Annotated in this window: 903 protein-coding genes, 12 tRNA genes and 8 pseudogenes (2 of these 923 only partly in view); 382 read left to right on the forward strand and 541 right to left on the reverse strand. The window is 70.6% G+C overall.

Annotated features, from left to right (window positions below; all coding sequences use genetic code 11):
• Nucleotides 1-406, forward strand: the 3' portion of a protein-coding gene (locus ACZ7OU_RS01085; RefSeq protein WP_470253856.1) for a hypothetical protein. It extends 128 nt beyond the left edge of the window; only the last 406 of its 534 coding nucleotides appear in the window; its start codon lies beyond the left edge, outside the window; it ends in the stop codon at nt 404-406.
• A gap of 123 nt (nt 407-529) precedes the next feature.
• Here ACZ7OU_RS01085 and ACZ7OU_RS01090 read toward each other — a convergent pair whose 3' ends face one another.
• The gene (locus ACZ7OU_RS01090; protein ID WP_470253857.1) at nt 530-1,678 is read right to left on the reverse strand and encodes a glycosyltransferase family 4 protein; all 1,149 of its coding nucleotides are present in this window, start codon (nt 1,676-1,678) and stop codon (nt 530-532) included.
• Nucleotides 1,679-1,731: 53 nt separating this feature from the next.
• Nucleotides 1,732-2,808, reverse strand: coding sequence for a glycosyltransferase family 4 protein (locus ACZ7OU_RS01095; RefSeq protein ID WP_470253858.1), 1,077 nt, complete (start codon nt 2,806-2,808; stop codon nt 1,732-1,734).
• 9 nt (nt 2,809-2,817) lie between these two features.
• Between ACZ7OU_RS01095 and ACZ7OU_RS01100 the strand changes: the two genes are divergently transcribed.
• From ACZ7OU_RS01100 to ACZ7OU_RS01110, 3 genes are read left to right on the forward strand one after another with little or no spacing between them, the layout of a single operon-like run.
• Complete coding sequence (locus tag ACZ7OU_RS01100) at nt 2,818-3,753, forward strand: glycosyltransferase family 2 protein (RefSeq protein WP_470253859.1); 936 nt, start codon at nt 2,818-2,820, stop codon at nt 3,751-3,753.
• Nucleotides 3,754-3,785: 32 nt separating this feature from the next.
• Nucleotides 3,786-6,287, forward strand: a complete 2,502-nt coding sequence (locus ACZ7OU_RS01105; RefSeq protein ID WP_470253860.1) for a glycosyltransferase — start codon at nt 3,786-3,788, stop codon at nt 6,285-6,287.
• Nucleotides 6,280-7,365, forward strand: coding sequence for a glycosyltransferase family 4 protein (locus ACZ7OU_RS01110; RefSeq protein ID WP_470239239.1), 1,086 nt, complete (start codon nt 6,280-6,282; stop codon nt 7,363-7,365). Before ACZ7OU_RS01105 ends, ACZ7OU_RS01110 begins: the two co-directional genes overlap by 8 nt.
• Here ACZ7OU_RS01110 and ACZ7OU_RS01115 read toward each other — a convergent pair.
• Nucleotides 7,351-7,497: a hypothetical protein gene (locus ACZ7OU_RS01115; protein WP_470253861.1), complete on the reverse strand. Its 147-nt coding sequence runs from the start codon at nt 7,495-7,497 to the stop codon at nt 7,351-7,353. The genes ACZ7OU_RS01110 and ACZ7OU_RS01115 overlap by 15 nt on opposite strands.
• 195 nt (nt 7,498-7,692) lie before the next feature.
• Between ACZ7OU_RS01115 and ACZ7OU_RS01120 the strand changes: the two genes are divergently transcribed.
• Nucleotides 7,693-8,520 (forward strand): hypothetical protein, encoded by an 828-nt coding sequence (locus tag ACZ7OU_RS01120; RefSeq protein ID WP_470253862.1) that lies wholly within the window; start codon nt 7,693-7,695, stop codon nt 8,518-8,520.
• Here ACZ7OU_RS01120 and rfbD read toward each other — a convergent pair.
• Nucleotides 8,502-9,395, reverse strand: coding sequence for a dTDP-4-dehydrorhamnose reductase (gene rfbD, locus ACZ7OU_RS01125; RefSeq protein WP_470253863.1), 894 nt, complete (start codon nt 9,393-9,395; stop codon nt 8,502-8,504). The genes ACZ7OU_RS01120 and rfbD overlap by 19 nt on opposite strands.
• Nucleotides 9,396-9,399: 4 nt before the next feature.
• Nucleotides 9,400-10,398, reverse strand: coding sequence for a dTDP-glucose 4,6-dehydratase (rfbB, locus tag ACZ7OU_RS01130; protein ID WP_470239243.1), 999 nt, complete (start codon nt 10,396-10,398; stop codon nt 9,400-9,402).
• Between the two features lie 139 nt (nt 10,399-10,537).
• On the opposite strand from rfbB, the gene ACZ7OU_RS01135 reads away from it, so the two are divergent.
• Together ACZ7OU_RS01135 and ACZ7OU_RS01140 are read left to right on the forward strand one after the other, a co-directional pair.
• The gene (locus tag ACZ7OU_RS01135) at nt 10,538-12,058 is read left to right on the forward strand and encodes an LCP family protein (RefSeq protein ID WP_470253864.1); all 1,521 of its coding nucleotides are present in this window, start codon (nt 10,538-10,540) and stop codon (nt 12,056-12,058) included.
• 38 nt (nt 12,059-12,096) lie between these two features.
• Complete coding sequence (locus ACZ7OU_RS01140) at nt 12,097-13,386, forward strand: LCP family protein (protein WP_470253865.1); 1,290 nt, start codon at nt 12,097-12,099, stop codon at nt 13,384-13,386.
• 94 nt (nt 13,387-13,480) lie between these two features.
• On the opposite strand, the gene ACZ7OU_RS01145 is transcribed toward ACZ7OU_RS01140, so the two are convergent.
• Nucleotides 13,481-14,311: an NAD(P)H-binding protein gene (locus ACZ7OU_RS01145; protein WP_470253866.1), complete on the reverse strand. Its 831-nt coding sequence runs from the start codon at nt 14,309-14,311 to the stop codon at nt 13,481-13,483.
• Nucleotides 14,312-14,420: 109 nt separating this feature from the next.
• Between ACZ7OU_RS01145 and ACZ7OU_RS01150 the strand changes: the two genes are divergently transcribed.
• Nucleotides 14,421-15,131: a TIGR03089 family protein gene (locus tag ACZ7OU_RS01150; RefSeq protein ID WP_470253867.1), complete on the forward strand. Its 711-nt coding sequence runs from the start codon at nt 14,421-14,423 to the stop codon at nt 15,129-15,131.
• A gap of 54 nt (nt 15,132-15,185) precedes the next feature.
• Here ACZ7OU_RS01150 and ACZ7OU_RS01155 read toward each other — a convergent pair whose 3' ends face one another.
• A complete protein-coding gene (locus ACZ7OU_RS01155; protein WP_470253868.1) occupies nt 15,186-15,626 on the reverse strand; it encodes a DoxX family protein in 441 nt (146 codons plus the stop codon).
• 247 nt (nt 15,627-15,873) lie between these two features.
• Here ACZ7OU_RS01155 and ACZ7OU_RS01160 point away from each other — a divergent pair, with 247 nt between their 5' ends.
• Nucleotides 15,874-17,724 carry a GTP-binding protein gene (locus ACZ7OU_RS01160; RefSeq protein ID WP_470253869.1) on the forward strand — a complete coding sequence of 617 codons (1,851 nt, stop codon included), beginning with the start codon at nt 15,874-15,876 and terminating at the stop codon, nt 17,722-17,724.
• On the opposite strand, the gene ACZ7OU_RS01165 is transcribed toward ACZ7OU_RS01160, so the two are convergent.
• Nucleotides 17,721-18,536: a DUF1206 domain-containing protein gene (locus ACZ7OU_RS01165; RefSeq protein WP_470253870.1), complete on the reverse strand. Its 816-nt coding sequence runs from the start codon at nt 18,534-18,536 to the stop codon at nt 17,721-17,723. The two genes, ACZ7OU_RS01160 and ACZ7OU_RS01165, sit on opposite strands and share 4 nt — an antisense overlap.
• An 80-nt stretch (nt 18,537-18,616) precedes the next feature.
• Between ACZ7OU_RS01165 and ACZ7OU_RS01170 the strand changes: the two genes are divergently transcribed.
• Nucleotides 18,617-19,003, forward strand: coding sequence for a hypothetical protein (locus tag ACZ7OU_RS01170; RefSeq protein WP_470253871.1), 387 nt, complete (start codon nt 18,617-18,619; stop codon nt 19,001-19,003).
• Here ACZ7OU_RS01170 and ACZ7OU_RS01175 read toward each other — a convergent pair.
• From ACZ7OU_RS01175 to ACZ7OU_RS01185, 3 genes are all read right to left on the reverse strand, one after another.
• Complete coding sequence (locus ACZ7OU_RS01175) at nt 19,000-19,425, reverse strand: hypothetical protein (RefSeq protein ID WP_470239252.1); 426 nt, start codon at nt 19,423-19,425, stop codon at nt 19,000-19,002. The genes ACZ7OU_RS01170 and ACZ7OU_RS01175 overlap by 4 nt on opposite strands.
• A 68-nt stretch (nt 19,426-19,493) precedes the next feature.
• Nucleotides 19,494-20,327 (reverse strand): esterase/lipase family protein, encoded by an 834-nt coding sequence (locus ACZ7OU_RS01180; RefSeq protein WP_470253872.1) that lies wholly within the window; start codon nt 20,325-20,327, stop codon nt 19,494-19,496.
• Between the two features lie 558 nt (nt 20,328-20,885).
• On the reverse strand, nt 20,886-22,043 hold the full coding sequence (locus ACZ7OU_RS01185) for an acyl-CoA dehydrogenase family protein (RefSeq protein ID WP_470239254.1): 1,158 nt from the start codon (nt 22,041-22,043) through the stop codon (nt 20,886-20,888).
• Between the two features lie 114 nt (nt 22,044-22,157).
• On the opposite strand from ACZ7OU_RS01185, the gene ACZ7OU_RS01190 reads away from it, so the two are divergent.
• Complete coding sequence (locus ACZ7OU_RS01190; protein WP_470253873.1) at nt 22,158-23,834, forward strand: class I adenylate-forming enzyme family protein; 1,677 nt, start codon at nt 22,158-22,160, stop codon at nt 23,832-23,834.
• Here ACZ7OU_RS01190 and ACZ7OU_RS01195 read toward each other — a convergent pair.
• The gene (locus ACZ7OU_RS01195; protein ID WP_470253874.1) at nt 23,799-24,836 is read right to left on the reverse strand and encodes an Lrp/AsnC family transcriptional regulator; all 1,038 of its coding nucleotides are present in this window, start codon (nt 24,834-24,836) and stop codon (nt 23,799-23,801) included. The genes ACZ7OU_RS01190 and ACZ7OU_RS01195 overlap by 36 nt on opposite strands.
• A gap of 104 nt (nt 24,837-24,940) precedes the next feature.
• Here ACZ7OU_RS01195 and ACZ7OU_RS01200 point away from each other — a divergent pair, with 104 nt between their 5' ends.
• Nucleotides 24,941-25,624 (forward strand): SDR family NAD(P)-dependent oxidoreductase, encoded by a 684-nt coding sequence (locus ACZ7OU_RS01200; RefSeq protein ID WP_470253875.1) that lies wholly within the window; start codon nt 24,941-24,943, stop codon nt 25,622-25,624.
• Between the two features lie 3 nt (nt 25,625-25,627).
• Here ACZ7OU_RS01200 and purE read toward each other — a convergent pair whose 3' ends face one another.
• From purE to ACZ7OU_RS01225, 5 genes are all read right to left on the reverse strand, one after another.
• Nucleotides 25,628-26,125, reverse strand: a complete 498-nt coding sequence (gene purE / locus ACZ7OU_RS01205; RefSeq protein ID WP_285999861.1) for a 5-(carboxyamino)imidazole ribonucleotide mutase — start codon at nt 26,123-26,125, stop codon at nt 25,628-25,630.
• 10 nt (nt 26,126-26,135) lie between these two features.
• Nucleotides 26,136-27,320 carry a 5-(carboxyamino)imidazole ribonucleotide synthase gene (locus ACZ7OU_RS01210; protein ID WP_470239258.1) on the reverse strand — a complete coding sequence of 395 codons (1,185 nt, stop codon included), beginning with the start codon at nt 27,318-27,320 and terminating at the stop codon, nt 26,136-26,138.
• 13 nt (nt 27,321-27,333) lie between these two features.
• The gene (locus tag ACZ7OU_RS01215; protein WP_470253876.1) at nt 27,334-28,539 is read right to left on the reverse strand and encodes a glycosyltransferase 87 family protein; all 1,206 of its coding nucleotides are present in this window, start codon (nt 28,537-28,539) and stop codon (nt 27,334-27,336) included.
• Nucleotides 28,514-29,863 carry a glycosyltransferase 87 family protein gene (locus tag ACZ7OU_RS01220; RefSeq protein ID WP_470253877.1) on the reverse strand — a complete coding sequence of 450 codons (1,350 nt, stop codon included), beginning with the start codon at nt 29,861-29,863 and terminating at the stop codon, nt 28,514-28,516. The genes ACZ7OU_RS01215 and ACZ7OU_RS01220 overlap by 26 nt, the downstream gene beginning before the upstream one ends.
• Nucleotides 29,864-29,934: 71 nt before the next feature.
• Entirely contained in the window at nt 29,935-30,768 is an 834-nt protein-coding gene (locus ACZ7OU_RS01225; protein ID WP_470239261.1) for a GGDEF domain-containing protein, read from the reverse strand.
• A gap of 269 nt (nt 30,769-31,037) precedes the next feature.
• Here ACZ7OU_RS01225 and ACZ7OU_RS01230 point away from each other — a divergent pair, with 269 nt between their 5' ends.
• The 8 genes from ACZ7OU_RS01230 to ACZ7OU_RS01265 all read left to right on the forward strand — a co-directional run bounded on the left by ACZ7OU_RS01230 (nt 31,038) and on the right by ACZ7OU_RS01265 (nt 38,515).
• Nucleotides 31,038-33,230, forward strand: coding sequence for a sigma-70 family RNA polymerase sigma factor (locus tag ACZ7OU_RS01230; protein ID WP_470239262.1), 2,193 nt, complete (start codon nt 31,038-31,040; stop codon nt 33,228-33,230).
• Between the two features lie 10 nt (nt 33,231-33,240).
• Complete coding sequence (locus ACZ7OU_RS01235; RefSeq protein ID WP_470253878.1) at nt 33,241-33,741, forward strand: GtrA family protein; 501 nt, start codon at nt 33,241-33,243, stop codon at nt 33,739-33,741.
• Nucleotides 33,742-33,779: 38 nt separating this feature from the next.
• Nucleotides 33,780-34,307 (forward strand): GtrA family protein, encoded by a 528-nt coding sequence (locus ACZ7OU_RS01240; RefSeq protein ID WP_470239264.1) that lies wholly within the window; start codon nt 33,780-33,782, stop codon nt 34,305-34,307.
• 238 nt (nt 34,308-34,545) lie between these two features.
• Nucleotides 34,546-35,844, forward strand: a complete 1,299-nt coding sequence (locus tag ACZ7OU_RS01245; RefSeq protein ID WP_470239265.1) for an MFS transporter — start codon at nt 34,546-34,548, stop codon at nt 35,842-35,844.
• On the forward strand, nt 35,841-36,695 hold the full coding sequence (locus tag ACZ7OU_RS01250; protein WP_470253879.1) for an NAD(P)H-binding protein: 855 nt from the start codon (nt 35,841-35,843) through the stop codon (nt 36,693-36,695). The genes ACZ7OU_RS01245 and ACZ7OU_RS01250 overlap by 4 nt, the downstream gene beginning before the upstream one ends.
• A gap of 16 nt (nt 36,696-36,711) precedes the next feature.
• On the forward strand, nt 36,712-37,362 hold the full coding sequence (locus tag ACZ7OU_RS01255; protein ID WP_470253880.1) for a response regulator: 651 nt from the start codon (nt 36,712-36,714) through the stop codon (nt 37,360-37,362).
• Nucleotides 37,363-37,480: 118 nt separating this feature from the next.
• Nucleotides 37,481-38,104 carry a response regulator transcription factor gene (locus tag ACZ7OU_RS01260; RefSeq protein ID WP_470240741.1) on the forward strand — a complete coding sequence of 208 codons (624 nt, stop codon included), beginning with the start codon at nt 37,481-37,483 and terminating at the stop codon, nt 38,102-38,104.
• Between the two features lie 3 nt (nt 38,105-38,107).
• Complete coding sequence (locus tag ACZ7OU_RS01265; RefSeq protein WP_470239268.1) at nt 38,108-38,515, forward strand: Pvc16 family protein; 408 nt, start codon at nt 38,108-38,110, stop codon at nt 38,513-38,515.
• On the opposite strand, the gene ACZ7OU_RS01270 is transcribed toward ACZ7OU_RS01265, so the two are convergent.
• Together ACZ7OU_RS01270 and ACZ7OU_RS01275 are read right to left on the reverse strand one after the other, a co-directional pair.
• Nucleotides 38,512-39,795: an ATP-binding protein gene (locus ACZ7OU_RS01270; RefSeq protein WP_470253881.1), complete on the reverse strand. Its 1,284-nt coding sequence runs from the start codon at nt 39,793-39,795 to the stop codon at nt 38,512-38,514. The two genes, ACZ7OU_RS01265 and ACZ7OU_RS01270, sit on opposite strands and share 4 nt — an antisense overlap.
• Nucleotides 39,796-39,798: 3 nt before the next feature.
• Complete coding sequence (locus tag ACZ7OU_RS01275; protein WP_155549497.1) at nt 39,799-40,494, reverse strand: response regulator transcription factor; 696 nt, start codon at nt 40,492-40,494, stop codon at nt 39,799-39,801.
• A gap of 42 nt (nt 40,495-40,536) precedes the next feature.
• Between ACZ7OU_RS01275 and hisN the strand changes: the two genes are divergently transcribed.
• Nucleotides 40,537-41,322: a histidinol-phosphatase gene (gene hisN / locus ACZ7OU_RS01280; protein ID WP_470239270.1), complete on the forward strand. Its 786-nt coding sequence runs from the start codon at nt 40,537-40,539 to the stop codon at nt 41,320-41,322.
• 136 nt (nt 41,323-41,458) lie between these two features.
• Entirely contained in the window at nt 41,459-44,704 is a 3,246-nt protein-coding gene (locus ACZ7OU_RS01285) for a GH92 family glycosyl hydrolase (protein WP_470253882.1), read from the forward strand.
• Between the two features lie 43 nt (nt 44,705-44,747).
• On the opposite strand, the gene ACZ7OU_RS01290 is transcribed toward ACZ7OU_RS01285, so the two are convergent.
• The 5 genes from ACZ7OU_RS01290 to ACZ7OU_RS01310 form a co-directional block, all read right to left on the reverse strand.
• Nucleotides 44,748-45,008, reverse strand: coding sequence for a hypothetical protein (locus ACZ7OU_RS01290; RefSeq protein ID WP_003105220.1), 261 nt, complete (start codon nt 45,006-45,008; stop codon nt 44,748-44,750).
• Entirely contained in the window at nt 45,008-45,973 is a 966-nt protein-coding gene (locus tag ACZ7OU_RS01295) for a TNT domain-containing protein (RefSeq protein WP_470239272.1), read from the reverse strand. The genes ACZ7OU_RS01290 and ACZ7OU_RS01295 overlap by 1 nt, the downstream gene beginning before the upstream one ends.
• 107 nt (nt 45,974-46,080) lie before the next feature.
• Nucleotides 46,081-47,010: a hydroxymethylglutaryl-CoA lyase gene (locus ACZ7OU_RS01300; RefSeq protein WP_470253883.1), complete on the reverse strand. Its 930-nt coding sequence runs from the start codon at nt 47,008-47,010 to the stop codon at nt 46,081-46,083.
• A complete protein-coding gene (locus ACZ7OU_RS01305) occupies nt 47,010-47,594 on the reverse strand; it encodes a PH domain-containing protein (protein ID WP_470239274.1) in 585 nt (194 codons plus the stop codon). The genes ACZ7OU_RS01300 and ACZ7OU_RS01305 overlap by 1 nt, the downstream gene beginning before the upstream one ends.
• Before the next feature lie 85 nt (nt 47,595-47,679).
• Nucleotides 47,680-48,477, reverse strand: a complete 798-nt coding sequence (locus tag ACZ7OU_RS01310) for a biotin--[acetyl-CoA-carboxylase] ligase (RefSeq protein ID WP_470253884.1) — start codon at nt 48,475-48,477, stop codon at nt 47,680-47,682.
• A gap of 81 nt (nt 48,478-48,558) precedes the next feature.
• On the opposite strand from ACZ7OU_RS01310, the gene ACZ7OU_RS01315 reads away from it, so the two are divergent.
• Complete coding sequence (locus ACZ7OU_RS01315) at nt 48,559-49,587, forward strand: C40 family peptidase (RefSeq protein WP_470253885.1); 1,029 nt, start codon at nt 48,559-48,561, stop codon at nt 49,585-49,587.
• Between the two features lies 1 nt (nt 49,588).
• Here the strand turns inward: ACZ7OU_RS01315 and ACZ7OU_RS01320 are convergent, their stop codons facing one another.
• Nucleotides 49,589-50,023 (reverse strand): hypothetical protein, encoded by a 435-nt coding sequence (locus ACZ7OU_RS01320; RefSeq protein ID WP_470253886.1) that lies wholly within the window; start codon nt 50,021-50,023, stop codon nt 49,589-49,591.
• A 78-nt stretch (nt 50,024-50,101) separates the two neighbouring features.
• Nucleotides 50,102-50,737 carry a hypothetical protein gene (locus ACZ7OU_RS01325; protein ID WP_470253887.1) on the reverse strand — a complete coding sequence of 212 codons (636 nt, stop codon included), beginning with the start codon at nt 50,735-50,737 and terminating at the stop codon, nt 50,102-50,104.
• A gap of 49 nt (nt 50,738-50,786) precedes the next feature.
• Between ACZ7OU_RS01325 and ACZ7OU_RS01330 the strand changes: the two genes are divergently transcribed.
• The gene (locus ACZ7OU_RS01330; protein WP_470253888.1) at nt 50,787-51,122 is read left to right on the forward strand and encodes a VOC family protein; all 336 of its coding nucleotides are present in this window, start codon (nt 50,787-50,789) and stop codon (nt 51,120-51,122) included.
• Here the strand turns inward: ACZ7OU_RS01330 and ACZ7OU_RS01335 are convergent, their stop codons facing one another.
• Entirely contained in the window at nt 51,123-52,130 is a 1,008-nt protein-coding gene (locus ACZ7OU_RS01335; RefSeq protein ID WP_470253889.1) for an alkene reductase, read from the reverse strand. It abuts the gene before it with no gap.
• Between the two features lie 64 nt (nt 52,131-52,194).
• Here ACZ7OU_RS01335 and ACZ7OU_RS01340 point away from each other — a divergent pair, with 64 nt between their 5' ends.
• Nucleotides 52,195-53,049 (forward strand): sigma-70 family RNA polymerase sigma factor, encoded by an 855-nt coding sequence (locus tag ACZ7OU_RS01340; protein WP_470253890.1) that lies wholly within the window; start codon nt 52,195-52,197, stop codon nt 53,047-53,049.
• Here the strand turns inward: ACZ7OU_RS01340 and ACZ7OU_RS01345 are convergent.
• Nucleotides 53,039-53,626 carry a dihydrofolate reductase family protein gene (locus ACZ7OU_RS01345; RefSeq protein WP_470253891.1) on the reverse strand — a complete coding sequence of 196 codons (588 nt, stop codon included), beginning with the start codon at nt 53,624-53,626 and terminating at the stop codon, nt 53,039-53,041. The genes ACZ7OU_RS01340 and ACZ7OU_RS01345 overlap by 11 nt on opposite strands.
• 191 nt (nt 53,627-53,817) lie before the next feature.
• Here ACZ7OU_RS01345 and ACZ7OU_RS01350 point away from each other — a divergent pair, with 191 nt between their 5' ends.
• Nucleotides 53,818-54,636 carry a class I SAM-dependent methyltransferase gene (locus ACZ7OU_RS01350; RefSeq protein WP_470253892.1) on the forward strand — a complete coding sequence of 273 codons (819 nt, stop codon included), beginning with the start codon at nt 53,818-53,820 and terminating at the stop codon, nt 54,634-54,636.
• Between the two features lie 15 nt (nt 54,637-54,651).
• Nucleotides 54,652-55,263 carry a TetR/AcrR family transcriptional regulator gene (locus tag ACZ7OU_RS01355; protein ID WP_470253893.1) on the forward strand — a complete coding sequence of 204 codons (612 nt, stop codon included), beginning with the start codon at nt 54,652-54,654 and terminating at the stop codon, nt 55,261-55,263.
• Nucleotides 55,264-55,390: 127 nt separating this feature from the next.
• Here ACZ7OU_RS01355 and ACZ7OU_RS01360 read toward each other — a convergent pair whose 3' ends face one another.
• Together ACZ7OU_RS01360 and ACZ7OU_RS01365 are read right to left on the reverse strand one after the other, a co-directional pair.
• Entirely contained in the window at nt 55,391-55,894 is a 504-nt protein-coding gene (locus ACZ7OU_RS01360) for a hypothetical protein (RefSeq protein ID WP_470253894.1), read from the reverse strand.
• A 19-nt stretch (nt 55,895-55,913) separates the two neighbouring features.
• Nucleotides 55,914-56,912 carry a GlxA family transcriptional regulator gene (locus tag ACZ7OU_RS01365; RefSeq protein ID WP_470253895.1) on the reverse strand — a complete coding sequence of 333 codons (999 nt, stop codon included), beginning with the start codon at nt 56,910-56,912 and terminating at the stop codon, nt 55,914-55,916.
• 71 nt (nt 56,913-56,983) lie between these two features.
• Between ACZ7OU_RS01365 and ACZ7OU_RS01370 the strand changes: the two genes are divergently transcribed.
• Nucleotides 56,984-57,832 carry an NAD(P)H-dependent oxidoreductase gene (locus ACZ7OU_RS01370; RefSeq protein WP_470253896.1) on the forward strand — a complete coding sequence of 283 codons (849 nt, stop codon included), beginning with the start codon at nt 56,984-56,986 and terminating at the stop codon, nt 57,830-57,832.
• Here the strand turns inward: ACZ7OU_RS01370 and ACZ7OU_RS01375 are convergent.
• Both ACZ7OU_RS01375 and ACZ7OU_RS01380 read right to left on the reverse strand, forming a co-directional pair.
• Entirely contained in the window at nt 57,768-58,505 is a 738-nt protein-coding gene (locus tag ACZ7OU_RS01375) for an SDR family NAD(P)-dependent oxidoreductase (RefSeq protein ID WP_470253897.1), read from the reverse strand. The genes ACZ7OU_RS01370 and ACZ7OU_RS01375 overlap by 65 nt on opposite strands.
• Complete coding sequence (locus ACZ7OU_RS01380) at nt 58,502-59,353, reverse strand: NAD(P)-dependent oxidoreductase (RefSeq protein WP_470253898.1); 852 nt, start codon at nt 59,351-59,353, stop codon at nt 58,502-58,504. The genes ACZ7OU_RS01375 and ACZ7OU_RS01380 overlap by 4 nt, the downstream gene beginning before the upstream one ends.
• Nucleotides 59,354-59,436: 83 nt before the next feature.
• Here ACZ7OU_RS01380 and ACZ7OU_RS01385 point away from each other — a divergent pair, with 83 nt between their 5' ends.
• A complete protein-coding gene (locus tag ACZ7OU_RS01385; RefSeq protein ID WP_470253899.1) occupies nt 59,437-59,796 on the forward strand; it encodes a winged helix-turn-helix transcriptional regulator in 360 nt (119 codons plus the stop codon).
• On the opposite strand, the gene ACZ7OU_RS01390 is transcribed toward ACZ7OU_RS01385, so the two are convergent.
• On the reverse strand, nt 59,768-60,958 hold the full coding sequence (locus ACZ7OU_RS01390; protein ID WP_470253900.1) for an FAD-dependent monooxygenase: 1,191 nt from the start codon (nt 60,956-60,958) through the stop codon (nt 59,768-59,770). The two genes, ACZ7OU_RS01385 and ACZ7OU_RS01390, sit on opposite strands and share 29 nt — an antisense overlap.
• A 73-nt stretch (nt 60,959-61,031) precedes the next feature.
• On the opposite strand from ACZ7OU_RS01390, the gene ACZ7OU_RS01395 reads away from it, so the two are divergent.
• On the forward strand, nt 61,032-61,604 hold the full coding sequence (locus tag ACZ7OU_RS01395; RefSeq protein WP_470253901.1) for a TetR/AcrR family transcriptional regulator: 573 nt from the start codon (nt 61,032-61,034) through the stop codon (nt 61,602-61,604).
• On the opposite strand, the gene ACZ7OU_RS01400 is transcribed toward ACZ7OU_RS01395, so the two are convergent.
• Nucleotides 61,601-62,737 carry a polysaccharide lyase family 7 protein gene (locus ACZ7OU_RS01400; RefSeq protein WP_470253902.1) on the reverse strand — a complete coding sequence of 379 codons (1,137 nt, stop codon included), beginning with the start codon at nt 62,735-62,737 and terminating at the stop codon, nt 61,601-61,603. The two genes, ACZ7OU_RS01395 and ACZ7OU_RS01400, sit on opposite strands and share 4 nt — an antisense overlap.
• Nucleotides 62,738-62,761: 24 nt before the next feature.
• Nucleotides 62,762-63,322: a flavodoxin family protein gene (locus tag ACZ7OU_RS01405; RefSeq protein ID WP_470239294.1), complete on the reverse strand. Its 561-nt coding sequence runs from the start codon at nt 63,320-63,322 to the stop codon at nt 62,762-62,764.
• A gap of 81 nt (nt 63,323-63,403) precedes the next feature.
• Here ACZ7OU_RS01405 and ACZ7OU_RS01410 point away from each other — a divergent pair, with 81 nt between their 5' ends.
• Genes ACZ7OU_RS01410 through ACZ7OU_RS01435 form a run of 6 tightly spaced genes read left to right on the forward strand, consistent with a single transcriptional unit; the run spans nt 63,404 to nt 68,322 of the window.
• Nucleotides 63,404-63,820, forward strand: coding sequence for a MarR family winged helix-turn-helix transcriptional regulator (locus tag ACZ7OU_RS01410; protein WP_470239295.1), 417 nt, complete (start codon nt 63,404-63,406; stop codon nt 63,818-63,820).
• Nucleotides 63,821-63,851: 31 nt separating this feature from the next.
• Nucleotides 63,852-64,643, forward strand: coding sequence for an SRPBCC family protein (locus ACZ7OU_RS01415; RefSeq protein WP_470253903.1), 792 nt, complete (start codon nt 63,852-63,854; stop codon nt 64,641-64,643).
• Nucleotides 64,644-64,677: 34 nt separating this feature from the next.
• Nucleotides 64,678-65,781, forward strand: a complete 1,104-nt coding sequence (locus tag ACZ7OU_RS01420) for a sensor histidine kinase (protein ID WP_470239297.1) — start codon at nt 64,678-64,680, stop codon at nt 65,779-65,781.
• Complete coding sequence (locus ACZ7OU_RS01425; RefSeq protein ID WP_470239298.1) at nt 65,778-66,443, forward strand: response regulator; 666 nt, start codon at nt 65,778-65,780, stop codon at nt 66,441-66,443. The genes ACZ7OU_RS01420 and ACZ7OU_RS01425 overlap by 4 nt, the downstream gene beginning before the upstream one ends.
• 26 nt (nt 66,444-66,469) lie before the next feature.
• Nucleotides 66,470-68,107 (forward strand): acyl-CoA carboxylase subunit beta, encoded by a 1,638-nt coding sequence (locus tag ACZ7OU_RS01430; RefSeq protein ID WP_470253904.1) that lies wholly within the window; start codon nt 66,470-66,472, stop codon nt 68,105-68,107.
• Nucleotides 68,104-68,322: an acyl-CoA carboxylase subunit epsilon gene (locus ACZ7OU_RS01435; RefSeq protein ID WP_470253905.1), complete on the forward strand. Its 219-nt coding sequence runs from the start codon at nt 68,104-68,106 to the stop codon at nt 68,320-68,322. The genes ACZ7OU_RS01430 and ACZ7OU_RS01435 overlap by 4 nt, the downstream gene beginning before the upstream one ends.
• Before the next feature lies 1 nt (nt 68,323).
• On the opposite strand, the gene ACZ7OU_RS01440 is transcribed toward ACZ7OU_RS01435, so the two are convergent.
• Together ACZ7OU_RS01440 and ACZ7OU_RS01445 are read right to left on the reverse strand one after the other, a co-directional pair.
• A complete protein-coding gene (locus tag ACZ7OU_RS01440; RefSeq protein ID WP_470239301.1) occupies nt 68,324-68,782 on the reverse strand; it encodes a MarR family winged helix-turn-helix transcriptional regulator in 459 nt (152 codons plus the stop codon).
• A 9-nt stretch (nt 68,783-68,791) separates the two neighbouring features.
• Nucleotides 68,792-69,685 (reverse strand): LLM class flavin-dependent oxidoreductase, encoded by an 894-nt coding sequence (locus ACZ7OU_RS01445; RefSeq protein WP_470253906.1) that lies wholly within the window; start codon nt 69,683-69,685, stop codon nt 68,792-68,794.
• A 432-nt stretch (nt 69,686-70,117) separates the two neighbouring features.
• Here ACZ7OU_RS01445 and ACZ7OU_RS01450 point away from each other — a divergent pair, with 432 nt between their 5' ends.
• From ACZ7OU_RS01450 to ACZ7OU_RS01470, 5 genes are all read left to right on the forward strand, one after another.
• A complete protein-coding gene (locus tag ACZ7OU_RS01450) occupies nt 70,118-71,704 on the forward strand; it encodes a TROVE domain-containing protein (RefSeq protein WP_470253907.1) in 1,587 nt (528 codons plus the stop codon).
• A 151-nt stretch (nt 71,705-71,855) separates the two neighbouring features.
• Nucleotides 71,856-72,482, forward strand: a complete 627-nt coding sequence (locus ACZ7OU_RS01455) for a PadR family transcriptional regulator (RefSeq protein ID WP_470239304.1) — start codon at nt 71,856-71,858, stop codon at nt 72,480-72,482.
• Complete coding sequence (locus ACZ7OU_RS01460; RefSeq protein ID WP_470253908.1) at nt 72,463-74,076, forward strand: DHA2 family efflux MFS transporter permease subunit; 1,614 nt, start codon at nt 72,463-72,465, stop codon at nt 74,074-74,076. Before ACZ7OU_RS01455 ends, ACZ7OU_RS01460 begins: the two co-directional genes overlap by 20 nt.
• 310 nt (nt 74,077-74,386) lie before the next feature.
• Complete coding sequence (locus ACZ7OU_RS01465) at nt 74,387-75,016, forward strand: Maf family protein (RefSeq protein WP_470253909.1); 630 nt, start codon at nt 74,387-74,389, stop codon at nt 75,014-75,016.
• 103 nt (nt 75,017-75,119) lie between these two features.
• A complete protein-coding gene (locus tag ACZ7OU_RS01470; protein WP_470239308.1) occupies nt 75,120-76,472 on the forward strand; it encodes a dicarboxylate/amino acid:cation symporter in 1,353 nt (450 codons plus the stop codon).
• A 12-nt stretch (nt 76,473-76,484) separates the two neighbouring features.
• Here ACZ7OU_RS01470 and ACZ7OU_RS01475 read toward each other — a convergent pair whose 3' ends face one another.
• Entirely contained in the window at nt 76,485-77,210 is a 726-nt protein-coding gene (locus ACZ7OU_RS01475; RefSeq protein WP_470253910.1) for a hypothetical protein, read from the reverse strand.
• Between the two features lie 130 nt (nt 77,211-77,340).
• On the opposite strand from ACZ7OU_RS01475, the gene ACZ7OU_RS01480 reads away from it, so the two are divergent.
• The 7 genes from ACZ7OU_RS01480 (at nt 77,341) to ACZ7OU_RS01510 (ending at nt 83,403) form a co-directional block, all read left to right on the forward strand.
• On the forward strand, nt 77,341-77,616 hold the full coding sequence (locus tag ACZ7OU_RS01480; RefSeq protein WP_086673790.1) for an SAV_915 family protein: 276 nt from the start codon (nt 77,341-77,343) through the stop codon (nt 77,614-77,616).
• Between the two features lie 106 nt (nt 77,617-77,722).
• Entirely contained in the window at nt 77,723-79,513 is a 1,791-nt protein-coding gene (locus ACZ7OU_RS01485) for an acetyl/propionyl/methylcrotonyl-CoA carboxylase subunit alpha (RefSeq protein WP_470239310.1), read from the forward strand.
• A 58-nt stretch (nt 79,514-79,571) separates the two neighbouring features.
• Nucleotides 79,572-80,117, forward strand: a complete 546-nt coding sequence (locus tag ACZ7OU_RS01490) for a DUF1707 SHOCT-like domain-containing protein (protein ID WP_470253911.1) — start codon at nt 79,572-79,574, stop codon at nt 80,115-80,117.
• A 6-nt stretch (nt 80,118-80,123) separates the two neighbouring features.
• Entirely contained in the window at nt 80,124-80,513 is a 390-nt protein-coding gene (locus ACZ7OU_RS01495) for a DUF1707 SHOCT-like domain-containing protein (RefSeq protein ID WP_360469333.1), read from the forward strand.
• 22 nt (nt 80,514-80,535) lie between these two features.
• Nucleotides 80,536-81,690, forward strand: a complete 1,155-nt coding sequence (locus tag ACZ7OU_RS01500) for a sensor histidine kinase (RefSeq protein ID WP_470255859.1) — start codon at nt 80,536-80,538, stop codon at nt 81,688-81,690.
• Nucleotides 81,691-81,767: 77 nt separating this feature from the next.
• Nucleotides 81,768-82,790: a hypothetical protein gene (locus ACZ7OU_RS01505; RefSeq protein ID WP_470253912.1), complete on the forward strand. Its 1,023-nt coding sequence runs from the start codon at nt 81,768-81,770 to the stop codon at nt 82,788-82,790.
• Between the two features lie 82 nt (nt 82,791-82,872).
• Complete coding sequence (locus ACZ7OU_RS01510; protein ID WP_470239313.1) at nt 82,873-83,403, forward strand: GNAT family N-acetyltransferase; 531 nt, start codon at nt 82,873-82,875, stop codon at nt 83,401-83,403.
• A 127-nt stretch (nt 83,404-83,530) separates the two neighbouring features.
• On the opposite strand, the gene ACZ7OU_RS01515 is transcribed toward ACZ7OU_RS01510, so the two are convergent.
• Nucleotides 83,531-85,264, reverse strand: coding sequence for a glycerol-3-phosphate dehydrogenase/oxidase (locus ACZ7OU_RS01515; RefSeq protein WP_470253913.1), 1,734 nt, complete (start codon nt 85,262-85,264; stop codon nt 83,531-83,533).
• Between the two features lie 268 nt (nt 85,265-85,532).
• Here ACZ7OU_RS01515 and ACZ7OU_RS01520 point away from each other — a divergent pair, with 268 nt between their 5' ends.
• Nucleotides 85,533-86,282 carry an MIP/aquaporin family protein gene (locus tag ACZ7OU_RS01520; protein WP_470239315.1) on the forward strand — a complete coding sequence of 250 codons (750 nt, stop codon included), beginning with the start codon at nt 85,533-85,535 and terminating at the stop codon, nt 86,280-86,282.
• Between the two features lie 30 nt (nt 86,283-86,312).
• Nucleotides 86,313-87,827: a glycerol kinase GlpK gene (gene glpK, locus ACZ7OU_RS01525; RefSeq protein ID WP_470253914.1), complete on the forward strand. Its 1,515-nt coding sequence runs from the start codon at nt 86,313-86,315 to the stop codon at nt 87,825-87,827.
• Nucleotides 87,828-87,891: 64 nt separating this feature from the next.
• On the opposite strand, the gene ACZ7OU_RS01530 is transcribed toward glpK, so the two are convergent.
• The 6 genes from ACZ7OU_RS01530 to ACZ7OU_RS01555 form a co-directional block, all read right to left on the reverse strand.
• Entirely contained in the window at nt 87,892-88,695 is an 804-nt protein-coding gene (locus ACZ7OU_RS01530; protein ID WP_470253915.1) for a VOC family protein, read from the reverse strand.
• 133 nt (nt 88,696-88,828) lie between these two features.
• A complete protein-coding gene (locus ACZ7OU_RS01535) occupies nt 88,829-89,632 on the reverse strand; it encodes a VOC family protein (protein ID WP_470253916.1) in 804 nt (267 codons plus the stop codon).
• An 82-nt stretch (nt 89,633-89,714) separates the two neighbouring features.
• A complete protein-coding gene (locus ACZ7OU_RS01540; protein WP_470253917.1) occupies nt 89,715-90,365 on the reverse strand; it encodes a class F sortase in 651 nt (216 codons plus the stop codon).
• Nucleotides 90,366-90,432: 67 nt separating this feature from the next.
• Nucleotides 90,433-90,984: a hypothetical protein gene (locus ACZ7OU_RS01545; protein ID WP_470253918.1), complete on the reverse strand. Its 552-nt coding sequence runs from the start codon at nt 90,982-90,984 to the stop codon at nt 90,433-90,435.
• Nucleotides 90,985-91,171: 187 nt separating this feature from the next.
• Nucleotides 91,172-91,633, reverse strand: coding sequence for a hypothetical protein (locus tag ACZ7OU_RS01550; protein WP_470253919.1), 462 nt, complete (start codon nt 91,631-91,633; stop codon nt 91,172-91,174).
• A gap of 72 nt (nt 91,634-91,705) precedes the next feature.
• Nucleotides 91,706-93,106 carry an NAD(P)H-quinone dehydrogenase gene (locus ACZ7OU_RS01555; protein WP_470253920.1) on the reverse strand — a complete coding sequence of 467 codons (1,401 nt, stop codon included), beginning with the start codon at nt 93,104-93,106 and terminating at the stop codon, nt 91,706-91,708.
• A gap of 127 nt (nt 93,107-93,233) precedes the next feature.
• Here ACZ7OU_RS01555 and ACZ7OU_RS01560 point away from each other — a divergent pair, with 127 nt between their 5' ends.
• Entirely contained in the window at nt 93,234-93,686 is a 453-nt protein-coding gene (locus tag ACZ7OU_RS01560; protein WP_470239323.1) for a gamma-glutamylcyclotransferase, read from the forward strand.
• 91 nt (nt 93,687-93,777) lie between these two features.
• Here the strand turns inward: ACZ7OU_RS01560 and ACZ7OU_RS01565 are convergent, their stop codons facing one another.
• The 6 genes from ACZ7OU_RS01565 to ACZ7OU_RS01590 all read right to left on the reverse strand — a co-directional run bounded on the left by ACZ7OU_RS01565 (nt 93,778) and on the right by ACZ7OU_RS01590 (nt 101,678).
• Entirely contained in the window at nt 93,778-94,611 is an 834-nt protein-coding gene (locus ACZ7OU_RS01565) for an endonuclease domain-containing protein (protein WP_470240743.1), read from the reverse strand.
• 216 nt (nt 94,612-94,827) lie between these two features.
• Complete coding sequence (locus ACZ7OU_RS01570) at nt 94,828-96,129, reverse strand: amidohydrolase (protein ID WP_470239324.1); 1,302 nt, start codon at nt 96,127-96,129, stop codon at nt 94,828-94,830.
• A gap of 197 nt (nt 96,130-96,326) precedes the next feature.
• Entirely contained in the window at nt 96,327-96,629 is a 303-nt protein-coding gene (locus ACZ7OU_RS01575) for a hypothetical protein (protein ID WP_470239325.1), read from the reverse strand.
• A gap of 49 nt (nt 96,630-96,678) precedes the next feature.
• A complete protein-coding gene (gene meaB / locus ACZ7OU_RS01580; protein WP_470253921.1) occupies nt 96,679-97,674 on the reverse strand; it encodes a methylmalonyl Co-A mutase-associated GTPase MeaB in 996 nt (331 codons plus the stop codon).
• A 3-nt stretch (nt 97,675-97,677) separates the two neighbouring features.
• Entirely contained in the window at nt 97,678-99,846 is a 2,169-nt protein-coding gene (gene scpA / locus ACZ7OU_RS01585; protein ID WP_470253922.1) for a methylmalonyl-CoA mutase, read from the reverse strand.
• Complete coding sequence (locus tag ACZ7OU_RS01590) at nt 99,843-101,678, reverse strand: methylmalonyl-CoA mutase family protein (protein ID WP_470253923.1); 1,836 nt, start codon at nt 101,676-101,678, stop codon at nt 99,843-99,845. The genes scpA and ACZ7OU_RS01590 overlap by 4 nt, the downstream gene beginning before the upstream one ends.
• 122 nt (nt 101,679-101,800) lie before the next feature.
• Here ACZ7OU_RS01590 and ACZ7OU_RS01595 point away from each other — a divergent pair, with 122 nt between their 5' ends.
• Entirely contained in the window at nt 101,801-103,528 is a 1,728-nt protein-coding gene (locus tag ACZ7OU_RS01595; protein ID WP_470255860.1) for a serine/threonine-protein kinase, read from the forward strand.
• Here ACZ7OU_RS01595 and ACZ7OU_RS01600 read toward each other — a convergent pair.
• Nucleotides 103,525-104,157, reverse strand: coding sequence for a MerR family transcriptional regulator (locus ACZ7OU_RS01600; protein WP_470255861.1), 633 nt, complete (start codon nt 104,155-104,157; stop codon nt 103,525-103,527). The two genes, ACZ7OU_RS01595 and ACZ7OU_RS01600, sit on opposite strands and share 4 nt — an antisense overlap.
• 114 nt (nt 104,158-104,271) lie before the next feature.
• Here ACZ7OU_RS01600 and ACZ7OU_RS01605 point away from each other — a divergent pair, with 114 nt between their 5' ends.
• From ACZ7OU_RS01605 to ACZ7OU_RS01615, 3 genes are read left to right on the forward strand one after another with little or no spacing between them, the layout of a single operon-like run.
• A complete protein-coding gene (locus tag ACZ7OU_RS01605) occupies nt 104,272-105,213 on the forward strand; it encodes a hypothetical protein (RefSeq protein WP_470253924.1) in 942 nt (313 codons plus the stop codon).
• Nucleotides 105,210-105,629, forward strand: coding sequence for an ABA4-like family protein (locus ACZ7OU_RS01610; RefSeq protein ID WP_470253925.1), 420 nt, complete (start codon nt 105,210-105,212; stop codon nt 105,627-105,629). The genes ACZ7OU_RS01605 and ACZ7OU_RS01610 overlap by 4 nt, the downstream gene beginning before the upstream one ends.
• Complete coding sequence (locus ACZ7OU_RS01615; protein WP_470239331.1) at nt 105,626-106,405, forward strand: purine-nucleoside phosphorylase; 780 nt, start codon at nt 105,626-105,628, stop codon at nt 106,403-106,405. Before ACZ7OU_RS01610 ends, ACZ7OU_RS01615 begins: the two co-directional genes overlap by 4 nt.
• 55 nt (nt 106,406-106,460) lie before the next feature.
• On the opposite strand, the gene ACZ7OU_RS01620 is transcribed toward ACZ7OU_RS01615, so the two are convergent.
• Entirely contained in the window at nt 106,461-107,621 is a 1,161-nt protein-coding gene (locus tag ACZ7OU_RS01620) for a glycosyltransferase (RefSeq protein WP_470253926.1), read from the reverse strand.
• A 30-nt stretch (nt 107,622-107,651) separates the two neighbouring features.
• Between ACZ7OU_RS01620 and ACZ7OU_RS01625 the strand changes: the two genes are divergently transcribed.
• From ACZ7OU_RS01625 to ACZ7OU_RS01665, 9 genes are all read left to right on the forward strand, one after another.
• Nucleotides 107,652-109,286, forward strand: a complete 1,635-nt coding sequence (locus ACZ7OU_RS01625; protein WP_470253927.1) for a phospho-sugar mutase — start codon at nt 107,652-107,654, stop codon at nt 109,284-109,286.
• Nucleotides 109,286-109,738, forward strand: a complete 453-nt coding sequence (locus ACZ7OU_RS01630) for a flavodoxin family protein (RefSeq protein ID WP_470253928.1) — start codon at nt 109,286-109,288, stop codon at nt 109,736-109,738. The genes ACZ7OU_RS01625 and ACZ7OU_RS01630 overlap by 1 nt, the downstream gene beginning before the upstream one ends.
• A gap of 295 nt (nt 109,739-110,033) precedes the next feature.
• Nucleotides 110,034-110,438, forward strand: a complete 405-nt coding sequence (locus tag ACZ7OU_RS01635; protein ID WP_470239335.1) for an XRE family transcriptional regulator — start codon at nt 110,034-110,036, stop codon at nt 110,436-110,438.
• Entirely contained in the window at nt 110,435-110,956 is a 522-nt protein-coding gene (locus ACZ7OU_RS01640; protein ID WP_470239336.1) for a hypothetical protein, read from the forward strand. Before ACZ7OU_RS01635 ends, ACZ7OU_RS01640 begins: the two co-directional genes overlap by 4 nt.
• Entirely contained in the window at nt 110,953-112,080 is a 1,128-nt protein-coding gene (locus tag ACZ7OU_RS01645) for an MAB_1171c family putative transporter (protein WP_470239337.1), read from the forward strand. Before ACZ7OU_RS01640 ends, ACZ7OU_RS01645 begins: the two co-directional genes overlap by 4 nt.
• Before the next feature lies 1 nt (nt 112,081).
• On the forward strand, nt 112,082-113,245 hold the full coding sequence (locus tag ACZ7OU_RS01650; RefSeq protein ID WP_470253929.1) for an amidohydrolase family protein: 1,164 nt from the start codon (nt 112,082-112,084) through the stop codon (nt 113,243-113,245).
• Nucleotides 113,246-113,331: 86 nt separating this feature from the next.
• Entirely contained in the window at nt 113,332-113,721 is a 390-nt protein-coding gene (locus tag ACZ7OU_RS01655; RefSeq protein ID WP_470253930.1) for a hypothetical protein, read from the forward strand.
• Between the two features lie 23 nt (nt 113,722-113,744).
• Nucleotides 113,745-115,034 (forward strand): histidine--tRNA ligase, encoded by a 1,290-nt coding sequence (gene hisS, locus ACZ7OU_RS01660; protein WP_470239340.1) that lies wholly within the window; start codon nt 113,745-113,747, stop codon nt 115,032-115,034.
• 32 nt (nt 115,035-115,066) lie between these two features.
• Nucleotides 115,067-116,371 carry a HEAT repeat domain-containing protein gene (locus ACZ7OU_RS01665; RefSeq protein ID WP_470253931.1) on the forward strand — a complete coding sequence of 435 codons (1,305 nt, stop codon included), beginning with the start codon at nt 115,067-115,069 and terminating at the stop codon, nt 116,369-116,371.
• 133 nt (nt 116,372-116,504) lie between these two features.
• Here ACZ7OU_RS01665 and ACZ7OU_RS01670 read toward each other — a convergent pair whose 3' ends face one another.
• From ACZ7OU_RS01670 to ACZ7OU_RS01705, 8 genes are all read right to left on the reverse strand, one after another.
• Entirely contained in the window at nt 116,505-117,695 is a 1,191-nt protein-coding gene (locus ACZ7OU_RS01670) for a sensor histidine kinase (protein ID WP_470239342.1), read from the reverse strand.
• Nucleotides 117,692-118,339, reverse strand: coding sequence for a response regulator transcription factor (locus ACZ7OU_RS01675; RefSeq protein ID WP_470240746.1), 648 nt, complete (start codon nt 118,337-118,339; stop codon nt 117,692-117,694). Before ACZ7OU_RS01675 ends, ACZ7OU_RS01670 begins: the two co-directional genes overlap by 4 nt.
• A gap of 64 nt (nt 118,340-118,403) precedes the next feature.
• A complete protein-coding gene (locus ACZ7OU_RS01680) occupies nt 118,404-119,684 on the reverse strand; it encodes a cation:proton antiporter (RefSeq protein WP_470239343.1) in 1,281 nt (426 codons plus the stop codon).
• Entirely contained in the window at nt 119,681-120,946 is a 1,266-nt protein-coding gene (locus tag ACZ7OU_RS01685) for a cytochrome P450 (protein WP_470253932.1), read from the reverse strand. Before ACZ7OU_RS01685 ends, ACZ7OU_RS01680 begins: the two co-directional genes overlap by 4 nt.
• Nucleotides 120,943-122,013, reverse strand: a complete 1,071-nt coding sequence (locus ACZ7OU_RS01690; RefSeq protein WP_470253933.1) for an alpha-hydroxy acid oxidase — start codon at nt 122,011-122,013, stop codon at nt 120,943-120,945. Before ACZ7OU_RS01690 ends, ACZ7OU_RS01685 begins: the two co-directional genes overlap by 4 nt.
• A complete protein-coding gene (locus ACZ7OU_RS01695) occupies nt 122,013-123,551 on the reverse strand; it encodes an NAD(P)-binding domain-containing protein (protein ID WP_470253934.1) in 1,539 nt (512 codons plus the stop codon). The genes ACZ7OU_RS01690 and ACZ7OU_RS01695 overlap by 1 nt, the downstream gene beginning before the upstream one ends.
• Before the next feature lie 84 nt (nt 123,552-123,635).
• A complete protein-coding gene (locus ACZ7OU_RS01700) occupies nt 123,636-124,559 on the reverse strand; it encodes an aldo/keto reductase (RefSeq protein ID WP_470255862.1) in 924 nt (307 codons plus the stop codon).
• 50 nt (nt 124,560-124,609) lie between these two features.
• Complete coding sequence (locus ACZ7OU_RS01705; RefSeq protein WP_470239347.1) at nt 124,610-125,011, reverse strand: MerR family transcriptional regulator; 402 nt, start codon at nt 125,009-125,011, stop codon at nt 124,610-124,612.
• A gap of 84 nt (nt 125,012-125,095) precedes the next feature.
• Between ACZ7OU_RS01705 and ACZ7OU_RS01710 the strand changes: the two genes are divergently transcribed.
• Complete coding sequence (locus ACZ7OU_RS01710; protein WP_470253935.1) at nt 125,096-125,713, forward strand: TetR/AcrR family transcriptional regulator; 618 nt, start codon at nt 125,096-125,098, stop codon at nt 125,711-125,713.
• On the opposite strand, the gene ACZ7OU_RS01715 is transcribed toward ACZ7OU_RS01710, so the two are convergent.
• On the reverse strand, nt 125,686-126,951 hold the full coding sequence (locus tag ACZ7OU_RS01715; protein WP_470253936.1) for a hypothetical protein: 1,266 nt from the start codon (nt 126,949-126,951) through the stop codon (nt 125,686-125,688). The genes ACZ7OU_RS01710 and ACZ7OU_RS01715 overlap by 28 nt on opposite strands.
• Nucleotides 126,948-127,517 (reverse strand): RNA polymerase sigma factor, encoded by a 570-nt coding sequence (locus ACZ7OU_RS01720; RefSeq protein WP_470239350.1) that lies wholly within the window; start codon nt 127,515-127,517, stop codon nt 126,948-126,950. Before ACZ7OU_RS01720 ends, ACZ7OU_RS01715 begins: the two co-directional genes overlap by 4 nt.
• A gap of 76 nt (nt 127,518-127,593) precedes the next feature.
• Between ACZ7OU_RS01720 and ACZ7OU_RS01725 the strand changes: the two genes are divergently transcribed.
• Nucleotides 127,594-128,979: a hypothetical protein gene (locus tag ACZ7OU_RS01725; protein WP_470253937.1), complete on the forward strand. Its 1,386-nt coding sequence runs from the start codon at nt 127,594-127,596 to the stop codon at nt 128,977-128,979.
• Here ACZ7OU_RS01725 and ACZ7OU_RS01730 read toward each other — a convergent pair.
• From ACZ7OU_RS01730 to ACZ7OU_RS01740, 3 genes are read right to left on the reverse strand one after another with little or no spacing between them, the layout of a single operon-like run.
• Complete coding sequence (locus tag ACZ7OU_RS01730; RefSeq protein WP_470253938.1) at nt 128,961-129,890, reverse strand: pentapeptide repeat-containing protein; 930 nt, start codon at nt 129,888-129,890, stop codon at nt 128,961-128,963. The genes ACZ7OU_RS01725 and ACZ7OU_RS01730 overlap by 19 nt on opposite strands.
• Before the next feature lie 28 nt (nt 129,891-129,918).
• Entirely contained in the window at nt 129,919-130,542 is a 624-nt protein-coding gene (gene upp / locus ACZ7OU_RS01735; RefSeq protein ID WP_470253939.1) for a uracil phosphoribosyltransferase, read from the reverse strand.
• A gap of 5 nt (nt 130,543-130,547) precedes the next feature.
• Nucleotides 130,548-130,970, reverse strand: a complete 423-nt coding sequence (locus tag ACZ7OU_RS01740) for a protein-tyrosine phosphatase family protein (protein WP_470253940.1) — start codon at nt 130,968-130,970, stop codon at nt 130,548-130,550.
• 85 nt (nt 130,971-131,055) lie between these two features.
• On the opposite strand from ACZ7OU_RS01740, the gene ACZ7OU_RS01745 reads away from it, so the two are divergent.
• The 8 genes from ACZ7OU_RS01745 to ACZ7OU_RS01780 all read left to right on the forward strand — a co-directional run bounded on the left by ACZ7OU_RS01745 (nt 131,056) and on the right by ACZ7OU_RS01780 (nt 137,511).
• Nucleotides 131,056-131,670 carry a DUF1707 SHOCT-like domain-containing protein gene (locus ACZ7OU_RS01745; RefSeq protein ID WP_470240748.1) on the forward strand — a complete coding sequence of 205 codons (615 nt, stop codon included), beginning with the start codon at nt 131,056-131,058 and terminating at the stop codon, nt 131,668-131,670.
• An 84-nt stretch (nt 131,671-131,754) separates the two neighbouring features.
• On the forward strand, nt 131,755-132,729 hold the full coding sequence (gene deoC, locus ACZ7OU_RS01750; protein WP_470239354.1) for a deoxyribose-phosphate aldolase: 975 nt from the start codon (nt 131,755-131,757) through the stop codon (nt 132,727-132,729).
• Nucleotides 132,729-134,162 (forward strand): aldehyde dehydrogenase family protein, encoded by a 1,434-nt coding sequence (locus tag ACZ7OU_RS01755; protein WP_470253941.1) that lies wholly within the window; start codon nt 132,729-132,731, stop codon nt 134,160-134,162. Before deoC ends, ACZ7OU_RS01755 begins: the two co-directional genes overlap by 1 nt.
• Nucleotides 134,155-135,021 carry an aldehyde dehydrogenase family protein gene (locus tag ACZ7OU_RS01760; protein WP_470239356.1) on the forward strand — a complete coding sequence of 289 codons (867 nt, stop codon included), beginning with the start codon at nt 134,155-134,157 and terminating at the stop codon, nt 135,019-135,021. Before ACZ7OU_RS01755 ends, ACZ7OU_RS01760 begins: the two co-directional genes overlap by 8 nt.
• Before the next feature lie 134 nt (nt 135,022-135,155).
• Entirely contained in the window at nt 135,156-135,875 is a 720-nt protein-coding gene (locus tag ACZ7OU_RS01765) for a hypothetical protein (RefSeq protein ID WP_470253942.1), read from the forward strand.
• Nucleotides 135,868-136,182, forward strand: coding sequence for a hypothetical protein (locus ACZ7OU_RS01770; protein ID WP_470253943.1), 315 nt, complete (start codon nt 135,868-135,870; stop codon nt 136,180-136,182). Before ACZ7OU_RS01765 ends, ACZ7OU_RS01770 begins: the two co-directional genes overlap by 8 nt.
• 22 nt (nt 136,183-136,204) lie before the next feature.
• The gene (locus tag ACZ7OU_RS01775; protein WP_470253944.1) at nt 136,205-136,951 is read left to right on the forward strand and encodes a hypothetical protein; all 747 of its coding nucleotides are present in this window, start codon (nt 136,205-136,207) and stop codon (nt 136,949-136,951) included.
• Nucleotides 136,948-137,511: a hypothetical protein gene (locus ACZ7OU_RS01780; RefSeq protein WP_470253945.1), complete on the forward strand. Its 564-nt coding sequence runs from the start codon at nt 136,948-136,950 to the stop codon at nt 137,509-137,511. The genes ACZ7OU_RS01775 and ACZ7OU_RS01780 overlap by 4 nt, the downstream gene beginning before the upstream one ends.
• Here ACZ7OU_RS01780 and ACZ7OU_RS01785 read toward each other — a convergent pair.
• Nucleotides 137,508-138,350: a GH12 family glycosyl hydrolase domain-containing protein gene (locus ACZ7OU_RS01785; RefSeq protein WP_470253946.1), complete on the reverse strand. Its 843-nt coding sequence runs from the start codon at nt 138,348-138,350 to the stop codon at nt 137,508-137,510. The two genes, ACZ7OU_RS01780 and ACZ7OU_RS01785, sit on opposite strands and share 4 nt — an antisense overlap.
• Before the next feature lie 86 nt (nt 138,351-138,436).
• The gene (locus ACZ7OU_RS01790; protein ID WP_470239362.1) at nt 138,437-139,087 is read right to left on the reverse strand and encodes a TetR/AcrR family transcriptional regulator; all 651 of its coding nucleotides are present in this window, start codon (nt 139,085-139,087) and stop codon (nt 138,437-138,439) included.
• A gap of 179 nt (nt 139,088-139,266) precedes the next feature.
• On the opposite strand from ACZ7OU_RS01790, the gene ACZ7OU_RS01795 reads away from it, so the two are divergent.
• Genes ACZ7OU_RS01795 through ACZ7OU_RS01805 form a run of 3 tightly spaced genes read left to right on the forward strand, consistent with a single transcriptional unit; the run spans nt 139,267 to nt 141,949 of the window.
• On the forward strand, nt 139,267-140,490 hold the full coding sequence (locus ACZ7OU_RS01795; protein ID WP_470239363.1) for a cytochrome P450: 1,224 nt from the start codon (nt 139,267-139,269) through the stop codon (nt 140,488-140,490).
• 14 nt (nt 140,491-140,504) lie between these two features.
• On the forward strand, nt 140,505-141,710 hold the full coding sequence (locus ACZ7OU_RS01800) for a cytochrome P450 (RefSeq protein WP_470253947.1): 1,206 nt from the start codon (nt 140,505-140,507) through the stop codon (nt 141,708-141,710).
• A gap of 44 nt (nt 141,711-141,754) precedes the next feature.
• Nucleotides 141,755-141,949, forward strand: coding sequence for a ferredoxin (locus ACZ7OU_RS01805; protein WP_155549027.1), 195 nt, complete (start codon nt 141,755-141,757; stop codon nt 141,947-141,949).
• A gap of 74 nt (nt 141,950-142,023) precedes the next feature.
• On the opposite strand, the gene ACZ7OU_RS01810 is transcribed toward ACZ7OU_RS01805, so the two are convergent.
• From ACZ7OU_RS01810 to ACZ7OU_RS01830, 5 genes are read right to left on the reverse strand one after another with little or no spacing between them, the layout of a single operon-like run.
• Entirely contained in the window at nt 142,024-143,097 is a 1,074-nt protein-coding gene (locus ACZ7OU_RS01810) for an ABC transporter ATP-binding protein (protein WP_470253948.1), read from the reverse strand.
• Nucleotides 143,098-143,099: 2 nt separating this feature from the next.
• Complete coding sequence (locus ACZ7OU_RS01815; protein WP_470239366.1) at nt 143,100-143,972, reverse strand: carbohydrate ABC transporter permease; 873 nt, start codon at nt 143,970-143,972, stop codon at nt 143,100-143,102.
• Nucleotides 143,969-144,901 carry a carbohydrate ABC transporter permease gene (locus tag ACZ7OU_RS01820; protein ID WP_470239367.1) on the reverse strand — a complete coding sequence of 311 codons (933 nt, stop codon included), beginning with the start codon at nt 144,899-144,901 and terminating at the stop codon, nt 143,969-143,971. The genes ACZ7OU_RS01815 and ACZ7OU_RS01820 overlap by 4 nt, the downstream gene beginning before the upstream one ends.
• Entirely contained in the window at nt 144,901-146,235 is a 1,335-nt protein-coding gene (locus tag ACZ7OU_RS01825; protein WP_470239368.1) for an ABC transporter substrate-binding protein, read from the reverse strand. The genes ACZ7OU_RS01820 and ACZ7OU_RS01825 overlap by 1 nt, the downstream gene beginning before the upstream one ends.
• Nucleotides 146,228-147,232, reverse strand: coding sequence for a zinc-dependent alcohol dehydrogenase family protein (locus ACZ7OU_RS01830; protein ID WP_470239369.1), 1,005 nt, complete (start codon nt 147,230-147,232; stop codon nt 146,228-146,230). The genes ACZ7OU_RS01825 and ACZ7OU_RS01830 overlap by 8 nt, the downstream gene beginning before the upstream one ends.
• Nucleotides 147,233-147,360: 128 nt before the next feature.
• Between ACZ7OU_RS01830 and ACZ7OU_RS01835 the strand changes: the two genes are divergently transcribed.
• Nucleotides 147,361-148,341: a sugar-binding transcriptional regulator gene (locus ACZ7OU_RS01835; protein ID WP_470239370.1), complete on the forward strand. Its 981-nt coding sequence runs from the start codon at nt 147,361-147,363 to the stop codon at nt 148,339-148,341.
• Nucleotides 148,342-148,555: 214 nt separating this feature from the next.
• On the forward strand, nt 148,556-149,176 hold the full coding sequence (locus tag ACZ7OU_RS01840; RefSeq protein ID WP_470253949.1) for a hypothetical protein: 621 nt from the start codon (nt 148,556-148,558) through the stop codon (nt 149,174-149,176).
• A 60-nt stretch (nt 149,177-149,236) separates the two neighbouring features.
• Here the strand turns inward: ACZ7OU_RS01840 and ACZ7OU_RS01845 are convergent, their stop codons facing one another.
• The 3 genes from ACZ7OU_RS01845 to ACZ7OU_RS01855 are packed head-to-tail and all read right to left on the reverse strand — an operon-like array spanning nt 149,237 to nt 153,047.
• On the reverse strand, nt 149,237-149,392 hold the full coding sequence (locus tag ACZ7OU_RS01845; RefSeq protein WP_470239372.1) for a hypothetical protein: 156 nt from the start codon (nt 149,390-149,392) through the stop codon (nt 149,237-149,239).
• A 47-nt stretch (nt 149,393-149,439) separates the two neighbouring features.
• On the reverse strand, nt 149,440-150,504 hold the full coding sequence (locus ACZ7OU_RS01850; protein WP_470253950.1) for a C45 family autoproteolytic acyltransferase/hydolase: 1,065 nt from the start codon (nt 150,502-150,504) through the stop codon (nt 149,440-149,442).
• Nucleotides 150,505-150,542: 38 nt separating this feature from the next.
• Nucleotides 150,543-153,047 carry a DEAD/DEAH box helicase gene (locus ACZ7OU_RS01855; protein WP_470253951.1) on the reverse strand — a complete coding sequence of 835 codons (2,505 nt, stop codon included), beginning with the start codon at nt 153,045-153,047 and terminating at the stop codon, nt 150,543-150,545.
• A 151-nt stretch (nt 153,048-153,198) separates the two neighbouring features.
• On the opposite strand from ACZ7OU_RS01855, the gene ACZ7OU_RS01860 reads away from it, so the two are divergent.
• Nucleotides 153,199-154,464, forward strand: coding sequence for a primosomal protein (locus ACZ7OU_RS01860; protein WP_470253952.1), 1,266 nt, complete (start codon nt 153,199-153,201; stop codon nt 154,462-154,464).
• A 162-nt stretch (nt 154,465-154,626) separates the two neighbouring features.
• On the opposite strand, the gene ACZ7OU_RS01865 is transcribed toward ACZ7OU_RS01860, so the two are convergent.
• Together ACZ7OU_RS01865 and ACZ7OU_RS01870 are read right to left on the reverse strand one after the other, a co-directional pair.
• The gene (locus ACZ7OU_RS01865) at nt 154,627-155,832 is read right to left on the reverse strand and encodes an MFS transporter (RefSeq protein ID WP_470255863.1); all 1,206 of its coding nucleotides are present in this window, start codon (nt 155,830-155,832) and stop codon (nt 154,627-154,629) included.
• 100 nt (nt 155,833-155,932) lie between these two features.
• A complete protein-coding gene (locus ACZ7OU_RS01870) occupies nt 155,933-157,027 on the reverse strand; it encodes an adenosine deaminase (RefSeq protein ID WP_470253953.1) in 1,095 nt (364 codons plus the stop codon).
• 212 nt (nt 157,028-157,239) lie between these two features.
• Here ACZ7OU_RS01870 and ACZ7OU_RS01875 point away from each other — a divergent pair, with 212 nt between their 5' ends.
• Nucleotides 157,240-158,364 carry a PA containing protein gene (locus ACZ7OU_RS01875; RefSeq protein WP_470239377.1) on the forward strand — a complete coding sequence of 375 codons (1,125 nt, stop codon included), beginning with the start codon at nt 157,240-157,242 and terminating at the stop codon, nt 158,362-158,364.
• 94 nt (nt 158,365-158,458) lie between these two features.
• Here ACZ7OU_RS01875 and ACZ7OU_RS01880 read toward each other — a convergent pair whose 3' ends face one another.
• The 7 genes from ACZ7OU_RS01880 to ACZ7OU_RS01910 form a co-directional block, all read right to left on the reverse strand.
• A complete protein-coding gene (locus tag ACZ7OU_RS01880) occupies nt 158,459-159,742 on the reverse strand; it encodes a thymidine phosphorylase (RefSeq protein WP_470253954.1) in 1,284 nt (427 codons plus the stop codon).
• Nucleotides 159,739-160,137, reverse strand: coding sequence for a cytidine deaminase (locus tag ACZ7OU_RS01885; protein ID WP_470239379.1), 399 nt, complete (start codon nt 160,135-160,137; stop codon nt 159,739-159,741). The genes ACZ7OU_RS01880 and ACZ7OU_RS01885 overlap by 4 nt, the downstream gene beginning before the upstream one ends.
• Nucleotides 160,137-161,366: an ABC transporter permease gene (locus tag ACZ7OU_RS01890; protein ID WP_470255864.1), complete on the reverse strand. Its 1,230-nt coding sequence runs from the start codon at nt 161,364-161,366 to the stop codon at nt 160,137-160,139. Before ACZ7OU_RS01890 ends, ACZ7OU_RS01885 begins: the two co-directional genes overlap by 1 nt.
• A gap of 47 nt (nt 161,367-161,413) precedes the next feature.
• Nucleotides 161,414-162,502 (reverse strand): ABC transporter permease, encoded by a 1,089-nt coding sequence (locus tag ACZ7OU_RS01895; protein WP_470253955.1) that lies wholly within the window; start codon nt 162,500-162,502, stop codon nt 161,414-161,416.
• A complete protein-coding gene (locus ACZ7OU_RS01900; RefSeq protein WP_470253956.1) occupies nt 162,499-164,070 on the reverse strand; it encodes an ABC transporter ATP-binding protein in 1,572 nt (523 codons plus the stop codon). The genes ACZ7OU_RS01895 and ACZ7OU_RS01900 overlap by 4 nt, the downstream gene beginning before the upstream one ends.
• 77 nt (nt 164,071-164,147) lie before the next feature.
• The gene (locus tag ACZ7OU_RS01905) at nt 164,148-165,290 is read right to left on the reverse strand and encodes a BMP family lipoprotein (RefSeq protein ID WP_470239382.1); all 1,143 of its coding nucleotides are present in this window, start codon (nt 165,288-165,290) and stop codon (nt 164,148-164,150) included.
• A 319-nt stretch (nt 165,291-165,609) separates the two neighbouring features.
• Complete coding sequence (locus ACZ7OU_RS01910) at nt 165,610-167,586, reverse strand: NPCBM/NEW2 domain-containing protein (RefSeq protein ID WP_470255865.1); 1,977 nt, start codon at nt 167,584-167,586, stop codon at nt 165,610-165,612.
• A gap of 409 nt (nt 167,587-167,995) precedes the next feature.
• Between ACZ7OU_RS01910 and sdhC the strand changes: the two genes are divergently transcribed.
• From sdhC to ACZ7OU_RS01930, 4 genes are read left to right on the forward strand one after another with little or no spacing between them, the layout of a single operon-like run.
• Entirely contained in the window at nt 167,996-168,439 is a 444-nt protein-coding gene (sdhC, locus tag ACZ7OU_RS01915; RefSeq protein WP_284747961.1) for a succinate dehydrogenase, cytochrome b556 subunit, read from the forward strand.
• A 1-nt stretch (nt 168,440) separates the two neighbouring features.
• On the forward strand, nt 168,441-168,854 hold the full coding sequence (locus ACZ7OU_RS01920) for a succinate dehydrogenase hydrophobic membrane anchor subunit (protein ID WP_020643365.1): 414 nt from the start codon (nt 168,441-168,443) through the stop codon (nt 168,852-168,854).
• 17 nt (nt 168,855-168,871) lie between these two features.
• A complete protein-coding gene (gene sdhA / locus ACZ7OU_RS01925) occupies nt 168,872-170,626 on the forward strand; it encodes a succinate dehydrogenase flavoprotein subunit (RefSeq protein ID WP_470253957.1) in 1,755 nt (584 codons plus the stop codon).
• Nucleotides 170,626-171,396 carry a succinate dehydrogenase iron-sulfur subunit gene (locus tag ACZ7OU_RS01930; protein ID WP_470239384.1) on the forward strand — a complete coding sequence of 257 codons (771 nt, stop codon included), beginning with the start codon at nt 170,626-170,628 and terminating at the stop codon, nt 171,394-171,396. The genes sdhA and ACZ7OU_RS01930 overlap by 1 nt, the downstream gene beginning before the upstream one ends.
• A 507-nt stretch (nt 171,397-171,903) precedes the next feature.
• On the opposite strand, the gene ACZ7OU_RS01935 is transcribed toward ACZ7OU_RS01930, so the two are convergent.
• Nucleotides 171,904-173,301, reverse strand: a complete 1,398-nt coding sequence (locus ACZ7OU_RS01935; RefSeq protein ID WP_470253958.1) for a S8 family peptidase — start codon at nt 173,299-173,301, stop codon at nt 171,904-171,906.
• A gap of 63 nt (nt 173,302-173,364) precedes the next feature.
• Nucleotides 173,365-173,601 carry an SCO4848 family membrane protein gene (locus ACZ7OU_RS01940; RefSeq protein ID WP_470239386.1) on the reverse strand — a complete coding sequence of 79 codons (237 nt, stop codon included), beginning with the start codon at nt 173,599-173,601 and terminating at the stop codon, nt 173,365-173,367.
• A 43-nt stretch (nt 173,602-173,644) separates the two neighbouring features.
• Here ACZ7OU_RS01940 and ACZ7OU_RS01945 point away from each other — a divergent pair, with 43 nt between their 5' ends.
• The gene (locus ACZ7OU_RS01945) at nt 173,645-174,895 is read left to right on the forward strand and encodes a D-alanyl-D-alanine carboxypeptidase family protein (protein WP_470253959.1); all 1,251 of its coding nucleotides are present in this window, start codon (nt 173,645-173,647) and stop codon (nt 174,893-174,895) included.
• Here the strand turns inward: ACZ7OU_RS01945 and ACZ7OU_RS01950 are convergent.
• The 7 genes and pseudogenes from ACZ7OU_RS01950 to ACZ7OU_RS01980 all read right to left on the reverse strand — a co-directional run bounded on the left by ACZ7OU_RS01950 (nt 174,892) and on the right by ACZ7OU_RS01980 (nt 180,805).
• A complete protein-coding gene (locus ACZ7OU_RS01950) occupies nt 174,892-175,338 on the reverse strand; it encodes a winged helix-turn-helix transcriptional regulator (protein WP_470239388.1) in 447 nt (148 codons plus the stop codon). The genes ACZ7OU_RS01945 and ACZ7OU_RS01950 overlap by 4 nt on opposite strands.
• Nucleotides 175,335-176,339, reverse strand: a complete 1,005-nt coding sequence (locus ACZ7OU_RS01955) for an NADP-dependent oxidoreductase (RefSeq protein WP_470253960.1) — start codon at nt 176,337-176,339, stop codon at nt 175,335-175,337. The genes ACZ7OU_RS01950 and ACZ7OU_RS01955 overlap by 4 nt, the downstream gene beginning before the upstream one ends.
• A gap of 8 nt (nt 176,340-176,347) precedes the next feature.
• Nucleotides 176,348-177,454, reverse strand: coding sequence for an acyl-CoA dehydrogenase family protein (locus ACZ7OU_RS01960; protein ID WP_470253961.1), 1,107 nt, complete (start codon nt 177,452-177,454; stop codon nt 176,348-176,350).
• Between the two features lie 56 nt (nt 177,455-177,510).
• Entirely contained in the window at nt 177,511-178,527 is a 1,017-nt protein-coding gene (yhjD, locus tag ACZ7OU_RS01965; protein ID WP_470239391.1) for an inner membrane protein YhjD, read from the reverse strand.
• 310 nt (nt 178,528-178,837) lie between these two features.
• Nucleotides 178,838-179,058: pseudogene (locus ACZ7OU_RS01970) on the reverse strand (AAA family ATPase); the annotation flags it as partial.
• 3 nt (nt 179,059-179,061) lie between these two features.
• A complete protein-coding gene (gene trpS, locus ACZ7OU_RS01975; RefSeq protein WP_470253962.1) occupies nt 179,062-180,096 on the reverse strand; it encodes a tryptophan--tRNA ligase in 1,035 nt (344 codons plus the stop codon).
• Nucleotides 180,097-180,454: 358 nt separating this feature from the next.
• Nucleotides 180,455-180,805: a hypothetical protein gene (locus ACZ7OU_RS01980; protein WP_470253963.1), complete on the reverse strand. Its 351-nt coding sequence runs from the start codon at nt 180,803-180,805 to the stop codon at nt 180,455-180,457.
• A 459-nt stretch (nt 180,806-181,264) separates the two neighbouring features.
• On the opposite strand from ACZ7OU_RS01980, the gene ACZ7OU_RS01985 reads away from it, so the two are divergent.
• Nucleotides 181,265-181,993, forward strand: coding sequence for a chitinase (locus ACZ7OU_RS01985; RefSeq protein WP_470253964.1), 729 nt, complete (start codon nt 181,265-181,267; stop codon nt 181,991-181,993).
• 58 nt (nt 181,994-182,051) lie between these two features.
• On the opposite strand, the gene ACZ7OU_RS01990 is transcribed toward ACZ7OU_RS01985, so the two are convergent.
• Nucleotides 182,052-182,552 (reverse strand): MarR family winged helix-turn-helix transcriptional regulator, encoded by a 501-nt coding sequence (locus tag ACZ7OU_RS01990; protein WP_470239395.1) that lies wholly within the window; start codon nt 182,550-182,552, stop codon nt 182,052-182,054.
• An 82-nt stretch (nt 182,553-182,634) separates the two neighbouring features.
• Between ACZ7OU_RS01990 and ACZ7OU_RS01995 the strand changes: the two genes are divergently transcribed.
• Entirely contained in the window at nt 182,635-183,108 is a 474-nt protein-coding gene (locus ACZ7OU_RS01995; protein WP_470239396.1) for a cupin domain-containing protein, read from the forward strand.
• On the opposite strand, the gene ACZ7OU_RS02000 is transcribed toward ACZ7OU_RS01995, so the two are convergent.
• On the reverse strand, nt 183,105-183,911 hold the full coding sequence (locus ACZ7OU_RS02000) for an exodeoxyribonuclease III (protein ID WP_470253965.1): 807 nt from the start codon (nt 183,909-183,911) through the stop codon (nt 183,105-183,107). The two genes, ACZ7OU_RS01995 and ACZ7OU_RS02000, sit on opposite strands and share 4 nt — an antisense overlap.
• Before the next feature lie 35 nt (nt 183,912-183,946).
• Here ACZ7OU_RS02000 and ACZ7OU_RS02005 point away from each other — a divergent pair, with 35 nt between their 5' ends.
• The 3 genes from ACZ7OU_RS02005 (at nt 183,947) to ACZ7OU_RS02015 (ending at nt 186,758) form a co-directional block, all read left to right on the forward strand.
• On the forward strand, nt 183,947-184,672 hold the full coding sequence (locus ACZ7OU_RS02005; protein WP_470253966.1) for an MBL fold metallo-hydrolase: 726 nt from the start codon (nt 183,947-183,949) through the stop codon (nt 184,670-184,672).
• Between the two features lie 882 nt (nt 184,673-185,554).
• Nucleotides 185,555-186,130 carry a TetR/AcrR family transcriptional regulator gene (locus tag ACZ7OU_RS02010; protein ID WP_470253967.1) on the forward strand — a complete coding sequence of 192 codons (576 nt, stop codon included), beginning with the start codon at nt 185,555-185,557 and terminating at the stop codon, nt 186,128-186,130.
• A gap of 79 nt (nt 186,131-186,209) precedes the next feature.
• Nucleotides 186,210-186,758, forward strand: a complete 549-nt coding sequence (locus ACZ7OU_RS02015) for a permease (protein WP_470253968.1) — start codon at nt 186,210-186,212, stop codon at nt 186,756-186,758.
• A gap of 4 nt (nt 186,759-186,762) precedes the next feature.
• Here ACZ7OU_RS02015 and ACZ7OU_RS02020 read toward each other — a convergent pair whose 3' ends face one another.
• Both ACZ7OU_RS02020 and ACZ7OU_RS02025 read right to left on the reverse strand, forming a co-directional pair.
• Nucleotides 186,763-187,059, reverse strand: a complete 297-nt coding sequence (locus ACZ7OU_RS02020) for an SH3 domain-containing protein (RefSeq protein ID WP_470239401.1) — start codon at nt 187,057-187,059, stop codon at nt 186,763-186,765.
• A gap of 182 nt (nt 187,060-187,241) precedes the next feature.
• The gene (locus ACZ7OU_RS02025; protein ID WP_470239402.1) at nt 187,242-188,465 is read right to left on the reverse strand and encodes an NADP-dependent isocitrate dehydrogenase; all 1,224 of its coding nucleotides are present in this window, start codon (nt 188,463-188,465) and stop codon (nt 187,242-187,244) included.
• 260 nt (nt 188,466-188,725) lie between these two features.
• Here ACZ7OU_RS02025 and ACZ7OU_RS02030 point away from each other — a divergent pair, with 260 nt between their 5' ends.
• From ACZ7OU_RS02030 to ACZ7OU_RS02045, 4 genes are read left to right on the forward strand one after another with little or no spacing between them, the layout of a single operon-like run.
• Nucleotides 188,726-189,235, forward strand: coding sequence for a hypothetical protein (locus tag ACZ7OU_RS02030; protein WP_470239403.1), 510 nt, complete (start codon nt 188,726-188,728; stop codon nt 189,233-189,235).
• Between the two features lie 25 nt (nt 189,236-189,260).
• Complete coding sequence (locus ACZ7OU_RS02035) at nt 189,261-189,641, forward strand: DUF2203 domain-containing protein (protein WP_470253969.1); 381 nt, start codon at nt 189,261-189,263, stop codon at nt 189,639-189,641.
• A gap of 9 nt (nt 189,642-189,650) precedes the next feature.
• Entirely contained in the window at nt 189,651-190,268 is a 618-nt protein-coding gene (locus ACZ7OU_RS02040) for a class I SAM-dependent methyltransferase (protein ID WP_470253970.1), read from the forward strand.
• Nucleotides 190,265-190,954: a hypothetical protein gene (locus ACZ7OU_RS02045; protein WP_470253971.1), complete on the forward strand. Its 690-nt coding sequence runs from the start codon at nt 190,265-190,267 to the stop codon at nt 190,952-190,954. Before ACZ7OU_RS02040 ends, ACZ7OU_RS02045 begins: the two co-directional genes overlap by 4 nt.
• Here the strand turns inward: ACZ7OU_RS02045 and ACZ7OU_RS02050 are convergent.
• Both ACZ7OU_RS02050 and ACZ7OU_RS02055 read right to left on the reverse strand, forming a co-directional pair.
• Entirely contained in the window at nt 190,944-191,408 is a 465-nt protein-coding gene (locus ACZ7OU_RS02050) for a hypothetical protein (protein WP_470253972.1), read from the reverse strand. The two genes, ACZ7OU_RS02045 and ACZ7OU_RS02050, sit on opposite strands and share 11 nt — an antisense overlap.
• A gap of 101 nt (nt 191,409-191,509) precedes the next feature.
• The gene (locus ACZ7OU_RS02055) at nt 191,510-191,923 is read right to left on the reverse strand and encodes a DUF2000 family protein (protein ID WP_470253973.1); all 414 of its coding nucleotides are present in this window, start codon (nt 191,921-191,923) and stop codon (nt 191,510-191,512) included.
• Between the two features lie 50 nt (nt 191,924-191,973).
• Between ACZ7OU_RS02055 and ACZ7OU_RS02060 the strand changes: the two genes are divergently transcribed.
• Both ACZ7OU_RS02060 and ACZ7OU_RS02065 read left to right on the forward strand, forming a co-directional pair.
• Nucleotides 191,974-192,750: a helix-turn-helix transcriptional regulator gene (locus ACZ7OU_RS02060; protein ID WP_470239409.1), complete on the forward strand. Its 777-nt coding sequence runs from the start codon at nt 191,974-191,976 to the stop codon at nt 192,748-192,750.
• Nucleotides 192,751-192,774: 24 nt separating this feature from the next.
• Nucleotides 192,775-193,356, forward strand: a complete 582-nt coding sequence (locus tag ACZ7OU_RS02065; protein ID WP_470239410.1) for an HhH-GPD-type base excision DNA repair protein — start codon at nt 192,775-192,777, stop codon at nt 193,354-193,356.
• On the opposite strand, the gene ACZ7OU_RS02070 is transcribed toward ACZ7OU_RS02065, so the two are convergent.
• Nucleotides 193,353-193,964: a TrmH family RNA methyltransferase gene (locus ACZ7OU_RS02070; RefSeq protein ID WP_470253974.1), complete on the reverse strand. Its 612-nt coding sequence runs from the start codon at nt 193,962-193,964 to the stop codon at nt 193,353-193,355. The two genes, ACZ7OU_RS02065 and ACZ7OU_RS02070, sit on opposite strands and share 4 nt — an antisense overlap.
• A gap of 111 nt (nt 193,965-194,075) precedes the next feature.
• On the opposite strand from ACZ7OU_RS02070, the gene ACZ7OU_RS02075 reads away from it, so the two are divergent.
• Nucleotides 194,076-194,264 carry a DUF1918 domain-containing protein gene (locus ACZ7OU_RS02075; RefSeq protein ID WP_470253975.1) on the forward strand — a complete coding sequence of 63 codons (189 nt, stop codon included), beginning with the start codon at nt 194,076-194,078 and terminating at the stop codon, nt 194,262-194,264.
• A 13-nt stretch (nt 194,265-194,277) separates the two neighbouring features.
• Here ACZ7OU_RS02075 and ACZ7OU_RS02080 read toward each other — a convergent pair whose 3' ends face one another.
• Nucleotides 194,278-195,456 carry an MFS transporter gene (locus tag ACZ7OU_RS02080; RefSeq protein WP_470253976.1) on the reverse strand — a complete coding sequence of 393 codons (1,179 nt, stop codon included), beginning with the start codon at nt 195,454-195,456 and terminating at the stop codon, nt 194,278-194,280.
• 109 nt (nt 195,457-195,565) lie between these two features.
• Between ACZ7OU_RS02080 and ACZ7OU_RS02085 the strand changes: the two genes are divergently transcribed.
• Both ACZ7OU_RS02085 and ACZ7OU_RS02090 read left to right on the forward strand, forming a co-directional pair.
• Nucleotides 195,566-195,889: an ArsR/SmtB family transcription factor gene (locus ACZ7OU_RS02085; protein ID WP_470239413.1), complete on the forward strand. Its 324-nt coding sequence runs from the start codon at nt 195,566-195,568 to the stop codon at nt 195,887-195,889.
• Nucleotides 195,890-196,083: 194 nt separating this feature from the next.
• Nucleotides 196,084-197,265: an MFS transporter gene (locus ACZ7OU_RS02090; RefSeq protein WP_470239414.1), complete on the forward strand. Its 1,182-nt coding sequence runs from the start codon at nt 196,084-196,086 to the stop codon at nt 197,263-197,265.
• On the opposite strand, the gene ACZ7OU_RS02095 is transcribed toward ACZ7OU_RS02090, so the two are convergent.
• Together ACZ7OU_RS02095 and ACZ7OU_RS02100 are read right to left on the reverse strand one after the other, a co-directional pair.
• Nucleotides 197,262-197,582: a DUF3017 domain-containing protein gene (locus tag ACZ7OU_RS02095; protein ID WP_470239415.1), complete on the reverse strand. Its 321-nt coding sequence runs from the start codon at nt 197,580-197,582 to the stop codon at nt 197,262-197,264. The genes ACZ7OU_RS02090 and ACZ7OU_RS02095 overlap by 4 nt on opposite strands.
• Nucleotides 197,579-198,445, reverse strand: coding sequence for a bifunctional methylenetetrahydrofolate dehydrogenase/methenyltetrahydrofolate cyclohydrolase (locus ACZ7OU_RS02100; RefSeq protein ID WP_470239416.1), 867 nt, complete (start codon nt 198,443-198,445; stop codon nt 197,579-197,581). Before ACZ7OU_RS02100 ends, ACZ7OU_RS02095 begins: the two co-directional genes overlap by 4 nt.
• A 187-nt stretch (nt 198,446-198,632) precedes the next feature.
• Here ACZ7OU_RS02100 and ACZ7OU_RS02105 point away from each other — a divergent pair, with 187 nt between their 5' ends.
• Nucleotides 198,633-201,374, forward strand: a complete 2,742-nt coding sequence (locus tag ACZ7OU_RS02105; protein ID WP_470253977.1) for a glycohydrolase toxin TNT-related protein — start codon at nt 198,633-198,635, stop codon at nt 201,372-201,374.
• Between the two features lie 41 nt (nt 201,375-201,415).
• Here the strand turns inward: ACZ7OU_RS02105 and ACZ7OU_RS02110 are convergent, their stop codons facing one another.
• Nucleotides 201,416-202,003 (reverse strand): pentapeptide repeat-containing protein, encoded by a 588-nt coding sequence (locus ACZ7OU_RS02110; protein WP_470253978.1) that lies wholly within the window; start codon nt 202,001-202,003, stop codon nt 201,416-201,418.
• A 25-nt stretch (nt 202,004-202,028) separates the two neighbouring features.
• Complete coding sequence (locus ACZ7OU_RS02115) at nt 202,029-202,487, reverse strand: VOC family protein (protein ID WP_470239419.1); 459 nt, start codon at nt 202,485-202,487, stop codon at nt 202,029-202,031.
• A gap of 75 nt (nt 202,488-202,562) precedes the next feature.
• Here ACZ7OU_RS02115 and ACZ7OU_RS02120 point away from each other — a divergent pair, with 75 nt between their 5' ends.
• From ACZ7OU_RS02120 to ACZ7OU_RS02130, 3 genes are read left to right on the forward strand one after another with little or no spacing between them, the layout of a single operon-like run.
• A complete protein-coding gene (locus ACZ7OU_RS02120; protein WP_470253979.1) occupies nt 202,563-203,378 on the forward strand; it encodes an AraC family transcriptional regulator in 816 nt (271 codons plus the stop codon).
• Nucleotides 203,347-203,775, forward strand: coding sequence for an acyl-CoA thioesterase (locus tag ACZ7OU_RS02125; protein ID WP_470253980.1), 429 nt, complete (start codon nt 203,347-203,349; stop codon nt 203,773-203,775). Before ACZ7OU_RS02120 ends, ACZ7OU_RS02125 begins: the two co-directional genes overlap by 32 nt.
• A 31-nt stretch (nt 203,776-203,806) precedes the next feature.
• Nucleotides 203,807-204,535: a class I SAM-dependent methyltransferase gene (locus ACZ7OU_RS02130; protein WP_470253981.1), complete on the forward strand. Its 729-nt coding sequence runs from the start codon at nt 203,807-203,809 to the stop codon at nt 204,533-204,535.
• Here ACZ7OU_RS02130 and ACZ7OU_RS02135 read toward each other — a convergent pair.
• The 3 genes from ACZ7OU_RS02135 to ACZ7OU_RS02145 form a co-directional block, all read right to left on the reverse strand.
• Entirely contained in the window at nt 204,528-207,833 is a 3,306-nt protein-coding gene (locus ACZ7OU_RS02135; protein WP_470253982.1) for an error-prone DNA polymerase, read from the reverse strand. The two genes, ACZ7OU_RS02130 and ACZ7OU_RS02135, sit on opposite strands and share 8 nt — an antisense overlap.
• A gap of 812 nt (nt 207,834-208,645) precedes the next feature.
• Complete coding sequence (locus ACZ7OU_RS02140; protein ID WP_470253983.1) at nt 208,646-210,253, reverse strand: DNA polymerase Y family protein; 1,608 nt, start codon at nt 210,251-210,253, stop codon at nt 208,646-208,648.
• A gap of 325 nt (nt 210,254-210,578) precedes the next feature.
• Complete coding sequence (locus ACZ7OU_RS02145) at nt 210,579-211,277, reverse strand: hypothetical protein (protein WP_470253984.1); 699 nt, start codon at nt 211,275-211,277, stop codon at nt 210,579-210,581.
• A gap of 247 nt (nt 211,278-211,524) precedes the next feature.
• On the opposite strand from ACZ7OU_RS02145, the gene ACZ7OU_RS02150 reads away from it, so the two are divergent.
• From ACZ7OU_RS02150 to ACZ7OU_RS02160, 3 genes are all read left to right on the forward strand, one after another.
• The gene (locus ACZ7OU_RS02150) at nt 211,525-211,992 is read left to right on the forward strand and encodes a GNAT family N-acetyltransferase (protein WP_470253985.1); all 468 of its coding nucleotides are present in this window, start codon (nt 211,525-211,527) and stop codon (nt 211,990-211,992) included.
• A 67-nt stretch (nt 211,993-212,059) separates the two neighbouring features.
• A complete protein-coding gene (locus ACZ7OU_RS02155) occupies nt 212,060-212,809 on the forward strand; it encodes a hypothetical protein (RefSeq protein WP_470253986.1) in 750 nt (249 codons plus the stop codon).
• Complete coding sequence (locus tag ACZ7OU_RS02160) at nt 212,806-213,324, forward strand: GNAT family N-acetyltransferase (RefSeq protein ID WP_470253987.1); 519 nt, start codon at nt 212,806-212,808, stop codon at nt 213,322-213,324. Before ACZ7OU_RS02155 ends, ACZ7OU_RS02160 begins: the two co-directional genes overlap by 4 nt.
• Here the strand turns inward: ACZ7OU_RS02160 and ACZ7OU_RS02165 are convergent.
• From ACZ7OU_RS02165 to ACZ7OU_RS02205, 9 genes are all read right to left on the reverse strand, one after another.
• Nucleotides 213,308-214,051, reverse strand: a complete 744-nt coding sequence (locus ACZ7OU_RS02165) for a hypothetical protein (RefSeq protein WP_470239429.1) — start codon at nt 214,049-214,051, stop codon at nt 213,308-213,310. The genes ACZ7OU_RS02160 and ACZ7OU_RS02165 overlap by 17 nt on opposite strands.
• 30 nt (nt 214,052-214,081) lie before the next feature.
• Complete coding sequence (gene purH / locus ACZ7OU_RS02170) at nt 214,082-215,641, reverse strand: bifunctional phosphoribosylaminoimidazolecarboxamide formyltransferase/IMP cyclohydrolase (protein WP_470253988.1); 1,560 nt, start codon at nt 215,639-215,641, stop codon at nt 214,082-214,084.
• Nucleotides 215,631-216,248, reverse strand: a complete 618-nt coding sequence (gene purN, locus ACZ7OU_RS02175) for a phosphoribosylglycinamide formyltransferase (protein WP_470253989.1) — start codon at nt 216,246-216,248, stop codon at nt 215,631-215,633. The genes purH and purN overlap by 11 nt, the downstream gene beginning before the upstream one ends.
• A 77-nt stretch (nt 216,249-216,325) precedes the next feature.
• Nucleotides 216,326-217,780 carry a cell division protein PerM gene (locus ACZ7OU_RS02180; protein WP_470253990.1) on the reverse strand — a complete coding sequence of 485 codons (1,455 nt, stop codon included), beginning with the start codon at nt 217,778-217,780 and terminating at the stop codon, nt 216,326-216,328.
• Nucleotides 217,781-217,930: 150 nt separating this feature from the next.
• On the reverse strand, nt 217,931-218,725 hold the full coding sequence (locus tag ACZ7OU_RS02185; protein WP_470253991.1) for a DUF5336 domain-containing protein: 795 nt from the start codon (nt 218,723-218,725) through the stop codon (nt 217,931-217,933).
• Between the two features lie 207 nt (nt 218,726-218,932).
• A complete protein-coding gene (gene sucD, locus ACZ7OU_RS02190; RefSeq protein WP_360480574.1) occupies nt 218,933-219,823 on the reverse strand; it encodes a succinate--CoA ligase subunit alpha in 891 nt (296 codons plus the stop codon).
• Nucleotides 219,824-219,825: 2 nt separating this feature from the next.
• Nucleotides 219,826-220,995, reverse strand: a complete 1,170-nt coding sequence (sucC, locus tag ACZ7OU_RS02195) for an ADP-forming succinate--CoA ligase subunit beta (RefSeq protein ID WP_470239434.1) — start codon at nt 220,993-220,995, stop codon at nt 219,826-219,828.
• A 118-nt stretch (nt 220,996-221,113) separates the two neighbouring features.
• Nucleotides 221,114-221,437 carry a hypothetical protein gene (locus ACZ7OU_RS02200; protein WP_470253992.1) on the reverse strand — a complete coding sequence of 108 codons (324 nt, stop codon included), beginning with the start codon at nt 221,435-221,437 and terminating at the stop codon, nt 221,114-221,116.
• A complete protein-coding gene (locus ACZ7OU_RS02205; protein ID WP_470253993.1) occupies nt 221,434-222,915 on the reverse strand; it encodes a hypothetical protein in 1,482 nt (493 codons plus the stop codon). Before ACZ7OU_RS02205 ends, ACZ7OU_RS02200 begins: the two co-directional genes overlap by 4 nt.
• 361 nt (nt 222,916-223,276) lie before the next feature.
• Between ACZ7OU_RS02205 and ACZ7OU_RS02210 the strand changes: the two genes are divergently transcribed.
• Together ACZ7OU_RS02210 and ACZ7OU_RS02215 are read left to right on the forward strand one after the other, a co-directional pair.
• Nucleotides 223,277-223,459 (forward strand): hypothetical protein, encoded by a 183-nt coding sequence (locus ACZ7OU_RS02210; protein WP_470253994.1) that lies wholly within the window; start codon nt 223,277-223,279, stop codon nt 223,457-223,459.
• Between the two features lie 1,380 nt (nt 223,460-224,839).
• Nucleotides 224,840-225,520, forward strand: a complete 681-nt coding sequence (locus tag ACZ7OU_RS02215; protein WP_470239438.1) for a M23 family metallopeptidase — start codon at nt 224,840-224,842, stop codon at nt 225,518-225,520.
• A gap of 776 nt (nt 225,521-226,296) precedes the next feature.
• Here the strand turns inward: ACZ7OU_RS02215 and pcrA are convergent.
• Nucleotides 226,297-228,708: a DNA helicase PcrA gene (pcrA, locus tag ACZ7OU_RS02220; protein ID WP_470253995.1), complete on the reverse strand. Its 2,412-nt coding sequence runs from the start codon at nt 228,706-228,708 to the stop codon at nt 226,297-226,299.
• A gap of 150 nt (nt 228,709-228,858) precedes the next feature.
• Here pcrA and ACZ7OU_RS02225 point away from each other — a divergent pair, with 150 nt between their 5' ends.
• The 7 genes from ACZ7OU_RS02225 (at nt 228,859) to ACZ7OU_RS02255 (ending at nt 235,954) form a co-directional block, all read left to right on the forward strand.
• Complete coding sequence (locus ACZ7OU_RS02225) at nt 228,859-229,284, forward strand: DUF1707 SHOCT-like domain-containing protein (RefSeq protein ID WP_470253996.1); 426 nt, start codon at nt 228,859-228,861, stop codon at nt 229,282-229,284.
• A gap of 159 nt (nt 229,285-229,443) precedes the next feature.
• Nucleotides 229,444-229,740: a chorismate mutase gene (locus ACZ7OU_RS02230; RefSeq protein WP_354825454.1), complete on the forward strand. Its 297-nt coding sequence runs from the start codon at nt 229,444-229,446 to the stop codon at nt 229,738-229,740.
• A 64-nt stretch (nt 229,741-229,804) separates the two neighbouring features.
• Entirely contained in the window at nt 229,805-230,119 is a 315-nt protein-coding gene (locus ACZ7OU_RS02235; protein WP_360676011.1) for a hypothetical protein, read from the forward strand.
• 335 nt (nt 230,120-230,454) lie between these two features.
• Complete coding sequence (locus tag ACZ7OU_RS02240; protein WP_470253997.1) at nt 230,455-231,858, forward strand: hypothetical protein; 1,404 nt, start codon at nt 230,455-230,457, stop codon at nt 231,856-231,858.
• Between the two features lie 259 nt (nt 231,859-232,117).
• On the forward strand, nt 232,118-232,978 hold the full coding sequence (locus tag ACZ7OU_RS02245) for a hypothetical protein (protein WP_470239442.1): 861 nt from the start codon (nt 232,118-232,120) through the stop codon (nt 232,976-232,978).
• A 215-nt stretch (nt 232,979-233,193) separates the two neighbouring features.
• Nucleotides 233,194-234,837, forward strand: a complete 1,644-nt coding sequence (locus tag ACZ7OU_RS02250; protein WP_470253998.1) for a serine/threonine-protein kinase — start codon at nt 233,194-233,196, stop codon at nt 234,835-234,837.
• A 16-nt stretch (nt 234,838-234,853) separates the two neighbouring features.
• Entirely contained in the window at nt 234,854-235,954 is a 1,101-nt protein-coding gene (locus ACZ7OU_RS02255; protein ID WP_470239444.1) for a serine/threonine-protein kinase, read from the forward strand.
• Here the strand turns inward: ACZ7OU_RS02255 and ACZ7OU_RS02260 are convergent.
• Nucleotides 235,951-236,853, reverse strand: a complete 903-nt coding sequence (locus tag ACZ7OU_RS02260; RefSeq protein WP_470239445.1) for a LysR family transcriptional regulator — start codon at nt 236,851-236,853, stop codon at nt 235,951-235,953. The two genes, ACZ7OU_RS02255 and ACZ7OU_RS02260, sit on opposite strands and share 4 nt — an antisense overlap.
• 105 nt (nt 236,854-236,958) lie before the next feature.
• On the opposite strand from ACZ7OU_RS02260, the gene ACZ7OU_RS02265 reads away from it, so the two are divergent.
• Complete coding sequence (locus ACZ7OU_RS02265) at nt 236,959-237,927, forward strand: DMT family transporter (protein ID WP_470239446.1); 969 nt, start codon at nt 236,959-236,961, stop codon at nt 237,925-237,927.
• A gap of 113 nt (nt 237,928-238,040) precedes the next feature.
• Here the strand turns inward: ACZ7OU_RS02265 and ACZ7OU_RS02270 are convergent, their stop codons facing one another.
• Nucleotides 238,041-238,721, reverse strand: a complete 681-nt coding sequence (locus ACZ7OU_RS02270; RefSeq protein WP_465308823.1) for a response regulator — start codon at nt 238,719-238,721, stop codon at nt 238,041-238,043.
• A 7-nt stretch (nt 238,722-238,728) separates the two neighbouring features.
• On the reverse strand, nt 238,729-240,024 hold the full coding sequence (locus ACZ7OU_RS02275) for an ATP-binding protein (protein ID WP_470253999.1): 1,296 nt from the start codon (nt 240,022-240,024) through the stop codon (nt 238,729-238,731).
• Between the two features lie 125 nt (nt 240,025-240,149).
• Here ACZ7OU_RS02275 and ACZ7OU_RS02280 point away from each other — a divergent pair, with 125 nt between their 5' ends.
• Both ACZ7OU_RS02280 and ACZ7OU_RS02285 read left to right on the forward strand, forming a co-directional pair.
• Nucleotides 240,150-241,430, forward strand: a complete 1,281-nt coding sequence (locus ACZ7OU_RS02280) for a PspC domain-containing protein (RefSeq protein WP_470239448.1) — start codon at nt 240,150-240,152, stop codon at nt 241,428-241,430.
• The gene (locus tag ACZ7OU_RS02285; RefSeq protein ID WP_470239449.1) at nt 241,423-241,662 is read left to right on the forward strand and encodes a hypothetical protein; all 240 of its coding nucleotides are present in this window, start codon (nt 241,423-241,425) and stop codon (nt 241,660-241,662) included. Before ACZ7OU_RS02280 ends, ACZ7OU_RS02285 begins: the two co-directional genes overlap by 8 nt.
• Nucleotides 241,663-241,731: 69 nt before the next feature.
• On the opposite strand, the gene guaA is transcribed toward ACZ7OU_RS02285, so the two are convergent.
• Complete coding sequence (guaA, locus tag ACZ7OU_RS02290; RefSeq protein WP_470239450.1) at nt 241,732-243,288, reverse strand: glutamine-hydrolyzing GMP synthase; 1,557 nt, start codon at nt 243,286-243,288, stop codon at nt 241,732-241,734.
• A 108-nt stretch (nt 243,289-243,396) separates the two neighbouring features.
• On the opposite strand from guaA, the gene ACZ7OU_RS02295 reads away from it, so the two are divergent.
• Together ACZ7OU_RS02295 and ACZ7OU_RS02300 are read left to right on the forward strand one after the other, a co-directional pair.
• Nucleotides 243,397-243,948 carry a DinB family protein gene (locus ACZ7OU_RS02295; RefSeq protein ID WP_470239451.1) on the forward strand — a complete coding sequence of 184 codons (552 nt, stop codon included), beginning with the start codon at nt 243,397-243,399 and terminating at the stop codon, nt 243,946-243,948.
• A 76-nt stretch (nt 243,949-244,024) separates the two neighbouring features.
• Nucleotides 244,025-244,495 (forward strand): hypothetical protein, encoded by a 471-nt coding sequence (locus ACZ7OU_RS02300; protein WP_470239452.1) that lies wholly within the window; start codon nt 244,025-244,027, stop codon nt 244,493-244,495.
• Between the two features lie 27 nt (nt 244,496-244,522).
• Here ACZ7OU_RS02300 and ACZ7OU_RS02305 read toward each other — a convergent pair whose 3' ends face one another.
• Nucleotides 244,523-245,131, reverse strand: a complete 609-nt coding sequence (locus ACZ7OU_RS02305) for a rhomboid family intramembrane serine protease (protein WP_470254000.1) — start codon at nt 245,129-245,131, stop codon at nt 244,523-244,525.
• A gap of 75 nt (nt 245,132-245,206) precedes the next feature.
• Here ACZ7OU_RS02305 and ACZ7OU_RS02310 point away from each other — a divergent pair, with 75 nt between their 5' ends.
• Together ACZ7OU_RS02310 and ACZ7OU_RS02315 are read left to right on the forward strand one after the other, a co-directional pair.
• Nucleotides 245,207-246,241 (forward strand): zinc-dependent alcohol dehydrogenase family protein, encoded by a 1,035-nt coding sequence (locus tag ACZ7OU_RS02310; protein WP_470254001.1) that lies wholly within the window; start codon nt 245,207-245,209, stop codon nt 246,239-246,241.
• A 55-nt stretch (nt 246,242-246,296) separates the two neighbouring features.
• A complete protein-coding gene (locus ACZ7OU_RS02315; protein WP_470239455.1) occupies nt 246,297-247,742 on the forward strand; it encodes an aldehyde dehydrogenase family protein in 1,446 nt (481 codons plus the stop codon).
• A gap of 51 nt (nt 247,743-247,793) precedes the next feature.
• Here ACZ7OU_RS02315 and ACZ7OU_RS02320 read toward each other — a convergent pair whose 3' ends face one another.
• The 3 genes from ACZ7OU_RS02320 to ACZ7OU_RS02330 all read right to left on the reverse strand — a co-directional run bounded on the left by ACZ7OU_RS02320 (nt 247,794) and on the right by ACZ7OU_RS02330 (nt 252,053).
• Nucleotides 247,794-249,269 carry an FAD-binding oxidoreductase gene (locus ACZ7OU_RS02320; protein WP_470240752.1) on the reverse strand — a complete coding sequence of 492 codons (1,476 nt, stop codon included), beginning with the start codon at nt 249,267-249,269 and terminating at the stop codon, nt 247,794-247,796.
• Nucleotides 249,270-249,440: 171 nt separating this feature from the next.
• Nucleotides 249,441-250,151 carry a maleylpyruvate isomerase N-terminal domain-containing protein gene (locus ACZ7OU_RS02325; RefSeq protein ID WP_470254002.1) on the reverse strand — a complete coding sequence of 237 codons (711 nt, stop codon included), beginning with the start codon at nt 250,149-250,151 and terminating at the stop codon, nt 249,441-249,443.
• A gap of 192 nt (nt 250,152-250,343) precedes the next feature.
• Nucleotides 250,344-252,053 (reverse strand): FAD-dependent oxidoreductase, encoded by a 1,710-nt coding sequence (locus ACZ7OU_RS02330; RefSeq protein ID WP_470254003.1) that lies wholly within the window; start codon nt 252,051-252,053, stop codon nt 250,344-250,346.
• Between the two features lie 163 nt (nt 252,054-252,216).
• On the opposite strand from ACZ7OU_RS02330, the gene ACZ7OU_RS02335 reads away from it, so the two are divergent.
• Nucleotides 252,217-252,411, forward strand: coding sequence for a DUF397 domain-containing protein (locus ACZ7OU_RS02335; protein WP_470254004.1), 195 nt, complete (start codon nt 252,217-252,219; stop codon nt 252,409-252,411).
• Nucleotides 252,412-252,695: 284 nt separating this feature from the next.
• Here ACZ7OU_RS02335 and ACZ7OU_RS02340 read toward each other — a convergent pair whose 3' ends face one another.
• The 5 genes from ACZ7OU_RS02340 to guaB form a co-directional block, all read right to left on the reverse strand.
• Complete coding sequence (locus ACZ7OU_RS02340; RefSeq protein WP_470239461.1) at nt 252,696-253,829, reverse strand: GuaB3 family IMP dehydrogenase-related protein; 1,134 nt, start codon at nt 253,827-253,829, stop codon at nt 252,696-252,698.
• Nucleotides 253,830-253,905: 76 nt separating this feature from the next.
• Entirely contained in the window at nt 253,906-254,391 is a 486-nt protein-coding gene (locus tag ACZ7OU_RS02345; protein WP_470239462.1) for a hypothetical protein, read from the reverse strand.
• Nucleotides 254,392-254,393: 2 nt separating this feature from the next.
• Nucleotides 254,394-254,921, reverse strand: coding sequence for a hypothetical protein (locus ACZ7OU_RS02350; RefSeq protein ID WP_470254005.1), 528 nt, complete (start codon nt 254,919-254,921; stop codon nt 254,394-254,396).
• 74 nt (nt 254,922-254,995) lie between these two features.
• Nucleotides 254,996-255,451, reverse strand: coding sequence for a DUF3574 domain-containing protein (locus ACZ7OU_RS02355; protein ID WP_470254006.1), 456 nt, complete (start codon nt 255,449-255,451; stop codon nt 254,996-254,998).
• Between the two features lie 51 nt (nt 255,452-255,502).
• The gene (guaB, locus tag ACZ7OU_RS02360) at nt 255,503-257,014 is read right to left on the reverse strand and encodes an IMP dehydrogenase (protein ID WP_364372430.1); all 1,512 of its coding nucleotides are present in this window, start codon (nt 257,012-257,014) and stop codon (nt 255,503-255,505) included.
• 129 nt (nt 257,015-257,143) lie between these two features.
• Between guaB and ACZ7OU_RS02365 the strand changes: the two genes are divergently transcribed.
• Nucleotides 257,144-257,539, forward strand: coding sequence for a DUF5319 domain-containing protein (locus tag ACZ7OU_RS02365; RefSeq protein ID WP_155548925.1), 396 nt, complete (start codon nt 257,144-257,146; stop codon nt 257,537-257,539).
• A 60-nt stretch (nt 257,540-257,599) separates the two neighbouring features.
• Here ACZ7OU_RS02365 and ACZ7OU_RS02370 read toward each other — a convergent pair whose 3' ends face one another.
• The 5 genes from ACZ7OU_RS02370 to ACZ7OU_RS02390 all read right to left on the reverse strand — a co-directional run bounded on the left by ACZ7OU_RS02370 (nt 257,600) and on the right by ACZ7OU_RS02390 (nt 262,064).
• Nucleotides 257,600-258,532, reverse strand: a complete 933-nt coding sequence (locus tag ACZ7OU_RS02370) for an anti-sigma-D factor RsdA (protein WP_470239465.1) — start codon at nt 258,530-258,532, stop codon at nt 257,600-257,602.
• On the reverse strand, nt 258,533-259,105 hold the full coding sequence (locus ACZ7OU_RS02375) for a sigma-70 family RNA polymerase sigma factor (protein WP_026468912.1): 573 nt from the start codon (nt 259,103-259,105) through the stop codon (nt 258,533-258,535).
• Nucleotides 259,106-259,500: 395 nt separating this feature from the next.
• Nucleotides 259,501-260,097, reverse strand: coding sequence for a response regulator transcription factor (locus ACZ7OU_RS02380; protein WP_003073605.1), 597 nt, complete (start codon nt 260,095-260,097; stop codon nt 259,501-259,503).
• 131 nt (nt 260,098-260,228) lie between these two features.
• On the reverse strand, nt 260,229-261,083 hold the full coding sequence (locus ACZ7OU_RS02385; protein WP_470254007.1) for a hypothetical protein: 855 nt from the start codon (nt 261,081-261,083) through the stop codon (nt 260,229-260,231).
• A gap of 75 nt (nt 261,084-261,158) precedes the next feature.
• Nucleotides 261,159-262,064: a MerR family transcriptional regulator gene (locus tag ACZ7OU_RS02390; RefSeq protein WP_470255866.1), complete on the reverse strand. Its 906-nt coding sequence runs from the start codon at nt 262,062-262,064 to the stop codon at nt 261,159-261,161.
• A 248-nt stretch (nt 262,065-262,312) separates the two neighbouring features.
• On the opposite strand from ACZ7OU_RS02390, the gene ACZ7OU_RS02395 reads away from it, so the two are divergent.
• Nucleotides 262,313-262,615 carry a WhiB family transcriptional regulator gene (locus tag ACZ7OU_RS02395; protein WP_043792619.1) on the forward strand — a complete coding sequence of 101 codons (303 nt, stop codon included), beginning with the start codon at nt 262,313-262,315 and terminating at the stop codon, nt 262,613-262,615.
• A gap of 114 nt (nt 262,616-262,729) precedes the next feature.
• Here ACZ7OU_RS02395 and groL read toward each other — a convergent pair whose 3' ends face one another.
• Nucleotides 262,730-264,343, reverse strand: coding sequence for a chaperonin GroEL (gene groL, locus ACZ7OU_RS02400; protein ID WP_470254008.1), 1,614 nt, complete (start codon nt 264,341-264,343; stop codon nt 262,730-262,732).
• Nucleotides 264,344-264,441: 98 nt separating this feature from the next.
• A complete protein-coding gene (groES, locus tag ACZ7OU_RS02405; RefSeq protein ID WP_004559922.1) occupies nt 264,442-264,735 on the reverse strand; it encodes a co-chaperone GroES in 294 nt (97 codons plus the stop codon).
• Between the two features lie 406 nt (nt 264,736-265,141).
• Here groES and ACZ7OU_RS02410 point away from each other — a divergent pair, with 406 nt between their 5' ends.
• Nucleotides 265,142-267,022, forward strand: coding sequence for an N-acetylmuramoyl-L-alanine amidase (locus ACZ7OU_RS02410; protein WP_470254009.1), 1,881 nt, complete (start codon nt 265,142-265,144; stop codon nt 267,020-267,022).
• A gap of 19 nt (nt 267,023-267,041) precedes the next feature.
• Here the strand turns inward: ACZ7OU_RS02410 and ACZ7OU_RS02415 are convergent, their stop codons facing one another.
• Nucleotides 267,042-268,418 carry a glycosyltransferase gene (locus ACZ7OU_RS02415; RefSeq protein WP_470254010.1) on the reverse strand — a complete coding sequence of 459 codons (1,377 nt, stop codon included), beginning with the start codon at nt 268,416-268,418 and terminating at the stop codon, nt 267,042-267,044.
• Nucleotides 268,415-268,924: an exosortase P gene (xrtP, locus tag ACZ7OU_RS02420; RefSeq protein ID WP_470255867.1), complete on the reverse strand. Its 510-nt coding sequence runs from the start codon at nt 268,922-268,924 to the stop codon at nt 268,415-268,417. Before xrtP ends, ACZ7OU_RS02415 begins: the two co-directional genes overlap by 4 nt.
• A 260-nt stretch (nt 268,925-269,184) precedes the next feature.
• On the opposite strand from xrtP, the gene ACZ7OU_RS02425 reads away from it, so the two are divergent.
• The 3 genes from ACZ7OU_RS02425 (at nt 269,185) to wecB (ending at nt 271,392) form a co-directional block, all read left to right on the forward strand.
• The gene (locus ACZ7OU_RS02425) at nt 269,185-269,952 is read left to right on the forward strand and encodes a choice-of-anchor P family protein (RefSeq protein ID WP_470254011.1); all 768 of its coding nucleotides are present in this window, start codon (nt 269,185-269,187) and stop codon (nt 269,950-269,952) included.
• A gap of 11 nt (nt 269,953-269,963) precedes the next feature.
• On the forward strand, nt 269,964-270,143 hold the full coding sequence (locus tag ACZ7OU_RS02430; RefSeq protein WP_284745445.1) for an LPXTG cell wall anchor domain-containing protein: 180 nt from the start codon (nt 269,964-269,966) through the stop codon (nt 270,141-270,143).
• A gap of 97 nt (nt 270,144-270,240) precedes the next feature.
• Nucleotides 270,241-271,392: a non-hydrolyzing UDP-N-acetylglucosamine 2-epimerase gene (gene wecB, locus ACZ7OU_RS02435; protein WP_470240755.1), complete on the forward strand. Its 1,152-nt coding sequence runs from the start codon at nt 270,241-270,243 to the stop codon at nt 271,390-271,392.
• Between the two features lie 150 nt (nt 271,393-271,542).
• Here the strand turns inward: wecB and tsaD are convergent, their stop codons facing one another.
• From tsaD to tsaB, 3 genes are read right to left on the reverse strand one after another with little or no spacing between them, the layout of a single operon-like run.
• Nucleotides 271,543-272,589: a tRNA (adenosine(37)-N6)-threonylcarbamoyltransferase complex transferase subunit TsaD gene (gene tsaD / locus ACZ7OU_RS02440; protein ID WP_470254012.1), complete on the reverse strand. Its 1,047-nt coding sequence runs from the start codon at nt 272,587-272,589 to the stop codon at nt 271,543-271,545.
• Nucleotides 272,589-273,068 (reverse strand): ribosomal protein S18-alanine N-acetyltransferase, encoded by a 480-nt coding sequence (rimI, locus tag ACZ7OU_RS02445; protein WP_470239472.1) that lies wholly within the window; start codon nt 273,066-273,068, stop codon nt 272,589-272,591. Before rimI ends, tsaD begins: the two co-directional genes overlap by 1 nt.
• Nucleotides 273,065-273,730: a tRNA (adenosine(37)-N6)-threonylcarbamoyltransferase complex dimerization subunit type 1 TsaB gene (gene tsaB, locus ACZ7OU_RS02450; RefSeq protein ID WP_470254013.1), complete on the reverse strand. Its 666-nt coding sequence runs from the start codon at nt 273,728-273,730 to the stop codon at nt 273,065-273,067. The genes rimI and tsaB overlap by 4 nt, the downstream gene beginning before the upstream one ends.
• Nucleotides 273,731-273,829: 99 nt before the next feature.
• Between tsaB and ACZ7OU_RS02455 the strand changes: the two genes are divergently transcribed.
• The 3 genes from ACZ7OU_RS02455 to ACZ7OU_RS02465 all read left to right on the forward strand — a co-directional run bounded on the left by ACZ7OU_RS02455 (nt 273,830) and on the right by ACZ7OU_RS02465 (nt 277,651).
• Complete coding sequence (locus ACZ7OU_RS02455; RefSeq protein ID WP_470255868.1) at nt 273,830-275,254, forward strand: acyl-CoA synthetase; 1,425 nt, start codon at nt 273,830-273,832, stop codon at nt 275,252-275,254.
• Complete coding sequence (locus ACZ7OU_RS02460; RefSeq protein ID WP_470239474.1) at nt 275,247-276,578, forward strand: carboxyl transferase domain-containing protein; 1,332 nt, start codon at nt 275,247-275,249, stop codon at nt 276,576-276,578. Before ACZ7OU_RS02455 ends, ACZ7OU_RS02460 begins: the two co-directional genes overlap by 8 nt.
• Before the next feature lie 110 nt (nt 276,579-276,688).
• Nucleotides 276,689-277,651 (forward strand): serine hydrolase, encoded by a 963-nt coding sequence (locus tag ACZ7OU_RS02465; protein WP_470255869.1) that lies wholly within the window; start codon nt 276,689-276,691, stop codon nt 277,649-277,651.
• A 49-nt stretch (nt 277,652-277,700) separates the two neighbouring features.
• Here ACZ7OU_RS02465 and tsaE read toward each other — a convergent pair whose 3' ends face one another.
• Genes tsaE through glmS form a run of 8 tightly spaced genes read right to left on the reverse strand, consistent with a single transcriptional unit; the run spans nt 277,701 to nt 287,119 of the window.
• Nucleotides 277,701-278,165 carry a tRNA (adenosine(37)-N6)-threonylcarbamoyltransferase complex ATPase subunit type 1 TsaE gene (gene tsaE / locus ACZ7OU_RS02470; RefSeq protein ID WP_470254014.1) on the reverse strand — a complete coding sequence of 155 codons (465 nt, stop codon included), beginning with the start codon at nt 278,163-278,165 and terminating at the stop codon, nt 277,701-277,703.
• Nucleotides 278,162-279,259, reverse strand: a complete 1,098-nt coding sequence (locus ACZ7OU_RS02475) for an alpha/beta fold hydrolase (RefSeq protein WP_470254015.1) — start codon at nt 279,257-279,259, stop codon at nt 278,162-278,164. Before ACZ7OU_RS02475 ends, tsaE begins: the two co-directional genes overlap by 4 nt.
• Nucleotides 279,256-280,371 carry an alanine racemase gene (gene alr, locus ACZ7OU_RS02480; protein WP_470254016.1) on the reverse strand — a complete coding sequence of 372 codons (1,116 nt, stop codon included), beginning with the start codon at nt 280,369-280,371 and terminating at the stop codon, nt 279,256-279,258. The genes ACZ7OU_RS02475 and alr overlap by 4 nt, the downstream gene beginning before the upstream one ends.
• A gap of 29 nt (nt 280,372-280,400) precedes the next feature.
• On the reverse strand, nt 280,401-281,489 hold the full coding sequence (locus tag ACZ7OU_RS02485; protein ID WP_470239478.1) for an ABC transporter ATP-binding protein: 1,089 nt from the start codon (nt 281,487-281,489) through the stop codon (nt 280,401-280,403).
• A 3-nt stretch (nt 281,490-281,492) separates the two neighbouring features.
• Nucleotides 281,493-282,923 (reverse strand): xylulokinase, encoded by a 1,431-nt coding sequence (xylB, locus tag ACZ7OU_RS02490; protein WP_470254017.1) that lies wholly within the window; start codon nt 282,921-282,923, stop codon nt 281,493-281,495.
• On the reverse strand, nt 282,913-283,746 hold the full coding sequence (locus ACZ7OU_RS02495; RefSeq protein ID WP_470239480.1) for a DeoR/GlpR family DNA-binding transcription regulator: 834 nt from the start codon (nt 283,744-283,746) through the stop codon (nt 282,913-282,915). Before ACZ7OU_RS02495 ends, xylB begins: the two co-directional genes overlap by 11 nt.
• Before the next feature lie 56 nt (nt 283,747-283,802).
• Entirely contained in the window at nt 283,803-285,242 is a 1,440-nt protein-coding gene (locus tag ACZ7OU_RS02500) for an NAD(P)H-hydrate dehydratase (protein WP_470239481.1), read from the reverse strand.
• 17 nt (nt 285,243-285,259) lie between these two features.
• Complete coding sequence (gene glmS, locus ACZ7OU_RS02505; RefSeq protein ID WP_470239482.1) at nt 285,260-287,119, reverse strand: glutamine--fructose-6-phosphate transaminase (isomerizing); 1,860 nt, start codon at nt 287,117-287,119, stop codon at nt 285,260-285,262.
• 348 nt (nt 287,120-287,467) lie between these two features.
• On the opposite strand from glmS, the gene ACZ7OU_RS02510 reads away from it, so the two are divergent.
• A complete protein-coding gene (locus ACZ7OU_RS02510) occupies nt 287,468-288,292 on the forward strand; it encodes a dienelactone hydrolase family protein (protein ID WP_470239483.1) in 825 nt (274 codons plus the stop codon).
• 42 nt (nt 288,293-288,334) lie between these two features.
• On the opposite strand, the gene ACZ7OU_RS02515 is transcribed toward ACZ7OU_RS02510, so the two are convergent.
• From ACZ7OU_RS02515 to ACZ7OU_RS02535, 5 genes are all read right to left on the reverse strand, one after another.
• Nucleotides 288,335-288,802 carry a hypothetical protein gene (locus ACZ7OU_RS02515; RefSeq protein WP_470239484.1) on the reverse strand — a complete coding sequence of 156 codons (468 nt, stop codon included), beginning with the start codon at nt 288,800-288,802 and terminating at the stop codon, nt 288,335-288,337.
• A gap of 25 nt (nt 288,803-288,827) precedes the next feature.
• A complete protein-coding gene (locus tag ACZ7OU_RS02520; protein ID WP_470239485.1) occupies nt 288,828-291,368 on the reverse strand; it encodes a WXG100 family type VII secretion target in 2,541 nt (846 codons plus the stop codon).
• Complete coding sequence (locus ACZ7OU_RS02525; RefSeq protein WP_470239486.1) at nt 291,368-291,646, reverse strand: hypothetical protein; 279 nt, start codon at nt 291,644-291,646, stop codon at nt 291,368-291,370. Before ACZ7OU_RS02525 ends, ACZ7OU_RS02520 begins: the two co-directional genes overlap by 1 nt.
• A 175-nt stretch (nt 291,647-291,821) precedes the next feature.
• Nucleotides 291,822-292,082 carry an acyl carrier protein gene (locus ACZ7OU_RS02530; RefSeq protein WP_470254018.1) on the reverse strand — a complete coding sequence of 87 codons (261 nt, stop codon included), beginning with the start codon at nt 292,080-292,082 and terminating at the stop codon, nt 291,822-291,824.
• Nucleotides 292,075-293,610 (reverse strand): fatty acyl-AMP ligase, encoded by a 1,536-nt coding sequence (locus tag ACZ7OU_RS02535; protein ID WP_470254019.1) that lies wholly within the window; start codon nt 293,608-293,610, stop codon nt 292,075-292,077. The genes ACZ7OU_RS02530 and ACZ7OU_RS02535 overlap by 8 nt, the downstream gene beginning before the upstream one ends.
• Nucleotides 293,611-293,640: 30 nt before the next feature.
• On the opposite strand from ACZ7OU_RS02535, the gene ACZ7OU_RS02540 reads away from it, so the two are divergent.
• Nucleotides 293,641-294,522 (forward strand): cytochrome P450 family protein, encoded by an 882-nt coding sequence (locus ACZ7OU_RS02540; protein WP_470254020.1) that lies wholly within the window; start codon nt 293,641-293,643, stop codon nt 294,520-294,522.
• Here ACZ7OU_RS02540 and glmM read toward each other — a convergent pair.
• From glmM to rplM, 3 genes are all read right to left on the reverse strand, one after another.
• Nucleotides 294,508-295,842, reverse strand: a complete 1,335-nt coding sequence (glmM, locus tag ACZ7OU_RS02545) for a phosphoglucosamine mutase (protein WP_470239490.1) — start codon at nt 295,840-295,842, stop codon at nt 294,508-294,510. The two genes, ACZ7OU_RS02540 and glmM, sit on opposite strands and share 15 nt — an antisense overlap.
• 186 nt (nt 295,843-296,028) lie before the next feature.
• Complete coding sequence (rpsI, locus tag ACZ7OU_RS02550; protein WP_470254021.1) at nt 296,029-296,619, reverse strand: 30S ribosomal protein S9; 591 nt, start codon at nt 296,617-296,619, stop codon at nt 296,029-296,031.
• Nucleotides 296,620-296,633: 14 nt separating this feature from the next.
• Nucleotides 296,634-297,086: a 50S ribosomal protein L13 gene (rplM, locus tag ACZ7OU_RS02555; protein ID WP_470239492.1), complete on the reverse strand. Its 453-nt coding sequence runs from the start codon at nt 297,084-297,086 to the stop codon at nt 296,634-296,636.
• A 262-nt stretch (nt 297,087-297,348) separates the two neighbouring features.
• On the opposite strand from rplM, the gene ACZ7OU_RS02560 reads away from it, so the two are divergent.
• The gene (locus tag ACZ7OU_RS02560) at nt 297,349-298,242 is read left to right on the forward strand and encodes a hypothetical protein (protein WP_470239493.1); all 894 of its coding nucleotides are present in this window, start codon (nt 297,349-297,351) and stop codon (nt 298,240-298,242) included.
• 29 nt (nt 298,243-298,271) lie between these two features.
• Nucleotides 298,272-299,015 (forward strand): DUF4333 domain-containing protein, encoded by a 744-nt coding sequence (locus ACZ7OU_RS02565; protein WP_470254022.1) that lies wholly within the window; start codon nt 298,272-298,274, stop codon nt 299,013-299,015.
• Nucleotides 299,016-299,092: 77 nt separating this feature from the next.
• Here ACZ7OU_RS02565 and ACZ7OU_RS02570 read toward each other — a convergent pair whose 3' ends face one another.
• The 5 genes from ACZ7OU_RS02570 to eccCa all read right to left on the reverse strand — a co-directional run bounded on the left by ACZ7OU_RS02570 (nt 299,093) and on the right by eccCa (nt 306,539).
• On the reverse strand, nt 299,093-299,386 hold the full coding sequence (locus ACZ7OU_RS02570; protein ID WP_470239495.1) for a WXG100 family type VII secretion target: 294 nt from the start codon (nt 299,384-299,386) through the stop codon (nt 299,093-299,095).
• A 61-nt stretch (nt 299,387-299,447) separates the two neighbouring features.
• Complete coding sequence (locus ACZ7OU_RS02575; protein WP_470239496.1) at nt 299,448-299,774, reverse strand: WXG100 family type VII secretion target; 327 nt, start codon at nt 299,772-299,774, stop codon at nt 299,448-299,450.
• Nucleotides 299,775-300,031: 257 nt separating this feature from the next.
• Entirely contained in the window at nt 300,032-300,388 is a 357-nt protein-coding gene (locus ACZ7OU_RS02580; RefSeq protein ID WP_470239497.1) for a hypothetical protein, read from the reverse strand.
• Between the two features lie 15 nt (nt 300,389-300,403).
• Nucleotides 300,404-302,422 carry a type VII secretion-associated protein gene (locus ACZ7OU_RS02585; RefSeq protein ID WP_470239498.1) on the reverse strand — a complete coding sequence of 673 codons (2,019 nt, stop codon included), beginning with the start codon at nt 302,420-302,422 and terminating at the stop codon, nt 300,404-300,406.
• A 103-nt stretch (nt 302,423-302,525) separates the two neighbouring features.
• A complete protein-coding gene (eccCa, locus tag ACZ7OU_RS02590; protein ID WP_470239499.1) occupies nt 302,526-306,539 on the reverse strand; it encodes a type VII secretion protein EccCa in 4,014 nt (1,337 codons plus the stop codon).
• Between the two features lie 305 nt (nt 306,540-306,844).
• Between eccCa and eccD the strand changes: the two genes are divergently transcribed.
• Nucleotides 306,845-308,209, forward strand: coding sequence for a type VII secretion integral membrane protein EccD (gene eccD / locus ACZ7OU_RS02595; RefSeq protein WP_470239500.1), 1,365 nt, complete (start codon nt 306,845-306,847; stop codon nt 308,207-308,209).
• A gap of 20 nt (nt 308,210-308,229) precedes the next feature.
• Nucleotides 308,230-309,855, forward strand: a complete 1,626-nt coding sequence (locus ACZ7OU_RS02600) for a S8 family serine peptidase (RefSeq protein WP_470254023.1) — start codon at nt 308,230-308,232, stop codon at nt 309,853-309,855.
• Between the two features lie 42 nt (nt 309,856-309,897).
• On the opposite strand, the gene ACZ7OU_RS02605 is transcribed toward ACZ7OU_RS02600, so the two are convergent.
• The 3 genes from ACZ7OU_RS02605 to eccB form a co-directional block, all read right to left on the reverse strand.
• Nucleotides 309,898-311,046: a WXG100 family type VII secretion target gene (locus tag ACZ7OU_RS02605; RefSeq protein WP_470254024.1), complete on the reverse strand. Its 1,149-nt coding sequence runs from the start codon at nt 311,044-311,046 to the stop codon at nt 309,898-309,900.
• Nucleotides 311,046-311,363 carry a hypothetical protein gene (locus ACZ7OU_RS02610; protein WP_470239503.1) on the reverse strand — a complete coding sequence of 106 codons (318 nt, stop codon included), beginning with the start codon at nt 311,361-311,363 and terminating at the stop codon, nt 311,046-311,048. The genes ACZ7OU_RS02605 and ACZ7OU_RS02610 overlap by 1 nt, the downstream gene beginning before the upstream one ends.
• A 67-nt stretch (nt 311,364-311,430) precedes the next feature.
• A complete protein-coding gene (eccB, locus tag ACZ7OU_RS02615; protein WP_470254025.1) occupies nt 311,431-313,071 on the reverse strand; it encodes a type VII secretion protein EccB in 1,641 nt (546 codons plus the stop codon).
• A gap of 250 nt (nt 313,072-313,321) precedes the next feature.
• Between eccB and ACZ7OU_RS02620 the strand changes: the two genes are divergently transcribed.
• Genes ACZ7OU_RS02620 through ACZ7OU_RS02630 form a run of 3 tightly spaced genes read left to right on the forward strand, consistent with a single transcriptional unit; the run spans nt 313,322 to nt 315,590 of the window.
• Entirely contained in the window at nt 313,322-313,675 is a 354-nt protein-coding gene (locus tag ACZ7OU_RS02620; RefSeq protein ID WP_470254026.1) for a hypothetical protein, read from the forward strand.
• Nucleotides 313,639-314,874, forward strand: a complete 1,236-nt coding sequence (gene eccE / locus ACZ7OU_RS02625; RefSeq protein ID WP_470239506.1) for a type VII secretion protein EccE — start codon at nt 313,639-313,641, stop codon at nt 314,872-314,874. The genes ACZ7OU_RS02620 and eccE overlap by 37 nt, the downstream gene beginning before the upstream one ends.
• Nucleotides 314,871-315,590, forward strand: coding sequence for a hypothetical protein (locus tag ACZ7OU_RS02630; RefSeq protein ID WP_364623790.1), 720 nt, complete (start codon nt 314,871-314,873; stop codon nt 315,588-315,590). Before eccE ends, ACZ7OU_RS02630 begins: the two co-directional genes overlap by 4 nt.
• Before the next feature lie 50 nt (nt 315,591-315,640).
• Here the strand turns inward: ACZ7OU_RS02630 and ACZ7OU_RS02635 are convergent, their stop codons facing one another.
• The 42 genes from ACZ7OU_RS02635 to ACZ7OU_RS02840 form a co-directional block, all read right to left on the reverse strand.
• On the reverse strand, nt 315,641-315,988 hold the full coding sequence (locus ACZ7OU_RS02635; protein WP_470239507.1) for a DUF6355 family natural product biosynthesis protein: 348 nt from the start codon (nt 315,986-315,988) through the stop codon (nt 315,641-315,643).
• 41 nt (nt 315,989-316,029) lie between these two features.
• Nucleotides 316,030-316,878 (reverse strand): tRNA pseudouridine(38-40) synthase TruA, encoded by an 849-nt coding sequence (truA, locus tag ACZ7OU_RS02640; protein WP_470240758.1) that lies wholly within the window; start codon nt 316,876-316,878, stop codon nt 316,030-316,032.
• 65 nt (nt 316,879-316,943) lie between these two features.
• Nucleotides 316,944-317,618 carry a 50S ribosomal protein L17, sunset domain variant gene (rplQ, locus tag ACZ7OU_RS02645; RefSeq protein WP_470239508.1) on the reverse strand — a complete coding sequence of 225 codons (675 nt, stop codon included), beginning with the start codon at nt 317,616-317,618 and terminating at the stop codon, nt 316,944-316,946.
• Nucleotides 317,619-317,662: 44 nt separating this feature from the next.
• The gene (locus ACZ7OU_RS02650) at nt 317,663-318,736 is read right to left on the reverse strand and encodes a DNA-directed RNA polymerase subunit alpha (RefSeq protein ID WP_364623794.1); all 1,074 of its coding nucleotides are present in this window, start codon (nt 318,734-318,736) and stop codon (nt 317,663-317,665) included.
• 105 nt (nt 318,737-318,841) lie between these two features.
• Complete coding sequence (gene rpsD, locus ACZ7OU_RS02655; RefSeq protein WP_364623796.1) at nt 318,842-319,447, reverse strand: 30S ribosomal protein S4; 606 nt, start codon at nt 319,445-319,447, stop codon at nt 318,842-318,844.
• A gap of 23 nt (nt 319,448-319,470) precedes the next feature.
• Nucleotides 319,471-319,878, reverse strand: a complete 408-nt coding sequence (gene rpsK / locus ACZ7OU_RS02660; RefSeq protein ID WP_004558885.1) for a 30S ribosomal protein S11 — start codon at nt 319,876-319,878, stop codon at nt 319,471-319,473.
• Between the two features lie 18 nt (nt 319,879-319,896).
• Nucleotides 319,897-320,082 (reverse strand): hypothetical protein, encoded by a 186-nt coding sequence (locus ACZ7OU_RS02665; RefSeq protein ID WP_086681363.1) that lies wholly within the window; start codon nt 320,080-320,082, stop codon nt 319,897-319,899.
• On the reverse strand, nt 320,079-320,459 hold the full coding sequence (rpsM, locus tag ACZ7OU_RS02670) for a 30S ribosomal protein S13 (protein ID WP_004558883.1): 381 nt from the start codon (nt 320,457-320,459) through the stop codon (nt 320,079-320,081). Before rpsM ends, ACZ7OU_RS02665 begins: the two co-directional genes overlap by 4 nt.
• 297 nt (nt 320,460-320,756) lie before the next feature.
• Nucleotides 320,757-320,870 carry a 50S ribosomal protein L36 gene (gene rpmJ / locus ACZ7OU_RS02675; RefSeq protein ID WP_004558882.1) on the reverse strand — a complete coding sequence of 38 codons (114 nt, stop codon included), beginning with the start codon at nt 320,868-320,870 and terminating at the stop codon, nt 320,757-320,759.
• Between the two features lie 37 nt (nt 320,871-320,907).
• Nucleotides 320,908-321,129 carry a translation initiation factor IF-1 gene (gene infA / locus ACZ7OU_RS02680; RefSeq protein WP_004558881.1) on the reverse strand — a complete coding sequence of 74 codons (222 nt, stop codon included), beginning with the start codon at nt 321,127-321,129 and terminating at the stop codon, nt 320,908-320,910.
• A gap of 263 nt (nt 321,130-321,392) precedes the next feature.
• The gene (map, locus tag ACZ7OU_RS02685; RefSeq protein ID WP_470239509.1) at nt 321,393-322,169 is read right to left on the reverse strand and encodes a type I methionyl aminopeptidase; all 777 of its coding nucleotides are present in this window, start codon (nt 322,167-322,169) and stop codon (nt 321,393-321,395) included.
• A gap of 44 nt (nt 322,170-322,213) precedes the next feature.
• Nucleotides 322,214-322,768: an adenylate kinase gene (locus ACZ7OU_RS02690; protein WP_470239510.1), complete on the reverse strand. Its 555-nt coding sequence runs from the start codon at nt 322,766-322,768 to the stop codon at nt 322,214-322,216.
• Nucleotides 322,765-324,072: a preprotein translocase subunit SecY gene (gene secY, locus ACZ7OU_RS02695; RefSeq protein WP_470239511.1), complete on the reverse strand. Its 1,308-nt coding sequence runs from the start codon at nt 324,070-324,072 to the stop codon at nt 322,765-322,767. The genes ACZ7OU_RS02690 and secY overlap by 4 nt, the downstream gene beginning before the upstream one ends.
• 267 nt (nt 324,073-324,339) lie before the next feature.
• Nucleotides 324,340-324,972: a LysE family translocator gene (locus ACZ7OU_RS02700; protein WP_470254027.1), complete on the reverse strand. Its 633-nt coding sequence runs from the start codon at nt 324,970-324,972 to the stop codon at nt 324,340-324,342.
• A gap of 31 nt (nt 324,973-325,003) precedes the next feature.
• Complete coding sequence (locus ACZ7OU_RS02705) at nt 325,004-326,323, reverse strand: hypothetical protein (RefSeq protein WP_470254028.1); 1,320 nt, start codon at nt 326,321-326,323, stop codon at nt 325,004-325,006.
• 48 nt (nt 326,324-326,371) lie between these two features.
• The gene (locus ACZ7OU_RS02710) at nt 326,372-326,980 is read right to left on the reverse strand and encodes a hypothetical protein (protein ID WP_470254029.1); all 609 of its coding nucleotides are present in this window, start codon (nt 326,978-326,980) and stop codon (nt 326,372-326,374) included.
• Between the two features lie 99 nt (nt 326,981-327,079).
• Nucleotides 327,080-327,526, reverse strand: a complete 447-nt coding sequence (gene rplO, locus ACZ7OU_RS02715; RefSeq protein WP_470239515.1) for a 50S ribosomal protein L15 — start codon at nt 327,524-327,526, stop codon at nt 327,080-327,082.
• Nucleotides 327,523-327,708, reverse strand: coding sequence for a 50S ribosomal protein L30 (gene rpmD, locus ACZ7OU_RS02720; RefSeq protein WP_470239516.1), 186 nt, complete (start codon nt 327,706-327,708; stop codon nt 327,523-327,525). The genes rplO and rpmD overlap by 4 nt, the downstream gene beginning before the upstream one ends.
• 1 nt (nt 327,709) lies before the next feature.
• Nucleotides 327,710-328,357, reverse strand: coding sequence for a 30S ribosomal protein S5 (gene rpsE / locus ACZ7OU_RS02725; RefSeq protein WP_470239517.1), 648 nt, complete (start codon nt 328,355-328,357; stop codon nt 327,710-327,712).
• 34 nt (nt 328,358-328,391) lie between these two features.
• Entirely contained in the window at nt 328,392-328,790 is a 399-nt protein-coding gene (rplR, locus tag ACZ7OU_RS02730; RefSeq protein WP_470239518.1) for a 50S ribosomal protein L18, read from the reverse strand.
• 2 nt (nt 328,791-328,792) lie between these two features.
• On the reverse strand, nt 328,793-329,332 hold the full coding sequence (rplF, locus tag ACZ7OU_RS02735; protein ID WP_470239519.1) for a 50S ribosomal protein L6: 540 nt from the start codon (nt 329,330-329,332) through the stop codon (nt 328,793-328,795).
• 16 nt (nt 329,333-329,348) lie between these two features.
• Entirely contained in the window at nt 329,349-329,747 is a 399-nt protein-coding gene (gene rpsH, locus ACZ7OU_RS02740; protein WP_155548873.1) for a 30S ribosomal protein S8, read from the reverse strand.
• Between the two features lie 95 nt (nt 329,748-329,842).
• Nucleotides 329,843-330,028, reverse strand: coding sequence for a type Z 30S ribosomal protein S14 (locus tag ACZ7OU_RS02745; protein ID WP_004558870.1), 186 nt, complete (start codon nt 330,026-330,028; stop codon nt 329,843-329,845).
• A 4-nt stretch (nt 330,029-330,032) separates the two neighbouring features.
• On the reverse strand, nt 330,033-330,596 hold the full coding sequence (gene rplE / locus ACZ7OU_RS02750) for a 50S ribosomal protein L5 (protein WP_284745391.1): 564 nt from the start codon (nt 330,594-330,596) through the stop codon (nt 330,033-330,035).
• Nucleotides 330,596-330,910: a 50S ribosomal protein L24 gene (rplX, locus tag ACZ7OU_RS02755; RefSeq protein ID WP_086675498.1), complete on the reverse strand. Its 315-nt coding sequence runs from the start codon at nt 330,908-330,910 to the stop codon at nt 330,596-330,598. Before rplX ends, rplE begins: the two co-directional genes overlap by 1 nt.
• Nucleotides 330,910-331,278, reverse strand: a complete 369-nt coding sequence (rplN, locus tag ACZ7OU_RS02760) for a 50S ribosomal protein L14 (protein ID WP_004558867.1) — start codon at nt 331,276-331,278, stop codon at nt 330,910-330,912. The genes rplX and rplN overlap by 1 nt, the downstream gene beginning before the upstream one ends.
• Nucleotides 331,279-331,356: 78 nt before the next feature.
• Entirely contained in the window at nt 331,357-331,635 is a 279-nt protein-coding gene (rpsQ, locus tag ACZ7OU_RS02765) for a 30S ribosomal protein S17 (RefSeq protein WP_086675499.1), read from the reverse strand.
• A complete protein-coding gene (rpmC, locus tag ACZ7OU_RS02770) occupies nt 331,632-331,877 on the reverse strand; it encodes a 50S ribosomal protein L29 (protein WP_086675500.1) in 246 nt (81 codons plus the stop codon). The genes rpsQ and rpmC overlap by 4 nt, the downstream gene beginning before the upstream one ends.
• Nucleotides 331,877-332,296: a 50S ribosomal protein L16 gene (gene rplP / locus ACZ7OU_RS02775; protein WP_004558864.1), complete on the reverse strand. Its 420-nt coding sequence runs from the start codon at nt 332,294-332,296 to the stop codon at nt 331,877-331,879. The genes rpmC and rplP overlap by 1 nt, the downstream gene beginning before the upstream one ends.
• Before the next feature lie 3 nt (nt 332,297-332,299).
• Complete coding sequence (rpsC, locus tag ACZ7OU_RS02780; RefSeq protein WP_086842942.1) at nt 332,300-333,127, reverse strand: 30S ribosomal protein S3; 828 nt, start codon at nt 333,125-333,127, stop codon at nt 332,300-332,302.
• The gene (gene rplV / locus ACZ7OU_RS02785; protein WP_470239520.1) at nt 333,127-333,543 is read right to left on the reverse strand and encodes a 50S ribosomal protein L22; all 417 of its coding nucleotides are present in this window, start codon (nt 333,541-333,543) and stop codon (nt 333,127-333,129) included. The genes rpsC and rplV overlap by 1 nt, the downstream gene beginning before the upstream one ends.
• Nucleotides 333,544-333,572: 29 nt before the next feature.
• Nucleotides 333,573-333,854 carry a 30S ribosomal protein S19 gene (rpsS, locus tag ACZ7OU_RS02790; protein WP_026468892.1) on the reverse strand — a complete coding sequence of 94 codons (282 nt, stop codon included), beginning with the start codon at nt 333,852-333,854 and terminating at the stop codon, nt 333,573-333,575.
• Nucleotides 333,855-333,872: 18 nt separating this feature from the next.
• Complete coding sequence (gene rplB, locus ACZ7OU_RS02795; RefSeq protein ID WP_284745388.1) at nt 333,873-334,709, reverse strand: 50S ribosomal protein L2; 837 nt, start codon at nt 334,707-334,709, stop codon at nt 333,873-333,875.
• A 15-nt stretch (nt 334,710-334,724) separates the two neighbouring features.
• Complete coding sequence (rplW, locus tag ACZ7OU_RS02800) at nt 334,725-335,036, reverse strand: 50S ribosomal protein L23 (RefSeq protein ID WP_284745387.1); 312 nt, start codon at nt 335,034-335,036, stop codon at nt 334,725-334,727.
• On the reverse strand, nt 335,033-335,722 hold the full coding sequence (gene rplD / locus ACZ7OU_RS02805; RefSeq protein ID WP_155548870.1) for a 50S ribosomal protein L4: 690 nt from the start codon (nt 335,720-335,722) through the stop codon (nt 335,033-335,035). The genes rplW and rplD overlap by 4 nt, the downstream gene beginning before the upstream one ends.
• Entirely contained in the window at nt 335,719-336,375 is a 657-nt protein-coding gene (gene rplC, locus ACZ7OU_RS02810) for a 50S ribosomal protein L3 (RefSeq protein WP_470239521.1), read from the reverse strand. Before rplC ends, rplD begins: the two co-directional genes overlap by 4 nt.
• Nucleotides 336,376-336,406: 31 nt before the next feature.
• Entirely contained in the window at nt 336,407-336,712 is a 306-nt protein-coding gene (gene rpsJ / locus ACZ7OU_RS02815; RefSeq protein ID WP_003102098.1) for a 30S ribosomal protein S10, read from the reverse strand.
• A 423-nt stretch (nt 336,713-337,135) separates the two neighbouring features.
• Nucleotides 337,136-338,329: an elongation factor Tu gene (tuf, locus tag ACZ7OU_RS02820; protein WP_155548869.1), complete on the reverse strand. Its 1,194-nt coding sequence runs from the start codon at nt 338,327-338,329 to the stop codon at nt 337,136-337,138.
• A 130-nt stretch (nt 338,330-338,459) separates the two neighbouring features.
• Entirely contained in the window at nt 338,460-340,559 is a 2,100-nt protein-coding gene (gene fusA, locus ACZ7OU_RS02825) for an elongation factor G (RefSeq protein ID WP_470239522.1), read from the reverse strand.
• Nucleotides 340,560-340,622: 63 nt separating this feature from the next.
• On the reverse strand, nt 340,623-341,093 hold the full coding sequence (gene rpsG, locus ACZ7OU_RS02830) for a 30S ribosomal protein S7 (RefSeq protein ID WP_003102106.1): 471 nt from the start codon (nt 341,091-341,093) through the stop codon (nt 340,623-340,625).
• Nucleotides 341,093-341,467 carry a 30S ribosomal protein S12 gene (gene rpsL / locus ACZ7OU_RS02835; protein WP_003102113.1) on the reverse strand — a complete coding sequence of 125 codons (375 nt, stop codon included), beginning with the start codon at nt 341,465-341,467 and terminating at the stop codon, nt 341,093-341,095. The genes rpsG and rpsL overlap by 1 nt, the downstream gene beginning before the upstream one ends.
• A 509-nt stretch (nt 341,468-341,976) precedes the next feature.
• Nucleotides 341,977-342,132 carry a hypothetical protein gene (locus tag ACZ7OU_RS02840; RefSeq protein ID WP_470239523.1) on the reverse strand — a complete coding sequence of 52 codons (156 nt, stop codon included), beginning with the start codon at nt 342,130-342,132 and terminating at the stop codon, nt 341,977-341,979.
• Between the two features lie 166 nt (nt 342,133-342,298).
• On the opposite strand from ACZ7OU_RS02840, the gene ACZ7OU_RS02845 reads away from it, so the two are divergent.
• From ACZ7OU_RS02845 to ACZ7OU_RS02860, 4 genes are read left to right on the forward strand one after another with little or no spacing between them, the layout of a single operon-like run.
• On the forward strand, nt 342,299-342,856 hold the full coding sequence (locus tag ACZ7OU_RS02845; protein WP_470254030.1) for a YbaB/EbfC family nucleoid-associated protein: 558 nt from the start codon (nt 342,299-342,301) through the stop codon (nt 342,854-342,856).
• The gene (locus ACZ7OU_RS02850; protein WP_470239525.1) at nt 342,856-343,197 is read left to right on the forward strand and encodes a hypothetical protein; all 342 of its coding nucleotides are present in this window, start codon (nt 342,856-342,858) and stop codon (nt 343,195-343,197) included. The genes ACZ7OU_RS02845 and ACZ7OU_RS02850 overlap by 1 nt, the downstream gene beginning before the upstream one ends.
• Before the next feature lie 8 nt (nt 343,198-343,205).
• Nucleotides 343,206-344,396, forward strand: a complete 1,191-nt coding sequence (locus ACZ7OU_RS02855; protein ID WP_470254031.1) for a hypothetical protein — start codon at nt 343,206-343,208, stop codon at nt 344,394-344,396.
• Complete coding sequence (locus tag ACZ7OU_RS02860) at nt 344,396-345,013, forward strand: hypothetical protein (protein ID WP_470254032.1); 618 nt, start codon at nt 344,396-344,398, stop codon at nt 345,011-345,013. The genes ACZ7OU_RS02855 and ACZ7OU_RS02860 overlap by 1 nt, the downstream gene beginning before the upstream one ends.
• Here the strand turns inward: ACZ7OU_RS02860 and ACZ7OU_RS02865 are convergent.
• Nucleotides 344,994-345,215, reverse strand: coding sequence for a hypothetical protein (locus ACZ7OU_RS02865; RefSeq protein WP_470254033.1), 222 nt, complete (start codon nt 345,213-345,215; stop codon nt 344,994-344,996). The genes ACZ7OU_RS02860 and ACZ7OU_RS02865 overlap by 20 nt on opposite strands.
• A 58-nt stretch (nt 345,216-345,273) precedes the next feature.
• Here ACZ7OU_RS02865 and ACZ7OU_RS02870 point away from each other — a divergent pair, with 58 nt between their 5' ends.
• Complete coding sequence (locus tag ACZ7OU_RS02870; RefSeq protein WP_470254034.1) at nt 345,274-345,753, forward strand: GNAT family N-acetyltransferase; 480 nt, start codon at nt 345,274-345,276, stop codon at nt 345,751-345,753.
• A gap of 118 nt (nt 345,754-345,871) precedes the next feature.
• Here the strand turns inward: ACZ7OU_RS02870 and ACZ7OU_RS02875 are convergent, their stop codons facing one another.
• From ACZ7OU_RS02875 to ACZ7OU_RS02900, 6 genes are all read right to left on the reverse strand, one after another.
• Nucleotides 345,872-346,090 carry a hypothetical protein gene (locus ACZ7OU_RS02875; RefSeq protein ID WP_470239529.1) on the reverse strand — a complete coding sequence of 73 codons (219 nt, stop codon included), beginning with the start codon at nt 346,088-346,090 and terminating at the stop codon, nt 345,872-345,874.
• A 14-nt stretch (nt 346,091-346,104) separates the two neighbouring features.
• On the reverse strand, nt 346,105-346,311 hold the full coding sequence (locus tag ACZ7OU_RS02880; protein WP_290062581.1) for a hypothetical protein: 207 nt from the start codon (nt 346,309-346,311) through the stop codon (nt 346,105-346,107).
• 24 nt (nt 346,312-346,335) lie between these two features.
• Nucleotides 346,336-348,018, reverse strand: coding sequence for a hypothetical protein (locus ACZ7OU_RS02885; RefSeq protein ID WP_470254035.1), 1,683 nt, complete (start codon nt 348,016-348,018; stop codon nt 346,336-346,338).
• A 55-nt stretch (nt 348,019-348,073) separates the two neighbouring features.
• Nucleotides 348,074-349,921 carry a hypothetical protein gene (locus tag ACZ7OU_RS02890; protein WP_470254036.1) on the reverse strand — a complete coding sequence of 616 codons (1,848 nt, stop codon included), beginning with the start codon at nt 349,919-349,921 and terminating at the stop codon, nt 348,074-348,076.
• A gap of 269 nt (nt 349,922-350,190) precedes the next feature.
• Nucleotides 350,191-350,832 carry a zinc ribbon domain-containing protein gene (locus ACZ7OU_RS02895; RefSeq protein ID WP_470239533.1) on the reverse strand — a complete coding sequence of 214 codons (642 nt, stop codon included), beginning with the start codon at nt 350,830-350,832 and terminating at the stop codon, nt 350,191-350,193.
• Nucleotides 350,833-350,893: 61 nt separating this feature from the next.
• Nucleotides 350,894-352,066 carry an MFS transporter gene (locus ACZ7OU_RS02900; protein WP_470254037.1) on the reverse strand — a complete coding sequence of 391 codons (1,173 nt, stop codon included), beginning with the start codon at nt 352,064-352,066 and terminating at the stop codon, nt 350,894-350,896.
• Nucleotides 352,067-352,161: 95 nt separating this feature from the next.
• Here ACZ7OU_RS02900 and ACZ7OU_RS02905 point away from each other — a divergent pair, with 95 nt between their 5' ends.
• Nucleotides 352,162-352,662: an Lrp/AsnC family transcriptional regulator gene (locus tag ACZ7OU_RS02905; protein WP_470239535.1), complete on the forward strand. Its 501-nt coding sequence runs from the start codon at nt 352,162-352,164 to the stop codon at nt 352,660-352,662.
• A 46-nt stretch (nt 352,663-352,708) separates the two neighbouring features.
• Nucleotides 352,709-353,491 carry a M15 family metallopeptidase gene (locus ACZ7OU_RS02910; protein ID WP_470254038.1) on the forward strand — a complete coding sequence of 261 codons (783 nt, stop codon included), beginning with the start codon at nt 352,709-352,711 and terminating at the stop codon, nt 353,489-353,491.
• A 51-nt stretch (nt 353,492-353,542) separates the two neighbouring features.
• On the opposite strand, the gene ACZ7OU_RS02915 is transcribed toward ACZ7OU_RS02910, so the two are convergent.
• Nucleotides 353,543-354,970 (reverse strand): hypothetical protein, encoded by a 1,428-nt coding sequence (locus ACZ7OU_RS02915; RefSeq protein WP_470254039.1) that lies wholly within the window; start codon nt 354,968-354,970, stop codon nt 353,543-353,545.
• Here ACZ7OU_RS02915 and ACZ7OU_RS02920 point away from each other — a divergent pair.
• Entirely contained in the window at nt 354,954-355,280 is a 327-nt protein-coding gene (locus tag ACZ7OU_RS02920) for a hypothetical protein (RefSeq protein WP_470239538.1), read from the forward strand. The genes ACZ7OU_RS02915 and ACZ7OU_RS02920 overlap by 17 nt on opposite strands.
• A 147-nt stretch (nt 355,281-355,427) precedes the next feature.
• On the opposite strand, the gene ACZ7OU_RS02925 is transcribed toward ACZ7OU_RS02920, so the two are convergent.
• From ACZ7OU_RS02925 to rplJ, 16 genes are all read right to left on the reverse strand, one after another.
• Nucleotides 355,428-359,339: a DNA-directed RNA polymerase subunit beta' gene (locus ACZ7OU_RS02925; protein ID WP_470239539.1), complete on the reverse strand. Its 3,912-nt coding sequence runs from the start codon at nt 359,337-359,339 to the stop codon at nt 355,428-355,430.
• 89 nt (nt 359,340-359,428) lie between these two features.
• On the reverse strand, nt 359,429-362,932 hold the full coding sequence (rpoB, locus tag ACZ7OU_RS02930; protein ID WP_470254040.1) for a DNA-directed RNA polymerase subunit beta: 3,504 nt from the start codon (nt 362,930-362,932) through the stop codon (nt 359,429-359,431).
• Nucleotides 362,933-363,647: 715 nt separating this feature from the next.
• A complete protein-coding gene (locus tag ACZ7OU_RS02935; RefSeq protein ID WP_470240759.1) occupies nt 363,648-364,628 on the reverse strand; it encodes a hypothetical protein in 981 nt (326 codons plus the stop codon).
• 72 nt (nt 364,629-364,700) lie between these two features.
• Nucleotides 364,701-365,291: a hypothetical protein gene (locus ACZ7OU_RS02940; RefSeq protein WP_470239541.1), complete on the reverse strand. Its 591-nt coding sequence runs from the start codon at nt 365,289-365,291 to the stop codon at nt 364,701-364,703.
• Between the two features lie 36 nt (nt 365,292-365,327).
• Entirely contained in the window at nt 365,328-366,593 is a 1,266-nt protein-coding gene (locus tag ACZ7OU_RS02945) for an MCE family protein (RefSeq protein ID WP_470254041.1), read from the reverse strand.
• A complete protein-coding gene (locus tag ACZ7OU_RS02950) occupies nt 366,593-367,780 on the reverse strand; it encodes an MCE family protein (RefSeq protein ID WP_470254042.1) in 1,188 nt (395 codons plus the stop codon). The genes ACZ7OU_RS02945 and ACZ7OU_RS02950 overlap by 1 nt, the downstream gene beginning before the upstream one ends.
• Nucleotides 367,777-368,958, reverse strand: a complete 1,182-nt coding sequence (locus ACZ7OU_RS02955; protein WP_470254043.1) for an MCE family protein — start codon at nt 368,956-368,958, stop codon at nt 367,777-367,779. Before ACZ7OU_RS02955 ends, ACZ7OU_RS02950 begins: the two co-directional genes overlap by 4 nt.
• On the reverse strand, nt 368,955-369,941 hold the full coding sequence (locus ACZ7OU_RS02960; protein ID WP_470239545.1) for an MCE family protein: 987 nt from the start codon (nt 369,939-369,941) through the stop codon (nt 368,955-368,957). Before ACZ7OU_RS02960 ends, ACZ7OU_RS02955 begins: the two co-directional genes overlap by 4 nt.
• Nucleotides 369,938-370,966, reverse strand: coding sequence for an MCE family protein (locus ACZ7OU_RS02965; RefSeq protein ID WP_470239546.1), 1,029 nt, complete (start codon nt 370,964-370,966; stop codon nt 369,938-369,940). Before ACZ7OU_RS02965 ends, ACZ7OU_RS02960 begins: the two co-directional genes overlap by 4 nt.
• On the reverse strand, nt 370,963-372,288 hold the full coding sequence (locus tag ACZ7OU_RS02970; RefSeq protein ID WP_470239547.1) for an MCE family protein: 1,326 nt from the start codon (nt 372,286-372,288) through the stop codon (nt 370,963-370,965). Before ACZ7OU_RS02970 ends, ACZ7OU_RS02965 begins: the two co-directional genes overlap by 4 nt.
• Nucleotides 372,285-373,121 carry an MlaE family ABC transporter permease gene (locus tag ACZ7OU_RS02975; RefSeq protein WP_284747835.1) on the reverse strand — a complete coding sequence of 279 codons (837 nt, stop codon included), beginning with the start codon at nt 373,119-373,121 and terminating at the stop codon, nt 372,285-372,287. Before ACZ7OU_RS02975 ends, ACZ7OU_RS02970 begins: the two co-directional genes overlap by 4 nt.
• Nucleotides 373,122-373,125: 4 nt before the next feature.
• A complete protein-coding gene (locus ACZ7OU_RS02980; protein ID WP_470240760.1) occupies nt 373,126-373,878 on the reverse strand; it encodes an MlaE family ABC transporter permease in 753 nt (250 codons plus the stop codon).
• Nucleotides 373,879-373,916: 38 nt separating this feature from the next.
• Nucleotides 373,917-375,113: an ABC transporter ATP-binding protein gene (locus ACZ7OU_RS02985; RefSeq protein WP_470239548.1), complete on the reverse strand. Its 1,197-nt coding sequence runs from the start codon at nt 375,111-375,113 to the stop codon at nt 373,917-373,919.
• 287 nt (nt 375,114-375,400) lie between these two features.
• Nucleotides 375,401-375,538, reverse strand: a complete 138-nt coding sequence (locus ACZ7OU_RS02990; protein WP_470254044.1) for a hypothetical protein — start codon at nt 375,536-375,538, stop codon at nt 375,401-375,403.
• 108 nt (nt 375,539-375,646) lie between these two features.
• Entirely contained in the window at nt 375,647-376,030 is a 384-nt protein-coding gene (gene rplL / locus ACZ7OU_RS02995) for a 50S ribosomal protein L7/L12 (RefSeq protein ID WP_470254045.1), read from the reverse strand.
• 51 nt (nt 376,031-376,081) lie between these two features.
• Entirely contained in the window at nt 376,082-376,636 is a 555-nt protein-coding gene (gene rplJ, locus ACZ7OU_RS03000) for a 50S ribosomal protein L10 (protein ID WP_155548847.1), read from the reverse strand.
• 279 nt (nt 376,637-376,915) lie between these two features.
• On the opposite strand from rplJ, the gene ACZ7OU_RS03005 reads away from it, so the two are divergent.
• A complete protein-coding gene (locus tag ACZ7OU_RS03005) occupies nt 376,916-377,770 on the forward strand; it encodes a hypothetical protein (RefSeq protein WP_470254046.1) in 855 nt (284 codons plus the stop codon).
• 1 nt (nt 377,771) lies between these two features.
• Here ACZ7OU_RS03005 and ACZ7OU_RS03010 read toward each other — a convergent pair whose 3' ends face one another.
• The 6 genes from ACZ7OU_RS03010 to ACZ7OU_RS03035 form a co-directional block, all read right to left on the reverse strand.
• Nucleotides 377,772-378,545, reverse strand: coding sequence for an alpha/beta fold hydrolase (locus ACZ7OU_RS03010; RefSeq protein ID WP_470254047.1), 774 nt, complete (start codon nt 378,543-378,545; stop codon nt 377,772-377,774).
• A 70-nt stretch (nt 378,546-378,615) separates the two neighbouring features.
• The gene (gene rplA / locus ACZ7OU_RS03015; protein WP_086675533.1) at nt 378,616-379,335 is read right to left on the reverse strand and encodes a 50S ribosomal protein L1; all 720 of its coding nucleotides are present in this window, start codon (nt 379,333-379,335) and stop codon (nt 378,616-378,618) included.
• A 198-nt stretch (nt 379,336-379,533) separates the two neighbouring features.
• Nucleotides 379,534-379,971 (reverse strand): 50S ribosomal protein L11, encoded by a 438-nt coding sequence (rplK, locus tag ACZ7OU_RS03020; RefSeq protein WP_470239552.1) that lies wholly within the window; start codon nt 379,969-379,971, stop codon nt 379,534-379,536.
• Between the two features lie 73 nt (nt 379,972-380,044).
• The gene (nusG, locus tag ACZ7OU_RS03025) at nt 380,045-380,872 is read right to left on the reverse strand and encodes a transcription termination/antitermination protein NusG (RefSeq protein WP_470239553.1); all 828 of its coding nucleotides are present in this window, start codon (nt 380,870-380,872) and stop codon (nt 380,045-380,047) included.
• A gap of 73 nt (nt 380,873-380,945) precedes the next feature.
• A complete protein-coding gene (secE, locus tag ACZ7OU_RS03030; RefSeq protein WP_470254048.1) occupies nt 380,946-381,386 on the reverse strand; it encodes a preprotein translocase subunit SecE in 441 nt (146 codons plus the stop codon).
• Between the two features lie 26 nt (nt 381,387-381,412).
• Nucleotides 381,413-381,485 (reverse strand) — tRNA-Trp (locus ACZ7OU_RS03035).
• A 295-nt stretch (nt 381,486-381,780) separates the two neighbouring features.
• On the opposite strand from ACZ7OU_RS03035, the gene ACZ7OU_RS03040 reads away from it, so the two are divergent.
• Nucleotides 381,781-382,665, forward strand: a complete 885-nt coding sequence (locus ACZ7OU_RS03040) for a TIGR03619 family F420-dependent LLM class oxidoreductase (RefSeq protein WP_470255870.1) — start codon at nt 381,781-381,783, stop codon at nt 382,663-382,665.
• A gap of 4 nt (nt 382,666-382,669) precedes the next feature.
• On the opposite strand, the gene ACZ7OU_RS03045 is transcribed toward ACZ7OU_RS03040, so the two are convergent.
• Complete coding sequence (locus tag ACZ7OU_RS03045; RefSeq protein WP_470239555.1) at nt 382,670-382,885, reverse strand: hypothetical protein; 216 nt, start codon at nt 382,883-382,885, stop codon at nt 382,670-382,672.
• 153 nt (nt 382,886-383,038) lie between these two features.
• Here ACZ7OU_RS03045 and ACZ7OU_RS03050 point away from each other — a divergent pair, with 153 nt between their 5' ends.
• On the forward strand, nt 383,039-383,941 hold the full coding sequence (locus ACZ7OU_RS03050) for an SGNH/GDSL hydrolase family protein (protein WP_470254049.1): 903 nt from the start codon (nt 383,039-383,041) through the stop codon (nt 383,939-383,941).
• Nucleotides 383,942-384,098: 157 nt separating this feature from the next.
• Here the strand turns inward: ACZ7OU_RS03050 and ACZ7OU_RS03055 are convergent, their stop codons facing one another.
• The 6 genes from ACZ7OU_RS03055 to ACZ7OU_RS03080 all read right to left on the reverse strand — a co-directional run bounded on the left by ACZ7OU_RS03055 (nt 384,099) and on the right by ACZ7OU_RS03080 (nt 388,160).
• A complete protein-coding gene (locus tag ACZ7OU_RS03055) occupies nt 384,099-384,497 on the reverse strand; it encodes a MaoC family dehydratase (protein WP_470254050.1) in 399 nt (132 codons plus the stop codon).
• The gene (locus ACZ7OU_RS03060; RefSeq protein WP_470239558.1) at nt 384,494-384,943 is read right to left on the reverse strand and encodes a MaoC family dehydratase N-terminal domain-containing protein; all 450 of its coding nucleotides are present in this window, start codon (nt 384,941-384,943) and stop codon (nt 384,494-384,496) included. Before ACZ7OU_RS03060 ends, ACZ7OU_RS03055 begins: the two co-directional genes overlap by 4 nt.
• Before the next feature lie 79 nt (nt 384,944-385,022).
• The gene (gene rpmG / locus ACZ7OU_RS03065) at nt 385,023-385,187 is read right to left on the reverse strand and encodes a 50S ribosomal protein L33 (RefSeq protein ID WP_005152047.1); all 165 of its coding nucleotides are present in this window, start codon (nt 385,185-385,187) and stop codon (nt 385,023-385,025) included.
• 51 nt (nt 385,188-385,238) lie between these two features.
• Nucleotides 385,239-385,311 (reverse strand) — tRNA-Met (locus ACZ7OU_RS03070).
• Nucleotides 385,312-385,361: 50 nt separating this feature from the next.
• Nucleotides 385,362-385,434, reverse strand: a tRNA-Thr gene (locus ACZ7OU_RS03075).
• An 80-nt stretch (nt 385,435-385,514) separates the two neighbouring features.
• Nucleotides 385,515-388,160 carry a putative bifunctional diguanylate cyclase/phosphodiesterase gene (locus ACZ7OU_RS03080; protein ID WP_470239559.1) on the reverse strand — a complete coding sequence of 882 codons (2,646 nt, stop codon included), beginning with the start codon at nt 388,158-388,160 and terminating at the stop codon, nt 385,515-385,517.
• Nucleotides 388,161-388,398: 238 nt separating this feature from the next.
• Between ACZ7OU_RS03080 and ACZ7OU_RS03085 the strand changes: the two genes are divergently transcribed.
• The 3 genes from ACZ7OU_RS03085 (at nt 388,399) to lon (ending at nt 392,765) form a co-directional block, all read left to right on the forward strand.
• Entirely contained in the window at nt 388,399-389,337 is a 939-nt protein-coding gene (locus tag ACZ7OU_RS03085) for a GNAT family N-acetyltransferase (protein WP_470254051.1), read from the forward strand.
• Between the two features lie 70 nt (nt 389,338-389,407).
• Nucleotides 389,408-390,262, forward strand: a complete 855-nt coding sequence (locus tag ACZ7OU_RS03090) for an SAM-dependent methyltransferase (protein ID WP_470239561.1) — start codon at nt 389,408-389,410, stop codon at nt 390,260-390,262.
• 100 nt (nt 390,263-390,362) lie between these two features.
• Nucleotides 390,363-392,765, forward strand: coding sequence for an endopeptidase La (gene lon, locus ACZ7OU_RS03095; protein ID WP_470254052.1), 2,403 nt, complete (start codon nt 390,363-390,365; stop codon nt 392,763-392,765).
• 112 nt (nt 392,766-392,877) lie between these two features.
• On the opposite strand, the gene ACZ7OU_RS03100 is transcribed toward lon, so the two are convergent.
• Nucleotides 392,878-392,960 (reverse strand) — tRNA-Tyr (locus ACZ7OU_RS03100).
• A gap of 118 nt (nt 392,961-393,078) precedes the next feature.
• Here ACZ7OU_RS03100 and ACZ7OU_RS03105 point away from each other — a divergent pair.
• The 3 genes from ACZ7OU_RS03105 (at nt 393,079) to ACZ7OU_RS03115 (ending at nt 394,489) form a co-directional block, all read left to right on the forward strand.
• Nucleotides 393,079-393,570, forward strand: coding sequence for a YajQ family cyclic di-GMP-binding protein (locus tag ACZ7OU_RS03105; protein WP_470239563.1), 492 nt, complete (start codon nt 393,079-393,081; stop codon nt 393,568-393,570).
• Between the two features lie 317 nt (nt 393,571-393,887).
• A complete protein-coding gene (locus tag ACZ7OU_RS03110; protein ID WP_470254053.1) occupies nt 393,888-394,019 on the forward strand; it encodes a hypothetical protein in 132 nt (43 codons plus the stop codon).
• Nucleotides 394,016-394,489 carry an HIT family protein gene (locus ACZ7OU_RS03115; protein WP_470254054.1) on the forward strand — a complete coding sequence of 158 codons (474 nt, stop codon included), beginning with the start codon at nt 394,016-394,018 and terminating at the stop codon, nt 394,487-394,489. Before ACZ7OU_RS03110 ends, ACZ7OU_RS03115 begins: the two co-directional genes overlap by 4 nt.
• A gap of 447 nt (nt 394,490-394,936) precedes the next feature.
• On the opposite strand, the gene ACZ7OU_RS03120 is transcribed toward ACZ7OU_RS03115, so the two are convergent.
• A complete protein-coding gene (locus ACZ7OU_RS03120) occupies nt 394,937-395,608 on the reverse strand; it encodes a hypothetical protein (RefSeq protein ID WP_470254055.1) in 672 nt (223 codons plus the stop codon).
• A 187-nt stretch (nt 395,609-395,795) separates the two neighbouring features.
• On the opposite strand from ACZ7OU_RS03120, the gene ACZ7OU_RS03125 reads away from it, so the two are divergent.
• Both ACZ7OU_RS03125 and rfbA read left to right on the forward strand, forming a co-directional pair.
• Nucleotides 395,796-396,935, forward strand: coding sequence for a sialidase family protein (locus tag ACZ7OU_RS03125; protein ID WP_470239565.1), 1,140 nt, complete (start codon nt 395,796-395,798; stop codon nt 396,933-396,935).
• A 56-nt stretch (nt 396,936-396,991) separates the two neighbouring features.
• Complete coding sequence (rfbA, locus tag ACZ7OU_RS03130) at nt 396,992-397,873, forward strand: glucose-1-phosphate thymidylyltransferase RfbA (RefSeq protein WP_470239566.1); 882 nt, start codon at nt 396,992-396,994, stop codon at nt 397,871-397,873.
• Here rfbA and ACZ7OU_RS03135 read toward each other — a convergent pair.
• Genes ACZ7OU_RS03135 through htpX form a run of 3 tightly spaced genes read right to left on the reverse strand, consistent with a single transcriptional unit; the run spans nt 397,870 to nt 401,180 of the window.
• Nucleotides 397,870-399,180: an NtaA/DmoA family FMN-dependent monooxygenase gene (locus ACZ7OU_RS03135; RefSeq protein WP_470254056.1), complete on the reverse strand. Its 1,311-nt coding sequence runs from the start codon at nt 399,178-399,180 to the stop codon at nt 397,870-397,872. The two genes, rfbA and ACZ7OU_RS03135, sit on opposite strands and share 4 nt — an antisense overlap.
• A 1-nt stretch (nt 399,181) precedes the next feature.
• Nucleotides 399,182-400,276, reverse strand: coding sequence for an LLM class flavin-dependent oxidoreductase (locus ACZ7OU_RS03140; RefSeq protein WP_470254057.1), 1,095 nt, complete (start codon nt 400,274-400,276; stop codon nt 399,182-399,184).
• Nucleotides 400,277-400,328: 52 nt separating this feature from the next.
• Nucleotides 400,329-401,180, reverse strand: a complete 852-nt coding sequence (htpX, locus tag ACZ7OU_RS03145; RefSeq protein WP_470239569.1) for a zinc metalloprotease HtpX — start codon at nt 401,178-401,180, stop codon at nt 400,329-400,331.
• Nucleotides 401,181-401,315: 135 nt separating this feature from the next.
• Between htpX and ACZ7OU_RS03150 the strand changes: the two genes are divergently transcribed.
• Together ACZ7OU_RS03150 and ACZ7OU_RS03155 are read left to right on the forward strand one after the other, a co-directional pair.
• Nucleotides 401,316-402,284: a YncE family protein gene (locus ACZ7OU_RS03150; protein ID WP_470254058.1), complete on the forward strand. Its 969-nt coding sequence runs from the start codon at nt 401,316-401,318 to the stop codon at nt 402,282-402,284.
• Nucleotides 402,285-402,324: 40 nt separating this feature from the next.
• Nucleotides 402,325-403,200, forward strand: coding sequence for an LLM class F420-dependent oxidoreductase (locus ACZ7OU_RS03155; RefSeq protein WP_470254059.1), 876 nt, complete (start codon nt 402,325-402,327; stop codon nt 403,198-403,200).
• A gap of 55 nt (nt 403,201-403,255) precedes the next feature.
• On the opposite strand, the gene ACZ7OU_RS03160 is transcribed toward ACZ7OU_RS03155, so the two are convergent.
• Nucleotides 403,256-403,624: a YrdB family protein gene (locus ACZ7OU_RS03160; protein ID WP_470254060.1), complete on the reverse strand. Its 369-nt coding sequence runs from the start codon at nt 403,622-403,624 to the stop codon at nt 403,256-403,258.
• A gap of 209 nt (nt 403,625-403,833) precedes the next feature.
• Here ACZ7OU_RS03160 and ACZ7OU_RS03165 point away from each other — a divergent pair, with 209 nt between their 5' ends.
• From ACZ7OU_RS03165 to ACZ7OU_RS03220, 12 genes are all read left to right on the forward strand, one after another.
• Nucleotides 403,834-405,066, forward strand: a complete 1,233-nt coding sequence (locus ACZ7OU_RS03165) for a class I SAM-dependent methyltransferase (protein WP_470254061.1) — start codon at nt 403,834-403,836, stop codon at nt 405,064-405,066.
• A 1-nt stretch (nt 405,067) separates the two neighbouring features.
• Nucleotides 405,068-405,859 carry a glycosyltransferase family protein gene (locus ACZ7OU_RS03170; RefSeq protein ID WP_470254062.1) on the forward strand — a complete coding sequence of 264 codons (792 nt, stop codon included), beginning with the start codon at nt 405,068-405,070 and terminating at the stop codon, nt 405,857-405,859.
• Nucleotides 405,856-406,503, forward strand: coding sequence for a PIG-L deacetylase family protein (locus ACZ7OU_RS03175; protein ID WP_470254063.1), 648 nt, complete (start codon nt 405,856-405,858; stop codon nt 406,501-406,503). Before ACZ7OU_RS03170 ends, ACZ7OU_RS03175 begins: the two co-directional genes overlap by 4 nt.
• A gap of 4 nt (nt 406,504-406,507) precedes the next feature.
• The gene (locus ACZ7OU_RS03180; RefSeq protein ID WP_470239576.1) at nt 406,508-407,527 is read left to right on the forward strand and encodes an NAD-dependent epimerase/dehydratase family protein; all 1,020 of its coding nucleotides are present in this window, start codon (nt 406,508-406,510) and stop codon (nt 407,525-407,527) included.
• Nucleotides 407,527-408,807: a DUF4910 domain-containing protein gene (locus ACZ7OU_RS03185; protein ID WP_470254064.1), complete on the forward strand. Its 1,281-nt coding sequence runs from the start codon at nt 407,527-407,529 to the stop codon at nt 408,805-408,807. Before ACZ7OU_RS03180 ends, ACZ7OU_RS03185 begins: the two co-directional genes overlap by 1 nt.
• Nucleotides 408,808-408,812: 5 nt before the next feature.
• Nucleotides 408,813-410,195 carry a hypothetical protein gene (locus ACZ7OU_RS03190; protein ID WP_470254065.1) on the forward strand — a complete coding sequence of 461 codons (1,383 nt, stop codon included), beginning with the start codon at nt 408,813-408,815 and terminating at the stop codon, nt 410,193-410,195.
• Between the two features lie 7 nt (nt 410,196-410,202).
• Nucleotides 410,203-411,147, forward strand: coding sequence for a glycosyltransferase family 2 protein (locus ACZ7OU_RS03195; protein WP_470254066.1), 945 nt, complete (start codon nt 410,203-410,205; stop codon nt 411,145-411,147).
• A complete protein-coding gene (locus tag ACZ7OU_RS03200) occupies nt 411,144-412,328 on the forward strand; it encodes a polysaccharide pyruvyl transferase family protein (protein WP_470239580.1) in 1,185 nt (394 codons plus the stop codon). The genes ACZ7OU_RS03195 and ACZ7OU_RS03200 overlap by 4 nt, the downstream gene beginning before the upstream one ends.
• A complete protein-coding gene (locus ACZ7OU_RS03205; protein WP_470254067.1) occupies nt 412,325-412,873 on the forward strand; it encodes a dTDP-4-dehydrorhamnose 3,5-epimerase family protein in 549 nt (182 codons plus the stop codon). Before ACZ7OU_RS03200 ends, ACZ7OU_RS03205 begins: the two co-directional genes overlap by 4 nt.
• A gap of 5 nt (nt 412,874-412,878) precedes the next feature.
• Complete coding sequence (locus ACZ7OU_RS03210) at nt 412,879-414,195, forward strand: glutamate-1-semialdehyde 2,1-aminomutase (RefSeq protein ID WP_470254068.1); 1,317 nt, start codon at nt 412,879-412,881, stop codon at nt 414,193-414,195.
• A 93-nt stretch (nt 414,196-414,288) separates the two neighbouring features.
• Nucleotides 414,289-415,770, forward strand: a complete 1,482-nt coding sequence (locus ACZ7OU_RS03215; protein WP_470254069.1) for a right-handed parallel beta-helix repeat-containing protein — start codon at nt 414,289-414,291, stop codon at nt 415,768-415,770.
• Between the two features lie 166 nt (nt 415,771-415,936).
• Entirely contained in the window at nt 415,937-416,551 is a 615-nt protein-coding gene (locus ACZ7OU_RS03220; RefSeq protein WP_470254070.1) for an HAD family hydrolase, read from the forward strand.
• On the opposite strand, the gene ACZ7OU_RS03225 is transcribed toward ACZ7OU_RS03220, so the two are convergent.
• The 16 genes from ACZ7OU_RS03225 to ddaH form a co-directional block, all read right to left on the reverse strand.
• Complete coding sequence (locus tag ACZ7OU_RS03225; RefSeq protein ID WP_470254071.1) at nt 416,538-417,152, reverse strand: maleylpyruvate isomerase family mycothiol-dependent enzyme; 615 nt, start codon at nt 417,150-417,152, stop codon at nt 416,538-416,540. The genes ACZ7OU_RS03220 and ACZ7OU_RS03225 overlap by 14 nt on opposite strands.
• Nucleotides 417,153-417,360: 208 nt before the next feature.
• Nucleotides 417,361-418,008 (reverse strand): phosphatase PAP2 family protein, encoded by a 648-nt coding sequence (locus ACZ7OU_RS03230; RefSeq protein ID WP_470239586.1) that lies wholly within the window; start codon nt 418,006-418,008, stop codon nt 417,361-417,363.
• A complete protein-coding gene (locus ACZ7OU_RS03235) occupies nt 418,005-419,180 on the reverse strand; it encodes a glycosyltransferase (protein WP_470254072.1) in 1,176 nt (391 codons plus the stop codon). Before ACZ7OU_RS03235 ends, ACZ7OU_RS03230 begins: the two co-directional genes overlap by 4 nt.
• On the reverse strand, nt 419,177-420,430 hold the full coding sequence (locus tag ACZ7OU_RS03240; protein WP_470239588.1) for an O-antigen ligase domain-containing protein: 1,254 nt from the start codon (nt 420,428-420,430) through the stop codon (nt 419,177-419,179). The genes ACZ7OU_RS03235 and ACZ7OU_RS03240 overlap by 4 nt, the downstream gene beginning before the upstream one ends.
• Before the next feature lies 1 nt (nt 420,431).
• Nucleotides 420,432-421,955: a right-handed parallel beta-helix repeat-containing protein gene (locus tag ACZ7OU_RS03245; protein WP_470254073.1), complete on the reverse strand. Its 1,524-nt coding sequence runs from the start codon at nt 421,953-421,955 to the stop codon at nt 420,432-420,434.
• Between the two features lie 9 nt (nt 421,956-421,964).
• Nucleotides 421,965-423,911 carry a heparinase II/III family protein gene (locus tag ACZ7OU_RS03250; protein ID WP_470254074.1) on the reverse strand — a complete coding sequence of 649 codons (1,947 nt, stop codon included), beginning with the start codon at nt 423,909-423,911 and terminating at the stop codon, nt 421,965-421,967.
• Between the two features lie 130 nt (nt 423,912-424,041).
• Nucleotides 424,042-426,225, reverse strand: a complete 2,184-nt coding sequence (locus ACZ7OU_RS03255; protein ID WP_470254075.1) for a bi-domain-containing oxidoreductase — start codon at nt 426,223-426,225, stop codon at nt 424,042-424,044.
• Entirely contained in the window at nt 426,222-428,132 is a 1,911-nt protein-coding gene (gene asnB / locus ACZ7OU_RS03260) for an asparagine synthase (glutamine-hydrolyzing) (protein WP_470254076.1), read from the reverse strand. Before asnB ends, ACZ7OU_RS03255 begins: the two co-directional genes overlap by 4 nt.
• A 33-nt stretch (nt 428,133-428,165) precedes the next feature.
• On the reverse strand, nt 428,166-429,938 hold the full coding sequence (locus ACZ7OU_RS03265; RefSeq protein WP_470239594.1) for a Wzz/FepE/Etk N-terminal domain-containing protein: 1,773 nt from the start codon (nt 429,936-429,938) through the stop codon (nt 428,166-428,168).
• A complete protein-coding gene (locus ACZ7OU_RS03270; RefSeq protein ID WP_470254077.1) occupies nt 429,935-431,293 on the reverse strand; it encodes an exopolysaccharide biosynthesis protein in 1,359 nt (452 codons plus the stop codon). The genes ACZ7OU_RS03265 and ACZ7OU_RS03270 overlap by 4 nt, the downstream gene beginning before the upstream one ends.
• Nucleotides 431,294-431,401: 108 nt before the next feature.
• A complete protein-coding gene (locus tag ACZ7OU_RS03275; protein ID WP_470239596.1) occupies nt 431,402-432,583 on the reverse strand; it encodes a glycosyltransferase family 4 protein in 1,182 nt (393 codons plus the stop codon).
• Entirely contained in the window at nt 432,573-433,889 is a 1,317-nt protein-coding gene (locus tag ACZ7OU_RS03280) for a nucleotide sugar dehydrogenase (RefSeq protein WP_470239597.1), read from the reverse strand. Before ACZ7OU_RS03280 ends, ACZ7OU_RS03275 begins: the two co-directional genes overlap by 11 nt.
• A gap of 185 nt (nt 433,890-434,074) precedes the next feature.
• On the reverse strand, nt 434,075-434,338 hold the full coding sequence (locus ACZ7OU_RS03285) for a helix-hairpin-helix domain-containing protein (RefSeq protein ID WP_470254078.1): 264 nt from the start codon (nt 434,336-434,338) through the stop codon (nt 434,075-434,077).
• Nucleotides 434,339-434,402: 64 nt separating this feature from the next.
• Nucleotides 434,403-435,098, reverse strand: coding sequence for a glycoside hydrolase family 75 protein (locus ACZ7OU_RS03290; RefSeq protein ID WP_470254079.1), 696 nt, complete (start codon nt 435,096-435,098; stop codon nt 434,403-434,405).
• A gap of 212 nt (nt 435,099-435,310) precedes the next feature.
• Complete coding sequence (locus ACZ7OU_RS03295) at nt 435,311-435,970, reverse strand: polysaccharide deacetylase family protein (RefSeq protein WP_470254080.1); 660 nt, start codon at nt 435,968-435,970, stop codon at nt 435,311-435,313.
• Between the two features lie 80 nt (nt 435,971-436,050).
• Entirely contained in the window at nt 436,051-436,878 is an 828-nt protein-coding gene (gene ddaH, locus ACZ7OU_RS03300; protein WP_470255871.1) for a dimethylargininase, read from the reverse strand.
• Between the two features lie 83 nt (nt 436,879-436,961).
• Here ddaH and ACZ7OU_RS03305 point away from each other — a divergent pair, with 83 nt between their 5' ends.
• Nucleotides 436,962-437,408: an Lrp/AsnC family transcriptional regulator gene (locus ACZ7OU_RS03305; protein WP_155548792.1), complete on the forward strand. Its 447-nt coding sequence runs from the start codon at nt 436,962-436,964 to the stop codon at nt 437,406-437,408.
• Nucleotides 437,409-437,462: 54 nt separating this feature from the next.
• Here the strand turns inward: ACZ7OU_RS03305 and ACZ7OU_RS03310 are convergent, their stop codons facing one another.
• Entirely contained in the window at nt 437,463-437,831 is a 369-nt protein-coding gene (locus ACZ7OU_RS03310; RefSeq protein ID WP_470254081.1) for a hypothetical protein, read from the reverse strand.
• A gap of 22 nt (nt 437,832-437,853) precedes the next feature.
• On the opposite strand from ACZ7OU_RS03310, the gene ACZ7OU_RS03315 reads away from it, so the two are divergent.
• From ACZ7OU_RS03315 to ACZ7OU_RS03330, 4 genes are all read left to right on the forward strand, one after another.
• On the forward strand, nt 437,854-438,609 hold the full coding sequence (locus tag ACZ7OU_RS03315) for an enoyl-CoA hydratase (protein ID WP_470254082.1): 756 nt from the start codon (nt 437,854-437,856) through the stop codon (nt 438,607-438,609).
• Nucleotides 438,610-438,870: 261 nt separating this feature from the next.
• Nucleotides 438,871-440,787, forward strand: coding sequence for a 2-oxoacid:acceptor oxidoreductase subunit alpha (locus ACZ7OU_RS03320; RefSeq protein WP_470254083.1), 1,917 nt, complete (start codon nt 438,871-438,873; stop codon nt 440,785-440,787).
• Complete coding sequence (locus tag ACZ7OU_RS03325) at nt 440,784-441,848, forward strand: 2-oxoacid:ferredoxin oxidoreductase subunit beta (protein ID WP_470239604.1); 1,065 nt, start codon at nt 440,784-440,786, stop codon at nt 441,846-441,848. Before ACZ7OU_RS03320 ends, ACZ7OU_RS03325 begins: the two co-directional genes overlap by 4 nt.
• A gap of 95 nt (nt 441,849-441,943) precedes the next feature.
• Complete coding sequence (locus ACZ7OU_RS03330) at nt 441,944-442,273, forward strand: VOC family protein (protein WP_470254084.1); 330 nt, start codon at nt 441,944-441,946, stop codon at nt 442,271-442,273.
• 44 nt (nt 442,274-442,317) lie between these two features.
• Here the strand turns inward: ACZ7OU_RS03330 and ACZ7OU_RS03335 are convergent, their stop codons facing one another.
• Together ACZ7OU_RS03335 and ACZ7OU_RS03340 are read right to left on the reverse strand one after the other, a co-directional pair.
• Nucleotides 442,318-443,574, reverse strand: coding sequence for a sunset domain-containing protein (locus ACZ7OU_RS03335; RefSeq protein WP_470254085.1), 1,257 nt, complete (start codon nt 443,572-443,574; stop codon nt 442,318-442,320).
• 15 nt (nt 443,575-443,589) lie between these two features.
• Nucleotides 443,590-444,642, reverse strand: coding sequence for a polyprenyl synthetase family protein (locus ACZ7OU_RS03340; protein WP_470255872.1), 1,053 nt, complete (start codon nt 444,640-444,642; stop codon nt 443,590-443,592).
• Between the two features lie 328 nt (nt 444,643-444,970).
• On the opposite strand from ACZ7OU_RS03340, the gene ACZ7OU_RS03345 reads away from it, so the two are divergent.
• The 5 genes from ACZ7OU_RS03345 to ACZ7OU_RS03365 all read left to right on the forward strand — a co-directional run bounded on the left by ACZ7OU_RS03345 (nt 444,971) and on the right by ACZ7OU_RS03365 (nt 448,768).
• Nucleotides 444,971-445,627 (forward strand): hypothetical protein, encoded by a 657-nt coding sequence (locus ACZ7OU_RS03345; RefSeq protein WP_470254086.1) that lies wholly within the window; start codon nt 444,971-444,973, stop codon nt 445,625-445,627.
• Nucleotides 445,628-445,788: 161 nt separating this feature from the next.
• A complete protein-coding gene (locus tag ACZ7OU_RS03350) occupies nt 445,789-446,196 on the forward strand; it encodes a hypothetical protein (RefSeq protein WP_470254087.1) in 408 nt (135 codons plus the stop codon).
• A 35-nt stretch (nt 446,197-446,231) separates the two neighbouring features.
• Nucleotides 446,232-446,825, forward strand: coding sequence for a DUF3558 domain-containing protein (locus ACZ7OU_RS03355; RefSeq protein WP_470255873.1), 594 nt, complete (start codon nt 446,232-446,234; stop codon nt 446,823-446,825).
• Nucleotides 446,825-448,078 (forward strand): PPE domain-containing protein, encoded by a 1,254-nt coding sequence (locus ACZ7OU_RS03360; protein ID WP_470254088.1) that lies wholly within the window; start codon nt 446,825-446,827, stop codon nt 448,076-448,078. The genes ACZ7OU_RS03355 and ACZ7OU_RS03360 overlap by 1 nt, the downstream gene beginning before the upstream one ends.
• Nucleotides 448,079-448,081: 3 nt before the next feature.
• Nucleotides 448,082-448,768 carry an ESX secretion-associated protein EspG gene (locus tag ACZ7OU_RS03365; protein ID WP_470254089.1) on the forward strand — a complete coding sequence of 229 codons (687 nt, stop codon included), beginning with the start codon at nt 448,082-448,084 and terminating at the stop codon, nt 448,766-448,768.
• Between the two features lie 29 nt (nt 448,769-448,797).
• On the opposite strand, the gene nuoN is transcribed toward ACZ7OU_RS03365, so the two are convergent.
• From nuoN to ACZ7OU_RS03450, 17 genes are all read right to left on the reverse strand, one after another.
• On the reverse strand, nt 448,798-450,369 hold the full coding sequence (nuoN, locus tag ACZ7OU_RS03370; RefSeq protein WP_470239612.1) for an NADH-quinone oxidoreductase subunit NuoN: 1,572 nt from the start codon (nt 450,367-450,369) through the stop codon (nt 448,798-448,800).
• 4 nt (nt 450,370-450,373) lie between these two features.
• Entirely contained in the window at nt 450,374-451,963 is a 1,590-nt protein-coding gene (locus tag ACZ7OU_RS03375) for an NADH-quinone oxidoreductase subunit M (protein ID WP_470254090.1), read from the reverse strand.
• Nucleotides 451,963-453,864, reverse strand: coding sequence for an NADH-quinone oxidoreductase subunit L (gene nuoL / locus ACZ7OU_RS03380; RefSeq protein ID WP_470254091.1), 1,902 nt, complete (start codon nt 453,862-453,864; stop codon nt 451,963-451,965). The genes ACZ7OU_RS03375 and nuoL overlap by 1 nt, the downstream gene beginning before the upstream one ends.
• A gap of 11 nt (nt 453,865-453,875) precedes the next feature.
• Nucleotides 453,876-454,175, reverse strand: a complete 300-nt coding sequence (gene nuoK / locus ACZ7OU_RS03385) for an NADH-quinone oxidoreductase subunit NuoK (protein WP_003081840.1) — start codon at nt 454,173-454,175, stop codon at nt 453,876-453,878.
• Nucleotides 454,172-455,041, reverse strand: coding sequence for an NADH-quinone oxidoreductase subunit J (locus ACZ7OU_RS03390; RefSeq protein WP_470254092.1), 870 nt, complete (start codon nt 455,039-455,041; stop codon nt 454,172-454,174). The genes nuoK and ACZ7OU_RS03390 overlap by 4 nt, the downstream gene beginning before the upstream one ends.
• Nucleotides 455,038-455,562: an NADH-quinone oxidoreductase subunit NuoI gene (gene nuoI / locus ACZ7OU_RS03395; protein WP_013222460.1), complete on the reverse strand. Its 525-nt coding sequence runs from the start codon at nt 455,560-455,562 to the stop codon at nt 455,038-455,040. The genes ACZ7OU_RS03390 and nuoI overlap by 4 nt, the downstream gene beginning before the upstream one ends.
• Nucleotides 455,549-456,898, reverse strand: a complete 1,350-nt coding sequence (gene nuoH, locus ACZ7OU_RS03400; RefSeq protein WP_470239616.1) for an NADH-quinone oxidoreductase subunit NuoH — start codon at nt 456,896-456,898, stop codon at nt 455,549-455,551. Before nuoH ends, nuoI begins: the two co-directional genes overlap by 14 nt.
• Nucleotides 456,895-459,369 carry an NADH-quinone oxidoreductase subunit G gene (locus tag ACZ7OU_RS03405; RefSeq protein WP_470254093.1) on the reverse strand — a complete coding sequence of 825 codons (2,475 nt, stop codon included), beginning with the start codon at nt 459,367-459,369 and terminating at the stop codon, nt 456,895-456,897. The genes nuoH and ACZ7OU_RS03405 overlap by 4 nt, the downstream gene beginning before the upstream one ends.
• The gene (gene nuoF / locus ACZ7OU_RS03410) at nt 459,366-460,646 is read right to left on the reverse strand and encodes an NADH-quinone oxidoreductase subunit NuoF (RefSeq protein ID WP_470239618.1); all 1,281 of its coding nucleotides are present in this window, start codon (nt 460,644-460,646) and stop codon (nt 459,366-459,368) included. Before nuoF ends, ACZ7OU_RS03405 begins: the two co-directional genes overlap by 4 nt.
• Nucleotides 460,646-461,524 carry an NADH-quinone oxidoreductase subunit NuoE gene (gene nuoE, locus ACZ7OU_RS03415; RefSeq protein WP_470254094.1) on the reverse strand — a complete coding sequence of 293 codons (879 nt, stop codon included), beginning with the start codon at nt 461,522-461,524 and terminating at the stop codon, nt 460,646-460,648. Before nuoE ends, nuoF begins: the two co-directional genes overlap by 1 nt.
• Nucleotides 461,521-462,852, reverse strand: coding sequence for an NADH-quinone oxidoreductase subunit D (locus ACZ7OU_RS03420; RefSeq protein WP_470239620.1), 1,332 nt, complete (start codon nt 462,850-462,852; stop codon nt 461,521-461,523). Before ACZ7OU_RS03420 ends, nuoE begins: the two co-directional genes overlap by 4 nt.
• Entirely contained in the window at nt 462,849-463,598 is a 750-nt protein-coding gene (locus ACZ7OU_RS03425; protein WP_470239621.1) for an NADH-quinone oxidoreductase subunit C, read from the reverse strand. The genes ACZ7OU_RS03420 and ACZ7OU_RS03425 overlap by 4 nt, the downstream gene beginning before the upstream one ends.
• A 3-nt stretch (nt 463,599-463,601) precedes the next feature.
• Nucleotides 463,602-464,150: a NuoB/complex I 20 kDa subunit family protein gene (locus ACZ7OU_RS03430; RefSeq protein WP_155548771.1), complete on the reverse strand. Its 549-nt coding sequence runs from the start codon at nt 464,148-464,150 to the stop codon at nt 463,602-463,604.
• Between the two features lie 4 nt (nt 464,151-464,154).
• Nucleotides 464,155-464,547, reverse strand: a complete 393-nt coding sequence (locus tag ACZ7OU_RS03435) for an NADH-quinone oxidoreductase subunit A (protein ID WP_470255874.1) — start codon at nt 464,545-464,547, stop codon at nt 464,155-464,157.
• A gap of 666 nt (nt 464,548-465,213) precedes the next feature.
• Nucleotides 465,214-466,500: a geranylgeranyl reductase family protein gene (locus tag ACZ7OU_RS03440; protein WP_470254095.1), complete on the reverse strand. Its 1,287-nt coding sequence runs from the start codon at nt 466,498-466,500 to the stop codon at nt 465,214-465,216.
• A gap of 10 nt (nt 466,501-466,510) precedes the next feature.
• Nucleotides 466,511-467,200 (reverse strand): demethylmenaquinone methyltransferase, encoded by a 690-nt coding sequence (locus tag ACZ7OU_RS03445; RefSeq protein ID WP_470239623.1) that lies wholly within the window; start codon nt 467,198-467,200, stop codon nt 466,511-466,513.
• A 9-nt stretch (nt 467,201-467,209) separates the two neighbouring features.
• Nucleotides 467,210-467,755 carry a DUF4386 domain-containing protein gene (locus tag ACZ7OU_RS03450; protein WP_470254096.1) on the reverse strand — a complete coding sequence of 182 codons (546 nt, stop codon included), beginning with the start codon at nt 467,753-467,755 and terminating at the stop codon, nt 467,210-467,212.
• Nucleotides 467,756-467,808: 53 nt separating this feature from the next.
• On the opposite strand from ACZ7OU_RS03450, the gene ACZ7OU_RS03455 reads away from it, so the two are divergent.
• Nucleotides 467,809-468,276 carry a MarR family winged helix-turn-helix transcriptional regulator gene (locus ACZ7OU_RS03455; protein ID WP_470254097.1) on the forward strand — a complete coding sequence of 156 codons (468 nt, stop codon included), beginning with the start codon at nt 467,809-467,811 and terminating at the stop codon, nt 468,274-468,276.
• On the opposite strand, the gene ACZ7OU_RS03460 is transcribed toward ACZ7OU_RS03455, so the two are convergent.
• Nucleotides 468,269-469,372, reverse strand: coding sequence for a glycosyltransferase family 4 protein (locus tag ACZ7OU_RS03460; RefSeq protein ID WP_470254098.1), 1,104 nt, complete (start codon nt 469,370-469,372; stop codon nt 468,269-468,271). The two genes, ACZ7OU_RS03455 and ACZ7OU_RS03460, sit on opposite strands and share 8 nt — an antisense overlap.
• Before the next feature lies 1 nt (nt 469,373).
• Nucleotides 469,374-470,444: a glycosyltransferase family 4 protein gene (locus tag ACZ7OU_RS03465; protein ID WP_470239627.1), complete on the reverse strand. Its 1,071-nt coding sequence runs from the start codon at nt 470,442-470,444 to the stop codon at nt 469,374-469,376.
• Between the two features lie 177 nt (nt 470,445-470,621).
• Between ACZ7OU_RS03465 and ACZ7OU_RS03470 the strand changes: the two genes are divergently transcribed.
• The 3 genes from ACZ7OU_RS03470 (at nt 470,622) to ACZ7OU_RS03480 (ending at nt 472,294) form a co-directional block, all read left to right on the forward strand.
• Nucleotides 470,622-471,458 (forward strand): inositol monophosphatase family protein, encoded by an 837-nt coding sequence (locus tag ACZ7OU_RS03470; protein ID WP_470254099.1) that lies wholly within the window; start codon nt 470,622-470,624, stop codon nt 471,456-471,458.
• A 234-nt stretch (nt 471,459-471,692) separates the two neighbouring features.
• A complete protein-coding gene (locus ACZ7OU_RS03475) occupies nt 471,693-471,863 on the forward strand; it encodes a GNAT family N-acetyltransferase (protein WP_470254100.1) in 171 nt (56 codons plus the stop codon).
• On the forward strand, nt 471,845-472,294 hold the full coding sequence (locus ACZ7OU_RS03480) for a GNAT family N-acetyltransferase (RefSeq protein ID WP_470255875.1): 450 nt from the start codon (nt 471,845-471,847) through the stop codon (nt 472,292-472,294). Before ACZ7OU_RS03475 ends, ACZ7OU_RS03480 begins: the two co-directional genes overlap by 19 nt.
• Here ACZ7OU_RS03480 and ACZ7OU_RS03485 read toward each other — a convergent pair.
• The 3 genes from ACZ7OU_RS03485 to menD form a co-directional block, all read right to left on the reverse strand.
• A complete protein-coding gene (locus tag ACZ7OU_RS03485; RefSeq protein WP_470239630.1) occupies nt 472,221-472,658 on the reverse strand; it encodes a DUF3592 domain-containing protein in 438 nt (145 codons plus the stop codon). The genes ACZ7OU_RS03480 and ACZ7OU_RS03485 overlap by 74 nt on opposite strands.
• A 22-nt stretch (nt 472,659-472,680) precedes the next feature.
• Nucleotides 472,681-474,207 (reverse strand): M1 family metallopeptidase, encoded by a 1,527-nt coding sequence (locus ACZ7OU_RS03490; RefSeq protein WP_470254101.1) that lies wholly within the window; start codon nt 474,205-474,207, stop codon nt 472,681-472,683.
• 117 nt (nt 474,208-474,324) lie between these two features.
• Nucleotides 474,325-476,001 carry a 2-succinyl-5-enolpyruvyl-6-hydroxy-3-cyclohexene-1-carboxylic-acid synthase gene (gene menD / locus ACZ7OU_RS03495; protein ID WP_470254102.1) on the reverse strand — a complete coding sequence of 559 codons (1,677 nt, stop codon included), beginning with the start codon at nt 475,999-476,001 and terminating at the stop codon, nt 474,325-474,327.
• Between the two features lie 51 nt (nt 476,002-476,052).
• Between menD and ACZ7OU_RS03500 the strand changes: the two genes are divergently transcribed.
• The 4 genes from ACZ7OU_RS03500 to ACZ7OU_RS03515 are packed head-to-tail and all read left to right on the forward strand — an operon-like array spanning nt 476,053 to nt 479,213.
• A complete protein-coding gene (locus tag ACZ7OU_RS03500; protein WP_470239633.1) occupies nt 476,053-476,976 on the forward strand; it encodes a 1,4-dihydroxy-2-naphthoyl-CoA synthase in 924 nt (307 codons plus the stop codon).
• Between the two features lies 1 nt (nt 476,977).
• Entirely contained in the window at nt 476,978-478,111 is a 1,134-nt protein-coding gene (gene menE, locus ACZ7OU_RS03505) for an o-succinylbenzoate--CoA ligase (protein ID WP_470255876.1), read from the forward strand.
• 51 nt (nt 478,112-478,162) lie between these two features.
• Nucleotides 478,163-478,306, forward strand: a complete 144-nt coding sequence (locus tag ACZ7OU_RS03510; protein ID WP_360472184.1) for a hypothetical protein — start codon at nt 478,163-478,165, stop codon at nt 478,304-478,306.
• Between the two features lie 37 nt (nt 478,307-478,343).
• Nucleotides 478,344-479,213, forward strand: coding sequence for a 1,4-dihydroxy-2-naphthoate polyprenyltransferase (locus ACZ7OU_RS03515; protein WP_470254103.1), 870 nt, complete (start codon nt 478,344-478,346; stop codon nt 479,211-479,213).
• On the opposite strand, the gene ACZ7OU_RS03520 is transcribed toward ACZ7OU_RS03515, so the two are convergent.
• The 5 genes from ACZ7OU_RS03520 to ACZ7OU_RS03540 all read right to left on the reverse strand — a co-directional run bounded on the left by ACZ7OU_RS03520 (nt 479,210) and on the right by ACZ7OU_RS03540 (nt 483,615).
• On the reverse strand, nt 479,210-479,968 hold the full coding sequence (locus ACZ7OU_RS03520) for a response regulator transcription factor (RefSeq protein ID WP_470239635.1): 759 nt from the start codon (nt 479,966-479,968) through the stop codon (nt 479,210-479,212). The genes ACZ7OU_RS03515 and ACZ7OU_RS03520 overlap by 4 nt on opposite strands.
• Nucleotides 479,969-480,069: 101 nt before the next feature.
• Nucleotides 480,070-481,644: a DUF7405 family protein gene (locus tag ACZ7OU_RS03525; protein ID WP_470254104.1), complete on the reverse strand. Its 1,575-nt coding sequence runs from the start codon at nt 481,642-481,644 to the stop codon at nt 480,070-480,072.
• A gap of 131 nt (nt 481,645-481,775) precedes the next feature.
• On the reverse strand, nt 481,776-482,858 hold the full coding sequence (gene cds1, locus ACZ7OU_RS03530) for an L-cysteine desulfhydrase Cds1 (protein WP_470254105.1): 1,083 nt from the start codon (nt 482,856-482,858) through the stop codon (nt 481,776-481,778).
• On the reverse strand, nt 482,855-483,130 hold the full coding sequence (locus ACZ7OU_RS03535) for a DUF4229 domain-containing protein (RefSeq protein WP_470239638.1): 276 nt from the start codon (nt 483,128-483,130) through the stop codon (nt 482,855-482,857). Before ACZ7OU_RS03535 ends, cds1 begins: the two co-directional genes overlap by 4 nt.
• An 11-nt stretch (nt 483,131-483,141) precedes the next feature.
• Entirely contained in the window at nt 483,142-483,615 is a 474-nt protein-coding gene (locus ACZ7OU_RS03540) for an Lrp/AsnC family transcriptional regulator (RefSeq protein ID WP_364370594.1), read from the reverse strand.
• 280 nt (nt 483,616-483,895) lie between these two features.
• Here ACZ7OU_RS03540 and ACZ7OU_RS03545 point away from each other — a divergent pair, with 280 nt between their 5' ends.
• Both ACZ7OU_RS03545 and ACZ7OU_RS03550 read left to right on the forward strand, forming a co-directional pair.
• Nucleotides 483,896-484,108, forward strand: coding sequence for a BldC family transcriptional regulator (locus ACZ7OU_RS03545; RefSeq protein ID WP_072474890.1), 213 nt, complete (start codon nt 483,896-483,898; stop codon nt 484,106-484,108).
• Between the two features lie 330 nt (nt 484,109-484,438).
• Nucleotides 484,439-484,624 (forward strand): hypothetical protein, encoded by a 186-nt coding sequence (locus ACZ7OU_RS03550; protein WP_470239639.1) that lies wholly within the window; start codon nt 484,439-484,441, stop codon nt 484,622-484,624.
• Nucleotides 484,625-484,627: 3 nt separating this feature from the next.
• Here ACZ7OU_RS03550 and ACZ7OU_RS03555 read toward each other — a convergent pair whose 3' ends face one another.
• From ACZ7OU_RS03555 to hemL, 7 genes are all read right to left on the reverse strand, one after another.
• Nucleotides 484,628-485,956, reverse strand: a complete 1,329-nt coding sequence (locus ACZ7OU_RS03555; RefSeq protein WP_470254106.1) for a MinD/ParA family ATP-binding protein — start codon at nt 485,954-485,956, stop codon at nt 484,628-484,630.
• A 76-nt stretch (nt 485,957-486,032) separates the two neighbouring features.
• A complete protein-coding gene (gene ccsB, locus ACZ7OU_RS03560; RefSeq protein ID WP_470254107.1) occupies nt 486,033-487,001 on the reverse strand; it encodes a c-type cytochrome biogenesis protein CcsB in 969 nt (322 codons plus the stop codon).
• Nucleotides 487,002-487,004: 3 nt separating this feature from the next.
• Nucleotides 487,005-488,600, reverse strand: a complete 1,596-nt coding sequence (resB, locus tag ACZ7OU_RS03565) for a cytochrome c biogenesis protein ResB (RefSeq protein WP_470254108.1) — start codon at nt 488,598-488,600, stop codon at nt 487,005-487,007.
• Nucleotides 488,597-489,370 carry a cytochrome c biogenesis CcdA family protein gene (locus ACZ7OU_RS03570; RefSeq protein WP_470254109.1) on the reverse strand — a complete coding sequence of 258 codons (774 nt, stop codon included), beginning with the start codon at nt 489,368-489,370 and terminating at the stop codon, nt 488,597-488,599. The genes resB and ACZ7OU_RS03570 overlap by 4 nt, the downstream gene beginning before the upstream one ends.
• A 260-nt stretch (nt 489,371-489,630) precedes the next feature.
• Nucleotides 489,631-490,200 (reverse strand): TlpA family protein disulfide reductase, encoded by a 570-nt coding sequence (locus ACZ7OU_RS03575; protein WP_470254110.1) that lies wholly within the window; start codon nt 490,198-490,200, stop codon nt 489,631-489,633.
• Nucleotides 490,197-490,823, reverse strand: coding sequence for a histidine phosphatase family protein (locus ACZ7OU_RS03580; RefSeq protein WP_470239645.1), 627 nt, complete (start codon nt 490,821-490,823; stop codon nt 490,197-490,199). Before ACZ7OU_RS03580 ends, ACZ7OU_RS03575 begins: the two co-directional genes overlap by 4 nt.
• Nucleotides 490,820-492,121: a glutamate-1-semialdehyde 2,1-aminomutase gene (gene hemL / locus ACZ7OU_RS03585; RefSeq protein WP_470254111.1), complete on the reverse strand. Its 1,302-nt coding sequence runs from the start codon at nt 492,119-492,121 to the stop codon at nt 490,820-490,822. Before hemL ends, ACZ7OU_RS03580 begins: the two co-directional genes overlap by 4 nt.
• A 152-nt stretch (nt 492,122-492,273) precedes the next feature.
• Here hemL and ACZ7OU_RS03590 point away from each other — a divergent pair, with 152 nt between their 5' ends.
• Nucleotides 492,274-492,750, forward strand: a complete 477-nt coding sequence (locus ACZ7OU_RS03590) for a TspO/MBR family protein (protein WP_470254112.1) — start codon at nt 492,274-492,276, stop codon at nt 492,748-492,750.
• On the opposite strand, the gene ACZ7OU_RS03595 is transcribed toward ACZ7OU_RS03590, so the two are convergent.
• The 15 genes from ACZ7OU_RS03595 to ACZ7OU_RS03665 all read right to left on the reverse strand — a co-directional run bounded on the left by ACZ7OU_RS03595 (nt 492,747) and on the right by ACZ7OU_RS03665 (nt 507,877).
• Nucleotides 492,747-493,349 carry a hypothetical protein gene (locus ACZ7OU_RS03595; RefSeq protein WP_470254113.1) on the reverse strand — a complete coding sequence of 201 codons (603 nt, stop codon included), beginning with the start codon at nt 493,347-493,349 and terminating at the stop codon, nt 492,747-492,749. The two genes, ACZ7OU_RS03590 and ACZ7OU_RS03595, sit on opposite strands and share 4 nt — an antisense overlap.
• 11 nt (nt 493,350-493,360) lie before the next feature.
• Nucleotides 493,361-494,566, reverse strand: coding sequence for an ABC transporter permease (locus tag ACZ7OU_RS03600; RefSeq protein ID WP_470254114.1), 1,206 nt, complete (start codon nt 494,564-494,566; stop codon nt 493,361-493,363).
• Entirely contained in the window at nt 494,563-495,276 is a 714-nt protein-coding gene (locus ACZ7OU_RS03605) for an ABC transporter ATP-binding protein (protein ID WP_470239650.1), read from the reverse strand. Before ACZ7OU_RS03605 ends, ACZ7OU_RS03600 begins: the two co-directional genes overlap by 4 nt.
• The gene (locus ACZ7OU_RS03610; RefSeq protein WP_470254115.1) at nt 495,273-496,571 is read right to left on the reverse strand and encodes an efflux RND transporter periplasmic adaptor subunit; all 1,299 of its coding nucleotides are present in this window, start codon (nt 496,569-496,571) and stop codon (nt 495,273-495,275) included. The genes ACZ7OU_RS03605 and ACZ7OU_RS03610 overlap by 4 nt, the downstream gene beginning before the upstream one ends.
• 62 nt (nt 496,572-496,633) lie before the next feature.
• Nucleotides 496,634-496,972, reverse strand: coding sequence for a hypothetical protein (locus tag ACZ7OU_RS03615; RefSeq protein WP_470239652.1), 339 nt, complete (start codon nt 496,970-496,972; stop codon nt 496,634-496,636).
• Nucleotides 496,973-496,985: 13 nt separating this feature from the next.
• Nucleotides 496,986-497,432, reverse strand: a complete 447-nt coding sequence (locus ACZ7OU_RS03620) for a hypothetical protein (RefSeq protein WP_470239653.1) — start codon at nt 497,430-497,432, stop codon at nt 496,986-496,988.
• Nucleotides 497,429-497,986 carry a hypothetical protein gene (locus tag ACZ7OU_RS03625; protein ID WP_470254116.1) on the reverse strand — a complete coding sequence of 186 codons (558 nt, stop codon included), beginning with the start codon at nt 497,984-497,986 and terminating at the stop codon, nt 497,429-497,431. Before ACZ7OU_RS03625 ends, ACZ7OU_RS03620 begins: the two co-directional genes overlap by 4 nt.
• Nucleotides 497,987-498,004: 18 nt before the next feature.
• Nucleotides 498,005-498,976 carry a porphobilinogen synthase gene (gene hemB, locus ACZ7OU_RS03630; protein ID WP_470239655.1) on the reverse strand — a complete coding sequence of 324 codons (972 nt, stop codon included), beginning with the start codon at nt 498,974-498,976 and terminating at the stop codon, nt 498,005-498,007.
• 361 nt (nt 498,977-499,337) lie between these two features.
• The gene (locus tag ACZ7OU_RS03635; RefSeq protein ID WP_470239656.1) at nt 499,338-500,870 is read right to left on the reverse strand and encodes a bifunctional uroporphyrinogen-III C-methyltransferase/uroporphyrinogen-III synthase; all 1,533 of its coding nucleotides are present in this window, start codon (nt 500,868-500,870) and stop codon (nt 499,338-499,340) included.
• An 86-nt stretch (nt 500,871-500,956) separates the two neighbouring features.
• Entirely contained in the window at nt 500,957-501,886 is a 930-nt protein-coding gene (gene hemC / locus ACZ7OU_RS03640) for a hydroxymethylbilane synthase (protein WP_470239657.1), read from the reverse strand.
• Nucleotides 501,887-501,906: 20 nt separating this feature from the next.
• Nucleotides 501,907-503,214, reverse strand: coding sequence for a glutamyl-tRNA reductase (locus ACZ7OU_RS03645; protein WP_470254117.1), 1,308 nt, complete (start codon nt 503,212-503,214; stop codon nt 501,907-501,909).
• Nucleotides 503,211-504,131, reverse strand: a complete 921-nt coding sequence (locus ACZ7OU_RS03650) for a redox-sensing transcriptional repressor Rex (RefSeq protein ID WP_470239659.1) — start codon at nt 504,129-504,131, stop codon at nt 503,211-503,213. Before ACZ7OU_RS03650 ends, ACZ7OU_RS03645 begins: the two co-directional genes overlap by 4 nt.
• Before the next feature lie 322 nt (nt 504,132-504,453).
• On the reverse strand, nt 504,454-506,010 hold the full coding sequence (locus tag ACZ7OU_RS03655) for a molybdopterin-dependent oxidoreductase (RefSeq protein ID WP_470254118.1): 1,557 nt from the start codon (nt 506,008-506,010) through the stop codon (nt 504,454-504,456).
• A gap of 102 nt (nt 506,011-506,112) precedes the next feature.
• A complete protein-coding gene (locus ACZ7OU_RS03660) occupies nt 506,113-506,349 on the reverse strand; it encodes a glutaredoxin family protein (protein ID WP_470239661.1) in 237 nt (78 codons plus the stop codon).
• 10 nt (nt 506,350-506,359) lie between these two features.
• Complete coding sequence (locus ACZ7OU_RS03665; RefSeq protein ID WP_470254119.1) at nt 506,360-507,877, reverse strand: AMP-binding protein; 1,518 nt, start codon at nt 507,875-507,877, stop codon at nt 506,360-506,362.
• Nucleotides 507,878-508,193: 316 nt separating this feature from the next.
• On the opposite strand from ACZ7OU_RS03665, the gene ACZ7OU_RS03670 reads away from it, so the two are divergent.
• The 3 genes from ACZ7OU_RS03670 to ACZ7OU_RS03680 all read left to right on the forward strand — a co-directional run bounded on the left by ACZ7OU_RS03670 (nt 508,194) and on the right by ACZ7OU_RS03680 (nt 511,064).
• Entirely contained in the window at nt 508,194-508,886 is a 693-nt protein-coding gene (locus tag ACZ7OU_RS03670; protein ID WP_470239663.1) for a sigma-70 family RNA polymerase sigma factor, read from the forward strand.
• A gap of 113 nt (nt 508,887-508,999) precedes the next feature.
• Nucleotides 509,000-510,070: a DUF5667 domain-containing protein gene (locus ACZ7OU_RS03675; protein WP_470254120.1), complete on the forward strand. Its 1,071-nt coding sequence runs from the start codon at nt 509,000-509,002 to the stop codon at nt 510,068-510,070.
• A gap of 100 nt (nt 510,071-510,170) precedes the next feature.
• Nucleotides 510,171-511,064 carry an HAD family hydrolase gene (locus tag ACZ7OU_RS03680; protein ID WP_284748125.1) on the forward strand — a complete coding sequence of 298 codons (894 nt, stop codon included), beginning with the start codon at nt 510,171-510,173 and terminating at the stop codon, nt 511,062-511,064.
• An 85-nt stretch (nt 511,065-511,149) separates the two neighbouring features.
• On the opposite strand, the gene ACZ7OU_RS03685 is transcribed toward ACZ7OU_RS03680, so the two are convergent.
• The 5 genes from ACZ7OU_RS03685 to ACZ7OU_RS03705 form a co-directional block, all read right to left on the reverse strand.
• Nucleotides 511,150-512,190: a lysophospholipid acyltransferase family protein gene (locus ACZ7OU_RS03685; protein WP_470239665.1), complete on the reverse strand. Its 1,041-nt coding sequence runs from the start codon at nt 512,188-512,190 to the stop codon at nt 511,150-511,152.
• On the reverse strand, nt 512,187-513,230 hold the full coding sequence (locus ACZ7OU_RS03690; protein WP_470239666.1) for an NAD-dependent epimerase/dehydratase family protein: 1,044 nt from the start codon (nt 513,228-513,230) through the stop codon (nt 512,187-512,189). Before ACZ7OU_RS03690 ends, ACZ7OU_RS03685 begins: the two co-directional genes overlap by 4 nt.
• Before the next feature lie 256 nt (nt 513,231-513,486).
• A complete protein-coding gene (locus tag ACZ7OU_RS03695) occupies nt 513,487-513,588 on the reverse strand; it encodes a 30S ribosomal protein bS22 (protein WP_007030867.1) in 102 nt (33 codons plus the stop codon).
• A gap of 155 nt (nt 513,589-513,743) precedes the next feature.
• The gene (locus ACZ7OU_RS03700) at nt 513,744-513,959 is read right to left on the reverse strand and encodes a helix-turn-helix domain-containing protein (protein WP_013222402.1); all 216 of its coding nucleotides are present in this window, start codon (nt 513,957-513,959) and stop codon (nt 513,744-513,746) included.
• 182 nt (nt 513,960-514,141) lie between these two features.
• Complete coding sequence (locus ACZ7OU_RS03705) at nt 514,142-514,702, reverse strand: carboxymuconolactone decarboxylase family protein (protein WP_470254121.1); 561 nt, start codon at nt 514,700-514,702, stop codon at nt 514,142-514,144.
• 41 nt (nt 514,703-514,743) lie between these two features.
• Here ACZ7OU_RS03705 and ACZ7OU_RS03710 point away from each other — a divergent pair, with 41 nt between their 5' ends.
• A complete protein-coding gene (locus tag ACZ7OU_RS03710) occupies nt 514,744-515,073 on the forward strand; it encodes a winged helix-turn-helix transcriptional regulator (RefSeq protein ID WP_470239668.1) in 330 nt (109 codons plus the stop codon).
• Here the strand turns inward: ACZ7OU_RS03710 and proC are convergent.
• From proC to ACZ7OU_RS03750, 8 genes are all read right to left on the reverse strand, one after another.
• Entirely contained in the window at nt 515,061-515,870 is an 810-nt protein-coding gene (gene proC, locus ACZ7OU_RS03715) for a pyrroline-5-carboxylate reductase (RefSeq protein WP_470239669.1), read from the reverse strand. The two genes, ACZ7OU_RS03710 and proC, sit on opposite strands and share 13 nt — an antisense overlap.
• Before the next feature lie 481 nt (nt 515,871-516,351).
• Nucleotides 516,352-517,179: a thioesterase family protein gene (locus ACZ7OU_RS03720; protein ID WP_470239670.1), complete on the reverse strand. Its 828-nt coding sequence runs from the start codon at nt 517,177-517,179 to the stop codon at nt 516,352-516,354.
• A gap of 134 nt (nt 517,180-517,313) precedes the next feature.
• Nucleotides 517,314-518,126, reverse strand: a complete 813-nt coding sequence (locus ACZ7OU_RS03725) for a sugar phosphate isomerase/epimerase family protein (protein WP_470254122.1) — start codon at nt 518,124-518,126, stop codon at nt 517,314-517,316.
• A 76-nt stretch (nt 518,127-518,202) separates the two neighbouring features.
• Nucleotides 518,203-519,873: a hypothetical protein gene (locus ACZ7OU_RS03730; RefSeq protein WP_470254123.1), complete on the reverse strand. Its 1,671-nt coding sequence runs from the start codon at nt 519,871-519,873 to the stop codon at nt 518,203-518,205.
• A gap of 157 nt (nt 519,874-520,030) precedes the next feature.
• Nucleotides 520,031-521,014 (reverse strand): Ppx/GppA phosphatase family protein, encoded by a 984-nt coding sequence (locus tag ACZ7OU_RS03735; RefSeq protein WP_470239673.1) that lies wholly within the window; start codon nt 521,012-521,014, stop codon nt 520,031-520,033.
• Nucleotides 521,015-521,126: 112 nt separating this feature from the next.
• Complete coding sequence (locus ACZ7OU_RS03740; RefSeq protein WP_125310281.1) at nt 521,127-521,816, reverse strand: response regulator transcription factor; 690 nt, start codon at nt 521,814-521,816, stop codon at nt 521,127-521,129.
• Entirely contained in the window at nt 521,813-523,054 is a 1,242-nt protein-coding gene (locus ACZ7OU_RS03745; RefSeq protein ID WP_470239674.1) for a sensor histidine kinase, read from the reverse strand. The genes ACZ7OU_RS03740 and ACZ7OU_RS03745 overlap by 4 nt, the downstream gene beginning before the upstream one ends.
• A gap of 145 nt (nt 523,055-523,199) precedes the next feature.
• Complete coding sequence (locus ACZ7OU_RS03750; protein ID WP_470254124.1) at nt 523,200-524,069, reverse strand: oxidoreductase; 870 nt, start codon at nt 524,067-524,069, stop codon at nt 523,200-523,202.
• Between the two features lie 66 nt (nt 524,070-524,135).
• Here ACZ7OU_RS03750 and ACZ7OU_RS03755 point away from each other — a divergent pair, with 66 nt between their 5' ends.
• Together ACZ7OU_RS03755 and ACZ7OU_RS03760 are read left to right on the forward strand one after the other, a co-directional pair.
• On the forward strand, nt 524,136-524,774 hold the full coding sequence (locus ACZ7OU_RS03755; RefSeq protein ID WP_470254125.1) for a DNA-binding response regulator: 639 nt from the start codon (nt 524,136-524,138) through the stop codon (nt 524,772-524,774).
• Nucleotides 524,771-525,643: a hypothetical protein gene (locus ACZ7OU_RS03760; protein ID WP_470254126.1), complete on the forward strand. Its 873-nt coding sequence runs from the start codon at nt 524,771-524,773 to the stop codon at nt 525,641-525,643. The genes ACZ7OU_RS03755 and ACZ7OU_RS03760 overlap by 4 nt, the downstream gene beginning before the upstream one ends.
• Nucleotide 525,644: 1 nt before the next feature.
• Here ACZ7OU_RS03760 and ACZ7OU_RS03765 read toward each other — a convergent pair whose 3' ends face one another.
• The 7 genes from ACZ7OU_RS03765 to ACZ7OU_RS03795 all read right to left on the reverse strand — a co-directional run bounded on the left by ACZ7OU_RS03765 (nt 525,645) and on the right by ACZ7OU_RS03795 (nt 532,813).
• A complete protein-coding gene (locus ACZ7OU_RS03765) occupies nt 525,645-526,394 on the reverse strand; it encodes a phosphoglyceromutase (protein ID WP_470239678.1) in 750 nt (249 codons plus the stop codon).
• 421 nt (nt 526,395-526,815) lie between these two features.
• Entirely contained in the window at nt 526,816-527,694 is an 879-nt protein-coding gene (locus tag ACZ7OU_RS03770; RefSeq protein ID WP_470254127.1) for a DUF4349 domain-containing protein, read from the reverse strand.
• Nucleotides 527,695-527,764: 70 nt separating this feature from the next.
• A complete protein-coding gene (locus ACZ7OU_RS03775; protein ID WP_470239680.1) occupies nt 527,765-528,277 on the reverse strand; it encodes a type III secretion system chaperone family protein in 513 nt (170 codons plus the stop codon).
• Entirely contained in the window at nt 528,274-529,578 is a 1,305-nt protein-coding gene (gene mshA / locus ACZ7OU_RS03780; RefSeq protein WP_470239681.1) for a D-inositol-3-phosphate glycosyltransferase, read from the reverse strand. Before mshA ends, ACZ7OU_RS03775 begins: the two co-directional genes overlap by 4 nt.
• 21 nt (nt 529,579-529,599) lie before the next feature.
• Complete coding sequence (locus tag ACZ7OU_RS03785) at nt 529,600-530,415, reverse strand: alpha/beta fold hydrolase (protein WP_470254128.1); 816 nt, start codon at nt 530,413-530,415, stop codon at nt 529,600-529,602.
• Between the two features lie 3 nt (nt 530,416-530,418).
• Entirely contained in the window at nt 530,419-531,597 is a 1,179-nt protein-coding gene (locus ACZ7OU_RS03790) for a L,D-transpeptidase (protein WP_470239683.1), read from the reverse strand.
• 160 nt (nt 531,598-531,757) lie between these two features.
• Nucleotides 531,758-532,813: a UDP-N-acetylmuramate dehydrogenase gene (locus ACZ7OU_RS03795; protein WP_470254129.1), complete on the reverse strand. Its 1,056-nt coding sequence runs from the start codon at nt 532,811-532,813 to the stop codon at nt 531,758-531,760.
• Between the two features lie 24 nt (nt 532,814-532,837).
• Between ACZ7OU_RS03795 and ACZ7OU_RS03800 the strand changes: the two genes are divergently transcribed.
• The 5 genes from ACZ7OU_RS03800 to purU all read left to right on the forward strand — a co-directional run bounded on the left by ACZ7OU_RS03800 (nt 532,838) and on the right by purU (nt 536,299).
• On the forward strand, nt 532,838-533,344 hold the full coding sequence (locus ACZ7OU_RS03800; protein WP_470254130.1) for a DUF2505 domain-containing protein: 507 nt from the start codon (nt 532,838-532,840) through the stop codon (nt 533,342-533,344).
• Nucleotides 533,323-534,123: a class I SAM-dependent methyltransferase gene (locus ACZ7OU_RS03805; RefSeq protein ID WP_470254131.1), complete on the forward strand. Its 801-nt coding sequence runs from the start codon at nt 533,323-533,325 to the stop codon at nt 534,121-534,123. The genes ACZ7OU_RS03800 and ACZ7OU_RS03805 overlap by 22 nt, the downstream gene beginning before the upstream one ends.
• Before the next feature lie 68 nt (nt 534,124-534,191).
• On the forward strand, nt 534,192-534,893 hold the full coding sequence (locus ACZ7OU_RS03810) for a DedA family protein (protein ID WP_470254132.1): 702 nt from the start codon (nt 534,192-534,194) through the stop codon (nt 534,891-534,893).
• Complete coding sequence (locus ACZ7OU_RS03815; protein ID WP_470254133.1) at nt 534,790-535,407, forward strand: maleylpyruvate isomerase family mycothiol-dependent enzyme; 618 nt, start codon at nt 534,790-534,792, stop codon at nt 535,405-535,407. The genes ACZ7OU_RS03810 and ACZ7OU_RS03815 overlap by 104 nt, the downstream gene beginning before the upstream one ends.
• 16 nt (nt 535,408-535,423) lie before the next feature.
• Complete coding sequence (gene purU / locus ACZ7OU_RS03820; RefSeq protein WP_470254134.1) at nt 535,424-536,299, forward strand: formyltetrahydrofolate deformylase; 876 nt, start codon at nt 535,424-535,426, stop codon at nt 536,297-536,299.
• 21 nt (nt 536,300-536,320) lie between these two features.
• Here purU and ACZ7OU_RS03825 read toward each other — a convergent pair whose 3' ends face one another.
• Nucleotides 536,321-537,370, reverse strand: coding sequence for an NAD(P)-dependent alcohol dehydrogenase (locus tag ACZ7OU_RS03825; protein WP_470239690.1), 1,050 nt, complete (start codon nt 537,368-537,370; stop codon nt 536,321-536,323).
• A gap of 103 nt (nt 537,371-537,473) precedes the next feature.
• On the opposite strand from ACZ7OU_RS03825, the gene ACZ7OU_RS03830 reads away from it, so the two are divergent.
• Genes ACZ7OU_RS03830 through ACZ7OU_RS03840 form a run of 3 tightly spaced genes read left to right on the forward strand, consistent with a single transcriptional unit; the run spans nt 537,474 to nt 539,343 of the window.
• Nucleotides 537,474-538,073 carry a TetR/AcrR family transcriptional regulator gene (locus ACZ7OU_RS03830; protein ID WP_470239691.1) on the forward strand — a complete coding sequence of 200 codons (600 nt, stop codon included), beginning with the start codon at nt 537,474-537,476 and terminating at the stop codon, nt 538,071-538,073.
• A gap of 9 nt (nt 538,074-538,082) precedes the next feature.
• The gene (locus ACZ7OU_RS03835) at nt 538,083-538,709 is read left to right on the forward strand and encodes a pyridoxamine 5'-phosphate oxidase family protein (protein ID WP_470239692.1); all 627 of its coding nucleotides are present in this window, start codon (nt 538,083-538,085) and stop codon (nt 538,707-538,709) included.
• Between the two features lie 4 nt (nt 538,710-538,713).
• Nucleotides 538,714-539,343, forward strand: a complete 630-nt coding sequence (locus ACZ7OU_RS03840; RefSeq protein WP_470239693.1) for a haloacid dehalogenase type II — start codon at nt 538,714-538,716, stop codon at nt 539,341-539,343.
• Here ACZ7OU_RS03840 and ACZ7OU_RS03845 read toward each other — a convergent pair.
• The gene (locus ACZ7OU_RS03845; RefSeq protein WP_470239694.1) at nt 539,340-540,356 is read right to left on the reverse strand and encodes an NADP-dependent oxidoreductase; all 1,017 of its coding nucleotides are present in this window, start codon (nt 540,354-540,356) and stop codon (nt 539,340-539,342) included. The two genes, ACZ7OU_RS03840 and ACZ7OU_RS03845, sit on opposite strands and share 4 nt — an antisense overlap.
• A gap of 93 nt (nt 540,357-540,449) precedes the next feature.
• Nucleotides 540,450-540,884 carry an SRPBCC family protein gene (locus tag ACZ7OU_RS03850; RefSeq protein WP_470239695.1) on the reverse strand — a complete coding sequence of 145 codons (435 nt, stop codon included), beginning with the start codon at nt 540,882-540,884 and terminating at the stop codon, nt 540,450-540,452.
• Between the two features lie 50 nt (nt 540,885-540,934).
• On the opposite strand from ACZ7OU_RS03850, the gene ACZ7OU_RS03855 reads away from it, so the two are divergent.
• Together ACZ7OU_RS03855 and ACZ7OU_RS03860 are read left to right on the forward strand one after the other, a co-directional pair.
• Complete coding sequence (locus ACZ7OU_RS03855; protein WP_470239696.1) at nt 540,935-541,417, forward strand: MarR family transcriptional regulator; 483 nt, start codon at nt 540,935-540,937, stop codon at nt 541,415-541,417.
• Between the two features lie 30 nt (nt 541,418-541,447).
• A complete protein-coding gene (locus ACZ7OU_RS03860; RefSeq protein ID WP_470254135.1) occupies nt 541,448-542,221 on the forward strand; it encodes a class I SAM-dependent methyltransferase in 774 nt (257 codons plus the stop codon).
• 36 nt (nt 542,222-542,257) lie between these two features.
• On the opposite strand, the gene ACZ7OU_RS03865 is transcribed toward ACZ7OU_RS03860, so the two are convergent.
• On the reverse strand, nt 542,258-543,181 hold the full coding sequence (locus ACZ7OU_RS03865) for an ABC transporter substrate-binding protein (protein WP_470239698.1): 924 nt from the start codon (nt 543,179-543,181) through the stop codon (nt 542,258-542,260).
• A gap of 138 nt (nt 543,182-543,319) precedes the next feature.
• Here ACZ7OU_RS03865 and ACZ7OU_RS03870 point away from each other — a divergent pair, with 138 nt between their 5' ends.
• Both ACZ7OU_RS03870 and ACZ7OU_RS03875 read left to right on the forward strand, forming a co-directional pair.
• Nucleotides 543,320-544,018, forward strand: coding sequence for an ABC transporter permease (locus tag ACZ7OU_RS03870; RefSeq protein WP_470239699.1), 699 nt, complete (start codon nt 543,320-543,322; stop codon nt 544,016-544,018).
• Nucleotides 544,015-544,728 (forward strand): ABC transporter permease, encoded by a 714-nt coding sequence (locus ACZ7OU_RS03875; RefSeq protein WP_470254136.1) that lies wholly within the window; start codon nt 544,015-544,017, stop codon nt 544,726-544,728. The genes ACZ7OU_RS03870 and ACZ7OU_RS03875 overlap by 4 nt, the downstream gene beginning before the upstream one ends.
• A 7-nt stretch (nt 544,729-544,735) precedes the next feature.
• Here ACZ7OU_RS03875 and ACZ7OU_RS03880 read toward each other — a convergent pair whose 3' ends face one another.
• From ACZ7OU_RS03880 to ACZ7OU_RS03910, 7 genes are all read right to left on the reverse strand, one after another.
• Nucleotides 544,736-545,299, reverse strand: coding sequence for a cadmium resistance transporter (locus ACZ7OU_RS03880; protein WP_470255877.1), 564 nt, complete (start codon nt 545,297-545,299; stop codon nt 544,736-544,738).
• A 2-nt stretch (nt 545,300-545,301) separates the two neighbouring features.
• Nucleotides 545,302-546,741 (reverse strand): aromatic amino acid lyase, encoded by a 1,440-nt coding sequence (locus ACZ7OU_RS03885; RefSeq protein WP_470254137.1) that lies wholly within the window; start codon nt 546,739-546,741, stop codon nt 545,302-545,304.
• A complete protein-coding gene (locus ACZ7OU_RS03890) occupies nt 546,738-547,745 on the reverse strand; it encodes an ornithine cyclodeaminase family protein (protein ID WP_470254138.1) in 1,008 nt (335 codons plus the stop codon). The genes ACZ7OU_RS03885 and ACZ7OU_RS03890 overlap by 4 nt, the downstream gene beginning before the upstream one ends.
• Entirely contained in the window at nt 547,742-548,284 is a 543-nt protein-coding gene (locus ACZ7OU_RS03895; RefSeq protein ID WP_470254139.1) for a YbaK/EbsC family protein, read from the reverse strand. The genes ACZ7OU_RS03890 and ACZ7OU_RS03895 overlap by 4 nt, the downstream gene beginning before the upstream one ends.
• Before the next feature lie 13 nt (nt 548,285-548,297).
• On the reverse strand, nt 548,298-548,591 hold the full coding sequence (locus tag ACZ7OU_RS03900; RefSeq protein WP_470254140.1) for a DUF2516 family protein: 294 nt from the start codon (nt 548,589-548,591) through the stop codon (nt 548,298-548,300).
• 107 nt (nt 548,592-548,698) lie between these two features.
• Complete coding sequence (locus ACZ7OU_RS03905) at nt 548,699-549,388, reverse strand: hypothetical protein (RefSeq protein WP_470254141.1); 690 nt, start codon at nt 549,386-549,388, stop codon at nt 548,699-548,701.
• A 2-nt stretch (nt 549,389-549,390) separates the two neighbouring features.
• Nucleotides 549,391-549,819: a helix-turn-helix domain-containing protein gene (locus tag ACZ7OU_RS03910; RefSeq protein WP_470239705.1), complete on the reverse strand. Its 429-nt coding sequence runs from the start codon at nt 549,817-549,819 to the stop codon at nt 549,391-549,393.
• 146 nt (nt 549,820-549,965) lie between these two features.
• Between ACZ7OU_RS03910 and ACZ7OU_RS03915 the strand changes: the two genes are divergently transcribed.
• Nucleotides 549,966-551,105, forward strand: coding sequence for a methyltransferase domain-containing protein (locus ACZ7OU_RS03915; protein ID WP_470254142.1), 1,140 nt, complete (start codon nt 549,966-549,968; stop codon nt 551,103-551,105).
• Here the strand turns inward: ACZ7OU_RS03915 and ACZ7OU_RS03920 are convergent.
• From ACZ7OU_RS03920 to ACZ7OU_RS03930, 3 genes are read right to left on the reverse strand one after another with little or no spacing between them, the layout of a single operon-like run.
• Complete coding sequence (locus ACZ7OU_RS03920) at nt 551,102-551,713, reverse strand: P-loop nucleotide/nucleoside kinase family protein (protein ID WP_470254143.1); 612 nt, start codon at nt 551,711-551,713, stop codon at nt 551,102-551,104. The genes ACZ7OU_RS03915 and ACZ7OU_RS03920 overlap by 4 nt on opposite strands.
• 1 nt (nt 551,714) lies before the next feature.
• Entirely contained in the window at nt 551,715-552,056 is a 342-nt protein-coding gene (locus ACZ7OU_RS03925) for a TFIIB-type zinc ribbon-containing protein (RefSeq protein ID WP_470240766.1), read from the reverse strand.
• Nucleotides 552,057-552,084: 28 nt separating this feature from the next.
• Nucleotides 552,085-552,453 carry a VOC family protein gene (locus tag ACZ7OU_RS03930; protein WP_470254144.1) on the reverse strand — a complete coding sequence of 123 codons (369 nt, stop codon included), beginning with the start codon at nt 552,451-552,453 and terminating at the stop codon, nt 552,085-552,087.
• A gap of 90 nt (nt 552,454-552,543) precedes the next feature.
• Between ACZ7OU_RS03930 and ACZ7OU_RS03935 the strand changes: the two genes are divergently transcribed.
• On the forward strand, nt 552,544-553,014 hold the full coding sequence (locus ACZ7OU_RS03935; RefSeq protein ID WP_470239709.1) for a CGNR zinc finger domain-containing protein: 471 nt from the start codon (nt 552,544-552,546) through the stop codon (nt 553,012-553,014).
• A gap of 222 nt (nt 553,015-553,236) precedes the next feature.
• On the opposite strand, the gene ACZ7OU_RS03940 is transcribed toward ACZ7OU_RS03935, so the two are convergent.
• Nucleotides 553,237-554,535 carry a DUF445 domain-containing protein gene (locus ACZ7OU_RS03940; RefSeq protein ID WP_470254145.1) on the reverse strand — a complete coding sequence of 433 codons (1,299 nt, stop codon included), beginning with the start codon at nt 554,533-554,535 and terminating at the stop codon, nt 553,237-553,239.
• 29 nt (nt 554,536-554,564) lie between these two features.
• Between ACZ7OU_RS03940 and ACZ7OU_RS03945 the strand changes: the two genes are divergently transcribed.
• Both ACZ7OU_RS03945 and ACZ7OU_RS03950 read left to right on the forward strand, forming a co-directional pair.
• Complete coding sequence (locus ACZ7OU_RS03945; protein WP_470254146.1) at nt 554,565-555,731, forward strand: pyridoxal phosphate-dependent aminotransferase; 1,167 nt, start codon at nt 554,565-554,567, stop codon at nt 555,729-555,731.
• A gap of 695 nt (nt 555,732-556,426) precedes the next feature.
• On the forward strand, nt 556,427-557,560 hold the full coding sequence (locus ACZ7OU_RS03950) for a hypothetical protein (protein ID WP_470254147.1): 1,134 nt from the start codon (nt 556,427-556,429) through the stop codon (nt 557,558-557,560).
• A 502-nt stretch (nt 557,561-558,062) separates the two neighbouring features.
• Here ACZ7OU_RS03950 and yczR read toward each other — a convergent pair.
• Nucleotides 558,063-559,511, reverse strand: coding sequence for a MocR-like transcription factor YczR (yczR, locus tag ACZ7OU_RS03955; protein WP_470239713.1), 1,449 nt, complete (start codon nt 559,509-559,511; stop codon nt 558,063-558,065).
• Between the two features lie 61 nt (nt 559,512-559,572).
• On the opposite strand from yczR, the gene yczE reads away from it, so the two are divergent.
• The gene (gene yczE, locus ACZ7OU_RS03960; protein ID WP_470254148.1) at nt 559,573-560,193 is read left to right on the forward strand and encodes a membrane protein YczE; all 621 of its coding nucleotides are present in this window, start codon (nt 559,573-559,575) and stop codon (nt 560,191-560,193) included.
• On the opposite strand, the gene ACZ7OU_RS03965 is transcribed toward yczE, so the two are convergent.
• Together ACZ7OU_RS03965 and ACZ7OU_RS03970 are read right to left on the reverse strand one after the other, a co-directional pair.
• Nucleotides 560,190-560,717 carry a Clp protease N-terminal domain-containing protein gene (locus ACZ7OU_RS03965; RefSeq protein WP_470239715.1) on the reverse strand — a complete coding sequence of 176 codons (528 nt, stop codon included), beginning with the start codon at nt 560,715-560,717 and terminating at the stop codon, nt 560,190-560,192. The genes yczE and ACZ7OU_RS03965 overlap by 4 nt on opposite strands.
• Nucleotides 560,717-560,926 (reverse strand): helix-turn-helix domain-containing protein, encoded by a 210-nt coding sequence (locus ACZ7OU_RS03970; RefSeq protein WP_284750436.1) that lies wholly within the window; start codon nt 560,924-560,926, stop codon nt 560,717-560,719. Before ACZ7OU_RS03970 ends, ACZ7OU_RS03965 begins: the two co-directional genes overlap by 1 nt.
• Nucleotides 560,927-561,239: 313 nt before the next feature.
• Between ACZ7OU_RS03970 and ACZ7OU_RS03975 the strand changes: the two genes are divergently transcribed.
• Entirely contained in the window at nt 561,240-562,025 is a 786-nt protein-coding gene (locus tag ACZ7OU_RS03975; RefSeq protein ID WP_470239716.1) for a protein phosphatase 2C domain-containing protein, read from the forward strand.
• Between the two features lie 35 nt (nt 562,026-562,060).
• Nucleotides 562,061-562,627, forward strand: a pseudogene (locus ACZ7OU_RS03980) (DUF998 domain-containing protein); the annotation flags it as partial.
• A gap of 78 nt (nt 562,628-562,705) precedes the next feature.
• Here ACZ7OU_RS03980 and ACZ7OU_RS03985 read toward each other — a convergent pair.
• Entirely contained in the window at nt 562,706-563,734 is a 1,029-nt protein-coding gene (locus tag ACZ7OU_RS03985) for a D-cysteine desulfhydrase family protein (RefSeq protein ID WP_470254149.1), read from the reverse strand.
• 135 nt (nt 563,735-563,869) lie between these two features.
• Between ACZ7OU_RS03985 and ACZ7OU_RS03990 the strand changes: the two genes are divergently transcribed.
• From ACZ7OU_RS03990 to ACZ7OU_RS04000, 3 genes are read left to right on the forward strand one after another with little or no spacing between them, the layout of a single operon-like run.
• The gene (locus ACZ7OU_RS03990) at nt 563,870-565,246 is read left to right on the forward strand and encodes an amidase (protein ID WP_470254150.1); all 1,377 of its coding nucleotides are present in this window, start codon (nt 563,870-563,872) and stop codon (nt 565,244-565,246) included.
• Nucleotides 565,213-565,788 carry a TetR/AcrR family transcriptional regulator gene (locus ACZ7OU_RS03995; protein WP_470254151.1) on the forward strand — a complete coding sequence of 192 codons (576 nt, stop codon included), beginning with the start codon at nt 565,213-565,215 and terminating at the stop codon, nt 565,786-565,788. The genes ACZ7OU_RS03990 and ACZ7OU_RS03995 overlap by 34 nt, the downstream gene beginning before the upstream one ends.
• Entirely contained in the window at nt 565,788-566,657 is an 870-nt protein-coding gene (locus ACZ7OU_RS04000; RefSeq protein WP_470254152.1) for an oxygenase MpaB family protein, read from the forward strand. The genes ACZ7OU_RS03995 and ACZ7OU_RS04000 overlap by 1 nt, the downstream gene beginning before the upstream one ends.
• Here ACZ7OU_RS04000 and ACZ7OU_RS04005 read toward each other — a convergent pair.
• A complete protein-coding gene (locus tag ACZ7OU_RS04005) occupies nt 566,638-567,183 on the reverse strand; it encodes a CGNR zinc finger domain-containing protein (RefSeq protein WP_470254153.1) in 546 nt (181 codons plus the stop codon). The two genes, ACZ7OU_RS04000 and ACZ7OU_RS04005, sit on opposite strands and share 20 nt — an antisense overlap.
• A 53-nt stretch (nt 567,184-567,236) precedes the next feature.
• Here ACZ7OU_RS04005 and ACZ7OU_RS04010 point away from each other — a divergent pair, with 53 nt between their 5' ends.
• From ACZ7OU_RS04010 to ACZ7OU_RS04030, 5 genes are all read left to right on the forward strand, one after another.
• Nucleotides 567,237-568,091 carry an alpha/beta fold hydrolase gene (locus ACZ7OU_RS04010; protein WP_470254154.1) on the forward strand — a complete coding sequence of 285 codons (855 nt, stop codon included), beginning with the start codon at nt 567,237-567,239 and terminating at the stop codon, nt 568,089-568,091.
• 95 nt (nt 568,092-568,186) lie between these two features.
• The gene (locus ACZ7OU_RS04015) at nt 568,187-569,587 is read left to right on the forward strand and encodes a hypothetical protein (RefSeq protein WP_470254155.1); all 1,401 of its coding nucleotides are present in this window, start codon (nt 568,187-568,189) and stop codon (nt 569,585-569,587) included.
• A complete protein-coding gene (locus ACZ7OU_RS04020) occupies nt 569,584-569,976 on the forward strand; it encodes a FixH family protein (RefSeq protein ID WP_470239724.1) in 393 nt (130 codons plus the stop codon). Before ACZ7OU_RS04015 ends, ACZ7OU_RS04020 begins: the two co-directional genes overlap by 4 nt.
• Before the next feature lie 21 nt (nt 569,977-569,997).
• Complete coding sequence (locus tag ACZ7OU_RS04025; RefSeq protein WP_470254156.1) at nt 569,998-571,140, forward strand: hypothetical protein; 1,143 nt, start codon at nt 569,998-570,000, stop codon at nt 571,138-571,140.
• On the forward strand, nt 571,133-571,678 hold the full coding sequence (locus tag ACZ7OU_RS04030; RefSeq protein WP_470254157.1) for a hypothetical protein: 546 nt from the start codon (nt 571,133-571,135) through the stop codon (nt 571,676-571,678). The genes ACZ7OU_RS04025 and ACZ7OU_RS04030 overlap by 8 nt, the downstream gene beginning before the upstream one ends.
• 132 nt (nt 571,679-571,810) lie before the next feature.
• Here the strand turns inward: ACZ7OU_RS04030 and ACZ7OU_RS04035 are convergent, their stop codons facing one another.
• Nucleotides 571,811-572,065 carry a DUF397 domain-containing protein gene (locus ACZ7OU_RS04035; protein ID WP_285482105.1) on the reverse strand — a complete coding sequence of 85 codons (255 nt, stop codon included), beginning with the start codon at nt 572,063-572,065 and terminating at the stop codon, nt 571,811-571,813.
• A gap of 557 nt (nt 572,066-572,622) precedes the next feature.
• Between ACZ7OU_RS04035 and ACZ7OU_RS04040 the strand changes: the two genes are divergently transcribed.
• Entirely contained in the window at nt 572,623-572,874 is a 252-nt protein-coding gene (locus ACZ7OU_RS04040; RefSeq protein WP_470239727.1) for a hypothetical protein, read from the forward strand.
• A gap of 71 nt (nt 572,875-572,945) precedes the next feature.
• Here ACZ7OU_RS04040 and ACZ7OU_RS04045 read toward each other — a convergent pair whose 3' ends face one another.
• The 4 genes from ACZ7OU_RS04045 to ACZ7OU_RS04060 all read right to left on the reverse strand — a co-directional run bounded on the left by ACZ7OU_RS04045 (nt 572,946) and on the right by ACZ7OU_RS04060 (nt 576,184).
• On the reverse strand, nt 572,946-573,551 hold the full coding sequence (locus tag ACZ7OU_RS04045) for a class I SAM-dependent methyltransferase (protein ID WP_470254158.1): 606 nt from the start codon (nt 573,549-573,551) through the stop codon (nt 572,946-572,948).
• Nucleotides 573,548-574,396 (reverse strand): SAM-dependent methyltransferase, encoded by an 849-nt coding sequence (locus ACZ7OU_RS04050; RefSeq protein WP_470254159.1) that lies wholly within the window; start codon nt 574,394-574,396, stop codon nt 573,548-573,550. Before ACZ7OU_RS04050 ends, ACZ7OU_RS04045 begins: the two co-directional genes overlap by 4 nt.
• The gene (locus ACZ7OU_RS04055) at nt 574,393-575,220 is read right to left on the reverse strand and encodes an SAM-dependent methyltransferase (protein ID WP_470254160.1); all 828 of its coding nucleotides are present in this window, start codon (nt 575,218-575,220) and stop codon (nt 574,393-574,395) included. The genes ACZ7OU_RS04050 and ACZ7OU_RS04055 overlap by 4 nt, the downstream gene beginning before the upstream one ends.
• Nucleotides 575,221-575,320: 100 nt before the next feature.
• Nucleotides 575,321-576,184 (reverse strand): helix-turn-helix domain-containing protein, encoded by an 864-nt coding sequence (locus ACZ7OU_RS04060; RefSeq protein WP_155548665.1) that lies wholly within the window; start codon nt 576,182-576,184, stop codon nt 575,321-575,323.
• Nucleotides 576,185-576,419: 235 nt separating this feature from the next.
• On the opposite strand from ACZ7OU_RS04060, the gene ACZ7OU_RS04065 reads away from it, so the two are divergent.
• Nucleotides 576,420-577,340 carry an MBL fold metallo-hydrolase gene (locus tag ACZ7OU_RS04065; protein ID WP_470254161.1) on the forward strand — a complete coding sequence of 307 codons (921 nt, stop codon included), beginning with the start codon at nt 576,420-576,422 and terminating at the stop codon, nt 577,338-577,340.
• Between the two features lie 85 nt (nt 577,341-577,425).
• A complete protein-coding gene (gene gndA, locus ACZ7OU_RS04070; protein WP_470254162.1) occupies nt 577,426-578,865 on the forward strand; it encodes an NADP-dependent phosphogluconate dehydrogenase in 1,440 nt (479 codons plus the stop codon).
• Nucleotides 578,866-578,961: 96 nt separating this feature from the next.
• Here the strand turns inward: gndA and ACZ7OU_RS04075 are convergent, their stop codons facing one another.
• From ACZ7OU_RS04075 to ACZ7OU_RS04095, 5 genes are read right to left on the reverse strand one after another with little or no spacing between them, the layout of a single operon-like run.
• Nucleotides 578,962-579,699 (reverse strand): Clp protease N-terminal domain-containing protein, encoded by a 738-nt coding sequence (locus tag ACZ7OU_RS04075; protein WP_470254163.1) that lies wholly within the window; start codon nt 579,697-579,699, stop codon nt 578,962-578,964.
• Nucleotides 579,700-579,731: 32 nt separating this feature from the next.
• Nucleotides 579,732-580,961 carry an NAD(P)/FAD-dependent oxidoreductase gene (locus ACZ7OU_RS04080; protein ID WP_470254164.1) on the reverse strand — a complete coding sequence of 410 codons (1,230 nt, stop codon included), beginning with the start codon at nt 580,959-580,961 and terminating at the stop codon, nt 579,732-579,734.
• Nucleotides 580,962-580,985: 24 nt separating this feature from the next.
• Nucleotides 580,986-581,777: an IclR family transcriptional regulator gene (locus ACZ7OU_RS04085; protein WP_470254165.1), complete on the reverse strand. Its 792-nt coding sequence runs from the start codon at nt 581,775-581,777 to the stop codon at nt 580,986-580,988.
• Nucleotide 581,778: 1 nt separating this feature from the next.
• Entirely contained in the window at nt 581,779-582,096 is a 318-nt protein-coding gene (locus ACZ7OU_RS04090; RefSeq protein WP_284744609.1) for an NIPSNAP family protein, read from the reverse strand.
• Nucleotides 582,093-583,232 carry a 5-methyltetrahydropteroyltriglutamate--homocysteine S-methyltransferase gene (locus ACZ7OU_RS04095; RefSeq protein WP_470254166.1) on the reverse strand — a complete coding sequence of 380 codons (1,140 nt, stop codon included), beginning with the start codon at nt 583,230-583,232 and terminating at the stop codon, nt 582,093-582,095. Before ACZ7OU_RS04095 ends, ACZ7OU_RS04090 begins: the two co-directional genes overlap by 4 nt.
• 132 nt (nt 583,233-583,364) lie before the next feature.
• Between ACZ7OU_RS04095 and ACZ7OU_RS04100 the strand changes: the two genes are divergently transcribed.
• A complete protein-coding gene (locus tag ACZ7OU_RS04100; RefSeq protein WP_470254167.1) occupies nt 583,365-584,696 on the forward strand; it encodes a nucleobase:cation symporter-2 family protein in 1,332 nt (443 codons plus the stop codon).
• Here ACZ7OU_RS04100 and ACZ7OU_RS04105 read toward each other — a convergent pair.
• Nucleotides 584,647-585,222 (reverse strand): TetR/AcrR family transcriptional regulator, encoded by a 576-nt coding sequence (locus ACZ7OU_RS04105; RefSeq protein WP_470239738.1) that lies wholly within the window; start codon nt 585,220-585,222, stop codon nt 584,647-584,649. The genes ACZ7OU_RS04100 and ACZ7OU_RS04105 overlap by 50 nt on opposite strands.
• Before the next feature lie 87 nt (nt 585,223-585,309).
• On the opposite strand from ACZ7OU_RS04105, the gene ACZ7OU_RS04110 reads away from it, so the two are divergent.
• Complete coding sequence (locus ACZ7OU_RS04110) at nt 585,310-585,756, forward strand: pyridoxamine 5'-phosphate oxidase family protein (protein ID WP_470254168.1); 447 nt, start codon at nt 585,310-585,312, stop codon at nt 585,754-585,756.
• On the opposite strand, the gene ACZ7OU_RS04115 is transcribed toward ACZ7OU_RS04110, so the two are convergent.
• Nucleotides 585,757-586,257, reverse strand: a complete 501-nt coding sequence (locus ACZ7OU_RS04115; protein ID WP_470254169.1) for a hypothetical protein — start codon at nt 586,255-586,257, stop codon at nt 585,757-585,759.
• A 191-nt stretch (nt 586,258-586,448) separates the two neighbouring features.
• Between ACZ7OU_RS04115 and ACZ7OU_RS04120 the strand changes: the two genes are divergently transcribed.
• The gene (locus ACZ7OU_RS04120) at nt 586,449-587,177 is read left to right on the forward strand and encodes a rhomboid-like protein (RefSeq protein WP_470254170.1); all 729 of its coding nucleotides are present in this window, start codon (nt 586,449-586,451) and stop codon (nt 587,175-587,177) included.
• A gap of 40 nt (nt 587,178-587,217) precedes the next feature.
• Nucleotides 587,218-589,527, forward strand: coding sequence for a sensor domain-containing protein (locus ACZ7OU_RS04125; RefSeq protein WP_470254171.1), 2,310 nt, complete (start codon nt 587,218-587,220; stop codon nt 589,525-589,527).
• On the opposite strand, the gene ACZ7OU_RS04130 is transcribed toward ACZ7OU_RS04125, so the two are convergent.
• From ACZ7OU_RS04130 to ACZ7OU_RS04140, 3 genes are all read right to left on the reverse strand, one after another.
• Nucleotides 589,521-590,306, reverse strand: a complete 786-nt coding sequence (locus tag ACZ7OU_RS04130) for an arylamine N-acetyltransferase family protein (protein WP_470254172.1) — start codon at nt 590,304-590,306, stop codon at nt 589,521-589,523. The two genes, ACZ7OU_RS04125 and ACZ7OU_RS04130, sit on opposite strands and share 7 nt — an antisense overlap.
• Nucleotides 590,307-590,339: 33 nt before the next feature.
• Complete coding sequence (locus tag ACZ7OU_RS04135) at nt 590,340-590,690, reverse strand: YciI family protein (protein ID WP_470254173.1); 351 nt, start codon at nt 590,688-590,690, stop codon at nt 590,340-590,342.
• 144 nt (nt 590,691-590,834) lie between these two features.
• The gene (locus ACZ7OU_RS04140) at nt 590,835-591,428 is read right to left on the reverse strand and encodes a class I SAM-dependent methyltransferase (RefSeq protein WP_470254174.1); all 594 of its coding nucleotides are present in this window, start codon (nt 591,426-591,428) and stop codon (nt 590,835-590,837) included.
• 520 nt (nt 591,429-591,948) lie between these two features.
• Here ACZ7OU_RS04140 and ACZ7OU_RS04145 point away from each other — a divergent pair.
• Nucleotides 591,949-592,605, forward strand: a complete 657-nt coding sequence (locus ACZ7OU_RS04145) for a hypothetical protein (protein WP_470254175.1) — start codon at nt 591,949-591,951, stop codon at nt 592,603-592,605.
• Nucleotides 592,606-592,692: 87 nt separating this feature from the next.
• A complete protein-coding gene (locus ACZ7OU_RS04150; RefSeq protein ID WP_470254176.1) occupies nt 592,693-593,247 on the forward strand; it encodes an HD domain-containing protein in 555 nt (184 codons plus the stop codon).
• Here ACZ7OU_RS04150 and ACZ7OU_RS04155 read toward each other — a convergent pair.
• The 3 genes from ACZ7OU_RS04155 to ACZ7OU_RS04165 form a co-directional block, all read right to left on the reverse strand.
• Complete coding sequence (locus ACZ7OU_RS04155; RefSeq protein ID WP_470254177.1) at nt 593,235-593,711, reverse strand: NUDIX hydrolase; 477 nt, start codon at nt 593,709-593,711, stop codon at nt 593,235-593,237. The two genes, ACZ7OU_RS04150 and ACZ7OU_RS04155, sit on opposite strands and share 13 nt — an antisense overlap.
• Complete coding sequence (locus tag ACZ7OU_RS04160) at nt 593,708-594,457, reverse strand: helix-turn-helix domain-containing protein (RefSeq protein ID WP_470254178.1); 750 nt, start codon at nt 594,455-594,457, stop codon at nt 593,708-593,710. Before ACZ7OU_RS04160 ends, ACZ7OU_RS04155 begins: the two co-directional genes overlap by 4 nt.
• 150 nt (nt 594,458-594,607) lie before the next feature.
• Nucleotides 594,608-594,934, reverse strand: a complete 327-nt coding sequence (locus ACZ7OU_RS04165; protein WP_470254179.1) for a GntR family transcriptional regulator — start codon at nt 594,932-594,934, stop codon at nt 594,608-594,610.
• Between the two features lie 118 nt (nt 594,935-595,052).
• Here ACZ7OU_RS04165 and ACZ7OU_RS04170 point away from each other — a divergent pair, with 118 nt between their 5' ends.
• The 13 genes from ACZ7OU_RS04170 to ACZ7OU_RS04230 all read left to right on the forward strand — a co-directional run bounded on the left by ACZ7OU_RS04170 (nt 595,053) and on the right by ACZ7OU_RS04230 (nt 605,435).
• Nucleotides 595,053-595,343 carry a hypothetical protein gene (locus tag ACZ7OU_RS04170; protein ID WP_470254180.1) on the forward strand — a complete coding sequence of 97 codons (291 nt, stop codon included), beginning with the start codon at nt 595,053-595,055 and terminating at the stop codon, nt 595,341-595,343.
• Nucleotides 595,343-595,486 carry a hypothetical protein gene (locus ACZ7OU_RS04175; RefSeq protein WP_470254181.1) on the forward strand — a complete coding sequence of 48 codons (144 nt, stop codon included), beginning with the start codon at nt 595,343-595,345 and terminating at the stop codon, nt 595,484-595,486. Before ACZ7OU_RS04170 ends, ACZ7OU_RS04175 begins: the two co-directional genes overlap by 1 nt.
• Nucleotides 595,487-595,514: 28 nt before the next feature.
• On the forward strand, nt 595,515-595,979 hold the full coding sequence (locus tag ACZ7OU_RS04180; RefSeq protein ID WP_470254182.1) for a Pycsar system effector family protein: 465 nt from the start codon (nt 595,515-595,517) through the stop codon (nt 595,977-595,979).
• Nucleotides 595,980-596,110: 131 nt separating this feature from the next.
• Nucleotides 596,111-596,362 (forward strand): hypothetical protein, encoded by a 252-nt coding sequence (locus ACZ7OU_RS04185; RefSeq protein WP_470254183.1) that lies wholly within the window; start codon nt 596,111-596,113, stop codon nt 596,360-596,362.
• Nucleotides 596,359-596,793 (forward strand): SsgA family sporulation/cell division regulator, encoded by a 435-nt coding sequence (locus ACZ7OU_RS04190; protein WP_470254184.1) that lies wholly within the window; start codon nt 596,359-596,361, stop codon nt 596,791-596,793. Before ACZ7OU_RS04185 ends, ACZ7OU_RS04190 begins: the two co-directional genes overlap by 4 nt.
• Nucleotides 596,793-597,341, forward strand: coding sequence for an RRQRL motif-containing zinc-binding protein (locus ACZ7OU_RS04195; RefSeq protein ID WP_470254185.1), 549 nt, complete (start codon nt 596,793-596,795; stop codon nt 597,339-597,341). Before ACZ7OU_RS04190 ends, ACZ7OU_RS04195 begins: the two co-directional genes overlap by 1 nt.
• 1 nt (nt 597,342) lies before the next feature.
• Entirely contained in the window at nt 597,343-597,660 is a 318-nt protein-coding gene (locus ACZ7OU_RS04200) for a hypothetical protein (protein ID WP_470254186.1), read from the forward strand.
• Nucleotides 597,657-598,610: a hypothetical protein gene (locus tag ACZ7OU_RS04205; RefSeq protein WP_470254187.1), complete on the forward strand. Its 954-nt coding sequence runs from the start codon at nt 597,657-597,659 to the stop codon at nt 598,608-598,610. The genes ACZ7OU_RS04200 and ACZ7OU_RS04205 overlap by 4 nt, the downstream gene beginning before the upstream one ends.
• Nucleotides 598,610-600,991 (forward strand): FtsK/SpoIIIE domain-containing protein, encoded by a 2,382-nt coding sequence (locus ACZ7OU_RS04210; RefSeq protein WP_470254188.1) that lies wholly within the window; start codon nt 598,610-598,612, stop codon nt 600,989-600,991. The genes ACZ7OU_RS04205 and ACZ7OU_RS04210 overlap by 1 nt, the downstream gene beginning before the upstream one ends.
• A 244-nt stretch (nt 600,992-601,235) precedes the next feature.
• Complete coding sequence (locus ACZ7OU_RS04215) at nt 601,236-602,165, forward strand: bifunctional DNA primase/polymerase (RefSeq protein ID WP_470254189.1); 930 nt, start codon at nt 601,236-601,238, stop codon at nt 602,163-602,165.
• 120 nt (nt 602,166-602,285) lie between these two features.
• Nucleotides 602,286-603,611 carry a DUF3987 domain-containing protein gene (locus tag ACZ7OU_RS04220; protein WP_470254190.1) on the forward strand — a complete coding sequence of 442 codons (1,326 nt, stop codon included), beginning with the start codon at nt 602,286-602,288 and terminating at the stop codon, nt 603,609-603,611.
• 186 nt (nt 603,612-603,797) lie between these two features.
• Nucleotides 603,798-604,100, forward strand: a complete 303-nt coding sequence (locus ACZ7OU_RS04225; protein WP_470254191.1) for a helix-turn-helix domain-containing protein — start codon at nt 603,798-603,800, stop codon at nt 604,098-604,100.
• Nucleotides 604,101-604,112: 12 nt separating this feature from the next.
• Nucleotides 604,113-605,435: a tyrosine-type recombinase/integrase gene (locus ACZ7OU_RS04230; protein ID WP_470254192.1), complete on the forward strand. Its 1,323-nt coding sequence runs from the start codon at nt 604,113-604,115 to the stop codon at nt 605,433-605,435.
• Between the two features lie 89 nt (nt 605,436-605,524).
• Here the strand turns inward: ACZ7OU_RS04230 and ACZ7OU_RS04235 are convergent.
• From ACZ7OU_RS04235 to ACZ7OU_RS04255, 5 genes are all read right to left on the reverse strand, one after another.
• A tRNA-Phe gene (locus ACZ7OU_RS04235) sits at nt 605,525-605,598 on the reverse strand.
• Between the two features lie 31 nt (nt 605,599-605,629).
• Nucleotides 605,630-605,703 (reverse strand) — tRNA-Asp (locus ACZ7OU_RS04240).
• A 28-nt stretch (nt 605,704-605,731) separates the two neighbouring features.
• Nucleotides 605,732-605,804: transfer RNA gene (locus ACZ7OU_RS04245), tRNA-Glu, on the reverse strand.
• A 99-nt stretch (nt 605,805-605,903) separates the two neighbouring features.
• Nucleotides 605,904-606,680: an SCO6745 family protein gene (locus tag ACZ7OU_RS04250; RefSeq protein ID WP_470254193.1), complete on the reverse strand. Its 777-nt coding sequence runs from the start codon at nt 606,678-606,680 to the stop codon at nt 605,904-605,906.
• A 159-nt stretch (nt 606,681-606,839) separates the two neighbouring features.
• Nucleotides 606,840-607,094 (reverse strand): hypothetical protein, encoded by a 255-nt coding sequence (locus tag ACZ7OU_RS04255; protein WP_470239747.1) that lies wholly within the window; start codon nt 607,092-607,094, stop codon nt 606,840-606,842.
• Between the two features lie 935 nt (nt 607,095-608,029).
• Here ACZ7OU_RS04255 and ACZ7OU_RS04260 point away from each other — a divergent pair.
• Nucleotides 608,030-608,482 (forward strand): hypothetical protein, encoded by a 453-nt coding sequence (locus ACZ7OU_RS04260; protein WP_470239748.1) that lies wholly within the window; start codon nt 608,030-608,032, stop codon nt 608,480-608,482.
• 200 nt (nt 608,483-608,682) lie between these two features.
• Here ACZ7OU_RS04260 and ACZ7OU_RS04265 read toward each other — a convergent pair whose 3' ends face one another.
• A complete protein-coding gene (locus ACZ7OU_RS04265) occupies nt 608,683-608,886 on the reverse strand; it encodes a cold-shock protein (RefSeq protein ID WP_003097368.1) in 204 nt (67 codons plus the stop codon).
• Nucleotides 608,887-609,355: 469 nt separating this feature from the next.
• Between ACZ7OU_RS04265 and ACZ7OU_RS04270 the strand changes: the two genes are divergently transcribed.
• The 4 genes from ACZ7OU_RS04270 (at nt 609,356) to ACZ7OU_RS04285 (ending at nt 612,079) form a co-directional block, all read left to right on the forward strand.
• Nucleotides 609,356-610,555 carry a L,D-transpeptidase gene (locus tag ACZ7OU_RS04270; RefSeq protein ID WP_470239749.1) on the forward strand — a complete coding sequence of 400 codons (1,200 nt, stop codon included), beginning with the start codon at nt 609,356-609,358 and terminating at the stop codon, nt 610,553-610,555.
• 198 nt (nt 610,556-610,753) lie between these two features.
• Nucleotides 610,754-611,056, forward strand: a complete 303-nt coding sequence (locus tag ACZ7OU_RS04275) for a hypothetical protein (protein ID WP_470254194.1) — start codon at nt 610,754-610,756, stop codon at nt 611,054-611,056.
• 4 nt (nt 611,057-611,060) lie between these two features.
• Complete coding sequence (locus tag ACZ7OU_RS04280) at nt 611,061-611,612, forward strand: SigE family RNA polymerase sigma factor (RefSeq protein WP_470254195.1); 552 nt, start codon at nt 611,061-611,063, stop codon at nt 611,610-611,612.
• Between the two features lie 5 nt (nt 611,613-611,617).
• Nucleotides 611,618-612,079: a hypothetical protein gene (locus ACZ7OU_RS04285; RefSeq protein ID WP_470239752.1), complete on the forward strand. Its 462-nt coding sequence runs from the start codon at nt 611,618-611,620 to the stop codon at nt 612,077-612,079.
• A 337-nt stretch (nt 612,080-612,416) separates the two neighbouring features.
• On the opposite strand, the gene ACZ7OU_RS04290 is transcribed toward ACZ7OU_RS04285, so the two are convergent.
• Nucleotides 612,417-613,709, reverse strand: coding sequence for an MFS transporter (locus ACZ7OU_RS04290; protein WP_470254196.1), 1,293 nt, complete (start codon nt 613,707-613,709; stop codon nt 612,417-612,419).
• A gap of 279 nt (nt 613,710-613,988) precedes the next feature.
• Between ACZ7OU_RS04290 and ACZ7OU_RS04295 the strand changes: the two genes are divergently transcribed.
• Nucleotides 613,989-614,585 carry a PaaI family thioesterase gene (locus ACZ7OU_RS04295; protein WP_470239754.1) on the forward strand — a complete coding sequence of 199 codons (597 nt, stop codon included), beginning with the start codon at nt 613,989-613,991 and terminating at the stop codon, nt 614,583-614,585.
• Here the strand turns inward: ACZ7OU_RS04295 and ACZ7OU_RS04300 are convergent, their stop codons facing one another.
• From ACZ7OU_RS04300 to ACZ7OU_RS04365, 14 genes and pseudogenes are all read right to left on the reverse strand, one after another.
• Nucleotides 614,586-617,237, reverse strand: coding sequence for a serine/threonine-protein kinase (locus tag ACZ7OU_RS04300; RefSeq protein ID WP_470254197.1), 2,652 nt, complete (start codon nt 617,235-617,237; stop codon nt 614,586-614,588).
• A 52-nt stretch (nt 617,238-617,289) separates the two neighbouring features.
• Nucleotides 617,290-618,261 carry a glutamate ABC transporter substrate-binding protein gene (locus ACZ7OU_RS04305; protein ID WP_470239756.1) on the reverse strand — a complete coding sequence of 324 codons (972 nt, stop codon included), beginning with the start codon at nt 618,259-618,261 and terminating at the stop codon, nt 617,290-617,292.
• Complete coding sequence (locus ACZ7OU_RS04310; protein WP_470254198.1) at nt 618,258-619,673, reverse strand: hypothetical protein; 1,416 nt, start codon at nt 619,671-619,673, stop codon at nt 618,258-618,260. Before ACZ7OU_RS04310 ends, ACZ7OU_RS04305 begins: the two co-directional genes overlap by 4 nt.
• A gap of 107 nt (nt 619,674-619,780) precedes the next feature.
• The gene (locus ACZ7OU_RS04315; RefSeq protein WP_470254199.1) at nt 619,781-620,908 is read right to left on the reverse strand and encodes a sensor histidine kinase; all 1,128 of its coding nucleotides are present in this window, start codon (nt 620,906-620,908) and stop codon (nt 619,781-619,783) included.
• Between the two features lie 23 nt (nt 620,909-620,931).
• Nucleotides 620,932-622,194, reverse strand: a complete 1,263-nt coding sequence (locus ACZ7OU_RS04320) for a helix-turn-helix domain-containing protein (RefSeq protein WP_470254200.1) — start codon at nt 622,192-622,194, stop codon at nt 620,932-620,934.
• Between the two features lie 101 nt (nt 622,195-622,295).
• On the reverse strand, nt 622,296-622,934 hold the full coding sequence (locus ACZ7OU_RS04325; protein ID WP_470255878.1) for an alpha/beta fold hydrolase: 639 nt from the start codon (nt 622,932-622,934) through the stop codon (nt 622,296-622,298).
• Nucleotides 622,871-623,365 (reverse strand): annotated as a pseudogene (locus ACZ7OU_RS04330) (biotin/lipoyl-containing protein); the annotation flags it as partial. The pseudogene ACZ7OU_RS04330 and the gene ACZ7OU_RS04325, both read right to left, overlap by 64 nt.
• Nucleotides 623,362-624,375: an alpha-ketoacid dehydrogenase subunit beta gene (locus ACZ7OU_RS04335; protein ID WP_470254201.1), complete on the reverse strand. Its 1,014-nt coding sequence runs from the start codon at nt 624,373-624,375 to the stop codon at nt 623,362-623,364. The gene ACZ7OU_RS04335 and the pseudogene ACZ7OU_RS04330, both read right to left, overlap by 4 nt.
• A gap of 14 nt (nt 624,376-624,389) precedes the next feature.
• The gene (locus tag ACZ7OU_RS04340) at nt 624,390-625,346 is read right to left on the reverse strand and encodes a thiamine pyrophosphate-dependent dehydrogenase E1 component subunit alpha (RefSeq protein WP_470254202.1); all 957 of its coding nucleotides are present in this window, start codon (nt 625,344-625,346) and stop codon (nt 624,390-624,392) included.
• Nucleotides 625,343-626,377 (reverse strand): ATP-NAD kinase family protein, encoded by a 1,035-nt coding sequence (locus ACZ7OU_RS04345; protein ID WP_470254203.1) that lies wholly within the window; start codon nt 626,375-626,377, stop codon nt 625,343-625,345. Before ACZ7OU_RS04345 ends, ACZ7OU_RS04340 begins: the two co-directional genes overlap by 4 nt.
• A gap of 240 nt (nt 626,378-626,617) precedes the next feature.
• Nucleotides 626,618-626,842: a heavy-metal-associated domain-containing protein gene (locus ACZ7OU_RS04350; protein WP_470254204.1), complete on the reverse strand. Its 225-nt coding sequence runs from the start codon at nt 626,840-626,842 to the stop codon at nt 626,618-626,620.
• A gap of 64 nt (nt 626,843-626,906) precedes the next feature.
• Complete coding sequence (locus ACZ7OU_RS04355; protein ID WP_013222289.1) at nt 626,907-627,110, reverse strand: cold-shock protein; 204 nt, start codon at nt 627,108-627,110, stop codon at nt 626,907-626,909.
• A 206-nt stretch (nt 627,111-627,316) separates the two neighbouring features.
• On the reverse strand, nt 627,317-627,490 hold the full coding sequence (locus ACZ7OU_RS04360) for a hypothetical protein (RefSeq protein WP_470239766.1): 174 nt from the start codon (nt 627,488-627,490) through the stop codon (nt 627,317-627,319).
• Between the two features lie 213 nt (nt 627,491-627,703).
• Nucleotides 627,704-629,362, reverse strand: a complete 1,659-nt coding sequence (locus tag ACZ7OU_RS04365) for a thiamine pyrophosphate-binding protein (protein ID WP_470240767.1) — start codon at nt 629,360-629,362, stop codon at nt 627,704-627,706.
• A gap of 135 nt (nt 629,363-629,497) precedes the next feature.
• On the opposite strand from ACZ7OU_RS04365, the gene ACZ7OU_RS04370 reads away from it, so the two are divergent.
• Together ACZ7OU_RS04370 and ACZ7OU_RS04375 are read left to right on the forward strand one after the other, a co-directional pair.
• Entirely contained in the window at nt 629,498-630,778 is a 1,281-nt protein-coding gene (locus ACZ7OU_RS04370) for a hydroxyacid-oxoacid transhydrogenase (RefSeq protein WP_470254205.1), read from the forward strand.
• Nucleotides 630,772-631,185 (forward strand): acyl-CoA thioesterase, encoded by a 414-nt coding sequence (locus ACZ7OU_RS04375; protein WP_360664126.1) that lies wholly within the window; start codon nt 630,772-630,774, stop codon nt 631,183-631,185. The genes ACZ7OU_RS04370 and ACZ7OU_RS04375 overlap by 7 nt, the downstream gene beginning before the upstream one ends.
• Before the next feature lie 235 nt (nt 631,186-631,420).
• Here the strand turns inward: ACZ7OU_RS04375 and ACZ7OU_RS04380 are convergent, their stop codons facing one another.
• The 4 genes from ACZ7OU_RS04380 to lanKC all read right to left on the reverse strand — a co-directional run bounded on the left by ACZ7OU_RS04380 (nt 631,421) and on the right by lanKC (nt 638,009).
• Entirely contained in the window at nt 631,421-633,466 is a 2,046-nt protein-coding gene (locus tag ACZ7OU_RS04380; RefSeq protein ID WP_470254206.1) for an ATP-binding cassette domain-containing protein, read from the reverse strand.
• Nucleotides 633,463-635,130: an ABC transporter ATP-binding protein gene (locus ACZ7OU_RS04385; RefSeq protein WP_470254207.1), complete on the reverse strand. Its 1,668-nt coding sequence runs from the start codon at nt 635,128-635,130 to the stop codon at nt 633,463-633,465. The genes ACZ7OU_RS04380 and ACZ7OU_RS04385 overlap by 4 nt, the downstream gene beginning before the upstream one ends.
• A gap of 128 nt (nt 635,131-635,258) precedes the next feature.
• A complete protein-coding gene (locus ACZ7OU_RS04390) occupies nt 635,259-635,405 on the reverse strand; it encodes a SapB/AmfS family lanthipeptide (RefSeq protein WP_470239771.1) in 147 nt (48 codons plus the stop codon).
• Nucleotides 635,406-635,444: 39 nt separating this feature from the next.
• Entirely contained in the window at nt 635,445-638,009 is a 2,565-nt protein-coding gene (gene lanKC / locus ACZ7OU_RS04395; RefSeq protein WP_470254208.1) for a class III lanthionine synthetase LanKC, read from the reverse strand.
• A gap of 447 nt (nt 638,010-638,456) precedes the next feature.
• Between lanKC and ACZ7OU_RS04400 the strand changes: the two genes are divergently transcribed.
• The gene (locus tag ACZ7OU_RS04400) at nt 638,457-638,822 is read left to right on the forward strand and encodes a hypothetical protein (RefSeq protein ID WP_470239773.1); all 366 of its coding nucleotides are present in this window, start codon (nt 638,457-638,459) and stop codon (nt 638,820-638,822) included.
• 22 nt (nt 638,823-638,844) lie between these two features.
• Nucleotides 638,845-639,216 carry a hypothetical protein gene (locus ACZ7OU_RS04405; protein WP_470255879.1) on the forward strand — a complete coding sequence of 124 codons (372 nt, stop codon included), beginning with the start codon at nt 638,845-638,847 and terminating at the stop codon, nt 639,214-639,216.
• Here the strand turns inward: ACZ7OU_RS04405 and ACZ7OU_RS04410 are convergent.
• Nucleotides 639,206-641,074: a glycosyltransferase family 39 protein gene (locus tag ACZ7OU_RS04410; protein ID WP_470254209.1), complete on the reverse strand. Its 1,869-nt coding sequence runs from the start codon at nt 641,072-641,074 to the stop codon at nt 639,206-639,208. The two genes, ACZ7OU_RS04405 and ACZ7OU_RS04410, sit on opposite strands and share 11 nt — an antisense overlap.
• 298 nt (nt 641,075-641,372) lie before the next feature.
• On the opposite strand from ACZ7OU_RS04410, the gene ACZ7OU_RS04415 reads away from it, so the two are divergent.
• Nucleotides 641,373-642,044, forward strand: coding sequence for a S1 family peptidase (locus tag ACZ7OU_RS04415; protein WP_470240769.1), 672 nt, complete (start codon nt 641,373-641,375; stop codon nt 642,042-642,044).
• A gap of 42 nt (nt 642,045-642,086) precedes the next feature.
• Here the strand turns inward: ACZ7OU_RS04415 and ACZ7OU_RS04420 are convergent, their stop codons facing one another.
• Both ACZ7OU_RS04420 and ACZ7OU_RS04425 read right to left on the reverse strand, forming a co-directional pair.
• Complete coding sequence (locus tag ACZ7OU_RS04420) at nt 642,087-642,221, reverse strand: hypothetical protein (protein ID WP_470254210.1); 135 nt, start codon at nt 642,219-642,221, stop codon at nt 642,087-642,089.
• Nucleotides 642,222-642,281: 60 nt separating this feature from the next.
• Nucleotides 642,282-642,458, reverse strand: a pseudogene (locus ACZ7OU_RS04425) (alginate lyase family protein); the annotation flags it as partial.
• 874 nt (nt 642,459-643,332) lie between these two features.
• Here ACZ7OU_RS04425 and ACZ7OU_RS04430 point away from each other — a divergent pair.
• The 7 genes and pseudogenes from ACZ7OU_RS04430 to ACZ7OU_RS04460 all read left to right on the forward strand — a co-directional run bounded on the left by ACZ7OU_RS04430 (nt 643,333) and on the right by ACZ7OU_RS04460 (nt 650,994).
• Complete coding sequence (locus ACZ7OU_RS04430) at nt 643,333-643,695, forward strand: very short patch repair endonuclease (RefSeq protein WP_470254211.1); 363 nt, start codon at nt 643,333-643,335, stop codon at nt 643,693-643,695.
• Between the two features lie 288 nt (nt 643,696-643,983).
• Nucleotides 643,984-645,279: a DNA sulfur modification protein DndB gene (locus ACZ7OU_RS04435; RefSeq protein ID WP_470254212.1), complete on the forward strand. Its 1,296-nt coding sequence runs from the start codon at nt 643,984-643,986 to the stop codon at nt 645,277-645,279.
• 109 nt (nt 645,280-645,388) lie between these two features.
• On the forward strand, nt 645,389-646,537 hold the full coding sequence (locus ACZ7OU_RS04440) for a DNA cytosine methyltransferase (protein WP_470254213.1): 1,149 nt from the start codon (nt 645,389-645,391) through the stop codon (nt 646,535-646,537).
• Nucleotides 646,538-646,589: 52 nt separating this feature from the next.
• Nucleotides 646,590-647,836: pseudogene (locus ACZ7OU_RS04445) on the forward strand (cell division protein FtsK); the annotation flags it as partial.
• Between the two features lie 383 nt (nt 647,837-648,219).
• Nucleotides 648,220-649,581: pseudogene (locus ACZ7OU_RS04450) on the forward strand (replication initiator).
• Between the two features lie 16 nt (nt 649,582-649,597).
• Nucleotides 649,598-649,795, forward strand: a complete 198-nt coding sequence (locus ACZ7OU_RS04455; RefSeq protein ID WP_470254214.1) for a helix-turn-helix transcriptional regulator — start codon at nt 649,598-649,600, stop codon at nt 649,793-649,795.
• The gene (locus tag ACZ7OU_RS04460) at nt 649,795-650,994 is read left to right on the forward strand and encodes a tyrosine-type recombinase/integrase (protein WP_470254215.1); all 1,200 of its coding nucleotides are present in this window, start codon (nt 649,795-649,797) and stop codon (nt 650,992-650,994) included. The genes ACZ7OU_RS04455 and ACZ7OU_RS04460 overlap by 1 nt, the downstream gene beginning before the upstream one ends.
• A gap of 39 nt (nt 650,995-651,033) precedes the next feature.
• On the opposite strand, the gene ACZ7OU_RS04465 is transcribed toward ACZ7OU_RS04460, so the two are convergent.
• Nucleotides 651,034-651,106, reverse strand: a tRNA-Lys gene (locus ACZ7OU_RS04465).
• 111 nt (nt 651,107-651,217) lie between these two features.
• Between ACZ7OU_RS04465 and ACZ7OU_RS04470 the strand changes: the two genes are divergently transcribed.
• Nucleotides 651,218-651,754, forward strand: a complete 537-nt coding sequence (locus tag ACZ7OU_RS04470; RefSeq protein ID WP_470254216.1) for an AAA family ATPase — start codon at nt 651,218-651,220, stop codon at nt 651,752-651,754.
• A gap of 16 nt (nt 651,755-651,770) precedes the next feature.
• Here the strand turns inward: ACZ7OU_RS04470 and ACZ7OU_RS04475 are convergent, their stop codons facing one another.
• Nucleotides 651,771-652,616: a COG1361 family protein gene (locus tag ACZ7OU_RS04475; protein WP_470254217.1), complete on the reverse strand. Its 846-nt coding sequence runs from the start codon at nt 652,614-652,616 to the stop codon at nt 651,771-651,773.
• A 212-nt stretch (nt 652,617-652,828) separates the two neighbouring features.
• Between ACZ7OU_RS04475 and ACZ7OU_RS04480 the strand changes: the two genes are divergently transcribed.
• The gene (locus ACZ7OU_RS04480; protein WP_470254218.1) at nt 652,829-653,371 is read left to right on the forward strand and encodes a DinB family protein; all 543 of its coding nucleotides are present in this window, start codon (nt 652,829-652,831) and stop codon (nt 653,369-653,371) included.
• A gap of 4 nt (nt 653,372-653,375) precedes the next feature.
• On the opposite strand, the gene ACZ7OU_RS04485 is transcribed toward ACZ7OU_RS04480, so the two are convergent.
• Entirely contained in the window at nt 653,376-654,017 is a 642-nt protein-coding gene (locus ACZ7OU_RS04485) for a TMEM175 family protein (protein WP_470254219.1), read from the reverse strand.
• Between the two features lie 69 nt (nt 654,018-654,086).
• On the opposite strand from ACZ7OU_RS04485, the gene ACZ7OU_RS04490 reads away from it, so the two are divergent.
• The gene (locus ACZ7OU_RS04490) at nt 654,087-655,508 is read left to right on the forward strand and encodes a nitrosuccinate lyase (protein ID WP_470254220.1); all 1,422 of its coding nucleotides are present in this window, start codon (nt 654,087-654,089) and stop codon (nt 655,506-655,508) included.
• A 106-nt stretch (nt 655,509-655,614) separates the two neighbouring features.
• Nucleotides 655,615-656,601 carry an SCO0930 family lipoprotein gene (locus tag ACZ7OU_RS04495; RefSeq protein ID WP_470254221.1) on the forward strand — a complete coding sequence of 329 codons (987 nt, stop codon included), beginning with the start codon at nt 655,615-655,617 and terminating at the stop codon, nt 656,599-656,601.
• Between the two features lie 19 nt (nt 656,602-656,620).
• Here the strand turns inward: ACZ7OU_RS04495 and ACZ7OU_RS04500 are convergent, their stop codons facing one another.
• Nucleotides 656,621-657,262: a DUF4383 domain-containing protein gene (locus tag ACZ7OU_RS04500; RefSeq protein ID WP_470239795.1), complete on the reverse strand. Its 642-nt coding sequence runs from the start codon at nt 657,260-657,262 to the stop codon at nt 656,621-656,623.
• A 190-nt stretch (nt 657,263-657,452) separates the two neighbouring features.
• Here ACZ7OU_RS04500 and ACZ7OU_RS04505 point away from each other — a divergent pair, with 190 nt between their 5' ends.
• Nucleotides 657,453-658,346, forward strand: coding sequence for a serine hydrolase (locus tag ACZ7OU_RS04505; RefSeq protein ID WP_470254222.1), 894 nt, complete (start codon nt 657,453-657,455; stop codon nt 658,344-658,346).
• Nucleotides 658,347-658,551: 205 nt separating this feature from the next.
• On the opposite strand, the gene ACZ7OU_RS04510 is transcribed toward ACZ7OU_RS04505, so the two are convergent.
• Nucleotides 658,552-659,757: an alpha/beta hydrolase gene (locus tag ACZ7OU_RS04510; RefSeq protein ID WP_470239797.1), complete on the reverse strand. Its 1,206-nt coding sequence runs from the start codon at nt 659,755-659,757 to the stop codon at nt 658,552-658,554.
• 145 nt (nt 659,758-659,902) lie between these two features.
• Entirely contained in the window at nt 659,903-660,865 is a 963-nt protein-coding gene (locus tag ACZ7OU_RS04515; protein ID WP_470254223.1) for an alpha/beta hydrolase, read from the reverse strand.
• Between the two features lie 156 nt (nt 660,866-661,021).
• Between ACZ7OU_RS04515 and ACZ7OU_RS04520 the strand changes: the two genes are divergently transcribed.
• The 3 genes from ACZ7OU_RS04520 to ACZ7OU_RS04530 all read left to right on the forward strand — a co-directional run bounded on the left by ACZ7OU_RS04520 (nt 661,022) and on the right by ACZ7OU_RS04530 (nt 662,861).
• Nucleotides 661,022-661,465 carry a MarR family winged helix-turn-helix transcriptional regulator gene (locus tag ACZ7OU_RS04520; protein ID WP_470254224.1) on the forward strand — a complete coding sequence of 148 codons (444 nt, stop codon included), beginning with the start codon at nt 661,022-661,024 and terminating at the stop codon, nt 661,463-661,465.
• The gene (locus ACZ7OU_RS04525) at nt 661,462-662,304 is read left to right on the forward strand and encodes an SAM-dependent methyltransferase (RefSeq protein WP_470254225.1); all 843 of its coding nucleotides are present in this window, start codon (nt 661,462-661,464) and stop codon (nt 662,302-662,304) included. Before ACZ7OU_RS04520 ends, ACZ7OU_RS04525 begins: the two co-directional genes overlap by 4 nt.
• 89 nt (nt 662,305-662,393) lie before the next feature.
• Nucleotides 662,394-662,861 (forward strand): hypothetical protein, encoded by a 468-nt coding sequence (locus tag ACZ7OU_RS04530; protein WP_470254226.1) that lies wholly within the window; start codon nt 662,394-662,396, stop codon nt 662,859-662,861.
• Here the strand turns inward: ACZ7OU_RS04530 and ACZ7OU_RS04535 are convergent.
• On the reverse strand, nt 662,844-663,782 hold the full coding sequence (locus ACZ7OU_RS04535) for a patatin-like phospholipase family protein (RefSeq protein ID WP_470254227.1): 939 nt from the start codon (nt 663,780-663,782) through the stop codon (nt 662,844-662,846). The genes ACZ7OU_RS04530 and ACZ7OU_RS04535 overlap by 18 nt on opposite strands.
• 104 nt (nt 663,783-663,886) lie before the next feature.
• On the opposite strand from ACZ7OU_RS04535, the gene ACZ7OU_RS04540 reads away from it, so the two are divergent.
• Genes ACZ7OU_RS04540 through ACZ7OU_RS04550 form a run of 3 tightly spaced genes read left to right on the forward strand, consistent with a single transcriptional unit; the run spans nt 663,887 to nt 667,445 of the window.
• Nucleotides 663,887-664,432, forward strand: a complete 546-nt coding sequence (locus tag ACZ7OU_RS04540) for a PadR family transcriptional regulator (RefSeq protein WP_470254228.1) — start codon at nt 663,887-663,889, stop codon at nt 664,430-664,432.
• Entirely contained in the window at nt 664,429-666,441 is a 2,013-nt protein-coding gene (locus ACZ7OU_RS04545; RefSeq protein WP_470254229.1) for an FAD-dependent oxidoreductase, read from the forward strand. The genes ACZ7OU_RS04540 and ACZ7OU_RS04545 overlap by 4 nt, the downstream gene beginning before the upstream one ends.
• A 50-nt stretch (nt 666,442-666,491) precedes the next feature.
• Nucleotides 666,492-667,445 carry a prephenate dehydrogenase gene (locus ACZ7OU_RS04550; RefSeq protein ID WP_470240770.1) on the forward strand — a complete coding sequence of 318 codons (954 nt, stop codon included), beginning with the start codon at nt 666,492-666,494 and terminating at the stop codon, nt 667,443-667,445.
• A gap of 3 nt (nt 667,446-667,448) precedes the next feature.
• On the opposite strand, the gene ACZ7OU_RS04555 is transcribed toward ACZ7OU_RS04550, so the two are convergent.
• Nucleotides 667,449-667,658, reverse strand: coding sequence for an antitoxin (locus tag ACZ7OU_RS04555; protein ID WP_360478704.1), 210 nt, complete (start codon nt 667,656-667,658; stop codon nt 667,449-667,451).
• Between the two features lie 24 nt (nt 667,659-667,682).
• A complete protein-coding gene (locus ACZ7OU_RS04560) occupies nt 667,683-669,650 on the reverse strand; it encodes an FUSC family protein (RefSeq protein WP_470254230.1) in 1,968 nt (655 codons plus the stop codon).
• A 68-nt stretch (nt 669,651-669,718) separates the two neighbouring features.
• Between ACZ7OU_RS04560 and ACZ7OU_RS04565 the strand changes: the two genes are divergently transcribed.
• Both ACZ7OU_RS04565 and ACZ7OU_RS04570 read left to right on the forward strand, forming a co-directional pair.
• Nucleotides 669,719-670,168: an SRPBCC family protein gene (locus ACZ7OU_RS04565; RefSeq protein WP_470254231.1), complete on the forward strand. Its 450-nt coding sequence runs from the start codon at nt 669,719-669,721 to the stop codon at nt 670,166-670,168.
• A gap of 103 nt (nt 670,169-670,271) precedes the next feature.
• Nucleotides 670,272-671,036, forward strand: coding sequence for a polysaccharide deacetylase family protein (locus ACZ7OU_RS04570; RefSeq protein WP_470239807.1), 765 nt, complete (start codon nt 670,272-670,274; stop codon nt 671,034-671,036).
• Here the strand turns inward: ACZ7OU_RS04570 and ACZ7OU_RS04575 are convergent.
• The 4 genes from ACZ7OU_RS04575 to ACZ7OU_RS04590 all read right to left on the reverse strand — a co-directional run bounded on the left by ACZ7OU_RS04575 (nt 671,033) and on the right by ACZ7OU_RS04590 (nt 673,807).
• Nucleotides 671,033-671,506 (reverse strand): carboxypeptidase regulatory-like domain-containing protein, encoded by a 474-nt coding sequence (locus ACZ7OU_RS04575; RefSeq protein WP_364379156.1) that lies wholly within the window; start codon nt 671,504-671,506, stop codon nt 671,033-671,035. The two genes, ACZ7OU_RS04570 and ACZ7OU_RS04575, sit on opposite strands and share 4 nt — an antisense overlap.
• Nucleotides 671,503-672,108 (reverse strand): RNA polymerase sigma factor, encoded by a 606-nt coding sequence (locus ACZ7OU_RS04580; RefSeq protein ID WP_470239808.1) that lies wholly within the window; start codon nt 672,106-672,108, stop codon nt 671,503-671,505. The genes ACZ7OU_RS04575 and ACZ7OU_RS04580 overlap by 4 nt, the downstream gene beginning before the upstream one ends.
• A gap of 415 nt (nt 672,109-672,523) precedes the next feature.
• Complete coding sequence (locus ACZ7OU_RS04585) at nt 672,524-673,189, reverse strand: SGNH/GDSL hydrolase family protein (RefSeq protein WP_470254232.1); 666 nt, start codon at nt 673,187-673,189, stop codon at nt 672,524-672,526.
• A 9-nt stretch (nt 673,190-673,198) separates the two neighbouring features.
• A complete protein-coding gene (locus ACZ7OU_RS04590) occupies nt 673,199-673,807 on the reverse strand; it encodes an NAD(P)-dependent oxidoreductase (RefSeq protein ID WP_470254233.1) in 609 nt (202 codons plus the stop codon).
• A gap of 83 nt (nt 673,808-673,890) precedes the next feature.
• Here ACZ7OU_RS04590 and ACZ7OU_RS04595 point away from each other — a divergent pair, with 83 nt between their 5' ends.
• A complete protein-coding gene (locus ACZ7OU_RS04595; protein ID WP_470254234.1) occupies nt 673,891-674,454 on the forward strand; it encodes a TetR/AcrR family transcriptional regulator in 564 nt (187 codons plus the stop codon).
• Here ACZ7OU_RS04595 and ACZ7OU_RS04600 read toward each other — a convergent pair.
• Nucleotides 674,451-674,939 (reverse strand): GbsR/MarR family transcriptional regulator, encoded by a 489-nt coding sequence (locus ACZ7OU_RS04600; protein WP_470239812.1) that lies wholly within the window; start codon nt 674,937-674,939, stop codon nt 674,451-674,453. The two genes, ACZ7OU_RS04595 and ACZ7OU_RS04600, sit on opposite strands and share 4 nt — an antisense overlap.
• A 93-nt stretch (nt 674,940-675,032) precedes the next feature.
• Here ACZ7OU_RS04600 and ACZ7OU_RS04605 point away from each other — a divergent pair, with 93 nt between their 5' ends.
• The gene (locus ACZ7OU_RS04605) at nt 675,033-675,929 is read left to right on the forward strand and encodes an ABC transporter ATP-binding protein (protein ID WP_470239813.1); all 897 of its coding nucleotides are present in this window, start codon (nt 675,033-675,035) and stop codon (nt 675,927-675,929) included.
• Nucleotides 675,926-677,563 carry an ABC transporter permease gene (locus tag ACZ7OU_RS04610; protein WP_470254235.1) on the forward strand — a complete coding sequence of 546 codons (1,638 nt, stop codon included), beginning with the start codon at nt 675,926-675,928 and terminating at the stop codon, nt 677,561-677,563. The genes ACZ7OU_RS04605 and ACZ7OU_RS04610 overlap by 4 nt, the downstream gene beginning before the upstream one ends.
• On the opposite strand, the gene ACZ7OU_RS04615 is transcribed toward ACZ7OU_RS04610, so the two are convergent.
• Nucleotides 677,560-678,033 carry a hypothetical protein gene (locus ACZ7OU_RS04615; protein ID WP_470254236.1) on the reverse strand — a complete coding sequence of 158 codons (474 nt, stop codon included), beginning with the start codon at nt 678,031-678,033 and terminating at the stop codon, nt 677,560-677,562. The two genes, ACZ7OU_RS04610 and ACZ7OU_RS04615, sit on opposite strands and share 4 nt — an antisense overlap.
• A gap of 39 nt (nt 678,034-678,072) precedes the next feature.
• Nucleotides 678,073-678,399, reverse strand: coding sequence for a hypothetical protein (locus tag ACZ7OU_RS04620; RefSeq protein WP_470254237.1), 327 nt, complete (start codon nt 678,397-678,399; stop codon nt 678,073-678,075).
• 127 nt (nt 678,400-678,526) lie between these two features.
• On the opposite strand from ACZ7OU_RS04620, the gene ACZ7OU_RS04625 reads away from it, so the two are divergent.
• Entirely contained in the window at nt 678,527-679,744 is a 1,218-nt protein-coding gene (locus tag ACZ7OU_RS04625) for an MFS transporter (RefSeq protein ID WP_470254238.1), read from the forward strand.
• Here the strand turns inward: ACZ7OU_RS04625 and ACZ7OU_RS04630 are convergent.
• On the reverse strand, nt 679,721-680,278 hold the full coding sequence (locus tag ACZ7OU_RS04630; RefSeq protein ID WP_470254239.1) for a TetR/AcrR family transcriptional regulator: 558 nt from the start codon (nt 680,276-680,278) through the stop codon (nt 679,721-679,723). The genes ACZ7OU_RS04625 and ACZ7OU_RS04630 overlap by 24 nt on opposite strands.
• Before the next feature lie 95 nt (nt 680,279-680,373).
• On the opposite strand from ACZ7OU_RS04630, the gene ACZ7OU_RS04635 reads away from it, so the two are divergent.
• Nucleotides 680,374-680,793: a nuclear transport factor 2 family protein gene (locus ACZ7OU_RS04635; protein WP_470254240.1), complete on the forward strand. Its 420-nt coding sequence runs from the start codon at nt 680,374-680,376 to the stop codon at nt 680,791-680,793.
• Here ACZ7OU_RS04635 and ACZ7OU_RS04640 read toward each other — a convergent pair.
• The 3 genes from ACZ7OU_RS04640 to ACZ7OU_RS04650 form a co-directional block, all read right to left on the reverse strand.
• Nucleotides 680,756-681,544 carry a metal-dependent hydrolase gene (locus tag ACZ7OU_RS04640; RefSeq protein WP_470240771.1) on the reverse strand — a complete coding sequence of 263 codons (789 nt, stop codon included), beginning with the start codon at nt 681,542-681,544 and terminating at the stop codon, nt 680,756-680,758. The two genes, ACZ7OU_RS04635 and ACZ7OU_RS04640, sit on opposite strands and share 38 nt — an antisense overlap.
• A gap of 59 nt (nt 681,545-681,603) precedes the next feature.
• Nucleotides 681,604-681,957: an STAS domain-containing protein gene (locus ACZ7OU_RS04645; RefSeq protein WP_470239820.1), complete on the reverse strand. Its 354-nt coding sequence runs from the start codon at nt 681,955-681,957 to the stop codon at nt 681,604-681,606.
• Nucleotides 681,958-682,163: 206 nt separating this feature from the next.
• Nucleotides 682,164-682,472, reverse strand: a complete 309-nt coding sequence (locus ACZ7OU_RS04650) for a WhiB family transcriptional regulator (protein ID WP_155548578.1) — start codon at nt 682,470-682,472, stop codon at nt 682,164-682,166.
• Nucleotides 682,473-682,634: 162 nt separating this feature from the next.
• On the opposite strand from ACZ7OU_RS04650, the gene ACZ7OU_RS04655 reads away from it, so the two are divergent.
• From ACZ7OU_RS04655 to ACZ7OU_RS04665, 3 genes are all read left to right on the forward strand, one after another.
• Nucleotides 682,635-683,051: an anti-sigma factor gene (locus ACZ7OU_RS04655; protein WP_470239821.1), complete on the forward strand. Its 417-nt coding sequence runs from the start codon at nt 682,635-682,637 to the stop codon at nt 683,049-683,051.
• A complete protein-coding gene (locus ACZ7OU_RS04660; protein WP_470239822.1) occupies nt 683,048-683,827 on the forward strand; it encodes a SigB/SigF/SigG family RNA polymerase sigma factor in 780 nt (259 codons plus the stop codon). Before ACZ7OU_RS04655 ends, ACZ7OU_RS04660 begins: the two co-directional genes overlap by 4 nt.
• A gap of 62 nt (nt 683,828-683,889) precedes the next feature.
• A complete protein-coding gene (locus ACZ7OU_RS04665) occupies nt 683,890-684,306 on the forward strand; it encodes an ATP-binding protein (RefSeq protein WP_470254241.1) in 417 nt (138 codons plus the stop codon).
• On the opposite strand, the gene ACZ7OU_RS04670 is transcribed toward ACZ7OU_RS04665, so the two are convergent.
• Nucleotides 684,307-684,798, reverse strand: a complete 492-nt coding sequence (locus ACZ7OU_RS04670) for a MarR family winged helix-turn-helix transcriptional regulator (protein WP_470239824.1) — start codon at nt 684,796-684,798, stop codon at nt 684,307-684,309.
• Nucleotides 684,799-684,839: 41 nt separating this feature from the next.
• Here ACZ7OU_RS04670 and ACZ7OU_RS04675 point away from each other — a divergent pair, with 41 nt between their 5' ends.
• Complete coding sequence (locus ACZ7OU_RS04675) at nt 684,840-685,817, forward strand: aldo/keto reductase (protein ID WP_470254242.1); 978 nt, start codon at nt 684,840-684,842, stop codon at nt 685,815-685,817.
• 18 nt (nt 685,818-685,835) lie between these two features.
• Nucleotides 685,836-686,474 carry a nitroreductase family protein gene (locus ACZ7OU_RS04680; protein ID WP_470254243.1) on the forward strand — a complete coding sequence of 213 codons (639 nt, stop codon included), beginning with the start codon at nt 685,836-685,838 and terminating at the stop codon, nt 686,472-686,474.
• Between the two features lie 77 nt (nt 686,475-686,551).
• Here the strand turns inward: ACZ7OU_RS04680 and ACZ7OU_RS04685 are convergent, their stop codons facing one another.
• The 4 genes from ACZ7OU_RS04685 to ACZ7OU_RS04700 form a co-directional block, all read right to left on the reverse strand.
• On the reverse strand, nt 686,552-687,868 hold the full coding sequence (locus tag ACZ7OU_RS04685; protein WP_470254244.1) for a cellulose binding domain-containing protein: 1,317 nt from the start codon (nt 687,866-687,868) through the stop codon (nt 686,552-686,554).
• 11 nt (nt 687,869-687,879) lie between these two features.
• Nucleotides 687,880-688,629, reverse strand: coding sequence for a 3D domain-containing protein (locus ACZ7OU_RS04690; RefSeq protein WP_470239828.1), 750 nt, complete (start codon nt 688,627-688,629; stop codon nt 687,880-687,882).
• A 142-nt stretch (nt 688,630-688,771) separates the two neighbouring features.
• On the reverse strand, nt 688,772-689,410 hold the full coding sequence (locus tag ACZ7OU_RS04695) for an alpha/beta fold hydrolase (RefSeq protein WP_470254245.1): 639 nt from the start codon (nt 689,408-689,410) through the stop codon (nt 688,772-688,774).
• A gap of 10 nt (nt 689,411-689,420) precedes the next feature.
• Entirely contained in the window at nt 689,421-690,101 is a 681-nt protein-coding gene (locus ACZ7OU_RS04700; protein WP_470239830.1) for an HNH endonuclease family protein, read from the reverse strand.
• A gap of 178 nt (nt 690,102-690,279) precedes the next feature.
• Here ACZ7OU_RS04700 and ACZ7OU_RS04705 point away from each other — a divergent pair, with 178 nt between their 5' ends.
• The 16 genes from ACZ7OU_RS04705 to hypB all read left to right on the forward strand — a co-directional run bounded on the left by ACZ7OU_RS04705 (nt 690,280) and on the right by hypB (nt 702,691).
• On the forward strand, nt 690,280-691,323 hold the full coding sequence (locus tag ACZ7OU_RS04705; RefSeq protein WP_470254246.1) for a tetratricopeptide repeat protein: 1,044 nt from the start codon (nt 690,280-690,282) through the stop codon (nt 691,321-691,323).
• Between the two features lie 122 nt (nt 691,324-691,445).
• Nucleotides 691,446-692,066: a D-sedoheptulose-7-phosphate isomerase gene (locus tag ACZ7OU_RS04710; RefSeq protein ID WP_470254247.1), complete on the forward strand. Its 621-nt coding sequence runs from the start codon at nt 691,446-691,448 to the stop codon at nt 692,064-692,066.
• Between the two features lie 47 nt (nt 692,067-692,113).
• On the forward strand, nt 692,114-692,299 hold the full coding sequence (locus ACZ7OU_RS04715) for a HypC/HybG/HupF family hydrogenase formation chaperone (protein ID WP_470240772.1): 186 nt from the start codon (nt 692,114-692,116) through the stop codon (nt 692,297-692,299).
• A 16-nt stretch (nt 692,300-692,315) separates the two neighbouring features.
• Complete coding sequence (locus ACZ7OU_RS04720; protein WP_470239833.1) at nt 692,316-693,002, forward strand: D-sedoheptulose-7-phosphate isomerase; 687 nt, start codon at nt 692,316-692,318, stop codon at nt 693,000-693,002.
• Nucleotides 692,999-694,057 (forward strand): NADH-quinone oxidoreductase subunit B family protein, encoded by a 1,059-nt coding sequence (locus ACZ7OU_RS04725; RefSeq protein ID WP_470239834.1) that lies wholly within the window; start codon nt 692,999-693,001, stop codon nt 694,055-694,057. Before ACZ7OU_RS04720 ends, ACZ7OU_RS04725 begins: the two co-directional genes overlap by 4 nt.
• Nucleotides 694,054-695,826, forward strand: a complete 1,773-nt coding sequence (locus tag ACZ7OU_RS04730; RefSeq protein WP_470239835.1) for a nickel-dependent hydrogenase large subunit — start codon at nt 694,054-694,056, stop codon at nt 695,824-695,826. The genes ACZ7OU_RS04725 and ACZ7OU_RS04730 overlap by 4 nt, the downstream gene beginning before the upstream one ends.
• Nucleotides 695,823-696,341: a NifU family protein gene (locus ACZ7OU_RS04735; protein ID WP_470254248.1), complete on the forward strand. Its 519-nt coding sequence runs from the start codon at nt 695,823-695,825 to the stop codon at nt 696,339-696,341. Before ACZ7OU_RS04730 ends, ACZ7OU_RS04735 begins: the two co-directional genes overlap by 4 nt.
• Nucleotides 696,338-696,925 (forward strand): DUF5947 family protein, encoded by a 588-nt coding sequence (locus ACZ7OU_RS04740; RefSeq protein ID WP_470239837.1) that lies wholly within the window; start codon nt 696,338-696,340, stop codon nt 696,923-696,925. The genes ACZ7OU_RS04735 and ACZ7OU_RS04740 overlap by 4 nt, the downstream gene beginning before the upstream one ends.
• Nucleotides 696,918-697,547: a DUF6084 family protein gene (locus tag ACZ7OU_RS04745; protein ID WP_470254249.1), complete on the forward strand. Its 630-nt coding sequence runs from the start codon at nt 696,918-696,920 to the stop codon at nt 697,545-697,547. The genes ACZ7OU_RS04740 and ACZ7OU_RS04745 overlap by 8 nt, the downstream gene beginning before the upstream one ends.
• On the forward strand, nt 697,544-698,695 hold the full coding sequence (locus ACZ7OU_RS04750) for a hypothetical protein (protein ID WP_470254250.1): 1,152 nt from the start codon (nt 697,544-697,546) through the stop codon (nt 698,693-698,695). Before ACZ7OU_RS04745 ends, ACZ7OU_RS04750 begins: the two co-directional genes overlap by 4 nt.
• Nucleotides 698,692-699,180: a hydrogenase maturation protease gene (locus tag ACZ7OU_RS04755; RefSeq protein ID WP_470239840.1), complete on the forward strand. Its 489-nt coding sequence runs from the start codon at nt 698,692-698,694 to the stop codon at nt 699,178-699,180. Before ACZ7OU_RS04750 ends, ACZ7OU_RS04755 begins: the two co-directional genes overlap by 4 nt.
• Nucleotides 699,181-699,183: 3 nt before the next feature.
• Nucleotides 699,184-699,456 (forward strand): HypC/HybG/HupF family hydrogenase formation chaperone, encoded by a 273-nt coding sequence (locus tag ACZ7OU_RS04760; RefSeq protein WP_155548558.1) that lies wholly within the window; start codon nt 699,184-699,186, stop codon nt 699,454-699,456.
• A 10-nt stretch (nt 699,457-699,466) separates the two neighbouring features.
• Nucleotides 699,467-700,594 (forward strand): hydrogenase formation protein HypD, encoded by a 1,128-nt coding sequence (hypD, locus tag ACZ7OU_RS04765; protein ID WP_470254251.1) that lies wholly within the window; start codon nt 699,467-699,469, stop codon nt 700,592-700,594.
• A complete protein-coding gene (hypE, locus tag ACZ7OU_RS04770; RefSeq protein WP_470239842.1) occupies nt 700,591-701,667 on the forward strand; it encodes a hydrogenase expression/formation protein HypE in 1,077 nt (358 codons plus the stop codon). The genes hypD and hypE overlap by 4 nt, the downstream gene beginning before the upstream one ends.
• Complete coding sequence (locus ACZ7OU_RS04775; RefSeq protein ID WP_470254252.1) at nt 701,668-702,003, forward strand: hydrogenase maturation nickel metallochaperone HypA/HybF; 336 nt, start codon at nt 701,668-701,670, stop codon at nt 702,001-702,003. It begins immediately after the preceding gene.
• Entirely contained in the window at nt 701,996-702,691 is a 696-nt protein-coding gene (gene hypB / locus ACZ7OU_RS04780; protein WP_470239844.1) for a hydrogenase nickel incorporation protein HypB, read from the forward strand. Before ACZ7OU_RS04775 ends, hypB begins: the two co-directional genes overlap by 8 nt.
• Here the strand turns inward: hypB and hypF are convergent.
• Complete coding sequence (gene hypF, locus ACZ7OU_RS04785; RefSeq protein WP_470254253.1) at nt 702,648-704,798, reverse strand: carbamoyltransferase HypF; 2,151 nt, start codon at nt 704,796-704,798, stop codon at nt 702,648-702,650. The two genes, hypB and hypF, sit on opposite strands and share 44 nt — an antisense overlap.
• A gap of 143 nt (nt 704,799-704,941) precedes the next feature.
• Here hypF and ACZ7OU_RS04790 point away from each other — a divergent pair, with 143 nt between their 5' ends.
• The 3 genes from ACZ7OU_RS04790 to ACZ7OU_RS04800 are packed head-to-tail and all read left to right on the forward strand — an operon-like array spanning nt 704,942 to nt 711,280.
• Nucleotides 704,942-706,855, forward strand: coding sequence for a hypothetical protein (locus tag ACZ7OU_RS04790; RefSeq protein WP_470254254.1), 1,914 nt, complete (start codon nt 704,942-704,944; stop codon nt 706,853-706,855).
• The gene (locus ACZ7OU_RS04795) at nt 706,855-709,632 is read left to right on the forward strand and encodes an ATP-binding protein (protein ID WP_470254255.1); all 2,778 of its coding nucleotides are present in this window, start codon (nt 706,855-706,857) and stop codon (nt 709,630-709,632) included. Before ACZ7OU_RS04790 ends, ACZ7OU_RS04795 begins: the two co-directional genes overlap by 1 nt.
• A 1-nt stretch (nt 709,633) precedes the next feature.
• A complete protein-coding gene (locus tag ACZ7OU_RS04800) occupies nt 709,634-711,280 on the forward strand; it encodes a midas domain-containing protein (RefSeq protein ID WP_470254256.1) in 1,647 nt (548 codons plus the stop codon).
• A 3-nt stretch (nt 711,281-711,283) separates the two neighbouring features.
• Here ACZ7OU_RS04800 and ACZ7OU_RS04805 read toward each other — a convergent pair whose 3' ends face one another.
• Nucleotides 711,284-712,189 carry a LysR family transcriptional regulator gene (locus tag ACZ7OU_RS04805; RefSeq protein ID WP_470254257.1) on the reverse strand — a complete coding sequence of 302 codons (906 nt, stop codon included), beginning with the start codon at nt 712,187-712,189 and terminating at the stop codon, nt 711,284-711,286.
• An 86-nt stretch (nt 712,190-712,275) separates the two neighbouring features.
• Here ACZ7OU_RS04805 and ACZ7OU_RS04810 point away from each other — a divergent pair, with 86 nt between their 5' ends.
• The 3 genes from ACZ7OU_RS04810 to ACZ7OU_RS04820 all read left to right on the forward strand — a co-directional run bounded on the left by ACZ7OU_RS04810 (nt 712,276) and on the right by ACZ7OU_RS04820 (nt 714,447).
• Nucleotides 712,276-713,604 carry an aspartate aminotransferase family protein gene (locus ACZ7OU_RS04810; protein ID WP_470254258.1) on the forward strand — a complete coding sequence of 443 codons (1,329 nt, stop codon included), beginning with the start codon at nt 712,276-712,278 and terminating at the stop codon, nt 713,602-713,604.
• A gap of 73 nt (nt 713,605-713,677) precedes the next feature.
• Nucleotides 713,678-714,247, forward strand: coding sequence for a hypothetical protein (locus tag ACZ7OU_RS04815; RefSeq protein WP_470254259.1), 570 nt, complete (start codon nt 713,678-713,680; stop codon nt 714,245-714,247).
• Nucleotides 714,244-714,447 (forward strand): DUF6186 family protein, encoded by a 204-nt coding sequence (locus tag ACZ7OU_RS04820; RefSeq protein ID WP_470254260.1) that lies wholly within the window; start codon nt 714,244-714,246, stop codon nt 714,445-714,447. Before ACZ7OU_RS04815 ends, ACZ7OU_RS04820 begins: the two co-directional genes overlap by 4 nt.
• Nucleotides 714,448-714,510: 63 nt before the next feature.
• Here the strand turns inward: ACZ7OU_RS04820 and ACZ7OU_RS04825 are convergent, their stop codons facing one another.
• From ACZ7OU_RS04825 to ACZ7OU_RS04855, 7 genes are all read right to left on the reverse strand, one after another.
• Nucleotides 714,511-715,860 (reverse strand): cellulose binding domain-containing protein, encoded by a 1,350-nt coding sequence (locus tag ACZ7OU_RS04825; protein WP_470239853.1) that lies wholly within the window; start codon nt 715,858-715,860, stop codon nt 714,511-714,513.
• A complete protein-coding gene (locus ACZ7OU_RS04830; RefSeq protein WP_470254261.1) occupies nt 715,857-717,488 on the reverse strand; it encodes a glycosyl hydrolase family 18 protein in 1,632 nt (543 codons plus the stop codon). The genes ACZ7OU_RS04825 and ACZ7OU_RS04830 overlap by 4 nt, the downstream gene beginning before the upstream one ends.
• A 334-nt stretch (nt 717,489-717,822) precedes the next feature.
• Nucleotides 717,823-717,896: transfer RNA gene (locus ACZ7OU_RS04835), tRNA-Arg, on the reverse strand.
• 46 nt (nt 717,897-717,942) lie between these two features.
• Nucleotides 717,943-718,032, reverse strand: a tRNA-Ser gene (locus tag ACZ7OU_RS04840).
• Nucleotides 718,033-718,097: 65 nt separating this feature from the next.
• On the reverse strand, nt 718,098-719,813 hold the full coding sequence (locus ACZ7OU_RS04845; protein WP_470254262.1) for a phosphatidylglycerol lysyltransferase domain-containing protein: 1,716 nt from the start codon (nt 719,811-719,813) through the stop codon (nt 718,098-718,100).
• Between the two features lie 37 nt (nt 719,814-719,850).
• Nucleotides 719,851-721,830, reverse strand: coding sequence for an acetoacetate--CoA ligase (locus ACZ7OU_RS04850; protein WP_470254263.1), 1,980 nt, complete (start codon nt 721,828-721,830; stop codon nt 719,851-719,853).
• A gap of 19 nt (nt 721,831-721,849) precedes the next feature.
• Nucleotides 721,850-722,479 (reverse strand): dienelactone hydrolase family protein, encoded by a 630-nt coding sequence (locus ACZ7OU_RS04855; protein ID WP_470239857.1) that lies wholly within the window; start codon nt 722,477-722,479, stop codon nt 721,850-721,852.
• A gap of 146 nt (nt 722,480-722,625) precedes the next feature.
• On the opposite strand from ACZ7OU_RS04855, the gene hisC reads away from it, so the two are divergent.
• Nucleotides 722,626-723,681 carry a histidinol-phosphate transaminase gene (gene hisC / locus ACZ7OU_RS04860; RefSeq protein ID WP_470254264.1) on the forward strand — a complete coding sequence of 352 codons (1,056 nt, stop codon included), beginning with the start codon at nt 722,626-722,628 and terminating at the stop codon, nt 723,679-723,681.
• Here hisC and ACZ7OU_RS04865 read toward each other — a convergent pair.
• From ACZ7OU_RS04865 to ACZ7OU_RS04875, 3 genes are all read right to left on the reverse strand, one after another.
• The gene (locus ACZ7OU_RS04865; RefSeq protein ID WP_470254265.1) at nt 723,671-724,444 is read right to left on the reverse strand and encodes a sulfite exporter TauE/SafE family protein; all 774 of its coding nucleotides are present in this window, start codon (nt 724,442-724,444) and stop codon (nt 723,671-723,673) included. The genes hisC and ACZ7OU_RS04865 overlap by 11 nt on opposite strands.
• Before the next feature lie 69 nt (nt 724,445-724,513).
• Complete coding sequence (locus tag ACZ7OU_RS04870) at nt 724,514-724,867, reverse strand: VOC family protein (RefSeq protein WP_470254266.1); 354 nt, start codon at nt 724,865-724,867, stop codon at nt 724,514-724,516.
• Nucleotides 724,864-725,487, reverse strand: a complete 624-nt coding sequence (locus tag ACZ7OU_RS04875) for a GNAT family N-acetyltransferase (protein ID WP_470255880.1) — start codon at nt 725,485-725,487, stop codon at nt 724,864-724,866. The genes ACZ7OU_RS04870 and ACZ7OU_RS04875 overlap by 4 nt, the downstream gene beginning before the upstream one ends.
• Nucleotides 725,488-725,530: 43 nt before the next feature.
• Between ACZ7OU_RS04875 and ACZ7OU_RS04880 the strand changes: the two genes are divergently transcribed.
• Genes ACZ7OU_RS04880 through ACZ7OU_RS04890 form a run of 3 tightly spaced genes read left to right on the forward strand, consistent with a single transcriptional unit; the run spans nt 725,531 to nt 728,553 of the window.
• Complete coding sequence (locus ACZ7OU_RS04880) at nt 725,531-726,214, forward strand: FadR/GntR family transcriptional regulator (RefSeq protein WP_470239861.1); 684 nt, start codon at nt 725,531-725,533, stop codon at nt 726,212-726,214.
• Nucleotides 726,214-727,026, forward strand: coding sequence for a class I SAM-dependent methyltransferase (locus ACZ7OU_RS04885; RefSeq protein ID WP_470254267.1), 813 nt, complete (start codon nt 726,214-726,216; stop codon nt 727,024-727,026). The genes ACZ7OU_RS04880 and ACZ7OU_RS04885 overlap by 1 nt, the downstream gene beginning before the upstream one ends.
• Nucleotides 727,027-727,053: 27 nt before the next feature.
• The gene (locus ACZ7OU_RS04890; protein ID WP_470254268.1) at nt 727,054-728,553 is read left to right on the forward strand and encodes an adenylate/guanylate cyclase domain-containing protein; all 1,500 of its coding nucleotides are present in this window, start codon (nt 727,054-727,056) and stop codon (nt 728,551-728,553) included.
• On the opposite strand, the gene ACZ7OU_RS04895 is transcribed toward ACZ7OU_RS04890, so the two are convergent.
• The gene (locus ACZ7OU_RS04895) at nt 728,541-729,530 is read right to left on the reverse strand and encodes a beta-ketoacyl-ACP synthase III (protein WP_470239864.1); all 990 of its coding nucleotides are present in this window, start codon (nt 729,528-729,530) and stop codon (nt 728,541-728,543) included. The two genes, ACZ7OU_RS04890 and ACZ7OU_RS04895, sit on opposite strands and share 13 nt — an antisense overlap.
• A gap of 213 nt (nt 729,531-729,743) precedes the next feature.
• On the opposite strand from ACZ7OU_RS04895, the gene ACZ7OU_RS04900 reads away from it, so the two are divergent.
• The 3 genes from ACZ7OU_RS04900 (at nt 729,744) to ACZ7OU_RS04910 (ending at nt 732,014) form a co-directional block, all read left to right on the forward strand.
• Nucleotides 729,744-730,217, forward strand: coding sequence for an Lrp/AsnC family transcriptional regulator (locus ACZ7OU_RS04900; RefSeq protein WP_470239865.1), 474 nt, complete (start codon nt 729,744-729,746; stop codon nt 730,215-730,217).
• A gap of 40 nt (nt 730,218-730,257) precedes the next feature.
• Nucleotides 730,258-731,457, forward strand: a complete 1,200-nt coding sequence (locus ACZ7OU_RS04905) for an MFS transporter (protein ID WP_470254269.1) — start codon at nt 730,258-730,260, stop codon at nt 731,455-731,457.
• A 152-nt stretch (nt 731,458-731,609) separates the two neighbouring features.
• Complete coding sequence (locus ACZ7OU_RS04910; RefSeq protein ID WP_470239867.1) at nt 731,610-732,014, forward strand: SsgA family sporulation/cell division regulator; 405 nt, start codon at nt 731,610-731,612, stop codon at nt 732,012-732,014.
• A gap of 96 nt (nt 732,015-732,110) precedes the next feature.
• Here ACZ7OU_RS04910 and ACZ7OU_RS04915 read toward each other — a convergent pair whose 3' ends face one another.
• Complete coding sequence (locus tag ACZ7OU_RS04915; protein ID WP_470239868.1) at nt 732,111-733,214, reverse strand: S1 family peptidase; 1,104 nt, start codon at nt 733,212-733,214, stop codon at nt 732,111-732,113.
• 446 nt (nt 733,215-733,660) lie between these two features.
• Here ACZ7OU_RS04915 and ACZ7OU_RS04920 point away from each other — a divergent pair, with 446 nt between their 5' ends.
• Together ACZ7OU_RS04920 and ACZ7OU_RS04925 are read left to right on the forward strand one after the other, a co-directional pair.
• Complete coding sequence (locus ACZ7OU_RS04920; RefSeq protein ID WP_470254270.1) at nt 733,661-736,570, forward strand: ATP-binding protein; 2,910 nt, start codon at nt 733,661-733,663, stop codon at nt 736,568-736,570.
• 91 nt (nt 736,571-736,661) lie between these two features.
• Nucleotides 736,662-737,270, forward strand: coding sequence for a hypothetical protein (locus ACZ7OU_RS04925; RefSeq protein WP_470255881.1), 609 nt, complete (start codon nt 736,662-736,664; stop codon nt 737,268-737,270).
• Nucleotide 737,271: 1 nt separating this feature from the next.
• Here ACZ7OU_RS04925 and ACZ7OU_RS04930 read toward each other — a convergent pair whose 3' ends face one another.
• From ACZ7OU_RS04930 to ACZ7OU_RS04945, 4 genes are all read right to left on the reverse strand, one after another.
• Nucleotides 737,272-737,982, reverse strand: a complete 711-nt coding sequence (locus ACZ7OU_RS04930) for a G1 family glutamic endopeptidase (RefSeq protein ID WP_470254271.1) — start codon at nt 737,980-737,982, stop codon at nt 737,272-737,274.
• A 204-nt stretch (nt 737,983-738,186) separates the two neighbouring features.
• Nucleotides 738,187-739,242 (reverse strand): ABC transporter substrate-binding protein, encoded by a 1,056-nt coding sequence (locus ACZ7OU_RS04935; protein WP_470254272.1) that lies wholly within the window; start codon nt 739,240-739,242, stop codon nt 738,187-738,189.
• Nucleotide 739,243: 1 nt separating this feature from the next.
• Nucleotides 739,244-740,131: an ABC transporter permease gene (locus ACZ7OU_RS04940; protein WP_470239872.1), complete on the reverse strand. Its 888-nt coding sequence runs from the start codon at nt 740,129-740,131 to the stop codon at nt 739,244-739,246.
• On the reverse strand, nt 740,121-740,927 hold the full coding sequence (locus tag ACZ7OU_RS04945; RefSeq protein ID WP_470254273.1) for an ABC transporter ATP-binding protein: 807 nt from the start codon (nt 740,925-740,927) through the stop codon (nt 740,121-740,123). Before ACZ7OU_RS04945 ends, ACZ7OU_RS04940 begins: the two co-directional genes overlap by 11 nt.
• A 191-nt stretch (nt 740,928-741,118) precedes the next feature.
• Between ACZ7OU_RS04945 and ACZ7OU_RS04950 the strand changes: the two genes are divergently transcribed.
• Both ACZ7OU_RS04950 and ACZ7OU_RS04955 read left to right on the forward strand, forming a co-directional pair.
• Nucleotides 741,119-742,696, forward strand: coding sequence for a sensor histidine kinase (locus tag ACZ7OU_RS04950; protein WP_470255882.1), 1,578 nt, complete (start codon nt 741,119-741,121; stop codon nt 742,694-742,696).
• Nucleotides 742,693-743,352 carry a response regulator gene (locus ACZ7OU_RS04955; protein ID WP_470239874.1) on the forward strand — a complete coding sequence of 220 codons (660 nt, stop codon included), beginning with the start codon at nt 742,693-742,695 and terminating at the stop codon, nt 743,350-743,352. The genes ACZ7OU_RS04950 and ACZ7OU_RS04955 overlap by 4 nt, the downstream gene beginning before the upstream one ends.
• 1 nt (nt 743,353) lies before the next feature.
• Here the strand turns inward: ACZ7OU_RS04955 and ACZ7OU_RS04960 are convergent, their stop codons facing one another.
• Complete coding sequence (locus tag ACZ7OU_RS04960) at nt 743,354-743,983, reverse strand: hypothetical protein (RefSeq protein ID WP_470254274.1); 630 nt, start codon at nt 743,981-743,983, stop codon at nt 743,354-743,356.
• A gap of 141 nt (nt 743,984-744,124) precedes the next feature.
• Nucleotides 744,125-744,937 (reverse strand): SDR family oxidoreductase, encoded by an 813-nt coding sequence (locus tag ACZ7OU_RS04965; protein ID WP_470254275.1) that lies wholly within the window; start codon nt 744,935-744,937, stop codon nt 744,125-744,127.
• 142 nt (nt 744,938-745,079) lie between these two features.
• On the opposite strand from ACZ7OU_RS04965, the gene ACZ7OU_RS04970 reads away from it, so the two are divergent.
• Entirely contained in the window at nt 745,080-745,883 is an 804-nt protein-coding gene (locus ACZ7OU_RS04970; protein WP_470254276.1) for a trypsin-like serine peptidase, read from the forward strand.
• A 16-nt stretch (nt 745,884-745,899) separates the two neighbouring features.
• Nucleotides 745,900-746,124 (forward strand): RNA-binding S4 domain-containing protein, encoded by a 225-nt coding sequence (locus tag ACZ7OU_RS04975; RefSeq protein WP_470239878.1) that lies wholly within the window; start codon nt 745,900-745,902, stop codon nt 746,122-746,124.
• Here the strand turns inward: ACZ7OU_RS04975 and ACZ7OU_RS04980 are convergent.
• On the reverse strand, nt 746,121-747,062 hold the full coding sequence (locus ACZ7OU_RS04980; protein WP_470254277.1) for an Ldh family oxidoreductase: 942 nt from the start codon (nt 747,060-747,062) through the stop codon (nt 746,121-746,123). The two genes, ACZ7OU_RS04975 and ACZ7OU_RS04980, sit on opposite strands and share 4 nt — an antisense overlap.
• Nucleotides 747,063-747,164: 102 nt before the next feature.
• Between ACZ7OU_RS04980 and ACZ7OU_RS04985 the strand changes: the two genes are divergently transcribed.
• From ACZ7OU_RS04985 to ACZ7OU_RS04995, 3 genes are all read left to right on the forward strand, one after another.
• Nucleotides 747,165-747,446, forward strand: a complete 282-nt coding sequence (locus tag ACZ7OU_RS04985) for a DUF2277 domain-containing protein (protein ID WP_470254278.1) — start codon at nt 747,165-747,167, stop codon at nt 747,444-747,446.
• Between the two features lie 31 nt (nt 747,447-747,477).
• Entirely contained in the window at nt 747,478-748,317 is an 840-nt protein-coding gene (locus ACZ7OU_RS04990) for a patatin-like phospholipase family protein (RefSeq protein ID WP_470254279.1), read from the forward strand.
• Nucleotides 748,318-748,365: 48 nt separating this feature from the next.
• Nucleotides 748,366-748,452, forward strand: a tRNA-Ser gene (locus tag ACZ7OU_RS04995).
• Nucleotides 748,453-748,487: 35 nt separating this feature from the next.
• Here ACZ7OU_RS04995 and ACZ7OU_RS05000 read toward each other — a convergent pair.
• Nucleotides 748,488-748,961 (reverse strand): MarR family winged helix-turn-helix transcriptional regulator, encoded by a 474-nt coding sequence (locus ACZ7OU_RS05000; protein WP_470254280.1) that lies wholly within the window; start codon nt 748,959-748,961, stop codon nt 748,488-748,490.
• A 602-nt stretch (nt 748,962-749,563) separates the two neighbouring features.
• Between ACZ7OU_RS05000 and ypfJ the strand changes: the two genes are divergently transcribed.
• Nucleotides 749,564-750,490 carry a KPN_02809 family neutral zinc metallopeptidase gene (gene ypfJ / locus ACZ7OU_RS05005; protein WP_470254281.1) on the forward strand — a complete coding sequence of 309 codons (927 nt, stop codon included), beginning with the start codon at nt 749,564-749,566 and terminating at the stop codon, nt 750,488-750,490.
• Between the two features lie 50 nt (nt 750,491-750,540).
• Here ypfJ and ACZ7OU_RS05010 read toward each other — a convergent pair whose 3' ends face one another.
• A complete protein-coding gene (locus ACZ7OU_RS05010) occupies nt 750,541-752,073 on the reverse strand; it encodes a M28 family metallopeptidase (RefSeq protein ID WP_470254282.1) in 1,533 nt (510 codons plus the stop codon).
• Nucleotides 752,074-752,155: 82 nt separating this feature from the next.
• Between ACZ7OU_RS05010 and ACZ7OU_RS05015 the strand changes: the two genes are divergently transcribed.
• Nucleotides 752,156-753,133 (forward strand): NAD(P)H-quinone oxidoreductase, encoded by a 978-nt coding sequence (locus ACZ7OU_RS05015; protein WP_470239885.1) that lies wholly within the window; start codon nt 752,156-752,158, stop codon nt 753,131-753,133.
• On the opposite strand, the gene ACZ7OU_RS05020 is transcribed toward ACZ7OU_RS05015, so the two are convergent.
• Entirely contained in the window at nt 753,130-754,329 is a 1,200-nt protein-coding gene (locus ACZ7OU_RS05020) for a cysteine desulfurase-like protein (RefSeq protein ID WP_364613373.1), read from the reverse strand. The two genes, ACZ7OU_RS05015 and ACZ7OU_RS05020, sit on opposite strands and share 4 nt — an antisense overlap.
• Before the next feature lie 134 nt (nt 754,330-754,463).
• Here ACZ7OU_RS05020 and ACZ7OU_RS05025 point away from each other — a divergent pair, with 134 nt between their 5' ends.
• The gene (locus ACZ7OU_RS05025; RefSeq protein ID WP_470239886.1) at nt 754,464-755,018 is read left to right on the forward strand and encodes a bacterial proteasome activator family protein; all 555 of its coding nucleotides are present in this window, start codon (nt 754,464-754,466) and stop codon (nt 755,016-755,018) included.
• A 529-nt stretch (nt 755,019-755,547) separates the two neighbouring features.
• Here the strand turns inward: ACZ7OU_RS05025 and ACZ7OU_RS05030 are convergent.
• The 3 genes from ACZ7OU_RS05030 to ACZ7OU_RS05040 are packed head-to-tail and all read right to left on the reverse strand — an operon-like array spanning nt 755,548 to nt 758,414.
• Nucleotides 755,548-756,690, reverse strand: coding sequence for an epoxide hydrolase family protein (locus ACZ7OU_RS05030; protein ID WP_470254283.1), 1,143 nt, complete (start codon nt 756,688-756,690; stop codon nt 755,548-755,550).
• 3 nt (nt 756,691-756,693) lie between these two features.
• Entirely contained in the window at nt 756,694-757,671 is a 978-nt protein-coding gene (locus tag ACZ7OU_RS05035; protein WP_470239888.1) for a spore coat protein, read from the reverse strand.
• The gene (locus ACZ7OU_RS05040; protein WP_470254284.1) at nt 757,668-758,414 is read right to left on the reverse strand and encodes a cytidylyltransferase domain-containing protein; all 747 of its coding nucleotides are present in this window, start codon (nt 758,412-758,414) and stop codon (nt 757,668-757,670) included. Before ACZ7OU_RS05040 ends, ACZ7OU_RS05035 begins: the two co-directional genes overlap by 4 nt.
• Nucleotides 758,415-758,455: 41 nt before the next feature.
• Between ACZ7OU_RS05040 and pseB the strand changes: the two genes are divergently transcribed.
• Both pseB and ACZ7OU_RS05050 read left to right on the forward strand, forming a co-directional pair.
• The gene (gene pseB, locus ACZ7OU_RS05045; RefSeq protein ID WP_470239890.1) at nt 758,456-759,439 is read left to right on the forward strand and encodes a UDP-N-acetylglucosamine 4,6-dehydratase (inverting); all 984 of its coding nucleotides are present in this window, start codon (nt 758,456-758,458) and stop codon (nt 759,437-759,439) included.
• Complete coding sequence (locus ACZ7OU_RS05050) at nt 759,432-760,565, forward strand: DegT/DnrJ/EryC1/StrS family aminotransferase (protein WP_470254285.1); 1,134 nt, start codon at nt 759,432-759,434, stop codon at nt 760,563-760,565. Before pseB ends, ACZ7OU_RS05050 begins: the two co-directional genes overlap by 8 nt.
• Here the strand turns inward: ACZ7OU_RS05050 and pseI are convergent.
• From pseI to ACZ7OU_RS05070, 4 genes are read right to left on the reverse strand one after another with little or no spacing between them, the layout of a single operon-like run.
• Nucleotides 760,562-761,611: a pseudaminic acid synthase gene (gene pseI, locus ACZ7OU_RS05055; protein ID WP_470254286.1), complete on the reverse strand. Its 1,050-nt coding sequence runs from the start codon at nt 761,609-761,611 to the stop codon at nt 760,562-760,564. The genes ACZ7OU_RS05050 and pseI overlap by 4 nt on opposite strands.
• A 26-nt stretch (nt 761,612-761,637) precedes the next feature.
• Nucleotides 761,638-762,090, reverse strand: a complete 453-nt coding sequence (locus ACZ7OU_RS05060; protein WP_470254287.1) for a GNAT family N-acetyltransferase — start codon at nt 762,088-762,090, stop codon at nt 761,638-761,640.
• Between the two features lies 1 nt (nt 762,091).
• The gene (locus ACZ7OU_RS05065) at nt 762,092-762,526 is read right to left on the reverse strand and encodes a hypothetical protein (RefSeq protein WP_470239894.1); all 435 of its coding nucleotides are present in this window, start codon (nt 762,524-762,526) and stop codon (nt 762,092-762,094) included.
• 32 nt (nt 762,527-762,558) lie between these two features.
• Nucleotides 762,559-763,185, reverse strand: a complete 627-nt coding sequence (locus tag ACZ7OU_RS05070) for a hypothetical protein (protein ID WP_470255883.1) — start codon at nt 763,183-763,185, stop codon at nt 762,559-762,561.
• A 144-nt stretch (nt 763,186-763,329) separates the two neighbouring features.
• Here ACZ7OU_RS05070 and wzm point away from each other — a divergent pair, with 144 nt between their 5' ends.
• The 3 genes from wzm to glfT1 are packed head-to-tail and all read left to right on the forward strand — an operon-like array spanning nt 763,330 to nt 766,004.
• On the forward strand, nt 763,330-764,277 hold the full coding sequence (gene wzm / locus ACZ7OU_RS05075) for a galactan export ABC transporter permease subunit Wzm/RfbD (RefSeq protein WP_470239895.1): 948 nt from the start codon (nt 763,330-763,332) through the stop codon (nt 764,275-764,277).
• A gap of 3 nt (nt 764,278-764,280) precedes the next feature.
• Nucleotides 764,281-765,096, forward strand: a complete 816-nt coding sequence (gene wzt, locus ACZ7OU_RS05080; protein WP_470239896.1) for a galactan export ABC transporter ATP-binding subunit Wzt/RfbE — start codon at nt 764,281-764,283, stop codon at nt 765,094-765,096.
• Entirely contained in the window at nt 765,096-766,004 is a 909-nt protein-coding gene (glfT1, locus tag ACZ7OU_RS05085; RefSeq protein ID WP_470239897.1) for a galactofuranosyltransferase GlfT1, read from the forward strand. The genes wzt and glfT1 overlap by 1 nt, the downstream gene beginning before the upstream one ends.
• Nucleotides 766,005-766,059: 55 nt before the next feature.
• Here the strand turns inward: glfT1 and ACZ7OU_RS05090 are convergent, their stop codons facing one another.
• From ACZ7OU_RS05090 to ACZ7OU_RS05105, 4 genes are all read right to left on the reverse strand, one after another.
• Nucleotides 766,060-767,547 (reverse strand): hypothetical protein, encoded by a 1,488-nt coding sequence (locus ACZ7OU_RS05090; protein WP_470254288.1) that lies wholly within the window; start codon nt 767,545-767,547, stop codon nt 766,060-766,062.
• A gap of 10 nt (nt 767,548-767,557) precedes the next feature.
• Entirely contained in the window at nt 767,558-768,115 is a 558-nt protein-coding gene (locus tag ACZ7OU_RS05095; RefSeq protein ID WP_470254289.1) for a DUF3558 domain-containing protein, read from the reverse strand.
• A gap of 6 nt (nt 768,116-768,121) precedes the next feature.
• Nucleotides 768,122-768,547, reverse strand: coding sequence for a hypothetical protein (locus tag ACZ7OU_RS05100; protein ID WP_470254290.1), 426 nt, complete (start codon nt 768,545-768,547; stop codon nt 768,122-768,124).
• Nucleotides 768,548-768,670: 123 nt separating this feature from the next.
• Entirely contained in the window at nt 768,671-769,435 is a 765-nt protein-coding gene (locus tag ACZ7OU_RS05105; protein WP_470254291.1) for an ESX secretion-associated protein EspG, read from the reverse strand.
• A 107-nt stretch (nt 769,436-769,542) separates the two neighbouring features.
• Here ACZ7OU_RS05105 and ACZ7OU_RS05110 point away from each other — a divergent pair, with 107 nt between their 5' ends.
• Nucleotides 769,543-769,788 carry a hypothetical protein gene (locus tag ACZ7OU_RS05110; protein ID WP_470239902.1) on the forward strand — a complete coding sequence of 82 codons (246 nt, stop codon included), beginning with the start codon at nt 769,543-769,545 and terminating at the stop codon, nt 769,786-769,788.
• 484 nt (nt 769,789-770,272) lie between these two features.
• Here the strand turns inward: ACZ7OU_RS05110 and ACZ7OU_RS05115 are convergent, their stop codons facing one another.
• Entirely contained in the window at nt 770,273-772,192 is a 1,920-nt protein-coding gene (locus ACZ7OU_RS05115) for a glycosyltransferase (RefSeq protein WP_470239903.1), read from the reverse strand.
• Between the two features lie 8 nt (nt 772,193-772,200).
• A complete protein-coding gene (locus tag ACZ7OU_RS05120; RefSeq protein ID WP_470239904.1) occupies nt 772,201-772,671 on the reverse strand; it encodes a GtrA family protein in 471 nt (156 codons plus the stop codon).
• A 125-nt stretch (nt 772,672-772,796) separates the two neighbouring features.
• On the opposite strand from ACZ7OU_RS05120, the gene ACZ7OU_RS05125 reads away from it, so the two are divergent.
• The 4 genes from ACZ7OU_RS05125 to ACZ7OU_RS05140 all read left to right on the forward strand — a co-directional run bounded on the left by ACZ7OU_RS05125 (nt 772,797) and on the right by ACZ7OU_RS05140 (nt 776,295).
• Complete coding sequence (locus ACZ7OU_RS05125; protein WP_470254292.1) at nt 772,797-774,167, forward strand: FAD-binding oxidoreductase; 1,371 nt, start codon at nt 772,797-772,799, stop codon at nt 774,165-774,167.
• Complete coding sequence (locus ACZ7OU_RS05130; protein WP_470254293.1) at nt 774,164-774,919, forward strand: decaprenylphospho-beta-D-erythro-pentofuranosid-2-ulose 2-reductase; 756 nt, start codon at nt 774,164-774,166, stop codon at nt 774,917-774,919. Before ACZ7OU_RS05125 ends, ACZ7OU_RS05130 begins: the two co-directional genes overlap by 4 nt.
• Before the next feature lie 89 nt (nt 774,920-775,008).
• A complete protein-coding gene (locus ACZ7OU_RS05135) occupies nt 775,009-775,623 on the forward strand; it encodes a VC0807 family protein (RefSeq protein WP_470254294.1) in 615 nt (204 codons plus the stop codon).
• Nucleotides 775,624-775,674: 51 nt separating this feature from the next.
• Nucleotides 775,675-776,295 carry a VC0807 family protein gene (locus ACZ7OU_RS05140; RefSeq protein ID WP_470254295.1) on the forward strand — a complete coding sequence of 207 codons (621 nt, stop codon included), beginning with the start codon at nt 775,675-775,677 and terminating at the stop codon, nt 776,293-776,295.
• Here ACZ7OU_RS05140 and ACZ7OU_RS05145 read toward each other — a convergent pair.
• The 5 genes from ACZ7OU_RS05145 to glf form a co-directional block, all read right to left on the reverse strand.
• The gene (locus ACZ7OU_RS05145) at nt 776,277-777,794 is read right to left on the reverse strand and encodes a hypothetical protein (RefSeq protein ID WP_470254296.1); all 1,518 of its coding nucleotides are present in this window, start codon (nt 777,792-777,794) and stop codon (nt 776,277-776,279) included. The genes ACZ7OU_RS05140 and ACZ7OU_RS05145 overlap by 19 nt on opposite strands.
• Nucleotides 777,795-777,865: 71 nt before the next feature.
• Complete coding sequence (locus tag ACZ7OU_RS05150; RefSeq protein WP_470254297.1) at nt 777,866-778,684, reverse strand: hypothetical protein; 819 nt, start codon at nt 778,682-778,684, stop codon at nt 777,866-777,868.
• A gap of 110 nt (nt 778,685-778,794) precedes the next feature.
• Complete coding sequence (locus ACZ7OU_RS05155) at nt 778,795-779,790, reverse strand: decaprenyl-phosphate phosphoribosyltransferase (protein ID WP_470254298.1); 996 nt, start codon at nt 779,788-779,790, stop codon at nt 778,795-778,797.
• Nucleotides 779,787-780,305, reverse strand: coding sequence for a phosphatase PAP2 family protein (locus ACZ7OU_RS05160; RefSeq protein WP_470254299.1), 519 nt, complete (start codon nt 780,303-780,305; stop codon nt 779,787-779,789). The genes ACZ7OU_RS05155 and ACZ7OU_RS05160 overlap by 4 nt, the downstream gene beginning before the upstream one ends.
• Complete coding sequence (glf, locus tag ACZ7OU_RS05165; RefSeq protein WP_470239913.1) at nt 780,298-781,521, reverse strand: UDP-galactopyranose mutase; 1,224 nt, start codon at nt 781,519-781,521, stop codon at nt 780,298-780,300. The genes ACZ7OU_RS05160 and glf overlap by 8 nt, the downstream gene beginning before the upstream one ends.
• Before the next feature lie 79 nt (nt 781,522-781,600).
• Between glf and ACZ7OU_RS05170 the strand changes: the two genes are divergently transcribed.
• Nucleotides 781,601-783,610 carry a DUF6541 family protein gene (locus tag ACZ7OU_RS05170; RefSeq protein WP_470254300.1) on the forward strand — a complete coding sequence of 670 codons (2,010 nt, stop codon included), beginning with the start codon at nt 781,601-781,603 and terminating at the stop codon, nt 783,608-783,610.
• Between the two features lie 148 nt (nt 783,611-783,758).
• Here ACZ7OU_RS05170 and ACZ7OU_RS05175 read toward each other — a convergent pair whose 3' ends face one another.
• The gene (locus ACZ7OU_RS05175) at nt 783,759-784,655 is read right to left on the reverse strand and encodes an LLM class flavin-dependent oxidoreductase (protein WP_470254301.1); all 897 of its coding nucleotides are present in this window, start codon (nt 784,653-784,655) and stop codon (nt 783,759-783,761) included.
• Between the two features lie 96 nt (nt 784,656-784,751).
• Here ACZ7OU_RS05175 and ACZ7OU_RS05180 point away from each other — a divergent pair, with 96 nt between their 5' ends.
• The gene (locus ACZ7OU_RS05180) at nt 784,752-785,549 is read left to right on the forward strand and encodes an HAD family hydrolase (RefSeq protein WP_470240776.1); all 798 of its coding nucleotides are present in this window, start codon (nt 784,752-784,754) and stop codon (nt 785,547-785,549) included.
• Here ACZ7OU_RS05180 and ACZ7OU_RS05185 read toward each other — a convergent pair.
• From ACZ7OU_RS05185 to ACZ7OU_RS05195, 3 genes are all read right to left on the reverse strand, one after another.
• Nucleotides 785,546-786,274 (reverse strand): lysophospholipid acyltransferase family protein, encoded by a 729-nt coding sequence (locus ACZ7OU_RS05185; RefSeq protein WP_470239916.1) that lies wholly within the window; start codon nt 786,272-786,274, stop codon nt 785,546-785,548. The two genes, ACZ7OU_RS05180 and ACZ7OU_RS05185, sit on opposite strands and share 4 nt — an antisense overlap.
• A 70-nt stretch (nt 786,275-786,344) precedes the next feature.
• Nucleotides 786,345-787,778 (reverse strand): glycan biosynthesis hexose transferase WsfD, encoded by a 1,434-nt coding sequence (gene wsfD, locus ACZ7OU_RS05190; RefSeq protein WP_470254302.1) that lies wholly within the window; start codon nt 787,776-787,778, stop codon nt 786,345-786,347.
• Complete coding sequence (locus ACZ7OU_RS05195; protein WP_470239918.1) at nt 787,775-789,424, reverse strand: ArnT family glycosyltransferase; 1,650 nt, start codon at nt 789,422-789,424, stop codon at nt 787,775-787,777. The genes wsfD and ACZ7OU_RS05195 overlap by 4 nt, the downstream gene beginning before the upstream one ends.
• Before the next feature lie 163 nt (nt 789,425-789,587).
• Between ACZ7OU_RS05195 and ACZ7OU_RS05200 the strand changes: the two genes are divergently transcribed.
• Nucleotides 789,588-791,474 carry a DUF6541 family protein gene (locus ACZ7OU_RS05200; RefSeq protein WP_470254303.1) on the forward strand — a complete coding sequence of 629 codons (1,887 nt, stop codon included), beginning with the start codon at nt 789,588-789,590 and terminating at the stop codon, nt 791,472-791,474.
• 123 nt (nt 791,475-791,597) lie between these two features.
• On the opposite strand, the gene ACZ7OU_RS05205 is transcribed toward ACZ7OU_RS05200, so the two are convergent.
• From ACZ7OU_RS05205 to ACZ7OU_RS05235, 7 genes are read right to left on the reverse strand one after another with little or no spacing between them, the layout of a single operon-like run.
• The gene (locus ACZ7OU_RS05205) at nt 791,598-792,578 is read right to left on the reverse strand and encodes a lysylphosphatidylglycerol synthase transmembrane domain-containing protein (protein ID WP_470239920.1); all 981 of its coding nucleotides are present in this window, start codon (nt 792,576-792,578) and stop codon (nt 791,598-791,600) included.
• The gene (locus tag ACZ7OU_RS05210; protein WP_470254304.1) at nt 792,575-793,834 is read right to left on the reverse strand and encodes an acyl-CoA reductase; all 1,260 of its coding nucleotides are present in this window, start codon (nt 793,832-793,834) and stop codon (nt 792,575-792,577) included. Before ACZ7OU_RS05210 ends, ACZ7OU_RS05205 begins: the two co-directional genes overlap by 4 nt.
• A complete protein-coding gene (locus tag ACZ7OU_RS05215; RefSeq protein ID WP_470254305.1) occupies nt 793,831-794,883 on the reverse strand; it encodes a LuxE/PaaK family acyltransferase in 1,053 nt (350 codons plus the stop codon). Before ACZ7OU_RS05215 ends, ACZ7OU_RS05210 begins: the two co-directional genes overlap by 4 nt.
• A complete protein-coding gene (locus tag ACZ7OU_RS05220) occupies nt 794,880-796,274 on the reverse strand; it encodes an AMP-binding protein (protein WP_470254306.1) in 1,395 nt (464 codons plus the stop codon). The genes ACZ7OU_RS05215 and ACZ7OU_RS05220 overlap by 4 nt, the downstream gene beginning before the upstream one ends.
• On the reverse strand, nt 796,271-797,002 hold the full coding sequence (locus ACZ7OU_RS05225; protein ID WP_470239924.1) for an SDR family NAD(P)-dependent oxidoreductase: 732 nt from the start codon (nt 797,000-797,002) through the stop codon (nt 796,271-796,273). Before ACZ7OU_RS05225 ends, ACZ7OU_RS05220 begins: the two co-directional genes overlap by 4 nt.
• Nucleotides 796,995-797,237 (reverse strand): acyl carrier protein, encoded by a 243-nt coding sequence (locus tag ACZ7OU_RS05230; protein WP_470239925.1) that lies wholly within the window; start codon nt 797,235-797,237, stop codon nt 796,995-796,997. The genes ACZ7OU_RS05225 and ACZ7OU_RS05230 overlap by 8 nt, the downstream gene beginning before the upstream one ends.
• A gap of 11 nt (nt 797,238-797,248) precedes the next feature.
• Complete coding sequence (locus ACZ7OU_RS05235; RefSeq protein ID WP_470254307.1) at nt 797,249-797,968, reverse strand: UDP-N-acetylglucosamine acyltransferase; 720 nt, start codon at nt 797,966-797,968, stop codon at nt 797,249-797,251.
• 149 nt (nt 797,969-798,117) lie between these two features.
• Here ACZ7OU_RS05235 and ACZ7OU_RS05240 point away from each other — a divergent pair, with 149 nt between their 5' ends.
• A complete protein-coding gene (locus tag ACZ7OU_RS05240) occupies nt 798,118-799,224 on the forward strand; it encodes a DegT/DnrJ/EryC1/StrS family aminotransferase (protein WP_470254308.1) in 1,107 nt (368 codons plus the stop codon).
• On the forward strand, nt 799,221-800,177 hold the full coding sequence (locus tag ACZ7OU_RS05245; RefSeq protein ID WP_470239928.1) for a Gfo/Idh/MocA family protein: 957 nt from the start codon (nt 799,221-799,223) through the stop codon (nt 800,175-800,177). The genes ACZ7OU_RS05240 and ACZ7OU_RS05245 overlap by 4 nt, the downstream gene beginning before the upstream one ends.
• Here the strand turns inward: ACZ7OU_RS05245 and ACZ7OU_RS05250 are convergent.
• Genes ACZ7OU_RS05250 through ACZ7OU_RS05260 form a run of 3 tightly spaced genes read right to left on the reverse strand, consistent with a single transcriptional unit; the run spans nt 800,174 to nt 802,852 of the window.
• Nucleotides 800,174-801,565 (reverse strand): M20/M25/M40 family metallo-hydrolase, encoded by a 1,392-nt coding sequence (locus ACZ7OU_RS05250; RefSeq protein WP_470254309.1) that lies wholly within the window; start codon nt 801,563-801,565, stop codon nt 800,174-800,176. The two genes, ACZ7OU_RS05245 and ACZ7OU_RS05250, sit on opposite strands and share 4 nt — an antisense overlap.
• 55 nt (nt 801,566-801,620) lie before the next feature.
• Nucleotides 801,621-802,343: a hypothetical protein gene (locus ACZ7OU_RS05255; RefSeq protein ID WP_470239930.1), complete on the reverse strand. Its 723-nt coding sequence runs from the start codon at nt 802,341-802,343 to the stop codon at nt 801,621-801,623.
• On the reverse strand, nt 802,340-802,852 hold the full coding sequence (locus ACZ7OU_RS05260) for a SigE family RNA polymerase sigma factor (protein WP_470239931.1): 513 nt from the start codon (nt 802,850-802,852) through the stop codon (nt 802,340-802,342). The genes ACZ7OU_RS05255 and ACZ7OU_RS05260 overlap by 4 nt, the downstream gene beginning before the upstream one ends.
• A 118-nt stretch (nt 802,853-802,970) precedes the next feature.
• On the opposite strand from ACZ7OU_RS05260, the gene ACZ7OU_RS05265 reads away from it, so the two are divergent.
• The gene (locus tag ACZ7OU_RS05265; RefSeq protein WP_470254310.1) at nt 802,971-803,567 is read left to right on the forward strand and encodes a hypothetical protein; all 597 of its coding nucleotides are present in this window, start codon (nt 802,971-802,973) and stop codon (nt 803,565-803,567) included.
• A gap of 162 nt (nt 803,568-803,729) precedes the next feature.
• Here the strand turns inward: ACZ7OU_RS05265 and ACZ7OU_RS05270 are convergent, their stop codons facing one another.
• Genes ACZ7OU_RS05270 through ACZ7OU_RS05285 form a run of 4 tightly spaced genes read right to left on the reverse strand, consistent with a single transcriptional unit; the run spans nt 803,730 to nt 807,657 of the window.
• Nucleotides 803,730-804,353, reverse strand: a complete 624-nt coding sequence (locus tag ACZ7OU_RS05270) for an acyltransferase (RefSeq protein ID WP_470254311.1) — start codon at nt 804,351-804,353, stop codon at nt 803,730-803,732.
• Nucleotides 804,340-805,536, reverse strand: coding sequence for a glycosyltransferase family 4 protein (locus ACZ7OU_RS05275; protein WP_470239934.1), 1,197 nt, complete (start codon nt 805,534-805,536; stop codon nt 804,340-804,342). Before ACZ7OU_RS05275 ends, ACZ7OU_RS05270 begins: the two co-directional genes overlap by 14 nt.
• Before the next feature lie 32 nt (nt 805,537-805,568).
• Complete coding sequence (locus ACZ7OU_RS05280) at nt 805,569-806,498, reverse strand: NAD-dependent epimerase/dehydratase family protein (RefSeq protein WP_470239935.1); 930 nt, start codon at nt 806,496-806,498, stop codon at nt 805,569-805,571.
• A 25-nt stretch (nt 806,499-806,523) separates the two neighbouring features.
• Entirely contained in the window at nt 806,524-807,657 is a 1,134-nt protein-coding gene (locus tag ACZ7OU_RS05285) for a DegT/DnrJ/EryC1/StrS family aminotransferase (RefSeq protein WP_470239936.1), read from the reverse strand.
• A 127-nt stretch (nt 807,658-807,784) separates the two neighbouring features.
• On the opposite strand from ACZ7OU_RS05285, the gene ACZ7OU_RS05290 reads away from it, so the two are divergent.
• Nucleotides 807,785-810,892, forward strand: coding sequence for an AfsR/SARP family transcriptional regulator (locus ACZ7OU_RS05290; RefSeq protein WP_470254312.1), 3,108 nt, complete (start codon nt 807,785-807,787; stop codon nt 810,890-810,892).
• Here the strand turns inward: ACZ7OU_RS05290 and ACZ7OU_RS05295 are convergent.
• Together ACZ7OU_RS05295 and ACZ7OU_RS05300 are read right to left on the reverse strand one after the other, a co-directional pair.
• Nucleotides 810,867-811,382, reverse strand: a complete 516-nt coding sequence (locus ACZ7OU_RS05295) for a nuclear transport factor 2 family protein (RefSeq protein WP_470254313.1) — start codon at nt 811,380-811,382, stop codon at nt 810,867-810,869. The two genes, ACZ7OU_RS05290 and ACZ7OU_RS05295, sit on opposite strands and share 26 nt — an antisense overlap.
• Nucleotides 811,379-811,987: a TetR/AcrR family transcriptional regulator gene (locus ACZ7OU_RS05300; protein ID WP_470254314.1), complete on the reverse strand. Its 609-nt coding sequence runs from the start codon at nt 811,985-811,987 to the stop codon at nt 811,379-811,381. The genes ACZ7OU_RS05295 and ACZ7OU_RS05300 overlap by 4 nt, the downstream gene beginning before the upstream one ends.
• Before the next feature lie 80 nt (nt 811,988-812,067).
• On the opposite strand from ACZ7OU_RS05300, the gene lhgO reads away from it, so the two are divergent.
• The gene (gene lhgO / locus ACZ7OU_RS05305) at nt 812,068-813,255 is read left to right on the forward strand and encodes an L-2-hydroxyglutarate oxidase (RefSeq protein WP_470254315.1); all 1,188 of its coding nucleotides are present in this window, start codon (nt 812,068-812,070) and stop codon (nt 813,253-813,255) included.
• A gap of 6 nt (nt 813,256-813,261) precedes the next feature.
• Here the strand turns inward: lhgO and ACZ7OU_RS05310 are convergent, their stop codons facing one another.
• Nucleotides 813,262-814,266 carry a DUF3558 family protein gene (locus ACZ7OU_RS05310; protein ID WP_470254316.1) on the reverse strand — a complete coding sequence of 335 codons (1,005 nt, stop codon included), beginning with the start codon at nt 814,264-814,266 and terminating at the stop codon, nt 813,262-813,264.
• 70 nt (nt 814,267-814,336) lie between these two features.
• Entirely contained in the window at nt 814,337-815,599 is a 1,263-nt protein-coding gene (serS, locus tag ACZ7OU_RS05315; RefSeq protein ID WP_470254317.1) for a serine--tRNA ligase, read from the reverse strand.
• 121 nt (nt 815,600-815,720) lie between these two features.
• Between serS and ACZ7OU_RS05320 the strand changes: the two genes are divergently transcribed.
• Entirely contained in the window at nt 815,721-817,010 is a 1,290-nt protein-coding gene (locus tag ACZ7OU_RS05320) for an aspartate aminotransferase family protein (protein ID WP_470254318.1), read from the forward strand.
• A 441-nt stretch (nt 817,011-817,451) separates the two neighbouring features.
• Here ACZ7OU_RS05320 and ACZ7OU_RS05325 read toward each other — a convergent pair whose 3' ends face one another.
• From ACZ7OU_RS05325 to ACZ7OU_RS05340, 4 genes are all read right to left on the reverse strand, one after another.
• On the reverse strand, nt 817,452-818,357 hold the full coding sequence (locus ACZ7OU_RS05325; RefSeq protein WP_470254319.1) for a haloalkane dehalogenase: 906 nt from the start codon (nt 818,355-818,357) through the stop codon (nt 817,452-817,454).
• Nucleotides 818,358-818,424: 67 nt separating this feature from the next.
• The gene (locus ACZ7OU_RS05330; protein WP_155548458.1) at nt 818,425-818,877 is read right to left on the reverse strand and encodes a DUF350 domain-containing protein; all 453 of its coding nucleotides are present in this window, start codon (nt 818,875-818,877) and stop codon (nt 818,425-818,427) included.
• Between the two features lie 44 nt (nt 818,878-818,921).
• The gene (locus ACZ7OU_RS05335) at nt 818,922-820,088 is read right to left on the reverse strand and encodes a glutathionylspermidine synthase family protein (protein ID WP_155548457.1); all 1,167 of its coding nucleotides are present in this window, start codon (nt 820,086-820,088) and stop codon (nt 818,922-818,924) included.
• Nucleotides 820,089-820,640: a hypothetical protein gene (locus ACZ7OU_RS05340; RefSeq protein ID WP_470239945.1), complete on the reverse strand. Its 552-nt coding sequence runs from the start codon at nt 820,638-820,640 to the stop codon at nt 820,089-820,091.
• Nucleotides 820,641-820,795: 155 nt separating this feature from the next.
• On the opposite strand from ACZ7OU_RS05340, the gene ACZ7OU_RS05345 reads away from it, so the two are divergent.
• The 4 genes from ACZ7OU_RS05345 (at nt 820,796) to ACZ7OU_RS05360 (ending at nt 824,051) form a co-directional block, all read left to right on the forward strand.
• Complete coding sequence (locus ACZ7OU_RS05345) at nt 820,796-821,833, forward strand: septum formation family protein (protein ID WP_470254320.1); 1,038 nt, start codon at nt 820,796-820,798, stop codon at nt 821,831-821,833.
• Nucleotides 821,833-822,183: a metallopeptidase family protein gene (locus ACZ7OU_RS05350; protein ID WP_155548455.1), complete on the forward strand. Its 351-nt coding sequence runs from the start codon at nt 821,833-821,835 to the stop codon at nt 822,181-822,183. Before ACZ7OU_RS05345 ends, ACZ7OU_RS05350 begins: the two co-directional genes overlap by 1 nt.
• Before the next feature lie 100 nt (nt 822,184-822,283).
• The gene (locus tag ACZ7OU_RS05355) at nt 822,284-823,528 is read left to right on the forward strand and encodes an MFS transporter (RefSeq protein ID WP_470254321.1); all 1,245 of its coding nucleotides are present in this window, start codon (nt 822,284-822,286) and stop codon (nt 823,526-823,528) included.
• 40 nt (nt 823,529-823,568) lie between these two features.
• Nucleotides 823,569-824,051 (forward strand): hypothetical protein, encoded by a 483-nt coding sequence (locus tag ACZ7OU_RS05360; RefSeq protein ID WP_470239948.1) that lies wholly within the window; start codon nt 823,569-823,571, stop codon nt 824,049-824,051.
• On the opposite strand, the gene ACZ7OU_RS05365 is transcribed toward ACZ7OU_RS05360, so the two are convergent.
• From ACZ7OU_RS05365 to pheA, 3 genes are all read right to left on the reverse strand, one after another.
• On the reverse strand, nt 824,048-824,695 hold the full coding sequence (locus ACZ7OU_RS05365) for a DUF4232 domain-containing protein (RefSeq protein WP_470240777.1): 648 nt from the start codon (nt 824,693-824,695) through the stop codon (nt 824,048-824,050). The two genes, ACZ7OU_RS05360 and ACZ7OU_RS05365, sit on opposite strands and share 4 nt — an antisense overlap.
• A gap of 116 nt (nt 824,696-824,811) precedes the next feature.
• Entirely contained in the window at nt 824,812-825,429 is a 618-nt protein-coding gene (locus ACZ7OU_RS05370; protein WP_470254322.1) for a histidine phosphatase family protein, read from the reverse strand.
• A complete protein-coding gene (pheA, locus tag ACZ7OU_RS05375) occupies nt 825,426-826,334 on the reverse strand; it encodes a prephenate dehydratase (protein ID WP_470239950.1) in 909 nt (302 codons plus the stop codon). Before pheA ends, ACZ7OU_RS05370 begins: the two co-directional genes overlap by 4 nt.
• 98 nt (nt 826,335-826,432) lie before the next feature.
• Here pheA and ACZ7OU_RS05380 point away from each other — a divergent pair, with 98 nt between their 5' ends.
• The 3 genes from ACZ7OU_RS05380 to ACZ7OU_RS05390 all read left to right on the forward strand — a co-directional run bounded on the left by ACZ7OU_RS05380 (nt 826,433) and on the right by ACZ7OU_RS05390 (nt 828,481).
• Nucleotides 826,433-827,047, forward strand: coding sequence for a macro domain-containing protein (locus ACZ7OU_RS05380; protein WP_470239951.1), 615 nt, complete (start codon nt 826,433-826,435; stop codon nt 827,045-827,047).
• Between the two features lie 113 nt (nt 827,048-827,160).
• Nucleotides 827,161-828,093, forward strand: a complete 933-nt coding sequence (gene coaA, locus ACZ7OU_RS05385; RefSeq protein ID WP_470239952.1) for a type I pantothenate kinase — start codon at nt 827,161-827,163, stop codon at nt 828,091-828,093.
• Between the two features lie 232 nt (nt 828,094-828,325).
• Complete coding sequence (locus ACZ7OU_RS05390; RefSeq protein WP_470239953.1) at nt 828,326-828,481, forward strand: hypothetical protein; 156 nt, start codon at nt 828,326-828,328, stop codon at nt 828,479-828,481.
• A gap of 3 nt (nt 828,482-828,484) precedes the next feature.
• Here the strand turns inward: ACZ7OU_RS05390 and ACZ7OU_RS05395 are convergent, their stop codons facing one another.
• From ACZ7OU_RS05395 to ACZ7OU_RS05405, 3 genes are all read right to left on the reverse strand, one after another.
• Nucleotides 828,485-829,996 carry a sigma-70 family RNA polymerase sigma factor family protein gene (locus ACZ7OU_RS05395; RefSeq protein WP_470254323.1) on the reverse strand — a complete coding sequence of 504 codons (1,512 nt, stop codon included), beginning with the start codon at nt 829,994-829,996 and terminating at the stop codon, nt 828,485-828,487.
• A 189-nt stretch (nt 829,997-830,185) separates the two neighbouring features.
• Nucleotides 830,186-831,523 carry a DUF6880 family protein gene (locus ACZ7OU_RS05400; protein ID WP_470254324.1) on the reverse strand — a complete coding sequence of 446 codons (1,338 nt, stop codon included), beginning with the start codon at nt 831,521-831,523 and terminating at the stop codon, nt 830,186-830,188.
• Between the two features lie 88 nt (nt 831,524-831,611).
• Nucleotides 831,612-832,532, reverse strand: a complete 921-nt coding sequence (locus tag ACZ7OU_RS05405) for a nitrate- and nitrite sensing domain-containing protein (protein WP_470254325.1) — start codon at nt 832,530-832,532, stop codon at nt 831,612-831,614.
• A 134-nt stretch (nt 832,533-832,666) separates the two neighbouring features.
• Here ACZ7OU_RS05405 and ACZ7OU_RS05410 point away from each other — a divergent pair, with 134 nt between their 5' ends.
• Complete coding sequence (locus tag ACZ7OU_RS05410) at nt 832,667-832,984, forward strand: nucleotide pyrophosphohydrolase (RefSeq protein WP_470239957.1); 318 nt, start codon at nt 832,667-832,669, stop codon at nt 832,982-832,984.
• A gap of 12 nt (nt 832,985-832,996) precedes the next feature.
• On the opposite strand, the gene ACZ7OU_RS05415 is transcribed toward ACZ7OU_RS05410, so the two are convergent.
• Nucleotides 832,997-833,278 carry a DUF3024 domain-containing protein gene (locus tag ACZ7OU_RS05415; protein ID WP_470239958.1) on the reverse strand — a complete coding sequence of 94 codons (282 nt, stop codon included), beginning with the start codon at nt 833,276-833,278 and terminating at the stop codon, nt 832,997-832,999.
• 24 nt (nt 833,279-833,302) lie between these two features.
• Nucleotides 833,303-833,680: a hypothetical protein gene (locus ACZ7OU_RS05420; protein WP_470254326.1), complete on the reverse strand. Its 378-nt coding sequence runs from the start codon at nt 833,678-833,680 to the stop codon at nt 833,303-833,305.
• A gap of 279 nt (nt 833,681-833,959) precedes the next feature.
• On the opposite strand from ACZ7OU_RS05420, the gene ACZ7OU_RS05425 reads away from it, so the two are divergent.
• From ACZ7OU_RS05425 to ACZ7OU_RS05445, 5 genes are all read left to right on the forward strand, one after another.
• Entirely contained in the window at nt 833,960-834,631 is a 672-nt protein-coding gene (locus ACZ7OU_RS05425) for a Crp/Fnr family transcriptional regulator (protein WP_470254327.1), read from the forward strand.
• 99 nt (nt 834,632-834,730) lie between these two features.
• The gene (locus ACZ7OU_RS05430; RefSeq protein ID WP_470254328.1) at nt 834,731-835,483 is read left to right on the forward strand and encodes a hypothetical protein; all 753 of its coding nucleotides are present in this window, start codon (nt 834,731-834,733) and stop codon (nt 835,481-835,483) included.
• Entirely contained in the window at nt 835,480-837,462 is a 1,983-nt protein-coding gene (locus ACZ7OU_RS05435; protein ID WP_470254329.1) for a hypothetical protein, read from the forward strand. Before ACZ7OU_RS05430 ends, ACZ7OU_RS05435 begins: the two co-directional genes overlap by 4 nt.
• On the forward strand, nt 837,455-838,420 hold the full coding sequence (locus tag ACZ7OU_RS05440; protein ID WP_470254330.1) for a hypothetical protein: 966 nt from the start codon (nt 837,455-837,457) through the stop codon (nt 838,418-838,420). The genes ACZ7OU_RS05435 and ACZ7OU_RS05440 overlap by 8 nt, the downstream gene beginning before the upstream one ends.
• 37 nt (nt 838,421-838,457) lie before the next feature.
• Nucleotides 838,458-840,716, forward strand: coding sequence for a helicase-associated domain-containing protein (locus ACZ7OU_RS05445; protein ID WP_470254331.1), 2,259 nt, complete (start codon nt 838,458-838,460; stop codon nt 840,714-840,716).
• Here ACZ7OU_RS05445 and ACZ7OU_RS05450 read toward each other — a convergent pair.
• Together ACZ7OU_RS05450 and ACZ7OU_RS05455 are read right to left on the reverse strand one after the other, a co-directional pair.
• Nucleotides 840,713-841,351, reverse strand: a complete 639-nt coding sequence (locus tag ACZ7OU_RS05450) for a class F sortase (RefSeq protein WP_470254332.1) — start codon at nt 841,349-841,351, stop codon at nt 840,713-840,715. The genes ACZ7OU_RS05445 and ACZ7OU_RS05450 overlap by 4 nt on opposite strands.
• Nucleotides 841,348-841,836: an excalibur calcium-binding domain-containing protein gene (locus ACZ7OU_RS05455; protein ID WP_470254333.1), complete on the reverse strand. Its 489-nt coding sequence runs from the start codon at nt 841,834-841,836 to the stop codon at nt 841,348-841,350. The genes ACZ7OU_RS05450 and ACZ7OU_RS05455 overlap by 4 nt, the downstream gene beginning before the upstream one ends.
• Before the next feature lie 294 nt (nt 841,837-842,130).
• Between ACZ7OU_RS05455 and ACZ7OU_RS05460 the strand changes: the two genes are divergently transcribed.
• Complete coding sequence (locus ACZ7OU_RS05460; RefSeq protein ID WP_470239965.1) at nt 842,131-842,757, forward strand: response regulator; 627 nt, start codon at nt 842,131-842,133, stop codon at nt 842,755-842,757.
• A 198-nt stretch (nt 842,758-842,955) separates the two neighbouring features.
• Here ACZ7OU_RS05460 and ACZ7OU_RS05465 read toward each other — a convergent pair whose 3' ends face one another.
• The 5 genes from ACZ7OU_RS05465 to ACZ7OU_RS05485 form a co-directional block, all read right to left on the reverse strand.
• A complete protein-coding gene (locus ACZ7OU_RS05465; protein WP_470254334.1) occupies nt 842,956-844,248 on the reverse strand; it encodes a GAF domain-containing sensor histidine kinase in 1,293 nt (430 codons plus the stop codon).
• Nucleotides 844,249-844,307: 59 nt separating this feature from the next.
• A complete protein-coding gene (locus ACZ7OU_RS05470; RefSeq protein WP_470255884.1) occupies nt 844,308-847,841 on the reverse strand; it encodes a thiol reductant ABC exporter subunit CydD/CydC in 3,534 nt (1,177 codons plus the stop codon).
• 44 nt (nt 847,842-847,885) lie between these two features.
• Nucleotides 847,886-848,893, reverse strand: coding sequence for a cytochrome d ubiquinol oxidase subunit II (gene cydB / locus ACZ7OU_RS05475; protein WP_470254335.1), 1,008 nt, complete (start codon nt 848,891-848,893; stop codon nt 847,886-847,888).
• Nucleotides 848,894-849,018: 125 nt separating this feature from the next.
• Nucleotides 849,019-850,482, reverse strand: a complete 1,464-nt coding sequence (locus ACZ7OU_RS05480; protein ID WP_470239967.1) for a cytochrome ubiquinol oxidase subunit I — start codon at nt 850,480-850,482, stop codon at nt 849,019-849,021.
• 79 nt (nt 850,483-850,561) lie between these two features.
• On the reverse strand, nt 850,562-851,521 hold the full coding sequence (locus ACZ7OU_RS05485) for a S41 family peptidase (RefSeq protein ID WP_470254336.1): 960 nt from the start codon (nt 851,519-851,521) through the stop codon (nt 850,562-850,564).
• Nucleotides 851,522-851,706: 185 nt separating this feature from the next.
• Between ACZ7OU_RS05485 and ACZ7OU_RS05490 the strand changes: the two genes are divergently transcribed.
• Nucleotides 851,707-852,294 (forward strand): TMEM165/GDT1 family protein, encoded by a 588-nt coding sequence (locus ACZ7OU_RS05490; protein ID WP_470240780.1) that lies wholly within the window; start codon nt 851,707-851,709, stop codon nt 852,292-852,294.
• Between the two features lie 56 nt (nt 852,295-852,350).
• Nucleotides 852,351-852,998 (forward strand): DUF998 domain-containing protein, encoded by a 648-nt coding sequence (locus ACZ7OU_RS05495; protein WP_470254337.1) that lies wholly within the window; start codon nt 852,351-852,353, stop codon nt 852,996-852,998.
• Here ACZ7OU_RS05495 and ACZ7OU_RS05500 read toward each other — a convergent pair.
• Nucleotides 852,995-853,636 (reverse strand): IclR family transcriptional regulator, encoded by a 642-nt coding sequence (locus ACZ7OU_RS05500; RefSeq protein WP_470239970.1) that lies wholly within the window; start codon nt 853,634-853,636, stop codon nt 852,995-852,997. The two genes, ACZ7OU_RS05495 and ACZ7OU_RS05500, sit on opposite strands and share 4 nt — an antisense overlap.
• The gene (locus ACZ7OU_RS05505; protein WP_470255885.1) at nt 853,633-854,487 is read right to left on the reverse strand and encodes a hypothetical protein; all 855 of its coding nucleotides are present in this window, start codon (nt 854,485-854,487) and stop codon (nt 853,633-853,635) included. Before ACZ7OU_RS05505 ends, ACZ7OU_RS05500 begins: the two co-directional genes overlap by 4 nt.
• A gap of 85 nt (nt 854,488-854,572) precedes the next feature.
• On the opposite strand from ACZ7OU_RS05505, the gene ACZ7OU_RS05510 reads away from it, so the two are divergent.
• The 3 genes from ACZ7OU_RS05510 to ACZ7OU_RS05520 all read left to right on the forward strand — a co-directional run bounded on the left by ACZ7OU_RS05510 (nt 854,573) and on the right by ACZ7OU_RS05520 (nt 858,372).
• Entirely contained in the window at nt 854,573-855,745 is a 1,173-nt protein-coding gene (locus tag ACZ7OU_RS05510) for a homogentisate 1,2-dioxygenase domain-containing protein (RefSeq protein WP_470254338.1), read from the forward strand.
• Between the two features lie 79 nt (nt 855,746-855,824).
• A complete protein-coding gene (locus ACZ7OU_RS05515) occupies nt 855,825-857,633 on the forward strand; it encodes a substrate-binding and VWA domain-containing protein (RefSeq protein WP_470239972.1) in 1,809 nt (602 codons plus the stop codon).
• 1 nt (nt 857,634) lies between these two features.
• Nucleotides 857,635-858,372: a hypothetical protein gene (locus ACZ7OU_RS05520; RefSeq protein WP_470239973.1), complete on the forward strand. Its 738-nt coding sequence runs from the start codon at nt 857,635-857,637 to the stop codon at nt 858,370-858,372.
• On the opposite strand, the gene ACZ7OU_RS05525 is transcribed toward ACZ7OU_RS05520, so the two are convergent.
• On the reverse strand, nt 858,369-859,577 hold the full coding sequence (locus ACZ7OU_RS05525) for an MFS transporter (RefSeq protein WP_470254339.1): 1,209 nt from the start codon (nt 859,575-859,577) through the stop codon (nt 858,369-858,371). The genes ACZ7OU_RS05520 and ACZ7OU_RS05525 overlap by 4 nt on opposite strands.
• Nucleotides 859,578-859,673: 96 nt before the next feature.
• Between ACZ7OU_RS05525 and ACZ7OU_RS05530 the strand changes: the two genes are divergently transcribed.
• Entirely contained in the window at nt 859,674-860,018 is a 345-nt protein-coding gene (locus ACZ7OU_RS05530; RefSeq protein WP_470254340.1) for a LysR substrate-binding domain-containing protein, read from the forward strand.
• Here the strand turns inward: ACZ7OU_RS05530 and ACZ7OU_RS05535 are convergent.
• Together ACZ7OU_RS05535 and ACZ7OU_RS05540 are read right to left on the reverse strand one after the other, a co-directional pair.
• Nucleotides 860,015-860,503 (reverse strand): DUF4231 domain-containing protein, encoded by a 489-nt coding sequence (locus tag ACZ7OU_RS05535; RefSeq protein ID WP_470239975.1) that lies wholly within the window; start codon nt 860,501-860,503, stop codon nt 860,015-860,017. The genes ACZ7OU_RS05530 and ACZ7OU_RS05535 overlap by 4 nt on opposite strands.
• Nucleotides 860,504-860,547: 44 nt before the next feature.
• Nucleotides 860,548-861,579 carry a hypothetical protein gene (locus tag ACZ7OU_RS05540; RefSeq protein WP_470254341.1) on the reverse strand — a complete coding sequence of 344 codons (1,032 nt, stop codon included), beginning with the start codon at nt 861,577-861,579 and terminating at the stop codon, nt 860,548-860,550.
• A 166-nt stretch (nt 861,580-861,745) separates the two neighbouring features.
• Here ACZ7OU_RS05540 and ACZ7OU_RS05545 point away from each other — a divergent pair, with 166 nt between their 5' ends.
• Nucleotides 861,746-862,540 (forward strand): DUF2470 domain-containing protein, encoded by a 795-nt coding sequence (locus ACZ7OU_RS05545; protein ID WP_470254342.1) that lies wholly within the window; start codon nt 861,746-861,748, stop codon nt 862,538-862,540.
• Here ACZ7OU_RS05545 and ACZ7OU_RS05550 read toward each other — a convergent pair.
• Complete coding sequence (locus ACZ7OU_RS05550) at nt 862,532-862,993, reverse strand: PPOX class F420-dependent oxidoreductase (RefSeq protein ID WP_470239978.1); 462 nt, start codon at nt 862,991-862,993, stop codon at nt 862,532-862,534. The two genes, ACZ7OU_RS05545 and ACZ7OU_RS05550, sit on opposite strands and share 9 nt — an antisense overlap.
• Before the next feature lie 22 nt (nt 862,994-863,015).
• On the opposite strand from ACZ7OU_RS05550, the gene ACZ7OU_RS05555 reads away from it, so the two are divergent.
• From ACZ7OU_RS05555 to ACZ7OU_RS05565, 3 genes are all read left to right on the forward strand, one after another.
• Nucleotides 863,016-863,828, forward strand: coding sequence for a CPBP family intramembrane glutamic endopeptidase (locus ACZ7OU_RS05555; protein WP_470254343.1), 813 nt, complete (start codon nt 863,016-863,018; stop codon nt 863,826-863,828).
• A gap of 40 nt (nt 863,829-863,868) precedes the next feature.
• Nucleotides 863,869-865,056, forward strand: coding sequence for an arginine deiminase (locus ACZ7OU_RS05560; RefSeq protein WP_470240782.1), 1,188 nt, complete (start codon nt 863,869-863,871; stop codon nt 865,054-865,056).
• Between the two features lie 149 nt (nt 865,057-865,205).
• The gene (locus ACZ7OU_RS05565; RefSeq protein ID WP_470239980.1) at nt 865,206-865,760 is read left to right on the forward strand and encodes a ferritin; all 555 of its coding nucleotides are present in this window, start codon (nt 865,206-865,208) and stop codon (nt 865,758-865,760) included.
• Nucleotides 865,761-865,841: 81 nt separating this feature from the next.
• On the opposite strand, the gene ACZ7OU_RS05570 is transcribed toward ACZ7OU_RS05565, so the two are convergent.
• From ACZ7OU_RS05570 to ACZ7OU_RS05585, 4 genes are all read right to left on the reverse strand, one after another.
• Entirely contained in the window at nt 865,842-866,666 is an 825-nt protein-coding gene (locus ACZ7OU_RS05570; RefSeq protein ID WP_470254344.1) for a hypothetical protein, read from the reverse strand.
• Nucleotides 866,663-867,175, reverse strand: a complete 513-nt coding sequence (locus ACZ7OU_RS05575) for a SigE family RNA polymerase sigma factor (protein WP_470239982.1) — start codon at nt 867,173-867,175, stop codon at nt 866,663-866,665. Before ACZ7OU_RS05575 ends, ACZ7OU_RS05570 begins: the two co-directional genes overlap by 4 nt.
• 210 nt (nt 867,176-867,385) lie before the next feature.
• Nucleotides 867,386-867,739, reverse strand: a complete 354-nt coding sequence (locus ACZ7OU_RS05580; protein ID WP_470239983.1) for a DUF952 domain-containing protein — start codon at nt 867,737-867,739, stop codon at nt 867,386-867,388.
• Between the two features lie 198 nt (nt 867,740-867,937).
• A complete protein-coding gene (locus tag ACZ7OU_RS05585; RefSeq protein ID WP_470254345.1) occupies nt 867,938-868,819 on the reverse strand; it encodes a DUF5926 family protein in 882 nt (293 codons plus the stop codon).
• A gap of 53 nt (nt 868,820-868,872) precedes the next feature.
• On the opposite strand from ACZ7OU_RS05585, the gene ACZ7OU_RS05590 reads away from it, so the two are divergent.
• Nucleotides 868,873-870,039 (forward strand): cytochrome P450, encoded by a 1,167-nt coding sequence (locus ACZ7OU_RS05590; RefSeq protein ID WP_470254346.1) that lies wholly within the window; start codon nt 868,873-868,875, stop codon nt 870,037-870,039.
• Between the two features lie 90 nt (nt 870,040-870,129).
• On the opposite strand, the gene mca is transcribed toward ACZ7OU_RS05590, so the two are convergent.
• Complete coding sequence (gene mca, locus ACZ7OU_RS05595) at nt 870,130-870,975, reverse strand: mycothiol conjugate amidase Mca (protein ID WP_470239986.1); 846 nt, start codon at nt 870,973-870,975, stop codon at nt 870,130-870,132.
• Nucleotides 870,976-871,536: 561 nt separating this feature from the next.
• Nucleotides 871,537-872,130: pseudogene (locus tag ACZ7OU_RS05600) on the reverse strand (MFS transporter); the annotation flags it as partial.
• Nucleotides 872,131-872,224: 94 nt separating this feature from the next.
• On the opposite strand from ACZ7OU_RS05600, the gene ACZ7OU_RS05605 reads away from it, so the two are divergent.
• A complete protein-coding gene (locus tag ACZ7OU_RS05605; protein ID WP_470239988.1) occupies nt 872,225-872,815 on the forward strand; it encodes a TetR/AcrR family transcriptional regulator in 591 nt (196 codons plus the stop codon).
• On the opposite strand, the gene ACZ7OU_RS05610 is transcribed toward ACZ7OU_RS05605, so the two are convergent.
• From ACZ7OU_RS05610 to ACZ7OU_RS05670, 13 genes are all read right to left on the reverse strand, one after another.
• Nucleotides 872,812-873,834, reverse strand: a complete 1,023-nt coding sequence (locus tag ACZ7OU_RS05610; protein WP_470254347.1) for a DUF4328 domain-containing protein — start codon at nt 873,832-873,834, stop codon at nt 872,812-872,814. The genes ACZ7OU_RS05605 and ACZ7OU_RS05610 overlap by 4 nt on opposite strands.
• Nucleotides 873,835-873,836: 2 nt before the next feature.
• Nucleotides 873,837-874,196: a rhodanese-like domain-containing protein gene (locus ACZ7OU_RS05615; protein WP_470239990.1), complete on the reverse strand. Its 360-nt coding sequence runs from the start codon at nt 874,194-874,196 to the stop codon at nt 873,837-873,839.
• A 173-nt stretch (nt 874,197-874,369) separates the two neighbouring features.
• On the reverse strand, nt 874,370-875,998 hold the full coding sequence (locus ACZ7OU_RS05620) for a solute symporter family protein (RefSeq protein ID WP_470239991.1): 1,629 nt from the start codon (nt 875,996-875,998) through the stop codon (nt 874,370-874,372).
• Nucleotides 875,995-876,345, reverse strand: coding sequence for a DUF485 domain-containing protein (locus ACZ7OU_RS05625; RefSeq protein ID WP_470239992.1), 351 nt, complete (start codon nt 876,343-876,345; stop codon nt 875,995-875,997). Before ACZ7OU_RS05625 ends, ACZ7OU_RS05620 begins: the two co-directional genes overlap by 4 nt.
• Before the next feature lie 125 nt (nt 876,346-876,470).
• Nucleotides 876,471-878,261 carry a sodium/solute symporter gene (locus tag ACZ7OU_RS05630; RefSeq protein ID WP_470254348.1) on the reverse strand — a complete coding sequence of 597 codons (1,791 nt, stop codon included), beginning with the start codon at nt 878,259-878,261 and terminating at the stop codon, nt 876,471-876,473.
• A gap of 30 nt (nt 878,262-878,291) precedes the next feature.
• Nucleotides 878,292-878,822: a hypothetical protein gene (locus tag ACZ7OU_RS05635; RefSeq protein WP_470239994.1), complete on the reverse strand. Its 531-nt coding sequence runs from the start codon at nt 878,820-878,822 to the stop codon at nt 878,292-878,294.
• 13 nt (nt 878,823-878,835) lie between these two features.
• Complete coding sequence (locus ACZ7OU_RS05640; RefSeq protein ID WP_284743317.1) at nt 878,836-879,672, reverse strand: LytR/AlgR family response regulator transcription factor; 837 nt, start codon at nt 879,670-879,672, stop codon at nt 878,836-878,838.
• A 91-nt stretch (nt 879,673-879,763) separates the two neighbouring features.
• The gene (locus tag ACZ7OU_RS05645) at nt 879,764-881,161 is read right to left on the reverse strand and encodes a glycoside hydrolase family 16 protein (protein WP_470254349.1); all 1,398 of its coding nucleotides are present in this window, start codon (nt 881,159-881,161) and stop codon (nt 879,764-879,766) included.
• Nucleotides 881,162-881,318: 157 nt separating this feature from the next.
• Nucleotides 881,319-882,164, reverse strand: a complete 846-nt coding sequence (locus tag ACZ7OU_RS05650; RefSeq protein ID WP_470254350.1) for a S49 family peptidase — start codon at nt 882,162-882,164, stop codon at nt 881,319-881,321.
• 19 nt (nt 882,165-882,183) lie between these two features.
• On the reverse strand, nt 882,184-883,497 hold the full coding sequence (locus ACZ7OU_RS05655) for a histidine kinase (protein WP_470239997.1): 1,314 nt from the start codon (nt 883,495-883,497) through the stop codon (nt 882,184-882,186).
• Nucleotides 883,498-883,789: 292 nt separating this feature from the next.
• Nucleotides 883,790-884,650 (reverse strand): Fpg/Nei family DNA glycosylase, encoded by an 861-nt coding sequence (locus ACZ7OU_RS05660; RefSeq protein WP_470254351.1) that lies wholly within the window; start codon nt 884,648-884,650, stop codon nt 883,790-883,792.
• Nucleotides 884,651-884,694: 44 nt separating this feature from the next.
• Complete coding sequence (locus ACZ7OU_RS05665; protein ID WP_155548404.1) at nt 884,695-885,135, reverse strand: DUF983 domain-containing protein; 441 nt, start codon at nt 885,133-885,135, stop codon at nt 884,695-884,697.
• A gap of 113 nt (nt 885,136-885,248) precedes the next feature.
• Nucleotides 885,249-886,790: a sigma-70 family RNA polymerase sigma factor gene (locus tag ACZ7OU_RS05670; protein ID WP_470254352.1), complete on the reverse strand. Its 1,542-nt coding sequence runs from the start codon at nt 886,788-886,790 to the stop codon at nt 885,249-885,251.
• 187 nt (nt 886,791-886,977) lie between these two features.
• Here ACZ7OU_RS05670 and ACZ7OU_RS05675 point away from each other — a divergent pair.
• The 4 genes and pseudogenes from ACZ7OU_RS05675 to ACZ7OU_RS05690 all read left to right on the forward strand — a co-directional run bounded on the left by ACZ7OU_RS05675 (nt 886,978) and on the right by ACZ7OU_RS05690 (nt 887,828).
• A tRNA-Gly gene (locus ACZ7OU_RS05675) sits at nt 886,978-887,050 on the forward strand.
• Between the two features lie 219 nt (nt 887,051-887,269).
• Nucleotides 887,270-887,460 (forward strand): annotated as a pseudogene (locus tag ACZ7OU_RS05680) (alkaline phosphatase family protein); the annotation flags it as partial.
• A 105-nt stretch (nt 887,461-887,565) separates the two neighbouring features.
• Nucleotides 887,566-887,718, forward strand: coding sequence for an alkaline phosphatase family protein (locus ACZ7OU_RS05685; RefSeq protein ID WP_470254353.1), 153 nt, complete (start codon nt 887,566-887,568; stop codon nt 887,716-887,718).
• Nucleotides 887,676-887,828, forward strand: coding sequence for a hypothetical protein (locus ACZ7OU_RS05690; protein ID WP_470254354.1), 153 nt, complete (start codon nt 887,676-887,678; stop codon nt 887,826-887,828). Before ACZ7OU_RS05685 ends, ACZ7OU_RS05690 begins: the two co-directional genes overlap by 43 nt.
• Nucleotides 887,829-887,864: 36 nt before the next feature.
• On the opposite strand, the gene ACZ7OU_RS05695 is transcribed toward ACZ7OU_RS05690, so the two are convergent.
• On the reverse strand, nt 887,865-888,112 hold the 3' portion of the coding sequence (locus ACZ7OU_RS05695) for a YiaA/YiaB family inner membrane protein (RefSeq protein WP_470240001.1). It continues 46 nt past the right edge of the window; only the last 248 of its 294 coding nucleotides appear in the window; its start codon lies off the right edge, out of view; it ends in the stop codon at nt 887,865-887,867.

An 888,112-nucleotide genomic window follows, 5' to 3' on the forward strand; every position in this document is an offset into this window, starting at 1 on the left:
GCGCGAGCTGCACTTCAAGAAGGAGAAGGAACCTCGCCGCAGGATGCTCATCGATCGGATGGCCGCGCTACCGGTCACATCGAGGCTTTACGTCGGTAAGTGCTCGCCCAAGACCGAAGAAGCCGCCCGGCAGCGCTGTCTCGCGCTGCTCGCCCAGGACTTGCTCGCTCTGCAGGCCCATCGGCTGGTCCTCGACACGCGCGACCACCGCGACGGCCAGGACCGCCAGACCCTGCAGCACGCGCTGGGCGTCCGTCCCTCGAAGACCGAACTCATCTACGAACACGTCGACTCGACGGCAGAACCGCTTCTGTGGATATCCGATGCGGTGGCTTGGTGCGTCGGAGCGGGTGGCGACTGGCGACGCCGCGCGAGCCCTCTGGTCGCCGAGCGGATCGAGGCCTAGGACGGCGAAAAGCCCGTGAGACGACCGTCCGGACGCGTCACGGGCTTTCATACTCGGTCCCACCGGGACCTCGCACAGCGATCTTACCACTCTTACCACTTGTTGTTGCCGGACCGACCGCGCTCAGCGGGTGCGGAGGTGGCGGGACCAGGCCTTCGCGTACGCCTCGCGGTGCCGCTCCGCGGTCGTCGCCCAGGAAAACTCCTTCGCGCGCTGCTGAGCCGCCGTTGCCAGCTCCGCGCGGCGGCCCGGGTCCGCCAGCAGCTCCTCGATCGCCGCGGCCACGTCGCCCGCGCCGACGCCGCAGTACGCCACCGCGTCGCCGCCGACCTCCGGGAGCGACAGGCGTCGCGTGGTCAGCACGCACGCTCCGCACGCCATCGCTTCCAGCACCGGCAGGCCGAAACCCTCGCCCAGCGACGGATAAGCCACCATCGAAGCCCCGCCGAGGAACCCGGCCAGTGTCCCGAAGGGCAGATATCCTGCCCGGATCACCCGGAGCCGGTGCGGGACGGCGTCCAGCGCCCGCTCCACCTGCGTGTCCCAGCCCGGCTGCCCGGCCAGCACCAACGCCGGCGCGTCGCGCTGCCCGGCCACCGCCCTGGCGAACCCGCGGATCAGCGCCGGCACGTTCTTGCGTGGCTCCAAAGCACCCAAAAACGCTACATACGGCGTGCGCCCCAGGCCGACCGCCGATCGGGCGGCCGCCACCTCCGACGGTGACGGCGGGTGAAACCGCTCGGTGTCGACGCCGTGGTGAATGACTTCCAGCGAAGCGTGCCGCACCGGGCCGACGCGGGCCAGCTCCGCGGCCGTCGCCGCGGACGGCACCACGCACAGCGTCGCGCGGCGAAGCGCCGTCGCCGTCCACGCGCGGAAGAACCGGGCCTTCACCGACGAGTGCAGGACGGCGTCGGTGAAGAACGTCGCGTCGTGCAGCGTGACGACCGATGCCGCCGACGTGGCCAGCGGCATCGTGTAGTGCGGCGAGTGGACGACGTCCGCGCCGAGCCGGCGCACCAGCCGCGGCAGGGTCGCCTGTTCCCAGGTCAGCCGCGCGGTACGAGTGGTCGTCGACGGCGAAGCGGGCACGACGCGCGAGCACGGCGCCAGCCGATCGTAAAGCTGCAGGTCCCGGGGCTGGCAGACGACGGTGACCCGCGCCCCGTCCGCGTCGAGGGCGGCGACGAGCGAGTCCACGTACCGGCCGACCCCGCCGCGGTCCGCGGGAACCGCGGTCGCGTCGATCAGGACCCGGGGATCTTCGCTCACCCCTGCAGGGTACGGCGGTGACCCGGTGTCATGGTGGGGAACTGGCAAACCAGTCAGCCGTGCGCCCGAGTGTGAATGGCCCAGACGGCTTCCGCCGCGCGACGCCAGGTAAACGCCTTCGCGCGCTCCCTCCCCGAACGAGTGAGCTCGGCCGCCACGGACGGTGACTCCAGCACCTCCCGCAACGCGGCCGCCAGCGCCGCCGAGTCGCCGCGCGGCACCATGATCCCCGCGCCGCCCGCCACCTCGGCCAGCGCGGGAGCATCGGTGTGCACCACCGGGATCCCCGCCGCCATCGCCTCGAGCAGGCCCAGCCCGAAGCCCTCGGCGAGGCTCGGCACGGCCAGCACGCTCGCCCGCCGCAGCGCGGTCGCCAGCTCGGCGTCCGACACCTTCCCCAGCATCCGCAGCCGGTCCGCCGGCAGGCCTCGTTCCGCGGCCAGCGCGACCGGGTCGACGCCGCCCCAGCCCAGCTGCCCGGCGAGCACCAGCACCGTGCCGTCGAGGGCCGCCACCGCGTCGATCAGGACGTCGATCCCCTTGCGCGGCTCGATCGTGCCGACGGCCAGGACGTACCGCTCGGGCAGCTCCAGCTCGACGGAACCGGCCGGCACCCGCACGCCGTGCGGGACGACGTGCACCGAGACGTCGACGTCGATCAGCACCGCCAGCTCGTCGGCGACCGCCCGCGTCGGCACGACCAGCCCGGACGCCCGCCGCGCCGCCCGCGCGATCATCGACCGGTGCCAGCTGACCCCGCGCGCGGTGAGCGTCTCGGGGTGGGTCCACGGCACGGTGTCGTGCACGGTCACGCTCAACGTCTTCCCGGCCGGCGCGCGCGGCGGCGCGAACGGCGTCGGCGCGTGCACCGCGTCGCCGCCCGGCCACCAGGGAATCCCCAGCTGCCAGGCGCCGATCAGCCCTCGCGGCGGGATCCGCAGCACGCGCGGGCCGTCGACGCCTTCGAGCCGGGCGGCGTCGACGTCGGCGTGCCGCGCGACCACGCTGGACACCGTCCAGCCCGGCGGCGCGGTCTTCGCGAGCGCGCGCAGCAGCTCGGCCGTGTAGCGCCCGGTGCCTCCGGGCACGGGCGCGAGGAGCTGCTCGGCGAGCACGACCAGTTCGGGCACGCGGCTATTGTGCGGGACGTGACCGCGAATCCCGCCACCACGGTGGTCGTCGTGACCTGGCGGGGTGCCGGGCACGTGACCGCCTGCCTCGACGCGCTCGCCGCGCAGACGCGTCCACATCGGACGCTCGTGGTGGACAACGCCTCCGACGACGGCACCGCCGCCCTGCTCGCGGCCCATCCTTCGCGTCCGCAAGTAGTTCGTCTCCCCCGCAACGCGGGTTACGCGGGAGCGCTCGCCGTCGCCGCGAAGCGCCTCGACACGCCGTTGATGGCGTGGCTGAACGACGACGCCGAGCCCGAGCCGGACTGGCTCGCGACGCTCGAAGACACCCTGGAAAAAGCGCCTTTGGCCGGCGCGGCGACGTCGCGGCTCGTCCGGCCCGACGGCACCACTCAGTCCGCCGGGGTCCGGCTGACCGCCGACGGCCACGGTGCCGACCTCACCGAGCCCGCCGCCGAGGTGTTCGGCTTCTGCGGCGGCGCGGCGCTCCTGCGGACGGACGTGCTGAAGAGCGTGCACGGCGTCCCAGCCGGGTTCTTCTGCTACTACGAGGACACCGACACGGCGTGGCGGCTGCGGCTGGCCGGGTGGGACGTCGTCGCGGTGCCGGACGCCCGCGTCCGGCACGCCCACGGCGTCAGCACCGAGCTGGGTTCGGCGCTGTTCCACCGCTGGAACGAGCGCAACCGGCTGCTCATGCTGCTGCGCTGCGCGCCCCGCGAGGTGGCGGTGAACCAGCTGGTCAGGTTCGCCGTGTTGACAGCGGTGCTGCCGTTGCGGCCGGGCCGTCCGGCCGCCCCGAACTTCCGCTTCGGGCTGCGCTGCCGGGTACTGGCCGAGGTGGTGGTCAGGCTGCCCGCGACACTCGCGGCCCGCCGCAAGATCGGCCGTCGCGCGGCACTCGGCCGAGGCGCGGTCTGGGACGCTTGGGCTGGCCTTTAAGCTGGCGCTCAATCCCGACGAAGGAGCAGGCTTTGGCGCAGGGGGCACCGCAACCGCTCGTCTCGGTGATCGTGGTCAACTACCGCGGCGCCGACGACACGATCACCTGCCTGCGCGCGCTCGCCGAGCACGACTACCCCGAGCTCGAGCTGATCTGCGTCGACAATTCGGACGAAGCCGCGCGCATCCGCGAAGCCGTCCCCCAGGCCCGCGTGATCGAGGCCGGCCGCAACACCGGGTTCGCCGGCGGCTGCAACCTCGGCGCGAAGCACGCGAAGGGCACCGTCCTCGGCTTCCTCAACAACGACGCCCGCCCGGCGCCCGGCTGGGTCTCCGCCGCGGTCGCCGAGCTGCGCGCGCAACCCCGCGTCGCCGCCGTGGCCAGCAAGGTCCTCGACTGGGACGGCAGCGGCACCGACTTCGTCGACGGCGGCCTGACCTGGTTCGGCATGGGCTACAAGCGCCACGCGGGGTCGCCGCTGGCCGACGTCCCGGCCGCCGAGCACGAGGTCGCGAAGGACGTCCTGTTCGGCACCGGTTCCGCGATGTTCATCCGCGCCGCGGTGTTCGCCGAGCTGGCCGGCTTCGACGAGCGGTTCTTCATGTTCTACGAGGACGTCGACCTCGGCTGGCGGCTCAACCTCCGCGGCTGGCGCGTCCGGTACGTCCCCGAATCGCTGACGTACCACCGTCACCACGGCACGATGGCCGCGGTCGACGCGCCGGAAACCGGCCGCGAGACCTTCCTCCTGGAGCGCAACGCCCTCGCCGCGCTCTACAAGAACCTCTCCGACGAGACCCTGGTCAGGGCGCTGCCGGCGGCGCTCGCGCTCGCCGTGCGCCGGGCCACCGCCCGCGGCGAGCTGGACGCCACGCAGCTGGACCTCGAGCAGGGCGTCGGCCCGATCGAGTCCGGCGACGTCGCGATCCCCCGGACCACGCTCGCCGGGATCCTCGCGATCGACCAGTTCGTCGAGCAGCTGCCGTCGCTGGCGGAGTCGCGCGCGGTCGAGCAGGCCGCCCGCGTCCGCACCGACGCCGACCTGCTTCCGTTGCTGCGCAAGGCGTTGGAGCCCGCGTACCCGCTGCCGCGCTACCTCGCCGCGCACGACATCCTCGTCGAGGCGTTCGGCATCGAGAAGGCCTTCGGGCAGCGTCGCAAGATCCTGGTGCTCACCGGTGACGCGCTCACCGAGCGGATGGCCGGGCCGGCGATCCGCGCCTGGAACATCGCACTCGCGCTGGCCGCCGAGCACGACGTCCACCTGGTGACCACCAACCCGCTCGCGACGCCGCCGCCCGCGCCGTTCCGCGTCAGCGCCGGCAAGCACCGCGAGCTCGACGCACCGATCGCCTGGGCCGACGTCGTCGTCCTGCAGGGCCACGTGCTCGAGCTCGCGCCGTCGCTGAAGAAGGAGCACAGCGGCAAGATCGTCGTCGCCGACCTCTACGACCCGATGCACCTCGAACTGCTGGAGCAGGGCAAGGGCGTCGCCGACGACAAGCGCGCGGCCGACCTCGCCGGCGTCACGCGGGTCCTGGACGCCCAGATCGAGCGCGGCGACTTCTTCCTCTGCGCGTCCGAGCGGCAGCGGCACCTGTGGCTCGGCCACCTGGCCGCGCTGGGCCGGCTTTCCCCGCGGCTCTACGACGCCGACCCGACGACGCAGTCGCTGCTCGCGGTCGTCCCCTTCGGACTGTCGGCGCAGGCGCCGGTCCGCACCGGGCCGGGGCTCCGCTCGACGCTCGGCCTCGGCGGCACCGACCACGTCGTGCTCTGGGCGGGCGGGGTCTACAGCTGGTTCGACCCGCTGACGCTGGTCCGCGCGATCGACACGCTCCGCCGTCGCCGCGCGGACGTCCGGCTGGTGTTCCTCGGCATGAAGCACCCGAACCCCGAGGTCGCCGAGATGGACATCGGCACGCGGACGATCCGGCTGGCGGACTCGCTGGGGCTGACGGACAAGCACGTCTACTTCAACGAGCAGTGGGTGCCCTACCACGAGCGCCAGAACTGGCTGCTGGACGCGAACTGCGGCGTCACGACGCACTACGAACACGTCGAGACGACGTTCGCGTTCCGCACCCGGGTGCTCGACTACCTGTGGGCCGGCCTGCCGATCGTGACGACCGACGGCGACTCGTTCGCCGACCTGGTGCGCGCGGAGCGGCTGGGCGTCGTCGTGCCGGCCGAGGACGCCGACGCGCTGGCCGAAGCGCTCGAAAAGTGTTTGTACGACGAAGAGTTCGCCGCGGGCTGCGTCGAGCGGATCGCCGTCGTGGCGCAGCGGTACACGTGGCCGGAGGCGCTGAAGCCGCTGGTGGAGTTCTGCCGCGACCCGCGCCCGGCCGCCGACCGGCTGCCCGGGTCCGCGGACCTGGTGACGACGCCGGCGGTGCGCGGCCGCGCGATGGTGCGCCGCGACGTCGATCTGGTGCGGGAGTACCTCGCCGCCGGTGGCGCTTCGGAGCTGGCGCGGCGCGCGGGCGGACGGGCTTTGAAGATCGTGAAGCAACGGCTCCGTCGTGGCTAGGTCCCTCAGCGTCCTCCTCGACGGCACGCCGCTGCTCGGCTCGCGCACCGGGATCGGCCGGTACACGTCCGCGCTGATCGAAGAGCTGGTGTCGATCCCCGAGGTGGACACGCGCGCGGTGGCGTTCACGCTGCGCGGCTGGCGGCGGCTGCGGCACGTGCTGCCGTACGGCGCGCGGGCCCGCGGGATCCCGGTGGCGGCGCGGCTGCTGCGGGCGGCGTGGACGCGGTCGGACTTCCCGGCGGTGGAGCTGTTCGCCGGGCCGACGGACGTCGTGCACGGCACGAACTTCGTGCTGCCGGGCCGGTTCCGCGCGGCGGGCGTGGTGACGATCCACGACCTGGCCTTCTTCGACAACCCGGCGGAGCTGGCGCCGAGCGACCGCGGCCTGCCGGAGCTGGTCCGCCGCGGCGCGCGGCGGGCGAACGTGATCTGCACGCCGACCTCGGCGGTGGCCGACTCCGTGGCGGAGCGCCTGGACGTCGACCGGGACAAGATCGTGGTGACGCCGCTGGGCGTGAACCCGGCGTGGTTCACCGCGCGTCCCCCGGACGACGAGCGGCGCGCCCGGCTCGGCCTGCCCGCGCGCTACCTGCTGTTCGCCGGTGCGGCGGGCCCGCGCAAGGGCCTCGACTGGCTGACCCGCACGCACGAGGCGGCCCCGGACCTGCCGGACCTGGTGTTCGCCGGCCCGGGCCCGTTCCCCCGCGGCCCCCGGCTGTCGCAGACCGGCTACCTGTCCGATGTGGACTTGCGGACGGTCGTCGCGGGCGCGTCGGCGCTGGTGCTGCCGTCGCGCGACGAGGGTTTCGGCCTGCCGGTGCTGGAGGCGATGGCGTCGGACGTCCCGGTGGTGTGCACGGACATCCCGGCACTGCGCGAAGTGGCGGGCGACTGCGCGAGCCTCGTCCCGTTCGGCGACGTCGACGGCTTGGCGGAGGCCCTGCGGACGGCGGTGACGGACCCACACGCGGTGGCGACATCGGCCGCCCGCCGAGCCCACGCGGCGAACTTCACGTGGCGAACGTGCGCCGAGCTGACGGTCGGCGCGTACCGGCTGGCCTCAGGTCGCCACTGACCGGGCCGCCCTCGGATCCGGCGCCGGCGCGGAGGCATCGCCGCTCACCAGCAGCAGCGTGGCGACGAACGTCGCCAGCACGGCTCCGGCCACGATCTTCGCCAAGGTGCTCAACCGCATCGTCACCAGCATCGCGACTCCGTTCTCCGGGACCTGCGAGAACCACGGTCCGCTCCTCGCCCGCGCTCGGTCCAAGCCGACCCGGCGCAACGGACCGGTATCGGGCCGCCCGATCCGGTAACGAAGGCCGGGCGCCCCGAGACGTAGTCCCCGGACCTGGCGCACCAGCTCTGGTTGCGCCGATCGGGTGGCCACCGAGGAGGACACGTGCCGGACATCGCCGCCGCACCCGACGATCTCGGGCCCGTCCTCCGGAACCTCGCCTACGGCAGGCTGGCCCAGACGCGGGCGAAGCTGGCCAACAGCCCGGAAACCCGCGAGTTCCTGGAGCTCGGGCTGCAGCTCCTGCGCGACGACCTGATCGGGCACACCGGGCCCGACTTCGAGACCGGGATCCGGTCGAAGCTCTTCGAATCGGTCTCGCGCGAACGCATCCTGCAGCGCGCCGACGAGGCCGACCGCGCCCGGCGGAACCCGAACGTGCTCACCGTCAACATGTTCCGGTACCGCTGGGAGCGGAAGGACCGCTACACCGAGGACCTCATCTCGTACCTGTTCCGGCCGGCGCCCCAGCGCCACCACTTCGCCGAGATGACCGCCGTCACCGACCGGCTGATCCGGCGGGTCAGCTTCGCCGAGCTGGTGCGCACGCTCGCCGACGCCGAGGTGCGGACGGTGCTGGAGGACCCGCTGGTCGGCTTGCAGAGCACCGTCCAGAACGCGATGCCCAACCACCCGCGCGTCCGCGAGTTCTGCCAGGCGCACCTCGACCACCTGATGCCGCGCTGGGCCGACCTGTACGTGCGGATCACCGCCGCCTACGGGCTCCGGCTGAAGGCCGGGTTCACCTGGCTGGACGTCGCGCTCATGTTCAACGCCGTCGTCGAAGGCGAGCTGACCTGGTCCCGCGTGGCCGCCCGGCCGGTGCTGTCCGGCGGCGGCCACGTCGTGCCCACCGCGATCCTCGCCATGCTGGCCAGTCTCCTGGAGAACGCGCCGCCGGACTTCGAGAACTCTTACGCCGTCGCGAAGTAGGCGTCCAGCGCCTCTTCCCACGGCCGCATCGGGGTCAGCCAGGCTTCCTGCCACGAAGCCGGCGACAGCACTGAGTACGCCGGCCGCGTCGCCGCCTGGGGGTACTCCGCCGTCGTGCACGGCTTCACCCGTGCCGGGTCGGCCCCCAGCCGCGTGAAGATCGCCTGGGCGAAGCCGTGCCAGCTCACCGCGCCCGCGTTCGTGCAGTGCAGGATCCGGCGCTCCGGCCCGTCCCCGGCCGCCACCCGGGCAGCCAGCTCCATGAGCCCCGAGGCCAAATCGGACGTCCAAGTAGGACCGCCCACCTGATCGTCCACAACGGACAGCTCCGGCCGCGAAGACTCCAGGCGCACCATGGTCTTCACGAAGTTCGACCCGGCGTGCCCGTACAGCCACCCGGTCCGCACCACCCAGGACGACGCCCCCGACCCGAGCACCGCGTCCTCACCGGCCGCCTTGGTGCGGCCGTACGCCGACCGCGGCCCCAGCTCGTCGGAAGGCTCGTACGGCGCGGTGGCGTCGCCGGCGAAGACGTAGTCCGTCGACACGTGGATCAGCGGCACCCGCCGGGAAGCGCACGCCGCGGCCAGCACCCGCGGCCCGTCGGCGTTGACCGCGAACGCGCGGTCCTCGTCCTTCTCCGCCGCGTCGACCGCCGTGTACGCCGCCGCGTTGATCACGACCGGCGCGGAGCCCGTTTCGCGGGCCCGGTCGGCCAGTGCGCCGACCGCCGCCAGCACCTGGCCCGTCGCCGTCAGGTCGAGCTCCGCCGAGCCCGGCGCGACGACGTCCACGTCGTCACCCGAAGCAGCGGCCAGGTCGCGGCCGAGCTGTCCGGAACCGCCGGGCACGAGCACCGTCAGCCGCACGAGCACATCCTCACTTCTTGAGCGTCTTGAGCGCGGCCCGCTCCGCCAGGGGCTCCCACCACGCGCGATTGTCCGTGTACCAGGCCACCGTCGCGGCCAGACCGTCCTCGAAGGACACGCGCGGAGCGTACCCCAGCTCCGAACCGATCTTCGTGATGTCCACCGAGTACCGGCGGTCGTGACCCTTGCGGTCCTCGACCGGCTCGACGCTGTCCCAGCCCGCGCCGACCGAGGCGAGCAGCTTCTCGGTCAGCGACCGGTTCGTCAGCTCGGTGCCGCCGCCGATGTTGTAGATCTCGCCGGGCCGCCCGCCGTCGGCGACCAGCTGGATGCCGTGGCAGTGGTCGTCCACGTGCAACCAGTCACGGACGTTGAGGCCGTCGCCGTAGAGCGGCACCTTCCGCCCGTCGAGCAGGTTCGTGACGAACAGCGGGATGACCTTCTCGGGGAATTGGTACGGACCGTAGTTGTTGGAGCATCGGGTGACGCACACCGGCAACCCGTGGGTGCGGAAGAAGGAGCGCGCCACCAGATCGGAGGACGCCTTCGACGCCGAATAGGGCGAGTTCGGCTCCAGGATGTGATCTTCGGTCCAGGATCCGGTCTCGATCGAGCCGTACACCTCGTCCGTGGACACGTGGACGAACTTCGAGACGCCCGCTTCCAGCGCGGCCTGCAGCAGGTTCTGCGTACCGAGCACGTTCGTCAGGACGAAGTCCGCGGCACCGAGGATCGAGCGGTCCACATGCGACTCCGCGGCGAAGTGCACGACCAGGTCGACCCCGCGCATGACCTCCACGACCCGCGCGGCGTCACAGATGTCGCCGCGGACGAACCGCAACCGCGGGTCGGCGGCGACCGGCGCCAGGTTGGCCTCGTTGCCGGCGTAGGTGAGCTTGTCCAGCACCACCACCTCGGCGTCGCGCAACGTCGGGTAGGCGCCGCTCAGCACCTGCCGGACGTAGTGCGACCCGATGAAGCCGGCACCACCGGTGACCAGGACCCGCATCTTCCCGCCTTTCCCTAGGCCCCCGACCGGGGCAATCGGCCCCCAGCCTACGGAGGTCCAACAACACCCTCAGTAGAGTCATCATCGAGGCACAGGGGTGCCCTGGGGGAAGCACGGGGTTTCACAGGGGAGGAAGCGCGTGACCGAATGGCCTGCGCCGCCCATCCCGGCGCGCCGGAGCTACGGCGTCGCGGTCTTCGCCCGCCGCGGCGGCAAAGTGGTCGTGTCGTTGCTGTCCGTCGCGATCCTGGCCTTGACCTGGTACGGCTGGCACTTCATCGGCGACCCGAACACCGGTCTGACCACCACGAACGTCTTCGCCGACACCGAGGCGCACGCGAAGCCGCTCGACGGCGCGATCGACATCCTCCTGGTCGGCCAGGACAGCCGCACCGACGCGCAGGGCAACCCGCTCCCGCGCGAAGTGCTCGACATGCTGCACGCCGGCGTCTCCGACGGTGAGCTGAACACCGACACGATGATCCTCGTGCACATCCCCCAGAACGGGAAGCACGCGATCGCGATCTCGTTCCCCCGCGACTCCTGGGTGGAGCTGGCCGGCGGCTACGGCAAGCACAAGCTCAACAGCGCCTTTGTCTACGCGTACACGGACACTTACAAAACGTTGCAGCGCCAGGGCATGACCGACCTCAAGGAGGCCGACGCGCAGGCGAAGGTCGCCGGGCGGAAGAACCTGATCGCCACGATCGAGAAGTTCATCGGCAAGCCGGGCATGATCGACCGCTACGCCGAGGTCAACCTGGCGAGCTTCTACGAGATCACCAAGTCGATCGGCGGCGTCGAGGTCTGTCTCAAGGGGCCGGTCAAGGAAGTGAAGTCCGGCGTGGACCTGCCGGGCGGCCGGCAGACGATCGAGGGCGTGCAGGCGCTCGCGTTCGTCCGGCAGCGCTACGACCTGCCCAACTACGACCTCGACCGGATCGCCCGCCAGCAGGCCTTCCTCTCCGGCCTGGCCCGCAAGGTGATCTCGACCGACGTGCTGACCAGCCCGGGCAAGATCGCCGACCTGGTGGCCGCGGTGAAGAAGTCCGTGGTGCTGTCGCAGGGCTGGGACCTGACCGAGTTCGGCGAGCAGATGCGCGGCCTGACCGGCGGCAACATCGAGTTTCACACCATCCCCACCCAGGGCAACGCGGTGATCGGCGGCGCCGACGTGCTGCGCGTCGACCAGGCCGCCGTCCAGGCCGAGGTGACGCGGCTGACCTTCGACGGCGACGCCCCGGCGACGACGGCACCGGCCCAGCTGCCGGGCGCCAACGCCGTCACGGTCGAGCTGTTCGACGGCACGGGCTCGGCGGCACTGGCCGCCCAGACGCACTCGGCGCTGCAGACCAAGGGCTTCACGGTCGCCGCCGACCAGAAGCTGAGCACCCGCAACACCACCGTCGTCCGGTACAACCCGGCCGACACCGCCGCGCTGGACCTCGTCAAGCAGGCGCTGGGCACCACCGTCCAGGCCGAGCCGGACCGGGACGTCGCCGCCGGGCACGTGCGCGTGCTGCTGGGCAAGGACTTCCGCAGCTCGGCCGCCGGTCCGGGCGGCGCGCCGACCACCACCCCGAAGGTGCCGTCGACCCCGGCGTCTTCCACCCCCGCCGCGCCGCCGATCACCGCGGGCGACGTTCCCTGCATCAACTAGACTGAGTACGCAGGGTGGTCGGGGGAGGATAAACCGGGATGGAAGACGAGCAGGTAGAGCCGGATCCGGTGACGGAGCGCGACGATCCGGAGTGGAAGCCGTCGCCGTTCCCGCGTGAACCGGCCCCTGCTCCGGTGGCCGCGAGGCCGTCACGGATGCGACGGGCCGGGCGCGTCACCCGCCGGCTCGCGGTCGGGCTCGTCTCGGTGCTCGCGCTCGGCGTCAGCGGCTACGCCTACGTCACGAAGGACCAGCTGCAGAGCAACGTCCCGACGACCGACGCGCTCACCCCGCGCGCCGGCGAGCCCGCGCCGCCACCCGCGGACGACGGCGCCGACGACATCCTGCTCGTCGGCAGCGACGCGCGGACGGACGCGCAGGGCAACCAGCTCCCGCTGCGGGTGCTGAAGGAGCTGCGGACCGAGGCCAACAGCGGCGCGGTGAACACCGACACGGTGATCCTGCTGCGGGTGCCGAAGAACGGCTCGAAGCCGTCGGCGGTGTCGGTGCCGCGCGACACGTGGACCGACGTCCCGGGCCGCGGCAAGGCGAAGATCAACTCGGCGTACGGCATCGCGAAGGCGCACTTCGCGCAGCAGCTGCGCGCGCAGGGCGAGCGCGACCAGGCGAAGATCGAGCGCGACTCCGACACCGAGGGCCGCCGGGTGCTGGTGCAGGCGGTGCAGGACCTCACGCAGGTGCGCGTCGACCACTACGCCGAGATCAACCTGCTGGGCTTCTACCTGCTCACCGAGGCCCTCGGCGGCGTGAGGGTGTGCCTGAACCACTCGACCGAGGACAAGGACTCGGGCGCGAACTTCCGCCGCGGCGAGCAGACGGTATCGGGCGGGGAAGCGCTGTCGTTCGTCCGCCAGCGCAAGAACCTGCCGCGCGGCGACCTCGACCGGATCGTCCGGCAGCAGGCGTTCCTGTCGTCGGCGCTGCACCAGGTGCTGTCGGCGGGCACGCTGACCAGCCCGGGCACGCTCGGCAACCTGATGGACGCGGTGCACAAGTCGCTGACCCTGGACCCGGGGCTCGACCTGCTGGAGTTCGCGCAGCAGGCGAAGGGTCTCGCGTCCGGCGACCTAACGTTCGCGACCATCCCGGTGATCACGGCCAACGGCCGCAGCGAGGATGGCCAGAGCATCGTCGAGGTGGATCCGAAGGCGGTGCGCGAGTTCGTGGCAGGCCTGGCGGGCCGCCCGGCCCCGGCGGCGGCCAAGGCCCCGGGCGGGGCTCCGACGGGCGGAGGTTCGGGCAGCGGCGCCGCCCCCGCCGCGGCACCGCTGCTCGAGGCCTCCAGCGGAGTCCCCTGCGTCAACTGACCGCAGGGGCGGGGTCGCCGGCCGGCAGCCTCCTGGGCGCAAGGGCGCGGTCGTCGACCGCCACCCCCGCGCGTCATGCCCCGGCAGCCCCGCGTCAACTGAAGTCGGCGCGGTGGTCCTCCACCCACTGCCGGAAGGTCCGCGGCGCCTTCCCGGTCACCTCGCGCACGACGTCCGTCACCACCGACGGCTCCCGTGTCGTCCGCTCCGTCGCGCGCAGGACCTCCGGGGGCACCTCGGGCGGCCAGCCCAGCGCCGTCATCCGGTCGGCCGCCTGCTCCGGCGTCAGTTCCTCCACGCGCAGCGGCCTACCGAGCACCTCCGCGAGGACCGCGGCCTGCTCCCGGAAGCTGATCGGCTCCGGACCGCTCAGCCGCAGCGCCTCCCCCGCGTGCGAGCCGTCCAGCAGGATCTTCGCCGCGACGTCGCCGATGTCGCGCTCGTGGATCGCGCCGACGCGGGAGTCCGGGTACGGCGTCCGGACGACTCCGGCGGCGATGTCCGCGCGCCAGCCCAGTGCGTTCGTCGCGAACGAGCCCGGGTTGAGCAGCGTCTCGGCGAACGGTGCCGCGATCAGCGCCTCCTCCACCGCGCGGTGGAACCGTGCGATCCCGCTCTGCGAGGACCGGGGTTCGAGCGTCGCCCCCGACGACAGCAGCACGACGTGGCGCACGCCGGCCGCCTCGGCCGCCTTCACGAACCCTTCGATCCCCGACGGCCGCGTGTACAGGAACACCGCGTCGACACCGGCCAGCGCGGCGTCCAGTGTGGACGGATCCTCCAGATCGGCGCTGACCTTGGCGGTCGGGACGTCGAGCGTGGCGGCGTCGCGGCTCGCCGCGCGGACGCCCTGACCTGCGGCGACGAGCGCGTCGAGCACGGCTCGACCGACGTTGCCCCGCGCCCCGGTGACGAGAATGGACATAGCTGTCCCCCAGCTTCCGAGATACATTTGCTTGCAAAGCAAAGCTACTCAGCACGGAGACGCGGTGTCAACCGGCGAAGCCCGTGGTCCGCGCTTTAGCCTTGTCCGCATGAGCCTGACCGACGAGCTGCTGCGCCCGCTGCTGGCCTCGCCCGCCAAACCGTTGATCACCCATTACGACGACCAGCTCGGCAGCCGCGTCGAGCTGTCCGTGGCGACGACCGCCAACTGGGCGGCGAAGACGGCCAACTGGCTGACCGAGGAGTTCGACGTCGAGCCGGGCGACGCGGTGGCCGTGCAGCTGCCGGCGCACTGGCAGACCGTCGGTGTGCTGCTCGGGGCGTGGTGGTGCGGGGCGCGCGTCGTGGCCGAAGGCGCGGGCGCCCGGGTCGCGTTCGTCGGGCCGGACGACCCGGAGCCGACCGGCGCGGCCGCGACCGCCGTCGTGACGCTCGACCCGATGGGACGCGGGCTGGCCGAGCCGCCGGGCGGCGGCGCGTTCGACTACCTGACGGAGTCCCGGATGGCGGGCGACCAGTACAGCCCGCTCTTCACGATCCCCGGCGACACGGCCGCCCTGTTCGCGTCCACTGTGGACGAAGTGCTGGCCGAAGCCCGCGCCCGCGCGGCGAAACTCGGTCTGACCGCGGACGACCGCGTGCTGTCCACTCGCGACTGGAGCGGGCCGGAGGGCATCCTCGACGGCCTGCTCGTCCCCCTGTCCGCGGGCGCCCACCTCGTCCACGTGAGCAATGCGGACGAGGCCAAGCTGGCGGCCCGCCGCGACGCCGAACGCACCACGGCGGACCTCCCGGCTTAGGCACTGTCCTGCAAGTCACGCTCGCGGTCTTCGCGCAGACTCGCAGGACAGCGCCTAGGCGTTCTGCAGTTCGCCGGCTTCGGCTTCGCGGCGGGCGCGCTTGCGCCCCCACAGCAGGTGGTCCAGGGAAAGCCGCCCGCCGTTGAAGCCCAGCGCCAGCCCGGCGAGCGCGAGCACCAGGACGAGCTCGTAGCCGCCCTGGCCGGTCAGGCCGTTGTCGATGTGCACCGAGAGCAGCGCGCCGACCGAGATCACGACGTACCCGATGCCGACCAGCGGCATCAAGAAGCCGACGATGAACGCGATCGAGCCGAGGATTTCGACGGTCATCGCGAAGACCGCGGCGACCGTGGGCATCGGGATGCCCGTCATCGAGAAGAACTTCGCCGTGCCGTCGATGCCGTTGTTCCACTTCTGGAGGCCGTGCGCGAGGAAGACGACCGCGACGCCGATCCTCCCCAGCAGCAGGGCCACGTCCTTGAATCGTCCGAACATCCGGTTTCAGCTCCCCGGTGGGTGAATTTTCAACTGACCCGCCCCAAGTTAGGGCGCCGGAACCCCGGATCGAAGCTCCGGAGGGTGATCGACAGGGAACCGACAGGGACGAAAAACCGTTTTCGCGCGGCCCGCCGCGGGGCTATCTTCGCCCTGACCTGCGTCCACGACTGTGAGGAGACCCCGATGCGCCGACAGACCGTCCGACCCGGCCTGTCACCCGCATCACAAAGGACTTCCCACGACCGTGAAAACCCTGAACATCGGCATTCTCGCGCACGTCGACGCCGGTAAGACCAGCCTGACCGAGCGCCTGCTCTTCGAAGCGGGCGCGATCGAGCGCCTCGGCAGCGTCGACCGCGGCGACACCCAGACCGACTCCCTCGAGCTCGAACGCCGTCGCGGCATCACCATCCGGTCCGCGGTGGTCTCGTTCACGACCGGCGGCACCCGGATCACGCTGATCGACACCCCGGGCCACTCGGACTTCATCGCCGAGGTCGAGCGTGCGCTGCGCGTGCTCGACGGCGCGGTCCTGGTGGTGTCCGCCGTCGAAGGCGTCCAGGCCCAGACCCGCGTCCTGATGCGCACGCTGCGCCGCCTCGGCATCCCGACGCTGATCTTCGTCAACAAGATCGACCGGATGGGTGCACGCGACCAGCTCGGCGACATCCGCGCGAAGCTCACGCCCCGGGCGATCGCGCTGAACGCGTCATCCGGCGAGCTGGCCGAGTTCCTGGCCGACGGCGATGACGCCTTCCTGACGTCCTATGTGGACGACCGAGTCGACGCTGCGGCCTGTCGCGCCGAGCTGGCCCGGCAGGTCGCCCGCGCCGAGCTGCACCCCGTGCTGACCGGCTCGGCGATCACCGGCGCCGGCGTCGCGGACCTCGTCACGGCGATGGCCGAGCTGCTCCCTTCGACCGAGCGCACCGGTGACGGACCCCTGCACGCGACGGTGTTCAAGATCGACCGCGGCCACGCCGGCGAGAAGATCGCCTACGCCCGGCTGCACTCCGGTTCACTGACCGTGCGACAGCGAATCCCTTTCTACCGCGGCGAAACCGAGTTCACTGGCCGCGTCTCGTCGATCGAAGTCGCCGGCGACGACGTCGCGCTCGCCGGGGACGTCGCCCGGGTGCGCGGGCTGCGGGAGGTCCGGATCGGCGACCGGCTCGGCTCCCCCGGCACCGCGGGCGACGGCGTGTTCGCGCCGCCGAGCCTGGAGACCGTGGTGCGCCCGGTCCGGCCGGAGCAGGCCGCGGCGCTGTTCACCGCGCTGAGTCGACTGTCCGAAGAGGACCCGTTGATCGACGTCCGCCGGCACGGCCACGACGTCTCGGTGCGGCTCTACGGCGAGGTGCAGAAGGAAGTGCTGCGCTCGATGCTGGCCGACGGCGCGGGCATCGACGTCACGTTCGAGCAGACGCGCACCCTGTACGTCGAGAAGCCGGTCGGCCTCGGAGCAGCCGTCGAGGAGCTGGATCCGGAACAGCGGCTGTACTTCTTCGCGACGGTCGGGCTGCGGGTGGAGCCCGGCCCCGGCGTCACGTTCGGGCTTTCGGTCGAGCTGGGCTCGCTGCCGCTCGCGTTCCACAAGGCCATCGACGAGACCGTCCACGCCACGCTCGAGCAGGGCCTGTACGGCTGGGAGGTGCTCGACGTCGCCGTCACGCTGACGCACACGGCGTTCTTCAGCCCGCTCAGCGCGGCGAGCGACTTCCGGAAGATGACGCCGCTGGTGCTGATGGCGGCGTTGAAGGAGGCCGGCACGCGGGTGCACGAACCGGTGCACCGCTTCGAGCTGGAGATCCCCGCGAACGCCGTCAGCGCGGTGCTGCTCAAGCTCGCGGACCTGCGCGCGGCCCCCGGCGAGCCCGTCACCGGGCCGGCGTCGTGCACGCTCCACGGGACGATCCCCGCGGAGCACGTCCACGAGTTCGAGCAGGCTCTGCCCGCGCTCAGCCAGGGCGAGGGCGTCTTCCTCAGCGAGTTCGACGACTACCGGCCCTACCCCGGTCCGCCGCCGGTCCGGCCGCGGACCGGCGAGAACCCGTTGAACCGCAAGGAGTACCTCTCGCAGGTCGCCCGGCGTTAGCGCTTGTGCGCCCAGGCGGCGCCGAAGCAGTACGCGCCGAACGAGGCGAGGCCGAGCGCCACCACGATCAGCAGCACGGTGCCGAAGGGCTGGGCGGCGAGCGTCTTGAGCGCGGCGTCCAGCCCGCCGGCCTTGTTCGGGTCGGCGGTGAACCCGGCGATCGCGACGAGGATCGCGACGATCGCCAGTACGACGCCCTTGGCGAGGTAGCCCGTCCGGCCGATCCCGCCGATCCAGCGCTTGGTCTTGCCGGGCAGCTCCTGCGTGTCGAGGTCTTCGAGGAACTTCTTCTTGACGCCCTTCACCCCGGCGGCGATCGCGACCCCGAAGATGCACGCGGCGGCGATGACCACCAGCGCCGGGCCCGCGGGCAGCTGGAGCAGCTTCCCGGTGAACTCCTGCTGCGTCTGGTTGCTCGACCCGCCACCACCGCTGCCGGTGGCGATCTTGAAGGCCGTGAAGCCCAGCGCGATCACGACGACGCCACGGGCGGCCGCGCCGATCCGCTTGCGCGTCCGCTTGCCACCGCTGACCCATTCGTAGCCGGTGGCGGCCATCATGAACTGCCAGAGGCCGAACAGGACCAGGCCGATGGCGAGGACCCAGAGCAGGACCTGGCCGAACGCCGTCGAGCCGACCTGCTGCAGCGCGCCCTTCTGGTCGGCCTGCTCGCTGTCACCGAAGGCGACCTGAACGGCCAGGTAGGCGATGACGAGGTGCACGACGCCGTAGCAGGCCATGCCGATCCGGCCGAGCAGCTGCGCTGTGTCGCTCTTCTCGCCCCGCTGGGTCGTGGCGGCTGTCTGGTTCATGCGGTTCGAGTACCCACTCCGACGCGGGATCGGCTGGGCCAAGCGGCCTAATCACTTGCTGTACCTGGGACGATCGCAGCGTGAGCGCGCGACTGGTCGGCTACTGGTCGGAGTCGGAGGTGCATCCCGGCTCGACCGAGTACACCGAGCTGGGCTTCCGGGCCGACGGCTCGGGCTGGCAGTACTGGGCGAGCTGGAGCACGGCGTTCGTCGTCCACCGCTTCACCTGGCAGGCACCGGAACCCGGCCGGCTCGTGCTGCACCTGCAGGCGGAGGTCGACGGCCGGTGGGCGCCCGGCGGAGCCCACCGCGTCGAAGGCCGGGAGCAGCTCGACACCCGGCTCGAACTGGCCTGGACGCTCGCGCCGGACCGGAAGCTGACCCTGGACCGCCCGCTCGACGAGATGCTCGGCGGCACGGAGTTCCTCCCCGTCACCGGCGGCGGCACCGATCCGACGCTCGACTAGGCGGGCCGGCGGCGGATGGCGTCGAGCCCGGTCCAGCCGCCGTTGACCGCGAGCACCGTCAGCACTTGTTCGGCCTGCTCGGCGAACTGCGCGAGGTCGTCGTGGAGCAGCGCCGCGCGTTCGCCGTCGAGCTGGTCGAAGTCGTCCCACCAGAGCCCGATCGCCGTGCCCGCCGCGAGGACGAGGCCCTGCACCAGGCGTTGAAGCCCGGGCGAGGGCGCGCCCGCCGTCTCGCGGTAGGCCGTCTCGATGTCGTCACACGCGGTCAACAGCTCCCGCAACCGGGCGACGGCCCCGGCGGGCGTGCCGTCCCAGGCGGCCGTCGGCCAGGTGCGGTCGGACAGTTCGAGCCACAGCCGCCAGCCGGCGACCAGCTCGGCTTCGTCGTGGGGCGTCCAGGACGCCGGAACCGGCCAGTACATCCTTCGAGGGTGACACCGCCGGAGCGGAAATCCGCCCCGGCGGTGGGTTATGTCTCATGTGGCGAAATTCAGCCGATCTCCCCGCTGATCACGGGCGGCACCGGCACGCACGGCGGCGTCTTGGCGTGGGCCGGGTCGAGCGCGTTGAGCACCAGGCCCTGCGCGACGGGGTCGTAAGTGATGCCGAGGTGGTCGGTGAAGTCGAGCCCGCAGACGTTCTGCAGCAGGATGTTCTTGACGTTCGGCTTTGGTGCGAGGAACGCGCTCGTGTAGGGCGTGACGACGTCGTCGTAGCGGGTCTGGATGACGGTGTACTGGATGCCGTCGACGGTCTCACCACCGGCGTTGAGGTCGGTGAGGAAGTCCGAGCCGACGGCCTGCTCGTTGCAGGACTGGCAAACGGTACCGAGCGCGGCCGGCACGCCGGGGATCATTTCGAGGGTGCTGAGTAGGCCGAAGAGATCGGTCCCGTGGTTGGACGGCGACAGCCCGACGAGCCGGCTGATCTTGGTCGCGCCACCGAGGTACTTGATCCAGTACCGGATGTTCATCCCGCCCTGCGAGTGCCCGACGACGTCGAGCTTGCTCGCCCCGGTCGCCGCCAGGATCTTGTCCCCGTAGGCGGCAAGCGCTTTCGCGGTGTCGGCGACGGGCCCGACGGTCTGCAGGAAGCTCCCGGGCGCCCCGCCGAAGTTGCCGGCGAAGACGCAGTAGCCGGCGTTGGCGAGCTTCTGCGAGAGGTTGGCCCAGTTCTCGTAGGCGTTGGCGGTGGTCCCGTTGGAGAGCAGCACGGGATTGGGATGTTTGTCGCTGGGTTTGCAGTTCCAGTCGTTCGCCCCGGGCGGCGCGATGGTCGGGGCGCCGAGCGAGTAGAGGGCGGCGGTGAGGATGTTGGGCTGCACGGGCCCGGAGGGTTCTCGTTCGGCTGCTTGGACGGTCCCGGCCCCCAGTACGAGCGCCGCCACCGCAGCGACGACCGCCGTAAGCCACCTGCGCGTCATGCCCATCCGGTTCACCTCTCTGTGAAGGATGGTGATCCACGTCACCGAATGGTTAACGCGCGGGTAACATGTCCGGACACTCCCCCTGGTGAGTGATTTTCTTTCGGCCTTTGACCTGCTACGAGTGACACAAAGCAGGTCGAGTGACACTCACGGACATGACAAAGCCCCCGGCACCGCGTGGGCGCCGGGGGCTTTGGTGGGTTCGGTAGCGATCAGCCCTTGAGCAGGGCTCGGGCCATGACGACCTTCTGGATCTGGTTCGTGCCTTCGATGTCGAGGTTTCGACATGACCGCGATGGGGGTCCGGCAGGGGATACGCAGGTGCCGATCGCGCACCACGCGTGCGACATCCGCCACGTCGCTGCTTACCCTGCCGGTTCGGCTTGCGCCTCGGGCGCCCCGTGCACCTGTTGAGGCGGATTGACCAACCACCCGAACTACCGGGTCAAGATCGATCTAGCCCTTGAGCAGGGCCCGCGCCATCACGACCTTCTGGATCTGGTTCGTGCCTTCGTAGATCTGCGTGATCTTCGCGTCGCGCATCATGCGCTCCACGGGGAAGTCGCGGGTGTAGCCGGCGCCGCCGAAGAGCTGGACCGCGTCCGTTGTCACCTCCATCGCGATGTCCGACGCGTACGTCTTCGCCGCCGAGGCCATGAAGCCCGCGCGCTTGTCGCCGCGCTCTGACGCCGCTGCCGAGGCGTACACCAGGTGGCGGGCCGCCTCGATCTTCGTGCCCATGTCGGCCAGCATGAACTGGACGCCCTGGAACTCGGCGATCGACTTGCCGAACTGCTTGCGGTCCTTCACGTACGCGATCGCCGCGTCCAGCGCTCCCTGGGCGATACCCAGTGCCTGCGCGCCGATCGTCGGGCGGGTGTGGTCCAGCGTGCGCAGTGCCGTCTTCAGGCCCGTGCCCGGCTCGCCGATGATGCGGTCCTCGGGGATCGTGCAGTTCTCGAAGTAGATCTCGCGCGTCGGGGAGCCCTTGATGCCGAGCTTCTTCTCCTTCGGGCCCACCGAGAAACCCGGGTCGTCCTTGTGCACGACGAACGCCGAGATGCCGTTGGCCTTCTTCTCCGCGTCCGGGTCGGTCACCACCATCACCGTGTACCAGGTCGACTCGCCCGCGTTGGTGATCCAGCACTTGGTGCCGTTGAGCACCCAGTGGTCACCGTCGAGCCGGGCACGCGCGCGCATCGACGCCGTGTCCGAGCCCGCTTCGCGCTCCGAAAGCGCGTACGACGCCGAAGCCTCGCCCGACGCGATCGAGGGCAGCACCAGCTTCTTCACACTCTCCGAACCGGACAGGATGATCGGCTGCGTGCCGAGCTTGTTCACCGCCGGGATCAGCGACGCCGAAGCGTCGACCCGCGCAACCTCTTCGATCACGATGCAGGCGCCCACGGCGTCCGCGCCCTGGCCGTCGTACTCCTCGCCGATGTGGACGGCGTTGAACCCGGACTTGACCAGCGCGTTGTACGCCTCGATCGGGTAGCGCTCGTTCTCGTCGACCTCGGCCGCGTACGGCGCGATCTCCTTCTCGGCCAGGGCCCGGACCGCGGCCCGCAGCTCCTCGTGCTCCTCGGCAAGCTGGTACAGGCCTTCGGTCACTTCCGGTCACCTTCTCTACGACGTCGGGAGGGTTCCGTCGATGTTAGCGCTCGTTCACACACTGCGGCCGCCTCGTCCTTGTGTCCTTGACCGCAGAATTCGTACAGTCGAGTGATGCCGCTCACCGCGCCGACGACGCCGCCCGGTTTGCCCGCCTCCCTCGACTACCCCGAAGTTCCGGTCGGTTCGCTCATCGCCGCCGGCGCCACCCGGTGGGGTGATCGGACCGCCTTCGCCCACGACGGCCGCAGCCTCACCTTCGCCGAGACCTACCGCGCGGCCTGCCGCTTCGCCCACGCGCTGCGGGCGCGGGGCATCGGCCGCGGTGACGTCGTGGCGCTGCACCTGCCGAACTGCCTGGCCTTCCCGGTCGCCTACTACGGCACGCTGCTGGCCGGGGCGACCTTCAGCCCGGCCAACCCGCTGCTCCCGCCGGACGACCTCGCCTTCCAGCTCGCCGACTGCGAAGCCGCCGCCGTCGTGACGTTCGGGCCGGTCGCCGGGGTGCTGGCGAGCGTCGCCGACCGGATCCCGGCCCGGCTGACGGTCGTCGTGGGCCCCACCGCCGACCTGCCCGACGGCGCCGTCGAGTTCGAGGCCTTCCAGGACGGCCACCCGGACACGCGCCCCGAGGTCGAGCTGTCCCTGCACGACGACCTCGCGCACCTCGCCTACACCGGCGGCACCACCGGCCGGTCGAAGGGCGTGCGGCTGTCGCACCGCAACGTCGTGGTCAACACCCTGCAGCACTCGTGCTGGGGCAGCGGCTCCGTCCCGGCGCTCGACGCCCACGGCGACGTCACCCTCGACCAGGTCGGCAGCGCGGACGAGTGGCCGACGCGCCTCGGCACCGGCGTCGCGATCAACCTGACGCCGTGGTTCCACGCGATGGGCATCATCGGCGGCATGAACGCGGCGGTGATCGCCGGCACGACGATCGTCCTGCACTCGCGCTTCGACCCGCCGGCCTACGTCGCCGACGCCGAACGGCTGCGCATCACCGGCATCGGCGGCGCGCCCGCGCTGTTCGCCGCCTTGCTCGCGACGCCGTCGTTCCACACCGCGGACCTCTCGTCGGTGCGCGCGATCGGCTCGGGCGCGGCGCCGATGAACCACGCGATGATCAACGCGCTGCGCGAGCGGTTCCCGGGCGTGGTGGTCAGCGAGGGGTACGGCCTCACCGAAGCGACGATGGGCGCGATCATCTCGCCGACGTACGCCTCGGGCACCCGCAAGGTCGGCTCGGTCGGCGTGCCGATCTTCGACACCGAGGTCAAGGTCGTCCCGGCCGAAGGCGGCGAAGACCCGCTCCCGGCGGGCGAGAAGGGCGAGGTCTGCCTGCGCGGGCCGCAGATCATGCTCGGCTACCGCAACCGCCCGGAGGAGACGGCGGCCGTACTCGTCGACGGCTGGCTCCACACCGGCGACGTCGGCATCCTCGACACCGACGGCTACCTGTCCATCGTGGACCGCAAGAAGGACATGCTGCTGTACAAAGGCTACAACGTCTTCCCGCGCGAGCTGGAGGAGCTGCTGATCACGATGCCCGGCGTCGCGGCGGCGGCCGTGGTGGGCCGGCCCGACACCGAGGTCGGCGAGCTGCCGGTCGCGTTCGTGGTGCCCCGCGGCTCGCTGGACGCCGACGAGCTGATGGCCGCGGTCAACGAGAAAGTGACGCCCTACAAGCGGTTGCGGGAGATCCACGTCGTCGAGCAGATCCCGGTGTCCGCCGCCGGGAAGGTGCTCAAGCGGGACCTACGGCAGCAGCTGATCGGCGAGCTGCCCGGCTAGCCGGTCGCCGGACAGGAGCGTGCCCGCCTGCTTGACGTGCTTGAGCAGCGGGGAGACCTCCATGCTCAGCAGCCCGGGCAGTGAGCCGATCCGGTCCGAGGTGAACTCGAACAGCTCGTCGAGGTCACGGCAGTGCGTGACGGCGTGGACGTTGTGCGGCCCGGAAACCGCCGCGGCGAAGGCGATTTCGGGCATCTGCGCGAGCGTGCGCCCGACGTCCTTGACCGCCGACGGGTGCACGCGCAGCCAGAGGCTCGCCCGGGCGTGGTAGCCGAGCGCCACGGCCGCGATCTCGACGTCGATGTGGACGACGCGCAGCCGGACCAGCGTCTCCAGCCGGCGGGCGGCGCGGCCGGGCGTCAGGTCCGCCGCCGCGGCGAGGTCGACCAGGGCGGCGCGGCCGTCCGCGGCGAGGACGTCGAGCAGCTTCTCGTCCTCGGCGGTGAGCCGCACGGGATCCCGGGCCACGACCGGGGCTTCGGTGAACGGCGACTCGTCGCTGCCGAGCATCGACTCCTGCTCTGGAGTCAGCGTGCCCCTCAGCGCGGCCCAGTAGTGCCCGCGGCCGCCGACGAACTGCCGGAGCATCGCCGACGCGTGGATGTCGAGGACGGCAGCGGTCCGCGGCAGCTGCTGACCGAGCAGGTCGTCGCGCTGTTCCCGGGTCCGCGACCGCACCGCGAACCCGACCTCGGAGCCGCCCGCGCTGAGGCCCACCCAGCTGACATCGTCGCGCTTCGCGAGCGCGTCGGCGATCGCCGCGGCGCTGCCGGGACGGCACCGCAGCCGCACCAGCCACTTGCTCTGGCCCAGCGCCCCCGGGTCGACGATGCCGGCGACGCGGATGACGCCTTCGCCGCGAAGCCGCCGATAGCGCCGGCCGACCGCGTTCTCGGTGACGCCGAGCACGGCCGCGATCGAGGCGAACGAGGCCCGCGGGGCGACCTGCAGCGCCCGGATGAGACGCACATCGTCGGGCTGCACAGTGACGGATTCGGCCATCGACACCCCTCTCGTCGAGGCAATCCTACAAATCCGCCTTCCGGACGGGCGCGATCAGCGGTCGGGTGGACAGACTCGGAGCGCACCGACCGAAGGGAACAGCCATGAAGACCGCCCTCATCATCGGGGCCTCGCGCGGACTCGGTCACGCGATCGCCGCCGAACTCGCCACCCGCGGGTGGCACGTGCTCGGCACGGTCCGCGACCCGGCCGCCCGGACACCCCTGCACGACCTCGCGGACGCGTCCGGCGGGCACGTCGAGGTCGAGCACCTCGACATCACCAAGCCCGATCAGCTACCGCCCCTGCGCGAACGGCTGGCCGACCGCCGGCTCGACCTGCTCTTCGTCAACGCGGGCACCACGAACAACCCGGCGACGCCGATCGGCGAGGTCTCGACGGCCGACTTCGTCGACGTCATGGTCACCAACGCGCTCAGCCCCCTGCGCGTCATCGAGGCGCTCCAGGACCTCGTGCCCGCCGACGGGCTCATCGGCGCGATGTCGTCGGGCCAGGGCAGCATCACGAACAACACGGCCGGCTCCCGCGAGGTCTACCGCGCCAGCAAGGCGGCGCTGAACATGCTCATGCGCAGCTTCGCCGCCCGGCAGGCCGACCGGGCCCTGCTGCTCATGGCTCCCGGCTGGATCCGCACCGCCCTCGGCGGCGACCAAGCGCCGTTCACCCTCGAGGAGACCGTGCCGCTGATCGTGGACGTCCTGCTGGCCAAGCTCGGCAAGCCCGGCCTCGAGTTCCTCGACCGCACGGGCGAGACCGTGCCGTGGTGACCGCTAGTGGCCGGTCTTCGCGCGCAGGGCCGCGTCCTTGTCCAGGACCAGCTTCTCCAGGTCCTGCTGGAACGTCGCCATCTTCGAGCGCAGGCCCTCGTCCGACGCCGCCAGGATGCGGACCGCCAGCAGGCCCGCGTTGCGCGCGCCGCCCACCGACACCGTCGCCACCGGGACGCCCGCCGGCATCTGGACGATCGACAGCAGCGAGTCCAGCCCGTCGAGGTACTTCAGCGGGACCGGGACACCGATCACCGGCAGCACCGTCGCCGACGCCACCATGCCCGGCAAGTGGGCCGCGCCGCCCGCGCCCGCGATGATCACACGGATGCCGCGGGCCACCGCCGACGTCGCGTAGTCCAGCATGCGCTGCGGCGTGCGGTGCGCCGAGTAGACGCCGACCTCGTACTCGACGCCGAACTCGTCCAGCGCCGCACCGGCCGCCTCGAGGGTCGGCCAGTCCGAGTCGCTGCCCATGATCACGCCCACCTGCGGCGCCATAGCTGTTCTCCTAGTGGATTTCGTAGCCGTCGAGCCAGACGGCGTGGGACAGCCAGTGCGCCGACAGCAGCGCGCGGTTGCGCAGGTCGTCCATGCGCTCGCCGGTGAAGTTGACGTGCCCGAGCTTGCGGCCCGGCCGCTCCTGCTTGCCGTAGAGGTGCACCCGCACCTCCGGGTACCGCGCGAACAGGTGGTGCAGCCGCTCGTCCGGTCCCATCTCGGGCAGCTCCGGCGCGCCCAGCACGTTGGCCATCACGCACGCGGGCGCGATCAGGTCCGTGCGGCCCAGCGGGTAGTCGAGCACCGCCCGCAGGTGCTGCTCGAACTGCGACGTGCGCGCGCCGTCCATGGTCCAGTGCCCGGAGTTGTGCGGGCGCATCGCCAGCTCGTTGACCAGCAGCCCGGTGTCCGTCTCGAACAGCTCGACCGCGAGCAGCCCGGTGACGTCGAGCGTCGACGCGACCCGCAGCGCCAGGTCCTGCGCCTCGTGCACGCGCTCCGGCGCGAGCCCCGGCGCCGGGGCCAGCACCTCGGTGTTGATGCCGCCGGTCTGCACCGTCTCCACCACGGGGTACGCCGCGCCCTGGCCGAAGGGCGAGCGGGCGACGAGCGCGGCCAGCTCCCGCCGCATCGCCACCTTCTCCTCGACCAGCAGCGCCGTGCCCGCTTCCAGGAGCTCCGGCACGGTCTCGCGGGCGTGCCGCGCGGTGTCCAGCATCCAGACGCCGCGGCCGTCGTACCCGCCGGTCGACGCCTTGAGCACGACGGGCCAGCCGTGCTCGCCGCCGAACTTCACCACGTCGTCCACAGTGGACACCTCGGCGAAGGCCGGGCCCGGCACGCCGAGGCCCGCCATCATCTCGCGCATCACCAGCTTGTTCTGCGCGAAGCCCAGCGCCGACGGCGCCGGCCGGATGAGGTAACCCTCCATCGCCAGCGTCAGCAGGTGCTCGCCCGGCACGTGCTCGTGGTCGAACGTGACCACGTCGACCGACGCCGCGAACTTCCGCAGCGCGTCGAGGTCGGTGTGATGCCCCAGCACGACGTCACCCGCGACGAGCCCCGCGGCTTCGTTCTCCCCCGCCGCGAGCACGCGCAGGGACTGGCCGAGGGAGATCGCCGCCTGGTGGGTCATCCGGGCCAGCTGTCCGCCGCCCACCATGCCCACGACGGGCAGACCGGTGTGTTTGTCCATAGCGCCAGCCAGCCTAAACGGTCACCAAGCCGGTCGACCGCCGGACCAGACGTAGCTCACGCGCCGCCAGACCGAGGATCCCCGCCGCCGCCGCCAGTACGTAGACGTTGCCGATGATCGACCAGCCCAGGCCCCAGCCGAACTCGCGATCGCCGCCGTTGGGCACCAGCATCACGATCTGCGAGGCGAACAGCACCGCGACCGCCGCCGCGGCCCACCACCGCGCCTTGACCACCAGCAGCGTGAGCAAGGGCACGCACCAGACCCAGTGGTGTGACCACGACACCGGCGACAGCAGCAGCCCGTAGAACGCCGTCACGAGCAACGCCGCCGTGTTCTCCTCCCGCCGGTGCAGCCGCACGACCAGCCACACCGCGGGCACGGCGAGCACCGCCGCCACCCCGACCGCCACCGCCAGCGACCAGGACGCGAGGTGCGTGGCCCGGTTGACCAGCCCGTTGAGCGACTGGTTGAAGATCCAGTGCACCGACCCGACCCGGGTCGGGTCGGTCGCCGAATCGCGCCAGAACCGCACCGCGTCGACCGGGATCACCGCGAACATCACTGCTTCGAGCCCCACGAACGTGCCGAGCGCGCGCAGCCCGTCCTTCCACCTCCCGGTGAAGAACAGGTGCGGTACGAAGATCAACGGGGTCAGCTTGATCGCCGCCGCCACGCCGATCAGCACGCCCGCCCAGCGCGACCCACGCTGCGAGAGCACCAGGACGTCCAGCACCACGAACGCCATCAGTATCAAGTTGATCTGGCCCAGGAACAGCGTCTTCCACACCGGTTCCAGCGCCAGCGCGATGGCCGTTCCCGCCGGCAGCGCCCACCAGCTTCTTCCCAGAAGTGACGAGTGCCCCGGCGACGACAGCACCACCGTGATCACGACCATAAGGGCGACCACCGACAAAAACGCGATCACGCCCCACACCAGGCCAGACGGCACCAGCGCGAGCGGCAGGAACAGCGGCGCGGCGGCCGGGGTGTAGGTGAACGGCAGCCGCACCCAGTCCGGCAACGCCGTCAGCACGTCCCGCGTGTAGAGCGGGTCGCCGTGCAGCAGCGTCAACGCCCCGGCGCGGTACACGGCGCTGTCCGCGCCCAGGTGCCACCCGGCCAGCCAGACGACGACGCCGAGCGCCAGCGCCAGCAGCGCGATCCCGCCGGCCAGGAGCCGGCCCCGCACCTCAGACGCCGGTCGCGACGTCGACATGCTCGTCCGCGGCGGCCCTCTTCCGCGCCCGCCGCTGCAGGCCCCAGCGCAGCACGAGCGCCACGGCCAGCACGACCGGCATCAGGATGTAGGCGTCCCCCAGGATGTTCTGCCAGACCGTCCAGTGCAGCTCGACGTTGCGGCCGTTCGGCAGGATCAGCAGCACGCAGCTGACGAACACGAACGCCGCGAGGAACGTCCCGACCCAGCGCTTCCACGCCGTCTTCGGGGTGGTCTTCGGCAGCCGCGACACCAGCAGCACGATCAGCGGGATCACCCACACCCAGTGGTGCGTCCACGAAATCGGCGAGATCAGCAGCGTCCAGAACGCGGTGACGAGCAGCGCGGCCAGCGCCTGGCCCTTGCGGTGGAAGCGGATCAGCAGCCACAGCGCCGGGATCGCGAGCAGGGCGCCGATGCCCATCGCCGCCTTCGACGCCCACGGCGCGAGGTCGGTGGCCCGGTTCATCAGCGCGTTCAGCGACTGGTTGCCGGCCCAGTGCACCGGCCCGATCCGGCCGGTGTCCGGCAGCGTCACGGTCCAGTACTTGGCGGCGTCGTGCGAGTTGATCAGGAACATCAGCCCCTGCAGCACGACGAACGTGGCGAAGCCGCGGATCGCGTCCATCCGCCTGCCGGTGATGAACAGGTGCCCGAGGAAGACCAGCGGGGTCAGCTTGATCGCCGCCGCGACGCCGACCAGCACGCCGCCCCAGCGGCTCCCCCGCGCGCCGATGACCAGCATGTCCAGCAGGATCATGGCCATCAGGACCAGGTTGATCTGGCCGAGGAAGATCGTCCGCCACACCGGTTCGAGGCCGAGGAAGACCAGGAAGAACACGATGGTCGAGCGGGCGGGCGAGGCCCACCAGCGCGGGCCGTCGGCGGCCGGACGGGGCAGCGCGCCGATCGCGATCCGGATCGACAGCGCCATCGCCGCCAGCGAGATCGCGGTGATCAGGCCCCAGGAGATCTGCGTCGGGAACGCGGCGAGCGGCACGAAGATCAGCGCGGCGGTCGGCGGGTAGGTGAACGGCAGCAGCGCCCACCACGGCTCGGGGGCCAGCGTGTTCGCGTCGTAGAGGGAGTCGCCGTGCAGCAGCGTGAGCGCGCCGGCCCGGTAGACCGCGCTGTCGACGCCGAGCACCCAGTCGTGCTGCCAGCCCCAGATGCCGTACCCGATCGCCACCAGCGGGATCACCGCGAGGATCAGCATCGACCGTGGACGGACGGACAGCCGGGCGAGTGACTTCCGCAGGGCCAGGCGGTGCGGCGATCTGGCCGCGACTGCGCCGTCGACGTCGGTGGATACGGTCCGGGTCACCTCACCAGGAAATCATGAGCCGTCCGATCCGGGTCAGACGGCCCCGAGCAGAACCGGACATTTCACGCGTACTACACGCGGGCAAGGTGAGCCAGCAGGTCGCAGGCCATTTCGTGGGTCGCGGGCAGCCGGACCGCGGACACCCGGGGCCGGCCGGCGTCGGCCAGTTGCGAATCCACGGAAAGCCGCTCGTGCAAGGCCCTTCGCAGCGCGACGCCGTGCGAAGCGACGCGCTCGTCCTTCGGGACCAGCGCGGCCACGACGGACGGCCCCAGCGAGGCGACGCTCTGCCCGCTGTCGAACACCGCCCGCAGCGCGTCCGCGACCAGGATCATCCCGGTCAGCCGCGGGAACCCGGTGACCGTGCTGAGGTCGACCGAGACGACCAGCAGCACGTGGTCCTCGGCGGCCGGCCGCTCGCGCGCGGCGGCGGCCCGGTAGACCTCGTAGAGCCGGGTGCGCAGGTAGGCGGCCGAGGGCAGCCCGGTCAGCGGGTCGGTGACCTCGGTGTGCACGAGCTGGTCGGTGGCGACGTCGGCCCAGGCCAGTGCGGTGGTCCGCAGCAGCCGCGCCGGCGTGGCGTCGACGTCCGGCGAGACGAACCCGTCGTCGCCGTGGTCGAGCACCGCGTGCAGCGCGGCCAGGTCGGCGAGGGTTTCCGCGAGTCCGGCGCCGGCCGCCGCCCGAGCGCGGGCCAGCCCGGCCAGCGCGGTTTCAGCGGCTTCGACGCGTCCCTTGGCCATCACGGCGGCGCAGACGGCGTCGACCTCGGGCAGGGCCCAGTCGCTGGGGAACCGCCACCCGGCGGCCAGGCTGGCGGTGCGCCAGCGGGCACGCAGGGTGCGCAGGGCGCGGTCGGCGAGCGGGGCGTCACCGGGACCGGAGCGCGTAGCCGGAACGTCCACTGGCGGCCTGCCCCTTTCGTCCGGTCCGTGTCGATCTTGCTCGGTGCTTCACGGTGAGGACGTGCCCCACCGGACCCCGTGACGCGTACTCGCGAGTTTTGTTAAGAAGCTTTTCCACGGCGCGACCCGGGAGCGGGTGATTTCGATCCGCCGTCGGAGTCAACACCCCGACCACGACGTGACGGCCCGGGGTGGGTCAGTCACACTTGTCTCGCGTCGCGGACCCGCCTGTAATGGCAGGTCCTGGCCCTAACCGACCGAGGAGTGCCGTGTCCACCGTTCCCGCCGATCTCAGCGGAAAGAGTGACGCCGAGCTGATCGCCGAGGTCCGCGCCGGGAAGATCGAGTCGTACGGGCCGCTTTACGAACGTCACACCGGTGCGGCGCACAACCTCGCTCGTCAGCTGGCCCGTTCGAGCTCGGAAGCCGACGACCTGGTGTCCGAGGCGTTCGCGAAGGTGCTGGACACGCTGCGTGGCGGCAAGGGCCCCGACACAGCCTTCCGGGCGTACTTGCTGACTGCGCTGCGTCACACCGCGTACGACCGCACGCGCAAGGAACGCAAGGTCGACCTCAACGAGGACATGGCGGACGTCAAGGGCGCCGCGGCCGAGGCGCTGACCGTGCCGTTCTCCGACACCGCCGTCGCCGGGCTCGAGCGGACCATGGCCGCGAAGGCGTTCGCGCGGCTGCCCGAACGCTGGCAGGCGGTGCTCTGGCACACCGAGATCGAGCAGCAGAGCCCGGCCGAGGTCGCGCCGCTGCTGGGGCTGACCGCGAACGGCGTCTCGGCGCTCGCCTACCGCGCCCGTGAGGGGCTGCGCCAGGCGTACCTGCAGGTCCACCTGCAGGAGAACGCCGAGGAACGCTGCCGCGCTTGCGCCGAGCGGCTCGGCGCGTGGACCCGCGACGGACTGTCCAAGCGCGAACGTTCCCAGGTCGAGAACCACCTCGACGAGTGCGAGAACTGCCGGGCGCTGGCCGCGGAGCTGGCCGACGTCAACGGCGGGCTGCGCGCGATCATCGCCCCGATCGTCCTGGGCGGTGCGGCGCTCGGCTACCTCGCGACCATCGGCGCCGCGAAGGCGAGCGCGGCCACCGCGGCGGCTGCCGGAGCGGCCGCCGCCGGTGCCGCCGCGGCCGGGGGCAAGGCCGGTGCGGCCGCGGGTGCCGCCGCGGCCGGACCCCGTCAGTTCGCCGGGGTCGCCGCCTCGGGCACGGCGATCGTCGCCGCCGTCGTCATCGCGCTCACCGCCGGCGGCGGCGCGCAGGAGATCCCCGTCGCGGCCCAGGTGCCGCCGCCGGCGGTCCAGCCGGTCAACCCGCCGGCCCCGAAGCCCCAGCCACCGGCTCCGCCCGCACCGCCGCAGCCGCCCGCGCCGCCCCCGGCCCCGCCCGTCGAGCCCGCGGCCCCGCCGGTCGCGCCGCCCGCACCCGCGCCGCCCGCCCCGGCACCGCCGGCACCGGCGCCCGCGTCGATGTCCGCGACGACCCCGCCGGAAGGCGTCGAGCTCAGCCCCGGCTCCGCGACGAACCTGCCCATCACCGTGCGCAACGACGGCGGGAGCCCGTCCGAGCCCGTCGCGGTCGCGCTGAAGCTGCCGCCCGGCGTGCACGCGGTCGACGCCGGCGGAGGCGGCGCCCCGATGGCGTTCGCGCAGGACGGCAGCCCGATCTCGGTGAACTGCCCGGGCGGCGACGGCACGGTGACGTGCAAGACCGGCGCCGGCCTGCAGCCCGGCCAGAGCGCGACGCTGAACTTCCACCTCCGGGCCGACGACGACGCCATGGGCGGCACGGTCACCGGATCCGTCACCGCGGGCGTGCAGATCAACGTCGCGGTGAGCGTCAAGGTCACCGTGAAGCTGCCGCCGGACGCGGTGGTCCTGGAAGCACAGGGCGACGGGCTCTCGGCGTTCCCGTGGACGCGCAACCCGCTGGTCTACGTGCGCGTCCGCAACACCGGCGACTCGACGAAGCCGGTCACGGTCACCTTCGACCACCCGCTCTGGCAGTGGTGGAGCCTGCGCGGCTTCCCGTGCGCGCCGTCCGGCGAGGGCGCGACCTGCACGACGAACAGCGCGCTGGCGCCCGGCCAGCACGTCAACCTGTGGGTGCGGCTGAAGGGCCGTCCCGACGACGGGCGCGTGACGATCACCGCGAAGCTCGGCAAGGCGTCGGCGGAGCCGGTGACCGTGGACTTCGGCTGCTACCACCACTGGTGCGGCAAGGACCCGCGGCCGCCGACGACGACACCGTCGACCACGCCGTCCAAGCCGACTCCGACGTCGCCCACGAAACCGACGTCCACCCCGCCGGCGACGACCACGAAGACCACGCCGACGACCGCACCCCCGACGTCGAAGACCACCACGAGCGCGCCGCCGCGGCCGACCACGAAGCCGGGCAACCAGCCACCGACCGTCACCCCCGAGAGGGGATTCGGCTGGCTGACCGGGTAGCGTCCGCGCGGTGCGCGAGCTGCTGAAAAAGCATCGCGAGCTCCTCCGCTTCGCCGTCGTCGGCGGGATCAGCTTCGTGATCACGATGTCCGTCAACTACGGCCTGAAGTTCACCGTGCTGCGGACCCACCCGGTGACGGCGCTGATCGTCGGCGTCCTGGTCGCGACGATCTTCTCCTACGTCGCCAACCGCGAGTGGTCGTTCCGCACCCGCGGCGGCCGCGAGCGGGCGCACGAAGCGGCGCTGTTCTTCCTGATCAGCGGTATCGCACTGGGCCTGAACGCGCTGCCGCAGTGGTTCTCGCGGTACGTGCTGGACCTGCAGGCGCCGCGGCTGTCTCCGTTCGGCGTCGAGGTGGCCGACTTCGTCAGCGGCATCATCATCGGGACCCTGCTCGGCACGGTGTTCCGCTGGTGGGCGTTCAAGAAGTGGGTCTTCCCGGAGGAGGCCGCGCGCGGCGAGGTCCAGGTCGCGGATGATCCGGACATTCAGGACCGCAAAGCCGCCTGAACCACGGGTTTACGCGGTGTGCTCCTAGACTGCATCGTGTGACCGTTGTGGAAACCGTGCTCAAGCGCACGCCGGAGCCGCTGCGTTCGGTGCTGATCAAGCACCGGGAGCTGCTGAAGTTCGGGATCGTGGGCGGCACGACGTTCCTCGTCGACAACGGCGTCTGGTACTTCCTGAAGCTGTCGGTGCTGGAGTCGAAACCGACCACGGCGAAGGCGATCGCGATCATCGTCGCGACGATCGTGTCGTACATCCTGAACCGCGAGTGGTCGTTCCGCACCCGCGGCGGCCGGGAGCGCCACCACGAGGCGGCGCTGTTCTTCGTGATCAGCGGCATCGCGGTCGTGGTGAACCTGATCCCGCTGTACGTCTCGCGGTACGTGCTGGACCTGGAGGTCCCCCACGTGACGCGGCTGGTGCAGGAGGTCGCGGACTTCGCGAGCGGGTCGATCATCGGCATGCTGCTGGCGATGTTCTTCCGCTTCTGGGGCTTCAAGAAGTGGGTCTTCCCGGACGAGCTGGGCGAGCGCCGTCGCGACAACGGCGACGTGACCCGCCTGCACTGAGCACATTCGGTAAACTACTTGTCTTCTGACATGTAGTTGTCTACAGTCATCTCGTCAGTGTTCCTTCGTGAGGACGCCGTCCGGGTTCGGCCGGGCGAGCGGGACGATTCGAGGTGGTTTCCGAGCGCGAAGAGGTCGCACCCGTCCGCGGGTGACGATGGAGCCTTTTCCCGACTCGACGGGACGCTTTTTCCTGAGCGTCCGGACATCTCTCGTCCCTTCTTCACGAGGACATCCCTTGATCACAACCGCGCCTTCGCGCGCTCGAAAACCTGCCCTGGCCGGACTGTTCCTGTCCGTTTTCCTCGCGATGCTCGACGCCCAGGTCGTCGCCACCGCGCTCCCCCGGGTCGCCGCCGAGTTCGGCGGGACCGGGTCCTACGCCTGGGTCACCACCGCCTACCTGCTCGCCGGGAGCGTCACCGCTCCCCTGTACGGCAAGCTCGGCGACGTCTTCGGCCGCAAACGTGTGCTCCTGGCCGCGCTCGCCCTGTTCCTGCTCGGTTCGCTCGCCTGCGGCCTGGCGCCGTCGGCCGGTTTGCTCGTCGCCGGGCGCGTACTGCAGGGTGCCGGCTCCGGAGGCCTCTTCGTCTCCGTCGGCGCTTCGCTCGGCGAGATGTTCACGCCTCGCGAAGGCGCGAAGTACTTCGGGTGGTTCTCGATCTGCTTCGCCGTCGCGTCGCTCGCCGGCCCGGTCGTCGGCGGGGTGCTGACCGGGGTCGCCGGGTGGCGGTCGATCTTCCTGGTCAACCTGCCGCTCGGACTCGTCGCCGTCGCGCTCCTCAAGACCCTCGACCTGCCGAGACGACGACGTGAAGCGCCTTTCGACTTCGCCGGCGTCATCCTGCTCGGCGGGGCGATCACCGGGTTCACCCTGCTCACGCCGTGGTCGATCGGCCTCGGCGCGGTGGCGGCCGTCGCGTTCGTCTTCACCGAGCGAAAAGCCGAAGCACCCGTGCTGCCACTACGTCTCTTCAAGGACCGCACGTTCACCGTGTCCGTCGTGCTCAGCGTGCTCGCCGGCTTCGCGTTCCTCGGCTCGATCAACTACGTCGCGGTCCTCCTGCAGGCCGACGCCGGCCCGGCGGAAGGCGGGCTGCGGCTGGTGCCGATGACGCTCGCCGTCTCGCTGTCGTCGGTGATCGCGAGCAGGATCATCGCCCGCACCGGCGCCTATCGCTGGGCGCCGCGGCTGAGCATGGCGCTCGGCCTGATCGCCGTCGCCGGCCTGGCCACGCTGCACGAGCTGCCCCTGATCCTGGGCTGCCTGGTCGTCTTCGGCCTCGCGGCCGGGCTCAACCTGCAGGTCCTCGCCATGGCGACGCAGAACACCGCACCACCGGCGGACCGCGGCGCCGTCGCCGCCGGCGTCAACCTCGCCCGCGCGCTCGGCTCGAGCCTCGGCCCGGTCGCGCTCGGCTTCGCCTACCAAGCCGGCACGCACGGCGTCTTCCTCGCCCTGCTGCCCGTCCTCGCGCTCGCCCTCGTCACGGCGTTCGCACTCCCGCACGTCCCGCTCGAAGGAGCATCCCGATGATCTTCGTCCTCGGCGCCACCGGCAAGGTCGGCCGCGCCCTCGTTCCCGCCCTCCTCGACGCCGGCGCCGCCGTCCGCGCCCTGACCCGCGACCCGGCCAAGGCCCGCATCGACCCGCGCGCCGAAGTCGTCCAGGCCGACCTCGACACCGCCGACCTGCCCGCGCTCCTCGACGGCGCGGACCGCGTTTTCGTGCTGACCCAAGGCCACAGCGCCGGCCGTGAAGCCGCGGTCGCGGAGGCCGCCGCCCGAGCCGGCGCCACCCACCTCGTCAAGCTGTCCACCACCGGTGTCCACTTCGGACAGACGGATCCGATCACCCGCGCCCACGCCGAAGCCGAGCAGGCGGTCCGCGAAGCCGGGCCCGCGTGGACGATCCTGCGGCCCGGCGCGTTCATGGACAACCGGTTCGCCTGGCGCGACACCATCCGCGACGAGAACGCGGTGTTCGTCCCCGAAGGCGATCCGGCGTCCGCGCTGGTCCACGTCCGGGACATCGCCGCCGTCGCGACGCTCGCCCTCACGACGTCCGATCACGACGGCGCGACCCACGAGCTCACCGGCGGCCAAGCCCTCACGACCGAGCAGCAGGTCGCGGCCCTCGCCGACGCCCTCGGCCGGCCGGTGAAGTACGTCGAAGAGCCCGAAAGCGCCGCGCGCGAACGCATGATGCGGAAGTACGGCTGGCCCGCCGAAGCCGTCGACGGCTTCTTCGCGCTGAAGCGGGAGTCCGCCGAGCGCGAACACGTCGTCTTCGACACCGTCGAACGCCTGCTCGGCCGGCCGGCGCTGACGTTCGCCGATTGGGCGCGTGAGAATGCGGCCGCCTTCCCCTACCATTACCGGGGGTGACGGGGGAGGTGACCGGATGGGCAAAGGCCTGCGCGTCCTCGTCGTGGACGACCACCCGCTGTTCCGGTTCGGCGTGTGCACGCTGCTGGACGCCGAACCCACGATCGAGATCGTCGGCGAGGCCGCCAGCGGTGCGGCCGCCGTCGACGCCGCGGCCGCGCTCCGCCCGGACGTCGTGGTCATGGACCTGCACCTGCCCGACCTGTCCGGGATCCAGGCGACCCGGCACATCGCGGCCGTGAGCCCGGACACCGGCGTGCTGATGCTGACGATGGCGGACGAGAGCGAGTCGGTCTTCGCGGCGATGCGCGCCGGTGCCCGCGGCTACCTGCTCAAGGACGCCGAGCCGGACGAGATCATCCGCGCGGTGCAGGCGGTCGCGCGGCGCGAGGCGATCTTCGGCCCGGACATCGCGAACCGCGTGCTCGGCTTCTTCAACCAGCCACCGCCCGCGAGCGAGCCGGTGTTCCCGGAGCTGACCGTGCGCGAGCGCGAGGTCCTGTCCCTGATCGCGGCCGGGCACAGCAACGGCGTCATCGCGAACACCCTGTGCCTGAGCCCCAAAACGGTGCGTAACCACATTTCGAACGTTTTCGCCAAACTTCACGTCGCCGACCGCGCCGAAGCGATCGTCCGGGCGCGGGACGCGGGCCTCGGCCGGTCCTGACGGGCGCCCGTCCGGGCAACATCGGGACGCCGGTCCCATGCGCCCGGGACACCACAACGGGCATTCTGGTCAAGGTGAGGGGTGGAGCTCTCGCACCGTTCGAGGGGAATGGGTGACGATGTTCGAATCCGACAGGACGCCGGTGGTGGTCCGCGCCACCGATCCGATCCTGCACAACGGCGTCTGCATGGCGCTGCGTTCGCGGGACGAAGTCCGGGTGGTGGACGAGGAGGCGGGGGCGGTCGCGCTGCTGGTCGCCGACCGGCTCGACGAGACGATGACCAAGCTGCTGTCCGCGTTGCACCACCAGGGCTTCACCCGCATCGTGCTGGTCGCGGGCGAGGTCGACGACAACGAGATCCTCAACGCCGTCGAGCACGGGGTCTGCGCGGTCGCCCGCCGCGCCGACGCCGGGCCGGAGGTGCTCGTCCGGCTGATCAAGGCGGCCGCGGCCGGGGAAGGCGCGCTGCCGCCCGATCTGCTCGGCCGGCTGCTCAACCGGGTTTCCCGCCTGCAGCGCCAGGTGCTCCAGCCCCACGGGCTGCACATGGGCGGGATGAGCAACCGGGAGACGGAGGTGCTCCGGCTCGTCGCGGCGGGGTATTCGACGCAGGAGATCGCCGACGAACTGTGTTATTCGCAGCGCACGGTGAAGAGCATCCTGCACGACGTGACCAACCGGTTCCAGTTGCGCAACCGTTCGCACGCGGTGGCGTACGCGCTGCGTGAAGGGTTGATCTGACCCATGATCGCCCAGGTCGACGAGGCTTTGTGCGAGCTGCTGCGGCCCTGCCTGCCGGCGGGGACGCAGATCCGCCTCGACCCGCCGAAGCCGGCCTGGCAGACGGAGTCGCAGGTGCGGAGCGTGGAGCTGTTCCTCTTCGCACTGCACGACGCGGCCGGGGAGGGAGAGCGCGCGGCCCGCCGCTGCGCGCTTTCCTACCTCGTCACGGCACGGGCCGCGCAGGTACGGGAGGAACACGACCTGCTCGACGCGGCGCTCCACGCGGTCCTCGAGGCGGAGCGGCTGCCCGCGGAAAGCGCTTCCCCGGTGCGAATGGCTTTGGCCGCAACGGATCCGACGGGACTTTGGACGAGCCTGGGCATGCCGGCGCGTGCCGGGTTCGTCCTGCGGGTGACGGCCGACGTCTAACGCGGGACGCGCTCGGCGGGCCACCGCACTTCGGGGACGTCGCTCGGCCGCGGCACTTTCAAGAAGAGGCTGAACACCGCCGGCCGCCGGTTCGACAGCTCCAGGCGTCCGCCGTCCGCTTCCACCAGTGCCCGGGCCAACGCCAGCCCGACGCCCGTCGACCCGCCGCCGGAAAACCCGCGCTCGAAGATGTGCGGGGCCAATTCGTCCGGGACGCCCGGGCCCGTGTCGCTGACCTCGATCACCACCGTGCCCTCGGCGTCGCCGCGGCGGGCGACCACCGTCACCGTGCCCGAGCCGTGCCTCAGTGCGTTGTCCAGCAGTACCCCGACCACCTCGCGCAGCCGCCCCGGCGTCGCCCGGGCCATCAGGCCGTCGGCCACGCGCATCCGCAGGTTGCGGCCCTCCGAGCGGAGCAGCTCCCGCCACTCCTGTGCCATCTCCGGCAGCTGCTTCGGCAGGTCCACCGGTTCCGCGCCGACCTCGCGGGCCGCGCGCGCCGCCGCCAGCAGCTCGTCGAGCGCCTCGGCCAGGCGGTCGGCCTGCTCCTGGGCGGCCTTCGACTCGTCGGCCACCTCTTCGTCCGGGTGCACCGTGAGCGGTTCCAGCCGCAGCTGCAACGCCGTCAGCCGGCTGCGCAGCTGGTGCGAGACGTCGCCGACGAGCTGGCGTTCGCGCTGGACGAGCTGGGCGAGCGCGGTGCCGGACGCGTCGAGTGCCTCGGCGACCATGTCGAGCTCGCCGACGCCGTAGCGGCTCGGGTCGGGCCGGAAGTCGCCGCCACCGAGACGGGACGCGCGTTCGGCGACGTGCCGCAGGGGCTTCGCCAGCCGTCTCGCCGTCGCGATCGCCACGACCGCGCCGGTGCCGATCGACAGCAGGACCAGCAGCACGACGACCAGCGTCACCGTCGTCTGCCGCTCGTGCATCGGGCCGGCCGGGACGGCGATCGCGACCTTGCCGTCGCGCGCGAGGTCGGCCGTTTCGGTGACGGTGTCCGGGCCGGGGTCGTTGCCGTAGCGCTTTTCCTGCTGGTTGGGGACCTGCACGGTGAGGATCCCGTTCGCGGGCACGGCGGCGCGCACCTGGTCGAGGTCGATCTCCTGGCCGTTGGCGATCTCGGTGTCGAGGATCGCCGCGGCCGCGCGGGCGTTCTCGGCGAGCGTCTCGCGGTAGCTCGACTCGATCTGCCAGCTCGCGACGATGCCCAGCGGGATGCCGAGGACCGCCGCCGTGACCGCGACGGCCAGCAGGATGGCCAGCAGGATGCGACGGCGCACGGCTTATTCGGCGTTGAACCGGAAGCCGACGCCGCGGACGGTCGCGATCCGCCGCTCGCCGTCGTGGGTCTTGCTGGTGCGCCCGGCGGCCTCGTCGGCGGCGATGGCGAGCTTCCGCCGCAGCCACGACATGTGCATGTCGAGCGTCTTGGACGTCTTCGACTCGAGGTCGTTCCAGACCTCGGCGAGGATCTCGTCGCGGCTCACGACCTGCCCGGCGCGGCTCATCAGCACGCGCAGCAGCTCGAACTCCTTGTTCGCCAGCTGCACCTCGTGCAGGTCGACGGTGACCAGCCGCGCGCCGAGGTCCATCCGCACGCCGCCGGCTTCGAGCACCTCCGGCACCCGGCGGCGCAGCAGCGCGCGGATCCGGGCGAGCAGCTCGGCGAGCCGGAACGGCTTGGCGACGTAGTCGTCGGCGCCCGCGTCCAGGCCCACGACGAAGTCGACCTCGTCGGTGCGCGCGGTGAGCATCAGGACAGGGAGCTCGGTGCCGTTGGCGCGCAGGCGCCGGCAGACCTCGAGGCCGTCCATGCCGGGCAGCCCGAGGTCGAGCACGAGCAGGTCGACTCTCTGGGCGGCGGTGGCGTCGAGCACCGAAGGGCCGTCGGTGACGACGTGGATCTCGTATCCCTCACGTTCGAGGGCGCGGGAGAGCGGTTCGGCGATGGCCGGATCGTCTTCGGCAAGTAGGACCATGCTCACCTGGCCAACTCTACGGCTCGGAGGCGTGAAACCATCGTGATCGTGCCTGGCTACGGAGATGATCTGGCCCTCGCCACCCGGCTGGCTGACGCCGCCGACGCGATCACGACGGCGCGGTTCCGCGCCCTGGACCTGAGGGTGGACCGCAAACCCGACCGCACCCCCGTGACCGACGCGGACACCGCCGTGGAGGACGCGATCCGCGCCCTGCTGGCCGCCGAACGCCCGGACGACGCGGTGCTCGGCGAGGAGCGCGGCGGGTCCGCCGCGACCGGCCGCGCGTGGGTGCTCGACCCGATCGACGGCACCAAGAACTTCCTCCGGGGTGTACCCGTCTGGGCGACCCTGATCGCCCTCGTGTCGGACGGCGACCCGGTGGTCGGCATGATCACCGCGCCGCTGCTGGGCCGTCGCTGGTGGGCGGCCACGGGTTCGGGCGCGTTCTCGTCCGACTCCGCCGGGACCCGGCCGCTGTCGGTTTCCGGCGTCTCGTCCCTTTCGGACGCTTATCTGTCCACGACGGACTTGAACTCGTGGACGACGTACCACTCGCGCGAGAAGTACCTGGACCTCGTGGACGCGTCCTGGGAAACCCGCGCGTTCGGCGACTTCTGGTCCCACGTGCTGGTGGCCGAGGGCGCCATGGACGTGGCGGCGGAGTGCATCGTGAACCCGTGGGACGTCGCGGCGGCGCAGGTGATCGTGACCGAGGCCGGCGGGCGGTTCAGCGACCTGGACGGCGCCGGGCGGTACGACAACGGGAGCGCGCTGTCGACCAACGGCCTGCTGCACGACGACGTGCTGGGAATCCTCAAGCGTTGACGGGATAGGCCGCCCGGCGGGTACTTCTTGACCGGTCTGAACCACCGGTGGTTCACTCCCAGTGCTCGCCGGGTCACCCCCGCCTCCTGACAACGTTGTCAGCCCTGGGTGCCCCGCTCACCCCGGGAGGAAGAGCATGCGCAGAGTCGTCACCGCGGCTTTGGTCATTCCCCTGTTCACGGCCATCGCGGCCACACCGGCGACCGCCGCACCCGAGAACCGCGACCTCGCCGCCTACGTCAACCCGTTCGTCGGCGCGAAGGCCGGCGACACCCCCGAGACCAACACCTACGCCGGCGACACCTTCCCCGGCGCCGACGTCCCCTTCGGCATGGTGCAGTGGAGCCCCGACACCCCGCTGCAGCCCAAACCGCCCGCCGGCCAGGGCCGCTACTACGCCCGTGACCGCGACGGCGGCTACGCCTGGGAAGAGAACAAGCTCCGCGGCTTCAGCCTCACCCACTTCAACGGCGCCGGGTGCGGCGGCGCGGCCGGAGACGTCCCGTTCCTCCCGTTCGCCGGGAACCTGACGACCTCACCGGCCGTGGACGCGACGAAGTACTTCCCCACCTTCAGCCACGCCAACGAATCGGCGTCTCCCGGCTACTACAAGGTGACGACGGACTCCGGCATCACCACCGAGCTGACCGCGACCCAGCGCTCCGGCATCGGCCGCTTCACCTTCCCCAAGAACTCCCCCGCGACGCTGCTGATCGACGTCGCGCAGTCCGCGATGGGCAGCGACGACGCGTCCGTGACCGTCGACCCGGCCAAGCGAACCGTCGAAGGCTGGGTCTCCAGCGGCCACTTCTGCCGCGGCCCCAACACGTACAAGGTCTACTTCTCGGCGTCCTTCGACCAGCCGTTCGCGACGTCCGGGACCTGGCAGAACGCCACCGTGACCCCCGGCGGCACCAGCGCCCGCGGCGGCGACCTCAGCAAGGACACGTGGGACAAGCAGGTCGTCACCGCCGACGGCGGCTCCGGCGCCTACCTGACCTTCGACCCCGCCAAACCGGTCCAGGTGCGCGTCGGATTGTCCTATGTGGACGCGGACGGCGCTCGCTCGAACGTGCGAGCCGAACAGCGGCAGGACTCCTTCGACACGGTCAAGGACAACGCCCGCCGGACCTGGAACGACCGGCTGCGGCAGATCACCGTCGAAGGCGGCACGGACGCGGCGACACGGACGTTCTACACCGCGCTCTACCACACGCTCCTGCAGCCGAACGTCTTTTCCGATGTGGACGGTCGCTACGCCGGCTTCGACAAGGCGATCCACCGCACGAAGCCGGGCCACGCGCAGTACGCCAACTTCTCCGGCTGGGACACCTACCGCGACGAGGTCCAGCTGCTCTCGATGCTCGCTCCGCACGAGGCCGCCGACATGGCGCAGTCGATGTACAACCAGGCGAACCAGGCCGGCGGGATCTGGGACCGCTGGTCGCAGAACAACGACTTCATGGGCGTAATGGGCGGCGACCCGTACCACTCGATCATCGCCAGCACATACGCCTTCGGCGCGACGGACTTCGACGCGTCCCAAGCGCTGAAGTCCATGGTCAACGGCGCTACGCGCGTCCAGCAGGCCGGTGAACGCGCGCTCGAACGCCCAGGCCTGTCCGACTACCAGACGCTGGGCTACCACCCCAACAACGTCTCGGACATGCTCGAGGACACCACCGCCGACTTCGGCATCGCGCAGCTGGCCCAGCGGCTCGGCCAGCAGAACACCTACCAGCAGTTCATGACGCGCGCCCAGTACTGGGAGAACGTCTACAACCCGGCGACGGGCTACCTGCAGACCCGGCTGCGCGACGGTCAGTTCCTCTCGCCGTTCGACCCGGCGAAGTACGAGGAAATGCGCTACCAGGAAGGGAACGCGGCGCAGTACACGTGGATGGTGCCGTACAACGTCCGCGGCCTCTTCGACGCGATGGGCGGCGACGACGCCGTGAAGAAGCGTCTCGACTTCTTCTTCACGAAGCTGAACAGCGACGCGAGTTCGCCGTACGCGTTCATGTCGAACGAGCCGTCGTTCGAGGTGCCGTGGGAGTACGCGTACGCGGGCGCGCCGTCGAAGACGCAGGACATCGTGCGCCGCTCGGCGGAGCTGCTGTTCAAGCCCTCCGAGGACGGCCTGCCCGGCAACGACGACCTCGGCGCGACGTCGGCGTGGTACGTCTTCGCCGCGCTCGGCATGTACCCGGAGGCGCCCGGCCGCGCCGAGATGGTGCTGGCCAGCCCGATGTTCCCGAAGATCACGCTCACCCGGGCGACCGGGCAGCGGACCACGATCACCGCGCCCGGCGCGTCCAGTTCGGTGAAGTACGTGAAGAGCCTGAAGGTGAACGGCCAGGCGAGCACCAAGCCGTGGCTGCCGGAGTCCTTCGCGGTGAACGGCGGACGGCTCGACTTCACCCTCGGGACCTCGCCGACGTCGTGGGGCTCGGCCAAGTCCGACGCGCCGCCGTCCTTCCGCGACGGCGAGGTGCCGGTGCGCGGCCGCGTCGGCCCGGGCCGCGTCGTCGTCGCTCCTGGCGGCTCGACGACCGCGACGGTGACGGCCGAAGGCATCACCGGCCAGGGCAAGGTGACCTGGCACGCGAAGCCGCCGGCCGGGATCACCGTGACGCCGTCGAGCGGGACGCTCACGGTGGGTCCGAACGGGACCGCGTCGCAGCAGGTGAAGGTCACCGCCGCCGCTGGGTCGCCGGACGCGTTCACGAGCGTGCCGGTGGAGTTCGCCGGGCAGCTGCCGGCGTCCCTGCCGGTGACGGTCGGGAAGCCGGGGACGCTGCACGCGGCGAACACGAACGTCGGCGTCACGGACGACCGGTTCGTCCAGTACGGCGACTTCGGCGAGACCGACCTCTACCCCGGCCAGTTCGCCTACTCCGCGCAGGGCTTGGCCGCGAGCGGCGTCAAGCCGGGCGCGAAGGTGGGCGAGTTCACCTGGCCGTCGAGCCCGGCGGGATCGCCGGACAACGTGATCGCCTCAGGGCAAACGCTTGCGGTCGACGCTCCGGCGGGCGCGACGAAGCTGTCGTTCCTCGGCTCGGCGACCGGTGGTGACGCACAGGGCAGCGTCACCGTCACCTACACCGACGGCTCGACGCGGCAAGGTGCGCTGGGCCTGTCGGAGTGGCTGCTGAAGGGCGGTGAGGAGACGCCGCAGTTCGGGAACACGGTCGTCGCGAAGGTGCCGTACGTGAACTCGGCGTTCCCGCGGTACATGTTCCGGCTGTCGCGGCCGTACACGTCGTACCTGTTCGCGACGGCCCCGATCGCCCTGGACCCGGCCAAGCGGGTTCGCAGCATCACCCTGCCGACGTCGACGGGTGCCGGCGCGGCGCACGTGTTCACCTACGCCGTGTCCTGAGCAGGTCGTGAGTGAGAAACAGTGTTAGAACACTGTTTCTCACTCACGACCCGGGCAGCAGGCCGACGGCGCCGCGGGCGACCTGCGCCCAGGCCAGCCGGCCGAAGAGGTAGTGGCACGCGACCTGCTCGCTGGTGAACCGCGCCCAGTCGTAGCGGTTGCCCTGCTCCCGCCAGAAGACCTCCCACGCCTCGTCCTCGCCCTGCATCAGGCACCAGGCGTTGTCGACCTCGGCGCCGAGCGAGACGACCTCCGGCGGCACGCCCAGCACGCCGAGCCAGCGCTGGATCGACTGGGTGTTCATCAGTCCTCTTCCCCCTTGGCCTCGGCGAGGTAGCCGAGGGTCACGAGCTCGTCCGCCGCCAGCAGCGCGCGGTACCGGGTACCCCCGCCGACCTGGCCGAACCAGTTCGCGGTCTCCGACCGCCACATCGGCACGGCGCGCACGACGACGTACCGGCGGTACTCGGCGTCCAGCATCCCGGGCGGCAGCGAGCGTTCCGCGAAGGGCGTGCCGTCGGCGAAGAACACGCGCCCGTGCGCCGGGCCGAAGCGGTCGAGCACGATGTTCATCGGCACCATCACCGGCTCGGCCGGCTCGAGGCTGCCCTCCGGGTAGTGGTCGCCCGGCGGCCACGCGTACTCGGGCCCGAGCTCGCTGTGCCCGACGACGAACCGGCGGATCCACACGGCCTGCGTCGCCCGCGCGTACGGGACGTAGCCGTCGGTCAGGTGCCGGGGCACCGGCCGCGGCGGCGCGGTCGGTGACCGGCGGAAGCCGGCGGTGACGTTCGTGAGCGCCTGGTCGTCGAAGATCAGCCGGGCGTCCGGGTGGTCGTTCGGGCCGAAGCCTTCGGGATCGTCCTCGGGCAGCGGCAGCTGCCGCGCCGGCCGGTCCATCGCGACCGGCAGGTGCCCGATCGGGAACATGTGCACCAGGAACAGCGCGACAACGCTTTCCCGCTCCTTGCGCGGCGAGCCGAGCGGCGGCAGTGGCGCGGGCGAGCCCGGGCTCAGCGGCGGCCCGGCCACCGGCGGAGGCGGCCCGGCGGGCGCCGGCGGCACCGGCGCCGGAGGTGCGGGAGGCAGCGGGAACGGCGGCAGCAGCGGCGACACCGCGTGCGGCCAGGCCGCGGGGTTGCCCGAGGGCGGCGTCGGCGCCTCTTCGAAGGCGCCGGAATCCGTCAGGCCGTACTCAGGCAGCCGGATCGGCCCGGTGTCGAGGTCGGCCTCGACCGGTTCGGAGCCCGCCTCGGAAGGCTCGGTCACACCCATCCTCCGGCTCGGTCGGTGCCCGCGGGCACTCTTTTCGACGCGGCCGCGTCGCTGCCGGTCCCCCTTGATACCGCATGCCGCACGAGCGGGTGCGGGCGAGGTCAGCTCAGCGCGGCCACCACGCGGGACGGGCTCGGGCGCCCGAGCTGTCCCGCCATCCACGTGCTGGCCGCCACCAGCGTGTCCAGGTCGACGCCGGTGGCCACCCCGAGGCCGTCCAACATCCACACCAGGTCTTCGGTGGCCAGGTTCCCCGTGGCCGACTCGGCGTACGGGCAGCCACCGAGCCCGCCGGCCGAAGAGTCCACTGTCGACACTCCACATCGGAGCGCCGCCAGGGTGTTGGCCAGAGCCTGACCGTACGTGTCGTGGAAGTGCACGGCCAAAGTACCGACATCGCCGAACAGCCCGACCAGGTTCTCGACCTGGCCCGCGGTCGCGACGCCGATGGTGTCGCCCAGCGAAAGCTGCGAGCACCCCATGTCCAGCAGGCGGCGGCCGGCGTCGGCGACCTGCTTCGCCGGCACGGCACCTTCCCACGGGTCGCCGAAGCACATCGAGAGGTAGCCGCGCACGTCCAGGCCGGCTTCCCGGGCCCGCGTCACGACCGGCTCGAACATCGCGAACTGCTCGTCCAGCGACGAGTTGAGGTTCTTCCGCGCGAACGTCTCCGTCGCGCTGGCGAAGATCGCGATGTGCTCGACCCCCGCGTCGAGGGCGCGGTTCAGGCCCTTCTCGTTCGGCACCAGCACCGGGTAGCGGACGCCTTCACGACGATCCAGCCCGGCCAGCAGCTGCTCGGCGTCGGCCAGCTGCGGCACCCACTTGGGGTGCACGAAGCTGGTCGCCTCCAGCGTCGTCAGGCCGGCGCCCGCGAGCCGGTCGAGGAACTCCAGCTTGACCTCGACCGGGACGATCGTCTTCTCGTTCTGCAGGCCGTCCCGCGGGCCGACCTCCCAGATCGTGATCCGCTCCGGGAGTTCACCCGTCGAGGGGACCCGTTCGGGCAGACCCAGTTCGCGCGTGCCCATCAGCGGCGTCGATCGCCGCGCGGCGGGTGCCCGCCCTGCGGCGGCAGCGGCTCGGTCTGCTGGGGCTGCTGGCCACCCGCCCGGTAGTCGTCGTACGGGTTGTCGTTCACCTCGCGGTAGATCACCGTGTGCACCTTCTCGACGTGCGGGATGTCCTCGAACCGCAGCGGCTCGGCCGACGCCGACTCGATGATCAGGGTGCCGCAGCCGAAGACCCGGTCGAGCAGGTCGTGCTCGAACTGGACGCTGTTGATCCGGCCCATCGGGATGTCGATGCCGGTGCGCTTCAGGACGCCTTCGCGGGCGATGAGGCGGTCGGTGGTCACGATGAAGTGGGTGGTCCGCCAGCGCACGAGCGGCGCCAGGAACAGCCACACGATCAGCACGAGGGCGACCACCCCGATGGCGATCAGCCCGACCGTGTTCCACGGCGAGCCGGCGTCCTTGGCGAGGATCGCCAGCCAGATGCCGGCGCCCAGGGTGACCAGGAACGCCAGCAACGGGAAGATCAGCATCTTGAAATGCGGGTGACTGTGCACCACGACGTGCTCTTGCTCGCTGAGCAACTCGTCCGGATAAGCCACGGCGGACGCTCCCAAGGTCGGTGCGGCGATGTCGCTTCACCGTACCGGCGAGACGCCCGGCCGGTGAGTGCAACGCCCCGAAGAATCAGGCCGGGCGGACGTGGACCACGTCACCCGCGAACACGGTGTGCCGCTGGCCGCCGGTCATGTCGACCTGGAGCTGCCCGGCGGCGTCGATGTCGGCCGCGCGGCCGACGAGCGACGTGCCGTCCGGCAGCTGCACCTCGACGTCCTGGCCGAGGGTCGAGCAGTGGGCGCGGTAGTCGCCCAGCAGGCCGGCCTCGGTGAGGTCGCCACCCGCGAGCCGCCAGCGTTTCTCCAGGTCGTCGAACTCGGTGAGCAGCGCGATCGCGACGTCGGTGCGGTCGGTGTTCGTGGCGCCCAGCTCCGCGAGCGACGTCGCGGGCAGGCCGCCGGGGCCCGGCTGGACGTCGCCGAGGGGCAGGACGTTGAGGCCGATGCCGAGCACGAGCGACGGCGGATCCCCGGCGACGGCCTCGGCGAGGATCCCGGCGCACTTCGCGCCGCCGGCGAGGACGTCGTTGGGCCACTTGAGCACGGCGTCGACCCCGACACCGGCCGCGGCCGCCCGGACGGCGAGCCCGGCGACGATGGAGAGCGAGCCGAGCGCCGTGAACGGGACGCCCGGCCGCAGCGCCACGCTGAGGTACAGCCCGGCGCCCTTCGGCGAACTCCACGTCCGGGCCCGGCGGCCGACCCCCGCGGTCTGCTCTTCGGCCAGCAGAACGGTCCGGTCCTCGGCGCCTTCGTCGAGGGCTTTCCGCAGGTCGGCGTTGGTGGAGCCGGTACGCTCGACGACGTCGATCTTCGCGTACCGATCCTTGAGCGCCGCGCTCAGGCGGGCAGCGTCGATCTCGGGCATGTGTCCACCATATGGGAGTCCCCCTAACGTGCAAGCTACTCAGTCGTTCACTAAGAGGTGCGCTCTTCTAAGTTGGACCCCGTGACGACCAAGCCGGCCTCCTGGGCTCGTGGCGCGGCCCTGCGCGGCCTCGTCGCGCTGCCGCTCGTCGCGGGTCTGGTCACCGCGGGCTGGCTGCTGGCCGACCGGTCGCCGGAGCCCGCCGCGGCGCCGGCTCCGCTGCCGGTGGCCCGTGACGCGGCGTCGGGCCCGTCGGTCCTCGAAGTCAGCGCACCCGTGAAGGCGCAGGAGCCGGGCCAGGGCGCGTCCGGCCAGGGCGGCAAGAGCCCGCTGCAGCAGTGGGCCGATCAGCTGGCCGGTCCCCTCGACATCCCCGCCGACGCGCTGATCGGCTACGCGAACGGCGAGCTGACGCTCCGGAACGAAGACCCGTCGTGCCACCTCTCGTGGGTCACGCTGGCGGGCGTCGGCTCGGCGGCGTCGAACCACGGCCGCGGCGGCGAGAACCTCCTGGGGCTGACGGCGGCGCAGAGCAAGAAGTACGGCTCCGACGCCCCGGTCGCGGCCGGCCGCGCCCTGTGCGCGGGCGGCACGGACCTCGGCGCCGGTCAGGGCTGGTGGAAAGCCATCGCGGCGTACCACCCGGGCGGCGACACCGAGCTGTTCCGCCAGCGCGTCCTCGGCAACGCCCAGCTGTACGCGACGCTCTCCCTGGACCCGGCGTCGGCCTCGTCGCCGCGAGTTCAGGCGACCCGGTTCGCGCTGGGCCAGCTCGGCCTCCCGTACGTCTGGGGCGGCAACGGACCCGACGCGGGCGCGGCGGGCTTCGACTGCTCGGGCCTGACGAAGGCGTCGTACGACAGCGCGGGCGTGTCCCTGCCGCGCACGGCGGACAGCCAGTTCCGGGCGCTCCCGCCGGTGCCGGCAATGCAGGAGCCCCGCCTCGGCGACCTGGTGTTCTACGGCAGCCCGTCGACCCGCATCCACCACGTGGGGCTGTACCTGGGCAACGGCCTGATGATCAACGCCCCGACCGAGGGCCAGGCGATCCAGATCCACACGTACCACTCGAAGGGCGACGACTACGCGGGCGCGGGCCGCCCGGCCTGAGTCAGCTCGTGGTGTTCTGAGCGACCGTCTCCGGCTTGAAGGCGTAGACCGTGTCGCCTTCCTTGAGCACGTGCCAGCCGTCGCAGACCTGGGTCGTGCGGGTCTCCGCGCCTTTCGGCCACCAGTCGGCGGTCAGCGTCGCCGCGGTCTTCGACGCCGGGCTCGGCGTGCACGTCGCCGGGAGCGCGGTGGCGGTGAACCGCAGGATGCGTTCCGTGCCGGTCGTGCGGATGGCCTCCGTGACGTCCGACGCCTGGTCCGGGACCCAGCTCGGGAGCTTGGCGTCGCCGTCGTTCTTGCCCTCGGTGCCGGTGTCGTAGCCGACGTCCTTCACGTGGCCGTTCGTCTTCTCGTTGACCGCTTCCTGGAGGCCGCAGGCGGACAGCATCAGCATTCCGGCGATCCCCAGCCCGGCGATCTTCACGCTCGTGTTCATGGGGACGAGTCAACCGCCGGGCCGTTCCCGCCGGATCGGTCTTCCGGCCGGAGCGGCCCGCCATCCGGCCGATCTTGCTCAGGCGCCCGTCAGCTGACCCGTCGCACGGGCCAGCAGCGCGGCCTCCTCCTCCGGCAGCGACTGGCCCAGCCGCACCATCTGCACCGCGGTCAGCAGCGCCGTCCGGTCCTCCGCCGTCCCGAGGTCGCCGAGGTACGGCGGCAGCAGGACGCCGAGCGCCCGGAAGTCCTTGCGCTCGCACAGCTTGCCGAGCAGCTCGGTCAGCGCGTCGTCCTCCTGCGGCGCCGGACGCAGCGCGGCCGCGATCGTGAACCGCATCCCGTCCCGGTACGGCCCGGCCGGCGCGTCCTCGAGGCGCGTGGCCGCCTGCCGGTAGTGCTCCCGCGCGCGGTCGGCGTCGCCGAGCTCCTGGTGCGCGCGGGCGAGGTTCAGGTGCAGCGACGGGTAGAACCCGCGCACCCGCTCGTCGCCCACGCGGTCGGCTCGCTCCAGGCACTCCTGGTTCCAGCGCAGCACGTCCTCGGGGGTCGTCTGGTGCCGGGCCAGGTAGTGCGCCGCGACGCAGGCGCCGTAGTCGTCGGTCGCCGCGTCCCACGCCTGCCGGAACAGCGCGTGCGCGTCCTCGTTCCGGCCCGCCGCTTCGGCTTGCATGCCCTCCGCGCACAGGCGCACGACCGCGTCGTCGAGATCCATGGCGCCCAGGCTAGCGTTTTTGTCGGTGGTCCCCGCTAGCTTCTCGGACATGTACGAAGTCGACTTCGCCGAGTTCCCGTCCACGTCGGCCACCGCGTCCGGCGAGTTCTTCGCGCGCGCCTTCGGCTGGGAGGTGACGTCGTACGGGCCCACCTACTCCGATGTCCGCGCGCCCGGTCTCACCTTCGGCTTCCAGGCCGACGCGGCCGAGCAAGCCCGCGCGCCCCTGGTCACGATCCGCACGGACGACCTGGCGGCGGCCCGCGCCGCGGTCGAAGCGGCCGGCGGGGAGGTGACGAAGGAACCGTTCGGCTTCCCCGGCGGCCGTCGCTTCCACTTCCGCGAGCCCGGCGGCAGCGAGCTGGCGGTGTGGTGCCCGGAATAGCTACCCGGACAGCGCGACGCCGTAGTACGTCGCGGGATCGGCGGTTTCCAACGGCAAGCCGAGCGCGAACCGCGTCACCAGGTCCGGGTTCGCGACGAAGTGGCGGGCGTAGGACACCGCGTCGGCGATCCCGGCTTCGACCACGGCGTTCCCCGAGTCGCGGTCGAAGCCGTTGTTGACGATGAGCGAGCCGCCGAACAGTCGTCGGTAGCGCGCGAAGCCGGCGAAGTCGGGCCCGACGTCGGGCCCGCGGAGATGGAGGTACGCCACGTCGAGCCCGGCGACCAGCTCGTCGTACTCGGCGCGCAGGGGTTCGTCCACAGTGAACAGTCCGCCGGTCCACCACGGCGAAAGCCTTACCCCGACAGCGATTCCGGAGGCACTCACGGCATCCACGACCTCCAGCAGCAGCTTGCGCCGGCACCGTCCGTACGCGTCGGCGCGGCGGTTCGACCGCGTGTGCAGGAACTGCGCGAGCAGGTACACGCCGTTGGCCGCGATCTCGACGCCGTCGAAGCCGGCGCGGCGCGCGTTCTCCGCCGCAGTGCCGTAATCCGCGACGACGGCCTGGATCTCGGCCACGCTCATCTCGCGCGGGGTCACGGTCGGACGCCGTCCCGAAGCGGTGTGCACGGACTCTTCCGGGTTCACCGCCGACGGCCCGGCCGGCCTTGCGCCGCCGAGGAAGTCCGGGTGCGACACCGCGCCGGTGTGCCACAGCTGCGCCACGATCCGGGCGCCGAGCGCGTGCACGACGTCCGTGACCGGCCGCCACCCGGCGACCTGCTCGTCGGCATAGATCCCGGGGACGTCGAGGAATCCGACGGCCCGTTCACTCACCCAGGTGCCTTCGGTGACGATCAGCCCGGCGCCGGCCCGCTCCGCGTAGTAGGCGGCCTGCGGTTCGCCGGGCACGCCGCCGGGAACACGCGCGCGGGTCGTCGGCGCGAGCACGACGCGGTTCGGCAGGCGCCATCCGCCCAGGTCGGCCGGGGTCAGCAAGCTCATCAGTCACCTCTGGTCGCCGTGGTTCGTCGGGAGTGCGACGGTGGGTGCGGGCGAAAGGTGACCGATGGACGAGCTGGCCGGGGAGTTCGAGGCCGAACGCGGCAGGCTGCGCGGGCTGGCCTTCCGGATGCTCGGCTCGGCGGCCGAGGCGGACGACGCCGTCCAGGAGGCTTGGCTGCGGCTGAACCGCGTGGACGCCGTCGACAACCTGGCGGCGTGGCTGACGACGGTCGTCTCCCGCGTCTGCCTCGACGTCCTGCGCTCGCGGAAAGCCCACCGCGAAGAGCCGTTCGACGGGGTGCCGGAGTTCGCGGCCGACGCGGATCCGGCCGGCGAGGTCGAGCTGGCCGACTCGGTGGGCCGGGCGCTGCTCGTGGTGCTGGACGCCCTCGGCCCGGCCGAGCGGATCGCGTTCGTGCTGCACGACCTGTTCGCGGTGCCGTTCGACCGGATCGCCCCGGTGCTCGACCGCACGCCGGTGGCCGCGAAGAAGCTCGCGAGCCGCGCGCGGCACCGCGTCCGCGGCACGTCGCCGCTGCCCCCGGCCGACCTCACGCGGCACCGCCGGGTGGTCGACGCGTTCCTCGCCGCGGCCCGCGGCGGCGACCTCGACGAGCTCCTGGACGTCCTGGCCCCCGACGTCGTCCGCCACGCCGACGCGGCCGCGCTGCCGGTCGGCGCGGCCCTCGTGGCACGCGGGGCCCGTGCCGTGGCAGAGGAGACGCAGGTGTTCGGGAAACGGGCTCACTTCGCCGAAGCGGCCCTGGTGGACGGCGCGGTCGGCGTCGTCGTGGCCCCGCGCGGCCGGCTGCTGCTCGCCCTCGCCGTGACGGTCGAGGGCGGGCGGGTGGCGGCGTACGAGGTGATCGCCGACCCCGCCCGGCTCGCCGCGCTGCACGTCGCGCTCCTCAGCGCTTGATCCGGTAGGAGAGGTGCGTGACGCCGGTCCCCTCGACGACCTCGGGGCCGGTCAGCGCGGTGGTCGCGGTGAGGCCTTCGAAGAACCGGACACCTTCGCCGAGGAGCACCGGGACCAGGTCGACCTGGATGCCGTCGAGCAGGCCGAGGTTGAGGCACTGCTGCGCGATCTTGGTGCTGGCGACCGCGACGTTCTTGTCGCCGGCGATCTTCTTGGCCTGCTCGACGGCGCTTTCGACGCCGTCGGTGACGAAGGTGAACGGCGCGTCCGGGTGCGGCCAGTCCGCCGGCGCCTCGTGGGTGACGACGAAGACGGGAACGCCCATCGGGTGCTGCCCGCCCCAGCCCTTGGTGATGTCGAACAGGTGGCGGCCGGTGATCAGCGCGCCGATGTTGTCGAGGGCGGCCCGCAGCATCTTCGCGCTGGCCTCGGAGGTCTTGAAGGTCGCCCACTCGACGGCTGTGCGCACCTCGACGTCTCCACTGCCGAACCACTCGAACAGGTGATCGATGCGGTCTTCCGGGTCGGCGACGAAGCCGTCGAGGGACATGGACATGTTGGCGATGACGTCGGCCATTTTGACTCCCTTTGTGCTGGTCGGAGGCGGTTTGCCTCGCTGATGGGAAGTCTTCCGCGAACGTCCGCCCGGAAGATCTGCCACCTGGCCGACATCGGGCGACGGGGTGGCCGATGCCTTGACAGGCGCCGAGGTCTCCGCAACTATGAACGAGTGTTCATGAACGCGTGTTCACAGCGGAGGGGATGCAGATGACCGGGATCGTCAACACCGCGCAGGCCGAGGCGTGGAACGGCTACGAAGGGGAGCACTGGGCGTCGAACGCCGACCGCTACGACGCGGTGAACAACGGGTTCAACGACTACGTGCTCGACCAAGTCAGCGCGGCCGACCGGGTGCTCGACATCGGCTGCGGCAACGGCCGGCTGACGCGGCTCGCGGCGGCGCGGGCCCGGTCCGCGACCGGGGTCGATCTGTCTGAGCCGATGCTCGCGACCGCGCGGGCGCGTGCGGCAGAACTGCCGGACGTGCGCTTCGAGCAGGGTGACGTCCAGGTGCACCCGTTCACCGAAGGCGCGTTCGACCTGGCGATCAGCCGGTTCGGGGTGATGTTCTTCGCCGATCCCGTGGCGGCGTTCGCCAACGTCCGGCAGGCACTGAGCCCCGGCGGACGGCTCGCGTTCCTGTGCATGGCGGCGCTCTCCGGCACCGACCTCGGCCAGGTGTTCGGAGCGATGGCGGAGTACCTGCCCCAGCCCACGGGCCCGGACGGCAGCGGCCCGACGTCGTTCGCGGACCCGGACCGGACGACGGCGGTCCTGACCGAAGCCGGCTTCGAAGAGGTGGTGTGCACCCGCGTCGAGGCCGACCAGGTCTGGGGTCACGACGTCCCGGACGCGACGAGGTTCATCGCCGGCTGGGGCCCGGTCCGCCACCACCTGGGCCTGGTCGACGCCTCGACCGCGGCCAAGGCGACCGAAGCCCTCACGGCGGCGCTCGAGCCGTTCGCGGGCCCGGACGCGGTCCGCCTGCGCGGGGCGGCGTGGCTGGTCACGGGAAGGAGGTCGTAGGGCACGGGTTCTACGATGGCGGTGATGTCACCGAGGAAAGCCGCGGCTCAGCGGGACGGCCAGTCCCTGCACGACCTGCTGGTCGAAACCGCTCAGAAGATGATCGCCACGCACGGGACGACCGGGATGACCGTGCGCGAGATCGCGCGCATGGCCGGCGTCGCCGACGGCGTGCTCTACAACCACTTCTCCGATAAGGAGGAGCTGGTGGCCAGGGCCCTCCTGGAGCACGTGCGCACGACGGAAGCGGAGCTGGGCGACCTGCCGGTGGCCGGCGACGGCACGGTGGCGGGGAACCTCCACCGCCACCTGGAGTTCGGCCTCGCCCTGCACAAGGTGATCGTGCCGGCGTTCAGCGGCCTGCTCGGGCAGCCGAGGGTGCTGGAGCGGTTCGCGGAGATCAGCGAGCGATCCGGCTACTGGCGCGACCGCCTGCTGGTCTACCTGAGGGAGGAGCGCACCCTCGGCAGGCTGCGCCCGGAGTCCGAAGTGGACGCGACAGCGGCCATGCTGGTCGGCTACTGCCACGCCTCGGTACTGGCGGCGGTCTTCCCGCACACGGGCCCCCTGGACCCGCCCACGCTGGACTCGGTGGTCCGGGCGGCCCTCGACGGCATCGCGCCCTGACGCCGCCGCCGGGGCACGGCACCCCGGGCGTCGGCCTGCACGCATCCCGGGTGGCGGCGCGCCACCGGCCGCCGCTGCTCGCTGACCTGCGCGGACTTCACCGGCCGGGGCGTGACCGGCGGCCCCGTCACGCCGGGCCGGTGGTGCACGACAGCGCCCAACTGCTGGAGGCGGTCGCGCGGGACCTGCGGATCGCGAGGTCCGCGTCGGCCATGACTTCGGCCAGGCCGTCCGCGCGGTCGAGGGCGTCCGGGGCGAGCGTCGCGGCGTCGTCGAGGTCGCCCCAGAGGTCCCACAGGATCATTTCGTGCTTGTTCAGGGCGGCCAAGTCGAGCACCAGGTTGTGCCGCGCGTACGGCAGGCCGCGCAGGAACGGCACGTCCAGGTCCGGCGAGACCACGAGCCGGGCCGGGTCGTCGTCGGCGAAGTCGTCCGGTAGCTGGGGTTCGACCAGACGCCAGCCGTCAGCGGTCCACACCTCCGCCACGACGTGGTCGAGGCACCAGCCCGGCACGAGGTAGCCCGCGAAGCCGACCCTGGCGCGCGCCGGGAGGTCGCGCGGAACGTCACCGAGCCACGAAGACTGCGCGCCCGGTTCGGTGAAGCGGCTCTGGCCGACGTACCAGTCCATCACGCCAGACTGCGAAAATTCAGCCCGCCTGCACCGCGAGCTCGCCGCGGAACGTCGTGCGGTAGGCGCTCGGTGACACCCCGAGTGCGGCCTGGAAGTGCTGGCGCAGCGACGCCGCCGTGCCGAAGCCGGCCTCCGTCGCGACCCGGTCGACCGGCAGGTCCGACTCCTCCAAGAGCTGGCGGGCGCGCTCGATCCGTTGCTGCGTCAGCCATTGCAGGGCCGAGATGCCGACCTCGTCGCGGAAGCGGCGGGTGAACGTCCGGGTGCTCATCGCCTCGCGGGCGGCGAGTTCGCGCAGCGTCAACGGACGGTGCAGGTTCTCGAGCGCCCAGGCGCGCGCCGCCTTCGTCGACGACGTGCGCGGCTCGGGCACCGGCCGCCGGACGAACTGGGCTTGGCCGCCTTCGCGGTGCGGTGAGACCACCGTGCCGCGGGCGACTTCGTTGGCGACGGCCGTGCCGTGGTCGCGGCGGATCATGTGCAGCACCAGGTCGATCCCGGATGCGACACCCGCGGACGTCAGGACGTTGCCGTCATCGGTGTAGAGCACGCACGGGTCGACCTCGACCTCCGGGAACCGGTGCTGGAGGTCGTCGGCGGAGCGCCAGTGGGTCGTCGCGCGGCGGCCGTCGAGGAGGCCGGCCGCGGCGAGCACGAACGCGCCCGTGCAGATCGAGGCGATCCGGGCGTCCCCCGGGATCCGGTTCAGCGCCGCGGCGAGCGGTGGGGTCAGCACGCGCGCCGTCGGCTCGTACTCGACCAGCGACGCCGGGACGATCACGGTGTCGGCCTCGGCCAGCACCTCCGGACCGCGGTCGATCGGGATGGTGAAGTCGGAGTCGGTGCGGACCGGCCCGGGTTCGAGGGTGCAAGTCACGACCTCGTACAACGGCTCGCCCGACGCCGAGCGCGCCTGCCCGAAGAGCCGGTGGACGATGCCCAGCTCCATCACGAGCATGCCGTGCCGGACCAGCACGGCGACGTGGTGACGGTCCGGGTGGACGAATGCGGCCATGGCTCGATTCTTGCACATGTTGTCCATCAGGCCACTCGATCGAACGGGCAGCCCGCGTGACCATCGAGGTCATGAACGTTTTGTGGGTTTTCGCGCATCCCGAGCCGCGCTCGCTGAGCGGGGCCCTCCGTGACGACGGGCTCCGGACGCTGCGCGAGCTCGGTCACGACGTCCGGGAGTCGGACCTCTACGCGATGAAGTGGAACCCGGTGGTCGACGCCGCCGACTTCGGCGCCGAGGCCGGCGACGAGCGGCTGGTCGTCGGGGCGACGTCGGCCCGGGCGCACGCGCGGGGCGAGCTGAGCGCGGACATCGTGGCCGAGCAGGAGAAGCTCGACTGGGCGGACGCGGTCGTCGTGCAGTTCCCGTTGTGGTGGTACGGCCTGCCCGCGATCCTCAAGGGCTGGCTCGACCGCGTGTTCGTGAAGGGCTTCGGCTACGGCGTCCGGGCGGACGACGGCCGGACGCTGCGCTACGGCGAGGGCAGGCTCGCGGGCAAGCGCGCGATGGTGGTGCTCACCGCGGGTGCCCGCGAGCCGGCCATGGGCCCGCGCGGGGTGAACGGCCCGTTGAACGACATCCTGTTCCCGCTGCACCACGGGACGCTGTTCTACGCGGGGATGTCGGTCCTGGAGCCGGTCCCGGTCTACGGCGCCGACCGGCTGCCGGACGAGCAGTTCACCCAAGCCCGCGAGCAGTTGCGCACGCGCCTGGCCACGCTGGAGACGGCGGAGCCGATCCCGTTCCGGACGCAGAACGGCGGCGACTACGACGACGACCTGGTCCTCCGCCCCGACCGCGCACCCGGCGCGACAGGCCTGGCCGTCCACCTCGCCGAACCCGCCGGGCCGATCGTCACGCCGGCAGGGTCAGCCGCGCCCCCAAGCCGCCGTCGACCGGGAGGTCCGCTCCCGTCGTGAACGTCGCCTCGAACGCCAGGAACAGCACCGCCGCCGCCACTTCCTCCGGCCTCGCGTGCCGCTTCAGCGGCGTGATCTCGTCGCCCGTCTCCTTGAACGACGCCAGCACCGACGCCGGCACCCCGGTCACGCCCATCGTCGGCGTGTCCGTGTAACCCGGGCTGACCACGTTCACCCGGATCCCGCGCGGGGCCAGCTCGGCCGCGTAAGTCAGCGCGAACGACCGGACCGCCGCCTTCGCCGCCGAATACGGCCCCATTCCGGCGATCCCCGCACCGGCCGCCACCGACGTCGTGAACACGAACGACCCGCCCGGCCGCACCAGCCCGGCCAGCCGCTGCGCCGTGAAGTACGCGCCCTTCGCGTTGACGTCGAACGTCCGGTCGTAGATCGCCGGTGTCGCCTCCGCGTACGGCGTCAAGGTGGCGAAACCGACGTTGATGAACACCAGGTCCAGCGCGCCGAGAGTGTCCTCGGCGACCGAAGCAAGTGAGTCGATGTCGGCCAGCGACGAAGCGTCCGACGACAGCAGGTGCGCGGGCAGGTCCAGCCCCGACACGTCGCGGCCGGTCGCCAGCACCTCCGCGCCGCCGTCCAGCAGCGCCCGGACCACCGCCAGCCCCATGCCGTGCGTGCCGCCCGTGACGACGGCCTTCTTCCCCGAATACTTCACCGGATCTCCTCGATGACGCTCGCGATCGCGTGCGAGCCGTGGCCCGCCGCCACCGCCCGGTCGAACAACTCCCGCACGGCGGCCGGCACCGAAGACCCGATCCCCTGGGCTCGGCTCGTCTCCACCAGCAGACCCAGCCCGGCCGCGTTGATGTCCAATGCGGACACGTCCGTCGCGTAGTCGCCGCTGGCCACCTGCGCGCCGATCCCCGGCAGGAACCCGCCGACCGCCGAGAGCCACGACGTCGCCATCGGCGTGAACGTCGAAGGCGCGACGCCCTCGGTCCCGACCAGCGCCAGCGCGTGCAGGTACCCGGCCATCGTCGACCACATGATGCCCAGCAGCGCCAGGTCGTACAGCGCCGCCAGCCCGGCGTCCTCGCCGAGGTACACCGGCTCCCCCAGCACCGCCAACACCTCGCGCTGCGCGGAAAACACCGACGGCGACCCGCTGTAGAGGATCCGCGACTGCGCGGTCCCGATGCCCTGCGGCACCGCCATGATCACGCCGTCCACGTACCCGATCCCCGCCGACGATGCCCACGACGCCACCTCACGAGCCTGCGCCGGCGTCCCCGAAGTGAGGTTGACCAGCACCTTCGGCGAACACGCCGAGAGCACCGCCCGCTGACTGTCGTATGTGGACAGACAGCTGAGCACGACGTCCGCCGAAGCCGCTTCCGCCGGCGTGGCCGCGAGCCGCGCACCACGGTCGAGCAACGGCCCCGCCTTGAGCGGCGACCGGTTCCACACCACGACCTCGTGGCCCGCCCCCAGCAGTGCCCCGGCGAGGGCGGCGCCCATCCGCCCCAGGCCGAGCACGCCCACCTGTTTCTTGCTTTCTCCCATGCCGATCATGCTGCAACCAGCGCTTTACACTGGACAAGTACCGACTAAATAGTCGGGTACCCACCAAAAGGTAAGGATCCTGCATGCTGGCGAGAACCTACCGCTGCGGACTGGACGCGGCGATCGACGTCGTCGGTGGCCGCTGGAAAGCCCTGATCCTCTGGGCGCTGCACGCCGAACCGCTGCGGTTCGGGGAGCTGAAGCGGAAGGTGAGCGGGATCAGCGAGAAGATGCTGATCCAGGCGCTGCGGGAGCTGGAGGCCGACGAGGTCGTGCACCGCGAGGTGTTCCAAGAGATCCCGCCGAAGGTCGAATACTCGCTGACCGGACTGGGTCAGCGGCTGAACACCGCGTTGCTGCCCCTGGGCGACTGGGGCGAGGAGAACATGGCCGGCATCGCGAAGCGCCGCGGCGTCACGCCCGCGCCGCCGCATACTCCTTGAGCGTGATCGCGTTGCCCGCCTTGAGCGGCAGCTCCTCGATCAGCTTGCGCCACGGCAGGTACGGCAGCAGCTTGTAGTTGAGGTTGCGCAGCCGGATCCACGCGCGGGTCGGCGGCACGAACCACTTCCCGTTGCCCTGAGCCAGTTTCTGGCAGGCGTCGACGAACCCGCGCATCTCGTTCTGATACGCCTCGAAAGCCGTGACGTGGTCGAAGGAAGCGGCCGCGAGCTCGCCCGCCAGCACGTACGCGCCGACGATCGCGAGGCTCGTCCCCATGCCCGAGAGCGGCGCGGCGCAGTACGCGGCGTCGCCGACCAGCGCGACGCGCCCGCGTGAGTACGAGTCGAGCACGATCTGGCTGGCCGAGTCGAAGTAGAAGTCCGGGGCCTCCCGCATCGCCTCGAGCAGCGCCGACGTCTCCCAGCCGGCGCCGCCGAACTTCTCCTCGACGATCCGCCGCTGCTGCTCGACGTCGCGGTGGTCGTAGTCGAGCGAGTCGGCACCGAACCAGAACAACGCCTTCGCCTCCGTGTTGTCCCGCGCGCTGTAGACGCCGATGGTGCGGTTCGGCTCGTTGTAGAACCGGCCGACGTGGTCGAGGCCGAGGTGGTTCGGCACCGTGCAGATCGAGACGTAGTACCCGAGGTCGCGGCGGTACCGGGACTCGTCGCCGAAGACTAGCGAGCGCACGTTCGAGTGCAGCCCGTCCGCGCCGACGACCAGGTCGAACTCACGCGGCTCGCCGTTTTCGAACGTCACCGTGACGCCGCCGTCGCGGTCGACGATGCCGGTGATCGAGTCGCCGAAGACGTACTCGACGTCGTCCTTCGTGGCGTCGTAGAGGATCCGCGACAGGTCGCCGCGCAGGATTTCCAGCTCGCCGCTCTGGAAGGAGGCGGGCGTGACGACCAGCGGCCGGTCGGCACCGTCCACATAGGTCACATCGCCCATCCGGGTCGCGGCGGCTTCGACCTGCTCCAGCAGGCCCATCCGCTCGAGGACCCGCAGCGACGCGCCGCGGAAGTCGACCGCGTAGCCGCCGTCACGCAGCTCGGGAGCGCGCTCGACGACCGTCGGCGTGAAGCCGTGGCGGTGGAGCCAGAAGGCGAGGGCGGGGCCGGCGACGCTGGCGCCGGAGATGAGGACTCGTCGGTTCGTCATGCCGAGAACCATAACCGCGATTTGGGCGATCGCGCAAGGCGTTCGCCTAAGACGTTCGTGCTAGGCTCCGGCCATGGGCAACAAGGAAGCACTGCTGGCCGGCGCGAAGCGCTGCTTGAACGAGAAGGGCTACGTCCGGACGACCGTGCGAGACCTGGCCTCGGCGGCGAACGTGAGCATGGCCGCGATCGGCTACCACTTCGGCTCGCGGGAGGCGCTGCTCAACACCGCGCTGATCGAGGCGAACGAAGAGTGGGGCGAGACGCTGGCCAAGGTGCTGCGGGTCGAGACGCCCGCGGGCGCGTCGCCGGCCGACCGGTTCGAGCTGATCTGGCGCCGGGTCATCGAGTCGTTCGAAGAGCACCGCCGGATGTGGGCGGTGAGCATGGAGGCCTACTCGCAGCAGGATCTGGACCCCGACGTGCGCGCGCAGTTGGCGAACGCCCTGGAGCTGGCCCGTTTCGGGCTGGCCAACCTGTTCCAGGGCCTCGACGACGGCAGCGCCGAGGCCCGGGCCGTCGGCACCGTGCACCAGGCCCTGCTGTCGGGCGCGATGCTGCAGTGGCTGATCGACCCGGACCGCGCGCCGTCGGGCGCCGACCTCGTGCGCGGCCTGCGCCTGATCGCGACCGACGTCCTGGCTTAGGTGTGGGTCACGGCGAGGTCGTGGATCACGACTTCGCCGTAGTTGCCGGCGGAGCAGGGCGAGGAGTTGCCGCAGTTGGCTTGCGTGTAGGCGCCGGCCTTGAAGTAGGCACCGGAGAACTTCTGGCTGATCGTGGTCACCAGCGTGCCGTTGTAGTACGCCTTGACGGCGCCACCGGAGACGACGAACTTCGCCTCGAACACCGTGCCGAGCTGGTACCCACCGGTGATCAGCTTGTAGTGAGCGTCGTCGCCCTTGGTGACGTAGAGGTTCGAGCCCTCCAGCCGGAACACCGTGATGTCGTCACTGGAGCCGTGGATCTGCCCGGCCACGACCTGAGGCTTGCCCGCGGGCAGGCGGGTGATCGCCTCCCGGATCGTCATCGTCGACGTCCCCGAGGTCGACGACCAGCTCGCCAGGTCCGCACCCTTCGTCTCGCGCAGTTCCGAACGCGGGTAGCCGGAACCGCTGGTGGTGACGCCGTCGACCGCCGCCCGGAACTGCACGCCGGCGCAGTCGGCGGTCGGGACGAACCACGGGTCGGCCTTGAAGGTCGCGAGCTGCGGCTGCTTGACCACCGTGGGATTTTCGGCCTGGCCGGTCGGCAGGCCCTCGTACCAGTTGCGGAGGTCGAGCACGTCCGCCGGATACGCGCACGACCCGCCGCTGCCGCCGAGGACGTGGGCTTCGGCGATGCTGGTCCAGTCGTTCTTGGTGTTGCCGTGCCCGACGATCCGCACGTAGCGGCCGGCGGTGTCGGCGAAGTCCGCGGTCTCGAAGTCCGCCGTGCGACCGCTGGACGCGTGCCGGGACAGCACCGTGGTCCACGCCGAGCCGTCGCCGGAGACCTGGACGTCGAAGGTGAACACCCGGGCATCGCCCTGGTACCACGCCAGCGCCACCGACCCGACGGTCTGCGCCGAGCCCAGGTCGTACTCGATCCACGCGCCGTCACCCTCGGCCGACCAGCGGGTGCCGAGGTCGCCGTCCAGACTGGCGGCCGGGACGTGGCCGTCGTCCCCGCTCGCGGACACGGCCGCCACCGTCAGCACCGGCGCGCCGGCGGCGTGCGCGACCGGCGCGCACACCGCCACCAGGGAGAAGGTCAGAGCGGCGATCTTCGTCGTTCGCATGCCCCGGACTCTGCCACCGAAGATCTAGGCGTTTACCAGATCCGCGCCGGTGAAGAAGGTCGACGCCGCCGACATCGCGTCCGCGTCGAGGAGCACGTCGCCGGGACGGCTGCCGTTCCCCAGCAGCACGCCACCCCAGTTCATGCTCAGGTACTCGGCGCACAGCTCGAGCGTGCCGATCAGCGGCTGGGCCTCGCGCGCCGTCTCGCTCAGGACGCTCACGCCCCACAGCGACTTGCCGCGCATCTTCGGCTTGAAGTCGACCGGCAGGCGCATCCAGCCCGACCAGTAGTCCAGGTACAGCTTCACGCTCGCCGCGACCGAGTACCAGTACACCGGCGACACGATGACGATGTCGGTCGCGGCGAACGTCGCGTCCATCAGCAGCTGCTCGTTCTCGCCCGGCGCCGGGTGCTCGCCGGCGCCGTGGCGGCGGTCTTCGAACGGCGGCAGCGGCAGCTCGGGCAGCCGGAGCCAGCGCTGCTCGACGTCGCGAGGCAGCTCCCTCGCCGCCCGCCGGGCCAGCATCTCCGTGTTCCCGCCGGCCCGCGCCGCGCCGACCAGGAAGAGGAAGTTCCGCGTCATGTCCAGTCCCCTCAGTTACTTGCATGTACATATAAAGACTGTCCCTGGACTATGCTGATGTCAAGAGGAAGGCGGAGAGAGATGACCGTCGACGAACAGTCCTGGGGGCGCATGCTCGTGCTGCACGCCCGCGTCGAGCAGGACCTGGGGAAGGCGCTGCAACGGCGGCACGGGCTCGGCCTGTCCGAGTACCGCGCGCTCGGCAAGCTGGTCGCGGGCCCGCGCGGCGGCCTGCGGATGCAGGAGCTCGCCGAGGCGATCGGGCTCAACCAGAGCTCGGTCAGCCGGATGTGCGCGCGCCTCGAAGACGCCGGCCTGACCATCCGCGACCTGTGCGAAGACGACCGTCGCGGCGTCTACTCGGTGATCACCGACGCCGGCCGCAAGCGCTACGCCGAGACCGAGCCGACGTACTGCTCGGTGCTGCGGACCTCGCTGGACAAAGCCGCGGGCGACCCGGAGCTCGCCGCCGCCGCGGCCGCCGTCCGGGGAGCTTGACCCGTATATTCCTCAGTGGTTATATACGGGCATGCCCGCGAAACTGTTGACCGACGAGGAACGCCCCGTCCTGCGGCTGGAACGCCGCCTGAAGCACGCGCCGGAGAAGGTCTGGCGGGCCATCACGGACCCGGCCGAGCTCGCGCACTGGTTCCCGGCGAAGGTCGACGTCGAACTGCGCGATGGCGGTGACATCCGGTTCACCTTCCCCGGCGAGGACGACTCGACGACCGGCCGGGTCGTCACGGTCGACCCACCGCGCGAGTTCACCTTCGTCTGGAACGACGACACGCTGCGCTGGCTGATTTCGCCAGACGGCGACGGCAGCCTCCTGGAGTTCACGCACACGTTCGGCCGGGGCGACCCGGCGATCGCGAAGCTCGCCGCGAGCCGCACCGCCGCCGGCTGGGACGTCTGCCTCGAAGCCCTCGACGCGCGTTTGTCCGGCCGCGATTTCGAGCAGCCGAAGGACTGGCACGCCCGCATGGCGTCCTATGTGGAGGAGTTCGGCCTCGGCTTCGGCGAGGTGCGGCCCGACGGCACGATCCGCTTCCGCCGCGACCTCGTGTGGAAGCCGGTCGACGAGGTCCGGGCGCTGCTGCCGGACGAACCCGGCTGGCACGTGCTGCAGGACCCCCTCGAAGGCACCCGCGTCGAGTTCACCGAACCCGCGCCCGACGACGTCGTCGCGGAGTTGGCCAGGCGCCACGAGCAGCTCGACAAGCTGTTCGCCGCGACGCACGGTGTCGAGCTGCCGGACTGGACGCCCGAGCACGTCGAGGCCGTGAAGAAGCAGTACGCGGAGCGTCCGACTCAGGGTTGACGCGCGGCGCCCGCGTCCGCATTACGTTCGGTGCATGCGAATTCGCGTGGTGCTGGACGCGCTGGCGGTCCTGGTGCTCACGCTGGGGGCCGGCGGCAACCTCGCGGCCGGGGCGTGGTCGCTGCCGCTGTGGCTCCCCGCGTGGCTCGGCTGGACGATCATGCTGACGAGCGCCGCCCCGATCTTGCTGCGGCGCTGGTGGCCGCGCCCCGCCTACGTCCTGGCGCTCGTGCTGACCGCGGCGGCCGTACCGATCGGCGGGCCGGTGCTCGCGGTCGCCGTCGTGTCGGCCGGGTGCGCGCTCTACACGTTCGTCGTGCGCCGGGGCAGCCGCGCTTCGCGGGTCGGGTTCGTGGCCGGGCTGCTCGGCGTCGGCCTGGTCGGGGTCGTGGTGCCGAACCCGAGCACCGCCACCACCGTGAACTTCGGGGCGTCGGCACTGATCGTCGGGTTCGCGCTCGGCATCGCCGTCCACGGGCGTCGCGAGTACGCCGCGGCCGAGCGGGAAAACCACGCGCGGGAAGCGGTTTCGGCGGAACGGCTGCGGATCGCGCGCGAGATGCACGACGTCGTCGCGCACAGCATGAGCCTGATCGCGGTGAAGGCGGCCGTCGGCAACCACGTCGCTTTGGAGCAGCCCGCCGAGGCGCGGGAAGCGTTGCGCGTCATCGAAGACACGAGCCGCGAGACGCTGGCCGAGCTGCGGCGGATGCTGGGCGTGCTGCGTGACGGCACCGGCGTGCCGGCGCTGGCCCCCGCCCCGACGCTCGACGACCTGCGCGCGCTCGCCGAACGCACCGAGCTGGCGGGACCGTCCGTCGATCTCGCCATCGAAGGCCTCGACGAGCTGCCGGGCGGCGTCGGCCAGTCGGTGTACCGGATCGTGCAGGAGGCACTGACCAATGTGGTCAAGCACGCGGACGCGACGACGTGCCGCATCCGCGTCACGGGCGGCGACGGCGAGGTGAGCATCGAGGTCCGCGACGACGGCCGCGGCGGCTCCGCGACCCCCGGCCACGGCTTGATCGGCATGCGCGAGCGCGTGGCGGTCTACGGCGGCGACTTCTCGGCGAGCCCGTGCGCTCCCGGCTTCCGCGTGTTCGCGCGCTTGCCGTACGAGACGGCGGTGGCCCGATGACCCGCGTCCTGATCGCCGACGACCAGGCGTTGCTGCGCGGCAGCTTCCGGGTGCTGGTGGACAGCGCCCCGGGCCTGGAGGTGGTCGGCGAAGCTTCCGACGGCGTCGAGGCGGTGGCGTTGACCCGGCGCTTCACCCCGGACGTCGTGCTGATGGACGTCCGCATGCCGGAGATGGACGGCATCGAGGCGACCCGCCGGATCTGCGCGGAAACGGACGTCCGGGTGCTGATGCTCACGACGTTCGACCTCGACGAGTACGTCTACGCGGCGTTGCGCGCGGGCGCCAGCGGCTTCCTCCTCAAGGACACCCGCCCGGCGGACCTCCTGACGGCGATCGAAGTCGTGGCGTCCGGCGACGCGCTGCTCGCCCCGTCGGTGACCCGACGGCTGGTGGCCGAGTTCGCGCGGTTGCCGACGGGCCCGGTGACCACGCGCCTGGACGGGATCACGGCGCGCGAGCAAGAGGTGCTGACGCTGATCGCCCGGGGCCTGTCGAACGACGAGATCGCGGCGCGGCTGCACCTGGGCATCGCGACGGTGAAGACCCACATCGGCCGGCTGCTGCACAAGCTCGCGGCCCGCGATCGGGCGCAGCTGGTGATCGCGGCGTACGAATCCGGCCTGGTCGGTCGAACGTTGCCTACGCCACACGCGAAGTGACCGGCAAGTAGCTAAGCTCCGGTGCCATGAGCAGTGCGACGGAGCCGCTCGGGACGCCGCCCGAGGATGAACCGGACATCCACACCACGGCCGGCAAGCTGGCCGACCTGTACCGCCGGTACGACGAGGCGGTGCACGCGGGCTCGGCCCGCGCGGTGGAGAAGCAGCACGCCAAGGGCAAGAAAACCGCACGCGAGCGCATCGAACTGCTGCTCGACGAGAACTCGTTCGTCGAGCTCGACGAACTGGCCCGGCACCGCTCGACCAACTTCGGCCAAGAGAAGAACCGCCCCTACGGCGACGGCGTCGTCACCGGTTACGGCACCGTCGACGGCCGCCCGATCTGCGTCTTCAGCCAGGACGTCACGATCTTCGGCGGCAGCCTCGGCGAGGTCTACGGCGAGAAGATCGTCAAGGTCATGGACCTGGCGATCAAGACCGGCCGCCCGATCGTCGGCATCAACGAGGGCGGCGGCGCGCGCATCCAGGAAGGCGTCGTCTCGCTCGGGCTCTACGGCGAGATCTTCCGCCGCAACGTGCAGGCGTCCGGCGTCATCCCGCAGATCTCGCTGATCATGGGCGCGAACGCGGGCGGCCACGTCTACTCCCCCGCGCTCACCGACTTCGTCGTGATGGTCGACGAGACCTCGCAGATGTTCATCACCGGCCCGGACGTCGTCAAGACGGTCACCGGCGAGGACGTCACCTTCGAGGAGCTCGGCGGCGGCCGCACCCACAACACGAAGTCCGGCGTCGCGCACTACCTCGGCAACGACGACGAAGACGCGATCGCGTACGTCAAGGAACTGCTCTCCCACCTGCCGCAGAACAACCTGTCGGACGCGCCGGTGTTCGACTCGGCCGACGCGCCGGCCGGGTTTTTCGACGACGTCACCGACGCCGACCGCGAGCTCGACACGATCATCCCGGACTCGCCGAACACCCCGTACGACATGCACGAGGTCATCAACCGCGTGGTCGACGACGGCGAGTTCCTCGAGGTCCACGAGCTGTTCGCGCCGAACATCCTGGTCGGCTTCGGCCGCGTCGACGGGCAGAGCGTCGGCGTCGTCGCCAACCAGCCGACGCAGTTCGCCGGCTGCCTCGACATCGACGCGTCCGAGAAGGCGGCGCGGTTCGTCCGCACCTGCGACGCGTTCAACATCCCGGTGCTCACCTTCGTCGACGTTCCGGGCTTCCTGCCGGGCACCGACCAGGAGTGGAACGGCATCATCCGCCGCGGCGCGAAGCTGATCTTCGCGTACGCGGAGGCCACGGTTCCCCTGGTCACGATCATCACGCGCAAGGCGTACGGCGGCGCGTACGACGTCATGGGGTCGAAGCACCTCGGCGCCGACATCAACCTCGCGTGGCCGACGGCCCAGGTCGCGGTCATGGGCGCCCAGGGCGCGGCGAACATCGTCCACCGCAAGACCCTGGCGAACGCGGCGAACGAAGGTCGCGACGTGGACGCCCTTCGCGCGGAGCTGATCCAGGAGTACGAGGACACACTGCTGAACCCGTACGCGGCGGCCGAGCGCGGGTACGTCGATTCGGTGATCGTGCCGGCGCACACGCGCGGCCACGTCGCGCGGGCGCTGTCGCTGCTGCGGAACAAGCGCGAGTCGCTGCCGCCCAAGAAGCACGGGAACATCCCGCTGTGAGCGGCGACGAGAAGCCCCTGCTGAGGGTGGTCCGAGGCAACCCGAGCGACGCCGAACTGGCGGCGCTGACAGCGGTGGTCGCCGCGGTGTCGGCGGCGTCGCCCGCGGAGAAGCCGAAGCCGCGTACGTCGTGGTGGGGCGATCACGCCGCTTCGCTGCGCAAGCCGCTTCACCCCGGCGAAGGTGCTTGGCGCGCTTCGGGTTTCCCCAGCTGAGTCAGCGCTGGACGGCGTCGAGGAACACGGTCGGGACCTCGTTCTCGCGCACGACCGTGCCGAGCAGCGCCGCGAGCCGGTCGCGGTCCGGGGCGCTCAGGCCCGCGGCCAGGTCGTCCACCCGGCGGCACGTCGCCGCGTAGAAGTCCTCCGCCAGGTCGCGCCCCTCCTCGGTCAGCACGACCTGGACCGCACGACGGTCACCCGGGTCGGGCTCTCGGCGGACGAGCTCGCGCCGGACCGCGCGGTCGACCAGGCCCGTCAGGCTGGACTTCTCGAGGCCGAGCGTCGCGCCGAGGTCGCCCATGCCGTACGGACGGCCCATCAGCACGCACAGCAGCTGCCCTTGCTGCACGGTGAGCCCGTACTCGCGCGCCGACTCGGCGTAGACGGCGTTCACCAGGAACGACGCCCGCACGAGCCCGGCCACGACGCCGAGGTCCTCCCCGTTCTTCCCCATCGCGCCAGCCTACTTCGCGACGGCTTCCCGCACGGCGGGCACGATCTCCCCGGCCCAGCGCGCGGCCGACGTCTCGTCCGGCGTGCTGCCGCCGGGCCCGAACAGCACGAACCCGGCGGCGCCGTGCTCCAGCACCGCGCCGGTCAGCTCCTCGACCCACTGGTCCGGCGAGCCACCGATCCAGCGTCCGTCTTCGGCGCGGGTCTTCGGTAGCGGCTTTTCGCTGATCCGGCCGGGGAAGTTGTAGACGGTGACGACGTCCGCGGGATCCCGGCCGGCGTCGACCGCGGCCTTGTCGATGAGCGGGCGCGAAGTGCGGTAGCGCTCGCTGAGCCAGTCGGCGGCGCGGCCGGGCATCCAGCCATCGGCAAGGCGCCCGGTGACGGCGAGCGACTTCGGCCCGACGGACCCGGTCCACACCGGCGGCATCGCTTCCCGGGCCGGTTCGAGGTCCGTGACCTGGTAGAACTCGCCGTCGAAGGTGACGGGCCCGCCGCCCCCGCCGAGCATCTTGACGAGGCGGATGCCTTCCTCGAAGGCGCGGACGGCCTGGCCGGGGGTCAGTTTGGTGAACCCGAGCCGCGCGATGTCGTCCCAGAGGCCACCGACGCCCATCCCGAGCACGATCCGGCCACCGGTCAGGGCACTCAGCGACGTGACGGTGCGAGCGAGCATCGACGCGGGGCGCGTCGGCAGGTTGGTGACGCTGACCAGGCCGGAGATCCGTTCGGTGCGTCCCAGGAGGACGCCGAGCTCGGCGTACGCGTCGAGCCGGTCGGCGTAGTACGGGTGATCGGAAACGGTGAGCAGGTCCAGCCCGGCGCGGTCGGCTCGGACGGCGAGCTCGAGGGTGCCCGGTACGGCGGCGACCGCGGTGGACACGCCGATGCCGAAGTGCGTCATGGTTCCTCCCAGTGTTAGTTCGTGATACGAACTGACTATACATAGTTCTTAGCACGAACTACCTGACCTCGCCAGGACGCGGTCCGATATTCGGTTTGCGCCACGCCGCGCGACGGCTAACGTAGGTCTCGCCCGGTGCGGCGGTGAGGGTTACTTCTCTGGTATCCCTTGGGTTCGACTCCCGAAAGCCTTCACCACTTCGATCTCGGGCACACGCACTCCCGGTGCGAGCAAGATCTCGGGAGCCGCGGCCACACCGATGCCCGGTGCGCAGGCGAAGGTTACTTCCTTGTAGTGGGCGGGTCGGGGGTTCGAATCCCTCCCGGACCATTTTGGTCCGGTAGCTCAGCCTGGCAGAGCGGCAACGTACCTTCGCCGACTTCGATCTCGGGCATCGCCGTGGCCGCGGCTCCCCCATCACGAGGGGGAGAAATGAGCAAGTTCAACACCGCCCGCGCGCCCGCCGCGACTTCCCCGGTCCGCGGTGAGGCCACGCCTTCCGCTACCACCCACCAGGGTGGGGCCGGCTACGCGCGCGATGCCCGGTCCGAGCTCTTCCTGCTCGCCGTCACCAACATGGTCGGGGAGCACACCTTCTACGAGTCCGCCGGCGCGCGCGACACCCGCTACGCCGCGCTCGTCCACGCCGCGACCCTCGAGGATCCACAGTGGACGGCCCGGTTCCTGCGCTGGCTGCGCTCCGAGGCGAACCTGCGCACCGCGTCGCTCGTCGGCGCGGCCGAGTTCGCCAAGGCTCGCCGCGACGCCGGGCTCGACGGGCTGAGCCGCCAGGTCGTCGCCGACGTCCTGCAGCGGGCCGACGAGCCCGGCGAGCTGCTCGCCTACTGGACTTCCGTGCACGGCAAGAACATCCCGAAGCCGGTCAAGCGCGGCGTCGCCGACGCGGCCCGGAAGCTCTACGACGAGCGCGCGTACGTCAAGTGGGACTCGTCCGCGCGGGCGTTCCGCTTCGCCGACGTCCTCGAGCTGACGCACCCGGCCAACCGTGACGCCGCCCAGGGGGCGCTGTTCAAGCACGTCCTCGACGAGCGGCACGACCGCGGCAACCCGCTGCCGGACGCGCTCGGGGTGCTGCGTGCCCGCGCCGAGCTGACGGCGTGGGACGTTCCCCGCCGCCGCGAGCTGTTCGGGCAGCCGGACGCCGCCGACGTCCTCCGTGCGGCGGGCATGACCTGGGAGTCGGTCGCCGGCTGGCTGCAGGGTCCGCTCGACGCGCGCGTCTGGGAAGCGCTGATCCCGTCGATGGGATACATGGCGCTGCTGCGGAACCTGCGCAACTTCGACGAGGCCGGTGTCTCGGACGACGTCGCGCGGCGGGTCGCCGCGCGGCTGGCCGATCCCGTGCGGGTCGCGAAGTCGCGGCAGCTGCCGATGCGGTTCCTGTCGGCCTACCGGGCGGCGCCGTCGCTGCGGTGGGCGTGGGCGCTGGAGCAGGCCATCGCGCATTCGCTGGCGAACGTGCCGGAGCTGCCGGGCCGGACGCTCGTCCTCGTCGACACCTCCACGTCGATGAAGATGGGCTTCAGCCGCGACGGCACCCTGATGCGCTGGGACGCCGCCGCGGTCTTCGGTCTCGCGCTGGCACGCCGGTGCGCGGACGCCGACGTCGTGTCGTTCTCGGACGGCTTCCTCCTGGGCGGCCCGCACACGAAGGTGTTCAAGCTGCGTCCCGGCGGGTCGCTGCTGAGCGACGTCGAGCGCTGGAAGTCCCGCGGGTACTTCCTCGGCGGCGGCACGAACACGGCGGGCGCGCTGAAGCGGCACTTCGCGCGGCACGACCGCGTCGTCATCCTCACCGACGAGCAGGCCGGCCACGGCGACGTCGGTCACGCGCTGCCCGCGCACGTGCCGCTGTACACGTGGAACCTGGCCGGCTACCGGTACGGCCACGCGCCGTCGGGCGGCGCGCACCGGCACACGTTCGGCGGCCTGACCGATCAGGGGTTTCGGATGATTCCCCTGCTCGAGGCGGGCCGGAACGCCGATTGGCCGTTCTGAGAGAAGCCGCGGAGGCCCCCATGACGGGATCATGGGGGCCTCCGCGCTGTGTACGGACCGTCACAGGATTGGCCGTGGACCGGCCACTGGTCTGCGCCGTATAGTCCACGTGGAATAAACGACCTGGAGTCATCCGAAGGGACTAACGATCATGGCCTCGGCCAAGCTGACCCCACTCGGCCTCGCCGTGCTGGAGCTGCTCCACGAGAAGCCCATGCACCCCTACGAGATGGCTTCGCTGATGCGCGAGCGGTACGTCAGCACCCGCGTCAACGTGAAGGCCGGGTCGCTCTACCACACCGTGGAACGCCTCCAGCGCAACGGTTTCATCGAGGTCGTCGACACGCAGCGCGACGGCAGGCGGCCCGAACGGACCGTCTACGGCATGACCCAGGCCGGCCTGGACGAGTTCAACCAGCGCGGCCGCGAGCTGCTGGGCGACCTCGCCGACGAGTTCCCCGCGTACCTGTCCGGGCTCGCCGTGATCGACGAGCTCGGCAAGGAGACGTCCCTGATCGAGCTCGAACACCGGATCACGCGGCTGCGCGCCGCCGTCGCGGCCGACCAGGCCGTGCTGGAACGCCTCGCCGAGGACCGGACGCCGCCCATCTACTGGCTCGACTGGCAGTACAAGTGCGACCAGCGGAAGTTCGAGCTCGACTGGACCGTGCGCCTGCACGAAGAACTGAAGTCCGGGCGGATCCCGTTCCAGGACTGCGAACAACCGAAGCTCACGCTCATCACCGAGGAAGACGACGATGAACGCAAGACAAGCTAACCCGTGGGCGGCGCTCGGCGCGCTGTGCCTCGGCTTCTTCATGATCCTGCTCGACACGACGATCGTGTCGATCGCGATCCCGACCATGCTGCGCGAGCTGAACGCCGGGCTGAACTCCGTCGTCTGGGTGATCAGCGTCTACCTGCTGACCTACGCCGTGCCGATGCTGTTCACCAGCCGGCTCGGCGACCGCTTCGGCCCGAAGCGGGTGTTCCTCGCCGGGCTGGTCGTGTTCACCGGCGCGTCGCTGTGGTGCGGCCTGTCCGGCAACGTCGAGATGCTGATCGCCGCGCGTGCCGTGCAGGGCATCGGCGCCGCGCTGATGACGCCGCAGACGCTGGCGTTCATCACGCACCTGTTCCCGCCGGCCAAGCGCGGCCCGGCGATGGGCATGTGGGGTGGCGTCGCCGGGCTGGCGACGATCACCGGCCCGCTGCTCGGCGGCGTGCTCGTCGACCACTTCGGCTGGGAGTGGATCTTCTACGTCAACGTGCCGATCGGCGTGGTCGCCATCGTCATGACGCTGCTGATGGTGCCGGACTGGCAGCCGAAGCACTCGCACTCCTTCGACGTGATCGGCATCCTGCTCTCCAGCCTGGCCCTGCTGTTCATCGTGTTCGGCGTGCAGAACGGCCAGCAGTACGACTGGGGCACCGTCTGGGGCGGGATCACGGTGTTCGAGATCATCGGCGCCGGCGTGCTGCTGCTGATCGCGTTCGTGGTGTGGCAGCGGGTCAACAAGCGCGAGCCGCTGCTGCCGCTGCAGGTCTTTTCGAACCGCAACTTCTCGGCGGGGACGCTCACCGCGACCACGGTCGGCTTCGCGATGACCGGCATGTTCCTGCCGCTGGTGATCTACATCCAGTCGGTGCTCGGGCTGAGCCCGACGATGGCGGGCCTGCTGACCGCGCCGATGTCGCTGCTGTCGGGGATCGTGGCGCCGTTCGTCGGCAACCTGTCCGACAAGGTCAACGGCAAGTACCTGGTGATGTTCGGCCTGGCGTCGCTGGCCGCCGGGCTCGGGGTCATCGCGCTGCAGGCGTCGCCGGACAGCAGCCCGTGGAGCTTCATCCCGGCGCTGCTGCTGTGCGGCCTCGGCATCGGCTGCGTCTTCTCGCCGATGAGCAACATGACGATGGGTTCGGTCGAGCCTCGGCTGGCCGGGACGGCGTCGGGCATCTTCAACACGTCCCGCCAGGTCGGCGGCGTGCTCGGTTCCGCGGCGATCGGCGTGCTGCTGCAGGCCCAGGTGAGCTCGTCCATCGCGGACGAAGCGACGAAGGCGGCTTCGCAGCTGCCGGAGCAGTACCGGGCGCCGTTCGCGGAAGGCATCGCGAAGGCGGCGGCGAGCACCGGCGAGTTCGGGTCGGCCGGCGGGCCGTCGCCGATGCCGGGGCTGCCGGCGGAGGTCGCGGCGCAGGCCGGTCGCCTCGCGTCCGACGCGGTCCACAGTGGACTGACGGACGCCGCCCGCGTGACGATGCTGCTGCCGATGGTCGTGCTGCTGCTCGGCGTCATCTCGGCGGCCATGCTGCGGAAGGTGAAGCCACGCTGGGAAACCCCGGCGCCGGCGCCCGAAGCGGCCGCGGCCTGAGAACCGTGCGAGCCTCCGGGTGTCGGGACCGGAGGCTCGCACGAACCGCGGGAGCGGTGGTCTATCGGACGGTCTTCGGCGCCGAGGCCGAATCCGCCCGGATGGTCGCCCGGCCCTTCGTCGCGCGGATCCTGGTCCACAGCGACTGCGACCGGGTGGCCGGCGTCGATTCCGTGACTCGTACGGTCATCGGTCACCTCCGCGTCTGTCCCCCAGCGCCATATGTTGCGAGCAACAACAAAATAACTCCGTTTGCCTCGTGACGCCGGTCACAATTCGGTTACGGCAAGCGTCCGGGTACCTTCGCCGGGTGCAGTTCGTCCTCGCTTCCCAGTCCCCCGCCCGGCTCGCCCTCCTTCGTTCCGCGGGCCTCGATCCGGCCGTGTTCGTCTCCGGCGTCGACGAAGACGCCGTCGCCGCTTCGCTGACCGACCCGTCGCCGTCCGAGCTCGTCGCGGCCCTCGCCGCGGCCAAGGCCGAAGCCGTCCTCGACCAGGTCGCCGCGGCCCACCCGGACGCCGTCGTCGTCGCCTGCGACTCGATGCTGAACATCGGCGGGCAGATGGTCGGCAAACCGCCCACCCCGGACATCGCGCGGCAGCGCTGGGCCGCGATGGCGGGGTCATCCGGTGAACTCCTCACCGGCCACGCGGTCATCCGGCTCGACGGCGGCACGCGCGCGAAGGAGACCAGTGGCTGGGAGTCGACGACCGTCCGGTTCGGCACGCCGAGCGCGCACGAGATCGACGCCTACATCGCGACCGGCGAGCCGCTGCACGTCGCCGGCGGGTTCACGATCGACGGCCTGGGCAGCTGGTTCGTCGACGGGCTCGACGGCGGCCACACGAGCGTCATCGGCATCAGCCTGCCGCTGACGCGCCGCCTGCTCGCCGAGGTCGGCGTCAGTGTCGTGGATCTCTGGCGGTTTCCCGCATCCTGAGAAGGGCGCCACACGAACGGGTGATCCGGAAGAGTCCTGCCTTGCCTAACGTTCTCTTTACCCGGCAAGTCAGACTGCAACTTTCGAGCACCGGAGTCGCCCCGTGTCTTTCGTACGGACATACACCAAACCGCGGGTGTTCGCGGCCGCGGTTCTCGGCTCGCTCGTCGTCGGCGCCCTGCTGGGCGTCGTCGCACGGCAGACCGGAACCGGCTGGCTGACCGATCTCCTCGACCAGATCGGCACCATCTTCACGACGCTGCTGCAGATCGCGGTGATCCCGCTGGTCTTCACGGCGATCGTGGTCGGCATCAACAGCCTCCGGAAGCTCGGCGGCGGCCGCACCGCCGCCCGCCTCGGCGGCAAGACCGTGCTCTGGTTCGCCATCACGTCGTTCATCGCGTCGCTGATCGGCATCGCCGTCGGCCGGATCTTCGACCCGGGCTCGGGCGGGCTCGGCGGCGTCGCGGCGACCGCCAAGAACGCGGACAAGGCCGCCGCCAGCGTCGACCACTGGGGCTCGTGGAGCGCCTTCGTCAAGGGGCTCCTGCCGGAGAACTTCGTGAAAGCGTTTGCCGACGGCGAGACGCTGCAGGTGCTGTTCCTCGCGCTGGTGATCGGCGCCGCCGCGTACAGCCTGGGTGACAAGGCGAAGCCGTTCGTGGACTTCACGACGAGCGTCTTCGAGATCATCCAGCGCTACCTTGGCTGGATCGTCCGGCTGGCCCCGATCGGCATCATCGGCCTGATCGGCGCGGCCGTCTCCAACTACGGCGACGCGCTGTTCCGCCCGCTGTTCTCGACCACGCTCGCGGTGTACGTCGGCTGCCTGCTCGTGCTGTTCGTCGTCTACCCGATCCTGCTGCGGTTCGTGGCGAAGGTCAGCCCGCTGAAGTTCTTCGCGAAGGCCGGCACGGCGATCCAGTTCGCGTTCGCTTCGCAGTCCTCGGCCGCGACGCTGCCGCTGACCCGCCAGTCCGCGGTGAACCTCGGCGTCCAGCCGGCGTACGCGGCCTTCGCGACCCCGCTCGGCAGCGCGACGAAGATGGACGGCTGCGCGGCGGTGTTCCCGGCGATCGCGGCGATCTTCGTCGCCAACCTGGCCGGGGTGTCGCTGAACTTCTGGCAGTACGTGGGCATCGTCGTGGTCGCCGTGGTCGGCGCACTGGCGACGGCCGGCACCACGGGCTGGCTGACGGCGTTCACGCTGACGACGTCGTTCATCGGCCTCGACGCCAAGCAGGTGGCGATCGGCCTGGCGCTGATCTACTCGGTCAACCCGATCATGGACATGATGCGCACGGCGACGAACGTGGCCGGCCAGATCGCGGTCCCGGTGATCGTGGCGCGCGCCGAAGGCCTGCTCGACGACGAGGTCCTCAACGCCCCGACCGACGCCCCGGAGCACACCGACGACGGCTCGGCGGCCCGCCACACCGAACCCGCCCCCGCCTGACCCCGAGCTGGGTCAGGAGGACGGGCAAGTCCGCAGGTCGGTGCGGGTCAGGCGGATGTCCGGCCAGCCGCGCAGGTCCGACGGTGCCGTGTAGCGGCGCGTGCAGCCGACCGACTTGCCCGTCAGGTCGTACACCTGGCCCAGCACCGGGGCCGCGTCGCACTTCGCGGTTCCGGACTCCGTGCCGGGACAGTCGTGGCGGACCACGATCACGTCCGGGCGGCCGTCGGCCGTGACGTCGTAGAGGGACAACGTGCCCGCGTCCGCGAAGTACGGCTTGCCCGGCGCGCGCCACACCCCGCCGCTCTCGACCAGCAGCTCGCCGTACGCCGCCTTGCCCTGGTCGCCGACGTCGCCGCGGACCAGGCACGTCGGCGCCGCGCCGTCGATGCAGCGCAGCGAGTTCTGGTCCAGCCGCACGCCCAGCTGGGCGATCGACAGCTCGAACACCGTGCCCGGCTCGGCCCCGACGCGCACCCGGCCCGCGCCGCCCGACGCGTCGGTCAGCAGCACCACCGGCGTCCCGCCGACCGTCACCGCCGCGAGCTGGCGGCACGGCCCGCCGCCGCAGGTCACCACCGCGGCCACCGGGGCGGTCGCGGGCTCGGCCGCGCCGGCGGGCTGCTCCGGCCGCGGCCGGAGCAGGAACACCGCGGCGATCGCGCCGAGCGTCACCACCGCGGCCAGCACCGCGGTGAGCAGCGCCGACCGAGGCGTGCTCGCCGCCGAAGTCCGCATGAGACAGAGCGTAAGCCGCATCACGACTGTGTGTGGGCAGCGGCCCGGCGGGGTGTGGCCGAAATCCCCCGGCCGTGCACCCGACGGAGGCAACCCTGGTTCGCGGAGCGTGTCCGTCTATGTTGTCCGAGTGACGAACCCGAACCTTCCCCCCGCCCTCTACCTGCCCACCGGCCCGGCCAGCGCCGAGACCGAAGGCGCGTCGATCGAGCTGCGCCGCACGCCGGACGGCCGCACCGCGCTCGTCGCGTTCACCGCTCTGGACCGGCTGATCGACTGCTGCGGCGAGCACCAGCCGTGGGTACTGGTCAACACCGAGCACCTGCCGAAGGTCCACGCGGCGAACCCCTACGACGTCATCGTGCTGGACTCGCCGCTGCCCCAGGAGCTGCGCCACCACGTCTGAGCGTGGTTCAGCTCTCACTCAAGGGACTCCCGACGGCATATCCGTAGACTCCCCCGTACCGCGTGAGCGGTCAGCAATGCAGCTGTCGGGACGCAGGAGGTGCGGGGTGGCCGAGCAGGTCGGCGAATCCACCGGTGGTCCGGTGACCAGGGTCCTGGTCGCCAACCGGGGCGAGATCGCGGTACGCGTGATCAGAGCCGCCAAGGACGCTGGACTGACCAGCGTCGCGGTGTACGCGGACCCGGATCGCGACGCACCGCACGTGCGCCTGGCCGACGAGGCCTTCGCGCTCGGCGGCACCACAGCCGCCGAAAGCTACCTGAACTTCGACAAGCTGCTCGACGCCGCCAAGCGCTCGGGCGCCGACTCGGTGCACCCCGGCTACGGCTTCCTGTCCGAGAACGCGGACTTCGCCCAGGCCGTCATCGACGCCGGGCTGACCTGGATCGGGCCGAGCCCGCAGGCCATCCGCGACCTCGGCGACAAGGTCACCGCGCGCCACATCGCCCTGCGCGCGGGCGCGCCGCTCGTGCCGGGCACGAAGGAGCCGGCCAAGGACGCCGACGAGATCGTCGCGTTCGCCGACGAGTACGGCCTGCCGGTGGCCATCAAGGCCGCGTTCGGCGGCGGTGGCCGCGGCCTCAAGGTCGCGCGCACCCGCGAAGAGATCCCCGAGCTGTTCGAGTCGGCGACCCGCGAGGCCGTCGCCGCGTTCGGGCGCGGCGAGTGCTTCGTCGAGCGCTACCTGGACAAGCCGCGGCACGTCGAGGCGCAGGTCCTGGCCGACCAGCACGGCAACGCGATCGTCGTCGGCACCCGCGACTGCTCGCTGCAGCGCCGGCACCAGAAGCTCGTCGAGGAGGCGCCCGCGCCGTTCCTGTCCGACGAGCAGCGCAAGCGCATCCACGAGTCGGCGAAGGCGATCTGCAAGGAAGCCGGGTACTACGGCGCCGGCACGGTCGAGTACCTCGTCGCCACCGACGGCACGATCTCCTTCCTCGAGGTCAACACGCGCCTGCAGGTCGAGCACCCGGTCTCGGAGGAGACCACCGGCCTCGACCTGGTTCGCGAGATGTTCCGCATCGCGCGCGGCGAGAAGCTGCGGATCACCGAGGACCCCGAGCCGCGCGGCCACTCGATCGAGTTCCGCATCAACGGCGAGGACGCCGGCCGCGGCTTCCTGCCCGCGCCGGGCACCGTGACGAAGTTCGTCGCGCCGAGCGGCCCCGGCGTCCGCGTCGACTCCGGTGTCGAATCCGGCAGCGTGATCGGCGGCCAGTTCGACTCGATGCTGGCGAAGCTGATCGTCACCGGGTCCGACCGGAACAACGCCCTCGAACGCAGCCGCCGCGCGCTGGCCGAAATGGTCGTTGAGGGCATGGCGACGGTGCTGCCGTTCGACCGCGTGATCGTCGACGACCCCGCGTTCATCGGCGACGAAAACGGTTTCAGCGTGCACACGCGCTGGATCGAGACGGAGTTCGACAACAAGATCGAGCCGTTCGTGGCGCCGGACGTCGAGGCCGCCGAAGAAGAGCCGCGCCAGAATGTCGTCGTCGAGGTCGGCGGGCGGCGCCTGGAAGTGTCGCTCCCGGGCGGGTTCGCGCTCGAAGGCGGCGGGGGCGGCACCGCCGTCAAGGCCAAGCCGCGCAAGCGGGCCGGCGGCGGCAAGGCCGCGGTGAGCGGCGACGCCGTCACCGCGCCGATGCAGGGCACCATCGTCAAGGTGGCCGTCGAAGAGGGCCAGACGGTCGAAGCCGGTGAGCTGATCGTCGTCCTCGAGGCGATGAAGATGGAGAACCCGGTCACCGCACACAAAGCGGGCACGATCACCGGCCTTTCGGTCGAGGTCGGCGCCGCCGTGACCCAGGGCACACAGCTCCTGGAGATCAAGTAGCGCAGTTCGTTACGGATGTCGTGGTGGGCCGCCCCCGAGGCGGCCTACCATCGACTACGTGACCGAAGTCCCGTCTCCGCAGCTGCGGATCAGCGACCAGAACCGCGAGTCCGCGCTGTCCGCGCTCGGTGAGCACATGAGCGCGGGGCGGATCGACATCGACGAATACGGCGAGCGCTCGGCGCGGATCACCGCGGCGAAGACGCGCGGCGAGCTCGTCGAGATCTTCGCGGACCTCCCCGCGCCGCACCCGAAGTACGACGACGCCCCGCAGGCCGTGGCGGCGCCCGAGCCGGCCCAGGAGGCCGCACCGGCACCGCGGCACCCGGGCACGCCGGACGGCTGGAGCGGCCCGCAGCGGTTCGTCGCCGCGTTCGTCCCGCTGGTCTGGATCGCGGTGATCGCGCTGATCGCCACCGGGGTCGTGCACGGGGCGCTGATCCTCGTCCCGATCGGGCTGAGCATCTTCGGCCGGTCGATGTGGGGCCACGCCGGCCACCACGACCAGCACCACGACCGCCGTGACCGGCACCTGCGCGACCGGGACCGCCGCCGTGAGCTGCGCGACTCCTACCGCGACCACCGGCGCGGCCTGGACCGCTGAGCCACCGTGGGCGACATGCGGTTGAGCGACGACGAACGCCAGGACGCCCTGGACGTCCTCGAGGAGCACGTCCGATCCGGGCGGCTCGACATCGACGAATACGGCACGCGCTCGGCGAAGGTCACCGCGGCCAAGCGGGTCAGCGAGCTCGTGCCGCTGTTCGACGACCTGCCGTCGCCGCGTCCGAGCGCGCTGCTCAACGGGGCTTCCGCGCCGCCGGTGCCGGTGATGTCCGGCGACAGCGCGCTGCAGCAGTTCCTGATCCGCGGCGCGGTCCCGATCGCGATCGTCCTCGCGGTCGCGGTGCTCATCCTGTCCCGCGGCAGGCTGCTGATCATCTCGGTGGCGCTGCCGCTGGTGGTCGCGATGATCGCCGGGGCCCGCCGACGGCGCTGAGCCTGGGAGGATCACCGGCGTGATGGGCGTGGTGCCGGGCGCGCTGGACGCCCGAGGCGAACGAGTGGCGGGGCCGATCTTCACCGGCGTCGGACTGGCCGGGCTCGCCGCGTGCGTGTTCTGGGGGCCCGGGATCCGGGGCGTCACGCTGGCCGTCGTCGTCGCGGTGGCGGTGTGGGTGCCGTTGCTGATCCCGCTGTTCCCGCACCGGCGGACCCACCCGTGGCTCGCCGCCGGCTACTACGCGGGCGTGCTCGCGGCCGCGACCGTGCTGGTGGCGCACGACGACACGTTCATGGGTTTCGCGTCCTTCGGCTACCCGCTCGCCTTCGTGCTCTTCCCGGCGCGCTGGGGGTTCTTCGCGGTGGCCGCGACGGCGACACTGCCGCTGCTCGCCGCCAACTCGGATTCGCGGAGCCCGACCTGGGTGCTGGTGCTGTCGATGGCCGGGCCGCTGCTGTACGCCGCGTGGTTCGTCGGCGCGGAGAGCGAGCAGCGGCGGAAGGCGAACGTCCGGCTGGAAGCGGCGCTCGAAGAGAACGCGGACCTCCACGCGCGGCTCGTCACCCAGGCGCGGGAAGCCGGTGTGCTCGACGAACGGCAGCGGATGGCCCGCGAAATCCACGACACCCTCGCCCAGGGCCTGACCGGGATCGTCACGCAGCTGCAGGCGGCGGATGGCCCGGACCGCGACCGGCGGGTCGAGCAGGCTCGCGCGCTCGCCCGGGAGAGTCTCGGCGAAGCGCGTCGCGCCGTGCAGGCGCTGCGGCCGGAACCGCTGGCCGCGGCCCAGCTACCGGAAGCGCTTTCCCGGCTGGCCCGGCGGGTCTCCGAGACGTCCGGGGTCGCCGTTCGCCTGGAGACGACCGGGGAAACCCGGCCCCTGCTGCCCGATCTGGAGGAGACGCTCTACCGCGTCGCGCAGGAGGCACTGGCGAACGCGGAGAAGCACGCGAAGGCGTCCCTGATCGGCGTGACACTGTCCTATTCGGACGATCTGGTGCTGCTCGACGTCGTCGACGACGGCGACGGCTTCAGCCCCGGCGACCGCGGCGACGGCACCGGGTTCGGCCTGGAGGCGATGCGGCAGCGCGTCCGGCGGGTCGCGGGCACGCTGTCGATCGAGAGCGCGCCGGGCGGCGGCACGGCCGTGAGCGCCCAGGTTCCGGCGCTCTGAGATTCCTCCTTTCGCCGGGCAACCGGTCGCCCACCTCGGACGTGGTGATCACGCAGGTCGGGGGAAAGGGGAAAATGATGGGCAAGAAGTGGATGCGGGCGGGGGTGCTCGCCACCGTGGCGATCGCCGTCACCGCGCTGGGGGCACCGGCGGACGCCGCGGCGATCCGGCTGTCGTGGAAGCCGACGCTCCTGCCGTTGCCGGCCGGGGCGAACCCGCAGGGGCACGGGTATCTGACCGCCTCGGACGGCCAAGGCGAGTACACGGGCTCGTTCATCGTCGACGACAAGCTCCAGGTCGTGAGCTGGCGGGACGGCGAACCGGTGCTGCGTGGGGTGCCGGAGGGCTACGAGTGGGCGATGGTCGCGGGGGAGGACAGCTCGGGTCGCGTGTACGGCGACGCGATCGACTACGACACGAGCAGCGACCGCTCGTTCGTGCTCGACGCCACGGGTTTCCACCTGCGCGAGAACCCGGCGGGCTTCCGGGACTTCCAGGTGCGCGCGGTCAACCGCCGGGGTGACGCGGTGGCGTTGCTGATCAGCGACGACCCGGCCAAGGACACGCCGGCCGTCTGGCCCGCCGGCGCCACGGCGCCGACGCTCCTGTCGTTCCCGCCCGGCACCGACAACGTGACCGACATCGACGACGACGGCGCGATCCTGTTCTTCGGGGTCGAGCGCGACGTCGTCTGGAAGAACGGCGTGAGCCGGCCGCTGGCCGACATCGACGGTTTCTCGAACCCGCACGGCTCGGCGATCCGCAACGGGGTCGTCGTCGGGTTCGCGTCCAACGCCAACGCGTCACAGGCGGTGCGGTGGAAGACCCCGGAGCAGGCCACGCCGCTCTCCGGCGGCGACTACGCCATCGACGTGAACGCGCGCGGCTTGACCGCCGGGCTGGCGCCGGTTCCGGGGTCGTTCCGCGGCAAGCCGATCGCGTGGCGGGGCACCACGCCGGCGGGTGAGCTGAAGCAGCCGGGCACGTACACGGGGTACCAGCCCGGCCACGTCAGCGACGACGGGACGTTCGCCGGGTGGGCGTCGAACGGCCCGCTGGACGAGGGCGGGGTGCCCGTGATCTGGCGCCTGGCGCCGTGACCACGGGGGTGGACCGGGGGTGATCCGGCCTTGATCGCCGGGCCGGGGGCGGCGTGCTCCCGGCCTGGCTAGGCTGGGCGGAGTGGAACCGGTGGAGATCAACGCGGGCACCTACTACCTGCGCCAGCTGCGCGCCGACCGGCACATCGACGACCGGCCGCTGCTCATGGAGGCGTTCGCCGACCCGACGCACCGCAAGTACGTGCTGAACTACCGCTTGCGCACCCTCGACGAGGCAACGGAGTACGTGGCGCTGCGAGCGGCCCAGTGGGCGGGCGACGAGCGCTGTTCCTGGGCGATCGCGGAGCCGACGTCGGGCCGCCTGCTGGGCGAGGTGGGCCTGCGCGAGCTGGACCTGCCCGCGGAGTACGCGGAGGCGACGATCTGGGTCCACCCGACCGAGCGAGGCAAGGGAATCGCGACAACGGCGTTGAACGCGGCCTTGCGTTTCGGTTTCGGAGGGTTGGGGCTGACCGAGGTGAGTTACCGGTACGAGGAGAGCAACACGGCCTCGGCGATCGTGGCGGAGCGCTGCGGGTTCACGTTGGTGGGCCCGGAGCCGGACCGGGCGCCCACGGGCGAGCGCCTGATCCGCTGGCACCGCACGGCCTGACGGCAGCCCCGCCCTTCCCTGGGGGGCGTCCCCTTGGCCAGTCTATCGGGGCCTCCGGACAAACTCGGTCCGAACGCCCTCGGCGGAGCCAGTTGTCCACAACCCGCGGGGGCTGGGGACAACCGCCTCAGCTCACCGGCTCCACGATGCCCGCGCGGGCCTCCGGGGCCGCCGACCTCAGGGCGTCCGCCGCTTCGTCGCTCGGCTGGGACTGGGACTCGCGCTCTGCCTCCACACGGGCGTTGTAGACCTCGATCTCGCGCTTCACCGTTTCGGGTGACCAGCCGAGGACCTCGCCGACCAGCGTCGCCACCTGCTCCGCGCAGTCGACCCCTCGGTGGGCGTACTCGATCGAGATGCGCGTTCGGCGGGCCAGGACGTCCTCCAGGTGCAGCGCCCCCTCGTGCGAAGCCGCGTACACCACCTCGACGCCCAGGTAATCCGGTGCGTGCTCGATCGGCTTCAGCAGCTCCGGGCGGCCGCTCGCCGACGCCAGGACCTCGTTGACCAGCGAGCCGTAGCGATCCAGCAGGTGACGGACCCGGTACGGGTGCAGGCCGTGCTCGGCGGCCAGGTGGTCGGCCTGGTTGACCAGCGCGTGGTACCCGTCCGCGCCGATCAGCGGCACCTTGTCCGTGATCGACGGCTGGGACCGGCCGGGCAGGTCCACCGCCGCCGCGTCGACCGCGTCCGCCGCCATCACGCGGTACGTCGTGTACTTGCCGCCCGCGATCGCGACCAGGCCCGGCGCCACCCGCGCCACCGCGTGCTCGCGCGAAAGCTTCGACGTCTCTTCGCTCTCCCCCGCCAACAACGGCCGAAGGCCCGCGTACACGCCTTCGATGTCTTCGTGCGTCAGCGGCGTCGCCAGGACGCTGTTGACGTGCTCGAGGAGGTAGTCGATGTCGTGCTTCGTCGCCGCTGGGTGGGCCAGGTCCAGGTTCCAGTCCGTGTCCGTCGTCCCGACGATCCAGTGGTTGCGCCAAGGGATCACGAACAGCACGGACTTCTCGGTGCGCAGGATCATCCCCGACTCCGAGACGATCCGGTCGCGCGGCACGACGATGTGCACGCCCTTGCTGGCGCGCACGCGGAACCGCCCGCGACCACCGGACAGCCGTTGCAGCTCGTCGGTCCAGACGCCGGTGCAGTTGATCACCGCGGCCGCCGAGATCTCCGTCTCGCGGCCGTCCTCGACGTCGCGCACGCGCACGCCGGACACCCGGTCGGCCTCGCGCAGGAACCCGACGACCTGGGTCGACGTCCGCACGACCGCGCCGTAGTGCGCCGCCGTCCGCGCCACCGTCATCGTGTGGCGGGCGTCGTCGGACTGCGCGTCGTAGTAGCGGATCCCGCCGATCAGCGCGGACCGCTTGAGCGCCGGCACCATCCGCAGCGCGCCCGCGCGGGTCAGGTGCTTCTGGCCGGGGACGCTCTTGGCGCCGCCCATCGTGTCGTACATCAGCAGGCCGGCGGCGGTGTACGGCCGTTCCCACACGCGGCGCGTCAGCGGGTAGAGGAAGCTGACCGGCTTGACCAGGTGCGGCGCGATGGTCGTCAGCATCAGCTCACGTTCGCGAAGCGCTTCCCGGACCAGGCCGAACTCGAGCTGTTCCAGGTAGCGCAGGCCGCCGTGGAAGAGCTTGCTCGACCGGCTCGACGTCCCCGAAGCGAGGTCGCGGGCTTCGACGAGCGCGACCCGCAGCCCGCGCGTCGCGGCGTCCAGCGCCGTTCCCGCGCCGACCACGCCGCCGCCGATGACGACGAGGTCGAAGGTCTCGTTGCCGAGCCGCTGCCAGGTCTCTTCGCGCTTGACCGGGCCCAGTCGAGCCGGGTTCGTCTCCGCTGCGTGCTGCGCCACGTGACATTCCTCCTCGGTGCCGGCGAGGGTTCCAGCATCGCACGACCTGGTGATCCTCCGCCCGTCCACGGATGACACTTGTGGCGTAACCCTCCGCGATCTTGCTGTGCTTCCACCTGCGTTCGGCCGGATCTTGAAAAGATTCGGCTGGCCGGAGCTTGGAATCCGCTTCTACGCCCCGGTAACGTCGCGCGGACGTGGGTCGGCAACGGTGCCGTGGCACGCCGTGATCGACCCTGCGCAGAGTGTCCAGTGTGGAGGTGCAGCGGTGAGTGCTGGGGCAATAATCGTCTGGGAACTTCTGGGAACGGCCGCGCTGATTCTGCTCGGCAACGGTGTGGTCGCGAACCACGTGCTCCGCAAGAACAACGGTCACAACGCCGGATTTCTGTTCATCAACTTCGGCTGGGCGTTCGCCGTCTTCACCGGCGCCAGCATCGCCGCACCCAGCGGCGCCCACCTCAACCCGGCGGTGACGCTGGGCCTCGCCATCGCGGACAAGACCCCCTGGGCCGACGTCCCGTTCTACTTCATCGGCCAGATGGCCGGCGCGATCATCGGCGCCGTGCTCTGCTGGGCGACCTACAAGCTCCAGTTCGACGACCACCCCGAGCCCGAGAACACGCTCGGGATCTTCTCCACCGCGCCGCAGATCCCGAACACCGCGTGGAACCTCGTCACCGAGGTCATCGGCACCTTCGTCCTGGTGGCCTGGATCCTGCTCAGCCCGGTGGTCTCCGTCGGCGACGGCGGCACCCCGAACTTCGGCAACTCCGCACTCGGCTACGCGGGCGTCTCGTTCGTGGTCCTCGTGATCGGTACTTCGCTCGGCGGGCCGACGGGCTACGCCATCAACCCGGCCCGCGACCTCGGCCCCCGCATCGCGTACGCGTTCCTGCTGCCGATCAAGAACAAGGCCAACGCCAACTGGGGCTACTCATGGATCCCGGTCGTCGGCCCGCTCGCCGGTGGCGCCCTCGCCGCCCTGCTGTACCTCGTCGTGCACAACCTGACCTGATCGCCCACCTACCGGATTCCTGGAGCACAGATGACTTCGTACGTAGCCGCGATCGACCAGGGCACCACGTCGACCCGGTGCATGATCTTCAACCACGAAGGCCGCGTGGTCTCGGTCGACCAGCGCGAGCACGAGCAGATCTTCCCGAAGGCCGGCTGGGTCGAGCACAACGCCGAGGAGATCTGGGAGAACACCCGCCGGGTCGCCGCGGGCGCGCTCGCCAAGGCCGACCTGACCGCGAACGACATCGTCGCCGTCGGCATCACCAACCAGCGGGAGACCGCGCTGGTCTGGGACAAGACGACCGGCAAGCCGGTGTACAACGCGATCGTCTGGCAGGACACCCGCACCGACAAGATCGTCACCGAGCTCGGCAACCTCGGCGGCGGCCAGGAGCGCTACCGCGAGAAGGTCGGCCTACCGCTCGCGACGTACTTCTCGGGGCCGAAGATCAAGTGGATCCTCGACAACGTCGAAGGCGCGCGTGAGAAGGCCGAAGCCGGTGACCTGATCTTCGGCAACATGGACACCTGGGTGCTGTGGAACATGACCGGCGGGGCCGACGGCGGCGTGCACGTCACCGACCCGACCAACGCGTCGCGCACCATGCTGATGGACCTCGACACCCTGCAGTGGGACGCCGGGATCGCCGCCGAGATGACGATCCCCCTGTCCATGCTGCCGGAGATCCGCTCCTCGTCCGAGGAGTACGGCAAGGTCCGCGAGAAGGGCGCGCTGGCCGGCGTGCCGATCTCGGGCATCCTGGGCGACCAGCAGGCCGCGACGTTCGGCCAGGCCTGCCTTTCGCCCGGCGAGGCCAAGAACACCTACGGCACCGGCAACTTCATGCTGCTCAACACCGGTACCGAGAAGGTGATGTCGCAGAACGGGCTGCTCACCACGGTCTGCTACAAGATCGGCTCGAACGACACGGTCTACGCGCTGGAGGGCTCCATCGCGGTGACCGGTTCGCTGGTGCAGTGGCTGCGCGACAACCTCGGCATGATCGGGACCGCGGCCGAGATCGAAGAGCACGCGCGCAGCGTCGAGGACAACGGCGGCGCGTACTTCGTCCCGGCGTTCTCGGGCCTGTTCGCTCCTTACTGGCGGTCCGACGCCCGCGGGGCGATCGTCGGGCTCACCCGGTTCGTCAACAAGGGACACCTCGCTCGCGCGGTGCTGGAGGCGACCGCCTTCCAGACGCGCGAGGTGCTCGAGGCGATGAACGCCGACTCGGGTGTTTCGCTCACCTCCCTCAAGGTGGACGGCGGGATGGTCGTCAACGAGCTGCTGATGCAGTTCCAGGCCGACATCCTCGGCGTGCCGGTGATCCGCCCGGTGGTCAACGAGACGACGGCGCTCGGTGCCGCGTACGCCGCCGGCCTGGCGGTCGGGTTCTGGAAGTCCGAGGACGACATCCGCACGAACTGGGCCCAGGACAAGCAGTGGGAGCCGGCGATGGACGACGCCCGCCGCGACCGCGAGTTCCGCAACTGGAAGAAGGCCGTGACGAAGACCTTCGACTGGGTCGCCGACGAGGACTGACCGGTCCGGGCCGGGGGCGCCGAGCCGCCTCCGGCCCACGGCCGCCCTCGGCCCGCAAGCCTGCTCAGTCCTCCCAGCCCTCCGGTTTCCCGGACTGCTCGTTGGGCGCGACGACCAAGAACGGCACCCCCTGGTCGTCCGTGACCCGCACCTGGCGCCCGTACGGTGAGTCGAACGGCTGGCTCAGCACCTGGCCGCCCAGCTCCGTCACCTTGGCCGCGCTCGCGTCCGCGTCCGCCACCGAGAAGTACGCCGACCAGTTCGAGGGCACCTCCGCCGGCACCGAATCGGGCAGGGCACCGAGCCCGCCGACCGGGCGGCCGTCGATCAGCAGGACCGCGTACGTGAAGTCGTCACCCGACAGGTCCTGGAACCCGTACCCGAACACCTGCTCGTAGAACGCCTTCGCCGCCGGGTAGTCGCGGCTCATGCACTCGTTCCACGCCAACGTGCCCGGTGCCGCCGTGGCCTGCGTGCCCAGGTGGTTCCCCGGCTCCCACAGCCCGAACACCGCGCCCGCCGGGTCGGCCACCACCGCCATCCGGCCTTCCTTCAGCACTTCCATCACCGGCACGACGATCTGCCCGCCGGCCTCGGTGATCGTCGTGGCCGTCTTGTCCACGTCGGACACCGACAGGTACGTCGTCCAGACCGGCGGCATGTCCTGACCCGGCGGCGTCTGGCCGATCCCGGCGACCGGGCGGCCGCGCAGCTCCGCCATGCCGTAGAAGCCGGTCTCCTCACCGCCCGCCCGCACGTCCCAGCCGAACAGGCCGCTGTAGAAGGCCACCGCTTTCGCCTGGTCGGGCACCATCAGGTCCACCCAGCTGGGCGTGCCGTCAGGCCATGGCTCGTCCCGGAACAACATGTCGACTCCCAACCCTCGTCCGCACCGTCTCGGGTGACGGCCGACACAGTCTTGCACCGGGCACCGACAAAACCAGTGCCGAAGGACTCCCCACCACGGAACCGGCCCGATCGGGGACGGTCGGTGAACGCGGTCAGCCGTCCCAGCCCCGCGGCTTGCCGGACCGCACTGTCGGGGCGATGACGAAGAACGGCACGCCCTGGTCGTCGGCGAGCTGCACGTGCCTGCCCTCCGGCGAGTCGACCGGCTCGCCCACGATCCGGCCGCCGAGCTCGACCGCCTGGGCCGCGCTCGCGTCGGCGTCCGCCACCCAGAAGTACACCCGCCAGCTCGCCGGCACCTCGGCCACGACGCCGTCGGGCAGCACGCCGATCCCGCCGACGGGCCGCCCGTCCGCCAGCAGCGCCTTGTACGTCGAGCCGCCGGTGGTCTCGTCTTCGAAGCCGTAGCCGAAGACCCGCTCGTAGAACGCCTCAACGGCCGGGTAGTCCCGGGTCACGCACTCGTTCCAGGCCAGTGCGCCCGGTCCGGCCATGACCTGCGTGCCCAGGTGGCCACGGGGCTCCCAAAGCCCGAACGCCGCGCCGCCCGGGTCGGCCGCGACGGCCATCCGGCCCTCCCCCGGCACGTCCGTCGCCGGCACGACGATCCGGCCACCGGCTTCGGTGATCGCCGCCGCCGTCTTGTCCGCATCGGACACCGACAGATAGGTCGTCCACACCGCGGGCATCTCCTGCCCGGGTGGAGCTTGGCCGATCCCGGCGACCGGCCGGTCCCGCAGCGTCGCCACGCCGTAGGAGCCGGTCTCCTCCGCGCCCGGCCGCACGCGCCAGCCGAACAGACGGCTGTAGAAGGCGATCGCCTTCGGCTGGTCTGGCGCCATCAGGTCCACCCAGCTCGGTGTCCCGTCGGGCCACGGCTCGTCGCGGAACAGCATCTCGGCTCCCCACCCCCTCGTCGGCGTCGTCTCATGTGACGACCGAAACAGTGAAGCAGGGGGGTCCGACAAAAACCGGAAATCAGGCCTGGACCAGGCGGGCGTACACGACGATGTTGTCGACGTAGTTGTGCGCGCTCCGGTCGAAGACGCCGCCGCAGGTGATCAGCCGCAGCTCGGGGCCGGCCGTGTCGTCGTACACGCCTTCTTTTTCGAAGTCCTGCTTCGGCACCTGGTGCACCTTCGTCACCTCGAAGAGCGCCGTCGTCCCGTCCTTGCGCGCGATCGAGACGCGGTCACCGGCGGCCAGCTCCTTGAGCCGGTAGAAGATGCCCTTCTGGTGGTTGCCGTCGACGTGCCCGAGGACGACGGCCGGGCCGACCTCGCCCGGCGTCGGCGCGTAGGTGTACCAGCCCGCCTGCAGCGGCGTGGTCACCGGCGGCACCTGGATCGTGTCGTCCGCGTTGACGCCCAGCGGGACCAGCGACGAGTGCGCGCCGATCTTCGGGATGTCGATCGAGACCGGCTCGGACTTCGGTAGCGCGGCGACGGCGTCGGCCCGCTCACCGGCCGCGGGCACCGGCTTCACCGCGACCGGACGCGCGGGCGGCGGTTGCGCGGTCGACGGCTCGGGATCGCCGCCGAGGGTCAGCGCCAGCACCACCAAGGCGGCCAGCAACGCCACGATCAGCGCGATCAGGTAACGCCGCCGGCCGGTGGGCCTCGTGGTCACGTGCTCCCCCTTCCCGCGGGTTCACCCGTCCGGGTCGCCCCGACGCTACCCCGCGCCCCTCGCGGGATCAGCGGCGCCGGGACCGCTTGGCCAGCACGAGACCGCTGCCGCCGACCGCGAGCACGCCCATGGCAGCCGCAGCCGCGAGCGGGGTGCCGGAGTCGTCGGCCGGGCCGTCCGTGCCACCGGTCTGCGGCGTGCCCGCCGGCACCTTGGTGACCTGCTTCGTTTCACCCAGAACGGTGAACTTCGTGCTGATCTCCGCACCGCCGCAGGAGAACGACACCGGGTACACGCCCGGCTTCACCTGCTTCACGACCGCGGACGCGACCCCAACCGGAGCCGTCGCCGGGTCGTGCTGCGGGCCGGTGCGCCGCAGCGAACCGATGGTGAGCACCGGCGAGGTCAGGTCCTGCGTGCTCTCGGCGTCACAACCGACGCGGATCTCCACCTTCGCGCCCGGCCGGGCTAGCTTCGGCGTCACGCGGACGTAGGCCTTCGGCACGCCCAAGTGCTCGGACGGGGTGTCAGTGGCCGGCGTCGTGCTCGCGAGCGCCGCACCCGGTGCGAGGACGAGGAAAGCCGCGGCGATGCCCGCGACGACAGCGGTGTTCTTCATTCTTTACTCCCCTGTGGAATGAATCAGTAAAAGCGATTCCACGGACGCCGGTCGCAGTTCCCCCTGCCTCGGCTTTGTCCGCTTGCTTATGTACTCAAGACGTCTCCACCTGCGAGAGGTTGCGCCCGTGGTCATGAAAAAACCGCCCCGGAGCGTGACTCCGGGGCGGTTCGGTGTATCCGGGAATTCAGCCGGCCATGCTGCCGTCGCCCGCTTTCGCGGCGCCGGAAGGCACCTTGGAAACCTGCGGCGCGGGCACCGAGAACTGCGTGCTGTAGGTCTGGCCGGCGCAGGTCACGGTCAGCGGGTAGGTCCCCGCCTGGGTGCCGGGCTTGAGCGCGACGTCGGCGCTGATGTTCGCGTCGGCGCCCATGAACGGGCCCGGGGTGTAGTTGGAGAAGGTCAGCACCGGCGAGGCGAACGTCGGCGAAGCGCCTTCGCACTTCGCCAGCGCGACGTTCGGCGCGTCGCGGACGTACTTGTCCACGAGCGTCTGGTTGATCGCGGTGTTGACGTTGAGCTGGACGCTGCCCTTCGCCGGCGCGGCGCTCGGCGTCGGACTGGGACTCTGCTGCTGCGCCTGCGCCGGACCCGCCAGCGTCGTCGCCCCGATCAACGCTGCCACAACCAAAACCACCGTCTTGCGCACCTTCGCACCCTTCGCGTCCTTCAGCCTTACAACCGACAAGACGCGACGGGGCGCGACGGGTTGCCTACCGGATCAGTCGAGATCGTCGTGACGCATCAACTGGCGCCCGGCCTCGGTGATCGAGCCCGACAGCGACGGGTACACCGAAAATGTCAGTGCCAGGTGGTCCACTGTGAGCTGGTTCTGGACGGCGAGCGCGATGGGAAGGATGAGCTCGCTCGCCTGCGGCGCCACGACGACTCCACCGACGACCACGCCGGTGGCGGGGCGGCAGAACAGCTTCACGAAGCCTCGGCGGAGGCCCTCCATCTTCGCGCGCGCGTTGGTGGCCAGGGGCAGCATGATGGTGCGCGCGGGCACCTCGCCGGAGTCGATCGCGTGCTGGCTGATGCCGACGGTGGCGATCTCCGGGTGGGTGAACACGTTGGCGGCGACGGTCTTGAGCTTGATCGGCGCGACGCCCTCGCCCAGCGCGTGCCACATCGCGATGCGGCCCTGCATGCTCGCCACCGAGGCCAGCATGAGCACGCCGGTGCAGTCGCCGGCGGCGTAGATCCCGGGAACGGAGGTGCGTGAGACGCGGTCGACGGTGATGAACCCGCCGGGGCCGGGTGAGATGCCGACCTTGTCGAGGCCGAGTTCCTTGGTGTTCGGGACCGAGCCGACGGTCATCAGCGCGTGGCTGGCTTCGATCACGCGGCCGTCGGCGAGGAAGATCTCGACGCCCTTTTCGGTGCGCTCGACGCGGTCGGCGCGTGCCTGCTTCGCGACGGTCGTGCCGCGCTGCGAGAAGACCTCTTCGAGCACCGCGGCGGCGTCGGCGTCCTCGTGCGGGAGGACGCGGTCACGGCTGGAGACGACGGTGACCTTGACGCCCATCTCGGTGTAGGCGGACGCGAACTCGGCGCCGGTGACGCCGGAGCCGATCACGGCGAGGTGCTCGGGCAGCTCCTCGAGCTCGTAGAGCTGGCGCCAGTCGAGGATGCGCTCGCCGTCGGGCACGGCGCCGGGCAGGACGCGCGGGGTGGCGCCGGTGGCGATGAGGACGACGTCGGCGGGCAGCTTCTCGGTGCCCTCGGACGTCGTGACGGCGACCTTGTGGGTCGCGAGGCCGGGCTCTTCGTCGCAGAAGCGGGCTTCGCCGACGATGACGCGGACGCCTTCGCGCTGGACGCGGGCGCGGATGTCGGCGGACTGGGCGAGCGCGAGGCCCTTCACCCGGCCGTGGACGGTCGGGAGGTCGATGCTCGTGTCGGCCATGTCGGTGTTGATGCCGAGCTCGCTGAGGTCGTGCATCTTCGCCAGCGCACCGGAGCTCGCGATGAAGGTCTTCGACGGGACGCAGTCGTAGAGCACGCAGGCGCCGCCCAGGCCGTCCTTCTCGACGATCGTGACGTCGGCCCCGTGCTGGGCTGCGACCAGCGCGGCTTCGTAGCCGGCCGGGCCCCCGCCCATGATCACGATCCTGGTCACCTGGGTCCTCCTCTGGGCTGAGCTTGCGGTGCACTCACCGTACGCGGCGAAGGTGACCGGACACTGAAGTGGGCGAACACGGCGAGTGCGTCCACTCGGGTCAGCGCGGGGTCGCTACGCTGTCGGCGTGCCGTTGTATGCCGCGTACGGATCGAACATGGAGCCCGCCCAGATGCTGGAGCGCGCGCCGCACTCTCCGATGGCCGGCTCCGGCTGGCTGGAGGGGTGGCGCCTGACCTTCGGCGGCGAGGACCTCGGCTGGGAAGGTGCCCTGGCCACGATCGTCGAGGACCCGGCTTCCCGGGTCTTCGTCGTGTTGTACGACGTGACGCCGCTGGACGAGACGGGCCTGGACCGCTGGGAAGGCGGCGAGCTGGGGATCCACTCGAAGATCCGGCTCCGCGTCCAAACGATGGACGGCTCGGTGCTGGCCTGGCTCTACGTCCTGGACGCGTACGAAGGCGGGTTACCGTCCGCGCGTTACCTGGGGGTGCTGGCCGATGCGGCCGAGGCCGCCGGTGCTCCGGCCGACTACGTCGGCGACCTCCGAACCCGCCCCTGCTCCGGCATCACCGGCTAACCCGTGTCGTCCATCCAGGCAGGCGTGTCGTCCAACTGAGTACGCGTGTCGTCCGTCTAGGTACGCATGTCGTCCAGTCGGGCACGGTGACCTACGCGCAACGAAGGCGGAATGCCTCGCCGAGGTCCTTCACCAGCCGGCTCGGATCACGGAGGTCCTCCGCGACGGCCCGGATCGTGACCCACCCACGTGCGGCCATTCGACGATCTCGCTCGGCGTCGTAGTCGCTCCGGTCTTCGTGTGCCGCGTACCCGTCGTACTCCAACGCGACGCGTCGCGACGGCCACGCCATGTCGAGCCGGTAGAGCAGCCGGCCGTCGGAGCTCGTGACCTCGTACTGCGGTTCCGGCACGGGGAACCCGGCCTCGACCACGACCAGCCTGAGGATGCTCTCCGGAGGTGACTCGGCCTTGCCGGTGGCGAGGTCGAGCAGCGTCAGCGCCCTGTGGATACCTCGTCGGTCCCGACGGTCGTCGAGACGATCTCGGATGTTCTCGCGGAGCTTCCGGCAGTGGTCCGGCGGCAGCCCTCGAAGGCTCTCGTCGAGCGCGGCGAAAGCGGTCCTGCGGTCGCCGTCACAGAGAAACTCGGCCATCGCGAGATCGATCGGCAGGGTGGCCAGCCCATCGAGTTCGATCACATCGGTCGGCCGGTAGCACCCCTGATGGACAACGAGTCCGGGCTTCGACTTGATCCGGCGTTCGTAGGGCACCATCAGATGGATACTCGACTCCTCCGCGGCCGAGATCCCATGCAGAGCAAGGGATGTCTGCCCGGACAGGACGGCAGGCTCGCCCACGACAAGCAGAGCCGCCTCCGCTCTCGTCCTCAAGTTGAGCGCATCACGAGCACGCACGACGACCCCGCGCCAAGGTTGCGCGAGCAACCCACTCGCCAACGCCTCGCGCACAGCGCGCTGCCCCATTTTCTCGACGGCGTAGCGACGCGAAGCCGCACCGTGCCGTCCTCCCCACTCCGTCACAAGATCAAGAATCAGGCCCTTCCGCGATCTTCGGAAGGGCCTGATTCCACAGCTGTGGATAACTGCCTGCTTGTGGATAACTCTGGGGACAACTTCGTCCACGGACGGACGACACGCGTACCTAGGCGGACGACACGCGTACGTGGATGGACGACACGGTTAGGCGAGGGTGGTTAGGGCTGTGTGGACCAGGGTTCGGACTCCGCAGAGCAGGGCTCGCTCGTCGAGGATGAACGTGGGGCGGTGGATGTCGGACTGGGGTTCCGGGGGGCCTGGCCAGACGCCCAGGCGGGCGAATGCTCCCTGGACGTGCTCCAGGTACCAGCCGAAGTCTTCGCCGCCTGAAGACTGCTCTGTCGACGCCACCGCGCCTTCGCCCAGGGCCGCTTCGACGCCGGCGCGCATCAGGGCCGTCGAGTCCGCGTCGGACACCACCGGCGGGACGCCGCGGCGGTAGTCCAGGGAGAATCCGACGCCCAAAGGCGCCAGGAGGGACTCCACCGATGACGCCACCAGCGGCTCCAGCGTCGTCCAGACCTCGTGGTCGGCCGTGCGGAGTGTGCCGCGCAGGACGCCGTCCTGCGGGACCGCGTTGGCCGCCTGGCCCGCGTGGACCGCGCCCCAGACCAGGACCGTTCCCGAGCGCGGGTCGACGCGGCGGGAAAGCAGCGCCGGCAGGCCCGTGATCACCGTGCCCAGCGCGTGGACCAGGTCGGCCGTCAGGTGGGGGCGGGACGTGTGCCCGCCCGGCGACGTCAGCCGCAGCTCGATCAGGTCCGCCGCCGACGTCAGCGCGCCGACGCGCATCCCGACCAGGCCCACCTCGAGCCGCGGGTCCACGTGCAGGCCGTAGATCCGCTCGACGCCCTCCAGCGCGCCCGCCGCGATCATGTCCAGCGCGCCGCCGGGCATGACCTCCTCGGCGGCCTGGAAGATCAGCCGGACGCGGCCGGGCAGCTCCGGCGCGCCGGCCAGGGCGCGGGCCGCGCCGAGCAGGATCGCCGTGTGGGCGTCGTGGCCGCACATGTGGGCCGCGCCCTCGACGGTCGACGCGTAGGGCAGCCCGGTCGCTTCGGTGAGCGGCAGGGCGTCCATGTCCGCGCGCAGCGCCACGCACCGCTCGCCGCTGCCGATGTCGCAGACGACGCCGGTGCCGCCGGGCAGCACCCACGGCTTGAGGCCGACGGAGCGCAGCAAGGTGACGACCAGTTCCGTGGTCGCGAACTCGTGCCGCGACAGCTCCGGGTGCGCGTGGATGTGCCGGCGCCAGGCGAGCACGTCGGTCGCGTTGGCGCGCAGCCAGTCATCGAGCCAGAACGGGCCACGGCCCGCACCAAGGTCCTCCACGGGAGCCATGCTTACGCCGACTTCGGAAATCAGCGCTTCGGACCCCTCCATGGGGTTGATGATGCGCCCGTGGGGGTCGCCTGGAACGTCCGGTCGTGAGTCGAGCACCGTCACGCCGCACCTCCTCCCGCAACACGGGTAACCCGGGCAGCGGCTGGGGTCACGCAACGTGCCGATCGATCTGTCGTACGCATTTGCAGACGATCGTGCACCATGCAGGCGGCAACGCGCGCCTCGAAAACCGCCGTCCTAGATGGCCGGTACCGGATCTGCGTTGAACGGTGTGCAGTAGTTCGGCTAAGCCGAACGCCTCAAGAGCTCTTGGCCTTCTTCGACCGAATCCGCCTGCCCCAGATCACGATGCCGAGCAGCGCCACCGCGACCACGCCCGCGATCAGCTTGTTCTTGGTCTTTTCGGTGTTCGCCTTGTCCGTCTGGGCCGGGTCGAGGACCGGGCCGGGCGGCTGGGTCTGCACCGGGACCAGCGCGGCGGACGCGTGCGCGACCGTCACCGAGACGGCAGCCGGACGCACCGGTTCGGCGGACGCCGGCGACGTGCCGAACAGCACCGCGCCCAGCACTCCGGCCAGGACCAGACCCCGCAGTTTCGCCATGTCATCCCTTCGCCACGACCAGGCATTCTCCCGCGGAACGCCCGGTGCGTCAGCCCCCACGCGGTGGACCGAACGCGTCGAGGATCCGCTGAGCACCGAGGGTAGCCGTCAGCTCACCGTCCCGCACCGCCCGTTCGACGTCGGGAACGACCGTTCGCACGTCCGGATGTGCCGCCAGGCGACTCAGCAGCTGTTCGCGCACCATCGCCCACGTCCAGTCGACCTGCTGCCGGCGACGGCGCGCGTCGAGCTCGCCGGACGCCGTGAGCGTCTCGCGGTGCTGCTCGATCGCGCCCCAGACCTCGTCGAGCCGCAGGTTGTGGAGGCCGCTGCAGGTCAGCACGGGCGGCGTCCACGACGCTTCGGGCCCGTAGATCATCCGAAGCGCGCCCGACAGCTCTCGCGCGGCGCGACGGGCGTCTCGCTCGTGGTCGCCGTCCGCCTTGTTGACGGCGATGACGTCGGCGAGCTCCAGCACGCCCTTCTTGATGCCCTGGAGCTGGTCACCCGTGCGCGCGAGAGTCAGGAACAGGAAGCAGTCGACCATGTTCGCGACGGTCACTTCGGACTGTCCGACCCCGACGGTCTCCACCAGCACGGTGTCGTAGCCGGCGGCTTCCATCAGCACGATCGTCTCGCGCGTCGCCCGCGCGACGCCGCCCAGCGTGCCGGACGTCGGCGACGGGCGGATGAACGCCCGTTCGTCGACCGCCAGGCGCGCCATCCGGGTCTTGTCGCCGAGGATCGACCCGCCGGTGCGCGTCGACGACGGGTCGACGGCCAGCACGGCGACGCGGTGCCCGGCCGACGTCAGGTCGGTGCCCAGCTGGTCGATGAATGTCGACTTGCCGACACCGGGCACGCCCGTGATGCCGATCCGCCGGGCTCCACCGGACGACGGCAGCAGCTCGACCAGCAGCTCCTGCGCCTGTGCCCGGTGGTCCTCCCGCTGCGACTCGACCAGCGTGATCGCCTTCGACAGCGTCCCGCGATCCCCCGCCAGCACGCCCTTGGCGTAGGCGGTGACGTCGATCTTGCGCGGCAAGGGTCAGGACTCCTGCGCCGTCAGCTGGCCGATCAGGTCGATGGCGGCGTCCGCGAGCACCGTGCCGGGGCCGAAGATCGCCGCCGCGCCGGCCTCGCGCAGCGCCGCGTAGTCGCCCGGCGGGATGACACCGCCGACGACGACCATGATGTCCTCGCGGCCCAGCTCGGCGAGCTCGTGGCGCAGCGCGGGCACCAGCGAAAGGTGCCCGGCGGCCAATGAGGACACCCCGACGACGTGCACGTCCGCCTCGATCGCCTGCCGCGCGACCTCGGCCGGGGTGGAGAACAGCGGGCCGACGTCGACGTCGAAGCCGATGTCGGCGAAGCCGGTGGCGATCACCTTCTGGCCGCGGTCGTGGCCGTCCTGGCCCATCTTCGCGACCAGGATGCGCGGACGGCGGCCTTCCTCCGCGGCGAACTCTTCGACCAGCGAACGGGCCTTCTCGACGTTCTGCGACTTACCCACCTCTTCGCGGTAAACGCCGGAAATCGTCCGGATCTGCCCGGAGTGCCGGCCCCAGAGCTTCTCCAGAGCGTCGGAGATCTCGCCGACCGTGGCCTTCGCCCGGGCCGCGCCGATCGCCAGCTCCAGCAGGTTGCCGCCGTTGCCGGCGCCCTCGGTGAGCCGCCGCAGCGCGTCCTCGGTCGCCTGCGGGTCACGCTCGTCGCGCAGCCGCCGCAGCTTCTCGAGCTGCTGCGTCCGGACGCCGGCGTTGTCCACTTTGAGCACTTCGATGTCTTCGTCGCCGGTGACCTGGTACTTGTTCACGCCGATCACGGGCTGCCGCCCGGAGTCGATCCGCGCCTGGGTGCGCGCGGCGGCCTCCTCGATGCGCAGCTTCGGGATGCCCGCGTCGATCGCCTTGGCCATGCCGCCGGCCTGCTCGACCTCGCTGATGTGGCCCCACGCCTTGCGCGCGAGGTCGTAGGTCAGCTTCTCGACGAAGGCACTGCCGCCCCACGGGTCGATCACGCGCGTGGTGCCGGATTCCTGCTGCAGCAGCAGCTGCGTGTTGCGGGCGATCCGCGCGGAGAAGTCCGTCGGCAGCGCGAGGGCCTCGTCGAGGGCGTTGGTGTGCAGCGACTGCGTGTGCCCCTGGGTCGCGGCCATCGCCTCGACGCACGTGCGCACGACGTTGTTGTAGACGTCCTGCGCGGTCAGCGACCAGCCCGACGTCTGCGAGTGCGTCCGCAGCGAGAGCGACTTCGAAGACTTCGGGTCGAAGCCTTTGACCAGCTTCGCCCACAGGAGACGCGCCGCGCGCAGCTTCGCGACCTCCATGAAGAAGTTCATGCCGATCGCCCAGAAGAACGACAGCCGCGGCGCGAACTTGTCGACGCCCAGCCCGGCGTCGACGCCGGAACGGAGGTACTCGACGCCGTCGGCGAGGGTGTACGCCAGCTCCAGGTCGGCCGTCGCGCCGGCTTCCTGCATGTGGTAGCCGGAGATGGAGATCGAGTTGTACTTCGGCATGTGCTGCGAAGTGTAGGAGAAGATGTCGGAGATGATCCGCATCGACGGCTGCGGCGGGTAGATGTAGGTGTTGCGGACCATGAACTCCTTGAGGATGTCGTTCTGGATGGTCCCCGCGAGCTGCTCCGGCTTCACCCCCTGCTCCTCGGCCGCGACGACGTAGAGCGCCAGCACCGGCAGCACCGCGCCGTTCATCGTCATCGACACCGACATCTTGTCGAGCGGGATGCCGTCGAAGAGCTGCCGCATGTCGTAGATCGAGTCGATCGCGACACCCGCCATGCCGACGTCGCCGGACACGCGCGGGTGGTCGGAGTCGTAGCCGCGGTGGGTGGCCAGGTCGAAGGCGACCGAAAGCCCCTTCTGGCCGGCCGCGAGGTTGCGCCGGTAGAAGGCGTTGGACTCCTCGGCGGTGGAGAACCCGGCGTACTGGCGGATGGTCCACGGCTGGTTGACGTACATCGTCGGGTACGGCCCGCGCAGGAAGGGCGCGACGCCGGGGTACGTGCCCAGGAAGTCCACATCGGACAGATCGGCCGCGGTGTAGACCGGCTTGACGCCGATGCCCTCGGGCGTCTCCCAGGCCAGGGCGTCCGGGCCCTTGCCGGTGGCTTCGTGCAGGGCCTTGACCCAGGCGTCGCGGTCGCCAGGGGATGGCGTGCCGAGGTCGACGCCGGCGAAGTTCGGGATGGTCACAGCGCTACTCCCAGCTTGGCGTGCAGGCCGGTCAGGACTTCCAGGGCGTCACATCCGGCGAAGACGTTCCCGTCGACGCCGTCGAACTCGCCCTTTCCGGCCAGGAGAACGTATTCGGCTCCGAGGGAGGCGGCGACGTCGGCCGCCTCGGCGGCGTAGGCCTTGTCGGTGCCGCAGAGGCAGGCGATCTTCGCGCCGGATTCCGCGAACGCGCCCGGCAGGTCGTCCGTCGCGCCCGGGTTGACGACCTCGATCCCGCCCGCCTGGAACAGGTTGGCGGCGAAGCCGGCACGCGCGGTGTGCGCGGCGACCGGGCCGAGCGTGGCCAGGAAGACCCTCGGCCGCGAACCGTGAGAAGCGAGGTACGCGTCCGACGCGTCGCGAAGGGCTTCGAAGCCTTCGGCGTACCGGTGCCGCGGCAACCCACCTTCCACAGTGGACTCCACCGGCGTCCGGACCACCGGCTTCTCGGCCAGGTTCGGGAACTCGCTGACGCCGGTCAGCGGGTCGCGCCGGGTGGCGATCCGCTGGGACCGCTTCTCCCACGTCTCCGCGAGACGTCCGGCCAGCGCGCCGGACGCGAGCTCGGCCACCAGGCCGCCCGCGCCCTCGATGGCGGTGAACTCGGCCCAGGCCGCGTGCGCGAGGTCGTCGGTCAGCTTCTCGACGTACCAGGAGCCGCCCGCCGGGTCGGCCACGCCGGCCAGCCTGGACTCCTCCAGCAGGACGGCGTGGGTGTTGCGGGCGATCCGCGCGGAGAACGCGTCCGGACGGCCGATCGCGGCGTCGAACGGCAGCACGGTGACCGCGTCCGCACCGCCGACGCCCGCGGCGAAGCAGGCGACCGTCGTGCGCAGCATGTTCACCCAGGGATCACGCCGGGTCAGCATCGACGGCGACGTCACGGCGTGCTGGCGCATCGGCGAGGAGAACCCGCACACCTCGGCGACACGGGCCCAGAGGCGCCGTGCCGCGCGCAGCTTCGCGATGGTGGAGAACTGGTCGGCGGTCGCGGCGATCCGGAACTCGAGCTGCCCGGCCGCGGCTTCGGCGTCGAGGCCCGCTTCCGTCAGCGAACGCAGGTAGGTGACGCCGGCGGCGACCAGCGCGCCCAGCTCCTGCGCGTCCGACCCGCCCGCCTCGTGGAACGGCAGGCCGTCGGCGACGATCGTGCGCACCTTCGGGTACTTCCCGGCGACACGCGCGGCGAGCGCGGCGGCCGGTTCCAGCTCGACAGCGGAGCCGCTGCGCGCAGCGAGCCCGATCGGGTCGGCGCCCAGCACCGCGGTGGCTTCGCTCGCCGGGATCGCCCGCTCGTCGAACAGCGCCAGCAGCTCCGAAGCAGCCGCTTCGTAGGCAGCACCGGCGTCCAGGACCACCGGCGCCAGGTCGACGTAGACCTCGTTGAGCGCGTCGGCCAGCGACGCGGGCGGGACGGACAGCCAGATCGACGTCACGCCGCCTTCGAGGTCGGCGAGGATCGCGCGGTTGACCTCGCGGGCGTCGTCGCCGGTGAAGCGGGCCCGGACGTCCCAGCCCGTGCCGATCCGGCCGTCCGGGCGGGCACCGCGCACGAACGGCGGCAGCCCCGGGAACCCGGTTTCGGCGGGGACGTCCTCGGCCGTGTACAGCGGCTGGATCTCGATGCCGTCGTAGGTCCGTGTGACGAGTTTGCTCTCCGGGGCGCCCGTGAAGTCCTCGGGGAGCCTGCCGCTCTTGCGCAAAACGCCGGCGACGAGCTCCTGCCACTGCTCGCGCGTCGCCTGCGGAAACTCGGCCGCGAGGTCGAGTTCGGAGATCGGCACTGACTCCGGACCGGCCACTTCAGTCATACCCAGTGATGGTAGAGGCACCGGCCGCGTCCGCTCTGTGAGTCTGGTCGCCCCTGGGGGTGGATAGGGGCCGGAATCGGGTACGACACAATTGGGCCGTGCCCCCCAGCGAAGAGACCCGACTGGTCGCCGGTCGCTACCGGCTGCGCTCGGTGCTGGGCTCGGGGTCGATGGGCACCGTCTGGTCGGCCTACGACGAGTTCCTGCACCGCCAGGTGGCCGTCAAGGAGATGAAGGTGCCGCCGGGCATCCCGTCTTCGCAGGCCGACGAGCTGCGGGAACGCACGCTGCGCGAAGCCCGCGCGATCGCCGTCCTGTCGCACCCGAACGTGATCATCCTGCACGACGTCGCCCGCGAGGACGACCAGCCGTTCGTGGTGATGGAGCTGCTGCCGTCGCGCAGCCTGGCGCACATCCTGCGCGACCACGGGCCGCTGACCGTCGAGCAGGCCGCCGCGGTCGGCATCGCCGTCGCGTCCGCGCTGGAGGCCGCGCACGCCGCCGGGATCACCCACCGCGACGTCAAGCCGGGCAACGTCCTGGTCGCCAGCGACGGCCGGATCAAGCTCACCGACTTCGGCATCGCGCGCAACGTCTCCGAAGCGACCATGACCCGCACCGGGATCATGCTCGGCTCCCCCGCCTACATCGCGCCGGAGGTCGCCTCCGGCGGCGCGGTCATCCCCGCCGCCGATCTGTGGGGCCTCGGCGCGACGCTGTTCGCCGCGGTCGAGGGCGCGCCGCCGTACGACGCCGACGGCGACCCGCTGGAGACCGTCGGCAAGGTCGTCAACGGCAAGGTGCCCAAGCCGAAGGCCGGGCCGCTCGCCGACGTCATCTCCGCGCTGATGAAGAAGGAGCCCGGCGATCGGATCACGCTGCGGGAGGTCCGGTACCGGCTGTACCCGCTGCAGACGAAGACGCCGCTCGACCTGTTCGGGCCGGACCTGTTCCGCACGCCGGACGGCAAGAAGACGTCCGCGCAGCCGGACGCGACCGACACGCAGGTGATCAAGACCGTCCTGCCCGACAAGGCGGCGAAGAAGTCCGAGGGGTCGAGCAGCGAGCTCGCCACCGACCCGGGCCCGCTGCCGTTCCTGCGGCCGCCGGCGCCGTCGGCGGCCCCTTCGCCGGAGCCGGCGACCGTGTTCGTCTTGCCACCGCGGCCGGTCGGCCGGCGCACCGCCCGGGCGAGCGCCGTGCTCGTCGCCGTGGCGATCCTGCTCTTCCTGCTGGCCGCGGGCGGCGGGTTCGCCCTGGCCAGGACGGTCGGCGGGCAGCCGCTGCTGCCCCCGGCGGCCGAACCGGCGGGAACACCGAACGGGCCCACCCGGGTGCCACCGCCGACGCTGGTGGAGCAGTCCGGCAACGGCAGCGTCGTGACCGGCGACGGCGGGCAGTACAGCCTCAGCGTGCCCGAGGGCTGGCAGAAGTTCGTCACCACCCACAACTCCAAGTTCGGGCTGAGCCTGGTCGTCCAGTACGTCTCGCCGGACGGGCGCCGGTCACTGCGCCTCGAGCGGCTCGCGAAGTACTTCGACCAGTCCGACGGCTACGAGGACTACGTCTCCTGGCTGCAGGAGTCCTACCCCGAGGACGCGTTCGAGTTCTCCGAGACGTTGTCGGCGGCGGCGGACGGCAAGAGCGCGACGCTGGGCTACCGCTTGGGCGAAGGCGGCACGCTGCCCCAGAACGACGGCCCCGGGGGCACCCGCGTCACGTTCATGAAGCTGGTCCAGGCGGGCACCAGCCTGTGGCTCCTGTCGGTGACCGTGCCGGTCGAGCAGGAGACCGCGGGCCGGACCGACGTCTTCGAGCGCGTCGCGCCCACGCTGCAGGTCTCGAACTAGGGCGCCCGGCCGAGGACGTCGCGCGACACCTGCTCCTGCGCGAGGTGGCGCAGGCCGGTGAAGATCCGGTCGCCCAGCACCGTCGCGACCAGCCCGGCCTCGATGATCTTGTCGAACGACGTCAGGCCCGTCACGACCTCGACGTCCAGCTCGGCGACGCGCAGCGCCAGCGCGAAGTACTCGTCCAAGCGGTCCGCGAGCTTCTCGTGCCCGAGTTCCTTCGCCGTGGCCAGCGCGGCGATCAGGTTCTCGACCGCCCGGTTCTCCTTCGGGTGCCACTTCCAGCCGTAGCGCAGCGCCAGGTCCCGGAGCAGCTCCGACGCCCACTCGGCGGCCTCGTCGGACACCTTGGGCGGCGGGCCGGCCAGCTCCTGCTGGACGACGCCCATCGTCTCGTGCGGGGTCGCGTCGCCGTCGATCGCCGCGAGGACCGCGCCGACCGACGCCAGCGGGAGGCCGCCGACCTCGGTGAGCGCCTTGACCAGGCGGAGCCGCTGGACGTGGTCCGCCGAATACCGGGCCTGGTTGGGGCTCGTGCGCTCGCCGGGCGGCAGCAGTCCTTCGCGCAGGTAGTACTTGATGGTCGCGACCGGCACTCCCGACCCCGCGCTCAGCTCGGCCATCCGCATCCGCGTCCGCTCCGATCCCAGGGTCGGGTTCCGGGTCAACCCTGAAGACTTCTCAGTATGGATAGCTTAACTTCCCATAACGGAGAGCTTGACTATCCATTCTGGGAGGGAACCATGACCATTCTCACCGACGTCCGGAGCAGAACGCGCGGGTGGCACCGGCCGTCCGCGCTGGCGGCCGCCACCCTGGGGGTGGTCGCGGTCCTCTGCGTCGCCGCGATGCTCCTCGACCAGCGGACGCTCGAAGGCGCGCCGATCTGGGCGAAGCCGTTCAAGTTCGCCGTGTCGGGCGCGCTCTACTTCGCCACGTGGAGCTGGCTCGTCTCGCTGCTGCCGCGGTTCCGGCGCACGGCGGGCGGGCTGACGAACTTCCTGGTGCTCATCTTCGGCGCCGAGTACGTCCTGCTCGTGTTCCAGGCCGTCCGCGGCCGGGCCAGCCACTTCAACAACGCGACGCCGCTCGACGCCGGCATCTACAGCGTCATGGCCAAGATGATCATCGGGCTCTGGGTCGCCACGCTCGCGCTGACCGTGCTGGTGATGCTCACGAAGGTCCCGGACCGGGCGAGCTTCTGGGCCGTGCGCGCCGGGGCCGTCCTGTCGCTGGCCGGGATCACGCTCGGCATCCTGATGACGAGCCCGACCGCGCAGCAGCTCGCGCAGTGGCAGACCGGCGGGAAGCCGGACATGGTCGGCGCGCACACCGTCGGGCTCGCCGACGGCGGCCCCGGCCTGCCGATCCTCGGCTGGAGCACGGTCGCGGGCGACCTGCGGATCCCGCACTTCGTCGGGATGCACGCGCTGCAGCTGCTGCCGTTGCTGGCCATCGCGCTCTCGGCACTGGCGCCGCGCTTCGCCCGGCTGCGCGACGACGTCATCCGCACGCGGCTCGTGCTGATCGGCGCGGCCGGGTACGCGGGGCTGACCGCGCTGGTGACGTGGCAGGCGCTGCGGGCGCAGTCGATCGTGCACCCGGACGCGCTGACGCTGGGCGCGTTCGCCGTGCTCGTCGCGGGCGTCGGGCTGGGCTCGTGGGCCGCGGTGCGCGTCCGATGACCCTCTTCAGCCTGGCGTTCCCGCTGGCCACCCCGTTCTGGGCGCTGATGATCCTGCTGCCGAACTGGCGGTGGACGCCGCGGGTCATGGCGTCGCCGTGGGTGCCGCTGCTGCCGCTCGCCTGCTACTTCGCGCTCGTGCTGCCGCACTTCGGCGAGTGGGGGCGGGCGATGCTCTCGCCCGACCTGGACGTGCTGCGGACGATCCTGGCGACGCCGTGGGGCGCCGGGCTCGTCTGGGCGCACCTCATCGCGTTCGACCTGTTCATCGCGCGGTGGATGTACTTCGAAGGCCGGGAACGCGGGATCTCGCCGTGGATCGTGAGCCCGATCCTGCTGCTGACGATCTTCCTCTCGCCGTTCGGGCTGGTGGTGTTCCTCGTGGTGAGGGCCGTCCGGATACGCTCCCTCGCATGACTGAACAAGAGGCCGCGAGCGCCATCGCCCAGCGCACCGGCGTGGCCGCGCACGACATCGCGGTGGTCCTGGGGTCGGGCTGGCGCCCGGCGGCGGACGTCATCGGGGAGTGCGAGACGGAGATCCCGTTCGCCGACCTGCCCGGCTTCACCACGCCCGGCGCGGTGGGGCACGGCGGCACCATCCGCTCGCTGAAGATCGGGGACAAGAACGTCCTCGTGCTGCTCGGGCGGACGCACTTCTACGAGGGCAAGGGCATCGACCCGGTGGTGCACAACGTGCGCACCGCAGCGGCGGCCGGCGTCCGGACGGTGCTGCTGACGAACGCCGCGGGCGGGCTGCGCGAGGGCTTCCAGGTCGGGCAGCCGGTGCTGATCTCCGACCACCTGAACCTGACGGCGCGCTCGCCGATCGTCGGCGCGAACTTCGTCGACCTGACCGACCTGTACTCGGCGCGGCTGCGGAAGATCGCGCGGGAGATCGACCCGTCGCTCGAGGAAGGCGTCTACGCGGGCCTGACCGGGCCGCACTTCGAGACGCCGGCCGAAATCCACATGCTGCGCACGCTGGGCGCGGACCTGGTCGGCATGTCGACGGTCCTGGAGGCGATCGCGGCCCGCGCGGCCGGGGTCGAGGTGTTCGGGCTGTCGCTGGTGACGAACCTGGCCGCCGGCATGACCGGCGAGCCGCTGAACCACCAGGAAGTCCTGGAAGCGGGCCGCGCGGCCGCGACCCGGATGGGCTCCCTGCTGCGCGACCTCGTCACCCGCGCCTGACCGGTTCCGGCTTGAACCCCGCACGCACGGGGTTCAAGCCGGAACTCGCTTGGTTTCAGGCGAAAGCCGGGAGCTGGGCGGTCACCTCGGCCGGGGACGGCATGGCCGCGACCTCGGCCGCCAGTGCCCGGGCCGCGTCGGCGACCGCGGTGTCCGTGAGCAGCGTGCGGGCCGTTTCGGCGACCGCCTCGGCGGTGACCTCGGCGGCGAGCAGCCGTGCGCCGACGCCGGCCGCCAGTACCGCGTCCGCGTTGCTGAACTGGTCCGCGCCCTGCGGCAGCAGCAGCTGCGGGAGGCCCGCGCCGAACGCGCCGAGCGTCGTGCCGCTGCCGCCGTGGTGGACCACCAGGTCGACGTGCGGGAGCAGCTCCGACTGCGGCACCCAGGACTCGAGCCGCACGTTGGCCGGGACCTCGCCGAGCGCCGCCGGGTCGACCGTCGGGCCCGTCGCGACCAGGACGTCGACGTCCAAACCGGACAGTCCCGCGATCGCCGCGCCCAGTACGCCCGCGTGGCCCATCGCCGTGCCGAGCGTCAGGTAGACCAGCGGCCGCGAACGGTCCAGCACACCCGGAGGCAGCTCACCCGGCTCGCTCCAGCCGACCGGCCGCAGCGGGACGCGGGTCGTGCGCGCCAGGAACCCCGGGTCCTGCACCGACTCCGGGCAGATGTCGATGAACGGCCCCGCGAACGCCAGGTCCTCCCCGACGTCGATGCCCAGCTCCGCGCCGTGCGCCCGGATCGCGTCGCGGATCCGCGTCACCATCGGGTCGTCGCCCGACACGCGGCCGAACCCGTGCGCCACCACCGGGATCCCGGCCTTCATCGCGGCGAACGCGCCGCCCGAGTTGCCGGCCTCGCTCACGACGAGGTCGGGCCGGAACCGCGAGAACAGCGGCAGCAGGTCGTCGATGAACCGCTTCGGCATGAGCTCGCCGAAGACCTTCGCGACGATCGGCCCCAGCACCTCCGGCGGGACTTCGCCGGGCGGGCGCCGCGGACCGGCCGGCCCGGCTTCGGCGAACGCCTGACCGAAGGCGTCCTTGAGGGCGAGCCCGGCGGCCGCCGTCTCGACCCCGGCTTTCGTCAGCTGTGGCAGGAAGTCTTCCGAGGTGGCGAAGACGACGTCGTGGCCAGCGTCGCGCGCGGCGACCGCCAGCGGGACGAGCGGGAACGTGTGACCGAAGGACCCCAGTGAGGTGAAGAGCAAGCGCACTCCCCCGACCCTAGCCCGTAGGCTGGCGCGGTGACATCGACTTCCACCCTGCGTGCCGCCGCGCTCCGCTGGATCACCGACGACCCGGACGAAAGCACCCGCGCCGAGCTGCAGGACGTCCTCGACCGCGCGACGGGCGGCGACGCCGGAGCGGCCGCCGAGCTGGCCGACCGCATGGCCGGCCCCCTCGAGTTCGGCACCGCGGGGCTGCGCGGGCCGGTGCGCGCCGGGCCGAACGGGATGAACGTCGCGGTCGTCACGCGGACCACCGCCGGGGTGGCGGAGTGGCTGACGGCGCAGGGCCACGCGGGCGCGCTGGTCGTCGTCGGCCGCGACGCGCGGCACGGCTCGGAAGCCTTCGCGACCGCGGCCGCCGAGGTCCTCGTCGCGGCCGGGTTCGACGTCAAGGTGTTCCCGAAACCGCTGCCGACGCCGGTGCTCGCGTTCGCCGTCGGGCGGCTCGGCGCGGTGGCCGGGATCCAGATCACCGCGTCGCACAACCCCCCGGCGGACAACGGCTACAAGCTCTACGACGCGACCGGCGGGCAGATCGTGCCGCCGTCCGACGGCGAGATCGAGCGGGCCATCCAAGCCGCGCCCGCCGCGGTGAACGTGCCGCGGGCGCCCGGCGCCGAGGTCGCCGACCTGCTGGACCGCTACCTCGACGAGGTCGCGACGCTGCCGATGGGAGCCGGGCGCGCGGTGCGGGTGGCCGCGACCGCGCTGCACGGCGTCGGCGCCGACACGCTGCGCGCGGCGTTCGAGCGGGCCGGGTTCACCGACCTGCACCTGGTGGCCGCGCAGGCGTCGCCGGACCCCGACTTCCCGACCGTGTCGTTCCCGAACCCGGAAGAGCCGGGCGCGACCGACCTGCTGCTCGCGCTCGCGTCCGATGTGGACGCCGACCTGGCCGTCGCGCTCGACCCGGACGCCGACCGGTGCGCGCTGGGCGTGCGGGGGCGCGACGGCGCCTGGCGGATGCTGCGCGGTGACGAGACCGGCGTGCTGCTCGGCTCGTACGTCCTGTCCACAGTGGACCGCACGGTCCTGCCGGACCCGCTGGTCGCGACGACGATCGTCTCGTCGTCGATGCTCGGCGAGATCGCGAAGGCCGAAGGTGCCCGCTACGCCGAGACGCTGACCGGGTTCAAGTGGCTCGTGCGCGCCGGCGAAGGGCTCGTGTTCGCCTACGAAGAAGCGCTCGGCCTGTGCGTGAACCCGGGTTTCGTGCGGGACAAGGACGGCATCGCCGCCGCGACCTTGGCCGCCGGGTACACGGCGCGGCTGAAGGCCGAGGGCCGCACCCCGCTGGACGTGCTGGACGAGCTCGCGGAGCGGCACGGCGTCCACCTCACCGACCAGGTTTCGCTGCGGGTCACCGACCTCGCCGTCCGCGGGCAGCTGATGGCCAAGGTGCGGGAGACGCCGCCGGCCGAGCTGGGTGGCGTCGAGGTGACCCTCGAAGACCTGCTGCCGGACGCGGACGTGCTGCGGCTCACCGGCGAGGGCGTGCGCGTGGTCGTCCGCCCGTCCGGCACCGAGCCGAAGCTGAAGGCGTACCTGCAGGTCGTGGCGCCGGTGACGGGGTCGCTGACCGAGGCGCGCGACGCCGCGACCGCGAAGCTGACCGCCTTGCGGACGGCCGTCGAGGAACTGCTCGCCTGATGCCGCGGCTGCTGATCGTGCACCACACGCCGTCGCCGTCGACACAGGCGTTGTTCGAAGCGGTGCTGGCCGGCGCGACGCACCCGGACATCGAGGGCGTGGAGGTGGTCCGCCGGGCGGCGCTGGCGGCCACCGTCCCCGACGTCCTCGCGGCGGACGGCTACCTGCTGGGCACGCCGGCGAACCTCGGCAGCATGAGCGGTGCGCTGAAGCACTTCTTCGACACCGTTTACTACCCGTGCCTGGACGCGACGCGCGGCCGCCCGTTCGGCTACTGGATCCACGGCAACAGCGACACGTCGGGGACGGAACGGCAGCTGCTCTCGATCACCACCGGCCTGGCGTGGGAGAAGGTGGCGGAGCCGGTGATCACCACCGGCGACCCGGACAAGAAGACGCTGGAAGCGTGCACCGAGCTGGGCGGGACCGTGGCCGCGACCTTGATGTCCTGAAACGTAAGGGGCCTGTCACCGGAAGCCCTGGGGGTCGACCTCCGGCAACAGGCCGAGACCAAGGGATCGCCGCGAGGGCGTTCGACCTTGGCATCTGAAGCGTACTACAGACCGCCGATCATGACGAGTCGGCGGACATGACAGCCTCTCGTCTTGCGGTTCCGTACACCCCCAGGGTACGGAGAGCAAGACGAGAGGCGCGTCAACTGTAAACCACTGCATACGATAGCTGTCAACATGTGCGTACAGTGGTTTCCCGGCTAGAATTTTCACGGTGGAAACCTAGGGGGCGGGTATGGCACGGGAACGCACTTTCGCGGAACGCCTGAGCGCCCTGATCGAGGCGGCTCGGCTGGACGGCCGCGCGCCGCACAGCTACCGGGAGATCTCGGCCGCCGTCGAGCGGGCGGGCGGGCCGGCGATGTCGCCCGCCTACCTGCAGCAACTGGCCACGGGCAAGCGCGTCAACCCGAAGATCCACTATGTTGAGGCACTGGCGAGGCTGTTCGGCGTGCCCGTGACGTACTTCTTCGACGAAGAGGCAGCCGCGCCCCCGGCCGGGGAAGCCCAGCTGATGGCGATGCGGGCGCAGGAGCTTTCGCCGCAGGGCCGCCGGCAGGTGATGGACCTGCTGGAGCTGGTGGAGCGCTACGAGCGGGCCGAACGCGAGGGCCGGAACCCGGAGGACGCCGCGCGATGAAGGAACGGGAGCTGCGCCGCCGGTGCCGCAAGCTGCTGAAGCAGCTCGACATCGGCCCGCCGCTCGACGTCGAGGTGCTGTGCGCGCGGCTGGGTGACCAACGGGGGAAGCCGATCCGGCTGATGGCCTACCCGCTGGAGGTACCCGGGCCGTTCGGCTGCTGGATCGCGACGTCGACCGCGGACTACATCTTCTACCAGGCCGAAACCACGAAATCCCACCAGGACCACATCATCCTGCACGAGCTCGGGCACATGCTGGCCGACCACCACCCGCAGGGCGACGCCGAGCCGGCGGACTTCCTGCGCGGGCCCGCTCCGGATCTTGACCCGGATGCAGTACACCGCGCACTGCGCCGGACGTCCTACGATGACGCGCACGAGTGGGAAGCCGAGACCGTCGCGACCATCATCCTCGAGTGGGCGTCGGTCCTGAACTACACGATCCCGCGGCGCGCTGCGGACCGGGATCTTCGCCGGATCCAGGGGGCGCTCGGCGATCACCAAGGGTGGTTGTGAGCACACTTTTCAGCCCCGTGAACGTTCTCGCGATGCTGTTGTTCGCCGCGGCTTTGGCGTGGCGGATCTACCAGGTGCAACGTGCACCGACGGTGCCGAACTGGGCGGTCACCGCGTGCATCGCCGGGTTCGCCCTCGCTTTCCTGTTGCAGCAGGAGGTCATTTCCGACGAGATCGACGCGGTCCTCGGCCGCGGCGCGGCCCGCGTGGCCAACAACGCGTTGCTGGCGTGCGCGGTGTGCGCGCTGGTGATCTTCTTCCTCGGCTCGACGCTGGGCCCGCGGCGCTACCGCCGGGTGGTGGTGGAGCTCGTGCCACTGGCCGCGGCGATCACGCTGATGATCGTCACGATGGCCTTGACGGCACCGGAGCTGCGCGGGCTCCCGCTCGGGCCGTCGACGATCCACGACTCCGGGATCGCGTCCTTCTACCTCGGCGCCGGGCTGTACCTGATCTACGGCCTGATCGCCTGCACGGCGTGGATCGTGCGCTACCTGCGGGTGGCCGACCGGCACCTGCGGATCGGGCTGCGGATGGGCGCGGCCGGCATGGCCTGTGCGGCGGTGGGCAGCATCTTCCGCGCGCTGTACATCGTGGTGGCGTGGGCGTTCGGCCCGGTCGTCAAGGTGCTGCTGCTGCTCGGAGTGCCGTTCGTGATCCTCGGCGGGATGCTGTTCCTGCTCGGCGTCACCTACCCCGGCGTGCGGGCGCGGGTTTCCGCGGTGCGGCGGCGGCGCCAGCACCGTCACGAACACGACGCGCTCGGTCCCTTGTGGACGGTTCTGGTCCAGGCGTTCCCCAGCATCGTGCTGCGGACCCCGCCGCGACGGCGCGGCGAGCTCCTTTCCCCGCGCAGCATCCACCGCGTGCACTACCGCCGGGTGATCGAGATCCGGGACGGCCTGGTGCAGCTGTCGCCGTACCTGACCGCGGACTTCGGCGAGGTCGTCGCCACCGATCCCGGCGCCGCCGCGGCCGCGTTGAAGACGGCACTGGCGCGGCACGCGGCCGGCGAGGAGAGCGACGGCCACGCCAAGCAGGTCCTGCCCGCGCCGGCGGACGACATCGAATCGGACGTCCGGCCGCTGCTGGCGCTGTCGGCGGCGATGGAGAACGGGGCTTGACGTGGACACCCTGATCACCGCGGGCCGGGTGCTGCCGCGGCCGTCGGCGCCGGTCGAGGACGGCGCCGTGCTGGTGCGCGACGGCGTGATCGTGGCGGCCGGCCCACGCGCCGACGTCGTCGCGCAGGCGGCACCGGATGCTTCGCGGCACGACTTCCCCACCGGCACCGCGCTGGCCGGGTTGTTCAACGTCCACGTGCACCTGGCTTTCGACGCTTCCCGGGAGATGCTGGCGCACTTCCACGCCGGCTCCCTTCTGGACGGTGCGCGCTCGCGGCTGTCGTCGATGCTGCGCAGCGGCGTCACGACGGTGCGCGACCTCGGCGACCGCGACCACCTGGGCGCGGCGGTCCGGCGGTCGTTCTCCGGGGAAGCCGCGCCGCGGCTGCTGGTGTCGGGCCCGCCGATCACCGTGCCGGACGGGCATTGCCACTTCTTCGGCGGCGCGGTCGCTTCCGACTCCGAAATCCGCGCGCTGATCGACGAGAACGCGGCGGCGGGCGCGGACGTGATCAAGGTGATGGCCAGCGGCGGCCAGATCACCGAGGGCGGCGCGGACATGTGGGAGTCCCAGTTCTCCTTGCGTGAGCTGTCTTTGGTGGTGTCCCACGCGGCTTCCCACGGACTGCCGGTGGCGGCGCACGCCCACGGCGCGGACGCGATCGAAGCCGCGGTTTCCGCCGGGGTGTCGACGGTCGAGCACTGCAGTTTCCTGACCGGGCCGCGGTCCTTCGACCGGCGCGAGCCCGTCGCGAAGCGGATGGCGGCGGACGGGATCTCGGCGTGTTCGACGAGCAGCCGCAACTGGCGGATGATCGTCGAGAAGCTCGGCGACGACGTCGCGCAGGCGATGTACGGCCGGCTGCCGTGGCTGGAGGAGCACGGGGTCCGGCTGCTCGCGGGGACGGACGCGGGCCTGCCGGGGTCGGTGTTCGACGACCCGGTCGGCGCGTTGGAGCTGTACGAATGGCTCGGCTTCCCCCGGCGGCGGATCTTGGAGATCGCCACCTGTGACTCCGCGGCCGGCCTCGGCCTGACGTCGGTGACCGGCCGGCTCGAGCCAGGTCTGGCGGCGGACGTGCTCGTCGTCGAAGGTGACCCGCTGGCGTCGCTCGCCGCGTTGCGCAACCCCCTGCTGGTGCTGGCTCAGGGCCGCGCGGCCTAGTTTCCCGATCGGGGAATGCCTGGTTTGGTGACAGCGTTTTAAAACAGTGTTACGGTAGCTGCACCCCACTCTCGAAGGAGTCCCCGATGCACGGGCCCACCCAGCTCTTCACCGTGATCGCCCTGGTCTCGCTCCCCACCGTCATGTACGGCGGCTACGCGCTGATGGGCGTCCTGCGCGACCGGAAGCTCACCGAACACCAGCGCGCCATGTTCCGCGCCGGCCACGCGCACGCCGGCGTCCTGCTGATCCTCGCCCTCGTCGCGCTGCAGATCCTCAGCCGGACGACGCTGTCCGACACGACGTTGTGGATCACGTGTTTCCTGCTGCTCTTCGGGATCCTCGCCCAGTCCGGCGGCTTCTTCCTGCACCTGATCCCGAACAAGGGCAGGCTCGGCGGGCGCGTCACGTCCGTGGGCGCGGTGCTCCTCGCCGCCGGCACGCTGCTCACCGCCTACGGGGTCGCCTTCGCCTGAGCGCCGGTCGTTAAGCTGGTGACGTGCCTGAATACCTGCCGACCGCGCCCTACAAGGGGACCCGGGACTTCCTGCCCGCCGAAATGTCCGTCCGGACGCAGGTGTTCGGTCATCTCTACGACGTCCTCGAGCGCCGCGGCTTCCTCCGCTACGACGGCCCGATCCTCGAATCGGCCGAGATCTACGAGCGGAAGTCCGGTCAGGAGCTCGCCGACAAGCAGCTCTACACCCTCACCGACAAGGGCGGGCGGCGGCTGGCGCTGCGGCCGGAGATGACGCCGTCGGTGGCGCGGATGATCGCCGGGAGCGCGAAGTCGCTGTCGTTCCCGGTCCGCTGGTACAGCCACCCGAACTGCCACCGGTACGAGGCGCCGCAGCGCGGCCGCGTGCGCGAGCACTGGCAGATCAACGCCGACATCTTCGGTTCGGACAGCGCCAACTGTGAGATCGAGATCTTCGAGCTCGTGCACGACATGATGGCCGCGCTCGGGGCGACGCCGGACATGTTCGTGCTGCGCGTCAACGACCGGAACCTGCTGACGTCGGCGCTCACCGACGTCGCCGGTGTCTCCGAGGACCACCTGGCCCAGGTGTTCGCGCTGGTCGACCGCTGGGAGAAGTACCCGCGCGAGAAGCTGGCCGAAAGCGCCGGCGAGATCGGCCTGTCGGACAAGCAGTTCGAGAAGCTGGCGGAGACGCTCGACGCGGGCGAGGCGCTGCTGGACGAGCTGCCGGCCGAGGTGCGGGAGCAGTCGAACCTCGTCCGCGTCCTGAACAGCAGCGCCGGCTCGCTGGTCAAGTACGAGCCGATCATCGTGCGCGGGCTGGCGTACTACACGTCGACCGTGTTCGAGGTCTTCGACACCTCGCCGGAGAACCGCCGCGCGCTCTTCGGCGGCGGCCGCTACAGCGACCTCGCGTCGATGTTCACCCCGCAGCAGATCCCGGGCATCGGGTTCGGCATGGGCGACGTCACGCTGATGGACTTCCTCGAGACGCACGGCCTGACGCCGGCCCCGCGCAGCGAGGTCGACGTCATGGTGATCCCGGTGACCGAGGACCTCTCGGACGCGGCCCGCTCGGTGGCGTCGTCCCTGCGCGCGGCCGGACTACGGACGTCGACCCCGATCGAGCACCGCAAGCTGGGCAAGGAGCTCGGCCGCGCGGACAAGGCGGGCGCGGTCGCGGTGGTGATCGTCGGCCAGGAGGACTGGGCGGCGGGGAACGTCACGGTCCGCAGCCTGTCGACGCGGGAGCAGAACCCGGTCGCGATCGCCGACGCTCCTGCCGCGGTCCAGGCCCTGCTGGGCTGAAACCGGCTCGACACGCCTGACACGCTGGGTGCGTGTTCGAAACCGGCCTGCCCGATCTGGACGCCTTCGCCGCGGGTGACGTGCGGCGGTGGGCGGAGTTCGACGTCGCCGTGCGGCGGGCGTGGTGGACCGAGCAGCGCTGGTACCGCTTCCCCGGCGGCGAGCTCCTGCCGCTGTCGCGGGAAAAGCTGGCCGAGGCCGCGTGCCACGGCAACGGCCGGATGCGCGAAGTGGCCGTCGAGCGGCTGGCCGCCAGCTCCGACCCGGAGGCGGTGCCGCTGCTGCTCGTCCGGTGCGTCGACTGGGTCCGGCCGATCCGCGAGCGCGCCCGGGAAGCGGCACTGTCCAGAGTGGACTCCGCGACCCTGCGGTCGATGCTGCCGCTGATCGGCGTGCTCCGGCGCCGGCAGCTCGACGACTGGATGACGGCGCTGTTCCGGCGGGCCCTGCCGGATCACCTCGACGTCGCGCTGGCGATCGACGACCGGGAGGTCCGGCGCTGGGTCCACGTCGAGGCGCTCGGGCTCCTTGCGCGCGAGCGCCTGCTGGACGTCGCGCTGCGGGACCACGACTTCGTCGTCCGCGCGGTGTGCGGCACCGCGCTGCTCGACCGCGGCGAGTGCGTCGAAGAGCTCCTCGCGGCCGGGACGCCGAAGGTCCGGATGCGGGCGTTGACGCTGCTCGGGCCGGACGCCGCCGTGGCCCACCTGGCGGACCGGTCGTCGGCGGTGCGGTCGATGGCGCAGGCGCTGGTGTCCCGGGCGGGCGGCGACCCGGCCGCGCACTACCGCGCGATGCCGGCGTCCTTCGGCGCGGTCGCCGGGCTCGGCGAGACCGGCACGCGCGAGGACGCTCCGGGCTTGGAGCGGCTCCTCACCGACGACCGTCCCCGGATCCGGGCCGTGGCGGTCCGCGGCCTGCGCCGGGTGGCGCCGGAGTCGGCCGCGGTGCGCCCGTTGCTGACGGACCCGTCGCCCGCGGTGACCCGTCAGGTGGTGACGTTCCTGCGCGGCAAGCCCGCGCTGGTCGGCGTCCCCGCACTGCGGGAGCTGCTCGCGGCGGAGCCACTCCACACGCGACGTGCGGGCGCGGCGCTGCTGCGCGACCGCGACACCTGGCTGCGCCTGCACACGGACCTCACGCTGCTGCGCGACCCCGACCTGGCGGCCGACGCCGAGCAAGACCTGCACGCCTGGCTGCACCACACGGCGGCGACGTACACGACCCCGTCCCCCGCACTGGCAACCGAAATCGAGGCCCTCCTCCCGCTGGCCCCACCGCGAGTGGCCCGGCAGCTCCGCTTCGCCTTGCCCCAAACCCGGAACTCGCGTGATTGAAGGGGCATCACGCGTGATTGGACAGGCATCACGCGTGATTAGGGAGGCATCACGCGTGACTGGGGAGGCATCGCACGTGATGCCCCTTCAATCACGAGCGATGCCCCTCTGATCACGCGTGATGCCCCTGCGATCACACCGGGTCGGCGCGGAGCAGCCGCAAGGTGAACGTGGCTCCGTCGCCGGGGCGGCCGGCCGCCGCGATCGTGCCGCCGTGGCCCGTCACCACCTCGCGGACCAAAGCCAAGCCCAGGCCGAAGCGGCGGCCGTCGCCGTCGGAACCTCGGGCGAAACGCTCGAAAATCCTTTCCGCGTCCGCCGAGGGGAAGCCGACGCCCGTGTCGCGGATGCGCAGCTCCACGTGCCTTTCGTCCGGTACGCCCAGCCACACCTCGATCGAACCGCCCGGTGGGGTGTGGCCCAAAGCGTTGTCCAGCAACGCCGACAGCACGCGCCGCAACGCCGTCGGGACGCCCTGGACGACGTACGGCCGGCGCTCCCGCGACACCGCCAGGCGGACCTGGCCCTCCCCCGCGCGCACCGCCTCCGCCGCGACCGCTTCCTCCGCGAGCGTCCCGAGCTCCACCAGCTCGAACTCCGGCCGGTCGGACGCCTGCGCCGACAACAGCAGGTCCTCGACGACTTCGCCGAGCTCTCGCGTGCCGCGGACCAGCTGCTCGAGGTCGTCCGCGTCGCGGCCGGACGAACGCCGGGCCAGCAGCTGCGCCCGCGTGTGCAGCCTGGTCAGCGGGGCGCGCAGCTCGTGGGACGCGTCCGCGACGAACGTCCGCTGCCGCCGCAGCGCGTCGGCCAGGGGACGGATCGCCCGGCACGCCAGCACCCGGCCGCACAGCACGGCCGCGAGCAGCGCCAGCACCTCGGCGACCACGAGCCCCGATACCAGTGACGAGCGGTCCTGGATCTGGTACAGCTCCTCGAAGTACGCCTGTGAAACGACGCCACCGCGGTTCTCGACGCGGATCGTGTACGTCATGCCGCCGATCGGGCGCCGTTCCGTGTGGACGTCGCCGGGGACGGGCACCGTCGCGTCCAGACCGGCGATCGGCATCCCGGCCGGGGCCGGGCCCGCGGGCGCGTGCAGGACCGGGGTGAACAGCCAGACGCAGCCGGGTGGGGTCGCCGCCGGGCCCAGCTCGGTCGTCCGGGCCAGCGTCCGGTCGGCTTCGGCGTGCTGGCGGGTCAGCAGCATCCCGTACGCGATCGCGCCCGCGACGGCCACCAGCATCGACACCACGACGGCGATCTGCGCGGTGATCGCCCACCGCGCCCGCCGCAGGGCCCGCTCTTCCTGGTCGGGTCTCATACCGCGCCGATCTGGTAGCCGAGGCCGTGCACCGTCCGGACGACGTCGCGGCCGAGCTTGCGCCGCAGGTAGTACACATAGGTGTCCACAATGGACTCCCCCGTCGAGTCGGCGAAGACGGCTCCCCGCAGCGACGCCCGCGGGTGGATCGCCTTCGGCCGCTGCGCCAGCGTGCGCAGCAGCTCGAACTCCCGCCCGGACAGCGTGATCCGCTCCCCGCGCGGCAGCACGACCTCGTGCCGCCGCAGGTCGAGGGCCGCCGCGCCGACCGGAAGGCTCTCCGCGCCCTCCAGGTCACGGCGGCCGAGCGCCCGCAGCCGGGCCAGCAGCTCCTCGGCCTCGAACGGCTTGACGAGGTAGTCGTCCGCGCCGGCGTCGAGCCCGCCGACCCGGTCGGCCAGCTCGCCCAGCGCCGAGAGGACCAGGACGCGCGTGGTCACCCCGCGCGCCCGCAGCCCGGCGATCAGCTCGAGGCCGTCCAGCACCGGGAGGCGGCGGTCGATGATCATCACGTCGTACTGCCCGGTGAGCCCGAGGTGCAGGCCCCGCTGCCCGTCGTGCGCCGCGTCGGTCTCGTAGCCTTCGTCCGCGAGCAGCTCGGCGAGCATGCCCGCCAGCTCCCGGTCGTCCTCGACGAGCAGCACTCTCGGTTTCGTCGCCCCTTCGTGCACGAACCCATACTGGCAGTGATTTTCCGAAATTGAACTATCAACTTTTCCCGGTCACCGGTGCCGGCTCGGCCATCAGGAGCACCTCGCTGCTCCCCTTGCGGGCATCGCGCCGGTCGAGCCAGCTGAGGACGGGCGCGGTCATGACGGTGGTGACCAGCGCGACGAGCACCAGCACCGTGAACAACGCCGGCGAGACGATCCCCGCGGCCAGCCCGACGTTGAGCGCGATCAGCTGCATCAGCCCGCGGGCGTTGATCAGCGCGCCGACGCGCAACGCCACCGGCTGCGACTCCCCCACCAGTCGCGCCGCGCCCCAGCAGGCACCGAGCTTGCCGACGATCGCGACGGCCACGCACAGCACCGCGAACGCGAGCAGCTTCGGGTCCGCGAGCAGCGCGAACCGGGTGTTCAGGCCGGAATAGGTGAAGAACAGCGGGAGGAACACGATCCGCCCGATCGGCATGATCTTCGCGAGCACGGCGTCCGCGGCGGGCACCCGGGGGAACACGATGCCGACGCAGAAGGCACCGAACACCGCGTACAGCCCGATGATGTCGGTGAACCAGGCGGCCGCGAACAGCGTCAACGCCGTGATCAGCATCTTCTGGTCGGCGGAGATCCGGTCACTGCCCATCGCCTTCGCGAGCACCCGGCGTCCGACGAGGACGAGCAGCAACGCGAACAGCAGGCCGCCGCCCACGGCCAGCGCGACGGGCCCGGCCGAGTCCGCGTGCATGCCCAGCACGACGGCCAGCAGGACCCACGCCAGGACGTCGTCGAGGGCGCCGCAGGCCAGCGCGAGCGAGCCGAACCGGGTGCCGCCGAGACCGCGTTCGGTGATGATCCGGGCGAGCATCGGGAAGGCGGTGATGGCCAGCGCGACCCCGACGAACGCCGCCGACGTCGCGAGCGAGACGCCGTCCTTGCCGATGCCCGCCCAGCTCGTGCCGAACACGGCGACGCCGACCCCGAGCGCGAGCGGCACCACCGTGCCCGCGGCCGAGATCGCGCCGACCGACTTCGCCGAGCCGCGGATGCTGCGGAGGCTGAACTCGTACCCCGCGCCGAACATGTAGATGACCAGGCCGATCTGGCCGCCGACGTAGAGCAGCGGGCGGATGCCGTCCGGGAACAGCCCCGTCTGCACGCCCGGGAGGAGCAAACCCAGCAGGGACGGGCCGAGCAGCACGCCGGAGATCATCTCGCCCACCACCGGTGGCTGCCCCAGCCGCACCGCGACCAGGCAGACGAGCCGGCACACCACGAGGATGACCGCGACGGCGAGGAAGAACGCCGGTGCCGCTTCGGTGGGGGTCATGAGTTTCCTCCGGCGAAGTAGGTCGAGCACAGGGCTTGTTTCCGGGCGTCGAGCACCATGTACGTGCCGAAGACGAGCTGGGCGAAGCTGCGCCAGACGTCTTCCCAGCGGTCACGGACCGCGAGCCACACCAGGGGCGCGCGCTTGCGGCGCGCACCGCGGGGCGTGAGCAGCGCCGGGCCGCGGTTGGGGATGGAGCGGGTGTGCCCGGCCGTCGAGGCGAGGCTGAACCGGCGCAGGACTTCGCGCGTCACGACCCGCATGGTCGGCGGGGCCAGGCCGCGGGCCGGGCAGGCGCGGTTCTGCGCGACGCCGAAGGGGATGAAGTCGTCCTTTGCGGTCTGGGCCGCGAAGCCCGGGTAGCTGAAGCACAGCACGGTGCCCGCCGGGATGGTCAGGTCCGCGAGGTCGATGTCGGCGGTGGAGATCCGGTGCGCGATGCCGAACAGGGGGAACTCGCGCAGGCCGTCGTCGATGACCCGGTCCAGGTAGGCGTCGTCGTCCGGGTGCTCGACGAGCCGCCGTTGGACGTCCGGGCGCTGGGCCACGATCATCAGCAGGTGCGCCATCGCCTCGGACATCTGCACGACGGCGGTGTTGAAGAACGTGCCCTGCAGGTAGTAGGCCTGCTCCTCCGGTGTCAGGGAGTCCGGCAGCGGGTGCGGAACGTCGGCGAGGCGTCGGCGCAGGTACTTCGTCAGGCGGGCCCGGCGGCGCATGTTCCGCGGCCGCACGCACTTCAGGGCCGAGGCGACGTCGTCGGCGTGCCCGATGATGAGGTCACGCGCCTCGGGCGGGCACGGCTCGTCGAACACCAGCTCGTAGTACAGCTCGGCCCAGATCGGCATCATCTCGTCGCGGAGCCGGATCAGGCCGCCGCCGAGACCGTCGAGGACGTGGGCGGCCACCCGCCGGGCCAGCTCTTCGGAGTCCTTTTTGGACCGGACCAGGATGTGCCGGGTGCACTTGGCGACCTCGTCGTAGCGCGGCCCGGCTTCGAGGTGCTCCTGGTGCACCTGCGGCCCGGGCGCGAGCCAGTACCAGAACAGGTCGGACAGCGCGGCGCCGCGGCTGCGGCCGTTCGCCGCCGGGTCGGCGTAGACGCGCCGGAAGTCGCGGACGCCGACCTGCTCCCCCGGGATCGTCACCGTGTCCTGGCCGTTGACCAGCGAGAAGATCCGCATCCGCAGGGCGACGACGCGGCTGGGCAGCCAGGCCGGCGCCGTCACCAAGGCGGCTGTCGCCAGCGCTTTCCCGATCATCGCCGCACCTGGTCCGGAGTCAGGTCGGCCGGGTGCCGTCCCCCGCACATGGCCAGCGCCTGGTCGAAGTCGTCGCGCAGGAGCTCCAGGACCTGCGTGACGCCTTCGCGCCCGCCCGCGGCGAGCCCCCACACGACCGGCCGGCCGACGCCGACGGCGTCCGCGCCGAGGGCGAGGGCCTTGACGACGTCGGTGCCGCGGCGGATCCCGCCGTCGAGCAGCACCGGGATCGCCCCGCCGACCGCCGCCGCGATCTCGGGGAGGACGTCGATGGTCGCGGGCACGGTGTCGAGCTGGCGGCCGCCGTGGTTGGAGACGACGATCCCGGCGACGCCGTGGTGCACCGCCAATCGCGCGTCCTCGGGGTGCAGCACGCCCTTGATCAGCACCGGGAGCTTGGTCTTGCCCCGCAGCCACGCGATGTGGTCCCAGTTCAGCCCGGCCGACATGACGATGTCGCGGACATGGCTGGCGTTGCCGTCGCTGCGGTTTTCCCCGATGTCACGCAGGTTCTCGACAGCGAGTCCCGGCGGCAGGTCGTGGAAGTCGTTGCGGTCGTCGCGCTCACGCCGGCCGAGCACCGGCGAGTCGACGGTGACGACGAACGCCTTGACGCCCGCGTTTTCGGCCCGGCGCACGATCGCCTCGGTGAACTCCAGGTCCGGCTGCAGGTAGAGCTGGAACCACAGGCCCGGGTCCGGCGCGACCTCCCGGGCCGCCGCGGCGATGTCCTCGATCGCGGTGGTCGAGGCCATGCTGACGATCATGATCGTGCCCGCGCGCGCCGCCGCGCGGGCGGTGGCCAGCTCACCGTCGCCGTGCGCCAGGCGGTGGAACGCCGTGGGCGCGACGAGGATCGGCATCGACGACGGCGTCCCGAGCAGCTCGACGCTCAGGTCCCGTTTGTCGCTGCCGCGCAGGACCCGAGGGAGCAACCGCAGCTTCTTGAACGCCGATTCGTTCTCCACCACGGTGATCTCGTCCTGCGCGCCGCCCGCGAAGTAGTCGTAGTGCACCGGGTCGAGGCGCTGCCGGGCCGCCGCCTCGAACTCCGCGATCGTGCGCATCACAGCTCCCGGGCGAAGAACGCGGTCAGCGGTTCGACGTGCACCTCTTTGTCCCACTCGTTCTCGAGGTTCTCGGTGACGTGGTGGGTGGCGACCAGCTCGCCGCGGCGGTAGTGCCGGACGATCGGGTGCAGGTAGTGGCCTTCACCGTGGTCGTTGGCCTTGTCCTGGGCCGCGCGCGCGACGAAGTCGAACGGGTCGATCTTGTCGTGGTCGGGTCCGTAGTCGAGGGTGACGACGTAGACCTCGTCCGGCGGGTCCTGCAGGACGCGGTCGACCGGCACCTCTTCGAGGTAGCGGGCGGTGTCGCCGTCGACGATCAGCGCGTCACCGAGGAAGCCGAACTGCTGGTACAGCGCGGAACTCCGGTTGATCCGGGTGATCACGGCATCGGTCAGCGCGTCCGGTTTGGCGGACAGCTCGACGCTCGGCCACGGGACGTCGTGGTGGCGTTCGTTCAGGACCTTGGCCAGTGCGCGGACGCCATAGCGGAAGCCGTGGATGAACGCGCTGGTGGCCTTCTTGAAGTCGCGGACCTGCGTGATCGTGCCGGCGAAGTAGAGGCCGGGAACGTTGACCGACTCCCAGTCCGGCGTCTGCGCCGGGAAGCGGTCGTTGATCGTGAGCTGCGGACGGCTGTCTTCGTCGAACAGCGACGCGTCGAAGCGGAAGCCCGTGCAGCCGATGACGCGGTCGTAGCGGATCTCCTTGATGACCTCGTCGGCGCGGGCGAAGGCGAACTTGACGTGGTAGCCGTCGGCGTCCTTGCGGACCTCGCGGACGTCGCCGTCGAGGATCGCGTGCTGGAGCTTCAGCTGGTACATGTCGAGGATGCCCGCGTTGTAGGCGCGCAGGTGGCCGACGAAGTGGGTGCGCCAAGCCAGCTTCACCGGCCGCGGGCCGCCGACGTGCACGACCGCGGCGGTCTCGATCAGGTTGTCCGCGGTCTCGAAGGCGGAGTTCCCCTTGCCCAGCACCAGGACGCGCTGGTCGGTGAACTCGTGCGGGTCGACGCTGACGTCCACGTACTGGTCGATCAGCTCGACGCCGGGGAACTGCGGGACGTACGGCTTGGTGACGCCGGTCGCCATGATCAGTTTTCTTGCTTTGAACTCTTCGTCACCGGCGGTGAGGATGAAGAGAGCGCTTTCCGGATCACGGCGGATGCGCGTCACCCGGGTGTCGTAGCGGACCTGGACGTCGTGCTTCGCCGCGTAGTCGGCGAGGTAGCGCAGGAGGTCCGGCGCATCCGGGAAGAGCTTTTCGCTGTAGTCGGTGAAGAGGGGCTGATCCTCGCCGCCCGCGGTCAGGATCGAGTTCCAGTCCATCCGCATGCGCAGCTCGGGGTCCGCGTACCCGGTGTGCTTCTTGTTGATGGAGATGAGCGTCCGGTGCCGGGGGAAGGTCTCGAAGAAGTGGCCGGGCGCGGAACCGGCCTCCAGCACCAGGTACCGGTGCCCGGCGTGGCCGAGGTGCTGCCCCAGCTGCAACCCGGCGGGCCCGGCCCCGACGACCAGATAATCGAGCACTTCCTCCACGACGACCTCCTGCAGGCTCGGCACCGACCTTGATCGGCGCCGAGCCTGCTCCGGAGATCTCAGAAAAGGCTCAGAAGGAGGTGCTCACTTCCCGGCGGCGCGGGCCAGCCGCTCCGGGTAGCGCTCGCCCGCGACGGCCTCGGCGGGAGCCGCCGCCGCGATGGCCGCGAGGTCGTCCGCGGTCAGCTGCAGCGAAGCCGCCGCCACGTTCTCCTCCAGGTACTTGCGGCGCTTCGTCCCCGGGATCGGCACGACGTCCTCGCCGTGGGACTGCACCCACGCGAGCGCCAGCTGCCCCGCCGTGACGCCCTTGTCCTCCGCCAGCTTCCGCAGCGCGTCGACGATCGCCATGTTGCGCTCGAAGTTGCCCTCGGCGAACCGCGGCAGGCCGCGGCGCATGTCGTCCTCCGGCAGGTCCGCCATCGACTGCACCGCGCCGGTCAGGAAACCGCGGCCCAGCGGCGAGAACGGCACCACGCCGATGCCGAGCTCGCGGCACGTGTCGAGGATTTCGCCCTCGATGCCGCGGGTCCACAGCGACCACTCGCTCTGCAGCGCCGTCACCGGGTGGACCGCGTGCGCGGCGCGGATCGTCGCCGCGCTCGCCTCGGAAATCCCGGCGTACCGGATCTTCCCGGCCTCCACCAGCTCGCCGAGCGCGCCCCAGGTCTCCTCGATCGGCGTGTCCGGGTCGACGCGGTGCTGGTAGTACAGGTCGATGTGGTCGACGCCGAGCCGGCGCAGCGACTCGTCGCAGGACTGCTTCACGTATTCCGCGTCACCGCGCGCCCCCATGGCGCCGTCGGTCCACACGATGCCGAACTTCGTCGCGAGCACGACCTCGTCGCGGCGGCCGGCGATCGCGCGGCCGACCAGTTCCTCGTTGACGCCGTTCGCGTAGACGTTCGCGGTGTCGAGCAGCGTGACGCCGAGGTCGAGGGCCCGGTGGATCGTCGCGATCGACTCTTCGTCGTTGTCGCGGACGCCGTAGGCCTGGCTCATCCCCATGCAGCCGAGTCCCTGGGCGCCGACCTCCAGACCGCCGAGCTTCCTGGTCTTCACGCGGAAATCTCCTCCATACCGGGTTGGATGCCGAGCACCTTCTGCTCGACCTGGGCGTAGTTGTCGATCTTGTAGTCGAGGATGTCGAGGCAGCCCTGCAGCTCGGCGATCCGCTCGGCGACCGACCGCCGCTGCTCCACCAGCAGAGCCTTGCGGCGGCCCGCGCTGGCGACGCCGTGGCGGCGCAGCGACGCGTACTCGCGCATGCTCTTGATGGGCATCCCGGTGGTGCGCAGCTTGGTCAGGAACCCCAGCCAGCCGAGGTCGTCGTCGGAGTAGGCCCGGCGGCCCGCGGTGTCGCGCGCGGGCGGGTCGAGCAGTTTGATGCGCTCGTAGTACCGGAGAGTGTCGATCGACAGTCCGCTACGTCGCGCGGCTTCCGCTATCGAGTAGCTCATGAGCTCGACACTACGACCTGGAGTGCACTCCAGGTCAAATCCCCGTTCTGGCCAAAAATAACAGCGTTCCGATACGCTGAGTAGATGGCTCGACCACGGACACACGACGAAGCGCTCCGGCTGAAGCTCCTCGACCGCGCCGGGGAGCTCATCGCCGCCGACGGGCCGAAGGCGCTTTCCCTGCGGAAGCTGGCCGCCGACGCCGGGACGTCGACCACCGCCGTGTACTCCCTGTTCGGCAGCAAACCCGATCTGGTGAACGCGCTCTACACCGAAGGCTTCCGCCGGTTCGGCGCCCGGATGGCCGGCACCGTGCTGACCGGCGACCCGGTCGGCGACCTCGTCGCGCTCGGCAGCGCCTACCGCGCCAGCGCGCTGGCCGACCCGAACCTGTACGGGATCATGTTCACCAGGTCGGTGCCCGGGTTCGAGCCCAACGAAGACGCCGAGAAGCTCGCCCGCAAAACCCTCGAGCCCCTGGAGGCGATCATCCGCCGCGCCATCGCCGACGGCGTCTTCCTCGACGTCGCGCCGGAGACGGTCGCGGTCGGCTGCTGGGCCTTCGTGCACGGGCTCGTCTCCCTCGAGCTGACCGGCAACCTGCCGGAGGGGTTCGACGTCACGGGCTCCTACGAGACGGCCCTGCGCGCGAACGCCTCCGGCTGGCTGCGGCCTCAGAACAGCCAGAGTGACCCGTCGTAGACGACCTTGCCCTGGGCGTCGCGGGCCTGGACGTGGACCTTCGCCACCGGGTCGAGGCGGATGTTCTGCGGGACCCACGTGGCGAGCATGCCGTCGACGACGCCGGCCTGGACGCTCGTCCCGATCCCGAAGTCGATGGTCGCCTCGACCGCCGTCGTGGGAAGCGCCGCGACGTACGGACGCCGTGCCTTCCCCTGCATCGCCTCCGACTCGGTCCCGCCCAGGGTGCCCACATGGAGAGTGCGCGCCGGCGGGGTCTGCGGCCCGATGAAATCGGCGTAGGCGCGGTACTTCGTCTTGCCCGGCCGCTGACGGTCGGGCTCGGTCGCGCAGACCACGACCCGGTCGCCGTAGCGGCCCAGGACGACCTGGTAACCGTCGGCCTCGAGCACCGGCCCCGGCGCGTAGGCCGCGGCGTCCGGGATCACCTCGATCGGCGCGAGGTCCAGGCACTCGCCCAGCGCCCGGCCCGCGGGTGAGGTCCGCTCGGCGGTGACCGGCCGGTCGACCGCCATGACCAACCAGGGCGGCGGCTGGGGCAGCGCGGTCCCGCCCGGCGCCGGCGGGTACTCGAGGCTGAGCGTCGTCGTCGACAGGGCGGACCGGGTCATCCCGACGAACTGGCCGGTGACCGGAGACGAGCGGATCGACTGCGACATGTTTTCCCCGTCTTCGGTGCGCGAATCGAGGAACGCCTTCGCCGCTCCCGGGTCCACCACCCCGGCGACCACGCCGGTCGGGCTGTGCAGCAGCAGCCCGACGTGCGTCCCCGGCGCGTACGCGGGCGTGGCCGCCGGGTCCGACAGCGTCACGGTCGTCTCGGTGGTCTCGCAGAACATCGGCTTGCCCGCCGCCATCGCCGCGACCACCGAATCCGCCCCCAAGACCTCCGTGAACAGCGGGACCCACTCCTCGCGCGGGGGCACGCGGTCCGTCTTGCCCGCCGTCTCCACGGCCGCCCAGCAGCGGTCGAGCGCGGCCGTCGCCACCTTCGGGTCGAGGGTGAGGTGGTCTCCCGGGTCCGGCGGCGGCCCGGGGGTGGCGACCGGCTGCCGGATCACCTGCGTCGCGACGACCGCGCCCGCGGCCAGCACGACGACGGCCGCCGCGGCGGCGTACCAGACCTGCCGGGGCCGCCGGGGTTTCCCGGTTCCGGCGCGGACCTCCGCGCGCAGGCGGTCCCGGACGTCGTCCGGCAGTTCGCGCCGCGGCGGGAGCCCTCGGAGGTCGTCGCTCATTTCTCCTCCAGCAGCGTGCGCAACCGGGCGCGGGCCCGGGACAGGTGGGCGCGGACGGTGACCTCCGCGACGGCCAGCAACGCGGCCGCGTCGGCGACGCTCAGGTCGCCGAGCAGGCACAGCTCGACGACCGCGCGCTGCGACTTCGGCAGCGTCCGCACGGCTTCGACGATCTCGCGCAGGCGCTGCTCGCCGTCGAGCTGCTCGGCCACCGCGTCGGCGTGGTCGGACACCACCGGCGGGTCCGGGATCTTGCGGAGCAGCCGCAGCCGCCGTCTCGCGCCGCGGTACTCGTCGCGCGCGGCGTTGCCGGCCACCGTGTAGAGCCACGGCAAGGCGCTGTCCCGCACCAGCGTCACGTCGGCACGGCGGCGCCAGGCGGTGAGGAAGGTGTTCGAGGTGAGGTCCTCGGCCGCGGACCACGAACCCGTCAGCCGGTAGGCGTGGTTCCAGACGGCTTCGGCGTGCCGTTCGAACAGCTCGCCGAAGGCCGCTTCGTCGCCCCCGGCAGCCTTGTCCCACAGGACCCGATCGTCCACCGGCGCCCCCGTCGCATGGCTGGTCACACCCCTCAGTGGCCGGCACCACCCCGGATGTTGCGCGCAACTTTCGCGAACCGGTCGGCCACTTCCGGTCGTGATCATGGAGCAGGTCCGGACCACGGACAACCAGACCCGGCCTTGGCGGCTGCCCGCGGCGGTCGCGTGCGTGTCGGCGGCGGTGTTCCTGCTGGCCCGGCCGCACCTCATCGACGACACGTTCATCACGCTCGCCTGCGCGCGCAACCTCGCCTTCCACGGACACTGGGGGCTGCTGGCCGACGCGACGTCGAACTCGGCGACGTCACCGGCGAACGTCCTCGCCCTGGCCGCCTTGACGTTCGTCGTGCGTGACGCCGTCTTCGCCGCCGGCGTGCTGTACGTGCTGTGCCAGGTCGCGCTCGTGCTGGCCCTGCGCCGGCTCGGCACGGCGTTGCCGCGCTGGTTCCCGGCGCTGACGTTCGCGGCGCTGACGGTGAACCCGCTGCTGCTCTCGTCGATCGGGCTCGAGGTCGCGTTGGGTTCGGCGGTGCTCGGGTGGCTCACGGTCTTCGCCGTCGAACGGCGGCCGCTCGCGTTCGGGGTCTCGGCGGGCGCACTCGCGCTCGTGCGGCTGGACCTGCTGATCTTCGCGATCGTCCTGGGCTTCTCGCTGCGGTCCGGCCGGGCCCTGCTCGGCGCGCTGGCCGTCGCGCTGCCGTGGTTCCTCTTCAGCTGGGTCGTGCTCGGCGCGGCCGTGCCGGACACCTTCGTGATCAAGACGCTGCAAGGCGCGCAACGGGCCTGGGGCGACTGGAACTTCGCCAACGGGCCGCTGTTCTACCTCCGGACCGCTCCCTGGACGACCGTGCTGTCGTTCCTGCCGCTCGCGGTGCTGCCCTTCGCCGTCCGGCGGCTTCGGCCGTTCTCGCTGCTGGCGCTGGGAGGTGCGCTCTACCACGGGATGTACGTCTTGCTGAACGTTCCGCCGTACCACTGGTACTACGGCCCGGGGATCACGGCGGCGACGATCTTCCTGTGCGCCCGGGTTTCCGGGCGGATCGCGGTCGGCGGTGTGCTCGCGTTGATCGCGGCCAGTGTCGTCACGTGCGTGGCGCTGCCCCGGGAGTTCGCGCCGCTCACTTCGAACTACGCCTCGACCGCGAAGTACACCGAAATCGGCCGCGACCTGCGCGGTCTCGCCGGTGGCCGGGTGATCGGCAGCGCCGGCGAGATCGGTGTGCTGGCCTACACGTGCGAGTGCGCGATCGTCGACGTCTTCGCCGACCGCGGCCTGCTGCCCGCGGCCATCGACGCCCGCGGCGCCGGTGACCGGTGGATCCGCGCGGCGCTGCGGGTGGACTACGCGTTCTTCGACTTCGACGTCCGCCCGCGGCGTCCCGACCTGGTGTTGCGCCGGTTGCCGAGCCCGCCGCCGGACGCGCTCGCACACTGGACGCTCGACGCGCCGACGCTCGGGCGGCAGGAGCTCTACTTGGTGCCGTCCTGAGGGAACAGCGCGTCCGTCAGGTCGAGCTCCTGGTGTTCGCCGCCCTCGAAGTCCACTCCCCCTTCGAAGTTCGTGTGGGAGCACTGGAACAAGCCACCCGAACGGATCCGGGTGAAGCGGACGTCCCGGGCGAAGTGCGCCCACGAGAAGAACGCGCCCTCCTCGAAGACCGTCCGGTCGAAGTTCGCGATGTCGGTGAACTCCGTGCCGTAGAACCCGACCCGGCGGGTGAAGGTCGTGCCGCGGATGTGGACCGCGCCGACGAACGTGGCCCGGCTGAAGTCCGCGGCCTCCAGGGTGCAGCCGCTCAGCCGGAAGTCGATCAGGACGGCCCGCTGCAGGTCGAGCGACATCCCCGGCCAGTAGCCCGGCGCGTCGTGGCTCAGGTGCGTCTTGAGCAGGTCCTGCGCGGCCAGGCGGACCAGGAGCTCGTCGTCGTCGAGCTCCGAACGCTGGCTGAGCTCGGCGCCGGTCCGGCCGCGCAGGCCCATTTTCGGGGCCTTGTACGGCATCCGCAGGTACGCGCACAGCACGTTCACGATCGTCTGGCGCTGCTTCGGGTTGTCCTGCCCGAGCCGTTCCAGCGCGTAGAGCCCGCCGAGCCGCACCGGCGCCTTGTCGCTGCCGAGCTGCTCGACGGCCTTCGTGTACAGCTCGGTGACCCGTCGCTCCTCGAGGTCGCGTTCGGTCACGGCCGCCACGCGGGTCGTCTCGGTGAGCTGCAGCTCCATCGTGCGCTGGCGGCGGGTCGCCAGCCACAGCGCGAAGACGCCACCCGCGCCCGCGCCGATGCCGAACGCCGTCTTGACGGCGTCGATACGCACCGGCGCGTCCGGCGACCCGGACCAGCCCAGCAGCAGCCAGAGCAGCCCGGCCGTGACGACCGCGACCACGCCGGCGGTCACGGCCACCCACCGCCACTTGAGGAGGGGCAACGCCTTAGACGGCGCCGTACTGGCGGTCACCGGCGTCGCCGAGGCCCGGGACGATGAAGCCCGAGTCGTTGAGGCGCTCGTCGATGCTCGCGGTGACGACGCGGACCGGCAGGCCGGTCTTTTCCAGGTGCGCCAGGCCTTCCGGCGCGGCCAGCGCGCAGATGGCCGTGACGTCGTCGGCGCCGCGGCCGGTGAGCAGCCGGATCGTGTACTCCATCGAGCCGCCGGTGGCGAGCATCGGGTCGAGCACCATGACCGGCCGGTCGGCGAGCGACTCCGGCAGCGATTCGAGGTACGGCGTCGGCTTCAGCGTCTCCTCGTCGCGCGCGAGGCCGACGAAGCCCATCTGCGCGTCCGGGATCAGCTTGTGCGCCTGGTCGGCCATGCCCAGTCCGGCGCGCAGCACCGGGACGAGCAGCGGCGGCTTGGCCAGCTTGTAGCCCTCGGTGCGCGCGACCGGTGTGTGGATCCGCTCGGTCTTGACCGGCACGTCGCGCGTGGCTTCGTAGACCAGCATGACGGTCAGCTCGTGCAGCGCGGCCCGGAACGCGGCGCTGTCGGTGCGCGCGTCACGCATCGTGGAGAGCCGGGCCTTCGCGAGGGGGTGATCGACGACGTGCACATCCATGCCGGTCAATCTAGCCGTTTCGCGAAGCTCTTCACCCAGCCGCGCTGCCAGGGCGTTTCGACGGCCCGTTCGTGGTAGTGCTCCCGGACCCAGGCGACGGCGTCTTCGGCCGGGACGCCGGAGAGGATCGCCAGGCAGGACATCACCGTGCCGGTCCGCCCGGCACCGCCGTAACAGGCGACTTCGACGGTGTCGACCTTGGCCCGTTCGTGGAGCGCCTTGATCTTTGCGCGGGCGTCTTCGGGATGGGTAGGCAGCAGGAAGTCCGGCCAGGTGATCCATTCGTGCGGCCAGGCGATACCCCCGCCGTGCTTGCGCCGCAGCCGGCTCGTCCCCAGGTAGAGCCCGAAGTCCGGCTCGGGTCCGTCGGGGCGCGGGCGGCCCAGTCCTCGCCCGGTGACCTCGACGCCGTCAGGAAACTCGACCATCAGCCCAGTGTCCTCTGAAAGATGGACACGCAGGGTGGTTTTCGCCGCTAAGCTCCGCCGGGTGAGCGAACTGACGCCCGATCAGATGAGGGCTTCCGACGCGGACCGCGAGCGCGTCGCCCAGGTGCTGCACAACGCCCTCTCGGAAGGGCGGATCACCGTGAACGAGCTGGAAGAGCGGCTTTCGACGATCTACGCGGCGAAGACGATCGGCGAGCTCAAACCGGTGACGGCGGACCTGCCGGCTTCCTCCGCCGCGCTCGAAGCGGCGCCGACGCGGGCGCTCGGCTTCCCCGACCAGCGCATCGGCGGCCACCCGGGCAGCCCGGTGTCGATCGGCGTCATGTCCGGCGCGGTCCGCAAGGGCAGCTGGGTCCTGCCCCCGCAGCACACGAGCTTCGCGTTCTGGGGCGGCACGGAGATCGACCTGCGCCAGGCCCGTTTCGCGGACCGCCACTGCACGATCACAGCGGTCGCGATCATGGGCGGCATCACGATCACGGTCCCGGACGACATCAACGTGGACGTGACGGGCATCGGCTTCATGGGCGGGTTCGTGCTGGAGGACAAGTCGGGAGCACCCCCGGCCCCACCGACGGCTCCGACGGTGAAGATCAACGGGCTGGGCTTCTGGGGCGGGGTCGTCATCTACCGGAAGCCGGCCAAGCGGTCGGAACCGCCGCAGATCGAAGGGGCCTGACCTCGGCGTTGTGACGCGTCACGCACTCAGCGTCACATCCAATGGGGGCTCGCGCCGCCGGGGCCGCCGCCTAGACTCAGGCGCATGACAGCCACGACCAGCACGTCAGCGGCGCCGGCCACCCCGGCACCGCTGGTGGACGCGACTCGCGATGACGCGAGCCTGCGCCGCTTCCTGCTCGGGCTGCCCGGTGTCGACCAGGTCGGCGTCGAGCAGCGCGCGGCGGGCCTCGGCACGCGCAGCATCAAGAAGGACGCCAAGCGGTGGGCCATCGACACCGCCATCTCCATGGTCGACCTGACCACGCTGGAGGGCGCCGACACCCACGGCAAGGTCCGGGCGCTCGCCGCGAAGGCCGTCCGTCCCGATCCCGAGCGCCAGGACACCCCGCGCGTCGCCGCCGTCTGCGTGTACCCGGACATGGTCGCCACCGCCGTCGAAGCGCTCAAGGGCAGCGGGGTGCACGTCGCGAGCGTCGCGACCGGCTTCCCCGCGGGCCGCACCAGCCGCGAGATCAAGCTGGCCGACACCAAGATCGCCGTCGACGCCGGCGCGCACGAAGTCGACATGGTGATCGACCGCGGCGCCTTCCTCGAGGGCCGCTACCTGGACGTCTTCGAGGAGATCCAGGCCATCAAGGCCGCGTGCGGCGACGCCCACCTGAAGGTCATCCTCGAGACCGGCGAGCTGGCGACCTACGACAACGTGCGGCGCGCGTCGTGGCTGGCGCTGCTGGCCGGCGGTGACTTCATCAAGACGTCGACCGGCAAGGTCTCCCCCGCCGCGACGCTGCCGGTCACCCACATCATGCTGCAGGCCGTCCACGACTGGCACGCGCAGACCGGCGAACTGCGCGGCGTCAAGCCAGCGGGCGGCATCCGGACGACGAAGGACGCGATCAAGTACCTGGTCGCGGTGCACGAGGTCGCCGGCGAGCAGTGGCTGACCCCGGACCTGTTCCGCTTCGGCGCGTCCAGCCTGCTCAACGACCTGCTGCTGCAGCGCCGCACCCAGGTGGACGGCCACTACAGCGGCCCCGACTACGTGACGGTGGACTGATGCCCGTTTTCGAGTACGCACCGGCGCCCGAGTCGCGCGCCATCGCGAACCTCAAGGACCACTACAAGCCCTTCATCAACGGCGAATTCGTCGACGGCTCGGGTGAGCCGCTCAAGACGATCAACCCGGCGACCGAAGAGGTGCTGGCCGAGGTCGGCACCGCGTCGAAGTCCGATGTGGACACCGCGGTCAAGGCCGCGCGCAAGGCGTACAACAACGTCTGGTCCAAGATGCCGGGCACCGAGCGCGCGAAGTACCTGTTCCGCATCGCGCGCCTGATCCAGGAGCGTTCGCGCGAGCTGGCGGTGCTGGAGAGCCTCGACAACGGCAAGCCGATCAAGGAGTCGCGCGACTCCGACATCCCGACGGCCGCGGCACACTTCTTCTACCACGCGGGCTGGGCGGACAAGCTCAACTACGCGGGGTACGGCCCCGACCCGAAGCCGCTGGGTGTCGCGGGCCAGATCATCCCGTGGAACTTCCCGCTGCTGATGCTGGCCTGGAAGATCGCGCCGGCGCTGGCCACCGGCAACACCGTGGTCCTGAAGCCGGCCGAGACGACGCCGTTGACCGCGCTGGTGTTCGCCGAGATCTGCCAGCAGGCCGAACTGCCGCCGGGCGTGGTGAACATCCTGCCGGGCGCGGGCGACATCGGTGCGTCCATTGTGGAGCACGGCGACATCGACAAGATCGCCTTCACCGGCTCCACCGAGGTCGGCAAGGCGATCCAGCGCCAGGTCGCGGGCACGCCGAAGAAGCTGACGCTGGAGCTGGGCGGCAAGGCGGCGAACATCGTCTTCGAGGACGCGCCGCTCGACCAGGCCATCGAAGGCATCGTCAACGGCATCTTCTTCAACCAGGGCCACGTCTGCTGCGCGGGCTCACGGCTGCTGGTGCAGGAGTCCGTCGCCGAGGAGGTGCTGGAGAAGCTCCGCCGCCGCGTCTCGACGCTGCGCGTCGGCGACCCGCTGGACAAGAACACCGACGTCGGCGCGATCAACTCGGCCGAGCAGCTGGCGAAGATCCAGGGCCTGGTCGAAGCGGGTGACGCCGAGGGCGCGCAGCGCTGGACCAGCCCGTGCCCGGTGCCGGACCGCGGGTTCTTCTTCGCCCCGACGGTGTTCGCGAACGTCCACCAGTCGATGCGGATCGCGCGCGAGGAGATCTTCGGCCCGGTGCTGTCGGTGCTGACGTTCCGCACGCCGGACGAGGCCGTGGCGAAGGCGAACAACACGCCGTACGGGCTGTCGGCCGGCATCTGGACCGAAAAGGGCTCCCGGATCCTGTGGATGGCGAACCAGCTGCGCGCCGGCGTGGTCTGGGCCAACACCTTCAACCGCTTCGACCCCGCCGCCCCGTTCGGCGGCTACCAGGAATCCGGCTTCGGGCGCGAAGGCGGCCGCACCGGGCTGGAGGCATACCTGAATGTCTGACCGAATCTCCGTCGCGAAGACGTACAAGCTGTACGTGGGCGGCAAGTTCCCGCGCTCGGAGTCCGGCCGGGTGTACCCGGTGACGGACAGCAAGGGCAAGTTCCTGGCGAACGCGGCGCACGCATCCCGCAAGGACGTCCGCGACGCGGTGGTGGCGGCCCGCAAGGCGTTCCCGGGCTGGTCCGCGGCGACGGCGTACAACCGCGGCCAGGTGCTCTACCGGGTGGCCGAGGTGCTGGAAGGCCGTCGCGACCAGTTCATCGCGGAGGTGTCGGCGTCCGAAGGCCTGGCACCGAAGAAGGCCGAGTCCATTGTGGACGCGGCGATCGACCGCTGGGTCTGGTACGCGGGCTGGACGGACAAGATCGCGTCGGTCCTGGGATCGGCGAACCCGGTCTCGGGCCCGTACTTCTCGTTCACGGTCCCGGAGCCGTCCGGAGTGGTCGGCGTGCTGGCGCCGCAGCAGTCGTCCCTGCTGGGCCTGGTCAGCGTGCTGGCCCCGGTCCTGGCAACGGGCTCGACGGCGGTGGTGGTCTCGAGCGCGGAGAGGCCGTTGCCGGCGATCACGCTGTCGGAAGTCCTGGCGACGTCGGACGTCCCGGGCGGAGTGGCGAACATCCTGACGGGACGGGCATCCGAGCTGGGCTCATGGCTGGCGTCGCACGGCGACGTGAACGCACTGGACCCGACGGGAGCGGCCCCGGAAGACCGCGTCGAGTTGGCGCGCGAAGCGGCGAACACGGTGAAGCGGGTACTGACGGTCCCGGAGGCGGAGCCGGACTGGACGTCGGCACCCGACCTGGCCCGGCTGCGGCGGTACCTGGAGGCCAAGACGGTCTGGCACCCGCTGGGCGTCTGAGGTCACGAGCGGAGGCCACTGCCCGGGTTCGAGCGGTGGCCTCCGTCGCTTTCGCGCGCTTCGGCTGACGCTCGCCTTATTCACCGGTACAGTCCCAGCCAGGTACGGAGCGTGACGCATCGGGGAGGGTGCAGATGCCGGACGACGAAGAGTGGGCGTTCGAGGCGGAGACCGATCTCTGGGACGACGACGAGACCCCGGCACCGGTCCGGGACGACGAGCCGGAGCCGACGGACCCCACCGGACAGGACCCGGACGCGGTGGTGACGGTGACCGTCAGTCCCGAGGGCGAGGTCCGGAAGGTCGAGCTCGCCGCGGGCTGGAAGAGCAAAGTCGACCCGCGCGGCCTGCACTCGAGCGCGTTGGCCGCGGCCAACGCGGCGACCATCCAGGCCCTGGTGAGGCAGACCCAGGACACCCAGCGGAATCCTCCATCGCCGCCCCACACGGGTACGGAGGACACTCCGCTCACCGCGCCGGACGTTCTCCGGCTCGGCGATGCCGTCATGGCCGAAGTCGATGAGATCTCGGCTCGCCTGGCCGCCGCCGATCGTCCGGTCGCCGCGGCGAGCTCCGGCGGGCACGTCTCGGGGACCGCCCAGGGCGGGCGCTACGTCGGTCTGGACATCGACGCGACATGGGCGTCCATCGCGAGGAACGCCGAGGTCGAAGCCGAACTGACCGAGGTCCTCGTATCGCTCCGCCGCGATTCGGTTCCGGACGGCACGGATCGCCAGGTGGGAAAGGCCACGGCTGAGCTCCTGAGCCTGGTCCACGATCCCGGCCGGTTGATCCGCCTCGTCCGGGTCCACGGTTCGCCGGCGTCGAAGGGAGAGCTGAAGGACCATGAGTGACATCGAAGTGGCCTTGGAAGCTCTGCAGTCGGACGCGGCCGCCTGGGACGAAGCGGCCGTCGGTCTCGGCGAGGCAGGGGCAGTGGTCGCACCGCTCGGCCTGACACCCGCCGATGTCATGAGCTACGCGGCCGGCCGGGGTTTCGACCACCAGTACGGGCTGACTCTCGCCAAGCTCGAAGACTCCCTTCGGCGGGGTGCCCTGAACTTCCACCGGATAGCGGACAGCCTCCACCGCGGGGCCGCGATGTACCGGGTCTCCGAAGAAGAACATCAGCGGAAACTGCGTCAGACCGGCGAACGCTGAGGACACGAGGGGAACCGGACCGATGTCCAACGACGTGATCGACCAAGCGCTCGCGGGGTACGACAAGTTCAGGCAGCTCGTGGAAGACCTGCTCCGGCGGGTCCGGGATACGCTGGAGTGGATCCCGGACGCGCTGGCCGACCTGGTCAAGCCGATCCGGGAGGGTCTCGCCTTCATCGGCGACAAGATCGCCGAATTCGAGAAGGCCAACGAGAAGTTCGAGCGGGACAAAGGCGACCCCGACAAGCTGCGGGCCTACGCGGCCGAGTGGGGTGACAAGTTCACGCAGCGGCTCGGCACAGCCGCCGGCACCCTGGATCCGGCGTCCTTGAAAACCGCCGTGCACTGGAGCGGCCCCGCGGCCGAGACCTACAAGATCGCCCTTTCCGAACAGCTCAAGAAGATCGATGCCGCCAAGGACCTCGGCCGGCAGATGCGGGACTCGCTCACCAATCTCGCCGATGCCGTCGAGACGTTCTGGCTGACCTACAACTCGATCATCTGGGGCCTCGTCGGGGCGACTGCGGCCGCCATCGTCAGTGCGGCGACCGTCGTCGGACTGCCTGCCGCGCTCGGCATCCTCAGCGCGGAGATCGTGGCCGGCATCACCGCGGTGTTCGCGATCATCAACGTGATCGACACGACGGTGGACACCATCCAAAACGAGCTGGTCGCGATCCACGACAAAGCCGACGACCTCGGCGAGGGCTGGCAGCAGACCGACACCGGCGCCATGTCGCACCCGGGCGATTGGCGGACTGCCGGATGATCGAGCCCGCACCGTCGCTCAGCATCTGGATCCCGCCGAAGCTGGCCCACCGGATCCGCCGCCTCGGCTCCGCGCTCGGGGCAGTCACCTTGGCCGCCGCGCTCCTGGTCGGGGTCGGCATGCCGGTGATCGGTCCGGTGCTCCCCACCGCGACCGGCCCGATGACCATGCTCACCACCAGCGCCGGCATATTCCTCGGGCTGTTCCTGGCGGTCTCGGGGGTGACCATGACCATGGCCCGCGGCTGGGTCTCGCTCGGCCGCCACCCCGGCGGGACGGGCTTCCTGTTCGACGCCCGCCCGGCGGCGACCGGGGCAGTCGTCCTGGTCGCCGGTGCCGTGGGCTCGATCCTCTCCGCGCTGTTCTTCTTGACGAGCTACACCGCGAACATCACCTGGACCGGCGGCCCCCACGCGTCCAACGTGCACCCGGTGACGCCGCCGATCGCGCTGTTCCTCCTGCTGCCCGTGCTCGCCGTCGGCCTGACACTGGCCGATCTCGTGGTCGGGTGGCCGCTGTTCCGTCCTTCCCAGCGCACCATCCAGCGGTACGCCCGCTAGCTCATCGTCACCGAGAAGTCCGTCAGCGTGAACCTCGCCTTGCCCCCACCGGTCGAGCAGAACTCGATCCCGTAGCCGATCTGGTTCACCGTCGGGTTCGGCGGGATCAGGCCCTTGCCGATCGCCCACGCGATCATCGCCTTCAGGTCCAGGCTCCCCGAGTACTGCGTCGCCCGGGAAACGAACGCCACGTACCCGTCGTCGTCCGCCCAGACGTCGTACGTCGCTCCGCCCGCCGTGTACGTCGCCAGCTTGTCGCCCGATGGCTGCTGCTTCCGGTTCTCCGTCCACACCATCAGCTCGCTGACGCCGGCGCCGTCGCCCACTCCGTTCAGCCACAGGTCGTACGCCACGTCGTAGATGCCCACGCCCGGGCCGCGGCCGGCGAACGTCGTCCGGATCACCGAATAGTCGTTGAACGGTTTCCCTTTTTGTTCGTTGATGTCCTTGTGCACATTCGGATAGGTTTTCACCGACGTCGAGTCGGACTGGGTGGAATCGACGTACCAGTTGTCGTACGCGCACGCGCGCAGGGTTTCCGGGCCCGCTTCGTCCTGGTTCCACATGTTGTTGTGGACGTAGTAGCCGCCGTCCGACCAGCCGCCGTCGGCCTCCGACGTCGTGAACTCCGGACTGCGGCAGCCCCGCACCGGCGTCGTCGACGGTGGCGTCGGAGTTGGTGCCACCGAAGGAGAAGACGACGAAGACGGCGTCGGTGGCACCGAGACGACAGACGTGCCCGGCGGCGTCGTCGTGGCGGCCACCGGGGCGGGCGCCGCGGCGCCGCCGACCGGGCCGTCACCGCAGCCGGTGACCACCAGGAAGGGAATCGTCAACACCACGGCCAGCATTCTTCGTCGCATTTTCCCGCCCGCAACCCGAATTCGGCAGAACGAGGCGGAACACTAACACGAAAACCAAAGAATCAGCTGTGATCGTCGGCGGGGTCCAGATCGTGCGCCGTGATGGGCCGGCCGGGGAGCTCCGTGCGCGGGTGCGCGCTGAGGCCGTCGATCATGATGCCGACGCAGCGGCGCGCCGCCATCTCCGCCACGTCCGAGGACTTCGCCCGCATCTGGCGCAGCAGCGTCGCGAACAGGATCGCGATGTCGCCCGCGCCGACGTCCGGGCGGAGCACACCCTCGGCCTGGGCGCCGCGGACGAAGTCGTCCACCACCGCCAGGATCTCGTCACGCAGGCGCCGGACCTCCGGGTCGCCCTTCAGGATCACCAGCGCCCGGTGGGACACCATCGCCAGCTGGATGCTCAGCTGCAGCTCGACCGACTGCCGCAGCAGCCGCTCCAGCGCGCGCCACGACGACGTCTCCTCGGCGGCGATCGCACGCGCGTCGATCAGCACCCGCTCGAAGTTGTCCATCGCGACCGCCCGGACCAGCGCGTCCCGGTCCGGGAACCGGCGGTACAGCGTGCCGACGCCGACGCCGGCCGCGCGGGCGATCTCCTCCATCGGCACTTCGGGACCGGAGACGGCGAAGATGGCTTTCGCGGCGGCCAGGATCTGGTCGCGGTTGCGCCGCGCGTCCGCCCGCAGGGTGGTCTCGGGGTCTGCCGTCATGCCGTTCGCCTCTCGCTGGATCGCGCGGGGTGATTCTCGCATGGTCAAGCGGCCACGCACTCGGACTCAAGTGAGTCACCCGTTAGCTAGTGGACGACTTCCTTCCGCTTCGGTACCTTGGGGAACAGAACCGGAATGTAATCCTCCGCATACTGTTAGTCCGTTTTAGGGGGCCCGATATGACCGAAGTCGCTGATCCCACCACGAAGGACGAAGTCTTCCCGATGGTGCGCAGCTGCCCGTTCGCTCCGCCGCCGGCGTACGAGAAGCTGCGCGAATCGGGGCCGGTCCAGCGCGTCGAGCTGCAGTCCGGCCAGGAGGCGTGGGCGATCACCCGGCTCGAGGACGTCCGGCAGATGCTCACCGACCCGCGGTTCAGCTCCGACCGGTTCAACCCCGGCTTCCCGTTCCTGACCAAGCAGGGCCGGCCGATCCGGCGGACCAACTTCACCGCTTCGTTGATCAACATGGACCCGCCGCAGCACGGTGCGGCCCGGCGCGAGGTCGTGGGCGAGTTCACGGTCAAGCGGATGAAGGCGCTCCAGCCGCGCATCCAGCAGATCGTCGACGAGCACATCGACGCGATCCTGGCCGGCCCGAAGCCCGCCGACCTGGTCACCGCGCTGTCGCTGCCGGTGCCGTCGCTGGTCATCTGCGAGCTGCTCGGCGTCCCGTACGCCGACCACGAGTTCTTCCAGGTCCGCAGCTCGACGCTGCTCAACCGGGACGTCGACCAGGACGACCGGATCAAGGCCGTCGACGAGCTGCAGGCCTACCTCGACCAGCTGGTCACCACCAAGGAGACCGACCCGGCCGACGACCTGCTCAGCCGCCAGGTCGCCAAGCAGCGCGAGGAGCACGGCGAAGCCGACCACGACTCGCTCGTCTCCCTGGCGTTCCTGCTGCTCATCGCCGGGCACGAGACGACGGCGAACATGATCTCCCTCGGCACCGTCGCGCTGCTGGAGAACCCGGACCAGCTCGAGCTCATCAAGAACGACCCCGGCAAGACGCTCGACGCCGTCGAGGAGCTGCTCCGGTACTTCACGATCGCGGAGTTCGCGACCTCGCGCGTCGCCACCGAGGACCTCGAGATCGGCGGCCAGCTGATCCGCGAGGGCGAGGGCGTGCTCGGCCTGAGCTACTCCGGCAACCGCGACCCGGAGGCGTTCGACAACCCGGACGAGCTGGACCTCGAGCGCGGCGCGCGCCACCACGTCGCGTTCGGCTTCGGCCCGCACCAGTGCCTCGGCCAGAACCTGGCCCGGATGGAGCTGCAGATCGTCTTCGACACGCTCTTCCGCCGTCTCCCGGAGCTCAAGCTGGCCGCACCCGTCGACCAGCTCCCGTTCAAGCACGACTCGTCGATCTTCGGTCTGTACTGCCTGCCCGTCACCTGGTGAAAGAGGGGGAAACCATGACGACAGTCGAGGAGCCGGTCCACCAGTTCCCGATGACCCGCACGTGCCCGTTCTCGCCGCCGCCGGCGTACGAGGAGATCCGCGAGGAGGACGCCGTCTCGCGGGTCCGGCTGCCCGACGGCGGCCAGGCCTGGGTGGTCACACGGCTCGAGGACGTCCGGACGGTCCTGAACGACCGCCGGTTCAGCGCCGACCGGCAGCACCCGGACTTCCCGCAGCTGGTCAAGGGCGGGTTCCGGCGCCAGGGCGACGAGCGCACCATGATCACCATGGACGCGCCCGAGCACGGGCCGGCCCGCAAGGCCGTGCTCGGCGAGTTCACCGTGCGCCGGATGGAGGCGCTGCGGCCGCGGATCCAGGAGATCGTCGACGGCCAGATCGACGCGCTGCTGGCCGGGCCGAAGCCCGGTGACCTGGTCGAGGCGCTGTCGCTGCCGGTGCCGTCGCTGGTGATCTGCGAGATGCTCGGCGTGCCCTACGACCAGCACGACTTCTTCCAGACCCACACGGCGAAGCTGATCAAGCGCGCGACCCCGCCCGAAGAGCGGCGGGCGGCGTTCGACACCATCCGCGGCTACATGGAAGACCTCATCGCGCAGAAGGAGGACAACCCGCCGGACGACCTGCTCGGCCGGCAGATCGTCAAGCTCCGCGAAGACGGCACCTACCGGCGTGCTTCGCTGGCCGCGACGGGCTTCCTGCTGCTGGTGGCCGGGCACGAGACGACGGCGAACATGATCTCGCTGTCCACGGTGGCGTTCCTGCGCAACCCGGAGCAGCTCGCGGCGATCAAGGCCGATCCCGGCAAGACGCTCGACGCCGTCGAGGAGATGCTGCGCTACTGGACGATCGTCGACGCGGCCACGGCGCGCCTGTGCGTCGAGGACATCGAGGTCGGCGGGCAGCTGATCCGCGCCGGGGAAGGCGTACTGGCGCTGGGCTACGCGGCGAACCGCGACCCGCGGGCGTTCGAGAACGCCGACGAGCTGGACATCGAACGCGGCGCGCGCCACCACGTCGCGTTCGGCTTCGGCCCGCACCAGTGCCTCGGCCAGAACCTGGCCCGGATGGAGCTGCAGATCGTGTTCGACACTCTCTTCCGGCGCATCCCGACGCTGGCGCTGGGCGCCGACGTGGACGACCTGCCGTTCAAGGACGACGCGAACATCTACGGCCTGTACCGGCTGCCGGTGACCTGGTAGAGATCGAAGAGCTGCGTTTCCCACCACAGGCAGAAAGAAGAACCATGAAGATCATCGCGGACACCGGCAAGTGCGTCGGCGCCGGGCAGTGCGTGCTGACCGAGCCCGAGCTGTTCGACCAGAGTGAGGACGACGGCACGGTCATCGTCCTGAACGAGCAGCCCGAGGGCGAGCTGGTCGAGAAGGCCCGCGAAGCGGTGCACGTCTGCCCCAGCCAGGCCCTCTCGCTGCAGGAGTAGCGGGGGAACGGCCACCTCGCGGGCAAGGGGTTTCCCGCGAGGTGGCCGTGGCCTGTTTCTTCAGGAGAGCCTTTTCAGGAGAGGCGCAGCGTCGTCTCGGGGTTGAAGGCGTGGGTCTCGCCTTCGCCTCGCAGGCCCACCCGGACGTTGTCGCCCATCCGGGGCGGGGTGCGGCCGTCGACGCGGACGACGAACCGGTCGTCGCCCACCTTGCCGTGCAGGTACGCGTCCGCGCCCAGCTCCTCGACCAGCTCCACCACCAGCTCGAAGCCGCCCTCGGACACCAGTTCCAGCGACTCCGGGCGCACGCCGAAGACGACCTCGCGCAGGTCGCCCGCGGCCGCCAGCACCGACCGGGGCAGCGGCAGGGTGACGTCGCCCAGCTTGACGCCGCCTTCGGTCAGCGGCAGCGTCGCCAGGTTCATCGCCGGGGAGCCGATGAAGCCCGCCACGAACGAGTTCGTCGGGTTCTCGTACAGCTCCCGCGGCGACGCGCACTGCTGCAGCACGCCGTCGCGGAGCACCGCCACCCGGTCGCCCATCGTCATCGCCTCGACCTGGTCGTGGGTGACGTAGATGGTCGTCGTCCCGAGACGCTGTTGCAGCTGCGCGATGTTCGCGCGGGTCTCCACGCGCAGCTTCGCGTCCAAGTTGGACAGTGGCTCGTCCATCAGGAACACGCTCGGCTCGCGGACGATCGCCCGGCCCATCGCGACGCGCTGCCGCTGCCCGCCGGACAGTGCCTTCGGCTTGCGGTCCAGGAACTTCGTCAGGTCCAGCATCTTCGCCGCTTCGCCGACCTTGGCGTCGATGTCCGCTTTGGACAGTCCGCGCAGCTTCAGTGCGAAGCCCATGTTGTCGGCCACCGTCATGTGCGGGTACAGCGCGTAGGACTGGAACACCATCGCGATGTCCCGGTCCTTCGGCGGCAGGTGCGTGACGTCGCGGTCGCCGATGTGGATGGCGCCCTCATCGATGTCCTCGAGCCCGGCGAGCATCCGCAGCGCCGTCGACTTGCCCGAGCCCGACGGCCCGACCAGGACGAGGAACTCGCCGTCCGGCACCGCGAGGTCGAGCTTGTCGACGGCCCGTACCTCGTGCGCGCCCGGGTAGATCCGCGACGCCGATTCGTAACTGACTCCGGCCATGGCTACTTCACCGCTCCCATCGACAGACCCCGGACGAGGTGGTTCTGCGCGATCCAGCCGACGATCATCACCGGCAGCGAGGCCAGCAGCGCGGCGGCGGAAAGCTGGGCCCAGTACAGGCCCTCACTGGTGATGAACCCGACGAGGAACACCGGCACGGTGCCGGCGCGGGCCGCCGTCAGGTTGACCGCGTAGAAGAACTCGGTCCAGGAGAAGATGACGCAGATCAGCGCGGTCGCCGCGATCCCGGGCGCGACCACCGGCATGATGATCTTGCGCAGCAGCGTCGGCAGGTTCGCGCCGTCGATCCGGCCGGCCTCGATCATCTCGTGCGGCACTTCCAGGAAGAACGACCGCATCATCCAGATGGCCAGCGGCAGGTTCATCGACGTGTAGAGGATGACCAGCGCCCACACCGTGTCGAGCAGCTCGGTGTTCTGGGAGATGATGTACAGCGGGATGATCGCCGCGACGATCGGCAGCATCTTCGTCGAGAGGAAGAAGCCGAGCGCGTTCGACGTCTTCTTCACCGGCGCCAGCGACAGCGCGTACGCCGCCGGGATGCCGAGCAGCAGCACCAGCACCGTCGAGAGCACCGTGACGAACGCGGAGTTCGACAGGTAGGGCAGGAACCCGCCCTTCAGCACGTTCGCGATCTGGTCGAACGTCGGGCTGAAGAACAGCTTCGGCGGGTCGGTGTAGGCGTCGGCCTCCTGCTTGAACGCCGTGAGGATCATCCACAGCAGCGGGAAGACGAACAGGATCGCGATGATCCAGGTGACGGCGGTGAGCACGCCGGGGCCAGTCTTGCGCTTCGGCTTGCGTGCCGGCGGGGCGGCGGTGGCCGTCTCCGGTCGAGTGTCCACTGTGGTCATTTGATGCCTCCGTCCACCGAGAACGTCCGGAACATCAAGCGCAGCGCGAAGGTCGCGACGATCATCGTCAGGATCACGACGATCACGCCCATCGCCGACGACTGGCCGACGTCGAAGCCTTCGAACGCACGCTGGTAGATGTAGTACGGCAGGTTGGTGCTGGACACGCCCGGCCCGCCCTGGGTCATCAGGAAGATCGCGTCGAAGCTGTTCACGATGTAGATCGCGCCCAGCAGCGTCGCGAGCTGCAGGAACCGGGACAGGTGCGGCAGCGTGATCGACGCGAACGTGCGCCACCGGCTCGCGCCGTCCACGGAGGCCGCTTCCAGCACCTCCTTGGACTGGCTCTGCAGGCCGGCCAGGATGAGCAGCATCATGAACGGCGTCCACTGCCACACGATCTGCGCCATCACCGACGCCAGCGGGAACTCCGAAAGCCAGTCGGTGTCGGTGCCGAAGACGAAGTGCAGCAGCCCGTAGGTCGGGTCGAACACCGTCGTCTTCCACAGCAGCGCACCGGCCGCCGGCAGGATCAGGAACGGCGTGATCAGCAGCGTCCGGACGACGCCGCGGCCGAAGAACTTCCGGTCGAGCAGGATCGCCAGGCCGAGGCCGAGCAGCAGCGCGACCAGCACGCACACCACGGTCAGCAGCACCGTGTTGAGCAACGCCACCAGGAACGTCGTGTCACTGAAGACGTCGATGTAGTTGTCGAGGCCGACGAAGTGCCGCGAGCCGGGCCGGACCAGGTTCCACGACTGGAACGAGTAGAACACGGTGAGCAGGAACGGCAGCTGCGTCACCGCGATGACGAAGATCAGCGCGGGCAGCAGCGGCAGCCGCCGCTTGGCCGCGGTGCTCAGGCCTTTCCTTTCCGCGGCCTTCGCGTGGGACGGGGAGGTGGGGGCATCTACGGAGAGCGTGGACATCACTGCACCGCCTTGTAGGAGTCGCCCACTGTCTGGGCGTAGTCCTGGGACTGCTTCAGGGCGTCGTCTACCGACTCGCGGCCGGCGATGGCCGCCGACAGCTGCTGGCTCACCCGCGTGCCCAGGTCCTGGAACTCGGGGATGCCGACGAACTGGATGCCGGGGTAGGGCACCGGGTTCGCCATGGCCTTCTGCTGGTTCGCGTCCGCGATCCCGTCCAGCGTGGGCTTCGCGTAGGCCGCGGCGGCCTTGGCGTAGTCCGGGATGTCGTACGTCGACTGGCGCACACCCGGCGGGACGCGGTTCCAGCCGTAGGTCTGGCCGACCTTCTGCACGTACGCCTTGTCGGTCATCCAGGCCATGAACTTCCAGGCCGCGTCCTTGTCCTTGGCGACCTTCGGGATGCCGAGCGCCCAGGTGTAGAGCCAGCCGCTGGCCTGCGTCTTGACGACCGGCGCCGGCGCGTAGCCGGACTTGCCGACGATCTTGCTGCTCGACGGGTCCTCGTTGGTGCCCGCCATGACCGTCGCGTCGTACCACATCGCCGCGTTGCCCTGCGTGTAGCGCGTGCCGCACTCGGAGAACCCGGCGCTGGAGGCGCCGACCTCACCGTGGTCGCGGATCAGGTTGACGTAGAAGTTCGCGGCTTCCTTGAACTCCGGCGACGTCAGCTTGGCGTTCCAGTCCTTGTCGAACCACTGGGCGCCGAAGGTGTTGGCCACCGTCGTGAACGGCGCGAGGCTCTCGCCCCAGCCCGGCTTGCCGCGCAGGCAGATGCCGGCGACGCCGTTGGCCTTGTCGTCGAGCTTCGCGGCGAACTCGGAGATCTGCTGCCACGTCGGCTTGGCCGGCATGGTGATCCCGGCCTTCTCGAAGAGGTCCTTGCGGTAGGCCAGGAACGACGACTCGCCGTAGAACGGCACCGCGTACATCTGGTTCTGGTACGACAGCGACTGCTTGATGCTGGGGATGAAGTCGCCCTCGTCGTAGCCCGGGGTGGCCGCCATGTGCGGTTCGAGGTTCTCGAGCCAGCCGTTGGCCGCCCACTGCGGGGCCTCGTAGTTGCTGATCATCACGACGTCGAACTCGCCGCCCTCGGTGGCGGTCGACGCGGTGATCTTGGCGCGCGCCTGGTTTTCCGGCAGGGAAACGAACTTGAGGTTGATCCCCGTCGCCTTCTCGAACTCCGGGGCGAGGGAGATCGCGTCCTTCATCTGCGGGTTGGACACGATCGCGATGACGAGCGTCGAGTTGCCGGTGCCGAGGGAACCGGCGCCGGCGCAGCCTGTCGCCAGCAGCGACGTCGCCGCGAAGAGGGTGAGGAGCTTACGCACGGCCGCCTCCCGGGAGTACCTGCACCTTGAGGCCCGAGCCGCTGCGCATCTTGGCGAGCGCCTCGGGGTACTGCTCCAGCGGCAACGTGTCCGTGAGCAGTGAATCGGTGTCGATCGCGCCGCTGCCGACGAGGTCGAGCGCGGTGCCGAAGCTGTGCAGCACGGCCATCGAGCCGACGATGGTGATCTCGTCGTTGTAGATGCGGAACGGCGAGAGCGCGACGCGGGCTTCCGCCGGTGCGACGCCGAAGACGAGCAGCCGGCCGCCGCGGCGGATCGAGTCGAACGCGGCTTCGATGGCGGGGGCGGCACCGGTGGCGTCGACGGCGACGTCGAACTTCTCGCCGTTCAGCTCGCTGACGTCTTTCGCGGTGGCGACGGCGCCGAGGCTGGTGGCCCGCGGCAACCGGGCCTCGTTGCGGTCGACCACCGTGACCTGCGCGCCGGACCGCTGCAGCAGCTGCTGCATGATCAGGCCCATGGTGCCGGCGCCGACCACGAGGAAGCGCTCTCCGGCTTCGACGCCGACGCGGCGCACGCCGTGCACCGCGCAGGAGACGGGCTCGACCAGCGCGCCCTGCTCCCAGGTCATCGAGTCCGGCATGCGGTAGCAGGTGGACGACGGGACGGCGACGTATTCGGCGAAGGCGCCGTTGACGGTGTCGCCGGTGGCGCCCCAGTTCGCGCAGAGGTTGCCGTGGCCGGCGCGGCACGGGCCGCAGTAGCCGCAGAACAGCGACGGGTCGACGGCGACGCGGTCGCCGACCTTCCACTCGCCCGGCACGTCCGCGCCGAGCTCGACGATCTCCCCGGCGAACTCGTGCCCGGGGACGATGGGATACGGCGTGGGCGGGAAGTGCCCGTCGGCGATGTGCAGGTCGGTCCCGCAGATCCCGCACGCTCCGACCTTGACGACGACCTGGCGTTCTCCGGGTTTTGGATCGGGCACCTCGCCGACCCTGATCTCACCGGGCCGGTCGACGATGGCGGCACGCATGCCTAGCCCCTTTCTCGCGCTCATATGAGCGGCGGTGACCTATGGCGTCGAGAACATGTGAAGGCATTACAGGACTGACCTCGGTGTTACGTCAACCTTTCCGGCAGATTTCGGGCTATAGTGCTCATATGAGCGCGTCGAAGAAGCTGCCGTCGCTGACTGAAGCGATCCTGCTGGCCACCATCGCCCGGCGCTTCTACGTGCAGGGACGCTCGAAGCTGGAGATCGCCGACGAGTTCGGCGTCAGCCGCTTCAAGGTCGCCCGGATGCTCGACACGGCCAGGGAGTCCGGCCTGGTCAGAGTCGAGTTCTCGCTGCCGGCCCCGGTGGATCTGGCGCTGTCGGACGAGGTGCGTTCGGCGTACGGCCTGGAGCGGGCCCTGGTGCTCGAACGCTCACCCGAGCGCGAACCGCGGGAGGTCGTCCGGGCCAAGATCGGGACCTTGGCGGCGCGGCTGCTGGAGGAGATCGTCCGGCCGAGCGACGTCGTCGGGCTCTCCTGGGCGCGCTCGGTGAACGCGATGACCGAGGCGATCCGGGCGCTGCCGCGGTGCCCGATCGTCCAGCTCTGCGGGGTGCAGGCGGGGATGGACATGCGCGGCCGCTCGGTCGAGACGGTCAGCCGCGTGACGGCGGTGTCCGGCGGCGACGCGTACCCGATCTTCGGCCCGCTGGTGCTGCCGGACCGCCGGACCACGGAGACGCTGCGGCGCCAGCCGGGCATCGCGGAGACGTTCGGGCAGTTCCGGAACCTGACGAAGGCCGTGGTCAGCATCGGCGCGTGGCAGCCGGGCGAGTCGACGGTGTACGACGCGCTGGACGAGGCCGAGCGCGCGGCGATCGCGGCCCGCGGCGCGACGGCGGAGGTCGCGGCCCGGCTGTTCGACGCGTCCGGCAACGCGTTGTCGACGGGCCTGGCCCACCACGTGCTGGCGATCAGCCACGAGGAGCTGACGGCGGTCCCGGAGGTGATCGCCCTGGGCTACAGCCGCCCGAAGGCCGCGGCGGTGGACGCGGTCCTGCGGTCGGGCATGGTCTCGACCCTGATCACCGACGCCGCGGCCGCGGTCCCCCTCCTGGCCCTGGCAGCCAAGAACCCACCCCGCTGAGCCGTGTCGCCCCTCCAATCACGCGAGATGCCTCTCCAATCACGCGTGATGCCCGCCCGATCACGCGAGTTCCGGGTTCCGGCCCTACTCCCGCGGGAGTACTGGCCCCGCGACGGCGTACTCCGGTGGGCGCAGAAGGCGAGTCGCGGGCTCCGGGGCGAAACCCGGGTCGCGCCCGATGTGCCGTCGTTCGCGCTCGGCGAGCCTGGACGGCGTGAAGACTTCCCCGCGCCGGCGCCAAACCGTCGTCTGGCTGCACGTCGTTTCGTCCGTCGCCTGGATGAGCCAGGCCCTCGCCCTCGTCGTGCTGATGGCGTCGGGTGCGCCGTCGATGGCCGACCGGCTCGACTCCGTCCTGCTCGCGCCGATGGCGAACGTCTCCGCCTTCACCGGCCTGCTGCTCGCCGGCGCGACCGCGTGGGGCTACACCCGGCATTGGTGGGTGCTCACGAAGTTCGCTCTGACGCTGATCCAGCTCTACGCCGGGATCTTCCTGCTCTCCCCCGCGCTCCGCGACTCCGCGGACACCCAGACCGTCGCCTGGCCGCAGATCGCCGGAGCGTCACTGATGGCGAGCGCACTTTCGTTCCAGGCCTGGCTCTCGATCGCGAAGCCGTGGAAGAAGACGCCGTGGTCCCCGGCCGCGAAGCCACCGACCGCACCGACCTGGGTCTTCGTGGCCGGAGTGACGGCGCCGGTGTTCGACGTCGTCGCCGGGATCCTCGCCGGCTACCCGCTGCCCGCGTTGTCGCTGGTCATGCTGATCGTGCTCGGTCTTCAGCGGCGACGTCTGGCGCACCCCGCCGCCGGGCCTCGCGGTCCCGCTGTGCGGTGACGACCCGGCGGCGTTCGTCATCGCCCCGGCCGGGTGACAACGGCCCGGCGAGCCCCGCCGTCAGAGGCCGTACTCGATGGCCGTGGCGTCGGTCCCGTACTCGACCGGCGTGGGTACCAGCGCGTACTCCACCATCGAGGCGGCCGACGCCGCCGGGGCGACGCCCAAGACCACCGCGCCGGCGACGAAGATCCCGGCCAGCAACCGCTTCACCATGGTCCCTCCCAGATTCGACGAGCCTCCACGCTAACCCCGGAACCGCCCTACCCGGCGACGATTGCGCCGTTGAGCGCACCGACTGCGGCCACGTTGCCGGACGCCAGATCCGCCACCCGGGCGCGGGCCGGCGCGCCACCCCGCGGCACCAGCGTCACCGTCCCGCCGGCCAGGTCCGTGACCAGCGTGCTCAACGTCATCAGGTCGTCGCCCCCGGTGGCGTTCCGGTACACGCGGCCGGTCAGCTCCGAGACCAGCCACCGCGCGTCCGGCACCGGCGGCGCCAGGTGCGCGCACACCTCGGCGCGTCGCAGGCTCTCCTCCGAAGCCGCGTCCAACGTGGGCGACAGCCGGCGGAAGTGGTTGGTGTGCCAGGAAAGCCCACTGTCCACGGTGGTCACCGAGGTCTCGTCCCCGGCCTTCTCGACCACCGTCACGGCCGGCGAGCCGACCTGACCCATCGTGTACGCGAACCCGCCCGCCGTGGTGCGGGAACGCAGCACCGACACCGCCTCCGCCACCGTGGTGGCCCGCTGCAAGGACCGCGCGACGAAGTGCCGGCCGGCGCACGGCGACGGCGCCACCACGTTCACGCTGTCGATCCCCCACACCAGTCCGTGCGTGGTCAGCGTGAACGTGTTCGCCGGCAGGAAACCCGGGTACCACCAGACGCACACCCCGGGCTCGCCGTCGATCAGCAGCGTCAGCAGGCGCCCGATCCCGTCGAATACCGGGGCGCCGTCCTCGTTGTGGCCGAGCAGGAACGGCGCCCACGCCAGGTCCGTGCAACCCGTGCCGTCGCCCGCGCCGAGGTCGCCGCGCAGGTTGGCCAGCAGCAGGTCGTCGAACGGCACCCCGGCGCCCTCGGCCAGCGCCGTCAGCTCGGCGTAGGCGTCCGGGTGCTCGACCTGGGACGCCGATTCGACGGCCCGGAACAGCACCGGCGACCGTCGCGACCGCGCGGTGACCGGCCAGTCCGGCAGTCCGTCGAGGACGGTCCGGATGTCCGCGGCGGCGTACGCGCCCAGCTCCCGGAAAGCGGCTTCCCGCGGTCCGCTGACGACCGTCCAGCGCACGTCGCCGATCCGGTGCTCCCGCACTGTCGCCACCATGTGATCACGATGACTGAGCGGTCAGTGAATCGCAACGGTCAGTGGGCGCCCACTTCGGTCACGTGGACCACCGCCGACCCGGCTTCGTCGGACGCGGCCAGGTCGACCTCCGCGCTGATGCCCCAGTCGTGGTCGCCCGCCGGGTCGTCGAAGATCTGGCGGACCTTCCAGACGTCCGGCTCCTGCTCGATGATCAGCAGCGCCGGCCCGCGCGCGTCCGGGCCGGTGCCCAGCGTGTCGTACTCCTCGAAGTAGCCCACGATCGCGTCTTCCCACGCTTCGGCGTCCCAGCCGGACGCCGCGTCCAGCTCGCCGAGCGGGAACCACGCCCGCCGCGCGAACAGCTCGACCCGGCGGAACAGCTCGTTGCGCACCAGCACGCGGAACGCGCGCTCGTTGCGCGTGACACCCGGCGGCACGGACGGCTGCCGCACCACGACCTCGCCCTCCTCGCCCGGGTGACGCAGGGCTTCCCACTCGTCCAAGAGACTCGAGTCGACCTGCCGGACGAGCTCGCCGAGCCATTCGATGAGGTCCTGCAGCGGTTCGGTCTTCGCCTCGTCGGGCACCGTGTGGCGCAGCGCGTCGTAGACGTCCGCGAGGTAGCGCAGCACCAGCCCTTCCGAGCGGGCGAGCTGGTAGAAGCCGATGTACTCGACGAAGTTCATCGCGCGCTCGTACATGTCGCGCACCACGGACTTCGGCGAGAGCTCGTAGTCGTCGACCCACGGGTGGCCCTGCCGGTAGCTGTGGAACGCGCCCTGCAGCAGCTCCTCCAGCGGCTTCGGGTACGTGACGTTCTCGAGCAGCTCCATCCGCTCGTCGTACTCGATGCCTTCGGCCTTCATCGCGTTGACGGCCTCGCCGCGCGCCTTGAACTGCTGCTGCGACAGCACCGGCCGCGGGTTGTCCACAGTGGATTCCACAGTGGACACGACGTCGAGCGGGTAGCTCGGCGACTCCAGGTCGAACAGGTCGATCGCGGCCAGCGCGAACGGCGAAAGCGGCTGGTTGAGCGCGAAGTCGAACTGCAGGTCGACGGTGAGCCGGATGATCCGGCCCTGCTCGTCCGGTTCGGACAGCCGCTCGACGACACCGGCGGCGAGCAGCGCGCGGTAGATCGCGATGGCGCGCAGGATGAGCTTGCGCTGCGACGCCCGGTCCTCGTGGTTGTCCTCCAGCAGGTGACGCATGGAGTCGAACGCGTTGCCCGGCCGCGAGATCACGTTGAGCAGCATCGAGTGCGTGACCTTGAAGCTCGACGTCAGCGGCTCGGGGTCGGCCGCGATCAGCCGGTCGAACGTGCTCTCGGTCCAGTTGACGAAGCCCTCCGGCGCCTTCTTCCGGACGATCTTCTTTTTCTTCTTCGGGTCGTCGCCGGCCTTTTCGAGGGCCTTCGCGTTCTCGACGACGTGGTCGGGCGCCTGCACGACGACGTAGCCGTCGGTGTCGTAGCCCGCGCGCCCGGCGCGGCCGGCGATCTGGTGGAACTCGCGCGCCTTGAGGTGGCGCTGGCGGACGCCGTCGTACTTGGTCAGCGCGGAGAAGACCACCGTCCTGATTGGTACGTTGATGCCGACGCCGAGGGTGTCGGTCCCGCAGATCACCTTGAGCAGCCCGGACTGGGCGAGGGTCTCGACCAGTCGCCGGTACTTGGGCAGCATCCCGGCGTGGTGGACACCGATGCCGTGGCGGACCAGCCGCGAGAGCGTCTTGCCGAAGCCGGCGGCGAACCGGAAGTCGCCGATCAGGTCCGCGATGGCTTCCTTCTCGGCCTTCGACGTGACGTTGATGCTCATCAGCGTCTGCGCCCGCTCGATGGCCGCGGCCTGCGAGAAGTGCACGACGTAGACCGGCGCCTGGCCGCCGTTGAGCAGCTCGGACATCGTCTCGTGCAACGGCGTGAGCGCGTACCGGAAGGTCAGCGGCACCGGGCGCTGCGCCGACGTGACGACGGCGGTCGGCTTGCCGGTGCGGCGCGTGAGGTCCTTCTCGAAGAAGGACACGTCGCCCAGGGTCGCCGACATCAGGACGAACTGGGCCTTGGGCAGCTCGAGGATCGGCACCTGCCACGCCCAGCCGCGGTCGGGCTCGGAGTAGAAGTGGAACTCGTCGGCGACGACCTGCCCGACGGGGGCGTCGGCACCGAACCGCAACGCGATGTTCGCCAGGATTTCGGCCGTGCAGCAGATGATCGGCGCGTCCGGGTTGACGCTGGAGTCGCCGGTCATCATCCCGACGTTGTCCGCGCCGAAGATCTCGATGAGCTGGAAGAACTTCTCCGACACGAGGGCTTTGATGGGCGCGGTGTAGTAGCTGCGGCGGCCCTGGGCGAGCGCGGTGAAGTGCGCCCCGACGGCGACGAGGCTCTTCCCGGAGCCGGTCGGCGTCGAGAGGATGACGTTCGATCCGGAGACGACCTCCATCACCGCCTCCTCCTGCGCCGGGTACAGCTCGATGCCCCGTTCGGCCGTCCAGGTCGTGAACGCTTCGAAGAGGGCGTCGGGGTCGGGATCCGCAGGCAGGAGGTCTGTGAGAGTCATCAGACGTCCATCGTGCCATCCGCTCGTCGCAAAGTCGGCAGGGGCGATCGCATCGCGCGTGGTAAACCCGTAGGCTTCGCGTTACCGCGCACCGACCGGGGGATACATTCGGTCTCGCGCGCACACGGGCGGTACTCCGGAGGGCTTTGGAATGGCACAGGACATCATCCCGATCGAACTCGGGCTGCCGCAGGGCGACGTCGTCACCCTGTGGGCCCCGCGCTGGCGGGAGGACGGCGAGGAGTGGGAAGCGTTCCTCGGCGACGAGGACGACCTGTACGCCTTCCCGGACGCCGCGCACCTGGCCGCCTTCGTCCGCACGTCCGAGCGGCACGACCTGCTCGACCACCCGGCCTGGGACGCCGTGCCGTCGCTGAACGTGCCGGAGCTGATCCCGGACGAGGACCACACCTACGACCTCGTCGGCGTGCCGGAGCTCGTCGCCGAGGAGCCGGACGTCTGGCACATCGCGGAGCTGGCCGAGATCGTCGGCATCGTGCGTTCGCTGGCCGACGTCTGCGACCTCGAAGAGGTGCACGAGATCCTCGACTCGACCGAGGGCTTCTCACTGCTCGACCAGGGCACCCTCCCGTTCACCGGGAGCGTCGGCGTCCAGGTCTGGAACGACCTCTCCGAGACCGTGTCGCAGAAGTGGGACACCGTGCTCGACGCGATCGACGGCCTGGTGACCGCGCCGGACGTCGACGAGAAGATCCTGGAGCAGACCGCCGAGGAGCTGGCGGCGTTCCACGAGGAGTCCGCGGAGGCCGAAGCCGGCGCCGAGGGCGAAGAGGACCTCGAGGCGATCGACTCCGCCGACTCGGACGACGAGGACGACGAAGACGAGGAAGAGGGCCCGGTCGGTTTCTGGGCCGAGGTCGGCATCGACCCGATCAAGATCATCACGTCGGGCGCGGAGTACTACACGCTGCGCTGCTACCTCGACGACTCGCCGGTGTTCCTCGGCAGCGAGGGCGAGATCGACGTGTTCACGTCGGAGAAGGCGCTGGCCCGCGCGCTGGCCGACGGCAAGGACCTTGCCGACACGGACCTCGCGGACGTGTCCACGTGGGACGAAGTACTGGCGAAGGCGACGGCGGGCGAGCTCGAGGTCGAGGTCGACACCGAGAACACGTACGTCCTGACGGGCCTGGACGCGGACATCGCGGAGGGCCCGGAGGCGATCGACCCGACGCAGCTGGAGCTGGCGGTCGAGCTGATCACGGACGCGGCGGACTGGGCCGGCGACGACTCGGCCGAGACGGCCCTGGCGGGCAACGAAAGCCTGGGCTGGCTGGTGTCGTTCGTGCTCCGCCCCGACCCGACGCGCCTCGAGCCGTCCGCGCCGTTCGACGCGGAGCAGAGCGCGTGGCGGAAGCTCGTCGAGGGCTTCGAGAACCGCCTGACGGTGGCTTGAGTTTTGGTATGACGAAGGCCGCCTCCCGAGGTTGGGGAGGCGGCCTTCGTCGTGTCGTCCAGCCAGGTACGCGAGTCGTCCAGCCAGGTACGCAACTCACGGGAGTGAACGGACGACACGCGTACTCCGGCGGACGACACGCGTACTCAGCTGGACGACACGTCAGTCAGGGCGCTCCGCTCGGACCGGGACCACCAGCACTGCCAGTGCCGGGAAGATCGCCGCCACGCAGAACGCCAGTGCGTACCTGCTGTCGCCGATCACCAGGCCCAGCAGGGGTGGGGTCAGTGAGGCCGCGATGTTCTGGCCCGTGTTCTGCGTCCCCATCGCGCGGCCCGACCACGCCAGGCCCGCCAGCTCCGCCGACGCCGTGAAGCCCAGCCCGTTGTCGGCCACCGTGATGATCCCCGCCAAGGCCAGCGCCAGCAGGACCAGCCACAGCCACGAGGCATCGCCCAGCGCCACCAGGAGCATGACGAGACAGCTGGCGAAAGCCAGCTGACGCATCGGGCGCAGGCGGCTGCCGACCCGGTCGGACCACCAGCCCGAGCCGAGCCGGCCCGCGGCGCCCAGCACCTGGACCACCGCCAGGAACCAGCCCGCGGCCAGCGGACTCCAGTGGTGCACCCCCACCAGGTACACGGGCGCGAACGCCGACACCGCGAACTGCGGCACCACCAGCAACGCGCTCGCGCCGTGGACCCGCCACAGCGTCGCGTGCCGGTACGGCGAGGGCGGTTTCGAACCGCCGGAAGCAGCAGGCGGCCGCGGCGGGTCCTTGACCAGCCACGCCACCAGCAGCGCGACGGCGATCGCCAGCCCGGCCGGCAGCAGGATGGCCGCCCGGAAGCCGTAGTGCGCGGCCAGCGGCGGCAGCCCGAGCGCCGCGACGCCGACGCCGAGCGGCTGGGCCGTCTGGCGGATGCCCATGGCGACCCCGCGCTCGGACTTCGCGAACCAGCCCATCACGACGCGACCGCTCGCCGCGTTCACCGAAGCCGTACACGCTCCGGCCGCCAGGAACACACCAAAGAGAAGCCCGACCGGGTGAGTTCCTACCCCGGCGTACACCAGGAGTAACCCCGACGCCCCCAGTCCGAGCGCCATGATCAGACGCTCTCCGTAACGGTCCGCAGCCGCGCCCCACACGATCAGGGTGAACAACAGGCCGATGCTCGGTGCCGCGACGACCGTGCCGGCCTGTGCCAGGGACAGCCCTTCCTGGTCCCGCATGACCGGGACCAGGAACGGGATGCCGTAGAGGAACGAACAGCTCGCGGTCTGCGCGGCGAGGCCGAGCGCGAGGATGAGCCATCGTCGTGAACTCGCCTGCACCTGCTCGACCGAACCGTCCGCGACCTGCGCCATCGTCGTCACCGTCTCAAGATATGAGAACAACTTCCTATATGGTGAACGATAGTTGGCATGGCTAAGGACCGCAAGCACCCAACGGAGGGCAGCGCGGACGTCAGCTCAGTGCGGCGTACCCGGGCTTGATGACGTCGTCGATCAGCGCGAGCCGGGCGTCGAAATCGATGAACGCGGATTTCATCGCGTTGATCGTGAACCACCGGAAGTCGTCGAGGTCATACCCGAAGGTCTCGTGCAGCGCGGCGAATTCGCTGGTCATCGTGCATCCGCTCATCAGCCGGTTGTCCGTGTTCACGGTCACCCGGAAGCGCAGCCGCTTGAGCAGGGCGAGCGGGTGCTCGGCGATCGAGCGGACGGTGCCTGTTTGGACGTTCGACGACGGGCAGATCTCCAGGGGGATCCTTCGGTCGCGGACATACGCGGCCAACCGTCCAAGGTGGACCGTCCCGTCCGCGTCGGTCTTGACGTCCTCGACGATCCGCACGCCGTGCCCGAGCCGCTCGGCCCCGCAGTGCTGAATCGCCTCCCAAATGGACGGAAGTCCGAATGCCTCGCCGGCGTGAATGGTGAAATGCGCATTGTTCTGCCGCAAATACTCGAAAGCGTCGAGATTGCGGGTCGGCGGGAATCCGTCCTCGGGTCCGGCGATGTCGAACCCGACGACGCCGGCGTCGCGGTAGCGGACCGCCAGGTTCGCGATCTCGAGGGCCCGGGCGTGCTGGCGCATCGCGCAGAGCAACGTCCCGACGCGGATCGAACCGCCGTTCGCGGCCACGCGCCGTGTGCCCTCCGTGAACCCCGCCTGGACAGCCTCGACCACCGCATCGAGTGACAGACCGCGTTCGACGAACAACTCCGGTGCGTAGCGCACCTCGGCGTAGACGACGCCGTCGGCGGCCAGGTCCTCCACCGCCTCCGCGGCAACCCTGACCAGGGATTCCTCCGTTTGCATCACTCCGCACGTGTGCGCGAAGGTCTCGAGGTAGGACACGAGTGAGCCGGAATCGGCCGCACGGCGGAACCAGCTGCCCAGCTCGGCCGGATCGCTGGTGGGCAGACCGGCATAACCGGAGGCCTCGGCGAGCTCGGCGACGGTCGCCGGCCGGAGCCCGCCGTCGAGGTGGTCGTGCAGGAGGACCTTCGGCGCGCGGCGGAGTGTCTCGCTGGTCAGAACAGGGCTTTCGTCAGGCATCCCCCAACGGTAACCTCGTTGTCATTCCCCTACATGGCCGTAACTCTCAGGCTCTGGTCAACGCTCAGCGTTGACGATCATGCGACGAATCGGCCATCCGGGGGCAGCCTCCGTAATACACGCTTCACGGGGGCCATACGCACAGCAATTTCGCAATCGTTAAGCTTCGTGGCACGTCCCTCCATTTCCCCGCCGACGAAGGACACACAGCAGTGACCACTGACAACCACATTGCCGCCCCGTCCTTCGACCGGATGCGCAACATGCTGGTGCGCGCGGCCGAAGTGCGTGAGAGCGAGCAGCAGCAGATCTTCGACGCGCTCGACGACATCTACGCCCGCCTCGCGCCGGTGGACTCGCTGGGCGCGGTCCGCAAGCGGCTCTCCGAGATGCCCGACCGCACCGAGGTCAGCGTCCTGGCCGAGCGCCTCGACGAGACGATGTCCCGGCTCGAGGCCCAGGACAACGCGATCGCCGCGCTGACCCGCGCCGTCGAGAGCATCGTCGACAAGCTGGCCAAGCCGTTCGCGCAGCTCGACGGCCGGCTCGACGGCATGGCCGCCCGCTTCGAGGGCGTCGCGGGCCGGATGGACGGACTCGAGGACAAGCTCCAGAACATCCACCGCCGGATCGACGAGGTCGGCAGCCACCTCGACAAGCAGGACGCGAAGCTCGACTCGATCCCGCAGTCGGTGCACGGCCCGGTCCGCGAGCGGATCGAGCAGGCCGAGGCCTCGCTGCGCGAGCGCGTCGACCACGCCGACCACGAACTGCGGGGCAAGGTCGACGAGCTGAGCCGCACCACGCAGGAGCGCATCGGCGAGCTGGACCGCGTCACCGGCGAGCGGATCGGCGCGAACACCGAGGCGCTCAAGGTCGCGCTGACCGAGACCGGCGAGATGATCGACGCTTCGGACCGCCTGGAGAAGCTGGGTGGCCGGCTCGAGAAGGTCACCACCCGGCTCGACGAGCTGGCCGGCCGCCTCGACAAGGTGGAGGACGGCTTCCTCTCCGGCATCGGCGACCTCGACGGCGCGCTCAAGGCCGGGCTGTCGAAGGTCGAGGGCACGCTGTCCAAGCAGCCGGACACCGACTCGGTCGACACGCTGGTCCGCAAGAGCAACGACGAGAGCGTCCGCCGCATCGGCGGCCAGCTCGACGAGGCGATGGCGACGTTCGCGGAGCTGATGCTCGGCGGCGGCCCGACGGTCCAGCAGATCGCCCCGCCCCCACCGGCCCCGCGCCAGCCGCGACGCAGCTCGCGCAACGGCCGTGCACCGAAGCCGGCCGACGCGAAGGCCAAGCCGGGCGAAGGCGCGGAAGAAGCCACGGAGTAACTCAGCTACGCGAAGAGGCCCCCGCCGGATCCCGGCGGGGGCCTCTTCATGCTTCAGACGTCACTCAGTCGGGTGATCATCTTCGCGATGATCATCACACCTTGCCGCGGATCGTCTCCCGGACGATCGGGCCCGGCTCGGGCGCTTCCGAAGCGACCGTGAAGCCGCCTTCGAGCGCGGCCAAGGCCGCCGGGACCGCTTCCGGGGTGTCCGTGTGCAACTCCAGCAGCGGCTCACCCTCGGTGACGCGGGAGCCGGGCTTGGCCAGGCACAGGATGCCCGCCGCGGCCTGAACCGGATCCTCCTTGCGGGCCCGGCCCGCGCCGAGCCGCCATGCCGCGACGCCCACCGCGTAGGCGTCCAGCGAAGCCAGCACGCCCGACGCGGGCGCGGTGACCATGTGGACGTGCGACGGCGTCGGCAGTGGCGCCGAAGGGTCGCCGCCCTGGGCGGAGATCATCCGGCACCACGTCTCGTACGCCTCACCGGAAGCCAGCACCGCGGCCGGGTCGACGTCGAGACCGGCCAGCGCGAGCATCTCCCGCGCCAAGGCGAGCGTCAGCTCCACGACGTCCGCGGGGCCACCGCCCTGAAGCACGGAAACCGACTCCGCGACCTCGACGGCGTTCCCGACCGCGCGCCCCAGCGGGACGTTCATGTCGGTCAGCAGCGCCGTCGTCGGGACGCCGTGGTCGACGCCGATCGACGTCAACGTCGCGGCCAGGGTTCGGGCCTGCTCAAGGGACTTCATGAACGCGCCCGACCCGAACTTGACGTCCAGGACCAGCCCGGACGCGCCTTCGGCGATCTTCTTGCTCATGATCGAGCTGGCGATCAGCGGGATGGATTCCACAGTGGACGTCACGTCCCGCAGCGCGTACAGCTTCTTGTCCGCCGGGGCGAGCCCGGACGTCGCCGCGCAGACCACCGCGCCGACGTCCTCCAGCTGCGCCTGGATTTCCGAAGTGGACAGTGCCGCGCGCCAGCCCGGGATGGACTCCAGCTTGTCGAGCGTCCCGCCGGTGTGCCCGAGCCCGCGCCCGGACAGCTGCGGTACGGCCGCGCCGCACGCGGCCACCAGAGGTGCCAGCGGCAGCGTGATCTTGTCGCCGACCCCGCCCGTCGAGTGCTTGTCGACCGTCGGCCGCGACACGTCCAGCGAGAGCCGCTCCCCCGAGTTGATCATCGCGCCGGTCCAGCGCGAGATCTCGTCGGAATCCATGCCTCGCAAGAAGATCGCCATCGCCAGCGCCGACATCTGCTCTTCGGCCACAACGCCGTGCGTGTACGCGTCGACGACCCAGTCGATCTGCTCGTCCGAGAGCCGGCCGCCGTCCCGCTTGGTGCGGATGACGTCGACCGCCGCGAAGCCGGTCACGGCAGGTCGTCCGGGCCGAAGGCGTCCGGCAGCACGTCCGACATCGGCAGGATGCCGCTGGGCGTGTCCACCAGGCACGCGGAACCGCCCAGCTCGAACAGGATCTGCCGGCACCGGCCACACGGCATCAGCAGGTCACCGGCACCGCTGCGGCACGCGACGGCCACGAGACGCCCGCCGCCGGACAGCCGCAGCTGCCCGGCCATCGTGCACTCGGCGCAGAGCCCGAGCCCGTAGGACGCGTTCTCGACGTTGCACCCGGTGACCACACGCCCGTCGTCGACGATCCCGGCGACGCCGACGTGCAGACCCGAATAAGGCGCGTACGCATGGGAAGCCGCTTCGATGGCCTGGGAACGTAGCGCATCCCAGTCCACAGAGGACACAGCAGACATCAGTCCTCACCCCGCCGGTACGGCTGCCCGTCGGCCTTCGGCGGCCGCAGCCGCTGCGAAGCCACCGCCAGCACGATCAACGTCACGAAGTGCGCGGTGTACGGGATCAGGTCGGACGGCAGCGTGTCGTTCGACCAGTAGATCAGGTACAGCACGCCGGCACCGACGACACCGAGCCCCGCCGCGATCCACTGACGGCGGAACAGCTGCACGACGACGATCACGGCGACCAGGATCACCGCGCCGTACAGCAGCGCGAGCACCGCTTCGCCGCCACCGGCGAGCTGCAGGCCGTCCGCGTAGCCGAACAGCGCCGCGCCGCCGAGCAGGCCGCCCGGCCGCCAGTTGCCGAAGATCATCGCCGCGAGGCCGATGTATCCGCGGCCGTTGGTCTGGTTCTCCAGGTAGTCCGCGCCACCGCGCAGCAGCACCAGCGACGCGCCACCCATGCCGGCCAGCGCGCCGGAGATCAGCATCGCGATGTACTTGTGCCGGTAGACGTTGACGCCGAGGGACTCCGCGGCCACCGGGTTCTCGCCGCACGACCGCAGCCGCAGGCCGAACCGCGTGCGCCAGAGCACCCAGAAGCTCAGCGGCACCAGCAGGATCGCGATCATCGTCAGCGGGGCCACCTCGGTGACCAGGCCGCGCAGGATGCCGGCGACGTCGGAGATGCCGACGCGCTGCTCCTTCTCCAGGTCGCCGAGCCAGTCCGAGAGACCGCTCGCCGAGTAGGTGTCGAACTTCGGCACCACCGGCGACTGCCGCGGGTTGCCGGAGATCGGCGCGAAGATCAGGTTCGCCAGGTACTTCGTGACACCCAGGCCGAGCAGGTTGATCGCGACGCCGGAGACGATGTGGTTGACGTTGAACGTCACCGTCGCCACCGCGTGCAGCAGCCCGCCGAGCGCGCCGAAGACGATCGCGGCGATCAGGCCGGCCCACACGCCGCCGTTGTACGAACCCCAAGCGGCGCCCCAGGTCCCGAGGATCATCATGCCCTCGAGACCGATGTTGACGACGCCCGCGCGTTCGGCCCAAAGGCCGCCCAGTGCGCAGAGCAGGATCGGCAGGGCGAGGCGCAACGCCGTCGACGCGGTGTTCGACGACGTCAGGGCGGCGACGCCGGTGGAGTACGACGCCGTCGAGACGACGGCGATGGCGATCACGGCCCAGATGACCCCGCGGAGCCAGCCGGGGATCCGGGACCGCTTGCGGTGCACGGGCATCGTGCCGGGGCTGCCGGCGTCGGGCCGGGAAACGTCGGTGACGGCCATCAGACGGCACCTCCCCCGGCGACCGAAGAAGCCTTGCCGGCGAGCGCGCGCCCGACTCTGCGTTGTTCGGCGGCCAGGTCGGCCCGGCGCACGACCTCGTACGCCACGACGACCGACAGCACGATGATGCCCTGCATGATCGTCGCGATCTCCTTGGACACGTTGATCTGCTCCAGCGACACCGCGGAGCTGTCGAGGAACGCCCACAGCAGCGCGCCGAGCGCGATGCCGCCGGGGTGGTTGCGGCCGAGCAGCGCGACGGCGATCCCGGTGAAGCCGTACATCTGGGTCGCGGTGATGCCGTAGGTGTAGTCGCGGCCGAGCAGCTCCGGCATCGCGACCAGGCCGGCGACACCGCCGGAAAGCAGCATCGCGATCAGCGTCATCTTCTTGGCGTTGACCCCGCCGGCCGCGGCCGCCGTGGTCGACTCGCCGGACGCCTTGAGCTCGAAGCCGAACCGCGTGCGGTTGAGCATGAACCAGTAGGCGCCGCCGACGATCGCGGCGATGAAGACGAACCCGAAGAGCGTGCCCGAGCCGAGCGGGATGCCCGGGATCCGGCCCGAGGGCTCGATGACGCGGGTGCCGATGTTGTTGCCGGTCTGCACGCCGAACTGGTCGGCGTTGATGAGGAAGGCGATGATGCCGGCGACGATCGCGTTGAGCATGATCGTCGAGATGACCTCGCTGACCCCGCGGGTCACCTTGAGGATCGCCGGGACCGCCGCGTAGGCCATGCCCGCCACGACCGCGATCACCAGGATCGCGATGACGTGGATGACCGGCGGCAGCTTCAGCGCGCCGCCCGCGATGGCGGCGATGACCGCGGCGAACCGGTACTGGCCCTCGACCCCGATGTTGAAGAGGTTCATCTGGAAGCCGATGGCGACCGCGAGCCCGGACAGGTAGTACACGGTCGCGAGGTTCACGGTGTCGACGGCGGTCGAGCCCTTGAACATCTGGCCGATCATGGTGCCGTACGCCTGCAGCGGATCGGCCCCCGAGATGATCAGCGCGATCGCCGACAGCAGCACGGCGAACACGATCGCCAGCAGCGGCGGCAGCAGTTTCGTGCGCCAGGAGGTCATTCTTCGTCACCCTCTCCGGCGCCGGTCATCGCCGAACCCAGTTCCTGCGGCGTCACGGTGGCGGGGTCGGCCTCGCTGACGAGGCGCCCGCGCAGCATGACCCGGATCGTGTCGGACAGGCCGATCAGCTCGTCGAGGTCGGCGGAGATCAGCAGCACCGCGAGGCCGGCGGACCGGGCCTGGCGGATGTTTTCCCAGATCAGCGCCTGCGCGCCGACGTCGACACCGCGAGTCGGGTGCGACGCGATCAGCAGCACCGGGTTGCCGGACAGCTCGCGCCCGACGATCAGCTTCTGCTGGTTGCCGCCCGAGAGCGCCGCGGCCGGGACGTCGATCCCCGGCGTGCGGACGTCGTAGTCGCGCACGATCCGTTCGGTGTCCGCGCGGGCGCCGGCGATGTCGAGCAGCTGGCCCTTGGAGACCGGCTCGCGGGTCTGGTAACCGAGGATCCGGTTGACCCACAACGGTTGCGTGAGCAGCAGGCTGTGCCGGGTGCGGTCCTCGGCGATGTAGCCGATGCCGGCTTCGCGCCGCGCCAGCGTGCCCGCCTTGGTGAGGTCGCGGGCCTTGTCGTCGGCGTCGACCAGCTCGATCTTCCCGCCGGACGGCTTCCGCATGCCCATGATGGTTTCGACGAGCTCGGTCTGGCCGTTGCCCTCGACGCCGGCGACGCCGAGCACCTCGCCCGCGCGCACGGTGAAGGTGACGTCGTCGAGCGCGTTGCGGTCCGAGCCCTCGGCGCCCAGCGTGAGTCCGGTCAGCCGCAGCACCGCGCGGTCGGTGACGGTGGACTCGCGGGTCTCCGGGCTGGGCAGCTCCGAGCCGACCATCATCTCCGCGAGCTGGCGGGAGGTGATGGTCTTCGGGTCGGCGGTGCCGACGGTGGTGCCACGCCGGATGACCGTGACGGTGTCGGCGATCGCGCGGACCTCATCGAGCTTGTGCGAGATGAAGAGGAACGTGTAGCCGTCGGCCTTCATCTCCCGGACGGTCGCGAACAGCGCGTCGACCTCCTGCGGCACGAGCACCGCGGTGGGCTCGTCCAGGATGATGATCTTCGCCCCGCGGTAGAGCACCTTGACGATCTCGACGCGCTGGCGGTCGGCGACGCCGAGCTCTTCGAGCAGCGTGTCCGGCTTGGCGTGCAGGCCGGTCCGCTGGGCGAGCTCGGCCAGCCGGGCGCGGGCGGCGCGGCCGATGCCGTGCAGCGCCTCGGCGCCGAGGAAGACGTTCTCGCCGACCGTGAGGTTGTCGGCCAGCATGAAGTGCTGGTGCACCATGCCGATGCCGGCGCGGATGGCGTCCTGCGGGTTGCGCAGTCTCACCTCGTCGCCGTTGATCGCGATCGTGCCCTCGTCCGGCGGCTGCATGCCGTAGAGGATCTTCATCAGGGTGGACTTGCCGGCGCCGTTCTCGCCACAGATGGCGTGCACCTCGCCCGCGGCGACGGTGAGGTTGACGTCGGAGTTGGCCACCACACCCGGGAACCGTTTGGTGATCCCGGTCAGCTGGACGGCGGGGGCGCCCCGGTCGGGGACGGCCTCGGCCGGGGCCTCGGCAGTGCTCATGGGCGGGAGAATTCCATATCTCTTAAACGCGTGAGGGGCCCGGAGGAAAATTCCTCCGAGCCCCGACGCGTTGTGAGTTACTTCTGCGGCTTGTCCGAAACGGTGATCGCGCCCGAGATGATCTGGGCCTTGTAGCCGTCCAGGACGTCCTTGATGTCGTCGACCTTGCCACCGGAGGTGGAGTAGCCGACGCCGTCGACCTTGAGGTCGAACCGCTTCGGCAGGCCGGTCAGGTCGCCCTTGGCGACGGCCGAGATGTAGTCGAACACCGCGACGTCGACCCGCTTGAGCATGGACGTGATGATGACGTCCTTGTCGGCCTCGACGGTCTTCTGGTTGTACTGGTCGGAGTCGACCCCGATGGCCAGCGCGTTGCCGGCCTTGGCGGCGTCGAAGACACCCTTACCGGAAGCGCCGGCGGCGTGGTAGATCACGTCCGCGCCCTTGGCGATCTCGGCCGCGGCCTTCGCGTTGCCCTTCGGCGGGTCCTGGAACCCGGAGAAGTCACCGGCCGGCGTGAGGTACTCGTCTTCGATCTTGATCTTGGACGAAACCGTCTTCGCGCCCTGCAGGAAGCCGGCCTCGAACTTCTGGATCAGCGGGGTGTTGACGCCGCCGACGAAGCCGATGTGGCAGCTCTTGCTCTTGTACGCGGCGGCGACGCCGGCCAGGAACGAGCCCTGCTCCTCGGCGAAGACCAGCGGCGTGACGTTCGCCAGCGTGATCGAGTCGTCGTCGACGATCGCGAACTTGGTGTTCGGGTACTTCGCGGCGATGATCTTGACCGACGGCGCGTAGGCGAAGCCGACCGCGACGATCGGGTTCAGACCCGACGAGGCCATCTGGTCGAGGCGCTGCTGCTTGGCCGACTCGGCCTCGCTGGCGGAGGCGGTGCTCTCGTTGACCGTCGTCACGCCCAGCTCGGACTTCGCCTTGTCGGTACCCGCGGCGGCGGCGTCGTTGAACGACGCGTCACCCCGGCCGCCGACGTCGAAGGCCAGGCCGATCTTCAGCTTGCTGCCGTCGACCTTGCCCCCGGCGGCGGCACTGCTCGACGCGGCCGCGGGCGCGGCGGGCGGCTTCTGCGCGGTGACGCAGTCCGAACCACCCGACGAAGGCGCGGCGCTGTTGTTGCTGCTACCACCGCTCGAGTCCTTGGCGCACCCGGCCAGGGTGAGCACCCCGGCCATGGCCACGGCGGCCAGCGCGGTTCCACGCATGCGACGCAACGTGAGTCTCCCTCCCCGCTGATCCAGCGGATGGTCAAGGGCACGACCTGGCCCACTGCCAAGTCGACCGCCAGACCGTACCCAACGGACAGGAATGCGCCATAGGAACGGCACGCTACGTAACACAAACGTTTACTCACGAGTCGCGCGTGCGACCGGACGTGCACCCACAGTGATCAAATGACTCACGGTGCGCAGCTTTCGGCGGAGTCCGAGGCTGCGGCACGGCCGAAATACCGGTTTGTGTCACTGAGTGTGCCGGTCCGGCCGAGGAGTGGGCCAGGCCGGTCACTCTGTGAGATGACGGGGTTCAGGCACAGGTGAGCCGGGCGGCGGCCCAATCGCCGCGGTCGTAGGAGTTCCCGTCGCCGCCGTCGGTGATCACCAGCCGCAGGTACTGGGCGCCGTGCAGGTCGGCGGCCACGGGCAGCGCCGGGTCCTGCCAGGTCCGGACGCCCGTCGCGGCCGCTCGGACGCCGTCCGCGTAGATCTCGAACGTCACCGAGCCCTGCTTGTTCGTCGCCTCGCGTTCGTCGTCGACGCCGACGTCCGCGGTGAACGTCGCGCACCGGCCGCCCAGGTAGAAGACGACTTCGCTGGGCGCGTGCGCTCCCAGGCCCTTCGGGTAGACGACGCCGTTGAGCGTCAGCGGCTTGCCGTCGCCCACCGGGATGCTGCCGTTGGACATGTCGCGCTCGACCGGGCCGTAGCCGTTCTTCTCCGCCGCCCAGCGCAAGTCGCTCGCCCACGCCGGAGCACTGGGAGGCGCCGCGGGCACCGTCAGCTGCTGCGACCCGGTCCAGCTCACCTGGCCGAACCCGAGCGCGCGGTAGGTGACGCCGCCGCGGAGCACCGCCGTCGTGCCCTCGGTGCCGGCCGGCGGGGTCACGCGCCAGCGACCGGTGGCGGACTCGCCGGTGCCGAGGACGAACACGTGTGGCCTGCCCACTTCCTGCACCCGCCAGCCCTCGGGCGCGGTGAGCGTGACGCGGGGGTCGAACACCGGTACGCGGGCCTCGTCGGTCGCGGACACCGTGACCTCGAAGGGCTTCCCGGCCGGCGTGATCTCGCCCGGCACGCCGGGCACGGGCGCGGCCAGTTCGACGCCGGTGCGCACCATGGGCGCGTTCCGCAGCCACGCGCCGCCCGCGTGCACCCGGTAGACGACTGTCGCGTGTGGTGGGACCACCGCCGAGAGCCGGCCCGCGGTCTGGAGGTCGCGGTGCGCCCAGAGGTCGCGCGCGGTGTACCCGGCCGCCTTCGGCAGGCCGGCGTCGGCCGCGGTGGTGCCGATGGTGGCGTTGGCGGAGGTCTCGTTGAAGAGCGCCACCGCCACGTCGCCGTTCTGCAGCGGCTTCGCGAAGACCCAGTGACCATCCTGGTTGGACAGCACGCGCGCCTGGACCCCGCGCCGGTCCTGGTCGAGCGCGATGACCTCGGCGTTGCGCAGGACGTCGAAGTTCTCCGGCGACACCTTCCGCAAGTCGGCGCCGATGAGCAGCGGCGCGGCCATCATGGCCCACAGCGAGAAGTGCGACCGGTACTCCTCGGTCGTCATGCCCCCGTTGCCGACCTCGAGCATGTCGGGATCGTTCCAGTGCCCCGGACCGGCGTACGGCGCGAGCGGCGCGTTGGCCTTGAGGATCTGGACCGTCTTCGCCCAGTTGTCCTTGATGTCGCCGGTCGTGCGCCAGAGGTGCCCGACGTCCGCGCCCCACTCCCACGGCTTGTTCTCGCCCCATTCGCACAGCGAGTACACGATCGGGCGACCGGTCTTCTTCAGCGCGTCGCGCATCTTCGTGTAGCGCTCCAGCGCGGGCCTGCCGGCGTTGTTGCAGTTGTCGTACTTGAGGTAGTCGACGCCCCAGTCGGCGAACGTCTGCGCGTCGACGTCTTCGTGGTCGAGCGCGCCGGGCTGGGTCTTCGCGCAGGTCAGCGTGCCCGCGCTGGTGTAGATGCCGAACTTGAGGCCCTTTTCGTGGACGTAGTCGGCGAGCGCCTTGATCCCGTGCGGGAACCGCGCCTTGTTCGCCTGCATCCGGCCGTCGGCGTCGCGCTGCGGCTCGGCCCAGCAGTCGTCGACGTTGACGTACTGGTAGCCGGCGGCCTTCAGGCCCTTCTCGACGAAGATGTCCGCGGTGTCGCGGATGATCTGCTCGTCGACCGCGCAGCCGGTGGTGTTCCAGTTGTTGAAGCCCATCGGCGGCGTGAGCGCGAGCCCGTCGGGCAGCGCCTGTGCGGGCGTGACCACCGCCACAGGAAGCAGCACCGCGACGGTGATCACCATGCCGAGTCGTCTCACCAGAACGTCACCCCATCGTGAGAGATCCGATGTATATGGGGCGACAGTAGGAATAGCTCGATGGTTGGTCAACAACAAACCGATCACACCAGCCTTTCGGCCTAGTGCATCAGATATCAGACGTCATAGAGATCTGACCACTTGTGTTCACGGCCAGCCGCACCACCGCACGACCGAGTGCCCTGCACCACACCTCCGGGTGGCGGCACGGAAGTACCGGTGTCTGGTCCATCACAGACAGGAACCCGGAGGTGAGCCGCGTGCCGGGTGCGGGTCTAGCATCCGATTCATCCAGGCTCGATGACCCCAGATCTCGGCATTGCCGCCGTTCCCGCGGCGACTGCGGACCTCACGGCCACCGGGCGCACAGTCAGACGTTGGAGGCCGTTCACCGATGTCCACCACGGCGAGCACTGCCACGCAGGCAGGGGCTAGCGATCGGGCGGGTGCCTCACGCCGGCAGGGGACCTTCTACCGGGGCGACCCCGGCATGTGGTCCTGGGTGCTGCACCGCATCACCGGCGTGCTCACATTCTTCTTCCTGTTCGTGCACGTGCTCGACACCGCGCTGGTGCGCGTGTCGCCGAACACCTACGACCAGGTCATCGAGACCTACAAGACCCCGATCGTCAACCTCCTCGAGGTGGGCCTGGTCGGCGCGGTCCTCTTCCACGCGCTGAACGGCATCCGCGTCATGCTGGTCGACTTCTGGTCGAAGGGCCCGAAGCTGCAGAAGGCCATGCTCTGGGTGATCGGCGTGGTCTGGGTCGTCGTGATGGTCCCCGGTGCCTTCTTCATGCTGAAGCGCACCGTCGAAACGCTCTTCGGGGGTAACTGACATGGCCGACCTCGCCCTCGCGAACCCCCGCGCGCCGAAGCGTCCCGCCGCCCGCCGGAGCAACTTCGAGCTCTACAGCTGGCTGTTCATGCGGATCTCCGGTCTCGCCCTGATCATCCTGGTGCTCGGCCACCTGCTGATCATGAACATCCTCGACGGCGGTGTGCACCGGATCAACTGGGGCTTCGTCGCCGGCCGCTGGGCCTCGCCGTTCTGGCAGTTCTGGGACCTGGCCATGCTCTGGCTGGCCGAGATCCACGGCGGCAACGGGCTGCGCACCATCATCGACGACTACGCGCGCAAGGACAGCACCCGGTTCTGGCTGAAGATCGTGCTCTACGTGTCCATGGCGCTGATCCTGGCCGTCGGCACGATGGTGATCTTCACCTTCGACCCGAACATGCCCGCGAACTGACCCGGAGACTTCCTGCCATGCAGTTCCACAAGTACGACGTGGTGATCGTCGGCGCCGGCGGCGCCGGGATGCGCGCGGCCATCGAGTCCGGCCAGCGCGCCCGCACCGCGGTCCTCACCAAGCTCTACCCGACCCGGTCCCACACCGGCGCGGCCCAGGGCGGCATGTGCGCCGCGCTGGCGAACGTCGAAGAGGACAACTGGGAGTGGCACACCTTCGACACGATCAAGGGCGGCGACTACCTGGTCGACCAGGACGCCGCCGAGATCATGGCGAAGGAGGCCATCGACGCGGTCCTCGACCTCGAGAAGATGGGCCTGCCGTTCAACCGCACGCCCGAGGGCAAGATCGACCAGCGCCGCTTCGGCGGGCACACGCGTGACCACGGCAAGGCCGCGGTCCGCCGCGCCTGCTACGCCGCGGACCGCACCGGCCACATGATCCTGCAGACGCTGTACCAGAACTGCGTCAAGTACGGCACGGAGTTCTTCAACGAGTTCTACGTGCTCGACCTCATCACCACCCCGGACGAGAACGGCGACCCGGTCGCCTCCGGCGTCGTCGCCTACGAGCTGGCCACCGGCGAGCTGCACGTCTTCCAGGCGAAGTCGATCGTGATGGCCACCGGCGGCGCGGGCAAGATCTTCAAGACGACGTCGAACGCGCACACCCTCACCGGTGACGGCCTCGGCATCATCTTCCGCAAGGGCCTGCCGCTGGAGGACATGGAGTTCTTCCAGTTCCACCCGACCGGTCTCGCGGGCCTGGGGATTCTCATTTCCGAAGCCGTCCGCGGCGAGGGCGGGATCCTGCGCAACGCGTCCGGCGAGCGGTTCATGGAGCGCTACGCCCCCACCATCAAGGACCTCGCGCCGCGCGACATCGTGGCGCGCTCGATGGTGCAGGAAGTGCTGCAGGGCCGCGGGTGCGGGCCGAACAAGGACTACGTCGTCCTGGACGTCACGCACATTCCCGAGGAGACGCTGAACGCGAAGCTCCCGGACATCATGGAGTTCTCCCGGACCTACCTGGGCGTCGACCCGGTGAAGGAGCCGGTTCCGGTGTTCCCGACGTGCCACTACGTCATGGGCGGCATCCCGACCAACATCCACGGCGAAGCGCTGCGGGACAACGAGAACGTCATCCCGGGTCTCTACGCGGCGGGCGAGGTCGCGTGCGTGTCCGTGCACGGGTCGAACCGCCTGGGCACGAACTCGCTGCTGGACATCAACGTGTTCGGCCGCCGCGCCGGCATCGCGGCCGCGGAGTACGCGCTGGCGCACGAGCACGTCGAGCTGCCGGAGAACCCGACCACGATGGTCGAGGGCCAGCTGGCGGGCCTCCTGTCGGAGCACGGCGACGAGCGCGTCGCCGACATCCGCAAGGAAATGCAGCAGACGATGGACTCGCACGCGTCGGTGTACCGGACCGAGGACACGCTGAAGCAGGCGCTGACCGACATCCAGGCGCTGAAGGCGCGGTACGAGCGGATCACCGTGTCGGACAAGGGCAAGCGGTACAACACCGACCTGCTCGAGGCCGTCGAGCTGGGCTTCCTGCTGGAGCTGGCCGAGGTCCTGGTCGTGGGCGCGATCGCGCGCAAGGAGTCCCGCGGCGGCCACGCCCGCGAGGACTACCCGACCCGCGACGACACGAACTTCATGCGGCACACCATGGCGTACAAGCAGGGCACCGACCTGGCGTCCGACATCCGGCTCGACTACAAGCCGGTCACCTTCACCCGCTACGAGCCGATGGAGCGGAAGTACTGATGACTGCTATTGCTGAAGCTCCTTCGTCGTCGGTTTCGGACGAGCACACCCCGATCACGGTCACGCTGAAGATCCTCCGGTTCAACCCGGAGGTGGATTCGGAGCCGCACTGGGAGTCCTACGACGTCCCGGCGCAGCGCACCGACCGGCTGCTGAACCTGCTGTTCTACGTCAAGGACTACATCGACGGAACGTTCTCGTTCCGCCGCTCGTGCGCGCACGGCGTGTGCGGGTCCGACGCGATGCAGATCAACGGCATCAACCGCCTGGCCTGCAAGGTCCTGATGAAGGACCTCCTGTCGGCGTCGGGCAAGCCGACCACGATCACGATCGCCCCGATCAAGGGCCTGACGACGTTGAAGGACCTCTACGTCGACATGGACCCGTTCTTCGAGGCGTTCCGCGCGATCAAGCCGTACTTGATCACGTACGGCAACGAGCCGACCCGCGAGCGAATCCAGTCCCAGGCCGACCGCGAGCGCTTCGACGACACGACGAAGTGCATCCTGTGCGCCTGCTGCACGTCATCATGCCCGGTGTACTGGAACGACGGCTCGTACTTCGGCCCGGCGGCGATCGTGAACGCCCACCGCTTCATCTTCGACTCCCGTGACGAGGGAGCGGAGGAGCGTCTGGACATCCTCAACGACGGCGAGGGTGTGTGGCGCTGCCGCACGACGTTCAACTGCACGGACGCGTGCCCGCGAGGAATCCAGGTGACGAAGGCGATCCAGGAAGTGAAGCGCGCACTGCTGTTCAAGCGCGTCTGACGTTCTTCAGGACCAAAGGCCCCCGCTCGGCTGAGCGGGGGCCTTTGTCGTAACCGACGGCCGGCAGCGCAGGCCGCCCACGACGTCACCAGACCTCCCCCGCCCCTCATCCCAGCCGTCCCTTCAGCCGGCGGTCGGGTTTGTCAAGGCACGCTTTCCCGCCTTGACAAACCCGAGCGGCGGCTGAGAATCCAAACGGAGGGGCGGGGGAGGTCGGACCCGCTTTGCCGCGGCAGAACCGGCTTTTGCTTTTTACCGCGGCAGAATAAGAAGCGTCCTCGCCGGACAGGCAGGCTCCGGGATGACCACCGTCCCGCTGCCATCTCACTTCTGAGAGGTGGGCCGCTGGGTGGTCATCCCGTCGCCTGAACGAGGCCTATCACTTTGAGCCGGGCCCGCAAGCTTGCGTTGCTGTCCTGCGTTGCGCTGTGGGTTGCGGGCCCGGCTCAAAGTGATTTCACGGCCTCAGGCGACGGGATGACCACGCAGCTCCTTTATCGGGTGTCGCTAGCGGACCGCGTCCAGGGCGTTGACCAGGCCGTGGCCGTAGTACGAGTTGTTCTTCGCCGGGCCTGTGCACTCCGTCTCCGTCGATACGCACTTCACCGGGTCTGCCTCGCCCGTCAGGACTCGGGCCAGCAGCTGCGGCGGGAGCCCGCGGAACTTCGACGCCAGCAATGCCGCCACCCCGGCCGCGTGCGGTGAGGCCATCGACGTTCCGCACTTCGAGCCGTACAGACCGCCGAACACCGTCGTCGACAGCGGGCACGACGGGCCCTCACCGGTGGGCGGCAGCTGCGAGAAGTCCCCGCCCGGCGCCGTCACATCGATCTCGCCGTAGTTGCTGAACGACGACTTCGTGCCCGCGTACCCCACCGACGACACCGTCACCACGCCGTCGATCGCCTTCGGGAGGATCCCGCACGACGAGTCGACCGGGTGGGGCCGGTTGGGGTCGGTGGTCTGGGCCGTCGTGTCGAAGCCCGAGTTGCCCGCCGCCGATACGTTCAAGACCCCGTGGCGCGTCGAGAACTCGATCGCTCGGCGCACCGCCTCGTACGCCGCCGCGTCGCCTGGCTCCTTCGAGCAGAAGAACATGCCCGGGTCGATGTAGTAGCTGTTGTTCGTCACCGGGAAGCCGTGCTTGGCCGCCCACACGAAGCCGCACACCGCCGACTCCGGGAAGATGTAGCCGTCGTCGTTGACCACCTTCACCGAGGCCAGCTTTACCCCCGGGGCGATGCCCGTGAAGCCCGCCGCCGGGTCCTTGCCCGCGATCGTGCCCGCCACGTGCGTGCCGTGGTCCGACGTCGTCGGGGCCCACGAAGCCGGCGAAGTGTCCGCCGCCCCCGTGATGCAGCCCGCCGACTCCGACGGCGAGACCGCCGCCTTCAACGCCGGGTGCGTCGCGTCGATGCCCGAGTCCAGCACGCCGACCGTCACCGAACGGCTGCCCTGGTACTTCTTGTTCGCCTCCGGCGCGTGGATCGCCTTCATGTCCCACTGCTGGGCCGACAGGTCACCGGCGGCGGCAACAGAACGCGTGTCCTCCAGCGTCCGGACCGCGCCCAGTGAAGAGCGGGCCGCCCCAGCCGCAGAAGCCACGTCCTTGCCGCCCGAATAGGCCCGGTAGACGCCGATCTTCTCCTGGAAGTCCGCGTTGCGCGAGCTGGCGATCGCGACGCCGATCTCGCCGTAGTACGCCACCTTCGTGCCGCACTTGGCCGCCAGCTCCTTGTCGACGGCCGAAGCGCGCGTGCCCGGCTGGTAGGTCACCACGTACGTGTACGACGGGCTAGTCGTGTCGCAGGCGACCGGCGCGGCCTCGGCGGCCGGTGCCGCGGCGAACAGGCCGCCCCCGACGGCCAGCACGAGCGGGGCCGCCATTCGGCGTAAACGGGACATTCCACCTCCAGAGTCAGTGGCGTCAACCTAAACCGGCCCCGGGGACCGCGCCACCGACCAAAGTCAGGAGGCGACCCGGGACGCGCGGAACGCGCGCCAGCCCAGCACGCCGATGATCGTCCCGAGCACGAACGACACGACCGTCAGCACCGCGTGCACGATGAAGTACGCGGTCGGCGAGCCGTCGGGGGTCCAGGACTGGTCGCTCGCCCACAGGTTCTTGGCGAACGTGATCCAGATGATCCACGACCACACGCCGAAGGCCAGCAGGAACAGCGAGGTCCGTCGGGAAATGCGCATGCCCCTGAGTATGCGACGCGCGCCTCGGCGCTAGATTGCGTGGGTGCACTCCGCTGTCTCCCGGTCGCTCAAGGTCTTCACGACGACGCTCGCCGCCGCTCTCCTGGCCCTGAGCACCCCGGTCCTCGCGGCCGCGGCGCCGCAGCCGGGCCAGTGCGCGAACCGCCAGGCACCGCCGGCTCCCGTCGACACGTCGGAGAAGCCCGCCCCCGGCCAGCAGGCCCCGGCGGCGCTGGTCGTGCCCGCCGTCCCGGTCGGCGGCCCGCGGATGGCCGAGTGCGGCCTGGTCACCCCGGACGGCGCGCTCAACCCGCCGGACGGCACCACCGCGGCGTCGTGGGTGGTGCAGGACCTCGACACCGGCGCGGTCATCGCGGCGAAGGACCCGCACGCCAGGGAGCGGCCCGCGTCGCTGATCAAGACGCTGCTCGCGCTCGCCGTCGTCACCCAGCTGAACCCGCAGCAGGTGCTCGTCGCGACGAAGGAGGACGCCGAGCAGGAGTGCACCTGCGTCGGCCTCGTCGCCGGCGGCCAGTACACCGTCGACCAGCTGCTGCACGGCCTGCTGATGCACTCGGGCAACGACGTCGCGCACGCGTTCGCCACGGCGCTCGGCGGGGTCGACGCCGCGGTGACCAAGATGAACGCGCTGGCGGCCCGCATCGGCGCGCACGACACGCGCGCGGCGACGCCGTCGGGGCTCGACGGGCCGGGCATGTCGACCTCGGCCTACGACCTGAGCCTGATCTTCCACTACGCGATGAAGCAGCCCGAGTTCGCGAAGGTCGTCTCGACGAAGAACTTCGAGATCCCGGCGACCGGCGGCAAACCGGCCATCCCGGTCTACAACGACAACAAGCTCCTCGGCGTCTACCCCGGCTTCCTCGGCGGCAAGACCGGCTTCACCGACGACGCCCGCCACACCTACGTCGGCGCGGCGCAGCAGAAGGGCAAGCGGCTCGCGGTCGTCATGCTGCGCGCCGAGCAGAAGCCGACAAGGGTCGTCGACCAGGCGGCGAAGCTGCTCGACTACGGCTTCGCGCTGGAAGCCGACCGCGCGGTGCCGGTCGGCCAGATCACCTACCAGGCCCCGGTGGCGACACCCGACGGCGGCAGCGACCCGTCCGTGGCCGCCGACGGCGGCACCGGCAACAGCGGGACGTCCTCGGCCGCGTCGAACGCCGCCAAGGAGGACCCGTTCGGCGTCACCGGCTGGATCATCACGCTGGTGGTGTTCCTGATCATCGTCGCCGGGTTCGTGGTCGGGCGCCGGCGCGGGAACGCCGCGAACTAGCGGTACCCGGGGCCGGGTTCCGGCGTCACCTTGCCGGTGGCGATCGCGCCGCCGCAGTGTCCACACGCGACGTACGTTTCCGTGATCTCGCCGCAGTCGTTGTGCCGCAACAGGATCGGCGGCCCCTCCGGACCGGCGAGGTGCTTGTCACCCCACTGCATCAGCGTGACGACGGCGCCGAAGAGGTCCCGCCCGGCCTGCGTGAGGTGGTATTCGGGGCGGTCCGGCACTTCTTCGACGCGCGCCAGCACGCCGGCCTCGACGAGCGTCTTGAGGCGGGCGGACAACGTCGGGCGCGGGATCGACAGGTTGCGCGCGAACTCGCCGTAGCGCCGCACGCCGAAGAACGTCTCGCGCAGGATGAGCAGGCTCCACCGCTCCCCGACCAGGTCGAGCGCGCGCCCGACCGAGTCCGCCGTGAAGCGGTGCGTCAGGTCGCTCACAGCGCCAGCACCAGCTTGCCGGTGTTCTCGCCGCGGAACAGCTTGAGCAGCGTCTCCGGGAACTTCGCGATCCCGCCTTCGACGACGTCTTCGCGCGCCTTCAGCCTGCCCTCGCCCAGCCAGCCGGCCAGCGCCGCGATCGCCTCCGGGTAGCGCTCGGCGTAGTCGGAGAAGACGAACCCGGTCATCGACGCGCGCCGCACCAGCAGCTGCATGTAGTTGGCCGGGCCGCGCGGGCCTTCGGTGCTGTTGTACTGGGAAACCGCGCCGCTGAGCACGATCCGGGCCCCGCGCGCGAGCCGGGCCAGCGCCGCTTCGAGGACGTCCCCGCCGACGTTGTCGAAGAAGACGTCGATGCCGTCGGGCGCGTGCTCCTTGAGGTCGGCGCGGACGTTCCCGGCGCGGTGGTCGACGGCGGCGTCGAAGCCGTACTCCTCGACCAGCGTCCGGCACTTTTCGGCACCACCGGCGATGCCGACGGCGCGGCAGCCGTGGATCTTGGCGAGCTGGCCCACCACGATGCCGACCGACCCGGCCGCGGCGGACACCACGACGGTCTGGCCCGGTTCCGGCCTGCCGACGTCGAACAGCCCGAAGTAGGCGGTGATCCCGCTGATCCCGAGCGTGCCGAGGAACGTCGGCGCCGGGGCGAGCGACGTGTCGACGATCGTGACGCCCTTGCCGTCCGAGACGGCGAAGTTCTGGACGCCGAAGGTGCCGAACACGCTCTGCCCGGCCCGGAAGCCCGGGTGGCGCGACTCGACGACCTCGGCGATCCCGGCCGCGCGCATGACTTCACCGATCCCGACCGGCGGCACGTACGACCGGCCGGCGTTCATCCACGTGCGCATCGCGGGGTCCAGCGAGAGGTACCGGACCTCGACCAGGAACTCCCCTTCGCCGGGGGACGGGACGGCCTCTTCGGTGTACTGCCAGTCGGTGTCCTTCGGCAGCCCGGCGGCCGGACGGGCGGCGAGGCGGTACTGGGCGTTGACGGGCACGGGACTCCTCAGAGCTGTTCGGTGCGGGCGGGGACGCCCAGCAGGAGCTTGCCGGACAGCTCGAAGCTGGCCGGGTTGACCTGGAAGTGGGCGGTCGCGGTGTGGGCGTCGCGGAAGCGGCGCTGCAACGGCGAAGTCTCGTAGATCGCCGCGCCGCCGCCCAGGTCGTACATGCTTTCGGCGACCTTCGCGGCGGTGCGCGTGACGTGCGTGGCGGCCAGGCGCAGGCCGAGTTTCAGCCGGTCCGGCACCGGTTCGGTGCCCTGCGCGGCCTGCCAGGCGTCGTCGATGCTCGTGTAGTAGAGCAGCCGCGCGGCGCGCAGGGCGGCCTCGGACTCCGCGACGGCGGCCTGGGTCTGCGACCGTTCGGCCAGCGACCGGCTGGAGCCGAGCGGCTTGCGCGTCGAGGCGAGTTCGACGAGGTCGTCGATCGCGCCGCGGGCGTTGCCGAGTGCGGCTGCGGCGACCGACAGCGCGAAGTAGCCGAAGAGCGGGAAGCGATGCAGCGCGACGGCGTCCGCGGGCGGGCCGCCCATCACCGAGAAGACGCGGTGCTCGGGGACGAAGAGGTTGTCGGCCACACAGTCGTGGCTGCCGGTGCCGCGCAGGCCGTTGGTGTGCCAGGTGTCGAGCACTTCGATCTCGGCCTTGGGCAACGCGGCGACGTACAGCTCCTTTTCGTGCACGAACCCGGCGAAGAGCCAGTCGCAGTGCGGGATGCCGCTGCAGAACGGCCACCGGCCCGAGACGACGTACCCGCCGTCGGTTTTCACACCGGCCCCGCGCGGCGCCCAGACGCCCGCGGCGACCGTCTTCGGGTCGCCGAAGACCTCCTCGGCGCACTTCGGCGGGGCGTAGGCGGAGAGCAGGCTGCTCGTCACGGCGATCGAGACGCACCAGCCGGCCGACGCGTCGCCGCGCGCGACCGTCTCGGCGGTCTCGAGGCTGAGGGCGGGCGGCGCTTCAGGACCGCCCAGGTGGCCGGGGACGCCGCTGCGCAGGAGCTGGGCGTCGGTCAGCTTGGCGACGAGCTCGGCGGGCAACGCGCGCCGCTGCTCGGTGACGGGCGCGAGCGTCTGGGCGAGGGCGGCACACTCGCGGGCGGCGTCCAGCATGAAACCTCCGGTTCACATTTCTTACCGGTTCAGTTTCTTTACCGACCCGCTCGCTGTCAAGACTTGCGACGGCCACCCAGCCACGCGAGCAGCGCCCCGGCGCTGAAAGCTCCGGCGACGGCACCGAGCCCCGGCCCGCGCTGCACGGTGACGGCCTGCTCGAGCCGCACCGGCGGCGGGGGCTGGACGACCTCGTGCTGGTTCTCCTTCGCGGTGGCGGTCCACGCCGTGATGAGCAGGAGGAAGCGCGAGACGAGGTTCGCGAACACGAGCAAACCGATGACCGGCCCGAACAGCGCGGCCGACGGCGACTTCGTGACGCTGGCCAGGTAGATCGAGCCGACCTGCTGCAGGATGACGAACCCGATGGCGGCGACGACGGCCCCCTTGACGGCACTGCGCAGCGCGACCTGCTCGCGGGGCAGCCGGGCGATCACCCAGAGGAAGACGAGGGTGTTGGCGGCCAGGCCGAGCACGATCGTCGCCGCGCGGAGCAGGTAGATCGCCCAGGTCTGGTCGGCGAGCCCGACGAGTTCGAGCAGGAACTGCCCGACGCCACCGCCGACCGCGGTCAGCGCGAAGGAGACGATCAGCGCGACCCCGAGCCCGACGAGGGCGACGAGGTCCTTGAGCGTCTGCTTGACGACAGGCTGAGGCTGTTTCTCCTGGCCCCACTGCGCGGTGAGCGCGTCGCGCAGGTTCGACATCCAGCCGACGCCGGAGTAGAGGGCGATGAGCAGACCGAAGATCCCGATGCCGCCACCGGAGTCCAGCGCGCCCTTGACGATGCCGTTGACGAGGTCTTTCAGGCCTTCGGGCACGGAGCTGTTGATGCCGTCGGTGATCTTGGTGATGATCGTCTGGTCGTGGTTGACGACCAAACCGACGACGGCGAAGGCGACCATGAAGAGCGGGAAGACCGACAGCACGCTGAAGTAGGTGATGGCGGCGGCGTAGTGGTTGCCGTAGCGCTCGGTGAAGGCATCGTTGGCGCGGATCAGGTGATCGAGCCACGGGTACTTCCGCCGCAGCCGCGGCAGGAGCTTTTCCTTCTGTACTTCATCGGTCGCCACCGTGAAACGCTAACCACGCCCGGTGACTCCCGCAACGCGAGCGGCTTATGTGAGGGAGGTCGGCGGCGTGCCTTGGCGTCCTCCACGGCCGGAGGCGGTGTGGCCATAGCGGACGTGCGAATCTCCGCAGCTCGGCCTACCGGTTGTCCACAGTCCTCGCCAGTTGTGGACAAGCTACTCGCCCGGCGCCACGAAAGTCCGATTCGTCGGGGGGCGCCGATAGACTGGACTCGGGGACGCCCCCCAAGGGAAGGGCGGGGGCTGCTTTCGGGTCGGCGGCTCCGAGTCCGCAGAACACAAGGCAAACCGTCAGCTTCGGCACCACGACGTCGTGGCCCGCGGACAGGTGCGTCCGTGCTGCCGCCACCGCGAGGTCCCGCGCCAGCAACCCCGCCTCGCCGGCGTTCCGCCGACCATCGCGCGGACGCGATCCACGTCCAGCGCGAGCGTCGGCGGGTGGGTGTCGGCGTAGCGCCGGGCGAGCGTCGACTTGCCGCTGCCCGGCGGGCCGTTGAGCAGGATCAGCTTCACGCGTCAGCGGACGGGCGGCAGGAACCCGATCCGCTGGTACGTCTTGGCCAGCGTCTTCGAAGCCACGTCACGGGCGCGCTCCGCACCCGCCGCGAGGACCTTGTCCAGCTCCGTCACATCGTCCAAATAGGACTTCGCGCGTTCCTGGATCGGCGTCACCCACTCGACGAACACCTCGCCGAGGTCCTTCTTCAGGTCGCCGTAGCCCTTGCCTTCGTACGCCGCCTCGAGGTCCGCGATCGTCCGGTCGGTCAGGGCCGAGTAGATGGACAGCAGGTTCGAGACGCCGGCCTTGTTCTCGGTGTCGAACTTGACCTCGCGACCCGTGTCGGTGACGGCCGACCGGATCTTCTTCGCCGAGCGCTTCGGGTCTTCGAGGAGCTCGACGATCCCGTTGGCGCTGGAGGCCGACTTGCTCATCTTGGCCGTCGGGTCCTGGAGGTCGTAGATCTTCGCCGTGTCCTTGATGATGTACGGCTCGGGCACGACGAACGTCTTGCCCAGCCGGTTGTTGAAGCGCTGCGCGAGGTCGCGCGTCAGCTCCAGGTGCTGGCGCTGGTCCTCGCCGACCGGGACCGCGTCGGCCTGGTAGAGCAGGATGTCAGCGGCCTGCAGGATCGGGTAGGTGAAGAGGCCGACGCTGGAGCGGTCGGAGCCCTGCTTCGCGGACTTGTCCTTGAACTGCGTCATCCGGCCGGCCTCGCCGAACCCGGTCTGGCACTCCATGACCCAGCTCAGCTGAGCGTGCTCGGGGACGTGGCTCTGCACGAACAGAGCGCTCCGCTGCGGATCGATGCCGATGGCGAGCAGCTGGGCGGCCGAGACGCGGGTGCGCTGCCGCAGCACCTTCGGGTCCTGCTCGACGGTGATGGCGTGCAGATCGACCACGCAGTAGAACGGCTCATGGGTGTCCTGCAGCCGCACCCACTGGCGCAGCGCGCCGAGGTAGTTGCCGAGGTGGAACGAGTCGGCGGTCGGCTGGATCCCGGACAGGACCCGCGGGCGGCGGTCAGCTGCGACGGTCTGCTCTTCGGACACGTGAGGATTCTTCCAGGCCGGACGACACGGCGGGTGCCGAGGGGGCCCAAGCTGGGGATTCTTCCAACCTACGGCGCGCGCGAGGTATCGGCGGCGCGTGATCGGAGGGGCGACACGCGTGATCGGAGGGTCAACTCGCGTGACTGGGGAGTCGACACGCGTACCGAGGGGTCGACTCGCGTGCCCAAACGGACGACACGCGTACTTGAACGGACGACACGCGTACCTGGGCGGACGACACGGTGCGGGCCAGCGGCCGGTCGGGGCAGGTCGCGGCGGGTTGGTCAGGCGGCGCCGGGTGGAGCAAGCGCGCCGGGGTTGGTCACGCGCGCCGGGCTGGTCAGGCGCGGTGAGTGCGTCAGGCGTGCGGGTGCTGGGTGAGGAAGGGGCGGGTCGGCGTGGCGTCGGGCTCGCCGAGGACCGCCTCCGCCATCGCCGTGACCGGGCCGGGCGCTTCGGGAACCGCCGGGGCCGCCTCCGCGATGCGGGTCTTCCGGCGCTGGCGCAGCACACCCAGCGTCATGCCGACGATGCCGAGCGCGACCGCCACCAGGCCGACCGGGCCGAGGACGCCGAAGCTCTCCGCGCCTGAGTCCGTCTGCGCGGTCACGACGTCGGCGAACGCGCTCCCGCCGCCGGCCACGAGCAGCGCGGCCGGGACGAGCGCGACCACCGCCGCCGCGCGGAATCCGCGCAGCGTGGATCGCATCAGGCTTTGACCTGGGTTGCGCACCGGAGTGCCTCCCGCGAGTGATGAGCGAGACGCTCACCCATACGAGTGAGTCGCTGCATGCTGCTGGTCAAAAAACTACCGAGTGTGTCAAGACCCGGAGGTACCGATCGACTAGGCGGCCGAGACTAGCGCCCAACCGAGAACACGATCCGGGCACCCCCCGGGTTCACGCCGCCACCCGAGTGGGTGTTGCGGAAGACGGAACACTCATACGCACAGTAGAAAATGACCGGCCACTGTCTCGTCGGCCATCACCCACACATCGCAATCCGGACTCACCCTCTGCCATTCGCCGCAGTGCCCACTGCTCCGATCGCGCACTCTTGATCGGAAAACGATTAACACGAAAGAGATTGGTCTATACCTCTTGGTGTAACCCATTCGGCTCGGTCGGACCGCGCACGACCGGCGTGACCAAGACAAGAGGAGACCCGAATGTCGATCACCCGGTTCCTGAAGCGCACGGGAGTGGCGGTGAGCGCGCTCGCCGCGGCGGCCGCCGCCGTCGTGCTCCCGGCCACCACCGCGTCCGCCGCGGCGGACGCCTCGTTCGTCGTCAGCGAGGCCCAGTTCAACCAGATCTTCCCCAGCCGCAACAGCTTCTACACCTACAGCGGCCTGACCGACGCGCTGTCGGCCTACCCCGGCTTCGCCAACACCGGCGACGACACCGTGAAGAAGCAGGAAGCGGCCGCGTTCCTGGCGAACGTCAACCACGAGACCGGCGGCCTCGTCTACGTCGTCGAGCAGAACACCGCGAACTACCCGCACTACTGCGACACGAGCCAGCCCTACGGCTGCCCGGCCGGCCAGGCCGCGTACTACGGCCGCGGCCCGATCCAGCTGAGCTGGAACTTCAACTACAAGGCCGCCGGTGACGCGCTCGGCATCGACCTGCTCGGCAACCCGTACCAGGTCGAGCAGAACGCGGCCGTCGCCTGGAAGACCGGGCTCTGGTACTGGAACACCCAGACCGGGCCGGGCACGATGACGCCGCACGACGCGATGGTCAACCAGCGCGGCTTCGGCGAGACCATCCGCAGCATCAACGGTTCCATCGAGTGCAACGGCGGCAACCCGGCGCAGGTGCAGAGCCGGGTCGACAAGTACACGCAGATCACCGGGATCCTCGGGGTTCCGACGGGCGGCAACCTGTCCTGCTGAGCCGGGCGCGGCGAGAAGGGCCTTCCCGGCGTGCTGCCGGGGAGGCCCTTTTCGGTTGTCAGGTCTGGGGATCGAGGTGGCCGAGGAGCTTGCGCAGGACGTCGTCGAGCAGGCCGAGGTCCTTTTCGGACAGTCCGGACAGGAGTGCCGAGACGTTCGCGGTGTGCTCGGTCATCGCGGCGTCGACGGCGTCGAAACCCTTGTCCGTCAAGCGGATGCGGAAGCTGCGGCGGTCGTTCGGGTCCAGCGCGCGCTCGACGAACCCCGCCTTCTCCAGCCGGTCGAGACGGCTCGTCATGCCGGCGCGGGACATCATCAGCGTCGCGGACAGCTCGGACGGGATCAGCGTGTACGGCGTCCCGGACCGGCGCAGCGCCGCCAGGACGTCGAACTCCCCGCGTTGCAGGCCGAACTTGCCGAACACGCGCTCCTGGGCCGGGCCCAGGACGAGCGCGAGCCTGCCCATCCGGCCGGCCACGCCGATGGCGGTCAGGTCGAGGTCGGGGCGTTCGCGGTGCCAGGCCGACACGACGGCGTCGACGGCGTCTTCGTCACTCACCCCACCCACTCTATTCGACGCCAGCACTATTCGTCGCCTGATAGTTTGACAGCGAACTATCAGGCATGGAACCATCACCGGCATGACGACATTGCTGGTACGCCACGACGAAGCCGAGCAGCTCGGCTCGACCCCCGACACGATGACCCTGCTCGCGGACGTCTCGCAGACCGGCGGGCACCTGAGCACGAACCGCGCCTCCCTGGGCCGCGGGCGCGACGGCGCGACGCCGCACTTCCACACCTCGTCGGCCGAGATGTTCTTCATGCTCGACGGGGAGCTGGAGGTCCTGAACGGCGAAGACGTCGTGACGGTGCGAACCGGCGACATGCTGTTCGTGCCGCCGCACACGAATCACGCGTTCGGGGCGACGATGCGGTCGGGCGCGGACGTGCTGATCGTGTTCACGCCCGGCGTCGAGCGCTTCGAGTACTTCCGGATGATCGACCGGATCCGGCGCGGCGAGGCGTCGCCGGCGGAGATCCTGGCGTCGCAGGACCGGTTCGACAACCACTTCGTGGACAGCGCGACCTGGCGCGCGGCCCGCGCGGCCTAGATGTCGTAGGTGGCGGTGACCGGCGCATGGTCGGACCAGCGCTGGTCGTAGGCGGCGGCGCGCTCGACGACGACGTCGACGACCTTCGCGGCGAGTCCAGGGGTCGCAAGCTGGCAGTCGATGCGCCAGCCGGAGTCGTTGTCGAAGGCCTGGCCGCGGTAGGACCACCAGGTGTAGGGGCCGGGGCCTTCGGGGTCGAGGCTGCGCTGGACGTCGGTGTAGCCGGCCTCGGTGTAGACACGGCCGAGCCAGGCGCGTTCCTCGGGGAGGAAGCCGGAGTTCTTGCGGTTGCCGCGCCAGTTCTTGAGGTCGACGGTGTCGTAGGCGATGTTCCAGTCCCCCACGACGACGACCTCGCGCCCGGCCGCGGCGGCCTTGGCGCGGAGTTCGACGAGGTAGGGCAGGAACGCGGCCATGAAGCGTTCCTTTTCGTCCTGGCGCTCGGTGCCGACGTCCCCGCTGGGGAGGTAGAGGCTCGCGACCACGACGTTCGGCAGGTGGACCTCGAGGTAGCGGCCGCTGTCTTCGAACTCGGGTTCCCCGAAGCCGATCCGGACCTCTTCGGGCTCGACGCGGCTGTAGACGGCGACGCCGTTGCGGCCCTTGGCGGCGGAGGGGGCGTGCACCGCGAACCAGCCTTCGGGCGCGACGACCTCGGCGGGCAGCTGTTCCGCCGTGGCGCGCACCTCCTGGCAGCAGACGACGTCGGCCTTCGTGGCGGCAAGCCACTCGACGAAGCCCTTTTTGGCGGCGGCGCGGAGGCCGTTGACGTTCACGGTGGAGACGGTCAGCACGAACTGCACGCTACCGGCCGGGCCGCTCTGCCAGACTGCCGGGCATGGGTGAGCTGACGGTGCTCGGCAGCTGCGGCGGGTTCCCGGAGCCCGGGCGTGCGTGCGCGGGATTCCTGTTGTCGCACAACGGATTCCGCGTCGTCTTGGACCTCGGGTACGGCGCGGCGTCGCGCCTGTTCGCGCACGGGCTGCCCGACGCCGTGGTGGTGACGCACGAGCACCCCGACCACTGCGCGGACGTGAGCGCGCTCGGGCGGGCCTGGTACTACACGGGTCCTGGTGGCCGGTTGCCGTTGCACTGCACGCCCGGCACGCTCCGGCGCTTGGAGGCGATGGAGCCGCGACCGCACCCGACGGAGCTGTTCGAGGTGCACGACCTCGGCGCACCGGCCGACGTCGGACCGTTCCGCCTGACGACGTACCCGCTGCCGCACTACCTGCCGAACTTCGGCGTGCGCCTGACGGCACCCGGGCTCACGGTGGCGTACACCGGCGACACGGGACCATCGCCGGCCCTGGCCGACCTCGGCCGCGACGCGGACCTGCTCATCTGCGACGCCACCCTCCGCACCCCACCGGCGGAGGGGGAGCCCCGCTACTTGATGACCGCGACGGAGGCGGGCCAGTGGGCGGCCGAGGCCGGAGCGCGCCGGCTGATGCTGACGCACTTCTGGCCTGGGACGGACCGTGAGGCTGCGGCAGCCGAGGCACGCGCGGAGTTCGGCGGGGAGGTGCTGGTCGCGGAGGAGGGGTTGGCCGTCGGGCTCTGACCCCGGTCAGCGGCTCGGCTTGGCTGTGCAGCCAGGCTCGGCCGGCGCCGGTTCGGCCCGCGCAGGCTAGCCGGCTTGGGCCAGCGCGCCTGCTTGCCTCGGCCCAGTCTGCTCAGGCTCAGTCCGCCCTGCCCCACCCCGGCCCGGCCTCGGCCCGCCGGCTTGGCCCAGCTCGCTTGCCTCGGTCCGGCCAGCTCAGGATCCGCCCGCCCTGCCCCCTCGGCTGGCTCGGCTGCCCGGTTGGCGCAGCCGACCTCGGCCAGCATCGGCTCGACCCGCACAGGGTCAGCTCTCCGGCCTGGCCCCGCTCGCCTGCTTGCCTCAGCCGGCGCCGCCCGGCTCGCCGACTTGGCGCAGCTCGCCTGCTCGCCTCGGCCCGCACAGGCCCAGCCCACCGGCTTGCCTCAGCCCGCGCCGCCCGGCTCGCCGGCCTGGCGCAGCTCGCCTACTCGCCTTGGCCCGGTCCCGCTCAAGCTCCGCCAGCCCTGCCCCGCCCTGCCAGGCTCGGCTCGCCAGCCTGGGCCGGCTCGCCGCAGCGCGGCCCGCTCAGACTCCGCCCGTCCCGGCACGCACAGCCCGGCGGCACGAAGGAACCTCACCCTCGCGCTCCGACCCCCGTCCGAGCGCGGTCCCCAGGCTCCACTCCTCCCGCACCACCAAGCCGCACACCCTCGGCCCTCGCGCCCGCGGAACTCCCCCTGGAGACTCCGCGGACACCGCACCTCAGCCCGTGCCGCATTCAGTTGTCGCCCGCTCCCCGGACCTCACCTCACCTCCTCATTCAGCTCACGAAAGTTCTAACACCCACCACCGACAAAAACCGGTCCTTGACGCCCGAAGCTACGATCATTAGCTTTAAAGCTATGCCAAGTAGCCAACCCCATGTCACCTAGAGCGGGTCTGACCACCGACGCGGTGGTCGACCTGGCCCTCAGGATCGTCGACGACTCCGGCGCCGACGCCCTGACCCTCGCGAAGGTCGCCGACCGTGCGAACGTCGCCGCTCCCTCGCTCTACAAGCACGTCAAAAACCTCGCCGACCTGCGACGACTGATCGACCTCAAAGTCGTCCAGCAGATGGCCGACGCGCTCAGGACCGCCGCCACCGGGCGCGAGGGCGCCGACGCCGTCGAAGCGATCGCCGATGCCTACCGCGCCTACCTGCGGCGGCACCCGCACCGCACCAACGCGCTGACGACCGCTCCCGACGAGGCGGACACCGAGCTCAGCCGCGCCACCCACGCCGTCGCCGAGGTCGTCTTCGCCGTGCTCAGGCCGTTCGGCTTCGAACACGTCCAAGCCGTGCACGCCACCCGGTGCCTGCGCGCCGCCGTGCACGGGTTCGGCGGGCTCGAAGCGTCCGGGGGCTTCGGGCGGCCCGAAGACGTCGACCAGAGCTTCGAAGTCCTCAAATCCATGCTCGTCCAAGGCCTCACGAACTACGCGGAGAAACCATGAGCTTCATCCTCGCCCTGCTCCTCTTCACCGTCGGGCTCGGCGTGCTCGACGCCCGCTTCCCCTGGACGGAGGCCCGCAGATGATCGCCGGGCACTTCGGGCTGGCCGCCGCCGTCAAGGCGGGGCGGCCGGCGATCCCGATCTGGACGCTCATGCTCGCCACCGCCTGGCTCGACGTCGTCTTCGTGCCGCTCTACCTCAGCGGCATCGAAACGGTCGACGGCGCGGGCTACGGCGGTGGCGTCATCCACGCCGACTACACCCACTCGCTCGTCGGCGCGCTCGTCCTCGCCGCGCTCTTCGGGGCGGTCGCCGCCCACTGGCTCGGCCGCGAAACCGGGCTCATCCTCGCCAGCGTCGTCTTCTCGCACTGGCTGCTCGACCTCGTCGTGCACCGCGCCGACCTGCCGATCCTGCCCGGCAACGCCGGCGACCTGCCCACGTTCGGCTTCGGGCTCTGGCGGCTGCCCGCCGTCTCGGCCGTCGTCGAACTGCTGATGCTGGCGGTCGGCATCGGCCTCTACTGGCGCGCGGCTGCCAAACGCGACCCGAAGCGCGCTCGCACGCTGGGCCTGTCCGCCGCGGCGTTCGGCGTCGTCACCCTCGCGGCGGACCTGCTCGGCGTGTGAAGGATCAGCAGGCGGACCCGGCGACCGGTGCGGTGAACGCGGCGGCGACCCACTTGTCGTCGGCCACCTTCCGGAAGCCGTTCTGCACGCCCGGCAGTGCGTCGAACGAGGCGTCACGCAGGTACTTGCCGACGATCTTCGCGTTGCCGTCGGCCGTCTCGCGGGCGTTGAGGACGTCCGCGGTGACGGTCACCTTGCACCCGGTGGCCGACGCTCCCGAAGCCTGCTTGTCCGTGTTCATCACGTAGACGATGACGACCAGGACGATGGCGCCCAAGATGATCAGAGTCTTCTTCGACATGCCTTCCTCCAACCGCGTGCCCCATCCCCCGCCAAGGGTAGGCAATCCTTTACCCGCACCGACAGCGCCGGACGCAGCAACCACCCGGAGGCGCCAACCGGGACGACCACCGGTGACGCACCGTGCGCGAAAAGAAGCCCCCGCCCCGGCGAAACCGGGACGAGGGCTCTTCACAACCGAACTCAGCCCTGGGCGATCTTCTTGGCCAGGTTGTCGTCCAGCGTCGCGAGGAACTCCTCGGTCGTCTGGAACGGCTGGTCCTTGCTGATCAGCAGCGCCAGGTCCTTCGTCATCTGACCGCTCTCGACGGTCTCGACGACGACCTCTTCGAGCTTGTTCGCGAAACCGATCAGCTCCTGGTTGCCGTCCAGCTTGCCGCGGTGCTCGAGGCCCCGGGTCCAGGCGTAGATCGACGCGATCGGGTTCGTCGAGGTCGGCTTGCCCTGCTGGTGCTGGCGGTAGTGCCGGGTGACGGTGCCGTGCGCAGCCTCGGCCTCGACGGTCCGGCCGTCCGGGGTGCGCAGGACCGACGTCATCAGGCCGAGCGAGCCGAAGCCCTGCGCGACCGTGTCGGACTGGACGTCACCGTCGTAGTTCTTGCACGCCCAGACGTAGCCGCCCTCCCACTTCATCGCCGCCGCGACCATGTCGTCGATCAGGCGGTGCTCGTAGGAGATGCCCTTGGCGTCGAAGTCGGCCTTGAACTCGGCCTGGAAGATCTCCTCGAACACGTCCTTGAACTGGCCGTCGTAGGCCTTGAGGATGGTGTTCTTGGTGGAGAGGTAGACCGGCAGGCCGCGGTCGAGGCCGTACTGCAGCGAGGCGCGCGCGAAGTCCTCGATGGACTTCTTGAAGTTGTACATCCCCATGGCGACGCCGCCGCCCTCGGGGAACTTCGCGACCTCGAACTCCATCGGCTCGGAGCCGTCGTCCGGGGTGTAGCTGACGGTCAGCGTGCCCGGGCCGGGGACCTTGAAGTTGGTCGCCTTGTACTGGTCACCGTGGGCGTGGCGGCCGATGATGATCGGCTTCGTCCACGTCGGCACCAGGCGCGGGATGTTCTGGATGACGATCGGCTCGCGGAAGATGACGCCGCCGAGGATGTTGCGGATCGTCCCGTTCGGGGACAGCCACATCTTCTTGAGGCCGAACTCTTCGACGCGCGCCTCGTCCGGGGTGATCGTGGCGCACTTGACGCCGACGCCGTGCTTCTTGATCGCGTACGCGGAGTCGACCGTGACCTGGTCGTCGGTGCGGTCCCGCTCCTCGATGCCCAGGTCGTAGTAGTCCAGGTTCACGTCCAGGTACGGGTGGATCAGCTTGTCCTTGATGAACTGCCAGATGATGCGGGTCATCTCATCGCCGTCGAGTTCGACGACGGTGCCCTGGACCTTGATCTTGGCCATGAGCAGCGGTGCTCCTTCCGCGGATCTTCGCGTTCTTTTCCAGATGAGTCTCGCCGGTAGCGGTACAAGCGTACTGCTTGATGGGGCCGACCGGGTCAAGCAGTGGCCGGTATCAAGTCTCCACCCGGAGAATGTGGTACGGCTCACCGGGCGGAACCCGCCGGTGACCCGATCCGACCGCTCGCCGAGCGATCGTCGCGCCGACGGGTGAACCAAGGCACGATGCGATCCGTGAACTCATCATGCGGGAGGTGACGGCCATGTCGACCCATCGGTACGGCGAGTACGAAGACGATTACGAAGACTACGACGACACGACGGAAGCGCTCGACGAGCGGCCGCGCCGCGGCGTCGCCCACCTGGTCAGCGCGCTGGGCGGGCTCCTGCTCACGCCGGTCGCGCTGGGCCTGCTGAGCTGGGGCGGGCTGCGCCAGCAGCAGCTGATCCAGGCGACGCTGAGCACCAACCGCGACTCGCTGGGCATCGCGCTGCTGGCCGGCGGGGCGATCCTGCTGCTGGTCGTCGCATCGCTCGGCGCGCTCTCGGCGGTCGGCCCGATCCTGGGCGGGCTGATCTATGGCGTCCTGCCCGGCGTCGCGGCGATGGCCGTGCCCGATTGGGGCTTCCGGCTGGTGAACCTGATGCCGAAGAGCGACATCGCGTACGGCGTCATGGACTTCCTCTTCATCGGCGGCCTGCTGGGCGTGGGGTTCCTGCTGGTCGGCAGCGGGCTGGCCAACGCGCTGGTGCGGCGGCGCCGAGAGGCCTGAACCGCGTCGATGGGATCATCGGGCGATGGGTTTGTTCACCGTCGCCGAAGCCTGCGACGAACTGGCGAAGCTGCAGCCGGTCCTCGACGAACTGGTGCGCGTCCGGGCCGACGCGGCCGAGCTCGCGGCGTCGCTGCGGCCCGGCGGGAAGGCCACCGAGCTGGGCGGGCTGCCCGAGTGGAAGGCCGCGCAGGCCCGGCTCGACGACCTGATGACAACGGTCCAGCGCACCGGCGCCGAGCTCAAGGGGTTCGCGCCGCTGCTGGTCGACTTCCCGGCCGAGGTCGACGGCGTCGACGTGCTGCTGTGCTGGCTCGAAGGTGACCGCGAGCTGGGCTGGTACCACCGCACCGACCTGGGTTTCGCCGGCCGCCGGCCCCTGAAAATCGCTGGTCGGCCGGACTAGGTTGGGTGCGTGGACCACGCATCGAGAGCTGCCCTTTTCGACGGCACGGCCGAGCACTACGACGAAGACACCTTCCACGCCCAGGTGGCCGACGCGCTGGTCGCGCCGCTGCCGGCCGGGCCGGGGCTCGTGCTGGACGTCGCCACCGGGACGGGCTTCGCGGCGTACGCGGCGTTGCAGCTGAAGCCGTCTCGCGTGCTGGCTGTCGATCTCTCGCCGGCGATGGTGGCCCGCGCTTCGGCAAAAGCCGCATCGCTGGATCCGGCCGGGGTGATCACCTGGCAGGTCGGGCCGGCGGTGCCGATGCCGTCGCCGGACGGGTCGGCCGACGTCGTGCTGTGCGCGTCCTCGCTGCACTTCCTGGGGGCGGTCGCGTTCGCCGACTGGCTGCGGGTCCTCCGGCCCGGTGGGCGGTTGGCGTTTTCGGTGGTGTCGGGGGCGCGGTTCAAACCTTCGGGGCCGTTCGCGGCGTTCGTGCCGGGCGATTTGTCGTTTCCGCTCGAAGAGGCCGGGGCGGCGGCTTTGGCGTCTTCGGCGGGGTTTGCAGACGTTTCGGCTCGGACGTTCACCGTTGATGGCGGCGACCGGGTGCGGAGCGTGTTCCTCGTGCACGCGACGGCCCCGTGAACCTGGAGCGGTTCGCGGACGGCCACCTGACGGAGGTCACCGCGGACGGCAGCCGCGTTTCGCTGCGGCTGGAGGCGTACACGGAGTACCGGCTCGTGCCGGGCGAGGTCTCCGTGGTCGAGGTGTTCGAGCTGAGCGCCGACCCGGGTGAGCTGGCGGCGGCCGGGCCGCCGGCGCCGGACCACTCGCTGGAAGAACCGTGGAGCTGGGAACACGACGGGCTGGTGACGGTCGAGTTCTTCGCGCCGCTCCGGATCCGGGTGACGGCGGCCGACTTCGAGCTGAAGCCGCTGGGGCTCGAGCCGCGACCGGTACCGCCCTCGCCGGACGCGAACCGCTGCGGCTTCGAGTCCGCGGTGGCGCTCGACCTCCCGGCCCGGCTCGGACCGGACGTGGTGTGGCGCACGTATGGCGGCGACGCGGGCACGCCGACCGACCCCGACGGCTGGTTCCTCCAGCGCCGAGGCCGGCTGGCGAGCTCACTGACTGGGGTCTTCTGCCGGATAGCGGGAGACTGGGTCACCTTCGATCGCCACGATGCCGACGACGACCTCTGGCGGGCCGTACAGCTGCTCGGCGCGCACGCGGAGCGCGTGTGGTCGGGCAACTGCGTGTTCCGGCCCGCCGACTGGGCCGCCTGGGTGACCGCCGGGACGCTGCCGCCCGTCGAGCGGCTCAGGCCGTGAAGTGGACCTCGCCGCGGGTGGCCGGGCCGTCCGGGCTGCCGCAACGCTGGACGAACGTCAGGTCCACGCCGGTCGCGTCGAGGCGGTCGATCGTGAAGTCCGCGTAGTCGTCGCCGCAGCCGAAGCCGCCCGTGACCACGGAGATGCCCGGGGTCGTCGACGCCGGGTCGCTCGGGCTTCGGTAGCGCGCGCCCGTGTACGTCCCCGGGTGCAGGGACTCGCCCGCCGGGGCGCTCAGCTCGATGCGCAGGTACTCGAAGCCCGCGTCGACGTCGATCGTCAGCCTGCCGTCGTGGTTCCACGTCGCGATCTCGGCATCCGGTGCCGCGTAGTGGGCGCTGCCCTGCATCGGCCAAGCGCCCTCGTCCGAGGTGTAGTCCACCGTCCGCACCGGGTCCGCCGACGCGATCGGCACGAGCGTCAAGCCCAGCCCGGACGCCGCCGCAAAGATCACGCAGGCACGACGAAGTGAATTCACGGAACCTCCCCATCCCGAGGCCGCCTGGTGCGGCATCACGATCATGCTGGCAGCGCGACCGGGCCCGGGGATAGGTCTCAACGGTGCAATGAAGCGCCTTTGAGGATCTTGTCCACCGCGTTCTTCGGTCCGTGCACCGCCAGGCCGGCCAGGGCCAGCTTCTCCCCCGGCACCGCGCGGACCGCCGCCCGGTTGTCGATGTCGTTGCCCGTGTGGAACAGCTCGTCGGTGAAGATCGAGATCCGGAGGCCGCGGCCCAGAGCGCGGGTGTGGGCCGCCGTCAGGACGTCGCCCGTGCCCGAAAACACCATCACCGGCTGGCCGAACATCGGCAGGTACTCGGTGTCGTCGGCGTCGAAGTACGGCTCACCCATCAGCTCCGGCGTCACGTGGGCGATCCCGCTCACGAGGAACGCGGTGACGTTGAGCCGCTGCCAGGACGCCAGATCCTCGCGCAGCAGGACGGCGATCTTCGTGTCGAAGGAAGTCATGCCCCGAAGACTCGCCCGCCGGGCACGCGCGCGTCTTGTACGTTCTTGACATGGCCCACGTGGAAGCTTGGCGGCCGGCGGTCCCGGGGATCGCCGAGGTCTTCCACGCCCACTTCATCACGCACGCCTACCCGCTGCACACGCACGACACCTGGACGCTGCTGATCGTCGACGACGGCGTCATCCGCTACGACCTCGACCGCCACCACCACGGCGCCCTCGGGCCGGCCGTGACGCTGCTGCCGCCGAACGTCGCGCACGACGGGCGGGCCGCGACCAGCCACGGCTTCCGCAAGCGCGTGCTCTACCTGGAGACGTCGGTGCTGGGCGAGCACCTCGTCGGCGCGGCGGTCGACCAGCCGAGCGTCGCCGACGGGCTGCTGCGCACCCGGATCCACCAGCTGCACGCGTCGCTGGCCGAGCCGGGCGACGCGCTGGAGGCCGAAAGCCGGCTCGCGCTCGTCGCCGAGCGGCTGCGCACGCACCTGGGTCACCCGGACACGCACCCGCCGAAGCGTGGGCTGGCGGACGACCTGCGGGACCTCCTCGACGCGAAGCTGCCCGAAGCGCTGACGCTGGCCGAAGCGGCCGAGACGCTCGGCGCGCACCCGGCACACCTCGTCCGCTGCTTCGGGGCGCGGTTCGGCCTGCCACCGCACCGCTACCTGACGGGCCGCCGCGTCGACAGCGCACGCCGGCTGCTGCTCGACGGCTCCCCGGCCGCCGAAGTGGCCGCGGTTACCGGGTTCACCGACCAGGCCCACCTGACCCGGCACTTCAAGCGGTACCTGGGCACGACCCCGGCGCGGTACTCCAAGACTCGCTGACCCGGGTTGTGTCAAGATGGCCGCATGCTGCGCGAACTGCACCTGACCGGCGATCCGGCCGCCGACAAGCTGCTCAACGACGACCCGTTCGCCCTGCTCGTCGGCATGCTCCTCGACCAGCAGTACCCGATGGAGCACGCGTTCGCCGGACCGCGGAAGATCGCCGACCGGATGGACGGCTTCTCCCTCGCGAAGATCGCCGCGACCGACGTCGAGACGTTCGTCGAGATGTGCGTCGTGCCGCCGGCCATCCACCGCTACGGCGGCTCGATGGCCCGTCGCGTCCACGCGCTCGCGGAGCACATCATCGAGAACTACGACGGCCGGACCGAGGGGCTCTGGCTCGACGGCCGCCCGAAGCCCGACGGCCCCGAAGTCCTGAAGCGGCTGCGCGCGTTGCCCGGGTTCGGTGAGCAGAAGGCGAAGATCTTCCTGGCCCTGCTGGGCAAGCAGCGCGGCATCCAGCCGAAGGGCTGGCGCGAGACGGCCGGGGCGTACGGCGACCGCGGCTCCCGCCGGTCGATCGCCGACGTCACGAGCGCCGAGACGCTCGCCGAGGTCCGCTCGTTCAAGAAGGCCGCCAAGGCCGCCGCGAAAGCGGGCTAGCGCACCCAGACGCGTAACGGGCCCAGCGGCTTCGCGCCGTGGGCCAGTGCGATCGCACCGCCACCGGATTCGTCCACAGTGGACCCTTTCACAGCAGGCCGGCCAGTTTGTACAGGACCAGGCTTCCCGCCACCGCGACGTTGAGACTCGCCCCGGTGCCGACCATCGGGGATTTCGACGACGGTGTCCAGCAGATCGAGCGCCTCCGGCGGGATGCCGGTCTGCTCGTGGCCGAGCACGGCGATCGTGCGGCCGCGGGCGGCCGGGAGGTCGCCCAGCCGCACCGCTTCCTCCGCCAGTTCGACGCCGACCACCCGCGTACCGGCCGCTCGTTCGCGGGCCAGCCAGCCCGGTGGGTCGTGCACCCAGTGCACGCATGCCGGGCGCCGCAACGTGTTCCCGCGTCGCAGCGCCTCGGGCACCCAGGGGAACCGCGGTACCGCGAGGCACGCGCCCACCGCGTCACAGGTGCGCAGGAGGGTGCCGAGGTTGACGCCGTGCAACGGCCAGAGCGGGGCGGCCACCAGGTGGCCCCAACAGGGATGTGCCTTGGTCCGCCGGGACTTCCGCAGCTCGCTGGGCGTGCGGACCCGGACCGCGGGGCTCACCGGCGCCGAGGCGCGGCGCCTCCGATTTCGTTGGTCATGCCCGGATTCTAACCCGTTCGCCGGGACCGCGGAACGATCCGCGCTCCTACTCTGAACACGGAGGTGAAGGCCATGCACGCCGGAGTGGGAGACGCAATCCAGGTACACGGCCGTACCGTCGGGTCGGCCGAGCAGCACGGCGAAATCCTCGAAGTCCGCGGGCCCGACGGCGCCCCGCCCTACCTGGTGCGGTTCGCCGACGGGCACGAAGCGCTCGTCTACCCCGGGCCCGACTGCGAAGTCCAGGCTCGCGCGGACTAGCCGAAGGGGCCCTTCAGCCCACCGCGACCTCTTCCCGCGGCGCGCGGACCCGGCGCCACGCCGTCCCGACGAGCACCAGGGCCACCAGGGTCAGCGCCGCGGCGACCTCGGGCAGCACCAGCGGCCCGCCGGAGTCGAGCACCGCGCCCCCGACCACACCGGACAGCCCGACGCCGAGGTAGATCGCCGACGCGTTGAGCGAGAGCACCAGACCCGCGTGGCCCGGGGCGAGCTCGATCAGCCGGTGCTGCACCGGCGGGCTGAACGACCACGTCGCCACGCCCCACACGAACAGCGCGACCCCGGCCGCGATGGGCGTCGTCGTCGCGATCGGCAGCAGCGCCAGCACGATGGTGATCGCGGCCGTCACGACCAGCAGCGGCGTGCGCGAGCCCCAGCGGTCGGTCGCCCGGCCCGCGCCGAAGTTGCCGACCGCGCCGCCGACGCCGTAGCAGAAGAGCAGCACCGTGACCGTCGTGCCGTGGACACCCGCGGTCGCGGCCAGCAGCGGTGACACGAACGTGTAGACCATGAACGCGGCGAGGCACCCGAGGACCGTCACGGCCAGCATGACGAGCACCCGCGGGTCGCGGCCGGCGGCGAACCGCTCGGCCAGGCTCACCCGCGGTGGCGCGGCGACCGACGGCAGCGCCACCCGCACGGCCAGCGCGCTCGCCAGCGAGAACGCGGCGACCAGCGCGAACGCCGTCCGGTAGCCGAGGTGCTGCGAAATGAGGCTGCCCAGCGGCACGCCGAAGATGAGCGCGACGGTCAGGCCGCCGAACACCAGCGCGACCGCGCGGCCCCGGCGTTCGGGGCTGGTCAGCTCGGCCGCGACGGCGCTCGCCGCCGGGGTGAACACCGCTGCGCCGATCGCGGTCACCACCCGGGCCAGCAGGAGCGAGCCGTAGCCGGGCGCGAGCGCGGCGAACAGGTTGCCGGCCGCGGTGACGGCGAGCGCGGCGACGAGCAGCGTCCGGCGCTCCCAGGTGCCCGTGACGGCGGCGAAGAGCGGCGAGCCGACCGCGTACGCGATGGCGAAGGCGGTGACGAGCTGCGCGGCCGCGGTGGCCGAGACGTGCAGCTCACCGGTCAGCGCCGGCAGCAGCCCGGCGACGATGTAGCCGCTGGTCCCGACGCCGAACGCGCCGAAAGCCAGCACCGAGATCCTCGAGGACGAGGGTGTGGACATGGGTGGGTCCCCCCAGGCGAGCGGGCGATTGGTTCGATGAACGTCGTAGTTCGACAACTACCGTACTACGCGGGTCCGACAATTTCGATCGGCGTCGTACAATGGGCTCATGGCCAAGACCGCCGCGCTGCCGCCGATCGTTCACCCGGAGCTGGACGAGATCACCGTCGAAGGCGTGCTCCGCGCCCTGGCCGACCCCGTGCGGCTGGGCATCGTGCGCCAGCTCGCCGCGGCGGACCACGAGCTCGCGTGCGGCGCGCTGACCGTGCCGGTGACCAAGTCCACAATCACCCACCACCTGAGCATCCTGCGCCAGGCCGGCGTCGTGGCCGGCCGCCAGGAGGGGACGACCCGGTTCAACTCGTTGCGGCGCAACGATCTCGACACCCTGTTCCCGGGTCTGCTGGCCGGCGTTCTGGCCGCTCCCCGCTGATCACGGCGTTACGGTGTGGATCGTCACCCGCTATCGGGATGACAACGACCCCCTTCGCTTGTTGGACTGTGCGTAGGACAGCCCACGGCGCTGGGGCCGCATGGCTGTCTTCTTTTTGTCCACGAACTGAACCGATCCAGTACCTGAGACTGAGACGGCCAAGTAATCGATTTCTCACTCTTGGAAGGAGTGCCGTGCCCGTCGCGCTGCTCGCGCTCGCCATCGGAGCCTTCGGCATCGGAACCACCGAGTTCGTCATGATGGGCGTGCTGCCCCAGGCGGCCGCCGACTTCGGCGTCGACATCCCGACCGCCGGCTACCTGATCTCCGCCTACGCCCTCGGCGTCGTCGTCGGCGCCCCGCTGCTCACCGCGGTCGCCGTCCGGCTGCCGCGCAAGACCATGCTGCTGGCCATGATGGGCCTGTTCACGCTGGGCAACGCCCTCTTCGCGCTCTCCCCGAACCAGGAGTTCGGCGTCGCGTTCCGGTTCCTGGCCGGCCTGCCCCACGGCGCGTTCTTCGGCGCCGGCGCCGTCGTCGCGTCCAGTTTGGTCGGCCCCGGCCAGCGCGCGAAGGCCGTGTCGATGATGTTCCTCGGCCTGACGCTGGCCAACGTCATCGGCGTGCCGCTGGGCACGCTGCTGGGTCAGCAGGTCGGCTGGCGCGCCACCTTCGGCGTCGTCGCCGTGATCGGCCTGGTCGCCGCCGCGGCCATCGCGAAGCTGGTCCCCCACCAGGGCCGGCCAGCCGACGCGTCGCTGCGGGGTGAGCTCGGCGCGTTCAAGCGGCCGCAGGTGCACCTCGCGCTGGCGATCGTCACCTTCGGACTCGGCGGCGTCTTCGCCTGCCTGTCCTACATCACGCCGATGCTGACCGACGTCGCCGGCTACTCGCCGTCGAACGTCACCCTGCTGCTTTCGCTGGCCGGGGTCGGCATGACGATCGGCAACCTGCTCGGCGGCCGCCTGGCCGACCGCGCGCTGATGCCGGGTCTGTACGCCGCGCTGCTGTCGCTGGCGTGCGTGCTCGGGATCTTCACGATCACCGCGCAGGGCAAGGTCGGCGCGGCGATCACGATCTTCTTCGTCGGCGTCGCCGGGTTCATGATCGGCCCGATGATGCAGGCGCGGATCATGGAGAAGGCGGGCGGCACTCCGTCCCTGGTGTCGGCCGCCGTCCAGTCCGCGTTCAACATCGCCAACTCGATCGGGGCCTACCTCGGCGGGTTGGTCATCGCCGGCGGGCTCGGCCTGGTCGCCCCGAACTGGGTGGGCGCCCTGCTCGCGGTCTTCGGCCTCAGCCTGGCCATCGTCTCCGGCACGTTGGACCGCCGCGAAGCGAAAGCCGAACGGCGTGAACTCGCGATGGCGTCCTAAGAAGACGCGAACGGGCCGCCGATGATCGTCAAGGCCACGTAGAGCACCGCGGCCGCGAGCCCGGTGTAGGTCACGATGTCGACGACCTTGCCGCGGATCGCCAGCAGCCCCGCTCGCTCGGTCGGCAGCACCGCCCGCAGCACCGCGGCGAGGAGGAGCGCGGCGCCGATCAGCGCCGCGCCCTCCCGCCAGTGGTACTGGACGATCCGCAGCGCCGCGACGGCCGCCACCAGCAGCACGGCTGCGAACGGCAGCTGGGTGAAGCGGGACTGCCGCCGACGGTCGTGGACGTCCCGCCGGTCCTCGGTCATGGTCATCGGCCCTGGAGACCCTGGATCGAGCGCTCCGCCGCTTCGACCACGTTGCTCACGAGCATCGCCCGCGTCATCGGCCCGACCCCGCCGGGGTTCGGCGAGATCCAGCCGGCCACCTCGGCCACGTCCGGGTGAACATCGCCGGTGAGCTTTCCGTCCACGTGGGACACACCGACGTCGAGGACCGCGGCGCCCGGGGCGACCATGTCCGGCGTGATGATCCCCGGCACCCCGGCCGCGGCGATCACGACGTCGGCGCGGCGAACCTCGGCGGCGAGGTCGCGGGTGCCGGTGTGGCACAGGGTCACGGTGGCGTTCTCGCTGCGGCGGGTCAGCAGCAGGCCGAGCGTGCGGCCGACGGTGATGCCGCGGCCGACCACGGTGACCTGCGCGCCGTTCAGCTCGACGCCGTGGCGCTTGAGCAGCTCGATGATCCCGTACGGCGTGCAGGGCAGCGCGCCCCGCTGGCCGAGCACGAGCCGGCCGAGGCTGACCGGGGCGAGCCCGTCGGCGTCCTTCTCCGGGTCGATCCGCTCCAGCACGCGGTTCGCGTCCAGGTGCTTCGGCAGCGGCAGCTGGACGATGTAGCCGTGGCAGGCCGGGTCGGCGTTCAGGTCGTCGACGACGGCCTCGAGCTTCTCCTGGGTGATGTCGGCCGGCAGGTCGCGGCGGATCGAGTTGATCCCGATCTTCGCGCTGTCGGCGTGCTTCATCCGCACGTAGGAGTGCGACCCCGGGTCGTCGCCGACGAGGACGGTGCCCAGGCCCGGCGTCACCCCCTGCGCGGCCAGCGCCGCGACGCGCGGTTCGAGCTCCGCGAAAATGGCGTTCTTGGTGGCCTTGCCGTCGAGAATCTTCGCCGTCACGACGCCCATTCTGGCAAAGAGACCCCCGCGCGTCGCTTCCAGGCGCGGGTGGTCGCAGCCCGTAGAGTGATCGTCACCCCCACACGGTCCACTCGCGACGCTGCCGCGATCAAGCTGTGATCTACCGCACCTCGCATCACCCGAGGTCAGACCGGGTGCCGACGGGTCGCCGAGCGGCAAAACCCACATGCGGGGTGCACACGCGCGCGCGAACAGTCAAAATGTCCCCGTGGCACAACCGACGACGCAGCTGAACGCGACCGAGCAGGACACCCTGGTCAAGCAGATCGGACTTGCCTTGCTGCGTGCCGCCCCCCGCGACTGGCGCAAGGTCTCCGCGGAGTACCGAGCCGTCGGGAGGTACCACGAGCTGACCGGCGAGATCGTCACCGAAGACGGCACGGTGCACGAGTGGCTCGCCACCCACGACATCGCGACCCTCTTCGGACGGCTGCGCGGGGGCATGTACCGCGACGGCCGCGGAACGTGGTTCAACGCGCGCTACCAGCTCGACCACCCGTCCAGCTACAACCTCGAGTACAACCGCGACGAGCCGGTGTGGAACCTCGCGCCGCCGCCGCAGGCCTACTCGGACGAGCTGCGGATGTTCCCGCGCACCGAGGAGAACGTGCCCGAGTGGCTGATCCGGCGGATGTCCGGGCTCGGCCCGGAGCAGCCCGGGCCGCACTTCCGGATCGCGCGGATCTTCGACACGATCGGTCCCGCCGGCCGTCCGGTGATCAACCGTCCCGACCTCGAGGTCGAGGAGCAGGACCGGCTGCTGGAGTACCTCGACCACGCGCCGCTGGTCGTCACCGAGCGCGGCTACGACATCGACCGGCTGGCCGCGACACCCGAGGCCACCGTGCCCGTCGCGTTCCACAGCGACGGCCAGTGGATCTGGCCCGCCGCGGTCAACTTCTACCTGCGCAAGTACGGCGTTTCGCCCGAGTCGGACCTGGTCGAGCACGTCCGCGCGGTCGGCTTCAAGCTGCCGCCGGTCGACGAGCCGACGCTGCAGGCCGCCGGCGCGTACCTGACCCGCGGCAACCAGCCGCCCCCGCAGCAGCAGCGCCCGGCCGGGCCGCCGCCGCAGGGCCCGCCGCCCGGCGTGCCGCAGGGCCCGCCGCCCCAGCAGGCACCCGCGGGCCCGCCGCCGACCATGGTCGCGCCGGCGGTCCCGGTCGTGCCGCCCCAGCAGCAGCACCAGGCGCCGCCCCCGCCGGTGGAAGCGCCGGCGCACGCCCCCGAGCCGGAGGCGCCGGCCGAGGAACACGCCTACGCCGAAGAGTCCGAGTTCGCCGAAGAGGCCTACGACGACCAGGAGTTCGACGACCGCTTCGCCGAGGAGGACTCCTACGGCGAGGAGGAGTACGAGCACCCCGAGCACGCCGCCGGCTCGAACGGCACCTCACCGGAGCCGGGCCGCGTGCCCGACCTCGAGGAGACCGCGGAGTACGTCCCCGACCAGCCGATCGGACTCGAGGAGGAGCCCCACGACGGGGTGATCCGGCCTTCACACGAGGCCGAAGACGAGTACGACGACAAGCAGGTGCCGGAGCCCGCGTCCCACCGCGAGGACGACGCGCACCCCGCGTTCGACGCCGGTTCCCACCGGGAGGACGAGCCCGCGCACGCGGCCTTCCAGCCGGACCAGCAGGTCGATGACGAGCCGGCCCACGCGGCGTTCCCGCCGGGTCAGCCCCGCCGGGACGACGAGGAGCCGTTCCAGCCGCCGGAGCGGCCCGCGTTCGACCCCGGTCCGCCGACCATGATCACCCAGTCCGAGGTGCCCGGCGTCCTGCCGGTGCCGGAACCGACGGCGCCCGAGCTCGAGCCGGCCCCTCGGCCGGGCCGTCGCGCGCTGCGCCGCGAGACCCCGGACCACCCCGTGCTCGCCGGCCTGCAGACCAAGCTGGACGAGCTCGACGTGCCCGAAAGCGGCTACAAGCTGGGCGAGCCCGCCGAGCACGGGTGGAGCGTCGAGGAGGTCGAAGACGGCTGGCGCGTCGGCTGGTACGACGGCAAGCTCAGCAACCCCGCGGTGTTCGGCGACGCCGAGGACGCGGCCGCGTTCATGCTCGGCAAGCTGCTGCTCAACCCGGAGGGCCACGTGCCCGAACCGGAGCCCGAGCCGGAACCGGAGCCCGAACCCGAGCCGGAACCCGCGCCGCAGCGGGTCGTCGCGACGCTGTCGCCGGAGGTCGCGACCGGCTCGTACCCGGTCCGCAAGCCGGAGCCGGTGCCCGCACAGGAGCAGACGGCGTTCACGAGCGCCGAGGAGCTGTTCGGCGACCTGGAGGACGACGAGCCGCCGGCCCCGCCGCGCCGTCCCGCTCCGCCCGCGCCGGTCCCGGCCGGGCCGCCCCTGGGCGCGCAGCAGCAGGCCGGCCCGCCGCCCGTGGCTCCCGCACCGCCCCGGCGCGAACCGCCGTCGGCGCCGACCGTCCTGGCCGCTCCGGTGCCGCCGCAGGGTGCCCCGATGATCCCGCCGGGCACTTCGCCCACGCCGCCGCGCCGTGAGGAGCCGGCCCGCCCGGCCGTCAACGGCGGCAGTGGGGGCGGTGGCCAGCAGCAGTGGCCGATCGGGCCGATGGCCGGGGAGCCGCCGCTGACGCTGTTCCGCGGCAAGGAGCTGCGCGAGCTGCCCGCGGGCAGCGAGCTGGACCGCTTCGGCGGCCCGACCGGCAACCTGACGTACGCGGCGGGGACGCCGTTCGCCGAGCGGTCCCTGGTGCCCGAGTGGGTGAACCGGCCGTACCACGTCTACCGGGTGCAGCGGCCGCTCGAGGCGCTGGCCGGCGTCGCGATCCCGTGGTTCAACCAGCCGGGCGGCGGGTCGGCGTACCTGCTCCCGGCGTCGATCGAGGAGCTCGTCGCCGAGGGCGACCTGATCGAGCTCGACCCGGGTGAACCCCCGATCGACTGAGTCCCGTCGAAGGCCCCGGCGCTGCCGGGGCCTTCGACGTTTCAGCGGATGATCAGCCCGTGGGCGGCGGCGAAGGAGATGGCCGTCTCGACGTCGACCTCGGCTCCCCGCAAGTCGGCCTGGACCAGGGCGTTCGCGTCGAGACGCGCACCGCGCAGGTCCGCGCCGTCGAGCTTCGCGGCCTGGAGGCGGGCGCCGGTCAGGTCGCTCCCGCGCAGGTCGGCGCCGGCGAGGTCGGCCTCGGTCAGGTTGGCTTCGCGCAGCCGCAGCCCGGACAGGCCCAGCTTGCGCAGCCGCGCCTTCGAAAGCGACGCCAGCGAGAGGTCGCACTCGGTGAGGGCGATGCCGGCGAACCCGCACTCGGCGAACGACGAGCCGAGCAGCGAGCACGACGTCCAGCGGCTTTCGATGAGCACCGTGCGGTCGAAGGTGCACGACCGGAACGCGGACGCGTCGTGCCGCGAGCGGGACAGGTCGGCCCGGCCGAACACGCAGTCGTCGAAGGTGCAGCCGCGCGTGCGCAGCCCGCTCAGGTCCGCCCCGGTGAAGTCGCACCCGGTGAACCGGCGCTTTTCCCACCACTGCCCGGACAACACCGCTTCGCGGTAGTCCTCCCCCGTCTCCAGCACGGGCCCCAGGGTGCCACACCCGCGATCAGAGCTTCACGCCCTGGACGTAGTTCATCGCCTCGACGTACTCGGGCAGCTGCGCGCGCCGCGCCATTTCGGCTTCGTCCAGGTTCTCCAGGCGGGTCTGGATCCACCACAGGTTGCCGAAGGGGTCGCGCACGCGTCCGACGCGGTCGCCGAAGAACAAGACCGTCTGGCGGGTCACCTCGAGCGCACCAGCTTCGATCGCGCGCCGCTGGGTTTCTTCGCTGTCCGGCACGTAAAGCCGCAGGAACGCCGGGGTCGCGGCCCACCCGTCCGGCGAGTCGAACGCCATCACGACCGCGTCGCCGATGCGGACCTCCGCGTGGCCGATCTTCCCGTCGTCGCCGACGACGCGGCCGAGCTCCTCGGCGTCGAACGCGCGCTTCAGGAAGTCGAGCAGGCCGTCGGTGTCGTGGCCGATGATCCACGGGGTGACCGTCGTGTAGCCGTCGGGAACCATGTTTCCTCCTCGGTCGGTGTGGCCCCGACCGTAAGATCGAAATAGGACAGTTCCTGACCGCTGCATACTGGGCCCATGGGAATCCCGCTGCGGCCGGTGGCGGCGCGGTCGGTCTACCGCGAAGTCGCGCCGCCCGTCGCGCTCGCCGGAGTCCTGGCCTGCGGCTGGCACGGGCACACCGGCTGGGCGCGGCCGCTGCGCGTGCTCCCGGACGGCTGCGCGGACCTCGTCTGGGACGGCGACGCGCTGACCGTCGTCGTCACGGTCGGCGCGCCGGTGCGGCTGTGGGTGCCCGCGTCGGCGTCGCGCGTGGGCGTGCGGCTGCGGTGCGGGGCCGCGGCCGCCGTGCTGGGCACGGCGATGCCGGAGCTGCCCGCCGGTGCCACCCGGCTGAGCGACCTCTGGGGCGCGGACGCCCGCCGTGCCGAAGAAGCACTGGCCACGACCGCTGATCCCGATGCCCAGCGCGGAATCCTCGAGACACTCGTCGCCCGCCGGAGTGCGACGCCGGACCGGCGGGTGCTGGCCGCCGTGCGGGCCCTCGGCGCGACCACGCGGACGTCCGAGGTCGCCGTGGGGATCAGCGAACGCGCGTTGCGGCGGCACTTCGTCCACGCCGTCGGCGCCGGGCCGAAGCAGCTGCAGCGCGTCCGGCGGTTCCAGCGGTTCCTGCGCCTGCTCGAACCCCTGGCCGCCGGGCGGGCGTCGCTGGCCGGCGTCGCCGCCGAACTCGGGTACGCCGACCAGTCCCACCTCGGCCGCGAATGCCGTCGCCTGTCCGGTTCCTCCCCTGCGGCACTCGTGCGGGTGGCCGAAAAGTTCCAGACGCCCACCGCGCCCGCACGCCACGATCGGGCGCATGTTCCGAGTCACCATCGCGGTGCGCGCTGACGACCTCGACGTCAACGGCCACGTCCGCGGCCCGGCCTACCTCGCCTACGCCGACCACGCGCGCTGGGTGTGCGTGCGGGCGGCCGGCATCGACCCGGCCGAGCTGGCCGCGCGGCGGATCGGCCCGGTGAACCTGGAGACGACCGTGCGGTTCCACCGCGAGCTCGTCCCCGGGAGCGAAGTGTCCGTCAGCTGCGCGTTCCAGTGGGGCGAGGGGAAGACTTCCCGGGTGGTGCAGGAGTTCCACGCGCCGGACGGCACGCACGTCGCTTCGGTTACGTCGGTGTCGGGCTTGCTGGACCTCGATCGGCGACGGCTGCTCCCCGACCCCGGCGCGTACTGGCTGGAGCTGGCCGCCCGCCCGGAACTGCTGGGCCTGGCGCCGAAAACCGGGTGATCTTTCCCGACCTGCTCACTACGGTGACACCGTGCCCGACCACGACTACGTCGATCCCTACCTCGCCTCGCTCTACGACACGATGAACCCGCGCGAGAGCAGCGGCGACTTCGCGTTCTACCTGCCGATGATCATGGCCGCGGAGTCGGTCCTCGACGTCGGCTGCGGCACCGGATCGCTGCTGCACTGGGCGCGCGAGTCGGGCCACGAAGGACGGCTCGTCGGCCTCGATCCCGCTGAAGGCATGCTGATCCAGGCTCGCCGCCGGGACGACGTCGAGTGGGTGCACGGCGATTTGTCGACCGCCGCCTGGGACGGCGAGTTCGACTTCGCCGTGATGACCGGGCACGCGTTCCAGGTGCTGCTGACCGACGACGAGCTCCGGACGGCGTTCTCGGCCGTCCGCCGCGCGCTTCGGCCCGGTGGCCGGTTCGGGTTCGACACGCGCAACCCGGCCGCTCGGGCCTGGGAGCGCTGGACTCCGCGGAATGTGTCGGAAGCCGGCGGAGTGCGGTCGTGGAACGACGCGGGCCCGTTCGAGAACGGGTACGTCACCTTCAAAGCGACGTACGAAAGCCCGAGCTGGGACGCGCCGCAGTACAGCGAAAGCACGCTGCGCTTCCTCGACGTTCCTTCCCTGGGCGAGTTCATCGCGGACGCCGGGCTGGTCGTCGACGAGCAGTACGGCTACTGGGACCGGACGCCGGTGACCGATGACAGCCCGGAGATCGTCACGATCGTGCGGCGCCCGCTCACCTGAAGTCCCGCGACTTCGCCTTGATCCGCATCGGCAGCGCCTCGACGCGGTCGGCGAGCACGCTGACCACGCCGTCGGCCTTCTCCACCACCCCGCGGATCAGCAGCGCCGGGCTCGCGCGCGCGACGCGGTGGTAGCGCTGCCACAGGCCGAGCGTGCAGATCACGTTGACCATCCCCGTCTCGTCCTCGATGTTGAGGAAGGTGACGCCGCCCGCGGTCGCCGGGCGCTGCCGGTGCGTGACGGCGCCGCCGATCAGCACGCGCGCGCCGTCTTCGAGGCCGGCCAGGCCGTTCGCCGGGACGACGCCGAGCGCGTCGAGGCGGTCGCGGATGAACTCGGTCGGGTAGCTGTCCGGTGAGACGCCGGTGGCCCAGACGTCCGCCGCGGCGAGGTCGAGGCCGTCCATCCCGGGCAGCACCGGGGCCTGCCCGCCGACCAGGCCCGGCAGCTTCTCCGGGCGTTCCCCGGCGACGGCACCCGCGGTCCACAGCGCCTGCCGGCGGTCGCCGCCGAACCCGGCGAACGCGCCGGCCGTGGCGAGCGCCTCGATCTGCGGGGTCTTCAGCCGCACCCGGCGGGCGACGTCGGCCATGTCGGTGTAGTCGCCGTTTTCCTGTCGTTCGGCGGCGATCCGCTTCGCGACGTCCTCGCCGATCATCCGCACGGTGCTCAGCCCGGTGCGCACAGCGTGTCCCTTGTCCGGCAACGGTTCCAGCGTCGCGTGCGGCAGGCTGCGGTTGATGTCCGGGCCGTGCACGGTGACGCCGTGGCGCCGCGCGTCGGCGACCAGCGACTGCGGCGAGTAGAAGCCCATCGGCTGCGCGCGCAGCAGGCCCGCGAGGAACGCGTCCGGGTGGTAGAGCTTGAAGTAGGCGCTGGAAAACACGAGGTGCGCGAAGCTCAGCGCGTGGCTCTCCGGGAAGCCGAAGTTCGCGAACGCCTTGAGCTTCAGGAAGATCTTCCCGGCGAGTTCCGTTTCGACGCCGTTCGCGGCGGCACCTTCGAGGAAGCGCTGCCGCAGCCGCTCCATCTTCCGTTCCGAGCGCTTCGACCCCATCGCGTGGCGCAGCTGGTCGGCCTCCGCCGCGGTGAAGTTCGCGACGTCCAGGGCGATCTGCATCATCTGCTCCTGGAACAGCGGCACGCCCTTGGTCTTGTGCAGCGCGTTTTCCAGCAGCGGGTGGTCGTACTCCCAGCTTTCGCGGCCCTGCTTGCGGCGGATGTAGGGGTGCACCGAACCGCCCTGGATCGGGCCGGGCCGGATCAGCGCGACCTCGACGGCGAGGTCGTAGAACTCCCGCGGCTCGAGGCGCGGCAGGGTCGCGAGCTGGGCCCGGCTTTCGACCTGGAACACGCCGATCGCGTCGGCGCGGCACAGCATGTCGTAGACCTTCTGATCGGTGAGGTCCAGCTCGGCGAGGTCGATCTTCTCGCCCTTGTGCTCCTCGACGAGGTCGAGCATGTAGTGCAGCGCCGAAAGCATGCCGAGGCCGAGCAGGTCGAACTTGACGAGGCCGGCGGCGGCGCAGTCCTCTTTCTCCCACTGGATGACGCTGCGGTCGGCCATCCGCGCCCACTCCACCGGCACGACCTGGCTCACCGGCTCGTGGCACATGACCATCCCACCGGAGTGGATGCCCAGGTGCCGCGGGAAGTCCTCGAGCGCGAACGCGAGCTGCACGACGTCGTCCGGGATGTCGTGGTCGTGGTCCTTTTCGGTGGTGCGCAACGATCCCCAGCGGTCGATCTGCTTGCTCCAGGCGTCTTGCTGGCCCGGCGAGTAGCCGAGGGCGCGTGCGGCGTCCCGGACGGCGGACCGGGCGCGGTAGGTGATGACGTTCGCGACCTGGGCGGTCCGCAGGCGGCCGTGTTTTTTGAAGACGTACTGGATGGCCTCCTCGCGGCGGTCGGACTCGATGTCGAGGTCGATGTCCGGGTAGCCGTCGCGGTCCGGGGCGAGGAAGCGCTCGAAGAGCAGCTTGTTGGCCACCGAGTCGACCTTCGTGATGCCGAGGGCGTAGCAGACGGCCGAGTTCGCGGCCGAGCCCCGGCCCTGGCAAAGGATTTTGTGGTCGTTGCAGAACCGGACGATGTCCCAGACGATCAGGAAGTAGCCGGGGAAGCCGAGCTGCTCGATGATCTCGAGTTCGTGCTCGATCTGTTCGCGTGCCTTGTCCTCGTGCGGTTTGCCTTTGAAGCGCTCGTCCACGCCCTTCCGGGTGAGTTCGCGGAGGAAGGTCGTCTCGGTGTGGCCCTCGGGGACGTCGAAGGGCGGCAGCTCCGGGGCGATCAGCTTGAGCGGGAAAGCGCATTCCATGCCGAGAAGGGCCGAGCGGCGGACGGCGCCGGGGTACCGCCGGAACAGGACGTCCATTTCGGCGCCGCCGCGGAGGAAGGCGGTCCCGGCCGCGGGCAGCCAGCCTTCCAGCTCGTCGATGCCCCGGCGGGCCCGGATGGCGGCGAGCGCGTCGGCGAGCGGAGCGCGTTCCGGCCGGGCGTAGTGCGCGGCGGTGGTGGCGACGGTCGGGAGGTGCAGTTCGCCGGCGAGCCGCGTGAGGACGTCGTTGTGCGTGCTGTCGAGGGGCTGGCGGTGGTCGGTGAGCTCGACGTAGACGTTGTCCTGACCGAACCGCTCGACGAGTTCTCGCAGTTTTTCCGCGGCGGCTCCGGGGCCGTTCGTGACGAGGGCAGAGCGCACGGCGCCCTTGCGGCAGCCCGTGAGGACAACGCACTGCCCGGCGACTTCCTCGGCGACCGCACCGAGGTCGTAGCGAGGTTTGCCTTTTTCGGCGTCCTCGTGGATCTGGCCGGCGGTGATGGCGCGGCAGAGGGCCCGGTAGCCCTGATCACCGCGGGCGAGCAGAAGGAGGTGCTCGCCTTCGGGGTCGGCAACGCCGTTCTGCGGGTTCCGGAGGCCGAAGCTGAGCTCGGTGCCGAAGACGGTGTTGACGCCCAGTTCCCGCGCGGCTTCGGCAAAGCGCACGACGCCGTACATGCCGTCGTGGTCGGTGAGGGCGATGGCATCGAGCTGGAGACGAGCGGCTTCCTCGACGAGCTCCTCGGGATGGCTGGCACCGTCGAGGAAGCTGAAGTTGGAGTGACAGTGCAGCTCGGCGTAGGGGACGCGGACGGCCTCGCCGCCGTCGTCGTTGCGCCGGGCGGGGAGGTCTTCGGGCCGCTGGTAGGTCTCGCGCCGCCGGCCCCAGGCGGGGCTGTCCCCGTGGTCCCCGGGAGGCACCTCGCCGGCAAGGCTGCGGGCGAGGTCCTTCCAGCGGACGGGTGGGTTGTTCCAGCCCATCTAGCGACTCCCGGGCTCGTGTTCTCCGGGCAGGTGCCCCTCCCGGCGGCGTCGGTGCCAGCTGCTGGGATGGTTCCAGCGGCTGCGTGCTTCGGCTTCGGTTTCTTCCCGCCGTCCTGACGGGTGGTTGCGACGGCTGCGGGCCTCGGCTTCGGCTTCGCTCTCGCGGAGCGGCCGGGGCTCCGCGGCTTCCCCACGCAACCGCCCCGAAGGGTGGTTCCGGCGGCTCCGAGCTTCGGCGTCGCTCACATGTCGAGGCTCCGCGGCCTCCTCACGCAACCTTCCCGAGGGGTGGTTCCGGCGGCTGCGGACTTCGGCGTCGCTCATCCGGCAGCCGTTCTCCCGCGACGAGCGCGGCACCGGCAGCACGATCACCGGGCACACCCACTCGTCGTCGGCGTCGGGTTGCCCGGCAGGCAGCTGCCCGCGAACCGACCACCTTTCACCCGAGTCGGGCTCGGGTGCAGGCGTCCGGTCAGCCGCAACCCGCGCGTCACCGCTCGCGGACCCGAGCGGCGGCCGCTCACCAGCCAAACCCTCGTGGGCCGCCGGCGCGGGAAGCTGCTCGCCAACCACCCAACCGCCGTCAGCCGCCGGGGCCAGAGGCCGCTCACCAGTCGAACCCCCGGGCGCCGGCAACTGCTCGTCGGCTGCCCAGCTGCTCTCGGCCGCAGGCGCCGGGTGCCGGTCACCGGCCGCCGGGGCTGGTACTTCGCGCAGCCACTCGCGCTCCTCTTCCGCCCTTCGGGGCGTTGCCCCCGGCTCTGCGCGCAGCCAGGCTCGGAGCTTTCGTGCGTAGTCCTCGTCCATGCTCAGTCGTACACTCCCTCGACCGTCCACAGTGGATTTTCCGTGCCCGCGCAGTGCAGCAGCACCGCGTCGGACGGGTCGTCCGGCTCGCCCGCGAGCAGCAGCTGGAGGCGTGCCCGTCGCGGACCCGGTCTTCGGCGGTCGCCCGCCAGGGGCCACGGCCCTGCCCACCCCACGACCTCGCGGTGCGGGCCGCCGGTGATGCTCAGCCCGCGCGGGACCGCCGTGAGCTGGTCGCGCGGCGTGATGCCCACCGGCCTGCCCTCGGCGTCGAAGACCTGGGCCGGCACCGGACGGTCGAGGACCGTCGCCGGGGACGGTGCCGGCAGCCGGCCCGGCCAGGTCGCGTCCGCCGGCGTCGTCCGCTCGCGCGGGTCGCCCCAGGGCACCAGCCGGACGCGGCCGGCCGGGTCGCGGCCGCCGTCGAGCACCGGCGTCACCACACCTTCCGGCCCGAGCAGGCCCTGGACCCGCACGAACGCCCGCGCCGCGCGCTCGTCGTCCTCGGCGGAACGACCGTTCTGCCACAGGTCGAGCTGCAGCGACCGCCCTTCGACGACCTCCTCGGGTTCCAGCCGCAGCCGCACCACACCCGACGTCGGACGGTGGCCCGGCGCGGCGCGCAACCAGCCTTCGAACTGCCAGCGCACGCGGTCGGCGACCCCGGTGGGCGTCAGCGGTTCCGCGCACCGCCACGCGCGGCCAAGATGTTCGCCCTCTTCGGTGACCGCGTAGATGCCGAGCCGGGTGCAGGCCAGGCCGTGCCCGGCCAAGCCGGCGCAGAACCGCGTCGCGAGGCCCTTGGCGAGGAACGCCGCGACGTCGACCCGCTCGACGACCGGGTCGAACTCCTCGGTGAGCGTCAGTTCGGGCGGCGGGCTCCGCCGCAGCGGCGGACGTTCGGAGCGGCCCCGCGCCAGCCGGTGCGCGAGGACGCCGCCGGCACCGAACCGGCTGACGACGTCACGCTCCGGAAGCTCCGCGAACGCGCCGAGCGTCCGCAACCCGAGCCGTCGCAACAGGTCGACGAGATCCGCGCGTTCGGCGCCCGGCTGGTCGAGCTCGGTGACGGGCAGCGGAGCGAGGAACTCGGCGACGCGCCCGGGTTCGACGAGCGCCCCGGACCGGGCGGCGAGCGTCGCGGCGAAGAGCCCTTCGGCGACACCGACCTGGCACTCGACGCCCGCCGCGGCGGAGACGTCGTCGACGAGCCGTTCGACGAGGGCGTGCTCGCCACCGAAGTACCCGGCGGCGCCGTCGACGGGAACCGCGACGAGCCCCGGCCGCACAACCTCGACCCCGACGACGAGCGCCTCGACAGCCCGAGCGACGGCTTCGAAGAGCCGCGCGTCCCGGCCGTCATCGGCGGCGAAGACGGCCAGGTCCGGACAGTTCGACTGCGCCTCCCGCCGCCGCATCCCCCGCCGGACGCCATTGCGCCGGGCAACGGCGTTGCTGGCGACGACGCGGTTCGCACTGAAAACGGCGGCCGGCGCGGTGACGGGAACCCCAGCGACGGCCGAGGCGGCGACCACGGGCCAGTCCGGGCACCAGAGCACGAGCATCCGGGTGGCGAGGTCTGAGGAACGACGTTGCGCTGGGACGGTCATGCGGCCTCCCCGCGCGAGTGGCGAAGGCCGGACGGGCAGGCGTGACCGAGAGGCCGACACGCGTGATTGGACGGTCGACACGCGTGATTGAAGAGTCGACACGTGCGCTCAGAGGGCCGACCCGCGTACCCAGCGGGACGACTCGCGTACCCAGACGGACGACACGCGTAACTGGAGGGACGACACGCGTGCTCAGAGGGACGACTCGCGTGATTGAGCGGACGACACGCGTACCCGGCGGGACGACACGCGTGCCTGGGTGGACGACACGCGGACTTGAGCCTCTCGGGGCCGGCCGGGCTGGGGGTCCACTTTGGACTGGGCGTCATGCCGTGGCCTCGTCCTGGACGGAGACGGGACGTGCCGCGGGAGCGATCGAGCCCGCAGGGCCGGGGAGCGTGAGCGAAGCCGAGGCCGGGCGGGCCGCCGCGCCGCGGCCGTGGACCCGGACCGAAACCTGCCGCGAACGCAAGTGGCCGTAACCGTCCGCGAGACCGGACCACGCCGAGAACCGGCACGACAGCTCGACGTCCGCCGCCGGCCACGCGCCGGATGCCAGCAGCACCGCCCCGCGGTGCCGGGCGCGGGCCGACAGCCGCCGCGCCACGGCTGCCTGCACCTTGTCCGCGTTGACCACCACCAGGTCCACGCCGTCGAGCAGCGCCGCGACCACCGCCGGGAGCTCCGGGCCCGGACGCGGGACCAGCGCCACCCGGGCGAGGTCCACGCCGTACTCGGCCGCCGCCGCCAGCCCCAGCGACGGCAGGCCGGCCACGGCCGCCCACGACCCGGCGGCGGTGGCCTCGGCGAGCAGCGCCAGCAGCAGCGACGTCCCCCCGTGGACCGCCACCGTGCTCCCGCGCCGGAGCCCGCCCGCGGGCAGCAACCCGGCGAGCGCCGGGACGACCGGGAGCACCTTCCCCGTCGCCCGCGCCCGCTCGGCCTGCGCCGCGACCCGGCTCGCCGTGCTGACCCCGGGCAGGGCCGCCAGCCGGGCCACCGGCGGCTCCACCACAGCGGTCACCGCACGCACCTCCCCACCACGGACTAGGCCGGCGGTCGGGCCTCTCCCAAAACTCGACCGACGGCACTGGTTCGCCGCGGGGAAGGCGGCGGTTCCACGTCGAACACTTGTTCGACGTGGACAAGTCAACCGCGAACCACCCGACGTGTCAAGTCACCCACTGGTGGGACAGGAAACGCCGGGAAAGGCTCACCCGCCAGGGAAATGAAGTTGCCCACGCCGAACCCCGATCGCTAGACAGAGCCGCGTGGAGCTCACCGAAGCCCGGCTCGAAGACTGCCCGGAACTGCTCGTCCTGCAACGCTGCTGCTGGGTCCAGGAGGCCGTCCTCAACGACACCCTCGACATCCCCGCGCTGCACGAAACCCTCGAGGACATCCGCGACTGGACGAAGACCTGGTCGACGTGGGTCCTGCGGCAGGACCACCGGCTCGTCGGCGCGGTGCGGGCCCGCCTCGAGGGCGACTGCTGGGAGCTGGGCCGGCTGATGGTCGCGCCGGACCTCGCCGGCCGCGGGCTCGGCCGCCGGCTGCTCGAGCACGCCGAGGCGCACGCACCCGCCGACGCACGCCGGTTCGCCCTGTTCACCGGCGCCCGCAGCGCCCGCAACATCACGCTCTACCAGCGGGCCGGCTATCAGCTCACCCCCGCGCCCGACGCGGGCGGCCACATCAGCGGCGCCGTGTATCTCGAGAAAGAGGTCACACAGCGCTAAAAACCCGGTCCGCCCGCCTGACGCTGCGGCGTCGGCTAGATTCGCCGGTGACTTCTGGGGGTGGGCGATGACCGTACGGCCGGCTCTGTGGATCGCCGGCGCGCTGGTCGCGGCGGGTGCGGCGCTGACCGTCGTGCTCACGGCGGGCGGCGGCGTGCCCGGCGCCAAGGCCGCGGCCCCCGGGCCGACGACGATGGGCGTGGAGTGGCGCTCGTTCCGCGCCGACGTCACCGGGATCCGCCCCGGACCGGACGACACGAGCCTGTTCGTGCAGGTCGCCCTGCCCGGCAAGGACCCCGGCTGCGTCCAGGACCCGCGCATCGAGCAGGTCGTGGAGACCAAGACCGACGTCCGCGCCGACGTCGTCTACTCGACCCGGCCCGCCGCGGGCGGCTGCCAGGACAAGGTGCCCGCGGAGCTGCGGCTGGCCACGACCACCCCGGTCGCGGACCGCACGGTGATCCTCAACGGCGACAACGGCAACGCCTGGCACAAGCTCGGCGCCGGCTGGGGCCACTGCGCTCCCCAGGGCACCTGCGCCCCGCCCGCCGACCACTGCGACCCGGCCTGGATCGGCGCCGCGGTGTCCGCGACGGGCGCCCAGAGCGCGGGCACGACCCGCGGGTGCGACCCGAACTGGCTGGTCCTCGACCTGCCGGTGCGCCAGACCGAGCCGCCCGCTCGCACGGTCTTCCGCTGGAACGACTCCGGCTGGACGTCGTTCGCGCAGGTCAAGTCGGCCGGCTGCCAGGAGATCCGGGCGGCCGAGCCGAAGTTCCCGGTCGCGCTCTGCAAGGCACTGCCCGCGCCCGCGTGACCGGCATCGCGCTGCGCCCCTTCCGCGAAGAGGACCTGCCGATCCTGGACCGGTTCGCGACCGACCCCGCGGTACTGGGTGCCCACCAGTGGACCGGGTTCGCGGACCCGCGGATCCGCCGGCGTCGCTGGGCCGACGACGGTTACGTCGGTCCGCACGACACGGCGCTGGCCGTGACCGCGGACGACGTCGTCGCCGGCATGGCGAGCTGGGAAGCCGCCGACCGCGGCGGGCCCCCGGGAGGCTGCTTCGAGATCGGCCTGACGCTGCTGCCGGAGCACCGTGGCCACGGCGTCGGCCTGGCCGCGCACCGGCTGCTCGTCGCGCACCTCTTCTCGGTCACGCGCGCCCACCGGCTCGAAGCGTTCACCGACGGCGGGAACACCGCCGAGCAGAAAACGCTGGAGCGGGCGGGCTTCCACCGCGAAGGCGTGATGCGCGAGGTCACCTGGCGCGACGGTGGTTGGTGCGACGAAGTGATCTACGCGCTGTTCCGCCCTAGCGCAGCTTCTTGACGATCTCCGCGCCGACCGCCTTCACGGCGTCGTCGGTCTCCTGCTGCGGCATCGGCGAGTTCGAGAAGAACCCCTTGTCCCAGCCGGACACCTCGACGATGACCACCGTCGTGCCCTTCAGGACGTGCAGTTCGGAGCCGCTGAACGCGCTCTTCGTGACCAGCCGGACCAGCGCCGCCTTGTCGCCGATGCCCTTCACGTCGGTCGGCGGGACCTCCGGCGCCTTCGGCTGGTACAGCTGGTTCGCCGATTCGCGGGCGCCCTCCCCGGAGTACCCGGTGATGCGGACGCTCAGCGTGGCGTCGCGGACGTTCTCGTCGGGCCCGGGCTTCCAGCTGCAGTTGACCTGCTTCAGGCCGGGGACGTTCGCGGTGCCCGGGCCGCCCAGCGCGAAGCTCGGGAAACCGGCCTTTTCCAGCGTCTGGGCCGGGACCTGGCACTCGGCGGGCACCGGCGACGACGACGGTGCCGCGCCGGTGCTCGCGAAGTAGTCGCTCGCGAAGATCGCACCCGGGATGCCCACGCCGAGCAGCACCACCACCGCGCCGACGATCCCGAGGATCAGCCCGGTCCGCTTCTTCTTCGGCGGCCGCATCGGCGGGCCGTAGCCCGGCGGCGGATATCCCTGCTGCTGCGGATAGCCAGGCGGCGGGTAGCCGGGCTGCTGGGGATACGGCCCCTGCGGCCCCGGCTGTCCCTGTCCGTACGGCGGTGGTGGTTGCTGCATCGAGCCCTCCCTCTCGAAGCGAAGCCGGGGTCAGTGCGCGAAGTGGCGCGTCCCCGTCAGGTACATCGTGACGCCCGCCTTCTCCGCGGCCGCGATCACCTCGGGGTCGCGGACCGAGCCACCGGGCTGCACGACCGCCCGCACACCGGCCTCGACCAGCACCTCCAGGCCGTCCGGGAACGGGAAGAACGCGTCGGACGCGCCCACCGACCCCTTGGCCCGGTCGCCCGCCCGCGAGACCGCGAGCCGCGACGAGTCGACGCGGTTGACCTGGCCCATGCCGACGCCGACGGTCGCGCCGTCGGAGGCCAGCAGGATCGCGTTCGACTTGACCGCGCGCAGTGAGCGCCACGCGAACTGGAGGTCGCGCAGGGTCTGCTCGTCGGCCGGGGTGCCGGTGGCGAGCTGCCAGTTGGCCGGGTCGTCGCCGGACGCGTCGATCGCGTCGACGGTCTGCACCAGCACGCCGCCGGAGATCTGGCGGAACTCGATCGGCGACGCCGGGACCTCCGGGAGCTTCAGCAGCCGGATGTTCTTCTTGCGCTGCAGGATCTCCAGCGCCTCGGCGTCGAAGTCCGGCGCCAGCACGACCTCGGTGAACACCTCGGCGATCTGCTCGGCCGCCTCGCGGCTGACCGGCCGGTTCGTCGCGATGACGCCGCCGTAGGCCGAAACCGGGTCGCACGCGTGCGCCTTGCGGTGCGCCTCGGCGATGTCGGTGCCGACCGCGATGCCGCACGGGTTGGCGTGCTTGATGATCGCGACGGCGGGCCCGTCGAAGTCGTACGCGGCGCGGCGGGCGGCGTCGGTGTCGACGTAGTTGTTGTAGGACATGGCCTTGCCGTGCAGCTGCTCGGCGTGCGCCAGCCCGGCCCGGTGTCCCTTGTACAGCGCGGCCTTCTGGTGCGGGTTCTCGCCGTAGCGCAGCACCTCGCCGCGTTCCCAGCTGATGCCCGAGAACTCGGGGAAGCCGGAGTCGTCCGCGGGCGCGTACACATTCGAGAACCACGAAGCGACGGCGATGTCGTAGGACGCCGTGTGCGCGTACGCCTGCGCGGCGAGGCGCTTGCGGTCGGCGAGGTCGAAGCCGCCGTCGGCGACGCGCTCCAGGACCCAGCCGTAGCGGGCCGGGTCGACGACGACCGCGACGCTGCCGTGGTTCTTCGCCGCGCCGCGGACCATGGCCGGGCCGCCGATGTCGATGTTCTCGACGCAGTCCTCGGGGCTCGCGCCGGAGGCGACGGTCTGCGTGAACGGGTACAGGTTCACGACCAGCAGGTCGAACGCCGCGATGTCCAGCTTGCGCAGCTGCTCGACGTGGTCGGGGTTGCCCTGGTCGGCGAGCAGCCCGGCGTGCACGTTCGGGTGCAGCGTCTTGACGCGGCCGTCCAGCGACTCGGGGAAGCCGGTGACGTCTTCGACCGGCGTGACCGGGACACCCGCGTCGGCGATGGCCTTCGCCGTGCCGCCGGTGGAGACGATCTCGACGCCGGCCGCGTGCAGGCCGGTCGCGAGGTCCAGCAGGCCCGCCTTGTCCGAGACGCCGATCAGCGCCCGGCGGACCGGGCGCCGTCCCAGGTCAGTGCTCACGAAATGTCACCTTTCGTCCGTCCACGGCGCAGCCGCCGCGGCCGAGTCGCTCGATCGTTTCCACCAGCAGCCTGCGCTCGACGGCCTTGATCCGTTCGTGCAGGACGTCTTCGGTGTCGTCGTTTTCCACGACGACGGCTTCCTGGGCGATGATCGGCCCGGTGTCGACCCCGGCGTCCGCGAAGTGCACGGTCGAGCCGGTGACCTTGACGCCGGCCTCGAGCGCGTCGCGCACCGCGTGCATCCCGGGGAACGACGGGAGCAGCGCCGGGTGCGTGTTGACCACCGTGAACCGGCCGAGGAACTGCTCGCCGAGGATCTTCATGAACCCGGCGGAGACGACCAGGTCGGGCTGGTAGGCCCCGACGGCCTCGGTCAGCGCCTTGTCCCAGGCCGCGCGGTCGGGGTGGTCCGCGACGCGGACGGTGAACGCCGGGATGCTCACGCGCTCGGCGCGGGTCAGGGCCTCGATGCCGGTGCGGTCGGCGCCGACGGCGATGACCTTCGCCGGGAAGCCGGACCGCCCGGTGGCGTCCAGCACCGCCTGCAGGAGGGTGCCGGAACCCGACGCGAGCACGACGAGCTTCACCGGAGTGGGCAGGTCCAACCGTTGAGACAGAGCGGGCTCCTTGCCGCGGGCGGTGCGCAGCCGGGCGCACGGCGCTTCACCAGGTCACGTCAACCCTAACGGTCGGTCTCGGCCGCCTCGACGTCGCCGCAGGTCTCGGTGCCTCCGGTCACAACCTCGTCGGCCTCGGGGACCTCGTCGGCCGGTTCTTCGAGACCGAGCTCGGCGTCGGCCTCGGCGTCGAACTCCGCGTCCTCGTCGGGTTCTTCTTCGGTTTCTTCTTCGGTCTCTTCGTCCTCTTCGGACTCTTCGAGTTCCTCGACGGCCTCGGCGGCTTCGTCGACGTCGACGTCTTCGGCGTCCGAGAAGGCTTCGTTGTCTTCGAGTGCTTCGGGCGGCGCGGGCGGCTCGTGCTCACCCGCGAAGAACGCCGTGAACGCGCCCGGGATGACGATCCAGCAGAACGCGACGACCGACGCGACACCGACCGGGACGCTCACCGGGTCGAACGCGCCGTCGCCGAGCCGACCGCCGGACAGCGTGCCCAGCAGGACGCAGCCGAGCGCGACCACCGCGCCGGCCACCGCGACCGTCCGGATGCGCTGCGCCGGGTCCGCGTCGACCTTGCGCAGCGACCAGCCGACGAGCACGCCGGTCGCCGCGGGCAGGACCAGCAGCGCCGGCCACCACGCCGCGTGGTGCTCGGGCAGGCCGCCCAGCAGCGGAACGCCGGGGACGGCGCCGCCGCGGTAGCCGAACATCCCGACGTTCAGGTCGCCGATCGAGAAGCCGGGGCCGGTGACGAACGACAGCACGGCCGTCACGGCGTTCGGCAGGTACAGCACCGACAGCAGGAACATCCCGAAGCTGCTGCCGAGCGCGGGCTCGTACATGTCCGCCACCGTCCGCCAGGACAGCGCGGTCGCGACGGTGAACACGGCGGCCCCGCAGGCCACCAGCACCGCGAGCCCCAGCGCACCGGCCCGGACCCCGCGCAGCGCGAGGGGGTCGAGGCGCTCGGCGACGACGTCCGGCAGCCCGCAGCACCGGACGATGCCCACCGCCGAAGCCGCCGCGGCGAGCAGCCCGGGGACGGCGAAGGCGACCAGCGGGTTCGCCGTCACCGACGAGCCCTGCGCGCAGAGCGCGATGACGAGCCCGAACAGCGCGTGCGCGCCGGTGATCGTCGCGAACACCGGCAGGGCCTCACGGGGTGTCCGGTAGCCCAGCCGCACGACGGCACCGGACGCCGTCCGCGCGGCCAGCGCGAGCGCGCCCAGCGTCGGCAGCAGCGGCAGCACGCCGAGCGGGTGGACGCCGAGGTCGAGCCGCACCTGGTGCGCGGCGAGCCAGCCGGGCCCGGCGGCCAGCAGCACGCCGGTGCCGGAGAAGACGGTGCGCGGGGCGGTGAGCGCCACCAGCGTCAGCACGGTCGCCACGACGGCGTAGCCGGTGACCAGCGGGCCGAGGGCGGCGGCGAGCAACACCCGCACCCGCGCCGCCCCGGAGAGTTCGACGTCGGGTTCGAGGTCGCCCACCGGCTCCTCGCGGGAGTCGGTGAGCAGGTCCATGATCCGCACCCTGACATCCGGGCTGGTCCGACCGGGTGAGCCACGCCGCCGCCGGGCAGCGTGGGGAAGCTAACCCACCCGGTCGAGTAACCCCCGGAGTGCAAGACACCCGCTGTGACACAGAGCGTCACAGCGGGTGCCGGAACTACGTCAGCTCTTGCCGAAACCGCCGGGCGGCGTGTGCGGGTTGTCCCCCGGCGGCTGCTGGAAGAACGAGCCCTGCTGCGGGGCGTACGTCGTGGCCTGCGGCCCCGGCGGCGGCGTGGTCGAGGGCGGGTTCGGCGAGCCGTACTGGCCCGGCGTGAACGGCGGCGACGGCTCCCCGGCCTGGGAAACCGGCCCGTGCCCCGGCTGCTGCTGGCCGTACTGCTGACCGGGCTGGCCGTACTGCTGCTGTCCGGGCTGGCCGGCCTGTCCGGCCGGTCCGGGCTGGCCGTACTGGCCGCCGTAGGACGGCGCGGCGGGCTTCGGCGCCGGCGGCTTGACGACGTCGTACTCGATCAGCACCGCGCCGACCGCGGCGGCCATCTGCAGGATCCCCAGGATCAGGATGACGGTGACGATGCCGGGCGAAGTCTGCATCCCGATCAGCGTGTCCAGGACGTCGAGCGCGCCGAGCACGCTGAGCAGCGCGGCGAACGGCAGCGTCTTCGGGCCCTTCGGCAGGGCGTGCATCGCGGCGAGCAGGCCGCCGGCCAGCAGCAACGTCGTGCCGAGGCCGACGTTGCCGTTGTCGGAGAACCCGAGGAAGTACTGGACGAGGCCGAAGACCGCGACGCCCAGCGCGAGCAGCAGCGGCAGGTTCTGCGTGAGGCCCGCGGCGCCCGAGGGTGCCTGGTGCGAGTGCGGCGGCTGCTGCGCGGGGAAGCCACTGGACGGCGGTCCGGGGGGCTGCTGGCCGCCACCCTGCTGGGGGTAGCCAGGCCCACCGCTGGGGAAGGTCATCGGGAAGCACTCCTGTCGGTTCGACCGGCACTCCGGGGCACGCGGGCACCCGGGGAAGACGAGGCGGCTTGCGTGCGCAGAACGCTAGCGCACTCCAAGGCCACCAGCCCATCAGACGCGTGAATACCTCGGGAGGTTTCGTCGTGAAACGCGGAAGAGCCGGGCGCCTGTGGGGCGCCCGGCTCGACCAGCGGTTACTCAGCGAATTCAGCCGAGGTTGTTGTACAGCTCACGCGCCAGGACGGCGGTCTCGCTCGGGGTCTTCCCGACCTTGACGCCGGCGGCCTCGAGGGCCTCCTTCTTCGCGGCGGCCGTGCCGGAGGAGCCGGAGACGATGGCGCCCGCGTGGCCCATCGTCTTGCCCTCGGGCGCGGTGAAGCCCGCGACGTAGCCGACGACCGGCTTCGTCACGTTGTCCTTGATGTAGGCCGCGGCGCGCTCTTCGGCGTCGCCACCGATCTCGCCGATCATCACGATGACCTTGGTCTCGGGGTCCGCCTCGAACGCCTCGAGGGCGTCGATGTGCGTGGTGCCGATGATGGGGTCACCGCCGATGCCGACCGCGGTGGAGAAACCGATGTCCCGCAGCTCGTACATCATCTGGTAGGTCAGCGTGCCGGACTTCGACACGAGGCCGATCTGGCCCGGGCCGGAGATGTCGGCCGGGATGATGCCGGCGTTCGACTTGCCCGGGCTGATGACACCGGGGCAGTTCGGCCCGATGATGCGGGTCGTGTTGCCCTTCGCGACGGCGTGCGCCCAGAAGTAGGCCGAGTCGTGCACCGGGATGCCCTCGGTGATGACGACGGCCAGCGGGATCTCGGCGTCGATCGCCTCGACGACGGCGTCCTTCGCGAACTTCGGCGGCACGAAGATGACCGACACGTCGGCGCCGGTCTCCTTGATCGCCTCTTCGACGGTGCCGAAGACCTTGAGGTCCTTGCCCTCGATGGTGACGGTCTGGCCGGCCTTGCGGGCGTTGACGCCACCCACGATGTTCGTGCCGGACTTCAGCATCTTGGTCGCGTGCTTCATGCCCTCGGAGCCCGTGAGCCCCTGCACGATGACCTTGCTGTTCTCGTTCAGGAAGATCGACATCTTCACGCACCTGCCGCGGCGAGCTCGGCAGCCTTGTCGGCCGCGTTGTCCATTGTGTCCACCACGGTGACCAGCGGGTGGTTCGCGTCGGCCAGGATCTGGCGACCCTCGACGACGTTGTTGCCGTCCAGGCGGACGACCAGCGGCTTGGTGGCCTCGTCACCCAGGATCTTCAGGGCCTCGACGATGCCGGTGGCGACCGCGTCGCACGCGGTGATGCCGCCGAAGACGTTGACGAAGACGCTCTTCACGTCGGTGTCGTTGAGGATGACGTCCAGCCCGGCCGCCATGACCTCGGCCGACGCGCCGCCGCCGATGTCGAGGAAGTTCGCCGGCTTCACGCCGCCGTGCTTCTCGCCCGCGTACGCCACGACGTCCAAAGTGGACATGACGAGGCCCGCGCCGTTGCCGATGATGCCGACCTGGCCGTCGAGCTTGACGTAGTTGAGGTTCTTGGCCTTGGCCTTCGCCTCGAGCGGGTTCTCCGCGTCCTTGTCCACCAGGGCCTCGTGGCCCGGCTGGCGGAAGTCCGCGTTCTCGTCGAGGGTGACCTTGCCGTCGAGGGCGATGATCTTGTCCTGCGGGTCACGGACCAGCGGGTTGACCTCGACCAGCGTGGCGTCCTCGGAGACGAAGGTCTCCCAGAGCTTCACGACGACGTCGGCGGCCTCGTCGATGATGTCGGCCGGGAAGTTGCCGGCCTTCAGGATCTCGAGCGCCTTCGCCTTGTCGACACCGGTGATCGAGTCGACCGGGATCTTGGCGAGCGCCTCGGGGCGCTCGACGGCGAGCTGCTCGATCTCCATGCCGCCCTCGGAGGACGCCATCGCCAGGAAGGTCCGGTTGGACCGGTCCAGCAGGAAGGAGAAGTAGTACTCGGACGAGATGTCCGAGGCTTCGGCCACCAGCACGCGACGCGTGATGTGGCCCTTGATGTCGAGGCCGAGGATGGCTTCCGCCTTCTCCTTCGCCTCGTCCGGGGTCTGGGCCAGCTTGACGCCGCCCGCCTTACCGCGGCCGCCGACCTTCACCTGCGCCTTGACGACGACCTGGTTACCGATCTGCTCCGCGGCGGCCTTGGCTTCTTCGGGGGTGCTAGCCACCGAGCCCGGCAGAACCGGTACTCCGTGGGCGGCGAAGAGATCCCTCGCCTGGTACTCGTAGAGGTCCACTACTCCAGTCTCCTGACGACACGCCACTGCAGGTGGTCCGCGACCGGACCGCGCTGTCGGACCAGTCGAGGTTAGCGACCTGCGCAGACGAAGGAGACTCCGCACCTGGTGAAGTCGGTCACCGTGCGCGGTCAGACGGTGTTCCCGCGGTGTGAGACCGCCCACCGCGCAACCGTTCCACGGCTTCTTCCGGGGATTTCCCGTCGACCGTGACCACGCGGACGGGGTCGAGCGCCCGTTCGAGGCCGGGCGGCTCACCGAACACGGCGACGGCGTCCGGGTCCTCCTGTTCGGCGGTCCGGACGATCTGCTCGACGGTGTCCAGCCGACCGGCGTGGACGACCTCCATGCCGTCGTCGCGCAGCGCGCGGCCCAGCGCGACGGCGGCCGGGTCGGGGCGGGCGAACTCGACGACGAGCACCCGCGACCGCTCACGGCTCACGTCGGCCGCCCGCGACCACCCGCGACCGCTAGGCCGGCCGCGACGAGCAACGCGGCCACGGCGGCGAGGGCGACCCAGAAGCCGGTCGACGGGCTCGCGTCGCCGAGGGCGCCGCCGACGAGCGGCAGCTCCGCGGCGTGCAGCGCGACGAGCAGAGCGGCACCGGTCAGCAGCGCCGCCGCAGGCTTGGGCCGCGACCGCAGCGCCAGCGCGGCCGCGCCGACGACCGTCACGACGGCGGTCAGCAGTCCCCACGAGGGCGTGTCGAAGTTCGACCAGAGCCCGGGCGCGAGGTAGCCGGGCACGCTGAAGACGGGCAGCCCGAAGGCGGCGATCGCCAGCACCCCACCGGCGACGACGGGGGTCAGCAGGTTCGTGCCCGCCTCGGCGCGGCTGTCGGCGTCCTCGCGTTCGACGACCCCGGTCCCGACGGCGGCGAGCGCGACCAGAGCGGCGAGCACGAGCGCGGCGAACGTCCACGCCGCGCCGGCGCCGAGGTCGTAGCTGAAGACGGGGGTGGCACCGGAGGTGCCGCCGAGGTCCGCGCCCCCGAACCCGGCGAGGTTGCCGGCCTGGGTGGCGGTCAGCGCGGTGTTCAGGACGGCGGTGCCGGCCAGGACGATCCCCGCCCAGGCGAGCCCGAGCACGGGACGTGCGGCCCGGGCCGTGCCGGGAACGAGGACGCCGAGCGCGGCAACGGCGACGACGAGCGCGGCGACGAGCAGGAACCACCGCGCGGGGCTTTCGGCGGCGGCCCGGACCACGGCGTCGGCACCGGGGTCGAGCGCGGTGACGGCGACTTGCGGCGCGAAGGCACCGATCAGGGCGGCGGCCGCGGTGGCGAGGCCGAGCATGCCGGTCGTCAGCCGCCACCAGAAGAGGCCGACGATCTTGACGTCGCGTTCGGTGGTTTCCGTGGCTTCGGTCAGCCGGGTGAAGGCGAGCCCGGCGGTGACGGCCATCGCGCCGAGAACGACGACGGGACCCCAGGCGACGTGCAGGTCATCTCTCGCCAGGCCGGAGAGGACGGGCGGAACGGCGACCCCGAAGGCGGCGGCGGTGAGGCCGAGCAGGGTGCCTTTCGCGGTGGTTTCGGAGGGAGAGGCGAGGGCGAGGGCGGCGGTCAGCGGCAGCGCGGCGGCGAGCAGCAGGTAGCCGCCGAGGGCGGGCCAGGGCCCCTCGAAGGCGGCGCGGGCGAGGAGGAAGCCGTTGTCGGAGCCGACGGGAGCGGTCAGCAGCCCGACGGAGGCGGTCACGGCGAGCAGCGGAACGAGCAGCCGCCACCGTCGACGTTCGGGTTCGTCGTTGTTTCGGCCGGCCCGCCAGGCGGCGACCCCGGCGGCCCCGGTGAGGAGCTGTCCGGCGAGGAGAAGCCAGAACCCCGCGCCGACGGCGGAGCCGCCGATGAAGTGGTCGGGGAGGTAGAGCTCGGGGCGGATGGTGAGGGGGCCGTTGACGGCGAACTGGAGGTCGAGCACCAGCCGCCCGGGGGCGAGGACGGCCAGGCCGAGGAGGAGGCCTTTGGCGAGGGCGGGTCTTTGACCGGCGACAGCGATGGCGGCGACGGCGGGTGCGAGTGCGAGGACGGCTAGCCAGGGCCAGCTGGTGAAGCCGGGGGCCGCGGCTGGGGAGACGCGGATGAAGCCGGCGGCGGTGAGAGCGATGGCGCCGAGTGCGGCCAGGACCAGGGCGGTGGTCAGGGGGCCGGAGGGGGTGGTGTCTTCGGCCCAGGTGGGGGGTTCGGTCGTTGCCGGGGGCTTGGGTCGGGTGGTTGTTGGGCCGGCCGGGCGAGTGGGCCTGGACTTCGCCGCGCCGGCGGGGCGGACAGTCGCCGCATCGGTGGCACTCGCCTTCGGCGCGAGCCGAGCACTCGGCGCGCGGGTGTTCGCCGAGTCGGCCCCGGTTTTCGCCGCACGGGCGGACCCGGCCTTCGCCGCATCGGCGGATCCGGGCCCAGCGCTCGGCGCGCGAGTGTTCGCCGGGCCGGCCTCGGCCTTCGCCGCGTCGGCGGGCTCGGGGTGAGGGCTCTGCGCGTCGGTGGGGGCTTGGCCGGGCGCCGCTTCCGAGGATTCCAAGGATTCGGTGGTTTCTTTGGGCGTCTGCCGGGAAGTCTGTGCGCGAGGAGGCTTCCGCTTGCCGGGGGAATGGGTGGCCGCGGGGTCCTGCGGGGAGGCCGGGGAGCCGGGGGTGCTCCCGGTCGGGGGCTCTGAGCGTGGGGGCATCGCCCGCGACGCTAGCAAGTCCGGCCGGTGCGGGACGTCCCAGCGGGGCGCGAGTCGTCGAGCGGTGCGGGCTGGTCAGCGGGACGGACTGCCGGGCGGTGCGAGCCGGACGGCAGTACGGACCGCCGAATGTCCCCTGCGGCCAGCCTTACGGACTGCCGAGCGCTGCGACCGGGCTGCGGCGCGGGCCAGAGGCCAGCAGCGAGTGCTGTCGAGTGATGTGGGCTGGCCAGCGGGGCGGGCCAGCGAGCGGGGCGCGGCCAGGGGGCGGGCTGCCAGGCGGGGCGAGTGGCAGCTGTAGGGGCTGCCGAGCCGGTGTGGGCTGGCCCGCAGGGCTGGCAGCCGAGCGATGCGGCGGCCGGCGATGCGGACTGCCCGGCGGGGCCGGGCGGCCAGAAGTACGGACTTCCGGGCGGTGTGGGTTGCCGGGCCTGCGTCGGGAAGCTCGCCGGAGGTTAGGTCTCAAGGCTGGGTCTCGGCCTGATCGACAGTGGTCGAAAGCGTGACCCCGTCACCAGGAACCTATGAATCCTCGCCGCGCAACCCCGAGAACTCGGACAAACCCGGCGCCCACGGACGGGATTCCGATGCGAGTCGGTGAGCGGTTCACGTGCGTCGATGAACGGTCGCTCCGCGAGTCCTCGTGAGGCGCCTGCGTCCACGCCCCAAGCTCAGCCTGGGCCGCACCCAGGTGTCGAAAGGGCTTGAACATCCCCAGGCAAACCCTTATTCCAGCCCTCCGACCCCTCAACTCCGCTCGTCTGTCCATAACGGTCCGCAAGAGCTGTAAGGCAAGTCACAACCAATGCAGTAAACCCCGTCTAACTTTGGGTAATCTCCACAGGTGGACGCAAGATCCTTGCCACCCGATCGGCCGACCGACGGGGCAGATCTTGCTTACAGCGGTGCCCCTTCGTTACTGTCCCCCGGTCCCCATTACAGTCAGGTCACGAAGTAGGACGACGAGCGAACCACCCCCGAGGTTGGCTCACCGGGTTCCCCCGCCCACAGTCCTCGACCAGGCTCCCCGACGATGGAAGGCTCCGTCTTGGCTTCACACCGCTCCCCCGGCGGCCAAGCTCCTTCCCCGGCACTGAAGGACGCACTGCAAGGTGCGGTCGTTCGTGTCCGGGGTGCGCACCGCATCGCTCCGCCCTCCTCGGCCCTTCGTGGCCGGGTCGTGGTCGCCGCTGTCGCGGCCGGTGCGTTCGCCGCCGCTGCTGCGGGCTCGACGCTCAAGACGATCACCGACTCCGACGCCGCCGTAACGCCCCTGGCCAACAGCCAGGACGCCAGCGCGTCGTTCACCTCGGGAGGTGCGGGCTCCGGGGGCGCCCCCGAGCTCCTGCCGGCCGGGCACGCGGTCGACGCCTCCGCCGAAGCCGCGAAGCTTTCCGACAGCGCTTCGATCACGCAGGCCCGTGAGCAGCGTGAAGCCGACGCCGCCAAGAAGGCCGCCGAAGAAGCCTCTCGTCCCAAGACCTGCCTGCCGGCCCACGGCACCTTCACCTCGGGCTTCGGTGCCCGGTGGGGCACGAGCCACCTCGGCATCGACATCGCCAACTCGATCGGCACCCCGATCTACGCCGCCTCCGACGGCACCGTGATCGACGCCGGCCCCGCCAGCGGTTTCGGCCTCTGGGTCCGGGTCCAGCTCGACGACGGCACGATCCAGGTCTACGGCCACATGAACAGCTTCTCCGTCAAGGAGGGCCAGAAGGTCAAGTGCGGCCAGCAGATCGCCGAGATCGGCAACCGCGGCCAGAGCACCGGCCCGCACCTGCACTTCGAGGTGTGGCAGAACGGCACCAAGAAGATCGACCCCCGGCCGTGGCTGGCCGCGCGCGGCATCGTCATCTGATTCGTTCGCTCCACACCGATGGCCTGCGTACACGGGCCATCGCGCATCGGGGAACCCGGCCGTAGAGCCATGATTCGCCGCTGAGGGACGACGTCGTCCCTCAGCCGAGCGGACGTCCGCTCCGGCCGGCATGCCGCGACAGTCCACAGTGGCAGCGGCCACGACCGCGTCGGCGGCCGAGAGCCCTTCAGCCCGTTCCACGCCGCCCGGGGCACCCGAGATCACCCTCGGCTCGCCCGAGGCCGCCGGAAAGCGTCTCAGCGCCCGGGAACGGCTAGCGCTGCCCACCCGGCAACCGGCGGAGGAAGTACGCCACCGCGACCTGCCACACCGTGCACAGCTCGGCGGGCCTCCGGACCGGCAACCAGCCCCAAGGCACAGCGCCCCCCGCGGAGCGGACACGCGCGGCTCGACGTGTCGTCCAGCGGCGTCCCCGGCCGCAGGTGACACATCGCCCGTCCGCTCCGAGCTCGTGCTGCCTGAGCAGCGCTCGCCAGGCGGCGGCCAGCCGGCACGCCTCCGCTCCCGCATGCGAAGGATTTCCTGAAGCCCCCGAAGGGCCCGGACCCCGATCCGGAACCGCCGACCCCAGGACTCCTCGCAGATATTTTTGTACCCCTTCGGCCAACAGGTGAAACAGCACCGCGTCCACACCACACTACCCCCTTCGTCGAACTTGTGTTCGATTACAGGGTCAGTTCTACCGGTGGGGTACGACGATTCCGGCGGCGATCGCGGAGATCGCCGCCGGGTTCACCCGGTCGAGTGGCGGGAAGCTACAGCTTCACCATCGGCACGCTGCCGATCAGCATCAGGCGGACCTTGCCGGCCGCGCCGAAGTCGATCGTCGCCGTGGCGCGCGGACCGACGCCGTCGCACGAGATCACCGTGCCCAGGCCGTACTTGTCGTGGCTGACGCGGTCGCCGACGTCCAGCTTCAGCGCCACCGTGTCCTTCCAGCCCTTGCCGAACGAGCTGACACCCGGCGAAGGCGCGGACGAAGACCGGCCGCCCCAGGTGGTCGCCGCCCGCGGTGTGCCGCGGGAACCGCTGCCGAACGACCCGAAGCCGCGGCTGGACGGCTCCAGCCGCCGCCAGTCGACGAGGTCGCCCGGCAGCTCGTCCAGGAACCGCGAAGCCGGGTTCATCGACGGCTGGCCCCAAGCGGACCGCGTGATCGCGCGCGAGACGTACAACCGCTTGCGCGCCCGCGTGATCGCGACGTACGCCAGCCGCCGTTCCTCGGCCAGCTCGGTCGGGTCGCCCAGTGCCCGCATGTGCGGGAAGACGCCGTCCTCCCAGCCGGTGCAGAACACCACCGGGTACTCCAGGCCCTTCGCGGTGTGCACGGTCATCAGCGTGACCACGCCCGCGCCGCCGTCGCCTTCTTCGCCGCCGTCGGGCGAAGGCACCGAATCGGCGTCCGCCACCAGCGAAACGCGTTCGAGGAACGCGGGCAGCGACCCCGGCGCCGGCACCCCGGGCTCCACGACCAGCTCGGCGTTCTCGTCCGCGACGACCTCGGCGGTGATCTCGGTGAACTCGCGGGCCACCGTGACGAGCTCGTCCAGGTTCTCCACGCGCGTGTGGTCCTGCGGGTCGTCCGACTCCTCGAGCTCGACCCGGTAGCCGGTCTTCTCCAGCACGGCTTCGAGGACGTCGTGGACCTCGGCGCCGGAAGTGATCAGGTCGCCCAGCTCGTCGAGCATCCCGACGAACCCGCTGATCGCCTTGACCGAACGCGGGTTCAGCAGCGCCACCTTGCCCTCGACGGCGTCCCGCAGCGCCGCGGCGAACGAGATCCGCTCGCGCTCGGCGTGCGTCGCCACGACGGCTTCCGCGCGGTCGCCGATGCCGCGCTTGGGCACGTTCAGCACGCGCCGCAGGCTGACCGTGTCCTCCGGGTTCGCCAGCACGCGCAGGTAAGCGACCATGTCGCGGACTTCGCGCCGCTCGTAGAACCGCACGCCGCCGACGACCTTGTACGGCAGGCCGAGCCGGATGAAGATCTCTTCGAAGACGCGGGACTGGTTGTTGGTGCGGTAGAAGACGGCGACGTCGGAGTAGTCGGCTTCGCCCTTCTCCGCCAGCGCGTCGATCTCGTTCGCGACGAACGCGGCTTCGTCGTGGTCGTTGTCCGCGACGTAGCCGACGATCTTCTCGCCGTCGCCCGAATCCGTCCACAGCCGCTTCGCCCGGCGGTTCGGGTTCCGCTCGATGACGGCGTTGGCCGCGGACAGGATCGTCTGCGTGGATCGGTAGTTCTGCTCCAGCAGGATGGTGTGCGCGTTCGGGAAGTCCCGTTCGAACTCTTCGATGTTCCGGATCGTCGCGCCGCGGAAGGCGTAGATCGACTGGTCCGCGTCACCGACCACGACAAGCTCGGCCGGTTCGACGCCCGACTCGTTCGGCGCGGTCCCCGCCAGCTCGCGGACCAGCGTGTACTGCGCGTGGTTCGTGTCCTGGTACTCGTCGACCAGCACGTGGCGGAAGCGCCGCCGGTAGTACTCGGCGACGGCCGGGAACGCCTGCAGCAGCGAGACCGTGCGCATGATGAGGTCGTCGAAGTCGAAGGCGTTGGCCTGGTTCAGCCGCCGCTGGTACTCGACGTAGACCTCGGCGACGCGGCGTTCGAGGTCGTTGGCCGCGTTCGCCGACGCCTCGTCCGGGTCGACGAGCTCGTTCTTCAGGTTCGAGATGTGGATGGCCAGAGTCCTGGCGGCGTAACGCTTCGGGTCGATGTCGAGGTCGCGCGCCACGAGCGTGATGAGCCGCTTCGTGTCGTCCGAGTCGTAGATCGAGAAGCTCGACGACATGTCCAGCGTCTTGGCTTCACGGCGCAGGATCCGCACGCACATCGAGTGGAACGTGGACACCCACATCGCGTTCGCGCGCCGCCCGACGAGCGCGGCGACGCGGTCGCGCATCTCGGCGGCGGCCTTGTTCGTGAAGGTGATCGCCATGATTTCGCCGGGGTGCACGCGGCGTTGCCCGAGCAGGTAGGCGATCCGGCGGGTCAGCACCCGGGTCTTGCCCGATCCCGCGCCCGCGACCACCAGCAGCGGGCCACCGGCGTGGGTGACGGCTTCGCGCTGGGACGGGTTCAGGTCGTCGAGCAGATCGGCCTGCCCGCCGGAAGCGGGCTTGCGCGCGGGGGTCTCGGCGGGGAGATCGAAGAGGGTGTCCATCGTCTGTCCACGCTACCCCGGGCGGGCGGGGCTCCGGCAGAAGCGTGCCGACGCGGCCGGTCCGGCGCCGGGCTAATGCGGCGGGCGTAGCGGGAGGTGTCGCCTGGCGCCCGACGCGCGGCGGGCCCGTCGCGCGGAGCATCGGCGGACATGGAAGACAACCGCACCGCCCGCATCCGGGCCGCCGACGCCGATCGCGAACGCGTCGCCACCGCCGTCCAGACCGCCGGCTCCGAAGGCCGGCTCACCCTCGAAGAGGTCGAAGAGCGCCTTACCCACGTCTACGCCGCCCGGTTCACCGACGAGCTGACGGCGCTCACCACCGACCTGCCGCGGCCCGCGCCGGCCCGGCCCGGCTTCCCGTTGACGAAGGCCGCGTTGCGGCGGCATCCGGCGCTGCGCCTGCACCTCGCCGTGGTGGTCGCGATCGCGGTCGTGGCGATCGTGCGCTGGGCGGTGCTGGGCGCCGGGTTCTTCTGGCCGGCCTTCCCGATCTTCTGGCTCGCGGTGAGCATCTTCGTTCATGCCAGGGTGCGCTCGTTCCGGGAGCGGCCCGGCGCCGCTGTGCCATACTGAATCCCATGCGGCACACAGAGCGATTTTTTTACGGGACCCGGACTCCGGCTCCTGTGATCGCGTAGTGCCCGAACCGCCATCACGCCAGCCCCGGAGTCCACGGACCCGGGGCTGTCGCCGTCCCAGGGGCCGGGTCCGGGCCCCGAGGGAGAGGTCCCGATGAACGCACATGCGACGAACGCCGACGGCCAGCCCGCCGAGCACACCCCCGCCGGGGACGACATCGCGTCGCTCCGGGAGGAGATCGACTGGCTGGACAAGGAGATCCTGCGACTGGTGAAACGCCGGGTCGAGGTGTCCAAGACGATCGGGGCCGCGCGGATGGCCGCCGGCGGCACGCGGATCGTCTACAACCGCGAGATGGACGTGCTCGCGCGCTACCGCGAGCTCGGCCCGGAGGGCCGCCAGCTGGCGATGGCGCTGCTGAACCTCGGCCGCGGCAGGCTCGGCCGGTAACGGTTGTCCGAATTCCGGGTCTTCCCTGAGGCACCGGTGACCGCGCTGCGGGCAGACTGTGGTCATGGACTGGCTCGTGAACCTCATCGCCGTCATCGTCGCGCTCGCGAGCGTGCTGGCCGCGCTGGGCCATGTGGGTTATCTGGCGATGCTGAACAACGCGGCGGGTAAGCGTGCCGGCGGCGCGCCGGTCGCGCAGTACGTCCGCGGACGCTGGGCTGTCGCCGGCGGTACCACCGCGGCCGCGTTGTTCGCCTGGTTGCTCACGGCCGGGGGACCCACGCTCGACATCGTGGCGATCCTCGTCGCGGCGGGTAGCGGTGTGGTGGCGACGAAGGCGCTGCAGTCCACCCGTGACCGTTATCGCACCGGCGGCTGAAACCCGCTGAGCAGGGCTGATGTCACTGCGTGAAACTTCGTAGGGTCACTTTCCCCCGTTCGGTCGCGCCCGACAGAGTGAAACCTCTGCAACTTGCAGGTTTGGGGGCGACTTTCTACGCCGGATGCTCCTAGGGTTGACGCCGTGAGGACCCTTGCGTCTGGGTCGGGCGGAGCCCGGAGGGCGCGCGGGGGCACTGGCCCCGCGCGCCCAGTCTCGCATGCTCGTGCATCTGCGCAGGATTCCGAACGCGATTCCGCTCGTGAGGGTGCTCCGATCGGGTTCTCCTGCCGCCGGACGGCGTCACGGCCTGACCGCCGGGTGGTCGAGTCGACATGACCCACGGCACGGAGTTCCACGGACGCGGCGGCGCGCCCGCGCATCCCGGGCGGCACCGGCTCGGCAGCACGGACGGCTGGACGCCCCCGTTGCCCCAGAACCGCGCCGGGCGGCGCCACGCGGCCGGCCCGGCGCCGGTCGACCCGCCCGTGTCCGGGTCACTGCCGATGTCCGGCGGGATCCCGCAGCCGGCGTCCGGGTCGTTTCCGTACGCGGAACCGATGTCCGGCTCGCTGCCGCTTCCGCAGCCGACGTCCGGGTCCTTCTCGTACGCGGAGCCGAGGTCCGGCTCACTGCCGCTTCCCCAGCCGACGTCCGGGACTTTTCCCTACACGGAGCCGAGGTCCGACTCCTTTCCGTACACCGAGCTGACGTCCGGCGGGCTCCCGCGGCCGTCGCTGCCCCAGCCCCGTGACCGGCGCCCGGCGCCCCCGCTGTTCCCCGCTTCGCACGGCAGCCTCCCGCTGGAGGAGGACGTCGAAGCCGACGCGCCGTCGGATACCGAGAGCCGCGCCGACCAGGCCGCCCGGCGCACTCGCGTCTCGCTGGCCACTCCGCAGCCGCGCGGCGCGGACACCGAGCACGAAGACGACGACGTCCGCATCTACGCCGCGCCCCCGATCGACGGGCTCGGCGGCTTCACCATCGGGTCGGTGCCCGCGTCCGTGACGCCGCCCAAGACCTGGAAGAAGGCGGCCTGGTTCGCCACCGGCGCGTCCGGGGCCGTGGTCGTCGGGCTGCTCTTCGCCGGGTCCTACCTGGTCGGGAAGCCCCCGGTGGACCAGGCCGTGCAGGGCGCGTGGCCGGGCTACCAGGGCGCGCCGACCGTCATCGATCCCACCGGCGAGGCCGGGCCGACGTCCCGGCACGGTGGTTCCGCGCCGGGGCCGGACGACAGCACGCCCTCGCCGGAGCAGCCGGCCGGCCGGACCAGCGGCGGTGGCGCGGGCCCCGTCGACGGCGTCCCCCGGCCGCCGATCACCGACAGCAGCGCCGGCTCGGAGACGTCCGGCACGAGGACGCCGAGCGGGCGGCCGCAGAAGCCCCCGGTCACCCCCGCGCAGCGCGAAACCCCGGTCAAGCCGCCCTGGTGGTACTCCTTCCCGCCGGACGCCCAGACCATGGGGGACAACTCGGAGAAGTTCTTCAACACCGTCACCACCGACCCCGCCGCGGCGTCGTCGGTGACCACCGGCGAGCTCCACGACCAGGGCGCGCAGGCCCTCGCCGAGCGCTACGCGGACGTCGCGTACTTCGAGGTCCGGAAGATCAGCATCGACCAGCAGCGCGGCGTCACGGTGAACACCGTCGAGATCACCCACACGGACGGATCCAAGACGATCGAACAGCGCACGCTGACGTTCGGGGACGGCGACAAGATCGCAGCTGACGGCCAGTAACCGACCATGCACGTGCGGTTCGCCCGTTCCGATGCACGTGCGGTGCGCCGAGCGGTTACCCCTGGTCCGGGTGGGTGACATAAGCTGCCGCTCGTCGTATCGCGACGGCATTCCGGCGACGAAGCCTGGTGGTGCTCGTCCGCACAGGGTTACCTGACGACAGCGGATCCGGAACCGGCCACGAGTCGGCCATCCGGACCAACGGAAGCCCGGCCGAACGGCCGAGTGACCGTCCCCGGAACCCAGAGCGAGGACATTCGTGCTTGATCGGCAGCGCACACGGCGTGAGGTACCCAACGCCGTCCGCGTCGAGGACGTGATCCCGGCCGAGATTCTCGACGGCGTCGGTGACGCCGACCGCGACTATCTCGAGCAGGTCTTCCGCGACCCGCAGCGGTTCCTGCCGCCGCGTCCGGAACCCGTCCGCGAACCCGCGCCGGACGAGAACGCCGACGAGCCGGAGAGCCGGTTCGTCCGCCGCGCCAAGCTGGCCGGGCTCGTCGCCGCCGGAGCGCTCGTCGCCGGAGCGGTGGTCGCCGCGCCGATGCTGACCAGCGCGCACCGCGCGGTGACCGAAGGCGGCCAGTCCACGCCCACCGGCTTCACCGGCGCCGCGGAGCTCGGCGGCCTCGCCGTCCCGCAGCACCAGGCCGGGGGCGGCGCGCCCGAACAGCGCAGCTCCCCCACCTCGGGCACGCACTCCGGAGGCGGGCCGTCGGCCGACGAGTCGACCGGCAGCGGCCCGCGGACCCAGGCCGCGCCGGCCACCGCGGAAGCCGTCCCGGACGCGGCCGCCGACGCCCGCAGCGCGGGCCGGAAGATCCAGGCCGTCAAGGACTTCTACGCCGCCATCGCGCGGGACTCGGCGGGCGCGCTCGCGCTGCTGAGCCCGTCGCTGGCCGACGGCGCGGCCGGTGAGCTGGTCCGCACCTGGAGCTCGATGGACGCCATCGACGTCCAGGAGGCCGACACGCAGATCAAGCCGGACGGCTCGATCCTCGCGGTCGCGACGCTCCACCGGCCGGACGGCGCCCTGGTGCGCGTGACCCAGCTGTTCCGGGTCGCCGACACGGGCGGGTTGATCACCGAAGCCGAGCTCGTCTCGGCCCAATACATGTAGCCCTCGGCGATCGCCCCTTCACCCGTGGTTCAAGTGCCTGTACCGGATTCGTGTGCGCAGAGTGAGCGCCTAGCCTTGTCACGGGCCGATCTCGGGAGAGCCGGCCCACAGCCCACGACATGTGCATACGCTCCAGCGACGCGGCGTGCTCGTGACCGCGTCACCAGGAACCAATCCTCACGCCCTGGTGAAGTCGGAGCCCAAAGGGAGGTCGCGTGAGCGACGAGGGTCGCCTGGTCGCCGGTCGGTACCGCATCGCCGGCCGGATCGGCACGGGCGCGATGGGTGCCGTCTGGCAGGCGCATGACGAGGTACTGGGCCGGACGGTGGCCATCAAGCAGCTCCTGCTCCAGCCGCACCTGGACGAGCACGACGCGGAGGACGCCCGGCAGCGGACCATGCGCGAGGGCCGGATCGCCGCCCGCCTGCACCACCCGAACGCGATCTCCGTGTTCGACGTCGTCACCGACGACAACGGGCAGCCGTGCCTGATCATGGAGTACCTCAACTCCACCAGCCTGGCCGCCGTGCTGCAGGAACGCCGCACGCTGCCGCCGACCGAGGTGGCGCGCATCGGCGCCCAAGTCGCCGCGGCGCTTCGCGAGGCGCACGCGGTCGGCATCGTCCACCGCGACATCAAGCCGGGCAACATCCTGCTCGCCCCCAACGGCACGGTGAAGATCACCGACTTCGGCATCTCCCGCGCCAAGGACGACGTCACGGTCACCAAGACCGGGATGATCGCCGGCACCCCCGCCTACCTGGCCCCCGAGGTCGCCATCGGCGGCGAGCCCGGGCCGGAGTCCGACGTCTTCTCCCTCGGGTCCACGCTCTACGCGGCGTGCGAAGGCCAGCCGCCGTTCGGGCTGTCGGAGAACACGCTGAGCCTGCTGCACGCGGTCGCGGCCGGGCAGATCAACCCGCCGCGCCAGTCCGGCCCGCTGGCCAGCGTGCTGGCCGTGCTGCTGCACCCGGACATCGAGCACCGGCCGACCGCCGAAGAGTGCGAAGAGCTGCTCGCGGCCGTCGCCCGCGGTGAGCTGCCGCTCGGCGGGCCGTCGGACGAGACCATGATGGCGCCGTCCGCGGGCGTCCTGGGTGCGGGAGCGCTGGGCGCGGGCGCCATGGGCGCCGGGGACCCGAACGCGACCCAGATGTTCGACGAGATCCCCGCGGGGCACTCGGGCAGCCTGCTCGACAACCAGGCGCCGACGCAGGCCGTGCCGTACTACGACGAGGACGACTACCCGGAGGGCACCGGCTACCCGGAGGACGACTACGACGGGTACGGCCACTACCGCGACGACGACCAGCATTACGCGGCCGGAGGCGTGCCTCCCGGCCTCGCGGCCACTCGCGCGGTGCCGGTACCCCCGCACGACCAGGGACCGTACGCGGACGACCTGTACGACGACTACGAAGACGAGCCGGCCCCGCCGCCTCCGCCGCGGCGTCCGCAGGTCAGCCCGGCCGACGATGACGACGAGAAGCCCGGCGCCTGGAAGCGCCCGGCGATCATCGGCGGCATCGTGGTCGTGGGCCTGGTCGCGCTGGCCGTCTGGCTGCTGAGCCCGAACAACCCGGAGAACCCCGCCGCGCCGGTGTCGAGCAGCAAGCCGACGCCCGCTGCGACGTCGGAGTCGCTGCCGTCGACGACGGACGAGCCGACCGAGACGGCGGACGTGCCGCCGCCGGTATCGGAGACAACCTCGTCGAAGCGGACGACTTCGCGGCAGACCGAACCGGAAAAGACCACGACTCCGAAGACCACTCCGAAGACCACTCCGCCGGAAACGACGCCCGACAGCACGACGCCGACAACGCCGACAACGCCGACGTCGGGCGGAACCAACCCTTGATGCTCCGAGGTCAGTCTTGAGTTCTGAAGGCACCATCGTCGGCGGCCGGTTCCGGCTGGACCAGCCGATCGGCCGCGGCCGCGCGGGCATCGTGTGGCTGGCGTTCGACACGCGGCTCTTCCGCACCGTCGCGATGAAGCGGATGTACCTGCCCGTCGGCGCCGGCGACCGTGCCGAGCAGGCCCGCGCGGGCGCCATGCAGGAGGGCAAGGACGCGGCCCGGATCGAGCACCCCAGCGCGATCAAGGTGTTCGACGTGCTGCCCGACGGCCAGGACGTCTGGCTGGTGATGGAGTACATCCCGTCGCGCAGCATGGCGACGTTCCTCGCCGAGCACGGCCGGCTCAACCCCGACCAGGCGGCGCAGCTGGGCATCCAGCTCGGCAACGCGCTCTCGGCGATCCACAAGGCCGGGTTCGTGCACCGCACGCTCGAGCCGGGCACGGTCCTGCTGGCCGACGACGGCGGCGTGAAGCTCACCGACATCGGTATCAGCGGCGGCGGGCCCCACGCCGCGTACGTGGCCCCTGAGGTCGCGCGCGGGCTGCCGCCGACGCCGGCCGCGGACGTCTTCTCCCTGGGCGCGACGCTCTACACGTCCGTCGAGGGCGTGCCGCCGTTCGGGGACGACGGGCAGTCGTCCGAGCGGCCGGCGCAGAACGCGGGCGTGCTGACCGCGGCGCTGCGCAAGATGCTGCGCTCGGACCCGACGACGCGGCCGACGATGGCGGACACCGTCCACGCGCTGAGCGCGATCACCGAAGGCCGTGAGACGGCGTTCATCCCGCCGACCAACCCCGGGATCCCGCCGCCCCCGCCGCCGCCCTTCAACCCGGGGCTGGCGGCCGCGACGACGCAGATGCCCCCTTCGGGTCCGCAGTTCCAGCAGCAGCTCCCGGCCGGGCCGCCCGGCTACTCCTCGGCGGAGGAGACGCAGCGGATGCAGCCGGTGCCGCCGCCCACGCAGTACGCCCCGGGGCCCGCGGCGGGACCGCAAGCCCCGGCGCAGCCGCAGGCGTGGAACCTCCCGGTGTCGAAGAAGACGCTGGTCACCATCGCCGCGATCCTCGCGGCCGTGCTGGTCGGGATCCTCGTCTCGGAGCTGTTCTTCGTCTAGGCCACCTTGGCGGTCGCCGCGCGCATGGCTTCGAGCAACGTGCGGACGGCCGGGTGGCCCCACGCCCGTGACGCGACCGCGGCGTGGATCGCGCGGACCGGCTCCGGGTTGCGGATCTTGCGGACGACGACGCCGGGGTGCAGCGCGCCGAGCCCCAGCTCCGGGATCAGGCCGACGCCGATGCCTGCGGCCACGAACCCCTGCGCCGTCTGGTAGTCCTCGGACTCGACCACGACGTTCGGCGCGAACCCGGCGGACGCGCAGGCGCTGTCCAGGATGTCGCGGCAGACGCCCGGCAGGCCGTCGACGCCGACCCACGGCTCCTCGGCGAACTCCGTCAGGTCGAGCACGCGCTTGCGGGCCAGCGGGTGCGTCTTCGGCAGCACGGCGCGGTACGGGTCGTCGAGCAGGTGGACGAGCTCGACGCCCTTGCCGGGCTGCCGCTTGCGCGGGAAGACGGTGATCGCGACGTCGGCGTCACCGGCTTCGACTTCCGTCATCGGGTCGTCGGGCTCGACCAGCTTGAGGTCCAGGCGGACGCCGGGGTGCTCGCGGCGGACCGCGGCCGTGGCGGGCGCGACCAGGGACGCGCCGGCCGTCGAGAAGTAGCGGATGGCGACGCGGCCGATGCGGCCTTCCTTCAGCTCGGTCAGCGCCGCTTCGGCCTTCGCGAGCTCGGTGCTCAGCGTCTCGGCGTGCTCGGACAGCAGCGCGCCCGCCGGCGTCGGCCGGACGCCGCGTCCGACGCGTTCGAGCAGCGCGGTGCCAGCTTCGCGTTCCAGCGCCGACAGCTGCTGGCTGATCGCGGACGGCGTGTAGCCGAGGTTGCGGGCCGCGGCGGTGATCGACCCGCTGGTGATCACGGCGCGGAGAACCTGCATGCGGCGGACGTCGAGCATGCCCTGATCGTACAGCTGAGCTTAAAGGTTCCTGCAGTTATTTTCGCTTGTCCTTATGTCTTTCCCGGACGAAGCTGGCGCTTGATCGGAGAAGGAGGAACTGGGGTGGGCGAGTCGAAGACCCTGCTGAGGATCGCCGCGCTGGCGTTGATGTGGGGCTCGAGCTTCTTCTGGATCAAGCTGGGGCTGGGGATGTTCTCGCCGGTGCAGCTGGTGCTGGCGCGGCTCGTGCTCGGTGCGGCGATGCTGCTGGTGCTGTGCCGGCTGCAGCGGGCCCGCCTGCCGCGCGACCGGCGGATGTGGGGGCACCTGGCCGTCGCGGCGTTCTTCCACAACGCGTTGCCGTTCCTGCTGTTCGCGATCGGCGAGACGACCGTCGATTCGGGGATCACCGGGGTCCTGAACTCGACGACGCCGCTGTGGGTGCTGCTGGCGGCGCCGCTGATGGGGACGTCGTCGCGGATGGCGGGGGCACGCCTGGCCGGACTGCTGATCGGGCTCGGCGGAATCCTGCTGATCTTCGCGCCGTGGCAGGCGTCCGGGCTGCTGAGCTGGGGCGCGCTGGCCTGCCTCGCGGCGGCGGCGAGCTACGGCTTCGCGTTCGTCTACGAGGGCAAGTACCTGTCGTCTTCGTCGGCTTCGCCGTACGCGCTCTCGGCCGGGCAGATGCTGCTGGCCAGCGGAATGCTGGTCCTGGCACTGCCGGCGGGCGGGTTCACGCCGGTGCACTTCGGCGTGGGGCCGCTGCTGGCGATGCTGGTGCTCGGCATCGGGTCGACGGGCATCGCGTTCGCGCTGAACTACCAGCTGCTGGCTTCGGAGGGTGCAGTGGCCGCGTCGGTGGTCGGGTACCTGCTGCCGGTGGTCTCGGTGCTGCTGGGCGCGGTGTTCCTGGGCGAGCAGCTGAACCTGCGGGTGATCGCGGGCATGGTGGTCGTCCTCGGCGGGGTCGCGCTGACCCGCCTCCGCAAGCCGGAGCGAGTGGTCGCGGAAGTGCCCGGTGACCAAGCGGATGGGCTTGGTGACGACACCACCGGTCGCGCGCCGCGGCCGCTCGCTCCCCTGGCCGACTGACCGGACGTTCTCTTCGGTCGGAGGCGTGACGGGGCGGCCGCTGCGGGCACGAGTGGGCAGTTCGCGACGCACCGAGACGGCGGCCGCTGCGAATGGACCAGCGGGCCGAAGCGTCAGACGAGGCGGCGGTCGGAGGCCCAGCGGGAGAGCTCGTAGCGGTTCGACAGCTGGGTCTTCCGCAGGACGCTCGACACGTGCGTCTCGACGGTCTTCACCGAGATGAACAGCTCCGACGCGATCTCCTTGTACGCGTACCCGCGCGCCAGCAGGCGCAGGACGTCGCGCTCGCGGGGCGTCAGCAGGTCCAGCTCCGGGTCGTTGATCGGGGCCGAACCCGGGCGGTCCGCGAACGCGTCCAACACGAAGCCCGCCAGGCGCGGGGAGAACACCGCGTCACCGTCGGACACGCGGACCACCGCCCGGACCAGCTCCTTCGACGAGATCGTCTTCGTCACGTACCCGCGCGCCCCCGCGCGGATGACTGCGATGACGTCCTCCGCCGCGTCGGACACCGACAGCGCCAGGAACACCACGTCCGGCAGCTCGGGACGGACGCGGCGCAGCACCTCGGCGCCGCCGCCGTCGGGCATGTGGACGTCGAGCAGCACCACCTGCGGTTTGGTCCGCGCGATGCCCGCCACCGCTTCGGCAACCGAACCGGCCTCGCCGACCACCCGGACTTCGTCGGTGATCGAGTCGAGCTCGGTGCGGACGCCCGCGCGGAACAGCGCGTGGTCGTCGACGAGGAACACCTTCACCGGTTCGCGCTGGGTGTCAGTCACGACTTCGAGCATAGCCGCCTCACGCTGCCCCCTTGCCCGCTTTCACCGGCATGGCGAGCTGCACTTCGGTGCCTTCGCCCGGCGCGGTGCGCACCTTGCACGTGCCGCCGTGGCGGGTCATCCGGCCGCGGATCGAGTCGGCGAGGCCGTGGCGGTCGTCCGGGACCAGGCCGGGGTCGAAGCCCTTGCCGCGGTCGCGGACGAACACCGTCACCGACGTCGGCTCGACCTCGGCGAAGACGCTGACCTCCTCGACGCCCGCGTGCTTCGCGGCGTTGACGATCGCTTCGCGCGCGGCCTGGACCAGCGCCACCAGCGAGTCGTCCAGCTCGGCGTCGCCGACGACGACCTGGCCGACGGAGATCGCGAACGTGTCCTCGACCTCGCCGCACGCCGTCGCGAGGGCTTCGGACAGCTGGCCGGTCGCTTCTTCGGCGTTCTCGACGGGCTTGCCGTAGCCGTTCGGGCCGTAGAGCCAGCCGCGCAGCTCGCGTTCCTGGCTGCGGGCCAGCCGCGCGACCTCGCGCGGCTGCTCGCTCTGCTTCTGGATCAGCGCGAGCGTCTGCAGGACGGAGTCGTGCAGGTGCGCGGCGATCTCGGCGCGTTCGTCGGTGCGGATGCGGGCCTTGCGCTCGTCGGAGAGGTCGCGGACCAGGCGCAGCCAGAACGGGATGGTCAGGACGGCGACGCCGATGAGCGTCGCGATGACGGCGATCAGCGCGAACTGGACCTGGTCGAGGCTGCCGCTGCGGAGCGCGACGACGCCGATGCCGGTGATCACCAGCGCGACGCCGGCGACGATCCGGATGGCCGCCGACCAGCCGCCCCCGCCGAGGAAGGCGCCCGCGAAGCCGTCCTTCGCGCCGACGCGCCACCGGCGTCGCTGCGACTCGTCGGCCTCGCGCCAGACGACCGCGAGACCGATCATCGCGACGGCGAGCGGCACGGCGACCCAGCCGCTGATGAACCCGGTGAGCGTCCCGCTGGCGACGGCGAGGCCGACCCCGAGTGCGATCAGCCCGAACGCCTGCTGGCGCTCCTTCGAGGTCGGCGCCTTCGCGGTTTCCTCGGTCTGCTGCTGGACGAAGACCCAGAGGAGCCCGTAGGCGAGCAGGCCGGCCCCGTTCAGGGCGGCGAGCAGCGCGAAGGCCGTCCGCACCCAGAGGACGGGCACCCCGAGGTGATCGGCGAGCCCACCGGCGACCCCGGCGATCGCCCGCCCGGACCGCCGCCGGAACATCTTGGGCTTCTCCGGGACGGCCACCTGGTCGGGGGTTACGTGGTCGAGGGCATCCTGCACGTGGTCCATGGTCACACGCGGTGGCGTGGGCTTCCATCGGGGAAGTCCCTGATCCGGCACCGGCCACCCGGTCCTTCTCCGGGAAACCTCAGGGACCATCCCGGATGTCCGCCGAACGCGCGTGCCGCATGCTCTTCGGTATGAGTGGTGCGAGTGAGACACGGGCACCGAAGCCGAGTCCGTTGAACGGCTTCGAGGAGACCGTCAAGGACTTCTGGGTCAGCCGGCCGCGGCGGCCGCACGCCGGGCGGAAGGTGGCCGGCGTCGCCGCCGCCATCGGGTACCGGTACGGGATCGATCCCGTTGTCGTGCGGATCGCCCTGGTGGTCGCGACGATCTTCGGTGGCTTCGGCGTTCCCTTCTACCTGCTGGGGTGGCTGTTCCTGCCGGGCGAGAGCGACGAGGTCTCCGGCTTCGAAAGCCTCATCGGGCGCGGGCGGTCGTCGGTGTCGCCGGCTTTCGCCGTCGTGCTCGGCGTTCTCACCGTCGTCAGCGTCGGGGGCGCCTTCAGCGGCTCGTGGTTCGACGGCGGAGCACTCATCAGCTTCGCGCTCATCGCCATCGCGCTCTACCTGCTGCACCGCAGCCGCGGCCAGGAGAACCGGCCCGCTCCGGTCGTCCCGCGGACCTCAGCCTTCACCGGGAACGGAGCCTTCACCATGACCGAGACCGCGACCGCCGAGGCGAAGCCGGGCCAGGGCTGGGACCCGCTCGCCGCCGATCCGGCCGGCTGGGACCTGCCCGAGGCGCCGTCGTCGCCGCCACCTCCGCCCACACCGCCGACCTACCAGCGGCGGCCCGAGCGGCGGCGCAACTCCAAGATCGGCTCGGTGACCTTCGCGCTCGCCGTGCTGACCGCCGGTGGTGGCGTACTCGCCAACCTCAACGGCGCCACGTGGTTCTCCGCGCAGCACATCATCGGCCTGGTGCTCGGCGTGGTCGGGATCGGACTGGTCACCGGCGCGTTCGCCCGCGGCGGGCGGGGCCTGATCGGGCTCGCCGTGCCGCTCGCGATCGCCGGGATGGTCCTGACGACCGTGCCGTTCGAGAACTTCGACTTCCGCGGCGGTGCGGGCGACCTGCACGAGACTCCGCACTCGGTGACCGACCTGAAGCCGCTCTACCAGCACGCCGCGGGCGACATCGACCTCGACCTGACCGCGTTGCCCGCCGGCTCGCCGATCACCACCAACGTGATCAACGGCGCCGGCGACAGCACCGTCATCGTGCCGGACACCGCGGACGTCACCTACGACTGCCACACCGGCGCCGGCAACACGGAGTGCTTCAACCGCGAGACCGACGGCATCAGCCAGGACGCGCTGACCGGCGTCGACTACGGCACGGACGGCCCCGGCGGCCAGCAGATCACCCTGCACGTCAAGAACAGCGTGGGCAACGTGGAGGTGCGCCGTGGCTGACCAGAACCCCTACGCCTACGACAACCCGCAAGAGGCCCCGCCCGCGAAGCGCGGTGGCTTGGACGTCTTCACCCTGATCGTCGGCATCGCGACGCTGCTGGTCTCCGCCTACGTCCTCTCGGACGGCGCGAGCTGGCTGCCGCAGTTCGACTTCCGCTGGGTGATCGCCGGCGGCGCGGTGTTCGTGGGGCTGCTGCTCCTCGGCGCGTCGTTCGGCAAACGCCGCCGGTAACCGGAAACACCACTCACTCTCGAGGCCCTGGATCCCACGCCAGGGCCTCGAGTCCTGTCTACGGGAGACTCACTCCCACTCGATGGTGCCCGGCGGCTTGGACGTCACGTCCAGGACCACCCGGTTGACCTCCGCGACCTCGTTGGTGATGCGCGTGGAGATCCGCTCGAGGACGTCGTAGGGCAGGCGCGTCCAGTCCGCGGTCATCGCGTCTTCGGACGACACCGGCCGCAGCACCACCGGGTGCCCGTACGTCCGGCCGTCGCCCTGGACGCCGACGCTGCGGACGTCGGCGAGCAGCACCACCGGGCACTGCCAGATGCTGCGGTCCAGCCCGGCCGCCGTCAGCTCCTCGCGGGCGATCAGGTCGGCCGAGCGCAGGGTCTCGAGGCGCTCGGCGTCGACCGCGCCGATGATGCGGATGCCCAGGCCGGGGCCGGGGAACGGCTGGCGCTGCACGATGGTCTCGGGCAGGCCCAGCTCCGTGCCGACCTTGCGGACCTCGTCCTTGAACAGCAGCCGCAACGGCTCGACGAGCTCGAACTCCAGGTCGTCCGGCAGGCCGCCGACGTTGTGGTGGCTCTTGATGTTGGCCGTGCCCTCGCCGCCGCCGGACTCGACGACGTCCGGGTAGAGCGTGCCCTGGACCAGGAACTTGTAGTCGCCCTCGGCCTTGAGGTCGCGCTCGGCCTGCTCGAACACGCGGATGAACTCGCGGCCGATGATCTTGCGCTTCTGCTCCGGGTCGGTGACGCCGGCGAGCGCGTCGAGGAACCGCTCGCGCGCGTCCACGGTCACGAGGTTGACGCCGGTGGCGGCGACGAAGTCGCGCTCCACCTGGGTGCGCTCCCCCGCGCGCAGCAGGCCGTGGTCGACGAACACGCAGGTCAGCCGGTCGCCGATCGCGCGCTGCACCAACGCGGCCGCGACGGCGGAGTCGACGCCGCCGGACAGGCCGCAGATCGCGCGGCCGTCACCGATCTGGTCGCTGATCCGCTGGATCTGCTCCTCGACGATCGACGACGTCGTCCACTGCGGCTTGATGCCCGCGATGTCGTGCAGGAAGCGACGCAGCACCTCCTGGCCGTGCGGCGAGTGCGCCACCTCCGGGTGGTACTGGACGCCGGCGAAGCGCCGCTCGACGTCCTCGAAGCCGGCGACCTCGGCGCCGTCGGAGGAGGCCGTGACGACCGAACCCTCCGGGGCCTTGGTGACGCTGTCGTTGTGGCTCATCCACGCGGGCTGGTGCGCGGGCAGGCCGGCGTGCAGGACGCCGCCGTCGCCGGTCACGCGGACCTCGGTGCGGCCGAACTCGCGGACGCCGGTCGGCTCGACGACGCCGCCGAGCGCGCTGGCCAGCAGCTGGTGGCCGTAGCAGATGCCGAACATCGGGACGCCGGCTTCGGTGAGCTTCGGGTCCATGCCCGGCGCGCCTTCGGCGTACACGCTCGAGGGACCGCCGGAAAGGATGATGGCCGCGGGGTTCTTCGCGAGGATCTCCTCGACGGACGCGCTGTGCGGCACGACCTCCGAGTAGATCTGTGCCTCGCGGACGCGCCGGGCGATCAGCTGCGCGTACTGCGCCCCGAAGTCCACGACGAGAACCGGACCGGTGGGGTTGGGCACCTGAGGACCTCCTGGCAGCGGCGGGATTCCCCACCATCGTCCCAGGTGGGCTGGGTCACCCGGGATTCAGGGCCGTCCCTGTCCTCGATCGGGCCTACGGTGCCCGGTATGGCTGTGAACTGGACGAAGGAACTGACCGATCAGCTCGACTTCCACTGGAACGTGCTGGTGCGCCCGAAGCTCGAGGGACTCACCGACGAGGAGTACTTCTGGGAGCCGGTCGCGGGGTGCTGGACCGTGCGGCCGCGGAAGTCCGACGACGAAATCGGCAGCGGCCCCTTCACCATCGACTTCGCCTTCCCCGAGCCGACTCCCCCGCCGGTCACGACGATCGCGTGGCGGCTCGGCCACATCCTCGTCGGCGTGCTCGGCATGCGGTCGGCGTCGCACTTCGGCGGCCCGGCGATGTCCTACGACGACTACCGGTACCCGGGCACCGCCGCCGAGGCGATCGCACTGCTCGACGAGTACTACGCCCGGTGGGTCGAGGGGGTGAAGGGCCTCGACGACGACGCGCTCGCGCGGCCGTGCGGCCCGGCGGAAGGCCCGTACGCGGAGTACCCGATGGCCACCCTGGTGCTGCACATCCACCGCGAGATGATCCACCACTGCGCCGAGATCCTCCTGCTTCGCGATCTCTACCGGAGCAGGTTCGTGTAACACCGAGTCATCATCGGTCCGATTCATCGGTAACGAGAGCGGCTCCGACCGGGGCCGCCGCCGAGGGGGCCCGCGCATGCTCTACCGACTCCGCCCACCGGCCCGGCTGACCTGGTGCGACGTGCCCGGGTACGCGGTCTGCCGGGCCGACGACCAGCCGGCGCCCGACTGGGAACGGCTGTCGTGGCTGCCCGCCGAAACGCGGGCGTTCAGCAACGACCTCCTGCGCATCGCCGCCCGGTACGGCGTGCGCTCGGGCGGCGGGATCGTCCTCGACGCGCGGCACACCGAGGACCTGGGCCGGGCCGACCTGCTGCGGTGCGAGCGGATCGCCGCCGCGCAGGCCCGGGCGGAGCTGCGCAGCGGCGCGGGCGGGCAGCCGGTGGGGGTGCTCGGCTCGAACGCCCGGCTCGAAGACCGGGAGTGGGAGCTCACCGAGGAAGCGGCTCGCGCGGCCGAAGCGGACCTCGCCGAGCTTCTCGCGGTGCCGGTGCAGGTCGAGCTGGTCGCGCACTGGCAGCGGCTCGGCGGCCGCTACCCGGACTGACCGGCGTCGTGAGTGGGAAACCGTGTTCTAACCCTGTTCCTCACTCACGACCGGCCGCGGCAGGAGCAGGAAACCGAGGGCGATCCCGAGCAGGCACGGGAAGCCGTGGTTGTCGTGGACGACCGTGTCGACCACGGCCAGCACCGGCACCGCGAACGCCATGACACGGAACTGCACCGGCAACACCACTCCGTAGCGGCGTGAGGCCACCATGACCACCGCCGTCAGGCCGCCGATGAGGCCGACGACGCACATCGAGTTGCCCGCGCCGACCGGGTTCAGCCAGATGTAGCTCATGAACTGGCCGAACAGGCCGCAGCCGAAGTACAGGACCAGCCAGCGCGCGCGGCCGAACACGCGCTCGGCGAGCGTGCCGAACACCGCCAGCCAGAGCAGGTTCGAAACCAGGCCGAACGCCCAGCCGTCCTGGAAGAACATCCCCGTGACCAGGCGTTGCCACTGGCCGTCATCGATCCGCGCCGCGTCGCGGACGACGGCGTCGTACAGCGGCCGGTGCGCCAGCTGCGCGATCCCGCACGCCAGCGTCACCACGAAGACCGCGGCGGTGAGGTACGGGCGGCGGGCTCCCAGCGTGAGTCGCCCGAACGGGCTGCGGGATGCGGCGCGGGTGGTCATGGACGAAAATCTAGGCTCGACAGCGCCGCCGCACCCCCGACGTTTGTCACGAACCTCCACGGGAAAGGCACTGGCATGCGAGCGACAGTCATCTACGGCGCCGGCGACGTCCGGGTCGAGACCGTTCCGGACCCGAAACTGGCCGAGCCGACCGACGTCGTCCTGCGGGTCGTGCGGTCCTGCATCTGCGGCAGCGACCTCTGGCCGTACGCCGACATGCCGCCGCGCGAGCACGGCCGCCGGATCGGGCACGAGTTCCTCGGGATCGTCGAGGAGACCGGCTCCGACGTCACCACCCTCAAGAAGGGCGACCTCGCCGTCGCGCCGTTCGTCTGGTCAGACAACACCTGCGAGTTTTGCCGCGAGGGGCTCCAGACGTCCTGCCTGCACGGCGGCGGCTGGGGCGCCAAGGGCGTCGACGGCGGCCAGGGCGAGGCCGTGCGCGTGCCGCTGGCCGACGGGACGCTGGTCAAGCTCCCGCACACCGAGGACGACGACCTGCTCGCGTCCCTGCTGACGCTGTCCGACGTCTTCTCGACCGGTCACCACGCCGCGGTGAAGGCGCGGGTGAGCGAAGGCCAGAACGTCACCGTCATCGGCGACGGCGCCGTCGGGCTCTCCGCCGTCCTCGCGGCGAAGCGCCTCGGCGCCGACCGGGTCGTCCTCATGGGCCGCCACCAGGCCCGCACCGACCTGGGCCGCGAGTTCGGCGCGACCGACGTCGTCGCCGAGCGCGGTGACGAAGGCGTCGAGAAGGTGCGCGAGCTGACGAACGGCCACGGCACGCACGCCGTCCTCGAATGCGTCGGCACGAAGGGCGCTTTCGAGATGGCCATCGGGGTCGTGCGCGCGGGCGGCGCGGTCAGCCGGGTCGGCCTGCCGCAGTACGAGGAGGGCCCGATCGGCGTGGGCGTGTTCCGCCGCAACGTCACGATCACCGGCGGCGTCGCCCCGGCGCGGCACTACATCCCCGAGCTGCTGCCGGACGTCCTCGAAGGCAAGTACCGGCCCGGTCGCGTCTTCGACCGGACCATCGACATCGAGGGCGTGCCGGACGGCTACCGCGCCATGGCGGACCGCGAGGCGCTCAAGGTGCTCATCAAGCCGTGACCCGTCCGGGTGGGTTCCACTTTCGGGGGTTCCCACCCGGATTACGTTGGTACGCATGGACATGATCACCCCCGAGCCGCGCCCCGCCTGGATCGCCGGCCACCCGGAGCCGGGCGCCACCACCTTCGTCGTGCACCACCCTTACGACGGCAGCGAGGTCGCCACGGTCGCCGTGCCCGGGCCGGAGCAGGTCGAGCGCGCGGTCGCCGCCGCGGTGTCGGTCGCGAAGGAGCTTCGCGCCACCCCCGCGCACGTCCGCGCCGGTGCGCTCGAGCACGTGTCCCGGGTGCTCGCCGCCCGCGCCGAAGAGATCGCCGAGGTCATCACCGCCGAGAACGGCAAGCCGCTCAAGTGGGCCGAAGCCGAAGTGACCCGCGCGGTGTCGGTGTTCCGCATCGCCGCCGAGGAGGCCCGCCGGTTCAGCGGCGACGTCCAGCGCCTCGACACCGACCCCGCGGGCGAGGCACGGCTGGCGCTGACCCGCCGCGTGCCGCGCGGGCCGGTGCTCGGCATCGCGCCGTTCAACTTCCCGCTCAACCTGGTGGCGCACAAGGTGGCGCCGTCGCTGGCGATCGGCGCGCCGATCATCGTCAAGCCGGCCCCGCGGACGCCACTGTCGGCGTTGATCCTCGGTGAGATCCTGGCCGAGACGGACCTGCCCGACGGCTCGTTTTCCGTGCTGCCGCTGGGAAACGAAGAGACGAAGGCGCTCGTCGCCGACCCGCGGCTGCCCGTCGTGTCCTTCACCGGCTCGGGTCCGGTCGGCTGGTCGCTCAAGGACGCTGCGCCGCGCAAGCACGTCGTGCTGGAGCTCGGCGGCAACGCGGCGGCCGTCGTGCTGCGCGACTGGCCCGACCCCGAAGGCGCCGCGCACCGCATCGCCACCTTCGGCAACTACCAAGCCGGGCAGTCGTGCATCGCCGTGCAGCGGGTGATCGTCGACGCCGCCGTCGCGGACGAGTTCGTGCCCGCGCTGCTGGAGGCCGTCGAATCGCAGCGGACGGGCGACCCGTACGACCGCAACACCGACGTCGGCCCGGTCGTCGACGAGGCCGCCGCCGAACGGATCGTCGCGTGGGTCGACGAGGCGGTGGCCGCGGGCGCGAAGCTGCTCACCGGCGGCACCCGCGACGGCGCGACCGTGGCGCCGACGCTGCTCACCGACGTCCCGCCGGACACCAAGGCCTGGGCCGAGGAGATCTTCGGCCCGGTGCTCGCGGTGTCCGTTGTGGACGGTGTGGACGAGGCCTTCCGCTCGGTCAACGAATCCGCGTACGGCCTGCAGGCCGGCGTCTTCACCACCGACGTCCAGCTGGCCTTCCACGCGTCGGCGGAACTGGAGGTCGGCGGCGTGATCATCGGCGACGTCCCGTCGTACCGCGCCGACCAGATGCCCTACGGCGGCGTCAAGGGCTCCGGTGTCGGCCGCGAGGGCGTGCTCGCGGCCATGAACGACCTGACGGAGGAGCGCGTCACGGTCTTCACCGGCATCGACCTCTAGTCCATCCATGCCCCCGCCGCCACCCTCAACGGAGGAGCTTCGCTCCACTGATCAACTCACGACGCTCTGCCCGAACCGGAAGACGTTGAACGGGTCGTACTTCTTCGCGACGTCCCCGAGCCGTTTCGCGTTGTCGCCGTAGTAGGCGGCCTTCCAGTCGGGCAGGGCGGGGTCGATGTAGTTGACGTACCCGCCGCCCGCGCCGGCCGCCGCGAGACCCGCGACGACCTCGCCGACCGACTGCCCCACCTTCGACTGGGTCTTCGCCGTCGCGGGCGCGTAGACCTGCACGCTGGCCAGCGCGTCGCGGTGCCAGAACGCCGTCGCGTCCTTCGCCGGCTCGCCGACCTTCCCGCCGAGACCGTCGATGAGCAGGTCCATGCCCGCCCGGCCGTCGGCGAGGGCGACGACCTTCGCCGGGTCGACCGGGTTCGTGATGATCCGCGACGACGCGACGAACGACTGCCGGGCCGAGCTGCCCGAGAAGTAGTTCATGGCGCCGAGGTAGTCGAGGCTCTTCACCGTGCGCTGCGTCGGCCGCGCGCCGGCGTTCGCGTTCAGGTTGTTCAGCAGCGTGTTCAGCCCGGAGGGGGCGCCGACGTAGCAGCCGCCGACGCGGCACTGGACCGGCGAGCCCCCGGAGATCACGATGTTCGCCCACAGCTCCGGCGGCGCCGCGGCGATCCAGTTCTGCCACGCGCCGAGCACGCCGGCCGCGGAACCGGAGGGGAAGTGCAGCGAGAACACCGTCAGGTTCGGCGCGGGATCGGTGTCGAAGGTGAACTCGGTGACGATGCCGAAGTTGCCGCCGCCCCCGCCGCGCAGCGCCCAGAACAGGTCCGGCTCGGAGCCCGCGGACGCCGTCACCAGCTTGCCGTCGGCCGTGACGACCTGCGCGGAGCTCAGGTGGTCGCACGTCAGGCCGTACTTGCGGGCGAGCACGCCGATGCCGCCGCCGAGGGTCAGCCCGGCGATCCCGACCGTCGGGCAGGAGCCGGCGGGCAACGCGCGCCCGGCCCGCGCCAGCCCGGCGTAGACGTCCTTCAGCTTCGCGCCGGCGCCGATGACCGCCTGCGTGCCCTGGATGTCCACTTTGTTCAGACCGGACACGTCGATGACGAGCCCGCTCTCGGGGACCGAGTAGCCGGCGTAGCAGTGGCCGCCGCTGCGCGCGGCGAGCGTCACGCGCCCGGCGGCGGACTGGACGCAGGCCTGCACGTCCTTGGCGCTCTTCGCGTTCGCCACGGCGATCGGGTTGTTGCCGTCGAACAGCGGGTTGAAGGCGCGCTTGGCGGTGTCGTAGCCGTCGCCGCCCGGGCGCAGCAGGCCGCCGGCCAGCTTGGAGCGCAGGTCGTCCCAGTTCGGCGGGCCGGTGGGCATCCTGGTGACGGGCGGCGCGGACGTCGTGTCCGGCAGCGATGCGCCCGTCGAAGCGGCGGGGGACGAAGGGCCGCCCGGTCCGCACGCGGCGGCGACGGCACCGGCCGCCGACACGCCCGCGACCCGGAGGAACGCCCTTCTGTCCATGTGGTCGAAGACGTGCGGCCGTCCGCCGGGTTGCCCGGTCACCGGACTGGCCTGCTCACGCTGTCCACATCGGACTCCTCGCTGCCGGGGACGCCCAGTTTAGGGCCGGACCCGGGTATCCGCGCCTCTGATCTGTACACGGAGGACGGTCACGGTCAGTTCACACCGCCTTCACGACCAGGCGGGGATCCGCGGCACGTCGCCGTCGAGGCTCTCGCCGCCGGAACGCCCGCTCAGCCAGGCCAGGAGCTGCCCGCTGGTGCCGGTGACGGTCGCCCCGGGGACGGCGCCACCCATCGTCCATTCGGAGTCACCCGCGACCAGGCGGAGCGCGGGGAGGTGCGCGGCGCGAGAGGCGATCGCGTGCTGGACGACGTCGTCGGCGAGCGGGCCGAGGAGGCCCAGGACGCGGTCGAGGTCGTAGCCCCGGTCGAGGTCGGCGAGGTGGATGGCCAGCTCGGACACCCGCATCCGCGCGACGACGGCCCCGCTGACGGGCGCGCCCTGCCGGTTGCGGGCTTCCCGCGCCCAGGCGTCGTCCGGCATCCCGGCGGCGTACTCCTCGAAGCGGGCGGCGGACGCGACGAAGTCGGCGAGGATGTCGGCGGCCCCGCGCCGGGCCCCGGCCTCGATGTCGGTCTCGCGCGCTTCGGGGCTCGCGTACATCGGCGTCTCGTCACCGGTGTTCGCCCAGGTCAGGAGGTTCTTGAGACCATCGGCGTTGCGGGCGACGTGCGCCAGGACGTGGGCGCGCGACCACCCGGGCAACGCACTGGGCGCGCGCAGCTCGGGCTCACCGAGGCCACCGATGGCCCGCGCCCATTCGTCATCGAGCTTCCGTACCCCGTCGAGCAGCGCGTGCGCCTTCTCGGATGCCGTCACGGCCCCGAGTCTAGGACCGTCGCAGTGCCGCCGGGGCGTCCGATCCCGCGTACCCAGCCGGACGACACGCGTACCTCAAGGGACGACACGCGTACCCAGCCGGACGACACGCCGCGGCCGCGGCGCGGGGGCCGTGTCGTCCATCCAGGTACGCGTGTCGGCCTTCCAGGTACGCGTGTCGGCCGTCGCGGGCTAGGACCGTCGCAGCGCCGCCGGGGCGTCGGCGGGGACGGCCGGGTTCTTCGGCGTCACCGGCTCCAGACGGACGTAGGACGCGTCCTGGGCCGGGCGCTGGTCCGCCTCGCCCTTGTTCGGCCAGAACGAGAACGCGCGCTCGGCCTGGGCCGTGATCGTCAGGGACGGGTTCACGCCCAGGTTGGCCGTGATCGCCGCGCCGTCGACCACCGACAGGCCCGGGTAGCCGAACACGCGGTGGTACGGGTCGATCACGCCCTCGTCGGCCGTGGCGCCGATCGGGACTCCGCCGATGAAGTGGGCCGTCAGCGGGATGTCGAAGATCTCGCCCCACGTGCCGCCCGCGATGCCGCCGATGCGGTCCGCCGTGCGCTCGTTCGCCTCGTGGCCCGCCGGGATGAAGCTCGGGTTCGGTTCGCCGTGGCCCTGCTTCGACGTGTACTTGCGGCGGCCGAACAGCCCGCGGCGCGTGTACGTCGTGATCGAGTTGTCGAGGCTCTGCATCACCAGCAGGATCACCGTGCGCTCGCTCCAGCGGTAGCCGTTGAGCAGCTTCGCCGCCTGCACCGGGTGCTTGAGCATGAACGTCACGGCCTGCCGCCAGCGCGGGACCGGCGACGCCCCGTCGGTCGCGATCGTCTGCAGCAGGCTCATCGCGTTGCTGCCCTTGCCGTAGCGGACCGGCTCGATGTGGGTGTTCTCGTCCGGGTGGATCGACGACGTGATCGCGACCCCGCGGCTGAAGTTCCGGCTCTCGTCGACCTCGGTGCGCGCCGCGCCGATGATCGCCTCGGAGTTCGTCCGGGTCAGCTCGCCCAGCCGCCGCGACAGCCCGGGCAGCGTGCCCGTGTCCTTCATCGCGTGCAGCAGGTTCTGCGTGCCCCAGGTGCCGGCGGCGAAGACGACCTTCTCGGCCGTGATCGTCGTCCGGAAGCGCCGGGACGTCGTCCCCGTCTTCTTCAGGTCGACCTCGTAACCACCGTCGACCGGCCGCACGGACGTCACCGTGGTCAGCGGGATGACCTTCGCGCCGTCCTGCTCGGCGAGGTAGAGGTAGTTCTTGACCAGCGTGTTCTTCGCGCCGACGCGGCAGCCGGTCATGCAGGCGCCGCACTCGGTGCAGCCGACGCGCTCCGGCCCGGCACCCCCGAAGTACGGGTCTGCGGCCTTCGCCCCGGGCTTGCCGAAGTACACGCCGACCGGCGTCGGGTGGAACGAATCGGCGACGCCCATGTCCTTCGCGACGTCGCGCATCACGACGTCCGACGGCGTGATCGTCGGGTTCGTGACCACGCCGAGCATCCGGCTCGCCTGGTCGTAGTGCGGTGCGAGCTCGGACTCCCAGTCCGTGATGTGCGACCACTGCTTGTCCGCGTAGAACGGCTTCAGCGGCCGGTACAGCGTGTTCGCGTAGACGAGCGACCCACCGCCGACGCCGGCGCCCGCGAGCACCATGACGTCGTTGAGCATGTGGATGCGCTGGATCCCGTAGCAGCCGACCTGCGGCGCCCACAGGTAGCGCCTGAGGTCCCACGACGTCTTCGCGAACTCGTCGTCGGCGAACCTCCGGCCCGCCTCGACGACGGCTACCCGGTAGCCCTTCTCCGTGAGCCGCAGCGCCGCGACGCTACCGCCGAAACCCGACCCCACCACGACGACGTCGTAGTCGAGGGCACCCGCACTGGTGGTGGTGTTACTGGCAGTCACACCTTGAGCGTAACCCGGGGTTCCCGTCCTGACCAGAGGTAAGTTACTCGTCAGTCACCCGTTTTGGCGCATCCAACGAGACCTTTGTGGGTAATTATCAAAGTGCTCGATGTCCACGTCGGCGAGACCCGTCGGCGGGACACGATTTCCGGGAGGGACCGAAATGGGCCCCCAGCAGCTCACCGGTTGGCGCAAGTCGAGCCACAGCCACTTCGAGGAGAACGCCTGCGTCGAGATCGGCGCCGGCCGAGGCGTGGTCGGGGTGCGGGACACCAAACAGCCGGTGCCCCGCCCGATCCTCGTCTACTCCGAGAACGCGTTCGCCGCGTTCCTCGCGCACATCACCGGCGGAAGGTGAGCCTTCGCGGTTCGAGTGATCCGTCGCCCGGCACCGTCAGGCGCCGGGCGACGATCAGCCACCGCTCCGGGCGTTGCCCAGCACCATCGCCGCGACCTGGCGCGCAGCTTCCTCTTCGCGGCATAGACCCTGGTCAGCCACGCTTGTCCAGCTTGCCGAAATGATGCCGACGCCGGCCCGGCCAGGCGCTTCCCGGTTACACGCCGGACCTACGTCCGCGTCGGGCTCGGGTTTGTCTCCACCGCCGAACCCAGCAACTAGCAAGGTTCCCGTCGCGTCAACCCTCACCGGCGGACGGTGAGCCCCACCCGCTGGAACTCCTTGAGGTCCGAGTAACCCGTCTTCGCCATCGCACGACGGAGCGCACCGAACAGGTTCACCACGCCTTCCGCGTCGGATGACGGCCCGAACAGGAGGGTCTTGAGGTCGACGGCGTAGTCCGGCCCGGCCGCCACGCGCGAGCGTGGCAGGGACGGGTGCGCCGCCGCCGCCGTCCAGTACAGGCCCTGCCCCGGCGCGTCCTGTGCGGCGGCCAGCGGTGAGCCGAGCATGACCGCGTCCGCGCCGCACGCGATGGCCTTGGCGATGTCGCCCGACACCGTCATGCCGCCGTCGGCGAGGACGTGGACGTAGCGGCCGCCCGTCTCGTCGAGGTAGTCGCGGCGGGCGGCCGCCGCGTCGATGATCGCCGTGGCCATCGGGACGCCGATGCCGAGGACGCGGTCCGTGCTCGTCACGCCCGGGGTGTAGCCGTGGCCGACGATGACGCCCGCGGCGCCGGTGCGCATCAGGTGCATCGCCGTGCGGTAGTCGCTGACGCCGCCGGCGATCACCGGCACGTCGAGTCGGCCGATGAAGTCCTTGAGGTTCAGCGGCTCGGCCTCGCGCACCACGTGCTCGGCCGAGATGATCGTGCCCTGCACGACCAGGATCTCGACGCCCGCCGCGATCAGGTCCGGGGTCAGCTCGGCGGCGTGCTGCGGGCTCACGCGCGCGGCCACCGTGACGCCGGACTCGCGGACCGTCTTGATCGCCTCGGTCAGCAGGTCGAGCCGGATCGGCGCGGCGTGCAGCTCCTGCAGCACGCGGCCGACCGCGGTCGGGTCCTCGAGGTCCTCGGCCGCGCGGACCAGCTGGAAGATGGCGTCCTCGACGTTCGCGTGCCGCGCCCAGAGGCCCTCGGCGTTCAGCACGCCCAGGCCGCCCAGCTCGCCGACGGCGACCGCGGTGCCGGGCGAGACGATCGCGTCCGTCGGGTGCGTGACGAGCGGCAGGTCGAAGCGGTAGGCGTCGATCTGCCAGGAAGTGGACACCACCGAAGACGACCGGGTCCGCCGCGACGGCACGATCTCGACGTCGTCGAGGTCATAAGCCCGCCGCGCGGTGCGGCCCATCCCGATCTCGACCAGGTCCCGCACGTGAAGCCTCCTCCGACGACGACAATCTGCCGTGCCCCATTGTCGCTAGTCCGCGTGGGTGACCCGCGCACGGGGGTTAGAACAGCAGCAACACCGGCAGTGCGCCCGCCACGAACCCGGCCGTCGCGGTCAACGCGGCCAGTGCGCGCCGGTCCGCTTCCGCGACACAGATCAGCGTGAAGACCAGTGCCATGACCGCGATCGCCGCCACGAAGACGCCGACGGCGACGGGCGAATTCCCGACCCTCACCCGGTGACCGCCGGCCTCCACGGCCTGCACCGACCGCCCGAACTCGGCAACATCCAGGCGGACCGGCACTCCCGGCTCCAGGTCGAGGCTCGCGTCGCCCGACTCGACCTCGAAGCGCTCGCCGGCCGCCGTGCGGAGGACGAGGTCGTACCGGTGGCCCGTCGAGCTCGAGTCGTGCTGGCCCCGGCTCTCGACGGTGGCTTCTTCCCGCTCCGCCGGTCCGCCCGCGTCGAGGACCCCCCACGTCCCGAGGGTCAGCGCGGCCCCGGCGATGGCCGCGCTCACCGCGGGGAAGACGAGTCTCCCGGCCACGGCTACACCCGCACGAACACGACGACCGGCGCCAGCAGCGCGCCCAGGACCAGGGCCAGCCAGGTCGCCACCGGTGGGTAGACGCTCAGCCGGACCGCGCCGAAGTACACCGCGCCCAGTGCGAGCAGGGCCGCGCAGATCAGCAGCACCGGCCGGATCACGCCCGGCCGCAGGTCGATCACGCCGCCGCCGGCGCGGAGGTAGGCGATGCCGCCGTCCGCCGTCGAGACGTCGAGCGCGACCGGCTGGCCGGCGGGCAGGTCGAGGTCGGGACCGACGGCCGTGACGCGGTAGAGCCGGTTCCCGGCGCCGACCGCGATGGTGTGGCTGACCGCGTTCTCGTCGCCGCCGACGGGGAGCGCTCCCTGCTCGTGGGACACGATGTGCCCTTCGACGCGGTAGGTGGGCGCGTCGCGACCGGCCAGCACCTGGCACATCAGGCAGACGATCCCGCCGAGGAACAGCGACACGAGCGCGACGGCCGTGAAGAACACCGTGCGCAGCACGCGCGTGAAGCGGCTGATCGTCATGCCGTTCAGTGCACACTAAAGTGGCCACGTAAGGCGATAGGCCGATTACCGTAAGCACGCTAGGTTACGAAAACTCAGAAGGAGACCTTCTCCACCGAGTCCGAACGCAGTACCGACTCCTGCTGGAACTGCTTTTCGTAATCGGCGCGCAGGCCTTCGATCTCCCGCTCGGCATCGCGATCGGCGAACGGGTAGAGCAGTACCACCACATGGGTGTGTTCCCGCACGATCACGCCGGAGCCGCCACGCCACTGTCCGCTGCCGTCGAGCCGCGTGAAGCCGTCCGGGAAGGCCGGGGTGATCTCCCGGTCGGAGAAGGCCGCGAACTCCTTGTCGGTCACCTCGGTGCCGTCCGGCTTGCCGGTGCCGAAGAACAGCTCGGTGCGCTTCCAGAGCTCACCGGGTGACTGGACCTGCGCCGGTGCGGCCGGTGTGTCGGCCGCCGAAGCCGCGGCCCCGCCGCCGAGGCCCAGCAGCGCCGCCGCGGTCACCGCCGCCACCGTCCGTCGCGAAATCGCCATCCTGGTCATGGGCCGAGTTTCGCGGCCCACGACCAGGACGGGAACGATCGAAAGGGCGGACTAACGCGTCGTGTAGTTCGGGGCCTCGACGGTCATCGTGATGTCGTGCGGGTGGCTCTCCTTGAGGCCGGCCGCGGTGATCCGGACCAGCTGGGCCTCCTGCAGCTCCGCGATCGTGTTCGCGCCCGCGTAGCCCATGCCCGAGCGCAGGCCGCCGACGAGCTGGTGCACGACGTTGGCCAGCGGCCCGCGGAACGGGATGCGACCTTCGATGCCCTCGGGGACCAGCTTGTCCTCGCTCAGCACGTCGTCCTGGGCGTAGCGGTCCTTGGAGTACGACTTCGCCTGGCCACGCGACTGCATCGCGCCGAGCGAGCCCATCCCGCGGTAGACCTTGAACTGCTTGCCGTTGACCAGGATCAGGTCGCCGGGCGACTCGGCGGTGCCGGCCAGCAGGCTGCCCAGCATGACCGTGGACGCGCCGGACGCGATCGCCTTCGCGATGTCGCCGGAGTACTGGATGCCGCCGTCGCCGATCACCGGGACGCCCGCCGGGCGGCACGCCTGGTCGGCTTCGTAGATCGCGGAGATCTGCGGGACGCCGACACCGGCGACGATCCGGGTGGTGCAGATCGAGCCCGGGCCCACGCCGACCTTGACGCCGTCCGCGCCCGCGTCGACCAGCGCCTGCGCGCCCGCCCGGGTCGCGACGTTGCCGCCGACGATGTCGACCGCGTCGCCCAGCTCCTTCTTCAGCAGCGAGACCGTGTCGACGACCGCGCGGGAGTGCCCGTGCGCGGTGTCGACCATCAGGACGTCGACGCCCGCGTCGGCCAGCGCCATCGCGCGCTTGTGACCGTCCGGGCCGACGCCGACCGCGGCGCCGACGATCAGGCGGCCGTCCGGGTCCTTCGTCGCCTTCGGGTACTGCTCGGTCTTCACGAAGTCCTTGACCGTGATCAGCCCGCGCAGCTTGCCCGCGCCGTCGACGATCGGCAGCTTCTCGATCTTGTGCCGGCGCAGCAGGCCGAGCGCGGCGCTCGCGGACACGCCGACCTGGGCGGTGACCAGCGGCGCCTTCGTCATGACCTCGGACACCGGGCGGCTGTGGTCGACCTCGAAGCGCATGTCGCGGTTGGTGATGATGCCCACCAGCGCGCCGGACGCGTCGGCCACCGGCACCCCGGAGATGCGGAACTTCGCGCACAGCGCGTCGACCTCGGCCAGCGTCGCGTCGGGCGAGCAGGTGACCGGGTCGGTGACCATGCCCGCCTCGGACCGCTTCACGACCTCGACGGCGGCGGCCTGCTCGTCGATCGGCAGGTTGCGCTGGAGCACGCCGATGCCGCCCTGGCGGGCCATGGCGATGGCCATCCGCGCCTCGGTGACGGTGTCCATGGCGGCGGAGACCAGCGGGATGCCGAGGGTGATGTTCCGGGTCAGCCGCGTGCCGGTGTCCACCGCGCTGGGCACGACGTCCGATTCCGCGGGCAGCAGCAGCACGTCGTCGAAGGTCAGGCCGAGCATGGCGAACTTGGCCGGCATGGGGGCGGTGATGCCGTCGCTGGTCATAGCGGGTGAAGGGCCTTCCTGACGCGGGATGAGCGGGGTCGCTGTGGCGACTCGGAGCCTTCCCCTCATGATATCCGGCGCGCGGGCCTGCCCCGGGCGGTGGGCGAGCCGCGGGGACCGCCCGGTACCGTGCAGGCCGTGGCGCATGATGTCCTGCCTCCAGACCCGTTCGCGGACGACCCGGACGACCCGGCCCGGGCGTTCCTCGTCGACGAGGACCGGCTGGACGAGCCGATCAGCGACTCCGAACGCACCGAGCTGCTGGCCGATCTCTCCGATCTGGCCGTCTACCAGGCACTCCTCGAGCCCCGCGGGGTCCGCGGGATCGTCGTGGACTGCGGTGAGTGCGACGAACCGCACTACCACGACTGGCACCTCCTGCGGGCCAGCCTGGAGCAGCTCCTGGCCGACGGGCGGATGCGCCCGCACGAGCCGGCCTACGACCCGAACCCCGGCGACTACGTGAGCTGGGACTACTGCCGGGGCTTCGCCGACGGTGTGACGGCCAACGAAAGCGCCTACTAAAGCCATACAGAAAGGCCCTGGTGAGCTTGCTCACCAGGGCCTTTCTCGTATCCGGAGCTCCTACCCGCCGGCGCCTTGCCCGCCGACGGCGGACTCGCTGCGCCCGGTGTTCGTGCCGGGGTCGTTGCCGCTCGCGGCCGTGGTGGACGGCGGCGGCTCGGTGGTCGGCGGGGGCGGCGTGGTGGTCGGCGGCGGGGGCGTCGGGGTCGGCGTCCCGGTGCCCGGCAGGCTGGTGGTGCCGCTGCCGCTGCCCGGGATGGACGTCGCCGAGCCGGCCGGCGGCACCTGCGTGGACGAGGCACCGGGCGGCACCTGCGTCGACGTCGTCTGGGTCGGGCCCTGCACCGGCGCGTCCGGGTTCTGGAGCTGCGCGGCGAGCTGCCGGTGCTGCTCCATCAGCTGGTCGCGGTTGTCCTCGTCGCTGACCTGCGAAAGGGCGGCCTGAGCGGCGTCGAGGGCTTCGCGGGCGGCGTCGAGGTTGCCGCCGGCGATGGCCAGGTTCGCCTTCTCGAGGTCGAGTTTCGCGTTCGCGGCCGCCTCGACCGAGCGGGTGTGATCGGAGTACAGGACCTTCGCGAGGCCCCACAGGGTGTCGCCGGGTTGCGCGGAGCGCGCGGCCAGCCCGGTGCCGGTGAACGCGATCGCCAGCACGGCGGCGGCGACGGCGACCGGGACGAGCAGCCTGCGGCGGCGTCCGCTCGAAGCGTGTTGCTTCGCGAGACTCGCGGTGGTGACGGTCCGCACCGCGGTGTCGACGTCGACTAGTTCGGCCAGAGGCTCACTGTCGATGTCTCTTCGCCACGCCACCAGCAACGCGTTGAGCTCCTGGTCGCCGAGTCCGTCGGCCAATGCCGGGTCGGACCCGCCGAGAGCGTCGAGCAGCGCGTCGTCCGCTTGGACCGCCGACAGGTCGGCGGCGAACTCCGCCTCCGACGACGACAAGCCACTTCCGAAGACGTCATCGGGCTCGTAGCCCTTCTCGTGACCGGTCACTCAGATCACCTCCTCCGCGGCCAGGACCTTTCTCAGCCGCGCGAGGGCGCGGTGCTGGGCGACGCGGACGGCGCCGGGGGTCGACCCCACAGCGTCCGCGGTCTCCTCCGCCGATAGGCCGACGACCACCCGCAGCACCACGATCTCCCGTTGCTTGTCCGGCAGCACCTGCAACAACTGGGACATCCGCTCGTTCAGTTCACCTTGCAGCGCCCGCTGCTCGGGGCCGACCCCGCCTTCGACTTCGTCGGGGATCTCGGCCACCGGTTCGGCACGGTTGCGGGCCGCGGCGCGGTGCGCGTCGGCCACCTTGTGCTGGGCGATCCCGTAGACGAAGGCCAGGAACGGACGGCCTTGGTCGCGGTACGAGGGCAATGCCGTTAGCACCGCGAGACACACCTCCTGCGCAACGTCGTCCGCCGAAGCGAACGATCGCTCCTGCCTGCCAACCCGGGCGCGGCAATACCGCACTACCAGTGGACGGATGGCAGCCAGCAGCCGCTCCACTGCTTGGGGGTCTCCCTCGACAGCAGCGGCGACCGGTTCATCCAGTCCATCCCCCACATTGGCCATCGCAGACAACAGTCCCAGTGTTACGCGTAGGTGTGCAAAGAACCCGGCCCGTGGTCGCCTCCACCTCGAACCGGTGACCGCTACCGTACCTTCGGCCCGCTTCGGACCGGCGCGCGCGGTGTTCCCCGGCGCGCCGCACCACCTGGAGGCGCGGAAATACGGATGGTCCTGCGGACCCGCGGTCGAAGCCTTCGGTTCAACGAACGAACGGCGTCACGGGTTACGAGATCCGTCGGAGGGACGGGTGCCGGGACGGGAATCCGCCCGGAGGCAGCCCAGGGTGGGCGCCGGAGTGTGATGGGGACCACACAGATGCGGGCCAGGGCGGTGCGCCCTGGCCCGTCGTCACCTGTATTCCGGCCGTGTCAGGATCGAGGAGAAGCCGCGGGGACGGGTCAGCTGACCAGGCCGCGACGGAAGCCGTGGGCCACGGCCTGCGCGCGGTCGCGCACACCGAGCTTCCGGAACAGCCGCCGGGCATGGGTCTTCACCGTGTCCTCGGACAGGTAGAGCTCGCGGCCGATCTGGCCGTTGCTCTTGCCCTGGCTCATCCCACGGAGCACCTGAAGCTCGCGCTCGGTCAGCTGGACGCCCGGGTCGGACGGCTGACGGGGCGCGGGCACCGAGGTGCTCGCCAGGGTGTGGGCCAGTGCGGCGACCAGCTCCGGCCGGGACGCGTCCCAGCGGAGGTAGCCGCGGGCACCGCCGGCGATCGCGGCGGCGATGCTGCCCGCGTCGTCCGGGGCTCCGAAGACGATGACATTCGCCTGGGGGTTCGCGGAGACGAGCCGTCGAGTGGCTTCGACACCTGTCGGAACCGCGCGTTGCGTTCCGACCAGCACGACATCGACGGGCTGACGGGAGTACCGGGCCAGCAGCTCGTCACCGTGCGCTACGCAGTCGATGCGACTGACCCCAGGGACCGCGGACATCACTCGGGTGAGCCCTTCACGGACACTGCGTCGGTCGTCGCAGATCAAGACCGTCGTCACGGGGTTTCCTTCCTGCAGCCGGGTGACATTCCACTTCCCCTATCGGACGCTTTAGCCCGAACCTTGACACGATCCGGTGGCTTTTTTTGAAGTTTCTTAGCCCGGATGCCGGAACACCCCATTCCGACGGCTCAACCACCCGGGGCGGGGACCCATGGCGATTCCCCCGCGATCCTCCTTCCGCCAGGATCTGCGCTTCGTAACACTGCGTGCAACACCTGCGCGACTCTGAATCGATACTCCTCGGCGTGTCCTGGGCGCACATCGGCCATGACGAGGGCCGCCGGCCACAAAAGTGAAAGGAGTTCGCATTCCTCGGCGGTCGCCATTGCATTTCCGACAAGGCCGTCCGAAATCTCCCGGTGATCGGGAGCCCCGGCGGCTCGCAGGGCCACGGCCAGCACAATCCCGGATTTCACGGTGTGCCGCCGCGCACCGCGGGCACGGGCGGTTTCGAATGCGCGCTCGGCGGGCGGCACGGCGGCGGCGCCCTGACCAGCGGCGAGCTCAATCTCGGCGCCGACCCAGCCGCCACGGACCGTCGCGCGCCAGCCGTCGGCTTCGGCCGCCGCCCGCCCGGCGAGCCGCCGCGCGGCCCGGAGCCGTCCGAGGGCGAGGTTGTCGGCGGCCAGGCCGAGGAGGGCGTCGGCTCGCGCGCCCGCCGCGTCGAGGCCGTCGGGGTCCGGGTCGCTCGTCAGGCCCACGGCTTTCGCGAAGGCCTCGCCGTCGAGCGCGCGGGCCTGCCGGTGGCCGCCCAGCTGCCGCCGGTGGGCGGCGAGGGTGCTGGCGGCGAGGGAGGCGTGGAGTGGGTCGGCCCCGCCCCTGAGAGCGTCCAGGAGAGCCGCGGCGGCGGCATAGCGCCCCCGGGCACCGAGGACGACAGCGGCGAGCAGCCGCGCTCTGGGGCCGCCGTGGCCGCGCGTGACGGCGGGATCGGGCAGCGGATCGCTCCCGAACGCGGCGGCCCTGAGGGCGGGTTCGTGCACGGGTCCTTTCTAGCGGGTGGCACCGACAGAAACATGATCGAAGTCGCCGACGTCATGTCCTCGCACCCGGACCGGCTAGCGGCGCCCGCCGACCAGGACGTGCTCGATGCGGTCCGCCGCTCCCGGCAGGTCCGCCAGCAGCTCCACCTTGTCCGGCAGCCCCGCCGGGTCCCACCCGGGCCCGCACGCGAACAACCGGCTCCGCTGCCGCCCCCGCGAGACCCGCGCGAACAACCGCGTGTCCGCCACCCCGCGCCGGTGCGCCCACAGCACCACCGCGGCCGGGGCGCTCCGGCGGACCGCCACCGCCAGCACCTCCGCCGGCAGCGGCACCCCGAACAGCTGGGCCCCGATGCGGCGGCCGGCCAGCGAGGCCGCGAGCGCGTACATCGGCATCGAGTCGCGCTCCTCCGGGACGCATCCGAGCAGCACCGGACGCGTGTTGCGCGGCTCGTCGAGCACCGGGGTCGCGCGGACCAGCGCCGCGAACACGCACTCCGCCAGCAGGTACTCGACCTCCGCGCCCGCGCTCGCCCCGCGCCAGCGGGCCCCCAGCGCCGACAGCACCGGCTCGAGCACGCCCGCCCACGCCGGGAGGACGCCGAGCTCGGCGATCGTGTCCGCGAGCATGCGCTGGACCGCGCCCACGTCCATCGCGAGCGCGGCCGTGCTCAGGCGGCGGGCGAGGCGGGACCGCACCTCGAGCCCGTCGTCGACACCGGAACCGCCGGGCGGATCCTCGGGGCCTTCCGGCTGGGGCAGTCCGGACCGCGGCATCTGCTCGAGGGCGTAGCGCGCGGCCTCGGCCGTCGACGCGCCGCTCAGCAACGCCCGCTGCATCAGTTCGAGCCGGCCGATGTCGGAGCTGCCGTAGCGGCGGTGACGGCCGTCGGTGTGCCGGCTCGGGCCGAGCCCGTAGCGGCGGTCCCAGGTTCGGAGGGTGGACGGCGCGACCCCGAGCCGGCGGGCGACCGAGGCCACCGGCAGGGTGGGTTCTTCGGTACCCGACCCAGCTCCCACGAGCCTCAATATCCAGGCACTCAGCGGAGTCGGCAACCGGAGGCGAAACCCCTGCTCACACATCCGGGGGATGCCTAACGGCTGAATCGACCCGAATCGCTTGAACAACTATTGGCGCGCTTCTAACGTTACCGCCGTTGCACCGAATGGAGTATCGGCACCACAGCAGAGCAGCTAGCGGCATCGACCGATTGACGGAGGCGGTCAGGATGGCAGACACGCGCAGGCTCCCAGGACCCAACGCCGACATGTGGGACTGGCAGCTCGAAGGGTCGTGCCGGGGGATGGACAGCGCGTCCTTCTTTCACCCGGACGGCGAGCGCGGCCCGGCGCGGGCACGGCGGGAGGCCAGGGCGAAGGCGGTCTGCCTGAGCTGCCCCGTCCTGGAGATGTGCCGCAGCCACGCGCTCGCGGTGCACGAGCCCTACGGCATCTGGGGCGGGCTCTCGGAGTCCGAACGCGAGCACCTCATCAAGTCCGACAAACGCGCGCTCAGCATGTCCGGCGGCTGAGCGGCCACAGACAACGGAGGGCGGCACCGGGTGGGGTGCCGCCCTCCGTGCTTCCCGGGAACGCAACGGGGCGGCACTCCGGCTGGAGTGCCGCCCCGTTCGTCGTGAACCGCGTCAGTGCGAGTGGCCGTGGCCGCCCGCGGCGGGCTCTTCCTCGGCCGGCTTCTCGACGACCGAGCTCTCCGTGGTCAGCACGAGGCGCGCGATCGAAGCGGCGTTCGCCACCGCGGACCGGGTCACCTTGACCGGGTCGACGATGCCGGCGGCCAGCAGGTCGGTCAGCTCGCCGGTGGCGGCGTTGAAACCGTGCCCCCAGCCCTGCTCCCGGACCTTGTTGACGATGACCGCGCCCTCGTGGCCCGCGTTGGTCGCGATCCAGAACAGCGGGGCGGACAGCGCGTCGCGCACGATGCGGACACCGGTCGCCTCGTCGCCCTCGAGGCCGAGGCCGTCTTCGAGCTCCTTGACCGCGTGCACCAGTGCCGAGCCACCGCCGGGCAGGATGCCCTCTTCGACGGCCGCCTTGGTCGCCGCCACGGCGTCCTCGATGCGGTGCTTGCGCTCGTTGAGCTCGGTCTCGGTGGCCGCGCCGACCTTGATCACCGCGACACCGCCGCCCAGCTTCGCCAGGCGCTCCTGCAGCTTCTCGCGGTCCCAGTCGGAGTCGGTGCTCTCGATCTCCTTGCGGATCTGGGCGATCCGCGCCTGGGTGGCGTCCTTGGTGCCGGCGCCGTCCACGATGGTGGTGTCGTCCTTGGTGACGACGATGCGCCGGGCACTGCCGAGCGCGCCGAGGTCCGCGTCCGCCAGCTTCATGCCGATCTCCGTGGAGATCACCTCGCCACCGGTGACGACCGCGAGGTCGTCCAGGAACGCCTTGCGGCGGTCGCCGAAGAACGGCGCCTTGACCGCGACGGCGGTGATCGTCTTGCGCAGCGAGTTCACCACGAGGGTGGACAGCGCCTCGCCGTCGACGTCCTCGGCGATGATCAGCAGCGGCTTCTTGGCCTCGACGACCTTCTCGAGCACCGGCAGCAGGTCCGCCAGCGACGAGATCTTCTCGCGGACGAGCAGGATGTAGGCGTCCTCGAGGATCGCCTTCTGCTCCTCCGGGTTGGTCGCGAAGTGCGCCGAGAGGAAGCCCTTGTCGAACTGGACACCCTCGGTGATCACCAGCTCGGTCGCCAGGGTCGACGACTCCTCGATGGTGATGACGCCGTCTTCGCCGACCTTCTCGACGGCTTCGCCGAGCAGGGCGCCGATGTTGGCGTCGCGGGAGGTGACGGTACCGACCTGGGCGATGTTCTCGCGGCCCTTGACCGGGGTGGCCTTGGCCTTGAGGACCTCGATGACCTTCTCCGCGGCGGCCTCGATGCCACGGCCGATCGAGGACGGGTTCGCACCGGCCGCGATGTTGCGCAGGCCGACCTTCACCAGCGACTGCGCGAGCACGGTCGCGGTCGTGGTGCCGTCACCGGCGACGTCGTTGGTCTTGGTGGCGACGCTCTTGGCGAGCTGCGCGCCGAGGTTCTCGAACGGGTCGTCGAGCTCGATCTCACGGGCGACGGTCACGCCGTCGAGGGTGATGGTCGGCCCGCCGAACTTCTTGTCGAGCACGACGTGGCGACCGCGCGGGCCGAGGGTGACCTTGACGGCGTCGGCGAGCTTGTTCACCCCGCGCTCCAGCGCGCGACGAGCGTCCTCGTCGAATTTGATCTGCTTGGGCATAGCGTGTTCCGCTTACCTTCCGGTGTCTCTGAGACGCAAGAACGCCCCGTCCCCCGGCGTTGTGCGGGGCCCGGGGCGTCATGCGCTGCGAGCGGACGTCAGTTGATGACGGCCAGCACGTCGCGGGCGGACAGGATGAGGTAGTCCTCACCGTTGTACTTGACCTCGGTGCCGCCGTACTTCGAGTAGATGACGACGTCACCGACGTTCACGTCCAGCGGGACGCGGTTGCCCTTGTCGTCGATCCGGCCCGGGCCCACGGCCAGAACCTTGCCCTCCTGGGGCTTCTCCTTGGCGGTGTCGGGGATGACGAGGCCGGAAGCGGTCGTCTCCTCGGCCTCACTCGTCTGGACAACGATCTTGTCCTCGAGCGGCTTGATGTTCACGCTCACCGGGTTGACCTCCACGGTCGTCGAAAGCGTCGGCAGGATGTAGTTACGGCTCTACCACCCCCGCCGTCGCGGGTGCCGGGGCTGTCGGGCCGTGCGATTAGCACTCTAGCCACGTGAGTGCCAGTCGTGCAAGGAGGGTGGTCTCCGGCGCGTGAAGCGAGCCCGGCAGCCCTCTGACCGGCGGCAAGCCCTACACCGCCCCCGCCCCTCGCCCCTGCCGCAGTCAGCACCGGGCAGCCGGGGTCAAGGGTGAGCGAAGCTCATCGCGAAGCGACGCCGAAGGCGCCCTTGACGCCGGATGACCGGTGTTGAACGCTCGGACAAGCGAGGGATGGCCTCTACCCCCACCGTGAGTTTCTGGTTAGGTTCTCACCGTCTGGCACCTGAACCCTGGGGGTTTATGCCCATGTCCTCCCGTCCCCTCCCGAGATCAGCGGCGCTCATCGCCGCCGCAACTCTCCTCACCGGCCTGGCCGCCGCGGCTCCGGCCCAGGCCCAAGCCGCCACCAACGAACAACGCCAACGCGACTTCGCCGCCGCGGCAAGCGAGTTCGGCGTACCGGAGAACGTCCTCCTCGGCGTCTCCTACCTCGAATCCCGCTGGGACTTCAACGCCGGCACGCCCAGCACGTCCGCCGGCTACGGCCCGATGCACCTCACCGACCTGCGTGAAGCCGGCATCGCGACCAGCCACCACGACGAAGGCACCGAAGACCCGCGCGGCGACGACGCCCGCCCGGCGCTGCACCCGAAGGCCGGCCCGGCCGCCCCGCCGCAGGGGCTGCAGACGATCGACGAAGCCGCGCAGCTCACCGGCCAGAAAGCCGAGACCCTCCGCACCGACCCCGCCCAGAACATCCGGGGCGGGGCCGCGCTGCTCGCGAAGTACCACGCCGGGAAGACCGACTGGTACGACGCGGTCGCGCAGTACAGCGGCTCAACCGAAAAGACCGCCGCGCAGACCTTCGCCGACGAGGTCTTCGAGACCATCAAGACCGGCATCTCGCGGACCACCGACGACGGCCAGCAGGTCAGCCTGGCCGCGACGCCGGACGTCGCCGTCGCGCAGCACGCCGGGAACCCGGCGAACGTCGAATGCCCGCGGACAGTCGCCTGCGAGTCCGTCCCCGCTCCCTACCAGGAGCTGCCGAACGACGACTACGGCAACCACGACCTCGCCAACCGGCCGGTCAGCCAGAAGATCGACCACATCGTCATCCACGACACCGAGGGCTACTGGGACAACGTCCTCGACCTCGCCCAGGACCCGACGTACGTGAGCTGGCACTACACCATCCGCTCGGCCGACGGCCTGATCGCGCAGCACGTGCCGACCAAGGACGTCGCCTGGCACGCCGGGAACTGGTACGTCAACGCGAAGTCCATCGGCATCGAGCACGAGGGCTTCGCCGCGAAGGGCACCTGGTACACCGAAGCGATGTACCGCTCGAGCGCGAAGCTCGTCGGCTACCTCTCGCGCAAGTACGGCATCCCGCTCGACCGGGCGCACATCATCGGGCACGACAACGTGCCGGGCACGATCCCGTCGACGATCAAGGGCATGCACTGGGACCCGGGCCCCTACTGGGACTGGTCGCACTACTTCGACCTGCTGGGCGCGCCGCTCGGCGGGTTCGGGCTGCCCGGCTCGTCGCTGGTCACCATCGACCCGGACTTCGCGAAGAACCAGCCGATCTTCACCGGCTGCGACAGCCCCGGGACCCCGTGCGCGGCGCGGGGATCCGAGGCCGTCGTGCTGCACTCCGAGCCGAATGACGCTTCGCCGCTGCTGAAGGACGTCGGCCTCCACACCGACGGCTCGGCGTCCACTATGGACGTCGCCGACGTCGGCAGCCGGGTCGCGACCGGGCAGCAGTACGCCGTCGCCGGCGTCAGCGGCGACTGGACGGCGATCTGGTACCTCGGGCAGAAGGGCTGGTTCCACAATCCGCGCAACGCCCGCGTCGCCAAGCCGGCGATCGGCCTGGTCGTGACGCCGAAACCCGGCCTCGCGACGATCCCGGTCTACGGGCGCGCCTACCCCGAGCCCGAGGCCTACCCGGCGAACGTGACGGTGCAGGCGATCACGCCGCTGCCGTACACGCTCGCGGCCGGGCAGCGGTACTCCTCGGCCGGGACGGTCGGCTCGGAGTACTACTCGGCCACGACGTTCGACGTGGCCGACCACGTGGTCGTGAAGGGCAAGCTCAAGTACGTCCAGATCCAGTTCGGGCACCGGATCGCGTTCGTCAAGGCGGACGACGTCCGGATCCTGCCGGCCTTCTGACCGGCGGCGGAGGTCGCGCTCACGCGTCGAGCGCGACCTTCGCCCCGGCCGCCTGTTCGGTGTTGCGGCGCGTCTTCGCCCAGCCGTTGCGGCCGCGGACCAGCCGGAACAACGCGCGCCACGACGTCACGTAGAACGTGTAGATGTACGCCGCGTACGCGAAGCCGAGACCGATCCCGCGCAGGATGTTCTTGCTGCGCAAGCACTTCAGCTGGTAGATCGGCCCCCAGACGAGGAACGGCAGCAGCCCGAACGAACCGTAGATGGCGAAGAGGATCCACGCGCCGCCGGTGAACCACGCCCACATCTGCGCCGGATCGCCCGCCGTGCTCGCGATCAGCAGGATGAACGGGATCGGGTACAGCAGCGAGCCGAGCAGCTGCAGCCACGGCTGGGCCAGGTAGTACATCATCTCCGCCGCGCCGAGCGTGCTGACGTGCGGCGAGTCCCAGATCCGCCGCAGGTAGCGGGCGCACTGCATGGTGCCCTGGCCCCACCTCGTGCGCTGCACCAGGAACCGCCGCAGGCTGTAGAGACCTTCCTGCGCCACATGGGAATCCGGCGTGAACCCGGTGCGCCAGCCTTCCGTCAGCAGGTGGACGCCCAGCTCGAAGTCCTCCAGCAGCGACCCGCGCCACGGCTGTTCGTCGGAACCGGCGATCGAGTCGAGCGCGGTGAGCCGGGTGAACTGGCCGTTGCCGCCCATGGAGATCGTGCCGGTGAAGCCGCGGGACGTCTGGATCGCCGCGATCGCCGTACGGAACTCGAGGTCCTGCAGCTGCGCGAGCTTCAGGCCGAACCAGCGTCCGACGGGGTTGCGCGTCGGCGGCGGCGTCGCGACGTTGCTCATCCAGACGTCGAGCTGGACCGCGCCGATCCCCGCGTCGCCGAAGAGGTGGTCCGCCGCGCAGACCTCCAGGCAGTTCGGGGCCGGGCGGCCGTCGGCGTCGACCACCACCACGACGACGTCGTCGCGCGCCGCTTCCGGGCCCATCCACTCGTTGAGCGCCCGGTAGGCGGCGTTGAGCGCGTCACCCTTGCCAGTCCGGGCTTCGGGCCGCACGCGCGGCACGAGGTGCAGGTACGGGTCGGGGCCGCCGTGGCGCCGCCACAGCATCCGGACGACGCGGGCCGTGCGGTCGTCGGAGTCGTCGTCGACGACCCAGACGTGCGCCTTGCGGAACGTCGTGCGCAGGTAGCGCACGGTCTCGCGGATGACCGACTCCTCGTCGCGGCACGGCACGAAGAAGTGCCACGTGAAGTCCGCCGGGTCGCCCACCGGGGCCGGCTTGCGGCGCAGGTACGGCACGACGATCAAGACCACGTACACCAGGAACGCCACGCTCATCGTGAGCGCGAACGCCTGCGTGATCGCCAGCAGGACCTTGACGCTCATGCCTTCTTCTTCCGGGTGGCCAGCCAGACGAACAGGACGAGCGAGACGGCGCCGCCGAACACGCTGACCATCGAGCCGAGCAGCGTGTGGCCCCAGTAGTAGCCCTCGTCCGTGCCGTACTCGTGCACCAGCCCGACGATCGTCAGAATGCGCAGCTGATTCGCCAGCACGACGACGAGCGCGGAAATGCCGAGGGAAAAGAAGAGCCGCTTCACATTGGCGGGCCGGAAGTACAGCATGGCCATGGTCACAACGAGCAGGGGCAGCAAAAGGAACGCCGACGAGCATTCCGGGGTCATTCTCAACCCCAATGGAGTAGCACTGCTCAACCCAAAGTAAACGGACTCCCGTTCGGGCGCGACATAAACACCCGATGTAGTGATGACGTCGAGGATGGCGCCGGCGAGACGCACTTCCAGTTCGCGGTAGAACCGCTCGGCCAGCACCACCGCGACCCCCGCGGCGGCCAGCGCGCCGAGCGCGATGACCAGCGGAAACCTCGTCATGCCTGAGTTCGGAGCGCTCGCTACGGCCACGAAGGTCCTCTCGGGGTCGATTCGTCGAACTTGGGTCCAAGCGGCCATTCGGCAGCATCAACCGTGAACTTGCTAGGCCGTCCGGGTGACCTCGACGACGACCTGCGGAAACAGTCCCGGAGAATACCCGATGCGGTGATACGGGAAATTTTGTGTGCTATTCGGACCGCGCTTGGCGATAGTCGATTTGCGAAATCTTCGAGACCTCACCGAAATCGGAGGATCAGTTGATGAAGAGCTCCCTCGTACGCCGTGGCGGACTGCTCGCCGCGGTCGTGGCGAGCGTTGTGCTCGCCGGCGCGGCGCCCGCTTCGGCCGCGCCCGGCGACGGTTCCGCTTACGGCGTCAAGGTCGACGTGACGCTGCTCGGCCAGCCCGCGGTGAAGGTGGGCCCGCTCGCGGCCGCCAGCACCGCGGGCCCGACGACGAGCACCGTGGCGAGCGCCACCGCGGCCGGCATCCTGACCGCCGGCGTGATCACCACCGAAGCCAAGCGCGACGACAACTCCGGCGCGGTGACGGCGAAGGCGACCACCGCCGACGTCGGCCTGCCGCTGCTCAAGGCCGCACTGGGCAACGTCGGCGTCAAGACCGTCGAAGCCGTGTGCACCGCCACCCAGGAAGGCGTCAAGGGCAGCAGCACGCTGGCCGACGCGAAGCTCGGCAGCATCGGCGCGGTCGACGCCAACCCGGCGCCGAACACCCAGATCAAGGTGGCCGTCGGCCTGGTCAACGTCGCGACGGTGATCCTCAACGAGCAGATCAAGAACGACGACGGCAGCCTCACGGTCAACGCCCTCCACGTGAAGCTGCTCGGCGGGGTCGTCGGCGCGCTCGGCTCGGGCGACGTCATCGTCTCGTCGGCGACCTGCGGCCCGGCCGCGCCGCCGATCCCGCTGGCGTCCGGCGCGGGCCTGTGGATCGGGCTCGGCCTGCTGGGCGCGATCGCCCTGCCGGTCGGCACGCGCATCTACCGCCGTCGCGCGACCCAGGCCTGAGTGAGGCCCGGATGTACAAGATGCCGGGTGCGGGCGTCGGCGTGGCCGGTGGCGGGGTGGGCACCCTCGCCGCCACCGGTGCCGACGTCGGGTGGTGGCTGGCCGTCGGCGTGCTCCTGGTCCTGCTCGGGACCGTCGCGCTGATCGCGGTCCACCGCCGTAACCGCCGCCTCTCCCGGGCGCGGGACTGAGGACCGGGGCCCGTCGGCGTGTGCCCCTCGCACGCCGGCGGCCCCGTTGTCAACGATTTCCTGGACACTGGACGATGTGGAGAAGGGGCACCGCGGGGTGGATGTGATGTTGCTGGCCGGGACGCGGCCGGAAGCGCTGAAGCTCGCGCCGCTGGCGCTGGCGCTGGACGCGCACCCCGCGTTGCGGCCGATCCTGGTCCACAGCGGGCAGCACGCGGGCATGGTCGAGCAGGCCCTGTCGCCGTTCGGCCTGGTCGCGGACGCGTGGCTGGACGTGCCGCCGCGCGTGACCGGCGGCCAGGCGGAGCTCGTCGCCGGCCTGCTGCCCGCGCTCGACGACGTGCTGCGCCGGTTCTCGCCGGCCGCGCTCGTCGTCCAGGGCGACACCACGACGACCCTCGCCGGCGCGCTGGCCGCGTTCTGGCTGGGCATCCCGGTGGTGCACCTCGAAGCCGGGCTGCGCACGCACGACCTGACGGCGCCGTTTCCGGAGGAGGGCGCGCGGCAGATGGTGTCCCGTCTGGCCGCGCTGCACCTGGCCCCGACGCTCGGCGCGGCCGCCGAACTGCGCTCGGAAGGCGTCGCGCGCCAGCGGATCGCGGTCACGGGCAACACGGTCGTCGACGCGGTGCTGGAGATCGCGGCGCGCGACCTCCCGGCGCGCGACACGGCGCTGGCGCTGCTGGAGATGGAGATCGCGGAGGCGGGCGAGCGGCTGGTGCTGGTGACATCGCACCGCCGCGAGTCGTGGGGCGAGCCCCTGGAGCGCACGCTGGCCGCGGTACAGCTGATCGTGGCCGAGCACCCGGACGTGCAGGTGCTGTTCCCGGCCCACCCGAACCCCCAGGTCCGCGCCCAGGTCGACGCGGCATTGGGCGGCCTACCGCGCGTAACGGTGACGGACCCGCTGGAGTACCCGGACCTGGTCCGCGCACTGCGCCTGGCATCACTGGTGCTGACGGACTCGGGCGGCATCCAGGAGGAAGCACCGACGTTCGGCACACCGGTCCTGGTCCTACGCGACGTCACCGAGCGGGTGGAGGTCGTGGAGGCAGGGTGCGCATGGCTGGTGGGAACGGACACGGAGCGAATCGCGGACACGGCGGCACGTCTACTGAGCGGCGAGCTACGGCCAGCACAGGTGGGAAACCCATACGGCGAAGGCGATGCGGCAACCCTGGCGGTAGCGGCAATAGAGGAACTGCTGGGCGTGGGCTCCCCGGCACACAAACACGCCGCGGCTTCGTAACACGCGCCCCGGAAGAAAGGGACCCACACCCCCCGCAACCCCGATCCGAAGCCAGAACACGGCCGGCGACGCCGGGTCAAGGCATCTTTCCCGCCTTGACGCGGTGCCGCCGGCCGTAGTCACAATCAGGCGTCGGGGTGGCGAACGACCCTAGAGCGACACCACGTTCACCGGCAACGCCGGGTTAGCACTGAAGTCCAGCGCCGCTGTCGGACGCTTCGCCGCCACCACATGCGCACCCAGCGCAGCGATCATCGCCCCATTGTCCGTACACAGCCGCGGCCGCGGCACCCGCAGCTCGATCCCAGCCGCAGCACAGCGCTCAGCCGCCAGCGACGACAGCCGCGAGTTAGCCGCCACACCACCAGAAATCACGATAGTGCCGATCCCCTGCTCCTCAGCCGCCCGGATCGCCTTCTTGGTCAACACGTCCGCGACGGCCTCCTGGAACGACGCCGCGACATCGTCCACCGGGATCTCTTCCCCGCGCCGCGCCGCACCCTCGACCCAACGCGCCACTGACGTCTTCAAACCGGAGAACGAAAAGTCGAACTTCGCGTCGCGCGGGCCCGTCATCCCCCGGGGAAACGCGATCGCGGACGGATTGCCGTTCTTAGCCGCCTTGTCGATCGGCGGACCGCCCGGGTACGGCAGGCCGAGCACACGCGCGACCTTGTCGTACGCCTCACCTGCCGCATCGTCCACAGTGGACCCCAACTCGGTGATCTCCGACGCGATGTCGTCGACGCGCAGCAGCTGCGTGTGCCCGCCCGAGACCAGCAGCGCCAGGCACGGCGTCGGCAACGGCCCGTGCTGCAGCGTGTCCACCGCGATGTGCCCGGCCAGGTGGTTGACGCCGTAGAGCGGCACGTCCAGCGCCGTCGCGTACGCCTTCGCCGCGGAGACGCCGACGAGCAGCGCGCCCGCCAGGCCCGGCCCGGCCGTCACGGCGATGGCGTCCACATCGGACAGTGTGAGCCCGGCCTTCTCGAAGGCGCGGGACGTCGTCGGGACCATCGCTTCGAGGTGCGCCCGGCTCGCGACCTCGGGCACCACGCCGCCGAAGCGGGCGTGCTGCTCGACGCTGGAGGCGACCTCGTCGGCGAGCAGCTCGACCGTGCCGTCGTCGTGCAGGCGGACCAGGCCGACGCCGGTCTCGTCGCACGAGCTCTCGATGCCCATGATGATGCGTGACATCAGCGTGCTACCTCGTCTCGCGTCCGCGCCGGGCGGACCATCGTGTACGCGTCGGCGCCGGAGGGCTGGTAGTAGCGCTTCCGGATGCCGAGCCGTTCGAAGCCGTGACTCTCGTACAGCGCGAGGGCCGTCTCGTTGTCGGTGCGAACCTCGAGGAACACCGGCGCCTCGAACTCGTCGGCGCGCACGAGCAGGGCGCGCAGCAGCGCCTTGCCGATGCCCTGGCCCTGGTACTCGGGCGCGACGCCGATGGTGTGCACGGTCGCCTCGTACTCGCCGCGGCGCCGGCCGACGACGGCCAGCCCGGCGTACCCGAGCAGCTCGTCGGTCTCGTCCGGGCGCGCGGCGAGGTAGAAGTTGCCCATGTCCAGCTCGGAGTGGAAGGCGCGGGAGCTCCACGGGTCGTCGCCGGGGAAGAGGATCTGCTCGATCTCGACGCACCGGGCGATGTCCCGGCGGCGCAGCGGCTCGAGTCTCACGGCGTGGTCACCCGTTTGGGCGCGGTGGGCTCCGCGGCGTCGGGACGGCGCAGGTACAGGGGCGTCAGCGGTTCCGGCGTTTCCTTCGCCAGCAACGCGCTCAGCGCGGCCTTCACCAGGCCGGCGGGCGACGGGAAGCGCGGCTCGATCGGCTGGACCCCGAGCGCGGCGGCGTACAGCACCGCGCCGTCGCCGGCCGCGACCTCGATGCCGGTTTCCAGCTCGGCGGGGCGCTGGACGTGCGGGCCGTCGGTGCGGTTGCCGGCGGCGTCGTAGGCGGCCCAGTAGACCTCGCGGCGGCGGGCGTCGGTGAGGACGAGGAAAGCGCTGTCGCTCCGGACGACGTCGGCGGCGAGCGCGTCGAGGCTGCAGACCGGGTATACGGGGAGGCCGAGTGCGTGCCCGAGCGCGGCGGCGGTGGCCATCCCGGCGCGCAGGCCGGTGAACGGGCCGGGACCGACGCCGACGACGATCGCGTCGAGGTCCTTGAGGGACACTCCGGCGGCCTCGGCGGAGGCCAGCGCGTGCGGCATGATCAGTTCGCCGTGGGCGCGGGGGTCCACGGTGACGCGCTCGCCGCGCGTCCGGACCTCGTCGCCGTCCACCTCGACGACGCCCGCGGTGACCGCCGGGGTCGAGGTATCGATCGCCAGTACCAACACGGTAAGCAAGCGTACGACCAGGGTCTTCGGCCGCTTGCTGCAGGGGACTGATCCGCACGGTAACGTGCGGAGCGAGTGCGACTCTGGGAGGTCCCCGCGGTGCCCGACCCGTTGTTCCCCACCCTCTTGTCGGATTCGGGCAAGGACGCCCTCCGGTTCGGCGATCAGGCTCTCACCTACGACGAGCTCGCTGCTGTCGCCGGCAGCCTGGCCCGCGAGCTGCCACGCGGCCGCGTCGCGGTCTGGGCGACCCCGACCCTCCACACGAGCGTCGCCGTCGTCGCCGCGCTGCTGGCCGGCGTCCCGGCCGTGCCCCTCAACCCGAAGATCGGCGAGCGCGAGCTGGCGCACATCCTCGCCGACAGCGAACCGCAGCTGGTGCTGGCCGAACCGGGCGCCGAGCTGCCCGCGGGCCTGGCCGGGCTGCCCCGCCGTGACATCCCGCTGACCGGGGAAAAGACGCCGCTCGCGGACGAACCCGACCCCGAGACGCCCGCACTGATCGTCTACACGTCGGGCACCACCGGTCCGCCGAAGGGCGTGGTCCTCCCCCGCCGTTCGATCGCGACCACCCTCGACGCCCTCGAGGACGCCTGGGGCTGGACCGCGGACGACGTCCTCGTGCACGGGCTCCCGCTGTTCCACGTGCACGGCCTGATCCTCGGCATCCTCGGCCCGCTGCGCCGCGGCGGCTCGGTGCGCCACCTCGGCCGGTTCTCGACCGAGGGCGTCGCGCGCGAGCTGTCGGCCGGCGCCACGATGCTGTTCGGCGTCCCGACGATGTACCACCGGATCGCCGGCGAGGTCGGAACGGACACCGCGCTTGCGGACGCACTGCGTGGCGCGCGCCTGCTCGTGTCCGGGTCCGCGGCGCTGCCGGTGCACGACCACCAGCGGATCACCGCGGCGACCGGCCAGCAGGTCGTCGAGCGCTACGGGATGACCGAGACGCTGATGAACACCAGCGTCCGCGCGGACGGCGAACGCAAGCCCGGCACGGTCGGCGTCCCGTTGCGGGGCGTCGAACTCAGGCTGGTCGGCGAAGCCGGTGAGGCGCTCGACGGGGTCGGCGAAGTCGGCGAGATCCAGGTGCGCGGGCCCAACCTGTTCACCGAGTACCTCAACCGCCCGGACGCGACGGCGGCCGCGTTCGACGGCGACTGGTTCCGCACCGGCGACGTGGCCACCCGCGACTCCGACGGCTACGTGCAGATCGTCGGGCGCAAGGCGACCGACCTGATCAAGAGCGGCGGCTACAAGATCGGCGCCGGCGAGATCGAAAACGCGCTGCTCGAGCACCCCGGCGTCGCGGAGGCGGCCGTCACCGGCGAGCCGGACGACGACCTCGGCGAGCGGATCGTCGCGTGGATCGTGCCGTCCGGGGAACCGCCGGCGGCCGACGAACTCGCCGACCACGTCGCGAAGCTGCTCGCGCCGCACAAGCGGCCGCGGGTCGTCCGGTACCTGGACGCGTTGCCGCGCAACGACATGGGCAAGGTCCTGAAGCGAGCGCTCGGTGACTAGGCAGCCCGCGCGCGAGGTCGTCGGCGCGATCGCCAACGGCTTCGAGGAGTTCCCCACGCCGTTGCGCGACGAGCCGGCCGACGGTCCGATCCACTGGCCCGGCTACCGCGAAGCACGCTCCGCCGCCGAAGAACGCACCGGCGAGAAGGAGTCGGTCGTCTGCGGGACGGCGAAGATCGGTGACGTCGAGGCCGTGCTGATCGCATTCGAGTTCGGGTTCCTCGGCGGGTCGCTCGGGCAGCGCACCGGCGACCGGATCGAGGCGGCGTTCGCGCACGCGCGGGACGCGCGGCTGCCGGTGGTCTCGCTGGTTTCGACCGGCGGCAGCCGCATGCAGCAGGGCATGCGCGCGTTGATGCAGCTGCAGCGCGTGGCCCGGGCGTCCGCGCTGACGCGGGCTTCGGGCATTCCCCAGATCTCGGTGCTGCGCGACCCGACGACCGGCGGCGGCTGGGCGACGCTCGGTGCGGGCGCCGACGTCATCCTCGCGCTGCCGGAGGCGCAGGTCGGCTTCGCGGGCTCGCGGGTGCGGCCGGCCGGTTCGCCGGAGGCGTACACGGCGGAGGCCAAGTACGAGTGGGGGCAGGTCGACGCTCTGGTGTCGCCCGACGAACTCGGCGCGACGTTGGAACGGTGGCTGCGGCTGCTGACGGCTCATTCCTCGGCGGCGGCTCCCCCGCCTTCGGCTTTGCGGCAGGCTTCCCTTCCCGAAACGGGCTGGGAAGCCGTGGCGGCGGCACGTTCCCCGCGCCGGCCGCGAGCCGTGGAGTACCTCGACGCGTACTTCGACTGGCGCTCGGACGTGAGCGGTGACCGGGCCGGCGGTGTCGACGACGGCGTCGCGTGCGGCTTCGGCTGGCGCGACGGCCGGACGATCGCCTACGCGGCCCAGTGCGGCACCCCGACGTTGCCCGCGGGCTTCCGGACGGCGGCGCGGCTGGTCAAGCTGGCCTCCCGGTTGGGCATCCCGGTGCTGACCCTGGTCGACACCCCGGGCGCGGCGAACGACGCGGCGGCGGAGCAGGCGGGCGCGGGCGGCGCGATCGCGGCGATGTTCGAGGCGGTCGCGACGGCGTCGATCCCGGTGACGACCTTGGTGATCGGCGAGGGCGGCTCGGGCGGAGCACTGGCGTTCGCGGCACAGGGGTCGACGTGGGTGACGCCGGACGCGTACTTCTCGGTGACGTCCCCGGAAGCCGCGGCGGCAATCCTGAAGCGCCCGGCTTCGGAGGTCCCGGAGCTGGCCGACCAGCTGCACCTGCGGCCCCAGGACCTGGTGGACCTCGGGGTCGCCCGCGCGGTCGTGAGTGAGAAACAGGGTTAGAACACTGTTTCCCACTCACGACCGCTTGGCGAGCTTTGTGTCGGCGGCGGGTCCATCCGTGGTTGGATCTTGTGATGGGGTATCGACTCAACAGGCGAGCGGCGTTCGGTTTGGGGACCGCCGTCGCCGCTGGAAGCATTCTGGCCGGCTCTCCCGCGTACGCGCAGGAAGCAGACATCGAGGCCAGCCCGGCCACACCGGACCGGGCCAGGCAGAAGGTGAAGCGCGTCTACGACACCGCGGCCGCTGAGGCAGGCGGCATCTGGAACTCCTACATCAGCGTGGCCGACGAGGCCGCCGTCGACGTGGCGTCCGACGAGATCGTCGAGGCGTACAGCGTCAACAAGGTGGCCGTCGCGGTCACCTTGATGGACAAGATCGACCGCGGCCTGCTCACCCTGGACCAGCAGGTCCAGGTGCCGGAGAGCATCGTCGTGCCGGGTGGTGACGGCATCATCATCCTGGACAAGGCGTACCCGAGCGCGTTCACGCTGGGCCACGTCCTGTCGCTGTTCCTCACTGTTTCGGACGACACGTGCGTCCGGCTGGTGGGGCTCGTGGTTCCGGCGGCCGAGATCAACCAGATCCTGGTGACCAAGGGCTTCCCCAAGACCCAGGTCACGCCGGTGGCCAACCCGAACCGCTACTTCCTCGGCCAAACCACTCCGCGCGAGACCCACGACCTGCTGAAGGCGCTGGTCGCGGGCACACTGCTGAGCCCGGCATCGACGGACTACCTGCTGTCCATCCTGCGGTCGCAGGTGGCGTTCACCGACGGCATCCGCCGTGAGATGTCGTCCGTCGACCGGGCGAGGATCGCCACGAAGGCAGGCTGGCTGAACGACGGCCGCAACGAGGCGGGAATCATGTTCGACGCCGCGGGCAAGCCGGTGGTGATCTACTCGATGTTCGCGCACGGCCAGGCGAACCCGGAGGACTTCGGGGCCACGCACCCGGTCCGGCAGGCCAGCGCGAAGATGGGGCCGAAGTTCCTGCGCGCGGTCGACAAGATCGCGGGCGCCGGCACCAAGACGTTCCGGGCACCGGCCTACCAGCAGTACAACGGCGGCTGACCGCAGCTACCTCGTGAGTGGGAAACAGGGTTAGAACACTGTTTCCCACTCACGAGGTCCTGGCGAGCTCCGGAGTCCGGTCGGCCCAGGTGCCGTGCGGTTCGAGGACGACCTCGCGCACGTCGTCCTCGCGGCGGTCCAACCGGACCACCAGGTAGTCGGCCGACAGGCGTTCCGCCGACCCTTCGCCCCACTCGACCACGATCGCCGAGCGCTCCAGGTCCGTGTCGAGGTCCAGATCGTCCAGCTGGGACAGGTCGCCGCCGAGGCGGTACGCGTCCACGTGCACCAACGGCACTCCGGACGCGCCCGCCGGGTGGACGCGGGCCAGCACGAACGTCGGCGAGCTCACCCGGCCGCCGACGCCGAGGCCGTCCGCGATGCCGCGGGTCAGCGTCGTCTTGCCCGCGCCGAGGGGTCCCGCGAGCAGGACCAGGTCACCCGCGCGCAGGGAACGGCCCAGGGACCGGCCGAACTCCATCGTGTCTTCGGGCGTCGGGAACACCAACGTCAACGCTGCCACCACCAGTTTCGCTGTGCCGAAAGCACGCCGTCCACACCGGAACAGCGTTGCAGGAGATCTATCAGATGGCTGTTCACCAGCTCGGGCTGCTCGAGCACCACCATGTGCCCGGCGCCGCGGACGCGCACCAGCTCCGCGTCGGGCAGCTCGGAGGCGATCCGCTCGGCGTGCGAGAACGGCGTGAACCGGTCCGAGTCACCGCCGATGACCAGCACTTCCGCGTGCTTCAGCCCGGCCAGCGCCGCGTACCGGTTGTGGCTGCCGAGCGTGTCGACGAAGTTGACGAGCCCGCGGACCGGCGTCACCTCGAGCATTTCGAGCATGAAGTCGACGAGCCTCGGCGCGACGTCGCGGCTGCCGAAAGCCAGGCGCCGCACGGCTTGGCGCGTCAGCTGCCCGCCCGCGGCGCGGACGAACTCGACCAGCCCCGGCTGCCAGCCGGCGAGACCGCCGGCGGCGCGCGTCAGCGGGTTGTACTTCGAGAGCAGCGAACGCGGCAACCCGCGTGCGCCCACCTCGCCGGCCGCGGTCGCGATGAACGCGACGCCTTCGACCCGCTCTTCGAACAGCTCGGGGAACTCGGCGGCCAGCTCCATGATCACCATGCCGCCCATCGAGTGCCCCATCAGCACGATGGGCCCGTCCGGCACCACGGACCGCAGCACGACGTCGAGGTCGCGCGCCAGCTGCTCGATCGTCGAATTCTCCGCGGAGGCCGCGCCGGACAGGCCGTGGCCGCGGTGGTCGTAGTACACCTGACGCACACGAGGCAGCCTCAGGGAGGCCAGGTCGCGACGCTGGAAGTGCCAGCAGCGACGCGAAAGAGCGAAGCCGTGCACCCCCACGACAGTCAGTTCGGGTTTGCCGCCGTCCCCCGGGTCGATCTCCTCGACCGAAAGCGGCGTGCCGTCCTCGGCCGCGACCGTGTAGACGCGGTCGGGCTTCAGCTCCCCCAGCGGCTCGTCCACGTACGGATCCTCACTGTGCCGCCGTTGCTGCGCGGCGACGATTGCGGCGGCGGCAGTCCCGGTGGCGATGGCCCCGACCCCGCCGGCGATGGCCAGCAGTCGACGTGAAGGTGTCACGAGCGCTCTCCCAGATACCGGCGCCGCACCCGCGGGCGGTACATCGAGGTGACGATCTCGTAGTCGATGGTGCCCAGCTTGTCGGCCCATTCGCGGGCGGTCGGCTCGCCGTGCGTCCCGGCGCCGAACAGGACGACCTCGTCGCCGACGGACGGCTCGTCGTCACCGCAGTCGACGACCAGCTGGTCCATGCAGACCCGCCCGGCCACCGGACGCCGCTGTCCGCCGAGCCAGACGTCCATCCGCCCGGACAGCGACCGCGGCACACCGTCGGCGTACCCGGCCGGCACGAGCGCCAGGTTCGTGTCGCGCGAAGCCGTCCAGGTGTGCCCGTAGGACACCGATTCGCCGGCTTCGACGCGCTTGACCAGCGCGACCGCGGACCGGAACGTCATGGCCGGCCGCAGGTCTTCGGCCTGCGGCACGGGGTTGAGCCCGTACATCGCGATGCCGGGCCGGACGACGTCGAAGTGCAGGTCCGGCCGGGTGAGCAGGGCCGCGGAGTTCGCCAGGTGCCGCTTCGGGTCGAGCCCGGCGGCGCGGGCGGCGTCGTAGGCCTCGGCGAACCGCTTGGCCTGCATGTCGGTCGCCGGGTGGTCCGGCTCGTCCGCGCACGCGAGGTGGGACCAGATCGCGACGACCTCGACCCGCGGTTCGGCCGCGGCGGCGGAGACCAGCTCGGCCCAGCGGGCGGGCGGGCAGCCGTTGCGCGAAAGCCCGGTGTCGATCTTGAGGTGCACACGGGCCCGGGTACCCGGTTTCGCGGCGTCGGCGATGCGGCGTAGCTCACCCAGCGAGCTGGCGGCGACGTCGATGTCCGCCTCGAGGCCGGCCCCGAAGTCGACGTCCAGGGTGTCCAGCCAGCTGAACAGCCGGGTCGTGATCCCGGCTTCGCGCAGAGCCAGAGCCTCGCCGAGCGAGCAGGTGCCGAGCCAGCTCGCCCCGGCCTCGACCGCGGCGCGCGCCACCGGCAGCGCGCCGTGGCCGTAGGCATCGGCCTTCACCACCGCCATCACCTCGGAGCCGGGCGCGCGGGCGCCCAGCAGGGTGAGGTTGTGGCGGATCGCGTCGAGGTCGATGTCGACCTGGGCCCTGGGGAAACTGGAGGTCATAGCGCCCTCCAGTTTCCCATGACCCGAGGTCAGGGCAGGCGCAGCCCGGACGTGGCGGAGAACACGTGCAGCTCGTCGGGGCGGATCCGCAGGTTGAGCGTGTCGCCCATGGCGGGCGGCGTGCGCGGGTCGACCCGGGCGACGACGTTCGACTTGTTGTCGGCCGCGTCGGTCTCGGCGAGCTTGCCGTAGACGTAGGCGTCCGAGCCGAGCTCCTCGACCAGCTCCACCTTGATCGGCAGGGTGCCTTCACCGGTGGCGACCTCGAGGGCCTCCGGCCGGAAGCCGAGGGTCACGGTGTCGCCGTCGGCCGCCGCGATGGTCTCGCGGGTCAGCGGCACGCGCGCGCCACCGACCTCGGCGCCGTCCGCCGTCAGCTTCGCGGTGACGAGGTTCATCGCCGGCGAGCCGATGAACCCGGCGACGAAAGCGTTTGCGGGCCGGTCGTACAGCGCGCGCGGGGTGTCGCACTGCATGAGCAGGCCGTCCGACAGCACGGCGACGCGGTCACCCATCGTCATGGCCTCGACCTGGTCGTGCGTGACGTAGACCGTCGTGACGCCGAGGCGGCGCTGGAGCGCGGCGATCTGCGTACGCGTCGAGACGCGCAGCTTCGCGTCGAGGTTCGACAGCGGCTCGTCCATCAGGAAGACCTGCGGCTCGCGGACGATCGCGCGGCCCATGGCGACGCGCTGGCGCTGACCACCGGAGAGCGCCTTCGGCTTGCGGTCGAGGTAGTCCACGATGTCCAGCAGCTTCGCGGCCTCAAGGACCTTCTGCTTGATCTCGGACGCGGGGCGCCCGGCGATCTTCAGCGCGAAGCCCATGTTCTGCGCGACCGTCATGTGCGGGTACAGCGCGTAGTTCTGGAACACCATCGCGATGTCGCGCGAGCGCGGCGGCAGCTGGGTGACGTCGCGGTCGCCGATCCAGACGGCGCCGTCGTCGATGTCCTCGAGGCCGGCGAGCATCCGCAGGCTGGTCGACTTGCCGCAGCCGGACGGGCCGACCAGCACCAGGAACTCGCCGTCGGCGATCTCCAGGTCCAGCGCGTCGACCGCGGGGCGCTCCGAACCCGGGTAACGCCGGGTCGCCTTGTCGTAGGTGATGGAAGCCATCGGTCAGTCCTCTCCGAGATTCCGCCGGACCCCGTGCGCCGCTTCGCGGGCTTCGAGGTGGCGCTGCTGGATCCGGTGGCCCTCGGCGCGCTGCGCCTCGGTCGGCTCGTCCAGCTCGAGCCGCGTCTTGGTGTTTTCCTGCCAGGACGGGGGTTCCGCACTGGAAGTCAGGGCCCAGGCCGCCTGCCGCGCCGCGCCGATGGCGACGTACTCGGCGACCTCGGGCAGGTGCACGGGCACGCCGAACACCAGCGGCGCGACCGTGCGGACGGCGGCCGACTGCGCGCCACCGCCGATCAGCAGCACGCGGTGGACGTCGAGGCCGTGCGCGCGCACCGCGTCGAGACCGGCGGCCAGGCCGCACAGCATGCCCTCGACGGCGCTGCGCGCGAGGTTCTCCGGAGTCATGTTCGCCCTGGTCAGGCCGGTCAGCGAGCCGGTGGCGCCGGGCAGGTTCGGGGTGCGCTCGCCGTCGAGGTAGGGCAGGAAGGTCAGGCCGCCGGCGCCCGGCTCGGCCCGCAGCGCGAGCCGGTCGAACTCGCTCAGCGTCGCACCGAGCATGCCGGCCGTCGCGGTGAGCACGCGCGCGGCGTTGAGGGTGCACGCGAGCGGCAGGAACCGGCCGGTGGCGTCGGCGAACCCGGCGACCTCGCCGGACGCGTCGGCCGCGCCGGTCTCCGCGACGCCGAACACGGTGCCGCTGGTGCCGAGCGAGACGACGACGTCGCCCGCCCGCAGTTCGAGCCCGAGCGCGGCGGCCATGTTGTCGCCGGTGCCCGCCGAGACGAGCACGCCGCCGGAAGTGTGGCCGGCGGCGTCGGCCGGGCCGAGCACGGTGGGCAGCTCCGGCGTCCGGCCGCCGAAGGCGTGGCTCAGGACATCGAGGCGGTAGGCGTTGTCGGAAGGCGAGAAGTAGCCGGTGCCGGACGCGTCGCCGCGGTCGGTGACCGGGTTGCCGCCGGTGAGCTTCCAGGTCAGCCAGTCGTGCGGGAGCAGCACGCGGGCGACGCGGTCGGCGAGCGCGGGCTCGTTGTCGGCCAGCCAGCGCAGCTTCGTGACGGTAAAGCTGGCGACCGGCACCGAGCCGACGGACTTCGCCCAGACCGAGGGCCCGCCGAGCTCGTCGACGAGGTCGAGCGCCGACTGCGCGGAGCGGGTGTCGTTCCACAGCAGCGCGGGGCGGACGACCTCGTCGTTCTCGTCGAGGGTGACCATGCCGTGCTGCTGACCGCCGACGCCGATGGCCTTGACGTCGTCGAGCAGGCCCTTCGTGGCTTCCTGGAAGGCGTCCCACCAGGCGGCGGGGTCGACCTCGGTGCCCTCGGGGTGCGGCGCGCGGCCGGTGCGGACGATTTCGCCCGTTGCGGCGTCGCACACGACGACCTTGGTCGACTGGGTGGACGAGTCGATGCCGGCGACCAGCTCAGCTGTCATAGGGCTGCCCCTCTGCGACGTGTTCGACGATCTCGATCGTGGTGCCGGCGTTGAGCGCGGCCTCGATCTCCTCGGTCGGCGTGGTTTCGCCGGTGATCAGCAGGTCGTAGTCGCCGACGTCGCCGTGCCCGTAGGTGGCGGTCCGGCCGAACTTCGAGTGGTCGACGACGAGGACCGTCCGGTTCGCGACCCGCAGCGCCGCCTTCTTCAGCTCGGCGTAGTCGCGGTCGGGGTGGAAGAGCCGCCCGACGGCGACGGCGGTGACCGAGACGAACGAGATGTCGGCGCGGATGGAGTCGAGCAGGTTCAGGACCTCGGGGCCGGCGCAGGAGTCGTACTCGTGGGAGTAGCGGCCACCCGCCAGCACGACGTCGATCTTCGGGCCGAGCAGCCGGGCGGCGTGCAGCGAGTTCGTGACGACGGTGAGGGCGTCGATCTCGGCGAGCCGCCGGACCAGCGGGAGCAGGGTGGTGGAGTCGTCGACGAAGACGGTCTGGCCGGGCTGGACGTGGTTCGCGGCGGCCTCGCCGAGGGCTTCCTTCTCGCCGTGGTGGAGGGTGTCGCGGAAGCGGGCGGCGGTCTCGATGGTGAGGGCCGGGTAGGCCTCGACCTTGCCGCGGAGCTTGCGCAGGAGACGGCGTTCCGCGAGGTCGTCGAGATCGCGGTGCATGGTCATCAGGCTGACGCGGAACCTCGTCGTCAGGTCGTCGATGCGGGCTTCGCCGTGCTCGATGACGTGGTCGAGGATGTCCTGCCGGCGCTGTTCGACGACAGCATCGGACGGCCGGGTCTTCCGGTCTCCAGATGCTGTGCTGCCGCTCACACGGCATTCTTACCAGATTTGCCGCCCGGAGTTAACAGAGAACTCGATAACTCTTCTCAGGACGTTAGAGAGCGGATCGCCCGGATCGCCTCCGGGATGGCGTGGACCAGGCCCGATGCCGACGTCGGGGCGTTCTGGGCCGCGACCGCGCCCGCCAGCGAGTGGACGTTCGCCGCCGCCGCGGCGGCCAGCCACGGGTCCAGGCCGGCCGCCAGGAGAGCTCCGACCAGGCCGGACAGCACGTCGCCCGAGCCCGCCGTCGCCAGCCAGGCCCCGCGGGGCGTGTTGACCGCGACGCGACCGTCCGGGGCCGCGACCACCGTGACGTGGCCCTTCAGCAGCACGACCGCGTTGTACTTCTTCGCCGCTTCGCGGGCCGCGGCCACCCGGTCCGCGCCCGGCTTCCGGCCCATCAGGCGCTCGTACTCGCCCGCGTGCGGAGTCAGGACCAGCGGCGTGTCCGGGTCGCGGGCGTCGAGGACGTCCGGGGACTTCGCGATGATCGTCGTCGCGTCGGCGTCCGCGCAGACCGGGACGCCCTGGCCCAGCACGTGCCGCAGCACGTCGCGGCCTTCGGAGCCGGTGCCGATGCCCGGCCCGACCGCCCACGCCTGGACGCGACCGGCGTCGGCGACCGTGCCCGTCGCGATGATCTCCGGCCACTGCTGCCGGACGACGTCGGCCGCGTGGCCCGCGTAGCGCACCAGCCCGGCCGTCGCGCGGACCGCCGAGCCCGCCGCCAGCACCGCCGCGCCCGGGTACGTCGCCGAGCCCGCCGCGATCCCGACCACGCCCTGGCTGTACTTGTCGTCGTCCGGGCCGGGCACCGGCCACGCCGCGGCGACGTCGACGACGTCGAGGCGCTGGAGGTCCGGGTCGCTCAGCTCGAGGCCGATGTCGACCAGCACGACTTCGCCGCACCACGTAGGCGCCAGCGCGTGCACCGGCTTGAGCGCGCCGAACGTCACCGTGCGGGTCGCCTTCACCGCCGGGCCGTCGACCGCGCCGGTGTCCGGGTCGACGCCGCTGGGCAGATCGACCGCGACGATCGGGGCTTCGACCAGCTCGACGAGCCTCGCGGCGTCCGGTCGCAGGGAGCCGCTGGCCGAGATGCCGACGATCCCGTCGACCACGACGTCCGCGCGTTCGATCCACTGTGGACCGTCCTCGGCGGACACTGCGCGACCGCCGGCCCGCTTCAGTGCTTTGAGACCGGCGGGGTGCGCCTTCTCGGGTTTGAGCAGGATCGCCGTGACCGCGACCCCGCGACGGCGCAGGAACGCCCCGGCCCAGAGCGCGTCACCGCCGTTGTCACCGGAGCCGACGAGCAACACGGCCCGGCGGCCGGAGACGCCGCCGGTGTGGTCTTCGAGCAGGTCGGCGATCTGCACCGCGAGCCCGAACGACGCCCGCCGCATCAGTTCGCCGTCCGGCGTGACGGCGAACGCCCTGGCCTCCGCCTCGCGAATCCGTTCCGTGGTCCAGATTCCCTGCACGGCGGAGCCTCCGGCGACTACTCGACTGTGACGGACTTCGCCAGGTTACGCGGCTTATCGACGTCGTACCCGCGCGTGCGGGCGATCTCCGCGGCCAGCACCTGCAGCGGCACCGTGGACACGAGCGGCTGCAGCAGCGTCGGCACCGCGGGGACCTCGATGAGCTCGTCGGCGAACGGCCGGACCGTCTCGTCGCCCTCTTCGGCGATCACGATCGTGCGGGCACCGCGGGCCTGGATCTCGCTGATGTTCGACACCAGCTTCGAGTGCAGCACCGCGCGGCCCTTGGGCGACGGCATCACGACGACGACCGGCAGGCCGTCCTCGATCAGCGCGATCGGGCCGTGCTTGAGCTCGCCGGCGGCGAAGCCCTCGGCGTGCATGTACGCGAGTTCCTTGAGCTTCAGCGCGCCTTCGAGGGCGACCGGGAACCCGACGTGGCGGCCGAGGAACAGCACCGCCTTCGAGTCGGCGATCCGGCGGCCGAGGTCGCGCACCTGGTCCACAGTGGACAGTACCTTCTGGACGGCCGCGGGCATGGCCTCCAGCTCGGCGAACTCGCGGGCGACCTCGTCCGGGTACTTGGTGCCGCGGGCCTGCGCCAGCGCCAGGCCGACCAGGTAGTTGGCCGCGATCTGGGCGAGGAACGCCTTGGTCGACGCGACGCCGATCTCGGGCCCGGCGTGGGTGTAGAGGACGGCGTCGGACTCACGCGGGATCTGCGCGCCGTTGGTGTTGCAGACGGCCAGGACGCGCGCCTTCTGCTCACGTGCGTGCCGGACGGCTTCCAGCGTGTCGGCGGTCTCGCCGGACTGCGACACGGCGACGACCAGCGTTGCGCGGTCCAGCACCGGGTCGCGGTAGCGGAACTCCGACGCCAGCTCCACCTCGACCGGCAGCCGCGTCCAGTGCTCGATCGCGTACTTCGCGACCAGGCCGGAGTGGTAGGCCGAACCGCAGGCGACGACGAAGACCTTGTCGACGTCACGGAGGTCCTGGTCGGAGATGCGCTGCTCGTCGAGGATGATGCGGCCGTTGTCGAAGTGCCCGCGAAGGGTGTTCGCGAGCGCCTCCGGCTGCTCCTCGATCTCCTTGAGCATGAAGTACTCGTGACCGCCCTTTTCGGCGGCGGACAGGTCCCAGTCGACGGTGAACGGCTTGGCCTGGGCGGCGTCGCCGTGGAAGTCGGTGACCTCGTAGCCCTCGCGGGTGATGACGACGAGCTGGTCCTGGCCGAGCTCGACGGCCTCGCGGGTGTGCTCGATGAACGCGGCGACGTCGGAGGCGACGAAGTGCTCCCCGTCCCCGACCCCGACGACCAGCGGCGACGACCGGCGCGCGGCCACGATGGTGTCCGGCTGGTCGGCGTGCGTCACAACCAGCGTGAAGGCGCCTTCGAGGCGACGGCAGACGGCGGCGACGCTGGCGGCGAGGTCGCCCTTCGTCTCACCCTCGGTGTAGGCGCGGGCGACGAGGTGCGCGGCGGTCTCGCTGTCGGTGTCACTGGCCATCTCGACGCCGTCGGCCTCGAGCTCGGCGCGCAGGGCGGCGAAGTTCTCGATGATGCCGTTGTGCACGACGGCGACGCGCTGGGAGGCGTCGCGGTGCGGGTGCGAGTTGCGGTCGATCGGCGCGCCGTGGGTGGCCCAGCGGGTGTGGCCCATGCCGGCGGTGCCGGTGATGCTCTCGCGGCCGACCTTGTCGAGCTCGGCTTCCAGGTTCGCCAGGCGCCCCGCCTTGCGCTCGACGGTCAGTTCGCCACCGTCCAGCACGGCGATCCCGGCCGAGTCGTACCCGCGGTACTCCATGCGCCGGAGCCCGCCGAGGACCACGTCCAGAGCCGGGCGGTGCCCGACGTATCCTACGATTCCACACACGCGCACCAGCCTAACGAGGGATGTTCGGCGGGTTGACGGGGTCTGGTTACCGAGTTTGACCTGGGGGTTTCTCTGGCGCTGTGGTCCGGACCAATGCTTTGTCACCCACATGTGGCGTTCGTTTGCCCGCCACCCCGGCGCCTGATTGTCACTACGGACGGCAGCACCGCGTCAAGGCGGGAAAGATGCCTTGACCCGGTGTTGCCGTCCGTGTTCTGGCTTCGGATCGGGGTGGTGGGCTGGGGCTGGGTGGAGTGCCTGTTCTGCTCTCGGCTGCCGGTCTCGTGCCTTTGGCTCGCCGGGGCGGCGGGCGCGCCTCTGGCCGGGGTGCGCAGTAGGGTTCCCTCTATGGCCAGCAAGCCCAAGCAGTTGCTCGCGGAGCTGATGCACCCCGGTCCGCACGAGGTCCTGCGGGGCAATCTTGCCCTGGTTGGGCTGCCTGGTGTGGTCTTCACGCCGCGCGCTGGGCTTGGGTTGCCCGCCGTTGCCTTCGGGCACGGGTGGCTGCAGCCTCCTGATCGGTACCGGCAGCTGCTGCACCACCTTGCCAGCTGGGGCATTGTTGCCGCCGCGCCTGCTACCCAGCGGGGGCCGCTGCCGTCGCACCGGTTGCTCGCCGCCGACCTGATGACCACCCTTGACGTCGTCACGACCGTGCGGCTCGGGCCGGATGGCATCAGCGTCGACCCGGGCAAGCTCGGCCTTGCCGGGCACTCGACCGGGGGTGGCTCCGCCGTCCTCGCCGCGGCTCAGGACGCGCGGTCCGAGCACCCGCGGATCAAGGCCGTCGCGACCATCACCGCTGCCCAGACGCTCCCGCCGGCCACCGAGTCGGCCAAGGCCATCACCGTTCCCGGCCTGCACCTCGCCGCCGAAGAAGATCTCGTCGCGCCTAAGGTCGGGCATGCCGAGGCCATCACGAACGCCTGGGGCGGCGAAGACGTCCAGCTGCGCACCCTCGGCAAGTCGACCCACCTCGGTGTCACCGAGGGCCGGCACTGGTCGCAGCTGATCATGCACGGCAAGCCGCACCGCAAGACCCAGCAGCTCACGCGCGCGCTGTTCACCGCGTTCTTCCTGACCCATCTGACCGGCACGGACAAGTGGCGGCCTCTGCTGGAAGCCGACGTCAAGCGCGCCCCCATCGAGCGCGAAGAAGAACCCGCGCACTGACGCGAAAAGGGCCCGGCCGGAGCCGGGCCCTTCCGAAGAACCTCAGACCAGCCAGCTGGTGCTGGAGAAGTCGTCGTCGTCCTCCACCTGACGCGCGTGCCGGCCCCGCTTCGGCGGCTCCGGCGCCGCCGGGGGCGCGGGAGGTTCCGGCGGCGGCGTCACCGCGGCCGCCGCGGGTATCGGGGTGCCGTAGCTCGGCGTCGGGTACGGCGTGCGGCCCGTGTCCGCCTCTTCGTCCGCGACGCCGAACTCCATCAAGGACTCGCGGCCCTTGTCGGCCAGCGTCTTCTCCGTCGCCCAGCCGCCCGCGCTCTGCTTGCGCTTGTTGAGCTCGTCCATGTGCTCGGCGTACTTCTGCGCGGCGGCGAGCTCGTTCTTCAGCCCCTCGCGAGCCTGCGTCTCGGCCTCCGCGACACGGCGTTCGCGCAGGCCCCGCTGCTCGTCCTGCTCGCGCGCCGCGGCGTCCATCGTCGAGATCGCCGCGCGGTACCGGTCTTCGGCGCTGGTCATCGCCCCTCCTCAGCCCTGGCCCTGGTCACCGGTCGTACCGGATCGAACGGTCACCCTCGTCGTCGAGCGAGCCGCTGATCCGGCCCTTGGCGCCGCTCGTCTCGAAGACGCCGCCCTCGATGCGGTACTGGCTGGGCCCGCGCTGCTGGTCGCCGCCACCGCCGCCACCCGGTGCGCCGCCCATGCCGCCCATCATCCCGCCCATGCCACTCATGCCGCTCATCCCGCCGCCCGCGCTCGCGGCGGCCTGGTGCGCGCCCGGGTCGACCGGGGTCGCGCCGAGGACGCCACCGTCGGAAGCCGGCAGGGACGTGTCGCTGCCGGTCTGCGCGCCCGGGTCGAGCGACACCGCGCCGGCGAAGTCGGCCGTCCCGCCGCCGGTGACGGCCGACCCGAAGTCGCTCGCCCCGGCCGTGGTCGTCGAATCGCCACCGCCACCGCCGGCCACCCCGGCGTCGCCGCCGCCGGCACCCGCGTCGGCCACGGCCACCGCCGGTTCCGCGCCGACGCTGCCGCCGAAGTCGCCGGAGAAGTCCTGGCCCCCGGGCGTGCTGAACCCGCCCGAGCCGGCCGCCGCCGCGCCCTGCGTGAAGCCCGGGTCCGGGTTGGCCGGTGCCGGGTCCTTGGTCAGCGGCGACTCGGCGTCCGCGTCGTGCCGGATCGCGGAGCCGCTGCCGTCCGTGGACGCGGGGTCGGTCTTGAGGTCGCTCGCCTTGGGGTCGTCCTTCTCGTCGAGCGTGTACGTCGTCGGCTCGCCCTTGCCGTCGTCGACGGTCACGATCGTCGGGCCGTCGGGACCCTCCGGCCGCTCGGCCGTGATCTCGAGGTTGCCGTCCTTGATGTGGATCTTGCCGTCGGGACCCGGCTTGTAGCTGCCATCGGCCGAGGGCTGCCCGTCCTTGACCGCCCCCTGCTGCGAACCCTGCGGGCCGAAGCTGCCGTCGTCGGCCTTGGCGCCGTCCTTGCCGTCCTTGCCCGCTTCGGCCTTGTCGTCGTCACCCCAGTCGAGGTGGTAGTCCTTCTTGTTGCCGTGGCCGTCGTCCACGGAGATGTCCTGCTTGCCCTCTTTGTCGGGCTCGGACATCTCGATCGTGTTGTCGCCCTTCTTGACCGAGACCGTGTCGGTGTCGTCGGTGTCCTTGATGGCTTCACCGGTCGTCGGGTCGATCGGGTACGGCTTGCCGGTGTCCGGGTCCATCTCGAGGGGCTTCCCGGTGATCGGGTTCTTGCCGTCCTCGGGCTTGGCCGGGTCCTCGGCCGCGGGCGGCTCGGCCGCCGACGGCGTCGTGCTGCCCCCGCCGCCCGTGCTGCCCCCGCCCCCGGTGCTGCCGCCACCGCCGGTGGACCCGCCGCCGCCGTTCGAGCCGCCGCCGGTGTCGCCGCCGTTCCCGTTGTGCGTGTCGCCGCCGCCGCTCTTGTCGCCGCCGCCGTCGCTCTTCGCCTCGGTGAGCTGGTTGCGGTAGCCGTCCATGAACCGCTCGAGCGCGCCGAACTGCTGGTCGATGGTGTCCTTGGCGGACTTGCAGGAGCCGTTGAAGGCGTTGATCAGGCCCTGGTACTCGGTCGCGAACGCGCCGTCACGCCAGTAGCGGCAGACGTTGCGGCCGTACTCCTTGTTCTCGTCGTTGAAGCCGCAGTCGTCGTTCTGCAGCCGCTCGGCGAGGTTCGTCTGGTTGCCGTTCTTCGCGTTGACGGCGTCGACCCAGCCCGCGACCTTCATGAAGTCGTCGAACTCCTCGGTCTCGCCGTTGGCGATCTTGAGAACGTCCTTGGCCATGTTGATGTCGGCCTGGGCGACCGTCGTGCGGTGCAGCTGCAGGACCTCGTCGACCTTCTTCTTGACGGCGTCGTAGACGTGCGTCACGGTCTGCGGGATCAGCTTCGCGGCGCCGTCGATCTGCTGCGACAGCTCCTTGGCGTGCGGCTTGATCGCCTCGTCGTACTTGATCTCCGCCGCGTTCGCGCCCTTGCCTTTCCACTCCCCGAAGAGGGTCTGGAGCTCGGTGTCGCTCTTGGTCAGCGTGTCCTCGACGACCTTGTGCGCCTTCGAAAGGTCGTCGGCCTCGGTGAGGAACTTCTGGAACTGGATGCCGCGGTTCTCGTGGAACTTGTCCTTGAGGTCCTTCTGCGAGTCGATGTGGCCGGACCCGCCCTTGATCTTATTCCAGATCTCGTCGGTCCACAGAACCAGGAAGTCGACCGTGACGTTGCCCTGGTCGAGCATTTCGTCGGACGTCTTCGCGCCGGCACCCAGCGTGGGCGTCGCGATTCCGTCGAGGTTCTTCTTCGCGGTGTTCTTGCGGTCGGTCTGTGCCTGCTGTTCCTTGCCCTTGGCCTGCGACTCCTGCTTCGCCCGCGCGACGATTTCGTCGGTGTCGTCGTTTTCGAAGACCCGGTAGTCACCGCCGTCGTCGGAGTAGTTCTCGATGTACTCCTTGGCGTACTTCTCTTCTTCGTCGTTGAAGTTGAAGGTGTTGCGGTCGTACTCCTCCATGAGCTCCGTCTTCGTCTCCATGGAGACGTTCGGATCATCGAGGATCTTCTTGACTTCGGCCCAGTCCGCCATTACTTGCTCCCCGCCGAGTTCGCCTGCGCGCCGGCGTGCGATTCCTGCGCGGTGTACTTGGACCCGGCGGTCCCGATTCCGCTGCCGAGGTTCATCAGCGCGTTCGACAGCCCGGTCATCCCCGCGCCGATCTCGTCGATCCCGGATTTGTACTTGCCGTAGCCGTCACCGTGGACACGGCCGAAGTCCGCCTGCGCGATTTCGGTCGGCGCGACCTTCTTGGCCTCGGCGGCCGGGTCGTCCGCGACGTCGTTGAGGCGGACCTGCGCCCGCGTCATCGCCTCTGAACTCGCTTCGTAACCGTTTGGCATGGTCGGCTTGCCCCCTTCGATCCACAGCCCCTGTTCCGGTGTCAAGACTGTGACGCACCCGGACGCCGTTCGGTGCCGTCGCAGATGCACACAGAGTCTAGCGTTCGGCCGAGCGGCCGACCTGGGCTTTGCCCAAGTGCACTCACCCGGTGGGGTGCTGCGCGGCGACCGTCTCGGAAATGACTTCGGCCACGCCGCGGACGTCCACCAGCCGGTCGAGCTCGTCCAGGTCGACGGAGACGCCGTAGCGCACTTCGACCCGGGCGAGCAGCTGGATGCGCTCGCGGGACGTCATGCCGATGTCGTCGAACGGTGTCGTTTCGGTGAGCCGCTCGAGGGGCAGCTGCAGCGCGGTGCAGACGATCTTCCTGATCTCGTCGGTGTACTCGCCCGCGTCAGTCATGGCGCCCATTCTCGCCCCACCAGCGGTCGCGGGCCGCGGCGCGGGACACCTTGCCGCTGGAGGTCCGCGGCACCGCGCCCGGCGGGACCAGCCAGAGTGCGCGCAGCGGCAGGTCGTGGCCCGCCGACACGGCCCGCCGCACGGCCGTCTCGACGTCGTCGTCCCACGCCGTGCAGCCGGCCACGACCGCGACACCCTCACCCCGCTCGTCCCGGACGGCGAACGCGGCGACGCGCCCGGCCCGGACGCGCGCGTGCGCCGCCTCCACCGTGGCCTCGATGTCCTGCGGGTAGTGGTTGCGGCCGTCGACGATGATCAGGTCCTTGAGCCGGCCGTCGATGTACAGCTGTCCGTCGTGGACGAAGCCGAGGTCGCCGGTGCGGAGCCAGCCGTCCTCGGCGAACCCGCCGTCCTGCCCCCAGTAGCCGTCCGCGACGTTGGGACCGGACACCTGGATCTCTTTGTCGACAATGCGGATCCGCTGGCCGTACGGCCGCCCCACGGACACCAGCTCGCCGCGGTCGAACTTCGTGACCGTCGGGCCTTCGTCACCCGCGCTCGCGACGAACACCGTGGCCTCGGCCAGGCCGTAGCACGGCTTGATGGCGGTGCGCGGCAGCCCGAACGGCGCGAAGGCTCGGGCGAAGGCGTCGACGCTGGCCGCGCGGATCGGCTCGCTGCCGTTCAGCACGGAGTTGACGTGCGAGAGGTCGACGTCCGTCAATTTGCCGGCGGCCTCGGCGACCAGGTCGAAGGCGAAGTTCGGCGCGGCGGTGATCGCGCCGGGGTGCTCGGCGAGCAGCCGGATCCAGCGCAGCGGGTCGCGCACGAACTCCATCGGCGTGAAGAACACCGAGTGCGCGCCGAGGAAGACAGGCACGCCGACGAGCAGGATCAGCCCCATGTCGTGGAAGAACGGCACCCAGCCGGCGAGGTGGGTCGACGCGTCCGCGTGGTAGCACCCGGTGGTCTGCCAGCAGGCGGCCACGAGCGCCCGGTGCGAGATCACGGCGCCGGCCGGACTGCGCGTCGAACCCGACGTGTACTGCAGGTACGCCGGGTCGGTCATGGCCACCTCGGCGGGTGGCTCGGTGTCGTCGGGCGCGATGTCCTCGACGGCGAAGGCAGGGCCCGACGGGATCTTGTCCAGGAGGTTTCGCGAGGTCAGGCAGGCCGCCGGAGTGGCGTCCGCGAAGGCCGACTCGATCCGGGCGCGGCCGGACCGGCCGGTCGGGACGGACAGCGGCACCGCGACGCGCCCCGCGTAGAGCGTCCCGAGGAAGGCGACGACGTACCCGAGGTCCTGGCGGGCGACGATCGCCACCCGATCGCCCGGCCGGGTGCGGCGACGCAGCTCGCGCGCGACGCCGCGGACGCGGTCGAGCAGCTCGGGCCAGCCCAGGGTGTGGTCCGCGGGACCCGGGAAGGTGCGGCACGTGAAGGCCGGGCGGTCGACGGCGGCGTTGCGGAGCAGGTAGTCCGTGAACGGCGTGGTCAGGACCTCTTCCGGGACATCTGCGGGCGGCACGGGCTCATCCTGCCCTACCGTGGGCAGGCGATGGACGAGTTCGAACGGCACGGGATCGGCCTGGTCTCCGGCCGCGACGCGTGCGCACACGCCCTGCGGTCCCCCGATCTGACGTCCGATCCCGGTGGCGGTTCGCCCAGCGTGCTGCTGCGCGACGGCGACGGCCACGCACGGGTGCGCGGCGTGCTGCGGGAGATCATCGCGGGGCTCGAACCGCTCTCCGGCTCGGTGATCGCGGCGATCGAAGCCGTGGTCGCGGGGCTGGGGTCGTCGTTCGACCTCGTGCGCGACTTCGCGCGGCCGGTGGCGGGCGCGGTGACGTCGGCGGTGCTGGGCGTGCCCCTCGACGACGTCTTCCTGGACCACCTGGAGAAGACGACGGCGAACCTCGACGTCTTCGGCGGGGCCGACCGCGCCGGGCAGGCGTCGGCGTTCCGGCTCGCGGTGCAGCTGAGCCGGACGCAAGCCGGGCCGGGCGGTCTGACGGCGTTGCGGGAGGCCCACGCGGCCGGCCGGCTCGACGAGGACGAGCTGATGCTCAACCCGGTCGTGCTGGCGCACGCCGCCTACGAGAACTCGCTGAACTTCCTGGCCTGCGCCGGGCTGGAACTGGCCACTTCCAGCCCGCGGAGTGTGCGTGAGCTGGTGACGTCGATCTGCCCGGCGCGGTTCGTGCTGCGCTTCGCACCCGACGGCCCGCTGGCGGTGTCGCTGACCGACGGGCTCCCGTTCGGCCTCGGCCGCCACGCGTGCCCCGGCTCGGGAGTCGCGCTGGCCGAGGGCGAAGTAGCGCTCACGGCGTTGGCGAAGCTCCTCGAAGGCGGCTGCGCAGTCGGCGACGTCGAGTGGAAGACCCACCCGGTGTTCCACGGCCTGGCGAAGGCCGTGGTCACCCGGTCAGGAAACCGCTGAGACGACGCCCACCAGCCGGTCGGCCGCGGCCTGCGCGGTCGCCTGGGCCGTGGCCTCCACCATCACGCGGACCAGCTGCTCGGTGCCGGACGGGCGCAGCAGCACCCGGCCCTCTTCGCCCAGCTCGGCCTCGACCTCGGTGACGGCGTCGCGGACCTCGCTCGAGTCCGCCACCGCCGCCTTGTCCGCGACCGGGACGTTCACCAGGACCTGCGGCAGCCGGTTCATCACGGCCGCGAGGTCTTCGAGGGACTTGCCCGTCTCGGCCATGCGGCTCATCAGGCGCAACGCCGTGAGCAGGCCGTCGCCGGTGGTGGCGTGCGCCGGCAGCACGACGTGACCGGACTGCTCGCCGCCGAGGGCGAAGCCGCTCGCGCGCAGCTCCTCGAGGACGTACCGGTCGCCCACCGCCGTCGTGACGACCGCGATGCCGTGGGCCTTCATCGCCAGGTGCAGGCCGAGGTTGCTCATCACGGTCGCGACCAGCGTGTCCTTGATCAGCTCGCCGGACTCGGCGAACGCGAGCGCCAGCACCGCCATGATCTGGTCGCCGTCCACCAGCTCGCCGGCGGAGTCGACGGCCACGCAGCGGTCGGCGTCGCCGTCGTGGGCGATGCCCAGGTCGGCGCCGTGCGCGACGACCGCCTCGCGCAGCTTCTCCGGGTGGTTCGAGCCGCAGTGCTCGTTGATGTTGACGCCGTCCGGCTCCGCGTACAGCTCGACGACCTCGGCACCGGCGCGGCGGTAGACCTCGGGGGCGGCGGCCGACGACGCGCCGTTCGCGCAGTCGACGACGACCTTCAGCCCGGCGAGCGAGTGCGGCGTGGCGCCGAGCAGGTGGGTGGCGTAGCGCTCGAGGGCGTCGTCGACGTCGTGGACGCGGCCCACGCCGGCACCGGTCGGGCGGACCTTGCCGTCCGCGAGGCCGGCTTCGATCTCGTCCTCGATGCCGTCGGGGAGCTTGTGCCCGCCCGAGGCGAAGAGCTTGATGCCGTTGTCGGGCATCGGGTTGTGCGAGGCGGAGATCATCACGCCGAGGTCGGCTTCGAGCGAGCCGACCAGGTAGGCGACGGCCGGCGTCGGCAGCACGCCGACGCGGAGCACGTCGGCCCCGGCGGAAGTGAGGCCCGCCACGACGGCGGCCTCGAGCATCTCGCCGCTGGCACGCGGGTCGCGGCCGACGACCGCGATCGGCCGGTGGGAGCGGTCGTGCGCGGCGAGCACGCGGGCGGCGCTGGCGGCCAGCGCCAGCGCCAGCTCGGGCGTCAGCTCGGCGTTGGCCAGGCCACGGACCCCGTCGGTACCGAACAGGCGTGCCATCGATCGACCTCCTTGTGGAATGACCACGACAACCTAGCGACGTGGGCGGACCGCCTTGCGCCACCCCCGAGTGTCGCTCCCGGAGGCGAAAACGACACACCCCTGAAAAACGCCGAGTCTTGAAAACACCGGAGCGCCCATCCGATGGACGGATGGGCGCTCCGGTGTTTTGCGCCAGAGGCGCGATCAGCGCTTGCTGTACTGCGGGGCCTTGCGGGCCTTCTTGAGGCCGTACTTCTTCCGCTCCGTGGCGCGCGCGTCACGGGTCAGGAAGCCGGCCTTCTTGAGGGCGGGACGGTCGTCCGCGTCGACCTCGATGAGGGCGCGGGCGATCGCCAGGCGCAGCGCGCCGGCCTGGCCGGAGACGCCGCCACCGTGCAGGTTGGCGAAGATGTCGAACGAGTCCGGCTTCTCGACCAGGACCAGCGGGTCCTTGATGAGCTGCTGGTGCACCTTGTTCGGGAAGTACTCCTCGAGGGTGCGGCCGTTGAGCTTGAACTCGCCGGTGCCCGGGACGACACGCACGCGGACGACGGCCTCCTTGCGGCGGCCGACGGTCTGCGCGTTGCCGCCGGCGGCACGCGACGGGCGCGGCGCGGCGGCCGACTCGCTCGTGGCGACCGGAGCGTCACCGGCAGCCGGGGCTTCGGCGGCGACCGGGGCTTCGGCAGCGGCCGGGGCCTCGGTGGTCTCGGCAGGGGTCTCGCTGGTCTCGACGGCGCCGGTCTCGGTCGCCTCGGTCGTGACCTCGGCGGTCTCGGGCTCGGTGCTGGTCACAGACTGTTCCTCACTCACTGCGCGACCTGCGCGATCTTGGTGATCTCGCGCACCTGCGGCTGCTGCGCGGTGTGCGGGTGCTGCGGGCCGGCGTAGACCTTCAGCTTCTTCGCCTGGGCGCGGCCGAGCTTGTTCTTCGGCAGCATGCCCTTGACGACCTTTTCGACAAGGTGTTCGGGCTTGGTGTCGAGCAGCTCGCCGAACGAGCGCTTCCGCAGACCGCCCGGGTAACCGCTGTGCCGGTACGCGAACTTCTGCTCGCGCTTGTTACCGGTGAGCGCGACCTTCTCGGCGTTGACGATGACGACGAAGTCGCCGGTGTCCATGTGAGGGGCGTAGGTCGGCTTGTGCTTGCCGCGCAGCAGCGTGGCGACCTCGGTCGCAAGCCGGCCGAGCACGACATCCTCGGCGTCGATCACGTGCCAGGCACGAGTGACGTCGCCGGGCTTGGGGCTGTACGTGGGCAAGGGTCTACCTCGTCGTCAACATTGCGTGTGGGTTCTGTGCGGGCCTAGCGCGCTGATGCGCCGCAACGCACAACGACATATGAAGATACCCGCACGCCCACCGCCGCTGTGCATCGGGGTGGGTTGGTGGGCCCATCCTAGGCATCGAACGGCCCGGGCGCAGCCGGACTCTACCGGGTTTTCCCGCCGAAGTGCCTGCACGCGCCGCCCCGACACGCGAGGATGAGACGATCCGGGCGACACCGCGAGCGGGGGGACGGCGATGAACAGACGACCGACGGCGATCTTCGTCCTGGCTGCCGTCCTGGCCCTGGTCAGCGCCTGCGGCACGGCCAAGGCCGGTACCGCCCTGCCGAAGGGCGACGACGCGGCGGACTACGTCGGCGGCAAGTTCGAGCAGGTCATCGGCAAGCTCGGGGACGCCATCACCGACACGCGCGACGTCACCAACTCGCTGGACGCCTACTTCAAGTTCGACGACAAGTGGATCCACAGCACCGTGACGTCGGCCCGCACCGGCAGCCCGGAGAGCCGGGCGGTGCGGCACCGGTCGCAGAAGAACCCCGACGAGATCATCGACACCTACACGCCGGCCGACGGCGCGGTCGAGTACACCTACCTCGGCCCGATGTACGTCCAGAAGGGCGTCTCGCCGACGGCGTGGGTGTCGATGCCGAAGCCCGAGGCCGGCCTGATCCTGCCGTGCGCCTGGGGCGGGGTGCTGACCCCGTGCCGGATGGCGGACTCGACCGTCGACGCCTACAAGGCCGACAAACGCGCGGTCCGCGGCGCGAAGAGCCTCGGCGACGGCAAGACCGCGCTGACGGTCACCGTGCCGTTCGAGGTCTTCGTCAAGAACAAGGTCGAGATCCTGCCGGCCAGCATCACGAGCCAGGTCGGGCCGGAGCTGAAGAAGGCCATGGTGCCGACCACGATCACGCTCAACCCGGACGGCAGCCTGGTCTCGTTCGTGATGGACGCCAAGTTCGCCGGCGACGGCCACCAGGTGGAGCTCAAGTACGACTTCCGGTTCACCGGCAAGGCCAGCCTGCAGGACATGCCGAAGCTGCCGGACGCGGCGCAGATCACGGTGCTGCCCGACCGGGCCGCCATGGACGACTTCTACCGCCGGCTCGGCGAAGCGCAGGGCAGCTGAACCGTGGCCACGACCCGAGGTGACCTCCGATGACACCGCCGTCCCAGCCGCCCGACCCGCGGCAGCCGCAGTGGTGGCAGCCGCCGGCGAACCCGCCTCAGCAGCCGGGCGCCTGGCAACCCGAGCAGCAGGCGACCGGCCCGCACGCCGGGCAGTGGCAGCAGAACGCGGACCCGGGCGCGGCCTCGGGTTCCTACACCGGCCAGTGGAACCAGGCGCCGCAGCAGCCGGGCACGAGCGGGTCGTTCTCGGGGCCGTGGCAGCCGGGGCAGCCCGCCGGCGGGCCGTGGCAGCCGCCGTCCCAGCCGACGCCCCAGCAGCCGGGCACGCCCGGCGGCGGGTGGCCGGCACAGCCCGCCGGGCCGGCTTCCGGACAGCAGCAGCAGTACGGCGGCGGGTTCCAGCCGAGCCAGTACGGCGGCCTCGGCGCGTTCGCCACCGAGCCCGGGAAGAAGCAGCCGAAGTCCAAGAAACCACTGCTGATCACCGGCGCCGTCGTGCTGGTGCTCGCCGTCGGCGGCGGGGTCGCGTGGCTGCTGGGCGCGTTCCGCGGCGACGTGCTCGAGCAACAGTCCCTTGAGGACGGTGTGGTCAAGGTCCTCAACGAGAACTACGGCGAGCCGGACGTGAAGAACGCGCAGTGCCCGGCGAACGAAGCCGCCGTGAACGGCACGACGTTCGACTGCACGGTGAAGATCGGCGGGCAGGACAAGAAGGTGACCGTGCGGGTGCTCAACGACCGGCCCGAGTACGAGGTCGGCGCGCCGCACTGAGTTTCCCTTGCCGGAAAAGGAAAACGGCGGGCCCCGCACCGAAGTGCGGGCCCGCCGTGGTTCCCGGGGCTAGCGGCTCAGAACAGGCCTTCGACGGCGCTGTCGGTCTGCTGGTAGCCATCGGCGATCTGCGGCAGGGCGGCGGCGATCTGCGCCAGAACCTGCTTCAGGTCCTCGAACTTCTGGTCCCAGGTGCGCTGGGCCTGGTCGTACTGCTCCTTGGCGGAACCGGTCCAGGTGGTGATCAGCGGCTTGAGGTCGTCCTTCAGGCGGTCGAACGCCTGCTGCAGCTCGCCACCCGTCTGCGTGCAGTCGTCCGCAGCCGCGCGGATGGTGGCGTAATTAACGACAATGCCGGCGCCATCAGGCATGATGTGCTCCCTCGGTACTCAAGAATTTTGGGTGGGTGTAAAGAAAGTTCAGGGGTGGTGCTCAGCCGAGCGCGTCGAAGCCGCGGTTGACGGCGCCGAGGATCTCCTGCTGCTGCTGCTCGGACTTCTCGTACTTGGAACCGGCCTCGCGCAGCAGGTCCGCGATCTTCTGCAGGGCCTGGTTCATCTGACGGGCGTCGTCGTCGAAGCGCATCATGACGTGGTCGAACGCCTTCTGCGCTTCACCCTGCCAGCCCGCGCGGGTGGCCTCGATGCGGTCGCGCAGCGTGGACAGGTTCGCGTCCATCCCGGCGCGGACCTCGGTGACCTTGCCCTCGGCGTCGGTGAACTGTGCAACTGTTCCCTGGAATCCGGACCCGGCGCTCATACCGGAACCCCCTTCGTAAGAGTGATGGTCGGCCGTAACAACTTCTTGCTCGCTTGTACGGCCCTACGACGCAGACCCTGCCATGTCCGGTTCCCCCTTGTCGTGCTTTGCCCGCAAGTAGTTGCTTGCGTGAACGCTCTCGCCGGGAACCGATCGCGGCCGGTAGCAACGAATCGCCCCGTCCCGGCGACGCGTCACTCGAAAAAGTGTTCTCCACCAGCGTGGTTAGCACACGCACAGCGATCACCGACGGGCACTCATGCGTCGCGATTCATGATTCGCATCTGGGAAAAGTCTTCGTCCTCATCACCCGATCGAGGGGCGCGAGCGCTGGATTGCGAACGCGAAGGAACCGAATCGGCCGGATCCGGAACCGTCGGGACCGACAGCCCGCGCGCGCGGCGGAACCGTTCCGCGGCGGCGCGCAGCGTGCCGGGAGTCGGATCGCCGGACTTCGCGCCCCGGCCACTTCGCTTGAGCAATTCGACGTTTTCGCTGTGGTGACGCCGGCTGCGCGCCTTCGCGTTTCCGGTGACGCGCCGCGCGTGCGTCACCGCGTCTTCACCGGTGCGCCGGAAGGCCGACGCGGCGCTTTCGAACTCTTCGGACGGCACCGCGTGCCTTCTCTCTCAGTTGAGGATCTCGACCGTGCGCACGGCTTGCGTGCAGGCGGCGGCGACCCGGTCGCGCAGCTGTGCCGTGGCGTACTGGCAGCCGACGTGGACCCGGATCCGGCCCTTGGCCACGACGTACCAGTCGACCTGGAGGTCGGGCCGGTCCTTCTTGATCTCGTGGTAGCCGATCACGGTCTTGCCCGCGTACGACAGCGCCGGGTTGAACGAACCGTAGTGGTCGGGGTCCTTCTCCGCACCGGTCCTGAGCTCGTCCACCAGCTTCTGCGGGTCCGCCGTCGCGTCGTACTCCATCACGAACTCCTGCGCGACCAGGAGGTCGTTGCCGTCCCGGGACTCCTGCGGGTGGATCACGACCTGCCGCTGGGCGACCCGGTCGTCGGTCTGCACCCAGTCCTCGGGCGAGACGAACTTGAAGTCGTACTGCGCGAGCGTCCGGCCGGTCTCGGCCTGGCCGCCGGAGTCGCTGAACACGAAGATCCCCGTGACGACGAGCGCGGCCACGACGACGACAGCGCCGGCGACGATCCCCCACAGCTTTCCGCGGCCGGCCTTCTTCTCCGGCGGCGCGGTGGGCCCGCCGGGACGGTTGCCGGGCGGCCCGGCCTGACCGGCGGGCGGGGTCCACGGCGGCCGGGCCACCGGCTGACCGTGCGGTGGGGACGGCGGCGGGGCGGCGCGGTTCGGGAAGCCGTTGGCGGCGGGCGGCACCGGCGCGCGCGGCGGCGCCGGACGCTGGCCCGCGTCGCCGGGGCGCGGGGCGACGTCGCCGGGGCGGACGACCTCCGTGCGCTGGGCGGCCGGGTTGAGGGCACCGCCCGGCACCGCGCCCAGCCGGGCCATCGCCTCGCCGGGCAGCGCGCCCGTGCGGTCCGGGTCGACCAGCACCGCCCGCAGTGCGCCGCGCGCGACCACCGTCTCGGGCTGGTCGAGGCTCGTCGGGACGACACCGGTGCGTTCGTGCACCAGCCGCGAAATCATCGGGATCCGGCTCGACCCGCCGACCAGGAAGATCGCCGTGAGCTGCTTCGGCCGCAGGCCGGCGTCGCCGATCGCCGCGACCGTCAGCTCCACCGCGCGCCCCAGCGGCGCGGTGATCAGCCGTTCCAGGTCCTCGCGTGTCACGTGCGCGTCCGCGAACGGCGGTGGCATCGGCACGTCGGTGTAGGCGTGCCGCGAAAGCGTTTCCTTGGCCCCTCGAACGTCCTGGCGCAGCACGCGGCGGCGGCGCCGGTCGACCAGCTCACGCCCTTCGACGAGCTGGCGCCACGCGTCCTGCTCCGCCCCGGCCACGAGCGCGCCGACGTGCTCCAGCAGCGCCTGGTCGATGTCCGCGCCGCCGAAGGCCGGGTCGCCCCGGGTGGCCAGCACCTGGAAGCCGCCGCGCTGCGGACGGCCGGCGCGGTCGCGCGCGGTGTCCGGCGGCAGCCGCCGCACCACGCTGACGTCGACCGTGCCGCCGCCGAGGTCCAGCACCGCCAGCGCGTCGCCGGGACGGCCGCTGAACTCGACGGTGCGGTCGTTCGTCACGTCCTGCGGCGCGAACGTCGCCGCGTGGTAGACCGCCGCCGCGACCGGCTCGGGCACCAGCGCGACCTCGCGCGCCAGCCCGCCCGCCGCCTGCCGCAGCAGCCGGGTGCGGATGGCACCCCAGTCCGCGGGGTGGGTCAGCACCAGCAGGTCGACCTCGGCCTCGCCGGCGAGGCGCCGGGCCTCGGCGACCGCGCGGCCCAGCACGGCGTGCACGACGTCGGTGACGCGCAGGACGCTGTCACCGAGCAGCAGCTCGCCTTCGTCGATCCGGCGCTTCGGGTTCGGCTCGTACCGCGACGGGTCGACGGCCGCCTGCCGCTCGGCCTCCTGGCCGACGAACAGCGTGCCGTCCGCCGCCGCGAACACCGCCGAGGACATCAGCGGCTGGCCGTCGATCACCACGACCTGCGGATCGCGCCCGTTCACCGAGGCGACGACGCAGGTGCTCGACGTCCCGAAGTCCACCGCAACCCGGACCGTCACCAGCAGCTCCCGCAATTTCCGTCGCAATCCCCCACGCCCGGCCGACGGGGCGCGCCCTCGGGAAGGAACCTACCCTTCGCCGAGGGACGCCCTGTCGCCGTATCTAGTCGGGCTGGATCCACGACACCTGGATGAGCTGCTTACCCGACTTGCGCGTCATCAGGTTGCCTCGGCCCGGTGGCATCGCACTCGCCTTGATGTTGCCGACCAGCGCACCCTCGTCCCGCGAGCCGTTCATGACCATGCCCGGTGCCGCGATCTCCTTGAGCTTGCCGATGATCGGGTCGTACATCGCCTTCGACGCACCACCGGTGCGGCGCACGACCACCAGGTGCAGGCCGACGTCCTTGGCCTGCGGCAGGAAGTCGGAGATCTTCCGCAGCGGGTTGTTCGACGACGTCGCCACCAGGTCGTAGTCGTCGACCAGGATGAACAGCTCCGGGCCCTTCCACCACGACCGCGTCTTCAGCTGTTCCTGCGTCACATCCGGACCCGGCAGCCGACGCGTCATCGAGTTGAAGACGTCGTTGACCATGCTCTCCAGCTGCGCCGCCGACACCGCATACCCGAGCAGCGAGTCGCCCTGGACGAACCCGAGCATCGTGCGCCGGTAGTCGACCAGCAGGATCAGCGCTTCCTTCGACGTGAACCGCTCGGAGATACCGCGGGCGATCTGCCGCAGCAGGTTCGTCTTCCCCGACTCGCCGTCGGCGAAGGCGTAGAAGTGCGGTTCGGCGTTGAAGTCCAGGTAGATCGGCTGCAGGTCTTCCTCGTTGACCCCGATCGGGATCAGCTTGGAGTCGCGGGCCTGGTCGAGCTTGAGGACGTCGTCGTAGGTGATCATCTCCGGCAGCAGCCGGACCTGCGGCGCCACCCGCCCGCGCCACGCACCCTTGACCTTCGCCACCGCGTCGGCGACGCCGGCCGCGATCGTCTCCGGGTCGCTCGAGCCGTCGATGCGGGGCAGCCCGCCCAGCAGGTGCAGCTTCTCCCGGGTCAGGCCACGCCCCGGGCGGCCGGTCGGGATGTTCACCGCGACGCGGCGGTCGATGTCCGACTCGGTCGGGTCACCCAGGCGCAGCTCGAACCGGGTGCCGATCATGTCCTTGATCGCCGGGCGGATGTCCGCCCACCGGTTCGCCGCCACGATCACGTGCACGCCGTAGGACAGACCCTGCGTCGCGATCCGGGTGATCGTGGTTTCCAGCTCTTCGAAGTCGTCGCGCAGGGCGCGCCAGCCGTCGACGATGAGGAACGCGTCGCCGAACGGGTCCTGGTCCGCGCGGATCTCACCCCGGCGTTTGCGGTTGCGGAACTCGGTCATCGAGTCGATGCCCAGCGCCCCGAACCGGCCTTCCCGCTCGACGAGCAGAGTGGTCAGCTCGGCCACGATCCGGCGGGCCTTGTCCGGCTCCCGCCGGGCGACGGCGACGCCGCCGACGTGGGGGAGGTCGGCGAGGCCGGCCAGGGTGCCACCACCGAGGTCCAGGCAGTAGAACTGCGCTTCCTCGGGGGTGTGGGTCAACGCCATCGACATGATCAGCGTCCGCAGCATCGTCGACTTGCCCGACTGCGGCCCACCCACGATCACGCCGTGCCCGGCGGCGCCGGAGAAGTCCGCCCACAGCGGGTCGCGGCGCTGCTCGTACGGCCGGTCGACGATCCCCAGCGGGACCTGCAGCCGGCCGTTGCCGAAGAACCCGACCGGCGACAGACCGCGGTCGTCGGTCGGGTTGAGGTTCGGCAGGAGGGTGTCGAGGGAGTTGGGGTCCTTCAGCGGCGGCAGCCACACCTCGTGCGCGGGCGGGCCCTGCCCGATCAGCCGCGACACGATCACGTCCAGCTCGCTGGGTTCGACCGCCTCCTCCGACTGCGGCGCGGCCTCCTTCGGGGCCGCTTCGATCAGCTCCGGTTCCGGTTCCTTCGGCAGCTCCACGAAGTCCGGCACGAACAGCTGCGGGCGTTTGTCCGCCCGCACCACCGTCGCCGCCGGCCCCGCCGCCTGGATCCCGGCCGGGCGATACGGGCCCGACACGTAGGAGGCCTTGAAGCGGACCAGGGTCGAGGTGTCGAACTTCAGGTAGCCGCCGCCGGGGACCGAGGGCAGTTCGAACGCGTCCGGCACGCCGATCGCCGCGCGGGATTCCGCCGCGGAAAACGTCTTCAGGCCGATCCGGTAGGACAGGTGCGAGTCGAGGCCGCGCAGCTTGCCTTCTTCGAGGCGCTGGGAGGCGAGCAGCATGTGCATCTGCAGCGACCGGCCCAGCCGGCCGATCGCGACGAACAGGTCGATGAAGTCCGGCTTCGCCGCCAGCAACTCGGAGAACTCGTCACAGACGATGAACAGCGCGGGCAGGGGGTCGAGGTCGGCGCCGTTCTCACGGGCTTTCTCGTATTCCCAGACGTTTTTGAAGTTGCCGCCGTTCTTCAACGCTTCCTGACGGCGGTTCATCTCCCCCGCCAGCGCGTCCTTCATGCGGTCGACCAGGGTGACTTCGTCGGCGAGGTTGGTGATGACCGCGGAGACGTGCGGGGCCTTGTCCAGACCGAGGAACGTGGCGCCACCCTTGAAGTCGACGAGGACGAAGTTCAGCGTCGACGACGAGTGCGTGGCCAGCATGCCGAGCACCAGCGTGCGGAGGAACTCCGACTTACCGGAACCGGTCGCACCGATGCACAGACCGTGCGGGCCCATGCCTTCCGCGGCGGCTTCCTTGATGTCCAGCTCCACCGGCTGGCCGTATTCACCGACACCGAAGGGGACGCGGTAGCGGTCACGGATCGGGCGGGGCCGCCACGCCTGCTGCACGTCGAACGTCATCGGGTCACCCGGGATACCGAGCAGTTCCAGCAACGACGGGTTCGACAGCAGCGGCTCTTCGTCGCCGACGTCCTGCCCCGCCGCGCCACCGACGCGGTAGGGCGAGATCAGGCGGGCCAGTGACTCGGTCTCGACCAGGCTGAGGGTGTCCGGGCGGCCGAACCACTCGACGCCGCCGGCGCTGCGCGCACCCAGCCTGTCGGCCTCGACGACCAGCCGCAGCCCGCGGCGGGCGGCGAGGTTGCCGATGGAGTCCGACAGGTCGACCAGCGTGACGCCGACCAGGCCCTCTTCGAGGATGATCTGCTCTTCGCGGGTGACCTCGGCGTCATCGATGATGATCACGACGTGCGGCTGGTCGGGCGCCGGGGTGGCGTTGCGGGAGAACCGCTGGCGGTCACGCAGCTCTTCGTCGAGCCAGTTTTCGATCTGGGCCAGCGACCCGGCCATCATCCGGAGCTGGCCGATGCCGTCGGCCAGCGTCGGGTGCTGGGCGTGCGGGAGCCACTTCGCCCACTCCCACTCCTCCTTCGCGCGACCCGCGGTGGCGACCGCGATCAGCACGTCGTCGGGGCTGTGGAAGGCGACCATCTGCGCGAGCATCGCGCGGGTCAGGCCGCGGGTCAGCGCCCGGTCGCCCTGCATGCTCACCGCGGCGAACCCGCGCAGGGTGATCTGGGTCGGCAGGTCCGGCACGATCGAGTGCGCGCGCACGAACCGGCGCAGCGCGAGGGTGGCGATCGGCTCCAGCTCGTCGACCGGCCCGGTCTGCGGCGGGACCAGCCGCGTCGCGAGGCGGTGCGAGCTGCGCCCGACGCGCAGGTGCAGGAAGTCCTGGTCGTTCTGGCGGCGTTCCCACATCCGGCGGCTGGCCGCGAGGGACCACAGCGACTGCGGATCGGGGTGCACCCACTCGAGCGCGGCGCGCTGGTCGACCATCGCCTCACGGGCCCGGTCGCGCATCTGCCCGAGGTAACGGAGGTAGTCCTTGCGGTCCTCGTCCATCTCGGCGCGCTTGGCGCCACCGCCCTTGCCACCGCCGCCGGCCATCATCCCGAGCGTGCCGACGACCATCATGCCGCCCATGGCCATCATCATCGGGTTCCGGTTGCTGGCCTGGAACATGAAGACCATCATCCCGAGCGACGCGACGATCATGACGATCGGAAGCGCCTTCATGACGATGTTGCCGGGGATGACGCGGGGCACCTCGGGCGGCGGCTCGAGGTGCACCTCACCACCCGGCGGGCGCGGTGCCGCCAGCCGTGGCGACTTCTTGAACTGCAGCGTGCTCATCGAAGGACCCCTCATTCAAACTCGACGATGGCGGCCACCGCTTGGTGCGCGAACAACCTATCGAACGCCGTGGGGGAATTCCGCCGGATGCCGGATCCCCTCGTGAACATTGCCCCACCCTCGCCCGGCGAGTGTAGGGCCTGCCACCGACAGTAACGCCCGAGTTCCGGACCCGACCTGCGGATGACGGTGATTTTCGGACGTTCGATGATGTCGGCACCGGGGTTCGGTATAAGTTCCCCCGGGAGCAGTCTCGACCGAGCGGGGGCAGTGCAGTGGCTACGGGCACGACAGTTTTCAGCAGGGTGACGGTCGTCGCGCCCTCGACGCGGATCGATGTGGCCCTGCCCGCCGATGTCGCGGTGGCCGATCTCCTGCCGATGCTCCTGGACATGGCCAAGGAGTCGTCGCCGGACGGCGGGGCCCGGCACGGCGGCTGGGCGCTCGCCAAGCTCGGCGACGCCCCGCTCGACCCGAGCCGCACCCTGGCCTCGCTCGGCGTCGTCGACGGCGAGCTGCTCCAGCTGCGCAAGCGCAACGAGAACCCGCCGCCGCCGCTGTACGACGACGTCGTCGACGCCATCGCGGAGTCCTCCCCCGACAGCTTCCGCCCCTGGACCAAGGAGACGGCGAACCGCTTCGGGCACGTCGCGGGCGGGCTGGCGCTGGTCGCCGCCGCGATCGCGCTGTTCATGAGCGGCTCGCTGTACGGCGGCAACGCACTCGGCGCCGCCATCGCCGGCGGCATCGGCGCGATCGCGTGCGTCGCGATCGGCGCGACGCTCGCCAAGGCGTACGGCGCGGAAGCGACCGGGGTGCTGATCGCCGCGGCCGGCGGCCTGCCCCTGGCGTTCGTCAGCGGCTTCTACATCGTGCCCGGCCTGTCGATGCGGGCGAACCTGCTGCTCGGCGCGGTCCTCGTGATCATCGTCGCGTCGGTCTGCATCATGGTGATCGGCGCGGGCATCACGACGTTCATCGCCGCCGCCACCGCGGGCACCTTCGGCGGCCTGGCCTTCCTGTTCGGCACGCTCGTCGCGCACCCGGCGGCCGGCATCGCGGCCGGCACGGTCGCGGTCGCCCTCGCCTGCATCTCGATCCTGCCGCGCGCCACGATCTGGCTCGCGAAGCTGCCGCTGCCGCACGTCCCGGGCAGCGCGGAGGAGCTCAAGGAAGACTCCGGTTTCCCGGACTACCGGGCGATCGAGCGCCGCACGGCGATCGCGCACAACTACATGACCGGCCTGATGGTCGGCTGCGGCGTCACGGTCGCGCTGGCCGCGATCATCGCCGCGAGCGCGCCCGGCGCGTTCGGGATCATCCTGGGCGTCGTCGCGACGCTCGTGCTGCTCCTGCGCGCCCGTGCGTACGCCAACGGCAGCCAGGCGATCGCCCTGCTCACCACGGGCCTCGTCTCGGCGACCGGGATCGCGATCGGCTGGCTGGTCTCGGCGAGCGCGCAGAACCGCCTGCTCTACGTCTTCGGCATCCTGATCCTGCTGGCCGCGGGCGCGCTCGTGGTCGGCGTGATCTTCCCGAACCAGCGCTTCTCGCCGCCGCTGCGGCGCACGGTGGAGATCATCGAGGCGCTCTGCATCGCCTCCGTGCTCCCGCTCGCCCTGGGTGTGATGGACCTGTACACCACCCTGCGGCACCTGAACTTCAAGTGACCGGATCGGGTGAGTCTCGGATGGCAGTAGGACGGCGTTTCGGCGCCACCCGGCGGACCACGACGGCGTTGCTGACCGGCACGATCGGCTTTCTCTCCTCGGTGGCCGTCGCGGTGCCGGTCTGGGCGCAGCAGGCGCCCGCCGACGGCTACTTCGCGACGCCGCCCCCGGTGGACATGACCAAGCTGCTCCCGGACACGGGCCAGCCGGACAAGAAGTACAAGCAGTCGAAGGGCTGCGTCCAGCGCAGCACGCTGGGCCAGAACATCGTGCTGAAGAACCGGCCGTGGGGTCAGGACTACCTGCAGATCACGAAGGCCCAGGAGATCGTCAAGGCCGCCACGAACGGCGGCGTCGGCCGGGGCGTCAAGGTCGCCGTGGTCGACACGGGCGTGACGAGGCACCCTTGGCTGCCGAACCTCGAGTCCGGTGGTGACTACGTCGCGACACCGACGAGCGGCCAGCCGAAGGGACTCGAGGACTGCGACGGCCACGGCACCGAGGTCGCCGGGATCATCGCGGCGAAGCCGGACAACCCGGAGGTCGGGTTCATCGGCGTGGCCCCGGACGCGACGATCGTGTCCTACCGCCAGCTGAGCGAGAACTACGAGCCCGACACCTCGACGCCGACGCCGCCGGCGAGCAACACCACCGGCGGCACGCCGTCGTCGAGCACCAACCCGCCCACCGGGTCGGAAACCTCGCTCCCGCCGACCGGCGGTGGCGGCTCGGGCACCGGTGACGGCGACCAGACGTCTCCCGGGCAGTCGAACGGCGGACGCCAGCTGGAGAAGGCCGGCACCGCGGGCACGTTGAAGACGCTGGCCGAGATCATCCGCGGCATCGCCGACCGCAAGTCGGCCGACATCATCAACATGTCGGTCGACAACTGCCGCACCGCCACCGGCAACATCACCGAAGGCGAGCAGCAGGTCCAGGCCGCGGTGCACCACGCGGCGCTGGCGGGCATCGTGATCGTCGCCGCCGCCGGCAACGCGACGGACACCTGCCCGCAGAACGACCAGCCGGACGCGAAGAAGCCCAAGACGATCGTGACGCCGCCGTGGTTCGCCGACGACGTGCTGTCCGTCGGGGCGATCGACGAGTTCGGCAGCGTGGCCTCGTTCAGCGTGCACGGCCCGTGGGTCGGGGTCGCGGCGCCGGGGACGCAGATCATCTCGCTCGACCCCGCCGAAGGCTCCACCGGCCTGGCGAACCTGACGTTCGAGAGCGGTGACAAGGCCAGCCCGATCCAGGGAACGAGCTTCGCCTCGCCGTACGTGGCGGGAGTCGCGGCCCTGGTCAAGGCCAAGTACCCGAACCTCGACGCCAAGGGCATCATCAACCGGATCAAGGAGACCGCGCAGCACCCGGCGGCTCCGGGCGGGCGCGACAACTTCGTCGGCTACGGCGTCATCGACCCGGTGGCGGCGCTGACGCAGAGCCTGCCGTCGGAAGTGGGGAACCTGGCCCCGATCCCGCCGCCGCAGCTGGCCCAGCTCCCGCCGGCCAACGACCACAGCTCGACCCCGATGATCGTGGCGCTGGCCGGCACCGGCGGCGGCATCGTGGCGCTGCTGATCACGCTGTTCGTGATGCGCACCATCCGCCGCAACCGGCCCGAAGAAGCCCCGGCCCGCCGCTGACGGCGACCGCCCGGCCCGCGGACTCCGCGGGCCGGGACCGGGTCACTTCGCCGGCGGCTTCTTCTTCGGCGCCGGGTTTTCGTCCTCGCCGATGACCGGCGGGGCCACCAAACCGGGCTCCCCCAGCAGTTCCGACGACTTCACGATCGGCCGGTTCTTCGACTGGCGCTGCCCGCCGCCGCCTCCGCCGAACGCTCCGAAGCCCATCATCGGCATCATCGGCATGCCCGACGTGCTCTGGTTCGCCGAGCTGTCCGGCGCCGGCTGCGGCTGAGGTGCCGCATCGGCGGGCTGCGCGGCCTCCGGCGGGCCCGCCGCGGTGTGCTTCGGCGCCGCCGGGTCCCCGCTCGCCGACGACGGCGTGGTGGCGTCCCCGGAGTCCGCGTCCGAAGCCGAGTCCGCGTCCGACACCGCAGCCGCTGTAGCCGCTGAAGCCGGCTCCTCGGCGGCGGAAGTGCCGATCACGGAGTCGTCGTGCAGCCGGAACCGCTCCTCCGGGTACCGGTGCGCGATCTCGATGCTCCGGGCGGCCGCGTCGGGGTCGTCGACGCCGTCGCAAAGCCGGTCGAACGCCTCGAGGACGTCCCGCGCGGTCTCGTACAGCCCCTTCGCCGACTCCTGCGTCTCCTGCAGCTGGGTGCGCGCCCGCTTGGTGCCCCCGCTCGGCACAGTCATCGTCTCGGAGATCAGGTCCGCGGCGTCGACCAGCACCTCGACGAGGTCGACGACGACGTGGCGGAGGGTCGTCACCAGTTCGTCGAGCGCGCCGGCGAGGACGGTGAGCGCCTCCTGGAGGTCGCCGCCCGCCGCCCCGATCTCACGCATGTAGGCGACGAACGCGTCGGCGTCCCGGCCTTCCCAGCCGGCGTCGAGGCGGCCGAGCCCGTCGTCGAGCCGGGCAGACACCTCGGCCGCGGCGGCGGCGGCCTGGCGCAGCCGCCCGGCTTCGGCGCCGAGCTCGCCCCAGCGGCCGATCAGCGGGCGGAAGTACGTCTCGACGGGGTCGACCAGCCCGAGCTGGTGCGAGACGTCGGTGAGGTACGCCAGGTACGGCTCGGCCGTGGCGGCGATCTCGTCGCCTTCCGCGTCCGGCGCGAAGGCCACCGCGGGCGCCGTGGGCACCGGCGCGGCGGCCCGCTTGGAAAGGGGGTGCGGGATGGAGTCCGTGGAGCCTTCCGGTTCGGCGAACATCATTCGACCCTGCCGGCCCGCTTGATCAGCTCCGCGGCCTCGGCGTCCTGCCCGCTGTGGCGGACCGTGACCTGCCGCAGCGCTTCCGCGGCCGACTTCAGCGCCTCGGCGCCGTCGGACAGCTGACGCCGGAGCGCGCCGGCCGCGCGGCCGTAGGACTCACCGAGCCCGATCCGCGCCCCCAGCGGGCCGTAGGACTCACCGGAAACGCCTTCGCCCCCCACGTCGGCCGCCGCCGCGTGCAGGTCGTCAGCGGCCTCCTCAGCGGTCCGGGCGTAGTCGGCGACGACCACGCCGTCCATCCTCAAACCGGCCATGGCACCTCTCCGCTCACCAGAAGATCCATCGAGCGTGTGACGTCCGACGCCGCCCGGTGGTTCCGCCTCAGCCGCCCGCTTGCGGAGTCTGGCTCGGGAACGAGCCGGCGTTCGGGTCGATCGGCACCGAGTCGAACTGCTTGAGCACGTCCTGGGTGTTCAGCGAAGCCCCGGTCGGCAGCAGGCCGATGACCGACTCGGGCGCGGGCTGCCGGTTGTTCAAGCCGATCGCGTCGGCGGTCGCGGCGTCCGGGACGCTGTAGCGGATGCCGCGGTCGGAGATCAGCTGGATCGCGCCCTTGCCGAAGCTGGCCTTGCCGGTCGCGGACTGCACCACCGCGCCGAAGCCGGGCTGGAGGTAGAAACCGTTGATCGGCACGCGGTTCGGGCCCGGCGTGGTCACCTTGGTCGTGGCGAACTTCGGGCCGCGGCTGTTCTGGCCCGGCAGCTGGGTTTCGATGTAGACCGACGTGTGGCCGTCGCGGTTGTCGCCGTCGCCGACCACGGACCAGCCGAGGCAGGCGACCGCCGAGTTCTTCGTCGCGTCGAGGACGGTCGGGACCGACCGCGGGAACTCGTCGACCGGGATGTAGTCCGGGTCGCCGGGCTTCAGGACGGTGAGGCCGGACAGCTTGTCGAGACCGAGCGTGCGGAGCTCGCTCGCGCTGCCGTGCTTCGCGACGCGCATGATGTCGGCGACCGCGTTCGACACCTGCTGGATGCCGCGGGTGGTGATCGCCCAGTACTGCGGCTCGGCACCGGTCGGCTGCGTGGCGAAGACGTCGCCCGCGCTCAACCCGTCGAGGTTGCCGGGGGCCGCGCCGTCCGGAACCTGCGGCGGGATCAGCGGCGGGACCTCCGGGATCGCGTTCAGCAGCCCCTGCGTGATCTTCCGCGGCTTCTGGTTCAGCTGCAGCGCCGTCGAAACCGCGTTGCGCGTGTCACTGGCGTCGATCTCGGCGCGGACGGTGTTGGCGTTCGGGCGGTTCTGCGTGCTGGGCAGCCGGTAGACGAGGTAGGTCTTGCCGTTGTCGGCCTTCGCCAGCAACGCCTCGTTCTCGCCCAGCTCGGTGCCGAGGGCACTCGGGGCGACGCCGCCGAAGACGTAGGTGTTGGTCTGGTTGACGCTGTCGGGCACCGGCAGCGTCGGGTCGAGCTGGACCTGGTCGCACACCGCCCAGTTCGGGGTGATCCGCTGGGAGTCCGTCGGGATCAGCTGCGGTCCGTCCGGGATCCCGGTCAGCTTTCCGCGCGGGATGTCCTTCAGCTGCTCGTCGGAGACGACAGTGGGATTCTTCACAGCGGCGGGGCTCGCCGGGGCCGGGGCGGCGGCCGGCGCGGCCCCGGGGTTGTTGCCCGTGTTCGAATTCTTCTGCTGAGCCAGCAGGAGAAGCCGCGCCGACGCGAGGTTGAACGTCGGGACGAGCATCTTCGGGTTCCCCATCACCACGTAGACGGTGCCGGACTCCTCGCCGATCACGATGCCGCCGGCCTCGGGCACCGACGGCGCCGGGCTGAGCAGGGCCAAGACGACGAACACGATCGCGACGAGGGCACCGAGCACCACCCCGACGATCGTCGCCCTCGTGTGGGTGCGCATCGGGTCGTGCAGCATCACGGCGTCCCGCCGGACCAGCGCCGACTGCATCCGGCGCAGGACGAACTTGTACGCCTGAACCTGAGACTTAGTCGTGGGTGTTGATGGCATTCTCGACCTACAGCTCTCCCCGTCGCGGTACGGTTCCGCAGGATAGCCGTACGGGGACCGTCTGGTGTGGGGTTTCTACCAACTCCGGCTAGGGTCGGATTCCCCGGGACCCGGCTTCCGGGTACGCAGCAAGCACGAGGGGAAGAGAAAGCGCGGATGTCCGTCACCACTCCTCCACGTCCGCCTGGCCCACCCGGGCCCCCGCCTTCCGGCCGCCCGCCGGGCCCGCCGCCGCGGCCCGGGAGACCCGGTGGCCCCGGCGGTCCGGGAGGCGTGCCGGGCGGGCCCGGTGGCGTTCCCGGCGGACCCGGTGGTGGCCCCGGCGGTCCCTCCATGCCCCCGCGCGGTCCCGGCGGCCCCGGTCCTGGTGGCCCCGGCGGACGTCCCGGTGGCCCGGGCGGTCCTGGTGGTCCCGGCGGACCTGGCGGGCCCGGTGGCGGTGGCCCCGGCGGGCCTGGTGGACCTGGTGGTCCCGGTGGCCCGGGCGGCGGTGGTCCTGGCGGCCCCGGCGGTCCGCAGGGACCCGACGACAGCGGCCCCTCCACTCCCCCGCCCAGCCCGGTGCGGATGGCGCCCCCCGCGCGGCGCCGGTCCTCGGGCGTGAGCCTCGGTCCGCTCCCCGTGGCGAACCTCGTCGTGCTCGAGGTCGGGCTCGCGGTCGGGCTCGTGCTGCTCGCGATCAACATGTCGATGAAGTACGTCGCGATCGGCGTCGTCGGCTTCGCCCTCATCGTCGCGCTGCTGCGCTGGCGCGGCCGCTGGTTCACCCAGTGGATCGGGCTGACGATGCGCTACTCCTTCCGTTCGCACGATCGTGTCGCGGATCCGTTGCCGCCGAGCACGGTCGAGGAGCTGGCCGCCGAAGAGACCACCGTGACCGGCCCGGACGACGCCCGTGTGAACCTGCTCCGCATCGCGGTGCCGGATCTCGTCGTGGCGCACGGCGTCGACCACGAACGCCAGCAGGTCGGGCTCGCCTGGAACGACGGCACCTGGACGGCGGTGCTGCTCGTCGAGCCGACGCCGGCGCTGATCACCCAGGCCGGTGGCGCGCCGAGCCTGCCGCTGTCCGCGCTCGCGCCGTGCCTCGAAGACCGCGGCGTGGTCCTCGACTCGATCCAGATGATCTGGCACTGCTACCCGGGCAGCGCGGCGCTGCCGGCGGATTCGCCCGCGCTGAGCTCCTACATGGAGGTGCTCGGGCCGCTGCCCGCGGCGGCGCGGCGGACGACGTGGGTCGCGATCCGGCTGGACCCGAAGCGCTGCCCGGCGGCGATCCGGGAGCGGGGCGGCGGCGTCGTCGGCGCCCACCGCGCGCTGATCGGCGCGCTTTCGCGGGTGCGCAACGCGCTGGAGTCGCAGGGCGTGCCGACCCGGCCGCTCGACCCGGACGAGCTGCTGCGCGCGAGCATTTCGGCCGCGGAGCTGACGTCGGTCGCCGGCTCGCCGAACAAGGTGACGCTGCAGGAGCGCTGGTCCGGCGTGACCGCGGCCGGCATCGGTCACGCGAGCTACGCGATCACCGGCTGGCCGAAGGGCAAGATCGCCGGCAGCTTGAACGCGCTGACGAGCGTCCGCGCGCTGTCGTCGACGCTCGCGATGTCGATTTCCCCGGCGTCCGACGAGGGCAAGATCGGCCTGCGCGGCGTGGTCCGGGTGAGCGCGCGCAACCCGCGTGAGCTCGACGCCGCCGACCAGCGGCTGCACGGGCTGGCCGAGCGGCTGGACGTCAACTTGACGCCGCTGCGCGGGCTCCAGGTCTCGGCGTTCGCCGCGACGCTGCCGATCGGAGGCACAGCATGAGTTCCCGCGTCCGCGACGCCGGGCAGAACACCGGTGTGGCGCCGGAGTTCACGGTCGACCCCGCGATGCTCGACGCGGTCAGCCCCTCGGGCGACCGCGGCGGCATCGTCCTCGGCTCGGGCCTGAAGGGCGAGCCGCTGACGATCTCGGCACTGCGCTCGACGCCGACCCGCATCGTCCTGGTGGGCGGCCTGTACCTGGCCCGCCAGGTGGCGATGCGCGCGATGGCGGTCGGCGCGTGGGTCGTGGTCGCGACCGGTCGCCCGACCGAGTGGCAGGTGCTGTCCCGAGCAGCCGGCAGCGGCGACGGCCGGCCATCCCCGCTGGTGCAGATCAGGCGGCTGTCGCCGGTCGAGCTGCCGCGGCCGTCGGAGGACGCACCGCTGCTGGTGGTGACCGACGGCGGCCCGACCCCGCAGGACCTGTTCCCGCCGCGGTCGCCCTGGCAGACGACGGTGTACGTGCTGCCGTACCTGCACCCCCAGGCGGGCGTGACGGCGAACGCGGCGGACCTGGTGCTGATGCAGCGCCTCCCGGCCGGCCAGGCCGAGCTGGCGGGCCGCATCTGGAACCTGCCGCCGCAGATGATGCGCCAGCTGACGATGCTGAAGGACGACCAGGTGGTGGCCCTGGGCCGCAACCTGTGGCGGCCGCTGAGGCTGGTGACGACGGGCAAGGAGCAGCAGCTCCTGGGCCCCGTCCGCCGCGGCGACTGAGGCTCTTCACGACGAAGGCGGGTGGTTCCCCTCGGGAGCCACCCGCTTTTCTATGCGTCCGGCTGGGAGGCGCTGCAGATCCAGTTGCCGGAGACGTTCTTCAGCAGCCGCGGCGGCGTGTTCACGAAGTACGCGTTGACCTGGCGGTGGGTGCCGTCGTGCCAGAGCGTTTGCTCGTCCCAGGGGCCGTAGCAGTCGGTGTAGTGGTTGCCGTTGTCCCAGTCCACGTGGATCAGGGCGAAGGTGTTGGCGCAGTGCCGGTAGTGCGCGTCCATCCCCTGCGAGCTGTACCCGCAGGGGAACGGGACCGGCGCCGCGGTGGCCGTGGCGGGGAGCATCAGCGCGGCGCCGAAAGCGGCCGCGATTCCCGCGGTGATGCGACGAAGACTTGTCGACATGCCTCGAACATGCCACATCCCGGACGGCGTGCTCGCCGCCTTCACCCGATCTGTTGATCTTGTCCGGGTGACGTGCGGACGTTGCGCGTCTGCTCGGCGCGGGCCGCGAGTTCGGCGTCCGGCGGGTAGTCCACCGCAGTCAACGTGAGCCCATGCGCGGGGGCCACCGCGCTGTCGCGGACCCCGCTCGCCAGGACCTCCGATGGCCAGTCACGTCCTCGACGGCCGTCGCCCACCAGGAGCAATGCTCCCACCAAGCTGCGGACCATCGAGTGGCAGAACGCGTCCGCCGAGACCGATACCTCCAGCAGGTGCTCGTCCACGCGCCGCCACTCCAGGCGCTGCAGCTCGCGTATCGTCGTGCCCGTGTCGCGCTGCTTGCAGTACGCCGCGAAGTCCTGCAGGCCCAGCAGGGACGCCGCCGCCGCGTTCATCGCGTCCGTCGAGAGTGGACGGTTCCAGGCCAGCGTGTCGTTGCGGCGCAACGGGTCCACTCCCCACGGCGCGTCGGACACGCGGTAGCGGTAGTGGCGGCGGATCGCCGAGAACCGGGCGTCGAAACCGTCCGGGGCGACCCGGGCGCCCAGCACCCGGACGTCGCCCGGCAGGAGGCGGTTCCAGCGGCCCGTCATGCGGGTCAGGTCCGGCACGCCGAGCGCGGAGACCGGGATCCGGCCCGAAGGCTCCGACAGCGGCACGACGTCGACGTGCACCACCTGGCCCGTCGCGTGCACCCCGGCATCCGTGCGGCCCGCGACGACCACGGACTTGGGCACCGAGGCCCCTGGGGGCTGCCGGTGCAGCGCCTCTTCCAGGACCCCCTGCACCGTGCGGCGCGACGGCTGGCGGGCCCAGCCCGAGAAGTCCGTGCCGTCGTAGGAGACGTCCAGGCGCAGACGAACGAGCCCGCCCTCCCCAGCGGGAGTGGCGGGCTCGTTCGGTACGGCTTCCGTCGTCAGGACTCGTCGTCCTGCTGCGACGGCGGCAGCGAGAAGCCCGCGGCTTCGGCAGCCTCGGCGGAGGCGAACCACACCTCGGCCTTGGTCTGCTCGTAGTACGGGCTTTCCTCGGTGTGGTAGTACTTCGACTCGTCGTTGCCCTTGATCGGGAAGCCCTCGGGCTGCGTCCCGTCCTCGAGCGCGGCGTGGCTGCCCTCGCCGTAGGGAGCCTCGGTAGCGGCTTCCTCGGCAGCGGGGGCGGCCTCGACGGCGGCCGGCTTCTCGTCCTTGGCGAACTTCGTCTTCCGAGCGCGCTCGGCTTCCGAGGTCACCGTCTTCTCCGGCACCAGTTCGATGACCGCCATCTTGGCGTTGTCGCCCTTGCGCGGCATCGTCTTGGTGATGCGGGTGTAGCCGCCCTCGCGCTCCGCGAAGTGCGGGCCGATCTCGGCGAACAGCTTGTGGACGACGTCCTTGTCACGGACGACGCGCTGCACCTGACGGCGGTTGTGCAGGTCGCCCCGCTTCGCCTTGGTGATCAGCTTCTCGGCCAGCGGACGGACCCGCTTCGCCTTCGCCTCGGTCGTGGTGATCTTGCCGTGCTCGAACAGCTGCGTGGCCAAGTTGGCCAGGATCAGCCGCTCGTGCGCGGACGACCCGCCGAGCCGGGCTCCCTTGGTAGGGGTGGGCATTGGTTCTCCTACTAGTTCAGCTCGCAGCGTCCAGGCACAGAGCCCTAGAGCTGCTCGGTCTCTGCGTAGTCCTGGCCATCGTCGTGGTGGCCGTCCGAAATCCCGTCGGCGATGCCACCGACACCCTCCGACCAGCCTTCACCGTCGTAGCTGGCGGCAGCCGCGGTCGGGTCGAACCCGGGCGGGCTGTCCTTCAGCGCGAGGCCGAGGCCGACGAGCTTGAGCTTGACCTCGTCGATCGACTTGGCGCCGAAGTTGCGGATGTCGAGCAGGTCCGCCTCGCTGCGCGAGACCAGCTCGCCCACCGTGTGGATGCCCTCGCGCTTGAGGCAGTTGTACGACCGGACGGTGAGGTCCAGGTCCTCGATCGGCATCGCGTAGGCGGCGATGGTGTCCGCCTCCTGCGGCGACGGGCCGATCTCGATGCCCTCGGCGTCGACGTTCAGCTCGCGGGCGAGACCGAACAGCTCCACCAGCGTCTTGCCGGCCGACGCGACCGCGTCGCGCGGCGTGATCGACGGCTTGGTCTCGACGTCCAGGATCAGCTTGTCGAAGTCGGTGCGCTGCTCGACACGAGTCGCCTCGACCTTGTACGTCACCTTCAGCACCGGCGAGTAGATCGAGTCGACCGGGATCCGGCCGATCTCCGCGCCCGCCTGCTTGTTCTGCAGGGCCGGAACGTAACCGCGGCCGCGCTCGACGACGAGCTCGATCTCGAGCTTGCCCTTGCCGTTCAGCGACGCGATGTGCAGGTCCGGGTTGTGCACGGTGACGCCGGCCGGGGGCACGATGTCAGCGGCGGTGACCTCACCGGGGCCCTGCTTGCGCAGGTACATGGTGACCGGCTCGTCCTCTTCCGAGGACACCACGAGCTCCTTGAGGTTCAGGATGATGTCGGTGACGTCTTCCTTCACCCCGGGAACAGTGGTGAACTCGTGCAGCACGCCGTCGATGCGGATGCTCGTCACGGCCGCGCCCGGGATGGACGACAGCAGCGTACGACGCAGCGAGTTGCCGAGCGTGTAGCCGAAGCCGGGCTCCAGCGGTTCGATGGTGAACCGGGAGCGGGTCTCGTTGACCGTCTCTTCGCCGAGAGCCGGCCGCTGGGAAATCAGCATTCTTCCTAGTTCCTTTCCAGACGACGCCCGCCATATGACGTCGAAGGGATGGCGCGGCGGCGGCGCACCTGTTGCGCCGCCGCCCGTGGTCCAGCCGGGGCCGGACTACTTCGAGTAAAGCTCGACGATCAGCTGTTCCTGAACCGGAACGTCGATCTGCGCACGCTCCGGCAGCTGGTGGACCAGCACGCGGAGGTTGGACTGGACGACCTGCAGCCACGCCGGGATCGGGCGGTCGCCGTAGGACTCCTTGGCCACGACCAGGGGCAGCATCGAGAACGACTTCGGCCGCACGTCGATGATGTCCCACTTCGAGACCTGGTAGGACGGGACGTTGACCTTGACGCCGTTGACCAGGAAGTGGCCGTGGCTTACCAGCTGACGCGCCTGACGGCGGGTGCGGGCGATGCCGGCGCGGTAGATCACGTTGTCCAGGCGGGACTCGAGGATCTGCAGCAGGTTCTCACCGGTCTTACCCGGACGCCGGACGGCTTCCTTGTAGTACCGGACGAACTGACGCTCGAGAACGCCGTAGGTGTAGCGAGCCTTCTGCTTCTCCTGCGACTGCAGGAGGTACTCGGACTCCTTGATGCGCCCGCGGCCGTGCTGGCCCGGCGGGTAGGGGCGACGCTCGAAAGCCTGGTCGCCGCCGATGAGGTCAACCTTGAGGCGACGCGAAATACGCGTCGCGGGGCCGGTGTAACGAGCCATTTCTTCTTACTCCTCCCCGTTCCTCAGACCCGGCGCCGCTTGGGCGGGCGGCAGCCGTTGTGAGGCTGCGGGGTCACGTCCTGGATGGTGCCGACCTCGAGGCCGGCCGCCTGCAGCGAGCGGATCGCCGTCTCGCGACCCGAACCCGGGCCCTTCACGAAGACGTCGACCTTCTTCATGCCGTGCTCGGCGGCCTTGCGGGCAGCGTTCTCGGCGGCCATCTGCGCGGCGAACGGGGTGGACTTGCGCGAGCCCTTGAAGCCCACGTGACCACTCGACGCCCACGCGATCACGGCACCGGTCGGGTCCGTGATCGAGACGATGGTGTTGTTGAAGGTGCTCTTGATGTGCGCGTGACCGTGCGCGACATTCTTCTTTTCCTTGCGGCGGACCTTCTTGGCCCCGGCCGCAGTACGAGACTTCGGTGGCATGTTGTGAGGGATCTCCTGTTAGCGCGCGTTCTCTTGGTGAGCGGCGACCGCTTCGGCCTGTCCGCGCCGGATGATCGAACCGGCGTCGGTGTACAGGTTGCGGAGCGCCATCGGGCGGGCGTAGAGCGCCTTGGGCGAAACGCAAGCCGTGCCACGGCGCTGGACGCCGCCCATCTGCACGACCTTCTTGCCCTGGACGCTCACTTCTTGCCAGCCTTCTTCTTGCCGGCGACCGTCTTCTTCGGACCCTTGCGGGTACGGGCGTTGGTCTTCGTGCGCTGCCCACGGACGGGAAGTCCGCGGCGCCAGCGAAGGCCCTCGTAGCACCCGATCTCGATCTTCCGACGGATGTCGGCGTTCACCTCGCGGCGAAGGTCACCCTCGACCTTGAAGTTCTCTTCGATGTACGTACGCAGCTTCGCGAGGTCGTCATCGCTGAGGTCCTTCACGCGGGTGTCCGCGTTGAGCTCGGCAGCCTTGATGAGCTGCTTCGAGCGGGTACGGCCGATGCCGTAGATGTACGTAAGCGCGATCTCCAACCGCTTTTCGCGGGGGAGGTCTACGCCAGCGAGTCGTGCCATTGGCGTTGATGCTCCTTCATTGAATTCATCCTCAGGTCTGCTCCCCGTCCGGTTCCGGGACCGACTCGCCTGTCGTGCCCTCTGCTTGCGCTTCGGGTGTCCCGGCCCCGGCCTGAAGTCCGGGGGTGAACCGGGCCACTCGCGTGGCCCGGCAGGTGCGGGGAGGGTGTGTAGCCGTCAATCCACTCTGGTCGAGTGCGAGGTGAACCTTATTCTGCCGTCGGCCGGCGCGAAGGTGACCACAGGCAGGTGACCTGCGGTCCGTAGCGCCGTCCTAACCAAAATAAGGTTCAGCGATCAGCCCTGCCGCTGCTTGTGCCGCAGGTTCTCGCAGATCACCATGATCCGGCCGTGACGGCGGATCACCTTGCACTTGTCGCAGATCTTCTTGACGCTCGGCTGGACCTTCACGTCTTCTGCTCTCCTGCTTCTGAGCTGCTCTTCGTGATCACTTGTAGCGGTAGACGATGCGACCACGAGAGAGGTCGTAGGGCGAGAGCTCCACGACAACCCTGTCCTCCGGCAGGATGCGGATGTAGTGCTGCCGCATCTTGCCGCTGATGTGTGCCAGGACCTTGTGACCGTTCTCCAACTCGACGCGGAACATCGCGTTGGGGAGCGGCTCGACTACGCGGCCTTCGACCTCGATGGCCCCGTCTTTCTTCGCCATGTCCTCCGCATTTCCTGTCGCTACACTATCGCTACACTGTGTGATCAGTTGAGCACGAGTGCCTGTCTGGGTGGAACGTCGGCACACTGGTGCCCGACTCCCAAGACCGTGAATTCACGAGCGCGCAGGATCCGGGCACGATAAGTGCGCCGACTTGACAGTGTACGCAACCCGTGTCGCGACCCCCAAACTGGGGGTAACCATGCTAGGAGAACGCTCAACTTGCCGTGACCGCGATCACCCCGGAAGGGTGAAACCGCAGGTCAGGCCTCTTCAGGAGCGGTGAGAACCCAGGGGCCTTCTTCGGTGATCGCCACCGTGTGCTCCCAGTGGGCCGCGCGGGAGCCGTCGGCCGTGACGACCGTCCAGCCGTCGTCCAGCTCGCGGGTTTCGCCGCCGCCGCCGGTCAGCATCGGCTCGATCGCCAGCGCCATGCCGGGCTTCAGCCGCGGGCCCTTGCCCGGCTTGCCGATGTTCGGCAGGAACGGGTCCATGTGCATCTGGCGCCCGATGCCGTGACCGCCGTACTCGACGATCATCCCGTACTCGATGCCGTCGTCGCGGCCCGCGCGTTCGGCGGCCGACTGGACGGCGTAGGAGATGTCGGTCAACCGGCCGCCGGCGCTGACCGCCTCGATGCCGGCCCACATCGCCGCTTCGGTCGCCGCGGACAGCGCCAGGTCGGCGCCGGAGACGTCACCGATGGCCAGCGTGACGGCGGAGTCGCCGTGCCAGCCGTCGAGGATCGCCCCGCAGTCGACGGAGATGATGTCGCCGTCGGCCAGCACCTGGGTCTTCGCCGGGATGCCGTGGACGATCTGCTCGTTCACCGACGCGCAGATCGACGCCGGGAAGCCGTGGTAGCCCTTGAAGGACGGCACCGCGCCCGCGTCCCGGATCGTCTGCTCGGCCAGCTCGTCGAGCTCGGCCGTGCTGACGCCCGGTTTCGCGGTGGCGCGGACGGCCGCCAGCGTACGGGCGACGACGAGGCCCGCGGCCCGCATCGCCTGCAGCTCGTCCGGGGTCTTGACCTCGATCATGCGCCCACGCCGGAGCACTTGCAGAACACGCAATCCTCCGAGATTCACGTGCGGTCGCGCAGCGCTTTCAGCACCCGGCCGGAGATCTCCTCGACACTGCCGACGCCGTCGACGGTCACCAGGATGCCGGCGTAGTACTCCAGCAGCGGCGCGGTCTCGGACACGTAGATCTGCTGACGGCGGCGGATGACCTCTTCGGTGTCGTCCGCGCGGCCGCGCGACATGAGCCGCGCGACCACGACGTCCTCCGGCACCTGCAGCTGGATCACGGCGTCGAGCGAGACGTCGGCGTCGCCGAGGATCTCGCCGAGCACCTCGGCCTGCTTGGTGTTGCGGGGGAAGCCGTCGAGCAGGAAGCCGACCTTCGCGTCCGGCTCCGCCAGCCGCTCGCGGACCATTTCGTTCGTCACCGAGTCGGGCACGAGCTCGCCCGAGTCCATGTAGCGCTTGGCTTCCTGGCCCAGCGGGGTCTCCTGGCCGACGTGCGCGCGGAACAGTTCACCCGTGGAGATGTGCGGGATGCGCAGCTGCTCCGACAGAGCCTCCGCCTGCGTACCTTTGCCCGCGCCTGGCGGACCGACGAGAACCAGCCGCGTCACTTCAAGAACCCTTCGTAGTTGCGCTGCATCAGCTGGCTTTCGATCTGCTTCACGGTGTCGAGCCCGACACCGACCATGATCAGCACAGCCGTGCCACCGAACGGGAAGTTCTGGTTGTTCCCGCTACCGGTCACCGACAGGAAGAAGTTCGGAAGAATCGCGATGATGCCCAGGTACAGCGAACCCGGAAGGGTGATCCGGCCGAGCACGAAGCTCAGGTACTCCGCGGTGGGACGGCCCGGGCGGATGCCCGGGATGAAGCCACCGAACTTCTTCATCTCGTCCGCGCGCTCGTCCACGTTGAACGTGATCGTGATGTAGAAGTACGTGAAGAAGATGATCAGCGCGAAGTACAGCGCGATGTGCACCCAGCTGGACTGGTTCACGATGTAGTTCTTGATGAAGACCTGCCAGCCGGAGTTGGCGTTCTGGTCGCCGACGAGGCGGCTGATCAGGTCCGGCAGGTACAGCAGGGACGACGCGAAGATGACCGGGATGACGCCGGCCTGGTTCACCTTGATCGGCAGGTAGGTCGACGTGCCGCCGTACATCCGGCGGCCGATCATGCGCTTGGCGTACTGCACCGGGATCCGGCGCTGCCCCTGCTCGACGAAGATGACGCTCGCGATGATCACGAGGCCGAAGACGCAGATCATCGTCAGCGCGACGCCACCGCCGTTGCTGAGGATGTTGCCGCCCTCGACCGGGATGCGCGCGGCGATGTTCAGGAAGATCAGGACGGACATGCCGTTGCCGACGCCGCGCTCGGTGATCAGCTCACCCAGCCACATCATGACGGCGGTGCCCGCGGTCATGGTGATGACGATGATGGCGAGCGAGTAGACGCTGTTGTCCGGGATGATCGGCTGGTCGCAGTCCGGGAAGAGCTGCTTGCGGTCCGCGAGCGCGACCACGCCGGTGGCCTGCAGGATCGCCAGCGCGACCGTCAGGTACCGGGTGTACTGGGTCAGCTTGCCCTGGCCGGACTGGCCTTCCTTCTTCAGCTCCTCGAACCGCGGGATGACCACGGTCAGCAGCTGGATGATGATGCTCGCCGTGATGTACGGCATGATGCCGGTCGAGAAGAGCGACAGCTGCAGCAGCGCACCGCCGCTGAACAGGTTCAGCAGCTGGTAGACGCCTTCCTGCTGCGCCTGGGAACTACAGGCCTGTACCGCCCCGTAGGAGATCCCGGGTGCCGGAATGGTCGCACCGATTCGGTAGACCGCGACGATGGCTAGCGTGAACAGGATCTTCTTGCGTAGATCCGGCGTCGCGAGAGCCGAGCGGAAGGCGCTGAACACGCGGGGGACCTCCTCGGCGTCGTCGGCCGTCCTCAACCGACGATCGGCTTGGCCGGCACGGGTGGCCGGCGGGAACACACAGCACTACTGGCACGCAAGCCAGGAACGCTTCGGGGCACACTCGTCCCGAAGCGTGTCGCCGACTCTAACAGCTTCACAGGGCGTGTCCGCAGTGCGTGTGCGTTTTCCGTACCAAGGTTGCTCCGGCGGGTTGATCCACATCGCCGGCTTGCCCGTAATCCTTGACACAGGGCCACAAGATCCGGTTCAGGCGGTCGACGTCGCGAGCACGCCGGCCAGCCCGACGAGGACCACACCGGTGCCGCGATCGACGTTGCGCCGCGCCCGCCGCGTGAGCTCGATCGACTTCACCGCGGCGCCGACCCCGACGTACACCGAGCCGGCCAGGAACTCGGCCAGCAGGTAGACCGCGCCGAGCAGGGCGATCTGGGCCGAAAATGGCCCGTGACCTGCGTCGATGAACTGCGGGACGAACGCGGTGAAGATGAGGATCGCCTTCGGGTTGGTGATCGCGACGCCGAACTCCTTGCGCGCGACCCGCCACGCCGTCGCCGGTTCGGCCTTCGTTTCGGGGGTGCCCGATTCGTCGCCCTTGTGCCGGAAGGTCGACCACAGGATCCGCACGCCGAGGTAGAGCAGGTAGGCGGCGCCGGCCCATTTAATGATCGTGAGGGCGGTCTCGGACGCGGCCAGCAGCTGCCCGAGCCCGGCCGCCACGGCGGTGATCAGCAGGGTGAACGCGGCCAGCCGGCCGCCCAGCCCGGCGAGGCCGCGGCGAACACCGTGCGTCATCCCGTGGTGGAGACCGAGCAGGTTGTTCGCCCCTGGCGTAAGCGCGATGAGCACGGACGCCCCGAAGAAGACCAGCAGCCACGTCATGGTTCTCACGGTAACCCCGGAGGCGAGCGGGTTATCCGGGTTGTCCTGGTTGTTCGGGTCCGGGCTCTTCCGGGGGAAGCACCGTGATGGCGACGCCGGTGGGCGGGGTCGGGGTGTCGGCGTAGGCGAGCGTGGGATCGGCCCAGCTTTCGCCGGCGCGCCGCCAGGCGGGCAGGTACGCGAGCACGGCCGCGACGGCCGCCAGCAGGGTGGCCCCGATCAGCAGCCACATGCCGGCCGCGGTGATGACCTCGAGGTCCATGCCGTCCGCCATGGCGGCCCACCCGGGCCCGATCATGCCGACGGTGCTGACGACACCGGCGGTGAAGAGCGCCGCCGCGGCGATCAGCCACCGGCCGTCCCCGCGACCGGGCCGCGAGAAGGCCGTGAAAGCGGCGACGGCCAGGACGAGAACGGCGAGGACCAGCGGAATACCGACGGGCGGGGCAGCTTGGTCGACGGCATCCTGCCTGGGAATGTCGACGCGGCTTCCCCAGGCGGTCTGGGTGACGGTGAGCTGGGCTTCGAAGAACCGCTGCCGGACGGTGACGTGCTCCTGCAGCCGGAAGAGAGGGAGGAAGACGCCCCCGGCGGTCATGAGCGCGGCTACCGCGGTGAGGACCGGTGGGAGGAAGCGGAGGAAGCCGGAGGAGGTGGTGGCTTCGGTGGCCGGGGTGGGTGCGGGGTCGGGGGCCGCCGGGACGGGGGTTGGGACCGGAGCCGGGATGGCGGTGACCGAGCCGGGCAGCTCGGCGACCGGGTACGGCAGCTGCGCGGGTTGGGCTGGGAAGGGTTGTGGGGCTGTGGGCGGGGCCTGTGCTGGGAAGTCGAGCGGATCGGTGGGTGCCGCGGTGGCCGCGGCCGGGCGCGGTGCCGCTTCCGCCGGGAAGGCCAGCGGATTCGCGGGCGGTGATGCGGCCTCCGCCGGAAAGGCCAGCGGGCCCGCGCTCAGCGGAGCAGGCGCCGGAAAGTCGAGCGGATCGGTGGGTGCCGCGGTGGCCGCGGCCGGGCCCGGTGCCGCTTCCGCCGGGAAGGCCAGCGGGTCCGCGCTCGGCGGGGCCGGCGCCGGAAAGTCGAGCGGATCTGTGTGTCCCGCCGCGGGTGCCGCCGCAGCCGGGAAGACCAGCGGCTCACCCGTCCTCGATGCCGCCTCCGCCGGGAACGCCAGCGGGTCCGCCGCCTCCCCCGACCCCACAGACGGTGCGACCTCCGCCGGGAAGCTGAGCGGCTCCCCCGCGCCCGGCTCCACGCCCGCGAGCTTCGGGGCCTCGACCGGGAAGCTCAGCGGCGACTCCCCCGCCTCGGATGGCGGGTCGGGGCGCTCGGGCGGCTTCTGCGACGGTCTGTCCACCCTGTGATCCTCCGTCCGGATCCGCGCCGCGGCAAGGAACCTGTCCGGTCAGTCGCCGTCCGGGGGCAGGACCGTGATCACGACGCCCGACGGTGGTGTTGTCGTGTCCGCGTACGCGGCCTCGGGGTCCGCCCACTCCGGGCGGCCCGTCGCGACCCGTTGGTGGCCCAGCACCGCCGATACCGCTGCGGCCAAGACCGCCGCCGCCAGGATCCACATGCCGGCCATCGGCGTTGTCTCCGTCTCCGGCGCGCTGTCGTCGAACAGCCCGCGGGCGCCATGCACGGCGATCGTGCACACCACTCCCGCCAGGAACGCCGCTCCCAGCAGCGTCGTCCGGCGCGTGGCCGCGGACGGGCGGCCCGTCACCGACTGGCGGATGCCGAGGATCCCCGCCACCAGGAGGAGCGCGCTCGCCAGCAGGAGCGGCAGCCCCAAGGGCACCGATGGCGAGCTGAGCTCCCCCTGGCCCGGGAACGTGAAGTCGATCCGCCAGGCCCGCACCGTCGTCCGCGCGATCCCGGACGGCTCCAGCCCCACCGTCTGCTCGGTGCGGAAGAACGGCAGGAACGTTCCCAGGACCGTCAGCGTGAACGCGAGCGCGGTGAACACCGGCGCGAAGGGGCCGAGGCGGATCGGCCGGCGAGGGGGAGCCATTCCGCCGATCCTTCCGGCGGACCGGGGCCACCACAAGCGAATCCGGGAACGCCGAAGGCCCGCCTGGCGAACCAGACGGGCCTTCGGACGAGATTCAGCTCAGTTGGTGGTGGCGGAGCCACCGGCCGCTTCGAGCTTCTCCTTGGCGGAGCCGGAGAAACCGTCGGCGGTCACGTCGAGCTTGACGCCGTCGACGTCACCGTTGCCGAGCACCTTGACGAGCTTGCCCTTGCGGACGAGACCCGCGGCGGCGAGCTCCTCGGCACCGACCTTGCCACCGTCCGGGAAGACGCGGGCGATGTCGCCCACGTTCACCGGCTGGTACTCGGTGCGGAAGCGGTTCTTGAAGCCGCGAAGCTTCGGGAGCCGCATGTGGATGGGCATCTGCCCACCCTCGAACCCGGCGGGCACGTTCTTCCGGGCCTTGGTGCCCTTCGTACCGCGACCGGCGGTCTTGCCCTTCGAACCCTCACCACGGCCGACGCGCATCTTCTCGCGCTTCGAGCCCGGAGCCGGGCGCAGGTGGTGGATCTTGATGGCCGTCATGACTGGACCTCCTCGACCTCCACCAGGTGGCGGACGGTGTGGATCAGGCCGCGAACCTGGGAGGTGTCCTCACGCACGACGCTCTGGCGGATCTTGCGCAGCCCGAGGGTGCGCAGCGACTCGCGGTGAGCGTGCTTCGTGCCGATCTTGCTCTTGACCTGGGTGACCTTGAGCTGAGCCATGTCAGGACCCCTGACCCGCGCGCTGGCGCAGCATCCGAGCCGGCGCGACGTCCTCGAGCGGGAGACCGCGGCGGGCCGCGACCTCTTCGGGACGCTGCAGACCCTTCAGGGCCGCCACGGTCGCGTGCACGATGTTGATCGCGTTGTCGGAGCCGAGCGACTTCGACAGCACGTCGTGGACACCCGCGCACTCCAGCACGGCGCGCACCGGGCCACCGGCGATGACGCCGGTACCGGCGGAAGCCGGACGGAGCAGCACGACACCGGCGGCTTCCTCACCCTGGATCGGGTGGGGAATGGTGCCGCCGACGCGCGGGACGCGGAAGAAGTTCTTCTTCGCTTCCTCGACGCCCTTGGCGATGGCCGCGGGAACTTCCTTGGCCTTGCCGTAGCCGACGCCGACCTGACCGTCGCCGTCACCGACGACGACGAGGGCGGTGAAGCTGAAGCGACGACCACCCTTGACGACCTTGGCGACGCGGTTGATCGTCACGACCTTCTCGAGGTGCGGGGTCTTGTCCTGGCCGGCCCCGCCACGGCCGCTGTCGCGCCGGTCCCGGCCGCCACCGCGACGGTCATTGCGGTCGTTGCCGCCCTGTCCGCCGGGTCCGCCCTGTCCGCCGCCGAATTGCCGTGTACGTCCCGGCATCAGGCTTTCCTTCCGTTAACAAGCTTCTGCATCGTCAGAACTCCAACCCCGCCTCACGGGCGGCGTCGGCGAGCGCGGCGATGCGGCCGTGGTAGGCGTTGCCCCCACGGTCGAACACCACAGCCGTGATCCCGGCGTTCTTCGCACGTTCGGCGACGAGTTCCCCGACCTTGGCGGCCTTGGCCTTCTTGTCACCGTCGAACGACCGGAGGTCCGCCTCGAGGGTGGACGCCGAGGCCAGCGTGTGGCCGGCGAGGTCGTCGATGACCTGCACGGCGATGTGCCGCGAGGACCGCTTGACGACCAGGCGGGGACGCTGCTCGGTGCCCGAAACCTTCTTGCGGAGCCGGAAGTGCCGACGGGCCTTCGCGACGCGGCGGCGGGTCGAGATGTCCTTGCCCACCGGCTTGCGCTTCGTAGTCGTGTCGCTCATGATCACTTACCCGTCTTTCCGACCTTGCGGCGGATCTTCTCACCCTCGTAGCGCAGGCCCTTGCCCTTGTAGGGGTCCGGGCGCCGCAGCTTGCGGATGACGGCCGAGATCTGGCCGACCTTCTGCTTGTCGATACCGGAGACCGAGAACCGGGTCGGGGTCTCCACCTTGAAGGTGATGCCCTCCGGAGCCTCGATCTTCACCGGGTGCGAGTAGCCGAGGGCGAACTCGAGGTCCGAACCCTTCGCCTGCACGCGGTAACCGACACCGTGGATCTCGAGCTTCTTCTCGTAGCCCGCGGTCACACCGACGACCAGGTTGTTCACCAGGGTGCGGGTGAGGCCGTGCAGGGCCTTGCTGGTGCGCTCGTCATCCGGGCGCTTGACCAGCAGTGTTCCGTCGTCGTCGCGCTCGACCGTGATCGGCTCGGCGATGGTGTGCTCCAGGGTCCCCTTGGGGCCCTTGACGCTGATGCGCTGACCGTCGATGGTCACCTCGACCCCGGAGGGGACGGCGACCGGCAGCTTTCCGATGCGTGACATGTCTGTGCCCCCTTCCTTACCAGACGTAGGCGAGGACTTCGCCGCCCACGCTGTTTCGCTTGGCCTGACGGTCCGTCTGCAGCCCCGAAGACGTCGAGATGATCGCGACGCCGAGGCCACCGAGAACGGACGGCAGTTCGGTCGATTTTGCGTAGACCCGCAGACCGGGCTTGGAGACGCGCCGGAGGCCGGCGATGCTCCGCTCACGGTTGGGGCCGTACTTGAGCTCGACGATCAGGTTCTTGTGCTTCTCGCCCGGCTCGTCGCGGTAGCTCGCGATGTAACCCTCGCGCTTGAGGATCTCCGCGATGTTCGCCTTGAGCTTCGAGTGGGGAAGCACGACCTCGTCGTGGTACGCCGAGTTCGCGTTACGCAGACGGGTCAAGAAGTCTGCGATCGGGTCGGTCATCGTCATGGTGACCTGTCAACCTTTCTCGCCTGGTTCCCCGCCGCCCGGAGTGCGGGCGGCGGGGCCTGTGGCGAAGTGGGAGTTAAAGATGAAGAACGCTTCTACCAGCTGGACTTGCGGACCCCGGGCAGCTCGCCCGCGTGCGCCATCTCGCGAAGGCAGATCCGGCAGAGACCGAACTTGCGGAACACGGCGTGCGGCCGGCCGCACCGCTGGCAGCGGGTGTAGGCGCGCACGGCGAACTTCGGCTTCTTCGCGGCCTTGTGGACCAGTGCTTTCTTGGCCATCGGCTCAGTTCTCCTTGAACGGGAAGCCGAGCTTGCGCAGCAGCGCCCGGCCCTCGTCGTCGTTCGTGGCGGTCGTGACGACGGTGACGTCCATGCCGCGCGGGCGGTCGATGGAGTCAGGGTCGATCTCGTGGAACATCGACTGCTCGTTGAGACCGAACGTGTAGTTGCCGTGGCCGTCGAACTGCTTGGGCGAAAGCCCGCGGAAGTCGCGGATACGCGGCAGCGCGATGGTCAGCAGCCGGTCGAGGAACTCCCACATGCGGTCGCCGCGCAGCGTGACGCGCGCACCGATCGGCTGACCCTCGCGCAGCTTGAACTGCGCGATGGACTTGCGGGCCTTGCGAACCTCGGGCTTCTGGCCGGTGATCAGGGCGAGGTCCTTGACCGCACCCTCGATCAGCTTGCTGTCGCGGGCGGCGTCGCCGACGCCCATGTTCACGACGACCTTCACGACGCCCGGGATCTGGTGGACGTTGACGAAGGAGAACTCCGCCTGCAGCTGGCCCTTGATCTCTTCGCGGTAGCGCACCTTGAGGCGCGGCGCGACCTTCTCTGCGGTGGTCATCAGATGTCCTTACCGTTCCGGCGCGAGATCCGGACCTTCTTGCCGTCCTCGCCGATGCGGTAACCCACCCGGGACGGCTTGCCGTCCGAGTCGACGACCATCACGTTCGAGACGTGGATGGGCGCCTCCTGCGTGACGATGCCACCGGACTGCGCGCCGCGCTGGGTCTGGGTGATCCGCGTGTGCTTCTTGATCCGGTTCACGCCCTCGACCAGCACGCGGTCGCGCTCGGGGTAAGCCTGGATGACCTTGCCCTTGGCGCCCTTGTCCTTGCCGGCGATGACGACGACCGTGTCGCCCTTCTTCACCTTCATCACAAGACCTCCGGCGCGAGCGAAATGATCTTCATGAACTTTCGGTCGCGCAGCTCGCGGCCCACCGGGCCGAAGATGCGGGTCCCGCGGGGCTCGTTGTCGTTCTTGATGAGCACGGCGGCGTTCTCGTCGAACCGGATGTAGGAACCGTCCGGACGACGACGCTCCTTGACCGTGCGGACGATGACAGCCTTGACGACATCGCCCTTCTTCACCCCGGCGGCCGGGATGGCGTCCTTCACGGTGGCGACGATGATGTCGCCGATGCCGGCGTAGCGCCGCCCAGAGCCACCGAGAACGCGGATGCAGAGGATTTCCTTCGCACCCGTGTTGTCGGCTACCCGAAGCCGCGACTCCTGCTGGATCACGTCAACTCCTGTATGTCGCGCCGGTTCTCGCCCCGACGAGCGAGCCTTGCGGAACTAAGAACTCTGAAAGAGCCCTGCTTACTTGGCCTTCTCCACGATCTGCACCAGGCGCCACCGCTTCGTCGCCGACAGCGGGCGGGTCTCCATCAGGGTGACCCGGTCGCCCACGCCCGCCTCGTTGTTCTCGTCGTGCACCTTGACCTTGGTGGTGCTGCGGAGAACCTTCGAGTAACGGGGGTGCTTCTTGCGGTCCTCGAGCTCGACCACGATCGTCTTGTTCATCTTGTCCGAGACCACGTAGCCCTCGCGGACCTTGCGGTCGTTCCGGGCCGGCGTCTCGGTGGTGGGCTCGCTCATGCGGCACCTTCACTCTCGGCGTCGGGGGCAACGGACAGGCCGAGTTCGCGCTCGCGCATGACCGTGTAGATCCGCGCGATGTCCGTGCGGACGGTGCGCAGACGGCGGTTGTTGTCGAGCTGCCCGGTCGCCATCTGGAAGCGGAGGTTGAAGAGCTCCTCCTTGTATTCCTTCAGACGCAGGACGAGCTCTTCCGCGGTGAGCTCACGCAGCTCCGATGCCAGAGCACCAGCGTTCGCCATCAGAACTCACCACCTTCACGGGTCACGATGCGGCACTTCATGGGCAGCTTGTGGATCGCGCGACGGAGGGCCTCACGGGCGGTCTCCTCGTTCGGGAACGAGATCTCGAACATCACGCGGCCCGGCTTCACGTTGGCGATCCACCACTCGGGCGAACCCTTACCGGAACCCATGCGGGTTTCGGCCGGCTTCTTCGTCAGCGGGCGGTCCGGGTAGATGGTCGTCCACACCTTGCCGCCACGCTTGATGTGACGGGTCATGGCGATACGAGCGGACTCGATCTGCCGGTTCGTCACGTAGCTGTGCTCAAGCGCCTGGATGCCGTACTCGCCGAAGCTGACCTTCGTGCCACCCTTGGCGGCGCCGTGGCGCTTCGGGGAGTGCTGCTTCCGGTGCTTGACCCTGCGCGGGATGAGCACGTCTCAGCCCTCCGTCTTTTCTGCGGTCTCGGTGGCCGGGGCCGCCTCGGTCGTGGCGGCAGCGGCGGCGCGGCCGGCTTCGGTCGAGGTGGCGGTCGTGCCCGAGGCGCCGGAACGACGCGGACGGGACGGCCGGTCGCTGCGGTCGCGGTCGCGACGCGGCGCGCGCTCGGCGGCGTCGCGGGCCTCGCGAGCCTTCAGGCCACCGACGAGCTCACCCTTGTAGATCCACACCTTGACGCCGATGCGACCGAACGTCGTCTTGGCCTCGAAGAAGCCGTAGTCGATGTCGGCGCGCAGCGTGTGCAGCGGGACGCGGCCATCGCGGTAGTGCTCGGAGCGGGACATCTCGGCACCGCCGAGACGACCGCCGCACTGCACGCGGATGCCCTTGACCTGCGGCGAGCGCATGGAGGTCTGGATCGCCTTCCGCATCGCGCGGCGGAACGCCACACGGTTGGAAAGCTGCTCCGCGACCGCCTGGGCGACCAGCTGGGCGTCGGCCTCGGGGTTCTTGACCTCGAGGATGTTCAGCTGGACCTGCTTCTTGGTCAGCTTCTCCAGCGCGCCGCGGATCCGGTCGGCCTCCGCGCCGCGACGGCCGATGACGATGCCCGGCCGGGCGGTGTGGATGTCGACGCGGACGCGGTCACGGGTGCGCTCGATCTCGACCTTGGAGATGCCGGCGCGCTCCATGCCCGTCGCCAGCAGCTTGCGGATCTTGACGTCCTCGGCCACGTACTCGGCGTACTGCTTGTCGGCGTACCAGCGCGACTTCCAGTCCGTGGTGATACCCAGGCGGAAACCGTGCGGGTTGATCTTCTGGCCCACTACCGGCCACCTGCCTTCTTCTTGCTCTGAGCCTTCGGCGCGACGGCCGGACGCGACTCCACCTCGACGGTGATGTGGCTGGTCCGCTTGCGGATCCGGTACGCACGGCCCTGGGCCCGCGGGCGGATCCGCTTGAGGGTCGGGCCCTCGTCGGCGTACGCGTTCTTGACCCAGAGGGTGTCCGGGTCCAGCTGAAGGTTGTTCTCGGCGTTGGCCACGGCGCTGGCGAGCACCTTCGCGACCGGCTCGCTGGCCGCCTGCGGGGCGAACCGGAGCACGGCCAAGGCGTCGGCGGCGCTACGTCCCTTGATGAGCTCGATCACCCGGCGCACCTTGGTCGGCGAGTCCCGGACGAAGCGAGCCCGCGCGTAAGCCGTAGGCAAGGCCTCGACCGTCGCGTCGTTCTGGGCGTTCATCGCTACTTCCTGTCTTGTTTCGTGCCCGCTCAGCGGCGGCGCGACTTGCGGTCGTCCTTGATGTGACCCTTGAAGGTCCGCGTCGGGGCGAACTCGCCCAGCTTGTGACCCACCATGGCCTCGGTGACGAACACCGGGACGTGCTTGCGGCCGTCGTGCACGGCGATCGTGTGACCCAGGAAGTCCGGGATGATCGTCGAGCGGCGCGACCAAGTCTTGATCACGGTCTTCTTGCCCGATTCGTTGAGCACGTCCACCTTCTTGAGCAGGTGGTCGTCCACGAAGGGGCCCTTCTTGAGGCTACGTGGCATGTTCTTCTACCTCCCTGCTCAGCGCTTGTTCTTGCCGGTACGCCGGCGGCGGACGATGAGGGCGTCGCTCGGCTTGCGCCGGCGCGTGCGACCCTCGGGCTTACCGTTCGGGTTGACCGGGTGGCGACCACCGGAGGTCTTACCCTCACCACCACCGTGCGGGTGGTCGACCGGGTTCATGACGACACCGCGGACCGTGGGGCGCTTGCCGCGCCAGCGGTTGCGGCCGGCCTTGCCCCAGTTGATGTTCGCGTGCTCGGAGTTGCCGACCTCGCCGATGGTGGCGCGGTTGCGCACGTCCACGTTGCGGATCTCACCCGAGGGGAGACGCAGCTGGGCGTACGGACCGTCCTTGGCGACGAGCTGCACCTTCGCGCCCGCGGACCGCGCCATCTTCGCGCCGCCGCCGGGGCGGAGCTCGATCGCGTGGATCACGGTGCCGACCGGGATGTTGCGCAGCGGCAGGTTGTTGCCCGGCTTGATGTCGGCGCGGGGGCCGTTCTCAACCGTGTCACCCTGCTTGAGCTTCTCCGGCGCGATGATGTAGCGCTTCTCGCCGTCGGCGTAGTGCAGCAGCGCGATGCGAGCGGACCGGTTGGGGTCGTACTCGATGTGCGCGACCTTGGCGGGAACGCCGTCCTTGTCGTTCCGGCGGAAGTCGATCAGCCGGTACGCGCGCTTGTGGCCGCCACCCTTGTGCCGGGTGGTGATCTTGCCGGACGAGTTACGACCGCCGGTGCCGCTCAGCGGACGCAGCAGCGACTTCTCCGGGGTGGAGCGAGTGATCTCGGCGAAGTCCGAGACGCTCGAACCGCGACGACCGGGGGTCGTCGGCTTGTACTTGCGGATGCCCATTGTCAGCTCAGTCCTTTACGCGGTGGGTCCGCCGAAGATCTCAATCGCCTTGCTTTCAGGCGAAAGAGTCACGATGGCGCGCTTGGTGTCCTTGCGCTTGCCGAAGCCGGCGCGAGTCCGCTTACGCTTGCCCTTGCGGTTGGCCGTGTTGACACTGACCACCTTGACGCCGAACACCTTCTCGACCGCGATCTTGACCTGGGTCTTGTTGGCGTCCGGGCGGACGATGAACGTGTACTTGTGGTCCTCGAGCAGCCCGTAGGACTTCTCGGAGATGACCGGCGCGAGCAGGATGTCGCGGGGGTCCGGAATGGCGACCGAACTCACTTCTCGTCACTCCCTTCCGTGACCTCGCCCGACCGCGCGGAAGCCTTGACGGTCTTGCCGCGGGCGGGGCCGGCGACGAACACGTCGTACGCGGCCTTGGTGAACACGACGTCGTCGTTGACCAGCACGTCGTAGGTGTTGAGCTGGTCGGCCCAGAGCAGGTGCACCTCGGGCAGGTTCCGCAGGGAAACCCAGCTGTACTCGTCGTCCCGGTGCAGCACCACGAGCACGCGCTTCGCCTGCGTCACCGCGGCGAGCACGGCCTTGGCGGCCTTGGTGGACGGCTTCTCACCGGTCACCAGCTCGGTGACGATGTGCAGCTGGCCGGCGCGCGCCCGGTCGGAGAGGGCGCCACGCAGAGCGGCGGCCTTCATCTTCTTCGGGGTGCGCTGGGAGTAGTCGCGCGGCGTGGGGCCGTGGACGACGCCACCGCCGACGAACTGCGGCGCGCGGGTCGAACCCTGGCGGGCACGGCCGGTGCCCTTCTGCCGGTACGGCTTCTTGCCGCCACCGGAGACCTCACCACGGGTCTTCGTGTCGTGCGTGCCCTGGCGGGCGGCGGCCTGCTGGGCCACCACGACCTGGTGCATCAGCGCGACATTGGCCTGCACGTCGAAGATCTCCTCGGGGAGGTCCACGGTGCCGTCGGCTTTACCGGCCGGGGTCTTCAGCTCGACGCTTGTCATTCGGAGTTACCACCCTTCGCGGCGCTGCGCACGAACAGCAGGCCGCCCTTGGGACCGGGCACGGCGCCCTTGATCAGCAGCAGGCCGTCCTCGGCACGCACGGCGTGCACGGTCAGGTTCTGCGTGGTGACCCGGTCACTGCCCATCCGGCCTGCCATGCGCACGCCCTTGAAAACGCGGCCCGGGGTGGCACAGCCACCGATCGAGCCCGGACGGCGGTGCACGGCCTGGGCACCGTGGCTCGCGCCCTGGCCCTTGAAGCCGTGGCGCTTCATGACACCGGCGTAGCCCTTGCCCTTGCTGGTACCGGTGACGTCGACCTCGACGCCGGCGGCGAACACCTCGGCGGTGATCTCCTGGCCGACCTCATAGGTCTCGGCGTCGGTGGTGCGCAGCTCGGCGAGGAAGCGCCGCGGGGTCACGCCCGCCTTGTCGTAGTGGCCGGTGCGCGGCTTGTTCACCCTGCGCGGGTCGACCGCGCCGAACGCCAGCTGCACGGCCGTGTAGCCATCTTTGTCCTGGGTCCGAACCTGGGTCACCACGTTCGGGCCGGCCTGGACGACGGTCACCGGGACAACCCGGTTCTGTTCGTCGAAGACCTGGGTCATGCCGAGCTTCGTGCCCAGGATGCCCTTCATTTGCCTGTCAGACATGAGTCTCTTATCTCCGCCGCTCGCCCAACGCTTACTGGATGTTGACGTCGACGCTCGCCGGCAGGTCGATGCGCATGAGCGCGTCGACCGTCTTCGGCGTCGGGTCGAGGATGTCGATCAGACGCTTGTGCGTGCGCATCTCGAAGTGCTCGCGCGAGTCCTTGTACTTGTGCGGCGAGCGGATGACGCAGTAAACGTTCTTCTCGGTGGGCAGCGGCACCGGCCCGACAACACGGGCTCCGGTGCGCGTGACCGTCTCCACGATCTTGCGCGCCGAGGTGTCGATCGCCTCGTGGTCGTAGGCCTTGAGCCGGATGCGGATCTTCTGTCCCGCCATGGTGGCTGCTCGTTCCTTGTCGTCTCGTGCCGCTATCTCACAAACTCGGTCCGGATGTCGCCATCCTGACCAGAGTTTCCGCAGTTCAACGGCCCTGTCCCCGGTCCACGCGGTCGGGCGTGTCGCGCCCGACGCACAGACGGATCCCGTGGGATCGTCGTCTTGCCTGGTCTTCCTCAACGTGAGGAGGCTATGAGCCGGCTCTGCTCTTGCAAGCGCTGTCGTCTCACTGCCTTTGCCCGCTCGCCTGCAACCCGAAGGAAGAGCTCGGCGGACCGTGGCCACTCGCACCGAGGCGGCCGGACCCGTTCGTCAAATACCCGAAGGGATCGGCCGCCCCAGGACGAGCAACCTGAATAGTGTCGCACACGTGATTTGACGCCCCTGACCCGGGGGTGTATTGCCCCCGGGCGGGCGCCTAAATCACTTGATGATCTTGGTGACCTGACCCGCACCGACGGTGCGGCCACCCTCGCGGATGGCGAAGCGCAGGTTCACGTCCATCGCGACCGGCTGGATCAGCGCGACCGAGATGTCGGTGTTGTCGCCCGGCATGACCATCTCGGTGCCCTCGGGGAGGGTCACGACGCCGGTCACGTCGGTGGTGCGGAAGTAGAACTGCGGGCGGTAGTTGTTGAAGAACGGGGTGTGACGGCCACCCTCGTCCTTCGACAGGATGTAGACCCGGCCCTCGAAGTCGGTGTGCGGGGTGGTGGTACCCGGCTTCACGACGACCTGGCCGCGCTCGACGTCCTCGCGCTTGATACCGCGGACGAGGAGGCCGACGTTGTCGCCCGCCTGGCCCTGGTCGAGCAGCTTGCGGAACATCTCGACACCGGTGACAGTCGTCTTGGTCGACTTCTCCTTGATGCCGACGATCTCGACCTCTTCGTTCACGTTGACCACGCCACGCTCGACGCGGCCGGTGACGACGGTGCCGCGACCGGTGATCGTGAAGACGTCCTCGATCGGCATGAGGAACGGCTTGTCGAGCTCGCGCACCGGGTCCGGCACGTTGTCGTCGACGGCGGTCATCAGCTCGAGAACGGCCTCGGCCCACTTCTCGTCGCCCTCGAGGGCCTTGAGGCCCGAGACGCGCACGACCGGGGCGTCGTCGCCGGGGAACTCCTGCGAGGACAGCAGCTCGCGGACCTCGAGCTCGACGAGCTCCAGGATCTCCTCGTCGTCGACCATGTCGGCCTTGTTCAGCGCGACCACGATGTAGGGCACGCCGACCTGGCGGGCGAGCAGCACGTGCTCACGGGTCTGCGGCATCGGGCCGTCGGTCGCCGCGACCACGAGGATCGCGCCGTCCATCTGAGCGGCACCGGTGATCATGTTCTTGATGTAGTCCGCGTGACCGGGGGCGTCCACGTGGGCGTAGTGACGCTTTTCGGTCTGGTACTCGACGTGCGAGATGTTGATCGTGATGCCGCGCTGCTTCTCTTCCGGCGCGTTGTCGATCTGGTCGAACGCCCGGGACTCGTTGAGCTCCGGGTACTTGTCGTGCAGAACCTTGGTGATCGCCGCGGTCAGCGTGGTCTTGCCGTGGTCGACGTGACCGATGGTCCCGATGTTGACGTGCGGCTTGCTCCGCTCGAACTTCGCCTTCGCCACTGGAATGTCCTCCTGGACTGATTTCGCTTTGTGCTCGGGGGCCGGCGTGGCTGCCGACCCCCGAATGTTCCTTCGTCGGTGCTGCGGACGTTCAGGAGAGTCCCTTAATGCCCGCGCGCGGTGGGGGGAGTTACTCCCCCGTCGCCTTCGCGATGATTTCCTTCGCGACGTTCGCGGGAACCTCGGCGTAGGAGTCGAACACCATGGAGTAGTTCGCCCGGCCCTGCGTGCGGGACCGGAGGTCACCGACGTAGCCGAACATCTCCGACAGCGGGACCAGCGCCTTGACGACGCGGGTACCCGACCGCTCCTCCATGGCCTGGATCTGACCACGGCGGGAGTTGAGGTCACCGATGACGTCACCCATGTAGTCCTCGGGCGTGGTCACCTCGACCGCCATCATCGGCTCCAGGATCACCGGGTGAGCCTTCTTCGCGGCTTCCTTCATCGCCATGGAACCGGCGATCTTGAACGCCATCTCCGAAGAGTCGACCTCGTGGTAAGCACCGTCCAACAGGGTGAACTTCAACCCGACGAGCGGGTAGCCGGCCAGGACGCCGTACTGCATCGCGTCCTGCGCGCCCGCGTCGACCGACGGGATGTACTCCCGCGGCACGCGACCACCGGTCACCTTGTTGTCGAACTCGTAGAGCGCGCCATCGGTGCGCTCGAGCGGCTCCAGCTTCACGATGACCTTCGCGAACTGGCCGGAACCACCGGTCTGCTTCTTGTGGACGTAGTCGAGCTTCTCGACCGTCTTCTTGATCGTCTCGCGGTAGGCGACCTGCGGCTTACCGATGTTCGCCTCGACCTTGTAGTCGGACTTCATCCGGTTCACCAGCACCTCGAGGTGCAGCTCACCCATACCCGCGATGATCGTCTGGCCGGTGTCCTCGTCCAGCTTGACCTGGAACGTCGGGTCCTCTTCGGCCAGCTTCTGGATCGCCAGGGACAGCTTCTCCTGGTCGGCCTTCGTCTTCGGCTCGATCGCGACCCGGATGACCGGCTCGGGGAACGTCATCGACTCGAGCACGATCGGGTTCTGCGGGTCCGCCAAGGTGTCGCCCGTGGTGGTGTCCTTCAGCCCGATGACCGCGTAGATGTGGCCGACCTGGGCGTCGTTGACCGGGTTCTCCTTGTTGGAGTGCATCTGGAAGATCTTCCCGATGCGCTCCTTGCGCTCCTTGGTCGCGTTGATGACCTGAGCGCCGGCGGCGACCTTGCCCGAGTACACCCGGATGTAGGTCAGCTTGCCGAAGAACGGGTGCGCGGCGATCTTGAAGGCGAGCGCGGCGAACGGCTCGTCGACCGAAGCGGTACGCGTGGCCGGGGTCTCCCCGTCGGTCAGCGTGCCCTCGACCGCCGGCATGTCCAGCGGCGACGGCAGGTAGTCGATGACCGCGTCGAGCATGGGCTGGACGCCCTTGTTCTTGAACGCGGAACCGGCCAGGACCGGGAAGACCTCACGGGTGATCGTGAGCTTCCGGATGCCGGACTTGATCTCGGCCTCCGTCAGCTCCTCGCCCTCGAGGAACTTCTCCATCAGCGTGTCGTCCGCTTCGGAGACGGTCTCGATGAGCTTCTCGCGGTACTCCGCGGCCAGCTCGGCCAGGTCGGCCGGGATCTCCTCGACGGAGTAGTCCTCGCCCTTCTGGACCTCGCCGCGCCAGGTCAGCGCCTTCATGCGGACCAGGTCGACGACGCCTTCGAAGTCGTTCTCGGCGCCGATCGGGAGCTGGATGACCAGCGGGCGGACGCCGAGGCGCTCCACGATGGTCTTCACGGTGTAGTAGAAGTCCGCGCCCAGCTTGTCCATCTTGTTGACGAAGCAGATGCGCGGGACGTCGTACTTGTCCGCCTGCCGCCAGACCTGCTCGGACTGCGGCTCGACGCCCTCCTTGCCGTCGAAGACGGCGACCGCACCGTCGAGCACCCGCAGGTTCCGCTCCACCTCGACGGTGAAGTCGACGTGCCCGGGGGTGTCGATGATGTTGATCTGGTGGTCGTCCCAGAAGGTGGTGGTCGCAGCCGAGGTGATGGTGATACCCCGCTTCTGCTCCTCCTCCATCCAGTCCATGGTGGCGGCGCCGTCGTGGACTTCACCGATCTTGTAGTTGACCCCGGTGTAGAACAGGATCCGCTCGGTGGTGGTGGTCTTGCCGGCGTCGATGTGGGCCATGATGCCGATGTTGCGGACCTGCGTCAGGTCGGTCAGCACGTCACGTGCCACGAGAGTGTTCCCCTGTTCTCAAGCTTGGGGCCCGGCATGGCTTGGTCGACAGCCGGGCGGTCATCACCAGCGGTAGTGCGCGAAGGCCCGGTTGGACTCGGCCATCTTGTGCGTGTCCTCGCGACGCTTCACCGAGGCACCGAGGCCGTTGGAAGCGTCCAGGAGCTCGTTCTGCAGGCGCTCGATCATCGTCTTCTCGCGGCGAGCCTGCGAGAAGGAGACCAGCCAGCGCAGGGCCAGCGTGGTGGAGCGGCCCGGCTTGACCTCGATCGGCACCTGGTAGGTGGCGCCACCGACGCGGCGGCTCTTCACCTCGATGGTGGGCTTCACGTTGTCGAGGGCGCGCTTCAGCGTGACGACCGGGTCGGTGCCCGTCTTCTCGCGAGCGCCTTCGAGCGCGCCGTAAACGATGCGCTCGGCCAGGGACCGCTTCCCGTCCTTCAGCACCTTGTTCACCAGCTGGGTGACCAGCGGGGAGGCGTAGACGGGGTCGGAGATCAGCGGCCGCTTCGGGGCCGGACCCTTGCGGGGCATTAGCTCTTCTCCTTCTTCGCGCCGTACCGGCTGCGCGCCTGCTTGCGGTTCTTGACACCCTGCGTGTCGAGCGAACCGCGGATGATCTTGTAACGGACACCCGGAAGGTCCTTCACACGACCACCACGCACGAGCACCATCGAGTGCTCCTGCAGGTTGTGGCCCTCACCGGGGATGTAGGCGGTGACCTCGATGCCGCTGGTCAGCTTCACACGCGCGACCTTGCGAAGCGCCGAGTTCGGCTTCTTGGGGGTCGTGGTGTACACGCGAGTGCACACGCCACGCCGCTGCGGGCTCCCCTTGAGGGCCGCGGTCTTCTGCTTGGCAGCCTTGTCCTGGCGGCCCTTGCGGACCAGCTGCTGGATCGTGGGCAATGGACCAGCTTCCTGTCGTGATCTGCTTCTTCGTGTCTTCACCGGCCCCCGCGGTCGGGCGTGTCGGCCCGCGTCACGGTCTCGCGACCGGTAACTTCCCGGAGGGATTTTTCCGTCGGAACCCCGACCTGCCGAAGCCGGTGACCGGGTGCCTGAGCACCCCGCCCATGCCGCACGGCACGCGGAGCGGCCCGACGCATGCCGGGCACGGTCTCCAAAGATACCCGCCCGGGTCGGGGCGGAACGCGGCGGGGGGTCCGAAGGTCGGCGAACCTTCAGCCTACCTCCGAACAGCACCGGGCCGCGGGATGTTCCGCACTCCGGTCACCCCGTTGCGGCGCCGCGGTTTCCGGCGCCGGTCGTTCCCGGGTGATCGCGGCCGGGACCACCGGCCACAGCGTCTACAACAGCCCCGGCCTGGGGAATGTTCCCGGACCGGGCGGAGCACCGCGCCGGCCGGCCGGAGCCAGGCCCCCCGCCTGGCGTCTCCGGACCGACCGGCCCGCGGTTCAGTCCTCGTCGGGCTTCGCGTGGTCCGGCTTGCCCGGGTTCGGGTCGCGGGAGAGGTCGATGAGCGGGTGCACGCCCGCCCCCTCGGGCGCCGCGTGGCTGCCGCTCGACTTCTTCTCTTCGTCGGGCCGCTCGGCCCCTTCGCTGCTGCTCATCACGCACTCCTAGCGCTCGTCCCCTGCTTCCCCTTGCGGCCGGAAACCTACCCATTACCCGACCGGGTGACGCAGTGGGATCGGATCGGGCGTTCCGTGCGTCACACCGCCGCCGAGGAGCCACGATGGGTGGCGAGCACCGGGCGAGCGGGGAGGAGCCACAGACATGTCGGCGGAGTTCGAGCAGCTGGTGACCGAGTTCGAGCGGTTCCAGTCGGGCATCCGGAACGTCGACGACCGGTACGCCGGCCTCGACGCGATGCAGCGGGAGCTGGCCGGGCTGAGAGCCGGTGCGTCGTCGCCCGACGGCGGCGTGACCGTGGTCACCGGTCCGGGTGGCGCGGTCCTCGACGTCACGTTCACCGACGCGGCGCTCGCGAAGGGCTCGCAGGCGCTGGCCGCGACGCTCATGGCGACCCTGCGCGAGGCCGTCGGCGACGCGGCCCGGCGGCAGGCGGTGCTCGTCCAGGAGCACCTGGGCGACGAGCTCGGCCTGGTCGACCAGGTCCTCGAAACCCAGGCCGTCGCGTTCGGAACCACGGTCGAGGAGATGCGGTCGAAGCTGGCGGAAGGAACGCCGGCGCCGCCGGCCCCCGCCGAGGACTTCTCCGAGGAGCGGGTGCTGCGCCAGGCCGGCGACACCCCGCCACCCCCGCCGCCGCCCGCGAGCGGTGGGTCCGCGGGCGACAGCTTCCTGCGGAACCTGTTCGACGAGGAGGACTGATGCCCGACGGAACCGGCGGCTACCAGGTCGAGGTCGACGCGCTGCGCGAGTACGTCGGCGTGCTCGGCAAGTACAAGGACCAGGGCGCGAAGTTCACCGAGAAGGTCGGCCAGGCCGACGTCGGCGACAAGTCGTGGGGCGTGGTGGGCCTGTTCACCAAGCACGGGTACGACGAAACGCTGCACGAGCTGCGCGACCTGCTGGCGTCGATGGCCGAAGGCCTGACGTCGGCGCAGGGCAAGTTCACCGACGCGGCGAGCGTCTACCAGGGCACCGAAGACGACCACAAGGCCTTCTTCGGGCAGGTCGAGGTCCTGCTCGACGGCCCGAAGAAGCCGTAGGAGCAACGATGGCGGAGTTCCAGGACGTCGCGAGCGGCGTCAGCGTGAAGAGCGACGACCCGGCCACCGTGCTCGGGGTGAACGTCGACAACGCGGTCAAGGCGACCCCCTTCGTCGGCAGCGCCGTGACCGTCGGCAAGGACTTCGTCTCGGTGGCGAAGGCCGCCACGGCGCCGCACCCGGACGGCGTCGACATCGCCCTCGGGCTCGGCACCATCGCGACCGACACGACGAGCTTCATCCAGTCGAGCGCGAGCACGATCACCGACATCGCCACCGACCCGCTCGGCTGGCTCGTCGGGCAGGGCCTGAACTTCCTGATCAGCGCCGTCCAGCCGATCCAGGACGCGATCCACTTCGTCAGCGGCGACGGGCCAGCGCTCGGCATCGCGGCGGACAACTTCAACGCCATCGCGACCGGGCTGGACCAGCTGGCGAAGAACTTCGCCGAGGTCGCGGACACGTCGCTGGCCGGCTGGAAGGGTGACGCCGGCGACGCCGCGCGCACGTCGCTCGGCGAGTTCGCCCACGGCATCGGCGGGGTCTCCGCGAAGTCCGGCGACATGGCGCAGATGCTGCAGCTGGGCAGCATGCTGATGAGCTTCATCGAGGACCTGATCAAGGCGATCCTCACCGAGCTGGTCACGTGGCTGATCATGATCTGGATCCCGGCGCTGGCGGCCGCGGTGCCGTCCTGCGGAGCGTCGGTCGCGACCGCGGGCACGGCGTCGGAGGTCAAGCTCGGCACGACCGCCGCGAAGACGACCAAGAAGGTCTCGAAGGTCCGCGAGCTGCTGCAGAAGATCCTCGACTGGCTGCAGAAGATGAAGGCCAAACTGGCCGCGACGAAGCTGGGCAAGATCTTCACCGAAGGCAAAACCGCGGGCAAGCTGAAGGAGCTCGCCGACAGCAACGCGGGGAAGAGCATGGTGGACAAGCTCAAGGGTGCCGAGGGGATGATCGGCAAACGGGCCGGCGAGAACGCGCTGTCCGAGATCGCGAAGAAGGGCGGCGAGGCGGCGGCCAAGGGCGTCTTCGGCTTCAACCCGGCCAAGCCCGGCGACAACCCGGCGAAGACGCTGAACGACCACCTCGGCAAGCTCAACAGCCACGTCAAGAACGCCAAGAAGGCGAGCGACTACGGCGAGACCGGCCGGACCCAATCCGACGAAGAAACCCGTGAGGACCTGGACTTCTGATGATCCTGGCACTGGTGATCGTCCTGATCGTGGCCGGGTTCGCGGCCGCGGCCGCGCTCTGGTGGCGCTCGCACACGAAGTACGTCGAGGGCCGCCGGGAGCACTGGTTCAAGGCCTTCGCGGCCGAGCGCGGCGGCACGTTCCACAGCGGCGTCGCCGGCGACGCGAACCCGGCGCCGACGTTCGGGGTCATCCACCCGACCGGGCTTCCGCTGGCCGGCAGCGACCACAAGTCGTGGGTCGAGTTCCGCCACGGCGACCGGCCGGTGATCGCCGTCGACGGTCAAGAGCCGTACCGGCACTTCGACGACCACACGTACTTCCGTGACATCCACGTCACGCAGGTGCGGGTGCCGCCGTGCCCGGAGCTGCGGATCGTGCCGGGGCAGGGCGTGACGATGCCGACGGACCCGCGGCTGGCGGCCGAGCTGTCCCGGTGGCTGGCGGCGAACCCGCGGTTCGGGCAGCGGGACGTCGTCGTGGAGCACGGGTCCGCCCGCACCTGGGGTCAGGGCTGCGCGACCAGGCAGAACATCGTGGCCGAGGCCGGCTACCTGGCCGACCTGGCCGACCGGCTGCCCGCGACGCTGTGGAGCGTCAGCGGCGGCGCGTCGTGAGGTGGGTCAAGCCCGCCGACAGCGCGAACACCAGGCCCAGACCCACGATGTAAGGCCCGGCCAGCAGGGCGAACCCCGCGCCGATGTTGGCGTCGGCCTGCTCGTCGGACCGGAAGCCGAGCGCGCCCACCGACAGCAGGACCGCACCCACCGTGATCAGCAGGACGGCCACCACTGTCAGGCGCTTCGTGATCGTCGTCATACCTTCATGGTGCCCGGGGCCCGGCCAATTCGCTGGACAGCGACCCCAGGATGAGGACGTGAACTGGAAGATCACCCAGATTGACATCGCTCACCCTGACGCCGTCGCGATCATGCGCGAGTACATGGACGAAGTCGCTTCGCGCTACTACGGGCGTCCGATCACCGAAGCCGAGCTCACGCGGTACGTCGCCGAGGAGCCCGGGACCGACCTGATGGCGCCCACCGGGGCGTTCCTCGTCGGGTACCGCGACGGCGAGGTCGCGGGCTGCGCGGGGACCCGCGTCGTCGCGCCGGGGATCAGCGAGCTGACGAAGGTGTTCGTCAAGCCGGCCCACCGCGGGACCGCGGGCGGACCCGTGCTGGTGGCGGCCGCCGAGGACGCGGCCCGGCGGCTCGGCTCGGACCTCATGCGGCTCGACACCCGCCACGACCTCGTCGAGGCCCGCGCGCTCTACGCGAAGCTCGGCTACGACGAGGTCGAACCCTTCAACAACAGGCAGTTCGCCGAGCACTGGTTCGCGAAGACCCTCAGCTGACGCAGGCGGCGACTTCCGCCGGGCGGCGACTTCCGCGCGGTCACCACGCGCCCGCCGAGGGAGATGCGGCACTCCCCTGCCCGAACGGCGGCCCCTCGGGAGAGGGGCCGCCGGAGGGTCAGAAGGAGGGCAGGATCTTGCCCGGCACGCCGTTGATCGACTGGATCAGGCCGAGCACCGGGACGCCGAGCGGCGCGAACGTCCAGATGTTGTTCAGGCCACTGGTGTCCGGCTCGTCGACCACGACAACGCCGGGGGTGTCGGCGGCCAGCGCGGGCGCCGCCGCGCCGAACAGGGCCGCACCGGTGAGGATCGCGACAGCGAGGGTCTTCTTCATGGGTTCTCTGCCTTTCAGGAAACAGCGGTGATGAGGTCGAAGACGGGCGCGAGCAGGTCGACCGGCTGGCCGATCGGCCCGAGCACGCTGCCGAGGTCGACGCCGGGCACCAGCCAGACGGAACCGTCCGTCGGGTCGGCCGAGGCGACCCCGGCGGCCAGGCCGGTGAACGCCGTCGCCGCGACGAGCGGCAGCAGCACGCGGGCAGCAAGACGCTTCATGCTTTTCCTTTCCTTACAGGGGTTTCAGCGGAGAACCGACGTGATGGGCACGATGGTTCCGTCGGGGACCCACTGGCCCGCGTAGTCGCGGTCCATCACCATTCCGGTGGCGTGGGGTTCGGTGGGGTACATCGGCATGGCGTTGACCTGGGCGGCGGCGAAGATCTGCACCTCCCCCGCCGAACGGTCCGCGCCCAGCCAGCTCCGGAAGCCGCCGAGCGTCGGGCTTTCGCCGCCGAAGCGGTCGCCGACCGCGACGGCGTACCCGACCGCGGTCGCGTCCCGGGGGTCGAAGCGCAGCGGCAGCGACGCGCTCGCGACCGCGTTGACGATCGGCCCGTTCAGCAGCCACGGCGCCAGGTAGAGCCCGTACTGGTGCATCGGCTCCAGCCGTTGCAGCTCGGCGGCCCGCGTCATCGCCGTGTACCCCGCGGCCCAGCCCGAGACGACGACGAGCGCGGTGTCGGGCCCGGCGTCCGATCGCACGGCCAGTCCGGTGCGCGATGCCGTGTCCCGCACCAGCTTCGCCGCCGCGGCTCCGCGTGGGGAGTCGTCCTCCACCAGCGTGATCGCGGACGGCTTCCGCCCGGCGAGGAACTCGACGAGCTTGACCAGCGCACCGCTGTCCTCCGGCGTCAGTGCGTCGGACGGGCACGCCGTCAGCACGTCGGAGCGGCCGGCGACCAGGCCGCCGAGGGCCGCCGACGCGCATTCCGGCGCGTCCGCCTCGGTGATCGACGGACCGGGCGCACTGCCCGCGTCGACCTCGACGACCGTCGTCGCGTCACCGCGGCGGATCTCGAGGTCGCTGCGGCCGGGCGGCAGGTCGACGTCGGCCCACGTGCCCTCGGCGCCGGGCCGCGCGACGGCCTTCGTGACCAGCCCGCCGGCCCCGACGGACAGGTCGTCGCCCGCGCCGGGCGGGAAGTGGACGACGTTGCGCCCCGGCCGCTGCGGGCTGACCAGCACGGGGAACCCGGCCTCGTCGGCCAGCAGCGGCACGCCGGGCACGGGCAGCGGCGGTGGTGCCGGGATCGCGCCGAGCGCGCTCCACGCGACGAACCCGAGCGCGACCGCGGCCGCGCCGAACCGGTAGGCGCGGCCCCGGAAAACCCCGGCGAGCACGCTCACGACGACCGGCAGCACCACGACCGCGAGCACCGCGAGCCCGAAGAGCGTCGTGTACAGCCGCCGGTCGAACCCGAGGCCGGACAAGCCGAACCGGACGGCGCCGGCCAGGACCAGCAGGCCGCCGAGGGTGAGCGCGAGGGGCCCGGGCCGGACGGCCGCCGTCGTCACCGGCCCGAGCAGCGCGAAGCCGAACCACACGGCCGCCCCGGCGACGAAGACCGTGTCGATCGCGAACTCGACGCCGGTGCCGCCGAGCGACGTCTCCAGCACGACGAGCACCAGCAGCGCGGCCGATGTCCAGCGGGTCGCGCGAGGGAGGACCGGCACCGCCACCGCGAGCACGACGTGGATCGCCAGGGCGACCACGTTGACGTCGACGGCGAAGGCCGACACCACGGCGAGCAGCGCCGAAACCCCGCCGAGGACGTACAGCGTGCGCGGCGGGCGCCGCCCCGGCGGGCGCAGGAGGCCGCCGCCGGCGAGGAAAGCCGTGGAAAGCAAGAGGGCCAGCCGGAGGACCAGCGCCAGTATGTCCACAGTGGACGAGCCGGTGGGCGCGGCGTGGGAGTGATCCATCGGAACCTTCCGGGGAGGAGACGGGCGGGGCCGCGGGCGACCCCGCCCGCGTCGGCTACTTGATGTCCGCGTCCGCGACCACGAACAGCTCGGAGTGCGGCTTGGCGTTGCCGAAGTCCCCGTGCGGCCACGACTTGCGGTTGAAGTTGATGCCGACCTGGCCGGTGAACTCGTCCCGGAAGTCCGAGTCCACCGCGACCTTCCCGTCCGGGCCGAGGTTCAGCAGGTTGACCTTGTGGTCACCGTCCAAACCGGACCGCGCGACGAAGTAGTTCGACACCGCGAGGTGCTGCGGCGTCGTGGTTTCGCGGTAGAAACCGTCGCTGCCGAGCGCCCAGTTGTCGTAGGCGCCCCAGTGCGGGCCCGCGCCCGGCGTGCCGGGGTTGATCGGGGCCGCGCCGACGACGGTCGGCAGGTCGCCGCCCCCGCCCTGCTGCGCCTTCGCCTTGGTGTCGACCCGGCCCTGGATGTCCTCGATCCGGTCACCGGCGTTGACCAGCTTCTGGATGTCGAGGACGTAGACGCCGCCGGTGGTGCCGGGGTCGTCGGCCGAGAGGGTGCCCTTCTGCCGCCCGACGATCGCGCGGTAGAGGTACTTGTCGTCCGGGCTGGTCTGGATCCAGCCGCCGTTGGAGCTGGCGCCGTTCGAGTCGTTGTTCGCGTAGATCGACTTGTTGGCCGCGCCGTCGTCGAACACCTCGATCCAGTGCGGCTCGGCCGCGGTGATGTCCGGCGTGTAGAACACCGCGCCGCCCTGCATGGTCTGGGCGAACGCGCCCTTGTGGCCCGGCAAGTTGGTCACCGTGGTCTCCATGACCGCGCGGCTCTCGGCGTGCAGCGGGTCGGCGGGATCGGCGCGCGGGCCGTCCTGCAGGTACGACACCGACTTCAGCTTCGGGTGGTTGCGGTCGGCGATGTCCCAGGTCCGCACGGTCGGCCGGCGCAGGTACGGCGACGGCTGCTTCACCGGGTCGAGGATGATGTTGCGCGGCTCGGCGTAGTCGCTCGTGACGAGCGTGTTCAGGTCCTCGCGGGCCTGGATGCCGTGCGGGTTGGCGCACGTCGGCTTGCCCAGCTGCGGCAGGTTGTCGCAGAGCTTCTGGTTGTCGCCCTGCGGGGTCGCCGCCGGGGACTCGGACAGGACTTCGGCGTTCTTCCCGAAGTGGACGACTTCGCCGGGGCTGCCCGCGAAGCCGTTGCCGATCTGGGTGGAGCCGTCGGCGTACGAGTGCGGGCCGGGCACGACCGGGCCGCCCATGTACGTGCCGTACGCGGTGCCGTCCTTGAGCACCCAGTAGGCGTCGGGGACCGAGCCGCCGAGCGTGTTCGTCGGCAGGCTGACGCCCTTGAGCTTGAGCTGCGGCAACGCGCTGACGTCGAAGGCGTACGTCGCGGCGGCGAACAGCGCGCCGGCGTAGACGGTGTCGCCCTGGTGCCACACGTACTGCATGTGGTGCGGCTCGTTCTCGACCAGCGGGCCGACGGTGGCGGTGTTGACGACCTTGCCGTACGTCGGCGACCCCTGCGTCGCGTCGATCACGGCCAGGAAGTCCGGGCCGGGCAAGGCGTTCTTGATCTTGTTGAGCCCGCCGCCGAGCGTGCCCGGCAGGTTCTTGACGTCCTTGACGAGCGTGTCGGCGATGTTCTCGTCACCGGCCCAGACGAGCAGCCACTTCTTCGGCGTGCCGCTCTCCGCACGCGCGAGATCCTTCGACACCAGGTGGTTCTGCACCCAGTACTGCTTGCCGTCGGACGCGGTCTTCGTGTCGGTGACGGTCTGGACGTCGGCGTAGGCGCCGGTGGACGAGCCGGTGTACGTGACCGCGCCGGCCGCGAGGGCGAGTGCCGCGGCGCCGGTCACCACCCTTCGCCACCGGCCCGGACGCGACGGAGTTGATCGCATGGTTCTCCCTGTTCTTCACGGATGGAAACCGTGGGGACATTCGCGCCAAGCGGGCAAAGGGTCCAGCCGTGATCAAAGAATGAGAACTGCCACGAACGGGTTAATCTCCCACTGGTCGAGCCGACTTGACGAGGCTCACTAGGCCGAATGGGTGGGCATCGCGTCTAGACCAACCGGGCGTGTCACGGTTGGTCACAATGGCGCAGCCCCGGCGCCTGAACGCCGGGGCTGCTGGTTATCGATTCGTTATGAAGTGCCGGGAACTCCAGTCAGAGTTTGCCGCCGCAGTCCGAGCAGAACAGGGCGCCGGGCTTGTTGCCCTCGCTCCCGCAGCCGCCGCAGCGGACCTTGAGCGCCAGCGAAGTCCCGCACGACGAGCAGAACTTCCCGCCGTCGGCCTTCAGGCCACAGCCCGGGCAGGTGACCTTCGCCCGGGTGTCGAGGTCGAGATCGGACGTCCAGTCCTTGTCACGGGCCTTGTCCCAGATCTGGTCGCGCTGGGCCGACGCCTGCGCGCGCGAGATCTCCTCGGCGACGCTCGGCGAGCAGCGCAGGCACTGGCCGATCTCCTCGTTCCAGCACTGGTCGTGGCACATCCAGTCGCCGCAGCCGCGGCACTGGCGGAAGCTCGGGGTGATCTCCTTGACCGCGGCGGCCAGTGCGCGGTCCTTGGCCGGCGAGTTGGTCGCGCGGTCGTAGCGCCACTGGTCGGCCGAGTTGCTCAGGTCTCGCAGCGTCCCGCCGAAGAACGAGCCGACCGTGCGAAGCACACTTCGCCCGGTTTCCATGTTGTCGCGCGCGAAAGCGGACCGATAGCCGTTGCCGCAGCGCTCGCAGCGGAATTCGAACTGGTACCCCTGCGTGTTCGAGAGGTCCGAGAAGTTGTCCGTGAAGGGCACAGAGTCAGCCACGGCCCATCTTCGCCAGTGCACCGCGCACCCGGCGACGAGAGATTTGCCGACAACGACCCGGCTACCGGCCGTTACGAGGGACGAGCAGCACCAGCGGGAGCAGGGCCAGCACCCCGCCGACGACCACGACGAGCCCGTACCCGCCGCCGGCGAACAGCTGCCCGGAGCCCAGCCCGGCCAGCGCGGACGCCGACCACACGACGGCGTCGACGGTCCCCTGCACCCGGCTGCGCGTCTCCGGGGCGAAATCGCGGCTGAGCTGCGCGCTGCCGCCGACGAACACCAGGTTCCAGCCGTACCCCAGCAGGAACAACGCGACCGGCAGGCCGGACGTGTGCGCGGTCGGTGCCGCCAGCGCGGTCGCCGTCGACAGCGCCAGGACCCCGAGACCCGCGTTGATCGTGACGCCCGGGCCCCAGCGGTCGGCGATCCGGCCGGACAGCGGCGCCAGCGCGAACATGCCGAACAGGTGCGCGCTCAGCACCCAGCCGACGACGTCGAGACCGTGGCCGTGGTCCTCCAGCTGCAACGGCGTCATCGTCATCACCGCGACCATCGTGAGCTGCGCGGCGACCATCGCGACCAGCGGCCGCGCGACGCCGGTCGCGCGCACCGGCGCCGTCACCGGCTTTTCCCGCGGGGGCGGGACGTGCCGCGGCAGGAACGCGGCCGCCAGTGCCGCGCCCGCCGTGGCCAGCACCGCGACGGCGACCGGCCCGGACAGCGACGGCCAGCCGAAGCGCGTGGCGAGGTCGGCCGCCGGTGCCATCAGCGCCGGCCCGGCGAGTGCCCCGATCGTCCCGGCCCAGACGACGTTCGACAGCGCGCGGCCCCGGCGTTCCTCCGGGTACAGGTCCGCGGCCAGGTAGCGCGACAGCTGCGCGCCGCCGTTGCCGAGGCCGACCAGCAGGATGCCGAGCAGGAGCGGCACCAGTGAAGTCGTCAGCGCGCCGGCGAACGCGACCAGCGCACCGGCCGCGGCGACCCCGTACCCGGCGGCCAGCACGCGACGGCGGCCGTGGGCCGGCAGCAGCAGTCCCGCGCCGAGCGCGCCGGCGGCCGTGCCGAGCACGTTCGCGACGCTCGGTAGCCCGCTCCAGCCCGGTCCGCTGCCCGCGGCGACGATCAGCGTCGCCGCGGTGCTCAGCCCGACCGTGGCCGTGTTGAGCAGCGCGACGCCCGCGAACAGCGCGCCCATCGACCGGGTCCGGCCGGTCACCGTCGAAGTCCCCATGACCAGCAACTTTAGGAACTCCCGGCGATCTTTCGAAGGGCTGGACGACGGCAAATCCGTCGCCACGGCCGCTCTTCGGAAGGAAGATGGGGCCCATGACCTTCCGTTCGGAAAAGCCGCTGGACGACGTCGACTGGCGGCTGCTGGACCTGCTGCAGTCCGACGGGCGCCTGTCGTTCAAGGAGCTGGGCCGGCGGATCAACCTCTCGGCGCCGGCGGTGGCCGAGCGCGTGCGGCGGCTGGAGGAGACCGGGGTGATCACCGGCTACCGCGCGCAGGTCGACGCGCGGCGCGCGGGTCAGCCCCTGCAGGCGTTCGTCGAGATGCGCTGCGCGCTGAGCAGCTGCCTGCTGAAGACGTCGAAGTCCGAGGACTACCCGGAAGTCGTCGAGATCCACCGCCTGTCCGGCGACCACTGCACGATGCTCAAGATCCGGGCGGCCTCGCTCGAACACTTCGAGGGTCTGCTGGAGCGGCTCGGCAAGCACGGCGAGCTGCGGTCGTCGGTGGTGCTGTCGACGCAGTTCGAGGGACGGCCGGTGCAGCCGCCCACGGACGACTTCCTGCGCGCGACCACCTCCGAAGGGTGGTCCTGACCGGTTGGCGGCTGTTTGCCCGGCCTCCGGCTGATAAACGAGGGAGATGCCGATCTTCCGAGCGCTGGCCGTCACCCTCACCGCGGTGGCCGCCCTCGCCGTCCCCAGCACCGCCCAGGCCGCACCGCCGGCCGCGCCCGCCGAGTTCGTCGCGCTCTCCGACGTCGCCCCGTCGATCCTGCAGGACATCCGCTACGCCACCCCGCACAACTTCGTCGGGCAGCGCATCGACGGCTACCTCGAACCCACCTGCATCCTGACCCGGCAGGCCGCTTCGGGACTTCGCCAAGCGCAGGCGAAGTTGCTCAGGCAGGGCTACACGCTCAAGGTCTACGACTGCTACCGCCCGCAGCGCGCGGTCGACCACTTCGTGCGGTGGGCGAAGGACCTCGCCGACGAGAAGATGAAGGCGGAGTTCTACCCGAACGTCGCCAAGGACCGGCTGTTCGAGGACGGGTACATCGCCGAGAAGTCCGGGCACAGCCGCGGCAGCACGATGGACCTCACGGTCGTGAAGCTCCCGCCGCGGTTCCAGCGGCCGTACTTCCCCGGTGAGCCGCTCAAGCCGTGCTTCGCGCCGCGGAACCAGCGCTTCCCCGACAACATGGTCGACATGGGCACCGGCTACGACTGCTTCGACCCGCTCGCCCACACCGACAACCCGGCGATCACCGGTGTCGCGCGGCAGAACCGCGACCTGCTGCGCGGCACCATGATCGCCGCCGGCTTCCACAACCTGCCCGAGGAGTGGTGGCACTACACGCTCGACAACGAGCCGTTCCCGGACACCTACTTCGACTTCCCCGTGTCGCGGTGCAGCCTGCGCTGAAACGAAAGCGCCCCCGGTCCTTTGTGGACCGGGGGCGCTTCACGGTGTTCGTCAGGCCGCGTTCCGGCGCCGGCGCGAGCCGATCACCAGTCCACCGCCGAGACCCAAGGCCGCCAGTGCGAGCACGCCGAGCCCGAAGGCGTCGACGCCGGTGGAGGCGAGGCCACCGCCTGTGCTTTCACCGCCGCCGGAACCACCCGCCGCACCAGTGGTGGACGTCGGGGCACCGGGCGCGCAGTCCGCGGGGTTGACGGGCACGGTCGGCAAGGGTGCGTCACCCTCCTCGACGTCGATCCCGACCCGGCCGTCCTGGCCACCCCAGACGTCGATCGAGGTCGGGTTCTCGTACTTGACCTTCCAACCCGCCGGCGGCAGGAGGTAGAGCTGGTACGCGGGGCCGGGCGCCACGTCGTGGAATTCGAAGTGCCCCTTCGCATCGGTCGTCTGCTCGCCGGTGACCGGGCAGTGCTGGTCGGAGACGAGCACGACCTTGACCCCGGCCAGCCCCTCGCCCGGACCGTGGGTGACGTCACCGACGACGGAGCCCTTGGCGCCGGGCACCGCGGCGTGGTCGTCGGCCTCCGCGTGGTTCTCGATGTCGACCTCGTAGTACCCGAAGTCGCAGGCCGCGATGACGAGACCGCGGTTGAACGCGGCCTTCGGCACCGTGTCCGTGACATCGAAGGTGCGGGTCTCACCGGGGGCGATCGTCACCCCACGCGAATAGACCAGGTCACCCCAGCCGGGCCCGGTGCCCTGCAGGACGTAGTCGCTCCCGACCCGGTTGCACTCGGCCACGACGCCCCGCATCGGGACCGAGCCGGAGTTCGACAGCGTCACGGTGAGGTGCGCCAGGTCGCCGACCTGGTAGCTGTCCTGGGTGAAGGCCATCGACGCCTTGAGCGCACCGTTCAACGGCGGCGCCCCGCGGACCAGCAGGTCCTCCGAATCCGGCGTGATCCGAACGGTCTGCCACGGGATCAGCCACCCGTCGACGACCTCGCCGCCGAGGTAGTAGTCCCCGGCCGAGACGTCGAAGCCGAACTTCCCGGCGGCGTCGCTCGTGGCGGTGTAGGTGCCGCTGCCGTGGGCGTACCGCAAGGTGAGCTTGGCGCCGGCCAGCTGCTCACCGCTGTCGAACGACCCGTTGCCGTTCTTGTCCCCGTACACGGTCCCCGTCGCGCGACCGGACACCTTCGTCACCGGGACGCTGAAGCTGAACGACTGGCTGGCGCTGGAACCGGACCCGTCGAACAGGACCCCCCGCACGACCGCGGTGTGCTGGTCGAGGTCCCGGACCTTGCCGGAGACCTTCAGCTCGAAAGCCTCCTCGGGTTCGAGCGTCACGCCCGGCGCACTCGCGAGCGGACCCCAGCCGCCGTACGGCACGGCCAGGTCGGTCGGGTCGAGACTCTGCTGGTAGATCGTGAGGCCGGTCGCGCGGGTCGCGCCGTTCTTCAGCTTGAGCGTGAAGGTCACGTCTTCGTCGGTCCCGTATGAAGGCTTGTCGAAATCGACCGAGACCGCGACCTGCGCCCGCTCCGCCTTCGGTTCGACCACCGCCGGCTTGCTGTCCGGCGCCGGCTCGCTTTCCGGTGCCGTGGGCGTCGGCACGGCCGAGCTGCTCGACGGTGCCTCCGACGTCGCGACCGACGTCGGTGCCGGCTCATCTTCCGCGCCTGCCGGTGTGGCGAACACGCCGGTCAGCAAGGCCGCGGCGGCGAGCACGGCGAAAGAACGCGCGACAGATCTCGCGCTTCTGGATTTGTTCACGAACAGTCACCCCTGAATACCCGTTGGAAACGCGCAAAGCCCCCGAACCGCGTGAACCTCGTCAATCTAGCGGGGTGCGCAACCGTTTGGGGTGACGGTTGGGAAACGGGAAAGGCCCCCGCCGGAAACCCGGCGAGGGCCTTTCCCGTTGAGCGGGACTCGGTCAGCGGAAGTCGCGGCCGAAGTCGTAGTCGTCCAGCGGAACCGCGGCACCGGTACCCGTACCGAACACGTCCGGGGTGTAGTAACCGTCGTCGTAGGACGGGATCGCGTAAGCGGCGACCCGCGCCTCCTCGGTCGGCTGCACCTGGATGTTGCGGTACTTGTTGATGCCCGTACCGGCCGGGATCAGCTTACCGATGATCACGTTCTCCTTGAGGCCCACGAGCCGGTCCGAACGGCCGTTGATGGCCGCGTCGGTCAGCACTCGCGTGGTCTCCTGGAACGACGCCGCCGACAGCCACGAGTCCGTGGTGAGCGACGCCTTCGTGATGCCCATCAGCACCGGACGACCCGAAGCCGGCTCGCCGCCTTCGGACACCGTCGAGCGGTTGCGCGCCTCGAACTTGGTCCGCTCGGGCAGCTCGCCCGGCAGGAAGTCCGTGCCACCCGAGTCGATGACCGTCACGCGGCGCAGCATCTGCCGCACGATGACCTCGATGTGCTTGTCGTGGATCGACACACCCTGGGCCCGGTACACCTTCTGGACCTCGTCGGTGAGGTGCATCTGCGCCTCACGCGGGCCCATCACGCGCAGGACCTCGTGCGGGTCCGGGGTGCCCTCGAGCAGCTGCTGCCCGACGTTGACGTGGTCACCGTCGCCCAGCGGGCCGTTCGGGGTGTTCGCGAGCCGCTGACGCTTGGACAGCTTGTCGAAGACGATCTCTTCGCCGCCGTCGTCCGGGATCAGCGTGATCTTCCAGAACCGCTCGCTCTCCTCGATGCGCACGCGGCCATCGACGTCGGCGATCGGCGCCTTGCCCTTCGGGACACGGGCTTCGAAGAGCTCCTGCACACGGGGCAGACCGGTCGTGATGTCGTCACCGGCGACACCACCCTGGTGGAACGTACGCATCGTCAGCTGCGTACCCGGCTCACCGATCGACTGGGCCGCGACGATACCGACGGCCTCGCCGACGTCGACGAGCTGACCGGTCGCCATCGAGCGGCCGTAGCAGGTCGCGCAGATGCCGACGGCCGACTCGCAGGTCAGCACCGAGCGGACCTTGACCTTCGAGATGCCGCTGGAGAGCAGCTTGTCGAGGGCCGGGTCGCCGATGTCGTCGCCACCGTTCAGCACGACGTTGCCCTTGGCGTCCACCGCGTCCGTCGCGAGGTTCCGCGCGTACACGGAGGTCTCGACGTGCTGGTCGCGCAGGACCTTGCCGTCGCCGATGTCCTCGCCGATCGGCATCATGATGCCGCGGGTGGTGCCGCAGTCGATCTCGCGGACGATGACGTCCTGCGAGACGTCCACCAGACGACGGGTCAGGTAACCCGAGTCGGCGGTCCGCAGCGCCGTGTCCGCCAGGCCCTTCCGGGCACCGTGCGTCGCGATGAAGTACTCCGCCACCGACAGGCCTTCACGGAAGTTGGCCTTGATCGGGCGCGGGATGTACTCACCCTTCGGGTTCGACACCAGGCCACGCATGCCGGCCAGCGACCGGACCTGCGTCATGTTGCCCGCCGCGCCCGACTTCACGATCACCGCGATCGGGTTGTCGTCCGGCAGCGCCGTCTCCATGATCTTGTGGACCTCTTCGGTGGCCTGCGTCCACACCTTGACGAGCTCGTTGTTGCGCTCGGTGTGCGACAGCTGACCACGCTGGTAGCGCTTCTCCACCTGGGAGGCCTTGCCCTCGTACTCGTCGAGGATGGCGGCCTTGCCCACCGGGGTGAGCACGTCCGAGATGGCGATGGTGACACCCGAGCGGGTCGCCCAGTAGAAACCGGCGTCCTTCAGGCGGTCCAGGGTCTGCGCGACCTGGGTCATCGAGTACCGCTCGGCGAGGTCGTTCACGATCGCGGCCTGACGCTTCTTCGGCATCGGCTCGTTGATGAACGGGTAGTCCGCCGGCAGCAGCTCGTTGAACAGCACGCGGCCCAGGGTCGTCTCGGCCAGCCAGGTCTTGCCCGGCTCCCAGCCCTTCTCCGCGAGCGCCGCTTCGTCGGCCTTCGCCGGCTGACGGTCGGTGATGCGGATCTTGACCGGGGCGTGCAGGCCCAGTGCCTTGCGGTCGAAGGCCATGATGGCCTCGGCCGTCGACGAGTACGCGCCGCCCGCGCCCTCGGCCTTCTCGTTGAGGCGGGTCAGGTGGAACAGACCCGTCACCATGTCCAGTCGCGGCATGGCGAGCGGACGGCCCGACGCCGGCGAGAGGATGTTGTTCGCCGACAGCATCAGGATGCGGGCCTCGGCCTGCGCCTCCGCGGACAGCGGGAGGTGCACGGCCATCTGGTCACCGTCGAAGTCCGCGTTGAACGCCTCGCAGACCAGCGGGTGCAGCTGGATGGCCTTGCCTTCGACCAGCTGCGGCTCGAAGGCCTGGATGCCGAGGCGGTGCAGCGTCGGCGCGCGGTTCAGCATCACCGGGTGGCCGGTGATGACCTCTTCCAGCACGTCCCACACCTGCGGCCGCGAGCGCTCCACCATCCGCTTGGCGGACTTGATGTTCTGCGCGTGGTTCAGGTCGACCAGCCGCTTCATGACGAACGGCTTGAACAGCTCGAGCGCCATGTCCTTCGGCAGGCCGCACTGGTGCAGCTTCAGCTGCGGGCCGACGATGATGACCGAACGGCCCGAGTAGTCGACGCGCTTGCCGAGCAGGTTCTGGCGGAACCGGCCCTGCTTGCCCTTGAGGAGGTCGGACAGCGACTTCAGCGGCCGGTTGCCCGGGCCGGTGACCGGACGCCCGCGGCGGCCGTTGTCGAACAGCGCGTCGACGGCCTCCTGCAGCATCCGCTTCTCGTTGTTGACGATGATCTCGGGCGCGCCGAGGTCGATCAGCCGCTTGAGGCGGTTGTTGCGGTTGATCACGCGGCGGTACAGGTCGTTCAGGTCCGACGTCGCGAACCGGCCACCGTCGAGCTGCACCATCGGGCGCAGGTCCGGCGGGATGACCGGGACGGCGTCGAGCACCATGCCGCGCGGGTCGTTGCCGGTCGCCTGGAACGCGGCGACGACCTTGAGCCGCTTCAGCGCGCGGAGCTTCTTCTGCCCCTTGCCGTTGCGGATGGTGTCGCGCAGGTTGTCGGCCTCGGCGCTGACGTCGAACTCGGTGGCCAGCTTCTGGATGGCCTCCGCGCCCATGCCGCCGGTGAAGTACTCGCCGTAGCGGTCGACGAGCTCGCGGTAGAGCAGCTCGTCGGCGATCAGCTGGCGGGTGTCGAGCTTCGTGAAGGTCGTCCAGACCTCCTCGAGGCGGTCCAGCTCGCGACCGGCGCGGTCACGCAGCTGACGCATCTCGCGCTCGCCGCCTTCCTTGACCTTGCGGCGGACGTCGGACTTGGCGCCCTCCGCCTCCAGCTCGGCCAGGTCGGCTTCCAGCTTCTGCGCGCGGGTCTCGATGTCCGCGTCACGCTTGGTCTCGAGGTTCTTGCGCTCGACGCCGATCTCGTTCTCGAGGGTCGGCAGGTCGTTGTGGCGCAGCTCCGTGTTCACGCCCGTGATGACGTAAGCAGCGAAGTAGATGATCTTCTCGAGGTCCTTCGGCGCCAGGTCCAGCAGGTAGCCGAGGCGCGAGGGAACACCCTTGAAGTACCAGATGTGGGTGACCGGGGCGGCCAGCTCGATGTGGCCCATCCGCTCACGGCGCACCTTGGCGCGAGTCACCTCGACGCCGCAGCGCTCACAGATGATGCCCTTGAAGCGGACGCGCTTGTACTTGCCGCAGTAGCACTCCCAGTCCCGGGTCGGACCGAAGATCTTCTCGCAGAAGAGGCCGTCCTTCTCGGGCTTGAGCGTCCGGTAGTTGATGGTCTCCGGCTTCTTGACCTCGCCGAACGACCACTGACGGATGTCGTCGGCCGTGGCGAGACCAATGCGGAGCTCATCGAAAAAGTTGACGTCCAGCACGTCTAGATCCCCTTGGGGTTGTTTCGGCTAGAGAGGGGGTGGCGGGCGAGCCGGGGCCTGCGGGAGGCCGGCCCCGGCTCAGCTCGCGATCAGTGCACGACGTCGTCCACCGAGGGCGACTCGTTGCGGGACAGGTTGATGCCGAGGTTCGCCGCGGCGCGCTCGAGGTCCTCGTCGTCGGAGTCGCGCATCTCGATCGCCGCGCCGTCGCTGGAGAGCACCTCGACGTTGAGGCACAGCGACTGGAGCTCCTTGAGGAGCACCTTGAACGACTCCGGGATGCCCGGCTCGGGGATGTTCTCCCCCTTGACGATGGCCTCGTACACCTTGACGCGGCCGACCACGTCGTCCGACTTGATCGTCAGCAGCTCCTGCAGCGTGTAGGCAGCGCCGTACGCCTGCATCGCCCAGCACTCCATCTCACCGAAGCGCTGGCCACCGAACTGCGCCTTACCACCCAGCGGCTGCTGCGTGATCATCGAGTACGGGCCGGTGGAGCGGGCGTGGATCTTGTCGTCGACCAGGTGGTGGAGCTTCAGGATGTACATGTAGCCCACCGCGACCGGGTACGGGTACGGCTCGCCGGAGCGGCCGTCCAGCAGGGTCGCCTTGCCGTTCTCCTTGACCATGCGCTCGCCGTCGCGGTTCGGCTTGGTCGCCCCGAGCAGCCCGGTGAGCTCCTCTTCCTTCGCGCCGTCGAACACCGGGGTCGCGGTGTTCGTGCCGGGCGCGACGTCGTAGAGCTCCTCGGACAGGTTGGCCGCCCAGTCCGGGTTGCCCTCGATCGTCCAGCCCTGCGAGGCCAGCCAGCCCAGGTGCAGCTCGAGGATCTGGCCGATGTTCATCCGTCGCGGCACACCGTGCGTGTTCAGGATGATGTCGACCGGGGTGCCGTCCTCCATGAACGGCATGTCCTCGACCGGCAGGATCTTGCCGATGACGCCCTTGTTGCCGTGGCGGCCGGCGAGCTTGTCGCCCGGCTGGATCTTGCGCTTCTGGGCCACGTAGACGCGGACCAGCTCGTTGACGCCCGGGGGCAGCTCGTCGTCGTCCTCGCGCGAGAACACGCGGATGCCGATGACCTTGCCGGTCTCGCCGTGCGGCACCTTCAGCGAGGTGTCGCGGACTTCGCGGGCCTTCTCGCCGAAGATCGCGCGGAGCAGGCGCTCTTCCGGCGTCAGCTCGGTCTCGCCCTTCGGCGTGACCTTGCCGACCAGGATGTCGCCGTCGCGGACCTCGGCACCGATGCGGATGATGCCGCGCTCGTCGAGGTCGGCCAGGACCTCCTCGGAGACGTTCGGGATGTCCCGGGTGATCTCCTCGGCGCCCAGCTTCGTGTCGCGGGCGTCGATCTCGTGCTCCTCGATGTGGATCGACGTCAAGACGTCGTCCTGCACCAGGCGCTCCGAGAGGATGATCGCGTCCTCGTAGTTGTGGCCCTCCCACGGCATGACCGCGACGAGCAGGTTCTTGCCGAGCGCCATCTCACCGTTCTCGGTGGACGGGCCGTCGGCGATGACCTGACCCTGCTCGACCCGGTCGCCCTCGTTGACGATCGGGCGGTGGTTGAAGCAGGTGCCGTGGTTCGAGCGGCGGAACTTGTACAGTCCGTAGCTCTTCCGCGTGCCGTCGTCGTGCATGATCGTGATCAGGTCGGCCGAGAGCTCCTCGACGATGCCGGACTGCTCGGCGACGAGCACGTCACCGGCGTCGACCGCGGCGCGCAGCTCCACACCCGTGCCCACGTACGGGGCCTGGTTGCGCAGCAGCGGCACGGCCTGGCGCTGCATGTTCGCACCCATCAGGGCGCGGTTCGCGTCGTCGTGCTCGAGGAACGGGATCATCGCCGTCGCGACCGAGACCATCTGCCGCGGCGAGACGTCCATGTAGTCGATGTCGAGCGGGTCGATCAGCTCGACCTCGCCACCCTTGCGGCGGGCCATGACCCGGTCTTCGACGAAGGTGCCGTCGTCCGAGATCGGCGCGTTGGCCTGGGCCTTGACGTACCGGTCCTCTTCGTCCGCGGTCAGGTAGTCGACCTGGTCGGTGACCCGGCCCTCGACGACCTTGCGGTACGGCGTCTCGATGAAGCCGAACGGGTTGACCCGCGCGTAGGAGCAGAGCGAGCCGATCAGGCCGATGTTCGGGCCTTCCGGCGTCTCGATCGGGCACATCCGGCCGTAGTGCGACGGGTGGACGTCCCGGACCTCCATGCCGGCGCGCTCACGGGACAGACCACCCGGGCCGAGGGCCGACAGACGACGCTTGTGCGTCAGGCCCGACAGCGGGTTGTTCTGGTCCATGAACTGCGACAGCTGCGAGGTGCCGAAGAACTCCTTGATCGCCGCGCCGATCGGGCGGATGTTGATCAGAGTCTGCGGGGTGATCGCCTCGACGTCCTGCGTGGTCATGCGCTCACGCACGACGCGCTCGGTGCGCGACAGGCCGACCCGGATCTGGTTCTGGATCAGCTCGCCCACGGTGCGCAGGCGACGGTTGCCGAAGTGGTCGATGTCGTCGGTCTCGACCGGGATCTCGGTGCCGTTCGCGCCGGTGACCTTGTCCTCGCCGGCGTGCAGCCGGACCAGGTACTCGATGGTCGTGACGATGTCCTCTTCGGTCAGCGTCCCGGTGTCGTACGGGGTGTCGAGGCCCAGCTTCTTGTTGACCTTGTACCGGCCGACCTTGGCCAGGTCGTAGCGCTTCGCCTTGAAGAACAGGTTCTCCAGCAGGGTCTGCGCGCTCTCCTTGGTGGGCGGTTCGCCCGGGCGCAGCTTGCGGTAGATGTCGAGCAGCGCCTCGTCGGTACCGGCGGTGTGGTCCTTCTCGAGGGTGGCCAGCAGCGTCTCCGAGAAGGAGAAGCGCTCGCGGATCGCCTCGGTGGTCCAGCCCAGCGCCTTCAGCAGCACGGTGACCGGCTGGCGGCGCTTGCGGTCGATGCGGACGCCGACGGTGTCGCGCTTGTCGACGTCGAACTCGAGCCACGCGCCGCGGCTCGGGATCACGCGGACGCTGAAGACGTCCTTGTCGGTCGTCTTGTCGACGTCCTTCGAGTAGTAGACGCCCGGCGAGCGGACCAGCTGGGACACGACGACACGCTCGGTGCCGTTGATGATGAACGTGCCCTTGTCGGTCATGACCGGGAAGTCGCCGAGGAAGACCGTCTGGCTCTTGATCTCGCCCGTGTTGTTGTTGACGAACTCGGCCGTCACGAACAGCGGGGCGGCGTAGGTCATGTCCTTGTCCTTGCACTCCTCGATCGAGGCCTTGACCTCGTCGAAGCGCGGAGCGGAGAAGGACAGGGACATCGAACCGGAGAAGTCCTCGATCGGGGAGATCTCGTTCAGGACCTCTTCGAGGCCGCCGACCGGGTTTTCTTCACCTTCTTCGACACGGCGTTCGAACCACGCTTCGTCCCCGGTGAACCACTGGAACGACTGGATCTGGACGTCGAGCAGGTTGGGCGTGTTGAGCGGTTCGCGAATCTTTGCGAAGGAAACCCGCTTGGGCGCGCCGGGGATTCCCGTGGACTCCGAGCGAGATTCAGCCGAGGTGGTCGCAGCAGTGGCCTGGTTCGCGGGAGAGACTGCCAAGATGCGTCCTTCCGGGGACAATGAGCGGTGACGGCCGCCATAGCAACAGCTATCAGCGACTGTCAAGGGTGCCGTGTGCCCACTATCCTAACTACCGGCTCCGGGCAGCCTGAAAGAGGGCAGCGCAAAGAGGCAGTCTAGCCCGAACGGCGCGGTCTGTCCAGGGGGCGCTCCCGATGGGGCCCAGCCTGCCTCGCGACGTCTTCAGGTATGCCTCCAGGCGAGCCGGTTGTCCCTCCCGCAAGGGCCGCCGGTTTCGCCGTTCGGGAGTAAGCGTGAACCCACCGGGCCCGAGAGTCAAGATGCCACACGGGGGTCCCGCCGGTTGGCGCAGCGTGGAAGAGGTTCAGCGGAGCGTGAGCGGCCGTATAGTGTTCCAGTTACCGGCGAGTAGCGCCAGTAATAGGGGTTGGACCTGGGCGTTTACCCTGTTTCGACCCCGGCGCACCCTGTGTTCCAGGCCATTTCGGACGGCACCGGTTCCGCCGCGAACGGCGTGTCGCGGCGCTTCGAGTGACCGGGTGGACGCCGTCCCAGCGGCCCCAGGCGTCGCACGTGCCCCGCGCCCGACGACGTCCTCGCTGACGCCCTGGACGCCTCCATCGGCACCCGTCGGACCACCCCGGGCGGAGCGCGGCGCCACGGGCCGCTGAGCCCCGGACACAGCGGCGGCCCGCGACCCGATCGGGGTCACGGGCCGCGGCCGTCGAGAGCGCTACTTCGTCGGCGAGGGGGACGCCGGCGGGGCCGAGGACGCCGGCGCCTGGGTGGCCGCCGGGACCTTGGGCGCGTTGTAGGTGTCCATGTCGGTGATCTTCCACTTGTCACCCTGCAGCTGGGCGTTCAGGTGGAGCTGGGCGGTGCCCGCGGTCGTCTTCTTCGTGTCCGTGCGGGTCGAGGTCTGGTCGACGAAGACCATCACCTTCGCCAGGTCGCCGTTGAGCATGATCACCGCCGCGCGCGTCACCTTGCACGTCACGATCATCTTCTGGGCCGGCGCGAGCCGCTTCACCTCGCCCATCAGCGAGTTGTACTTGTTCTTGACGTCGTCGTTGGCGAGCAGGTCGTTCGCCGCGTCCTCGGTCTTCTTGATGTTGTTGAAGTCGTAGGAGAACAGCGCCTCGGCCGCCTTCGACACGGCGTCCTTGACCTGGGCCGTCTTCGCGACGTCCAGCAGCGCGGTGTTGCTGGTCGCCTGCGACACGGCGACCTCCTCGGACTTGAACCAGAACGCCAGGCCGCCCAGGACCAGCGCGACGAGCACCAGCGCGCCCGCGACGACGTACGGCCGCTGCGCCTTCGGGCCCGCGGGCTTCGCCGGCTCCTCCTCGTCGGCGACCGGGACCTCGGCGACGTCGGTCGGCTTCGCGATGCCCGTGTCGCGCTTCTTCCGCCGCGGCGCCGGCCGCGCGGGCGCCTCCTCGGCTTCGGGCTCGCCGGTGAGGGCGTCGACCTTGGCCTCGTCCTCGGTCTCGACCGCCGCGAACACCGCCGTGTCCTCGGCGGACGGCGCGGTGTCCAGCTGCCCGCTGGCGGCCTCGAACGACTCGGGCTTGGCGGCCGGCTTCGGCGCCGGACGCGGCGCGGGCCGGGGCCGCGGCTTCTTGGTCTCGGCCGGCGGCGACGGCACCGCGGGGAGCTGGCCGGTCCGCTCGGCGGCGGACTCGTCCGAGGCAGGCTTGCGCAGACCGGCCACGCGGGGCCGGCGCGACGGCGGGGTGCTGGGCTGGCGGCGGGAGGGGGGCACTGCTGCTCCTTCTGAAAGACGCTACTGGCCGGCCGCGACGAGCGGGACGCTGTCGATGCCGGACAGCTTCCAGTCGTCGCCCACGCGGGTCATCGACACCTCGAGGCGCAGCGGCTTCGCGCTGCTCTTGTCCCCCTGGGTGACGGTCGTGGCGATGGCGGCCAGGAAGCTGGCCTTGCCTTCGTGGTCGTCCAGCTCCTCGACGGCGATGTCCTGGACGTCCGTGGTGACCTTCGTCTTGGCGTCGGCGAGCGCCTTGCGGAACGTCGGCGCCGACTGGTCGATCTGCTGCGACATCTTGTCGTCCGACACGGACTTCTGCCGGGCGAAGAAGCCGTCCAGGTCCGTGTAGTCGACCTCGGTGTAGGCCTTCAGCGCGTTCGTGCCGGCCTTGACCACGGCCTCGCGCGAGGCCGCCAAGCCGGCGTTGTCGTCGTTCGCCGCCACCCACCACTGGACGCCGAAGATCGCCGCCGCGATCAGCGCGGCCAGTGCCAGCGCCGCGGCGCCGAGCACCAGGATCCGCGAAGACTCCTTCGGCGGCGTCCCGTCGGCCGCGGGCGCCGCTTCGGGCTCCTTCACCGCCACGTCGGCCGGCTCGTCCGCACTCATAGCACTCCAGGGTAGGTAACGGTCATCAAATCCACGTCAGGCCAGGCCGAGCAGCGAACCCAGGCTGGTCAGGCTGACGCCGGGGCTCCCGACGATGCCCGGCACACCCCGGGTGTCCCGCTCTTCGGCCAGCTCCTCCGCCGGCCGGTTGGCGTTCGCGTTGACGTCGCTCGAGGACGGCGCGACCGGCACCCCGCCGTACGGCGCGTTCTGCGCACCCCGGACGTTGATCGGGCTGCCCTTCGGTTCGGCACAGTACGCGTCCTCCTTCGCCGGCTTCGGCGAAGTGTCGGCTCCGGTGCGGTACTGCGAGTACGGCAGGTACCCCTTCGTGCACGCCGGCGGGTTGAAGAGGTTGAGCACCAGGCCGAGGTGCGCGGTGCCGTCGCCGGGCGCCACGCTGCTCGCCGCGCCGGCCAGCGCCGGGTAGGTGACCAGGCCCTGCTCGATGCCGTCGAGCCGGGTCACGGTCAGGTTGGCCGTGGTCAGCAGGTTCGCCGTCAGCGCGCCGAGGCCGGGCCCGGACTCCTTCAGCACCTGGCTGATCTGCGTCGCCACCTGCGGCGTGATGCCGATGAGCTTGCGCAGGTCGCCGTCGGAGTTCTTCAGGGTCCCGGTGAGCTCGTTGAGGCTCTTGCTGAACGACGCGAAGTTCTCGGCCTCGTCGTTCTGCGTGTCGAGCACCTTGCCGCCCTGGTCGAGCAGCTGGATCGTCTGCGGCAGGTACTCCTGCGCGGTCGCGGTGAAGCTGCGCGCGGTGTCGAGCAGCTTCTGCAGGTCGCCGCCGGTGCCGCGGAAGGCGTCGTAGGACTCGTCGACGACCGTGCGCAGCGAGTCGACCGGGACCGACGCGGCGAGCGTGTCGAGGTCGCCGATCAGCCGGTCGGTGCTGACCGGGGTGGTCGTCTTCGACGCCGGGATCACCGAGCCGCCCGCCAGGTACGGGCCCTTGTCGGCCTTCGGCTTGAGGTCGACGTACTGCTCACCGACCGCCGACCGGTTGGCGACGACCGCGTCGAGGTCCGCGGGCACCTGCGGTGCCGACGGGTCGATGTTCAGGTCGGCTTCGAGCCCGGTCGGGGTCAGCCGCATCTCGCCGACCCGGCCGATGTTGTAGCCGCGGTAGGTGACCTCGGCGTTGGTGAAGATGCCGCCCGACTCGTTGAGCTGCAGCTTCACCGTGTAGCCGTCGTTGCCGAAGACGGTGCCGAGCCCGGCGAACCGGATCAGCGCGTAGACGATCGCGACGATCGAAATGATCGCGAAGGCGACCAGCTGGAGTTTCGTCCGGCGTACCAGCATCAGCCCCCACCTCCCGGCAGGAGCCCGAAGAGGTTGCCGAGCCCCGGCTTCGACTGCCCGGACTGCGGCTGGCCGCTCTCCCCGGGGATCGGCAGCGGCGGGTTGCCCGACGCGCCTTCGGTACCGCCGGTCAGCCCGGCCAGCGGCAGCTGCCCGGACAGGATGTTCTGGCGGCTGTTGCCCAGGTTCTCGACGACCGTCTTCAGGTTCAGGTCCACCTTCGCGTACAGGTTGAAGTAGTCGCCCTTGACGCCGTTGACGGCCTGGTCGCTGAACGGGAACGTCAGCAGGATCTGCAGGGCCTTCGGCAGGTCGTTGCCCGCCTCGCCGAGCTTCTGCAGCGTCGGCGTCAGCGCCTTCAGGTCGGCGACGAGGTCCTTCTGCGAGCGGTTCACCGTGTCGGTGGCGACGCCGGAGAGGTTGTCCAGCGCCTGCAGCATCGTGACCAGCTGGCCGCGCTGCTGCTCCAGCACGCCGAGGCCGGGTCCGAGGTTGTCGACCGCGCCGACGAGCTTGTCCTTCTGGCCGTTCAGGGTCGAGGACAGCCGGTTCAGCCCGTCGATGGCCCGGGTGATGTTCCGCGACTGCTGGTCGAGGTTCGTGACCAGCTGGTTCGCGTTGTCCAGCAGCGCCTTGATGTCCGGCTCGCGGCCGGACGTGGCGTTGTTGAGCTCCTTGGTGATGGTGTTGAGCTGGTCGATGCCACCACCGTTGAGCAGCAGCGACAACGCACCGAGCAGCTCTTCGACCTCGACGCTGCGGTTGGTCCGGGCCAGCGGGATCGTCGCGTTGTCGGCGAGCTTGCCCTGGGCCTGGTCGTCGCCGGGCGAGGCCAGCTCGACGTACTTCTCACCGAGCAGGCTGGACTGCTTCACGTTGGCGATCGCGTTGGCCGGCAGCTTGATGCCGCCGTTGACCTTCAGCGTCACCAGCGCGTGCCAGCCGTCCTTGGTGAGCCCGACGTTCTCGACCCGGCCGACCGGCACCTCGTCGACCTTGACCCCGGCCTGCGGGGTCAGGTCGAGCACGTCCCGGAACTCGACGTTCACCGTGTACGGGTGGTCACCGAGGTCGGCGCCGCCGGGCAGCGGCAGGTCGTAGATGCCCTTGAAGGCGCAGCCCGAGAGAGCCAGCGCGGACACCGAAGACACCACTGTGAGTGCGCCGACCTTCAGTAGCTTCCTCACTGGCCACCTCCGTAGAGCTGCCCGGCGATGGGCAGCGGCAGCGGCGGCAGCTGGCCCGCCTGGAGCGCCTGGACCGTCTGCGCCACGGACGGCAGCGGGATCACCTTGTCGACGACGCCGGCGATGCCCTCGCAGGCGCTGCCCAGCACGTCGGGGATGCCCTTGCCGGCCTGCTTGAGCAGCCGGCAGATCATCACCAGCGGCGGCTGGGTCAGCTCGTTGAGGTTCGGCCGGGCGTCGAGCGTGCCCGCCGAGCCGTTGTAGGTGTTGACCAGGTTGCTCAGGCCGACCGGCGCGACGTCGAGGATCTCGGCGAGCGAGCTGCGCTGGTCGACGAGCACCTTGGTGATGCCGGCCAGCTTGTCCACGTTGGACTTGAGCCGCTCGTGGTTCTGGTCGATGAACGCCTGCACCGAGGTGAGCGTGGTGCCGAGCTGCTGGACGGTCGCGGCGAGGTTGTCCTTTTCGGACGCGAGGTAGCCGCTGACGTCGGCGAGCTGGCTCTCGAAGCTGCGGACCTGCTTGTCGCTGTCGGCCAGCGTCTGCGAGAACTTGCCGAGGTTCTCCACGGTGGAGAACAGGTCGTCCTTGTTGCCCGACAGCGTGCCGGCCGCCTGGCCGAGCTTGGTGATCGTGTCGTGCAGGGCCCGGCCGTTGCCGTCGACGTTGGCCGCCGCGGTGGTCAGCAGGTTCGACAGCGACCCGTTCTTGTTGGCGCCGTTCGGGCCGAGGGTCTCACTGACCCGGGCCAGGCTGGCCGCCAGCTGGTCGACCTCGAGGGGCACCTCGGTGCGGTCGAGGCCGATGACCGCGCCGTCGGAGATCCGCGGGCCGCCGGTGTAGGCCGGGGCGAGCTGGACGTAGCGGTCCGACACCAGCGACGGCGCCACGATGAGCGCCTTGGCGTCGGCCGGGACGGCGACCGAGCGGTCGTACTCGAACTCGACCTTCACCTGGTTGCCCATGGGCTGGATCTTGGTGACCGTGCCCATGTCGACGCCGAGCATCCGCACGCTGTTGCCCTCGTACAGGCCGACGGCGCCGGCGAAGTACGCGGTCAGGTGGTTGCGGCCGGCGTCCTTGAGCGTCCACCAGATCCCGCCGGCGACGACGAGCGCGAGGACGATCGCGATGGTGAAGCCCCGGGTCAGGGCCATTCCGAAGCGGGTGTCACTCATTTCGTGTAGCACCCCTCTTCGTTGATCGGGCCGAACGACGGCAGCACCAGGCCGCAGATGTAGTTGTCGAACCAGCGGCCGTTGCCGATGGTGTTGGTGAAGACGCGGATGAACGGCGCGAACTTCGCGATGCCCTGGGCCAGCGAGTCCTGGTTGCGCTGCAGCATCGACGTCAGCTGGTCCAGCGACGTGAGCACCGGGTCGAGCTGCTTGCCGTTGTCGTCGATCAGGCCCTGCAGCTGCGTCGCGAGCTCACGCGAGCCGTTCAGCAGCGACGTGATCGCGTCTTCGCGCTTGGAGAGCTCCGCGAGCAGCTGGTTGCCGTCGTCGAGCAGCTTCTGGACCTCGGTGTCGCGGTCGACCAGCGTCTGCGACACCTCGCGGGTGTTGGCCAGCAGGTTCGACAGCTGCGTGTCGCGCGAGGCGATCGTGTCCGACAGCTTCGACAGCCCGGACAGCGCGCCCTTCACGTCTTCCGGCGTGTTCGCGAAGGTCCCCGAGATGGTGTCGAAGCTCTTCGCCAGCTGCTGGGTGTCGATGTTGTCGACCGTCTGCGACAGCCCGCGGAACGCGTCGAGCACGTCGTAGGGGGCCATCGTGCGGTCCCGCGGGATCCCGGTGCCCGGGTTCAGCGAGCCCTCGCCCTGCGGGTCCAGCGACAGGTACTTCTGGCCGAGCAGCGTCTTGATCTTGATCGCGGCGCTGGTCCGGTCGCCGAGCCAGGCGTCCTTGACCTTGAACGACACCTTGACCGACGCGCCGTCGAGCTCGATGTCGCTGACCTTGCCGACCTTGACGCCGGCGACCCGGACGTCGTTGTCCTTCTGCAGCCCGGAGGCCTCGCTGAACTCGGCGGTGTAGGTCGTCCCGCCGCCGATCACCGGCAGGTCGTCGGAGTTCAGCGCGGCGATGAAGCCGAGGGCCAGTACGGCGATGCCGACCAGCGCGATCGGGACGGGGTTGCGCTTCTGGAAGGACTTCATCCCTTGCACCTCTCCCGGTTGAGAGGCACCAGCGGGAGCGACACTTCGGGGATCAAGGGGGGCAAGCTGACGCTCCCGGAGAACTCGCAGGCGTAGAAGTTGAACCAGGAGCCGTAGTCCGCGGTGCGGGTCAGCGTGCTCACCTTGGTCGGCAGGAACTGGATGAAGTGCTCCAGCTCCGGCTCGTTCTTGTTGAGCTGGTCCGTGAGGTTCCCGAGGGCGCTGATGTCGTTCTTCAGCGGCTCCCGGACGTCACCCAGCAGGCCCGACGTCGTCTCGGCCAGGTTGCCGAGGCTCTCGATCGCGTCGCCGATCGGCTTGCGGTCGGCGGCCAGCCCGGACACCAGCTGCTGCAGCTTGACGATCAGGTCGTTGAGCTGCGGGGTGTGCGCGTTGACCGTGTCGAGCACCGAGTTGAGGTTGTCGATGACCTGGCCGATCACCTGGTCCTTGTCGGCGATCGTGGTGGCCAGCGACGCGGTGTGCGACAGCAGGCTCTCCACGGTGCCGCCCTCGCCCTGCAGGACCTGGATGACCTCGTAGGACAGCTTGTTGACGTCGTCCGGGTTGAGCGCGGTGAACAGCGGCTTGAAGCCGTTGAACAGCTCGGTCAGGTCCAGCGCGGGGGTGGTGCGGTCCAGCGGGATGGTGCCGCCGGGGCCGAGCGTCTTCCCGCCGGAGTTCTCGCCCTCGCCGAGCGAGACGTAGCGCTGGCCGACCAGGTTGCGGAACTTGATCTGCGCGGTCACCCCGGCCGGCAGCGTCCGCCCGGCGTCGACCTCGAACTCGACCTCGGCCTGGCGCTTGTCGACGATCTTGACGTCCTTGACCTGCCCGACCCGGACGCCGGCGATGCGGACGTCGTCGTTGGGCAGCAGCAGCGTCGCGTCGGTGAAGCGCGCCTTGTAGGCGTTGGTGCTGGTGGTGTTGATGTTGGCGATGCTGATCCCGAGGATCGTCGTGAGCACCACGGTGACGACCACGAAGACGCCGAGCTTGATCAGCGGTGCGAGCAGTCCCCTCACTTCACCGTCACCTCCGCCCCGCGGTAGAGCGGTCCGACGAGCAGCGAGCTCCAGCCCGGGACGTCGGCCGCGTTCATGCCCAGCTGCGGGCCGAGGAGGTCGGCCAGGAAGCCCTGCTCCGCCGGCGAGTAGGCCAGATCTCCGCCGCTACCGTTGCCGCCGGCCGCGTCGGCCTTGAACTTGGCCGGGTTGAGGCCGTCGCCCACGGTCTTGGGCGCGGTCTGGTGCTTCGTGCCGTCCTGGAACGCGCCGTCCGGCGGCTCCGACGGGAACGGCTTGGGGATGTCCTTCATGTCGTAGCACCGCGGACCGCGCTTGTCCTCGAACCGCGGCTCCTCCTTGCCCGCTTGGTACGGCGCTCGCGGCACGATGATCTCGATCGTCGCGTGCAGGCCGGGCTTGTCGGTGCCCTTGCCGAGCGCCTGGTCGATCAGCGGCACGTTGTCGGCCATCTGGGAGATCACGCAGGGGTACTCCGGCGCGTACTTCGCCAGCAGCTCGGCCGTGGGCCGGGCCGTGCTGGCGAGGGAGATGATGTTGTCCTTGTTGTTCTGCAGGAACGTCTGCAGGTCCACCGAAGCCTGGGTCAGGCTGCCGTAGAGGTTCGAGAGGTTCTGCTGCTCGTCGACCACGGTCCGGGTCGTCGTGCTCAGGTTGTCGAGGCTCTGCACCAGGTCGGGCGCGGCGTCCTTGAGGTGGTCGGAGAACTCCGCGAGCGCCTTGAGGTTGTGCTGCAGCTCGGGCTCGTGCGGGTTCAGCTCGCCGATGTAGGTGCCCAGCTGCGTCAGCGTGTCGCCGAGCTGGTCGCCGCGGCCCTGCAGCGCGGTCGAGATCGCGGTGAGCGTCGCCGACAGCTTCTGCGGCTGCACCGCCTGCAGCACCGGCATCAGGTGCTCGAAGGCCTGGTCCAGCTCGACCGCGCTCGACGTGCGGTCCTGCGGGATGACGTCGCCGCTGGCCAGCGTCCTGGCCGACGGGTCCTTCGGGATCTCCAGCGAGACGAACCGTTCGCCGAAGAGCGTCTTGGGCAGGAACCGCGCCGAAACGTTCTCCGGGATCAGCTTCGCCGACTCCGGGCTGAGCGCGAGGGTCAGCTCCGCGCCGTGGTCGGTGGCGACGATGTCCTGGACCGAGCCGACGATCAGCCCGCGCACCTTGACGTCGGACTGCTTGATCAGCTGGTTGCCGATCTTGTCGGCCTGCAGCTTGACCGTGACGACGGACGTGAACGCCTTGTCGTACATGGCGATGGACAGCGCCACGCCGCCGACCATCACGGCGATGAGCGCCAGGCCCAGCAGCCTGCGTCGGAGCGTCCTCATCCCGCGATCCTTACCGTGACGTCGGTTCCCCAGATGGCGAAGCCGATGAAGAAGTTCATGATCGACACCGTGACGATGGACAGGCGCACGGCCTTGCCGACCGCGACGCCGACACCGGCCGGGCCGCCGGTCGCGCGGTACCCGAAGTAGCAGTGCGACAGGATGATCAGGACGCTGAAGATCAGCACCTTGATGAACGAATAGAGCACGTCCTGCGGTGGTAGGAACAGGTCGAAGTAGTGGTCGTAGGTACCGGCCGACTGGTTGTAGATGTAGATGACGACCAGTCGTGACGCGAGGTACGAGCTCAGCAGGCCGATGATGTAGAGCGGGATGACCGCGACGAACCCGGCGATGATCCGCGTCGTCACCAGGTACGGCAGGCTCGGCACGCCCATGACTTCCAGCGCGTCGATCTCCTCGGAGATCCGCATGGCGCCCAGCTGCGCGGTGAACCCGGCGCCGACGGTGGCGCTCAGGGCGAGGCCGGCGACCAGCGGCGCGATCTCGCGGGTGTTGAAGAACGCCGTCAGGAAGCCGGTGAAGGCCGACGTCCCGATCGAGTTCAGCGCCGAGTAGCCCTGGAGGCCGACGAGGACACCGGTGAACAGCGTCAGGCCGACCATCACGCCGACCGTGCCGCCGATGACCGCGAGCGAACCGGACCCGAAGCTCACCTCGGCCAGCAGCCGGAGGACTTCCTTCGTGTAGCGGCGCAGCGTCCGCGGCGTCCACAGCAACGCCCGGCCGTAGAACGACATCTGGTCACCCAAGGTGTCCAGTGTCTGGAGGGGTCGGTTGGCGACGCGTTTCGCGCCCTGGAGGAACGTCATGGCGCTAGTCCAGCTTTCCGGGCACGATCTGCAGGTAGATCAGGGTGATCACGAAGTTCACGACGAACAGCATGAGGAACGTGATGACCACCGACTGGTTCACCGCGTCCCCGACGCCCTTGGGGCCGCCGGTGGGGTTGAGGCCCCGGTAGGACGCGACGACGGCGGCGATGAACCCGAAGATCAGCGCCTTGAGCTCACCGACCCAGAGGTCGGGCAGCTGCGCGAGGGCGGAGAAGCTCGCCAGGTACGCACCCGGCGTCCCGCCCTGCAGCACGACATTGAAGAAGTAGCCGCCCAGCACGCCGATGACGCTGACCATGCCGTTGAGCAGCAACGCGATCAGCATCATCGCGAGGGTGCGCGGCACGATCAGCCGCTGCACCGCGGAGACGCCGAGCACCTCCATCGCGGCGATCTCTTCGCGGATGGTGCGAGCGCCGATGTCGGCGCAGACGGCCGAGCCGCCCGCGCCCGCCACCAGCAGCGCGGTGACCAGCGGACTGGCCTGCTGCACGGTGGCGAGCACGGAGCCCGCGCCGGTGTAGGACTGCGCGCCCAGCTGGCGGGCGAGCGAACCGAACTGCAGCGAGATGACCGCGCCGAAGGGGATGGCCACCAGGGCCGTCGGCAGGATGGTCACGCTCGCGATGAACCACGACTGCTGGATGAACTCCCGCAGCTGGAACGGGCGCTGGAAGATGCCACGAACGATGTCGAGGCCGAGGGCGAACAGGTTCCCGGTCTCGCGGAGCATGCCGATCCCGGGGATCTTCGCCTGTGAAGCGGGAGAGCTCACCTGCCACCTGGCCCGTTGCTCGGTGGCATCCGGTGCGTGCCGGGTCTCGGCGGCTGGCCGCCGCCCGGGATCCGGGCCACCTGGTCGGCGGGCAGCTGCCCGTGGTGCTGGTTCGGAACGCCGTCGCCCTGGCGGGCACCCGCCGGGACCTGCTGCTGTTGCTGCTGCTGGGCCTGCGCGACGCGCCGCGGGCTGACGCCGTAGTGGCGCTGCTCGTCCGGCGACAGGGAGGCGATGATGCTCTGCTGCGCGGCGTCCGGCAGGCGGTGCATGATCTCCATGACCCGGTCCTTGCGGCGGACCCCGCCCATCCGCGTCGGCACGCCCGGCGTCGTCTGCATCTGCGGCGGCACCCCGGTGACGTCCTCGACCCCGCCCGCGTGGTGGCCGGCGTCGAACATCGCCTGCTCGGCGGCCATCTGGGCGGAGTCCTTCTCCTCGGACATGCCGATCGGGCCCTGCATCTTGCCGTTGAGGAACTGCTTGACGACCGGCTCCTCGCTGGTCAGCAGCACCTCGCGGGGGCCGAACATGACCAGTTCCTTGCGGAAGAGCATGCCCAGGTTGTCCGGGACCGTGCGGGCCAGGTTGATGTTGTGCGTGACGATCAGGAACGTCGCGTCGATCTGCGCGTTGACGTCGAGGAACAGCTGCGAGATGTAGGTGGTGCGGACCGGGTCGAGACCCGAGTCCGGCTCGTCGACCAGGATGATCTCCGGGTCCAGCACGAGGGCGCGGGCGAGGCCGGCGCGCTTGCGCATACCGCCGGAGATCTCACCGGGGAGCTTCTTGTCGGCGCCGTTCAGACCGGTCATGTCGAGCTTCTCGAGGACGATCCGGCGGATTTCCGTCTCGGACTTCTTCGTGTGCTCGCGCAGCGGGAAGGCGACGTTGTCGTAGAGGTTCATCGAGCCGAACAGCGCGCCGTCCTGGAAGAGGACGCCGAAGAGCTTCCGGATCTCGTACAGCTTGTGCTCGGAGCAGGTGACGATGTCCACCCCGTTGATCACACAGCGGCCGCGGTCGGGCTTGAGCAGCCCGATCATCGACTTGAGGAACACCGACTTGCCGGTTCCCGACGGACCGAGCATCGCCGACACCTCGCCCGGAGGCAGTGTCAACGTGACGTCCCGCCAGATGGCCTGCTTACCGAAGGACTTGGTCAGACCTTCGATGACCACCTCGGCACCCATCGCACCTCCAGGAGCTGTTCCGCGTCATTGCGCCCGCTGCCACACCCAAGCCACCCCACGTCGGCGGCAGGTGCGGGCCGGGGCCCCATGAACCCGCGTCAACCAGGTGCAACGAGCTGAGTGCGAACAGGTTACTCACCAGTTTTCTTTTCTGGCCAGACCCGGATCCATCGTCACCCCGCCGTGATCGGCATCGGGAGGCACGGTAGTCCATTCGGGGCAACGACGCAGATCTCCGGAGCCCGGAACCCTCGATTTAGGGACCCGGGGCTATTCGGACACCGCTCCTAGGGGATCACGGTGAAAGCGGCGAGGACCAGCAGGAACAGCACGGGCGCGACCACGGCCGCCGGCGAAAGCGTCACCAGGGGCTTGCGGGCGGACAGCTGCTGCGCGAGGAGTTCGAGATGCTGTGAGTCGGTCATGGTCATCGAATCGCTTCGAGAGCCGTCCGCGCAACACGGAAGGGGCGGGCATCCGAGTGGATGCCCGCCCCTTCTCGAGGTGGTGCACAGGCGCTCGCGCGCCCGGGATCACTTGATGGAGATCTTGGCGCCCGCGGCCTCGAGCTTCTCCTTGGCGGCCTCGGCGGCCTCCTTGTCGACCTTCTCCAGGAGGGCCTTGGGAGCGGCCTCGACCAGCTCCTTGGCCTCCTTCAGGCCCAGACCGGAGACGACCTCGCGGACGACCTTGATGACCTGGATCTTCTTGTCGCCGGCGCCCTCGAGGACGACGTCGAACTCGTCCTGCTCCTCGGCGACCGGGGCAGCGGCGGCACCCGGGGCGGCGGCAACGGCGACCGGCGCGGCGGCGGTGACGTCGAAGACCTCTTCGAACTCCTTCACGAACTCGGACAGCTCGAGGAGGGTCAGCTCCTTGAAGGCGTCGATCAGCTCGGCGGTGCTCAGCTTCGCCATGATGGCTTCCTCTCAGAAAAACGAACTAGACGTTCGGGGTGGGGGGGTGGTTCAGCTCTCGGCGGGTGCTTCGGCTGCTTCGGTACCGGCGGCGTTGCGCTGCTTCTCCTCCAGCGCGGCAGCCAGGCGGGCGACCTGGGACGCCGGCGCCTGGAACAGCGCGGCGGCCTGGGAGAGCTTCGCCTTGAACGCGCCCGCCGCCTTGGCGAGCAGGACCTCACGGCTGTCGAGATCGGCGATCCGGTTGATCTCGTCCACGGACAGCGCTTTGCCGTCCATGTAGCCGCCCTTGATCACAAGCGCGTTGTTGTCCTTCGCGAAGTCGCGAAGCGCCTTGGCGGCGTCGACCGCTTCACCCTCGACGAAGGCGATGGCGGTGGCGCCGACGAACAGGTTCTCGAGACCCTTGACGCCGGCGTCCTCAGCGGCACGCTTGACGAGGGTGTTCTTCGCGACCCGGTACTTGGCACTGGTGCCGAGAGCGCGGCGCAGCTGGGACAGCTGGGACACGGAGAGGCCGGTGTACTGGGTAACGACGGTGGCCGAGCTGGTGCGGAAGCTCTCCGCGATCTCGGCGACGGCCGCCACCTTGTCGGGCTTCGCCATGGTCGCCTCCTCTCTTGGCTAGTGTTTCCACTGGCGCCGAGGGGCCCCCGATACGACGAAACGCCCTCGCGCAAGCAGGCGCGGGGCGTCATACGGCACACAGGGTGCCGAGCCTCGTTCCTCCTGCGCGGGCCGCCCGACGAGTTGCGGGACCTTCGTTCCCCGTCTCGGACGGGGAAAACCAGCGGTCTTCGGTAGAACGTCGTCAAGAATACCTCGTCAGGCCGACAGGCCTTCTCCGACCCCCACGTTCCCGGCGGCGTGGGGCATCATGGTCACGTGGCGGAGCAGCGCGATGACGGAAAGCCGGGCTCGGAAATCGAACCGGCGGGGCCGAACGCGCCCGCTTCCCAGCCGGCGATGGATCCGGCGCAGCTGGAGGAGTTCAGGCAGTTCCAGCAGTTCCAGGACTACTTGCGGTTCACGCAGTCCCAGCAGGGCAACCAGCCGGCACCGCCGTCGGACGCGGGGGTCGTCCAGGCACCGCCGTCCCAGCCGCCGGTTGTTCCCCCGGGTTACCAGCTGGTCCCGACCGAGCGCCGCCGGGCGCCGAAGTGGGTGAGCTGGCTCGGCAAGAAGGTCATCGCGTGGGTGCTGGCGATCGTGATCCTGGGTCTGGCGGGGACCTGGCTGTACAACCACTTCTTCCCCAACGACGCCGGCAAGACGTCGGCCCAGCTGGCCCAAGAAGGCGGCGGGAAGTACCACACGAACCACGTGTTCTCGAAGAACCCTTATGAAGCCGTCCGGTTCGTGTACCAGGACATCGCCCAGGGCAGCGTCGACGACGCGTGCGGCCGGTTCGCCTACGACGCGGCCAAAGGCGTCGACATCCAGAGCAAATTCGCCCAGGACGTCGGGCAGAACGACTGCCGCCAGGCCGTCCAGGCGATCCACGCGCAGGTGCAGCCGAAGGACCGCAACGACTACGCCGAATCGGTGCCGTCGTACGTTTCCGAGCCGTTGCCGGGCGACGTGGTGACCATCGACTCCTGCTCGTTCTCGATCACCGGGGGTCCGGCGCTGGGCGTCTTCACGGTGACCAAGGTGGAAATGGGCCAGTGGCTCATCACCGGCCACGCCGCCGGCCCGACGAAGTGCGGGGCGGCACCCACCGCGACACCGACCAGCTGACTCAGCGGGGGTGCGGCGCCGTCAGGAACGTCACCAGTGCCTCCGAGAACGCCGGGGACATCACCGCCGTCATGTGGTCGCCCGGGATGCGGACCAGCCTGGCGCCCGCGATCGCCGCCGCCAGGCGTTCCGGCTCCGCGGCCAGGGGATCCTGGTCGCCCGCCAGTATCAGCGTCGGGACGCCGATCGTTGACAGGTTCAGGTGTCCTTCGCGCGAGGCCAGTGCCACCGCTGCCAGGGCCTGGCGGTCGCCGCCGACCGCGTCGGCCAGGAGGCGGAACGGGACTCCCGATGGCGGGACCGTCGACGGGTCCTCCGCCAGCAGGGCCGAGGCGATGTCGGCCGGCTTGACGACCCGGGTGTCGACGCCGCCGAAGTCGACGATGCCCGAACCCACGCCGCCCGTTGCCAGGCAGCGGATGCGCTTGTCGGCCGCCGTGGCCGTCAGGGCGATGATCGCGCCCATCGAGTAGCCGACCAGGGAGACCTCGTCGAGGCGCAGCTCGTCCAGCAGGGCCGAGACGTCCCGGGCCATGCTGTCCTCGGTGTAGCGGGACTCGTCGTGCGGCTTCTCGGAACGGCCGTGGCCGCGCGCGTCCAGCGAGATCACCGTCAGGCCGGCCTTGCGCAGCGCGGCGACGACGCCGGTCGAGATCCAGTTCGCGTTCGTGTCGGCCGCGAAGCCGTGCTGCAGCAGCACCGGGCGGTGGGCGGCGTCGCCCTCCCAGACGGTGTAGTTCAACCGGAGGCCGTCGAACGACGCGAAAGTCGGCATGACCTCCATCAGACACGAAGAAAGGGCGCCCCCGCAGCAAGCGGGGACGCCCTTTCCGGTGATGTCCGACTCAGACGTTCGCGTCCTCGGAAAGGAGGTTGCGGGTCCGCAGCGGGTCGACCGGGATGCCCGGGCCCATCGTCGTGGTGAAGGTGACCTTCTTCAGGTACCGGCCCTTCGCCGACGACGGCTTGGCGCGGAGGATCTCGTCCAGCGCGGCGGCGTAGTTCTCGACCAGCTTCTCCGTGTCGAAGGAAGCCTTGCCGATCACCAGGTGCAGGTTGGCCTGCTTGTCGACGCGGAAGTTGATCTTACCGCCCTTGATGTCCTTCACGGCCTTCTCGACCGCGGGGGTCACCGTCCCGGTCTTCGGGTTCGGCATCAGGCCACGCGGGCCGAGGATGCGGGCGATGCGGCCCACCTTGGCCATCTGGTCCGGCGTCGCGATCGCGGCGTCGAAGTCGAGCCAGCCACCCTGGATGCGCTCGATCAGCTCGTCGGTGCCGACCGCGTCCGCACCGGCGGCCTCGGCCTCGGCGGCCTTGTCGCCGACGGCGAAGACGATGACGCGGGCGGTCTTACCGGTGCCGTGCGGCAGGTTCACGGTGCCGCGGACCATCTGGTCGGCCTTGCGCGGGTCCACACCGAGACGCATCGCGACCTCGACGGTCGCGTCCATCTTGGTCTTGGAGGTTTCCTTCGCCAGCTTCGCGGCCTCGATCGGCGCGTACAGCCGCGCCTTGTCGACGAGCTCCGCAGCCTGGCGGTATGCCTTGCTGTGCTTGGTCATGCTTCTGTCCTTAAGTCAAAGTGGATCAGTGTGGTTTCAGAGCCAGCACTGGCTCTCCCACGGTGTTGTCTGCCTCGACTCCGTCGAGGCGGCGAGATCGTCTTGAAGCCGCTTTCTGCCCGCCCGATTTCGCTCGGCCCTGGGGGCCGATCGAAATCACCCGGTCAGAAACCGGCACGATCTCGCAAGCTGCAGACGTCAGGCGTCGACGACGGTGATGCCCATGGAGCGGGCGGTGCCGGCGATGATCTTCGCCGCCTGGTCGATGTCGTGCGCGTTGAGGTCGGACTCCTTGGTCTTGGCGATGTCGCGGACCTGGTCCCAAGTGACCTTGGCGACCTTGGTCTTGTGCGGCTCGCCCGAGCCCTTTTCGACACCAGCGGCCTTGAGCAGCAGGCGTGCGGCCGGCGGCGTCTTCAGCTTGAAGTCGAACGACCGGTCTTCGTACACGGAGATCTCGACCGGGACGACGTCCCCGCGCTGCGACTCGGTCGCGGCGTTGTAGGCCTTGCAGAACTCCATGATGTTGACGCCGTGCTGACCCAACGCGGGGCCGACCGGCGGCGCGGGGTTGGCCGCACCCGCCTTGATCTGCAGCTTGATGATCGCCGCAAGCTTCTTCTTCTTGGGTGGCATTTCTTTTCCTGTCCTGTACTACGTTCCCCGCGTACCTGCCGTGGACGTGGGGACTGCGGCCGCGCTGCAGCCGTCAGATCTTGGAGACCTGCGTGAACGACAGCTCGACCGGGGTCTCCCGGCCGAAGATCGACACCAGGACCTTCAGCTTCTGCCCGTCGACGTTGACCTCGGAGATCGTCGCCGGCAGCGTCGCGAACGGGCCGTCCATGACCGTGACCGACTCGCCGATCTCGAAGTCGACCTCGACGGCCGGGCCACCGAGCGGAGCGGCGGTCGTGGCGGAATCACCCTTGCCGCCCTTCGCCGGGGCTTCCTTCTCGACGCGCGGGGCGAGGAACTTCAGTACCTCGTCCACGGTCAGCGGCGACGGCCGCGAGGTGGCGCCGACGAACCCGGTGACGCCCGGCGTGTTGCGCACCGCGCTCCACGAGGCGTCGTTCAGGTCCATCCGGACCAGGATGTAGCCGGGCAGCACCTTGCGCTGCACCTGCTTGCGCTGGCCGTTCTTGATCTCGGTGACCTCTTCGGTCGGGACCTCGATCTGGAAGATGTAGTCCTCGACGTCCAGCGTCGTGGTGCGGGTCTCGAGGTTGGTCTTGACCTTGTTCTCGTACCCCGCGTAGGAGTGCACGACGTACCACTCGCCCGGCGCGGCGACCAGCTCGGCGCGCAGCGTGGCGACCGGGTCGTCGTCCGCCGCGGCGGGCTCGGCCTCGGCGTCGTCGGAGGCGGCTTCGTCTTCGGTGCTCTCGTCGCTGGAAGCGGCTTCGTCGACCTCGTCGGACACCTCGACGGGCTCCAGGTGCGCGGACTCCTCGTCACCGAGTGCCGCGTGCACCTGCTCGTCGGAAAGCTCGGTCAGGTCATGACCGGCTGATGTGCCGTTGTCGGAGGTCACGTTCCGTCCTCTCAGTTGATCATTGCCGGGGTCAGGCCGGGACCTGAGCCCCATCGGCGCGCGCCGAGGCGCGTCAGCCGAAGATCTTGCCGATGCCCCACTTGAATGCCAGATCGAGCACGCTGACGAGGGCCACCATGAACACCACGAAGGCCAGCACGACCGCCGTGTAGGTGACCATCTGCTTGCGGTTCGGCCAGATGACCTTGCGCAGCTCCGCCCACACCTCGCGGATGAAGCGGACCAGCCGCGCGAACACCGACGCCTTCTTCGGCTTCTGGTCCCGCTTCGGGGTCGGAGCGCCCTTCGCGTCGGAGGCGGACTTCTCCCCCGACTTCCCGGCCGGCCGGGTCTTGTCGTCCGCACGTGCCGCGGACTTGCCCGCCGGACGAGCGGTCGCACGTCGCTCACGCCTGGCAGCGGCTGTGACGGGACGGGACGGGCTCTCGGGCTTCTGCCCGCTGCCGTCCTGCTCCTGCTCGCCGCCGCTGGCGTCGCTGTCGCTCACGACCACTCCTCTGCTCCACCAGTTCCGTTACGCAGGGGTGACAGGACTTGAACCTGCAACCTGCGGTTTTGGAGACCGCTGCTCTGCCAATTGAGCTACACCCCTTTGGAGCCCCGATCGCTCGGAGCCCCGGAGGACGCATTCCATCGTCCCCACCATCCAGGCGGGGATGACCGTAGTGCGTTCCAAGTCCCGAAGTCTACGGCAACCCCCGTGAGAGCCCGCAACCGCGCCCCCCGATCGACCGCCGTACCCCGGCCGGCCGACGGAAAACTCCCCGCCGACCACCCGATCATGCCAGGATGTCCGCCATGACGAGCATCCCGGGGTGTGACTTCCGGAGCTTCACACCCGGGCCGGCCGCTCCGCCACGTCCGTCCGTCGTGGACCGGTGAGCGGGATGCGGCTCGGGCTGGCGCTCCCCCAGTACGGCACCCTCGCCGACCCCGCCGCCGTCGCGCGCTTCGCGACCGCCGCGGAGGACCTCGGCTTCGGCTCCCTGTGGGTCGGCGACCGGATCCTGACGCCGCACGAGCCCTCCGACCTGTACCCGGGCGGCGGGACGCCGGAGCACCCGTACCCCAAGGAGTTCGAGACCTTCGCGGACCCGTTCACGACGCTCGCGACCGCGGCCGCCGTGACCCGCACGGCCCGCCTGGGGATGAGCGCCCTGACCGGCCCGGTCTATTCCCCGGTGCTGCTCGCCCGGGCCCTGACCTCGCTCGACCTCGCCAGCGGCGGACGGCTGGACGTCGGCTTCGGGGTCGGCTGGCTGCGCGAGGAGTACTTCGCCACCGGCAAGTCGTGGGAGGGCCGCGGCAAGCGGCTCGAGGAGCTGCTCGACGCCCTCGAGGCGCTGTGGACCGGCGATCCGGTCGAGCACGAGGGCCCGCAGTGGCGGATCGCGCCGTCGACGGTCGGCCTGCGCCCGGCCCAGGACCCGCGGCCGCCGGTGCTGCTCGGCGGGTTCTCGCCACCGGCGCTGGCGCGGGTGGGCCGGCGGGCGGACGGCTGGCTGGCCGGCTGGATGCCGAAGCAGTACCTGAACGACCTCTGGTCGGTCGCGCTCGAAGCGGCGGAGAAGGCCGGGCGCGACCCCGGCACCCTGCGGCGCGTGCTGCGGATCAACCCGCGCGCGGGTACCGGGGTCGACACGGTCTCGGACGTGCCGCCGTGCCTGGACGTGGCCCGCGAGCTGGGCATCACGGAGGTGCTGGTCGACCTCCACTACGTCGCGAAGGACGTCGACCACGCCCTGGAGCTGGCGGCCGAACTGGCCGTCTGAGGGCTCAGCTCTCGCTGTCGGCGAGGGTCGCGAGCGCCCGGGCCTTGGCGGCGTACTTCCAGTTCGCGAGGTCGCGAATGGTCTTGATCTTCAGCTCGGCGAGCAGTTCGTCGTGCTTCGGCGTGAGCCCTTCGAGCGCGGACGGCGGCGCGTCCAGCAGCTCCTTGATCGACTTGTCCTCGTAGGCCTTGTCGACGAGCTTGTTCAGGTTCAGGCTCACTTGCTTTTCCTGCCTTTCTCACCGGACAACATCGGACGGGCCCACCCTCGCTGTGATCCGCGTCTCGCGCAACAGTCAATACCTCGTTCAGGTTTTCCCTAGTCACCCAGATCGACGCGGTCGAAACCGTCCGGAGTTCGGTAGAAACGTAGGGTGGCGAAGAACAGCGGGGGCGGCTGCCTCGTCGTCGTACTCGTGGTCGGGCTTCTGGCTTACGGCTACTACAAGTGGGATCACGGATCGTCGTCCGCGCCACCGGCTGGTGCGGCGACCGGGGACGGCAGCGGTCGCTACGTCGCGCTGGGTGACTCCTACACGGCCTCGCCGCGCACCGGGAAGAACGTCGGGACGCCGCCTGGTTGTGACCGGTCCGATGACAACTACCCGCGGCTCGTCTCGGCTGATCTGAAGCCGGCCGAGTTCGATGACGTCAGCTGTAGTGGGGCTACTACCGCCAACTTGACCGCTTCTCAGAAGACCGGCAACGGCTCCAACCCGCCTCAGTTGGATGCCGTGACCGCGAAGACGACGCTTGTCACGCTGGGCATCGGGGGGAACGACATCGGGTTTCTGTCGCTGGCTTCTTCCTGTGCGACGGCTCATCGGTCCGGGTCACCTTGCAAGGACAAGCTGACTGCTGGTGGGCATGATCAGCTCGCCGAGCGGATCGATGCCACTGCGCCGAAGGTCGGTGCTGTGCTCGATCGCATCCACAAGCAGGCTCCGAAGGCGAAGGTCGTCGTTGTCGGGTATCCGTCCGTGCTGCCCGATGGGGATGGGTGCTGGCCGGTGCTGCCCATCGGGGCTGGGGATGTTGCTTACTTCCGGGGGGCTTTGGGGAAGTTGAACAAGATGCTTGAGGACCAAGCTGATGGTCATTCGGCTGGGTATGCCGATACCGCTACGCCTGGTAAGGGGCATGATGTTTGTACGGCTTCGGATACCCGGTGGGTCGAGGGTGTGATTCCCACCCTGCATGGGACCGCTCTGCATCCCAATGCTCGGGGGGAGCAGGGGATGGCTGATGCTGTTTTGGGGGTTTTGAAGCTGTTTTAGGCCTCCGGCACCCCGAAGCCCTCATTGTGACTACGGCCGGCGCGACCGCGTCAAGGCGGGAAAGATGCCTTGACCCGGTGGCGGCGGCCGTGTTGTGGCTTCGGATCGGGGTGCTGGGGGCGGTCTGGGTTCGCGTTGCCCTCTTCGTGCTGCCGTCTTACGTGCGCACCAGTGCCTGGGGCTTGCCTAGGACCGTCTTGCCGTCGTACTTGACCACCAGGTCGATGCGGGCTGTGCCTTCGTCGTCTACGGCCGCTACCTTGCCTGTGATCTCCACCAGGGCTCCCTCTGGTGTGTTGGGGACCACCACTGGGCGCGTGAAACGTGCGCTGAAGTCCAGCAGGCGGCCTGGGTCGCCCAGCCAGTCCGTCACCACTCGGCCGGCTACCGCCATCGTCAGCATTCCGTGGGCGATCACGTCCGGGAGCCCTACCTCCTTGGCGAAGGCCTCGTTCCAGTGGATCGGGTTGAAGTCCAGGGCCGCTCCCGCGTAGCGGACCAGCTGGTCGCGCGTGATCCTCACCTCGAGGGCGGGCAGCTCGTCGCCGGTGTTCACGCGCTCTCCCCTCGCACCACTAGCTGGGCCTTCGTCGTCGCGATGTGCGCGCCTTCGGCGTCCGTTATCTCCGCGCGCAAGTTGATGAAGTCGTTGCCCGCCCTCGCCATGATCCGGTCGATGTGTGTGGTCAGCAGCAGCTTGTCGCCTGCGTGGGCCGGGCGGCTGTACGTGAACTGCTGGTCGCCGTGGACCATCCTGGAATAGTCGAGGCCCAGCTCCGGGTCCGTGACGATCGAGTTGATCGATGCCAGGTTGATGATCGTGAGGAACGTCGGGGGCGCGATCACGTCCGGGTAGCCGGCCGCCTTCGCTGCCTCCGGGTCGCGGTAGACCGGGTTGTCGTCGCCGATCGCGTCGGCGAACTCCCGGATCTTCTCCCGGCTCACTTCGTAGCTGGTCTGCGGCGGGTACACCCGCCCGGTGAACGACTCGTCCAAGGGCACCCGGAGAGGCTACCAACAGCAGAAGAGCCGCCCCGGTGGTCCGGGGCGGCTCTTCGAAAGCTGGTGTGAACGCGCTACGTCAGCGGGTTTCCTTGTGCGTCCGGTGCGTACCGCAGTTCGGGCAGAACTTCTTCATCTCCAGGCGATCCGGGTTGTTGCGCCGGTTCTTCTTGGTGATGTAGTTGCGGTGCTTGCACTCTTCGCACGCCAGCGTGATCTTGGGTCGCACGTCGGTGGCAGCCACAGCGTTTCCTTCTCTCTCAGGTCCCGGGGGCCAGCCCCAGTCGTTACCGCGTAGCGGTGGCCGGACTTGAACCGGCGACACAGCGATTATGAGCCGCTTGCTCTGCCAACTGAGCTACACCGCCCTTACATGACCCAAGCCGCGACACGCAGGCGTGACGCGGCTGAGGTCGTGAGCCCCTTTACGGAATCGAACCGTAGACCTTCTCCTTACCATGGAGACGCTCTGCCGACTGAGCTAAAGGGGCCTGGCCTCTCGCGAGGACTTGGAAAGGTTAGCAAGCCCTGTCACCCGCCCGTGCAACCGGGGTCCCGTTAGCACAAAACCTCAGGTCAGCAGCGTAAGCACGGTCTCGGAGTGGCGTCCCGGCGAGCGCGCCGTGCGGGCCTGCAGCCACGCCTCCAGGCGGTCCTCCGGCAGCGGCCGCGAGATCAGGTAGCCCTGGGCGACGTCACAGCCCATCGCCTCGAGCTGGTCGCGCGCCACGTCCTCCTCGACGCCTTCCGCGACCACCGTCAGGCCGAGCGAGTGGCCCAGCTCGACGATCGACCGCACGACGGCGAGGTCGCCGAGGTCGGTGCCCATGCCGAGGACGAAGCTCTTGTCGATCTTGACCTGGTCGACCGGCAGCTGCCGCAGGTAGGCCAGCGACGAGTAGCCGGTGCCGAAGTCGTCCACCGCCAGCGTGATGCCCAGCGAGTGCAGCTCGCGCAGGATCGGCAGCGCCTTCTGCGGGTCGGACATCACGCCGGACTCGGTCAGCTCGAACGTCAGCAGCTCCGGCGGGATGCCGACGCGCTCCAGCTCGCGGGCCACCTTGTTCGGGAAGTCCTCGTCGGCCAGGTTGCGCACCGACAGGTTGACCGCCACCGAGATCCGCAGGCCCTCGTCGAGCCACTTGCGGCAGCGCTTGAGCGCCTCGCCGAGCACGAACGACGTCAGCACGCCGATCAGGCCGGCCGCCTCGATGGCCGGGACGAACTCGTCCGGGCCGAGCCGGCCGAACTCCGGGTGCACCCAGCGGACCAGCGCCTCGACGCCCTGGACCTGGCGGTTCGGCAGGGTGATCTTGGGCTGGTAGTGCACGCTGACCTGGCCGTCCTCGAGGGACTGCCGGAACTGGGTGACCATCTGGAAGCGGCGCAGGAAGATCTGGCCCATGCTCGGCACGTAGCCGCGGACCTCTTCGCCGCCCTTGGTAGCGCGAACAGCAACGTCGGCGCGCTGGAGCAGGCCTTCGATGTCGACGACGTCGCCGGACTCCTCGGGCGTCGTCGTCGCGTAGCCGATCATCGCGTTCGCCTCGACCGAAAGCCGGTCCACCGGGTACGGCGCGGAAAGCTCCTCGCGCAGCCGTTCTGCCGCCGCGTGGGCGTCCTCGGGCGGGCAGCCGACGAGCAGCGCCGCGAACGACGCGCCTTCGAGGCGGGCGAGCGGGACGTCGGGGCCGAGCGCGTCGCGGATGCGGCGGCCGGCGGCGATCACCATCCGGTCGGCCCAGGCGTAGCCCAGCGCGTCGCTGACCGTCGAGAAGACGTCGAGGTCGATGCGCAGCACCACGGCGTTCGCGAAGTCGCGCAACGGTTCCTTCGCCACCTGCCGGAAGCCCGGCCGGTTGAGGTGCCCGGTGAGCGGGTCGTGGTAGGCGTCGTGGCGCAGGGTCGCGAGCAGCCGCCGGTTGTCCAGCGACGTCGCGAGGTGGCTGGCCATCGTGCCGAGCAGCTGGACGTCGTACTTGCCGAACCCGCGCCAGCGGGACAGCCGGTCGTGCGCCTCGACGACGCCGAGCAGCTGGTTCGCGCTGCGCAGCGGCACGACGAGCGCCTCCTGCGCGCCGCGGTCGAGCAGCGCCGCGCGGACGTCGGGGTTGGCCTCGGTGATCCGGAAGTGCCGGACGTGCGCGCCGGGCAGGCGCAGCAGCGGGTCGTCGGCGGCCGGGTCGGCGGGCGGCAGGTCGTCGCCGGCGACGACCACGCGCATGGTGTCCTTCGGCTCGAGCCGGAGTCTCAGCACGACGCGGCCCGCGGCCAGCTGGTCCTTGATGCGCTCGGCGATCGTGGCCCACTCGCGGACGTCGACGCCGCCGACGAGCTCGTCCGCGCGACTGGCCGGACGCGCCGCCGCCTGCTGGCCGGAGCGGGCCACCATCAGGCTGACGTCGGAGAGCGCCTCCATGTCCCGCTGCTCGCGCAGCAGGTCGGAGTAGGCCCAGTACAGCGCGGTCAAGCCGAGGAAGACGGCGAGCACCAGCGGCCACGCCTTGGGCGTGTTCGAGATGACGAGGTAGCCGGAGAGGCCGACCGACGCGTTGACGAAGCCGACGACCAGGATCCGCGCGGTGAGCCGGACCGCGGTGCTGACCCGCATGCGGCGGCGCAGGACGCGCACCGCGGCCAGCGCGAGCAGCGTGCTCACCAGCGGCGCGGTGAGCGTGCCGGCCAGCGCGGCGACCCACGGGATCTTGTCGCCGACGCCCGCGCCGACGGCGTACTTGACCAGCCCGGCGACCGCGAAGGCGCCGGTGATCTCGAGCAGGAACGCGCCCGCGTTGTAGAGGACGCGGCCGGCGACCTTGCGCGCGAGCAGCGTCCCGATGCCGGCGACGAGGTGCGCGGCCAGCACGACCTCGAACGGCGCGACGAAGAACCCGATGACGAGCGGGATCTCGGTGAAGGAGATGGTCCACGAGATGCCGCTGCGGACGTCGACGTTGATGCCGAGCTGCTCGGCGAGCAGGAACGCGACCGCGAGCACCGGCCCGATCCACAGCAGCCTGCTGTCCCAGTGGAACGGCAGCCAGGACCCGACGGCGAACGCGGCGACGAGCCCGATGCTCAGGACGGCGAAGGTGTACGCGCGGAACCGGCGCTCGTCGGTGCGAGCTTCGACGGAAACGGGCGGTGTCCCGGAAGCGGCTCCCGGCCCGGGCTGCGCCTGTGCGACGGCGTCGCCGTGGGCGTTGGTGTCCGGCATCCGACCTTCCCTCCCGGCTTGTCCACCGGTGCTGATCCGTGACTTCGGGTGTGGACAAGGGCCATACCGTACCCCGTAGGGCGTACCCGCGTCCCTTTCGAGACAGTAGGAGATCACCCCAGGGTTAACAATGCCTCGATGGCGCTGACCTGCGTGGACCAAGGGGTGAAACATTGGGGGGTGGCGAGCAGGGGTGGTTCTCTTCGCACGCCAGTCCGGGTAGCGCTTCAATGTGCCCATGCACAGCGACGTGATTGCCACCGACCACGCGGCGCGGCTCGCGGCGGCGGATCCCCTGCTCCCCGGTTCCTCTCCCTTCGAAGCGGCCGAAAGCGCCGCGGTGCTGGAGGTCTCGACCGCCGGTTCGGCCGCGTCCGGGCTGGCCTCCCGCATCCAGGTCGACCAGGACGCCCCGAACGCGCCGTGGCGGGCGCTGACCGAGCACCGGCTCGACCTCCAGCTCGCCGGCCCGCAGCCCGCGGCCGTCCTCGACGCCCTCCTCACCCGATGGGATGAACATCTGCGCGCGGTCGCCGAGCGCGGCGACACCGAGACCGCGGCGATCGTGCCGCGCGCCAGCCGGGACGCCGCCGGCACGCGGGAAATGCTGCACCACGGTTTCGCGCCGCTGCGCGTGATCGCGGTCCGCCCGGCCGAGCGGATGGACCCGGTGGGCCCGCGCGGCACACCCGGCGTCAAGATCCGCCGCGCCGAGCCCGGCGACCTCGAGACCGTCGTCTCGCTGGGACTCGAACTGCACTCCTTCGACGCGCAGTACGGCACGGTCAACCTGCGCAAGGGCGTCGAGGACATCATGGCCAAGGACCTGGCCGAGCAGCTGAACCGCCCGGAACCGCCACTGTGGATCGCCGAGCTGTACGGCCGTCCGCTCGGCATGGTGAACGTCCAGCACCCGGGCGAGACCGGCTGGATCAGCGACCGCGTCGCGGCGGACCGCGTCGGCTACCTGTCGTCGCTGGCCGTCGCGAAGGAGGCGCGGTCGTCCGGTGTCGGTACCGCGCTGGCCACCCACGCCCACCACGTCCTGGACGAAGAGGGCGCCGACGTCGTCCTCCTGCACCACGCGGCGGCGAACCCGCTGTCGACGCCGTTCTGGTACGCGCAGGGGTACCGCCCGCTGTGGACGTACTGGCAGCGTCGACCAGCCGTTCGGTGAACGACTGGCGGATTACCCCTGGTCTCGAGTCCTTATAGGCTGGCTCCCGGAGCAGCGAGGGGAGCCGGAAGTGACCGATCAGCGGGATTCCGCGCCGAGAGCACCCGAAGGCGTCGACACCGAGAAGCCGTCCGCGGCCCGGATCTACGACTGGTACCTGGGCGGCACGCAGAACTGGGCCGTGGACCGCGAGTTCGGCCGGCGCATGGAGCAGCAGTGGCCGCTGGTGCGCCCCGGCTCGAAGCAGAACCGCGAGTTCATGAACCGCGCGGTGCGGGCGGCGCTGCGGGCCGGCATCCGGCAGTTCATCGACCTCGGCTCCGGCGTCCCGACGGCCGGCAACGTGCACGAGGTCGTCGAGGCCGAGCTGCCCGAGGACCACGACGCGACGGTCGTGTACGTCGACTACGAGCCGGTCGCGGTCGCGCACGCGACGCTGATCCTCGAAGAGGAGGCGGCGACGGACTGGGCGGGCATCGTCCAGGCCGACATGCGCGACGCGAAGGCCGTGCTGCGCGCCGAAGAGACGAAGCGGCTCATCGACTTCTCGAAGCCCGTCTGCCTGATGATGATGGCGGTGCTGCACTTCGTCGGTCCGGACGACGACCCGATCGGCCTGCTCAAGGCGTACCGGGACAAGCTCGCGCCCGGGAGCTGGCTCGCGATCTCGCAGATGAGCGAGGGCGACGGGACCGGCGAGACCCTGGCCGGGCTGCGTTGGTTCGTCGAGCAGTACCGCAAGACGAGCAACCCGGTGTGGCTGCGCGACCGCGAGGAGATCGAGCCGCTGTTCGGCGACTGGCCGCTGCTCGAACCGGGCATCGTGCACCTGCCGGACTGGCGGCCCGACCGGAAGCTGAACGCGCTGGAGGCGGAGGCCCGTCCGTACGCGTGGTGCGGTATCGGAGTGAAGCCAGGCCGCTGACCTGCGGTTTCCCTGATCGCTGTGGGCGAACGCACCATCGGAAACAAACGCACCCATCGGAGAGTTGAGCTAGGCAGACTCAACTACACGAGGAGTGCACATGTCCGACACCCGCCTCCTGCCCGTGCTCCCGCTCGATGACGACGTCGTGCTGCCGGGCATGGTCGTCCCGCTCGACCTCACCGACACCGAGACGCGAGCCGCGGTGGAGTCCGCCCAGGCCAACACGCCCAGCCAGGCGTCGTTCCCCGGCATCCGGTCGACCGGCACCACCAAGGCCGAGGTCCTCATCGTCCCGCGCGTCCACGGCGAATACGCCGAGTTCGGCACCGTCGCGACGGTCGAGCGCATCGGCCGCGTGCCCGACGGCAAGGCCGCCGTCCTGCTGCGCGGCACCTCCCGCGCGGTCGTCGGCCGGATGGCCGACGGACCCGGCGCGGCCCGCTGGGTGCACGCCGAAGACGCCACCGAGACCACGGACGACCGGACCGCGCAGCTCGCGGCCGAGTACAAGGCCGTCGTCATCTCGGTCCTCCAGCAGCGCGGCGGCTGGCAGCTGATCGACGCCGTCCAGCAGGTCGAAGACCCTTCCGCGGTCGCCGACCTGTCCGGCAACGCGCCGTACCTCGACACCGAGCAGAAGCTCGAGCTGCTGACCGCGCTCGACGTCAGCGCACGCCTGGAGAAGGCGCTCGAGTGGAGCAAGGAGCACCTCGCCGAGCTCGAGGTGACCGACACGATCCGCAAGGACGTCGCCGAGGGTATGGAGAAGCAGCAGAAGGAGTTCCTGCTGCGCCGCCAGCTCGAGGCCATCCGCAAGGAGCTCGGCGAGCTCGACGGCACCACTGACGAGACGGACTACCGCGCCCGCGTCGAAGGCGCCGAGCTGCCTGACGCCGTCAAGAAGGCCGCGCTGGCCGAGGTGGACAAGCTGGACCGCACGTCCGAGCAGTCCCCCGAGGGCGGCTGGATCCGCACCTGGCTGGACACCGTCCTGGAGCTGCCCTGGAACGAGCGCACCGAGGACAGCTACGACATCGCCGCGGCGAGGGCCGTCCTGGATGCCGACCACGCCGGTCTCGACGACGTCAAGGAACGCATCATCGAGTACTTGGCCGTCCGGAAGCGTCGCGCGGAATCGGGTCTCGGCCCGGTCGGCGGACGTCGTTCCGGCGCGGTGCTCGCCCTCGCGGGCCCTCCCGGGGTCGGCAAGACGTCGCTGGGTGAGTCCGTCGCGAAGGCGATGGGCCGGAAGTTCGTCCGGGTCGCCCTGGGCGGCATCCGCGACGAGGCGGAGATCCGCGGCCACCGCCGCACGTACGTCGGCGCGCTGCCCGGCCGGGTCGTCCGCGCCATCAAGGAAGCCGGCTCGATGAACCCGGTCGTGCTGCTCGACGAGATCGACAAGGTCGGCGCCGACTACCGCGGCGACCCGACGGCGGCGCTGCTCGAAGTGCTGGACCCGGAGCAGAACCACACGTTCCGCGACCACTACCTCGAGGTCGAGCTGGACCTGTCCGACGTCGTGTTCCTGGCGACGGCCAACGCGCTCGAGACGATCCCCGGCCCGCTGCTGGACCGCATGGAGCTCGTCACGCTGGACGGCTACACCGAGCACGAGAAGGTCACCATCGCCCGCGACCACCTGCTCCCCCGCGAGCTGGAGCGAGCCGGCCTGGCCACGGCGGACGTGGTTTTGACGGACGCCGCGTTCAGCCGGATCGCGGCCGAGTACACCCGCGAGGCGGGCGTGCGCGACGTGAACCGGACGATCGCGAAGGTGTTGCGAAAGATCGCGACGAAGGTGGCCTTGGACGAGGTCGCGTTGCCGCTGTCGATCGACGCTCCCGACCTTCCGGACTACCTCGGCCGGCCGCGGCACGTGCCGGAGTCGTCGCTCCCGGCGTCGACCCAGCGGACCGCGACCCCGGGTGTGGCGACGGGCCTGGCGGTGACGGGTGCCGGCGGTGACGTCCTGTACATCGAGGCGTCGCTGGCGGACCAGGAGTCCGGCGCGTCCGGGCTGCAGCTGACCGGCCAGCTCGGCGACGTGATGAAGGAGTCGGTGCAGATCGCGCTGTCCTACCTGCGTTCGCACGGCGCGGAGCTGGAGCTCCCGGTGGGCGACCTGCGCGAGCGCGGCATCCACGTCCACGTCCCGGCGGGCGCGGTCCCGAAGGACGGGCCGTCGGCGGGCGTGACGATGACGACGGCGCTGGCATCGCTGCTCTCGGGCCGGGTGGTCCGCGCGGACGTGGCGATGACGGGCGAGGTCTCCCTGACCGGCCGGGTGCTACCGATCGGCGGCGTGAAGCAGAAGCTGCTGGCGGCCCACCGGGCGGGCATGAAGACGGTGATCATCCCCCAGCGCAACGAGCCGGACCTGGACGACGTCCCGGCCGAGGTGCTGGCCCAGCTGGACGTCCACGCGGTGGCGAACGTCCGCGAGGTCCTCGACCTCGCCTTGACGCCGGCATCGATGCCGGTTTCCCAGGCGGCGTAACCCCGAACGCCGCCCCCTGGACGGCCGGTTTCCCTCTCCCCCAAGGGAAGCCGGCCGTTCTCCCCACAAAAAAGACCCCGTGATCCGAACTCGGATCACGGGGCCTTGACTGTGGCGGGTGAGGGATTCGAACCCCCGTAGGCGTAAGCCAACTGGTTTACAGCCAGTCCCCTTTGGCCACTCGGGTAACCCGCCAGGACCGGTCGTACCGGCCGGAAAGAAGCTTACCCAACGGCTCCCGGTGGGGGTCAACCGGGATACCCGGGGCTAGGCTGGGTGGCCCCTGACTAGCGAGTACGAGGTGTGAGGACACGTGGCGGATCCCTCTTTCGACGTCGTGAGCAAGGTCGACCGCCAGGAGGTCGACAACGCGCTGAACCAGGCGAGCAAGGAGCTGGGCACGCGCTTCGACTTCCGCGGAACGGGCACGACGATCAACTGGTCCGGCGAGGAAGCGATCGCGATCGAGTCCGAGACGGAGGAGCGCGCGCTGGCCGCGGTCGAGGTGTTCAAGGAGAAGCTGATCAAGCGCAGCATCTCGTTGAAGGCGTTCGAAGCGGACGAGCCGGCCCTGTCGGGCAAGATCTACAAGCTCGGCGGCAAGATCATCCAGGGCATCGCCTCGGACAAGGCGAAGCAGATCGCGAAGTTCATCCGCGACGAGGGCCCGAAGGGCGTCCAGGCCCAGATCCAGGGCGACCAGCTGCGGGTGTCGGGCAAGAAGAAGGACCAGCTGCAGGACGTGATCGCCTTGCTGAAGGGCAAGGACTTCGAGATCGCGCTGCAGTTCACCAACTACCGGTGACTTATCGTCGTTGACCTGCGGGTATCTGGGTTCAGATGCCCGCGGGTACAACGTCGGTACAACCGAGCGCGGAGTCGACGAGCGTCCGCGTCTCGCCGTCGCCTGCAGTTCCTCGACGACGAGGCGGTCGTGGTCTCCGCGAGCTACTACCCGCTGTGGCTCGCAGCGGACACTCGCCTTGAGTCGCCCGACGCACTGCCAGAGGGGCCCGACGAGCTGATCGAGTCGCTCGGGCACACATTCTTCCGAGGGGTCGAGGTGTTCAGCGCGCTCATGCCGACCCCGGAGGAGACGAAGCTCCTAACCTCCACGCGGGGATGCCGGTGATGCACATGTGGGACGTCGACTACGACAAGGACGGCAGGCCGCTGCAGGCCGCTCACGACGTCTACGCGGGCGACAAGCACGAGTTCATCTACGAGTGGAACGAAGGTGACATTCAGCCATGACGAGCGAGTGGCCGGGGAACTGGGCTGACCGGATCAGCGGCGAAGCCTGCGAGATGTGCCAGTCAAAGCGCTTGGACGAAGACACCTACGGGATCCGGATCTTCGAGACGGCCGATGTGGACGCCGTGCTCCAGCGAGCTGACATCCAGCGCGGGTACACGCTCGTGATCTGGCGGGGGCGTCACGTCGTCGAGCCGTTCGAGCTGAGCGAGTCGGAGGCGCAGGCGTACTGGAAGGCGACGTTGACCGTGGCGAAGGCGCTGGCCGCGTTCTACCGGCCGCTGAAGATGAACTACGAGACGCTGGGGAACACGGTCCCGCATCTCCACACGCACCTATTGCCGCGCTTCATCGAGGACCCCGCTCCGGGCAGGCCGTTCCCGCTGCTGCCTCAGAGTGGCGACGAATCCCAGATCGACCCTGCGCAACTCGCCAGCGATGCCGCAGCGCTTCGGGCTCTCCTCGGTTGAGCCACTGCCCATGAGGTGGAGGCTTGGTGAGAACTTTCTCTACAGGATCAAGGCGACCCCTCCGGGGCCGCTCGGCCTCAGCCCTTTACCCCGGCCACGCCCTCGCGGGGGCGTGCGGCCTGGCGGCCGATCCCCGCGAGTCGGCCGGGGCGAGCGGGCCGAAGGGGTCAGGTAAGCCGCGGATCCGAGAAGAGATGTCCTCGCCGGACGGGCAGGTCTCCGAGATGGCCGGCAGGGCTCGTACGTTGCGTCCGTGGTTGGCCAGACGGCATCTCGTCGACCTCCCAGAGGGCTATCACGCCGCGTCAAGGGGCAGTTTCGGAGCTTGGTCACGGTCGGCGCGAAGGTGCCCCTTGACCCGGCGTGATCGGGCTGCGCCAGGTCGACGAGATGCCGAGAGGCCACCCACTAGTCAAAGTGGAGGGTCAACAAACCCGCGACGCCCGCTCAGGACGGCGTCACCGTCCAGCCGGCCTCATACCCGTCCACCCGCAGGTAAGCCGGCCCCCGGACCTCCTTCTCCACGTCCACGTCGCCGATCTCGTTGACCAGCAGGTCCTCGAAATCCTCCGCATGCACCCACAGCGCGACGTTCCCCCGGGTCTTCGCTGTGAACTTGACCTTCGCGATCCCCTCCGGGATGCGCAAAACCGCGTCGCCCTTGCCCGACGAAGGCGCGCCCGGTGCCGCCGTCGGGATGCTTCGGTGATCCGCGATCGTTGCCGTCCACGCCGCGTTCGCGAGGACCGTGATCTTCGTCGTCGGGCGGTCCGGGTCCGTGTTGAGCCACGTGGTGCCCTTGTACTTGCCGATCGCGTTGACCAGGTTGAACTCGCCGCCGTCGGTGCTGATGATCACGTTCGCCGAGCACTTCGGGCAGTCGAACGTGAAGAAGCCCAGCTGGTCCGCAGGCCACGTCACCTCGAACTGGCCCTCGCCCTTGCCCGTGTGCGTCTCCGTCGGTACGTCGCGCACCGCCGGGGCCGCGGACGTCGTGGGCGGCTGCGGCACTGAAGCCGACTCTGACGTCGGCGCCCCGACGATCGTGCCGAATCCCGTGTCCGGTGCGCACGCCGATACCAACGCCACCAGCAGCAGGCAGGACAGCCGGAGCTTCATCGTTCCCCCTCGGGGCCACCAACCGGCCCCCTGGTGATCTTTCGGCGGCCTTTGCCGGAGCGTTACGTAACCGGTCACCCGAAAGCGCTCAGCAGCTCCCTCGAACGCGCGAATGCCCGTGTGACTGTCCACGAAGGACCGGGCCCGCGTGCTGTAATCGCGCGGTCACCGCTTGGAGAGGGTCAGGATGCGCCGTTCGCTCGCCTTCGTGCTGTCACTCATCGTGATCTGCGCGACACTGACCCCCGCGAGCGCCGCCGAGCGCAAGCTGCTGCTGCCCGGCCTCGGCTCCTACGCGCGGCTGGTCCGGCTCGACCACTCGATCTTCGGCCGCGGGCACATCATCGCCGCGCTGACCAGCGAAGACTCCAGCGGCAAGTTCACGCCCGTCCTGGAGAGCACCGACGAGGGCGCGACGTTCCACCAGATCGGCGCCATCCACGACCCCGACGGCCGGTACGGCATGTGCTGCGGCACCCTCTACGAACTGCCGCAGCGGGTCGGACGGCTCCGCGCGGGCACCCTGCTCTGGGCCGCCTCCTACCGGCAGGACGCCGGGGCGCAGCGGCGCGTCGGGATCAAGGTCTGGGCCAGCAAGGACGGCGGCCGCTCGTGGGTCTTCCTGTCCGAGGCCGCCCGCTCGCACAACATCGACGGCGTCTGGGAGCCCGAGTTCACCATCGACGCCGGCGGCACGCTCTGGCTCCACTTCGCCGACGAGACGCAGGCACCGAAGTACGCGCAGGTCCTCAACCGCGTCGCCTCGACCGACGGCGTCAACTGGGGCACCAAGCAGCTCACCCTGGCCATCCCGCCGGACCGGGTCCGGCCCGGCATGCCGATCATCCGCAGGCTGCCCGACGGCCGCTACTACTTCGCCTACGAGATCTGCAACTTCCGCGACCGCTACTGCGACCCGTACTTCAAGATCTCGCCCGACGGCGCCAACTGGGGCAGCCCCACCGACCCCGGTACGCGCGTCAACACCGCGAACGGCAACTACTTCCAGCACGCGCAGACGATCACGCTCTTCCCCGGCGGCCCGAACGGCGTCCGGATCGTCATGGTCGGGCAGATCTACACCAACGCGAAGGGCCAGCCGCAGCCGAAGAACGGCCAGGTGCTGCTGGCGAACGACAACTTCGGCAGCGGCAACTGGTACGAGCTGCCCGCCCCGGTCCACATCACCGGCATCTACAACAACTTCTGCCCGAACTACTCCTCGACGGTGCTGCCGGTCGACGACGGCAAGAACGTGCTCGAGATCGCCACCGAGTGGCTCAACGGCCGCTGCGCCGCGTACTTCGGCAAGGGACCGGCCTTCTGACGCCGGGCCCTGCCCGTAGGGTGGCGGGGTCTTGGCCGCGGAGAGGGAGGCAGTCCATGAAGGGCATCGTGCTGGCCGGAGGCAGCGGGACACGCCTGCACCCGATCACCCAGGCGGTGTCGAAGCAGCTGCTGCCGGTCTACGACAAACCGATGGTCTACTACCCGATCTCGGTGCTGATGCTGGCCGGGATCCGCGAGATCCTCGTCATCTCCACCCCCGCCGACCTGCCGATGTTCCGCAAGCTGCTCGGCAACGGCGACCAGTTCGGCGTCTCGTTCTCCTACGCCGAGCAGCCCAGCCCGAACGGACTGGCCGAGGCCTTCGTGATCGGCGCGGACTTCATCGGCGACGACGACGTGGCGCTCGTGCTCGGCGACAACATCTTCTACGGCCAGGGCTTCTCCGGCCGGCTGCAGCAGGCCGTGCGCGACCTCGACGGCTGCGTCCTGTTCGGCTACCCGGTGAAGGACCCCGAGCGCTACGGCGTCGGCGAGGTCGACGCGGCCGGCAAGCTGGTCTCCATCGAGGAGAAGCCCGCGAAGCCGCGCTCGAACAAGGCGATCACCGGGCTGTACCTCTACGACAACGAGGTCGTCGACATCGCCGGCGCGTTGACGCCGTCGGCTCGCGGCGAGCTCGAGATCACCGACGTCAACCTCACGTACGTGCGCCAGGACCGGGCGGCGCTGGTCGACCTCGGCCGCGGCTTCGCCTGGCTCGACACCGGCACGCACGACTCGCTGCTCGAAGCCGGCCAGTTCGTGCAGGTGCTGGAGCACCGCACCGGCGTGCGCATCGCGTGCCTCGAGGAGATCGCGCTGCGGATGGGCTTCATCACCGCCGAAGAGTGCTACGCGCTGGGCGAGAAGCTGGCGAAGTCCGGCTACGGCGACTACGTGAAGGCAGTCGCCGCGGCCGCGGGAGCTTCGGTCTAGAACAGCTGCTCGCGCAGTGTCGGCCCGGCGTACTCGGTGCGGAACACCCCGCGTTCCTGCAGGTGGGGGACGACTTTGTCGACGAACTCGTCGAGCCCGCCCGGGGTCAGGTGCGGCACCAGGACGAACCCGTCGGCCGCGTCGGACTGCACGTACTCGTCGATCGTCGAAGCGACCGTGGACGGCGTGCCGACGAACTGCTGGCGCGCGGTGACCTCGATCACCAGCTCGCGGATCGAGAGCTTCTTCTCCTCCGCGAGCGCCCGCCACTTGCGTGCCACCTGCGCAGGATCCTTCTCGTGCCGCACTCGGCCCCAAGTCAGCGGCTCGGCGGCCGGGTCCGGGTCGATCTCCGGCAACGGCCCGTCGACGTCGTAGTCCGACAGGTCTCGGCTCCAGACCTGCTCGAGGAACTGGATCGCGGTCGCCGGCCGGACCTGCTGGAGCCGGATCTCGCGCGCGTGCTCCTCGGCTTCGGCGTCGGTGTCGCCGAGGACGAACGTCGCGGCCGGCATGATCAGCAGCTCGCCGTGCTCGCGGCCGTACGTGGCCAGCCGCCGCTTGACGTCGTGGAAGAACGCCTGGCCGTCCTCGAGGGTGCCGTGGCGGCTGAAGATGACGTCGGCGGCTTTCGCGGCGAACTCGCGGCCTTCGTCGGAGTCGCCGGCCTGGATGACGATCGGCTGCCCCTGCGGCGTGCGCGGCAGCGTGAACTCGCCGTGGATGTCGAACTGCGGTCCACTGTGGACGAACTTGCCGGGGTCACGGGCGAAGACCCCGTTCTCCTTGTCCCCCACCAGGGTGCCGGGCTGCCAGCTGTCCCACAGCTCGCGCACGGTGGCCAGGAACTCCTCGGCGCGCGCGTAGCGGTCCTCGCGCTTGAGGAAGCCGCCGCGGCGGAAGTTCTCGCCGGTCCAGGCGTCCGGCGACGTCACGACGTTCCACGCCGCGCGCCCGCCGGAGAGGTGGTCGATGCTCGCGACCTGGCGGGCGACCTCGTAGGGCTCGTTGAACGTCGAGGACAGCGTCCCGGCCAGCCCGAGGTGCGTGGTGACGGCGGAGAGCGCGGCCAGCACGGTGGTCGTGTTGGGGCGCCCGACGACGTCGGAGTCGAGGATCTTGCCGGCGTGCTCGCGCAGCCGCAGGCCTTCGGCGAGGAAGAGGAAGTCGAACTTGCCGCGCTCGGCCGTGCGCGCGAGGTGCTCGAAGGACGCGAAGTCGATCTGGCTGCCCGACGCGGGATCGCTCCACACCGTCGTGTTGTTGACGCCGGGGAAGTGCGCGGCGAGCTTGATCTGCTTGGTCATCTCAGGCTCCCGGGGTGACGGCGTAGGCGTTGACGGCCCGGCCGAGGCCGAGGTGGTCGCGCAGCGTCGTGCCGCGGTAGCCGGTCCGGAAGGCGCCGGCCGCCCGCAGCGCCGGGACGACTTCGCCGGCGAGCAGGTCGAGGTCGTCGGGCAGGACGGCGGGCCGCAGGTGGAACCCGGCGACGCCGGTCTCGGCGGCCCAGCGGGGCAGCTCGGCGGCCAGCTGCGCGGGGGTGCCGACGAACGACAGGCCGACGGGCTCGAACGGGACCAGGGCGTCCAGCTCGTGCTGCCGGTCGCGGGCGCCCTGCTCGGTCTCGGCGAGCACGATCGACACCGTCGCGAGGACCTTGGCACCGGGGAACCGGGCGGCCGCGGCACTCACGGCGTCGAGGTGGTCGGCGCGGGTGATCACCAGGTCGGCGCCGACCGCGTGCGGCGAGTCGCCGTAGACCGCGGTCACCGGGTGGCCCTGCGGCGGGCGCGGGGTGATCGACGGGCCCTTCACGCTGAAGAAGCGGCCCTCGAAGTCGACGTAGTGCAGCTTGTCGCGGTCGATGAACCGGCCGGTGGCGGCGTCGCGGATGATCGCGCCGTCCTCCCAGCTGTCCCACAGCCGGGTGATGACGTCGACGACCTCGGCGGTCTCGGCCTCCGCGTCTCGCGGGGAAGGAGCCGGGCGACGGCCGAAGTGCGCGGCCTCGGTGTCGGTCAAGGACGGGATCGCGAGAACGCCGGCGCGGCCGCGGCTCGCGTAGTCCAGGGTCGCCACCGATGTCGAGACGTGGAACGGCTCGGTGTGCGTGGTGGTGACCGTCGGGACCAGGCCGATCCGGCTGGTCGCGGGCGCGATGGCCGACAGTGTGAGCAGCGCGTCGAGCCGTCCGCGCACGACGCCCTCGCCGCCGGACTGCAGCGCCAGCGAGTCGTCGAGGGTGACGAAGTCGAGCGAAGCGGCTTCGGCCAGCTTCGCGTACTTCAGGTAGTGGCCGGACGTGAACAGCGCGGCGGGTTCGGCCGCGGACACCCGCCAGGCGGCCGGGTGGAACCCGGCCCCGTCGATGGCGACGCCCAGGTGCAGCTCTGCGGAGACCATGCCCTGAGAACTTCCGGGACGAAACCCGGATTCCCACTCCCACCAGCTGGGATCAGAACCGGCGCCGGGCCATCTCTTCGAGCCGCGCGATGCGGTCGGCGATCGGCGGGTGCGTCGAGAACAGCTTGCTCAGGCCTTCGCCCGGCCGGAACGGGTTCGCGATCATCAGGTGCGACTGCGACACGAGCTGCGGCTCGGCGACCAGCGGCCGCGCCCGCGTCCCGGCCTCCAGCTTGCGCAGTGCCGAGGCCAGGCCCAGCGGGTCGCCGGTCAGCTCGGCGCCGGACGCGTCGGCCTGGTACTCCCGCGACCGGCTCACGCCCATCCGGATGACCGCCGCCGCGATGGGCCCGACGAAGATCAGCATCAGGCTGACCAGCGGGCTGCCGTCGCGGTTGTTGCCGCCGAAGAACAGCGCGATGTTGGCGAGCACGCTGATCACGCTGGCCAGCGCGCCGGCGACGCACGAGATGAGGATGTCGCGGTTGTAGACGTGGGACAGCTCGTGGCCGAGCACGGCCCGCAGCTCGCGCTCGTCCAGCAGGTCGAGGATGCCGGTGGTGCAGCAGACGGCCGCGTGGCGCGGGCTGCGGCCGGTCGCGAACGCGTTGGGCGCGACGGTCGGGCTGAGGTAGAGCTGCGGCATCGGCTGGCGGGCGACGTGGGCGAGCTCGCGCACGATCCGGTACATCGCCGGCTGCTCGACCTCGGACACCGGCCGCGCGTGCATCGCGCGCAGCGCCAGCTTGTCCGAGTTGAAGTACGCGAAGGCGTTCATCCCGAGCGCGACGACCAGGCCGATGACCAGGGCGCCGCGGCCGAACAGGCCGCTGATCGCGATGATGATCGCCGACAGCAGACCGAGCAGCATCGCCGTCTTCAACCCGTTCTGGTGCCCGTGCACGCTCGCTCGCCTCCGTCCGCTCATTCCCCGTGGTTACCCATTGGAAACAACGCGATCGGGCGACGCGAAGTTCCTTCACGTGATGATCGCGCGGGTTAGGCTCGATGAGCGAGTTGATCACGAGCGGAGGCGCCGATGCGAGGTCGCCCGATAGGCCGGAGGACCCTGTTCGCCCTGGTCACGGCCGGTGCCGGGGCCCTGGTCCTACCCGGGGTCGCGCGGGCGGAGGACGTCCGGTCGATCGAGCTCGGCGGGGCGCCCACCGCGGTCACGGTGAACCCGGTCACCGGGCTCGCGTACGTCACGGATCCCCAGGCCGGGACGCTCACGGTCATCGACCCGCGCACCGCCGCGGCCGGCGCGGTGATCAGCGTCGGCGGCGCCCCCGGTGACGTCGCGGTCGACACGGCGGCCAACCGGATCTACGTCGCGAACCCGCCGGCCGGCACCGTCGTGGTGCTCGACGGCCGCACCCACGACCTGGTGAGCGTGATCGGCGCGGGCGCCGGCGCGTCCGCGCTGGCCGTGGACGAGCAGGCCAACCGCGTCTACGCGGCCAGCGGCGGCACCGGCACGCTCGCCGTGCTCGACGGCGTCAGCTGCACGCTCGCCGCGCTCGTGCCGGGCCCGAAGCCGAGCCTCGGCGGGGTCGCGGTCGACCCCGGCCGCAAGCTGGCCTACTGCGCCAGCACCGGCACGGACTCCCTGGAAGTGTTCTCCATCGACAGCGGGAAGTTCGTCGCCAGCGTGAAGGTCGGGGCGCGGCCGACCGCCGTCGCGGTGCACGCCGGGAGCGGTTCGGTGTACGTGGCCAACTCCGGCATCCACCACATGTCCATTGTGGACGCGGCGACGCACACCGAGCGCAAGACCGTGTTGCTGCGCAGCGAATCCTCCGCGCTCGCCGTGCACCAGGGCACGAACACCGTGTACACCAACGGCGGCCAGAACGGGGTGAGCCGGATCGACGGCGCGAGCGGGACGCTGACCGGCGAGCTGTCGCTGGGCGTCAACCCCGGCGACGTCGCGGTCGACCAGCGCACGCGCACGGTGTTCGTCACGGATCCCTTGCACGGCAGGGTTTCCCTCATCCGGGATTTCTGAGCACCCGGCTGGGGTAACTCCAGGTATACGGTCGGAGACTATGAAACTCGGACTGCAGATCCCCGACTTCACCTGGCCGAACGGGGCGTCCGCGCTGGGCGCCGAACTGGCCGCCGTCGTCCGCACCGCCGACGACGCGGGCTTCGACTCCATCGCCGTGATGGACCACTTCTTCCAGATCGGCGGGGTCGGTCCCGTCGAGAACGACATGCTCGAGGCGTACACGACCCTCGGCTTCATCGCCGCGCACACTTCGCGGGCGAAGCTCCTCACGGTCGTCACGGGTGTGCTGTACCGGCACCCGGGCCTGCTGGCCAAGGCGATCACGACGCTGGACGTGCTGTCCGGCGGCCGCGCGGTCCTCGGCATCGGCGCGGGCTGGAACGAGGAGGAGTCGAAGGGTCTCGGCTTTCCGTTCCCGCCCGTTTCCGAGCGGTTCGAGCTGCTGGAAGAGAACTTGCAGTACGTGCTGCAAATGTGGGCCGAGGGCGACGAGCCGTTCAAGAGCAAGCACTTCGACGCCGAACGGCTGCTGAACGTGCCGCAGGCGCTGCAGAAGCCGCGTCCGCTCATCATGATCGGCGGCGGCGGCGAAAAGAAGACGCTGAAGCTCGTCGCGAAGTACGCCGACGCGTGCAACCTGTTCAACAGCCCCGAGCTGGAGCACAAGCTCGACGTGCTCCGGCGGCACTGCGACGAGCAGGGCCGTGACTACGACTCGATCGTCAAGACCGTCTACCACATCCTCGACGTCGGCGAGACGGGCGAGAAGTCCGGCGAGCTGCTGAAGGAGCTGGAGCGGCTGAACGGGCTGGGCATCCACGTCGCCCTCGGCATGGTCCCGAACGTCCACAACCCGGCGGTGCTGGAGAAGTTCGGCACCGACGTCATCCCGGCCGCCGACAAGCTCGGCTGAGCAACTCGCGATCGGCAAGTTGCCCGAGCCCTCTCCGCCACCCGGCGGAGGGGGCTCAGCCGTCCTTGGCGACGACGCGGGTCAGCGCCGCGACACCGATGCCGACGACGGCCAGCACGATCCCCGCCACCAGCCAGCCGACCAGCGCCAGCACCACGCCGGTCGCCGCGAACAGGGCGAACTCCACCAGGAAGCGGGCCGGTTCCGGCAGCCGGCGGGCCGCCCGCGGGGCGATGAACAGGCCCCAGATCGCGGCCGCGGCCACGGGCAGCAGGACCGCGTCGACGACCGCCAGCGCCACCCCGCTGCCGAGCTGGGTGCCGGCCAGCGCGAGGCCGCCCAGCAGGGCCAGCTCCGTGAGGAAGCGGACCGTCAGCACCACGCCCGCGATCCCGCTCAGGCGGGGAGTCGGCTCCGGAGTCATCGCGCCAGCCTAGGACCCAGGTCCACTGTGGACGTTACGGGTCCGGACCGGCACCGTCCGTGATCTCGGCCACACGTCACCCGCCCGGCGTGGTGATGTTGCGGTTCCGAATCGGTCCACCAGGCCACCACGCGTCGCTGTAACGAGGATCCACCCCTGCTCGACGTGTTAAGCGCAGATCGCGACCGCTGAGCCAAGGAGCCTGGTAGATGACCACATGTCGACTCTGCGGTTCGACAAACACGGCCAGCGTGGTGGACCTCGGGGCCACTCCCCCGTGTGAGCGATTCTTGACCGCCGAACAGCTCGACGAGCCGGAAGCCACCTTCCCGCTCCACCTCATGGTGTGCACCGAGTGCTGGCTCGCCCAGATCCCCCCGCTGATCGATCCTGACGACACCTTCACCGAGTACGCGTACTTCTCGTCGTTCTCGACGTCGTGGGTCGAGCACGCGAAGCGGTTCGTCGACGGCTCGGTCGAACGGCTGGGGCTCGACGAGAAGTCGTTCGTCGTCGAGGTCGCCAGCAACGACGGTTACTTGCTCAAGCACGTCGTCGGGCACGGCATCCGGTGTCTGGGTGTCGAACCTTCGGTGAACGTCGGGCAGGCCGCGCGGGACGCCGGCGTGCCCACCCTGACGGCCTTCCTCTCCGGGGAAACCGGCCGGCAGGTGCGCGAGGAGCACGGCCCGGCCGACCTGGTCGCCGCGAACAACGTCTACGCGCACATCCCCGACGTCCTCGGCTTCACGAAGGGCCTGCGCGCGCTCGTCGCCGACGACGGCTGGGTCTCCATCGAGGTCCAGCACCTGCTCACGCTGATCGAGAAGAACCAGTACGACACGATCTACCACGAGCACTTCCAGTACTACACGGTCGAATCCGCGCGCCGGGCCCTCGCGACCGGCGGCCTGACCGTGGTCGACGTCGAGCTCGTGCCGACGCACGGCGGGTCGATCCGGCTCTGGGCGCGTCCCGACGAGGTCGCGGGCGAGCCCAGCGAGCGGATGACCGACGTCCTGGAGCGCGAAAAGGCGGCCGGGCTGCACGAGCTGTCCGGGTACACCGAGTTCGCCGAGCGCGTCACCCGCGTGCGGCTGGACCTGCTGAAGTTCCTCATCGAGGCGCGCAACGACGGGAAGACCGTCGTCGGCTACGGCGCCCCCGGCAAGGGCAACACCCTGCTGAACCACTGCGGCATCCGGACGGACCTGCTGCAGTACACGGTCGATCGCAACCCGTACAAGCACGGCCGGTTCACCCCGGGCACCCGGATCCCGGTGCTGCCCCCGGAGCGGATCGAAGCCGACCGGCCCGACTACGTGCTCGTCCTCCCGTGGAACCTCCGGGAGGAACTGACCGAACAGCTGTCGTTCGTGGGTGAGTGGGGCGGAAAGCTCGTGTTCCCCATCCCCCGCCTGGAAATCGTCGAGGTGCAGTGAAGTGAAGGTCGTTCTCTTCTGCGGTGGCTACGGGATGCGGATGCGCAACGGCGCGGCCGACGACGTCCCGAAGCCGATGGCGATGGTCGGACCGAGACCGCTCATCTGGCACGTGATGCGCTACTACGCGCATTTCGGCCACACGGAGTTCATCCTGTGCCTCGGCTACGGCGCGGCGCACATCAAGAACTTCTTCCTGAACTACCAGGAAACCATTTCCAACGACTTCGTCCTGCGCAACGGGCAGCCCGAACTGCTGTCGACCGACATCGCCGACTGGACGATCACGTTCGTGCAGACCGGCATCGAGTCACCGATCGGTGAGCGCCTGCGCCGCGTCCGCGACTACCTCGACGGCGACGAGATGTTCCTCGCGAACTACGCGGACGTCCTGTCCGACGTCCCGCTGCCCGACATGATCGAGCGGTTCTCGAACACCGACGCCGGCGCGTCGATGATGGTCGTCCCGCCGCAGTCGTCGTTCCACTGCGTCGAGATGAACGAAGGCGGCATGGTCGGGTCGATCACCGCGGTCAGCGAGATGCCGCTGTGGGAGAACGGCGGGTACTTCGTGCTGCGCCAGGAGGTCTTCGACCACATCCCGGAGAACGGCGACCTGGTCGCCGACGGCTGCGGTGAGCTGGCCAAGCGCGGCCGGCTGCTGGCGTACCCGTACCGCGGGTTCTGGAAGCCGACCGACACGGTCAAGGAGCGCGCCGCGCTCGACGACGCCTACACGCACGGCAAGAAGCCCTGGGCGCTCTGGGAGCAGCCCGTCGCGAGCACCGCGTGATCGGGCTCCGGCCGGGACGGCTCGGCGGCGTCGTCGCCCTCGGCGCGCACTGCGACGACATCGCGATCGGCGCCGGGGGCACCCTGCTGACGCTGTGCGCGTCGCGGCCGGGCCTGAAGGTGGACGCGCTGATCCTCTCCGGCGGCGGCACGCCCCGAGAGGACGAGGAGCGGGCGGCGCTGGCGGCGTTCTGCCCGGGCGCCGAGCTCGACGTCACGGTGCTGAAACTGCCGGACGGGCGCTTCCCGGCGCACTGGGAAGAGGCCAAGAACGCGCTGGAGGAGCTGCGGCGGCGGACTGACCCGGACGTCATCCTGGCGCCCCGGACCGACGACGCCCACCAGGACCACCGCGGGCTCGCCAAGCTGGTGCCGACGACGTTCCGCGACCACCTGGCGCTGGGCTACGAGATCGTCAAGTGGGACGGCGACCTCGGGGCCCCTTCGGTGTACCAGCCGCTCGACGACGACGTCGCCGAGTCGAAGGTCCGGTTGCTGCAGGAGCACTACGCGTCGCAGCGGCACCGCGGCTGGTACGACCGCGAAGCGTTCCTCGGCCTGGCGCGGATCCGCGGGATCGAAGCGGCCACGAAGTACGCCGAAGCGTTTTTCGTCAAGAAACTCACTCTCGATCTGAAGGGCTGATCCGATGCGGGTGTTGCTGACGGGGCACAAGGGCTACCTGGGGACGGTGATGGCCCCGGTGCTCGCCGCCGCCGGTCACGAGGTCGCCGGCCTCGACTCGGGCCTGTTCGAGGACTGCCTGCTCGGGCCCGCGCCGGCCGACCCGGCCGGGGTGGCCGTCGACCTGCGCGACGTCACCGTCTCGCACTTGGAGGGCTTCGACGCGGTCATCCACCTCGCCGCGCTGTCGAACGACCCGCTGGGCTCGCTCGCGCCGGAGCTGACCTACGACATCAACCACCACGCGTCCGTGAAGCTCGCGAAGCTGGCGAAGGAGGCCGGCGTCGGGCGGTACCTCTACGCGTCGACCTGCTCGGTGTACGGCGCGGGCGGTGCCAACCTCGTCAACGAGGACGCGCCGCTGAAGCCCGTGACGCCGTACGCCGAGTCGAAGGTGCGCGTCGAGGCCGACGTCCACGAGCTCGCCGACGACGACTTCACCCCGGTCTACATGCGCAACGCGACCGCGTTCGGCTACTCGCCCCGGCTGCGCGGCGACATCGTGCTGAACAACCTGACCGCGCACGCGCACCTGTCCGGCGAGGTGCTGGTGCTCTCCGACGGCACGCCGTGGCGGCCCCTGGTGCACGCGCAGGACATCGCGCGCGCGTTCACGGCCGCGCTGACCGCGCCCAAGGAGGCCGTGCACAACAAGGCCTTCAACATCGGTACCGAGGACAACAACGTCACGGTGGCCGAGATCGCCCAGGAGGTCGTCGAGGCCGTGCCGGGCTCGACGCTGAACATCACCGGCGAGGCCGGCGCCGACCCGCGCTCCTACCGCGTCGACTTCTCGCGCTTCCGCGACGCCATCCCGGGCTTCGCCTGCGAGTGGTCGGTCAAGGACGGCGCCGTCGAGCTCATCGAGGCCTACCGCAAGTTCGGGCTCACCCGGGAGTCGTTCGAGAAGCTGTTCACCCGGCTCGCCTGGCTGAAGAGCGAAGGCGAAGCCGGCCGCATCGACGACACCATGCGGCGGCACTAGTGACGGGCACGCAGCTGCGGTCGGGGGCGGAGCTGCACGCCCTGGTCGAACGGCTGTACCCGATCTGCCGCAGCATCACCGGCGACGGCGTGCGGCAGACCCTGGACATCATCGGCGAGCACATCGCGCTGGAGCGGCACGAGGTCCCGACCGGGACGGCGGTGCTGGACTGGACGATCCCGCAGGAGTGGAACATCCGGGACGCGTACGTCGCGTCGCCGTCGGGTGAGCGCGTCATCGACTTCCAGGAGTCGAACCTGCACGTCGTCGGGTACAGCGTCCCGGTGTCGCGGCGGATGCCGCTGAGCGAGCTGCGGGAGCACCTGCACACGCTGCCGGACCAGCCGTCGTGGGTGCCGTACCGGACCAGCTACTACGCCCCGGCCTGGGGTTTCTGCCTCGCGCAGGAGAAGCTCGACGCGCTGCCCGACGGCGAGTACGACGTCGTCATCGACTCGACCCTGGCCGACGGTTCGCTCACCTACGGCGAGCACGTCGTCCCGGGCCGCGTCACCGACGAGGTCATCGTCTCGTGCCACGTCTGCCACCCGTCGCTGGCCAACGACAACCTGGCTGGCATCGCGGTGGCCGTCTCGCTGGCGCAGCAGCTGGCTGAGTCTCAGCCGCACTACACCTACCGGTTCCTGTTCATGCCGGGGACGATCGGCTCGATCACCTGGCTGGCCCGCAACGCCTCGCGGATCGAGAAGGTTCGTCATGGCCTGGTGCTGGCGTGCGCGGGCGACTCGGGACCTTTGACGTACAAGAAGTCCCGCCGCGACGACGCCGAGATCGACCGCGTCATGCAGCACGTGTTGCGTTCGCGGGAGCACCGCGTTGTCGACTTCTCGCCGTATGGCTATGACGAGCGCCAGTTCTGCTCGCCCGGCTTCAACCTCGGCGTCGGGTCCCTGACGCGGACGCCGTACGCGGGCTACCCCGAGTACCACACCTCCGCGGACAACCCGAGTTTCGTTTCGCCGGCGGCCATGGAGGACACGCTCGGCGCGCTTCGCGACGCGTTCGGCGTCCTGGACCGCAACCGCCGGTACGTCAACCTCAGCCCGTACGGCGAGCCGCAGCTCGGCAAGCGCGGGCTGTACGACTCGCTCGGCGGCCGCAGCGACGCCAAGGAAGCCCAGATGGCGATGCTCTGGGTGCTCAACCTCTCCGACGGCGAGCACTCGCTCCTCGACATCGCCGAGCGGGCCGGCCTGCCGTTCGACATCGTCGACGTCGCGGCCCGCGCCCTGCACGACGCCGGTCTGGTCAAGGAGTGAGCGCCGTGGCCAACCACCGCCGCGCACCGCGCTCGATCTTCCGGTCGGGCGCGGTGCGCGCGATGGCCGGACGGCTGAGCTGGGGCCTCGGCGACCAGGCGGTGTCCAGCCTGACCAACTTCGCCGTCGGGCTGTACGTGGCCCGCGAGCTCGGCACGTTCGCGTTCGGCATCTTCAGCCTCGCCTGGGTCACCTACGGCGTGGTGCTGAACGTGTCGCGCGGCCTGGCCACCGACCCGCTGATGGTGCGGTTCAGCGCGGTGCCGGAGGACCGCTGGCGCCTGGGGGTCGCCAGCGCGTCCGGCACCGCGATCGGCGTCGGCTGCGTGACCGGCGTGGTCAGCCTGATCGCCGGGCTGGCCGCGGGCGGCCCGCTCGGCAACGCGTTCGTCGCGCTCGCCGCCGTCCTGCCCGGCCTGCTGCTGCAGGACGCGTGGCGGTTCGCGTTCTTCGCTCGCGGCCAGGGGAAGAAGGCGTTCCTCAACGACGTCGTGTGCGGCGTCGCCCTGATGCCGGCGCTGTTCATCGCCGGCCGGATCGGGACGGTCGTCGCGTTCGTGCTGGCCTGGGGCATCGCGGCCGCGCTCGCCGCGGTCTACGGCTGGTTCCAGACCGGGATCCTCCCGCACCCGCGGGAGCTCGTCGGCTGGCTGCGCACGCAGCGCGACCTGAGTGTCCGGTACCTGATCGAGAACGTCAGCAACAGCGGCGCGTCCCAGCTGCGCGCGTACGGTCTCGGCGCCATCACCGGGATCACCGCCGTCGGCGCGGTCCGCGGGGCCGAGCAGCTGCTCGGCCCGTTCCTGGCCCTGCTCATGGGCCTGTCGCTGGTCACGGTCGCCGAGGGCGCGCGCGTGCTCCAGCGGGCACCGCACCGGCTCAAGCACTTCTGCATGATCCTCGGCGGCGGGCAGGCCGCCGCCGCGCTGTGCTGGGGCCTCGGCCTGCTGCTCCTCCTGCCCGACAGCGCCGGCCGCTGGGTGATGGGTGACGTGTGGGACTCGTCGTCCCCGCTGATCCTCCCGGTCACCCTCGCCGTGGTCGGCGCGAGCATCGCCACTGGCGCGGCCGCCGGGCTCCGTGCCCTCGGCGCCGCCCCGCGGAGCCTGCGGTCGCAGCTGATCGCCTCCCTGTTCTACGTCACGTTCGGCATCACCGGCGCCTTCCTCGGCGGTGCGGCCGGGTCCGCCTGGGGCGTCGCGACCGCGACGCTCACCGGGTCGATCGTCTGGTGGTGGCAGCTGCGGCTCGGGCTGCGCGACTACGTGCCGCCGGCCCCGGACGACCCCGGGTTCGACGCGCCCACGATCGTCTTCGCCCCGCTCAGGGAAACGATCAACGAAACCACCGTGGTCTTCGAGCCGATCAAAGAGCCGATCAAGGAATGAGGACTCCATGACCACCGTCCCGCGGCTGAGCCTCGGCCTCCCGGTGTACAACGGCGAGGAGTACCTCGCCGAGTCTCTGGACGCCCTGCTCGGCCAGACCTACGAAGACTTCGAGCTGATCATCTCGGACAACGCCTCCACCGACGGCACCGACGAGATCTGCCGCCGCTACGCCGAGAAGGACTCCCGGATCCGCTACGTCCGGCAGCCGAAGAACATCGGGGCGACCCCGAACCACAACTACGTGTTCGACGTGTCCCGCACCGAGCTCTTCAAGTGGGTCTCCCACGACGACCTCTATGCCCGCGACCTGCTCAAGCGGTGCGTCGAGGCCCTCGACGAGCGCCCCGAGATCATGCTGGCCCACTGCGACCAGGCGATCATCGACGGCGACGGCCGCATCGTCCAGCCGCTCCAGTACACGCTGAACACCGCGTCCCCGCACGCCCCGGACCGCTTCCGCAGCATCCTGTTCGAGCCCGGCGGCGACGACTTCTACGGCGTCATCCGCACCGACGTCCTCCGCCGCGTCAAGCCGCTCGACAGCTACCACCACGCCGACCGGACCTACTCCGCGGAGATGGCCCTGCACGGTGCGTTCCACCAGGTGCCCGAGCTGCTCTACTTCCGCCGCGACCACCCGGGCCGCGCGGAACGGGCCAACCCGACCATCCGGAGCCGGTGCGCGAATCTGGACCCGCGGCGCGCGAACCGGCTCCGGAATCCCACCGTCCGCCTGCTCGGCGAGTACGTCTACGGCTTCGCGGACCTGATCCGCCGCGCGCCGATCTCGGCCGCCGACAAGCGCGAGTGCTTCGCGCACCTCGGCAGCTGGCTGACCAACCGCGCGAAGTCCGGCCACGGCGAGCGCGTCGAGGACCGCGCGCCGACCGCCTCCGACGTCACCACGGTCAACGAGATCGTGGCCGGCCGCGAAGGCAGGCTCGCGTGAAGCGTGCCCCGCGCGTCGGTGTCTTCGGCCTGCTCGGCTCGGGGAACCTCGGCAACGACGGTTCCCTCGAAGCCGTGCTCGGCTACCTACGCACCGAGCACCCGGACGCCGTCCTGACCGGCCTGGTGGGCGGCCCGGACATCGTCCGCGAGCGGTACGGCGTCGACACCACGCCCCTGCACTGGAACCAGGCCGAGTACGAGACGGCGTCCGGCCTCCGGTCGATCGTCCTCAAGGGACTCGGCAAGCTGGTCGACATCGGCCGCACGGCCGCCTGGGTCCGCGAGCAGGACGTCGTCATCGTGCCCGGCATGGGCGTCCTCGAAGCGACGCTTCCGCTGCGTCCGTGGGGTTTCCCGTATTCGCTGTTCCTCCTTTCCGCCGCCGGGCGGCTCTTCGGCACCAAGGTCGCGCTGGTCAGCGTCGGCGCGAACCACATCAGCGCGCGGGCCACCCGGACACTGGTCCGCTGGGCCGGCCGGCTCGCCGCCTACCGCTCCTACCGCGACGACATCTCCCGCGACGCCATGCGCGCCATGGGTGTCGACACCAGCCGCGACGAGGTCTACCCCGACCTCGCGTTCTCCCTCCCCACTCCGGACGCCGACGGCGTGCCGGGCACCGTCGGCGTCGGCGTGATGGCCTACTACGGCGGCAACGACGACCGCGCCGACGGCGACCGCATCTACCGCCACTACGTGGACACGATGAACCGTTTCGTCGGCCGGCTCGTTGACCAGGGCAGACCCGTCCGGCTGTTCATCGGCGACCAGATCGACCGGCAGGTCGTCGACGAGATCATCGAGAAGACCGCTTCCCCGCTGGTGACGGCGGCCACGGCGGAGACCCTGGACGAGCTGATGCACGAGATGGCGGCGGTGGACAGCGTGGTGGCCACGCGCTACCACAACGTGCTCTGCGCCCTGAAGGTCGCGAAACCGACCGTCGCGATCGGGTACGCGCCGAAGAACGACGTGCTGATGGCGGAGATGGGCCTCGACGGTTTCACCCAGCGGGCGAAGACCGTCGACTTCGACCGGCTCGTCGAGCAGTTCACCGAACTCGAAAACCGTTCGCCGGAACTGCGCCAGATCCTGGCGGAACGGAACGAGAACAACGTCCAACGACTCAAGGACCAGTTCGCCGCCCTTTCGGCGGCCCTCTTCGGGGGTGCGCGATGAAGGCCATTCCGGTGCCCGAGATCGAGGGCGTGTACCTGTTCGAACCGACCCCGCACGCCGACGAGCGCGGCTTCTTCAGCCGGACGTTCGACCGCGAAGTCGTGGCGTCGGTGGGGATCGACCCGGACGGCTTCGCCCAGGACAGCCTTTCCCGCTCCCGCAAGGGAGTCATCCGCGGGATGCACCTGCGCGGCGGAGCCGGCGAGGCGAAGCTGGTGCGGTGCTCTTCCGGCGCGATCTTCGACGTCGTCGTGGATCTCCGACCGGATTCGCCGACATTCCGTGCTGTGAAAACGTTCGAACTTTCCGGTGACACGCAGGTTTCCGTGTACATCCCCGCGGGCTGCGCGCACGGATTCCAGTCACTCACCGATATCTCGGACGTCTCGTACCGTATCGATCGTCCCCACGACCCGTCCGAAGACATCACAATTTCGTACAAAGACCCAGAATTGGACATTTCGTGGCCACTGTCGGTCACAATGGTCAGTGACCGGGATGAGCGCGCGCCGTCTCTCGGAGAGGCGTTGAAACCAACGAGGTGACCCCCATGGGAACGAACTTGCCCCGCTCCACGGAGGCGAACGAGCGGCTGCACCGGGTCATCCCGGGCGGAGCGCACACTTACGCCAAGGGCTCGGACCAGTATCCCGACATGATGGCTCCGGTCATCTCCCGCGGCCTCGGCGGCCACGTCTGGGACGTCGACGGCAACGAGTACATCGAGTACGGCTCCGGGCTGAGAGCAGTCAGCCTGGGCCACGCCCACCCGCGAGTCCTGGACGCCGTCCGGGCCGAGCTGGACAAGGGCAGCAACTTCATCCGCCCGTCGATCATCGAGGCCGAAGCCGCCGAGCGGTTCCTCGAGAACATCCCGACCGCCGACATGGTGAAGTTCACCAAGAACGGCTCGGACGCCACGACCGCCGCGGTCCGGCTGGCGCGCGCCGCCACCGGCCGCCGGATCGTCGCCAAGTGCGCCGACCACGCCTTCTTCTCCACCGACGACTGGTTCATCGGCACCACGCCGATGAAGGCGGGCATCCCGGAGGAGACGACGGAAGCGGTCGTGTCCTTCCCGTACGGCGACCTGCAGGCCACGGAGGAGCTGCTGCAGCGCCACGCGGGCGAGATCGCGTGCCTGATCCTGGAGCCGGCCGCCGCGGTCGGCCCGCCGCCGGGGTACCTCAAGGGCCTGCGGGAGCTCGCCACGCGCCACGGCGCCGTGCTGATCTTCGACGAGATGATCACCGGGTTCCGCTGGTCCGCCCACGGCGCGCAGGGCCTCTACGGCGTCACCCCGGACCTCTCGACGTTCGGCAAGGCACTCGGCAACGGCTTCGCCGTCTCCGCGCTGGCCGGCAAGCGGGAGCTGATGGAGATCGGCGGGCTGCACACCGACCGGGAGCGCGTGTTCCTGCTCTCCACCACGCACGGCGCGGAGACCCACTCCCTCGCCGCCGCGATGGCGGTCATGGACGTCTACCGCGACGAGGACGTCATCGGCAGGCTTCACGCTCTCGGCGACCGGCTCGCCGCCGGCGTCCGCGAGGTGGCGGCCGGGATCGGGGTCGGCGACCACGTGGTCGTCCGCGGCCGGTCCAGCAACCTGGTCTTCGGCACGCTCGACGAGGAGCTCAAGCCGTCCCAGCCGTACCGGACGCTGTTCCTGCGCGAGCTGGTCTCCGGCGGGGTGCTCGGACCGTCCTTCGTGGTCAGCGCCGCACTCACCGAGGCCGACATCGACAAGACGATCGACGTGGTCGCCCAGGCCTGCACGGTCTACCGGAAGGCCCTCGACGCCAGCGACCCGACTCCGTGGATGGGCGGGCGGCCGGTGCAGCCCGTGTTCCGCAAGTTCGCCTGATCGCCGCACGGGCGGGCCGGATTCACCCCTTGGGTCCGATGAGGACACTTGAGGGTGACTGTTTTCCGGCCCGTTCGTGCGTAACTTCCATCCATGGGCAGACCTCGTGCGGTACTCGTCGCCGCTTGCTCGCTCCTGATCGCCGTGGCTTGCCCGGCGATCGCGCGGGCCACCGACGGGCCCGGGCCGGTGTGCGACCACCAGCCCGCGGAGCACGAGGAAGCGCCTCCCGGGGCCGTCCCCGTCGATCCGGGCGTCGACGGGGACCTCTCGGCCAAGACGGCGGCGAACCCGCCCGGCACGACGTTCTGGCTCCGCCCCGGCACCCACACGCTCGGCACCGACCGGTTCGGCCAGGTCGCCCCGAAGGACGGCGACGTGTACCTCGGCGCGCCGGGTGCGGTCGTCGACGGCCGCGGCGTCAACCAGGCGGCCTTCACCCAGCGGGCCCGCGACGTCGAGCTCCGCGGGCTCACGATCCGCGGGTTCGCCGCGCTCCAGGACCAGGGCGTGGTCAACCACGACTCCGGCGACGGCTGGCTCATCGAGAACACGACCATCGAGGACAACGCCGGCGCGGGACTGATGGCCGGGGCACGCCAGGTCGTCCGGCACAGCTGCCTGCGCGACAACGGCCAGTACGGGCTCAACGCCTACCAGGCCGGTGACGGCATCACCGGGCTCGTGCTGGAGGGCAACGAGATCACCGGCAACAACACCGGTGACTGGGAGACCAAGGTACCGGGCTGCGGGTGCAGCGGTGGCGCCAAGTTCTGGGCCGTGAACGGCGCCGACATCAGCGGCAACTGGGTCCACGGCAACCACGGCGCCGGCCTGTGGGCGGACACGGACAACAACGACTTCCTCGTCGAGGACAACCTGTTCGAGGCCAACGACGCCGAGGCGCTGTTCTACGAGACCAGCTACAACCTCGTGCTGCGCGGCAACACGTTCCGCGGCAACACCCTGGTGCAGGGCCGCGCGTTCGCGTCGCGCGGCGACAACTTCCCGGCAGCGACGGTGTACCTGTCGGAGTCGGGCGGCGAGCCCCGTGTGCCGGCCCGGACCTCGGCCGTCGACATCAGCGGGAACACGTTCGAGGACAACTGGGCCGGGATCACGTTGTGGGAGAACGCCGACCGCTTCTGCAACAGCCCGGCCAACACGTCTTCGGGCTACTGCACCAAGGTGGCTTCGAAGTCTTCGTGCACGGCCGGCACGATCGCCCAGCCACCGGCGTACGACGACTGCCGCTGGAAGACCCAGCGCGTGGAGGTGCACGGGAACACCTTCCGGTTCGACCCGGGACGGGTGGGCTGCACGAGCCTCTGCGGGCGGATGGCACTGCTGTCGAACTACGGCACTTTCCCCGACTGGTCTCCCTACAAGGGAACCGTCGTGGAGGAGGCGATCACTTTCCGGCAGGGCAACCGGTGGCACGACAACTCCTACGCCGGGCCGTGGACCTTCGTCGCGCATGACACCTCCAGGACGGTCGACGCTGCGGGCTGGCGGGCGGAGCCCTACTCGCAGGACGAGTGTTCTTCGTTCGACGGTGGGACCGCCGACTGCTGATCAGGAGCTTGCCGACGGGGTCCGACACTTTTCGACGCGGTCCGCGTCCGCGGGCACTCTTTCCCTTGCGGTGAAGGGGAAAAGTCGTGAACGGAGAATTCCGGACAGCCGCACTTCACCCGTTTCAGCGATGGCGTTCGCACGGGTGTTCGGTACCGTCGGAGACATGTCCGCCATCCCCGCACCCCTCGACCGCGACGCGATCGACGTCGTCCTGTTCGACGCGATGGGCGTCCTCTACTCCTCCGCCGACGACGTCGGCGAGCTGCTCGTGCCCTATCTCCGCAGTCACGGCTGCGTGCTTCGCCGGGAGGAAATCGCCCAGCTGTACCAGGAATGCAGCCTCGGCAAGATGTCCTCAGCCGACTTCTGGGCGACGGCCGGCGCGTCCGGCGGGTCGGACGAGGAGTACTGCCGGAACCACCGCCTGACCGAAGGCGTGGTCGCGGTCCTCGCCGAGCTCGACGCCACCGGAGTGCGGCTCGGGTGCCTGAGCGACGACGTCGGCGAGTGGTCGAAGCTCCTGCGCGAGCGGTTCGGCCTCGGCGAGTACCTGACCGACTGGTTCGTCAGCGGCGACACCGGAGTGCGCAAGCCGGCGCCCGAAGCGTTCACGACCGTCTGCCTCCGCCTCGACGTCGCACCGAACCGGATCCTGCTCATCGACGACCGCGCGGAGAACGTCTCGGCCGCGCGCGCCGCGGGACTGCAGGCGTTGCGGTACGGCACAACTCAACTGTCCACAATGGAGGCTTTGCGGAAGGAGCTCAGACCGTGGTGAAGCGCGCGCTCGGCTCTCCCCGAAGACGTCCCGCCGGCAGACGCCGGTTGCAGAGAACAAGAAGCAGGTCTTGGGCCAGCCCGGTGAGCAGAGTCCCGTCGCCGTACGACCAGTCGAGATCGTCGGCACGCAGGCAGACGCCGGTCAGGTCGACGCCGAAGTACTTCGCGTGCTTCGGTCTGATCCCGCCGAGAACCACTTCCAGCCGTTCCCGGGGCACGCGGCGTTCCAGCCCGAGAGCGGTCGTGATGTCGAGGCCGTGGATCACGTCGTGGCTCAGAGCGCCTTCCGGTCCGCCGCCGGGCGGCCGCCACTGGTGGTCGGCGTTGTCCCGCAGCGAGGCGACCAAGGCTTCCCGGGAAAGCTCGACGGCCTCCCGGCGAGCCACGCGGTCGGCCATCCGGTTGAAGCGGCCCGCGGACTTCACCATCTCGCGCACGAACCGTCCGGTCGAGAACCGGAAGGGCATGGTCATGTGGGCGACCACCTCGGGAACCCGCCACCCGGCACACAGGGTCGCCGAGCCCCAGCCGGCCGGCGACAGCTCACCGAGCACGTCGGCCAGCTCCCGCCGTTCGGCGGCGATCAGGTCTTGGATCATCGGTCTCTCCTTCGCAGGTAGGTCACCCCACCGACGAACGCGACCGCCCCAGACCGACAGCTGGGTGGAGACCGGCACCGGCCCAGCCGGAACAGCATCGCGAGGGTTCTCGCACCGGCTGCGAAGGCTGCGTGACCACGCGGATCCGGCGCGACCATTCCTCAGCCTGATTCGCCGATCAGCCACCCCAGCGTCCGGCGGCCCGGCCTCACAGCCGTTCGGCCACGCGATCCACGAGCCATGCCGTCGCCGGGACGGCCGCCAGCGCGGCACAGAACCCACCCAGGGCATCCGTCGGGTAGTGGGCGCCCAGAGCCACCTCGGCCCACCCCATCGCCAGCCCGGCGACGAAGGCCAACCCCAGAACCAGGACCACCGCCGGTGCCCGGCCGAGACCCAGTCGGTCGGCCAGCAGCAGTGCGATCACCACCGCCAGCGCGGTGGCCAACGCCGTGTGGCCGCTCGGATAAGACAGGAACTCGCCGTGGATGGTGCGGCCGACGATCGGCTTCAGCAGCGTCGTCACCGCCACCGTGGCCACTACGCCGAGCACGGTCAGCACGGCCGTCCGGATGCGGTGGAGCAGGAAGCAGACCACCGCGAGCACCGCGACCAGGATCGTCGACCCCACGGGCTCGCCGCCGAAGTCGAAGACCAGGGCCACGTACCGCCACGGCGGCTGGACGCCGTCGATCGACGGGAGCACCGCCGCGTCGATCCCCGTCAGCCCCGAGTCGTGGAAGTGCAGGATGCCCAGGGCGACCATGACCGCCGTCGCGAGGGCAGCCGTCATGGCCAGGGGGGCGCGCAACGCGGCCGGCAGGGCCGCGGGCGCCTCACGGACCAGCTGCCTCACCCGTGCGCCTCGATCGCCGCCTCGTACCCGGCGATCAACCGGTCCAAGCCGACCGCGGGCGTGAAGTCCTTCTCGTACCGGACCCGGGCCGCGTCGCCCATCTCGTGGTTGCGGTCGCCGGCCACCACCCGCAGCCGGTCCGCGAGCGAGTCGGCGTCGTTCGGTGCGTGCAGAAGGCCGGTCACGCCGTCTTCCACCAGCTCCGGGAACGCGCCGTGCGACGCCGCCACCGTCGGGACGCCCGCGGCCATGGCCTCGACGACCACCAGGCCGAACGCCTCCAGCCACGTCGAAGGCGCCACCACCGCCACCGCGTCGGCCGTCAGGGCCCGGCACTCCGCTTTGTTCTGCAGGCCGACGTACGAGACGTCGGCGCGGCCGGCCGCCCAGGTCGCGACCTCGTCCTGCATCGGGCCGGTGCCGGCGATGACCAGCGGGATCCCCAGGGCACCGCCGAGGCGGTCCCACGCCCGCATCAGGAGGCCGACCCCCTTCTCCTCGGTGACGCGGCCGAGGAACAGCACGTGCTTGCCGTCGCCGGTGCGGCGGACGCCGGGGTCGGTGACGAAGTTGTGCTTCACCGCCATCCGTTCGCCGGGCATTCCGGCCGACACCAGGAGGTCACGTTGAGCCGCCGAAATGCAGAAGAACCGGGAGATGCCCGTCCACCACCGGCGCCGGTTCACGGCCGTGCTCGCCGCCATGGGGAGCGTCGCCACGCGTGAACCGCGATAGCAGCCGTGCTTCACGGCCGGCAGCGGTGCGCCGCCGACGCACTCGGTGCAGATGCGGCCGTCGCGGTGGAGCGTGCCGGGTGGGCAGACCATCCCGTAGTTGTGCAGCGTCGCGACCGCGGGCACCCCCGCGTCCGCGCAGGCCGCGACCACCGACGGCGACAGCAGCGGGAACGTGTTGTGGATGTGCACGACGTCCGGGCGCGACGCGCGCAGCCGGGCGGCGAGCTCCTTCCGCACCGCCGGGTTCCACGGCACCGTCAGCGGCACCGCGGCCTTGCGGGGCACCGGCATGGTGGCGATGTCGTCGCTGCGGCGCTCGAACAGCGACACCTGGTGGCCGCCCTCGGCGAGCAGCGTCACCTCGGCGTCGACGACGTTGTTCTCGCCGCTCGGCTGCTCGGAGCGGTACCGGTTGTGCACCACGAGCACCTTCACGCGCTTGTCCCCTTCGCCGGGATGAATGCTTGTTCGTCGGACTGCGGCGCCCCGCGGACCAGCAGCGACGCGGCCAGGGCCAAGTGCAGCAGGTACGGCGACGCGTCGCCGAGACCGGCTTCGGTGTAGGAGGCCGAGAGGCAGTAGGTGATCAGGAAGATCGCGCACGCGCGAGCCAGCGAAGGCGGCCGCAGCACCGCCACCACGACCAACGTGAGGAGGAACCCCGCCACCAGCGCGATCCCGACGAAGCCCTGCTCGTGGTAGATCGCGAGCCAGCTGTTGTCGATCGGCAGGCCGTCGTAGGACTTGTCCGTCAGCCCGACCCCGAAGATGTACTCCGACGTCGTCCGCGGGGCTTCCAGCAGCGCGTCCCACACTTTCGCGCGGCCGGTCAGGCTGGAGAAGTTGTCCGCGCTCTGCCCGCGGAGGAACCACGCCTGCAGCGCCCCCGCCAGCACCACGCCGGAGACCCCGCCGACGCCGACCGTCCAGGCGAACACCTTCCGCGCGCGGGCGCTGGTCAGCAGCATCGACAGGAAGGCCACGGCCAGCCCGGCGACCAGGCCGAGCGTCGCCGTGCGGGTGTGCGTGAGCAGCAACAGCCCCAACGCCGGCACCACGATGTACACCGCGCTGCGCCACGTCGTGCGACGCCCGAACCAGAGAAGGAGCGTGAGCCCGGAGATGACCGCCGCGTACTGGCCGATCTGCGGCGGGGTCAGCGGCCAGACCGCGCCCGAAAGCCGGCCGCCGTACTCCTCCGGCATCGCGTTGCCGGGCGAGATCACGAGGCCGATCGCCACCGACGCGAGCACGACGGAGTACGTCCGGATATGGGCTCGGACGAACGTGAACCCGCCGTCCCACCAGCGGGTCAGCAACCAGAGCGTGGAGACGAACACCGTGAGCCGGAAGCACCGGAACAACGCGCCCGCGCCCTCCTGCAGGTCGGCGCTGGACAGGATGCTCGTCAGCAGCAGCAACGTCAGCAGCAGCAGGTACGCGCTCGGCCGGATCCGCAGGTGCTTGTTCAGCGCCAGCGCGATCACGAACGCCGTCATCAGCGAGCCCATGGTGACCAGCTGGCTGACCGAGCGCGGGAGCGGGATGACCGTCTTCGCGCCGGTCGAGCCGAGCGTGTTGATGATCAGCAGGGCCCACGCCAACGCGGCCCACTTCGGCGTCGCCGACGCCGGCTCGGCCGCGGCGTCGCCGCGGATGCCCGCGATACCGGTTTGCGCCGTCATGTCAGCCCCCGCCCTGTGCGGTGTACGTGCTGCCGGTGTCCTGCGAGTACGGCGAGCCTTCCCACTCGCCGACCTCGAGGATGCGGTCGGTCGTGTACGCGATGAAGGTCCACGGGCCGGCGTAGCTGTTGTCGTGCCAGCGGTTGTCCTGCTTGTACGTGATCGCCTCCTGGACGACGTCGCCCTTGTACGGCGACCAGTCCGGGTAGGTGCCGAAGTTCGAGAGCAGGCCCATCCGGCCGCACGACGCCTGGCAGCCGACGACGGCCGGGTCCAGGACGAACTTGTTGTCGTGGATGTCGACGTGCTGGGTCTTCCAGCGGCAGTCGCTCAGCAGCGGCCCGCTGGTGATGGCCGGGTCCGCGCACGTCTTGACGTCGGGCACCAGCCGGGTGCAGTCCCCGGACGAGGTGTTGGCCGGGCTGTTGCAGTACCGGTCGGCGTTCTCCCACAACGTGATCCCGGACCAGTTGTTCTCCAGGTAGTTGCGGGAGATCTCGAGCTTCGCCGTCCGCGCCTTGATCCGCGGCTCGCCCCCGGACTCGGAGATGTAGATCGCCGGGGTCGGGAAGTTGTCGCCCTTGTCGGCGTACCGGCGGCCGTCGACCCAGTTGTTCTTGCGGATCGTGTTGTCGCGGATGATCGCGTTGTAGCTGATCTCGTAGATGATCGCGGCGCTGTCGTTGTTCTCGATGAGGTTGCCCTCGATGAGGAAGTCGTTGTTGTTCGTGTCGGCCCACAGGCCGGTGCCCTTGTTGTCGTGCACCCAGTTGCCGCGCACGTCGGCGCCGTTGACGTCCCAGAACTTGACGCCGCCGGTGCAGCCGCAGCCGTCGATCTTGGCTTCCCAGTCGCCGGTGTTGTTGCCCGCGATCTCGTTGCCCTCGACGACCAGCGCGGTGATCGGGGTGTTGCCGGAGAAGGCGTTGATCCCGTACTGACCGTTGCGGCGCAGGCAGTTGCCGCGCACCTGCTGGCGAGCGCCCGCCATCAGGCCGGCGCCGTCGTTGTCCTGGATGGTCGAGTGCTCGATCACCCAGCCGTCGCCGGAGTCGTGGTTGACCACGCCTTCGTCGCGGGGCGCGACGAAGCCCTGGACCGTCAGGTAGGTGAGCTTGACGTTCGTCCCGTGGCCGGTGAACGCGTACTGGTTGATCTTCCGGCCGTCGACGACCGTGCCGGGCGCGCCGATGTAGACGTCGCCGTCCTTGGGCGAGACCTGGTCGTACTTGTCGTCGCCGAGGATGTGCTTGCCCGGCTTGAGCCAGAACGTCGTGCCGCCTCCGGCCGCGCGTGTCTTGGTGGCGAGGTCGCCGGGCACCGCCGGGTCGACGATGACCGCGCCCGCCGGGGCCGTCGACGGGCCGGCCGGTTCCTTGTCGCAGACCGCCGCGACCGACCCGCTGGGGACGGCGGTCGCCTGGGCCGGGCCGGTGCTGTCCGGGCCACTCGAGCACGCCGCGACCGTGAGGAGGACGCCGAGCAGCGGAGCGGCACGGCGGAGTCGGGAGCGGCGGGCTGTCACGGGCGGGTCCTAACTGAAGCGGAGCAGGGTGGCGAGGTTTCCGGGGGTGCCGGAGCCGACGAGCGTGGTCGAAGGTTCCTTCCGGCCGAAGCCCGTGGAGTACCAGCCGAGGGGCGGGTCGAGCTCACCGCGGTGGGCCGTCCACGACAGCTCGGGCGGCAGTTCCATGACGGCGGTGTGCACCGGGGCCACGGAACCCGTGGCGGTGCCTTGCCAGTTCAGGTGGGCGACGTTCCCCTCGAGCCGGACGGTGACCGCCGGACCGAGATGGAACGCCAGGCGGGCGGCCGGGCGGGCGTCGCCGAGCACTTCGTCGACGATCTTCAGCACGTCGCCGTCGAGCTGGACCGTGCGGCGGTGGACCGCGGGCGCGTAGCCGTCGTGGGCCGCCGTCCAGCGGGAGGGGCCTTCGTCGGGGGTGCGCACGTCGAGCACCTTCGTGACCGCGTGCCGCGTCCACAGGAACGGCCCACCGGACACCGACTGGTCGGTCCCGGCCAGTTCGAGGGTGTTGTGGCCGAGCGTCGAGCGGAAGTACGACCGCCACCGCGGCTCGCCGTGATAGCAGAAGGTGCCCGGGTCGGCGAGGATGTCGACGCCGTCGTGGCGGACCTCCACCGACAGCGCGTCGGCGTGGGCGTGCGCGGCGATCGATAGGAAGCCGTGCGGGCCGCCGTCGCAGCGGGCCCAGATCCGGCCCGACCGCAGGATCGTCATGCCCGCGTCCCGCAGGTGGGCGGGACGGCGCCCGGCGCGGACGCCAGAAGCCCGCGGGGTGCGCGAAGCGAGCGACGCGAGCAACGGCGTGCGGACGTCGTCACCCGGGATCGGCGGCCACCAGTCGAGCCGGCCGAACAGGGCCTCGCCGGTCGCCAGCAGCGACGCCCAGCGGTCGGTCTCGAGACCGTCGACGATCAGGCCGAAGCCGTCGTCGGCGTCACCCTGGCGCGGCGGCCGGAGCCGGTTGTCCACAATGGACGCCAGCGCGTCGGTCATCCGCAGCAGGACGCCCCACGTCGAATCCGGCACCGGGGTGCCCGCCGCGTCGGCCTCGACCGCCGCCGCGAGCCCGAGCTCCAGGACCAGGCCGTGGTACTCGGACGCCAGTTCGGCGTTCAGCCCCGAGTCGAAGGTGTTGCGGCCCAGCTGGACGTCGAGCGAGCGCATCGCCTCGGTCCGCCAGCGCGGCGACTCCGGGAACCAGCCGAACGCGCACGCCGCGGCCAGCAGCCCGGCGTCCTCGGCGATGACGTGGTTGTTCGCCGACGAGCCGTGGCTGCGCAGCGTCGAAAGCCAGTTCTGGTGGTGCCACAGCTGGAGCTGGAAGTCCGGGTTGTCCTCGAACAGCTCGCCGACGCCGGCCCAGCCGTCGAGCAGGCGGCGCGTCCAGACCCACGACAGCAGCCGGATGCCCAGCTCGATGCCGCTGACCCAGTGCGGCCCCTGGAGCGGCGGGTTCTCCGCCCACCACGAACGCAGGTGAGCGGCCGCGCGCTCCGCGTAGTCCGAGTTGCCGGTCAGGGCGTACGCCGCGGCCAGCACGGTGAGGTGCTGGTGGCGCGACGGCTCCCAGATCTGCTTGATGTCGCCGACGGTGTCTTCCGACCGGTAGGGCACGTCGAAGGCGTACACGTCCGACGGCGCGCGCCGGCCCGTCTTCGGGTCGAGGAACCAGTCCGGCGACTCCAGGTCCGAGCGCACCACGCCGAAATACTCGGCGCGGCCGGCCATCAGCTCGTCGGCGGTGGCGAGCAGCCGCTTGACGGCCTCGCCGGGCACCTTGCCCAGCACACCATCCGGCAGCGCGGCCGTGAAGCGCGGGTGCGACGGCCAGTCGGGCGGCGTGGGCAGGGCAGTCCGCCACTGCCGCTGGACAACGGCATGCCGAGCACGACCGACGACCTCCGCCGGCCCCATCCGGGAAAGCCGGCGCAGGTACCAGCCAGGCCCCATCATGTCCGGGCACCTGCCTCCCGCGGCAGCGGCAGACTCATCCCGCGCGAGGCACACCGGATCGGCGGGACGCTCGTCATGCCGGAGCGCCCGCCTTCCGCGCCGGCTGCAGCCCGATCGCCCCCACGCCTGCTCATGCCGGGGCACCCGCCTTGGTCGGCACCTCGATCCGGACCGGCGCCGCGTTCGAGACGCTCGCCTGCGCGGCCAACGTCGCCAGCGTCGTCGCGGCCATCGAGGCCACCGAGATCGGCATCGGGCCTCCCGTGCGGACCGCCGTCAGGAACGCGTCCACCTCGGCGGCCTGGCCCTTGTCGCGGCCCTTCGGGATCCGGGAGCTGGCCCACTTCTTGCGGGAGTACACCGATGCGCGCACGAAGTCGTCGAACTTCAGGACCTTGCCGTCCGCCGTGAGGTCGAGGGTCTCCTTCGGGAAGCCCGATGAGCCCGTCTCGGCGTACGTGATGACCGCCGTCGAACCGTCCTCGTAGCCGAGCGTCACCTGGAGGTCTCCGGTCGCGTACACCGATACCGGGTCGGCGTCGAGCAGCCAGCTCACCGTGTCGATGAAGTGGCCGCCCTCGCCGGCGAAGCGGGAGCCCTCCGTGGCGGTCTGGTTGTACCAGCTGCCGTGGTCGAGACGGCCCGCGTTGACCAGGTAGCGGACCGTCGCCGGGCCAACGCGCGGGCCGAACTGGCCGCGGGCCTCGTGCAGCAGCGGGGCGAACCGGCGGTTGAAACCGACCTGGAGGCGGTCGTTGCCCGACTCCTCGATCGCGTCCAGAACCTTCTGCAGCTCCTCCGGCGACAGCGCCAGCGGCTTCTCGACGAACACCGACTTGCCCGCCAGCAACGCCTGGCGCGTCAGCTCGGCGTGCGAGCTGTGCCGCGTCACGACGAACACCGCGTCGATCGACGAGTCGCCGAGGACGTTGTCGATGTCCGTCGACGCCGAAGCGAAGCCGAACTTCCGCTTCGCGTTGGCTCCCGAGAGAGCGGACGTCGTGGCGACGTGCTTGAGCTGCACGTCCGAACGCTCGGCGAGGTGCGGCAGCAGCATCGACGACGCGTAGTTGCCCGCGCCGATGAAGCCCAGGCGCACGGGCTGCCCGGCCGGCAAAGCGGCCGCCGAAGACGAAGCCGAAGCCACGGCGACCCGCGCGGACGTGATCACCGGCTCCGTCCGTGCCACCGCGTCCGGGTAGCGGAACAGCACCGCGACGGCCTTGAGCTCGCCCTCGTTCAACGCCTTGTACGTCTCGACCGCGGCGGAGAAGTCCGACACGTGCGTGATCAGCGGCTCGACGTCGAGGCGGTCGCGCGCGATCAGGTCGATGACGCACTCGAGGTTGCGGCGCTCGGTCCAGCGGACCTGGCCGATCGGGTAGTCGCGGCCTTCGAGCTCGTACGACGGGTCGTAGCGGCCCGGCCCGTAGGACCGCGAGAACCGGACGTCCAGTTCCTTCTCGTAGTAGGCGTTCCACGGCAGGTCGAGCTTGCACTTGCCGATGTCGATGACTCGGCCGCGGTCGCGCGACAGCTTCGCGGCCAGCTCCACCGGGTCATTCGTGTTGCCGCCGGCCGCGAGATACGTCTGGTCGACGCCCGCGCCGTGCGTCAGCTCCTCCACGGCGGTGTCGACGATGCCGGACGCCGGGTACGCGCAGGTCAGCGCGCCGAGGCTCTCGGCGAGCTTGCAGCGCTCGGGGTCGGGGTCGACGCCGACGACGCGCACGCCGGACGACGTCAGCAGCTGCACGACGAGCTGGCCGATCAGGCCGAGGCCGATGACCAGCGCGACGTCGCCGATCTGCGGCTCGCCGCGGCGGACGCCCTGCATGGCGATCGACCCGACGGTGCCGAACGCCGCGTGCCGCGGGTCGACGCCGGCCGGGACGCGCGAGTAGAGGTTCTTGGGCACCCAGTTCAGCTCGGAGTGCAGCGCGTGCTCGTTGCCCGCGCAGGCCACGAGGTCGCCAACCGCGACGTCGGTGATGCCGTCGCCGACCTGCTCGACGATGCCGCACAGCGAGTAGCCGAGCGGGGTGTAGGAGTCCAGTTTGGACGTCACTTTGCGGTAGGTCGCCGAGAGGCCGTTGGTGGCGACGCTCTGCATGACCTTCGCGACCTGGTCCGGGCGGGCCTTCGCCTTGCCCACCAGGGACAGGCTGGCCTCGGACACCTTCATCATCTCGGTGCCGGTCGAGATCAGCGAGTACACCGTGCGGACGAGCACGCCGCCGGCCTTGCAGGCGGGCTCGGGCACTTCCAGCAGCGCCAGCTCACCGCTCTTGTAGTTCTGGACTACCTGCTTCACTTCGCTCCCGCTCCAGACATCGCGTTCCGGTACCAATACTCAAGAGTCAAGACGTGCCAGAGGTGCTTGCCGCGGTCTTCCTGACCGGCGGCGTCCTCGGCGACCATGCGCTGCAACGCCTCCCGCTGCAGAAACCCGGACGAAACGAGCACGCCCTCGTTGACGACTTCGCGCACCAGCGGCGCCAGGTCGCGGCTCATCCACGCCCGCAGCGGCGCGCTGAACAGGCCCTTCGGCCGGTGCACGATCTCGCTCGGCAGGATGTTCAGCGCCGCGTTCTTCAGCGCGACCTTGCCGGCGCGGCCGACGATCTTCTTGTCGCCCGGGATCTTGAACGCGGCGCGCACGACCTCGACGTCGACGAACGGCGTCCGCACCTCGGTGGACGCGGCCATCGTCGACCGGTCGGTGTAGGTCAGGTTCAGCCCGGGCAGGAACATCCGCGAGTCGGCCAGGCACATGCGGTTGACGAAGTCGTCCAAAGCCTGGTCGTTGTAGGTGTCCGCGTGCTCGGTCAAAACCGAGTCGACGTCGGCCGCGAAGTCCGGGTTGACCAGCGAGAGCAGCTCGGCCTGGTCGTACATCGTGTAGCTGCGCCGGAACGCCGTCTCCTCGGGCAGGCCCGCGAAGGACAGGAACCGCTTCGCGAACCGCACCGACCGGTACCCGCGCTTGGCCGAAGCGACCGGCAGCCGGTCCACCAGTGACTCCACCGGCTTGCGCACCGCGCCCGGAACCTTGTGGTAGCGCAACGCGATCAGGTTCGCGAGGTGCTTGCGGTACCCGGCGAACAGCTCGTCGGCGCCCATCCCGGACAGCATCACCTTGACGCCGGCGTCGCGCGCGGCCGAACAGATGATGAACGAGTTGATCGCCGCCGGGTCGCCGATCGGCTCGTCGAGGTGGTAGGTCATCTTCGGCAGCAGGTCGAGCACCTGCGGCGCGATCTCGATCTCGTGGAGGTCCACGCCGAACTGCCGCGCCACGATCCGGGCATACTTGAGGTCGTCCGGCATCGCCTCGAACTTCGCGTCCTCGGCGCGGAAGCCGATGGTGTACGCGGAGATCCCCGGCTGCGACCGCGCGGCCAGCGCCGTCAGGTAGCTGGAGTCCAGCCCGCCCGAAAGGAACGTCGCGACCGGGACGTCGGAGATCAGGTGCTTGGCGGTCGACTCGGCGATCACCTCGTGCAGGTCGACCTCGCCCTCGAAGGCCGCACCTTCCTCGGCGACCTCCCGCAGCGACCAGTAGCGGCCGCGGTCGACCTGGCCATCCGGGCGGCAGCGCAGCCACGTGCCCGGCTGCAGCTTCTCCGCGCCCTGGTAGGCGCAGCGGCTGTCCGGCACCCAGTAGTAGAGCAGCGACGCGATCAGCGCGGCGTTGTCGACCTGCAGCGACCCGCTCAGCTCGCCGGCGAGCGCCTTCAGCTCGGAGGCGAAGGCGACCCCGCCGCCGCGCTGCACGAAGAACAGCGGCTTGATGCCCAGCTGGTCGCGGACCAGGAACAGCTCGCCGGTGCCTTCCTCGAACATCGCGAAGGCGAACATCCCGCGCAGCTTCGGCAGGCAGTCCGTGCCCCAGCGCCGCCACGCCTGCAGCAGCACCTCGGTGTCGGACGTGCCGCGGAAGCGCACGCCGGCCGCGGAAAGCTCGGCCCGCAGCTCCGGCGCGTTGTACAGCTCGCCGTTGTAGCTCAGCGCGAGGCCGTCGAGGACCATCGGCTGGGCGCCGGTCTCGGTCAGGTCGACGATCGAGAGCCGCCGGTGCCCGAGGTGGACCGAGCCCCCGCCGACGGCGTGGTCGTACCGGCCGGAACCGTCCGGCCCGCGGTGGGCCAGCGTCTTGGTCAGCCGGTCGGTGAGCGGCCCGCCATCCGGCCAGAGGTAGGTGCCTGCGATGCCGCACATCTCGAGTGGGTCCCCTTCGTCGCGGCGCGGTGGTCAGGAGACCTCCGCGCTCTTTTCTGACTCGAGCTCGGCGTTCAGTTCGCCTTTGTGCGCCGGTTCGCCGTGGTCGCGCTTGAACGGCGTCGGCCGCTTCGGCGGCTTGACCGGGGCGAACTTCTTCGTCGGTGCGTCCAGGTGGTCCGGGACGCTGACCTTGCCGGGTTCCGGCAGCGGTGCCGCGGGCGGCTTGGCCAGCGCCGGCGGCGGGCCGACCGGCCGGACCGGCGCGATCCGCCGCGTCGGCGGCTCGGCGACCGCGACGCGCTCGGCGATGCGGGCAGCCAGTTCGTCGATGCGGTCCTCGTGCTCGACGACCGAGACGCGGTGCACCGCCGGAGCGGCCTTGGCGCGGCCGCGCAGGGCCGTGTGCAGGCCATCCCACAGGGTGCCGTCGGACTTGTCGCGCGGGTCCGGGTCGACCAGCACCACGCCGACGATCGGGATCTGCTGGTCGGCGAGCTGCCGCGCCACGGTGTGCAGCCACAGCGTGTTCGCGTGCCCGGCCTTGACGACCAGCACGGTCTCCCGGCCGAGGTGCTCCAGGTCCGTCCACGCGGTGCCCGGCGAGACCGTGCCGACGCCGACCCGGCGCTCGTCCGGCTCGGCGGCCGGGTCGCCGGCGCCGACGACGGTGATCTCGCTCTGCGTTTCGGCGGCCAGCTTGCGGACGTCCTCGCCCGGCAGGTCGTCGAGGACGCTCGCCTTGCCGTCGGCGGCGAGCTCCCCGGCGATGTCGAGGGCGAGCGCGGCGGCGAGCTTCGGCGCGCCGAGCTCCAGCAGCGACACCTGGGGCTTGTCCTTCTTGATGGCGCGCACCAGCGTCGTGGCGACGCGCTGGCGTTCGGACACCGCCCGGGAGCGCCGCCACAGCCGCGCCGGGCCCCGGCGCTTGGACGGCAGCTGGGCGAGCACGGACGCGCCGAGGTGCGTGGAGATCTCACGGCGCAGCACCGGCCGGTCGCGCGACACCGCGCCGACGGCGGCGATCACGAGCCCCAGTGCCAGGCCGAGGGCGAAGCCGACGCCGCCGTTGGTCGCGGTGGTCTTGAGGAACGCCTTCGGCAGCGCGCGGGGCGCGTCGACGATCTGGGTGCCCGCGGCGACCTGCGGGCTGCCGATGCCGGCCTGCTGCGCGCGGGAGTCGAAGTCGGAGATCTGCGACGCGAGCGCCGCGCGGCGGCCGTAGAGGCCTTCGAGGGTGCTGGCGTTGGCGTTGCGGCCCTTGCCGGTCTCGTCGGAGATCTGCTGGTCGACCTTGGACAGCTCGTCCTGCGCGTTCTTCCGCTGGTCGAGGATGGCCTTGGACTGCGCGGCCGCGGCGGCCTGGCTGCGCTGGACGTGGTCGGTGATGAACGTGTCGGCCAGCGCCTTCGCCTGCGCCACGGCCTCTTCGTCGCTCTTCGCCTTGACGGTGATCTGCATGACGTTGTTCGTCACGGGCAGACCCGCGTAGTTCTTCATGAACTCTTCGGGCGACTCGGTGCTGTTGATCTTCTTCAGCGCGCCTTCGGCGATCTGGGTCGTCGACAGCACGGCGACGTCGGTGCGCATCAGCGTGCCGCTGTCGGTCGGCGAGTCGTCCTGGTGGACGACGATCACCTTGGTGACCGCGGTCGGCGGCGCCGGGAGCACGACCGCGACCGCGGCGCCGGCGATCAGCCCGAGCAGCGCCGTGGCCAGCCACAGCCGCTTGCGACGGCGGATCGCGACGAACAGGCGTTGGAGATCGACCAGCGGAGCGGCCGGAGTTTCGGAGGTTGTCGTCACGCCGAACCTGCCAGGGCTTTCTCGGGGGCGTCTTCCGCCACGGGTTCGGCTTCCGGCCCGGACGGCCGGACGGGATGGGACAGGACCGCGCCGACGATCTCCTGGCCCGCGTCGGAGCAGGCTTCGGCGAGCCGGACGAGCTCCCACGCGGTGCGGGAGCCGGCGCTGAGCACCACCAGGACACCGGCGTCGGGGCCGGCGTCCGGCACCGTCGGGCGCCCGGCCGCGAACTCGAAGGTCCGCAGCGGCACGGACAGCCGGTCGGCCAGCTCCTCGAGCTGCCCGGCGGCCAGCTTGCCGGTTTCGTCGTCCTCGGCCACGAGCAGCAGGACGTCGGCGGGGCCGGTGGCCAGGCGGGCCAGCACCCGGCGGTAGCGGATGTCGCGGTTGACCTCGTCGGCCGACGTCGCGACCGGCGGCAGCACCCACGGCCGGTCGCCGCCGAGCAGCCGTCTCAGCTTGCCGTAGAGGCCGGTCGCCGGGAGGCGGTCGCCCTGCGGGGTCGTGACGTCGACGCCGGCCAGGATGGGCGAGCCGAGCGCCGAAGCGATCTCCGGCTCGCCCCGCAGCCGCCGGTCGGCGCGCGCGGCGAACAGGTGTCCGAACACGCCGGCGAGGAAGAACAGGACCGCGCCCCCGGCGACGAGCTGCACCAGGGTCGGGGCGGCCGGCCCGGTCGGGCGCTCGGACGCCCCCAGCACCACGGTGTTGCCGACGCCGGTCGCGAGGTCGGCCTGGTTGAGGTCGTTGATGGCCTGCTCCAGCGACGTCCGCAGGCCTTCGAGCTGCGTGCGGACCTGGACGCTCTCGACGGTCAGGTCGCCGCCGACGGTCTTGGCGAGGTCGCTGATCTTCTGCGTGGTCAGCTGGACCTGCTGGCGCAGCGTTTCGCGCTGCTCCTGGGCCAGCTGCACCGACGCGTCCGCGGAGTTGCTGGCCAGCTGCCCGGAGTACTTGACGAACTGCTGCGCGACCTGGTCGGCGAGCTGCTGGGCGTGCTCGGCGGTGTCGGCCGAGACGGTGATCGTCACGACGTTGCCGTTCGCCACGGACGCCGTGACCTGCTTCTTCAGGTCGGCGCCGCTCGGGTGGAACGGCAGCACGGCCGCGGCCCGGTCGAGGACGACCGAGCTGGTCGCGACCTCGGCCTGGGTGAGCAGCTCGTCCGCCTGGCGCGGTCCCTGGAGCAGCACGCTCGAGGAGGTCTGGTAGCCGGGCGAGAAGAGCACCGAAGCGCCGGCGCCGACCGCCGCGCCCAGGACCGCGAGGGCGACCAGCAGCCGCCAGCGCCGGCGGAGGACCTGCCCGACCAGGGCCAGGCGCACCGTGTCGTCAGTCAACGGCGGTATCTCCATTCCTGAGCGGGTACGCCGAACGGGTTCACATGATCGGCCGGTTACCCGAACCGTCGTCGGACCGGGAGCATTGGTTACACGTCCCGTGAGTTCTTGACCGAACGGCGATCAGGACTTCACTGCGTGCTCATATGCCGCGAGCAAGGACTTCGCCGAGTTCTCCCAGGACAGCGCGCCGGCCACCCTGGCCTGCCCGAGCTTGCCCATCCGGACCCGCTCCTCCGGGTCGTCGAGCAGCTGCGAGACGAGCTTCGCGAACGCCGATTCGTCGTTCGCCGGGGCGTAGACCGCCGCGTCGCCGGCCGAAACGCGCGCTTCGCGCAGTTCGAACGAGACGATCGGCTTGCTCATCGCCATGTACTCCATGACCTTGTTCATCGTGGAGACGTCGTTGAGCGGGTTCAGCGGGTCCGGCGACAGGCAGACGTCGGCGGTGGAGAGGTAGCGGACCAGGTCCTCGTCGGGGATCCGGCCGGTGAACTCGACCTGGTTGGCCAGCCCGAGCTTCGCCGAGAGCGCCACCATGTCGTCGAAGGCGTCGCCGGAGCCGACGAACACCGCGTGCCAGTCGGTGCGCCCGATCTCGTCCCGCAGCTTCGCGAGCGCGCGCAGGGCGTAGTCGACGCCGTCCTGCGGGCCCATCACGCCGAGGTAGGCGAGCATGAAGGGCTTGCCCTTCTTCAGCTCGGGCTCGACCGGAACCTCGTGGAACCGCTCGACGACCGGGGCGCTGCGCACCACGAAGACGTCCTCGGGCTTCTTGCCGCCGCGGATCCGGGCGACCTGCTTGTAGCTCTCGTTCGTCGAGATCACGACGTCGGCGGCGCGGTAGGTGGCGCGTTCGAGCGCGCACACCCCGCGGTAGAGGAGGTCCTGCCCGCGGTCGAACCGCGAGAGGTACAGCTCCGGGCAGAGGTCGTGCTGGTCGAAGATGAACCGCGCGCCCTGCCGCTTCAGCACCTTGGCGACCACGTACAGCAGGTCCGGCGGATTGCAGGCGTGCACGACGTCGACCGGCCCGATCTTCCGGGCGAGCCGCAGCGTGTGCCACAGCGCGGTGCCGTACTCCTGCAGGTAGCCGGCCGGTCCGCCGGTCGCCGCCTTCAGCGGGTACCGGTGGATGTGGACGCCGTCGACGACGGCTTCGGCCTCGGTGTCGCGCTTGGTGCCCTGCGGGCAGATCACGTGGACTTCCCACCCGGCGTCGCGCAGGGTCGTGGACTCCTGCCAGACCCGCCGGTCGAAGGGGACGGAGAGGTTTTCGACGAGGATGAGCGCTTTACCAGGCAAGGCCGGCGTATCCCTCTTCAAGGCGACGCTCGGCGGCGTCGGGCAGGCGGACGAGGTCGATGAGGGCCCGGTCGCCGCCGTGCGGCAGGGCCGCCAGCACGTCCGGGTCCTTGGTGCCGACGAGCAGGACGTCGGCGTGGTCCATGACTTCTTCGACGGACCCGGCGAGCAGCTGGCCGAGGTGCGGCAGCCGGCTCTCGATGTACTCGCGGTTGGCGCCCATCAGCCGCGAGAGGCTGACGTTGGCGTCGTAGATCTTGAGGTCGAAGCCCTTGCCGAGCAGCTTCTCGGCCAGCTCGACCAGCGGGGACTCGCGCAGGTCGTCGGTGCCCGGCTTGAACGAGAGGCCGAACAGCCCGACCTTGCGCTTGCCGGTGCGCGCGACCAGGTCGAACGCGCGCTGCAGGTGATCGGCGTTGGACGCGAGCACGTGCGACAGGATCGGCACGCTGACGTCGTTGCGGTGCGCGGCGTAGACGAGCCCGCGCAGGTCCTTCGGCAGGCAGGAGCCGCCGAACGCGAAGCCGGGCTTGAGGTAGGCCGGGCTGATGTTGAGCTTGGTGTCGGCGAGGAAGACGTCGATCACCTGGTGCGAGTCGAGGCCGAGCGCCCGGCAGATCGAGCCGAGCTCGTTCGCGAACCCGATCTTCAGGCCGTGGAAGGAGTTGTCGGCGTACTTCGTCATCTCCGCCACCGGGATCGGCACGCGGAAGACCGGGCCGGGCAGGCCCTCATAGAGCGCCGCGACGGCGTCGCCGCTGGCCGCGTCGATCTCGCCGATCACGGTCTTGGGCGGGTCGAAGAAGTCGCGGACGCTGGTGCCCTCGCGCAGGAACTCGGGGTTCACCGCGACGCCGAAGTCGACGCCGGCCGTGCGGCCCGAGGACTTCTCCAGGATCGGGATCAGCAGGTCCAGGCAGGTGCCCGGCAGCATCGTGCTGCGGAAGACGACGGTGTGCCGCTCGCTCTTCTTCGCGATCGCCTCGCCGATCTCCTCGGCGACGCGCTCGAGGTAGACGGTCGAGAGGCTGCCGTTCGGCGCCGACGGCGTGCCGACGCAGACGAGCGAGATCTCGCTGTCGGCGACGGCTTCCGCGACGTCGGTCGTGGCTCTCAGCGCGCCGCTCGCGACGACTTCGGCGGTCAGCTCGCCGATCCGCTCCTCGACCACCGGGGCCTTGCCCTGGGTGACGAGGTCGATCTTGACCGGGTTGACGTCCACCCCGACCACCCGGTGCCCCTGCCCCGCCAGGCACGCGGCGGAGACACAACCGACATAACCGAGCCCGAAGACACTGATCCTCACGCCAAAACCTCCGCTATTCCACGCGACCCTCAAGTTGGTCGCCGCGCTCCCCTGGATCGTTACCGCCGGGACGGCGAACGGGGTAATGCGTGAGGAGGCCGTTAGGCGTAACTGTTTTCGGGTAAAAATGAGGTCTCGAAAATGCATGTTGCAGTGGGTGGGCAACGCGGTCGGTGCGGTTCCGGTCAGCGGGTCCCGAGAAGCCGTTTCCGTTCCGGGGTGTAGGTCCACCACGGCCGCGGTGGGGCGCCGTCGGCTTGGTCGACCGCGGACATGAACGTGTCGAGCACGCAGGGGTCGTGCCGGACGCCGTCGGTCTCGCAGAGGCGTTCGTACAGCTCGACGGCGTCCTGCCCGGCGAGCTGGCCGGGCTCGGTGATGCCCAGCCGGGCGAGGTCGCGGACCATCGCGGGTCCGATGTTCGCCAGTTTCAGCAGTTCCTTGCTCATGCCCCCAGCACAGCAGCCGGGGCCGATCCCGTCAGATGCGGATCGGCCCCGGTTCGCGCGTGCGTCAGTTGTTGTTCACGAAGGTGGTCGCGAGGCTCTGGCCCTTGCTCGTCGCGTTGGCGTGGTTCTCGATCGGCGAGACGGTCGAGTTCTTGAAGCAGATGTACGTCACACCGGAGTCGGTGCCGCCGTTGGACGGGTCGGGGTTGATGCCGAGGTCCTTCGCGGTGGCGTAGGAGGCTTCACCGATGATCTGCGTCGGCCCGGTGTCGCCGATGACCGCGTACTCGACCTTGCCGTTGTAGATCACGGCGCAGGAGCCGCCGCCCTTCAGCTGCGACGACGAGTACTTCCAGATGCTGCTCGAGCTCGGCACGACGATGTAGGGCAGCTTCGCAGCGTTGAGCGGCTTGCCGTCGGACTGGTGGAATGCCGTGTCGTCCTGGTAGCAGCAGTCGGTGTCTTCGTTGCACTGCGAGGAGCGCTGGCCGTCGCAGTCGATGTCCATGTCGGCTTTCCAGAACACGGCGCCGTTGGCGTCGCAGACGGCGACCGTCTTGGCCGAGACGTCCTCGTCGGTCTTGTACTTGCCGTTGGAGATCTGCTTGCAGCTGGTCGTCTTGGCGAGCAGCTGGGCCGCGGTCGGGGCGGCCGCGGTGGTCGCCGGCGCGGCGGCGGGGGCCGGGGCTGCCGACGCGAGGGCCGAGGGCATCACGGCCGCGGCCAGCGCCAGTGTCGCGAGCAGGATCAGTTTCCGCATACCTGGTGCTCCCTTTAGTTAGGAAACTTTCCTTACGGCGGCGTGGCGACCAGGATGCACCCGGGCGAGAGCCGGTACAAGACCTGACGGTGCGGGAATTTCCCATCATGCGAACGAAGTTGACGAAAAGGCTGCTCACCGGAGCGGGACGCGCGAAACGGGTTCGGGACGTGTGCCGTTGGCCGGGACTCGCAGGTCGCGCGGAATCAGGCTTAACGGACAGCGCGCCGGAACACCCGGCTCACCCAGTTCCCGGCCCGCCGGTGCCCGGCGACGAGCACCTCGTCCAGCCAGTCGCCGTCGAGGTCGTGGCTCAGCTCCGTGCGCGCCTGCAGCCAGCCGTCGTGACTCGCCGCGCCGCCGTCGCTGGAGTACACCCGCGTCGCGCCCGCCTGCTTCAGCCGCGTCAGCACCTTCTTGTCGTAGGCGCCGAACGGCAGCGAGTACCGCCGCACCGGACGGCCGCAGAGGTCGCCGAGGAGCTTCGGCGCGTCCGTCAGCTCACGGCGGGCATGCCGGTCGTCGAGCCGGCGCCAGTCGCGCGGCTCCCAGCCGTGCGAGCCGATCTCCATGCCCCCGCGCACGAGCTCGCACAGACCGGCGCGGTCGAGGTAGCCGCGCTGGCCGAGGCGGCCGGCGAGCGGGAAGAACTCGGCGGTCAGCCCGCGGTCGACCAGCCGCGGCAGCGCGATCTCGACGTCGGACTCGTTGCCGTCGTCGAAGGTGAGGTGGACGTCGCCGCGGTCGGCCACGGCTTCCAGCACCCGCTCGAACTGCTCGACCGTCACCCAGCGCTCGTCCTCGCCGGGGTCGAGCTGGCGAGCCGGCCGCCCGATCCCGTGCAGGGCGAGGTTCACCGTCACCACTTCCACCGCCTGCCACTGCGAGTAGTCGATTTGTTACCTCGATTAATCGCCATGGCAAACGGGTGAGTTACAGGTTTTCCGGAAAATCAGCCCTTCCGGATTTCGAGCGTGCAGCACTTGGGTCCGCCGCCGGCTTTCCGCAGCTCGGAGATGTCGACGTAGACCGGCTCGTACCCCCGATCGGCGAGGAGTTCACCCAGTCGGGTGGCCTCGACGGGCAGGACGACATTGCGGCCGTCGGAAACGCCGTTGAGGCCGAAGCATTCGGCGTCTTCCTTCGTCGCGAGCACGGCGTCCGGGAAGAGCCGCTCAAGCACGCGGCGCGAGCCGGCCGAGAACGCCTCCGGGTAGTAGACGATCTGCGCGCGCGTCGTGTCCGTCGCCTCGGCGAGCACGAACAGCGCCGTGTCGAGGTGGTAGTAGCGCGGGTCGACCAGGTGCAGCGAGACGACCGGGACGCCGAGGACCTCCTGCGCCTCGGCGTGCGCGGCCGGGTCGGTGCGGAAGCCGGTGCCGGCGAGCAGCAGCGTGCCGGTCCAGGCGAAGTCGCCCTCGGCTTCGTTGATCTTCTCGGGCATGGTGATGTCGCGGTAGCCGTGCTCGACGAACCAGCGGCGGAAGTGCTCGGCCTCGGCGGCGCGCTGCGGCGCGCGGAACCGCGAGCCGAGGACGCGGCCGTCGACGACCGTGCCGGAGTTCGCGGCGAAGACCATGTCGGGCAGGCCGGGCTGGGCGTCGATCTCCTCGACGGTGTGGCCGAGACGGCGGTAGGTGTCGCGCAGCTCGGTCCACTGCTCGACGGCTTTGTCGGCGCTGACCGGCTGGGTCGGGTCCATCCAGGGGTTGATCACGTAGTCCACCGCGAAGTGGCGCGGGGGGCACATCAGGTATCGACGGGTGGTCGGTACGCGCATCGCCTGCATGAATTCAGGGTAAGGGGCGCCTAATCTCGCAATCAATCGCTGTTCGCTGCGCACATCTGTGCTAAGTGTTGCGTGTGAACACCATCGACCAGCGAATCGTTTCGTGCCTCGTGGCGAACGCGCGCTCCAGCTACGCGGAGATCGGCAAGGTGGTCGGCCTGTCCGCCCCGGCGGTGAAGCGGAGGGTCGACCGGCTCCTCGAAACGGGCATCCTCCGCGGGTTCACGGCGGTGGTCGACCCGGAGGCGCTGGGCTGGGGAACGGAGGCGTTCGTCGAGGTCACGTGCCAGGGCAACATCACGCCGGCCCGCATCCGGGCGCGCCTGGAGCCGTTGCCGGAGGTGGTGGCGGCGTACACGGTGTCGGGAGCGGCGGACGCGATCGTCCACCTGCGCGCGGCGGACATCCACCACCTGGAGACGGCGCTGGAGCGGCTGCGCGGGCTGGAGATCGTGGACCGGACGGTGTCGACGGTCGTGCTTTCACGGCTGCTGGAGCGGCCGCCGACGCCGGAGAGCTGACGCCTCCGGCCCCCGTCTTCCAGCTTATCGGCGGGGACCGACAGTTCCGGTGGCTCAGCTCTTGAGGGCCCGCAGGACCAGCGGGGCCTCGTCCGGGTGCAGCCGCAGCTCTGTGCGGCCGCCCGTCGCGTGGAACGTCACCGCCTGGCGGTCCACCGCCTGCATCGTCAGCTCGCCCGGGTCGAACGCCACCGGCTCGGCGCCCGGCGTCCGCCACGTCGCCGGCCCCTCGCCCACCGCGAGCCAGCCCCGCCGCTCGCGGCCGGACGTCGCCTCGTCGTCGCGCAGCACGCACGGGAACTCGACCCGCTCGCCGCGCGCGAACGCCGCCGCCCGGGCCCGGCGACGGCGGCCGCCGAACAGCTCCGACATGTCGATCATCGTCAGCAGGTTGCCCACCAGCACCACCAGCAATTCCCCCATGCACCACTAATACCCTGACGCGATGACCGACAGCATCGTCAGCGAGCACACCGGTGGCGTCGCGCTGCTGACCGTCGACGCGCCCGCCAGCCGCAACGCGCTCACCCTCGACCTCTCCGCCCAGCTCGCGGCCGCCGTCGAGGCCGCGGAACGGGACGAGTCGGTCCATGCCGTCATCGTCACCGGCACGCCGCCCGCGTTCTGCGCCGGAGCCGACCTGAGCGCGCTCGGCAGCGCCGACGAGACCGGCCTGCGTGCCATCTACGAGGGCTTCCTCGCCGTCGCGCGGTGCACGCTGCCGACCATCGCCGCGGTCGGGGGCGCCGCCGTCGGCGCCGGGCTCAACCTGGCGCTCGCCGCCGACGTCCGCCTCGCCGGGCCGCGCGCCAAGTTCGTCGCCCGCTTCCTCGAGCTCGGGCTGCACCCCGGCGGCGGGATGACGTGGATGACGCAGCGGCTGGCCGGCCCCCAGCAGGCCGCCGCGATGACGTTGTTCGGGCAGCCGCTCGACGCCGAAGCGGCCGTACGCGCCGGGCTGGCGCTCAGCGTGGTCGAAGGCGACCTCATCGCCGCCGCGAAGGAGCTCGCGGCCCCGGCGGTCGCCGCGCCGCGCGAAGCGCTCCTGGCCACCAAACGCAGCCTCCGGACGACCGCCTCGCTGGCCGCGCACGCCGACGCCGTCGACGTCGAAATCGAGCCGCAGCTCGCGTCGCTGGCCTCGCCGGAGTTCGCCGAGCGGCTCGAGGCCATGCGGGCCCGGATCCGCGCCCGTTCCTGATCCCAGCAAGTGGACACCCCTACGCGAGACCCGGGTCACAGCGAAGACAAGGGTTTACCCGTTACCATCGGTCACACATATTTGTCGGACCAGCACAGGAGACCGCTAGCGCAGCAATGAGGTCGTTCCGGACGGCGGGAGTCTAGGAACATCGTTGTCGAGCGCGAGCTAACCTCGTGGTAGGGCCTGGTGATCTGAGTGTCACGACACCGGGCAGGCGACCGATGGCCGCAACGTCGGGAGAGAGGGAATCCCTGACCCATGAGCACGAGTGCGAACGGCAACGGCGCTGGTCACGGCTCGCTCGCCGCGACCAGGCCGACCGAGATCAGCAAGCTGGACCGGGTCGTCATCCGGTTCGCCGGCGACTCGGGTGACGGCATGCAGCTGACCGGTGACCGCTTCACGTCCGAGGCCGCCGCGTTCGGCAACGACCTGTCGACGATGCCGAACTTCCCCGCCGAGATCCGCGCGCCACAGGGCACGATCCCCGGCGTCTCGAGCTTCCAGGTGCACTTCGCCGACTACGACATCCTCACCCCCGGCGACCGGCCGGACGTGCTGGTGGCGATGAACCCGGCCGCGCTCAAGGCGAACCTCGCCGACGTCCCGCACGGTGGGACGATCATCCTGAACACCGACGACTTCATCAAGCGCAACCTGACCAAGGTCGGCTACGCGACCGACCCGCTCGACGACGACACCCTCGCGCCCTACCAGGTGCACCGGGTCGCCATGTCGACGCTGACCCAGGGCGCGCTCGCCGACACCGGCCTCGGCAAGAAGGACGCCGAGCGCTGCAAGAACATGTTCGCGCTCGGCCTGCTGTCGTGGATGTACCACCGGCCCACCGAGGGCACCGAGCAGTTCCTGCGCGAGAAGTTCGCCAAGAAGCCGGACATCGCCGAGGCCAACATCCTGGCCTTCCGGGCGGGCTGGAACTACGGCGAGACCACCGAGTCGTTCGCGACGACGTTCCAGGTCGCCCCGGCGAAGCTGGCCCAGGGCACCTACCGGCAGATCACCGGCAACACCGCGCTCGCCTACGGGATCGTGGCCGCCGGGCAGCGCTCCGGCCTGCAGATCCTGCTCGGCACGTACCCGATCACGCCGGCGTCGGACATCCTCCACGAGCTGTCCAAGCACAAGAACTTCGGCATCATCACCTTCCAGGCCGAGGACGAGATCGCCGGCATCGGCGCCGCCCTCGGTGCGTCCTACGGCGGTGCGCTCGGCGTCACCTCGACGTCGGGCCCGGGTGTCGCGCTGAAGTCCGAAGCCGTCGGCCTGGGCGTGATGGTCGAGCTGCCGCTGGTCGTCATCGACGTCCAGCGCGGCGGCCCGTCGACCGGCCTGCCGACCAAGACCGAGCAGGCCGACCTGCTGCAGGCGATGTTCGGCCGCAACGGCGAGTCGCCGGTCCCGATCGTCGCGCCGCTGTCCCCCGCGGACTGCTTCGACGCGGCCGTCGAGGCCACCCGGATCGCGCTGAAGTACCGCACGCCGGTGCTGCTGCTCTCGGACGGCGCGATCGCCAACGGCTCCGAGCCGTGGCTGATCCCGGACGTCGAGACGCTGCCCGACCTGCACGTCGAGTTCGCGTCCGAGCCGAACGCGGACAACGACTCCGGCGAGTTCTGGCCCTACGTGCGCGACCCCGAGACGCTCGCCCGCGCCTGGGCCGTGCCGGGCACGCCCGGGCTGCAGCACCGCATCGGCGGGCTGGAGAAGGCCGACAAGACCGGCCACATCTCCTACGACCCGGCCAACCACGAGAAGATGGTCCGGCTGCGCCAGGCGAAGGTCGACGGCATCGACGTCCCGGACGTCGTGGTGGACGACCCGTCCGGCGGCAAGGCGCGCGTGCTGGCCCTGGGCTGGGGCTCGTCCTACGGCCCGATCGGGGCCGCGTGCCGCCGGGTGCGCAAGCTCGGCCTGCCGATCGCGCAGGCGCACCTGCGTCACCTCAACCCGCTGCCGGCCAACCTCGGCGACATCCTGCGCAGCTACGACAAGGTCGTGGTGCCGGAGATGAACCTGGGCCAGCTCGCGCTGCTGCTGCGAGCGAAGTACCTGGTGGACGTGCACAGCCACACCAAGGTCGCGGGCATGGCGTTCAAGGCGGAAGAGCTGCAGAACCTGTTCTCGGAGATCATCACTACGGAGGCGGCGAAATGACCGCGATCGACATCGGGCTCCCGACCGTCGGCGGCCTCGACCTTGTGCCGACGACCGACGAGCCGCAGAAGGCCAAGGACTACAAGTCCGACCAGGAAGTCCGCTGGTGCCCCGGCTGCGGCGACTACGTCGTGCTGAACGCGGTCCAGTCGTTCTTGCCCACGCTCGGCCTCAAGCGCGAGAACATCGTGTTCATCTCGGGCATCGGCTGCTCGTCGCGCTTCCCGTACTACCTCAACACCTACGGCATGCACTCGATCCACGGCCGCGCGCCGTCGATCGCGACCGGCCTGGCCACCACGCGCCCGGACCTGTCGGTGTGGGTCGTCACCGGTGACGGCGACGCGCTGTCCATCGGCGGCAACCACCTGATCCACGCGCTGCGCCGCAACGTGAACATCAAGATCCTGCTGTTCAACAACCGGATCTACGGCCTGACCAAGGGCCAGTACTCCCCGACGTCGGGCCAGGGCATGGTCACGAAGTCGACGCCGATGGGGTCGGTGGACACACCGTTCAACCCGCTGTCGCTGGCGATCGGCGCGGAGGCGTCGTTCGTGGGCCGCGCGATGGACTCCGACCGCAAGGGCCTCACCGAGGTCCTGCAGGCCGCGGCGCAGCACCGCGGATCGGCGCTGGTGGAGATCTACCAGAACTGCCCGATCTTCAACGACGGCGCGTTCGACGTCCTCAAGGACGCCGACGAGGCCGCCGCCCGGCTGATCCCGCTGCGCGCCGGCGAGCCGATCCGCTTCGGCCCGAACCAGGAGTTCGGCGTCAAGCGCGGCGACTGGGGCGGCCTCGACGTCGCCAAGGTCGCCGACATCGGCGAGGACAACGTCGTGGTGCACGACCCGTCGATCTACGACACGTCGTACGCGTTCGCGCTGTCGCGCCTGGGCGACCAGAGCCTCAACCACGTCCCGACGGGCATCCTCCGCCAGGTCGAGCGCCCGACGTACGACGACGGCGCCCGCGCCCAGGTCGAGCAGGCCCGCGCGGCCCGCACGCCCGACCTGCAGGGCCTCCTGCGCGGCAAGGACACCTGGACAGTCGCGTAGCTCCTGCTTTTCCGAAGGCCGCCATGCCCGGTGCATGGCGGCCTTCGGCGTTCGGGGGTTGCCTCGATTGGGACACGTGTCCTAAGTTTTAGGTCATGCGACCTTTCGTGTTCTTCGATGTCCGGACGTCCGATGCGGACGGCAGCAGGCGGTTCTTCGGCGAACTGCTGGGCTGGCAGACCTCCGGCGCCCTGCTGACCGAAGACGGCCGGCCCTGGGGCGGTCTCACCGAGCTGGCCCCGGACGACGACCGCACGCCGCAGTGGCTGCCCTACGCGCCGGTGTCCGATGTGGACTCCGCGGCGGCGAAGGCGGTGGAGCTGGGCGGAAAGATCATGCGCGAACGAACGGACCTGCCGGTCGGCTCCCTGGTGGTGGTCACCGATCCCGGCGGCGCCGCGCTCGTCCTGTTCCAAGCGGCGTGAAACGACGAAGGGCCGCCCGCGGGCGGCCCTTCGTCACGGAAAACTCAGCTGAGCGGCCGGAACCCGACCCGCTCGGCGTCCTCGGCGGTCCGGAACCACACCTCGGCCACCATCTTCGGGAACTGCGCCGAATCGTCGGTGCAGTACCGCAACGCCGTGACGCTCGCCTTCACCTCGAACCCGTCACCCGGTCGTCCGCCGCCGGGCCGCGGCATCGCCGAGCCGGGACCGAACGGGCCGGGCGGGACGGCGTCCCCGGCCGCCTGCCGCGCGGGCGGGGGCTCCGGCGCGGCCAGTGCGGCGGCCTGGTTCGGCTGCACCGACGGCTCGAACAGCGAACCGCTGTGCGCGCCGGAATGGTCGGTCTCGCGCCGCTCGACGGTGCGCATCGACGGCTGGATCGGTTGCGGCGCCTCGAATCCACCGCGCAACGCCTCGCGCGGCTGCCGCTTCGGCAGCACCTGCGTCGACTCGGCCGGCGTCTCCGGCGGCACTTCCAGCTCGCCATTGGCCCCGGAGTCGTCGCCGGCGAACGCGTACTGCGGCTCTTCCTCCGGCTCGTCTTCTTCGACCTCTTCGGTCTGCTCGCCGCCGACCGACAGGTAGCGCGTGCGCTCCATCGGCTCTTCGAACGCCGACCGTTCGCTCGGCTGCTCGTGGTCGAACCAGTCCGGCGTCGCCGCCGCGGGCGTCTCCCCCGCCGGCGGCTGGAACAGCGAACCGGCCGCGGGTTCCGGGTCGAGCTGCTGCTCGAGCCGCGAAAGCGCCGGCGTGGCGGGCTCGAGCTCGTCCTCCGGCGCCAGGTACTCGGTCGCCGCCGTGCGGTACGGGTCCTCGGGCTCCGGCTCGCTGACCGGAGTCAGGATCTGGGTCTCCGAGGCGCGGTACGACGCGTCGTCGGGCTCCGGCCGGAAGGCGTCGTCGGGCTCCGGGTGGGTCCCCGGCGGCACCTGCGAGTCCAGCTCGGCGAAGTCCGCGTCGATGTCGTCGTGGACGTCATCGCGGTTGAGCGGCGCCGCGGCGACGAGCGTGCCCGGGTAGGACGTCTCCTGCCGCGACGGCGACGGCTCGAACCGCGGCTCGGGACGCGGCTCCGGCCGGGTGAAGGTCTCGGTGCCCGGCGCGGCCAGCCCGGCGGCGTTCGCGGGGGTCCGCGCGGCGTCGGCGTGGGCCTGCGCCAGCGAACTCTCCAACTTGCGGACGCTCTTGCGGAGCGGCAGCACCAGCACCAGCCAGGTGAGCAGCACCCCGACGAAGAACGCCGCGAGACTCCACAGCCAAACCTGTCCGAAAATGGACATCTCTTCCTGCCCCTGTTAGTGCGTGCGCGCGACCAGGTAGTCGGCGACCGACTCGCACGCGTCCCGGGCGGGTGACGCGGGCAACGCGGCAAGCTCGGCTCGCGCGCGCTGAGCGTAGTCGGAAAGGGTGACGCGTGCTCGATCGAGTCCGCTACTCGCCCGCAGCAGCTCCAGGGCCTCCTGGACGACGGCGTCGTCGGCGATCGGGCCGGAAAGCAGCTCGGTGAGCCGCGGATCCGTGCCCGGGTCGACGAGCGCGTACAGCATGGGCAGCGTCCGGACGCCTTCGCGCAGGTCGGTGCCCTGGGCCTTGCCGAGCTCGTCGGACGGCGAGGCGATGTCGATGATGTCGTCGGAGATCTGGAACGCGGTGCCGATGATGTCGCCGAACCGGCGCAGCGCCTGGATGTGCTCCTCGGCGGCGCCGGACATCATGCCCCCGAAGCGGCCGGACGTGGCGATCAGCGAACCGGTCTTCTGCGCGATCACGGTGAGGTAGTGCGCGACGGCGTCGTCACCCGGTCCGGGACCGACGGTCTCGCGCATCTGGCCCGTGACCAGCTCGCCGAAGGTCTCGGCGATGATCCGCGCCGCGTCCGTGCCGAGGTCGGCGACCAGGCGCGAGGCGTGCGCGAAGAGGAAGTCGCCGGTGAGGATGGCGATGGTGTTGTCCCAGCGGGCGTTGACGCTCTCGGCGCCGCGGCGCATGTCCGCCTCGTCCATGACGTCGTCGTGGTAGAGCGTGGCGAGGTGCACCAGCTCGACCGCGGCGGCGGCGATCACGACGTGGTCGTCCTGCTTCGGGCCGAACTGCGCGGACAGCAGGGTGAAGAGGGGACGGAAGCGTTTGCCCCCGGCCTCGACCAGGTGCAACGCGGCGTCGTTGACGGCCTGGACGTCACTGCGGACGACTTCGCGCAGCAGCTTCTCGACGTCGGCCAGCCCGGTGGCGATCGCGCGCAGCAGGGTCTCGTCGGCGATCTGCAGGCCGACCGACGCGCGCAGGTCCTCGAGGGCGCCACCCGGCGCAGCGGGGAGGGATCCCGCCCCGGGGGCTGGGGATGGCACAGACACGTCGGCTCCGCTCTACTCGTGCACCGGTCGGGTATTGCCTTGAGCGTAGTGGCTACCCCGCGCCGCCGTTTACCCGCTGTCCTGCGGAAACGGTGACGAACATGACACCTCGGCGGCGCTCGATCCGGAGGGGCCCGCCGCGTGCCGCCGTCACTCTAGGTGAAACGGGGCCGGATCCGGATACCGACGGGATTACCCACCGGGTGGTTCATGATCCACGAAGGGGTGATCAGCGCTTTCGAGCGCAACGGACGTCGCCGGGGGGCGGATATTCACCTCGAGGAAGAGCGTCGCTCTCCCCGGTCGTCAAGGAGGACGCGACATGCGCAACACGATCGCGAGGCGGGGTGCGCTCGCCGGGACATTGATGGTGGTAGGACTCACCGTGGCCGCGGCGCCGGCCCAGGCCGCTCCCCAGCCGGGCGTGGCCCAGATCGGCTCGGCCGAGTTCACGAAGTCCGGCACGACGGTCACGGTGCCGGTCCAGGGCAAGTGCTCGGTGGACGGCCCGACGAGCGCAACGGCCCAACCGGTGTCGAAGACGGGCATCACCTTCGGCGGCGGCACGTCGTCCTGCACAACGACGGTGACGAACCCCGACACGGACGCGACCACGACGACGTCCACGGCAACGGGCAAGAACTTCGAGTTGTCGGCCCTGGTGAGCGCGGGCGGCCCCCGCGTCAAGCTGTCGACGTTCAAGGTGACGTGCACGGCGACCCAGACGCAGACGAACGCGAACTGGAGCTTCGGAGGCATGTCCGGCATCCCGAACCCGCCGAGCCCGGTCCCGGTCGGTTATTCGGCACCGATCAAGAAGTCCAACGGAACGGTGCTGGCGAACGCGGTGTTCAACACGCAGAACCTCCCGGGTGACGGCAGCATCGGTTTGACGATGTTGCGGATCAATTTCCTCCCGGCATCGGGAATCAGCGGCCAGGTGGTGCTGGGCCACACGTCCTGTTCACCGACCCCGTAGGGGAATGGAAGGGCCGCGGCCGAGGGGGCCGCGGCCCTTCGTTTTTTCCCGTCTTTTGGGGCGAGGGAACCCTGGTAGTGTGCGGGCCGTCGGATACGCAGGGTGCCCGGGGCGGAGCACACTGCAAGCTAGGGGAGAGCTGATGACGACGGGGTTGTGCGATGTCTGAGGGTCCGGTCTACGACCCGAACACCCGGCGAGCGCCGCTGCGGGGGTTGACCCACCGCGCGGGGGCTTATGGGGGCGGGGGCGGCGGAGCGGGGTTCGAGTACGACGAAGCGACGCTGCGCGAGTTGATGCACGAGTGGAACGACTTGGCGAACGAGTTCAAGCTCGACCAGGAGACCGCGATCGTCCTCGCCCGCACCAAGGGGCCCGGCGTTGAGTACGCGAGCGGCGGTAATGCGAAGAAAATTCAACATTCGGGGAACGCCCTTCTCCAAACGCTGAGTCAGCGTGAGGAGTACTGCCGGAGTATGGCCGCCAAACTCAAGGCCGCTTTGGGCAAGTACGCAGGAGCTGAGAGCGACCAGACCGCCGAAATCAAGCAGACCGGAGGCAGTCTCTGATGCGCCGCACCGCTGTTCTAACGCTCAGCGCATTGATGCTCGGCACCACCGCGTGCTCGACCACGAATCCGGGTACACCTTCGCCTTCTAGCGGTACAACGAGTACAAACAGCTCGCCGGGGACCGAGGGCGCCGTGCCGGGCCCAGGAGTTCCTAAAGTACCAAGTCCGGTCGATGTCACTAGGTTCAAACAGGCACCCTGCGATGCACTTAAGGCCACCCAAATCACGGAACTGCTAGGTTCCGGAGTATCGGAAAAATCTGACCCACAGGCCGCGGCAGGCCCCAGTTGCGCCTGGGACTCACCTGACGTCTCCCAAGCCGGTGTGGCGATAATCTTCACGGGCGCGGACCAACTCGGCCTGACCAGTGTCTATGCAGCTCAGGGTAAGCAGTATCAGTTTTTCAAGCCTCTGGCAGCTATCGACGGTTTCCCTATCGTGGCCTACGGCGTGAACGACGAACGAAAGACTCGCGGTCGCTGCGCTGTCGCCCTGGGAGTGAGCGACACTCAAGCCGTTGACATCCATGTCGCACAATCCGAAGACAACGTCGGCAAGAAGGATCCATGTGACGCGGCCCGTGATATCGCTTCACGGGTGCTCAGTAATCTCCGTGGAGCCAACTGATGGCTACCGAGGGCCCACTGACGGCAACGCAGATCTACGAGCAGATCACCGGCGGTGAGGGCGTCGCCTCGCTCGCTGACGCCCAGGACAGTGCGGGACACCTGACCAATCGGATGGTTGAACGCGCCCAGCGGATCAGCTCTCTTCGGGCCAAGACCATGTCCGGGTGGCAAGGCGGCGCGGGGCAAGCTGCTGCCGATGCCACCCTTCCTCTTGTTCAAGCCGCTGCCGATGATGCTGTTCACCTCAGGACCGCGCAGGCTGCCGTTGGTGCTCAGATGGATGCCTTTGGGACCGTCAAGTACTCCGTCAAGCCCGTTCCTCCTCAGCCTCCTGAGCTCACCTCGGCGGATGTTCTTCATGCCATCAACGGCGATGGTTATGAACCCTACAAAACCAAAGTCGCCGGCTGGCAGGCTGACAGTCAGGCCAACATCGATGCCTTCAGTGCCTATCACTCCGCCAGTGGCACCAATGGTGGGCAGATGCCCGCTCAATACGCTCAGCTCTCCGACTCCGGATCGCCCATTGGGATGACCGATCGGGCTGACCGCACGACCGGCCCCACTGATACCGGTGAGTGGGCTCGGGATCCTCGGCAGCCGCAAGTTCCGTCGCAGCAGAATCGGCAGACCGTCCAACCCGGACAGAACCAGGTCCACAACCAGGTTCAAAACCAAGTCCAGCAACAGACCCAGAACCACAACCAGTTCCAGAACCAAACTCAGCAGCCCGGCGCCAATGATCCGGACGGCACCCACGCCAACAGCTACGTTCCCAAGCCCGTCGTTCCTCCCGCCGCTCAGGGTGGGTATCAGTTCGGGCCTACCGGGCAGCCTGGTGGCAACTTTGGTGGGAACAACGTCTTCGGCCCCGGGGGCTACTCGGGCGGGTTCGGACCGGGGACGGGGACCGGATACCAACCGGGAACGAATACCGGCACCGGGTACCGACCAGGAGCGGGAACAAGCACGGGCACAACGCCAGGACAACCCGGCATGCGAACCCCCGGAGCGAACACCGGCGCCCGCATGCCCGAAGAACGGCTCCCCGGCGGGGCTGCCACCCGAGGGGCCACCGGACAGCGGGGCGCCAACGGCATGCCCATGGGCGGCCCCCTCGGTGGGGGACGTGGCAAAGAAGAAGACCGCGAAAAGAAAAAAGCCCCCTACCTGCAAAACCCCGACCCGGACGAAACCTTCGGTGGCTTCCCGGAAAAGCCGATGCCTCCGGTGATCGGCGAGAAGAAATAACACATGCTCAACGCCGAACTCTCCCTGAACACCCTGCTCACCGCCCTGCGCAACGTCGGCTGTGGCGACCCTCACCCAGTCCTCGCAAAAGGACTTCGGTACATCCCACCGTCCGCGAAACAGCACATAAACCGGGAAGCCTTCGAGGAACTCAGCGAACTCGGCTTCACCCAGGGCGACGGCTTCACCCCGGAATTCGAAGACGTCCTGCACCTCATCGGCAGCCCGGCGACCGCAGTCCACGGCTACGCCCGAGACGAGACCGCCCAACGCGGCATTCTCGTCGCCGCCCGCGGACGCTCCATTGTCTCCGTCGTCTGTCTGGGCGATCGGGTTGAACTCAGGGGTGTGGACACAAGCCCGGAAGACGCTCTGGTGGCGAACCTGCCGCCGTACGAGCCGGCGCCCATCAAGCCCTTCTCGCTGCCGAAGGAAGACTTCGAAAAGGCCGAAGAGAGCGACATCTTCGACGACGCCCCCGCCCGGAGCCGGGAAGCGCAGGAGCTCGACGCCTTCTTCCGGCAGCCGCACTTCGGCCTTGGGCAGCTCTACGCCGGGGCCGCCACCGTCAACTACCTCGACCTCGAAGCCGGACGCGTCGGGATCGCGCTCGACGGCGACTACATCAGTGTCCTGCCCGGTGAGCCGAAACAACTGAGCCAGAAACTAAAAGCCGCCGCTCCCAACTGACAGGAGCGGCGGCCGGAGAAAGCAACGACTCAGGAAGCGAAACCGCCCGCGCCTGCCCAGCCCAGGGCGAATGCCGGGACCAGGCCGAGGATCAGCGTCACCGCTGTGCCCAGGAAGATCGCCGTTCCCGTGCCGAAGCCCGGGACCGACACCGATGGCCCGTCCGCCGCCGGCTCGGAGAAGTACATCAGCACGATCACCCGCAGGTAGAAGAACGCCGCCACCGCGCTGAACACCAGGGCCACCACCACCAGCGGGGCCATTCCGTCCGACAGCGCCGCCGAGAACACCACGAACTTGCCCACGAAACCGGATGTCAACGGGATCCCGGCCAGCGCCAGCAGCAAGAACGTGAAGACCCCGGCCACCAGCGGTGACCGCTTCGCCAGCCCGGCCCACGCCGAGAGGTGCGTCGCCTCGCCCGAGGAATCGCGGACCAGGCTGATCACGCCGAACGCCGCCAGCGTCGTGAAACCGTACGCCAGCAGGTAGAACAGCGTGCTCGACAGCCCGTCCTTCGTGATCGCGATCGCGCCCACCAGCAGGAAGCCCGCGTGCGCGATCGACGAGTACGCGATCATGCGCTTGACGTCCGTCTGGGTCAGGCCCAGCACCGCGCCGATCACCATCGAGATGATCGCGACGCCCCACAGGACTCCGCGCCATTCCCAGCTGGTCGAACCGAACGCCACCGACAGCACCCGCAGGATCCCGCCGAACGCCGCGACCTTCGTGCACGCCGCCATGAACGCCGTCACCGGCGTCGGCGCTCCCTGGTACACGTCCGGGGTCCACGTGTGGAACGGGCCGACCGAACCCTTGAACAGCAGGCCCACCACGAGCAGGCCGAGGCCGGCGAACAGCAGTGTGTCCGACCGGTCCGAACCGGCCGCCGCGGCCGCGATGTCGCCCAGCTTCACGGAGTTCGCGTAGCCGTACAACAGCGCCAGTCCATAAAGGAAGAACGCCGACGAGAACGCGCCGAGCAGGAAGTACTTGACCGCCGACTCCTGCGACAGCAGACGACGGCGCCGGGCCAGGCCGCACATCAGGTACAGCGGCAGCGACAGGACTTCCAGCGCGATGAACATCGTCAGCAGGTCGTTCGACGCTGTAAACGCCATCATGCCGCCGAGCGCGAACAGCATCAGCGGGAAGACCTCGGTCTGCATGACCGTCGCCGTCTGGGCGCGGTCCTGGACCGTGCCCGGGCGGATGCCGGCCTGCGCGACCAGCGCGCCGCCCGGCTCGACCACGCGGTCGGAGATCAGCAGCACCGCGCCGACCGCCAGGGCGAGCAGCGTGCCCCAGAGGAACAGCGCCGGCCGGTCGATCGAGATGGCCCCGCTGAACGTCTTGACGCCGCCCGCGGGCGCGTCACCCGTGGCGTAGATGAACAAGCTCGCGCCGGCCACGACGATCGCCGCCAGGCTCAGCACGACCTGCGCGCCGAACCGAGAGCGCTTCGAGGCGAACGCCTCCACCAGCACGCTGAGGCACGCCGCGCCGAAGACGATCAGCATCGGCAGGACTGCCGGGTAGTTCACCGACGGCGTCACGATCGGTGGCTCCGGCGCCTGGGTCAGGAGGATGTCGAGCACGGTTTTACTTGCCTCCCTGGACCGCGGACAGCGTCTGCTGCACCGTCGGGGTGACTGTGTCGAGCACCGGCTTCGGGTAGAAGCCGAGGACTAGGACCAGCACGACCAGCGGCGCCAGGATCGCGATCTCGCGGCCGTTCAGGTCCGTGATGGCCTTCTTGGCGCCCAGCTCCGGCGCCATCGCGGTGGCTACAGCGCCACCCGACTCCACGCTGGTCGGGGTGGGAGGCCCCGTCGGGGCCGGCGACAACACAGCATCACCGCGGACCGGACCCTGCATGATGCGCTGGTAGAGCCAGAGCACGTACGCCGCGGCCAGAACCATGCCGACCGTGGCGAGGATCGTGTACACCGGCTGGTCGACGTACGCCCCGATGAGCACCAGGAACTCGGAGACGAACGAGTTGGTGCCCGGCAGCGAAAGCGTCGACAGGCCGGCGAGCAGGAACAGGCCCGCCAGCAACGGCGTCACCTTGGCCATGCCGCCGTAGTCCGAAATGCGAGTCGACCCGCCGCGCGCGACGACCAGGCCGATCACCACGATCAGCATGCCGGTCGCGATGCTGTGGTTCAGCATGTACGTCGCCGAGCCGACCATCGCCTGCTCGTTGAACGCGAAGATGCCGAGCGAGATGAAGCCGAAGTGGGCGATCGAGACGTAGGCGATGAACCGCTTCATGTCCCGCTGCCCGGCCGCGAGGATCGATCCGTAAAGGACACCGATCACCGAAAGCACCAGCACCAGCGGGGCGAGGGTCTTGCTCGCGTCCGGGAACATCGGCAGGCAGTAGCGCAGGAACCCGAACGTGCCGACCTTGTCCAGCACGCCGACCAGCAGGACGGCGACGCCGATCGGCGCCTCCCCCGCCGCGTCCGGCAGCCAGGTGTGGAACGGCACCAGTGGCGCCTTGATCGCGAAGGCCAGGAAGAACCCGAGGAACAGCCAGATCTGCGTGGACAGCGGCGCGTCGCGGACGACCGTGACGAGCGTGGCCCAGTCGAACGTGCCGTGCCCGAGCTTGTCCTTCGCCAGCGAGTACGCCCCGATCGCCGACGCCAGCATGATCAGGCCGCCGAGGAACGAGTAGAGGAAGAACTTCACCGCCGCGTACTGCCGGTTCGCGCCGCCGTAGCCGCCGATCAGGAAGTACATCGGGATCAGCATGATCTCGAACAGCACGTAGAACAGGAAGACGTCGGTCGCGGCGAACACGCCGATCGTGAGCGCTTCCTGCAGCAGGATCAGCGAGAGGAAGCCGCCCGCGCTGCGGCCCGGCGGCAGCTTGTCGAGCGTGCCGAGCCCGCCGACGACGATCGGCACCAGCAGCGCGATCACCGCGATCATGATCAGCGAGATGCCGTCGGTGCCGAACGCGATGTGCACCCCGAAGCTCGGGATCCAGTCGAAGCTCGACGTCATCTGCAGCCGCGCGCCCGAAGGCGAGTAGCTGAGCCAGAACGGGATGATCAGCAGGAACTCGAGGATCGAGAACCCCAGCGCGGCCAGCACCGCGGCGCGGTCGTTCCCCTTGAGGAACGCCAGCACCAGGGAGCCGGCGAGCGGCACCAGGATGAGGATCAGCAACCAGGTCATCAGGAGAACCTCACCAGCAGGAGAGCCGCCAGAAGCAGGAACGCGCCGCCCAGCATCGAGAGCGCGTAGGACCGGACGAACCCGGTCTGGAGCCGCCTCAGCCGGCCGGAGCCGCCGCCGAGGGAGGCGGCCAGGCCGTTGACCGCGCCGTCGACGCCGCGGTTGTCGACGAACACCAGCGCCCGCGCGAGCCAGGTGCCCGGACGGGCGACCAGCGTCTCGTTGAGGGCGTTGCCGTACAGGTCCTTGCGGGCCGCGCGGGTGACGAACGAGACCCGCTCGGGCCGCTCGACCGGGATGTCACGGCGGAAGATCAGGTACGCGATCACCACACCCAGCAGCGAGAACACGATTGCGCCCGCCGAGATCACGCCGGCGTCCAGCGGCGAGTGGTGTTCCTCCACCAGCTCGCCGACCGAGGGGGTCAGCCACTCGGCGAAGCGGTCACCGAGGGCGAAGAACGCGCCAGCACCGACCGAACCGACCGCCAGCACCGCCATCGGGACCCACATGACCGCCGTGGACTCGTGCGGGTGGAAGTCGCGGCCGTCGGAGGACTTGATGTCCTTCCAGCGCTCCTTGCCGAAGAACGTCATCATCATCAGGCGCGTCATGTAGAACGCGGTGAGCCCGGCGCCCAGCAGCGCGGCGCCGCCCATCACCCAGCCGCGCCAGCCGCCCTGGCTGAACGCCGCTTCGATGATCGCGTCCTTGGTGAAGAAGCCCGACAGCGGCGGGATGCCGATCAGGGCCAGGTAGCCGAGGCCGAACGTGATGAACGTGATCGGCATCTTCTTGCGCAGGCCGCCGAACTTCCGCATGTCGACCTCGTCGTTCATGCCGTGCATGACCGAGCCGGCCCCGAGGAAGAGCCCGGCCTTGAAGAAGCCGTGCGCGACCAGGTGCATGATGCCCAGCGCGTACGCGATCGGCCCGAGGCCGACGGCGAGCATCATGTAGCCGATCTGGCTGACCGTCGAGTACGCGAGGACCTTCTTGATGTCGTCGTACGCGCAGCCGATGATGCACCCCAAGAGGAGCGTCACCGTGCCGACCAGCGTGACGATCAAGCGGCCGTCTTCGGTGGCGTTGAAGATGTCCTTCGAGCGGGCCACCAGGTAGACGCCCGCGGTCACCATCGTCGCCGCGTGGATGAGGGCCGACACCGGGGTCGGGCCCTCCATCGCGTCCGGGAGCCACGCCTGCAGCGGGAACTGGCCGGACTTACCGCAGGCACCCAGCAGGAGCAGGATCGCCATCGCGGTGATCGCGCCCGGCGAGAACTTGCCGTCGGCGACCGCCTGGAAGACCTGCGCGTAGCCGGTCGAGCCCGCGTACTTGAACATGATGAAGATCGCCAGCGCGAGCCCGACGTCCCCGACGCGGTTCATCAGGAACGCCTTCTTCGCCGCGGTCGCGGCGGACGGGCGGCCCTGGTACCAGCCGATGAGCAGGTAGGACGCGAGGCCCACGCCTTCCCAGCCGAGGTACAGCGTCACGAAGCTGTTGCCCAGCACCAGGATCAGCATCGACGCGACGAAGAGGTTCAGGTACGCGAAGAAGCGGTACCGGCCCTCGTCGTCGGCCATGTAGCCGATCGAGTAGTAGTGGATCAGCATGCCGACGCCGGTGATGAGCAGCACGAACGTCAGCGACAGCGCGTCGATCCGCAGCCCGAAGTCGACCTGCAGGGCACCGGCCGGGATCCACGAGTAGAGCTTGGTGTCCGTCGTGGTGCTCGTGTTCGCCGTGAAGAACAGGATCAGCCCGTAGACGAAGGCGAGCGTGACGGTGGCCGTGCCGAGCAGATGCCCCCACGCCTTCGCCCGCTTGCCCGCCAACAGGAGGATGAGGGCGCCGAGGGCAGGGAGGGCCACCAGCAGCCACGATGATGCGGTCACTCGGAGGTCTCCTAGTACTTCAGCAGGTTGGTGTCGTCGACCGAGGCCGAGCGCCGGGTGCGGAAGATGGCCATGATGATCGCCAGGCCGACCACGACCTCGGCGGCCGCGACGACCATGACGAAGAACGCCATGATCTGGCCGTCGAGCCCGCCGTTGATCCGGGCGAACGTGACCAGCGACAGGTTCACGGCGTTGAGCATCAGCTCGATGCACATGAACACGACGATCGCGTTGCGCCGCACCAGCACGCCGACCGCGCCGAGCGCGAACAGCAGCGCCGACAGCAGCAGGTAGTACGTCGGGGTCATGCCTTCTCCCCTTCCGAACCTTCCGGAGCACCCTCGGAACCGACCAGCGCGTGCGCGTCCGGGTGCTCGACGTCGTCCGCGACGAGCTTGCGTTCCTTCGCCAGCTCGATCGCCGACGTGGACTCGATGATCGCCGAGAGCGACTCCGGGGCGACCGAGCCGTCCGGCAGCAGCGCCGGCGTCGCGACCGAGTTGGCGGTGGCGAAGACACCCGGGCCGGGCAGCGGCGAGGGCCGGTCGTGCTCACCGCGGAAGCGCAGCAGCACGAGCTCCTTCTGCGTGAGCTTGCCGCCCTTGCCGTGGCGGTCGGTGAAGGCCAGCACCATCGCGCCGACGGCGGCGGTGATGAGCAGCGCCGACGTCAGCTCGAACGGGAACAGGTAGTCGGTGAAGATCAGCCGCCCCAGGCCCTTCGGCCCGCCGCCGGCCGCGGTGGCCGAGTCGAGCGGGACGGCCGGGGTGACGTTGGCCAGCGCCCGGTAGATGCCGGTGGCCAGCAGCGCGGCGAGCGCGATGCCGAGCACCGTCGCCGCCAGCCGCTGTCCCCGCAGGACCTCGACGACCGAGTCGGAGCTCTCGCGGCCGACCAGCATCAGGACGAACAGGAACAGCATCATGATCGCGCCGGTGTAGACGATGATCTGCGTGAAGCCGAGGAACGGCGCCGACTGGATCATGTACAGCGCGCCCAGGCTCAGCATCGTGACCACCAGCCACAACGCCGAGTGGACGGCGTTGCGGGAGAAGATCATCCCGAGGCCGCCGAGCAGGCAGAGCGGGCCGAGGATCCAGAACGCGATGGCCTCACCGGTCGACACGCCCGCGGCGGCACCGGTCGGAGCCTCGGCCAGGAGTGCGGCGATCACTTGATGCCCTCCCCGCGAGCCAGCTCCGGACCGTTCACGTAGTAGTCCTGCTCGTTCTCGCCGAGCCGCATCGGGTGCGGCGGCTGCTCCATGCCGGGCAGCAGGGGCGCGAGGAGGTCTTCCTTCGTGTAGATCAGCCGCTGGCGGTCGTCGTCGGCCAGCTCGTAGAAGTTGATCATCGTCAGCGACCGCGTCGGGCACGCTTCGATGCAGAGGCCGCAGCCGATGCAGCGCAGGTAGTTGATCTGGTAGTCCGCGCCGTACCGCTCGCCAGGGGAGAACCGGGCTTCCTCGGTGTTGTCACCACCCTCGACGAAGATCGCGTCCGCCGGGCACGCCCACGCGCACAGCTCGCAGCCGACGCACTTCTCGAGGCCGTCCGGGTGGCGGTTCAGCTGGTGCCTGCCGTGGTACCGCGGGGCGGCGGGTGCGCCGGCTTCCGGGTACTCCTCGGTGGCGACCTTCTTGAACATCATCCCGAAGGTGACGCCGAAGCCCTTGACGGGATCAAGAAACCCCATCTTGCGCTCCTTCCTTTGCGGTACCGACGGCCGCCGGCTTGCGGCGGGCCGCCTTCGCCTCGGCCTTGGCCAAAGCCTTCTGACGCGGGGTGGTCTGCGGGACCTTGAGGTCCAGCGGCGGGACCGGGAAACCGCCACCGGTCACCGGGATGGTCTCGCTCTCCTCTTCGCGGCCCGCCGCGCGGACGTAGAAGAACAGGGCGACGACGATGAAGATCGCGACCGCGGCGATGATGATCGACGCGGTGTTCCAGCTGATCACCTTCGCGAAGGTGACCATGACGATCCACACCAGGTTCAGCGGGACCAGGACCTTCCAGCCCAGGCGCATGAACTGGTCGTAGCGCAGGCGGGGCAGCGTGCCGCGCAGCCAGATGAACCCGAACAGCAGGACGAACATCTTCGCGAAGAACCACAGCACCGGCCACCAGCCGGTGTTGAGCACGTTGTTCCCGATCAGCGACAGCGGCCACGGGGCCATCCAGCCGCCGAGGAACAGCGTCGTCGCGAACGCCGACACGATCACCATGTTGACGTACTCGGCGAGGAAGAACATCGCGAACTTCATCGAGCTGTACTCGGTGTGGAAGCCGCCGACCAGCTCCGACTCGGCCTCGGGGAGGTCGAACGGGGCGCGGTTGGTCTCGCCGACCATCGAGATCAGGTAGATCACGAAGCTCGGGATCAGGTACAGGAACCACGCCGGCTGCTGCTTGGCGACGATGTCGGCCAGGTCCAGCGAACCGGACTGCAGGATCACCGCGACGATCGAGAGACCCATCGCGATCTCGTACGAGATCACCTGCGCCGCGCTGCGCATGCCGCCCAGCAGCGGGTACGGCGAACCCGACGCCCAGCCGGCGAGCACGATGCCGTAGACGCCGATCGAGGAGCAGGCCAGGATCACCAGCGCGCTGACCGGCAGGTCGAGCAGCTGGAGGACGGTGCGCTCGCCGAAGATCGAGACGACCGGGCCGAACGGGATGGCCGCCAGCGCGATCAGCGGCGGCACCACGCAGATGACCGGGGCGAGGAAGTACACCTTGCGGTCGGCGGTGTCCGGGATGATCTGTTCCTTGAACGGCAGCTTGATCGCGTCCGCCAGGGACTGCAGGTAGCCGTTCGGGCCGACGCGGTTGGGGCCCGGCCGGTTCTGCATCCGGCCGACGGCCTTCCGCTCCCAGACGATCAGCAGGATCGTGAAGATCGGGCCGATCAGCAGGATGACCACGGACTTCAGCAGGATCAGCCAGAACGGGTCGTCCGCCAGGAGCGCCGCGCGCGTCGCCGCGTCGGGAACGCTCCCGACAGCGACCTCGGTAAGCAACGGAGTCACTGTTCACCCCCAGCGAGGTTCACCACGGCGCCGTGCCCGGCGCCGAGCGTCTTGAGCACGGCGGAGCCGTCGGAGTTGCCCGGCAGCCACACGACGCCGTCGGGCAGGTCCGCGATCTCCACCGGCAGCGTGATCGCACCGCGTTCGGTGCTCACCTTCACGGTGACGCCCAGCCCTTCGGCGGTCTTCGCGGACAGCCGCGCGACCGGCGTGCGCTGGGTGCCCTTCAGGTGCGGCTCGCCGTCCTGCAGCGATCCGTTGTCGATCAGCTGACGCCAGCTCGACAGGATCGCCTGGCCGGCGCCGGGGGCCGCCGTGGCTCCGCCGGTCTCCGCTTCGACGTTGCCCCACCGCAGGGCCGAGGCCGGGGCGAGCTTCTCGAAGTCACCGCGGGCGGCGGCCGGTGTCTGCGTGAACAGGTCGGCGTCCATCTCGACGGCGAGGGTGTCGAGCACCCGGCAGTCCGGCAGGGCGCCGGTGCCTTCGATGGTGACGTCGAACGGGCGGGTGCGGCCCTCCCAGTTGAGGTAGCTGCCCGCCTTCTCGTCGGACGCGGCCACCGGGAGCACGACGTCCGCGCGCTCGGTCACCGCGCTGTGCCGGAGTTCCAGGCTGACGACGAAGCCGGCGCCGTCCAGCGCGCGCAGCGCCAGTTCCGGGTCCGGCAGGTCGAACGGGTCGACACCGCCGACGACCAGACCGCCCAGCTCGCGGCCCGAAGCGGCCTTGAGGATCTCCGTCGCGTCGCGACCCGGCGCGGCCGGGATCGGGACGCCCCAGGCGTTTTCGACGGCGACGCGAGCCGCGTCGTCGCCGACCCGGTGGCCGCCCGGCAGCAGCGTCGGCACGCAGCCCGTGGCCAGCGCGCCCCGGTCGCCGGCGCGGCGCGGGATCCACGCGAGCCGGACGCCGGTGCGCTCGACGAGGTCGTGCAGCGCGGAGAACAGGCCGGGCACCTGGGCGGCGCGCTCGCCGACCAGGACGACGGCGCCTTCGCCGCGCAGGCCCTCGTCGAGGTCCGGCGCGTGCTTGGCGATGCCTTCGATGGCCGCGGCTTCCTGGCCGGGGACGCAGGCGAGCAGCTCGCCGAACGTCTTGCGCACCGACGACGTCGTCCACTGTCCCAAGTGGACGACGCGGGTGCGGTTCTTGCGGGCCGCCTTGCGCAGCCGCAGGAACACGATCGGCGCCTCGTCCTCGGGCTCGAACGCCACGCACAGGACCGTGCGGGCCCGCTCGATCTCGCCGAAGGTGACGCCGGACTCCGGCGTCACGCCCACGACGTGCGAGGTGAGGAACGCGAGCTCCTCGGCCGAGTGCGGGCGGGCGCGGAAGTCGACGTCGTTGGTCCGCAGCGCGACGCGGGCGAACTTCGAGTACGCGTAGGCGTCCTCGACGGTCAGCCGGCCACCGGGCAGGACGCCGACGCCGCCGTTGGCGCGAGCCTCGGTCAGGCCGGCGGCCGCGATGCGCAGCGCGTCGGTCCAGGAGGCCTCTTCCAGCTCACCGGTCTCGGTGTTGCGGACCAGCGGACGGCGGATGCGGTCGTCGGCACCCGTGTAGCGGAAGGCGAAGCGGCCCTTGTCGCAGATCCACTCCTCGTTGACTTCCGGGTCGTCGCCGGCCAGCTTGCGCTGGACCTTGCCGCGCCGGAAGTCGGTGCGCTCGGCACAGCCGGACGAGCAGTGCTCGCAGACGCTCGGCGAGGACACCAGGTCGAACGGGCGGGAGCGGAACCGGTAGGCGGCGCTCGTGAGGGCACCGACCGGGCAGATCTGGATGACGTTGCCGGAGAAGTAGCTCTGGAACGGCTGCCCCGACGTCGTGCGCGACGCGAGGTCCAGGACGTCCGCCGTCTCCGCGGTGCCGATCTGCTGGTGGGCGCCGCGTTCGAGGAGCTCGATGAACGGGTCGCCGGCGATCTCGCGGGAGAACCGGGTGCAGCGCTGGCAGAGCACGCAGCGTTCGCGGTCCAGCAGCACCTGCGACGAGATCGGCAGCGGCTTCTGGAACGTCCGCTTGGTGTCCACGAACCGGGACTCCGTGCGGCCGTGGGCCAGCGCCTGGTTCTGCAGCGGGCACTCGCCGCCCTTGTCGCAGATCGGGCAGTCCAGCGGGTGGTTGATGAGCAGCAGCTCCATCACACCCTGCTGAGCCTTGTCCGCGACCGGCGACGTCAGCTGCGTCTTGACGACCATGCCGTCGGCGACGGTCATCGTGCAGGACGCCTGCGGCTTCGGCATCGGCCTGCCGCCCATCTCGACCTCGACCAGGCACTGGCGGCAGGCGCCGGCCGGGTCGAGGAGCGGGTGGTCGCAGAACCGCGGGATGACCGTGCCGAGGCGTTCGGCCGTGCGGATGATCAGCTCGCCCTTGGGGGCGATGACCTCTTCGCCGTCGATGACCAACTTCACGTGGCCTTCGGGGACCGGCGTCTCGGTCGTTTCGGGCTTGTCGGGGGCGATCGTCATGCCTGCGCTCCCACCAGTTCGCGCTTGTTGCTCTCACACAGAGCCAGGAATTCTTCGCGGAAGTACTTGATGCCGCTCTGGATCGGCGACACCGCGCCGTCACCGAGGGCGCAGAACGACCGGCCGAGGATGTTGTCGCAGACGTCGAGGAGGGTGTCGATGTCCTCTTCGGTCCCGTGGCCCTCGACCATGCGCTCGAGGATCTGCGCGAGCCAGTACGTGCCTTCGCGGCACGGCGTGCACTTGCCGCAGGACTCGTGCTCGTAGAACTGCGTCCACTTCATCACGGCCCAGGGCACCGACACCGTCTCGTTGAAGACCTGCACGGCGGTCGTGCCCAGCATCGACCCGGCTTCCGCCGCGCCTTCGAAGTCCAGGGGAACGTCGAGGTGCTCGGCGGTGAACATCGGGGTGGACGAGCCGCCCGGGGTCCAGAACTTGAGCGGGACGCCGTCCTTCATGCCGCCCGCCATGTCGAGCAGCTCGCGCAGCGTGGTGCCGAGCGGGCACTCGTACTGGCCGGGCTTCTCGACGTGGCCGGAGATCGAGTAGATCTTCGGGCCGGGCGACTTCTCGCGGCCCATCTCGCGGAACCAGCTCGACCCGCCGTTCACGATGAACGGCGCGCTCGCGATGGTCTCGACGTTGTTGACCGTGGTCGGCGCGGCGTACAGACCGGCGGCCGCGGGGAACGGCGGCTTGAGCCGCGGCTGGCCACGACGGCCCTCCAGCGAGTCCAGCAGCGCCGTCTCCTCGCCGCAGATGTACGCGCCCGCTCCCGCGTGGACGGTGATCTTGAGGTCGAAGCCCGAGCCGAGGATGTTCTCGCCGAGGTAACCGGCCGCTTCGGCTTCGCGCACGGCCGCGTTGAGGCGGCGGATGCAGTGCAGCGCCTCGCCGCGGACGTAGATGAAGCAGTGGTTGGAGCGCATCGCGTACGAGGCGATGATGCAGCCCTCGATGAGCGAGTGCGGGTCCGCCATCATCAGCGGGATGTCCTTGCACGTGCCCGGCTCGCCCTCGTCGGCGTTGATCACCAGGTAGTGCGGCTTGTCGAAGTTCGGCGGCATGAACGACCACTTGATGCCGGCCGGGAAGCCCGCGCCACCGCGGCCCCGCAGGCCCGAGTCCTTGACCAGCTGGACGAGCTGCTCCGGCGTGCCGGCGAGCGCCTTGCGGACGGCCGTGTAGCCCTCCAGCGCTTCGTACGTCCCGATCTGCCAGGAGTTCGGCGACAGCCAGCGCTTCGTGAGGACCGGCGTAATGGGATCTGCCATTACTTCTTCTCCCCCTCTTTAACAGGCACAGCCGGCAGCGGGACGTCTTGCGCGACGGGCGCGACCCAGCCGCGGTCCTGGGCGAGCTTCGCGCCCCGCAACGTTTCGACAGCCTGCGAAGGGCCGTCGACGTCCGTGCGGTACTGGCGCTCGTCCTCCGGGAAGAACCCGGCGAGCTGCAGCTCGGCGGCCTTGAAGCTCGACAGCGGGGCGCCGCGCGTCGGGGCCGGCTTCTTGCCCGCCCGCAGCGCGTCGACCAGCGCGACGGCCTTGTCCTCGGTCTGGTTGTCGAAGTACTCGTAGTTGACCTGGATGACCGGCGCGAGGTCGCAGGCCGCGAGGCACTCGGCGTGCTCGAGGGTGACCGAGCCCGGCTCGTTCGGCGTGCCCGCGGTCTCGTTGTGCCCCAGCGGCGCCTCCTCGGAACCGAGGTGCGTCTGGAGCTTCTTGTAGATCGCGTCGCCGCCCATGGCCGCGCACAGCGTGTTGGTGCAGACGCTCACGAGGTGCTCACCGCACGGACGCCGCTTGTACATCGTGTAGAACGTCGCGACCGCGCTGACCTCGGCGTCGGACAGTTCGAGCTGCTTCGCGCAGAACGCGATGCCCTCCTGGCTGACGTAGCCCTGCACCGACTGCACCAGGTGCAGCATCGGCAGCAGCGCCGAGCGCGACACCGGGTAGCGCGCGATCAGGTCCTGCGCCCGGGCGACGACGCCGTCGTCGAAGATGTCTTCGAGCGGGGTGTCGGCCAGGATCCCTTCGGCGACCGCGGGATCCGGCGCGATGGCGATCACGTCGACGTCGCCGCCGGCGGCCGCGTGCGTCCGGTCCGCCGCGTTCGGCCCCGGTTCCGGGACTGCGGTGCTTGAGGTCATCGGTCCACTCCCCCCATGACGGGGTCGATCGAGGCGATCGCGGCGATCACGTCCGCGACCAGGCCGCCTTCGGCCATGGCGGGCATCGACTGCAGGTTCACGAAGCTCGGTTCGCGCACGTGGACCCGCAGCGGCCGCGTGCCGCCGTCGGACACCAGGTGCGCGCTCAGCTCGCCGCGCGGCGACTCGACCGAGGTGTAGACCTGCCCGGCCGGCACCTTGAAGCCCTCGGTGACCAGCTTGAAGTGGTGGATCAGGGACTCCATCGACTGGCCCATGATCTTCTTGACGTGCTCGAGCGAGTTGCCCATGCCGTCGCTGCCGATCGACAGCTGCGCGGGCCAGGCGACCTTCTTGTCCTCGACCATGACCGGGCCCGGCTCGAGCTTCTCCAGGCACTGCTCGATGATCTTGAGGCTCTCGTGCATCTCGTGCACCCGGATCAGGTAGCGCGACCAGCAGTCGGCGCCGTTGTCGACCGGGACGTCGAAGTCGAACTCGTCGTAGCAGGAGTACGGCTCGGTCTTCCGCAGGTCCCACGGCAGGCCCGCGGACCGCAGCACCGGGCCGGTGACGCCGAGCGCGAGGCACGCGTCGACCGGCAGGTACCCGACGCCCTTGAGCCGGTTGCGCCAGATCGGCTGCCCGGTGAAGAGCTTGTCGTACAGCGGAAGGCGTTCCTTCATCGTCTTGACGAATTCGGTGACCTTCTCGCGGTAGTCCTCGGGCATGTCCTGCGCGAGGCCGCCGGGGCGGATGAACGCGTGGTTCATGCGCAGGCCGGTCAGGTGCTCCAGCAGGTGCAGCACGACCTCGCGCTCGCGGAAGCCGAGCGTCATCGCGGTGGTGGCGCCGAGCTCCATGCCGCCGGTGGCGATGTAGACCAGGTGCGAGCCGATGCGGTTGATCTCCAGCAGCATCACGCGCAGCAGCTGCGCGCGGCGCGGGGCCTCGATCTGCAGCAGCTTCTCGACGCCGAGGCAGTACGCCATCTCCGTCGAAAGCGGGGCCAGGTAGTCCATGCGCGTCACGAAGGTGACGCCCTGGGTCCAGGTCCGGTACTCGCAGTTCTTCTCGATGCCGGTGTGGAGGTAGCCGATGACCGACCGCAGCTGCGTGACGGTCTCGCCCTCCATCTCCAGCACGAGCCGGAGCACGCCGTGCGTCGACGGGTGCTGCGGGCCCATGTTGATGACCATGCGCTCGTCGTGCGCGGCGTCGGCGATGACGTCGTCCCAGTCGCCGCCGGAGACCGAGTAGACGCGGCCTTCGGTGGTGTCGCGCGAGTCGGCCTCGGGGACTGGGGTGGTGTCTTCGTTAATCGTCACGAGTACGACCTCCGCTGGTCCGGCGGCGGGATCTCCGCGCCCTTGTATTCGACCGGGATCCCGCCGAGCGGGTAGTCCTTGCGCTGGGGGTGGCCGTCCCAGTCGTCCGGCATGAGGATGCGGGTGAGCGCGGGGTGGCCGTCGTAGACGATGCCGAACATGTCCCAGGTCTCCCGCTCCTGCCAGTCGGCGGTCGGGTAGATCCCGACCAGCGACGGCACGTGCGCGTCGTCGACGTCGAGGGTGACCTCGAGCCGGATGCGGCGGCGGTACGTCAGGGACGTGAAGTGGTACACGGAGTGCAGCCGCTGCGGGACGTCGACGCCGTAGTCCACCCCGGATACCGAGCTGAGCAGCTCGAAGCGGAGGCCGCCGTCGTCGCGAAGCACCTTCGCGATTTCGGCCAGCTTCTCGCGGGCGACGTAGAAGGTGATCTCGCCGCGGTCGACCGTCGTCTGCAGGATCGCTTCGGCGGGGATCTTGTTGTCCGACAGGGCCGCGTAGAACTCGTCGGCGAACTGGTCGAACCAGCCGCCGTACGGGCGCTCGGCCGGCGCCGGGTTGTAGGCCGGGAGCCGGACGCCGCCGTAGCCGGAGGTGTCGCCGGTGCCGTGGACGCCGAACATGCCCTGGCGCTCGCGGCCGGTGACGACCGGTTCGGCGGGGCGGGTGCCCCGCGGCTCGAGGCCGCCTTCGGGACGGTCGGCGCTGGACTGCTCGCCGCCGGTCTCAGGAGTTTCAGTCATCGCTTACTTCTTCGCGTACTTGATCGACGACGCGACGAGCTCGGTGCGCGCCCCGCTGGCGGCGCGGATCGCGGCGCGGCGGGCGTTGATCGGCTCGTCCTGGATCTTGGCGTGCAGCTTGAGGATCGCGTCCAGCAGCATCTCCGGCCGCGGCGGGCAGCCGGGCAGGTACATGTCGACCGGCACGACGTGGTCGACGCCCTGGACCACGGCGTAGTTGTTGAACATGCCGCCGGAGGAGGCGCAGACGCCCATCGCGAGCACCCACTTGGGCTCGGCCATCTGGTCGTAGATCTGGCGCAGGACCGGAGCCATCTTCTGCGTGACCCGGCCGGCGACGATCATCAGGTCGGCCTGCCGCGGCGTCGCGCTGAAGCGCTCCATGCCGAAGCGGGCGATGTCGTAGCGGGAGCCGCCGACCGTCATCATCTCGATCGCGCAGCAGGCGAGCCCGAAGGTCGCGGGCCACATCGAGTTCTTCCGCGACCAGTTGACGAGACCTTCGAGACTGGCCAGCAGGATGCCGTTGGGGAGTTTCTCTTCGAGGCCCATGGGTCTAGTTCCAATCCAGGCCGCCGCGCCGCCACACGTAGGCGTACGCGAAGCCGACCGTCGCGATGAACAGCAGGATCTCCACCAGGCCGAACGTGCCCAGCGCGTCCGCCTGCACGGCGAACGGGTAGAGGAAGACCATCTCGATGTCGAACAGGATGAACAGCATCGCGGTGATGTAGTAGGCCACCGGCATCCGCCCGGCGCCGACGAGCGGCTGCGGGGACGGTTCGATGCCGCACTCGTAGGCCTCGAGCTTGGCCTTGTTGTAGCGGCTGGGGCCGACGAGCGGGCCCAGCAGCACCGACAACACGGCGAACGCGAGCGCCAGCACGAACAACAGGACCAGGGGCAGGTAGGGCTTCAGGCTCGGGGCCTCTTGCGCCAGCTGCACCATGTCGGTTCGGGTCAGCAACGTCAGCACGGGGTCTTCGCCATCCTTTCCGCGCCGATGCGGTTGTGCTTGTGGTGGGAACCGCTTGGCCTCGTCGGCACCCTAAGGGACCTGGGTCACACCGCCGAGGGTCAGGGTCTCCTTACGGCCCGTGGCTGGGCCCGGAGGGAAAACACAGCTCGCTTGTGAAATAGTTCACAAGCCACTCGTCGCGGATGTGAAGGGATTCACAAAGCATGGGGGGAGTGTAGGACGCGACTCACATTCTTGTCCCTAGGCCCCCATGTTATAAGGGTGCCCTAAGTTCCAGCGCCAACGTTGTCACGGCTCGGTGACAGCGCCCGCGCGACCTGGGCGAAGACCGTTCAAGATCGCCTGTCGGCCGGACAAACAGGGCGCCGGCCTGTGAGCTATCCCACTGACCGCACGGCCAACTTGTTAGGCCACCCGTGTGTCCGCGCGCGAAAAGCCGGTGCGGCAAGGGGCATCACGCGTGACTGGACGGGCTTCTCGCGTGACTGGACGGGCATCACGCCGATGCCCGCCGGATCACGCGTGATGCCTCTCTGGTCACGTGTGATGCCCCGCGGATCACGCGTGATGCCCCGGAGCGCACGGCCGCGCGGAAAGGCCCCGGCACGGAAGTCGTGCCGGGGCCCGTTGATCCGGTCAGCGCGGGGTCGGTGCCGCCTTCGCCAGCGCCGAGATCAGGCGGTCGACGCCGTCGCCGCCCTTGGCGTCGTAGCAGCCGGACAGGCCCTTGTAGACCAGCGGCAGGAGCTTGTTGATGCGCAGCCCGTACTTGGTGCACGCGTGCATGATCTTCGGCTTGCCGATGATCTTCGCGAACACGTTCCCCAGCTGGTAGTACCCGCCCATCAGCTCGCCGACCGCCCGCGGGTACGCCTCCAGCGCCCGCTCGCGCGAAGCTCCTTCGCGCCGGGCCAGCGCCTGGACCACGACCTCCGCCGCGATCTGGGCCGACTCCATCGCCGCCGAGATGCCTTCGCCGTTGAACGGGCTGACCATGCCGCCCGCGTCGCCGAGCAGCAGGAGTCCGTCGCGGTAGTGCGGGGTGCGGTTGAAGCCCATCGGCAGCCCCGCGCCGCCGACCTTGCCGATCGCGTTCTCCTCGCGGTAGCCCCACTCCTCCGGCGTCCCGTCGAGCCACTGGCGCAGCAGCGCGCGGTAGTCGGTGTTCCGGAACGACGCCGACGTCGAGAGCATGCCGAGGCCGACGTTCACCGTGCCGTCGCCGAGCGGGAACGCCCAGCCGTAGCCCGGCAGCAGCTTCGGGTCGCGCGGGTCGGACTTGTCCCACAGCTCGAGGTGCCCCTCGATGAACGGGTCGTCGTGGCGCGGGCTCTTGTAGTACTGGCGCACCGCGACGCCCATCGGGCGCTTCTCGTTCTTCTGGATGCCGACGCTCAGCGCGAGCCGCGCGGACACGCCGTCGCAGGCCAGGACCAGCGGCGCGCGGTACTTCACCGGCGTCCGCTCCGGGCCGACCTTCGCCTCGACGCCGACCACGCGCCCGCCCGGGCTGGTGATCGCGCCGGTGACCGTCGTGCGCTCGTACAGCCGCGCGCCCGCCTTCACCGCGAGCTTCGCGAGCAGGTCGTCGAAGTCGTGGCGGGTCCGGGAAACGCCGTACGGCGGGTAGCTCGTGAGGTCCGGCCAGTCGAGCTCCAGCGTCAGGTCGCCGGTGAGGATCCGGAGGCCGCGGCTGTGCACCCAGCCAGCGTCCTCGCTGGTGTCGATGCCCAGGTCGATCAGCTGCTTGACGCCGCGCGGGGTCAGGCCGTCACCGCAGACCTTCTCGCGGGGGAACTCGGTCTTCTCCAGCAGGAGGACGTCGACGCCCGCGCGGGCCAGGTAGGTGGCCACGGTGGACCCGGCGGGCCCGGCGCCGACGACGATGACTTCGGCGTCCTGGTCTGCGGTGCGTCGACTCATGAACGCGAGTTTAGGCAGGCTTCTTCGCTCGGTGGATCGCCACGACGCCGAATGTGAGGTTCAACCACTCGACGTCGGTCCAGCCCGCGCTCGCGATGATCTCGCCGAGCGTGCGCTGGTCCGGCCAGGCCAGCATGGATTCGGCCAGGTAGGAGTACGCCTCCGGGTTCGACGACGTCCGCTTGCCGACCCAGGTCAGCAGCTTCAGCATGAACCGCCGGTGGATGAACCGGATCGGGGCGAACGGCGGCGTCGAGACCTCGCAGATCACCAACCGGCCGCCCGGCTTGACCACCCGGGCGATCTCGGTGAGCGCCGCCTTCGTGTCGACGAAGTTGCGCAGCGCCAGGGAGATCGTCACGGCGTCGAAGCTGTCGTCGGCGAACGGCAGGTTCAGCGCGTCCGCCGCGACCATCGGCACGTTGCGGTGCAGCCCGGCCCGGAGCATGCCGAACGAGAAGTCCGCGGCCAGGCACCAGGCGCCACCGCGGGCGTACTCGACGGTGGACACCCCGGTGCCGGCGGCGAGGTCCAGGACCTTCTCGCCGCGGCGGGCGTCGAGCACGCGGGCGGTGGTGGTGCGCCAGCGCCGGTCGAAACCGAAGGTCATGAACGAGTTCGCCCGGTCGTACCCGTCCGCGACGCCGTCGAACATCGCGGCGACTTCGTGCGGATCCTTGTCCAGGCTTGCGCGTGACATGGCTTGAATCTAGTCGTCCGCCTTCGTGAAGGTGGCGAGCACCAGCCAGATGAGCCCGCCGAAGCGCGCGACCGGGATCAACGGGTAGAGCACGTCGGTCAGCACGCTGAACGCCGACAGCGCCGAGAGCGCGGCGATGACGTACCCGGTGATCGCCACCCACCGCCGCGTCGTGGCCGCGACAGCCGCGATCAGCAGCGCGAGGGGAACCGCGAAGCCGAAGGCCCCGCTCGCGAAGGCCAGCGACGTGAAGGGGCGGGCGAAGTCCGGGTTCTGGGCGGCCGTCCACGTGGCGAGGCCGCTCAGCACGAGCGAGCCCGACGCGAGCAGGCCGCCGGCGAAGCCGAGACGCGGTGGTCTCGCGGCCGCGGTCCAGGTCGCGAGGGACAGCCCGGCGCCGAAGACGACGAGGGCCAGCGCCTGGACGAGCCCCTGGTGGGCGGCGACGTAAGCGGTGACCTCGGCGGCGGACGAGCCCGGGCGGGTGCCGGTGGCGCCGAGGACTCCCCCGGCGACGGTGAACAGGCCGTAGGTGACGATCGCAATTCGTTTCATGCCATAAACGATTACACTGGTGTAATCAATTGTCAACGACTATCGTTCCGGCCATGGAAGCTCCCCGGTTCGGCAGCGCGTTCCTGCTCGCCCAGGTCGGCGCGCACGCGGCGATGCGGTTCACCGAGCGGATCGGCGAGCTGGACCTGACCCCGCCGCAGGTCGGGCTGCTGCGGCTGGTCGCGTCGCGGCCCGGGCAGAGCCAGCAGGCGCTGGCCAAGCAGCTCGGCACGCCGGCGACGCGGCTGGTCCCGCTGGTCGACGGCCTGGAGAAGCGCGGCCTGATCGAGCGTCGCCGCAACGCGGAAGACCGGCGGCTCTACGCGCTGGAGCTGAGCGAAGACGGCCGCGCGCTGATGGGCCGCATCGCCCAGACGGCGGCCTCGCACGAGCGCACCATCACCGCGCCGCTCACCGACGACGAACGCGCGACGCTCCACGAGCTCCTGACGAAGATCGCCGACGACCAGGGCCTCACGCCCGGCGTCCACCCCGGCTACGCGCGTGGCCGGATCAGCTGAACGCCGCCAGCATCCCGGCCACCGACGCGGGCCAGGTGAACTCCTCGGCCCGCGCCCGGGCCGCCGCGCGGCGCAGGTCCTCCGGGCTCTCCAGCAGGTTCGTCACGGCTGTCGCGAACGCGGGCGCGTGGTCGTCGACCGCCGCGCCGCAGCCGGGCCGGACGATCTCCCGCAGCGCCGACGACGCCGACACCACCACCGGCGTCCCGGACGCGAGGGCCTCCAGCGCCGCCAGGCCGAACGTCTCGTGAGGACCGGGCGCCAGGGAGACGTCGGCGCTGGCCAGCAGCCGCGCGACGTCGCCGCGGCCGGACAGGAACCCCAGGAACGTCACCGGCAGCCCGCGTGCCCGGCGTTCCAGCGCCCGCCGGCGAGGCCCGTCGCCCGCCACCACCAGCCGGACCTTCACGCCGGCATCGGTCAGCGAAGCGACCGTGTCGACGCTGCGCTCCACGTGCTTCTCCGGCGAGAGGCGTCCACAGTGGACGAGCAGGGCGTCCGCTCCCCCGGCGAGGCCGGTGCGCCAGCCGTCGTCGCGCATGGCGGGCCGGAACGTCGTCAGGTCGACGCCGAGCGGCACGCGGTGGACGTTCGGCGCGGCGATCCGGTCGAACTCCGCGCGCGCGAACGCCGTCGTGCAGACGACCGTGTCGTAGCTCGCGGCCATCCGGCGGTTCGCGACGTCGGCGACGCGGCGCGCCACCGGCTCGGGCAGCAGGAACTGCTCCAGCAGCCGGTCGAGGCGCTCGTGGGAGATGACCGTGCTCGGGACGCCGTGCCGCCGCGCCCAGCCGCCCATCCCCCGCAGCGTCAGCCGGTCCGACACCTCCAGCCGGTCGGGTTCGAGTCTTCGCAGGACCGAGCGGACGCGGTGCGGGTCGACGGCGCGGTAGCCGCCCGTACCCGGGATTTTCAGCGCCGGCAGGGAAAAGCGGCGCACGCCGGTCGGCAGGACCTCGTCGGCGTACCGCGTGCCGGGTACCACCAGCGTGACCTCGTGCCCGCTCGCGACGTACCCGGCGCCGAGGTGGTGCAGCGCCGTACGCAGCCCGCCCGAGCGCGGCCCGTAGAAGTTCGCGAGCTGGACGATGTGCATGTCAGGCCGCGCGGGCGGCCCGGCCCTGCACGGCTTCGTAGTGGCCCATCAGCTCGCGGCAGACGGCGGGCCAGGTGCGGCCCAGCACGACCTTGCGGGCCTTCTCGCCGAGCCTCGCCCGCAGCGCGGGGTCGCGCAGGGCGTCGACCTTCTCGACGAGCGCCGGGCCGAACAGCTCGCGGTCCGCGGGCAGCAGGTAGCCGGTGCGGCCGGGCAGGACGAGGTCCTTCGGGCCGCCCGCGTCCGGCGCGAGCACCGGCAGGCCGGACGCCATCGCCTCCTGCACCGCCTGGCAGAACGTCTCGTGCGGGCCTGTGTGGACGAAGACGTCGAAGCTCGCGTACGCCTTCGAGAGCTCTTCGCCGTACTTCGCACCGAGGAAGGCCGCGCCGGGCAGCTGTTCCCTGAGGTTTTCGAGCTCGGGTCCGTCGCCGACGACGACCAGGCGGATCCCCGGCACGTCGGCGAGCGCGGCCAGCCGGTCGACCTCTTTTTCCGGCGCCAGCCTGCCGACGAACCCGATGAGCAGCTCGCCGTTCGGCGCCAGCTCGGCCCGCAGCGCCGGGTCGGCGTGCTGCGGGGAGAACCGTTCGATGTCGACGCCCCGCGCCCAGCGGTGCACGCGCGGGACGCCGTGCAGCTCCAGCTGCTCGACCGCGTCACTCGACGGCGCGAGCGTCCGGTCGGCCCGCGAGTGAAGCCGCCGCACCCAGCGCCACGCGGCGCGCGCGGCGATGCCGAAGCCGTACGCGGCGGCGAACCCGGCGATGTCGGTCTGGTAGACGGCGATCGACGGGACGCGCAGCCGTCGCGCGGCGGCCAGCCCGCGCGCGCCGACCACGAACGGCGAGGCCAGGTGGACGACGTCCGGGCCGAACGCGGCGAGCGCGTTGAGCACCGTGCGCGTCGGCACGCCGATCGGCAGGGAGTTGACCCCGGGGAAGTCCAGCGCGGGAATCCGGACGACCGGAGCGCCGCGGTAGGAGTCCGGGCCGGGGCCGGGGGCGATGATCAGCACGTCGTGGGCGCGTTCGCGCAGGTGCTCGACGACCCGCAGGACGGAGTTGGTCACGCCGTTCACCTGGGGCAGGAAACTTTCGGTGACTATGGCGACTCGCACGTCTTGGACGATCGCACCCGATCCTGGCGGCGGCGTGACACTGCGGCCAACGCTGCCGGAACAGATCGGCCACGACATGTCATCTCAAGGTCGTGTCCCGGAAACCAGGGTGACCCAGACTAAGCAGGCATGACCCTCTTGTCCTCCCGGCCGCCGCGGCCCGTCGAGCCCGGCCTGCTGTCGAGGGCGCTCGAAGTGGCCGGACGGCTGGCCAACGACGCCACCGACGTGATCACCGCGACCGCCGGCCGAGGCGCCCACCCGTCGACGCTGGATTCGCCGTTCGACTGGGTCACCGACACCGACCGGATCCTGGAGCGGCACACCCGCCGCGTCCTGACGGCGGAGTTCCCGGGCATCCCGGTGGTCGGCCACGAGTTCGGCGCGGACCACGGCGCGGACGTAGCGGAGTACCGCTGGGTGGTCGACTCGGTGGACGGCACGGCAAACTACGTGGCGGGGGTCCCGTGGTGCGCGTACAGCCTGGCACTGGTCGACGCGGCGGGCCCGGTGGTGGGAGTGGTGGCAGACCCATACCGAGCCCAGATCTACGCGGCGGCGCGCGGACGAGGGGCCCGCGCGAACGGCAAGCCGGTCAAGCTGGTGGACCGCTGCGTAACGGCGGGAGCGCTGGTCTGCACGGAGTTCGCCCGCCAGGGCCCATGGCCGGGAATGGGCGGCTTCATCGAGCGAGCGGCAGCGGCCCACACAGGAGTAAGGGTGCTGGGCTCAGCAGCGCTGTCGATCGCCCAGGTGGCTTTGGGTCACGCGGCAGCAGCGGTACTGCACAGCTACCACGAGTGGGACGTAGCGGGCTCGGTGGCAATGGCAATCGAGGCAGGAGCGGTGGTACTGGACAAACACGGCGACGACACGGCCCTGCCGACGGACGGGTTGTTGGTGGCGGCCCCGGGAGTGGCGGACGAGGTACTGGGCTGGTGGCAGGAGACGGCCGGACCAGGCTGAGCGGGTCGGCCCCGCACAAGAGGCGAGCGAAGCGGGCAACAGGCCCGCCCTAGACCTCCCCCGCCCCTCGTCCCAGCCGCAGTCAGCACCGGAGACCCGGGGTCAAGGGTGAGCGAAGCGAATCGCGAAGCGACGCCGAAGGCGCCCTTGAGGCCGGGTATCCGGTGTTGAACAATGGAGGACGAGGAGCGGGAGACAAACAAATCGGGTTGCGCCAGCTGTGAGAACCGCCCCATGCCGACCCTCCAAACCCAGCGGCTCACCCTCCTCCCTCTGACCGACGAGCACCTGGAACTCGAGTACGAGCTCGACTCCGACCCCGAGGTCATGCGCTACATCACCGGCCGCGCCGCGCCGCGACCCGAGCCGAGGTCGAGCAGGCGCACATCCGCAGAAAAAACGTAGCTCCCGGATTCGGCTTCTGGATGGGCTTCACGGGCGAAGAATTCATCGGCTGGTGGATCCTGCGCCCCCCACACGGCCCGGACCAGCCGGACATCGAGGGCGAAGCCGAGCTCGGCTACCGACTCCTGCAAAAACACTGGCGCAGGGGCTACGCAAGCGAAGGCTCACGCGAACTGATCCGCTACGGCTTCGAAGACCTACACCTCGACCGCATCTTCGCCCAGACGATGGCGGTCAACACCGGATCCCGCGCAACGATGACCTCGGCAGGATTGACCTTCGCCAGGGCCTTCACCTCAGCCGCGGACTACGAAGACCCCATCGAAGGATCCGAACAGGGCGAAGTCGAGTACGACATCACACGGGAACGGTGGCACGCTTGTTCAGCCGCCGGATCCACCACAGCACCGGCCCCGCCACCAGCCACGTGAAGAACACAAAACTCCCCAGCGGCAGCAGCGTCAAAGCCGCCGACCGACCCGCAACCCGCGCCAGCTCCGGATCGGAAGCGTCGTACTCGATGCGGACCAGCTGTCCCGCGGCCAGGCCGTCCGGATAGAGGACCCCGTTCGCCGGGCTGTGAACAATCCCATCCGGGGTCTCGAAGTGGATGATCGTGCGGTCGAACGCCACCGAGTCCACCGTCGCGTTCGCCGTGCCGAGCTGGGCGGAGATCGCGCCGTCGTTCCGGATCGCCGCGAACAGGAGGCACACGCACATGATGGTGAGGAGCGAGGCGACGCCGAGGGTGGTCCACCACCCGACGCGCCTCACCCGCTCACCTCTCGTGCTCACGCGGCGAGCGTAGCGGTCTCGCTCAGTGCGTGTGTTCCGCGGCGAGATTCCGGTGGTTCGCCTGGATCTGGTCGTACGACTTCGGCTTCGCAGCTGTGTGAGAAGCCGAAGCCGACGTGAACGCGGCCGGCGAGGCGCCGTTCGGGCCCACCGCCGGCTTGCCCGCCGTGTACAGCCACGTCTGGAACAGGTCGTACAGCGGCTTGCCCGAAACCTTCTCGGCCAGCGCGATGAACTCCTGGATCCGCCCGTGCGACCCGCCCTTCTGGACCTGCCACGTCTGCAGGATCTTGAAGAACGCTTCGTCACCGACGGCCGTCCGCAGCGCCTGCAGCGTCAGCGCGCCGCGGTCGTACACGGCGTTGTCGAACTGGTTGTCCGCGCCCGGGTCGGCCGGGACGAGCTTCCACAGGTCGCCGTCGGCCGGGTTGGAGTCGTACGTGTACTGCGCGAGCTCGGCGACCGAGCCCTCGCCCTCGTGCTCCGACCAGAGCCACTCGGCGTAGGACGCGAAGCCCTCGTTCAGCCAGATGTCGCTCCAGCGGCCGAGCGAGACGTTGTCGCCGAACCACTGGTGGGCGTTCTCGTGCGCGATCAGCGTCGTGTTGGAGCCCGCGCGGAAGTTGCGCGCGCCGTAGGTCGGCCGGGTCTGGTTCTCCAGCGAGAACGTGATGCCGCTGGTCACGACGCCGCCCTCGGCCTCGAACGGGTACGGCCCGAACTGCGTCGCCAGGAACGCGTCGATCTCGGGCGTGCGCTCGACGCTGGCCTTCGCCGCGTACAGCGAGTCGCCGAGGTCGGAGCCGTACGCCGTGATGAACGGCTTGCCGTCCGGGGTCGTCGACTGGTTCAGCTCGTACTTGCCGACGATGAACGACGTCAGGTACGTGGCCTGCGGCTTCGTGCTGCGCCACTGCCAGCGGGTCCAGCCGGCGCGTTGCTTCGTGGTGCGGACGAGCGTGCCGTTGGTGACGGCAACGTTGTCATCCGGGGCCTCGATGGTGACGTCGTAGGTCGCCTTGTCGGTCGGGTGGTCGTTGGCCGGGAACCACCACGCGGAGCTCTGCGGCTCGTCGACGCCGAGCGCGCCGAACGACCCCTTCTTCCACGCGTTGAGGCCGTCGACGGTCTCGGTCGACGGCGTGTCCGAGTAGGCGACGACGACGGTCGCGGTCTGGCCCTTGAGCAGCGGCTGCGCCGGGGTGACGACGAGCTCGCCGTTGCCGTTCTGGTTGGCGAACTGGGCGGGCCGGTTGTTGACCAGCACGCTCGACGCCTTCAGCGCGAAGTCCAGGTCGAACCGCGAAAGGTCCTGCGTGGCGGTGAGCAGCAGCGTGGTCGTGCCGGCGAGGACGTCGGTCGCGGGCTGGTAGGTCAGGCGGATGTCGTAGTGCAGCACGTCCGTCCCGCCGTTGCCGGCGTTCGGGTAGTACGAGTCACCGACGCCCGGAGCACCGGGTGTCGGGGCCGCACTGGCGGTACCGGCGAGCAGCACCGAGGCGACCCCGGCCGCGAGCACACCGAGGCCGGTGCGAGTTCTTGCACGCATTCGAATCCCTCCAACGGGTGAGGATCAGCGCGCTCGAACGTAGCCAGCCAAGAGGGTGCCAGGTACCGGCGAAGGAAGGTTCTTACCTCCTGGGACCCGGCTCGGAAACCGGTTGACTCAGGCCGCGGAGACGGCCGAGCTGACCGCCGCGCGCAGGCGGCCGTGCAGGTCCCGGTGCCGTGACCGGTCCACCCGGACCTCCACCACCCGCAGTCCCGGCGCCGGGCGCAGGGCCGCGCGGAACTCCGTCAGCGTCTCCGCCACCACGTGCGGCACCCGGTAGCCCGCGCACAACGCGCCCAGGTCCGCGCCGTGCGGCGTGCCGAACACCCGCTCGAAGCTCGCCGCGTGCTCCGGCGCGCCCTGCTCCAGCAGCGAAAAGATGCCGCCGCCGTCGTCGTTGCACACCACGATCGTCAGGTCCGGGCGCTGCTCCGCCGGGCCCGTCAGCAGGCCGGACGCGTCGTGCAGGAACGTCAGGTCGCCCAGGAGTGCGTACGACGGCCCGCGGTGGACGTACGCCGCGCCGATCGCCGTCGAGACCGTTCCGTCGATGCCCGCCACCCCGCGGTTGCGGTGCACCAGGACATCCGCGCGCAGCCGGCCGGCCAGCGCCACGTCCCGCGTCGGGTTGGACGAGCCCACCACCAGCAGCGAGTCCGGCGGCAGCGCGTCCACCAGCTCGGACGCCACCCGCAGCCCCGAGGGCCACGCCTCCGCGTCCAGCACCGCCGAGACCGCCGACGACGCTGCCGCGTCCGCCCGGCGCCAGCTCGCCAGCCACTCCGGGTCGGCCGGCTTGGTCGGCTCGTCGAACCACTGCCCGACCTGCCGGACGTTGTGCGCGGGCGCCGGCCAGTCCGAGTCCGGGCGGACCAGCAGGACCTCGACCGACGGGTCCGAGATCACCTTCTGGATCTGCCGGAACACCGTCGGGCGGCCGAGGCAGAGCACCTGCTCCGGCTTGTGCTTCGCGATGAACTCCTCGACGCCCAGCAGCCACGCGCCGGACGAGATCGCCGTGCCGCCGGACAGGCCCAGCCCGCCGGTCTCCGACACGACCGGCCAGCCGTGCTGCTCGGCCCACTCGCTGGCCGCCTGGACGCCGGTGTCGCACGCGATGACCAGGCCGTGGCGCGCCGAGGGCACCACGAACGACGGCAGCGCGCCGAAGTCCGGCAGCTCGGTCCACCGGGAGCCGTCGGGACGGCCGTCCAGCGACTCGTACCACTCCCCGTCGTCGTCCAGGTCGGGCACGAGCGGCTCGCGGAACGGGATGTTCAGGTGCACCGGCCCGCAGCGCCATTCGCCGTAAGCCGCGTTCCAGGCCCGGCAGATCTGGCTGCGCCAGTACGAGTTCTGGCCGGCCCGCCGCTCGGCCACGGCCAGCTCGTCGAAGTAGCGGATCGCGTTGCCGTAGAGGTGGTGCTGGTCGATGACCTGCGACGCGCCGGCCGCGCGCAGCTCCGGCGGCCGGTCGGCGGTCAGGACGATCAGCGGGACGCCGGCGCGGTCGGCCTCGAGGACCGCCGGGTGGAAGTTCGCGGCCGCGGTACCGGACGTGCAGAGCACGGCCACCGGGCGGCCGGTGCGGGCGGCGACGCCCAGCGCCAGGAAGGCGGCGCCGCGCTCGTCGATGCGGACGTGGAGCTGGAGCTTCCCGGCCGCCGCCGCGTCGTACAGCGCGATCGACAGCGGCGCGTTGCGGGAGCCCGGGCAGAGGACGACGTGCGAAACGGTGTTGCGGACGAGCTCGTCGACGATGACCCTGGCCTGCGCGGTGGAAGGGTTCACCGGCAGGCGCCCGACAGATCAGAAGTGTCCACAGGTCCTATTCTCCCAAACGTGGATGACGCCCGAGTTTCCGAGCTGTTCGACCCCGCCGCGTGGACCGAGGTCGAAGGTTTCGCCTTCACCGACATCACCTACCACCGTTCCGCTGAGAACCGCGGCGGCAAACGCGTGGTGCGCATCGCGTTCGACCGTCCGGAGGTCCGCAACGCCTTCCGGCCGCACACCGTCGACGAGCTCTACCGGGCGCTCGACCACGCCCGGATGAGCTCGGACGTCGGCTGCGTCCTGCTCACCGGCAACGGCCCCTCGCCCAAGGACGGCGGGTGGGCGTTCTGCTCCGGTGGTGACCAGCGTATTCGCGGACGCTCCGGGTATCAGTACGCCAGCGGCGAGACCTCCGACACGGTGGACCCGGCGCGGGCCGGCCGGCTGCACATCCTCGAGGTCCAGCGGCTGATCCGGTTCCTCCCGAAACCGGTGATCGCGGTCGTGCCGGGCTGGGCCGCCGGCGGCGGGCACTCCCTGCACGTCGTGTGCGATCTCACCCTCGCCTCGGCCGAGCACGCGAAGTTCAAGCAGACCGACGCCGACGTCGGCTCGTTCGACGGTGGCTACGGCTCGGCCTACCTGGCGAAGATGGTCGGCCAGAAGTTCGCCCGGGAGATCTTCTTCCTCGGCCGCGAGTACTCCGCCGAGCAGATGCACGAGATGGGCGCGGTGAACGCCGTCGTGCCGCACGCGGATCTCGAAAAAGAGGCCCTGACCTGGGCGTGGGAGATCACCCGCAAGTCGCCGACGGCGCAGCGGATGCTCAAGTACGCGTTCAACCTCACCGACGACGGCATGGTCGGCCAGCAGCTGTTCGCCGGCGAGACCACCCGGCTGGCGTACATGCAGGACGAAGCCGTCGAAGGCCGTGACGCCTTCCTGCAGAAGCGCGACCCCGACTTCAAGGACGTCCCCTATTACTACTGAGCTGCTCCCGGTCCACCTCGACGGCTCTCCCGAGGCGCTCGAAGCGCTGAAGAGAGCCGTCGCCGACGCGCTCGGCGGCGGCCCGGCCGTGCTGCCGTTCACCGACCCCGCGCTGCGCGACGCGATGACGCCGGCCGAGCCCGCCGAGCCGGACACGGCCGTGGTCATCGCCACGTCGGGCTCGACCGGCGCACCCAAGGGCGTGTTGCTCTCGGCCCGCGCGCTGACCGCGTCCGCCGAGGCCACGCACGTGCGGCTCGGCGGCCCCGGCCACTGGCTGCTGGCCACCCCGGCGCACTACATCGGCGGCCTGCAGGTGCTGGTCCGGTCGTTGCTGGCCGGCACCGAGCCCGTCTTCCTGACCGGCGCCGGCTTCCGGCCGGACGACTTCGCGGCCGCGGCGGCGAAGCTGACGGGCGGGCCGCGCTACACGGCGCTGGTGCCGACCCAGCTGGTCCGGCTGCTCGACGACGGCGGCGCCGGGCTGGCCGCGGCGAAGGCGTTCGACGCGATCGTGGTCGGCGCGGCGGCGACGTCGGCGGCCCTGCGCGAGCGCGCGGCCGACGCCGGCGTCCGGATCGTGCCCGCCTACGGCATGAGCGAGACGGCGAGCGGCTGCGTCTACGACGGCTTCCCACTCGACGGGGTCCGCGTCGACGTCACCGGGGACCGCATCCGCATCGCGGGCGACGTCCTCGCGCACGGCTACCGCGGACGGCCCGACCTGACCGCGGAGTCGTTCGACGGCGGCTGGTTCACGACGTCCGACCGTGGGGTTCGTCACGACGACGGCCGCGTCGAGGTCCTCGGCCGCGCCGACGACATGATCAACACCGGTGGTGTGAAGGTGTCCGCGAACGCGATCGAGCGGGTGCTCGGCGCGCGGCCGGGCGTGCGGGACGCGTGCGTCGTCGGGCTGCCGGACGCGGAGTGGGGCGAGGCCGTCGTGGCGCTGGTCGTCCCGGATGGTGAACCTCCCGAAGCGGACGAACTGCGCGCCGCCGTCCGGGCCGAACTGGGCGCGCCGGCCACGCCGAAATGCGTCGAATACGCCGCTGAGCTGCCCCTTCGCGGGCCGGGCAAGATCGACCGCGCGGCGGTGAAAGCGCGACTTCTGTCGGGTTTGAGCGGCTGAATGGCGGCACTTCGTTGACATGTACGGCGTGCACCCGCTTGGCTACTCACCATGACGCGCTGGATCAGAATCGCCTTGGCAGGCACGGCGGTCACGCTGGGGCTCCTGCTCCCCGCGGGCGCCGCGCTGGCCGACCCGCCCGCCGCGGATCCCAACAGCGGCACGCTCACCTGGCAGTTGCCGACCACGGACTGACCGCCGCCCGCTGATCCACATGGCGTTGAATGACGCCATGGCGAGTGTGAGCGAGTGGATCGAGGGGGCCCGGCCCCGGACGCTGCCGAACGCGGTGGCGCCGGTGGTGGCGGGCGTCGGCGCGGCGGTCGCGCTGGACGCGTTTTCGTGGTGGCGCTCGGCCCTCGCGCTGCTGGTCGCCCTCTCGCTGATCGTCGGCGTCAACTACGCCAACGACTACTCCGACGGCATCCGCGGCACCGACGAGAACCGCGTCGGGCCGTTGCGGCTGGTCGGTTCCGGGGTCGCCGCGCCGAAGGCCGTGCTGACGGCGGCGCTGGCCGCGCTGGGCCTGGCCGGGGTGCTCGGCCTGCTGCTGGTCGTGCTCAGCGGGCACTGGTGGCTGCTCGCCATGGGCGGCGTCTGCATCCTCGGCGCGTGGTTCTACACGGGCGGCAAGAAGCCTTACGGCTACTACGGTTTCGGCGAGATCGCGGTGTTCGTGTTCTTCGGCCTGGCCGGCGTCCTGGGCACGGTGTACGTCCAGGCCGGCCGGGTCAGCTGGGCGGCGCTGGCGGGCGCGGTCGCCGTCGGCTGCTTCTCGACGGCGGTCCTGACGGCCAACAACCTGCGTGACATCCCGACCGACATCGAGTCCGGCAAGCGCACCCTGGCGACCCGGCTGGGCGACCAGGGCACGCGCCGCCTGTACCTGACGCTGCTCGCGGTGCCGTACGTGCTGAGCGTCGCGGTCGGCGTCTTCCACCCGCTGCTGCTGATCACCCTCCTGACGGCGCCGATGCTGCTGAAGTCCGTCCGCGCGGTCGGCGACGGCGCGCACGGGCGCGAGCTGATCCCGGCCCTGCGCGACACCGGCCTGGCGATGCTCGCCTGGGCGGTCCTGGCGGCGGTCGCGCTGAGCTTCTAGACCTCGATCAGCCGCAGGTCGTGGGCGGCGACGAGGGCCGCGGTGCGCGAGTGCACCCGCAGCTTGCGGAACAGCGCGCCCTGCAGGTTCTCCACCGTCCGCGCCGAGATCCCGAGCTCCGACGCCGTCTGCCGGGTCGTGTGGCCGGAGCCGATGGCCGCCAGGATCTCGCGCTCCCGCCGCGTCAGCGACAACGGGTACGGCCCCGGCAGCTCGACCGGCGCGCCGACCAGGCCGAGCCGGACGGCGTGGGCGACCGCGTGCGCTTGGCTGTGGACGTCGAGCTTCGCGAAGATCTGCTGCTTGTGGTTCTCGACGGTCCGCGGGCTGATCCCCAGCACCACCGCGACCTGCCGCGGGGTGTGGCCGGCGCCGATCAGGCGCAGCACCTGCCGCTCCCGCGTGGTCAGTGCCGGCGTCCGCGCCGGCGCGCCCGTCTCCTTGATGACGTCGAGCAGGACCCGCAGCCCGCTCCCGTACGGCACCACGGCGGTCGTGCCCGCGGTGCCGGATCCGCCGTCGCCCAAGCCGACGAGGCGGACCGGCGCGGGCAGGGGACCGGAATCCCCCGCGTCGGCTTCGAAGACGGCGACGTCCGGCGTCCGGCCCTCGCAGACTTCGGCGAGCCGGGTCCGCGACGGCACGGTCCCCACGACGGAAACGCCGGGGACGCGCGCCAGGTTCTCCGCGAGCAGCTCACGGAACAGGCGGTTGCCGTGCTGCACCACGACGCGTACGGCAGGCTTCGTCGCCATGCCCCACCTCGATCCGGTCGGCTCCCCTCGCGAATCGCCCGTTCGACAGTTTCGCACACCCGCTCACGGAAGGGTCTGGACCAAATGGGGGCTCTGTGGGATCAGGTCAGCTCGGCGAGCGGGAACGCGCGGTGCCGCCGCGGGGGAACCAGGTAGTTCTGCCGCCGGGTCGCCGTGATGAAACGTTCCAGGCCGTGGTCCTCCTCCTCGAGGTCGAATTCGTCCAGCAGATCCACGGAAGCCTGGCTGCGCCGGAGATCCGCGAAGAAGTCGGCGCTCGGGAAGAACCCGGAGAACTGCAGCTTCGGCGTGTTCCGGCCGCCGCGGACGTCCATCGCGTCGAAGCCGGGACCGTCGATCCGCAGGTGGATCGGGCGTCCTTCGGCGGTCCGGCCGGTGCGGTGCAGCTGCGAGACGTGCCCGATCCGGGCGAACCGCTCGGCGCTCGTGCGCGCGTAGTCGCGGCCGTTGAACAGGTTCCGCAGCACCGCGCCGCGCATGCCGAGGCTGCGCGGGCCGCCGCCGTCGAGGAACGGGTCGGCCGGGTCCTCGGGCACCTGTGCCGGTGACTGGAACATGTACTGCAGCCGCTCGCCGAAGTTCTCGCGGTGGTCGACGTCCTCTTCGGGGTCGCGGCCGTCCACGTAGAACTGCTGGAGGTCGAGAAGGACGTGCGAAAGGTGTTGCACCGCACCGTTGTCGAAGTACCCGCCGGGTTGCGCGTTCGTCAGCCGGATCCCGTGGCCGCCGGCGAAGGTGACGTCCTGCGGCGGCGCGCTCGCGTCCACCTGCTGGTCGGCGAACCCCATCCACATCGGGGAGAACGGGTTGACGAAGGACGCGAACGGCAGCCGGTTGGCGTCGGCGAGGTAGCGCGGCAGGCCCATCTGCACGAACATCGCGCGCGACGACGTGATCGTCATCCCCGCGTCGAACCGCGGCGACGCGATCGGGCGCCCGACGAGCCGTCCGCTGCCACCCAGCCACGCGACGACGTCGGCCAAGTAGCTCCAGTCGTCGCCGCGGACGGTGAACAGGACGTCGTTGTTCTCCAGCACGAGCGGCACGGTGAACTCGGGCCGCCGCAGTTCGAGCGCGTGCGCGCCGGGCGCGACGTCCGTGGGGCCCGCGACGGCCCGCTTCAGCACCGGCTGGTTCCCGGCGAGCGTGCGCGGCATGTTCGCGTTCACCAAGGCCGCGGGGAAGCGCGCGAAGTAGGTGTCGCTGTAGGCGACGTGCGTGAAGATGCCGCCGGGCGCGTACGGGTAGTTGCCTTCGATGGTGCGCAACGCGGCTTCCATCCGGCCGGCGTCCGCTTTGGACGGTGCCCGGCTCAGCCGCGCGGTGACGAACGTCGTGTGGATCGGCGGCATCCCGACCGGGACGCCGTCCAGCGTCTGCGCGGGCGGCATGAACGGGCCGAGGTCGAACTGGACGTCGGGGAAGGCGGCGTCGCCGTCCGCCCAGGCCATCCGCACCGGCACCCTGGCGAAGCCGGAGACCAGCTCGAGCGTGCCGAGCGCGGCCATCGCGCCGGCGACGACGCCGGTGCGGCGCAGGGCGGTCCGGCGGTCGACCGGCCGGGACCGGATCGGGACGATGCTGACCCCCGCGTCACCGCCGGAGCGGTGGGCGAGCGGGCACTTCGACACGGGACGTTCGGGGACAGCGGACACGGCGACCTCCGGGGACCCGCCGCCCCTCGTCGGCGCCCGGCCACGGTAGATCTTCGCGCGCGCCCGCCACCATGACGAAAAGAACCTAGGTATGCGGGGAAAACCCTAGGTACTCGAACGTCCACAATGGATCAGGACTCGGGGACGAACTTCCCCGTCGTCAGGAACTCCTCGAACAACGCCGTGTGCGGCGCCAGGTCCAGACCTTGCTCTGCGACCCACTCGTCGTTGTAGTACGTGTGCGCGTACCGCTCGCCGCCGTCGCACAGCAGCGTCACGACGCTGCCCGCCTGGCCGTCTTCGACCATGCGCGAGATGAGCCGGAACGCGCCGTAGAGGTTCGTGCCCGTCGAGCCGCCCGCCCAGTGCCCGGTGCGCTCGCGCAGCAGCCGGATGGCCGCCAGGGAGCCCGCGTCGGGGACCTGAAACATCTCGTCGATGACGCCGGGCACGAACGACGGCTCGCAGCGCGGCCGGCCGATCCCCTCGATCCGCGACGGCATGCCGGTCGCGTAGTCGAGCGCCCCGGTCTCCCAGGCGCCGAAGAACGACGAGTTCTCCGGATCGACGACGCAGATCTTCGTCGTGTGGCGCTTGTAGCGGACGTACCGGCCGAAGGTCGCGCTCGTGCCGCCGGTGCCCGCGCCGACCACGATCCACGCCGGCACCGGGTGGCGCTCCGAGCGCATCTGCGCGAAGACCGACTCGGCGATGTTGTTGTTGCCGCGCCAGTCCGTCGCGCGCTCGGCGTAGGTGAACTGGTCGAGGTAGTGCCCGCCGCACTCGGCCGCGAGCCGCTCGGCCTCGGGGTACATCGCCGGCGCCTGGTCGACGTAGTGGCACTCACCGCCGTAGAACTCGATGAGCGCGATCTTCTCCTTCGACGTGCGCCGCGGCACGACGGTGATGAAGCGCAGGCCGAGCATGCGGGCGAAGTAGGCCTCGGACACCGCGGTCGAGCCGCTGGAGGCCTCGACGAGCACGGTGTCCGGCCCGATCTGGCCGTTGACGAGCCCGTACAGGAACAGCGACCGCGCGAGGCGATGCTTCAGCGAGCCGGTCGGGTGGACGGACTCGTCCTTGAGGTACAGGTCGATGCCCCACTCCGGGGGCAGCGGGAAGACGTGCAGGTGGGTGTCGGCGCTGCGGTTCGCGTCGGCCTCGATGATCCGGACGGCCTCGCGGACCCAGCTGCGGGCGTGCAGGCGGCTCATTCGGAGTGGCCGGAGACGTCACCGCGCAGCTGCGCCCGCAGGTCGGCACGGGCCCGGGCGCGCTTCTCGTTGCGCTTGGCCAGGCCGGCCGTGACGCGGGCGTTCAGCGGGCGGAACAGCAGGAGGCCCAGGGGCAGCCCGACGACCAGGCCGACGACCAGCGCGACCAGCAGCGGCACGCCGGCCAGGGACAGCACCCACGCGATCGCCGCGACCAGCACGAACCGCGCCAGCAGGTACAGCGTCAGGTCACGGGCCAGATTGTTGCTCACACCAAGGCAGGCTACGCGCCGCCCGCCCGGTCGCGCTGCAGGCCCGCGTTGTTCGGGCGGCCCTCGAAGCGCGTCGAGAGCACGACGGTCGTGTTCGTCCGCCCGACGCCGGGGATGCGGCGGAGGCGGCCGAGCGTCCGCTCCAGCTCGTCGACGGTCGAGACGCGCACCTTGACGACGAAGGCCTCGTCGCCCGCCACCGCGTAGCAGCTCTCGACCTCGTCGAGCTCGGCGAGCGCATCGGCGACGTCGTCTTCGGTCGCGGTGTCGGTCGGATGGATGCTGACGAGGGCGGTGACGCCGAGGCCGACCGAGCTCGGGTCGACGACCGCGTGGTAGCCGGTGATCACCCCGGCGGCTTCCAGCTTGCCCACCCGCTCGTGCACTGACGACGCGGAGAGCCCGACAGCTCGCCCGAGGTCCGCATAAGTGGCCCGTCCGTTGATACGCAACGCCGCGATGATCTTCCGGTCCAACTGATCCACGGCATCACTCTATGCGGTTGGACAATCCCCCATTGGCACCACGCCTCGCGGCCGATGACCGGGCCGGATGACATCCGAGCACGTCAGGTCACCGGAAAATTAGTTGCACAACGTAAGCAAACTGTCCGTTTTGACCTTTAAGGGCTCTTTACTCTTGGACAACCGTTCGAGTACCCGACGGGTGAAGTGCAACGATTGCCGTGTTGGCTACCCCGGCGGAACGGGCCAGAAGGGCCCGGACGCCTCCGGTATAGCAGTGAGGTCGTTAAGGAGGCGGAAAATGACCGCGACGATGGGCGGACGACTGCTCACCCCTGGTGAGGTGGCAGCACTGTTCCGAGTGGACCCCAAGACGGTCACCCGGTGGGCGACGGCGGGCCGGATCGGCTCGATCCGGACCCCGGGCGGGCACCGGCGGTTCCGGGAGTCCGAGGTGAACGAGCTCCTCGCGGAGCTGACCACGGACGCCAGCGAACCGGCCCGCAAGGCCTGATCCATCTCGAGCGCCGGGCCGTGTCGGGTACGGGGGACTTTCCCCGCCCCGCGCGGCCCTTCGTGGTTTCGGAGTGCCACGCGGGTGAGGAGCCCGCTCCGCTCGCGCTTGGGTAAAGAACCCGCGCTCCCAGCCCGCATCCCGGGTGCAAGAAGCAGCCGGCGGGCTTTCTCGCGAACCGTCCGCGTCCCGGATCCGTGTTCACGTCAAGGGGAACCGTCCCCACCCCGCTCGGCCCTTCGTGTTCCGGTTGTCACCCCGTCCGACGGGGTTCGGGCCGAAACCGGCTCGACGGGTTAACCTCGGGGGACCCACACGGAAGGATCCGGCATGCTCGCTCTGCTCGCGGCGGTCGGCGCGCTGGTCGTCGCCCTGCTCCTGTGGCGGTCGTTCGCCGGTCAGCGGATCGGGGTCACGTCGCCTCCGCGCCGCGCCCCGATCGCCCCGGATGACGACCCCGACTTCCTGCGCCAGCTGTCCGAACAGCAACGCAAGCGCCGGGACGAAGACGGCTGAGCCCTACCGGTAGCCCTGCGAGAGCGGGGTCGCGAAGCCGTCGGCCACCGTCGCGGCCAGGTCCAGCAGGGCCAGGCGGGTGTCGCCGGACAAGCGGTCCAGCTCGATCTCCGCGCCCTCTTCCAGGTGCGGGTCGAACGGCACCTGGCACACCGCCCGGACCTTCGCCCCGAAGTGGGCCGACAGCTTGTCGAGGTCGACCGACCCGCCCTTGGGGCGGACCGAGTTGATCACCGCCACCGACCGCTTCACCAGCTCGCCGTAGCCGTGGGCCTCGAGCCAGTCGAGCGTCGCCGAGGCGCTGCGGGCGCCGTCCACCGAACCGGACGACACCACGACCAGCGCGTCCGCGACGTCCAGGACGCCCTTCATCGCCGAGTGCATCAGTCCGGTGCCGCAGTCGGTGAGCACGATGTTGTAGAAGTGCTCGAGCAGGTTGACCGTGCGCCGGTAGTCGTCCTCGGAGAAGGCCTCCGAGACGGCCGGATCCTGCTCGCTCGCGAGGATTTCCAGCCGGCTGGACCCCTGGGACGTGTACGACCGCACGTCGCTGTAGCGCGTGATGCGGGCCGCGTCGCGCAGGAGGTGGCGGACCGTCGCCGTCGTCTCCAGCGGGAGCTTCTGCGACAGCGTGCCGCGGTCCGGGTTCGCGTCCACCGCCACCACGCGGTCACCGCGCAGCGAGGCGAACGTCGCGCCCAGCGTCGTCGTCACCGTCGTCTTGCCGACGCCGCCCTTGAGCGACAGCATCGCGATCTTGTAGCACCCGCGCAGCGGCTGGTTGACCCGCGCGATCAGATCGCGGCGCTGCGTGTCCGCCGGGCTCTCGCCGGGGTTGATCAGCTTGCCGGAGCCGACGTAGACGGCCTTGCGCCAGCCCGACTGCGGAGGCCGCTTGATCTGCTTGACCAGGTGCGCGGTCGACAGGTCGTGGCCGTGACCCGGCTGCTGCGGCGGCGCCGCGTGCCGGCCGCCCTGGGGCTGCGGGAGCCCCGAAGGCTGGCCCTGAGGCTGCTGGGGGTACTGGGCCTGCGCCTGCGCGTACTGCGGCTGCAGCGGCGGGAGGTTCTGGTCGTAGCCGTACTGGGCCTGGGGCACCTGGTGCGGGCCCGACACGGCCGGGTTCGGCACCTGGTGCGGCCCGGACACCGCCGGGTTGGGCGGCGGCGCGACGGCCTGCGTCGGCTGCACGTCGAACGCCCCGGACGTCTCGGGGTGCGGGTGCGAGTCCGTCCGGTCTTCGGCGAACAGGCTCGGTTCAGCCGCCGCCGCGGGCTGCTGTTCGGCCTGTTCGGGGTGGCCAGGAGCCGATTCTTCGCTGGGTCCGGTCACCGGTGTAAACCTCCGCGCACTCCGCCCGACATCATTCCCCCTGGCGACGACGGTAGTCGGCGATCCCGCGGTCTGCTCAGCCCACCCCGGCGTACGAGTGCAAGCCCGCCGTGACGAGGTTCACGAAGAACAGGTTGAAGATCATCGCGGCGAACCCGACGATGTTGATCGCCGCGGCCCGGGCCCCGCGCCAGCCGGCGGTCGCCCGCGAGTGCAGGTAGGCCGCGTAGATGACCCAGGCGATGAACGCGACGGTCTCCTTGGGGTCCCAGCCCCAGAAGCGGCCCCAGGCCGACTCGGCCCAGACCGCGCCGCAGAGGACGCCGAAGGTGAAGACCGGGAAGGCGAAGATGGTCGTCCGGTAGGCGATCCGGTCGAGGACGTCGGCCGCGGGCAGCTTCGAGGCGAACCGGGCGAACTTCGTCTCGTCCTTTTCGTAGGCCGCGCGGAACAGGTAGAGCACGCTGGCGACGCCGGGAACGAGGAACACGCCGGAGCCGATGATGGCCGCCGAGACGTGGATGACCAGCCAGTACGACTGCAGCGCGGGCTGGACCGGCGCCGCGGTCGTGTACAGCAGCGTGCCGTTGATGAACATCAGGATCACGACGGGCAGCAGCAGGAAGCCGGTGAGGTGCCGGACCGGGAACTTCCACATCACGACGATCCAGGTGACCACCGTGATGAAGGTGACCGCCATGCCGTACTCGTACATGTTGCCCCACGGCGCGCGGTGCACGGCGAGCCCGCGCAGCACGATCGCCGACAGCTGCAGCAGCGCGCCGAGCACGAGCAGCGACGCGCCCATCTTGCCGATCCGCTCGGGCCGCCCGGCGTGGCGCTGCGCGGCCTGGACCTCCTCGATCGGCGGCCCGCCGGCGCCGACGAGCTCGCGCGCCCGCAGCTTGGCCCGCTCGGTGGCGAGCCTGCCCTTCGCGCCGAAGCCCTGCTCGACCAGCGTCATCATCAGCGCGACGACGTAGATCGCGGCGGCGGTGGTGTACAGCCAGTCGCTGTACTGCGACAGCGTCTCGTTGATCGGCATGCCTCAGCCCTTCTGACCACTGATCAGGCGCTCGCTGATCCGGTGGAACTCTTCGCCGTACCCCGCCTGGTCGGTGCGGGCCAGCCCGGCGACCTCGATCACGGTACCCGGGTCGTTCTCGGTCCCCGGCTTCACCCGCACCCACAGCCGACGGCGCTTGACCAGCAGGGACGCGCCGAGGCCGAGGAACATCGAGATGGCGAAACCGAGCACGAAGCCCTGCGTCGGGTCGTGGGAAACCTGCAGGGAGACCCAGTGGTTGACGCCGTCGAAGCGGACCTTCGTGCCGTCGTCGAGCTTGATCTCCTGGCCGACCTTCATGTTCTCGCGGGCGATCTTCTTCAGCCTGCCGTCGTCCACGAGCGACTGGTCGATCTCGAACACCGACTGGCCGCGCCCGGCGTCCAGACCGAGGTCGCCGCGCATGATGTCGACGGCGACCGAGGGGTCGTCCAGCTCCGGCGCCGACGACGTCAGGACGTTGCCGTGCAGGAACGCCGTCGGCGCGAACAGGCCGGTGATGGCGAGCTGGCGGGTCCGCCGCTGCACCTCGTCGGTGACGCCGGGCTGGTCGAACTTCGTCGCGCCCTCGGCGAGCATCGTGGTCGGGTCGACCGTGCGCCACTGGGTGTTCTGGGTGCGCTTGTCGCCGTTGGGGAAGGTCACCGTGAACTGCGGCGAGTAGCCCTGGCCCAGCAGGTAGACGCGGTCACCGGCGGTCCGCAGCGGCGAGTTGACCTCGAGCCCGTACGGGCGCCAGGTGTTCGTGTCGAGGTCCGGCCCGGACTGGTACTGGATGTTCGCGTGGTAGTACTCCGGCTCGCCCGCCGGGGTGTACCGCACGGTGAAGTCGTTGACCTTCACGCAGAACGGGTCGAGGTCGGTGCCGTCGACGCGCAGGCCCGCGTTGAAGGAGTCGTAGTTGTAGATGCCGGAGTTGCAGAAGCTGTCGCCGTCGGCCTGGACGATGACCTGGCCCTCGTAGCCGTAGAGCTTGCCCAGCGCGAAGAACACGATCAGGCCGAGCATGCTGAAGTGGAAGACGAGGTTGCCGGTCTCGCGCAGGAACCCGCGCTCGGCGGAGATCGTGCGGACGCCGTCGGCCTCTTCGCGCTCGACGCGGCGCCAGCCGGACAGCTGCTTGTGGACGGCCGCGACCTCGGCGGAGACGTCGGACTTGCCGCGGCCGAGCCGGTAGTGCGGCATCCGCGCGAGGTTGCGCGGGGTCAGCACCGGCTTGGCGCGCATCGCCTTGACGTAGTCGAAGCTGCGCGGGGCCAGGCAGCCCACCAGCGAGATCATCAGCAGCAGGTAGACGGCCGAAAACCAGATGCTGGAGTAGACGTCGTAGAACTCGAGCTTGTCGAGCAGGGTGCCCCACCAGCCGTGGGCGGCGATGTACTCGTCGACCTTGGGGGCGTTGAGCTTCCGCTGCGGCAGGAGCGCGCCCGGCAGCGCGGCCAGCGCGAGCAGGAACAGCAGGACGAGCGCGGTGCGCATCGACGTCAGGCCGCGCCAGGTGTTGCGCAGGAAGGCGAACGTGCGCTTGGCGGGCGTGGGGCCTTGCGGGGTCTTGGGGGGTGCCTCCGTGGTCGTCACAGCGGCAGCTCCAGGTTGCCGGCGAGCTCGTTGCGCAGCCAGCCCATCAGGTCTCCCCACACGCCGGTGACCAGCAGGATGCCGACGATCATCAGCATCGCGCCACCGAAGATCTGCACCTGGCGGCCGTGCCGGCGCACCCAGTCGGTGGCGCGCACGGCCCAGCGGGCGCCGAGCGCGATGAGCAGGAACGGCACCCCGAGGCCGAGGCAGTAGACGGCGATCAGCAGGTAGCCGCGGGCCTCGGCGCCGCCGGTCGCGCTGGCCAGGGTGGTGACGGCGGACAGCGTCGGGCCGATGCAGGGCGTCCAGCCGAGGCCGAAGATCGCACCCAGCAGCGGAGCGCCCCAGATGCCACCGCCGGGGACGCGGTGCGAGCGGACCTCGCGCTGCAGGCCGGGGATCCAGCCGAGGAAGACGAGCGCCATGGCGATGGTCAGGACGCCGCCGATGCGCTGGAGGAGGTCCTGGTTGAGGGTGAGGGTGTCGGCCAGCCAGACGAGCGTGCCCAGCGTGGCGACGAAGACGACGGTGAACCCGAGCACGAAGAGCAGGGCGGCCCCGAGGACGGCCCACCGGCCTTTCTTGCGCTCCTCATCACCGCTGACGGCGGGAGCATCGGCCCCGACGAGCGCGGCGAGGTACGCGAGGTACCCCGGCACGAGCGGCACGACGCACGGCGAGGCGAACGAGATCGTCCCGGCCAGCAGCGCGACGCCCGCGGCGAGCAGCAGCGGTCCGGAGATCGCCAGCTCGGTCACGGAGTTCACGGCATTGAGGGTAGGCAGTGAGGTCCTGGTGAGAACTCCGGGGCCGGTTCACAGGACCTCGGTCACAGCAGTTCAGGACCTTCGTCCCGCTCGTCCGGACCACCCCGAAGCCCCGATTGTGACTACGGACGGCAGCACCGCGTCAAGGCGGGAAAGATGCCTTGACCCGGCACTCCCGTCCGTGTTCTGGCTTCGGATCGGGGTGGTGGGTGGGGTCTGGGTGGGTGCCGGTTCCGCCTCCGGCTGCCGGGCTCCCCCGATCAGGCTTCCTTCTCCAGGCGCTGCGTCACCGGGAGGAGGTCCTGGGACAGCACCGGCCGCAAGAACACCGCCGCCACGCGGTGCTGCTTATCCAGCACGATCGTCGACGGGATGATGTTGCGCGGGTAGCCGCTCAGCTTCAGGAGCACCCGGCCATCCGGGTCGTAGATCGATGGGTACGTCAGCTTGCGGTCGCGGACGAAGTCCTGGGCCACCTCGCGCGCGGGGTCGCGGACGTCGATGCCCACCACCTGGACGCCCGGTGCCTGCTTGGCCAGCGACTCCAGCTCCGGCACCTCGGTGCGGCACGGCCCGCACCACTGGCCCCACAGGTTGAGCACGACGACCTTGCCGGGGAAGTCCGCCAGCGACAGCTGCTTGCCCTCGTTCATCAGGTCGTCGCCGGAGAGGACCGGCGCGGTCTGGCGCTGTCCGACGTCGTAGGTGATGTCGACCTTGCCGCCCGGGGAGACGAAGCTGAAGCTGCTCCCCTGCACCACGGCGTCCTTGCCCGCGCTGCACCCGGTCACCAGGCCCAGCGCGGCCACCAGGACTAGCAGCCGTTTCATGCCCCGGTCACCTTCGGGTCCGTGGTCCCCGCGGGCTCGCTGTAGACGATCTCGCGCAGCTCGTCGCCGTCGAAGACCAGCGACGTCAGGGATGCCAGCGAGCACTGGCGGCGGCGCGGGTCGTGCCACAGCTTCTTGCCCTCGAGGAACCGCCGGAGCGTCCAGATCGGCAGCTGGTGCGACACGCACAAAGCCTCGTGACCAAGAGCCGCCTCTCGCGCCCGGTGGACCGCGCCGAGCATCCGGTGCGCGATCTCCAGATACGGCTCGCCCCACGACGGCTTGAACGGGTTCACGAGCTTCGGCCAGTGGCGAGGCTCGCTCAGCGCGCCGTCGCCGACCGCGACGTGCAGGCCTTCGAACTGGTTGCCGGCCTCGATCAGGCCCTCGTCGGTCGCGATGTCGAGGCGGTGGGCCGCCGCGATCGGGCCCGCCGTCTCCTGCGCGCGCTGCAGCGGCGACGCGACTACGTGCACGAGGTCGTGGCCCGCGACGGCCTCGGCGACCGTCAGCGCCTGCCGCTGCCCGCGCTCGGACAGCCGGTAGCCCGGCAGACGGCCGTAGAGGATCTTCTCGGGGTTGTGCACTTCGCCGTGGCGAAGCATGTGGACGACGGTGGTCACTTGACCGCCTCCGCCGCCGCGCGAGCCGCCGCCGGCAGGGCCGCTTCGATCACCGAGAACGCTTCGTCGTCCATGGCCGCGTTGACGAACCAGGCCTCGTACGCGCTCGGCGGCCCGTACACGCCCGCGTCGAGCAGCGCGTGGAAGAACGCCGGATAGCGCCACGTCTCGGACGCCTGCGCGCCCGCGTAGTCGCGCACCGCCTGGTCGCCGAAGAACACGCTGACCAGGTTGCCCGCGTACTGGACGTGGTTCGCGACGCCGGCGGCGCTCAGCTCGCGCCGGAAGAGGTCGCCGAGGCGCTTCGCGTTGGCGTCGAGCGCCGCGTACACGGCGTGGTCGGCCGCGCGCAGCGTCGCGAGGCCCGCGGCCACCGCGACGGGGTTCCCGGACAGCGTCCCGGCCTGGTAGACCGGCCCGCCCGGGGCCAGCTTGGCCATCACGTCGGCGCGGCCGCCGAAGGCCGCGGCCGGCAGCCCGCCGGACATCACCTTGCCGAACGTGTAGAGGTCGCCGGCCACGCCTTCGAGGCCGAACCAGCCTGCGCGCGAGACGCGGAACCCGGTCATCACCTCGTCCATGACCAGCAGCGCGCCGTTCTCGTGGGCGATGTCGCGCAGGCCCGCGTTGAAGCCTTCGTCCGGCGCGATCGCGCCCATGTTGCCCGCCGCGGCCTCGGTGATCACCGCGGCGATCTCGCCCGGGTTGTCCGCAAAGGACTTCCGGACGGCGTCGAGGTCGTTGTAGGGCAGCACCAGCGTGTCCCCGGCCTGGGCGCCGGTGACGCCCGGCGACGTCGGCAGCCCGAGCGTCGCGACGCCGGAGCCGGCCTGGGCGAGCAGCGCGTCGACGTGACCGTGGTAACACCCGGCGAACTTCACGATCTTCGAGCGGCCGGTGAACCCGCGGGCCAGCCGGATCGCGCTCATCGTGGCCTCGGTGCCCGAGTTGACCAGCCGGACCCGCTCGACCGGCTCGACCCGGCCGATGATCTCCTCGGCCAGCTCGACCTCGCCGATCGTCGGGGTGCCGAACGACAGCCCGGACGTCGCCGCCGCGCGCGCCGCCTCGACGACGTGCGGGTGCGCGTGGCCCAGGATCATCGGGCCCCAGGAGGACACCAGGTCGACGTAGCGGTTGCCGTCGGCGTCCCACAGGTGCGGGCCCTCGCCGCGGACCATGAACCGCGGGGTGCCGCCGACCGAGTTGAACGCCCGGACCGGCGAGTTCACCCCGCCCGGGATGGCCGCCTTCGCGCGTTCGAACCATGCCTTGGACTGCTCGGTTCCAGTGCTCACGAGGTCCAGTGAACCTCATTCAGCCGTCGGCCGGCGCGAGAGGGCACCGTACGCGGACCGATCGCGATCCGTAGCGCCGGCCTAACCAGAATGAGGTTCAGTGTGGCAACCGCCCTAGGATGGCCGGACGCCGCCCGGGAGGGGAACAGCCGGTGACCGAACGTGTGTCACAGCGCAACCCGTGGCTGGTGCTGGCCTGCTTCCTCGGCGTCGTCGCCGTGGTGGCCGTGGTCGGTGCCCTGGCCGCGGTCTCCGCGAAGGACGTCTACGCGCGGCTCGAGCTGCCGCCGTGGGCGCCGCCCTCGTCCCTCTTCGGTCCTGTGTGGACGGTCCTGTACGTCATGATCGCGCTGGTCGGCTGGCTGTACTGGCGCACGGACGGCGAAACCCGGGGCTTCGCCGCCTACGGCATCGGCCTGCTCGCCAATCTGCTGTGGACGCCGCTGTTCTTCGAGGGCGGCGCGGCGACGGCGGCGCTGGTCGACATCATCGTGCTGGACGTCGTCGTGGTCGTGACGATCGTCCTGTTCGCCCGCCGCTCGAAGGTCGCCGCCGCGCTGCTGGTGCCCTACCTCGCCTGGATCCTCTACGCGACGGCGCTCAACACCGCGATCGTCACGCTCAACTAGCGCGCCGCCTGCTGGGTGATGGCCTGCGCGGCCACCGTCCCGTCGTCGCCCGCCTGGCCCTGGACGACGACCGTCGAGCCCGGCTTGAGGTCGGAAAGCTTGCCCTGCTGGGTCACGCCGACCGTGGTCGAGTCCGATGTGGACACCTTGACGTCGGTGCCCTGCGCGGTCTTCACGTACACCGTGGTGCCGTCGACGTGGTCGACCGTGCCGGTGGTGCCGCGGCCGCCGGCGCCGCGGAAACCGCCGCCCTGCTGGCCGGTGCCCGCGGTCTGGCCGGTGCCGCCCGGGCCGCCGGTCTGGTTCCCGCCGTTCCCGCCGGTGCCGCCTTGGCGCCCGGTGGGTGTCGAGGAGGACGAGCCGAACGCCGCGTGCGTCCAGGCGCCGCCGCCGAACGCAATCGCCAGCACCACGAGCCCGGCGAGCACGAGCGTGCTGCGGGAGAAGGGCTTCGCGGCGCGGCGCATCTCCGCGTTCAGGTCACCGCCGACCGCCGGGCTGGCGATGATCTGCTCCGCCGTCGGCTCGACGGCCGGGAGGACGGCCGTCGGCTCGTCCTGCGGCGCCGATCCCGGCGGGGTCGTCGTGGACGAAGACATCGAGGAACTCCTTATTCGTGACGCAGGGCGTCGATCGGCCGCAGCTTGGCGGCCCGGTTCGCCGGGAAGCTGCCGAAGAACAGCCCGATCAGGGCGGATACCGCGAAGGCGAGCAGGATCGACGAGGGCACCACGACGGGTTTGATCCCGGAGATGGTGAACCGGCTGCCGATCAGCCCGATCGCGACGCCGAGCAGCCCGCCGAACAGGCTGAGCATGGTCGCTTCGGCGAGAAACTGGCCGAGGATGGCCGAGCGCGGGGCGCCGATGGCCTTGCGGATGCCGATCTCGCGGATCCGCTCGGTCACCGTGACGAGCATGATGTTGGTGACGCCGATCCCGCCGACCAGCAGGGAGATCGCCGCGACCGCCGCCAGGAGCACGGTGAACGTCTCGGTGGCCGACGTCCGCGTCGCGAGCAGCTGCTCGGAGTTCTGGATCTGGTAGTCGGCGGTGCCGCCGAGCCGGATGCCGTGGCGGGCGTTGAGGATCGCGGTGATCTCGGACTGGGCCAGCGACACGGAGTCCGCGCTGGTGGCCTGGACGGCGATCTGGCTGAGGCTGCCGTAGCCGGCCAGGGAGTTCTGCACGGCCGAGATCGGGGCGATCGCGACGTCGTCGGCGTTCTGCAGGCCGGTGCTGCCCTTGGCCTGCAGCACGCCGATCACGGTGAACTGGATGCTGTTGAGCAGCACGTTCTTGCCGATCGCGGCGGTGCTGCTGCCGAAGATCGACTCCGCCGTCGTCGGGCCGAGGACGACGACCTTGCGCGCGGCCGTCACGTCTTCGCTCGTGAACAGCTGGCCCTCGGCGAGGTCGCGGTTGGTCGTCGCGAAGTACGCGGGTTCGGTGCCGGCGACGCTGGAGATGTCGTACGACGTCTGCCCGTAGGTCGCGGTCGCCGTCGTGTTCACCACCGGCGAGGCGGCTTTGACGTCCGGCGCGCCGACGGGGTCGACGAGCGCGTGCGCGTCCTGGACGGTCAGCGGCCGCGCGGACGCGCCCTGCCCGCCACCGCGCGCCGGGGAGACGTTGACGACGTTCGTGCCGAGGCCCTGGATGCTGGCCGCGATGGCCGCCGACGCGCCGTTGCCGACCGCGACGAGCAGAATCACCGCCGCGACGCCGATGGTGATGCCGAGCGTCGTGAGCGCCGAGCGCAGCTTGTTCGCGGTGAGCCCGCGGACGGCGAAGCGCAGGATTTCGAAGAAGTTCACGAGACCGCTCCGACGGTGCCGCTCACGCGGGTCACCTCGTCCGACACGATGAGGCCGTCGTCCACGCGGACGACGCGGTGCGCGTGCGCGGCGACCTCGTCCTCGTGCGTGATGACGACGATGGTGCGCCCGAGCTGGTTGAGCCGGTCGAAGACGCCGAGGACGTCCGCGGTGCTGCGGCGGTCCAGGTTGCCGGTCGGCTCGTCGGCCAGCAGCATCGCCGGGCCGGTGACCAGCGCCCGCGCCACCGCGACGCGCTGGATCTGCCCGCCGGACAGCTCGCTGGGGAGGTGCTTGGCGCGGTCGGAGAGCCCGACCATGTCGAGCGCCGCGAGCGCGCGACGACGGCGTTCGGACCGGCGTAGTCCACTGTAGACGAGCGGTAGTTCCACATTGGACAGCGCGGACGTCCGCGGCACCAGGTTGAACGACTGGAAGATGAAGCCGATCTTCCGGTTGCGCAGCAAGGACAACTGCCGCTCGTTCAGCTTCCCGACGCCGAACCCGTCCAGGAGGTACTGGCCGGACGTCGGGACGTCGAGGCAGCCGAGCATGTTCAGCAGCGTCGACTTGCCCGAGCCCGAGGCACCCATGATGGCGACGTACTCGCCGGGCCACACGGTGAGCTCGACGCCGCGCAGCGCGTGCACGGCCGTCTCACCCGCGCCGTAGGTCTTGCGCAGTCCGGAGACCGCGATCACCGGGTTCACCCGCGGCCGCCGAAGCCACCCGTGCCGCCGGTGCCGCCGGTGCGCGTGCCGCCGCCGGGGAAGCCCCCGGTCCCGCCGCCGGGGAACCCGCCGGTGCCACCCGTGCCACCGGTCCGGCCGGTGCCCCCGGTGCCGGTCGCGGCCGTCGCGGTCAGCACGACGTTCTCGCCCTCGGTCAGCCCGGACGTGATCTGGACCGTCGACTCACCGCGGATGCCGACCTGCACCTGGCGCGTGACGTTCGCGCCGTTCTCCTGCACGGTGACGACGTTGGTGTTGCCGGCGGTCGTCACGGCCGCGGCCGGCACGCTCAGCGCATTTTCGGCCGAGGCGACGGTGATGACGACGCTCGCCGACTGGCCGGGCCGCAGCCCGTCCGGCGGGTCGGTCAGGGCCAGCTGCGCGCCGTACGACACGACGCTGCCGCTCGTGGTCGGCGTCAGGTTGATGCTGGAGACGGTCGCCTGGACCGGCTTGTCCGGCAGCGCGTTGAGCGTCACGGTGGCCTTCTGGCCCGCCTTGACCTTGCTGACGTCGATCTCGGCGACCGAGGTGTTCACGACCAGGCCGGTCATGTTCGTGATGGTGATGAAGCCGCTGCTGGAGCTGCTCGACGAAGACGTGGAGCTGGAGTTCGACCCCTGCCCGCCCTGGCCGCTGCCGCTGGACGACGACTGAGAGCTGCTGCTCGAAGCCGAGCCGCTGGAGGACTGCTGCCCGACCGTGCCGTTGACCGCGGTGACCGTGCCGGCGCCGGGCGCGTAGAGCGTCGTGTTGTCGAGGGTTTCCTGCGCGGTCTGAACGTCGAGCTGAGCCTGGTCCAGCTTGGCCTGGGCCGAGGTGACGCTGTTGGCGGCCGACTGCGCGCTGTTCTGGGAGTTCTGGCTGTTCTGCCCGGTGGCGGGGGTGTCTTCGGCGTCCTCGGCGGAGTCCAGGCTGTCCTGCGCGACCGCGAGGTTCGCCTTCGCGACCTGAAGCTGCTTCGACGCCTGCGTGCCGTCGATCGTCGCGAGCTTCTGGCCCGCGCTCACGACGTCGCCGACCTTCACGTCGATCGAGGTGACCTTGCCCGCGCTCGAGAAGTTCGCCGCGCCGGTGTAGCTGCTGGCGAGCGTCCCGGCGGCGGAGATGGTCTCCGTGACCGTCGCGCGGCGCACCGGGGTGCTGCGCGTCTGCGCCTGCGCCGTGCTCGGTTCGGGGCTGAATGCCTGATATATCCCGAAAGCCGCTCCGGCCAGTAGTACGACCAGAGCACCGTTGATCACCCATGCCTTCGAGGCACGCACGCGCGTCATGCGGCAACAGTGTCGCCGCTGTTTAGCAATTGACTGTTCGTTCCCTGTGCGGGAGCTGTGTATCAGGCCTTCGGTTTGGGGTGCCGCGCACGGACCGCGAGCGAGAGCTGACGCACCGCGTCGACCAGCAGGAGCGCGGCCACGGTCCCGAGCCCGATGGCGGCGGCGAGCATGCCACCGAAGTACCGGTGCGACTCCAGGATCGCGCCGTCGTCGGTGCGCGTGACGACGGTGGCGGACCCGCCGTGCCAGAGCGCGTAGGCGGCCCACCCGGCGGCGACGGCGAGCACGACTTCCACGGCGGCGACGAGCGCCCGCCAAGGCTTGTGCAGCCGATCACGGGGGCCGGCTTCTTCCGGCGGCCAGAGTTCGGCCCCGGTGGGCTGCGGAAGGTCGATCACGGGAGCGATTTTCTCATGCTTCCTTCGGCGTCGCCCGCACGAGCCGGTCCAGCGCGTCCTGGAGGGCTTCGACGTCCTTCGCCCACGCCAGGACGATCGTGCCGTCCGCGAGCTCCACCGGCAGCGAGTCGTACTTGCGCGGGACCGACCAGCCGCCGCCGAGCACCCGCGCCCCGACCGGCACGCCGACGTCCGTCACCGACGCGAGCTGGTCCGCCGCGACCTTCTCCCGGCCTTGGCGCAGCTGCTTCGTCGTGACTTCCAGTGAGAGGAACCGGCGCCGCGCGTAGACCCACGGCACCGTGATCGCGCACAGCCCGGCGCCGACCATCAGCCAGCCGACGACGTGCACCGGACCGCCCGTGGCCAGCTCGGCCAGCGCGCCGACGAGCGCGAACACCGGGCCCCACACGATGGCGGCCCAGCTCACGCCGGACTCGGCGTAGAGCCGGTCGCTCACGGCTTCCGGCCGGCCTTCGGGAAGTAGGCCGCCACCGAGGGCAGGTACATAAGGATCACCGCGATGACGAACAGCAGCACCCCGAGCAGCGTCAGGTAGTTGATGATCGGCGCGACGACCATGATCAGCAGCACCATCACGATCGGCAGGATCGTGAGCACCGTCCGGGCCGAGCGCGTGCCCTCGCGGGCCTTGTACGCGAAGAGCAGGAACAGCAGCACGAACACGATCGACCCGCCGAGCAGGTACCACAGCAGCGTCGTGACGCCGTCCGCGATCATCTGCGGCGTGTACTTCGGGTCCGTGGTGCCCCTGATGTACTGGTCGGTGACGGCGGACTTGCTGGTCAGCAGCTGGACGTAGCTGAGGATCAGCACCACGCCACCGACGAGCCACAGCCAGAACGAGATGGCCACCGGCCGCGGCGGTGTCGCCTTCGGCGCCTTCTGCCCCGGCATCAGCGGGTCCGGCGAGCGGCCCTTTTTGCGCCGTTCGTCGTCGGTCAGACCACTGAGGTCTTCGGTGTCAGCTTTTTCGGGATCACTGTCCGCCACGCGGGTGAATATAGCTGGTCAGTCCAGCCAGGCAGCGGCTTCGGCGGCCCAGTACGTGAGGATCATGTCGGCGCCCGCGCGGCGGATCGACGTCAGCACCTCGAGGACCGTGCGTTCGCGGTCGAGCCAGCCGTTCGCCGCGGCGGCCTCGACCATCGCGTACTCGCCCGAGATGTTGTACGCCGCCACCGGCACCGGGGAGATGTCCGCGGCCGCCTTGATGACGTCCAAATAGGACAGCGCGGGCTTGACCATGATCATGTCCGCGCCCTCGGCGAGGTCGAGCTCGATCTCGCGCAGCGCTTCGCGGGCGTTGCCCGGGTCCTGCTGGTAGGTCTTGCGGTCGCCCTTGAGCTGCGAGTCGACGGCCTCGCGGAAGGGGCCGTAGAACGCGCTGGCGTACTTCGCGGCGTAGGCGAGGATGGCCTTGTCGCTGTGGCCGACCTCGTCGAGCGCCCGGCGGATGACGCCGATCTGCCCGTCCATCATCCCGGACGGCCCGAGCACGTGCGCCCCGGCTTCGGCCTGCGCGACGGCCATCTCGGCGTAGAGGCGCAGGGTGGCGTCGTTGTCGACCCCGCCGTCGGCGTCCAGGACGCCGCAGTGGCCGTGGTCGGTGAACTCGTCGAGGCAGGTGTCGGCCATCAGCACGGTGGCATCGCCGAGCTCGTGCCGCAGGTCGCGCAGGGCGACGTTGAGGATGCCGTTCTCATCGACGGCCCCGGAACCCTCGGCGTCGCGGTGCTCGGGGACGCCGAAGAGCATGAGCCCGCCAACCCCGGCGTTGACCGCATCGACGGCGGCCTTCCGCAGCGTGTCACGGGTGTGCTGCACGACGCCCGGCATGCTCGAGATCGCCTTCGGAGCATCGAGCCCTTCGGCGACGAACATGGGGAGGATCAGCTGGCGTGGCCGCAGCGTCGTCTCACCCACCAAGCGACGCATGGCCGGGGTGGTGCGGAGCCTGCGGGGACGATGCTCTGGGAACACCCTTCCAAGTTACCCCTGCCCGGACAGGCGGCGTTCCGCAAGGGTGCTCAGCGGCCCTTTCCGATCGGTGAGCGCACCGGTCGCGACCCGCGAGGGCGAACAGGCGGCTCACCGGGAGTGGCGGGAGTTGGCAGAGCGTCGGCTCCGAGCGCGGCGGCGGCTGCTGGTGAGCGTCCGGAGGCGTAACAGGCCCGGCCGTTCGCGGTGGTCGGCTTCGACCTCAACCCGCAGGACACACGGCGGGGCGGGCAACGCGCCGAGCTGCCTCGGAGTGAAGGCCCAAGGCGTCGACGGGTTCTGAGCCGAAAAGCCGTGAAGGCCGCCCCGGCGAACCGGGACGGCCTTCACGAACTGCAGAACCTCAGGAGCGACGAGCCCGCTTCGCCTTCCGCGGCGGCGGCAGTGCACCCTCCGCGCGAAGCCGCGCGGCGTGCTCAGCCAAAGCGTCCACCAGGTGCGGCACGTCCGCCTTCTCCGGCTGGACGTCGACCCGCAGCCCGAACTCGACCGCCGTCTCCGCGGTCTTCGGGCCGATGCACGCGACCAGCGTGCGGGTGTGCGGCTTGCCGGCGATGCCGACCAGGTTGCGCACGGTCGAGGACGAGGTGAAGCAGACCGCGTCGAACCCGCCGGTCTTGATCATCTCGCGGGTCTCGGCGGGCGGCGGCGCCGCCCGGACGGTCCGGTAGGCCGTCACGTCGTCGATCTCCCAGCCGCGCTCGCGCAGGCCGGCCGACAGGGTCTCCGTGGCGATGTCCGCCCGTGGGAGCAGGACGCGGTCGACCGGGTCGAGCACGTCGTCGTACGGCGGGAACTCGGCCAGCAGGCCTTCCGACGACTGCTCACCCGACGGGACCAGCTCGGGGATGATGCCGAACGAGCGGACCTTCTCCGCGGTGGCCGCGCCGACGCAGGCGATCTTCACGCCCGAGAACGCACGAGCGTCGAGCCCGAACTCCTCGAACTTCTCCCACACCGCGCGGACCGCGTTGGTGGAGGTGAAGACGATCCACTGGTAGCGGCCGTCGACCAGGCCCTTGACCGAGCGCTCCATCTGCGCCGGGCTGCGGGGCGGCTCGACCGAGATCGTCGGGACCTCGTGCGACGTCGCGCCGTGGCCGCGCAGGCGCTCGGCCATCTCGCCGGCCTGCTCCTTGGTGCGCGGCACCAGGACCTTCCAGCCGTACAGCGCGCGCGACTCCCACCAGGACAGCTTCGAGCGGTGCCCGGCGGCCTGGCCGATCGTGACGATCAGCGGCCCGACGAGCTCGCCCGCGTCGTTGGCGACCTTCTCGAGCGTGGTGTCGAGGGTGCGCTGGGTGTTGATCGTGCCGTTCGCGGTCACCGCGACCGGGGTCGACGCCGGGACGCCGTTGCCGGTCAGCGCCGACGCGGCCTCGGCCAGGTGGGCCGACGTCGCGTGCAGGACCAGCGGGCCCGGGGAGGCGGCCAGGGCGGCCCAGTCGACATCGCCGCGGACGTCGACCTCGGTGTGCGTGCCGCCCAGCGCGACGCCCGCGTACGCCGGGACGGCCGCGCCCGGCGAGACGCCCGGGATGATGTCGAACACGGCGCTCGTGCGCGCGACCGCCTGCACCTCGGCCACCACGGCCGGGGTCGTCAGCGGGTCGCCCGAGATCAGGCGCAGCACCAGCCGGCCGGCCTTGGCCTCGGCGGTGAGGTCCTTGGCGACCTCGGTGGCCTCGCCGACGGCGGGCCGGACCTCGGCGCCCTCGGCCGCCATGGCCAGCACGGCCTGGGGCACGTCGGGGTCGGTCACCACGACCTCGGCCTTGGCGAGCAGTTCCTGGGCACGGACCGTGAGCAGGCCGGCGTCGCCGGGCCCGGAGCCCACGAACGCTACGCGCCCGGTGGTCTTTCGCGCGGGGGTCATCTGTGCGTTTCTCCTCTTGCGGCGGCCGTGCGCGAATGCACGGACGCAGGTCTCCTACGTCTCTTTTCGAAGCGCTCGCGAGAGCGCTACTGAGCGGGGCCGGAGAGGGCTCCGGCACCGAGGTCCAGCAGCTCGGCGGCCAGGTCCTTGCCCAGCTGGGCGGCCTGGTGCTTGTCGGCCAGCGCGATGGCCCGGACCATGTCCACCGCGCCGTCCTCGCCGTCGACCGCGGCGGTGCCGCGCAGCGAGATCCGTTCCACGACCTTGCCCTCGGCGTCGAGATCTTCGACGATCTCGGCGAGCGCGCCCACCGGCGCGCTGCACCCCGCCTCGAGCGCGGCCAGCAGAGCACGCTCGGCCGTCACCGCGGCCCGCGTGCCCTCGTCGTCCAATGTGGATGCGAGCAGGTGCTCGAGGTCCACGTCGGCGGCCCGGCACTCCACCGCCAGCGCGCCCTGGGCGGGCGCGGGCAGCATCTGGATCGGGTCGAGGGTCTCGGTGATCGCCTCGGCCAGTCCGACCCTGGCCAGTCCGGCACGCGCGAGCACCACGGCATCGAGCTCGCCGTCGGTGACCTTGCGCATGCGGGTGTCGATATTGCCGCGAATCGGCACGATTTCCAAACCGAGACCCAGCGCGCGCAGCTGCGCGGTGCGCCGCGGCGAGCCCGTGCCCACCGTGGAGCCCGGCGGCAGCTCGCCCAGGGTCAGCCCGTCCCGGGCGATCAGCGCGTCCCGCGGGTCCGCGCGGGGCGGCACGGCGGCGAGCGAGATGCCCGGCTCCGGCGCGGTCGGCAGATCCTTGTACGAGTGGACGATGACGTCGACCTCGTTGCGCTGCAAGGCTTCCCGCAGCGCCGAGGTGAACACGCCGACCCCGATCGTGGGAATCGGCGCGGAGGACTGGTCACCGGGGGTGGTCACCTTGACGATCTCGACCTCGGCGCCGGTGGCGCGCAGGGCGTCGGCGACGGTCCCGGTCTGGGCGAGCGCGAGCTTCGAACCACGCGTGCCCATGCGAATGACTCTGGTCACTACTACTTCTTCTCCGGTGGGGGCTTCGGGCTCGCCACCGCGGCGGGCGCCTGCGGGTCGAGGCAGAACAGTTCTCGCAACGCGTTCGCGTAGTCGGTGTCGGCCGTCTCGGCGGCCAGCTGCTTGACCCGCACCGTCGGCGCGTGCAGCAGCTTGTCGACCACCCGGCGGACCGTGCGGCCGACCTCTTCGCGGACGGCGCCGTCGAGGTCGGGCAGCCGGTGGTCCAGCCGCAGCAGCTCGGCGTCGACGACCTCGGCCGCGCGGCGGCGCAACGCCGTCACCGTCGGGGTCACCTCGGCGCTGCGCTGCCCGGCGAGGTAGTCGCGCACCTCGTCGAGGACGATCCCGGTCGCCTTGGCCGTCTGGCGCTCGGTGGTCGGGGTGCCGGCTTCGCGCATCCGGCGCTGGACGGTGGCCAGGTCGACGACCCGCACGCCGGCCAGCTCGCCGACCGCCGGGTCGACGTCGCGGGGCAGGCCGAGGTCGCAGACGACCAGGTCGCGGTTGCCGCGGGGCAGCACCTGCGCCGGGCCGAAGACGGCGTCCTGGGCGCCGGTGCAGCAGATCACGATGTCGGCGTCGCGCACGGCGTCGGCGACGTGGGACAGCGGGACCGCGCGGGCGGGGACGCCCTGCTCGGTGACGTTCGCGGCGAGCCGGCGGGCGCGGGCGTCGGTGCGGTTGGCGACGGTGATCTCGCCGATCCCGGCCTTGCGCAGCTGCGACGCGCTCAGCGCGCCCATCGAACCGGCGCCGACGATGACGGCGTGCTTGCCGGCGATGTCCCCGGCCGCGGCGAGCGCCTCGGAGACGACCGACGCGCCGAGCTGGTCGAGCCCGGTCTCGGTGTGCACGCGCTTGCCGACGCGCAGGGTGGTCTGGATGAGCTCGTGCAGCGTGCGGCCGACGGTGCCGGCCTCGCGCGCGGTGGCGTAGGCGGACCGGATCTGGCCGAGGATCTGCGTCTCGCCGACGACCATCGAGTCCAGGCCCGAGGTGACGGAGAACAGGTGCTCGACGGCGGCACCGGCGTAGTGGACGTACAGGCTGTCGTACAGCTCCGCGGCTTCCATCCCGGCCTGGCGGGAGAGCACGTCGGTGACGTCGTTGAGACCGCCGTGGAACGCCTCGACGACCGCGTAGACCTCGATGCGGTTGCACGTCGAGACGAGCATGACCTCGCTGATGTGCTCGGCCTGCTGCAGCTCGTCGAGGATCTTGCCGATCTCCGGTGCGGGGACCGCGACGCGCTCGAGCGTGCTCAGCTCCGCACTCCGATGCGAGAGACCGACCGCCAACACGCTCATGAGCGCACCACCATTTCCCGTCCGCCGTCCGGGCCCGAACCGTTCCGGCCGCCCTTCCCATTCTCGGACGGCAGGCCTGTCCCGGGTAATCCGGAATTGCCCTGATTGCCGGCGGCGTCATCCGCGCGGCGGGCTACATGGAACGAGAGTATCTGCAGCTCGACGGCCAAATCCACTTTGCGGACCTCGATGTGAGCAGGAACCTGCAGCACGACCGGGGCGAAGTTGAGGATGCACTGGACACCGCCCGCGACCAGGCGGTCACACACCGATTGCGCGGCGGTCGGCGGCGTGGCGATCACGCCGATGGAGATGCCGCGCTCGGCGCAGACCCGCGGGATGTCGTCCATGTGCGACACCGGGAGGCCGCCGACCGGCACGCCGATCAGGTCCGCGTCCAGGTCGAACAGCGCTTCGACCGGGAACCCGCGCCCCGGGAAGCCGCCGTAGTTGGCCAGCGCGTGACCCAGGTTTCCGATCCCGACCACGGCCACTTTGTGCTGCCGGGTCAGGCCGAGGATGCGCTCGATCTGGCTGACCAGGACGCTGACTTCGTAGCCGACGCCGCGGGTGCCGTACGAGCCGAGGTACGACAGGTCTTTGCGCAATTTGGCGGAATTGACGCCGGCGGCTTGCGAGAGTTCCTCGCTCGAAACGGTCGTCGCGCCCTGCTCGGACATTCCGGACAGGACGCGGAGGTAGACGGCGAGACGGGCCACCGCGGCCTCGGGGATCTGCTTCGCCCGGACGGCCTCGGGGGCATCCCCGGTGGGACCGCGGCCGTTGCCCGCGGCGGGTACGGCGGGGATTTCGGCGGTCGGCGCGTTGTCGGCGTCCGGGGTGTCCCGGCGGCGCGCCCGGCGCGGCGCCCGGCCCGGGGAGTCCGCGTCGTCGCGCCGCCCCCGCTGTGTCACCACGCCGTCGTCTCCTGCCCGCTGTGCACCCGGCGGCCATCGCCACGGCCTTGCCGAACTGTGTCTTGACCCAGGGCGCGGGGTCCGGTTCGATGCGGACCGCCCGGGGGCGATGGTCCTACGGTAGACCACTTGTGAACGCGCGCACAAAGTCACTGGTCGGAGGCGGTTCCGGGGGCCGCGCGATCATGACACCGCGTCAGAATCCTTGTCCGCCAGGCACTTCCGGGGGTTCGCGGGTGCCGGGGGTGATCGGGAGCCCGCCGTCGCGACGCGGCGAGCGGCCCGCCGGGCGCGCCGAACGGCTCCGGCGCGCCAGTCACCCTCAGTGGGCGTCGAGGGTCACCGAGTGCCAGCCGGTGGCACCGTCGGGGACCGGGTCCGCGCGGTTCTCCGTCTGCGTGTAGCCGTCCTGGTCGGTCGCCCGGACGAACGCCTGGTGCGTCCCCTTCGGCACGTCCAGCTCGACCCACCACATGCGCCAGGTGTCCTTGCTCACCTCGGCCGAGAGCACCGCCGGCTGCCACGGGCCCTGGTCCAGCCGCACCTCGACCTTCGCGATGCCGGTGTGCTGCGCCCACGCCGTGCCGGCCAGCCGGACCTTGCCCGCGGTGACGCCGGCGAAGCCGCTCGGCGTGTCGATCCGGGACTCCGTCTTGATCGGCGCCTGCTCGGCCCAGCCGCGGCTGAGCCAGTACGCCTGCCGGGCGTCCCACTTCGTGAATTCGAGGGATTCGACCCACTTCGTCGCGGAGACGTAGCCGTAGAGACCCGGGATGACGAGCCGCGCCGGGAAGCCGTGCTCGACCGGCAGCGGCTCGCCGTTCATGCCGATCGCCAGCATCGCGCCGCGCTGCGGGTCGAGCGCGACGTTCGCCGGGGTGCCGCACGTCCAGCCGTCGACGCTGGTGGCGAACATCTGCTCGGCGCCGGTCTGCACGCCGGCTTCGTCGAGCAGGTCGACGAGGTCGACGCCGAGCCAGGTCGCGTTCGAGATCAGCGGGCCGCCGACCTCGTTGGAGACGCAGGTGAGCGTGACGCGGCGCTCGACCAGCGGCCGGTTGCGGATGTCGGCGTAGGAGAAGGTGACCTCCTTGTCGACCATGCCGTGGATCTTGAGGCTCCAGTCCTCGGTGCGGATCTGCGGCACGACCAGCGCGGTGTCGATGCGGTAGAAGTCGCCGTTCGGGGTGAGGAACGGCGGCGAGCCCAGCTTCGCGAAGTCGGCGTCCGCGGGCAGCGGCGGCGCGGTGCGCGCGGGAACGAGCGGCCCGACGGCGGCCCGGGAGTCCTCGGCGTTCGAGCTGGTCCCGGCCACCTGGCCGACGACGGCGGCGATCCCCGAACCCGCGGCGACGCCGACCCCGGCGCGCAGGAACTTCCGGCGGTCGAAGCCCCGGTCGTGCACGACGTCCACGGGCAGCGCGATCCGGTGCAGCTGGGTGAACACGACGAGCCCGGCGACGAGGGCGGCGACCGGCGCGAGCAGCGAGACCTGCCCGAGGTCGCTGCGCGCGTAGACGGCGGCGACCCCGGCGGCGCCGAGCAGGAAGACGAGGACCTGCCCGGCCCGCGGCGTCCGGCGCGAGAGCTGGCCCGCGAGCAGCGCGAACAGGACGAGCACGACGGCGAGCCCGATCTTGAGGACCGGCTTGTCCCAGGTGCCCAGCGTCCGCTCGGCCCACTTCACGATCCCGGTCGGGCTGTGGTCGATGACGTAGTTGGCGACCGCGATGAACGGCGAAGCGGTGTAGCCGACGAAGCCCGCGACGAGGTGCCCGACCCCGAGGGCCGCGGCCAGCGCGAGAAGCCCGATGAGGGTGGCGACGGGCAGCGAAAGCCGCCTTGGCGCTTCGGGCGGCGCTTCCTGCAGAGTGCTCACGCCTCCATCTTCGGAGCACTCGCTCCGGAAGGCTGCCCGATCCCCCTTACGAGCGTGTTACGGCTTCCGGGAGGCCGGACACGACGGGCGAAAGCGCCCGCGTCAGGCCAGCGCCTTCCGCAACCGGTCCTCTTCCACGCGCCAGTACCCGTGCTCGGCGCCGTCGACCAGGATCACCGGGACGCGGTCGCCGTACTCCGCGCGCCACTCCGGGTCCGTGTCGACGTCCTCCGTCTTCCACGCGGCTCCGAGCTCACCGCAGATCCGGGCGACGTCCGCCTCCGCGACCTCGCAGAGGTGGCAGCCGGCCCGGCTCATCACCGTCACTTCGTGCGCCATGCCGTCAGTACTACCGCAACCGCACGCGGCGCAGCTTGCCGGTGGCCGAGTGCGGCAGCGACTCGGCGAACTCCACCGCGTGCGGCACCTTGTACCCGGCGAGGTGGGCCGCGCAGTGGTCGACGACCTGCTGTTCGGACAGCGACGCCCCCGCAGCCGGCACCACGAACGCCTTCACCGCTTCGCCGCTTCGCTCGTCCACGACCCCGACGACGGCGGCCTCGGCCACCTCCGGCAGCTGCCCGATGACCGACTCGACCTCGTTCGGGAAGACGTTGAAGCCGTTGACGATGATCAGGTCGTTGGCCCGGTCGACCAGGTGCAGGTCGCCGTCGACGTCGAGGTAGCCGACGTCGCCGGTGCGGAACCAGCCCTCGTCGTCCGGCCCGTGGCCGCCGTCGGGCCAGTAGCCGGAGAAGAGGTTCGCGCCGCGGATCGACACCAGCCCCGTCTCGCCTTCGGCCTCGAAGACGTCGTCGACGTCGTCCGGGTCCAGCGGCACGGCCTGGTCGGTACCGTCGCTGTCGACCAGCCGCAGCTCGATCCCGGGCAGCGGGCGCCCGACCGAACCGGGCTTCGGGTAGCCGGTGACCAGCGTCGACGTCACCACCGGCGCGCACTCGGTGAGCCCATAGCCCTCGTAGACGTCGACGCCGGTGGCCTCGCGGATCGCGCCCAGCACCTTCGGGTGCAGCGGCGCGGCGCCCGACGTCATCCGCCGGACGGTCGCCAGCCCCCGGCTCAGCTCTTCGGAGCCGAGCGCGGCGAACTCCGAGTACATGGTCGGGACGCCGGTGATGGTCGTGACGCCGTGTTCGGCGCAGTCGTCCAGCGTGCGCTGCGCCTCGAAGCGCTCCGACAGGATCGCCGTCGCGCCCACGGACACCGCCTGCAGCAGGCCGGGCCCGAGGCCGTAGACGTGGAAGAGCGGGATGGTGATCAGCACGCGGTCGTCGTGGGTGAGGACGCCTTCGACGCCGCTCAGCTGCTCCAGGTTCGCCAGCAGCGCGCGGTGCGAGAGCATCACGCCGCGCGGCGGGCCGGTGGTGCCCGACGTGTACGAGACGACGGCGATGTCCTCGCCGGAGCCGTCCCGGCCGGCTCCGGCGGGCTCGGCTGCTCCATCCGGGTCGGATTCCGGAGTGAGCCCGCTCACGCCGTCCGGGAGCGCCTCTTCGGCGTCGCGCGTGATGACAACCTTGGCACCGCTGTGCTCGAGCAGCTTCTCGAGCTCGGGCCCCGGCGCCTGCGGCGACAGCGGCACGACGACCGCCCCGGCGCGCAGCGCGCCGAACAGGGCGACCACGAAGTCCACCGACGTCGGCAGCCGCAGCGCGACGCGGTCGCCGGGCTCGACGCCCGCGTCCGCCAGCCGCCTGGCCTGGGCCTGCGCGGCCGCCTCGACCTGGCGGTACGTCAGTCCGCGCCCGGTGCCCGTCTCCTGCACGGCCGGGTGGTCCGGCCACGTGGCCGCGGCCCGCGTGAGCAGCCCGCCGACCCCCGCCTGCGTCCCCTCTGGAGCACTCACCCGCGGTCCACCTCTCCTCGCCCGGACCAAACCGTTGCAAGTCTGTCATTCGGAGCGACGTCATGGGTGCTGACCGCGAGCGTCGCGTTTCTGCAACCCCGGAGCCACTACCTACTTCGCGGTAACTACACGTATGCTGCACTGCGTCGTGGGGTGTTGTTGATCACCGCCATGACCGGAGAGAGGGAGTCGCCGTGACGAACTTGCCTGCCCACGAGGTCGTGGGGCATGCGAGCCGGCAGGCCCCTGCTCGCCGGGGTTCCGGGGGTACCGTGGCCCACCACTGGGCCGAAGCCGCCGCCGGAGGTGCCGCCCGATGACCGTGCCGACCGCCGTGAGCCGCGGGCCCGTCTTCATGTTCGCCGAGCGCGTCTTCGGCCGCTCGACGTCCGTGCCGATGAGCAGGCAAGCGGTCGACGAGGAGCGCGCCGAGGCGGCCAAGGCCGAGGCCTGGGACCTGGTGCGCGCCGCGCAGGACGGCGACTCGTCCGCGTTCGGCCGGCTCTACGACCGCTACGTCGACGTCGTCTACCGGTACGTGCTCTTCCGGCTGGGCGACCGCGACCTGGCCGAGGACGTCACCAGCGAGACGTTCCTGCGCGCGCTGCGCCGGATCACGTCGGTGAGCTACCAGGGACGTGACGTCGGCGCCTGGTTCGTCACCATCGCCCGCAACCTCGTGCTCGACCACGTGAAGTCGAGCCGGTTCCGCCTCGAGGTCGTCACCGACGAGGTGACCGAACCGGGTTCGGCGCCCTTCAGCGTCGGGGCGAGCGTCCAGGCGGGTCCGGAGCAGGAGGCGATCAGCCGCGCGACCCGCACCGAGCTGCTGCGCTGCGTCGCCGAACTGGGCGATGACCAGCGGGAATGCATCATCCTGCGGTTCCTGCAGGGCCTGTCGGTGGCCGAGACGGCCGAGATCATGAACCGCAACGAGGGCGCGATCAAGGCGCTCCAGCACCGCGCGGTACGCCGTTTGGCACAACTTCTGCCCACCGGATTGCGCTGATCCCGCGAACTTTTCGGCCCGTCGACCGAAACCGGTAACCCTGACGCCTTCTGGATCGTTACTCCTGCCAGACCGGTGTCAGGACCGGCCAAGGCCCGAGATGGAGCAGCGCAGTGAGGTTTGCGCGTGAGCGAGCCGACGTAGAGCGGTTCGCGCGTGCCCTGGAGCCGTCCCCGGTACGCCGGGACGGCGAGTTCGCCGACGAGCTGGCTCTCGTCGGTGCGCTGCGCGAGCTCGGTGCGGCTGGGGCCCCGGACCTGGAGACCCGGCAGCGGATCCGCGCGGAGATCGCGGGCCGCTTGGAGACGGCGGCGGTCACCCCGCGTCGGAGGTGGCGGCCGCGGACCGCCGACCTGGTGGCCGCCGCGCTCTTCCTCTTCCTCGTCCTCTCCGGCCTGGCCCTGGTGCTCTCGCGCACCGCGTTGCCGGGCGACGCGCTGTACGGCGTCAAGCGGGCCGGCGAGTCGACGGCGCTGGGCCTGACGTTCGGTGACCAGGCGAAGGCGAACAAGCACCTCGAGTTCGCCACCAACCGCGTCACCGAGCTCGGCGAGCTCGCCGAGAAGGGCGCGAGCGAGGCCGCCTACCGGACGGCGTACGACGACTTCGCGACCGACCTCCGCGCCGGCGTCGCCCAGATGGCCGCGGTGGCGACCAGCGACAGCGGCGGCACGCAGGCACTGTCGGACGTCCGGCTGTGGGCGCGGAACCAGGCGGCGCGGCTCGCGGCTCAGCAGCCCGCCCTCCCCGCCGACGCGGCGACGGTGTTCGGCGACGTGCGCGACCTGCTCGGCAAGGTCCAGGAGCGCACGAGCGGGCTGGTCGAGCGGATGAACTGCTACCAGATCACCACCGGCACGTCCGACGACCTCGGCCCGCTCCCGGCGACCGGCGAGTGCACGCAGCGGCCGGCCCCCTCGTCCGGCGGCGAACCGACGTCGGCGTCGACCGCGCCCTCGGCGGAGAGCACCTCGCCGACGCCGACCGGCACCGAGCTGCCGCCGTCGGACGCGACCGCGACCCCGGGCTCGCCCCAGCCGACCGGCGGGGTGACGCCGCCGCCGGTGTACGGCCAGGTTCCGACGACCACGCAGCGGCCCCCGGTGACGTCGACCACGCAGCCGCCGCCGCTGATTTCGATCCCGCCGCTGCTCCCGGGTCTGCCGCCGATCGTGATCGGCTGAGGTCCGGGCCACACCTGCGACGGGCCGGTGGGCGGCTCGCTACGCTGTGCGAAGGACCGGGAGACGTGGCCGGACGTGGGCAGACGTGGAGGCGGTGTGCGTGTCAGCTTGGCGTGGCAGGGATAAGAGTCAGGAGCTGGAACGGCTCGCCACGATCGCGGGCGAGGCGTCGGCCGAGGCCGCCCACGCCCGCGTGGTCGCCGAGCCTCCCGCCCCGCCCGCGCCGCCGGACCTGACCGCGGCCGCGTTCTTCGACGTCGACAACACGATGATGATGGGCGCGTCGATCTTCTACTTCGCCCGCGGGCTCGCGGCGCGGAAGTTCTTCACGTCGTCGGACCTGGCCGGGTTCGTCTGGGGCCAGATCAAGTTCCGCCTCGGCGGCCGCGAGAACAAGGAAGACATCAAGACCCACCGCGAGCGGGCTCTGTCCTTTGTGGCCGGTCGCACGGTGGCGGAGCTGACGTCGATCAGCGAAGAGATCTACGACGAGCTGATGGCGGACAAGATCTGGTCCGGCACGCGCGCGCTCGCCCAGATGCACCTGGACGCGGGCCAGCGGGTCTGGCTGGTGACGGCGACCCCGATCGAGCTGGCGGCGATCATCTCGCGCCGCCTCGGGCTGACGGGCGCGTTGGGCACGGTGGCGGAAACCCGCGACGGCGTCTACACAGGACGCCTGGTGGGCGACCTCCTGCACGGCCGCGCGAAGGCGCACGCGGTGCGCGCGCTGGCGTCCCGCGAGGGCCTGAACCTCAAGCGCTGCACGGCTTATTCGGACTCCGCGAACGACATCCCGATGCTGTCGGCGGTGGGCACCGCGGTGGCGGTCAACCCGGACGGCGGCCTCCGTGACGTGGCCCGGGCGCGCGGCTGGGAGATCCGCGACTTCCGGACCGGCCGCAAGGCGGCGAAGATCGGCGTGCCGTCGGTGCTGGGCGCGGGCGCGCTGGCCGGCGCGGTGGCGGCCGGGATGGCCTACCGCCGCCGCTGACCGCCGGTTCCGGAGCGGCCAGCCGCTGTGCCGCGCGTCGTCCGTTCAATCACGCGTGTCGACTCGGGGCGACGACACGGAGCGGTCAGCCGCGGAAGATCGACTTCCGCTGCGAAAGGCGCTGGTACAGCGTCTGCTGGATCGACTCGCGCACCTGGTCCGTCAGCTGGAACACCAGCATCGGGTCGTCCACCGCCTCCGGGCCGTACGAGTCCGTCGCGATCGGCTCGCCGAACTCGATGGTCCACTTCGTCGGCAGCGGGATCGCGCCCAGCGCGCCGAACAGCGGGAAGAGCGGCGTCACCGGGAAGTACGGCAGCCCGAACATGCGCGCCAGGATCTTGATGTCGCCCAGCTTCGGGTAGATCTCCTCCGCGCCGATCACCGACACCGGGATGATCGGGACACCCGCGCGCAGCGCCGCGGACACGAAGCCGCCGCGGCCGAAGCGCTGCAGCTTGTAGCGCGACGAGAACGGCTTTCCGACGCCCTTGAAGCCTTCCGGCCACACGCCGACCAGCTCACCGTTGCCCAGGAGGCGTTCCGCGTCCGCGTTGCAGGCCAGCGTCTGGCCGGACTTGCGGGCGAACGAGCCCACCAGCGGCAGCTGGAACACCAGGTCGGCGCCAAGGCCGCGCAGGTGCCGGCCGCCGGTTTCGTCGTGGACCGCCACCGCCGTCATCAGCGAGTCCAGCGGCACCGTGCCCGAATGGTTCGACACGAGGAGCGCGCCGCCCGACGCCGGGAGGTTCTCGACACCGAACGTGTCGACGCGGAACCACTTCTTGTACAGCGCGCGCAGCGGCGGCAGGAAGACCGCGTCGGTCAGCTCGGCGTCGAACCCGAACTCGTCGACCGTGTAGTCGCCGGTCAGCCGGTCGCGGATGAAGCCGAGCGCCGAGCGAGCGGCGGCCGAAAGGGGTTCTTCGGGGGCCGGCTGGTCCGCGCCGGGGAAGGCGACCACCGGCGCGTCGCGGGCGGCTTCGTCCTCACGGAGATCGCGTTCCGCGGTCAGAGCGTCCGGTTTCTCCCGGCCCGGTCCGTGCAGGGGGATGACCTGCGCCTCGGCACCGCCCACCGTTCCCGCCTCGCTTCCCAAGTCGTCGAAGTCGTGCGGCCTGCTCATCGGCTCTGCCCCGTCGCCGCGGCGACGAGCACCTTGCCGGCCAGGCCCGCCAGCTTGCCGCCGTCGAGCACCGGCCGGAGCCCGCGTCCCACGATGTAGTCGTCGAACGCCTCACGCGTGGTCCACCGCGGGGTGTACCCGAACTCGGTCTTCAGCTTGGTGATGTCGACGACCCGGCCGAAGTTCAGCAACCGGACCTGGTCGGCGGAGAAGTCGACCACGCGGGCGCCGCGCAGCACTTTCCCGACCGACGGCACCACCGTCCGCGGCATCGGCAGCTCGACCCGGCCCGCTCGCCGGATCGCCTGCGAAAGGGTGAGTACCCCTTCGGAGCCGACGTTGAACACGCCGGGTTTGTCGTTCAGGGACGCGCGTTCCAGCACCGCCAGCGCGTCCGAAGAGTGCAGCAGCTGGATGCGGGCGTCGTAACCGAAAACGGTCGGCACGACCGGGAGCGCGAAGTAGCGCGAAAGGACAGTGTCGGTCGACGGCCCGATGATGTTGGCGAAGCGGAACAGCGTCGTGGTGATGTCGGGACGGCGCCGGACCAGGCCGCGCACGTACCCCTCCATCTCGACGGCGTCCTTCGCGTACCCGCTGGACGACGTCGGGATCAGCTCGGAGTCCTCGGTGAACACCGCCTGCGAGCGCGCGCCGGCGCCGTACACCGCCGCCGTCGACTTGACCACCAGCTTGCGGACCAGCGGCGAGCGCTGGCACGCGGCCAGCAGCCGCATGGTGCCGATGACGTTGACTTCCTTGATGGCGGTGCGGCGCCCGGGGCCGGCCGGGTGCGCGGTGCACGACGCGTGCACGACCGTGTCGACCTTCGCGGTGCTGATCACCTTGGCGATCAAGGGGTTCCGGATGTCCGCGCGGACGAATTCCGCGTGGCCCATGCGCTGCAGGACCGTCTTGTCCGGGGCGACCGTGTCGACACCGATGACCCGCTCGAAGTCGGGGTTGTTGCCCAGCCGGGCGAGGAGTTTCCCGCCCAGTTCGCCGGCGACTCCGGTGACGAGCACGATGTTCGACGGCATGCGACTCCCTGCGGCGTAGGGCGTGGTGGGGGTGGACGATCACCCGAAGTGCGCGGGCCTGCACTCACTGGAAGCATCGCGCGGACACCCTTGAGATGTTACCGCTCTTCAGTGGTAGCTCAGGGGTGTCTTACGTGCTATTAACCGCTATCCCCCGTAAAGCGACGAACGCCTCACTCGAACGGGGGGCATCGGCCCACCACATGGACGTGGCCCGTCCAGAGACTGGACGGGCCACGGCTACGCGCGGGTCGATCTACTTGCCGGCCTTACGACGCTGGACGCGCGTACGGCGAAGCAGCTTGCGGTGCTTCTTCTTCGACATGCGCTTGCGGCGCTTCTTGATCACAGAGCCCATGGGCGCTCCTTAGGTCGTCGTCGGTCACGCTGCCCGGCGCAGCGTCCAACGGGTGGAGCGCACAGGCACGAGCGGTTTTCCAGGTTACCCGTCACCCGGGGCGGGCCGGTCGGCGGGCACGTTGTAGCTCTGCCACGGCGTGCCCGTCACCGGATTCAGCCCACGTCGTAATACGCACCCTGGAGGTACTCGTGCACTGCTTTCTCCGGCACCCGGAACGACTTGCCGACCCTGACGGCGGGCAGCTCACCCGAGTGCACGAGACGGTAGACGGTCATCTTGGAGACCCGCATCAGCGTGGCCACCTCGGCGACCGTCAGGAACTGGACCTGCCCGACAGCCGGCAGATCCTCCTTCTTGTTCGGCGACATGTTTACCGCGTCCTTCGACACGCGTCGCGCCACGAGGCTTCCCCACCTGTGGTACCGACACGCACGTGCTCTATCGAGAGTAGCGGGACTGGTGGGACTAATGCGACGCCTGTCACCGAGATGGGCTCCAACCAGCGCTAACGCACGGGCACCCGCGCGTGCAAGACCTCCGCAATCGCCCATTACGGCGAAATCGGGCGCTCGGTACCCGGCTCGAGCGGCAGCCGGAGGGCGCGAACCGTGAACGAGATGGCGTGGTACCAGCCGCAGACGAGCAGGACGTCGAGCGCGCCGTCGTCGCCCACGGCGGCCACGAGGTCCGCCCACGCCGCGTCCGACAGGTCCGAGGTCGCCCGCAGCTCGTCGACGGCCGCGAGCACCGCGCGGTCGTCCGGGGACCAGCAGGCGTCGGCCGGGCCGCCGCTGCCCAGCGAGCGGACCTGCTCGTCGTCGAAGCCGGCCTTGGCCGCGAAGGCCGCGATGTGGACGCCCCATTCGTAGTCGGCGCCGCACAGCGCGGTCGTGCGGTCGATGACCAGCTCGCGCTGCCGGACGGTCAGCGCCGACTGCCGCGAGAAGTAGTAGCGGCCCCAGTCCGCGACCCCGCGGGCCAGGTCAGGACGTCGCGCCCAGACCCGGAACAACCGAAGGGGCGGCCCGAGCCGCTCCAGGACGTCCGCGGTGTCGGCGTCGAACGGCGGTTCCAGCGGCACGATCCGTGCCTGCTTCGAATTCAGAGGCATGCCGGGCACGCTAACATCGGCGCTTCGGAAAGGAAAGCACGATGACACCACTGCCCGGCCGTCCCGTGCGCGGGTCGTCGACCGGCCGCCCGGTGATGGCGCTGCTCGACCTGCTCGGCCGCCGCTGGACCCTGCGGATCCTCTGGGAGCTGCGCGACGACGCGAAACCGACGTTCCGCGAGCTGCAGCAGCGCTGCGACGGCGTTTCGTCGAGCGTCCTGGCCACGCGGCTGCGCGAACTGGGCGAAGCGGACTTGGCCGACCACGCCGGCGACGGTTACACCCTCACCGAGCAGGGCCGGTCCCTGTTCGAGACGCTGGTGCGGCTGGACGCGTGGGCCGCGGAGTGGCGGCCCCGTCAGCCTTCGTGAGCTTTGCCCAGCTCCTCGGACCGGTCCTTCGCCGCCTCGATGGCGGCCAGCAGCGCCGCCCGGACGCCGTGCTTCTCCAGCTCGCGGATGGCGTTGATGGTCGTGCCGGCCGGCGACGTGACGGCCTCGCGCAGCAGCACCGGGTGCTCGTCCGACTCGGCCAGCATCTTCGCCGCGCCGACGGCCGACTGGATGATCAGCTGCCCGGCGAGCGCCCGCGGCAGGCCGAGCAGGATGCCGGCGTCGATCATGGCTTCGACCAGGTAGAAGAAGTACGCCGGGCCGGACCCGGAGAGCGCCGTGACCGCGTCCTGCTGCCCCTCCGGCACCTCGACGACCTTGCCGACGTGCGAAAGCAGGTCGCGCACGAGGTCGAGGTGGCCGGCGGACGCCCAGCGGCCCGCCGACATCGCGCTCATGGCCTCGTTGACCAGCATCGGCGTGTTCGGCATGACCCGCACCACGGGGACGCCCTCGGCCAGCCGTCGCTCGTAAAGCGAGGTCGGCAGCCCGGCGCACAGCGACACGACCAGCGACGAAGGGCTCAGCAGCGGCGCAAGCTCATCGAGCACGGGGTCGATGTCCTGCGGCTTGACGGCGACGACCAGGACATCAGCCTGCTTGGCGGCTTCCTCGACCTCGACCCCGCGAACGCCGTAGCGCGCGGTCAGCTCCTCGACGCGCGCCGGGTACCGCTCGGTGAAGAGCAGGTCGCCCGGCTCGTGACCGCCGTGCAGCAGCCCCGAGAGCAACGCCTCGCCGATCTTTCCCGCACCCAGCACCGCGATGACCGTCATGCGCTAAAGCGTGCCAAACGCGCCTCAGCGGCCCGGGGCCGGGCTGCCTGGGTGACATCGCCACCGCGACCGCAGGACCCGAGCCCGCGCGCAGTCGCCCGGGGCCGGGCTGCCGAGCCTGGCAACGCTGATTCCTCCGCGAGTCGGCAGCAGTGTCGCGCCGCGACCGCGGCATCCAAGCCGACCGGCGCCAAGGTCAGCCACTCGGCGCCACGGCGAGTCCGGCCGGCGGCGAATCGAGCGCCCGCCCCGGGGCCCAGCGCACCCGCGCTCAGCCACCGAGCCGGCGCGAGCCGAGCTGCCGGACCTGGCAACGCCCGCTCCTCCGCGAGCCGGCGGTGTCCCCCAGCGCCACCGCGGCGTCCGACCCGCGCTCAGCCGCCCGGAGCGGGGGCCAGACCGAGCTGCCGGGCCTGGCAACGCCCGCTCCTCCGCGAGCCGGCGGTGTCGCCCAGCGCGACCGCTGCACCCGAACCCGCGCTCAGCCGCCCGGAGCCGGGGCCAGACCGAGCTGCCGGGCCTGGCACACCAGCCGCCCCTGGGAGTCCACCACCGTTGCGTCCGAGTCGAACCAGGACTCGTGGACCGACCTCGACTCCACCACCACCCGCAGCCAGCCCGGGGCCGGGCGGGTGCGGAGCAGGGCCGTCAGCTGGACCGTCGGGGCCCAGCCGATCCTCCCCAGGTTCATCACCACCGGCGGGTTCACGTCGGACGCCAGCAGCGTGAAGTACGGGTCGATCAAGCCGTGACGCGGCCGGACCCACAGCCGCATCCGGGGTGGCTCGCCCGTGCGCCCCGCGAGGTAGCCCGCCGTTGCCGGGTCCAGGCGGACCTCGCAGCCCTTGGCCAGGTTGAACGGGCCCTCGGTGCTCTCCGCCATCGCGAGCGCGCCCGGGGACGGCTCGGCGGGCATCGACGGCACGTCCGTCCACTCCGGGCGCCGCATCGGCAGCCGACCGGTCGTCACGCGCGCCTCGACGCAGCTGCGGCCGCGCTGCTCCAGCCGGACCTCGACGACCGTCGCGCGGCGGCCGACCTTGCGGACGTCCGTGCGCAGCAGCACCGGGCCGAGCGCGGGCGCGTGCAGGAACTCGGCGCTCACGACGAGCGGCTCCGCGTGCGGCTCACCCCGCTCGTGCAGCGCGGCGATCGCCGCCTTGGCCAGCAGGGCCAGCAGGAAACCCCCGTGCGGGTGCGAGCCGATGGCCCATTCCGCACGCAGCACCGCGGTGAAGGTGCCGTCCCCCAGCGACCGCGCCGCACTCGCCGTGTCGAAGGACACGGCGGTGCCGTCCGTTCCGCTCACGAACGCGCCGTACCAATGGAGGAATCCGGAGAGGTGACGATCAACGAGCGCGACGGTTTCACAGTCGGGACTTTACGTGTTCGGTCCCGGTAAATGGACCCGGGAGTAGTCGTGTCCGTGCCCGAAGTGCGCAATTACTGCCCTAGGTGGAAACGCGCGAACAGCAATGCCTCCGCCAGATCACGGACCCGCTGTGCGCCGGTGACGGCGTGCCTGGTGTTGATCTCCAGCACGATCTGGCCGGCGAAACCGCTGCTGACCAGCTTCTCCAGCAGTTCGGCGCAGGGCTGGCCGCCGCGACCGGGTACCAGGTGTTCGTCCTTCGGGAGGCCGGTGCCGTCCGCCAGATGGACGTGCGAGAGGCCTTCGCCCATGCGCTGCGCCAGGGCCAGAGCGTCCATCCGGGCTGCCGCTGTGTGGGACAGGTCGAGCGTGTAGTGCCGGAAACCGACGTCCGTCGGGTCGATCGACGGCCGGAACGCGGAGACCCGTGAATTCTTCGAACCACCCGGTGGGCGCACCTTGAACATGTTCTCGACGGCGATTTCGATGCCACTGGACTCCTCCAGCTCGTCGACGAGATCACCGAACGCGTCGCCGTACCGCCGTTGCCACCGGAATGGCGGATGGACGACGACGGTCCGCGCGCCGAGCTCGGCCGCGGCCTCCACGGACATCCGCAGCCGCACCACGGGATCGGGCGACCAGATCCGCTGGGTGATCAGCAGCGACGGCGAGTGGATGGACAGCACGGGCACCCCGGTCCGGCGCGACCACCGCCGCAGGGCGCTGACGTCCTGGCTGACCGGGTCGGCCCAGACCATGACCTCGACGCCGTCGTACCCGAGCTCGGCCGCGAGCTCGAAGGCGGTCCCGGCCTTGAGGGGCCACACGGACGCCGTGCTGAGCCCGACGGGGACCGGCTTCTCGTCTGTCACGCGCGCCATCCTGCCCGCTCACCGCGGGTGCGCGGAATCGCCGGGCCGGAAGGGGGACGCGCGTCTCACCGCGCGTCCCGCCCGGTCAGCGGCCGACGAGCAGCAGTGCCGCCGGGGACACCGTCACCACCAGGCCGACCAGCACCGCCAGCACCGTGGTCTGCAGGTCCTCGGCGCGGCGGATCTTCCGCACGATCCAGACCAGCGCGACCACCACCAGCAGCGCCGCCACCAGCGCGGCCGCCGGGATGTTCACCCACAGCCAGTTGAAGCCCAGCCACACCGCCGCGCCGCCGACGACACCCATCGCCAGCTGGCCGGCCAGCGCCAGCCACGCCTTGCCGGGCGACGTCGCGGGCTCCGGCTCGCCGGCCGGCTCGGGCGCGTCGTCGTACTCGTCGTCCTCGTAGCCTTCGCCCTGCTCGTAGCCGTAGTCGTCCTGCTCGAAGTCCGGGCCGTCCGCCGGGTAGCCGTCGGCGAACTCGCGCTCGTAGGGCTCGAGGTCGTCCGGGATCGGCGTCCGCGCGGCGCGGTCGCCGGGCGCGAACGGCATCGGCGGCGGGTATGTGCCGGTCGGCGGTCCCGCGTCGTAGGCGGCCTGGTAGCCGCTGCTTTCCGGGGCGAAGCCCTCGGGCTCGAAGTCGTCGTCGGGGTAGCCGTCGGCCGAGGCGTCGGTGGGCACCACCGGCATGACGCCGATCTCGGTGTCCTCCAGCTGCTCCTTCTGCCGGCGCTTGCGCCAGTTCGCGAGCCCGCCCGGTGACGACGGCGGCTGGTCGGCCGCGTCGGGCTTCTTCCCCGGCGCCGGCGGGAGCGGCGGCGGCCCACCGGCCACCGCGTCGAACTGCTCGGTGTACGCCTCCTGCTGCGGCTGCGGACGGCGCGCCGGTCCCCGGCGCGGACGCCCGGGCGCGGCCGGCGGCGGCGCGAAGGTCCCGCTGGCCATCGGGCCCGGCGGGACGTCGACCTCGGCGTCCGGGGTGCCGTTGAGACCGTCGAGCCGGGCCGACAGCGGCCCGCTGGGCGGCGGGGGCGTCGGCAACTGCTGCGAGGGCTGCGGCGGCGTCGGCAACTGCTGCGAAGCCTGCGGGGGCGGGCGGCGCCGGACCGGCGGGACGGCCCCGCGGGTCTCCTCGGCCACCGGCGGCGGGGTCGGCAGCTGCTGGGACGGCTGCGGGGGCGGCGGCTGACGCCGTGGCGCGCGCGGCGGCACCGGCAGCTGCGCCGACTCCTGCGGGCTCGGGTACTGCCCCGACGGCGGCGGCGCGGACGGCGGGCTCGCGAACTGCCCCGATTCCTGGGGCGGCCGGGCGTACTGGCCCGACGGCTGCGGCGGCGCCGGGGGACGCGCGTACTGACCGGACTCGCCGCCGCCGGGAGCGGGACGGGCCGGGGGCTGCTGGACCGGCCGCGGCAGCGGCTGGGAGTCCTGCGGGACCGCACGGGGTGCGGGCGGCGGCGGGGACGGCGGCTCGGCGCGGCGCCGGCCGGCGGGCCGGTTCGGCGGCGGAGGCGTGCCCTCGCCGGCGACCCGGTCGATGATCGCCTGCGGGCCGGTGTCGGTCACACCCGGCACACCAGGACGCCGGTGGGAGCCGGTGGCACCGGGCGGGGCGTCCGGGGTGGCGGGCTCGTCGTCGTCATCGGCCGCGCGCCGCCGGCGACGGCGGTTGCCGCCGTCGACCTGGGCACCGTGCTGGGCGAGCAGCTCAGCCACGGTCTTCTGCGGCTGGCCGTCTCCGGTCTGGTCCGTCATACCTGGCAATCCCCTGCGCGCTCCGGGTCCTCGGCACTCGGCGAAGCCATATCCGACGGCCCGCCGGCGGCGCCGCGCGCGCTGTACGCCGACCTCTGCATGTCCGTCACCTCTCCACCGTGCCCGTTATCCGTTCGGGAAGTCCAGTCGCCTGCTTTCACCGGTCCTCCTGTGCGCCGAAGCGCGCCACGAGAGCGGCTCCAGTTTCATCCGCGCCGGTGGAATGGTCCAGCCGCCGCAGGATGACACCTTCTCGCAGAGCCCACGGGCAGATCTCGAGTTCCGGCAATCCGAGCGCCCGCATCGTGGCCTGCGCGACGAGCGCGCCGGCCACCAGCTGGTGCGACCGGCTCGAGCTGACGCCCTCGAGCTGGGCGAGGTCGGCCGACGGCATCCGCGAGATGAACGCCAGGAGCTGGCGCAATGCGGTGTCCGTGAGCGTACGTCGGACGCGCGGGCCGGCCGCCGAGGGGGCGGCGCCGGTCAGCCGGGCGAGCGACCGGAACGTCTTCGACGTCGCCACGACACGATCGGGTTCACCCCATTTGGTGACCTTGCGCGCGAGCTCGGTGAGCTGGTCGTCCAGCCACGCCGAGGTCGCGACGAGCTCGGAGCGCGTCGGCGGGTCGTGCTTGAAGCGGGTGCGCGTGGTGCGGCCCGCGCCCAGCGGCAGCGACTCGGCCAGGACGGGCTCTTCGTCGCGGCCCATCGCGATCTCCAGCGAGCCGCCGCCGATGTCGAGCACGAGCAGCTGGCCGGCCGACCAGCCGTACCACCGGCGGACGGCGAGGAAGGTGAGCCGGGCTTCGTCGGTACCGGAGAGGACCCGCAGCTCGACGCCGGTGCGGTCGGCCACGCGGGCGAGCACCTTGGCGGAGTTCTTCGCCTCGCGGACCGCGGAGGTGGCGAAGGCCATGACCTCTTCGCAGCCGAGCCGGACGGCGGCTTCCTTGGCGGACTCGACGGCGGTCACGAGGTCGTCGGCGCCGGCCTTGCTGAGCTCGCCGCCGGGGGTGAGCTGCTCGGCCAGGCGGAGCACGGACTTTTCGGAATGCATCGGGGTCGGGTGGGCGCCACGGTGGGCGTCGACCACGAGCAGGTGGACGGTGTTGGAACCGACGTCGAGTACCCCTAGGCGCACGGGGGTCCAGGGTACCGGGCCCAGCGCCAGGTCTCGAACTTGTAACCAACAACACTCGGTGTGGTACCGCCCCGGCGCGCCTGCGCGAGAGCGGTACCACCCGAAACGGGACTTACGTCTCGAACTTGTAGCCCAGGCCCCGGACCGTCACCAGGTGCCGCGGCGAGCCCGGGTCCGGTTCGATCTTCGACCGCAGCCGCTTCACGTGGACGTCGAGCGTCTTCGTGTCGCCGACGTAGTCCGCGCCCCACACCCGGTCGATCAGCTGGCCGCGCGTGAGCACCCGGCCGACGTTGCGGAGCAGGTACTCCAGCAGGTCGAACTCCTTGAGCGGCAGCGACACCTCGGCGCCGTCCACCGTGACCACGTGGCGCTCGACATCCATCCGCACCGGGCCCGCCGACAGCACCAGCGGGGCCAGCTCGCCTTCGGCGCCCGGCTCGCCGCCGCGCCGCAGCACCGCCCGCACGCGCGCGATGAGCTCACGGGCCGAGTACGGCTTCGTGACGTAGTCGTCCGCGCCCAGTTCCAGGCCGACGACCTTGTCGATCTCGCTGTCACGCGCGGTCACCATGATCACCGGCACGGCCGAGCGCTGCCGCAGCTGTTTGCAGACGTCGGTGCCGCTCATCCCCGGCAGCATGAGGTCGAGCAGCACGATGTCGGCGCCGTTGCGGTCGAACTCCTCCAGCGCGGCCTGGCCGGTGCCGGCCACGGCCGCGGTGAACCCTTCCTTGCGCAGCAGGAAGGCGAGGGGGTCGGCGAACGACTCCTCGTCCTCGACGATGAGAACCCTGGTCACAGGTTTCCTCCATGATCTGGGCTGTCCTGCCCGGTAACCACGAGCCTCGGGGTGCGCTCGGGGGTCTTCTCCTGCCGTGGTGCCGGCGAGGTCTTGGTCGCCCGCGCCGGCTCGGGAGCCGGCTCCGGGCTGACGTGCGCGGGGATGCGCAGCGTGAACGTCGAGCCGGTGCCCGCGCGGCTCCACAGCCCGACCGAGCCCCCGTGGTTGGCCGCGACGTGCTTGACGATCGCCAGGCCCAGGCCGGTGCCGCCGGTGGCGCGCGAGCGGGCCTTGTCGGCGCGGTAGAAGCGCTCGAACACCCGGGTCTGCTCGTCCTCCGGGATGCCGATGCCGCGGTCGGTGACGGCGACCTCGACCATCCCGTCGGCGAGCCGGCGCGAGATCGACACCGGGCTGCCGGCCGGCGAGTACGCGACGGCGTTCTCCAGCAGGTTCGACAGCGCGGTGACCAGCAGCGTCCGGTCGCCTTCGATGAGCAGGCCGCTGGGGGTGTCGGTGGTGATCCGGATGTCGGCCGACTCGGCCGAGAGCGTCGTCCGGCCGAGTGCCTCGCGCACGACCGCGTCGACCTCGACGACGTTGAGGTCCGGCAGCCGTTCGGCGCCCTGCAGCCGCGAAAGCGCGATCAGCTCGGTGACGAGCTGGCCGAGCCGGGTGGACTCGCGCAGGATCTTGCCGCCGAAGCGGCGGACCTCCTCGACGTCCTCGGCGGCGTCGAGCACGGCCTCGGTGAGCAGCGCGATCGCGCCGACCGGGGTCTTGAGCTCGTGGCTGACGTTGGCGACGAAGTCGCGGCGCACGGCCTCCAGCCGGATGGCCTCGGAGTGGTCGACCGCCTCGACGACGGTGAAGCCGTCGCCGAGCGGCCGGACCTGGCCGAGCACCGCCTCCGGCTGGCGGCCGCGCGCTTCGAGGGGCGAGAGGTCGATCTCCATCGGCTCGTCGGTCTCGACGACCTGCTCGGCGGCCCTGCGGGCCCGCGCGTCGGCCTGGTTGACCTTCACCAGGCCCAGCTCGTACGCACGCGGGTTGTGCAGCACCATGTCGCCGAACTTGTTGAGCACGACGACGCCGTTGTGGGACGACCGGACCAGCCGTTCGAGGAGCTCCGCGATGGTCGGCCCCGGCGGCCGGGCCTCTTCGCGCCGGGTCCGGGCCCGCGCGACGAGGTAGCCGACCACCGCACCGGCCACCAGTGTCCCGATGGCCAGTGCGAGGGAAACAGGCGTGGTCACAGGCCGATCGTAAGCTGAGAAGTGGCCCTTCGGCCTAGCGTTGTCCGCCTTGTCGTGAGCACCGCGACACCTGGCGAAGACTTGTTCGCCGGTGCTTCAGGCGGCGTTCACCCGATCGATTCCGCGGCGAGACATTCCGGGTGAATCACGCGTCGCCGTCGAGAGTCTTCAAATCGTCGTCCGTGAGCTTCAACGCGGCCGCGGCGACGTTCTGTTCGAGGTGGGCGACATCGCCGGTGCCCGGGATGGCGAGCACGTGCGGTCCTTGGTGGAGGGTCCACGCGAGCCGCACCTGGGCCGGGGTGGCGGCGTGGCGGCGCGCGACCTCGGCGACGCGGGCGTCCTCGCCCGTCCCGCTCGCGACGGCGAAGAACGGCACGAAGGCGATCCCGCGCTCGGCGCACATCCGGACGATCTCGTCGTCCTCGCGCCGCGCGGTGAGGCCGTACTGGTTCTGGACGCAGACGACCGGCGCGATCTCGAGCGCCTCCGTCAGGTGGTGCGGTGCGACGTTGGAGATGCCCAGCTCGCGGATGAGGCCCTGCTCGCGCAGCTCGGCGAGCGCGCCGAAGCCGTCCGCGAGCGAGCCCTCCCCGCGGTCGAGGCCCTCGCCGATCCGGTAGTTGGCGACGTCGAGGTGCTCGAGGCCCAGCTCGCGCAGGTTCTCTTCGACCTGGGCGCGCAGCTGGTCCGGCCGGGCGGTGTAGAACGCGCCGGTGAAGGCTCGGCCCGGGCCGACCTTGGTGGTGATCGTCAGGTCGTCGTACGGCGCGAGGGCCCGGTTGATCAGCTCGTTCGCCGAACGCGGGCCGGCGAAGTAGAAGACGGCGGTGTCGATGTGGTTCACGCCGAGCTCGACGGCGCGGCGGAGCACGGCGATCGACGTCTCGCGGTCGCGGACGCCGCCGTCCGAAGTGGACATCAGGCGCATGGCGCCGAAGCCGAGCCGGTTGACTTCGAAGGAGCCGAGCTTCCAGGTGCCCGCCGCGGCGGCGGGGAGGGTGTTCGTGGTCATGGCTCCAGCCTTCCCACCTGGCCGGGAAGCCGCCGGGAATGGCAGTTTGCTGCCACACTGGAATGCGTGGAGAGAGTCAGTGACGTCGTCGTGGTGCGGGGTGAAGCGGAGCTGTTCGAGCGGACCGCCCACCTGTTCGCGGCCGCGACGGAGGTTTCGTGCGCGGCCCGCGACCTGCACACGTGGTCGGTGGCGCACCCGACCGCGCCCGAGCGGGAGCAGGCGGTGCGGGACACGAACGTGCGCAAGATGTACCTGCCCGGCGTGCTGTTCGACCCGGCGCTGGCCGAGCACCTGCGGTTCATGGCCACGCACGGCGCGCGCATCCGGATCACCGAGCGCGAGGTCAACGAAACGATCCTGCTCGACCGACGGATCGCGATCGTGGCGGGCGACAACGTCGGTGGCGTCCGCAGCTACACGGTCGTCAGCAGCCCGGACCTGGTCCAGGGCATCCAGTCGCTGTTCGAGGCGGCCTGGGCCGGCGCCACCGACCTCGAGTCCTACCAGGCCCGGTTCACCGAGCTGGGCGCGCGCGAAATCCTCGTGCAGCTGGCGTCCGGCTGCAAGGACGAGACGGCGGCCCGCGCACTCGGTGTCGGCCTGCGGACCTACCGCCGGCGGGTGGCGGAGCTGATGGAGATCCTCGGCGCGTCTTCGCGGTTCCAGGCCGGGGCACGGGCCCGCGAGGCCGGCCTCCTGTGAAACTCGCGCTGCTGGGACTGCTCCTGGCGACGTCCGCGTGCACGGTCACCGGCACGGCCGCGCCGATCCCGGAGAACCTCGCCCTGGTCGACGGGCACGGGACGAGCGCCGCCCTCGACTCGGTGAAGACGGTCGCCGAGGCGGTGTTCAGCTACGACTCCGCGAACCCGGCGGCGTTCGACCAGACCGTCGCGGCGAACGTCACGGGAGCGGCGAAGGACCAGCTCGCGGCGTGGTTCGGCCCGATCAGGAAGAGCTCCCAGGCGGTGCACCAGGTCACGCAGGTGCGGACGGCGGCCGCGGTGGAGTTCACCGGCGACCGGGTCCGCGAACTGGCCGTGCTCGCCCAGGACAGCGGCCCCTCGGAGGGGCGGCGCACGGTCTTGCTCACCGCGGTCCGGGAAAGCGAGCGCTGGCGGCTCTCCGACATCACGGTGGACCCGGCCCTGCCGGCTCCCGCGCCGCAGCCGGACGACGGCAGCCCGGGCGGGAGGCGCGACGCGGCGCTGGCCGGGGCCCGCACGATCGCGGGTGCCCTGTTCACGGCCGACAGCGCCGACCCGGAGGGCTGGTACGCGCGGGCCGAGGCCGTCACCACCGATCAGCTGCTGAACGGCTACCGCGCGAAGAAGGCGACCTACATCGACTCGGTCCGCCGGAGCGGCACGAAGGTCACCCTGGGGGCGAACCCGGTGGCCGGGGTGCTCGCGATCAACGACGCCGGGGCGGTCGTGCTGTTCTTCACGACGCTGCAGGTGACCGACTCGGCCGGGAAGGTGACCGGCAGGCCCTTCACGGCCGAGCTCGACGTCGTCCGTGAAGGGTCCGTGTGGAAGGCGACCGGCGTCCGGCCGGTCATCGGGCCCTGAGTCAGCGACCCTGGTTCGCGACCGCGGCCGCGGCTTCCTTGGCGGCCTCGGGGTCGAGGTACTCGCCACCGGCCTTGACCGGCTTCAGGTCGGCCGTGAGGTCGTAGCGCAGCGGGATGCCGGTCGGGATGTTCAGGCCGGCGATGTCGGCGTCGGAGATCCCGTCGAGGTGCTTCACGAGCGCGCGCAGCGAGTTGCCGTGCGCGGCGACCAGGACGGTCTTGCCCGCGCGCAGGTCCGGCACGATCTCGGACTCCCAGTACGGCAGCAGCCGCTCGACGACGTCCTTGAGGCACTCGGTCAGCGGCGCCTTGTCGCCGAGGTTCGCGTAGCGGGGGTCGTCCGCCTGGCTCCACTCGTCCTTCGGGTCGATCGGCGGCGGCGGGGTGTCGTACGAGCGGCGCCAGAGCATGAACTGCTCTTCGCCGAACTCGGCCAGGGTCTGCTTCTTGTCCTTGCCCTGCAGCGCGCCGTAGTGGCGCTCGTTGAGGCGCCAGTCGCGCTTGACCGGGATCCAGTGCCGGTCGGCGGCGTCCAGCGCGATGTTCGCGGTGGAGATCGCCCGGCGCAGCAGCGAGGTGTGCACCACGTCCGGCAGCAGGCCGGCGTCGGACAGCAGCTGCCCGCCCTGGCGGGCTTCGCCCTCGCCCTGCTCCGACAGCGGCACGTCCACCCAGCCGGTGAACAGGTTTTCCGCGTTCCACGTGCTCTGCCCGTGGCGGAGCAGCACCAACGTCCCGAGTTCAGCCATGGACTCAGCCTGCCATGACGGACCACGGCGCTCACTGGTGACCTCGCGTCCTACGCAGAGTGCGTTACCCCGGAGTAACACCTCACCCTTCAACAAGTCCAAGTGCCAACAACGCGCAAAATCCGGGCATCAGACTGCACACCGTTATCGTCTCGATCAAAGTTCACTCGAACGGACTAGTGAGTAGTCTTGTGATTACAGGTCGAGATCTGACAGGTTGACTTACGTCCCGAGCGGCCGGATTCCACGCACTCCCCGGCCGGTTTCGGGCTTCGACCGCGGCTCGTCTCCCCCCTGCCGAGCCGCGGCCCGCCGGCCCCGTTGACACCCCCCTCGTCACCGGGTCCTGATCGGCGGGAACTTCAGCGGGGCGGCTCGAGATCGCGACTCCCCCCTCCCTCGAGCCGTCCCGCCTGCCCGCTCACACCTCCGTGTGCACCGGCTCCGGCTTCACCGGACGGCGACGGCGGTTCAGCCGCCAGCCCAGCCACCCGAGCGGCACCACGATCAGCAGGAACGGCGCGATCGCCCCCAGCACGGTCAGCAGGCCGCCGCCGAAGGTCAGGAACGCGTCCCAGCCGCCGGCCAGCCCGCCCAGGAACCCGCTGCGGTCCTCGGTGACCGGCGCCGGCGCCGCCACGCTGCGGATGCTCATCGCCACGGTCGCCATCGCGACGCTGCCCGCGAGGGAGTTCCGCTGCTGTTCGAGGGATTCGAGCGCCGACTCGCGGCTCGTCAGCTCGCTTTCGATCGACGTGATGTCCGACACGGACGTCGCCTGCGAGAGCAGCGCGCGGATCCGCTCGACCGACTTCCGCTGCGTCGCCAGCCGCGCTTCGACGTCGACGACCTGCTCGGTCACGTCCTGGGTGTTCAGCTCCCGCTTCACCAGGCTCGAGCCCAGGTGCGAAAGCTGGTCGAGCACGGGGTCGAGCCGCTCCGCGGGCACCGCCAGCGACAGCGTCGCCGTGTCCTCGCCGGTGCTCTCCTGCCCGGTGTAGCCACCCGCGCCCTGCGCGATCCCGCGGGCCTGCGCGACGACGTCGACGACCTTGGTGGCCGTCAGCTCCAGCCGGGCACTGCGCGAAAGCTTGCGGTCGGTGGCCCCGGCCTGCGGCGGGGTGACCTTCGAGTTCTGTTCGGCCTTGCCGTTGCCGCCGGTGCCCTGCTGGGGCGCGGCGGGCACCCGGGCCGGGCCCGCGCTGTCCGCCGTGGACGCCCCGTTCCCCGCCGACGAGCAGCCGGCCAGCACGAACGCCACCGCGGTAGCCGCCAGCGCCGCTCTCCATCGAGTCCGCATCATGGGTCTCCCTCCAGTTTCGACTGGCGGTGAGACGGATGTCCGGTTCAGGGCCGTTGCACGGCCCGGGTCACGACTCGGTCAAGCCCGGTTCGTGCGGCTTCGCCGGCGCGACGAGGTGCTTGAACGCCTGCAGGTTGGCCAGCGACTCGCCGCGGGAGACGCGCCAGTCCCACTCGCGCTTGATCGACGTCGCGAAGCCGATCTCCAGCAGCGTGTTGAAGTCGCCGTCGGCGGCTTCGAGGACCTGGCCGAGGACCTTGTCGAGCTCCTCGGCGGACATCGTGTCCTTGCCGAACCGGCCGACCAGGTAGATGTCACCCAGACTGTCCACTGTGTAGTGCACGCCGTAGAGCTTCGCGTTGCGCTGCAACAGGAACCGGTAGACGTCCTCATGGGACTCATCGGGACGGCGGCAGACGAAGGCCTCCACCGAAAACGCGTGGTCGCCGTCGACGAGCCACGCGTTCGTCTGCAGCTTCTTCGTACCCGGCAACGTGACGAAGTACTTTCCCGGACCGCGCTTGTCGTACTCGAGCTCCGAAGAGTCCAAAGTAGACTGGATCAGCTCGTCCAGGCTCACACCGCCACCTCCGCGCGCAGGTCCAGCGCGTGCCGGAAAGCGCTGGTGGCCTGAGCATAGATGTCCAGGAGGGCGTCCGTCGTGCGGCGCCAGGAGAACCGCCCCGCGTGCACGACGGCGTTCGCGCCGAGCTCGGCGCGGCGGTCCGGGCGCAGGGCGACGGCGGCCAGCGCGTCCGCCCACTCCTCGGCGCCGTGCCCGGGAACCAGCAGCCCGGAGACCCCGTGCGGCACCGCCACCGGCAGCCCGCCGACCTCCGCCGCGACCACCGGCGTCCCGCAGGCCTGCGCCTCCAGCGCGACCAGGCCGAACGACTCGTTGTAGCTGGGCACCGCGACGACGTCGGCGGCGCGGAAGACCCGGGCGAGCGCTTCCCCCGGCTGCGGCGGCAGGAACCGGACCTGCCGCTCGATGCCCAGCGACACGGCCAGCTCGCGCAGGGCCTGCGGCTGCTCCAGCCCGGTGCCCGACGGCCCGCCGACGATCAGCACGACCAGGCGAGCGGCCAGCTCGGGACGTCGGCGCAGCATCGCGGCCGCAGCGTGCAGCAGCACGTCCGGCGCCTTGAGCGGCTGGATCCGGCCGGCGAACGCCAGCACGACGTCGTCGTCGGCCAGGCCCAGCTCGGCCCGCGCGACGGCCTGGGAACCCGGCGTGAAGCGTTCGAGGTCGACCCCCGGCGGCACGGCGTGCACCGCGTGCGGCTCGGCGTCGTAGAGGTCGACGAGCTGCCGTGCCTCGACCGCGGTGTTGGCGACCAGCCGGTCGGCCTCGGCGACCACCTGCTCCTCGCCGATGACGCGGACGCGCGACTCGGGGCGGTCACCCTCGGCGAGCGCGGCGTTCTTCACCTTCGCCAGCGTGTGCGCGGTGTGCACCAGCGGCACCGACCAGCGGTCGCGCGCCAGCCAGCCGACCTGGCCCGAGAGCCAGTAGTGCGAGTGGATGAGGTCGTAGTACCCGGGCTCGTGGAAGGCCTCGGTGCGCAGCACGCCGGAGGTGAACGCGCACAGCTGCGCGGGCAGCTCGTCGCGGCTCAGCGGCTCGAACGGACCGGCCTGCACGTGGCGGACGGTCACGCCGGGCGCGAGCTCGGCCACCGGCGGCTGGTCCGACGCCGTCGCGCGGGTGAACACCTCGACCTCGACGCCCTGGCGGGCCATCTCGACCGCCGTCTGGCTGACGTAGACGTTCAACCCGCCCGCGTCGCCGGTCCCCGGCTGCTCGAGTGGCGAGGTGTGCACGGACAGCACCGCGACCCGGCGCGGCGCAGCACGGAACCCCGGGATGGAGCTGGTCACCTGGTCGTCTCCCGCGTTACGTCAGCATTCCTCGGCGAACTGCCGGAGTACCGCGTCGAACTCGTCCGCGGACTCGGCGAAGGGCGCATGCCCCCCGTCAAGGAACCAACGCCCGGTGGCACCCGGAATCTTCCCGATCGTGTGCTCCGCCGTCGACGGGTCGATCACGCGGTCGTGCGAGCCGTGCACGACGAGGGTCGGTTTGTCGACCGCGACCAGGACTTCTTCACTGCCGATGTCGCGCCGGAACAGGGCCGCGCGGACCGACGGGGGAACGCTCAATGAGGCGCCAAGCAGGGCCTGGACCTGTGCTCCGGGCACCGGGCCGCCGGCCATGTCGCGGCAGAACTCGGTGAGCGCCGGGACCGCGATGTCCGGATCGTCCGAAAGCATCGCCCGCATGTGCTCGCGCATCAGCGGGCCGACGCGCCCGCCCGCGCGGTCGCGGCCGATCTCGGTGATCGCGCCGACGAGCACGATCCCGCGCAGGCGTGCGGTGCCGTGCACCCGGATGTGGTCGGCGAGCACCAGGCCGCCGTAGGACCAGGCGACGACGATCGCGTCCGGTCCGGCGAAGTCGAGCACCGCGGCGAGGTCGTCGGCCCAGGCGACGGGGTCGTCGTAGCCCGAGGCCGGGACGTCGGACGCGCCGTGGCCGCGCAGGTCCATCGCGACCAGCCGGAACCGCTCGGTCAGCGCCGGGTCGGCGAGCTGCGCGGCCCAGCAGCCTGCCGACTGCGCCCAGCCGTGCACGAAGACGATCGGCCTGCTGTTCTCCGCGCCCTCGACCCGCAGGCCGAGCCGGACCCCGCCGTACCCGACGACCTCGGTGCGCACGGGTTACTTCGCTCCCAGCCCTTGCCAGGCCGCCCAGCTGTAGTTCCAGTCCTTGACGTCCGAGGCCATCGGCGCGCCCAGCTTCGAGCCGGTGATCTCGACCGGGTCGCCGACCAGCGCGGAGTCGAAGAAGTCCTTGGCGTCGGCCTCGAGCAGGTTGACGCAGCCGTGGGAGTTGTTGGTCTTCCCGATGTTGGCCGCGTTGTCCTGGTTCTCGTGGATGTACTCGCCGTGGTTGGAGAAGCGGCACGCCCACTTCTTGTTGACGTTCGTGTAGCCGTAGCGGGCGTTGTCGAACACCGCCGTCGGCTCCTTGCTCATGACGATGTAGGTGCCGTTCGGCGTGTTGCGGTCGACCTCGGCGTCCAGCCCGTTCGCGCACGGGTAGCTCTTGTACTGCGAGCCGCCGCGGTAGACGTGCATCTGGTGCTCGGGGGTGTTGACCTTGACCACCTGGTTGCGGCCGATCTTGAACTTCGTGGTGACGTCGGCCTTGCCGTACGCGCCGCCACCCAGCTCGACGCCGTACAGCTTCGCCTCGACGCTCACGGTGATGTTCTGCGGCCAGTACTCCTTCGGCCGGTAGTCGACCTGGCTGTCCGACAGCCAGCCCCAGGCGCCTTCGACGTTCTTGTCCGTCTTCACCGACAGGGCCTTCTCGACGGCCGCGCGGTCCTTGACCGGCGACTGGAACTTGACGCTGATCGGCATGGCCACGCCGACCTGCTGGTTGTCGGCCGGGTTGAGCGTGGCGCGGACCTGCTTGGCCGGGGTGACCGTGCTGAAGGTGCCGGTGAGCTCGACCGGCTTGCCGTCGGTGCCGGTGGCCTTGGCCGCGTAGGTGTAGGTCTTGCCGTAGCCGAGCGGCTCGGAGCTGGTCCAGGTGAGCCCGTCCGGCGCGGTGTCGCCCTTGACGGCCTTGCCGCCATCGGCGGTCACCTTGCACTCGGTGAGCTTGCCGTCGGCGACCTTGATGGTGACCGGCTTGAGGACGGCGGCGTCCTTGGTGTTGACGGCGGGCTCGGCTGTGATCTTCGCCACCGGCTGCGCGCCGCCCTCACCGTCGGCGCCCGCGGCGCCGGTGGGCAGCGCGGTGCCGTCGTTCGTGCTCGAACACGCCGCGGCGACCAGGGCGGCCCCCGCCGCCAGAGCGGCCTTGAAGACCATTCGCCGTTCGATCACCGAAACCTCCTGAGTTTCCCCCACCGACCAGCGGGTCCACGCCCTTAGCGCTGGTTACCCGCCCGACGTTACCTCCCGAAAGGTAAAGACCATCCGATCAGGTGGACGCCACACATGTCGACAAAGACGTCTCATACACGTCCAGGTTGCCCGGTTCGGCTCAAATGACGCAGTTGATCAAGAGCGGTTCGGGGTGCAGCCGGACGCCGAACCGCGCGAAAACGCCGTCGCGGACCTCCCTGGCCAGCCCCAGCAGGTCTTCGGTCGTCGCCTCGCCGCGGTTGGTCAGCGCGAGGGTGTGCTTGGTCGACAGCGAGACGCGGTTCCCCGGCCCGGGGTAACCCTTCGCGAAGCCGGCGCGCTCGATCAGCCAGGCCGCGGACAGCTTGACGCCGCCCTCGGCCGGGTACTGCGGGGCCTCGGCGCCGACGCTGTCGGTGATGCGCCGCAGCACCGCTTCCGCCTCGGCCGACGGGACGATCGGGTTGGTGAAGAACGAGCCCGCGCTCCACGTGTCGTGGTCGTCCGGGTCGAGCACCATGCCCTTGCCGCGACGCAGCTTCAGCACGGCTTCGCGCGCGTCGGCCGCCGGGACGCGCGAGCCGATCTCGACGCCGAGGGTGCGCGCCAGCTCGGCGTAGCGGATGGGCGCGGAGAGGCCGTCCTCGCGGATTTCGAAGCGGACCGAGAGGACGACGCCGGAGTCGGTGCCCTTGAGGACGCTGGTGCGGTAGGCGAAGCCGAGCTCGTCCGCCTTGAGCGTGCGCACTTCCCGCGTCCGCCGGTCGTACAGCTCCACCGAGACGATCGACTCGGCGACTTCGCAGCCGTACGCGCCGACGTTCTGGATCGGCGTCGCGCCGACGCTGCCCGGGATCCCGGAGAGGCATTCGAGCCCGCCGAGGCCCGCTTCGACGAGCCCGGCGACGAACGCGTCCCAGTTCTGGCCGGCCTCGACCTCCACGACGTCGCCGTCCTGGCGCCAGCCGGTGTTCGCGACCTCGATCAGCGTGCCGTCGAACCCCGCGTCGCCGACCACCAGGTTGGAGCCGCCGCCGAGCAGCAGGGCCGGCTCGCCCGCCGCGTCGGCCTCGCGGACCGCCGCGACGAGGTCTTCGCTGGTCACGGCGCTGACGAACCGGCGGGCCGGGCCGCCGAGGCGCAGCGTGGTGTACGCGGAGAGCTTCGGGAGTGCGGGAGTTCGGGCGGTGTCCACGCGTCTGACGGTACTGTCCGGCTCATGGGATCCCGGATCGAGCACCGCGCTGAGTTCTCCGCCGACGTCGCCGCGACGTACGCGGCGGTCGCCGGCGAAGACGCGCTGCGCGCGCGGCTCGAGCAGCTCGGCGGGCACAGCGCGGCGCTGCTGTCGTACGAGGTCTCCGGCACGGACCTGCGGTACGAGCTGCGGCAGGGGATCAGCGCGGACAAGCTGCCGCAGGCGGTGCGGACGCTGCATAAGGGCGACCTGCTGGTGACCCGCACGCAGACCTGGCGCGTGAGCAACGACGGCACCGGCCACCAGGGCAACGCGACCGTCGAGGTCGGCGGCGTCCCGGGTGAGATCACCGCGCGGACGGCGTTGCTGGCCAACGGCGGCAAGACGGTGCTGCGGATCAGCGGCGAGGTGACGGTCCGGATCCCGCTGTTCGGCGGGAAGCTGGAGAGCGTCATCGCCGAGCAGGTCACGAAGCTGCTGGAACACGAGGCCGAATTCACGGCGAAGTGGCTCACCGAACCAAACTGAGCCCGGTCGGCGCCCCGACCCGCGGCACGACCAACCCGAACCGCCTCCGCCGGGTGGACCGGTGGATCGCTTCCGCGCCGCCCACGACCCGGTTGCTGCGCGCGGCCCCGGACCCGCTGGTCGTCGACCTCGGGTACGGCGCGTCCCCGGTGACGACGGTCGAGCTGGCCAGGTGGGTGCGGCGCGTCCGGCCGGACGTCCGGGTGCTGGGTCTGGAGCTGGATCCCGCTCGGGTGGCTGCCGCTTTGCCCGCCGCGTCGCCGCCGCTGCTGGATTTCCGCCGCGGCGGGTTCGAGCTGGCCGGGACGCGGCCGGTGCTGGTCCGGGCGTTCAACGTGCTGCGGCAGTACGCGGAGGACGAGGTCGCGGGCGCGTGGGAGCTGGTGCTGGCGTCGATGGCCCCGGGCGGCCTCCTGGTCGAGGGCACGTGCGACGAGATCGGCCGGCTGTCGACGTGGGTGCTGGTGACTTCGTCCGGCCCGGTCTCGCTGACGCTGTCGATGCGGCTGGCCGGGCTCGAGAAGCCGTCGACGATCGCCGAGCGGCTGCCGAAGGCGCTGATCCACCGGAACGTCCCGGGCGAGCGGGTCCACGCGCTGCTGTCGGCATTGGACGCCTGCTGGGCGACGGCCGCGCCACAGCAGGCGTTCGGCGTCCGGTCACGCTGGCTGGAGACGGTCCGGCTGCTGGCGGCGAGGGGCTGGCCGGTGTCGGGACCGCCTTCGCGGGTCCGGCTCGGCGAGCTGACGGTCCCCTGGGCCGCGGTCGCCCCGGCCTGAAGCGAACGTTCATCGAGCCACCCCCGCTGCGTCACCCCGAAGTGACCTGCGGTGATCACCATTGAGCCGTGGAACTGCTGGCGCACGTCACCGAACTGCTGCGCGACGCCTTGGGCTCGCCGTGGCTGTGGGTGCTCGTCTTCGCCGTGTCCGGGTTGGACGCGCTGCTGCCGTTCATGCCCAGTGAGACGACCGTCGTCACCGTCGCCGTGCTGCTCGGGCCGGATCTCGCGGACCTGACGCTGCTCGCCGCCGTCGCGGCCGGTGGGGCGTGGGCGGGCGACTGCCTCGGGTACGCCGTCGGACGGGCCGCCGGGCCGCGGGCGATCGCGCGGCTGCAGCGCGGGGCGGACGGGCGCCGGCGCTACGAATGGGCGCGTGACCAGGTGCGGCGCAACGGCGGGTTGCTGATCATCGCCGCGCGGTACCTGCCCGGCGGACGCGTCGCCAGCGCGCTCGCGAACGGCAGCCTCGGGTATCCCCTGCGCCGGTTCGTGCCGCTCGACCTCGCCGGCGCGGCGATCTGGGCGGTCTACAGCGTGCTGATCGGCCTCGCCGGCGGAGCCGCCTTCGCCGACGAGCCGGTGAAGGGCCTGTTGCTGTCCTTCAGCCTCGGCCTCGGTTTGGTGGTCGCGATCGAGGCCGGGCGACGGCTACGGTCGGCCCATGCGGGAAGCGATCGACATCCACGCGGACGCCCTGAAGCGGGCGGCGCTGACGGCGGGCCCGGCGGCCCGGGTGCCGAACTGTCCGAAGTGGACTGTGCATGACCTGGTGGGGCACATCGCCTTCGTGCACTGCTTCGCCGTGGGCCTGGCGGTGAACCGGCCCGCGAAGCCGGCACCCCCGACGGGCTGGGAAGACCTGCTGGGGTGGTGGGACGGCCAGCGCCTGGCCCTGCGCGAAGCCCTCGGACGCGACCCGGAATCCCCGGCGTACTCGCCGTACCCGGGCTTCGACGTGACGGTCGGCGACTGGACCCGCCGGATGGCGCACGAGACGGCGATCCACCGCCTCGACGCGGAATCGGCGCTCGACGACGTCCCGCCGACGCGGTTCGGCCCCGGCTTCGCCAACGACGGCATCGACGAGTTCCTGACCTACCTCACCCCGCGCCTCGGCAAGAAAGCCGACGTCCGCGTCACGACGCCGGAGCGCACGTGGACCTTGGGCGCACCGGGCGCCGAAGTCGACGGCGCCGCCGACGACGTCTACCGGGCGCTGTGGGGCCGTCCGCACGCCGCGTCCGTCACGGGCGACCTCACACCACTGGCGGCACCCTGACCACCCGCGGGGGACAATGCTCCGCGTGACCGCTCCCGAACGCCGCTACGTCATCACCTTCGGCTGCCCCGACCGCACCGGCATCATCGCCCGGATCTCCGGGTTCCTCGCCGAGCACGGCGGCTGGATCGTCGAAGCGGCCTACCACACCGACCCGGACACGGGCTGGTTCTTCACGCGCCAGGTCGTCCGGGCCGACTCACTGCCGTTCGACGCCGCCGAGCTGCGCGCCCGCTTCGGCGAGGTGGCCGCGGACCTGTCGGCGGAGTCGAGCTGGCAGGTGAGCGACACCGGTGAGCGGCGCCGCGCGGTGGTGCTGGTCTCGAAGGCCGGGCACTGCCTGTACGACCTGCTCGGCCGCGTCGCGTCCGGCGAGCTCGACGTCGACATCGCCGCGGTGATCGGCAACCACGAGTCGCTCGCCGACATCACCCGCGCGCACGGGATCCCGTTCCACCACGTGCCGTTCCCGGCCGGGGGCAAGGAAGCGGCGTTCGAAGAGGTCCGCAAGCTGGTCGACGAGCACGAGCCGCACGCGGTGGTGCTGGCCCGGTTCATGCAGATCCTGCCCGCGGACCTGTGCCGCGACTGGGCCGGCCGGGCGATCAACATCCACCACAGCTTCCTGCCGTCGTTCATCGGCGCGAAGCCGTACCACCAGGCGCACACGCGCGGGGTGAAGCTGGTCGGCGCGACGTGCCACTACGTGACGGCGGACCTCGACGCGGGCCCGATCATCGACCAGGACGTCATCCGCGTCGACCACGGCGACTCGGTCGAGGACATGGTCCGCAAGGGCCGCGACATCGAGAAGGTCACGCTGGCCCGCGGCCTGCGCTGGCACCTGGAGAACCGGGTGCTGGTGCACGGCAACCGGACAGTGGTGTTCTGACGCGGTTGCCGTGCCCCGGGATCACGCCCCGATGGTCGAGGCGTCGATGACGAAGCGGTAGCGCACGTCGGAGTTCTCGACGCGCTCGTAGGCGTCGTTGACCTTGTCGGCCGAGATCGTCTCGATCTCCGCGCCGATGCCGTGCTCGGCGCAGAAGTCCAGCATCTCCTGCGTCTCGGCGATGCCGCCGATCATCGAGCCGGCCAGCACCTTGTTGCCGCCCAGCAGCGAGAAAGCGTTGTACGACAGCGGTTCGCCGGGCGCGCCGACGTTCACCATCGCGCCGCCGACCTTCAGCAGGCCGAGGTAGGCGTCGATCGGCAGCTTGGCCGACACGGTGTTGAGGATGACGTCGAAGGTCCCGCGCAGGACGTCGAACGTCGCCTCGTCGCTGGTCGCGTAGTAGTGCTGCGCGCCGAGCTTGAGGCCGTCTTCCTGCTTCTTGAGGCTCTGGCTCAGCACGGTCACCTCGGCGCCCATCGCGGCGGCGATCTTGACGCCCATGTGCCCGAGCCCGCCGAGACCGATCACGGCGACCTTCTTGCCCGGCCCGGCGCCCCAGTGGTGCAGCGGCGAGTAGGTGGTGATGCCCGCGCACAGCAGCGGCGCGGCGATGTCGAGGCTGATGCCTTCGGGGATGCGGCAGACGAAGGCGTCCTTCACGACGATCTGGTTGCTGTAGCCGCCGTAGGTGTTCTCACCGTCGAAGCCGACGCCGTTGTACGTCTGGACGTTGCCCTTGACGCAGAACTGCTCGGTGCCGGCCTTGCAGTACTCGCACTCGCCGCAGGAGTCGACCATGCAGCCGACGCCGACGCGGTCGCCGACCTGGTACTTCGTGACGTTCGCGCCGACCGCGGCGACGACACCGGCGATCTCGTGGCCCGGGACCATCGGGAAGATCGCCTGGCCCCAGTCCTCCTTGGCCTGGTGGATGTCGCTGTGGCAGATGCCGGCGTAGGCGATGTCGATCAGGACGTCGTCCGCGCGCAGGTCACGGCGCTCGATCGTGGTCGGCGCGAGCGGCGCACCCGGCGCCGGTGCGGCAATGGCGTGCGTGGTGGTGCTCATGGAACCCTCCAGGTTCAAGTACCGTTGGTCCTCGTAAGAGGTCTCTTACATGTCTACGTAAGAGGGGTCTTACATATTTCGAGCGAGAGATGTGATCCAGGTCATGGGCGGCAAGTACCACCACGGCGATCTGCGGGCCGAGCTCGTGCGCGTCTCGCTGGACCTCATCGCCGAGCAGGGCCTCGAGGGCTTCTCGGTGGCGAAGGTCGCGAAGCTCGCGAACGTGAGCCCCGGCGCGCCCTACCGGCACTTCCCGGACCGCGGGAGCCTGCTGGCCGAGGTCGCCTGCCACATCGCCTGCCAGCTCGCCGAGCGCGTCGCCGAAGCGGCCGGCGCGTACGAGGACCCGGTGGACGCACTGGCCGCGGCCGCCGGCGCCTACACGCGTTACCTCATCGAGCGCCGGGCCGGGATGAACGTCCTCTACGCCGACGGCCTGCACGGCGAGGAACACACCCACCTGCACGAGCAGACCCGGCGGCTGACCGACGAGTTCCTCATGCGCTGCCTGGTCGTCGCCCCCGACCCGGCGACGGCGCTGGAGCTGATGGAGCAGCTGTTCACGCAGGCCCACGGCTACGGCACGTTCCAGCTCGACGGCGTCTTCGTGAAGCACGGCTACTCGGTGGACCTGGTCGTGAAGAAGTCGACCGAGGCCGCCCGCATCGCGATCGCGGGCCGGACTGTCGGTGGCACGCGCTAGCTTGGGTCCATGGGGATCACCGGCACACACATCGACACGCACGAGGCCCTGCGCGAGCTGCTGGGCGAACCGAAGCCGAGGACCAGGCAGAAGGTCCTCGCGCACATCGACGAGCACGCGCGGAACCTGATCGCGCACTCGCCGTTCGTGCTGCTCGCGACGTCGGCGCCGGACGGCAGCTGTGACGTCTCGCCCCGCGGCGACCCGGCCGGCTCGGTACTGGTGCTCGACGACCGGACGCTGGTGCTGGCCGACCGGCCGGGCAACAAGCTGATCGACAGCTTCCGCAACATCGTCGACAACCCGCACGCGGGCCTGTTGTTCCTGGTGCCGGGGATGAACGAGACGCTCAGGGTGAACGGCCGCGCGAAGCTGCTGTCGGACGCGCCGTTCTTCGACTCGCTCGCCGTGCGGGGGAAGCGGCCGAAGCTCGCGGTGGTCATCGAGGTCGAAGAGCTCTACATGCACTGCGCGAAGGCGTTCCTGCGGTCGTCGCTGTGGGACCCGGCGACGTGGCCGGACCGCACCACGCTGCCCTCGCTCGGCACGATCCTGCACGACCAGCTGTCGCTGTCGACCTCGGCCGAGGACCTGGACGCGGATCTCAACGAACGGTCGCTGAGCCAGCAATACTGAACCCATGCTGTGCGTGTTCGACGTCAACGAGACCCTGCTCGACCTCGGCGCCATGGACGACCTCGTCGGCGGTCCCGAGCTGCGGCGCGAGTGGTTCGGGCTGGCCATCCACACCGTCCTGACCGTGACGGCGACGGGTGGCTACCGCGACTTCGCCGGCATCGCGGGCGAAGCCGCCACCGAAGTCGCCGCCCGGCACGGGCGCGAGGTGGACCTCGCCGCGATCGGCGAACGACTGCGCGGTCTCCCCGCCCACCCGGACGCCGAGCCCGGCCTCACCAGGCTGCGCGAAGCCGGCCACGACGTCGTCGCGCTGACGAACTCGCCGCTCGCCACCGCCGAGGCGCAGCTGCGGAACTCGGGCCTGGCCACGCGCTTCGACCGGATCTTCTCGGCCGAGCAGGCCGGCCGGCTCAAGCCGGCGCCGGAGCCGTACCGGCAGGTCCTGGACGCCTACGCCGTCGAACCCGGCGACGCGGTCATGATCGCCGCCCACGACTGGGACATCGCGGGCGCGCAGGCGGCCGGGCTGCGGACGGCACTGCTCGCCCGCCCCGGCGTCCGCCCGCTGCCCGGCTCACCCGAGCCGACGTACACGATCTCGACGCTGACCGAACTGGCCGGCGTCCTCTAGTCCGCGATCCGGACCAGCATCTTGCCGGTGTTGGCCCCGGACAGCAGGCCCAGGAACGCCTCCGGCGCGTTGCGGATGCCGTCGACGAAGGTCTCGGAGTACTTGATCTCGCCGGACTTCACCAGCGGCGCGATCTCGGTGACGAACTGCTGCTGCAGGCCCCAGTGGTCGAGCACCAGCAGGCCGCGGATGGTGATGCGCTTGGCGATGATCTGCGCGAGGTTGCGCGGCGCCGGCGTCGGCTCGGTCGCGTTGTACTGCGAAATCATGCCGCAGACGGCGATCCGGCCGTGCAGGTTGATGGCGCTGATCGCGGCTTCGAGGTGCTCGCCGCCGACGTTGTCGAAGTAGACGTCGATGCCTTCGGGCGCCGCCTCGCGCAGCTGCTCGGCGACCGGACCGTCCTTGTAGTTGAACGCCGCGTCGAAACCGAGGTCTTCGACCAGGTGCCGCACCTTCTCCGCCGACCCCGCCGAGCCGATGACGCGCTTGGCGCCCTTCAGCTTCGCGAGCTGCCCGACGAGCGAGCCGACCGCGCCGGCCGCACCCGAGACGAACACCGTGTCACCCGGCTTGAACTCGGCCGACTCCAGCAGGCCCGCGTACGCGGTCAGGCCCGGCATGCCGAGCACGCCGAGGTACGTCGAGAGCGGGGCCGCGGCAGCGTCGACCTTGACGAACCGCTTGGCGTCGAGGACGGCGTGCGTGCGCCAGCCGGCCTGGTGCAGCACGTGGTCGCCGGGCTTCACATCGTCGACGTTCGACTCGACGACCTCGCCGACCGCCCCGCCGGACATGACCTCGCCGACCTCGAAGGGCGGCGCGTACGACTTGACGTCGCGCATGCGGCCGCGCATGGCCGGGTCGACGCTCATGACCAGGTTGCGCACCAGGATCTGCCCCTCACCCGGGGTGGGGATCTCGGTGTCGACGACGTCGAAGTTGTCGTGCGTCGGGACACCGTCCGGACGCGAAGCCAGCCGGATTTCGGTCGCCTGAGTGGGTGCGTTCACCGTCGAACTCCTCAAATCTCGAAGCGGGGCAGGCGCCCCGGATTCCATCGGGTAGAACCGGCTAACCGGGGCGCACATTCCGATTGTGACGCGCTACACGATCTCGGCGAGCTTCCCGAGGACGCCGTCGTAGATCTTCTTGAGCCCACCGGGCGCGAACGTCTTCTCGAAGAAGCCGCCGACGCCGCCGGCACCGTCCCACGACGTCTCGATCCGCACGACGCTGCGCTCGCCGGACTCGGCGACCGTCCACGTGGTGACCATGCTGGAGTTCGCGTCGGTCTCGACCAGCGTGCCGGGCTTCGGCTCGGTGACCGTGGCCTTGACGTCGCGCACGCGCTTGGACGTCGCCTGGAGCTTCCAGCCGGCCTTCGTCCCGGCGCCGACGCCGCCCTCGGTCACCTCGTAGTCGCGGTAGTGCTCGGTGAGCAGCTTCGGGCGCGTTTCGGCGTAGTCGGCGACGAGCGCGCGGACCTTGTCGGCCGGGGCGTCGATGGTGCGCTCCGCGGTGGCCGTGACCTTTCCCATTTCGCTCCTTAACCCGGGGTACCGATCGTGACCACAGTAGGCTGACGGTCATGACCGCCACCCCGGACACCACGCGAAAGCGCCGGTCGACGGTCGAGGTCAAGGAGTCGCTGCGCGACCTGCGCAACCAGCTTTCCCTGCTCAACCACCAGGTCAGCGCGCACCTGGCGCTCAAGGACGTCGACCTCGACTGCCTGGAGCTGATCTCGCGGCACGGCCCGCTGAGCCCGAGCGCCCTCGCCCGCCGCGCCGGACTGCACCCCGCGACGATGACCGGCATCCTCGACCGGCTCCAGAAGGGCGGCTGGATCGTCCGGGAGCGCGACCCCGAAGCGGCCGACCGGCGCGCGGTCGCCGTGCGCGCGGTCCGCGACCGCAACGCCGAGCTGTTCCGGCTGTACGCGGGGATGAACGCGGCGATGGACGAGCTCTGCGACGGCTACAGCGAAGAGGAGCTGGCGCTGATCGCCGGTTTCCTGCGGCGCGCGACGTCAGCGGGCAACACCGCGACGGGTGATCTGGCTAACGGCTGACCAGCGGTTCTTTGTGCTGTACTGCCAGACATGTGGCAGACGGGCGACGCGTACGAGGCCTACATCGGGCGGTGGAGCCGGCGCGTCGCGGAGACGTTCGTCCGGCAGCTCGGCGTCCCGGCGAGCCGCCGCTGGCTCGACGTCGGCTGCGGCACCGGCGCGCTGACCTCGGCGGTGCTGGCCGCGGCCGATCCCGTCGAGGTCGTGGGCGCCGACCCTTCCGAGGGATTCCTGGCGACCGCCCGTAGCCGCGTGACCGACCCGCGAGCGTCGTTCGAGGTCGCCGACGCGCGTGAACTGCCCTTCGCGGACGACAGCTTCGACGTGGTGGTGTCGGGCCTGGTGCTGAACTTCGTGCCCGACCCGGCGCGCGCGGCGGCGGAGATCGCCCGGGTGACGCGGGGCCCGGCCGCGGCGTACGTCTGGGACCTCTCGGAGGGCATGGAGCTGATCCGGCACTTCTGGGAGGCCGCCGCGGAGCTGGACCCGGCGAAGGTCGCCGAGCTGGACGAAGGCCGCCGGTTCACGCTGTGCCGGCCCGAGCCGCTGGGCCGGCTGTGGACGGAAGCGGGCTTCGGCGGCGTGTCCGTCGGCGAGATCAAGATCCCGACGGTGTTCACCGGCTTCGACGACTACTGGCAGCCGTTCCTCGGCGCGCAGGGCCCGGCGCCGGCGTACCTCGCGACGCTGCCGGAAGCCCGCCGCGACCAGGTGCGCGAGCTGCTGCGCAGCCGCCTGCCGACGAACCCGGACGGCTCGATCCCACTGTCGGCCCGGGCCTGGGTGGTCCAGGGAACGACGTAGGGCCGCCCCAGCGGAGCGGCCCTACGCGGATTCAGCTCAGAGACCGGCCTGCGACAGCCAGTCCTTCGCGACGTCGGCGGCCTTCTCGCCGTCCGAGTCGACTCGCTTGTTCAGGTCGCGCATGACGTCCGTGGTCAGCTTCGCGCTCACCGCGTTGACCGCGGTCGCGAAGTCGGCGCCGCGTTCGTCGAGCACCTTCTTGTTCACCGCCGGCACGACGTTCTCCGTCGGCACGATGTTCAGGTCGTCCTTGAGCACCGTGTAGTTCGAGTCGCCGGTCAGCGGGCTGACCGAGTCGACCGGGATCACCGTGACCGCGCCCGACTTCAGCTGCTCGACCCGCGGCCCGGCTTCCTGGACGGTCTGGAACGTCGCGTTCGTCAGCTTGTAGACGTCCTTGAAGCCCAGGAAGCACGGAAGGCGCTTTTCGCATTCCGGCGGCCCCGCCATGACGACCTTGTCGAGCTTCTTCAGGTCGCTGATGGACGCGATGCCCTTTTCCTTGGCCAGGTCGGACTTGATGATGTAGGTGTTCTTGTCCTCCGCCGCCGCGAAGTTCAGCAAGCCGACACCGCTGGGCTCGAACAGCTTGGCCAGCTGGTCGTGCTCCTCCTGTGCGGTCTTCCCGGCCTCCTTGCCGAAGCCGGTGGTGATCGCCGCACCCTGGTACTCCGGGATGAACTGCAGCTCACCCGACTTCAGCGACGGGTAGATCAGCTCCCGCGAACCGAGGTTCAGCTTGCGCGTCACCGGGTAGCCCTTGGCCTCCAGCGCCTGCGCGTAGATCTCGGCGAGGATCTGGCTGTCGGTGAAGTTGAAGGACGCGACGACGATCGGCGCCCCACCCTTGCCCTGCGCGGCGGGCTTGTCACCGCTGTCGCTGCCACCCCCACAGGCGGCCAAACCGAGCGTCGCCGCGACGGCCACCGCCACCACGGACGCGTTCCGGAACCAGCGCACGAATCCCACTCCCTCGTCACTCGAACAGACGAAAGGACCCTAGCTCCGCCCACCGACAAGCGCCCACATATTGGGAGAAAACCCCTCGAATTCCCAGACTTCGGAATGAGTCCCCACCAAACGGGGTAGGGTCGCCGGGTGCACGTGACCGCGGTGACCCCGCTGGCCGCCGACAGCGGGCCCCCGATCTTCCAATGGAAGTGGGTCGACCGCAACGCGGACGACATCGTCCAGCGCCTCGGCGAACACATCTCGCTCACCGCCGCCGCACTCGGCGTCGGGCTGGTCGTTTCGATCGCGCTGGCGGTGCTCTCGCTGCGGTACCGCTGGTCGTACCCGATCATCCTGGGCACGACCGGCGCGCTCTACGTGATCCCGAGCCTCGGCGCTTTCGCCGTGCTGGTGCCGTTCTTCGGGCTGACGTTCCTCACCGCGATGATCCCGCTCGCGACGTACACGCTGCTCATCCTGGTCCGCAACATCGTCACGGGCGTCGACCAGGTGCCGAACGAGGTCCGCGAGGCCGCGGTCGGCATGGGCTACACGCGCGGCAGGCTGCTCTGGCAGATCGAGCTGCCGCTCGCGCTGCCGGTGGTGATCGCGGGGCTGCGCGTCGCCGCGGTGACGACGATCGGCCTGGTCACGGTGACGTCGATGCTCGGCCTCGGCGGCCTGGGCTACTTCATCCGCGCGGGCATCCAGACGGCGACGCCCAACCCGACGGAGATCATCGTCGGCGTGGTGCTGTCGGTGGTCCTGGCGGTGATCGTGGATCTCCTGCTGTGGTTCAGCGAGCGCCTGCTGGCGCCGTGGTCGCGGAAGGTGCGGGCACGATGAGCTTCCTCGACCAGCTGAACGCGTGGCTCGCGGACCCCCACCGCTGGAGCTGGACGGACAAGGCCGGCATCCCGTACCGGACGCTGGAGCACCTCCGGTTTTCGTTGCTGGCGCTGGTGATCGCGGCGGTGCTGACGATCCCGGCGGCGCTGTGGCTGGCCCACTACCGCAAGGGCGCGTTCCTCGCGAGCAGCGCGGTGAACATCGGCCGCGCGATCCCCAGCTTCGGCCTGATCATCCTGTTCTGGTTCCTGGCCAGCCGCTGGGAGGTCGACACGACGTTCTGGCCGCTGCTGCTCGCGCTCGTCGCGCTGGCGATGCCGCCGCTGTTCACGAACACGTACGCGGGCGTGGTGTCCCTGGAGCAGGAAACGGTCGACGCGGCCCGCGGGACGGGCTACCGCGAGTGGCAGATCATGTTCCGCGTCGAGCTGCCGCTGGCGTCCCCGGTGCTGCTGGCCGGCGCGCGCGTGGCGTTCCTCCAGCTGATCGCGACGGTCGCGATCGGCGCGATCGTCAACGACGGCGGCGGACTGGGCCGCTACATCGTCGACGGCTTCGCCCTCGGCGCGTCGGGCTACGGCGAGATCTTCGCGGGCGGTCTGGCCGCGGTCGTCCTGGCCCTGGTGTGCGACGGCGCGTTCGCGCTGATCACCCGCTGGGCGACGCCACGGGGTCTGGCCCTGCAGAACGCCCGGCGCGAGTCGTAGGGAACCGCTAGAACGCGCCGAGCAGGATCAGCACCCCGAGCGCGACCAGCACCACCGGCAGCACGACGTGCCCCCACCGCGCGAGCACCCGCGCGACGGCCGGCCGGGTCGCGAGGAACCGTCCGGCGAGGCACCACAGGGCCAGGCCGACCAGGAAGACCACGGTGTAGCCGATCAGGCCGGCGGTCCCAGTCCCGCCCGCGCTCGCGGCGAAGGCGGGCACGTAGACACCGACGTTGTCCCCGCCGTTGGCGAAGCACACGAGGGCGATGCCGAGCACCCCGGCGGCCGGCGCGGGCTCGGCGTCGTCCTGGCGCCACGCCTGCCAGGCCGCCCGGATCCCGAGCAGCACCGGCAGCACGCCCAGCCAGCGGACGGCGCCGCCGGGCAGCAGCCCGGCACCGAGCGCACCCGCGACCGAGACGGCCAGGATCGCGCCGAAGCCGAGGAACTGCCCGGCCACGACCGTGCGCGCCTTGGCCCGCGCGAAGAAGACGGCGAGCAGCACCAGATCGTCGACGTTGGTCACGGCGAACATCGCCGCCGCGCGTCCGATCAGCCCGAAGTCCAAGCTCACTCCGGCGAATCGTCGAGGGCGTCCGCCCGGCAGGCCGCGATCAGCCGCTCCACCTCGGGCCCCAGCGGCCGGTCCGCCTCGACCGGGGGCACCACCGACCGCACCCACCCGTAGGCCGCACCCAAGCCCGGGACTCCGTCCGAAGCCAGGTACCGCGCCTGCGAACCGGTGACCAGCTCGCACGCCGTGATCGCGAAGAGGTGCGTCGCGGCCGCCCGGAGCTGCTCCCCCGCCGCCCACGCAAACGCTTGCACGTCCTCCTGACCGGCCGATGTGTCGATCGAGCCGAGCGTCGCGGGCGTCGCGAGCCGTCGCAGGGCGTGCAGCTCGCCGACGGCCCGCTTGTGCAGCGGCACCAATCCCGCGCGCGGACCGGGGTCCGTCGTGAGCTGGGCCGGGAGTCCGCTGAAGCGCTCGTCGAGCAGGCGGTGCATGCGCTGCACCGAAATCTCGCCGAGGTGGACCAGCGCCGCCGTCACCGCGTCCATGCGCAGGCCGAGGTCGACCGCGTGGTACGCCGTCCCCGGGATGAAGTCGCCCTCGACGAACGACGGCGAGTCGCCCGGCATCGTCCGCCAGCGCGCGACTGCCTCGTGCAGGTCGGTGTTGGCCCGGGAAGCGTGGGCCAGCGCGCGCGGCGCGACCCGCACCGACAGCGGCGCCTGGACGACCCCAGGGCGCACCGGACCCGCACCGACCATTCCGGTCAGGGCGGTCAGCAGCCGTCGGAGGTGGTCGTCGCCGCCCGCCATGACCGGGGAGAACACCTCGCGCGGCGCCCCGAGGACGTCGATCGCCATCGCCTCGGTGAGCGTCTGCAGCTGGATGAGCTGCCGCGCCTCGGCCCAGCCGCGCCGCGCGTGCATCACGGCCATCGGAGAACCCTGAAGCAGCGAAGCGCCTTCCTTGGGCCCCAGCACATACGGCTCGGCACCCCGGCGAGCGAGCGCGTCCGCCGCCGGGGTCTCGACGCCGTCTTCGAGCACCGTGCCGATGCCGAGGAACGTCTGGAAAGCGTGCGACAGCGGGATAATCTCGCCCGAGCTGCCGAGGCCGCCGCGCGGGACCGCCGGGGTGAAGCCGTCGTTCAGGCGGTCGACGAGGAACCGCACCAGTTCCGCGCTCACCCCGGACCACGGCTGCAGGAAGTCGCGCAGCCGCTCGACGAGCAGCGCGCGGACGTCCGCCGGTGGCAGCCACGGCGGCCCGCCGACCGCGCGGCCGATCAGCAGGTTGCGCTGGTGCTCCGCCTGCTGCCGCGCGTCGAGCGCCACACCCGCCAGGCGGCCCATCCCGGTGTTGACGCCGTAGACCGGTTCCTCGCGCTTTTCCAGCGCTGTCAACAGCTCGTTCCGGCGCTGTGTCAGGGCTTCTACCAGCGCTTTGTCCAGAACCAGCCGTTCACCGTCGGCGAACCCGCTTCCGTCGATGATCATCGGTACGGCAGCATGGTGCCGACGCCGGAAGCCTCGGCACGGGCCAGGATTATGTTCGCCACCGCGACGTCCGTTGTGGACAGTCCGCGGTGCCAGAACAGGATCCGCTCGGCGTCGTGCTCGCGGCCCGGCTTCTTCCCGGCCACGATGTCGCCGATCTCGGCGTGGACCCCGTCCGCGGTGAGGAGTCCGGCGTTGAGCTGCGGGCGCAGGGCGCCGAACCGCGGGTTGCCGGACTGCGATTCGCGCCAGTCGTCGACGACGACCTTGTCGACGTCGTCGAGCAGCGTGAGCTCCAGCGCGCTGATCGTGCCGTAGGGCACCAGGAAGGTGCCCGGCCGGAGGAACTCGCGACGCACGAGTGCCTCGGGCTCGACCAGCCGGGAGGCCTCGACCTGGATGTCCGCGCCGTCCAGGGTCTCCTCGGCCGTGGCGCAGACGCGGACGTCCTTGCCGAGCCGCTCGGACAGCCGCCGGCCGAAGTCCTCGCGGGACTCCGGGCGCTTGCTGGTCACGCGGATTTCGGCGAAGTCGAACAACGAGTCGAGGAGGACGACGTTCCACCAGGCGGTACCGCGAGCACCGATGTGCCCGAGCACCCGGGAGTCCGGGCGGGCCAGGTACTTCGCGCCGACGGCGGTCATCGCGCCGGTGCGGGCCTCGGTGATCATCGTGCCGTCGACGATGGCCCGCGGCATGCCCGTGTCCGGGTCGAGCAGCAGGATCAACGCCATTTCCGAAGGGAGGCCCCGTTCGAAGTTCCCGACGAAGTCACCGACGACCTTCACGCCACTGACCTGCTTCGCGGACAGGTGACCGCGAAGGATGTTGAAGTGGCCCTTGCCGCCGTTGTCCGGCACGAGGTGCGTGCGCGGCTCGAACACGACCTGGCCGCGGCCGTGGTCGGCGAGCACGTCCTCGACCGCGCCGACGATGTCCGCGTCCGTGACGCCGAGCGAGTCGATGTCGGCACCGGTCAGGTACCGGAGCCAGACGGACGTCACTTGGCGAGGTCCTCGATGACCTCGGCCCCGGGCAGCGAGGCCAGTGCGGCGCCGGAGATCAGCAGCTTGCTGCCGCGGATCCCGCTGCCGATGACGAGCTCGGGAGCGTCGGCGACCCGCTTGTCGATCAGGATCGGCCAGTCGGCGGGCAGGCCGACGGGCGTGATGCCGCCGTACTCCATCCCGGTCAGCGAGACGGCCTCGTCCATCGGCGCGAACGACGCCTTGCGGACGTCGAGCCGGCGCTTGATCACGCCGTTGACGTCGGCGCGGGTCGTCGCGAGCACGAGCGCGGCGGCGAAGCGGACTTCGCCCGCGCGCTTGCCGGCGACGACGACGCAGTTCGCGGACGCATCGAGCGGCGAACCGTACGTCTCGCAGAAGGCGGCGGTGTCGGCCAGCTCGGGATCGATCTCGGCGACGCCGACGGCGTCCGGGTCGGCCAGCGCGGCGAGCGCCTTGGCGACGGGATCGGCGAGCAGGTCGGTACGCGTGGGGGCGGGAACCACGGTGAGGCTCCCGGCAATCGTCCAGGTCACCCCGCCAGCCTAACTACCAGGTCGAGCCGCCGCGCTGGACTTCGATCAGCTTGGGGCGGACGTCCACGATGTAGACGAGGGCCGCGGCCATGGCCGGCACCCAGAAGATCATCCCCGGGCCCATCACGCTGAACAGCGCCATCGCGAGCGTCGCGCCGCCGGTGATCAGCATCCAGACGGGCTTGGTCTTGCGGTCGGCCGCGGAATAGGCGTCGGCACGCTGCAGGAGCGCGTGCACGAACGCGAAGAGCCCGACCAGCGCGCTGCCCCAGTGGACTACTTCGAGGATCCAGATGGCAACCAGCACAGCGACAGCTTACGGCAAACCGCCCGAACGACCCCGGCCCCGCCACCGGGGTGCGGTGGCGGGGCCGGGGTGTTCACGACGTTTTTACTTGTCGGCCTTGGGCTCGGTTACTTGTCGGCCTTGGGCGCGGCCGGCTTCTTCGCGGCGGCGCTGGTGGTCGTCCCGGTGGTGGTGCGGCGGGCCGGGGCGGCCGTCTTGGGGGCCGTCTTGTTCGCGACCTTGCGGCTCGCGGAACGGGTCTCGTGGGCGACGTCGTCACCCAGCTCCTCGATGGCCTCGGCGGCGTCGCCGGCGACCTCGGTCACCTTGCGGGCGGTCTTCTCGCCGACCGAGCGGGTGCGCTTGGTGAAGGTGCCCAGCACGCCGTCGACGCGCTCGCGGACCTCGCTGGTGACGCCCTCGACCTGGCCCTGCGCGGTGGCGACGGCCTCCTCGAGCTGCTCGATGGCCTTCTTGACCTGCGGCTGGGCGGAGAACTTGTCCCACGCCTGCTCGCCCGACTCGGCCAGCTTGTTGTACAGCTTGAGCGCGGCCTCGGTGTACTCGTCGATGACCTTGCGGAGCTCGGCCGGGTCCAGCTTCTCGCGGAGGCTCTCGACGTCGGTCGGCAGCTCCTGCAGGTTCTTGCGGGCGGTCTCGCTGCCCTTGGTCACGTTCTCGCGGGCCTTCGCCACGGCGTCGGTGACGGCCTGACCGGCCAGGTTGCCGGCGCCGAGCGCGGCGAGCAGCGGGGTGCGGACCTGGTCGAGGGCGGTGGTGACGGCCTTCTTGACGTCTTCGGTCTTGGGCGTGGTCATGGTTACTCCTTGGTGTTCGCGGCTGGAGTGGTGTCTGGGGTGTCCGAGGTGTCCGGTGCGGGAGACGACCCGGCGGCCGGCCGTGCCGCGGCGTTCTCCCGGCGGAAGGACTCGTAGACGTCGAGCAGGACCTGCTTCTGCCGTTCGGTCAGCTCGGCGTCGGCGCGAATCGCGTCGCCCACCGGACCACCCGTCGGCAGATCGAGGATCCCGGCTTGCACGTACAGCGCTTCGGCTGAGATGCGCAGGCCCTTGGCGATCTGCTGCAGGATCTCCGCGCTGGGTTTGCGCACCCCGCGCTCGATCTGGCTCAGGTACGGGTTGGACACGCCGGCGAGCTTCGACAGCTGGCGCAACGAGATCTTCGCGGTGTTGCGCTGCTGGCGGATGTACTCGCCGATGTCGGAAGCGATGTCCGCGACCTTCTCCATGGGACTTCCGGATCCTGATGTCCCACCGGTCTCTGCCATCCGGCCACCTCCTCGCGACCATTCCGACGGTACGCCCGAGTGCTAGCTATTGCAAGCACCCTGCTTGCAATAGTCGTTGTGGCGGTGCTCACCGCTAACGTGGTCGCATGACGCGCTCGGCCCGGCTGCGGCGGCGCCTCGTCGAGCACCTCCTCGACGAGGACGTCCTGCACGCGCCGGAATGGATCGCCGCCTTCCGCGCGGTGCCGCGCCACGTCTTCCTGCCGCGGTTCTTCGCGCCGGCGGGCGGGCTGTGGGCGGCGGTCGACCGGGACGACCCGGGCTGGCTCGAGACCGTCTACTCGCGCGACGTGCTGGTCACGCAGCTCGACGACGACCCGGACCGCTGGGAGCTCGCCCGGCGCACCGGACCGGTCGCGGGCACGCCGACGAGCTCGTCGAGCATGCCGTCGATCATGGCGATCATGCTCGAGGAGCTGCGGGTGCGGGACGGGCAGCGCGTGCTCGAGATCGGCACCGGCACCGGCTACAACGCCGCGCTGCTGAGCCACCGCTGCGGCGCCGGCCAGGTGTCCACAGTGGACATCGACCCGGTGCTCGTCGAGCAGGCGCGCGGACGGCTGGCCGCGGCGGGCTACCGGCCGGCGTGCGCGGAGGGCGACGGCGCGCTCGGATTCCCGGCCGGCACGCTGTTCGACCGGGTGCTGTGCACCGCTTCGGTTTCCTCGATCCCGCTCGCGTGGCTGGCGCAGACCACGCCGGGCGGACTGATCGTGACGACGCTGAACCGGCCGATCGGCGCCGGGCTGATCCGGCTCGTCGCCGGCGAAGACGGCACCGGGCAAGGCCACGTCCTCGCGCGCGACGGCCGCTTCATGCCGCTTCGCGCGCACCGGCTGGCGCAGGCCGACCCGCTGCCGATGCCGTCGCGGGACGACTGGGAGCAGACACGGCTGCCGATGTCGTCGGTGATCCAGCCGCGCAAGCAGTTCGAGTTCTTCGCCGGGCTGGCGATACCGGGCGTGCGGCCGGTGCGCGACGTCACGGACGACAGCGTCTCGCTGACCCACCCGGACGGCTCATGGGTCCGGCACCGCAAGCGCGCCGGCGCGGACGAGGTGGCGCAGGGCGGCCCGCGGGCGCTGTGGGAGCTCGTCGAAGCGGCGTACGTCGACTGGTGCGAACTGGGCAAGCCGGACCGCGACCGGTTCGGGGTGACGGTCACCGCGGACCGCCAGGAGTTCTGGCTCGACGAACCGGGCGGCCGCACCTGGCCGCTCGGTTAGGGCAGCCGGTCCCTGATCCACTTCTCGACGTGGTCGGCCGTCGTCTCGACGTCGGCCTCCGTCGTGTCGAAGAGGTCCACCCCGAGCTCCGGTGCCGACGTCCGGAGCCAGTCGTTGAACTCCAGCATCTCCGCGATCCGCGGCTCGTCCCACTCCCGCCAGGCCGGGCGCGCCCGCAACCGCGTGCTCAGCGACTCCGGCGTGCCGACCAGCGCCAGGTAGTGGATCTCGCTGAAGAAGGCGCGTTCCGGCAGGGGTTCGAACTCCGGGGGCACGACCGTTCCGCACAGCACGACCGGGCGGCCGTTCTGGTGCAGCATCGCCGCCATCCGGAGCCACACCGCGCGGAACGCCGAGACGTCGTCGCGCAGGGCCCCCGTCCAGAGGACGTCCTGCTCCAGCACCACGACTTCACCGCCGAAACGCGCGGCCAGGAGGGGGCCGAGCGTCGACTTGCCGGCGCCGCTCGGGCCCGTCAGCGCGAACAGCGGCAGCCGCCAAAACGGCCACCGGTGTCCGCACCGGGCGCATTCCAGGGAACCCGCGGCGACGACCGGGCGGTCGGCCCGATCGCCGCACGACGGGCAGATCCGCAGGTCGAGACCCACCTCAGTCGAAGAGGTTCTCGAGGAAGCCGCGCTTGCGGTGGCCGTGCCCGTACGGCCTCGGCGAATCCGAGTACCCGCGGTGCGGCCGTGGCGAGTCCCCGTACCCGCCGCGGTAGGCCTTGGGCGAATCCGGGTAGCCGCCGCGGTACGGGCGCGGCGAGTCGGGACGGCCGTGACCACCCTGGTAGGGCGGTGGCTGCTGGCCGTAGAACGAACTCTCCGCGCCGGAGATCGCTTCGAGCTCACCGCGGTCCAGGAAGATCCCGCGGCAGCCTTCGCACTGGTCGATGTGGACGCCGTTCTTGTCCACGGTCCGCATCTGGTTCTGACACTTCGGACAAATCACACATGCGAGACTACGCACAAATCCGTCAGCAGGCGCAGAGGCAGAACGGGTGGCCGACCGGATCGGCGTAGACGCGGAACGTCTCCGGCTCGTCGTCCAGCAGTTTCGCGCCGAGGCCGAGCACGCGCACGTGCGCCGCTTCCAGGTCCGTGACGTTGAGGTCCAGGTGCATCTGCTGGGGGTTCTCCGCGTACGGCCACGCCGGCGGCCGGTAGTCGGGCACCCGCTGGAAGGCGATGCCCGCGCCGCCCGCGGGGTTGGCCAGCGTGACCCAGTGACCGTCTTCGGCGGCTTCGGGCGCGTCCCACTCCAGCACCGCCCGGTAGAACCCGGCCAGCGCCAGCGGGTCGGGGCAGTCGAGGGCCACCACACCCAGCGTCGGTACCGCACTCATCGTCGCTCCCTTCGATCGCGAGTAACCATCGAACGAAGTATGAGGGTTAGCGCATGCGGGGACAACCACCGACCGCCGTACACTGGGTTCGTGCACACCGACGCGTCTCTCGTCGTGGAGTTCCTCAACACGGTCAACGTCGAAGAGGGCACTGACCTGCTCGAAGATCCCGGGCAGTGGCACAGGTGGGCGGCCGGCCGCGCGTTGACGGCCAACCCCGCCCCCGAGGCCCGCGCGGCCCGCGACGCCCTGCGCGCCGCGATCGGCGACCCCCGCCTACCGGGCGGCAGCCTCGACGTCGGCACGCGGATCTCCCTGACCGACGACGGCCCGGCCCTGGTAGCGGAAGACGTCGTGGGCGCGGTGTTCGCGGCGTGCGCGAGGCTGGTCGTCCGCGGCGACTGGATCCGCCTGAAGATCTGCCCGGCCGACACGTGCCTGTGGGCGTTCTACGACGAGTCCCGCAACAGGTCCCGCACGTGGTGCTCGATGAGGGTCTGCGGAAACCGCGAGAAGGCCCGCGGCTGGCGAGCACGGGCGGCGGAGACCGCGGCAGGCTGAGTGGCCCCGAACGCTCTCATCCGAGCGGCGGACCCTCGAAAGGCTGTGGACAACTCGGCAACCGAGCACCACATATCCACGCCCCTGCCCCCCTCACCCCTACACGTTGTGGACAGCGATTAGGCCATCACCGTGAAAACCTGTGGATAACCCCGGGGATAACTCAGCTTCCTGTGGACAACTCGTTTGAACCTCCCCCAGGTGTGGTATACGACTCAGCCCTCAGAACAGCAGCTCCGCCACCGCGTAGATGACGAGCCCGGCCAGCGCACCCACGACCGTGCCGTTGATGCGGATGAACTGCAGGTCGCGGCCCACCTGGAGCTCGATCTTGCGGGACGTCTCCTCGGCGTCCCAGCGCTCGACCGTGTCCGTGATGATCGTCGTGATCTCGCGTGAGTAGTTCTTCACCAGGTACGCCGCCGCGCCCTCGACCCAGCCGTCGGCCTTCGAGCGCAGCTGGTCGTCGGACACCAGGCGTGATCCCAGCGACGTGAGACCCAGCCGGACGCGCCGGCGCAGCTCGCTCGACGGGTCCTCCGCCGCCGTCAGCAGCATCTCCTTCGCCGTGCTCCACGCCGAGCCGATCAGCCGCTGGACCTCTTCGTGGCTCACGATCTGGCCCTTGACCTGCTCGGCGCGGGCCATCACGTCGGGGTTGGTCTGCAGGTCCTGGGCGAACTCGCCGAGGAACTTGTCCAGCGCCAGCCGCATCGGGTGGTTCACGTCGGTCTTCACCGCCCACGCGAACGAGAGCACCTCGCCGTACACCTTGTCCGCGAGCATCTCGTCGACGAACTTCGGCGACCACGTCGGCGCGCGGTCGGACACCACGCGCAGCATCGTCGTGTGGTTGTCGCGGACCCACTCGTACGCGCGGTCGCACATGAGGTCGACGAGCTTGTGGTGCGCGCCGTCGGCGAACACGCCCTGCAGGATCTTGCCCAGCGGCGGACCCCACGGCTTGTCGATGATCCGGCGCGCGACGGCCTGCTCCATGATCGCCTGGACGTCCTCGTCGCGGAGGACGCGCACCGCCGCCCGGACCACCGTGGCCAGCTCGGACGTCACGCGCTCGGCGTTGTCCTCCTGCGCCAGCCACGCGCCGAGCCGCCGCGCGATCTCGACGCGCTTCAGCTTGTCGCGGACGACCTCCTCGGACAGGAAGTTCGACCCGACGAAGTCACCGAGGCTGTTGCCCAGCGCGTCCTTCTTGTTCGGGATGATCGCCGTGTGCGGGATCTTCAGCCCGAGCGGGTGCCGGAACAGCGCCGTGACGGCGAACCAGTCGGCCAGCGCGCCGACCATGCCGGCTTCGGCCGCCGCCCGCACGTAGCCGACCCAGCCCGGCCAGCCGCTCGACTGGGCCCAGCTGGTCAGCAGGAACACGACGGTCGCGCCGACCAGGAACGACAGCGCGACCAGCTTCATCTTGCGCAGTGCGCGCCGCTTTTCCTCTTCGCCGGCCGAGCCGCCCGGCGGGTCGGCGGGCGTCACCTTGGCGGGGGTCAGTTGCTCCACACTGCCATTGTCCGCGAGGATCGGTGATCGTGCGCGAACCTGCTCTCGTCCCCCGTCTCCGGCCGTTCACCTCGACCATCTTCGCCGAGATGACGGCGCTCGCGGTCAAGCACGACGCCGTCAACCTCGGCCAGGGCTTCCCGGACACCGACGGCCCGGCCGGCATGCTCGACGCGGCGAAGAACGCGCTGTTCGGCGGGGCCAACCAGTACCCGCCCGGCCCCGGGCGCCCCGAGCTGCGCGCGGCCATCGCGCGGCACCGGCTGCGCTACGGCACCGAGTACGACCCCGACACGGAGATCCTGGTCACCGCGGGGGCGACCGAGGCCATCACCGCGACGCTCATCGCGCTGACCGAGCCCGGCGACGAGGTCATCGTCATCGAGCCGTACTACGACTCCTACGCCGCCGCGGTCGCGATGGCGGGCGCCGAACGCAAGGTCGTCGGGCTGGTCGAGGGCGAGGACGGGCGGTTCGGCCTCGACGTCGAGGGGCTGCGGGCCGCCGTCACGCCGCGGACCAGGGCGATCCTGGTCAACTCGCCGCACAACCCGACCGGCACGGTGTTCACGCGCGCCGAGCTGGAGGCGCTGGCCGCGCTGTGCGTCGACCACGATCTCATCGCGATCTGCGACGAGGTCTACGAGCACCTCGTCTTCGACGGCAACGAGCACATCCCGCTGGTCACGCTGCCCGGGATGCGCCCGCGGACGGTGAGCATCTCCAGCGCCGGGAAGACGTTCAACTGCACCGGCTGGAAGATCGGCTGGGTCTGCTCGACGCCGGAGCTGGTCGCGGCGGTGAAGGCGGCGAAGCAGTTCATCACCTTCGTGTCCGGCGGGCCGCTGCAGCCGGCCGTCGCGCACGCGCTCGACCACGAGCTGCCCTGGGTCGACGGCCTGCGCTCAAGCCTCCAGGAGAAGCGCGACCGGCTTTCGGCCGGGCTGGCCGACGCCGGGTTCGCGGTGCGGCCGACGGCGGGCACGTACTTCGTCTGCGTCGACGTGCGGCCGCTGGGCTTCACCGACGCCGCCGACCTCGCGTGGGAGCTGCCGAGCCGGGTCGGTGTCGCCGCGGTGCCCGTCAAGGTGTTCACCGATCACCCGGACGAGTGGAAACACCTCCTGCGTTTCGCGTTCTGCAAGCGCAATGAGGTCATCGACGATGGCGTCACCCGATTGCGCAAACTGGTCTGACGACCCCGGCGACAAGGCGGAAACTTTCCGGCCGTGAATTCGCGGCGGGAAAGTCGGCGCACCGCGCGCGCCGAGGCCGGGCGCACCCGGCGGCCGGCTCGACACGCCGCGGCGGGGTCGACCGGTTGCCGTAGCCGCCGGTGACGCTCCGCGATCATGAAGGCGATTCCGTGTCTGCGGCGCCGCCTGGCGAGCGCGGTCCGGACCAGCGGGTGTCCGGCCGCCGGTGATCACGGACCGGAGCGGGTCCGAGCGGCGCGGATCCCGGTTCGCCGGCCACTGTGGACCCGTTCGGCCCAGCGCTAGTCCCACCCTCCGGGCGCCTGTCCGATCGCCCGGCCGAAACCGGGCCGCGCGCACCCAAAGTCGCTGTGCAGGCACGTAAAGCGACCGCGTTGCCGGAAACATCAGGTCAACGCTCGAATGTGCAATTTGCAGTACTCGTCCGAATGGCCGCAGAGGAGCACCCGAACGGCACTGAGAGTGATCAACTCGTCGGCCCCAGATACCTTGCCCGGTCGGGCCGTTCCGCCTTACGGGCTGGATCGAACGCGGGAGAGATGAAAGACTCCCGAGCGGTGCTAGAAAGAGTGCAGCCCCGGGGGAACTGCGACCTGGCCGGAGAAAGACCCCAGCAAGAACAGAATCTCGAGCGAGCATCGCGAGAGTTTCAGGCGCGGACGGTGGTGGTGGCGGTGAGCAGCACGGCGAACGCGCGCCGCAGCGCTCCCGCGCAGCCTGCGCTCACAGCGGGTGAAACCCCCGCGCGCGGCCGCACGCCGCGGCCGTGGACGGCCTCGCTGCAGCGCCCCGCCGCCAAGATCCTCGTCGCCGGCGGCCTCACGCTGGCCGGCTGGCTGCTCACCGGCGCACTCTCCGGCAGCACCGCGAACGCCGCCGAGGCCACCGGGTGCGAGCACCCCGCCGCGTCCACTGTGGAGCACCGCGGCCTGCTGGAAGGGCTCCACCTCAAGAGCCACCGCGAAACCACCACGTGTGCGCAGCAGCCGGCCGGCGACACGGCCGACACCGCGAAAACCGCGACCAAGACCGAGACCGAGACCGAGACCGAAGCCGTCGCGAAGCAGTCCACGAAGGACACTCAGACCACCGAAGAGCCGGCGGAACCGGCGGCCAAGGCGAAGGCGACGTCGTCCGGCGGCCTGCTCGGCGGGCTCGTCGGCGGCGTCCTCAACGTGGTCGGCGGCACGCTGAACACGGTCACGACCACCGTCAACGGGACCCTGCAGACCGTCGGCGCCGTCACGGACACGCTGTCCCACACCGTCCTCGAGCCGCTCACCCAGCCGCCCGCGAACAACCCGGACGCGCCCGTCCTGCTCCCCCTCGACGACATCCTGAGCCCGATCCTCAACGGCGGCTCGAACTCGGGCGGCGTCACGGTCACCGTGCCCGGCGTCACCGGGGGCACCACCACCCAGGCGACCACGTCCGCCGTCGCCGAGACCACGCCCGCCGAGGCGCCCGCGACGACGTCGTCGCAGACCTCGCGGGTCGCGGTCGTCCACCTCGTCGAGGTGCAGAACACGCTGCCCGCCAAGCAGGAGCAGCCGCGCGACTCCGGGGTCCACGCCCGCAACGGCGGCGGCGACTCCACCCCGGGCCTGCCCGGCGGCACCAGCGCCCCGAGCGCGCCGGCCCCGACCGCGGCGGCCGGCCACGACGGCCCCGGTGGCGCCCGCCACCCGTTCGCCGTCCACACCGACCGCGTCACCACCACCCAGCTGAAGCTGATCGGTGCCAGCCTCGACCACGACGTCGACGGCGCGGGCAGGGAAGCCGCCCTGCCCACCACCTCCCCCGACTGACTCCTGACCGGGCAGCCGGGGAGAACTGCGTCCAAAACAAGATCAACTGGACGCGCGCCCACGCCGTGATGGCGTGACGATTCCCCTGCTCCAGTACGAAATTCGTGACTCCTTCACGTCTCGTGACGCGCCATCGCGTCCGACGTACCCCAGGGGCTGAAAGCCATGCGAAACCACAGTCTTTCCGACCGGCCGACCGCGCCCGGCCGGGTCGGATCCCGGTCCCGGCGCCGCGCTGCCCCCGTGGCGCCGGGACCCACACCGGGTGCGCTCCGGGAGTTTTCGCTCACCGCGCCGAGCGAGATCTCGCAGTACCGAGAGCGCGCCTGAACCGCGGGCTTCCCGGCACGTCGAGGGGCTGTGCCGGGAAGCCAGCGGTTACCCGCGAGCGGGGTCACGTCCGCGAACGGGGGTGTGTACGAATGAACCGGTGCGCTGGATGCACATGAACGCCGCCCATCCCTGGGAGCAGGCTCGCATCCAGCGCACCGGTTCGTCCGTTTCAGGCGATCGGCGCCGCCAGTGATTCCGGGGTGCCGCTGACCGAGGCCGCCGCGGCGCTCAGCCGCCGGACCGCTTCGTCGATCTTGTCCGGCGGCAAGGAGAACGGCAGCCGGATCCAGCGCTCGAGGCCGCCGTGGACGCCGAACCGGGAGCCGGGCGCCACCTGGACGCCGTGGCTCGCCGCCGCCACCGCCAGCCGCGAGCTCACCGGCTCCGGCATGCGGCACCACAGCGACAGGCCGCCCTTCGGCAGCGTGAACGTCCAGTCCGGCAGGTACCGGTGCACCGCGCCGGCCAGCGCGTCGCGGTATCCGCGCAGCTCCTCGCGCCGCCGGGCCAGCGCGGTCTCGTCGGCCAGCAGCTCGGTGAGCACGATCTGCTCGAACACCGGTGACCCGAGGTCGACCGCGTAGCGCGCCGAAACCAGCCGGCCGAGCAGGTCTTCCGATGCGCGGATCCAGCCGAGCCGCAGGCCGCCCCAGTGCGTCTTCGACGCCGAGCCGACGCAGATCGCCAGGTCACCGGCGAACGCGGCCAGCGGCGGCGGCCCGTGGAGCGGGTCGCCTTCCAGGTCCAGCTCGACGAGCGTCTCGTCGACGACGACCGGCGTCCGGGCGCGGGCCAGCACGGTGCCGAGCCGTTCGCGGCCCTCGGTGTCCAGCCGCAGCCCGGTCGGGTTCTGGAAGTCGACGACGAGGTAGGCGAACCGCGGGTTCGCCTGGCGCAGCGCCGCGTCGATGCCCGCGATGTCCCAGCCGCGCGCCCCGGTCGGGTCGAGCGCCACCGGCACCGGGATCGCGTGCGCGGCGCGGATCGCTTCCAGCGCGTTCGGGTACGTCGGCTGCTCGACGAGCACGCGGTCGCCGGGGCCCGACAGCATCCGCAGGACCAGGACGAACGCGTGGTGCGCGCCGTTGGTGACCATGACCTGCGCGGGCGTCGTCGGGAGCCCGCGCTCGGTGTAGCGCCGCGCGATCTTCTCCCGCAGGCCGAGCAGGCCGCGTTCCTGGTAGCCGTGGTCCCCCAGGTGCTCGGCGAGCCGGAAGCGGGCCGCGTCGACCGCCGCGGCGGTGCCCGCGATGGCCGGCGACGACGCGTGCGTGAAGTCGATCGAGCCGTCGTTCACCGGGGCGAGCGGTCCGCGGCGACGACGTCCGGGTGCGGCGATCCACGACCCCGCGCCCCGGCGGCTCGCGACGAACCCGTTCTCGCGCAACCGGTCCAGGGCCGCGCCGATCAGCGTCCGGCTGGCGCCGAGCGCGTCGGCCAGCTCCCGCTCGGCGGGCAAGCGGGTGCCGAGCGGGAGCTGGCCGTCGAGCACCTGCAGCTCGATCGCCGCGGCCAGGTCGACCGCACCCTGCCGCGATCCGCCTTGCCGCCACGAGCCCAGCATGACGGCCAATCGGGGACCGGAGATGCGTCCACCTACCGGGATGACGGGTTCCATAAGGCCAATATCCTGGAATTGGCTATGGTTTACAAGGCCACATGAAGCCGATAGTGGAGTCGTGGCTCAGATCGATCTCCGGCCCGTCCGGATCTCCCGTGACCCCGTCCGCCGCAGCGTCCAGCTGTTCGCGGGCCTCGCCCTCTACGGCACCAGCGTCGCCTTCGTGACCCGCGCCGGCCTCGGCCTCGAGCCGTGGAGTGTGCTGGCCGAAGGCGTCCTGAAGCACACCGGACTGACGTTCGGCACGGTCACCGGGCTGATCTCCGTGGTCGTGCTCCTGCTGTGGGTCCCGCTGCGCCAGCGGCCCGGGATCGGGACCATCGCGAACGTCGTGGTCATCTCGGTCATGGTCGACGTCGTCCGGGCCTTCCTCCCGGACCAGCACGACCCGGGGTGGCAGATCGCGCTGCTGGCCGGCGGGGTGGCGCTCAACGGCGTCGCGACCGCCACGTACGTCGGCGCGCGGCTCGGCCCGGGCCCCCGCGACGGCCTCATGACCGGGCTCGCGGGGCGCACCGGCTGGTCGGTCCGGCTGGTGCGCACCGGCATCGAGGTCATCGTGGTCGCACTCGGCTTCCTGCTCGGCGGGACCGTCGGCGTCGGCACCGTGCTCTACGCGCTGGCCATCGGCCCGCTCACCCAGGCCCTGCTGCCGCTGACCACCTGGCGTGAGAGCTAACCCGCTTTGCGCTGCTGCACCGCCCGGCGCAGCGTCAGGTAGTCGGCGCCGCGCCGGGCGAGGACGTCGTCAGTGCCGCGCTGCTGGGCCAGCGCGAGCAGGATGTGCTCCTGCCCGAGGTGCTTGTCCCCCAGCCGGACGGCTTCCTTGAGGCTCAGCTCCAGGGTCTTCTTCGACTGGGGCGTGAACGGGACGTGCCCCCGCTTGGCCGGCCCCAGCCGGCCGGCGAGCGCGCCCTCGCCGTGGGTCCGCTCGACGCTTTCGACGATCTGCTCGACGTCGATGCCGAACTCGGTGAGCGCCTCGGCGTCGGCGTCGCTGACCCCGCCCCGCCGTCTCGTCCGCTCCAGTTCCGCGGCCAAGTCGTCGGTGGCGACGCCCAGCTCGGTGAGCAGGGGGACCCCGGTCTTGAGCAGCCCGGCCAGCAGGTCCACCGGCCCGACTTCCACCGAGCCGGACTGCCGCGCCGTCATCTGCGCTTCGACTACCGCGAGCCGCGCGTCCGCCGTGAACCGCTCGAACATCAGTGCCTCCCGTACTTCTTGTGCACGGCCTGCCGGCTGACCCCCAGCTCGGCGGCGATCTCCTGCCACGACCAGCCGTTGATCCGCGCACTGCGGACCTGCACGGCCTCGAGTTGTTCCACCAGCCGCCGAAGCGCGGCGACCGCGCGAAGCCCCACCCGGGGATCGCGGTCGCCGGCCCGGGCGGCCAGGTCTGTCGCTTCCGTCATGTCTGTCAACCTACGTTGACAGGTGCGGTGTTGTCAACCTGAGTTGACAGTGGCGGCGGGAAGGTCGATCGCTGTGGCTGCCGGCCGCGCCCCGCGCGTTCCCAGCGCCGGCCGCCTCGCGCGCCCCCGCAGCCGGGGCCCGCGGTCAGCGCCACCCGCCGCACCCGCGCGCGTTCACCAGCGCCGACCTCCGCACCGCCGCCACCCGAGTCATCCAGCGGCCGGCGCCTCCATAGCCGAGACAATCGCACGGCGGAAGAAGGCAGCGGAGCTTCGGCGCGAAGGTCCGCGGCGGCCGACGTACAGTCGGGTGATGCCCGAGATCGTGATCGCCGAGCGGGCCGGGGTGGGCGCCGACGGCCACCCCCGCCCGACCGAAGACCACGTCGTCGTGCTGGACAACGCCGTCCTCGTGCTCGATGGCGCCACCTCGCCGGACCCCGCGCTGCCTCCGGGCGGCTGGTACGCCGAACGGCTGGCCCGGCGCCTCGCCGACGACCTCCGCGCGGCCCCCGAAGCCGACCTGACGGACCTCCTGACCAGCGCGATCGCCGTCGTGACGGCCGAGAACGCCCTGCGTCCGCAGCAGTCGCCGTCCAGCACGGTCGCCGCCGTGCGGTGGCTCGGCGACCGCGTCGAAGCGCTCGTCCTGGCCGACAGCCCGGTCGTCGGGTTCGGTGGCTTCGGTGTCGACGTCGTCTCCGACGACCGGCTCGCGCGGCTGCGGCGGCGCGGGATGCTCCAGACCGGCGCGGACGTCCGGCGCCGGCGCAACGCCCACGACGGCTTCTGGGTCGCCGAAGCCGACCCCGGCGCCGCCGCGCACGCCGTCCGCCGCAGCTGGCCACGGCATGACGTCGACGCCGTCCTGCTCGCCAGTGACGGCGTCTCCATCGGCGTCGACCAGTACGCCCTGTTCGACTGGCGCGAAGTTCTGGCGATCACCCGCGCCGACGGGCCGGACGCCGTGCTGGACGCCGTCCGGACCGCGGAAAAGCAGGATCCGGACGGCGAACGCTGGCCGCGTCCGAAGCGCCACGACGACCAAGCCCTGGTACTGATCGACTTCGCATCCGGGGGAATTCAGGGTCTTCCCTGATCACGGCCGTCCGGTTCTTCGAGAACCTGGATGGCATGGGGACGGAACAGGGGAAGCGCACGAGACCGTGGCGGCTCGTGGCGCTGGGCGCGATCGGCTGGGGGCTGTTCACGGCCGTAGTGCTGCACATCATCAGCTCGCACAACCCGGTGTACGACACGCTGTCGAGCTACACCGTGACCGACCGGGGCGAAGGCATGCTCGCCGCGAGCGTGTTGTCGCTGGCCATCGGCTCGCTGGCGGTGCTCGGCGCGCTGCACGCGGCCGGCGTCCCGCTGTCGCGCACGACCCGGCTGCTGCTCGCGCTCTGGTCGCTCGGGATGGCCGCGGCCGCGATCTTCCCGGCCAGCTACCCGGAAGCGCCCGACCCGGTCAGCGGCGAAATCCACCTCTACGCGTGCCTGATCGCGTTCCTGAGCCTGCCCGGCGCGGCGATCTCGCTGCTGGAACCGTTGCGGGGACGGCCTGAACGCGTCGCCATCGTGCGGGCGATCCGGCTGAGTGCCGTCGCGTTCGGGCTGTTCGCGGTGAGTTTCGTGCTGGTGCGGCTGAGCGAGGCCGGGATCTGGCTGTTCCCGCAGATCTCGGACGCGGTCCCGATCGGCGTCACGCAACGGCTGCTGATGCTCGCCGACGTCGTCCTGATCCTCACGCTGCTGTGGGTCGCGACCCGGCTCGAGTCAGCCTTCGACGGCAGCCGCGAATTCGGGCGCATAGCCGTACAGGCCGGGCATCCCGCCGGTGTGCAGGAACACCACGTGGTCGTCGGGGGCGAAGTGGCCCGCCCATTCGACCAGCGCGGCGGCCACCTTGCCGGTGTACACCGGATCGAGCACAACCCCCTCGGTGCGCCCGAAAAGCCGTAGCGCGTTCCAGACGGCGTCGGTCGGGATGCCGTAGCCGGGGCCGAGGGTCGAGTCGCTCATCTTCGAGTGCCTGAACGCCGGCGGCTCGACGCCGAGGAGCTTGGCCGCACCGGCGACGAGGTCGCGGAGGTTCTCCGTGGCCTCGTCGAGCGGGTGGCTGACGCAGGCGATGCCGACGCCGAGGTTCCCGAGCAGCCCGGTGGCCAGCACGACACCGGCCGCCGTGCCACCACTGGCGTGCGGGATGACGAGGTGGGCACGCTCGACACCGCGTTCTTCAAGCTGCTTCGCGAGTTCGTACGTGGCGCGGACATAGCCGAGCGCGCCGAGGTCGTTGGAGCCACCGACCGGGACGGTGGCGACCTTCCGGCCTTCGGCGGCGGCTTCGGCGACGAGACGGTCGTAGGTGCGGCCGGTCTCCTCACCTTCGGCGCAGACGTGGACGGTCGCGCCGAAGAGCTTGTCGAGCGGGATGTTGCCGCCACGCTCGTACGCTTCGCCGTCACGAGGGACCTTCGCGGTGAGGACGAGTTCGCAGCGCAGGCCGAGCTTCGCGCACGCGGCAGCGGTCTGACGGCCATGGTTGGTCTGGAGCGCACCGAAGGTGATCACGGTGTCCGCGCCGGCTTCGAGCGCGGCGCCGAGGTGGAATTCGAGCTTGCGGAGCTTGTTGCCACCGGCGCCGAGCGGGTTGACGTCGTCACGTTTGAGCCAGAGGTTCCGCAGGCCGAGCGCTTCGCCGAGCCGCGGTGCTTTCTGCAGCGGCGTGGGCCAGCCACCCAGGTCGACGCGCGGGATCGCGGCTAGAGCGGCGTCGGGGAATCCGGCGAAGTCGAACGTCATGAGCCCAGTCTGCCGCAGCCGTCGTGAGTGAGAAACCGTGTTCCAACCCGGTTTCTCACTCACGACCGGGCTGGCCAAAGACCGCCGGTATCCGGTAACGTTCGTTCGAACGAACGAGAACCTCCGGGGGCCGACATGACAGCTACGAGCCTGGACTTCACCGGTCTCACCCAGCAGGCCGCGCAGCTCGCCGCCGGCGAAGTCACGTCCGCCGAGCTGACCGCGACAGCCCTCGGCCGGGCGCACGCGAGCCAGCCCACGCTCAACGCCTTCCGGCACCTGCGCGACGACGCTGCTCTCGCCGAGGCCGCCGAAGCGGACCAGCGACTGAAAGCCGGCGACCGCAAACCCCTGCTCGGTGTGCCCGTCGCGATCAAGGACGACGTCGACATCACCGGCCTGCCGACGTCCTTCGGCTGCGTCGGCGAGTTCCCGTGCGCCACCACCGACGCGCCCGCCGTCGCGCTGCTGCGCGAGGCCGGCGCGATCATCATCGGCAAGACCAACACGCCCGAGCTGGGCCAATGGCCGTTCACCGAGGGCCCGGCCTTCGGTGCGACGCGGAACCCGTGGCACCCCGGCCACACACCCGGGGGTTCTTCGGGCGGGAGCGCGGCCGCGGTGGCGTCGGGGGCCATCGCGGCCGCGCTCGGTTCCGACGGCGCCGGCTCGGTGCGCATCCCGGCCGCGTGGACCGGGCTCGTCGGCATCAAGCCCCAGCGCGGCCGGATCCCGACCGGCGGCGAGCTGTTCCACGGCCTGACCGTGCTCGGCCCGCTCGCCCGGACCGTCGGCGACGCCGCCCTGCTGCTGGACGTCGTCGCCGCGACCGGCACGACGTTTCGGACCGCCGCCGCGCGTGAACCCGGCCGGCTGCAGATCGGGCTGTCGACGCGGATCCCGTTCACCGCCACCAAGACCCGGCTCGACCCGGTCGTCGAAGCGAACGTGCGGCGGCTCGCGGAGTCGCTCGCCGGCCTGGGCCACGAGATCGTCGAGGTCGAGCCGGACTACGGGCTGATCGGCCTGACGTTCCTGCCGCGCTCGCTCACCGGCGTCCGCGACTGGACGCTGCGGGTGCCCGACCGCGCCGGGCTCGACCCACGCACCCGCAGCAACGCCGGCCACGGCCGTCTGCTGGCCGGGCCCGCGCTGCGGCTCGCGCGGGCGCTGGAGCCGGGGCTGCACCGGCGGATCGGCTCGGTCTTCGGCCGCGTCGACGTGCTGCTGACCCCGACCACCGCGACCCCGCCGCCGCCGATCGGCACCTTCGACGGGCTGTCCGGCTGGGAGACCGACCAGGCCATGATCGCCGCCTGCCCGTACGCTTGGCCGTGGAACGTGCTGGGCTGGCCGGGGGTCAACGTCCCGGCCGGGCTGACCGCCGACGGGCTGCCGCTGGGCGCGCAGCTGCTCGGCCCCTCGCACGCCGAGGAGCGGCTGGTTTCGCTCGCCGCGCAACTGGAAGAGGTCGAACGGTGGCCGGAGCGGCATCCCGAGACAAGCTGGTAAGCACCCGGGAAGCCATCCTGCGCGGCGCGCTGACGGTCGTCGGCGAGCACGGCGTCGGCGGCCTGACGAACCGCCGGATCGTGGCCGCCGCCGGCGTCTCGCTCGGCACGCTCACCTACCACTTCCCCAGCCAGACGGCGTTGCTGCGCGAAGCGATGCTGCTGTTCGTCGAGGAAGAGACGGCGAAGCTCGGCGCGATCGTCGACGGCTACCGCGCCGAGGGCCTCAGCGTCGAGCAGGCCGCGTCGGTCGTCGAGCACGTGATCGCGCAGCTGCCGTTCGGCGCCGACGAGCTCGGCGCGCACGAGCTGTACCTCCAGTCCGCCCGGGATCCCGAGCTGCAGGAAGCCTCTTCGCGCTGCTTCGCGGCGTACGACGAGCTGGCCGTGACGATCCTGTCGGCCGTCGGTGTCCCGGAGCCGCAGCGGCTGGCCGGGCCGGTCGTCGCGCTGATCGCCGGGCTCCAGCTGCGCCGGCTGGCGACGGGCGAGGCCGACACACCGGTCGCCGGGCCGCTGATGATGCTGATCCGCGGGGCTTGATGGCGCGGCCGATCGTCCGCGGCACGGCGGCGTGGAAGTACTTCGGCGACTTCCGCGACGCGCTGCTGGCCGGACAGGTCCTGGTGCTGCAGGTCGCGCACCCCGTCGTCGCGGCGGGGGTCCGGGATCATTCGGACTACACGTCGGATCCCTGGACGCGGCTGATGCGGACGGGCGCGTCGCTGTCGATCTACGTCTACGGCGGTGCCGCGGGGGCGCGGGTGGAGGCGTCGCGGTTGCGCGCTCTGCACCGTTCGTTCACGGGGTCTCTCGACGGACGGCGCTACAGCGGGCTCGACCCGGCCGCGTACGCCTGGGTGCACGCGACCTTGGTGAAGGTTCCCGTTGACGCACAACGGTTTTTCGGCCGTCCACTGTCACCGTCCGAATTGGACGAATACTACGCGCAGATGTGCGACGTCGGACGGCTGCTCGGTGTGCGCGAGCGCGACCTGCCGCCGGACTGGACGGCGTTCGAGCGCTACTACGACGACATGGTGGCCGGTTTCGCGACGAACCCGACCATCGAGGAGCTCTTCGAGACGATCCACACGGTCCGGAAGCCGGTGCGGTGGCTGCCCGACTCGGGGTGGCGGTGGCACGCCCGGACCCAGATGTTCCTGCTCCGGGCGACGTTGCCGCCCGGACTGCGCACCCGCCTCAGTCTACAGTGGACACTTCGCGACCAGCGGCGGTTCGACCGGTTCGCCCGCGCAGTGCGGATTCTCGCGACGCCGATCCCGGCCTGGCTGCGGACCGCGCACATGCGGTGGATCGGCAAGCTCAACGTCTGGCTCCGCGCCCATCCGAAGGTCTACCAGCGTCTCATCGGCGGCAACGGCCCCGGCGCTACTCCTCGCGCCCACTGACCCGGGCGTAGTGCGCGCGGGCCTTGGCCCGGTTGCCGCAGCGGGCCATCGAGCACCACTGCCGGTTGCGCCTCGGGGAGGCGTCGCAGAAGCGGATTCCGCAGTCGTCCGCGGCGCAGATGCGGACGTCCGCGTCGCTCGCCGCCAGGTCGATCGCGTCCGCCGCGAGGGCCGCGAACGCCGAGGCCACCGGATCCTTCGCGGCCGGCACCTCACGACGCAGCACACCGTCCGCCAGCACCAGCCGCAGCGTCGGTGCCGGCGCCGAAGCCGCCGCGTTGTTCACCAGGCCGACGTCCATCTCTTCGGGCGCCCGCAGCACCCGGTCGATCGCTTCCCGCAACGCCTTCGCCGCCAGCACGTTCCCGGCCGTCACCGGCACCGGCGCCGTCGTGAAGCCGGCGCGCACGAGCCACTCCGCCAGCGCGTCGGGCCCGGTCAGCAGCTCGACGCCCTCGGCGTACCGGGAGCGCAGCGTGTTGACCAGGTCGAGGCACGGCCGTCCGCCGTCGAAAGCCCACTCCATGGCCCCACTCTAACCGTTGCGGAAGGTTAGAAGTGCGGCTACCTTCTAACCGTATGAACAGGTTAGAAAGCACGGCCACGGTCAACGGGCTCCGGATGCACTACCTGCGCGCCGGCGAAGGGCCGCCGCTGTTCCTCCTGCACGGCTGGCCGCAGACGTCGCACTGCTGGCACCGGGTCCTCGAGCCGCTCGCCGAGACGCACACCGTCATCGCCCCCGACCTGCGCGGCTACGGCCGCACCGACAAGCCGCGGACCGGCTACGACAAGCGCACGATGGCCGCCGACGTCGCCGGGCTCGCGGAGCACCTCGGCTTCGGGCGGGTCGCCGTCGCCGGGCACGACCGCGGCGGCCGCGTCGCCCACCGCTGGGCCCTCGACCGCCCGGACCAGGTCGACCGCGTCGCCGTCTTCGACATCGCCCCGACCCGCGCGATGTGGCAGCGCCTCGACACCGGCATCGCGAAGGCCTACTGGCACTGGCTCTTCCACCTCCAGCCCGACCTGCCGGAGCTGCTCGCCGGGCAGAACATCGCCGCCTACCTCGGCTACTTCTTCGAGCGCTGGACCTACCAGCGCCACACCCTCGACCCGGACGCCGTCGCCGAGTACGTCCGCGCCTTCTCCCAGCCCGGCGCGCTCCGCGCCGGTTTCGACGACTACCGCGCGTCCTTCCCGGACGACGCCGAGCTCGACGACGCCGACTTCGCCGCCGGAAAGCGCGTCACCCAGCCACTTCTCGCGCTCTGGGGCGCGAACGGCCTGCTCGGCACCCTGCCGACGCTCGAGATCTGGCAGGAGTACGCGAACGACGTCACGGGCGCGGCACTGGCCGAATGCGGACACTTCCTGCCCGAGGAACAACCGGCCGAAGTCGTCGCTCACCTGCGGAAGTTCCTGCGCCCCTGAGACCCCCGGGGGCTCCGATCCCCCGCACTGGGGACCGGAGTTCCCTCCCCGCCGTGACGCCCGCCACGGTCCTCCGTCGCTAGGTTCGCTCCACGATGGGGACCAAATCGAGAGCCGCGCTGCTGATGCTGCTGGCCGTGCTGGGGATCGCACTGGCCGGCGGGACTGCGCACGCCGACGGAGCGCCGTCCGGCACCGACATCCAGGTCGCGCAGACACTCGGCGCACGCGAGCTGACCGTGATCATCCGCCGGGTCGACGGCACGCCGTCGCCGCTGCGGGTCGACGTCGTGACGCACGAGGGCACCGCGCCCGGGACGCTGCACCTGGCCGTCGCGGCGGACGGCGTCGTGACGTCGAGGGGTGACGTCGTCCTCGGTGCCGAACCGGGCGTGTACCCGGGAAACCTCCAGGTCGGCAAGCCGGGGCCGTGGGAGCTGAGACTGGACGACGGGAGCGGGACCACCGCGACCATCCCGTTCATCGTCCCGGCGCGGGTGGTTCCGCCGTGGGAGAAGGCGACCTACGGCGGGTTCGTCGCCGCGGGCGTGTTCCTGCTGCTGGCTCTCGTGGTGGCGATGCGGGCGAAGAGAACCGCCTTCGCCCTGATCCCGGCCGGTGGCGTGGTCGCCGCGATCGCCGTCGCGGTCACCGGCGCGCTGCTGTCGGCGAGCACTCCCCCGCCACCCGCGCCCGGCAGCCAGCTCGATCCGACGTACGACAACGTCACCGACCCGTACGCGAACACCCAGCTGTCCACAGTGGACTACTCGCGGCCGCCGGTGAACCTGGCCGTCGAAGCCGAGCGCGGCGAGGTGACGCTGAACCTCACCGACGGCGCCACCGGGCGCCCCGTCGACGACCTGCTGATCCACGACAACGCACTCGTGCACCTGGTGCTGGTCTCGCCGTCCGGCCGGATGAGCCACCTGCACCCGGTGCGCGTCGGCCCCGGCGACTACCGCGTCGGCGTCGCCGATCCGGAAGCGGGCACGTACAGCGTCGCCGCGGAGCTGGTCCGGCGCGGCGGCGGGGTCCAGCTCGTCCGGTCCACTGTGGACCTGACGGGCACCGCCGCACCCGCACCCGAACCCGCCGGCGCCGGACCGCGGACGGTCGACGGCACGCCGGTCGACCTCACGATCACCCCCGGCACCCCGACGACCGTCACCGCGCACTTCCGGACCCAGGACCTCCAGCCGTGGCTGGGCATGCTCGGCCACCTCATCGTGGCCGGGCCGATCACCGGCCCGGACGTCGGCGCGGCCGCCGCGAAGGCGCCCACCTGGGCCCACGTCCACGCGATGATCCCGCCGGTCGCGGGCCAGCTCGACCGGCCCGACGAGACCGTCGCCGCGTACGGGCCGGACGTCAGCTTCACCTACACCTTCGCCGCGCCCGGCCGGTACCGGATCTGGCTGCAGGCCGAACGCGGCTACCGCGTGCTCACCATCCCCGCCGTGGTGGACGTCCCGACGACAGGAGCCGGACGATGAAACGCCCCAAGGTGCTGATCGCCGCGGTCGCGCTGGTGGTCGTGGCCGGCGCCGCCTGGCTGTTCTGGCCGGCCGGTGCCGCCAAGGCCACCACGCAGCAGGCGGTTTCCGGGCCGTACACGGTCCAGTTCTCCGCGGACCCGCCGCGCATCGGCGGCAACACGTTCGCGGTCGCGGTGACCGGGCCCGCACCCGACAGCGTCCTCGTCGAGCCGGTCATGGCGCAGATGGGACACGCGTTCGCCCCGGTGCTCGCCGTGGCGGACAGCCCCGGCCGGTTCCGCGCCACCGGGGTCTCGCTGCCGATGTCCGGGCAGTGGGAGATCTCCGTGTCGCTGCGCGGGCCGGGAGGGCCCGCGCAGCTCGTCTTTCCGTTGCTGGTCAAGTAGTCAAGAGAAAGGTTCGGGGGAATGGATCTCACCGCATCCGGCGTGCGCACCACGTCGGTGGCGAAACAGGCGCGAACGGGGTTGCTGCCGGCGAACGTCGTGCTCGGCGGTTCGCTGTTGTCACTGGTCGGGCTGACCTGGGACATCCAGTGGCACAGCGACGTCGGGCCGGACACGTTCTTCACGCTGCCCCACCTGTTCCTGTACGCGGGCAGCGCGGTCGTCGGACTGGCGAGCCTCGCCGTCGTGCTGCTGACGACGGCGGCACGGCGCGCGGGACGCCCGGTCGACCCGCGGATCGGCGGGCGCGTGGTCAACGTGTTCGGCCGGACCTTCGCGGCGCCGCTGGGCTACCTCGTCTCCGGCGTCGGCGCGGCCACGTTCCTGCTGTACGGCCTGTGGGACCAGTGGTGGCACGGGCTCTACGGCTTCGACGCGGTCATCGACTCGCCGCCGCACATCGGGCTGCTGCTGTCGATCACGGTGTCGCTGATCGGCACGACCGCGGTGTTCGCCGCGGCGCGGGAGCACCGCTGGGGCCGGATCGGCACGCTGGCCTCGCTGACCGTGCTGCTCACGTTCGGGCCGGTGCTCGCGCTCGGCCTGCAGCAGGTGCCGGACGACTACGCCGACGCCGTCTCGATCGGCTGCTCGATGATGGCCGTGCTGCTCGTCGCGGTCGGCGCCGGGTTCCTGCGCCGGCCGGGCGGGGCGGTCGGCACCGCGGCGCTGGTCGCGGCCGTGCAGGCGGTCTTCTGGTGGTTCTCGCCGTGGGCCGCCCAGGCCTACGCGGACCTCGTCGGCCTGCCGATGCGCGACGCGATCTCCGGCGTGCCGGAAATGCCGTCGCTGACGCCGATGGCGTTGCTGCCGGTGGCCGCGCTGATGGAGCTGGGCTTCCTGGCCGGGCGACGCCGGGGGTGGCGCGCGGGCCGCGTTTCGGTGGTCGTCGGCGGGATCGCCGGGCTGCTGATCGGGCTGAGCCTGCCGATCCAGCGCGTCCTGCTCTACACCGGCGCGCACCTGCCGCCGGCCTGGTACCTGACGACGACGGCCGTGCTCAGCGGCCTGCTGGGGCTGCTCGGCGGGTTCGCCGGGTGGCGGTTCGGCGGGATGCTCTGCCTGCTGGCGCCCGCGAAGAAAGGGGAAACCGCTGATGCGTAAGACGTTGCTCGCCATGGCGGCCGTCGCCGGGCTGCTGTTCGCCACCGCGGCGCCGGCGAACGCCTACGAGCCGGTCAACATCGTGCACACCGAGCACGTGCAGGCCGGGCCGTACGGGATGACGATCGGGTTCAGCACCTGGCCGCTGAAAGCCATGCAGTCGCTGGACTTCACGTTCATCCCCGACGGCGGGATCGACGACAAGTCCGGCACGCTCACGATGATCAACCCGGAGGGCGGGAAGAACCGCACGCAGCCGCTGGTCCGCCACCCGCGCAAGCTCGAGGTCTGGGGGCTCGACGTCCGGTCGATGCCACGACCGGGTGACTGGACGTTCCGCTTCACGGTCAACGGCCCGGCCGGGTCCGGCACGGGCGACCTGAAGGCGCTGCCGGTGCTCGAACAGCCCGGGCCGCCGATGGGCTTGAGCTGGGCGATCAGCACGCTGCCGTTGATCGGGCTCGTGGTGCTGGTCGTGCTGGCCTGGCGCCGGACCCGGAGCCGGTTGCGCGGGGGTGGACTTCCGGCAACCGGGTGAGATTCCCCTCACAATCGGCACCCGGGCGTATCCGCGGCGTCGCGAAGGCCTCCTTCTCCAGTGACGGGGAAGGGGGCCTTCGCCATTTTTCCAGGACGCAGCTCGGACACGATCACCGCGGTGGGGGATGGATCAGGCGGGCAGGTCGAACTGCCCGGCTTTCACGGCGACCAGGAACGCTTCCCACTCGGCGGTGTCGAACACGAACACGGGGCTGGTCGCGAGCTTGGTGTCGCGGACACCGATCAGGCCTTCGCGGCCGAGGTTGACCTCGACGCAGCTCCCACCATTGGGTTCGCTGGCGAACGACTTCTCCCAAGCAGCCTCTTGGAACAGGGACACGGCCGTGTTCGGATCGTAATCCGCGAACGACGGATAATCCGCCATGGGTCGTACCTCCGAGGATCGTTGGGGGGCGCGGCCGTGACCTGGTCGAAAGTACCCGCTCCCGGCTACTCAGTGTCTCAATGGAGTACGCCACACGGCCAAGCGGGTGATCAACTAGGTCCGGCCTCGACATGAAGATTATTCCAGGAGTAGGATTAATCGCATCGGCCGGGGCGCTGGTGTCGGTGAATGACTGCCTGCATGCGACGGGCGGTCCCCGAACGCAGGCCACTGGTTGACGACCGACCAACCACCACCGCAGGACCTCATGGGGGAGGATCAGCGTGATCGTCGAGGACAGCGCGCCACCGAGCGCGATTGTCGTGGGCAGGCTCGCCAGCGGAACCGCAGGCGAGGCCCGCCGGGTGGTCCACGTCTTCGGACTGGATGCCACCCGGGGAACGAGCGAGCTGGTCCGAACCAAGTGCGGGGAAGCGCTTTCCCGTGCCGACGTGGAATGGCTGGCCCCCGGGGCCGGCATGCCGTGTGAACCCTGTCTCGGACTGACCGGCGGCGAACGTGCCCGGTCACCGCGACGAGAGCTGGGGGTGTAGACGATGGCCGTCCGGATGAACTCGCTGTTCCGCCGCGAGGAGGAGCACCGTGGCCGCCGCGGGATCGGCAACGAACTGAGGAACCGCTTCGGCTTCAGCCTGATCCAGGCGCCGCTGCGCAAGACGACGACGTGGGCCGCGGACCAGGACCTTCCGCAGCAGCGCCACTCCGACGGCTTCCGGACCACCCGGCCGCTGGAGGCCACGATCGACCTGACCCCGCTGCTGCGCGGGCGGATCGGTTCGCGCGTCTGAAGCCCTGAACTGCCGTACCACCACCAAGAGCCCCGGTTCCCTGATGGGACCGGGGCTCTCGCCGTTCGTGGCTACCGTTTCCGCAGCAGCAGGCGTCCCTGACGGAAGGGGCGCTCCCCTTCGACGGGCTCGCGGTACATCCGTCCGACCTCGACGAGCCCGGCCGCGGCCGCCAGCGCCATCAGTTCGTCGAGCGGCCACCGGTACGCCGTCGTGACCTTGTGGTCGAACTCCGAAACCGGGCCGTCCCCGGACTCGAAGCACCCCAACAGAACGTGACCACCGGGCGCCAACGTCCGGGTGAATTCGGCGAAGTACCCCGGAATCTCCGACGGCGGCGTGTGGATCATCGAGTACCACGACAGGATCCCGGCGAGCGACGCGTCGGGCAGGTCCAGCGCCGCCATCGAACCGACTTCGAACCGCAGCCCCGGCAGCGCGGCGCGGGCCAGCTCGACCATCGCCGGCGACACGTCGACGCCGAACGCGTCGACCCCGAGCGAACGCAGGTGCGCCGTCAGGTGGCCGGGCCCGCACCCGAGGTCGGCGACCGGCCCGCGGCCGCGCACGAACTCCGCGAACGTCGCCCACGCGGACCGGTCCAGCGGGTCGCCGTCCCAGATGTCGCGCACGAACTCCGCGTACTGGACGGCGACCGCGTCGTACGCCGCTGTCACGGTTTGCGGCCGAGGCCGCAGATGTGGCCGACGAACGAGGGGTCGTTCGCGAGCTTCTTCGTCGCCCGCGACTCGATCTCCTCCGGGTGCCACTCCGGCAGGTAGACGATGCCCGGCTCGACGAGCTCCAGGCCTTCGAAGAACGTCGTGAACTCCGCCTTGCTGCGCAGGTGCAGCGGGGTGCTCGACCGCTGGTACTGCGCGACGATCGACTCGCGGCTTTCGGCGTCGGCCATCGCGTCGAGGCCTTCGGTGGTCAGGTGCGAGGACAGGAAGTACGAGCCGGACGGCAGCAGCGAGAGGTACTTCTGGATGGTCTGGGCCACCGGCTCGTCCGGGCCGAGGAAGTACAGGACGCCGACCATGATCAGGCCGATCGGCCGGTTCGTGTCGAGGACGCCGGTGTCGAGCGCGCGCTTCCAGATGTCGGCCGGGTCGCGCAGGTCGCCCTGCAGCACCGCGTGCCGGTCCGCGACACCCTCCTTCTCCAGCAGCACCTGCGAGTGCGCCACCGCGACCGGCTCGTTGTCGACGTACACGCACCGCGCGTTCGGGTTCACCTCGGCCGCGACCTCGTGGACGTTCCCCACCGTCGGCACGCCCGACCCCAGGTCGAGGAACTGGTCGATGCCGTTGCGCGCCAGGTAGCGGACGCCGCGGCCGAGGAAGTCGCGGCCGACGCGGGCGACCGTCTTGATCATCGGGAAGGTCTTGACCGCCTGCTCACCGAACTGGCGGTCGATGGCCCAGTTGGCGTCGCCGCCGAGGAACCAGTCGTAGATGCGGGCCGCGTTCGGCCGGTCGAGGTCGACGCCTTCGGGGGCCTCGGGATCCTGCGTCGTCATTTTCGTCCTCCAGGCTTGCGGCCGACACCGCCGACCACGCTCGCGAGGGGGACCGGGGCGGCGCCGGGCTCGGGGCGCCACTCTCCCACAGGCACGATCCCGGGGTCGACGACGTCGAAGTTACCGAAGAACACGGCGATCTCGTCGAGCGACCGGGAAATCGCGGGAGAGCTCGACCGCTCGGACAGCTGCACGAGCCGCCGGATCTGCGCCAGCTCGTCGCCCTCGACGCCGGACTCGGTCGCGTGCGAGAGCACGTACGCCGATCCCGGCGCCAGCAGCGTCCGGTAGTCGCGGATGGCTTCACGCACGCCGGTGACGTCCGGAAGGAAGTGCAGCACGGCCACGCTGAGCAGGCAGATCGGCCGCTCGGGGTCGAGCACCCCGGTGGCCAGCGCGGCTTCCCAGACCTCCTCGGCGTCCCGCAGGTCGGCGTGCAGCACGGCGTGCCGCTCCGGATCGCCCTCTTCGTCGAGCAGGATCCGCCCGTGCGCGACGGCCACCGGCTCGTTGTCGACGTAGACGCAGCGGCTGTCCTCGGCGTACTCGTCGGCGACCTCGTGGACGTTGCCGGCGGTCGGGATGCCGGAGCCGAGGTCGAGGAACTGCGTGATGCCCTCGGCGACGCAGTGGCGGACGGCCCGGCCGAGGAAGTCGCGGTTGCCGCGCGCCAGGGTCTTCGCCAGCGGAAACGCTTTCACGGCCAGCTCACCGTACTGCCGGTCGACCGCCCAGTTCGCGGTGCCGCCGAGCGCCCAGTCGTAGATCCTCGCCACGTTCGGCCGGTCGAGGTCGACGGCGTCGGGGAGGAAGTCGGGGTCCACGATGTCCCCTTCGGGCGGCACTTCCGGTGGCTTAGGGCACAACAGAGCCACTCTACCGACAGTTGTTCACCACTCGGGACCCTTCGAGCCGCCGTTCGCCCTATTGGAGCTGCTGCATCTGGCCGCGGTAACCCTCCGCGAGCTCCTTCAGGAACTGCCGGGTCTCTTGCCGCTCCAGCGCCGCTCCCCGCAGCCGGTCCCACGAGTCGACGAAGATGTTGAAGTCCTTGACGTCGTCGAGGTACAGCCCGCCGGCGGAGTGCTCGATGTAGACGAAGTCCCGGGTGCGGTCCGGGAAGCGCATGATCGTGAAGTCGTTGGGCACCGCGGCCAGCCGCGCCCCGAACGGCAGCACGTGGACGTAGACCCGCGGGTGCCGTTCGAGCGAGAGCAGGTGCTCGACCTGGTCCAGCATCACCGCGGGCGCGTACCCGCCGGGAGCCCGGCGAAGCGCGCCCTCGCTGATGATGAACCGGTAGTACGGCGGCTGCTGCTGCTCGAACACCGCCTTGCGGTCGAGCCGGTTGCGCACCAGCGACGTCACGTCCGTCGCGCCGGCCTCGGTGAACTGCTTGAGCATGTAGTGCTCGGACTGCAGCGGACCCGGGATGCGCTCGCCGTGCCAGGTGAGGATCTCCGCGGCGGCGGGCTCCAGGTCGGTGAAGGTGCGGAACCAGTGCGGCACCACCGAGCGGTAGCCGGACCAGTGGCCGCGCTGCCCGGCGGCGGCCCGCGCCAGGTTCATCAGCGTGTCGGCCTCTTCGCCGTTGATCCCGAACGCGTTCAGCATGGATCGCACATCCCCGAGTTTGACCCCGACGGCACCGGACTCGATCTTGTTGACCTTGCCCTGGGTGCAGCCGAGGACCTCGGCGACCTGCTGCTGTGTCATCCGCGCCGCGGTGCGGGCATGCCGGAGCTCGTTTCCGAGCTGCTTCCGGCGCGAGGTGACGGTGCTGGCCATCGCCCTGCTCTCCCGGACCACTACCAAGCGACGACGGCCACCGGCCGCCGTCGCACGCGAACTATCGAACCCACCCAGGTTAGTGCTTCACCTTGCGGATCTCGATGATGACATCGCGCAGCGTTCCAGGAAACGCCGCAGAATGCCAGTCACCTGCGCTATCACTCGCCTGGACCAGCGAAATTCCGAATTATTCGGCCAACCGGCGGAGCCGGGTCTCGGGCAGACTGGGCCCGTGACCGATCGTTCGCCCTCCGCCGCCGCTGTCACCCGCCTGGCCGACCGGGTCCACGGCTACGTCCAGCCCGACGGCTCCTGGTACATCAACAACTGCGGGTTCGTCGACGCCGGCGACCACACCGTGCTCATCGACACGTGCTCGACCGAGCGCCGCACGCGCGCGCTGCTCGAGACGGTCGAGGCCGCCACCGGCAGCCCGGTGACGACGCTGGTGAACACCCACCACCACGGCGACCACACCAACGGCAACTACCTGGCCGGCGGCGCGACGATCATCGGGCACCGCAAGACCCGCGAGCTGATGGTCGCCGAGGGCATCCAGACGTTCGAGGGCGTCTTCGTCGGCAGCGACTGGGGCGAGCTGCGCTCGCGGCCGCCGGAGGTCGTGTTCGACGACCGGCTGACCGTGCACGCGGGCGACCTCGCCCTCGAGCTGATCCACCCCGGCCACGCGGCCCACACGACCAACGACGTCCTCGTCTGGCTGCCGGAGCAGCGCGTGCTCTACGCCGGCGACCTGGTGTTCAACGGCGGCAGCCCGTTCGCACTCATGGGCTCGGTGGCCGGGTGGCGGAAGGGCCTCGACGTGATCCGGGAGCTGGAGCCGGAGGTGATCCTGCCCGGCCACGGCGGCCCGTGCGGGCTCGACGTCGTGGACACAGTGGACAGGTACCTGAAGTTCGTCCAGGAGACGGCCGAGCGCGGGAAGGCCGCCGGGCTGTCGCCGCTGGAGGCGGCGAAGGACGCGGACCTGGGCCAGTTCGCCTCGATGAGCGAGCAGGAGCGGCTGCCGGGCAACCTGCACCGCGCGTACGCCGAGCTGGACGGTGCCGAGTGGGGCGCGGACATCGACCTCGTCGCGGCGATCACGGACATGCTCGCGATCAACCGCGGACCGATCCGCTGCTTCTCCTGAACTGAGTGAGCTGCTCCTCCGTGCCCTTCCTTGAGGCCTCGATCGGACTAGGGTCTGAATCGAGAGAGTCTTCGAGAGGATGCGGATGAGCAAGAAGGCGAGCATCGGGGTCACCGGCCTGGCGGTCATGGGCCGCAACCTGGCCCGCAACCTGGCCCGGCACGGCCACACGGTGGCCCTGCACAACCGGTCCGAGGAGCGGACCCGCGCGCTGGTGGAGCAGTTCGGCGACGAGGGCGACTTCATCCCGGCGTACTCGGCGCAGGCGTTCGTCGACGCGCTGGAGCGGCCGCGGCAGGTCGTGATCATGGTCAAGGCGGGCGGCCCGACGGACGCCGTCATCGACGAGTTCGCGCCGCTGCTCGAAGAGGGCGACGTGATCATCGACGCCGGCAACGCGCACTTCGCCGACACGCGCCGGCGTGAGAAGGCGCTGCGCGAGCGTGGGCTGCACTTCGTCGGCAGCGGCGTCTCCGGCGGTGAAGAAGGCGCGCTGCACGGGCCGAGCATCATGCCCGGCGGCTCGAAGGAGTCCTACGAGTCCCTCGGCCCGCTGTTCGAGGACATCTCGGCCAAGGTCGACGGCGAGCCGTGCTGCACGCACATCGGCGCGGACGGCGCCGGGCACTTCGTCAAGATGGTGCACAACGGCATCGAGTACGCCGACATGCAGCTGATCGCGGAGTCGTTCGACCTGCTGCGCGGCGCGGGTGGGTACTCCCCCGCCGAGATCGCCGACGTGTTCCGGACCTGGAACACCGGGCGGCTGGACTCGTACCTGATCGAGATCACCGCCGAGGTGCTGGCGCACGTCGACAAGGCGTCCGGCAAGCCGTTCGTCGACGTCGTCGAGGACGCCGCCGAGCAGAAGGGCACCGGCCGCTGGACCGTGCAGATCGGCCTCGACCTCGGTGTCCCCATCTCGGGCATCGCCGAAGCCGTCTTCGCGCGTTCGCTGTCCGGGTCGACTTCGCTGCGCTCGGCGGCTCGTGGCCTGGGTGGTCCCACCCGGTCGCCGCTGTCCGGCTCGGAGCTGGAGCGCTTCGCGGACGACGTCGAGCAGGCGCTGTACGCGTCGAAGGTCGTCGCGTACGCACAGGGCTTCAACCAGATCCAGGCCGGCGCGACGGAGTACGGCTGGGACATCGACCTCGGCAAGGTCGCCTCGATCTGGCGCGGCGGCTGCATCATCCGCGCGAAGTTCCTCAACGACATCACCTCGGCCTACGCCGACGAGCCGCAGCTGCCGACGCTGCTGACGTCGGGCGGCTTCCGCAAGGCCGTGGAGGACGCGCAGGACTCGTGGCGTTCGGTGATCTCGACGGCCGTCCGGCTGGGCATCCCGACGCCGGGCTTCTCGACGGCGCTGGCGTACTACGACGGCCTCCGCGCCGACCGGTTGCCGGCCGCGCTCGTCCAGGGTCAGCGTGACTTCTTCGGAGCGCACACGTACCGCCGCGTCGACCGCGACGGTTCGTTCCACACGGCCTGGGCCGCCGACGGCCGCCCGGAGTCCGAAGCCTGAGCCGGTGCTGCTCTGATCGGGAAAACCCCCTGGTCCTTCCCGATCAGAGCAGCGTCACCAGCACCACCGCGAGAAGCGCGGCGAACAGAAGGAGTCTCACTGCCCTCGGGCGGCGAGGATCTCCGCCAGCACCTCCACGATCTTCGCCTCGGCCTTGTCCTTCTTGATGCCCAGGCCGTCGAGCACCTCGAAGCCGGTGCCCTCCCGCTGTTCGAGCAGCGCCAGCAGCATGTGCTCGGTGCCGATGTAGTTGTGCCCGAGCCGCAGTCCCTCGCGCATCGTCAGCTCGAGCGCCTTCTTCCCCGCCGCGCTGAACGGCACCGGGTTCGGCGTCGGCTCGACTCGCTCGGGCAGCCGCGCTTCGGCGGCTTCGCGGACGGCGTCGAGCTGGACACCCTGAGCCAGGATCGCCCCGGCCGCGAGCGCCGCGGGTTCGGTGAGCAGGCCCAGCACGATGTGCACGGTGTCGATCTCGGGGCTGCCGTGGTCCACGGCCGCCTTCTGGGCCTCCACGACGACGTGCCGCGCGCGGTCGGTGTAGCGGCCGTAGACGCGCTCGATGCTGCCGCTCGGATCGCCACCGGGATCGACCTTCGGCACGAACCGCTTCTGCGCGGCCTGTTTCGTGACGCCCATGCTGGAGCCGATCTCGGTCCAGGACGCCCCGGACCGCCGGGCCTGGTCGACGAAGTGGCCGATGAGGTGGTCGGCGACCTCGCCGAGGTGCTGTCCGACGTAAACCGCGTCGGTCAGCTGGGCGAGGGCGTCCGTCTCGTTGTTGCTCTTGATTGCGCTGATGAGGTCGTCGAGCTTGATGTTGGTCGGTAAGGTCATGCCGTCAACTGTAGGTTGACGATCCTCTGTCGTCAACCTCGGGTTGACGCTGCCTTCAGGTGTGCTTTCAAGTCGAACTCGCTCACCTCGAGATCGGCGTACGCCGGGTGCGGGTCCGCGGTGAAGAGGCGTCGCGCGGCGATGTGGTCGGCCGGCTTGTTCACCGACTCGACCGCGATGAGGACGTCGTCGCGGAAGGACAGCACCGAGAACTTGCCCGCGGCCTGGTCGCCCGCGACCACCGTCCGGTCGGCGCCCGACAGGATCCCGGCGATCTGCAGCTTCGCGCCGGACTGGTCGGTCCAGAACCACGGCAGGCTCGCGTACGGCTCGGGCGCGCCGGTGATCGCCGCGGCCACGCACCGGGCCTGGTCGACGGCGTTCTGCACGGACTCCAGCCGGGTCGCGGCGCCGGCCTGCACGCACGGGAAGTTCGCGCAGTCGCCGATCGCGAAGATCTTTTCGTCGGCCGTCCGCAGGTGCGCGTCGACGACCACGCCGTTGTCCACCTCGAGCCCGGCCTCCTGGGCGAGCGTCGTCTCCGGCACGACACCGACTGCGATGACGACCAGGTCGGCGGGCAGCCGGCGGCCGTCGGACAGCTCGACCTCGCGCACCCGCTCGTCGCCGTGCAGCGCCGAGACGCCTTGGCCGAGCAGGACGGTGTGCCCGGCTTCCCGGTGCAGCGCGGCGAAGTAGGCGGAGATCTCCGGCGTCGCGACGCGGTTGAGGAGCCGCTCCTGGGCCTCGACGACCGTCACGGGACGGCCGGCGTGCGACGCGAACTCCAGCCCGATGAAGCCGCCGCCGACCACGACGATGTTTTCGGCGCCGGTCAGCGAAGCGCGCAGGCGGTCGGCGTCGTCGCGGGTGCGTAGGGTCAGCACGCCCGGCAGGTCCGCGCCGGGGACGGGCAGCGTCCGGTTGCGCGCGCCGGTGGCCAGGATCAGGTGGTCGTACGCCAGCTCGGTGCCGTCTTCGAGGCGCACCTTTGCCGCTTCGCGGTCGATCTCCGCGACGCGGCCCGCCACCAGCTCGATGTCCTTCTCGGCGAAGAAGTCCTCGCCGCGCAGGTGCAGCTGCTCGATCCCGGCGGTCCCGGCCAGGTAGGCCTTCGACAGCGGCGGCCGCTGGTACGGCACCCCCGGCTCGTCCCCGACCAGCACGACCCGGCCGTCGAAGCCGCGGTCCCGCAGCGACGCCACCGCCTGGAACCCGCTCTGACCCGCCCCGACGACGACCACCGTGTTCTGCGCACCCATGCCCGCCATCCGATCACAAGAGGCTTAAGCCGTCGAGGAATCCCCCGGTGAGCGCAGCGCCCGCGGCGCCCCGAGCACGCGGGAGATCCCGCGCGCGGCCGCCCGCACGGCCGGGACCAGCGTCCGCGGGTCCGTGCCTTCGGCCGGGACGACCACCGAGATCGCCGCGACGACCTCGTCCGTCGAGTCGCGGACCGGGGCCGCGACCGACAGGGAGATGAGCTCGATCTGGCCGTCGCTGATCGCGTAGCCGTCGCGGCGGACGTCGGCCAGCACGCGCCGCAGCTGCGACGACGAGCCGATCGTCTTAGGCGTGAACGTCTTGAGCGGGCCGCCGAGGACTTCCTCCTGCACCTCGGCGGGCGAGTGCGCGAGCAGCACCTGGCCGACGCCGGTGGCGTGCGCGGGCAGCCGGCCGCCGACGCGCGTCAGGACGTTGACCGCGCCGCGGCCCGAGATGCGCTCGACGTAGACGACCTCCGCGCCGTCGAGCACCGCGAGCTGCACGTTCTGGTGCGTGGCCTCGTAGAGGTCCTCCAGGAACGGCATCGCGCTCTCGCGGAGTTCAGCGCCGTGCGGAGCGAGCGAAGCGACTTCCCACAGCCACAGCCCGACGCGGTAGACGCCCGCTTCGTCGCGCACGAGCGCGCCACGCCGGGTCAGCTCACCGGCCAGCCGGTGCGTGGTCGACAGCGGCAGGTCGACGCGCCGGCTGAGCTCGGACAGCGTCAGCCGCGGCCGTTCGGCCGTGAAGGCGCCCAGCAGATCGAGGACGCGATCCACGACCGAAGGCGGCCGCCGCGCGCTGTGTCGCACGTCAGAGGTCGTCGTCCGGCAGGAGCGGGCGCATGAACGACCGCCGGTACCGGACCACGCACCCGCTTTCCTCACGGATCTTGTCGGCCTCGATGAAGTCCGGGTCCACGCCGAACAGCGTCCGATAGCGCTCGTACGCGGCGAAGCTCTCGAAGCTGAACAGCGCCCGGGCTTCGTCGCTCGCCCCCTCCGACGGCAGGAAGTAGCCGTGGTGGATGCCGCCTTCGCGCTGCACCAGCCGCATCCACGCGGCGGCGAAGCGTTCGAAGTCGGTGATCTTCGCGGGGTCGATGACGTAGTCGACGACGCACGTGATCACCGGCCGCCCCAGACGCGGTCGGCCGTCGCCACGATCAGCTCCAGCTTGCGCAGCTGGTCGTCCGGCGTGAGGTCGTTGCCCTCCTCGGTCGAGGAGAACCCGCACTGCGGCGAAAGACAGAGCTGGTCGATGTCGACGTACTGCGACGCCTCTTCGATCCGCCGCACCAGGACGTCGGGGTCCTCCAGCTCGGGCCGCTTCGTCGTGACCAGGCCGAGGACGACCTTCTTGTCCTTCGGCACGAACCGCAGCGGCTCGAAGCCCCCGGAGCGTTCGTCGTCGAACTCGAGGAAGAACCCGTCGACGGCCAGCTCGCCGAACAGCGCCTCGGCGACGAACTCGTAGCTCCCGGACGCGACCCACGACGACCGGAAGTTGCCGCGGCACAGGTGGGTCGTCACCCTGAGGTCGTCGGGGCGGCCGGCCAGCGCCGCGTTCATCGTCGCGATGTTGCGCACGTGCTGGGTGTCCGGGTCGCCGCCCATCCGCGCGACGAGCTCCCGCTGCGCCGGGTCGTTGAGGTACGCCAGGCTCGTGTCGTCCAGCTGCAGGTACCGGCAGCCGAGCCCGTGCACCGCGGAGACCTGCGCCGCGTACGCCGCGCTCAGGTCGGCGAAGAACTCTTCGAGGTCCGGGTAAACGCTTTCGCTCACCGCCGCCCGCCCGCCGCGGTAGTAGACCATGCTCGGCGACGGGATGGTCAGCTTCGGCGTCACGCCGGGGTCCACATGGGACTTCAAGAACTCGAAGTGCGAGGCGAAGATCGGCTCGTCGAGCCGCACCTTGCCGTCGACCTGCAGGCCCGGCGGGCTGAACTCGAGGTCGCCCGCCAGGTTGTGGAACTTGACGTGCAGCCGCTGGTCGCTCTTGGAGATGCCGCCGAGCGCGTAGATGAAGTCCATGTGCCACGACGCGCGCCGGAACTCGCCGTCGGTCGCCGAGGCGAGCCCGGCGACCCGCTGCATCTTGATGACGTCGCGGATCGTGTCGTCCTCGACCGCGCGGAGCTGCTCCGCGTTGATCTCACCGCTTTCACGCCGCCGTCGCGCGTCGCGCAGCACCGGGGGCCGCAGGAGGCTCCCGACGTGATCGGCGCGAAACGGCGGGCCCACCTGGGAAATACCGCCCGAAGTCATGCACCGATGGTCACACATTCCCGGCCGTCGCGCCGCCCCCTGAAACAAGATCATGACGCCGGGTTCTTGCTACCGTCACGCGCACCGCGTTCGCTGTAGCGCGGCTGCGCCGTCGAACCAGGGGGCTTGATCATGACGAAACCCGCGGTCCACCCCGTCGACCAGGGCCTGCCGGCCGGGCGGCTGGCCCTGCTCGGCCTGCAGCACATGTCGATCATGTACGCGGGCGCGGTCGCCGTGCCGCTGATCGTCGGCAGCGCGTTGAAGCTGGACCCGGCGACGATCGGGCTGCTGGTCAACGCCGACCTGCTCGTCGCGGGCATCGCGACGCTGATCCAGTCGGTCGGCATCGGGAAGCTCCTCGGCATCCGGCTGCCGGTGGTCGCGGGCGCGACGTTCAGCGTCGTCAACCCGATGATCCTGATCGCGTCCCAGTACGGCCTCCCCGCGGTCTACGGCGCGATGCTGGCATCCGGCGTCTTCGGGCTGCTCATCGCCAGGCCGTTCGCGAAGCTGATCCGGTTCTTCCCGCCGCTGGTCACCGGGACGCTGCTGCTCGTCATCGGCGTCTCACTGCTCGGCCCGGGCGCGGGGCTGATCGCGGGCAACGACCCGACCGCACCGGACTACGCGGCCCTGTCGCACATCCTGCTCGCGTTCGGCGTCCTCGCGCTGCTGGTGCTGTTCACGCGGGTGCTGCGCGGGTTCGCCAACCAGATCGGGCCGCTGCTCGCCCTGGCGATCGGCCTGGTGGTCGCGATCCCGATGGGACTCGTGCACTGGGACGGGCTCGGCGCGGCGAGCTGGTTCGGGCTCGCGTCGCCGTTCCACTTCGGCGCGCCGACGTTCCCCATCGCCGCGGTCCTCTCGATGTGCGTGGTCATGCTGGTGACGTTCACCGAGTCGACCGCGGACATGATCGCCGTCGGGGAGATCACCGGGCGCCCGCCGACCGACTCCGACCTCGCGCGCGGCCTGGCCACCGACGGCTTCTCGGCCGTGCTCGGCGGCGTGCTGAACTCCTTCCCCGACACGGCGTTCGCGCAGAACGTCGGGCTGGTGCGGATGACCGGCGTGCGCAGCCGCTGGGTGGTCGCGGTGACCGGCGGGATCCTGGTGCTGATGGGCCTGGTCCCGAAGATCGGCGCGTTCATCGCGGCGATCCCGCAGCCGGTGGTCGGCGGGGTCGCGGTGGTGATGTTCGCGATGGTCGCCGCGGTCGGCGCGCAGAACCTCAAGAAGGTCGAGTTTTCGGGCAACCACAACACTTTCATCGTCGCGGTCGCGCTCGGCGTCGGCCTCCTGCCGGCGTTCGCGCCGAAGATCTTCCAGCACTTCCCGGCCTGGCTGCAGACGATCTGCGGCAGCTCGATCACGGTGGCGGCGGTGCTGGCGTTCGCCCTGAACCTGCTGTTCAACCACCTCGGCCGGCGTCCGGAGCCGGACCTGCTCGAAGCGCCGTGAGCAGCCGTTCGACGAGCTTGCCGCCGGTGCCCGCTTCGACCGGGCGCCGGAACAACACGCGCAGGTAGAGCGGGGCCAGGACGAAGTCGAGGATTTCGTCGACCGTCGGCACGTCCTCACCGCGTGCCGCGGCCCTGTCGAGCGTCGCCTGCAGGTCTTCGCCGCGCGCCTTGAGGTACTCGAGCGGTTGCTTGTCCGGCCCCAGGGTGGCGACGAGCGCGCGCAGCAGGATCTGGCCGCGCGGGTCGCACATCGCGTGTTCGACCCCCTCGGCCCAGCCGAGCAGGTCGCCTCGCAGCGTGCCGGTGTCCGGGATCGGCGACGTCGCGCGCAGGCGCGTCACGGCGGCGTCGAGCAGCAGCTGCTCGCGGCTGCCCCAGCGCCGGTAGACGCTCGTCGGGTTCACGCCCGCCCGCTCGGCGATCTTCGGGATCGCCGCGTTGATCTCGCCGATGGCGAGCAGCTCGACGACGGCGTCGTGCACGGCGTCTCGGACACGGGCGCTGCGGCCACCGGGTCGGGTCATGAGTTCATCTTAAAGCAAACAAGCTTGCTTTTGCCGTCCGAGTGCGGCTATCTTTAAGGCAAATCGGATGGCTTTAAGGAGACGACGATGGCCCGCAAGATGACAGTCGAAGAGCGCGAAGAGTTCCTCGCCCAGCCGCAGGTCGGCGTCCTCAGCGTGACGGCCGAAACCGGCCGGGCACCGCTGACCACGCCGATCTGGTATCGCTACGAGCCAGGCGGCGACGTCGTCGTGATGACCTCGCCCGGCCTGCGCAAGACCCGGCTGATCGAGGCGGCCGGCCGCTTCTCGCTGTGCGTCCAGCAGCAGGACGGCGTCTACAAGTACGTCTCGGTCGAGGGACCGGTGGTGGAGTCGTGGCCGATGACGAAGGACCAGCGCCACGAGATGGCGGCCCGCTACCTGCCCCCGGGCGTCAGCGAGGCGTACACCGACGCGACCGACGACACCCACGGGAGCAACATCGCGATCGTGATGCGCCCGGAGCGGTGGAACACCTCGGACTTCAGCGACCTCGCGGAGAAACTGGCCTGATCACCAGCAGATGACGAGCAGGCACGTCGTCGTCTTGGTCGGCGTCGGCGTGTGGGCCGGCGGCTGACCACCCGACGGGGTCGTGGTCGGGGTGACCGAGCCGCCAGGGTTCGTCGACGAGGTGGTCGGCGTCGTGGAGTCCGCGCTGGTCTCGGTGGTCGGGTCGGTGCCCGGCACCTCGGTGACGGTCTCGCGGGGAACGCCCACGCCGGGGACGACGTCGCCGCCACCGGTACCGCCCTCCGGCGGCGAGTCGGTGGCCTGGCCGGCGCCACCCAGCCCGGTGGTGCGCTGGGGGAACGGGATGACCTGGATCTGGTCGACCGGGGACGCGTCCGGGGTGCCCTTGCCGCCGAGGCCGACCAGCACCGCCGCGGCCCCGCAGCCGATGACGACGGCGAGCATCACCGCCAGCACGCGCCACCGCGACTGGCCCGGTGCCGAACGGTCGCCCCAGCCCTCGCGCACGAGCAGCTCGGCGACCGATACCTCGTCGTTCACCCCGACAGACCTTTCCGGAAGGCCTTTCGGCCGACGTCGTGGCCGTATTTTTACCGCACAAGCCCCCCAGAAGGGTGAGTTTTCGGCAAAAATTCGTCACGTAACGTTCAGTTTGACCGTGAGTGACATTCCACAGCGGATTCACAGCTGCGGTTCGGGAGACTCCCAGCATGACGGGCGATGCTCGAACCATGCTGCTGAAAGCCGATCGGCCGGTCCCCCGGATCGCCGTTCCGCGTCGCGGCCTGACGGCGTTCGGCAAGATCATCCCCACTCCGAAGGTGACCCCCTTCACGTTCGGTTACCTCGTGCTCCTGCTCGGCACGACGCTGCTGCTCAGGTTCGCCGACCCGGTGCTGACCGACCGGCTGCTCCAGCTGTCCAGCACCGACGCCCACAACCTGTGGCGACGGCCGCTGACCTCGCTGCTGACCAGCGCGATCTGGCTGTCCGACGAAGGCTGGGTCGTCTACGTCGTGATCTTCGCGATCGCCGTCGCGCCGCTGGAACGCCGCTTCGGCGCCCGCCGCGCGGCGATCGTGTTCTTCTCCGGTCACGTGCTGGCGACGCTCGTCACCGAGCTGCCGGTGATGGCCCTGATCAGCACCCACGTCCTGCCGAACTCGGCCGGGCACTGGCTCGACATCGGCGTCAGCTACGGCTTCTTCACCACGGCCGGCGCACTCGTCTTCCTGCTCCGCGGCCGCGCGCGCCTGGCCGCGCTGGCCGCCGTGGAAGCGTTCATCGCGGTGATCTGGCTCGCCGACGACCCGGCGAGCCTCGACTCGGTCGTCACGCTGCTCGGCCACGCCGTCGCCGCGCACTTCGGGCTGCTGTTCTGGGGGCCGCGGCTGCGCGGCCCAGCCGCAGGCAGGGCCCGGATTCCGGCGGGTAGGCAGGGGCCGGAGTCGGTGGTGTAATCGACCGAGCCACACGCCGACTGCCAGGGGGACGACGCTCATGGAGGCAGGCTCCCTCGCCGCACTGGTCGAGCTGAGTCCGGACGCGATCTGCGTCCACGAGCACGGCGTCCTGACCTATGCCAACCGCGCGGCCCTCGAGACGTTCGCCGCGCGGTCCGCGGCCGAGGTCGTCGGCCGCCGGTTCACCGACTTCGTCGCCGAGGAGTCGCGCGCCGCCGTCGTGGAGAAGCTCGCGTTGCTCACCGAGCCGGGTCAGGCCAGCGAACCGGTCGAAGCCCTGATGTCCCGGCTGGACGGCAGCAAGTTCGCCGTCGAGACGGTGTCCGTGCGCCTCGACGGGCCCGCCTACCAGGTCGTCATGCGGGACATCACGGCGAAGAAGGCGGCCGCGGACGCCCTCCGCTACCAGGCCGCGCTCGTGTCCCACGTCAGCGACGCGTTGATCGCGACCACCGGCGAAGGCGTCGTGACCAGCTGGAACCCGGCCGCCGAAGCGGTGTACGGCTGGACCGCGGCCGAAGCCGTCGGACGGCGGGCGAGCGAGCTGGTCGGCGCGCCGCTCGACCTGCGCGGCGGCGGGATCACCGAAGCGCTGCACCGCCGGCGGGACGGCGCTCCCCTGGCGGTCCGCGTTTCGGCAGCTGAGATGAACGACGGGTACGTGCTCGTCTGCGCGGACGAAACCGCGCGGCGGCGGGCCGAGCAGAACTACCGCACGGTCGTCACCTCCCTGGACGAAGGCGTGCTGGTGATGGGCCCGGGCGGGCTCATCGAGGCGGCGAACCCGGCGGCCTGCCGGATCCTCGGCGTCGCCGAAGCCGAGCTGATCGGCGTCCCGTGCCACACGCTCGTGCTGTTCACCGAGTCCGGGCACTGGATCCCGCCGGACGAGACGCCGTCCGTGCGGACCCGGCGGACCGGCGTCACGCACAACGGCCTGGTCGTGCGGCTGCGCCGGCCCGACGGCCGCGACGTCTGGGTGTCGCTGACCTCGCGGCTGCTCAACCCCGACGACCCCACGGCGAGGGCCGTCGTCACGTCGTTCACCGACATCACCGAGACCCGCGCGATCAGCGCGCGCCTCGCGCACGACGCGACCCACGACCCGCTCACCCGGCTGGCGAACCGGACCCTGGTGCTCGACCGGCTCGACGGCGGCGGCCGCGGCGCGGTCACCGTGCTGTTCCTCGACCTGGACAAGTTCAAGGTCATCAACGACTCGCTCGGGCACTCGGTCGGCGACCAGGTGCTGCGGATCGTCGGCGAGCGCCTGCGCCGCTGCTCCGGCCGTGACGACCTGGTGGGCAGGCTCGGCGGCGACGAGTTCGTCGTCGTCACCGGCGAGGTCACCGAACCCGGCGAGGTCCGCGCGCTGGCCGAGCACCTGCGGGCCGCGCTGGCCGAGCCGATCGGCGTGCTCGGCCGTCAGCTGCACCTCGACGCCAGCATCGGCGTCGTCCTCGTCGGCGGCGCCGACCGCCGCAGCGCCGAGGACCTGCTGCGCGACGCCGACGTCGCGATGTACCAGGCCAAGACGCTCGGCCGGGGCCGGCACCACTTCTTCGACGTCGGCCTGCGCGAGCGCATGCAGCGGCGGCTGCGGATGGAGCAGGACCTGCGCGACGCGGTGCACGACGGTCAGCTCTGGCCCGCCTACCAGCCGGTCGTCGACCTGAAGACCGGCGAAATGGTCGCGGTCGAGGCGTTGCTGCGCTGGACGCACCCCCGCCACGGCGCGATTTCGCCGGTGGAGTTCATCCCGCTCGCCGAAGAGAGCGACCTGATCAACGTGATCGGCAAGGAGATGCTCCGCGCGACGACGCGCGAGCTCGCCACCCGCCGCCGTGACCAAGGTCTGGACCTGACGCTGAAGGTCAACCTGTCGACCCGCCAGCTCGACGACCCGCACCTGGTGCCCGCCGTGCAGGACGCGCTGGCCAACACCGGGCTGCCGGCCGGCGCGCTCTGCCTGGAAGTCACCGAGAGCGCGTTGATGCGCGACCAGGAAGCGGCCGCCGAAGTACTGGCTTCCCTGCGGTCACTGGGTGTCCTGCTGGCGATCGACGACTTCGGCACCGGGTATTCGTCGCTCGCGCAGCTGCGCCGGCTGACGCTGGACACGCTCAAGATCGACCGCTCGTTCATCACCGGCATCGCCGAATCCCGCGACGCGGCGGCGATCGTCACGAGCATCATCGCGATGGCCCACGCTGTTGATTTGACGGTGATCGCCGAGGGCGTCGAGACCGCGGAGCAGGTGGAGCTGCTCCGCGCGTTGGACTGCGACCAGGCCCAGGGCTACCACCTGGGCCGGCCAGTGCCGGCGGCCGAGCTGTTCGGTCAGTAAAGGGTTTTGAGCCGGTCGAGCTCGTCCGCGGTCAGCTCGATCCCGAGGTCCTTGAGGGTGGCGTCGAGCTCCTCCGGCGCGATGGTGGTGGTTTCGCTGGTGCCATCGGGCTTTTCGACGGTCAGCTCGCGGCCCAGCAGCTTCCGGCTGACGCCCGGTTCGAGCGTCATGATCACCAGCCGTCCGGTGAACGGCGACTTCGGGTGCGTCGAGGTGTAGTGGTGGTAGACCTCGTAGTCGATCGGGTGCATGCCGTCGAGCCGGAAGTCGAGCAGGTCCTCGTCGCCCTTGCTCAGCGTCCACCAGCCGTTCTTTTCGGTGAGCCGGTGCGGCCAGCCGGCCTGGTCGGTTTCCTGGCCGTCGACGAGCGGCATCGGGGCGAGGATCCCGGCCCCGAACCCGACGTCGGCGTGGAAGCGTTTTCCGTCGATCTCGGCGACGAGCGTCATGTGGGTGTACGGCCCCGGCCGCCGCGGCTGGACGCGCGCGGCGAGCCGGTGGACGGTGTAGCCGAGCTGTTCGAGGACGGCGGCGAAGAGGCCACTCTGTTCGTAGCAGTAGCCGCCCCGCCGCCGTCCGACGAGCTTCGCGCTCACGACGTCGAGCGAAATCCCTTGGTGCTGCCCGAGAACGACGTCGACGTTCTCGAAGGGAATGGCCCGGACGTGCGCACGCACGAGCTCCCCGAGCGCTTCTTCGGACGGCGGCCGTCGTCGTTGCCCGACCCTGGTCAGGTAGGCGTCCAGGTCGACGGCGTCGGAGCCCCACTCGCTGGTCATGGCTTCAGCGTGCACCCTCGACCTCGCTGGAGGTCAACCTTCGTGCACGATCTTCCGCACCTCGACGGCGGTGTACTGCGCATCGGGAATCATCGCGGCCAGCTCGACAGCGCGCGCTTCGGTTGCGACGTCGACGACGTAGTAGCCACAGAGGAAGGCCTCCGACTCGACGAAGGCGCCGTCGCCGACGTCGGTCGCGCCGTCCTTGACGCGAACGGTCTTGGTTTCGGACGGTTCGGCGAGCGCCTTGGTCTCGACCATTTCGCCGGTGCCGGTGACGAGCTTGATGAAGTCGCCGTGGCCTTCGTAGACGCCGTTCTTCTGGTCGTCGGTGAGGGTGGCCCAGAGGGTCGGGTTCATGTGGAGGGTAAGGAGGTATCGCACGTCGGCTCCCCGCTGTGGGCGGCGGCCCCGGGTGGGCTGCCTTTCGCCGGGTGGTCGGCGCCGGGTGCGCGGTCCGGACACGGGATCGCACGGTTCACTCGTTCGGCCTAGCGGCGGCGTGGAACCAGAGCGGTGCTTGACCGTTCAGCTGAGACTGACGAGCACATACCGCTCATCTTCGATCGGACCGCCCCACAGAGAGGGGTCGTCCAGCAGCGTCACCGTGGCGTCCTCTCGACGAGCACGCACGAGTCGTTCGCACTCGTCCGCCGAGATCCCTGCCCCGGTGAACCAGCGACCTTCGACGAGCACCAGACGACCACCCGGCTTCAGGAGACGCACCCAGTTGCTCAGAGCGGGGGCCGGATCAGGCATCGCCCACAGCACGTGCCGCGCAAGGACGACATCAAACGTGCCGGGCGAGCACGGGGGTTCGGCGGCGTCGCCCTCGCGAAGCCCGACGCTCACCCCTGCCGCTTCGGCCTTCTCCTTGGCTACGGCGAGCATCCGGCCGGACAGATCCACGGCGTCCACGGCGTACCCGGCCTGGGCCAGCAGGACGGCGAGACTGCCCGTCCCGCAACCGAGGTCGACCACCGTGGCGGGAGCCGTCGGCATCAGCGGCAGAAGAAGATCGGACCACGCTGCCCGCACCGACGGGTCTCTCAGGCCATGATCCGGCTGCTCGTCAAACGATGCCGCCTCGGCATCCCAGATCTCTTTCATACGCTCCGCCACACTGGCATCTTTTCAGTGACCACCGACACTTTCAGTGCGGCGAGAGCGATGGCCAACGGCGGTCAACCAAGGTCGACAGCGGCCACGGCCAAGATCGGCCCGGATACGAGAAAACCGCCCTGACCTGAGTCAGAGCGGTCTCGTGAGCGGTGGCCAGGGCCGGGGTCGAACCGGCGACCTTCCGCTTTTCAGGTCTCAGGTAGTCCGTTCACCCACGTTCGCCTAACACATCTGTGCAGGTCAAGGCTGCCTGCAGGACTACCGCGAACCCACTCGGACCGGGGCGACTGGAACCCAAGTTGGGCACCATGGAGCACCCCGACGACAGTGACGCCCGAGTCCGAGAAGCCACGATGCTCGCTGCCCTGCAGCATCGTCGGCACGGCGTGCGCGCCTGGGAGCGCAAGGTCATGGGACCGTCGTACGCTGTTCCCTCCAGCCCCCCACACAGCTCAGAACGGAGCCCGCATTGGCGGTCACTAGGACTCAGGCAGCCGAGCGACAGCGGAGAACTGCGCCGGTGCGAATGTGGCTGGAAGACCTACAGAAGATCGAGTACTGGATCAACGAAATTCCAGCAAGCAGGCCCTTGTCAATAAAGATCAAAGCCAAAGGCTCTCAATATGACGTCGACAAACTCGAAGATCTAGAAAATGAGCAGATAGAAAAGATTGACCATATTCGCTTTGATCACGGCGACGGGCTAATCAAAGTCAGCCTTGGCCCCTCCACCTGGACTAACTCCATCACAAGCACTTCAGATGATTTTAAAGTCGAGGCGAGCTGCACTCAAATCGAGGCACTTCTCAAGAAGCATCGACGTATACGTTTTATAAACTTCTTCTACGGCATCCCCAAACGAAACTTCGCTACAGGTGCTGCTTTTTTGAGCTTACTCGCGTTCACGCTTATTGCCGACTACAAAAATTGGCTAGGAATGAGCGGTACCGTGGGCTCGTGGTCTAGCATTATCGGCGCGTTTATCGGCATAGTAACCATGGGCGCGATAATGTTCCTATTGAACCCCTCATCCTCTCTTCTTTACGCGAAGACGCGCAATACCCTTCCAACCCTCTGGGAGAGGAAGAAGGACGACATCAAGATCACAATCTTCTCAAACGTAGTCGCATTGATCGCTGGCGGCGCCATCGGATACTTTGCAGGAAAGATTCCTTGACACAAGGGGAGATTAAACGCAATCCTCCGGCACATCCGACGAACAGTAGCGTTCGACCGCAGTATCGAAGGAGGGTAGAATCTAGACATGGCCGACCTAGTCGATAAAGCTGCGCAGCTTGCAGATCAGCTCGTTAGTCCACTCGCGCGACGCTGGACTCACGTGCAAGCCGTAGCAGCACGGGCCCTCGAACTGAAAGGCGCCCTTCCATCCGGAAAGTCGGAGATTCTGGTGGCCGCCGCCTGGCTGCATGATATTGGCTATGCACCCGAAATCGGCTTAACTAGGTTCCACCCCCTAGACGGCGCACGCTACCTTAAGCAACTTGAATGGCCGAACGAGATCGTGAACCTAGTCGCCCACCATTCTGGCGCCCGTTTCGAAGCAGCCGAACGTGGGATGTCCGCAGAGCTGAGCGAATTCCCGTTCGACGATAACCCAACCTTAGATGCCTTAGTTACCGCAGACCTAACGACCGGCCCTGACGGCCAGCGCCTTAGCTACGATGAGCGGATTTCTGAAATACTCAGACGGTATCCGGTTGACGACCCAGTACACCGCACTTGGCTGAAAGCAGGGCCAATCCTAAAAGATTCTGTGCGGCGAACCGAGCAACGGCTTGCCGAATCTCACCCTAGATAGGGAGCAGTCCGCGCACTGTCCAACGCATGAGAAATCCTCAGTCGCATGGACGGGTGGATGTTCAAGTTATCTAGTTCTGCGGGGTTCACCCAACGCACCGCCTTAGTCTCGGTGCCATCTTCCCGCGGCTGACCGCCAGTCCACCGCCCTTCGAAGCAGAGCGAGAACTGTTGCCGGACCTCGCCGTCGTCGTACGCCATGACGTGATTCGGGTCGGTGTACGTCCCGATAAGACGGACGATCTCGACGTCCAAGCCAGTCTCTTCCCGGACCTCACGCACAGCGGTGTCCGTGATCCGCTCCCCCGCATCGTGACCGCCGCCCGGCAACGCCCACAGGTCATTGTCGATCTTGTGGATGAGCAGAATCCGGCCCGCCTCGTCGCGAATCGCCACCGTCACGGACGGAACCACGCTGTTCGCGGCTGGTGCGTTCGGGTCGTTGAGGTAGTCGATTCGGCTCACGCGCTCTCCTGAGACTTCTCGGGGACGCCGGCGGACCAGGTCCGCTCAAACGACTTCATGTAGTGCTGCCACATCTGGCCGCTCGGCTGCCGCCGAAGGTGCATCACCGGGCTCTGACCAGCGAGGGCGCCGAACGCATGTCCGTTGACCAGTAGGTCATCGTCGAATCGGTAGAGCGAGTTGTACAGGATTTCGCCGTGCGTCCGGACCTCGACGCCGTCGAGCTCGACCACGTCGGCGAGGTAACGCCGCATGAGCTGAATGCGTCCCTCCAGACCGCCAGGGGTTCCCTCTTCGATCGCGCGCTGCTTGACGGCCAATGTGGTCTCATCGCCGACCAGCAGCCGGAACCGCACGCCGGCCGCGGCTTTCGCACGAACCAGCGGGACGAAGTTGTACTGCTCGACAAGGAAAGCACCGGAGAATACGAGGACGTCCATGCTCTCCTGGACGCCAGCGAGCAACGCTTCCCAGCCCGCCCCCGTGATGGCGGACCGGGACGAGTACAGGTGCACAAGCTCAGACTCCGTCGGTGCGGGACGCGAGTCGGACGCGAGCGACGGCCAGATGTCCTCCTCGCGCCCACCGAGCACGGCGAGAATCTTGTGCCGGGTGCCGCGGTGGGGCACCCGTTCATTGCTGATCCACCGGGCTGCCGTCTTCGGGTCGACGCCCACCCGCGCGGCGAGGTCATCCACAGTCAGGTTGGCCGCCAACATGGCAGTGCGAAGCCGATCGTTAGCCATGCTGCCTCCTCCCTACCGGGACGTTTTCGGACGTTTGATTGGGACGCTTCGCACCGCGGGGACGTCCACAAAGATCCTTGGAAGTGCGGTACTCGCGTCCCCTGACCTGCGGTTTCCTTAGGACATGACACCGCACCGGAACCCCAGTCCTCAACTCTCCCCCACCAGCTTCTCCAAAGCGTCGACCCTCTTGCGCAGCTCGGCCAACTCGCCGGCCATCGCACTCAAGGGGTCAACTGCCTCCCCCGGCACCTCGTTGACGAAGACGCCAACAGACGGCGTCGCCGTGAGCCACTTCTCGTCCTGCAGCAGCCGCAACGCCTTCTGCGCCGTACCCAGCGCAACGTCGTACTTGTCTGCCAGGACTCGGTTGCCAGGGAGCTTCTCCCCCGGCTTCAGGACACCTCTCCGGATGTCCGCCCGGATCTGTTCAGCCACTCGCTCGTAGGTAGCCATTGCCGCCGCGCTGCCGTCCATAGGGCAAGTCTAGCCAAACTGACTCACTCCGACATACATCACTCGAACGACGTAGTGCCAACTGACACATACCGATCTAGATTGATCTGTATCAGTAGAACACCCCGGAAGGACTCCAATGAACTCCGCACGAATCACCAACCGCAGCATCTGGGCCGCCGTTGACGGCGTTTCCGCTGGTCAGGGCTACTGCCCGGACGGCCTGGACGAGTCGGCGATTGACACGTTGCTGGCCGAGGTGGACCAGGAGCTGACCGCCGCGTCGGCGGTGGCCGAGGTCCGTACCCGGCACGCGTTCACCGACCCGCAGCACGCCAACCGCACCCGCCGGCGCACCGACCGCGCGGCGCTGCGGGTGCTCCCCGTCCGGTTGGACACCGCGGTGTCGCCCCAAGGGGAGGCCGCGTGATGACCGTCCTCGCCGTGACCACCACGCCTTACCCGGGCAGCAAGAGCAACCCGCCTTGCCCGGGTTGCGGTTGGCCGACCAACGCCAACGGCAACTGCTTCAACGACAACTGCTGGAACGCCAACAGCAAACGCCACAAGTGACCCGCCGCGAAGCCAAGGAGAGCAACCGATGACCTACGCCGACGCGATGCCCCACGTCCACGTCGCTCACGAACAGGCCCGCTCGGAGCTGGGCAAGGCGGATACGAAGGTGACCACGCTGCTCGGGTTGGTCGGCCTGGCCTTCTCCGGTGTGGTGGCCCTGACCACCCGCCAGACCTCGGTGCCGGCGACGGTCGGACTGTGGCTCGCCGCCGCGCCGATCTTCGCCGCGGTGCTGGTCCTGCTGTCCGCGGTCCGGCCCCGGCTGGCGCAGTTCCCCACCCCGGGTTCATGGCTGGACGCCGCCTACAACGGCCCCGCCGCGCTGCTCGAAGCCGGCAGCGTCCCCGTTACCGCCACCCTCGCCGTCGACACCGCCCACCTGGGCGGCATCGCGGTCCGCAAGTACCACCAGATCTCCACCGCGATGGGGCTGCTGGTGGTCGGGCTGTCGCTGCTGGCCGTCGCGCTGCTGCTGGCGGCGCTGACATGACCGCCCCGCACGGCATCCCCGCCGTATCCGCCGTTTCTGACCCCAGCCTGGGCGGCTCGAACCGCCAAGAACGCTCCGACCAGGCCGGGCCTCCCCACCACCACGCAGGTAGCAACTCGGAGAGGTTTCCCATGGTAGGCACCACCACCGCGCTCAGCGCGGGACAGTACAAGGACATCGCCGACCTGATGGCCAAGCAGCCCACGTCGGCCCTGGGCTACCCGACGGAGCAGGACTTCCTCGCTGCTCGCGTGTCCTGGCTGTTCGCGATGGCCGACGCACTCGACGACGTGTCACTGACCGACGACGCGCAGGACGTCCGCGAATCCGCCCTCACGCTTGTCCGCGAGTCGGTCGAGTTGGTCTCCGGCGGTGCGGCATGACCGCCCGCACGACGCTCCGCCGGCGACTCACCGCCGGAACGGTGATCTGCCCGGCCGGCGCCCCGGCCTTGGACGGCGGCCACCGCACCGTCACCCTCACCTACCGCGTGTCGGACCCATTCGCGGTCGAGCTGGACGTCCCGGACGGCGCGATCTCCGTGGTATGGCTGATCGGCCGTGAGCTGCTGGCCGAGGGTATGAACCACGGCATCGGCCCCGGCGACGTCTACGTCACCCCCGCCGTCAAGGACGACGCGGTGATCTGGATCGCCCTGTTCGACCCGGAAGGCTCGGGAAGCTGTCACCTCGCGTTCAAGCGCGCCGACCTCGAACGGTTCCTGGACGACTCCGACGTGATGGTCCCGGCCAGCACCGAGGCGACCCGGATCAACTGGGACCGCGAACTCGCGCTGTTGGCGGGTGATCGGTGATGGCCCGCAAGTTCCCCTGGGTCCTCGCGCCCGTGGCGTGGTCGCCGGATCTCGAGTTCACCCGCGGCCGGGTGGACGGGCTGCCGCTGCTGTCCTACGGCATCGCCCCGACCACCAAGCTCGCCACGCGTCGCCAGCTCCGAGCGATGGGGTTGCGGCCGGGTGGAGCGGACCCGGTGGCGGTGCTGTACTTCCGCTGCCGCGCCGCCGGGAAGCTCGTCTACGCCAACCTCTACCTCATCGCGTCGGCGAAGCCGGTCCGTCCCATGACCCCGGCCCGCGCCGCCGCGCTGGGCAAGGCGATGGCCGCCCGCCGGACCTGCCGGCAGTGCGGCGAACTCGGGTGGGCGGAGCTGCCCAAGCCGCACCGCACCTGCGACGCCTGCCTGTACTCCGCCGGGCTCGCCCCGGACTCCCACCTGCACGAGTACGTCACCGGCGAGCCCACCGTGTCGCCGACCGACCTTCCCGCCGCCGGGCTGGCCCCGGTGATCCCGCTTCCCGCCGCGCGCTGTGCGCGTGTCGACTACCCGAAGGTGGTGGCCTGAGATGGCTCCGCAGACCCTGTACATCCTCGTTGGACTCGCGCTGATCGGCGCGTTCTCCGTGTGGCGCGCCGGCCACAAGTCCGCCACCAAGTCTCTGCGCGGTGTCCGCGAGGTCACCAGGATGACCGCGAACCTGATCCGGCTCGTGCTGTGCACGGCGGTCATCGCGTTCGTCCAGTGGCTGCTGATCGTCAAGGTGCAGAACACCACGGCCACGTGGATCACGCTCATCGTCCCGGCCCTGCTCGCTGCCAACACCATCGTGCGGCTGATGGCCATCACCGAGATCGTCACGCACCACGGGGGTGGTCGCCGATGACCAGCACGGACATCACCACGACGTCGGCCGACGCACGGCACCAGCCGCTGTCCGAGGCGGACAAGCTCGCGCAGGACGCGGCCACCGCCGCGCAGGTCCGGGCCCTGACCAACCACCCGGACGTGGTGGCGCTGCGGGTGGAGAAGGTCCGCACGCAGATCGACGCGGTGATCTGGCTCGGGATCTTCCTCGGGTTGGCGTTCACGATGGTCAACGTCCAGTCCTTCGCCGCGTCCGGCGCCCCCGTCTGGACGGCCGGGTGGGTCGCCGGGTGGCTGCTGGACCCGATGGTCTCCCTCGTCCTCGTGGCGGTCCTACGGGCGGAGCAGGTCACCGCTCGCTACCAGGTCTCGACCGGGGTGTGGGCGCACCGCACGAAGTGGTTCGCGTTCCTCGCGACGTATGTGATGAACACCTGGAAGTCCTGGACGCACCTGGACGTGGCCGGGGTGGTGCTGCACTCGGTGCCGCCGGTGCTGGTGTTCCTCGCGGCGGAGACCGCGCCGGTGCTGCGGGACAAGCTCACCGAGGCGGTCATGGCCGCCGCCGGCGCCGCGTTCACGGGGCAGGCAGGTACAGCCTCGGACATCGCGGTTACCCGCGTATCCGCTCCCGTGTCGCCCGCGGTGCCCGGCGACACCGAGGCCGCCCCGGTCGTCACCTCGCCTGCCCCGGCGAAGGCTCCGGCCCGGCGACGTCCGGCCGCTCGTAAGGCCGCGGCGAAGCCGGCGCGCAAGCTCCGGGCGGACTACCTCGCCGAAGCTCGCGCGGCGTGGGCGCCGGGGATCGAGATCACTCCGGCTTGGGTCCGCAGCGTGTGCCCTGACATCTCCCGCGGCACGAGCAAGAACGTCGCCGACGACCTGACCACCGAGACCACAACCCGCCCGGCCGTCGCGCCGGCGCTCGCCGACCAGACCACCACTGCGCAGGAGAGGGAGGCCGCCTGATGTCCACCACCACCGACCACGCACCCGACCCCGTGAACGCCACCAACCCCGAAGGGCTCACCTCCGTGAACACCACGCCCAACCCGTCCACGAACACCACCACCGATGAGGCCGTGAACATCGACGCCACCGAACCCGTGAACGCCCACAACACCGCGGCCACCGACACCGCCGTGACCCGCTCCGGCGCCATCGTCCTGGTCCGGCCGGACACCGCCCGCACCGCCGACGCCATCCCCGCGCAGGACCGCACCGACACCCCGGCCGCCGATGAAGACGTGGTGGTGGTCGAGGGGCTCATCGACGACGAGGACCCGGCCGCCCGGGTGAATCCGCTGCTGGTCGACACGCCGGACCCGAAGGCCGCGCCGTCGTGGTGGGCCGGAGCGCGCGAAGCCAAGACCCGGGAGGTGATCCCGGGATGGGCGCGCTCGCGTAACGAGCTGCTGTCGCGGGCGAAGTGGCTGGCAGGCTACGCCGGACACACCTGCGCCTACCACGCCGTCCGCACCCCGCGCTACGTCGGCGTGCTGGTGCTGCACTCCCCGCGCGGCGTGGGGCGAATCGTCGTGAACACCCACCGCTGGGTGTTCGACGCGGAGGCCAAGCCGCTGCGCACGAACGCCGTCGCGGCCGGCAACACCGAGGAGTACCGCAAGCTCGCGGAGCTGCGCACCGAACGAGTCCGTAAGCGCTCCACCGCCGTGTTCCTCGCCTTCCTGGTCCTGGTCGCCGGGCTCTACCTGTTCGTGGGCGCGGTGACCGGGTGGGGCTGGTACCTCGCCGCCGGCACCGCCACCGCGGCACTACTGGGCACCGCCGGCGGCCGGGCCGACAAGCCGATCGTGTCCCGCGCGGTCATCGCCGCGCGGGTGCCAAAGCTGACCTCCGACGTGGTCCTGACCGCGCTCGGGTCGCTCGGCATCGCCAAGATCGACCAGACCATCGCCGGGAAGGGCGAGAAGATCCACTTCCCCGCGCCGATCGTGCGCGACGGCGACGGGTGGCGCGCCGAAGTCGAACTCCCGTACGGCGTCACCGTGGACATGGTCATGGAACGCCGGGACAAGCTCGCCTCCGGCCTGCGCCGGCCGCTCGGGTGTGTGTGGCCCGAACCGGTCTCCGACGAACACCCCGGGCGGCTGGTGATCTGGGTCGGGGACAAGCCGCTGAACAAGCAGAAGGCCCCGACGTGGCCGCTCGCCAAGCGCGGCCGGGTGAACCTGTTCGAGCCGATCCCCTTCGGCACCGACCAGCGCGGCCGGCCCGTAGTCCTGACCATGATGTTCGTCGCGATGCTGATCGGCGCGATGCCGCGCATGGGCAAGACGTTCGCGCTGCGAATCCTGGTCCTCGCCGCCGCGCTGGACCCGATGGCCGAACTGCTGCTGTTCGAACTCAAGGGCACCGGTGACCTGGGCATGTGCAAGCCGATCGCGCACCGCTACGCCTCCGGCGCGGACAACGCCACCCTGGAAGAGGTGATGGACGGGCTGCGGTACCTGGTCAAGGAGATGGACCGCCGCGCCAAGGTGCTCTCCCGCATCGCCGAGTCCGACCCGAAGCTGTGCCCGGAAAACAAGGTCACCCCGCACCTGTCGAGCACCCGTGACCTGGGGCTCCACCCGATCTTCGCGGTGATCGACGAGTGCCAGGAGCTGTTCTCCCACGACGACTTCAAGGAGGAAGCCAACAAGCTCGCCGAGGCCATCACCAAGCGCGGCCCGGCGATGGGGCTGATGCTGGTCCTGGCCACGCAGCGCCCGGACGCCTCCAGCCTCCCGAAGGGCATCTCCGCCAACGCCGGCCTGCGGTTCTGCCTGCGGGTGATGGCCCAGCCGGAGAACGACATGATCCTCGGGACCGGCGCGTACAAGCGCGGCATCAACGCGGCCCTGTTCTCGTTCAACGACAAGGGAATCGGCTACCTCGCCGGCGAGAGCGACGACCCGAAGATCACCCGCACCTACCTGATCGACGGCCCGGCCGCCGAAGGGATCGTGGAACGCGCCCGCGTCGCACGCGAAGCCGCCGGCACCATCACCGGCTACGCCGCCGGACAGGTCGACCAGTCCACCGAGGACACGAAGGCCGGACACGTGCTGATCCTGGACGTGGCCGCGGTGCTCAAGCCCGGGGAGAAGAAAGTGTGGTCCGAGTCCATCGTGGACCGACTCGCCGCGCTCCGCCCCGAGGTCTACGGCGCCTGGGGCACGCTGGACGGCCGCGGCAAGGCCAACCAGCTCGCCACCAGCCTCGCCCCCTGGGGTGTCGAGACGATCCAGGTCTACGGCAAGGACGAGACCGGCAAGGCCGCCAACCGGCGCGGCGTCAACCGCGTGGATGTGTTCGCCGCGGTCGACAAGCACAACCAGAACTAGCACGCACAGTAACCGGCGCGAGGGCTAGCGTCGATCACCGACCTAGCGTCACCCGATGCTAGATCTAGCATCCCCGCTAGCACCCCGCACCGGTTCTGACCAGCACCCTAGCGACCTAGCGCCCACCTGCGGAAACACCCTCCCCGCCCGCGAAACCCCGGGATCGCCACACCTCCGGACTTCTAGGGCTAGGTCTCGCACGCCTTTGAACTGTCACACACGGTGACCGACGTCAGGACTCGCCTTGAGTACGCACACCACCGCCACCACCGTATCCGCCCGGCCCACCACCGACCCGGAAGGACTGTCCACTATGGAACGCAACGACTTGCTCGAATGGGCGCTCTACCTCGCCGGGATGGGGTGGCCGATCTTCCCGCTCGCCCCCGGCACCAAGAACCGCCCGATGGTCAAGGACTGGGAGAACCGCGCCCACCGCGACACCGACCGCATCCGCCGCTGCTGGGAGTCCGGCCGGTTCAACATCGCCGTGGCGACTGGCCCGGCCCGGCTGGTCGTCGTCGACACCGACGTTCCCGACGAGGGCAAGCCCGGCCCGGACGGCTGGACCGCGCTCACGGCCTTAGCCGCCGAACGGGGCGGGCTGCTGCCGGCGACCTTTACCGTGACCACGCCATCCGGCGGTCGGCACCTGTACTACCTCGCCCCGGCCGGCACCACGCTGCGCAACTCGCAGGGCAAGGTTGCGGCCAATGTGGACGTCCGGGCAGGCGGCGGATACGCAGCAGGACCGGGGTCGGTCACCGCGGAAGGCGCGTACGAACTCGCCGACGACACCGACCCGGTCGAGTTGCCGGGGTGGTTAGTCCAGGCCGCCGCCGAACGCTCGTCTACGGCCAACTCAGCACCCGTCCAGATCCGCTCCACCACCCCCACCCGCTACGGGTCCGCGGCACTCACCGGAGAGTGCGAACGCGTCCGTGCGGCCGGACCAGACACCCACAACGCCGTCCTGTCGGCCGCGGCCTACACCATCGGCCGCAAGGTCGGGGCCGACCTGATCGACCACGCCACCGCCCGCGCCGCGCTGATCGACGCGGCCGGGCACATGGTCACCGCCGGATGCGACTGCACCGACCGCGAGATCACCCGCGTCGTCGACGCCGGCCTGTCCGCCGGCATCCGCAACCCCGTCGCCCGCCGGGCCGCGTGATGACCACGCCGACCACCGCGGCCTGACCCTGCCCGCCCATCGGAAGGAACCACGCCGATGACCAGCCCCGCCCGGCCCCTGCGGTCGGTCCCGCCCAACCCCGCCACCGCAGGAGGTGACATGCCCGCGACCGCCACCCTGACCGAAACCGAGGAACGCGCCCGCGCGCAGGTCGCCCACGCCCGCAAGGCGCTGCCCGGCCTGGACTCCGCCGTCTACGACACCTACCTCGGGTGGATCACTCACCAGATCGCCCCGACGACGGAGGCGGACCCGATCGGCATCCTCGCGTCCCTGCTCTGCGCGGCGGGTGTCCACTTGGGACGGTCTCCGCACGTGCGGGCCGGCGATGACTCGCACCCGCTGCTGGTGTGGCCGCTGATCGTCGGCCGGACCGGGGGCGGCCGGAAGGGGGCCGGGTGGGGCTCGGCACGGCGGGTGCTCACCGCCGCCGATGCGGAGTTCATGACGGTCAACGTCCGCTCCGGGCTCACCTCCGGCGAGGGCCTTGCCGCGATGTTCGCCGCTGACGAGGACGGTCCCGACGACGACGGCAAGCGCGCACCCGGTGCGCTGCCGCCCGGCGACAAGCGGCTGTTGGTGTTCGAGGCGGAGTGGGCCGGGGTCATGCAGCGGATGAAGCGCGAGGGCAACTCGCTGTCGGCGACGCTGCGCAACGCGTGGGACGGCGGGGACCTGTCCACCCTCGCCGTGTCCGCCCGCATCGCCAAGGACACCCACGTCGGCATCCTCGGGCACATCACCCCGAAGGAGTTTCGCGCCAAGGTGTCCGCTTCCGACCTCGCCGGCGGCACCTACAACCGGTTCCTGCCCATCGCCGTCGCTCAGTGCCAGTTCCTGCCCTTCTCACAGGGCGCGGACCCGAACCTGATCGACCGACTTGGCTCCGAGCTGCGCGAGCGACTGACGACCGGCGCAACGTTCGGGACGCTCGGGTTCACCGACGACGCGGTGGAGCTGTGGCGACGGCTCTACATCGAGCTCGGAGGCGACCACGGCGACGCCGAAGGCGGACCGGTGGAGGAGTTCTCCTCCCGCGCGGCCCCGAACTGCCTGCGCATCGCCGGCATCCATGCCGCGCTCGACGGCACGTCGACGATCGGGGTGGCGCACCTAACCGCCGCGGCCGCGCTGGTCCGCTACTCCATCGCGTCCGCCCGCGCCGTCTTCACCGACACCTCCGCACTGGCGAAGCTCGCCGCGTGGATCGGCGCGGCCGGCGCCGAGGGCCGGACCCGGAAGGCGATTACGGCGGAGTACTTCCGCGGCAACACCCCCGCCGCCGAGGTCACCACGCTGCTGGACCAGCTCAAGGCCGCCGGGCAGATCACCGTCACCACCCGCCCATCGGCCAGCGGCCGGGGCCGTCCGAGCGAGGTCTACACCGCCCGCGCCCCCGACAACCCGACGAACCAAACGAACTAACGAACAAACCCGCTGACCAGCACAAACACCGACGGCCCGACCTCATTAGTTCGTACCGAACGAACTAAGTCACCGAAGAAACCCCAGGTCAGGCACTTACTTCGTTCCTTCGTTTCCTACGTACCGAGGAGGCCCCGTGCACATCGCCACCACCCACCGCACCGCAGCACGAAGGGCTCACCACCAATGGCTACCGCCAACGACATTGCCCAGCTCGCCGCCGGCCTCGCCCAGCTCGCCGAACGTCTCGCCACACAGCACGTCGCCGACGCGCGGCCGGCGCCCCGGCCGCTGCCGCCGCGGGTTCTGCTGACCGTCGAAGAGGCTGGGGAACGACTCGGCATCGGCCGCACCACCGCCTACAGCCTGGTCCGCTCCGGCGAGCTGGAATCCGTCCGCATCGGCCGACTCCGCCGCATCTCCGTATCCGCCATCGACGCGTTCGCCGCTCGCCTGGTCGCCGGCGACAGCACGCAAAAAGCCGCCTAGGAGGAAATTCAAGTGGCACGCAGCAAGCGCCCCGAAGGTACGCGCAATCCGAACGGCGAAGGGAGCTTCTACTACAGCGAATACGACGGCTACTGGCACGCGAAGGTCACCGTTGGAGTTCTCGACAACGGCAAGCCGGATCGTCGTCATGTGAAGCGTCGCGACGAAACCGAAGCTCGCGAGGAATATCGAGCCTTGCTCAACGAGCGCGACAACGGCACTGTCCGAAAGAAGGGCAGGAAGTGGAAGGTGGACGCCTGGCTGATCCACTGGGTTGAGAACATCGCGCCGCTCACCGCGCGATACAAGACGGTTGTGGGTTACAAGACGGCCGTTTACAAGCACCTCGTGCCCGGCGTCGGCGCGCACTGGCTCCGCCAGATTGAGCCCGACCACTTCGAGAAGCTGTACGCGAAGATGCTGGAAGCGAAGCTCAAGCCCGCCACCGTGCACCAGGTCCACCGGACGGCCAGGACCGCTTTCGGGGAAGCAGAACGGCGCGGCATCGTGTTCCGCAACGTCGTCCGGCTCGCACGTGCCCCACGTGTCGAGGAAGAAGAAATTGAGCCCTTGGAACTGGATGACGTCCAGAACGTCATCACGGCAGCGCTGAAAAGGCCGAACGGCGTCAGGTACGTAATCGCATTGGCTCTCGGCGCGCGGCAGGGGGAATCGCTCGGGTTCAAGTGGACCGCTCTGGATAAGAAGCGGAAGACGCTGCGCGTCCGGAAGGCGATTCAGCGGCAGAAGTGGAAGCACGGATGCGACGACTTCAATGCGTGCGGCGCGAAGTACCACAAGACCAAACCGTGTAAGGAGCCCTGCGCGAAGCACACGCGCCCGTGCCCGCCACCATGCCCGCCCGATTGCGTGGAACACGCGCGAATGTGTCCTCAGCGCCACGGTGGCGGACTCGTTGAGGTCGACGTGAAGTCGCGCGCCGGCCGCCGAACGTGGACGCTTCCTGACGAGCTGTTCGGCCTGATCGAGCGCCACGAGGAGCAGCAGCAGCGCGCCCGGGAGCACGCGGGCAGCGAGTGGCAGGAAGGCGGGTGGATGTTCACTCAGCCCACCGGCAACCCGATCGATCCGAGGGCCGACTACGGCACCTGGTGCGACCTACTCGCCGAAGCGAAGGTGCGGCCGGCTCGACTGCATGACGCACGCCACACTGCCGCCACCGTGCTGTTGCTGCTCGGTGTGGACCCTCGCGTCGTCATGCAGATGATGGGCTGGTCCACGGAGAGCATGAAGAAGCGCTACCAGCACGTCACCGAAGCGCTCCGCCAGGACGTCGCCGGACAGCTCAACGAGTACTTCTGGAAGGCCGCGTGAGGCGCCTACTGGGCACCTCTTTGGGCACCTGACGCACGAAACAGCCCCCGTCCGAGTGGGGCGGGGGCTGTTTTGGCTGATCAGAACGGTGGCCAGGGCCGGGGTCGAACCGGCGACCTTCCGCTTTTCAGGCGGACGCTCGTACCAACTGAGCTACCTGGCCGGGAACGCCGGCAAGGAGCCGAACGATCTTGCGACCCTGACGGGACTCGAACCCGCGACCTTCGCCGTGACAGGGCGACGCGCTAACCAACTGCGCCACAGGGCCTTGCACTTGCTTCTACTACAGTACTGCGTACTCCCAACGGGATTCGAACCCGCGTTGCCGCCTTGAAAGGGCGGAGTCCTAGGCCGCTGGACGATGGGAGCCCGGTCGGTTTCGGGTGACCGACCGACCGCGCTCTCAGGTCCCCCCGGGAGCGATTACAAGCATAGGGCACGCCACCACCGCTTTGCACGGGGGTTCCCTTAAGCCCCCGACGAAGCCGCGACCTGCGCAAACAGCTCAGCCAAGCGACTTTCGAGCTCGGCCAGCTCCGCCGGCGTCAGGGCCGACGCCAAAAGCTCGTCGACGCGGACGTCCGTCAGGGACTCCGCTCGCTCCCACCGGTCGCGCAGATCCGGCTTCCGCGCGGCCGCCGCCACCAGCTCGTCGGCCGCCTCCGCCGGCCACGCCGTGCGCAGCAACCGCTCGCGGCCGCCCTCCGGGTCCGCGATCACCGCCTCCGGCACCGACAGGCCCATCGCCCGCAGTGCCGCGAAGTGCAGGCCGCCGCGCAGCTCGCGGAAGACCATCAACGCGAACCCGAGCCGTTCGACGTCTCCGGTGGGGCGCGAAGCGTTCTTCCAGCCGGCGAACAGCGCCAGCCCGCTCGCGTCCGCCGCGTCGATGACGCGGAACAGCAGCTCCGCCAGACGGCCGGGCTCCGATACGGCCGAAAGGTTGACGCGCGACCAGCGAGCCGATGACTCCGCGTAGGCACGGACGGACGCGGGTGCGTCCAAGGCCGCCGTCGCCGTCGGCAGGACGAACTCGAACAGCCAGTGCGGGAAGATCCCGAACAGCTCCGCGGCCACCTTCGGCGGGACGTCCCCGAGGACCGCCGAGCGCCCCCGCACGTAGAGCGAACGCGGCGGCAGCCCGGCCTCCGCCAGCTCCGGCGACGTCATGAACCTGCCGCCCAGCACCTGGACCACCGGCCGGATCCGGTTCGCCGGTCCCACCACACCTTCGGTCGTCGTCATGTCCGTCCCCTTTCGACCCGGCAAACGTAACACTGTTACAAAACTCGCGTCAAGGAAGCCGGACGACTTGCGAATCACTCACCGGAAACGGCGACAACCAGCACGAACATCACCGGACAGGCCCGGCGAACCCCCGCCAGGCCCCCGGCCCCCGCAACCTCAGCGCTGAACCGGCGCCTGCCCGCCCTCGTCCAGATCCAGACCCAGCATCTCCAGCAGCTGCACACAGTCCTCGACACCCAGCGCACCATTCGCCACCGCCAGCCGAGCCCGCCGGACCTGATCGTCCGACACCCGCTGCGCATCCGCGGCCCCACTCCGCTGCGCCGGCAACCCCCCGGCGAACGGAGCACTCCCCCCATCGGCACCTTCGTACCGAAGGAGGAACTGCCGCACTTCAACAGACCCGCTCATAGCCCCTCCATACGGCTCACAACAGCTTGGCCGCGAGGCTAACCAGCGTCGGCCGCCGCACACAGCCCCCCGGAGAGTGAACCTGAGGCCACGCTCCGCTCAACGCAGCGCAATCAGCACGGAGAGAGAAGGGGACCACCCGAACGACGGTCACCTGGGACGGAAGTGACACCGCACGCGGAAAAATCCCGCTCTCCACTCGCCCAGCGGGGGAACTCGTGCAACAATCGAAGTGCTGACACACCCCCGGTCAGCGCCTGTGGAGATCCCCTCCGACCCCCGCGTTCCTCCCCCTGGCGCGGGGGTCCTCCATTTTCTGGGTGCTCGGGCTTCGCCCTTCGCCTCCCCCAGTTCATTCCGGCGTATTACCCGGGGGGCCGAGCCCCCCGGACCCCCCACGGTGCCTCTGGTGCGGCTTCCAGCGTGGCTGGTTTTCGCCTCGGGCGCTTTGCGCCCTGGCGAGCTCTGCCGCACCTCCTGCGGCCACCTTCTTCTCGCCCCACGTCTCTTGCGACGCCGCCCCTCCTGCACGCGCCCGACCCGCCGCACCATTCGCGCGCCCTCTGCGCCCCCGCGCCTGGCTCCTCGTCCCGCCCTCGACGCGCGAGCCCTCCGCCGCTACGCCCCCGCCCCGCCGGCCCCCATTCACGAACCCTCCGCCGCTGCACCCCACGCCCGACTCTTCGCCCCGCGCCGCCACTCACGGACCCTCCGCCTACCGCCTGCGCGGCGGCTGCCTCCGCCGTGCGCGGGCCTGTCACCTCGGGGGATTCTGCGTTGCCCGCTTGATCGACCCTTTGCGTTAGGCGGTTGTTGCGCTCTGTTGTTTAGTGCTGCTCCGAGTGGGTTGCCGCTGGGCCGATTGGGGCGACCGCTTGGCGTGTTGTGGCTCACAGTGGTTTGCGGGGTGAGACCTAACCGTTATCGTGGCTGGCGTGCCTCTTCCCTCCCTTGGCCGCTTGAGCAGCCGGACGAACCTCAAAGCCGCGTCCTCCGGACGCCATCGTGGTGCCGCGAAGCCTGCGGATGATGGTGTTGTCGAGGACAAGGAACTCACCTCCTACCTTGCCGCCCTGGCCCCTGATGCCGACAACGAGAGCACCGGGACCGGTAAGCGGTTCGGGGAAGCTCAGGTCATCCAGCTGCGGATGAGCCTCATCGCCAACCAGCAGCTGAAGGACATCGCCGAAGACCGGGAAATCTCGCCCCAGGCGCTCGCTCAGGAGTGGATCCTCGAGCGGCTCAACTGGGAAGGTCAGGCCTCGTCGCTGCAGGATCAGCGGCAGCAGGCCGGGGATCTCGGCGACTTCGGCGAGCTGACCGACCTCACCGACGAATTCCACTTCCCCGCCGACGCCTTCGACGCGCCGGCCGCCGGACGACGCTGAACGTCCGGACGACGCTGAACGTCCAGCCCTCTTCATGACGAAGGGCCCCCGGCGCGAACCGGGGGCCCTTCGCTCAGGCCTTAAGACAACGCTAAAGGGCCTGCGAGGCTTGTTTCAGCCGTCGCCCGCCGCATGACTTGTGCACGGAACCAGCGGTCTGTGTACGTGGCGCGGTGGACTGACCGGAACAAGCCCCGGTCTCAGATCGCGCGGACCTTCTGGGCCTGCGGGCCCTTCTGTCCCTGGCCGACCTCGAACTCCACTCGCTGGTTCTCCTCGAGGGTGCGGAAACCGCGGCCCTCGATCTCCGAGTAGTGAACGAACACGTCGCCTTCGCCGCCGTCCTGCGCGATGAAGCCGAAGCCCTTCTCCGCGTTGAACCACTTCACAGTGCCTTGCGCCACCGCTGTTCTCCTCGTTACACAGATCCGCTTCGAATGCCACCGAAGCGGCACCCCGACCGTCCCGGGCGGTTCCAACGAGACGAGTCAAGAGCGTGTCGGCTCCATGGCTCGCGTCAGAAGTTCCGCGAGTGTGAAGCCACGAACACGCAAAACGACGGCCTCCCAGCAGACTACCGGGATCTGGCCAAAGTTGAACCCCGTGATCGAGGCGAAAAACGCCGGTCCGGGCCAAGGTCACCGGAACGTCGTAGGGCTCCCGCCGCGTTCTGTCGGACCCACCGGTTAGTCTTGCGCAGCACAGCGACACCGTGATCACCGGATACGGCTCGGAGTCACTCGTGCCCCCTCCGTTAAGCAGCGTCGGCAAGCGGTTGTGACCTTCGTCACGTCAGGCTTGCTCAACGTCGCAGGTCCGCGAGACGTCTCGGAGAGGGGAAGCACCAAAGGGGCAAAGGGGAATGGGTTGACGGTGAGGACTTCCACGCGGCGCCGGGGCGCTGCTGTGGCACTGGGCTTGGTCGCCGCTCTCACGCTGGGGGCGTGCAGCAGTGAACCGACGGTGTCGGCGAGCGGGACTTCGGGCGGGGGCCCGACTTCCGCGCCGGCGCCCACCGCGCAGCCGGCGAAGCTGACCGTGACGCCGGCCGGCGGCGCGCAGGACGTGCCGCCCGGGGAACCGGTCGGCGTGCAGGTCGACAGCGGCACGATCGTCTCGGTCACGCTGACGAACCCGGACGGCAAGCAGGTCCAGGGGCAGACGTCGGCGGACAAGAAGACTTGGAACACCACCGAACAGCTCGGCTACGGCAAGACCTACACCTGGTCCGGCCAGGCGCAGGGCGCCGACGGCAAGAACGTGGCGATCGGCGGCGCCTTCACCACGGTGAAGCCGAAGCGCCAGACGTCGGCCAGCCTGAACGTCGGCGACGGGCAGACGTACGGCATCGCGATGCCGATCGCGCTGTCCTTCCCGAGCCGCGTCACCGACAAGGCTTCCGTCGAGAAGGCGCTGTCGGTCGAGACCACGCCGAAGACCGAGGGCTCGTGGGGCTGGACGGACGGCGACACCTCGGTGCACTGGCGGCCCAAGGAGTACTACAAGCCGGGCACCACGGTGAAGGTCAACGCCAAGATCTACGGCGTCAAGATCGGTGAAGGCACCTACGGCAAGCAGGACGTGTCGGCGAGCTTCACCATCGGCCGCTCGCAGATCGTCAAGGGCAACACCACGCAGCACACGATGCAGGTGATCCGCGACGGCCAGCAGATCGCCGACTACCCGGTGAGCTACGGCCTCGACTCCGACCCGGGGCGTGTCACCCACAGCGGCGTGCACGTCGTCATGGGCAAGCAGTCCACGTACGCGATGAGCAACCCGAAGTACCACTACGAGAACGTCGTGGTGCCGTGGGCGGTCCGGATCTCCAACAACGGCGAGTTCATCCACGGCCTCGCGGCGTCGGTCTGGGCGCAGGGCAAGAAGAACATCTCGCACGGCTGCCTGAACCTCTCGCCCGCGCGGGCCAAGGAGTACTACGACGGCGTGCTCACCGGTGACCCGGTCGAGATCACCGGCAGCACGCAGACGCTGAGCGCCAAGGACGGCGACTACAGCGACTGGACGTACGACTGGGCGGGCTGGCAGAAGCTGTCGGCGCTGGCCGGCTGAGACCTTTCACGGAACACCGGGCGGCCGGGAAGTCCCTCGCGGGCTTCCCGGCCGTTCGCGTTTCGCGGGCCACCGAACTCCCCGGCGAACGTCTTGGGGATCAGCGGGAAATTCGATGCAACCCCGGTGATCACCCACCGCATGACTAAGGGCAGAGGCGCGCCGATCCCGGCCGCGCCCGCGAGAAGAGGAGCTGTCTTGCGTATCCGTATCGCCCTTTCCCTCGGCGCTCTCGTGCTCGCCGGTGGTGCCCTGACCGGTGGCATCGCGCTGGCTTCGGAGGCGCAGCCGCCGGCACCGACCACGACCGCCCGGCCCACCGAGCCGCCGTCCGCCATGCCGACCACCAGCCGCAAGCCGACCAAGGCGCCGACCGCCGTTCCCGCGCCGCCGCGTGAGGCGACGAAGGCACCTTCCGCGCGCCCGCAGCGCGTCCCCGTGGCCGTGCCCGCCGGGCCGACCGGTGACCTGCACCTGCCGGCCATCGGGGTGACCCGGTAGCTCGGTGATCTCCCGCTCCCGTCCGTCGACCGGGCCGGGCTCGCCGTGGGACGGCGAGTTCGCCCGGTACTTCGGCGAGCGCGCGCACAGCCTGCGGTCCACGGCCTTCCTGCTCTGCGGTGACTGGCACCAGGCCGAGGACCTCACGCAGGCCGCGCTGCTCAAGCTCTACCTCGCCTGGCCGAGGCTGTCGCGCCACGACGCCTTGGACGCCTACGCCCGGAAGGTCGTGCTGCGCACGTTCCTCGCCGAGCACCGGCGCAGCAGGTGGAAACGGGAGCGGCTCACCGACGCACCACCGGAGCTCCCGGCCGAGAACGCCGGGAGCGAGCAGGACATGCTGGTCCGGCAGGCTTTGGCCGTACTGGCTCCCAAGCAGCGCGCCGTGCTGGTGCTGCGGTACTTCGAGGACCTGAGCGTCGAGGAGACGGCGCAGGCCCTCGGCTGCAGCACCGGCACGGTGAAGAGCCAGGCCTCCCGGGGCCTGGCGACGCTGCGCAACCGGCTCGGCCCGCACTACGCGCTGACCTTCAGCGCGACCACGGAGGGGAGGTGACGAACATGGACCCCGAAGACGACGTCCGCGCGTTCCTGACCGGCGCGGCCGGCGGCACGCAGCCGCCGATGCGCCTCGAAGCCACCGACGTGATCGAGCGCGGCGGCCGGGTCCGGCGACGACGCAAGCGCTGGGCGGTCGCCGGCACCTCGACGGCGACGGCGGTGATCCTCGCGGTGGCCGGTTTCCTGGCCGGTCACCGCGCCGGGCCGCCGGACCCCGTGCAGCCGGCCGACCCGGGGCTATCCACGATCGGCACCACCACCCCCAGCTCGCCGTCGCCCGCCGAGGTTCCGGCGACCTCGATCGCGCCGCCGGAGGCCCAGCCGGGCCGGACGCCGCCGCGCTCGTCGAAGACGACCGTGCCGACGCCGTCCACCCGGAAGGCCGAACGGCCGACGTCACCGCCCTCGGCGAACCCGACCGAGACGAGCCAGAAAGCACCCGTCGCGACCACGACGCGTTAGACGTTTCCGCAGGTCAGTGACGTGGCGCAGATCACCGCCTCGATGTGGGTTTCCGACGAAATACCCGGGCGTCCCGTGGCGATATGCCGTGTGGTGTTCCGCACGGACACCGGCAACTGCTCAGCCGGACGCTCTGCCGCCGGCCCGAGAACCCGAGGAGGAAGCACATGGTGCTCGCCGCGCTCATCGTCGAAACCGGAATCGCTGTCGTCATCGCAGGCTCGCTCGCCGCTTGGTCCCGCAAGCGCTTCGCTCCTCGTAGCGACGCCAGCTGACCCACGACGCACGTGTGCCCCGTCCGGTGATCCGGGCGGGGCACACGTGTTCCGGCGGACGCTCAGCGCTGAGCGCCCGCGGAGGTCAGCTTGCCGCCGCTGTCGGCGGTGTCGATCTGGTCCATCGGGACCTGCGACGTCTCCGGGATCTTGATGATGGGGATGATCGCGATCAGCGCCGCGGCCATCAGGTAGTACGCCGGCCAGTCCTCGTTGCCGGTGCTCTTGATCAACGCCGTCACGATGACACCGCAGGTACCACCGAACAGCGACGTCGAGATGTTGTAGCCGATCGCGAACGAGCCGTAGCGCACCCGCGTCGGGAACATCGCCGGGAACGTCGAGCCGATCACCGCGAGCATGAGCACCAGCAGGAGCGCCACGATCAGGAAGCCGACGAAGAGCCAGAAGATGCTGCCGGACTGCATCAGCTTGAGACTCGGCCAGCTCAGCACCAGGAACCCGATGGCCGCGGTGAGCAGCAGCGGTTTCCGGCCGATCCGGTCGGACAGCGCGCCGAGCGGGATGATGATCGCCATCTGGATGACTTCGACGGCGATGATGATCAGGGTCGACGTGTTGTCGTTGATCTTCAGCGTGTCCGTGAAGTACGTCGGCATGGTCGTCAGCAGCAGGTAGTCCGCGACGTTCAGCAGCAGCACGATGCCGATCAGGTTGAGGATCATCCGCCAGTTGCGGACGAAGATCTCCTTCAGCGGCGCCTTGTGCGGCTTCTCGCCCGCGGCTTCCATCCGGCGGAACTCGGGGGTGTCCTCGAGCTTGTTCCGCAGGTAGAGCCCGATCAGGCCGAGCGGCAGCGCGACGAAGAACGGGATCCGCCAGCCCCAGGCGTCCACCTGGTCGGCCGACAGCGAGAGCGTCACCGACAGCACCACGAGGTTGCCGAGCACGTAGCCGCCCAGCGTGCCGAGCTCCAGGAAGCTGCCGAAGAACCCCCGACGCTTCGTCGGTGAGTACTCGGCGATGAACGTCGCCGCTCCGCCGTACTCACCACCGGTCGAGAAGCCCTGGATGATCCGGAGCAGCAGGATCGCGATCGGTGCCGCGATACCCATGCTGTAGCCACCGGAATACGTCGGCAGGACGCCGACCAGGAACGTGCACCCCGACATCAGCAGGATCGTGACGGCGAGGACCCGCTTGCGGCCGATCTTGTCGCCGAGCGGCCCGAAGAACGCCCCGCCGAACGGCCGGACGATGAACCCGACCGCGAGCAGCGCCAGCGACTTCAGCACGGCGTTCCCGTCACCGGGGAAGAACTGCGTGCCGATGCTCACCGCGATCGCGCCCGAGGTGAAGACGCCGTAGTCGTACCACTCGGTGGCGTTGCCCATCGCGGACGCCCACACGGCGCGTTTTACGGTTCTCTCGTCCGGTGTCGGTTTGCTCGTCGTAGCTGCTTCTTCGCTCATGCCGGCGACGACCTCCTCCGTGCGGTGCCCACTGGGCCGTTCGAGCTCATCAGCCCAGTCTTGCCCGGTAGGACGGGGTCGGCAGCCTGAGCCGTGAATCTTCTACGGTGGGGAACTTTCCGGCTACCGAGAGGTATGCGTTGCCTGCTTACTCCGTGGGTCGCGCGCGCCGGGCGGCTACCCGCGAGTTAACGTCAGCGCATGAGTCGTGTTTCTCAACCCTGGCCGCCGGTGGCGGTGGAGCCGGCCGTCCCGCACCCGAAGGCGCCGGAGCCGGGTACCGAGCTCGGCGTGCACTTCAGCGAGTGCTTCGGCTGCGGCGACGAGGCCGACGCCGGGCTGCACCTGCGCTCGACCGTCGGCGAGGGTCATGTCATCCACTCGCGGTTCACCGTGACCGCGGCGCACCAGGGCGCTCCCGGGCTCGCCCACGGCGGCCTCCTGGCCTGCGCGTTCGACGAGGCGCTCGGGGCGACGGTCGGCAACCTGATGCACCGGCCGGCGGTGACGGGCAAGCTCGAGACGGACTTCCGCCGCCCGGTCCCGGTCGGCACGACGCTGTTCATCGAGGCCCGGCTGGACGGCATCGCGGGCCGCAAGATCTACGTCAGCGCCGACGGCCGCCTCGACGCCGAGGACGGCCCGATCGCGGTCAGCGCGCGGGCGCTGTTCATCGTGGTGGGCTTCGAGCACTTCAGCACCCACGGCGACGCCGGGGCGCTGGAGAAGCTGGCGGCGCAGCACGAGAAGAACCAGCAGCGTCAGCGCGAAGAGCGCGACTGGGACATCAACCCCTGATCAGGTGAGCGTCCGCGGGCGGATGGCGTTCGCCCGGTCGACGAGCTTCACGCGCTCGTCGACCGTGCCCGCCAGCCGCGCCAGCGCGCGGTAGCACCGCTCGAGCCCGAGCCGCAGGTCGCGTTCGTCCAGCGCACACCCCAGCACCCGCGCGCCCGGCGTGGGTTTGCCCTGCTTGAGCCAGTCGTGCGCGGCTTCGAGCACCCCGGCGGACAGCCGCGTCCGGCGCTCGAGGTCCAGCCGGAGCCGCTCCAGCCGGGCCGACGCGTCCAGCAGGTCGTGCTCGGTCACCGGCGTCTCGCGGCCGTTCGCCTTGGTCGCGGTGGTCTTGATCTTGATCGCCGCGACCTGCGCGTCGACGTAGTGCGTCGAGGACGGCGAGACCGTCTCCAGCACCTCCACCGCGCTGTTGCGCGCGCCCTGCGCGAGGTACACCCGCGCGAGGCCGAACGCCGCGCTGACGTACGTGCGGTCGGTCCGCCAGACCAGCTCGTAGAACCGCGCGGCGGCGAAGTAGTCGCCGACGCCCTCGGCGCTGATCGCCAGCGCGAGCTTCGGCGCGATCTCGCCCGGCAGGTCGTCGTACACGGATTCGAACGCGACCTGCGCGACCCGCGAGCGGCCGCCGGCCAGCTCGATCAGGCCGCGGTACCAGTCGATCCGCCAGTCGTGCGGGAAGCCGTTCTTGATCGCCAGGTACTGCCCGGCCTGCAGCTGCCGCTGCGCCTCGGCCAGCTCGCCCAGCTCGATCCGGGCGCGCACGATCCGCAGCCGCACCTCGATCGACTCGCGCGGCGCGCCGGCCAGCGCCTCGATGGCACCGCGCGGCTCGAGCGCGGTCGTCGTCGCGAGCACGCCCGCCGCCGGGTCGTCCGTGTCGACCTGCGGGATCGGCAGGCCGGCGACGACCTCGTCCGCGCCGGGCAGCGGCACGCTCCGACCGGCCTCCGGCACCACCAGCTGCACGCCGAACGTGCGGCTCTCCGGGCCGAACACCGTCGACGCGCCGGGCCGCGGCTTGCCGGTGCCGAGCGCCATGATCTCGCGCAGCACGCCGGTCAGCTGGTCGCCCATCTCCTCGGCGGAGAGGAACCGCCGGTCCGGGTCGACGTGCGTCGCGCGCCGCAGGAACCGGTAGTACGAACCGAAGAGCGCGAACAGCGGGACCGTGTCCGGGCCGGGCAGCGTCGTCTTGAACTTGCTGGTGTAGCCGGTGAACTCGAAGCTCAGCACCGCGAGCGTGCGCCCGACGGTGAACAGGTCCGACGCCACCGACGCGCCCTGCTTCGCCAGCTCCGGCGCGCTGTAGCCGGTGGTGAAGAACAGCGGGCTCTCGTAGTCGTCCATCCGCCGGACCGCGCCCAGGTCGATCAGCTTCAGCTGCTCGTTGGTCTGGATCACGTTGTCCGGCTTGAGGTCGCAGTAGAGCAGGTTCTGGCTGTGCAGGTACCCCATGGCGGGCAGGATCTCCAGCCCGTACGCGATGACCTGGCCGATCGGCAGCGGCTCCGGCCGGCGGCTCTCGCGGTGGTGCGCGAGCGCGAGCTGCCGCAGCGACTGGCCGCCGACGTACTCCATGACGATGTAGCCGACGGTCGTCCCGCTGTGGGCGTCCGGGTGCTGCACGAAGTTGTGGATCTTGACGATGTTCGGGTGCTCGACCTCGGCGAGGAACCGCTGTTCGTTGGCCGCGGCCGCCATCGCCGTCTGGTCACCGGTGTCGATCAGTCCTTTGAGGACGACCCAGCGGTCGCTGACGTTGTGGTCCTGCGCCAGGTAGATCCAGCCGAGGCCGCCGTACGCGAGTGCGCCGAGGACTTCGTACTGGCCGCCGACCAGCTCGTTCGGCCGCAGCTTCGGGACGAACGAGAACGGCGCGCCGCAGTTGTCGCACTTTCCTTCCGGCGAACCGGGTTTTCCGTCCTTGCCGCGCCCGACCTTCGCGCTGCAGCTGCCGCAGAACCGCTTTTCCTCCGACACCATCGGGTTCGTCAGCACCGCCGACGCGGGGTCGCGCGCGGGCACCGGCGGGACCTCGACCAGCCCGGCGCCGAGCCGGCCGCGACGCGAGCGCGACGTCCGCGACGACGTCCGCCTGCCGGTGCCGGGGAACGCGCCCGAGCCGGAGCCCGAGCCGCTGCCGGTTCCCGTGCCGGTCCCGGTGTGCCGGCCTTCGCTGGTGCGTTCGGGCAGCACGCTTTCGGTGCCCGGGTCCGGCAGCGGGGCGTCCGGGCCCGTGTCCGGCCGCGGCGCCGGCGGCATGATGCTCTGGGTCTCCGGCGCCGGCGCGGCGAGCACGCTCGTCGGCTGCGGCGCGTTCGGGTCCTGGCGGATCGCCTGCGTCGCGGGCTGCACGACCTGGGTCGCCTGGACCGGCGGCAGGACGGGGTTCATGCTGCCCGGCGGGCGCGTGGGGTCGTCCGCACCGGGGATCGTCCCGTGCACGACCGTCGGCTGGCCGCGCGGCGGCGTCGGCGGACGGCGGACGGGCGGCTGGTCGCGGCGAGGCGGCTCACCGTCGTCGAGACGGCCCGAGATCGACGGCTCCGGTGTCTCCCACCGCACGGGTGGCGGTGGCTGCCAGCTCGGCGGCGCCACCTGCTGCTGCTCGTCCGGTGCGGCGTGCCGAGGACGGCGCGGCTCCTCCGACACTGCTACCTCCCAGATCCCCGGCGTGCGGGGACCGATCCTGGCCGCGACCGGCTCACTTGTAGTTCGGCTGCGGCGGCGTCGCGGGGCCGAGCGACGGCTCCACCCAGCGGCGGTAGCTGTTCTGCCACGCGTCACTGCCGCGGATCTTGTCCAGCACGGCGTTGACGTACTTGACCATGTCCTCATTGTCCTTCGGCACGCCGATGCCGTAGTTCTCCTGGGTGAACTGGTCGCCGACCACCTTCAGCGTCGGGTCCTGCGCGGCCATCCCGGCGAGGATCGTGTCGTCGGTGGAGACGGCCTGGACCTGGCCCTGCTGGAGCATCACCAGGCAGTCCGACCAGTTGTCCACCGAGACCGGCACCGGCTTCGAGGGATCCGTCGCGATCTTCGCCAGCGACGTCGACTTCTTCGCCGCGCACACCCGCTTGCCGCTCAGGTCGGCCAGCTTGGCCACCTTCGACTCCTTCGTGACCAGGATCCGTTGCCCGGACACGTAGTACACCGAAGAGAACTGCACGGACTCCCGGCGCTTGCAGGTGATGCTGTAGGTCCGGACCACGATGTCGACCTGGTGCTGCGTCAGGACGTCTTCACGCTGCGACGACGGGATCGCGCGGAACTGCACGCGTCCCTCCGGCGTGCCGAAGATCGACCGCGCGATCTCGTTGACCATGTCGATGTCGAAACCCTCGAGGTTGCCCGTCGTGGGGTTGCGGAACCCGAACAGGTAGGTCGTCTGGTCGACGCCGGCGATCAGCTTGCCGCGTTCCTTGATCTTCGCCATGGTCGAGCCGTCGGCGATGTTCGTCCCGTTCGGCGCGAGGCTGACCAGCGGGTTGCAGCTCGTGTCGGTGGCACCGCCCGCGGTCGAGTCCGGGCCGCCGACGTGCGCGGGCTGCGGCCAGGCCGCGTTGCTCACCGGGGCCGGGTCGACCGGCTTCCCCGGGCTGCCGCAGGCCGCCAGCAGCAGCGCGACGACCGCCAGCGCGCCCGCCCGGACCGTGTTCCCCCGCCTGCTCACCGGTACTCCCTCAGTCGCTCCCGGATCCCCATGGTGACACCCGCCGCGGCGACGACGGCGAGCACCGCCAGGCCGGGCGCGAGCAGCGTCAGCGCGGCCTCGCCACCGTGGGTGTCGTCGAGGAACTCCTGCCGGCCGACGTCGATCGCCGCCTGGAGGCTGTCGTCGAGGCGCCGGAAGGCCGGTGCCGAGCCGTCGGTCTTGTCCTCGAGGACCGCGGCGTCGACGGCTTCCTGGTACGCGCCGGCGTTGTCCTGGTCGCGCACCTGCTTGTGCGCCTTCATCCAGTCGTTCGCGGCCTTCGTCGCGTCGGCGACCTGCCCGGCGCCGGCACCGTCCGCGATCAGGCCGCGGGCTTCGCCGAGCAGGCCGCCCTGGCCGTCCGGGCCGACCAGCTGGGCGGCGTTGGTGCCGAAGTCCTTGTCGTACGCAGCGCCGTCGCCGCGGGCGACCAGCGTCAGCGTCTCGTCGGCGCGGGCCTGCAGCGCGGCGATCCGCGCGCGGACGAGGACGTCGACGCGGTGCGAACCGTCGTCCTGGCCGCTGCCGACCAGGCTGCCCTGCACGACCAGCGCGACCGCGCCCCACAGCAGCGACACCACGACGGCGCCGGTCGCGACGACGAGCCCCACGTTGAGCAGCCGGTTGGTGCGCCGGGTCAGGTAGACCTGGGCCGCGATCAGCGCGGCGAGCAGGGCGACGACCAGGATCGTGGCGAGCCACGGGAACCCGGTGGCGCTGTCCTGCTCTTCGACCAGCCGCTCGGTGTCGACGCGGTAGAGGTCCTGCGCGGCGGGCAGGATCTTCGCGCGCATCAGCTCGGAAGCCTCGCGCAGGTAGGAGGCGCCGACCGGGTAGCCGAGGCGGTTGTTCGCGCGGGCGGTTTCGACGAGCCCGGTGTAGACCGGCAGCGACTGGTTGAGGACGTCGACCGGGCCTGCCGCGCCCGCGACGTCGGAGGAGTCGGAAGCGGCCTTGGCGAGCGCGGCGCCGGCTTCGGCGACATCACGCTCGTAGCGCGAGCGCAGCTCGGGCGGCTCGGTGCCGATCGACAGGAACGCGCTCGCCGCGGTCGCGTCGGCGTCCGACAGCGACTTGTAGACCTGCTGCGCGGCGGCGGCGAGCGGCTCGCGGTGGTCGATGACGCCGCTGATCGTGTCGTCGCGGTCCTGCACCGACAGCGTCGCGACCAGCCCGGCGACGAGGGCCAGCAGCACCAGCCCGACGGCGATCACGGTGAGCCGGCCCGGCGTGGTCGCGGCGGACCGGACGATCGCGCGGACACCCTGCCCCGGCAGGTCCAGCAGGCCGAGGAGGCCACTGCGGCCCCGATCGCGGCCGTCCGGTGGCGGCGGCGGTGGGGGTCCGGGCGCGGGCGCCGCGGGACCCGGGGCCGTCGCAGTGCTGGTCATCCCCGATTCCTCCCCGAATGCAGTACCAGCAGAAGGTAGCCGAGTCACCGGGCGCGCGGGCACGGGCACCGCCCGCCGTCACCAGCACGTGATCTCGGCTCGGCCGGTCAGCCCCGGATTTCGGCGAGTACGTGCCAGTAACCGTCCTCGGCGCCCGATTCCAGCGTGCCACCGGCGAGAGCCAAGCGCTCGCGCATGCCGGCCAGCCCGAAACCTTCACTCATCCGAGTGAACTCGCTTCGCGCGTTGCGAACCTCGAGCCGGACCTCCGCCGGTGCGTACGTCAGCCGCATCCGGACGTCCTCACCGGGCGCGTGCTTGCCCGCGTTCGTCAGGGCTTCCCGCGCGACGCCCACCAGCGCGACGACCGCCGCGGACGGCAGTGGCCGGGGCTCCCCGCCGGTGGCGAAACCGACGTCGACGCCGTGGTTGCCGGCGTGCTCGGCCGCCACCGCGGCGAGCGCCTCGGCCAGCGGCGGGACGTCCCGGCGGAGCGCGGCGACGGCGTTGCGCGCTTCGGCCAGCCCGTCGGCGGCCAGCCGCCGCGACCGCCGGACCGACCGCAGTGCACCGTCCACATCGGACCGTTCGGTCAGCAGCGCCTCGGCGAGCTCGAGCTGGACTCCCAGTGCCCCCAGGGAATGCGCCAGTACGTCGTGGATCTCGCGGGCGATGCGGGCGCGTTCGTCGAGCGCGGCGGCGCGCGCGTGTTCGGCCTGCGCGAGCCGGGTCTGTTCGAGCAGCTCGCCGGCCTGGATGGCCTGGACCTCGTACTGGCGGCGGTTGAGCCCGACCAGCACGAGCAGCAGCATCACGGCGGCATCCCCGAGCGCGTCGCCTGCCGAGTGCGCGGCGACCAGGTGCGCGGTCACCGCGAGCGCGATGTCGAGCACGCCGATCCCGAGGATCACGCCGACGCCGACCACGGTGAGCGCCGCGAGCCGGCCGAGCGCGATGACGGACAGGAGGATCGCCGACGAGTCCCCGGCGTGGCCGACGAGCGCCGCCGGCAGCGCGCTGGCCACGGCGAGCAGCGCGGCCGCCGGCTTCGGGCGCCGGGACGCGAGCACGACGAACCCGAGCCAGCAGGCGCTCGCGACGCCGTAGGCGGTCCAGATCCGCGGGTCCGGCTCGCGCGCGGTCACCAGCGTCCCGGCGACGAACAGGGTGCCGAGCACCTGCACCACGAGCCAGCTCGGCGCGATGGTGTCGGGCAGCAGCGGACGTTTCGGCACGTCCCCCATCTTCCCCGGGGTGATCAGCCGCGGATGGCGGGGGCGAGCGAGTGCGGCAGCACCGCTTCGGGGCTCGGCGGGCGCCGGACCAGCACTTCGACGTCGTCGGCGAAGCGGTACGGCTTCGCGCCGAGGATGCCGCCGAAGTGGCGGCGCAGCCGGGACATCTCCGCGCGGACGGTGACCGTGCGGCCCGCGTCGCCGAACAGGTCCGACGACAGCTCGGACGCCGAGCGGCCGGCGCGGTGGCTGGCCAGCACGTACAGCATCTCGGCGTGACGGGGGCTGAGCCGGTGTGTCCAGGTCCCGGCCGCGCCGGCCACGGTCAGCTCGGGTTCGCGCGGCGACCGGACGTCGAGGACGACGCGGGTCGGCGGCGCGGCGTCGTTCTCGGTGGGGCGGATGAGCCAGCCGCCGGGCACGGGCTCGACCGCGCAGTGGCCGTACGCTGGCAGCCAGACCCCGCCCGGCGCGAGGTTCGCGGGCAGCGAGATCCGGTCGACCGGCGCGAGCCCGGCGGCCGCGGCGACCCAGCCGTGCCCGTCGGCGACGACGGCCTGCCCGCCGACCTTCGCGAGCACCGGGACGGCGAAGCCGCGCAGCCGTTCGAGCTCGGTGAGGTGGGTCGTGCGCAGCTGGGACTCCGCGAGCCGCGTCACGGCGTCGACCAGCGCCAACGTCGTCGCGTGGACGGTCGAGGCCGAGCCGGAGAGATCGACGATTCCGAGCAGCCTGCCGTCGCGCGGGTCGTGCAGCGGCGCGGCGGCGCACGTCCAGGAGTGGTGCGCGCGGACGAAGTGCTCGGCGGCGTACATCTGGACCGGGCGGCGCGTGACCAGCGCGGTGCCGATCGCGTTGGTGCCGACGGCTTCCTCCTGCCAGCCGGCGCCTTCGACGAGCCCGAGCCGGTCGGCGCGGCGGCGGACCGCGGTGCTGCCGTCGCGCCAGAGCACGCTGCCGCCCGCGTCGACGATCACCATGATGTGCGCGGCCTGCTCGGCGAGACTGGTCAGGCCACCGCGCAGCGTCGGCAGCGCCTCGGCCATCCCGCTCGTGCGGCGGCGCGCTTCCAGCTCTTCGACGGTCAGGACGGGCGCGTCGGACCGGCCGTCGGGATCCATGCCGAGCCGGCGCATGCGTTGCCAGGACGCGTCGATCACCGGCCGCGGCCGGCTGGGCAGGTCTTTGCCGGTCAGGGCCGCTTCGTGCACCTGCGCGAGGACACGGGCGTGCCGCCGGGGGTCCGCCCCGGCAGGCAACGCTGCCTCGAGGTCTCGCTGCCCCAACTGCCGCTCCTTGCGCTCCGCCTCCTCAGTCTGCCTTTTCGGGCTGCTGATCGGAAGGTGGCGACAATCTCGCCGGCGCGGCCCCACCGGAAGTGGGTGGGTCAGCCCGTGATCGCGCTGATCACGGCACCCGGAGCTTCGAGGTGCACCATGTGCCCGGCGTTCTCGACGTACACGTCCGCGTTTCCCGGCGGCAGCACGGCGTCCTGGCGTCCCCAGACGACCTTGACCGGCAAGTCCACTGTGGACAGCAGCCGAGCTGCGTCGATGGCCTGCGCGTCGCCGTCGAGGAGCGTGTCCAGCAGGGTCGCGAGGACCTTGTCGACGCCGTCCCGCCGCTTGTACCCGAGCAGGTCGTCGGCCAGCTGGCGGGTCACCAAGCCCGGGTCGACGAACAACGCGCTCAGCTGCGGTTTCAGCTCACGCCGAGTCGTCGCCGCCGCGAATCCGCGCAGGTAGCCGGCGTTGACGGCGGTGCCGAAGCCGGCCGGGGCGAGAAGTGTGAGCTTTTCGACCTTGCCAGGCGCTTTCGCCGCGGCGGCCGTGACGACCGCGCCACCCAGCGAGTGCCCGACGAGGTGGGCGTTCCCGATGCCGCGCGCGTCGATAAGCCGAGGACCGCGTCGGCGAGGGTGTCGAGGGAGCCGTCGCCGACGTCCTTGGTCGAGTCGCCGTGTCCGGGCAGGTCGAGGGCGTGGACACGCTTTGTCCTGCTCAACGGCTCCTGGACGAACAACCAGGAGTTCTTGTCGCCGCCGAAGCCGTGGACCAGGACGACGTCGTCGCCCTCGGTGCCCAGCGTCGCGTAGGCGAGCGTCCGCCCGCCGACCTCGACGGTGCCGGTGACCGGGCCTTCCGGTGCCTCGACCGCACCTTTTCGGATCTCCTCGCGGGCCTTCCTGGCGGCTTCGTCGAGCTCATCGTCCGGTGTCGTGCTTTCGGCGATCAGGGCGAGGGTGCCGCCGACCGGCACCTCCTCACCGGCCGCGGCGATCACCCGCCGCAGCACGCCGTCACCCGGGGATTCGAGCGTGCCGTTGATCTTGTCGGTGTCGATGTCGGCGAGGTCGTCACCAGCCCTGACCTCGTCGCCTTCGGCCACGAACCAGTCGGTGACGCGGCCGCGCTCCATCGAAAGGCCCCACTTGGGCATCGTGACCGGCCGGATCATCGCCGGTACTCCACGACCGCCTTCGCCGCGTTGAGGACCTTCTGCGCGTCCGGGATGTAGAGGTCCTCGAGCGCGTCGGAGAACGGGACGGGCGTGTGCGGCGGCGTCACCATCTCGATCGGGGCCCGCAGCGAGCCGAACGCGTCCTTCGCGACGAGCGCGGAGATGTCCGTGGCGAGGTTGCAGCGCGGCGAGGCCTCGTCGACGACGACCAGGCGTCCGGTGTTCTCGACGCTCTCGAGGATCGTGTCGGCGTCGAGCGGGCTGGTGGTGCGCGGGTCGATGATCTCGGCTTCGATACCGTTGCTCGCCAGCTCTTTCGCCGCTTCCTGGGCGATGGCGACCATGCGGCCGATCGCCACGATCGTCACGTCACCGCCGTCGCGCACGACGTTCGCCTCGCCGAACGGGATCGTGTAGCTGTCCTCGGGGACGTCGCCGCTGGTGTCGTAGAGGGCCTTGTGCTCGCAGAAGATCACCGGGTCGTCGTCGCGGATGGCCTGGATGAGCAGGCCTTTCGCCTCGTACGGGCTCGACGGCACGACGACCTTCAGCCCCGGGATGTGCGTGAAGATCGGGTACAGGCACTGCGAATGCTGCGCGGCGGCCCGCAGCCCGGCGCCGTACATCGTCCGGATCACCACCGGCGTCCGCGCGTTGCCGCCGAACATGTACCGGAACTTGGCCGCCTGGTTGAAGATCTGGTCGAAGCAGACGCCCATGAAGTCGATGAACATCAGTTCCGCGACCGGCCGCTGCCCGCGCGTCGCGGCGCCGATCGCCGCGCCGACGAAGGCGGACTCCGAGATCGGCGTGTCGAGCACGCGGCCCGGGAACTTGTGGAACAGGCCTTTCGTGACGCCGAGGACCCCGCCCCAGGCGTCGTCGTCGCCCGGGCTGCCGGCGCCGCCCGCGTTGTCCTCCCCCATGACGATGACCGACTCGTCGCGCTCCATCTCCTGGCAGAGCGCCTCGTTGATCGCCTCGCGGTAGCTGATCGTGCGTGTCATGGCATGCGCTCCGTTCAGTACGAGACGTAGACGTCGGTTTCGAGGTCTTCCTTCGTGGGTTTCGGCGCGGCCTTGGCCTCGGAGACGGCGTCCTCGATCAACTTCGCGACTTCGGCGTCGATGGCGTCGATGACCTCGCGGTCCAGCTCGCCGTTGTCGGTGACGCGTTCCCGGAACCGGTTGAGGCAGTCGAGGTTCTCGCGGGCGTCGGCGACTTCGCCGGCCCGGTAGGTCTGCTGGTCGCCCTCGAAGTGCCCGAAGTAGCGGGTGAACTTGACCTCGATGAGCGTCGGGCCACCGCCGGCGCGGGCGCGTTCGACGGCCTCACCGGCGGCTTCGTGGACGGCGAAGAAGTCGAACCCGTCGACGATCACGCCCGGCATGCCGAACCCGGCGGCGCGGTCGGCGATGTTGTCCGAGGCGACGGACCAGGTGCTCGCCGTCGCTTCGGCGTAGCCGTTGTTCTCGGCGATGAAGAGGGCGGGCAGGTCCCAGACCGACGCGAGGTTCAGCGCCTCCAGCGTCGTCCCCTGGTTGCTGGCGCCGTCGCCGAAGAAGGCGACCCCGACACCGCCGGTGTGCTGTTGTTTGGCGGCGAGGGCGGTGCCGCAGATGAGCGGCGGGCTGCCGCCGACGATGCCGTTGGCGCCGAGCATGCCCTTCGAGAGGTCGGCGATGTGCATCGAGCCGCCCTTGCCGTGACAGGAACCTGTCCGGCGGCCGTAGATCTCGGCCATCATGGCCTTGACGTCGACGCCCTTGGCGATGCAGTGACCGTGGCCGCGGTGGGTGCTGGCGATGGCGTCACGGTCGTCGAGGTGGGCGCAGACCCCTGCGGCGGAGGCCTCCTCACCGGCGTAGAGGTGCACGAACCCGGGGATTTCGCCCGTCGCGAACTCTTCGTGCACCCGCTCTTCGAACGCTCGGATGGTGCGCATCACGCGATACGCCTCCCGCAGGGTGTCCGTCATCTTCGACGCTCCTTCCCTAGTTCGGTTTCCGTGCGCAACAGCCCTTTCCGTGCCGCTTCCGCCATAGCCGCCCGGACGTCCACGACCCACGGGCCGTCCGGCTTGAGCTCGACGAACGCGCTTTCGCCCGTCTTCAGTTCGAGTTCGCGCTCCCCGTCGAGCGCGATGACGCCACCCGACGCGGCAAGCTCGACGCGCATCCCGGGCTTGAGCACACCCCACCCGCGCACGCCGACGGGCCGGACGAGCCCGGGCGCGATGGGCGCGTGCACGATGTACGGCGTCTCATCCACCGGCCCGAGCTGCAGCGCGACGCCGTCCGGACTCGACCGCGGGCTGGGACAGAGCTGCCCGGGCACGCTCGACAGGCCGATGCCGTCGGGTTCGGCGAAGGTGCAGTAGAGCTCGGTGAGGGAGGCGGGATCCCACAGCGCCCTCGCGCCGATGTGCCGGCTCGACGACACGCACACGTCCACGAGCGCGATCTCACGACGCGCCTTCGTGACGACTTCGAGCACACTGACCCGGTGCGTGACGAGATCGGGGTCGACCTGCCCGGAGGCGATCAGCCCGGCGGCCAGCCCGGCGACGGTGGCCTCCCGCATCTGCGGGAAGGCGTTGTTGGTCCCGGTGGAGAGCGCGAGGATCGGAACGTCTTCGCAGGCCGCGGCGGCAACGCGAGCGGTCCCGTCCCCACCGAGGACGACGATGACCCCGGCCCCGGCCTCGACCATCCGGCGGACGGCGTTGGTCGTGTCGGCGGCGGTGCCGGTGATCGGATCGTCCGCGCAGAAGTCGACCGTGGGCCAGGTGCCGCCTCGGCCGAGAGCCTTGAGAACCGCGGCGGAGATGCCCCCGAGATCGGTCGAGACAAGGGCCCGATCGAGCCCGGTCACCGCGAAGGCGGCCAGCAGCCGCTGGACCATGTTCGCCTTTTCCGCGGTGGGGAACACCGAGGCCTGCGCGACCAGCCGGCGGATGTCCCGCCCCGAAGCCGGATTCGCGACGATCCCCGCCACCGTCTCGCCCAACCTGACCTCCCTGTCAAAGCGCCGGAGGACAGCAGACTCCGAAGCCGGACGAAAGGGAAGGGTTGCAGGGCGTTGCAGTGTTCACACGGGCAGTCGCGCAGGGTCTTCGCCGGCCGGATCGAGCTACGGCAGCCCGACTGAGCCGAAGATCACAGCGGCGCGCGGATCTCCAGCGGACTGTCCAACCTGGAGGCCAACGCGACGGAGAAGAACAACCCGAGGTCGACCTCGGGGAAAGAGCTACGAGACCAGGCTCGCCGTGCCCTCGTAAGAGAACCCGGCCTCATCGATCGCGGTCCGCACGTCATCCTCGGCCAACGGACCTTCGGAGCGAACGACCACCCGGCCGGTCGCGACGTCGACGTCCACTTCGGCCACTCCCGGCAGACCGGTGAGTTCTTCGGTGACCGACTGGGCGCAGTGTCCGCAGCTCATCCCGGAGACGGTGTAACCGTGCTCGATCATGGTGCCCAGCATACGAAAAGGGCCGCCACCCCGAACGGGTGACGGCCCTTCCCCAAGATCAAAGTCAGATCACGGTGACCGACGTGGCCTGCGGGCCCTTCTGGCCCTGGCCGATCTCGAACTCGACGCGAGCGTTCTCTTCCAGGCTCTTGAAGCCGTTACCCTGGATCTCGCTGTAGTGAACGAAGACGTCGCCGCCACCGTTGTCGGGGGTGATGAAGCCGAACCCCTTCTCGGAGTTGAACCACTTCACAGTGCCCTGAGTCATTAAAAATCTCCATATGCAACCACAAAACAGGAAGCCACTTCGGCGCCCCGGGTCAACACCAGGACGGTTTGCTTCCTCGGCGAGGAGACACTACGCCCGCTGAATTCTGCGAGCGTGACTCAACACGAACACAAAAATCTAGACCACCGTCAGTAAAGCACACCTCGAGCAGGGCGGACAAGCCGTCTTCACCCGGGAGGGGTGAGCTATTCGCCACTCGCCGGGCGCAGGCCCTCCGCGCTGAAGGGCGACCGCCAGGTGGTGTCGCGCTCGGCGGCGACCACGGCGTCGTCGTGGGCCTCCGCGCTGGCGCTGAACAGCACCGGTACGACGCCCGAGGACTTCCGCGATGGTTCGGATGCGTGCTGGTGATCGGTCACGTCGAAACTCCCCTCGTTCCCTGCCCGCTTCCCTGCGGGTCATGACCGTGATGGTGCCATGCGGCACCGACAGAAACCGGTTGTTTCCCGCCGGGACCCGGCCGGGAAGGTTCAGCGGCGAACCACCACCGGAACAACGTCAGATTACCTGAGCCACCGCCGTGCTACCACACAACTTCCCCGGCGTTTTCCGAAGCGAAACCGAGCAAACCCTTACTGGGCGGGCGGTTGCGGACGTGCTTGTCCGAGCAGGGCCGAAAGCCGCACGTCCGGAGTCACGACGTCCGGGTCGGTCCGCACGTCGATGACGCACGGCCGCTGCCGCACCAGCGCGCTGGCGATGATCGGCTCGAGCTCTTCGCGATCGTCCACCGTGTACCCGGCCGCGCCGAGACCACGCGCCCACGACGCGAAGTCGGTCAACGGGATGGACACTCCGGACAGCCTGCCGTGTGTGCGGGCCTGGTGCATGGCGAGCGCTCCGTGCACGCCATTTTGGAAGACGACGACCATCACCGGCGCCCGGTAACGGACGGCTGTCTCGATCTCCTGGCCGGTCATCAGCGTCCCGGCGTCTCCCACCATGGCTACCACGGTTCGCCTCGGTTCGGCCAGTTTCGCCGCCACGGCGGCCGGCACGGCGTAGCCCATCGCGGCGTTGCTTGGGCCGAGCTGGCTGCGTGGCGCGGTGAAGCACCAGTACCGGTGCATGAACTGCGCGAAGTTGCCGGCATCGCTGGTCACGATGGTGTCTTCGGGCGCCAGTTTCCGCAGCGCGCGGACGACGTCGACCGGGTGCACCCGCGTGTTGCCGCTGGTGTCGGGCGGAGTCATGAAGGTGTGGACGGCCGCGTTCGCCGCCGAAGCCCGCCTCGTCCGCGGCGACGCCACCTCCCGCAGCTCCCGCAGGAACGGCTCGACCTCGGAGTCAACGCGGAAAGTAAGACCGCGCCGCCGCGAGCTGACGTCGATCCCGGTGCCGACCAGGATCAGCGTCTGCTGGGCCGTCGGGTAGCGGTAGGCCTGCGTGGTGACCTCGTCGAGCTGGGTGCCGAGCGCGAGGACCAGGTCGGCCCGTTCCAGCGCGTCCAGCTGCCGCGCCGGGATGCCGAGCCCGAGGTGACCGGCGTAGCGCGCGTGGTTTTCCGGGAAGGCGTCCTGCCGCCGGAAGGCGTTGTAGACGGGCAGCGCGAGCTCGTCGGCGACCGCGATCAGCTCGTCGCGCGCGGACCGCGCCCGCCCGCCGACGATGACCACGGGGTACTTCGCCTCGTCCACCAACTGCGCCACGGCGTCCGCCGAACGGCCCAGCGTCCCGGAAGCCGGCGGCCGGACCCGCGCCATCGGCTTCGCCGCGTCGTAGGGCATCCCCCAGATGTCGCAGGGCACGCCGAGCACGACCGGCCCCGGCCTGCCCTCCTGCGACGTGGTCAGCGCGTGCGCGAACAGCGCCGGCAGGCTGTCCGGGTCGGTCACCCGCAACGTCGACTTGGCGATCGACTCGAACATCGCCGTCAGGTCCGACGTCGGCAGCTCCCCGGACGACGACGGCATCGGTTCGGTCGCCGGCGTCTCCAGCAGCACAACCATCGGGGTCTCGTCCTGGTACGCCGTCTGGACGCCGATCGCCAGGCTCGCGGCGCTCGGCCCCCGGCTGGCGAGCAGCACCGCGGGCCGCTCGGTGAGCTTGCCCTCCGCCTCCGCCATGAACGCCGCGCCCGCGTCGTGACGCGCCGAGACCAGCGTGATCTCCCGCTCGCGCTGCAGGGCGTCGAGCAGTTCCAGGAAGGACTCGCCGACCACCGCGTACACGCGGCGGACCCTCGCCTCGGTCAGGATCCGCACGGCCGTCTGGGCGACGGTCGCTCCCAGTTGGTATCTAATGAGGAGAGCTTAGGCGGGCACCGTTCAGTGCAGTCAAGTGATCTTCGCCGAAACCCGGTAAGGATGGACTGAATGTCCGCTTTGACCGACTGCTAGCCGATCAAGGGAGCGAGGACCGCAGTCTTGACCGCGACCGAACATGAAACCGTTTTTACTTATGGCGCACCGGCGTTGAAGTACGGCACCGGCGCCAGCGACGAGATCGGCTACGACCTCACCCAGTACGGCGTGCACCGCGTGCTCGTCGTAACGGACCCGCAGGTCGCCTCGACGGGCTGGCCGCGTCGCATCGCCGACGGGATCGCGGGCTACGGCATCGAAACCGAGATCTTCGACGGCGTACACGTCGAACCCACCGATGTCAGCATGCAGAAGGCGCTTGACTTCGCCCGCGGAACCGGTCCGTACGACGCCTTCGTCGCCGTCGGCGGCGGGTCGGCCATCGACACCGCCAAGGCCGCGAACCTGCTCACCAGCAACGACGGCGAGCTGATGGACTACGTCAACGCCCCGGTCGGCGGCGGCCGCGCGCCGGACCGCCCGCTGAAGCCGCTGGTCGCCGTTCCCACGACCACCGGCACCGGCTCGGAGAGCACCACGGTCTGCGTGCTCGACGTCCTCTCCCTGCGCGTCAAGAGCGGGATCAGCCACCTGCGGCTGCGCCCGACCCTCGCCGTCGTCGACCCCCGGCTCACGGTCAGCCAGCCGGCCGGCGTGACCGCCGCCAGCGGCATGGACATCCTCTGCCACGCCGCGGAGAGCTACACCGCGAAGCCGTACACCGAGTTCGAGCGCAAGCGCCCGGAGCAGCGCGTGCCGTACTGCGGCGCGAACCCCCTGGCCGACATGTTCGCCGAGCAGTCGCTGCGGCTGCTGTCGTGGGCCCTCCCCGCCGCCGTGCGCGACGGCGACGACCTCAAGGCCCGCGAAGCCATGGCCCTGGCCGCGACGTTCGCCGGGCTCGGGTTCGGCAACGCCGGCGTCCACATCCCGCACGCCAACGCGTACCCGATCGCCGGCCAGGTCAGGGATTTCCACCCGGATGGTTACCCGGGCGAAGAACCCATGGTCCCGCACGGCATGGCCGTGTCCCTGACCGCGCCCGCCGCGTTCCGCTTCACCTTCGACGCGGCGCCGGATCGCCACCTGCGCGTCGCGCGCCTGCTGGCGCCCGACTTCGAGTGGCCCGGCGACTTCGCCGACCACCTGCCCGCGGTGCTGATCGACCTGATGCGGCAGATCGGCATCCCGGACGGCATCGGTGCCGTCGGCTACACGGAGTCCGATGTGGACTCGCTGGTCGAGGGAACGCTGAAGCAGCAGCGGTTGCTGGCCACCGCACCCCGCGAGGCGTCCGAGGATGACCTGTCCGGCATCCTGCGCGAGTCGGTGTCACTGTGGTGAACGGGTACCCGCACTGGCAGACGGTTCCGTTGCGCTGGAAGGACAACGACGTCTACGGGCACGTCAACAACGTGGTGCACTACTCGCTGATGGACACCGTGATCAACACGTGGCTGATCGAGCAGGGCGGCCTCGACATCGAAGCCGGGGAGGTGATCGGGCTGTGCGTCGAGTCGCACTGCGGGTATCACTCATCGGTTTCCTTTCCTGGAGCGTTGCGAGTGGGTTTGCGCGTGGCGCACCTCGGGAAGTCCAGCGTGCGCTACGAGATCGGCATGTACGCCGCCGACGAGTCCCTGGTCGCGGAAGGGCACTTCGTGCACGTCTTCGTGGACCGCGAGTCCCGCCGGCCGACACCGCTCGCCGGCAAGCTGCGTGAGGCACTGGAAGCACTGCAACCCGGATGACGTCGACCGCCGGCGGTTCACCTCCTCTCTGACGGTGCCGGTTCCGGGCCGGTTTCTTCCCGCGCTTCCGATCATGCATCACGGCACCGACAGAACCGGCCGAACGGCCCGAGTTATCCACAGGCGACGTGAAGATCGGCGAGTTGTCCACAGATTCGCGACGAGGGGTTCCGCGACCGCCCGGCCGCGATAATCTGGAAGCTCCCCATGAGATACGTCCACAGTGGACGGGAAGTCAGCTCACTCGAGCGGCTCGCGACACGGATGGCGACCTAGGCGTCGATCCGGTGGCACCGTTGTGAGAAGGCGGCCCGCCCGTGGCTCCGTTGCCGGCAGGCGTGCCGGCGGCGGTCCCCACTTCCACTGACGGACCAGCAGCAGCTGCGGCTTCGTCGCCGGCAGGCGCCCCGGCGGCGCTCGCAGATCCTGTGCCCACTGGCGGATTCGCAGTGGTGTGACCGTGGCCGGCAGGCGCCCCGCCCACGGTCGCGCCACTGTCCGCAGGCGGCGAGCCCCCGGTACCGGCCGGTTGGCCGCCTGCATCCGCGGTCGGCTCGGCACCGGTGGCTGGTTCCCCAGCCACCGGTGTCGCCCAGGCCTGCATGAGTTCGGCGTACCGCGCGGACCTGCCCACCAGGTCGGTGTGGTGGCCCAGCGCGGTCTCGCGGCCGTCCACGACGAGGACGCGATCCGCCCGCAACGCCGACGAAAGCCGGTGCGCGATCACCACCAGGACACCACCCCGCGCGGCGAAGGCCCGCTCCGCGCGCGCTTCCGACACCGGGTCGAGATGGGAGGTGGCTTCATCGAGGATCACGAATTCCGCCGGACTGGCGTAGACCCTGGCCAGCGCGAGCAACTGCGCTTCGCCCGCGGAGACGCCTTCGCCGCCGTGACCGATCTCGGCATCGAGACCGCCGAGGCGGCGAAGCAACGCGTCCGCGCCCACCGCGTCCACGGCGGCCGACAACGCGTCATCCGGAGCTGACGACGCGAAGAGGCCGACGTTGTCGCGCACGGTTCCCGCGAAGACGTAGGCCTCCTGCGGGATCAGCGCTACGAGTTCGTGCCGGAGCGCCGCGGGCACGTCCCTGACCGGGACACCGCCCAGCAGTACCCGGCCTTCCTGTGGCGCCAGCATCCCGGTCAGCAAGCCGGCCAATGTCGACTTGCCGATACCACTCGGCCCGACGACGGCGAGGTGCTCCCCCGGCCGCAGGCTCAGGTCCAGCCCACGGACGACGGGCTCGGCCGTCGCGCCCCAGCCGAACGTCAGGCCGCGGACCTGGACGTCGGTGCCGCGCGGGATCGCCGTGCCGTCGGGAACGACGGGTAGCTCGGTCGTCTCCGCCAGCCTGCGAAGCGCGACCAGCAGGCGCAGGACGACGGTGCCGGCCGTGGCCGCCAGACCGCGGAGGGCCGGTTGCATCGTCGTGGCCAGGTAGACGAGCGCGCCGAGCGCCGCGCCCGCGGTCAGTTCGCCGCGAGCGACCAAGCCCGGAGCCAACGCCAGCGCGAGCAACAACGGGACGAACCCGCCGAGCGAGATCACCAGGGACCGGAGGGCGCTCGACCGCGCCACGCGGATCGCGGCCGTCGCCTGCTCGTCGACCGCGTCGTACATCGCGAGCGCGGCGATCGGCTCGGCACCGCAGGCCACGATGTCGCGCATCCCGGCCAGGGAGGCGCCGGCCGTCGCGGCCGTGTGCTCGTCGGCCAGCGCCAGCGCGCGCTGGCGGCGGGCGAGAGAGGGAAGGAGGCAGACGAAGGCGGCCAACGAGACGACCACCGGCACCGCGACCGGGAGCACCAGCGCACCGGCGACCGTCACGAGGCCCGCGAGCGCGGACGCCGTCGTCACCAGCATGCCGCGGGCCTGCACCAGCAGGCCGGCGGTCGCATCACGGACCACTTCGACGTGCTGGGTGATCCGGGCGACGCCGCTGGAGTCCGGCTGGTTGCGCGGCGGGGACTCGTCGTGCAGCACGCCACGGACGACCGCAGTCACCAGAGCGTCACGAAGCGGCTCGACCACCCTGCCGAGCTGGTGCCACACCATCCGCGATCCGAACGCGCCTAGCACCGCGGCGAGTCCGAACAACGCCAGCCAGCCGAGGCCGGCCGCCGGGTCGCCGACGGAAAACCCCCGATCCACGGACAGCTCGACGAGCCGTCCCGAGAAGAAAGCAGGTACGCCTTCGAGCACCGAACACACGAGCAGCACCACGCCGCCACGCCACTGCCCGGCGAGAGCGGACCAGTACAACCGGTGCAGGCTCACTCGTCGTCCTCCGTGAAGACACCGCGGTATCCGGGCTCCTGCCAGAGGGCCGCGTGCGGTGCCACCGCGCGGATCCGGCCCTCCTCGAGCCAGGCCACCAGGTCGGCGCGGGCGGCGGTGCCCGCGCGATGGGTCACGACGACGCGGGTGCGGCCCGGCAGGACATCAGCCAAGGCGCGCTCGACCGCGGCCTCAGTGACCGTGTCGAGGCTGGCCGTGGCGTCGTCGAAGATCAGGACGCGCGGGCTGTGCACCATCGCGCGGGCCAAGCCGAGGCGCTGGGCTTCGCCACCCGAAAGCGGCGTCTCGGCCAACGGCGTGTGATAGCCGTCGGGCAAGCGGACGATGACCTCGTCGACCTGCGCGGTCCGGCACGCAGCACGGACGGCGGACTCGCCGGCCCAGGTGCCGTAGCCGACCGCGTCGGCGACTGTGGCGCCGAGCAGCGCCGGCCGTTCGAAGGCGTATCCGACGACCGCGCGCAGTTCCTCGCGGCGGAGGCGCTCGAGCGGACGGCCGTCGAGGAAGACCTGGCCTTCGTCAGGCGTGATCAACCCGCCGAGTACGCCGGCCAGCACGGACTTGCCCGCACCCGACCGGCCGACGACCGCGAGGAAGGTGCCGCCCTCGATGCGCAGGTCGATCTCCGCCAGCGCGCCGGTGACGCCGACGTGGCGGAGGTCGACGGTGCCGTCGCCGGGCAGGAGCGGGAGCTTGCCGCGCACGGCTTCGGGCTCGTCGAGAACCTCGACGAGCCGTTCGGCGCAGCCGCGCGCCCGGGACAGCATGGTGAGCAGCGGGATCTGGGTGACCAGGCCGAGCGCGAGGGTCACGTAGCCGAGCGTCGCGACGACGTCGCCGACGCTGAGCCGGCCCGCGAGCACGCCGAAGCCGGCCGCCGCCAGCACGGTCAGCTCGACCGCCGGTGTCAGAAGTCCGGCGCGCCAGACCATGCGGGCCTGTGTGCGCCAGATGCCGAGCCCGGCCGTGCTCAGCTTCGGCAGGGGCCGCAGCACGCGCTCGGCTTCGCGGTCGGCGGTGCCGGACGCCGCGATCGTGCGGAGGCCGGCGACCGCGTCGACCATCCGGGCGGCGAGTTCGCCGGAGACCCGCTGGTAAGCGAGAACGTCGTCGGCGGTGTGCTTGAGGTGGCTGCGAGCAAGCAGCAGTGCGAACGGGATGCTGCCGAGGAACACGAGCGCCAGCCGCCAGTCCAGCAGGGCGAGCAGCACCACTGCCCCGGACGAGATGACCAGCATCGAACCGCATTGAACGACGATCGTCACGATGCCGCCGGCGCCGACGCAGTCGCCGGTGAGCCTGCTGATCGCGTCGCCCTCGGCGAACTTCGATCGGGTGCCGAGCGTGAAGAGCTTGTCGGAGAGCGCGCGGCGCAACCACGCGGCGGCGGTCGCGGACACGCGGGTGGTCAGGATCCCGCCGACGACGTCGGCGGCGATCTCCGCGCCGCCGACGAACAGCAGCCAGGAGACCTCACGCCCGCTCGGGCGGCCCGCCACCACGGCGTCGACCGCGGCCGCGAGCGCGCCGGGAAGGAGCAGGCCGGCCGCGGTGGCGACCAGGGCCGTACCCACGATGGCGGCGAGTCGCGGTCGGTCGAGGCCGGCCACCCGGGCCAGCAGCCGATCGGCGGAGCCGCGCATCTCACTCCTTCGGATGAGTTACCACCGGGGCGGTTCCGGGGTCAGAATGAACGTGCGGGAGCGGCGCACTTGGCCTGTGCCGCTCCCGCACTGTTCACCTCGGCACTACTTGCCGGCGAGCTGCCAGGTCAGTGGCAGGTCAGCAGGCTGATCGTGCTGTTGGTGCAGGAGGCCAGCAGGCTCAGGTTCGACGGCGCGTTGCCGCCCCCGCCGCCGTGACCACCGTTGAGCACCTCGGGGGTCTCCAGGGCCTGCAGCTCCAGAACGAGTTCCATGGTGTTCCTTTCCTCGGTTTACTTCATGCCCGCCGGTCATCAGTGACCGGAGGTGTGGGGGGACGGCGCGCCGCCCAGGAAGGGCAGCACCTCCTTGCCGTCCAGGAGGGCGGCGAGCGCGAGGAGGATCCCCGCGCTGCCGGTGGTGACGTCCATCGACAGCCGCAGCAGCTGGTTGCCGGGGAAGGCAAGGCCGCCTCGGAACGGCACGGCGTACCAGGCCAGGCGGGCCAGGTGCAGGTCGATCGCGTCGCGGACGCGCTGCTCGGGTTCGGCACCCATGCCGAGGGCGACCGCGAGTCCGAGCCGGCCGTAGAGCAGGCCGGGATGGATCACGAACTCGCCGCGGCACGACTGACGCAGCTCGGGCAGGCTCTCGCAGGCGACGGCGTCCGGCCGGTGCCGCGCCAGCTGCTCGGCGACGAGGAGGATCCCCGCGCTGCCGATACCGGCGTACGGGAGCGTCCGCGATGCGCCGTCACGAACCTGCAGTGACGCGTCGTCGGCGAGCACGCATTCTTCTAGGTCACGGCGCAGCGCCTGGTCGGCGAAGGACAGCCACGCCGGCTCGCCGGTGCGCTCAAAGAGCCGGACGAACAGCAGCGCCGGTCCGGACCAGCCGGACAGCAGGCCGGCGCGGGCGAAGTTCGCCGGAGGCGCCGCCGTCTCCAGCGCCTCGGCCAGCCGGACGGCCGTGGTCAGTGCCTGGCGGCCGAACTCGTTGTCCTGCCGGACCGTCGCGAAGTGCAACATGCCCAGCCCGATGCCGGCCAGGCCGCCTTCCAGAGCGTGGTCGGTCGTCTGCTCGACGAGCCGCGCGGACGACGCCAGCAGCTTGGTCGCCTCGTCGTGGTGGCCGAAGTTCTCCAGCACGTAGGCGATGCCGTAACTGCCGTCGTAGAACCCGGGCCGGGTCGGCGGCTCACGACGGACCGAATCGATCAGCCAGCGCTCGTGTTCGGGGAACCGGCCGGCGCCGATGACGTCGAGGGCGTGCAGCACACCCGCGGCACCGACGCCGAAACAAGCGCCGCCGACCCGGAACTGCTCGATGTCACCGGGGAACAGCCGGTCCTGGCGCTCGGGTGTCGCGCTGGCCAGGATCGCTTCGGCGATCTGCTTGCGGACCAGCGGCCAGTCGGGCTTCTCCTGGTCGAGCTCCGTGTGGACCGGTGCCGGCTCCGCGGGAGCGTCACGCGGGGCCAGCACCGTGACTGCGGCGTCCGCGTAACCCTGGGGCAGCGCGAACCGGCGTTCGACGAAGTCGGCGATGCCACGCAGCTTCGCCGGCGCGAGCTCCGTCAGCTGCGAGAGCGGCAGGAACAGCCACAGCCGCAACGCCGCGATCGCGTGCTCGTCGATCTCGAAGCCGGTGCGGTCGGCCGGTGCGCGGAACCCGGGTGCGCCCAGCGCCGGGCGGTCGTCGGACTCGACGTCGAAGGCCATCTCGAAGTCGATCAGGGAGATCCGGCCGTCGTCGTCATCGTCGATGAGGATGTTCAGCGGGTGCAGGTCGCCGAAGACGACGCCGCGGGCGTGGATCGCCTCGATCGTCTCCTCGACCTTGGCCACGACGTCGAGCGCGCGCCGGGCGTAGGCGGCCAGGTCGGCGTCCGTCGTGTCGCGCCTGGTCAGCGGGTAGTTGAGGGCCAGCCAGTTGCCCAGCGAATTGCCCGGCATGTACTCCATGGCCAGGTAGTGGTGCTCCCAGACCGTGAAGTGCTCGAAGACCCGCGGCACCCCGGGGACGTCGGCCAGCCGGTCGAGCACCTCGTGCTCACGGCGCAGCCGGGCGACGGCGTCGATCTGGGCGCGGTCCAGGCCGGCGTGCGGACGGGCTTCCTTGAGGACGACCTCGTCGCCGCCCGCCTTGGGGTCGGCGAGGTAGACGCCGCCACCGTTCGAGAAGTGCAAGGAGCGCGTCACCCGGTAGGGGAACTGACTCGGGTCGCCTGCCTTACGCGCAGCGATACTGCTCTGCAGACACGCCGGAATCTTCACCCAATCGGGGACGGAGAAGGTCGGCTCCCGCTTGTCGGGAACGAGCCGGCCATCCGGCTTGCGGATCGCCAGGACGCGGTTGCCGTCATGCTCGACCCACTGCTCGACGAATCCGCCGTAACGGACGTAGAGGGGGCCGTCGCCGTATCTGAGGTCGCTCAGGATATAGGCGCCGTGCTCGCCTTCGAGCCGGATGGCCAGATCCTCGAGAACACGCCCCAGCTCGTCTTCGTCAGCCGGGTAAATGGTGATGAGCTTGGCGCTGCCGTCACGGGGGGCGTATTTCGAATTCCGGGCGAGCAGGATCATCAGCGAGCGCAGGTGCTTGTAGGAGATCCGGTGCTCGACACAGTACTCGTGCACCTGCACGAGCACGCGCCGCGCATTGTCCAGACCAGCGGAAACGTGGATTTTCCAGCCCTGAGCGGGAAGTTGACGGCTCTCGGGACGCAACGCCCGCCAGACCCCGCGGTCGGCCGTGACCCAGCCGGTGGCCGGCGCCGGCAGCACCTGGGAAAAATCGTCGACCGGCGCGCCGATTTCCTGTTGTTCGTCGTAGAACAACGGGTCGGCGAAGCAAAATGCTTCGTAGCGCAGGTCCATCGAAGATACCCCTCCGTGTTCCCCCGGGCACCTCGGCTCCGGGGACGAGGAATATTCCCCCATGCCGGACGGCCTCGCGCCTATCCGCCAACCCGGGGGTTCAACTGGGCTATCCGAGGTAGGTAAAAAGGACCCTTACCAGTCGGTAGTCGAACCCAGCGTGATTCTTGGCCGATGGCCAACCACCCTGTCGGGGTGTAACACGAAGCCTTTTACAACATTCCCGCAGGTCCACACCAGGATAACACGGAATAAAGCGCCGAATTGGCACAATGCCATCAAGACAGTTTGGTGATCAACTAACCCGTCCCGGCCGCACCTCGTCGGTCCGGATCGTCCACTGTGGAGCGGTCCAGGTGGCGCACGCCACGCCCGCGGCACCTCGGCGGACGGCCCCGCCGGTACTACGGAGTAAGTTGGCGGCCGGCGGACCGGAAGGAGGAACGGGTGATCTTCGGATTCGCCGTGACGGTCGCCGTGGCGGCCACGCTCGTCGCGCTCTGGAGCTTCGTCCAGTCGGCCCGCAACAAGCTGCCGGACAAGCCCCTCCTGATCGGGATCGCGGTCGTCGAGGTCCTGCTGGTCGCCCAGCTGGTGATCGGGATCGTGCTGCTCGCCGGCGGTGACCGCCCGGGCAGCCTGGCGACCTACCTGGCCTACCTGATCGGCAGCCTGGTCGTACTGCCGGTCGGCGCCGCCTGGGCGCTGGCCGAGCGGAGCCGGTCGAGCACCGCGGTGCTCGGCATCGCCTGCATCGCCATCCCGGTGATGGTGCTGCGACTGAACGAGGTGTGGAGTGGAGCAACAGCGTAGGACGGCCTCCGGCCCCGGACGGGTGCTCGTCGCCGTGTACGCGATCTTCGCGCTGGCCGCGACGTCGCGGGCCGGCGTCCAGATCAGCACGAAGTTCCACGAGGCACCGCTCGCCTACCTGCTCTCGGCGTTCGCCGCGGTCGTCTACATCGTCGCGACGATCGCGCTGGCCAAGCGCGGCGACGGCTGGTGGCGCGTGGCGATGACGGCCTGCTCGATCGAACTGCTGGGCGTGCTGACCATCGGCACGCTGAGCCTGGTCGACGCGGCTGCGTTCCGGCACCCGACCGTCTGGTCGGTCTACGGCGAGGGCTACCTGTTCATCCCGCTCGTGCTGCCGGTCATCGGCCTGTACTGGCTGCGCCGCAGCGCGCCGTCGAAGGTCACCGCCTGACGCCGCAGTCGAACAGCACCCCGGCGGTGGCGGCGTCCGGGCCGATCCGCGCGGGTGGCACCGGACGGCAGTGCTGGGCCTCCCACACGATGCGCCGGGTCAGCTCGCCCGCGTCCCCCACCGCGGCCGTCGGCTGCTTCGAAGCGCCGCGGCCGATCTCGAGGAACACCTGCGGCAACAGCACGAACCGGAGTTTCCCGGTCGAAACCCACTGCGGCAGGTCAGCGGCGGACGGCGCCGGATCGAACCCGATGTAGCCGCCCAACGGCGCCACGCGCGCGTCGGTGTTCAGCAGGAACGGGTCCGCGCCGTACGTGCCGCCCTCGACCGCCAGGACGACTCCCGTGGACGACGCCTGCGCGTAAGCGAGCACCTCCCGCTGACCAGGGCTGAGCCGGTACGCGTCGTCGATGAACCGGACGTACCCGGCCTCGGCGCCGGCGCCGGTGTTGATGCCGACGACGGTGCGCACCGCGTCAGTCGACGGCGGCCCGGCACCGGGATCGGCGGTCTCCAGCACGCTGACCGGCCGTAGCGCCGTGTCGACGACGAAGGCCGTGGGACCGGCCACGACGGCGGCGAGCCCGATGACGATCGCGACGCGTGGAGCCCGCAGGAGCACCGCGACGACGGCGAGGATCGCCAGCGCGAGCACGGTGTACCGCAGCCACGGCAGCCAGTCCGGCGTCCGGCCGAGGAGGACGAACGCGAGCAACGCCGTCCCCACCACGGCGGCCGGCAGCACGAACCGGACCGGTCCCGAGGAGCGCTGCCACCGCCAGGCCGTGGCCAGGCCCGCCGCGGAGAGCGCCGCGATCGCCGGGGCGAGTTCGGCGGTGTAGTACGCGTGGAAGATGCCGCCGGTGAACGAGAAGACCGCGGCGCCGGCGACGAGCCAGCCGCCCCACAACGCCCAGCCCGCCTTCGTGCGCGGCGCGGCACCGCGAGCGCGGAACGCGGCGACGACCAGCGACCCGAGCGCGAGCGGCAGCAGCCAGGCGATCTGCCCGCCGACCTCGGCGTCGAACAGCCGAAGCGGACCCGCGCCGCCGCCGAGTGCCGCGCCGACCGTGGCGCCGTAGCCACCGCCGACCCCGGTCGAACCGCCGACCAGCCGCGTCACGCCGTTGTAGCCGAAGGCCAGCTGCCACACCGAGCCGTCCGTGGTGCTGCCGACGAACGGCTTCGCGCCCGGCCACAACGTGACTACGACGGGCCAGGCCAGCGACACGACCAGCGTCACCCCGCCGGCCAGGCCGATCCAGGCGAGACGACGGCCGCGCGCCCCGACGAAGTACGCCAAAGCCAGGCCGGGCAACACGATCCACGCGGCGAGCATCTTCGTCATGAACCCCAGTCCGACGAACACACCGGCCCACACCAGCCATCGCGCGTCGTCGATCGCGCGGGTCACGCAGTAGGCGGCGAGCAGCAGCAGGAGCACCAGGAGGGTGTCCGGCAGGTTGTCGCGGTTGATCGCCGCGGTGATCGGCGTCAGCGCGAACAGCGCCGCGGCGAGCAACGCGGTCCGCGGGCCGGCCCAGCGGCGCACCACCCGGTCCAGCACGAACACGGCGGCCACGCCTTCGATGACCTGGACCAGCGCGATCGCCCAGGGGTGGAAGCCGAACACGGCCACGCCGAGCGTCTGGGTCCAGAACGCGAGCGGCGGCTTGTCGACCGTGACGACCCCCGCCGGGTCGAAGCCCGCGAAGAAGAACGCCGAGACGTCGTGCGACATCGAGTGCACGGCGGCGGCGTAGTACGGCTGCAACGGCCGGCCCAGCGCCCATCCCCACAGCACCGCCGCGACACCCAGCACCGTCCCCAACGCGATCCGCTCGGCCTTCGCCGTCATGGCTCCCCCTCCGGTTCCCCTCGGAAACGCTAGGACGGCGCGCCCCCGGAGTCCTCAAGCTCCGGATTGAAGTGGCCTCCACCCGTGGGTTGAGCGCGGAACAGTACGGGAACTGCACGTAGCCCATTCGGCGAGATAAATACGGATACGACCGGACTTTCGTCGGTTCCGGACATTCCCCGCGAACTCGGACACTCATCTCGTTCGGTCCCCACCGGCTTTCCCGTGCGGGTTCTCCGCACGAAAAGGAGTGAGCGTGAAATTCGGCAAGTTCGTGTTGCTGGCCGCTAGTACCGCGCTGGCCGTCGTCGGCCTCGGCGGCCCGGCGACCGCCCAGACCACCCCGCAGGCCCAGCCGTCGATCATCGGTGGCAGCACCGCCTCGAGCGGCCCTTGGGCGGCCCGGCTGTTCGTGAACGGCCAGCAGAACTGCACCGCGACGATCATCGCGCCGCAGTACATCCTGACCGCGAAGCACTGCGTCAGCAGCTCCGGGACGTACACGTTCCGGATCGGCAGCCTGGACCAGACCAGCGGCGGCACGATGGCCACCGGGTCGACGATCACCAGGAATGCGAGCGCTGACCTGGCGATCGTCCGCCTGACGACGTCGGTGAGCGCGACGTACTCCCCGCTCGGCGCGGTCGGCGACGTGGCGGTCGGCCAGAACGTCTCGGTCTACGGCTGGGGCGCGACGAGCCAGTGCGGCTCCGAGATCAACTGCCAGTCGCGGTACCTGAAGGTCGCGACGGTCCGGGTGAATTCGATCGGCTGCAGCGACTACGCGGGCGGCGTCGCGGTGTGCGCGAACCGCGTCAACGGCATCACCGCCGGCGGCGACTCGGGCGGCCCGATGTTCGCCAACGGCCGCCAGGTCGGCGTCGCGTCGACCAGCGACCGGTCGAACAACACGGCGTACACGAACATCACGCGTTATCGCAGCTGGATTTCTTCGGTAGCAGGGGTCTGATTTCCCGGAAAGGGCCCGGCCGCGCGGCCGGGCCCTTTGCCGTCAGGACGTCGAAATGTCGTCGAGCTGTTCCGCGGCGGGCCGGACCGGGTAGAGATCGCCACCCGGCTGGACGGGTACGCGCGGCAAAGCGGTCCGCGCGGCTTTGTCACCGGCGTCGGCTGCCGCGTGCAGCACGTCCAATGCCGCGTACTGCCGGAAGTCCAGCTCGGGATAAGACCACTGTCCGGTCGTCGCACCCGGAATCAGGAAGTCGACGGCTTTGAACAGCGTCGCGCCGCTGGGTGCGGTGTAGTGCCACAGGTCGACGCCGACGTGCTTGCCGATCTGCGCGAGCCGCGTCAGCGCGACGAGGTTGAAGTTGGAGTAGTGCCAGCTGCGCGTCCGGCTCGCCTCGGCGGACGAACCTGTCAGTGCGGCCGGGGCAAGTGGTCGTTATGTCCGCACAACTGGCAACGGCCGGCACCACGGGTCGTTCGTCCCGAGCACGACGCCGTCGCCACGGCAGGCCGCTGACCAGGGAGTTTGAGTGGGCCACCTGGGGCTCAAGCCCAGAACCTACGGAGAATAAGCCCAGGTCAGCGGCCAGTTCTCGCCATCTGTCGATACCAGTCTTCACCTGCATGGACGGCCGCGTCAAACGATCATGATCGGTCGCTGATTCTCGTCGTTCGGCGTCGTTTCCCGGGGGAAACCGGGGAGATGATCATGCCTTCTTCGCGGCTCTTGCTGCCAGCTCGCGCCTACCTACTCTACCGCCCACAGCTCCCCCACCATCCCGATACGAAGCCAGCACGCGGCCGGTGGCGTCGGGTCAAGGCACGCTTCCCAGCCTTGACGCGGCGTCACCGGCCGTTGTCACGATCAAGCTTCGAGATGGTGCTTACCGCCGACCGGGCGTAACACGGTGGCGTCTGACGGCGACCCGAGTTGTACGACTCATCGGCGAGGGAGGGCTCGACGTTGGCTGAATGGCTCAGACACGCCGTCGGCGGGCGGCGCTGCGCAGCTGCACCGAAGGCGGCCGCGCCGCTCGGCCGGTCGGCAGAGCGGAGCGGAGCCGGCCGTGCCGGGCTCGGGCGTGGCCGCCCACGTGAGCAGCTACGCCAGGCGACCAACGCGCCGCCTGGTGGCTCGCCCTTGATCCCATAGAGCCAAGTTCGGCAAGACGAGATGGCGGCAATGGACGACACGCGCTTCGAAGCAGCAGCCGAGTCTTCCTGAGATCCTGAACCATGACACAAGCACAAGCCGCCCTGCGCGCGTCGTCTGCAGCGGCACGAAGCGGATGGTGGCCAACCGACGGCGCGACACCGGACCGGAGCTAGCACTACGCCGGGAGCTTCATCGTCGAGGCATGAGGTTTTGGGTCGACTACGCGGCCCTCTCAAGTAATCGACGAAGACGAGCAGACATTATCTTCACAAAAGCAAAGATCGCCGTCTTCGTGGACGGCTCCTACCGGCACGGCTGCCCAGTGCACCGGACACATCCGACCACCAACTCCGACTACTGGCACACCAAGATCGAAACCAATCAGGAGCGACACGCCGACACCGACCAGCGACTTCGCAACGCAGGTTGGACGGTATTGCATTTCGGGAACACGAGGCGGCAACGGCGGCAGCAGACGTCGTCGAGGTCACCCTGAGGTCCACACTCGAGGCTGGCACCGCACGGCCGAAGAGCGCAGTACGTCCTTATCGCTGCGAGCAGACCGTGCCCATCTCCGACTCGGACGCCACGAAGATCCCCCCGCTATCTACTCGAGTAGTAACTCAGACTTGACTTGGCGCCTCAAGCACGCTTAAATGACAAAGGTCCCGGACGAGACGTCCGGGACCTTTGCTCGAGCTCACGACCGAGGGTCGCGACACTGCTGATTGGCGTCTTCAGTGTAGCTACTCCGAAGTCGGTAGCCAATCACTAGGAGATGTACATGACACAGCCGAATACGGCTTCAAAGGGCATCGACCCGAGCAAGGCGGCCGGTATCCCGTGCCTGGTCGTCGATGACCAGACTGTGCTGGCCACTCTGGCTCTCAGTCACTTGCTCCAGCTCGTGCCGGACCCCACACAGTTCGAGGACAAGCGCGCTCAGCATGCGCTGTTCACCAATCCGGCCCTGTCGGACCTGGCCGAGAAGCGCCAGGAGGTTCAGCGGTACTTCACTGGTGCGAAGAAGTCGAACCTGCCGAAGTACGCCAGCTTCATCTTCGAACGGGTCGAGGCGCGAACGCACCGCGGTACTCCCCCGATCTGCCTCGGGACGTCGTCCAAGCTCACCGTCGTGGAGGGTCCAGAAGGCACCGCCAAGGTGGCCATCCCGTTTGGACGCTACTTCCTTGCGGTCGACGGAGAGACGCAGCGGGCCGCCTGGACGCTCGTTTCGCACCGCGTGTACGAGATGGTTCAGGCTGGCTTGGCGGAGGAGGAGATCCTCGAGAACGTCCGGATCCCGGTCGAGATCCACCACGGCCTGTCCGTCGAGGCGCTGCAGGCACTCTTCTACGAACGCAACGTCCTCGGCGCTAAGGTCAACGTCAACGAAGCGATCTCGAAGGATCAGCGCGATCCGGCGACTAGGATCGTCCGAACGATCATGGCAATGGCGATCACGCAGCCGAACGGCCAGAGGGTGCCGATCAGCAGCGTAGTCATGCAGCAGAGCCGCCAAGTAGGTAAGAAAGCTCCTGAGTGGATCACGCTGAGTGCACTGAGGACATTGGTCGTCACGACCATGTTCGGACGTTCAGGACTGCAGTACGGCGCCAAGCCGGTACCGCCGTTGGTGAACATCGACGAAGAGGCCGTGGGCACTGAGCTTGCATACATCGTTCACGCGATCTTGCAGACCTTCGCCGACAAGTTCGCCGATAAGGAGCGATACCTGATCGGAGCACCATCGATCATGGCGGGCATCGGTGTCGCCGCACACCAGGCCGTGACGAGCATGCCGCGTTCATCCGAACAAGGCCCGCTGACGCTGGACCAGCTGCTGGCCAGCCTCTCCGAGGTCAGGTGGGACAAAGAAGGCGGCTTCTGGGAAGGCATCGGAACCCGGAAGACCCCGAAGGGCGCGACCACTGTGGCCGGCCCGAAGGAGGTCGGCTACGCCGTCTCGGATGCACTGGATGGGACAAATCGCACTACAGCGGCGCAAGTGCGAGGTCTTCCGACTCCGCAGCAGGAGCTGGCTGGTTCACAGCAAGTACTGAGTCCCACCCTCAACTGATAGGTCGATAGCCGACGCGGGCTGGCCAGCACATCCAGACGGCCAGCCCGCGTCGGCGTGTCGTGATCCCTACTCCAATCCCACTCGGCGCTGGCCGTAAGATCGTAAGGTGCAGTCAGGTAGCCAGTCAGCGGAGCAACATCCTCTTCGTAGCAGCGAGAGGCCAGACTTCGAGCTCGGTGACCCTGCCGTCCGAGTCGTTGACCTGTTCAGCGGCTGCGGCGGCCTGACTCTCGGTGTTGCACAAGCGGCTCGCAGCCTCGACATGGCTCTCGACGTCGCGCTAGCGGTAGACATCGAGATGCCGATGGTCGAGATATTTCAACGAAACTTCCCAAAGGCACGAACTAAGACATCAGACATTGCCGAGCTGATAGACGGTCGGGTTTCTGCACCTCTCACTAAGAGTGAGAAGTCTCTTAAAAAGAGCGTAGGCTCAATCGATATCCTGGTAGGCGGACCTCCCTGTCAAGGACACAGCGACCTAAATAATCACACTCGTCGCAGCGACCCAAAGAACGAACTTTACCTTCGCATGGTTCGGGCGGCAGAGGTTTTCAAGCCAAAAGTTATATTGATCGAAAATGTTCCTGCAGTTCTCCACGATAAGACGAATGTCGTCCAACGAGCAGTGGGCGCACTCAAGGTCCTTGGTTATAAAGTCACTGATGCAGTCATCAAACTTGATCAGCTTGATGTCGCCCAGCGGCGCAGACGCCACATCTTGGTTGCAGCAAAAGGCAGAATGCCATCGCCGTCGCTGATACTTGGAGAGATCGCAACGAGGCAGGGCTCCAGCAGGGACCTCTCATGGGCGATCGGAGACCTTGCATCGCTCAAAGATCCAAATGGATGGGACAAGCCGTCACGCGTCAGCCCCGAGAATCTAGGGCGCATGGAATGGCTCATTCAAAACGGCAAGTACGACCTCCCAAACTTTATGCGACCGAAGTGCCACCAGCAAGAACATAGTTACAAATCAATGTATGGACGTCTCAAGTGGTCCGAACCCGCACAGACGATCACCAGCGGATTCGGAAGCATAGGCCAAGGGCGCTACATGCATCCTGACCTGCCCCGCGCATTAACTCCACATGAGGCAGCCCGCATTCAAGGCTTCCCAGACTACTTTTCTTTTGATAAAATTTCACGCCGCACGGTGCTATCGACAACCATTGGCAATGCGGTTCCACCCCCTCTCGCGCGCGCGGTGCTGACACCGTTCCTAAAACAGTTGAAGGCCAGCCCGTCTAGCTGATCTCCATGACATAACGCATCTCATAACGGTCCGCCGGGAAGAGGATTCCTGCAAGGTTATGTTTTGGCTGTTCTCGCAAGTCGTGATCCACTGGCGCACGTCGTTGACCGTGATCGCGGTCTACCTATGGTGCGTCTGGGTCGGCTGGGTCTGGCTCGTGGTCAACCTCGGCGGCCTGGCGCTGATCCTCGGCGTGTGGCGGCTGCTCGACGTGACCTCGTTTGACCAGTGGTGCGGCCGGCCTCTGCGGTCGTGGTGGCTGCGCTGGGCGGTCTATCACCTCAAGCTCCCGGGCTGGCTGCACGCCTGCGGCCTGAGCGTCCGCGACGCCGCGCTGCCGGTCGAGGTGACCGTGAACCTGGCGGGGCGCCGTAAGGCTTCGCGGGCGACGGCTCGACAGTCCGGGGTGCAGGTCCCCAAGGTCCTCGGCGTCCGCTCCGGCCCGTCGTGGGATGAGGTCCGGGTGCAGCTCGTTCCCGGCCAGAAGCCCGAAGACTTCGACAACGCTGCCCGTGCGCCGGCCTCGGCACGGAAGGTCGCGCTGCCAGGTGCGGGAGCTGGAGCCGAACGTGGTCTCCGTCGACTTCCAACGACGCGACCGGCTGGCCGCGCTCGTTCACTCCCCCGCGCTCCCTGAGGGGCAATCCGCGGTGGACCTCCGCAAGGTGTGGGCCGGTCGCACCGAGTACGGCCACGACTGGCGCGTGCCGGTGCTCGGCTCCGGCGCGCACTACCTGACCGCCGGTGCGTCGGGCGCGGGCAAGAACTCGGTGATGTGGTGCCCGCTCGTTCGCCGCGGCCCCGCGATCCGCTCGGGCATGGTGCGCATGTCCGGGATCGACCCGAAGGGATGGAGCTCGCCTACGGTCGCGGAATCTTCGCCCGGTACGCGGTGTCGGGGGAAGGACGCGCTCGAGGTACACGACGGCCTGGTCGAGGAGATGTGCTGAACACCCAAGGGCGGGCGCTCAACATCTCCGTACGCGGCTATGTGCAGGAACCGACCAAGGACACCCTCCCGGTCCGGGAGTTGTTCACCCGCCGTGTCTGCCTGCGCGTCACGTCGAAGACGCACGTCGGCATGGTCCTCGGCGACGGCGCCTATGAACGGGGCGCGTGGGCCAACCGGATCGGCGACAGCGAAGCCGGGGTCGGGTTCGTGTGGGGCGAAGGCATCCGCGAACCCCTACGTATCCGCGCCGGGTGGGTCTCCGACGAGACGGTCAAGGCACTGGAGCACTACGTCACCAACGGCGGCACGGCTCGGCCCGCATTGGCGGCGAGGGGGTGGCTGCGTGAACCGGCTCATGGTCTTCCTGGACACGATCCGGGACCACCTCGACCTGCACCAGCTGCCTTCGGTGGCGACGTTGACCGTGCGGACGTGGTCGGACCCACTGACGGTCCAGCTCGACGCACACCGGCTGCCCGAAGTCGCCGGGGCCTTGCTGGCCTGGGCCAACACCCATGATGACGTGTCGGCCTCGCTCTGGCGCCCCTCGGACGGCGACTCGGTGCACCTGTCGGTCAACGGCCGGCCGCCGTGTGGGCATCCCAGTGCACGTCTGCAGCGGCGTTGTCTACGACCCGGCCGTTTTCCCGGACCTGCCCGCCGGACAGCGGCAGAACATGCCCGTGTTCCAGCTCCGCCAATGGACCCGCCGCGGGGAGGTGGCCGCCTAATGACCGACCAGCAACAGACCCAGCCAGCCGGAACGCGGGCTGAACGGATGCGGACACCGCTGGCTGCTGATGTGATCCGGGCGACGGCGGAGAAGCACGGTGTCTGCGTCCGACCGTTCACGATGGAGGTCGGCGACACCGAGACCGGCGAACTCCGCTACGTCCCCGTCCCGTGTGGCTCCGCCGTCGAGTCAGTGTGCCTGCCATGTGCGCGGAAAGCGAAGGCGCTTCGGCAAGCCCGTGCCGTGACGGCTGGTACCTGACTGAAGAACCCAACCTCACCCCCGGGCCACCAACGGAGGACCATAAGGAGCTGCTGACCTACCGGGCTGACCTGGTCGCGGCCTACCGGGGAGGTGGTTGAGCACGACCAGGCGGAGGAACTTCGGGAGGAGGTCGCCGGTGTTGATGCGGAACTTCGGCAACTCGGGATGCGTGGTCGGCTGCCCGCTCTCAACGTCCCGACCAAGCGGGCGGTGAAGCGGTCGACTCGGCGTCGGCAGGATGCGCCGAACCTGCCTCGCTCCGCACCTGCACGCGGCGATCCGCGGTGCAATCCCACACGACGTCATCCGCCAAGTCACCGAAGCCACCTACCACCAGGTCTGGTGGCCGTCGCACGACCAAATCGTCTACGTCGACCGGCTGCCGGTCTGGGACCGGACACCCGGGCGTTCCTCGACCCGGACACCCGGCAACCGCTGACGTCGTGGGATGACGCGGTGGAGGTGGTCGAGGTTCCGGCGCACGTCGTCACGTTCGGGCGGCAGGTGCACTCGAAGGGCATCCTCGGCGGCACCGAAGAGGCCGGCCGCCACATCGGCTACCTCACGAAGTACCTGACCAAGTCCGCCGGCGAGGTGGTCGAGGCGGACACGGCACGCCTACGGGATCACCACGCCCGGCTCCACGCCGAACTGTCCGTGACACCGTGCTCGCCTCGGTGCGCGGTCTGGCTGCTCTACGGGATCCAGCCCAAGGGCGCAAGCAGCAAGATCACCCCGGGGCACTGCAAGGGGCGGGCTCACCGGCGGACGACGCTCGGGCTGCCCGGCCGTCGGGTGCTGGTCTCGCGCAAGTGGTCGGGCAAGACCCTCGACGACCACAAGGCCGACCGGCAAGCGTTCGTCACGCAGGCGTTGGCCGCGATCGGGATCGAGAAACCGCAACCGGACCCGGCCCGGCTCGTGTGGCGAAAGGTCGAGCCCGGTGACCCGCAGGTCCCGCCCCGGCCACACCTGGTCATGCGGGCGATCGCCGAGCGGATCACATGGAAGGCCGAGTACGACCGCGCACTACTCGCCGCCGCCGGACCGCCAGGGGACGGTCCGGAAACTTCGGCAACTCAGCTCGCGGCTTGATCTGGAAGGGGGAGGCATGAACAACTACGCGGGGTTCAGTCGGCTGTGGACGATCGAGGACGTCTCGAACTACCTCGGTGTACCGGTGTCGACGTTGTACCAGTGGCGAACCAAGGGCTACGGTCCGGCCGGCCGTCGGATCGGCAAGTACGTCCGGTACCGCCAGGAGGACGTCCGTTCGTGGGTCGACCAGCTGTCGGATGAGGTGGCGTGATGCCTCGTCCTCAGCTGGAGATCGGGACGTATGGGGAGATCCGCTATTCGGCAACCGCGAAGGGCTGGCGGGCTCGCGCGCTCTTCCGTGACTTCGACGGCCAGACGCGGGAGGTCGAGCGCTCAGGGAAGACGAAAGGCAAAGCAGCACAACGACTTCGGGACGCAATCCTCGATTGGTCGGGCTCGACGGTTGGCGAGATCACCCGGGAGACCCGGCTCAAGGACCTCGCGGCTGTGTGGATCGAACAGGTTCAGCAGGACGTCCGGGAGGGCATCAAGTCGCCGACGACCATCAACACGTACGAGTCCATTCTCAAGCGGCACATCGTCCCGGGGATGGGTGAGCTGCGGGTTCGCGAGGCGACCGTGATGCGGCTGGATCGGTTCTTGGGCGCGCTTCAGCGGACTGTCGGGGCGTCGACGGCCAAGACTGCGAGGACGGCGCTGTCGGGGATGCTCGGCTTGGCCGCTCGGTACGACGCGATCGACAGCAACCCGACGCGGGACACCCGCCGTATCCCGAAGAGTAAGAAGAAGCCTCGGGCCTTGGACGCTGAGGAGCGTACGAAGTGGCTGGCCAGGGTCGAGGCCAACGAGAAGGCGCGGCGCTGGGACCTGCCGGACCTCTCGCGCTTCATGATGGCGGCGGGCGTCCGGGTCGGTGAGGCGCTGGCGACGTTCTGGGAGGACGTCGACTTCGTCGAGGGCACGATCGACATCACGCACACGGTCGTGCGGGTCAAGGGTGATGGCCTGCTCCGCAAGCCTCGGCCGAAGACGGAGTCGAGCATGCGCGCACTCCCCCTGCCGTCCTGGGCGCTGGCGCTGCTGGAGCGGCGGTGGGCTGAGGCGAAGGCGGATGGCCGGCCTCTGGCGAGCCCGATCTTCGCCAGCACGGTCGGCACGCTGCGGGACCCGAACAACGTCCTCCGGGTCCTTCGGGAAATCCGGGGATCGGACGACTTCCTGTGGCTCACGTCGCACAACTTCCGCAAGACGACGGCGACCGCCCTGGACGACGCGGGCGTCCCCACTCGGCTGATCGCCGACCACCTCGGCCACTCGCGTGTGTCGATGACGCAGGACACCTACCTGGGCCGGAAGACCGTGGACCCGATCACGGCGAAGGCCCTCGAAGGGCTCTTGGATAAACCGTTGGACCCCAATTCCGGGGATAACCCGGGGAGCCGATCTTGACCGGTGGCGACCAACAGGCCGCTGACCAGGGAGTTTGAGTGGGCCGCCTGGGGCTCGAACCCAGAACCTACGGATTAAAAGTCCGCAGCTCTACCAATTGAGCTAACGGCCCGCGCCCCAAGTTTAGCCAGGGGCCTGTCACCCACCCGCACACCGGGTCCGGCTGAGGCCGCGCCGAAGGTCAAGACTGGTTCTCGATCGACCCGGCCCGCATGATGCCTGCATGCCAGGTTCACTGCTGATCCTCACCGGGCCGCCCGGGGCCGGGAAGACCACCGTCGCGCGGCTGGTCACCGAAGATGCGCCTCGGCCGACCGTGCACCTGCACACCGACAGCTTCTACGTCTGGATCCGGACCGGCTTCGTGGCGCCGTACCTGCCCGAGGCCGCGCGGCAGAACGACGTCGTGCTCGGGGTGATCGCCGAGGCCGCGTGCGGCTACGCCCGCGGGGGCTACGACGTCCTGCTCGACGGCATCATCGGGCCCTGGGCGCTTCAGCCCTTCCGCGACGTCGCGAAGCGCGACTCTCTAGATCTCTTCTACGTCGTGCTGCGGCCGAGCCTCGACGTCACCCTTGCCCGCGGGACCGCGCGTGAAGGCCGGGAGCTCACCGAGGTCGCGCCCATCACCGGTATGCATGGCGCGTTCGCCGGCCTCGGCGAGCTCGAGAAGAACGTCCTCGACACGTCGGACCAGACCACCGAAGAGACCGCCGACGCAGTACGGCGCCGAGCACGCTCGGCGCCGTACTTGCTCTGATGTGGACGGACAGTCGTCAGCAGTTCACGAACAGGCCGGTGTAGGCCGTGCACTTCTTCGACGCCGTGTCGTTCGCCGCGACCGGGTCGGCCGGGGCGCTGGCGGCCCGCTGGGCCGTCGCCGTGAACGCGCCCCAAGCGAAGACGCCGCCCTCCGACGTGAACTTCGCCGTGGCCGAAGCGCCCGGTGCCAGCGTGCCGATCGCGCAGTTCACGTTCGCGCCCGAGCGGGTGCACCCGGTCGCCGAAGTCACCGTGCGGCCCGAGCCGGCGTTGGCCGTCACGCGGACGCCCGTCGCGGTGGCCGGACCGCTGTTCGACACCGTGATCACGTAGTCGACGCGGGCGACCAGGCCGGCGCGCGGGGTGGCGGTCAGCGCCACCTTGACGTCGGCCTTGGGCGCCGCCGTGATCGTGATCGCGGGGCCGTCTTCGACGCTGAACGCGTAGTTGTCGCCGGCGAACTGGTGCTGCAGCGTGAACTGGCCGCCCGCGACGTCTTCCTTCACGCGGAGCGTGAACGTCACGGTGCGGCTCTCGCCCGCGCCGAGGTCGCCGACGCCGCCGCGGTAGCTGCTGAGGTACTGGTCGCAGCCGATCGTGCCGGCGCAGGAGACCAGGTCCACCAGGTCGGTGATCGACTTTTCCTTGGTGTAGACCGCCGCTTTCGCGCCGGTGACGGTGAAGTCCGTCGGGTTGTACAGCTGCTCGGTGACCGTGAAGGTGTCGCCGGCGTGAAGCGAAGTGTCGCTGACGTCGATCGTGCTGGGGGCCGGCGCGGCGGATGCGACGGCGGGGGCCGCGAAGAGGGCCGCTGCGGTCAGCGCGGCCAGCACGGCGGTTCTTCGACCGGTTCGCTCCATGGTCGTAATCTCCTGTTTCCGGACGAGGGGGTGCCGCTCCAACCGGGTGGGGACGGGGTGATCGAAGCAGCTGACGAAGATCAGATCGTCGCACCCCGGCATTCGTTACCGGGTTCGCGGAACCGTGTCTGAACTGGGGTTTCCCGCTGTTGCCCGGTCACCGGCCGCCCGCGCGAACCGAAATTGTCAGACCCCTGTGGCACGCTCCGCACATGACCGAACACACCACCCCGGTGGTCGCCCCGACCCGCCTGACCGGCGACCGGGTCGACCCGACTCCAGTCGCCGACGAGCGCCGGGCACTGACCGAGAGCCTCGACTACTACCGGCGCACTTTCGAGCTGAAGTGCGAAGGCCTGGACCCGGCTCGCCTGTCCGAGCGGTCCGTACCACCGTCGACGTTGACGCTGCACGGCCTGCTGCGGCACCTCACCGGCGTCGAACGCTGGTGGTTCCGGATCCAGTTCGCGGGCGAGGACGTTCCGAACCTGTACTACTCCGACGACGACCCGGAGCAAGACTTCACGGCGTTGGACGATGACGTCGGCGAGGCTTTTTCCTTGTGGCACGCGGAATGTGCGCGTGCCCGGGAGATCGTCGCGGCGAGTTCGCTGGAGCAGACGGGGACGCGGATCAGCACCGGCGAACCGTTCACGCTGCGCTGGCTGATGCTTCGCATGATCGGCGAGTACGCGCGCCACATCGGCCAGGCCGACCTGGTCCGCGAGCGGATCGACGGCGCCACCGGCGAATGACGGCTCAGGCTCCCGCCACCGGGCGGCGAAGCCGGAAGAGGAGGTTGCCCACGAACGGAACGACGACCCAGCACGCGTAAGCCCAGTGCGTGAGGATGGCGACCGGGATCGAGACGGCGAAGGCGGCGATCATCGTGCCGAGGCCGCGGTAGAACTCGCCGAAGAGCTCCGGCGGGGTGTCCGCGCGGTGGAGGTGGTGCCGCTGGATCTGCCTGGTCATCGCGAGGAACAGCGCCAGCGCGACGACCTGCACGAGTGCGTACAGGACGAAGCGGAACTCGAACCCGCCGTCCTCGGCGACCACCTTCGTGGCGAAGGGCATGAGCACCATCATCAGCAGCCAGCCGAAGGTGAGCTGCAGGAGCCCGCCACGCACGGTGGTGACGTAGTGGAACAGGCGGTGGTGGGCGCGCCAGTGCGCGGCGACGACGGTGAAGCTGATCAGGAAGGAGACGTATTCGGATTGATGATGCCCGAGTGAGCGCAGCAGTTCGGCGTTGGTGGCGCCTTCCGGCAGCGGCAGCTCGAGCGCGAGCAGGGTGATCGCGACGGCGACGACGGCGTCCGAGAAGAAGGTGAGGCGCTCGGCGGCGATGCCCCGGGCTTCGGAGGCGGTGGTCTCCTCGTCGGACGTGGCGCTGCTCATGGCGGGTGAGCCTGCCAGACCTGGCTGTGGGAACGCAGCCGAGGTCAGCCGCGTGCGATGCTGGCGCCCATGACCGTCGATCCCGATTCCGGACTCCTGTCCCCGGTCCGGGCCGGTACGCCGGCCGAAGCGTCGACCGGCGACGAGGCCTGGTTGCGCGCGATGCTCGACGCCGAGTCCGCGCTCGCGCGAGCGCAGGCGCGGCTGGGAACGGTGCCGGCTGAGGCCGCGGACGCGATCACGAAGGCCGCGGGCAGCGTGCGGATCGACGTCGTCGAGCTGGCGCGCGGGTCGCGGGCGACGGCGAACCCGGTCGTCGGGCTGGTCAAGGCGCTGACGTCGGCCGTCGGCGCGATCGCGCCCGAGGCGGCCGAGTACGTCCATCGCGGCTCGACCAGCCAGGACATCTTCGACACGGCGATGATGCTGGTCGCGGACCGGACGCTGCGGCTGCTCGCCGCCGACCTGGACACGACAGCGGAGTCGCTGGCGGGGCTGGCGCGCGAGCACCGGGACACGACGATGCCCGGCCGGACGCTGACGGCGCACGCGGTGCCGACGACGTTCGGGCTCAAGGCCGCGGGCTGGCGGCAGCTGGTGCTGGACGCGGCCGTCCGGGTCCGGCGCGTGCTGGACGGCGGGCTGCCGGTCTCACTGGGCGGCGCGGCCGGAACGCTGGCGGCGTACCTCGAGTACGCGCGCCTGGCAAGCGGTGATCACGGCGCCCTCGACGACTACGCGGAACGCCTGACCGCCGCCTTCGCCGAGGAGACCGGGCTGGCCGCACCGGTATTGCCGTGGCACTCGCTGCGGACGCCGGTCGTGGACCTGGCGAGCGCGCTCGCGTTCACCGCGGGGGCGCTGGGGAAGCTGGCAGTCGACGTCGCGACGCTCACCCGGACCGAGCTCGGTGAGGTCGTCGAGCCGGCCGCCGAGGGGCGGGGTGGCTCGACGGCGATGCCGCACAAGCGGAACCCGGTGCTCGCGACGCTGATCCGTTCGGCCGCGCTGCAGGTGCCGGTGCTGGCCGCGGGCGTCACGCAGTCGATGCTGACCGAAGACGAGCGCTCGGCCGGCGTCTGGCACGCCGAGTGGCAGCTGGTCCGCGAATGCCTCCGGCTGACCGGCGGCGCCGCGCACACCGCTGCCGAGCTGGCGCGCGGGCTCACCGCGCAGCCCGGGCGGATGCGGGCGAACGTGGCGTCGACGCACGGGCTGATCGTCTCCGAGCGGCTCTCCGCCGTGCTCGCGCCACTGCTCGGCAAGGCGACGGCCAAGGAACTGCTCGGGGAGGCGTCCCAACGGGCGGTGCGCGACGGCCGGCCGTTGCGAGAGGTGCTGGACGAGCTGCCCGCGATCACCGAGGTCCTCACCCCGGCGGCGCTGGACGCTCTCCTCGACCCGTCCGGGTACACCGGCGCGGCGGCGACGCTGGTCGACCGCGCCCTCGGCGAGCCGTCCCGGCCGACGCACCCTTCTGACCAGGCGTGAGCCCCCGCCGAAAATTCTTTGAACCGTCTTCGCCGAGTGTCCGTGTAGTGGGTATCAGGAGCCGCACCGAGCGGCGGGAAACCCAACGGACACAAGGAGAACTTCCATGCTTCGCACGCGCATCGCCGTCTCCGTCGCCGCGGCGGCAGCCGGGCTGGCAGTGCTCACCGCTTGCTCGGGTGCCGAAACTGCTCAGCCGGTCATCGCCCCCGCAGCTGCTGGTGGCACCGGCGGCGGCCAGATCGCCAACGGGCAGGTCGGCAACGCCGCCCCGGCGTCGAACGAGTCGAAACTGGTCGTCGCGGACGTCGCCAGCGTCGGGCAGGTGCTCACCGACCAGAACGGCATGACCCTCTACCGGTTCGACAAGGACACGGCCAAGCCGCCGAAGTCCAATTGCGACGGTGACTGCGCCAAGGCCTGGCCGCCGATGCTGGCCACCGGGGACGTGCAGGTGCAGGGCGTCGACAAGAACCTCGTCGGGAAGGTGACGCGCTCCGACGGCACCGAGCAGATCACCGTCGGTGGCTGGGCGCTCTACCGCTACGCCAAGGACACCAAGGCCGGCGACGCGACCGGCCAGGGCGTCGGTGGCGCCTGGTACGCGTCGAACGCCAAGGGCGGGAAGGCCGGGCAGGCCGCCAGCGAGGCGGGCGTCGTCAAGCTGAGCGCCAGCAACATCGACGGTCTCGGCGCGGCGATCACCGACCAGAACGGCATGACGCTCTACCTGTTCCAGAAGGACACCAAGAAGGCCAAGACCTCCGCTTGCAACGGCGACTGCGCCAAGACCTGGCCGCCGGTGCTCTCCAACGGCAAGGTCGAGCTGCAGGGCATCGACTCGAAGCTGCTCGGCAGCATCAAGCGCGCGGACGGAACCGAGCAGGTCACCATCGGCGGCTGGCCGGTCTACACCTTCTCGAAGGACACGAAGCCCGGTGACGCGAACGGCAACGGCGTGAACGGCACCTGGTTCGTCATCGAGCCCGCCGGATGCAAGATCGGCACCGGCTCCAACGCCACCGCCAGCCAGGCTCCGGCTGACAGTGGCGCTGGGACCAGCAACTCCGGCTCGGGTGGCACCACCTACTGAGCCACCCAGCGGAACTTCTTTAGTGGGCGAGGCCCGGCGGACGCTCTTCGCGAGCGACCTCCGGGCCTCGCTCGTCATTGTGGCGACGCAGGAACGAACGGCGACGCGGCTGCTCGGCCGAGGCCGGGATCGTGTCCGTGCGGTCGGTGTCGACGACGCGGTCGGTGCGCTGCTCGACGACGGTCGGCTCGTCGACCACCTCGTCCTCGGGGACGTGGATGGTGCGGCGGGCCGGCAGCACGGCGATCAGCAGACCGAGCGCGGCGACACCGAGGTGCAGCCAAGTGTCGGCGCGGCCCATGTCCATCGGGTTGCCGGCGTTGGCGAACGGGTTGCTCGAAATAAGACCGTCGATCATCAGGCCCCACACGAAGAGGGCGCCGTAGAAGATGAAGAGCAACCAGCCGAACGTCCGGGCGCGGCCCGAGCCGAACGCCAGCAGCAGACCGACGACGCCGGTCACGACGCGGACCAGGCTCATGAGCGGGTTCCCGGAGAACCGCCACAACCCGGCGTCGTGGTGGCCGGCGAAGTTGCCCACCCCGGTGCGGGTGAACCCGATGATGCCGACGATGAGGAACGCGATCCCGGCCAGTCCGGCCAGCACCTGCGCCGGCTGCAGGCCGCGAACCCGGATGCGTGCGCCTTTCGCGTGAGTCATGACTCCAGTCCTTCCCAGCGTGTGGTGACGACCGTCACCGCACACAGGTACCCCGCGAACACAGGGCGCGAAACGACGGCGCTTGCCCGCACGCCTCCAGGGCGTTCGCTGATCCGGGCCGATCCGAGAGCTATCCCACAAAGTCACCCGATCCGGGGAACGCCGGGCCGCGCTCCCGGCAATCCGGATCATGCGCAAGCTGAGCGGCATCTTCCTGGTAGGACTGTGCGTGGGGGCGATCGGCGCGGTGGCCGTCACGATCGGTCACGGTGTGGCTCAGGCGCCGCGTGAGATCGCCGTCACCGGAACGGTGACAACGATGTCCGAATCGCCCGTCACGGCCGGCTCGAGCCCGAGTTCCACGCCGAAGCCGACTCCCACGCCGTCGTCCGAGCCCAAATCCGAGCCCAAGTCCGAGTCCACGGTGGACGCCGCCGAGCTGGACCGGATCGTGGCCGGCGGTGACGTCAGCGTCGTCGTGTTCGACCGGCAGGCCGGGGCCACGACCGTCTCGGTGCACGCGGATCGGGCGTACACGTCGGCGTCGCTCGTGAAGCTGCTGATCGCGTTGGCCGTGCTCGAGCGGGGCGGTCCCACGGCGCAGGTGCAGCGGATGCTGTCCCGCAGCGACGACGATCTCGCGAGCCAGTTCTGGACCGCTTACGGCGGGCCGTCGATCGTGACGGGCTGGGCCAAGAAGATCGGCCTCACCGGCACCCGCGCGCCCGCGGACCCGGGGCGGTGGGGCGACACGCGGATCACGGCGAAGGACGTGGTGCGGATCTACCAGTACGTGGTGGCGCACGCGCCCGGCGCGATCCTCGCGGCGCTGCGTGCCGCGACCGAGCGGGGTTCGGACGGTTTCCGCCAGTACTTCGGCATCCCCGATGCCGCGGGCGGGCGGTCGTGGGCGGTGAAGCAGGGCTGGTCCTGCTGCCGGCCGACGCGGATGCTGCACACCTCGGGCCTGGTCGGCGAGGACGGCCGGTACATCGTGGCGGTGCTGAGCGAGCACCCGGCCTCGGTGGACTACGCGACCGCCTCGAAGCGGGTGACGGCGGTGGTCTCGGCCGTGCTCGGCTGAGGTGGCACGGCAGGCACACGTTGACAGCTACCGCTGATCGCGCCGAACCAGGGGCTCGGTTGGCGGAAGCGCTTACCCGCGCGGGGAGACGGGCGCGGCTGGCAGCGGTCGAGGCAGACGCGGGGCCGGCAGCCACGATGAGCGGCGGGGCGCGCGGCCTGAGCGGCATCGCGGGCCCGGAGCAGTGCGGCCCGCCAGCCCCTCGCTACTGGTCCGTGTCCGCCAAGGCGCCGTGCGCACCCGACCGCGGCAGGGGCCACGGCAGCACTCCGCCGGTCGTCTCGATCTGGCGGCCGGTCGTCGACGGCGCCTGGGAGTGGGCTCCGATCCAGGACAACACATCCGGGATCTGGGACTTGAACGTGTTCATGTTGTGGCCCGCGTCCGGGATGCGCCAGGACGAGACCTGCAGCGGAGGCCTCGCCGCCGCTCGGATCTGGTCGATCGCGAAACTCTCGTAGTTCTCCTTCTCGCCCGACACCGCCAGGATCTCGATCGGCGATGGGTGCAGCCGCACGTTCACCCGGACGTTGTTCGCGTCGTTGATGTCCTGACGGCCATGGAACAGGTCCTCGGTCTCCGCGTCGATCTGGGCCTTGTCGTAGCCGCTTACGCTGACCGCCTGGCCGTACCACTGGGGGTGGCGCGTCACCAGGTTCATCGCGCAGTAGCCGCCCGAGGACCAGCCGCCTATCGTCCACGCGCGGCGGTTCGGTGAGACGCCCAGCTTCTGCAGGGCCCAGTCGCGCAGGTCGGCCGTCAGGTACGTGTCGTTCGCCGTTCCGTTGACCTCGTCGACGCATTCCGTGTCGTGGCCGACCTTCGGGACGCCCGTCGGGTCGGGGACGACCACCACCGTCGGCGGGATCGCCTTCTTGGCGATCGCCTTGTCGAGCTGCTCGGGCATGCCGTAGATGGCGAACACCTCGGGGCCGGACGGGTAGTTCGGGATCCACTCCATCGCCGGGAACCGGACGTCCTTGTACGCCGCGTCGAAGTACTGCGGGGGCAGGTAGACCGTGACGTCGCGGGTCAGCTTGGTGCGCCGGCCCGTCACCTTCATGTGGACGAGCGTCCCCTTGCCCTCGCGCGCGTGCGCCACCGCCTGGTCGCGCAGCTTCTCGAGGTCCTCGCCGTTCGGCGCCGCCTCCGCGTCGGTGCCCTGGCCGGCGTAGACGCCCGTGCCGAGCAGCGAGCCGACCGTCGGGAAGAACCCGCCGATCATGTTGCCCGCCATGCCCGTCGAGAGCACCAGGAGCACGACCGCGAGCAGCACCGTGGCGCTGCGCCACAACCGCTTGCGCTTCCAGCGGTCCCAGAACCACGGGACCGCGATGATCGCGAGCAGCGTCAGCACGACCACCACGATCATGTTGACCGGCGAATCCAGCCGGATGCTGCTGATGTGCATGGTGCGGTCCTTCCGGGCGGGCAGGAATGCGCGCCCGGATCGATCGGGAGTCGCGTATATATCACGTTTGAGCAGGCATGCACGTTGCGGCCCTGTGATTTGGGTCATAGGGCCGCAACGTGTCGCGCACTCAGCGTTTTCTCAGTTATTCCGCCAAAGCGCGGGTCAGCACGGTGATGGCCTGCGTGATCGCGGCCTCCGCCGCGTGGGTCTCGCGGAGCGCGTTGACCATCACGAAGTCGTGGATGATCCCCTGGTACCGCACGGCCGTCACGAGCACACCGGCCTGACGCAGCTTCGCCGCGTACGCCTCACCTTCGTCGCGGAGCACGTCCGCCTCGCCGGTGATCACCAGCGCCGGCGGCAGCCCGGCCAGCTCGTCGAGCGACGCGCGCAGCGGCGACGCCGTGATCTCCGCTCGCTGCGCGGGGTCCGTCGTGTACTGGTCCCAGAACCACTTCATGCCCTCGCGGCCGAGGAAGTAGCCCTCGGCGAACTTCAGGTACGACTCGGTGTCGAAGTTCGCGTCGGTCACCGGGTAGAAGAGCACCTGCTGCTTGAAGGTGACGTCGCCGCGCTGCTTCGCGAGCAGGGTCAGCGCCGCCGTCATGTTCCCGCCGACGGAGTCGCCCGCGATCGCGATGCGCGAGGTGTCCAGACCCTGCGACGCGCCGTGCGCAGCGACCCACTTCGCCACGGCGTAGCTCTGCTCGATGGCGACCGGGTAGCGCGCTTCCGGCGAGCGGTCGTACTCGGGGAACACCACGGCCGCGCCGACGCCGGCGGCCAGTTCGCGCACCAGGCGCTCGTGCGTGTAGAAGTCGCCGAAGACCCAACCTGCGCCGTGGATGTAGACGATGACCGGAAGCGGGCCGGAAACGCCGGCCGGGCGGACGATCCGAGTCTCGACCTCGCCGGTCGGCCCGCCGGGGACCTTCAGCAGCTCGACCGACGCGTCGGCCATGGCGACTTCGCCGTCCTGGACGCCGTCGACGGCCTTGCGTCCCTCCTCCGGCGGCAGCTGGAACAGGTACGGCGGCTGGTCGGTGGCCTCGGCGAACGCCTGCGCGGCCGGTTCCAGGGCGAGGTTGTGCGGGTTGGCGGTCATGGCGTCCTCCTCGGGGGCAGTGAAGCTGACACGACTGAACGTAGCCCTCAACTAAGTTGTGCACAACTGAATGATGTCCAATGAGATTAAGGGCACTTAAGTTGCGGAGATCCGCCTCGAACGGGAGCATGGAGTGTTACGAGCAAGGAGGACGCAATGGCATCACTGCGGCTGGACGACCAGCTCTGCTTCGGCCTGTACTCGGCGTCGCGCGCGGTGACGGCGTTGTACCGGGTCGTCCTGGAGGACCTCGATCTGACCTACCCCCAGTACCTGGTCATGCTCGCGCTCTGGGAGCGCGACCACCGGCTCGTGAAAGAGCTGGGCGCCGAGCTGAACCTCGACTCGGGCACGCTGTCGCCGCTGCTCAAGCGCCTGCACGCGGCCGGGCTGGTCGAACGCGTCCGGCAGGCCGACGACGAACGCGCGGTCATGATCAGCCTCAGCGTCGCCGGGCAGGCGTTGCGTGCGAAGGCCGAGGGCATCCCCGACGTGATCGGCACCGCGATGGGCCTCGACGACGCCGGCGTGGCCCGGATGCGCGCCGAGCTGGACCGCCTGACAGAGTCGGTGAACGCCTACCGAGAGGCCCGGTCATGATCAACCACGACGACGCTCTCAAGGCCGTCGAGAGCAGCCTCGACCGCCCGTCCGCGGCGCGGATCTACGACTACTTCATCGGCGGCACCACGAACTACGCGATCGACCGCGCCTTCGCCGAGAAGGTGCGCGCCCGGCTGCCGCTCATGGGCGACTACTGCCTGACGAGCCGCCAGTTCCTCGGCCGCGCGGTCCGCGAGTGCGTGCGCGCCGGCATCCGGCAGTTCGTCGACATCGGCTCGGGCCTGCCGACCGCGGGCAACGTCCACGAGGTCGCCGACGAAGAGCGCGAAGAACTGGACACGCGCGTGCTCTACATCGACAACGAGCCGATCGCCCTCGCGCATTCGACGCTGCTGCTCGCCGACACCGCCGACCCGGAGCGCCACCACGCCATCGCCGCGGACTTCCTGCAGCCCGAGGACCTCTGGGACCGCGTGACCGCGTCGGCCGTGATCGACGCGGCCGAGCCGGTCGCCCTGGTGATCAACGCGGTCATGCACTTCATCAAGGACGAAGAGAACCCGGACGAGCTCCTGGCGTACTACCGCGACCGGCTGCCGTCGGGCTCACTGCTGGTGCTGTCGCAGATGACGAACGAGAACCCGGTCAACGAAGACGAGCGGCAAGCGCTGGTCGACCTGCTGGAGTACTACGAGACCACGACGAACCCAGGGTTCCTGCGGCCGATGGCCGAGTTCGAACGCTTCTTCGGCGGTTGGCCGATGCTCGAGCCGGGGCTGGTCTACGCGCCCGCTTGGCACCCGGACGAGCAGACGGTGTTCGCCGGCTCGCCGTCGGAGTCGCGGGTGATCGGCGGCATCGCGCGCAAGCCCTGATCCACCTGGCTTCAACCCCGGGGTTGACGTCCCGGCGCCGCCGCGCGGGCACCGTGGTGATCGGAAGATCACCGCGGAAAGGGAAGCCCGTGAACAGCTCGGCCAACATCCTCGTCGGACTCGTCGTGCTGGCGTGGCTGGTGTGGCGGCAGACGCAGCGGCGCCTGGTGCGCGAGGACCGCCGGCCGGTCGTGCTGCTGATCCTGCTGGTGCTCGGGATCCTCCAGCTGAGCACCTACCTCAAGACCGCCTCGACGTCGGCCATGCTGATCGTGGCCCTCGTGGTCAGTCTGCTGCTCGCGGGCGGCTTCGGCGTCGTGCGGGCGCGGAGCACGCGGCTCTGGCGGCAGGACGGGCAGCTGTGGCGACAGGGCACCTGGCTCACCGCCGCGCTGTGGGTGGTCGGGCTCGGTGTCCACATCGGACTGGACCTGCTGTTCGACGGCTCGGCGAAGGGGCTCGGCGCCGGGTCGATCCTGCTGTACCTGGCCGTCTCACTCGGGGTGCAGCGGCTGGTCGTGCAGGCGCGAGCCGACCGGCTAGGAAGCTTCGCGTAGGCCGTCCAGCACGTCGAGGACCGCGTCCTTGCCCAGTTCGACGGCCTTGCGCAGCACCTCGGGGTCGCGCTCCAGCACCGCGATGTCCGGCGACCCGACCGGCGGGCGGATGCTCAGGATCCGCGGGTCGGACGCCAGGATCTCCTCGTCCTCGACGTCGCGCCGGAAGGTGTCGCGCCACGCGGGGATCGCGCCCGGAGCCTGGCGGCGCAAGAAGCGCGGCACCACGACGTCGTAGGCCCTCGGAGGCGGCCACGGCAGCTCGTCCGCGCGGCGGGTGCGCAGCACCAGGACGTCGGTCGCGTCCTGGGCCAGCGCCGTGCGGTACGGGATCGGCTCCGCGACCCCCGCGTCGACGAACCGGCGGCCGGCCATCGGGATCGGCGGGCCGGCCAGCACCGGCATGCAGGACGACGCCGCGAGCGCGACCTTGATCGCGTCGACGTCGTCGAGAAAGGGGTGGAGGTCGGTCGACTCCCCCGTGTCGGCGTCGGTGGCCAGCGGGTGGAACGTCACCGGGTTGGCCAGGATCGCCGGGAAGTCCATCGGCTCCAGCACCGAATACACCTGGTGGACGAGGTATTCGAGGTCGATCACCGCGCGGCCGCGCAGGGTGTGCAGCGGATTGATGATCCGGCGCATGACGACCGGGTTCCACCAGGTCCGCACGCCGGTCGACGAGCACCCGCTCAGCAGCCAGGCGCCGTTGAGCGCGCCGGCCGAGGAGCCGTAGACGGCGTCGAAGACGGGGACGGCGCCGAGTTCGTCCAGCGCCAGGGCCATGCCGCTGGAGTAGGTGCCGCGGCTGCTGCCGCCTTCGACGGCCAGCGCCAGACGGCGGCCGTCGGTGCGTTCTCCCGGGACACTGCCCGTCGCCAGCCGTTCGGAGATCAGTTCGAGTACCGGGTGCACTCCACCCATCCTGGTCTTTTCCGGGGTGAAGTCGACCCGATTTGTGCCACCCAGGGGGGTGAAGTGATGTGTGCCTCGTTGCACTGCAACTCGTTGCATAGGACCCTCCAGGGATGGCACTGGAGCACGCGATCCTCGTCTCGCTGTCCGAGCGCGCCGGCTCGGGCTACGAGCTGACGCGCCGCTTCGAGAAGTCGATCGGACTGTTCTGGAGCGCCACCCACCAGCAGATCTACCGCGTCCTGAAGCGGATGGAAGAGGCCGGCTGGGTCGCCGTCGACGTCGTCGCGCAGTCGGGGCGGCCGGACAAGAAGGTCTACACGGTCAGCGACGGCGGCCGCGCCGAACTCGTCCGCTGGCTGGCCGAGCCCGATCCGGGCGCGGGACCGGTCGAACTGGCCGTGAAGATCCGCGGCGCGACCTTCGGGGATCCGTCGAAGGTCGCCGAAGAGATCGTCCGGCACCGCTCGGCCCACGCCGCCCGGCTCGACGTCTACCGCCAGATCGAGAAGCGGGACTTCCCCGCGCCCGGGGCCCTGACCGGCCAGCACCTGCACCAGTACCTGGTCCTGCGCGGCGGCATCCGCGTCGAAGAGGGCCAGGTCGAGTGGTTCGACGAAGTCCTCGCCGCCCTCCACCACGAGAAGGACGCCCGATGACCCCGTACCCGAACTTGCTGTCGCCGCTCGACCTCGGCTTCACGACGCTGCGCAACCGCGTCCTGATGGGGTCGATGCACACCGGCCTCGAGGACAAGGCCGCGCACTTCCCCGAGCTCGCCGAGTACTACGCCGAACGCGCTCGCGGCGGCGTCGGCCTGATCGTCACCGGCGGGTTCGCGCCGAACAAGACGGGCTGGCTGCTGCCGCTCGCGTCCAAGCTGACGACGTCCGCCGAAGCGAAGCAGCACCGCCAGCTCACCGCGCCCGTCCACGAGGCGGGCGGCAAGATCGCGCTGCAGGTCCTGCACGCGGGCCGGTACGCCTACCACCCGTTGAGCGTGTCCGCGTCGAGCATCAAGGCGCCGATCAACCCGTTCCGGCCGCGTGGTCTCACGGGCTACGGCGTCAAGCAGCAGATCAACGCCTTCGCGAACTGCGCCGCTCTCGCGCGCGAAGCGGGCTACGACGGCGTCGAGATCATGGGCTCCGAGGGGTACCTGATCAACCAGTTCCTGGCCGAGCGCACCAACAAGCGCACCGACGCCTGGGGCGGCACGCCGGAGAAGCGCCGCCGGTTCGCCGTCGAGATCGTCAAGCGCACCCGGGAAAAGGTCGGCGACGACTTCATCATCATCTACCGACTTTCCATGCTGGACCTCGTTCCCGGCGGCCAGCGTTGGGAGGACGTCGTCGCGCTCGCGAAGGACGTCGAAGCCGCCGGCGCGACGATCATCAACACCGGCATCGGCTGGCACGAGGCCCGCGTGCCGACGATCGTGACGTCGGTGCCGCGCGCCGCGTTCACGTGGGTGACCGGGAAGCTCAAGCCGCACGTCGGGATCCCGGTCGTCACGTCGAACCGGATCAACATGCCGCAGGTCGCCGAAGAAGCCCTGAGCAGCGGCGACGCCGATCTCGTGTCGATGGCGCGGCCGTTCCTCGCCGACCCCGAGTGGATCCGCAAGGCCGAGACCGGCCGCGAGGACGAGATCAACACCTGCATCGCCTGCAACCAGGCGTGCCTCGACCACGCGTTCAAGCGCAAGCTCGTGTCCTGCATGGTCAACCCGCGCGCCGGCCACGAAACCACGCTGACCCTCGCCCCGACGCGACGCTCGAAGCACGTCGCCGTCGTCGGGGCCGGGCCCGCCGGGCTCTCGGCCGCGACGGCGCTGGCCGAACGCGGGCACAGCGTCGAGCTGTTCGAGGCCGACGACGAGGTCGGCGGCCAGTTCGGCATCGCGCGGAAGATCCCCGGTAAGGAGGAGTTCGCCGAGACGATCCGCTACTACCGGCGGCGGGTCGAGGTGACCGGCGTGAAGCTGCACCTCGGCACCCGCGTGACCGCGCGCGACCTCACCGGCTTCGACGAGGTCGTGCTGGCCACCGGCGTCGCGCCGCGCGTGCCGTCGCTGCCCGGGATCGACCACCCCAAGGTGCTGTCCTACGTCGACGTCGTCCGGCACGGGAAGCCGGTCGGCGCGCGGGTCGCGGTGATCGGGGCCGGCGGCATCGGCGTCGACGTCAGCGAGTTCCTCACGCACACCGACTCGCCCGCGCTGGACCTCGACGCGTGGATGGCCGAGTGGGGTGTCACCGACCCGGAGCAGGCGGCGGGCGGGCTCGCGACGCCGAAGCCCGAGCCGTCGCCGCGGCAGGTGTACCTGCTGCAGCGCAAGAAGTCCGGGATCGGTTCCGGGCTCGGCAAGACGTCGGGCTGGGTGCACCGGGCCGCGCTCAAGGCCAAGCGCGTCGAGCAGCTCACCGGCGTCACGTACGAGCGGATCGACGACGCCGGCCTGCACGTCACCGTGGACGGCGCGCCGCGGCTGCTGGAGGTCGACACGGTCGTCGTCTGCGCCGGTCAGGAACCCGTGCGGGACCTCGCGGACGAGCTGCGCGCCGCCGGCCTGCCGGTGCACCTCATCGGCGGGGCCGACGTCGCCGCCGAACTCGACGCGAAACGCGCGATCGACCAGGGAACGAGGCTCGCCGCCGCGCTGTAGCACCAGATGCGTCCGGCACTGGCAGGATGGGCCCCGTGCGAGACGTATGCGTGATCGGGCTCGGGCTGATCGGCGGTTCGCTGCTGCGCGCGGCGGCCGCCAGCGGCCGCACGGCGTTCGGCGCCGCGGTTTCCGAAGTGGACGCCGACGCGGCCAGCAGAGCGGGTTACGACGTCACGACGGACGTCGAAGCCGCCCTGCACCGGGCCGACGGCGCCGACGCGATGGTGGTGCTGGCCGCGCCGCTCACCGCGGTCGAGGACCTGCTGCGCCTGGTCTCCCAGCACGCGTCGCACTGCCTGCTCACCGACGTGACCAGCGTGAAAGCGCCGGTACTGGACGCCGTCCGCCGTCGCGTGCCGTACACGCGGTTCGTCGGCGGGCACCCGATGGCCGGGACGTCGAACTCGGGCTGGCTGGCCGGCGACGCCGCGCTGTTCCAGGGGGCGGCGTGGGTGGTCGGCGTCGAGGAGGACACCGACCTCGACGCCTGGTCGGAGGTCACGCGGCTCGTGCTGGACATCGGCGCGCACGTCGTCCCGCTGCCCGCCGAGTCGCACGACGAAGCCGTCGCCCGGATCTCGCACCTGCCGCACCTGCTCGCGGCGATCCTCGCCACGATCGGCGCCGAGGGCGGGCCGCTGGCCATGTCGCTGGCCGCCGGGTCGTACCGCGACGGGACGCGTGTCGCGGGGTCGAACCCGCAGCTCGTGCGCGCGATGACCGAAGGCAACCGGGACGCGCTGCTGCCGATCGTCGACGAAGCCCTCGGCCGGCTCGGCGCCGCGCGCGGTTCGCTCGCGTCGACCGGCGGCCTGGCGGCCACGATCAACGCGGGGTACGAGGGCGCGCAAGCGCTGGCCGCCAGCCTGGACGCCGAACGCGCCGGCGTCCGGATCAGCCTGGCGGCCCCGGACGCGCGGCAGGGCCTGATCGCGCTCGGCGAACGCGGCGGCCGGATCACCGGCCTCGCGGACGGGATCGCGACCGGCGAAGTCCAGTAGGACCTACTGGGCCGGCGGGGTGTCCGGCTTGTCGTCGAACTTGTCGAGGAAGCTCTTCGCCTTCTCGATGCCGCTGTCGATCTGCTCGTCGTGCCCGGAGAACTTCGACTTCGCGAAGTCACCCGCCTTGTCGAGGCCGTCCTCGATCTTGTCGCCGTGCTCCCGCAGGGCCTCTTCGGCCTTGCCCTTCAACGCATCGAAGTCGATTCCCATGGCCGTAATTGAACAGCACTCCCGTCACGTGCGCCTGTGGTAGGGCAGGAACCGCCGGACGAGCCGCAACGGCGTGCGTTCCACCAGGTCAGGGCCGCGGACGGCGTCGAACGCCGACTCCAGCTGGTCCACCACGCCGGCCAGCTGCGCGCTGTCCGGCAGCGGCATCGACGCGGGCTCCCGCTGCTCGCGGATCGCCGACGCCAGTTCGGCCAACGCGGCGGTGAGCAGCTCGATGTCCCCGGGCTCCGGCGGGGTCAGGCCCCGGCCGATCGTCACGCCGACCTCGGTGACGGCGTCCGCGACGCGTTCCTGCGCGGCGATGACCGGCCACCACGCGACCGCCTGGCGGCCGTTCGCGGACGGCTCGACGACGACCTGCTGGAACGCCGTCCGCAGGTCGGCCAGCGCCCGGTACGCGCCGCGCCGGGCCCGTGAGCGCGCGAGCCGCGCTTCCCCGGAAGACGCTTCGACCAGCGCGCACGAGACGTACTTCGCGACGGCGTCCAGCCCGTCGGCCAGCCGGCCGCCGACCTGGGGACGACGGCTGCCCGGCCAGAGCAGGTAGCCGAAGACGAGGACGATCACGCAGCCCAGCACGGTGTCGACCAGCCGCGCCACCACGACGTTCCAGCTGCCGGTGTTCGCCAGGTCCATCTGCAGGATGATCAACGGCGTCACGAACGCGCTGAGGATGCCGTAGTTGCGCACCTTCCCGACCGCGACGCCGCCGGCGAAGATCGTGATCAGCGCGACCAGGAGCCAGCCGTGCCCGCCGACGCCGAGGACGATGGCCCCCACGCCGACGCCGACGACCGTGCCGATCCCGCGCAGCACCGCGCGGCCGAAGACCGAGCCGAAGTCCGGCTTGAGCACGATCCCGACGGTCAGGGTGATCCAGTAGGACCGTTCGAGCGGCACGAGCAGCCCGACGACCTCGGCGATCGCGACGCACAGCGTCAGCCGCAGCGCGGCGATCCACGTCAGCGGGCCGGAGGCGAGCGAACCCGCCCACGTCCGCAGGCGCCGGTACCAGGGCGTCAGCTCCCGGCGCTTGCGGTCGTCGCCCTTGCCGATCCGGACCAGACCGGCGTACAGCGCGGCGAGCACCGGGTCGGCGGCGTCGTCCGGCCTCGGCGGCGGTTCCGGCAGCGGCTGGCTGGCCAGCACCGACGCCGAGAGCGCGACGAAGTGGTCGATGACCTCCTGCGGCGTGCGGCGGCCGGCGTTGACCATCGCCACCGACGCCTCGACCGCGGGCGTCGTCGCCGAGAGCAGGTTGAGCAGGTGCCGGTAGGCGGCGTCGCGGCCGGACAGCCACGAGCGCGCGGTGAGCAGCTGGTCGTACGCGGTGGTCATGGCCGTGGTCAGCCGGTGGCGGGCGACCCGCGAGACGGCTTCGTCGGTCGCCGAGAGCATCGCGGCCAGCTCGACGTAGACGTGCGCGACGGCGGAGCGTTCGGGGCTGGTCGCCCGGAAAGTCCAGCTGGCGAGCGCCACCAAGAGGCTCCACACGGCACCGAGGCAGAAGAAGCCGAACAGGACCTCGACGCGCACGCCGGTCGCGTGCTGGCCGGTGCCGAGCACGGCGAACACGAACATCTGCAGCCCGGCGACCGAGGCGTTGCTGCCAGCTGCGCTGATCAGCGCGGACACCGCCGCGACCAGGATCACCGCGGGCACGGACAGCGCGGGCGTGCCGCCGGTGAGCAGCCCGACGGCGTACCCGAACGCCGCCGCCAGCGTCGCGCCGCCGAGCCGGCGGGCGCGGTAGCGGTAGGGGCCGGCCGACTCGGACAGCACGGCGGGCAGCGCGCCGGTCGAGATCAGCGCGCCGACAGCGATGTCGCCGGCCGCATAGGCGACCGCGAGCGGCACGGCCAGCGCGATGACGGCGCGGGCGACCATGTTCCACGGCACCGGGACCGGCTTGCTGCGCAGGAGCTGGGTCAGCCAGTGCGGCGCGGCGATGTCGGGACGCGGCGTGCTCACGCCCCCATCTTGACCTACGCTGCGCGGAACGCTTAATTATCAATCTGTCAACAACGTGGGAGGTTCCGGTGGGCCGCAAGTTCTCCTTCGAGGTCAACCGCACGAGCAGCGCGCCACCGGCGGCGTTGTTCGCACTCGAAGCCGACGGCCCGCGCTGGGCGGAGTGGGGAAAGCCACTCATCGTGCAGGCCCGCTGGAAGCGCCAGGGCGCCGATGACCCGGCCGGCGTCGGCGCCGTCCGCGAGGTCGGCCTCTGGCCGGTGCTGATCCGCGAGGAGACGCTCGAGTACGAGCCCGGCCACAAGCACGTCTACACGTTCTTCGGCGCCAACCCGATCAAGGACTACCGCGCCGAGGTGCTGTTCACGCCGACCGAAGGCGGCGGCACGCACCTGCGCTGGACCGGGTCGTTCACCGAGCCGGTCAGGGGCAGCGGCCCGATCCTGGCGGCCGGACTCGAACGTGTGATCAGGCTGTTCTCCGGCAAGCTGGTCAAGGCGGCCGAAAAAGGACGCTGACCTGGGTGGCTCCGGCCACACAAGATCAGCCGACGCAACTTGACCCCGGGCTCCAACGTCACTCTTTCGTGTAGTTCTGAACTACGCGGAAGGGGGACGTGGGATGAAGCGCGTCGCAGCGGTGGTCGTCGCCGCGGCACTGGCACTCACGGCTTGCTCGGCGAGCGAGCCGGCCCAACGGGAGTTCGGCACCAGCCAGCCGAACCCGGCACCCGGCGGCGGCCCCGCCGGGACGACGTCGGCGCCGTACCCGTTCGGCACGGTCCAGCAGAAGGCGCCGGCGATCGCGAACGGCGAGGTCCCGGTGGTCAAGCGGATCACCACCGACAAGCCGTACGTCTTCCTCACCATGGACGACGGCGCGGTCAAGGACCCGGACGCGCTGAAGCTGATGCAGCAGAACGGCACCCACCCGGTGCTGTTCCTGAACCAGAAGTACGTGAAGGGCCACGAGGCCTACTTCAAGCAGATCCTCGACGCCACCGGCGCGACGCTCGGCGACCACACGGTCGACCACCCGAACCTCAAGGGCAAGCCGTACGAGTTCCAGCGCAAGGAGATCTGCGACGACGCCGACGACTTCCAGAAGAGCCTCGGCGTGCGGCCGTCGCTGTTCCGGCCGCCGTTCGGCAACTACGACCAGAACACGCTGCGCGCGGCGGCCGCGTGCGGGATGCGCGCCTCGGTGCTGTGGACGGCCGCGGTCAACGACGGGCACGTCCAGTTCCAGGCCGGGGACAAGCTCAAGCCGGGTGACGTCGTGCTGATGCACTTCCGCAAGACCTTCAAGGAGGACTACACGGCGTTCGTGGAGCAGGCGAAGAAGGACGGACTGACGCCCGTCCCCCTCGCCGACTTCCTCGGCTAAAGCACGACCGTCGGCGTCACGACGGTCCGGCGGCACGTCACGTCACCGAGGTGCACGAGGATCTGCGTGGTCCCTCGCGGGACGTTGTCGAGCACGAACCGGCCGCCTTCGTCGGCGGTCGTGGACGACGTCCCGTGCTCGGCGACCCGCACCTCGACGCCGTACTGGCCGGCGGGCACGAGCCAGCCGTCGATGCGGTGCAGCTTGCCGATCTTGGTCAGGTTGATCATCACGGTCAGGTCGCTGACGGTGAAGGTGATCGTCCCGGTGCCGCCACCGCGGACCCCGGCCAGGTTGTCCAGCCGCTCCCACCGCGCGACCTCGACGTCGAGGTCTTCGAGGGCGAGCGCGAACTGGACCCGCTGCACCAGGTCGTCCGGCGGCGGGTCCAGCTCGTCGAGGAAGCGGCCGATGCCGGCCAGGATCAATTCGTCGGAAAAGGCCTCGCCCGGCGTTCCGAGGTCGTTCATCGGCTTCCCCCTTCACTGACGAGCAGATCGCGCATCTGGTCGAGGCAGCGTCCCCTGGTCGGGCCGACACTGCCGCGGGGCATGCGCAGCGCCTCGGCGACGAGCTGGTACTCCGCGCGACCCGCGAGCACGGTCAGCCGGAGCAGGTCCTGACAGCGGTGGGGCAGCCGGACGAAGGCGCGCCAGACCCGGCGGTCGCGGTCGGCGCGGACGGCTTCGTCTTCGGGTGCCGGTTGGGTGCTCGGCATGGCTTCGGCGACTTCGTCGCTCAACGGCACGGGCTGCACGCGCCGGCCGAACGGGTGCGTGGCCTCGCGCCGGGTGGTCGTGATCAGCCACGCGGCCAGGGCTTTCGGGTCTCTGAGCTTCCCGAGCTGGCTGAAGAGGGCGAGCCACACCGTCTGGACGACGTCTTCGGCGACCGAGCGGTCGAGGCCGTTGGCCCGGGCGACGTGCCAGACCAGCGGGGTCAGCTCGGCGACGAGGCGGTCCATCGCGCGGCGGTCACCGTCCCGGGCGGCCTGCATGCACGCGGCGTGCAGCTCGGCGCCGGTCAAGCCCTCCCAAGGCGGGTCTACCTCTGTGGTTTGCACGTCGGTCACCGTATCTGCCCCTCTTCGGAAAAGTCTTCGAGTCGGCTTCGGCAGTATCGCGGGTCCTTCGGGGGGAAGGAGCGTGCAGGTGGATCTCGGATACATCAAGGTCACTTACTTCGTCGGTCGCGCTTCCGGTCAAGGACGATCGAGGGAGGTACCGGCCGGCGCGTCACCCGCGCCGACCGGTACTCCCCTCCCTCAAGGGCCCGCTCCCCAACGGACCCCGCCGGATGACCCCTCCCCCGAAGAGCACCCGGCCGACGGTGTCCGGAAGCCCCCTCGGCTCCCGGCCACCGCGCATTTCGAACTCGGCACCCCCTGCCGTGTTCCCATTTCCGTGCTTGGCTGCTCCACAGGACGCAATGGAGGGGCGGCCAGATACACGAACCGCGAACTTTTTTTGAAGATCGACGCAGGGCGGCTAACCGATCACAGGGAGTGCGAGGGTGCGGGCCCAGCGGGCGTACCCGGCGGGCCCCGGGTGGAAGTCGTCCGACGCGAAGGCGGCGGGGTCGAGCAGCGCGGGGTCCATCGGCAGGTGCCGGACGCCCGGGATCCGGCCGAGGGCCGCGGCGGCGGCGTCGAGGGCGGTCGAGCGGGCCGAGAGGACGTCTCGCAGCGGTCGCGGCAGCGCCGGGAAGCGGGACATCGGCGGCACACCGGCCAGGAGGACGTCGACCGGGCCGAGGCGCCTTCTCAGCTCGATCACCAGTTCCAGCAGGTCACGGCGGTAGCCCGCGGCCGACCGGAGCTCGATGGTGTCGTTGACGCCCAGCGCGACGACCACCAGGTCGGCCGGGCGGACCAGCGGGACCAGCTCGGCCCGCACGACCCGGGCGTTGGCCCCGGTCCGGCCGACGGCCTGCCAACGGACCGCCCGGCCGCCGCGCGCGAGCTCGCGGGCGAGGCAGCCGGTGAGCGCTTCCTCGTGGTTCGCCGCGCCGACGCCGTCCACTGTGGATTCGCCGAGGACGGCCAAGCGGAAGGGGGTCCCGTCCCCCGGCACGAACCCTTCGGTCGGACCGGCGGCACCGGGGAGCCGCGGGGTCTTCCACTTGACGTAGAGGGCCTGAGCGAGGATCACCATACTTCGACGCTAGCCGTGGGCGATGGAAACCTTCGCCCTGGTCAGCGTGGGCTCCGCCACGGCGTCGAGCAGGAACGCGGCGACGTCGGCGCGCCGGATGGTGAACGTGCGGACGTTCCCGTCGAGCCGGCTCACGACCTTGCCGGTGCGCGGCCCGTCGAGCAGCATCGGCGGGCGGACCACGGTCCAGTCCACGTCGGACGCCGTGACCACGGCCTCCATCGCGAGCATGTCCGCCCAGCCGTGCTTGAGGAAGGTGTTGAGCAGCGGTTTGACGAGCGCGCGGGTGAAGAAGCCGTCCCCTTCGGTGTGCATGCCGCTGGCGCTGACGACCAGCAGGCGCTTCGCCCCGGCGTCGAGCGCCGCACGGGCACCGTCCACGCAGACCGTCGTCGGCCCGCGGTCACGCGAGCCGAGCGCCGACACGACGGCGTCGCGCCCCTCGATGGCGGCGGCGAGCTTGTCGTGTTCGTCCAGGCCGGCGACCACGACGTGCGCCGGCAGCGTCAGCCGGGCCGGGTCGCGGACCACCGCCGTGACGTCCCAGCCCCGCTCCAGCGCCTGCTTGACGACCTCGGTGCCGACCCCGCCGGTCGCGCCCAGCACGGTGATCTTCATGGTGTCTCCTCGTCGGTTAGTGAACACTCACCAGGTAGGGTGAGTGTTCACTAACCACGCTGAGAACGCACTCAGGAGCCGCCATGGGAAGCCGTGAGGAGATCGTCGCCGCGGCCGCGAAGGTGATGCGCGAGCAGGGCTACGCCCACGCGACGACCAAGGTCATCGCGCGGACCGCGGGATACTCGGAAGCCATGCTCTACAAGCACTTCCGCGACAAGACCGACCTGTTCCTCAGCGTGCTCTCCGACGAGCTGCCGGCACTGGGCGCCACGCTGGCCGAGCTGACCACGAACCCCGGGCGGGCGCCGCTGCGCGACAACTTCGTCCGCGTCGCGCGCCTCGGCCTGGCGTTCTACACCGACAGCTTCCCGATCGCCATCTCGATGTTCTCGTCCCGCGACCTGCTGCGCTCACACCGGGACCGCGTGGGAGGCGCCGGGCCGCGCATCCCGCTGAAGGGCGTCGAAGACTACGTGCGAGCCGAGGTGGCGCTGGGCCGGCTCAAGGCGGACACGGACGCCGAGGCCGTCGCGTCACTGCTGCTCGGCGCTTGTTTCCAGCAGGCTTTCCTGGCCACGTTCGAAGAGCGCGAGCCGGCCGACCTCGCCGACCGGCTCGTCGACACGCTGCTCGCCGGGCTCTAGGCGTTCTTCTCCGCGCGCATCTTGTGCCAGCGCTCGTACATGCCGTTGAGCTCCTCCAGCATGAACGACAGGAAGTCGCGCATCTCGGCGAGCCGCTGCCCGGCCGGGGAGTCTTCGCCGAGGGCGTCGATGCCGTCGCCCGCCGCGTCGCGCCACATGATGATCATGCGGTCGCGCTTGAGGAACGTGGCGTACCAGAGGTCGTCGAAGAGGCGGTAGTGGTCGCGGCGCTCGCCCGGCTCGCGTTCCTTGGCGACCAGGCCGATCTGCTCGAGGAAGCGCACGGCGCCGGAGATGGCCGCGGGACTCACCGACAACTGCGAAGCCAGGTCGGCCGCGGTCAGCCGGGCGTCGTCGGTGGTCATCAGGGCCGCGAAGACCCGCGCGGACATGCGCTGCATCCCGATCTGCGAGAGCACCAGGGCCAGGCTCTCGACGTACCGGCGGACGGCGTCTTCATCTCTTTTCGTGTCAGGCGTCGTCATCGGCCCATCCTCCCGTATCGCCCCAGCAAGATCACTCCATCTAGACATTTTCTTAACTTCACAACTTCTTGAAATCAGTGTAGCTTCCGAAGCATGGAAAATGCCATCGCGATCTCCGGCCTGCACAAGTCGTTCGGCCGGACCAAGGCCTTGGACGGCCTCGATCTGCAGGTACCTACTGGGGAAGTACACGGCTTTCTCGGCCCGAACGGCGCCGGGAAGTCGACCACCGTCCGAGTCCTGCTCGGCCTGCTCCACGCGGACTCGGGGGACGTCCGGCTGCTCGGCGGCGACCCCTGGAAGGACGCCGCGAGCCTGCACCGCCGGCTGGCCTACGTGCCCGGCGACGTCAACCTCTGGCCCAACCTCTCCGGCGGCGAGGTGATCGACCTGCTCGGCCGCCTGCGCGGCGGGCTCGACGAGAAGCGGCGCGCCGACCTCGTCGAACGGTTCGACCTCGACCCGAAGAAGAAGGGGCGGACGTACTCGAAGGGCAACCGGCAGAAGGTCGCCATCGTCGCGGCGCTCGCGTCCCGGGTCGACCTGCTGATCCTCGACGAGCCGACGTCCGGCCTCGACCCGCTGATGGAGGCGACGTTCCAGTACGCCATCCAGGAGGAGCGCGAGCAGGGCCGGACCGTGCTGCTCTCCAGCCACATCCTCGCCGAGGTCGAGGCCCTGTGCGACAAGGTGAGCATCATCCGCAACGGCGCCACGGTCGAGTCCGGCACGCTGGCCGAGCTGCGCCACCTCACCCGGACGTCGATCACCGCCGAGCTCGCCGGGCCGCCGAACGGGCTGGCGACGCTGGAGAACATCCACGACCTCAAGGTCGACGGCAACCGCGTCCGGTTCGACGTCGAAACGCGCTCGCTCGACGAAGCGCTGCGGCAGCTGACCCAGGTCGGCGTCCGCAGCCTCGTCAGCCAGCCGCCGACGCTGGAAGAGCTGTTCCTGCGCCACTACACCACTGAAGCGAGCGCGAAATGACCGCGACGCTCTCCCGCGCCGAAGCCGACGTCGCGCCCGCCCACGAACTGGCGGGCACCTGGCACCTCACGCGGCTCGCGCTGCGCCGCGACCGCGTCGTGCTGCCGATCTGGATCGTGCTGCTCAGCATCGTCCCGGCCAGCACGGTCAAGACGTTCACGCAGTTCTACCCGACGGCCGCCGACCGGCAGGCGCTGCAGGCCGGCGCGAACACCAACCCGTCGTACGCGCTGCTCTACGGGCCGCCGTTCGACCTGACCACCGCCGGCGGGTTCATCTCCTGGCGCATGTGCGGGTTCCTGGCGCTGCTGACCGGGCTGATGGTGGTCTTCACGGTCACGCGGCACACGCGCGCCGAGGAGGACACGGGCCGCGCGGAGCTGCTCGCGTCCGCGATCGTCGGCCGGTACGCGGCGCTGACGTCGGCCGTCCTGGTGGCCGGCGGGGCGAGCGTGCTGATCGGCCTGATCCAGTACGGCAGCATGGTCGGCGCCGGGCTGCCCGCGACCGGCTCACTCGCCTTCGGCGCGTCACAAGCGTTGTCGGGCTTGGTGTTCACGGCCGTCGCGGCGGTCGCCGTCCAGCTCGCCGAGTACTCCCGCACGGCCAACGGGATCGGCACCGCCGTGGTCGGCGCCGCGTTCCTGCTGCGCGGCGCCGGAGACTCCACTGTGGACGCTCGCTGGCTGTCGTGGCTGTCGCCGATCGGCTGGGTGCAGCAGGTTCGCGCGTTCGCCGGCGAACGCTGGTGGGTGCTCCTGCTGCCGGTGGCGTTCGCGCTGCTCGTCGGTGCGGCCGGGTACTGGCTGCTGCCCCGGCGCGACGTCGGCGTCGGCATCCTGCCGCCGCGGCCGGGTCCGGCGCGGGCGGCGGCGAGCCTGCGGACGCCGTTCGCGCTCGCCTGGCGGCTGCACCGCGGCCCGCTGCTCGGCTGGACGATCGGGATGGCGGTCGTCGGCGCGGTGTTCGGCTCGATCGCCAGCGGCATCGGCGGCCTGGTCGGGTCGAGCCCGCAGGCGCAGGAGATCATGGCCCGCCTCGGCGGCAGCGAGGCGCTCACGCAGGCGTTCCTCGCCGCCATGGCCGGGATGTTCGCGATGGTCGCGTCGCTGTACGGGATCCAGGCGGTGCTGCGCATGCGCGGCGAGGAGACGGCGATCCGGCTCGAGCCGGTGCTGGCCACCAGCGTCGGCAAGCTGCGCTGGGCCGCGGGTCACCTCGTCTTCGCGTTCTTCGGCACGGCGTTGCTGCTGCTCTCCGGCGGCCTGTTCATGGGCCTGGCCAACGGGTTGCGCGCCGGCGACCTCGGCGGCTCGATCGGCGACTCCCTCGCCGGGATGCTCGTCCAGCTGCCCGCGGCGTGGGTCGTGGTCGCGCTGGCCGTGACGATCTTCGGGCTCCTGCCGGGCTTCTCGGCCGGGGCCTGGGCGGTCGGTTCGCTGGCGCTGCTGCTGAGCCTGTTCGGCCCGATCGTCAACCTGCCGCAGGCGGTCCTGGACGTCTCGCCGTTCCAGCACCCGCCGAAACTTCCCGGTCAGGAGCTCGTCGCGACGCCGCTCGTCTGGCTCACGGCGGTGGCGGCGGTCGCCCTGGTCGCCGGCCTGGTGGGCTGGCGACGCCGGGACGTCGGCTAGCGCGGCTTCAGCTCGTGGCCGGGGCCGGCCACGAGCTGGGCCTGCGGTCCGCCCTGCCCGCACGCGGGGCCGCCCGGGTGGACGAAGACGGGCGTCACGGTGACGGTGTGCGGCTCGCCGTCGTCGAAGCGGACGGTGACCCGGATCGGCTCGGCCTGCAGGCCCGGGATGTCGGCGAAGCCCTGCAGGCCGCCGGTCGGGACCATCGAGACGCCGCAGGAGGCGTCCGGGCCGGTCCCGGTGCAGGTCTGGGTGCCCGCGGCCGTCTCGGGGAAGAGCTCGACGGGACGCGTGACGCACTGGTCGCCCCAGCACGCTTCGAGCGTCGCGCGGGTGATGCCGGCGGGGTCGGGGACGGTCAGGCCGATGCCGACCCGGGTGCCGATCGCCGGGCAGGCGACCTCCGTCCCCGAGCCGGCCTGGCCGCACCCGGCGGCGGCGAGCAGGAGTGCCGCGATCCACATGCGCATGCCGACCAGACGGAATCGATCGCGCCCGGGTTGCACGGGTCAGTCGCGCCACCCGCTGGTGAGCGGAAGAACGGGCGACGTCGACGTCGGCGTGGTCGACGTCGGGGTGGGCGTCACGGTGACCTCGACGACGCTCGTGGTGGTGCTCGGCGGCGAGGACTCGACGGAGGTGACGGTGGCGGGCGGCACCGACGCGGTCACGGTGACGGGCACGGCGGAGACGGTGCTGGGCGGCGGCGGGGCGACGACATCGGCGGGCTTGGAGACGGGTTTGCCGGCGACGAGCAGCGCGGCCACCAGCAATCCGGTGGCGAATCCCGCCAGCCCGGTCACCGCGGTGGAGCCCCAGGTAGGTCGGCTGTGCATCCGGGCACCCCCTCGCCACGCGTAGCGCAGGTACGAGGACTAACTCGCGTTGATCTTAGCTCTTGTTACAGACTGTGCACCTTGAGTCTGCTTGACTCAACTTTGTTGAGCGTGCCAGGTTGGGGTCATGGGGGCTCTGGGAAACCGCGACTTCCGCCGCCTGTGGCTGGCCGACCTCGTGAGCCAGCTCGGGAGCCGGATCGACGTACTGGCGGTGCCGCTGCTCGCGGCCACCACGCTCGGGGCGTCGGTCTTCGAGGTCTCGCTGCTGCGGACCGTGGAGAACCTCCCCTACCTGGTGCTGGGCCTGCAGGTCGGCGCATGGTGCGACCGCGTGCGCCACCGCCCGGTGCTGATCGCCGCCGACCTCGGGCGCGCGGTGCTGATCGGGTCGATCCCGGTGGCCGCACTGTTCGGCGTGCTCGGGTTGGCGCAGCTGCTGGCCGTGGTCCTCGGAGTGGGGCTGCTCGGCGTGTTCTTCGACATCGCGCACCAGACCTACGTCCCCAGCCTGGTGACGCGCGAGCAGCTGCCGGACGCGAACGCCCGGCTCCAGACGAACCTGTCGATGGCGGCGGTCGCCGGTCCGGGCCTGGCCGGGCTGATCATCCAGGTGCTCGGCACCGCCGTCGCCCTGGCCGTCGACGCCGTCAGCTACCTGTGGTCGGCCCTCTGGCTGCGCCGGATCGAGACGCCGGACGCGCGACCCGAGCCCCGCGAACGACGGCTGCTCCGCGAGATCGGCGACGGCCTGCGGCTGGTCCGCGGCGACCGCGTCCTGCTGGCGATCAGCGTCCACGGCGCGGTGTCGAGCTTCTTCCAGTCGGTGCACCTGGCCATCGTGATCGTCTTCCTCGCCCGCGACGTCGGGCTCTCGCCGTGGGCGATCGGCCTGCTCGGCACGTCGACGCTGACCGGCGCGCTCGTCGCCGGGCTCACCGCGCGGCGGATCGGCGACCGGATCGGCGGCGCGCGGGCCCTGTTGAGCGCGGCGGTGCTGTACGGCCTGGCCTACCAGCTCTACCCGTTCACCGGCCGCGGCTGGGCGCTCGCCTACTACGTCGTCGCCGGGTTCTTCGCGAGCTTCGGCGTCATCGTGCTGAACGTCTTCGGCATGAGCTTCCAGCAGGCCGCCGCGCCGCCGGAGGTGCTGGGCCGGGTCAACTCGATCACGCACACGCTGGTGTTCGGCGCCATTCCGCTCGGCAGCCTCGCCGGCGGCGCGCTGGCCAGTGCGTTCGGGATGCGGATCACGCTGCACATCGCGGCCGCGGGCGTGCTCGCCTCGGCCGCGATCCTGGTGTGCTCGCCGCTGCGGAAGCTACGCGACCTGGTTCCCGGCTGAGGCCCGCAGCCCGTCGACCACGATGCGGACCAGGTGGCGGCTGCCCGGTGAATACCGCTCGACCGCGAGGCAGCCGACGATGAGCGCGCGCAGGTCGTCGCCGTCGATGTCCGGGCGGACGGTGCCCACCTCCTGGGCCCGGCGGAGGAGTTCGCCCAGCGCCGCGCGGAAGTCGTCGCCCGCGCCGGCCTTGAAGGCGTGGCCGCTGGACTCGGCCAGCGCGTCGCAGATGGCGCGGTTGAGCGACGCCTGCTTGATCACGCGGACGAAGTAGTCGAGGAAGACTTCGCCGGGGTTCTCCGCCGTGGCGAGCGCGCGGGCTTCCTCGGCGAACTGCTCGATGCGCTCCAGGACGACGGCCTGGAAGAGCGCTTCCTTGCTGGGAAAATGCCGGTAGACGGTCCCGGCGCCGACCCCCGCGAGCCGCGCGATGTCGTCGAGCGGCACGGCGAGCCCGTCGGCGGCGAACGCCTCTTCGGCGGCAGCCAGGACCTTCGCCCGGTTACGCCGCGCGTCCGCGCGCATCTTCTCCATGTCTTCTCCTCGTTGACAACCGGAACGAGCGCTCCGTATCGTCGTAAGCGGGTGCACCGTTCCGATTCAACGTCCAGTCTTCCAGGAGAATTCCGATGTCCGAAATCCGCGCTGTGTTCGACCGCTTCCTGACGACGTCGGTCGAGAACCGCTGGGACGACCTCGCCGACTGCTACGCCGAAGACGTCACCCTCGAAATGCCGTTCACCCTCCCCGGAGCGCCCCGCGTGACGAAGGGCCGCGAGGAGCTGCGCCGCCGGTTCCGCCGCGCGGGCGAGTCCCGCCGGATCACGAAGGCGGACAACGTGATCGTGCACGAGACGGCCGACCCCGCGGTGCTCGTCACGGAGTTCGACCTCCACCAGGAGATGGCCGGCGAGAGCTTCGTGGCGACGTACGTGATGGTGATGACGATCAAGGACGGCCTGATCACGCACACCCGCGACTACACGGACACCGCCGCGGCGGCGGAACGGCTCAAGGCGTGGTCGCCTGCTGGGACGCCGGCGGGATGAACAGGCGCTCGAACGTGCTCACCGAGTAGTTCCACACCCCCGGCACCAGCAGGACCGCCAGCACCGCGAACACCGGGAAGATCAGCCGCTTCTCGACCTTCTTGCCCGTCTTGAAGCGCAGCACCTTGGGTGGGCGGATTTCGTACCAGGTCTCGCCGGCGATGGGGACCGGGAACAGGAACGGGCAGCCGGCCTCGGTCAGTGCGTCGCCGAGGCAGTGGGTCAGGCAGCCCGCCGCCACCGCGACGCCCAGCCAGCCCGTGATCGACTCCAGCTCACCCGCCCGGTCGGGCGGCGCCGTGAAGAACCACCAGGCCACCGCGGCGCCGCTCACCGGGAGCAGCCAGTCGCCCAGTGCGCCTTCCGCCAGCATCAGGCCGAAGACCACCACGCCGACGACCGCCCACGGGCCGCCGGCTTCCGTGCCCCACGACGTCAACGCTCCGAGGCCGGCCGCGAACAAGACCGTGTGGGACAGGTGGCGGTGCTTGCCCGTCACGTTCTCGTCGCGCGGGCCCTTCGTCAGCGCGTAGAACGACGCCGACACGCGGCGCAGCAGCCAGGACAGAGCACCCGTCAGCCAACCGAGCAGACGGGACGCGCTCGCTCCGGGGTGGTCGAGATCGGGCAGCAGGGCGAACCCCGCCGTCGTGGCGGCGAAAACCACCGCCTGGTGCACCGAACCCGCTCCGACCGCGGGCGCCAGGGCCAAGCCCGCGCACCAGCCGGTCAGGGCATGCGTCCGCCCCATCATCGTGCCGCCCCCAAGGTCCACGAACTGAAATCAGTCCGCGGAACCGTAGCGGGCGGTCAGGCTTGGGGGTCCTCCGACACGCTCAGGTGTTCGGCCACGCCGGTGAGCTCGATCACCCGGCTCACCGCGGGACTCGGGACGACCTCGAGTTCGACATCCTGCTCGCCGGCCTGGCGTTGTGCGCGGAGCACGACGTTCAGCGCGGAGGAATCGAAGAAGGTCACCCCGGTCAGATCGGCCACGACCCGCTGCGCTCGCTTGTCCGCGATCAGCCCCGCCAGGGCTTCCTGCAGCTGCGGACTGGTCAGCAGATCGAGCTCGCCGGTGACCACCACCCGGGGCTCCGTCGCGTCGGTGTCCAGCGAGATGCCGAACCCGGGCGGGGTGGCGTTCTGGTCGGCTGCGGGCATGCAGTTTCTCCTCGTCAGGCGCTGCTCCTGCGCCGGGTACGCGCCTGCTGTCTCAAGCGGCAACCGTGTCACCGTGCCTTTCCAGAAGCTCGCGGCGGCACGGTCAAGGCAACTCCGGGGCCAACCCTAACCCAGGAAGCGGCCGAGCCCGCCACGGCCGCCGTCCTTTCGCGCTGACTGCTCACGTTCGATCGAATCCTGCCTGGTCAGTGCGCACTCATCACCTTCCGCGCCGCCCTGCGTTGACGCAGGAACAGCTGCCGCCGTTCGATCTCCCCGAGACCGCCCCAGATGCCGTACGGCTCCTGTACCGTCATCGCGTGCGTGCGGCACTGGGCCAGGACCGGGCAGGTCTGGCAGATGGCCTTGGCCCGCGACTCGCGCCGCTCCCGCGCCGAACCCCGTTCGTTGTCCGTGTGGAAGAACAGGCTGCTGTCCGCACCTCGGCACGAGCCATTCAGCTGCCATTCCCACTCTTCAGCAACCACGTTGGGCAGCCGGCTGACGTCAGCCATGTCGTCCCTGCCTTTCCCAGGATGAGCATGTCGATCGCTACATGCCCGCCGGTGGAGCGGATCAAACGCGGGTTTGGTTTGCTCACCCCACGGGCATCTCGCGACCGGGCGTGAAGAGGACACCGCCGACACCTGGAGCGCGAGCCGGAGAAAGGAACAAACGTGGAGGACAACGCCCCGCTCGTGCCGGAAGGCGCGCAGGTCATCGAGGTGCGGACGGCCGCGATCCCGCACGTGGTGCCGACGCTGCGCACCATCGTGGCGGACATCGCGATGCGCCAGGACTTCGACCTCGACGCCGTCGAGGACCTCCGGATGGCGGTGGACGAAGCCTGCTCGCTGCTGCTCCCCGCCGCCTCGGACGGCCGCCTCACCTGCATCTTCTCGTGGAGCGGGCCGCGCATCGAGGTCTCGGTCTCGGTGCTTTCGGACACTCCTGACCACGAAGACGACTCCGGCCTGTCGTGGCAGCTGCTGACCGCGCTCGCGACGTCGGCGCAGCGCACCGTGACCCCCGAGGACGGGCGCTACCTGTCCCGGGTCGACCTCGTCCGGGAAAGCCAGGCGGCGGACTCGTGAGCGATCCCGCCGGGAGCAGCGGGAACGACCTCGACGTCGGCGCGCTGTTCGTCCAACTCGTCGCGCTGCCGGCGGGCTCCCCGGAGCGGGAGCGCGTCCGGGACACGCTCGTGCGCGGCCACCTGGAGCTCGCGCGCAACCTGGCCCGGAAGTTCCGCAACCGCGACGAGGCGATGGAGGACCTGGTCCAGATCGCCACGGTCGGGCTCATCCACGCCGTCGACCGCTTCGACCCCGAGCAGGGGACGGACTTCCTGGCCTTCGCCGTCCCCACCATCTCCGGGGAGCTGCGGCACCACTTCCGGGACAACAGCTGGTCGGTGCGGGTCCCGCGGCGGCTCAAGGAGCTGAACGCGAACATCTCCGCCGCGCGCGAAGAGCTCACCGTGCAGCTCTCGCGCGCGCCGAAGCCCAGTGAGATCGCCGGGCGCCTCGGCGTCCCGATCGAGGACGTCTACGAGGGGCTTCGCGCCGGTCAGGGCCGCTACGGCGCGTCGCTGGACCACCTGCTGGAGAACGCGGCGCACACCCGGTTCGGGGCGCCGGACGCCGAGCTGGGCCAGGCCGAGCTGCGCGAGGCGCTGCGCCCGATGCTGGACAGCCTGCCGGACCGGGAGCGCAAGATCGTCGCGCTGCGGTTCGGTTCCGGGATGAGCCAGTCGGACATCGCGCGCCGCGTCGGGGTCTCCCAGATGCAGGTGTCGCGGTTGCTGGCCGCGACGCTGAAGAAGCTGCGTTCGGGCCTGGACGAATCCGAGCTGGCCGACGGCACCTGATTAGCCGCTGAACGGCCTGGGTACTTCGCGGACGGTACCGGAACTCACTGGGAGGGGGACCGATGACGATGAACATCTCGCACCGCACCGAAGTGCCGGTCGCGCCGTTGACAGTGCTGCTCCCGGATGACGTCACCGCCCCGGCCAGGGCCCGGCACGAGATCCGCTCGATGCTGCTCGGCTTCGGCCTGGAAGAGGCGCAGCTGGACGACGTCCTGCTGGCCGCGTCCGAGCTGGTCACGAACGCCTTCGAACACGGCGAGTGCCCGCAGCGGATGGAGCTGTCCTACTTCGAGGGGCAGCTGACGCTGCAGGTGCACGACTCCGGCAGCCGGCTGCCGGAGATGCGAGCGCCGGCGCCGGCCGAGGCACGCAGCCGCGGGCTGGTGCTGGTCCAGGCGCTGTCGGAGGACTGGGGCTTCGAGTTCTGCCCCGGGGGCAAGTTCGTCTGGGCCGTCTTCCGGATCCCCAGCATCTGATCAGGGCTCCAAGAGCTCCCGAGCGGCCGCCGTCTCCCCGATCCGCTGCCGGAACGGCTTGCGCTCCAGCGCTTCGACGATCGCCGCCAGCACCCCGCGCAACGGGTACGGCAGCTCCGCTTCCAGTGCCTCCGACGCCTCGGTCGTCGCCGTCCACTCCGCCTCGATCAGCGGCAGGATCCCGCGCGTCTTCTCGGTGAGCGACACGATGCGCTGACGGGCGTCGGCGCCCGGTTCGAGGCTGACGAGCCCAGCGCGGGTCATCTGCGCGACGGTCTGGCTGGCCGCCGAGTGCGTCACGCCCATCTCGGCGGCGAGGTCGCGGATGGCCAGCGGGCCGCGCGCGAGCAGCGCCCGCACGACCCCCGAGTACCGCGGGCGGTAGTCGTCGAGGCCGATGTCCTTGAGGAACTGCGCGACGTCGGCCTCGAGGATCTCGAGGACGTGCCGCATCCGGGTCCCGAGTCCGTCCGGACCCGACGTCATGGCCATGACGGCCGATCATAGGCGGGGCGGTGTGCTTGGATCGCGGCATGGAGAACCGGAAGATCACCCGGCTGGGCCGCGAGGTGTCCGTCGTCGGGCTCGGCTGCTGGCAGCTCGGCGCCGACTGGGGCGAGGTCGACGAGAGCGACGCCCTCGCGGTGCTGCACGCGGCGGCCGACGCCGGCGTCACCTTCTTCGACACCGCCGACGTCTACGGCGACGGGCGCAGCGAGCGCCTGGTCGGCCGGTTCCGCGCCGAGCGCGGCGACGTCTTCGTGGCGACCAAGATGGGCCGCCGGGTCGAGCAGGTGCCGGAGAACTACGTCCGCGCGAACTTCCGCGAGTGGAACGACCGGTCGCGCCGCAACCTCGGCGTCGACACGCTCGACCTCGTCCAGCTGCACTGCCCGCCGACGCCGGTGTACTCGTCCGACGCGGTGTACGACGCCCTGGACGAGATGGTCTCTGAAGGCCGTATCAAGGCGTACGGCGTGAGTGTCGAAACGTGCGAAGAGGCGCTGACGGCGTTGGCGCGGCCGAACGTCGCTTCCGTCCAGATCATCCTGAACTGCCTGCGCCTCAAGCCGCTGGAGCGCGTGCTGCCCGCGGCGGCGGAGGCGGGCGCGGGGATCATCGCGCGGGTGCCGCTGGCGTCGGGCCTGCTGTCCGGTCGCTACACGGCCGCCACGACGTTCGCCGAGAACGACCACCGGAACTTCAACCGCCACGGCGAGGCGTTCGACGTCGGCGAGACGTTCTCGGGCGTGCCGTACGACGTCGGGCTGACGGCCGTCGAGCGGCTGCGGGGGCTCGTGCCGGAGGGGCAGACGCTGGCGCAGTTCGCGCTGCGGTGGATCGTCGACCAGCCGGGCGTGAGCACGGTGATCCCGGGCGCGCGGAACGCCACGCAGGCGTCCGCGAACACGGCGGTGGCCGCTCTTCCGCCGTTGTCGCCGGAGGCGCTGGCCGGCGTGCGCGAAACGTACGACGAGCTGATCCGGCCGCTGGTGCACGATCGCTGGTAGTCCCGGCATGATGGGCCGATGATGACGCCCGAAGAGCTCCTGACGACCACCAGGACCGTCCGCAAGCGCCTCGACTTCGACCGGCCGGTGCCGCTCGACCTGGTGAAACACTGCATACAGGTGGCCCTGCAGGCGCCGAGCGGCTCGAACACCCAGCGCTGGCAGTGGCTGGTCGTCACCGACGCCGCCCAGCGGGCGGCGCTCGGGCAGATCTACAGCCGGGCGTGCCACGAGTACCTGTCGTCGGAACGCGCGGCGGGCAAGCTGTTCGCGGACGACCCGTCGCGCGCGCCGGTGCAGCAGCGGGTCGGCAGCAGCGTCGAGTACCTGGCCGACCGGATGGGTGACGTCCCGGTGCTCGTGGTGCCGTGCCTGGAGACGCCGTCGGCGGAACTGCCGGCGGGCAACCAGGCGGGGCTGTGGGCGTCGCTGCTGCCGGCGGTGTGGAGCTACATGCTGGCGGCCCGCTCGGTGACGCTGGGAACGGCGTGGACGACGCTGCACCTGGCGTACGAGCAAGAAGCGGCGGAGGTGCTGGAGCTGCCGAAGAACGTCCACCAGGCAGCGCTGATCCCGACGGCGTTCTACACGGGCGACACGTTCAAGCCGGCGGCGCGGCAGCCTCTCGAGGAGGTCCTGCACCTCGACCGCTGGTGACCGCCATGAAGGCCTCCTTGCCGGGGCTTGGGGACGTCGGCAAGGAGGCCGTCACGGCCTTTCGGCGGTCGGGTGGCTCAGCCCGTGTACGCCTTGAAGATGTTCGTGAACTCGTACAGCGACTGGGAAATCCCCGAGCACGTCGCGACCGCGCCGCCGCCGGGGCAGCCGCCGTTGTCGCGGCCCGCGGACCAGAAGCCGATGCTCGCCACGTGGTTCGCCTGGGCGAACGACAGCAGCTGACGCGCGGCCGCCTGATCCGTCACCGAGCCCGTGTCGTTGCGGCCGATCATCGGGGTCAGGCCCAGCAGGGCCTTGATCTGCGCGTCGGACTTCGACGGCCAGATCGTCTTCATCTGGCCCAGCGTCGCGTTCGCCGCGGACACCAGCGCGTCACCCCATGAACCGCTGTACCCGAAGTCCATCAGCATCGGGTTGACCACGACGTTCAGCCCGCGCGACGCCGCGTCCTGCAGGATCGACACCGAGAACGGGTCCATCCCGTAGTCCTGGCCCTGGATCCGCATCGTGTAGCTGATGTGCGTGCCGCGCTGCTGCTGCAGCCGCAACAGGGCCTGGTTGACCGTGGCCGTCGGGATCGACGCCTCGACGTCGACGTCCAGGTTGTTGCTGCCCACTGCGTCCAGCGTCTTCACGTACGCGTTGTAGAGCGCGTCCACCGAGCCGCACACGTTCTCCAGGTACGGGCCCAGCGCTCCCCCGGAGGCCACCGTGACGCCGCCGCCCAGGTTTCGCAGCGCGGTGACGTCGTTGATGATCCGCGAGTCCAGCAGCGGGACCGTGCCACCCCACTGCGGGTCGCAGCCGAGGCTGCTGCCGAGGGCGAAGGCGAGCGTGAAGTTCTTCTGGCCCGTCGCGTTCGCCACCGAGACCAGTGACGGCGTCGCCATCGTGATGTCGATGTACGGCGACACGCGCGCGCTGCCGCCCGTGGGAGGCGTCGTCGTCGTGGTGGTCGTCGGGGTCGTGGGCGTGGTCGTCGGCGAAGTACCGCCGGCGCACGGCTGGCCGTTCAGCTTGCAGTTCGCGGGCAGGCCGCCGCCGCTGACCAGGAAGCCGAAGCTCGTCGACGCGCCCGCGGCGACGTTCCCGTTGTACTCGCGGTTGGCGAACGAGTGGTGCGAGCCGGAGGGCGTGTCGAGCGCGTCCCAGTAGGACCCGAGCGTCGAGCCGGCCGGCAGGTCGAACTCCAGCTTCCAGCTCGTCAGCGCGGACGTGCCCGCGCTGATCGTGTACTTGGCCTGGTAGCCGGAACCCCAGTCGGAGTCCTTGACGAAGGCCGCCGACGGTGCGGTGGCGGCGTTCGCCGGGGCGACGACGAGCACCGTCGCCACCGAGAGGACCGTCGCGGCGAGCGCGAGCTTGGCTTTCACGGCGTCCCCTCTCAGCGCACGGTCAGGGTGAGCCGCTGGATGCCCCAGGCGTCGGCCTGCGAGCCGGGCAGCCAGACGTCGACGATGTCGTCCTTGATCCAGCTGCCGATGTCGGCCGCGTAGCACTCGCCGTAGCCCGGCACCGAGAACCGGGTGCCCCACGGGATGATCCGGGCGTCGACGGCGCAGAAGCCCGGCCCGGCGCTGTACCCGAGCGCGGTCTGGGCGACGTCGTTGTAGGACGTGACGCGGTAGCTGAGCGTGGTACCGGCCGGGATGCGGTAGGTCGCGAGGTGGTTGCCGCTGTCGAGGCGGTACGAAGTGGAGATCTGGCCGAGCGAGCCCGGCGAGTTGTCCTCGGCCGTCATCGCGTAGAGCTGGTAGTTCGCGTTCAGGCAGGGGCTCGCGTCGGTGACGGTGAGCGTCGGCTGGCCCCAGTCGCTGATCCACTGGAGGGCCTGGCCGTTGCGGAACGCGCGGTAGGCCTTCGCGCCGGAGACGCGGGCGAAGGTGAAGGTGACCTTGCCGTCGGCACCCAGTCCACCGGCGACCGAGCCGGGCGCGGGCAGGCGGTTGCCGACGTTCACGGCGCCGACGAGCGTGCCGGGACCGTGGCCGCCGGTGACCGGGCGGTCCGGGATGGTGCCTTGGTAGAAGTGCTGGCAGGCGGGCAAAGCGGCGGCCGACGCGGGTGCGGCGGGAGCGACGAGGAGGCTGCCGGCCGTGAGGGCGGCGAGTCCGAGGACCCTGGCGAAGCGCATGACGAGGAACCTCCATGGTGGGGACCGGGGTGGAGGTGACGCAGGTGGGGAGGTGCGGGTTCGCCGCGAAAACGACGTTAAGTGGCCTGGACCACACAGTCAATAGGTCTAGACCTTTAAGTTTCTCGGTCCGCCGAACGGCCTACAGGCAGCTCACCAGCAGATCGGCGATCTGCGCGGGGTGGCTCAGCGGTGCGCAGTGCGGGCCGTCGACCTCGTCCGGCTCGATCCCCAGGCGCTCCTGGGCGACGCGGCGCTGGAAGTCCGGCGTGAAGAACCGGTCGTCGCGGCACAACACGACCCGGGTCGGGACGTCCGGGTGGGCCGCCAGCGGCCACGGCTCGTCCCACTCCTTGCTCATCTGGTCGCGCCCGTGCGCCATGCCTTCCTCGGCCAGCGGAGCCGGGACGCCGTTGAAGTACGTCTCGAGGTCGGTCAAGCCGGTGGGCGCCGAGAAGCCCGTGTTGCCCCACCACTGCCCCGGCTGCTCCCCCGGCGCCGGGATCATCCCGGCCAGGTAGACCAGCAGCCGCGCGCGCACCTTCTCGGCGACCAGCGGTGCCGTGAACCCGCCGTACGAGTGCCCGACGACGGCGACGTCCGAAGCGTCGCCCAACGCGGCGAGCACCGTGTCCGTGAAGTCGGAAAGCCCGGCCGAGGAGTCGGTGATCGGCAGGTCCGGCGCCACGAAGGCGTGGCCGCGGGCGACCAGTTCCGGGCCGAGCCGGTGGAAGTCCCACCCGCTGCCGCCGCCCCCGTGGATCAGCGCGAAGGTCGTCATAGCGGCCAGCTCAGCAGCGCCGCAGCATGTCCGTCAAGGCCGTTTTCTCCGCTTCGGTGACGGTCAGCCCGTAGTAGTGCTTCACCACGATCCAGTCGGTCGCGTAGGTGCACCAGAACGCCACGAGCGGCGGTTTCCACTGGTCCGGGGCCTTGTCGCTCTTCTGCTGGTTGAGGTTGTCGGTGACGGCGAACAGCTGCGGCCGGGTGAGGTCGTTGGCGAACTGCTGGCGCTTCTCGGTCGTCCACGTCTTGGCGCCGCTGGCCCAGGCCTGCCCGAGCGGAACCATGTGGTCGATGTCGAGGTCGGTCGCCTTGGTCCAGGTCGCGTCGTCGTAGACGCTCTTCCACGTCCCGGACGTCGCCTTGCAGTCCTTGTCCGTCTTGACGTCGGTGCCGGCGCGCTTCAGGACGACCTCGCGGGTGTCGCAGCTCGAACCCTGGCCGACCCAGTGCGGGAACTTCTCGCGCGAGTAGCCGTCCATGGACGTCCGCGCGGCGATGGTCAGCTCGCCGAGCTGCTTCTGGACGTCGGCGGCCGTTGCCGGAACCGGTGCCGAGGACGACGACGGCGGCGGGGTCGCGCCGGAGCTTCTGCTCGTGGCCCAGTACCCGAAGAGTGCGATCGCCAGTATCGCGACTACCAGCAGAGATCGTTGGGTCACGCTGAGCCGAAAGCCGCGGGCCGACACGATTTTCTCCTCTCGAATTCACCTGGGCGCGGCGTAGTCTCACCCCTGCCGGCCTGGGAAAACCGCGCCGACACGACGACCTGGCGCGAATGTGACCTCGCCCACCCACGGCAGAGGTGTCACATCAAGCCGATCAACTGCGACTACCGGAGCAGGACCCATCCGGAGGGAGCAGCCGATGCCCGGCCGGCTCAAAAAGTTCGACGAGTTCTTCCAGCGCAAAGCCGCCGAGGGCGGCAACGTCGTCGCCATGGCCCGCATGGGGTCGGCGATGCGGGAGCGCGGGGACCTCGCCGAGGCCGAAACGTGGTTCCGCAAGGCCGCCATGGGCGGCGACCGCGTCTCGATGACCTCGCTCGCCCACCTGCTGGCCGACCGCGGTGTGCTCGACGAGGCCGAGCGCTGGTACCACGAGGCCGCACTGGCCGGCGAGCCGCACGGGATGCTGAACCTCGCCAAGTCGTACGAGCGGCGCGGCAAGCGCGAAGACGCCCAGCACTGGTACGGCGAGGCGGCCCGGACCGGTGACCTGCCCTCGATCGCCGCGCTCGGGCACCTGCTCCGCGAGCAGCACCGGACCGAAGAGGCCGAGACGTGGCTGCGGCAGGCCGCCGACGCCGGGATCACCAGCGCGATGATCGACCTGGGCATCGTGCTCCGCGACCGCGGTCAGGCCGCCGAAGCTTCCCGCTGGTGGCGCTCGGCCGTGCTGGCCGGCGACCTCGCGGCCACCTGCCAGCTGGGCCGGCAGGCCGAGCGCCTCGGCCGGCCCGCCGACGCCGAGAACTGGTACCGCCAGGGCGCGACCGGCGGGCACGTCGAGGCGATCGTCCGGCTCGGGCTGCTGCTGCACCGCCGCGGCGACCTCGAAGAGGCCGAGAACTGGTACCTCGACGCCGCCGAGCGCGGCGACCCCGCGGCGATGACCAACCTGGGCGTGCTCGCCCGCAACCGCGGCGACGAAGGCGAGGCCGCCGCCTGGTACCGCAAGGCGGCCGAACACGGCAGCGTCCCGGCGCTCACCAACCTCGGGCACCTCGCCGAACACCGTGACGACCTCGCGGAAGCCGAGCAGTGGTTCCGGCGGGCCGCGGAGACCGGAGACGTCCAGGGCATGCTCAGCCTGGCCCGGATGCTGCGGTCACGCGGGTCCGGCCATGAGGCGGAACAGTGGCTCGCCCGGGCGGAGCACCTTCAGGACGACCGCGAGCACCACGTCTGAGCGGCTGATCAGACCCACTTGGCGTAGCGGAGACCCTCTTCGTACTCTTGTGTGATCCAACTCACATCTCTAATCTGGGGTGCGCTCCCACCACCGAGCAGTCGTCCCGAGGAAGTGCCGCGATGCCGTGGTCACCGAATCACCCGGACTCCGTCGACGCCCTCTTCGAGCGCCGCAAGGCGCCCGTGCTCGCGCTGGCCGATGACGCGCACACGGTCGCCGAGGCGTGCCACGGCATGGCCCGCCGCTTCCACCGCGGCGGCAAGCTCGTGGTGTTCGGCAACGGCGGCCCCAGCACCGACGCCCAGCACGTCGCGGTCGAGTTCGTCCACCCGGTGATCGTCGGCAAGCGGGCGCTGCCCGCCCTCTCGCTCACCGCCGACGTCGCGACGGTCACCGGCGTGGCCAACCGCGTCGGCCTCGACGACGTCTTCGCCCACCAGCTGCGGATCATCGGCGAGCCCGCCGACATCGCGCTGGGCATCTCCACCGACGGCGGCTGCGCGAACGTCCGCCGCGCGCTCGAAACGGCCCGGGACGCCGGCATGCTCACCGTCGCGCTGACCGGCGGCGACGGCGGGGCGATCGCCGCGACCCCCGGGCTCGACCACGTCCTCGTCGCCCGGTCGAGCGACCCCCGCGTCGTCAAGGAGGTCCACGTGACCACCTACCACGTGCTGTGGGAGCTGGTGCACGTCTTCTTCGAGCAACCCGGCCTGCTGTCCCCGGAGGTGGCGTCGTGAACGCCCGTGACGCCGACAGACAAGCCGGCCCCGTCTGCCACGACGGGGTGTGCATCACCTGCTCCGACACCGCGGTCGAGGTGACCGTGGTCGAGCTCCTCGAAGACGAGCTCGCTGTCGTGGACACCGGATCCACCCGGGAAGAGGTCAGTGTCGCGCTGGTCGAAGCCGGCGTCGGCGACCGCATCCTGGTGCACGCCGGGGAAGCAATCGCACGTCTGGAGAAGTCTTAGCCGCGGGAGAACCGGCATGACGCGGGAACACCCCGTCACCGATGGTCTCGAAGCGCTGTACCCGTTCCTGTATGCGGGTTCCGGTGACCTCGACGCCGTCATCCGCCAGGTCGAGCAGTCCACTGTGGACAAGGTGCGCGAGATCGTCGCCCTGCGCGGCGACGTGCTCGCGGCCGACCGCGACCGCCTGTTCGCGTGCGCGCAGGACCTGGCGCGCGCGTTCCGCGGTGGCGGCAGGCTGCTCGCCTTCGGCAACGGCGGCAGCTCGACCGACGCCCAGGACCTCGCCAGCCTGTTCCTCAGCCCGGCAGGCGACGCGAAGCCGTTGCCCGCCTTCGGGCTGACGAACGACATCGCGGTGGTGACCGCCCTGTCCAACGACATCGGGTTCGACGTCGTGTTCGCCCGGCAGATCGGTGCTTTCGGGCGTCCCGGCGACATCGCGGTCGGCCTCTCGACGAGCGGCAACTCCGCGAACCTGTTGCGCGCCTTCGACGAAGCCGCCCGGCGCGGCCTGGTGACCGTCGGCATCGCCGGCTACGACGGGGGAAAGATGGCCGAGCTGGACAGCATCGACCACCTCTTCGTCGTCCCGTCACCTTCCGTGCACCGCATCCAGGAAGCCCAGACGACCCTCTACCACGCGCTGTGGGAGCTGACCCTCGGCGCGCTCGACGACTTCGCCAAGGGTGATCAGCCGTGACGCATGCCGCAGAACAAACCGAAGAGCAGCCCATCCACATCCTCTGGATCAACGCCGGCCTCTCGTGCGACGGCGACTCCGTCGCGCTGACCGCCGCCACGCAACCGAGCATCGAGGAAATCGTCCTCGGCGCTTTGCCCGGCTTGCCCAAGATCGCGGTCCACTGGCCGTTGATCGACTTCGAATGCGGCCCGGACAAGGGGGCCGACACGTTCATCGAGTGGTTCTACAAAGCCGACCGCGGCGAGCTGGAACCGTTCGTGCTGGTCGTCGAGGGCTCGATCCCGAACGAGGCGATCAAGGAAGAGGGCTACTGGTGCGGGTTCGGGAACAACCCCGAGACCGGCCAGCCGATGACGACCAGCGAGTGGCTGGACCGGCTGACGCCCAAGGCGCTGGCGGTCATGGCCGTCGGCACGTGCGCGACCTACGGCGGCATCCACGCGATGGAGGGCAACCCGACCGGCGCCATGGGCGTGCCCGACTACCTGGGCTGGGACTGGAAGTCCGGCGCCGGCATCCCGATCGTCTGCGTGCCCGGCTGCCCGACCCACCCCGACAACCTGTCCGAGACCATCACCTACCTGCTCTACCAGGCCGCCGGGCAGGCCCCGATGATCCCGCTCGACGACCACCTGCGGCCGCAGTGGCTCTTCGGCGCGACCGTGCACGAAGGCTGCGACCGCGGCGGCTACTACGAGCAGGGCGAGTTCGCGACCGAGTACGGCTCCCCGAAGTGCCTGGTCAAGCTGGGCTGCTGGGGCCCGGTCGTGAAGTGCAACGTGCCCAAGCGCGGCTGGATCAACGGCGTCGGCGGCTGCCCGAACGTCGGCGGGATCTGCATCGGCTGCACCATGCCGGGCTTCCCGGACAAGTTCATGCCGTTCATGGACGAGCCGCCGGGCGCGCAGGTGTCGTCGCTGGCCAGCGGCGCGTACGGCTCGGTGATCCGCCGGCTGCGGAAGATCACCGAGCGCAAGCTCGACAAAGAGCCCAAGTGGCGGCACACGGGCAAGAAGCTCGACACCGGCTACCAGGCGGAGGCGCGGTCATGACCGAGATGAAGGACAAGACCGACCTCGTCGAGATGGCGTGGGACCCGATCACCCGGATCGTCGGCAGCCTCGGGATCTACACGAAGATCGACTGGGCGGCCAAGCGCGTCGTCGAGTGCCACAGCACGTCGTCGGTCTTCCGCGGCTACAGCATCTTCATGAAGGGCAAGGACCCGCGCGACGCGCACTTCATCACCAGCCGGATCTGCGGGATCTGCGGCGACAACCACGCGACGTGCTCGGTGTACGCCCAGAACATGGCCTACGGGGTGCGCCCGCCGCACCTCGGCGAGTGGATCATCAACCTCGGCGAGGCCGCCGAGTACATGTTCGACCACAACATCTTCCAGGAGAACCTGGTCGGGGTCGACTACTGCGAGAGGATGGTCGCCGAGACCAACCCCGGCGTCCTCGAGCTGGCCAACCGCACCGAGGCGCCGCACGCGGGTGACCACGGCTACCGCACCATCGGCGACATCATGCGCTCGCTGAACCCGCTGGAAGGTGAGTTCTACCGCGAAGCCCTCCAGGTCAGCCGGTCAACGCGCGAGATGTTCTGCCTCATGGAAGGCCGGCACGTCCATCCGTCCACTTTGTACCCCGGCGGCGTCGGCACGGTCGCCACCGTGCAGCTGTTCACCGACTACCTGACCCGGCTCATGCGCTACGTCGAGTTCATGAAGCGCTGCCTGCCGATGCACGACGACCTCTTCGACTTCTTCTACGAAGCCCTGCCCGGCTACGAAGAAGTCGGGCGACGCCGGATCCTGCTCGGTTGCTGGGGCAGCCTCAACGACCCCGTGCACTGCGACTTCACCTACGAGAACATGGAGGCCTGGGGCCGCAAGATGTTCGTGACGCCCGGCGTGGTCGTCGACGGCAAGCTCGTCACGACGAGCCTGGTCGACATCAACCTCGGGATCCGGATCCTGCTCGGCAGCTCGTTCTACGAGGACTGGGCCGACCAGCCGATGTTCGTCACGCAGGACCCGCTGGGCAACCCGGTCGACCAGCGCCACCCGTGGAACCAGCACACCATCCCGCGCCCGGCCAAGCGCGACTTCGACGGCAAGTACTCGTGGACGATGTCGCCGCGCTGGTTCGACGGCAAGGACCACCTGGCCCTCGACACCGGCGGCGGCCCGATCGCCCGGCTGTGGGTGACGGCGCTGGCCGGGCTCGTCGACACGCCGTACCTGAAGTCGACCGGCCACAGCGTCAAGATCTCCTTGCCGCGCACGGCGACCAAGCCCGAAGTCGAGTTCGAGTGGAAGATCCCGAAGTGGAGCAACGCGCTCGAGCGCAACCGCGCCCGGACGTACTTCCAGGCGTACGCGGCCGCCCTCGCACTGCACTTCGCCGACCAGGCCCTCGGTGAGGTCCGCAAGGGCAACACCAAGACGTGGGAGCCGTTCAAGGTCCCGGACGAGGGCGTGAGCTGCGGCTTCACCGAAGCGGTCCGCGGCGTGCTCTCGCACCACATGGTGATCAAGGGCGGCAAGATCGCGAACTACCACCCGTACCCGCCGACGCCGTGGAACGGCAGCGTGCGCGACAGCTTCGGCACGCCGGGGCCGTACGAGGACGCCGTCCAGAACACGCCGATCTTCGAGGAGAACACGCAGGAGAACTTCAAGGGCATCGACATCATGCGCGCGGTCCGCAGCTTCGACCCGTGCCTGCCCTGCGGCGTCCACATGTACACCGGCAAGGGCAAGGTCATCGAGCGGCTGCACACCCCGCACGCGTTCGGCGGAGAGCTCGGATGACGGAGGTCGACCGGGTCGGCGAGCGCATCGAGCAGCTGCTGGGCGAGTTCGGCGGACCGGACGCCGAGCTCGCCGAGGACCTCGTCCACACGCTGCTCGAGTTCTACGGCGCCGGCCTGGCCCGGATCGTCGAGCTCGTCGACCGGCCGATGCTGGACCGGCTGGCCGCGGACGAGCACATCCGCGGCCTGCTCGTGCTGCACGACCTGCACCCCCGGTCGACGCACGAACGCGTCACCGAGGCGCTCGACAAGGTCCGTCCGTACCTGGGTTCGCACGCCGGAGACGTCGAGTTCGTCGAAATCGCCGACGGTGTCCTGCGGCTGCGGCTGCAGGGCACCTGCGACGGCTGCCCGTCCTCGACGGTCACCGCCAAGTACGCCATCGAGCGCGTGGTCCGGGAAGCCGCGCCGGAGATCTCCGACGTCGTCGTCGAAGGGGTCGTGCCGGAGGAAACCGGGCCCGGCGGCCGTCCGCTGCTGCCGCTGGTCCCGTGTCCCGTGGAGGTCCCGTGACGGGCGGCCTGCGCAGGTTCCGCGCTCCCGTCCAGCGCGCCGCGCCGGGCGAGAAGTGCGAGATGTGCGCGGAACCGATCGGCGACGGGCACGGGCACGTCATCGACCTCGAATCCCGGACGATCATGTGCGCCTGCCGGGGCTGCTACCTGCTCTTCACCCACCGCGGCGCGGGCGGGAAACGGCACCGGGCGGTGCCGGACCGCGTCCGGCACCTCCCGCACTTCGAGCCCGGCGCCGCGCTGTGGGCGTCGGCCGGCATCCCGGTCCGGACGGCGTTCCTGTTCCGGAACTCGGTGCAGGACCGCATCGTCGCGTTCTACCCGAGCCCGGCGGGTGCGACGGAGTCCCTGCTCCCGCTGGGCACGGGCGACGACCTGCTCGCCGACGTCACCGACGACGTCGAAGCACTCCTGGTGAACCAGCTCGACGACGGCTTCGAGGGGTTCCTGGTGCCGATCGACGTCTGCTACGAGCTGGTCGGGCTCGTCCGGACGACGTGGCGCGGCTTCGACGGCGGCACCGAAGCACACGAGGCTATCGACGGCTTCTTCGCGCGGCTGCGGGAGCGCAGCGATGGCTGAGCTGACCTTCGACTGCATCGACGTCCGGCCGCTGAAGTACGCCGCGTCCCCGACGCTGGCGTTCAAGCTGCGGATCTCCGAGCTGAGCGGGCAGCCCGTCCACGCGATGGTGCTGCGCGTCCAGATCCGCATCGAGCCGCAGCGCCGCCGGTACAGCGACGACGAGTCGGAGCTGCTCACCCACCTCTTCGGCGAGCGGTCCCGGTGGGGCGAGACGCTGAAGCCGTTCCAGTTCACGACGATCTCGGTGACCGTGCCGGGGTTCACCGGCGCCACCGAGGTCGACGCCGAGGTGCCGTGCACCTACGACCTCGAAGTCGCCGCCGGCAAGTACTTCCACGCGCTGTCCGAGGGCGTGGTGCCGATGGTGCTGCTGTTCAGCGGGACGGTGTTCGGCAAGGGCGGGCCGGGGTTCTGGGTCGAGCAGGTGCCGTGGCACACACAGGCCGAGTGCCGGATGCCGGTGAGCGTCTGGGACGACCTGATGTCCCGCTACTTCCCGAACGTCGCGTGGATCAAGCTGCCGCGGGAGACGGTGGACGCGCTGCTCAAGTACAAGGCGCAGCACGCGATCCCGACCTGGGAAGCCGCGGTCGAGCAGCTGCTGGCCGGTGGGCCGTGAACGTTCTCGAGCAGGCCCGCGCGGTCGGTGACGCCGTGCTCTACGAGGGCTACCTCCTCTACCCGTACCGGGCGTCGGCGGGGAAGAACCGCGTGCGCTGGCAGTGGGGCGTGCTGATGTCGCCGTCGTACGCGTCGGCCGAGATCGGCGAGCACGCGTCGGCCCGCGTCGAGTGCGTCATCGAGCCGCTGGCCCACACGATCCTGCACGTCAAGCTGCGGTTCCTGCAGACCCGGACGCAGGACACCACGTGGGACGAAGCCGTCGAGCACGAGATCGACTTCGAGCTGCCGCTCTCGGAACTCCCGGCCGAAGCGCCGTTCCACGTGCCGGGCGACGGACAGCGGACGCACGAGCTGTCCGGCATCCTCACCGCCCGGGCCGACCCGCTCGACGGGCCGTTCGGCGGCACCCGGCTGCGGCTGGACCTGCACAACACGACGTCGTGGCAGTCCGACGGCGTCCGCGAGCACGCCCTGCGCCACGCGCTGCTCGCCGCCCACCTGGTGCTCAGCGTCGACACGGGGCACTTCCTGTCGATGCTGGACCCGCCGGAGTGGGCGAAACCCGCGGTCGAAGCCTGCCGGCAGGAGCGGCTGTGGCCGGTGCTGATCGGCGACACGTCACGCAGCACGGTGGTACTCGCGTCGCCGATCATCCTCTACGACGACCCGTCCATCGCCGCCGAAAGCGCCGGGGAGCTCTTCGACGGCACGGAGATCGACGAGATCCTGACGCTGCGCACGATGACGCTGACCGACGAGGAGAAGCGCGAGGCCCGGGCCACCGACCCCCGCGCGGCGGCCATCGTGGACCGCGTCGACTCGATGCCGCCCGAGCTGCTGGAGCGGCTGCACGGCGCGGTCCGGTCCCTACGACCGGTCGAGCCCTCGGTGGTCGTCGCCGGTGTCCGCGTCGCCGTCGGATCGCGCGTGCGGCTGCGGCCGAACCTGCGCGGTACGGACGCCCAGGACATATTCCTCACCGGCCGGGACGCCACCGTGCGGCTCGTCCTGTCCGATGTGGACGGCGGCACGCACGTCGCGGTCACCCTCGACGACGACCCCGGCGCCGACCTGCAGCACGCGCACGGGCGGTACCGGTACTTCTCCCCAGACGAGATCGAACCCTTGGAGGTCGCGGAATGAGGCCACGAGTCCTGGTCGCCGGCATCGGCAACATCTTCCTGGGCGACGACGGTTTCGGCGTCGAGGTCATCAAGGAGCTGGAGGGGACCGACCTGCCGCCCTGGGTGCAGATCGCCGACTACGGCATCGCCGGCATGCACCTCGCCTACGACCTGATGGGCGGCTACGACACGACGATCCTGCTCGACGCGACCCCGCACGGCCGTCCGCCCGGGACGCTCTCGCTGATCGAGGCCGACACCGAGGACCTGGCCGCCACGGCGTCGATCGACGCGCACGGCATGCGGCCGGACGCGGTGTTCCGGCTGCTCAGGTTGCTCGGCGGCGACGCCGGACGCGTCCTGCTCGTCGGCTGCGAACCGGCCTGCCTCGACGAGGGGATCGGCCTGTCACCCGAGGTGACCGCGGCCGTCCCCGCCGCGGTCCGCGCCGTCACCGAACTGGCCTGGGGCACCAGCCCGAGGCTGCAAACCACGGAGGTCTGAGCCATGTGCCTCGGGATCCCGGGCGAGATCATCGAACTCAGCGAGGAGCGCCCGGACCTCGCGAAAGTCTCGGTCAGCGGCGTCAAGCGGCTCATCAACATCGGCCTGCTCGACGACGACCCGCCGAAGCCGGGCGACTGGATCCTCATCCACGTCGGCTTCGCACTGTCCAAAATAGACGAGCAGGAGGCCGCGGCCGCCCTGGAGTTCCTCGAAAGCATCGGCAAGGCCTACGAGGACGAAATGGCCGCCCTGCTCGAATCCCGGATCGACTAGAGGAGTCGTCATGCGTTTCGTCGACGAGTTCCGCGACGCGGAGAAGGCGCGGGCGCTGTCCGCGAAGATCACGTCGCTGTGCGAGCCGGGCCGCCACTACAAGTTCATGGAGGTCTGCGGCGGGCACACGCACACCATCTACAAGCACGGCCTCGAGGACTACCTGCCCGAGAGCATCACGCTGGTGCACGGGCCGGGCTGCCCGGTGTGCGTGATCCCGATGGGCCGCATCGACGACGCCATCCACATCGCCCGGCAGCCCGGGGTGCTCATGACGTCGTTCGGCGACATGATGCGCGTGCCCGGCTCCGGCGGGAACTTCTTCGACTCCAACGCCGAGGGCACGAACATCCGGATGGTCTACTCGCCGCTCGACTCGCTGAAGATCGCGCGGCAGAACCCGGACCTGCGGGTCGTGTTCATGGCGATCGGGTTCGAGACGACCACGCCGTCCACCGCGATGACGCTCCTGCGCGCGGCCGCCGAAGGCATCGAGAACTTCTCGGTGTTCGCCAACCACGTCACGATCATCCCGGCGATCAAGGCCATCCTCGACTCCCCCGACCTGCGGCTCGACGGCTTCATCGGCCCGGGCCACGTCTCGACGGTGATCGGCTGCCGGCCGTACGAGTTCATCGCCCGCGACTACGGCAAGCCCGTCGTCGTCGCCGGGTTCGAGCCCCTGGACATCCTGCAGTCGATCTACATGCTGATGCTGCAGCTCTCGTCGGGGCGGTCCGAGGTCGAGAACCAGTACTCCCGGGTCGTCCCCTGGAACGGCAACCTCGTCGCGCTGAAGGCCATCAACGAGGTCATGGAGCTGCGGCCGTACTTCGAGTGGCGCGGCCTCGGGTTCATCACGCATTCGGCGATGGCGATCCGCGCGAAGTACGCGAAGTTCGACGCCGAGCGGATCTTCGAGATCCCGGGTCTGCGCGTCGCCGACCCGAAGGCGTGCCAGTGCGGCGAGGTGCTCAAGGGCGTGCTGAAGCCGTGGGAGTGCAAGGTGTTCGGCACCGCGTGCACCCCGGAGACGCCGATCGGGACGTGCATGGTCTCGCCCGAAGGCGCCTGCGCGGCGTACTACAACTTCGGGCGGTTCAGCCGTCAGCGCGTCCGGGAGGCGAGCCGCGCATGACCACCACCGAACGCGAGCAGCAGGTCCTCGACCGCATCGAGCGCGCCCGGCGCCGGCGCGCGAAAGTGCGTGAAGAGCGCATCACGCTGTCGCACGGCGCGGGCGGCAAGTCGACGCACACGCTGATCGAAGCGGTGTTCCTCGACGCGTTCCGCAACCCGCTGCTGGAACCCCTCGAAGACTCGGCGTCGCTGACCATCGGCGACGCGCGGCTCGCGTTGACGACGGACTCCTACGTCGTCTCCCCGCTGTTCTTCCCCGGCGGGAACATCGGCGACCTGGCGGTCAACGGCACGGTCAACGACCTCGCCGTGTCCGGCGCGCGGCCGCTGTACCTGACCGCGGGGTTCATCCTCGAAGAGGGCTTTCCCGTCGAGGACCTGCTGAAGATCGTCGACTCGATGAAGACGGCGGCGCTCGCGGCGGACGTCCAGATCGTCACCGGAGACACCAAGGTCGTCCAGCGCGGCAAGGCCGACGGCGTGTACGTCAACACGGCCGGGGTCGGGGTGCTCACCCGCACGGGCCTCGGCGTGGCCACCGTGAAGCCCGGAGACGCCGTCCTCGTCTCCGGGCCGATCGGTGACCACGGCGTCACGATCATGCTGGCCCGCGGCGAGCTCGACATCGACGCCGACCTCGAGTCCGACACCGCGCCGGTGCACGAGCTGGTCGCCGGGCTGCTGGCCGCGGTCCCCGGCGTGCGCGCGATGCGCGACGCGACCCGCGGCGGCGTCGCGACGATCCTCAACGAGATCGCGAAGGCCGCGGAGGTCGCCGTGGTCGTCGACGAGAAGGCCGTCCCGGTGCGCGACGAGGTCCGCGGCGCGTCGGAGCTGCTCGGCATCGACCCGCTGTACGTCGCGTGCGAAGGCCGGATCGTGGTCGTCGTCGACGGCGCCCAGACCGACGCCGCCCTGGCCGCGCTGCGCTCGCACCCGCTCGGCGCGGACGCCGCGGTGATCGGCCGGATCGCCGACGACCCGCCGGGGATCGTGCTGCTGAACACCGCGTTCGGCGGCACCCGGATCGTGGACCTCCTGGTCGGGGACCCGCTGCCGAGGATCTGCTGAATGCACGAAATGGCGATCACGCAGTCGGTCGTCGACGCGATCGTCGCCCGCCTCGGCGAGGCGGCGGTGTCGTGCGTCCGCCTCGAGATCGGGCGACTGTCCGGGGTGGTGCCGGACAGCGTCCGGTTCTGCTTCGACGTCCTCTGCGCGGGGACTTCGCTGGAAGGTGCCCGGCTGGACATCGCCGAGCCGAGGGGCCAGGCCCGCTGCCGCGACTGCGGCGACGAGTTCACCCTCGACGACTTCATCCTGCTCTGCCCCTGCGGCAGCGCCGACGTTGCGGTGCTCGCGGGGCGGGAACTGCGCATCACTTCGGTGGAGGTCAGCCATGTGTGACACCTGCGGCTGCTCGGATTCGGCCGTCCGGATCACCGACCACGCGCACACCGTGGTCATGGAGCAGGACATCCTGGCGAAGAACGACGAGCTCGCGTCGCACAACCGCGCGCACCTGCGTGCGTCGGACGTCTTCGCGATCAACCTGATGAGCTCGCCCGGCGCGGGGAAGACGACGCTGCTGGAGCGGACCATCCGGGCCTCGGACGCGCCGTGCGCGGTGATCGAGGGCGACCAGGAGACGCTGCTCGACGCCGAACGCATCAAGGCCACGGGCGCGCCGGTGGTGCAGATCAACACCGGCGCCGGCTGTCACCTCGACGCGTCGATGCTGCACCGGGCGCTGCATTCGCTGTCACCGCCGGCGGGCTCGACGCTGTTCATCGAGAACGTCGGCAACCTGGTCTGCCCGGCGCTGTTCGACCTCGGCGAGACGGCGCGGGTCGTGGTCCTGTCGGTGACCGAGGGGCCGGGGAAGCCGTTGAAGTACCCGCACATGTTCGCCGCGACGGACCTCGTGCTGCTGAACAAGGTCGACCTGCTGCCGTACGTCGACTTCGACGTCGCCGAGTTCGAACGGGACGTCCGCCGCGTGAACCCGTCGGCCGCGGTGCTGCGGGTCAGCGCGACGCGCGGCGACGGCCTCACCGAGTGGTACGACTGGCTACGGCGACCTGTCCGAAGCTGATCCCGCCGTCGTTGGTGGGCACGTTCCGGTGGGTCAGGACGCGGAAGCCCCGTCGTTCCAGCTCGTCGACCGTCCGGTCGAGCAGCAGGACGTTCTGGAACACACCGCCGGAGAGCGCGACCGTGGTGCTGTGGTCCCGGAAGCGGTCGCAGGTCCGCGCGATCGCGTCGGCGACACCGTTGTGGAACCGGGCGGCTCTCTTCGGTTTCGCGCTGGGGTCGTCCAGGAGCGCGGCGATGAGGTCCTCACCGTGGACTTCCTCGTCGATGCGCGCCCGGTAGGCGGTCGTTTCGGCCGGGTCGGCCAGCTGCTCCAGCTCGATCGCGGCCTGGCCTTCGTAGGTGATGGTGTCCCGGACGCCGAGCAGCGCGGCGGCGGCGTCGAAGAGGCGGCCGGCGCTGGAGGTCAGGGGTGAGTTGAGGCCGCTGCGTTTGAGCTTCACGACGTCTTCCCGGGCCGGCCGCCCGAGTTCGTCCACATAGGACGCTGCCATCCGCCAGGGCTGCCGGATGGCCATGACACCGCCGGGCATCGCGACCGGCCGAAGGTGGCTGAGACGCCGGTAGCTCGTCAGGTCGGCGAGGAGGAACTCGCCGCCCCAGATGGTGCCGTCGGGGCCGAAGCCGGTGCCGTCGAAGGCGACGCCGAGGACCGGACCGTCTTCGCCGTTGTCGGCCAGGCAGGCGGCGATGTGGGCGTGGTGGTGCTGCACGCCGAGCAGGTCGGCGTCCAGGTCGAGCGCGTACTTCGTGGACAGGTACTCGGGGTGCAGGTCGTGCGCGACGAGCGCCGGCTCGATGTCGAAGAGGCGCTTGAAGTGCTCGATGCCTTCGGTGAAGGACTTGAGCGTCTCGTAGTTCTCCAGGTCGCCGATGTGGTGCGAGAGGAAAGCGTGGCGGCCCTTGGCGAGGCAGAAGGTGTTCTTGAGCTCGGCGCCGCAGCCGAGCAGGTGCCGCTTCGTGTCGAGACGGACCGGCTCCGGCGCATAGCCGCGTGACCGCCGTTGGACCTGGGGTCCACCGCGGGTGATCCGGACGACGGAGTCGTCGGTCCGGACGTGGATCGCCCGGTCGTGGACGAGGAACGCGTCGGCGATGCCCTTCAGGCGGCCGAGGTCTTCGTCCCGGTACACGATCGGCTCGTCGGACACATTCGCGCTGGTCAGCACGATCGGCCCGGTCTCTTGCAGGAGGAGGTGGTGCAGCGGCGTGTAGGGCAGCATCAGCCCGATCCGCCGGTTCCCGGGCGCGACGGCGGCCGCGAGATCCGCCTTCTTCGGGAGCAGCACGATGGGCCGTCGCCTGCCACTGAGCACCTCTTCGGCTTTCGCATCGACTTCGGCCAGCTCCCGGGCCTGCGCGAGGTCGGCCACCATGACGGCGAACGGCTTGTCCTCACGGTGTTTCCTCGCACGCAGGTTCGTCGCGGCCTCTTCGTGCCGGGCGCCGACGGCGAGGTGGTAGCCGCCGAGCCCCTTGATCGCGACCACCTTCCCCTCGCGCAGGGCTTCGACGGTCGCCGCGATCGGCTCCCCGCCACCGGGCTCGAACCGCAGCTCCGGGCCACAGGCGGGGCAGCAGACGGGCTGGGCGTGGAACCGCCGGTCGGCCGGGTCGTCGTACTCCCGCTCGCACTCGGCGCACATCGCGAAGCCGGCCATGGTGGTGAGCGGCCGGTCGTAGGGCACGCCCTGGACGATCGTGAACCGCGGGCCGCAGTTCGTGCAGTTGACGAACGGGTACCGGAACCGCCGGTCGCCGGGGTCGCGCAGCTCCCGCAGGCAGTCGGCGCAGGTCGCGGAGTCGGCGGAGATCAGCGTGTCGGCGGCCCCGCCGGCCGGGCTGGCGACGATCCGGAACCCGGTGTCCCCGATCGGGGGAATTTCGCGGGTCTCGACGTGCTCGACGACCGCCAGCGGCGGCGCTTCGGCCGTCAGCGCGGCGACGAAATCCCCGACCCGATCCGGCGTGCCTTCGGCTTCGGCGAACACGCCGTGGACGTCGTTCCCGACGAGCCCGGAGACGCCGATCCGCAGCGCCAGACCGTGGACGAAGGGCCGGAAGCCGACGCCCTGCACGACCCCGCCGACCCTGATCGCCAAGCGCACGCACCGAGTGTCCGCCCCCGGCCACGTGCCGTCCAGCGGACAGTGGCCGGATGTGGACGATCGGGGGAACGCTGTCACTTTCGTCGGTCCTCCGGGGCACACTGATCCGGCAACCGGGCGAATGGCGGACTCCGGAGGGGCCAGTGCAGGGGCGGGACGTTGCGGTCGGCGGCACGACCGAGATGTGGGAGCGGCTTTTCGGGGCACGCGAAAACTGGGGCTGGGAGTTCACCCCGCCGGCGGCGGTCACCCTGAGCCCGGAGGCGGCCGCCCCGCCCGTCGCCGAGCAGGTGTACGCGCCGCACGACTACCAGCTGCGGCAGCGGCGCAGCAAGCGTGCCTGGCTGGGGCTGCTGGGCTGGCTCGCGCTCACCTTCGTCCTCGTCGTGATGGTCGGCGGCATGATGGACGCCGTCTCGAAGACCATCCCGCAGGCCGCCGAGGTGACCACCACCGTCGTGCTCGGCATCGGCATCATCCTCGCGGTCGTGCACTTCTTCCGGACGCGGCGGCGGTTCACCGTCATGAAGCGCGGCTACGAGTCCAACTACAACCGCGCGCTCGAGTCGTACACGCAAGCCCACTTCGCCTGGGAGCAGCGCGTCGCCGAGCACGACCGTCGCGAGCGCGACCGCTTCGGCTCCGCGATGCTGTGGCAGCCGGTGAAGCTGAGCTCTCGGCCGAACCGCGTCGACGTCTTCGGCGGGACCGAGGACGGCTGGGCGAGCCTGCTCGCCACCAGCGGCGCCGCCCAGCTGGCCGGCGGCGCGTCGATGCTGCTGCTGGACCTGACCGACATGGCCGTCGGCGACGACCTGGCGATCGCCGCGGCCGCCAAGGGCTACGAGGTCGCGGTGCACGAGCTGCCGCGCGACCTCGGCGCGTTCGGCCTGCTCGGCGACCTCGACCCGCACGAGCTGGCCGAGGTCCTCGCCGAAGCCATGTACAACCTGAACCGGACCGCACTCGGGCAGGACCTGCGCGGCCTGCACGCCGACCTGCTCACCACCGTCGCCGAGCGGCTGAGCGGGCCGGTCACGTTCACCAAGCTCGTCGCCGGGCTGCAGGTGCTGCGCCGGGTGTACGACGCGGGCTCCGACGAGACGCTGTCGGCCGAGGAGCTGCGGAAGCTCAACTCCTATGTGGACACCGTCGGCAACACCGAGCAGGTCTGCAACGAGCTGATCGCGCTCGAAGGCGAGATCCGCGGGCTGGCGCGGGCCGAGAACGCCGCCGAAGGCGTGCCCACCGGGTTCCGGGCGAGCTGGCCGTCGCGCGGCCTCTCGGTCGTCGCGACCCGGACCAAGATCGGGCGGCACAAGCGGTTCCTCGACCACGTCGTCTTCCACCGCGCGCTCCAGGAGCTGCATTCGCGGGACACGACCGGCCGCGAGGTCCTGGTCGTCGCGGGAGCCGACCAGATCGGCCTCGAAGCCCTCGAAGCGATGGCCCAGCAGGCCCGGCGCGCGGGCGTCCGGCTCGTCTTCCTGCTCCGGCACCTGCGCGACGACCTGCAGAAGCTGCTCGGCGGCTCCGGCAGCGTCAGCCTCTTGATGCAGCTGGGCAACGCGAACGAGGCGGCGAACGCGGCGGAGTTCATCGGCCGCGGCTTCAAGTTCGTCCTCTCGCAGCTGACCGCCGAGATGGGCAAGACCTTCACCGAGGGCAACTCGTCCAGCACCGGCGGCTCGGTGGGCTCGTCGAACAGCCGCGGCTACAGCGTCGGCGGCAGCAGCAGCTTCAACAGCGGTAGCGGCGGCAGCGGCGGGTCGTGGTCGTCGGGCTCGAACTGGAGCCGGAACACCAGCTCGTCGACCTCGCGCGAGAGCAACTGGCAGGACACCGTCAACCAGTCCGAAGCCATCTCGCGCAGCGAGGGCGAGACGCGGGCCCGCGTGTACGAGTTCCAGGTGGAGCCGACCGCGCTGCAGTCGCTCGCGCCGACGGCGTTCGTGCTGGTCGAGGCCGGTCCCACCGGGCGTCGGGTGGTCATGGGCGACTGCAACCCCGGCATCGTCCTGCTCGACCGGGTCGCCCGCGACGCGCTGCCGCGCTGATGTCCCTGTCGGAGGGCTTCCGCTTCCACCGGCTGCTGTCCGTTCCCCGCGGCGACGACCTGGCGACGGACGCCGACCGGCCCGACGAGACCGGCGGGCGGGTCCCGGCCCAGCTCTTCGCCGCGCTGACCGCGGCCCACGCCGACCTGCGCCACCGCGGCCCGGACGCGGCGTTCGCCGTCGCCTGGGAGCGCACGGGCGGGGCACGCCCCCTGCGCGTGCTGGTCGGCGGCCGGCCGCACTCGCCCGTCGCGCGCCCGGCCGGCGCGATCCTCTACCCGCCGGGCAGCCTGGGCACGCCGGTACCCACGCCGGACTGGGCCGCGCTGCCCGCGTGGACCCGCTGCACGGGCGCGCCCGATCCACTGTGGACACCGCAGTCGGGCGAGCGGCCACCGGGCCGCGGCGGTTTCGACGACTACGTCGCCCACCTGCCCGGCGAGTTCGTCTGGCTGATCATCGCCGAACCCCGGAGTGGCGACGACGTCGAGCGGGAGCTGCTCGGGCTCGAGACGACGATCCCGCGGCTGCGGCAGCGGGAGAACTCCGAGCCGGACCGGATCGCGCTGCTGCGGGCGGAGGGCCGGTACCGGGAGCTGTCACGGGCGCAGTCCGCCGGGCTGTGGACAGTGCACGTCCTGGTCGGCGGCCCGGACGAGCCGGGCACCCGCGCCGCGGCGGCGTTGCTCTGCAGTGCCAGCGACCTCGACGCGCTCCCGTACGTGCTGACACCTGGCACGGACTGCGTCCCGTTCGACGCGGTGTGGAAGAACGAGGGCGCCTTCTCGGCGCCCGGCGAGTTCGTCGCCGCGATCGCCCGCCCGCCGCGGCGCGAGCTGCCGGGGATCCGGATGACCGAGCCACCGCTGTTCGACGTCACCCCGGAGTTCACCGGCGAGATCCCGCTCGGCACGGTCCTCGACGACGCCGACCAGCCGGTGGGCGAGTTCCGCGTCGCGCTAGACACGCTCAACCGCCACACGTTCGTCGCGGGCGCGACGGGTTCGGGCAAGTCCCAGACCGTCCGGCACCTACTCGAAGGCCTGCACGAGGCGGGCGTGCCGTGGCTGGTCATCGAGCCGGCGAAGGCCGAGTACGCGGCGATGGCGGGCCGGCTCGGCCCCGCCGGCCGGGTGACGGTGATCCGCCCGGGCGACCCGGACGCGTACCCGGCCGGGCTGAACCCGCTGGAACCGGCGGCCGGCTTCCCGCTGCAGACCCACCTGGACCTCACGCGAGCGCTGTTCCTGGCGGCGTTCGACGCGGACGAGCCGTTCCCCCAGGTCCTCGCGCAGGCGCTGACCAGGTGTTACGTCGACCAGGGCTGGGACCCGGTGACGGGCGAGGTGCGCGGCCGCGTCGGGCCGGTGAAGTACCCGAGCCTCGGCGACCTGCAGACGACGGCGATCGAGGTGGTCAAGGGCATCGGCTACGGCAAGGAGGTCGCCGACAACGTCCGCGGCTTCGTCGACGTCCGCATCGGCTCCCTCCGGCTGGGGACGCCCGGCCGGTTCTTCGAGGGCGGCCACCCGTTGGACGTCGCGGAGTTGTTGCGCGGCAACGTCGTCCTGGAGATCGAGGATATCGGGTCCGACATGGACAAGGCGTTCTTCATCGGCGCGGTGCTGATCCGCCTGTTCGAGCACCTGCGCGTCCACCACGTGGCCGGTGCGTCGGGTCTCAAGCACGTGCTGGTGTTGGAGGAGGCGCACCGGTTGCTGAAGCGGGCGGAGCCGGGGAGCCCGACCGAGCACGCGGTGGAGCTGTTCACGTCGCTGCTGGCGGAGATCCGGGCGTACGGCGAAGGGATCGTCGTGGCCGAGCAGATCCCGGGCAAGATCGTGCCGGACGTCATCAAGAACACGGCGTGCAAGATCCTCCACCGCCTCCCGGCCCTGGACGACCGTTCGGCGGTCGGCGCGACGATGAACCTGAGCGAGGCCCAGTCCCGCCACGTCGTGACGCTGCCCCCGGGCCGAGCGGCGGTGTTCACCGACGGAATGGACCGCCCGCTGCGGCTGTCGATGCCGCTGCGCGCGTCTCTCGAGGACGCTTCTCTGGCTTCTTCGACTCCGGCTTTGGCTTCGCGGCGCAGTGTCGCTTGTGGACAGTCGTGTGCCGCCCGGCCGTGTTCGCTCCGGGAGCTGGGCGACGCGGTGTACCGCGCGGACGAGGACCCGCGCCTGGTGCTGTGGCTGGAGTTGCTGACGGTCGCGCACATCACGGGCCGTCCCGCGCCTTCGCCATCCTCGTCGTGGATCGCTTCGCTGCACGCGGCGTACGACGAGCGGACGTTGGAGTGCGCGGTGGCGCACCGGCTCCAGACCGCGGTGGACGCCCGGTACGCGGGAATCACGGAGTACAACTCGGCGGACGCGTTCCTGGCGCATTTGACTTCGTCGGCCCGGCAGACGTTGTCGGGTGGTCCGGGGTGCGACGGCGTCGAGGTCCGCTGGCAGGCGGGGAGTTACCGCTGGTACGACGTTTTGGTGGCGTTGAAGCGGGAGGAGCCGGTGGACACGGCGTCGCGGGGGTTGACGCTTCCGGGTTCGACGCCCGCGGAGCAGCTGTCAGCGTTGCGGCAACGCCCGGACACCTGGCGCAACGACGACGCGACGGTGCTGGGGACGACGTCGCCGACGTTGATCAGCGTGGCGGCCGGGCGCTTGAGCAACGCGCGAGATCGGGTGGAGCAGTTCAACGCGGCGACGGGGTTCTTGAACCTGAGGTTCCCGGCGGCCCGGGTCCTGCGGATGGACACGAAGCGAGGGGGCTGAGTTGAGCGAGACGAGCGACGCACCGGAGGCGCCGGAGCCGCCCCCGGACCCGCCGTCGGACGACCGCGCGGAAGGCCCGGTGGAGGACGACGAGTCGGGCGCGGCCGAGTCGTCGGAGGAGAGCCCGGTAGAGGACGGGGCCCAGCCGCCGGAGTCGGCGGAGGGCCCAGTCGAGGACGGCGCCCAGCCAGCGGATTCAGCCGAGCCGCCGCCCGACGAGGGCCCGGTCGAGGACGACGAGCCGGCACCTGAGAGTGCGGAGGTTCCCGAGGAAAACGCCACCGACGAGCCCCCAGCGGCCGACGACGGTGCGGAGGACCCGAACCCTCCCGAAGACACCGACGAAGCCCCCGCCGCCGACGAGCAGGCCGAAGACCCCAACCCTCCCGACGACCCCGAGGGCGCGGAAGACCGCACCGAAGAGGCGGACCGCCTCGAAGACGACAACACCGCGGACGAGACCGACCGCAGCGAAGACGAAACCGCCGACGACAACCGCGCCGACGAAACCGACCGCCTCGAAGACGACACGGCCGACGACGAACGCGCCGACGAAACCGACCAGGCTGACCAAGCTGAACAAGCCGACCAGGCCGAGCAGACCGATCGCCGCGAAGACGAAGCCACCGACCCCGCCGACGACCCCAACCCTCCCGAAGACGACCAGTCCGACACCGACGCCGAGGACCCGGACAACACCGAGCGGGAACGAGAGCTGAAGCCGGACGATCCGCGCTGGGACGGCCAGTGGAACTCGACGACTTCCGAGGCTCAGACCGAACAACCGGCAGCCGGGCAAGAACAGGCCGTCGAACGCGATGCGCGCGAGGAACACGGCGACTTCGAGCGAGAACGGGAGCTCACCCCGCGCACCCAGGCCGCGAACGAGTCGTCCGCCGAGGCGCGGGTCGAGCAGCAAGCCCCGAGCCAGGAAATCCCCGACGGGCCGGACCAAGCCGAAGCGCGACCCGAGATCCCCGGCCCCGAGCGGTCACCCGTCGAGATCCCCGCGCGCCAGGATCAGCAGGAGCTGAACCTGGGCGTCCGGGAGGCCGGCGCGGAAGCGCAGGACTCCGGCCGGCCGAGCGGGCCCGAGGCCGGCGAACCGCCCGACGGCCCCGGAACGGACGACGACCCCGGAGGCCCACCTCCGCCGGAGTCGAGGATCCCGGAACTGGGACCGAACGACTACCTGGCCGTCGTCAACGAACGTGGCGAACTCGAGGAGCGGCAAACTCCTGGTCAGCCAGCTCCCGAGCGCGAGAAGCCGAACCGTGAAGAGGTCGGCGTCGCCGACGACGACGTGCCGGACGATCCGGAGAAGGACGAACTGGAAGAGTCCGAGGAAGCGGAGGAATACGTCGACTCGGTCATCGAAGGGCGCCCCGAAAGCGAAAAAGCCGAAACCAGCGAGGAGAAACCCAAGACCGGCCACGAAAAGACCGAGATCCGGACCGGTCACGAGGCGAGGATCGATTCGGTACCACCGCCGGAACCGACCATCGGCGTCCTCACCTCCGCCGCCTTGGGTATCGCCGCGCTGTCCGAGCGGGGGCTCAAAGGGATCACCGACACGATCAAATCGCTGCGCGGTGGCGAGCCGTCGATGATGCCGGAAGAAACCCCGGACGAAGACGACAAGAAATAGCCGCTACGGGCTCCACTCGGTGAGGGCCGGGAGGTCCGGCGGCTGCCGCAGAGCATCCAAAACCACGTTCACCCCCGCGCGCAACGGTGTTCCCCTCCGCACCACCGCCGCGATCGTGCGGGTCACCGGGGAGGCCAGCTCGCGCGTCGACACGCGATAACGGCGGTCCACCGCCAGCTCCGGCAGCAGCGCGATCGACAACCCGGCCTCGACGTGCTGCAACGTCATCAAATAATTGCTGAAGCGGCACACCACCCGCGGCTCGAAACCCGACTCGCGGCACAGGCGCAGCGTCAGGTTCGCCATGTACGACCGCGGCACGTCCAGCGCCCACGGCGAGTCCGCGTACGCCGACAGGTCCGCCGGCCCGCGGGGGCCTTCCGACGACGTCACCAGCACGATCGGGTCCGTCGCCAGCGGGACGATGTCGAGGTCCGGGCCCAGCGGCTGCTGCACGAAGTCGGTCGTCGTGATGATCACGTCCGCGTCGCCGCCGCGCAGGGCCGGGATGCTCTCGTGCGGCTCCAGCTCCAGCAGTTCGACCTCCAGGTGCGGGTACGCGCTCGCGAGCCGCGTCACCGCCGGGACCGCCATCGTGTGGATCGCGCTCTGGAACGCCCCGAGCCGGACCTGGCCGACCGGCTCCTCGCCGAGGCTGCGCAGCTCCGCCTCGACCGTGTCCATGTGGTCGAGGATCGCCCGCGCGCGCCGCGCGAGTATCAGCCCGGCCGGCGTCAACCTGACCCGTCGGCCCGTGCGTTCCAGCAGCTGGGTGCGGGTTTCCGCTTCGAGCACGGCCAGCTGCTGCGACACGCTCGACGCGCTCAGGTTCGCGTCCTGCGCCACCGCGCGGACCGTCCCGAGGGTGTCGAGCCGGCTCAGCAGCCTTAGGCGCCACGGGTTCAACATCACCGCATTCTTGTACGGAAGAACCGAACAAGAAAGCCGGAATTGTGAGCTGGACGTGTCGCTCGGACCGGACTTACCGTCGAAGCATGGCTGCTCCGACCTCCGAACTGTCCACGTCCGACGCCTTCTGGGCCGACGCCGACCGGCACCTCGTGCGCTACGGCGGCACCTTCACCCACGAGATCATCGACCACGCCGAAGGCAGTTTCGTCTTCACCGAAGACGGCCGCCGCATCCTCGACTTCACGTCGGGCCAGATGAGCGCGATCCTCGGGCACTCGCACCCGGAGATCGTCGACACCGTCCAGCGCCAGATTTCGAAGCTCGACCACCTGTTCAGCGGCATGGTGAGCCGCCCGGTCGTCGACCTCGCGCGGCGCCTCGCCGAGTCGCTGCCCGAACCGCTGGAAAAGGCGCTGCTGCTGACCACCGGCGCCGAGTCCAACGAGGCCGCCATCCGGATGGCGAAGCTCGTCACCGGCAAGCACGAAATCGTCTCGTTCGCCCGGTCCTGGCACGGCATGACGCAGGCCGCCGCGAGCGCGACCTACAGCGCCGGCCGCAAGGGCTACGGCCCCGCCGCTCCCGGCAACTTCGCCATCCCGGCGCCGAACGCGTACCGGCCCGACTTCACCGACGCCGACGGCAAGCTCGACTGGCGGCGTCAGCTCGACTTCGCGTTCGAGATGATCGACGCGCAGTCCGTCGGCAGCCTCGCCGCGTGCATCGTCGAGCCCATCCTCAGCTCCGGCGGCATCATCGAACCGCCCGTCGGCTACTTCGCCGCGCTTCAGGAGAAGTGCCGGGAACGCGGCATGCTGCTGATCCTCGACGAGGCCCAGACCGGCCTCTGCCGCACCGGCAACTGGTACGCGTTCGAGCGCGACGGCGTCGTCCCGGACATCCTGACGCTGTCGAAGACGCTCGGCGCCGGACTGCCCCTCGCGGCCGTGGTGACCAGCGCCGAGATCGAGGAAGAGGCGCACAAGCGCGGGTTCCTGTTCTTCACCACGCACGTCGCGGACCCGCTGCCGGCGGCGGTCGGCAACACCGTCCTGGACGTCCTGCAGCGCGACCGCCTCGACGAGCGCGCACTCCAGCTGGGCTCGCTGCTGCGCCACGGCCTCGAGCGCATCGCCCACCGGCACGAGGTCGTCGGCGACATCCGCGGCCGCGGTCTGCTGGCCGGGCTGGAACTGGTCGTCGACCGCAAGACCAAGCGCAGCTCGGACGAGCTGGGCGCGCGCGTCACCGCCCGCTGCCTCGAGCTGGGGCTGCACATGAACATCGTGCAGCTGCCCGGAATGGGCGGGGTCTTCCGGATCGCGCCGCCGCTGACGGCGTCCGAGGAGGAGATTTCGCTGGGCCTGTCGATCCTGGACGAGGCGATCGGGGACGCCGTCAAGACGCTCTGATCGAGGAATCCGCTGGCCGTGCGCGACGTTTTTTGTTAGCAATGACAAGGACCTGTCGCGAAGGAGCTACACCATGGCTCTCGGCTTCCGCAGTCACTCGCTCACCGTCGACCTCCCGGTCATCGCGCTCACCCTCGCGGCGATCGCGCACTGGATCCGGGGCGCACCCGCGGACGCGCTGATCTTCCTGGCCGTCACGCTGGTCCTCCTGATCACCGAACGGCCCAGGGCGATCGAGGCCGAGTTCGGGGAGCCGTTCCGGGTGCCGGGGTTCGCGGTGGTCGCGGCCGGACTGCTGGTGCTGGCGTTCGGCCGCGACAGCGTCCCGGTGGCGGTCGCGATCTCGGCGATCGGCGTGGTGGCGCTGTTCGCGGAATGGCGCGACCCGTCGCTGCCGGCGGACCGGCCGGTGCCGCACCGGGCGTGGCTGTGGTCGGCGGTGGCGCTCTCGTGGTGCGCGTGGGAGCTGCTGTCGTTCGTCTACGAGCAGGCGGCGGGCGGGCTGTCGACGACCCACCCGACGATGAGCGACCTGGTCGACCCGCTGCTGACCAGCCGCTGGGTCCAGGCACTGGCGATCACGGGCTGGTTCGCGGCCGGCCTGGCGATGCTCCGCGCGGCCGCCGCGGCGAGGCGGCCGTGAACAGCCGGATCATCACGGAGCTGGGCTTCAGGCTGATCGTCCTGGCGACGATCGGGCTGGGCGTGGCGAGCCACGTGTGGCCGAAGAAGGTGCCGAAGCTGACGAGCGTCCTGGCCGTGGTGATGCGACGGCGGACCGCGCGGATCGCGTTCGTGCTGGCCTGGTGGTGGGTCGGCTGGCACTTCTTCGTGGGGCACTGAGCAGACGAAAGAACCTCCTTGCCGGCCCGGGGAGCCGGCAAGGAGGCCTCTTTCACGACGACGTCAGAAGCCCGCCGTCACCTTGGTGAAGTCCCAGTCGTTCTGGGCGATGCCGCTGCAGGCCGACTGCACGCCACCACCGGGACAACCACGATCCCGGTTCACCGACCAGAACGCCAGCCGGCCGAGGTGGTTCGTCTTGGCCCAGTTCGTGATCTGGGTCCAGGTCGACAGATCCGTCAGCTCCTGCTGGTCGGACAGGCCGTTCATGCCCGAGATACCGACGTGGCTGTACGCCGTGGCGTCGCTCCACCCGAACGTCGACTTCAGCTTGTCGCGCAAGCCGTTCGCCGCGTTCACCGTGCTCTGGTACATGTTCGAGCCGCCGCCGAAGTCGAACGGCATGATCGTGAACACGTCCACGTTCGCGCCGAGGGCCTTCGACTGGTCGATGAGCCGGTTGCCGTAGTAGTTCGGGCCGGTCGTCGACGTGCCGAACGTCAGGATGGTCTGCACGCCCGGGTTGTTCTGCTTGACGATCTTCAGCGCGCCCAGGATGCGGTCCTGCACGGCCTCGTTCTCGAACTCGTCGGAGTTCTCGATGTCGATGTCGATCGCCTTGAGCCCGTACGCGTTGATGACCTGCTGGTAGGCACCGGCCAGCGCGGCCGACGTCGAGCAGTTCGGGCCGAGCTTGTTGCCGCTCCAGCCGCCGAACGACGGGACGACCTGGCCGCCCGCCGCCTTGATCTGCGCGATCGCGTTCGCGTCGGCGCTGCCCGAAAGCGGACGGCTGCTGTCCCACGCCGGGTTGCAGCCACCGGAGGCGTTGATGAACGCCATGGTGAACCACTTGACGCCGGTCGCGTTCATCACCGTCTGCGGGTTCGGCGGGCTGCCCCAGCCCATGTACAGGTACGGCGCGCCCTTGCCACCGGTGCCCGGCGGCGGGGTGGTCGTGGGCGGGGGCGTCGTCGTAGGCGGCGGTGTCGTAGTGGGGGGTGTCCCCCCGGCCGCACACGACCCGCCGTTGAGCTTGCAGTTCGACGGCGCCGTGTACGCACCGGAGTACGCCACGTTGAAGCCGAAGCTGGCGCTCGAGCCGTTGCCGACGTTGCCGTTCCACGAGTTCTTCACCGTGACGTGCTGACCGGACGCCGTGTAGCTGCCGTCCCACAGCGACGAGATCTTCGCTCCACTCGGAAGGTCGAACTCGACGGTCCAGGTGGCGAGCGTCGAGCCCGAGCCGTTGGCGATCGTGTACTTGCCCTCGTACCCGGTGCCCCAGTCGGAGCCCTTCGAGAAGGTCGCGGACACGCCGCCCGCCGCGTTCGCCGGAGCGATCACGAACATCGCGCCGATCGTGGCGGCCGCGGCCGCCAGCCCGAGTGCGGGCAACCACCGGCGCGTCATGACAGGCCGTTCTTCATGGCGGTGATCAGCTCGCCGTTGCCGGTGTCACCGGTGAGCTCCCAGAAGAAGGCACCGCCGAGACCCTGCTGCTTGGCGTAGGACATCTTCCCGCCGATGGTGCCCGGGGTGTCGTAGCTCCACCAGTTGCTGCCGCACTTCGCGTACGCGGTGCCGGCGAACGTGCCGGTCGACGGGCAGGTGTTCTTCAGGACCTTGTAGTCCTCGATGCCCTGCTCGTACGTGCCCGGCGCGGGGCCGGTCGCCGTGCCACCCGGGGTCGACTGCGTGACGCCGGTCCAGCCGCGGCCGTAGAAGCCGATGCCCAGCAACAGCTTGCTCGACGGGACACCCTTGCTCTTCAGCTTCTGGATCGCCGCGTCGGAGTAGAAGCCCGGCGTCGGGATTCCGGTGAAGTTGGTCAGCGGCGAGTGCGGTGCCGTCGGACCCTGCGGCGCCCAGGCACCGAAGTAGTCGTAGGTCATGACGTTGAACCAGTCGAGGTACGGCGCCGCGCCGGCGTAGTCGGCGACGTCGAGCTTGCCGCCGTTGCTGCCGTCCGCCGAGATGGCCGAGGTGACCAGGAACGACGAGCCGAACTTCGAGCGCAGCGCGGACATCACGTTCTTGTACGAGTTGGCGCCGCTGGAGTCACACGAGAGCCCGCACGCGTTCGGGTACTCCCAGTCGATGTCGATGCCGTCCCAGATGTCCGCCCAGCGCGGGTCCTTCAGCAGGTTGTAGCAGGACTGCGCGAAGGCGGCCGGGTTCTGCGCGGCCTGGCCGAAGCCACCGGAGTACGTCCAGCCACCGAACGACCAGATCACCTTGAGGCCCGGGTGCATCTTCTTCAGCTTGCGCAGCTGGTTGAAGTTGCCCGCGACCGGCTGGTCCCAGGTGTCGGCGACACCGTCGACGCTACCCGCGGCGTCGTAGGTCTTCTGGTAGTCGGCGTACGGGTCGTCGTTGGCGGTGCAGGAGCCGTTCGTGACGTTGCCGAACGAGTAGTTGATGTGCGTCAGCTTGTTCGCCGAACCCGACGTCTCGATGTTCTTGACGTGGTAGTTGCGGCCGTAGACGCCCCACTGCACGAAGTAGCCGACGTTCTTCAGCCCACCCGGCGGGGGCGGCGTGGTGGTGGTGGTCGTCGTCGGCGGCGTGGTCGGGGTGGTGGGGGTGGTCGTCGGCTGGGTCGGGGTCGTCGGCGTGGTGGTCGGGGTGCCACCGCCGGCGTCGCAGGACCCGCCGTTCAGCTTGCAGTTCGCGGGCGCCGAGTAGGTGCCGGAGTAGCTGACGTTGAAACCGAAGCTGGCAGTGCTTCCGTTGCCGACGTTGCCGTTCCAGGTGTTCTTGACGGTGACGTGCTGGCCGGCGGCGGTGTAGCTGCCATCCCAGAGGGAGCCGATCTTCGCGCCGGACGGGAGGTCGAACTCGACCGTCCAGGCGGCCAGCGTCGAGCCGGAGCCGTTGTTGATCGTGTACTTGCCTTCGTAGCCGGTGCCCCAATCGGAGCCCTTGGTGAAGCTGGCGCCAACGCCGCCGGCGGCGCTCGCCGGCACGGTGACGAGACCGACCGCGATCGCGCCGACCGCGGTGAACAGACCGAGGAGGTGCCATCTCTTTCTGGACATCGCTCTCCCTTGAGCCAGGTAGGGGGACGGCGTGCCCACCTCAGGCGGGGACCCGGTGGTGTTTATGCGCCGTTTGCGAAGACGTTACGTGGTCCAGACCAATTAGGGAAGGACAACCACGGAGAGTGGTGGACACAGGGTGACCAGCTGAGACGTTGGCGTGTTCACTGGTCCAGTCCAGTTACGCAAAGCAGCCGATTCGGCGCGGCGCCACCACGGACGGCCGGTACCTCAAGGCTTCGGAGACTCTGTCGCGAAGCGGGCTTCCAACCGGAAGACGGACACAAAAGAGCCCCCTCTTGCGAGGGGGCTCCAGTGCTGTCTCAACCAGACGTGCGCCCGAAGGGATTCGAACCCCTGACCTTCTGATCCGTAGTCAGATGCTCTATCCAGCTGAGCTACGGGCGCGTGTTCAGTTGTTCTCTAACCTAGCACCCGGCGAACCGGGTACCAGCGGAGGCTCCGGGATTTGAACCCGGGAGGGGGGGTTACCCCCAACCGCATTAGCAGTGCGGCGCCATAGACCAGACTAGGCGAAGCCTCCTGGGCCCAACGACCACTGCTCAGATAGGTTACACACCCCCCGATCACCCTCCGACAGCACCCCCCTCACGCCCGGCGCAGCAGTCTGAGCAGGCGCGGAGAGCGTCCGCCGAGGCCTTCCGCCTCGAACGTCGCGATGCCGACCCGGGGCAGTTCGCGCACTCCCGGGTACACCAAGTACCGCGGCACCCAGCGCGGCTGGAACTTCGCGTTGAACTTGTACAGCGTCTCGATCTGGATCCAGCGTGAAAAGAAGTGCAGGACCTTCGCCGCCGTCTTGGCGACCGGGCCCGCGCCGATGCGCTGGCCCTGTTCCATCAACGCGCGGAACGCGGCGAAGTTCAGGGACACCTGCTCGACGCCGTGCCTCCCCGCCGCCAGGAGGAGCTCCGAAATCATCAGCTCGTTGACGCCGTTGTCGGCCGTGCGGTCGCGGCGCATCACGTCCAGCGACAACCCCTTCGCGCCCCACGGCACGAACTGGAGCACGCCCCGCACGCGCCCGCCCTGCTCGGCCGTCACCAGCACCGAACCCGCGTCGCCCATGCGGCCCAGCGCCATCGAAAAGCCGCGCTCGGTGTCCGTACCGCGCCAGTTCGCCGCCAGCGTCACCAGCTCGGCCAGCTCGCCTTCGCGCAGGTTCTCGGCCCGGCGCACCAGCACCTTGTAGCCCGCTCGCTTCGTGCGGGCCGCGGCCTGGCGGACGCCGCGCATGACGCGTCCGTCCAAGGTGAACCCTTCGGCGTCGACGACCGCTTCGTCGCCGATCTCCAGCACCTCCAGACCGAACCGGGCCCAGACCGTCGCGCCGAGCTCCGAGACGCCCATCGCCGCCGGCACCCAGCCGTTGCGGCGGCAGACCTCCAGGTACTCCTCGATCGCGCCCGGCCACGCCTCGTGGTCGCCCAGCGGGTCGGCCGAGCACAGCGCCACCCCGGCGATCACGCGGTACGTGACCGCGGCCTTGCCGGTCCGCGAGAACACCACGAACTTGTCCCGGCGCAGCGCGAAGTAGCCGAGGGAGTCCCGTTCACCGTGCTCGTCGAGCAGCTTGCGCAGGCGGTCCACCTCGTCGTCGGACAGCTGTGGCGCCGGCTCGGCCGAGCGCAGCAGGAAGTACGCCGAGACCAGGATCGCGGCCAGCCCGAACAGCAGGCCGACGGCCGCGGTCATGTCCTCCAGCCACATCTGGTGGAAGACGGCGGGCCCGCTGGCACCGACCAGCGCGAGCGCGGACTCCGCCAGCCGGTCCGGGAAGCTCATCGGCTCCAGCACCGCGCGCGACGCCACCGACAGCAGGATGACGTTGATCGCGAACCCGGCCAGCGCCAGCTGCAGGAACACGCGCACCGCGCGCCAGCGGCCGACCACCGGGTCCGGCTTCGCGACGAAGTAGCGCCGGCTCGCGATCAGGCCCACCAGCAGCACGACCGACACCATCCCGGCGCCGAAGACGTGCCGGAGCCCGATGTGCGACACCGTGAGCAGCACCGTCGCGCCGATCGCCAGCTGCCAGGCCCGGCGCTTGCGACGTCGCAGCCCCGCGGCCAGCAGTACGAGCAGCACGCCGGTCACCAGCGCCACGGTCGCCGCCGCGACCGTCGCCTCCTGCGGCAGCTCCAGCCACTCCGACAGGTGCCCGCGCAGGTTCCGGCGCCCGGCCGGCACCAGGACCGACACGAGCGTCATCACTCCCGCCAGCCGGGTCACCCAGGTGATCACCCCCACGGTGGTGGCTCCCGCCACCCGCCAGGTGGTCTGCGCGCGTGTCCCCGTCACCACCCGTACAACCCGTTGTGGACGATCATGCTTCCCCCATCTACCCGCCGGCGAGCTCCACGAACGGCGTCAACGCCGCCGGGTTGGCCAGCGCATCGCGGCTGACAGCCCGGTCAGGAGCCACACCGGCGAGAATCTTCTTCACCGGTACCTCACACTTCTTACCGTTCAAGGTACGAGGAATCTCCTGAACCACGACGAACCGATCGGGTACATGCCTCGGTGACAGCGCGCTACGGAGCTCCTTCTTCAGCCGAGGCTCGACGTCGCCGAGTTCGACGCCGTCCGCGAGCACGAGGAAACAGATCAGCTGCCCATCTTCGTTCCCGGCCGCCGAAGTGTCCACGACCAGGGAATCCGCGACCTCGTCGTAGCCCTCGACGACCCGGTAGAACTCCGCCGTGCCCATCCGGACGCCACCGCGGTTGAGCGTCGAGTCGCTGCGGCCGTAGATCACCGCCGACCCGCGGGTGGTGACGCGGATCCAGTCGCCGTGGCGCCACAGTCCCGGGTACATCTCGAAGTACGCCTCACGCAGGCGCGAGCCGTCCGGGTCGTTCCAGAAGAAGACCGGCATCGACGGCATCGGCTTCGTGATCACCAGCTCGCCGACCCGCTCGATGACCGCGTTGCCGGCCTCGTCGAACGCGTTGACCGCGGCGCCCAGCGCCGGGCAGGACAGCTCCCCCAGCCAGACCGGCACGTCGGGCGCCGACGCGACGAACGCCGCGCACAGGTCGGTGCCGCCGGAGACCGAGCAGATCTGCACCTTCTTCCCGACCTCGTTCACGATCCACCGGAAGCCCTCGACGCTCAGCGGCGCGCCAGTCGAGCCGAGCGCGCGCAACGCCGTCAGGTCGTAGCGCTCGGCCGGCTTGATGCCCGCCTTCAGGCAGCTCTGGATGAACGGTGCCGACGTCCCGAAGTACGTCACGCGGTGCTGCTCGGCCAGGTGCCAGAGCGCGTTCAGGTCCGGGTATCCCGGGCTGCCGTCGTAGAGCACGATCGTCGTGCCGACCAGCAGGCCGGAGATGAGGAAGTTCCACATCATCCAGCCGGTGGTGCTGAACCAGAAGAACCGGTCGCCCGGCCCGAGGCCGGTCTGCAGCGCGAGGGCCTTGAGGTGCTCCAGCGTGATGCCGCCGTGGCCGTGGACGATGCCCTTCGGCAGGCCGGTGGTGCCGGACGAGTAGAGCACCCACAGCGGGTGCGCGAACTCGACCGGCTCGAACAGCAGCGGCGCGCCCTCGTTCGCCGCGAGCAGCCCGTCCCAGTCGAGCGCGTCGTCCATCGATCCTTCGCCGACGTACTGGACGAGCACGGTCGCGGCCAGCGACGGCAGCTTCGCCTGCAGGTCGGCGACCGTCGTCCGGATGTCGAACTGACGGCCGTTGTACGCGTACGCGTTGACGGCGAAGAGCACCTTCGGCTCGATCTGCACGAAGCGGTCCGCCACCGCCCGGACACCGAAGTCCGGCGAGCACGACGACCAGATCGCCCCGATGCTCGCCGCGGCGAGGAACGCGACCAGCGTCTGCGGGCAGTTCGGGGCCAGCGCGACGACGCGGTCGCCCTTGCCGACCCCCAGCTCCAGGAACGCCGCCCGCGCGGCCGCGACCTGCGCGCGGAGCTTGCCGTACGTGAGGTGGTCCGCGAAACCGTCTTCGCGGTGGAAGATCACCGCGGTCTCGTCGTCGCCCTTGGCCGCGCCCGCGACGCCGGGGGTGAGCGCGTGCTCGGCGTAGTTCAGCGTGGCGCCGTCGAACCAGACCGCGTTCGGCATCTCGCCGGAGAGCACCTCGCCCGGCTGGTCGTGCCAGCGGACACCGAGGAAGTCCGCGACCGCCGTCCAGAAGTCCGGGCCGCGCTCGACCGAGAACTCCCAGAGCGTGCGGTAGTCGTCCACCTCGACGCCGCGTTCGGCACGCAGCCACTGGCGGAACGCCTCGATCTTGGTGTCGGCAACGTGGCTCGGCTCAGGTCGCCAGAGCACTTCGGGGGCGTCGGCGGTGTGCGTCACGTCACGACTGTAATCCCGCCTACCGCAGGTGCGCGTCGAACCAATTCAGGGTGCGCTGCCAGGCCTCGGCGGCCGCGCCGGGGTCGGCGTCGAAGCGGTGGTTCGCACCCGGGTAGTGGACGACGTTCGTGGCGACCTTCGCCGACGCCGCGGCGTCGCGCAGGCGCTCGACCTCGGCGCCGCCCGCCTCGTCGCCGGCGTCGCCGTACATGCCGAGCCACGGGCTGGTGAGCTTCCCCGCGATCTCGACCAGCGCGGGCAGTTCGGCGGCCTGCTGCCCGCCGACGCTGACGGCCGCGCCCAGCCGGCGGTGCGACGCGACGACGAGCGCCGCGGTGCCGCCGAGGTCGAAGCCCATGACGCCGAGCAGGTCGGCCTCGACGCCGCGGTCGACGAGCCAGGCGAGTGTGATGTCCGTCGCGTCGAGCAGGTCCTGCTGCGTCAGCTCCGCGTTTTCGAGGTGCGGCGTGACCGTCAGCCAGCCTTCGAGGGCGAGGCTGGCGAGCAGCAGCTTGACGCCGTCGGTGACCCCGTCCGCCTCGTGCAGCACCACCAAACCGCCGCGTAGCGCGCCTTCGGGTTCCGAGAAGGTCAGGCGCAGGGCCCTGCCGTCGGTGCGCTGGTAATCCACGGTGCTGGTCGACGTCATTGCGTCACTCAATCACTCGGAGGTGAACGGCGGGAACCCAGTTTGGCAGGTCCACGGGTCACATACCGCCTGAAGGGAGTCGCGGGGCGGCGGGCGGAAAAGATACGGTGGCCGGGTCGTCCCGTTCAATCGGAGGAGCGCCGAAGATGTCGTCCGTGTCCCCTCGTGCCGATCTCGAATCGTTGCCGAAATACATCCCCGGCCGGACGATCGAAGGCGCGATCAAGCTGGCGAGCAACGAGGTGCCCGGCGGTGCGCTGCCGAGCGTCGCGCGGGCGATCGCCGAAGCCGCCGCGGGCATCAACCGCTACCCGGACACCGGCTCGCAGGCCCTGCGCGAGCGGCTGGCGCGCGAGCTGGACGTGCCGGTGGAGCGCGTCGCCATCGGCTGCGGCTCGGTCTCCCTGTGCCAGCAGACGATCCAGGCGGTCTGCGCGCCCGGCGAAGAGGTGATCTTCGCCTGGCGCTCGTTCGAGGCGTACCCGATCGTCACGCAGGTGGCGAACGCCGTGTCCGTGAAGGTCCCGATCACCGAGGGCCAAGAGCTCGACCTCGACGCGATGCTCGCGGCGATCACCGACAAGACACGCGTGGTCTTCGTCTGCAACCCCAACAACCCGACCGGCACGGCGATCCGCCGCACCGAGCTGGAGCGCTTCCTCGACGCGGTCCCGGAGCACGTGCTGGTGGTGCTGGACGAGGCGTACAAGGAGTTCGTCACCGACCCCGAGGTGCCCGACGGCGTCGAGTACACGCGGACGCGCCCGAACGTCATGGTGCTGCGCACGTTCTCGAAGGCCTACGGCCTCGCGGGCCTGCGCGTCGGTTACGCCGTCGCGCCGGAGCCGATCGCCGACGCGCTTCGCCAGGTGTACGTCGCCTTCTCGGTGAACATGCTGGCCCAGGTCGCGGCGCTGGCGTCGCTCGACGCGGCCGACGAGCTGCTCGCGCGCTGCGACGAGATCGTCGCCGAACGCGGGCGGGTGCGGGACGCGCTGCTCGAGGCCGGCTACCGGGTGCCCGAGACGCAGGCGAACTTCGTCTGGCTGCCCTTGGGTGACCAGGCCGTGCCGTTCGCCGAGCACGCGCTGGACCGCAAGCTCGTGGTGCGCCCGTTCGCCGGCGACGGCGTGCGCGTGACCATCGGGACCCGCGAGGAGAACGACCTCTTCCTGGCCGCGGCGCGCGACTTCAGTCGCTGAACTGCTTGACCACCAGCTGGATCACGGCGGCGACGCCGATCACGACGATCACGCCGCGCAGCACCGCCGGCGGCAGCTTCCGGCCGATCTTCGCGCCGAGGAAGCCGCCGGCGGTCGACCCGACGGCCAGCCAGAGCACCACGGGCCAGCTGATCGGCGCGACGAAGGCGTAGATCACCCCGGCGACGACGTTGACCACGGCGGCGAGGACGTTCTTGACGCCGTTGAGCTTCTGCAGCGGTTCGGACAGCAGCATCCCCATGACGGCCATCAGCATCACGCCCTGCGCGGCGGTGAAGTACCCGCCGTAGATGCCGATGAGGAAGATGAAGAACATCAGCAGCGGGCCGGCTTTGTGCTCGGCGCCGTTCTCTTCGCGCCGCTTCGCGACCCACTTGGAGACGCGCGGCTGCACGATCACGAGGATCACGGCCAGCCCGACGAGCACGGGGACAACGGCTTCGAAGGCGTCCTTCGGCAGCGACAGCAGCAGGATAGTGCCACCGATGGCGCCGAGGAACGACGCGACGGCGAACTTCGCGACCTGCGGCCAGTAGCCGGCCAGCTCGTGCCGGTAGCCCCAGGCACCGCTGAGGGTCCCGGGCGCGAGACCGATGGCGTTGGACGTCGTCGCCGTCACCGGCGGATACCCCAGCGCGACCAGGACGGGGAAGGTCACCAGCGTCCCCGACCCGACGACGGCGTTGATGGTGCCCGCCCAGATCCCGGCGACCACGATGATCGCCGCGTGCCACCACGTCATGAAGCATTCACGTGCGGAGCCTAAGCATCGTGAGCCTGTCCCGCGACGCAGATGTGGCCGGTCGGACACTCACCGCGGCGTGAAGACGCAGAATTCGTTGCCTTCCGGGTCCGCCATCACCTCCCATTCGATGTCGTCATCGCGTTCGCGGACCAGCGTCGCGCCCAGTTCGAGCAACTCGGCGGGGTCGCCGAAGACGTCCAGGTGCAGGCGGTTCTTGACCGTCTTCTGCTCCGGGACCGGGTTGAGCCAGATCAGCGGTCCCTTGCCGGCCGGGTCGACGATCGGGACGGGCCAGTCGTCCGGGCGTTCGTCGCCGGTCAAGGAGTCGCGGCGGACGTAACCCATGGCGCGGCACCACCAGTCCGCCAGAGCCTGGTGGTCGGTCGCGTCGAGGGCGAGGTCCTTGAACTGCGCGGTCATTTCGATCCTTCCGGTACGTGAGCGGGGACGACGTCGGACACCACGCGCCAGCCGAGCGCGCGGTACAGCCCGCGCCCGGCCGTCGAAGCCAGCAGGACGCTCGAGTGCGCCCCGGCCGCGACGCCCAGGCGGTGCATCACCACCCGGCCGAGGCCGCGGCGCCGGTGCTCGGGCTCCGTGACGATCCGGTCGAACACCGCCACCCCCGATGCCACCGCGACCCGGCCGCGCGCGGCCGGCGCGCCCTCGGCCGTCACCGATGCCTCCCACACCGGGCCCTCGCCGGTCACCGTCACCGAGTACGGCGCCGGGACCTCGGCCGGCGGGAAGCCGCCGTCGAAGGTCATCAAGTACTCCGTCTCCCCCGCCTCCCATTCCGTGGTCAGGCCCGCGAGGGCCGAGGCCCGCGAGCCGCACGTCTTCAGCCACGTGCCCGGCGCCGCCACCGTCCGCGCCCGCGTGGCCACCGTCGACGGCGACCGCAGCAGGTAGCGGACGCGGTGGCCGGGCAGGCCGACGTCGACGCGGAGGCCGTCCGGCTCCACGACCGGCGGTGGTACCGCCCGCGACACCGCCCAGCCCCGCACCCATGCCCCCAGGATGTCCATGTCCGCGATCATGACAGTCACCACCGACAGTTTCCGGAGCTGAGAGGATGGCGGTGTGGACACCGAGCAGGTCTGGAGCGCGACCGTCGACCGGTTGCGGTCGATGATCGACTCCGGGAAGCTGCCGCCGGGCTCCCGGCTGCCCGCCGAACGTGTCCTGTGCGAGGACCTCGGCATCAGCCGCGGGTCGTTGCGGCAGGCGCTGCGCGTGCTCGACTCCATCGGCTACGTCCGGATCCGCGCCGGGTCCGGCACCTACGTCCGTGAGCAGCAGGAACAGCCGCTGCGCACCTGGTTCACCGAGCACGACCAGCTCGTCGAGAAGCTCTTCGACCTGCGCGCGACCGTCGAACCGACCCTCGCCGAACGGCTGGCCCGGCAAGCCACCGCGAAGACGGTGAGCCGGCTCGAGGACAACGTCGCCGAGATGGCGCAGGCCGCCGAGGACGGCGACATGCTGCACGTCATCGCCGCCGACGCCGAGTTCCACCGGGTGATCGCGCAGAACGCCGGCAACGACGACGTCGCCGGGCTGCTGCGGTCCGTGCTCGCCCTGGTCGGCGAGGAGCGGCGGCTGGCGCTGCGGCTGCCCGGCCAGATCCGCAAGGCCGTCGACGACCACCGCGCGATCCTCGACGCCATCCGCCGGTCCGACCCGGCCGCGGCGCGCGAGCTGACCCTCAAGCACCTGGTCGACGCCAAGACCTACGCCCACGACTTCGCCGCGGAGGAGCGCTGATGGAGAAGGTGCACTTCACCGAAGAAAAGGCCACCATGCTGGCCACTCTTTACGGCCGCGCGCTCGACAGCCGCGAGCCCGACCCGGTGCTCGGTGACCACGCCGCCGACGAAGCCGTCCGGCAGATCGACTACGACTTCGGCAAGCTCGGCATCAACCGCGACGGCGCCGTGTCGGTCGTCCTGCGGGCCAAGCCGATCGACGAATGGGCCGGCGAGTACCTCGAGAAGCACCCGGACGCGATCGTGCTGCACCTCGGCTGCGGCATGGACACGCGCTTCCAGCGGCTCGCCCCGCCGGAGACGGTCGACTGGTACGACGTCGACTACCCCGAGGTCGTCGAGCTGCGCGAGAAGCTCTACGCGGCCGCGCCGAACCACACGAACATCGGCACGTCGGTGACGGACTTCGGGTGGCTCGACCAGGTGCCGTCGGACCGTCCGGCGCTGATCGTCGCCGAAGGGCTGACGATGTACCTGACGCCGGAGTCCGGCCACGAGCTCATCCGGCGGCTGGTCGCGAAGTTCCCCTCCGGCGAGCTGATCTGCGACGTCTTCAACCGGCTCGGCATCAAGGCGCAGAAGCTCAACACCCCGGTCCGGCGCACGAAGGCGACCCTGCACTGGGGCGTCGACGATCCCCGCGAGCTGGAGCGCGACGGCCTCACGCTGGTGTCCTCTTTGGACGCCGGGCACTGGGCGACGCCGGACGTCCTGGCCCGTCTCCGGCCGTTCACCCGGTTCCAGCTGCGCATGACGAAGTACTTCCCGGCGCTGGCGAAGATGGCGAACATCGTGCGGTACCGCTTCTGACGCGACGCCGGCCGTACGATCAAGGCCGTGCGCAAGATCGCCGTGAGCAACTTCCGGGTGGTGTTGCGCACCAGCCTGGGCTTCGCCGGGCTCGGCCTCGGCTCCAGCGTCGCCGGCTCCGGCGTCGTCGCGCTGCTCCTGCTGCTGCAGGGCCTGCCCGGCGACGTCGGTGACCGCGGCTGGATCCTCGGCCTGACCGCGGCCGGGATCGTCGCCGTCTCGCTGCTCGCCGGGACACTGTGGACGGCGTGGCTGCAGCGCCGCACCGCGATCTGGTTCGTGCTCGGCCGCCCGCCGTCGGAAAGCGAAGCGAAGCGCGCGCTGCGGCTGCCGGTCGACATGGCCGTGGTCAGCGGCACGCTCTGGCTGATCGGCACCCTCGTCCTCAGCGTGCTGGCCGGCGTGCTCGGCTCCGGCGAGGACGCCGTCGGCATGGCCACGGTCATCGGGCTCGGCGGCCTCACCACCGTCGGGCTCACCTACCTCGCCGCCGAGTGGGTGGCGCGGCCGGTGATGACGATCGCGCTGGAGGTCCTGCCGCCGAGCGGGTCGCTGCCGGTCACCGTGCTGACCCGGCTGATCGTCACCTGGGCGCTGGCCAGCGGCGTCCCGTTCGTCGGCGTCCTGCTCGTCGCGACCCCGCCGGACCTCGGCTCGGGCAACCACACCGCCAGCCTGATCATGCTGTCGGTGATCGGGCTCGGCGTCGGCGCGATCGGCACCGCCCTGCTGGCCAGGGCCGTCGCGGCGCCGCTGCACCGGCTGCGCGTCGCCCTCGACCGGATCGCGCGCGGCGACAACGAGGTTACGGTCGACGTCGACGACTCCAGCGAGATCGGCCTGCTCCAGACGTCGGTGAACCAGCTCGCCGCCGGCCTGCGCGAGCAGGCGCGGATGCGGGACCTCTTCGGCCGGCACGTCGGCGCCGACGTCGCCCGGCACGCGCTGGAGTACGGCGCGTCGCTGTCCGGGGACGTCCGCGAGGTCACGGCGTTGTTCGTCGACGTCGTCGACTCGACCGCGCTCGCCTACCGCACGCCGCCGGAGGAGCTCGTCGAGAAGCTGAACCGGCTGTTCGCCGCGGTCGTCTCCGCGGTCGGCGCGCGCGGCGGGCTGGTCAACAAGTTCCAGGGCGACGCCGCGTTGTGCATCTTCGGCGCCCCGACGCGGCTCGCGGACGCGCCGACGGCCGCGCTGGCCGCCGCCCGCGCGATCCGGGACGCGGTGTGCGCGAACGGCGAGCTCGACCTCGGCATCGGCGTCTCGAGCGGGCCGGTGTTCGCCGGGCAGCTCGGCAGCAGCAGCCGGCTCGAGTACACCGTCATCGGCGACGCGGTCAACGAGGCCGCGCGGCTGACCGAGCTGGCCAAGGCGGTGCCGTCACGGATCCTCGCCAGCGACGCCGTCGTCTCGGCGGCGCTGCCGAGCGAAGGCGCGTACTGGGAGAAGCACGGTGAGCTGGCGCTACGCGGCCGTCAGGAGCCGACGCCGACTTGGACGGCCGGCCCGGAACCTCAGGACAGCTGACCCAGATCCGGCCAGCGCAGCACCGTCGAGCCCCAGGTCAGGCCCGCGCCGAACGCGCTGAGCAGCACTTTGTGCCCGGGGACGAGCGTCCCGTCGGCCCGCGCGTCGGCCAAGGCCAGCGGGATGGACGCGGCGCTGGTGTTGCCGACGCGGTCGATGTTCGCGACGACGGCGTCGGCCGGCATGCCGAGCTGCTTCGCCGTCGACTGGAGGATCCGGATGTTCGCCTGGTGGCCGACGAAGCGGTCGACGTCGCCGACCATCCAGCCCGCGCGCTCCAGCACGGTCCGCGACGACTCCGCCATCCGCGCGCAGGCGTGCCGGAACACCGCGGTGCCCTGCATCGCGAGGAAGCGGTCGCTCGGCTGGTCGGACAGCCGCCGCCGCGCGCCGCCGGCTTCGACCCACAGCAGGTCGGCGAGGTCGCCCTCGCTGTGCAGGTCGAACGGCCCGAGCGCGCCGTCTTCGTCGGGCTCCCCCGCCCGCAGCAGGACCGCGCCCGCGCCGTCGCCGAAGATCGGGACGGTCGTGCGGTCGTCGGGGTCGATGAGCGTGGTGAAGGTGTCGGCGCCGATCACGAGCACGCGCTCGGCGATGCCGCCCGCGATGAACCCCGCGGCCGTGGCCAGCGCGTAGACGAACCCGCTGCAGACGGCGTTGACGTCGAACGCCGCGGCCGTGCCGAGCCCGAGCCGGGCGGCGACCTGCGGCGCGCTGGCCGGGCAGGGCTGGTCGGGGGTCGACGTGGCGAGGACGACGACGTCGGCCGAGCCGCCCGCGAGGGCTTCCCGGCCCGCGCCGACCGCGAGATCCACAGTGGACTCGTCCGGCCCGGCGACGCGGCGCTCCCGGATGCCGGTGCGGGTCCGGATCCACTCGTCCGTGGTGTCGAGCCGGGCGGCGATCTCGTCGTTGCCCAGGACTGTCGTCGGCAAGCACGACCCGATTCCGGTCAGCACGGCGGCAGGTGCGGGCACGGCGGAGCCTCCCCACGCCGGCGGGTTGGCGGAGCGACCGGCTGGTCTTCCACTTCTATGGGCTACCCCCTGGTAGACCCGTGAGTTGTGTTCCAGGTCACTGAAAAAGTTGTTTCACTTTCCCCTCGGACGGAGTAGTGAGCGACGTCACGCAAGAGTGAGCGCGGAGCGAACGCCGGGCAAATCGTCGGGGGTCCCGGCTAGCCTGCTGGAGTGCAGACTCCCGACCTCGACCAGCTGGACATCGCCATCCTCGCCTGCCTCCAAGAGGACGCCCGCACCATCGCCGAGACGATCGGGGCGAAGGTCGGGCTCTCGGCCGCGGCGGTGCAACGGCGGATCAAGCGGCTGCGCGAAGCGGGGGTCATCGAGCGCGAGGTCGCGGTGCTGTCGCCGGCGGCGCTCGGGCTGAGCATGACGTTCGTGGTCATGGTCGAGATGGAGCGGGAGAACCTGGCGGTCCTGGACGCGTTCCGCCGCCAGATCCTCGCCGACGACTGCGTCCAGCAGTGCTACTACGTCACCGGCAACGCGGACTTCGTGCTGGTCGTGACGTGCCCGGACATGGCGGGCTTCGAGGCGTTCACCCGGCGGATGTTCTTCGACAACCCGAACGTCCGGCACTTCACGACGAGCGTGGCGATGGACCGGGTGAAGGTCGGGCTCAGCCTGCCGCTCGGGCCGTAGGCCTGGCGATATTCTGGAGCGCTGTCCACCTGGGGGATGCATGCTTCGGAACCGCCGGATCTTTCTCGTCGCGACCTTGATCGACGCGCTCGGCAGCGGGCTGTGGGTGCCGTTCGCACTGCTGTTCCTCGTCCACGGCCAGGGCATGGGCCTGCTCGACGCTGGGACGTCGCTGAGCACCGGGGCGCTGCTCGCGCTCGTCACCGGGCCGGCCACCGGGGCCGCCATGGACCGGTTCGGGCCGCGGGCGCTGCTCATCGCCGGGAACCTCGTGCGGCTCGTGGCCTTCTGCGCGTACCCACTGGTCCACACCAGCTGGCAGGTGATCGTGGTTTCGGTGGTAGCCGGCTTCGGCGACCGGCTGTTCTGGACGTGCAACGCGCCGATGGTCGCCCGGCTCACGTCCGGGAGCGAGACGGACCGCATGCTGGCGACGCAGACCGTCGGACGCTTCGCCGGCGCGGGGATCGGAGCGGCGGCGACCGCGGTCCTGCCGACGATCACGAGCCAGGCGGCGTTCCACGCGCTCGCGTACGTGAACGCGGCGAGCTTCGCGGTGGCGGCGGTCCTGATCCGGCTGCTCCCGCGCGCCGAAGCCCGCACGCGGACGACGTCCGGGAGCTGGCGGGCCGTGCTCGGGGATCGGCCCTTCACCGGGTTCTGCGTCACCCACACGGCTTTCACGCTCGCCAGCGCGAGCAAGTTCGCCGTGCTGCCCATCGTCGTGCGCGATCTCCTGCACGGTCCACAGTGGATCGCCGGGACCGCGATCACGCTCGGCACCGTGGTCGTCGTGACCGCGCAGCGCCCGATCGTCACCCTGCTCGCCGGGCGCAGCCGGACCGCGGCGCTGATCGGCGCCGCGACGCTGTTCGCGGTTTCCTTCGCCCTGCTGATCCCGTTGGAAATGGTCCCCCTGCACGTCGCCGCCGGGCTGATCCTCGTGACGAGCCTCGGGTTCTCCGTCGCGGAGGCGATGTTCGGCCCCACCGGCACCGCGACGGCCGCCGCGGCCGCGCCGCCCGGCGCCGAAGGCCGGGCCAGCTCGATCTTCCAGCTCTCCTGGGGCCTGCCCGTCGCGCTCGCCCCCGGCCTGCTGGCCGTCCTGCTCAGCGTCAGCAACGCGCTGACGTGGTCGGTACTGGCCCTGACCTGCACGGCGGCGATCCCGGCGCTGCTCGTGCTGCGGAAGAAGCTCCCCGGAGCCCTGCGCGAACCGTCACCGGCAGTCGCGGGCTGAACGCAAGGGGTATGTGCCGGACGTTACACCACAATGGACGGATGCAACCGATCAAGTGAACGTGAGAGTTTCTCCGTCATGACCGCAAGGCCTGGTCATCTCCTCCTCGAACAGTTCGCGCCGCGCGAACCACCCGGACTCCAGGAGGGGCCATGCAGACCGACGCCGTTCACCAGAGCCAGTTCGTGGTGCTGAACGAGAGCACCACGCCCGTCCTGTCCCGCCTCTCGTTCCACGCCGACGAGCCGTTCGCGGTCACCGTGGCGTTCCGGACCGAGCGCGGCCGGTGGATCGAATGGACCTTCGCGCGTGACCTCCTGGTGGCCGGCCTCGACGAGCCGGCCGGCCTCGGCGACGTCCGGGTCCGCCCCGACCTGTCCGAGGACGAGGACTTCCTCACCCTGGAAATCGAGTCACCGGACGGCTATGCGTCGTTCGAGCTGGAGACCGAAGACATCCGGACGTTCCTCGACGCGTCCTACGAGCTGGTGCCGCTCGGCGAAGAGAGCGCGCACTTCGACGTCGACGGGCTGATCGAGGAGATCAGCAACGTCTGACCCCTGAACCTCCCAATCCCGCGGCGAGGACAAGGGCGGGTTTCGAGTGCGCTGGAGGCACTCGAAACCCGCCCTTTCGCTGTTTCTCAGGAGCGGTCAGCTGGTCTTCAGTGTGGTGCCGGTGCCCGAAAGCGCGCCGGCGATCGGGTAGAAGTAGGTCACGCTCGTGTTGCCGCCGGACAGGACGCCCTGCGCGTAGTTGCCGGCGATGAAGCCGCCGCCGGAGTCACCGGCCGCCGAGCGGACGTTGGTCGCGGTCATGCCGTTGACCGTGCCCTCGGAGTAGCGGACGCTCTGGTTTTTGGCGCCGATGGTGCCGCAGGTCCAGCCGGTGGTCGAGCCGGCCTTGCAGACCGACGAGCCGGTCGCCGCGTTCGACGACCCGCGCACCGCGGTCCCGTTGTTCATCTGCGCGACCGGGGTCCAGCTGCTGTTGGTCCGGACCGCCGCGTAGTCGACGCCGGGGAAGCGGTAGGTGATCCAGCTGCCGAGCGCCGCGCCGTTCGAACCGGTCAGCGAGCCGCCGCCGGTGAGCGCGCCGCAGTGGCCGGCGGTGACGAAGCCCGTGGTCGTCGCGAAGCCGACCGAGCAGCGTGACGAGCCACCGATGTAGTAGGCGTCCCCACCGCGGATGTTGGCGTGCAGCGTCGGCTTCGAAGCCGTCTCGAGGATCGTGACCGACGACTTGTCCACACCGGACTGGGTCAGGAAGGTGTCGGCCGCGCCGCGCTGGCCCTGCAGCACGGAAAGCGTGACGCGGTTGGTGGTGGAGTCGACGCCCCAGCCGGTGATCGCGTACGGCGCCGCGTTGTCGCGGGCGTTCAGGGTGTCCACAGTGGAGTCGAGCTGGCGGGCGCTGAACTTCACGACCTCCGCCTCGGCCCCGGCCGCCTGGATCTTGCCGACCTCGGCGGCGTTCGTGGTCTGGATGTGCGCCTTGCCCGTGGCGGCGTTGTAGGTGGCGCCGCCGAACGCGCCGCCGAGCGTCGCGCTGACGGCCTCGGTGACCTTGTTCGCGACGTCTTCGCTCTTCAGCCGCGTCAGCACCTGGTCGTGGGTCAGGCCCAGGTCGCGCTGCATGGCGGGCACGATGTCCGGGTTCAGCAGGTCCTGGCCCGACGCGGGAACGGCGAGCGTGACGAGCGCACCCGTCGTCATCACCGCGGCGGCAGCGGCACCGAAGAGTCTGGCGATCTTCATGCTTCTCCCTAGGTGGTTACGCGCGGCTCTGCACCGGCCACGCAGTGGTACTCCCCCGGGTGAGGGTCCCCGCAGTGGGCGTTACGGTGCAATCCGGGCGCCCGGCGAATGGGTATACGCATTCACCCCGGACGAATCCCCTGCTCCAAGCGGTCCCGGCCACGGGTTGTCACCCGGTCGGACAGGTCCTTAAGTAGGGTTTCCGGACACTACTTTCGGTAGCGATCACGACACCCGGAACGCGTGAACCGCGGCCGGAACGCAGTAGTCGCCCCGGTTTCGCACGCACGGTGACCCGAAACCGGCGAATCCCCCGGCAAACCGGTGACAGCGGGTAGGCGGACGTGTGATGGCGGTACTGACCACCTAGTCGGTTAATGGTTTACGGACCGAACAACGCTGCTTAGGCTCCCGCGCACACCCCGGCAGGTCGAGGAGGGCGCGTCATGTGGCTCACGGCTCCCCGCCCCACCTCGGTGTCCGTCCGGTCCGGACCCGCCCGGCTGACCGGCCGCGACACCGAGCTCGACGCCATCGTCGACGTGCTCAAGCGGCGCCCGGCCGCCGTGCTCATCGAGGGCGAGCCCGGCATGGGCCGCACCCGGCTGCTCGCGGAGATCGGGCGCCGCAAGGAGTTCGAGGGCAGCCGCGTCCTGACCGGCGCCTGCCAGCCACTGCGGGAACCGTTCCCCTACGGGCCCGTCCTGGAAGCGCTTCGCGGGGTGGGCGAGACACCGCTCGGCCCGCTGAGCCCGGTCGCCGGCGTGCTGCGGCCCTTGCTGCCGGAGCTCGCGGAAGCGCTTCCCCCGCGGCCCGAGCCCCTCGCCGACCCGGTCGCCGAACGCCACCGCGTCTTCCGCGCCGTGCGGGAGGTCCTGCGGGCGTGCGGACCCGCGCTCGTGCTGATCGACGACCTCCAGTGGGCCGACGAGGACACCCGCGACCTCATGCGGTTCCTCGCCGGCACGATGCCGCCGGAGCTGGCGGTGGTCGCCACCTACCGCTCGGCGACCGACGTCCGCCCCGGCCCGCTCGGCGCCCCCTTCCGCACCGACCCCGCGGTGCACTCCGCGCGCGTCGCGCTGGGCGCCCTCGACGTCACGGCGGTGCGCAAGCTCGCCGTCGAAATCCTCGAGCTGCCCCGCGTCACCGACGAGTTCGCGGCGAAGCTGCACGAATGCACCGCCGGGATCCCGTTCGTGGTCGAAGAAACCCTGCGGGCCCTGCGCGAAGCGGCCGAACGGCTGCCGGTCGGCGAAGTCCTCTCCGACCGGATGCTGGAGAACCTCGAAGTCCCGGTCCTGCTGCGCGAGTCCGTCACCGAACGGCTTTCCACGCTGCCCGAGCCGGCGGTGCGGCTGGCCGGCGCGGCCGCGGTGCTCGGCGTCGGTGCCGAAGCCGCCGTGCTCGGTGAGCTGGCCGGGCTCGCCGACGACACCCTCCGCACCGCGCTGCTGGCCGCGTTGTCCGGCGGTGTGCTCGGCGAGGTCGGCGACGGCAAGTACGGCTTCCGGCACCCGTTGGCGCGCAAGGCGGTCTACGACACGGTGAGCGGACCCGAGCGCGCGTTGCTGCACGCGCAGGCGATCCGCGTGCTCGCCGCGCAGCCGTCCCCGCCGCTCACGCTGCTGGCCCGGCACTCCCGCGCGGCCGGCCGCGTCGACCAGTGGCGCCACTACGCCGAAGCCGCCGCGGACGAAGCCGTCACCCGCGGCGAGACGTCCCGCGCGATCGACCTCCTGCAGTCGGTGCTGGCCGAACCCGGTCCGGCGGAGTCCGACATCGGGCGCGTCGCCGGCAAGCTGAGCCAGGTCGCGCTGCGGGGGTTCCGCCCCGACGTGATCGGCACGCTCGAGCGCGTCCTCGAAGAGGTGACGCTGCCGCCGTCGGTCCGCGGCTCGATCCGGCTGAGCCTCGGCATGCTGCAGGTCCGGACCATCGGCGGGCTCGGCCGCGGGCGGCTGGAGGTCGAGCGCGCGATCGGTGAGCTGACCGACCGGCCCGACCTCGCCGCGCGCGGGATCACGCTGCTCGCGCAGCCGATCGACGGGCTGACGCCGTTGTCGTGGCACGAATCCTGGCGCGCCCGCGCGGGCGAGGTGTACGAGCGGCTCGACGACCCCGAGCTGCGGCTCGCGCTGACCGTCGACCGCATCGCGGCCGCGTCGCACGTCGGCGACGGCTCGGCGTGGGCGGAGTTCGAGGCGCTGTCGGACACCGTGGGCACGGTCGCCGAGCGCGTCCAGCTGGCCCGGCTGTGGTGCAACCTCGCCGACGGCCAGTCGTGGGCCGGGCACCTCGACCGGTCGGAACGGCTGGTGACCGAGGGCGTCCGGCGCGCGACCGACGCGGGCGCGCTGTACGCGATCGGCCTGATCCAGGGCACCCGCGTCCGGCTCGACTGGGTGCGCGGGCGCTGGAGCGGGCTCGCCGAAGCGGCCGAGCAGCTGCGCGACAGCTATCCGGAGCTCGGCCCGATCGTCATGGAGTCGTCGCTGGTGCTCGGCGGGCTGGCGGCCGTGCGCGGGGAGTTCGCCGCCGCGCAACGGCACCTGACCGCGGCGAGCGTCCACGCGCCGGACCGCGGGCCGATCCCGGTGGTCCTTTCGGCGGCCGGGGTCCTGATCACGGTTCTGCTCGCGACCGACGACGTCGACGGCGCGTGCGCGGCGGCCGACGCGGCGGTGGCCGCGGCCGGGCGCAAGGGCGTCTGGATCTGGGCGGCGGCGCTGGTCCCGGCGGCGGCGCAGGCGTACGCGCGGGCCGGGCGCTGGCCGGAGGCCGACAGCGTGGTCGAGGCGTTCGCCCGCGGCATCGAAGACCGGGACGCCCCGGTCGCGACGGCGGCCTTGATCGCCGGCCGGGCGGTGTTGCTGGAGGCACGCGGCAAGCACCTGGCCGCGGCGACGCTGTTCGACGAAGCCGCGGCGGGCTACACGGCGTTGCCGATGCCGTACCCGGCGACGGGCATGCGCGAGCGGGCGGCGATGTGCCGGCTCGCGGCGGGCAACCGCGACGCCGTCGAGGAGCTGACGGCGGCGGCCGAGGCTTACGAGCAGCTGGGCGCGACGCGGGACGCGGGCCGGTGCCGTCACCAGCTGCGCGAGCACGGCGCGTGGGCACCGTCGCAACGCGGGCGGCGCGGGTACGGGAGCGAGCTGTCGCCACGGGAACGCGAAGTGGCGCGGATGCTGGCGGAGGGAAGGACGAACCGCGAGATCGCGGACGGGCTGTTCCTCTCGCCGCGGACGGTGGAACAGCACGTGGCGAAGGTGCTACGGAAGCTCGGCGCGCGGTCACGGACGGACGTGGCGCGCAAGCTGCCCGGCGAAGTCACCACGGCACCGGCTGGCTAGCCGAGCGGGCTCGTCCTACGTTGAGCGCGTGACAGAAGAGGCTCTTCCCGCCTGGCGCCGGCGTACCTCCGGCGAGACGCGGTGGCCCGCGATGGGCGTCGTCGTCGCCACGCTCGTCCTGCAGGTCGCCCTGCCCGCCGACATGGCGTTGCACCCGCGCTGGCTGCTGCCCGCCGTCTCCGGGCTGCTCGTCGTCGCGCTGCTGCTGGTCAACCCGGGCCGGATGTCGCACTTCAGCGCCGTCGAACGGGTCATCTCGCTGCTGCTCGTGGCCGCCGTGACCACGGTGAACGGCGCGTCCGCGGTGCAGCTGGTCTACGGCATCGCGACCGGCACGATCGGCGACCGCCCCGGGGCCGTGCTCGTCACCGGCGGGATCGTCTACTGGACGAACATCGTCGCCTTCTCCCTCTGGTACTGGGAGTTCGACCGTGGCGGCCCAGGCCGGCGGGCTGCAGGCCGGGCCGAGTTCCCCGACCTGCAGTTCCCGCAGATGGCCGACCCGGACCTGGCGCACCGGGACTGGGAACCGTCCTACCTGGACTACCTCTACTTCTCGTTCACGAACGCGGCCGCCTTCAGCCCCACCGACGTCATGCCCCTGCGGATCTGGGCGAAGATGACGATGATGCTGCAGGCCGCCATCTCGCTCGTCCTGGCGGTCATGGTGGTCTCGTGGGCCATCAACAACCTCAAGTAGGTCAGTGCCGCGAGATCGTGAAGCTCTGGCCGTCCGAGCCGATCGCGCCCGGGATCCAGGTGTTCGTGCCGCGGTCGTCGGCGTTCAGCGCGGACGGGCTGGTCGAGGCCAGGTTCGTCCCGTTGAACTTGACGCCGGTGAACTTGATGCCGCCGGAGATCGTCGGGTAGGAGTCGGTCGGCGACTCGATGATCGCCTCCGCCGACGCGTGCTTCGACGTCAGCGACTTCGTGGTGGTCTTCGTCCAGCCCTTGGTCGTGTCGGACAGGTCGAGCCGGTAGGTGTTGGTGGCCGTGCGGGTCACGGTCGCGGTGATGTGGTCGCCCGCGCCGACCGACACGTTGTAGTACACCGGCGCGGCCGGGTACATCTCGTACCAGGCGGAGTACACCGGACGTCCGCTCGAGCAGTCCGTCTCGACGCCGGTCTGTTCCACTGTGGACGATCCGTCGCCGTCGATGCCGACCCACGGCGCGAAGAGGTCGTTGCTCGACCGGCACGTCACGGTCGGCTCGGTCCAGCTCGCCGTCGCCGTGGTGAAGCTGCCGAAGCTGACGTATCCGCCCCAGTTGCCGCCGGAGAACTGGTGCCCGTGGAAGTGCGAGCCGTACTCGACCGCCGCATGGGCGGTACCCGAGACAGCCAAGCCTGCGGCCGCCGCGGCAACCGCCGTGAGGACGCGGGCAGCGCGCGACGAAAGGATTCTGGACATGCGGGGACTCCGTTCACCGATGGGGACCGGGAAAGCCGTGTCCTCAAGTGTTGGAGTCTCACCAAAAAGAAGGTAGCTACTTTCGCATGGTCTTCCCATTGGCCGAAAGATTGTCCGAAAAGACCCGTAAAGGCCTCCGCGGGGGAAAGAGGCCTTTACGGGTCCATATCGCTCACCAACCGCCCGGTCAGGTGAGCGGGGCTCCTACTGCTGGGACCGCGCCTTCGCGGCGTCCACGAACTTCGTCGTGTACGTCTGCGACAGGTCGATCTTGTCCTTCTTCGGCTTGACGTTGCTGGACGACTCGCCCAGCACCTTCAGCACGTTCCGCGCGCCCGCCGGGTCCATCCGGCCGTCCTTCGTGAACATCGGCAGGCTGTCCTTCAGCGACTTCACGTACAGCGCCTTGTCCCCGCCGGCGAACGACGGCGGCATGACGTCGGCGACCTGTTCCGGCGTGTGCGTCGAAATCCACTTCAGGCTTTCGACGTACGCGTTGGCCAGTTTCTGCACGATGTCCGGATACCGCTTCACGATTTCGCAGCCCATGTACAGCGAGCTGGCCGGGTACAAACCACCCAAAGCGGCTTTCGTGCCCTCGACCGTGCGCATTTCGTAGAGCACCTTCGCCTGACCGGTGTTGGTCAGCTGCGCGATCGTCGGGTCGGTGGTCATCCCGGCGTCGATCGAACCCTGGTTCATCGCCGAGATGAACGTCTGCCCGGCGCCGACCTTGACCGGCGTGTAGTCCTTCGAGCTGACGCCACCGCGCGCGGCCAGCGCCTTCGTCAGGAAGTCCGTCGACGAGCCCAGCGAGGTGACGCCGAGGTTGCGGCCCTTGAAGTCCGCGCCCGACTTGATCTCGCCGGCCTTGCCGGTGGCGACCATCTCGGCCTCGCCCGGCACGTTCGCGAACTGCACGACGCTCTGGATGCACTGCTCCTTGGCCTGCAGGTCGATCGTGTGGTCGTAGAACCCGACCACCCCCTGCACCTCGCCGGCCAGCAGCGACGTCTCGGCGTTGGCGCCCGACGGCTGGTCGAAGAGCTCGACGTCGAGCCCCTGCCGCTTGTAGGCACCGATCTGCTGCGCCAGCTGGCCGGGCAGGTAGATGACCTTCGAGATGCCGCCGATCATGATCTTGATGTGCGGCTGGCCGGTGGTACCGAGAGAGATCTCCCGCGAGTCGCGGCACGCCGTGACCCCGGCCAGGGTGACCGTGAGCGCGGCCGCCACGGCTACTGCCCTCTTCAGGCGCATGTCAGACCACCCCGTGCGCGGCATCGGCGGCGGACGGCGGGCGCCAGCGCAGCAGCCTGCCCTCCAGTGAGCTGATGCCCCACTCCGCGAGCAGCGCCACCACGGTGATGATCAGCATGCCGGCGTACACGCCCGCCGTGTCGAACGTGCCCTGCGCGTTGGCGATCAGGAAGCCCATGCCGGCCTTGGCGCCGGTGTACTCGCCGACGACCGCGCCGATCAGCGCGAAGCCGAACGCGACGTGCAGCGACGACAGGATCCACGACGTCGCGCTGGGCAGCACGATCGACTTGAGGACCTGGCCACGGGTCGCGCCGAGGATGCGGGCGTTGTCGATCAGGTTGCGGTCGACCTCACGGGCACCGGTGAAGGCGTTGAAGAACACCGCGAAGAACACGAGCACGACGACGGTCGCGACCTTCGACGACAGCCCGAGCCCGAACCAGATGACGAACAGCGCGGCGAGCACGATGCGCGGCAACGCGTTGGCGGCCTTGATGAACGGCGCGAGCACCTGCGCGAGGTAGGAGCTGCGGCCGAGGATCACGCCGAACACGACCCCGGCGATGGCACCGATGACGAAGCCGATCGCGGCTTCCTCGACGGTCACCAGGATCTGGTACCAGATCGAGCCGAAGTCGGTCCCGGCGCCGAACCACTCGACCAGCCGCTCCCAGATCTTCGACGGCTTCGAGTAGAAGAACGGGTCGATCCAGTACGTCGCGGTCAGCTCCCAGCTGCCCAGCCAGACGACGACGATCGCCAGGCGCAGCAGCCAGATGTTGCGCTTGCGCTTCGAGGAGGCCTGCTTCGCGCGGGCCAGGATGTCCTGCTCGGTCTCGAGGACCGGGAGCGGCGCGGACGTCGCCGCGGGGGTCTCAAGCGACACTGGACGCTCCCTTCTCACGGGCCTTGTCGACCTCGCTGCGCAACGATTCCCAGATGTCGGCGTACAGCTTGCGGAACTCGTCGGTGAGCCGCAGCTCCTCGACCTTCCGCGGCCGCTCCAGCGGGATCTCGAAGACGTCCTTCACGGTGGCCGGCGACGTCGTCAGCACGACGACCTTGTCCGCCAGCGCGATCGCCTCGTCGAGGTCGTGCGTCACGAAGATCACCGCGGCCCCCGAACCGGACCACAGGCGCAGCAGCTCGTCCTGCATGAGCGCGCGGGTCTGCACGTCCAGCGCCGAGAACGGCTCGTCCATCAGCAGGATCTTCGGCTTGGTGACGAGCGTCTGGGCCAGCGCGACGCGCTTGCGCATGCCGCCGGAAAGCTGGTGCGGGTAGTACTTCTCGAACCCGGCGAGCCCGACTCGGGCGATCCAGTCGACGGCCTGCTCGCGGGCCTCGGCCTTCGACGCCCCGCGGAAGCGCGGGCCGGAGGCGACGTTGTCCAGCACCGACCGCCACGGCATCACGGCGTCGGTCTGGAACATGTAGCCGACACCGTCCGGGATCGACTTCACGTCTGCGCCGTTCACCCGCACGCGGCCGGCGGACGGCGGCTGCAACCCCGAGACGAGCGAAAGCGTCGTCGACTTGCCGCAGCCGGTGGGACCGACGACGGCGACGAACTCGCCGGGCTGCACGGTCATGGTCAGGTCGCGGACGGCCGTGTGCACGGAACCGGACCCGCTCGGGAACCGTTTGGTGGCTCCGGTGAGTTCGATCAGTGGGGGAACCATGGGGAGGTGACTCCTTCGTCACGTGGTGCCTGTCACGTTGGGAAGGGACGTTAAGGACGGGTGGCGGCCACGTGAAGCTTGTCGACGTTCTCCGCGCGAGCTGTGCGTTCTGAATGTTTCGCTCATTTAGCGCACGGCCGTGAGCTGGGGGTATGTTCCGAGCCATGCCAAAGTGGGCGCTCTTCCCGCGGATGCGGTTCAGCAGGCAGGTGCTGCTGCTGCAGATCGGCGTGGTCGCCCTGGTCGTCGGGATCGGGGTGGCGCTGGTCAGCGTGCTCCTGCGCAGCACCCTCACCGACCAGTACGGGCGCCGCGCGCTCGCCATCGCGAAATCCGTCGCCGCGGACCCCGTCGTCGTCCAGAACGCGGCCGCGAAGCTCCCCGCCGGCCCGCTCGAAGAGCGCGTCCTCGCCGTCACGAAGGCCAACGAAGCACTCTTCGTCGTGATCACCGACGACAAGGGCATCCGGCTCGCGCACCCGACGCGGTCCGAGATCGGCAAGCCGGTCAGCACCCCCGCGGACCGGGCCCTCGCCGGGGAGGACGAGGTCAGCGCGGTGCAGAGCGGCACGCTCGGCCTGTCCGTGCGGAGCAAGACCCCGATCTGGCAGGGGCAGCGCGTGGTCGGCGAAGTCAGCGTCGGCTTCGAAGTCGGCGACCCGACCGGCGACTTCAACCGCCTCCTGGCGATCACCCTGGTGTTCGCCGGCGGCGCGCTGCTGCTCGGCGCCGGCGCGTCCGCGCTGCTGAACCGGCGGCTGCGCCGCGTCACGCACGGCCTCGAACCGCACGAGCTCACCGAGCTGCTCTACGAACGCGAAGCCGTGCTGCACGGGATCGGCGAGGGCGTCCTTGCGGTCGACGAGACGAACCGCGTCTCGGTGCGCAACGACGAGGCCGAACGCCTCCTCGGCACCGAGCTCCCGATCGGCGCGGCGATGGCGGAGCTGGAGCTCAGCCCGCGGGTGCACAAGGCCGTCGCCGAAGGGCTGCCGGTCGACAACCTCCTCGCGGTGGCCGGAAACCGGGTGCTCGTCATCAACAGCCGGGCGGTGCGACTCGACGAGCGCGACATCGGCACCGTGCTGACCTTCCGCGACCGCACCGACCTCGACACCGTCACCCGCGAGCTCGACGGCATCCGCGCGCTGTCCGACGGCCTGCGCGCCCAGAGGCACGAGTTCGCGAACCGGCTGCACACGCTCTACGGCCTGCTCCAGCTCGGCCACCACACCGAAGCCGTCGAGTACCTGCAGACGCTCACCGACTCGTCGTCAGCCCGGCCGAGCGAGCTGGGCGACACCGTCGCCGACCCGTACCTGCAGGCGCTGCTCGTCGCGAAAACCGAGCAGGCGCAGGAAAAGGGGCTCACGCTCAAGCTCGCCGACGACACCTGGGTGCCGACGACCGTGACCGACCCGATCGCCGCGAACACCGTGATCGGCAACCTCGTCGACAACGCGCTGCACGCGGCCCGGATGGGTCCGCGGCGGCCGGCGACCGTCGAGATCAGCCTGCTCGCCGAGGACGGGACGCTGCACCTGTCCGTTGTGGACAGTGGCCCCGGCGTGCCGGAAGACCTGCGGCGGACGTTGTTCGACGAAGGCGTCTCGACGAAGATCGCGCCCGGGCACGGACTCGGCCTGGCGCTGGCCCGGCAGGCCGCCCGCGCCCGCGGCGGCGACGTCTGGCTGGCCGGTCCCGGCGACGGCGAGACGGGTGCCCTGTTCGTCGCGAAACTGCCCGGAATGCTGACGGAGGACCGATGATCCGCACGCTCATCGTCGACGACGACTTCCGCGTCGCCGGGGTGCACGCCGGGTTCGTCGAGGAGGTCGACGGCTTCGCGGTGGTCGGCACCGCGCACACCGCGGCGGAGGCCCGCGCCCGCGTCCGGGAGCTCGCGCCCGACCTGATCCTGCTCGACGTCTACCTGCCCGACGAGTCCGGCCTCGCGGTGCTCCCGGAGCTGCAGACAGACACGATCGTGCTGTCCGCGGCGACCGACAGCTCGTCCGTGGCGGCGGCGATCCGCGCCGGCGCGCTCAACTACCTGATCAAGCCGTTCACCACGCGCCAGCTAGCGGAACGCCTGACGTCGTACGCGCGCTTCCGCGGCCTGCTCGCCGAAGACCGGGCCATGGCCCAGGACGACGTCGACCGCGCGTACCGGGTGCTGCACGACCAGGACCGGACGTCCGCGCCGAAGGGCCAGTCGACGGCGACGTCCCGGCTCGTCTCGGAGCAGCTGCGCCGGGCGGGCCGCCCGCTGTCGGCCGCGGAGGTGGCCGGCGAGCTGGGCATGGCGCGGGCGACGGCCCAGCGGTACCTGACGGCGCTGGCCGAGTCGGGGACGGTCCGGATGCGCCTGCGCTACGGCGCCACCGGGCGCCCGGAACACGAATACCGCTGGTCCGGCGCCTGAATCAACGGCGGATGGTCGTCGTCTCCGCGCGGTACTGGTACTGCTGCACCATGCTTTCGGCGACGTTCACCCAGGACCGGACCGGGTCGGGGGACGACGACGGCGTCGGCTTCGGCAGGTCGACGCGCGCCTCGTCTTCCTCGGACACGGTCTTCTTCGCCTGCGGTTTCGCCTGCACCTGAACCTGTTTCGGGGCCTGCTTGGCCGGTACCGGCACGAACACGGTCGTCGGGGCCGGCGTGGCCACCGGCGCCTGCGGGGCTTGCGGCTGCGGCGCCGGTGCCTCGGCGACGGCGGGACGCGCGTCCAGCTGGGCGACGTCGTCCCGGTTCGAGGCGAACAGGCTTCCGGTGACCGTCCCGCCGGCCAGCCAGCCGACCGCGACGAGCAGCACCGCGGCGCCGCTGCCGAGCCACGTGCGGGCGCGGCGCCGGATCACCACGGACTTCGGGCGCAGGTCCTGGTCGCACACCGGCGGCCGGGTGTAGATCGGCTCGACGGCCGCCACGTCGTCGTCGGTGCGGCGGCGCCGGGGCAGGCTCGCCGCGACGATTCCCGTGCGGTCCAGCAGCTCCACCGCGGTGCGGTCGCTGGACGGACGGGTCGCACTGCGCTGTGCGGTGCGAAGCATCGGGGACCTCCGGGACGCGGGACTCGCGGACCCCAAGCATTCTGGACCATTTCGGACGGCCCTGTCAGAAACGCAACTCCATTGAGTGAAGCGTTGTGCCGGCAGACAACCCGAAAGTCGTAGTCCGAATGCTATTCGCCTTTACGACTGCTTGAGCCCCATGCGCGCGAGCATCGCGAGTGGCCGCTGGTAGGCCGAGCCGAGCACGCGCGGGATGGCGTCGATGACGTAGGCGTCCGGTCCGATGAGGATCCGCGCCGACTTCCGCTCGATCCCGCGCAGGATCGTCTGTGCCGCCTTCTCCGGTGTGGTGCGGGCGATCCGCTCGAATCCTTGCGCGGCCTTCTCCTGGTCGTCGGCGGCGCTCCGGGAGTTGCGCACGATGTTGGTCTTGATCCCGCCGGGGTGCACGCAGCTCACCCCGACCGGGCGCCGCGCGATCAGCATTTCTTCGCGCAGGGCTTCGGTGAATCCGCGGACCGCGAACTTCGCCGCGTTGTACGCGCTCTGCGTCGGCACGCCGACGAAGCCGAAGACGCTGGAAATGTTCACGACGTGCCCGTCGCCGGAAGCGATCAGGTGCGGCAGGAAAGCTTTCGTGCCGTTCACCACACCACCGAGGTTGATGCCCATCAGCCAGTCGTAGTCCTCGAACGTCATCTCTTCGACGGTCGCGCCGAGCGCCACGCCGGCGTTGTTCACGACGACGTTGACGCGGCCGAACTCCTCCGCGACCTCGTCGGCGTGGGAGAGCACGGCGGCGCGGTCGGCGACGTCGAGGACGTACGCCCGGGCGTTGTCCCCGGCCAGCTTCGCCGTTTCCTCGGCGTTCGCGGCGTTGACGTCGGAGAGGGCGACGCGCGCCCCGCGCCGGGCGAACTCGAGCGACAGCGCCCGCCCGATCCCCGAGCCCGCCCCGGTGACCACCACGACCTTGTCCGCGAACTGCTTCATCGGCTCTCCCCGTGCTACCCGGTGTTACTCGCGAGTTACGGATATTAGCGGCTGTGAGCTTGCTGTGGGTGTGCCGTTCGTGTCGGTGCGGCACCTTAAGGTGATGGGGTAGGCGTCCGGGGGCGAGTACGACGAGGAGGCGATGCGCGTGCGGCGGCCCGCCGTCCTGCTCACCCTCGCCGCGGTCCTGCTGCTCGGCGCGGCCTTCGTGGTCGTCGCGGCCCGGCAGCCGCGGTCGGCGAACGCGTCCGGCCAGGACGCCGGGGTCATCGAAGCGGCACCCGTGTCGACACCCGACCTGCCCGCGGAGTCCAGCCCGGCGGTCGGCGCGCTGTTCCTCGACGGTTCGCACTACTGCACCGCCAGCGTCGTCCACAGCGACCAGGGCGACGTGCTGCTGACCGCGGCCCACTGCATCCACGACGGCGAGGGCGGCGACTACCTCACCGGCGTCACGTTCGCGCCCGGCTACCACGACGGCGTCGCGCCGTTCGGCTTCTGGACGGTGTCCGACGAGCTCGTCGCGCCCGGCTGGAGCACGTCGTCGGACCAGGACCTCGACGTCGGCTTCGCCACCGCCCACCAGGCCGGGGCCGCGAAACCCCTGGAAAGCCTGGTCGGCGCGAACACCCTCGCGACGGGCACCGACTTCGAGCAGGCCATCACGCTCACCGGCTACCCGGACGACGCCGAGGCCCCGGCGGTCTGCCGGAACACGACCAGCCGGCAGGACACGTTCCAGCTGAAGGTGGACTGCGCGGGCTTCCCGACGGGCACCAGCGGCGGCCCGTGGGTCACCGCGCCGGACCCGAAGACCCACCTCGGCACGGTCATCGGCGTCATCGGCGGGTTCGAGTACGGCGGCGACGACCCGGACACGTCGTACTCGAGCTACTTCGACACGGACGTCCAGGCGCTGTACCGGCAGACGACCGCCCGCGCCTGAGCGGCATGATGCGGGTATGAGCGACCCCGTCGACGTACCGATCACCGGCGAGCCGATCCGGCTCGGCCAGTTCCTCAAGCTGGCCGGCCTCGCCGAAGACGGCTCCCACGCGAAGGACCTGATCGACGCGGAGGAGGTCACCGTCAACGGCGAGGTCGAGACCCGCCGCGGCCGCCAGCTGACCGGCGGCGACGTCGTAGCGGTCGGCGAGAACCGCGGCAAGGTCGTCCTGGTCCGCTAACCCACGCTGGTCAGCGGCGGGAGGCCGATCGACGCCGCCAGCGCGTCCAGCTCGCGGCGCACCGGGCCGGACAGCGGCACCCCCAGCGCCCGGCACTGCTCCAGGTGCTGGGCCTCGCGCCAGCCGGGGTAGCGGATCGGCGCACCGCCGTCCCAGCCGAGCATGCTGCCGAAGAGCGCGCTGGCCGCGCGGTAGAAGCCGTCGGCGCTGCGCAGCGTCGTCGGCGCGATCGCCAGCACCAGCAGGCCGGTGTCGTGCTCGTGGTCGGCCACGCCGGAGAGCACCCCGGCGAGGACCTCGACCAGCAGCGTCAGCCCCGCGCCTTCCGAACCGGAGCGGTCCATGTCGAAGACGAACTCGGGGTACGCGCCCCCGGGCGCGGCCATGCCCAGGGGGTTCATCGGCTGGCCGGGCTCGCCGCCGGCGGCGAGCACCAGCCCGATCATCGCGTGCGGCAGCGCCCGCGCGGCGTGGTGCCCGGCCCGGCCGAACGGCCCGATGCCGCGCAGCGAGACGAGCCCGACGCCGAAGCGGCCGGCCCGCGTCACCGCCCGGTCCATCGCGTCGCCGACCGCCCAGAGCCCCGGCGCGCGGCGGTAGTCGAGCAGCGCGGCGGCCCCGCGGTCGGCGATCATCAGCGGCTCGGCGTGCGGCACGACGTGCCCGGTCTTCACCATCGGCAGGTGGATCCGGGTCAGGTCGGCGACGCCGGTCTCGGGCGAACCGGTCAGGTCGCCGTGGCAGAGGGCTTCCGCCGCGATGCGGGCGCGTGCTTCGGGGAAGCCGTGGGCGGCGAAGACGTGTGCCACGAGGGTGACCAGCTCGTCGGCCCGCACGCGCGGCCAGGCCTGTTCCGGGATCGGGGTTTCGGGGGTCTCTTCTTCGAGGATGCCGGGTTCGGGGCGGGCGGAGCGGAAGGGACGCGGTCTGAGAGGCACTTCCCCGACACTGCCCAAACGCGGGTTCGCACGTCAACGAGGTTCGCCCGGCCCTACCCGACCGTGTGATCGAAGGCTCCGAAGAGTCGTACCCTGGGCGGCATGTGCCGAAACATCACCACCCTCAGAGGGCTTCAGCCGTCCGCGACGGGCGAGGAGATCGAGGCCGCGGCCCGCCAGTACGTGCGCAAGGTGACCGGCGTGCAGTCGCTGTCGGACGCCACGCGCGAGCCGTTCGAAGCGGCGGTCGCCGAGATCACCGAGATCACCACGCGGCTGCTGGAGCAGCTGCCCGAGCGCCGTCAGCCGCCGGCGACCATCCCGCCGTTGCGCCGTCCCGAGGTGCGGGCGCGGATCGCGGCCAAGGCCATGAAGCAGGCCTGAAACTGTCGTACCCCCTCGCTAGGCTGGCCGCATGGGCGGACAGGGTTTGGTACTGGGTGGCGGCGGGGTCGCCGGGATCGCGTGGACGACGGGGCTGCTGACCGGGCTGGCCGAGCACGGCCAGGACCTGACGGGCGCGGACCTGCTCGTCGGGACGTCGGCGGGGTCGGTGGTCGCCGCGCAGGTGACGAGCGGCAGTGAACTGGCGGAGCTGTTCGCGCGCCAGGTCGACCCGGCGCGTCAGACGCCGGAGATCCCGGCCGAAATCGACTTCGAGAAGTTCGCGGCCGACTTCGGCGGCGCGGTCACCGGATCGACGTCACCGGCCGAGGTCCGGCGCGCGGTCGGCCGGCTCGCGCTGGCGGCCGAGACGGTGTCCGAAGTGGACCGCCGCGCGGTGATCGAGGCGCGCCTGCCGGTGCACGACTGGCCGGAGCAGCGCCTGGTGATCGTGGCGGTCGACGCCGAGACGGGCGAGCCACGCCGTTTCGACCGCGCGTCCGGGGTGTCCCTGGTCGACGCGGTGGCGGCGAGCTGCGCGGTCCCGGGCATCTGGCCCCCGGTGACGATCGACGGCAGGCGCTACGTCGACGGCGGCGTCCGTTCAGCCGAGAACGCCGACTACGCGACGGGCTGCACCCGCGTGACGGTGATCGCGCCGCTGGGGGTGGATTCCCCGCTGCCGATGGAGAAGCCGCTGCTCGAGGTGCTGGACGACCTGCGCGCGGCGGGCGCGGAGGTCACGCTGGTCATCCCGGACGAGGCCTCGATCGCGGCGGTCGGCGAGAACCCGCTGGACCCGGCGACCCGCACCCCGGCGGCGGAAGCGGGACGAGCGCAGGGCGCGGCGTTGACGCTGAGCTGGAAGTAGCCCGGACGCAGGGTGCTCCCGAACCCGTCGGCTACCCTCGTGGGGCGAGGTAGCGTGTCCGAGCGGCCGAAGGAACATGTCTTGAAAACATGCGAGGGGGCAACCTCTCCGTGGGTTCGAATCCCACCGCTACCGCTCCGGGCCCCGGGCGCGCCGTAGCCGCGCCCGGGTCAGCCGTCCACCTCGGACAGGTGGCCCAGCACCCGGTCGAACGCCGCGGCGATCGTCGCTTGTTCCTCGGGGCTCAGCAGGTCGATGAGGTGCTCGCGCACCCCTTCCAGGTGGGTCGGCGCCGCCTTCGCGAGGAGAGCCAGGCCCTCGTCGGTCAGCTCGGTGATGACCCCGCGCTTGTCCTCGGGGTCGCGGGCCCGCCGGACCACGCCCGCGTCTTCGAGCCGGCCGACCTGGTGCGAAAGCCGGCTCTTCGTCGAGCCCATCAGCACGGCCAGCTCGGACATCCGCATCCGGTGCCCGGCCTGCATCTCCAGGCACACCAGCACTTCGTAGTCGGTCAGTGACACGTCGTGCTGCACGGCCAGCTCGCGGTGCAGCACCTGCCGCAGCTTCAGGGTCGCCACGATGTAGGAGCGCCACGCCGCCATCTCGGCTTCGTTCAACCAACGCACAGGCCGCTCCTCGGTCATAAGGCAGCCTAGAACGCTGATCAAGGGACCGCGCGGTCCGAGTCCGAACTGCGTGCCGGTAAAAATGCCGTCGCAACATCACCCGGAGGTGGGGTTACGAAAAGGTTGAGACTCGGCCAGAAAAGGCGCATTCTGCTTGTCTGCGGATGGTCGGCCAGGGTAGGGCGCGGCGACGATGACGTGCCGGCCCGGGCTCCCCGCCGGGAGAGGTCAGGTGGTTGCGTGACGGGTGATCCTCGCGGTTGACCGCCTGCTGTGTCCCCGCGACCGGAACGGTTCACGAACGGGCCGGGCGCGATTGAGGGTTGTTGTGGTCAGGCCGGTGCGCCCCGCGTTCAGACGCGAGGTTTGTCGGAAGTTGTGCACCGGCCGACGGCACAACAATCCTCACCGTGAACAGCACCTACGCGGGCTTCCATGCGTTCACGCATACGGCGTCGATCTGGCCTGTATCGGGTCACGACCTCGGCAGTCGTGACGACAGCGCCTGAACGCCGGCCCGGTCGCGGCCAACCGCACGACCAAAAGACACAACCTCGGTACAGAGCCTGGGTGTGGCCGCCAGCGCGACGGCCGCACCCAGGCTCGTTACCATCTCCTTCGTGAGATTCGACGACGACGCCGGCCTGGACGCCTCCGAGGTCCAGGACCTGCGCGGAAGCGGTGGTGGCGGCGGCGGGATCGGCGGCCGCGTTGCGCTCGGCGGCGGTGGACTCGGCGTCGTCGGGGTGATCATCTACTTCGTGCTCTCCCAGCTCGGTGGGGTGAGCACCGGCGGCAGCGGCCTGAGCGGCGGGCTCGGCGGCGTCGGCTCCGGCCAGGCGGTCGACAACTCGAAGCTGTCCAGCGAGTGCAAGACCGGCGCGGACGCCAACAAGAACCACGACTGCGCGATCGTCGCGGTCGTCAACTCCGTCCAGGACTACTGGACGCAGCAGTTCTCGCGCTCCGGCTCGACCTACCGGAAGGCGCCGACGAACTTCTTCAACGGCGGCGTGCGCACCGGGTGCGGCAGCGCCACCTCCGACACCGGGCCGTTCTACTGCCCGGCCGACTCCGAGGTCTACATCGACCTCTCCTTCTTCAACGAGCTGAAGACCCGCTTCGGCGCGCAGGGCGGCCTCTTCACCGAGGCGTACGTCCTCGCGCACGAGTACGGGCACCACGTGCAGAACCTGCTCGGCACGTCGAAGAAGGGCACCGGCACCGGCCCGACGTCCGGTTCGGTGCGCCTCGAGCTGCAGGCCGACTGCTACGCCGGCGTCTGGGCCAACCACGCGTCGACGACGCCGACTGAGAGCGGCAAACCGCTGATCACCGACGTCACGCAGGACGACATCGCCTCCGCGCTGGACACCGCGTCCCGCATCGGCGACGACTACATCCAGCAGAACCTCGGCGGCGGCCAGGTCGACCGTTCGAAGTTCACCCACGGCACGTCCGCGCAGCGCAAGAAGTGGTTCACCACCGGCTTCCAGACCGGCGACCCGGCCCGCTGCGACACCTTCGGCACCAACAACTTGGGCTGAGACACACAGAAAGGGGCCGTCCCGCGAGGGGACGGCCCCTTTTTGCGTGGTTACGCGGTCAGCGCGTGCGGGTCACCGGCGACGGCGCGGGCGGAGAAGTTCCGCTGCGCGCCGCGTTCGGCGGCCTTCTGCTTGGCCGTCTTGCTCTTGCCCGGCTTCACGCCGTTGACGCTCTCGGTGCTCGTCCCGTAGACGCCGACCGCCCAGGCGACCGCGTCCGCGTTGCGGTCGAGCGCGACCCGGTCGAGGTTGCCCAGGTTGTCACAGGCCTGGTGGTAGCACTTGTCGTAGGCGAGACCCGCCGTGCCGCCCCACTTCGCGGCCTGCGCGGCGGTCTTCTGGCCTTCGGCGCCGGTGAAGAGGCCGCCGGCTGGGATGCCCATCGCGATGAACTCGCCGTAGTCCGAGCGCCCGTCGAAGTCGGTGCCCTCGGTCGGGATGCCCGTCGCGTTGAGGTAGCCGGCGAGCGTCTGCTCGATCTGCGCCGAACCGTACGGACCGGGGCCCGCGCCGACGTTGTCGGAGTTGTCGCCGTCGTAGGCGAAGTACGCCGCGTTCGGCGAGCCGATCATGTCGAAGTTCATGTACAGCGCGATGTCGAGCTGCTGCTCGAAGGTCAGCGAGTCGACGTAGTAGGTCGAGCCGACGAGCCCGAACTCCTCCGCGCTCCAGAAGCCGAAGCGGACGCCGTTGTTGACCTTCGGGCTGCTCCCCAGCTGCAGCGCCGTCTCGAGCAGCGTGGCCGAGCCGGTGCCGTTGTCGTTGATGCCCGGGCCGGCCGGGACGCTGTCGAGGTGCGACCCCAGCATCACGACGTTGTCCTTGCGGCCGGTCTTGGTTTCGGCGATGACGTTGTAGCTGGTCCGCGCCTCCTGGAAGGCACGCAGCTCGAGCGTCACGCTCTGGCCGCCGAGCGTGGCCAGTTGCGCGCCCGCGGCGGCCGTGACGCCACCGGTCGGGATCCTCGCGGCGGCCGGGTCCCCCAGGGTCCCGTTCAAGGCGCCGTCGGTGTTGTTGTAGACGATCGCGCCGATCGCGCCCGCGTCCGCGGCGGTCGCCTGCTTCTGCGCGAACGAGCAGCCGCCGCGCTTGATCAGCGCGATCTTGCCGACGACGTCCGCGGTGTAGTCGGTGGCCTCGCAGCCGCTGGTGTCGTCGACCGCGACCACCGAGAGCGGCGCGGTGATGCCGCCGACCGGGGTGTTCGTCGTGTACTCCATCGCGATGACCGGCACGTCAGCGCCGCCCGCGGTCAGCTTCTCCGCGAGGGTCTCGGCGAAGGTGAACGGGAACTCCTGGCGGGTCACCTGGAAGCCGGCCGCTTCGAGCTTGGTCGCGATGTACTCGGCGGACTTCTTGTGCCCGTCGGTACTCGCCGCGCGCGTCCCGCCGTTGGCGTCGGAAATCCGCTGCAGGGCGATGAGGTGGCGGTTGATTCCGCCGACATCGACCTTCTTGACGAGCTGCTTCGCCAGCGCGGGACCGTCGGGAGCCGCTTTCGCGCCGGCCGGGGTCATACCGAGCGCGAGCGTCGTACAGGCGGCCAGCGCCACTGGGACGAGGGTTCTTCGGGTTAGTGACATGTTTGGACACTTTTGTTCCCTATGCCGGGAAGGTCAATGCGTCATTCGGCGGGAACTTCGGTCGCCGGTATACAGTCGACACATGTACGCGATCACCATCCGTGAGCCAGGTGACCCGGACGTTCTCGAGTGGGCGGAGGTCGCGGATCCGCGCCCCGGCCCCGGCGAAGTGCTGCTGGACGTCGCAGCGAGCGCGGTGAACCGGGCGGACCTCCTGCAGCGCCAGGGCCACTACCCGCCGCCGCCCGGCGCCAGCGAAACGATCGGCCTGGAGTGCTCCGGCACCATCGCCGAACTCGGCGAAGGCGTCGAAGGCTGGAACGTCGGCGACGAGGTCTGCGCGTTGCTCGCGGGCGGCGGTTACGCGGAGAAGGCCGTCGTCCCGGCCGGGCAGCTGCTGCCGGTGCCGGCCGAGATCGACCTGATCACCGCGGCCGGCCTGCCCGAGGTGGCGTGCACGGTGTGGGCGAACGTCGTGATGCACGCGAAGCTCGCCGAGGGCGAGGTGCTGCTGATCCACGGCGGCGCCGGCGGCATCGGCACGCACGCCATCCAGGTCGGCAAGGCACTGGGCGCGACGGTCGTGGTGACCGCCGGCTCGGCGGATCGGCTCGACCGCTGCCGCCAGCTCGGCGCCGACCTCGCGATCAACTACAAGGAAGAGGACTTCGTCGAGGTCGTCAAGAAGGAGACCGGCGGCGCGGACGTCATCCTCGACAACATGGGCGCGTCCTACCTGGGCCGCAACGTCGACGCCCTGAAGCAGGACGGCCGGCTGGTGATCATCGGCATGCAGGGCGGCGTCAAGGGCGAGCTGAACGTCGGCGCGCTGCTCGGGAAGCGGGCCGACGTGTTCGCCGCGGGCCTGCGCTTCCGGCCGCTGGACCAGAAGGCGGCGATCGTCGCCGACGTCCGGGAACGCCTGTGGCCGCTGGTTTCCGACGGTCTCGTCAAGCCGATCATCGGCCAGGTCGTGCCGATGGCCGAAGCCTCGTCCGCGCACCGCGCGCTCGAAGAAGGCTCGGTGTTCGGGAAGATCCTGCTGGCCGCGAAGTCCTAGCGGAGTTCTTCCAGCACGCGCACGAGCTGGTTGATCTCGAAGACGTTGGAGTAGTGGGCGAGCCCGATCCGGACGGCGCCGCCCACTTCCCCGACGCCGAGTGACGCGAAGACGCCCGCCGCGCCGTCGTCGGCGAAGGCGCACAACCCCTGCGAAGCCAAGTACTCGGCAACCTCGGGCGACTTCTTGCCGGCGACCGCGAAGGCGAGTGCGGGGATCCGGCGCATGGCGTTGCCGATGACCATGATGTGCCGCAACGACAACAGTTCCGTCGACAGCTGCGCGAGCAAGCCGGCGTGGTAGGACTTCGCCGAGCCGAGCGAGGTGACCAGCCGTTCGCGGCGCGAGCCGGACGCGGCGTCGTCGAGGCCCGCGAGGTAGTCGATCGACGCGATCAGCCCGGCCAGCAGCGGGTAGGCGTGCGGACCGAGTTCGAGCCGCGCGGCGCCGCGCGCGCCGGGGTCGAGCGAGACGGACGCGATGCGCTCGATCAGCTCGGGGTCGCGGAAGACGAGCGCCCCCACCGAAGGCCCGCCCCAGGCCTGGGCGGACACGACCATGACGTCGGCGCCGAGTGCGTTGATGTCGAGCGGCAGGAACGGCGCGGCGTAAGTGGCGTCGACGACGACCAGCGCACCGACCCGCTTGGCGAACTCGATGATCGTCGGGACGTCGGGACGGGTGCCGACGGAACCGGACGCGAGCGTGACCGCGACGGCCTTGGTGCGCGCGGACACGAGCTGCTCGTACTGCCACGCGGGCAGTTCGCAGGTCTCGATGTCGATCTCGCCCCACCGCACGACGGCACCGACGCGTTTCGCGGCGCGCTGCCACGGCGCGAGGTTGGCTTGTTCGTCGAGCCGCGACACGACGACTTCGTCGCCGATGGTCCAGCGCTCGGCGAGAGCGTCGCAGAGGCGGCGCAGCATCACCGGCGAGCTCGGCCCGAGCACGACGGCGGCCGGGTCGGCACCGACCAGGTCGGCCACGGCCCGGCGGGCCGCGGTCACGATGCTTTCCGCGCGTTGTGAGGCCGGAAACGCTCCACCCGGCCCCGACACCGGGGCGCGCATCGCCGTGGAAACGGCCGAAGCGACCTGTTCCGGGACCAGCATTCCGGCGGCGCCGTCGAAGTGAATCCAGCCGTCACCCAGCGCGGGAAAGAGCCCACGGATACGAGCGACGTCGAACGCCATGGGGACACCGTACGGACGTGCGGTTTCGCCGTGCGTCCGGGGTTGGGTGGAGAGCCACCGCGAACCCCGATAGCCGCTACGCTCGGAGACGGACGCCCCGTAGGTGTCGCGGAGCGTGTCGAACGCAAGCCAGGATGGAGCACATGACCGAGCCGAACTTCACAGCCGGTGACCCCGACCAGGAATCTTCACCCCACGTGGTGGTAGTCGGGCAGGACGGCTCGCCTCTCGAGGGTGCGGAGCACGCCGAGGCGGTGGGCGAGCTCATCGAAGAACCGGCCAAGGTGATGCGGATCGGCACGATGATCAAGCAGCTCCTGGAGGAGGTCCGCGCGGCCCCGCTGGACGACGCGTCCCGCACCCGGGTCCGCGAGATCCACCAGACGTCGGTGAAGGAGCTGGCGGCCTCGCTGGCCCCGGAGCTCCAGGACGAGCTGGAGCGCCTGGTCCGGCCGTTCACCGACGACGAGACCCCTTCGGACGCCGAGCTGCGGATCGCGCAGGCGCAGTTGGTGGGGTGGCTGGAGGGGTTGTTCAGCGGAATCCAGACGGCGTTGTTCGCCCAGCAGATGGCGGCGCGGGTCCAGCTCGAGCAGATGCGGCGCGGGTTGCCGGCTGGGCCTTCGGCGGCGGCCGGGGGTCATGAGCCGCATGGGCCGGGGATCTCGGGGACGGGTCAGTACCTCTGACGGGTGATCCGGGGTTGTCCACAGACCGGAGGGGATGTGGACAACCCCTGTGGATAACTCGCTTTGCCGCGAGGTTTGTCCGCGGCCGCCGATAGACTTGCCAAGGGGACGCCCCCAGGGAAGGGCGGGGGCCGCTGTCCCGGCCCCCTGGCCCTCAAGCCCGCAGCCCGCGACGCGTTCAGCATCGTCGGCGGCCCGCCCGGGTTGACGTTGGCGACGAGGCCTTGGCTGCGCTGGGGGAGGCTGGTCGGGGTCGACGACGACCTGGCCAGCGAGGCCAACCCGCATCCGGGGACTGCTCGCCGGCATCTGCCCAGCCCTCGAACACGCCATCGGCCAGAACCAGCGACCCCGGCTGCCCTGGAACTCCTGCCACCTGGCGGCGAGCCGGCCGGGATCGCCAAAGTCCACGCATGGGCGAGCAGACCGTCATCGTCCTCGGGACCGCGGCCGCCGACACGGCTCGCGGGCAGCCTCAAAACCGCGCCGCTGCAACGCGAAGGAAGGACGGGGGTCGGCCCCCTGGCCCTCAGGCCCGCAGCCCGCTGAAGAACGTGCGGATGTCGCCGATCAGGGCGTCCGGTTCCTCCAACGCCGGGAAGTGGCCGCCGCGAGGGAACTCCGTCCAGCGCACGATCTTGTCCGTTCGCTCCGCCAGCTCCCGGATCGGGAGGCCGATGTCGTCCGGGAAGACCGCTACGCCCGTCGGGACCGTGTTCGAGGCCGGCGGGGCTCCCCAGCCTCCCGTCAGGGCCGCGTACAGCCGCGCCGATGAGTTGGCCGTCTCCGTGAACCAGTAGATCGACACGTCCGCCAGCAGGTCGTCGCGGTCGATCAGGTCCTCTGTCGTGTTCGAGAACGAGCGGAACTTCTCCGCGATCCAGGCCAGCTGGCCGGCGGGGGAATCGTGCAGGCCGTACGCAAGCGTTTGCGGCTTGGTCGCCTGGATGATCGCGTAGCCCGTTCCGGATGCCGAGAACGCCTGGCCCTTCTCCAACGACCGGCGGCCGAGCTCCTGGTCCGGCAGGCCGGCGAGGTCCGCCGGTGTCCGCGCCACCGCCGATGCCAGCATCGTCACGTGGATCCCCAGCAGCCGCTCCGGGAACTGGGTCGCCAGCTCGCGCGAGATGATCGCGCCCCAGTCGCCGCCGTGGGCTCCGAAGCGCTCGTACCCGAGCTGGGTCATCAATGAGGCGAACGCGCGCGCCACGCGGTCCGGGCCCCAGTCGGACGTCGGGGTCGGGCCCGAGAAGCCGTAGCCCGGGATCGACGGGACCACCACCGTCAACGCCGAAGCCGGGTCACCTCCATACGCGCGCGGGTCGGTCAGCGGGCCGATGACGTCCAGGAACTCGACGATCGAGCCCGGCCAGCCGTGCGTCAGCAGCACCGGCGTCGCGGCCGGCTCCGGGGAAACCACGTGCAGGAAGTGCACCTTCGTGCCGTCGATCGTCGTCGTGAACTGGGGGAAGGCGTTGATGCGCTCCTCCTGCGCCCGCCAGTCGAAGCCCGTCCGCCAGTACTCGGCCAGCTCGCGCACGTAGTCGACCGGCGCCCCGAGCCGCCAGCCGGTGTCGGCGGGCTGGTCGGGCCAGCGCGTGTTCGCCAGGCGCGCGCGGAGGTCGTCGAGAGCTGCCTGCGGGATGTCGATGCGGAACGGGGTGATCGTCATGCTTCAACGATAGGAGGGATCGCGGACAGATCCGGTCCTCGATTCGAGGCGATCCAGCACCCGATCCACGCCGAGACCATCCACTGTGGACGACGCCGTCGCCGACAACCGCTGCCGGAGCGCCGGGTCGGACAGCAGTGAACGCAGGACTTCCGTCACCGAAGGCAGCCGGTCGGCCAGGGAGTCCGCGTGGCCGAGCCCGGCCGCCAAGCCGAGCTCCAGAGCGGCCCGGTAGCCCGCTTCCTGGTTGTCCACCAGCTGCACCGCCGCCGTCGGGACGCCGAGGCAGCACAGCTCCACGAACGTCACCCCGGACGCGCTCACCGCGACGTCGGTCGTCGCGAACAGCTCCAGCAGCGCGGGACTCGGCGCCGCGAAACGGATCGACTGGCCCGGCAGCAGGTCGGGCAACGAGTGTTCGCCGCGCACCAGCACGTCCGCCACGAACGGCAGTTCGGTGTCGCGAAGCGCGCGAAGCAGCAACCCGACCGTCGGCGCCCATTGGGCGGCGCCACCCAAGGCCACGGTGACGTGCGGCGGCGGTTCGGAAGGCACCCGGCGCGTGGACCGCACGACGTCCCGAAGCGGTGCGTACGCGATCCCCCGCAGCAGGACGTCCGAGCCGTCGTCAGGCCGGGGAGCGGGTGCGAAGCCCGAGTCCACGACGATGTCCGCGGGCCGGCGCCCGAAGACGTCGTCCTCGATCGAGACGAGCAGGGCGCCCGCCGCGTTGACCTCTTTCCGCAGGTCACCGAGGCGGTAGTGGTCGACGAGCACCGCGTCGAACCCGGCCGGGTCGAAGGGCACGCGCTCGACGCCCAGCTCGTCGAAGCGCGCGGCGAGCCACTCCGCGTTCTCGACCTGACCCGAAAACGCCACCTTCCAGCCCCGCGCCACCGCACGCTCGGCGTAGGCGACCGCCCGCGAGACGTGCCCGGCGCCGATCGATGCCGACGAGTCCGCGCGCAGGAGCAGCCTCACGAACCGACCTTCTTCTGCTCGACGTCCGCGTTCAGCGCCACCAGGTCCGGCCGCGACCGCAGCAGCGCGACCACCGCCCGCCAGTCGCCGACGCCGTCGCCCAGCTCGGCCACGACCGCCGACAGCAGCTCCCAGTCCTCGACGGTGTCGAGCGTCACGCGCAGGTCTTCGGCCGCCGGGCTCACCACGATCCCGGTGCACGAGTAGCGCGCCGGCTGCGAGTAGATGCCCGAGGTCACGTGCTCGCGGTCCGCGCCGGTGGCGGACGAAACCTGCTCGACGAGCACCGCGGCCCGCACCAGCTCGGCGTCGAAGCCGCGCGGCAGCGTCCGGACCAGCGTCGTGCTCACGTAGTCCAGCGACGGCTGGGCCCGCCACACCGCCGCGAGCTGGCCGATCAGCGCCGGGTCCAGCAGCGGGCAGTCGGCGGTGAGCCTGATCACGGCGTCGGCGGGGTGCTCGCGCAGTGCCACGCCGAAGCGGTCGAGGACGTCGTCGAGCGGGCCCCGGACCACCTCGGCGCCGCAGCGGGCGGCTTCAAAAGCGACCTCGTCGTCCGAAGCGTCCGAAGACGTCGCGACGACCACCTGGTCGACGCCGGGTGCGGCCGCCGCGGCCCGGACGACCCAGCCCAGCACGCTGCGGCCGCCGAGCGGGCGCAGCACCTTGCCGGGGAGCCTGGTCGACGACGACCGGGCCTGGATGACGGCGTTGACCACGGGTGCTGCACGCATGGGTGACATGATGGCCGACGGCCACAGTCACCGAAACGCGGAGGTCAACGATGTCCGAGCTGGATGGCTCCAGCATCCTGCTCACCGGCGGGACCGGTTCCTTCGGCAAGGCGTTCATCGCGCACGCGCTCGCCGAACTGAACCCGAGCCGGCTGGTCGTGCTCTCCCGCGACGAGCTGAAGCAGTACGAAGCCCGGCAGTTGTTCAACGACGACCCGCGCCTGCGCTGGTTCATCGGCGACATCCGCGACCGGCGCCGGCTCGAGCGCGCCATGCACGGCGTCGACTACGTCGTGCACGCCGCCGCGCTCAAGCAGGTCGACACCGGTGAGTACAACCCGTTCGAATTCGTCCAGACCAACGTCATGGGCTCGCAGAACGTGATCGAGGCCGCGATCGACACCGGCGTCAAGAAGGTCGTCGCGCTGTCGACCGACAAGGCGTCCAGCCCGATCAACCTCTACGGCGCCACCAAGCTGTGCGCCGACCGGATGTTCATCAGCGGCAACCACTACGCGGCCGCGCACGTGACGCGCTTCTCCGTGGTCCGCTACGGCAACGTGATGGGTTCGCGCGGCAGCGTCATCCCGTTCTTCCGCAAGCTGGCCGAGCAGGGCGAGTCGCTGCCGATCACGCACAAGGACATGACCCGCTTCTGGATCACGCTCCCCCAGGCCGTGCGGTTCGTCGTCGACTCGTTCGACCAGATGCACGGCGGCGAGCTGTACGTGCCGCGGATCCCGAGCATGCGGCTGGTCGACCTGGCCCAGGCGATCGCGCCGGGCAGCGAGATGCACGAGGTCGGCATCCGCCCGGGCGAGAAGCTGCACGAAGAGATGATCGCGCCGGACGACGCGCGCCGGACGGTCCAGCTCAAGGACCGCTACGTCGTGCAGCCGCACCTCGCCGGCTGGGGCTTCCAGCCGCCGGCGGACGGCACGCCGATGCCGGAGGGCTCCGCCTACCGCTCGGACACCAACGACCTCTGGCTGAACGGCGAGGAGCTGCGCGAACTGGTCGAGCAGCATGCCTGACTTCCTCCCCTACGGACGCCAGTCCATCAGCGAAGAGGACATCCAGGCCGTCGTCGGCGTGCTGCGCGGCGACTGGCTGACCACCGGGCCCGCGGTCCAGCAGTTCGAGAACGACCTCGCGGCGCACACCGGCGGGACACCGGCGGTGGCAGTCACATCGGGCACGGCTGCCTTGCACGTCGCGTACGCGGCGGCCGCGCTCAAGCCGGGTGACGAGGTCGTCGCGTCGCCGATGACGTTCGTCGCCACTGCCGCGACAGCCGCCCTGCACGGCGCGAAGGTGGTCTTCGCGGACGTCGAGGCGGACACCGGCAACCTGGACGTCGAAGCCGCGAAGGCCGCGGTGACCGACCGCACCAAGGTCGTCGCCGCCGTCGACTACGCCGGGCACCCGGCCGAGCTGGACGCGCTGGGCGAGATCGCGCACAACGCGGGCGCGCTGCTGCTGGAGGATGCGGCGCACTCCGTCGGCGGCTCCTGGCAGGGCCGTCCGGTGGGCTCGATCGCCGACCTGACGACGTTCTCGTTCTTCCCGACCAAGAACCTCACGACGGCCGAGGGCGGCGCTGTCGTCACCCCGGACGCGGGCCTGCTCGACCGGGCGCGAAAGTTCCGCAACCACGGCCTGGTCCGCGACCGCGCCGAGCAGCGCTACCCGGACGAGGGCGGCTGGCACCAGGAAGTCCACGAGTTCGGCCTCAACTACCGCCTGCCGGACGTCCTCTGCGCACTCGGCAGCAGCCAGCTGACCCGGCTCGCGGAGTTCAAGAAGCGCCGCGCCGAGATCCACGCCCGCTACAGCGCGGCGCTGGCCGACGTCGACGGCGTGGCGACGCCGCCGAGCCGCCCGGGCGCCGACCCGGTGTGGCACCTCTACCCGCTGCGGGTCCTCGAAGGCCGCCGCAAGGCGCTGTTCGAGCACCTGCGCGGGGTCGGCATCGGCGTCCAGGTGAACTACATCCCGGTGTACTGGCATCCGGTGTTCGAGGACCTCGGCTACCGGCGCGGGCTCTGCCCGAACGCCGAGGCGTACTACGAGCAGGAGCTTTCGCTGCCGCTGTTCCCGTCGCTGACCGACGCCGACGTCGACCGCGTTGTCGACGCCGTGCGCGGGTTCTTCGGCTAGATCAGGTCCCAGGTCAGGGGCGTGCCCTTCGCGGCGTCGACGCGGAAGGTGCGCCCCACCACGGCCGTGATCTCACCGGGGGCCAGACCACCGGCGGGCCGGATCGACCGGACGTTCGCCGACGTCACCTCGTCGCCCGCACGCACGTCCTCGACGACGTAGAGGGACCGGCGCAGCCGCAGCCCCTCCTTCTCGCTCTCGCGCGGGCCCAGCACGGCCTGCCCCAGCGCCTCCCAGGCCCGGTGCGTCTCGGTGACCAGGGCGGCCAGCTCCGACGGCTCCAGCGAGAACTCGGAGTCGACGCCGCCGTCGGTCCGGGCCAGCGTGACGTGCTTCTCGATGGCCACCGCGCCGAGCGCGACGGCCGCGACCGGCGCCCCGATGCCCGGGGTGTGGTCGGAGAGGCCCACCAGCGTCTGCGTCAGGCCGGCCAGCAGCGGCAGCCCGCGCAGGTTGCTCTCGGTCGGCGACGCCGGGTAGCTCGCCGTGCAACCGAGCACGATGAGCTGGTCGTTGCCCGCGTTGCGCGCGGTGCGCACCGCGGCGTCGATCTCGGCGACGTTCGCCATGCCGGTCGAGATGACGAGCGGCTTGCCCGTGCGAGCGCACAGGTCGATCAGCGGCAGATCGACGATCTCGGACGACGCGATCTTGTACGCCGGCGCGTCGAGGGACTCCAGCAGCTCGACCGCGGTCGGGTCGAAGGGGCTGGAGAAGATCTCCAGCCCGCGAGCGCGAGCGCGTTCGAAGAGCGGGGCGTGCCATTCCCAAGGCGTGTGGGCCTTTTCGTACAGTTTGTACAGGTTTTCCCCGCCCCACAGGGAATGCGAGTCCCCGATCCGGAACGCCGGGGTGTCGACGTCGATGGTGATCGTGTCCGGGCGGTAGGTCTGCAGCTTGACCGCCTGCGCGCCGGTCTCCGCGATGGCGTCGATGATCGCCAGTGCCCGATCGAGGTCGCCGTTGTGGTTGCCGGACATCTCGGCGATGACGAACGGCGCGTGGCCGGGGCCGATCGTGTGCGCGCCGAACCGGATGTCGTGCATGGTGCCTCCCCGGGGTGGACTGCGGGTCAGCTCAGAGTCTTGCGCAGCTGCCGGAAGCCGCTGACGGCAGGCGCGGCTTCGGCGTAGCCGGCGTGGTCGAACAGCTTCGCCGAAGCGGCGTTGTCCTGGTGGACCGCGGCGAGCACGACCCGGACGCCGAGGCGCTCACGGGCCGCCCGCTCCCCCTCGGCGAGCACCGCGCCGGACAGGCCACGGCCGCGGTGCTCCGGCGCGAGGGTGATGCTGACCTCCCAGCCGTCGCCGTCCCGGCGGTCGAACCGGACGGTGCCGGCCGCCGCGTCCTCGTGCTCCACGACCAGCAGCAGCCGGTCCGGGTCCGCGAGCACCCCGCGCAGCCACGCGAGATGCTCGTCCAGGGCCACCACGGCCGTTGAGCGCGACGACTGCCGCGTCCGCGGGTCGTTGCGCCAGCCCAGCAGCAGCTCGGCGTCCGCTTCGGTGGCTTCCCTGGCGCGCAAGCTACTGGCTGACGGGCTCGTCGACCCGGTCCTCGAGCCGGCGCAGCCGGTCCTCGTAGCGGGAGATGCCGGCGAGCCGGACGCGGATCTGGGCGTGCTGGCGCTGGATCTCCTCGATCAGCGTGCGGGCCTCGGCGTTTTGCCCGCTGTCACTCTTGGGCACCAGCGAAATCGACTCGCGCAGCGTCTCCAGGCGGCCCTCCTGCGCGGCCACGTGCGGGATCAGGCGGTCGAGCTCGGCGCGGGTCCAGCGCAGGTCGCCGCGGGCCTGCTCGAGGCTCTGCTCGGCGTTGTCCAGCCGGCGCCGGTGGTCGGCCGTGGCGTGCTCGAGGTTGTTGATGCGCTCCGCCAGGCTGCGCGTGCGGTCGTCGACCCGGAAGTCGATGAGCCGGGCGATCCGGTCGACGAGGCCTCTGCCGAGTTTCTGCACTGCCATGAGTGGGTCCTTACGTGGGTGGGGACGCGCTTCTAGCGCAGGAGGGTGGTGTCACCGGTCTTGGTCCAGGAGTCCAGCAACCGCCCTTCGGCGGCGATCTGGTGCTCCGGGCCGACGATGCAGGAGTCACCGGCGGCGTGCTCCCACGACGTCTGGTCCGGGTTGTCGATGAACGAGAACCCGGTGAGCACGAGCTGGGCGGTCGGGAACGACGTCCGCGCGACCCAGGCGGCCAGCGTGCCGGTGGTCGACCACGTCGGTTCGTCGCGGGTCGGCAGGCCCAGCGCGTCCGAGAGCGGCAGTACGACCTCGCGGTTCGACACCGGGACCGCGCCGAGGTCGGCGGGCCACCAGCCCGGCACGTCCTCCGGCTCCCAGTGCATCCGGCCGGGCTCGACCAGCAGGTAGAGCCGCTTGCGGTAGTCCTGGAAGACGTACGGGGTCGCCCGGATCGCCCGGTTGAACACCACGACGTGCGTCCGGGAGCCGACGACCTCCTCGCCCGGCTCGTCGACGACGAAGCCGTTGACTCGGATCACGAGGTCGCACGCGTCGATCGCCTTCGCCCGCTGGGGGTCGGGCGGGAGCGGCTGGTTTCCGACGACGGCCACCGAACGGGGGTCCGGCCGGTCGGCGTAGGCCGCGAGCAGGTTGACCATCAGGCTCGCCGCGCCGAGAGCAGCAGTCATAAGCCGAGAAAGTACCAGCACGCAGGACACACCCCACCGCGTAGCGGTCCCTAACCTCTACCACACGGGCGGGGTGGCCCGGACGCCGCTCATCCCATCGGTACCCTCGTCCACGTGCATGCCACCAGCACGGTTCAGGCCGCGGACTCACCCGTAGCGACGTCGGCACCCCCGACGTCGGACAGCAAGACGTTCGCGCGAGCCTTCGCCGACATCAAGGCCGGTTTCCGAGCCCGCGAGCTGTGGGGTCACCTCGGCTGGCAGGACATCAAGCAGCGCTACCGCCGGTCCGTGATCGGGCCCTTCTGGATCACGATCAGCCAGGCGGTCATCGCGCTCGGGCTCGGGCTGCTGTACTCACAGCTGTTCAAGGTGCCCGTCGAGGTGTTCCTGCCCTACATCTCCACCGGGTTCATCATCTGGGGCTTCATCAGCGGCTGCCTGTCCGAGGGCATGGAGACGTTCATCGCCAACGAGGGGATGATCAAGCAGCTCCCGGCGCCGTTGAGCGTGTACATGCTGCGGACCGTGTGGCGGCAGACGCTGCTGCTGGCGCACAACATGATCGTCTACGTCGTCGTGCTGGTGATCTTCTTCAACGCGCTCAGCAACCCGTACTCCGTGAGCAACGGCGCGTGCCAGGTGGGCGGCATCTGCCACCCGGGCCTCAGCTGGACCATCCTGCTGGCCATCCCCGGCTTCCTCCTCCTCGCGATCAACGCCGCCTGGGTGACGCTGCTGTTCGGCATCATCTCGACCCGCTTCCGCGACATCCCGCAGGTCATCAACTCGCTGATCCAGCTGCTGTTCTACGGCACCCCGATCGTCTGGCCGGTGGACCAGCTGCTGGCCGGCGGCCAGCGGTCGGAGATCTCGTGGATCCTGCCGATCGTCAAGGCGAACCCGCTGTACCACTTCATGCAGGTGGTGCGCGCGCCGCTGCTGGGCCAGGACTTCTCCGCGGAGAACTGGATCGTGGTCGGCTGCATCACCGTCGTCGGGTGGGCGCTCGCGCTCGTCGCGATGCGCAACTACCGTGCCCGCGTCTCCTATTGGGTGTGACACATGGTTTCCATTGACGTTCACAACGCGTACGTCGACTTCCCGATCTTCGACGCGAAGACGCGGTCGATGAAGAAGCGCGTCCTGGGCAAGGTCGGTGGCAAGATCGGCACCGAGTCCAAGGTGCCGATCATCGAGGCCCTGCACGACGTGACCCTGAACCTCCGCGAAGGCGACCGGGTCGGCCTGGTCGGGCACAACGGCGCCGGCAAGTCCACGCTGCTGCGGCTGCTCGCGGGCATCTACGAGCCGACCCGCGGCTCGTCGCGGATCCAGGGCAAGATCGCGCCGGTCTTCGACCTCGGCATCGGCATGGACCCGGAGATCTCCGGCGAAGAGAACATCATCATCCGCGGCCTCTTCCTCGGCATGACCGCCAAGGAGATGGAGAAGCGGGTCGACGACATCGCCGAGTTCACCGAGCTCGGCGACTACCTGCAGATGCCGCTGCGGACGTACTCCACCGGTATGCGGGTGCGGCTCGCGCTGGGCGTCGTCACCTCGATCGACCCGGAGATCCTGATCCTCGACGAGGGCATCGGCGCGGTCGACGCGGCGTTCCTCAACAAGGCGCGCGACCGGCTCAAGGACCTGGTGAAGCGCTCCGGCATCCTGGTGTTCGCCAGCCACTCGGACGAGTTCCTGTTCGAGCTGTGCGACTCGGCCATCTGGATGGACGAAGGTCATCTCAAGCAACAGGGTTCGCTGCGAGACGTCCTCACCTCGTACAAGGGGCGCGACCCCTTCGAGAACATGAGCCAGGAGACCTTGGCGCGCTTCGGCGTCGAGCCGGCGGCGACGACGAACGGCGGGGAATGATGACCAGCGAGACCCGGCAGCTGCCCGACGGCGCGGTCGTCGGCGTGGTCGTCACGCGGCACCGGCGGGAGCTGCTCGCGGACTCGCTGAAGATCATCGCGGCCCAGACCCGCCCGGTCGACCACCTCGTCGTGGTGGACAACGGCCCGGACGACTCCGCTCGCGAGGTCGTCGAGAACTACCCGCTGCCGCACACGTACCTGCCGTCGCACCGCAACCTCGGTGGCGCGGGCGGGTTCGCGCTGGGCATGCTGCACGCGCTGTCGCTGGGCGCGGACTGGGTCTGGCTGGCCGACGACGACGGCCGCCCGGCCGACGAGAACGTGCTGGCGATCCTGCTGGAAGAGGCGGACAAGCGGAACCTGGCGGAGATTTCGCCGGTGGTGTCCAACATCGACGCGCCGGACAAGCTGGCGTTCCCGCTGCGCCGCGGCCTGACGTGGAAGCGGTCGCAGTCCGAGCTGGGCGTGGACTTCCTGCCCGGCATCGCGTCCCTGATGAACGGCGCGCTGTTCCGAGCGTCCACTTTGGACGTCGTCGGCGTGCCGGACCTGCGCCTGTTCTTCCGCGGCGACGAGGTCGAGCTGCACCGCCGGCTGGTGCGGTCGGGCCTGTCGTTCGGCACGTCGCTGAAGACGAAGTACCTGCACCCGGACGGCTCCGACGAGTTCAAGCCGATGCTGGGCGGCAAGTTCCACGCGCAGGACCCGGAGAACGAGGTCAAGCGGTACTACACGTACCGCAACCGCGGATACCTGTTGTCCCAGCCGGGAATGCGCAAGATCGGCGCGCTGGAGATCGTCCGGTTCGGACTGTACTTCGTGGGCGTGAAGCGTGACCCGAAGGCGTTCCTGCAGTGGCTGAAGCTGGTGCGGCAGGGCCGGGCGGAGAAGTTCTACCGCTACTGAGGTTTCACCGAAAAGGGCCCCCGCTTCCCGGCGGGGGCCCTTTTCGTTCGTCCGTCTATTCGCCGATGACCGGCGGGGCGGTGCGCAGGTCGGTGCCGAAGACCTCGTCGGGGTCACCCTCGACCAGGTATGTCGGACGCGAGTGCTCGGTGTCCTCGTCACCCTCGCCCTTCTGGCCGCGGCCCATGCCGCCGCCACCCATGCCGCTGCCGCGACCGGCCGCGCCGCCCGCGCCGAGGCCGCCCATCCCGCGTCCCGCGGCCGCTTCGGCCGCACCGATGCCACCCGGCCGGGCCGCACCCGACGCCGAGCCCGCGCCGGTCGCGTTCGCACCGCCGGAGCCGCCGGGGCCGAAGCCACCGCCGGCCCCGCGGCCGCCACCGCCGCCGACCTTGGAGTTGTAGGCCTCGTCGCCCCCGAAGTTCATGCCGCCGCCCATGGGCATCGGGCTCATCGGGGGCATGCCGCCGAGGGACTGGTTCGGGTTCGATGTCGACCCACCACCCGGGATCGCACCCGGCGTGAAGCCGGAGGGCGTGGTGGTGCTGCCGGCCGGGAGCAGGCCCGCGCCGGTCGTCGAGCCGGGACCGGAGATGTGCGGCGTGATGTTCGGGCCGGGGACGTTGCCGGTGGTGAAGTTGTTGCTGCCCGTCGGGTTCCCCGTGCCGGAGCCCGGCATGTTCACGCTGGACGGGGTGTTGATGCCGCCCTTGTCGTCGCCACCGTTGGGGTCACCGCTGCCGCCACCGGTGCTGAAGCTGGGCGGCGGCGCGAAGGCGGGCTGCTTCGACGCGGCCTCGTAGAGGTTCTTGTCGTAGGTCGACATGACGCCGGCGGCCTGGTCGTGCGCCGCCTGGCTGTCCTTCTGCTTCTGGATGGACTTGTCGACGTTGTCCGGCAGGCTGAACGGGTTCGACGTCGCCCAGGACTTGAACTCGTCACCCCAGGAGAACGGGATGGGGGCCGGCATGGAGTTCTTCGCCGTGGAAGCGGCCTGGCCCTGGTCGTAGATGGTTTCGGAGGCCAGCTTCGCGTTCTGCGAGTTGGCGTCGGACCACTTGCCGAGGCTGGTGAAGTACTGCTGCGCGTTCTCGGCGGCGCTGCCTTCCCAGGTGCCCTTCGAGGCGTTCACGGCGGTGTTCATCGACGTCGCGAACTTGTCGAAGACCTGGTGGACCTGGTGGTAGGCGGTCGAAACGCTGGAGACCTGCTCGACGTCGAGGTTGCTTTCCAGGAACGCCTGGAGCTGCTTGTGGTCGGTGCCCTTGTAGTCGGCGTTCGACGCGTTCAGGCCCTGGACGTACTCGACGTCACGGCCCTTGGTGGCGTCGGCGACGTTCTTGTCGCCCATCTCCTGGGACTGGTTCTTCGCGTTGGCCTGGGCGATCCACTGCTGGACCGGCCCGAACAACCAGCTACCGGGGTCGACGCCCTCTTCGGCCTTCTGCTGAAGGTAGGCATCCCGATCGGCGGGCGCCATGTCCTGGACTTCCTGGGGCGTCTTGTCCGCGGTCTTCGGCGGCGGTCCCTGTCGCGTCGTCATCTGGGTCCCCTTACCCCTTGGGCAGCTTCGGCTCGACGGCCTTCTCGGCCACTTCCTCAGCGATCTGGCAAGCCTTCTCGACGGTTCGCACCGAGGTGACGTTCACGTCGACCCGGGCGTTGGCACCGACGCCGAGAGCCACGGTGCAGCCGAGCGGCGTCTGGCTCGACGCCTCCTTGGCCGGACGGCCGTTCACCTGGAGGTCTTTGACGCCGCCGCCGGTGTCGACGACCGAGTCGAGCGGGGCGTCGTCGCGGATCGCGGCGTTGATGCTCATGCTTTCCTCGCTGGCAGTGCTGGTCTTGTTCAAGTAGCTGCAGACCCGCGCCTTGCCGAGCTTCTGCTCCTTCGCGTCACCGAATGTGCTGTACGAGCTGATGTCAGCCGCGGTGAGCAGGGTGCACGGTTCGAGCGACTCGGTCGAAACACCACTCGGGACCGACGAACTCGACTCGCCGGGCGGCTCCGAGTTGGCGGGCGATGCCGTTCCGTTCTGGCTGCTCGTGCAGCCGGCCAGCAGAAAGGCACCCGCGGCGACGGGCAGGACAGCGCGTGCGAGGAGTTTCATCATTCCCTAGGGCTTGGACTGCAGGCTGTCGAAAGCGGAGTTCTCGGTCTCCTTGTAGAGCCCTGCGGCACGGGCGAGGGCCTCGTCGGCCTGCTGCGCCACCTGCCGGAGCTTGGACAGCACGGCGCCCGCGGAGTCCTCGGCCTGGGCGGCGCCCTTCTGGTCGTGGGCCGCGATGGTGTGGCCGTAGGGGTGGTTGCCCAACTGCGGCGACTGGTTGAGCGTCATCGTGGCGTCACTGAGACCAGTGAGGTCGTTGACCAGATCGTTCAACGCGTCCCGGATCGGCTTGACGCCCTCCGGGGTGATCTTGAAGCCGCCGCCCTTGGCCGCGTCGACCAGCTTCTGGGTCTCCGCCGTGACGCCCTGGATGGCACCGAGGTTCATGACATCCGCGAAGGAGCCGCCGCCCCCACCGTCAGCTATCAACATCGCCGTCCACCCCGAATCGCTTCGCCCGTGCGTGTGCACCCGGAAGTCTACTAGCCGGGCACCCTGCGCAACTGCCGTTCACCGATCTTCAGCTGTGACGCGGGGCCGCGACGAGCGGTTCCCTCAGAACTGGCCTTCGAGCTGTGCGTACAGCTGCTGGGCCAGGCGGGCGTTGTCGGCCGGGGCGTAGGTGATCCAGCGCTGGCCGTCCGCGGCCGCGCGCGAGGACATCAGCCAGCGGCCGGACTCCGTGTCGAACCAGGCCAGGGGTGGGTACGTGCCGCCGCGGGTCTGGGCCGTGAACTGGCCCACGCGCTTCTTCGGCTCCTGGAACACCCGCTCGATCATGCGGACCTGCGGGCCGCCGGCGCTGCTCGTCGAGCGCGGGCCGCTCACGCCCGCGAACGGGTCGTACGCCTCGTCGCGGCGCTGGTGGCGGGGCTTCTCCGCCGGGCGGGCGATGGTGACCGACTGGCCGGGCGCCGCCGGGGTCAGCGGGAGGAGGTCGACGATCGCCGGGACGATACCCGTCGGGCGGACCTCCTCGAAGACGATCAGGTTCTCGTCCTGGCGGGCGAGCACCGCGAACTGACCGTCGGACGCGACGCGCGCGAAGAGGTGACGATCGCCCAGCTCGGCGGCCGCGTTGATCACGACGCTGCCGCGGACGAACGTGGCCAGCGCCAGCTCGGCGTCCGCGTCGAGCCGGCCGCGGCTCCACAGGTTGCGACCGGTCAGGTCGCGGACGACGGCGTCGCGGATCATCGCGCGCTGCTCGACGGTGGTGCCGACGTGCGGGACCTCGAACGGCGTCGGCGCGCGGCCGAGCCCGAGCTGCTCCAGCAGGATGTCCACCGCTGCCAGTGACAGCGAGAACGAGTGCGGCATCGCTTCCATCCCCCCGCGGGTTCTTCCGGACTTGGGGAAAACGGTAGTCCATCCGCCCTCAGCGAACCCGCTTGCCCAGGCAAGATCGCCGCTGGTCCGATGGACGCATGGCCGACCCGAAACCCGCACTCGTGCTGCACCTCGCCACCGGCGGGGAGCCCCTGCTGTTCGCATTGACGACCGAAGGATCCGGCAAGCTGGCGGGCAGGCTCGCCCAGCTCGTGAAGTCCGGCGCGGTCGAGACGGTGACCACCAAGGACCACTCCGAGGTCGCGATCAACTTCGCCCACGTGGCCGCCGCGTACGTCGACGACCTGACCCGGAAGAGCACGGTGTTCGGCATGCACGGCTAGCCGGACAGCGCGCACCGACGCTGGGCGTGTTCGCCGGCGAGCACGGCCCGGCTGCCGACCGCCGCCACGAGCGAGCCCGCGGACTGGTAGGCCAGCTCGGCGCAGGCTGCGCAGGCCGGCGGGGTTCGCCGAGTCCGGCGTCGAGCGCGGCCCGGATGTCCGCCTACTCGGCCCGCCGCGAGGGGCGACGTCGGCACGACCGGCCTCTTCGATCAGCCGGGCGGCTCGTTCGGCGAGGCCGAGGAGCGCGCGGCCGTTGAGCCGAGACGCGCAGGTGTTCCCGGCGGCGAGCGCCGCGTACGACACTTAGGGGAAGACCTGCTCGTCAGGGACGAACAATCATCGAGCCGCAGCCCCCGCGGCTGGTGCGGCAAGACGGTGGAAGCTCTCGGCTAGCGGGCGAAGTGGCACCAGTCGACGCTGGGCTGACACGGCGAAGGCCGCCTCACGACGAGCGTGAGACGGCCCTCGACCACCAGATGACTCAGAGCTTGTACAGCCGCTTCCAGTTCTCACGTGACGTGAGCTCCGGCATGGCGCGCTTGTACTGCTCCTGCACCGCCGCGCCTTCCTTGCGCAGGCGCTGGACCACCTTGGCGCCGCGCTTGGCCAGGTCGAACATCTTGACCTTGTCGTACGAGCGGACGCGGACGCCTTCCTGGTTCGCGTCCGTCACGACCGCCGTGTCGAACAGGGCGATGTGCCACCAGTTCGCCTCGTCGATCGGGACCGCGCCGAGGCCGAAGCGGCTGCGGCCGAGGACTCGGTCCAGCACTCGCTTGATCAGGACCAGGCGCTGCATGCTGGGCCGCGGGGCGCTGTTGATGATGCCGATGTCGTTGGACGCGATGCCCGGGACGTCGGTCGCCTTGTGACGCTTGGTCTCCGGGTACTGGTCGCGGATGCGGCGGATCTCCTTCATCGCCTCGACACCGCCGTCACGCAGGATCTCCGGGCCCTCGAGGAAGTCCTCGACGGCCTTGATCAGCGTGGCCGACAGGCCGTACTGCATGCCCAGCAGGTAGCGCACCAGCTGCGCGAGCAGGACCCGCGACAGCAGGTTGAGGTTGAACGGCGAGTGCAGCGCCGCGGTGATGATCGAGTTGCGCAGGTTGAAGTACCGGTGCCACTCGTCCCAGTCCTTCATGTGGAAGTCCGCGTGCCACACGCCCGCACCCGGCAGCGTCACCGTCGGGAAACCGTGCGCGCGGGCGCGGTAGGAGTACTCCGCGTCGTCCCACTGGAAGAAGAACGGCATCGGGTAGCCCGTGGCCTGGACGACCTCGTAGGGGATCAGGCAGCTCCACCAGCCGTTGTAGCCGGCGTCGAGGCGACGCTCCTGGCGGTTCGGCTTCAGGGTCTCCTCGTCGACGCCGAGCAGGTCGGCCGTCGTGAGGGAGTGCTCGACCGGCTGGCCGGGCTCGAGCGTGTTGAGCCGGGCGTACTCGGCGCCGACGTGCAGCTGGTTCGGGTGGAACAGGTTGAGCATCTGGCCGCCGACGATGATCGGGTTGGCGGCGCGGTTGGAGAACGCCGTCATCCGGATCACCAGGTCCGGCTCCAGCAGCACGTCGTCGTCCATGAACAGGACGTTCGCGTGCTCGGTCGCGGTGTGCCCGGCCACCTCGAAGAGGCCACGGGTGAAGCCGCCCGCGCCACCGAGGTTCGGCTGCTTGATGTAGTGCAGCTTGTCGGCGAGGTCCTTCGCGACCTGCTCGAACCCGTCACGGGACTCGACGAGGTCGGTGCCCTGGTCGGCGACGTAGATCGCGTCCAGGGTGTCCAGCGACGACACGTCCGCGGCCAGCGCCTGCAGGTTCTTCAGGCAGTCGTCGGCGCGGTTCATCGTGCAGATGGTCACCGCGGTCGGGCGGATCTTCTCCGGGGCCTCGACCGTCCAGCGGACCTGCTCGACGCGCAGCGTCTGGCCGCCCTCGGTCTCGAGGTCCAGCCAGAGCGCGCCGCCGTCGTAGAACTTGTCCAGCTGCGCGGTCAGCGTCACCTTCGCCTGCTTGACGTCCGCGACCTGCTCGGCGGCGACCACGCGGGGCTCGCCCTCGACGTCCGACGCGCCCATCGACAGCAGGCCCGTGCCGGTGACGACGGCCTCGACCGAGACCTCGGACACCGTCGACCAGCGCTGCCAGTAGCTGGCCGGGAACCGGCCGAAGTACGTGTTGCCCGACACCTTGGAGGCGGGCTCGATGGTGATCACCGCACGTTCCCGCACGGCCGAGCCCCACTCGAGCTCGGCGTAGAGGTCCTTGCTCACGATCGGCGCGGGGCCGGCGTAGAGCCCGCGCTGCGCCGTCAGGCGACCCTGCGGAGTGTGCTCGGTGAACCGCGTCTCGGCGGCCGCGCCGGCTTCGGTGGTCGGCGCCGGGGTTGCTGTTTTACCGGGCATTGAGTTCCTCAGTTCTCCTCAGTCGACGGTTCGCGGAAGACGACCCACTTGAGCATCACGAAATTGATCACCGTGGCAGTCGCCTGCGACACGGCCCAGCACAGTGTGTGCTGCCACGCGGACTCCGGCAGCACCTGCAGCATGAGCTGGTTCACCCCGACCGCGACGAAGAACGTCACGGTGTACAGCAGGACGAACGAGCCGACCTGCGCCTTCCCGTCGCGCCGCCCACCCGAAAAGGTGAACTTGCGGTTCAGGAAGAACGCCGTGGTGGTGCCCACGATGAAACTGATAGCGCGGGCGACGTCGACCCACGGTGAAGTGGCCATCCCGGCCACCTGGGTCAGCAGCGTGTACGTGCCCAGGTCGACCAGGGCGCAGAAGCCACCGATCAGGGCGAAGCGGATGAGCTGCCCCACCAGTCCGATCGAGGACGGCTGAGCAGCTGCCATGTCGGCTTGCGGATCGGTCGCCACCACTGCATTACCTCGTTGCCTGAGTCATGGTCACCCGCGCGGGCGCTTGTGCCTTGATGCGCAAAGTGTAGAAGCGAGCACTTCAGGGTCACGTTCCGGGCGTCCTTCGGCGTGGCTACCCTGGTCGGGTGACCCGATCCCCCGAGATACAGCGTCGCACGCTCACGGGCTGGGCGCGGACCGCACCGACGACCGCCGACGTGCTGAGCACCGCGGACGTCGAGGTCATCGCCCGTGCGGTGGCCCAGGCCGGTGAGCGCGGTGTCATCGCCCGCGGCCTCGGCCGCTCCTACGGCGACCCGGCGCAGAACGCCGGCGGCCTCGTCGTCGACATGACCGCGCTGAACCGGATCCACTCGATCGACCCGGACAGCGCGCTCGTCGAGCTCGACGCCGGCGTGAGCCTCGACCAGCTGATGCGCGAGGCGCTGCCGTACGGCCTGTGGGTCCCGGTGCTGCCCGGCACGCGCCAGGTGACCATCGGCGGCGCGATCGCCAACGACATCCACGGCAAGAACCACCACAGCGCGGGCAGCTTCGGCAACCACGTCGTGTCGATGGACCTCATCACCGCGGACGGCAAGATCCGCACGCTGACGCCGTCGGGCCCGGACGCCGAGCTGTTCTGGGCGACCGTCGCCGGCATCGGCCTGACCGGGATCATCACCCGGGCCACGATCCGGATGACCAAGACCGAGACGGCGTACTTCCTCGCCGACAACGAGCGCACGAACAACCTCGACGAGACGCTCGAGCTGGTCAGCAACGGCTCCGACGACAACTACACGTACTCGTCGGCGTGGTTCGACACGATCTCCACCGGCTCGAAGCTGGGCCGCGCCGCCTTCGGCCGCGGCTCGCTCGCCAAGCTGGACGAGCTGCCCCCGAAGCTGCGCGCCGACCCGCTGAAGTTCGACGCCCCGCAGCTCGCGACGCTGCCGGACGTCTTCCCGAACGGCCTGGCGAACAAGCTGACCTTCGGCACGATCGGTGAGCTCTACTACCGCAAGACGCCGAAGGACGCCCGTGGCGTCGTCCAGAACCTGACCGCCTTCTACCACCCGCTGGACATGTTCGGCGAGTGGAACCGGGCGTACGGCTCGAAGGGCTTCCTGCAGTACCAGTTCTCGACGCCACCAGGCGCGCACGAGCCGCTGCGGAAGATCGTCAAGAAGATCGCCGAGTCGGGCCACGTGTCCTTCCTCAACGTCTTCAAGCGGATGGGTGAGGGCAACGCGGCGCCGCTGTCGTTCCCGCACCCCGGCTGGATGGTCTGCGTCGACTTCCCGATCAAGGCGGGCCTGGGCCGGTTCTGCCAGGAGCTCGACGACGACGTCCTCGAGCTGGGCGGGCGGCTGTACACCGCGAAGGACTCGCGCACCTCGCCCGAGACGTTCGCGAAGATGTACCCGCGCCTCGAAGAGTGGCGCAAGGTGCGCGCCGCGGTTGACCCCGAAGGCGTTTTCGCCTCTGACATGAGCCGGAGGCTCGAGCTGTGATCGACGCTGTTGGCAACCCCCAGTCCCTGCTGCTGCTCGGCGGCACGTCCGACATCGCGCTGGCGATCGCCGAGAAGTACCTGGCCGAGAAGCCGCTGCGGGTCGTGCTCGCGGCCCGGCCGTCGCCGCGGCTCGACGCGGCCGCGCAGCGCCTCAAGGACAAGGGCGCCGAGGTCGCGACCGTCGACTTCGACGCGAAGGACCTGGCGTCGCACCCCGGTGTGCTGGACAAGGCGTTCGAGGGCGTCGACGTCGACGTCGCGGTCGTGGCGTTCGGCCTGCTCGGCGACCCCGAGGAGCTGTGGCAGGACCACGCGAAGGCGGTCGAGGCGGCGACGGTGAACTACACCGCCGCGGTGTCCGTCGGCGTCGCGCTGTCGGAGAAGCTCAAGGCCCAGGGCCACGGCACGGTGATCGCGCTGTCCTCGGTGGCCGGCGAGCGCGTCCGGCGGTCCAACTTCGTCTACGGCTCGACCAAGGCCGGTTTCGACGGCTTCTACCTGGGCCTCGGCGAGGCCCTCAAGCCGCACGGCGTGAAGGTGACGGTCGTCCGCTCGGGTCAGGTCCGGACGAAGATGACCGACGGCCTCAAGGACGCTCCCCTGACCCAGAACGCCGACCAGGTGGCCGAGCAGGCCGTCGCGGCGGCTCGCGCGGGCAAGGACCTGATCTGGGCGCCGGCGCCGTTCCGCCTGGTGATGTCGGTGCTGCGGCACGTCCCGCGGCCGATCTTCCGCAAGCTCCCGGTCTGAGGTATCCACCCGGGGGTTGACCCGGAGTTCCATCCGAGGCCGATCCGCACGCCGATGTGATCGTCCGACGGTCGAAACAGACTGTCACCATGACGACCACGAACAGCAAACGCGCCGGGCTTACGATGCTCCTGCGCGATGTCGCGCTCCCGATGGCCCTGTACTACGTCCTGCGCTCCTTCGGCGTCGACGCGTTGTGGGCGCTGCTGGTCGGCGCTGTGCCGCCGGTGCTGCGAACCGGGTACGTCCTGGCCCGGCACCGGCGGATCGACCCGGTCAGCGCGTTCGTGCTGACCGTGCTGCTGATCAACTGCGCGGTGGCGGTGTTCTCCGGCGACGCCCGGCTGCTGCTCGTCCGCAGCGCCTGGATCACGCTGCCGCTCGGCGTGGTGCTGCTGGGGAGCCTGCTCGTCGGGCGCCGCCCGCTCCTGTTCCGCGCGGCCTGCACCTTCCAGCCCGCCCGTGCCGCCGAGCTGGAACAGCTGTGGGGCCTGTCCGCGGCCTTCCGGCAGCGGTGGCGTTCGGTGACGCTCTGGTGGGGTGCCGGCTGCGTCGTGCTGGCCGGGGCCGTCGTGACGATGGCCTTCACGCTGCCGGTCGACGTCGTGCCGTTCCTCGAGACCGCGCTGACCGTCGTGACGGTGGTGGCCGGGGTGAAGGTCACGCGGCAGCGGATGGGCATCCACCGGACGGTTGATGCGTGAGAGCCGGTTCGACGATGGTCCGGACGGCGCCGGTCGCGAATGCTCGAAGGCATGCTCGGCACCCTGCTTTGCGACATCGTCGGCCCGGTCGGCGGCTACTACGCGCTACGGGCGTTCGACGTCGCGCCGGTCTGGGCGCTGACGCTGAGCGGCCTGCCCCCGGCGCTGCGGGTGCTGTACCTGGCGGCGCGGCACCGGCGGGTCGACGGCATGGGCGTCTTCGTGCTGGCCATCGTGGCGATCGGGTTCCTGACGACGGTGCTGACCGGCGACGCGCGGCTGCAGCTGATCCGCGGCGCGTGGTTCAGCGTGCTGATCGGCGTGTGGATGCTGGCGAGCCTGCGCGTCGGCCGCCGCCCGACGACCTACCAGGCGACGCTGGCGCTGCTGCCGGGCCGGGCTTCGACGCTGGAGGCCCGCTGGGCGGACACGCCGTCGTTCCGGCGGGTGTGGTGGGTGCTGACGGTCGTGTGGGGCGTCGGCGGGCTAGTGCACAGCGCGGGGAGCATCGCGATGGCGTACACGCTGCCGGTGGACGTGGTGCCGGGGCTCGACACGGCGTTGTCGATCGGGAGCTTCGTGGTGCTGCAGGTGGTCACGCAGGTGCTGCTGGCGCGCGAGGGGACGATGAACCGGATGTTCCGCGGCCGGGATCAGCTGCCCGCCGCGTGAGCCGGCACCAGGTACAGGTTCTGGACGCCCACCCACGGTGAGTCGATCCGCCAGCTGGCCAGCGCCGCCGGGGGCGGGGCCTGCCGGGTCGTCGCCAGGACCAGGTCCGGGCTGATCGGGGCCACGCTGTGGTCGAAGTTGTGGAAGTTGGCCTCCAGCAGCGCGCGGCCGAGGTCGCCGCTGCGGCGCTTCGTCTCGGTGATCGCCGGGTCGACCGCGCCGCGGTCGGAGAACTCGTCGACCAGCTCGCAGTCGCAGGCGTACGCCAGCGCGCCGATCTCGCCCGCCGTCTCGACCGTGCGGCCGTGGACGATCGAGGCCAGCTCCTGGCCGATCTCGCGGTACTCCGTCGTCGAGGCGTGGTTACTGGTGATCGGCGCGAACTGGCGCGGCAGGCCCGGCAGTGCGTAGACCACGACGCTCGCCACGAGGACGCCGCCGACCAGCGTCCAGGTTCCGCGGCGGACGCGTTCCGGCACCGCGCAGGCGCACGCCGCCAGGAAGATCGTCGCGCCGATGATGCTCGGCCCGTAGTACCAGTGGTACGGCGGCACGCCGAGGCGGCTGTACGCCAGGTAGTGCAGCGCGGCGGCGACGGCCAGCGCCGCGAACGGCGTCAGGCGGCGGGCGGTCTCGGAGCCGCGGCGGAACTGGACGAGCCAGACCACGCCCACCAGGGCGGCGAGCGGCAGGGCCAGGAACGACAGCGCGGCCTCGGCCGGGAAGTTCCGCCAGTACAGGAGCGGGCCGTTCGTGAAGTTGAACGGCCCCCACGACTGCTGGCTGATCTTGATGACGAGCGTGTCCGGCACGGCCGAGCCGAGGACGATCCAGCTGAACCCGAACCACGGCAGCGTCACCGCGAGAGCGGCGAACGCCGTGCGCCAGATGCCGGTCCAGAACTCGCGACGGGCCGCGAACAGCACCACCGCGAACAGCAGCAGGTCGATCCGGACGAGCGCGAGCAGCCCGATCACGACGCCGAGCCGGCCCGCCTTGCGCTCGCCCGCGTAGACGAGCGTCCAGACGACGCCGGTGGCCCCGAGCGCGACCTCCAGCCCTACCGACGACAGCAGCAGCGGGTTGACCAGCAGCAACGCGAACGTCACCGGCGCGAACGCCGCCGGCAGGCCGGTGCGCTCGCCCAGCCGGCGCAGGCCGAGGACGAGCAGCACCTGCGCGGCCACGAACACGATCCCGGCGGCCAGCACGGCGTCGCGGACGAAGAACGTGACCGCGGCGAGCGCCAGGACGTTCAGCGGAGACGTCGCGGTGTTCGCCGTCCCCTGTTCGATCAGGCCCCAGTGGGCGTGGAAGGCGAGGTTCTTCGCGTAGGACAGCGTGATGTACGTGTCATCGATGAGATGGCTGCTGACCAGGGCGAACATCAGCGCGGAAGCCGCCGCGGCCCCCGCCGGCAAGGCCCACGAGCGGGCAAGGGGAACGGCCGCCCACAGCGCAGGGGCGGCCTTGGGGAGTTCTGCGGAGGCGCTTCGCATCCCGGACACCGTACCTCGCCCGTGATGCTTCCGTGATCTGAGCGAGGTGCGGGTGGCTCAGACCACAGCGGTCAGATGCCATTGCCGGAGCCGGAATTGCCCGAGTTGCCGGAGTTGCCGCCGCCGCGGTTGGGGAAGCCGCGGCCGTCCGGACCCTGGTTGGGGCCGTTGTACTGGCGGTGGATGCCGGGACGGTCGCCTCGAGGGCCGCCGCCGTGGGACGTCGCAGCGGCGATCCCGCCGACGATGCCGCCGCCGACCAGCAGGCCCAGGACGCCGACCGCGACGAGCTGGGTGGCGCGGTGGCCGACGAACCGCCGGAAGCCGCCGGGCTGCCGTGGGGCCGCTGGGGGCGGGCCCCAGGCACCGTAGGCCTGGCCGGGGCCGGGCTGGGAGAGCTGCGGGGTGTGCACGGCGGCGGGTGGGGGCTGCTGGCCGTGCGCGGCGGTCTGGTCGGCTCCCTGGGCGGCGTTCGGCAGGGCCGTGGTGCCGGCGGGCGGCGGCTGCTGGCCGTGGACGGCGGTCTGGTCGGCCGCCTGCGCGGCGTTCGACAGGGCCGTGGTGCCGGCGGGTGGGGGCTGCTGGCCGTGGACGGCGGTCTGGTCGGCCGCCTGCGCGGCGTTCGACAGGGCCGTGGTGCCGGCGGCGTCGGTGGCCGCGGGCTGAGCGGGTGCGGCCGGCTCACCCTGCGCGGCGGCGGTGGCCGCGGGCTGAGTGGGTGCGGCGTCGGTGGCCGCGGGCTGGGCCGGGGTGGCGGCCTCACCTTGTGCGGCGGGCGTCACCGGCTGCTGCGTGGTGGGCTGGTCGGCCGCGGCGTGGGCCGTGGGCTGCTCGACGGTCGGGTGGTCGGCCCCCTCCGGGGCCTTCTCCTCGCGCGGCTGGTCGTTCATCGTGGCTCCTGTGGTCACGGGGACGGGCGCAGTGCCCGCCCCCACCACCTCAGGGTGCGCCGGTCAGCTGTGCGTCACCTGAAACGAACCTGTCGATCCGCCATGAGAAGTCACAGGTAGAACGAGAGGAACAGCGTGACGACCCAGGTCGCGCCGAGCACCTGCAGGATGCGGTCCTTGAGCGCGATCTCTTCGGGCTCGCCCGCGATGCCGCCGTCGACGTCGACCGCGTAGCGCAGCACCGCCACCACGAACGGGACCATCGAGATGAGCGCCCACACCGAGTTGTGCTCGGTCTGGCGGATCTCGAACGCCCACAGGCAGTACGACATGATCAGGATCGCCGCCGACGTCGCCCAGACGAACCGCAGGTAGCTGGCCGAATACTTCTTCAGCGACGAGCGGATCTTCGCGCCGGTGCGCTCGAACAGCATGATCTCCGCGTAGCGCTTGCCGGCGACCATGAACAGCGAACCGAACGCCGTGACCAGCAGGAACCACTGCGAAAGCGCGATCCCGCCCGCGACACCGCCGGCGATCGAGCGCATCAGGAAGCCCGAGCCGACGATGGCCAGGTCGACCACCGGCTGGTGCTTCAGGCCGAAGCAGTAGCCGAGCTGGACGGCTTCGTAGACACCCAGCACCACGGCGAGCTGCCAGCTCGCCGCGAACGACACGCCGAGGCCGGCCAGGAAGAACACGACCGCGGCCCCGTACGCGACGGGGACCGGCACGAGACCGGCCGCGATCGGCCGGTTCCGCTTGGTCGGGTGGGCCCGGTCGGCCTCGACGTCGATGGCGTCGTTGATGAGGTAGACCGAGCTCGCCACCAGCGAAAACGCCACGAAGGCGACGATCGCGTCGAGCAGGAGGCCCGTGCGGTCGGTCGACTTCGAGAAGGCGAAGAACGGGGCCGCGAAGACCAGGACGTTCTTCACCCACTGGCGGGGCCGCGCCGTCTTGATGATGCCGCCGACCAGGCCGAACGGCCCCGGTGCGGCAGTCGCCGGCGAAACCTCGGCCTGCTCCGCGGTCACCGGGGTCTCCGGTGTTTCGGGAGTCACGGCCGCTTCGTCGCTGTCGCGCTGCTCGGTCGTCTCGCTCATGGGTTCTTCTTCAGCTTCCGTCGTATCAGACCACCGACGAGCCCCCCGAGGGCCGCACCGGCCAGAACGTCTGTCGGATAGTGAACGCCGAGCACGAGCCGCGAGGCGAGCATCGGCGGTACCAGGGCGGGCACCAGGTTACGCCCGGTCAGTCCTGAGTAGAGCACCGCCGCCGCCGTGGTGGACGTCGCGTGCGAGGACGGGAAGCTCAGCTTGCTCGGCGTGCCGACGAGCACCTCGACGCTCGGGTGGTCCGGCCGCGGCCGCCTGACCACGCGTTTCACCGCGATCGAGGCCGCGTGCGCGCCGACGACGCCTGCCGACGCGAGCAGCCAGTCCTTGCGGCGCTTCTTGTCGACCGCGGCGCCGATCAGGCCGAGGCTGAACCAGCCGATGGCGTGCTCTCCGAAGTGCGACATGCCGCGCGCGGCTTTCACCGAAACGTCACTCTTCAGAAAGCCCTGCGCCTTGGCCAGGACCGCCACCTCACCGGTGGGCTGCCCCTTCTCAAGCATCGAGGGACCCGTCGAGCGGCGCGCCGTCGGTCAGGTGCGGGGCGATCTTGTTGTCGAACGCCGACAGCGCCGAGCCGATGGCCATGTGCATGTCGAGGTACTTGTAGGTGCCGAGCCGGCCGCCGAACAGCACGTTCTTCTCGCGCGCCTCGGTCTTGGCCAGCTCGCGGTAGGCCTCGAGCTTCTCGCGGTTCTCCGGCGTGTTGATCGGGTAGTACGGCTCGTCTTCCTCGGTCGCGAAGCGGGAGAACTCGCGGAAGATGACCGTCTTGTCCTTCGGGTAGTCCCGCTCCGGGTGGAAGTGGCGGAACTCGATGATGCGGGTGTAGGGCACTTCCTGGTCGTTGTAGTTGACGACCGAGGTGCCCTGGAAGTCACCGGTCTCGGCGACCTCGGACTCGAAGTCGACGGTGCGCCAGGTGAACCGGCCCGCCGAGTAGCCGAAGTAGCGGTCCAGCGGCCCGGTGTAGACGGTCGGGGTGCCCGCCGGGATGTGCTCGCGGACGTCGAAGTAGTCGACGTTCAGCCGGATCTCGATGTTCTCGTGCTCGGCCATCTTCTCGAGCCACGCGGTGTACCCGTTGACGGGCAGGCCCTCGTAGGTGTCGTTGAAGTACCGGTTGTCGAAGTTGTAGCGGACCGGCAGGCGCGTGATGATGTTCTCGCCCAGGTTCTTGGGGTCGTTCTCCCACTGCTTCGCGGTGTACCCGCGGATGAACGCCTCGTAGAGGGGACGGCCGACCAGCGAGATGGCCTTCTCTTCGAGGTTCTGCGCGGCGGAGGTCTCGAACTCGGACGACTGCTTGGCGATCAGCTCGCGGGCCTCGTCCGGGGTGTGGGACTTGCCGAAGAACTGGTTGATCAGGCCGAGGTTCATCGGGAACGAGTAGACCTGGTCCTTGACCCGCGCGAAGACGCGGTGCTGGTAGTTCGTGAACTCGGTGAAGCGGTTCACGTACTCCCAGACGCGCTTGTTCGAGGTGTGGAACAGGTGCGCGCCGTACTTGTGCACCTCGATCCCGGTCTCGGGCTCGGCCTCCGAGTAGGCGTTGCCACCGAGGTGGCTGCGCCGCTCGAGGATGAGGACCTTCTTGCCCAGCTCGGTCGCGGCCCGTTCGGCGACGGTCAGACCGAAGAATCCGGACCCGACGACGACGAGGTCGTAACCTGCGAAATCGTCTTCAGTAATCTGTGCGGGGTTCGTGTGCGCGCTCACGGGCGTCGAGGGTACGCAGTCCGGTAACCCGGGCCGCACCCGACTATCACATTTCGGCCTACGACACACCTGGAAAGCAGTGCCTGCACCCGAGGACTTCTGGAGCTACTTCACCGCCGTGGCCACCTACCTGGCCGTCTTGGCGGTGCCCGGCGGCGTCGTCGGATGGGCCGCCGGGGTCCGCGGCTGGGCGCTGGCCGGGCTCGCGCCGCTGCTCAGCTACGCCATCACCGGCCTGGCCGGCCCGTGGCTGGCGATCGCGCACGTGCCGTACGGCCCGCTGAGCGTCGCCGCCTGCACCCTGCTGCTCGCCGCCGCGCTCTACGGACTTCGCCGGTTCTCGATCGCGCGGGGCTGGATGACGCCGGGCGCCGAGGAGCCGCCGCGGCCGTGGACCCGGCGGGCCAACCTGGCCGTGGGTGCCTGCGTGGCGATCGCCTCGGCCGTGTCGATCGCCGTGGTGGTCACCGGGCGCGGCGGCACGACCGCGGTGTTCCAGCGTTGGGACACCGTCTTCCACGCGAACGGCATCCGCTACATCGCCGAGACCGGCGACGGCTCCCTGACCGGCATGGGCACCATCAACTGGTACCCGGACGGCTCGTTCTACCCGAACGCGTACCACCTGGTCGGCGCGCTGGTCTACCAGCTGTCGGGGACGTCGGTCCCGGTCACGCTCAACGCCGTCACGATGCCGATCGCCGGGCTGTTCGCGCTGGCCATGGTCGCGCTGGTGCGCCAGCTCGGCGGCCGTGCGGTGTTCGCCGGCAGCGCGGCGCTGGTCGCCGGCGGCGCGACGACCGGGGCGTACGAGTCGGTGTCGAGCGGCCTGCTGCCGTTCGCGCTCGGCATCGTGCTGACGCCGCTGGCGGTGGTCGCGCTGCAGCGGTTCGTCGTGCGGCCGGGCGTCGACACGGGCGCGGTGCTGGCGCTGAGCGCCACCGGCCTGCTCGCCGCGCACTCGAGCGCGTTGTTCGGGGCGCTCCTGTTCGCGTTCCCGGTGGTCGTGCAGCGCTGGTACCGGGCGCTGCGGGGCAAACGCGTCGACGGCGTGCCCGAGGGCCGCGCGGCCTGGCGGGTGCTCGGTGGCGACGTCCTGCGGGTGGTCCCGGTGATGGTGGCGGCCGGGCTGCTGACCGCGCCACAGATCCTCGGCGCGATCGGCTTCACGTCCGGGGCGTACCCGTACCACGCGTGGGGCTCGCACATGGCGGTGTGGAAGGCGCTGGCCATGCTGGCGACGTTCAAGCAGGTGCTGCCGGTGCCGCAGATCTGGCTCACGGTGTTCCTGGTCATCGGGCTGGTCACGCTGTCGCGGCTGCGGCGGATGCGCTGGGTGGTGCTCTCGGCGATCGCGCTGTCCGCGCTGTTCGTCGTCGTCGCGTGCTTCGGCGGCGAAGACTGGGTGATCGCCCTGTCGCGGCCCTGGTGGAACGACCGGTTCCGGCTGATGGCGCTGGCGGCGATCCCGATGTGCCTGCTCGCCGCGCACGGGATGAGCGAGACCCAGCAGTGGCTGGCGAAGGTCGCGAGCGGACGCGCCTGGGTGCGGGCGCGGCCGTGGCTGACCGGCCGGGTCGGGCTGGCGACGGCGGTGCTGCTGGTCGTCGCGATGGGCGTGCTGACCGGCGGGTTCTACCGCGCGGCCAACGCCAAGACGGTGTCGCTGCTGTACTACAACGGCCTGCCCGGCGAGACGGTCCCGCCGGTCAGCCAGGACGAGATCGACGCGATGGAGTACCTCGGCACGCTGGGGATCCCGGCCGACCAGAAGGTGCTCAACGACCGCATGGACGGCACGGCGTGGCTGTACGCGCTCACCGGCGTGCACCCGGTGGCCGGCCACTACGACGCGGGCATCGCTCCCCCGGACGCGCTCTACCTGGCCCTGCACTTCGGCGACTACGACAGCGACCCGGAGGTCCGCGCGGCCACCCGGCGGCTGAACATCCACTACGTGCTGGTGGGCAGCGGCACGATCCGCCGCGACACCCCGATCGCGCCGGGCCTGCGGCACCTGGACGGGCACGACTTCGTCAAGCAGGTCTACCGGAACCCGGGTGCCGTGATCTACCGGATCGTGAAGTAGCCCCGGCAGGACAAAGCCCTCGTGGCCGCGGCGCCCCGTGCCGCGGCCACGAGGGCCCTCCGTCCCCCAACCACCCCCGGGGTGATCTCTGACGTCTGCATGCAAGGACGCCCGAGGGACGGCAATCGGTTTCCCGGCTACCCGGATGTCACCCGTTCGGACTAGCGTGGAGCTCCGGCAGGACGTCGCTCGCGACCTGTTCCAGCACGGCTTCGCGGCCTTCGTACGGCGACGACGACCGCGGCCAGTGCGCGATGATGTCGGTGAAGCCCAGCTCGCCCGCGCGGCCGGCGGCGTCGCGGAACGCCTCGACGCTGCTCAGTGAGAAGACCGGCGAGGCGTCCAGGCTCAGGTGGCGCTGGATGCCCGCCCGCTCGCGGCCCACCGCGTCCAGCCGCTGGTCGAAGACCTCCGTGAGCTGCTTGATGCCGCCCCACCACTCGTCCTCGGTCGCGCCGCCCCGGCCCGTCGTCACCCAGCCCGCGCCGAAGCGCGCCGCCAGGGTCATCGTGCGGGGGCCGTTGGCCGCGACCACGAACGGCAGCCGGGGACGCTGGACCGTGCCCGGCAGGTTGCGGGCCTCGCGGGCCCGGTAGTACTCGCCGTCGAAGTCGAACTTGTCCGTCATGAGCAGCCCGTCGAGCGCCTCGACGAACTCGGTGAACCGGTCGGCGCGCTGCTTGGCCGTCAGCTCCGGGGCGTCCAGGACCTTGCTGTCGTAGTGGACGTGGTCGACGCCCGCGCCGACGCCCAGGATGAACCGGCCGTCCGAGATGTCGTCGAGGGTGGTCAGGTCCCGCATGAACGGCACCGGGTGCCGCGCGACCGGGGACGCCACGAACGTGCCCAGCCGGATGCGGGACGTCACCATCGCCGCCGCCGTCAGGGTCGGGACCGCGGAGAACCACGGGCCGTCGACGAGGTTCCGCCAGCCCAGGTGGTCGTACGTCCACGCGTGGTCGAAGCCGTATTCCTCGGCCGCGCGCCACTTCGGCTCGGCGGCCCACCAACGATCTTCAGGGAGAATCACGATGCCTACTCGCACACTGCCGGACCGTAGCGGTAACCACCGACAATCGCTCGGACGGGGACGAGGCCACCCGAACGTGTCAGGGACAATGGTCGGGTGGAGAGACCTCAGTTGATCGCGTCCGACGTCGACGGCACCCTGCTCGGCCCCTCCGAATCCCTCAGCGCCCGCACCATCGCGACCGTCCGCCGGGCGATCGAAGCGGGCGTGCCGTTCGTGCTGGCCAGCGGCCGCCCGCCGCGCTGGATCGCGCCCGTGGCCAGGCCGCTCGAGCTGACCGGGTACGCGGTGTGCGCGAACGGCGCCGTCCTGTACGACTGCGGCCGCGAGGAGGTCGTCGCGGTGCACGGCCTGCTGCGGCCCGAGCTGCTCAACGACATCGCGCACGCGCTCGACAAGGCCCTGCCCGGCTGCCGGCTGGCCGCCGAACGCGCCAGCACCGGCGTCGACCACGAGATGCGCAGCTTCGTGATCGAGCCGAAGTACCACAACCCGTGGGGCGACGGCGAAGGCCGCACCGCCCCGCGCGCCGAGGTGCTCGGGCACCCGGCGATCAAGCTGCTGGTCAGCCACCGCGGGATGTCGTCGGAGGAGATGGCCGAAGCGGTGAACGCGCTGTTCGAGCGCGAGGTCGACGTCACCTACTCGTCGTCGGGCGGCCTGGTGGAGCTGTCCGCGCACGGGATCACCAAGGCGACCGGCCTGGCCGACGTCGCCGAGCGGCTGGGCGTCGGGCGCGAGCAGGTCATCGCGTTCGGCGACATGCCCAACGACGTCGAGATGCTGCGCTGGGCCGGCCACGGGGTCGCGATGGAGAACGGGCACCGGGCGGTGCTCGCGGTGGCCGACGAGGTCACCGGCCCGGCCGGTGACGACGGCGTCGCTCAGGTCCTCGAGCGCTGGTTCTAGCGGTTGTCGAGCTCGGCCGCTTCGGCCGGGGTCGGCGCCGTCCCGCCCAGGTGCGCGGGCAGCCACCAGTGTTCTTCGTCGGACGACGGCTGGTCCGGGTAGTCGGCCTGGGCCCGGTCGAGCAGCGCGCTCATCCGGGTGCGCAGCTCCTTCGTCACGACGTCCCAGTCGTCGCCCTTGGCCGGGTGCATCGGCTCGCCGATGAGGATCGAGATCGGCACGTGCCGGCGCGTCAGGTCCTTCGGCCGGCCCTTCGTCCAGAGCCGCTGCGTGCCCCACAGCGCCATCGGCACGACCGGGACGTTCGCCGCCGCGGCCATCCGGACGGCGCCCGACTTGATCTCCTTGACGGTGAACGACCGGCTGATGGTGGCTTCGGGGAAGACGCCGACGACCTCACCGGCCTGCAGCTTCCCGAGCGCTTCGCGGTAGGAGGCCAGGCCGGCGGACCGGTCGACGGAGATGTGGTGCATCCCGCGCATCAGCGGCCCGGCGATCTTGTTGTCGAAGATCTCCTTCTTCGCCATGAACCGCGTCAGCCGCTTGGCCGGGCGCGCGCCGAGGCCGCAGAAGATGAAGTCGAGGTAGCTCACGTGGTTGCACGCGATGACCGCACCGCCGTGGCGCGGGATGTGCTCCGCGCCGTCGATCGTGATGCGGTTGTCCAATACCCGGAACATCGTCCGGGCCGCCGCGATCACGGGCGGGTACACGAGGTCGGCCATCGCGCCAGGTTACGGGACCGTAGGTTCTTGACGTCGGTTCAAGCGGGGAAGAACACAAACCGGGCGAACCTCACACGGCTTGCACGTCCCGCCGCCGGACGGGGATCGCCAGGACGACCGCGAGCAGGATCGTGAACAGCGCGACCGACTGGTGTTTGACGCCTTCGATGCCGTCGCCGAGGGCCGCGGCGCCGAACTGCGTCACCGAGACGGCGAACAGGAACGCCAGCACGACACCCAGCGCGCCGCGACGCCACATCCAGGCTCTGACCAGCACGAACAGCCAGATCGGCACCAGCGCGAACAGGCCGAGCGGACTGATCAGGCCGGTCAGCCACGACACCACCGGCGCCCGGTACTCCTGCGCGTGCGGCGCGAAGCCCGCGTCCTGGTCGAAGCTGCCGAGGTAGTCCGGGCGGGCGGTGAGCTGGTCGGTCGCGGCCCGGTTCAGCACCTCCAGGGTGCGACTCGGGTGGCTCGCGAAGTACGCGATGACCTTCCCGCGCGTCAGCTGGTCGCGGTACCGCGGGTAGAGCGGGTCCATGGTCACCGGGTGCGGGTGCCACCAGCCGTTGCCCGCGTACTGCGCGAACGACGGCGGCAGCCCGAGGTCGGCCAGGTCGGCCTGGGTGTCGTGCTTGCCGTCGACGATGTTCAGGAAGACCGAGTTGACCACGTTGATCTCGCGCGAGTCGTCACCGGGGAACTCGCTGTACGTGCCGTCGGGCGCCAGGGCGGGCTCGACACTCTGCTGTGCGAAGAACGTCACCGCGCCGACAGCGCCGACGACCAGGACCGCCGCCGCCCACCGCTTCGGCCCGCGCAGCGTGCCCGGCCGGACGAGCAGGACCGCGAACGCGAGGATCGGCAGGATCGTCAGCGTCTGGACCTTGGCGTTGACCGCCAGCACGCCGCCGGCGAGCGTCACCGCCATGCCCACGTAGCTCCACCGGCCCTCGCGCGCGGTCAGCAGCAGGCCGCCGGCGATCAGCAGCAGGCCGAGGAATGCCGCGCCTTCGCCGAGCACCGCGGCGAAGTACCCGAAGAACGCCGAGTCGGCGACGACCAGCAGCAACCCGCCCGCCACGGCGAGGCGGGCGCGCCGCGAATACGGCAGGCCGAGCACGATCGCGGCGATCGCCGCCGCGGCGATGACGCTGCTCAGCAGGCCCAGCACGACCAGGCTGAGCGTCCCGGGCAGGCCGATCAGGCGGCCGATCCCGACGGCCAGCTCCGCGAGCCAGCTCTGCGTGAGCAGGTAGGTCGGCCGGCACTGCGGCACCCCGGACGCCGGGGTGTACGCGAGGTGGACGAACGCCTCCGGCAGGCCCTTCCAGGTGATCCCGGCGCCGCACAGCACGCGGCCGCCGTCGCCGTTGTTGGACATCGCGACCGGGCGCGGCACCAGGAACCGCAGCACGAACAGCGCGAACGACGTCCCGAAGACCCCGATCCCCAGCTTCGCTTCGGCGCCCAGCCGGCGCGTCGGGACCTCGAGCTTCACGAAGGACAGGGTACGTAGCGGAAGTCCGGGCCCTTGTCGAGGTCCGTGACCACCGACTTCGCCTGCTCCACGCGCGGGTACACCGAGACCCAGTAGGGCGTGCCGACGCGGCGGAACGTGGCGACCTCGTACTTGCCCGCGTAGACCGGGTCGATCGCGCAGTGCTGGCGGTCGGCGTAACCGCCGTCGGCGGGCACCGCGACGGTCGGGCGGCGGCCGTTGACGACGTAGTCGTAGTCGGTCGCGACCCCGCCGTCGTGGCGCCCCTCGCGGGCGATGTGGTCGTCGGTGCGGCCGTAGACGTCGACGATGAGCAGCTGGCCGCTGCGGGCCGCGAGCGCGCCCGGCGCGGTGGCGCTGACGACCGACCCCGCCGGCAGGTAGCGGCCCAGCCAGCCGCCGATCTCGCTCAGCTCGGTGCCGTGCGCGCGCCAGTCGCGCACGCGGTCGAGCATCTCGGGGCTGAACACCGAGACGAGGACCGCGATGCCGGCGAGCCCGCAGGCGGTCACCGGGACGAGCCGCGTCGCGGCGGGCCACGCCCTCGGCCGCGGCGACGGCTTCGCCTCGACGTCCACGGTGAGCACGCCGTACGCGCTGACGGCGGCCACGGCGATCAGCGGCGGAACCGGGGCCAGCAGCCGCCACGACGGCCCGGGGTCGCCACCGATCAGCACCGCGGCGGCGGCGACCGTGACGGCGATGGCGAACAGCAGCCAGATCAGGGCACGGGCTTCGACGGCTTCGGTGCGACGCAGCAGCAGCGCGACCGCGGCAACCAGGGCGAGCAGCAGGAAACCCTGGTGCGCCAGCGCGAACCCGGACAGGTACGGCCAGCCGGCGTCGACCTGCGAGCCGAGCGGCCCGCCGAGCTTCACGGCCAGCGGCGCGGGGACGTAGTGCTGGTAGAACGTCACGCGCCAGGCCAGCCGCGGGATCAGGAACACCAGCGCGCCCAGGACGTAGCCCACCGGGGCCCACCAGCTGTGCTTCTTCTTCAGCGCGGCGCCGATCAGCCAGAGACCGCCCAGCACGGCGACCACCAGCCCCTCCGGGCTGGTCATCACGGCGAACGCGACCAGCACCCCGGCGACCACCGGGCGGCGCGCCGCGAGCGAGTAGCAGACGGCGAGCAGGAGCAGCACGAACAGCGGGACCTCGGAGCCGGACGGCCCGTAGACGGCGAGGCCGCCGGCGCTCGCGGTGAGCACCGCGGCGGCCACGCCGATCGCCGGGCGCGGCTCGGCGTCGGCTCCCGCGACGATCCGGTTCACCAGGAGGTACGACACGAGCACGCACCCGAGCGCGGCGAGGACGCCGAACACGACGGCGGTGGTCTCCACGTCGGCGCCGAACGCGGCCCGCGGCAGGGCGATCAGCACCAGCCAGAGGAAGTTCGTGTACCCCTCGACACGTTCTCCGGGGTTGAAGACCGGGCCGTTCCCGTCGGCGATGTTCTGCGCGTAGCGGAACGACACGAGCGCGTCCTCGGTGACGGTCGCGAACAGCAGCTGGTGCAGCAGCGAAAGGCCGAGGGTGAGCGTGAGGACGAAGCCGCGCCAGCCCCGGTCGGTGTCGAGCCGTCCCCAGGTCAGGACCACGATCGCGGCGAGGACCAGCCACGCCACCACGACCGCGTAAACCACCCGGCCCCCTAGTGAAGATCGCTCCGCCCGGCGTCAGTCAAGCAGGGAAACGCACTGGTCAATATAACCCGTTCGGGTATCGCGAAGGGACGTTCGCGAATCGTCCCGATCGGACTCCTCACCCCGGAGCACCCGGCTGATCGTTGTCGGCTTAGTCTCCAGCGTGCTCTCCGTCTGCGTTGCCATTGTCGTCATCGCCGTCCCGGGCCTTCTCACGGGACTCGCTGTGGGATTGCGTGGCTGGGCCCTCGCCGGATTGGCCCCCTTGCTGAGCTACGCCATCGGCGGCCTGACCGGGCCGTGGACGGCGGCGGTGGGCTTGTCGTTCACGCCGCTGACCTACGCGATCTCGACCGTCGTGTTCGCCGCGATCGCCTACGGTGTCCGGAAACTGACGGTCCGGCGGTGGGCACCCGAGCCGGAACACGGGCTGTGGGACCGACGCGGGCACATCGCCGTCGGCGCGTGCCTGCTGTTCGGGGCGGCGGTGGGCTTCTACGCGACGCTCCGTGGCCTGGGCCACATCGGCGCGCTGCCGCAGGGCTTCGACGCGGTGTACCACGGGAACGCCGTCCGCTACATCGCCGACACCGGCGACGGCAGCCTGTTCGGCACGGGCCACGTGAACTGGTACGGCGACGCGGCGCCGGTGTTCTACCCCAACGCCTACCACCTGCTGGCGGCGGTGACGAACCGCCTGACCGGCGCGTCGATCCCGGCGACGCTGGACGCGAACACGCTGCTGCTGCCCGGTTTGCTGGCGTTGTCGCTGGTGACGTTGGTCCGCGAGTTCCGCGGTCGCGCGGTGCTGGCGGGCGCGGTCGCGCTGACGGCGGTGGCGCCGGTGATGGGCGTCTACGAGTCGATGGACCGCGGGCCGCTGCTGCCGTTCGCGCTGGGCGTGACGCTGACCCCGCTGGCGGCGGTGGCGTTGAAGCGGTACCTGGAGCGCGTCGCGCCGGACACGGGTTTCGTGCTGCTGCTGGCGGCGGTGGGCTTGCTGTGCATCCATTCGTCGACGTTGTTCGGCGGAATCCTGTTCGCCGGCCCGCTGCTGGTGCAGCGCTGGCTCACGGGCTGGCGCCGGATCGGCCGCGACCTGCTGGCGCTGCTGCCGATCGCGGTGGTGTCGCTCCTGGTGGCGTGGCTGCAGTTGTTCGGCGCGCTGGGCCTGGCCACCGGCGGCATCCCGTACTACGGCTGGCCGAGCGAGTGGCGCGCGTCGACGGCGCTGGGGGCGTTGCTGGGGTTCCAGCACATGGAGGCGCATCCGCAGGTGTGGCTGTCCGTGGCGCTGTTCCTCGGGATCGTGTTCTTCGCGAGGGCGGGGGCGTTGCGCTGGATCGGGTTGACGGCCGCGGTGACGGGCCTCGCGTACATGGCGGTGTCGTCGTCGAACGCTCCCCTGGTGATGGCCCTTTCGCGGCCGTGGTGGGACGACCCGTACCGGTTCTTCTCGATGGCGGCGATCCCGCTGTGCGTGCTGGCCGCGCACGGTCTGGCCTCGACTCAGGCATGGCTACGCGAGCGGCTGCCGGCTCGCGTGCCGGCGGTGGCGATCGCGGTGGTGGTGCTACTGGGTTTCGTGGCGCTTTCGAACGGCTTGTACTTCCGCTCGAACGGCGCCCGCGTGTACACGGGCTACCAGTCCGCGGACCCGTCCAAGCTGGTCGTGACGGCCGGCGAAGAGACGGCGATGGAGGAGCTCGGCAAGCTGGCGGCCCCGGGCGAGTGGGCGATGAACGACCGCTTCGACGGCACGGCGTGGACGTACGCGCTGTCCGGCGTCCGGACGGTGGCCGCCCACTACGACGAAACGACCCCGCCCGGGGACGCCACATTGCTGGCCGAGCGATTCCGCGATTACCAGACCGACCCGGCGGTGCGGGCGGCGGTTCAGCGGCTGAACATTCACTGGGTGATCTTGGGGAAGCCCTCGACGGTGCCGGGCAAGGCTTATCAGCCGGGGTTGATCGGGCTCGCTGGAGAGCCGTTCTTGAAGGAAGCCTGGCGCGATTCGGACGCGGTGATTTATCGCTTGCTGCCGTAGTGGGGTGACTCACCGGCGCGGTTCACCACGAGGGCGATCCCAAGTTGTCCACATGTGCGTAACGCCTGTGGACAACTTGGGTACAGCCGGTGGACAACCTGGTCAGCCGGCTGAGCGAGCCGCTCAGGCGACGGGGGTGACCGCCGGGCGGGTGGAGCGGGCCGCCACCGCGGCCAGGCCCGCCGTCAGCAGGTCGGCCACCGTGAACATCACCCGGGACGCCACCGCGAACGCCGTCGCCTGGCCGACCGTCAGGCCGCTGGCCGTCAGGACCGCCACCTGGGCGACCTCGCGGACGCCCACGCCGCTCGGGAGGATGAACGCGAACGTCCCCACCGTCATCGCGACTGCCATCGCGCCGACGCACAGGACGAAACCGCTGAAACCGGGCGTACCGACCGAGTTCGCCAGGAGCCACAGGTGGATTCCCTGCAGGCACCACGCCACCGTCGAGGCGCCGAAGACCTTGGTGACCACCCGCCAGCTCAGGGGGTGGGCCAGCGGGGGCCGCCGGAGGAGCTTGAGCACCAGGGACGTGCCCCACGTCAGGATCTTCGGGTGCAGCATCGCCAGGCCGACCGGGATCAGCACGAACAGCCACAGCGCGCGGGGGCTGTGGCTGAACACCGCCGGCGCCGCCAGGAGCGACACCACCAGCGCCGACACCACGCCCACGCCCAGCTGGATCAGCGAGCCCGTGAAGATCCTCGCGCGGGCCAGGCCCGCCTTGCGGCCCAGCTCCATCTGCAGCAGGTACGCCCAGACCGACCCCGGCACGTACTTGCCGAGCGAGCCGACCAGGCAGATCTGCGCTCCCCTGGCGTAGCCGATCGGCTTGCCGAGGTCGTCGACCATGACCTGCCAGCCCCAGGTCGACACCATGATCGCCGCGATCAGGGCGACGAGGCTGAGCAGCGAAGACTGCCACGCGACGTCGTGCAGGGTGTGCCAGAACTCACCCCAGTTCGAGGCCAGCTGCTTGGCCGCGAAGCCGATGACCAGCAGGATCGCGACCCATCTGGCGACATCGAGGATCTTCGCCTTGGTGGACTTCCGCTGCTTTCCCGCAGCCGGGAGTTCCTCGGGCGTCTCAACTGTCGTCATCGACGGTCTCCTCCGGCCTGCACCGTGACGAGGCGGCTGAATTCGGTGAGGAGATCGTAGCCGTCCCACACGGCGGAGAACGTCAGGGCCGAGCCGAACGGCACGATCCGGTCGACGCCGCGGCCCGCGAGCTCGTGCGCGAACGCCGTCAGTTCCTCGACGGTGAAGCCGTATTGGCTGACCGTCTGGTCTTTGCGCAGGACGATCGGTACCAGATCAGACAAAGTGGACACTTGCGCGTTCGCGAACGTGCCGGCGCCGAGCCATTCCCGCGGCAGCACCGCCGGGTCCGCCAGCTCCAAGGTGGCCAGTCCGTTGCCGTCGAACGCGATCTCCTTGACCAGCCCGTCGACCGCCGCGCCGTACGCCGAGACGCGCTTTTGGACCGCCATCGCCGGCTCGGTGACGTGCTGCTTCGCCGCCAAGACCGCCGCGAGCAGCGTGCGGAACTCCCGGCCCGCGGCCTGGGCGCCCGCGGCGTCACCGACCCAGAACACCGCGCGCGGTGACGAGCAGGCGGCCTGGTCGAACCAGTACGAGTCGTTGTAGAAGCCTTCGGCGGCCGCGCGACGCTCCTCGGCGGACGCCCGCTGCCAGCCCGCCACCGACGCGACGGCGAACGACGAGCGGTCCGGGAACGTCAGGTCACGCGCGTGCGGCGCCAGCGGGTACTGGCGCAGCGCCGCGACCGAAGTGTCGCCGCCCCAGATGACGCGCAGGTCGGCGGCCAGCGACAGGGCGCCGCTCACCTCGTCGCTGCGGTCGTACGTCACCATGCGCTGGGTCGCCGTGATCGCGGCCGCGGTGTCAGCGTCCACTTCGGACAGTGCCGCGTTCAGCGCGTCCAGCACCGCCTCGGCGGCACCGGCCGAGCGCGACGACACCCGCACGACGTTGTGGTTGCCCGCCAGCGCCGACAGTGCCCACGAGTAGACGAAGATCGTGTCGACGTTCGCCGGCGGCACGTGGAACACCAGCCCGCGCGGGAACCGCAGCGCGTCACCCGAAGTGTCCAGGGTGGATAGCGCCCGGGCGATCTCGCCCTTGCGCAGGAAGAACCCGAGAGATGCCAGTTCGGGGAACCGGCGCGCGGTGGCCGGGGCCAGCAGCTTGCGGGCGAACTTCGTGATGAACTCGACGATCCGCGGGTCGCCGACGCGCAGCCGGCCACCCGGGGGCGACGCGCGCAGCTCGTCGACCAGGTCGCTCACGGAAACCGCGGGCGCCGCGGGAAAACGCTGGGTCAGAGTGGTCACGCCGCCGCTCCCGAGAACGTGTCCGAGCAGCCGCGGGCCTCGGCCTTCGGCAGCCGGCCGAGGACGGAGAAGTGCTTGCCCGGCCAGTCACCGTCGTCGATGCCGTTGTAGACACCGAGATCCTCGGTGAGCAGCACGTGGCCCGGGTAGGACCGCGGCAGCGTCGAGACGACCTCGATCACGCCCGGCTCCCCGACCGGCTGCTCTTCCCACGTCTCCGGGTTCCGGATCACGACGTCGGCGAAGTCCGGGCAGTAGAGCGAGTTTCCGGACTGTCCTTCGAGGAACACCGTGCCGATCTGCTCGATCATCCCGTAGTAGTTGTGGATCCGGGTGAGCCCGGTGTCCTCCTTGAAGCGCCGCCGGAACTCGGTGTTGTCCACCGCGCGGTCGATCAGCTTCTTCCAGCCACCGGAGTGGACGAGGATGCCGTTCGACAGGTCGAGGCGGTGCTCCCGGGCGACCTCGTAGAGGTACTGCCAGACCATGAACGTGAAGCCGAAGATCAGGAACGGCTTGCCGCCGTACTCGGCCAGGAACTTCTTGACCGCCTCGACGTCCGGCTTGTCGTTCTCGTCGAGCACGTAGGTGTGCTTGCGGCCGAAGTTCGCCATGCCCAGCACGCCCGCGCCGCGCGCGGAGAACGAGCGGCGGTTCTTGATGATGCCGATGGTGTCGACCATCAGCATCGGCAGCCGCTCGCCGCCGAGGACCTCCTGCAGCGTCGCGCCCAGCTGCTTGGTCTGCGCGCCCGCCGCCTCCTTGTCGAGGTAGATCCGCGACGCGCCGGCGCCGGTGGTGCCGGACGACGTGAGGGTCTTGAACACCTCGCTGTCCGGCACGGACTTCAGGTCGTGCGTCTTGAACATCCGCACGGGCAGCCACGGCAGGTCCGCGATCGTGGCGAAGGTCGAGGACGGCGCGATCCCCAGCGAAGCCAGGATCCGCTCGTAGCCCTCGGAGTTCGCCCGGTGGTGTGCCGTCAGCGCGGCGAGCTCGGGCAGCAGCAAGGCTTCCCGGTCGGCCTGCGACCGAGTGAACACACTCATACCTTGGCCTCCAGTGACCGGTAGTCGATCTTGCCGCTGGCCAGCAGCGGCACGGTGTCGATCGGGCGGACGTCGAACCCGCTGGCGTGCAGGTGCAGCCGCTCGGACAGCGCCCGCGACGCGTCCTTGCAGATGTCCTTGTCGACGCCCTCGGCGAACAGCACCACCTTGTCGCCGGCGGGCACCGCCGCCACCACGTCGATCCCGACCGCCGCCGTGCGCACGGCTTGTTCGAGGTCGTCGAGGCTGATGCGGTTGCCGAACACCTTGCCGATGCGCTTGAGCCGCCCGGTGATGAACAGGTACCCCTCTTGGTCGAGGTACCCGAGGTCACCGGTGGCGAGCACGCCGCCGCATTCGTCGCCCTTGGCCAGGCCGGACTCGTCGTCCGCGTAACCCAGCATCACATTGGGCCCACGGTAGACGACCTCACCGACGATTTTGGGGTGCGTGGTCTCCGACCCGTCGTCGCGACGGACCGAGAACGCCCCGCCCGGCAGCGCCGGCCCGGCGGAACCGAGCTTTTCGGCCAGTCTTTCGGCGGGCACCGTGGTCATCCGCGGCGCGGCCTCGGTCTGGCCGTACATGACGTACATCCGGCCGCCGACGGCCAGCATCTTGTCGTTGAACTCGGCGATCAGGTCGTCGCGCAGCCGCCCGCCGGCCTGCGTCAGCGTGCGCAGCGTCGGGTACTTCGCGGGGTCGAACTTGAGCCGCCGCAGCATTTCGTAGTGGTACGGGACGCCTGAGAGGGACGTCACGCCGTACTTGGTCACCGCGTCCCAAAAACCACGGCCGAGCACGCCGGACGGCTCGATCACGACGGTCGCGTCGCGCACCAGGTGCGAGTTCAGCACCGAGAGCCCGTAGCTGTAGTGCAGCGGCAGGCAGGTCGGCGCGACCTCGTCGGCGTCGATGCGCAGCACCTGCGCGATGGCGTCGGCGTTGGCCAGGATCGCCTGCCGCGAGAGCCGGACGAGCTTGGGGTTGCCGGTCGACCCGCTGGTCGGGAGCAGCACGGCCAGGTCGGGGTGCGGCCGGACCCCCTCGGCGGAGTCGCGGACCCAGTCCGCGCCCCGCACCGAGTACCCGTCGGGCGCGTCACCCGAGGCCGCCAGCACGGCCGCCGGGCGGAAGCGCGAGACCAGCCCGGCCAGCACGTCGACGTCCAGCGCCGGATCGATCAGCGCGATCGCCCGGCCGGACTCGAACGCGCCCAGGTAGGTCAGCACGCTCGGCAGGTCGGCAGACATCCTCGCGAACACGACGCCGACCGGCAGCGCGGCCAGCTCCTCCATCCGCTTGCCGACCTCGGCCGACAGTTCCGCCCCCGCCAGCGAGCGGCCCCCGGCCACGTCCACCAGCCGAGCTCCCGCACCCAGCAAAGTCACAGCACCAAGCCTCCGTCGACGCCCAGCACCTGCCCGGTGATGAAGGACGCCTCATCACTCACCAGGAACCGGATCGCGTTCGCCACGTCTTCCGCCCGGCCCAGGCGCCCGAGCGGCGTCTTGCCGGTGTTCTCCGCCTTCGCGTCCTCGCTCAGGCCGGCGGTCAAGTCGGTCTCGATCACGCCCGGCGCGACCGCGTTCACGCGGATGCCCGACCGGCCGAGCTCCTTCGCCGCCGAACGCGCGATGTTCGCCACCGCGGCCTTCGACGCCGCGTACACCGTCTGACCGGCGCTCCCGTACTCGCCGACGATCGAGGCGAGCACCACGATCGCGCCGGTCTTCTTGCGCATCATCGCCCGGGCCGCGGCCTGGACGGTGTGCAGCGTGCCGGCGACGTTGGTGCTCAGCGTCGTGTCGACGAGCTCCTCGCGGATCATCCCGAGGAGCGCGTCCTCCATGATCCCGGCGTTGGCCACGACGATGTCGAGCTTGCCGTGCTCCTTCGCGACGCCCCTGACCAGCGAAGACACCGCCTTCGCGTCGGTGACGTCGAGGGCGAGCCCCGCGGCCGCGCCGACCGCCGAAGCGGCTTCCTTGGCGCGGGCTTCGTCGCGGCCGGTGAGGACCACCGTCGCGCCCGCCTCGGCGAGCGCGCGCACGGTGGCCAGGCCGATCCCCCGCGTCCCCCCGGTGACGAGCGCGACGCGACCGGACAGATCAGTCATTCTTCGCCTGCAGCTCGGTCACCATGTCCACGGCGACCTTGAAGCTCGACATGTCGATCACCTGGTCGGTGTCGAACTCGACGTCGAACTCGTCCTCGATGGCCGCGACCAGCGCCATGTGGCCGACGGAGTCCCACGCCTCGAGGTCGCGGTACTTCAGGTTCTCGACGTCCACGCCGCTGTCGAGGTCCAGTGCCTCGATGAAGACCTCGCGCAGCTTGGGGGCAACCGACATGCTCTTGACTCCTAGTGCTCGTCGCGCGGGCGGGCGTCCCACGCCTTGACCAAGGTAGAGAGGTCGCCGGGCAGGGTGGCGTCCGGGAGACCTTCCTTGCCCTTCAACCACGGTCCCAGTACCTCGATGGTCGCCTCGTCGACGCCGCGGCGGGACAGGCCGATGACGTTGAGGCCGGTGACGCGGGCCGGGTTGCCGACGGCGATGGTGAACGCGCCGATCTCGCGCCGCACCGCCGAGCCCATCCCGACCATCGCGCCCGGCCCGACCACGACCTTCTGGTGCAGGATCGCACCCATGCCGAGGTTGGCGCCGTCCCAGATGTGGCAGTGGCCACCCGTGACGGCGTTGGAGGCGATCGTCACACCGTCGCCGACCAGGCAGTCGTGCGCGATGTGGGAGCCGCGCAGGAAGTAGCCGTCGCTGCCGATCGTCGTCGTCCGCCAGGTCCCTTGGTGGACACTCACGTACTCGCGGATCCGGTTGCGGCTGCCGATGAGGACGCCGTGGCCGTCGTGATCCGCGTCACCGGCCGGGGCTTCGTCCCAGGCCGCGGGGTGGGGACGGCCGCGGTCCTCGCCGGGTGTGCCGATCGTCACGTGCGGGCCGATCCAGTTGCCGTCGCCGATCCGGGCCGGTCCGACGACCACCGCGAACGGCCCGATCACGTTGTCGTCGCCGAGTTCGACGCCTTCACCGAGGACGGCGGTCGGGTGGATGCGGTTGACCACGGGCGGGTATCCGTTCGTCGGCGGCTGGGTGCTCGGTGCGCGGACACGCCCGGTAGCGTGTGGCCCGCGTTCACGCAGGGCAGCCGGGCGCAGAATCGGCGGCTCATGGTACCGGACGCACCGAAATCGCCTGCCGGGAGAGACTGCCCATGATCCCCATCACCGTGGTCGACGTCCGCGACGCGGAGGACCTCGTCGTCGAGGTGCTGCGCTCCGGGGCCATCGCACAGGGCCCGATGGTCAAACGCTTCGAAGACGCGTTCGCCACCGTCTCCGGGACCAAGCACGCGGTCGCCGTCAACAACGGGACGACCGCGCTGGTCGCGGCGCTGCAGGTCCTCGACCTGCAGCCGGGCGACGAGGTCATCACCTCGCCGTTCACCTTCGTCGCGACGCTCAACGCGATCCTCGAAGCCGGCGCGACCGTCCGGTTCGCCGACATCCGGCGCGACGACTTCGCGATCGACTCCGACGCCGTGACGAAGGCCGTGACCGACCGCACGAAGGTGCTCATGCCGGTGCACCTCTACGGCCAGACCGCGGACATGGGCAAGCTCGGCCCGCTGGCCGCCGAGCACGGCCTGCAGGTCATCGAAGACTCGGCACAGGCCGTCGGCGCGACGTTCGAGGGCAAGCCGGCCGGCTCGTTCGGCATCGGCTGCTTCTCGCTGTACGCGACGAAGAACATCACGACCGCCGAGGGCGGCGTCATCACGACGGACGACGACGTGCTGGCCGACCGGCTCCGCGTGCTGCGCAACCAGGGCATGCGCGCCCGGTACCAGTACGAGATGGCCGGCCACAACTACCGGATGACCGACCTGCACGCCGCCGTCGGCATCCCGCAGCTCGCGAAGCTGGACCAGCTGACCGCGGCCCGCCAGGCGAACGCGAAGCGGCTGTCCGAAGGCCTCGCCGGCACGCCGGGCCTCGACATCCCGCAGGTGCTGCCCGGGCGCGACCACGTCTGGCACCAGTACACCGTGCTGGTCGGGCCGCACGCGATGCTCTCGCGCGACGAGTTCACCCAGGCGCTCACCGAACGCGGCATCGGGAACGGCATCTACTACCCGAAGGTCGTCTTCGACTACGCCTGCTACCAGGGGCACCCGCTGATCCCCGACGCCCGCGTCGAGGACTTCCCGGTGGCCGCCGCCGTCGCGAACCAAGCCGTCTCGCTGCCGGTGCACCCGCACCTGACCGAGTCCGAACTGGACACCATCATCGAAACCGTTCGCGAGGTACTGGGCGCATGACGCATCGGATCGCACTTGTCGGGACCGGGAACATGGGATCGCTGCACGCCCGCGTGCTGGCCGGCAACGACCGCGTGTCGCTCGTCCGCGTGATCGATCCGCGCGAGGAGGCGGGCAAGGCCGTCGCCGAGCGGTACGAAACGCGGTGGACGCCGGAAATCGGCTCACTGTCCGATGTGGACGCCGTCGTGCTGGCGTCGGCCACCGAGGCGCACTACGAGCTGGCGCAGGAGATCCTCGGCCAGGGCAAGCCGATGCTGGTGGAAAAGCCGGTGTGCAACAGCTACGAGCTCTCCCAGGAGATCGTCGCGCTGTCGGCGTCGAAGGACGTCCCGCTGATGTGCGGGCTGCTGGAGCGCTACAACCCGGCCGTCATGACCGCGCGGGCGCTGGTGAACGAGCCGGTGCACCTGATGGCGCGCCGCCACGGCCCGTACGCGCCGCGCATCAAGACCGGTGTCGCGTGGGACCTCCTGGTGCACGACGTCGACCTGGCGATCCAGTTCTTCGGCGGTGCGACGCCGTCGCGGGTCACCTCCGGTGCGGGCTACTTCCACCCGTCGTCGGTCGACGGCGCCGAGGACACGATCGAGACGGTGCTGTCGTTCCCGACCGGCCTGGCCACGGTCTCGGCCTCGCGGCTGGGCCAGAAGAAGGTCCGGTCGCTGGTCGTGTCGGAGCTGGACCGGCTGATCGAGATCGACCTGCTGCGCCGCGACGTCACGATCTACCGGCACGTCTCGCACGACTCCGTCACCCCGGACGGCCTCGGCTACCGGCAGCAGACGGTGATCGAGATCCCCGAGCTGATCACGGCGCGCGAACCGCTGGCCTCGCAGCTGGACCAGTTCTGCGACCTGCTGGAGGGCAAGGTCGACGCCGCCACCGAGCGCGAGCTGATCCTGCCGTCGCACCACGTCGTCGAGCAGGTCCTGACGCAGGCCGCGGCCTAGCTGACCGGCACCGGGAACGCGGCCGGGCTCCGGCGCCCGCCGGAGCCCACCGCGCGGACGGCGAAGAAGACGTTGTCCTTGGACAGGTCGATCTTCGCCGTCAACGCCGGGCCGACGTCGATCGCGTGCGTCCAGTCCGGCGCCGTCGTCTCGCGCCAGAGGACCTCGTAGCCGACCGCGCCCGGCGTCGCGTCCCACAGCAGCTCGGAGTCGTTCGTCAGGGCCGCCGTGCGGATCTTGACGCCCTTCGGCGTGCCCGGCGCCATCGCGAGCGACCACAGCGCGGCGCCGTTGGCCCGCGCGACCCTGGCGATGAACGGGAAGTCGCAGAACTCCGGCAGATCGCCGTACTGGACGCCGTTCTCCACGCGGACGTCCTGGTGCTGGTGCGCGAAGTCCTCGGCGGGCTCGGTGAACCGCGCCGCCGGGTAGCCCTGTTCCAGGAAGCCGATGTGGTCGCCGCCGCGCAGGTAGCGGTCACGGCGGTAGATCACGCGGACCGTCATCCCGGTCGCATCGTTCTCCGCCACGGACTTCACGAACCGGGCCAGCTGCCGCGGCGGTGAGTCGTTCTCGCCGCCGATGCTGCGCCGCAGGTTCGCCTCGGCCGGCGTCTCCGCGGTCGGGACGCCCTCGGCGAACAGGCGGATGGTCGTCGGGTCGCGCGTGCCGTCGTCGGCCCGGCTGGAGCCGACGATGTCGTCGGTGAACATCGCCTGGACGTCGGTGCCGGCGGCCTTGAACTGCTGCGCCAGGTGCCGCGCGCCGTAAAGGCCCTGCTCCTCGCCCGCGACGGCGGCGAAGACGATCGTCGCGGCCGGCTGCCGGGTCGAGAGGACCCGCGCCAGCTCCAGCGCGACCGCGACGCCCGAAGCGTCGTCGTCCGCTCCCGGCGCGTCTCCGGTGAAGTCCATGACGTCGGTGCGGCGTGAGTCGTAGTGACCCGAAACGACGTACACGCGGCCGGGTTCGGTCGACCCGTGCAGCGTCGCGACGACGTTCGTGATCGTCGTCGGCACCGGGATCCGGTCGGCCGGCGGCTGGACGTACGACTGCAGCTCGACGGTCATCCGCCCGCCGGAAGCGGCCGCGACCTGCTGGTACTGCGCGAACAGCCAGTCGCGCGCGGCGCCGATGCCGCGCACCGGGTCGGCTTGGGCGGACAGCGTGTGCCGGGTGCTGAACGCGGCCAGCCGCCGCACGGTCGCCTCGATCCGGCGCTCGTCGACCTGCCGGAGCAGGGCCCGCAGGTCCGGGCCGGGCCGCTGGGGGCCGACGGGAACGCCGGGGCCGCGGTCCCCGAGTTCGGTGGCGCCGGCGGGGACTCCGACCGCGGAAGCGGCTCCCAGCACGGCCGAAGCGGTGAGGAACACTCGTCGAGAGGTCACGGAACCGGTCTTACGCCCGCACGGGGACGCCGTGTACCGCCGACCGGACGCGCGGCTACTTGGTGAGCCGCTTGCCGTTCCCGTCGTAGGCGATCAGCGGGGTCAGCGACGCGGAGTCCGGCACGAGGACCGGGTCGAACCAGAAGAAGACCACGTTCGGGTCCTGGGTCCACTTGGCCAGGGTGGCCTCGATGGTCTTGCCGTGGACGGTCGTCGTGATCCTCGTCGCCGGGCCGGCGAAGTAGCCGAAGACCGGGATGAGCTGGTCTTGCAGGACCTCGCCGCCGTCGGTGGCGTGGAAGCCGAACGACCGGTCGGAGCCGCGGACCTCGTTCGTGGCCAGCGCGGCCTGCACCGAGGTGCCCGAGCGGAAGCCGGCGACGAGGCCGAAGTGGATGTCCGGCAGCAGCTGCGGTTCGTCGACCTCCCGCGCGAAGAAGACGATCTCGCCGGCCTTCGTCAGGATCCCGGTGCCGACGACGTCGCCGAGCGGCGGCCGTTCGGGCGTCGAGGTGGTCGGCGCGGGTGCGGGTGCGGACGACGTCGGCGGGGCCGGCGGCTGCGCGACCGGCGCCGGAGCGGGCTGCCGCAGCTGGACGGCGAACACGACCACCAGCACGACGGCGGCCGCGGACGCGATGCCCGCGGTGGTCGTCAGCACGCGGCGGCGACGCCGGATGCGCGTGCCGTCGGCCACGATCCGGGCCAGGTCGGGTTCGGCGAAAGGCTCGTCGGGGGGCTGCCGGAGGGCGGCGCGGAAGTCGTCGAGGTCGTTCATCGCCCGCTCCCTCCGATCAGCGTGTCCTCGCCCGTGCCGGCCTCGACGCGCAGCTTGGCCAGCGCCCGGGAGTTCGTGCTCTTCACGGTACCCAGCGAAACGCCGAGCTCACGGGCCACGTCGGCTTCGGGCAGGTCGAAGAAGTGGCGGAGCACGACGACGGCGCGTTCGCGGGCGGTCAGCGTCCGGAGCACCGCGGTGAGCCACGCGCGCTGGGTGACGGCCTGGTCGACGTCGAGCCGGTCCTGCTGGTCGGGCATCGCCTCGGTGGCGTACTCGCGGATCGGGCGCCGCCAGCCGTCGATGACGTGGTTCATCAGGACGGTGCGGGCGTAGCCGTAGGCGTCCTTGTGCCGGACCCGCGACCAAGCCGCGTACGTGCGCGTGAAGGCGGTCTGCGCGGCATCCTCCGCTTGGTGGCGGTCGCCGGTCAGCAGGTAGGCGGCGTGGGTGAGCCGGGCCGAGGACGCACGCACGAAGTCCGCGAACTCGTCGTCGCCGCGCGCCATCCGTCACCTCGTTCCGTCCCTCCCAGCGACGGCCGGGCCGCGGAAAGGTTGCTCTCAACCTTTCCGAGCGTACGCCCGTCGTTACCCCGGACGATCTTGTCGCCGAGGGAGGAACCGCATGAGGAAACGCCTCGTCATCGCCGGAACCGTCGTCGCCGCGTGCGGCGCGCTGGCCGTGTCCGGCGTGCTGACCAGTGCGAACGCCGCGCCTGCCGCACCCGTTGCGCCGGCCGCGCCGGTCGCGCTCGCCGCCGCGCCGGTTTCGCCGCCGCCGACCCGCGTGGCCGCGCCCGGGCACGAGGTGCTGGGCGAGCTGATCCCGTCGGGCATCGGCGACCTGGTCTTCTACGGCGTCAAGGTGCAGGAACCGCGGCTCCCGCAGACGACGTTCGGCATCATGGCCGGCACGAGCGCCGACGGCGACCTGGTCATCGCGAACGAGTCGTCGGGGTCCGACAAGGCGACCGGCTTCCACGCCGTGACCGGGGGCATCACCGTCGACGGCCACGAAGTGCCGAGCTTCGGTTACTACGTCGGCCCGGCCGCGAAGATCACGAGCTCGGCGGGCGTCGCGCACCAGGCCCGCTGGAGCGCGGACCCGAACGTCGTCGTGTTCTGGTTCGACCTCGGCACGCCCGACCCGGCGCGGCTGAAGGCCTACGACGCGGCCGGCAACAAGCTCCCCGCGGGCAACACGGACGTCGGCCACGGCTGAAACGTTGTGTAACCGATACCTTGCCCTCGGTCACCCCGGACTAGATTGTCGGACGCGCGCTCACGTGCGAAGGCTTCCGCCCGCACCCGTGCTGACCTGTGGGTACGAGCGGTTCCCCGACGGCGGCGCCGGCTTCACGGCCGGTGCCGCCGTCATCCATCTTCACTCCGAGAAGTCGCCCGAAGGCGCGCCCCAGCCGGGGGCCTGACCGCGTTCCTCCGCGATCTCGCGGCGGCGCGCGTTCTCCGTCCGGACCCGGTCCACTTCGGACTGGATGTACTCGTCGTCGTACCGCTGGAACACCCGGGCCGGGTTGCCTGCCACCAGCGTCCGCGGGGGAACGTCCTTCGCCACCACCGAGTTCGGCTGCACCGTGGCGAAGTCGCCGATCGTCACGCCCGCCATGATCACCACCAGGCCGCCGATGAAGCAGCCCTTGCCGATCTTGACCGGCTTGCGCTCGATCAGGTCGCTGCCCGAATGGTTCTGCAGCGTCATGTTCGCGAGCCAGCTCGAGTGCGTGAAGATCAGCGTGTTCAGCCCGATGCTGGTGTGCTCGCCGATCTCCAGCCCGCCGCTCGCGTCGAGCGCCGCGCCCTCGCCGACCCAGCAGTGGTCGCCCATCTTGAGGTTCTCGGGGCTGATGATCTTCACGCGTTCGCGCACCCGGCACGTCTCGGGCAGCCCGTAGAACTGCGCCCGTTCGGCGTCGTTCATGTACTGCGAGACGAGCTCGGTCAGGATCTGCGGGCGCAGCCGGTGGCTGCGCTCGTCATCGAAGAACATCCGCTTCCGACACCATTTTCTCGAACGTGCGAAGGTGTTCCTCGGCGACGACGTCGAGGCCGAAGTTCGACCGGACCATCTCGCTCTCGCGCTGCCCGATCAGCGCCCGCTTCTCCGGGTCGTCGAGCAGCTCGATGACCGTCGAGGCGACGGCTTCGGAGTCGTCTGGACGCACCAGCAGCACGTTCTCGCCGTTGCGCAGCTCGATGCCGGGGTAGTTGTCCTCGGTCGCCGACGCGATCGTCGCCGTGCCGGACAGCATCGCCTCCAGCGACGCCGTGCCGCAGCCGCCGTTGAGATCGTGCGTCACGATGTCCGCCGCCGCGAAGTACGCCGGGACGTCCGCCTTCGGCACCGCGCCCGTGACCACCAGTGCTTCCGAGACGCCCAGTTCGGCGGCACGCTTCAGGAACGCGTCGTGGTAGACGCGGCCGACGACGACCACCCGGACACCGGGGTGCTTGTCCAGGATGGACGGCAGGGCCTCGATCAGCGGCAGCCGGTTGCGCAGCGGGATGACGTGCCCGAGCGAGACGATCAGCGGTGCGTCACCGATCTCGTGCTCCGCGCGGACGTCCTTCGTCACCGGCTTCGCGAAGTGGCCGGTGTCGACCGCGATCGGGAAGTACTCCGAGTTCGCGTCGCTGGTGCCGTAGCGCTCGACGCAGTAGTCGACGCCGAGCTTGTCGAGGATGACGTAGCGCGGCCGGATGTAGCGCAGGATCGGCCGCACCAGCAGGGCGTCGAGCATCCGGAACACGCCGCCGTACAGCTTGTTGTCGCTGATCAGCAGGGTGTGGATGGTGAGCAGCACCGGGATGTGGTGCCGCCGCGCGTAGATCCCGGCCAGCCACGACAAGTCGAAGAACTGGCCGTGCAGGTGGACCGCGTCCGGCTTGAACTCGTCGAGCAGCTTCCACAGCCGCCGCCAGTTGCCCGGCCGCAGCGACGCGAAGCTCATGTCGAAGTCGATCGACAGGCCGATCTGCGGCATCTTCACCGCCGGGAGGCGCACGACGCGGTAGCCGTCGCGCTCCTCCTCGGCCGGGGCGTCGGCGTAGGCGGCCGTGATGGCCAGGACTTCGTGCCCGGCCTCCACGAACTGCGCCGCCAGCGACGCCGACATGTGCGCGCTCCCGCCGACTCGCGGCGGGAAGAAGTTGTTGACCACCGCGATGCGCATCGCACGTCCTCGGGCTGGGCCCGCGGTGGTGCTCACTCGGAGTCCTTGACCAGCTGCCGCATTCCGTCTTCGACAGTGATCCGCGGCTCCCAGCCGAGCACCTCGCGGGCGCGGGTGATGTCGGCGGCGCGCCGCGACACGAGCACCTCACGCTCGTTGAACAGCGGCTCGACGTCGACGCCGACGGCCTCGATGAGGATCTTCGCCAGCGCGGCGATCGACGTGTCGATGCCGGTGCCGATGTTGATCGGCAGGTTGGCCTGCTCCGACTCCAGCGCGGCGACGACGGCCCGCGCCAGGTCGCTGACGTGCACGAAGTCCATCGACTGGTCGCCGCGGCCGTCGATGACCGGCGGCTGGCCGGCGCGCAGGCGCTGGATGAAGTGGTTGATCACCGAGGTGTAGTAGGCCTCGATCTTCTGGCCGGGGCCGTACACGTTGAAGAACCGCAGCGCGTTCCAGGACAGGCCCTTCTGGCGCTCGTAGAAGCCCAGCAGGTCCTCGCCGGCACGCTTCGAGATGCAGTACGGCGTGAGCGGGCGGAGCTCGTCGTCCTCGCGCATCGGCAGGCGCTTCGGCTCGCCGTAGACCGACGCGGTCGAGGCGAACACCAGGCGCTCGACGCCTTCGTCGGCCGCCGCGGCGAACACGTTGTGGTTGCCGATCATGTTGATGTCGATCGACTCGTGCGGGTCGGCGATCGACTTGTTGATCGACACCGTCGCGAAGTGGATGACGTGCGTGCAGCCGCGCATGGCCTCGCGCACCGCGCCGCCGTAGCGGACGTCCTTCTCGACGAGCTCGACCTTGCCGGTGGCGACGAACTCGTTGACACGAGCGCGGTCGCCGCGGGTCATGTTGTCGAAGATCCGCACCGTGTAGCCGCCCTCGATGAGCAGCGGGATGACGTGCGCGGCGATGAACCCACCCGCCCCAGTGAAGAGCACCTTCTTGTCGGACACCGAATTCTCCTAGGTAGTGCGGGCTTCAGGACAGGGACTGCACGGCTTGGCGCACGACCTCGCCGACGCGGGTGACCTCGGCGTCGGTGAGGTTGGCGTGCATGGGGATCGCGAGCTGACGCGCGAACGCGTCGGCCGAGACCGGCAGCGGGGCCTGGGGCCCGTAGATCGGCTGCAGGTGCGAGGCGTAGGTGCCGAAGTTGCACTGGACGCCCGTCTCGCGGATGCGCAGCGCCAGGGTGTCGCGGCTGACCTCGGGCGCGACCGTGAGCAGGTAGGCCTGCCACGGGTGCTCGCGATCGGACAGTTCCACCGGGACGGTCAGCGCGTCGATGTCCGCGAAGGCTTCGTGGTACCGCTTCGCCACCGAACGGCGGGCGGCGAGCAGGTCCGGCAGCCGGTCGAGCTGGACGTTCATGATCGCGGCCTGGACGTCCGACATGCGGAAGTTGTAGCCGAGCTCGTGGAACTCCGGGATCGGCAGCGTGTTCGAGCCTTCGCGGCTGATCGCCGGCTCGATGCCGTAGGTGTGCAGCTTGCGGGCGTGCGCGATGAGGTCCTCGCGGTCGGAGACCAGCGCGCCGCCTTCGCCCGCGGTGATGCCCTTGCGGCCGTGGAAGGAGAACGCGGCGAGGTCGGCGAGACTGCCGGCCGGGCGCGTCTTGTACGTCGCGCCCGCGGCGCACGCGGCGTCCTCGAACAGCCAGAGGCCGTGCTTGTCGGCGATCGCGCGGTACTCGTCGAAGTCGCCCGGCTGGCCCGCGACGTCGACGACGAGGATGCCGACGGTCTTCGGGGTGATCAGGGACTCGATGTGGGCCGGGTCGGCGCTGAAGACGTCCGGGCGGATGTCGGCGAACACCGGGGTCGCGCCGGCCTGCACGACGGCGTGGCCGGTGGCCGGGAACGTGTAGTCCCCGACGATGACCTCGTCACCCGGCTGGACGCCCAGGACCTTCAGTCCCAGGAAGAGCGCGGACCCGCAGTTCGCGGTCGTCAGCGCGTGCGCGGTGCCGGTGACCTGCGCGAACCGTTCCTCGAAGCGGCGGCACGCCGGTCCCGCACCGGCCAGCCAGCCGGATCGGAAGACCTCGGCCACGGCGGCTAGCTCTTCTTCGCCCACGGTCGGCTGACCTAGGGCAATGCTGTCGGTCGACATACCTCTCCCATTGCGTGGGGACCTGGCGAAGTGTATATACGCTCACTCAGCTGATTCACAGGCCCACACCGAAGGCCACTTTAGAGTGAAAACTTTCCCTGGTCGGTACCCGTCTTAAGCTGGGGCCATGCGATTCGGGGTGCTGGGGGCCATCGCCGCGTGGCGCCCGGACGGTACGCAGGTGGCGGTGGGTGGCCCGCGGTCGCGGACGCTGCTGGCACTGCTCGCCCTGGACCCCGGCCGGTTCGTCCCGGCGGAGCGGCTGATCGACGGGATGTACGGCGAAAACCCGCCGGACGGCGCGGCGAACGCCCTCCAGTCGCAGGTGTCCCGGCTGCGGACGGCGTTGAAGGAGCTGGCGCCGGTCGAGTTCACCCCGGCGGGGTACCGCTTGGTCGTCGAACCGGACGAAGTGGACGCATCGGCCTTCGAAAGCCTTGCCCGCGAAGGCCGGACGCTGCTGAAGAACGGCGAGCACGCCCGCGCGGCGTCCACTTTGGGCGAAGCGATGGCGTTGTGGCGCGGGCCGGCGTTCACCGACCTGGCCGACGCGCCGTTCGCCGCCGCCCAGGCCGCCCGGCTCGAAGAGCTGCGGGCCGACGCGGCGGACGACCACGTCGAAGCTCGGCTGGCCCTCGGGCGGGCCGAAGACGTCCTCGCCGAGCTGCGGGACACCGTCGCCGCGCAGCCACTGCGGGAGCGGCCGCGCGCGCAGCTCGTCCGCGCGCTCGCCGCCGCGGGCCGGCCGGCCGACGCGCTGGCCGCGTTCGAAGACGCCCGTCGCGCACTGGCCGACGAGCTGGGCGCCGACCCTGGTCCGGACCTGGCCGAGGCCCACCTCGCCGTGCTGCGCGGCGAGACCGAGCGGCCGGCGATCCCGGCGCTGCCCGCGCAGCTGACCAGCTTCGTCGGCCGGGCCGGTGAGCTGCGGCAGGTGACCGGGCTGCTGGACCGCAGCCGGCTCGTGACGCTGACCGGGCCGGGCGGCACCGGCAAGACGCGGCTGGCGATCGAGATCGCCACGGCCGCCGCCGGTTCCGGACTGGTCGCGTTCGTCGAGCTCGCCCCGCACAACGACGCCGGTGTCGCCGGCGCGGTACTGGCCGCGCTCGGCCTGCGCGAGAGCACGCGCGGCGGCCCGCAGGACCCGGCCGACCGGCTGATCTCGGCCCTGCGCGACCAGCGGGCGCTGCTCGTGCTCGACAACTGCGAGCACGTCGTCGACGTCGCGGCGCGGCTGGCCGCGCGGCTGCTCGGCGCGTGCCCGGGCCTGCGGGTGCTGGCCACCAGCCGCGAGCCGCTCGGCATCACCGGCGAGCAGCTGGCGCCGGTCCCGCGGCTGGCCGTGCCGCCGCCGGGGACGTCCGCCGCGGAGGCACTGGCCTACCCGGCGATCCGGCTGTTCGCCGACCGCGCGGCCGCGAGCGACCCCGCGTTCACCGTCGGCGAGGCGACGATCGGCGACGTCCAGCACGTCTGCGCGGCCCTCGACGGCCTGCCGCTGGCGCTGGAGCTGGCCGCGGCGCGCGTCCGGAGCTTGGACCTCGGCGAGATCGCGGCCCGCCTCGACGACCGGTTCCGGCTGCTCGCCCGCGGCAGCCGGACGGCCGAGGAGCGGCACCGGTCGCTGCGCGGCGTCGTCGAGTGGAGCTGGGACCTGCTCGGCGACGACGAACGCGAGCTCGCCCGGCGGCTGACGGTGTTCCCCGGCGGCGCGACGCTCGCCGCGGCGGCCGAGGTCTGCGGCGCCGACGCCGACCTGCTCCTCGAACTGGCCGACAAGTCGCTGGCCGAGGCCGTCGGCGGGCGGTTCCGGATGCTGGAGACGATCCGCGCGTTCGGCGCGGAGAAGCTCGCCGAAGCGGGCGAGACCGAGCGGTTCCACCGCGCGCACGCCGAGTACTTCCTGCGGTTCGCCGAGGAAGCCGACCCGATGCTGCGGACCGCGGCGCAGCTGACCTGGCTGGACCGGATCGACGCCGAGTACGACAACCTCCTGGCCGCCCTGCGCTGGGCGACCGGGAACGACGTCGCGCTCGCGCTCCGGCTGGTGCCGCTGCTGGCGATGTACTGGTGGATGCGCGGACGGCGGTTCGAGGGCGCCGGGTTGTCGGCGGCCGTCGTCTCGCGGACCCCGCCGGAGCTGCGCGAGGAGTACGTCGAGGAGTTCCTGGTGTGCGTGCTCGGCGCGCTGTCCGGGCAGCCGGACGAGGCCCTGGAGCAGTACCTGCCGATGGTCCACCGGTACGCGACGAGCGTGGACTGGGCGCCCCGGAACCCGATCCTGGTGATGCTGCTGGGCGTGGTCGCCGGCCCGCCGGGCGACGACGAGCAGCTGCTCGGCCGCGGCGAGGCGCTGCTGGCCCACGGCGACCCGTGGAGCTGGGCGCTGCTCCCGACGGGCATGGGCCTGCGAGCGATGATGACAGGCGACCCGGCCGGCGCCGAAGAAGGACTGCGCGAGGGCGCGGCCCAGTTCCGCGAGCTGGGTGAGCGGTGGGGCCTGTCGATGGCGCTCGACCACCTGTCGCAGCTGCTCGCGTGGCGCGGCGACCACGCCGCCGCGCTGCCGATGATGGACGAGGCACTGGGCCTGATGCACGAGATCGGCGCGCGGGACGACGTCGCCGACCTGATCTGCCGCCGCGGGTGGGTCCGGCTGCTGGACGGCGACCGCGCGGGCGCCCAGGCGGACTACGAACTGGCCGCGGCGACGGCCCGCCGCTCCGGCATGCCGGAGTCCCGCTCCGCGGCCTACGTCGGCCTGGCGACACTGGCGCGGCTGTCCGGCGACCTGGCCGCGTCCAGGGAGCTCTGCGAGCGCGCGCTGACCGAAAGCCCGGCCGGCTCGTTCTCGGCGGAGTCGGTCCGCGCGGCGGCGATGATCGCCCTCGGCTGGCTCTCGGTGGTCGAAGGCCGGCCGGCCGAAGCGGCCCGGCTGCACCGCGAGGCGCTGCTCACGGGCCGGCGCCGGCACGCCGGCGACATCGTCGCGTTCGCTTTGGAGGGCCTGGCCGGGGTCGCCGCGGCGGAGTCGCACCCGGAGCAGGCCGCGCTGCTCCTGGGCACGGCGGTAGCGGTGCGCGGGACGGCGATCACCGGCGACCCGGACGTCTCGGCGGTGCGCACCCGGGTCGTCGAGACGCTGGGGACGGACGGGTTCGAGCGCGCCTACGGGACGGGGCTCGGGATGAGCGCCCAGAAAGCGCTCACCACGGCAGGGCTGGCGGACTAGTCGTTCCGGACGTCCGGGGCGCCACCAGCGGGACCGCGTGCCGGTCGCCGGAGCGGACCATCGCCAGCAGCGGCTTCACCAGCACGCCCAGTGCCCGCGCCACCGCCGGCCGCCCGTTCCGCCGGGCGAGGTCCGGACCGAACCGGTCCATCAGCGCCACCAGACCCGGCAGCGTCCGGACGAACAGCGTCGCCTCCTCGATCAGCCCGTCGGCGTTCAGGCGCACCACCGTCGCCTCCTCGATCGGCTCGCCGCCGATCCGGGCGGTGTAGACCACCACCCGCGTCCGCTCGTCGCCGACGTCGGTGTGGAAGCGGATCTCCGACAGGTGCGCGTACGCCACCTCGATCAGCGGCCGCAGCTGCGCGTGCCCGGTGAACCGCACTCGCGAGGTCAGCGGCGAATGCAGGACCGCGTCCGGCGCGAACGCCGTCATCGCCAGGTCGACGTCGCCGGCTTCGGCCGCGCGGCGGTAGGTCTCCGTGCTCATCGTTCCCCCTCGATCAGCGCGGCCAGGCCGCGCCACAGCAGGTCCACGGTCAGCGCGACGACCTCGTCACGCGGGATTTCGCGGTGGCGCCACCACCACGTCGCCACGGCGTTCAGCGCGCTCTTGCACGCCTCCGCCAGCACCTCGTCGGCCAGCGGGCGCGGGATGCGAGCCGTGAGGGCCAGCGGCACGCCGTGGAACAGCGCCGCCAGGTTGGCCGTCGCGCGCTCCTGGCCGCGGCGGTGCACCGACGCGACCGCCGGGTCCGACGGCGTCTCCGCGAAGATCATCCGCCAGCCACGCTCGTGGTCCTCGATCCACGCGAAGATCGCCGAGACGCGGCTGCGCAGCAGCACCTCCGGATCGTCCGACGCCGGGAGCGAGCCCCAGCCGGCCAGCAGGCCGTCCACTTCGGACTCCAGCAGCGCCGCGTACAGCTCCGCCTTCGCCGGGAAGTGGTCGTAGAGCACCGGTGTGCTGATCCCGGCGGCCGCCGCCACCTCGCGCATCCCCGCGGCGTCGTAGCCCACCGATCCGAAAACCGAGCCGGCCGCGGCGAGGATCCGCTCGCGCCGCGCTTCCCGCGTCAACCGCTTACCTGACATTGGTTAGGTACCGTACCTGACGACTGTTAGGTAACGCCAGGGGACAGCAGCCCGCGAGCACTCGCGTAGCCTGGTCGATCGTGCGCAACGTGGTGGTCGTCGGGGGCGGGATCGTCGGTCTGGCCGTGGCCTGGGAGCTGACCAGGCGCGGGCTGGACGTCACGGTGCTGGAGAAGGAATCGCGCTGGGCGGCGCACCAGACCGGGCACAACTCGAACGTCGTCCACGCCGGGCTCTACTACAAGCCCGGGTCCTTCAAAGCGCGGATGTCCGTCGCCGGCAACCGGTCCATCGTGGACTTCGCGCGGCAGTACGGCGTGCCCGTCGAGGTCTGCGGCAAGCTCGTCGTCGCGACCGACGAAAAAGAGATCCCCGCGCTCAACACCCTCGCCGAGCGGGCCGAGGCCAACGGCGTCCCGGCGAAGAAGATCTCCCCCGCCGAAGCCCGTGAGTACGAGCCCGAGGTCGCCTGCGTCGCCGCGCTGCGGGTCGAGTCCACCGGGATCATCGACTTCCCCGGGGTCTGCCAGGCGCTCGTCCGGCTGCTCGACGAGGCCGGTGTCGACCTCCGGCTGAACAGTCCCGCGCTGGCCATCCGCGCCGGGGCGAACGGCGGGGTCGAGGTCGCGACCGGCGAAGACGTCATCGTCGCGGACGGGCTCGTGAACTGCGCCGGCCTGCACTCCGACCGCGTCGCGCGGCTGGCCGGGCTGACGCCGTCGGCGAAGATCATCCCCTTCCGCGGGGAGTACTACGAGCTCAAGCCCGAACGCCGCGGCCTGGTCAAGGGCCTGATCTACCCGGTGCCCGACCCGACGCTGCCGTTCCTCGGCGTGCACCTCACGCGGATGCTCGACGGCAGCGTCCACGCGGGCCCGAACGCCGTGCTCGCGCTGCGCCGCGAGGGCTACCGCTGGGCCGACTTCTCCGCGAAGGACGTCGCCGAGGTCGCGACCTTCCCGGGTGTGTGGCGGCTCGCGAAGAAGTACGCGGTCCCGACCGGGCTCGACGAGGTCCGCCGCTCGTTCTCGAAGAAGCGGTTCGCCGCGAGCCTCGCCCGGCTCGTCCCGGCCGTCACCGAGGACGACATCGTCCGCCACGGCTCGGGCGTGCGCGCGCAGGCCATGCGTCGCGACGGCTCGCTCGTCGACGACTTCCTCATCGAGACCGCGCGCGACCAGGTGCACGTCCTGAACGCGCCGTCCCCGGCCGCGACGAGCGCGCTGGAGATCGCGCGCCACATCGCCGACCAGGTCTCAGAGGGCTGACACCGCCTAGCTCGGCAGGTTCGGCGTCACCAGCGGCAGGCCCTGCTTGACGACGTCGCAGGTCTTGGTGTCGTCGCCGATGAACCCGCTGACGACCTGCACGGACGACGTGTCGGTGATCGGCAGGGTCGCGCCGCAGGTCGCCCGCAGGCCGCCCATGTTCGGGAAGAGGCCCCACTTCTTCCCGCCGACGTCGACGGTCTCGGTCGGGTTGACGCCCGACGCGCCCGGCCAGTCCCCGACCGGCGTGCTGGGGCCGAACCAGACTTCGAACGCCTTCTGGCCCTCGTCGCCGTCGGTGTCGTCCCAGAGGCAGTAGGTCGCGTTGGGCACCGACGACGAGGTGTCCTTCTCGCCGGTGGGCGAGATGTTCTTCAGCTGCGCCACCTGGTCCGGCTTCAGCATCGCGCACGGGTCGGCCGCGAGCAGCGGCCCGCCCGGCTCCGTCTTGGCCGGCGCCGTCGGGGTGATCGACGGCGCGTCCTGGCCGCCGGGCAGGTGGGCCGCGACCTGCGGGATCGCCGTCTTGGCCAGCTCGCACGACTTTTCGAGCGGCGGTTCCGACACGCTGACGTACGCGAACGACTTGTCCCCGAAGAGGGCGTAGAGCACGCAGTCGTCGGAGAGGAGGGACGGGTACTGCCGCCAGCTGAAGCCGGCGATCTGCTGCGGCTCGCCCTTCGGGACGGCCCCGGCGATGTACTCGTTGAAGTCGATGTCCGTCGTGTAGCCGACGTTCAGGATGGCCGACGGCTCGATGTCGTCCTTGGTGTTCCACAGGCACATCGCCGTCTGGTTCCGGTCCTTGTTCTCCGGCACCGACCGGCCCTTGGCCTCGTAGCCGAGGGCGTCGAGCTGGCCCTCCTCGAGCAGGGAGCAGGCGTCGACGGCCTTGACGATCGGGCCCTGGCCCGGCACCGGCGCCGCCGAACCGCCGACGGCCACCGTGCAGCCGGACGCCACCACGGTCAGGGCCGCCAGGGCCACCGTGACCTGCCACTTCATGCGCATGCGAAGAGTCCTCTCCCGTTCGGCCCGGACCTTACTGGGCCGAACGGGCGCGCACCTGGCATACCGCGAATCAGCGGGGCGTGAGGACTTCCTTGCCGCCGACGAACGGGCGCAGCGCCTCGGGCACGCGGACCGAGCCGTCCTCCTGCTGGTGGTTCTCGATGATCGCGACGATCCACCGGGTGGTGGCCAGGGTGCCGTTGAGCGTCGCGGCGATCAGCGGCTTGCCGTTCTCGCCGCGGTAGCGGACCGAGAGGCGGCGGGCCTGGAACGTCGTGCAGTTGGACGTCGAGGTCAGCTCGCGGTAGGTGTCCTGCGTCGGGATCCACGCCTCGCAGTCGAACTTGCGGTGCGCGGACGTGCCGAGGTCGCCGGTCGCGGTGTCGATCACCCGGTAGGGCACCTCGATCTTCGCGAGCATCTGCTCTTCCCAGCCGAGCAGCCGCTCGTGCTCGGCCTCGGCGTCCTCCGGCTTGGTGTAGACGAACATCTCCACCTTGTCGAACTGGTGGACGCGGATGATGCCGCGGGTGTCCTTGCCGTAGGAGCCCGCCTCGCGCCGGTAGCAGGACGACCAGCCCGCGTAGCGGTTCGGACCGTCCTTCAGGTCGAGGATCTCGTCGGCGTGGAAGCCGGCGAGCGGCACCTCCGACGTGCCGACGAGGTACAGGTCGTCGTCCTCGAGGTGGTAGATCTCGCTCGAGTGCTGGCCGAGGAAGCCGGTGCCGGCCATGATCTCCGGGCGTACCAGCGACGGCGTGATCATCGGCGTGAAGCCGTTCTCGAGCGCCTGCGCGATGGCCATGTTGAGCAGGCCGAGCTGCAGCTGCGCGCCGACGCCGGTGAGGAAGTAGAACCGCGAGCCCGAGACCTTCGCGCCGCGTTCCATGTCGACGCCGCCAAGCGCTTCGAGCAGCTCGAGGTGGTCCTTCGGGGCGAAGTCGAACTTCGTCGGCTCGCCGACGTGCTTGAGCACGGTGAAGTCGTCTTCGCCGCCGACCGGCGCGTCCGGGTGCACGAGGTTCGGGACGGTGCGGAAGAGCTGGTCGAACTCGTCCGACGACGTGTTCTGCTCCGCCTCGGCCGCCTTGACCTGCGCGGCGAGCTCCTTGGCGGTGGCCAGCAGCTGCTGCTTCTCCTCCGGCGGCGCCTTCGGGATCTGCTTGCCCAGGAGCTTCTGCTCGTTGCGCAGCTTGTCCGCGGCGGCGATGGAAGAGCGGCGCCGGGTGTCGAGGGAGAGCAGTTTGTCGACCACTCCCTCGTCTTCACCACGGGCGCGCTGCGACGCGCGCACGGCTTCCGGGTCATCGCGCAGAGTCCTGGGGTCAATCACGAAGACAGAGGGTAGTCCGTACAGACTGTGCGTCCCTACTGGGTTATCCCGACAGTCTGATCGTTGAAGCGCTGTTCACGGCGTCCTCATACTCCAGGGATACCCCAGAGGAGGCGCCCCGATGACCGACGAGCTGCTCGCCCGGCACCGCGCTGTCATGCCGTCCTGGATGTCGCTGCTCTACGAGGAGCCGATCGAGATCGTGCACGCGCACGACCGCCGGATGACGGATTCGCAGGGCCGCACCTACCTCGACTTCTTCGCCGGCGTGCTGACCAACTCGATGGGCTACGACGTCGCCGAGATCGGCGACGCGGTCCGCAAGCAGCTCGACACCGGCATCCTGCACACCTCGACGCTGTACCTGATCCGCTCGCAGGTCGAGCTGGCCGAGCGGATCGCGAAGCTGTCGAACATCCCGGACGCGAAGGTCTTCTTCACCAACTCCGGCAGCGAGGCCAACGACACCGCGCTGATGCTCGCGACGCAGTTCCGGCGCAGCAACCAGGTGCTGGCGATGCGGAACTCCTACCACGGCCGCTCGTTCGGGACGGTCGCGATCACCGGCAACCGCGGCTGGTCGGCATCGGCGCTGAGCCCGGTCAAGGTCAACTACGTCCACGGCGGCTATCGGTATCGAAGCCCGTTCCGGGACATGTCGGACGCCGACTACATCAAGGCCTGCGTCGCGGACCTGGTGGACGTGCTGGAGACGGCGACCGCGGGCGACGTCGCCTGCCTGATCGCCGAGCCGATCCAGGGCGTCGGCGGGTTCAGCCTGCCGCCGGACGGGCTGTTCCGCGCCATGAAGGAAGTGCTGGACTACTACGGCGTGCTGTTCGTCTCGGACGAGGTCCAGACGGGCTGGGGCCGCACCGGCGAGCACTTCTGGGGCATCGACGCGCACGGCGTGACGCCGGACATGATGACGTTCGCGAAGGGCCTCGGGAACGGCCTCGCGGTGGGCGGGGTGGTGGCCCGCGGAGACGTCCTGGACTGCTTCCAGGCCCAGTCGTTCTCGACGTTCGGCGGCAACCCGGTCTCGATGGCGGGCGCGACGGCGGTGCTCGACTACATCAAGGACCACGACCTGCAGGCGAACTGCGCGGCCCGCGGATCGCAGCTCATCTCCGGTCTGCAGGCCGCCGAGTCGCCGCTCGTGGCCGAGGTGCGCGGCAAGGGCCTGATGATCGGAGTGGAGCTGATCAAGCCGGGCACAACGGAGCCGCACGTAGCCGCGGCGGCCCGGATGCTGGAGGAGACGAAGAAGCGCGGCCTCCTGATCGGCAAGGGCGGCCTGCACGGCAACGTGCTGCGGCTGGGCCCGCCCATGACGCTGACGGCGGACGAAGCCCAGGAGGGTCTGGACATCCTGGTGGACGCGCTGGCCGCCACCCACGCGGCGCTTTGACACAAAAGAGCGGGTGGTCATCCCGTCGCCTGAGGCCGTCAAATCACTTTGAGCCGGGCCCGCAACCCACAGCGCAAAGCGAGACAGCGACGCAAGCTTGCGGGCCCGGCTCAAAGTGATAGGCCTCGCTCAGGCGACGGGATGACCACCCAGCGGCCCACCTCCGAGAAGTGAGATGGCAGCGAGACGGTGGTCATCCCGGAGCCTGCCCGTCCGGCGAGGACATGCTTTTGCTTTTGAGCCGCGGCAGAAGTCTGCCGCGGCTGCGGGTCCGACCTCCCCCGCCCCTCCGGTTGGAGTCTCAGCCGCCGATCGGGTTTGTCAAGGCGGGAAAGCGTGCCTTGACAAACCCGATCGTCGACTGAAGTGCAGCTGGGATGAGGGGCGGGGGAGGTCTGGTGACCTCGTGGTCGGCCTGCGTTGCCGGCCGCCGGTTCTTCTTCAGCCGCGCACGAACCTCGCCACGTGCTCGGCCAGCTCCTCGCCCTTGTCCTCCTGCAGGAAGTGGCCCGCGTCCTTGATCACCGGGTGCTCCACCCCTTGCGCCCCCTTCATCGAGCGCTGCAGGATCGGGGCCATCCCGCCCGTGATCGGGTCGCCGTCGGAAAACGCCACCAGGAACGGGATTTCCAGGTCCGTCAACGTCTTCCACGCCGCTCGGTTCGCTTCCGAGGCGGGGTCGTCCGGGCGGTAGGGCACCAGACCTGGCATCGCCCGGGGAGCCGCCTTGTACATCTCGTTCGGGAACGGGGCGTCGTAAGCCGCGCGCACCTCTTCCGGCAAGGACGACCGGCAGCCCGACTGGACGAACCGGGCGACGTCCAGCACCGGGGCCTTCTGGATGGCCTCCCGGAACGAATGCCACTGCGGCGGCATGTCGATGTCGCCCGTGGGCAGGCCCGTGTTGGCCGCGACCACCCGCGCGAACCGTGACGGGTTCTCCGCGACCAGCCGCAGCCCGATCAGGCCGCCCCAGTCCTGGCCGACCAGCGTCACGTCGTGCAGGTCCAGCGCGTCGAACGCGAAGCCGCGCATCCACTCGACGTGCCGCGCGTACGTGTGGTCCGCCAGGTCGCCGGGCTTGTCGGACCGGCCGAAGCCGACCAGGTCCGGCGCGATCGCGCGCAGCCCGGCCGCGGCCAGCACCGGCAGCATCTTGCGGTAGAGGTAGGACCAGCTGGGCTCGCCGTGCAGCAGCAGCACCACGGGACCGTCCGACGGCCCGGCCTCCACGTAACCCACTCTGATCACGCCGCCGTGGGGGTCCGCGAGCTCGGTGTACTTCGGCTCGAAGGGGAAGTCGGGCAGGTCCGTGAACCGGTCGTCCGGTGTCCTCAGCAGGCGCACGAACTCCACGCTAGTGGGAACGGAAGAGCCGGGCCACGCGCGACGTGGCCCGGCTCACATTCCGGGGTCAGGAGATGCCGACGGCCACCACGAGGCCCAGGCCGATGTGCGCCGCCGCGACGACGATGCTCACCGGGGCGAACTTCTCGCTCTCGATGGTCGACGCCACGTCGATGCGGGTCGCCCACTCGAGCAGCCGGACCGCGATCACCTGGACGATGATCCCGAGCAGGCCGTAGACCAGCGACGTGATCAGGCCCTCGGTGAGGTCACTGGCCGAGTTGAAGATCGCCACGACGACGATGAACGCCATCGAGAGCATCCCGGACGCGGTCACGATCACCGCGTTCGGCAGGCCCTGCGTGACCAGCTTCGACAGCTTGCCCGGCGTGGTCCAGTCGATCGCGTAGAAGCCGGCGAACATCAGCAGCAGGCCGATGACGCCGTACAGCAGGATCGCGCCGATCCCCCGCACGAGGTCGGAGCCGAACGTGTCGGACAGCGCAAGGGTCGTGTTCACGAGTTGTCTCCCAGGAGAAAGAGCTGATCAGCAGCGGTGTTGTATCACGACTCGACGATGCGATGTGGGACAAATGCCGCACCGTCGTCGGTGACCAGGCCACCGGTCTCGCGGATGCCCAGGCCGGCGGAGCTGTCCCCGACGATCCACGCGCCGAGCGCCGGCCGGTAGCCGTCGAACTCGGGCAGCGGGTCGAACGCCTGGTAGACGAACCCTTCCGCGCCGTAGACGCCGTCGGTCTGGGTCTCGTAGCCGGTCGCGACGATCTGGACGTTCGCGCCCTCGCGGCCCAGCTTCGGCTTGCGGACGTACTCGGTGAGCAGGCCGGGGTCGTCGGCGAACGCCGGCAGCAGGTTCGGGTGGCCCGGGTAGTTCTCCCACAGGATCGCCAGCAGCGTCTTGTTGGAGAGGATCATCTTCCAGAGGGGCTCGATCCACAGCGTCCGCGGCAGCGACTCGACGGCGTTGCGGCCGAACTCCTCGTCGACCACCCACTCCCACGGGTACAGCTTCAGCACGGTCGCCATCTGCGACTCTTCGAGGTCGACGAACCGCTTGAGCACCGGGTCCCAGCCGATCTCCTCGATCGCCAGCCCCACCGTGTCGAGCCCGGCCTCGGCCGCCGTCTCCTGCAGGTACGCCGTGGTGACGTTGTCCTCGCCGGAGGGGTCGGCCGCCGACCAGGTGAAGTGCAGCTCGTTCGACGGCAGCTTGTCCCGCAGGAACGCCCACCGCTCGACGAGCTTCTCGTGGATGGAGTTCCACTGGTCGTCGTCCGGGAAGACGTCGGTCTTCCAGTGCCACTGCAGCAGCGACGCCTCCAGCAGCGTGGTCGGCGTGTCCGCGTTGTACTCGAGCAGCTTCGCCGGCGACTTGCCGTCGTAGCGCAGGTCGAACCGCCCGTAGACGTGCGGGTCCTGCCGCTTCCACGACTCGGCGATGTGCGGCCAGACCCACTCGGGGATGCCGAACCGCTGGTAGCCCTCGGTCGTCACGACGTTGTCGACGGCCTCCAGGCACATCGAGTGCAGCAGCTCGACGTCGGCCTCGAGCGAGAGGACCTCGTCCATGTCGAAGACGTAGTGCACCGACTCGTCCCAGTACGGCCGCATCCGGCCGCTGTTGTCGCGGGCCGGCGTGCCGTAGACGAGCCCCTGCTCCTCGACGATCCGCTGCCAGTCGCGCCGCGGCTCACGCCGGTCCCGGTACACCTACGATCCCCCGCTCTTGCCGCTGCCGCCGGTGCCCCCGGTGGAGCCGCTCTTGCCGCTGATGCCGAAGCCGCCGCGCTGGACGGACTTGCCGGACTTCGTGTTGACGTTGGTGCGCGACGACGGCGCGTCGTAGGAGCCACCGGACACGCGCTGCCCGATGCCGCCGGTCCCGCCGTAGTTGTAGCGATAGCTGTTGTAGCCACCGCCCCCGATCGGCAGGAACAGGAAACCGCCACTGGAGTACCCGCCGTGACTCGTCACGTAGGTCTCGTCGCAGTTGTCGTCGCCCTGGACGATGCCGTTCGAGTCGGTGCAGACCGCGGTGACGTCGCCGGCCGGCTTCGCGACCGTGTAGAACGTCGCGACCAGTCCGACGAGGCCGACGGTCACGCCGCTGCCGATCAGGATCTTGCGGCGGGTCGCCGCCTTGGCGTCGGCCTGGCGGGCCAGCTCGGCGTCCCGTTCTTCCTGGACGAGTGCCTGCTGACGGGCCCGCTGCTCCGCGACCGACGGCTGACGGGGCTGCGTGTTCGAGTCCTGAAACCTCATCGAACCGCGCTTCGGCGGCTCGGGGGGCGGCTGGTCCCCAGTGTTGTTGTCCTGCGTCATGTGCGCTCCGTAATCCCGGCCACCACGAAACCGTGACCCACCCTAACCACCCTAGGTCGCGCACGTCGCGCGCGGCGCGGGCATCATGGACTGCGATGTCTCCCAGCGCCGATCGGTTCCCCACCGCCACGCAGACGCTGCGCACCCGCGTCGTGATGGGCGGGATCTTCGCGGGCGCGCTCATCGCGCTCGCCCTCAGCGTCGTCTTCTCGTGGGGCGGCGAGATCGCGGGCGGAGCCGGCGGTGGCGCCGGCAAGCTGTCCCCGGAGGCCGAGGAGGCGTTCCACTCGCCCCCCGGCAGCTGCCTGACCTGGGCGAACCCGGACGCGAGCGACGCGCGCAAGGTGGCCTGCACGCAGCCGCACAAGTTCGAGGTGACCGCGCTCGTCGACATCGGCGCCCAGTTCCCGGAGGGCGCGCCGGTGCCCGCGCTGGACCAGTGGCAGCAGATCGCCCAGCAGAAGTGCACCTCGGACGTGAAGCCGTACCTCGGCCACAACCTCGACCCGTACGGCAAGCTCACGACGAACCTGCTGCGCCCGACTCCGTCGCAGTGGGCCGACGGCGACCGCCAGCTGCGCTGCGGCCTGCAGTGGGCGGGCCCCGGCGGCACGCTGCTGACGACCACCGGGCCGGCGAAGGAGCAGGACCAGTCGCTCGTGTTCGAGCCGGGCACCTGCCTCGCGCTGCTGGGCAAGGGCGTCGGCGACCCGCTCGAGTGCACCAAGCCGCACTCCTACGAGATCGTCGCGACCCTCGACCTCAAGACGAAGTTCAAGGACGCCTACCCGTCGCAGGACGACCAGAAGGCCTGGCTCGACACCGAGTGCACCAAGCAGGCGTCGGACTACACCGGCGGCGCCGACCTGGACGCGAAGAAGCTGATCCTGACCTGGGACCTGCGGGAGCAGGAGAGCTGGGACGCCGGGTCGACCAAGGTCAACTGCAAGGTCGCGGCGCTGCTGCCGGACAAGAGCGGCCTGCAGGCGGTCACCGGCAGCGTCAAGGCCGCCCCGGCCGGACCCGACGGTCCCGACGGCGGCCAGCCCCAGGACGGCGGCCCGCCTTCGGACGGGGGCGGCGGGCCGGCCACTTCGAGCTCCGCCCCGCCGACGTCGAAGCAGAACGGCTGATGCCCGTCGAGATGAGCCGGGAGCGGTTCGAGGAACTGGTCTCGGAAGCCCTGGACGAGGTGCCGGCCGAGTTCGCGAAGGCGATGGACAACGTCGTCGTGCTCGTCGAGGAGTTCAACGACGAGGCGCCGGACATCCTCGGGCTCTACCACGGGATCGCGCTGACCGAGCGGACGTCGTCCTACGGCGGGGTGCTGCCCGACCGGATCTCGATCTACCGGCAGCCGATCCTCTCGATGTGCGAGGACGAGGACGAGGTCGTCGAAGAGGTCCTCATCACCGTCGTGCACGAGCTGGGTCACCACTTCGGGATCGACGACGCCCGGCTGCACGAGCTCGGCTGGGGCTGAACCGGCACTAGTAGTGACACCGTGACCACCATCGGGTGACAACGCCCTTATCCTGTTACTCGAAGTCATTGGATGACTGCGATGAGTACCGGGGGTCGCGGTGAACCCTGCCCGAAGACTCACGTGGCTGCTGACGTCGAGCGCCGCCTCGCACCTGGGCGACGGCATCGGCAAGGTGGCCCTGCCCCTGCTGGCGACGACGCTGACCCGCGATCCCGTGCTGATCGCCGGGCTGTCCGCCACCCAGTTCCTGCCCTGGCTGCTCTTCGCCGCCGTCGCCGGCGCGCTGGTCGACCGGATCGACCGGCGGCGCGCGATGATCTTCGCGAACACCGCCCGCGCCGTCGCCGTCGGCACCCTCGCCGTGCTCGTCGCCGCCGGCGGGATGACGATCTGGCTGGTCTACCTGACGGCGCTGGTCATCGGGACCGCCGAAACGATCGCGGACAGCGCGGCCAACGCCCTGGTCCCGGCGGTAGTCGGCGACGGCTCGCTCGACGCGGCCAACAGCAAGCTGCAGGCGTGCGAGATCGTCGGCCAGACGTTCCTCGGCGGCCCGATCGGCGGCCTCGCCTTCGCACTGTTCGCCGCGTTGCCCTTCGTCCTCAACTCCGCCGGCTTCGCGATCGCGGCCGCGGTGCTGCTCGGGCTCACCGGCACCTACCGCGGGCAGGCCGGAGCCCGCCGGCCGACGCGGCTGCGCACCGACCTGGCCGAAGGCCTGCGCTGGCTGCGCGGGAACGCGCTGCTCACGCGACTGGTCGTCATCGCCGGGCTGCTCAGCCTGGTCAGCGAGCTCGCCCAGGCACAGCTGGTGCTCTACGCGCTCGACGACCTCCACCTGTCCGGCGCGACCTTCGGGTTCTTCGCGTTCGCCGGCGGCATCGGCGGGCTGCTCGGCGCGGGCATCACGCCGCGGCTCGTGCGCGCGGCCGGCCGGCGCGTGGTCGTGGTGGGCGGGATCCTCGGCTGCGGCGCCGGGTTCGGCGGGATGGGCCTGGTCCGCTCGCCGGTCGCGAGCGCGGCCCTGTTCGGCCTGTTCGCGGCGGCGGTCGTCGCCGTCAACGTCGTGCTCGCCACCGCGCGGCACACGCTGGTGCCCGGCGAGCTGCTCGGCCGGGTGCTCGGGGTGTGGCGCACGGTCGTCTGGGGCGCGATCCCGCTCGGCGCCCTGCTCGGCGGGGTGCTGACCGAGGCGCTCGGCACCGCGGCGCGCACGTTCGCCGTGTCCGGGCTGGCGATGCTCGCAATCGCCGCGTTCGCTTCCCTGGCGCTGCGGCGGCGCTCGCTCGATGACGAATCGGACTCAGCCGTGGCGCTACTGCACCAGGATCCGGGTTTGTGAGCTGAAATACGTCATCACCCAGGTGGTGGGGAGGCGGCTTATGCGCACCGTGGACCCGGGCACCGGCACCGACGCCGGTCCCGACTTCGACGAACCCTCGGACGAGTCCGAGGAGGTCAAGGCGTCACCGCCGCAGTCACGCCGGCTGCTCGTGCTGTGCGCGGTCGCCGGGTTCGTGCTGGGCGGCGGCGTGCTCGGGCTGCTGTGGGGCCTGTCCGGCGTGCACGCGGGCGCGCTCGACGACGCGCTGGCCGCGTGCCAGGCCCTCGACCGCGTCGGCGAGCTGCCGGACACGAGCCGGGACGCGCAGCCGTCGCTGACACCGGGCCTCACGCCCGAGCGGCTGCACCGGATGACGGCGGCGCGCGAGCTGTCCGCGGCCGCCGCCCAGGTCAACGCCACCTACCAGCCGCTGGCCGACCACATCGACGGCGTCAGCCGCATGGTGCTCAGCCTGCACTTCAACGACATCGCCGGCCAGCGGCACCTGGTCGAGGCCGAGGAGATCTGCGGCCGCCTCTAGGACGTGTGAACCGTCTTCACCGAGAGCTGGTTGCCCGGGATCTTGGTGCTCGCGCAGGCGGTGCCGTCGGTGGGCACGAAGTTCGACGCGGTCTCCTGCGGCAGGTAGATCCGCAGGCCCTTCACCGCCGTCGGCTGGCAGGTGCCCGAGTCGAAGTTCCGCACGTTGACGAACTGGATGTCGGCGATCGCGGACTGGCCGGGGTTCAGCTTCACCGCGTTGCCCTTGGTGCCCTCGCGGAAGGCGTCCTTGCCGACCTGGTGCCCGTCGGTGCCCGCGACGTACGAGACCCCGGGGAAGCCCTGGATCTCACACGGCTTCGAGCTGCTGTTCTTGATGTTCAGCGGCCGGTACACCGAGCCCGCGCCGGCGTCGCCCTGGCCGAGCGACAGCGTGACGTCCCCGGCCTTGCAGAGTCCGTTGTCCGCGGGCTGGGCGGGCGGCGTGGAGGCCGGGGCCGAGCTGCTCGGGGCGGACGCGGCTGTGGTCGCCGTGGTGGAGGTCGGGGACGCCGTCGTCGAGGGCGTCGAGCTGCTCGCCGCGTTCGTGGTGCCGCCGTTCCCGCAGGCGGACAGGGCGAGCACGCCCGCCGAAGCCGCGACGAGGGGGAACAACCGTGAAAGCTTCGTCCAAGCCATGTCAATCGCCTCCCTGGTGTGGTGCTACTGGGTAGACGTACGGATCTCCGGCAGGTTGGTTCGACCCGTTAATTCCCCACCAGACGTGTCTCAAACGTGACGGGATCACACTTTCGTGACGGTCAGAGAGGCGTGTCGACCCAGGTCAGGCAGTGCCACTGGCCGTCCGGCCGGGCATCCAGCTCCACCAGGCCGGTGTTCGGGATCAGCGCCGCGTTGGCGACGTCCGCGTGGACGTTCGGCGCCAGCCACTCGGCGGACAGCCGGATCGCGCCACCGTGGCTGACCAGCGCGATCACGCCGTCCGGGTCGGCCTGCTCGTGCTTGGCGCGCAGCCGGCCGACCGCGTCGAGCATGCGGGTGCGCACGCTCGTGCCGCTCTCGCCGCCGGGCAACGTCGCCGTCAGCTCGCCGAGCGTCCACCGCCGCACGACCTCCATGTACGTCCGGATCGACTCGTGGTCGGTCGCCCCTTCGAGATCACCCGCGACGACCTCGTGGACGCCGTCGACCACCTGGACGTCCAGCGAGAACCGGGCGGCCAGCGGCCCCGCCGTCTGCTGGGCCCGGGTCGCCTGCGACGCGTAGACCGCGACGATCGGCTCCCCCGCCAGCCGCGTCGCGAGGTCGTCGGCCTGGGTGCGGCCGAGCTCGGTCAGCGGCGGCCCGGGCAGGGCGGTGTCGAGCGCGCCGCGGACGTTCCCGTCGGTCTGACCGTGGCGGATGAGCAGCAGCCTCACGCCAGGTCTCCCTTGCGGACCGCGTCGGCCCACACGGCGGCGTCGACGAAGTCGTCGTTGCCCGCACCGGGCTCGATCGTGGTCCGCGTCCCGTCGGCGCGCGGGTGCGAGCCGAGGAACCGCAGGTTGCGGCAGTGCCGACGCAACGCGGTCAGCGCGTCGAGGATCCGCGGCTCGGCCACGTGCCCCTCGAAGTCGATGAAGAAGCGGTACTCGCCGAAGTTGCTGCGCGTCGGGCGGGCGTCCAGCCGGGTGAGGTTGATCCCGCGGTCGGCCAGCGCGGTGAGCAGCTCGGCGAGCGTGCCGGTGCGGTTCACGGCCGCGGCGACCACGGACGTCCGGTCGGCGCCCGTCGGCTCCGGCAGCTCGCCCGGCGGGCGGACCAGCAGGAACCGCGTCGCGGCGTCGCTGACGTCGCCGACCTCGGTGGCCAGCACCTCGAGGTCGTAGTGCTCGACGGCGACCGGCGCGCAGACCGCGGCGTCGAAGTGGCCTTCGAGCACCCCGACCGCGGCTGCCGACGTCGACGAGGACGCCACCGGGTGCGCGTCCGGCAGGTTCGCCTCCAGCCACTCGCGGACCTGGGCGAGCGCGTGCGGGTGGCTGGCGACGGTCTTGATCTCCCCGCCGCCGCGCCGCGTCAGCACGCTGAAGTGGACCGGCAGGATGTGCTCGGCCACGGCGACCAGCGGGGTCGACTCGCTGAGCGCGTCGAGCGTGGTGGGCACCACGCCCTCGACCGAGTTCTCGATGGGGACGCACGCGGCGTCCGCCTCGCCCTCGCGGACGGCCGTCATCGCCAGCCGGACGGTCTCGACCGGAATCAGTTCTTCGCCGCCGGCGAGGGCCCGCGCGGCCTGTTCGGTGAAGGTCCCCTGGGGGCCGAAGTATGCGATCCGTGACACAACACCCAGGCTACGGGTCGCCACCGTGGCGACTTTCACTCGGACAGCCGGTACCAGAACCGGTTACGCCGGGTGGCATTTTTTGCGATGCTAGGGATGTGACCGCCGACTCGGGCACGCACACCGGCCGTGAGGGCGCACACCCGCCGGTCTCCCCTCGCACACCGGAACTGGTGCTGTGTGCCGTCGATGAACCACTCGCCACCGCCTGGACGTCCGCCGCTGAATCGGTGACCGGCCGGGTCCGGGTGCACCGCGGGTCGGTCCTCGACGTCGTCGCCCAGGCCGTGGTCAGCCCGGCCAACTCCTACGGCTGGATGCGCGGGGGCATCGACGCCGTCTACGCGCGGGCGTTCCCGGGGGTCGAGCAGAGCGTCCGAAGTGCGGTTTTGGCCTTCCACGGCGGTGAACTGCCCATCGGCGAAGCCGTGATCGTGCCGACCGGCGAGGCCGAACCGGCGTGGCTGATCAGCGCGCCGACCATGCGCGAGCCGGCCGAGCGGCTGCCCGCCGACACCGTGCACCCCTACCTCGCGGCGCGCGCGGTCTTCCTGCAGTGGCGCGACGGCCGGCTCGACCACGGGCCGGTGCGGGAGCTCGTCGACACGATCGCGATGCCGGGGCTCGGCACCGGCGTCGGCGGCGTCGACCCCGCGACCTGCGCACGTCAGGTCGCGGCGGCGTGGGACGAGGTTTTCCGTAACTCGCGGTGATCACCACAACCGGGCGTGGACTACATCACAGCGCGTTCACCGGCCGTAAGCCCTACCGTTAATCACGCAGGTGAAACGTCCGCCAGTGCAGGCGACGGCCGGAGGAGTGTGCGATGACCCGGGTCCGCGAACTCAGCCCGTATGTCGAGCTGCACCGGGAACAGTGGAAAGAACTGCGAAGTTCGACGCCGCTGCCGCTGACCGCGGCGGAGCTGCTGAAGCTGCGCGGGCTCGGCGAGCAGGTCGACCTGGCCGAGGTAGCCGACGTCTACCTCCCCCTCTCCCGCCTGATCAACCTGCAGGTCGCCGCGCGCCAGCGGCTCTACGAAGCGACCACGACGTTCCTCGGTGACGACTCCCGCGGCACGAAGGTCCCGTACGTGATCGGCATCGCCGGGAGCGTGGCCGTCGGCAAGTCGACCACCGCCCGCATCCTGCGCACGCTGCTCGCCCGCTGGCCGGACCACCCCCGCGTCGACCTGGTCACCACCGACGGCTTCCTGTACCCGCGCGCCGAGCTGATGCGGCGCGGGATCATGCACCGCAAGGGCTTCCCGGAGAGCTACGACCGCCGCGCGCTGCTGCGGTTCGTCACCGAGGTGAAGTCGGGCGCCGAGCGCGTCGCCGCGCCGGTGTACTCCCACCTGGCCTACGACATCCTGCCCGGCCAGGAGCAGGTCGTGCAGCAACCGGACATCCTCATCGTCGAGGGCCTGAACGTGCTGCAGCCGGGCCCGCGGCTGATGGTGTCCGACCTCTTCGACTTCTCGATCTACGTCGACGCACACACCGACGACATCCAGCGCTGGTACATCGAGCGGTTCCTCGAGCTGCGCCACACGGCGTTCGCCGACCCGGCGTCGCACTTCCACCACTTCGCCGGCCTGCCCGACGACGAGGCCCGCGCCGAGGCGCGGCACCTGTGGCACTCGATCAACGAGCCGAACCTGATGGAGAACATCAAGCCGACCCGCCCGCGGGCGACGCTGGTGCTGCGCAAGGACTGCGACCACGCCATCAACCGCGTCCGCCTCCGCAAGCTCTGACCGGATTCGTCGGAGGGGTGACGCTCCCCGTCACCCACATGCCGGTCGGTACCACGCTGGGCGAACACCCGGACACTCTTCGTCGTCCTTCGCGACTTTCCGTGCACGCACCTCGGCCGATCGGCCGAGGTGCGTCATTCAGGCGTAACCGGTTGGCCGATACCGATCGCCCGTTCGGAAAGCGACCCTGAAGAAGACCGAAATCGACTCTGAGCTGGGGAGGAGGCCCACGATGTTGGCGATGATCCTGACGTGGGTCGGTGCGATGCTCGGTGTGGTCCTGCTGATCGCGATGGCTGCCGGAACGTTCGCCGTGGACTTCGACGACCGGCTGCAAGAGCGACGTCGCAAGACCAAGCCGAAGGTTCCGGCAGGCCCACTCCCCTAGACCTCAGAGTTCGGCCAGCGCCTCGACGTAGGCGTCGGCGTCGTATTCGAGCGTTTCCTCGGACTCCAGCAGGCTGCCTTCCAGCGCGTCGATCAGCTGCTCGAAGACCTCGTCGCGGTCGAGCTCGCCCTCCTGCAGGCGCTGGACGGCCAGCCACGCCTCGACGGGCTCGTCGTCCCACAGCTGGTCGACGATCGTCGCGCGCAGCACCAGCCGCTGTTCTTCCTCGTCCTCGTCGGCCTCGGCGATGACCAGCGCTCGCCGCTGTTCGGGGTCGGTGGGGTCGAGGTCGACCTCCTCGTCCTCGATCTCCGTGGTCAGCGACGGCACCGCGAACATCCGGCGCTCCAGCGCGTCCGCCAGCTCGGTCGGCGACAGCTCGCCGACGTCGCCGAAGTAGCGCTCCAGCGGGGAGTCGTCCTCGTCGGCGTACTCGCTCAGGTAGTCGGCGACGGCCTCGTCGAGCGCGGCGATCGCCGTCCCGGTGAGGCCGGCGCGCTCACCCGTCCACTGCACCCAGGCCAGCACGACCGGCTCCACGGCGTCTTCGTGGTCGGCGTCGAGCTCGAACTCCTCGCCGAGCAGGCCTTCGAGGAACCGCGCGATCTTCTCCGGCCCGACGCGCAGCGGGTTCGCGGGGTCGGTGGCCAGGCCGTGCTCCAGCAGCAGGCGCCCGATCGCACGGGCGGCGCCGGCGTCCTCACCGCTCGCCGCGACGAACTGCTCGACGACGGCGGCCCGCTCGGCTTCGGACCACTCAGCGACCTCGGGGACGAGCGCGGGTTCCGGCAGCGCGCGCGACCACGTCAGCGCGACCGCGTGGAAGCGCGCGTAGTCCTCGCTGACGTCGGCTTCGTCGAGGTGGTCGGTGACGGCGAGGCCGTCGGAGAGCAGGCGGTGCGCCTCGGCGGGGTCGACCGCCTCGGCCACGACCAGCTCCGGGTCGGCGTCGGCCTGCGCCCGCATCTCGGCGAGGACCTCGCCGGGCTGTTCGATCACGACGAGGTCCCGCACCCGGCCGCCCTCGGTGAAGTCGAGGAGCGCGAGCAGGCCGTGCAGCTTCTCGCCGTGGGCGAAGACGCAGAGCAGGGACGACTCGTCGCCGTAGACGTCGCCGGTCCGCCAGCACTCGCCGGCGGTGACCTGGCCCAGCCCCGCGGCCCAGGTCGGCGCCGGGATGCCGCGGCCGAGGACGACCTGCAGGCCGTCTTCGGCGGCCTTGCGCTCGACGTCGGTCTCCGCGACGACCTTCAGCGCGGCCAGCAGCGCCGCGGCGCCCGGCGTGATCTTGCGCTGCGCGAAGGCGATCAGCTCGAGGCCGAGCGGCTCTTCGCCGTCCTCGAGGGGCACGTCGTGGAACTGGCCGAGGACCTCGGAGGCAAGCAGCTCGACGTCCACCGGCGCGGGGTCGGCGCCCAGCGCCGAGAAGTCGTTCAGGACGTCCTTGAACAAGCCGGTCACGCTGTGCGTGACGGGCTGCGGGGGCTTCTTGCGGGCGCGGCTGACCGGACTCATGGACCTATGTTTTCATCGCGCGGCCGGAGCGGTCGCGGTGGCCCTGGCGCGGGTCCCGCCGCCTGCTCGACGGGGAGGCGCCGAGCCGGACGGCGGAACAGAGCCACCGCGACATCGCTGGCCAGAGGCGTCACCGCCTTGGCGGAACCTTCGATGTCCCGGTGCACGTGAAACACCGGTTCACTTCGGTCAACGAGGTGCGCGGGGCGAGGTTACGGCTTTCGGGATGGCGATTCGCGCGGTCCGGATTTCCGTGATCAGGCGGGTTTTCCGGCGGTGGGTTTCCACCAGGGCGCCGACGTAAGCGGTGAATTCGTCCGGCGTCTCGGCGCGCTTGTGCAAGGTGCGCAACAGCTTCAGCCGGCGGGCGGCGTCTTGGTAGGACTGCGGGTCCTTGCGCTCGATGAGCTCCTCGACGTGCTCGCGGAAGACCGGGATCGTCTCGGCCGGGTGCTCCGCGGCGCGTTGCTCGGCCAGTTCGAGCTTCAGCTCCGGCGACGCCCCGAACCGCACGCACGCGCGCCAGGCTTCGTCGGGACGGCCGTCGTCGAGCAGGACGCGGGCCAGCTCGTCGGCGGCCCCGGCACCCTCGGCGGCCAGCTCGCGCAGGCGGGCCAGCGCGGCCCGGCGCTGCGTCGTCCACTTCCCGTCGGCGGTCGCGGCTTCGCGCAACGCGGCGAACGTCTCCCGGTCGGGCTTGGCGTCGAACTCCTTGCGACGGCGGGAAGTTTCGTCGTCTTGCACCGGCACCGGCTCCGGCGCGTGCCCGTTCTTGTCGTGGGTGAGCGCGCGGGCGGCGTGCGCGATGGCCTCGCTGTGCCGCCCGGCGGCCCGCAGCACCCGGACGATCTTGAGGCTGATGTCGCGCCTCGGCGGCTTGGCGGACAGGATCGCGACCAGCTCGTCGACGTCGCCGAACACCTCGGCCAGCTGCTCCCGCAGCCGTTCGGCGACGTCCCGGCGGTGACCAGGCCCGCCCGCCGTCAGCACGTCGTCCACAGTGGACTTGATCCGGCGCAGGCCGGGCTCGCCCAGCGCCGTCGCGAAGTCGGCGAGGGTGATCGACGGGTGGCCCGGGCCGTCGAACTCGACCTCGAGGATCCAGTCGGCCAGTTTCTCCGGGTCCGGCGGCCGGGCGGCGCACGCGCGGGCGTACAGCGCGACGGCGCGGTCCAGCCGGTCGCCGAGGTCGCCGGTGTGGTCGCCGGACCGCTCGAGGACCTCGCTGATGTCGTCCACCGTGCGGCGGGCGAGCGGGGCCAGGTCGGCGCGGCTGCCGACGTCGAGCATCCGCTGCAGCGTGTCGAGGACGGCGCCGACTTTCGCGGTGTATTCGCCGTTCCCGTCGGTCACCGCGGTGTCGAGCAGCCGGTGCGCCTCGCTGACGTCACCGGATTGGGTGGCGGCGCGCAGTTCGAGCGAATGCCGCAACTCAGGGTCACGCCCAGCCTGGGCGTGCACCAGGTCCACCAGCGTCTCCGCGTCCAAAGTGCGCAGGTAGGGGCGAAGATCCGAGGGGGGACTCACGCGGACCAGTCTGCCCGACCCCGGCAAGCACGCGTGTGGGCCAACCGCGTGCTCTTTTCGGCGTAATCCGTGACTCTGTGTGAGGCCGTCATCGGCGGCGCAAGTCGTCGAGCACGGCTTTCGCCGGCCACGGTTCGGGCACGCGCGGCCGTCGTGACCGTCCGTGTCGGGGTCGCGGGATGGCCGCCCGCATGGTCGGCACCATGATCGGGACGACCGGCACCGGCACGCGCGCGACGAGCCGCCGCACGACGACGAGCAGGAGCCCGGCGCCCAGCAGCAGGGCCGCGCTGGCGGCGATGGCGCCGGCGAGCGTGCGGCGGCCGTCGTCGAGGGTGAGCTGCACGGCGTACTGGCTCTGCTGCGAGTACAGGGCGCCGAGCTGCTGGGAGACGGTGTAGGCGGCGCTGCGCCACGTGGATTCGGGAACGGGCAACGGTTCACTGGCCGCGAACGCGTCTTCGACGGCGGCGAGCCTGCTCCAATCGGCGCTACGGGTGAGCGACTCGTACGCGATACGGCCACTTTCGGTGAGCTGCGGCGCGATCCGGTCCAGTTCGGCCCGGTAGGCGGCCACGGCCTGGGTGAACGGCCGCCGCGTCACGCCGTCGATCCCCGCCAGGGCGAGGGAATCGGAGCGATCCATCCCCTCGGCGACGGAAAGCAGGTCGACGGCGGTGATCTGCTGGTACGCGGATTCGGCGTCGGGCGCGTGGCGCGTGTAGTCGCGCAGCCCGGCGATGGCGGTGTCGATCCGCTGGGAGAAATTCGCGTACGCGGCGGTCCGTTGGTCGGGCCCGGACATCGCCTCGCTGCGCTGGCCCTGCAGGGCGCAGACGACCTGAGCGGTCCGGCCCGCGGCCTCCGCCGCGTCCATGGCGTTGTCGCGTGTCCGGTTCGCTTGCTGGACCAGCAAGAACGCGATCACGATCGCCACGACGACAAGGGCGCCGCCGGGCACGAACGCGATGCACAGCATGCGGCCGCGGACGGATCGCAGGTACTTCAAGGCGTGCCCTTTCCGAGCTTCAAGCCCCGCAAGCATCCCGACGAAGTCCAACCTATTGAGTGAGAGATTCACCGGTCAACGCCGGTCCGCCATACGGCCGTTAGCGCACCGTGACGAGCGGGGACAATCGCCGGGTGACCCTCGACGACGTGACCCAGCGCCTCCGCGGTTTCGCGGCGGCCCGCGCCTGGGAGCCGTACCACACCCCGAAGAACCTCACGATGGCGTTGTCCGGCGAGGTCGGCGAGCTGACCTCGCTGTTCCAGTGGCTGACGCCGGAGGAGTCCGACGCGTGGCGCGAGGATCCCGCGCTGGAGGCGAACGTCCTGGACGAGATCGCGGACGTCACGCTGTACCTGCTCCAGCTGGCCGACCGCCTCGGCGTGGACCTGACGGCCGCGGCCCACGCCAAGATCGACCGCAACGAGGTCCGCTTCCCGCCCCCGAGCTGAGTCAGAGCTGAGTCAGAGTTCGGCCAGCAACGGCGGCGGCGTGCTCGCGACGGGCCCGTCCGGATCGGCCAGCCACCCACCGTCCCCGTCGGACCGCAGCATCGACCAGATCCCGAACTCGTCGAGGTGCAGCCGCGCGATTTCCCGCTCCCCCTCGGCCCGCACCTCGACGATCGCGACATCCCGCCCGAGCACCCGGCACTCGACGCGCAGGCGGTCCTTGAGGTCTTCGGGAACCCGCTGGGCGCACCACCGCTCGATCTGGCGCATCGCGAGCTCCGGAATCACGGTCATGGCGTCCAGTGAACCGCACGCGGGTCAGCCGAGCCGAACCCCATCAACCACGGCGACGACATCGTCGTAGGTCCGACCGGGCGCACACCCATCGGTGGGCACGACGACACAGCCCGGCCGCAGCGGGAGGTAGGCGGCGAGCTGGTCGTGGATCCGCTCGACCAGCGAGGTCCCGCCGCGCTCGGTGATGACGCGGTCGATCCCCTCGGTGGCGGCTCCGCCACTCGCGGCCCGCGCGGCGAACCGCGCTCCGGCGACGGGCTTGTCCGCGGTCAGCAGGATTTCCCGGTACTCGGCATCGCAGCGGTTCGCGACGTCTTCGAAGGCCTCGATGTCGGCGACGCGGGTGGCGAGCTGCGGCATGACGACGTCGTGCCCGGTCCGCAAATGCGTCTCGGCCATGGCGACGGTGAGCAGCTGCGCGGCCTTGAAGGTCTCGAAGAAGCTGTCCCGCCAGCCCCGATGAGGCAGACGACCCGATCGGCGTCGAGGTTGAGCACCCCGGGATGCCGCTCGGCGTAGGCCTGCGCGATCGTCGACTTCCCGATCCCGGACGGCCCGTTCAGGTGGATCAGTCTCGGCACCGCTCCGACCGTACCAGCGCCCCGTCACCACGCGTGTGCTCCGAACCACCCGTTCGGCGCCATTGATTCACTCGGAGCGGTTCCTGAAACTGGTCTGATGGACAGGGGACACTCGGATTCCTTCGGCGCCAAGATCAACCGGCAAGCATTGGCTGAGCTGCGAGAGAGGGGGTTCACCCGGAGATTCGGAGAAAATGATCAGCTTTTCATGGAACACGATTCTTCGGGGAGTGTCTTCCTCGTCGAGTCCGGTCTCGTCAAGGTGTATGTGACAGCCTGCAACGGCAAGGAGCTGATCCTGGGCATCTACGGCCGCGGGGAGCTGCTCTGCGAGCTCAGCGCCATGGACCGGCTGCCTCGCTCGGCCAGCGGCCGAGGACGCACCGGCGGAACGATCACGGAAATTCCCGGCGCCGAGTTCCGCGCGTTCATCGGGCGCCACCCGGCCGCGATGCAGCACGTCCTGAGGACCGTGCAGATCCGCTTGCACCGCGCCGATCGGGAACGGCTCTCCTACCTTTCCGACGGAGTCCGGATGCGTGTCGTCCGCAAGCTGATCGACTGGGCGGATCAGTACGGCGAGGAAAGCGCCGACGGCGTCGAAATCGCCGGGTTCTCGCGGCGCGACCTCGCGCAGAGTGTCGCGGCATCGGAGAAGACGGTCGACGACGTCCTGTCGGCGTTGACCGCCGATGGTGCCATCGCCACCGACAAGAAGTGGTTCCTCCTCCGGGATCTCGAAGGGTTGAGGAAGTCCACCGAGGACTGACCCGGAGCACGCCACCCGTCGTCTGTCTCCCGGTTTTCCGGTAGTGACTCACCGTGGGCGTATCGAAGACTTCCTCCACCGACGAGAAGAGGTGGCTGGATGAGCGAGATGCCCACGACGCGAGCACTGTTCGGGTTCGACGTCATCGGTTCGTCGAGCAACGACGACGATCAGCTCGACGAGGTCCGGCAGGCGGCGGACGAGCTGATTTCCGAGGCGTTCGACCACACCGGCGTCGACGCGGCCGCGCGGGTCAACTACTCGGGGACCGGGGACGGCTACCTGGCGGCGTTCCCCGAGCCGAGTCTGCCGGCCCTGATCGATGCCGCTCACTTCCTGCACGGCCGGCTGTACATGCGGAACCGCAGTTCGATTCCGGCGATCCGGTTGCGACTGGCCGTCCACGCGGCGCCGATCCAGGTGGTGGACGGCGACAGCTTCCAGCGCCCGATGATCGAACTGGCGCGCCTGCTGGACGCGGCGGCGGTGAAGGACATCGTCCGGCGCGTCGCCGACCGGCGTCCGGTCACCGTGGTCACGGTCCTTTCGGCACGGGCCTTCCGCACGGCGGTCCGGGGCGGCCACACCAGCCGGCTGGTGAAGCACGACTTCAGCCCGCTCGTGATCGCCAACAAGGAGTTCGAAGAGACCTCCTGGGTCTGGATGCCCGGCGTGGACATCGACAACCTGCCCGCCGGCACGTCGTCCGAACAGCGTCCGCAGCCTGAACCAGCCTCGCCCGACTCGTCCGGAGGTGGCCAGGTGATCAACGGCGGGGTTCAGGGAACCGGGTTCATCGGCACGAACTCCGGCCCGATCGTCAACAACTACCTCGGCCGGAAGCGGCCATGACCACGGCGGTCGAGCAGGACCCGGCCGAAGGCAAAGCACCGGAACCGGAGCCTCAGAGGACTCCTACGCCGGAACCTGAGAAAGCGTCCCTGACCAACAACGGCATCTACGCCGAGAACTTCTACGTCGGCGAGGAGCCCGACGACGACAAGGAGGTCAAGACCGGCCTGGTCTACGGACCTGTGGCGGATTCGCTGGTCGATCAGGCGGTGTCGGCGTTCTGCGTGCCGGGAGGCTACGGACAGGCCCGCCGGATCCTGACCGAACACCGGTTGGTACTCCTATGCGGCCGGTCGAGCGGCCGCGGCCTCGCCGGCGTCCGGTTGCTGATCGACGCGAACCTCCACGACCTCAAACGGCTCGACCCGACTCGCGAGGCGCGTGAGTTGCTCGGCATGAAACGGTCCGATGGCACGGCCGGATACCTCTGGAACGACGTCAACGCGGATGCCTGGTGTGGCGAACTCGACTACCACGTCCTCGGCCAGCTGGCCCACTCGCTCGTCGAGCTCGATGCCTATCTGGTAGTCACCTTCGCCAATGAGGACATCGATCTCGAACGAGCCCGGCCCTACGTCGCCGAGCTGACGCCCGCCAAGCCGGCCGAAATGGTCCAGGCCCACCTTCGGGCCAACAGGCAGCCGGTCGATCTGCTGAAAACGCTGGACCGAGATGACGATCTCACGGATTGCGCACCGTGGCGCGCGTCCGAGATCGCCCGGTTGCTGGGTGCGATGGCCGACGGGCGATTCTCGGAAGACGACGTCAAGGCGACCATCCGCCGCCGCGGCGACGAAGACGTGGCCGCGTGGTTCGCCGACAACGGAGACATACCCGCCCGGGCTCTGGCGATCACCGTCGCATTGATGGAGGGCAGCGGCTACAACGACGTCGCGGCCGCGGCGAAGAAGCTCGAAGACCTCCTCAGCAATCCCGAGAACGATGAGCTCTGGCCGTATTTGCCGCCGGACCTGTTCGACGAAACTCGCGCCGAGCGTCTCCGTCGGATTCGTGCCCGGCTCCACGCACCGGAGAGTTGGCAGCTGATCGACCGCGAGCCGGTCAGGTTCTCCAGGCCTGGGTGGGGAGCGAGGCTGCTCGCCTACGCCTGGAAGGAGTACGAGCGCATCCGGCCGACACTCCAGACCTGGATGGGTGGCCTGGACGACGAGCTACCCTGGATGTCTCAGCGGCATGACGACGCTATGAGCCGTTTCGGACGGATGCTGGCGAAAGCCGCCGAACCGGACCCGTTCAGCTGGGTGCGCCCGTGGGTGCAGGGGGAAAAGTTTCAGCAGTCGGCAGCGGCCTTGATCCTCAGTGCCATGTGCGAAAACAGCGAATACGTGCAAGGCGTGAAGAATCGAGTGAACGCATGGTCACGCCATCTTGTCGGCGACAAGTTCCGTTTCACAGCAGCCCTGATGTGTCGCAACACATTTGGGCAATGTCATCCTGAATTCGCACTGTATCAGCTCAGAAAGCTGACCAGAAAGTGTGACTTGGACTTGCACGACGAGATAATACACTCGCTGAAGACACTGTTGAATGAGCCCAGCAACCGCGGACTCGTGCTCAGCACGCTGCCGATCTGGATCCTCTATGGCGGAGCGACGCAGCAAGACATCGCCGGCCGATGCGCTGTGTACGCGCTTTCATTGGAGAGAAGCAAGGCACCCCGATTCAACGACCGAGAGTCCGTGGCAGTCCGATTCCTGTTCACCGTCCTGCTGGAAAAACCTCGCCTTCGCCAGCAAGTCCTTGTCGGGCTGACCACCTGGGCCATCAGCGCCGGTACTCGTGTCACCCCGCGGCGCGACGTGAGCCGGATGCTCAGGCTGTTGCTGGACGCGCCTGACGAAAATCTCGTGCGGCGGTTCTCGTACTTCTTGCGGAAGGCCTTCGATGAAAACCGCAAAGCGACTGCCCCGCTCGCCGCGTTGACCGCCGAAGTCCTGAAGGAGCTGTCCGATGAGTGAAGACACCGAGAGTGTCGCATGGCGAGGCGTGCGCCGCTGTGCTCGCCCGACCAGGAGCATTCTCCGGTACCAGTTGCGCAAGCGCGGAAACACGGTTCTGGTCGCCGAGTGCGACGACGGCCACTGGGCCTCCAGCAATCTCCACCTCGGTGGCACGACCCAGGTCCAGAAGCTCGGCGTCGGCCTGGCGAAAAGCATTCTGCGGCTGTACGAAGTGGACGTCTCCAGCAGCACTTCGACTTTCCGCAGTGTGTTCGAGACGGACCAGGAAGGCGCGATCGTCGAAGGCATCGTCACCGTCCGCTGGCGGATCACCGACCCCGTCGCGCTGATCAAGCAACCGAAGGTGGACCACGTCGACGCCATCCGCACCGACATGGAGGACATCCTGCGCCCGCTGGTGCGCAAGACCACCCTCGACGAGGTCGAGAAGCTGGCGATCAAGGTCGACGACCTGCTCGAAGCCATGCGCCCGCTCACCGGGGGGACGGTCTCCTGGGGCGAGGTCGATTCCCTGTTCCGGCTCACCGGGGAGGGCGCGCTCCACCGCTACTCCCTGGAGGAGATCCGGCGAGCCCGCATCGTCGACCGGGAACGCCGCGACATGGATCGGGAGCGGATCAAGTTCTACGCCGACGTGATCGACTCCGGCAAGGTCAGCCTGCTCGCGATGATGCTGAGCGACGACAAGACGTCGGTCCGCGAGGTGCTCAGCCAGATTCACCTGTACGACATCCCGATCGGGCGATCCGTGCTCGACGCCGACGACCCGTTCCGGAACGCGGTCGGCCGGATGATGAGCGAGGCGGACGACTTCGACCTCCACGAGATGCGGTTGGCCTGGCTTTCCAGCTTGACCAGCCGGAGCCGCGAGAGTGAACTCAACAGGTTGCGGGACTCGCTCGGCGAAACCCTCGGTGACGAAGCCATCACCTTGCACAACGGCCGCAAGCCCTAGCCGATCGGCCGTATCGACGGGGCTCTAACCTGGGCCGATGACCACCGCCGACGAACTGCTCGGCAGGCTCGCCGCCCTGGGGCGTGAAGAGCTGGCGAACCTCCTCGCCCACCGGCCGGACGTGCTGGACGAACCGTGGCCGCGGCGGCTCGACGTCGTCGCGGCCCGGCTCGCCTCCGCGGAGTCCGTGAACGATGCCGTGCTCGGGTTGTCGTTGCCGCAGGTGCAGGTCGTGGGCGCCGTCCAGCTGTGTCATGCGCTGGGACAGCAGCCGGCGCCGGTCGGCGAAGTAGCGCGGCTCCTCGGTACGACAGCCGAGACCGTCGAGTCCTTTGTGGACGACCTGGCCGAGCGAGCCCTGCTGTGGCGCGACTCCGGCGGCGTCCGGCTCCTGGAGCTCCTGCACAAGAAGGACTTCCGCGACGAAGGCCTCGGCCAGCCCGTCGCGAACCTGCTCGGAGAAATCGGTCGCAGCCGCGCCGCGGTCCTGTCCAGGACCCTCGGGCTGTCCGAAGGCCTCCAGGAGCTGCTCCGCTTCTTCCGCGACGGCGACCGCGTGCGCGAGGTGTTCGGCACTGCCCCCGAACCGACGCGGAAACTGTTGCAGGACATGGCCGACGGCGTTCCGGAGGCCGAAGGGGTACTGGCCTTCCACACCGCGGAGGGCTGGGCGTTCGAGCACGGTTTCCTGTTCGGCACGTACTACGGCAGCGTCGCCATGCCGCTCGAGGTGTCGCTCGCCCTGCGCGGGCCGGACCACCAGCTGCCGTTCACGCCCGCCGAACCCGCGTACGCCGTCACGCACGTCGGCGTCGAATCGGCCGAGGCCCTGTCGTCGGCCGCCGCGCTGCGGGTGCTCGACCGCGTCTCGGCCGTGCTCGAACTCGCCGGCGCGGAGCCGTTTCCGCTGCTCAAGGACGGCACGATCGGCGCGCGGCTCGTCAAGAAGGTCGCCAAGGACACGAGCGCGACGCCCGCGGAGATCGAGCTGGCCATCGACCTCGCGGCGCAGGCCGGGCTGCTGCTGGCCGACGAGCCGCCGGCGCCGCGACGCGGCCAGAAGGCGCCGCCGCCCACGCTGGCGCCGGACCCCGACCTAGCCCGACCCGGGCCGGCGCTGCTGTACCGCCTGCTGCTGACGACCTGGTGGGAGCCGGCGCCGCCGGAGTACGGCACCGACGTCGACGCACTGGTGCGACGTCTGGTCGTGCGGCTGCTGGCGCGCCTCGAGCCCGGCGCCGCGATCTCGGACGGCGAAGCGCTGGCCGTCCTCGCGGAGTGGCACGCGCCGATGCTGCCGGTCGAAGACTTCGCCGGACACGTCCGGGACGCGCTCGACGTGGCCGAACTCCTCGGCGTCGTCGCGCACGGCGCCGTCACCGCGACCGGCCGCGCCCTCCTCGCCGGAGCCGGGCTCGTCGAAGTCACCGACGAGCTGGTCTCCCGTGCGCGGACGACGGCACTGTTCGGCACCGACCTCACCGCGATCGTGCCCGGGTCGCCGGACGCCCGGCTCGCCGCGTCGCTCGACCGCGTCGCCGACCGCGAGGCCCAGGGCACCGCGACCAGCTGGCGGTTCTCCCCCGCGAGCGTCCGGCGGGCGTTCGACCAGGGCGCGACGGCCACCGAACTGCTCGACGAGCTGGGCGCGATCGCCGCGGGCGAGCTGCCGCAACCGCTGGTGTACCTGGTCAACGACGTCGCGCGGCGCCACGGTGAGGCGCGGGTGCACGACGTCGCGAGCGTCGTCGTCGGCGAACCCGCCGTGCTCGCCGAGCTGGCCGCGCACCGCAAGCTCGCGAAACTGGGGCTGCGCGCGGTGGCACCGACCGTGCTGACGTCCACAATGGACGCTTCCGGCACGCTCGACGCGCTGAGGAGCGCCGGTTACGCGCCGACCCACCACGCCGCCGACGGCAGCATCGTGCTGCCCGCCCGCGAACCGGCCGAGCCCACGGCCGTCGTCCGCGACGCCGAGCCCGGCGAACGACCGCCCGATCCCCTCGACCACGCCGAGCGGCTGCTCGCGGCGCCGGCGAGCGGCCCGAGCCTGTTGCGCGGCCAGCTCGCGCGGGCGATGAGCGATCGCTACGCGGGACGTCTCACGCCGAAGCAGCAACAACTCTGCTGGCAGCTCGAAGCGGGGATCCCGGCGGACATCGGCTACCAGGCGGACGACGGTCCCGCCCGGCTCGTGATCGCGTACCCGGAGCTCGACGGCGACGTGCTCGACGTCTGGTCGCTCGGCGACCGCGCGTACCGGCGGCTCGAGCTGACGCGGATCGACCTGAGCTAGGCCTCGACGCCGGTGAGCCGCGCGTAGACCACGACGTTGTCGAGGTAGTTGCCGCTCGACCGGTCGAACTCGCCGCCGCAGGTGATGAGCCGCAGCTCGGGGTCGGCCGTGTCGCCGTAGACCTGGTCGGTCGGGAACTCCGCCTTGGCGTAGCGGTCGACGCGGTAGACGGTGAAGACCGCCGTCCGGCCGTCGGTGCGGCCGACCCTCGCCTGCTCGCCGGGGCGCAGCTCCTTGAGGCGGGAGAAGGCGCCGGCGACGTGCTTGTAGTCGACGTGCGCCGCCAGCACGGCCGGGCCGACCTCGCCCGGCGACGGCGCGCCGGTGAACCAGCCGACCGTCGTGGCGTCGCCGGGGACCTCGAGCGCCCCGCCCGAGGTCAGCCCGAGGTCCTTGATCCCGTCGGCCCGCACCCCGATCGCCGGGATGCTCAGGGAGGCCGGTTTCGCCGCCGGGAGCCCCTCGCCGGACGGCGCGGTGGTGGCCGACGGCGCGATCTCGACAGGCGTGGCGGACGGCGGGGCGACCTGGTCCGGCGGGTGCGGCGAGAAGGCGAGGACGGAGGCCACCACCAGGATCGCCCCGAGCGCCGCGACGACAGCCGTGACCGCCGGCCACAGGCGCGGGTGCCTCAACTCGTGCGCCGGCGCAGGTAGAGCACCATGCCGCCGGACGCCGCCGCGGCGAGCAGCGCGCCACTCAGCACCAGGAACGCGGGGGCGCCTTCCTCGGGCTCACCGCCACCGGTGGCGACGCCGCCGACCGGCTTCACCTTCACCTGGCTGCCTGTTGTGGACTTCTTGGTGGTGGTGGACTTCGGGGCGGTGTGGGTCCGCGTCGTGGTCGACGGCGGTACGGGCGTCGGGTTGGACGTGTTCTGCTGCGGGCGGTGGGGCAGGGATTCGCAGGCGATTCCGTCGTGATCGGAATCGAGGTTGTTCGGGTCGCCCGGCGTTGCGTCGAGGACTGCCTGCGCCTCTTCCTGGTACTGGAAGTTCTTGCAGTTCAGATCGGCCGCGAGGGGCGTCGCGAGCTGCGCGGAGGCGGGGAAAACGGGGCCGAGGAGAGCGAGCCCGGCGACGGCCGCGGCCGTCGTCAGGGCACGACGAAACAAGGACACCGGAAGGTCCTTTCAGGAAGAATCGGGGTGATTGCGTGGTAACTATCGTGACCCCGGCGACACTGTTACGGAACATTCCGGAATTTCGGAAACGCCAGCGCCCCACCAAAATCCGGCCGGCTCGTGATTCTTCCCCATTTGCCGCTGACCAGCGGAATCAGCGACAAGAATGCGTACCGGCGGGTTTGTTACGAGATCCGCGGTCACACTTTGGGGGTAATTGGCCGGGATCGTCCGGTGTGACGTGCGGACCAGCCGTCACCGCGGCGCGCGCGTACCCCGTAACCTGGGGATATGCCGATCCAGGTGCTCCTCGTCGACGACCACGAACTGGTCCGCCGCGGGCTTCGCGACCTCCTCGGCGACGAGCCCGACATCGAGGTCGTCGCCGAAGCGGGCAGCGTCGAAGAGGCGCTGGCGGTGGCGATGCACGTCGAGCCGGAGGTCGCGGTGGTCGACGTCCGCCTCGGCGACGGCGACGGCGTGACGCTGTGCCGCGAGCTGCGGTCCAAGCCGAACCCGCCGGCCTGCCTGATGCTCACCGCGTTCGACGACGAAGAGGCGATGGTCGGCGCGATCATGGCCGGTGCCGCGGGGTATCTGCTGAAGCAGGTGCGGGGGCAGGACGTGGTGTACGCGGTGCGCGAGGTCGCGGCCGGACGGTCGCTGCTCGACCCGGTGAGCACGGCGCGGGTGCTGGACAAGATGCGGCACCCGCCGACGGACGAGCTGGCGACGCTGACCGAGCGCGAGCGGGACGTGCTCGAGCTGATCGGCCAGGGCCTGTCGAACCGCGAGATCGCCGAGCGGCTGTTCCTCGCCGAGAAGACGGTCAAGAACTACGTCACGTCGGTGCTGGCGAAGCTCGGCATGCAGCGCCGGACGCAGGCCGCCGCCTGGATCGCGCGCCGGGAGAAGTAGCTCTTCGCGACCGTCGTGTCCGCAAGCCGCCGTTCGCTGCTTCCTTTTCAACGGCCGTCACATACCGCCACGCCGATCGACGGTTTTTTCCTGCCAGTTTCACTCGAACGTGAGTCGAATATGTGTTCGATCGACCGGTACGATCTTCAGTGAGGGCGATGAAGGGAGGCTGGATGACCCGAGAAGGATAGATCGCGGTCAGTCAAGTGGGAGATCGAACGCGACGAGCGTGCCGAGACTGGGCGAGGAGTTCAGGAAGAACTTGCCGCCCGCGGCATCCGCGCGTTCGGCGAGATGACGCAGGCCACGGGTGGCGACGCCTTGGGGGACGCCGGAACCGTTGTCCCGGACACGGAGTTTCACGCCGCCGGAGTCCCTGGTCAGGGTTACGCGGGTTTCGCTCGCGCCGGAGTGTCTGACCACATTGGACAGAGCTTCGCGCAGGGCGGCCCGGATGTGGTCGGCGTGTTCCGCGGGGATGTCGGCGAATTCGCCGGACAGCTCCAGGGTCGGTGGGTACCCGAGCAACTCGCCGGCGATGCGGACCTCGCCGCGCGCCGACTCGGCGAGGTCGGCGGGCGTGCCGGTGTCGTGGCGAGGCTCCGGTGACCTCAGCGCGCGCACGGTGCCCCGGATCTCCTCGATGGTCTGGTCCAGCTGGTCGATCGCGTCCGAGAGACGCGCGCCGTCGGCTTGGGCGAACCGCTTGCGCATGTTGCGCCGAACCCGGTCGAGCTGCATCCCGGCGCCGTAGAGCCGCTGGACGATGACGTCGTGGAGTTCGCGAGCGATGCGTTCACGCTCTTCGTAGAGCGCGACGCGGTGGCGCGCGTTGGCGCCTTCGGCGAGTGCGAGGACGACTCCGGCCTGAGCGGCGAAGGCGACGAGCATCTCGACGGTCCCGGCAGAGAACGGCTCACGCCCTCGCTTCCGGTAGACGGTGAGCGCCCCGAGAACCCGTCCCCCGGACCCGAACGGCGCGGCGGCGAAGGGCCCGTAGCCGTGGAGCTCGGCGGGAACGTAGGGCGCGGTCCGAGGGTCGACGGTGAAGTCGGCACTGGCGACGGGCTCACCGCCCCGGGCGACTCGTCCGGCCGCGGAGTCCGCGGGGAGGGCTAGACCGCGCAGAGTTTCCCCGGCGCTGACGCCGATTCCGGCGGGGGCCTCGAGCGGCGCTTCACCAGCGCTCGCGCCGGTTGCGGTAGTGCCCGCCTGCGTGCCTGGCGTCGCACCTCGGTCATCCGCGGCCGTGCCATCGCCGGGCTTCGTCGGGTCACCGGCGGCGGGGTGGGCGGTGGCGTAGTGGGCGGCCTCGACCACGACCCGGCCGTCTTCGGCGCTGACCATGGCGAGACCCAGGTCGGCATCGGCGAGTTCGGCGGCTCGGGCAACGACCGTGTCCAGCACCGCTCCCGGGTCGTCGCCGGACAGGGCGGTGCTCGTGATCTCGGTGGCGGCGGACAGCGCCCGCGCGGCAAGCGTCGGATCCATGAGTTCCGTCATTATCGCGCGACGCTGCGGCGGCGCGCCAAGCACGCTTCGAGAATCGATCACGACACAGGCACCCGCGCCACAACCCGGCCGTCACGGACCTCCAGGACCAGGTCCGCACCGTCGGCTTCCTCGGCGCGGTGAGTCACGTGCACAACGGTCCGCCCCGCCAACACCTCTCGCAGGTTGGCGCGCACGACCTGGGCGGTCGGCTCATCGAGGTGCGCGGTCGGCTCATCAAGCAGCACAAGCCCGGCCGACGACGCCCCAAGCAACGCCCGCGCCAGCGCGACCCGCTGCGCTTGGCCACCCGACAGTCCGCTGCCGCCGCTACCCAGCAAGGTCGACAAGTCGAGCTCACCGAGCGCGGCCAGCCGCAACGCTTCGCGCAGGTCTTCGACGGTCGCGGCCGGCTGCGCGAGACGCAGGTTCTCGGCGACGGTGGTCCCCGCGAGCATCGGCTCTTGAGGTGCCCAAGCAACCCGCCCCGGAACGGCAACCACCCCACGCCGAGGAGCGAGAAAACCCAGAAGAGCAGCAACAAGAGTCGACTTGCCGGCCCCGCTCGGCCCCACAACGGCGGCGTAGGTGCCCGGCGCCAGATCGAGATCGACCTCGCGCAGGACCACCGGCCCACCAGGCCAGCCGAGATCGGCTCCCCGCAGCACCACGCGGTCCCCGGCCTCGGCCGAGTCACCGCCGAACCGGCCCTCAGCTTCGACCACCCCGCGGTGTCCGACCGCAGCCTCGGCCGAGGCGCCGCCGAGTATGCCGCCGGCTTCAGCCGCGCCTCGGTTCCGAGCCTCGGCCCCGGCGCCATCGTGCCTGACCTCGGCCCCAATCGGCAGAGCCTCAAAAGCAGCGCCGCGTTGGCGGGCCTCGGCACCTACCAGCGCAACCCCGGGCCGGGCCTCGACCGATCCGCCGCGCAGCCCCACCTCAACCTCGGTCGCGTCGCGGTGCCCAGCTTCAGCCTGGGCGCCACCATGCATGGCCTCGGCCGAGTCGCCACCGAGGCTGCCTCCGGCAGCGTCCGATGCGACGCGCGACCGGGTCTCTCCGACCTGCGCGCCCTCGGCCAGGCGCTGGCGGGCGTGCTGGAGGGTGTCCCAGTGTTGGGCTGCTGGTGGGAGCAGGGCCAGAACCTCCGCCAACGCCAACGGCACCAAGGCCAGCAGCGGCGCCAGTACCGCGTCGAGGCTTCCCGCCGCTACCGCCTGGGCCGCCAGCGCCGTGCTGACCACCGCGCCCGCTCCGCACGACAGCGTGATCAGCGCCTCCGCCGCTCCCACGCCGAACGCCTGACGGTGCGCCTGCCCCACCAAGCGCGTGTCCGCCTCTGTCAGCGCGCGGCGGTGGTCGCGATCCCGGCCGAACGCCAGCAACTCACCCGCCGCCTCGAACAGCACCAGCACCCTCGACGCCACTTCGCGACGGCCGTCCGCCAACACCGTCGTCGCGCGGCGTTCTGTGCGGAGCGCCACCCATGGTGCGCACAGCCCCACCGCCACCGCCGCGAAAAGTGCCAGCCCCGCCGCGGGTAGGACCCACGTCTGCACCGCGATCGCCCCCGCCGCGACCAGCGCCACCACCAACGGCGGCGACACCACCCGCGGCAGCAGATCGCGGACCGTGTCGACGTCGGCGACCAAACGACGTTGGCCCTCGCCCGCGCGCAAGCCCGCGGCGGGACCTCGGCGAACCAGCGCACTCCACAGCCGCACGCGGAGGCGGCCGGCGATACGGAACGCCGCGTCGTGTGTGACCAGCCTTTCCACGTACCTCAACCCCGCGCGGCCCAGGCCGAACGCGCGGACGCCGACCACCGCGACCGTCAGCGTCAAGATCGGCGGCTGCTGCGACGCCTTGGCGATCAGCCAGCCCGACGTCGCCGTCAGCGCCACCCCCGCCAGCAGCGCGAGCGCGCCCAGCGCCGCGCCCGCGAAGAGCCGGCCGTCGAGCAACGCTCGCCACGGCGGCGGGGACGCGGGATCGTCCACAGTGGACTCCGCGACGGCTGGCGAGACCTCGGGCGGCAGGTCGACCGCCGCCGTGTGTTCGTGGGCCGCGATGATCGCCGCGGCTCCGCCGTCGACCGCTCGCTGGACCGCGTCGAGCACCAGGCGCGCGTTGGCCTCGTCCAGGTGGGCTGTCGGCTCGTCGAGCAGGAGCAGCCACGCGCCGTCGCGCACTCGCTGAAGCGCGCGGGCGACTGCGACGCGTTGACGCTGTCCCAGTGAAAGCTGCGCCACCGGACGGTCCGCGAGCCCGGTCAGGCCCAGTTCGTCGAGCAGAAAGACCGAGCCGACCTCGTCGCGCACCGTGCCGCCGGTGAACACCGGCGACTGCGGCACCCACGCGACCTGCTCGCGCCAGCGCGTCAGATCCGCGTCGGCCAGGTTCGTCGAACCGACCGTGATGACACCGTCGTGCGCCGGGACGAAACCGAGCAGCACCGAGAGCGTCGTCGACTTGCCGCCGCCGCTCGGGGCGCGGAGCCAGACCGTCTCGCCCGGGCGGACCGTGAACGTCTCGCCGTCGGGGGCGAACCCGCCGCGTCGCGCGACGCGCAGGGACGACACCCGAAGTGAGCCCCGCGAAGGAACCGCAGTACCCAAAGAAGGCACGGGCACCGCCAGCAGGTCGGCGACGCGCCGGACCGCTTCGACACCGTCCTCGCTGGCGTGGAACGCGGCGCCGACCGCGCGCAGCGGCTGGTAGCACTCCGGCGCGAGGATCAGCACGCCGAGACCGATGGCCAGCGGCAGGTTCCCGCCGACCAGCCGGACGCCGATCACCACCGCGACCAGCGCCACCGACAGCGTCGCGATCAGCTCGAGCACGAACGTCGAGGAGAACGCGACCTTCAACGTCTTGAGCGTCGCGCGGCGGTGGCGTTCGGACAGCTGCCGGACTGTCTCGCCCTGCGCGGCCGCGCGGCGGAACGCGGTCAGCACCGGCAGCACGCGCACCAGCTCGAGGAGCCGTTCGGACATCCGGTGCGCCGCGTCGGTCGCGCCGGCGACGCGGCCGGCCGTGAACTTGCCGACGAGGATCGCGAACATCGGCAGCAACGGCACGGTCAGAAGAACGATCACCCCGGACGGCCAGTCCGCGAACAGGATCGCCGCGCCGGCGCCGAGCGGCACGACCGCCGCCGTCACCAGCGCGGGCAGGTACTCGCGGAAGTACGCGTCGAGCGCGTCGAGGCCGCGGGTCGTCAACGCCGTCAGCTCGCCGTGGCCGCGGCGGGCGATCCACTCGGGGCCGAGGCGCAGGGCGTGGTCGACGGCCTTCGCGCGCAGCTCTCGGTGCGCGGTCGCGGCCGCGCGGGCGGAAACCGTGCGCACCGCCCAGCCGGTCAGCGCGCGCGTCGCGACGAGCGCGAGCAGCGCGGCCAGCTGGGCGGTGCTTCCCCCGGAACCCGCTCCGACGATCGCCGCGAGGACGTCGGCGAGCAGGAACGCCTGTGCCACCAGGGCGATGGCGTGGAGGAACGAGAGGAACCCCACCAGGGCCAACGCCCGGCGCACGGCCGGCACGAGGGCAGGCAATGCGCCGAGCGGGCCCTTTCCCGGCCGCGCCGAGTCCATTGTGGACTCCGAGGCGAGAAGGGTCGCGCGTCCGGGAAGCTTGCTCATGGCGCGTGGACCGCCGGGATGTGCTGAGTGCCGATGCGCTTGCGGAACACCCAGTACGTCCAGCCCTGGTAGATCAGCACGGCCGGTGCGCCGAAGACGGCCACCCAGGTCATGACGGTCAGCGTGTACGGGCTCGACGCGGCCCCTTCGATGGTCAGCGTGTTGGCGGCGTCGAGCGTCGAGGGCAGGACGTTCGGGAAGAGCGAACCGAACATGACCACCGCGGCCCCGGCGATCACGACGCCGAGCGCCGCGAACGCCTGCCCGTCGCGGTCGGAGCGCAGCCGCAGCCAGGCGACCACCGCGGCGACGGCGCTGATGCCGAACGCGAGCAGCGTCCACAGCGTGCCCGAGCGCCACTGGACGACCGACAGGAACGCGACGATCGGCACCATGGCGGCCGGCAGGAGCCGCAGCGCCAGGACACGGGCACGTTCCCGCAGGTCTCCGCTGGTTTTGAGGGCCAGGAACGCCGCGCCGTGGGTGATCGCGAAGGCGGCGACCGCGACCGCGCCGAGCAGGGTGTCCCAGCGGAAGGCGGCGAACGCCGAGCCGACGCGGTTGCCTTCGGCGTCGAGGGGCAGGCCGAGGACCGTGGTGGCGAGGATGAGGCCGACGCCCAGCGGCGCGACCCACGAGCCGGCCATGATCACGCGGTCCCAGGTGCGCCGCCAGCGCTCGGAGTCGACCTTGCCGCGGTATTCGAACGCGACGCCGCGGCCGATGAGGGCGAGCAGCACGATCAGGAGCGGCAGGTAGGCGGCCGAAAAGAGGCCCGCGTACCAGGCCGGGAAGGCGGCGAACATGGCTCCGCCGGCGACGATGACCCAGACCTCGTTGCCGTCCCAGACGGGCCCGATGGTGTTGACCATGACGCGGCGCTCGGTGTTGTCGCGCGCGAGGACGGGCAGCAGCATGCCGACGCCGAAGTCGAAGCCTTCGAGGAAGAGGTAGCCGAGCCAGAAGAAAGCGATGACGACGAACCAGATCGTGGCGAGGGTCATCGGGTCACTCCTCGATCGCGGTAGCCGTGAGTTGTCCACAGCCTGCCGAGTTGTCCACAGGTTGGCTGTGGGTAACTCGTCAGAGTGAAGGCAGCAATACTTTGAGTGTTCATCGAGTCGTCACCTCAGTACGCGAAGGCGAGTGTGTCGCCGTCGGAGTCCTTCTTCTCCGGAGGCATCACCGCCGCGACGCCGCCGCGGACGTACTTGCGCATCAGGTACAGCTCCACCACGCCGAGCGCCGCGTACACCGTGGTCAGCGCGATCAGCGACGTCCAGACCTCACCCGTCGTCAGCCGCGACACCGCCTGGGCCGTGAACATCCACACCCCGTCGACGCCCGACGGGTTCGGGACGACCACGAACGGCTGACGGCCCATCTCCGTGAAGATCCAGCCCGCGCTGTTGCCCAGGAACGGCGTTGCGATGCCACCGAGGACCAGCAGCGGGAACCAGCGCCCGCTCGGGATGCGGTCCCGGCGCGTCAGCCAGAGCGCCAGCAGGCCGATGCCCGCCGACACCGCGCCGAAGCCGATCATCATGCGGAAGCCCCAGTACGTCACCGGCAGGTTGGGCACGTAGTCGATCGGCTTGCCCGCCAGCGACCCCAGCTCCGGGTCGTTCGGGTAGTTCGTGCCGTACTTGGCCTGGTACTCCGTGATCAGGTCTTCGACGCCCTTGACCTCGGTCTTGAAGTCGTTGTGGGCCAGGAACGACAGCAGCGCCGGCACGTTGAACGTCTTGACGTCCTCGCAGTTCGACCCCGCGACGTCGCCGATCGCGATGATCGAGAAGCTCGCCGGCTGCTCCGTGTGGCACAGCGCTTCTGCCGACGCCATCTTCATCGGCTGCTGCTCGAACATCAGCTTGCCCTGCGTGTCACCGGTGATCGCGAGGACGGCGAACGCCGCGATGCCGACCCAGCCGCCGAGACGCAGCGAGGAGCGCCAGACGTCCTGGTCCGAGCGACGCCGCCAGAGGTGCCAGCCCGCGACGCCCACCAGGAACGCCGCCGCCACCGAGAACGCGCCGGCCAGGGTGTGCGGGATCGCGGCGAGCGCCGTGTTGTTCGTCAGCACCGCCCAGATCGAGTTCATCGTCGGCTTGCCGTTCTCGAACGTCACGCCGACCGGGTGCTGCATCCACGAGTTCGCGGCCAGGATGAAGTACGCCGACGCCATCGTGGCCAGCGAAAACGCCCACGCGCACGCCAGGTGGACCTTCTTCGGCAGCCGGTCCCAGCCGAAGATCCACAGGCCGAGGAAGGTCGACTCGACGAAGAACGCGAGGAGCCCTTCCATCGCGAGCGGCGCGCCGAAGACGTCACCGACGAAGCGCGAGTACGCGCTCCAGTTCATCCCGAACTGGAACTCCTGCACGATGCCGGTCACGACGCCCATCGCGAAGTTGACCAGCAGCAGCTTGCCCCAGAACTTCGTCATCTTCAGGTGCCGCGGCTCGCCGGTGCGGACCCAGCGGGTCTGCATCGCCGCGACCAGGATCGACAGCCCGATGGTCAGCGGGACCATCAGGAAGTGGTAGACGGTGGTGATGCCGAACTGCCACCGCGCTAGCTCTAGGACCTCCACGTGGTCCAGCGTGCTCCGGAGCTCCGGCCACAGCCAGATCAAGTGGTCCCGACAAACCAAGGACCAACGTCCTGGGTGACTACAGCTGGTCGAGTGCCTGCCGCGCCTCGTCCGCGACGACCCGCCGCGGGCCCGTGTCACCGAGGTCCAGGACGTGCTTCAACGCCAGCGCGTACGCCGTGTCGAACGCCTTGCCCGCGTCGACCGGGAGGTCCGGGCGGACGCCGACGCCTTCCCAGTTCTCCCCGGTCTCCGGGTGCAGCGACCGCGCGATCGACACGGTCACGTCGAGGTAGGTGTCCACCTTGAACTGCTCACGCGGGTGGGCGCCGCCGCGCGTGGCCTCCCCGACGGTCTTCGCGCGGCCCTGCTGCTGGAGCGAGAACGCGAGGTCCTCACCACCGGAGAACGTGCCCGGCCCGGTCAGCACCCAGACCGGCTTGGTGCCACCGAACCGCAGGCCGGGAACGTAAGGCAGGGTCCACATCTGCGTCGTGCGGTGGCCTTCGCGCTCGTAGATGTCGAGGTAGTGCACCTGCTCGTCGACGAGGTAGGTCTGCAGCAGCGCGCTCGTGCCGGGGGTGCCGCCGCGGTTGCGGCGCACGTCCAGCAGCAGCGCGTCGGCGGGCGCGAGCAGCGTCATCGCGGCCGCGATCGCGGGGCCGGCCAGCTCGGGCGGGTAGAGCAGCGTCGTGTCGAGGTAGCCGACGTTGCCGGCGAGTCTCTTCACCTCGGCGATGCCGAAGCCCTCCAGCTCGGCCTCGAGCCGGAACCCGTCGGAGTTCACGGCCGCGTCGCCGTCGTCCGCGACCGGGTCGACGTGGTGACGCAGGCGCAGGTGCTTGTCGCCGTTCACCGACTGCAGGTCGGTTGTGACCAGCGTCGCGAACTCCGCGTCACCGAGTCCGTCGTACGCGCCTTCGCCGAGACGCTGGTGAAGCACTTCAGCCAGCTTCGCCGCTACGTCCGGGAAGACGTAGTGAGCTTCCAGCCGGCGGATGACCTCGTTGACCTGCGCAGCACGCGCCTCTGACCCCATGGACGTCAACCTACCCCAGACCACAATCGAATTTTCGGCGTACCGAAGAAAATTGTGCGACCCGGCTTGACGACAAATTCATGGCGACCGATCCGGCAATTTCGCGGAAGCCATCAGCTTGCGCCTTTCCGAATCCGCCCTTTATCGTTGCAGTGAAAGGGGCGAAAATACTCATGACTCCCGCGATGGTGGCGCTGATCAGCGCGTTCGGCCTGGTCCTCGCCGTGGAACTGCCGGACAAGACGCTGGTCGCCACCCTGGTGCTGACCACCCGTTTCCGCGGTGGCCCGGTATTCGCCGGGGTCTGCGCCGCGTTCGCCGTGCAATGCGTCATCGCGGTCGCGTTCGGCAGTGTCCTGACGCTGTTGCCGGACGTCGTCCTTTCGCTGGTCGTCGCCGCGATGTTCGGCCTCGGCTCTTTCATGCTCCTTCGCGAGGGATTCAGCGAAGGAGACGAAGCCGGTGAAGACGCTTCGCGCGTCGGCCCCGCTCCGCTGTCCTTCCTGCGCTCCGCGATGACGTCGTTCGGTGTGCTCTTCGCCGCCGAGTGGGGCGACGCCTCCCAGCTCGCGACGGCGAGCCTCGCCGCCCGCATCGGCAACCCGGTCGCCGTCGGCGTCGGCGCGTTCGCCGCGCTGATCGTCGTCGCCGGGCTGGCGGTGTTCATCGGCGCCAAGATCCGCAGCCGGATCAAGCCGAAGCTGATCCAGCGCTGCGCCGGGTTCGTCTTCGCCGGATTCGCGGCGTTCGCCCTGCTCCAGCTGGCCTTCTGACCGCTGCCTCACAGGTTCACCGGGTAACCTTTCGGAAACGAAAGGGTGGAAGCCAGGTGAACAAGCCATTGCCCGCGGTCTCGCCGTTGCACGGCCGGGTCGCGCTCGGCGGCATCGGCCTCGCCGTGGCCATCTCCATCGACCTGCACCTGCGGCTCTCCGGCCAGGTCAGCCCGGTCTGGCAGACGCTGTCGGAGTACGTCTACGGCAAGCTCGGCTCGTCGTCGGCCGCTCCCCTGTTCAGCGTGATGTGCCTGGCCCTCTCGCTCGGCTCGGTCGCCCTGCTCGCCGGCATCGCGAAGGCGCACCGGCCGGGCACCACCGCCGTCTGCGTACTGCTCGGCGTGTGGTCGGCCGGGCTGCTGGTGTGCGGGCTCGTGCCCGTGGACCCCGACGGCCAGGCGCGCTCGCTGTCCGGGCAGGTCCACAACCTCGCCGCGCTCACGGCGTTCGTCGCCCTTCCCGCGGCCGCGCTCGTGCTGACCAAGAAGGGTCGTGAGCGCTGCCCGTGGGAACCACGCCGGACGACGATCCGGCGCCTGGCCACGGCGAGCTTCGCCAGCGTCGGCATCGTGCTCGGCGGGTTCGTCCTCACGCTCGTCCTCGGCCCCGCGAACCAGGAGGTCACGCTGGGCCTGTTCGAGCGCCTGCTGTTCACGATCGACGTCACGCTGCTGCTGACGATGGTCCGGCCGCTGCGCTAAGCGTCCGTCCGCAGGATGCCGGCCAGCCGGGCGGCGGCCGCGACGACCTGCGGGCCCACCTCGGCGGCCTTGAGCGGCTCCAGCGACACGACTCCGACGCTCGCCTTCAGGCCCGGTACGCCGCGGACCGGCGCCGCGACGCCGGACGCGCCCGCCTCCAGCTCACCCGTCGACGTCACCCAGCCGTCGCCGCCCGGACGCAGGGACATCGCCTTGCCGGCCGCACCCGACGTCAGCGAATGCCGGCTCCCGACGCGGTAGGCGACGTGGAAGCTGGTCCACGAAGGCTCGACCACGGCCACCGCAAGCGCTTGCGCCCCCTGGGCGACCGACAGGTGCGCGGTCGCGCCGACCTTCTCGGCCAGCTCGCGCAGCACCGGGCCGGCCGCGTCACGCAGCTGCGGCAGCACCTGGCCGGCCAGCCGGAGCAGGCCGACGCCGAGCCGGACCTTGGTGCCGTCGCGCCAGACCAGCCCACGCTCCGACAGCGGCACCAGGAGCCGGTAGACGGCCGCGCGGCTGGCCCCGATGGCCACGGCCAGCTCGGAGATGGTCGCCGCGTCGCCGCCGGCGTCGGCCACTGCCTGCAGCAGCGCCAGCCCTCGGTCGAGCGTCAGCGACCCCTCCCGGCTGGTCACAGCAAGCCGAGTTCGCCCATGTCGGCGACGGGCTGCTCGAACGAAGCCGCCGCGTAAGACGCGAAGAGCGCCCGGACGGCCTTCGCGGCCTGCTCGGACAACCCACGGGCCTCCTCGGCCAGCGCTTCGGCGTCGGTCGACTCCAGCGCACCCCGGACGTCGCCGCCGGAGAGGCTGCGCCCGGAGGCCACGAGGAGGTTGAGGAAGCCGTGGTGCACGATGCCGGTGTCGGGGTCGGTGTGCCGGACCGCGCGGTGCAGGCTGTTCGTCGCCTTGAACGACGCACCGGTGGACCCGCTGACGACGGCGAGGAAGTCCGCCACCTCGTCGACGCTGGGGAAGTTCTCACCGGCCTGGCCGCCGCAGCGGATCTTCGGCCAGCTGCCGTGCTCGATGACCTTCCGCACGCCGTCCAGCCAGCCGACGCCGCGCCGCGGCTCGACGACGCGGATGACGTCCTCCGGGACGAACTCCGAGACGCGCTCCAGCCACACCTCGTCGACGTCCGACGGCGCCGGCATCTCGACCATCCGCAGCGCCAGCAGCTCGCTGCGCGACTCGACGATCGAGATCGCCTTCGGGACGCCGCCGAGGCCGGTGTCGATGATCAGCGAGAGCGGCAGCGGCTGCTTCGGCTTGATCTTGATCAACTCGGTGATCAGCTCCGGCAGCCGCGAGGCCTGACAGAGAAAAACCCCCAGTACACCGGCGTGTTCGGACTCCCGGCTCGCGAAGTGCGCCCGCAGGGCTTCCGGCATGGCGGCAACGGCCGGCGGGAACAGCGCCGAGTCGTCGACGAGCCTCGCGAACAGAGGAGGAATTCCACGGGGGCCGGGGGGCGTGAGTTCCACAGCGCTTGACACGACTGACACGCTAGTAGCGTTCGACATCAGGACAAAATCGTTCGCGCAACGGACACGTCTGGAGGGCACGGCGATGCCTTACTACCGGCGAGTAGGCGAGATCCCGCACAAGCGGCACACGGCGTTCCGGAAGCCGGACGGTGGCCTCTACGCCGAGGAGCTGATGGGTGTCGAGGGCTTCTCCGCCGACTCCGCGCTGCTCTACCACCGCGGCCTGCCGACGGCGATCGTCGACGCCGTCGCGGTCGAGGAGGACCGCGGGTCGCTGACCCCGAACCTCCCGCTCAAGCCGCGGGCGTACCAGACCCGGGACCTCAAGTTCGGCGGCGAGGCCGACGCGGTGACCGACCGGCGCCGGCTGTTCGGCAACAACGACGTCACCATCGGGTTCGTCACCGCGACCGCGCCCAGCCCGCTCTACCGCAACGCGGCCGGCGACGAGCTGTTCTACGTCCAGGGCGGCTCCGCGACGGTCGAGACGATCTACGGCAGCCTCGAGATCGGCGACGGCGACTACCTCGTGCTCCCGACGTCGTGCACCTACCGCGTCCTCCCCCACGGCGAGGTCGGCCTCTTCATCCTGGAGGCGCGCGGGCACATCGGGCCGCCGAAGCGGTACCTGTCGGCGAAGGGCCAGTTCCTCGAGCACTCGCCGTACTGCGAACGCGACATCCGCGGGCCGTCGTCGCCGCTGGTCGTGGACGGCGAAGACGTCGAGGTGCTCGTGCGGCACCGCGCCGGCCTGACGCGCTACACGTACGCGACGCACCCGTTCGACGTCGTCGGCTGGGACGGCTGCCTCTACCCGTGGGCGTTCAACATCGACGACTTCGAGCCGATCACCGGCCGCGTCCACCAGCCGCCGCCCGTGCACCAGACGTTCGAGGGCCCGAACTTCGTCGTCTGCTCCTTCTGCCCGCGGAAGGTCGACTACCACGCGGACTCGATCCCGGTGCCGTACAACCACGCGAACGTCGACTCCGACGAGCTGATGTTCTACGTGCGCGGCAACTACGAAGCCCGCAAGGGTTCCGGGATCGGCGTCGGCTCGCTCTCGCTGCACCCGTCCGGTTTCACGCACGGCCCGCAGCCGGGCGCGGCGGAGGCGTCGATCGGCGCGGAGTTCTTCGACGAGACCGCGGTCATGGTCGACACGTTCGCGCCGCTCGAGCTCGGCGAGGCGGCCGACGCGTCCGAAGACGCCGGTTACGCGTGGACGTGGTCACGCCGCGGCCCTAAGGGATAATCAAGTTCCGGAATTACCGTCCCCTCCCCGTTCCGCTGCCCGATAATGGAGTTTCCGGTGGCGGAACGGGGAGGATTCGATGATCAATTCCCAACCAGCACGGCGCAAGAGAAAGTTTCTCCCGTTCCTCGCCGCGATCGTGGTCGCCGCCGGGTTGATCATCGCGATCCGGGCCTGGACCAGCGACTCGGGCGACGAGGCGGACGCGCCGAAATGCACCGGCTCGGACGCCATCGCGCTGAATGTCGCGTCGTCCCCGGAAAAGGTCGGAATAGTCCAGGAAGCCGCGAAGGCCTACTCCGGACGGACCGTCGCCGGGCATTGCGTCGACGTGATCGTGAAGTCGAAGTCGTCGGGCATCGCGATGCAGGCGCTGGCGAACGGCTGGAACGAGGCCACGGACGGGCCACGCCCCGACGTCTGGACGCCGGCCGCGAGCGGCTGGGTCAACCTGCTGCGCGTCAACGCGAAGGGCGATTCGGCGTCGATCGTGCCGGACGGCGACCCGCAGTCGATCGCGAACTCGCCGCTGACCGTCGCGATGCCGAAGCCGATGGCCGAGGCGCTGGGCTGGCCGGCCAAGCCGATCGGCTGGAAGGACCTCGCCACGCTCGCGACCGACCCGGCGGGCTGGGCGAAGTACGGCCACCCGGAGTGGGGCAAGTTCCGGCTGGGCAAGACGAACCCGAACATCTCCACCGCGGGGCTCAACGCGACCATCGGCGCGTACTACGCGGCCACCGGCACGTCGTCCGACCTCACCGCGGCCGCGCTCGAGAAGCCCGAGGCCAGGCAGTTCGTCACGAACATCGAGCAGGCGATCGTGCACTACGGCGACAACACGCTCACGTTCCTGACGAACCTGCAGAAGGCCGACGACCGCGGCGCGGCGCTGTCCTACATCTCGGCGGTGACCGTCGAGGAGAGCTCGCTGATCGGCTACAACCAGGGCAACCCGACGAACGACCCGGCGAAGGTCGGCCAGCACGCGCCGCCGAAGGTGCCGCTCGTCGCGATCTACCCGGCGGACGGCACGCTCAACTCCGACCACCCGTTCGTCACGCTGAACTGGGCCGACCCGACGCGCAAGCAGATCGCCACCGACTTCCTCGGCTACCTGCGCGGCCCGGAGACGCAGCAGCGGTTCGCCGCGCTGGGCTTCCGGTCGTTCGACGGCAAGCCCGGCCCGCAGGTGACGACCCAGAACGGCGTCCAGCCGGACGCGAAGATCAACTTCATCCGGCCGCCGTCGCCGACCGTGCTGTCGAAGCTGCTGAGCTCGTGGACCGACCTGCGCAAAAAGGCGAACGTGCTGCTGGTCGTGGACGTCTCGGGGTCGATGGGCGACGAGGTCAAGGGCACCGGCAAGAGCAAGATCGACCTCGCCAAGCAGGCCGCGATCGACGCGCTCGGCCAGTTCGTGCCGCGTGATCAGGTCGGGCTCTGGCAGTTTTCGACGCACCTCGACGGCGACCGCGACTACCAGGAGCTGGTCCCGGTCCAGGCGCTCGGGAACAGCGGCAAGGAGACGCTGGCGTCGCGGCTGAGCGGGCTGACGCCGCAGGCCGGCACCGGGCTCTACGACTCTTCGCAGGCCGCGTACGAGTACATGAAGGCGCACATCGACCCGGCCGCGATCAACGCGGTCGTGGTGCTGACGGACGGCCGCAACGAGGACTCCGGCGGCGTCGACCTCGAGCACCTGCTGCCGCAGCTGCGGCCGGAGGGCAACGCGGAGACGGTCCGGCTGTTCACGATCGCCTACGGCTCGGACGCCGACCAGGGCGTGCTGAAGCAGATCGCCGAAGCGACCGAGGGATCGGAGTACGATTCGTCCAAACCGGACTCGATCAACCAGGTGTTCACCTCCGTGATTTCCAATTTCTGACATGAAGTTCGCCCGTGAGCTCGCCGAACCGTGGGGGCTGCTGCTGGCCGCCACCTCGGCCGGGGTGGCCTGGGCCGTCCAGCTGCCGGTGCTCGTCGCCATCCTGATCGGGGTGGCGGTGCTGGCCGCGCGGGCGGGCGTGGCGGTCGCGACGCGCGAGAAGGAACCAGAACGGCGCGAAGCGCGGATCCTCGACGTCGCCGCCGGTTCCGCTGAGGAGAACTGGCTGCGCCGGGCCGAGGGCGCGGCCGAGGGGTTCGCGTCGCTGAGCTCGTCTCTCGACACCGGCCCGCTGGCCGACCGCGTCACGGACATGGAGCCGGTGGTCGAGGAGACGCTGGCGACGCTCCGGCGTCTCGCGGGGCGCGCGTCGGCGACCGGGAAGGCGCTTTCCCGGGTGGACCTCGAGGCCGTGACACGGGAACGGCACCGGCTGGAGCAGTCGATCGGATCGGCGCGCGAGGAAGTCCGGGGCGATCTCGAACAGGCGTTGACGTCGGTCAAAGCCCAGGAGGACGTGCACGCCCGCCTCTCCGGCGCGCAGGACAAGCTGCTGGCTCAACTCCAGTCGGGCGCACTCGGGCTGGACAGCCTGGTGGCTCGCGTCGCGGAGCTGACGGCGGCGACCACGGACGTCGCGGTGGACACCGGTGCGGTGCGGGAGCTGAGCGACCAGCTGGAGGGCATCCGGCAGGGCGTGCTGGAGACCGAGCAGGCGACGCGGAGGTCACTCGGTTAGACGGACACGGGCGTCCGGTCCCGACGCGGCAGGAGCAACGGCGTCACCAGCACCAACACCCCGGCGACGCCGATCACGACGCGCGGACCGGTGAAGCCGGCGAGCACGCCCCCGAGCGCGGTCAGCGTGGCGATCGACGCCTTGGTGCTGACCGACCACGCCGAGAGCGTGCTCGCGACGCGGTCCGCCGGGAGCTGCTCGAGCCGGTAGGTCGCGAGCACCGGGTTGAACACGCTGCAGGAGACGATCAGGCCCAGTTCGACGACCATGACGAAGACGAGCCCGCCGGCACCACCCGGCAGGAAGGCGAGCGCGAGCAGCCAGCACGCTCTGACGCTGCCGGCCACGACCAGCACGCGGTGCCGGCCGAACCGCGCGACGAGCCGCGGGGTCAGCCGCGAGCCGGCGAGCCCGCCGAGGCACGGGACGGCGAACGCGAGCCCGTACTGCCACGGCGTGAACCCGAGCTGGTTCAGCATGAGCACGGCGAGCAGCGGCTCGGTGCCCATGATCAGGCCGTTGAACAGCAGGACGTTGAAGTACAGCGGCCGCAGCCCGGGGTGCGTCAGGATCGTGCGCCACCCTTCGGCCAGGTCACGCGCACGCAGGCGGGCGGTCTGCCGCGGGCGCGGTTCGTCGCCGCCGATCGCCCGGATCCCGAGCGCGGAGAGCAGGAAGCTGACGGCGTTGGCGGCCACCGACGTCACCGGCCCGAAGAGCGCGAACGCGGCCCCACCGAGCGGCGGCCCGAGCGCGGTGGCCGTCCAGTTCGTCGACTCGAACCGCCCGTTCGCGACGAGCAGGTCCTCGGGCGGCACGAGCCCCTTCAGGTAGGCGCCACTCGCGGAGGTGAAGGTGATGTCCGCCGAGGCGACGATCACCGAGACGACGAGGAGCTGCGCGAAACTCAGCGACCCGAGTGCGTAGAGGAGGGGAACGCTGATCAGCGCGCCGAACCGGACGAGGTCCATGGCCACGAGCACCGGCCGCTTGCGCCGCCGATCGACCCAAGGCCCCAGCGGCACGGCGACGAGCGCCCCGACGGCCGGCCCGACGGCGGCGAGCGCGGAGACGGCCGCGGGCCCGGCGTGCAGCACGAGGATCGCCAGCATGGGGAAGGCCCCGAAGCCGAGCCAAGTCCCGAACGCACTCACGGCGTAAGCCGTCCACAGCCACCTGAACCGCCGCCCGAGCCGCCTGCGCATCACCGGAGGATCAAAGCGGGGAACGACGCCGGGATCAACCAGCAACGCGGCGAGTCCTTGCACCACAAGGCTCATCCGGACGTCGCGTTGGAGGTCGTGACGCTTTTCGACACCGCGATCACCGCGGTCCGCGCCGGCTCGATCGACGCGTCGTTCCGCGCGGTCGCCGAGCTGCCCGCGGACCTCGACGCGCAGCGAGTGTTCGACGAGCCGGTGCAGCTGCTGTGCGGACCCGCGCACCCGCTGGCCGCGTCGTCGTCGGTGACCCCGCGACCTCGGCGGAGGTGGCCACCCTGGTCGGGGCGGGAAGCCGGATCCTGTGGCCGGCCGAGCACGACCTGCGGCGCGTGCCGATCGAGAACCCGACGCCGGTGTATCCCCATTCGCTCGTCTGGCGGCGGGACAACGCGCACCCGGCGCTGGCCCGGCTGGGCGAACTAGCTCGTCACCGCGTTCTCGCGGGACTTGCCGTACGACAGCCTGAGGGCGACCCAGCCGTCGCGTTCGCCGGCGCAGATCTCCTCGACCGTCTCCACCAGGACCGCCGCCGCGCCGGGGGTCGCGTAGTTGCCGTGTTTGGCGGCGAACAGCGCGATCTCCTTCTCGATCGCGTAGCGCGCCCGGGTGCGGCTGGTCCAGTTCTCCTTGTAGCCGCCCAGGGCCCGGATCCCGTTGATCAGCACCGCGAGGGACCCGACGGCGGCGATGAGCCGCACGTCGAGGGCGAACGCCGCGAGCGCGGGGATCGTGGCGGTCACGACCAGGCTCGTCACCTCGACGACGGAGTGCCGGCGCCGCGCCGCCCACGACGATCGCTGGTAGCGCCGCCACTCGGCGAGCACCGACGGTGGCACGAGTTCGTCGTCGACGCCCTTCGCTTCCAGGACCCACTGGCTTCGCGCGATCGAGCGCGGCTCCTTCTTCATGGGACGAAAGTTCACACCACCGGGGTATCCGGTCAAGCAGGCGGTCAGCCGAGCCAGACCGTGCCGAGCACCGGATAGCCCGGCACGCCCGTCTTCGCCGCGCCCGGCCGCGGGACTCCCGCGATCCACAGGCGGCCCGTCGTGGCGATGTTGGCCGCCATCGACGGGTCCGCCTTGTGCAGGCGGAAGCCGACCACGGTGCCGTCGGCCAGCATGGTCAGGCCGCTCAGCCGGGCCGCGCCGTGGCGGCCCATGCGGACCGGGCCGTCGAGGACCGCGCGCAGCTCCGTCCAGTGGTCCGCCGTCAGGGGACGGCGGTAGGCGACCCCGCGCGACGCGGTCACGAGCGCGCCCAGCAGGGCGCCGGCCGTGATGGTCAGCGCGGCCCACTTCGTCGCAGGGAAGTCGAACCGCACCCACACCGCGAACCCGGCCAGGGCCAGCAGGAACGCCGTCACCGCGTGCAGTTCGCGGGCGATCCGGCGGCGGTGCGCGGTCAGCACGGGGTCGAGCCGCGGAGACTCGGACCCGGCCAGGAGCGGCACGGCCACCACCGCGCCCGACGGCGGCGCGTCGAAGATCCGGGCCCGGTGCACCCGGACGACGCCGGAGAAGCCGACGAACACCTTCGGGCCGCGCCCCAGCAGCCACACCCGGCGGTGGCCGGCCAGCAGCAGCCGGTACGCATCATCGAGCCGGACGCGCAGCCAGCGGCCGTCCGGCAGGCGGACGCCGACCGTCCGGCCCGCGGCGACCAGGCCGTCGGGCGCGATGTCCACCTGGCGGAACGGCTCCCGCTTCAGCCGCGTCTCGGGCACCCTGAGGTACGCGCGGTGGAGCCACCACGCCACGGCCGGGCCGGCCAGCGCGATCGTGGCGAGCGAGAGCGCGACCCCGGCGCCGGTGAAGAACTGGGCGATCCCGAAGACGGGCAGGGCCCAGGTCAGCAGGCGTCCGTTCGCGGCGGTGCGGCCGATCCGGTCGAGGTACTCGCCGAAGATCGGCAGCGCGCCCGACGGCATGGCGGAGTCGAGTTCGAACGCGGGCACGCGTTCGGGAACCGGGACGATCTGCACGTGGAGCCCCCACCGTGTCGACACTGGTCACCGGCCTTTTCGGAATTTTGCACAGCAGCGTTACCGGTACTCCGTTCAGCGGAACGCCCGCGTGACCCGGACCGCAGCGCGGCGACTATCCAGACGGCGAGATTCAGGTTAGGCTCACCTAAGTAGGAGGTGAGCCGTGACCGAGGCCCCGACATCCATCCGCCGCCCGCCGGCGCCGAACCCCGCCGAGCGCGCCAAGACGATCGCGACCCGCAACGGTCCCGCGTCCTTGATGCCCACCTGCGAACGCGCCGGTCTGGACGGCGAGCGCGTCGTCCCGGTCCTGCACCACGTGCACCACAGCGGCAGCGTCAGCGTGCTGCTGCCCGACGACCACTCGATGGTCCGCGCGGCCAAGCAGACCCAGCGCGGCGAGCTGGCCGTGATGGTCGAGCTCGCCGACCAGGCACCGGTCGCCCTGCGGGAGCCGATCCGCGGGCTGCTGTGGATCACCGGCTGGCTGCGGCCGCTCTCGCCGGTGTCGGCCCGCGCGCGGGCCCTCTCGATCGCCGAGTCGCGGCCGGACGAACGGCTCCTCGACGTCGGCCACGGCGTCACGCTGCTGCGGCTCACCCCGGCGTCGCTCGTGCTGGCCGACGCCGAAGGCACGCACTCGCTGCGCCCGCACATGTTCAGCGCGGCGCCACCGGACCCGTTCCACGACTACGAGGCCCAGTGGCTGCGGCACCTGGAGAGCGACCACTCCGACGTCGTCGAGCAGCTGGCGAAGCACCTGCCGGCGGAGCTGCGCGGCGGCCGGATCCGCCCGCTCGGGCTCGACCGGTTCGGGCTGCGGCTGCGCGTCGAGTCGGACTCGGGCGACCACGACGTCCGGCTGGCGTTTTCGAAGTCCGTCGAGAGCCCGCCGCAGCTCGCGATGGAGCTGCGGCGGCTGGTCGGCTGCCCGTTCCTGCGGGGTGCGTCAGGCTAGCTCGGCGGGGAAGCCGCCCTTGGCCAGCGGACCCCAGCTCTCGATCGTCACGCGGATGATGCTCTTGCCCTGCTTGACCATGGCTTCGCGGTATTCGTCCCAGTCCGGGTGTTCGCCCGAAATGCTGCGGAAGTAGTCCACGAGCGGCTCGACGGAGTCCGGGATGTCCAGCACCTCGGCGGTGCCGTTGAGCTGGACCCACTGGTCGTTCCACTCGTCGGACAGGATGCAGGCCGACACCTGGGCGTTGCGCTTGATGTTCACGATCTTGGCGCGCTTCGGGTAGGTCGAGATGACCAGCCTGCCCTCGGCGTCGACGCCGCACGTGACCGGCGAGAGCTGCGGGCCGCCGTCGGCCTTCGTGGTCAGCAGGATCGCGCGGTGGCGGGTGGACAGGAACTCGACCAGCGCGGCGCGGTCGACGGTTTCGTTGGTGGCGATGCTCCTCGGCATACCCCGAAGGTAGCGTGCGCACATGACGTTCACCGCGCGATCGTGGCTGGCGCCGGCCGCACCGGCGTTCCCGGAACCGATCGACGACCCGCGGGAACGCCGCGCGATCAAGCTCGAGCTGCTGATCGTCTTCGGCATCACGCTCGGGCTGTCCGGGGTGCGCAGCCTGCTGTCCCTTGTGGACTCGCTGCTGCAGCCGACGCCCCTGGCCCAGCAGCAGGTCCAGCTCAACGTGCCCCAGGCCGCGGCGAGCCTGATCGACCTGCTCAAGCAGCTGCTCTCGGCCGCCCAGCTGGTCGGCTGGGGCGCGCTCGGGCTGTACTTCCTGTGGCGCGCCGGGATCAAGATCGCCCAGGTCGGGCTGGACCGCCGATCGCCCGGCCGCGACGCGCTGCTGACGCTCGGGCTCGCCGCGTTGATCGGGATCCCCGGCCTGGCCCTCTACTTCATCTCCTACCACCTGGGCTTCAGCCTGGCGGTGCAACCGTCCACTTTGAACGACACGTGGTGGCGGCCGGTCACGCTGACGCTTTCCGCGTTCGGCAACGCGTTCGCCGAAGAGGTCCTGGTCGTCGGGTACCTGCTGACGCGGCTGCGCCAGCTCGGCGTCCGGGAGAACAACGCCCTGGTCGGCGCCGCCGTGCTGCGCGGGTCGTACCACCTGTACCAGGGCTTCGGCGGGTTCGTCGGGAACCTGATCATGGGCCTGGTGTTCGGCCGGCTGTGGCAGAAGACGAACCGGCTGTGGCCGCTCGTGGCTGCCCACACGCTCTTCGACTTCGTTTCCTTCGTCGGATATGCGCTGCTGAAGGGGCACGTTTCCTGGCTGCCTTGACTAGGATTGGCGGGTGATCGACGAAACGACACCTCCCCGGGTGGACAGCGAAGTCGGACCCCTGCGCGCGGTGCTGCTGCACCGGCCCGGCAACGAGCTCAAAAGGCTGACGCCCCGCAACAACGACCAGCTCCTGTTCGACTCCATCCCGTGGGTCGACCGGGCCCAGGCCGAGCACGACGCGTTCGCCGACGTGCTGCGCAGCCGCGGCGTCGAAGTGCTGCTGCTGGCCGACGCGCTCCGGACGGCGCTGGAGGACGACCGCGCCCACGCGGCCGGCGTCCACGCGGCGGTCGACGACCGGCGGCTCGGCGTCGACCTCGCCGACTCGCTGCGGTCGCACCTGTCCGGCGTCAGCGCGCCCGGCCTCGCCGAGGTGCTGATGGCCGGGATGACGTTCGAGGAGCTGCCGTCCGCCGAGGGCGCGTCGCTGGTGCGGATGATGAACCACCCGCACGACTTCGCCGTCGACCCGCTGCCGAACCTGCTGTTCACGCGCGACTCGTCGGCGTGGATCGCCGACCGCGTCGCGATCTCGTCGCTGACCATGCCCGCGCGCCGGCGCGAGACCGCGGTGCTGGACCTGATCTACGCCTACCACCCGTACTTCCGGCACGCGGCCCGCGCGTACGGCGCGCATTCGGCGCCGATCGAGGGCGGCGACGTCATGCTGCTGGCGCCGGGCGTGCTGGCCATCGGCGTCGGCGAGCGGACGACGGCGGCCGGCGCGGAGTCGCTCGCGCGGTCCGTGTTCGCCGACGGCATCGCGCACACCGTGCTGGCGGTGCCGATCGAGCAGTCCCGCGCGACGATGCACCTGGACACGGTGTGCACGATGGTCGACGCCGACGCCGTGGTGATGTACCCGCTGGCGCGCGACTCGCTGACGGCGTTCACCATCCGGCCGACCGGCGACGGCGGCGTCAAGGTCGCCGGCCCCACGCCGTTCCTGGTGGCCGCGGCCGAGGCGATGGAGATCGACCGGCTGCGCGTCATCGACACCGGCCTCGACCCGGTGACGGCCGAACGCGAGCAGTGGGACGACGGCAACAACACCTTGGCGCTGGCGCCGGGCGTGGTCGTGGGTTACGAGCGGAACGTCGAGACGAACGAGCGTCTCGAGGCGGCCGGCATCGAGGTGCTGCCGATCGCCGGGTCCGAGCTGGGCTCCGGCCGCGGCGGCCCGCGGTGCATGTCCTGCCCGGTCCGCCGGGACCCTCTGCAATAAATGAAGTAAGCCTTCCCTAAATGCATTCGACAATTTAGGGAAGGCTTACTTAAATTAGGGGAGTCTTCTTTAGGAATGGTAACCCTAATAGGGGAGAGATCACCACCCTCAAGTGGCATTTCCGCCAAACTTGATCTATTCTGAACTACATGGCCCTCACCAAGAAAAAAGAGCCGCGCTCGAAGTTCTACGAACTGCTGCAGGCGCAGATCCACAACGAGTTCAACGCGTCCCAGCAGTACATCGCGCTCGCCGTGTGGTTCGACGCCGAGGACCTTCCGCAGCTGGCGAAGCACTTCTACAAGCAGTCGGTCGAAGAGCGCAACCACGCGATGGCGCTCGTGCAGTACATGCTCGACCGCGACCACCACGTCGAGATCCCCGGCACGGGTGAAGTGCGCAACGACTTCTCCGGCGTCACCGAGGTCATCGAACTCGCGCTCGCGCAGGAGAAGGACGTCGCCACCGACATCTCCGCCATGGCCAAGGCCGCCCGCGCCGAAGAGGACTACATCAGCGAGCAGTTCACGCAGTGGTTCCTCAAGGAGCAGGTCGAAGAGATCTCGCAGATGAGCACCCTGCTGAACGTCGTCAAGCGCGCGAACGGCAACCTGTTCGAGGTCGAGAACCACCTGCACCGCGAGTCCGTCGGCGACGGCGGCTCCGACTCGCAGATGCCGCCGGTGGCCGGCGGGGCACTCTGACTTTCCGGCTGCTGTCCCACCACACCGAAAACCCGGGCTCTCCCCCTGTGGACAGCCCGGGTTTTCGCATGCCGCCGGCGCTCAGCCGGCGCAGTCCTGGTTGACGCTCATGAGGCTGGTCTGCACGACCCCGGCGTCACCGAGCCGGAAGTGGTAGTCGGCGGCGGCGGTGGCCGGGGCGACGACGCCACCCGATTCGTCCCTCGCCGCGGGATAGGTCGCGAGCACCTGCTCCTTGGTCGAGCCGGCGCCGACGCCCTCGGCGGTGTGCGCCACCTGGTTCGGGGTGACGACCGTGAGCCCGACCGCCTTCGAGACGACGACTGTGGCGGCCGAGGGCACCCCGCTGCCCTGCGCGGTGTAGACGGTGCAGCCGCCGCCGGTCTGCGCGTCGGTGAGCGTGACGCCCTGCGCCGCGAGCTGGGTCTCGGACATGCCGAGCTTGATGGTGCCGAAGCCGTCCGAACCGAGCAGCGGCCCGCTCAGCACGGGCGGCAGCTTCGACGGCGACTGAGCCGACGGCGGCCGCGAAGCCCTCGACGTCGGCGAGGCCGGCGGTGCCGAGATCTCGATGTCCTGGGTGCTGGTCGGCCCCGGAACCGAGGTCTGGGGCTGCCGCCCGGCCGTGAGGTTCTCGGGCGGCTTGACGCTGATCGAAGATCCGTCGGCGGACATCACCGCGGTGCCGTCCTCGGCGTGCAGGCGCACCATGGTGAGCCCACCCGAGACGGCCACCACGGCCGCCGCGACACCGGTCACGGCCAAGACGCCCTGACGACGGCGGCGACGCCGTCGCGCACCGGCGACGATGGTCGTGCCGGCCTCCGGTGGCGGCGGCAAGTCCAGCCGCTCGTCGGCGAACAGCTCACGCAGGCGCTGCTCCAGCTCGTCCTCGGAGATGTTCAACCCGCGTCACTCCCTTCGCCTTGGATGTCGGCGGCTGTCAGTTTCATGCGCAGCGAGGCGATCGCCTTGCTGGCCTGGCTCTTGACGGTGCCCTGCGTGACGCCGAGGGCACCGGCGATCTCCGCTTCCGAGAGACCTTCGTAGTAACGCAGGACCATGACGGCCCGTTGTCTCGGCGGCAGCGTCCGTAACGCGCGCCACAGCGGCTCGTGCTCGAACGGGTCGTCCGGCACGTGCGGGCTGGTGTCCGGCAGATCGGCCACCAGGTTCTCGCGGCGCGTGCGACGCCAGCGGCTGACGTGCGCGTTCGCCATCGACCGGCGGACGTAGGCGAGCGGGTCGCCCGTCTTCTCGTGCACGTAGGTCCAGCGCGAACCGATCTTCTCCAGCACGGTCTGCACCAGGTCGGCCGCGTCGTGCGGGTTGCCGGTGAGCGCGTGGCCGTACCGCAGCAGCCCCGGCAGGGTGGCCTGCACGAAGTCGCCGAAGTCGACCAACTCACCCGGCAACGTCGCGGCCCTCCCTCGGCCTGCGCTGGTCACCCAGGTATCTCCCCCGGTGAAGACGGGTGCCGCAGCGGTCACCGTATCGCCTCCCATCGGGGTCGGATAGCCAGAAGCCGAGTCGCTTTCCCCCTGAACACGCATCACAGCCCCCTCAGGTTGCCCGCGTTCCCGCCCCGGTTCTTGGCCGTCCGGGCGGGTGATGAATTGTGCACGTCAGCGGTGCGCGAGCGAGTCCGGCAGGCGGAAGCCGCCACCGTTCGCTTCGCCGAATTCGTGCACGCCGACGACTGCCGAGCGCGGAATCGGGCCGTAGACGTGCGGAAACCACACACCGGCCGGGTGCGGCGGTTCGCCGTCCTCCCACCGGACGTCGACGCCGAGCTTGGCCGGATCGATCTCGAGCAGCACCAGATCGGTGCGGCCCCGGTAGAGCGCGTTGGCCGGCAGGTGCGCCGTGCCGAAGTCGGAACAGTGGACGAACCCGACTTCCCCCAGTGAAGACGGCCGGTACTCGCCGCCTTCGCCCACTTCGGCCCAGTCGGCCGCCCCGCAGATGTGGAGTATCACGCGGTGAATCGTCCCACCACGGCGTTCCGGCGGCGGTGTCTCGTGCGCCACATAAGGCCTGGTTGAACGCTCACCGAGCAGTTTCCGGTCACCGGGACGCACCGGCGGTCCGGTGCTTTCCGACGGCGGCCGGGCGATCCGACAAGACCGCCGCCGAGCGCTCGGCTCGGCGGCGGGTCTGTCGTTACGGGCGCGTGGTCAGCGCAGGGTGAGCTGACGGCCGATGAGGCCGTCGCGGGCACGACGCTCGGCCGCGTTCAGCGGTTCGGCGTCGAGGGACTTCAGGGCCGTCTCGAGGCGGGCGCCGAGGGCGTCCTTGGCCTCCGCCCACTCGCGGGCGTGGGCCTCCGCGTCGAGGTCCCAGACCGGGACCAGCAGGCCATGTGCGCGGAACGAACCGGCGTAGCGGGAGCCCTCGCCGAGGCCGAGCTCGCCGGCCGCGGACAGCCGGGCCAGCGCCTGGAGCAGCAGGTTCTCCGGCTCGGGACGGACCCAGCGCAGGTGCGCCTTCTCGCCGGCGAGGACCCAGTAGGCGCCGTGGCCGAGACGCTCGGTCGGCATGATCGCGGCGTTCGCGCGCTCGAGGGACACCGCGACGTCGCCCGTCGCGTCCGCGTCCTCCGGCAGCCACCAGGCGAAGTCCTTGTGGAGCGTGACGTCGAGCTCGGCGCCCGGCGTCAGCAGGTCCTGGAGGCGGGCGTGCTCGTCGGCGGACGGCGGGGTCGTCGTGTCCGGCACGCCGAGGACGTCGCCCTCCTTGGCGTCGAGCAGCCACTTCAGCGAGCGGCCGAGGTCGCGGCTGATGTCGGAGGAGCGGGTCTGCACCTGCAGGCCGAGGTACCGCTCGCCGTCCGAGCGGACGAACGCGGCCGCGGCCATCGGCAGCACGGTGCCGAGGGTGACGTCGCCGCCGTCGGCGAGGGTCAGCTTGGCCGTCGCGGACGGCACGAACTCGCGCAGCGCGATCAGCTCGGGCTCCGCCACCAGTCCCTCGAACGGCTGGCCGACGAAGACGTCGCGCACCTTCGGCTTGCGGTCCGACGCCTGCTTGGGACCCTTCTTGCGCGCGCCCTTGCCCACTGCTGCCTCCTCTGGCTCGGCTTTGAACGCTATCGAAGGGTTAGTCTCGCGACGTGTTCGACCCCCGCGATCCCGCGTTCCTGGAAGACCCGTACCCGGCGTTCGCCGCACTGCGCGAGCAGGGCGACGTCCATTTTCACGACGACCTCGGCCTCGCCGTAGCGGTGTCGCACGCCGCGTCGTCGGCGGTGCTGCGGCATCGCGGCCTGGGCCGGATCTGGCAGGACGCGCAGCCGCTCGAACGGTTCGCGTCGTTCAACCTGCTGCACCGCAACTCGCTCCTGGAGAACGAGCCGCCGGCCCACACCCGCCTGCGCCGCCTGATCGCGGGCGCGTTCGGCCGCGGCCACGTCCAGCGGCTGCGTCCGATGGTCGCCAAGCTCGCCGACCGGATGGTCGACGACCTCGCGGCCGCGATCGCCACCGACGGCAGCGCCGACCTGCTGGAACACCTGGCCCAGCCCCTGCCGGTCGCGGTGATCGCCGAGCTGCTGGGCGTCCCCGGCACCGACGGTCCGCGGATGGTCGAGCTGTCCAACGCGATCGTCAAGATGTACGAGTTCGGCCTGCCCGAGGAAGGACGCGACGCCGCCGAGCGGGCAGCCGCCGAGTTCGTCGAGTACGTCCGATCGGTGGCTTCGGCCCGCGCCGACGCCTTGGGCGACGACATCATCAGCGACCTCCTGCGCAGCGAGCTGACACCGGACGAGCTGGTCGCGACCGCGGTGCTGCTGCTGATGGCCGGCCACGAGGCGACGGTCAACGTGCTCGGCAACGGCATCACGGCGCTGCTCACCCACCGGGACCAGTGGGAACGGCTACTGGCGGCTCCTTCCCTGTTGGATTCGTGCGTCGAGGAACTGATCCGGTTCGACGCGCCACTGCAGCTATTCGAGCGGACGGCGACCGAGGACGTGACGATCTGCGGACACGTCGTCCCGCAGGGCCAGAAGATCGGGGCGTTGCTGGGCGCCGCGGCCCGCGACCCGAAGGTGTTCGACGCGCCGGACACCCTCGACATCGGACGGACGCCGAACGCACACCTCGGCTTCGGCCTCGGGATCCACTACTGCGTGGGGGCTCCTCTCGCTCGGGTGGAGATCGCCGCGGCGTTGAGTGCTTTAGCCGCGAAGTTGCCGGGGTTGCGTCTCGCCGAGGCTCCGCGGCGGCGGCCCGAGTTCGTGATCCGGGGGCTGCGGGAGCTTCGCGTCACGGTGTGACCTCGGTCCGGGGCGGATCTCGCGTGCTTGAAGGGGCATCACGTGTGATTGGGGAGGCATCACGCGTGATTGGAGGGGCGACACGGGGGTTCATGCGGTTACTCCGGTGAAGAGGTCGTCTTCTTGGTCGGCGGGTGGCGTGGGATGGGCCAGGTGGTAGTCCTCGTGGGGCCAGGCTTGGCGTTCGATTTCGCGTGAGTGGGCGAAAAACGGGTGGGCTGGGTCGACCTGGGTTTGGTGGGACAGAAGGGCCTGGTCGCGGGTGGCGAAGTACTGCTCGCAGCGGATTCGGGTTGTGACGGGCGCGGCCGGCTCGAGCGGGAGTTCCGCCAGGACGTCCGTCATCGCGGACTTCTCGCCGGCGGCGAGGGTCGCGTCGTGGATCGCTTGGAACCATGCTCGGCTCAGGGTTGCTTGGTAGTACAGCTTTTGTGGACGCCACGGCTCGCCGGTGCCGGGATAGCGGGTGGGGTCGGCGGCCGCGGTGAACGCTTCGAGCGTGACCTCGTGGGTGCGGATGTGGTCCGGGTGGGGGTAGCCGCCGGTTTCGTCGTACGTGATCACCACGTGTGGGCGGAACTCTCGGATCAGCGCCACCAAAGGGGCGGCCGCTTGCGAGAGCGGGAGGGCGGCGAAGCAGCCGTCGGGTAGGGATTCGCCTTCGCTGGGCAGGCCGGAGTCGACCAGGCCGAGGAAACGCTGACGGACGCCCAGGATTCCCGCCGCGGCGGCCATCTCGCGGCGGCGGACTGCCGGGAGGTCGGCGCGGTTCTCGGGGGTGTCCGCGGCCGGGTTGAGGATGTCGCCGCGTTCGCCGCCGGTGCAAGTGGCGACCAGGACGTCGACGCCTTCGAACGCGTAGCGGGCGAGAGTGGCCGCGCCCTTGCTGGACTCGTCGTCCGGGTGGGCGTGGACGCTTAGGAGGCGGAAGGTCATCGGATGCTCCTTCGGGGAAAGAAAGCCGCGGGAGGCGCCGCAGACGTGAGTGAGTTGTGGAGGATCGCTGCCAGGAGGGCTGTGCCCAGGGAACCGCCGACTCGGTTGATCACGTTGAACGCGCTGGCGGCCCGTGGGATCCGGGAATGCTCCAGGGAGCCGTACAGCGTTGTCATTCCTGGGGCCGTCGCCGCGCCCAGGCCAGCTCCGCGGATCACGAGAGACAGCGTGAGCAGGACTCCGCTGGGCGCCGAACCGAGCTGGGCGAACGCGACCGTTCCCAGCAAGGACAAGGCGATCCCGGCCAGCATCATCCGGCGCGGGCCGAAGTGGGCCAGGAGCCGGCCGCCCGCCAGTACTGATCGAAGCCACTGAGAAACCCTTGTCCCGGAACAGCTTCAGGTCGAGCACCGGTGACGGCGTCCGGGACGCGTGGACGCCGTACGCCACCAGCAGCACCGCTCCGGCCACCCAGGCGACGACCACTCCCTCGGCCAGGCCGTAGACGAACGCGGCCAGGCCCGGGGAAAGCAGCAGAATCCCGCGGACGTCCAGTGCCGAACAAGCGCCGGAAGGCGGCGGAGCCGGGAGCAGCCGGCGGGCGACCACGAACGTCGCCAAGCCCAGCGGGACGACCCCGAAGAACATCCAACGCCAGCCGAAGTCCGCGACCAGGGCGCCGCCGAGCAGCGGTCCCAGTACCGGGGCCACCGTGGCCGGCAGGGTGATCACGCCGATCATGCGCCCCAGCGCCGGACCCGCCGCCTGCGCGAACACCGCCTGCCCGACCGGTTGCATCAACCCGCCGCCCAGGCCGTGGAGCACCCGGAACGCGATCAGCGCCGGCGCCGACCAGGTGAAGCCGCACAGCAGCGTGCCCGCCGTGAAGATCGCCACCGCCCCCAGCCACACCGCACGGCCGCCGAAGCGGTCGGTCAGCCAGCCCGACAACGAGATCGCCGCCGACGCCGCGAGCAGGTACGCGCTCGCCACCCACTGCACCGTCGTGACCGGGCTGCCCAGGTCACGGGCGATCGAGTCGATCCCGACGGTCACGATCGTCGCGCCGAGGATCGGCAGGACCGCGCCCATGATCAGGACGCCGCCCCGCTTCCACAACGCCGCGTCGGGACGGGCCATCGCCGTCGTCACCATCCACCCCCCAGGAGATTAGGTCGAACCTCAGATTAGGTCCGACCCACTCATTGGGTCAAGCACAAACTTGGGTCCGACCCAGTAGGGTGACGGCATGAGCGAGGGACTCCGTGCCCAGAAGAAGCACGAGACCAGGAAGACCATCTCGGACGTGGCGACGAAGCTGTTCATCCGCGAAGGCTTCGAGGACGTGACGATCGCGGAGATCGCCACCGAGGCGCGGGTCGCCAAGATGACCGTGACGAACCACTTCCCCCGCAAGGAAGACCTGGTCTTCGACATCCGCGCGGACTTCACGTCGTGGCCGGCCACCTTGGTCCGCGACAGCGTCTTCCACGACACCCGCGAGCTCTACTTCGAGGCGCTGGGCGCCGAGCACGCGCTGGTCGGCTTCTCGGACCCGGGCTTCGTGCGGATGATCAAGGACAGTCAGATCCTGACGAACGCCCTGCACGAGATGCACCGCGAGCGCGAGGCCGCCCTCACCCACCTGCTGATCAAGCGCCACCCCGAGCAGGGCCTCGAGCCGGTGCTGGCGGCCGCCCACCTCGCGACCGTGCTGCGTGTGCTCTTCCAGGAGGTCTTCGACCGGACTCTCGAGGATGAGAAGGCGATCGCCGACGCGGTGTGGCCCGCCGCCGAACTGGCCTTCGACCAGCTGGAACCGGTGCTCGGCCGGTACTAGCGAGCCGCGCCGGAAGGCCGGGCGGTGCGCAGCTCGGGCTCCGGAGCGCCGGCCACCTTCAGCACGCGCATCGAGCGCACGGCGCGCGCGTCCGACGGTGCCAGCAGGGCCGAGAACCGGCGCACGACCAGGGCCGTCGCCACGGCAAGGAAGGCCGCCGCCAAGTCGGTCACCGCGACCAGGACGACGCTGTCGGCCATCGACTGGACGTCGTCGCGGAAGCGCCAGACGATCGTCAGGCCCAGCAGCACCCAGTTCAGCAGCCAGGCGCCCCACCACACGAGCACCTGCCGCGACGGCTTCGGGCGGACGTCACGCGGGCGGCCCAGCACCGCGTGCTCCAGCTCGCCGACGATGGACAGCGCCATCGGCAGGTTCGCCAGCGGCACGAGGATGCCGACCAGCACCTGCCACACCGGGCGCGGTGGGTCGTCGCCCGAGACGTCCGCCGCCGCGCGGCGGGCGACCAGCAGCCACCAGAGCGACAGGCCGGCGGGCAGCAGCGCGAGGATCGCGGCCAGCAGGCCCGCCGTCAGCACGAAGCCGTCGGAGAACGCCACCACCGAGCGGTTCAGCGCGGACTCGCGGCCCTGGACCAGCAGCACATACCGCCAGATCTCCGCGCCGGCGGCGACGACGGAGAGGACGGCGAACGCGAAGAGGACGCCGATCAGGCTCCGGCCGAGCACCGGCATCCGGTCGATCGGGCGGATCTCGTCCGACGCCGTGCCGGGCACCGACGTCGGGCGGCGCCAGACCAGGTTGGGGAAGCCCCAGCGGGGCGGCACCGGGTACGAGGGCGGCCCGTAGTACCGCTCGGGCGGCGTGACGCGGCGACGCGGCCAGGCGCCCGGCGGCGGGGACGCCACCCAGCGCAGCTTCGGCCGGTGCGAGGGACGGCGGTGGTACGGGTACGGCTCCGGCTGGGCCGCCAGCGTCCGGCCCTGCAGCTGCTGGGCGTTCGGCGGCGGGGTCTGGCGCGGCCAGTACCCGGGAGGCGGAGGCGGACCCGGCTGCAAGGCTAGATCACTTCGGGTTCGATGCCGGGGTGCTCGCTGACCATCGGCCGGCCTTCGCGCTGCCACGCGCCCATGCCGCCGGCGACGTTCACCGCGTCCCAGCCGCTCTGGTTGAGCCACGCGGCCGCCCGGGCGGACCGGCCGCCGCTGCGGCAGATCACGTGGATCGGCTGGTCGTCGGGCAGGTCGGACAGCTCGCCGACGCGGACGGGCAGCTCCCCCATCGGGATGTGCACCGCGCCGGGCGCGTGCCCGGCGGCCCACTCGTCGTCTTCGCGGACGTCGAGCAGCACGAGGCCGTCCTTGGGCAGGTCGCGGACCTCGGCGGTCGGCAGTTCAGCAGGGCTCACCACGATCTCCATGCTGCCATGCCGGGGCGTTGCCCGCGCGTGAGGTGGACGGACGGCCGTGCGGAACGGGGCATCACGCGTGACTGGGGAGTCAATCACGCGTGATTGGAGGGGCATCACGCGTGATTGAGGGGTCGACACGGCGAAGGGCCCTCCCGCGAACGCGAGAGGGCCCTTCGGCCGGGCTAGTGCGTGACGGCCTTTTCGGCGCCCGCGCCGGTCAGCGCGCGCACCTCCATCTCCGCGTACTTCTTCGGGTTGCGCTCCTTCGACAGGACCGTGCCGAGCCAGCCGAGCAGGAAAGCCGCCGGGATCGAGACCAGGCCCGGGTTGTCCAGCGGGAACCAGTGGAAGTCGACGCCCTGGATCATCGACGCGCTCTTGCCCGTCTTCGCGTCCACCGGCTTGCCCGAGACGGCCGGCGAAAAGACGATCAGCACGATCGTGACGACCAGGCCGCCGTAGATCGACCACAGCGCGCCCTGGGTGTTGAACCGCTTCCAGAACAGCGAATACAGGATCGTCGGCAGGTTCGCCGACGCCGCCACCGCGAACGCCAGTGCCACCAGGAACGCGACGTTCTGGCTCTTCGCCAGGATGCCGCCGGCGATGGCCAGCGCGCCGATCACCAGCGCCGTGATCCGGGCGACGCGGACCTCGCCACCGGTGGAGACCTGGCCCTTCTTGATCACGCTCGCGTAGACGTCGTGGGCGAAGGACGCGGACGCCGTGATCGTCAGGCCGGCGACCACCGCGAGGATCGTCGCGAACGCGACCGCGGAGATGAACCCGAGCAGCACCGGGCCGCCCAGTTCGAGCGCCAGCAGCGGGGCCGCCGAGTTCGTCGTGCCCGGGGCCTTCGAGATCTTGTCCGGCCCGACGAGCGCGCCCGCGCCGTAGCCGAGCACCAGCGTGAACAGGTAGAACACGCCGATCAGCACGATCGCCCAGACGACCGAGCGACGCGCGTCGCGAGCGGTCGGGACCGTGTAGAAGCGCATCAGGACGTGCGGCAGACCCGCCGTGCCGAGCACCAGCGCGATGCCGAGCGACAGGAAGTCGAGCTTCGTGGTGCCCGTCTTGCCGTACTGCTTGCCCGGGTCGAGCAGCGCCGCGCCGCCCTTGCCGCCCTTGTCGACGGCGGCCTGGAACAGGTCGGACAGGTTGAAGCCGTACTTGCCGAGCACCCACAGCGTCATCGCGAACGCGCCGACGATCAGCAGGGCCGCCTTGATGATCTGCACCCAGGTGGTGCCCTTCATGCCGCCGATCAAGACGTACAGGATCATGATCACGCCGACGACGGCGATCACGATGTCCTGCCCCGCCTCGCCCGAGATGCCGAGCAGCAGGTTGACCAGGCCGCCGGCGCCCGCCATCTGCGCGAGCAGGTAGAAGAACGACACGATCAGCGTCGAAACCGCCGCGGCCGCGCGCACCGGCGTCTGCTTCATGCGGAACGCGAGGACGTCGCCCATCGTGAACTTGCCGGTGTTGCGCAGCAGTTCCGCGACCAGCAGCAGCGCGACGAGCCACGCGACCAGGAAACCGACCGAATAGAGGAAACCGTCGTAGCCGTTGACGGCGATCGCGCCCGCGATGCCGAGGAACGACGCCGCCGAAAGGTAGTCGCCGGAAATCGCGATGCCGTTCTGCGGACCGGTGAAGGCCCGGCCGGCGGCGTAGTAGTCCGACGCCGTCTTCGTGTTCCGGCTGGCCCGGAACACGATCACCAGCGTGATCGCGACGAAGACCAGGAAGATGATGATGTTGAGGGTGGAATTGCTGCCCTCGACTCCCGCGGCGACGTTCACTTGCGCGGCTCCCCTTCGATCTCGGCGCGGATCCCGTCGGCGACCGGGTCGAGCTTCCGGCCGGCGTAGCGCACGTACAGGCCGGTGATGACGAACGTCGAGACGAACTGCAGCAGGCCGAACACCAGCCCGACGTTGATGTTGCCGACCAGCTTGGTGCTCATGAACGCGTGCGCGTAGTCGGCGAGGAGCACGTACAGCAGGTACCAAAGCAGGAACAGCGCGGTCATCGGGAACACGAACACCCGCAACCGGCGGCGCAGGTCCGTGAATTCGGGACTCCCCTGGATGCTCTCCCAGTCGGTCTGCGGCTCCGCGCCACCGACGTCGTGTTCGGTGCTGCTCACAGCGGATCTCCACCTTCCGTTTTTTCGTACTGGCCGTACTGGTAGAAACCAACGGAACGTATGGGTCAACTGTGTAGTTCGTAATCCCTCTATCGGGTAATACTTTATTACTGGCTGTCAGCGCATTACTTGCGGTGCCTACCCCGGCCGGCGATTCGCGTCTTTTCTTCGGCTTGTCCGAATCGCGCGACCGCCCTGTCCCGCATGAAACCGAGCGGATCGGGCGCGTGCAGCCGCAGCATGATGTCGTGCACGTGGTCCGGGCGCCCGTACCCGGTCGCGCGGCTGACGAAGTACGTCGTCACGAAGGCGACGGGCACGGTGATCAGCGCCGGCTGGTTGACGAACCACGGCGCCCAGCCGCCGGTGTAGCCGCTCACGACGTTGACGATCAGCGCGGCCAGCACGAGACCGCCGCCGACGAACATCCCGGCCAGCGCACCCGGCCAGGACAGCTTGCGCCACCAGATCCCCAGCACCAGCAACGGGCTGAACGTCGACGCGGCGAGCGCGAACGTCAGCCCGATCGACAGCGAGATGTCCTCCGGCCGCAACGCGACCGCCAGCCCGATCGGGAACAGCGCGACCAGCCCGGTCGCGACGCGGAAGTCGCGGACCCGGCCGGGCAGCAGGTCGGTCGAGACCACCCCGGCGACACTGACCAGCAGCCCGGACGTGCTGGACAGGAACGCGGCGAACGCGCCCGCGGCGGTCACCGCGCCGAGGATCTGACCGCCGATCCCCGGCAGCATCGCCGAGGGCAACCGCAGGATCGCCGCGTCCGTCTTGCCGGTGACCAGCAGCTCCGGGACGTACATCCGGGACAGCGCGCCCAGCAGCGTCGGGAACAGGTAGAACAGGCCGAGCAGCAGCAGGACGTGCACGGTGGTGCGACGCGCGGCCTTGCCGTCGGGGTTGGTGTAGAAGCGGACCAGCACGTGCGGCAGGCCCATCGTGCCCAGGAACGTCGCGAACATCAGCGAGTACGTCTGGAGCAGGTCGGTGAGGCTGCCCGACCCCGGGTGCAGCCAGTTCGCGTTGTCCGCGACCGAATCGCTGACCACGGGCACCGGCGTGCCGGCCAGGAACTTCAGCGTGGTGCCTTCGGAAACCGTGTGCGGGGCCAGCGGGGTCCAGTGCGTCGGACCGGCGGCCGGGCCGTTGTCGGTGCGGCCGTAGGCCCAGAGGTAGGTGTCGCTGCGGACGTGCAGGGTGACGTCGGTCTGGACGTCCACTGTGGTGTCGCCGGTGAACACCGGCGGCGCGGCCGCACCGAGCGGGCGGAAGCCGTCCGGGCCGCCACCGGCGAAGAAGACCATGCACAGCACGAACGCGGGCACCGAGATCGCGAACAGCTTGAGCCAGTACTGGAAGGCCTGGACCACGGTGATCGCGCGCATGCCGCCGGCGATCACGTTGAACGCCACCACGATCATCACCGCGATCGCGCCGGTCCAGACGGGCACCGGCAGGATCGTCGCCAGTGTCAGGCCGGCGCCCTGCAGCTGCGGGACCATGTAGAGGATCCCGATGAACACGACGAACGCCGTCGAGAACCGGCGGAGGCCCTTCGAGCCGAGCCGCATTTCGACGAAGTCGGGCAGCGTGTACGCGCCGGAGCGCCGCAGCGGCGCCGCGACGAACAGCATCAGCGCGAGGTAGCCCGCGGTGAAGCCGATCGGGAACCACAGCGCGTCGGCGCCGTCCTTGAGCACGATCCCCGCGATGCCGAGGAACGACGCCGCGGACAGGTACTCACCGGAGATCGCGGCGGCGTTGCGGCGGGACCGCACGGTCCGCCGGGCGACCAGGAAGTCGTGCGTGCTCGTGGCCGAACGCGAAGAGCGGTGACCGAGGAAGAACGTCACCACGGCGACCAGCACGATGCCGGTCAAGGCCCACGGGTTCAGCTGCACGGGGGAATCCTCGCACGAGTCAGTGCGAAACTAATTTTCGATCATGTCCACGAACGCGCGTTCATTGCGTTCGGCCAAGCGGTTGTACCAGATGCCGACGCCGAACAGGAACGGGAACGGCAGGACACCGAGGATCAGCCAGGCCACCGGGATGCCGGCCAGGCTCAGCCGGGAGAACCCCGGAACCAGGTAGAACAGCACCGGCAGCGAGCCGAACACGACCACGACGAGGCCGGCCAGCAGCAGCGCCGTCCGCAGCTGGACCTTCACCAGGTGGTCCTTCACGAGCAGCTTTCCCCAGCTGGTCTGCTCCTCCAGCTCGACGCGGGCGCGCAGGCTGCTGCTGCCGCGACGCTGGTCGTTGAGGATCACCCGTTCCCGCTTGGGCCTGGCGTGGTGATCCGGTTTCGGCGCCGGCTCGTCCTCCGGCGGCGGCGGGAGCGGCTCGACGACGGCCTGATCCGTCGGCTGCGGCAACGGCTGCTGGCGGACGCGCCGGCCGAGCGTCGGATCGGGCTCTCGCACGCCGTTCGCGCGGCGATCGTAGAAGTCGTCGGTCATGACCGGGCCCTGATCAACCGTTCCGGCCCGAGCCGACCAGCCGGTCCTTCAGCGCGCGCGTGTGCCGCCGGCTGACCGGCAGCACCTTCTCCTCGTTGCCGATCACGACCTGGTAGCCGCCCTGGCCCATGCGCAGCTCGGTGATGAGCGGCAGCGCGACCAGGAACGACCGGTGGATCCGGACGAAGCCGGCTTTTTCCCAGCGCTCTTCGAGCTGGGCCAGCGGGATGCGGACCAGGTGGCTGCCTTCGGTGGTGAACAACCGCGCGTAGTCGCCCTGCGCCTCGACCCAGCGGACCGAGGAGCGCGGGATGAGCTTGGTGGTGCCGGCCAGCTCGACCGGGATGACCTCGTCATCGTTCTTCACGCCCGGCTCGCCGCCCAGCGCACCGGGCGCGGGCGCCGCGGCGGAGGCCAGCTTCTCGATCACGCGCGAGATCGCGCGGTCGAGGCGGTCCTGCTGGTACGGCTTCAGCACGTAGTCGAGCGCGCCGAGGTCGAAGGCGTTGACCGCCTCCTCGGCGTGCCCGGTGACGAACACCAGGGCGGGCGAGGGGCGTAGCGCCGCGAACACGCGCGACATCTCCATGCCGGACAACCCGGGCATGTCGATGTCGGCGAAGACCGCGTCGACGATCGGCAGGCCACGCTCCTTGCGGTCGCGTAGCCTCGGGTCGTCGGTGGACAGCAGCCGCAGCGCCTCCGACGCGTCGATCGCCGGGAACACCTTCGCCACGTGGGGGCTGTTGCGCAGGCAGTGGACTAGTTCGTCCAGACCTCGAGGCTCGTCGTCCACAGCCAGGACCACGAGCTTCCGGGTGTCATCGTGAGCACTCACAGTGAAACGCATCCTGCCCATTGCCGAGTGCAATGTCCAGCCCCCGTCTGCCTGAAGTGGCGGGACCCCGCTGGTGACGCCGCCACCAGCGGGGTCCCTCGTCTCAATGCACGAACGTGAACCAGTTGAGGTTCACGAAGTCGGCGGGCTGGCCGCTGGTGAAGGTCACGTACACGTTGTGCACGCCGGTCACCCCGCTGACGTTCGCCGGGACGGTCCGCCAGCTCTGCCAGCCGCCGGTGTTGCCCACGGCGAAGCTGCCGATGGGCGCGTTGGACCGGCTGTCGAGCCGCACCTCGACGAGCCCGCTCACACCGGACGCCGCCCCGGAAGCGACGCGGGCCTGGAAGTTCGTCGCCGCGCTGCTCCCGAAGTCGACGTTCGGGTACAGCGCCCAGTCGCCGTTGGCCGCCGCGCCGACGTCCTGGCCGCCGCCACTGTCGGAGGTGGCCTCGGTGATCAGACCGGACTGCTGGCTGTACGACTCGGCCTGGATGGTGCTGTACGCGCTGCCGCCGCCGTTCCCGGGCGGAGTCGTGGTGGTGGTCGGCGGCGTCGTGGTGCCGCCTCCGCCACCGCCGCGAGTGGTGACCGTCACGTAGTCGACGACCATCGGGCGGCCCGGCACGATCCCCGGCCCCGGCGTGGTCGTCCCGGAGTTGTTGTTGGGGAAGGCGCCGCCGATCGCCACGTTCAGCAGCACGAAGTAGCCCTGGTGGGTGGTCATGTTCGCCCACGTGGTCGCGTCGACCTGGTTCTGGCTCACGGAGTGGAACTGCTGCCCGTCGACGAACCAGCGGAACACCTGCGGGCTGACGCTCGCGTCCCATTCGAAGCGGTAGGTGTGGAAGGCCGACTGGCAGCTGCTGCCGGGGCAGGCGCGGTTGGCGACGATGCCGGTGGTCTCGTTGCACGGGCCGCCGGGGTTGACGCCGCAGTGCAGGACGCCCCAGACGGAGTTGATCCCGTTGACGTTCTCCATGATGTCGAACTCGCCCACGGCGGGCCAGTTCCACCAGTTGCCGCGGTAGGGGCCGCCGAGGGCCCAGAACGCCGGCCAGTAGCCGAGCGCGGCCGCGCCGGTGACGTTCGGCATCTGGATCCGGCTTTCGATCCGCATCACGCCGCCGGCCGGGGGCTTGAAGTCGGTGCGCTGGGTTTCGATCCGCGCCGACGTCCAGTTGCCGGAGCCGTCGCGCAACGGCGTGATGCGGAGGTTGCCGGCGCCGTCCTGAGCGAGGTTGGCCGTGCTCGACGTGTAGTTCTGGATCTCGCCGGTGCCCCAGTTGCCGGGGCCGCCGGGGTAGGCGTGACCGGTGTCGATGATCCAGTTCGAACCCGACGGCAAGGTGTTCGCGCCGCCGGTGAAGTCGTCGGCGAAGACCGTCGTCCAGCCCGAGTCGGGCGGCGGGATGGACGCGGCGGCGGGCATGGTCAGGGGGACCGCGATGAGCGCGGCGCCCAGCACGGCGCCGATGGCGAATCTTCGGGAGTGGGGCATCGGGTACGACCTCCTCGTCGTCCGGATTTGTTGCCGATCGCAACAAAGCCCGTTCACAAGGACACCCGACGCCCCACGTCAACTCCAGAGGCGTTACGCGGAAAGAGTGATACAGGTCACAAAGTCTGCCCGGAAGTACTCAAACCGGACACCCGGCTCAGAGACCGAAGCGGGACCACGCCGCCTTCTGGGTCACCGCGTCCAGGACCGCCGACGCCGCGGCCGGTGCTCCGATGCCGAGGCGGGCGAGCAGGGCCTTCTTCGGCTCCGCGACCGAGATGTCGGCGTCCGGGTAGCGCTCGGTGATGATCTGGCGGAGGCTGCCCACGCCGTCGATCAGGCCGAGCTCCTGCGCCTTCGCGCCGAGCCAGACGTCGCCGGTGAAGAGGTCCTCGATGTCGGTCAGCCGGTCGCCGCGGCGCTCCTTGACCCAGCTCACGAACAAGTCGTGGAGCTGCGAGTGCATCTTCTTCAGCCACTCGACGTCTTCGGGCTTCTCCGGCGAGAACGGGTCGAGGCGCGACTTGTTCGCGCCCGCCGTGTGCAGCCGGCGCTCGATGCCGAAGCGTTCGAGCAGGCCGGTGAACCCGAAGCCGCCGCTGATCACGCCGATCGAGCCGACCATCGACGTCCGGTGCGCGTAGATCTCGTCGGCCGCGCAGGCCAGCCAGTACCCGCCGGAGGCGGCGACGTCCTCGCAGAACGCCAACACCGGCACGCCCTTTTCGTCGGCCAGCTGCCGGATCCGCTCCGCGACCAGCCCGGACTGCGTCGGCGCACCACCCGGCGAGTTGATCAGCAGCGCGACCGCCTTCAGCCGCTCGTGGCCGAACGCCCTGGTCAGCGCCGTCTCGACGGTGGCGAGGTTGATCGCGCCCCTGGCCAGTGGGGACGGCGACGGCGTGATCACGCCGTGCAGCTTCACCACGGCCACGACGTCCTTGCGCTCCACGCGGTCGGCGAGCACCGGGATCCGCGAAGCCAGCTTGTCCGTAACACCCATAACGCCAGGCTAGCGGGATTCAGCCCATGGGGAGGATGCCGGAGCGCGTGCCGTTGACGCCGTTCACCTCGGCGCCGTTGAGCTGGGCCGGCCCGCCCTGCGACGGGACCTCGGCGTCTTCGGAGCTGTAGTCCGGCATGTTCGGCCGGACACCGGGGACGAACTTCGGCACCCGCAGCGTCACCTTCATGCCGGCGCCGGGCGCGGTCTCGACCATGACCGCGTAGTCGTTGCCGAAGACCTGCTGCATGCGCTGGCTGATGTTGCCGAGCCCGACGTGCGCGCCGGTGCTGTGCGCGTTCTTGACGTCCTTCAGCCGGCGCGGGTCCATGCCGATCCCGTCGTCCTCGACGCTGATCAGCGCCTCGGTGCCGTGGTCCTGCGCGATCACCGTGACGCAGCCGCCGCTGGGCTTGCTGGCCAGGCCGTGCTTGACCGCGTTCTCGACGAGCGGCTGGATGATCAGGAACGGCACGACGACACTGAGCACCTCGGGCGCGATCTTCATCCGCACCTCGAGCCGGCCGCCGAAGCGGGCGTTCTCGATGGTCAGGTAGCGGTCGATGTTGCGCAGCTCCTCGGCGAGCGAGGTGAACATGCCCGACGAGCGGAACGAGTAGCGCGTGAAGTCGGCGAAGTCCTGAAGCAGCTCTCGCGCCTCTTCGGGGTCCGTGCGGATCAGCGCGGAGATCGTGTTGAGCGCGTTGTAGACGAAGTGCGGCGAGATCTGCGCGCGCAGCGCCTTGATCTCGGCCTGCTGGAGCTGCTGCTTCGACTCGTCGAGCCGGGACAGCTCGAACTGCGTGCAGACGAACTGGGCGACGGCGTCGGCCATCTGCACCAGCCGCCCGCGAGTGCGGCCGACGACGATCAGCGCCGCCTCGGTCTCGCCCTCGACCAGCAGCGGCACGATGACGGCGGTCTTCATCCGGCAGGTGCCGCGGTGGTTGCACGGCATCCGGTCGTGCGCGACGACCTCGCGGCGGTGCTTGCGGATGGCCGCGCCGATCGCTTCGACGAGGTCGACGTAGTGCTCGTTCGCCTCGCCGTCCCAGGACAGCAGCGTGCCCTCGCTGTCGGTGATGCCGACGGCGACGCAGTCGAGCATCTGCAGCAGCTGGGTGGTGATCTTGTCGGCGGCGTCCTCGTCCAGGCCCGAGCGCAGGTTCGGCGCGGCTTTCGACATCCGGTGGACGGCCTGCAGCATGGCGTCTTCCACCACGCTCGCCGGCTTGCGCTGCTTGACGAGCAGAATGACCACCACGACGCCGAGCAGCGCCGCGACCCCCCAGGGGACGACCTGCGCAAGCGGAAACCCGGACACGGCGTCCATGCTCTGCGCTCGACCAACCGGGTGCAAGGCCTGATCCCACTTTCTGTCCAACTGTGATGACCGAGGGTTGAGGTGACCCTACTAAGAGTCGGTTGACCGGCCCGCCGATCACTATCCGCAACACGCGGGAGGGGCGTCCTGTTCCACCGGATCCGGGGAAAGTGCCAGGCAGAGGGCGGTTTCGCTGTCAGCGATCGCGGCCCCGCCGAGGCTCGGGCGAGCCGTGGCACAGCACCTGCGGCCGAACGGGGGAATCCCGGTGCGTGACGCCGTGACCACGGATGTCACCCGGCTACTTGAGTAGCCGCGACATCCGGCGATCGGCGAGCGGCTTGCCTCCCGTCTGGCAGGTCGGGCAGTACTGGAACGACTTGTCGGCGAACGAGATCTCGCGGATGGTGTCGCCGCAGACCGGGCACGGGAGGCCGGTGCGCGCGTGGACCCGCAGGCCCGAGCGCTTCTCCCCCTTCAGGCGCGCCGCCTTCTGGCCCACCGAGCGTTGGACCGCGTCGGACTCGATCTCGACGATCGCCTCGGCCAGGACCTCCAGCGCGCCGTCGCCGAGCTTGCCGACCGTCGCGTACGGCGAGAGCTTCGCGCGGTGCATGATCTCGTCGGAGTAGGCGTTGCCGATGCCCGCGATCAGCGACTGGTCGGTCAGCGCCCACTTCAGCCGGGTGTTCTTCCCGGCGAAGATCTCGCGCAGCTGGACGGCGTCCAGCGACAGGGCGTCCGGGCCGAGACGCGCCACGCTCGCGATCTCCTGCGGGTCCTTCACGATCCACACCGCGAGGCCCTTCTTCGTGCCCGCTTCGGTGAGGTCGAAGCCGGGCCCGGTGGCGGACTCGAGGTGCACGCGCAGCGAGATCGGGCCCTTGCCCGGCTTGAGCGGCGCCGCGGCCAGGCCGTCGGACCAGCGCAGCCAGCCCGCGCGCGCGAGGTGGACGACCAGGTGCAGGTCGCCGGCGACGACGTCGAGGTGCTTGCCGTGCCGGGTCGCGCCGGTGATCTCGCGGCCGTGCATGTCGGTCCACGGCGGGGTCGCCGTCTTCAGGACGCTCAGCGATGCGACATCGATGCGGAAGATCGTCCGGCCGACGGCGTTCTCGCGCAGGTGGTGCGCCAGGGCTTCGACCTCGGGCAGTTCGGGCATGCCCCCAGTTTCACCCCTTCGCACCGATTTCCGGTACCGGCTATCTACTCGACCGGGTGCAGCGGCCCGTCGAAGTCCGGCAGCGAGTGGCGCTGGATCGTCTTGGAGATCTTCTTGACCTCGCCCTGCACGGTGAACATGCCGCGGATGGTGCCGACCCAGCGCTCGGACGGCCGGTCGCCGGTCATGTCGCCCTCGGTCTCCGCGACCACGGTCCACGGCCGGCGCAGGATCCAGCGCAGTGGGAAGAACAGCACTATGAGCAGCAGCGCCAGCAGCACCCACGCGGGGATGTTGACCTCGTTCGGCGTCCACACGACGAGAATCACGGCCAGCAACGCTGTCACCACGATCATCGCGATGCCCGGGCCGTAGCTGCCGGCGACGTCGTGTTCGAAGTCGTCGGCCGTCGCCGGTGCACGCCATTCCATCTGGGCACGGACCACCCAGTCGCGGCCGTCCTCGCCGCGTACCAGCCGGTTCATTCAGTTGCCTCCCGAGGCGCCCGCAGGGTGAGCAGCACAACGGTACCGTGCCCGGGCTCGCCCGCGCGAGGGAGGAATCGGACATCCCACCCGGCGAAGTTGATCACCGCAGTTCAGGGAGCCGATGAGTCGGTCGACGCCGGATCCGCCGGTTCCCCCGAACCAGTGACGCCGGTCGCGCGGCTCGGCCACGGCTTCCCGTACGTCGGCGTCACCGTCGTCGAAGGTTCGGTGGACGCGGAGTCGTCGCCGGTCGGTTCCGGCTTGGTCGGCACCGTCGTCGTGGTCGTCGTCGTGGTGGTCTCCGGCGACAGCTCCGGGGCGTCCTCCGGCACCGTCTCGTCGCTGGACTTCGTCATCTCCGTGCTGGTCGCGTCCAGCCGCGGCGACGTCGACGAATGGTCGGGCGTGCTGAACGTCGACGACGTCAGGTCGTCGCGCGGGATGTCCCCGCTCGTGCCCGGGCCGGTTCCGGTGCCGCCGTCGCCGGCCGGGGCGTCGCCGCCCGGCAGGGTCGGCACCTCGTTCGCCGCCGGCTGCCGGCCGCCGGTGCGCTGCCGCACCGGGACGGTGATCCCGGTGCCGCGGCCGTTGAGCACGCCGATCCCGATCTGCGGGTCCTGCTGTGGCTGCGGGGGCGGCTGCTGGTGCGCCTCGGACGGCGGCACCACCACGAGCTCCGGCGCGCCGCCGGTCAGCCCGACGTCCTGCACCGGCGTCGTCCCGAACAGGACGGGACCGGCCGCGACACCGACGGCACCCACGGCCGCGGTCGACGCCAGCGCGAGCCCGACCTTCACCTTCGACCCGACGAGCACGCCCTTGAGCGTCGCGCCGAGCCCGGTCAGCACACCGCTGCCGCTCGCCGCGGCACCCGCCGCCGGCACCAGCAGCACCAGCACCCCGGCGTGCGCGCGCAGCGACGAGCAGACGTCGCGCAGCTCGTCCTGGGTGGCGCGGCACGACGGGCAGCCGTGCAGGTGCGCCTTGATCCGTTCGGCTTCGGCGCCGGTGACGCTGCCCGCGGTGAACCCGCCGAGCTTCTCGACGACCGCGCGGCACGAGTCCGGCCCGCGGTTCACCGAAAGGTGTGCCTGCAAGTACGCCGCGCGCAGGCCCTGACGGGCACGCCGGGCCAGCGCCGCGGTGGCGTTCGCGCTCAGCCCGAAGTGGGTGGCGACCATCGCGGGCTGCTCGCCCTCGACCTCGGTCTGCCACAGGACGGTCCGCCAGCGCTCGGGCAGGCTGGTGAACGCCGTCGTGATCAGGGTGTGCTCGGCCGTGCGGGCGTGCGTGTCGGCCCCCGCGCCGGCGCGGAAGGTCAGCTCGTCGTCCGACACGGGGACGTCGCGCCGGGCACCGTGCCACTCCCAGGAGACCCGGCGGGCGACGGTCAGCAGGTAGGCGCGGACGTAGTCTCTGGGGCCGGAGCCACGCCGAAGGGCCTGCAGCACGCGGAAGAACGTCTCCGCGGTGATGTCCTCGGCCTCGGACCGGTCGGAAGCCAGGCTCTGCGCCAGTCTCCGGACGGCGGCGGCGTGCAGCTCGAACAGCTCCCCGAACGCGGCGTCTTCGCCGTTTCGAAGTCGTTGCAGCAGTGCCTGCTCGTCGGATTCCGAGGCCGCTGGTGGCGGCGCCGTGCCCAGCTCGGTCATCCGGCCCGGCACCTCCTCCCCGAAGGTCTCCCCGTTCGGTCGAATGGGGACACCATACGGAGGGAATCAGCCGTCGTCACCCCTTGTACGCCAGCTGTGACACCGAAGCACCGGGTCAGGAGGCCGGGGGACCCGCTCATCGGAGCAGTTTCAGCTTGGTATAGAGTGCTTTCAACAGCAAGGCAGTGCGGATGTAGCGCAGCTGGTAGCGCATCACCTTGCCAAGGTGAGGGTCGCGGGTTCGAATCCCGTCATCCGCTCAAGATCAAAAAACCGCTGTTCGGGACACCCGGGCAGCGGTTTTTTGACGTCTAGCCCCGGACTCCCGGGGTGCTCGCGGTCGCCGTCTCGACAGTCTCGTTACCTTCTGACCGGATTCGTGCCGGTTCGGCAACGGTTTTCATCTGGTGTTCCGGCCGCGTTCCCGCGATGCCACCTCTTCGGGTGATGCTCGCGCGTGATCGTGCTGGACATGACTCATGCCGCCGAACGTCCAGCGCGCGCTCGCGCCCGACGCGGAGAACCCGGCCGGCTACGCGCTGCCGTTCCACCTGGACACGCACGCGACCAACGCGCAGAAGATCCCGTCGACGTCGCACGCGTGGCAGGTCCAGCACGACGCCTGGAACGGGGGGAAGATGGACAACTGGCTGCCGGCGCACCGCAAGGCCGACGGCAAGAACGGCCCGTACGTCATGGGCTACCACCAGCGCGCCGACCTGCCGTTCCAGTTCGCGCTGGCCGAGGCGCGGGCTACCGCGTGCCGGCGATCGTGGTGTCCCCGTGGACCGCGGGCGGCTGGGTGTGCAGCGAGAACTTCGACCACACGTCGACGCTGCGGTTCCTGGAGAAGGTGACGGGTGTGGCCGATCCGAACATCTCGCAGTGGCGCAGCCGCCGGTGCTGCCGGACACGTCGGGCCCGCTGACGCTGTCCCGCTACGAGCAGGCCAACCTGCCGGCACCGACGTTCCCGGGCACCGACCAGAAACCGCCGAAGCGGGAGCCGGGCGGACGGCCGCGGGTGCCGCGCCACTGAGGGTTTGAACGCGGCCACCCCGGGTGGCCGCTTTCCCTACACCACGGGGGTTTGGAAGGGATCGTGCTCGGCGAGGAGCTTGTCGAGCCGGGCCTGGTCGACGCGGGAGACCACGGAGGTCTCCTCCTGTCTGTCGCGCACGCACTTGGCGAGTGTGAAGGTGGAGGTGACCAGGTAGAGCGCGCCGAGGGCGAGAAAACCGCGGATCCAGCCGTCGACCGGCAGGTACGCGATCCCGCCGATGACCGCGGCCATCGCCAGGCCGAACGAGATCGCGGCCTGGA

The organism is Amycolatopsis sp. NPDC114505 (genome assembly GCF_055633615.1).

Coding starts and splice junctions, on each gene's coding strand:
- ACZ7OU_RS04355 (WP_013222289.1), bottom strand. CDS start 627,110: ATGACTCAGGGCACTGTGAAGTGGTTCAACTCCGAGAAGGGGTTCGGC.
- rpsK (WP_004558885.1), bottom strand. CDS start 319,878: ATGCCACCGAAGTCTCGTACTGCGGCCGGGGCCAAGAAGGTCCGCCGC.
- ACZ7OU_RS05290 (WP_470254312.1), top strand. CDS start 807,785: ATGCGATTCGGGGTGCTGGGGGCCATCGCCGCGTGGCGCCCGGACGGT.
- ACZ7OU_RS04105 (WP_470239738.1), bottom strand. CDS start 585,222: ATGACCCGACCCGGTGGCCGCAGCGCCCGTGTCCGAGACGCCGTGCAC.
- ACZ7OU_RS04290 (WP_470254196.1), bottom strand. CDS start 613,709: ATGGGCAACGCCACCGAGTGGTACGACTACGGCGTCTTCACCTCGGGC.
- ACZ7OU_RS01440 (WP_470239301.1), bottom strand. CDS start 68,782: ATGGGGAAGAACGGGGAGGACCTCGGCGTCGTGGCCGGGCTCGTGCGG.
- ACZ7OU_RS04335 (WP_470254201.1), bottom strand. CDS start 624,375: ATGACACGCACGATCAGCTACCGCGAGGCGATCAACGAGGCGCTCTGC.
- ACZ7OU_RS05140 (WP_470254295.1), top strand. CDS start 775,675: ATGCTCGGCACCCTGCTTTGCGACATCGTCGGCCCGGTCGGCGGCTAC.
- ACZ7OU_RS05295 (WP_470254313.1), bottom strand. CDS start 811,382: ATGAGCACGGAGACCTACCGCCGCGCGGCCGAAGCCGGCGACGTCGAC.
- ACZ7OU_RS04255 (WP_470239747.1), bottom strand. CDS start 607,094: ATGAGCGGGTCTGTTGAAGTGCGGCAGTTCCTCCTTCGGTACGAAGGT.
- ACZ7OU_RS01195 (WP_470253874.1), bottom strand. CDS start 24,836: ATGGCCGAATCCGTCACTGTGCAGCCCGACGATGTGCGTCTCATCCGG.
- ACZ7OU_RS01855 (WP_470253951.1), bottom strand. CDS start 153,047: ATGACTCTCACAGACCTCCTGCCTGCGGATCCCGACCCCGACGCCCTC.
- ACZ7OU_RS02885 (WP_470254035.1), bottom strand. CDS start 348,018: ATGGATCACTCCCACGCCGCGCCCACCGGCTCGTCCACTGTGGACATA.
- ACZ7OU_RS02840 (WP_470239523.1), bottom strand. CDS start 342,132: ATGAGCAGCAGCGAAGGGGCCGAGCGGCCCGACGAAGAGAAGAAGTCG.
- ACZ7OU_RS02565 (WP_470254022.1), top strand. CDS start 298,272: ATGACACCGCCGTCCCAGCCGCCCGACCCGCGGCAGCCGCAGTGGTGG.
- ACZ7OU_RS01670 (WP_470239342.1), bottom strand. CDS start 117,695: ATGAGACCCGACCAGGAAGAGCGGGCCCTGCGGCGGGCGCGGTGGGCG.
- ACZ7OU_RS05490 (WP_470240780.1), top strand. CDS start 851,707: ATGGTGGCGCTGATCAGCGCGTTCGGCCTGGTCCTCGCCGTGGAACTG.
- ACZ7OU_RS04665 (WP_470254241.1), top strand. CDS start 683,890: ATGACGATGAACATCTCGCACCGCACCGAAGTGCCGGTCGCGCCGTTG.
- eccB (WP_470254025.1), bottom strand. CDS start 313,071: ATGCCATCAACACCCACGACTAAGTCTCAGGTTCAGGCGTACAAGTTC.
- ACZ7OU_RS03750 (WP_470254124.1), bottom strand. CDS start 524,069: ATGACCACGAACACCCTCCCCGCCGCCGCGGCGGGCACCTGGAAGCTC.
- ACZ7OU_RS04025 (WP_470254156.1), top strand. CDS start 569,998: ATGGATCTCACCGCATCCGGCGTGCGCACCACGTCGGTGGCGAAACAG.
- ACZ7OU_RS04040 (WP_470239727.1), top strand. CDS start 572,623: ATGGCCGTCCGGATGAACTCGCTGTTCCGCCGCGAGGAGGAGCACCGT.
- glfT1 (WP_470239897.1), top strand. CDS start 765,096: ATGACCAGCGAGACCCGGCAGCTGCCCGACGGCGCGGTCGTCGGCGTG.
- ACZ7OU_RS02710 (WP_470254029.1), bottom strand. CDS start 326,980: ATGGCTCCCCCTCGCCGGCCGATCCGCCTCGGCCCCTTCGCGCCGGTG.
- ACZ7OU_RS03815 (WP_470254133.1), top strand. CDS start 534,790: ATGCGGGAAGCGATCGACATCCACGCGGACGCCCTGAAGCGGGCGGCG.
- glpK (WP_470253914.1), top strand. CDS start 86,313: ATGACTTCGTACGTAGCCGCGATCGACCAGGGCACCACGTCGACCCGG.
- ACZ7OU_RS03910 (WP_470239705.1), bottom strand. CDS start 549,819: ATGGAGAAGGTCGCGGACATCGCTTCCGACATCGGCGAGTACATCCGC.
- ACZ7OU_RS02155 (WP_470253986.1), top strand. CDS start 212,060: ATGACCGTACGGCCGGCTCTGTGGATCGCCGGCGCGCTGGTCGCGGCG.
- ACZ7OU_RS01340 (WP_470253890.1), top strand. CDS start 52,195: ATGGACGAGCTGGCCGGGGAGTTCGAGGCCGAACGCGGCAGGCTGCGC.
- ACZ7OU_RS04310 (WP_470254198.1), bottom strand. CDS start 619,673: ATGACCAGCACTGCGACGGCCCCGGGTCCCGCGGCGCCCGCGCCCGGA.
- ACZ7OU_RS03450 (WP_470254096.1), bottom strand. CDS start 467,755: ATGAAACGAATTGCGATCGTCACCTACGGCCTGTTCACCGTCGCCGGG.
- ACZ7OU_RS04575 (WP_364379156.1), bottom strand. CDS start 671,506: ATGAACGACCTCGGAACGCCGGGCGAGGCCTTTTCCGACGAATTGATC.
- ACZ7OU_RS04590 (WP_470254233.1), bottom strand. CDS start 673,807: ATGAAGATCACCGTGCTGGGCGCGACCGGCGGGGTCGGCACCGAGGTC.
- ACZ7OU_RS03430 (WP_155548771.1), bottom strand. CDS start 464,150: ATGGGCCTCGAAGAGAAACTCCCCAACGGCATCCTGCTGGCCAGTCTC.
- ACZ7OU_RS02635 (WP_470239507.1), bottom strand. CDS start 315,988: ATGTCGACAAGTCTTCGTCGCATCACCGCGGGAATCGCGGCCGCTTTC.
- ACZ7OU_RS04585 (WP_470254232.1), bottom strand. CDS start 673,189: ATGGTGATCCTCGCTCAGGCCCTCTACGTCAAGTGGAAGACCCCGCGG.
- ACZ7OU_RS02845 (WP_470254030.1), top strand. CDS start 342,299: ATGTCGGCGGAGTTCGAGCAGCTGGTGACCGAGTTCGAGCGGTTCCAG.
- ACZ7OU_RS05420 (WP_470254326.1), bottom strand. CDS start 833,680: ATGGCCGAGACGCATTTGCGGACCGGGCACGACGTCGTCATGCCGCAG.
- ACZ7OU_RS01415 (WP_470253903.1), top strand. CDS start 63,852: ATGCCCGCGAAACTGTTGACCGACGAGGAACGCCCCGTCCTGCGGCTG.
- ACZ7OU_RS04075 (WP_470254163.1), bottom strand. CDS start 579,699: ATGACCTTACCGACCAACATCAAGCTCGACGACCTCATCAGCGCAATC.
- ACZ7OU_RS04815 (WP_470254259.1), top strand. CDS start 713,678: ATGGCTCTCGGCTTCCGCAGTCACTCGCTCACCGTCGACCTCCCGGTC.
- ACZ7OU_RS01810 (WP_470253948.1), bottom strand. CDS start 143,097: ATGGCCGGAGTCAGTTACGAATCGGCGTCGCGGATCTACCCGGGCGCG.
- ACZ7OU_RS05105 (WP_470254291.1), bottom strand. CDS start 769,435: ATGCCGCACTCGTTCTCGCTGTCACTGGCAGCGGTGGACATCCTGCTG.
- ACZ7OU_RS02630 (WP_364623790.1), top strand. CDS start 314,871: ATGAGTTCCCGCGTCCGCGACGCCGGGCAGAACACCGGTGTGGCGCCG.
- ACZ7OU_RS01805 (WP_155549027.1), top strand. CDS start 141,755: ATGAAGATCATCGCGGACACCGGCAAGTGCGTCGGCGCCGGGCAGTGC.
- ACZ7OU_RS03545 (WP_072474890.1), top strand. CDS start 483,896: ATGACCGCGACGATGGGCGGACGACTGCTCACCCCTGGTGAGGTGGCA.
- ACZ7OU_RS04870 (WP_470254266.1), bottom strand. CDS start 724,867: ATGACCGCGCAGTTCAAGGACCTCGCCCTCGACGCGACCGACCACCAG.
- ACZ7OU_RS01610 (WP_470253925.1), top strand. CDS start 105,210: ATGACCCTCTTCAGCCTGGCGTTCCCGCTGGCCACCCCGTTCTGGGCG.
- rplX (WP_086675498.1), bottom strand. CDS start 330,910: ATGAAGGTGAAGAAGGGCGACACGGTCGTCGTCATCGCCGGCAAGGAC.
- rplL (WP_470254045.1), bottom strand. CDS start 376,030: ATGGCGAAGCTGAGCACCGCCGAGCTGATCGACGCCTTCAAGGAGCTG.
- ACZ7OU_RS03860 (WP_470254135.1), top strand. CDS start 541,448: ATGTGGCAGACGGGCGACGCGTACGAGGCCTACATCGGGCGGTGGAGC.
- ACZ7OU_RS03350 (WP_470254087.1), top strand. CDS start 445,789: ATGTCTGAGGGTCCGGTCTACGACCCGAACACCCGGCGAGCGCCGCTG.
- ACZ7OU_RS04000 (WP_470254152.1), top strand. CDS start 565,788: ATGGCGCGGCCGATCGTCCGCGGCACGGCGGCGTGGAAGTACTTCGGC.
- ACZ7OU_RS05030 (WP_470254283.1), bottom strand. CDS start 756,690: ATGACGATCACCCCGTTCCGCATCGACATCCCGCAGGCAGCTCTCGAC.
- ACZ7OU_RS04295 (WP_470239754.1), top strand. CDS start 613,989: ATGAGTCGTGTTTCTCAACCCTGGCCGCCGGTGGCGGTGGAGCCGGCC.
- ACZ7OU_RS01350 (WP_470253892.1), top strand. CDS start 53,818: ATGACCGGGATCGTCAACACCGCGCAGGCCGAGGCGTGGAACGGCTAC.
- ACZ7OU_RS02010 (WP_470253967.1), top strand. CDS start 185,555: ATGTCACCTAGAGCGGGTCTGACCACCGACGCGGTGGTCGACCTGGCC.
- asnB (WP_470254076.1), bottom strand. CDS start 428,132: ATGTGCGGCATCGCAGGCACCTACCTCTGGCCGGATGGCGGGCCGCTC.
- ACZ7OU_RS01715 (WP_470253936.1), bottom strand. CDS start 126,951: ATGAGCGACGACCTCCGAGGGCTCCCGCCGCGGCGCGAACTGCCGGAC.
- ACZ7OU_RS01565 (WP_470240743.1), bottom strand. CDS start 94,611: ATGGGGCAGCGCGCTGTGCGCGAGGCGTTGGCGAGTGGGTTGCTCGCG.
- ACZ7OU_RS04250 (WP_470254193.1), bottom strand. CDS start 606,680: ATGACGACGACCGAAGGTGTGGTGGGACCGGCGAACCGGATCCGGCCG.
- ACZ7OU_RS01770 (WP_470253943.1), top strand. CDS start 135,868: ATGAGTGACATCGAAGTGGCCTTGGAAGCTCTGCAGTCGGACGCGGCC.
- ACZ7OU_RS01290 (WP_003105220.1), bottom strand. CDS start 45,008: ATGAACACCCAGTCGATCCAGCGCTGGCTCGGCGTGCTGGGCGTGCCG.
- ACZ7OU_RS03990 (WP_470254150.1), top strand. CDS start 563,870: ATGACAGCTACGAGCCTGGACTTCACCGGTCTCACCCAGCAGGCCGCG.
- ACZ7OU_RS05320 (WP_470254318.1), top strand. CDS start 815,721: ATGACCGACGAGCTGCTCGCCCGGCACCGCGCTGTCATGCCGTCCTGG.
- ACZ7OU_RS04480 (WP_470254218.1), top strand. CDS start 652,829: ATGACCGAACACACCACCCCGGTGGTCGCCCCGACCCGCCTGACCGGC.
- ACZ7OU_RS03120 (WP_470254055.1), bottom strand. CDS start 395,608: ATGAAGCTCCGGCTGTCCTGCCTGCTGCTGGTGGCGTTGGTATCGGCG.
- ACZ7OU_RS05425 (WP_470254327.1), top strand. CDS start 833,960: ATGGACAGGGGACACTCGGATTCCTTCGGCGCCAAGATCAACCGGCAA.
- ACZ7OU_RS03315 (WP_470254082.1), top strand. CDS start 437,854: ATGACCGACAGCATCGTCAGCGAGCACACCGGTGGCGTCGCGCTGCTG.
- ACZ7OU_RS01275 (WP_155549497.1), bottom strand. CDS start 40,494: ATGGTCCTACTTGCCGAAGACGATCCGGCCATCGCCGAACCGCTCTCC.
- ACZ7OU_RS04830 (WP_470254261.1), bottom strand. CDS start 717,488: ATGTCCAGAAAGAGATGGCACCTCCTCGGTCTGTTCACCGCGGTCGGC.
- ACZ7OU_RS03310 (WP_470254081.1), bottom strand. CDS start 437,831: ATGGGGGAATTGCTGGTGGTGCTGGTGGGCAACCTGCTGACGATGATC.
- ACZ7OU_RS03695 (WP_007030867.1), bottom strand. CDS start 513,588: ATGGGCTCTGTGATCAAGAAGCGCCGCAAGCGCATGTCGAAGAAGAAG.
- ACZ7OU_RS04970 (WP_470254276.1), top strand. CDS start 745,080: ATGCGCGTGCGGCGGCCCGCCGTCCTGCTCACCCTCGCCGCGGTCCTG.
- ACZ7OU_RS02120 (WP_470253979.1), top strand. CDS start 202,563: ATGGGAATCCCGCTGCGGCCGGTGGCGGCGCGGTCGGTCTACCGCGAA.
- ACZ7OU_RS03335 (WP_470254085.1), bottom strand. CDS start 443,574: ATGTCCATTTTCGGACAGGTTTGGCTGTGGAGTCTCGCGGCGTTCTTC.
- ACZ7OU_RS03220 (WP_470254070.1), top strand. CDS start 415,937: ATGTCCGCCATCCCCGCACCCCTCGACCGCGACGCGATCGACGTCGTC.
- ACZ7OU_RS05010 (WP_470254282.1), bottom strand. CDS start 752,073: ATGTCACTAACCCGAAGAACCCTCGTCCCAGTGGCGCTGGCCGCCTGT.
- ACZ7OU_RS03165 (WP_470254061.1), top strand. CDS start 403,834: ATGACCACATGTCGACTCTGCGGTTCGACAAACACGGCCAGCGTGGTG.
- ACZ7OU_RS05360 (WP_470239948.1), top strand. CDS start 823,569: ATGCGCACCGTGGACCCGGGCACCGGCACCGACGCCGGTCCCGACTTC.
- ACZ7OU_RS04180 (WP_470254182.1), top strand. CDS start 595,515: ATGACCTACGCCGACGCGATGCCCCACGTCCACGTCGCTCACGAACAG.
- ACZ7OU_RS01175 (WP_470239252.1), bottom strand. CDS start 19,425: ATGTACTGGCCGGTTCCGGCGTCCTGGACGCCCCACGACGAAGCCGAG.
- ACZ7OU_RS02235 (WP_360676011.1), top strand. CDS start 229,805: ATGGACTGGCTCGTGAACCTCATCGCCGTCATCGTCGCGCTCGCGAGC.
- ACZ7OU_RS01780 (WP_470253945.1), top strand. CDS start 136,948: ATGATCGAGCCCGCACCGTCGCTCAGCATCTGGATCCCGCCGAAGCTG.
- ACZ7OU_RS03850 (WP_470239695.1), bottom strand. CDS start 540,884: ATGGGAAAGGTCACGGCCACCGCGGAGCGCACCATCGACGCCCCGGCC.
- ACZ7OU_RS02425 (WP_470254011.1), top strand. CDS start 269,185: ATGAAGAGCTCCCTCGTACGCCGTGGCGGACTGCTCGCCGCGGTCGTG.
- ACZ7OU_RS02985 (WP_470239548.1), bottom strand. CDS start 375,113: ATGGGTGCCGAGGTGGTCATCGAAGGTCTGACCAAGTCCTTCGGTAAG.
- ACZ7OU_RS03330 (WP_470254084.1), top strand. CDS start 441,944: ATGCGACCTTTCGTGTTCTTCGATGTCCGGACGTCCGATGCGGACGGC.
- ACZ7OU_RS05465 (WP_470254334.1), bottom strand. CDS start 844,248: ATGGATCCGACGCTTGCCGCGCGGGCGCTGTCCGCCGCCACCGAGATC.
- ACZ7OU_RS04130 (WP_470254172.1), bottom strand. CDS start 590,306: ATGACCAGCGAGTGGGGCTCCGACGCCGTCGACCTGGACGCCTACCTG.
- ACZ7OU_RS04030 (WP_470254157.1), top strand. CDS start 571,133: ATGCGTAAGACGTTGCTCGCCATGGCGGCCGTCGCCGGGCTGCTGTTC.
- ACZ7OU_RS03425 (WP_470239621.1), bottom strand. CDS start 463,598: ATGACTGAAACTCCTGAGACCGGCGGCGAGCAGTCCAGCGCCGACCGT.
- ACZ7OU_RS04490 (WP_470254220.1), top strand. CDS start 654,087: ATGACCGTCGATCCCGATTCCGGACTCCTGTCCCCGGTCCGGGCCGGT.
- ACZ7OU_RS01640 (WP_470239336.1), top strand. CDS start 110,435: ATGAAGGAACGGGAGCTGCGCCGCCGGTGCCGCAAGCTGCTGAAGCAG.
- ACZ7OU_RS02990 (WP_470254044.1), bottom strand. CDS start 375,538: ATGACCGACTCACAGCATCTCGAACTCCTCGCGCAGCAGCTGTCCGCC.
- ACZ7OU_RS01895 (WP_470253955.1), bottom strand. CDS start 162,502: ATGACCTCCTGGCGCACGAAACTGCTGCCGCCGCTGCTGGCGATCGTG.
- ACZ7OU_RS04110 (WP_470254168.1), top strand. CDS start 585,310: ATGGCCCGCAAGATGACAGTCGAAGAGCGCGAAGAGTTCCTCGCCCAG.
- ACZ7OU_RS04910 (WP_470239867.1), top strand. CDS start 731,610: ATGCAGACCGACGCCGTTCACCAGAGCCAGTTCGTGGTGCTGAACGAG.
- ACZ7OU_RS05485 (WP_470254336.1), bottom strand. CDS start 851,521: ATGGGGTCAGAGGCGCGTGCTGCGCAGGTCAACGAGGTCATCCGCCGG.
- ACZ7OU_RS05470 (WP_470255884.1), bottom strand. CDS start 847,841: ATGGACTCGGCGCGGCCGGGAAAGGGCCCGCTCGGCGCATTGCCTGCC.
- ACZ7OU_RS04710 (WP_470254247.1), top strand. CDS start 691,446: ATGCCGTGGTCACCGAATCACCCGGACTCCGTCGACGCCCTCTTCGAG.
- ACZ7OU_RS04485 (WP_470254219.1), bottom strand. CDS start 654,017: ATGAGCAGCGCCACGTCCGACGAGGAGACCACCGCCTCCGAAGCCCGG.
- ACZ7OU_RS03435 (WP_470255874.1), bottom strand. CDS start 464,547: ATGGTGCAGCTGGCGCAAGAGGCCCCGAGCCTGAAGCCCTACCTGCCC.
- ACZ7OU_RS04920 (WP_470254270.1), top strand. CDS start 733,661: ATGTGGCTCACGGCTCCCCGCCCCACCTCGGTGTCCGTCCGGTCCGGA.
- ACZ7OU_RS05145 (WP_470254296.1), bottom strand. CDS start 777,794: ATGCGAAGCGCCTCCGCAGAACTCCCCAAGGCCGCCCCTGCGCTGTGG.
- rplF (WP_470239519.1), bottom strand. CDS start 329,332: ATGTCACGCATCGGAAAGCTGCCGGTCGCCGTCCCCTCCGGGGTCGAG.
- ACZ7OU_RS04500 (WP_470239795.1), bottom strand. CDS start 657,262: ATGACTCACGCGAAAGGCGCACGCATCCGGGTTCGCGGCCTGCAGCCG.
- ACZ7OU_RS01250 (WP_470253879.1), top strand. CDS start 35,841: ATGATCTTCGTCCTCGGCGCCACCGGCAAGGTCGGCCGCGCCCTCGTT.
- nuoE (WP_470254094.1), bottom strand. CDS start 461,524: ATGACCTCAAGCACCGCAGTCCCGGAACCGGGGCCGAACGCGGCGGAC.
- ACZ7OU_RS02560 (WP_470239493.1), top strand. CDS start 297,349: ATGAACAGACGACCGACGGCGATCTTCGTCCTGGCTGCCGTCCTGGCC.
- ACZ7OU_RS05025 (WP_470239886.1), top strand. CDS start 754,464: ATGGAGCACATGACCGAGCCGAACTTCACAGCCGGTGACCCCGACCAG.
- ACZ7OU_RS03930 (WP_470254144.1), bottom strand. CDS start 552,453: ATGAGTGCGGTACCGACGCTGGGTGTGGTGGCCCTCGACTGCCCCGAC.
- ACZ7OU_RS03690 (WP_470239666.1), bottom strand. CDS start 513,230: ATGCCGTCGAACATCGTGCTCGTCACCGGAGTCGCCGGCGAACTGGGC.
- ACZ7OU_RS01190 (WP_470253873.1), top strand. CDS start 22,158: ATGCCGCTCACCGCGCCGACGACGCCGCCCGGTTTGCCCGCCTCCCTC.
- ACZ7OU_RS03040 (WP_470255870.1), top strand. CDS start 381,781: ATGCGGCTCGGGCTGGCGCTCCCCCAGTACGGCACCCTCGCCGACCCC.
- ACZ7OU_RS01885 (WP_470239379.1), bottom strand. CDS start 160,137: ATGTCTGCTGTGTCCTCTGTGGACTGGGATGCGCTACGTTCCCAGGCC.
- ACZ7OU_RS05245 (WP_470239928.1), top strand. CDS start 799,221: ATGACGCATCGGATCGCACTTGTCGGGACCGGGAACATGGGATCGCTG.
- ACZ7OU_RS03830 (WP_470239691.1), top strand. CDS start 537,474: ATGGGCGGCAAGTACCACCACGGCGATCTGCGGGCCGAGCTCGTGCGC.
- ACZ7OU_RS01325 (WP_470253887.1), bottom strand. CDS start 50,737: ATGGATCTCGACGACGCGGTCGTGCGCCTGTGCGCGGAGGGCATGCAA.
- ACZ7OU_RS01760 (WP_470239356.1), top strand. CDS start 134,155: ATGTCTGACCGAATCTCCGTCGCGAAGACGTACAAGCTGTACGTGGGC.
- ACZ7OU_RS02005 (WP_470253966.1), top strand. CDS start 183,947: ATGGGTGAGCTGACGGTGCTCGGCAGCTGCGGCGGGTTCCCGGAGCCC.
- ACZ7OU_RS02025 (WP_470239402.1), bottom strand. CDS start 188,465: ATGGCCAAGATCAAGGTCCAGGGCACCGTCGTCGAACTCGACGGCGAT.
- ACZ7OU_RS02850 (WP_470239525.1), top strand. CDS start 342,856: ATGCCCGACGGAACCGGCGGCTACCAGGTCGAGGTCGACGCGCTGCGC.
- ACZ7OU_RS02650 (WP_364623794.1), bottom strand. CDS start 318,736: ATGCTGATTTCCCAGCGGCCGGCTCTCGGCGAAGAGACGGTCAACGAG.
- ACZ7OU_RS05460 (WP_470239965.1), top strand. CDS start 842,131: ATGCCGATCCAGGTGCTCCTCGTCGACGACCACGAACTGGTCCGCCGC.
- ACZ7OU_RS01830 (WP_470239369.1), bottom strand. CDS start 147,232: ATGCGTGCCGCCATCGTCGACCGGCCCGGTGAGATCAGGGTCGGCGAG.
- ACZ7OU_RS05550 (WP_470239978.1), bottom strand. CDS start 862,993: ATGCCGAGGAGCATCGCCACCAACGAAACCGTCGACCGCGCCGCGCTG.
- ACZ7OU_RS04540 (WP_470254228.1), top strand. CDS start 663,887: ATGGCACTGGAGCACGCGATCCTCGTCTCGCTGTCCGAGCGCGCCGGC.
- ACZ7OU_RS04455 (WP_470254214.1), top strand. CDS start 649,598: ATGAACAACTACGCGGGGTTCAGTCGGCTGTGGACGATCGAGGACGTC.
- ACZ7OU_RS01500 (WP_470255859.1), top strand. CDS start 80,536: ATGGGCGTGGTGCCGGGCGCGCTGGACGCCCGAGGCGAACGAGTGGCG.
- ACZ7OU_RS01985 (WP_470253964.1), top strand. CDS start 181,265: ATGTCGATCACCCGGTTCCTGAAGCGCACGGGAGTGGCGGTGAGCGCG.
- ACZ7OU_RS04950 (WP_470255882.1), top strand. CDS start 741,119: ATGCGGTTCAGCAGGCAGGTGCTGCTGCTGCAGATCGGCGTGGTCGCC.
- ACZ7OU_RS02320 (WP_470240752.1), bottom strand. CDS start 249,269: ATGGACAGAAGGGCGTTCCTCCGGGTCGCGGGCGTGTCGGCGGCCGGT.
- ACZ7OU_RS04410 (WP_470254209.1), bottom strand. CDS start 641,074: ATGACGGCGAAGGCCGAGCGGATCGCGTTGGGGACGGTGCTGGGTGTC.
- ACZ7OU_RS01460 (WP_470253908.1), top strand. CDS start 72,463: ATGAACGCAAGACAAGCTAACCCGTGGGCGGCGCTCGGCGCGCTGTGC.
- ACZ7OU_RS03520 (WP_470239635.1), bottom strand. CDS start 479,968: ATGGCGACGAAGCCTGCCGTACGCGTCGTGGTGCAGCACGGCAACCGC.
- ACZ7OU_RS03085 (WP_470254051.1), top strand. CDS start 388,399: ATGCACAGCGACGTGATTGCCACCGACCACGCGGCGCGGCTCGCGGCG.
- ACZ7OU_RS04675 (WP_470254242.1), top strand. CDS start 684,840: ATGGAGAACCGGAAGATCACCCGGCTGGGCCGCGAGGTGTCCGTCGTC.
- ACZ7OU_RS05435 (WP_470254329.1), top strand. CDS start 835,480: ATGACCACGGCGGTCGAGCAGGACCCGGCCGAAGGCAAAGCACCGGAA.
- ACZ7OU_RS03375 (WP_470254090.1), bottom strand. CDS start 451,963: ATGACCTGGTTGCTGATCCTCATCCTGGTGCCGCTCGCCGGCTCCCTG.
- ACZ7OU_RS01860 (WP_470253952.1), top strand. CDS start 153,199: ATGGCACAGGACATCATCCCGATCGAACTCGGGCTGCCGCAGGGCGAC.
- ACZ7OU_RS01115 (WP_470253861.1), bottom strand. CDS start 7,497: ATGCTGGTGACGATGCGGTTGAGCACCTTGGCGAAGATCGTGGCCGGA.
- ACZ7OU_RS03010 (WP_470254047.1), bottom strand. CDS start 378,545: ATGCCGACTTTCGCGTCGTTCGACGGCCTCCGGTTGAACTACACCGTC.
- ACZ7OU_RS04175 (WP_470254181.1), top strand. CDS start 595,343: ATGACCGTCCTCGCCGTGACCACCACGCCTTACCCGGGCAGCAAGAGC.
- ACZ7OU_RS03210 (WP_470254068.1), top strand. CDS start 412,879: ATGGGAACGAACTTGCCCCGCTCCACGGAGGCGAACGAGCGGCTGCAC.
- ACZ7OU_RS05430 (WP_470254328.1), top strand. CDS start 834,731: ATGAGCGAGATGCCCACGACGCGAGCACTGTTCGGGTTCGACGTCATC.
- ACZ7OU_RS03490 (WP_470254101.1), bottom strand. CDS start 474,207: ATGCGTGCAAGAACTCGCACCGGCCTCGGTGTGCTCGCGGCCGGGGTC.
- ACZ7OU_RS04020 (WP_470239724.1), top strand. CDS start 569,584: ATGAAACGCCCCAAGGTGCTGATCGCCGCGGTCGCGCTGGTGGTCGTG.
- ACZ7OU_RS05565 (WP_470239980.1), top strand. CDS start 865,206: ATGGCCCTCACCAAGAAAAAAGAGCCGCGCTCGAAGTTCTACGAACTG.
- ACZ7OU_RS04100 (WP_470254167.1), top strand. CDS start 583,365: ATGACGAAACCCGCGGTCCACCCCGTCGACCAGGGCCTGCCGGCCGGG.
- ACZ7OU_RS02165 (WP_470239429.1), bottom strand. CDS start 214,051: ATGCAGCAACCACCACCGCCGTACGGACAGGGACAGCCGGGGCCGCAG.
- ACZ7OU_RS04720 (WP_470239833.1), top strand. CDS start 692,316: ATGACGCGGGAACACCCCGTCACCGATGGTCTCGAAGCGCTGTACCCG.
- ACZ7OU_RS01165 (WP_470253870.1), bottom strand. CDS start 18,536: ATGAACCAGACAGCCGCCACGACCCAGCGGGGCGAGAAGAGCGACACA.
- yczR (WP_470239713.1), bottom strand. CDS start 559,511: ATGGAACCCGTCATCCCGGTAGGTGGACGCATCTCCGGTCCCCGATTG.
- ACZ7OU_RS02075 (WP_470253975.1), top strand. CDS start 194,076: ATGCACGCCGGAGTGGGAGACGCAATCCAGGTACACGGCCGTACCGTC.
- ACZ7OU_RS01535 (WP_470253916.1), bottom strand. CDS start 89,632: ATGCTGTTCCGCGACGAGCCGTGGCCCGACGGGACACCGAGCTGGGTG.
- ACZ7OU_RS02860 (WP_470254032.1), top strand. CDS start 344,396: ATGATCCTGGCACTGGTGATCGTCCTGATCGTGGCCGGGTTCGCGGCC.
- pcrA (WP_470253995.1), bottom strand. CDS start 228,708: ATGGACACCCTCTTCGATCTCCCCGCCGAGACCCCCGCGCGCAAGCCC.
- ACZ7OU_RS03225 (WP_470254071.1), bottom strand. CDS start 417,152: ATGATCCAAGACCTGATCGCCGCCGAACGGCGGGAGCTGGCCGACGTG.
- ACZ7OU_RS05135 (WP_470254294.1), top strand. CDS start 775,009: ATGACGACCACGAACAGCAAACGCGCCGGGCTTACGATGCTCCTGCGC.
- ACZ7OU_RS01930 (WP_470239384.1), top strand. CDS start 170,626: ATGACTGCTATTGCTGAAGCTCCTTCGTCGTCGGTTTCGGACGAGCAC.
- ACZ7OU_RS04610 (WP_470254235.1), top strand. CDS start 675,926: ATGACCGCGACGCTCTCCCGCGCCGAAGCCGACGTCGCGCCCGCCCAC.
- ACZ7OU_RS01910 (WP_470255865.1), bottom strand. CDS start 167,586: ATGGTGATCACCGTCGCGGTGCTGCTTCCTGTGGCGGTGGTCACGCCC.
- ACZ7OU_RS01725 (WP_470253937.1), top strand. CDS start 127,594: ATGGAGCAGGTCCGGACCACGGACAACCAGACCCGGCCTTGGCGGCTG.
- rpsJ (WP_003102098.1), bottom strand. CDS start 336,712: ATGGCGGGACAGAAGATCCGCATCCGGCTCAAGGCCTACGACCACGAG.
- ACZ7OU_RS05215 (WP_470254305.1), bottom strand. CDS start 794,883: ATGAGTGTGTTCACTCGGTCGCAGGCCGACCGGGAAGCCTTGCTGCTG.
- ACZ7OU_RS03345 (WP_470254086.1), top strand. CDS start 444,971: ATGCGCAACACGATCGCGAGGCGGGGTGCGCTCGCCGGGACATTGATG.
- ACZ7OU_RS03360 (WP_470254088.1), top strand. CDS start 446,825: ATGGCTACCGAGGGCCCACTGACGGCAACGCAGATCTACGAGCAGATC.
- ACZ7OU_RS01865 (WP_470255863.1), bottom strand. CDS start 155,832: ATGGCGCAGGTCGCGGACGGTTCGGTCGAGCAGGTGCAGGCGAGTTCA.
- eccE (WP_470239506.1), top strand. CDS start 313,639: ATGGCGCCCCCCGCGCGGCGCCGGTCCTCGGGCGTGAGCCTCGGTCCG.
- ACZ7OU_RS02375 (WP_026468912.1), bottom strand. CDS start 259,105: ATGGCCAATGTGGGGGATGGACTGGATGAACCGGTCGCCGCTGCTGTC.
- ACZ7OU_RS02855 (WP_470254031.1), top strand. CDS start 343,206: ATGGCGGAGTTCCAGGACGTCGCGAGCGGCGTCAGCGTGAAGAGCGAC.
- xrtP (WP_470255867.1), bottom strand. CDS start 268,924: ATGACGAGGTTTCCGCTGGTCATCGCGCTCGGCGCGCTGGCCGCCGCG.
- rpmC (WP_086675500.1), bottom strand. CDS start 331,877: ATGGCGAACGCTGGTGCTCTGGCATCGGAGCTGCGTGAGCTCACCGCG.
- ACZ7OU_RS04160 (WP_470254178.1), bottom strand. CDS start 594,457: ATGGCTAACGATCGGCTTCGCACTGCCATGTTGGCGGCCAACCTGACT.
- ACZ7OU_RS05225 (WP_470239924.1), bottom strand. CDS start 797,002: ATGACTGATCTGTCCGGTCGCGTCGCGCTCGTCACCGGGGGGACGCGG.
- ACZ7OU_RS03365 (WP_470254089.1), top strand. CDS start 448,082: ATGCTCAACGCCGAACTCTCCCTGAACACCCTGCTCACCGCCCTGCGC.
- ACZ7OU_RS02430 (WP_284745445.1), top strand. CDS start 269,964: ATGTACAAGATGCCGGGTGCGGGCGTCGGCGTGGCCGGTGGCGGGGTG.
- ACZ7OU_RS03985 (WP_470254149.1), bottom strand. CDS start 563,734: ATGACGTTCGACTTCGCCGGATTCCCCGACGCCGCTCTAGCCGCGATC.
- ACZ7OU_RS02610 (WP_470239503.1), bottom strand. CDS start 311,363: ATGGCCGGTTTGAGGATGGACGGCGTGGTCGTCGCCGACTACGCCCGG.
- ACZ7OU_RS01420 (WP_470239297.1), top strand. CDS start 64,678: ATGCGAATTCGCGTGGTGCTGGACGCGCTGGCGGTCCTGGTGCTCACG.
- ACZ7OU_RS02315 (WP_470239455.1), top strand. CDS start 246,297: ATGGACATGATCACCCCCGAGCCGCGCCCCGCCTGGATCGCCGGCCAC.
- ACZ7OU_RS05415 (WP_470239958.1), bottom strand. CDS start 833,278: ATGACCGTGATTCCGGAGCTCGCGATGCGCCAGATCGAGCGGTGGTGC.
- ACZ7OU_RS05040 (WP_470254284.1), bottom strand. CDS start 758,414: ATGTCACCCATGCGTGCAGCACCCGTGGTCAACGCCGTCATCCAGGCC.
- ACZ7OU_RS03575 (WP_470254110.1), bottom strand. CDS start 490,200: ATGAAACGGCTGCTAGTCCTGGTGGCCGCGCTGGGCCTGGTGACCGGG.
- ACZ7OU_RS03835 (WP_470239692.1), top strand. CDS start 538,083: ATGGGGATCACCGGCACACACATCGACACGCACGAGGCCCTGCGCGAG.
- tsaD (WP_470254012.1), bottom strand. CDS start 272,589: ATGTCACGCATCATCATGGGCATCGAGAGCTCGTGCGACGAGACCGGC.
- ACZ7OU_RS02350 (WP_470254005.1), bottom strand. CDS start 254,921: ATGACGATCAGCCGCTTCACGCGCGTGCTGCGCACGGTGTTCTTCACG.
- ACZ7OU_RS02745 (WP_004558870.1), bottom strand. CDS start 330,028: ATGGCCAAGAAAGCACTGGTCCACAAGGCCGCGAAGAAGCCGAAGTTC.
- ACZ7OU_RS05270 (WP_470254311.1), bottom strand. CDS start 804,353: ATGTTCTTCGATGACGAGCGCAGCCACCGGCTGCGCCCGCAGATCCTG.
- ACZ7OU_RS05000 (WP_470254280.1), bottom strand. CDS start 748,961: ATGACCGAGGAGCGGCCTGTGCGTTGGTTGAACGAAGCCGAGATGGCG.
- ACZ7OU_RS01960 (WP_470253961.1), bottom strand. CDS start 177,454: ATGCTGGACGCCGCCCGCGAGTGTGCCGCCCTCGCCCAGACGCTCGCG.
- ACZ7OU_RS05520 (WP_470239973.1), top strand. CDS start 857,635: ATGAAGTTCGCCCGTGAGCTCGCCGAACCGTGGGGGCTGCTGCTGGCC.
- ACZ7OU_RS03180 (WP_470239576.1), top strand. CDS start 406,508: ATGCGGGTGTTGCTGACGGGGCACAAGGGCTACCTGGGGACGGTGATG.
- ACZ7OU_RS01605 (WP_470253924.1), top strand. CDS start 104,272: ATGACCATTCTCACCGACGTCCGGAGCAGAACGCGCGGGTGGCACCGG.
- ACZ7OU_RS03770 (WP_470254127.1), bottom strand. CDS start 527,694: ATGCGGACTCGATGGAGAGCGGCGCTGGCGGCTACCGCGGTGGCGTTC.
- hypE (WP_470239842.1), top strand. CDS start 700,591: ATGACCACCACCGAACGCGAGCAGCAGGTCCTCGACCGCATCGAGCGC.
- ACZ7OU_RS04965 (WP_470254275.1), bottom strand. CDS start 744,937: ATGAAGCAGTTCGCGGACAAGGTCGTGGTGGTCACCGGGGCGGGCTCG.
- ACZ7OU_RS03765 (WP_470239678.1), bottom strand. CDS start 526,394: ATGGCTGAACTCGGGACGTTGGTGCTGCTCCGCCACGGGCAGAGCACG.
- pseB (WP_470239890.1), top strand. CDS start 758,456: ATGTCCGAGCTGGATGGCTCCAGCATCCTGCTCACCGGCGGGACCGGT.
- ACZ7OU_RS04915 (WP_470239868.1), bottom strand. CDS start 733,214: ATGAAGATCGCCAGACTCTTCGGTGCCGCTGCCGCCGCGGTGATGACG.
- ACZ7OU_RS04625 (WP_470254238.1), top strand. CDS start 678,527: ATGGGGGCTCTGGGAAACCGCGACTTCCGCCGCCTGTGGCTGGCCGAC.
- ACZ7OU_RS01575 (WP_470239325.1), bottom strand. CDS start 96,629: ATGGCGAAACTGCGGGGTCTGGTCCTGGCCGGAGTGCTGGGCGCGGTG.
- ACZ7OU_RS03195 (WP_470254066.1), top strand. CDS start 410,203: ATGACCACCGTCCCGCGGCTGAGCCTCGGCCTCCCGGTGTACAACGGC.
- ACZ7OU_RS01850 (WP_470253950.1), bottom strand. CDS start 150,504: ATGGTGGCGACAGTGCGGGAGCACCGGATCGGCGACGTGCGCTGGACG.
- ACZ7OU_RS04930 (WP_470254271.1), bottom strand. CDS start 737,982: ATGTCCAGAATCCTTTCGTCGCGCGCTGCCCGCGTCCTCACGGCGGTT.
- ACZ7OU_RS05070 (WP_470255883.1), bottom strand. CDS start 763,185: ATGGTCAACCTGCTCGCGGCCTACGCCGACCGGCCGGACCCCCGTTCG.
- ACZ7OU_RS04210 (WP_470254188.1), top strand. CDS start 598,610: ATGTCCACCACCACCGACCACGCACCCGACCCCGTGAACGCCACCAAC.
- ACZ7OU_RS04350 (WP_470254204.1), bottom strand. CDS start 626,842: ATGATCGAGCACGGTTACACCGTCTCCGGGATGAGCTGCGGACACTGC.
- ACZ7OU_RS02015 (WP_470253968.1), top strand. CDS start 186,210: ATGATCGCCGGGCACTTCGGGCTGGCCGCCGCCGTCAAGGCGGGGCGG.
- ACZ7OU_RS03080 (WP_470239559.1), bottom strand. CDS start 388,160: ATGCCGGACACCAACGCCCACGGCGACGCCGTCGCACAGGCGCAGCCC.
- ACZ7OU_RS03550 (WP_470239639.1), top strand. CDS start 484,439: ATGCTCGCTCTGCTCGCGGCGGTCGGCGCGCTGGTCGTCGCCCTGCTC.
- ACZ7OU_RS03475 (WP_470254100.1), top strand. CDS start 471,693: ATGCCGACCCTCCAAACCCAGCGGCTCACCCTCCTCCCTCTGACCGAC.
- ACZ7OU_RS04690 (WP_470239828.1), bottom strand. CDS start 688,629: ATGCGCTTCGCCAGGGTCCTCGGACTCGCCGCCCTCACGGCCGGCAGC.
- rpsS (WP_026468892.1), bottom strand. CDS start 333,854: ATGCCACGTAGCCTCAAGAAGGGCCCCTTCGTGGACGACCACCTGCTC.
- ACZ7OU_RS03355 (WP_470255873.1), top strand. CDS start 446,232: ATGCTCGGCACCACCGCGTGCTCGACCACGAATCCGGGTACACCTTCG.
- ACZ7OU_RS03645 (WP_470254117.1), bottom strand. CDS start 503,214: ATGAGCGTGTTGGCGGTCGGTCTCTCGCATCGGAGTGCGGAGCTGAGC.
- ACZ7OU_RS01685 (WP_470253932.1), bottom strand. CDS start 120,946: ATGATCGGGAAAGCGCTGGCGACAGCCGCCTTGGTGACGGCGCCGGCC.
- ACZ7OU_RS02415 (WP_470254010.1), bottom strand. CDS start 268,418: ATGAGCGTCAAGGTCCTGCTGGCGATCACGCAGGCGTTCGCGCTCACG.
- hypB (WP_470239844.1), top strand. CDS start 701,996: ATGTGTGACACCTGCGGCTGCTCGGATTCGGCCGTCCGGATCACCGAC.
- ACZ7OU_RS01940 (WP_470239386.1), bottom strand. CDS start 173,601: ATGCGCATTTCCCGACGGACCTCGCTGTTCCTGCTGGCCTTCGGCGTG.
- ACZ7OU_RS04285 (WP_470239752.1), top strand. CDS start 611,618: ATGGACCCCGAAGACGACGTCCGCGCGTTCCTGACCGGCGCGGCCGGC.
- sucD (WP_360480574.1), bottom strand. CDS start 219,823: ATGTCGATCTTCCTGAACGAGAACAGCAAGGTCATCGTGCAGGGGCTC.
- ACZ7OU_RS01385 (WP_470253899.1), top strand. CDS start 59,437: ATGCTGGCGAGAACCTACCGCTGCGGACTGGACGCGGCGATCGACGTC.
- ACZ7OU_RS01600 (WP_470255861.1), bottom strand. CDS start 104,157: ATGCGGATGGCCGAGCTGAGCGCGGGGTCGGGAGTGCCGGTCGCGACC.
- ACZ7OU_RS05240 (WP_470254308.1), top strand. CDS start 798,118: ATGATCCCCATCACCGTGGTCGACGTCCGCGACGCGGAGGACCTCGTC.
- ACZ7OU_RS05265 (WP_470254310.1), top strand. CDS start 802,971: ATGAGGAAACGCCTCGTCATCGCCGGAACCGTCGTCGCCGCGTGCGGC.
- ACZ7OU_RS04600 (WP_470239812.1), bottom strand. CDS start 674,939: ATGACGACGCCTGACACGAAAAGAGATGAAGACGCCGTCCGCCGGTAC.
- ACZ7OU_RS01430 (WP_470253904.1), top strand. CDS start 66,470: ATGAGCAGTGCGACGGAGCCGCTCGGGACGCCGCCCGAGGATGAACCG.
- ACZ7OU_RS01475 (WP_470253910.1), bottom strand. CDS start 77,210: ATGCGGACTTCGGCGGCGAGCACGCCTCGGTCGGCGCTGCTCACCGCG.
- ACZ7OU_RS03320 (WP_470254083.1), top strand. CDS start 438,871: ATGAGCACGAGTGCGAACGGCAACGGCGCTGGTCACGGCTCGCTCGCC.
- ACZ7OU_RS04885 (WP_470254267.1), top strand. CDS start 726,214: ATGGAGAAGGTGCACTTCACCGAAGAAAAGGCCACCATGCTGGCCACT.
- ACZ7OU_RS04165 (WP_470254179.1), bottom strand. CDS start 594,934: ATGGACGGCAGCGCGGCGGCAATGGCTACCTACGAGCGAGTGGCTGAA.
- ACZ7OU_RS01745 (WP_470240748.1), top strand. CDS start 131,056: ATGAGGGCTTCCGACGCGGACCGCGAGCGCGTCGCCCAGGTGCTGCAC.
- ACZ7OU_RS02140 (WP_470253983.1), bottom strand. CDS start 210,253: ATGACCGTCCCAGCGCAACGTCGTTCCTCAGACCTCGCCACCCGGATG.
- ACZ7OU_RS03825 (WP_470239690.1), bottom strand. CDS start 537,370: ATGAGCACCACCACGCACGCCATTGCCGCACCGGCGCCGGGTGCGCCG.
- ACZ7OU_RS02185 (WP_470253991.1), bottom strand. CDS start 218,725: ATGACCTTCCCCAGCGGTGGGCCTGGCTACCCCCAGCAGGGTGGCGGC.
- ACZ7OU_RS01900 (WP_470253956.1), bottom strand. CDS start 164,070: ATGAGCACTGCCGAGGCCCCGGCCGAGGCCGTCCCCGACCGGGGCGCC.
- ACZ7OU_RS04925 (WP_470255881.1), top strand. CDS start 736,662: ATGGGCGTCGTCGTCGCCACGCTCGTCCTGCAGGTCGCCCTGCCCGCC.
- ACZ7OU_RS04620 (WP_470254237.1), bottom strand. CDS start 678,399: ATGCACAGCCGACCTACCTGGGGCTCCACCGCGGTGACCGGGCTGGCG.
- ACZ7OU_RS04650 (WP_155548578.1), bottom strand. CDS start 682,472: ATGGCTGACGTCAGCCGGCTGCCCAACGTGGTTGCTGAAGAGTGGGAA.
- ACZ7OU_RS01590 (WP_470253923.1), bottom strand. CDS start 101,678: ATGACTGAAGTGGCCGGTCCGGAGTCAGTGCCGATCTCCGAACTCGAC.
- ACZ7OU_RS03110 (WP_470254053.1), top strand. CDS start 393,888: ATGCCGGTGATGCACATGTGGGACGTCGACTACGACAAGGACGGCAGG.
- ACZ7OU_RS05515 (WP_470239972.1), top strand. CDS start 855,825: ATGATCAATTCCCAACCAGCACGGCGCAAGAGAAAGTTTCTCCCGTTC.
- ACZ7OU_RS04010 (WP_470254154.1), top strand. CDS start 567,237: ATGAACAGGTTAGAAAGCACGGCCACGGTCAACGGGCTCCGGATGCAC.
- ACZ7OU_RS04810 (WP_470254258.1), top strand. CDS start 712,276: ATGGCTGCTCCGACCTCCGAACTGTCCACGTCCGACGCCTTCTGGGCC.
- ACZ7OU_RS04220 (WP_470254190.1), top strand. CDS start 602,286: ATGCCCGCGACCGCCACCCTGACCGAAACCGAGGAACGCGCCCGCGCG.
- ACZ7OU_RS03215 (WP_470254069.1), top strand. CDS start 414,289: ATGGGCAGACCTCGTGCGGTACTCGTCGCCGCTTGCTCGCTCCTGATC.
- ACZ7OU_RS05440 (WP_470254330.1), top strand. CDS start 837,455: ATGAGTGAAGACACCGAGAGTGTCGCATGGCGAGGCGTGCGCCGCTGT.
- ACZ7OU_RS04225 (WP_470254191.1), top strand. CDS start 603,798: ATGGCTACCGCCAACGACATTGCCCAGCTCGCCGCCGGCCTCGCCCAG.
- ACZ7OU_RS03440 (WP_470254095.1), bottom strand. CDS start 466,500: ATGAGTCGACGCACCGCAGACCAGGACGCCGAAGTCATCGTCGTCGGC.
- ACZ7OU_RS01505 (WP_470253912.1), top strand. CDS start 81,768: ATGGGCAAGAAGTGGATGCGGGCGGGGGTGCTCGCCACCGTGGCGATC.
- ACZ7OU_RS02225 (WP_470253996.1), top strand. CDS start 228,859: ATGGAAGACAACCGCACCGCCCGCATCCGGGCCGCCGACGCCGATCGC.
- coaA (WP_470239952.1), top strand. CDS start 827,161: ATGACCCGGGTCCGCGAACTCAGCCCGTATGTCGAGCTGCACCGGGAA.
- ACZ7OU_RS01450 (WP_470253907.1), top strand. CDS start 70,118: ATGAGCAAGTTCAACACCGCCCGCGCGCCCGCCGCGACTTCCCCGGTC.
- glmM (WP_470239490.1), bottom strand. CDS start 295,842: ATGGCACGCCTGTTCGGTACCGACGGGGTCCGTGGCCTGGCCAACGCC.
- ACZ7OU_RS03285 (WP_470254078.1), bottom strand. CDS start 434,338: ATGAGCAAGGAACTGCTGAAACTGGCGAACATCGGACCCGCGATGGTC.
- ACZ7OU_RS02080 (WP_470253976.1), bottom strand. CDS start 195,456: ATGTCCACACCCTCGTCCTCGAGGATCTCGGTGCTGGCTTTCGGCGCG.
- ACZ7OU_RS04755 (WP_470239840.1), top strand. CDS start 698,692: ATGAGGCCACGAGTCCTGGTCGCCGGCATCGGCAACATCTTCCTGGGC.
- ACZ7OU_RS02975 (WP_284747835.1), bottom strand. CDS start 373,121: ATGACGTTCCTCCAGGGCGCGAAACGCGTCGCCAACCGACCCCTCCAG.
- ACZ7OU_RS04985 (WP_470254278.1), top strand. CDS start 747,165: ATGTGCCGAAACATCACCACCCTCAGAGGGCTTCAGCCGTCCGCGACG.
- ACZ7OU_RS04545 (WP_470254229.1), top strand. CDS start 664,429: ATGACCCCGTACCCGAACTTGCTGTCGCCGCTCGACCTCGGCTTCACG.
- ACZ7OU_RS03510 (WP_360472184.1), top strand. CDS start 478,163: ATGACGCGCTGGATCAGAATCGCCTTGGCAGGCACGGCGGTCACGCTG.
- ACZ7OU_RS04630 (WP_470254239.1), bottom strand. CDS start 680,278: ATGGAGAAGATGCGCGCGGACGCGCGGCGTAACCGGGCGAAGGTCCTG.
- ACZ7OU_RS04205 (WP_470254187.1), top strand. CDS start 597,657: ATGACCAGCACGGACATCACCACGACGTCGGCCGACGCACGGCACCAG.
- ACZ7OU_RS04170 (WP_470254180.1), top strand. CDS start 595,053: ATGAACTCCGCACGAATCACCAACCGCAGCATCTGGGCCGCCGTTGAC.
- ACZ7OU_RS01370 (WP_470253896.1), top strand. CDS start 56,984: ATGAACGTTTTGTGGGTTTTCGCGCATCCCGAGCCGCGCTCGCTGAGC.
- ACZ7OU_RS05650 (WP_470254350.1), bottom strand. CDS start 882,164: ATGGGTGTTACGGACAAGCTGGCTTCGCGGATCCCGGTGCTCGCCGAC.
- ACZ7OU_RS04990 (WP_470254279.1), top strand. CDS start 747,478: ATGGGCGGACAGGGTTTGGTACTGGGTGGCGGCGGGGTCGCCGGGATC.
- ACZ7OU_RS02085 (WP_470239413.1), top strand. CDS start 195,566: ATGGCCAAGACCGCCGCGCTGCCGCCGATCGTTCACCCGGAGCTGGAC.
- rfbB (WP_470239243.1), bottom strand. CDS start 10,398: ATGCGGGTCCTGGTCACCGGTGGTGCCGGCTTCATCGGGTCGCACTAC.
- rpsM (WP_004558883.1), bottom strand. CDS start 320,459: ATGGCACGACTCGCTGGCGTAGACCTCCCCCGCGAAAAGCGGTTGGAG.
- ACZ7OU_RS05510 (WP_470254338.1), top strand. CDS start 854,573: ATGCCTTACTACCGGCGAGTAGGCGAGATCCCGCACAAGCGGCACACG.
- rpmD (WP_470239516.1), bottom strand. CDS start 327,708: ATGGCTCAGCTCAAGGTCACCCAGGTCAAGAGCAAGATCGGCACGAAG.
- rplQ (WP_470239508.1), bottom strand. CDS start 317,618: ATGCCCACCCCTACCAAGGGAGCCCGGCTCGGCGGGTCGTCCGCGCAC.
- ACZ7OU_RS02865 (WP_470254033.1), bottom strand. CDS start 345,215: ATGACGACGATCACGAAGCGCCTGACAGTGGTGGCCGTCCTGCTGATC.
- ACZ7OU_RS04875 (WP_470255880.1), bottom strand. CDS start 725,487: ATGATCGCGGACATGGACATCCTGGGGGCATGGGTGCGGGGCTGGGCG.
- ACZ7OU_RS03290 (WP_470254079.1), bottom strand. CDS start 435,098: ATGCGGAAACTGATCCTGCTCGCGACACTGGCGCTGGCCGCGGCCGTG.
- cydB (WP_470254335.1), bottom strand. CDS start 848,893: ATGACCCTCGCCACGATCTGGTTCGTCGTCATCGCTTTCTTCTGGCTC.
- ACZ7OU_RS03115 (WP_470254054.1), top strand. CDS start 394,016: ATGACGAGCGAGTGGCCGGGGAACTGGGCTGACCGGATCAGCGGCGAA.
- ACZ7OU_RS03240 (WP_470239588.1), bottom strand. CDS start 420,430: ATGACGGCGCAAACCGGTATCGCGGGCATCCGCGGCGACGCCGCGGCC.
- ACZ7OU_RS05660 (WP_470254351.1), bottom strand. CDS start 884,650: ATGCCCGAACTGCCCGAGGTCGAAGCCCTGGCGCACCACCTGCGCGAG.
- ACZ7OU_RS05395 (WP_470254323.1), bottom strand. CDS start 829,996: ATGAGTCCGGTCAGCCGCGCCCGCAAGAAGCCCCCGCAGCCCGTCACG.
- ACZ7OU_RS01655 (WP_470253930.1), top strand. CDS start 113,332: ATGCACGGGCCCACCCAGCTCTTCACCGTGATCGCCCTGGTCTCGCTC.
- ACZ7OU_RS02575 (WP_470239496.1), bottom strand. CDS start 299,774: ATGAGCGCCGGGTCCGGATTCCAGGGAACAGTTGCACAGTTCACCGAC.
- nuoI (WP_013222460.1), bottom strand. CDS start 455,562: ATGGGGTTTCTTGATCCCGTCAAGGGCTTCGGCGTCACCTTCGGGATG.
- ACZ7OU_RS03730 (WP_470254123.1), bottom strand. CDS start 519,873: ATGACGGACCAGACCGGAGACGGCCAGCCGCAGAAGACCGTGGCTGAG.
- ACZ7OU_RS05310 (WP_470254316.1), bottom strand. CDS start 814,266: ATGCGCATGAAGTGGCAGGTCACGGTGGCCCTGGCGGCCCTGACCGTG.
- lanKC (WP_470254208.1), bottom strand. CDS start 638,009: ATGGACCTGCGCTACGAAGCATTTTGCTTCGCCGACCCGTTGTTCTAC.
- rpsE (WP_470239517.1), bottom strand. CDS start 328,357: ATGCCGGGACGTACACGGCAATTCGGCGGCGGACAGGGCGGACCCGGC.
- ACZ7OU_RS02230 (WP_354825454.1), top strand. CDS start 229,444: ATGAACGCACATGCGACGAACGCCGACGGCCAGCCCGCCGAGCACACC.
- ACZ7OU_RS02485 (WP_470239478.1), bottom strand. CDS start 281,489: ATGGCTTCCATCACCTACGACAAGGCGACCCGGCGTTACCCGGGTTCG.
- ACZ7OU_RS01310 (WP_470253884.1), bottom strand. CDS start 48,477: ATGCCCGAGATCGACGCTGCCCGCCTGAGCGCGGCGCTCAAGGATCGG.
- ACZ7OU_RS05635 (WP_470239994.1), bottom strand. CDS start 878,822: ATGACCGACGACTTCTACGATCGCCGCGCGAACGGCGTGCGAGAGCCC.
- ACZ7OU_RS02875 (WP_470239529.1), bottom strand. CDS start 346,090: ATGAAGAAGACCCTCGCTGTCGCGATCCTCACCGGTGCGGCCCTGTTC.
- lon (WP_470254052.1), top strand. CDS start 390,363: ATGTCCGACACCCGCCTCCTGCCCGTGCTCCCGCTCGATGACGACGTC.
- ACZ7OU_RS02030 (WP_470239403.1), top strand. CDS start 188,726: ATGTCGACCCATCGGTACGGCGAGTACGAAGACGATTACGAAGACTAC.
- ACZ7OU_RS02035 (WP_470253969.1), top strand. CDS start 189,261: ATGGGTTTGTTCACCGTCGCCGAAGCCTGCGACGAACTGGCGAAGCTG.
- ACZ7OU_RS04190 (WP_470254184.1), top strand. CDS start 596,359: ATGACCGCCCGCACGACGCTCCGCCGGCGACTCACCGCCGGAACGGTG.
- ACZ7OU_RS04340 (WP_470254202.1), bottom strand. CDS start 625,346: ATGACGGACACCCTGCGGGAGGCGTATCGCGTGATGCGCACCATCCGA.
- ACZ7OU_RS02510 (WP_470239483.1), top strand. CDS start 287,468: ATGGCCAGCAAGCCCAAGCAGTTGCTCGCGGAGCTGATGCACCCCGGT.
- ACZ7OU_RS05260 (WP_470239931.1), bottom strand. CDS start 802,852: ATGGCGCGCGGCGACGACGAGTTCGCGGACTTCGTGCGTGCGTCCTCG.
- ACZ7OU_RS02880 (WP_290062581.1), bottom strand. CDS start 346,311: ATGAAGCGTCTTGCTGCCCGCGTGCTGCTGCCGCTCGTCGCGGCGACG.
- ACZ7OU_RS01755 (WP_470253941.1), top strand. CDS start 132,729: ATGCCCGTTTTCGAGTACGCACCGGCGCCCGAGTCGCGCGCCATCGCG.
- ACZ7OU_RS02520 (WP_470239485.1), bottom strand. CDS start 291,368: ATGGCGGACTGGGCCGAAGTCAAGAAGATCCTCGATGATCCGAACGTC.
- ACZ7OU_RS05345 (WP_470254320.1), top strand. CDS start 820,796: ATGTCTCCCAGCGCCGATCGGTTCCCCACCGCCACGCAGACGCTGCGC.
- ACZ7OU_RS01705 (WP_470239347.1), bottom strand. CDS start 125,011: ATGAGCTACTCGATAGCGGAAGCCGCGCGACGTAGCGGACTGTCGATC.
- rpsD (WP_364623796.1), bottom strand. CDS start 319,447: ATGGCTCGTTACACCGGCCCCGCGACGCGTATTTCGCGTCGCCTCAAG.
- ACZ7OU_RS04475 (WP_470254217.1), bottom strand. CDS start 652,616: ATGGAGCGAACCGGTCGAAGAACCGCCGTGCTGGCCGCGCTGACCGCA.
- ACZ7OU_RS01680 (WP_470239343.1), bottom strand. CDS start 119,684: ATGACCCCCACCGAAGCGGCACCGGCGTTCTTCCTCGCCGTCGCGGTC.
- ACZ7OU_RS02305 (WP_470254000.1), bottom strand. CDS start 245,131: ATGACCACCCGCGCCGCATCCCGCAGCCCGTTCGGGCGACTCACGCTG.
- ACZ7OU_RS05340 (WP_470239945.1), bottom strand. CDS start 820,640: ATGAGGTTTCAGGACTCGAACACGCAGCCCCGTCAGCCGTCGGTCGCG.
- ACZ7OU_RS05390 (WP_470239953.1), top strand. CDS start 828,326: ATGTTGGCGATGATCCTGACGTGGGTCGGTGCGATGCTCGGTGTGGTC.
- ACZ7OU_RS04470 (WP_470254216.1), top strand. CDS start 651,218: ATGCCAGGTTCACTGCTGATCCTCACCGGGCCGCCCGGGGCCGGGAAG.
- ACZ7OU_RS04435 (WP_470254212.1), top strand. CDS start 643,984: ATGACACAGCCGAATACGGCTTCAAAGGGCATCGACCCGAGCAAGGCG.
- ACZ7OU_RS05065 (WP_470239894.1), bottom strand. CDS start 762,526: ATGGCAGTGCAGAAACTCGGCAGAGGCCTCGTCGACCGGATCGCCCGG.
- ACZ7OU_RS04805 (WP_470254257.1), bottom strand. CDS start 712,189: ATGTTGAACCCGTGGCGCCTAAGGCTGCTGAGCCGGCTCGACACCCTC.
- ACZ7OU_RS04945 (WP_470254273.1), bottom strand. CDS start 740,927: ATGGTTCCCCCACTGATCGAACTCACCGGAGCCACCAAACGGTTCCCG.
- ACZ7OU_RS03700 (WP_013222402.1), bottom strand. CDS start 513,959: ATGTCGCCGAACAAGAAGGAGGATCTGCCGGCTGTCGGGCAGGTCCAG.
- ACZ7OU_RS01405 (WP_470239294.1), bottom strand. CDS start 63,322: ATGACGCGGAACTTCCTCTTCCTGGTCGGCGCGGCGCGGGCCGGCGGG.
- gndA (WP_470254162.1), top strand. CDS start 577,426: ATGAGCAAGAAGGCGAGCATCGGGGTCACCGGCCTGGCGGTCATGGGC.
- hisC (WP_470254264.1), top strand. CDS start 722,626: ATGTCGTCCGTGTCCCCTCGTGCCGATCTCGAATCGTTGCCGAAATAC.
- ACZ7OU_RS02240 (WP_470253997.1), top strand. CDS start 230,455: ATGACCCACGGCACGGAGTTCCACGGACGCGGCGGCGCGCCCGCGCAT.
- ACZ7OU_RS04515 (WP_470254223.1), bottom strand. CDS start 660,865: ATGACCGCCAACCCGCACAACCTCGCCCTGGAACCGGCCGCGCAGGCG.
- ACZ7OU_RS05230 (WP_470239925.1), bottom strand. CDS start 797,237: ATGTCGGTTGCCCCCAAGCTGCGCGAGGTCTTCATCGAGGCACTGGAC.
- ACZ7OU_RS04555 (WP_360478704.1), bottom strand. CDS start 667,658: ATGGGAATCGACTTCGATGCGTTGAAGGGCAAGGCCGAAGAGGCCCTG.
- ACZ7OU_RS01410 (WP_470239295.1), top strand. CDS start 63,404: ATGACCGTCGACGAACAGTCCTGGGGGCGCATGCTCGTGCTGCACGCC.
- ACZ7OU_RS04745 (WP_470254249.1), top strand. CDS start 696,918: ATGGCTGAGCTGACCTTCGACTGCATCGACGTCCGGCCGCTGAAGTAC.
- rpsH (WP_155548873.1), bottom strand. CDS start 329,747: ATGACGATGACCGACCCGATCGCAGACTTCTTGACCCGTCTGCGTAAC.
- ACZ7OU_RS03840 (WP_470239693.1), top strand. CDS start 538,714: ATGCTGTGCGTGTTCGACGTCAACGAGACCCTGCTCGACCTCGGCGCC.
- ACZ7OU_RS04195 (WP_470254185.1), top strand. CDS start 596,793: ATGGCCCGCAAGTTCCCCTGGGTCCTCGCGCCCGTGGCGTGGTCGCCG.
- ACZ7OU_RS04705 (WP_470254246.1), top strand. CDS start 690,280: ATGCCCGGCCGGCTCAAAAAGTTCGACGAGTTCTTCCAGCGCAAAGCC.
- ACZ7OU_RS02335 (WP_470254004.1), top strand. CDS start 252,217: ATGGGCCCCCAGCAGCTCACCGGTTGGCGCAAGTCGAGCCACAGCCAC.
- ACZ7OU_RS04760 (WP_155548558.1), top strand. CDS start 699,184: ATGTGCCTCGGGATCCCGGGCGAGATCATCGAACTCAGCGAGGAGCGC.
- ACZ7OU_RS04730 (WP_470239835.1), top strand. CDS start 694,054: ATGACCGAGATGAAGGACAAGACCGACCTCGTCGAGATGGCGTGGGAC.
- ACZ7OU_RS05110 (WP_470239902.1), top strand. CDS start 769,543: ATGGCCGACCCGAAACCCGCACTCGTGCTGCACCTCGCCACCGGCGGG.
- ACZ7OU_RS04795 (WP_470254255.1), top strand. CDS start 706,855: ATGTCCCTGTCGGAGGGCTTCCGCTTCCACCGGCTGCTGTCCGTTCCC.
- ACZ7OU_RS02960 (WP_470239545.1), bottom strand. CDS start 369,941: ATGAAGTCCTTCCAGAAGCGCAACCCCGTCCCGATCGCGCTGGTCGGC.
- ACZ7OU_RS05670 (WP_470254352.1), bottom strand. CDS start 886,790: ATGACCGAGCTGGGCACGGCGCCGCCACCAGCGGCCTCGGAATCCGAC.
- ACZ7OU_RS01995 (WP_470239396.1), top strand. CDS start 182,635: ATGACGACATTGCTGGTACGCCACGACGAAGCCGAGCAGCTCGGCTCG.
- ACZ7OU_RS01400 (WP_470253902.1), bottom strand. CDS start 62,737: ATGCGAACGACGAAGATCGCCGCTCTGACCTTCTCCCTGGTGGCGGTG.
- rpsQ (WP_086675499.1), bottom strand. CDS start 331,635: ATGAGCGAGCCCACCACCGAGACGCCGGCCCGGAACGACCGCAAGGTC.
- rpsG (WP_003102106.1), bottom strand. CDS start 341,093: ATGCCCCGCAAGGGTCCGGCCCCGAAGCGGCCGCTGATCTCCGACCCC.
- ACZ7OU_RS04605 (WP_470239813.1), top strand. CDS start 675,033: ATGGAAAATGCCATCGCGATCTCCGGCCTGCACAAGTCGTTCGGCCGG.
- ACZ7OU_RS04390 (WP_470239771.1), bottom strand. CDS start 635,405: ATGGAACTCGTTCTGGAGCTGCAGGCCCTGGAGACCCCCGAGGTGCTC.
- ACZ7OU_RS03325 (WP_470239604.1), top strand. CDS start 440,784: ATGACCGCGATCGACATCGGGCTCCCGACCGTCGGCGGCCTCGACCTT.
- rplO (WP_470239515.1), bottom strand. CDS start 327,526: ATGACGGCCATCAAGATCCACCACCTGCGCCCGGCTCCGGGCTCGAAG.
- ACZ7OU_RS03455 (WP_470254097.1), top strand. CDS start 467,809: ATGGAAGCTCCCCGGTTCGGCAGCGCGTTCCTGCTCGCCCAGGTCGGC.
- ACZ7OU_RS04510 (WP_470239797.1), bottom strand. CDS start 659,757: ATGCACATCAGCAGCATCCGGCTGGATTCGCCGGTCAACATGATCGTG.
- ACZ7OU_RS01800 (WP_470253947.1), top strand. CDS start 140,505: ATGACGACAGTCGAGGAGCCGGTCCACCAGTTCCCGATGACCCGCACG.
- ACZ7OU_RS01365 (WP_470253895.1), bottom strand. CDS start 56,912: ATGGCCGCATTCGTCCACCCGGACCGTCACCACGTCGCCGTGCTGGTC.
- ACZ7OU_RS05185 (WP_470239916.1), bottom strand. CDS start 786,274: ATGGCCGACCTCGTGTACCCGCCCGTGATCGCGGCGGCCCGGACGATG.
- ACZ7OU_RS05645 (WP_470254349.1), bottom strand. CDS start 881,161: ATGCCCCACTCCCGAAGATTCGCCATCGGCGCCGTGCTGGGCGCCGCG.
- ACZ7OU_RS01445 (WP_470253906.1), bottom strand. CDS start 69,685: ATGACGCACTTCGGCATCGGCGTGTCCACCGCGGTCGCCGCCGTACCG.
- mca (WP_470239986.1), bottom strand. CDS start 870,975: ATGACCTTCCGCCTCCTAAGCGTCCACGCCCACCCGGACGACGAGTCC.
- ACZ7OU_RS01870 (WP_470253953.1), bottom strand. CDS start 157,027: ATGCCTGACGAAAGCCCTGTTCTGACCAGCGAGACACTCCGCCGCGCG.
- ACZ7OU_RS02295 (WP_470239451.1), top strand. CDS start 243,397: ATGGCTGTGAACTGGACGAAGGAACTGACCGATCAGCTCGACTTCCAC.
- ACZ7OU_RS02410 (WP_470254009.1), top strand. CDS start 265,142: ATGTCCTCCCGTCCCCTCCCGAGATCAGCGGCGCTCATCGCCGCCGCA.
- ACZ7OU_RS04120 (WP_470254170.1), top strand. CDS start 586,449: ATGCTGCTGAAAGCCGATCGGCCGGTCCCCCGGATCGCCGTTCCGCGT.
- ACZ7OU_RS02515 (WP_470239484.1), bottom strand. CDS start 288,802: ATGACCAGCGCCGAAGACCGGTACCGCGCGGCGATCTCGACGATGGAC.
- ACZ7OU_RS01145 (WP_470253866.1), bottom strand. CDS start 14,311: ATGTCCATTCTCGTCACCGGGGCGCGGGGCAACGTCGGTCGAGCCGTG.
- ACZ7OU_RS01455 (WP_470239304.1), top strand. CDS start 71,856: ATGGCCTCGGCCAAGCTGACCCCACTCGGCCTCGCCGTGCTGGAGCTG.
- ACZ7OU_RS02955 (WP_470254043.1), bottom strand. CDS start 368,958: ATGAGTGACACCCGCTTCGGAATGGCCCTGACCCGGGGCTTCACCATC.
- ACZ7OU_RS02125 (WP_470253980.1), top strand. CDS start 203,347: ATGTTCCGAGTCACCATCGCGGTGCGCGCTGACGACCTCGACGTCAAC.
- ACZ7OU_RS04855 (WP_470239857.1), bottom strand. CDS start 722,479: ATGACGTCGACCAGCACCGTGGATTACCAGCGCACCGACGGCAGGGCC.
- ACZ7OU_RS03460 (WP_470254098.1), bottom strand. CDS start 469,372: ATGCACATCGTCCAGCTCGCGAACTTCTACGGGCCGCGCTCGGGCGGG.
- ACZ7OU_RS03965 (WP_470239715.1), bottom strand. CDS start 560,717: ATGTTCGAGCGGTTCACGGCGGACGCGCGGCTCGCGGTAGTCGAAGCG.
- ACZ7OU_RS04015 (WP_470254155.1), top strand. CDS start 568,187: ATGGGGACCAAATCGAGAGCCGCGCTGCTGATGCTGCTGGCCGTGCTG.
- groL (WP_470254008.1), bottom strand. CDS start 264,343: ATGCCCAAGCAGATCAAATTCGACGAGGACGCTCGTCGCGCGCTGGAG.
- rplV (WP_470239520.1), bottom strand. CDS start 333,543: ATGAACGCCCAGAACGACGCGACGGTCGAGGCCTTGCCTACGGCTTAC.
- ACZ7OU_RS01395 (WP_470253901.1), top strand. CDS start 61,032: ATGGGCAACAAGGAAGCACTGCTGGCCGGCGCGAAGCGCTGCTTGAAC.
- ACZ7OU_RS01360 (WP_470253894.1), bottom strand. CDS start 55,894: ATGGACTGGTACGTCGGCCAGAGCCGCTTCACCGAACCGGGCGCGCAG.
- ACZ7OU_RS01345 (WP_470253891.1), bottom strand. CDS start 53,626: ATGGCCGACGTCATCGCCAACATGTCCATGTCCCTCGACGGCTTCGTC.
- ACZ7OU_RS01765 (WP_470253942.1), top strand. CDS start 135,156: ATGCCGGACGACGAAGAGTGGGCGTTCGAGGCGGAGACCGATCTCTGG.
- ACZ7OU_RS02910 (WP_470254038.1), top strand. CDS start 352,709: ATGCCGATCTTCCGAGCGCTGGCCGTCACCCTCACCGCGGTGGCCGCC.
- ACZ7OU_RS05160 (WP_470254299.1), bottom strand. CDS start 780,305: ATGCTTGAGAAGGGGCAGCCCACCGGTGAGGTGGCGGTCCTGGCCAAG.
- ACZ7OU_RS02940 (WP_470239541.1), bottom strand. CDS start 365,291: ATGAGTGCGGACGAGCCGGCCGACGTGGCGGTGAAGGAGCCCGAAGCG.
- ACZ7OU_RS03445 (WP_470239623.1), bottom strand. CDS start 467,200: ATGTCACGCGCAAGCCTGGACAAGGATCCGCACGAAGTCGCCGCGATG.
- ACZ7OU_RS02055 (WP_470253973.1), bottom strand. CDS start 191,923: ATGACTTCCTTCGACACGAAGATCGCCGTCCTGCTGCGCGAGGATCTG.
- ACZ7OU_RS03710 (WP_470239668.1), top strand. CDS start 514,744: ATGACACCACTGCCCGGCCGTCCCGTGCGCGGGTCGTCGACCGGCCGC.
- ACZ7OU_RS01980 (WP_470253963.1), bottom strand. CDS start 180,805: ATGCGATCCACGCTGCGCGGATTCCGCGCGGCGGCGGTGGTCGCGCTC.
- ACZ7OU_RS05090 (WP_470254288.1), bottom strand. CDS start 767,547: ATGACGACGCGACAGGGACCGCCGCCGAAGACCGCGGACAAGACGCCC.
- ACZ7OU_RS05095 (WP_470254289.1), bottom strand. CDS start 768,115: ATGAAACTCCTCGCACGCGCTGTCCTGCCCGTCGCCGCGGGTGCCTTT.
- ACZ7OU_RS05640 (WP_284743317.1), bottom strand. CDS start 879,672: ATGCGTTTCACTGTGAGTGCTCACGATGACACCCGGAAGCTCGTGGTC.
- ACZ7OU_RS01795 (WP_470239363.1), top strand. CDS start 139,267: ATGACCGAAGTCGCTGATCCCACCACGAAGGACGAAGTCTTCCCGATG.
- ACZ7OU_RS05555 (WP_470254343.1), top strand. CDS start 863,016: ATGACGTTCACCGCGCGATCGTGGCTGGCGCCGGCCGCACCGGCGTTC.
- ACZ7OU_RS05255 (WP_470239930.1), bottom strand. CDS start 802,343: ATGAACGACCTCGACGACTTCCGCGCCGCCCTCCGGCAGCCCCCCGAC.
- ACZ7OU_RS03205 (WP_470254067.1), top strand. CDS start 412,325: ATGAAGGCCATTCCGGTGCCCGAGATCGAGGGCGTGTACCTGTTCGAA.
- ACZ7OU_RS01380 (WP_470253898.1), bottom strand. CDS start 59,353: ATGGGAGAAAGCAAGAAACAGGTGGGCGTGCTCGGCCTGGGGCGGATG.
- ACZ7OU_RS02260 (WP_470239445.1), bottom strand. CDS start 236,853: ATGCTCGACGTCCGCCGCATGCAGGTTCTCCGCGCCGTGATCACCAGC.
- map (WP_470239509.1), bottom strand. CDS start 322,169: ATGATCGAGGTCAAGACCCCGGACGAGCTGCAGGCGATGCGGGCCGCG.
- ACZ7OU_RS02530 (WP_470254018.1), bottom strand. CDS start 292,082: ATGACTGACGCGGGCGAGTACACCGACGAGATCAGGAAGATCGTCTGC.
- rplD (WP_155548870.1), bottom strand. CDS start 335,722: ATGACAAGCGTCGAGCTGAAGACCCCGGCCGGTAAAGCCGACGGCACC.
- purU (WP_470254134.1), top strand. CDS start 535,424: ATGCTCCGCGTGACCGCTCCCGAACGCCGCTACGTCATCACCTTCGGC.
- ACZ7OU_RS04460 (WP_470254215.1), top strand. CDS start 649,795: ATGCCTCGTCCTCAGCTGGAGATCGGGACGTATGGGGAGATCCGCTAT.
- ACZ7OU_RS05665 (WP_155548404.1), bottom strand. CDS start 885,135: ATGAACCGGCTGGTACGCGGCGAGGACGGCCGCGACTGGGTGGTCCGT.
- ACZ7OU_RS03250 (WP_470254074.1), bottom strand. CDS start 423,911: ATGATGGGGCCTGGCTGGTACCTGCGCCGGCTTTCCCGGATGGGGCCG.
- ACZ7OU_RS04640 (WP_470240771.1), bottom strand. CDS start 681,544: ATGGGGCGGACGCATGCCCTGACCGGCTGGTGCGCGGGCTTGGCCCTG.
- ACZ7OU_RS01815 (WP_470239366.1), bottom strand. CDS start 143,972: ATGACCACAGTGGACACTCGACCGGAGACGGCCACCGCCGCCCCGCCG.
- ACZ7OU_RS04695 (WP_470254245.1), bottom strand. CDS start 689,410: ATGACGACCTTCGCGCTGATCCACGGGGGCGGCGGCAGCGGGTGGGAC.
- ACZ7OU_RS01300 (WP_470253883.1), bottom strand. CDS start 47,010: ATGGGCACGCGCGAACTGGGTCTGCCCGAACGGGTCCCCTCGACGGGT.
- eccCa (WP_470239499.1), bottom strand. CDS start 306,539: ATGAGCACGCTGCAGTTCAAGAAGTCGCCACGGCTGGCGGCACCGCGC.
- ACZ7OU_RS04185 (WP_470254183.1), top strand. CDS start 596,111: ATGGTAGGCACCACCACCGCGCTCAGCGCGGGACAGTACAAGGACATC.
- ACZ7OU_RS01330 (WP_470253888.1), top strand. CDS start 50,787: ATGTACGAAGTCGACTTCGCCGAGTTCCCGTCCACGTCGGCCACCGCG.
- ACZ7OU_RS03515 (WP_470254103.1), top strand. CDS start 478,344: ATGGCGAGTGTGAGCGAGTGGATCGAGGGGGCCCGGCCCCGGACGCTG.
- ACZ7OU_RS05205 (WP_470239920.1), bottom strand. CDS start 792,578: ATGACGACAGTTGAGACGCCCGAGGAACTCCCGGCTGCGGGAAAGCAG.
- ACZ7OU_RS05020 (WP_364613373.1), bottom strand. CDS start 754,329: ATGGCGTTCGACGTCGCTCGTATCCGTGGGCTCTTTCCCGCGCTGGGT.
- ACZ7OU_RS04060 (WP_155548665.1), bottom strand. CDS start 576,184: ATGGCCAGCACCGTCACCTCGCGCCGGAAGCAGCTCGGAAACGAGCTC.
- ACZ7OU_RS04200 (WP_470254186.1), top strand. CDS start 597,343: ATGGCTCCGCAGACCCTGTACATCCTCGTTGGACTCGCGCTGATCGGC.
- ACZ7OU_RS01740 (WP_470253940.1), bottom strand. CDS start 130,970: ATGGTCGAGTTTCCTGACGGCGTCGAGGTCACCGGGCGAGGACTGGGC.
- ACZ7OU_RS04670 (WP_470239824.1), bottom strand. CDS start 684,798: ATGGCCATGACGTCGGGTCCGGACGGACTCGGGACCCGGATGCGGCAC.
- ACZ7OU_RS05445 (WP_470254331.1), top strand. CDS start 838,458: ATGACCACCGCCGACGAACTGCTCGGCAGGCTCGCCGCCCTGGGGCGT.
- ACZ7OU_RS01920 (WP_020643365.1), top strand. CDS start 168,441: ATGGCCGACCTCGCCCTCGCGAACCCCCGCGCGCCGAAGCGTCCCGCC.
- ACZ7OU_RS02890 (WP_470254036.1), bottom strand. CDS start 349,921: ATGCGATCAACTCCGTCGCGTCCGGGCCGGTGGCGAAGGGTGGTGACC.
- alr (WP_470254016.1), bottom strand. CDS start 280,371: ATGACCTCCAGTTTCCCCAGGGCCCAGGTCGACATCGACCTCGACGCG.
- ACZ7OU_RS02970 (WP_470239547.1), bottom strand. CDS start 372,288: ATGAGGACGCTCCGACGCAGGCTGCTGGGCCTGGCGCTCATCGCCGTG.
- ACZ7OU_RS04050 (WP_470254159.1), bottom strand. CDS start 574,396: ATGACGACGCAGGATCCCGAGGCCCCCGAAGGCGTCGACCTCGACCGG.
- ACZ7OU_RS03160 (WP_470254060.1), bottom strand. CDS start 403,624: ATGACTCCGGAGCCGACTCCCCGCCTGAGCGGGATCGCGGGCGTGGTG.
- ACZ7OU_RS04735 (WP_470254248.1), top strand. CDS start 695,823: ATGACGGAGGTCGACCGGGTCGGCGAGCGCATCGAGCAGCTGCTGGGC.
- ACZ7OU_RS02065 (WP_470239410.1), top strand. CDS start 192,775: ATGCTGCGCGAACTGCACCTGACCGGCGATCCGGCCGCCGACAAGCTG.
- ACZ7OU_RS03970 (WP_284750436.1), bottom strand. CDS start 560,926: ATGACGGAAGCGACAGACCTGGCCGCCCGGGCCGGCGACCGCGATCCC.
- ACZ7OU_RS01255 (WP_470253880.1), top strand. CDS start 36,712: ATGGGCAAAGGCCTGCGCGTCCTCGTCGTGGACGACCACCCGCTGTTC.
- ACZ7OU_RS01630 (WP_470253928.1), top strand. CDS start 109,286: ATGCCGCGGCTGCTGATCGTGCACCACACGCCGTCGCCGTCGACACAG.
- ACZ7OU_RS05615 (WP_470239990.1), bottom strand. CDS start 874,196: ATGGAGATCGTGGTGAGCCCTGCTGAACTGCCGACCGCCGAGGTCCGC.
- ACZ7OU_RS01845 (WP_470239372.1), bottom strand. CDS start 149,392: ATGGTGAAGCGGTTGCTGGCCGGGATCTTCGTCGCCGGCGCGGTGGTC.
- ACZ7OU_RS01635 (WP_470239335.1), top strand. CDS start 110,034: ATGGCACGGGAACGCACTTTCGCGGAACGCCTGAGCGCCCTGATCGAG.
- ACZ7OU_RS05535 (WP_470239975.1), bottom strand. CDS start 860,503: ATGAAGAAGGAGCCGCGCTCGATCGCGCGAAGCCAGTGGGTCCTGGAA.
- ACZ7OU_RS04615 (WP_470254236.1), bottom strand. CDS start 678,033: ATGCGCATGTGGATCGCGGCACTCCTGCTCGCCGCCGCCGGGTGCGGC.
- ACZ7OU_RS03975 (WP_470239716.1), top strand. CDS start 561,240: ATGCCCGAGATCGTGATCGCCGAGCGGGCCGGGGTGGGCGCCGACGGC.
- ACZ7OU_RS03905 (WP_470254141.1), bottom strand. CDS start 549,388: ATGACCACGCCCAAGACCGAAGACGTCAAGAAGGCCGTCACCACCGCC.
- ACZ7OU_RS01425 (WP_470239298.1), top strand. CDS start 65,778: ATGACCCGCGTCCTGATCGCCGACGACCAGGCGTTGCTGCGCGGCAGC.
- ACZ7OU_RS03800 (WP_470254130.1), top strand. CDS start 532,838: ATGGGATCCCGGATCGAGCACCGCGCTGAGTTCTCCGCCGACGTCGCC.
- ACZ7OU_RS01150 (WP_470253867.1), top strand. CDS start 14,421: ATGAGCCTGACCGACGAGCTGCTGCGCCCGCTGCTGGCCTCGCCCGCC.
- ACZ7OU_RS02605 (WP_470254024.1), bottom strand. CDS start 311,046: ATGTTCGCCGAACCGGAAGGCTCCACGGACTCCATCCCGCACCCCCTT.
- ACZ7OU_RS05155 (WP_470254298.1), bottom strand. CDS start 779,790: ATGAGCGAGACGACCGAGCAGCGCGACAGCGACGAAGCGGCCGTGACT.
- ACZ7OU_RS05015 (WP_470239885.1), top strand. CDS start 752,156: ATGTACGCGATCACCATCCGTGAGCCAGGTGACCCGGACGTTCTCGAG.
- ACZ7OU_RS01390 (WP_470253900.1), bottom strand. CDS start 60,958: ATGACGAACCGACGAGTCCTCATCTCCGGCGCCAGCGTCGCCGGCCCC.
- ACZ7OU_RS02270 (WP_465308823.1), bottom strand. CDS start 238,721: ATGCTCGAAGTCGTGACTGACACCCAGCGCGAACCGGTGAAGGTGTTC.
- ACZ7OU_RS01775 (WP_470253944.1), top strand. CDS start 136,205: ATGTCCAACGACGTGATCGACCAAGCGCTCGCGGGGTACGACAAGTTC.
- ACZ7OU_RS04595 (WP_470254234.1), top strand. CDS start 673,891: ATGGGAAGCCGTGAGGAGATCGTCGCCGCGGCCGCGAAGGTGATGCGC.
- ACZ7OU_RS02570 (WP_470239495.1), bottom strand. CDS start 299,386: ATGCCTGATGGCGCCGGCATTGTCGTTAATTACGCCACCATCCGCGCG.
- ACZ7OU_RS02060 (WP_470239409.1), top strand. CDS start 191,974: ATGGCCCACGTGGAAGCTTGGCGGCCGGCGGTCCCGGGGATCGCCGAG.
- ACZ7OU_RS03125 (WP_470239565.1), top strand. CDS start 395,796: ATGCGCCGTTCGCTCGCCTTCGTGCTGTCACTCATCGTGATCTGCGCG.
- ACZ7OU_RS03725 (WP_470254122.1), bottom strand. CDS start 518,126: ATGGCGCGCGTGACAGACGAGAAGCCGGTCCCCGTCGGGCTCAGCACG.
- ACZ7OU_RS04570 (WP_470239807.1), top strand. CDS start 670,272: ATGAAGCGCGTCGCAGCGGTGGTCGTCGCCGCGGCACTGGCACTCACG.
- ACZ7OU_RS02020 (WP_470239401.1), bottom strand. CDS start 187,059: ATGTCGAAGAAGACTCTGATCATCTTGGGCGCCATCGTCCTGGTCGTC.
- ACZ7OU_RS04520 (WP_470254224.1), top strand. CDS start 661,022: ATGGCATCACTGCGGCTGGACGACCAGCTCTGCTTCGGCCTGTACTCG.
- upp (WP_470253939.1), bottom strand. CDS start 130,542: ATGGATGTGCACGTCGTCGATCACCCCCTCGCGAAGGCCCGGCTCTCC.
- ACZ7OU_RS05050 (WP_470254285.1), top strand. CDS start 759,432: ATGCCTGACTTCCTCCCCTACGGACGCCAGTCCATCAGCGAAGAGGAC.
- ACZ7OU_RS05655 (WP_470239997.1), bottom strand. CDS start 883,497: ATGGACGCCGTGTCCGGGTTTCCGCTTGCGCAGGTCGTCCCCTGGGGG.
- rfbA (WP_470239566.1), top strand. CDS start 396,992: ATGAAGGGCATCGTGCTGGCCGGAGGCAGCGGGACACGCCTGCACCCG.
- ACZ7OU_RS04385 (WP_470254207.1), bottom strand. CDS start 635,130: ATGCGCGGCTCCGCCGATCGGCTGCTGGCCCGGGTGGCCGGCCTCGAC.
- ACZ7OU_RS01200 (WP_470253875.1), top strand. CDS start 24,941: ATGAAGACCGCCCTCATCATCGGGGCCTCGCGCGGACTCGGTCACGCG.
- hemC (WP_470239657.1), bottom strand. CDS start 501,886: ATGGGCACGCGTGGTTCGAAGCTCGCGCTCGCCCAGACCGGGACCGTC.
- ACZ7OU_RS03470 (WP_470254099.1), top strand. CDS start 470,622: ATGACCCTCTTGTCCTCCCGGCCGCCGCGGCCCGTCGAGCCCGGCCTG.
- ACZ7OU_RS05150 (WP_470254297.1), bottom strand. CDS start 778,684: ATGAACGACCAGCCGCGCGAGGAGAAGGCCCCGGAGGGGGCCGACCAC.
- ACZ7OU_RS03140 (WP_470254057.1), bottom strand. CDS start 400,276: ATGGTCTCCGCAGAGCTGCACCTGGGCGTCGCCATCGACGGGGCCGGG.
- wzt (WP_470239896.1), top strand. CDS start 764,281: ATGGTTTCCATTGACGTTCACAACGCGTACGTCGACTTCCCGATCTTC.
- ACZ7OU_RS01355 (WP_470253893.1), top strand. CDS start 54,652: ATGGCGGTGATGTCACCGAGGAAAGCCGCGGCTCAGCGGGACGGCCAG.
- ACZ7OU_RS01265 (WP_470239268.1), top strand. CDS start 38,108: ATGATCGCCCAGGTCGACGAGGCTTTGTGCGAGCTGCTGCGGCCCTGC.
- ACZ7OU_RS04635 (WP_470254240.1), top strand. CDS start 680,374: ATGTCCGAAATCCGCGCTGTGTTCGACCGCTTCCTGACGACGTCGGTC.
- ACZ7OU_RS01890 (WP_470255864.1), bottom strand. CDS start 161,366: ATGCCCGTGCACCGCAAGCGGTCCCGGATCCCCGGCTGGCTCCGCGGG.
- ACZ7OU_RS03155 (WP_470254059.1), top strand. CDS start 402,325: ATGAAACTCGGACTGCAGATCCCCGACTTCACCTGGCCGAACGGGGCG.
- ACZ7OU_RS02280 (WP_470239448.1), top strand. CDS start 240,150: ATGAGTGGTGCGAGTGAGACACGGGCACCGAAGCCGAGTCCGTTGAAC.
- sdhA (WP_470253957.1), top strand. CDS start 168,872: ATGCAGTTCCACAAGTACGACGTGGTGATCGTCGGCGCCGGCGGCGCC.
- ACZ7OU_RS05350 (WP_155548455.1), top strand. CDS start 821,833: ATGCCCGTCGAGATGAGCCGGGAGCGGTTCGAGGAACTGGTCTCGGAA.
- ACZ7OU_RS04955 (WP_470239874.1), top strand. CDS start 742,693: ATGATCCGCACGCTCATCGTCGACGACGACTTCCGCGTCGCCGGGGTG.
- xylB (WP_470254017.1), bottom strand. CDS start 282,923: ATGACAGCTGAGCTGGTCGCCGGCATCGACTCGTCCACCCAGTCGACC.
- ACZ7OU_RS04150 (WP_470254176.1), top strand. CDS start 592,693: ATGGCCGACCTAGTCGATAAAGCTGCGCAGCTTGCAGATCAGCTCGTT.
- ACZ7OU_RS05100 (WP_470254290.1), bottom strand. CDS start 768,547: ATGTTGATAGCTGACGGTGGGGGCGGCGGCTCCTTCGCGGATGTCATG.
- proC (WP_470239669.1), bottom strand. CDS start 515,870: ATGACGGTCATCGCGGTGCTGGGTGCGGGAAAGATCGGCGAGGCGTTG.
- ACZ7OU_RS03915 (WP_470254142.1), top strand. CDS start 549,966: ATGACGCGCTCGGCCCGGCTGCGGCGGCGCCTCGTCGAGCACCTCCTC.
- cds1 (WP_470254105.1), bottom strand. CDS start 482,858: ATGAGCCGCCTGCACGCCCGCAGCTGGGTCCGCGAGGCCGTCCGGATC.
- ACZ7OU_RS02905 (WP_470239535.1), top strand. CDS start 352,162: ATGACCTTCCGTTCGGAAAAGCCGCTGGACGACGTCGACTGGCGGCTG.
- ACZ7OU_RS01335 (WP_470253889.1), bottom strand. CDS start 52,130: ATGAGCTTGCTGACCCCGGCCGACCTGGGCGGATGGCGCCTGCCGAAC.
- ACZ7OU_RS04825 (WP_470239853.1), bottom strand. CDS start 715,860: ATGACGCGCCGGTGGTTGCCCGCACTCGGGCTGGCGGCCGCGGCCGCC.
- ACZ7OU_RS01215 (WP_470253876.1), bottom strand. CDS start 28,539: ATGTCGACGTCGCGACCGGCGTCTGAGGTGCGGGGCCGGCTCCTGGCC.
- ACZ7OU_RS02900 (WP_470254037.1), bottom strand. CDS start 352,066: ATGGGGACTTCGACGGTGACCGGCCGGACCCGGTCGATGGGCGCGCTG.
- ddaH (WP_470255871.1), bottom strand. CDS start 436,878: ATGCGCGTACCGACCACCCGTCGATACCTGATGTGCCCCCCGCGCCAC.
- ACZ7OU_RS01935 (WP_470253958.1), bottom strand. CDS start 173,301: ATGTCCCGTTTACGCCGAATGGCGGCCCCGCTCGTGCTGGCCGTCGGG.
- ACZ7OU_RS05525 (WP_470254339.1), bottom strand. CDS start 859,577: ATGCGCAGGCGGCTCGGGCGGCGGTTCAGGTGGCTGTGGACGGCTTAC.
- ACZ7OU_RS01545 (WP_470253918.1), bottom strand. CDS start 90,984: ATGAAGAACACCGCTGTCGTCGCGGGCATCGCCGCGGCTTTCCTCGTC.
- ACZ7OU_RS03270 (WP_470254077.1), bottom strand. CDS start 431,293: ATGGAGATACCGCCGTTGACTGACGACACGGTGCGCCTGGCCCTGGTC.
- ACZ7OU_RS04525 (WP_470254225.1), top strand. CDS start 661,462: ATGATCAACCACGACGACGCTCTCAAGGCCGTCGAGAGCAGCCTCGAC.
- ACZ7OU_RS01155 (WP_470253868.1), bottom strand. CDS start 15,626: ATGTTCGGACGATTCAAGGACGTGGCCCTGCTGCTGGGGAGGATCGGC.
- ACZ7OU_RS02600 (WP_470254023.1), top strand. CDS start 308,230: ATGGCAGTAGGACGGCGTTTCGGCGCCACCCGGCGGACCACGACGGCG.
- ACZ7OU_RS01260 (WP_470240741.1), top strand. CDS start 37,481: ATGTTCGAATCCGACAGGACGCCGGTGGTGGTCCGCGCCACCGATCCG.
- rplJ (WP_155548847.1), bottom strand. CDS start 376,636: ATGGCGAAGCCCGACAAGGTGGCGGCCGTCGCCGAGATCGCGGAGAGC.
- rplK (WP_470239552.1), bottom strand. CDS start 379,971: ATGCCACCCAAGAAGAAGAAGCTTGCGGCGATCATCAAGCTGCAGATC.
- ACZ7OU_RS02115 (WP_470239419.1), bottom strand. CDS start 202,487: ATGGTTCCCGACGGCTACACGACGGTCACCCCGTGGATCATCGGCCAC.
- ACZ7OU_RS03405 (WP_470254093.1), bottom strand. CDS start 459,369: ATGACGATCGCCCCCGACAAGCCCGAAACGACCGAGACGCCGGTCCCC.
- rplB (WP_284745388.1), bottom strand. CDS start 334,709: ATGGGCATCCGCAAGTACAAGCCGACGACCCCCGGTCGTCGCGGTTCG.
- ACZ7OU_RS04935 (WP_470254272.1), bottom strand. CDS start 739,242: ATGCGCCTGAAGAGGGCAGTAGCCGTGGCGGCCGCGCTCACGGTCACC.
- rplA (WP_086675533.1), bottom strand. CDS start 379,335: ATGACCAAGCACAGCAAGGCATACCGCCAGGCTGCGGAGCTCGTCGAC.
- ACZ7OU_RS02095 (WP_470239415.1), bottom strand. CDS start 197,582: ATGACCATGACCGAGGACCGGCGGGACGTCCACGACCGTCGGCGGCAG.
- ACZ7OU_RS01710 (WP_470253935.1), top strand. CDS start 125,096: ATGGCTCGACCACGGACACACGACGAAGCGCTCCGGCTGAAGCTCCTC.
- nuoF (WP_470239618.1), bottom strand. CDS start 460,646: ATGGCAGATCCCATTACGCCGGTCCTCACGAAGCGCTGGCTGTCGCCG.
- ACZ7OU_RS01615 (WP_470239331.1), top strand. CDS start 105,626: ATGACTGAACAAGAGGCCGCGAGCGCCATCGCCCAGCGCACCGGCGTG.
- ACZ7OU_RS04775 (WP_470254252.1), top strand. CDS start 701,668: ATGCACGAAATGGCGATCACGCAGTCGGTCGTCGACGCGATCGTCGCC.
- ACZ7OU_RS04535 (WP_470254227.1), bottom strand. CDS start 663,782: ATGGGTGGAGTGCACCCGGTACTCGAACTGATCTCCGAACGGCTGGCG.
- ACZ7OU_RS01820 (WP_470239367.1), bottom strand. CDS start 144,901: ATGTCCACGCTCTCCGTAGATGCCCCCACCTCCCCGTCCCACGCGAAG.
- ACZ7OU_RS03135 (WP_470254056.1), bottom strand. CDS start 399,180: ATGACCAAGCAGATCAAGCTCGCCGCGCACTTCCCCGGCGTCAACAAC.
- ACZ7OU_RS02980 (WP_470240760.1), bottom strand. CDS start 373,878: ATGCTCCGCGAGACCGGGAACCTGTTCGCCCTCGGCCTCGACATCGTT.
- ACZ7OU_RS02310 (WP_470254001.1), top strand. CDS start 245,207: ATGCGAGCGACAGTCATCTACGGCGCCGGCGACGTCCGGGTCGAGACC.
- ACZ7OU_RS04095 (WP_470254166.1), bottom strand. CDS start 583,232: ATGACTTCGGGCGGTATTTCCCAGGTGGGCCCGCCGTTTCGCGCCGAT.
- ACZ7OU_RS03670 (WP_470239663.1), top strand. CDS start 508,194: ATGACCGTGCCGACCGCCGTGAGCCGCGGGCCCGTCTTCATGTTCGCC.
- ACZ7OU_RS04680 (WP_470254243.1), top strand. CDS start 685,836: ATGATGACGCCCGAAGAGCTCCTGACGACCACCAGGACCGTCCGCAAG.
- ACZ7OU_RS05285 (WP_470239936.1), bottom strand. CDS start 807,657: ATGTCGACCGACAGCATTGCCCTAGGTCAGCCGACCGTGGGCGAAGAA.
- ACZ7OU_RS02300 (WP_470239452.1), top strand. CDS start 244,025: ATGCTCTACCGACTCCGCCCACCGGCCCGGCTGACCTGGTGCGACGTG.
- ACZ7OU_RS05300 (WP_470254314.1), bottom strand. CDS start 811,987: ATGTCAGGTAAGCGGTTGACGCGGGAAGCGCGGCGCGAGCGGATCCTC.
- ACZ7OU_RS02355 (WP_470254006.1), bottom strand. CDS start 255,451: ATGACCAGGATGGCGATTTCGCGACGGACGGTGGCGGCGGTGACCGCG.
- ACZ7OU_RS01790 (WP_470239362.1), bottom strand. CDS start 139,087: ATGACGGCAGACCCCGAGACCACCCTGCGGGCGGACGCGCGGCGCAAC.
- purE (WP_285999861.1), bottom strand. CDS start 26,125: ATGGCGCCGCAGGTGGGCGTGATCATGGGCAGCGACTCGGACTGGCCG.
- ACZ7OU_RS03660 (WP_470239661.1), bottom strand. CDS start 506,349: ATGGCGCACGAAGTGACGGTGATGAGCCGGGCCGGCTGCCACCTCTGC.
- ACZ7OU_RS03875 (WP_470254136.1), top strand. CDS start 544,015: ATGAGCTTCCTCGACCAGCTGAACGCGTGGCTCGCGGACCCCCACCGC.
- ACZ7OU_RS04005 (WP_470254153.1), bottom strand. CDS start 567,183: ATGGAGTGGGCTTTCGACGGCGGACGGCCGTGCCTCGACCTGGTCAAC.
- ACZ7OU_RS02945 (WP_470254041.1), bottom strand. CDS start 366,593: ATGCTGGTACGCCGGACGAAACTCCAGCTGGTCGCCTTCGCGATCATT.
- ACZ7OU_RS02180 (WP_470253990.1), bottom strand. CDS start 217,780: ATGGACCTGCTCACCGACTCCCGCGAGGAGCCGGTGGGCGACCTCGAA.
- ACZ7OU_RS04080 (WP_470254164.1), bottom strand. CDS start 580,961: ATGGGTGCGCAGAACACGGTGGTCGTCGTCGGGGCGGGTCAGAGCGGG.
- ccsB (WP_470254107.1), bottom strand. CDS start 487,001: ATGCCGATCAACGAGACGCTGTCGCAGTACAGCGACTGGCTGTACACC.
- ACZ7OU_RS03885 (WP_470254137.1), bottom strand. CDS start 546,741: ATGATCATCGACGGAAGCGGGTTCGCCGACGGTGAACGGCTGGTTCTG.
- ACZ7OU_RS01690 (WP_470253933.1), bottom strand. CDS start 122,013: ATGCGCACGATCGCGGAGTTCGAGGCGGCGGCCCGGCAGCGCCTCGAC.
- ACZ7OU_RS03635 (WP_470239656.1), bottom strand. CDS start 500,870: ATGACCCCCGCGCGAAAGACCACCGGGCGCGTAGCGTTCGTGGGCTCC.
- rplC (WP_470239521.1), bottom strand. CDS start 336,375: ATGTCTGACAGGCAAATGAAGGGCATCCTGGGCACGAAGCTCGGCATG.
- ACZ7OU_RS01700 (WP_470255862.1), bottom strand. CDS start 124,559: ATGGGGATGAGCCAGGCCTACGGCGTCCGCGACAACGACGAAGAGTCG.
- ACZ7OU_RS01285 (WP_470253882.1), top strand. CDS start 41,459: ATGCGCAGAGTCGTCACCGCGGCTTTGGTCATTCCCCTGTTCACGGCC.
- guaB (WP_364372430.1), bottom strand. CDS start 257,014: ATGACCAGCGACGGCATCACCGCCCCCATGCCGGCCAAGTTCGCCATG.
- ACZ7OU_RS01905 (WP_470239382.1), bottom strand. CDS start 165,290: ATGCGTGGAACCGCGCTGGCCGCCGTGGCCATGGCCGGGGTGCTCACC.
- ACZ7OU_RS01320 (WP_470253886.1), bottom strand. CDS start 50,023: ATGAACACGAGCGTGAAGATCGCCGGGCTGGGGATCGCCGGAATGCTG.
- pseI (WP_470254286.1), bottom strand. CDS start 761,611: ATGCACGACATCCGGTTCGGCGCGCACACGATCGGCCCCGGCCACGCG.
- ACZ7OU_RS04125 (WP_470254171.1), top strand. CDS start 587,218: ATGGAGGCAGGCTCCCTCGCCGCACTGGTCGAGCTGAGTCCGGACGCG.
- ACZ7OU_RS04645 (WP_470239820.1), bottom strand. CDS start 681,957: ATGCCCGCAGCCGACCAGAACGCCACCCCGCCCGGGTTCGGCATCTCG.
- ACZ7OU_RS05605 (WP_470239988.1), top strand. CDS start 872,225: ATGAGCGAGGGACTCCGTGCCCAGAAGAAGCACGAGACCAGGAAGACC.
- ACZ7OU_RS03705 (WP_470254121.1), bottom strand. CDS start 514,702: ATGCCTCTGAATTCGAAGCAGGCACGGATCGTGCCGCTGGAACCGCCG.
- ACZ7OU_RS01835 (WP_470239370.1), top strand. CDS start 147,361: ATGAGCGCGTCGAAGAAGCTGCCGTCGCTGACTGAAGCGATCCTGCTG.
- rplE (WP_284745391.1), bottom strand. CDS start 330,596: ATGACCACCGCAGAGAAGGTCGCGCCGCGCCTCAAGGTGCGCTACCGC.
- ACZ7OU_RS04960 (WP_470254274.1), bottom strand. CDS start 743,983: ATGCTTCGCACCGCACAGCGCAGTGCGACCCGTCCGTCCAGCGACCGC.
- rplR (WP_470239518.1), bottom strand. CDS start 328,790: ATGAGCGACACGACTACGAAGCGCAAGCCGGTGGGCAAGGACATCTCG.
- ACZ7OU_RS02700 (WP_470254027.1), bottom strand. CDS start 324,972: ATGACGTGGCTGCTGGTCTTCTTCGGGGCGTCCGTGCTCATCGCGCTT.
- infA (WP_004558881.1), bottom strand. CDS start 321,129: ATGGCGAAGAAAGACGGGGCCATCGAGGTCGAAGGCCGCGTAGTCGAG.
- ACZ7OU_RS05275 (WP_470239934.1), bottom strand. CDS start 805,536: ATGCGCATCGCGGTGGTCAACAACTTCTTCCCGCCGCGAGTCGGCGGG.
- ACZ7OU_RS02540 (WP_470254020.1), top strand. CDS start 293,641: ATGGACGAGTTCGAACGGCACGGGATCGGCCTGGTCTCCGGCCGCGAC.
- ACZ7OU_RS01210 (WP_470239258.1), bottom strand. CDS start 27,320: ATGGACAAACACACCGGTCTGCCCGTCGTGGGCATGGTGGGCGGCGGA.
- ACZ7OU_RS03150 (WP_470254058.1), top strand. CDS start 401,316: ATGCGAGGTCGCCCGATAGGCCGGAGGACCCTGTTCGCCCTGGTCACG.
- ACZ7OU_RS03610 (WP_470254115.1), bottom strand. CDS start 496,571: ATGACGCGCGTGCGTGCCTCGAAGGCATGGGTGATCAACGGTGCTCTG.
- ACZ7OU_RS04975 (WP_470239878.1), top strand. CDS start 745,900: ATGAGCGACCCCGTCGACGTACCGATCACCGGCGAGCCGATCCGGCTC.
- ACZ7OU_RS05115 (WP_470239903.1), bottom strand. CDS start 772,192: ATGCCCGGTAAAACAGCAACCCCGGCGCCGACCACCGAAGCCGGCGCG.
- deoC (WP_470239354.1), top strand. CDS start 131,755: ATGACAGCCACGACCAGCACGTCAGCGGCGCCGGCCACCCCGGCACCG.
- ACZ7OU_RS02525 (WP_470239486.1), bottom strand. CDS start 291,646: ATGACGCGGGCGCAGGTCCGCCTCAACGACGTCGCGGACGACCCGGCC.
- ACZ7OU_RS03595 (WP_470254113.1), bottom strand. CDS start 493,349: ATGTCTTCGTCCACGACGACCCCGCCGGGATCGGCGCCGCAGGACGAG.
- hypD (WP_470254251.1), top strand. CDS start 699,467: ATGCGTTTCGTCGACGAGTTCCGCGACGCGGAGAAGGCGCGGGCGCTG.
- sdhC (WP_284747961.1), top strand. CDS start 167,996: ATGTCCACCACGGCGAGCACTGCCACGCAGGCAGGGGCTAGCGATCGG.
- ACZ7OU_RS03685 (WP_470239665.1), bottom strand. CDS start 512,190: ATGAGCAGGCCGCACGACTTCGACGACTTGGGAAGCGAGGCGGGAACG.
- ACZ7OU_RS04495 (WP_470254221.1), top strand. CDS start 655,615: ATGCTTCGCACGCGCATCGCCGTCTCCGTCGCCGCGGCGGCAGCCGGG.
- ACZ7OU_RS02395 (WP_043792619.1), top strand. CDS start 262,313: ATGGCAGACACGCGCAGGCTCCCAGGACCCAACGCCGACATGTGGGAC.
- ACZ7OU_RS04905 (WP_470254269.1), top strand. CDS start 730,258: ATGCTTCGGAACCGCCGGATCTTTCTCGTCGCGACCTTGATCGACGCG.
- ACZ7OU_RS04505 (WP_470254222.1), top strand. CDS start 657,453: ATGCGCAAGCTGAGCGGCATCTTCCTGGTAGGACTGTGCGTGGGGGCG.
- ACZ7OU_RS04430 (WP_470254211.1), top strand. CDS start 643,333: ATGGTGGCCAACCGACGGCGCGACACCGGACCGGAGCTAGCACTACGC.
- ACZ7OU_RS02135 (WP_470253982.1), bottom strand. CDS start 207,833: ATGGGCTGGAACAACCCACCCGTCCGCTGGAAGGACCTCGCCCGCAGC.
- ACZ7OU_RS04865 (WP_470254265.1), bottom strand. CDS start 724,444: ATGACGTGGTGGCACGCGGCGATCATCGTGGTCGCCGGGATCTGGGCG.
- ACZ7OU_RS01530 (WP_470253915.1), bottom strand. CDS start 88,695: ATGTTGTTCCGGGACGAGCCATGGCCTGACGGCACGCCCAGCTGGGTG.
- ACZ7OU_RS04035 (WP_285482105.1), bottom strand. CDS start 572,065: ATGGCGGATTATCCGTCGTTCGCGGATTACGATCCGAACACGGCCGTG.
- nuoK (WP_003081840.1), bottom strand. CDS start 454,175: ATGACCCCGACGTACTACCTGCTGCTGTCGGCGCTGCTGTTCGCGCTC.
- ACZ7OU_RS02105 (WP_470253977.1), top strand. CDS start 198,633: ATGCGGGGTGCACACGCGCGCGCGAACAGTCAAAATGTCCCCGTGGCA.
- ACZ7OU_RS01140 (WP_470253865.1), top strand. CDS start 12,097: ATGGAAGACGAGCAGGTAGAGCCGGATCCGGTGACGGAGCGCGACGAT.
- ACZ7OU_RS03855 (WP_470239696.1), top strand. CDS start 540,935: ATGACCGCCACCCCGGACACCACGCGAAAGCGCCGGTCGACGGTCGAG.